This is a genomic window from Stenotrophomonas sp. 80084_Sma (assembly GCF_056481995.1).
In genome coordinates, this window is sequence record NZ_CM151177.1 from 335,001 (window position 1) to 1,239,553 (window position 904,553).

At 65.9% G+C, this 904,553-nt stretch carries 813 protein-coding genes, 19 tRNA genes, 4 rRNA genes, 2 other RNA genes, 10 pseudogenes and 3 riboswitches (2 of these 851 cut by a window edge); of the genes and pseudogenes, 477 read left to right on the forward strand and 371 right to left on the reverse strand.

Annotated features, from left to right (window positions below; all coding sequences use genetic code 11):
- The 4 genes from ACZK3W_RS01500 to rrf (ACZK3W_RS01515) all read left to right on the forward strand — a co-directional run.
- Positions 1–509 (forward strand): 23S ribosomal RNA (locus tag ACZK3W_RS01500); it begins 2,372 nt to the left of the window's first position.
- A 127-nt stretch (positions 510–636) separates the two neighbouring features.
- Positions 637–751 (forward strand): 5S ribosomal RNA (gene rrf, locus ACZK3W_RS01505).
- Positions 752–884: 133 nt separating this feature from the next.
- Positions 885–999 (forward strand): 5S ribosomal RNA (rrf, locus tag ACZK3W_RS01510).
- Positions 1,000–1,132: 133 nt separating this feature from the next.
- Positions 1,133–1,247, forward strand: a 5S ribosomal RNA gene (gene rrf, locus ACZK3W_RS01515).
- A 383-nt stretch (positions 1,248–1,630) separates the two neighbouring features.
- On the opposite strand, the gene ACZK3W_RS01520 is transcribed toward rrf (ACZK3W_RS01515), so the two are convergent.
- Positions 1,631–3,346 carry a M28 family metallopeptidase gene (locus ACZK3W_RS01520; RefSeq protein WP_049421206.1) on the reverse strand — a complete coding sequence of 572 codons (1,716 nt, stop codon included), beginning with the start codon at positions 3,344–3,346 and terminating at the stop codon, positions 1,631–1,633.
- Positions 3,347–3,432: 86 nt separating this feature from the next.
- Positions 3,433–4,095, reverse strand: a complete 663-nt coding sequence (locus ACZK3W_RS01525) for a DUF4097 family beta strand repeat-containing protein (RefSeq protein ID WP_032129713.1) — start codon at positions 4,093–4,095, stop codon at positions 3,433–3,435.
- 95 nt (positions 4,096–4,190) lie between these two features.
- Here ACZK3W_RS01525 and ACZK3W_RS01530 point away from each other — a divergent pair, with 95 nt between their 5' ends.
- Together ACZK3W_RS01530 and ACZK3W_RS01535 are read left to right on the forward strand one after the other, a co-directional pair.
- Positions 4,191–5,489: a murein hydrolase activator EnvC family protein gene (locus ACZK3W_RS01530; protein ID WP_478450330.1), complete on the forward strand. Its 1,299-nt coding sequence runs from the start codon at positions 4,191–4,193 to the stop codon at positions 5,487–5,489.
- Positions 5,490–5,597: 108 nt separating this feature from the next.
- Entirely contained in the window at positions 5,598–7,046 is a 1,449-nt protein-coding gene (locus ACZK3W_RS01535) for a S41 family peptidase (protein WP_478450331.1), read from the forward strand.
- Between the two features lie 83 nt (positions 7,047–7,129).
- Here the strand turns inward: ACZK3W_RS01535 and ACZK3W_RS01540 are convergent, their stop codons facing one another.
- The gene (locus ACZK3W_RS01540; RefSeq protein ID WP_134731213.1) at positions 7,130–7,822 is read right to left on the reverse strand and encodes a rhomboid family intramembrane serine protease; all 693 of its coding nucleotides are present in this window, start codon (positions 7,820–7,822) and stop codon (positions 7,130–7,132) included.
- 226 nt (positions 7,823–8,048) lie between these two features.
- Between ACZK3W_RS01540 and ACZK3W_RS01545 the strand changes: the two genes are divergently transcribed.
- Positions 8,049–9,398, forward strand: coding sequence for an outer membrane protein transport protein (locus ACZK3W_RS01545; RefSeq protein ID WP_336686076.1), 1,350 nt, complete (start codon positions 8,049–8,051; stop codon positions 9,396–9,398).
- 142 nt (positions 9,399–9,540) lie between these two features.
- Entirely contained in the window at positions 9,541–10,113 is a 573-nt protein-coding gene (pnuC, locus tag ACZK3W_RS01550) for a nicotinamide riboside transporter PnuC (RefSeq protein ID WP_049461913.1), read from the forward strand.
- Positions 10,114–10,230: 117 nt separating this feature from the next.
- Here pnuC and putA read toward each other — a convergent pair whose 3' ends face one another.
- The gene (putA, locus tag ACZK3W_RS01555) at positions 10,231–13,449 is read right to left on the reverse strand and encodes a bifunctional proline dehydrogenase/L-glutamate gamma-semialdehyde dehydrogenase PutA (protein WP_107432928.1); all 3,219 of its coding nucleotides are present in this window, start codon (positions 13,447–13,449) and stop codon (positions 10,231–10,233) included.
- A 274-nt stretch (positions 13,450–13,723) separates the two neighbouring features.
- On the opposite strand from putA, the gene ACZK3W_RS01560 reads away from it, so the two are divergent.
- Genes ACZK3W_RS01560 through ACZK3W_RS01585 form a run of 6 tightly spaced genes read left to right on the forward strand, consistent with a single transcriptional unit; the run spans position 13,724 to position 18,551 of the window.
- On the forward strand, positions 13,724–14,200 hold the full coding sequence (locus ACZK3W_RS01560) for a DUF2244 domain-containing protein (RefSeq protein WP_004153894.1): 477 nt from the start codon (positions 13,724–13,726) through the stop codon (positions 14,198–14,200).
- An 11-nt stretch (positions 14,201–14,211) separates the two neighbouring features.
- Positions 14,212–15,165 (forward strand): cytochrome c oxidase subunit II, encoded by a 954-nt coding sequence (gene coxB / locus ACZK3W_RS01565; RefSeq protein ID WP_478450332.1) that lies wholly within the window; start codon positions 14,212–14,214, stop codon positions 15,163–15,165.
- Between the two features lie 59 nt (positions 15,166–15,224).
- A complete protein-coding gene (gene ctaD / locus ACZK3W_RS01570) occupies positions 15,225–16,832 on the forward strand; it encodes a cytochrome c oxidase subunit I (RefSeq protein ID WP_100467696.1) in 1,608 nt (535 codons plus the stop codon).
- A gap of 8 nt (positions 16,833–16,840) precedes the next feature.
- Positions 16,841–17,074: a hypothetical protein gene (locus tag ACZK3W_RS01575; protein WP_478450333.1), complete on the forward strand. Its 234-nt coding sequence runs from the start codon at positions 16,841–16,843 to the stop codon at positions 17,072–17,074.
- Entirely contained in the window at positions 17,071–17,661 is a 591-nt protein-coding gene (locus ACZK3W_RS01580) for a cytochrome c oxidase assembly protein (protein WP_032129722.1), read from the forward strand. Before ACZK3W_RS01575 ends, ACZK3W_RS01580 begins: the two co-directional genes overlap by 4 nt.
- Positions 17,662–17,675: 14 nt before the next feature.
- Entirely contained in the window at positions 17,676–18,551 is an 876-nt protein-coding gene (locus ACZK3W_RS01585) for a cytochrome c oxidase subunit 3 (protein WP_005412024.1), read from the forward strand.
- Positions 18,552–18,571: 20 nt separating this feature from the next.
- Here ACZK3W_RS01585 and ACZK3W_RS01590 read toward each other — a convergent pair whose 3' ends face one another.
- Positions 18,572–18,790: a twin transmembrane helix small protein gene (locus tag ACZK3W_RS01590; RefSeq protein WP_010484233.1), complete on the reverse strand. Its 219-nt coding sequence runs from the start codon at positions 18,788–18,790 to the stop codon at positions 18,572–18,574.
- Positions 18,791–18,847: 57 nt separating this feature from the next.
- Between ACZK3W_RS01590 and ACZK3W_RS01595 the strand changes: the two genes are divergently transcribed.
- The 6 genes from ACZK3W_RS01595 to ACZK3W_RS01620 all read left to right on the forward strand — a co-directional run bounded on the left by ACZK3W_RS01595 (position 18,848) and on the right by ACZK3W_RS01620 (position 24,682).
- Positions 18,848–19,564, forward strand: a complete 717-nt coding sequence (locus tag ACZK3W_RS01595) for an SURF1 family protein (protein WP_478450334.1) — start codon at positions 18,848–18,850, stop codon at positions 19,562–19,564.
- A gap of 96 nt (positions 19,565–19,660) precedes the next feature.
- Complete coding sequence (locus ACZK3W_RS01600; RefSeq protein WP_180838558.1) at positions 19,661–20,230, forward strand: hypothetical protein; 570 nt, start codon at positions 19,661–19,663, stop codon at positions 20,228–20,230.
- A gap of 10 nt (positions 20,231–20,240) precedes the next feature.
- Positions 20,241–21,404 (forward strand): COX15/CtaA family protein, encoded by a 1,164-nt coding sequence (locus ACZK3W_RS01605; RefSeq protein WP_032129725.1) that lies wholly within the window; start codon positions 20,241–20,243, stop codon positions 21,402–21,404.
- 4 nt (positions 21,405–21,408) lie between these two features.
- Entirely contained in the window at positions 21,409–22,302 is an 894-nt protein-coding gene (cyoE, locus tag ACZK3W_RS01610; RefSeq protein WP_010484229.1) for a heme o synthase, read from the forward strand.
- Between the two features lie 152 nt (positions 22,303–22,454).
- On the forward strand, positions 22,455–23,261 hold the full coding sequence (locus ACZK3W_RS01615; protein WP_125895672.1) for a calcium-binding protein: 807 nt from the start codon (positions 22,455–22,457) through the stop codon (positions 23,259–23,261).
- 668 nt (positions 23,262–23,929) lie between these two features.
- Positions 23,930–24,682, forward strand: coding sequence for a hypothetical protein (locus ACZK3W_RS01620; RefSeq protein ID WP_478450335.1), 753 nt, complete (start codon positions 23,930–23,932; stop codon positions 24,680–24,682).
- Positions 24,683–24,799: 117 nt separating this feature from the next.
- Here the strand turns inward: ACZK3W_RS01620 and ACZK3W_RS01625 are convergent, their stop codons facing one another.
- From ACZK3W_RS01625 to rpsU, 6 genes are all read right to left on the reverse strand, one after another.
- The gene (locus ACZK3W_RS01625; protein WP_049421191.1) at positions 24,800–25,771 is read right to left on the reverse strand and encodes a bile acid:sodium symporter family protein; all 972 of its coding nucleotides are present in this window, start codon (positions 25,769–25,771) and stop codon (positions 24,800–24,802) included.
- A 31-nt stretch (positions 25,772–25,802) separates the two neighbouring features.
- Positions 25,803–26,303, reverse strand: a complete 501-nt coding sequence (locus tag ACZK3W_RS01630) for a protein tyrosine phosphatase family protein (protein WP_125895675.1) — start codon at positions 26,301–26,303, stop codon at positions 25,803–25,805.
- Between the two features lie 28 nt (positions 26,304–26,331).
- Positions 26,332–28,071, reverse strand: a complete 1,740-nt coding sequence (dnaG, locus tag ACZK3W_RS01635; RefSeq protein WP_478450336.1) for a DNA primase — start codon at positions 28,069–28,071, stop codon at positions 26,332–26,334.
- 59 nt (positions 28,072–28,130) lie between these two features.
- A complete protein-coding gene (locus ACZK3W_RS01640) occupies positions 28,131–29,075 on the reverse strand; it encodes a YihY/virulence factor BrkB family protein (protein WP_125895677.1) in 945 nt (314 codons plus the stop codon).
- A gap of 103 nt (positions 29,076–29,178) precedes the next feature.
- Positions 29,179–29,622, reverse strand: a complete 444-nt coding sequence (locus ACZK3W_RS01645; RefSeq protein WP_004153909.1) for a GatB/YqeY domain-containing protein — start codon at positions 29,620–29,622, stop codon at positions 29,179–29,181.
- 133 nt (positions 29,623–29,755) lie between these two features.
- Positions 29,756–29,971, reverse strand: coding sequence for a 30S ribosomal protein S21 (gene rpsU, locus ACZK3W_RS01650; protein ID WP_002808376.1), 216 nt, complete (start codon positions 29,969–29,971; stop codon positions 29,756–29,758).
- A 166-nt stretch (positions 29,972–30,137) separates the two neighbouring features.
- Between rpsU and tsaD the strand changes: the two genes are divergently transcribed.
- Complete coding sequence (gene tsaD / locus ACZK3W_RS01655; RefSeq protein ID WP_134968963.1) at positions 30,138–31,163, forward strand: tRNA (adenosine(37)-N6)-threonylcarbamoyltransferase complex transferase subunit TsaD; 1,026 nt, start codon at positions 30,138–30,140, stop codon at positions 31,161–31,163.
- A 41-nt stretch (positions 31,164–31,204) separates the two neighbouring features.
- Here tsaD and ACZK3W_RS01660 read toward each other — a convergent pair whose 3' ends face one another.
- The gene (locus ACZK3W_RS01660) at positions 31,205–31,858 is read right to left on the reverse strand and encodes a hypothetical protein (RefSeq protein WP_032130383.1); all 654 of its coding nucleotides are present in this window, start codon (positions 31,856–31,858) and stop codon (positions 31,205–31,207) included.
- A gap of 515 nt (positions 31,859–32,373) precedes the next feature.
- On the opposite strand from ACZK3W_RS01660, the gene folB reads away from it, so the two are divergent.
- The 4 genes from folB to ACZK3W_RS01680 all read left to right on the forward strand — a co-directional run bounded on the left by folB (position 32,374) and on the right by ACZK3W_RS01680 (position 37,039).
- Positions 32,374–32,727 carry a dihydroneopterin aldolase gene (gene folB / locus ACZK3W_RS01665; protein WP_025878255.1) on the forward strand — a complete coding sequence of 118 codons (354 nt, stop codon included), beginning with the start codon at positions 32,374–32,376 and terminating at the stop codon, positions 32,725–32,727.
- 62 nt (positions 32,728–32,789) lie between these two features.
- Entirely contained in the window at positions 32,790–34,061 is a 1,272-nt protein-coding gene (locus tag ACZK3W_RS01670) for a mechanosensitive ion channel family protein (protein WP_478450337.1), read from the forward strand.
- A gap of 128 nt (positions 34,062–34,189) precedes the next feature.
- Positions 34,190–36,364 (forward strand): glycoside hydrolase family 3 N-terminal domain-containing protein, encoded by a 2,175-nt coding sequence (locus tag ACZK3W_RS01675; protein ID WP_478450338.1) that lies wholly within the window; start codon positions 34,190–34,192, stop codon positions 36,362–36,364.
- Between the two features lie 132 nt (positions 36,365–36,496).
- Positions 36,497–37,039, forward strand: coding sequence for a hypothetical protein (locus ACZK3W_RS01680; protein WP_478450339.1), 543 nt, complete (start codon positions 36,497–36,499; stop codon positions 37,037–37,039).
- A gap of 70 nt (positions 37,040–37,109) precedes the next feature.
- On the opposite strand, the gene ACZK3W_RS01685 is transcribed toward ACZK3W_RS01680, so the two are convergent.
- Complete coding sequence (locus ACZK3W_RS01685; RefSeq protein ID WP_478450340.1) at positions 37,110–38,276, reverse strand: PQQ-dependent sugar dehydrogenase; 1,167 nt, start codon at positions 38,274–38,276, stop codon at positions 37,110–37,112.
- Between the two features lie 168 nt (positions 38,277–38,444).
- Between ACZK3W_RS01685 and yiaA the strand changes: the two genes are divergently transcribed.
- Complete coding sequence (yiaA, locus tag ACZK3W_RS01690) at positions 38,445–38,897, forward strand: inner membrane protein YiaA (protein WP_478450341.1); 453 nt, start codon at positions 38,445–38,447, stop codon at positions 38,895–38,897.
- Positions 38,898–38,949: 52 nt separating this feature from the next.
- On the opposite strand, the gene ACZK3W_RS01695 is transcribed toward yiaA, so the two are convergent.
- From ACZK3W_RS01695 to ACZK3W_RS01720, 6 genes are all read right to left on the reverse strand, one after another.
- The gene (locus tag ACZK3W_RS01695) at positions 38,950–39,279 is read right to left on the reverse strand and encodes a hypothetical protein (RefSeq protein WP_107432956.1); all 330 of its coding nucleotides are present in this window, start codon (positions 39,277–39,279) and stop codon (positions 38,950–38,952) included.
- Between the two features lie 141 nt (positions 39,280–39,420).
- Complete coding sequence (locus ACZK3W_RS01700) at positions 39,421–40,716, reverse strand: APC family permease (RefSeq protein ID WP_032130380.1); 1,296 nt, start codon at positions 40,714–40,716, stop codon at positions 39,421–39,423.
- Positions 40,713–41,474 carry a L,D-transpeptidase family protein gene (locus ACZK3W_RS01705; protein WP_478450342.1) on the reverse strand — a complete coding sequence of 254 codons (762 nt, stop codon included), beginning with the start codon at positions 41,472–41,474 and terminating at the stop codon, positions 40,713–40,715. The genes ACZK3W_RS01700 and ACZK3W_RS01705 overlap by 4 nt, the downstream gene beginning before the upstream one ends.
- A 15-nt stretch (positions 41,475–41,489) precedes the next feature.
- Positions 41,490–42,338: a MurR/RpiR family transcriptional regulator gene (locus ACZK3W_RS01710; RefSeq protein WP_180838749.1), complete on the reverse strand. Its 849-nt coding sequence runs from the start codon at positions 42,336–42,338 to the stop codon at positions 41,490–41,492.
- A gap of 394 nt (positions 42,339–42,732) precedes the next feature.
- Positions 42,733–43,827 (reverse strand): dipeptide epimerase, encoded by a 1,095-nt coding sequence (locus tag ACZK3W_RS01715; protein WP_201117957.1) that lies wholly within the window; start codon positions 43,825–43,827, stop codon positions 42,733–42,735.
- Positions 43,828–45,264 (reverse strand): C40 family peptidase, encoded by a 1,437-nt coding sequence (locus ACZK3W_RS01720; protein WP_478450343.1) that lies wholly within the window; start codon positions 45,262–45,264, stop codon positions 43,828–43,830. It lies immediately after the preceding gene.
- 132 nt (positions 45,265–45,396) lie between these two features.
- On the opposite strand from ACZK3W_RS01720, the gene ACZK3W_RS01725 reads away from it, so the two are divergent.
- The 9 genes and pseudogenes from ACZK3W_RS01725 (at position 45,397) to hglS (ending at position 56,331) form a co-directional block, all read left to right on the forward strand.
- Positions 45,397–46,887 (forward strand): transglutaminase-like domain-containing protein, encoded by a 1,491-nt coding sequence (locus ACZK3W_RS01725; RefSeq protein ID WP_478450344.1) that lies wholly within the window; start codon positions 45,397–45,399, stop codon positions 46,885–46,887.
- Between the two features lie 51 nt (positions 46,888–46,938).
- Positions 46,939–49,940 (forward strand): annotated as a pseudogene (locus ACZK3W_RS01730) (TonB-dependent receptor).
- Between the two features lie 65 nt (positions 49,941–50,005).
- The gene (locus ACZK3W_RS01735; protein WP_478450345.1) at positions 50,006–51,589 is read left to right on the forward strand and encodes a serine hydrolase domain-containing protein; all 1,584 of its coding nucleotides are present in this window, start codon (positions 50,006–50,008) and stop codon (positions 51,587–51,589) included.
- Positions 51,495–52,208, forward strand: a complete 714-nt coding sequence (locus tag ACZK3W_RS01740) for a M15 family metallopeptidase (RefSeq protein ID WP_125895881.1) — start codon at positions 51,495–51,497, stop codon at positions 52,206–52,208. The genes ACZK3W_RS01735 and ACZK3W_RS01740 overlap by 95 nt, the downstream gene beginning before the upstream one ends.
- Positions 52,209–52,418: 210 nt before the next feature.
- Complete coding sequence (locus ACZK3W_RS01745; RefSeq protein WP_368851534.1) at positions 52,419–52,790, forward strand: hypothetical protein; 372 nt, start codon at positions 52,419–52,421, stop codon at positions 52,788–52,790.
- A 232-nt stretch (positions 52,791–53,022) separates the two neighbouring features.
- Entirely contained in the window at positions 53,023–53,433 is a 411-nt protein-coding gene (locus ACZK3W_RS01750; protein ID WP_004139214.1) for an EF-hand domain-containing protein, read from the forward strand.
- Between the two features lie 95 nt (positions 53,434–53,528).
- Positions 53,529–54,281, forward strand: a complete 753-nt coding sequence (locus ACZK3W_RS01755) for an HAD family hydrolase (RefSeq protein WP_253144920.1) — start codon at positions 53,529–53,531, stop codon at positions 54,279–54,281.
- Between the two features lie 31 nt (positions 54,282–54,312).
- Positions 54,313–54,801, forward strand: coding sequence for a hypothetical protein (locus ACZK3W_RS01760; RefSeq protein WP_478058079.1), 489 nt, complete (start codon positions 54,313–54,315; stop codon positions 54,799–54,801).
- A 165-nt stretch (positions 54,802–54,966) separates the two neighbouring features.
- Positions 54,967–56,331: a 2-oxoadipate dioxygenase/decarboxylase HglS gene (gene hglS, locus ACZK3W_RS01765; protein WP_478450346.1), complete on the forward strand. Its 1,365-nt coding sequence runs from the start codon at positions 54,967–54,969 to the stop codon at positions 56,329–56,331.
- Positions 56,332–56,493: 162 nt separating this feature from the next.
- On the opposite strand, the gene ACZK3W_RS01770 is transcribed toward hglS, so the two are convergent.
- The gene (locus tag ACZK3W_RS01770; protein WP_012509864.1) at positions 56,494–58,008 is read right to left on the reverse strand and encodes an acetyl-CoA hydrolase/transferase family protein; all 1,515 of its coding nucleotides are present in this window, start codon (positions 58,006–58,008) and stop codon (positions 56,494–56,496) included.
- A 384-nt stretch (positions 58,009–58,392) separates the two neighbouring features.
- Between ACZK3W_RS01770 and glnE the strand changes: the two genes are divergently transcribed.
- Positions 58,393–61,188: a bifunctional [glutamate--ammonia ligase]-adenylyl-L-tyrosine phosphorylase/[glutamate--ammonia-ligase] adenylyltransferase gene (gene glnE / locus ACZK3W_RS01775; protein ID WP_478450347.1), complete on the forward strand. Its 2,796-nt coding sequence runs from the start codon at positions 58,393–58,395 to the stop codon at positions 61,186–61,188.
- A gap of 362 nt (positions 61,189–61,550) precedes the next feature.
- Here the strand turns inward: glnE and ACZK3W_RS01780 are convergent, their stop codons facing one another.
- The 6 genes and pseudogenes from ACZK3W_RS01780 to ACZK3W_RS01805 all read right to left on the reverse strand — a co-directional run bounded on the left by ACZK3W_RS01780 (position 61,551) and on the right by ACZK3W_RS01805 (position 65,506).
- A complete protein-coding gene (locus ACZK3W_RS01780; protein WP_087921316.1) occupies positions 61,551–62,111 on the reverse strand; it encodes a queuosine precursor transporter in 561 nt (186 codons plus the stop codon).
- 75 nt (positions 62,112–62,186) lie between these two features.
- Positions 62,187–62,702 (reverse strand): hypothetical protein, encoded by a 516-nt coding sequence (locus ACZK3W_RS01785; RefSeq protein ID WP_478450348.1) that lies wholly within the window; start codon positions 62,700–62,702, stop codon positions 62,187–62,189.
- Between the two features lie 32 nt (positions 62,703–62,734).
- Positions 62,735–63,238, reverse strand: a complete 504-nt coding sequence (locus ACZK3W_RS01790; RefSeq protein ID WP_478450349.1) for a hypothetical protein — start codon at positions 63,236–63,238, stop codon at positions 62,735–62,737.
- 19 nt (positions 63,239–63,257) lie between these two features.
- The gene (locus tag ACZK3W_RS01795; RefSeq protein ID WP_478450350.1) at positions 63,258–64,109 is read right to left on the reverse strand and encodes a DUF2145 domain-containing protein; all 852 of its coding nucleotides are present in this window, start codon (positions 64,107–64,109) and stop codon (positions 63,258–63,260) included.
- A gap of 48 nt (positions 64,110–64,157) precedes the next feature.
- A complete protein-coding gene (locus ACZK3W_RS01800) occupies positions 64,158–64,385 on the reverse strand; it encodes a hypothetical protein (RefSeq protein ID WP_125895960.1) in 228 nt (75 codons plus the stop codon).
- A gap of 154 nt (positions 64,386–64,539) precedes the next feature.
- A pseudogene (locus ACZK3W_RS01805) lies at positions 64,540–65,506 on the reverse strand (mitochondrial fission ELM1 family protein).
- Positions 65,507–65,626: 120 nt separating this feature from the next.
- Here ACZK3W_RS01805 and ACZK3W_RS01810 point away from each other — a divergent pair.
- Both ACZK3W_RS01810 and ACZK3W_RS01815 read left to right on the forward strand, forming a co-directional pair.
- Entirely contained in the window at positions 65,627–66,217 is a 591-nt protein-coding gene (locus ACZK3W_RS01810; RefSeq protein ID WP_049457907.1) for a malonic semialdehyde reductase, read from the forward strand.
- 86 nt (positions 66,218–66,303) lie between these two features.
- Positions 66,304–67,011 carry a YceI family protein gene (locus ACZK3W_RS01815; protein ID WP_012509871.1) on the forward strand — a complete coding sequence of 236 codons (708 nt, stop codon included), beginning with the start codon at positions 66,304–66,306 and terminating at the stop codon, positions 67,009–67,011.
- Between the two features lie 695 nt (positions 67,012–67,706).
- On the opposite strand, the gene ACZK3W_RS01820 is transcribed toward ACZK3W_RS01815, so the two are convergent.
- Positions 67,707–68,108 carry a hypothetical protein gene (locus tag ACZK3W_RS01820; RefSeq protein ID WP_049462943.1) on the reverse strand — a complete coding sequence of 134 codons (402 nt, stop codon included), beginning with the start codon at positions 68,106–68,108 and terminating at the stop codon, positions 67,707–67,709.
- 210 nt (positions 68,109–68,318) lie between these two features.
- On the opposite strand from ACZK3W_RS01820, the gene ACZK3W_RS01825 reads away from it, so the two are divergent.
- A complete protein-coding gene (locus tag ACZK3W_RS01825; protein WP_478450351.1) occupies positions 68,319–69,152 on the forward strand; it encodes a hypothetical protein in 834 nt (277 codons plus the stop codon).
- Positions 69,153–69,246: 94 nt separating this feature from the next.
- On the opposite strand, the gene ACZK3W_RS01830 is transcribed toward ACZK3W_RS01825, so the two are convergent.
- Both ACZK3W_RS01830 and ACZK3W_RS01835 read right to left on the reverse strand, forming a co-directional pair.
- Positions 69,247–70,044: a siderophore-interacting protein gene (locus ACZK3W_RS01830; protein WP_132808963.1), complete on the reverse strand. Its 798-nt coding sequence runs from the start codon at positions 70,042–70,044 to the stop codon at positions 69,247–69,249.
- 59 nt (positions 70,045–70,103) lie between these two features.
- The gene (locus tag ACZK3W_RS01835) at positions 70,104–70,664 is read right to left on the reverse strand and encodes a PadR family transcriptional regulator (protein ID WP_478450352.1); all 561 of its coding nucleotides are present in this window, start codon (positions 70,662–70,664) and stop codon (positions 70,104–70,106) included.
- 568 nt (positions 70,665–71,232) lie between these two features.
- On the opposite strand from ACZK3W_RS01835, the gene aceE reads away from it, so the two are divergent.
- The 5 genes from aceE (at position 71,233) to ACZK3W_RS01860 (ending at position 77,355) form a co-directional block, all read left to right on the forward strand.
- Positions 71,233–73,920 (forward strand): pyruvate dehydrogenase (acetyl-transferring), homodimeric type, encoded by a 2,688-nt coding sequence (aceE, locus tag ACZK3W_RS01840; protein ID WP_046984452.1) that lies wholly within the window; start codon positions 71,233–71,235, stop codon positions 73,918–73,920.
- Positions 73,921–74,016: 96 nt separating this feature from the next.
- Positions 74,017–74,214 carry a hypothetical protein gene (locus ACZK3W_RS01845; RefSeq protein WP_478450353.1) on the forward strand — a complete coding sequence of 66 codons (198 nt, stop codon included), beginning with the start codon at positions 74,017–74,019 and terminating at the stop codon, positions 74,212–74,214.
- Between the two features lie 12 nt (positions 74,215–74,226).
- A complete protein-coding gene (locus tag ACZK3W_RS01850) occupies positions 74,227–75,228 on the forward strand; it encodes a hypothetical protein (RefSeq protein ID WP_478450354.1) in 1,002 nt (333 codons plus the stop codon).
- 94 nt (positions 75,229–75,322) lie between these two features.
- On the forward strand, positions 75,323–76,639 hold the full coding sequence (locus ACZK3W_RS01855; protein ID WP_478450355.1) for an ATP-binding protein: 1,317 nt from the start codon (positions 75,323–75,325) through the stop codon (positions 76,637–76,639).
- A gap of 41 nt (positions 76,640–76,680) precedes the next feature.
- Positions 76,681–77,355 carry an HNH endonuclease gene (locus ACZK3W_RS01860; RefSeq protein WP_478450356.1) on the forward strand — a complete coding sequence of 225 codons (675 nt, stop codon included), beginning with the start codon at positions 76,681–76,683 and terminating at the stop codon, positions 77,353–77,355.
- Positions 77,356–77,551: 196 nt separating this feature from the next.
- Here the strand turns inward: ACZK3W_RS01860 and ACZK3W_RS01865 are convergent.
- From ACZK3W_RS01865 to ACZK3W_RS01885, 5 genes and pseudogenes are all read right to left on the reverse strand, one after another.
- Positions 77,552–77,629 (reverse strand): annotated as a pseudogene (locus tag ACZK3W_RS01865) (transposase); the annotation flags it as partial.
- A gap of 413 nt (positions 77,630–78,042) precedes the next feature.
- Complete coding sequence (locus ACZK3W_RS01870; RefSeq protein WP_478450357.1) at positions 78,043–78,948, reverse strand: HNH endonuclease; 906 nt, start codon at positions 78,946–78,948, stop codon at positions 78,043–78,045.
- Positions 78,949–79,571: 623 nt separating this feature from the next.
- Entirely contained in the window at positions 79,572–79,940 is a 369-nt protein-coding gene (locus ACZK3W_RS01875) for a hypothetical protein (protein ID WP_478450358.1), read from the reverse strand.
- Between the two features lie 451 nt (positions 79,941–80,391).
- Entirely contained in the window at positions 80,392–80,817 is a 426-nt protein-coding gene (locus tag ACZK3W_RS01880; protein ID WP_478450359.1) for an energy transducer TonB family protein, read from the reverse strand.
- A 91-nt stretch (positions 80,818–80,908) separates the two neighbouring features.
- Positions 80,909–81,118 (reverse strand): hypothetical protein, encoded by a 210-nt coding sequence (locus tag ACZK3W_RS01885; protein WP_478450360.1) that lies wholly within the window; start codon positions 81,116–81,118, stop codon positions 80,909–80,911.
- A gap of 247 nt (positions 81,119–81,365) precedes the next feature.
- Between ACZK3W_RS01885 and ACZK3W_RS01890 the strand changes: the two genes are divergently transcribed.
- The 8 genes from ACZK3W_RS01890 (at position 81,366) to ACZK3W_RS01925 (ending at position 90,943) form a co-directional block, all read left to right on the forward strand.
- Entirely contained in the window at positions 81,366–82,013 is a 648-nt protein-coding gene (locus tag ACZK3W_RS01890) for a DUF1629 domain-containing protein (protein ID WP_478450361.1), read from the forward strand.
- A gap of 28 nt (positions 82,014–82,041) precedes the next feature.
- Entirely contained in the window at positions 82,042–85,389 is a 3,348-nt protein-coding gene (locus ACZK3W_RS01895) for an XVIPCD domain-containing protein (RefSeq protein ID WP_478450362.1), read from the forward strand.
- A 217-nt stretch (positions 85,390–85,606) separates the two neighbouring features.
- Entirely contained in the window at positions 85,607–86,074 is a 468-nt protein-coding gene (locus ACZK3W_RS01900; protein ID WP_478450363.1) for a hypothetical protein, read from the forward strand.
- A 151-nt stretch (positions 86,075–86,225) separates the two neighbouring features.
- Positions 86,226–87,152 (forward strand): XVIPCD domain-containing protein, encoded by a 927-nt coding sequence (locus tag ACZK3W_RS01905; RefSeq protein WP_478450364.1) that lies wholly within the window; start codon positions 86,226–86,228, stop codon positions 87,150–87,152.
- Positions 87,153–87,317: 165 nt separating this feature from the next.
- Positions 87,318–88,463 carry a YncE family protein gene (locus tag ACZK3W_RS01910; RefSeq protein ID WP_478450365.1) on the forward strand — a complete coding sequence of 382 codons (1,146 nt, stop codon included), beginning with the start codon at positions 87,318–87,320 and terminating at the stop codon, positions 88,461–88,463.
- A 143-nt stretch (positions 88,464–88,606) separates the two neighbouring features.
- Positions 88,607–89,182 carry a hypothetical protein gene (locus tag ACZK3W_RS01915; protein ID WP_329893826.1) on the forward strand — a complete coding sequence of 192 codons (576 nt, stop codon included), beginning with the start codon at positions 88,607–88,609 and terminating at the stop codon, positions 89,180–89,182.
- Between the two features lie 77 nt (positions 89,183–89,259).
- Positions 89,260–89,835, forward strand: a complete 576-nt coding sequence (locus ACZK3W_RS01920) for a hypothetical protein (protein WP_329893825.1) — start codon at positions 89,260–89,262, stop codon at positions 89,833–89,835.
- Positions 89,836–89,875: 40 nt separating this feature from the next.
- Entirely contained in the window at positions 89,876–90,943 is a 1,068-nt protein-coding gene (locus ACZK3W_RS01925; RefSeq protein WP_329893824.1) for an XVIPCD domain-containing protein, read from the forward strand.
- A 63-nt stretch (positions 90,944–91,006) separates the two neighbouring features.
- Here the strand turns inward: ACZK3W_RS01925 and ACZK3W_RS01930 are convergent, their stop codons facing one another.
- Positions 91,007–91,423, reverse strand: a complete 417-nt coding sequence (locus ACZK3W_RS01930; RefSeq protein ID WP_478450366.1) for an XVIPCD domain-containing protein — start codon at positions 91,421–91,423, stop codon at positions 91,007–91,009.
- Positions 91,424–91,498: 75 nt separating this feature from the next.
- Positions 91,499–91,978 carry a nuclear transport factor 2 family protein gene (locus ACZK3W_RS01935; protein WP_478450367.1) on the reverse strand — a complete coding sequence of 160 codons (480 nt, stop codon included), beginning with the start codon at positions 91,976–91,978 and terminating at the stop codon, positions 91,499–91,501.
- Positions 91,979–92,199: 221 nt separating this feature from the next.
- Between ACZK3W_RS01935 and ACZK3W_RS01940 the strand changes: the two genes are divergently transcribed.
- Positions 92,200–93,012: an alpha/beta fold hydrolase gene (locus ACZK3W_RS01940; RefSeq protein WP_458074931.1), complete on the forward strand. Its 813-nt coding sequence runs from the start codon at positions 92,200–92,202 to the stop codon at positions 93,010–93,012.
- A 9-nt stretch (positions 93,013–93,021) separates the two neighbouring features.
- Positions 93,022–93,195 (forward strand): hypothetical protein, encoded by a 174-nt coding sequence (locus ACZK3W_RS01945; protein ID WP_097048477.1) that lies wholly within the window; start codon positions 93,022–93,024, stop codon positions 93,193–93,195.
- Between the two features lie 91 nt (positions 93,196–93,286).
- Here ACZK3W_RS01945 and ACZK3W_RS01950 read toward each other — a convergent pair whose 3' ends face one another.
- Positions 93,287–93,967 carry a hypothetical protein gene (locus tag ACZK3W_RS01950; protein ID WP_164079995.1) on the reverse strand — a complete coding sequence of 227 codons (681 nt, stop codon included), beginning with the start codon at positions 93,965–93,967 and terminating at the stop codon, positions 93,287–93,289.
- A 133-nt stretch (positions 93,968–94,100) separates the two neighbouring features.
- Between ACZK3W_RS01950 and ACZK3W_RS01955 the strand changes: the two genes are divergently transcribed.
- On the forward strand, positions 94,101–94,760 hold the full coding sequence (locus ACZK3W_RS01955) for a hypothetical protein (protein ID WP_478450368.1): 660 nt from the start codon (positions 94,101–94,103) through the stop codon (positions 94,758–94,760).
- A 70-nt stretch (positions 94,761–94,830) separates the two neighbouring features.
- Positions 94,831–95,799: a polysaccharide deacetylase family protein gene (locus ACZK3W_RS01960; protein ID WP_100437751.1), complete on the forward strand. Its 969-nt coding sequence runs from the start codon at positions 94,831–94,833 to the stop codon at positions 95,797–95,799.
- Positions 95,800–95,802: 3 nt separating this feature from the next.
- On the opposite strand, the gene ACZK3W_RS01965 is transcribed toward ACZK3W_RS01960, so the two are convergent.
- From ACZK3W_RS01965 to ACZK3W_RS01975, 3 genes are all read right to left on the reverse strand, one after another.
- Positions 95,803–96,645 carry a class I SAM-dependent methyltransferase gene (locus ACZK3W_RS01965; protein ID WP_478450369.1) on the reverse strand — a complete coding sequence of 281 codons (843 nt, stop codon included), beginning with the start codon at positions 96,643–96,645 and terminating at the stop codon, positions 95,803–95,805.
- A 127-nt stretch (positions 96,646–96,772) separates the two neighbouring features.
- Entirely contained in the window at positions 96,773–97,096 is a 324-nt protein-coding gene (locus tag ACZK3W_RS01970; RefSeq protein WP_032130414.1) for a hypothetical protein, read from the reverse strand.
- Positions 97,097–97,165: 69 nt separating this feature from the next.
- Positions 97,166–97,582: a hypothetical protein gene (locus ACZK3W_RS01975; RefSeq protein WP_478450370.1), complete on the reverse strand. Its 417-nt coding sequence runs from the start codon at positions 97,580–97,582 to the stop codon at positions 97,166–97,168.
- A 90-nt stretch (positions 97,583–97,672) separates the two neighbouring features.
- Between ACZK3W_RS01975 and ACZK3W_RS01980 the strand changes: the two genes are divergently transcribed.
- Positions 97,673–97,957, forward strand: a complete 285-nt coding sequence (locus tag ACZK3W_RS01980) for a hypothetical protein (RefSeq protein ID WP_132809020.1) — start codon at positions 97,673–97,675, stop codon at positions 97,955–97,957.
- Positions 97,958–98,076: 119 nt separating this feature from the next.
- Here ACZK3W_RS01980 and dmeF read toward each other — a convergent pair whose 3' ends face one another.
- Positions 98,077–99,048 carry a CDF family Co(II)/Ni(II) efflux transporter DmeF gene (gene dmeF, locus ACZK3W_RS01985; RefSeq protein ID WP_285302116.1) on the reverse strand — a complete coding sequence of 324 codons (972 nt, stop codon included), beginning with the start codon at positions 99,046–99,048 and terminating at the stop codon, positions 98,077–98,079.
- A 48-nt stretch (positions 99,049–99,096) separates the two neighbouring features.
- Here dmeF and ACZK3W_RS01990 point away from each other — a divergent pair, with 48 nt between their 5' ends.
- Positions 99,097–99,381, forward strand: a complete 285-nt coding sequence (locus tag ACZK3W_RS01990) for a metal-sensing transcriptional repressor (RefSeq protein ID WP_032130410.1) — start codon at positions 99,097–99,099, stop codon at positions 99,379–99,381.
- Positions 99,382–99,458: 77 nt separating this feature from the next.
- On the opposite strand, the gene ACZK3W_RS01995 is transcribed toward ACZK3W_RS01990, so the two are convergent.
- Entirely contained in the window at positions 99,459–99,833 is a 375-nt protein-coding gene (locus ACZK3W_RS01995) for a MerC domain-containing protein (RefSeq protein ID WP_010484159.1), read from the reverse strand.
- Positions 99,834–99,902: 69 nt separating this feature from the next.
- Between ACZK3W_RS01995 and ACZK3W_RS02000 the strand changes: the two genes are divergently transcribed.
- A complete protein-coding gene (locus ACZK3W_RS02000) occupies positions 99,903–101,228 on the forward strand; it encodes a GTP-binding protein (protein WP_478450371.1) in 1,326 nt (441 codons plus the stop codon).
- Positions 101,229–101,300: 72 nt separating this feature from the next.
- Here the strand turns inward: ACZK3W_RS02000 and ACZK3W_RS02005 are convergent, their stop codons facing one another.
- Both ACZK3W_RS02005 and ACZK3W_RS02010 read right to left on the reverse strand, forming a co-directional pair.
- Positions 101,301–102,908: an ABC-F family ATP-binding cassette domain-containing protein gene (locus tag ACZK3W_RS02005; protein ID WP_478450372.1), complete on the reverse strand. Its 1,608-nt coding sequence runs from the start codon at positions 102,906–102,908 to the stop codon at positions 101,301–101,303.
- 306 nt (positions 102,909–103,214) lie between these two features.
- Entirely contained in the window at positions 103,215–104,114 is a 900-nt protein-coding gene (locus ACZK3W_RS02010) for a LysR family transcriptional regulator (protein ID WP_285302111.1), read from the reverse strand.
- A 228-nt stretch (positions 104,115–104,342) separates the two neighbouring features.
- Between ACZK3W_RS02010 and ACZK3W_RS02015 the strand changes: the two genes are divergently transcribed.
- Together ACZK3W_RS02015 and ACZK3W_RS02020 are read left to right on the forward strand one after the other, a co-directional pair.
- Positions 104,343–105,521, forward strand: a complete 1,179-nt coding sequence (locus ACZK3W_RS02015; protein ID WP_478450373.1) for a serine hydrolase domain-containing protein — start codon at positions 104,343–104,345, stop codon at positions 105,519–105,521.
- Positions 105,518–106,693, forward strand: a pseudogene (locus tag ACZK3W_RS02020) (MFS transporter); the annotation flags it as partial. The gene ACZK3W_RS02015 and the pseudogene ACZK3W_RS02020, both read left to right, overlap by 4 nt.
- A gap of 394 nt (positions 106,694–107,087) precedes the next feature.
- Here ACZK3W_RS02020 and ACZK3W_RS02025 read toward each other — a convergent pair.
- On the reverse strand, positions 107,088–108,704 hold the full coding sequence (locus ACZK3W_RS02025; RefSeq protein WP_032130444.1) for an EAL domain-containing protein: 1,617 nt from the start codon (positions 108,702–108,704) through the stop codon (positions 107,088–107,090).
- 228 nt (positions 108,705–108,932) lie between these two features.
- Between ACZK3W_RS02025 and cycA the strand changes: the two genes are divergently transcribed.
- Positions 108,933–110,306, forward strand: coding sequence for a D-serine/D-alanine/glycine transporter (gene cycA / locus ACZK3W_RS02030; RefSeq protein WP_049399140.1), 1,374 nt, complete (start codon positions 108,933–108,935; stop codon positions 110,304–110,306).
- Positions 110,307–110,524: 218 nt separating this feature from the next.
- Positions 110,525–111,301: a lytic transglycosylase domain-containing protein gene (locus tag ACZK3W_RS02035; RefSeq protein WP_125892404.1), complete on the forward strand. Its 777-nt coding sequence runs from the start codon at positions 110,525–110,527 to the stop codon at positions 111,299–111,301.
- Positions 111,302–111,343: 42 nt separating this feature from the next.
- Here the strand turns inward: ACZK3W_RS02035 and ACZK3W_RS02040 are convergent, their stop codons facing one another.
- Complete coding sequence (locus ACZK3W_RS02040; protein ID WP_121504780.1) at positions 111,344–112,864, reverse strand: tetratricopeptide repeat protein; 1,521 nt, start codon at positions 112,862–112,864, stop codon at positions 111,344–111,346.
- 165 nt (positions 112,865–113,029) lie between these two features.
- Here ACZK3W_RS02040 and ACZK3W_RS02045 point away from each other — a divergent pair, with 165 nt between their 5' ends.
- Entirely contained in the window at positions 113,030–115,111 is a 2,082-nt protein-coding gene (locus ACZK3W_RS02045) for a gluconolaconase (protein ID WP_478450374.1), read from the forward strand.
- Here the strand turns inward: ACZK3W_RS02045 and ACZK3W_RS02050 are convergent.
- Complete coding sequence (locus tag ACZK3W_RS02050; RefSeq protein ID WP_049449291.1) at positions 115,089–115,496, reverse strand: YciI family protein; 408 nt, start codon at positions 115,494–115,496, stop codon at positions 115,089–115,091. The genes ACZK3W_RS02045 and ACZK3W_RS02050 overlap by 23 nt on opposite strands.
- Positions 115,497–116,219: 723 nt before the next feature.
- Between ACZK3W_RS02050 and ACZK3W_RS02055 the strand changes: the two genes are divergently transcribed.
- The 13 genes from ACZK3W_RS02055 (at position 116,220) to ACZK3W_RS02115 (ending at position 128,803) form a co-directional block, all read left to right on the forward strand.
- A complete protein-coding gene (locus tag ACZK3W_RS02055) occupies positions 116,220–116,633 on the forward strand; it encodes a YciI family protein (protein ID WP_125892410.1) in 414 nt (137 codons plus the stop codon).
- A 68-nt stretch (positions 116,634–116,701) separates the two neighbouring features.
- On the forward strand, positions 116,702–117,124 hold the full coding sequence (locus ACZK3W_RS02060) for a VOC family protein (RefSeq protein ID WP_012509913.1): 423 nt from the start codon (positions 116,702–116,704) through the stop codon (positions 117,122–117,124).
- 34 nt (positions 117,125–117,158) lie between these two features.
- The gene (locus ACZK3W_RS02065) at positions 117,159–117,569 is read left to right on the forward strand and encodes a VOC family protein (RefSeq protein WP_032128772.1); all 411 of its coding nucleotides are present in this window, start codon (positions 117,159–117,161) and stop codon (positions 117,567–117,569) included.
- 23 nt (positions 117,570–117,592) lie between these two features.
- Positions 117,593–117,949, forward strand: a complete 357-nt coding sequence (locus ACZK3W_RS02070; protein ID WP_293796168.1) for a DUF1428 domain-containing protein — start codon at positions 117,593–117,595, stop codon at positions 117,947–117,949.
- Between the two features lie 45 nt (positions 117,950–117,994).
- Positions 117,995–119,257: an RNA polymerase sigma factor gene (locus ACZK3W_RS02075; RefSeq protein ID WP_478450375.1), complete on the forward strand. Its 1,263-nt coding sequence runs from the start codon at positions 117,995–117,997 to the stop codon at positions 119,255–119,257.
- A gap of 107 nt (positions 119,258–119,364) precedes the next feature.
- Positions 119,365–120,561, forward strand: a complete 1,197-nt coding sequence (locus tag ACZK3W_RS02080; RefSeq protein WP_100437774.1) for a hypothetical protein — start codon at positions 119,365–119,367, stop codon at positions 120,559–120,561.
- The gene (locus tag ACZK3W_RS02085) at positions 120,552–121,652 is read left to right on the forward strand and encodes a hypothetical protein (protein WP_049398326.1); all 1,101 of its coding nucleotides are present in this window, start codon (positions 120,552–120,554) and stop codon (positions 121,650–121,652) included. Before ACZK3W_RS02080 ends, ACZK3W_RS02085 begins: the two co-directional genes overlap by 10 nt.
- A 99-nt stretch (positions 121,653–121,751) precedes the next feature.
- Positions 121,752–122,429: a hypothetical protein gene (locus ACZK3W_RS02090; protein WP_154262149.1), complete on the forward strand. Its 678-nt coding sequence runs from the start codon at positions 121,752–121,754 to the stop codon at positions 122,427–122,429.
- A gap of 16 nt (positions 122,430–122,445) precedes the next feature.
- Positions 122,446–124,098 carry a CsgG/HfaB family protein gene (locus ACZK3W_RS02095; RefSeq protein ID WP_478450376.1) on the forward strand — a complete coding sequence of 551 codons (1,653 nt, stop codon included), beginning with the start codon at positions 122,446–122,448 and terminating at the stop codon, positions 124,096–124,098.
- Positions 124,099–124,559: 461 nt separating this feature from the next.
- Positions 124,560–126,209, forward strand: coding sequence for a M28 family metallopeptidase (locus ACZK3W_RS02100; protein ID WP_346487126.1), 1,650 nt, complete (start codon positions 124,560–124,562; stop codon positions 126,207–126,209).
- Between the two features lie 211 nt (positions 126,210–126,420).
- Positions 126,421–127,680 (forward strand): sensor histidine kinase, encoded by a 1,260-nt coding sequence (locus tag ACZK3W_RS02105; RefSeq protein WP_049398329.1) that lies wholly within the window; start codon positions 126,421–126,423, stop codon positions 127,678–127,680.
- A complete protein-coding gene (locus tag ACZK3W_RS02110; protein WP_032128763.1) occupies positions 127,670–128,440 on the forward strand; it encodes a LytR/AlgR family response regulator transcription factor in 771 nt (256 codons plus the stop codon). The genes ACZK3W_RS02105 and ACZK3W_RS02110 overlap by 11 nt, the downstream gene beginning before the upstream one ends.
- 18 nt (positions 128,441–128,458) lie before the next feature.
- Entirely contained in the window at positions 128,459–128,803 is a 345-nt protein-coding gene (locus ACZK3W_RS02115; protein WP_253143378.1) for a hypothetical protein, read from the forward strand.
- A gap of 39 nt (positions 128,804–128,842) precedes the next feature.
- On the opposite strand, the gene ACZK3W_RS02120 is transcribed toward ACZK3W_RS02115, so the two are convergent.
- Complete coding sequence (locus tag ACZK3W_RS02120) at positions 128,843–129,457, reverse strand: hypothetical protein (protein ID WP_032128761.1); 615 nt, start codon at positions 129,455–129,457, stop codon at positions 128,843–128,845.
- 309 nt (positions 129,458–129,766) lie between these two features.
- Between ACZK3W_RS02120 and ACZK3W_RS02125 the strand changes: the two genes are divergently transcribed.
- Positions 129,767–130,696, forward strand: coding sequence for an oxygenase MpaB family protein (locus ACZK3W_RS02125; RefSeq protein WP_478450377.1), 930 nt, complete (start codon positions 129,767–129,769; stop codon positions 130,694–130,696).
- A 111-nt stretch (positions 130,697–130,807) separates the two neighbouring features.
- Here ACZK3W_RS02125 and ACZK3W_RS02130 read toward each other — a convergent pair whose 3' ends face one another.
- A complete protein-coding gene (locus ACZK3W_RS02130) occupies positions 130,808–131,395 on the reverse strand; it encodes a TetR/AcrR family transcriptional regulator (RefSeq protein ID WP_253143380.1) in 588 nt (195 codons plus the stop codon).
- Positions 131,396–131,528: 133 nt separating this feature from the next.
- On the opposite strand from ACZK3W_RS02130, the gene ACZK3W_RS02135 reads away from it, so the two are divergent.
- Together ACZK3W_RS02135 and ACZK3W_RS02140 are read left to right on the forward strand one after the other, a co-directional pair.
- Positions 131,529–132,743, forward strand: a complete 1,215-nt coding sequence (locus tag ACZK3W_RS02135) for an MFS transporter (RefSeq protein WP_180837551.1) — start codon at positions 131,529–131,531, stop codon at positions 132,741–132,743.
- Positions 132,740–133,912: an MFS transporter gene (locus ACZK3W_RS02140; protein WP_293796145.1), complete on the forward strand. Its 1,173-nt coding sequence runs from the start codon at positions 132,740–132,742 to the stop codon at positions 133,910–133,912. The genes ACZK3W_RS02135 and ACZK3W_RS02140 overlap by 4 nt, the downstream gene beginning before the upstream one ends.
- 169 nt (positions 133,913–134,081) lie before the next feature.
- On the opposite strand, the gene ACZK3W_RS02145 is transcribed toward ACZK3W_RS02140, so the two are convergent.
- Positions 134,082–136,193, reverse strand: coding sequence for a M13 family metallopeptidase (locus ACZK3W_RS02145; protein ID WP_478450378.1), 2,112 nt, complete (start codon positions 136,191–136,193; stop codon positions 134,082–134,084).
- A gap of 176 nt (positions 136,194–136,369) precedes the next feature.
- Here ACZK3W_RS02145 and ACZK3W_RS02150 point away from each other — a divergent pair, with 176 nt between their 5' ends.
- Entirely contained in the window at positions 136,370–139,432 is a 3,063-nt protein-coding gene (locus ACZK3W_RS02150) for a bifunctional diguanylate cyclase/phosphodiesterase (RefSeq protein WP_478450822.1), read from the forward strand.
- A 95-nt stretch (positions 139,433–139,527) separates the two neighbouring features.
- Here the strand turns inward: ACZK3W_RS02150 and ACZK3W_RS02155 are convergent, their stop codons facing one another.
- On the reverse strand, positions 139,528–140,409 hold the full coding sequence (locus ACZK3W_RS02155) for a LysR family transcriptional regulator (protein WP_478450379.1): 882 nt from the start codon (positions 140,407–140,409) through the stop codon (positions 139,528–139,530).
- 96 nt (positions 140,410–140,505) lie between these two features.
- Here ACZK3W_RS02155 and ACZK3W_RS02160 point away from each other — a divergent pair, with 96 nt between their 5' ends.
- From ACZK3W_RS02160 to ACZK3W_RS02170, 3 genes are all read left to right on the forward strand, one after another.
- Complete coding sequence (locus ACZK3W_RS02160) at positions 140,506–140,916, forward strand: DoxX family protein (protein WP_049424804.1); 411 nt, start codon at positions 140,506–140,508, stop codon at positions 140,914–140,916.
- 31 nt (positions 140,917–140,947) lie between these two features.
- The gene (locus ACZK3W_RS02165; RefSeq protein ID WP_478450380.1) at positions 140,948–141,736 is read left to right on the forward strand and encodes a dioxygenase family protein; all 789 of its coding nucleotides are present in this window, start codon (positions 140,948–140,950) and stop codon (positions 141,734–141,736) included.
- Between the two features lie 117 nt (positions 141,737–141,853).
- Entirely contained in the window at positions 141,854–143,503 is a 1,650-nt protein-coding gene (locus ACZK3W_RS02170) for a Na+/H+ antiporter (RefSeq protein WP_478450381.1), read from the forward strand.
- Between the two features lie 90 nt (positions 143,504–143,593).
- On the opposite strand, the gene ACZK3W_RS02175 is transcribed toward ACZK3W_RS02170, so the two are convergent.
- Positions 143,594–143,842, reverse strand: a complete 249-nt coding sequence (locus ACZK3W_RS02175; protein WP_032128750.1) for a DUF3297 family protein — start codon at positions 143,840–143,842, stop codon at positions 143,594–143,596.
- A 90-nt stretch (positions 143,843–143,932) separates the two neighbouring features.
- Here ACZK3W_RS02175 and ACZK3W_RS02180 point away from each other — a divergent pair, with 90 nt between their 5' ends.
- Positions 143,933–144,475, forward strand: coding sequence for a DUF6630 family protein (locus ACZK3W_RS02180; RefSeq protein WP_005407911.1), 543 nt, complete (start codon positions 143,933–143,935; stop codon positions 144,473–144,475).
- A gap of 39 nt (positions 144,476–144,514) precedes the next feature.
- Here ACZK3W_RS02180 and ACZK3W_RS02185 read toward each other — a convergent pair whose 3' ends face one another.
- From ACZK3W_RS02185 to msrB (ACZK3W_RS02205), 5 genes are all read right to left on the reverse strand, one after another.
- Positions 144,515–144,790: a DUF4031 domain-containing protein gene (locus ACZK3W_RS02185; RefSeq protein ID WP_032128749.1), complete on the reverse strand. Its 276-nt coding sequence runs from the start codon at positions 144,788–144,790 to the stop codon at positions 144,515–144,517.
- Positions 144,791–144,803: 13 nt separating this feature from the next.
- A complete protein-coding gene (locus tag ACZK3W_RS02190) occupies positions 144,804–145,301 on the reverse strand; it encodes a hypothetical protein (RefSeq protein ID WP_032128748.1) in 498 nt (165 codons plus the stop codon).
- Positions 145,302–145,429: 128 nt separating this feature from the next.
- Positions 145,430–146,368, reverse strand: a complete 939-nt coding sequence (gene motB, locus ACZK3W_RS02195) for a flagellar motor protein MotB (RefSeq protein WP_049398339.1) — start codon at positions 146,366–146,368, stop codon at positions 145,430–145,432.
- 3 nt (positions 146,369–146,371) lie between these two features.
- On the reverse strand, positions 146,372–147,226 hold the full coding sequence (gene motA / locus ACZK3W_RS02200) for a flagellar motor stator protein MotA (protein WP_032128746.1): 855 nt from the start codon (positions 147,224–147,226) through the stop codon (positions 146,372–146,374).
- Between the two features lie 91 nt (positions 147,227–147,317).
- Positions 147,318–147,785: a peptide-methionine (R)-S-oxide reductase MsrB gene (gene msrB, locus ACZK3W_RS02205; protein ID WP_005415117.1), complete on the reverse strand. Its 468-nt coding sequence runs from the start codon at positions 147,783–147,785 to the stop codon at positions 147,318–147,320.
- A gap of 140 nt (positions 147,786–147,925) precedes the next feature.
- On the opposite strand from msrB (ACZK3W_RS02205), the gene ACZK3W_RS02210 reads away from it, so the two are divergent.
- Positions 147,926–148,303, forward strand: a complete 378-nt coding sequence (locus tag ACZK3W_RS02210) for a hypothetical protein (protein WP_049398340.1) — start codon at positions 147,926–147,928, stop codon at positions 148,301–148,303.
- Between the two features lie 144 nt (positions 148,304–148,447).
- Positions 148,448–148,633, forward strand: a complete 186-nt coding sequence (locus ACZK3W_RS02215; RefSeq protein WP_049424811.1) for a hypothetical protein — start codon at positions 148,448–148,450, stop codon at positions 148,631–148,633.
- Between the two features lie 56 nt (positions 148,634–148,689).
- Here ACZK3W_RS02215 and ACZK3W_RS02220 read toward each other — a convergent pair whose 3' ends face one another.
- Positions 148,690–149,169, reverse strand: a complete 480-nt coding sequence (locus ACZK3W_RS02220) for a winged helix-turn-helix transcriptional regulator (RefSeq protein ID WP_005407919.1) — start codon at positions 149,167–149,169, stop codon at positions 148,690–148,692.
- A 149-nt stretch (positions 149,170–149,318) separates the two neighbouring features.
- Here ACZK3W_RS02220 and ACZK3W_RS02225 point away from each other — a divergent pair, with 149 nt between their 5' ends.
- Both ACZK3W_RS02225 and alr read left to right on the forward strand, forming a co-directional pair.
- Positions 149,319–150,623 carry a D-amino acid dehydrogenase gene (locus tag ACZK3W_RS02225; protein ID WP_032128742.1) on the forward strand — a complete coding sequence of 435 codons (1,305 nt, stop codon included), beginning with the start codon at positions 149,319–149,321 and terminating at the stop codon, positions 150,621–150,623.
- Complete coding sequence (gene alr, locus ACZK3W_RS02230) at positions 150,602–151,672, forward strand: alanine racemase (protein WP_478450382.1); 1,071 nt, start codon at positions 150,602–150,604, stop codon at positions 151,670–151,672. The genes ACZK3W_RS02225 and alr overlap by 22 nt, the downstream gene beginning before the upstream one ends.
- 299 nt (positions 151,673–151,971) lie before the next feature.
- Here the strand turns inward: alr and ACZK3W_RS02235 are convergent, their stop codons facing one another.
- Entirely contained in the window at positions 151,972–152,535 is a 564-nt protein-coding gene (locus tag ACZK3W_RS02235) for a DUF3016 domain-containing protein (protein WP_478450383.1), read from the reverse strand.
- Positions 152,536–152,779: 244 nt separating this feature from the next.
- On the opposite strand from ACZK3W_RS02235, the gene ACZK3W_RS02240 reads away from it, so the two are divergent.
- Together ACZK3W_RS02240 and ACZK3W_RS02245 are read left to right on the forward strand one after the other, a co-directional pair.
- Complete coding sequence (locus ACZK3W_RS02240) at positions 152,780–154,768, forward strand: hybrid sensor histidine kinase/response regulator (RefSeq protein WP_478450823.1); 1,989 nt, start codon at positions 152,780–152,782, stop codon at positions 154,766–154,768.
- Positions 154,769–154,811: 43 nt separating this feature from the next.
- Complete coding sequence (locus ACZK3W_RS02245) at positions 154,812–155,102, forward strand: DUF3247 family protein (protein WP_024957100.1); 291 nt, start codon at positions 154,812–154,814, stop codon at positions 155,100–155,102.
- Between the two features lie 160 nt (positions 155,103–155,262).
- On the opposite strand, the gene ACZK3W_RS02250 is transcribed toward ACZK3W_RS02245, so the two are convergent.
- Complete coding sequence (locus tag ACZK3W_RS02250; RefSeq protein ID WP_005407925.1) at positions 155,263–155,526, reverse strand: hypothetical protein; 264 nt, start codon at positions 155,524–155,526, stop codon at positions 155,263–155,265.
- A 158-nt stretch (positions 155,527–155,684) separates the two neighbouring features.
- On the opposite strand from ACZK3W_RS02250, the gene ACZK3W_RS02255 reads away from it, so the two are divergent.
- From ACZK3W_RS02255 to ACZK3W_RS02265, 3 genes are read left to right on the forward strand one after another with little or no spacing between them, the layout of a single operon-like run.
- Positions 155,685–156,749, forward strand: coding sequence for a class I SAM-dependent methyltransferase (locus ACZK3W_RS02255; RefSeq protein ID WP_478450384.1), 1,065 nt, complete (start codon positions 155,685–155,687; stop codon positions 156,747–156,749).
- A complete protein-coding gene (locus ACZK3W_RS02260; RefSeq protein ID WP_279913795.1) occupies positions 156,746–157,447 on the forward strand; it encodes a pseudouridine synthase in 702 nt (233 codons plus the stop codon). The genes ACZK3W_RS02255 and ACZK3W_RS02260 overlap by 4 nt, the downstream gene beginning before the upstream one ends.
- The gene (locus ACZK3W_RS02265) at positions 157,444–158,127 is read left to right on the forward strand and encodes an HAD family hydrolase (protein ID WP_125892451.1); all 684 of its coding nucleotides are present in this window, start codon (positions 157,444–157,446) and stop codon (positions 158,125–158,127) included. Before ACZK3W_RS02260 ends, ACZK3W_RS02265 begins: the two co-directional genes overlap by 4 nt.
- Before the next feature lie 112 nt (positions 158,128–158,239).
- Here the strand turns inward: ACZK3W_RS02265 and fabB are convergent, their stop codons facing one another.
- Both fabB and fabA read right to left on the reverse strand, forming a co-directional pair.
- Positions 158,240–159,448: a beta-ketoacyl-ACP synthase I gene (gene fabB / locus ACZK3W_RS02270; protein ID WP_014645811.1), complete on the reverse strand. Its 1,209-nt coding sequence runs from the start codon at positions 159,446–159,448 to the stop codon at positions 158,240–158,242.
- Positions 159,448–159,963: a 3-hydroxyacyl-[acyl-carrier-protein] dehydratase FabA gene (gene fabA / locus ACZK3W_RS02275; protein ID WP_005407930.1), complete on the reverse strand. Its 516-nt coding sequence runs from the start codon at positions 159,961–159,963 to the stop codon at positions 159,448–159,450. The genes fabB and fabA overlap by 1 nt, the downstream gene beginning before the upstream one ends.
- Before the next feature lie 191 nt (positions 159,964–160,154).
- Between fabA and dinB the strand changes: the two genes are divergently transcribed.
- Positions 160,155–161,225 carry a DNA polymerase IV gene (gene dinB, locus ACZK3W_RS02280; protein WP_149909003.1) on the forward strand — a complete coding sequence of 357 codons (1,071 nt, stop codon included), beginning with the start codon at positions 160,155–160,157 and terminating at the stop codon, positions 161,223–161,225.
- A gap of 286 nt (positions 161,226–161,511) precedes the next feature.
- On the opposite strand, the gene ACZK3W_RS02285 is transcribed toward dinB, so the two are convergent.
- Together ACZK3W_RS02285 and ACZK3W_RS02290 are read right to left on the reverse strand one after the other, a co-directional pair.
- A complete protein-coding gene (locus ACZK3W_RS02285; protein ID WP_125892454.1) occupies positions 161,512–162,423 on the reverse strand; it encodes an MBL fold metallo-hydrolase in 912 nt (303 codons plus the stop codon).
- An 85-nt stretch (positions 162,424–162,508) separates the two neighbouring features.
- Complete coding sequence (locus ACZK3W_RS02290) at positions 162,509–163,147, reverse strand: NAD(P)-dependent oxidoreductase (protein ID WP_478450385.1); 639 nt, start codon at positions 163,145–163,147, stop codon at positions 162,509–162,511.
- A gap of 108 nt (positions 163,148–163,255) precedes the next feature.
- Here ACZK3W_RS02290 and ACZK3W_RS02295 point away from each other — a divergent pair, with 108 nt between their 5' ends.
- From ACZK3W_RS02295 to gph, 3 genes are all read left to right on the forward strand, one after another.
- Positions 163,256–164,185 (forward strand): LysR family transcriptional regulator, encoded by a 930-nt coding sequence (locus tag ACZK3W_RS02295; RefSeq protein WP_049398348.1) that lies wholly within the window; start codon positions 163,256–163,258, stop codon positions 164,183–164,185.
- Entirely contained in the window at positions 164,182–164,973 is a 792-nt protein-coding gene (locus ACZK3W_RS02300) for a class I SAM-dependent methyltransferase (RefSeq protein WP_032128731.1), read from the forward strand. Before ACZK3W_RS02295 ends, ACZK3W_RS02300 begins: the two co-directional genes overlap by 4 nt.
- Positions 164,974–165,037: 64 nt before the next feature.
- Complete coding sequence (gene gph / locus ACZK3W_RS02305) at positions 165,038–165,694, forward strand: phosphoglycolate phosphatase (RefSeq protein ID WP_478450386.1); 657 nt, start codon at positions 165,038–165,040, stop codon at positions 165,692–165,694.
- Between the two features lie 184 nt (positions 165,695–165,878).
- Here gph and btuB read toward each other — a convergent pair whose 3' ends face one another.
- Entirely contained in the window at positions 165,879–167,723 is a 1,845-nt protein-coding gene (gene btuB / locus ACZK3W_RS02310) for a TonB-dependent vitamin B12 receptor (RefSeq protein ID WP_478450387.1), read from the reverse strand.
- A 115-nt stretch (positions 167,724–167,838) separates the two neighbouring features.
- A riboswitch (cobalamin riboswitch) is annotated at positions 167,839–168,061 on the reverse strand.
- A gap of 142 nt (positions 168,062–168,203) precedes the next feature.
- Between btuB and ACZK3W_RS02315 the strand changes: the two genes are divergently transcribed.
- Entirely contained in the window at positions 168,204–168,782 is a 579-nt protein-coding gene (locus ACZK3W_RS02315; protein WP_110710947.1) for a histidine phosphatase family protein, read from the forward strand.
- Positions 168,783–168,873: 91 nt separating this feature from the next.
- Here ACZK3W_RS02315 and ACZK3W_RS02320 read toward each other — a convergent pair whose 3' ends face one another.
- Together ACZK3W_RS02320 and ACZK3W_RS02325 are read right to left on the reverse strand one after the other, a co-directional pair.
- Positions 168,874–169,236: a TfoX/Sxy family protein gene (locus tag ACZK3W_RS02320; protein WP_189720528.1), complete on the reverse strand. Its 363-nt coding sequence runs from the start codon at positions 169,234–169,236 to the stop codon at positions 168,874–168,876.
- Positions 169,233–169,715 (reverse strand): GAF domain-containing protein, encoded by a 483-nt coding sequence (locus ACZK3W_RS02325; protein ID WP_005407940.1) that lies wholly within the window; start codon positions 169,713–169,715, stop codon positions 169,233–169,235. The genes ACZK3W_RS02320 and ACZK3W_RS02325 overlap by 4 nt, the downstream gene beginning before the upstream one ends.
- A 68-nt stretch (positions 169,716–169,783) precedes the next feature.
- Between ACZK3W_RS02325 and bioD the strand changes: the two genes are divergently transcribed.
- Positions 169,784–170,467, forward strand: coding sequence for a dethiobiotin synthase (bioD, locus tag ACZK3W_RS02330; protein ID WP_478450388.1), 684 nt, complete (start codon positions 169,784–169,786; stop codon positions 170,465–170,467).
- A gap of 527 nt (positions 170,468–170,994) precedes the next feature.
- Here the strand turns inward: bioD and ACZK3W_RS02335 are convergent.
- The 4 genes from ACZK3W_RS02335 to msrB (ACZK3W_RS02350) form a co-directional block, all read right to left on the reverse strand.
- A complete protein-coding gene (locus ACZK3W_RS02335) occupies positions 170,995–172,443 on the reverse strand; it encodes an aminotransferase-like domain-containing protein (RefSeq protein ID WP_478450389.1) in 1,449 nt (482 codons plus the stop codon).
- A 203-nt stretch (positions 172,444–172,646) separates the two neighbouring features.
- The gene (msrA, locus tag ACZK3W_RS02340) at positions 172,647–173,384 is read right to left on the reverse strand and encodes a peptide-methionine (S)-S-oxide reductase MsrA (RefSeq protein ID WP_197585374.1); all 738 of its coding nucleotides are present in this window, start codon (positions 173,382–173,384) and stop codon (positions 172,647–172,649) included.
- 14 nt (positions 173,385–173,398) lie between these two features.
- Positions 173,399–175,168 carry a cytochrome c biogenesis protein DipZ gene (locus tag ACZK3W_RS02345; protein WP_478450390.1) on the reverse strand — a complete coding sequence of 590 codons (1,770 nt, stop codon included), beginning with the start codon at positions 175,166–175,168 and terminating at the stop codon, positions 173,399–173,401.
- A gap of 2 nt (positions 175,169–175,170) precedes the next feature.
- Complete coding sequence (gene msrB, locus ACZK3W_RS02350; protein WP_049398356.1) at positions 175,171–175,743, reverse strand: peptide-methionine (R)-S-oxide reductase MsrB; 573 nt, start codon at positions 175,741–175,743, stop codon at positions 175,171–175,173.
- A 144-nt stretch (positions 175,744–175,887) separates the two neighbouring features.
- On the opposite strand from msrB (ACZK3W_RS02350), the gene ACZK3W_RS02355 reads away from it, so the two are divergent.
- A complete protein-coding gene (locus ACZK3W_RS02355; RefSeq protein WP_014645826.1) occupies positions 175,888–176,607 on the forward strand; it encodes a response regulator transcription factor in 720 nt (239 codons plus the stop codon).
- Positions 176,604–178,073, forward strand: coding sequence for a sensor histidine kinase (locus ACZK3W_RS02360; RefSeq protein ID WP_180837565.1), 1,470 nt, complete (start codon positions 176,604–176,606; stop codon positions 178,071–178,073). Before ACZK3W_RS02355 ends, ACZK3W_RS02360 begins: the two co-directional genes overlap by 4 nt.
- Here ACZK3W_RS02360 and ACZK3W_RS02365 read toward each other — a convergent pair.
- Both ACZK3W_RS02365 and ACZK3W_RS02370 read right to left on the reverse strand, forming a co-directional pair.
- A complete protein-coding gene (locus tag ACZK3W_RS02365) occupies positions 178,070–179,416 on the reverse strand; it encodes an ATP-binding protein (protein ID WP_125892479.1) in 1,347 nt (448 codons plus the stop codon). The two genes, ACZK3W_RS02360 and ACZK3W_RS02365, sit on opposite strands and share 4 nt — an antisense overlap.
- Positions 179,413–180,102, reverse strand: coding sequence for a winged helix-turn-helix domain-containing protein (locus ACZK3W_RS02370; RefSeq protein ID WP_010484092.1), 690 nt, complete (start codon positions 180,100–180,102; stop codon positions 179,413–179,415). Before ACZK3W_RS02370 ends, ACZK3W_RS02365 begins: the two co-directional genes overlap by 4 nt.
- A gap of 349 nt (positions 180,103–180,451) precedes the next feature.
- Between ACZK3W_RS02370 and asnB the strand changes: the two genes are divergently transcribed.
- Positions 180,452–182,353, forward strand: coding sequence for an asparagine synthase (glutamine-hydrolyzing) (gene asnB / locus ACZK3W_RS02375; RefSeq protein WP_180837566.1), 1,902 nt, complete (start codon positions 180,452–180,454; stop codon positions 182,351–182,353).
- Positions 182,354–182,800: 447 nt separating this feature from the next.
- Here asnB and ACZK3W_RS02380 read toward each other — a convergent pair whose 3' ends face one another.
- On the reverse strand, positions 182,801–183,148 hold the full coding sequence (locus tag ACZK3W_RS02380; protein WP_478450391.1) for a phasin family protein: 348 nt from the start codon (positions 183,146–183,148) through the stop codon (positions 182,801–182,803).
- A gap of 117 nt (positions 183,149–183,265) precedes the next feature.
- Positions 183,266–183,628, reverse strand: coding sequence for a 6-carboxytetrahydropterin synthase QueD (gene queD / locus ACZK3W_RS02385; RefSeq protein WP_005407953.1), 363 nt, complete (start codon positions 183,626–183,628; stop codon positions 183,266–183,268).
- A gap of 192 nt (positions 183,629–183,820) precedes the next feature.
- Here queD and ACZK3W_RS02390 point away from each other — a divergent pair, with 192 nt between their 5' ends.
- Both ACZK3W_RS02390 and ACZK3W_RS02395 read left to right on the forward strand, forming a co-directional pair.
- Entirely contained in the window at positions 183,821–186,460 is a 2,640-nt protein-coding gene (locus ACZK3W_RS02390) for a TonB-dependent receptor (protein WP_478450392.1), read from the forward strand.
- 71 nt (positions 186,461–186,531) lie between these two features.
- Positions 186,532–189,126 (forward strand): M14 metallopeptidase family protein, encoded by a 2,595-nt coding sequence (locus ACZK3W_RS02395; protein ID WP_478450393.1) that lies wholly within the window; start codon positions 186,532–186,534, stop codon positions 189,124–189,126.
- A gap of 560 nt (positions 189,127–189,686) precedes the next feature.
- On the opposite strand, the gene ACZK3W_RS02400 is transcribed toward ACZK3W_RS02395, so the two are convergent.
- Complete coding sequence (locus ACZK3W_RS02400) at positions 189,687–191,102, reverse strand: DEAD/DEAH box helicase (RefSeq protein WP_049461652.1); 1,416 nt, start codon at positions 191,100–191,102, stop codon at positions 189,687–189,689.
- An 871-nt stretch (positions 191,103–191,973) separates the two neighbouring features.
- Here ACZK3W_RS02400 and ACZK3W_RS02405 point away from each other — a divergent pair.
- Complete coding sequence (locus tag ACZK3W_RS02405; RefSeq protein ID WP_049458252.1) at positions 191,974–192,963, forward strand: fumarylacetoacetate hydrolase family protein; 990 nt, start codon at positions 191,974–191,976, stop codon at positions 192,961–192,963.
- Between the two features lie 14 nt (positions 192,964–192,977).
- Positions 192,978–193,646 carry a maleylacetoacetate isomerase gene (gene maiA / locus ACZK3W_RS02410; protein ID WP_478450394.1) on the forward strand — a complete coding sequence of 223 codons (669 nt, stop codon included), beginning with the start codon at positions 192,978–192,980 and terminating at the stop codon, positions 193,644–193,646.
- 44 nt (positions 193,647–193,690) lie between these two features.
- On the opposite strand, the gene ACZK3W_RS02415 is transcribed toward maiA, so the two are convergent.
- The 3 genes from ACZK3W_RS02415 to ACZK3W_RS02425 all read right to left on the reverse strand — a co-directional run bounded on the left by ACZK3W_RS02415 (position 193,691) and on the right by ACZK3W_RS02425 (position 197,667).
- Positions 193,691–195,151, reverse strand: a complete 1,461-nt coding sequence (locus ACZK3W_RS02415; protein ID WP_478450395.1) for a UdgX family uracil-DNA binding protein — start codon at positions 195,149–195,151, stop codon at positions 193,691–193,693.
- Complete coding sequence (locus ACZK3W_RS02420) at positions 195,132–196,415, reverse strand: putative DNA modification/repair radical SAM protein (RefSeq protein ID WP_478450396.1); 1,284 nt, start codon at positions 196,413–196,415, stop codon at positions 195,132–195,134. Before ACZK3W_RS02420 ends, ACZK3W_RS02415 begins: the two co-directional genes overlap by 20 nt.
- Before the next feature lie 124 nt (positions 196,416–196,539).
- Positions 196,540–197,667 (reverse strand): PilT/PilU family type 4a pilus ATPase, encoded by a 1,128-nt coding sequence (locus ACZK3W_RS02425; protein WP_014645840.1) that lies wholly within the window; start codon positions 197,665–197,667, stop codon positions 196,540–196,542.
- A gap of 121 nt (positions 197,668–197,788) precedes the next feature.
- On the opposite strand from ACZK3W_RS02425, the gene ACZK3W_RS02430 reads away from it, so the two are divergent.
- The 9 genes from ACZK3W_RS02430 to galE all read left to right on the forward strand — a co-directional run bounded on the left by ACZK3W_RS02430 (position 197,789) and on the right by galE (position 208,256).
- Entirely contained in the window at positions 197,789–198,154 is a 366-nt protein-coding gene (locus tag ACZK3W_RS02430) for a DUF4398 domain-containing protein (protein ID WP_049398394.1), read from the forward strand.
- On the forward strand, positions 198,151–199,035 hold the full coding sequence (locus ACZK3W_RS02435; RefSeq protein ID WP_253143397.1) for an OmpA family protein: 885 nt from the start codon (positions 198,151–198,153) through the stop codon (positions 199,033–199,035). The genes ACZK3W_RS02430 and ACZK3W_RS02435 overlap by 4 nt, the downstream gene beginning before the upstream one ends.
- A gap of 324 nt (positions 199,036–199,359) precedes the next feature.
- Complete coding sequence (locus ACZK3W_RS02440) at positions 199,360–199,596, forward strand: HP1242/YdcH family protein (RefSeq protein WP_004154075.1); 237 nt, start codon at positions 199,360–199,362, stop codon at positions 199,594–199,596.
- 298 nt (positions 199,597–199,894) lie between these two features.
- On the forward strand, positions 199,895–201,265 hold the full coding sequence (locus ACZK3W_RS02445; protein WP_032127973.1) for a pyridoxal-phosphate dependent enzyme: 1,371 nt from the start codon (positions 199,895–199,897) through the stop codon (positions 201,263–201,265).
- Positions 201,266–201,389: 124 nt separating this feature from the next.
- Positions 201,390–202,565 carry a cystathionine gamma-synthase gene (locus ACZK3W_RS02450; protein WP_478450397.1) on the forward strand — a complete coding sequence of 392 codons (1,176 nt, stop codon included), beginning with the start codon at positions 201,390–201,392 and terminating at the stop codon, positions 202,563–202,565.
- A gap of 31 nt (positions 202,566–202,596) precedes the next feature.
- A complete protein-coding gene (locus ACZK3W_RS02455; protein WP_065722706.1) occupies positions 202,597–203,460 on the forward strand; it encodes an ABC transporter permease in 864 nt (287 codons plus the stop codon).
- Positions 203,450–204,877 (forward strand): ABC transporter ATP-binding protein, encoded by a 1,428-nt coding sequence (locus tag ACZK3W_RS02460; protein ID WP_478445402.1) that lies wholly within the window; start codon positions 203,450–203,452, stop codon positions 204,875–204,877. Before ACZK3W_RS02455 ends, ACZK3W_RS02460 begins: the two co-directional genes overlap by 11 nt.
- A 148-nt stretch (positions 204,878–205,025) precedes the next feature.
- Positions 205,026–207,200: a class I SAM-dependent methyltransferase gene (locus ACZK3W_RS02465; protein ID WP_478450398.1), complete on the forward strand. Its 2,175-nt coding sequence runs from the start codon at positions 205,026–205,028 to the stop codon at positions 207,198–207,200.
- Positions 207,201–207,242: 42 nt separating this feature from the next.
- Positions 207,243–208,256, forward strand: a complete 1,014-nt coding sequence (gene galE / locus ACZK3W_RS02470; protein ID WP_478445404.1) for a UDP-glucose 4-epimerase GalE — start codon at positions 207,243–207,245, stop codon at positions 208,254–208,256.
- 25 nt (positions 208,257–208,281) lie between these two features.
- Here galE and ACZK3W_RS02475 read toward each other — a convergent pair whose 3' ends face one another.
- Together ACZK3W_RS02475 and ACZK3W_RS02480 are read right to left on the reverse strand one after the other, a co-directional pair.
- Positions 208,282–209,481: a glycosyltransferase gene (locus tag ACZK3W_RS02475; RefSeq protein ID WP_478450399.1), complete on the reverse strand. Its 1,200-nt coding sequence runs from the start codon at positions 209,479–209,481 to the stop codon at positions 208,282–208,284.
- A 16-nt stretch (positions 209,482–209,497) separates the two neighbouring features.
- Positions 209,498–211,483 (reverse strand): HAD family hydrolase, encoded by a 1,986-nt coding sequence (locus ACZK3W_RS02480; protein WP_478445406.1) that lies wholly within the window; start codon positions 211,481–211,483, stop codon positions 209,498–209,500.
- 232 nt (positions 211,484–211,715) lie between these two features.
- Between ACZK3W_RS02480 and ACZK3W_RS02485 the strand changes: the two genes are divergently transcribed.
- Genes ACZK3W_RS02485 through ACZK3W_RS02500 form a run of 4 tightly spaced genes read left to right on the forward strand, consistent with a single transcriptional unit; the run spans position 211,716 to position 216,642 of the window.
- On the forward strand, positions 211,716–212,705 hold the full coding sequence (locus tag ACZK3W_RS02485; protein ID WP_478445407.1) for a glycosyltransferase family 2 protein: 990 nt from the start codon (positions 211,716–211,718) through the stop codon (positions 212,703–212,705).
- The gene (locus ACZK3W_RS02490) at positions 212,702–213,694 is read left to right on the forward strand and encodes a lysylphosphatidylglycerol synthase transmembrane domain-containing protein (protein WP_478450400.1); all 993 of its coding nucleotides are present in this window, start codon (positions 212,702–212,704) and stop codon (positions 213,692–213,694) included. The genes ACZK3W_RS02485 and ACZK3W_RS02490 overlap by 4 nt, the downstream gene beginning before the upstream one ends.
- A complete protein-coding gene (locus tag ACZK3W_RS02495) occupies positions 213,691–214,995 on the forward strand; it encodes an NAD(P)/FAD-dependent oxidoreductase (protein ID WP_065722713.1) in 1,305 nt (434 codons plus the stop codon). Before ACZK3W_RS02490 ends, ACZK3W_RS02495 begins: the two co-directional genes overlap by 4 nt.
- 3 nt (positions 214,996–214,998) lie before the next feature.
- Entirely contained in the window at positions 214,999–216,642 is a 1,644-nt protein-coding gene (locus tag ACZK3W_RS02500; protein ID WP_478450401.1) for a hypothetical protein, read from the forward strand.
- 53 nt (positions 216,643–216,695) lie between these two features.
- Here the strand turns inward: ACZK3W_RS02500 and ACZK3W_RS02505 are convergent, their stop codons facing one another.
- Positions 216,696–217,634 carry an electron transfer flavoprotein subunit alpha/FixB family protein gene (locus ACZK3W_RS02505; protein WP_132809124.1) on the reverse strand — a complete coding sequence of 313 codons (939 nt, stop codon included), beginning with the start codon at positions 217,632–217,634 and terminating at the stop codon, positions 216,696–216,698.
- Positions 217,634–218,380: an electron transfer flavoprotein subunit beta/FixA family protein gene (locus ACZK3W_RS02510; protein ID WP_478445410.1), complete on the reverse strand. Its 747-nt coding sequence runs from the start codon at positions 218,378–218,380 to the stop codon at positions 217,634–217,636. The genes ACZK3W_RS02505 and ACZK3W_RS02510 overlap by 1 nt, the downstream gene beginning before the upstream one ends.
- Positions 218,381–218,665: 285 nt before the next feature.
- On the opposite strand from ACZK3W_RS02510, the gene rfbB reads away from it, so the two are divergent.
- The 4 genes from rfbB to rfbD are packed head-to-tail and all read left to right on the forward strand — an operon-like array spanning position 218,666 to position 222,079.
- Positions 218,666–219,721: a dTDP-glucose 4,6-dehydratase gene (gene rfbB / locus ACZK3W_RS02515; RefSeq protein WP_478450402.1), complete on the forward strand. Its 1,056-nt coding sequence runs from the start codon at positions 218,666–218,668 to the stop codon at positions 219,719–219,721.
- A gap of 14 nt (positions 219,722–219,735) precedes the next feature.
- Positions 219,736–220,623, forward strand: coding sequence for a glucose-1-phosphate thymidylyltransferase RfbA (rfbA, locus tag ACZK3W_RS02520; protein ID WP_478445412.1), 888 nt, complete (start codon positions 219,736–219,738; stop codon positions 220,621–220,623).
- Complete coding sequence (rfbC, locus tag ACZK3W_RS02525) at positions 220,620–221,177, forward strand: dTDP-4-dehydrorhamnose 3,5-epimerase (RefSeq protein WP_065722719.1); 558 nt, start codon at positions 220,620–220,622, stop codon at positions 221,175–221,177. The genes rfbA and rfbC overlap by 4 nt, the downstream gene beginning before the upstream one ends.
- The gene (gene rfbD / locus ACZK3W_RS02530; RefSeq protein ID WP_478450403.1) at positions 221,174–222,079 is read left to right on the forward strand and encodes a dTDP-4-dehydrorhamnose reductase; all 906 of its coding nucleotides are present in this window, start codon (positions 221,174–221,176) and stop codon (positions 222,077–222,079) included. Before rfbC ends, rfbD begins: the two co-directional genes overlap by 4 nt.
- Positions 222,080–222,082: 3 nt before the next feature.
- On the opposite strand, the gene ACZK3W_RS02535 is transcribed toward rfbD, so the two are convergent.
- The 11 genes from ACZK3W_RS02535 to ACZK3W_RS02585 form a co-directional block, all read right to left on the reverse strand.
- Positions 222,083–223,648 carry a hypothetical protein gene (locus ACZK3W_RS02535; RefSeq protein WP_478445413.1) on the reverse strand — a complete coding sequence of 522 codons (1,566 nt, stop codon included), beginning with the start codon at positions 223,646–223,648 and terminating at the stop codon, positions 222,083–222,085.
- Positions 223,648–223,986 (reverse strand): hypothetical protein, encoded by a 339-nt coding sequence (locus tag ACZK3W_RS02540; protein WP_153674979.1) that lies wholly within the window; start codon positions 223,984–223,986, stop codon positions 223,648–223,650. The genes ACZK3W_RS02535 and ACZK3W_RS02540 overlap by 1 nt, the downstream gene beginning before the upstream one ends.
- A complete protein-coding gene (locus tag ACZK3W_RS02545) occupies positions 223,964–224,290 on the reverse strand; it encodes an EamA family transporter (RefSeq protein WP_157804773.1) in 327 nt (108 codons plus the stop codon). The genes ACZK3W_RS02540 and ACZK3W_RS02545 overlap by 23 nt, the downstream gene beginning before the upstream one ends.
- A 47-nt stretch (positions 224,291–224,337) precedes the next feature.
- Positions 224,338–225,057 carry a class I SAM-dependent methyltransferase gene (locus ACZK3W_RS02550; protein WP_197737729.1) on the reverse strand — a complete coding sequence of 240 codons (720 nt, stop codon included), beginning with the start codon at positions 225,055–225,057 and terminating at the stop codon, positions 224,338–224,340.
- 17 nt (positions 225,058–225,074) lie between these two features.
- On the reverse strand, positions 225,075–226,010 hold the full coding sequence (locus ACZK3W_RS02555) for a class I SAM-dependent methyltransferase (protein WP_065722725.1): 936 nt from the start codon (positions 226,008–226,010) through the stop codon (positions 225,075–225,077).
- On the reverse strand, positions 226,007–227,971 hold the full coding sequence (locus tag ACZK3W_RS02560) for an NAD-dependent epimerase/dehydratase family protein (RefSeq protein ID WP_478445414.1): 1,965 nt from the start codon (positions 227,969–227,971) through the stop codon (positions 226,007–226,009). Before ACZK3W_RS02560 ends, ACZK3W_RS02555 begins: the two co-directional genes overlap by 4 nt.
- A complete protein-coding gene (locus ACZK3W_RS02565) occupies positions 227,968–228,861 on the reverse strand; it encodes a transketolase family protein (RefSeq protein WP_065722727.1) in 894 nt (297 codons plus the stop codon). The genes ACZK3W_RS02560 and ACZK3W_RS02565 overlap by 4 nt, the downstream gene beginning before the upstream one ends.
- On the reverse strand, positions 228,858–229,691 hold the full coding sequence (locus ACZK3W_RS02570) for a 1-deoxy-D-xylulose-5-phosphate synthase N-terminal domain-containing protein (protein ID WP_478445415.1): 834 nt from the start codon (positions 229,689–229,691) through the stop codon (positions 228,858–228,860). The genes ACZK3W_RS02565 and ACZK3W_RS02570 overlap by 4 nt, the downstream gene beginning before the upstream one ends.
- Before the next feature lie 56 nt (positions 229,692–229,747).
- Complete coding sequence (locus ACZK3W_RS02575; RefSeq protein WP_478450404.1) at positions 229,748–231,157, reverse strand: mannose-1-phosphate guanylyltransferase/mannose-6-phosphate isomerase; 1,410 nt, start codon at positions 231,155–231,157, stop codon at positions 229,748–229,750.
- 12 nt (positions 231,158–231,169) lie between these two features.
- Positions 231,170–232,516: a phosphohexomutase domain-containing protein gene (locus tag ACZK3W_RS02580; protein ID WP_049398412.1), complete on the reverse strand. Its 1,347-nt coding sequence runs from the start codon at positions 232,514–232,516 to the stop codon at positions 231,170–231,172.
- A 96-nt stretch (positions 232,517–232,612) separates the two neighbouring features.
- Positions 232,613–235,930: a DEAD/DEAH box helicase gene (locus ACZK3W_RS02585; RefSeq protein ID WP_478450405.1), complete on the reverse strand. Its 3,318-nt coding sequence runs from the start codon at positions 235,928–235,930 to the stop codon at positions 232,613–232,615.
- A gap of 160 nt (positions 235,931–236,090) precedes the next feature.
- Between ACZK3W_RS02585 and ACZK3W_RS02590 the strand changes: the two genes are divergently transcribed.
- Both ACZK3W_RS02590 and ACZK3W_RS02595 read left to right on the forward strand, forming a co-directional pair.
- Positions 236,091–236,822: a CoA transferase subunit A gene (locus ACZK3W_RS02590; protein ID WP_180837593.1), complete on the forward strand. Its 732-nt coding sequence runs from the start codon at positions 236,091–236,093 to the stop codon at positions 236,820–236,822.
- Position 236,823: 1 nt separating this feature from the next.
- Positions 236,824–237,453, forward strand: coding sequence for a CoA transferase subunit B (locus tag ACZK3W_RS02595; RefSeq protein ID WP_049424915.1), 630 nt, complete (start codon positions 236,824–236,826; stop codon positions 237,451–237,453).
- Here the strand turns inward: ACZK3W_RS02595 and ACZK3W_RS02600 are convergent.
- On the reverse strand, positions 237,447–240,269 hold the full coding sequence (locus ACZK3W_RS02600; protein ID WP_478450406.1) for a rhamnan synthesis F family protein: 2,823 nt from the start codon (positions 240,267–240,269) through the stop codon (positions 237,447–237,449). The genes ACZK3W_RS02595 and ACZK3W_RS02600 overlap by 7 nt on opposite strands.
- A 160-nt stretch (positions 240,270–240,429) precedes the next feature.
- Here ACZK3W_RS02600 and ACZK3W_RS02605 point away from each other — a divergent pair, with 160 nt between their 5' ends.
- Complete coding sequence (locus ACZK3W_RS02605) at positions 240,430–241,017, forward strand: alpha-ketoglutarate-dependent dioxygenase AlkB family protein (protein WP_032127995.1); 588 nt, start codon at positions 240,430–240,432, stop codon at positions 241,015–241,017.
- Between the two features lie 4 nt (positions 241,018–241,021).
- On the opposite strand, the gene ACZK3W_RS02610 is transcribed toward ACZK3W_RS02605, so the two are convergent.
- The 4 genes and pseudogenes from ACZK3W_RS02610 to ACZK3W_RS02625 form a co-directional block, all read right to left on the reverse strand.
- Positions 241,022–241,663, reverse strand: a complete 642-nt coding sequence (locus ACZK3W_RS02610; protein ID WP_125892546.1) for an ABC-type transport auxiliary lipoprotein family protein — start codon at positions 241,661–241,663, stop codon at positions 241,022–241,024.
- A complete protein-coding gene (locus tag ACZK3W_RS02615; RefSeq protein ID WP_014035909.1) occupies positions 241,660–242,586 on the reverse strand; it encodes an MlaD family protein in 927 nt (308 codons plus the stop codon). Before ACZK3W_RS02615 ends, ACZK3W_RS02610 begins: the two co-directional genes overlap by 4 nt.
- 16 nt (positions 242,587–242,602) lie before the next feature.
- Positions 242,603–243,415: pseudogene (locus ACZK3W_RS02620) on the reverse strand (ABC transporter ATP-binding protein); the annotation flags it as partial.
- Position 243,416: 1 nt separating this feature from the next.
- Positions 243,417–244,538, reverse strand: a complete 1,122-nt coding sequence (locus tag ACZK3W_RS02625) for an ABC transporter permease (protein WP_032127999.1) — start codon at positions 244,536–244,538, stop codon at positions 243,417–243,419.
- A gap of 92 nt (positions 244,539–244,630) precedes the next feature.
- On the opposite strand from ACZK3W_RS02625, the gene ACZK3W_RS02630 reads away from it, so the two are divergent.
- Positions 244,631–245,890 carry a threonine/serine exporter family protein gene (locus tag ACZK3W_RS02630; RefSeq protein WP_049398420.1) on the forward strand — a complete coding sequence of 420 codons (1,260 nt, stop codon included), beginning with the start codon at positions 244,631–244,633 and terminating at the stop codon, positions 245,888–245,890.
- A 115-nt stretch (positions 245,891–246,005) separates the two neighbouring features.
- Here ACZK3W_RS02630 and ACZK3W_RS02635 read toward each other — a convergent pair whose 3' ends face one another.
- The 3 genes from ACZK3W_RS02635 to ACZK3W_RS02645 all read right to left on the reverse strand — a co-directional run bounded on the left by ACZK3W_RS02635 (position 246,006) and on the right by ACZK3W_RS02645 (position 249,250).
- On the reverse strand, positions 246,006–246,389 hold the full coding sequence (locus ACZK3W_RS02635) for an H-NS histone family protein (RefSeq protein ID WP_005415203.1): 384 nt from the start codon (positions 246,387–246,389) through the stop codon (positions 246,006–246,008).
- A 222-nt stretch (positions 246,390–246,611) separates the two neighbouring features.
- On the reverse strand, positions 246,612–248,315 hold the full coding sequence (locus tag ACZK3W_RS02640; protein WP_478450407.1) for a proline--tRNA ligase: 1,704 nt from the start codon (positions 248,313–248,315) through the stop codon (positions 246,612–246,614).
- A 560-nt stretch (positions 248,316–248,875) separates the two neighbouring features.
- Complete coding sequence (locus ACZK3W_RS02645) at positions 248,876–249,250, reverse strand: DUF4124 domain-containing protein (protein WP_049400296.1); 375 nt, start codon at positions 249,248–249,250, stop codon at positions 248,876–248,878.
- Positions 249,251–249,330: 80 nt separating this feature from the next.
- Here ACZK3W_RS02645 and pssA point away from each other — a divergent pair, with 80 nt between their 5' ends.
- From pssA to rimI, 3 genes are read left to right on the forward strand one after another with little or no spacing between them, the layout of a single operon-like run.
- Entirely contained in the window at positions 249,331–250,107 is a 777-nt protein-coding gene (pssA, locus tag ACZK3W_RS02650) for a CDP-diacylglycerol--serine O-phosphatidyltransferase (RefSeq protein WP_019660986.1), read from the forward strand.
- Positions 250,104–250,613 carry a hypothetical protein gene (locus ACZK3W_RS02655; RefSeq protein WP_121504844.1) on the forward strand — a complete coding sequence of 170 codons (510 nt, stop codon included), beginning with the start codon at positions 250,104–250,106 and terminating at the stop codon, positions 250,611–250,613. Before pssA ends, ACZK3W_RS02655 begins: the two co-directional genes overlap by 4 nt.
- Entirely contained in the window at positions 250,610–251,107 is a 498-nt protein-coding gene (gene rimI, locus ACZK3W_RS02660; RefSeq protein ID WP_032128003.1) for a ribosomal protein S18-alanine N-acetyltransferase, read from the forward strand. Before ACZK3W_RS02655 ends, rimI begins: the two co-directional genes overlap by 4 nt.
- A gap of 104 nt (positions 251,108–251,211) precedes the next feature.
- On the opposite strand, the gene ACZK3W_RS02665 is transcribed toward rimI, so the two are convergent.
- From ACZK3W_RS02665 to ACZK3W_RS02685, 5 genes are all read right to left on the reverse strand, one after another.
- On the reverse strand, positions 251,212–252,033 hold the full coding sequence (locus ACZK3W_RS02665; RefSeq protein WP_197615413.1) for an EamA family transporter: 822 nt from the start codon (positions 252,031–252,033) through the stop codon (positions 251,212–251,214).
- Between the two features lie 122 nt (positions 252,034–252,155).
- Positions 252,156–254,984 carry a valine--tRNA ligase gene (locus tag ACZK3W_RS02670; protein ID WP_478450408.1) on the reverse strand — a complete coding sequence of 943 codons (2,829 nt, stop codon included), beginning with the start codon at positions 254,982–254,984 and terminating at the stop codon, positions 252,156–252,158.
- 33 nt (positions 254,985–255,017) lie between these two features.
- Positions 255,018–255,209 (reverse strand): YqaE/Pmp3 family membrane protein, encoded by a 192-nt coding sequence (locus ACZK3W_RS02675; protein WP_012510005.1) that lies wholly within the window; start codon positions 255,207–255,209, stop codon positions 255,018–255,020.
- Positions 255,210–255,228: 19 nt separating this feature from the next.
- Positions 255,229–255,654, reverse strand: coding sequence for a DNA polymerase III subunit chi (locus tag ACZK3W_RS02680; RefSeq protein ID WP_049400292.1), 426 nt, complete (start codon positions 255,652–255,654; stop codon positions 255,229–255,231).
- An 82-nt stretch (positions 255,655–255,736) separates the two neighbouring features.
- A complete protein-coding gene (locus ACZK3W_RS02685) occupies positions 255,737–257,215 on the reverse strand; it encodes a leucyl aminopeptidase (protein ID WP_478450409.1) in 1,479 nt (492 codons plus the stop codon).
- Positions 257,216–257,319: 104 nt separating this feature from the next.
- On the opposite strand from ACZK3W_RS02685, the gene lptF reads away from it, so the two are divergent.
- The 4 genes from lptF to ACZK3W_RS02705 all read left to right on the forward strand — a co-directional run bounded on the left by lptF (position 257,320) and on the right by ACZK3W_RS02705 (position 261,654).
- A complete protein-coding gene (gene lptF / locus ACZK3W_RS02690) occupies positions 257,320–258,402 on the forward strand; it encodes an LPS export ABC transporter permease LptF (RefSeq protein ID WP_032128008.1) in 1,083 nt (360 codons plus the stop codon).
- Positions 258,399–259,505: an LPS export ABC transporter permease LptG gene (lptG, locus tag ACZK3W_RS02695; RefSeq protein ID WP_049424937.1), complete on the forward strand. Its 1,107-nt coding sequence runs from the start codon at positions 258,399–258,401 to the stop codon at positions 259,503–259,505. The genes lptF and lptG overlap by 4 nt, the downstream gene beginning before the upstream one ends.
- Before the next feature lie 54 nt (positions 259,506–259,559).
- Positions 259,560–260,432, forward strand: a complete 873-nt coding sequence (locus ACZK3W_RS02700; protein ID WP_478450410.1) for a hypothetical protein — start codon at positions 259,560–259,562, stop codon at positions 260,430–260,432.
- 259 nt (positions 260,433–260,691) lie between these two features.
- Positions 260,692–261,654 (forward strand): IS110 family transposase, encoded by a 963-nt coding sequence (locus ACZK3W_RS02705; protein WP_478450411.1) that lies wholly within the window; start codon positions 260,692–260,694, stop codon positions 261,652–261,654.
- A gap of 36 nt (positions 261,655–261,690) precedes the next feature.
- Here the strand turns inward: ACZK3W_RS02705 and ACZK3W_RS02710 are convergent, their stop codons facing one another.
- The gene (locus ACZK3W_RS02710) at positions 261,691–262,182 is read right to left on the reverse strand and encodes an RDD family protein (protein WP_049461829.1); all 492 of its coding nucleotides are present in this window, start codon (positions 262,180–262,182) and stop codon (positions 261,691–261,693) included.
- Between the two features lie 56 nt (positions 262,183–262,238).
- On the opposite strand from ACZK3W_RS02710, the gene xerD reads away from it, so the two are divergent.
- Positions 262,239–263,216, forward strand: coding sequence for a site-specific tyrosine recombinase XerD (gene xerD, locus ACZK3W_RS02715; protein ID WP_478450412.1), 978 nt, complete (start codon positions 262,239–262,241; stop codon positions 263,214–263,216).
- A 100-nt stretch (positions 263,217–263,316) separates the two neighbouring features.
- Positions 263,317–264,099 (forward strand): thioredoxin fold domain-containing protein, encoded by a 783-nt coding sequence (locus ACZK3W_RS02720; protein WP_317218516.1) that lies wholly within the window; start codon positions 263,317–263,319, stop codon positions 264,097–264,099.
- A 115-nt stretch (positions 264,100–264,214) separates the two neighbouring features.
- Here the strand turns inward: ACZK3W_RS02720 and ACZK3W_RS02725 are convergent, their stop codons facing one another.
- Positions 264,215–266,314, reverse strand: coding sequence for a glycosyl hydrolase family 18 protein (locus ACZK3W_RS02725; protein WP_317218515.1), 2,100 nt, complete (start codon positions 266,312–266,314; stop codon positions 264,215–264,217).
- Positions 266,315–267,150: 836 nt separating this feature from the next.
- On the opposite strand from ACZK3W_RS02725, the gene purL reads away from it, so the two are divergent.
- From purL to pncB, 17 genes are all read left to right on the forward strand, one after another.
- The gene (purL, locus tag ACZK3W_RS02730; protein ID WP_478450413.1) at positions 267,151–271,035 is read left to right on the forward strand and encodes a phosphoribosylformylglycinamidine synthase; all 3,885 of its coding nucleotides are present in this window, start codon (positions 267,151–267,153) and stop codon (positions 271,033–271,035) included.
- Between the two features lie 438 nt (positions 271,036–271,473).
- Positions 271,474–278,652 carry an ESPR-type extended signal peptide-containing protein gene (locus ACZK3W_RS02735; RefSeq protein WP_478450414.1) on the forward strand — a complete coding sequence of 2,393 codons (7,179 nt, stop codon included), beginning with the start codon at positions 271,474–271,476 and terminating at the stop codon, positions 278,650–278,652.
- Positions 278,653–278,809: 157 nt separating this feature from the next.
- On the forward strand, positions 278,810–280,663 hold the full coding sequence (locus tag ACZK3W_RS02740; protein WP_121504852.1) for a S8 family peptidase: 1,854 nt from the start codon (positions 278,810–278,812) through the stop codon (positions 280,661–280,663).
- A 136-nt stretch (positions 280,664–280,799) separates the two neighbouring features.
- Complete coding sequence (gspE, locus tag ACZK3W_RS02745; RefSeq protein ID WP_049424954.1) at positions 280,800–282,524, forward strand: type II secretion system ATPase GspE; 1,725 nt, start codon at positions 280,800–280,802, stop codon at positions 282,522–282,524.
- 24 nt (positions 282,525–282,548) lie between these two features.
- Entirely contained in the window at positions 282,549–283,769 is a 1,221-nt protein-coding gene (gene xpsF / locus ACZK3W_RS02750; protein ID WP_478450415.1) for a type II secretion system protein XpsF, read from the forward strand.
- Between the two features lie 49 nt (positions 283,770–283,818).
- The gene (gspG, locus tag ACZK3W_RS02755; RefSeq protein WP_004142831.1) at positions 283,819–284,262 is read left to right on the forward strand and encodes a type II secretion system major pseudopilin GspG; all 444 of its coding nucleotides are present in this window, start codon (positions 283,819–283,821) and stop codon (positions 284,260–284,262) included.
- Positions 284,263–284,268: 6 nt separating this feature from the next.
- Positions 284,269–284,763, forward strand: a complete 495-nt coding sequence (gene xpsH / locus ACZK3W_RS02760) for a type II secretion system protein XpsH (RefSeq protein WP_032130132.1) — start codon at positions 284,269–284,271, stop codon at positions 284,761–284,763.
- On the forward strand, positions 284,760–285,179 hold the full coding sequence (gene xpsI, locus ACZK3W_RS02765) for a type II secretion system protein XpsI (RefSeq protein ID WP_032130131.1): 420 nt from the start codon (positions 284,760–284,762) through the stop codon (positions 285,177–285,179). Before xpsH ends, xpsI begins: the two co-directional genes overlap by 4 nt.
- Positions 285,176–285,808, forward strand: a complete 633-nt coding sequence (locus ACZK3W_RS02770; protein WP_478450416.1) for a type II secretion system protein J — start codon at positions 285,176–285,178, stop codon at positions 285,806–285,808. The genes xpsI and ACZK3W_RS02770 overlap by 4 nt, the downstream gene beginning before the upstream one ends.
- Positions 285,805–286,668, forward strand: a complete 864-nt coding sequence (locus ACZK3W_RS02775) for a type II secretion system minor pseudopilin (RefSeq protein ID WP_285303253.1) — start codon at positions 285,805–285,807, stop codon at positions 286,666–286,668. The genes ACZK3W_RS02770 and ACZK3W_RS02775 overlap by 4 nt, the downstream gene beginning before the upstream one ends.
- Positions 286,665–287,810 (forward strand): PilN domain-containing protein, encoded by a 1,146-nt coding sequence (locus ACZK3W_RS02780; RefSeq protein WP_478450417.1) that lies wholly within the window; start codon positions 286,665–286,667, stop codon positions 287,808–287,810. Before ACZK3W_RS02775 ends, ACZK3W_RS02780 begins: the two co-directional genes overlap by 4 nt.
- Positions 287,785–288,504 (forward strand): type II secretion system protein GspM, encoded by a 720-nt coding sequence (gene gspM / locus ACZK3W_RS02785; RefSeq protein ID WP_032130127.1) that lies wholly within the window; start codon positions 287,785–287,787, stop codon positions 288,502–288,504. The genes ACZK3W_RS02780 and gspM overlap by 26 nt, the downstream gene beginning before the upstream one ends.
- A complete protein-coding gene (locus ACZK3W_RS02790; RefSeq protein WP_032130126.1) occupies positions 288,494–289,288 on the forward strand; it encodes a hypothetical protein in 795 nt (264 codons plus the stop codon). The genes gspM and ACZK3W_RS02790 overlap by 11 nt, the downstream gene beginning before the upstream one ends.
- Before the next feature lie 9 nt (positions 289,289–289,297).
- A complete protein-coding gene (gene gspD / locus ACZK3W_RS02795; RefSeq protein WP_032130125.1) occupies positions 289,298–291,499 on the forward strand; it encodes a type II secretion system secretin GspD in 2,202 nt (733 codons plus the stop codon).
- Between the two features lie 577 nt (positions 291,500–292,076).
- Entirely contained in the window at positions 292,077–292,931 is an 855-nt protein-coding gene (locus tag ACZK3W_RS02800; protein WP_329810702.1) for a glycosyltransferase family 2 protein, read from the forward strand.
- Complete coding sequence (locus tag ACZK3W_RS02805; RefSeq protein WP_478450418.1) at positions 292,928–293,767, forward strand: glycosyltransferase family 2 protein; 840 nt, start codon at positions 292,928–292,930, stop codon at positions 293,765–293,767. Before ACZK3W_RS02800 ends, ACZK3W_RS02805 begins: the two co-directional genes overlap by 4 nt.
- Positions 293,768–293,875: 108 nt before the next feature.
- Complete coding sequence (gene pncB / locus ACZK3W_RS02810; RefSeq protein WP_010482009.1) at positions 293,876–295,054, forward strand: nicotinate phosphoribosyltransferase; 1,179 nt, start codon at positions 293,876–293,878, stop codon at positions 295,052–295,054.
- 10 nt (positions 295,055–295,064) lie between these two features.
- Here pncB and ACZK3W_RS02815 read toward each other — a convergent pair whose 3' ends face one another.
- On the reverse strand, positions 295,065–295,430 hold the full coding sequence (locus ACZK3W_RS02815) for a hypothetical protein (protein WP_478450419.1): 366 nt from the start codon (positions 295,428–295,430) through the stop codon (positions 295,065–295,067).
- Positions 295,431–295,889: 459 nt separating this feature from the next.
- Between ACZK3W_RS02815 and ACZK3W_RS02820 the strand changes: the two genes are divergently transcribed.
- The 8 genes from ACZK3W_RS02820 to ACZK3W_RS02855 all read left to right on the forward strand — a co-directional run bounded on the left by ACZK3W_RS02820 (position 295,890) and on the right by ACZK3W_RS02855 (position 309,559).
- The gene (locus ACZK3W_RS02820) at positions 295,890–296,429 is read left to right on the forward strand and encodes a fimbrial protein (RefSeq protein WP_032128057.1); all 540 of its coding nucleotides are present in this window, start codon (positions 295,890–295,892) and stop codon (positions 296,427–296,429) included.
- 85 nt (positions 296,430–296,514) lie between these two features.
- Entirely contained in the window at positions 296,515–297,243 is a 729-nt protein-coding gene (locus ACZK3W_RS02825) for a fimbrial biogenesis chaperone (RefSeq protein WP_032128056.1), read from the forward strand.
- A 92-nt stretch (positions 297,244–297,335) separates the two neighbouring features.
- Positions 297,336–299,900, forward strand: a complete 2,565-nt coding sequence (locus ACZK3W_RS02830; RefSeq protein WP_050509790.1) for a fimbria/pilus outer membrane usher protein — start codon at positions 297,336–297,338, stop codon at positions 299,898–299,900.
- Positions 299,891–300,925 (forward strand): fimbrial protein, encoded by a 1,035-nt coding sequence (locus ACZK3W_RS02835; protein ID WP_478057668.1) that lies wholly within the window; start codon positions 299,891–299,893, stop codon positions 300,923–300,925. The genes ACZK3W_RS02830 and ACZK3W_RS02835 overlap by 10 nt, the downstream gene beginning before the upstream one ends.
- Positions 300,926–301,191: 266 nt before the next feature.
- Positions 301,192–302,376 (forward strand): non-hydrolyzing UDP-N-acetylglucosamine 2-epimerase, encoded by a 1,185-nt coding sequence (wecB, locus tag ACZK3W_RS02840; RefSeq protein ID WP_478450420.1) that lies wholly within the window; start codon positions 301,192–301,194, stop codon positions 302,374–302,376.
- Positions 302,373–304,574, forward strand: coding sequence for a hypothetical protein (locus ACZK3W_RS02845; RefSeq protein WP_478450421.1), 2,202 nt, complete (start codon positions 302,373–302,375; stop codon positions 304,572–304,574). Before wecB ends, ACZK3W_RS02845 begins: the two co-directional genes overlap by 4 nt.
- Before the next feature lie 6 nt (positions 304,575–304,580).
- Positions 304,581–306,728 (forward strand): glycosyl transferase family protein, encoded by a 2,148-nt coding sequence (locus ACZK3W_RS02850; RefSeq protein ID WP_478450422.1) that lies wholly within the window; start codon positions 304,581–304,583, stop codon positions 306,726–306,728.
- A complete protein-coding gene (locus ACZK3W_RS02855; protein ID WP_478450423.1) occupies positions 306,725–309,559 on the forward strand; it encodes an NfrA family protein in 2,835 nt (944 codons plus the stop codon). Before ACZK3W_RS02850 ends, ACZK3W_RS02855 begins: the two co-directional genes overlap by 4 nt.
- On the opposite strand, the gene ACZK3W_RS02860 is transcribed toward ACZK3W_RS02855, so the two are convergent.
- The 3 genes from ACZK3W_RS02860 to ettA form a co-directional block, all read right to left on the reverse strand.
- Positions 309,553–310,557 carry a DUF4434 domain-containing protein gene (locus ACZK3W_RS02860; RefSeq protein WP_478450424.1) on the reverse strand — a complete coding sequence of 335 codons (1,005 nt, stop codon included), beginning with the start codon at positions 310,555–310,557 and terminating at the stop codon, positions 309,553–309,555. The two genes, ACZK3W_RS02855 and ACZK3W_RS02860, sit on opposite strands and share 7 nt — an antisense overlap.
- Before the next feature lie 82 nt (positions 310,558–310,639).
- Positions 310,640–311,956, reverse strand: coding sequence for an NCS2 family permease (locus tag ACZK3W_RS02865; protein ID WP_005408048.1), 1,317 nt, complete (start codon positions 311,954–311,956; stop codon positions 310,640–310,642).
- 164 nt (positions 311,957–312,120) lie between these two features.
- Positions 312,121–313,785, reverse strand: a complete 1,665-nt coding sequence (gene ettA, locus ACZK3W_RS02870; protein WP_005412220.1) for an energy-dependent translational throttle protein EttA — start codon at positions 313,783–313,785, stop codon at positions 312,121–312,123.
- 253 nt (positions 313,786–314,038) lie between these two features.
- On the opposite strand from ettA, the gene ACZK3W_RS02875 reads away from it, so the two are divergent.
- The 6 genes from ACZK3W_RS02875 (at position 314,039) to ribD (ending at position 318,748) form a co-directional block, all read left to right on the forward strand.
- Positions 314,039–314,512 (forward strand): RcnB family protein, encoded by a 474-nt coding sequence (locus ACZK3W_RS02875; protein ID WP_049424990.1) that lies wholly within the window; start codon positions 314,039–314,041, stop codon positions 314,510–314,512.
- 184 nt (positions 314,513–314,696) lie between these two features.
- Positions 314,697–315,950, forward strand: coding sequence for a serine hydroxymethyltransferase (gene glyA, locus ACZK3W_RS02880; protein WP_004143345.1), 1,254 nt, complete (start codon positions 314,697–314,699; stop codon positions 315,948–315,950).
- Between the two features lie 66 nt (positions 315,951–316,016).
- Entirely contained in the window at positions 316,017–316,436 is a 420-nt protein-coding gene (locus ACZK3W_RS02885) for a hypothetical protein (protein WP_478450425.1), read from the forward strand.
- 27 nt (positions 316,437–316,463) lie between these two features.
- Positions 316,464–316,913 (forward strand): hypothetical protein, encoded by a 450-nt coding sequence (locus tag ACZK3W_RS02890; protein WP_478450426.1) that lies wholly within the window; start codon positions 316,464–316,466, stop codon positions 316,911–316,913.
- A 148-nt stretch (positions 316,914–317,061) separates the two neighbouring features.
- Positions 317,062–317,583, forward strand: a complete 522-nt coding sequence (gene nrdR / locus ACZK3W_RS02895) for a transcriptional regulator NrdR (RefSeq protein WP_004143350.1) — start codon at positions 317,062–317,064, stop codon at positions 317,581–317,583.
- Positions 317,584–317,662: 79 nt separating this feature from the next.
- Entirely contained in the window at positions 317,663–318,748 is a 1,086-nt protein-coding gene (gene ribD, locus ACZK3W_RS02900) for a bifunctional diaminohydroxyphosphoribosylaminopyrimidine deaminase/5-amino-6-(5-phosphoribosylamino)uracil reductase RibD (RefSeq protein ID WP_478450427.1), read from the forward strand.
- Positions 318,749–318,783: 35 nt separating this feature from the next.
- Here ribD and ACZK3W_RS02905 read toward each other — a convergent pair whose 3' ends face one another.
- From ACZK3W_RS02905 to ACZK3W_RS02920, 4 genes are all read right to left on the reverse strand, one after another.
- Positions 318,784–319,179: a hypothetical protein gene (locus ACZK3W_RS02905; protein ID WP_012510035.1), complete on the reverse strand. Its 396-nt coding sequence runs from the start codon at positions 319,177–319,179 to the stop codon at positions 318,784–318,786.
- Positions 319,180–319,273: 94 nt separating this feature from the next.
- Positions 319,274–320,185 (reverse strand): hypothetical protein, encoded by a 912-nt coding sequence (locus ACZK3W_RS02910; RefSeq protein WP_478450428.1) that lies wholly within the window; start codon positions 320,183–320,185, stop codon positions 319,274–319,276.
- Between the two features lie 128 nt (positions 320,186–320,313).
- On the reverse strand, positions 320,314–321,198 hold the full coding sequence (locus ACZK3W_RS02915) for a hypothetical protein (RefSeq protein WP_478450429.1): 885 nt from the start codon (positions 321,196–321,198) through the stop codon (positions 320,314–320,316).
- A gap of 152 nt (positions 321,199–321,350) precedes the next feature.
- Positions 321,351–321,971 (reverse strand): hypothetical protein, encoded by a 621-nt coding sequence (locus tag ACZK3W_RS02920; RefSeq protein WP_478450430.1) that lies wholly within the window; start codon positions 321,969–321,971, stop codon positions 321,351–321,353.
- Positions 321,972–322,158: 187 nt separating this feature from the next.
- A riboswitch (FMN riboswitch) is annotated at positions 322,159–322,304 on the forward strand.
- Between the two features lie 77 nt (positions 322,305–322,381).
- Here ACZK3W_RS02920 and ACZK3W_RS02925 point away from each other — a divergent pair.
- The 5 genes from ACZK3W_RS02925 (at position 322,382) to thiL (ending at position 326,324) form a co-directional block, all read left to right on the forward strand.
- On the forward strand, positions 322,382–323,008 hold the full coding sequence (locus ACZK3W_RS02925; protein WP_478450431.1) for a riboflavin synthase: 627 nt from the start codon (positions 322,382–322,384) through the stop codon (positions 323,006–323,008).
- Positions 323,005–324,105, forward strand: coding sequence for a 3,4-dihydroxy-2-butanone-4-phosphate synthase (gene ribB, locus ACZK3W_RS02930; protein ID WP_478450432.1), 1,101 nt, complete (start codon positions 323,005–323,007; stop codon positions 324,103–324,105). The genes ACZK3W_RS02925 and ribB overlap by 4 nt, the downstream gene beginning before the upstream one ends.
- Before the next feature lie 192 nt (positions 324,106–324,297).
- Positions 324,298–324,765 (forward strand): 6,7-dimethyl-8-ribityllumazine synthase, encoded by a 468-nt coding sequence (gene ribH / locus ACZK3W_RS02935; protein ID WP_478450433.1) that lies wholly within the window; start codon positions 324,298–324,300, stop codon positions 324,763–324,765.
- Positions 324,762–325,241: a transcription antitermination factor NusB gene (gene nusB / locus ACZK3W_RS02940; protein WP_478450434.1), complete on the forward strand. Its 480-nt coding sequence runs from the start codon at positions 324,762–324,764 to the stop codon at positions 325,239–325,241. The genes ribH and nusB overlap by 4 nt, the downstream gene beginning before the upstream one ends.
- A gap of 120 nt (positions 325,242–325,361) precedes the next feature.
- Complete coding sequence (gene thiL, locus ACZK3W_RS02945) at positions 325,362–326,324, forward strand: thiamine-phosphate kinase (protein WP_478450435.1); 963 nt, start codon at positions 325,362–325,364, stop codon at positions 326,322–326,324.
- Positions 326,325–326,455: 131 nt separating this feature from the next.
- Here the strand turns inward: thiL and ACZK3W_RS02950 are convergent, their stop codons facing one another.
- From ACZK3W_RS02950 to ACZK3W_RS02960, 3 genes are read right to left on the reverse strand one after another with little or no spacing between them, the layout of a single operon-like run.
- Entirely contained in the window at positions 326,456–326,815 is a 360-nt protein-coding gene (locus ACZK3W_RS02950; protein WP_478450436.1) for a DUF805 domain-containing protein, read from the reverse strand.
- A gap of 57 nt (positions 326,816–326,872) precedes the next feature.
- On the reverse strand, positions 326,873–327,595 hold the full coding sequence (locus tag ACZK3W_RS02955; protein ID WP_478450437.1) for a fimbrial biogenesis chaperone: 723 nt from the start codon (positions 327,593–327,595) through the stop codon (positions 326,873–326,875).
- A gap of 56 nt (positions 327,596–327,651) precedes the next feature.
- Positions 327,652–328,164, reverse strand: a complete 513-nt coding sequence (locus ACZK3W_RS02960) for a fimbrial protein (RefSeq protein WP_478450438.1) — start codon at positions 328,162–328,164, stop codon at positions 327,652–327,654.
- A gap of 198 nt (positions 328,165–328,362) precedes the next feature.
- Here ACZK3W_RS02960 and ACZK3W_RS02965 point away from each other — a divergent pair, with 198 nt between their 5' ends.
- The 3 genes from ACZK3W_RS02965 to ACZK3W_RS02975 are packed head-to-tail and all read left to right on the forward strand — an operon-like array spanning position 328,363 to position 332,437.
- Positions 328,363–329,358 (forward strand): fimbrial protein, encoded by a 996-nt coding sequence (locus ACZK3W_RS02965; RefSeq protein ID WP_478450439.1) that lies wholly within the window; start codon positions 328,363–328,365, stop codon positions 329,356–329,358.
- Positions 329,355–331,889 (forward strand): fimbria/pilus outer membrane usher protein, encoded by a 2,535-nt coding sequence (locus tag ACZK3W_RS02970; protein ID WP_478450440.1) that lies wholly within the window; start codon positions 329,355–329,357, stop codon positions 331,887–331,889. The genes ACZK3W_RS02965 and ACZK3W_RS02970 overlap by 4 nt, the downstream gene beginning before the upstream one ends.
- A 38-nt stretch (positions 331,890–331,927) precedes the next feature.
- Entirely contained in the window at positions 331,928–332,437 is a 510-nt protein-coding gene (locus ACZK3W_RS02975) for a fimbrial protein (RefSeq protein WP_478450441.1), read from the forward strand.
- An 80-nt stretch (positions 332,438–332,517) separates the two neighbouring features.
- On the opposite strand, the gene ACZK3W_RS02980 is transcribed toward ACZK3W_RS02975, so the two are convergent.
- From ACZK3W_RS02980 to ACZK3W_RS02995, 4 genes are all read right to left on the reverse strand, one after another.
- Positions 332,518–333,903: an FAD-binding oxidoreductase gene (locus ACZK3W_RS02980; RefSeq protein ID WP_478450442.1), complete on the reverse strand. Its 1,386-nt coding sequence runs from the start codon at positions 333,901–333,903 to the stop codon at positions 332,518–332,520.
- Positions 333,900–334,544 carry a metal-dependent hydrolase gene (locus ACZK3W_RS02985; RefSeq protein WP_478450443.1) on the reverse strand — a complete coding sequence of 215 codons (645 nt, stop codon included), beginning with the start codon at positions 334,542–334,544 and terminating at the stop codon, positions 333,900–333,902. The genes ACZK3W_RS02980 and ACZK3W_RS02985 overlap by 4 nt, the downstream gene beginning before the upstream one ends.
- A gap of 110 nt (positions 334,545–334,654) precedes the next feature.
- Positions 334,655–335,023, reverse strand: a complete 369-nt coding sequence (locus ACZK3W_RS02990) for a YraN family protein (RefSeq protein WP_478450444.1) — start codon at positions 335,021–335,023, stop codon at positions 334,655–334,657.
- A complete protein-coding gene (locus ACZK3W_RS02995) occupies positions 335,013–336,734 on the reverse strand; it encodes a penicillin-binding protein activator (RefSeq protein WP_478450445.1) in 1,722 nt (573 codons plus the stop codon). Before ACZK3W_RS02995 ends, ACZK3W_RS02990 begins: the two co-directional genes overlap by 11 nt.
- Before the next feature lie 81 nt (positions 336,735–336,815).
- Between ACZK3W_RS02995 and rsmI the strand changes: the two genes are divergently transcribed.
- Entirely contained in the window at positions 336,816–337,634 is an 819-nt protein-coding gene (gene rsmI / locus ACZK3W_RS03000; RefSeq protein WP_100437876.1) for a 16S rRNA (cytidine(1402)-2'-O)-methyltransferase, read from the forward strand.
- 132 nt (positions 337,635–337,766) lie between these two features.
- Here the strand turns inward: rsmI and ACZK3W_RS03005 are convergent, their stop codons facing one another.
- Together ACZK3W_RS03005 and ACZK3W_RS03010 are read right to left on the reverse strand one after the other, a co-directional pair.
- Positions 337,767–338,636, reverse strand: coding sequence for a nucleotidyl transferase AbiEii/AbiGii toxin family protein (locus ACZK3W_RS03005; protein ID WP_478450446.1), 870 nt, complete (start codon positions 338,634–338,636; stop codon positions 337,767–337,769).
- Positions 338,633–339,292, reverse strand: coding sequence for a type IV toxin-antitoxin system AbiEi family antitoxin domain-containing protein (locus ACZK3W_RS03010; protein WP_478450447.1), 660 nt, complete (start codon positions 339,290–339,292; stop codon positions 338,633–338,635). Before ACZK3W_RS03010 ends, ACZK3W_RS03005 begins: the two co-directional genes overlap by 4 nt.
- Before the next feature lie 178 nt (positions 339,293–339,470).
- Between ACZK3W_RS03010 and rnpB the strand changes: the two genes are divergently transcribed.
- Positions 339,471–339,822, forward strand: an RNA gene (gene rnpB, locus ACZK3W_RS03015) — RNase P RNA component class A.
- A gap of 123 nt (positions 339,823–339,945) precedes the next feature.
- Here the strand turns inward: rnpB and ACZK3W_RS03020 are convergent.
- Entirely contained in the window at positions 339,946–340,425 is a 480-nt protein-coding gene (locus tag ACZK3W_RS03020) for a DM13 domain-containing protein (RefSeq protein ID WP_478450448.1), read from the reverse strand.
- A 361-nt stretch (positions 340,426–340,786) separates the two neighbouring features.
- A complete protein-coding gene (locus ACZK3W_RS03025) occupies positions 340,787–341,575 on the reverse strand; it encodes an NRDE family protein (RefSeq protein ID WP_478450449.1) in 789 nt (262 codons plus the stop codon).
- A gap of 368 nt (positions 341,576–341,943) precedes the next feature.
- On the opposite strand from ACZK3W_RS03025, the gene ACZK3W_RS03030 reads away from it, so the two are divergent.
- The 15 genes and pseudogenes from ACZK3W_RS03030 to lpxC all read left to right on the forward strand — a co-directional run bounded on the left by ACZK3W_RS03030 (position 341,944) and on the right by lpxC (position 358,746).
- The gene (locus ACZK3W_RS03030; protein WP_008266948.1) at positions 341,944–342,345 is read left to right on the forward strand and encodes a division/cell wall cluster transcriptional repressor MraZ; all 402 of its coding nucleotides are present in this window, start codon (positions 341,944–341,946) and stop codon (positions 342,343–342,345) included.
- Between the two features lie 14 nt (positions 342,346–342,359).
- Positions 342,360–343,328, forward strand: a complete 969-nt coding sequence (rsmH, locus tag ACZK3W_RS03035; protein ID WP_049425020.1) for a 16S rRNA (cytosine(1402)-N(4))-methyltransferase RsmH — start codon at positions 342,360–342,362, stop codon at positions 343,326–343,328.
- Positions 343,325–343,588, forward strand: a complete 264-nt coding sequence (gene ftsL / locus ACZK3W_RS03040) for a cell division protein FtsL (protein WP_005412242.1) — start codon at positions 343,325–343,327, stop codon at positions 343,586–343,588. The genes rsmH and ftsL overlap by 4 nt, the downstream gene beginning before the upstream one ends.
- On the forward strand, positions 343,585–345,429 hold the full coding sequence (locus ACZK3W_RS03045; protein WP_049425022.1) for a peptidoglycan D,D-transpeptidase FtsI family protein: 1,845 nt from the start codon (positions 343,585–343,587) through the stop codon (positions 345,427–345,429). The genes ftsL and ACZK3W_RS03045 overlap by 4 nt, the downstream gene beginning before the upstream one ends.
- Positions 345,426–346,934, forward strand: a complete 1,509-nt coding sequence (locus ACZK3W_RS03050) for a UDP-N-acetylmuramoyl-L-alanyl-D-glutamate--2,6-diaminopimelate ligase (RefSeq protein WP_049425024.1) — start codon at positions 345,426–345,428, stop codon at positions 346,932–346,934. Before ACZK3W_RS03045 ends, ACZK3W_RS03050 begins: the two co-directional genes overlap by 4 nt.
- On the forward strand, positions 346,931–348,325 hold the full coding sequence (locus tag ACZK3W_RS03055; protein ID WP_285301871.1) for a UDP-N-acetylmuramoyl-tripeptide--D-alanyl-D-alanine ligase: 1,395 nt from the start codon (positions 346,931–346,933) through the stop codon (positions 348,323–348,325). Before ACZK3W_RS03050 ends, ACZK3W_RS03055 begins: the two co-directional genes overlap by 4 nt.
- Entirely contained in the window at positions 348,315–349,400 is a 1,086-nt protein-coding gene (gene mraY / locus ACZK3W_RS03060; protein ID WP_010481929.1) for a phospho-N-acetylmuramoyl-pentapeptide-transferase, read from the forward strand. Before ACZK3W_RS03055 ends, mraY begins: the two co-directional genes overlap by 11 nt.
- 1 nt (position 349,401) lies before the next feature.
- On the forward strand, positions 349,402–350,724 hold the full coding sequence (gene ftsW, locus ACZK3W_RS03065; protein ID WP_049399807.1) for a putative lipid II flippase FtsW: 1,323 nt from the start codon (positions 349,402–349,404) through the stop codon (positions 350,722–350,724).
- The gene (gene murG, locus ACZK3W_RS03070; RefSeq protein ID WP_032128030.1) at positions 350,721–351,809 is read left to right on the forward strand and encodes an undecaprenyldiphospho-muramoylpentapeptide beta-N-acetylglucosaminyltransferase; all 1,089 of its coding nucleotides are present in this window, start codon (positions 350,721–350,723) and stop codon (positions 351,807–351,809) included. Before ftsW ends, murG begins: the two co-directional genes overlap by 4 nt.
- A 40-nt stretch (positions 351,810–351,849) precedes the next feature.
- Positions 351,850–353,286 carry a UDP-N-acetylmuramate--L-alanine ligase gene (murC, locus tag ACZK3W_RS03075; RefSeq protein WP_012510048.1) on the forward strand — a complete coding sequence of 479 codons (1,437 nt, stop codon included), beginning with the start codon at positions 351,850–351,852 and terminating at the stop codon, positions 353,284–353,286.
- Complete coding sequence (locus tag ACZK3W_RS03080) at positions 353,283–354,245, forward strand: D-alanine--D-alanine ligase (RefSeq protein ID WP_049399805.1); 963 nt, start codon at positions 353,283–353,285, stop codon at positions 354,243–354,245. Before murC ends, ACZK3W_RS03080 begins: the two co-directional genes overlap by 4 nt.
- Positions 354,242–354,919: pseudogene (locus ACZK3W_RS03085) on the forward strand (cell division protein FtsQ/DivIB); the annotation flags it as partial. The gene ACZK3W_RS03080 and the pseudogene ACZK3W_RS03085, both read left to right, overlap by 4 nt.
- A gap of 68 nt (positions 354,920–354,987) precedes the next feature.
- On the forward strand, positions 354,988–356,223 hold the full coding sequence (ftsA, locus tag ACZK3W_RS03090; protein ID WP_005408083.1) for a cell division protein FtsA: 1,236 nt from the start codon (positions 354,988–354,990) through the stop codon (positions 356,221–356,223).
- 170 nt (positions 356,224–356,393) lie between these two features.
- Positions 356,394–357,629: a cell division protein FtsZ gene (gene ftsZ / locus ACZK3W_RS03095; RefSeq protein WP_043397963.1), complete on the forward strand. Its 1,236-nt coding sequence runs from the start codon at positions 356,394–356,396 to the stop codon at positions 357,627–357,629.
- Between the two features lie 205 nt (positions 357,630–357,834).
- On the forward strand, positions 357,835–358,746 hold the full coding sequence (gene lpxC / locus ACZK3W_RS03100; RefSeq protein ID WP_005408085.1) for a UDP-3-O-acyl-N-acetylglucosamine deacetylase: 912 nt from the start codon (positions 357,835–357,837) through the stop codon (positions 358,744–358,746).
- Between the two features lie 282 nt (positions 358,747–359,028).
- On the opposite strand, the gene ACZK3W_RS03105 is transcribed toward lpxC, so the two are convergent.
- Positions 359,029–359,478, reverse strand: a complete 450-nt coding sequence (locus ACZK3W_RS03105) for a DciA family protein (RefSeq protein WP_005408086.1) — start codon at positions 359,476–359,478, stop codon at positions 359,029–359,031.
- A 12-nt stretch (positions 359,479–359,490) separates the two neighbouring features.
- On the opposite strand from ACZK3W_RS03105, the gene ACZK3W_RS03110 reads away from it, so the two are divergent.
- The 3 genes from ACZK3W_RS03110 (at position 359,491) to ACZK3W_RS03120 (ending at position 364,550) form a co-directional block, all read left to right on the forward strand.
- A complete protein-coding gene (locus ACZK3W_RS03110) occupies positions 359,491–360,447 on the forward strand; it encodes a M23 family metallopeptidase (RefSeq protein ID WP_107432410.1) in 957 nt (318 codons plus the stop codon).
- A gap of 300 nt (positions 360,448–360,747) precedes the next feature.
- On the forward strand, positions 360,748–363,480 hold the full coding sequence (secA, locus tag ACZK3W_RS03115) for a preprotein translocase subunit SecA (RefSeq protein WP_032129708.1): 2,733 nt from the start codon (positions 360,748–360,750) through the stop codon (positions 363,478–363,480).
- A gap of 113 nt (positions 363,481–363,593) precedes the next feature.
- Positions 363,594–364,550 (forward strand): Nudix family hydrolase, encoded by a 957-nt coding sequence (locus ACZK3W_RS03120; RefSeq protein ID WP_478450450.1) that lies wholly within the window; start codon positions 363,594–363,596, stop codon positions 364,548–364,550.
- A gap of 87 nt (positions 364,551–364,637) precedes the next feature.
- On the opposite strand, the gene ACZK3W_RS03125 is transcribed toward ACZK3W_RS03120, so the two are convergent.
- Positions 364,638–365,222, reverse strand: a complete 585-nt coding sequence (locus ACZK3W_RS03125) for a DUF4124 domain-containing protein (protein WP_125895347.1) — start codon at positions 365,220–365,222, stop codon at positions 364,638–364,640.
- 40 nt (positions 365,223–365,262) lie between these two features.
- Positions 365,263–366,090, reverse strand: a complete 828-nt coding sequence (gene metF, locus ACZK3W_RS03130) for a methylenetetrahydrofolate reductase [NAD(P)H] (protein WP_478450451.1) — start codon at positions 366,088–366,090, stop codon at positions 365,263–365,265.
- Positions 366,091–366,294: 204 nt separating this feature from the next.
- On the opposite strand from metF, the gene ACZK3W_RS03135 reads away from it, so the two are divergent.
- The 3 genes from ACZK3W_RS03135 to ACZK3W_RS03145 are packed head-to-tail and all read left to right on the forward strand — an operon-like array spanning position 366,295 to position 369,020.
- Entirely contained in the window at positions 366,295–367,221 is a 927-nt protein-coding gene (locus tag ACZK3W_RS03135) for an alpha/beta fold hydrolase (protein ID WP_478450452.1), read from the forward strand.
- A 24-nt stretch (positions 367,222–367,245) separates the two neighbouring features.
- Complete coding sequence (locus tag ACZK3W_RS03140) at positions 367,246–368,292, forward strand: sensor histidine kinase (protein WP_478450453.1); 1,047 nt, start codon at positions 367,246–367,248, stop codon at positions 368,290–368,292.
- Positions 368,289–369,020 carry a LytR/AlgR family response regulator transcription factor gene (locus tag ACZK3W_RS03145; RefSeq protein WP_478450454.1) on the forward strand — a complete coding sequence of 244 codons (732 nt, stop codon included), beginning with the start codon at positions 368,289–368,291 and terminating at the stop codon, positions 369,018–369,020. Before ACZK3W_RS03140 ends, ACZK3W_RS03145 begins: the two co-directional genes overlap by 4 nt.
- A 47-nt stretch (positions 369,021–369,067) precedes the next feature.
- Here ACZK3W_RS03145 and ACZK3W_RS03150 read toward each other — a convergent pair whose 3' ends face one another.
- Genes ACZK3W_RS03150 through ACZK3W_RS03160 form a run of 3 tightly spaced genes read right to left on the reverse strand, consistent with a single transcriptional unit; the run spans position 369,068 to position 372,398 of the window.
- Complete coding sequence (locus tag ACZK3W_RS03150; protein WP_478450455.1) at positions 369,068–370,360, reverse strand: sensor histidine kinase; 1,293 nt, start codon at positions 370,358–370,360, stop codon at positions 369,068–369,070.
- A complete protein-coding gene (locus tag ACZK3W_RS03155; RefSeq protein ID WP_032129701.1) occupies positions 370,357–371,046 on the reverse strand; it encodes a response regulator transcription factor in 690 nt (229 codons plus the stop codon). The genes ACZK3W_RS03150 and ACZK3W_RS03155 overlap by 4 nt, the downstream gene beginning before the upstream one ends.
- A gap of 2 nt (positions 371,047–371,048) precedes the next feature.
- Positions 371,049–372,398: a type 1 glutamine amidotransferase domain-containing protein gene (locus tag ACZK3W_RS03160; RefSeq protein WP_478450456.1), complete on the reverse strand. Its 1,350-nt coding sequence runs from the start codon at positions 372,396–372,398 to the stop codon at positions 371,049–371,051.
- Here ACZK3W_RS03160 and ACZK3W_RS03165 point away from each other — a divergent pair.
- Entirely contained in the window at positions 372,285–372,842 is a 558-nt protein-coding gene (locus tag ACZK3W_RS03165; protein WP_049461613.1) for a DUF3228 family protein, read from the forward strand. The genes ACZK3W_RS03160 and ACZK3W_RS03165 overlap by 114 nt on opposite strands.
- A 91-nt stretch (positions 372,843–372,933) precedes the next feature.
- Positions 372,934–373,566, forward strand: a complete 633-nt coding sequence (locus ACZK3W_RS03170) for an energy transducer TonB (RefSeq protein ID WP_478450457.1) — start codon at positions 372,934–372,936, stop codon at positions 373,564–373,566.
- Here ACZK3W_RS03170 and ACZK3W_RS03175 read toward each other — a convergent pair.
- From ACZK3W_RS03175 to ahcY, 3 genes are all read right to left on the reverse strand, one after another.
- Positions 373,563–374,066 (reverse strand): hypothetical protein, encoded by a 504-nt coding sequence (locus tag ACZK3W_RS03175; RefSeq protein ID WP_478450458.1) that lies wholly within the window; start codon positions 374,064–374,066, stop codon positions 373,563–373,565. The two genes, ACZK3W_RS03170 and ACZK3W_RS03175, sit on opposite strands and share 4 nt — an antisense overlap.
- On the reverse strand, positions 374,066–374,539 hold the full coding sequence (gene ybaK, locus ACZK3W_RS03180) for a Cys-tRNA(Pro) deacylase (RefSeq protein WP_049399794.1): 474 nt from the start codon (positions 374,537–374,539) through the stop codon (positions 374,066–374,068). Before ybaK ends, ACZK3W_RS03175 begins: the two co-directional genes overlap by 1 nt.
- Before the next feature lie 279 nt (positions 374,540–374,818).
- Positions 374,819–376,264 (reverse strand): adenosylhomocysteinase, encoded by a 1,446-nt coding sequence (gene ahcY / locus ACZK3W_RS03185; protein WP_014036003.1) that lies wholly within the window; start codon positions 376,262–376,264, stop codon positions 374,819–374,821.
- 36 nt (positions 376,265–376,300) lie between these two features.
- Positions 376,301–376,384: riboswitch (S-adenosyl-L-homocysteine riboswitch) on the reverse strand.
- A 120-nt stretch (positions 376,385–376,504) separates the two neighbouring features.
- Here ahcY and ACZK3W_RS03190 point away from each other — a divergent pair.
- The 3 genes from ACZK3W_RS03190 (at position 376,505) to ACZK3W_RS03200 (ending at position 382,535) form a co-directional block, all read left to right on the forward strand.
- Entirely contained in the window at positions 376,505–379,021 is a 2,517-nt protein-coding gene (locus tag ACZK3W_RS03190) for a S9 family peptidase (protein WP_478450459.1), read from the forward strand.
- A gap of 172 nt (positions 379,022–379,193) precedes the next feature.
- Positions 379,194–381,905, forward strand: coding sequence for a phosphoenolpyruvate carboxylase (gene ppc, locus ACZK3W_RS03195; protein WP_478450824.1), 2,712 nt, complete (start codon positions 379,194–379,196; stop codon positions 381,903–381,905).
- Positions 381,906–382,073: 168 nt separating this feature from the next.
- Complete coding sequence (locus ACZK3W_RS03200) at positions 382,074–382,535, forward strand: hypothetical protein (RefSeq protein WP_197611180.1); 462 nt, start codon at positions 382,074–382,076, stop codon at positions 382,533–382,535.
- Positions 382,536–382,560: 25 nt separating this feature from the next.
- Here the strand turns inward: ACZK3W_RS03200 and ACZK3W_RS03205 are convergent, their stop codons facing one another.
- Together ACZK3W_RS03205 and metK are read right to left on the reverse strand one after the other, a co-directional pair.
- Complete coding sequence (locus tag ACZK3W_RS03205) at positions 382,561–383,067, reverse strand: acyl-CoA thioesterase (RefSeq protein ID WP_049399791.1); 507 nt, start codon at positions 383,065–383,067, stop codon at positions 382,561–382,563.
- A 138-nt stretch (positions 383,068–383,205) separates the two neighbouring features.
- Positions 383,206–384,417, reverse strand: a complete 1,212-nt coding sequence (gene metK / locus ACZK3W_RS03210; protein ID WP_012510070.1) for a methionine adenosyltransferase — start codon at positions 384,415–384,417, stop codon at positions 383,206–383,208.
- Positions 384,418–384,752: 335 nt separating this feature from the next.
- Here metK and olsF point away from each other — a divergent pair, with 335 nt between their 5' ends.
- The 3 genes from olsF to ACZK3W_RS03225 all read left to right on the forward strand — a co-directional run bounded on the left by olsF (position 384,753) and on the right by ACZK3W_RS03225 (position 388,476).
- Positions 384,753–386,468 (forward strand): bifunctional ornithine lipid synthase OlsF, encoded by a 1,716-nt coding sequence (olsF, locus tag ACZK3W_RS03215; RefSeq protein WP_478450460.1) that lies wholly within the window; start codon positions 384,753–384,755, stop codon positions 386,466–386,468.
- Positions 386,465–387,265: a UDP-2,3-diacylglucosamine diphosphatase gene (locus ACZK3W_RS03220; protein ID WP_478450461.1), complete on the forward strand. Its 801-nt coding sequence runs from the start codon at positions 386,465–386,467 to the stop codon at positions 387,263–387,265. The genes olsF and ACZK3W_RS03220 overlap by 4 nt, the downstream gene beginning before the upstream one ends.
- Before the next feature lie 143 nt (positions 387,266–387,408).
- A complete protein-coding gene (locus tag ACZK3W_RS03225) occupies positions 387,409–388,476 on the forward strand; it encodes a metal-dependent hydrolase (RefSeq protein WP_478450462.1) in 1,068 nt (355 codons plus the stop codon).
- 461 nt (positions 388,477–388,937) lie between these two features.
- On the opposite strand, the gene ACZK3W_RS03230 is transcribed toward ACZK3W_RS03225, so the two are convergent.
- The 4 genes from ACZK3W_RS03230 to ACZK3W_RS03245 form a co-directional block, all read right to left on the reverse strand.
- The gene (locus ACZK3W_RS03230) at positions 388,938–389,765 is read right to left on the reverse strand and encodes a class I SAM-dependent methyltransferase (RefSeq protein ID WP_032129690.1); all 828 of its coding nucleotides are present in this window, start codon (positions 389,763–389,765) and stop codon (positions 388,938–388,940) included.
- A gap of 174 nt (positions 389,766–389,939) precedes the next feature.
- Positions 389,940–390,935: a tRNA dihydrouridine synthase DusB gene (gene dusB / locus ACZK3W_RS03235; protein WP_049425080.1), complete on the reverse strand. Its 996-nt coding sequence runs from the start codon at positions 390,933–390,935 to the stop codon at positions 389,940–389,942.
- A gap of 147 nt (positions 390,936–391,082) precedes the next feature.
- Positions 391,083–391,514: a hypothetical protein gene (locus tag ACZK3W_RS03240; RefSeq protein WP_478450463.1), complete on the reverse strand. Its 432-nt coding sequence runs from the start codon at positions 391,512–391,514 to the stop codon at positions 391,083–391,085.
- 109 nt (positions 391,515–391,623) lie between these two features.
- Entirely contained in the window at positions 391,624–392,541 is a 918-nt protein-coding gene (locus tag ACZK3W_RS03245; RefSeq protein WP_478450464.1) for a LysR family transcriptional regulator, read from the reverse strand.
- Positions 392,542–392,634: 93 nt separating this feature from the next.
- Here ACZK3W_RS03245 and ACZK3W_RS03250 point away from each other — a divergent pair, with 93 nt between their 5' ends.
- Entirely contained in the window at positions 392,635–393,816 is a 1,182-nt protein-coding gene (locus ACZK3W_RS03250; RefSeq protein ID WP_478450465.1) for an MFS transporter, read from the forward strand.
- An 81-nt stretch (positions 393,817–393,897) separates the two neighbouring features.
- Here the strand turns inward: ACZK3W_RS03250 and ACZK3W_RS03255 are convergent, their stop codons facing one another.
- Together ACZK3W_RS03255 and ACZK3W_RS03260 are read right to left on the reverse strand one after the other, a co-directional pair.
- Positions 393,898–394,863 (reverse strand): ribokinase, encoded by a 966-nt coding sequence (locus tag ACZK3W_RS03255; protein WP_132809230.1) that lies wholly within the window; start codon positions 394,861–394,863, stop codon positions 393,898–393,900.
- Between the two features lie 25 nt (positions 394,864–394,888).
- On the reverse strand, positions 394,889–396,187 hold the full coding sequence (locus ACZK3W_RS03260; protein WP_010481870.1) for a NupC/NupG family nucleoside CNT transporter: 1,299 nt from the start codon (positions 396,185–396,187) through the stop codon (positions 394,889–394,891).
- Positions 396,188–396,380: 193 nt separating this feature from the next.
- On the opposite strand from ACZK3W_RS03260, the gene ACZK3W_RS03265 reads away from it, so the two are divergent.
- The 7 genes from ACZK3W_RS03265 to ACZK3W_RS03295 all read left to right on the forward strand — a co-directional run bounded on the left by ACZK3W_RS03265 (position 396,381) and on the right by ACZK3W_RS03295 (position 403,013).
- Positions 396,381–397,352: an aldo/keto reductase gene (locus tag ACZK3W_RS03265; RefSeq protein WP_032129941.1), complete on the forward strand. Its 972-nt coding sequence runs from the start codon at positions 396,381–396,383 to the stop codon at positions 397,350–397,352.
- A 289-nt stretch (positions 397,353–397,641) separates the two neighbouring features.
- Positions 397,642–397,836 (forward strand): hemin uptake protein HemP, encoded by a 195-nt coding sequence (hemP, locus tag ACZK3W_RS03270; RefSeq protein ID WP_005412278.1) that lies wholly within the window; start codon positions 397,642–397,644, stop codon positions 397,834–397,836.
- A gap of 153 nt (positions 397,837–397,989) precedes the next feature.
- Positions 397,990–400,233 carry a TonB-dependent hemoglobin/transferrin/lactoferrin family receptor gene (locus tag ACZK3W_RS03275; protein WP_478450466.1) on the forward strand — a complete coding sequence of 748 codons (2,244 nt, stop codon included), beginning with the start codon at positions 397,990–397,992 and terminating at the stop codon, positions 400,231–400,233.
- A gap of 4 nt (positions 400,234–400,237) precedes the next feature.
- Entirely contained in the window at positions 400,238–400,837 is a 600-nt protein-coding gene (locus ACZK3W_RS03280; protein WP_478450467.1) for a Hemin transport protein, read from the forward strand.
- A 73-nt stretch (positions 400,838–400,910) separates the two neighbouring features.
- Positions 400,911–401,837 carry a DUF6607 family protein gene (locus ACZK3W_RS03285; RefSeq protein WP_478450468.1) on the forward strand — a complete coding sequence of 309 codons (927 nt, stop codon included), beginning with the start codon at positions 400,911–400,913 and terminating at the stop codon, positions 401,835–401,837.
- A 256-nt stretch (positions 401,838–402,093) separates the two neighbouring features.
- Positions 402,094–402,624, forward strand: a complete 531-nt coding sequence (locus ACZK3W_RS03290) for a hypothetical protein (protein WP_154352012.1) — start codon at positions 402,094–402,096, stop codon at positions 402,622–402,624.
- A complete protein-coding gene (locus ACZK3W_RS03295; RefSeq protein WP_478450469.1) occupies positions 402,624–403,013 on the forward strand; it encodes a hypothetical protein in 390 nt (129 codons plus the stop codon). The genes ACZK3W_RS03290 and ACZK3W_RS03295 overlap by 1 nt, the downstream gene beginning before the upstream one ends.
- 315 nt (positions 403,014–403,328) lie before the next feature.
- Here the strand turns inward: ACZK3W_RS03295 and ACZK3W_RS03300 are convergent, their stop codons facing one another.
- The 3 genes from ACZK3W_RS03300 to ACZK3W_RS03310 all read right to left on the reverse strand — a co-directional run bounded on the left by ACZK3W_RS03300 (position 403,329) and on the right by ACZK3W_RS03310 (position 407,083).
- The gene (locus tag ACZK3W_RS03300; RefSeq protein ID WP_478450470.1) at positions 403,329–403,814 is read right to left on the reverse strand and encodes a hypothetical protein; all 486 of its coding nucleotides are present in this window, start codon (positions 403,812–403,814) and stop codon (positions 403,329–403,331) included.
- A 108-nt stretch (positions 403,815–403,922) separates the two neighbouring features.
- Positions 403,923–406,439 carry an ABC transporter permease gene (locus ACZK3W_RS03305; RefSeq protein WP_478450471.1) on the reverse strand — a complete coding sequence of 839 codons (2,517 nt, stop codon included), beginning with the start codon at positions 406,437–406,439 and terminating at the stop codon, positions 403,923–403,925.
- Positions 406,436–407,083 (reverse strand): ABC transporter ATP-binding protein, encoded by a 648-nt coding sequence (locus ACZK3W_RS03310; RefSeq protein WP_478450472.1) that lies wholly within the window; start codon positions 407,081–407,083, stop codon positions 406,436–406,438. Before ACZK3W_RS03310 ends, ACZK3W_RS03305 begins: the two co-directional genes overlap by 4 nt.
- Positions 407,084–407,158: 75 nt before the next feature.
- Between ACZK3W_RS03310 and ACZK3W_RS03315 the strand changes: the two genes are divergently transcribed.
- The 3 genes from ACZK3W_RS03315 to ACZK3W_RS03325 all read left to right on the forward strand — a co-directional run bounded on the left by ACZK3W_RS03315 (position 407,159) and on the right by ACZK3W_RS03325 (position 410,031).
- Positions 407,159–407,803, forward strand: coding sequence for an arylesterase (locus ACZK3W_RS03315; RefSeq protein ID WP_478450473.1), 645 nt, complete (start codon positions 407,159–407,161; stop codon positions 407,801–407,803).
- 87 nt (positions 407,804–407,890) lie between these two features.
- Positions 407,891–408,604, forward strand: a complete 714-nt coding sequence (locus ACZK3W_RS03320) for a response regulator transcription factor (RefSeq protein ID WP_002811889.1) — start codon at positions 407,891–407,893, stop codon at positions 408,602–408,604.
- A gap of 155 nt (positions 408,605–408,759) precedes the next feature.
- Entirely contained in the window at positions 408,760–410,031 is a 1,272-nt protein-coding gene (locus tag ACZK3W_RS03325) for a sensor histidine kinase (protein ID WP_478450474.1), read from the forward strand.
- Positions 410,032–410,147: 116 nt separating this feature from the next.
- On the opposite strand, the gene ACZK3W_RS03330 is transcribed toward ACZK3W_RS03325, so the two are convergent.
- Entirely contained in the window at positions 410,148–410,849 is a 702-nt protein-coding gene (locus ACZK3W_RS03330; RefSeq protein ID WP_478450475.1) for an SGNH/GDSL hydrolase family protein, read from the reverse strand.
- A 213-nt stretch (positions 410,850–411,062) separates the two neighbouring features.
- On the opposite strand from ACZK3W_RS03330, the gene ACZK3W_RS03335 reads away from it, so the two are divergent.
- The 10 genes from ACZK3W_RS03335 (at position 411,063) to ACZK3W_RS03380 (ending at position 418,952) form a co-directional block, all read left to right on the forward strand.
- Positions 411,063–411,458 carry a diacylglycerol kinase gene (locus tag ACZK3W_RS03335; protein ID WP_032129924.1) on the forward strand — a complete coding sequence of 132 codons (396 nt, stop codon included), beginning with the start codon at positions 411,063–411,065 and terminating at the stop codon, positions 411,456–411,458.
- Between the two features lie 32 nt (positions 411,459–411,490).
- Positions 411,491–412,240, forward strand: coding sequence for a TerC family protein (locus ACZK3W_RS03340; RefSeq protein WP_004144462.1), 750 nt, complete (start codon positions 411,491–411,493; stop codon positions 412,238–412,240).
- Between the two features lie 220 nt (positions 412,241–412,460).
- Positions 412,461–413,621, forward strand: coding sequence for an MFS transporter (locus ACZK3W_RS03345; RefSeq protein WP_478450476.1), 1,161 nt, complete (start codon positions 412,461–412,463; stop codon positions 413,619–413,621).
- A 530-nt stretch (positions 413,622–414,151) separates the two neighbouring features.
- Complete coding sequence (locus tag ACZK3W_RS03350) at positions 414,152–414,772, forward strand: LemA family protein (protein WP_478450477.1); 621 nt, start codon at positions 414,152–414,154, stop codon at positions 414,770–414,772.
- A 3-nt stretch (positions 414,773–414,775) separates the two neighbouring features.
- Positions 414,776–415,663, forward strand: a complete 888-nt coding sequence (locus ACZK3W_RS03355; RefSeq protein WP_478450478.1) for a TPM domain-containing protein — start codon at positions 414,776–414,778, stop codon at positions 415,661–415,663.
- The gene (locus ACZK3W_RS03360) at positions 415,663–416,157 is read left to right on the forward strand and encodes a TPM domain-containing protein (protein WP_012479191.1); all 495 of its coding nucleotides are present in this window, start codon (positions 415,663–415,665) and stop codon (positions 416,155–416,157) included. Before ACZK3W_RS03355 ends, ACZK3W_RS03360 begins: the two co-directional genes overlap by 1 nt.
- 51 nt (positions 416,158–416,208) lie before the next feature.
- Entirely contained in the window at positions 416,209–417,096 is an 888-nt protein-coding gene (lgt, locus tag ACZK3W_RS03365; RefSeq protein WP_478450479.1) for a prolipoprotein diacylglyceryl transferase, read from the forward strand.
- Positions 417,093–417,887, forward strand: coding sequence for a thymidylate synthase (locus ACZK3W_RS03370; RefSeq protein ID WP_049398135.1), 795 nt, complete (start codon positions 417,093–417,095; stop codon positions 417,885–417,887). The genes lgt and ACZK3W_RS03370 overlap by 4 nt, the downstream gene beginning before the upstream one ends.
- On the forward strand, positions 417,884–418,447 hold the full coding sequence (locus ACZK3W_RS03375; RefSeq protein WP_329894088.1) for a hypothetical protein: 564 nt from the start codon (positions 417,884–417,886) through the stop codon (positions 418,445–418,447). The genes ACZK3W_RS03370 and ACZK3W_RS03375 overlap by 4 nt, the downstream gene beginning before the upstream one ends.
- A 13-nt stretch (positions 418,448–418,460) precedes the next feature.
- Positions 418,461–418,952 carry a dihydrofolate reductase gene (locus tag ACZK3W_RS03380; protein WP_478450480.1) on the forward strand — a complete coding sequence of 164 codons (492 nt, stop codon included), beginning with the start codon at positions 418,461–418,463 and terminating at the stop codon, positions 418,950–418,952.
- 89 nt (positions 418,953–419,041) lie between these two features.
- On the opposite strand, the gene ACZK3W_RS03385 is transcribed toward ACZK3W_RS03380, so the two are convergent.
- The 10 genes from ACZK3W_RS03385 to ACZK3W_RS03430 form a co-directional block, all read right to left on the reverse strand.
- Positions 419,042–419,689 carry a DUF1287 domain-containing protein gene (locus ACZK3W_RS03385; RefSeq protein ID WP_478450481.1) on the reverse strand — a complete coding sequence of 216 codons (648 nt, stop codon included), beginning with the start codon at positions 419,687–419,689 and terminating at the stop codon, positions 419,042–419,044.
- Positions 419,686–420,711, reverse strand: a complete 1,026-nt coding sequence (locus ACZK3W_RS03390) for a symmetrical bis(5'-nucleosyl)-tetraphosphatase (RefSeq protein ID WP_478450482.1) — start codon at positions 420,709–420,711, stop codon at positions 419,686–419,688. Before ACZK3W_RS03390 ends, ACZK3W_RS03385 begins: the two co-directional genes overlap by 4 nt.
- Before the next feature lie 15 nt (positions 420,712–420,726).
- Positions 420,727–421,110: a Co2+/Mg2+ efflux protein ApaG gene (gene apaG / locus ACZK3W_RS03395; protein ID WP_005412297.1), complete on the reverse strand. Its 384-nt coding sequence runs from the start codon at positions 421,108–421,110 to the stop codon at positions 420,727–420,729.
- Between the two features lie 13 nt (positions 421,111–421,123).
- On the reverse strand, positions 421,124–421,927 hold the full coding sequence (gene rsmA, locus ACZK3W_RS03400; RefSeq protein ID WP_049398140.1) for a 16S rRNA (adenine(1518)-N(6)/adenine(1519)-N(6))-dimethyltransferase RsmA: 804 nt from the start codon (positions 421,925–421,927) through the stop codon (positions 421,124–421,126).
- Positions 421,924–422,904: a 4-hydroxythreonine-4-phosphate dehydrogenase PdxA gene (gene pdxA / locus ACZK3W_RS03405; protein WP_478450483.1), complete on the reverse strand. Its 981-nt coding sequence runs from the start codon at positions 422,902–422,904 to the stop codon at positions 421,924–421,926. The genes rsmA and pdxA overlap by 4 nt, the downstream gene beginning before the upstream one ends.
- Positions 422,905–422,907: 3 nt before the next feature.
- The gene (locus ACZK3W_RS03410) at positions 422,908–424,254 is read right to left on the reverse strand and encodes a peptidylprolyl isomerase (RefSeq protein WP_032129906.1); all 1,347 of its coding nucleotides are present in this window, start codon (positions 424,252–424,254) and stop codon (positions 422,908–422,910) included.
- Entirely contained in the window at positions 424,251–426,731 is a 2,481-nt protein-coding gene (gene lptD, locus ACZK3W_RS03415; protein ID WP_423175598.1) for an LPS-assembly protein LptD, read from the reverse strand. Before lptD ends, ACZK3W_RS03410 begins: the two co-directional genes overlap by 4 nt.
- A gap of 89 nt (positions 426,732–426,820) precedes the next feature.
- Positions 426,821–427,759 (reverse strand): histone deacetylase family protein, encoded by a 939-nt coding sequence (locus tag ACZK3W_RS03420; RefSeq protein WP_032129908.1) that lies wholly within the window; start codon positions 427,757–427,759, stop codon positions 426,821–426,823.
- A 9-nt stretch (positions 427,760–427,768) separates the two neighbouring features.
- Positions 427,769–428,323 carry a cob(I)yrinic acid a,c-diamide adenosyltransferase gene (locus ACZK3W_RS03425; RefSeq protein WP_049398143.1) on the reverse strand — a complete coding sequence of 185 codons (555 nt, stop codon included), beginning with the start codon at positions 428,321–428,323 and terminating at the stop codon, positions 427,769–427,771.
- Between the two features lie 8 nt (positions 428,324–428,331).
- Positions 428,332–428,916: a hypothetical protein gene (locus ACZK3W_RS03430; protein ID WP_032129909.1), complete on the reverse strand. Its 585-nt coding sequence runs from the start codon at positions 428,914–428,916 to the stop codon at positions 428,332–428,334.
- A 106-nt stretch (positions 428,917–429,022) separates the two neighbouring features.
- Here ACZK3W_RS03430 and ubiH point away from each other — a divergent pair, with 106 nt between their 5' ends.
- Positions 429,023–430,231: a 2-octaprenyl-6-methoxyphenyl hydroxylase gene (gene ubiH / locus ACZK3W_RS03435; RefSeq protein ID WP_032129910.1), complete on the forward strand. Its 1,209-nt coding sequence runs from the start codon at positions 429,023–429,025 to the stop codon at positions 430,229–430,231.
- Complete coding sequence (locus tag ACZK3W_RS03440; RefSeq protein ID WP_049398145.1) at positions 430,228–431,409, forward strand: UbiH/UbiF family hydroxylase; 1,182 nt, start codon at positions 430,228–430,230, stop codon at positions 431,407–431,409. Before ubiH ends, ACZK3W_RS03440 begins: the two co-directional genes overlap by 4 nt.
- 211 nt (positions 431,410–431,620) lie before the next feature.
- On the opposite strand, the gene ACZK3W_RS03445 is transcribed toward ACZK3W_RS03440, so the two are convergent.
- The 6 genes from ACZK3W_RS03445 to ACZK3W_RS03470 form a co-directional block, all read right to left on the reverse strand.
- Entirely contained in the window at positions 431,621–432,016 is a 396-nt protein-coding gene (locus ACZK3W_RS03445; RefSeq protein ID WP_049398146.1) for an EF-hand domain-containing protein, read from the reverse strand.
- A gap of 47 nt (positions 432,017–432,063) precedes the next feature.
- A complete protein-coding gene (gene rlmM / locus ACZK3W_RS03450) occupies positions 432,064–433,131 on the reverse strand; it encodes a 23S rRNA (cytidine(2498)-2'-O)-methyltransferase RlmM (RefSeq protein WP_329894092.1) in 1,068 nt (355 codons plus the stop codon).
- Entirely contained in the window at positions 433,115–433,675 is a 561-nt protein-coding gene (locus tag ACZK3W_RS03455) for a nucleoside deaminase (protein WP_004154307.1), read from the reverse strand. The genes rlmM and ACZK3W_RS03455 overlap by 17 nt, the downstream gene beginning before the upstream one ends.
- Before the next feature lie 98 nt (positions 433,676–433,773).
- Complete coding sequence (locus ACZK3W_RS03460; protein ID WP_478450484.1) at positions 433,774–434,496, reverse strand: DUF6348 family protein; 723 nt, start codon at positions 434,494–434,496, stop codon at positions 433,774–433,776.
- Positions 434,497–434,546: 50 nt separating this feature from the next.
- Positions 434,547–435,200, reverse strand: a complete 654-nt coding sequence (locus ACZK3W_RS03465; protein WP_478450825.1) for a hypothetical protein — start codon at positions 435,198–435,200, stop codon at positions 434,547–434,549.
- A gap of 43 nt (positions 435,201–435,243) precedes the next feature.
- Positions 435,244–436,992, reverse strand: a complete 1,749-nt coding sequence (locus ACZK3W_RS03470) for a glutamine--tRNA ligase/YqeY domain fusion protein (RefSeq protein ID WP_049398150.1) — start codon at positions 436,990–436,992, stop codon at positions 435,244–435,246.
- Between the two features lie 259 nt (positions 436,993–437,251).
- Here ACZK3W_RS03470 and ACZK3W_RS03475 point away from each other — a divergent pair, with 259 nt between their 5' ends.
- Both ACZK3W_RS03475 and msrA (ACZK3W_RS03480) read left to right on the forward strand, forming a co-directional pair.
- On the forward strand, positions 437,252–437,515 hold the full coding sequence (locus ACZK3W_RS03475) for a putative signal transducing protein (protein ID WP_010481810.1): 264 nt from the start codon (positions 437,252–437,254) through the stop codon (positions 437,513–437,515).
- Between the two features lie 30 nt (positions 437,516–437,545).
- On the forward strand, positions 437,546–438,211 hold the full coding sequence (msrA, locus tag ACZK3W_RS03480) for a peptide-methionine (S)-S-oxide reductase MsrA (RefSeq protein ID WP_279943243.1): 666 nt from the start codon (positions 437,546–437,548) through the stop codon (positions 438,209–438,211).
- Positions 438,212–438,781: 570 nt separating this feature from the next.
- On the opposite strand, the gene ACZK3W_RS03485 is transcribed toward msrA (ACZK3W_RS03480), so the two are convergent.
- From ACZK3W_RS03485 to ahpC, 5 genes are all read right to left on the reverse strand, one after another.
- Positions 438,782–439,738 carry a transaldolase gene (locus ACZK3W_RS03485; RefSeq protein ID WP_478450485.1) on the reverse strand — a complete coding sequence of 319 codons (957 nt, stop codon included), beginning with the start codon at positions 439,736–439,738 and terminating at the stop codon, positions 438,782–438,784.
- Between the two features lie 50 nt (positions 439,739–439,788).
- On the reverse strand, positions 439,789–440,193 hold the full coding sequence (gene rnk, locus ACZK3W_RS03490; protein ID WP_005408156.1) for a nucleoside diphosphate kinase regulator: 405 nt from the start codon (positions 440,191–440,193) through the stop codon (positions 439,789–439,791).
- 123 nt (positions 440,194–440,316) lie between these two features.
- The gene (locus ACZK3W_RS03495) at positions 440,317–441,279 is read right to left on the reverse strand and encodes a LysR substrate-binding domain-containing protein (protein WP_049436468.1); all 963 of its coding nucleotides are present in this window, start codon (positions 441,277–441,279) and stop codon (positions 440,317–440,319) included.
- A gap of 85 nt (positions 441,280–441,364) precedes the next feature.
- On the reverse strand, positions 441,365–442,957 hold the full coding sequence (gene ahpF, locus ACZK3W_RS03500; RefSeq protein ID WP_478450486.1) for an alkyl hydroperoxide reductase subunit F: 1,593 nt from the start codon (positions 442,955–442,957) through the stop codon (positions 441,365–441,367).
- A 225-nt stretch (positions 442,958–443,182) separates the two neighbouring features.
- Positions 443,183–443,746 (reverse strand): alkyl hydroperoxide reductase subunit C, encoded by a 564-nt coding sequence (ahpC, locus tag ACZK3W_RS03505; RefSeq protein ID WP_004144811.1) that lies wholly within the window; start codon positions 443,744–443,746, stop codon positions 443,183–443,185.
- Between the two features lie 350 nt (positions 443,747–444,096).
- Here ahpC and prmC point away from each other — a divergent pair, with 350 nt between their 5' ends.
- Positions 444,097–444,954, forward strand: coding sequence for a peptide chain release factor N(5)-glutamine methyltransferase (gene prmC / locus ACZK3W_RS03510; protein WP_336686010.1), 858 nt, complete (start codon positions 444,097–444,099; stop codon positions 444,952–444,954).
- Between the two features lie 47 nt (positions 444,955–445,001).
- A complete protein-coding gene (pip, locus tag ACZK3W_RS03515; protein ID WP_180838380.1) occupies positions 445,002–445,943 on the forward strand; it encodes a prolyl aminopeptidase in 942 nt (313 codons plus the stop codon).
- A 197-nt stretch (positions 445,944–446,140) separates the two neighbouring features.
- Here pip and ACZK3W_RS03520 read toward each other — a convergent pair whose 3' ends face one another.
- Entirely contained in the window at positions 446,141–447,025 is an 885-nt protein-coding gene (locus ACZK3W_RS03520; RefSeq protein ID WP_478450826.1) for a LysR family transcriptional regulator, read from the reverse strand.
- A 105-nt stretch (positions 447,026–447,130) separates the two neighbouring features.
- Here ACZK3W_RS03520 and ACZK3W_RS03525 point away from each other — a divergent pair, with 105 nt between their 5' ends.
- Both ACZK3W_RS03525 and ACZK3W_RS03530 read left to right on the forward strand, forming a co-directional pair.
- Complete coding sequence (locus ACZK3W_RS03525; protein ID WP_478450487.1) at positions 447,131–448,549, forward strand: MFS transporter; 1,419 nt, start codon at positions 447,131–447,133, stop codon at positions 448,547–448,549.
- A complete protein-coding gene (locus tag ACZK3W_RS03530) occupies positions 448,546–449,217 on the forward strand; it encodes a DUF7716 domain-containing protein (RefSeq protein ID WP_478450488.1) in 672 nt (223 codons plus the stop codon). The genes ACZK3W_RS03525 and ACZK3W_RS03530 overlap by 4 nt, the downstream gene beginning before the upstream one ends.
- Positions 449,218–449,300: 83 nt before the next feature.
- On the opposite strand, the gene ACZK3W_RS03535 is transcribed toward ACZK3W_RS03530, so the two are convergent.
- Genes ACZK3W_RS03535 through ACZK3W_RS03550 form a run of 4 tightly spaced genes read right to left on the reverse strand, consistent with a single transcriptional unit; the run spans position 449,301 to position 452,170 of the window.
- Entirely contained in the window at positions 449,301–450,098 is a 798-nt protein-coding gene (locus ACZK3W_RS03535; RefSeq protein ID WP_478450489.1) for an N-formylglutamate amidohydrolase, read from the reverse strand.
- Entirely contained in the window at positions 450,091–450,645 is a 555-nt protein-coding gene (locus tag ACZK3W_RS03540; RefSeq protein ID WP_010481791.1) for an NUDIX hydrolase, read from the reverse strand. The genes ACZK3W_RS03535 and ACZK3W_RS03540 overlap by 8 nt, the downstream gene beginning before the upstream one ends.
- Complete coding sequence (locus ACZK3W_RS03545) at positions 450,642–451,592, reverse strand: 5'-3' exonuclease (protein WP_100437928.1); 951 nt, start codon at positions 451,590–451,592, stop codon at positions 450,642–450,644. The genes ACZK3W_RS03540 and ACZK3W_RS03545 overlap by 4 nt, the downstream gene beginning before the upstream one ends.
- On the reverse strand, positions 451,589–452,170 hold the full coding sequence (locus tag ACZK3W_RS03550) for a nitroreductase family protein (protein WP_478450490.1): 582 nt from the start codon (positions 452,168–452,170) through the stop codon (positions 451,589–451,591). Before ACZK3W_RS03550 ends, ACZK3W_RS03545 begins: the two co-directional genes overlap by 4 nt.
- A gap of 331 nt (positions 452,171–452,501) precedes the next feature.
- Here ACZK3W_RS03550 and ACZK3W_RS03555 point away from each other — a divergent pair, with 331 nt between their 5' ends.
- Together ACZK3W_RS03555 and ACZK3W_RS03560 are read left to right on the forward strand one after the other, a co-directional pair.
- Positions 452,502–454,823, forward strand: coding sequence for a DUF1631 domain-containing protein (locus ACZK3W_RS03555; protein WP_478450491.1), 2,322 nt, complete (start codon positions 452,502–452,504; stop codon positions 454,821–454,823).
- A gap of 52 nt (positions 454,824–454,875) precedes the next feature.
- Positions 454,876–455,955 carry an NAD(P) transhydrogenase subunit alpha gene (locus ACZK3W_RS03560; RefSeq protein WP_032130088.1) on the forward strand — a complete coding sequence of 360 codons (1,080 nt, stop codon included), beginning with the start codon at positions 454,876–454,878 and terminating at the stop codon, positions 455,953–455,955.
- 100 nt (positions 455,956–456,055) lie between these two features.
- Here the strand turns inward: ACZK3W_RS03560 and ACZK3W_RS03565 are convergent, their stop codons facing one another.
- From ACZK3W_RS03565 to ACZK3W_RS03575, 3 genes are read right to left on the reverse strand one after another with little or no spacing between them, the layout of a single operon-like run.
- Positions 456,056–456,517 carry a DUF3106 domain-containing protein gene (locus ACZK3W_RS03565; RefSeq protein ID WP_032130087.1) on the reverse strand — a complete coding sequence of 154 codons (462 nt, stop codon included), beginning with the start codon at positions 456,515–456,517 and terminating at the stop codon, positions 456,056–456,058.
- Positions 456,518–456,520: 3 nt separating this feature from the next.
- Positions 456,521–456,847 carry a hypothetical protein gene (locus ACZK3W_RS03570; protein ID WP_032130086.1) on the reverse strand — a complete coding sequence of 109 codons (327 nt, stop codon included), beginning with the start codon at positions 456,845–456,847 and terminating at the stop codon, positions 456,521–456,523.
- On the reverse strand, positions 456,844–457,428 hold the full coding sequence (locus ACZK3W_RS03575) for an RNA polymerase sigma factor (protein ID WP_080356593.1): 585 nt from the start codon (positions 457,426–457,428) through the stop codon (positions 456,844–456,846). Before ACZK3W_RS03575 ends, ACZK3W_RS03570 begins: the two co-directional genes overlap by 4 nt.
- Positions 457,429–457,526: 98 nt before the next feature.
- Between ACZK3W_RS03575 and ACZK3W_RS03580 the strand changes: the two genes are divergently transcribed.
- Together ACZK3W_RS03580 and ACZK3W_RS03585 are read left to right on the forward strand one after the other, a co-directional pair.
- Complete coding sequence (locus ACZK3W_RS03580; RefSeq protein ID WP_005408173.1) at positions 457,527–457,847, forward strand: NAD(P) transhydrogenase subunit alpha part 2; 321 nt, start codon at positions 457,527–457,529, stop codon at positions 457,845–457,847.
- A complete protein-coding gene (locus ACZK3W_RS03585) occupies positions 457,844–459,307 on the forward strand; it encodes an NAD(P)(+) transhydrogenase (Re/Si-specific) subunit beta (protein WP_293796206.1) in 1,464 nt (487 codons plus the stop codon). The genes ACZK3W_RS03580 and ACZK3W_RS03585 overlap by 4 nt, the downstream gene beginning before the upstream one ends.
- Before the next feature lie 317 nt (positions 459,308–459,624).
- On the opposite strand, the gene ACZK3W_RS03590 is transcribed toward ACZK3W_RS03585, so the two are convergent.
- Entirely contained in the window at positions 459,625–460,044 is a 420-nt protein-coding gene (locus ACZK3W_RS03590) for a hypothetical protein (protein WP_100437932.1), read from the reverse strand.
- Positions 460,045–460,166: 122 nt separating this feature from the next.
- On the opposite strand from ACZK3W_RS03590, the gene sufT reads away from it, so the two are divergent.
- The 6 genes from sufT to ACZK3W_RS03620 all read left to right on the forward strand — a co-directional run bounded on the left by sufT (position 460,167) and on the right by ACZK3W_RS03620 (position 466,177).
- Positions 460,167–460,718, forward strand: coding sequence for a putative Fe-S cluster assembly protein SufT (gene sufT / locus ACZK3W_RS03595; RefSeq protein ID WP_005415385.1), 552 nt, complete (start codon positions 460,167–460,169; stop codon positions 460,716–460,718).
- Between the two features lie 59 nt (positions 460,719–460,777).
- The gene (locus tag ACZK3W_RS03600; protein ID WP_004144913.1) at positions 460,778–461,872 is read left to right on the forward strand and encodes a branched-chain amino acid aminotransferase; all 1,095 of its coding nucleotides are present in this window, start codon (positions 460,778–460,780) and stop codon (positions 461,870–461,872) included.
- 174 nt (positions 461,873–462,046) lie between these two features.
- A complete protein-coding gene (locus ACZK3W_RS03605) occupies positions 462,047–462,703 on the forward strand; it encodes a hypothetical protein (protein WP_164080375.1) in 657 nt (218 codons plus the stop codon).
- On the forward strand, positions 462,700–463,035 hold the full coding sequence (locus tag ACZK3W_RS03610) for a transcriptional regulator (protein ID WP_164080374.1): 336 nt from the start codon (positions 462,700–462,702) through the stop codon (positions 463,033–463,035). The genes ACZK3W_RS03605 and ACZK3W_RS03610 overlap by 4 nt, the downstream gene beginning before the upstream one ends.
- A 1-nt stretch (position 463,036) precedes the next feature.
- Complete coding sequence (locus ACZK3W_RS03615) at positions 463,037–464,059, forward strand: M23 family metallopeptidase (protein ID WP_164080373.1); 1,023 nt, start codon at positions 463,037–463,039, stop codon at positions 464,057–464,059.
- A gap of 378 nt (positions 464,060–464,437) precedes the next feature.
- Positions 464,438–466,177, forward strand: coding sequence for a S8 family peptidase (locus tag ACZK3W_RS03620; protein WP_004144921.1), 1,740 nt, complete (start codon positions 464,438–464,440; stop codon positions 466,175–466,177).
- Between the two features lie 120 nt (positions 466,178–466,297).
- On the opposite strand, the gene ACZK3W_RS03625 is transcribed toward ACZK3W_RS03620, so the two are convergent.
- From ACZK3W_RS03625 to wrbA, 3 genes are all read right to left on the reverse strand, one after another.
- Positions 466,298–466,783, reverse strand: coding sequence for an asparaginase domain-containing protein (locus tag ACZK3W_RS03625; protein WP_032130424.1), 486 nt, complete (start codon positions 466,781–466,783; stop codon positions 466,298–466,300).
- Positions 466,784–466,862: 79 nt separating this feature from the next.
- Positions 466,863–467,198 (reverse strand): DUF2069 domain-containing protein, encoded by a 336-nt coding sequence (locus ACZK3W_RS03630; RefSeq protein ID WP_049422884.1) that lies wholly within the window; start codon positions 467,196–467,198, stop codon positions 466,863–466,865.
- Positions 467,195–467,788 carry an NAD(P)H:quinone oxidoreductase gene (gene wrbA / locus ACZK3W_RS03635; RefSeq protein ID WP_012510135.1) on the reverse strand — a complete coding sequence of 198 codons (594 nt, stop codon included), beginning with the start codon at positions 467,786–467,788 and terminating at the stop codon, positions 467,195–467,197. The genes ACZK3W_RS03630 and wrbA overlap by 4 nt, the downstream gene beginning before the upstream one ends.
- Before the next feature lie 77 nt (positions 467,789–467,865).
- Between wrbA and ACZK3W_RS03640 the strand changes: the two genes are divergently transcribed.
- A complete protein-coding gene (locus ACZK3W_RS03640; protein WP_478450492.1) occupies positions 467,866–469,140 on the forward strand; it encodes a YihY family inner membrane protein in 1,275 nt (424 codons plus the stop codon).
- Positions 469,137–469,706: a TlpA family protein disulfide reductase gene (locus ACZK3W_RS03645; protein ID WP_478450493.1), complete on the forward strand. Its 570-nt coding sequence runs from the start codon at positions 469,137–469,139 to the stop codon at positions 469,704–469,706. The genes ACZK3W_RS03640 and ACZK3W_RS03645 overlap by 4 nt, the downstream gene beginning before the upstream one ends.
- A gap of 616 nt (positions 469,707–470,322) precedes the next feature.
- Here the strand turns inward: ACZK3W_RS03645 and ppk2 are convergent.
- The 4 genes from ppk2 to hemA are packed head-to-tail and all read right to left on the reverse strand — an operon-like array spanning position 470,323 to position 475,207.
- Complete coding sequence (gene ppk2 / locus ACZK3W_RS03650; RefSeq protein WP_024957330.1) at positions 470,323–471,105, reverse strand: polyphosphate kinase 2; 783 nt, start codon at positions 471,103–471,105, stop codon at positions 470,323–470,325.
- 46 nt (positions 471,106–471,151) lie between these two features.
- Entirely contained in the window at positions 471,152–472,858 is a 1,707-nt protein-coding gene (locus ACZK3W_RS03655) for an O-linked N-acetylglucosamine transferase, SPINDLY family protein (RefSeq protein ID WP_253144830.1), read from the reverse strand.
- A gap of 5 nt (positions 472,859–472,863) precedes the next feature.
- Positions 472,864–473,946: a peptide chain release factor 1 gene (gene prfA / locus ACZK3W_RS03660; RefSeq protein WP_478450494.1), complete on the reverse strand. Its 1,083-nt coding sequence runs from the start codon at positions 473,944–473,946 to the stop codon at positions 472,864–472,866.
- Complete coding sequence (gene hemA / locus ACZK3W_RS03665) at positions 473,924–475,207, reverse strand: glutamyl-tRNA reductase (protein WP_253144836.1); 1,284 nt, start codon at positions 475,205–475,207, stop codon at positions 473,924–473,926. Before hemA ends, prfA begins: the two co-directional genes overlap by 23 nt.
- A gap of 63 nt (positions 475,208–475,270) precedes the next feature.
- On the opposite strand from hemA, the gene ACZK3W_RS03670 reads away from it, so the two are divergent.
- The 9 genes from ACZK3W_RS03670 to ychF all read left to right on the forward strand — a co-directional run bounded on the left by ACZK3W_RS03670 (position 475,271) and on the right by ychF (position 482,833).
- Positions 475,271–476,956 (forward strand): tetratricopeptide repeat protein, encoded by a 1,686-nt coding sequence (locus ACZK3W_RS03670; protein WP_182267307.1) that lies wholly within the window; start codon positions 475,271–475,273, stop codon positions 476,954–476,956.
- Positions 476,953–477,612: a lipoprotein insertase outer membrane protein LolB gene (lolB, locus tag ACZK3W_RS03675; protein WP_253144839.1), complete on the forward strand. Its 660-nt coding sequence runs from the start codon at positions 476,953–476,955 to the stop codon at positions 477,610–477,612. The genes ACZK3W_RS03670 and lolB overlap by 4 nt, the downstream gene beginning before the upstream one ends.
- Complete coding sequence (ispE, locus tag ACZK3W_RS03680) at positions 477,609–478,478, forward strand: 4-(cytidine 5'-diphospho)-2-C-methyl-D-erythritol kinase (protein ID WP_125895167.1); 870 nt, start codon at positions 477,609–477,611, stop codon at positions 478,476–478,478. Before lolB ends, ispE begins: the two co-directional genes overlap by 4 nt.
- A gap of 11 nt (positions 478,479–478,489) precedes the next feature.
- Positions 478,490–478,566, forward strand: a tRNA-Gln gene (locus ACZK3W_RS03685).
- Between the two features lie 139 nt (positions 478,567–478,705).
- Positions 478,706–479,665, forward strand: coding sequence for a ribose-phosphate diphosphokinase (locus ACZK3W_RS03690; protein ID WP_005415400.1), 960 nt, complete (start codon positions 478,706–478,708; stop codon positions 479,663–479,665).
- 110 nt (positions 479,666–479,775) lie between these two features.
- The gene (locus tag ACZK3W_RS03695) at positions 479,776–480,393 is read left to right on the forward strand and encodes a 50S ribosomal protein L25/general stress protein Ctc (RefSeq protein WP_014036085.1); all 618 of its coding nucleotides are present in this window, start codon (positions 479,776–479,778) and stop codon (positions 480,391–480,393) included.
- A 48-nt stretch (positions 480,394–480,441) separates the two neighbouring features.
- The gene (gene pth / locus ACZK3W_RS03700; protein ID WP_125895169.1) at positions 480,442–481,020 is read left to right on the forward strand and encodes an aminoacyl-tRNA hydrolase; all 579 of its coding nucleotides are present in this window, start codon (positions 480,442–480,444) and stop codon (positions 481,018–481,020) included.
- A 41-nt stretch (positions 481,021–481,061) separates the two neighbouring features.
- The gene (locus ACZK3W_RS03705) at positions 481,062–481,643 is read left to right on the forward strand and encodes a DMP19 family protein (protein WP_478450495.1); all 582 of its coding nucleotides are present in this window, start codon (positions 481,062–481,064) and stop codon (positions 481,641–481,643) included.
- A gap of 98 nt (positions 481,644–481,741) precedes the next feature.
- Positions 481,742–482,833 (forward strand): redox-regulated ATPase YchF, encoded by a 1,092-nt coding sequence (gene ychF, locus ACZK3W_RS03710; RefSeq protein WP_014036087.1) that lies wholly within the window; start codon positions 481,742–481,744, stop codon positions 482,831–482,833.
- Between the two features lie 603 nt (positions 482,834–483,436).
- On the opposite strand, the gene ACZK3W_RS03715 is transcribed toward ychF, so the two are convergent.
- Positions 483,437–486,193: a TonB-dependent receptor plug domain-containing protein gene (locus ACZK3W_RS03715; protein ID WP_478445465.1), complete on the reverse strand. Its 2,757-nt coding sequence runs from the start codon at positions 486,191–486,193 to the stop codon at positions 483,437–483,439.
- 170 nt (positions 486,194–486,363) lie between these two features.
- Here ACZK3W_RS03715 and ACZK3W_RS03720 point away from each other — a divergent pair, with 170 nt between their 5' ends.
- The 47 genes from ACZK3W_RS03720 to ACZK3W_RS03950 all read left to right on the forward strand — a co-directional run bounded on the left by ACZK3W_RS03720 (position 486,364) and on the right by ACZK3W_RS03950 (position 522,984).
- On the forward strand, positions 486,364–487,383 hold the full coding sequence (locus ACZK3W_RS03720) for a cyanophycinase (protein WP_478445466.1): 1,020 nt from the start codon (positions 486,364–486,366) through the stop codon (positions 487,381–487,383).
- Positions 487,384–487,488: 105 nt separating this feature from the next.
- Positions 487,489–488,505, forward strand: coding sequence for an isoaspartyl peptidase/L-asparaginase family protein (locus ACZK3W_RS03725; protein WP_253144850.1), 1,017 nt, complete (start codon positions 487,489–487,491; stop codon positions 488,503–488,505).
- Between the two features lie 137 nt (positions 488,506–488,642).
- Positions 488,643–488,728: transfer RNA gene (locus ACZK3W_RS03730), tRNA-Tyr, on the forward strand.
- A 24-nt stretch (positions 488,729–488,752) separates the two neighbouring features.
- Positions 488,753–488,826, forward strand: a tRNA-Gly gene (locus ACZK3W_RS03735).
- 49 nt (positions 488,827–488,875) lie between these two features.
- Positions 488,876–488,951 (forward strand) — tRNA-Thr (locus ACZK3W_RS03740).
- A 41-nt stretch (positions 488,952–488,992) separates the two neighbouring features.
- Entirely contained in the window at positions 488,993–490,183 is a 1,191-nt protein-coding gene (tuf, locus tag ACZK3W_RS03745; RefSeq protein WP_004154360.1) for an elongation factor Tu, read from the forward strand.
- Between the two features lie 103 nt (positions 490,184–490,286).
- Positions 490,287–490,362: transfer RNA gene (locus tag ACZK3W_RS03750), tRNA-Trp, on the forward strand.
- Between the two features lie 49 nt (positions 490,363–490,411).
- Positions 490,412–490,825, forward strand: a complete 414-nt coding sequence (secE, locus tag ACZK3W_RS03755) for a preprotein translocase subunit SecE (RefSeq protein ID WP_005408202.1) — start codon at positions 490,412–490,414, stop codon at positions 490,823–490,825.
- A gap of 10 nt (positions 490,826–490,835) precedes the next feature.
- Positions 490,836–491,396, forward strand: coding sequence for a transcription termination/antitermination protein NusG (nusG, locus tag ACZK3W_RS03760; RefSeq protein WP_004154362.1), 561 nt, complete (start codon positions 490,836–490,838; stop codon positions 491,394–491,396).
- Positions 491,397–491,694: 298 nt separating this feature from the next.
- A complete protein-coding gene (gene rplK / locus ACZK3W_RS03765) occupies positions 491,695–492,123 on the forward strand; it encodes a 50S ribosomal protein L11 (RefSeq protein WP_004145248.1) in 429 nt (142 codons plus the stop codon).
- A gap of 4 nt (positions 492,124–492,127) precedes the next feature.
- The gene (gene rplA, locus ACZK3W_RS03770) at positions 492,128–492,826 is read left to right on the forward strand and encodes a 50S ribosomal protein L1 (protein ID WP_004154350.1); all 699 of its coding nucleotides are present in this window, start codon (positions 492,128–492,130) and stop codon (positions 492,824–492,826) included.
- A gap of 386 nt (positions 492,827–493,212) precedes the next feature.
- A complete protein-coding gene (rplJ, locus tag ACZK3W_RS03775) occupies positions 493,213–493,749 on the forward strand; it encodes a 50S ribosomal protein L10 (protein WP_010480377.1) in 537 nt (178 codons plus the stop codon).
- A gap of 63 nt (positions 493,750–493,812) precedes the next feature.
- The gene (gene rplL / locus ACZK3W_RS03780) at positions 493,813–494,181 is read left to right on the forward strand and encodes a 50S ribosomal protein L7/L12 (protein ID WP_010480374.1); all 369 of its coding nucleotides are present in this window, start codon (positions 493,813–493,815) and stop codon (positions 494,179–494,181) included.
- A gap of 328 nt (positions 494,182–494,509) precedes the next feature.
- On the forward strand, positions 494,510–498,664 hold the full coding sequence (rpoB, locus tag ACZK3W_RS03785) for a DNA-directed RNA polymerase subunit beta (protein ID WP_049401089.1): 4,155 nt from the start codon (positions 494,510–494,512) through the stop codon (positions 498,662–498,664).
- Between the two features lie 89 nt (positions 498,665–498,753).
- A complete protein-coding gene (gene rpoC / locus ACZK3W_RS03790) occupies positions 498,754–502,977 on the forward strand; it encodes a DNA-directed RNA polymerase subunit beta' (RefSeq protein WP_125895178.1) in 4,224 nt (1,407 codons plus the stop codon).
- A 284-nt stretch (positions 502,978–503,261) separates the two neighbouring features.
- Entirely contained in the window at positions 503,262–503,636 is a 375-nt protein-coding gene (gene rpsL, locus ACZK3W_RS03795) for a 30S ribosomal protein S12 (RefSeq protein ID WP_004145320.1), read from the forward strand.
- 12 nt (positions 503,637–503,648) lie between these two features.
- Positions 503,649–504,122, forward strand: coding sequence for a 30S ribosomal protein S7 (rpsG, locus tag ACZK3W_RS03800; RefSeq protein ID WP_004145321.1), 474 nt, complete (start codon positions 503,649–503,651; stop codon positions 504,120–504,122).
- Positions 504,123–504,263: 141 nt separating this feature from the next.
- The gene (gene fusA, locus ACZK3W_RS03805) at positions 504,264–506,405 is read left to right on the forward strand and encodes an elongation factor G (protein ID WP_005408207.1); all 2,142 of its coding nucleotides are present in this window, start codon (positions 504,264–504,266) and stop codon (positions 506,403–506,405) included.
- A gap of 52 nt (positions 506,406–506,457) precedes the next feature.
- A complete protein-coding gene (tuf, locus tag ACZK3W_RS03810) occupies positions 506,458–507,648 on the forward strand; it encodes an elongation factor Tu (RefSeq protein ID WP_004154360.1) in 1,191 nt (396 codons plus the stop codon).
- Positions 507,649–507,980: 332 nt separating this feature from the next.
- A complete protein-coding gene (rpsJ, locus tag ACZK3W_RS03815) occupies positions 507,981–508,292 on the forward strand; it encodes a 30S ribosomal protein S10 (protein WP_005408208.1) in 312 nt (103 codons plus the stop codon).
- Between the two features lie 11 nt (positions 508,293–508,303).
- Positions 508,304–508,954 (forward strand): 50S ribosomal protein L3, encoded by a 651-nt coding sequence (gene rplC / locus ACZK3W_RS03820; protein ID WP_004145336.1) that lies wholly within the window; start codon positions 508,304–508,306, stop codon positions 508,952–508,954.
- 12 nt (positions 508,955–508,966) lie between these two features.
- Complete coding sequence (gene rplD, locus ACZK3W_RS03825) at positions 508,967–509,572, forward strand: 50S ribosomal protein L4 (protein WP_004145337.1); 606 nt, start codon at positions 508,967–508,969, stop codon at positions 509,570–509,572.
- The gene (gene rplW, locus ACZK3W_RS03830) at positions 509,569–509,868 is read left to right on the forward strand and encodes a 50S ribosomal protein L23 (RefSeq protein ID WP_004145338.1); all 300 of its coding nucleotides are present in this window, start codon (positions 509,569–509,571) and stop codon (positions 509,866–509,868) included. Before rplD ends, rplW begins: the two co-directional genes overlap by 4 nt.
- 10 nt (positions 509,869–509,878) lie before the next feature.
- Positions 509,879–510,706, forward strand: coding sequence for a 50S ribosomal protein L2 (gene rplB / locus ACZK3W_RS03835; protein ID WP_004145339.1), 828 nt, complete (start codon positions 509,879–509,881; stop codon positions 510,704–510,706).
- A 6-nt stretch (positions 510,707–510,712) separates the two neighbouring features.
- Positions 510,713–510,982 (forward strand): 30S ribosomal protein S19, encoded by a 270-nt coding sequence (rpsS, locus tag ACZK3W_RS03840; RefSeq protein ID WP_004154485.1) that lies wholly within the window; start codon positions 510,713–510,715, stop codon positions 510,980–510,982.
- Positions 510,983–510,994: 12 nt separating this feature from the next.
- Positions 510,995–511,330: a 50S ribosomal protein L22 gene (gene rplV, locus ACZK3W_RS03845; RefSeq protein WP_004145348.1), complete on the forward strand. Its 336-nt coding sequence runs from the start codon at positions 510,995–510,997 to the stop codon at positions 511,328–511,330.
- Between the two features lie 18 nt (positions 511,331–511,348).
- Positions 511,349–512,083: a 30S ribosomal protein S3 gene (gene rpsC, locus ACZK3W_RS03850; protein WP_004145350.1), complete on the forward strand. Its 735-nt coding sequence runs from the start codon at positions 511,349–511,351 to the stop codon at positions 512,081–512,083.
- A 5-nt stretch (positions 512,084–512,088) separates the two neighbouring features.
- A complete protein-coding gene (gene rplP, locus ACZK3W_RS03855; protein WP_004154486.1) occupies positions 512,089–512,502 on the forward strand; it encodes a 50S ribosomal protein L16 in 414 nt (137 codons plus the stop codon).
- Positions 512,502–512,687 (forward strand): 50S ribosomal protein L29, encoded by a 186-nt coding sequence (gene rpmC, locus ACZK3W_RS03860; RefSeq protein ID WP_004154487.1) that lies wholly within the window; start codon positions 512,502–512,504, stop codon positions 512,685–512,687. Before rplP ends, rpmC begins: the two co-directional genes overlap by 1 nt.
- A gap of 11 nt (positions 512,688–512,698) precedes the next feature.
- Entirely contained in the window at positions 512,699–512,968 is a 270-nt protein-coding gene (gene rpsQ / locus ACZK3W_RS03865) for a 30S ribosomal protein S17 (RefSeq protein ID WP_004154489.1), read from the forward strand.
- Between the two features lie 11 nt (positions 512,969–512,979).
- On the forward strand, positions 512,980–513,348 hold the full coding sequence (gene rplN, locus ACZK3W_RS03870) for a 50S ribosomal protein L14 (protein ID WP_010483978.1): 369 nt from the start codon (positions 512,980–512,982) through the stop codon (positions 513,346–513,348).
- Between the two features lie 16 nt (positions 513,349–513,364).
- A complete protein-coding gene (gene rplX / locus ACZK3W_RS03875; protein WP_004154490.1) occupies positions 513,365–513,682 on the forward strand; it encodes a 50S ribosomal protein L24 in 318 nt (105 codons plus the stop codon).
- A gap of 11 nt (positions 513,683–513,693) precedes the next feature.
- The gene (rplE, locus tag ACZK3W_RS03880; protein ID WP_004154491.1) at positions 513,694–514,236 is read left to right on the forward strand and encodes a 50S ribosomal protein L5; all 543 of its coding nucleotides are present in this window, start codon (positions 513,694–513,696) and stop codon (positions 514,234–514,236) included.
- 18 nt (positions 514,237–514,254) lie between these two features.
- Positions 514,255–514,560: a 30S ribosomal protein S14 gene (gene rpsN / locus ACZK3W_RS03885; protein ID WP_005408209.1), complete on the forward strand. Its 306-nt coding sequence runs from the start codon at positions 514,255–514,257 to the stop codon at positions 514,558–514,560.
- Between the two features lie 258 nt (positions 514,561–514,818).
- On the forward strand, positions 514,819–515,217 hold the full coding sequence (gene rpsH / locus ACZK3W_RS03890) for a 30S ribosomal protein S8 (RefSeq protein ID WP_005408210.1): 399 nt from the start codon (positions 514,819–514,821) through the stop codon (positions 515,215–515,217).
- Positions 515,218–515,235: 18 nt separating this feature from the next.
- A complete protein-coding gene (gene rplF / locus ACZK3W_RS03895) occupies positions 515,236–515,760 on the forward strand; it encodes a 50S ribosomal protein L6 (protein WP_010483977.1) in 525 nt (174 codons plus the stop codon).
- Between the two features lie 80 nt (positions 515,761–515,840).
- Positions 515,841–516,200 (forward strand): 50S ribosomal protein L18, encoded by a 360-nt coding sequence (rplR, locus tag ACZK3W_RS03900; RefSeq protein ID WP_024957318.1) that lies wholly within the window; start codon positions 515,841–515,843, stop codon positions 516,198–516,200.
- Between the two features lie 161 nt (positions 516,201–516,361).
- Positions 516,362–516,904, forward strand: a complete 543-nt coding sequence (gene rpsE / locus ACZK3W_RS03905) for a 30S ribosomal protein S5 (protein ID WP_004145411.1) — start codon at positions 516,362–516,364, stop codon at positions 516,902–516,904.
- Positions 516,897–517,088: a 50S ribosomal protein L30 gene (gene rpmD, locus ACZK3W_RS03910; RefSeq protein WP_004145412.1), complete on the forward strand. Its 192-nt coding sequence runs from the start codon at positions 516,897–516,899 to the stop codon at positions 517,086–517,088. Before rpsE ends, rpmD begins: the two co-directional genes overlap by 8 nt.
- Before the next feature lie 6 nt (positions 517,089–517,094).
- On the forward strand, positions 517,095–517,538 hold the full coding sequence (rplO, locus tag ACZK3W_RS03915; RefSeq protein WP_004154498.1) for a 50S ribosomal protein L15: 444 nt from the start codon (positions 517,095–517,097) through the stop codon (positions 517,536–517,538).
- A gap of 7 nt (positions 517,539–517,545) precedes the next feature.
- Entirely contained in the window at positions 517,546–518,913 is a 1,368-nt protein-coding gene (gene secY, locus ACZK3W_RS03920; protein WP_005408215.1) for a preprotein translocase subunit SecY, read from the forward strand.
- 347 nt (positions 518,914–519,260) lie between these two features.
- A complete protein-coding gene (gene rpsM / locus ACZK3W_RS03925; RefSeq protein ID WP_004154500.1) occupies positions 519,261–519,617 on the forward strand; it encodes a 30S ribosomal protein S13 in 357 nt (118 codons plus the stop codon).
- Between the two features lie 11 nt (positions 519,618–519,628).
- On the forward strand, positions 519,629–520,018 hold the full coding sequence (gene rpsK / locus ACZK3W_RS03930; RefSeq protein WP_004145443.1) for a 30S ribosomal protein S11: 390 nt from the start codon (positions 519,629–519,631) through the stop codon (positions 520,016–520,018).
- A 15-nt stretch (positions 520,019–520,033) separates the two neighbouring features.
- Positions 520,034–520,663: a 30S ribosomal protein S4 gene (gene rpsD, locus ACZK3W_RS03935; protein ID WP_004145446.1), complete on the forward strand. Its 630-nt coding sequence runs from the start codon at positions 520,034–520,036 to the stop codon at positions 520,661–520,663.
- A 55-nt stretch (positions 520,664–520,718) separates the two neighbouring features.
- Positions 520,719–521,717, forward strand: coding sequence for a DNA-directed RNA polymerase subunit alpha (locus ACZK3W_RS03940; protein ID WP_010483975.1), 999 nt, complete (start codon positions 520,719–520,721; stop codon positions 521,715–521,717).
- Between the two features lie 191 nt (positions 521,718–521,908).
- Positions 521,909–522,292, forward strand: coding sequence for a 50S ribosomal protein L17 (gene rplQ / locus ACZK3W_RS03945; protein WP_005408217.1), 384 nt, complete (start codon positions 521,909–521,911; stop codon positions 522,290–522,292).
- A 185-nt stretch (positions 522,293–522,477) separates the two neighbouring features.
- Positions 522,478–522,984, forward strand: coding sequence for a disulfide bond formation protein B (locus tag ACZK3W_RS03950; protein WP_010483974.1), 507 nt, complete (start codon positions 522,478–522,480; stop codon positions 522,982–522,984).
- 64 nt (positions 522,985–523,048) lie between these two features.
- Here the strand turns inward: ACZK3W_RS03950 and ACZK3W_RS03955 are convergent, their stop codons facing one another.
- Entirely contained in the window at positions 523,049–525,175 is a 2,127-nt protein-coding gene (locus ACZK3W_RS03955; RefSeq protein WP_125895985.1) for a TonB-dependent receptor, read from the reverse strand.
- Positions 525,176–525,396: 221 nt separating this feature from the next.
- Here ACZK3W_RS03955 and ACZK3W_RS03960 point away from each other — a divergent pair, with 221 nt between their 5' ends.
- Both ACZK3W_RS03960 and ACZK3W_RS03965 read left to right on the forward strand, forming a co-directional pair.
- Positions 525,397–526,788 (forward strand): class II 3-deoxy-7-phosphoheptulonate synthase, encoded by a 1,392-nt coding sequence (locus ACZK3W_RS03960; protein ID WP_125895984.1) that lies wholly within the window; start codon positions 525,397–525,399, stop codon positions 526,786–526,788.
- Between the two features lie 573 nt (positions 526,789–527,361).
- Entirely contained in the window at positions 527,362–528,549 is a 1,188-nt protein-coding gene (locus ACZK3W_RS03965; protein WP_478450496.1) for a mechanosensitive ion channel family protein, read from the forward strand.
- A 56-nt stretch (positions 528,550–528,605) separates the two neighbouring features.
- Here the strand turns inward: ACZK3W_RS03965 and ACZK3W_RS03970 are convergent, their stop codons facing one another.
- The 3 genes from ACZK3W_RS03970 to typA are packed head-to-tail and all read right to left on the reverse strand — an operon-like array spanning position 528,606 to position 532,596.
- Positions 528,606–530,228, reverse strand: coding sequence for an amidase (locus ACZK3W_RS03970; RefSeq protein ID WP_049401441.1), 1,623 nt, complete (start codon positions 530,226–530,228; stop codon positions 528,606–528,608).
- A 41-nt stretch (positions 530,229–530,269) separates the two neighbouring features.
- Positions 530,270–530,737, reverse strand: a complete 468-nt coding sequence (locus ACZK3W_RS03975; protein ID WP_049422416.1) for a DUF2127 domain-containing protein — start codon at positions 530,735–530,737, stop codon at positions 530,270–530,272.
- Positions 530,738–530,748: 11 nt separating this feature from the next.
- The gene (typA, locus tag ACZK3W_RS03980) at positions 530,749–532,596 is read right to left on the reverse strand and encodes a translational GTPase TypA (RefSeq protein WP_032129766.1); all 1,848 of its coding nucleotides are present in this window, start codon (positions 532,594–532,596) and stop codon (positions 530,749–530,751) included.
- Between the two features lie 273 nt (positions 532,597–532,869).
- Between typA and ACZK3W_RS03985 the strand changes: the two genes are divergently transcribed.
- The 6 genes from ACZK3W_RS03985 to ACZK3W_RS04010 all read left to right on the forward strand — a co-directional run bounded on the left by ACZK3W_RS03985 (position 532,870) and on the right by ACZK3W_RS04010 (position 539,572).
- Entirely contained in the window at positions 532,870–533,361 is a 492-nt protein-coding gene (locus tag ACZK3W_RS03985; RefSeq protein WP_004153629.1) for a peptidylprolyl isomerase, read from the forward strand.
- A gap of 118 nt (positions 533,362–533,479) precedes the next feature.
- Positions 533,480–534,466: a malate dehydrogenase gene (locus tag ACZK3W_RS03990; protein ID WP_004153634.1), complete on the forward strand. Its 987-nt coding sequence runs from the start codon at positions 533,480–533,482 to the stop codon at positions 534,464–534,466.
- Positions 534,467–534,587: 121 nt separating this feature from the next.
- Positions 534,588–535,202, forward strand: a complete 615-nt coding sequence (locus ACZK3W_RS03995) for an RluA family pseudouridine synthase (RefSeq protein WP_032129767.1) — start codon at positions 534,588–534,590, stop codon at positions 535,200–535,202.
- Between the two features lie 668 nt (positions 535,203–535,870).
- Positions 535,871–537,751: a propionate--CoA ligase gene (gene prpE, locus ACZK3W_RS04000; RefSeq protein WP_049400974.1), complete on the forward strand. Its 1,881-nt coding sequence runs from the start codon at positions 535,871–535,873 to the stop codon at positions 537,749–537,751.
- 215 nt (positions 537,752–537,966) lie between these two features.
- Positions 537,967–538,470 carry a hypothetical protein gene (locus ACZK3W_RS04005; RefSeq protein WP_125895961.1) on the forward strand — a complete coding sequence of 168 codons (504 nt, stop codon included), beginning with the start codon at positions 537,967–537,969 and terminating at the stop codon, positions 538,468–538,470.
- Positions 538,471–538,516: 46 nt separating this feature from the next.
- The gene (locus ACZK3W_RS04010) at positions 538,517–539,572 is read left to right on the forward strand and encodes a suppressor of fused domain protein (protein WP_125895962.1); all 1,056 of its coding nucleotides are present in this window, start codon (positions 538,517–538,519) and stop codon (positions 539,570–539,572) included.
- A 67-nt stretch (positions 539,573–539,639) separates the two neighbouring features.
- Here the strand turns inward: ACZK3W_RS04010 and ACZK3W_RS04015 are convergent, their stop codons facing one another.
- From ACZK3W_RS04015 to ACZK3W_RS04035, 5 genes are all read right to left on the reverse strand, one after another.
- A complete protein-coding gene (locus tag ACZK3W_RS04015; RefSeq protein ID WP_478450497.1) occupies positions 539,640–540,251 on the reverse strand; it encodes a glutathione S-transferase N-terminal domain-containing protein in 612 nt (203 codons plus the stop codon).
- 84 nt (positions 540,252–540,335) lie between these two features.
- The gene (locus ACZK3W_RS04020) at positions 540,336–540,794 is read right to left on the reverse strand and encodes a cell wall hydrolase (RefSeq protein WP_004154513.1); all 459 of its coding nucleotides are present in this window, start codon (positions 540,792–540,794) and stop codon (positions 540,336–540,338) included.
- Positions 540,795–541,090: 296 nt separating this feature from the next.
- Positions 541,091–543,121, reverse strand: coding sequence for an FAD-dependent oxidoreductase (locus ACZK3W_RS04025; protein ID WP_478450498.1), 2,031 nt, complete (start codon positions 543,119–543,121; stop codon positions 541,091–541,093).
- A gap of 106 nt (positions 543,122–543,227) precedes the next feature.
- Positions 543,228–543,857, reverse strand: coding sequence for a membrane protein YczE (yczE, locus tag ACZK3W_RS04030; protein ID WP_253146072.1), 630 nt, complete (start codon positions 543,855–543,857; stop codon positions 543,228–543,230).
- Positions 543,858–544,060: 203 nt separating this feature from the next.
- Positions 544,061–545,080 carry a zinc-binding alcohol dehydrogenase family protein gene (locus ACZK3W_RS04035; protein ID WP_293799233.1) on the reverse strand — a complete coding sequence of 340 codons (1,020 nt, stop codon included), beginning with the start codon at positions 545,078–545,080 and terminating at the stop codon, positions 544,061–544,063.
- Between the two features lie 357 nt (positions 545,081–545,437).
- On the opposite strand from ACZK3W_RS04035, the gene ACZK3W_RS04040 reads away from it, so the two are divergent.
- The 4 genes from ACZK3W_RS04040 (at position 545,438) to ACZK3W_RS04055 (ending at position 548,507) form a co-directional block, all read left to right on the forward strand.
- Positions 545,438–546,529: an OmpA family protein gene (locus ACZK3W_RS04040; protein ID WP_010483958.1), complete on the forward strand. Its 1,092-nt coding sequence runs from the start codon at positions 545,438–545,440 to the stop codon at positions 546,527–546,529.
- 220 nt (positions 546,530–546,749) lie between these two features.
- Complete coding sequence (locus ACZK3W_RS04045; RefSeq protein ID WP_010483956.1) at positions 546,750–547,256, forward strand: hypothetical protein; 507 nt, start codon at positions 546,750–546,752, stop codon at positions 547,254–547,256.
- Positions 547,257–547,276: 20 nt separating this feature from the next.
- Positions 547,277–548,086 (forward strand): pseudouridine synthase, encoded by an 810-nt coding sequence (locus tag ACZK3W_RS04050; protein WP_125895370.1) that lies wholly within the window; start codon positions 547,277–547,279, stop codon positions 548,084–548,086.
- An 85-nt stretch (positions 548,087–548,171) separates the two neighbouring features.
- A complete protein-coding gene (locus ACZK3W_RS04055; protein ID WP_049422606.1) occupies positions 548,172–548,507 on the forward strand; it encodes a hypothetical protein in 336 nt (111 codons plus the stop codon).
- 84 nt (positions 548,508–548,591) lie between these two features.
- Here the strand turns inward: ACZK3W_RS04055 and kbl are convergent, their stop codons facing one another.
- The gene (gene kbl / locus ACZK3W_RS04060; protein ID WP_005408238.1) at positions 548,592–549,800 is read right to left on the reverse strand and encodes a glycine C-acetyltransferase; all 1,209 of its coding nucleotides are present in this window, start codon (positions 549,798–549,800) and stop codon (positions 548,592–548,594) included.
- A gap of 206 nt (positions 549,801–550,006) precedes the next feature.
- Between kbl and ACZK3W_RS04065 the strand changes: the two genes are divergently transcribed.
- Positions 550,007–550,702, forward strand: a complete 696-nt coding sequence (locus tag ACZK3W_RS04065; RefSeq protein ID WP_317218588.1) for a TorF family putative porin — start codon at positions 550,007–550,009, stop codon at positions 550,700–550,702.
- Positions 550,703–550,862: 160 nt separating this feature from the next.
- Here ACZK3W_RS04065 and tdh read toward each other — a convergent pair whose 3' ends face one another.
- On the reverse strand, positions 550,863–551,885 hold the full coding sequence (gene tdh / locus ACZK3W_RS04070) for an L-threonine 3-dehydrogenase (RefSeq protein ID WP_010483949.1): 1,023 nt from the start codon (positions 551,883–551,885) through the stop codon (positions 550,863–550,865).
- Positions 551,886–552,284: 399 nt separating this feature from the next.
- On the opposite strand from tdh, the gene ACZK3W_RS04075 reads away from it, so the two are divergent.
- The 7 genes from ACZK3W_RS04075 (at position 552,285) to ACZK3W_RS04105 (ending at position 560,921) form a co-directional block, all read left to right on the forward strand.
- The gene (locus tag ACZK3W_RS04075) at positions 552,285–554,447 is read left to right on the forward strand and encodes a S46 family peptidase (protein ID WP_125895369.1); all 2,163 of its coding nucleotides are present in this window, start codon (positions 552,285–552,287) and stop codon (positions 554,445–554,447) included.
- Positions 554,448–554,696: 249 nt separating this feature from the next.
- Positions 554,697–555,341 carry a histidine phosphatase family protein gene (locus tag ACZK3W_RS04080; RefSeq protein WP_010483945.1) on the forward strand — a complete coding sequence of 215 codons (645 nt, stop codon included), beginning with the start codon at positions 554,697–554,699 and terminating at the stop codon, positions 555,339–555,341.
- Positions 555,342–555,382: 41 nt separating this feature from the next.
- Positions 555,383–556,654, forward strand: coding sequence for a bifunctional tetrahydrofolate synthase/dihydrofolate synthase (gene folC, locus ACZK3W_RS04085; RefSeq protein WP_180838309.1), 1,272 nt, complete (start codon positions 555,383–555,385; stop codon positions 556,652–556,654).
- Positions 556,655–556,735: 81 nt separating this feature from the next.
- Positions 556,736–557,764 carry an SPOR domain-containing protein gene (locus ACZK3W_RS04090; RefSeq protein ID WP_180838310.1) on the forward strand — a complete coding sequence of 343 codons (1,029 nt, stop codon included), beginning with the start codon at positions 556,736–556,738 and terminating at the stop codon, positions 557,762–557,764.
- A gap of 46 nt (positions 557,765–557,810) precedes the next feature.
- A complete protein-coding gene (locus tag ACZK3W_RS04095) occupies positions 557,811–558,590 on the forward strand; it encodes a CvpA family protein (protein WP_049400926.1) in 780 nt (259 codons plus the stop codon).
- Between the two features lie 30 nt (positions 558,591–558,620).
- Positions 558,621–560,087, forward strand: coding sequence for an amidophosphoribosyltransferase (gene purF / locus ACZK3W_RS04100; RefSeq protein ID WP_032129068.1), 1,467 nt, complete (start codon positions 558,621–558,623; stop codon positions 560,085–560,087).
- Positions 560,088–560,096: 9 nt separating this feature from the next.
- Positions 560,097–560,921, forward strand: coding sequence for a ferritin-like domain-containing protein (locus ACZK3W_RS04105; protein ID WP_478450499.1), 825 nt, complete (start codon positions 560,097–560,099; stop codon positions 560,919–560,921).
- Between the two features lie 68 nt (positions 560,922–560,989).
- Here ACZK3W_RS04105 and ACZK3W_RS04110 read toward each other — a convergent pair whose 3' ends face one another.
- Positions 560,990–562,447: a DUF2235 domain-containing protein gene (locus ACZK3W_RS04110; RefSeq protein WP_478450500.1), complete on the reverse strand. Its 1,458-nt coding sequence runs from the start codon at positions 562,445–562,447 to the stop codon at positions 560,990–560,992.
- A 225-nt stretch (positions 562,448–562,672) separates the two neighbouring features.
- Here ACZK3W_RS04110 and ACZK3W_RS04115 point away from each other — a divergent pair, with 225 nt between their 5' ends.
- Positions 562,673–563,926, forward strand: coding sequence for a zinc-dependent metalloprotease (locus tag ACZK3W_RS04115; RefSeq protein WP_032129071.1), 1,254 nt, complete (start codon positions 562,673–562,675; stop codon positions 563,924–563,926).
- A gap of 87 nt (positions 563,927–564,013) precedes the next feature.
- Here ACZK3W_RS04115 and lpxH read toward each other — a convergent pair whose 3' ends face one another.
- The 10 genes and pseudogenes from lpxH to ACZK3W_RS04165 form a co-directional block, all read right to left on the reverse strand.
- Positions 564,014–564,760 (reverse strand): UDP-2,3-diacylglucosamine diphosphatase, encoded by a 747-nt coding sequence (lpxH, locus tag ACZK3W_RS04120; RefSeq protein ID WP_253143531.1) that lies wholly within the window; start codon positions 564,758–564,760, stop codon positions 564,014–564,016.
- 67 nt (positions 564,761–564,827) lie between these two features.
- On the reverse strand, positions 564,828–565,367 hold the full coding sequence (locus ACZK3W_RS04125; RefSeq protein WP_180838314.1) for a phosphatase PAP2 family protein: 540 nt from the start codon (positions 565,365–565,367) through the stop codon (positions 564,828–564,830).
- Positions 565,348–566,493, reverse strand: coding sequence for a glycosyltransferase family 4 protein (locus ACZK3W_RS04130; RefSeq protein WP_032129074.1), 1,146 nt, complete (start codon positions 566,491–566,493; stop codon positions 565,348–565,350). The genes ACZK3W_RS04125 and ACZK3W_RS04130 overlap by 20 nt, the downstream gene beginning before the upstream one ends.
- A 145-nt stretch (positions 566,494–566,638) precedes the next feature.
- The gene (locus ACZK3W_RS04135; RefSeq protein WP_253143532.1) at positions 566,639–569,563 is read right to left on the reverse strand and encodes a TonB-dependent receptor domain-containing protein; all 2,925 of its coding nucleotides are present in this window, start codon (positions 569,561–569,563) and stop codon (positions 566,639–566,641) included.
- Between the two features lie 337 nt (positions 569,564–569,900).
- Entirely contained in the window at positions 569,901–572,870 is a 2,970-nt protein-coding gene (locus tag ACZK3W_RS04140) for a TonB-dependent receptor domain-containing protein (protein WP_032129076.1), read from the reverse strand.
- A gap of 306 nt (positions 572,871–573,176) precedes the next feature.
- A pseudogene (ppx, locus tag ACZK3W_RS04145) lies at positions 573,177–574,702 on the reverse strand (exopolyphosphatase).
- Positions 574,703–575,059: 357 nt separating this feature from the next.
- Positions 575,060–577,147 carry a polyphosphate kinase 1 gene (gene ppk1, locus ACZK3W_RS04150; protein ID WP_032129077.1) on the reverse strand — a complete coding sequence of 696 codons (2,088 nt, stop codon included), beginning with the start codon at positions 577,145–577,147 and terminating at the stop codon, positions 575,060–575,062.
- A gap of 4 nt (positions 577,148–577,151) precedes the next feature.
- Complete coding sequence (gene phoR, locus ACZK3W_RS04155; protein ID WP_032129078.1) at positions 577,152–578,483, reverse strand: phosphate regulon sensor histidine kinase PhoR; 1,332 nt, start codon at positions 578,481–578,483, stop codon at positions 577,152–577,154.
- A 106-nt stretch (positions 578,484–578,589) separates the two neighbouring features.
- On the reverse strand, positions 578,590–579,279 hold the full coding sequence (gene phoB, locus ACZK3W_RS04160) for a phosphate regulon transcriptional regulator PhoB (RefSeq protein ID WP_005408258.1): 690 nt from the start codon (positions 579,277–579,279) through the stop codon (positions 578,590–578,592).
- 116 nt (positions 579,280–579,395) lie between these two features.
- Positions 579,396–581,042 (reverse strand): M48 family metalloprotease, encoded by a 1,647-nt coding sequence (locus ACZK3W_RS04165; RefSeq protein WP_032129079.1) that lies wholly within the window; start codon positions 581,040–581,042, stop codon positions 579,396–579,398.
- Between the two features lie 142 nt (positions 581,043–581,184).
- On the opposite strand from ACZK3W_RS04165, the gene grxC reads away from it, so the two are divergent.
- The 8 genes from grxC to ACZK3W_RS04205 all read left to right on the forward strand — a co-directional run bounded on the left by grxC (position 581,185) and on the right by ACZK3W_RS04205 (position 587,608).
- Positions 581,185–581,475, forward strand: coding sequence for a glutaredoxin 3 (gene grxC, locus ACZK3W_RS04170; protein WP_049400919.1), 291 nt, complete (start codon positions 581,185–581,187; stop codon positions 581,473–581,475).
- Positions 581,472–581,864: a carboxymuconolactone decarboxylase family protein gene (locus ACZK3W_RS04175; RefSeq protein WP_004146041.1), complete on the forward strand. Its 393-nt coding sequence runs from the start codon at positions 581,472–581,474 to the stop codon at positions 581,862–581,864. The genes grxC and ACZK3W_RS04175 overlap by 4 nt, the downstream gene beginning before the upstream one ends.
- Positions 581,865–582,215: 351 nt before the next feature.
- Entirely contained in the window at positions 582,216–583,220 is a 1,005-nt protein-coding gene (locus tag ACZK3W_RS04180) for an isocitrate dehydrogenase (RefSeq protein WP_032129081.1), read from the forward strand.
- 131 nt (positions 583,221–583,351) lie between these two features.
- Entirely contained in the window at positions 583,352–583,762 is a 411-nt protein-coding gene (locus ACZK3W_RS04185) for a hypothetical protein (RefSeq protein ID WP_125895358.1), read from the forward strand.
- A 238-nt stretch (positions 583,763–584,000) separates the two neighbouring features.
- Entirely contained in the window at positions 584,001–584,963 is a 963-nt protein-coding gene (locus ACZK3W_RS04190) for an IS110 family transposase (RefSeq protein WP_132808894.1), read from the forward strand.
- A 164-nt stretch (positions 584,964–585,127) separates the two neighbouring features.
- Positions 585,128–585,871: a cysteine hydrolase family protein gene (locus tag ACZK3W_RS04195; protein ID WP_478445485.1), complete on the forward strand. Its 744-nt coding sequence runs from the start codon at positions 585,128–585,130 to the stop codon at positions 585,869–585,871.
- A gap of 53 nt (positions 585,872–585,924) precedes the next feature.
- A complete protein-coding gene (locus tag ACZK3W_RS04200; protein ID WP_132809327.1) occupies positions 585,925–586,833 on the forward strand; it encodes a LysR family transcriptional regulator in 909 nt (302 codons plus the stop codon).
- Between the two features lie 25 nt (positions 586,834–586,858).
- Entirely contained in the window at positions 586,859–587,608 is a 750-nt protein-coding gene (locus ACZK3W_RS04205; RefSeq protein ID WP_293796629.1) for a sulfite exporter TauE/SafE family protein, read from the forward strand.
- Positions 587,609–587,668: 60 nt separating this feature from the next.
- Here the strand turns inward: ACZK3W_RS04205 and ACZK3W_RS04210 are convergent, their stop codons facing one another.
- The gene (locus tag ACZK3W_RS04210; protein WP_032129086.1) at positions 587,669–588,427 is read right to left on the reverse strand and encodes a Bax inhibitor-1/YccA family protein; all 759 of its coding nucleotides are present in this window, start codon (positions 588,425–588,427) and stop codon (positions 587,669–587,671) included.
- A 180-nt stretch (positions 588,428–588,607) separates the two neighbouring features.
- Here ACZK3W_RS04210 and ACZK3W_RS04215 point away from each other — a divergent pair.
- Positions 588,608–588,684, forward strand: a tRNA-Pro gene (locus ACZK3W_RS04215).
- A gap of 39 nt (positions 588,685–588,723) precedes the next feature.
- A tRNA-Arg gene (locus ACZK3W_RS04220) sits at positions 588,724–588,800 on the forward strand.
- Between the two features lie 318 nt (positions 588,801–589,118).
- Here the strand turns inward: ACZK3W_RS04220 and ACZK3W_RS04225 are convergent.
- Positions 589,119–589,544 (reverse strand): hypothetical protein, encoded by a 426-nt coding sequence (locus ACZK3W_RS04225; protein ID WP_165929922.1) that lies wholly within the window; start codon positions 589,542–589,544, stop codon positions 589,119–589,121.
- 75 nt (positions 589,545–589,619) lie between these two features.
- Positions 589,620–590,540, reverse strand: coding sequence for a hypothetical protein (locus tag ACZK3W_RS04230; protein WP_071228867.1), 921 nt, complete (start codon positions 590,538–590,540; stop codon positions 589,620–589,622).
- Positions 590,541–590,975: 435 nt separating this feature from the next.
- Between ACZK3W_RS04230 and ACZK3W_RS04235 the strand changes: the two genes are divergently transcribed.
- From ACZK3W_RS04235 to ACZK3W_RS04260, 6 genes are all read left to right on the forward strand, one after another.
- A complete protein-coding gene (locus ACZK3W_RS04235) occupies positions 590,976–591,200 on the forward strand; it encodes a hypothetical protein (protein WP_478450501.1) in 225 nt (74 codons plus the stop codon).
- A 168-nt stretch (positions 591,201–591,368) separates the two neighbouring features.
- A tRNA-His gene (locus tag ACZK3W_RS04240) sits at positions 591,369–591,445 on the forward strand.
- A gap of 79 nt (positions 591,446–591,524) precedes the next feature.
- Positions 591,525–591,600 (forward strand) — tRNA-Lys (locus ACZK3W_RS04245).
- A gap of 198 nt (positions 591,601–591,798) precedes the next feature.
- Positions 591,799–591,874, forward strand: a tRNA-Lys gene (locus ACZK3W_RS04250).
- A 246-nt stretch (positions 591,875–592,120) separates the two neighbouring features.
- Complete coding sequence (locus tag ACZK3W_RS04255; protein WP_125894652.1) at positions 592,121–592,486, forward strand: hypothetical protein; 366 nt, start codon at positions 592,121–592,123, stop codon at positions 592,484–592,486.
- A gap of 139 nt (positions 592,487–592,625) precedes the next feature.
- Positions 592,626–592,712, forward strand: a tRNA-Leu gene (locus tag ACZK3W_RS04260).
- A gap of 59 nt (positions 592,713–592,771) precedes the next feature.
- Here ACZK3W_RS04260 and ACZK3W_RS04265 read toward each other — a convergent pair.
- The 3 genes from ACZK3W_RS04265 to ACZK3W_RS04275 form a co-directional block, all read right to left on the reverse strand.
- Positions 592,772–594,016 carry a tyrosine-type recombinase/integrase gene (locus tag ACZK3W_RS04265; protein WP_478450502.1) on the reverse strand — a complete coding sequence of 415 codons (1,245 nt, stop codon included), beginning with the start codon at positions 594,014–594,016 and terminating at the stop codon, positions 592,772–592,774.
- A gap of 66 nt (positions 594,017–594,082) precedes the next feature.
- A complete protein-coding gene (locus tag ACZK3W_RS04270; protein WP_109337022.1) occupies positions 594,083–594,454 on the reverse strand; it encodes a helix-turn-helix domain-containing protein in 372 nt (123 codons plus the stop codon).
- Positions 594,455–595,030: 576 nt separating this feature from the next.
- The gene (locus tag ACZK3W_RS04275) at positions 595,031–595,159 is read right to left on the reverse strand and encodes a hypothetical protein (RefSeq protein ID WP_414498413.1); all 129 of its coding nucleotides are present in this window, start codon (positions 595,157–595,159) and stop codon (positions 595,031–595,033) included.
- A gap of 69 nt (positions 595,160–595,228) precedes the next feature.
- On the opposite strand from ACZK3W_RS04275, the gene ACZK3W_RS04280 reads away from it, so the two are divergent.
- Both ACZK3W_RS04280 and ACZK3W_RS04285 read left to right on the forward strand, forming a co-directional pair.
- Positions 595,229–595,585 carry a hypothetical protein gene (locus ACZK3W_RS04280; protein WP_478450503.1) on the forward strand — a complete coding sequence of 119 codons (357 nt, stop codon included), beginning with the start codon at positions 595,229–595,231 and terminating at the stop codon, positions 595,583–595,585.
- A 164-nt stretch (positions 595,586–595,749) separates the two neighbouring features.
- A complete protein-coding gene (locus tag ACZK3W_RS04285) occupies positions 595,750–596,517 on the forward strand; it encodes a TIR domain-containing protein (protein WP_172872176.1) in 768 nt (255 codons plus the stop codon).
- On the opposite strand, the gene ACZK3W_RS04290 is transcribed toward ACZK3W_RS04285, so the two are convergent.
- Both ACZK3W_RS04290 and ACZK3W_RS04295 read right to left on the reverse strand, forming a co-directional pair.
- Positions 596,514–596,981, reverse strand: a complete 468-nt coding sequence (locus tag ACZK3W_RS04290; protein WP_414498415.1) for a hypothetical protein — start codon at positions 596,979–596,981, stop codon at positions 596,514–596,516. The genes ACZK3W_RS04285 and ACZK3W_RS04290 overlap by 4 nt on opposite strands.
- A 64-nt stretch (positions 596,982–597,045) precedes the next feature.
- Positions 597,046–597,306, reverse strand: a complete 261-nt coding sequence (locus ACZK3W_RS04295) for a hypothetical protein (protein ID WP_109337026.1) — start codon at positions 597,304–597,306, stop codon at positions 597,046–597,048.
- Positions 597,307–597,490: 184 nt separating this feature from the next.
- Between ACZK3W_RS04295 and ACZK3W_RS04300 the strand changes: the two genes are divergently transcribed.
- The gene (locus ACZK3W_RS04300; RefSeq protein WP_414498416.1) at positions 597,491–597,946 is read left to right on the forward strand and encodes a hypothetical protein; all 456 of its coding nucleotides are present in this window, start codon (positions 597,491–597,493) and stop codon (positions 597,944–597,946) included.
- A 200-nt stretch (positions 597,947–598,146) separates the two neighbouring features.
- On the opposite strand, the gene ACZK3W_RS04305 is transcribed toward ACZK3W_RS04300, so the two are convergent.
- Both ACZK3W_RS04305 and ACZK3W_RS04310 read right to left on the reverse strand, forming a co-directional pair.
- Positions 598,147–598,317, reverse strand: a complete 171-nt coding sequence (locus ACZK3W_RS04305) for a hypothetical protein (RefSeq protein WP_004154558.1) — start codon at positions 598,315–598,317, stop codon at positions 598,147–598,149.
- Positions 598,318–598,385: 68 nt separating this feature from the next.
- Positions 598,386–598,547: a hypothetical protein gene (locus ACZK3W_RS04310; RefSeq protein WP_155029018.1), complete on the reverse strand. Its 162-nt coding sequence runs from the start codon at positions 598,545–598,547 to the stop codon at positions 598,386–598,388.
- 1,955 nt (positions 598,548–600,502) lie between these two features.
- On the opposite strand from ACZK3W_RS04310, the gene ACZK3W_RS04315 reads away from it, so the two are divergent.
- Positions 600,503–600,889, forward strand: a complete 387-nt coding sequence (locus tag ACZK3W_RS04315; RefSeq protein ID WP_049397870.1) for a response regulator — start codon at positions 600,503–600,505, stop codon at positions 600,887–600,889.
- 21 nt (positions 600,890–600,910) lie between these two features.
- Here the strand turns inward: ACZK3W_RS04315 and ACZK3W_RS04320 are convergent, their stop codons facing one another.
- The 23 genes from ACZK3W_RS04320 to ACZK3W_RS04430 all read right to left on the reverse strand — a co-directional run bounded on the left by ACZK3W_RS04320 (position 600,911) and on the right by ACZK3W_RS04430 (position 623,898).
- A complete protein-coding gene (locus ACZK3W_RS04320) occupies positions 600,911–601,363 on the reverse strand; it encodes a hypothetical protein (RefSeq protein ID WP_134734693.1) in 453 nt (150 codons plus the stop codon).
- Positions 601,360–601,668 carry a hypothetical protein gene (locus ACZK3W_RS04325; RefSeq protein WP_197586332.1) on the reverse strand — a complete coding sequence of 103 codons (309 nt, stop codon included), beginning with the start codon at positions 601,666–601,668 and terminating at the stop codon, positions 601,360–601,362. The genes ACZK3W_RS04320 and ACZK3W_RS04325 overlap by 4 nt, the downstream gene beginning before the upstream one ends.
- Entirely contained in the window at positions 601,665–602,111 is a 447-nt protein-coding gene (locus ACZK3W_RS04330) for a lysozyme (RefSeq protein ID WP_134734695.1), read from the reverse strand. Before ACZK3W_RS04330 ends, ACZK3W_RS04325 begins: the two co-directional genes overlap by 4 nt.
- Entirely contained in the window at positions 602,108–602,299 is a 192-nt protein-coding gene (locus tag ACZK3W_RS04335; RefSeq protein ID WP_049434054.1) for an LPXTG cell wall anchor domain-containing protein, read from the reverse strand. The genes ACZK3W_RS04330 and ACZK3W_RS04335 overlap by 4 nt, the downstream gene beginning before the upstream one ends.
- Before the next feature lie 8 nt (positions 602,300–602,307).
- Complete coding sequence (terL, locus tag ACZK3W_RS04340; RefSeq protein WP_245152067.1) at positions 602,308–603,972, reverse strand: phage terminase large subunit; 1,665 nt, start codon at positions 603,970–603,972, stop codon at positions 602,308–602,310.
- Positions 603,973–603,980: 8 nt separating this feature from the next.
- A complete protein-coding gene (locus ACZK3W_RS04345; RefSeq protein WP_005412392.1) occupies positions 603,981–604,205 on the reverse strand; it encodes a hypothetical protein in 225 nt (74 codons plus the stop codon).
- Positions 604,206–604,222: 17 nt separating this feature from the next.
- Positions 604,223–604,492, reverse strand: coding sequence for a phage holin family protein (locus ACZK3W_RS04350; protein ID WP_005412393.1), 270 nt, complete (start codon positions 604,490–604,492; stop codon positions 604,223–604,225).
- 26 nt (positions 604,493–604,518) lie between these two features.
- Positions 604,519–605,004, reverse strand: coding sequence for a hypothetical protein (locus ACZK3W_RS04355; protein ID WP_134734697.1), 486 nt, complete (start codon positions 605,002–605,004; stop codon positions 604,519–604,521).
- The gene (locus tag ACZK3W_RS04360; RefSeq protein ID WP_197586328.1) at positions 605,004–607,796 is read right to left on the reverse strand and encodes a tail fiber domain-containing protein; all 2,793 of its coding nucleotides are present in this window, start codon (positions 607,794–607,796) and stop codon (positions 605,004–605,006) included. Before ACZK3W_RS04360 ends, ACZK3W_RS04355 begins: the two co-directional genes overlap by 1 nt.
- 25 nt (positions 607,797–607,821) lie before the next feature.
- Positions 607,822–610,359, reverse strand: a complete 2,538-nt coding sequence (locus ACZK3W_RS04365) for a phage tail fiber domain-containing protein (RefSeq protein WP_478450504.1) — start codon at positions 610,357–610,359, stop codon at positions 607,822–607,824.
- 39 nt (positions 610,360–610,398) lie between these two features.
- Entirely contained in the window at positions 610,399–613,563 is a 3,165-nt protein-coding gene (locus ACZK3W_RS04370) for a hypothetical protein (RefSeq protein WP_478450505.1), read from the reverse strand.
- A gap of 6 nt (positions 613,564–613,569) precedes the next feature.
- A complete protein-coding gene (locus ACZK3W_RS04375; protein ID WP_414498423.1) occupies positions 613,570–615,744 on the reverse strand; it encodes a hypothetical protein in 2,175 nt (724 codons plus the stop codon).
- A gap of 3 nt (positions 615,745–615,747) precedes the next feature.
- The gene (locus ACZK3W_RS04380) at positions 615,748–616,146 is read right to left on the reverse strand and encodes a virion core protein, T7 gp14 family (RefSeq protein ID WP_049397861.1); all 399 of its coding nucleotides are present in this window, start codon (positions 616,144–616,146) and stop codon (positions 615,748–615,750) included.
- A 32-nt stretch (positions 616,147–616,178) separates the two neighbouring features.
- On the reverse strand, positions 616,179–616,652 hold the full coding sequence (locus ACZK3W_RS04385) for a hypothetical protein (RefSeq protein WP_049434065.1): 474 nt from the start codon (positions 616,650–616,652) through the stop codon (positions 616,179–616,181).
- Positions 616,649–618,793, reverse strand: coding sequence for a phage nozzle protein (locus ACZK3W_RS04390; RefSeq protein ID WP_478450506.1), 2,145 nt, complete (start codon positions 618,791–618,793; stop codon positions 616,649–616,651). Before ACZK3W_RS04390 ends, ACZK3W_RS04385 begins: the two co-directional genes overlap by 4 nt.
- Positions 618,781–619,371, reverse strand: coding sequence for a hypothetical protein (locus tag ACZK3W_RS04395; protein ID WP_005412402.1), 591 nt, complete (start codon positions 619,369–619,371; stop codon positions 618,781–618,783). The genes ACZK3W_RS04390 and ACZK3W_RS04395 overlap by 13 nt, the downstream gene beginning before the upstream one ends.
- 99 nt (positions 619,372–619,470) lie before the next feature.
- A complete protein-coding gene (locus ACZK3W_RS04400; RefSeq protein WP_088476075.1) occupies positions 619,471–620,424 on the reverse strand; it encodes a major capsid protein in 954 nt (317 codons plus the stop codon).
- Positions 620,425–620,450: 26 nt separating this feature from the next.
- A complete protein-coding gene (locus tag ACZK3W_RS04405; RefSeq protein WP_004154576.1) occupies positions 620,451–621,236 on the reverse strand; it encodes a capsid assembly protein in 786 nt (261 codons plus the stop codon).
- Positions 621,236–621,379, reverse strand: a complete 144-nt coding sequence (locus tag ACZK3W_RS04410) for a hypothetical protein (RefSeq protein WP_004154577.1) — start codon at positions 621,377–621,379, stop codon at positions 621,236–621,238. The genes ACZK3W_RS04405 and ACZK3W_RS04410 overlap by 1 nt, the downstream gene beginning before the upstream one ends.
- Positions 621,380–621,395: 16 nt before the next feature.
- Positions 621,396–622,952 (reverse strand): portal protein, encoded by a 1,557-nt coding sequence (locus ACZK3W_RS04415; RefSeq protein WP_005412405.1) that lies wholly within the window; start codon positions 622,950–622,952, stop codon positions 621,396–621,398.
- Positions 622,945–623,097, reverse strand: coding sequence for a hypothetical protein (locus ACZK3W_RS04420; protein WP_005412406.1), 153 nt, complete (start codon positions 623,095–623,097; stop codon positions 622,945–622,947). The genes ACZK3W_RS04415 and ACZK3W_RS04420 overlap by 8 nt, the downstream gene beginning before the upstream one ends.
- Before the next feature lie 20 nt (positions 623,098–623,117).
- The gene (locus ACZK3W_RS04425) at positions 623,118–623,297 is read right to left on the reverse strand and encodes a hypothetical protein (protein WP_004154580.1); all 180 of its coding nucleotides are present in this window, start codon (positions 623,295–623,297) and stop codon (positions 623,118–623,120) included.
- A 64-nt stretch (positions 623,298–623,361) separates the two neighbouring features.
- On the reverse strand, positions 623,362–623,898 hold the full coding sequence (locus ACZK3W_RS04430) for a deoxynucleotide monophosphate kinase family protein (RefSeq protein WP_004154581.1): 537 nt from the start codon (positions 623,896–623,898) through the stop codon (positions 623,362–623,364).
- Between the two features lie 78 nt (positions 623,899–623,976).
- Here ACZK3W_RS04430 and ACZK3W_RS04435 point away from each other — a divergent pair, with 78 nt between their 5' ends.
- Positions 623,977–624,315, forward strand: coding sequence for a hypothetical protein (locus ACZK3W_RS04435; protein ID WP_414498425.1), 339 nt, complete (start codon positions 623,977–623,979; stop codon positions 624,313–624,315).
- A gap of 58 nt (positions 624,316–624,373) precedes the next feature.
- Here ACZK3W_RS04435 and ACZK3W_RS04440 read toward each other — a convergent pair whose 3' ends face one another.
- The 20 genes from ACZK3W_RS04440 to ACZK3W_RS04535 all read right to left on the reverse strand — a co-directional run bounded on the left by ACZK3W_RS04440 (position 624,374) and on the right by ACZK3W_RS04535 (position 636,403).
- Entirely contained in the window at positions 624,374–625,210 is an 837-nt protein-coding gene (locus tag ACZK3W_RS04440) for a phage exonuclease (protein ID WP_414498426.1), read from the reverse strand.
- Positions 625,207–625,356, reverse strand: coding sequence for a hypothetical protein (locus tag ACZK3W_RS04445; protein WP_445683837.1), 150 nt, complete (start codon positions 625,354–625,356; stop codon positions 625,207–625,209). The genes ACZK3W_RS04440 and ACZK3W_RS04445 overlap by 4 nt, the downstream gene beginning before the upstream one ends.
- On the reverse strand, positions 625,353–625,664 hold the full coding sequence (locus tag ACZK3W_RS04450; RefSeq protein ID WP_164170919.1) for a hypothetical protein: 312 nt from the start codon (positions 625,662–625,664) through the stop codon (positions 625,353–625,355). Before ACZK3W_RS04450 ends, ACZK3W_RS04445 begins: the two co-directional genes overlap by 4 nt.
- Positions 625,661–625,909 (reverse strand): hypothetical protein, encoded by a 249-nt coding sequence (locus ACZK3W_RS04455; protein WP_414498427.1) that lies wholly within the window; start codon positions 625,907–625,909, stop codon positions 625,661–625,663. The genes ACZK3W_RS04450 and ACZK3W_RS04455 overlap by 4 nt, the downstream gene beginning before the upstream one ends.
- Positions 625,906–626,031: a hypothetical protein gene (locus ACZK3W_RS04460; RefSeq protein ID WP_258013034.1), complete on the reverse strand. Its 126-nt coding sequence runs from the start codon at positions 626,029–626,031 to the stop codon at positions 625,906–625,908. Before ACZK3W_RS04460 ends, ACZK3W_RS04455 begins: the two co-directional genes overlap by 4 nt.
- A gap of 28 nt (positions 626,032–626,059) precedes the next feature.
- On the reverse strand, positions 626,060–626,425 hold the full coding sequence (locus tag ACZK3W_RS04465) for a hypothetical protein (protein ID WP_414498428.1): 366 nt from the start codon (positions 626,423–626,425) through the stop codon (positions 626,060–626,062).
- Positions 626,422–626,760 (reverse strand): hypothetical protein, encoded by a 339-nt coding sequence (locus tag ACZK3W_RS04470; protein ID WP_050483582.1) that lies wholly within the window; start codon positions 626,758–626,760, stop codon positions 626,422–626,424. Before ACZK3W_RS04470 ends, ACZK3W_RS04465 begins: the two co-directional genes overlap by 4 nt.
- Complete coding sequence (locus ACZK3W_RS04475; RefSeq protein WP_478450507.1) at positions 626,742–628,616, reverse strand: DNA polymerase; 1,875 nt, start codon at positions 628,614–628,616, stop codon at positions 626,742–626,744. Before ACZK3W_RS04475 ends, ACZK3W_RS04470 begins: the two co-directional genes overlap by 19 nt.
- 12 nt (positions 628,617–628,628) lie before the next feature.
- Positions 628,629–629,279, reverse strand: coding sequence for a Gabija anti-defense Gad2 family protein (locus ACZK3W_RS04480; protein ID WP_180886100.1), 651 nt, complete (start codon positions 629,277–629,279; stop codon positions 628,629–628,631).
- A gap of 10 nt (positions 629,280–629,289) precedes the next feature.
- A complete protein-coding gene (locus ACZK3W_RS04485; RefSeq protein WP_005412417.1) occupies positions 629,290–629,538 on the reverse strand; it encodes a hypothetical protein in 249 nt (82 codons plus the stop codon).
- A gap of 165 nt (positions 629,539–629,703) precedes the next feature.
- Positions 629,704–631,170: a toprim domain-containing protein gene (locus ACZK3W_RS04490; protein ID WP_445683835.1), complete on the reverse strand. Its 1,467-nt coding sequence runs from the start codon at positions 631,168–631,170 to the stop codon at positions 629,704–629,706.
- Positions 631,171–631,321: 151 nt separating this feature from the next.
- Entirely contained in the window at positions 631,322–631,501 is a 180-nt protein-coding gene (locus ACZK3W_RS04495) for a hypothetical protein (protein WP_004154591.1), read from the reverse strand.
- Positions 631,498–631,884, reverse strand: a complete 387-nt coding sequence (locus ACZK3W_RS04500; protein ID WP_004154592.1) for a helix-turn-helix domain-containing protein — start codon at positions 631,882–631,884, stop codon at positions 631,498–631,500. Before ACZK3W_RS04500 ends, ACZK3W_RS04495 begins: the two co-directional genes overlap by 4 nt.
- Positions 631,885–631,895: 11 nt before the next feature.
- A complete protein-coding gene (locus ACZK3W_RS04505; RefSeq protein ID WP_004154593.1) occupies positions 631,896–632,258 on the reverse strand; it encodes an N-acetylmuramoyl-L-alanine amidase in 363 nt (120 codons plus the stop codon).
- Positions 632,259–632,696, reverse strand: a complete 438-nt coding sequence (locus ACZK3W_RS04510) for a RusA family crossover junction endodeoxyribonuclease (RefSeq protein ID WP_414498432.1) — start codon at positions 632,694–632,696, stop codon at positions 632,259–632,261.
- Positions 632,680–633,345, reverse strand: coding sequence for a hypothetical protein (locus ACZK3W_RS04515; RefSeq protein ID WP_004154595.1), 666 nt, complete (start codon positions 633,343–633,345; stop codon positions 632,680–632,682). Before ACZK3W_RS04515 ends, ACZK3W_RS04510 begins: the two co-directional genes overlap by 17 nt.
- Entirely contained in the window at positions 633,345–633,503 is a 159-nt protein-coding gene (locus ACZK3W_RS04520) for a hypothetical protein (protein WP_154267700.1), read from the reverse strand. The genes ACZK3W_RS04515 and ACZK3W_RS04520 overlap by 1 nt, the downstream gene beginning before the upstream one ends.
- Positions 633,503–633,787, reverse strand: coding sequence for a hypothetical protein (locus ACZK3W_RS04525; protein ID WP_005412421.1), 285 nt, complete (start codon positions 633,785–633,787; stop codon positions 633,503–633,505). Before ACZK3W_RS04525 ends, ACZK3W_RS04520 begins: the two co-directional genes overlap by 1 nt.
- Positions 633,780–633,923 (reverse strand): hypothetical protein, encoded by a 144-nt coding sequence (locus tag ACZK3W_RS04530; RefSeq protein ID WP_005412422.1) that lies wholly within the window; start codon positions 633,921–633,923, stop codon positions 633,780–633,782. Before ACZK3W_RS04530 ends, ACZK3W_RS04525 begins: the two co-directional genes overlap by 8 nt.
- A 44-nt stretch (positions 633,924–633,967) precedes the next feature.
- Positions 633,968–636,403 (reverse strand): DNA-directed RNA polymerase, encoded by a 2,436-nt coding sequence (locus tag ACZK3W_RS04535; protein WP_445683833.1) that lies wholly within the window; start codon positions 636,401–636,403, stop codon positions 633,968–633,970.
- A 562-nt stretch (positions 636,404–636,965) separates the two neighbouring features.
- Between ACZK3W_RS04535 and tig the strand changes: the two genes are divergently transcribed.
- The 12 genes from tig to ACZK3W_RS04595 all read left to right on the forward strand — a co-directional run bounded on the left by tig (position 636,966) and on the right by ACZK3W_RS04595 (position 647,646).
- On the forward strand, positions 636,966–638,261 hold the full coding sequence (tig, locus tag ACZK3W_RS04540) for a trigger factor (RefSeq protein WP_049400909.1): 1,296 nt from the start codon (positions 636,966–636,968) through the stop codon (positions 638,259–638,261).
- 76 nt (positions 638,262–638,337) lie between these two features.
- The gene (gene clpP, locus ACZK3W_RS04545) at positions 638,338–638,964 is read left to right on the forward strand and encodes an ATP-dependent Clp endopeptidase proteolytic subunit ClpP (RefSeq protein ID WP_004146318.1); all 627 of its coding nucleotides are present in this window, start codon (positions 638,338–638,340) and stop codon (positions 638,962–638,964) included.
- Positions 638,965–639,090: 126 nt separating this feature from the next.
- Positions 639,091–640,380, forward strand: coding sequence for an ATP-dependent Clp protease ATP-binding subunit ClpX (gene clpX, locus ACZK3W_RS04550; RefSeq protein ID WP_032129320.1), 1,290 nt, complete (start codon positions 639,091–639,093; stop codon positions 640,378–640,380).
- 142 nt (positions 640,381–640,522) lie between these two features.
- Entirely contained in the window at positions 640,523–642,973 is a 2,451-nt protein-coding gene (gene lon / locus ACZK3W_RS04555) for an endopeptidase La (RefSeq protein ID WP_049422624.1), read from the forward strand.
- Positions 642,974–643,190: 217 nt separating this feature from the next.
- Positions 643,191–643,463: an HU family DNA-binding protein gene (locus tag ACZK3W_RS04560; protein WP_004146343.1), complete on the forward strand. Its 273-nt coding sequence runs from the start codon at positions 643,191–643,193 to the stop codon at positions 643,461–643,463.
- Positions 643,464–643,474: 11 nt separating this feature from the next.
- Positions 643,475–643,549: transfer RNA gene (locus tag ACZK3W_RS04565), tRNA-Val, on the forward strand.
- A 26-nt stretch (positions 643,550–643,575) separates the two neighbouring features.
- A tRNA-Asp gene (locus tag ACZK3W_RS04570) sits at positions 643,576–643,652 on the forward strand.
- Between the two features lie 85 nt (positions 643,653–643,737).
- Positions 643,738–643,814, forward strand: a tRNA-Asp gene (locus tag ACZK3W_RS04575).
- Between the two features lie 87 nt (positions 643,815–643,901).
- Positions 643,902–643,978: transfer RNA gene (locus ACZK3W_RS04580), tRNA-Asp, on the forward strand.
- A gap of 106 nt (positions 643,979–644,084) precedes the next feature.
- A tRNA-Asp gene (locus tag ACZK3W_RS04585) sits at positions 644,085–644,161 on the forward strand.
- Positions 644,162–644,343: 182 nt separating this feature from the next.
- Positions 644,344–646,299, forward strand: coding sequence for a peptidyl-prolyl cis-trans isomerase (locus ACZK3W_RS04590; protein ID WP_100437402.1), 1,956 nt, complete (start codon positions 644,344–644,346; stop codon positions 646,297–646,299).
- A gap of 112 nt (positions 646,300–646,411) precedes the next feature.
- Positions 646,412–647,646 (forward strand): IS3 family transposase gene (locus ACZK3W_RS04595; protein ID WP_478450508.1). Its coding sequence is split into 2 segments (ribosomal slippage): positions 646,412–646,763 and positions 646,763–647,646, totalling 1,236 coding nucleotides; the frame shifts between segments, so codons are not numbered across the junction.
- Between the two features lie 167 nt (positions 647,647–647,813).
- Here the strand turns inward: ACZK3W_RS04595 and ACZK3W_RS04600 are convergent.
- Entirely contained in the window at positions 647,814–649,013 is a 1,200-nt protein-coding gene (locus ACZK3W_RS04600; protein WP_032129323.1) for a lytic transglycosylase domain-containing protein, read from the reverse strand.
- Complete coding sequence (gene gloB, locus ACZK3W_RS04605) at positions 649,010–649,774, reverse strand: hydroxyacylglutathione hydrolase (RefSeq protein ID WP_032129324.1); 765 nt, start codon at positions 649,772–649,774, stop codon at positions 649,010–649,012. Before gloB ends, ACZK3W_RS04600 begins: the two co-directional genes overlap by 4 nt.
- Positions 649,775–649,785: 11 nt before the next feature.
- On the opposite strand from gloB, the gene ACZK3W_RS04610 reads away from it, so the two are divergent.
- Genes ACZK3W_RS04610 through dnaQ form a run of 3 tightly spaced genes read left to right on the forward strand, consistent with a single transcriptional unit; the run spans position 649,786 to position 651,632 of the window.
- A complete protein-coding gene (locus ACZK3W_RS04610; protein ID WP_049400387.1) occupies positions 649,786–650,430 on the forward strand; it encodes a methyltransferase domain-containing protein in 645 nt (214 codons plus the stop codon).
- Positions 650,431–650,443: 13 nt separating this feature from the next.
- On the forward strand, positions 650,444–650,896 hold the full coding sequence (gene rnhA / locus ACZK3W_RS04615; RefSeq protein ID WP_032129326.1) for a ribonuclease HI: 453 nt from the start codon (positions 650,444–650,446) through the stop codon (positions 650,894–650,896).
- Positions 650,897–650,900: 4 nt separating this feature from the next.
- Positions 650,901–651,632: a DNA polymerase III subunit epsilon gene (gene dnaQ / locus ACZK3W_RS04620; RefSeq protein WP_032129327.1), complete on the forward strand. Its 732-nt coding sequence runs from the start codon at positions 650,901–650,903 to the stop codon at positions 651,630–651,632.
- A 69-nt stretch (positions 651,633–651,701) separates the two neighbouring features.
- Here dnaQ and ACZK3W_RS04625 read toward each other — a convergent pair whose 3' ends face one another.
- Positions 651,702–652,406, reverse strand: coding sequence for a PP2C family protein-serine/threonine phosphatase (locus tag ACZK3W_RS04625; protein WP_032129328.1), 705 nt, complete (start codon positions 652,404–652,406; stop codon positions 651,702–651,704).
- A gap of 164 nt (positions 652,407–652,570) precedes the next feature.
- Between ACZK3W_RS04625 and ACZK3W_RS04630 the strand changes: the two genes are divergently transcribed.
- A tRNA-Ser gene (locus ACZK3W_RS04630) sits at positions 652,571–652,660 on the forward strand.
- 277 nt (positions 652,661–652,937) lie between these two features.
- Positions 652,938–653,342, forward strand: a complete 405-nt coding sequence (locus tag ACZK3W_RS04635; RefSeq protein WP_046982834.1) for a DUF6165 family protein — start codon at positions 652,938–652,940, stop codon at positions 653,340–653,342.
- An 18-nt stretch (positions 653,343–653,360) separates the two neighbouring features.
- Here ACZK3W_RS04635 and ACZK3W_RS04640 read toward each other — a convergent pair whose 3' ends face one another.
- A complete protein-coding gene (locus ACZK3W_RS04640) occupies positions 653,361–654,407 on the reverse strand; it encodes a glycosyltransferase family 9 protein (RefSeq protein ID WP_478450509.1) in 1,047 nt (348 codons plus the stop codon).
- Positions 654,408–654,427: 20 nt separating this feature from the next.
- Here ACZK3W_RS04640 and ACZK3W_RS04645 point away from each other — a divergent pair, with 20 nt between their 5' ends.
- Genes ACZK3W_RS04645 through ACZK3W_RS04655 form a run of 3 tightly spaced genes read left to right on the forward strand, consistent with a single transcriptional unit; the run spans position 654,428 to position 656,330 of the window.
- The gene (locus tag ACZK3W_RS04645; protein WP_049400634.1) at positions 654,428–655,177 is read left to right on the forward strand and encodes a 3-deoxy-D-manno-octulosonic acid kinase; all 750 of its coding nucleotides are present in this window, start codon (positions 654,428–654,430) and stop codon (positions 655,175–655,177) included.
- Complete coding sequence (locus ACZK3W_RS04650) at positions 655,177–655,944, forward strand: MBL fold metallo-hydrolase (protein WP_121504042.1); 768 nt, start codon at positions 655,177–655,179, stop codon at positions 655,942–655,944. The genes ACZK3W_RS04645 and ACZK3W_RS04650 overlap by 1 nt, the downstream gene beginning before the upstream one ends.
- Positions 655,941–656,330 (forward strand): nuclear transport factor 2 family protein, encoded by a 390-nt coding sequence (locus tag ACZK3W_RS04655; protein ID WP_134951058.1) that lies wholly within the window; start codon positions 655,941–655,943, stop codon positions 656,328–656,330. Before ACZK3W_RS04650 ends, ACZK3W_RS04655 begins: the two co-directional genes overlap by 4 nt.
- Before the next feature lie 78 nt (positions 656,331–656,408).
- Here ACZK3W_RS04655 and ffs read toward each other — a convergent pair.
- Positions 656,409–656,505: signal recognition particle sRNA small type (gene ffs / locus ACZK3W_RS04660), an RNA gene on the reverse strand.
- 300 nt (positions 656,506–656,805) lie between these two features.
- Here ffs and ACZK3W_RS04665 point away from each other — a divergent pair.
- Together ACZK3W_RS04665 and ACZK3W_RS04670 are read left to right on the forward strand one after the other, a co-directional pair.
- Entirely contained in the window at positions 656,806–657,123 is a 318-nt protein-coding gene (locus ACZK3W_RS04665) for a DMT family transporter (protein WP_010483859.1), read from the forward strand.
- Positions 657,124–657,481: 358 nt separating this feature from the next.
- Positions 657,482–668,368: an autotransporter-associated beta strand repeat-containing protein gene (locus ACZK3W_RS04670; RefSeq protein ID WP_478450510.1), complete on the forward strand. Its 10,887-nt coding sequence runs from the start codon at positions 657,482–657,484 to the stop codon at positions 668,366–668,368.
- Between the two features lie 56 nt (positions 668,369–668,424).
- Here ACZK3W_RS04670 and ACZK3W_RS04675 read toward each other — a convergent pair whose 3' ends face one another.
- The 3 genes from ACZK3W_RS04675 to ACZK3W_RS04685 form a co-directional block, all read right to left on the reverse strand.
- Positions 668,425–668,868, reverse strand: a complete 444-nt coding sequence (locus tag ACZK3W_RS04675; protein WP_478450511.1) for a GNAT family N-acetyltransferase — start codon at positions 668,866–668,868, stop codon at positions 668,425–668,427.
- 75 nt (positions 668,869–668,943) lie between these two features.
- Positions 668,944–670,131, reverse strand: a complete 1,188-nt coding sequence (locus tag ACZK3W_RS04680; RefSeq protein WP_478450512.1) for a DUF3667 domain-containing protein — start codon at positions 670,129–670,131, stop codon at positions 668,944–668,946.
- Between the two features lie 236 nt (positions 670,132–670,367).
- A tRNA-Ser gene (locus ACZK3W_RS04685) sits at positions 670,368–670,460 on the reverse strand.
- A gap of 144 nt (positions 670,461–670,604) precedes the next feature.
- Between ACZK3W_RS04685 and dnaX the strand changes: the two genes are divergently transcribed.
- From dnaX to ACZK3W_RS04705, 4 genes are all read left to right on the forward strand, one after another.
- The gene (gene dnaX / locus ACZK3W_RS04690; protein ID WP_125894625.1) at positions 670,605–672,659 is read left to right on the forward strand and encodes a DNA polymerase III subunit gamma/tau; all 2,055 of its coding nucleotides are present in this window, start codon (positions 670,605–670,607) and stop codon (positions 672,657–672,659) included.
- Between the two features lie 6 nt (positions 672,660–672,665).
- Complete coding sequence (locus ACZK3W_RS04695) at positions 672,666–672,986, forward strand: YbaB/EbfC family nucleoid-associated protein (RefSeq protein ID WP_004154630.1); 321 nt, start codon at positions 672,666–672,668, stop codon at positions 672,984–672,986.
- A 141-nt stretch (positions 672,987–673,127) separates the two neighbouring features.
- The gene (gene recR, locus ACZK3W_RS04700) at positions 673,128–673,727 is read left to right on the forward strand and encodes a recombination mediator RecR (RefSeq protein ID WP_032127775.1); all 600 of its coding nucleotides are present in this window, start codon (positions 673,128–673,130) and stop codon (positions 673,725–673,727) included.
- A gap of 66 nt (positions 673,728–673,793) precedes the next feature.
- Positions 673,794–674,153 (forward strand): histidine triad nucleotide-binding protein, encoded by a 360-nt coding sequence (locus ACZK3W_RS04705; protein ID WP_014646179.1) that lies wholly within the window; start codon positions 673,794–673,796, stop codon positions 674,151–674,153.
- A gap of 98 nt (positions 674,154–674,251) precedes the next feature.
- On the opposite strand, the gene ACZK3W_RS04710 is transcribed toward ACZK3W_RS04705, so the two are convergent.
- From ACZK3W_RS04710 to ACZK3W_RS04725, 4 genes are read right to left on the reverse strand one after another with little or no spacing between them, the layout of a single operon-like run.
- Complete coding sequence (locus ACZK3W_RS04710) at positions 674,252–674,779, reverse strand: Slp family lipoprotein (protein ID WP_032127773.1); 528 nt, start codon at positions 674,777–674,779, stop codon at positions 674,252–674,254.
- Entirely contained in the window at positions 674,776–676,725 is a 1,950-nt protein-coding gene (locus ACZK3W_RS04715) for a transglutaminase TgpA family protein (protein WP_071228018.1), read from the reverse strand. The genes ACZK3W_RS04710 and ACZK3W_RS04715 overlap by 4 nt, the downstream gene beginning before the upstream one ends.
- Positions 676,718–677,641, reverse strand: a complete 924-nt coding sequence (locus ACZK3W_RS04720) for a DUF58 domain-containing protein (RefSeq protein ID WP_164171388.1) — start codon at positions 677,639–677,641, stop codon at positions 676,718–676,720. The genes ACZK3W_RS04715 and ACZK3W_RS04720 overlap by 8 nt, the downstream gene beginning before the upstream one ends.
- Positions 677,642–677,664: 23 nt before the next feature.
- Positions 677,665–678,618 carry an AAA family ATPase gene (locus ACZK3W_RS04725; RefSeq protein WP_049400642.1) on the reverse strand — a complete coding sequence of 318 codons (954 nt, stop codon included), beginning with the start codon at positions 678,616–678,618 and terminating at the stop codon, positions 677,665–677,667.
- 42 nt (positions 678,619–678,660) lie between these two features.
- Between ACZK3W_RS04725 and ACZK3W_RS04730 the strand changes: the two genes are divergently transcribed.
- Complete coding sequence (locus ACZK3W_RS04730) at positions 678,661–680,496, forward strand: glycosyltransferase family 39 protein (RefSeq protein WP_125894615.1); 1,836 nt, start codon at positions 678,661–678,663, stop codon at positions 680,494–680,496.
- Between the two features lie 120 nt (positions 680,497–680,616).
- On the opposite strand, the gene ACZK3W_RS04735 is transcribed toward ACZK3W_RS04730, so the two are convergent.
- The gene (locus ACZK3W_RS04735; RefSeq protein WP_125895272.1) at positions 680,617–681,186 is read right to left on the reverse strand and encodes a Maf family protein; all 570 of its coding nucleotides are present in this window, start codon (positions 681,184–681,186) and stop codon (positions 680,617–680,619) included.
- A gap of 113 nt (positions 681,187–681,299) precedes the next feature.
- Between ACZK3W_RS04735 and ACZK3W_RS04740 the strand changes: the two genes are divergently transcribed.
- The 17 genes from ACZK3W_RS04740 to ACZK3W_RS04820 all read left to right on the forward strand — a co-directional run bounded on the left by ACZK3W_RS04740 (position 681,300) and on the right by ACZK3W_RS04820 (position 695,922).
- Positions 681,300–681,809: a YceD family protein gene (locus tag ACZK3W_RS04740; RefSeq protein ID WP_032127767.1), complete on the forward strand. Its 510-nt coding sequence runs from the start codon at positions 681,300–681,302 to the stop codon at positions 681,807–681,809.
- A gap of 107 nt (positions 681,810–681,916) precedes the next feature.
- Entirely contained in the window at positions 681,917–682,111 is a 195-nt protein-coding gene (gene rpmF, locus ACZK3W_RS04745; protein WP_004154640.1) for a 50S ribosomal protein L32, read from the forward strand.
- A 91-nt stretch (positions 682,112–682,202) separates the two neighbouring features.
- Positions 682,203–683,180: a beta-ketoacyl-ACP synthase III gene (locus ACZK3W_RS04750; RefSeq protein WP_032127766.1), complete on the forward strand. Its 978-nt coding sequence runs from the start codon at positions 682,203–682,205 to the stop codon at positions 683,178–683,180.
- 77 nt (positions 683,181–683,257) lie between these two features.
- Positions 683,258–684,040: a BUD32 family EKC/KEOPS complex subunit gene (locus ACZK3W_RS04755; RefSeq protein WP_125895270.1), complete on the forward strand. Its 783-nt coding sequence runs from the start codon at positions 683,258–683,260 to the stop codon at positions 684,038–684,040.
- 135 nt (positions 684,041–684,175) lie between these two features.
- Positions 684,176–685,120: an ACP S-malonyltransferase gene (gene fabD / locus ACZK3W_RS04760; RefSeq protein ID WP_125895268.1), complete on the forward strand. Its 945-nt coding sequence runs from the start codon at positions 684,176–684,178 to the stop codon at positions 685,118–685,120.
- Positions 685,121–685,202: 82 nt separating this feature from the next.
- Complete coding sequence (gene fabG / locus ACZK3W_RS04765; RefSeq protein WP_004146899.1) at positions 685,203–685,946, forward strand: 3-oxoacyl-ACP reductase FabG; 744 nt, start codon at positions 685,203–685,205, stop codon at positions 685,944–685,946.
- 152 nt (positions 685,947–686,098) lie between these two features.
- Positions 686,099–686,338 (forward strand): acyl carrier protein, encoded by a 240-nt coding sequence (gene acpP, locus ACZK3W_RS04770; RefSeq protein ID WP_005415509.1) that lies wholly within the window; start codon positions 686,099–686,101, stop codon positions 686,336–686,338.
- A 143-nt stretch (positions 686,339–686,481) separates the two neighbouring features.
- The gene (gene fabF / locus ACZK3W_RS04775; protein WP_049463472.1) at positions 686,482–687,744 is read left to right on the forward strand and encodes a beta-ketoacyl-ACP synthase II; all 1,263 of its coding nucleotides are present in this window, start codon (positions 686,482–686,484) and stop codon (positions 687,742–687,744) included.
- A gap of 156 nt (positions 687,745–687,900) precedes the next feature.
- A complete protein-coding gene (locus ACZK3W_RS04780) occupies positions 687,901–689,265 on the forward strand; it encodes an aminodeoxychorismate synthase component I (RefSeq protein WP_125895266.1) in 1,365 nt (454 codons plus the stop codon).
- A gap of 211 nt (positions 689,266–689,476) precedes the next feature.
- Positions 689,477–690,538, forward strand: coding sequence for an endolytic transglycosylase MltG (gene mltG, locus ACZK3W_RS04785; protein ID WP_317217318.1), 1,062 nt, complete (start codon positions 689,477–689,479; stop codon positions 690,536–690,538).
- Positions 690,535–691,200, forward strand: a complete 666-nt coding sequence (gene tmk / locus ACZK3W_RS04790; protein WP_478450513.1) for a dTMP kinase — start codon at positions 690,535–690,537, stop codon at positions 691,198–691,200. The genes mltG and tmk overlap by 4 nt, the downstream gene beginning before the upstream one ends.
- Positions 691,197–692,153, forward strand: coding sequence for a DNA polymerase III subunit delta' (locus ACZK3W_RS04795; RefSeq protein WP_164079917.1), 957 nt, complete (start codon positions 691,197–691,199; stop codon positions 692,151–692,153). Before tmk ends, ACZK3W_RS04795 begins: the two co-directional genes overlap by 4 nt.
- Positions 692,150–692,503, forward strand: coding sequence for a PilZ domain-containing protein (locus ACZK3W_RS04800; RefSeq protein ID WP_004146965.1), 354 nt, complete (start codon positions 692,150–692,152; stop codon positions 692,501–692,503). Before ACZK3W_RS04795 ends, ACZK3W_RS04800 begins: the two co-directional genes overlap by 4 nt.
- A 135-nt stretch (positions 692,504–692,638) precedes the next feature.
- A tRNA-Val gene (locus tag ACZK3W_RS04805) sits at positions 692,639–692,713 on the forward strand.
- Positions 692,714–692,848: 135 nt separating this feature from the next.
- Positions 692,849–694,258, forward strand: a complete 1,410-nt coding sequence (locus tag ACZK3W_RS04810; protein ID WP_478450514.1) for a hypothetical protein — start codon at positions 692,849–692,851, stop codon at positions 694,256–694,258.
- A 12-nt stretch (positions 694,259–694,270) separates the two neighbouring features.
- Positions 694,271–695,170, forward strand: a complete 900-nt coding sequence (locus ACZK3W_RS04815; protein WP_478450515.1) for a HipA domain-containing protein — start codon at positions 694,271–694,273, stop codon at positions 695,168–695,170.
- Positions 695,167–695,922: an HIRAN domain-containing protein gene (locus ACZK3W_RS04820; RefSeq protein ID WP_478450516.1), complete on the forward strand. Its 756-nt coding sequence runs from the start codon at positions 695,167–695,169 to the stop codon at positions 695,920–695,922. The genes ACZK3W_RS04815 and ACZK3W_RS04820 overlap by 4 nt, the downstream gene beginning before the upstream one ends.
- Before the next feature lie 233 nt (positions 695,923–696,155).
- Here the strand turns inward: ACZK3W_RS04820 and ACZK3W_RS04825 are convergent, their stop codons facing one another.
- The 3 genes from ACZK3W_RS04825 to ACZK3W_RS04835 all read right to left on the reverse strand — a co-directional run bounded on the left by ACZK3W_RS04825 (position 696,156) and on the right by ACZK3W_RS04835 (position 697,335).
- Positions 696,156–696,548: a phage major capsid protein gene (locus ACZK3W_RS04825; RefSeq protein ID WP_478450517.1), complete on the reverse strand. Its 393-nt coding sequence runs from the start codon at positions 696,546–696,548 to the stop codon at positions 696,156–696,158.
- Between the two features lie 126 nt (positions 696,549–696,674).
- Entirely contained in the window at positions 696,675–696,935 is a 261-nt protein-coding gene (locus ACZK3W_RS04830; protein ID WP_478450518.1) for a phage major capsid protein, read from the reverse strand.
- A complete protein-coding gene (locus tag ACZK3W_RS04835; RefSeq protein ID WP_478450519.1) occupies positions 696,919–697,335 on the reverse strand; it encodes a hypothetical protein in 417 nt (138 codons plus the stop codon). The genes ACZK3W_RS04830 and ACZK3W_RS04835 overlap by 17 nt, the downstream gene beginning before the upstream one ends.
- 562 nt (positions 697,336–697,897) lie before the next feature.
- Between ACZK3W_RS04835 and ACZK3W_RS04840 the strand changes: the two genes are divergently transcribed.
- From ACZK3W_RS04840 to ACZK3W_RS04855, 4 genes are all read left to right on the forward strand, one after another.
- Entirely contained in the window at positions 697,898–698,278 is a 381-nt protein-coding gene (locus ACZK3W_RS04840; protein WP_478450520.1) for a tautomerase family protein, read from the forward strand.
- Between the two features lie 191 nt (positions 698,279–698,469).
- The gene (locus ACZK3W_RS04845; protein WP_478450521.1) at positions 698,470–698,865 is read left to right on the forward strand and encodes a DUF2946 family protein; all 396 of its coding nucleotides are present in this window, start codon (positions 698,470–698,472) and stop codon (positions 698,863–698,865) included.
- Between the two features lie 130 nt (positions 698,866–698,995).
- Positions 698,996–701,134, forward strand: coding sequence for a TonB-dependent receptor (locus tag ACZK3W_RS04850; RefSeq protein WP_478450522.1), 2,139 nt, complete (start codon positions 698,996–698,998; stop codon positions 701,132–701,134).
- An 11-nt stretch (positions 701,135–701,145) separates the two neighbouring features.
- A complete protein-coding gene (locus ACZK3W_RS04855) occupies positions 701,146–702,651 on the forward strand; it encodes a PepSY domain-containing protein (protein WP_478450523.1) in 1,506 nt (501 codons plus the stop codon).
- Positions 702,652–702,660: 9 nt separating this feature from the next.
- Here the strand turns inward: ACZK3W_RS04855 and ACZK3W_RS04860 are convergent, their stop codons facing one another.
- The gene (locus tag ACZK3W_RS04860; RefSeq protein WP_125895247.1) at positions 702,661–703,794 is read right to left on the reverse strand and encodes an MFS transporter; all 1,134 of its coding nucleotides are present in this window, start codon (positions 703,792–703,794) and stop codon (positions 702,661–702,663) included.
- An 11-nt stretch (positions 703,795–703,805) separates the two neighbouring features.
- Positions 703,806–704,582 carry a DeoR/GlpR family DNA-binding transcription regulator gene (locus ACZK3W_RS04865; RefSeq protein ID WP_049400656.1) on the reverse strand — a complete coding sequence of 259 codons (777 nt, stop codon included), beginning with the start codon at positions 704,580–704,582 and terminating at the stop codon, positions 703,806–703,808.
- Between the two features lie 158 nt (positions 704,583–704,740).
- On the opposite strand from ACZK3W_RS04865, the gene smqnr reads away from it, so the two are divergent.
- Complete coding sequence (gene smqnr / locus ACZK3W_RS04870; RefSeq protein ID WP_478450524.1) at positions 704,741–705,388, forward strand: SmQnr family pentapeptide repeat protein; 648 nt, start codon at positions 704,741–704,743, stop codon at positions 705,386–705,388.
- A gap of 3 nt (positions 705,389–705,391) precedes the next feature.
- Here the strand turns inward: smqnr and ACZK3W_RS04875 are convergent, their stop codons facing one another.
- Together ACZK3W_RS04875 and ACZK3W_RS04880 are read right to left on the reverse strand one after the other, a co-directional pair.
- Positions 705,392–706,066, reverse strand: coding sequence for a class I SAM-dependent methyltransferase (locus tag ACZK3W_RS04875; protein WP_478450525.1), 675 nt, complete (start codon positions 706,064–706,066; stop codon positions 705,392–705,394).
- 87 nt (positions 706,067–706,153) lie between these two features.
- Positions 706,154–706,852 (reverse strand): glutathione S-transferase family protein, encoded by a 699-nt coding sequence (locus tag ACZK3W_RS04880; RefSeq protein WP_478450526.1) that lies wholly within the window; start codon positions 706,850–706,852, stop codon positions 706,154–706,156.
- Positions 706,853–706,952: 100 nt separating this feature from the next.
- On the opposite strand from ACZK3W_RS04880, the gene ACZK3W_RS04885 reads away from it, so the two are divergent.
- Positions 706,953–707,912 carry a LysR substrate-binding domain-containing protein gene (locus ACZK3W_RS04885; protein WP_478450527.1) on the forward strand — a complete coding sequence of 320 codons (960 nt, stop codon included), beginning with the start codon at positions 706,953–706,955 and terminating at the stop codon, positions 707,910–707,912.
- On the opposite strand, the gene ACZK3W_RS04890 is transcribed toward ACZK3W_RS04885, so the two are convergent.
- Positions 707,851–709,230, reverse strand: a complete 1,380-nt coding sequence (locus tag ACZK3W_RS04890) for an aminotransferase-like domain-containing protein (RefSeq protein ID WP_285302777.1) — start codon at positions 709,228–709,230, stop codon at positions 707,851–707,853. The genes ACZK3W_RS04885 and ACZK3W_RS04890 overlap by 62 nt on opposite strands.
- A 133-nt stretch (positions 709,231–709,363) precedes the next feature.
- Here ACZK3W_RS04890 and ACZK3W_RS04895 point away from each other — a divergent pair, with 133 nt between their 5' ends.
- The 3 genes from ACZK3W_RS04895 (at position 709,364) to ACZK3W_RS04905 (ending at position 712,185) form a co-directional block, all read left to right on the forward strand.
- On the forward strand, positions 709,364–710,227 hold the full coding sequence (locus ACZK3W_RS04895) for a DMT family transporter (RefSeq protein WP_478450528.1): 864 nt from the start codon (positions 709,364–709,366) through the stop codon (positions 710,225–710,227).
- A 159-nt stretch (positions 710,228–710,386) separates the two neighbouring features.
- The gene (locus ACZK3W_RS04900) at positions 710,387–711,268 is read left to right on the forward strand and encodes an SDR family NAD(P)-dependent oxidoreductase (protein WP_285302778.1); all 882 of its coding nucleotides are present in this window, start codon (positions 710,387–710,389) and stop codon (positions 711,266–711,268) included.
- Between the two features lie 38 nt (positions 711,269–711,306).
- Entirely contained in the window at positions 711,307–712,185 is an 879-nt protein-coding gene (locus ACZK3W_RS04905) for a LysR family transcriptional regulator (RefSeq protein WP_201118302.1), read from the forward strand.
- Positions 712,186–712,198: 13 nt separating this feature from the next.
- Here ACZK3W_RS04905 and ACZK3W_RS04910 read toward each other — a convergent pair whose 3' ends face one another.
- Entirely contained in the window at positions 712,199–713,098 is a 900-nt protein-coding gene (locus ACZK3W_RS04910; protein WP_423163222.1) for a LysR family transcriptional regulator, read from the reverse strand.
- 107 nt (positions 713,099–713,205) lie between these two features.
- Here ACZK3W_RS04910 and ACZK3W_RS04915 point away from each other — a divergent pair, with 107 nt between their 5' ends.
- Positions 713,206–714,723 carry an MFS transporter gene (locus ACZK3W_RS04915; RefSeq protein WP_336685081.1) on the forward strand — a complete coding sequence of 506 codons (1,518 nt, stop codon included), beginning with the start codon at positions 713,206–713,208 and terminating at the stop codon, positions 714,721–714,723.
- Here the strand turns inward: ACZK3W_RS04915 and ACZK3W_RS04920 are convergent.
- The 3 genes from ACZK3W_RS04920 to ACZK3W_RS04930 form a co-directional block, all read right to left on the reverse strand.
- A complete protein-coding gene (locus tag ACZK3W_RS04920) occupies positions 714,707–716,797 on the reverse strand; it encodes a TonB-dependent siderophore receptor (RefSeq protein ID WP_478450529.1) in 2,091 nt (696 codons plus the stop codon). The genes ACZK3W_RS04915 and ACZK3W_RS04920 overlap by 17 nt on opposite strands.
- 99 nt (positions 716,798–716,896) lie before the next feature.
- The gene (locus ACZK3W_RS04925; RefSeq protein ID WP_125895232.1) at positions 716,897–718,282 is read right to left on the reverse strand and encodes a sensor histidine kinase; all 1,386 of its coding nucleotides are present in this window, start codon (positions 718,280–718,282) and stop codon (positions 716,897–716,899) included.
- Positions 718,260–718,943, reverse strand: coding sequence for a response regulator transcription factor (locus ACZK3W_RS04930; RefSeq protein ID WP_032969121.1), 684 nt, complete (start codon positions 718,941–718,943; stop codon positions 718,260–718,262). The genes ACZK3W_RS04925 and ACZK3W_RS04930 overlap by 23 nt, the downstream gene beginning before the upstream one ends.
- 153 nt (positions 718,944–719,096) lie before the next feature.
- Between ACZK3W_RS04930 and ACZK3W_RS04935 the strand changes: the two genes are divergently transcribed.
- The 3 genes from ACZK3W_RS04935 (at position 719,097) to ACZK3W_RS04945 (ending at position 723,654) form a co-directional block, all read left to right on the forward strand.
- Positions 719,097–720,275: an efflux RND transporter periplasmic adaptor subunit gene (locus ACZK3W_RS04935; protein ID WP_125895230.1), complete on the forward strand. Its 1,179-nt coding sequence runs from the start codon at positions 719,097–719,099 to the stop codon at positions 720,273–720,275.
- Positions 720,276–720,279: 4 nt separating this feature from the next.
- A complete protein-coding gene (locus ACZK3W_RS04940; protein ID WP_180838204.1) occupies positions 720,280–723,381 on the forward strand; it encodes an efflux RND transporter permease subunit in 3,102 nt (1,033 codons plus the stop codon).
- 99 nt (positions 723,382–723,480) lie between these two features.
- A complete protein-coding gene (locus ACZK3W_RS04945) occupies positions 723,481–723,654 on the forward strand; it encodes a hypothetical protein (RefSeq protein WP_180838205.1) in 174 nt (57 codons plus the stop codon).
- On the opposite strand, the gene ACZK3W_RS04950 is transcribed toward ACZK3W_RS04945, so the two are convergent.
- Positions 723,651–724,055 carry a GFA family protein gene (locus ACZK3W_RS04950; protein WP_180838206.1) on the reverse strand — a complete coding sequence of 135 codons (405 nt, stop codon included), beginning with the start codon at positions 724,053–724,055 and terminating at the stop codon, positions 723,651–723,653. The genes ACZK3W_RS04945 and ACZK3W_RS04950 overlap by 4 nt on opposite strands.
- Before the next feature lie 171 nt (positions 724,056–724,226).
- Here ACZK3W_RS04950 and ACZK3W_RS04955 point away from each other — a divergent pair, with 171 nt between their 5' ends.
- Together ACZK3W_RS04955 and ACZK3W_RS04960 are read left to right on the forward strand one after the other, a co-directional pair.
- The gene (locus tag ACZK3W_RS04955) at positions 724,227–725,201 is read left to right on the forward strand and encodes an Lnb N-terminal periplasmic domain-containing protein (protein WP_180838216.1); all 975 of its coding nucleotides are present in this window, start codon (positions 724,227–724,229) and stop codon (positions 725,199–725,201) included.
- Positions 725,201–727,222, forward strand: a complete 2,022-nt coding sequence (locus ACZK3W_RS04960; protein WP_478450530.1) for an esterase/lipase family protein — start codon at positions 725,201–725,203, stop codon at positions 727,220–727,222. The genes ACZK3W_RS04955 and ACZK3W_RS04960 overlap by 1 nt, the downstream gene beginning before the upstream one ends.
- A 38-nt stretch (positions 727,223–727,260) precedes the next feature.
- Here ACZK3W_RS04960 and ACZK3W_RS04965 read toward each other — a convergent pair whose 3' ends face one another.
- Complete coding sequence (locus ACZK3W_RS04965) at positions 727,261–728,682, reverse strand: MFS transporter (protein WP_478450531.1); 1,422 nt, start codon at positions 728,680–728,682, stop codon at positions 727,261–727,263.
- Between the two features lie 29 nt (positions 728,683–728,711).
- On the opposite strand from ACZK3W_RS04965, the gene soxR reads away from it, so the two are divergent.
- Complete coding sequence (gene soxR / locus ACZK3W_RS04970) at positions 728,712–729,146, forward strand: redox-sensitive transcriptional activator SoxR (RefSeq protein WP_032127734.1); 435 nt, start codon at positions 728,712–728,714, stop codon at positions 729,144–729,146.
- An 84-nt stretch (positions 729,147–729,230) separates the two neighbouring features.
- Here soxR and ACZK3W_RS04975 read toward each other — a convergent pair whose 3' ends face one another.
- Positions 729,231–729,833 carry a short chain dehydrogenase gene (locus ACZK3W_RS04975; protein WP_100437442.1) on the reverse strand — a complete coding sequence of 201 codons (603 nt, stop codon included), beginning with the start codon at positions 729,831–729,833 and terminating at the stop codon, positions 729,231–729,233.
- Between the two features lie 100 nt (positions 729,834–729,933).
- Here ACZK3W_RS04975 and ACZK3W_RS04980 point away from each other — a divergent pair, with 100 nt between their 5' ends.
- On the forward strand, positions 729,934–730,809 hold the full coding sequence (locus tag ACZK3W_RS04980) for a LysR family transcriptional regulator (protein ID WP_132809399.1): 876 nt from the start codon (positions 729,934–729,936) through the stop codon (positions 730,807–730,809).
- Positions 730,810–730,868: 59 nt separating this feature from the next.
- Here the strand turns inward: ACZK3W_RS04980 and proC are convergent, their stop codons facing one another.
- Positions 730,869–731,690 (reverse strand): pyrroline-5-carboxylate reductase, encoded by an 822-nt coding sequence (gene proC, locus ACZK3W_RS04985; protein WP_478450532.1) that lies wholly within the window; start codon positions 731,688–731,690, stop codon positions 730,869–730,871.
- Between the two features lie 18 nt (positions 731,691–731,708).
- On the reverse strand, positions 731,709–732,386 hold the full coding sequence (locus tag ACZK3W_RS04990; RefSeq protein ID WP_125895217.1) for a YggS family pyridoxal phosphate-dependent enzyme: 678 nt from the start codon (positions 732,384–732,386) through the stop codon (positions 731,709–731,711).
- Between the two features lie 87 nt (positions 732,387–732,473).
- Between ACZK3W_RS04990 and ACZK3W_RS04995 the strand changes: the two genes are divergently transcribed.
- The 3 genes from ACZK3W_RS04995 to ACZK3W_RS05005 all read left to right on the forward strand — a co-directional run bounded on the left by ACZK3W_RS04995 (position 732,474) and on the right by ACZK3W_RS05005 (position 735,889).
- Positions 732,474–733,511, forward strand: coding sequence for a type IV pilus twitching motility protein PilT (locus ACZK3W_RS04995; protein WP_006422551.1), 1,038 nt, complete (start codon positions 732,474–732,476; stop codon positions 733,509–733,511).
- 78 nt (positions 733,512–733,589) lie between these two features.
- Positions 733,590–734,753 carry a PilT/PilU family type 4a pilus ATPase gene (locus ACZK3W_RS05000; protein WP_049400675.1) on the forward strand — a complete coding sequence of 388 codons (1,164 nt, stop codon included), beginning with the start codon at positions 733,590–733,592 and terminating at the stop codon, positions 734,751–734,753.
- 152 nt (positions 734,754–734,905) lie between these two features.
- Positions 734,906–735,889: an aldo/keto reductase gene (locus ACZK3W_RS05005; protein WP_478450533.1), complete on the forward strand. Its 984-nt coding sequence runs from the start codon at positions 734,906–734,908 to the stop codon at positions 735,887–735,889.
- An 82-nt stretch (positions 735,890–735,971) separates the two neighbouring features.
- On the opposite strand, the gene ACZK3W_RS05010 is transcribed toward ACZK3W_RS05005, so the two are convergent.
- On the reverse strand, positions 735,972–736,871 hold the full coding sequence (locus ACZK3W_RS05010) for a LysR family transcriptional regulator (RefSeq protein ID WP_478450534.1): 900 nt from the start codon (positions 736,869–736,871) through the stop codon (positions 735,972–735,974).
- A 93-nt stretch (positions 736,872–736,964) separates the two neighbouring features.
- Here ACZK3W_RS05010 and ACZK3W_RS05015 point away from each other — a divergent pair, with 93 nt between their 5' ends.
- The 3 genes from ACZK3W_RS05015 to ACZK3W_RS05025 all read left to right on the forward strand — a co-directional run bounded on the left by ACZK3W_RS05015 (position 736,965) and on the right by ACZK3W_RS05025 (position 738,524).
- A complete protein-coding gene (locus ACZK3W_RS05015) occupies positions 736,965–737,177 on the forward strand; it encodes a DUF4287 domain-containing protein (RefSeq protein WP_293799557.1) in 213 nt (70 codons plus the stop codon).
- Positions 737,178–737,273: 96 nt separating this feature from the next.
- A complete protein-coding gene (locus ACZK3W_RS05020) occupies positions 737,274–737,723 on the forward strand; it encodes a GNAT family N-acetyltransferase (protein ID WP_071228056.1) in 450 nt (149 codons plus the stop codon).
- Positions 737,724–737,816: 93 nt separating this feature from the next.
- On the forward strand, positions 737,817–738,524 hold the full coding sequence (locus ACZK3W_RS05025) for a YitT family protein (protein ID WP_032130182.1): 708 nt from the start codon (positions 737,817–737,819) through the stop codon (positions 738,522–738,524).
- Positions 738,525–738,597: 73 nt separating this feature from the next.
- Here the strand turns inward: ACZK3W_RS05025 and ACZK3W_RS05030 are convergent, their stop codons facing one another.
- Positions 738,598–739,140: a DNA-3-methyladenine glycosylase I gene (locus ACZK3W_RS05030; protein WP_049400680.1), complete on the reverse strand. Its 543-nt coding sequence runs from the start codon at positions 739,138–739,140 to the stop codon at positions 738,598–738,600.
- Entirely contained in the window at positions 739,137–740,924 is a 1,788-nt protein-coding gene (locus tag ACZK3W_RS05035) for a DUF4153 domain-containing protein (protein ID WP_478450535.1), read from the reverse strand. Before ACZK3W_RS05035 ends, ACZK3W_RS05030 begins: the two co-directional genes overlap by 4 nt.
- 91 nt (positions 740,925–741,015) lie before the next feature.
- Between ACZK3W_RS05035 and ACZK3W_RS05040 the strand changes: the two genes are divergently transcribed.
- From ACZK3W_RS05040 to ACZK3W_RS05055, 4 genes are all read left to right on the forward strand, one after another.
- Positions 741,016–741,582 carry a YqgE/AlgH family protein gene (locus ACZK3W_RS05040; RefSeq protein ID WP_004147177.1) on the forward strand — a complete coding sequence of 189 codons (567 nt, stop codon included), beginning with the start codon at positions 741,016–741,018 and terminating at the stop codon, positions 741,580–741,582.
- Positions 741,575–742,069: a Holliday junction resolvase RuvX gene (gene ruvX, locus ACZK3W_RS05045; protein WP_049400682.1), complete on the forward strand. Its 495-nt coding sequence runs from the start codon at positions 741,575–741,577 to the stop codon at positions 742,067–742,069. The genes ACZK3W_RS05040 and ruvX overlap by 8 nt, the downstream gene beginning before the upstream one ends.
- A 15-nt stretch (positions 742,070–742,084) precedes the next feature.
- Positions 742,085–743,035 carry an aspartate carbamoyltransferase catalytic subunit gene (locus ACZK3W_RS05050; protein WP_032130186.1) on the forward strand — a complete coding sequence of 317 codons (951 nt, stop codon included), beginning with the start codon at positions 742,085–742,087 and terminating at the stop codon, positions 743,033–743,035.
- Positions 743,036–743,339: 304 nt separating this feature from the next.
- Positions 743,340–743,831, forward strand: a complete 492-nt coding sequence (locus ACZK3W_RS05055; RefSeq protein ID WP_293798953.1) for an REP-associated tyrosine transposase — start codon at positions 743,340–743,342, stop codon at positions 743,829–743,831.
- Positions 743,832–743,985: 154 nt separating this feature from the next.
- Here the strand turns inward: ACZK3W_RS05055 and ACZK3W_RS05060 are convergent, their stop codons facing one another.
- The 16 genes from ACZK3W_RS05060 to ACZK3W_RS05135 all read right to left on the reverse strand — a co-directional run bounded on the left by ACZK3W_RS05060 (position 743,986) and on the right by ACZK3W_RS05135 (position 757,320).
- Entirely contained in the window at positions 743,986–744,804 is an 819-nt protein-coding gene (locus ACZK3W_RS05060; RefSeq protein ID WP_180838214.1) for a carboxylesterase family protein, read from the reverse strand.
- A 70-nt stretch (positions 744,805–744,874) separates the two neighbouring features.
- Positions 744,875–745,141 (reverse strand): hypothetical protein, encoded by a 267-nt coding sequence (locus ACZK3W_RS05065; RefSeq protein ID WP_010483664.1) that lies wholly within the window; start codon positions 745,139–745,141, stop codon positions 744,875–744,877.
- A 58-nt stretch (positions 745,142–745,199) separates the two neighbouring features.
- On the reverse strand, positions 745,200–746,561 hold the full coding sequence (gene mgtE, locus ACZK3W_RS05070) for a magnesium transporter (RefSeq protein WP_010483662.1): 1,362 nt from the start codon (positions 746,559–746,561) through the stop codon (positions 745,200–745,202).
- Positions 746,562–746,755: 194 nt separating this feature from the next.
- Positions 746,756–748,525 carry a phosphoenolpyruvate--protein phosphotransferase gene (ptsP, locus tag ACZK3W_RS05075; RefSeq protein ID WP_478450536.1) on the reverse strand — a complete coding sequence of 590 codons (1,770 nt, stop codon included), beginning with the start codon at positions 748,523–748,525 and terminating at the stop codon, positions 746,756–746,758.
- Between the two features lie 2 nt (positions 748,526–748,527).
- The gene (locus ACZK3W_RS05080) at positions 748,528–748,797 is read right to left on the reverse strand and encodes an HPr family phosphocarrier protein (RefSeq protein ID WP_005408385.1); all 270 of its coding nucleotides are present in this window, start codon (positions 748,795–748,797) and stop codon (positions 748,528–748,530) included.
- On the reverse strand, positions 748,790–749,182 hold the full coding sequence (locus ACZK3W_RS05085; protein WP_014036239.1) for a PTS sugar transporter subunit IIA: 393 nt from the start codon (positions 749,180–749,182) through the stop codon (positions 748,790–748,792). The genes ACZK3W_RS05080 and ACZK3W_RS05085 overlap by 8 nt, the downstream gene beginning before the upstream one ends.
- A gap of 392 nt (positions 749,183–749,574) precedes the next feature.
- The gene (gene rapZ, locus ACZK3W_RS05090) at positions 749,575–750,459 is read right to left on the reverse strand and encodes an RNase adapter RapZ (RefSeq protein ID WP_032130190.1); all 885 of its coding nucleotides are present in this window, start codon (positions 750,457–750,459) and stop codon (positions 749,575–749,577) included.
- 27 nt (positions 750,460–750,486) lie between these two features.
- Positions 750,487–751,437 (reverse strand): HPr(Ser) kinase/phosphatase, encoded by a 951-nt coding sequence (gene hprK, locus ACZK3W_RS05095; protein WP_005408388.1) that lies wholly within the window; start codon positions 751,435–751,437, stop codon positions 750,487–750,489.
- A complete protein-coding gene (locus tag ACZK3W_RS05100; protein WP_032130191.1) occupies positions 751,434–751,886 on the reverse strand; it encodes a PTS sugar transporter subunit IIA in 453 nt (150 codons plus the stop codon). The genes hprK and ACZK3W_RS05100 overlap by 4 nt, the downstream gene beginning before the upstream one ends.
- A 21-nt stretch (positions 751,887–751,907) precedes the next feature.
- Positions 751,908–752,225 (reverse strand): ribosome hibernation-promoting factor, HPF/YfiA family, encoded by a 318-nt coding sequence (gene hpf / locus ACZK3W_RS05105; protein ID WP_004147311.1) that lies wholly within the window; start codon positions 752,223–752,225, stop codon positions 751,908–751,910.
- 58 nt (positions 752,226–752,283) lie between these two features.
- Entirely contained in the window at positions 752,284–753,717 is a 1,434-nt protein-coding gene (locus ACZK3W_RS05110) for an RNA polymerase factor sigma-54 (RefSeq protein ID WP_478450537.1), read from the reverse strand.
- A gap of 39 nt (positions 753,718–753,756) precedes the next feature.
- The gene (gene lptB / locus ACZK3W_RS05115; RefSeq protein ID WP_032130193.1) at positions 753,757–754,476 is read right to left on the reverse strand and encodes an LPS export ABC transporter ATP-binding protein; all 720 of its coding nucleotides are present in this window, start codon (positions 754,474–754,476) and stop codon (positions 753,757–753,759) included.
- Positions 754,476–755,027 carry a lipopolysaccharide transport periplasmic protein LptA gene (lptA, locus tag ACZK3W_RS05120; protein ID WP_121504002.1) on the reverse strand — a complete coding sequence of 184 codons (552 nt, stop codon included), beginning with the start codon at positions 755,025–755,027 and terminating at the stop codon, positions 754,476–754,478. The genes lptB and lptA overlap by 1 nt, the downstream gene beginning before the upstream one ends.
- A 104-nt stretch (positions 755,028–755,131) precedes the next feature.
- The gene (lptC, locus tag ACZK3W_RS05125) at positions 755,132–755,707 is read right to left on the reverse strand and encodes an LPS export ABC transporter periplasmic protein LptC (protein ID WP_071228064.1); all 576 of its coding nucleotides are present in this window, start codon (positions 755,705–755,707) and stop codon (positions 755,132–755,134) included.
- Entirely contained in the window at positions 755,704–756,252 is a 549-nt protein-coding gene (locus ACZK3W_RS05130; RefSeq protein WP_049398160.1) for a KdsC family phosphatase, read from the reverse strand. The genes lptC and ACZK3W_RS05130 overlap by 4 nt, the downstream gene beginning before the upstream one ends.
- 66 nt (positions 756,253–756,318) lie before the next feature.
- A complete protein-coding gene (locus ACZK3W_RS05135) occupies positions 756,319–757,320 on the reverse strand; it encodes a KpsF/GutQ family sugar-phosphate isomerase (RefSeq protein ID WP_100437453.1) in 1,002 nt (333 codons plus the stop codon).
- 54 nt (positions 757,321–757,374) lie between these two features.
- Between ACZK3W_RS05135 and ACZK3W_RS05140 the strand changes: the two genes are divergently transcribed.
- The 3 genes from ACZK3W_RS05140 to ACZK3W_RS05150 are packed head-to-tail and all read left to right on the forward strand — an operon-like array spanning position 757,375 to position 759,224.
- Entirely contained in the window at positions 757,375–757,605 is a 231-nt protein-coding gene (locus ACZK3W_RS05140; protein WP_005408396.1) for a BolA family protein, read from the forward strand.
- Between the two features lie 21 nt (positions 757,606–757,626).
- Positions 757,627–758,898 carry a UDP-N-acetylglucosamine 1-carboxyvinyltransferase gene (gene murA, locus ACZK3W_RS05145; RefSeq protein ID WP_049462885.1) on the forward strand — a complete coding sequence of 424 codons (1,272 nt, stop codon included), beginning with the start codon at positions 757,627–757,629 and terminating at the stop codon, positions 758,896–758,898.
- A complete protein-coding gene (locus ACZK3W_RS05150) occupies positions 758,895–759,224 on the forward strand; it encodes a hypothetical protein (protein WP_032130368.1) in 330 nt (109 codons plus the stop codon). Before murA ends, ACZK3W_RS05150 begins: the two co-directional genes overlap by 4 nt.
- Positions 759,225–759,339: 115 nt before the next feature.
- Here ACZK3W_RS05150 and ACZK3W_RS05155 read toward each other — a convergent pair whose 3' ends face one another.
- The 7 genes from ACZK3W_RS05155 to purM form a co-directional block, all read right to left on the reverse strand.
- Entirely contained in the window at positions 759,340–760,023 is a 684-nt protein-coding gene (locus ACZK3W_RS05155) for a DUF3108 domain-containing protein (protein ID WP_010483632.1), read from the reverse strand.
- A 2-nt stretch (positions 760,024–760,025) separates the two neighbouring features.
- The gene (locus tag ACZK3W_RS05160; protein WP_180838128.1) at positions 760,026–760,850 is read right to left on the reverse strand and encodes a DUF3108 domain-containing protein; all 825 of its coding nucleotides are present in this window, start codon (positions 760,848–760,850) and stop codon (positions 760,026–760,028) included.
- A 67-nt stretch (positions 760,851–760,917) separates the two neighbouring features.
- Positions 760,918–761,577 (reverse strand): phosphoribosylglycinamide formyltransferase, encoded by a 660-nt coding sequence (gene purN / locus ACZK3W_RS05165; protein ID WP_180838129.1) that lies wholly within the window; start codon positions 761,575–761,577, stop codon positions 760,918–760,920.
- On the reverse strand, positions 761,574–762,236 hold the full coding sequence (locus ACZK3W_RS05170) for a DUF2238 domain-containing protein (RefSeq protein ID WP_258015800.1): 663 nt from the start codon (positions 762,234–762,236) through the stop codon (positions 761,574–761,576). The genes purN and ACZK3W_RS05170 overlap by 4 nt, the downstream gene beginning before the upstream one ends.
- A 41-nt stretch (positions 762,237–762,277) precedes the next feature.
- Positions 762,278–762,700 carry a hypothetical protein gene (locus tag ACZK3W_RS05175; RefSeq protein ID WP_032130364.1) on the reverse strand — a complete coding sequence of 141 codons (423 nt, stop codon included), beginning with the start codon at positions 762,698–762,700 and terminating at the stop codon, positions 762,278–762,280.
- Complete coding sequence (locus ACZK3W_RS05180) at positions 762,697–763,185, reverse strand: hypothetical protein (protein ID WP_180838130.1); 489 nt, start codon at positions 763,183–763,185, stop codon at positions 762,697–762,699. The genes ACZK3W_RS05175 and ACZK3W_RS05180 overlap by 4 nt, the downstream gene beginning before the upstream one ends.
- A 22-nt stretch (positions 763,186–763,207) precedes the next feature.
- Entirely contained in the window at positions 763,208–764,266 is a 1,059-nt protein-coding gene (gene purM, locus ACZK3W_RS05185; protein ID WP_180838131.1) for a phosphoribosylformylglycinamidine cyclo-ligase, read from the reverse strand.
- Positions 764,267–764,365: 99 nt separating this feature from the next.
- Here purM and ACZK3W_RS05190 point away from each other — a divergent pair, with 99 nt between their 5' ends.
- From ACZK3W_RS05190 to hda, 3 genes are read left to right on the forward strand one after another with little or no spacing between them, the layout of a single operon-like run.
- On the forward strand, positions 764,366–765,505 hold the full coding sequence (locus ACZK3W_RS05190) for a DUF2066 domain-containing protein (RefSeq protein WP_032130361.1): 1,140 nt from the start codon (positions 764,366–764,368) through the stop codon (positions 765,503–765,505).
- Complete coding sequence (locus ACZK3W_RS05195) at positions 765,502–766,671, forward strand: AI-2E family transporter (protein WP_032130360.1); 1,170 nt, start codon at positions 765,502–765,504, stop codon at positions 766,669–766,671. Before ACZK3W_RS05190 ends, ACZK3W_RS05195 begins: the two co-directional genes overlap by 4 nt.
- Positions 766,671–767,378, forward strand: a complete 708-nt coding sequence (hda, locus tag ACZK3W_RS05200; RefSeq protein ID WP_032130359.1) for a DnaA regulatory inactivator Hda — start codon at positions 766,671–766,673, stop codon at positions 767,376–767,378. The genes ACZK3W_RS05195 and hda overlap by 1 nt, the downstream gene beginning before the upstream one ends.
- 629 nt (positions 767,379–768,007) lie before the next feature.
- Here the strand turns inward: hda and murU are convergent.
- The 4 genes from murU to ACZK3W_RS05220 form a co-directional block, all read right to left on the reverse strand.
- Positions 768,008–768,718: an N-acetylmuramate alpha-1-phosphate uridylyltransferase MurU gene (gene murU / locus ACZK3W_RS05205; protein WP_180838133.1), complete on the reverse strand. Its 711-nt coding sequence runs from the start codon at positions 768,716–768,718 to the stop codon at positions 768,008–768,010.
- Positions 768,715–769,740 carry an aminoglycoside phosphotransferase family protein gene (locus tag ACZK3W_RS05210; RefSeq protein WP_180838134.1) on the reverse strand — a complete coding sequence of 342 codons (1,026 nt, stop codon included), beginning with the start codon at positions 769,738–769,740 and terminating at the stop codon, positions 768,715–768,717. Before ACZK3W_RS05210 ends, murU begins: the two co-directional genes overlap by 4 nt.
- Before the next feature lie 64 nt (positions 769,741–769,804).
- Positions 769,805–770,074 (reverse strand): GlsB/YeaQ/YmgE family stress response membrane protein, encoded by a 270-nt coding sequence (locus ACZK3W_RS05215; RefSeq protein ID WP_125894171.1) that lies wholly within the window; start codon positions 770,072–770,074, stop codon positions 769,805–769,807.
- Positions 770,075–770,144: 70 nt separating this feature from the next.
- A complete protein-coding gene (locus tag ACZK3W_RS05220; RefSeq protein ID WP_010483606.1) occupies positions 770,145–771,638 on the reverse strand; it encodes a M20 family metallopeptidase in 1,494 nt (497 codons plus the stop codon).
- 199 nt (positions 771,639–771,837) lie between these two features.
- On the opposite strand from ACZK3W_RS05220, the gene ACZK3W_RS05225 reads away from it, so the two are divergent.
- From ACZK3W_RS05225 to ACZK3W_RS05240, 4 genes are all read left to right on the forward strand, one after another.
- Positions 771,838–772,164: a ComEA family DNA-binding protein gene (locus ACZK3W_RS05225; protein ID WP_012510302.1), complete on the forward strand. Its 327-nt coding sequence runs from the start codon at positions 771,838–771,840 to the stop codon at positions 772,162–772,164.
- 352 nt (positions 772,165–772,516) lie between these two features.
- A complete protein-coding gene (locus ACZK3W_RS05230) occupies positions 772,517–773,608 on the forward strand; it encodes a L,D-transpeptidase (protein ID WP_180838135.1) in 1,092 nt (363 codons plus the stop codon).
- A 17-nt stretch (positions 773,609–773,625) separates the two neighbouring features.
- A complete protein-coding gene (locus ACZK3W_RS05235; protein WP_004147404.1) occupies positions 773,626–774,351 on the forward strand; it encodes a murein L,D-transpeptidase catalytic domain family protein in 726 nt (241 codons plus the stop codon).
- A gap of 34 nt (positions 774,352–774,385) precedes the next feature.
- Positions 774,386–774,994 (forward strand): HutD/Ves family protein, encoded by a 609-nt coding sequence (locus tag ACZK3W_RS05240; RefSeq protein WP_180838136.1) that lies wholly within the window; start codon positions 774,386–774,388, stop codon positions 774,992–774,994.
- 515 nt (positions 774,995–775,509) lie between these two features.
- On the opposite strand, the gene ACZK3W_RS05245 is transcribed toward ACZK3W_RS05240, so the two are convergent.
- The 11 genes from ACZK3W_RS05245 to ACZK3W_RS05295 form a co-directional block, all read right to left on the reverse strand.
- Positions 775,510–777,114 carry a sulfite reductase subunit alpha gene (locus ACZK3W_RS05245; RefSeq protein ID WP_125894177.1) on the reverse strand — a complete coding sequence of 535 codons (1,605 nt, stop codon included), beginning with the start codon at positions 777,112–777,114 and terminating at the stop codon, positions 775,510–775,512.
- A complete protein-coding gene (locus tag ACZK3W_RS05250) occupies positions 777,111–778,082 on the reverse strand; it encodes an FAD:protein FMN transferase (RefSeq protein WP_180838137.1) in 972 nt (323 codons plus the stop codon). Before ACZK3W_RS05250 ends, ACZK3W_RS05245 begins: the two co-directional genes overlap by 4 nt.
- A gap of 55 nt (positions 778,083–778,137) precedes the next feature.
- Entirely contained in the window at positions 778,138–778,941 is an 804-nt protein-coding gene (locus tag ACZK3W_RS05255) for a DUF4198 domain-containing protein (protein WP_071228078.1), read from the reverse strand.
- Between the two features lie 76 nt (positions 778,942–779,017).
- Positions 779,018–779,536, reverse strand: a complete 519-nt coding sequence (locus tag ACZK3W_RS05260; RefSeq protein ID WP_004147429.1) for a DUF2271 domain-containing protein — start codon at positions 779,534–779,536, stop codon at positions 779,018–779,020.
- A gap of 26 nt (positions 779,537–779,562) precedes the next feature.
- Positions 779,563–780,201: a PepSY-associated TM helix domain-containing protein gene (locus tag ACZK3W_RS05265; protein ID WP_180838138.1), complete on the reverse strand. Its 639-nt coding sequence runs from the start codon at positions 780,199–780,201 to the stop codon at positions 779,563–779,565.
- Positions 780,202–780,412: 211 nt separating this feature from the next.
- Positions 780,413–782,833 (reverse strand): TonB-dependent receptor domain-containing protein, encoded by a 2,421-nt coding sequence (locus ACZK3W_RS05270; RefSeq protein ID WP_253144189.1) that lies wholly within the window; start codon positions 782,831–782,833, stop codon positions 780,413–780,415.
- 146 nt (positions 782,834–782,979) lie between these two features.
- Complete coding sequence (locus ACZK3W_RS05275; RefSeq protein ID WP_125894185.1) at positions 782,980–783,381, reverse strand: hypothetical protein; 402 nt, start codon at positions 783,379–783,381, stop codon at positions 782,980–782,982.
- 164 nt (positions 783,382–783,545) lie between these two features.
- Entirely contained in the window at positions 783,546–784,223 is a 678-nt protein-coding gene (locus ACZK3W_RS05280) for a Fe2+-dependent dioxygenase (protein ID WP_049463140.1), read from the reverse strand.
- Between the two features lie 49 nt (positions 784,224–784,272).
- Entirely contained in the window at positions 784,273–786,597 is a 2,325-nt protein-coding gene (locus ACZK3W_RS05285) for a catecholate siderophore receptor Fiu (RefSeq protein ID WP_125894187.1), read from the reverse strand.
- Between the two features lie 714 nt (positions 786,598–787,311).
- Positions 787,312–787,644, reverse strand: a complete 333-nt coding sequence (locus tag ACZK3W_RS05290) for a non-heme iron oxygenase ferredoxin subunit (RefSeq protein WP_125894189.1) — start codon at positions 787,642–787,644, stop codon at positions 787,312–787,314.
- Positions 787,641–788,180, reverse strand: a complete 540-nt coding sequence (locus ACZK3W_RS05295; RefSeq protein WP_032129242.1) for a GNAT family N-acetyltransferase — start codon at positions 788,178–788,180, stop codon at positions 787,641–787,643. Before ACZK3W_RS05295 ends, ACZK3W_RS05290 begins: the two co-directional genes overlap by 4 nt.
- A gap of 241 nt (positions 788,181–788,421) precedes the next feature.
- Here ACZK3W_RS05295 and ACZK3W_RS05300 point away from each other — a divergent pair, with 241 nt between their 5' ends.
- Genes ACZK3W_RS05300 through ACZK3W_RS05310 form a run of 3 tightly spaced genes read left to right on the forward strand, consistent with a single transcriptional unit; the run spans position 788,422 to position 794,934 of the window.
- Positions 788,422–793,752, forward strand: a complete 5,331-nt coding sequence (locus tag ACZK3W_RS05300; protein ID WP_125894191.1) for a wall-associated protein — start codon at positions 788,422–788,424, stop codon at positions 793,750–793,752.
- A gap of 3 nt (positions 793,753–793,755) precedes the next feature.
- Entirely contained in the window at positions 793,756–794,610 is an 855-nt protein-coding gene (locus ACZK3W_RS05305; RefSeq protein ID WP_478450538.1) for an RHS repeat-associated core domain-containing protein, read from the forward strand.
- A gap of 3 nt (positions 794,611–794,613) precedes the next feature.
- Entirely contained in the window at positions 794,614–794,934 is a 321-nt protein-coding gene (locus tag ACZK3W_RS05310; protein ID WP_125894193.1) for an apurinic/apyrimidinic endonuclease family protein, read from the forward strand.
- A 642-nt stretch (positions 794,935–795,576) separates the two neighbouring features.
- On the opposite strand, the gene ACZK3W_RS05315 is transcribed toward ACZK3W_RS05310, so the two are convergent.
- From ACZK3W_RS05315 to ACZK3W_RS05335, 5 genes are all read right to left on the reverse strand, one after another.
- The gene (locus ACZK3W_RS05315) at positions 795,577–796,833 is read right to left on the reverse strand and encodes a cysteine desulfurase (RefSeq protein WP_005408431.1); all 1,257 of its coding nucleotides are present in this window, start codon (positions 796,831–796,833) and stop codon (positions 795,577–795,579) included.
- Positions 796,830–798,092: a Fe-S cluster assembly protein SufD gene (gene sufD / locus ACZK3W_RS05320; protein ID WP_478450539.1), complete on the reverse strand. Its 1,263-nt coding sequence runs from the start codon at positions 798,090–798,092 to the stop codon at positions 796,830–796,832. The genes ACZK3W_RS05315 and sufD overlap by 4 nt, the downstream gene beginning before the upstream one ends.
- Complete coding sequence (gene sufC, locus ACZK3W_RS05325) at positions 798,092–798,856, reverse strand: Fe-S cluster assembly ATPase SufC (protein ID WP_125894200.1); 765 nt, start codon at positions 798,854–798,856, stop codon at positions 798,092–798,094. The genes sufD and sufC overlap by 1 nt, the downstream gene beginning before the upstream one ends.
- Before the next feature lie 74 nt (positions 798,857–798,930).
- Positions 798,931–800,406, reverse strand: coding sequence for a Fe-S cluster assembly protein SufB (gene sufB / locus ACZK3W_RS05330; RefSeq protein WP_043396952.1), 1,476 nt, complete (start codon positions 800,404–800,406; stop codon positions 798,931–798,933).
- 16 nt (positions 800,407–800,422) lie between these two features.
- Positions 800,423–800,878 (reverse strand): SUF system Fe-S cluster assembly regulator, encoded by a 456-nt coding sequence (locus ACZK3W_RS05335; RefSeq protein ID WP_005408436.1) that lies wholly within the window; start codon positions 800,876–800,878, stop codon positions 800,423–800,425.
- 209 nt (positions 800,879–801,087) lie between these two features.
- Between ACZK3W_RS05335 and ACZK3W_RS05340 the strand changes: the two genes are divergently transcribed.
- Positions 801,088–801,555, forward strand: coding sequence for an SET domain-containing protein (locus ACZK3W_RS05340; protein ID WP_012479369.1), 468 nt, complete (start codon positions 801,088–801,090; stop codon positions 801,553–801,555).
- A 72-nt stretch (positions 801,556–801,627) separates the two neighbouring features.
- On the opposite strand, the gene ACZK3W_RS05345 is transcribed toward ACZK3W_RS05340, so the two are convergent.
- The 4 genes from ACZK3W_RS05345 to ACZK3W_RS05360 form a co-directional block, all read right to left on the reverse strand.
- Positions 801,628–802,224: a YceB family lipoprotein gene (locus ACZK3W_RS05345; protein ID WP_012510326.1), complete on the reverse strand. Its 597-nt coding sequence runs from the start codon at positions 802,222–802,224 to the stop codon at positions 801,628–801,630.
- 81 nt (positions 802,225–802,305) lie between these two features.
- Entirely contained in the window at positions 802,306–802,854 is a 549-nt protein-coding gene (locus ACZK3W_RS05350) for a hypothetical protein (protein ID WP_293794684.1), read from the reverse strand.
- A gap of 55 nt (positions 802,855–802,909) precedes the next feature.
- Positions 802,910–803,218: a DUF3861 family protein gene (locus ACZK3W_RS05355; protein ID WP_032129232.1), complete on the reverse strand. Its 309-nt coding sequence runs from the start codon at positions 803,216–803,218 to the stop codon at positions 802,910–802,912.
- A 254-nt stretch (positions 803,219–803,472) separates the two neighbouring features.
- On the reverse strand, positions 803,473–803,871 hold the full coding sequence (locus ACZK3W_RS05360) for an HU family DNA-binding protein (RefSeq protein WP_010483539.1): 399 nt from the start codon (positions 803,869–803,871) through the stop codon (positions 803,473–803,475).
- A 371-nt stretch (positions 803,872–804,242) separates the two neighbouring features.
- Between ACZK3W_RS05360 and ACZK3W_RS05365 the strand changes: the two genes are divergently transcribed.
- Positions 804,243–804,674, forward strand: a complete 432-nt coding sequence (locus ACZK3W_RS05365) for an OsmC family protein (protein WP_005408443.1) — start codon at positions 804,243–804,245, stop codon at positions 804,672–804,674.
- A gap of 162 nt (positions 804,675–804,836) precedes the next feature.
- Here ACZK3W_RS05365 and ACZK3W_RS05370 read toward each other — a convergent pair whose 3' ends face one another.
- A complete protein-coding gene (locus ACZK3W_RS05370) occupies positions 804,837–805,715 on the reverse strand; it encodes a PhzF family phenazine biosynthesis protein (RefSeq protein WP_125894204.1) in 879 nt (292 codons plus the stop codon).
- Positions 805,716–805,847: 132 nt separating this feature from the next.
- Positions 805,848–806,720: a PhzF family phenazine biosynthesis protein gene (locus ACZK3W_RS05375; protein WP_293794692.1), complete on the reverse strand. Its 873-nt coding sequence runs from the start codon at positions 806,718–806,720 to the stop codon at positions 805,848–805,850.
- A gap of 75 nt (positions 806,721–806,795) precedes the next feature.
- On the opposite strand from ACZK3W_RS05375, the gene ACZK3W_RS05380 reads away from it, so the two are divergent.
- The 3 genes from ACZK3W_RS05380 to murD all read left to right on the forward strand — a co-directional run bounded on the left by ACZK3W_RS05380 (position 806,796) and on the right by murD (position 812,209).
- Positions 806,796–809,390: a bifunctional aspartate kinase/diaminopimelate decarboxylase gene (locus tag ACZK3W_RS05380; protein WP_100437481.1), complete on the forward strand. Its 2,595-nt coding sequence runs from the start codon at positions 806,796–806,798 to the stop codon at positions 809,388–809,390.
- Between the two features lie 76 nt (positions 809,391–809,466).
- Positions 809,467–810,819: a UDP-N-acetyl-alpha-D-muramoyl-L-alanyl-L-glutamate epimerase gene (gene murL, locus ACZK3W_RS05385; protein WP_125894208.1), complete on the forward strand. Its 1,353-nt coding sequence runs from the start codon at positions 809,467–809,469 to the stop codon at positions 810,817–810,819.
- Positions 810,800–812,209 (forward strand): UDP-N-acetylmuramoyl-L-alanine--D-glutamate ligase, encoded by a 1,410-nt coding sequence (gene murD / locus ACZK3W_RS05390; protein ID WP_478450540.1) that lies wholly within the window; start codon positions 810,800–810,802, stop codon positions 812,207–812,209. Before murL ends, murD begins: the two co-directional genes overlap by 20 nt.
- A gap of 60 nt (positions 812,210–812,269) precedes the next feature.
- Here the strand turns inward: murD and ACZK3W_RS05395 are convergent, their stop codons facing one another.
- Complete coding sequence (locus ACZK3W_RS05395) at positions 812,270–812,857, reverse strand: SMI1/KNR4 family protein (RefSeq protein ID WP_180838145.1); 588 nt, start codon at positions 812,855–812,857, stop codon at positions 812,270–812,272.
- Positions 812,858–812,990: 133 nt separating this feature from the next.
- On the opposite strand from ACZK3W_RS05395, the gene ACZK3W_RS05400 reads away from it, so the two are divergent.
- The gene (locus ACZK3W_RS05400; RefSeq protein ID WP_478450541.1) at positions 812,991–813,776 is read left to right on the forward strand and encodes a dienelactone hydrolase family protein; all 786 of its coding nucleotides are present in this window, start codon (positions 812,991–812,993) and stop codon (positions 813,774–813,776) included.
- An 84-nt stretch (positions 813,777–813,860) separates the two neighbouring features.
- Here ACZK3W_RS05400 and ACZK3W_RS05405 read toward each other — a convergent pair whose 3' ends face one another.
- Entirely contained in the window at positions 813,861–814,859 is a 999-nt protein-coding gene (locus tag ACZK3W_RS05405; protein WP_100437486.1) for a polyprenyl synthetase family protein, read from the reverse strand.
- 214 nt (positions 814,860–815,073) lie between these two features.
- Here ACZK3W_RS05405 and ACZK3W_RS05410 point away from each other — a divergent pair, with 214 nt between their 5' ends.
- Positions 815,074–816,687: an alpha-glucosidase gene (locus tag ACZK3W_RS05410; RefSeq protein WP_293794701.1), complete on the forward strand. Its 1,614-nt coding sequence runs from the start codon at positions 815,074–815,076 to the stop codon at positions 816,685–816,687.
- Between the two features lie 265 nt (positions 816,688–816,952).
- On the opposite strand, the gene ACZK3W_RS05415 is transcribed toward ACZK3W_RS05410, so the two are convergent.
- Both ACZK3W_RS05415 and ACZK3W_RS05420 read right to left on the reverse strand, forming a co-directional pair.
- Entirely contained in the window at positions 816,953–819,721 is a 2,769-nt protein-coding gene (locus ACZK3W_RS05415; RefSeq protein ID WP_478450542.1) for a TonB-dependent receptor, read from the reverse strand.
- Between the two features lie 251 nt (positions 819,722–819,972).
- Positions 819,973–822,024: a glycoside hydrolase family 97 protein gene (locus ACZK3W_RS05420; protein WP_478450543.1), complete on the reverse strand. Its 2,052-nt coding sequence runs from the start codon at positions 822,022–822,024 to the stop codon at positions 819,973–819,975.
- A gap of 237 nt (positions 822,025–822,261) precedes the next feature.
- On the opposite strand from ACZK3W_RS05420, the gene ACZK3W_RS05425 reads away from it, so the two are divergent.
- The 6 genes from ACZK3W_RS05425 (at position 822,262) to ACZK3W_RS05450 (ending at position 829,032) form a co-directional block, all read left to right on the forward strand.
- Positions 822,262–824,454 carry a glucosidase family protein gene (locus ACZK3W_RS05425; protein ID WP_478450544.1) on the forward strand — a complete coding sequence of 731 codons (2,193 nt, stop codon included), beginning with the start codon at positions 822,262–822,264 and terminating at the stop codon, positions 824,452–824,454.
- The gene (locus ACZK3W_RS05430; RefSeq protein ID WP_478450545.1) at positions 824,451–825,938 is read left to right on the forward strand and encodes an MFS transporter; all 1,488 of its coding nucleotides are present in this window, start codon (positions 824,451–824,453) and stop codon (positions 825,936–825,938) included. The genes ACZK3W_RS05425 and ACZK3W_RS05430 overlap by 4 nt, the downstream gene beginning before the upstream one ends.
- Positions 825,938–827,653 carry an alpha-amylase family glycosyl hydrolase gene (locus tag ACZK3W_RS05435; protein WP_478450546.1) on the forward strand — a complete coding sequence of 572 codons (1,716 nt, stop codon included), beginning with the start codon at positions 825,938–825,940 and terminating at the stop codon, positions 827,651–827,653. The genes ACZK3W_RS05430 and ACZK3W_RS05435 overlap by 1 nt, the downstream gene beginning before the upstream one ends.
- Before the next feature lie 122 nt (positions 827,654–827,775).
- The gene (locus ACZK3W_RS05440; RefSeq protein WP_032129588.1) at positions 827,776–828,162 is read left to right on the forward strand and encodes an SseB family protein; all 387 of its coding nucleotides are present in this window, start codon (positions 827,776–827,778) and stop codon (positions 828,160–828,162) included.
- A gap of 115 nt (positions 828,163–828,277) precedes the next feature.
- Positions 828,278–828,742, forward strand: a complete 465-nt coding sequence (locus tag ACZK3W_RS05445) for a GNAT family N-acetyltransferase (RefSeq protein ID WP_317217222.1) — start codon at positions 828,278–828,280, stop codon at positions 828,740–828,742.
- On the forward strand, positions 828,739–829,032 hold the full coding sequence (locus ACZK3W_RS05450) for a hypothetical protein (protein ID WP_336685778.1): 294 nt from the start codon (positions 828,739–828,741) through the stop codon (positions 829,030–829,032). Before ACZK3W_RS05445 ends, ACZK3W_RS05450 begins: the two co-directional genes overlap by 4 nt.
- A 115-nt stretch (positions 829,033–829,147) precedes the next feature.
- Here the strand turns inward: ACZK3W_RS05450 and ACZK3W_RS05455 are convergent, their stop codons facing one another.
- The 3 genes from ACZK3W_RS05455 to ACZK3W_RS05465 form a co-directional block, all read right to left on the reverse strand.
- Positions 829,148–832,732: an ABC transporter permease/M1 family aminopeptidase gene (locus tag ACZK3W_RS05455; RefSeq protein ID WP_478450547.1), complete on the reverse strand. Its 3,585-nt coding sequence runs from the start codon at positions 832,730–832,732 to the stop codon at positions 829,148–829,150.
- Positions 832,733–832,744: 12 nt separating this feature from the next.
- Positions 832,745–833,647, reverse strand: coding sequence for an ABC transporter ATP-binding protein (locus ACZK3W_RS05460; RefSeq protein ID WP_478450548.1), 903 nt, complete (start codon positions 833,645–833,647; stop codon positions 832,745–832,747).
- 132 nt (positions 833,648–833,779) lie between these two features.
- The gene (locus tag ACZK3W_RS05465) at positions 833,780–834,811 is read right to left on the reverse strand and encodes a LacI family DNA-binding transcriptional regulator (RefSeq protein WP_032129583.1); all 1,032 of its coding nucleotides are present in this window, start codon (positions 834,809–834,811) and stop codon (positions 833,780–833,782) included.
- A 258-nt stretch (positions 834,812–835,069) separates the two neighbouring features.
- Between ACZK3W_RS05465 and ACZK3W_RS05470 the strand changes: the two genes are divergently transcribed.
- The 11 genes from ACZK3W_RS05470 to ACZK3W_RS05520 all read left to right on the forward strand — a co-directional run bounded on the left by ACZK3W_RS05470 (position 835,070) and on the right by ACZK3W_RS05520 (position 858,394).
- Positions 835,070–837,208 carry a type I secretion system permease/ATPase gene (locus tag ACZK3W_RS05470; RefSeq protein ID WP_235202901.1) on the forward strand — a complete coding sequence of 713 codons (2,139 nt, stop codon included), beginning with the start codon at positions 835,070–835,072 and terminating at the stop codon, positions 837,206–837,208.
- A gap of 30 nt (positions 837,209–837,238) precedes the next feature.
- A complete protein-coding gene (locus ACZK3W_RS05475; RefSeq protein WP_478450549.1) occupies positions 837,239–838,633 on the forward strand; it encodes an HlyD family type I secretion periplasmic adaptor subunit in 1,395 nt (464 codons plus the stop codon).
- A 5-nt stretch (positions 838,634–838,638) separates the two neighbouring features.
- Positions 838,639–839,205 carry a hypothetical protein gene (locus ACZK3W_RS05480; RefSeq protein ID WP_125893701.1) on the forward strand — a complete coding sequence of 189 codons (567 nt, stop codon included), beginning with the start codon at positions 838,639–838,641 and terminating at the stop codon, positions 839,203–839,205.
- Positions 839,198–851,722: a cadherin domain-containing protein gene (locus tag ACZK3W_RS05485; RefSeq protein ID WP_478450550.1), complete on the forward strand. Its 12,525-nt coding sequence runs from the start codon at positions 839,198–839,200 to the stop codon at positions 851,720–851,722. Before ACZK3W_RS05480 ends, ACZK3W_RS05485 begins: the two co-directional genes overlap by 8 nt.
- Positions 851,719–852,273 (forward strand): toxin-activating lysine-acyltransferase, encoded by a 555-nt coding sequence (locus tag ACZK3W_RS05490; protein ID WP_132809494.1) that lies wholly within the window; start codon positions 851,719–851,721, stop codon positions 852,271–852,273. The genes ACZK3W_RS05485 and ACZK3W_RS05490 overlap by 4 nt, the downstream gene beginning before the upstream one ends.
- Positions 852,274–852,465: 192 nt before the next feature.
- Complete coding sequence (locus tag ACZK3W_RS05495) at positions 852,466–853,053, forward strand: single-stranded DNA-binding protein (protein WP_478450551.1); 588 nt, start codon at positions 852,466–852,468, stop codon at positions 853,051–853,053.
- Between the two features lie 139 nt (positions 853,054–853,192).
- Positions 853,193–854,518, forward strand: a complete 1,326-nt coding sequence (locus ACZK3W_RS05500; RefSeq protein WP_223276829.1) for a site-specific integrase — start codon at positions 853,193–853,195, stop codon at positions 854,516–854,518.
- Entirely contained in the window at positions 854,505–854,969 is a 465-nt protein-coding gene (locus ACZK3W_RS05505) for a hypothetical protein (protein ID WP_478450552.1), read from the forward strand. The genes ACZK3W_RS05500 and ACZK3W_RS05505 overlap by 14 nt, the downstream gene beginning before the upstream one ends.
- Positions 854,944–856,086 (forward strand): site-specific integrase, encoded by a 1,143-nt coding sequence (locus ACZK3W_RS05510; protein ID WP_478450553.1) that lies wholly within the window; start codon positions 854,944–854,946, stop codon positions 856,084–856,086. The genes ACZK3W_RS05505 and ACZK3W_RS05510 overlap by 26 nt, the downstream gene beginning before the upstream one ends.
- Positions 856,079–857,935 (forward strand): hypothetical protein, encoded by a 1,857-nt coding sequence (locus ACZK3W_RS05515; protein WP_049397655.1) that lies wholly within the window; start codon positions 856,079–856,081, stop codon positions 857,933–857,935. Before ACZK3W_RS05510 ends, ACZK3W_RS05515 begins: the two co-directional genes overlap by 8 nt.
- A 6-nt stretch (positions 857,936–857,941) precedes the next feature.
- On the forward strand, positions 857,942–858,394 hold the full coding sequence (locus ACZK3W_RS05520) for a hypothetical protein (RefSeq protein ID WP_312368173.1): 453 nt from the start codon (positions 857,942–857,944) through the stop codon (positions 858,392–858,394).
- 680 nt (positions 858,395–859,074) lie between these two features.
- On the opposite strand, the gene ACZK3W_RS05525 is transcribed toward ACZK3W_RS05520, so the two are convergent.
- Positions 859,075–859,452, reverse strand: coding sequence for a DUF6602 domain-containing protein (locus tag ACZK3W_RS05525; protein WP_478450554.1), 378 nt, complete (start codon positions 859,450–859,452; stop codon positions 859,075–859,077).
- 362 nt (positions 859,453–859,814) lie between these two features.
- Between ACZK3W_RS05525 and ACZK3W_RS05530 the strand changes: the two genes are divergently transcribed.
- The 3 genes from ACZK3W_RS05530 to ACZK3W_RS05540 all read left to right on the forward strand — a co-directional run bounded on the left by ACZK3W_RS05530 (position 859,815) and on the right by ACZK3W_RS05540 (position 863,168).
- Positions 859,815–860,267 carry an antitoxin Xre/MbcA/ParS toxin-binding domain-containing protein gene (locus ACZK3W_RS05530; protein ID WP_065427963.1) on the forward strand — a complete coding sequence of 151 codons (453 nt, stop codon included), beginning with the start codon at positions 859,815–859,817 and terminating at the stop codon, positions 860,265–860,267.
- 245 nt (positions 860,268–860,512) lie between these two features.
- Complete coding sequence (locus ACZK3W_RS05535; RefSeq protein WP_111007899.1) at positions 860,513–862,093, forward strand: ATP-dependent nuclease; 1,581 nt, start codon at positions 860,513–860,515, stop codon at positions 862,091–862,093.
- Positions 862,071–863,168 carry a UvrD-helicase domain-containing protein gene (locus tag ACZK3W_RS05540; protein ID WP_312368174.1) on the forward strand — a complete coding sequence of 366 codons (1,098 nt, stop codon included), beginning with the start codon at positions 862,071–862,073 and terminating at the stop codon, positions 863,166–863,168. Before ACZK3W_RS05535 ends, ACZK3W_RS05540 begins: the two co-directional genes overlap by 23 nt.
- A gap of 135 nt (positions 863,169–863,303) precedes the next feature.
- Here ACZK3W_RS05540 and ACZK3W_RS05545 read toward each other — a convergent pair whose 3' ends face one another.
- The 5 genes and pseudogenes from ACZK3W_RS05545 to ACZK3W_RS05565 form a co-directional block, all read right to left on the reverse strand.
- Positions 863,304–863,582, reverse strand: a complete 279-nt coding sequence (locus ACZK3W_RS05545) for a hypothetical protein (protein ID WP_312368175.1) — start codon at positions 863,580–863,582, stop codon at positions 863,304–863,306.
- The gene (locus tag ACZK3W_RS05550) at positions 863,579–866,776 is read right to left on the reverse strand and encodes an efflux RND transporter permease subunit (protein WP_049443845.1); all 3,198 of its coding nucleotides are present in this window, start codon (positions 866,774–866,776) and stop codon (positions 863,579–863,581) included. The genes ACZK3W_RS05545 and ACZK3W_RS05550 overlap by 4 nt, the downstream gene beginning before the upstream one ends.
- Positions 866,777–866,784: 8 nt before the next feature.
- A pseudogene (locus ACZK3W_RS05555) lies at positions 866,785–867,591 on the reverse strand (efflux RND transporter periplasmic adaptor subunit); the annotation flags it as partial.
- Positions 867,592–867,728: 137 nt separating this feature from the next.
- Positions 867,729–869,006 carry a TolC family protein gene (locus tag ACZK3W_RS05560; protein WP_049443843.1) on the reverse strand — a complete coding sequence of 426 codons (1,278 nt, stop codon included), beginning with the start codon at positions 869,004–869,006 and terminating at the stop codon, positions 867,729–867,731.
- 203 nt (positions 869,007–869,209) lie between these two features.
- A complete protein-coding gene (locus ACZK3W_RS05565; RefSeq protein WP_005411456.1) occupies positions 869,210–869,827 on the reverse strand; it encodes a cation diffusion facilitator family transporter in 618 nt (205 codons plus the stop codon).
- A gap of 103 nt (positions 869,828–869,930) precedes the next feature.
- On the opposite strand from ACZK3W_RS05565, the gene ACZK3W_RS05570 reads away from it, so the two are divergent.
- The gene (locus tag ACZK3W_RS05570) at positions 869,931–870,365 is read left to right on the forward strand and encodes a MerR family transcriptional regulator (protein ID WP_005411457.1); all 435 of its coding nucleotides are present in this window, start codon (positions 869,931–869,933) and stop codon (positions 870,363–870,365) included.
- A gap of 51 nt (positions 870,366–870,416) precedes the next feature.
- Here ACZK3W_RS05570 and ACZK3W_RS05575 read toward each other — a convergent pair whose 3' ends face one another.
- Positions 870,417–870,992 carry a phosphatase domain-containing protein gene (locus ACZK3W_RS05575; protein WP_312368176.1) on the reverse strand — a complete coding sequence of 192 codons (576 nt, stop codon included), beginning with the start codon at positions 870,990–870,992 and terminating at the stop codon, positions 870,417–870,419.
- 288 nt (positions 870,993–871,280) lie between these two features.
- Between ACZK3W_RS05575 and ACZK3W_RS05580 the strand changes: the two genes are divergently transcribed.
- From ACZK3W_RS05580 to ACZK3W_RS05605, 6 genes and pseudogenes are all read left to right on the forward strand, one after another.
- Positions 871,281–872,240, forward strand: a complete 960-nt coding sequence (locus tag ACZK3W_RS05580) for an NIF family HAD-type phosphatase (RefSeq protein ID WP_235434868.1) — start codon at positions 871,281–871,283, stop codon at positions 872,238–872,240.
- 323 nt (positions 872,241–872,563) lie between these two features.
- Positions 872,564–873,889, forward strand: a complete 1,326-nt coding sequence (locus tag ACZK3W_RS05585; RefSeq protein ID WP_223276829.1) for a site-specific integrase — start codon at positions 872,564–872,566, stop codon at positions 873,887–873,889.
- Positions 873,876–874,319, forward strand: a complete 444-nt coding sequence (locus tag ACZK3W_RS05590; RefSeq protein ID WP_478450555.1) for a hypothetical protein — start codon at positions 873,876–873,878, stop codon at positions 874,317–874,319. The genes ACZK3W_RS05585 and ACZK3W_RS05590 overlap by 14 nt, the downstream gene beginning before the upstream one ends.
- 49 nt (positions 874,320–874,368) lie before the next feature.
- Positions 874,369–875,457 (forward strand): annotated as a pseudogene (locus tag ACZK3W_RS05595) (site-specific integrase); the annotation flags it as partial.
- Complete coding sequence (locus tag ACZK3W_RS05600) at positions 875,450–877,306, forward strand: hypothetical protein (protein WP_049397655.1); 1,857 nt, start codon at positions 875,450–875,452, stop codon at positions 877,304–877,306. The pseudogene ACZK3W_RS05595 and the gene ACZK3W_RS05600, both read left to right, overlap by 8 nt.
- Positions 877,307–877,312: 6 nt before the next feature.
- A complete protein-coding gene (locus tag ACZK3W_RS05605; RefSeq protein WP_312368173.1) occupies positions 877,313–877,765 on the forward strand; it encodes a hypothetical protein in 453 nt (150 codons plus the stop codon).
- Positions 877,766–877,820: 55 nt separating this feature from the next.
- On the opposite strand, the gene ACZK3W_RS05610 is transcribed toward ACZK3W_RS05605, so the two are convergent.
- On the reverse strand, positions 877,821–878,822 hold the full coding sequence (locus ACZK3W_RS05610) for a DUF6602 domain-containing protein (RefSeq protein ID WP_478450556.1): 1,002 nt from the start codon (positions 878,820–878,822) through the stop codon (positions 877,821–877,823).
- A gap of 362 nt (positions 878,823–879,184) precedes the next feature.
- Between ACZK3W_RS05610 and ACZK3W_RS05615 the strand changes: the two genes are divergently transcribed.
- From ACZK3W_RS05615 to ACZK3W_RS05630, 4 genes are all read left to right on the forward strand, one after another.
- Positions 879,185–879,637: an antitoxin Xre/MbcA/ParS toxin-binding domain-containing protein gene (locus tag ACZK3W_RS05615; protein WP_065427963.1), complete on the forward strand. Its 453-nt coding sequence runs from the start codon at positions 879,185–879,187 to the stop codon at positions 879,635–879,637.
- A 245-nt stretch (positions 879,638–879,882) separates the two neighbouring features.
- Positions 879,883–880,986, forward strand: coding sequence for an ATP-dependent nuclease (locus ACZK3W_RS05620; RefSeq protein ID WP_478450557.1), 1,104 nt, complete (start codon positions 879,883–879,885; stop codon positions 880,984–880,986).
- Positions 880,987–880,990: 4 nt separating this feature from the next.
- Positions 880,991–881,464 carry an ATP-dependent endonuclease gene (locus ACZK3W_RS05625; RefSeq protein ID WP_478450558.1) on the forward strand — a complete coding sequence of 158 codons (474 nt, stop codon included), beginning with the start codon at positions 880,991–880,993 and terminating at the stop codon, positions 881,462–881,464.
- Positions 881,442–882,539, forward strand: coding sequence for a UvrD-helicase domain-containing protein (locus tag ACZK3W_RS05630; RefSeq protein ID WP_312368174.1), 1,098 nt, complete (start codon positions 881,442–881,444; stop codon positions 882,537–882,539). Before ACZK3W_RS05625 ends, ACZK3W_RS05630 begins: the two co-directional genes overlap by 23 nt.
- A gap of 135 nt (positions 882,540–882,674) precedes the next feature.
- Here the strand turns inward: ACZK3W_RS05630 and ACZK3W_RS05635 are convergent, their stop codons facing one another.
- From ACZK3W_RS05635 to ACZK3W_RS05655, 5 genes and pseudogenes are all read right to left on the reverse strand, one after another.
- Positions 882,675–882,953 carry a hypothetical protein gene (locus ACZK3W_RS05635; RefSeq protein WP_312368175.1) on the reverse strand — a complete coding sequence of 93 codons (279 nt, stop codon included), beginning with the start codon at positions 882,951–882,953 and terminating at the stop codon, positions 882,675–882,677.
- Positions 882,950–886,147, reverse strand: a complete 3,198-nt coding sequence (locus ACZK3W_RS05640) for an efflux RND transporter permease subunit (protein WP_478450559.1) — start codon at positions 886,145–886,147, stop codon at positions 882,950–882,952. The genes ACZK3W_RS05635 and ACZK3W_RS05640 overlap by 4 nt, the downstream gene beginning before the upstream one ends.
- An 8-nt stretch (positions 886,148–886,155) precedes the next feature.
- Positions 886,156–886,962, reverse strand: a pseudogene (locus ACZK3W_RS05645) (efflux RND transporter periplasmic adaptor subunit); the annotation flags it as partial.
- 137 nt (positions 886,963–887,099) lie between these two features.
- Positions 887,100–888,377, reverse strand: coding sequence for a TolC family protein (locus tag ACZK3W_RS05650; RefSeq protein WP_049443843.1), 1,278 nt, complete (start codon positions 888,375–888,377; stop codon positions 887,100–887,102).
- A gap of 203 nt (positions 888,378–888,580) precedes the next feature.
- The gene (locus ACZK3W_RS05655; RefSeq protein ID WP_005411456.1) at positions 888,581–889,198 is read right to left on the reverse strand and encodes a cation diffusion facilitator family transporter; all 618 of its coding nucleotides are present in this window, start codon (positions 889,196–889,198) and stop codon (positions 888,581–888,583) included.
- A 103-nt stretch (positions 889,199–889,301) separates the two neighbouring features.
- On the opposite strand from ACZK3W_RS05655, the gene ACZK3W_RS05660 reads away from it, so the two are divergent.
- Entirely contained in the window at positions 889,302–889,736 is a 435-nt protein-coding gene (locus ACZK3W_RS05660) for a MerR family transcriptional regulator (protein WP_005411457.1), read from the forward strand.
- A 51-nt stretch (positions 889,737–889,787) separates the two neighbouring features.
- On the opposite strand, the gene ACZK3W_RS05665 is transcribed toward ACZK3W_RS05660, so the two are convergent.
- Complete coding sequence (locus ACZK3W_RS05665; RefSeq protein ID WP_312368176.1) at positions 889,788–890,363, reverse strand: phosphatase domain-containing protein; 576 nt, start codon at positions 890,361–890,363, stop codon at positions 889,788–889,790.
- A gap of 288 nt (positions 890,364–890,651) precedes the next feature.
- Between ACZK3W_RS05665 and ACZK3W_RS05670 the strand changes: the two genes are divergently transcribed.
- From ACZK3W_RS05670 to ACZK3W_RS05690, 5 genes are all read left to right on the forward strand, one after another.
- On the forward strand, positions 890,652–891,611 hold the full coding sequence (locus tag ACZK3W_RS05670; RefSeq protein WP_235434868.1) for an NIF family HAD-type phosphatase: 960 nt from the start codon (positions 890,652–890,654) through the stop codon (positions 891,609–891,611).
- 385 nt (positions 891,612–891,996) lie between these two features.
- The gene (locus ACZK3W_RS05675; protein WP_478450560.1) at positions 891,997–892,893 is read left to right on the forward strand and encodes a hydroxypyruvate isomerase family protein; all 897 of its coding nucleotides are present in this window, start codon (positions 891,997–891,999) and stop codon (positions 892,891–892,893) included.
- Positions 892,894–892,920: 27 nt separating this feature from the next.
- Positions 892,921–894,606, forward strand: a complete 1,686-nt coding sequence (locus ACZK3W_RS05680) for a GMC oxidoreductase (protein ID WP_125893709.1) — start codon at positions 892,921–892,923, stop codon at positions 894,604–894,606.
- Complete coding sequence (locus tag ACZK3W_RS05685) at positions 894,606–895,181, forward strand: gluconate 2-dehydrogenase subunit 3 family protein (RefSeq protein WP_478450561.1); 576 nt, start codon at positions 894,606–894,608, stop codon at positions 895,179–895,181. Before ACZK3W_RS05680 ends, ACZK3W_RS05685 begins: the two co-directional genes overlap by 1 nt.
- Before the next feature lie 14 nt (positions 895,182–895,195).
- A complete protein-coding gene (locus ACZK3W_RS05690; RefSeq protein ID WP_478450562.1) occupies positions 895,196–895,939 on the forward strand; it encodes a 3-keto-disaccharide hydrolase in 744 nt (247 codons plus the stop codon).
- Positions 895,940–895,969: 30 nt separating this feature from the next.
- Here the strand turns inward: ACZK3W_RS05690 and ACZK3W_RS05695 are convergent, their stop codons facing one another.
- Genes ACZK3W_RS05695 through ACZK3W_RS05715 form a run of 5 tightly spaced genes read right to left on the reverse strand, consistent with a single transcriptional unit; the run spans position 895,970 to position 900,602 of the window.
- The gene (locus tag ACZK3W_RS05695; protein ID WP_125893715.1) at positions 895,970–896,266 is read right to left on the reverse strand and encodes a c-type cytochrome; all 297 of its coding nucleotides are present in this window, start codon (positions 896,264–896,266) and stop codon (positions 895,970–895,972) included.
- A gap of 18 nt (positions 896,267–896,284) precedes the next feature.
- Complete coding sequence (locus ACZK3W_RS05700; protein WP_125893717.1) at positions 896,285–897,148, reverse strand: sugar phosphate isomerase/epimerase family protein; 864 nt, start codon at positions 897,146–897,148, stop codon at positions 896,285–896,287.
- A 19-nt stretch (positions 897,149–897,167) separates the two neighbouring features.
- Positions 897,168–898,292 carry a Gfo/Idh/MocA family protein gene (locus ACZK3W_RS05705; RefSeq protein WP_478450563.1) on the reverse strand — a complete coding sequence of 375 codons (1,125 nt, stop codon included), beginning with the start codon at positions 898,290–898,292 and terminating at the stop codon, positions 897,168–897,170.
- A 12-nt stretch (positions 898,293–898,304) separates the two neighbouring features.
- Positions 898,305–899,522, reverse strand: a complete 1,218-nt coding sequence (locus ACZK3W_RS05710) for a nucleoside permease (RefSeq protein ID WP_125893721.1) — start codon at positions 899,520–899,522, stop codon at positions 898,305–898,307.
- A 27-nt stretch (positions 899,523–899,549) separates the two neighbouring features.
- On the reverse strand, positions 899,550–900,602 hold the full coding sequence (locus ACZK3W_RS05715; RefSeq protein WP_049422750.1) for a sugar phosphate isomerase/epimerase family protein: 1,053 nt from the start codon (positions 900,600–900,602) through the stop codon (positions 899,550–899,552).
- A 95-nt stretch (positions 900,603–900,697) separates the two neighbouring features.
- Here ACZK3W_RS05715 and ACZK3W_RS05720 point away from each other — a divergent pair, with 95 nt between their 5' ends.
- Both ACZK3W_RS05720 and ACZK3W_RS05725 read left to right on the forward strand, forming a co-directional pair.
- The gene (locus tag ACZK3W_RS05720; protein WP_049398862.1) at positions 900,698–901,705 is read left to right on the forward strand and encodes a LacI family DNA-binding transcriptional regulator; all 1,008 of its coding nucleotides are present in this window, start codon (positions 900,698–900,700) and stop codon (positions 901,703–901,705) included.
- 104 nt (positions 901,706–901,809) lie between these two features.
- A complete protein-coding gene (locus ACZK3W_RS05725) occupies positions 901,810–902,862 on the forward strand; it encodes a sensor domain-containing diguanylate cyclase (protein ID WP_132809508.1) in 1,053 nt (350 codons plus the stop codon).
- Here ACZK3W_RS05725 and ACZK3W_RS05730 read toward each other — a convergent pair.
- Positions 902,850–903,746, reverse strand: a complete 897-nt coding sequence (locus tag ACZK3W_RS05730; RefSeq protein WP_107433637.1) for a LysR family transcriptional regulator — start codon at positions 903,744–903,746, stop codon at positions 902,850–902,852. The genes ACZK3W_RS05725 and ACZK3W_RS05730 overlap by 13 nt on opposite strands.
- 108 nt (positions 903,747–903,854) lie before the next feature.
- Here ACZK3W_RS05730 and ACZK3W_RS05735 point away from each other — a divergent pair, with 108 nt between their 5' ends.
- A protein-coding gene (locus ACZK3W_RS05735) for an isocitrate lyase/PEP mutase family protein (RefSeq protein ID WP_125893729.1) crosses the window boundary here: on the forward strand, positions 903,855–904,553 show its 5' portion. The gene runs 150 nt beyond the window's last position; 699 of the gene's 849 nt are visible here — the first part of the coding sequence; the start codon lies at positions 903,855–903,857; its stop codon lies off the right edge, out of view.

The following is a 904,553-nucleotide window of genomic DNA, read 5'->3' on the forward strand; positions in this document are numbered from 1 at the left end:
CCGGTGGTTCTGTATGGAAGGGCCATCGCTCAACGGATAAAAGGTACTCCGGGGATAACAGGCTGATACCGCCCAAGAGTTCATATCGACGGCGGTGTTTGGCACCTCGATGTCGGCTCATCACATCCTGGGGCTGTAGTCGGTCCCAAGGGTATGGCTGTTCGCCATTTAAAGTGGTACGCGAGCTGGGTTCAGAACGTCGTGAGACAGTTCGGTCCCTATCTGCCATGGGCGTTGGAGATTTGAGAGGGGCTGCTCCTAGTACGAGAGGACCGGAGTGGACGAACCTCTGGTGTTCCGGTTGTCACGCCAGTGGCATTGCCGGGTAGCTATGTTCGGAAGCGATAACCGCTGAAAGCATCTAAGCGGGAAGCGCGCCTCAAGATGAGATCTCCCGGGGCACAAGCCCCCTGAAGGAACCATGTAGACTACGTGGTTGATAGGTCAGGTGTGTAAGTACAGCAATGTATTGAGCTAACTGATACTAATGATCCGAGAGGCTTGACCATATAACCTCAAGTTGCCTTGGCTTTACGACAACGTCGTAAGAGCATCCAAGTGCACGCTACGTCACAAGAACTACGAGAGGCAGGCGCCTTATCCAGCTGTATCGGATGGCGACGCTCCAACCGCCTCCCTGGTGAAATTAGCGCTGTGGAACCACCCGATCCCATCCCGAACTCGGAAGTGAAACGCAGCTGCGCCGATGGTAGTGTGGCTCAAGCCATGCGAGAGTAGGTCATCGCCAGGGTTTACACCCAAAACCCCGCTGCTTACGCAGCGGGGTTTTTCTTATTAAGTGAAGGCACTGCATTTTCCGGGTACCTTCCGCCCCAAGGGCAAGATCGCGAAGCTGGCGCTGCAAGCGCTGCTGCAACCGTCTCCCTGGTGAAATTAGCGCTGTGGAACCACCCGATCCCATCCCGAACTCGGAAGTGAAACGCGGCTGCGCCGATGGTAGTGTGGCTCAAGCCATGCGAGAGTAGGTCATCGCCAGGGTTTATACCCAAAACCCCGCTGCTCACGCAGCGGGGTTTTTCTTATTAAGTGAAGGCACTGCATTTCCCGGGTGCCTTCCGCCCCAAGGGCAAGATCGCGAAGCTGGCGCTGCAAGCGCTGCTGCAACCGTCTCCCTGGTGAAATTAGCGCTGTGGAACCACCCGATCCCATCCCGAACTCGGAAGTGAAACGCAGCTGCGCCGATGGTAGTGTGGCTCAAGCCATGCGAGAGTAGGTCATCGCCAGGGTTTATACCCAAAAACCCCGCTGCTCACGCAGCGGGGTTTTTCTTTGTGCGCGCGAAATGCGGGTAGTGCCGGCCGCTGGCCGGCAGCCCGACGGCGTTACATCGCCCGGTAGATCCACGCCATGCGTGGATGCCCTCCGTGAGGAACCACGGCGCCAACCAAGGTTGGCAGCTACCAACAGCTGGCCCACACAGCGATCGTTTGCCGGCCAGCGGCAGGCACTACAAGTAGATCCACGCCATGCGTGGATGCTCTCTGCACGGAACCACGGCGCCAACCAAGGTTGGCATCTAAAACTGCAGGGCGCGATCACACACAAAAAAGCGGCGCCCTTGCGGGCGCCGCCTTGGCTTGCTTCAGTACTCAGTCGAGCAAGCTCGACGCTACTTCGCCGCAGCCGGGGCCTTGTCCTTCATCATCGCGTCGCGGGCTGCCTTGAACGGGTTGCCTTCGTACCAGTTCGGCCAACGATCGCCACCGGCCAGTTCCTTGCCGACGCCGTACATCAGCTGCAGGTCTTCGACGGTGCCGTCCAGCTTCCAGGTGGCCGCATCGAACTCGTCCTTCGGGCCGTGGTAGCGGTTGGCGCCGTAGTCGGCTGCAGCCTTGCGGCCCGCGTCCACGCCACCCTCGCGCAGGTCTTCGCCGCCATCGGCGTACAGGGCCGGCACACCGGCCTTGGCGAAGTTGAAGTGATCGGAACGGAAGTAGAAGCCACTCTGTACCGAGGTCTCGCCGTGCAGGGTACGGTCCTGGGCCGCGGCCAGCGGCTTGAGGATGTCTTCCAGCTCCGAGCTGCCGAAGCCGGTGACGGTAACGTCCTTGGCACGGCCGGCCACCGACATCGCGTCGATGTTGATCACGCCGGCGATCTTGTCCAGCGGGAAGGTCGGATGGGCAACGTAGTACTTCGAACCCAGCAGGCCGGATTCTTCCAGGGTCACCGCCAGGAACACCACCGAACGTTCCGGCTTCGGCTCCTGGTGGGCCATTGCTTCAGCCACCTCGAGAATGCCGGCCACGCCGGTCGCGTTGTCGACCGCGCCGTTGTAGATGTTGTCGCCGGTCTCGCCCTCGTGCTTGCCCAGGTGATCCCAGTGCGCCATGTACAGCACGGCCTCGTCGGCACGCTTGCTGCCCGGCAGTACGCCCACCACGTTGCGCGATTGCTTCTGCGCGATCTGGCTCTTCAGATCGACCGCAGCGGTGGCCTTCAGCGGCACCGGCTTGAAGCCGCGCTTGCTGGCGTCCTTGTAGGCCTGCGCCAGGTCCAGGCCGGCACCGGCGAACAGCGCCTTGGCAGCGTCGGCACTCAGCCAGCCCTGCACCGGAATGCGGGCTTCCGGGTCATCCTTGGCCGGCAGGTCGTACTGCGGGCCTGCCCAGGAGTTCTTCACCACATCCCAGCCGTAGGAAGCGCCGGCGGTGTCGTGCACGATCAGCGCGGCAGCGGCGCCCTTTCGCGCAGCCTCCTCGAACTTGTAGGTCCAGCGCCCGTAATAGGTCATGCGCTTGCCGTCGAACAGCTTCGCGTCATCGACATGGAAGCCCGGGTCGTTGACGAACATGACGACCGTTTTGCCCTTCCAGTCCTGGCCGGCGTAGTCGTTCCACTTCTGCTCCGGCGCGTCGACGCCGTAGCCGACGAACACCAGGTCGCTGGCATCGACCTTCACCTCGGCCTGGCCGGTACGGGTACCCACCACCATGTCGGTGCCGAACTTCAGCTCGGTGGTCTTGCCGCCCTGGGTGATCTTCAGCACGGTCGATTCGTCGGCCGTGGTCTCGGTCATCGGCACATCCTGGAACCAGCTGTCGCCGTTGCCGGGCTGCAGGCCGATGCGCTGCATCTGGTCGCGGATGTAGTTGACCGTCAGTTCCTCGCCCTTGCTGCCCGGGGCGCGGCCTTCGAATTCATCCGAAGCCAGCGTCTTGACCATCTCGGCGAAGTCGCCGGCGTTGATCTCCGGCGAGAACGCATGGGCCGCCGGCTTGGCAGCGGCGGTGTCGGTGGCCGGCGCGGGCGCCGGCGTGTCTTCGCCTTTGCAGGCACTGAGCGCGGCCGCAGCGGCCAGGCACAGGAGGAGTTTGCGGGGCATCGTCGATTCCTGGAAAACAAAGGGCGGCCGCACCACGTGTACGACCGGTAACAGCGAGTATCACCGAACCGATGGGCGCGGTGTGCTCAGTCCGCCGGAGCGGTTTCGGTGTCGAACGGGATCGGCTCGGCGCCGGTGACCGGGCCGATGCGGGCCGTGCGGTGCACGTACAGCACCACCTCGCGTTCGAACTGCAACGGGCCGTCCACCACGGCATTCGGACCGATGATCACGCGTGGCTTGCGGCTGGCGGTCAGCGAGACGCTGAAGTTTGGCTTGCGCACGTGCACACCGCCCTTGACCTGCGAACCGATGCCCACGGTGATGTCACCGTTGACGGTTTCCACGTCGTTGCCGACGCGGCTTTCGACCAGCCCGATGCCACCGTTCACGGTTTCAACGCCGCCTTCGATCTGGCTGCCGCGATCGCTGAAGATGCTGCCGTTGACGGTGCTGACGCTGCCGTGTGCGATCACTTCGCGGCCCAGGCGTACGCCGCCGTTGACCGTTTCGATCTTGCCGGTGCGCGCGCGATCGGCGACCTTGACCCCGCCGTTGACGGTGTCGATGCTGCCGGTCTCGACGCCTTCGCCGACGCGGATGCCGCCGTTGACGGTGTCCAGCTTGCCGTAGCGCTGGCCGGGTTCGGCGCTGATGCTGCCGTTGACCTTGCTGATGTTTTCCTGCGCTGCCACTGGCCCGGTGACCAGCAGTACGCCCAACAGCAGCGGAATGGAGAGAGCTTTCATGGGGACCTCGATGGATGTGCGGCTGGCAGGCCGCGTGCGGAGATGTCACCATTCCCCGGTACCCCCTGCAACTGCCTGAAGTCACTGGAAAGCCCTTGCGCAACAACGCCTTCCCATCACGCCGACATCACATCGCCGCTGCTCGCGGCGGGCGCTGCCTGCTGTTGGGGCTGGCCTTGGCACTGGCGTTGCCGCTGCCGGGTGCCGCGCAGACCACGCGCGAGACCGAGCGCAAGCTGCAGAAACTGCGCAGTGAACTGAAGGGCGTGGCGCAGGAGCGCCGGCAGATCGAGGGCCAGCGTGGCCAGGCCTCGCAGCAGCTGCGTGAGGCCGACGAGAAGGTGGCCCGCACCGGCCGCGCGCTTGCGCAGACGGAAACCGCGCTGCGCGAGCAGGGCCACGCCCTGGCCGAGGCCGAACAACGCCGCAGCACGCTGCAGGCCAACCTCGCCCAGCAGCATCGCGAGCTGGCCGGCCTGCTGCGTGCGGGCTACCAGCTGGGCAACCACGCACCATTGAAGCTGCTGCTGTCGCAGGACACGGTGGCCGATGCCAATCGCGCCCTGGCCTACCACCGCTACCTGCAGCGCGAGCGGGCCCAGCGCATCACCACGCTGACGGCCGACCTGAAGGAACTGGAAGCGCTGCAGGCACAGATTGCCGAGCGCAAGCAGAAGCTGCAGGGGGCGCAGCAGGACCAGAAGCAGCAGGCAGCGGCGCTGGAAGCCGACCGCCGCGATCGTGCAAAGACCGTGGCCTCGCTGGACGAGCGCTTCAAGGACCAGCGCGAGAAGGAACAGGCGCTGGGCCAGGACGCCAAGGCGCTGGAAACACTGCTGGCCAATCTGCGTGCGGCCGCCGCCCGTGCCGAGGCCGAGCGTCGCGCGGCTGCGCGCCGTGCGGCAGCGGAGAAGGCCGCTGCCGAACGTGCCGCACGCCAGGCCGCGGCACAGGGACGGCCGCCACCGCCCACCAAGGTTCCGCCGGCGGTGGCTTCCGCACCGGCGCCGAAGGTGGGGGGCCTGGGTTGGCCGTTGTCCGGCAACCTGCTGGCCCGCTACGGCGGCAAGCTGCCTGACGGGCGTACCAGCAGCGGCGTGCTGATCGGCGCACCGGCCGGCAGCACCGTCACCGCCGTGGCCGACGGTACCGTGGTGTTCTCCGACTGGATGACCGGCTACGGCATGATCCTGATCGTCGACCACGGCAATGGCTACATGAGCCTGTACGCCCACAACGACACCCTGCTCAAGGACGCCGGTGCACGGGTCAGCCGTGGTGATGCGGTGGCCAAGGTCGGCAACTCGGGGGGCCAAGGGGTCACCGCGCTGTACTTCGAGCTGCGTCGTGGCGGGCAACCGGTGAATCCGGACAGCTGGCTGCAGCGGCGCTGAATCCCCGCTCGCCACGTGCGGGCTGGATTCAACGGGAATTTAGCTGTGCTTCGCGCATAATCGGTGCATGTGCCTTGGGCACCATGCCACCGTCGACAGGAGTGATCCATGCGCGCAGCCCGTACCGCCACCCTCTTGCTGGCCCTGTTGCCAGCGCTGTCCTGGGCGCAGCAGACCGCGCCCGCCCCGAGCCAGGAAACCGGCGGGCAGGCAGCGAGCAGCGAGGAGGCGGTGACCTCGAAGGTGCCGCTGGAGGACATCCGCCGCTTCGTGGCTGTCTACAACGCAGTGCGGGCCGCCTACGTCGATCCGGTCGATGACAAGAAGCTGATGCAGGCAGCGGTGCGTGGCCTGCTGCTCGACCTCGACCCGCACAGCACCTACTTCAACAAGGAAGACGCGCAGGCCTTCGACGAACAGGCCAGCGGCGCCTACGAAGGCATCGGCGTTGAGCTGCAGCAGCAGCCGGACAACGCCAGCATGAAGGTGATCTCGCCGATCGACGACACGCCGGCGGCCAAGGCCGGCATCCTCGCCGGTGACCTGATCATCGCCATCGACGGCAAGCCGATCAGCGCGATCGATGCCAGCGAACCGCTGCGCGGCCCGGCCGGCAGCAAGGTGGTGCTGACCATCGTGCGCGAAGGCAAGCCCAAGCCGTTCGATGTCAGTCTCACCCGCCAGACCATCCGCGTGACCAGCGTGCGCAGCCGCCTGCTGGAACCGGGCTATGGCTACATTCGCCTGAGTACGTTCCAGGCCGACACCGGTTCGGACTTCCAGAAGCACGTGCAGCAGCTGCAGAAGCAGTCCGGTGGCCAGCTCAAGGGCCTGGTGCTGGATCTGCGCAGCAACCCGGGTGGCCTGCTGACCGCTGCCGTGCAGGTGGCCGACGACCTGCTCGACAAGGGCAACATCGTCAGTACCCGCGGCCGCATCAGCATCAGCGATGCACGTTTCGATGCAACGCCGGGCGACCTGCTGAAGGGCGCACCGGTGGTGGTGCTGGTCGACGCCGGTTCGGCCAGTGCCTCGGAAGTGCTGGCCGGCGCACTGCGCGACAACAAGCGCGCCCGCGTGGTTGGCAGCCGCACCTTCGGCAAGGGCTCGGTGCAGACCGTGCTGCCGCTGGACAACGGTGACTCGGTGAAGCTGACCACCGCGCGTTATTACACGCCCAGCGGCAAGTCGATCCAGGCCACGGGCATCGTGCCGGAGGTCGAACTGAAGCCGGCCGCTACGCCGGCCGAGGATGCACTGCCGGCCAGCCTGAGCGATTACAGCGAAGCGACCCTGCCGGGCCATCTGCGCGGTGACGACGAGGGCACCGAGGGCTATCACGCCGGTGCGGTACTGCCGGGCGATGGCCCGATCAACGACGCGCTGGCCGAGCTGAAGAACCCGGGTTCGGTGGCTGCACGCTTGAAGGCCGAAGCGGCGAAAGTGGATGCGGCCAAGGCTGCGAAGGCCGCTGCCGCGAAGCCGGAGGCGAAGGGAGAAGCGAAGCCGGAAGCGAAGCCGGAAGCGAAGCCCGCACCCGTCCCGGCCAAGCCCTGATTCTGTAGAGTCGAGCCGTGCTCGACTGATCCAAGAACGAGCGGGTGCGCGTGGAGCCGGCCAGCGGCCGGCACTACCAGGGGTCAGAAGCCGTGGCGCTTGCGCAGGCGGCGGGCGATGGCCGCCCGCACGTAGACCCCGTACACCACGCCGAACACGAAGCCGCCGATGTGCGCCCACCAGGCCACCATGCCGAAGCTTGGGCCGATATGGGCGAACACCACCTGCAGGGCGGCCCAGACGCCGATCAGCAGGTAGGCCGGGGCGCGCACGAACTCCAGGAACAGGCCGAGCGGAATGACCACGCCCAGCCGGGCGCTCGGGAACAGGGCCAGATAGGCGCCGATCAGTGCGGACACCGCGCCGCTGGCACCGATGATGATCTGGTCCGGGCTGCCCATGGTGTAGATCGCCACCAGGTTGGACACCGCGCCTCCGACCAGGAACAGCAGCAGCAGCCGCCACGGGCCCAGCACCCGCTCAGCAGGCAGGCCGAAGATCAGCAGGAATACCAGGTTGCCCAGCAGGTGTGACCAGTCCGCGTGCAGGAACAGGGCCGTGAACAGCCGCAGCACGCTGCCGTCCTGCAGGGTCGCCCACCAGTCCAGCGGGTGGGTCAGGCCGGTGGACAGGGCGCCCCAGTCCAGCCAGAGGCTGCCCCGGGCGTCGTCCGGACGCGAGATCGACCACAGGAACGCCAGCCACAGTGCCGCAAACAGCACGGGCGTGGCCCAGCGCAGGGCCGCCTTCTTGCGCGACGGGAGGGAGACGAACATGGGCAATAGCCTAGCGTGCGGGCGCTTACGGCGGGGATTGTCCTGTTCAGCTTCTGGGACGAAAAAAGCGCCTGCGCTGTTATTGTTTCATTAACAGCTCTGGGTAATACTCGCATACGGCGTCGTATGTCGGGAGGGGAATCCGGCGCGCTCCGAAGGGCCCCAAGGCCTGCCGGGCGCAGGCGCACTCAGAGCACCATCACCGCTTACCGGAGAGAGAACTACGATGCAAACCGCTTCCACCATTGCCCGTCTGACCCTGCTGGCCGTCGGCGTTGCCGGTGCGCTGGCCGCCGCCGACGCCAACGCTGCTGCCTTCCAGCTGAAGGAAAACAGCGCCAAGGGCCTCGGCCGCGCGTTCGCCGGTTCCGGCAGCGCCGAAGGCGACGCCTCCATCATCGCCGTCAACCCGGCCGGCATGCGCCAGCTGGAAGGCACGATGGTCCAGGGCGACCTGAGCGCCATCAGCTTCAAGGCCGAGTTCAAGGGCCAGGGCCGCAATGCGGCAGGCCGCCCGCAGACCGGTGGTGACGGCGGCGACGCCGGCATGATCGCTCCGGTCCCGGCTGCGTACTTCCACATGCCGATCGGCGAGAAGGCCCACTTCGGTGTGTCGCTGACCGCACCGTTCGGCTTCAAGACCGAATACGACAACGGTTGGGTCGGTCGTTACAGCGGCCTGAAGACCGATCTGAAGGCCATCGACCTCGGCTTCGCTGCGTCGTATGACGTCAACCCGTACGTGTCCTTCGGCGCGTCGGTGTTCGTCGAGCACCTGACCATCGAGCTGAGCAACGCCGTCGACTACGGCAGCATCCTGGCCGGCGCAGGCGTTCCGAACTTTGCCCCGGGTAGCGCGGATGGCACCCTGAAGATCGAGGGTGACAACAATGCCGTGGGCTGGACCGTCGGTGGCCTGTTCTCGATCGACGAGAACACCCACATCGGCCTGAGCTACCGTTCGAAGGTCGAGCACAAGATCACCGGTGGTGATGCGACCTTCCGCGACGCCGACCGCGCCCGTTCGCTGCTGACCAACTCGCCGCGTACCCGCGGCTGGTTCATGGACACCAGCGGCAAGGCCACGGTGACCATGCCGGCCTCGGCCACCCTGAGCGTGACCCACAAGGTCAACGACCGCTGGACCGTGATGGGCGACGTGACCCGTACCGCCTGGTCGACCGCCTTTGACAGCGTCACCGTCGACTACGCGTCGCCGCAGGCGGACTCGGTCCTGGAGTTCGGCTACCGTGACACCACCTTCGTGTCGCTGGGCGCCGACTACAAGCTGAGCGACACCGTCACCCTGCGCGGTGGTGTTGCACTGGACCAGACCCCGACCACCGACGCACACCGCGACGTGCGCGTGCCGGATACCAGCCGCAAGTGGCTGTCGCTGGGCGTGGGCTGGACCCCGTCGGCAAACACCGAGTACAACTTTGGCTACACCCACCTGTTCACCAGCGATCCGAACGTGAACGTGCGTGCCACCACTGCCAACCAGGGCAACTCGCTGTCGGGCAAGTACAAGGTCCGTGGCGACGTGCTGGCGGCTTCGTTCCAGTACAAGTTCTGATTCGGGCCTCGGCCTGACGCAGTACTCGGAAGGCCCCGCGCAAGCGGGGCTTTCTTTTTCTGTGGCCACGGGCCATCCACGCGTGGCGTGGATCTACTGAAGAGCGCAGCCATCCACGGCGTGGATCCACGACAATAGCGCCATGAACCTGTCCGATCCGAACTTCCAGCTGGAGCTGGCTGCCAACATTGCCGTCGCCGGCTCGATCCTGCTGGCCGGCCGCAACAACGTGCACACCTGGTGGCTGGGCATCGTCGGCTGCACATTGTTCGCCGCCGTGTTCGAGCGTTCGCACCTGTACGCAGACATGGTGCTGCAGTTCTTCTTCATCGCCATCAGCGTGCTGGGCTGGTGGCAGTGGCTGCGCGGCGACCATGGTGCGCCGCTGCCGATCACCTCGCTGCGACCGCGTGCATGGGCCTGGCTGGCGCCGCTGGCGGTGGTGGCCACGTTCGGCTACGGCTGGATGCTGACCCGCCTGACCAACGCCTACGCGCCCTACATCGATTCGGCGGTACTGGTGCTGAGCGTGATCGCGCAGATCCTGATGATGCGGCGCAAGCTGGAATCGTGGTGGGTGTGGCTGTTGGTGAACACCGTGGCAGTGCCGCTGTACTACAGCCGTGGCCTGCACCTGACCTCGATCCTGTACGTGGGCTTCTGGATCAACGCGCTGGTGGCGTTGCGTCATTGGCGCGGCCTGATGCGGGTGTAGCGCCGAGCCCACGCTCGGCTGCACCGTACAAGCCGAGCATGGGCTCGGCGCTACAGGAAAAAAGCACAAAAAACCCCGCTTTCGCGGGGTTTTTCGTTCACTGCAACTACCGGGCGATCAGTCGCCCAGGGTCAGCAGCGAGGCGTTGCCGCCGGCGGCGGTGGTGTTCACCGTCACCGTCTTTTCGGTGGCGAAGCGCAGCAGGTAGTGCGGGCCGCCGGCCTTCGGGCCGGTGCCGGACAGGCCCTGGCCGCCGAACGGCTGCACGCCGACCACCGCACCGATCTGGTTGCGGTTGACGTAGACGTTGCCGACGTGGACGCCGTTGCTGATACGGTCGACGGTCTCGTCAATGCGCGAATGCACGCCCAGGGTCAGGCCGTAGCCGGTGGCGTTGATCTGGTCGATCACCGCGTCGAGCTGGTCGCCCTTCCAGCGGATGACGTGCAGGACTGGACCGAACACTTCCTTCTGCAGTTGGCCCAGGTCCTTCAGTTCGTACGCACGTGGCGCGAAGAAGGTGCCATTGGCCGCTTCGGCAGACAGCTCGGCGGCAGCAATCAGGCGCGCTTCGCGGTCCATGCGTTCGGCGTGGTCCTGCAGGATCTTCAGCGCATCGGCGTCGATCACCGGGCCGACGTCGGTGGACAGCAGGCCGGGGTTGCCGACCTTCAGTTCCTTCATCGCACCGGCCAGCATGGTCATCACCTTGTCGGCGATGTCGTCCTGCACGAACAGCACGCGCGCGGCCGAGCAACGCTGGCCGGCAGAGGTGAAGGCCGAACCGATCGCGTCCTTGACCAGCTGTTCCGGCAGTGCCGAGGAGTCGGCAATGAAGGCATTCTGGCCACCGGTCTCGGCAATCAGCACACCGATGGCGGCGTCACGTGCGGCCATCGCGCGGTTGATCGCACGGGCGGTGTCGGTGGAGCCGGTGAAGGCCACGCCGGCCACGCGCGGGTCGGCGGTCAGCGCGGCACCGACGGTGGCACCGTCGCCCGGCAGGAACTGCACCACCTCGGCCGGCACGCCGGCGTCGTGCAGCAGCTTCACCGCGTAGTAGCCGATCAGGTTGGTCTGCTCGGCCGGCTTGGCGATGACGCTGTTGCCGGCGGCCAGGGCGGCAGCGACCTGGCCCAGGAAGATCGCCAGCGGGAAGTTCCACGGGCTGATGCAGACGAACACGCCACGGCCGTGCAGTTGCAGCTCGTTGGACTCACCGGTCGGGCTTGGCAGCTTCTCGGCGTGGCTGAACTGCTCGCGCGCCTGCTTGGCGTAGTAGCGCAGGAAGTCCACCGCTTCGCGCACTTCGGCGATGCTGTCGGGCAGGCTCTTGCCAGCTTCCTTCACGCACAGCGCCATGAACTCCGGCATGCGCGCTTCCAGCTGGTCGGCGGCGTGCTCGAGGATGGCGGCGCGGCTGGCGGCCGGGGTGCGGTTCCAGGCCGGCTGCGCGGCCACGGCGTTGGCCAGGGCCTTCTGCACGGTGGCGGCATCGGCGGCCAGCCACTGGCCGACCACTTCGCGGGTGTCGGCCGGATTGGTCACCGGCAGCGCGGCGCCGGCCGGGTTCGCACCCGGCACCAGCGGGGCGGCCTGCCACGGCTTCACTGCAGCGTTGATCTGCTCGGCGAGGGCGCGCAGTTCGTTGTCGTTGGCGAGGTTGGCGCCCATGGAGTTCTTCCTGTCGTGGTTCTGGCTGCGCAGCAGGTCAACCGGCAGCGGGATCTTGGGATGCGGAATCGATTCGAACGAAGCAACCATCTCGACCGGATCGCGGATCAGGTCGGCGATCGGCACGCGCTCGTCGGTGATGCGGTTGACGAAGCTGGAGTTGGCGCCGTTTTCCAGCAGGCGACGCACCAGGTACGGCAGCAGGTCTTCATGCGAACCGACCGGCGCATACACGCGGCAGGGCAGGTTCAAGCGATCGGCCGGCACTACTTCGGCGTACAGGTCGTCGCCCATGCCGTGCAGCTTCTGGTGCTCGTACACGCCGCCATTGGCGATGCTGCGCACGGCCGCGATGGTGTGCGCGTTGTGCGTGGCGAACATCGGGTAGATCGCGTCGGCATGCGTGAACAGGCGCTTGGCGCAGGCCAGGTAGGAGACATCGGTGTTCTGCTTGCGGGTGAACACCGGGTAGCCCGGGTAGCCTTCGATCTGCGCGCGCTTGATCTCGGCGTCCCAGTAGGCGCCCTTGACCAGGCGCACCTGCAGGCGGCGACCGGCGCGGCGCGCCATGTCGGCCAGGTGGTCGATCGTGTACGGCGTGCGCTTCTGGTAGGCCTGCACGACCACACCAAAGCCATCCCAGCCGGCCAGCGAGGCGTCGGAGAACACCTGCTCGATGATGTCCAGCGACAGTTCCAGGCGGTCGGACTCTTCGGCGTCGACGGTGCAGCCGATGCCGTAGCTCTTGGCCAGTTGTGCCAGTTCCAGCACGCCCGGCACCAGGTCCTTCAGCACGCGCTCGCGCTTGGCGTGCTCGTAGCGCGGGTACAGCGCCGACAGCTTGATCGAGATGCCCGGCGCGTTGTTGACGTCGCCGTCCGGACGGCCGCCGCGTGCCTTGTGGTCGCCGCCGATGGCGTGGATCGCACGACGGTAGTCTTCCAGGTAGCGCAGCGCGTCCTTCATGGTCAGCGCGCCTTCGCCCAGCATGTCGAAGGAGTAGCGGTAGTTCGCGTTGTCGCCCTTGTGCGAGCGCGACAGCGCTTCGCTGATGGTGCGGCCCATGACGAACTGGTGGCCCATGATCTTCATCGCCTGGCGCACGGCCAGGCGCACCACCGGCTCACCGACGCGGCCGACCAGGCGCTTGAACGCGCTGGGCGCATCGGCACGGGTGGCGTCGTTCATCTGCACCAGCTTGCCGGTCAGCATCAGGCCCCAGGTGGAGGCGTTGACCAGCACCGAGTCGCTGCCGCCCAGGTGCTTTTCCCAGTCGGCATCGGCCAGCTTGTCGCGGATCAGCTTGTCGGCGGTGTCCTGGTCCGGAATGCGCAGCAGCGCCTCGGCCACGCACATCAGCAGCACGCCTTCCTCGCTGCCCAGGTCGTACTGGCGCATGAAGGCTTCGATCGCACCCTGGTCCTTGGCACGCACGCGCACGCGGCCGACCAGGTCGGCGGCCAGCGCCTGCACCTTGGCCTGCTCTTCGGCGGGCAGGCGGGCCTGCGCCAGCAGCTCGCGCACGTGGCTGGCCTCGTCCTTCAACCAGCCATCGGTGATGGCCTGGCGGAACGGGTTGGGGGGCGCCGGCAGTTCCGGCGACAGCAGCGCGCCGGGACGCGGAGCGTCGTGGGCGGCAGGGGAGGAGGAAGGTGCGTTCATGCCGGTCCGGCCAGTGGAAAACTTGGCGATTTTAATCATTTTTCCGGGTTGCGGAAGTGCCCATCAGCCACCTTCGTGAAGCGCTGATAGCCCCTAGCTGCGGTGGATTCAGCGTGTTCAGCAAGCTCGGCAGAATTTGTGCTGAATTCGTCATTCGTACCGCCGACCTCATGCTGTGTTGCAGCATGGTAAAAAGTGTGAATGCACCCTTGCTACCGGCGAGAGGGCGGGGCTACCATCGAGACGTTTCCCGCGGCAGGAACGCGGTTGCGACATGATCGAGGTGCTTCCAGCTCCGGATGGGTCAGGTACGCAGCTGCGGCTGCGTCCCCCACGGGCGCTCGATGCCCGGCAGTTCGTCCTGTTGTTCACCGTGTTGTCGGGTGCGATGTGGCTGGTGTCCGCCCTCGGGTGGTTGGCCGGCAATGCATTCGCCCCCCTGTTCGCGCTGCTGTACAGCCTGGTGCTGGCGGCGGCACTGCGTGCCTTGTGGCGCAGTGGTGAACGGCAGGAGGAGATCCGGGTAGTGCCGGCGTACGTGGAGGTCATCCCCGTACCCGGTGGATCGCCGGTGTTCCGGGCCCACCCCCACTGGGTGCGCCTGCTCACCGACGACGAGAGGGTCCGGCTGGCATCCAGCGGCCGGCAGGTGGAGGTGGGGAGTTTCCTCGCGCCGGCCGAACGTCAGACGCTCGCAGAGACACTTGAAAGCTTGCTCGCCGCCAGCGATGGCGGCAACCGACGACGCTAAGGGTCTAGGCAATGAAGCAAAGCAGCAGGTGGGGCACGAAGTGCGTTGCAGCGGTCGCCGCCATGGTGGCCGGGGGACTGATGCCGGCGTTGGCCTGGGCCCAGGCGGCCGATCCCAAGCCGTGGCAGCTGAACATGGGCAAGGGGGTGACCCAGACCTCGCGCCTGGCCTGGGAATCGAACAATCTCTCGTTGATCATCTGCACGGTGATCGGCGTCATCGTGTTCGGGGCGATGGCCTACGCCATCTTCAAGTTCCGCAAATCCAAGGGCGCGGTCGCCGCCACCTTCAGCCACAACACCAAGGCCGAGATCATCTGGACGGTGATCCCGGTGATCATCCTGATCGTGATGGCATGGCCGGCCACGGCCAACCTGATCAAGATGTACGACACCCGCGATGCCGAGATGACGGTGAAGGTCACCGGCTACCAGTGGATGTGGAAGTACGAATATCTCGGCGAGAACGTCACCTTCACCAGCCGCCTGGACCGCGAGTCCGACCGCGTGCGGCAAAGTGGCATCGTGCCGACCCGCGAGACTCACCCGCATTACCTGCTGGATGTCGACAACCGCCTGGTGCTGCCGGTCGATACCAAGGTGCGCTTCGTCATCACCTCCGACGACGTGATCCACGCCTGGTGGGTGCCGGCGCTGGGCTGGAAGCAGGACGCCATCCCCGGTTTCATCAATGAGGCCTGGACCAGCATCGAGCAGCCCGGCGTCTACCGCGGCCAGTGCGCCGAGCTGTGCGGCAAGGACCATGGCTTCATGCCGATCGTGGTCGAGGCGGTGTCCAAGGAAGAGTTCAAGCAGTGGCTGGCGCAGCGCAAGCCGGCGCCGCCCGCCGAGCCGATAACGCCGGCGGCACCTGCCGAACCGACTGCACCGACGGGAGAGGCACCTGCAGCGCCTGCCGCTGCTGAAGCCGGCAGCGCGCCTGCCACCGCGGCCAGCGGCGCGTGATGTAAAGCCCGCGGCCGTTCGCGGCCGTGGTGACAACCGATTCTGAGAGGTGTTTTGCAATGGCGCACTCGGCAGTTGGGCACGACGATCACCATCACCAGCAGAGTTTCTTCGAGCGTTGGTTCTTCTCGACCAACCACAAGGACATCGGCACGCTGTACCTGGGTTTCAGCTTCATCATGTTCATCATCGGTGCGGCGATGAGCGTGGTGATCCGCGCCGAGCTGGCACAGCCGGGCCTGCAGTTCGTCAAGCCCGAGTTCTTCAACCAGATGACCACCGTGCATGCGCTGGTGATGATCTTCGGTGGCGTGATGCCGGCCTTCGTCGGACTGGCCAACTGGATGATTCCGCTGCAGATCGGCGCGCCGGACATGGCGCTGCCGCGCATGAACAACTGGTCGTTCTGGCTGTTGCCGGTGGCTTTCAGCCTGCTGCTGCTGACCCTGTTCCTCCCTGGCGGTGCACCGGCCGGCGGCTGGACGTTGTACCCGCCGCTGTCGCTGCAGGGCGGCTACAACGTCGCCTTCAGCGTGTTCGCGATCCACGTGGCCGGCATCAGTTCGATCATGGGCGCGATCAACATCATCGCCACCGTGCTCAACATGCGCGCGCCGGGTATCGACCTGCTGAAGATGCCGATCTTCTGCTGGGCCTGGCTCATCACTGCCTTCCTGCTGATCGCGGTGATGCCGGTGCTGGCCGGTGCGGTGACCATGCTGCTGACCGACAAGTTCTTCGGCACCAGCTTCTTCAACGCCGCCGGTGGCGGTGACCCGGTGATGTACCAGCACATCTTCTGGTTCTTCGGGCACCCCGAGGTCTACATCATGATCCTGCCCGCCTTCGGCGTGGTCAGCGAGATCATCCCGACCTTCAGTCGCAAGCCGCTGTTCGGCTACCAGGCGATGGTGTACGCCACCGCCGCGATCGCGTTCCTGTCGTTCATCGTCTGGGCCCACCACATGTTCACCGTGGGCATGCCGCTGGGCGGCGAGATCTACTTCATGTTCGCCACCATGCTGATCTCGATCCCGACCGGGGTGAAGGTGTTCAACTGGGTCAGCACCATGTGGCGTGGCTCGCTGACGTTCGAGGCACCGATGCTGTGGTCGGTGGCCTTCGTCATCCTGTTCACCATTGGTGGCTTCTCCGGCCTGATGCTGGCGATCGTCGCCGCCGACTTCCAGTACCACGATACCTACTTCGTGGTCGCGCACTTCCACTACGTGCTGGTGACCGGCGCGGTGTTCGCGCTGATCGCCGCGGTGTACTACTGGTGGCCGAAGTGGACCGGGCGGATGTATAGCGAGAAGTGGGCCAAGGTGCACTTCTGGTGGTCGATCGTGTTCGTCAACCTGTTGTTCTTCCCGCAGCACTTCCTCGGCCTGGCCGGCATGCCGCGGCGTATTCCCGACTACAGCGTGGCCTTCGCCGACTGGAACCTGATCAGCTCGATCGGTGCGTTCGGCATGTTCGCCACGCCGTTCATGATGGCCGCGATCCTGCTGTCCTCGCTGCGCAACGGCGAGAAGGCCGAGGCCCGATCGTGGGAAGGTGCGCGCGGCCTGGAATGGACGCTGCCGTCGCCGGCACCGGCGCATACGTTCACCACGCCGCCGACCATCCGCCCGGGGGATCTGGCGCATGACGACATCACGCATTGAGGTGGGGCATGCATAACGAAAGCCCGCTCCCGATCGGTAGAGTCGAGCCATGCTCGGCTGATGCCTTGGGTAGAGTCGAGCCATGCTCGACTGACGAAAAGCAGCCGACCAGCGGTCGGCTCTACCAGGGTGGAAGCATCGACCAGCAACGCCAGCGCGCCAGGCGCACGGCGATGTGGGTCGGCGCCATCGCCGTGCTGGTCTACGTCGGCTTCATCCTCAGCGGGGTGATCGGCCGATGAGCGAGGCGCCGGCCAGCACACCGTCACGCAGTGCGGGGCTGCCGCGCCTGATCGGCGTGGCGGTGGCGGTGTTCCTGCTCACGTTCTCGCTGGTGCCGCTGTACCGCATCGCCTGCGAAAAGGTATTCGGCGTGCGCCTGGAGCGCGGTCCCGGCAGCGAGGCCAGTACCGGCGCCGTGACCGGCAAGCGCACCGTGCGCGTGGAATTCGATGGCGGGGTCAACTCACGGCTGCCATGGTCGTTCCATCCCGAGCAGCTGACCATGGACGTGGTGCCCGGCGAACTCAACGAAGCGCTGTACTTCGCCCGCAATGACAGCCAGCAGGCAGTGGTCGGCAGCGCGGTGCCTTCGGTGGCGCCGGCGCGTGCGTCGGGCTTCTTCAGCAAGACCGAGTGCTTCTGTTTCACCGCGCAGACGCTGCAGGCCGGCGAGAAGCGCGACATGCCGGTGCGCTTCATCGTCGATCCGGACCTGCCACCGGAGATCAAGACGATCACGCTGTCCTACACCTTCTACCGCAACGACGCGCTGTCCGATCGGCTGGCTCCGGCCGCCACCTCGGAAGGCGCGCACGCCGCACCCTGACCCCGGATACCGACATGGCCCAGACACCGACCGACGCCAACGTGTACTTCGTCCCGGCCCAGAGCAAATGGCCGTTCGTGGGTTCCATCGCGATGATGGTGACCATGGTCGGTGTGGCCAGCTGGCTCAACGATGCCAGCTGGGGACGCTGGACGTTCTACATCGGCATCGCGATGCTGGTGCTGACCCTGTTCTGGTGGTTCAGCGACGTGGTGCGCGAATCGCAGGCCGGCAACTACAACCATCAGGTCGATGGCTCGTTCCGGATGGGGATGATCTGGTTCATCTTCTCCGAAGTGATGTTCTTCGGTGCGTTCTTCGGCGCGCTGTTCTACACCCGCAACCTGGGCCTGTCGTGGCTCAGCGGCGAAGGCCGCGGGGTGATGACCAACGAGCTGCTCTGGCAGGGCTATTCCGCCGGATGGCCGACCAATGGCCCGGCGGCGATCGGTGGCGCGTTCCAGACCATTCCGGCCTGGGGCCTGCCGCTGATCAACACGCTGATCCTGCTGACCTCCGGCGTGACCCTGACCATTGCCCATCACGCGCTGAAGGCGGGCAACCGTCGCCAGCTGCTGATCTGGCTGGGCCTGACCGTGGTGCTCGGCCTCGGCTTCCTGACCCTGCAGGCGGAGGAGTACATCCACGCATACAAGGAACTGAACCTGACGCTCGGTTCGGGCATCTACGGTTCAACGTTCTTCATGCTGACCGGCTTCCACGGCGCGCACGTGCTGCTGGGCACGATCATGCTGATCGTGATGTGGCTGCGTTCGGCCAAGGGGCACTTCACCCGCGACAACCATTTCGGTTTCGAAGCCGCCGCGTGGTACTGGCACTTCGTCGACGTGGTGTGGCTGATGCTCTTCATGTTCGTCTACGTGCTTTGACCGCGCACGTATCGGTGGCCTCAGCCGCCGATGCCGTGCGGTTTGATCCAGCCCATGTAGATGCTCACGATCACCAGTACGATCAAGGCCACCGACACCCCGATGCGGCGTGTCAGTGCGTTGACCGTGCGCTTGGTCTGGCCGCGGTCGACCAGCAGGTAATACAGGCCGGCGCCCAGATTCCAGACGATGACGATCAGAAACGCGATTACCAGCAGGGTCTTCAGCGAATCACTCATGCGCGGCTCGAGGGCAGGGTGGATGGGCCTATCTGACCGCGTTTGCGCGGACTTGTCATGATGCGCCAGCACACGCGCCTGATCGGCTGGCTGTTGGCGCTGCTGGCGATGGCTGCTTTCACCGCGTTGGGGCTGTGGCAGCTGCAGCGCATGCATGCCAAACAGGCAATGTTGGATGCACAAGGTCCAGCCGTGGCACAGGCGCTGCCACTGGCGCAGGCTCTGGCGGCGCCCGGCGCGTTGCACGGCGTGGCCGACCACGGCCGCTTCCTGCCCGGCCTGGTGCTGCTGGACAACCAGACCCGGCATGGTCGCGCCGGGGTGAAGATCTATCGTCCGTTCCGCAGTGACGGAGGCAGCGTGCTGCTGGTCGACCTCGGCTGGCGCGCGCTGCCGCCGGATCGCACGCTGCCGGATGTGCCGGCACCGCCTTCGCCGGTGGCGGTGCGTGGGTTATTGGCGCCGCCGCCGTCGGCGGGACTGGCACTGGGCCCGGCGTTCTCCGCTACCGATGAGGCCGGGCGTTGGCTGGCCAGCCGTTTGCCCGCCGAAGGCCTGGCGGCGGCGCTTGGCCTACCGGTATTGCCCGACCGCGTGCTGCGGCTGGATCCGGTGCTGCCATTCGGCGACGAACGCGATCTGGACCTGCTGCCGAACACGCTGCCGCCGCAGCGTCACCTGGGCTACGCCGTGCAGTGGTTCGGGCTGGCGCTGACCGTGCTGGTGGTGGCGCTGGTACTGGAATGGCGCAGGAGGCGCCCCATCGCCCGGTAGTGCCGGCCGCTGGCCGGCAATCCCTCGGTTTCCTGGGTGCCGGCCAGCGACCGGCACTACCGGCATCCCTTACCCAACCATGAGAAAATGCCCCGCATGAACACTGCTACGTCCCCGCAGGCGCGCGGCTCCGGCCGCCGGACCCTGGTGCTGCTGTTTGCCGTGTTCTTCGGGGCGATGGCACTGGCCGCCGTGCTGCGCTTCTCCGGCTGGCAACCGACCGGGCACCGCAATGCCGGCCAGCTGCTGAAGCCGCCGGTGGACCTGCGCCAGCAGGCGCCGACCCTGGCCAGCGGCCAGCCCTACGCCTGGAACCCCGAGGCCCGTACCTGGCGCCTGCTGGTGGCGCCGGCCGATGCCTGCGACGCGCAGTGCGTCACTTTGTCGCAGGGACTGGGCAAGGTGTGGCAGCTGTTCGGCCATAACGCCGATAATGTCGAAATCCTGTGGCTGGGAACGCCACCGGCGTCGATCGCCTCGCTGCCCGCGCTGCGGCCGCTGGCTCCGTCGCCAGCACTGCGCGCGGCCCTGCCCGGCGTCGACGATCCGGCTGGCCTGCCGGTCTACGTGATCGATCCGAACGGCTTCGTGATCATGCGTCATGCCCCGGGCACCGACCTGGGTGGCCTGCGCAAGGACATGGCCACGTTGCTGAAACTGAAGTGAGTCCCGTTTGATGAGCCTTTCCGCGCGTCCGGCGCTGCACCGCAATTTCCACCGCCTGGCGTGGTTCGCCATGATCATGACCGCGAGCACGATCATGTTCGGCGCGTTCGTGCGCCTGTCCGATGCCGGCCTGAGCTGCCCGGACTGGCCGACCTGCTATGGTCAGGCCACCTGGCCGCAGCACGTGGAAGAGACCATCGGCCACCCGGCGGCGGAGATCCGCCCGCTGGAGACCCACAAGGCCTGGCGTGAGCAGGTGCACCGCTTCCTGGCTGGCGCGCTGGGCATCGAGATCCTGACCCTGGCCCTGTTGGCCACGCGTAAGCGGCGATTCGGAAGCACGGCGGTGGTGACCGCCTGCGTGCTGGTGGCGGCCGGCATACCGCTGTACATGATGGGCTGGCATGGCACGGCCAGCGTGCTGGCGTTGATCGGTGAGGCGATCCTGCTGATCGCCGCGCTGCGCTGGAGCAACATCGACCTGGCGCGCGCTGCATTGCTGACCCTGGCGGTGGTGATCTTCCAGGCCTTGCTGGGCATGTGGACGGTGACCCTGCTGCTCAAACCCATCGTAGTGATGGGCCATCTGCTCGGTGGCATGCTGATGTTCGGCCTGCTGGTGTGGATGGCCTGGCGCGCGACGCACATGCCGATCACCCTGGCCGAGGCGCCGAAGCTGAAGTGGCTGCTGCGCATCGGCGTAGCGGTGCTGGTCACCCAGATCGCGCTGGGGGGCTGGGTCAGCGCCAATTACGCGGCGCTGGCCTGCGGCGGTGGCAGCGCCTCGTTGGACAACTTCCCGCGCTGCGCCAACCAGTGGTGGCCGCAGCACAACTTCGTCGAAGGCTTCACCCTGTGGCGCGGCATCGGCGTGGATTACGAAGGCGGCGTGCTGGATGGCGCTTCGCGTATCGCCATCCAGATGGCGCACCGCCTGTTCGCGGTGGTGGTGGCCGTCTACCTGCTGTGGCTGGGCGTGCGCCTGTTCCGGTTGCCGAGCATGCGTGGCTGGGCCAGCGCGTTGATCGCGCTGCTGGTGCTGCAGGTCACCCTCGGCATCCTCAATGTGAAGCTGGCGCTGCCGCTGGAAGTGGCGGTGGCCCACAACGGCGTGGCCGTTGCCCTGTTGTTCGTGCTGGTCAGCCTGCTGGCCCGCCTGCGTGCTCCGGACTGATTCCATGTTTTCCAATTACCGCCAGTACTGGGACCTGACCAAGCCCAAGGTCGTTGCCCTCATTGTCTTCACCGCCCTGGTCGGCATGGTCCTGGCCATCCCCGGCGTGCCCAGCTGGGAGCAGGTGCGCGCAGGCGTGCTCGGCTTCCTCGGTATCTGGCTGGCCGCTTCGGCCGCCGCGGCGATCAACCAGCTGCTGGATGCGCACATCGATGCGCAGATGGCGCGCACATCGTGGCGTCCGCTGGTGGTGGGCAAGGTCAAGCCGTGGCAGGTGCTGGTGTTCGCCGGCGTGCTGATCGTGTTGTCGATGGTCATCCTGGTGCTGTGGGTGAACCTGATCACCGCAGTGCTGACCTTCGCCTCGCTGATCGGTTACGCGGTCATCTACACCGTGTACCTGAAGCGTGCGACCTCGCAGAACATCGTCATCGGTGGCCTGGCCGGCGCGATGCCGCCGATGCTGGGCTGGGCTGCGGTGACCGGCATGCAGGGTTCGTCGGACTGGGCGTACTCGTCGCTGCTGGTGCTGATCATCTTCATCTGGACGCCGCCGCACTTCTGGGCGCTGGCGATCTTCCGCCGCGAGGACTACGCAAAGGCGGAGATCCCCATGCTGCCGGTGACCCACGGCGTGGTGCACACCCGCAAGCAGATCATGGTGTATTCGGTGGTGCTGGCGCTGGTCTGTCTGCTGCCGTACCTGGTGGGCATGAGCGGTGCGTTCTACCTGGGCGGCGCGATCGTGCTCAATGCGGTGTTCCTCTGGTACGCCTGGCGCATGCTCAATCCGCCGGACGAACTGTTCTCGATGAAGATGTTCTATTACTCCATCGTCTACCTGATGGCGCTGTTCGCCTTCCTGCTGGTGGACCACTGGATCCTGCCCTGGTTGTAGAGTCGAGCCATGCTCGACTCGGGGGCGGATCCCCGTCGGGGCTCTGACCCGGTCTGACGGTGGGCGCATCCACGCATGGCGTGGATCTACTTGAACCGCGGTTGCTGTGTCGCCATTGCTGTTCCTGACCTCAAGGAAAGGAAGGCGCAGGGATGCATTCGATCTTCCGCTGGACCAGCGCGCTGCTGCTGGCGCTCGGCATGGCCCTCAATGCGCATGCCGACGACACCGCCGTGCAGATCCGCCAGCACGCCGGTGAGCATCGCCTGCTGGTGCTGGGTGAATTTCACGGTACCCGCGAGACACCGCTGCTGGTACGCCAGCTGGTGGACGACTACAGCCGTAACGGCCCTGTCGTGCTGGCCCTGGAACTGCCGCGTGCAGAGAACCCTGCGCTGCACGACTATCTGGAATCCGATGGCGGGGCCGCGGCGCGCCAGCACCTGCATGGCCGCGCGTTCTGGACCGTGCGCGATGACCAGCATGACGGCCGCCGCAGCCGCGACATGCTGGCGATGATCGAAGACCTGCGTGCGCTGAAGGCACAGGGTCGTGCCATCGATGTGGTCGGCTATGACGTCGACAACAGCGATGGCGGCAACCAGGCACGCGATGACCGCATGGCGGCCGAGCTGCGGCGGCTGTACCGGCGACTGCCGGCTGGCGCACGCATGCTGATGCTGACCGGCAACGTGCACGCCATGCTGCAGCGCCCGCAAGGTATGCCGCCGGAAATGCAGATGCACCCGATGGCGTCGCAGCTGCGGGACCTGGATATCTACAGCGTACGGTTGGGCGCGCAGCGTGGTCAGGCGTGGAGATGCGCGGGCCGCTGCGTGGCGCGGTCACTTCCAGAGCAGGTGGCCACGGCGCCGCGGGTCGATGCCGATGCGAAACGGCCGTACGACCTGTGGGTGTGGATGCCGGAGTTGAGCGTCGGCACGCTGGTGGGCCCGTAACGGCAGGCAACCCATCCACGCATGGCGTGGATCTACTGGTGGTTCACGCCATCGGTGGGAGTAGAGCCACGCCATGCGTGGATGGGCTCTCACGGAACCCGGCGCAGCCAGTGTCGGGTTTCGCCCGGGATGGCTGCAACTGCGCCCATCGACCAAGCCGTCGCGCTGTAGGGTTTTGCCGCGCTGTCAGCTTCCTGCACGCAAGGCGTCACAGATACCGACTGTTCCACCAGACCGGATCATCAACAGTAGATACACAGGTATTGCGGGATGACTCGCAATTCTGTGGAGCAATCAATGAGATGTCATGTTTCTCTGCCCATCGTTCTGTGTGCCGCGCTTACCTGCCTGGCTGGCAATGCGGCAGCAGAAGTAAAAGCACTGAGTCGGGCCAACTGCATTGGATTCATCAACGAATCCGTGACCTATGAACGGCCCTAGTTTCGCAATTTTCAGGGGTCGGCCGTAACCAGGCACGTTCCCCTCGGGAACATTGAGCCGAAGCATGCTTTCGGTGCGCCTAACAATGGACTGTACTCCTGGCGATTTTACGCAGGCGATGGCAGTGATCCAGAACGAATGGTTGTTCACGGATATCACACATGGGTGCTGGGCGGACGCGTATTTACGCAATCCACGAGTGCGGTCGATTGCCAACTTTCGGAGTGGTGAGCATCATGAAGAGTCTTTGCTTTATCGCATTCTCGCTGGCCACGTCGATGTCAGCTCAAGCATCCCAGAATGAACCTGCTCCCGATGCGGTAGGGAGCTGGCTACACCAACGCGCCATGCAGGCTGCAATGCAGGAGGCCTCGGCAATGGGAAGATCGTCCGCCAGCGTGGGCAGCTACCAGATGGTGAAACTGGCAGACCTTGATGCCCCCCGAGAAGTGAAGCGGCAGCTTCGCGATGACATCGAACGATCCAACGGTGTCGTGCGGGTTGCAGCAGGGAGCATCCCAACGCAGGCCGAAATGCTGGCTGCCGTGCCGCGGACTCACCGCTCAACTCCAGAACTGCGCCAGCGCCTGCCGCAGCCACCCAGCAGGCTGGAAAGCAGCCTGCTGGGCGCAGCCGAGATGATTGGCATGGAGCCCAGTGGTGCGTTGGAGGGTGGAAAGTCCTCGGGCTTGAGCCGTTTCTACCGGCTGGAGGGTGTCGGCATCGTGGAGTTCAGCGAGAACAACTTCCTCGCTGCGGGCATGCAGATCGAGGTCATCGCGGAGGCGCAGAACACCGTGGTGGACGGCAAGCCCGCTCACCTCGGGAAGGTTGTGGATAGTGTCGGCCGTACTCGGGTTGAGCTTGCCTGGACGGGAGACAGCAAGACCTACAGTCTGACCGTCACGGGCGAGCCGGGCAGCGACGTGGAGCGCAACGCCCGAGTGCTGCACGACATCGCCGCGGCCATCGTGGATTAGCGGCGGCGTATGCGTCATCCACGCATGGCGTGGATCTACTGCGGGTTCACGCTATCCGCGGTTTGGTAGATCCACGCCGCGCGTGGATGGGCTCTCTACAAAAACCCGCGCGCCCAATCAGGGCGCGCGCTTCGCATACCGCTGCGCGATCACACCGCAGACGATCAGCTGGATCTGGTGGTAGATCATCACCGGCAGCACGATCGCGCCGAGGCTTCCACCGGCGAACAGCACCTTGGCGATCGGCACGCCGGTGGCCAGGCTCTTCTTCGAGCCGCAGAAGACGATGGCGATCTCGTCCTCGCGGTTGAAGCGCAGGCGACGCGCGATGAAGGTGATCAGCGGCATGGCGATGCCCAGCAGCACGGCGGCGACCACCGCCACGGCCAGCAGCGACAGCAGCGGTGTCTTGCTCCACAACCCTTCGGTTACCGCTTCGCCGAACGCCGAATACACCACCAGCAGGATCGTGCCCTGGTCGGTGTAGCGCAGCAGCGCGCGCTGCTTCTCCACCCAGCCGGCAATCCACGGCCGCAGCAGGTGGCCGGCCACGAACGGCACCAGCAGCTGCAGCATGATGCCGCCGATCGCGTGCAGTGGGTCATGCACGCCGCCGGAGGTGCCGGCCAGCGCGGTCAGCAGCAGTGGGGTCAGGAACACGCCGAGGATGCTCGACAGCGAGGCGCTGCACACCGCTGCCGGCACGTTGCCGCGGGCCATGGAGGTGAACGCGATGGACGACTGCACGGTGGACGGCAGGGTGCACAGGAACAGCACGCCCAGGTACAGCTCCGGAGTCAGCAGCCAACCCGACAGTGGCTTGAACATCAGCCCCAGCAGCGGGAACAGGATGAAGGTGCAGGCCAGGATGGTCAGGTGCAGCCGCCAGTGCAGCATGCCGCCGATGATCGACTCGCGCGGCAGGCGCGCGCCATGCAGGAAGAACAGCGCGGCGATGGCGACGGTGGTGACATCGTCGAGCACGATGGCGGCGGCGCCCTTCATCGGCAGCAGCGAGGCCAGGCCGACGGTGCACAGCAGGGCGAGGGTGAAGTTGTCCGGTCGCAGGCGCGACCACCAGCGGGTCATGGTGGGCAGAGTCCTTGGTGCGGAGGGTGGTTCAGGGCGAGGTGACCGGTGTGGCCAGGCGCTGACGGGTGGCGGCTTCCAGCGACTTCAGGCCGGCGCGCTGGCCGAGCTGAAGCGCCTGCTCCGGGCTGGCATGTTCATAGCGGGCATTGACCAGGCCGAGCACGGCACCGGCGCGGTTGCCGGAGGCGCAGTGCAGCAGCACCGGCCCCTGGCTCTGCTGCAGGGCCTGGTGCACGGCGCGCACATTGGCCGCATCCAGGCCCTCGGCGCCGGCCACCGGAATGCGCACATAGCGCAGGCCCAGCGATTCGGCCGCGTGGATTTCATCGAAGCCGCGGTCTTCGTCGGACTGGCGCAGGTCGATCACGGTGCGCACGCCCTGCGCGGCCAAGGCCTGCAGCTGCGCGGCACTGGGCTGGCCGCCGACATACAGGCCGGGGCGGACTTCGTTCAGGGGCGCGTCTTCGGCCAGGGCCGTCAGCGGCAGGCAGAGCGACAACAACAGCAGGCAGGTCAGGCGCAGCAGCATGGTCCTCTCCGTGAAAACGTTCTGCCCGCTACAGGCGCAGTCCGGCGCGCGCCTTCAGCAGCTCGCGCAGTTCGTATTTGTCAGTATCGTCCAGGCCCTGCTGGCGCTGCTTTGCCAACAACTCCTCCAGACGTTGCACCAGCAGCTGTTTCTCCAGCTGGGCCACTGCGTCGTGCAGTTCCTGGGTCCAGCTGGCTTCGGTGCCGGGCAGCGTCTGTGCGGCCAATGTATGCAGCGAGGCCTGTTCCTCGCGGCCGTCGAAGTGTTCCAGCAGGGCGCCGGTGCTGATGTCCGGGCGCTGTTCGACCAGCCCCAGCAGCTCCAGCAGCAGTTCCACACCAGGCAGGCGAAGGCCCTGGAAGTGATGCTTGCCGCCCAGGGTCAGCGCCAGCGACGGCTGCTGCAGCAGCACGGCGATCGCGCCGCGCACCAGGCTGCGCCTGGCCACTGGCTGGATCGTGCGCGAAGGCTGGCGTTGCGGCATCGACGTGCGTGCAGCCTGGGCGTTGCCGCCGAGCCCGGTCAGCTGCGCCAGCTGCTGCTTCATCAGGTCGCCGAAGGCACCGTCGGGAATCTGCGCCAGCATCGGCTTTGCGCGTTCGGCCAGGCGCGCCTTGCCGTCCAGCGTGCCCAGGTTGATCTCGCGGGTCAGTTCATCGAAGAAGAACTGCGACAGCGGCGTGGCCTGCTTCAGGCGCTCGTTGAAGGCCTCGGTGCCTTCCTTGCGCACGATGGTGTCCGGGTCTTCGCCATCGGGCAGGAACAGGAAGAAGGCCTGGCGGCCGTCCTTCATGCGCGGCAGCACCGACTCCAGCGCCTTCCAGCCGGCGCGGCGGCCGGCGGCGTCGCCGTCGAAGCAGAAGAACACGTCCGGCGCGTTGCGGAACAGCAGCTCGGCATGGTCCGGCGTGGTTGCGGTACCCAGTGTTGCCACCGCCTGGGTGACACCGAACTGGAACAGCGAGACCACGTCCATGTAGCCCTCGACCACGATCAGCCGCTCGATCTTCTGGTTGGCCTGACGCACCTGCCACAGGCCGTACAGTTCGCGGCCCTTGTGGAACAGCGCGGTTTCGGGCGAGTTGAGGTACTTGGGGCCGTCGTCCTTCTCGAACACGCGGCCACCGAAGGCGATCACCCGGCCACGGCGGTCGAAGATCGGGAACATCACCCGGTCGCGGAACTTGTCGTAGACGTGGCCGCGGTCATTCTTCGAGAACAGGCCGGCGCGGTCGAGCAGCTTCATGCGCCGCTCGTCCTTGCCCAGTGCATCGCGCAGCCCGCTGTACCCATCCGGGGCGTAGCCGATCTGGAAGCGCGCGCGGTTCTCTTCGTCCACGCCACGCCCATCAAGGTAACTGCGTGCCTTGTCGCTGCCTTCCAGGTTCTTCTGGAAGAACCGGGCAGCGGCATCCAGTGCCGAATACAGCTCGCGGCTGTCGTCCTGCTGCTGGGGGCTGCGCGGGTTCTCGTTGCGCGGTACTTCCATGCCCGCGCGCTTGGCCAGCTCATCCACCGCGTCGAGGAACTCGAGGCGGTCGTAGTTCATCAGGAAGCTGATCGCGGTGCCGTGCGCGCCGCAGCCGAAGCAGTGATAGAACTGCTTGGTGGGCGAGACCGTGAACGACGCCGAGCGCTCGTCATGGAACGGGCAGCGCGCGGCGTACTCCTTGCCCTGTCGCTTCAACGGCACGCGGCTGCCCACCACCTCGACGATGTCGGAGCGGGCGAGCAGATCGTCGATGAAAGCGTCGGGGATACGGGCCATGGGCAACAGAACGGGGCGCGGCCGCAGGGCGCGCAGCAGGGGCGGCAGGTTCCCCTAGTTTACTCGCTGGCGGTGCCGGGGCTGGCCTGTTCCGCATCGGCCCCGGCCCTGGCCAGTTGCGCCCGTGCATGCTGCCGTTCGTCGATCACCGCGGTCATCAACGCACCGACGAAGAACACGGCGGTGGCGTAGTAGATCCAGACCAGCGAGATCACCAGCGCGCCCATCGAACCGTAGGCGCTGCCCGGGGCCACCGTGGCGATGTAGACGCCGATGCCATAGCGGCCGAGGGTGAACAGCACCGAGGTGATGGCACCGCCGATGAAGGCCTGGCGCCAGGCCACGCGGCGGTCCGGCAGGTAGTGGTAGAGGAAGGCGAAGGCCAGCGTGTACAGCAGCAGCGAGGTCAGGTAGCCGATTGCCGGCAGTACCGAGGGCAGCTGCGCGAACACCACCTGCAGCGCAGTGGTGGCGGTCATCGACAGGATCAGCAGGAAGCCCAGTGCCAGCACCACGCCGAACGAGAACACGCGTTTGCGCAGCCAGGCCTTGATGCCTTCCAGACGCTGGCCGCTGGTGTGGAAGATCCGGTTCAGCGCGTTCTGCAGCTGGGCGAACACGGCGGTGGCGCCGATGAACAGCAGCAGCGTGCTCCACAGCCCGGCCAATGAACCGACGCTGGGCTGGCTGTTGGCGTTGTGCAGCACGGTGTCGGCGACGCTGGCCACGCTGCTGCCGGCCACCGAACCGATCTGGCTGATCAACGTCTGTTGTGCCGGTGGGTACAGCGAGGCGGTCAGCCACAGCAGCAGCACCAGCAGCGGTGCCATCGACAGCAGGGCGTAGAAGGAGACCGAGGCGGCCTGGGTCAGCACGTCGATTTCGACGAAGCGCTTGGTGACGGCCATCGGGAAGCTGTCCTGCAGGCGGTCAGCGTAGTGGCGAAGCCGTGCGGGAATGCCGTGGGGACGCGTGTCGGCGGGGGAGTGCGATTGCTCGACCATGGGGATGTTGTAGCAGCCGGGGGTCGAAGGTGCGGTGAAGCGGGTGCATCAATGGGGTCAGAGCCCTTCCGCGATGCGAAAGGGATCCGACCCCGGCAATGGCTTACGCCAGCTGCTGCTTGACCAGCTTGGAGACCAGACCCATGTCGGCCTGGCCAGCGAGCTTGGGCTTCAATGCGCCCATCAGCTTGCCCATGTCGGCCGGACCGGAAGCGCCGGTCTCGGCGATGGCGGCCTGGATCGCGGCGACGATCTCGGCTTCGCCCATCTTGGCCGGCAGGTAGGCTTCGATGACCACGATCTCGGCGCGCTCGATCTCGGCCAGGTCCTCGCGGTTGGCGGCTTCGAACTGGCTGACCGAGTCCTTGCGCTGCTTGACCATCTTGTCGAGCACGGCGATCACGGCGGTGTCATCCAGCTCGATGCGCTCGTCCACTTCGCGCTGCTTGATGGCGGCGTTGATCAGGCGGATCACGCCCAGCTTGTGCTTCTCGCCCGCCTTCATGGCGGCCTTCATGTCTTCGGTGAGCTGCTGCTTCATGCTCATGAGGAACCTCGTGGTGGTAGGTGGGGCAGGGCGGATGCCCGAACCCGGAAACGCAAAAAGCCGGCGACGCTCGCGCGTGCCGGCTTCGGCTCCATCGCGACAGGCAAGCCCATCGCAATGAAGATGCGTCCGATCAGTACAGGCGCTGACGCTTGGTAACGTCGCGCGACGAGCGGCGCAGCTGACGCTTCACAGCAGCGGCGGCCTTGCGCTTGCGCTCCTGGGTCGGCTTTTCGTAGAACTCGCGCTTGCGGGTTTCGGCCAGCACACCGGCCTTTTCGCAAGTGCGCTTGAAGCGGCGAAGAGCAAACTCGAAGGGCTCGTTCTCGCGGACTTTGACGCTGGGCATGGAATCTCCGGGACACAGTAGAACCGGGTCACGCCCGGCGAGCCGCACATTATAGCGGCGAATAGACAAACTGCAAGCGGCCAACCCTGAATACGGGCCAGAGGTTCGAAAGCAGTGAGACCTGCACGTCCCCCGAGGGGGCGGCAGGGGCGTCATAATAGCAGGCATGCGAGTCCTTGGCATCGAATCTTCCTGTGATGAGACCGGCGTGGCGGTGTATGACACCGACCTGGCCGGCAGCGCGGCCCTGCGCGCCCATGCGGTCTACAGCCAGATCGCCCTGCACGCCGAATACGGTGGTGTGGTGCCCGAACTGGCCAGCCGCGACCACGTCCGCAAGCTGCTGCCGCTGGTGCGACAGACCCTGGCCGAAGCCGGCCTTGGCGTGGACGACATCGACGGCGTGGCCTATACGGCCGGGCCCGGCCTGGTCGGGGCACTGCTGGTCGGCGCGGGCGTGGCGCGGTCGCTGGCCTGGGCGCTGGAGGTGCCGGCAGTGGGCGTACACCATATGGAAGGCCACCTGCTGGCGCCGTTGATGGAAGACGACCCACCGGAAGCGCCGTTCGTGGCGCTGCTGGTGTCCGGTGGGCATACCCAGCTGGTGGCGGTGGACGCGATTGGCCAGTACCGCCTGCTGGGCGAGACCCTGGACGATGCGGCCGGCGAGGCCTTCGACAAGACCGCCAAGCTGATGGGCCTGCCGTACCCGGGCGGCCCGCAGCTGGCCAGGCTGGCCGAGCAGGGCACGCCGGGGGCCTACCGCTTCGCGCGGCCGATGACCGACCGCCCGGGGCTGGATTTCAGCTTCTCCGGCCTGAAGACCCAGGTCCTGATGGCCTGGCGCGACAGTGACCAGAGCGAACAGACCCGCGCCGACATCGCTCGGGGCTTCGAAGACGCCGTGGTCGAGACTCTGTCGATCAAATGCGAGCGCGCGCTGGAAGCGGCCGGCACCAACGTGATCGTGGTGGCTGGCGGCGTCGGCGCCAACAAGCGCCTGCGCGCACGCCTGCAGCAGATGGCCGAGCGCCTCGGCGGACGGGCCTGTTTCCCGCGGCCGGCACTGTGCACCGACAACGGCGCGATGATCGCCTTCGCCGGCGCGCTGCGGCTGCAGGCCGGCCAGCACAGCCCGCCGAAGGTGGACGTCACCCCCCGCTGGGACATGGCGACCCTGCCTGCGGTGTAAGCCCCGGAACCGGTAGCGCCGGGCCATACCCGGCGGACGCATTACGGACGCCCTGCCAACGGCGACGCCGCTAATACCGTCGTTGCCCGCTCATGGCGTTGCAACCAGCCCAGCGTATGCGGGCAGCGCGCATGGATCAGCCGCCCGATCGCAGCCAGGTCGGCACCGATGTCGCGTTCCAGGATGGGTTCGTGGTGGGCGATCCGATTGCGCAGGAGGCGGATGCGTCCGATGTCTGCGTGGATGCTCGTGCGGACGACGCTGAGAGCATTCTGTGGCGCGTTCGGCAACGCAATCTTCAAGCCCCGCGTCCAGATGGCTCCCTCGAAGCGCCGCGTGAAAAGCTGCTGCCAGAACGCGAAGCGAAGGCTGGCGATGATCTCCTGAGTGTCCATCCGACGACCAGCCTGTCTATGGAGATCCTGCAAGGCCGACAACGCGCCATCTGCTGGCATCCGCTGCAGCAGTGCAGGATGCCAGGGCCAGCGCGGCCCAAAGGCATGCGCCAGCGCCGCGGCCACCGCGTTGCGGATTACGATTTCACAGACGTGCAGGGGGGATAGCAGCGCGCCGCACATCTGCATGTTCCATACGTAAAGCGAGGCGGCATCCAAAGAGTGCCGGTCCGCGATACGTTTGTACGTCGCCCACCGTGGGCGTGACAGCGCTGCCTGCAGGATTCGTTGCTCTCTCATCAAATGCGGGACCACATGGCGGATCATCAGCCTGCGCTGGTTGCCGCTGGCGTGATATCGGGCAATGCCGCCGCGTCAGGCAGCAGAATTCCTGTATTGCCCTTGGCTTCCTCCAGCATGTCGCGATTGACTCTGGACCGTCGAGGGAATGAACGTCATGATCTGCATCGTGTGCTTCGGGACTCGCGGCTGGATTCCAGCTCCCCCCGAGGACGTTGAGAGGTACCAAAGGGCCCCGCTAGCAGGGCCCTTTGTTTTTTGGAAATGCGGGTATAGTCGGAATCGCCTCTTGATCCGCAGACCTCACCCGCTTCAATTTCGACGCCTGCGCCACCGGGACTCGCGGCTGTTCAACAGCTCCCCCCGGGGACAAGCGGTAGTACCAGAGGGCCCTGCTAGCGGGGCTCTTTGTTTTTCCCAGTGCCGCATTCCTGCCGGCCACCCACCGCCCGTTCCGGGCAGGCTCACCGTCGTGCCGTTACCATGGCCCCCTGTATTCGGGCTGGTTAAGCGCAATGGACAAGGTTTTCATCGAGGGGCTGACGATCGACGCCCTGATCGGTATCTACGATTGGGAACGACGGATCCGCCAGGACCTGGTGTTCGACCTGGAAATGGGCTTTGACAACCGTCGTCCCGCGGCCTCCGACGACATCGCCCATACCCTGAACTACAAGGCGGTGAGCAAGCGCCTGGAGCAGTTCGTGCGCGAGTCGGAATTCGGCCTGGTCGAAACCCTGGCCGAGCGCTGCGCACAGATCGTGCTGGACGAATTCGACGTGAAGTGGCTGCGTCTGAAACTGAGCAAGCCGGGCGCGGTGCGTGGCGCGCGCGCGGTGGGCGTGATCATCGAGCGCTCGCGGGACTGATCCGGTAGTGCCGGCCGCTGGCCGGCACCCCCAACAACAACGACAACGCAAGGAGACAACTGATGGTGGACGCGGTGGTGGCGGTACAGTGGCTGGAAAAGCTGCAGAACACACTGGAACCCTATCCCGGCGCCTACCTGGCGTTGATGATCACGGCGCTGCTGGTCGCAGCGGGCCTGGCCAACTGGGTGACCAAGCGCATTCTCGTGCGCGGCCTGCGGCGCCTGCTGCAGCGCCTGCCCGGCGCCGAGTCCGGGCGCGGCAGCCACTTGATGCGGGTCATTTCGCGCCTGTCCAACGTGGTGCCCAGCCAGGTGATCGCCTCGGGCATCTCCCTCATTCCCGACCTGCCACCCGGCCTGGTCAACGTCATCATCAAGCTGTGCATCGTATGGGCCGTACTGACGGTGTCGATGGCGTTCTCACATGCGCTGGACGCGGCCAACAGCCTGTACGAGCGCAAGCCCGATGCGCGCAACAAGCCGATCAAGGGCTACCTGCAGGTGGTCAAGATCGTGGTGTTCGTGGCCGCCGGCTTGTCCATCATTGCGACCCTGCTGGGGGTGAAGCTGGGCCCGCTGGTGACCGGCCTGGGCGCGGCCACCGCAGTGCTGATGCTGATTTTCCAGGACACCATTCTGTCGCTGGTGGCCAGCGTGCAGATCAGTGGCGATGGCCGCGTGCGCATCGGCGACTGGATCGAGATGCCCAGCCAGAACGCCGATGGTGACGTCATCGATATCGCGCTGCACACCGTCACGGTGCAGAACTTCGACAAGACCATCACCACCATCCCGACCAAGAAGCTGGTGACCGAGTCGTTCAAGAACTGGCGCGGCATGCAGGAGGCCGGTGGCCGCCGGATCAAGCGCGCGCTGTACCTGGACCAGCACAGCGTCGGTTTCCTGGACGAGGGTGATCTGGCCTTCCTCGGCGAATTCGCGCTGCTGCGCGACTACCTGCAGGCCAAGGAGCAGGAGCTGGGCCAGTGGAACGGGCGCCTGCGCGAGCAGGGCGTGGCCGAGGTCAACAGCCGCCGGGTGACCAACCTGGGCACCTTCCGTGCGTACGTGGAGCGCTATCTGCGCAGTCACCCGGGCATCCATACCGACATGACCCTGCTGGTGCGGCAGCTGCAGCCGACCACCGAGGGCCTCCCGCTGGAGCTGTACTGCTTCACCCGCAGCACCGCCTGGGGCGAGTACGAGGCGGTGCAGTCGGACATCTTCGACCACCTGCTGGCGATCCTGCCGGCCTTCGGCCTGCGCGTGTTCCAGGCCTCCAGCGACGCCATGTTGATGGCCGGGCAGCGCCAGTTGGCCGGCTCGGAGTAAGCTGCGGTGCCCCCGGCGGGGCCATACGGACCCCGCTGATGGCTGAAACTGAATGAAGAAACCTCTCGCCAAATCGCCCGGGATCGCTAGAATGCCGGGCTTGTAAACGTTTTCATCAAGGACTGCCGGTGGCCTCCGATCGCATCGAATCCCTCATTGCCCAGATGACCGTCGAGGAAAAGGTCGGCCAGCTGGGTGTCTTCGCGGACATGGTCCGCCCGTTCGCCCCGGACGTGAACCCGGAAGCCAACGTGCGCAATGCCGACCAGGTGCTGCAGCAGGTGCGCGAGGGCAAGGTCGGCTCGCTGTTCAATGGTGTGGGCGCCGAGCTGGGCCGCCGCATCCAGCAGGTCGCCACCGAAGAGAGCCGCCTGGGCATTCCGGTGATCCTGGCCGCCGACGTCATCCACGGCATGCGTACCGTGTTCCCGATCCCGCTGGGCGAGGCCGCCAGCTTCGAACCGGAGCTGGCCGAGCGCACCGCCCGTGCCACCGCCGTCGAGGCCACCGCTGCCGGCCTGCACTGGACCTATGCGCCGGCGGTGGACATCGCCCGCGACCAGCGCTGGGGCCGTGGTGCCGAAGGTGCCGGTGAGGACGTGGTGCTGGGCTGTGCATTCGCCGCCGCCCGCGTGCGCGGCTTCCAGGGCAGCGACCTGCGCGCTGCCGATTCGCTGCTGGCCACGCCGAAGCACTTCGCCGCCTATGGCGCGGTGATGGCGGGCATGGAATACAACATGGTGGACATCTCGCCGCAGACCCTGCGCGACGTGCACCTGCCGCCGTTCAAGGCTGCGTTCGACGCCGGCGCGATCACAGTGATGTCCTCGTTCAACGACATCAACGGCGTGCCGGCCAGCGCCAACGCCGAACTGCTGACCGACATCCTGCGCGGTGAGTGGAAGTTCCCGGGCGTGGTGATCTCGGATTACACCGCCGACATGGAACTGGTCGCGCACGGTTATGCCGCCGACGACCGCGATGCCACCGCCAAGGCGTTCACCGCCGGCCTCGACCTGAGCATGCAGAGCGGCTTCTACGCCGAGCACCTGCCGGGCCTGGTCGAGAGCGGCGAGGTGCCGATGGCGGTGCTGGATGAAGGCGTGCGCCGCATCCTGTGGCTGAAGGAAACCATCGGCCTGTTCGACGACCCGTACCGTTCGCTGGATCCGGCGCGCGAAGCCGATACCTCGCACATTGCCGCACATGACGCGCTGTCGCGCGATGCCGCGCGCCGTTCGATCGTGCTGCTGAACAACCGTGACAACGTGCTGCCGCTGCAGAAGACCGGGCAGAAGATCGCGCTGATTGGCCCGTTCGTGCAGGACCGCGAGAACATTGAAGGCTGCTGGACGCTGTTCGGCGACAAGCAGCGCTACGTGGATCTGGAAACCGGCGTGCGCGCCGCCATCGGCGATGAAGCGCTGCTGGAAATCGTGCCGGGTTGCGATCTGGAAGCGGCGATTCCGGGCGGTACCGAAGCGGCCGTGGCCGCCGCGCTGCGCGCCGACGTGGTGGTGCTGGCGCTGGGCGAACCGCAGCGTTACAGCGGTGAAGCGCAGTCGCGCGTGGAGATCACCCTGCCGCCGGCACAGCAGGCGCTGGCCGAAGCGGTGGCGATGACCGGCAAGCCGCTGGTGGTGCTGCTGCGCAATGGTCGCGCGCTGGCCCTGCAGGGCGCCGTGCGTAATGCGCAGGCGGTGGCGGTGACCTGGTACCTGGGCACGCAGACCGGCCATGCGGTGGCTGATGTGCTGTTCGGTGACTACAGTCCGTCCGGCCGCCTGCCGGTCAGCTTCCCGCAGGTGTCTGGTCAGCAGCCGTACTTCTACAATCACCCGCGCACCGGCCGCCCGGAACTGCCGACGATGTCGGAGTTCAAGGCCCGCTGGCGCGAGATTCCGAATGAACCGCTGTACCCGTTCGGGCATGGCATCGGCTACACCACCTTCGCCTACGGTGCGCCGCAGCTGAGTGCGGCGCAGCTTGGCTGGGACGACAGCCTGATCATCACCACCACGCTGACCAACAGCGGCGACGTGGCCGGCGAGGAAGTGGTGCAGCTGTACATCCACGACCGCGTGGCCAGCCGCGTGCGTCCGGTGCGCGAACTGAAGGACTTCCGCAAGGTGGCGCTGCAGCCGGGCGAGTCGACCGAAGTGGCGTTCACCCTGACCCGCGAGCAGTTGGCGTTCACCGGCCGCGACGGCGTGCTGCGTGCTGAGCCGGGCCAGTTCGATGTGTGGGTGTGCGCGTCTTCGGCCGCCGGTGAGGCGGTGCAGTTCGAGCTGCTGAAGGCCTGATCGAGAAAAAGGGGACGGAGGGGATTAAGTCGTTTGTGCCATAAACGACTTAATCCCCTCCGTCCCCTTTTTTTGTTGTCCTCACTGGGGCGGCGCTACCATCGGTGTTCTTGAACCGATGGATGCCCGCGCATGCGCACGATCGCTGTGTTGATTCCCGCCCTGTTGCTGGCGGCCTGTTCGCAGCCGGCACCGCCGGCCGAGCCTGCGGTGGATGCACCGCCACCGATGGAGGCCAGTGCCGCGGCGACGCCTGCGGCTGAACCGGCGAAGGCTGCTGCCGAGCCGGCCGGCGCCGCACCGACGGATGCGCCCGCGGAAGACGCGCGTGCGCGCATTGAAAGCCTGCTCGGCGATGCCGCGCAGTACGAAAAGGTGTTCAACGCGTTCAAGACCGCGGTGGTCGGCGGTGATCGCGCTGCGGTGGTGGAGGAAGTGGGCTTCCCGCTGAATATCGCTAACGGAAGGAAGATCACCGGCCCCGGTGAGTTCCAGCGCAACTACGAGAAGATCATCACCCCGGCGGTGGTCAAGGCGGTGTCCGGGCAGGACTTCGGCAAGGTCTTCGTCAACCAACAGGGCGTGATGATCGGTGACGGGCAGGTGTGGTTGAACGGGCAGTGCCTGGACAAGGCCTGTGCGCAGACCGAAGTGAAGGTCATCACCATCCAGTGAACGCAGACGGCCCCGCGTGCGGGGCCGTTGCGGGCAAACATGCCGGCCAGCGGCCGGCACTACCATCCTGTCAGGTTTTCGGGGTGAGCTTCAGCAGGCGCGCCTTGTTGCCGTCTTCCAGCAGCCACAGTGCGCCATCCGGGCCCTGTTCCACTTCGCGGATGCGCTCGCCCATGTTGAAGCGTTCGGCTTCGCGCGCGCTGTCACCATCGAATGCCACGCGCACCAGCGAGGTGGAGGACAGGCCACCGATGAAGCCGCTGCCCTTCCACTGCGGGAACAGGTTCCCGCTGTAGATCACGAAGCCGGCCGGCGAGATGACTGGCGTCCAGGTCACCTTCGGGGCGGCGAACTCCGGGCGGGTATCGTGGTCGGGAATCGGGCGGCCGTCGTAGTGGTTGCCGTTGGAGACGATCGGGTAGCCGTAGTTGGCGCCGCGCACGATCAGGTTCAGCTCGTCGCCGCCGGCCGGGCCCATCTCGTGCGCCCACAGCTTGCCGTTGGCATCGAAGGCCATGCCGAGGATGTTGCGGTGGCCCAGCGACCACACCTGCGCGGCAACCCCGCCCTGCGAGGCGAACGGGTTGTCGGCCGGCAGGCTGCCATCGTCGTTGAGGCGGATGATCTTGCCGAGATTGCTGCCCATGTCCTGCGCCGGATCGAACTTCTGGCGCTCGCTGGAACTGATCCACAGCTTGCCGTCCGGGCCGAAGACGAGGCGGTGGCCGTAGTGGCCCTCACCACTGACCTTGGGGCTCTGCCGCCAGATCACCTTCAGGTCCTTGAGCTGGCCGGCACCGTTGGCGTCCAGCGCCAGCGTGGCACGGGCCACGGCGGCACCGCGGGTATCCAGCGTGCCTTCCTCGGCGTAGCTGAGGTAGATCACGTGGTTGCTTGCGAACTGCGGGTGCAGGATCACATCGCCGAAACCACCCTGGCCACCGTAGGCGACCTTCGGAACGCCGGTGATCTCGTGTTTTTGGCCGCTGGCCAGGTCCAGATGCTGCAGCTTGCCGCGCTTTTCGGTGACCAGCAGGCTGCCATCGGGCAGGAAGGTCATCGCCCAGGGCTGATCGAAGCGGCTGACTTCGGTGGCGGTGAACGGGCGTTGATCGGCGGCGGTGGATGCCGTGGCCGTGGCTTGGGTGCAGCTGGCGGCCGGGTCGGCGGCGTTGCAGGCGGAGGTGGCGAGGATCGGCACCAGGCCGAGGGTGAGCAGCAGGGGTATGCGGGTCATGGGTATCTCCAGGACGGGGATGCGGATGGCCGGGCTGTCCCTTGTATACCACTTGCACGATCATCGTCGTGGCCTGAAGGTCCCGCGCCCCCTGTGCGGCGGCAGCGGGATCGTCTAGGGTGGGCACGCCCGGGCAAAGCGTGCCCGCCTGCCTGCCAAGGATCTGCAATGAGCACAGCCATGCCCCACAAGCCGTCCACTGCCTTCATCGCCGCCTCCTGGGTGGCCCTGCTGCTGGGTGCGGCGGCCTACCTGATCGGCCTGTTCAACGCCACGATGGCGCTCAACGAGAAGGGCTACTACCTGACACTGCTGCTGTTCGGCCTGTTCGCGGCGGTGTCGCTGCAGAAGAGCGTGCGCGACCGCGTCGAGGGCATTCCGGTCAGTGGCCTGTACTACGCGCTGTGCTGGTTCGCGCTGCTGTCGGCGCTGATGCTGCTGCTGGTCGGCCTATGGAATGCCACCCTGGCGTCGAGCGAGAAGGGCTTCTACGGCATGGCGTACGCGCTGTCGCTGTTCGGTGCGGTGGCCGTGCAGAAGAACACCCGCGACCTGATCGCCGCCGGTGGCGGTGAAGGCAAGCGCAGCACGGCCGTGCCGCCGCTGCCGGAACAGGAATGATGCAGCAATGGTGGCGCCGGGCCATGCCCGGCGTTGCCGCATAACGGGTCCGTCAGGGGCCGCGTGCCAGGCGCGGTTCCACCTGCTGCGCTTCCTCCCAGCCACGGCGCACGGCACTGCGTGCCTGCGCCCAGTCCAGGCGGCTGCGGCCTCGTTCACTGGCCCAGCGTGATTCCAGCTCGCCTTCCACTTCCTCGTAGGCGCGGATCATGTCCTGCGCACGTGCGGCGTGGCCGATGCGGTAGGCCGGCTCGTAGTCCTCGAAGAACAGCTGGTCGTCGTAGTACGGCTCGGCCGTGTAGCGTTCGCGCCAGTAGTTACTGACCGCATCGCGCGGTGTGCTGTCGTCCGGTACGCGGCCGGGAATCTGGTACTCGGTCATGGAAGGGCTCCGTTGTGGACGAAACCTGATCGTGCCTGCGAGGCGGTTAACGGCCCGGTCCGGCAGCGTGAAGGGCGAGTCTGTAGAGTCGAGCCATGCTCGACTCATGCACCCCAAATCCCAGTCGAGCATGGCTCGACTCTACAGTTCGGGCTTTCGCGGCAGCTTGTAGATCACCGCGCCGATGGCGAACGCGACCAGTGCGGCGGCGATGTTCTGCCAGCTCGCACTGGCGAACAGCGCAACGCACAGCAGCAGCGCCAGCACCGGAATAAGCGGGCCGCCCGGCAGCTTCAACGCACCAGGGCGATCGGCATAGCGCTTGGCCAGCACCAGTACTGCAGCGGCAGTACCGATGTAGGCGAACAGGCGCGTGGTCATCGACAGCAGCGCCAGCTGCACGAACGAACCGGACAGCGCCAGGCCGAGTGCGATCAGGCCCTGGCACAGGATCGATGCGGCCGGGGTGTGGAAGCGTGGATGCACCTGGGCCAGGATCTTCGGGCCGTAGCCATCGCGGGCCAGCGCGAACAGGAAGCGCGGGCCCATCATCATCGTGTTGCTGTTGGTGCCGAGGATGGAGATGGTGGCGCCGACGGTCAGGATCAGCGCCAGTGCCTCGCCACCGAAGCCTGCGGCGGCGTCGGCCAGCGGCGTGGCCGAACTGGACAGCCCGGCCAGCGTGCCCTGCGCCACCACCTGCACCGCTCCATAGATGACGGTGACGGTGATGATCATGGTGATCAGGGCGAATGGAATATCGCGGCGCGGATTACGGTACTCGCCGGCGGCCGCCGGAATGTTCTCGAAGCCGGCGTAGGCGTACAGCAGCAGCAAGGCGGCTTCGCCCATGCGCTGCAGGTCATGCGGGTCCGGGCGCTGGCCGGAGAAGGCCAGCTGCGGATCGATGTAGAACGCACCGATGGCCACGAACAGCAGCAGCGGCAGCATCTTGCCGATCACCAGCACCACGCCGGTGCGCGCGGCCGAGCGCACGCCAATGATGTTGACGCCAGTGAGGAAGCCCAGCGACACCACGATCACCGCGATGCGGCCCATGCCGGCGCCGGCCCACGGCCAGAAGCGCGCGACCGCATCGGCCAGTGCATTGCTCAATGCGGCCGCCGAGCTGATGCGGGTCAACCAGATCATCCAGCCGATCTCGAACCCGGCAAATCGCCCGAACGCCTCACGGGCATACAGGTAGCTGCCACCGGGTTCATCGAAGTAGCTGGCGGCCTGCGCGTAGCACAGCACCAGCAGGGCAACGACGATGCCGGCGGCGACCACGCCCCACAGGCTGAAGGGGCCGAGCAGGGCGACGGTGGCGGCCGGCAGCAGGTAGATGCCGCTGCCGATCACATCGTTGATCGACAGGCCGACGATCTGCCAGCGGCTGACCGCGCGCTGCAGCTGCGGTTCGTCCTGCGCGCTCAACGGGCGTCTCCGCTCAGTGCGGGCAGCTGCCAATGGGCCTGCAGGCGCGTGTACTCGGCGCGCGGCAGCAGCACGAAGCGCGGCGTATCCTGCGGGCGCAACCAGTCCAGCAGGGCCTGCATGCGCGCCTGCGGCATGGCGGTGCAGCCGGCCGTGGCCTCGCCGGGCTGGCGCCACAGGTGGGCGAAGATGCAGCTGCCCTTGCCGGGCTGGTTGTCCGGGTTGTGGGCGATGACGAAGCCTTCCCGGTAGCGCACGTCGCCCTTGTTGTGCAGGTCCAGCCGCATCGGCTCGGTGGAGCCCTTGACCGCTGCACTGCCGACCTTCTTTTCATCCACGATGCGGTTGTAGAACGGAGAGCCGGGCACATCCATGCAGTAGCTGCTGTCCAGCATCGGCTGGTAGGGCATGGCGGTGCCGGGGCGTGTAACGGCATAGCCGAACGCGCTGCCCAGCGCGAACACGCCGGCCGGGCTGCGGCCATCGCCTTCCTGTTTCTGCGGGCCGTCGGCCTGCGCCGGATGCAGGCCCAGCCCCCAGGCGCTGCCGGTACGGCCGAGCGCCACCGGGAACGCCTGCCCATGCGCATGCCAGCCGTTGCCATCGCGCACATAGGCCTGCAGTTGCCCCTCGGTGCTGTCCCAGCTTTCGCTGGTGACCACGATCAGCTGGCGCGCGCCATCCAGCGGCGCGGCGTGGGTGGACATCGCTGCAGCAAGCAGCACGGCAGTGGTGGCAAGGCGGACCAGCGATTTCATCAACGTGCGCTCCGGTCAGGAATCCAGCAGGTGGTCGATCCGCTCCAGGTTCACCGCCAGTTGCTGCTTGCGGTCCGGATTGGCGTGGCAGAGCAGCACGAACAGGAAATCGAGCAGCGCGTGCATGGCGCTACGGTACAGCAGCTGCGCGACCTGCGGCGTGCGGTCGTGCGCACACACCACCAGCGTTGCATCGGCATGCGCGCGCAGCGGGTTGGCGGTGTGGCGGGTGATGGAAATCACCTTGCCACCCATGTCCTGGAACTGCCGCGACAGCTGCGAGAGCTGGGGCAGGTTGCCGAACTCGGAGAACATCAACAGCGCGTCACCGGGGCGCGCGGCCGACAGGTTGGCCAGCATCAGGATCGGGTCGGTATGCGGCACCACCAGCAGGCCGAGCAGCGACAATCGCATGGCGAACTCACGCGCGTACAGGCCGTCGTCACCCAGGCCGTACACGAACAGCTTCGGCGCGCCGTCGAGCAGCTGCACGATGCGCTCGATTTCCCCGCGCGGGTTGGCCTGGCGGGTTTCCTCTTCGGCTTGTGCCTTGCTGCGGCGCAGGGCCTCGCCCAGGCGCAGGTAGTCATCGCCGCTGTCGGGTTCGCTGGGCGCCTGCTGCGGGTCGGCACCGGCGCGAGCCACATCCTGGCCGATCGAGTACTTCAGGTCCGGGTAGCCCTTGAAGCCGAGCTTCTGGCTGAACTTCACCACGCTGGACTGGCTGATGCCCAGAGCGCTGGCCAGCTGCTGGGACGAGTAGTCGCGCAGCAGGTGGGCGTTGTCGAGAATGAAGTCGGCGATGCGACGCTCGATGGCCGACATCTGCCCGCGCTCGGAGCGGATCTTCAGCAGGGGCGGCATGCGGGGAGTCCGGGCAAGGATAGGCGCGTTGCGGTTGGCAGCGTAGAGAGTGTCATGGAATGGGCCGGGCGGGTGCCAGACGCGAGGGGGGTACGGGGTAGAGCAGAAGCAGGAGCATCCACGCATGGCGTGGATCTACCCGGAGCTGCTGTTGAGTCCGCCTTCAAGTGAGCCGAGCACCGCAGGTCCGGCGAGGGCGAAGAGGCGCGGGTGTCTGAGCGCAGCGAGTTCCGCGCCGTCCCTTGACGGACCGAGGAGCGCAGGGCACCGACGTGCGCAGCACGTCGGCTCGCGGCTGGCGGAGCGTTTCTTTTGGTTACTTTTCTTTCCGCAGAAAGAAAAGTAACGCGCGACCCAACGTCAGTGGCACGCAGCGTCAGCCGAAAGGCCGAAATCAATCCAGCATCTCCAGCCCACGCACTTCGGTGATGCCCAGCCCCGGTACGTCGCTGATGCTGATCTCCGATTCGTTGAAATGCACGCCGCCGCTGACCGGGTCGAACTGGCCCAGCGAGGGGCCGTCGAGGTCGACCTTGGTGATCACATCGCTCTTGGCCACCGCCAGGTGCACGGCCGCGGCCACGCTGATGCTGGATTCGATCATGCAGCCGATCATGCAGGGCACACCGTAGATACCGGCGATGTCGGCGATGCGGATCGCGTTGGACAGGCCGCCGGTCTTCATCAGCTTGATGTTGATGATGTCGGCCGCGCGCTGCTGGATCAGGTCCATCACCTGGCTTGGGCTGAACACGCTTTCGTCGGCCATCACCGGCGTGTTGACGCGGTCGGTCACGTACTTCAGGCCACTGATGTCGGCGGCCTTCACCGGCTGCTCCAGCAGCTCGAGCACCACGCCCGCTTCCTCCAGCGTGCGCATGGCATGCACCGCCTGCTTGGCGGTCCAGCCCTGGTTGGCATCCAGCCGCAGCAGGGCGCGGCCTTCCACAGCAGCGTGGATCGCCTTGACCCGTTCGATGTCCAGGCCGATGTCCTTGCCGACCTTGATCTTCAGCGACTCGAAGCCGCGTTCGATCGCCGACAGCGAATCGGCCACCATCTTGTCGATGTAGTCCACGCTGATGGTGATGTCAGTGGTGATCACCGGGTCGCCGCCGCCCAGCATCTGGTACAGCGGCGCGCCATGCAGCTGTGCCCACAGGTCGTACAGCGCGATCTCCACCGCCGCCTTGGCGCTGGTGTTGCGCTCCATCGCGGTCTGCACCAGACCGCACAGGCGATTGAGGTTGGCCACGTCCTGGCCGATCAGGCGCGGCGCGATGAAGTGACGGATCGCCTCAATGATCGAGCCGTGGGTATCACCGGTGATCACCGCGGTGGCCGGCGCTTCGCCGTAGCCGGTGTGGCCGGTGTCGGTGCGGATCAGCACCACTACGTCTTCCACGGTTTCCACCGTGCGCAGGGCGGTCTTGAACGGTGTTTTCAGCGGCACGCGCAGCATGCCCAGTTCGATGGCAGTGATCTTCATTCAGGGGGTCTTGGCACGCAGGCGTTGGATGTTGGTGATGCGGTCGATGTAGCGGACGCTGTCGCTGGCCATCATCGGCTCCAGCGGGGTGACCGAAACACCATTGAGATGGGCCTGCACACGCTTGCCGTCAGCACCGAACCAGCTGCCGCCCGCCGTATCGTGGATCACCCAGGTGCGGCCGTCGACGTGGCCGATGGCCATCATCACGTGGCCGGGGATGTAGACCAGATCGCCCACCTGCAGATCGGTGACGGCGCGGTCGCGCACGGCCTTGCCGTCCTTGCCGGTGAATGGCACGCGGTCCAGCGCCGGGCTGACCGCCTGCGCGCTGGTATTGCGCGGTAGGAGCACGCCGAAGCTGCGGTAGATCTCGGAAACGAAACCGCTGCAGTCGCGGGTGTCGTAGTCGTGGCCCCAACCGTAGCGCTCGCCGAGGAACTTGAAGGCCTGCTGCAGCAGCAGGCGTGGGGTCAGCGGCAGGTAGTCGGCGGCGGTGTCCTGCGAGCGCGGCAGCAGCGCCGGTACCAGTTTCAACCGGCCATCGGCTTCGCGGACCGGCAGCTGAACCACCCACGCGGCGTGCGCCTGCTGGCCGTTCACCGGCTCTGACGCCGGCCAGTCGGCCAGCACCGGCAGCCGCACGCCCATGTCCAGCTGCAGGCGCGAGACGCGTGGTTCTTCCGGGGTGTAGGCAGTCTGCGCGGTGGCGCCGGTGACGATCCGGTACGGCCCCTTCGCGCCGTAGCCGAGCACGGTGGCTTTGTCGCCGCTGGCGATGGCATCGGTCTCGATCCACGCGCTGTAGCGTTCGCTGTGCACGAACAGCCAGCGGCCATCGGCACTGCGGTGGACCACCGCGACCTTGTCGCCGGGGAACAGCGCCGACTCCTGGAAGCGATCGATGTCGGTGTCACCGACGCTGCTGAAGACGCGCTCGCGGGTGGGGAAGGTGCGCAGTGCAGCGCGCTTCACCACCAGCCCGTATTGCGGTGTCGTCTGCGCGGGAATGGACTGCAGGCCCAGATTGGCTTCGGTCGCGCTGCGCAGTGCCGTCGCAATGGCCTGGCCCTTGTCGTTGTACAGAGTGCGGGTGGGCCAGCTCGACAGCGCGGTGATGCTGGCACGCACCGCCGCCGCATCAAGCTGCTCGGGCAGTGCGGCGATGTCCTGGATGTGGCTGTCCTGTGAGCGCATCCGTGCGTTCTGTGCCTCGATCTGGCTGCGGTCCAGGATCGGCACATCGGCGTTGTCCAGGCGCGCGGCCCAGTACTGGGGGGTGAGGTAGGCCTCGTGCAGGCCGATCACATAGGGCAGCGGCGCGCCCGGGTCGGGCGGCGGGGCCGCCTGTGCAAAGGCCGGTGCGGCCAGCAGGCACAGGGCCAGGGTCAAGCGGCGTGGCCAATGCCGATGCCGTTCGCGGGAAGCCAGGATCATGCGCTGCAAACCCTCCTCGAATGCCTGTTGGAATATTTATTCCTTTTGGCATCGAAAGCAAGAATAAATTATTGACCGGCATCCCGGCCCGTGTTACACAGCCGTTACCACCCGCGCTGGGGAAGTGTCGCTGTGGATCCTGCCGTTCGCAAACCACGTCTGCCTGCCACTGCCGGCCTGTGTGCCGCGCTGCTGCTGTGGGCGTGGTCGGCGGGAGCGGAGCCGCCCCCCTCGGCCATCCAGTTTGCGCGGGTCGTGCAGATGATCGACGCGGGACGGTTCTCCGAAGCCGGCAGCGAACTGAACACCTGGTCGGCCGCCGACGCGGCGGAGCCTGGCGTCAGTTTCGACGACATCGCGTTCCAGGAAGAGCGCATGCGCCGCATCCGCCTGGATTTTTCCCTCGACGAAGCCGCCACCAAGTCTGCCGTGCGCCGCTGGATTCCCGACCTGACCGACGAGGAATTCGCGCGGTGGGATCAGCTCGGCCTGATTGAGCATCTCGACATCGATGGCACGCGCTGGTACTTCAAGCGCGCACCGTCGAACCTGTTCCTGCTCAGCGACGAGGCACGTGCGCGCCGCCGCGCGGATGCACCGATGCCGGCGCCGGGCCCAAACGAGGTGCTCAACGCGCACCACGCACGCGTGCTTGCCGCAGCGAAACAAAGTGGCCAGGCGTCGGTACTGCCGCAGCGCATTGAATTCACCCAGTCGCTCACGGTGAAAGCCGATGCGGTGCCGGCCGGCGAGACCGTACGCGCCTGGATTCCCTACCCGCGCGAGATGCCCGGCCAGCAGGAGCAGGTGCAGTGGCTGGGCAGCACCCCGGGCAAGGCGCGCGTGGCGCCAGCCAGCACCCTGCAGCGCACGGCCTATCTGGAAGCCAAAGCGGTGGCTGGGCAGGCGACCCGCTTCGAGGTCCGCTATGCGGTCACGATCCTGGCCCGGCATACCGCGATCGATCCGGCCAAGGTGCAGCCGACACCGGCCGATCCGGCGCTGAAACCCTACCTGGCCGAGCAGCTGCCGCATGTGCGCTTCACGCCAGCGCTGAAGCTGTTCTCCGACCAGGTGCTGCAGGGGGAAACCCACCCGTATGAAGTGGTGCGCAAGCTGTTTGCTGCCGTGGATCGCATTCCATGGGCTGGTGCGCGCGAGTACTCCACGATCAGCAACATCAGCGATTACGCGCTGCATGCCGGGCATGCCGACTGCGGCCAGCAGACCCTGTTGCTGATCGCGCTGCTGCGCCTGAACGGTATTCCCGCACGCTGGCAGTCGGGCATGGTGTTCTCCGGCGATGGCAGTGGTTACAACAACCTGCATGACTGGGGGCAGGTCTACCTGGCGCCGTATGGATGGCTGCCGATGGACGTGGCCACCGGCGCACTGGCCAGCGACGTGCCGGCCCTGCGCGATTTCTACCTGGGTGGCCTCGACGGCTACCGCATCGCCTTCAACGACGATTTCGGCCAGGCCCTGGTGCCGGCCAAGCAGCACTTCCGCTCGGAAACGGTCGACTCGCAGCGCGGCGAGGCCGAGTGGGCAGGCGGCAACCTGTACTTCGACCAATGGAGCTACGACTTCCAGTGGCGGGTACTGCCAGCCGGGCAACGCTAGCGCGACACATCGCATTCCACACCATTCAATTCTTGCAGGAGAGAGCAGGGGATGAAGGCTTACAGCATCAAGCGGGCGGCGTTGTGCGTCGCCCTCGGGGCGTGTCTGGGCATGATCGCGCCCAGCGCATTCGCACAGGATGGTTCGGTGGTTGGCCGGCTGGTCACCGATTCGGGCCAGCGCCTGGACGCCGCCACGGTAACCGTGCGCAATCCGGCTACCGGTTTCTCGCGTTCGGTGAAGGCCGACGCCAACGGCAGCTACCGCATTCCACAGTTGCCGGTAGGCACCTATACGCTGGAGGTCGCGGTGGCTGGCGGTACGCCGGCGCAGGTGGGTGAAGTGACGGTGTCGCTTGGCAACGCCACCACGGTCAATGTGCCCGTCTCTGGCATCAGCACGCTGGGTGCCGTGCAGGTGCGCGCGCCACAGGTCATCTCGATGGTCGACGTGACCTCCACCGATTCGTCCATGAACCTCAGCCGCCAGGACATCGAGCGGCTGCCGGTCGACCAGGACCTGAAATCAGTGGCGATGCTGGCCCCGGGCGTGGTCTCGGGCAAAGGCTCGCTGGGTGCGCAGGGCATCTCCTTCGGTGGTTCGTCGGTGGCCGAGAACGCGGTCTACATCGATGGCCTGAACGTGACCGATTTCTACAACCGCGTCGGCTTCTCATCGGCACCGTTCGCGTTCTTCCAGGAATTCCAGGTGAAGACCGGTGGCTACTCGGTGGAGTTCGGCCGTACCACCGGCGGCGTGATCAACGCTGCGACGCGCTCGGGCAGCAACGATTTCCACGCAGGCGTCGAGTACACCTTCGAGCCGCGTGCCTGGCAGTCCAGCAAGAACGATCACTACACCGCTGACGGCACGCCGTACATCATCGGCAGCCAGGACAAGCACACCACCAACCGGCTCAACGTGTGGGGTTCGGGTGCACTGGTACAGGACCGCCTGTTCTTCTTCGGCATGTACGAGATCCGCGACAACCGCGCCCAGTACACCAACAACGATGGCAACGTCTTCAACCAGGGCAGCACCAACGACCCGTTCTGGGGCGGCAAGCTGGACTGGCAGATCAACGACAACCACCGCCTGTCGCTGATGGGATTCTCGGACAAGGACAACTGGGCCTACGACGTCTACGGCTTCGACCTGGCCAAGGGCGAGCCCACTGCCAAGACCAACGAGATCTACACCACCAACGGCGGCAAGAACTGGGCCGCCTCCTACAACGGCCAGCTCACCGAAGGCCTGTCGGTGCGTGCGATGTACGGCAAGAACCAGCGCTATGCGTCGCAGCGCAGCATGACCGACCTGGAATGCAACCGTGTGGTGGCAGAGAGCGGACTGGCTCCGGCAGGCGTACCGCTGGGCTGCACCACCAACTCCACCGTGCAGTCGCGCGTGGATGACCGCGAGCAGGCGCGCCTGGATTTCGAGTGGCAGCTGGGCGCCCATCTGCTGCGCTTCGGTGTGGATCACGAGAAGAACGTGTCCACCTATGACCGCTACTATCCGGGCCCCGGTGCGTTCTACTACAACGTCTACAAGACCACTCCGGGTTCGATCCTGGAGAACGGCGGCGTGGTACCAGCGGGCACTACCGCCTACGTGCGCGCGCGGCGCAATGAAGTAGGGGGGAGTTCGAGAGCACCAATTCGGCGTACTACCTGGAAGACAACTGGTCGGTCACCGACAACCTGCTGCTGAACCTCGGCATCCGCATGGAGACCTTCGACAACAAGGATGCCGAAGGTCGCAGCTACATCAAGATGGACAACATGTGGGCGCCGCGTGCCGGCTTCGCCTGGGACATCAAGGGCGATGGCGCGATGAAGCTGTTCGGCAACATCGGCCGCTACTACCTGCCGGTGGCCAACGTGATCAACATCAAACAGGCCGGTGGGCTGCTTGATGAGCGCACCTATTACGCTTTCAACGGCTGGGACATCCGTGAGATCAATGGCAGCCGCTATGCCGTGCCGCGCACCGGTGCGCAGATCGGGCCGGTGGACAACTCGCAGGGGGATGGCACCGTGGGTGACCTGCGCTCGGAAGTGGACCGTGACATGGATCCGGTCTACCAGGATGAACTGATCCTGGGCTTCCAGCAGATGCTCAACGAGCGTTGGTCCTATGGGGTGCGTGGCATCTACCGCAAGCTGCACAACGCCATCGATGACATGCACATCACGGCCAGCGCGCAGTGCGGCAATGCCGAAGTGGGCTGGGTGATGGCCAATCCGGGCAGGAAGGTCACCGTGTGGGGGGATACCAACTGCGACGGGACCTCCGATGGCTGGCTGACCGTGGACACCAGCAAGGAAGGTTTTGCCCAGTACGATGACCAGGGCAACTACATCGGCCAGATCGGCTGGGACAAGCCGCGTCGCGACTACAAGGCACTGGAACTGCAGCTGGACCGTGGCTGGGACGGCACGTGGGCGATGAATGCCTCGTACACGCTGGCCTACGGGCGCGGCAACGCCGAAGGCCCGGTCAACTCTGATACCGACTTCGCCGATACCGGCCGCACCGAGAACTTCGATGATCCGTGGGTCAACCGCAGGGGCTACGGCTACCTGGCCAATGATCGTCGCCATCAGTTGAAGCTGCGCGGCAGCTATGCGATCACCGAGAACCTGCTGGTCGGCGCCACGCTTGATGCCCGTTCCGGCGGTCCGATCACGGGGTTTGGCGTGGGTAACCCCAGCGGCAACACCAAGCCCTTCCACAGCTACTACATCTGCGTGCAGAACTGCACCTCCAGTGTTCCTTCCGAGCGCGTCTACGAGCATTCCCCGCGCGGAGGCTACGGGCGCATGCCGTGGACCTACGAACTGGGTGCGAACATCACCTGGAACAAGCAGTTCGGCGAGGCCGACCTGAAGGTCAAGCTGTCCATCTACAACCTGACCAACCAGCAGAAGAAGATGTCGGTGGACCAGGAGAAGGAGAACGCCATTGGGCACATCAGCGACACCTTCCTGTGGCCGACCGGCTTCCAGTCGCCGCGCTATGCACAGCTGACCGTAAGCCTGAGCTACTGAGGCACCCTCCCGCGCCATCCCGATGGGTGGCGCGGGGGCTGGGTCACACCCCGTGAGGAACGCCCATGCACCCCCTGCTGATCCTCGCAGCGGCACTGGCCGCACCCTCCGCTTCGGCGGTCGATACCGCATCCATCGATGCCGATGTCGCCGCCGTGGTCCGGCACGAGCACCTGCCCGGGCTGGCCATCGCGGTGGTCGAGAATGGGCGCGTGGTCTATCGCCATGCCGAGGGCGCGCGCGGTGATGGCGGCCGCATTGACGAGGACACGCTGTTCAAGATCGCCTCCAACAGCAAGGCGATGACCGCCGCGCTGTTGGCGCGGCTGGTGCAGCAGCGCAGGCTGCGCTGGGATGATCCGGTGCAGCGCTATCTGCCTGAGTTCCGCATGCACGACGCATGGGTGGGCCAGCAGATGCAGGTGCGCGACCTGCTGATCCACAACAGCGGTCTCGGCCTGGGTGCCGGCGACCTGATGCTGTGGCCGGAACCGAACTCGTTCACCCGCGCCGACATCATTGCCGGACTGGCGCACTTGAAGCCGGTCAGCAGCTTCCGCAGCCACTATGCCTACGACAACCTGATGTACGTGGTGGCCGGCGAAGTAGCCGCTGCGGCCGGTGGCAAACCGTACGACCAGTTGATGCGCGAGCAGGTGTTTGAACCACTCGGCATGACGCGCTGCCAGGTGGGGGCCTGGTCGCTGAAGCGCGTAGGCAACGTCGCGCAGCCACATGCCTGGCGTCGTGATCGCAATGAGGTGGTGAACGCTGACGGTGCCATCAGCCCGGACCTGCCGTCCATGGCTGCCGGAGGCATCCGCTGTTCGCTGCGCGACATGACGCGCTGGATGCAGGTACTGCTTGATCCTGCCGTGGTGCCGGACTGGTTGGACAGTGAACAGCGCCGCACGTTGTGGACATTGCACATGCCGATGCCGCTGGCTGAGCGCCAGCGGCGCTGGGACAACGCGCATTTTTACGGCTACGGCTATGGCTGGCGCGTTTCTGACATGGATGGGCAGTGGAAGGTGGCACACACCGGCACGCTGTCAGGGATGTACTCGTCGCTGGCGCTGCTGCCCGACCGCAAGGTGGGTGTGGTGATGCTGATCAATGGCGAAGGCGAGGATGCGCGTACCGCGTTGATGCAGGCCGCGCTGAAGCGTTTCACCGCAGCGGACGGTGCGCGGCCTGCGATGGAGTACCTGGCCGAATTGAAGGCAGACCAGGCAACGCGGGCGGCGACCGGCCATTCGCGGCCGTCCACTGTTGCGGCGCAGGAGACGAGCCGCACGGATCTGCCGCACTGGCAGGGCCGTTACCGCGATCCGTGGCTGGGCCCGGCCTCACTGTGCCCGGGCGCGGACGGCGGCCTGCACTTCAGCGTGGACAAGTCGCCCCGACTGCAGGCCACGGTGCTGCAGTTGCAGGGGCGTTGGCTGCTGCGCTGGGATACGCTGGGCGAAGACGCACAGGCCTGGCTGCAGCCCGGTGACGGTGCACCGCCCACACTGGACCTGCGTGCCATCGATCCGGACATCGACTTCAGCTATGACTTCCAGGACCTGCATTTCACTCGTACTGGCGACTGCCCTGGCAGCGAGCGCCAGCGCCGCGGAGCCGCCGCGTGTTTCGCCGGCCACTGATGCCGCCAGCGCCGGATTCGTGGAGATCCGCACGTTATCGCCAGGCATCGAGATGGACATCCGCTACGCCGGCGCCAACAACTTCACCGGTGCGCGCGTTCCCGGTTACGAAGCGCCGTCCTGTTACCTGCTGGCGCCGGTGGCGAAGGCATTGGCACAGGTGGAACAGGACCTGCGCGCGGATGGCTTTGGCCTGCGCCTCTACGACTGCTACCGGCCGGTGCGTTCGGTGCAGGCCTTCATGGCCTGGGTGAACGATCCGCGCGAGCGCTCGCGCAAGGCTTTGCAGTACCCGGATCTGGACAAGCCACGGCTGCTGACCGACGGCTACATCGCCGAGCGCTCCGGCCATAGCCGCGGTGCCACGGTGGATCTGGGGCTGCTGGATTGCGGCAGTGGTGCATGTACGCCGTTGGACATGGGCACCGACTTCGATTTCTTTGGGCCACGCGCGCATACGCAGACGAGCGGGCTGAGTGCTGCGCAGCAGGCGAATCGCAAGCAGCTGGTGCAGGCGATGGCACGCCGTGGTTTCGTCAACTATCCGCAGGAGTGGTGGCACTACACCCTGCAGCCCGAACCGGACCCGGGCACCGCATACGACGTCCCCGTGCGGTAGGGACATCGGCAGAGGGGCGCTGCTGTTGGTAGGTGTCGACCTTGGTCGACACGGTAGATCCACACCATGCGTGGATGCTCTTCGTTCAATCATCGGAGTATTCGATTTCGATGGGGATTCATCCACGCATGGCGTGGATCTACCGGGGCTACCGGATTGGGTCCGAGGCAGATCCCTTACACTGGCCGCCATCCCACCGTTGCCCACCCGATGAACCTTCCCCTGCACTTCGGCCTGCTCGGTACCCTCGAAGCGGGCGCCATCGCCCTGCTGGTCGGGCTGCTGGTGTACTTCCTGTGGTCGCAGCTGTGCCGGCTCCTGCACTGGACGGTCGGCCACGCGATCGGCTGGTCGTGCGTGATCTCGGTAGTGATCTCCGCCGGCATCGATGCCTGGAAGCTGTTCTACATGGGCATCGTGCGTCTGGAGTCGCCCCTGTATGCGCGCCTTTTCCTCGCCACCATCCACGATCCGAACGAACTCGGCAGCCGCGTGGTGCTGGAAATCGCCGGTGCGCTCGCCGGTGTTGCCCTCGGCTGGGTGGTGTTCAGTTCGCGGTCATCGGCGCAGAACGTCGACTGACGCAGGTTTTTCGTTCGCTGCCGGTTAAATCAGGCAGCGCTGAATGCGCAGCTTATGAGCCACTCACTTCGTGCTAACCACCGCGCTAAAGCATGCGCGTAGGCGAGTGGTTAATCGTGCGTGTTGACGCCGGTCGCGAGGCAAAATCGATTCAGAAACGCGGTGGCAGGGTAGGTGTCGTGCGGAGACAACACGCCGCGCAACACCACCCAATTGGTAGGAGACACCCCTGATGACTATTCGCAACCGCAAGCCCCTGATCGCCCTGATCGTCGCCGCCGGCAGCGTGCTGGCCATTCCGGCGATGGCCCAGTCGGCCAAGCAGCAGGCCGCGCAGGCACAGAACGAGGCCGCGCAGGCGCAGCAGTCGGCGGCACAGGCAGGGCAGGCGGCTGACCAGGCGACCAACGCGGCCGCAGCGGCTTCGGCACAGGCCAATGGCGGTGGCCAGACCTGGGCCAGCATCGATACCGATGGCAACGGCACCATCAGCAAGACCGAGGCGCAGGTGAACGCAGGCCTGGCCCAGGTGTTCGACCAGGCCGATACCAACAAGGACGGCGAACTGAGCGCCGACGAGTACAAGGCCTACGTGGCCGCGCAGCAGGCCGGTGCGGGTGCCGGCGCGGCACAGGGCCGCTGATCCACGTCTGACTCGGGAAGACCGGTGCATGGGGACCCGGGCGGCTGCGGCCGCCCGGGTTTTTATCGTCACCAGCACCCCTGTATCCTTGTGCGATGAACACCCCCACGCCTGCGCCGTCGCGCGCCATCGGCCTGGTCGGTTTTGACGGTGACGATACGCTGTGGAAGAGCGAGGACTACTACCGCAAGGCCGAGCAGGATTATCTTGACCTGCTGTCGCGCTATGTCGACGTGCATGACACGCAGACCGCGCGCCATCTGCTGGAAGTGCAGCAGCGCCATCTGGGTACCTTCGGTTACGGCGTGAAGAGCATGACGCTGTCGATGATCGAAGCGGCCATCGACATCACCGGCCAGCGCATCGAGGCCAAGGACATCCAGCGCATCCTGGACATCGGCCACGACACCCTGCGCCACCCGGTCGAACTGATCGACGGTGTGCGCGAAGCGGTGGCGGCCATCGCCGAGCACTACCCGGTGGTGCTGATCACCAAGGGCGACCTGTTCCACCAGGAAGCGAAGATCAAGGTCGCCAACCTGGCCGAGCTGTTCCCGCGCATCGAGATCGTCTCCGAGAAGGACCCGGAAACCTACGCCCGCGTGCTGGCCGAATTCGACCTGCCGATGCAGCAGTTCGTGATGGTCGGCAACTCGCTGCGCTCGGACATCGAGCCGGTGGTGACCCTGGGCGGCTGGGGCGTGCATACCCCGTATGCAGTGACCTGGGCACACGAGACCCAGCACGGCGTGGCCGACGACGAACCGCGCATGGTCACCGCCGACACCGCCCACGATTGGCCGGCCGCACTGGCGGCGATCGAGGCCAAGGCCTCGGCGGCGGCCTGACAGGACCCGGCGGCTGCGGCAGAATCGTGGCATGAACGTCCGACTGCGCGCGCTGTTGTTGTCCCTGCTGCTGGTGCCGGCCACCGTGCTGGCCCAGCAGACCGCCGAGCGTTCGGCGGCCTACACGGTGGAAACCGGTGACCGCTGGGTCGATGCCCAGCTGCAGGACATCAACCACTACGCCGAACGCTACCCCGACGCCTTCCTCGACGAAGTGTCGCGCTATGCCGGCGTACCGCGCGGCTACATCAGCGCGCTGTTCACCACCCATGGCTGGCAGGCCGGGGATATCTACTTCGCCTGCTTCTGGGCCAAGGCCAGCGGCCAGACCTGCCGCGACAGCGTGCGCGCCTTCAGCCAGGACCCGGAGGGCGGCTGGGAGGCGGTGGTGAAGCGCATGCCGGCCAAGCCGGACAACCTGCACTACCGCGCGCTGCGCCACGCCATCGTGGCCAGCTACCAGCACTGGGACCGGCCGATCACCCTGGATGCCACCCTGAGGCGCCAGCTCAAGCGGTAGTGCCGGCCGCTGGCCGGCAACTGCACCCTCCCAGGCATCCCGAGGTTGCCGGCCAGCGGCCGGCACTACCGATTTCCTTCATGTTGCTCTGCATATCGCCGCGGCCCCGCGCTCCGGCGACAATACGGGTTCGAGCTGTTCCCCGTTCCCGTAATCGAGTGACTGATGAGCGCCTCTTTCGTTTCGCCTGATGTGATCCGCCGCCTGTTCGCGCAGGCCATGTCCCGCATGTACCGCACCGAAGTGCCGCTGTACGGCACGCTGGTGGAACTGGTGGAGCGGATCAACGCGCAGGTGCTTGACCAGGACCCTGCGCTGGCCGCACAGCTGCAGCGCAACGACGAGCGTGCGCGCCTGGATGAAGAGCGCCACGGCGCGATCCGCGTTGGTACCGTGCAGGAACTGGCCACGCTGCGCCGCCTGTTCGCGGTGATGGGCATGTACCCGGTGGGCTACTACGACCTGTCGGTGGCTGGCGTGCCGGTGCACTCAACCGCGTTCCGCCCGCTCACCGGCGCCGCGCTGGCGCAGAACCCGTTCCGCGTGTTCACCTCGCTGCTGCGCCTGGAGCTGATCGAAGACGAAGCGCTGCGTGCCGAATCGGCAAAGATCCTTGCACGTCGCCGCATCTTCACCGAGGGCGCGCTGGCGCTGATCGAGCAGGCCGAGCGTGACGGCGGGCTGTCGCAGGCCGATGCCGAGCGCTTCGTCGATGAAGCACTGGAAACCTTCCGCTGGCACGGCGATGCCACCGTCGATCTGCCGACCTACCACGCGCTGCACAACGCGCATCGGCTGGTGGCCGACGTGGTCAGTTTCCGTGGCCCGCACATCAACCACCTGACCCCGCGCACGCTGGATATCGACGCGGCGCAGGCGGCGATGATCGAGCATGGCATGGCCGCCAAGGCGGTGATCGAAGGCCCGCCGCGCCGTGCCTGCCCGATCCTGCTGCGGCAGACCAGCTTCAAGGCACTGGAAGAAGCCGTGCAGTTCCCGGACAGTGAGGGTGGTGATGCCGGCACCCACACCGCGCGCTTCGGCGAGATCGAACAGCGTGGCCTTGCGCTGACCCCGAAGGGCCGCGCGCTCTACGACCAGCTGCTGTCGCAGGCACGCGATGCCGGTGGCGAAGGCAGCACCGGCGGCGACTACGGCCAGCGCCTGCAGGCGGTGTTCGCCAGCTTCCCGGATGACCATGACACGCTGCGCCAGGAAGGCCTGGGCTATTACCGCTACCAGCTGACCGATGCCGGCCGCGCCGCGCCGGAGCGCGTGGCCGATCTGCCGGCTGAAGTACTGGTGGCCGCGGGCCTGGCCACGGCCGACCCGATCGTCTACGAGGATTTCCTGCCGGTCAGCGCCGCAGGCATCTTCCAGTCGAACCTGGGCGGTGAAGAACAGCGCGCCTATGCCGCACACGCTAACCGCGAGGCCTTCGAGCAGGCGCTGGGCGTGGCAGTGAATGACGAGTTCGAGATCTACGAGCGGCTGCAGGCCGAATCGCTGGCGAGCCTGCGCACCGCGTGAAGGTAGAGCCGGCCGCTGGCCGGCTGTTCTGGGGAGCCGGCCAGCGGCCGGCTCTACCCGATGTCCGTGCCTGGGGTCATGGCGCTGCCCTCTGTAGAGCCGAGCCATGCTCGGCTGCCCAGGAAAGCAGTCGAGCATGGCTCGACTCTACAAAAGCGGGTTTCAGCCCTTCATCGTGCCGGTATCCAGCCAGCGCTGGTGCCACGACAACGCTTCCGGCAGCAGGTGCGGGGTGTGCTTGCCGTAGCTCTCGCGGCTGGCGCGGTCGAAGTAATCCTGCAGCTGCGGGCGGAAATCCGGGTGCGCGCAGTTGTCGATCAGCACCTGAGCGCGCTTGCGCGGGGTCAGGCCACGCAGGTCGGCCAAGCCCTGTTCGGTGACGATCACCGACACGTCGTGTTCGGTGTGGTCCACGTGGCTGGCCATCGGCACGATCGCCGAGATGGTGCCGTTCTTCGCGGTGGACGGGCTCAGGAACGCCGACAGGAAACCGTTGCGGGCAAAGTCACCGGAACCGCCGATGCCGTTCATGATCCGCGTGCCCATCACGTGCGTCGAATTGACGTTGCCGTAGATGTCCACCTCGATCATGCCGTTCATGCCGATGCAGCCGAGGCGGCGCACCAGTTCCGGATGGTTGGAGATCTCCTGCGTGCGCATGATGATGCGCTCGCGGTAGAAATCGATGTTCTCCTTGAACGTCTCGTTGGCCTGCGGGCTCAGCGCGAAGCCGGTGCACGAGGCATAGCTCAGCACGCCGTCGCGCAGCAGGTCGAGCATGCCGTCCTGGATCACTTCGGTGAACGCGGCCAGGTCGCGGAAGCCGCTCTTGGCCAGGCCGGCCAGCACCGCGTTCGGAATATTGCCCACGCCCGACTGCAGCGGCAGCAGGTTCGGCGGCAGACGGCCCTTCTTCACTTCATGCTTGAGGAACTCGATCAGGTGCGAAGCGATCTGCTCGCTGGTCGCATCGATCGGGCTGAACGGGCTGTTGCGGTCCGGGCCGTTGGTGCGCACCACGGCCACGATCTTGTCCGGGTCGCAGCGCAGCGCGGTGTCGCCGATGCGGTCGTTGGCGTTCACCAGCGGAATCGGCTTGCGGTGCGGCGGCAGCGCGGTGCCGTAGTAGATGTCATGCATGCCGTCGACGCCGGCCGGCTGCCATTCGTTGACCTCGACGATCACCTTCTTGGCCAGGTCCAGCCAGGTCTTGTTGTTGCCGACCGAGGTGGAGGGCACCAGCGAACCGTCTTCGCGGATGGCCGAGACTTCGATCACGGCGGTATCGATCTCGCCATAGAAACCGAACCACACGTGCTGGGCCACGTGGCTGAGGTGGATGTCGATGTAATCCAGCTTGCCCTCGTTGATGCGGTTGCGCGCATCCGGGTCGCTCTGGAACGGCATGCGCATGGCGATGCCATCGGCCTTGGCCAGCGCGCCATCGAGTTCCGGCGCGGTGGAGGCGCCAGTCATCAGGCTGATCTGGAAGGGCTGGCCCTGGGCATGCACCGCCTCGATGCGGCGGGCCAGTTCGACGGGAACAGCCTTGGGATACCCGGAGCCGGTAAAGCCGCTCATGGCCACGGTTTCACCGGGCTGGATCAGCGCGGCTGCGGCCTCTGCGGAGACCACGCGGTCACGAAGACGCGCGTTGGCGATGCGATCAACAGACATGACGACACGTGTTGCTGGGGGGAATTCCGATTATCGGCCATCCTCATCCGTACGGGGGGTTCTACCTTCGTGGAATGGCTTTTCCCGCAGGGGTCACCCAAACCCGCCGGTTTTGTTTTGCAGTGCAGCGTGCAAAGTGCTTTCGCAGCCCGCACGATGGACCTGCATCCCGACGTGGGGGAGGGAGCAGAGCCCGCTGGCAGTTCGCTGCAAGCGGGCTTTTTTATTGCCTGTCGTCCAGTATGAATACGCGGTCTCCATTATCGGTAGTGCCGGCCGCTGGCCGGCAACCCCAGTAACCTTCGGCAGGATCATCGGATCTGCCGGCCAGCGGCCGGCACTACCGGGTCCGTTGCGTCCCGGCCGGGTCGATACAATCAGCCCATGAGCCTCGCCACCGCTGACCTGCCCGCCACCCTGCAGCCTCTTGTCGACCGCGCCTTGGCGCGCCTGGCCCAGGTCCTGCCCGAGCCCATCCCGGCCAACCTGCTGCCGTTGCTGACCCGGCTGGCGGTGAGCAGCGACTTCGCGCTGGACACCCTGGTGCGGCAACCGGCCTTGCTGGCACAGCTGGACGCGCCCGGCTGCCCGCCGATCCCGGCGCCGGTGCTCGATCCGCTGCAGCCCAGCGACTGGCCGGCGCAGATCCGGCGCTGGCGCACGGCAATGTCCACACGGCTGATCTGGCGTGACCTGACCGGTCTGGACGACGTGGCGCAGACTCTGGCCGGTGCCACCGCTTTGGCCGAAGACTGCCTGCGGCTGGCGCTGGACGCCCTGCAGCAGGAATTCGCCCAGCGTCACGGCGTCATCGCCGATGAACACGGCATCCCGCAGCAGCTGGTGGTGTTCGGCCTTGGCAAGCTGGGCGGTGGCGAGCTCAACTTCAGTTCCGATGTGGACCTGGTCTACGCCTATCCGCAGGGCGGTGAATCCGATGGACCGCGTCCGTTGGCGGCGGAAGAATATTTCGCCCGTCTCGGCCAGCGCCTGGCCAAGCTGCTGGATGAAACCACCGTCGATGGCTTCAGCCACCGCGTCGACCTGCGCCTGCGTCCGTTCGGCAGCGCCGGCCGCGTTGCACTCTCGTTCGCGGCGATGGATCAGTATTTCCAGCGCGAGGGCCGTGATTGGGAGCGCTATGCCTGGCTGAAGGCGCGCGCGGTGGCCGGCGATATCGAGGCCGGTGAGGCGTGGCTGCAGACCCTGCGCCCGTTCGTGTACCGCCGCTACCTGGATTTCACCGCGCTAGACGGCCTGCGCGAAATGAAGGCGGCCATCACCGCTGAAGTCGCACGCCGCGAACTGCACGACGACATCAAGCGCGGTGCCGGTGGCATCCGCGAGATCGAATTCCTGTGCCAGGCGCTGCAGCTGATCCGCGGTGGTCGCGAACCGGCATTGCGCGAGCGTCGGCTGCTGGTGGCGCTGGACGCACTGGTGGCCGCCGGGCAGATCGCGCCCGAGGATGGCAGCGCGCTGCGCGAGGCCTACCTGTTCCTGCGGCGCCTGGAAAACCGCCTGCAGATGCTGCGTGACGCGCAGACTCACGTGCTGCCCAGCGAAGCACTTGACCGCGAACGCATCGCTGTTGGGCTCGGCTACCCGGACTGGGAGGTGCTGCGCGCGGCACTGGCCGTGCAGCAGCAGCGGGTCAGTACCGAATTCGCCGCGTTGCTGGCACCGCGCAAGGGCCAGGCCGCGCCCGATGCGCTGGCCAACTACTGGCGCAGCCTGCCCGAAGGCAGCAACGCACCGCTGCTGGCCGAAGCCGGTTTCCTCGATGCCAACGGCGCTGACCAGTCGCTGCGCGACTTCGCCCAGGGCACCGGCGTGAAGTCGTTGTCCGATGCCGCGCGTGCGCGGCTGGATCGCGTACTGCCCGCGCTGCTGCATGCGGCCACGCGTTCGCCGCAGCCGGATGCAGCGCTCAAGCGCGTGCTCGGCCTGCTGCAGGCGGTGCTGCGCCGGACGAGCTATCTCGCCTTGCTGGACGAACAGCCCAGCGCACTGGCGCGGTTGGTGGACGTGCTGGCGCGCAGCGCGCTGCTGGCCGAACGGTTGGCGGCGTATCCGCTGCTGCTGGACGAACTGCTGGACGTGCGCGTGTCCGGGCCGATGCCCGATGCCGCCGGCATGCTGGCGGAGTGCCAACAGGTACTGGCGGTGGAAGATCCGGAATCCGCACTGCGCTGGCTCAATGAAACGCGGCTGGCACTCAGCTTCCGCATGGCGATGGCCACGCTGGATGGCCGCCAGGGTGCGGTGGACAGCACGCGGCAACTGGCCGAGCTGGCGCAGGCCGTGGTGGTCACCGTGTTGGCGATGGCCGAAGCGGACATGCATGCCGCACACGGCGAGATTCCCGGCGGGCGCTTCGCGATCATCGGCTACGGCAGCCTTGGTGGGCTTGAGCTGGGCTTCGGTTCCGACCTGGACCTGGTGTTCCTGCACGACAACCCGGCCGGCGTAGATGCCAGCGATGGTGCACGGCCGCTGGAGCCGGGGCGCTGGTACGCACGCCTTGCGCAGAAGGTGATGGCGCTGCTCGGTGCGGTCACCGCCGCCGGGCGCCTGTACGACATCGACGTGCGCCTGCGCCCGGATGGCGGCAAGGGTTCGCTGGTGTCTTCGTTGGCCAGTTACACCGAATACCAGCGCGAACGCGCGTGGACCTGGGAACACCAGGCGCTGGTGCGCGCGCGTGGCGTGGCCGGCGATGCCAGCCTGCTGGCCGACTTCGAGCAGGTGCGTGCGCAGACGCTTGGGCGTGAGCGCGACACGGGTGTGCTGTACGCGGACGTGCTGAAGATGCGCGGCCGCATGCGCACCGAACTGGATCGCAGCGATGCCGCGCGACTGGACCTGAAGCAGGGCGCGGGCGGCGTGGTGGACCTGGAGTTCCTGCTGCAGACCGGCGTGTTGGCGCACAGTGCGCAGCATGCGGCGCTGCTGCAGCCTCGCGATACGCCGTCGTTGATCGATGCGCTGGCCGTTGCCGGTTTCCTGCCGGAAGGCACGGCGCAGGCATTGCATGGAGCACATGCCACGTTGCTGGATGTTGGCCTCGCCTGCACGCTGGATCGACGTCCGCGACTGGCACCGACCACGCCCGCGATTGAGGAGGCATGTGCAGCGATTACGGCAGCGTGCATCGCCGCGGAGCTGCCATTCGCCTGAGTGGGTGCAAATGCTGCAACAACTTTGGGTGGGTACCGACCGTTGGTCGGCACAATCTGTCGGCAGCGATGAGTTCTGCTGGGCGTGCCGACCAACGGTCGGCACCCACCGGATCATTGGCCGGCGATGGCCTGCTGTTGGTAGATGCCAACCTTGGTTGGCATGAATGCAAAGCGCCAACCAAGGTTGGCAGCTACCAGATCAATGGCTCGGCGATGGTCGCCGTTGGTAGGTGCCGACCGTTGGTCGGCACAATCTGTCGGCAGCGATGAACGCTGAAGGAGCGTGCCGACCAACGGTCGGCACCCACCGGGTTCAAGGTGTGTGCCAACCAAGGTTGGCACCTACCAGAGCAATGGCGGTCAGCTGGTGGCGCGCAGCGGCGCCATCTTCCACAACAGTGCGCGGAACGGGGCCAGCAGGCAGACGCCGATCGCCAGCTTCACCGCCAGGTCGCCGGCAGCCCAGCTCACCCACGGCAGGGTCGAACCGGCAAACGCGATCGACCAGAAAATGGTGGTATCCACCGTGGCGCTGCAGGTGGTGGCCACCATCGGTGCGCGCCACCAGCTGCCACGGCGCAGGCGGTCGAACACGGTGATGTCCAGCAGCTGGGCCACGATGAAGGCCGAGCACGAGGCAATGGCGATGCGCGGGGTGGCCACCCAGATCGACAGCAGCACCGCCACCGCGAAACCGATCCACGCCACGCGGCGGGCGGGGCCCGGGCCGAAGCGGCGGTTGATCAGGTTGCTGACCAGGAACGCGACCGGATAGCTGAAGGCACCCCAGGTCAGCCAATCGTTGATCGGGTACTGCACCAGTACGTTGGACAGCAGCACCACCGCGCCCATGGCCAGTACCGCCAGCACCAGGGCGCGGGCGGTCAACGGGGCAAACACAGGGGCAGGACGCACGGACATGGCGAGCCAGGAGGACAAAGGGGATCGCCCATTATCCGCCCGGCCCGCGGCAATGCCAAAACCGGCCGTTCAGCTTTACAGCGTTTCGCTCATCACATCGCCGGCGGCATAGGCGGTCGGCACATAGGCCAGCGCCTGGCCCTGCGCGCTCTTCACGGTCCAGCCAGCACCCGCGTCGGTCGGGTCGAAGCGCACCTGCTGGCCGACGACGAAGCCGGCAATCGGGTCATCGCCTGCAGCCGCCGGCCATTGCAGCGTTGCGGTCTGGTCGGCCTTGCCGGGCACCTGCAGGTGCACCTGGCGATCACCGGCTGGCGTGGTGGCGACCTGCTTCACTTCCATCGGTGGCAGCGGCACCGCCGGCGTGCGTGCGGCGACCTTGTCGTTGCGCTCGCTGGCCTTGAACGGGGCCTTGGACAGTTCGGCCAGTCCCATCGACGTGGCCAACGGAATCGACAGCACGATCAGCGACGTGACCAGCACGCTGGTCTGGCCGCTGTTCAACTGCGGCGCGGCGCCGGCATGGACGGTGGGCACCGCCAGCGCCGAAAGCAGCAGGGCAGTGGCGGGAACGCGCAGGCAACGGAACATGGAGACCTCCTGGTCAGGCTGGGAACGGCGGCTCAGCGCCGGGTATCGAAGATGTCGCGCGGGCCGGTGGCCTCGGGCAGGTATTCCAGCGGGCGGCCCTGGTTGTCCTTCAGCTGCCAGCCCTGGTCGGCGCCGGTCGGTTCGAAGTTCACGGTCTGGCCCACGGTGAACTGCACGGCGGGATCGCCGATGCCGCGCGGGTACTGCATCGATGCGGTGTTCTGCGGGTCGTTGGCATCGCGCAGCAGCACTTCGCGGCGGCCATCCACGGTGGTGGCGATCGCACTCACCTGCATCTGCGGCAGCTTGAGCTGCTGCGAGCGGGCCAGCGGCTGGCCAGCGTCGGCGGCATCCTGGGCTTCCTTCGCCGCCGCCGCGCGGGCCGACGTCACCATCTGTGTGGACATCTCCAGGCTCGGTCCCTGCGGGCCCGGGTCGTGGATGATCACGATGCGGCGCTCTGCATGAGCGGCCGTGGACCAGGCCAGGCTTGCGACGATCAGCATCGGCATCAGGACGGCGGGCAGGGTACGCATGTCGTTCTCCTTGCTGGATTCAGGGCGTGGCGGCGGCAGCACCAGCTACCGGCACGTGAGGGATCACCAGTTCCTGCTGCAGCTGGCTGCGCTGGTGCAGGAAATCGAACACCGATTCCACCGTCACCACCGAATAGTTGCCGGAGATGCGCTCGCCGGCCGGATGGTCGGTGGTGGTGGCGTTGGCCACGAACAGGCGCGCTCCCACGCGCTTGCCGAGGCCGATATGCAGCACGCTGGGCTGGTACTTCTGCTGGCGCAGCCACTGCTGCGCCTGTTCGCGCTTGACGATGGCCGGCGCGCCTTCGGCCTGTGCCATCGCCGCGGCCAGCACTTCCAGCACCCACTGGTTGGAGTTCTGGTAGTCGGTGGCAAACGGGTGGGCAACCACGTTGTATTTGGTTTCGTGCAGCGCCTTCGGCTGGATCGACGGCGACACCAGCATCGCCTTCAATGCAGCACGCAGCGGCGCCGACGGCACGCCGATGCGCAGGTCGGTATGGCCGCCGCTCTCGCCGACGAAGTTGCCGAGGCCTTCGTGGTACAGCTGCGAGCTGTCGGTCTTGCAGCGGTTGAGCAGGTGCATCGCGCGCCAGCGGCCGTCGTCCTCGCGCAGCAGGAAGGCCAGGTGGCTGTGGCGCAGGCCGTATCGGCTCAGGTCCTGGCCACCGCGCGCGGCGATCACCACGTCCACATCGGGCAGCGCATCGAGACGCTCGGCGGTGGTCCAGGCCACGTCCAGCATCGCCGCCTGCGCGGCCACGCTCGGGTAGCGCTCGCGGCATTCGGTGCTGTTGGCCCAGGCCGGTGCAGTCGCCAGCAGGCTGGCGATCAGCAGCGCGGCGCGGGGCAGGCGGGAAAAACGATCCATGTCGATACCTTCAACGGCGGGCAGGCCCGCGCGCCGATCATACGCCGGTCAGCGCAGCGGGCGGTCCAGGCCCTTGCGCTGGAGTTCCTTGTCGCAGGCGTCGCTGATCGGGGCCACCGGCAGCGGCGGGCGCTGGCCCTTCGGATCGCGCAGCGCCGGTTGTTCGCGGTACGCGTCCAACTGCTGCTGGCATTGATACGAAATCGGATCCAGCTCGGTGGGCGTGGTGGAGCAGGCCGCGAGCAGGGCCAGGGGCAGCAGGAGCAGGGTGCGCATGAAGACGTTCAGAGTGATGGGGGACGCTGGACTCTAACCGCGTAGCCGGATCGAAATGTTCAGAAATCGCTGCGCGGTCGGGTAGTGCCGGCCGCTGGCCGGCAACGATAGGGTGTTCGGTAATGGGTACAGCGTTGCCGGCCAGCGGCCGGCACTACCCCAATGCCAGGCGCTGCTTCACCTCTGCCGCCACCCGCGCGGTCTCGCGCAGTGGCTCGATGCGGTCGTACTGCCAGTCCAGCCAGTGCGCCTGCAGCCGGCCGCGCTCGCGCAGCTGCTGCTGGAAGCGCGCCAGCCGCCCCTGCACGGTATCGGCCAGCGCCACCATCACCGGCATGCGCGTGGCGCAGGCTTCAGAACAGCAGGTTCACCGAATCGGGCGAGACCACCACGCGGTTGGCCCAGCCGAGCAGGCCGCCATAAGGATTCGTACCGTCGCCGCCGTCGCCCCAGATCACGTGCGGCAGGTCGGCGAACGTCGCGCGCAGGATCTCGGCCAAGGCCGGTGGCGTGCGCCGCGAAGTCGTGGCCAGCAGGCTGCCGCCCTCGCTGCGGATCTGCTCGGCCAGCGCCTGGAACACGCCCACCATCGCGGTCTCGTCCCAGGGCGCCAGCGGCGTCGGACCGCCCACCAGCAGCGCGGTGCGCGGGCCGGGCAGGGTACTGAAGCCAGCGAACGCGGCGCGGCCCCAGGCCAGCCAGTCATCGTCCACCGGGTTGAGGCTGCCGAGCAGGGTCAGCACGTTGCTGCCACGCAGGGCATCGTGTTCGGGCACCACCACCATGTCCCAGTGGCGGGCATTGATGCGCGGGTCGAGGATCTGCACCACCTGGCTGCCACGTGCGCGCAGCACGCGCAGTGCGCCGGCGGCCTGGCGGCCACAGCCGATCGCCAGCGGCGGTGCGTCTGCGGCCAGCGTCGCGAATGCCTCGCCGTAGCCGTTCACATCACCGGGCAGCCTCCGCGGCGACAGCCAGCGCCAGGGTGCGCGGGGCTGCAGGACCAGCGGGCGATGGGTGCCCTGGCGCAGCGCAGAGGCCAGCGCGACCGCCTGGCGGACATTGCCGGCACGGCCGTCCGTGACCGTCCAGGGCGCACTCGATCGTTTCACCTGTGGCATTAATTCGTTTCAGCCCTGCTGGGTGTTGCAACAGTCGCGACACTCTACACTGCGGCTCGTCGTTTCGCCCCGCGCCGCCCGCGGGCACTGACTTCCCTTAGCCGCCCTGGAGATCCACCGATGTCCCACGCGCTCGACGCTGCTGCCCTCGACCAGCTGTTCCGTACTGCCCGCACCCAGAACGCTTTCCTCGACAAGCCGGTCCCGGCCAGCCTGCTGCAGGAACTGTATGACCTGGTGAAGTGGGGCCCGACCGCCGCCAACACCACGCCGGCCCGCTTCGTCTTCGTCACCTCGAAGGAAGCCAAGGCCAAGCTGGCCCCGGCCCTGTCCGAAGGCAACCACGACAAGACCATGGCCGCCCCGGTCACCGTCATCATCGGCTTCGACCTGGACTTCCACGAGAAGCTGCCGTACCTGTTCCCGCACACCGATGCCAAGGCCTGGTTCGACGGCCCGCAGGAAGGCCGCCACGAAGCCGCCATCCGCAACGGCAGCCTGCAGGGCGCCTACCTGATCCTGGCCGCACGCGCGCTGGGCCTGGATGCCGGCCCGATGTCGGGCTTCGATGCGGCCAAGGTGGATGAAGCCTTCTTCGCCGGCACTTCCATCAAGTCGAATTTCCTGGTCAACCTGGGTTACGGTGACCCGGCGGGCCTGTTCCCGCGTCTGCCGCGCCTGTCGTTCGACGAAGCGGCGCGCATCGCGTAAGTCGCTGTATCGGTTTCGGGCCTGCCGTCCCGTGGCAGGCTCTTGCTGCACCGTGTACCCACCCTACGATCCGGAGAGTTCCTCAGATGAGCGCCACCCGTAAACTGCTGCTGCCGCTGGCCCTGACCCTGGCCATCGCCGCCTGCTCCAAGCCGGCCGATACCGCTGCCCCGGCTGCTGACGCCGCCGCCCCGGCCACCACCGAACAGGCCGCCACCCCGGCTGCCGATGCCGCTGCCGCCGCGCCGGCCGCCGAAGCGATCCAGATCGCCTCGGGCACCTACAAGCTGGACCCGACCCACACCGACGTGCTGGCCCAGTGGAGCCACTTCGGCTTCTCCAACCCCAGCGCGCACTTCGGCAACGTCGAAGGCACCCTGGTGTACAACGCCGAAGACGTGACCAAGTCCACCGTGGAAGTGAAGCTGCCGCTGAGCGGCCTGAACAGCTTCACCGCCAAGTTCGACGAGCACCTGAAGAGCGCCGACTTCTTCGACGCCGCCAAGTTCGCCGATGCCACCTTCAAGAGCACCAAGGTGGAAGCGGCCGGCACCAACAAGCTGACCGTCACCGGTGACCTGACCATCAAGGGCATCACCAAGCCGGTCACCTTGGACGTGACCGTCAACGGCGGTGGCGAGCACCCGATGGCCAAGGTTCCGGCGGCTGGCTTCGATGCCACCACCACCCTGAAGCGCAGCGATTTCGGCGTCGGCGCCTATGCCCCGAACGTCAGCGATGAAGTGAAGATCCGCATCACCACCGAAGCCACCGGCGAAAAGCCGGCTGCTTGATGCACCCCACTCACTCGTCGTGAGAAGGCAGAAGGCCCGCTGAAAAGCGGGCCTTCTTTTTGGGGCGTGGGGGATGCCTTGGTAGATGCCAACCTTGGTTGGCACACGAGCACTCCGCAGGCCAACCGAGGTTGGCCACTACCGGTTCATGCAGGGCGGGAGAGTGCTTTGGTAGATGCCAACCTTGGTTGGCACACGAGCATTTCGCGGGCCAACCAAGGTTGGCCACTACCGGTTCATGCAGGGCCGGAGAGTGCTTTGGTAGGTGCCAACCTTGGTTGGCGCACGAGCACTTCGCGGGCCAACCAAGGTTGGCCACTACCGGTTCATGCAGGGCCGGAGAGTGCTTTGGTAGATGCCAACCTTGGTTGGCACACGAGCATTTCGCAGGCCAACCGAGGTTGGCCACTACCGGTTCATGCAGGGCGGAAGAGTGCTTTGGTAGATGCCAACCTTGGTTGGCGCACGAGCACTTCGCGGGCCAACCAAGGTTGGCCACTACCGGTTCATGCAGGGCCGGAGAGTGCTTTGGTAGATGCCAACCTTGGTTGGCGCACGAGCACTTCGCGGGCCAACCAAGGTTGGCCACTACCGGTTCATGCAGGGCCGGAGAGTGCTTTGGTAGATGCCAACCTTGGTTGGCACACGAGCATTTCGCAGGCCAACCAAGGTTGGCCACTACCGGGTACGCGTGTTCAGCGCAGCGCGCCCAACCATGCCACGCACGCCTCGCTCGGGCTCTGCTTGGCCTTCACCGCCAGCCCGCTCACGCGCACGAAGGTCTGCGCGGCCTGCGCCACGACCTGGCGTGCGATCAGCGCGGCCTGCTTGGTCGCGGCCTGCTGCTTGCGCAGCTGCACGATGTTGATCGAAGGCCGACCGACCGGCGCATATTTCTGGTCGCGGCGCAGCACATCGGCCACCTGCGCAACTTCGAATTCGGCCTGCAGGTAGCGGTGTTGTGCTTCCACCAGCTCACGCAGCGGTACGCGCAGGGCAGCGGTGTCGGCGAAGGCGGCCAGTGCCGCGTCGCAGGCGGCGTCATCGGCAAAGCGGGTACGCAGCGCATCCACGCTGGCCAGGGTCAGTTTGGCCATGTGGCCCTCGTTGCTGCAGGAAAGGAGCGCGATTGTCGCATTGCTTGGCGTGCTCCGGGCCGGGAGGCCTCCGCTTTGGTAGAGTCGACTGTTAGTCGACTGCTCTTGGCGCAATGCTGGAAACCCCCGCGCTGCGCGCGATAGTCGACTGACAGTCGACTCTACCTGGCTGGCATTTCAGGCGCAGCCGCATCCACGGAAGGAAGACCCATGCAGGACACGCAGTACTGGTTGAACGAATTCTGGACGGGCCTGAGTGTGCTCGACCTGCTGGGCGGCAGCGTGCTCGGTACGCTGCTTGGCTTGGTGCTGGGCATCTTTGCCTGGCGCTGGCTGCACCGCCGGGGTTGGTTGCAGCGGCGCAAGCGCTGGCATCACTGGCTGCTGGCCAGCTACGTGGTGCTGCTGCCGCTGGCCACCGCCTTCTTCGGCCTGCAGCTGGGCTTTACTGCTGGCGCGCACCGCGCGCTGTTCAAGCAGCTCGATCATTTCCAGCCGCACCTGCAGACGCTGGTGGAAGGCTGGAGCGAAGGCTTCACCGATTCGCTGGACGACCCGCGCATGCGCGAGGCATTGCGCAGCCAGGGCACGGTGGGCGATGTGGCAGACACCATCGCCTCGGCCTACCTCAGCGAACATCCGTTGCCTGGCCTTGATCGTCTTGGCAACGGCCCGTTGGCGCGCGGCACCGGTTGGGTGATCGGCAAAGTGCGCGAAGGCCTGCTGCGCGGCATGGTGGAAGACACGCTGGTGGACAAGGCCGGCACGCTCGGCCTGGAGCCCAAGGTGGTGCGCGAGGCGCTGACCATGCACGTCGATGAGCTGCTGCACACCCGTGGCGTGCTGCGGCTGGTGAAAGCGCAGATCAACGGCATGATGCCCGGCGTGTACTTCGGGCTGCTGTTGCCGTTGCTGATCATCGCGCTGCTGGTGGCGCTGGAGATCTGGGCCGCGCAGCGGTTCGGGTGGACGCGGCAGGTGGCGGCCAACGCGGTAGTGCCGGCCGCTGGCCGGCAACTGCAGGTTCCTGCCGAAGGTTCATGAGGTTGCCGGCCAGCGGCCGGCACTACCCATCGGAGGGCGTGCGGACCAACGGTCCGCACCTACCAAGCAGGGTCCGCACCCACCGGCTGCCCGATCAATCGCCGTCGGTTTCGTCCGGGTGCGCCTTCCAGTAGCCGGTCGAGCGGATCCAGTCGCGCGGCACGCCCAGGTGGCCTTCGATGAACTTGCGCATCATCCGGGCGCGGCGCGATTCGGTGGCGATCCAGTAGAAGACATCGCCTTCCGGCGCTTCGAAGTCGGTCAGCATGTCTTCCAGCAGCGTGCTGCTCGCTGCCGGGAAGCCATTGCGCTCCAGCCAGTGGATACGCACGTTCTCGTACTGCGGCAGGTCCTGGCGTTCGGCTTCATCGCTCACTTCGATGAAGGCCTGCACCTCGGCATCCTCCGGCAGCACGTCCAGCCAGCGGGCGATGGCCGGCAGTGCGGTTTCATCGCCAATCAGCACATAGGCGTCGTAGCTGTCGGCCACCACGAACGAGCCGCGCGGGCCGCCGATCACCAGCGTGTCGCCAGCCTTGGCCTGCTCGGCCCACGGCCCGGCAATGCCCTGGTCGTGCAGCACGAAGTCGATGGCCAGCTCGCCGGTTTCGTGGTCCCACCAGCGCGGCGTGTAGTCGCGGGCCGGGGAAGGCTCCTTGCCGGCCGGATAGCTGCGGCCTTCGGCAGTGACCACTGGCAGCACCATCTCGCCGCTGGCATTGGGGAAGAACAGCTTGATGTGGTCGTCAGCGCCGGGCGAATCGAAACCGGCCAGCTCGGCGCCGCCCAGCACGATGCGGCGCATGTGCGGGGTGACTTCTTCGGTGCGCAGCACGGTCAGTTCACGGAAGCGCACATCCAGGCGCAGGCGCGTGTTGTTGTGTTCGGTCATGGGGTTACCTGTAAAGGTGTCGCGCGGGGGCGCGCGGCGTAGGGGAGACCTGGCTGGATTCAGTCTGGCTGGGTCGTTGAAATGGGTGGGCTCTCGCTACCGGCCGTACCGTTGAGCAGGGCAGACGCCCGCGTCAGCAGCGCCGCTACTTCTTCCGCTTCGCCCTCGGCCCAGCGGCCGTGGTGGTGCACCAGCGCCCGCTTGAACTCGCGCAGGGCACTGGCCAGCGGCGGCGGCAGCGAGGCCTTGGTGATCTCGCGGGCACGGTCGAAGGCACGCCGCTGCGCCAGGCGCACCTGGGTGCGCTGCACCTTCAGCTCGAACTCGCCGGTGGCGGTGATGCGGAAGATCCGCTTGCCGTCCACTTCCTCGGCCTCGATCCAGCCGGCCTGCTCGAAGCTGGCCAGCAGCGGGTACATGGTGCCGGCGCTGGGCGTGTAGGCCTGCATGAACTGGTTGCTGATCAGCTGCATCAGCTCGTAGCCATGGCGGGGTTGCTCGCCGATCAGGGCCAGCACCAGCAGGCGCAGGTCGCCGCGGCTGAGCACCCGCGGCTGGCCGTTGCGGCGCGGCACTTCCGGATGGGTGGAACGGGCTCTGGGAGAAGCGGTGCGGCTCATTTCGATATATCGGTAAACGAGTGTGCAAACGATATATCGATATATCGAAGCCGACAATCATCGATCCGGCCACAAGCAAGTCAGTTTTGGGCCACGGCCAGCCCCGCGCACAGCAAAAGGGGCGCCCCTTGCGAGGCGCCCCGGGCAACACTGTGGAAGGGAGCGAGGCAGGGCCAGACGGCGGACCGAAGCGGGCGAGGCCAACACTCGAGGCCTACCCTGAGGGCAGGGTGGGGGCCAATCCAGAGGCAGGTGCGACACGTTGTCGCCGGTTCAGCGCCGGCACGCGCAGCCGATACAGGTGGGCATGGCGCTGCCCTACAACCGTCATCGGCAGCGGTAACACTGCGTCCTGCACATGGGCGCAGCGGCCCGCAAGCGACAGCCCGCGCAGCCAACAAGGCCCGCCGCAGGGCCTTCAGCGGGCCCGGCAAGCCCCTTGCGGACACTGGCCGGTTGCATCCATACGCCTGCGTAGCCAAGTGACGAAAGCCCTTGGTGCGCTACACTTTGCGGTCTAGAAATCTATACAACAGTCGCGCGCGTGCGTGCGGTTATGGGAGCGCTAATGAACTGGTTGAACGAGGTGCTGAACAACGACCCGAATCCTGTGGAAACCCAGGAGTGGATCGAGTCGTTGAAGGCCGTTATTGATGTCGAGGGCTCCGAGCGCGCGCATCAGCTGCTGGAAGGCATGGTGGAACTGACCCGTCGTTCGGGCGCCTACCTGCCGTTCTCTCCCACCACCGAGTACGTCAACACCATCGAGCCGCAGCTCGAGGCCAAGAGCCCGGGCAATGCCGAGCTGGAATGGCGCATCCGTTCGATCATCCGCTGGAACGCGATGGCCACCGTGGTCCGCGCCAACCGCAAGCCGGGTGACCTGGGCGGCCACATCGCCTCGTTCGCCTCCGGCGCCACCCTGTACGACGTGGGCTTCAACCACTTCTGGCGCGCCCCGAGCGAAAACCACCCGGGCGACCTGCTGTTCATCCAGGGCCACAGCGCCCCGGGCATCTACGCGCGTTCCTTCCTGGAAGGCCGCATCAGCGAAGAGCAGCTGGACAAGTTCCGCATGGAAGTGGACGGCGGTGGCCTGTCCTCGTACCCGCACCCGTGGCTGATGCCGGAATACTGGCAGACCCCGACCGTGTCGATGGGCCTGGGCCCGCTGGCCGCCATCTACCAGGCGCAGTTCATGCGCTACCTGGAAAACCGTGGCCTGATCGAGAAGTCCGACCGCAAGGTGTGGTGCTTCATCGGCGACGGCGAGAGCGACGAACCGGAAACCCTGGGTGCCATCGCCCTGGCCGGCCGTGAAGGCCTGGACAACCTGATCTTCGTGGTGAACTGCAACCTGCAGCGCCTGGACGGCCCGGTGCGCGGCAACGGCAAGATCATCCAGGAACTGGAAGGCGTGTTCCGTGGCGGCGGCTGGAACGTGATCAAGCTGCTGTGGGGCGGTTACTGGGATGCCCTGCTGGCCAAGGACAGCGACGGCGTCCTGAAGAAGCTGATGATGGAAACCGTCGACGGCGAATACCAGAACTGCAAGGCCTTCGGCGGCGCGTATACCCGCGAGCATTTCTTCGGCAAGTACCCGGAAACCGCTGCGATGGTCGCCGGCCTGAGCGACGACGACATCTGGCGCCTGAACCGTGGCGGCCACGACCCGCACAAGGTGTACGCCGCCTACCACCAGGCCGTGAACACCAAGGGCATGCCGACCGTCATCCTGGCCAAGACCGTGAAGGGTTACGGCATGGGCAGCGCCGGTGAGGCACTGAACCCGACCCACCAGACCAAGAAGCTGGACGACGAAGCGGTGCGCCACTTCCGCGACCGCTTCAACATTCCGGTGACCGACGCGCAGCTGGCCGACGGCCAGGTGCCGTTCTACCACCCGGGCCCGGATTCGCCGGAAGTGCAGTACCTGCAGGAACGCCGTGCCGCGCTGGGCGGTTACCTGCCGCAGCGCCGCCGCAAGGCCGACAAGACCTTCGTGGCGCCGAAGCTGGAAGCCTACGACCGCCTGCTGAAGAGCAGTGGCGAGCGCAGCTACTCCACCACCATGGCCTTCGTGCAGAGCCTGAACATCACCCTGCGTGACAAGGAACTGGGCCCGCACATCGTGCCGATCGTGGCCGACGAAGCGCGTACCTTCGGCATGGAAGGCCTGTTCCGCCAGATCGGCATCTACGCGCCGTTCGGCCAGAAGTACAAGCCGGTCGACGCTGACCAGCTGATGTTCTACCGCGAAGACCAGAGCGGCCAGGTGCTGCAGCAGGGCATCAGCGAGCCGGGTGCGATCAGCTCGTGGATGGCCGCCGGTACCAGCTACTCGGTCAGCAACGTGCCGATGCTGCCGTTCTACATCTACTACTCGATGTTCGGCTTCCAGCGCGTGGGCGACATCGCCTGGCAGGCCGCCGACATGCGTACCCGCGGCTTCCTGCTGGGTGGCACCGCCGGCCGCACCACGCTGAACGGTGAAGGCCTGCAGCACGAAGATGGCTTCAGCCATCTGGTGGCCGGTGGCATCCCGAACGTGCGCAGCTACGACCCGACCTTCGGCTTCGAAGTGACCGTGGTACTGCAGCACGGCACCAAGCGCATGATGGAAGACCAGGTGGACGAGTATTACTACGTCACCCTGATGAACGAGAACTACACCCACCCGGAAATGCCGGAAGGCGCGGCCGAAGGCATCGTCAAGGGCATGTACCTGCTGACCGACGCCGGCAAGCCGAAGAAGGGTGAGCTGCGCGTGCAGCTGCTGGGCTCGGGCACCATCCTGCGCGAAGCCATTGCCGCCGCCGAGCTGCTGGACAAGGACTTCGGCGTGACCGCCGACATCTGGAGCTGCCCGAGCTTCAACGAACTGCGTCGCGATGGTTTCGACGTGGAACGTGCCAACCGCCTGCATCCGGAAGGTGAGCAGCGCAAGGCCTACGTGACTGAGCTGCTGGAAGGCCGCCAGGGCCCGGCGATTGCCGCCACCGACTATGTGCGTGCGTATGCGGACCAGATCCGCGCGTTCGTGCCGATGTCGTACACCGTGCTGGGTACCGATGGGTTCGGCCGTTCGGATACGCGTGCGAACCTGCGCCGGTTCTTCGAGGTTGACCGGTACTACATCGCGCATGCCGCGATTGCGGCGCTGGCGAAGGAAGGGAAGATGACCGCGAAGGATGTGGCCCGGGCGATCAAGCAGTACAAGATTGATCCGGAGAAGGCTAATCCTGTTGGGGTTTGATAGTTACGCCTAGGCGGCAGTAGGCGTCTCAGGTGGCGAGAACGCGGGGGTATACAATGCCCCCGCGTTGTAGCATCACCCACTGAAGGAGAGCGTATGTCCACTAGTACCCGAAAGATCAAACTTCACCTGCGAGACTTCGCGGGCGATGTGATGCGGGAATTGCAGTCGCGGCAGACCGTTCAGAGCTTTAATGGTGCACTCAAAGTTAATCCCGACCGAGTTGTTATTAGTGAGCTGGAAGGGAGAAAGGCAATTGAGAAGCTAAAGCGGCGGATGGAATTAATTAAATAAAAGGAAGCGTCCATGGGGGCAGGAAGCTCGGCCATTGCAGTGCTGGTTCTCGTAATCAGTGACTATGTTTTTAATTTGGTTTTCCATCCGGTCAGGTACTTCTCAAGTCGGGCGGAGGGTCAAAAGCTATTTTTCATGTCGGCGGGTTCGGGTATTCTTTTGGGGGCGCTGGTCTTTGTTGTCATCTCGGGAGTGAAGCCTTGCTTCTCCGGAGATTCATGGCCGCTTCGATTTGCTCAATTCTTAAATCAGTCAATCCCAGTTCCATTTGCATTTAGGCTGATTGTTACTCTGATTGCTTCGATAGTGCTGTCCTCATTTCTTAATCTTTTCTCCGTCAAGATCGTTCGCGGAGCAAAGAAAAGACAGCAATTGCTGAAAGGGACGTCTAGAACTCGGGCGCAGCGCGTATACGATCGCCTGACCGCGACCAACGGTAGTTCGATGGCGCAGCTGTTTCGACGTGCTGCGGACAAGCAGAGCTTGGTCATGCTCACTCTTAAGTCAAGAAAGATATACTGCGGCCGGATTTTTGAAGTTCCGCCCAACATTGATGCGCCAGATGCGTGTATCGAAATTCTTCCTTCATTCTCGGCATACCGGGACAAAGATAGCTTGCGGATGGGGGATGTCCGCACGGATTACCCCGTGATCGAGCTGTGGATCGCAAGGCAGAGGTTGCACACTCTTGAGGAGAATATTCAAGTTTTCGATCAGGGTGAGAGTAATCTCTATAAGCAATTGATTGCGCTGCAGCCCAATACAGAGCTGGTAAAGAAGTTCCTGCGACGTACACGACGTATGCTCGACTCGCAGCGAAAAGAGGCTCAGGATGTTGTCGAGGGCTTTCACGGCAAGAAGGATTTTGATGTCGAAGACTGGATTAAGGTAATCAGCATTAAGGAGATTGAATCCGCGTCTTTCTATGATCCAGATGCTTATACGAAATGGTTCTCCAGGGCGCCTAGTGATCCTAGTGAAAGCGATTGGCAGATGGCAAAACCTACCCATTGACGTGATGATCGCTTCCGTTCCCAGCAGCCTTTTGTCAATAGAATGTCTGCACAGGAATATTCCGGCCGATGATGAGAAACAGTAGGAGGTTAGGGTGGTTTCCATTAGAACGGCGGAGGTGCGGGGCTATCAGGTGCGTCTCTACGGCGACCATATCGGTAACAATAGAGTTACTGTTGTTACGGGGCCCAATGGTGCAGGTAAGACCCAGCTTCTCACGTCCATCGCAGCCCGCGTGAGGAGTGAGGACATTTTTTCAGGTCACATCGATGGAACGATTGCTAGGCTGATCTGTCAGACCTATAGCCCCTTTTCTCGATTTTCTAGCAGGGGTCAAAATGAAGCAGGGGTTGTTAGCTCTTTCAGAGATGGGGCTGACGATCTTTCGTTTTACATTCCTCTTGGTGTAACTTCGGATAAAGCTTTTCGATCAAGTCGAGTTACAATCGATGTGCTTGAGCGCGCAATCCTTGGGGTGAGCCAAAGTGACGAGCGCGCTAAACATTTTTTTTCGTTTCTCCAGGCTGCAGGTTTTCTGGAGAAATGCGAGCTTGATTTCTCGTTTGTTCCGCGAGCGCTTCATTTTCTGAAGGCCATGAGAGTGGATTCTCAGAAGGCCATGTGGATGCTGCAATCTACTGATTCATTTGATCAGCTTCGCGAGCTGAAAAAGCAGTGCCAGGATGAGGGGGGGGAGGAGCTCAGCTCTGTGATTGAGACATCAATGGAAACCCTGGGTGAATCACTTCGAAGGGGGAATTATGTCATTGAGTTTGGCAAGGACGCAGCAAGTTCTTCCATGACATATGCCCGGCTGCAATCTTTTGCTGTACTCCGCCGTTTGAAGTTGGTTAAAGTATCGAACGCAAAGGTATTTAGGAGGAATGGGGAGCGATTGAATATCGCGTCCACGAGCTCTGGTGAGCAGCAGATTCTATGTTCGCTACTTGGGCTTGCCGGTACGCTGCGCAACGGTTCTGTTGTTTTGATCGATGAGCCAGAGCTTAGCCTTCATCCTAAATGGCAGATTGATTATTCAGGCCATCTTGTTGGTCTTCTAAGAATAGTTAAGGATTGTCACGTTGTTATCGCGACGCACTCGCCGTTGATTGCACAAGGATTCTCTAATTACGGGTGCAGGGTGACCAAGATCGGTAGTGAGCGGCCAGGCGAGTCGGCTGATAATCAGTATGGATCTGTCGAAAAGATACTCGTTGACGTGTTTGAATCGCCAGTTCCATCTAGCCTGTTCTTGGCTGATGAAATAATGCGATCGATGCTCCAGGCTGATGAGTTCCCAGCTGCCAAGGATGCAGTAATCGCTCGCCTTTACGAGCTGTCAAGAACTTTCTCTGGAAGTAGTCAGGATCAGGAGCTCATTAGTGAGGCGATCCGGTTGGTGAAAGAGTGAAGAGGGGGCGAGTTAATCCGCCCAGTGGTATGAGCCTCGGAGTGAGCGTTGCCAAGTATTCGGCACTTGTAAAAGGTCTCACTGATCGTGGCCATTGGGAGGCCCCGCCGGCACACTTGGCTGAAGATCTAAAGATCTTGAAGTCAAATCTTAAGGATCATTTCTACTACGGGCAAATGCGCCGATGCTGCTACTGTGGGATAGAACTAGCAAAACATAAGTCGGCGTACCAACTGGATCACATCATCTCCAGATATGATCGAGCCGATTTCATGGTGTCTCTACTAAACCTTGCCGTTGCTTGTGGCCCTTGCAACGGAGCAAAATCGAAGAGGGCTTCGTTAGAATCTTGCGTGATTGTTAGTGATCTTGACGTTGTTCCAATGACTCCACAGTCATATGCGATTGTGCATCCCCAATTTGACGATTGGAGTTTGCATCTTGAATTCGATGATCTGAATCGTGTGGTGCATAAAACAAGGAAGGGGCAATATACGATTAGCGTATGCAGGATTGATAGGTTGAATGCAGCTAGACTTTCGGATCATTTTGCAGCGGTCGATCGGCCTAAAGTGGTTGATCTGGTGGTTAAGGTTGGTTCGTACAAACAGAAGGCGAGAAAGATTGCTGCCATTGAGCTGTTGGGGAAACTTGCAGCTCGTGGGTCACACCGGGCATCTTTGGCTGTGGGTCGAATTGAGCTTGAGATTATGTGATGCATTGTCGCTTAGTAGTGGGCTGAACGCGGAGATCTAATTTCGTGGTGATTCTTCCGGGAACTAGCGACTTGAGTGGGGGCGGAAGTGAGTTCTCCGGTTATGACTGAATAAAACGCGAAGGAAGATAGTTTCGGAAGTATGGGTCTAGGCATGCCCTGGACAGTTGCCGCCGAGTACTGGATTACCGGCACCTGTTGATGCTTTCGATGGCATCGGTGGAATAGATCACCCGTCTGATATCCGATGGGAACGCAAAGAACGGCACTACGCGGCTACTGCATCCTTCCTGCCGCGCCGGACACCAGCCTGGTGTTTAACAGCCGCGAATACACATGCTCGGTTCGAAGCTACGGTCCGCTATAGCAGTTCATCACGCCACACTGCCTGCAGCAGGACTGGATGATGGGACGAGTCATTTGAACACGGAAGGAGCAATGTGTGCGCCGGCATTGCTTCGAGAGCCTGATCCACTCCGCACGGGTGATTGCCGACTGAATCGCCTCTTATTACATGCTTTAAACGCCCTCGTCAGACACTGAAGTGATGACCCCACACGCGGCCTATGCCGCTACACTAGTCGCATGACCTGATCATGGGAACGACGGGTTATTGCATCTCTTACATAAGTTTGCTCACCGGCATTTTCGTCGTGGAAAGAAATCCTGAGCGAATGCTTGTGGGAAACTAGGTTAGAGGATTGGACGGTTCATGCGTTCCACTAAATACCACGTCCCGGTGAAATTCCAAGAAATTGAGCTGCTTGTGGGAAAAAGCGCCGGGCTCAAAAGAGTCATCCAAGCTCAGGCCAAGCCGAACTTGCACGTCAGAGGGCAGGCTTCTCGAAATCAGTAGGCGACCGCTCGACGAGAAGCTAATCCATCCCCGATCAAACAGCAAGTCCGCATGCGGAGCCAGCAGAAGACCGTTCTCGCCATCAACGCGCTCGCTATCAGTGCTATCTGCCCAAGGCTTGATATGGCTCGCGCGGAGGAATCTTAGGTCCTCAATGCCGGTCAACCGGCAACCCTTCTCAACGCCAATCAGACGCTCGCGGAACAGGCGTTGCTTCGTCCGCACTTCGGTTTCGCGTCTTGCGCTAGTTGCGCCGACATAATCGATAGCAGCATCGATCTCAGCTTGGTCCGTATCGCTCGCCGCGAGGCCCAGTGAAGCTTCCAGTGATCTCAAGCGGAAGACTATGGCAGATCTTGACTGCCCTTCTCGGTCTAGCATGCCAGGTTGAACGTAGGAGGACTGGCACACGAACCTACCAAGGTACCGGTAGGGCCGCCCCTTGCCCATCATCTGAAACACTACGAGCGTCTTGCCATCTTTGACGTGCTCGCCGATCGCTCGGTTGCCCGCCACGTACTTCATGTCTCCGACTTGACCCTCGCCGAAGTAATGAAAGACCTCGTCGTCGTCCCAAAAGTCATGGTATCCGTGAGACACGCCGGCCTCGCCAGTGAACGCGATGACTAGCGGATGCTCCTTGGGTGTCGAAATGCCGCCTTGCTGTTGCCCGCCAAATACACCGTGGATCTGCTTTTGACGGTTGTAGAGCGCGCCCACCTCGAATGGGAGTTCCATCCTAGATCCCTGTCCCAGAAGCTAAGTGCCCAGGATTCTAGCCAGAACCAGGTTCCTTGCGCCATTGATTGACGCGTTTGGCTGCCGGGGCAGGGTGCAGATGGGGGCTATTGGGACGCAGATCTAGGGCAGCTGTTCTCAGGTGCGCTCAAGTTCCTCCTGCGTCTCTCTGATGAGCCCCATCCATTTTTCCAACGCTGTAGCTCCACTGCATCGCTTGCGACCTTAGACATGGTGACTATCAGAAGACTCGGCCCAGAGTTGTCCACGAACAGAACGGCATCGCCGCGTACGCTCATATCAAAGAAGCGTCTACTGGAATCATGCTTTCCGATGATGACGCCTTGGCAAGCCAATGCTTCGGCGTAGTTCTCGGCATCGGCCCGAAACAGGGCAAACTCCGAGTCGGTGAGTCTTGGGTAGTTCTCAAGACTCATTGTGGTGGCTGGCGCGTACGCCCCACCAATGATCAACCCCAATAGGGTTGCCGCCGTCAGGGCAAGTAGAGTCCGGCTCGGCATAGTGAGGCCAATGTTGGAGGCTAAAGGCTCAGACAGTGGCGAATGCTTGGGACCGTGCGTACGATCCACGCATTGCACTCGATGTACGTAGCGAAGCGCGCTCTACTCCCGCACCCGCAGCCGCTCAGCCACCTGCGCAGTCAACGCCACACAAGCCATCTTCAACCCTTCCATAACGCGATCTCCCAGGTATTCCTCGGGCGCGCCGTTCTGCCGAGTCCGTTCCGCAGCCAGCATCAGCTCTGCCACCACACGCAGCCCCGCCAGCGCGCAATCCGCATCCGCCAGCTGAAGACAGCGCCCAGGCAGTTGATGCCGCTCCGGCCAAGGCTGGCCATCCGCAGCCACACCGGTTCCGATGCAGTGCAGCGTGGCGACGAAGGCATTGGGATCGACGGACGGTTCGCGCTCGGGTTCGGCGTTGTCCGGATCGTACTGCGCGTGCAGGGAACGGAAGTCCGATGTGTTCATGGCAATGCTCCGTACAGGACAGACAGCAGCGCCACCAATAAAGGTGGCGGACGGTGCGGGCTCGAAAACCGGTATGTACCAGACCGGCGGATCCGAAGATCCCCACGCACCGTCCGCCATAGAACGCGAACGGATTGCCAGCCGGCGCCACAGAGAAGTGACGCCGGCCGGCAAGCGCATACATCTGGTACATAGACGGGTTTTCGAGTCCCGCGCCACCCTTTTCCGGTGGCACGCCAAGAGATACCCGTGCAGCAACCAAATGCCAAGAAACCACAGGACTGATGATTGCCAGTCCTGACGCTTTCGGCATTGTCGCACACGGTGTTAAGCCAGCAAGCGATTGCGCCGCAACGCTCTTGAAGGGCTTGGCGCTATTGACCCCAAGCGTAGGAATATCTGCAGCCATGCCAATGGCCTAGGGCCAATCGCGACAGATTGGAGCAGCGGTTCAGCCGGGTGGCGCCTCGGCAGTGGGTACGAAGGTCAGACGGACCCGCACCCGCGCATGCAGCGCGACGCCCTCAACCACGACCGGATCAAAGCGCCACTTGCGCACTGCGGTAAGGGCCGCACGATCCATCTCCCGCAGTCCGCTGGACCGCGCCACCATCACGTTGGAAACGTGGCCTAGCTCGTCCAGCTGAGCAACCAGCAGCACCTGCATGGGAGCCTGCAGGAAGGTATCGGGCGGCGTGACGAGGGCCGTTGAATACTCAATGGCAGGCGCCTGCTGCAGCTCGAAGGCGGGGTTGTCACCGCGCTCCACGAACACTTCAGTGGAAACCTGCGGGTCTGCCGCCATGGCCACGGTAGGTGTAGCGCCCAGCAGCATCAGAACCAGGTTCAGTGCCAGGGCAGTGTTCAAACGGGGCATACGTGGTTTCCATTCCGGTGAGCTGCCAGCGTAGCGGCCATCTCCTGGCATCGCTTGCCTTGAATGCCGGCGTGCGGGTCTGTTGCGCGGATTACATAGGCACGCCTGGCCGTGGCCACAGCGCATCGTCGCGCTCCAGGTCGTAGTCGCTGCCGAACGCCAGAGCCGCCTCGCGCGGTGGGAGGTCCGCATAGCAGCCCAGCAGGTACTCATCCATGCCGGCATCGCGATGGTCGATGGCGAACAGGTGGAGCAGCTCCTTGTCGAAGGCTTCCAGCCATGTGGGGTCGATCTTGGTCATGGTCATCCTCCAGAGGGGGAGGGGAGGATGGCTGGAGTGCGTCTCAAAGACTGCGAGGTGAGTCCGACGTGGTTCCGAATCTCATAGTGATCTGATTGCCCAGCGAAGCGGCCGGAGTAGAACCAATTCCTGAACAAGCCCTGCCTCAGTGCTGAGGAGGCAGCCGGGTTGTCCAGAGCTCTTCACTTCCGATCGCATGCGTGTGCCTCTAATCTACGCTCAGCCACAAACGGAAAAGACGCCACTCATGGATTTGTCCAAATTGCCTGCCAATCAGCCCACGGCTGGAGAGTTCTTCAAGCTTCGCCCCGACGCTACCCGTGGAGGAATGGGGCATGGTGTCGTCTTCGAGAACGAACAGTCTTTGCTTACTCCGCCCCGGCTGATTCTCCGCCCCGAAGCGGGGGGCTTTCCGCCGCTTGTCGAAATGCCTCGTCTGGTTCTACATCCGGAGCTTGGGGATCCGCCGCAGGATCTGGAAGGTGGAATGAGCGGCTACTGGCTTGTGTCAGAGCGCCTTTTCCAAGTGATGGAACAGATTGATCCTGACGCATTCCAGTTCCATGCGGTGGACTATCGACTGGCCGATGGCTCTGAGGGGCCCGCGTATCGCCTCTGCGATGTGGTGCGCACCCTTGATGCATTGGATGAACAGTCATCCAAGTTGAAGATCATAGTGAGCGACGAGTACGTGAACGGGAAGTACTACCGGCTAACTGGCGATGTGAAGCTGGCCTTCAATCGCCAAGCACTGGGAACTGCGCATGTTTTCAGGCTTCCATTCCATGTAGGCGTATTCTGCGACCGTATCTTTAAGGACGCTGTTGAAGCGGCAGGCATCACTTCGCCTCAGCATTCGAATGGCCTGTGGTTTGAGGATGTCGTGAACTGCTGAGCCCCGAATCAAGGACGGAGTGACACGTATGGCGCACCGGACGCACTTCCAAGATCATCATGCAATAGAGCAGCAGACGCTGAAGAACAGCGAACTGCTCGCCACGCTGCAGCAGTCCGGAAGGTTCAACATCCACGCGGTGGAGAACAGAATCTTCCTGCCGGCGAGTCCTCAGCTGGCAGACGCGCTTGGAATCACTCCGCATAGCGGTGGTCCACTCCGGGCATATCAGGACGGAATGCTGGGATGGCTGGATGAAATCCAGGGAACGCGTGACGGCGAAGCAGCCATAGCTGGTGATCCCGCCGCCTTGGATAGGGTGGCCAAGCGGGTTGAGCAGCTGCGAGATACCGTAAGGGCTGGTTTGATCAATGGTGACCTGTACACCAATACGCCGCTTGGCCAGACTCCCGCCTCCACTTCGCAAAGCATCCGCAAGTTCTTTGATGAGGTCCCCGACTATCACAGACTGAATATCCGACAGGTTCAGTTGCTACCGACGCTGTCCAGCGTCGACCAGGGTTGGGGGGCGGTTGCAGGTTCGGAAATGCGCGTCGTGCGCACACTCGACCAGATCGATTCCGAGCAAAAGGCCATCACGCGTGGTGGCAACGTTGAGCTCCAGCGCCACGGCTTGTCCGTCGCCATATCGAACTCGCATCATGTTGGGCGTATCTCACTCTCCGAACCCAGCATTCAAACTGTCGAGCGCGTTCTGGGCGAAGAGGCGGCGCATCGCATTCGGTCTCCCATTGCTCAGAGTGGCAGCGCTTCTCTCACTCTCCTCCTCGGCGAAGCCTCCACCAGCCAACTGATCCGCTCCGGCGGCCTGCTCGCCTCCGGTGCCGACGCCGTCATCACCGCCCGCCGCACTTCGCAGTTGCTGGAAGAAGGCAACGGCACCGCCGCTCAGTCCGAGCTCACCCACGCCCTGGCGCGCAACGGCGGTGGCTGGATCGGTGGCATGGCCACTGCGTCGGTGATCGGCACCTCCAGCTTCGTCCCTGCGGCCATCGTCGCGGGCGATGCGCTGCTGATGAGCAAGGCGTTCGACAAGGGCGCCGATCTGCTCGACAACCGCGCCGTCTACCGGCAGACCGACAAGGACGATGTCACGTGGCAGTTCAATGGCCTGAACTGGCAGCGCCAGGCGGTCATGGACAGCGCGGGCGACGGCCTGGGCAATCCGGCTGAGCGCAGTGTGGGCGCCAGTTACGAGAAGGCCCGCGAGCTGGGCGCATATGCCCATGGAAAAGCGGTAGAGCTGGCGCTGGGCAAGACGCCGCCGCCGCAGGACCCTTTCAGCATCCCGGCGCGGGACGGCGAGGGCCGTCTGGACAATCCCAACTGGCACCGCGATGCGCAGACCGAACAGTGGACGCGGCAGGTCAAGATTGGCGTGTCCGGCGCCAACGACCGGGGTGTGTATGAGACGCAGACCGCCAGCCCCGAACGCGCCAACGAGTTGAATCGTGAGGCGGTGCAGCGCATCGAGAGCAACATCGCCAACGGCAAGGCCGCGATTGCCGCCAGCTACCTGGAGACTTACGCCGCTACCCGCGCCAGCGACTTCGTGCCGCTGGTGCCGGAAGCGGTAGAGCAGGCCCGCGCAAGGCCTGACGCTGTCCAAGGCTCGGACAACCAGCTCTACCAACGCGACGAACAAGGGCAATGGCACCACACTGGCCATATCGCGCAGGGGAACATGGCGCTGGAGTTGGAGCTGACCCGCACCATCCAGCAGCCGTCGCTCGATCAGTTCAACCAGACGATTGCCGCATTGGACGCGCGACCGCTGCCGTCTGCGGCGGAAGTGAACCAGAACGAGCTGCGCCACAGCTACTACGCTGCGGGCGTCGCGCTGTCACCGGCGTGGGAGCAGGCCATTGCCCTGGCCACGGCGCGCACGCGCGAGCAGCACGGCATTACGGGTCCCACGCTGCAGGAACTGGGGCCTGTAGCCGAGGGCAACGCGGGCGCCTCCAGGCCCATCAACCATTACCAGGTAGGCCAGGATGGCGTGGCACGCGCCGTCGCGACCACCAGCACGCAGGAGCTGCAGGCCGCTTGGAATGAGGTGCGCGCGCGTGCCAATGAGCAGGCGCCGTTGCCCGACTCGCCCGAGCTACGCATTGCCGCGCTGTCGGCGGGTGAGCAGGAGGCGTATCGGCAGGCACTGCAGGAGGCAAATCGGCTGGGTGCAGCGCAGGTGGATGCAGGACAGGCTGCACGAGCGGCCGCGCAGGTTGCACATGGCGATAAGTCATCTGAGCAGGATGGGAGCGTGGAAGTGCGGCCGGAAGAGCCGGCCACTGCGCAGCCCATCGCGCCTGCGGCGGTTGTGGCGGCGCCGCCAGCGGTAACGGTCACGTCACCGCCTACGCCCGCCCCACAGGACAAGCCCGAGTCTCAGCGGCACGCCGAGCAGCGCGATCCGCCGCGGCGTGAGGCGGAGCCCGAACCTCAGCCCTATCCAAACAGCGAGGCGCCCACCGAAAACCGTACCGCCTCACAGACGCCGGAGCCCACCGGGCCTATGCAGGCGCACTCAGCCGCACCTGAACGCGCGACGCCACACGCTGCCGCGTCTCTGGCAGCGGCAGGGCAGACTGTGCCCACGCAGCGCACGGAGCAGGCATCGGAGCAGGAGCGGATGGCCCCGGTGCCTGCGGTTGCTCCCACTCCAAAGCAGGACATGGCAGTTCAAGATGTGGAACCGGTGCCCTTCAAGGAGCCGCTGCCTGCTGAGCCTGCGCGCGATCCATGGCCTTTGGAGCAGGAAGCGGCACAACACGTGCCAGAGCCCGAACCGGCTCCGTTGGGTGACCACGAGCCAGTCACTGCGGCTGTCACTGTTCCTGCCGAGCCTACGACGGCGCCAAGCCATGAACCGGCCGCGTTCGCACCGGAACCGGATGAGGCTTCGGGCCCGAACCGGGCGCCGCAGGACCCCACGCAGCCCGGTCATCCCGATCATGCGCTGTATCAGCAGATCCGCGAGGGCGTGGAAGCGCTGGACGCCAAGCACGGCCGCAGCTTCGATGAAGTCAGCGAACGCATGACCGCCAGCCTTCTGGTACTGGCCAAGGACAACGACCTGGAGCGGGTGGACCATGTGCTGGTGAGCAACGCTACGCGCGAACACCCAGCTGGGCACACGCTGTTCGTGGTGCAGGGTGAGCCAAGCAATCCGGCCCATCAGCGCGCTGCGATGCCGACCGAGATGGCGGCGCAGACATCAGTGGAAGAGTCGCTGCAGCAGTTCGACTCTGTCAGCCGTGAAGCGCATCAGCGTGCGCTTGCCAATCAGATGGACCAGCAGCTGGAAGATCAGCGGGTGCAGCACGACATCCAGATTCGTGCGGCGAGCATGTGATGAGCAAGGCACGCGCTGCACTGGCGACCTGCACGGAGGACTGAAGATGACGCCACATGGAAAGCGCCGGATATGCATGCTCGCGGGACTACTCGTTCTTCTGGCTACCGCGTGCCGGCCCGATGCGGCTCGCGACGCAGGCTCGATAGCAGAGGCCCATCGTCCGGATCTGGTGCCGCTTGTGCGGGCCATGCCGACTACCTCAATGGATGCACCATTGACGGTCGAGTTCGATGTGGCTGCTCCCAGAAAAAATTCCTCTCCAACGCTCATGATCGGCATTCGCGTTGACCGCACGGATAACACCACGGCGTTTGGGGCACTGGCCGATGTTCGGGCGTCCGGGCTCCAGGCGAAGGTTTCCATGCAGCGCCTGGAATCGAGTGGATGGAAGGACGTGCCGTTGCTCCGGCTGGAATCGATCATTGGGGAACCTGCCAGGACGATTCCCATCCCCGCCGATGGTCGAGTAACAAGCGCGTGGCTGGACGATGCTGACGTACTGGCGCTGCAGAATGCTGGGCTGGAACGACCCGGCGACACCTATGCACAGCTGGCCTTCGCATGGGCGCGCAATCCGTCGCCGGGCCGTTACCGGGTTGAAGTGCAACTGCATTCGCCTCTGACGCAGCTTGATCCGTATCACCCCGAACTGCTGATTGCCTACCTGCGCAGGCCCAAGTAGCGAAGGAGTCAGCTTCTTCCCCTTGGGATTGCTGGCTGGTTCACACATTCAGCAAGCCAGCCGTGGCCTTAGCTTTGTCCTCCACCTGCCCCCCATCCCACCTATGCCATCATCCAGCCAGGACCGCAGCACCCATCAAGGCTGAACAGGCATGGAGCAGGCAACACGCTACACGGCTACTCTTTATCTGGCCGCGCCCGGCACCCCATTGAAAAGTGGGGGAATCTCGCCGCGCGGCCACATGTACCTGCAGGTGGCGGCAGGCGACGAGGCCCACAGCTACGGCTTCGCACCGCCGCGCCTAGCGCCGGGCGATACCCACACCGGCGTGCAGTACGCGCAGGTGCGCCACGACGATGCCGATGAGCATCTGGACCCGTACTACAGCCGCACCCTGGAAATCACCGAGGGGCATTACGGCTGCCTGCGTGATTTCGCCGAGGAGCCGGCCGAGTTCGAATTCGATGTGGATCGCCCGGCCACCATCAACCGCTGCAGCGATTTCGTCTGGGCGGCGCTGCACTACGCCGGCCTGCATCCGCTGCCGGCGCCGCTGGACGGCGGCAGCAACCTGGGCGAGTTCGCGGTGCTGTTCAACCTGCCGGAAATCCAGTGCATCGCCGCGCCGTTCCCGGGTAGCGATCTGAATGCCGAAACCCACCATGCGATGCCCGAGCGCGAGGCCGAACACCATCGCCAGGGCGACCGCGCCAGCGATGAGCCGCCGCCGACGCCGATTGAAGTGGCCGGCACGCTGCTGGACCCCTCGCATCCGGACCATCGCCTGTTCGCGCAGCTGATCCAGAAAGTGGCCGAGCTGGACGCCGCGCATGGCCGCCCGTTCGATGCCGCCAGCCAGCGCATCAGCGCCAGCCTGCTGGTGCTGGCCAAGCAGAACAATCTCTCGCGCGTGGACCACGTGCTGCTCAGCCAGCCGACCCAAAGCAGCCATGCCGCCGAAAGCATCTTCATCGTGCAGGGCGATCGCAACGACCCGGGGCACCGCCGCGCCAGCATCGCCACCGAGGTGGCGGCCAAGACCGATGTGGCCGATTCGCTGCGCTTGAAGGAACAGTAATCCGCGCGACTGCCATACGCGCGCCGGCGCACGCCACGCCCCCCACCTGCTACCATTCCCCCGCTACCCAGCCAGCCCACCCCGCGCAGACAGATGCAGGTCGGGCCGTCGTAGAACGGCCCAGCGAGCCAGGACACCCTCCCGTGCCCATTCAAGGACGCTCGCATGTTCCGTAATCCTCTCTTCCGCTCGGCCGCCCTGGCCGTTGCCGTTTCGCTCAGCCTCGGCGTGCCCTCCGCGTTCGCCGACAACGCACCCGCCGCCAGTGCCACCGCCGCCGTGCAGCGCCAGGCTTTGGCAAAGGGCCTGTACGAGCTGGCCTACAGCCCGAAGCAGAATGCCGTGTTCGTGGCCTCGTCCGGCGGCTTCGGCGATGACGCCGGCCCGGCACAGGTGCTGCGCCTGAACCCGGCCACGCTGGCCGTGGAAACCCGCATCCCGCTGGAGCGCAAGGCGTTCGGCGTGGTGCTGGATGACGCCCACAACCGCCTGTACGTGGGCAACACCGTGGACCTGTCGGTGACCGTGGTCGACACCGCGCAGAACAAGGCCGTCGGCACCATCCAGTTGATGGAGAAGAAGACCGGCAAGGACGGCAAGGCTGCTTACACCCACGACCTGCGCGAACTGGTGGTCGACAGCGCGGCCAACCGCCTGTACGTGACCGGCCACAGCAGCCAGCCGGACGTGAGCAGCGTGCTGTTCGTGATCGATACCACCACGCTGAAGGTGATCAACACGATCGACGGCCTGGGCAATGCCAAGGCACCGGGCCTGGCGCTGGATGCGGCCAACAAGCGCGTCTACACCAGCAACCTGCTGGCCGATCTGGTGGTGGTGGGCACCGATTCGAACAAGGTGGTGGCACAGCACAAGATCGCCGCCGAGCAGCCGATGAACATCGCGCTGGACCCGGCCGGCAAGCGCCTGTTCGTGACCGACCAGGGCTCGGAATTCCTGCGTGGCTACCAGGCCAAGAGCAGTGGCCTGGTCAGCAAGCATCCGGGCCAGCGCGTGCTGGTGCTCGACCGCAGCACTGGCAAGGAACTGGCCAGCATCCCGACCGACGCCGGCCCGCTGGGCATCCTGCTGGATGCGCCGCGCAAGCGCCTGTACGTGACCAACCGCGAGGCCGGCACGGTGACCGCCTACAACAGTGACAGCTACCAGAAGGTGGCGACCTACACGGTGCCGACCCACCCGAACAGCCTGGCGCTGGATGCGAAGAACAACGTGTTGTTCGTGAGCATCAAGAACGGCGAGAAGGATGACAAGGGCGCCGACGAGAGCGTGGCGCGGATTCAGCTGTAATGCGATGACGCCGGGCCACGCCCGCCGACGTGCCGCGTGAAGAAGGCAGGGTGCAGACCCTGCCTTTTTCTTTGCCCGGTTGCAGTGCCGGAGGCCGCCCGCTAGGGTTGAAGCCCATGGCAGGGAGCCAAAGGGTCTGAATCATGCTGGGTACCCATCGCTGGCTGCGTGCCGGCCTGTTCTTCATGCTGGCGGGCGCACTCGGCGGCTGCAGCAGCCGCGTACCGGACGCGCCGGAGCCGCTGGATCTGGTCAAATCGATCGACGTTGCCGAACCCGGCCAGGAGGTGCGGTTCGAATTCGAGACGAATGCCCGCAACTTCTATCCGGGTCGCACGTATGCGCTGGAGCTGGAAGTTGAGCATCAGGGGCCGGAGGACACCCGCGAGCCGAGTATCGCCACGATGCAGATCCCCTTTGAGGTGTCCCTGCAGCGCTTGACCGCAGGTGCTTGGCAGGACGTTGCGACCTACGACAGCTACCAGGCAATGGCTCGCAACGCGGGGGCAGCACTTCCAGAATGGCATGCATCCAGCGAATGGCGGTATACGTCGCCGCACATGGGCAGTGACGGCCAGTACACGCTGAGCCTGGTTGCTCTGCCACTGGAAATTGACTCCCGCTACCGCGTGGACGTGCGTACGGTGCAGAGGACAGAGGCACTGCAGGATTACTCGGCCCGTTTGCGGGTCCATGCCGCCCGTCCCGCTGGAAAGTAATCAATCGCTTGGTTGTGGCGCCTTTGTTCGCTCGCCAGGGTAGAAACTTCATGGCAGGGAGCCAAAGGGTCTGAATCATGTTGGGTATCCATCGCTGGTGGCTTGCCGGCCTGATCTTCACGCTGGCGGGCGCACTCGGCGCCTGCAGCAGCCGCATACCGGATGCGCCGGAGCCGCTGGATCTGGTCAAGCCGATCGACGTTGCCGAGTCCGGCAAGGCGGTGCGCTTCGAGTTCGAAACGAATGCCCGCAACTTCTATCCGGGTCGACCCTATGTGCTGGATCTTGAGGTGCAGCGACACGGACCCGCGCCTGACAGTGAGCCTGACATGGACAGTGTTCATGTTCCCTTCCAGTTGTCCCTGCAGCGCTGGGTCGCAGGTGCCTGGCAGGACGTTGCTACCTCTGATGTCTATCAGGTAAGGGCGCGCAATCTGGGTGAGCCGCTCCCCGAATGGCATGCATCGGCAGACTGGCGCTACGCGCAGCAGGTATCGATGGACGCCAGCCGGTACAGGTTGAGCATCGTTACGCTGCCGATGGAAACGGGTGCCCGCTACCGCCTGGATGTACGCACGGTGCAGCCCACCGCCGTGCTCCAGCATTACCCGGCACAGCTGCGGGTTCATGCTGGCCCTCTCTCTGGAAAATAGTTACCGACCTACTGCTGAAGGGAACTGAAGGATTCTTCCTATGGACAAGCCACGTTACGTCGTCGAGATCATCATCGCCGCCCCCGGCACGCCGCTGATAGACAAGAAAACCGGTAGCCAGGAAGTTATTGATGGGGTGCCGCAGACTTCCGGGCCAGGCCACATGTTCTACGTGCTTCGTGCGCCCGGTCAGCAGCCTCAGAGCTATGGGTTTGCACCCATAGAACACGGAAGCGTGAACGGCCAAGGCAAGGTCATGAATGATGATGCGACGATCTACAAGGACCCCCATTACAGCCGCACTCTCGAAATCAGCGAGGAGCAGTACAAGAAGCTTGAAGCGTTCGGCACGTACCCAAGTAAGTACGGCTTCGATCTGCAATACAAGGACGTGCGCCACAACTGCGTTGACTTCACCTGGGAAGCGTTGAACCACGCGGGCATCGAGCGGAAAAAGAGCATCGACGTGAACGCGCTGGGAGGTGGCATTGGCCAATTGCTTCCCGATGTCCGCATTCCCTTGGAGAGCAAGGGCGCAGGCAAGGATGGATTCCGACCGCTGCGCAACATCCATGGCGTGGACAGCATTGACCCGCCGTTTCCGGACAGCGAGCTCAATCAGAAGAAAACCAATCCCTTGCCCGCGCGCAGCTTCCAGCAACGCATCCTGAGCGACGCTGAGGGCATGGGCGAACAAAGCGGTGATCATCTCGCCAGGCACGGCAACGATTTGCTGCTCTCGCAGATCCACCAGGGCGTGGCCCTGCTCGACGCAGAGCGGGGCCGAGCCTTCGATGCCACCAGCGAGAACATCAGCGCCAGCCTGTACGCCCTGGCCAAGGCAAACGGCCTGACTCAGGTCGACCACGTGCTGTTGAGCGATCGCACGGCACAGGCCGATGTGGCGCAGAACATCTTCATCGTGCAGGGCGAGCGCGACGACCCGGCACAGCTGCGCGCCAGCATGCCAACTGCGGTGGCCGCGCAGACACGGGCAGAAACCTCGTTCGAGCGTGCCGAGCAGCTGTCGCAGTCTGCGCAGTCGCGCACGCAGGATGAGCTGCAGCAGCGCCAAGTGCAGGAGCAGTCCGGGCCGCGCATGGCCTAGGGCGGCAAGCGCCACGGCGAGCCGGCATTCTCGCGCGGGGCCGCCAGAAACGCTGGAGCCGGTTCAGCCCAGGCGGTGTGCCGGGTTCTGCTGCTGTTCCTGCTCTCGGGCCTGCTGTTCGGGCAGCTGCCCCATGGCGGGCTGCTGCGGGGCAATGCCCAGCTTCTGCATCGACTGCTCCACCGGCGTCTGCGCCGCCAAAGCCGTCGGCATCATCGCGCGCAGGTGCGCGGGGTTGGCCGGGTCGCCCTGCACCACGAAGATGTTGTGCCCAGCCGGATGATTGCCCGTGGCATTGCTGACCACCACATGGTCGACCTGTTGCAGCCCTTGCTCGCGGGCCAATACGGTCAGGCTGGCGGTTAGGCGCTCGCTGGTCTGGTCGAACGGGCGACCATGCTGGGCGTCCAGTGTGGCCACGCCCTGGCGGATCTGCTGGTTGAGGCCGTAGTCGGGGTGGTCGGGGGTGATCTCTGCCATGGCGATCGAACGGTAGCGGTGAGTCGTGGTGGGCCCGGTCAGTATAGATCCGGCCCGTGAAGCGCGCCCGAGGGGTCAGTCCGCCGGCCGATGGTCGTAGCTGATCACCCGCTCGGCCAACCAGCGCCCGTCCACGCGGCGCCAGACCTGGATGAAGCGGGCCTGGCCCACCCAGCGCTCCACGCCGTCCTTGCCGCGTTCATGGAAGCGGTGGTCGCCGATCTCCAGCGCCCGCTCGTCGTGCAAGGGGAACACCTGCAGCGAAGGTTCCACCAGCTCACGGCGCAGGCTCCAGCCGCCCTTGCGCGCATTGCTGCACATGTTGGCCACGCTGCGGCGGAAGTCCTCGCGGTTGCTGGCTGACTTGCCATCCTTGTCATGGAAGAACTCCATGTCTTCGGTGGTCATCGCGGCGGCCTTGTCGGCGTCGCAGGCCTCGAAGGCGACGGCGAACAGCTGGGTGTCGGCCTGGCGGATCTGTTGGCGCAGGTCGTCGGTGGACGGCGCTGTGGCGACGAGGCTGGCAGCCAGCAGGGGCAAGGTAGGCAGCAACATGGCGAGGCTCCAAGGGTGGTTCACGCAGGCTCGCATGGCGTATGGGCCGCTGCAGCCGGCTTCCGATGAAACGGCCCTTCTTCGGAGTGAATGCCCGCATTCGCGGCCCGGCTCCGGCGTCGTCGTCTGTGCAGGCGATGTCATGGCGACCGGCGATTCCATCACGGTCGCGATAGGCGGCGGTCAATAGCCTGAAAGCCTCCCCTTCCACAGGAGCTCCCATGCCTGCTTCCCGCATCCGCCTGCACGTTGAAGACACCGGTGGTGACGGCCGCCCGGTCATTCTGATCCACGGCTGGCCGCTGTCTGCCGATGCCTGGAAACAACAGGTGTCGATCCTGCGCGATGCGCAGCATCGGGTGATCAGTTACGACCGGCGCGGCTTCGGCCGTTCCGATAAGCCAGCCGAGGGCTATGACTACGACACGCTGGCAGCGGACCTGGCCGGGGTGATCGAGGAGCGTGACCTGCACGACGTCACCCTGGTCGGCTTCTCGATGGGCGGCGGTGAGGTGGCGCGCTATGTGAGCAATCATGGGCAGGACCGTCTGCACAGCGTGGTGTTTGCAGCGGCGGTGCCGCCGTTCCTGCTGCGCAGTGATGACAACCCGGAAGGCCCGCTCACCCAGGAAAAGGCCGATGAGATGCGCAGCGGTCTTGAGAAGGATCGTGAGGCGTTCTTCGATGGCTTCACCCGCGATTTCTTCAGCGCCCATGGCCAGTTGATGGTGACCGAAGAGACGCGTCAGGCGGCGATCGCGCTGTGCCATCAATCCGACCAGACGGCGGCGCTGGGGTGCATGAAGGCGTTTGCTACAACCGACTTCCGCGAAGACCTGAAGAAGATCACGGTGCCGACCTTGATCCTGCACGGTGACAGCGATGCCATCGTGCCGTTTGAAGGTTCTGGCCAGCGCACGCACCGAGCCATTCCGGGCAGCGAAGTGGTGATCCTTGAAGGCGCGCCGCATGGCTGCAACACCAGTCATGCGGATCACTTCAATCTGGCGCTGTTGAACTTTCTGAAGCAGTAAGCTGCGGCCATGCGTGAACCGAAGACGCCCCCGTGGAAGAAGCCCAATCCCAAGGGCCAGACGTCGCAGCCGTTGTCGCCTGCGCAGAAGGAGGCAGCCCGGCAGCGTGCGGAAGAGAACGGGCGGCGTTATCCCAATCTGGTGGACAACATGTGGGCCGCGAAGCTGCCGCGCGGATCGTGATCTGTAGAATCGAGCCATGCTCGACTCCGCTCTGCATCCATCCATGCATGGCGTGGATCTACTGCAACAGCAGCCGAGCATGGGCTCGGCTCTACAGGTCGGCCAGCGGCTTCCAGCCGGGTTCCAGCCAGGGTGAGATCTCGCGCTGGCGGACGGGGATTGCCTCCGTCGGCAGCCCCGCCAGGCGCGCAAGCTCTGCACGCAGCAGCTCGGCATCCACCGGCACGGCCGTAGCCACCTGCAGGCGATCCCCCTGATGCCTCACCTGTACCGGTAGCATGGCGTGCGCATCATGCTCGCCGCCGGTGCGTCCGATCGGGTAGCGCATCGTTACCGGCCGCGACAGTTGCGCCAGTGCTGGCTGCCACGCCTGCAGTACGAGGGGCTGCCCGGCAGCGGGAACATGTACTTCAGCAATCGTAGCCGGGTAGCCGGTGATGCTCTCGACCATGACCTGGAAGCGCGCGCCATCCGGCATGACCAGCACGGCGGCAATCAACGCAGAGAACGAAACGAACACCGCCGCGAGATTCCAGCTGCGCGGCGCGGTGGCCGGGCGCGTTGCGGTGCGTAGGCCCGGTTTGCGCCGCAGCTTGCGCGCGTAGATGCGCCGGTCCTTCCTGCGCGGGCTGCTGCTGTGCTCGGGCAGGTTCAAGGGAACCCGTGGAAGGCGCGCCACGCGGGCCTTGATCAGGCGCGACAGCAGCATCCAGGCGATCACGAACGCCAGCAGCGGAAGCAGCGTTCGCACCCACAGATACAGCGTGACCATCCACAACACCTCTACATACGACCATCCATGCTCATCCACATCCTACCGGGACCGCGCGCCGGTTGTCGTATCCGCCAGCCGACAAGCACAGGGCGCTTGGTTAGGATGGTCCTTTGTTGTCATGGATGAACCGATGGTCTCTGCTGCTACCCGCTTCTGTCGTATCTGTGGTCCTGGCCCGATCCTGCTGGCACTGCAGGTGGTGGCGCTGCTGGCGGTAGCCCTTGCAGTCGGCTTCTTCCACTACCGTGTGGGACTGCTGCTGGAGCCGGTGGATGACGCATGCGGTGGGCCCGACCCTGTCGCGCGCATGCAGGTGGCCGAACAACTGCTGGCGCGGTCCACTGCGCTTGCACCGTGGCAACCCTTGCAGTGGATTCCGATGGCGGGCGTGGTACTGGCGCTGCTGGGCGCGATGTCGATCAGCGTCTACCGGCTGGGCCGCCTGTCGGAACGCCTGCGACGTGCCAACTGGGGGCTGATGGCGCTGCACGCCGCGATCCTGGCGCTGGCCCTCAGGGCATTGCACCTGTACGACCTGGCATGGACTGGCGTGGCCAAGCTGTCCCCAGCGGCGTGCCTGGTGGAGCTGGGCGAGCAGGGCCGGTTGCCGCTGGCACAGGCGCAGCAGGTGGTGTTCGAGATTCTCACCCATGAGCATGCACCGCTGCTGCGCAATCCCGATGATCTTGCCCTGGTGCTGGTCGCGTTGATGCTGATGGCGATGGCTGCAGGATTCGTGCTGTGGCGGGCGATCGTGCGCGAACGTCAGGAGCAGTCGCCCGGCCCATAGCGGGTGTGGGGCCGGCCGCGCGCCCGCAATCGCGCTAGAGTCAGCACTTCGCCCCTGCAAGGATGTGCTGATGCGTTGGTTGCTGCGTGCGGTGCCATTGCTGCTGTGTTCGTTGGCGGTACACGCCGCCGAGGTGGATCGCCGGATCGCGATGACCATCGACGACCTGCCGTGGGCGCGGGTGGACGAGATCGTTCCGCCGGACCTGCAGTCGCGGCACGAAGCGCTGATGGCCCAGCTTCGCCAGGCGGGTGTGCCGGTGGTCGGCTTCGTCAACGAGAACAAGCTTGAGATCAACGGACACGTGCAGCCCGCGCGGGTGCAGATGCTGCGCGACTGGCTGGACGCCGGGTATGTGCTGGGCAACCACACCTATTCGCACATGGATCTGAACGCCAGGGGGGTGCCTGCGTTCCAGCAGGATTTTCTGCGTGGTGAAACGGTGCTGCGGCCGCTGCTGGCCGAGCGCGGACTGAAACCGCAGTGGATGCGCCATCCCTATCTGCGTGCCGGACGCACACCGGAAGAACGCGCGGAGATGGACGTGTTCTTCAAGCAGCATGGCTACCGCGTGGCGCCGGTGACGGTCGACAACGGGGAGTGGGTGTGGGCCTTCGCCTATGCCAACGTGATGAACGAGCAGCCTGATTCCCCGGCGCGCGAGGCGATGCTGGCGCAGCTGCGCAAGGGCTATGTGCCCTACATGCTGAACAAGCTGGACTACTACGAGAAGCAGTCGCAGGCGCTGCTGGGCTACGCGCTGCCGCAGGTGTGGCTGATGCATGCCAACGAACTCAATGCAGCCACCTTCGCCGAACTGGTGGCGGCGACCAAGCGGCGCGGCTATCGCTTCATTTCACTGGATGAGGCGATGCGCGATCCCGCTTACGCGCGTGGCGCCGAGGGCTACAGCGGTCGCTATGGCCCGAGCTGGCTGCACCGCTGGGCGATGGCCGAGAAGAAGCCGAAAGACTTCTACGCCGGTGAACCGGAAGTGCCGAAGTGGGTGATGAAGCTGGCGAAGGTTGACTCGGAATGAAGCTCAGCGCTTGACGGCCAGCACACCGTCCAGCGCCAGTTCGGCCTTGAAGCCGGCTTTTTCCAGGCGCTTGGCCACTTCGCGCGGCACGTCGCGTCCGCTGGTCAGCTTGTTCGGCGCGCCGGTGTAGTGGAACAGGCGCCCGCCCTTCCGGATGACGCGGGCGAGGTGGTCGTAGAACACCTGCGAGTACAGTTCGCCGGCGATGCCGAAGCGCGGCGGGTCGTGCAGGATCGCGTCGACACTGTTACTGGCCACCTGTTCGATCTGCTGCGAGACGTCGCCCTGGCTGAACTGCAGGCGCCCACCGGCGGCGGCCGAGTCCGGATCGGGCGACCACGGGTTGAGTGTGCGCAGCCACATCACGTCGGCGTTCTTTTCGAACGAGCGGATCTGGCCGACACCGGCTTCCAGCGCGCAGGCGGCGAAGTAGCCCAGGCCGCCGCAGGTATCGAGGATGACCTTGCCGGCCGGGGCGACCAGCTCGACCTTGCGGCGCGCATCCTCGAACGGTGACAGCTTGGAGGTCGGCAGCATCTTGATGCCGTCGATCTCGAAGGTCGGTGCGCCCCATCCGGTCGGCACCAGCTTGATCAGCGAGCCGCTGTAGCGCGAGATCGGTGCGAAGTCCTCGCCGTCCCAGTAGTACAGCGTGCGGTCCTTCAACTTGCCCGGCCACGGGTAGCGCTGGCCACGGAAGTGGAAGCCGTCGGCATCCAGCACCACGCTGTCCTGGCCGCGGCCAAGGTCGAGCGAGCCCTGCCATTCAGCAGCGCCCTTGTCATGGGCACGGCGCAGGGTGTCAGCGCTGTCGCGGGTCAGCAGGGGGCCGGTGTAATGGGGCACGGCGGGTACCGGGGCGGTTCGGGGGAGGGCATGGTACCGCAGCTGTTGCCGGGGTCACGCGTGGCTGCTGCAGTAGATCCACGCCATGCGTGGATGTAGACGGGAGGAGCCGAGCGTGGGCTCGGCGCTACCGCTGGCTGGTGCAGCTGAAGCCGTGCGTGGCTCCTTCTCCTGAGATCATGTTGACGCCACGCGATGGCCGCATGCCCTGCAGCGCGCACGACTGACGGTGGACCTCCTGGGTTTCCGGTGGCTGCCGATCAAAGTCGTAGCGCAGGCTGCCGTCTTCCTGCAGCAGCCAATGCACGGTAACGCGCTCGTGGCGGCCATCACCGAGATCCCAGTCCAGGGTGCGCATGATCAGGGTCTGGCCATCGGGCAGCTGCCGGACTTCGTCATAGGCACCCTGGGTCTTCGGCGCGCTTACCGCAAGCAGCAGGAACAGCAGCATTGGCATCGCTCCTCAAAGAAGACAGGATGTGCCCATATTGCCCTGACCCGCCATCAGAATCATTGCGTCTTACGGGCACTTGACCGCGTACACGGGCCCAGCCCCGATCAGCATCAGCGCCATGTAGTCACTATCACTGGCCTTTCCCTTCAGCGTCGCGCCCTTGTTGAAGTGGAAGATGCCGAAGCCACCGGCCATGCGGATCAACGCGCTGTCGATCTGCTCGGCGTCATCGCGGAAGTAGCGGCTGATCTCGCTGCGGGTGGCCTTGTGCAGGGCGTTGGGTTCGCGCTGCCACTGGTCACCGCGGCTGAAGGAGACGAAGTACTGGCCGCCTTCCTTGTTGATGCGGAAGTCGGCCGGTTTGCGCGCGCCGGTGGCGAAGCAGCCCTGCAACGGGTCGGCGCTGAAAGGAAGCCCGGCATCACCACTGCAGGCGGTGAGCAGCAGGAGGGCACCGGGCAGCAGCAGGCGGAGCGTGCGCATGGGATGTCCCGACGGGGCAGGTGCGGCTAGTGTAGGCAGCACACGGGCGTGGTCCGTACAGAAATTCGGCAAGGACACAGGGGTTTTCGGATGGCGAAGGGCAAGGCACCGTGGTGCGGCGTGGCCAGTTGGCTGGGGATCGCTGTGGGTTGGGGCGCGGGCACGTTGGCTGCGCAGGCGGCGGTGGCCGCAGGCGGCAATGGCATGGCTGCGGGATTGGGCGTGGGGGTGCTGGGCGCGGCGCTGGTGGGCTGCGGTCTGGCGGTGGCTTCGCGCGTGCGCGGCGAGCGCTGGCCGTGGATCGGCATCGGTGGTGCGGTGCTGAGTGCGCTGCCGCTGCTGATGTACCTGCTGCGGATGATGTTGAAGCTGTAGTTGTAGAGTCGAGCCATGCTCGACTTGTGGGCAACGCAGCCAGGCATGGCCTGGCTCTACTGGTCAGCGGCGGCCGGAGCATGCCATGCCGGCCAGCGGCCGGCACTACCCGGCGTGGATCATGCGCTGCGGTGAATCTCCACCGTCACGTGCACCAGTTCCTCATGAATCGCCAGCGCGTTGCGCACGGTATCGGCATCCAGACTGACGTCGCTGGTGACCACGCTGGCGCTGACCGCGTACTTGCCGCGACCCACCTGCCAGACGTGCAGGTCGGCCAGGCGTGCCGGCCACGGGCCCTGTTCGATTACCTCGCGCACTTCGGCCACCACCGGCGCATCCATCTGCGCGTCGAGCAGGATGCGGCCACTGTCGCGCAGCAGGCCGATCGCCCAGACCGTCACCAGCACGGCGCCGACCAGGCCCATCACCGGGTCCAGCCAGGTCAGGCCCAGCAGCTTGCCGCCAAGCAGGGCGACGATGGCCAGCACCGAGGTGGCGGCGTCGGCCAGCACGTGCACGTAGGCCGAGCGCAGGTTGAGGTCGTGACCGTGCGCATGGCCGTGATCGTGGTCGTGCCCGTGATGATGGTCATGCCCATGCCCATGCCCATGATGGTGATGCGCGTGGCCCGGGCTGTCGTGCAGCCACCAGGCGCAGAGCAGATTCACGCCCAGGCCCACCGCTGCAATGGCGATGGCTTCGTCGTAATGGATCGGTGCCGGCACCCACAGCCGTTCCAGCGATTGCACGGCCATCAGCGCGGCGACGCCGAGCAGGGCGATGGCGCTGGTATAGCCGGCCAGGATCTCGATCTTCCAGGTGCCGAAGGCGAAGCGCGGATCGTGCGCGTAGCGCCGCGCGCAGCGGTAGGCGAACACCGAGAGGCCCAGCGCCAGCGCGTGCGAACTCATGTGCCAGCCGTCGGCGAGCACGGCCATGGAGTTGAACCACCAGCCGCCGACGATCTCCACCAGCATCATGGCGACGGTGAGCCACAGGGCGCGGCGGGTATTGCGTTCGGCCAGCGGGTTGCCGTCGTCGAAGCGGTGTTCGTGGCGACGGGCGGCGGCGAGGGCGTCCAAGTGCATGGCGGCGGGAGCTGGAGTTGATACCCCTATAGGGTATATGATCCCGCCATGGCCCATGTACACAAGAATCGAAAGCAGCTGCTGACCCGGGTGCGCCGCATCGCGGGTCAGGTGGCGGCGTTGGAGCAGGCGCTGGACAAGCCCGAGGGGGAAGCGGGGGACTGCGCGGGCGTGCTGGTGCAGGTCGCCGCGGTGCGCGGTGCCGCCCACAGCCTGCTGATGGAGCTGCTGCACGAGCACCTGCAGGAACATGTGGTGGGTGCCGATGACCCGCAGCAGCGGGCGGACGAGGCTGCGGTGCTGGTGGAGCTTCTTCGCCGCTACGGCAAATAGCAGGGGTAGTGCCGGCCGTTGGCCGGCAACTGCAGGTTGCGTCCGAAGCTCATGTGGTTGCCGGCCAGCGGCCGGCACTACCCCGCGTGCCGGTGCCGCGCGTTCCAGATATGCGTGGCGGCCAGCAGCAGGCTGCCGGTGACCGTCATCGGCGTTTCCCAGTCATGTGAGGGCAAGGCCAGCGCTCCGGCCAGCAGCAGGCCGAGCCCGGCGCCGGCGGTGGCCCAGGCCAGCACGGGCAGTGGGTGACGGCGCTCGGCCCGCCACAGCGCGTAGCCGGTCAGTGGCAGGGCGATGGCCACGAACAGCAGGTGGACCCATTCCGCTTCGGCCCAGGTGCCGAACAGCGGCAGCGCGGCGGCAAGCAGGGGCAACGCCAAGCAGTGCAGCAGGCACAGGCTGGACAGGGCGACCGCGCCGGCATCGAGCAGGGCGGCAGAAGGCGACTTCATCGGGGGAGGTTCCTTGCGCTGCAATTGTTATACAGTAACATTTCCGTTCCGCAGCCAACCCGCTCCGACATGAACACTGTTTCCCGCGCCGACCGTCGCCTTCCGGTCACCGTGCTGTCCGGCTTCCTTGGGGCCGGCAAGACCACCCTGCTCAACCAGATCCTGCGCAACCGCGAGGGCTTGCGCGTGGCAGTCATCGTCAACGACATGAGTGAGGTCAACATCGATGCGCAGCTGGTGCGCGAAGGTGGTGCCGAGCTGCGCCGCACCGAAGAGACGCTGGTGGAGTTCAGCAACGGCTGCATCTGCTGCACGCTGCGCGATGACCTGCTGCAGGAAGTGCGGCGCCTGGCTGATGCGGGTCGCTACGACTACCTGCTGATCGAATCGACGGGCATCGGTGAACCGATGCCGGTGGCGGCCACGTTCGCGGTGCGCGACGAGCACGGCTTCAGCCTGAGTGATATCGCGCGGCTGGACACGATGGTGACGGTGGTCGACGGCAGCGCGTTCCTTGCCGACTTCGGCTCGACCCTGCGCCTGGCTGAACGCGGCCAGCAGGCCGGGCCGGACGATGATCGCGGTGTGGTCGACCTGCTGTGCGAGCAGGTGGAGTTCGCCGACGTGATCGTGGTCAGCAAGGTCGACCAGGTGGATGACGAGGTGCTGCAGGACACGCTGGCGGTACTGCGTGGCTTGAACCGGGATGCGAAGCTGCTGCTGTCCAGCTTCGGTGATGTGCCGTTGGCCGAGCTGCTGGATACCGGCCGCTTCGACATGGAGCGTGCGCAACGTGCGCCTGGCTGGGTGAAGGAACTGCGGGGCGAGCACACACCGGAAACCGAAGAGTACGGCATCGGCAGCTTCGTCTACCGTTCGCGGCGTCCGTTCCACCCCGCGCGATTCGCCCGCGCGCTGCAGTCCGGCATGCCCGGCGTGATCCGCAGCAAGGGCTGGTTCTGGCTGGCCAACCGCATGGATTGGGTCGGCGAGTTGAACACGGTGGGCGCCGCGACGCGGACGCAGGCGGCGGGTTTCTGGTATGCCGCGCGCGACCGCGTGCGTGCCGGCCTGGAAGACACTGCGCCGTTGTTGCCGCCGACACCGCTGCCCTACAGCGACCTCGGTTGGGCACGGCAGCAGGCCGACTGCTGGAGTGCGCCGCTGCCGGGGCTGGAGGAATTCCCGGACAGGGCCGCGCATTCGGCGATGCAGCGGCTGTGGCACCCGCTGTGGGGGGATCGGCGCCAGGAGCTGGTGGTGATCGGCGTGCACATGGACGAGCGCGCGGTGCGCGCGGAACTGGATGCGTGCCTGCTCAACGACCAGGAGCTGCGGGCGGGGCCACTGCTGTGGCAGCAGATGCCACAGGCGTTCCCGGTGTGGAAGCGCTGATGGTGCATTGAGGTTTCCTGGGCTGCCGGCCAGCGGCCGGCACTACCCCGGGTCGATACGCCATGCGTGGATCTACAAGGCGTCATGCCACTGCCAGCCCTCGGTGCTCACGTGCAGCACCTGGGTCGGCCGCAACGCCTGCAGCAGGTGCCGGTCGTGGCTGACCATCACCAGTGCGCCCGGCCATGCCGCAAGCAGTTCTTCCAGCGCCTGTAATGCACTGAGGTCCAGTGCATTGCCGGGCTCGTCCAGCAGCAACAGTTGGGGCGCGGGATCGGCATACAGCACGCTGGCCAGCGCACCCTTCACCCGCTCGCCATCGCTGATGCTGCTGGCGGCGCGCTGGATGCGCTGTGCGTCCAGACCCAACAGGGCCAGGCGCGTGCGCAGCTCCCCGGGGTCGGCACTCGGGTTGGCGGCCTGCACGCTGTCGAGGATGCTGCATTCGCCGGACAGCCCCAGCAGCTGCTGATCGAGCAGCGCCAGCGGTGTGTGACGTTGCACGGTCCCATCGCGCGCGGGCAGCTGACCCGCCAGCACCCGCAGCAGTGTCGACTTGCCGCTGCCGTTGTCACCGACCACGGCAATGCGCTGGCCGCGGCGGATCTCCAGCTGCAACGGGGCGCTGCAGCCATGTGGGAGGACCAGATCCTGCGCCTGCAGCAGGCGCGTGCTGCCACGTTCCCCCGCACCGGCAAACAGCGCCAGTTCCGGCGCGGTGTGAACCGCCGAGGCCGCTGCGCGCAGTTGCTCTGCGCTGGCCTGCAGGCGTTCGGACTGCACCTGCTGCGCGCGCCCATGACTGGCTTCGGCGCGCTGCTTCTGCCGGCCAAGCAGGATCGGTGCCTGGTTGGCCTGCTTCGCATCGCGATTGCCGCGTGCCTGGCGTTGCTGCTGACGTTCGTGTTGTTCGCGAGCGCTGCGTTGCTGTTGCCGATGCTGCGCACGTGCATGGTCAAGCTGGGCGGTGGCGGCTTCACGTTCGGCGGCGCGTGTGTCGGCGTAGTGCTGCCATGCGCCGCCATAGCGATGCAGGCCACGCCCATCGAGTTCGACAATCTGCTGCATTCGGCCCAGCAACTCGCGATCATGACTGATCACCAGCAGGCCACCGCGCCACTGCTGCAACTGTTCGTACAGCTGTTGGCGATGGCGTGCGTCGAGGTGGTTACTGGGTTCGTCCAGGATCAGCCAGCCGGCACTGCTGGCCCAGGCGCCGGACAGCGCCACCTGCATGGCCTTGCCGCCACTGAGGCGCGCAGCAGGCTGGGCGTGATCGAGATCATCGGGCAAGCCCAGCGCCTGCCACTGCTGCTGCAGGCGTTCACGCAGATCCCAGCGGTCGCCTATGCAGGTGAAGTCGGCCTCATCGACGCTGCCGGCTTCGATGCGTGCGAGCGCGGACAGGGCTTCACCCACACCGGCCAACTCACCGACGGTACCGGTAGGTGGATAGCCCGGTGTGGGCAACAGGAACACGCGGCCACTGCCACGCACCTGGCCACTGTCGGGCGACAGCCGCCCGGCCAGCAGGCGTGCGAGCACGCTTTTGCCGGTGCCATTGGCACCGACAAGGCCGGTGGCGACCGGTTCGAAGGAAAACGACAGATCGGAAAACAGCACACGGCCGTCGGCCAATCGATACGAAACGCGATCGAGCGTGAGGGGATACGGGGTCATGCGACCTCCATGGATGCCGGGTTCTCCCCTGCGCGCAGGGGCGGGAAGAGTCAGGCCGTCTAGTGGGAAGACGGCGGCATCAATGGCGCATTGGTCGCGAGCCTCTGGGAGGAATGAGCGGCCAGTATAGCGGGGTTGGCTGAATGGTCGGGTGCGGCGGCCGCTGGCATGGCCCGGCGCTACCAGTGTTCGAGTGGTTCCGTTGTAGAGCCGAGCCCATGCTCGGCTGCGCTTCGCCTGGCAGACGCTGAGTCGAGCATGGCTCGACTCTACAAGGGCATCCACGCATGGCGCGGATCTACCGGCCTACGGCACGGTTTCCAGGCGCGCGCTGACGAAGTCGATGAATACCCGCAGCTTCGGAAGCACGTGGCGGCCCGACGGCCACAGCAGGTGGAAAATGCCGCAGGAGTGCACATGCTCGTCGAGCACGGTCAGCAGGCGTCCATCGGCCAGTGCATCGCGCACCGAGTGCACCGGCACGAAGGCCAGTCCGATATCGCGCAGTGCCAGCGCCACGCGCGCTTCGATGGTGTTGGCCACCATGTGCACGGGTAGTTCCTGCGGTGCTTCCTTGCCGGGCCACTGGATCGGCCACAGCTCCAGCTTGCCGGTGCTGGGGAAGCGGTAGTGCAGCAGGGTGTGTTGGAGCAGGTCGGCCGGCGCACGCGGAACGCCGCGGCGCTGCAGGTACGCCGGCGAGGCAACGATGCGGCGCGGGAACACGCCCAGGCGTCGGGCGTTCATGCGTGAGTCGCTGGGTTCGCCGACGCGTAGCACAGCGTCGAAGCCTTCCTCGATGACATCGACCAGCCGGTCGCTGAAATCCAGGTCCAGACGGATGTCCGGATACGCGGCCATGAACTCGGCCATCAGCGGCAGGGTCAGGTCACCCACCAGCGGCAGGCCGATGCGCAGTGTGCCGCGTGGCGTGGCGTGTGGTTGTGCCAGCTCGGTGCGCGCGGCATCGCGCTCGTCGAGGATGCGCCGGCAGCGTGCCAGGAACAGCTGACCCTCGGCGGTGAGGGTGATGCTGCGCGTGCTGCGGTGGAACAGGCGCACGCCCAGTGCCTGTTCCAGCCGGGCAACGCATTTGCCGGCGGCCGAGGCCGAGATGCCCTGCAGGCGCCCGGTCTCGACGAAGCTGCGGGTGTCGGCCGCGTGCACGAAGGTCTGCAGGTTGGCGAGGTTGTCGAGGACTGACATGGGCGTGCGGGCAATGAAAGCGGCAGGGTAGGTCGGCGCGGCTGTAGCGGACGGCTCCGCCATCGCAACACTGTGGTGCGAAGTGGTGTGGAGCCCGTTGCGGCCTTGCAGTTCCGGCCATCATGCCGATTGCGGACTGCACGGTCCATGATGCCCGGAGCGGCAACCGGCTTTTTGCACGAGGGCGTGGTGCCTAACGTGGCGGGCCTCTCCCCACGGATCACCGCGATGAACGCTGTTCCTTCCCTTGCACCTGCGCCGACGCTGCCGTCGGTGCAGCGGCTGCTGCAGCAGGTCCACCCACAGCGCCTGGTCGGTACGGTGGTGCTGGTGCGCGAGCACGGTGTGCTGCGCCACGCCAGCGCGACCGGGCTGGCCGATCGCGAGTCGGCCACGCCGATGCAGCGCGATCAGTTGTTCCGGCTGGCATCGGTCAGCAAGCCGCTGTTGACCACGGTGATCCTGCGCCTGGTAGCCGAAGGCGTGCTGGACCTGGATGCGCCGGTACAGCGCTGGCTGCCGGACTTCCGCCCGGCGCTGGCCGATGGCAGCACGCCGCCGATCAGCCTGCGCCAACTGCTCAGCCATAGCAGCGGGCTGGGTTACCGCTTCCTCGAAGCCAATGCGGATGGCCCGTACGCACAGGCCGGCGTCAGCGATGGCATGGATGCGAATCCGCTGACGCTGACCGACAACGTGCATCGCATCGCGCAGGCGCCGCTGTTGTTCGCGCCGGGCAGCCAATGGTTGTACTCGTTGGGCGTGGACGTCGCGGGCGCCGTGGCTGAAGCCGCGACCGGTGAAACGCTGCAGGCACTGTTCGAGCACTTGTTGGCCGCGCCACTGGGGCTGGCCGACACCGCATTCGCGACCACCGATGCCGCACGGCTGGCCACGCCGTATGTGAGTGACACGCCGCAGCCGCATCGCCTGCAGGAAGGCGAAGTGGTCGCACCGTTCGAGGGTACGGTCGGCATCGAGTACAGCCTCGCCCGTGCTACCGATGCCAGCCGTTTCCCTTCGGCCGGTGCTGGACTGATTGGCAGCGCCGACGAGGTGATGGCGGTGTTGGAGGCCTTGCGCGATGTGCAAGCTTCGAATCTGTTGCCGCCCGCGCTGGTGGCGGAGATGGCCAGCCCGCAGGTGGGCGAGCAGGGGCCGCCGGAACCGGCCGGCTGGGGCTTCGGGTTGGGCTTTGCGGTGCTGCGCGATGCCGCCGCCAGTGGCACACCGCAGAGCGAAGGCACCTGGCGCTGGGGCGGTGCCTACGGCCATAGCTGGTTTGTCGATCCTGCGCGTGGGCTGAGCGTGGTGGCGCTGACCAACACCCTGTACGAAGGCATGGACGGTGCCTTCGTTGATGAGCTGCGTGACGCGGTCTACGCCGATCTGGAGGCTGCGCGATGAGCGGCCATGCCATTGATGCGGCCAGCCCGGCCGGTGAAGCCACGCGCCTGCCGTGGGCGGGGCTGCTGGCGCTGGCCGGCGGCGGCTTCATCACCCTGCTGACCGAAACCCTGCCGGCCGGTGTACTGCGGCCGATGGGCGAGAGCCTGGGCGTGAGTGATGCGGCGGTGGGCCAGCTGGTCAGCGTGTACGCGCTGGGATCGGTGATGGCCGCACTGCCGATGACCGCGTTGACCCAGCGCCTGCCGCGACGCCCCTTGTTGCTGGCCGCCATTGCCGGCTTCGTGGTGGTCAACACGCTGACCGCCGTGAGCAGCAGCTATCCGCTGATCCTTGCCGCGCGTTTCCTGGCCGGTGTGAGTGGTGGCCTGCTGTGGTCGCTGGTGGCCGGCTATGCGGCGCGCATGGTGGTGCCGTCGCTGCAGGGCCGGGCAATCGCGGTGGCGATGGTTGGATCGCCGTTGGCGCTGTCGCTGGGTGTACCGGCGGGCACGTTGCTGGGCCAGCAGATCGGCTGGCGCTGGGCGTTCGCGTTGATGAGCGTGCTGGGGGTCGGCCTGCTGGCGTACGCGCGCTGGGCACTGCCGGCGCTACCGGCGGCCGCGGCCGGTCAGCGCACGTCGTTGGGTACGGTGTGGCGCATGCCCGGCGTGCGCAGCGCGCTGGCGGTGATGGTGCTGTACGTGCTGGCGCACAACGTGCTGTACACCTACATCGAACCGCTGGCGGTGGAGGCCGGCGCCGGCCGGTGGCTGGACCGCCTGCTGCTGGCCTTCGGCGTGGCTGCCATCGTTGGTATCGGCATTGCCGGTTGGGGCGTGGACCGTCATCTGCGCACGCTGGTGTGGGCGGCCGTGATCGGTTTCATTCTTCCGGTGTTGGCCCTGCTGTTGTGGCCAGGACAGGCCACACCGCTGCTGCTGGCAACGATCCTGTGGGGTGTGGCGTTCGGGTCGGTTGCGACCCTGTTCCAGACCGCGCTCGCACGCCGTGCCGGTGCTGCCGCCGACCTGGCGCAGTCGATGCTGGTGACCGGTTGGAACCTGGCGATTGCCGCCGGTGGCGTAGCAGGCGGTGTGCTGCTGCAGGCCAGTGGCCCGAGCCAGCTGGGATGGTTGCCGTTGCTGCTGGTGGCGGGGACCGTGGTGGGGCTGCTGGCACGGCCGAAGGCCGGGGGGGAGGCGCAAACCAAACGCCCCCGGGGGGCCGGCCGGCGGCCGCCCCCCCCCCCCCCCCCCCCCCCCCCCGCGGGGGGGGGCCCCCCGCGCCGCGGCGCCGGGGGTGTTTTTTTTTTTGTGTGGGGTGTGGGGGGGGGGGGGGCCGGGAAAGGGGGGAGGGGGGGGGGGGGGGGGGGGGGGGGGGGGGGGGGGGGGGGGGCATGCCTCGGGCGGGTTGGGCAGGACGCCCAACCCCGGTCTTGCCGTGTGCGCAGGACAGCGCACACGAGCAAGCCGCGGCCAAGCCCCCATGGACGGGTCTACGGCGTCCCCCGCGAACCCGACCGTCCCGGCCAACCCTGGGATAGCAGTACGCGACCCACCACGAGGGGCTCCGCCGTTGGCCGTCCTACTCGATCCCCTCACGCTCGATTGGCACGCTGCGCGGATTCTGCATGTGCTCCCGCGCCGCGCCATAGCGCTGCTGCCGCTTGTGATGGAACACCACGAACTCATCCCGCGGCAGCGGCCGCGAGAACAGCCAACCCTGCGCGAACTCGACCTTCCGGGTATGCAGATACGCCAGCTGTGCCTCGGTCTCCACGCCCTCGGCCACCACCCACAGGCCCAGCTCCTTGGCCATGTCGATGATGTGCGGGGTTACCGGGCTGGTGGCGCTCTCGGTGTCGATCGCATCGATGAATGATTTGTCGATCTTCAACGCGTCCAGCGGCAGCTGTTCCAGGTACTGCAGGCTGGAGAAGCCGACGCCGAAATCGTCAATGGCCACGCTGTGCCCGGCCCGACGCGCCTGCGCCAGCATCGTGCGGGCGCGGTCCAGATCCAGGAAGCCGCGCTCGGTGGCCTCCATCCAGATCTGCTGCGGCAGGATGCCGCTGCCGGCCATGTGCTTGGAGATCATCTTCAGCGCACGGCCGCTGCTGATATCTTCGGCGGCCAGGTTGATCGCGATGTGCGCGCTGCGGTCGGCCACCAGCAGTTCACGCATGTCGCGCACCACGTTCTCGATCACCAGATCGGTGACCGCGCCGATCATGCCGGCCTCTTCGGCCAGCGGAATGAACAGGTCCGGCCGCACCTGGGTGCCATCCGGGCGCTGCCAGCGCACCAGCGCTTCGGCGCCGACGCAGATGCCGGTATCCAGCTCGATGATCGGCTGGTAGTGCAGGTACAGCTCGCGGCGGCGGATCGCTGTGGCCAGCTCGCCGCGCAGGGACAGGCGGCGGCGCGACAGCCAGATCACCAGGCCGGCACCGGCAGCGGCCAGCAGAACGCCGATCGGCACGAACAGCCACGCCTGCTGGCGGAAGGTCGCGGCAAGCGCGGTACGCGGCATGGTCGCGATCGCCAACCACTCTTCGTTGCGGGCGGTGGCATACAGGGTGTGGTGGTCCAGGCCTTCATCGGGGGCGCGCAGCAGGGTCTCCAGCAATGCCGGATCCATGCCGTCCTGCCTGGCCAGGAGACGCCCATCGGGGCTGGCCAGGGCAAGGCGCACGTTCGGGTCGGCGATGACATCGACGAAGCGGCGCGGATCGACCAGCACGTCGTAGTTGCCGTACAGGATCGACAGGACCTGGCGCCGTCCGCTGGCCTCGGGGCGCACATCCACGGCGATGCCGGCGCCATCACTGGTGACGTGGTCGGCCTTGGGCTGGTTGACGTCGGACAGGAACGGCCCCCACGACGTACAGCGCAGCTTGCCACCCTCGAAGTAGCCCATCTGGTCGACCGACGGCGAGGTCATCACCAGCGTCTGCATGCGCCGGATATGGTCGGGCCCGCAGGCGTCGTGGGCGCCGACCTCGGCCGACTGCAGTGCCGCCAGCGCTTCCTGGTAGGACTGGTCGGCGCGGCGCAGGGCGCGACCGGCGATGTCGCGCAGCCGCTGCTGCTCGACGCTGACTGCACGGTCCCAGGTGGCATAGGCCATCACCGCGATCGGCACGGCCGCGGCCAGCAGCGCCAGCGCGGTGCCACCAATGATCACGCGTAGCCGACTCAAGGCCGGAGCTCCAGCGGGGCGGGCAGGGCAGGGCACATGGTCAGGCCGATCCTTGGGCAGGTGCGGCTATCTGAGCATGACGCCGGGCCGGGCGGAATGGGACGAATCCGGTATTCGGTCACAATGTGATGAAAGCGACCATGATTGACGCAATCGGGCCGTCCAGCGCTGGCGCTCCGGGCCGGGGAGGACTAACGTCGAACGCTTCGCCCGCCCCAGTGCACGCCCATGACCGAGCCCGCAACGCCCCCCGAGCACCTGCGCCGCAGCCTGTCCAACCGCCACCTGCAGTTGATCGCCATCGGTGGTGCCATCGGCACCGGCCTGTTCATGGGCTCGGGCAAGACCATCAGCCTGGCCGGCCCGTCCATCGTCTTCGTCTACCTGATCATCGGCGCGATGCTGTTCTTCGTGATGCGCGCGATGGGCGAGCTGCTGCTGTCCAACCTGCAGTACAAATCCTTCATCGATTTCTCCACCGATCTGCTCGGTCCCTGGGCCGGCTTCTTCTGTGGATGGACGTACTGGTTCTGCTGGATCGTCACCGCCATCGCTGACGTGATCGCGATTGCCGCCTACGCGCAGTTCTGGTTCCCTGGGCTGGATGCGTGGATACCGGCACTGGCCTGCGTGCTGCTGTTGCTGGCACTGAACCTGGTGACGGTAAAGCTGTTCGGCGAGATGGAATTCTGGTTCGCGCTGATCAAGATCGTGGCGATCTGTGCGCTGATCATCACCGGCGCCGGGCTGGTGGCGTGGGGCTTCACCTCGCCCAGTGGCCACACCGCGTCGTTGTCGAACCTGTGGAATGACGGCGGCATGTTCCCGATGGGCCTTGTCGGCTTCTTCGCCGGTTTCCAGATCGCGGTGTTCGCTTTCGTCGGCATCGAGCTGGTGGGTACAACTGCCGCTGAAACCGCAGACCCCGAACGCAACCTGCCGAAGGCGATCAACTCGATCCCGGTGCGCATCATCATCTTCTACGTGCTGGCGCTGATCGCGATCATGGCGGTCACCCCGTGGCGCCAGGTGGTGCCGGACAAGAGCCCGTTCGTGCAGCTGTTCGTGCTGGCCGGCATTCCCGCCGCGGCAAGCCTGATCAACTTCGTGGTGCTGACCTCGGCCACGTCCTCGGCCAACAGCGGCATCTTCTCTACCAGCCGCATGCTGTACGGTCTGGCCGAAGAGGGCCACGCACCGCGCGGGTTGTCGAAGTTGTCACGCGCCGCAGTGCCCGCCCGTGGCCTGCTGTTCTCGTGCCTGTGCCTGCTGGGCGGCACGCTGCTGATCTACCTGATCCCCAACCTGGTGACCGCCTTCACCCTGGTGACGACGCTGGCCACCGTGCTCTTCATCTTCGTCTGGTCGCTGATCCTGGTGGCCTACATGGCCTACCGCCGCCGCTACCCGGAACGCCACGCCGCCTCGATCTTCAAGATGCCCGGCGGCGTCGCCATGTGCTGGGCCTGCCTGGTGTTCTTCGCCGCCGTGCTGGTGCTGCTGAGCCTGCAGGCCGACACCCGCCAGGCGCTGGTCGCCAGCCCGGTGTGGTTCGTGCTGTTGGGCGTGGGGTATTGGGTGCGGCGGAGGACCGCGAAGTAACCCAGCGTTTGCGTTCCATCGATTGATCCAGAGATCTCTCTGGAGTGGGGTCAGAGACCGTTGCGCAGCAACGGGATCCGACCCCCGCAGGAAATCGGCCGTTGCCGTTGCTGTTGAGGTTGCCGGCCAGCGGCCGGCACTACCACGGGTGCAGGGCGCAGCCCTGCCGACCCCCATTCACCCAGCATTAGCGGGCGCGGCCGGATGATCCGGCCGCCATGTTCCGTCGCCCTCTCCTGCTTGCGCTGTTGCTGCTGCCCAGCCTGTGGCCCGGGCTGGCCGCCGCGCGCACCGTCTACCGCTGCGTGCAGGGCAACACCGTCAGCCTGGCCACCGCGCCGGAACCCGGTTCACGCTGCACCCCGAAGGAAATCGACGACAACGCCATCCAGACCCCGAATCTGTGGGGCAACATGGGCGTGTTCAGTGGCGTGCTGTACGAGCGCGAGCAGGATGGCGCGCTGGTCTACTCCACCCGCAACCTGCCCGGCTCGCGGGTGTTCCTGAAGTTCACCATGGCCACGCCGCCGGGTGAACCTGCCCACGAAGGCCTGGGCAAGGTGGGCAAGCCGCAGCTGGCGCAGCATGCCAAACAGTTCAAGGCCGCCGCCAAGGCCACCGGCGTGGATGACGCGTGGCTGCGCGCGATCGCCCATGCCGAAAGCAACTTCGATGCACTGGCGGTGTCCAGCAAGGGCGCACAGGGCGTGATGCAGTTGATGCCGGACACCGCGCAGGAGTACGGGGTGAATGATCCGTTCTCGCCGCAGCAGTCGATCGATGGCGGCGCCCGCTACATGCGCGCGTTGCTGCGTCGCTACAACGGTGATCGGCCGCTGGCAGCGGCCGCTTACAACGCCGGCATCGGCGCGGTCACCCGCTACAAGGGCGTGCCGCCCTATGCCGAAACCCTGGCCTACGTGGACAAGGTGATGGCCCTGTACGCACGCTACCGCGAGGCGATGGGCATCCGTACCGAGGTGCCGGCGCGCTAGGCGGGTGGTGCTGCACGCACGTGGTTCTACATGGGAGCTTGCTCAGCGCGAGGTGGAGGTGCTGACCAGTTCGTAGCGTTCGATGCGGCCCAGGCGGGCAACCTCGGCCTGCACGTCGGCGCGCTGCTTCAGCGCACGCCAGGCCGCATCGATCTTCACGTCGCCGGGCAGCGACGGATAGGTGCGCATGTCCTGCAGGCTGGCCAGCGTTTCACCGCGTTCAACGGGTGAGCGCAACTGTTCGATCAGCACGGCAGCTGCGCCGTCGAGATTGCCCTCGTCCAGCAGCATTTCGCGCTGGAACAGGCGCGCATCATCGCCCTGGGCCAGGATCGCTGCACGCGCGGCCTGTTCGGCTTTGGCATCGCCACGTTCACGGGCGGCAACGAACTGCAGCAGTGCCTGGGCTGCCTTGCCGTAACCGGCCAGGCCCGGCATGTCATTCACTGCCGTGGCGGCATCCTGCATGCGGCCCAGCGAACTGAACACGAAGCCGACGTTGAACTGGTGCTCGGCACCATCGGGGCCCAGTGCGCCGATGCGTGCGGCCAGCTTGGCTGCCGCCAGCGCATCCTCGTTGCGACCCAGCCGGCGCAGCGCCGTAAGCCGGCTGTTGAGTAGCCATGCCACCCATTCGGCTTCCGCCGCCGAAGGCGCCTCGCCTTCGGCGGCCGCAGCGGCCATGCCATCGGTCAGCGCCAGCACTTCCTCGTTGCGGTCCAGCATCAGCAGCGTGCTGCTGAACTCGGCCATGCGCGCGTCCAGCGCCCGGTCGAGCAGGCCGGAAACCCGCAGTTCGTCGAGGTGCTTCTGTGCAGCCTGCACGGGATCAAAGCGCGGGTTGGCGCGGTCGACATAGGGATCGAAGCGCTTGTCACTGCGCAGCCGGATGATTTCGGCGGGCGCGGAGATGCGGGCCAGGGTCGCGGGGATGGCCTCGCCACGGCCGTTGTCGGCCTGCAGCGTGGCCAGTGCCAGCCACAGTCCGGTGGGTTCCAGGCCGCCGCTCTTCCAGCCGTTGTCGAACAGTGCCTGCAGCAGTTCCATGCGCTGCTGCGGCTGGTCCCGCAGGCGGAACTGCAGGTAGTTGATCGCGTGGTGGTCCACCGGCAACGGCGCATCGGCATGCTTCAGCGCCTGCACCAGGTGCTTGGTGGCAGGCGCCGGTTGGTTCTCGGACAGTTCCACCGAGACCAGGGTCAGCAGGATCTGCGCATCGTCCGGCAGTGCCTCCTGCGCGCGCTGCAGATAGCGGCGAGCCTGGTCCGGCTTCTTCTGCACCATCGCGGTCCAGCCGGCCACCTGCGCGGCGCGGCCGCGATGTTCAGCATCGAAGTCATCCAGCATCGGATCTTCCATCAGCCGTTCCATCGCGATGAGTGCGCCCAGCGTGTTGCCACTGCGTGACTGCTGGATCGCCTCATCCCATCGCGTGGCATAGGCCTGGTGCATCGCATCGGCGGTGACTGACGGCTTCTGTGGTGCCACCGAGATCGAGGCGGAGGCCGGCGTGCTGGCCAGTGCGGCCACCAGCAGGGCGGCGAGGGGGAAGATGCGGGGCATGGAGGATCTCCATCCGTGGGAAGAGCATTGAACCCGCTGTAGCCAGGGAGAACAAGCGCGACGCATGGAACTCTGGTATCCGGCAGTACGTTTGGCCTTGGCGGATCCTGCGTTCAGCGTCTATTGTCGGTGCCTCTTCAGACAGCAGGCAGGCAGCGCAGCACGATGGCACGGTGGCAATGGATGGCGGCAGGCGTAGCGTTGGCGACCGTAGTGGCACTGGCCGCGACCTGGTGGGAGACGCCGCTGCATACGCCGGCTGAACCGGCAGGTCCGGTTCCAACGCCGCTGGCGTGGACCGCGCAGATCGAGCCGCTGGCCGGCGATGGCCACCCGGGTGACCGCGATGGCGCGTCCGCGCAGGCGCGTTTCGCCGATCCGTACGCGTTGCTGCGCAGTGCCGATGGCAGCGTCTATTTCACCGATGCCGGTGACAACAACCGGATCCGTCGTCGACTTCCCGATGGCCGCGTTGAAACGGTGGCCGGGCAGGGCGAGGGGCGTATCGATGGCCCGGCACTGCAGGCCAGTTTCAATACGCCCTCGGGCATCGCCGCCGACGCGCAGGGCAACCTGTATGTGGCCGACACCGGCAACCACGCGATCCGCCGTATCGGCACCGATGGCCAGGTGAACACGCTGGCCGGTGGCGAACAGGGCTACGCCGATGGCCCTGCCGCGCAGGCGCGCTTCGATGCACCGATGGGCATCGCGGTGGACGCGCAGGGCCAGGTCTATGTGGCCGATACCTTCAACGACCGCATCCGGGTGATCGGTACCGACGGCAACGTGCGTACCCTGGCCGGCGGCGAGCGCCCGGGGCTGGCCGATGGCCTGGCGGGCGATGCACGCTTCGATACACCAGTGGCGCTGGCCTTCGATGCGCACGGCGCGCTGCTGGTGGCCGACCTGTTCAACAACGCGGTGCGTCGGGTCGGTGCCGACGGCATGGTCAGCACGCTGCTGGGCGATGGCGGCGTGATCAATGGGCCGCTGTCGCTGGCCACCACGCACGACGGCGTGCTGTACGTGGGTGACCTTGATGGCCGCATCGTGCAGGTAACACCGCAGGGCCACCAGATCGCGCTGGTGGGCAACGGCCGCCTGCCACGCCTGGCCCGCCCCAGTGGGTTGGCGATGGATGCCGATGGCAGCGTGCTGGTCGCCGATTCCGCCAGCTATCGCCTGCACCGCCTGCGCCCGCTGCCGGTGGGTGACCTGCCGGCACCGGCGCTGGTCGGGCCCGCTGCCGATGCAGCATTGCCGGACACCGGTGGGCGCTGGCCATTGGCACCGCAGGACGGCTGGCATGAAGTGGTCGGCACGCTGGGCGAGGTGCGCGGCAACTTCAAGGGCGAGAGCCGCCACCACCTGCACGGCGGTTTCGATGTGCGCGGCGATGTCGGCCAGACCGTGTTGGCGATCGCCGATGGCAAGATCAGCAGCCCGGTAGCGGCGTGGAGCCTGGGGGGGCAGGCCGAGGGCCTGGCAGTGGACCGCCTCAAGTACATCCACATGCGGGTCGGCCGCACCCCGCGCGACCAGCCGTTCGATGCGCGCTGGCAGGCGCTGTACGACGAACAGGGCAAGCTGGAGCGCATGCGGGTGCGTCGCGGCACGCGCATCCACGTCGGCGATCGCCTGGGCAGCATCAACAACCAGGCGCACGTGCACCTGGCGGTGGGCACCGGCGGCTTCGAAACCAACGCCGTGGCGCTGGGCTTCCATAACTACGCCGACCACTTCGCACCGCGCATCACCGATGTCGCGCTGCTGGACGACAACGACCAGCCGCTGGCGGCTGGCAGCGACGGCGTGGTGATGCTGGCGCGGCAGGGACGTGGCGTGCAGATCGTGGTCGAGGCGTGGGACCAGGTTGACAACAACCTGCCGCGGCGCCGGCTGGGCATGTACCAGGTGGGCTACCAGATCCTCGATGCCGGCGGACAGCCGCTGCAGGGCTATGAGCAGCCGCGCTGGAACATCGTGTTCAACCGCATGCCGCCGCAGAACGAAGCGGTGCGCGTGGCCTATGCGCCGGACAGCGGCATCACCGTGCATGGCAGTGCGGTAACCCGCTTCCGCTACCTGGCCACCAACACCGTGCGTGATGGCCTGATGGAAACCGGGCGCTGGCAGCCGGCGGCATTGCCACCGGGCGAGTACACCGTGCGCGCCAGCGTGCGCGACTACAGCGGCAACGAAGGCGTGGGTCCGCGCGAGATCAGAGTACGGCTGCTGCCATAGCCGCAGCCGGGGCGCCGCAGCGTTCGCGCTCGGCGTCCATGTCTTCCAGCGGCCGCACTTCGATGCTGCCGAAGCGCGCCCACGGGAAGTCGCGGGCGACGCGCATGGCTTCGTCGCGGTCGCGGGCGACGATCAGGTTGAAACCGGCCAGCAGTTCGCGGGTCTCGGCGAACGGGCCATCCAATACACGGCTGTGGCCATCGCGCACGCGCAGGGTCTGCGCGGTGTCGACCGGCTGCAGCTTCTGCGCGGCCAGCAGCGTGCCTTCCGCCTGCAGTTTGTCGGCGTGGGCGAGGCAGTCGCGCATCAGCGCGTTGAATTCTTCGGTGGGCAGGGCCTGCAGCAGGGCAGGCTCGATGTAGATCAGAAGCAGGTACTGCTGCATGGCACGATCCTGGCGGGGGGGCGGGGTGTCCATGATGGCGCAGGTTTGCCTGCCGGCATGCTGCAGCGCGAAAGGCCGCCTGCGGCGGGCGATCGGCGAACGGCGGAGCCCCTCCGTGGTGGGGTGGGTTGGTCGCTGAAAGCTCGGGTTCTTGGATTTGGCCGGGTGGGGAGGCAGGGCAGGGGGCGCTGCAAGTACGTCCATGTAAGCTCGGTCGCCGCATTCATGCGGCTCACGCCCCTGCCCTGCCTCCCCACCCGGCCTTGGACAGATCTCTGCGGCTGACCCACCACGGGAGATCAACAACAAGAGCAAAAGCGGGTCGCTCCGCTCGCAAAGCCGAGGTCGCCAGCCACCCGCTGTTGCTGTTGCTGTTGCTTCTGCCTTTTTTCTTGATCTTCCCGTGGTGGTTCGGCCACCGGAATCTGTCTGGGGCCGGGCGGGTGGGGTTGGCGGGGTATCCGCGGCATGGATGCCGCGGCTAAGCCCCCATGGACGGGTTTACGGCGTCCCCGCCAATCCCACCCGCCCGGCCCACCCACAGGAAACCAGCTTTCAGCGACCAACCCACCCACCACGGAGGGGCTCCGCCGTTCGCCGACTCCCGCCGAAGGCGCGCTTTCCACGGAAGAAATAATTTTCAAAAGACGTGTCGATTCCCAGCCCCCTGGTTCGTTGTACCCAGTGAAGGGCACGCACCACGCGTCCCCACGGGAGACCGCAATGAAAGTGATGGTGATCGTGAAGGCCAACGCCGACTCCGAAGCCGGCCGCATGCCCAGCGAACAGGAACTGTCCGAAATGGGCGCCTTCAACGAACAGCTCGTGGCCGCCGGCATCATGCTGGCCGGTGAAGGCCTGCACGCCACCCAGCGCGGCCGACGCATTCACTTCGGCGGCGCGGCACCCAAGGTCGAGGCCGGTCCGTTCGGTCCTGCCAGCGAACAGATCGCCGGCTTCTGGCTGTGGGACGTGCGTTCGCTGGACGAGGCCGTTGAATGGGCCAGCCGCGCGCCGTTCAACACAGGCGGCACGCTGGAGCTGCGCCCGCTGATCTCCGCCGAAGACTTCGGTGAAGCCTTCACCCCGGAATTACAGCAGCAGGAACAGCGTCTGCGTGCACAGTTGGAAGGTTGACCCGATTCATTTCCCCCGCCGGGCATGGCCCGGCGCTACCACCCTGAAATCCACGACGGAGCATTGCCATGAAATTGATTCCCTTCCTCGGCTTCAGCGGCCAGGCCCATGAGGCGATGGCGTTCTATGCCAAGGCACTCGGTGGTCAGGTCACTTCGGAAATGAAATACCGCGACATGCCGCCCTCCGATGGTTCGCCAGGCTGCAACGAGATGCCGCCGGAAACCCTGGACCACGTCGCGCACAGCCAGCTGGAAATCGGTAGCGCCATCGTGATGGCGGCCGACGGTCCCGGCGGTGGCGAGGGTGGCTCGACCACCATCAATGTCGACGTCGACAGCATCGAAGAAGCCGAACGCGTGTTCGCCGCGCTGGCCGACGGTGGCCAGGTGCAGATGCCGATCGCCGAAACGTTCTGGGCGCACCGCTGGGGCATGTTGATCGACCGCTACGGCAAGCCGTGGATGGTCAACTGCATGAAGCAGCCCTGATCCCTCTTCTTTTCATCCACAAGGAGCTTCACCGATGAATGCACCGCAACCGCAGATGATCTTCGTCAATCTTCCGGTGAAGGACCTGGAGAAATCCAAGGCCTTCTTCACCGCGCTGGGCTACAGCTTCAATCCAACTTACACCAACGATGACGCGGCAGGCATGGTCATCAGCGAGAGCATCTACGTGATGCTGCTGACCCAGCCTTTTTTCCAGCAGTTCACCAACAAGCCGATTGCCGATGCGCACACCCACACGGAAGTGATCAACGCACTCTCGGCACCCAGTCGCAAGGCAGTTGACGAGTTGGTGGACAAGGCACTGGCCGCCGGCGGCAGCGAACCGCAGCCGGCGCGCGACCTGGGCTTCATGTACCAGCGCGGCTTCCAGGATCTGGATGGCCATCTCTGGGAAATCGCACACATGGACGGCGAGCCGGGCTGACGGCCGCCGCAGGGAGAATCCTCATGGCTTACGTGGATGCTTACGTGCTGCCGTGCCCCCAGGACAAGGTGGCGGCCTACCGCGGCCTTGCCCGCAAGGCCGGTGCGGTGTGGAAGGACCAGGGCGCGCTGCAGTACATGGAATGCGTGGCTGACGATGTGGAACCGGGAAAGAGCACGTCGTTTCCGCGTGCGGTCAAGGCAAAACCGGGCGAAACGGTGATCGTCGCCTTCGTGGTGTTCCGTTCGCGCGCGGCGCGCGACCGTATCAACGCGAAAGTAATGGCGGACCCGCGGCTGGCGTCACTGGGCCCGAAGGACATGCCGTTCGATACCAAGCGCATGTTCTGGGGTGGCTTCAAGCCGATAGTTGAAGCGTGAGCTGCGGCGCTTGTGCGGGCCGGGCGTGCGTGCTGTGATCGGCGCATGCTCGAGCCCGCACTGACGCAGCGTCTGGAAACCCTCTGGCGGATGGAGTCGCCGGTGTTGATCGCGCGCCTGGCGCGGCTGCTCGGGGGCGATGTCGGCCGCGCCGAGGAGCTGGCCCAGGACACCTGGCTGGCCGCGCTGGAGCGCTGGCCGGAGCAGGGCATCCCGGACAACCCCGGAGCTTGGCTGATGACCACTGCGCGCAACCGTGCCATTGATGTGCTGCGCCAGCACCAGCGGGTGGCGCAGCAGCATGCGCAGTGGGGCGAGGAGCTGCATCCGGCGCCGCTGCCGGCGCCCGATGACAGTCAAGCGCTGGAAGATGATCTGGGTGACGACCTGCTGCGGCTGATGTTCGTGGCCTGCCATCCGATGCTGCCGGCCGATGCACGGGTGGCATTGACCCTGCGCCTGCTGGGTGGCCTGACCACTGTCGAGATCGCGCGCGCGTTCCTGCAGCCCGAGCCGACCATCGCCCAGCGCATCGTGCGCGCCAAGCGCACCTTGGCGCAGAAGCAGGTGCCCTACGAGGTCCCGCGTGCTGACGCGATGCCCGAGCGGCTCACTTCGGTGCTGGAAGCGATCTACCTAGTGTTCAACGAAGGCTATGCGGCCAGTGCCGGTGATGACTGGATGCGTCCGGCGCTGTGCGAGGAGGCATTGCGGCTCGCGCGCATCCTGGCGCACCGGCTGCCGGTGCCGCCGGTGCTGGGCCTGCTGGCGCTGATGGAGCTGCAGGCCTCGCGTGCCGCGGCACGGACCGATGCGCAGGGCGTGCCGGTACTGCTGGACCAGCAGAACCGCGCGCGCTGGGACTGGCTGCAGATTGAACGCGGGCAGCAGGTGCTGGCGCGCGCGCTGGCCGCCGGTGGCGCTGATGATCCCTATGTACTGCAGGCGCGTATCGCAGCGTGCCATGCAGCGGCGCGCCGCCCCGAGGATACCGACTGGCCGCGCATCGCAGCGCTCTATACGCAGCTGCTGCAGGTGCAGCCCTCGCCGGTTGTTGCATTGAACCGGGTCGTGGCGGTGCTGCGCAGTGACGGTGCCTTCGCGGCGTGGGCGCAGCTGCAGCCGTTGCTGGTGGACGCGCGACTGCGTGAGTACGCGCCGCTGCAGGTGGTGCGCGGGGAGTTACTACAGGCGCTGGGGCGCGACCTGGACGCACGTCACGCTTTTGCGGAAGCCGCCAGACTCAGCCAGAACCAGGCAGAGCGGGGCCTGCTGCGGCAACGGGCCGGCCTGCCTCCCACGGAGTGACCTCGACGAAGGCAGCACTTGTCGGCGGGCCCGCGAGCCGTTATGTTTCGCGCCCAGCGGACGCGTCAGCGTCCACTTTCCATGCGTATTGACCGAGGAGCGGTTGGATGTATTCAAGGACGAAGAGCGCATCGCGCGCTTTTGCGCGCCTGCTTGCCTGTGCCCTGTGCCTGGCCGTATGGCCGATGGCCGTACAGGCGGCAGACAAATCACAGCAGGCCTATTGGGCCGGTTTTGCCTATACCGCTGATGCCGCTGCCGTGCAGGCGACCACACCGCATGCGCATGCGGTGCTGGAACAGCGCGGCCTGATCCCGTTGAACCAGGCCCTGGCACAGTCGCTCAAGCGCCGCGCCCCGGCCCACCTGCAGCTGATCGACCAGCCGGTGGCGATGCTCGACGGCACCACCAGTGCGACAGTGCTGGCCGCGGCACTGGACCGCGAACTGGTCTCGGTCGAGCCGATCGGTGACCAGTACAAGGTGCTGGTGGAAGTGGCGCTGCAGGCGCTGTTCTTCGATTTCCGCGAGCGCCAGGTGATCGCGTCCTATCCGCTTACCCTGCAGCGCATCGACGTGCAGGATTACCGGCCGGACAACGACGATATCGACGCGATCGTCGCCGATCTCCTGTATGGCAGCGCCGATACCAGCCTGTCGCAGGTGCTGGCTGCCAGCCTCGCCCAGGCCAGGCTGCCCGATGCCGCCGTGCGTCGCCTGCAGGTCGGTGGCGTAACCCTGTCCGACGTGGTCCGCGCCAAGCTGCCCGACCCGAAGTGGGAAGCCCCGCTGCGCGCCACGCTGGCCCATGAGCTGTCCAAGACGCTGTCGTCCAATACCGGCGTCGGCCTGCTGCCGCCGGCCTCGGGCCAGGCGATCGGTGGTGCGATGGCGGCGCGCTTTGCCGACGGCAAGGTCTACCAGCTGAAGATTCCCGAGCCGGACTACGTCATCAACCTGCAGGTGGATGCGCTGAAGAACGGCGTGATCGAAGAAACGCCGGCGATGAAGACGATGCTGTTCGGCGCGTTCTTCACCGCCAAGGTGACCGAGCCGTTCTCCGGCAAGGTCTATTTCGAACAGCCGCTGCGCAAGGGTGCCACCAAGGTGGTGCCGGTCACGCAGTGGCAGGTCGACCAGTGGTCGGCCAGCTACGAAACCCTGCTGGCCGGCTTCGACGCCTTCGCCGGCGCCGCCGCCAAGCGCGCCGATTCGCGCGGCTGGCTGGACGAACAGAAGCCGGGCGGCCGCCCGTTGCAGCAGCAGACCCAAGCCCTCCAGGAGTTGATCAAGTCATGTCGTTGATGCGTACCATCCTGCTCATCCTCATCGCCCTGGTGGTGGCCTCCCCGGTCGCTGCACAGACCGCCAGTTCACGCGGTACCGGTTCGGCCAGCTACGGCCTGCGCCTGAGTGCCGACACCCGCGCCCAGGCCCTGAACAAGGCCAAGGTCAATGCACTGGAGGCGTACATCGCCGAAACCGGTGCGGCCAAGCTGCGCCTGTTCGAAGCACGTCGCTCCGAGTTCATCGGCGAGATCGACCGCTACGTGCTCAGCGCCGTGCAGCTGTCGGACACCGAAGACAAGAAGGCCAAGACCTACACCGTCACCGTCCGCGCCGAGATCAACACCACACTGCTGCAGACCAAGCTGGATGCCGGCTCGGCCGTGGCCGGTGCCACCGCCGCGCAGCGCTCGCTGCTGACCTTCCTGTTCATGGCGCGCTCGCAGGACACCGTGCAGTCGTTCCAGGACAAGGAATACCGCCGCGTCGACGCCAGCAGCAGCTACAGCGAGAACACCCGTGAAGGCGACAGCTTCCGCGGCAACTCGGTCAGCACCAACGGCAGCATCAACCAGAACGGTTCGATGTCGGTCACCAGCGGCGGCAGCACCACCCAGCGCAGCGACAACATCAGCTGGAAGGTGGCCAACGCCGCCGAAGTGAACACCGCGATGACCGGCGCCTTCAGCGCCGCCGGCTACGAAGTGGTTGAAGCCGAATACGTGGAAGGCGAATCGCGCGGCCTGCTCAGCATCGAGCGTATCCGCAAGGACTTCAGCACCGGCAACGACCTGGCCCCGGCCACCCTGCGTGATACCGCCAACGGCATCCGTGCGGCCAACATCCCGTACATCGCCGTCGGCACCCTCGACGTCGGCATGCGCGACCGTGACCCGGCCAGCGGCAACACCCGCGTGTTCGTCACCGTCACCGGCAAGGTGCTGGATGTGACCGGTCGCTTCCCGCGCACCGTGTCGTCGGTGGGCCCGGTGCAGTTCTCCGGTACCGGCCCGAACGAAACCGTCGCCCGTACCAACGCGCTGCAGCTGGCGGCTGAAAAGGCTGCCCAGCAGATGATCAACGAACTGAACGTCAAGGCGGTTCGTTGATCCGCCACCCCGGTGGGTGCCGAGCTCGCTCGGCATCGCCCTGGGGTTACCGATTTCCCACGTGCCGCTTCGCGGCCGTCTCTCCCAAAGGACACTCATATGATCCGCAATACCGCTCTTGTCGTGGCCATCGCTGCCGCCACCCTGTCGATGCCGGCCCACGCGGGCCTGGGCAAGCTGAAGGACCTGGCCGGTGCCGCTACCGGCACCTCCAGCAGCAGCGCCTCCAGCGCCGCCGCTCCGGATGAAGCCGCGCAGGAAGCGCTGGTGCGTCGTTTCGTCAGCTCGCAGTCGCACTCGCTGCAGGCCCAGACCTCGTTTGCCCGCGCCTTCGGCCTGGCCGAGCAGGTGCAGCTGCTGGAAGCCGAGCGCCAGGCGCTGTCGTCGGGTTCGGTCAGCGTCGATGCGATGAAGAAGTCGGTGTCGGTCAGTGAAGCTGCGCAGGCGGCGATCAACGAGCGCCAGGCCGCACAGCCGGAACTGAACGCTGAATCCAAGCAGCACTACGCCGAAGGCCTGGTCTCGCTGCTGTCCTCGGCGGCCGAAGCACAGAAGCTGGGCGGCGAAGCCAGCAACTTCACCGCCGGCATGAAGAACCTGGGCGCGACCCAGCTGGCCACCGTCGGCCGCAAGCTGGCAGCAGGTGCATGGGTGGCCAAGGAATCGCCGGGCTTCATCCAGGGCCTGTACGGTTCGACCAAGTCGGCCGTGACCTTCGCCAGGAAGAGCAAGGTGAAGGTGCCGTCCAACGCCGATTCGATGCTCGACACGCTCTGATCCGAGGCGAATCTCCATGCGTATGACCTACCGTTTGATCGGCCTGGGCCTGGCTGCCACGCTGCTTGCAGCCTGTGGCAAGCAGGACACCCCGGCCGCCGCGCCCGCCAAGGACAAGGCAACCAGTGCACTGGCCAGCAATGCGCCAGTGGAAGCAGCGCCCCTGCGTGGCACGCCGGATTTCGGCGGCACCACCCAGGTCGCGCGCGAAGCCGACGGCATCGGCAGCACCCCGGAACTGGCGGTGCTGGCGGCATTGCAGTCGGCGGTGGCGCAGGTCAACGGCGTACGCGTGGCCAGCCAGATGCAGAGCCTGCGTGCAGGCCTGCATGTGGATGTGGATGACGAACACGTCGGCGATATCCGCGCCGACGCGTTCACCCAGCAGATGATCGCCGGCTCGCAGGGCGCGGTGCTGGGCTATGAAATCCTGTCGCAGGATGAAGTGCGGCAGCTGGACGAGGAAACCATCGCCCGCGTGCGCGCCAGCGACGAAGGCTGGAGCTTCAAGGGCTCGGCGTCGGCCAGTGCCTCCGGCGAAGCCTCGGCCAAGAGCGGTTCGGCCTCGGCCAGCGTCAGGGAAAGCTACGACGAGAAGGTCAACGTCGATGCCAAGCGTGGCGCCAGTTCGTTCGATTCCGACGTGACCCATCGCCGCATGCGCAGCTACTGGAAGGTGCGCGTGCGCGCACAGATTGCCCAGTACCGCGCGCCGGACGAGCAGGGCAAGCCGAAGATCGTGGTTGCACTGCCGCGCACCAAGGCCGGAAGCTATGCCGTGGGCGACGGCCGCGTGGACGCGGACGAAGTGGCCGACGCGATCCGCGCGCGCCTGTCCGACACGCTGACCCAGACCCAGCGCTTCATCGTGCTGGACCGCGAGTTCGGCGACGAACTGCAGGCCGAGATCGACCACATCAACAGTGGCAACGTGCGCCTGCAGGACACCGCACGCGTGGGCCAGCAGCTGGCTACCGACCTGATCCTGATCCCGACCATCGAACGCTTCGAGTACCCGCGCAGCGTGCGCAACCTGCGCATGTCCGACCGCCAGGTGACCTCGTACTCCGGTGGCGGCCGCATCACCCTGCGCCTGATCAACGCCACCACCGGCCAGGTGGTGATGTCCGACAGCTTCGACCACCAGCTGGCCTCGACTGGCCCGAGCACCCTGCCGCGCGTGGTCAATGGCCGCAACATGGCCGCGGCGATGATGGAATCGCTGTCCGGCCAGATCGGCACCACCATCGTCACCACGCTGTTCCCGGTGTCGGTGGTTTCGGTGGACGGAGACCAGGTGGTGCTGAGCCAGGGCGGTGACACCGTGCAGGCCGGCCAGCGCTGGCAGGCCGTGCGCCTGGGCGAAGAACTGAAGGACCCGCAGACCGGTCGCTCGCTGGGCCGCAGCGAACACCCGTGCTGCACCATCCGCATCGACCGCGTGGCCGCACAGACCTCGTACGGCACCATCGAAGACGGTGTCGACGCCATGCGCGGCGGCTTCCGTCCGGGCCAGATTGAGTTGCGCCAGAAGCTGGGAAGCAAGCCGGCTGCTGCCGCTGCCGCTGCCGGCGCAACGGCCTCGGCTGCACCGGCTGCCGCCGCGCGCCCGGCGGCCAAGCCGAAGCCCAAGCCCGCTGCCGCCCCGGCCGAAGACCCGAACTGGTAACACGCCAAGGCAGCACACAGAAGGGGTCAGAGCCCTTTCCCACCGGGAAAGGGAACTGACCCCTTCTTGTTTCCGTCCGTGTCGACCAAGGTCGACACCTACCAACAGCGGTGTGTCGACCAAGGTCGGCACTCACCAACAGCGGTGTGTCGACCAAGGTCGACACCTACCAACAGCGGCGTGTCGACCAAGGTCGACACCCACCAACAGCAGCGGGAACCTGTCGAAGGCGGGGTGGGTCCGGTTGCGGGGGCGTGAGCCGCATGGATGCGGCGACCGAGCTTACATGGACGTACTTGCAGCGTCCCCCGCAACCGGACCTACCCCGCCTACCCTGAGGAAGCCAGCTCCCGCTGTTGCTTCGGCTGTTGCTGTTGCTGTTGCCCTGGCTTCGGCAGGTGCAGGGCGCAGCCCTGCCGAACCCCTTACACTCCAGAAGGATTTCCCTGCTGGAGAGAGCAATGAAACGAGTAGTACTGGGCGTGCTGGCCCTGTCGGTGTCGAGCGCACTGATGGCGGCCACCCCGAAATTCGATGGCGCGCGGATCTCCGCCGACGTCAAGGAACTGGCCTCCGACGCCTACGAAGGCCGCTCCCCGGCCACCGCCGGCGAAGAGAAGACCATCGCCTTCCTCAGCAAGCAGTTCGCCGACGCCGGCCTGCAGCCGGGCGGTGACCTCAAGGACGGCAAGCGCCTGTGGACCCAGGCGGTGCCGCTGCGCAAGGGCGACATCGTCGGCGCACCGCAGCTGGCGCTGCACCAGGGCGGCAAGACCGTTGCGCTGGAACAGGGCAAGCAGATCGCCGTGCGCGCTGCCATGAACGGCGCCAGCAACGTCGACATCAGCAAGGCCCCGCTGGTGTTCCTCGGCTACGGCGTGAAGGCCCCGGAGCGCAACTGGGATGACTTCAAGGGCGTGGACCTGAAGGGCAAGATCGCCGTCGTGCTGATCAATGACCCGGACTTCGAGACCGGCCAGGGTGATTTCGACGGCAAGGGCATGACCTACTACGGCCGTTGGACCTACAAGTACGAAGAAGGCGCCCGCCAGGGCGCGCTGGGCGTGCTGATCGTGCACGAGACCGCACCGGCGTCGTACGGCTGGGCCACCGTGGCCGGTTCCAACACCAACACCATGTTCGATGTGGTGCGCGACAACCCGGCCGACAGCCACCCGCTGCTGGAAGGCTGGATCCAGCGCGACCTGGCCGTGGAGCTGTTCCGCTCGGCCGGGCAGGACTTCGAGGCGCTGAAGAAGAAGGCGCAGCAGCGCGACTTCACCCCGGTGCCGCTGACCGGCGCCAGCCTGGACGCGAAGTACGCGGTGAAGACCGAAGTGATCACCTCGCACAACGTGGCCGCACGCCTGGAAGGCAGCAGCCACCCGGACGAGACCCTCGTCTACAGCGCGCACTGGGATCACATCGGCGTGGGCGAGCCCGACGCACGTGGCGACCGGATCTTCAATGGCGCTCTGGACAACGCCAGTGGCACCGCATCGCTGATCGAACTGGCCCGTGGCTTCGCCAAGGCCAAGCGCCCGCAGCGTTCGCTGCTGTTCCTGGCGGTCACCGCCGAGGAAAAGGGCCTGCTGGGTTCGGAGTACTACGCCACCCATCCGCTGTATCCACTGGAAAAGACCGTGGCGGTGATCAACATGGATGGCATGGCGCCGTTCGGGCCGTCGCGTGATTTCGGCATCTACGGTGCCGCGCGCTTCGAGCTGCTGGACCAGCTGAAGGACGTGGCCAAGGGCTGGGATATCCGCTACACGCCGGACCCGAAGCCGGAAGCGGGCCTGTTCTTCCGCTCCGATCACTTCCCGTTCGCCAAGCGTGGCGTGCCGGCGCTGTCCTGGTCGGCCGGCCAGGACTGGGTGGACGGTGGCGTGGCCGCAGGCAAGAAGGCCTCTGAGGACTACACCGCCAAGCGCTACCACCAGCAGGGCGACGAGTGGCAGCCGGACTGGGTGTTCGCCGGTGCCGCCCGCGACCTGGAAGTGCTGTACACGCTGGGCAACCAGCTGGCCAACTCGCGCAGCTGGCCGAACTGGAGCAAGGACGAATCGTTCCGCGCCGTGCGTGACGCCAGCGCCGACCAGCGCAAATAAGGCAACGCGCCGGGCTTGCCCGGCGCCTCCGCGTAGTGCCGGCCGCTGGCCGGCAACCCTGTGATGCATGCGGAGATAATGGTGGGCCGGCCAGCGGCCGGCTCTACCAGAATGGCTTCCATCCCCGCTTTCCGGCCCTTCGTCGCAACCCGCTTGTTTGCCCGGCGGGCCGCCCTATGCTCGGCTCACCCCCTTCCTCCAAGGCGCCGCCGTGTTCGCCAGCCTCTCTCTCCTGCTTCGTCACCTGCTGGCCTGGGCTGCGGCGCTGTTCGTCGCCGGCATGGTCTGGAGCGGCATTTTCAGCGGCATGAATGACGGCCCTGGCTGGGTGTTCGGGCTGCTGGTGATGTTCCTGATGATTTCCGCGCTGGGCAGCGCGATTACCCATGTACGCCGCGTCTGGCTGGTCGCCGGCCGGCTGGATTCGACCACGCTCTCCGGCCGCCAGCGCCGCCAGGTGGAACTGCCGATGGATGCCGGCCAGGCATTCTCGGTGGTGGAAGCGGCCATCGCTGAACTGCCGCGCGTTGAAGACGTGGAAAGTTCGGCCGGCAGCCTGCAGGTGCGGGCCTACGTGCGCCGCGTGGATGCCTGGAACGGCCGCCAGCCATCGCGCTGGAACCTGCCGGCACGGCTGGCGATCAAGCGCAACAGCGTGCTGGCGACGGTCACGCCGGGGCAGGGCACCAGTACCGTCACCCTGTTGTTTGAGCCGGATGCCGGCTGGTGGGCCGACCTGCTGGCACTGGATGAGGGCAGCAACTTCGAGAACGCCGAAGCGGTCACCCGCGCGATCAGCCGCCGTGTTGCCGACCAGCGTCGCGACGAGCAGGCCGCGGCCGAGCAGACCCAGGTGGAAAAGGAGCTGTCGGTGGCCCGGTTGAACCTGCTGCACGCGCAGGTGGAACCGCACTTCCTCTACAACACGCTGGCCAACGCGCAGGTGCTGACCCGCACCGACCCGGCACGTGCTGACCAGATGCTGGGCCACCTGATCCAGTACCTGCGCAGCTCGTTGCCACAGGTGGACGAATCGCTGTCCACGCTGGGCGTGGAGCTGGAGCGTACCCGTGCCTACCTGGAGATCCTGCGTATCCGCATGGGCGCACGGCTGGGGGTGGAGGTGCAGGTACCGAACGAACTGCACGGCGTGCAGCTGCCGGCGATGGCGCTGCAGACGCTGGTGGAGAACGCGATCAAGCATGGCCTGGAACCGAAGCCCGGCGGTGGCACGATCTGGATCCTGGCGCGTGGCTTCGATGACCATGTAACGGTGACGGTGGCCGACGATGGCCTCGGCTTCGGCCAGGGCACCAGCGGTACCGGCATCGGCCTGAAGAACCTGCGCGAGCGCCTGCGCCTGACCTGCGGCGAACAGGCCGGCGTGGCGATCGTCGCCAACTTCCCCAGCGGCGTGGCCGCGACCATGACCCTGCCGCAGTCGAGCAAGGAGCGCAGCCATGCCGCTTGAGGCGCTCATTGCCGAAGACGAGGAACTGCTGCGGCAGTCGCTGGTCGAGCAGCTGGGCCGGTTGTGGCCGGACCTGAAGCTGGTGGCCGAGTGCGAGGATGGCGCCAGTGCGCTGGAACAGCTGGCCGAGAAACAGCCGGACATCGCCTTCCTCGATATCCGCATGCCCGGCATCAGTGGCATTGAAGTGGCCCGTTCGCTGTCCGAACTGAGCCCGCGCACCCAGGTGGTGTTCGTTACCGCCTACGACCAGTACGCCATCGACGCGTTCGAGCAGGGTGCGATGGACTACCTGCTGAAGCCGGTCAGCGATGAGCGCCTGCTGGCCACGCGCGAACGCATCCTGTCGCGGCTGCCATCAACGCGCCAGGACGATGCCGTACTCGAACGCCTGCTTCAGCGCCTGGGGCCGTCGCAGAGGGCGGCAGAGCGCCCGCCCTTGGCCTGGATCACCGCCAGCAACGGCCGCGAGACGCAGCTGATCATGCTGGAAGACGTGGCCTATTTCCGTGCTGACAACAAGTACACCACCGTGATGACCGCGGCCGGTGAGAGCCTGCTGCGCACACCGTTGCGCGAGCTGCTGGAAGTGCTCGATCCGCAGCACTTCCGCCAGATCCATCGCTCGACCATCGTCAACATGAAGGCGGTGGCAGCGGTCAGCCGCGACGATACCGGGCGCGGGGTGCTGCGCCTGCGTGGGCGTACGGAGACGCTGGTGGTCAGCCAACCGTTCATGAGCCTGTTCCGCGGCATGTAGCCGCACCCTGGAGGCACCATGCGCCTGTTCCTGTTTGCCTGCGTTGCTGCGCTGTCGTTGGCCGGCTGCGAGAAGTCCAGCGAAACCTCGATCACCCGTACCAATGCCAACGGCGTGGACACGCTGTACAGCAAACGCACCGTGGTCGATGGCGAGGCGCGGTTCCAGTGCATCGCCAGCAGCAGTGGCCACTGCCACTACGTGGTGCTGGACCCTGCATGCAGCAGCGGGGCCGCGTGTGCCACGCCGCCGTTGCGTCGGTTCGCGGTGGCGGTGGGAAAGACCGAGGCGATGCGTCACCTGCCCAGGGGCTTCCACCAATGCGTCAGCCAGGACCCGATAGAACAATGCCACCGTGAGTGATCACGGTGGCATTGTGGGCCCCCCCGCTTCCCTGAAGGATCAGTAGGCAGGTTGCAGTGTCAGGTCGTGGTGGTGCTCGTTCTCACCCACATGGTTCAGGCGGCCGACCAGTTCTGAGTGCTGCTTCATGCGCCCGATCTCGGTCATGATGCGGATGTCCTCATGGCGCAGCTCGCGCTTGGCAGTGACGGCCTGCTTGTAGTCCAGCACTTCCGGGTAGTGCTCGGCCAGGTCCAGTGCCTCGGCCACGTTCTCGACGCTGTCGGCCTTGGAGCTGATGCGGGCGCGGCTGTTGAAGGCCTTCATCCAACGCTCGAAACCGGCGGTGCGGTCGAACATGTTGGCCATGAACCAGATCACGAACAGGATCGAGATCCATGAGCCGAACACCACGACCACGCGGGTGAAGGTGATGTGGTAATCGTCGCGCCACAGGTAGTTGGTGATCAGCCCGAGGATCAGCAGCGAGGCCGCCTGCCAGCCGACGATCGAGGCGATCAGCCATTGGCACTTGGCCTGGGCCAGCACAGCCACTTCATCGCGGATCTGCTGCTCGCTGAGGCTGCGCCAGTGCGCGACCTGTTTTTCGAACGGGCTGCTGTAGAGCTCGTTGTCGCGAAGCAGTAGTCCCAAACCCTTGAACAAAGCAATCATGGCTGGCTCCTTGTGGAACGTGCGTCGATCAGCGTTGGACGGTGTGGCGGGTTCAGTTCTAGCACTTCCAGCGAGCCGTGCAATGGGCGCAATGCCTAGCGGCGTAAGGGTTTTGTCTGAATGGGTGAATGTTGCTGCATCGCAACATCATGGTCGCAGCCTGCGACAGGATGTCGCAGGGTGAAACGTGCTGCGGCTGCACATGAAACCGTGGCTGAGCGCGGAGGCTCGCCGTCGGCGTCGTGATCGCCCAGAATCGGGGCCGACCGCGCAACCTGCGGCCGCTCTTCCGCCTTTCCTGGACCTGTGATGCCGGCTCTGCTGCAGCGACTTTCCCGCCCCGTGACCGCGCCTATCCGGCGCTGGGTACTGGAGGCCTTCCCGCGTGGCCAGAGCGGCATCGATTACGACCACCCGCTGGGAGACCCGGGCTGGTTCGGCCCCGACAGCGTCACCTGGCGCCTGCATGCGGAATTCCCCTCGATGCTGGCCGGTGGCCTGTGTGCGCTGATGCTGCAGACCCTGCACCCGCGCGCGCTGGCCGGCGTCTACGACCACTCCAATTTCCGCCAGGACCTGGTGGGACGCCTGCGCCGCACCACCGCCTTCGTTGCCGGCACCAGCTATGCGCCCCGCGGCGAGGTGGAGGCGCTTGTGGCCAAGGTACGCCGCATCCATGCGCAGATCCGCGGCCAGACCGCGCAGGGGGAGCCCTATGCGGCGGACGATCCGCAGCTGCTGACCTGGGTGCACGTGACCGAAGCCTTCGGTTTCCTGCAGGGCTTCCGTCGTTACGGGCGCGAGGTGCCGGCGCACATCGCCGATCGCTATTACGACGAGTACCGCCGCGTGGCCGAAGCGCTGGGTGCGGTGGATGTGCCGCGCAGCGAAGCGGAAGTGGCGGCGTACTTCTGTGCGCGGCAGCCGGAGCTGCGCGTCGACGAACGCTCGCGCGAAGTGCTGGAGGTGTTGTCCGGCGTGCGCCTGCCGGTACCGGTGCCGGGTCTGTCGCGCGAAGTGTTCCTCGGCGCCGGTGCGGCGCTGCTGCCGGATTGGGCCGAGGGCATGCTGGAACGCAATGCGCGCCAGCGCGCACAAGCTGCAGCGTCGGCGAAGCTGATGCAGGGCATGGCGCCGCTGTTCCGCCGCGCGCTGCCCGATGGCCTCGCCAGCCGCGCCTGCACGCGCGTGGGCGTGCCGGTGGATGTACTGCGCGAGTGGCCCGCGGTTGCCTGGTAGGTGCCAACCTTGGTTGGCACGCATTTCGCGCGGTGCCGCAGAAGCGCCAACCAAGGTTGGCCTCTACCAGAGCGGATTCCGCAGTAAGTCCACGCCATGCGTGGATGGGAGTTACCCGGTCGACTTCAACCCACGCAACAGCATCTCCAGCGCCGCCGTCGCCTGCTGCAGGCGCGCGTCGCCATCCTCGCCCTCGGCGATCCAGAACGCGGCCTCGGCCAGGCTGCCGTAGATCAGCGACGCCATCGCCTGCGCATCCACCGGCGCCACCGCACCCTCGGCAATCAGCTGCTCGATCAGGCGCTGCATCGAGTTCACGCAGTGCCGCTGCGATTCCGGTGAGGCGCCACCGAGTACCGCGCGCGCATCGCGCAGCACGATGCGCTGGATCTCCGGCTCCAGTGCCATCTCCAGATAGGCGCGGCAACGCTGCACGAAGCCGTCCCAGGCATCATCCGCGCCATCGCTGATCGCCTGCAGGCGCAGGTCGGTCTCGGCATCGAGCTGGGCGACGACAGCCGCCAGCAGACCCTTCTTGTCGCCGAAGTGGTGGTACAGCGCGCCGCGGGTCAGCCCGGCCTGGGCGGTCAGGTCGTCCATCGAGGTGGCGGCATAGCCATGCGCGCTGAACACCCGGCGGGCGGTGGTCAGCAGGGTGGCGCGGGTTTCTTCCATCTCGGCGCGGGTGCGACGAACCATCCGGAGCTCCTTACATACACAGTGCATGATTATTTACATACGGCACGTATGAATGTAGCCTCTTATTCATACGCTCTGTATGTATTGTCGTGGCGCTCGGTGCGCCAGGCAAGTCGCTGCCCTGGAGATCCTGATGGCCACCCCCTATCGCGACCTGTTCGCTGCCCCCGGCACCGCCGGCCTCGCCCTGGCCGGGCTGCTGGCACGCCTTCCTCTACCGATGACCGGTATCGGCATCATCACCCTGCTGTCCCAGCTGCGCGGCAGCTATGCACTGGCCGGTGCGGTGTCGGCCACCTTCGTGCTGACCTACGCGTTGCTGTCGCCGCAGGTATCGCGCTGGGTCGACCGGCGCGGGCAGGGCAGGGTGCTGCCGTGGGCCACCGCGGCCAGTGCGGCGGGGTTGCTGTTGCTGCTTGCGTGCACGCTGCTGGCCGCGCCGGACTGGACGCTGTTCATTGCGGCGATGCTGGCCGGTTGCATGCCCAGCGTGTCGGCGATGGTGCGCGCGCGCTGGACCGCGATCCATCACGGGCGCCCGCAGCTGCAGACCGCGTATTCGCTGGAGACCGTGTTCGACGAGGTGACCTTCATCGCCGGGCCACCGTTGTCCGTCGGGTTGTCGGTGGCGGTATGGCCGCAGGCCGGCGTGCTGGCCGCCGCCCTGCTGCTGGTGCTCGGGGTGACCGCACTGGTTCTGCAACGCGGTACCGAACCACCGCTGCAGCGCTGCGAAGGCGCAACACCCTCGCGCTCGCTGCTGCGGCAAGCGGAGATCCGCCTGCTGGCGTTGCTGATGCTGGCGATGGGTGTGATTGTCGGTACCGTCGACATCACCAGCGTGGCCTTCGCCGAACAGCGCGGGCAGCCACTGGCTGCCAGTTGGGTGCTGTCGGCCTATGCGCTGGGCAGCTGCGCGGCGGGCCTGCTGTTTGGTGCGCAGAAGCTGCAGATCCCGTTGCCGCGCCTGTTGCTGACCGGAGCAGCGGCCACTGCATTGGCCACGCTACCGCTGCTGTGGGTCGGCAGCCTGCCTGCCCTGGCCGTTGCCGTGCTGCTGGCCGGGGTGTTCTTCGCGCCGACGATGATCGTTGCGATGTCGCTGGTCGAACAGTACGTGCCCGAATCGCGCCTGACCGAAGGCATGACCTGGTTGCTGGCCGGATTGAACATCGGCGTGGCGCTGGGCGCGGCACTGTCCGGGCAGGGTGTCGATGCGGGGGGCGTGCGCAGCGGTTTTGCTGTTGCGCTGGTGGCAGGCGGTGGTGTGCTGCTGTTCGCCGTGCTCGCGCAACGTGCACTGCGCCCGTCTGCCTCGACCACATCCCCTGAAGGAATCGTCCCGTGAGCGCTTCATCGCCTGCGCACGCCGCGACTGTGCCTCGTCATCCGTGGTGGTCGGTTTCCGCCGTCGGCCTCGCCACGTTCTCGGTGGTCACCACCGAAATGCTGCCGGTCGGCCTGCTGACCCCGATCGCCGAAGATCTCGGCGCGTCCACCGGCACCGCCGGCCTGATGATCTCGCTGCCGGCCCTGCTGGCGGCAGTGTTCGCACCGCTGGTGGTGATCGCAGCCGGTGGCATTGATCGCCGTCGCATCCTGTGCGCGCTGCTTGCGCTCCTGCTGGTCGCCAACCTCGCGTCGGCGCTGGCACCGGGCATCGGCTGGCTGTTGGCCGCACGGGTGCTGGTGGGGTTCTGCATGGGCGGCATCTGGGCCATCGCCGGCGGTCTGGCTGCGCGCCTGGTGCCGGCTGACCGCATCGGCCTGGCTACCTCGATCATCTTCGGCGGCGTGGCCGCAGCGTCGGTGCTGGGCGTTCCGTTGGGCGCGCTGATCGGGGATGCATTGGGTTGGCGCAGCGCCTTTGCAGCGATGGCGTTGTTCAGTGCGGCGGTGATGCTGCTGCATCTGCGGGTGGTTCCTGCGTTACCTGTAAGTACATCGGTGCGGCTGCGGCAGTTCGTGCAGCAGCTTGGCCAGCGCGACCTGCGGCGTGGCCTGTGGCTGACCGTGCTGCTGGTGTCCGGGCACTTCATCGCCTTCACCTACGTGCGGCCGCTGCTGACGTCCGTCTCGGGCGTGGAGGCGTCGTGGATCGGTGCACTGTTGTTTGCCTACGGCCTGGCCGGCATCGCCGGCAACTTCATTGCCGGGCCGCTGGCAGCGCGCCATCCGCGCGGTACGTTGCTGGCGATCGCATCGGGCCTGCTGCTGACGCCGCTGCTGTTGCTGTGGCTGGGGGGCACGCCGAGCGGTGGCATTGCGGTGCTGCTGCTATGGGGCCTGGCCTATGGCGGCGTATCGGTGGGCCTGATGAGCTGGATGATGAAAGCGGTGCCGCAGGCCGTGGAGATCGCCACCGCCCTGTATGTAGGCGTGTTCAATATCGGCATCGCGCTTGGCGCGTGGGGCGGTGGACGGCTGCTGGATGGTGTCGGGCCATACGCCACGCTTTGGGCTGCTGCGGTGTTGGCTGCGAGCGCTCTCCTGATGGTTGCCACCACCCGCCGGTAGATCCACTCCATGCGTGGATTCCTACCCCGTGCCGACCAAGGTCGGCACCCATCAGAGCGGGGTATTTGCCAACCAAGGTTGGCAGCTACCAGGGCGGGGCATGTGCCAACCAAGGTTGGCAGCTACCGGGAAATGAAACGGGCGCCTTTCGGCGCCCGTTCCGGTTACATCACCACACCTTGACCCGCTTGTCCGGGGCCAGGTACAGCTTCTGGCCTTCCTTCACTTCGAACGCCGGGTACCAGGCGTCGATGTTGCGCACGGTGAGTGCGCGGAACTGGCCCGGTGCATGCACATCGGTCAGCAGCGAGTTGCGCAGCGCCTGCTCGCGGCTCTTGCTGCGCCACGCCTGGGCGAAGCCGAGGAAGAAGCGCTGGTCGGGGGTGAAGCCTTCCAGGGTCTGGCCCGGCTTGCCCTGCAGCGACAGCTGGTAGGCATCGTAGGCGGTACCCAGGCCAGCCACGTCGGCGATGTTCTCGCCCAGGGTCAGCTTGCCGTTCACATGCACGCCCGGGAACGGCTCGTAGCTGCTGAACTGTGCGGCCAGCGCATCACCAGCGGCGTTGAACTGCTTCAGGTCTTCAGCGGTCCACCAGTTGTGCAGCTTGCCGGTCTCGTCGAACAGCGCACCGGCGTTGTCGAAGCCGTGGCTGATCTCGTGGCCGATCACTGCGCCGATGGCGCCGTAGTTCACCGCGTCGTCGGCAGCACCGTCGAAGAACGGCGGCTGCAGGATCGCGGCCGGGAACACCAGGCGGTTCTCCAGCGGCACGTTCATCGCGTTGATGGTCTGCGGCAGCATCGCCCACTCGCTGTGGTCGACCGCCTTGCCCAGCTTGGCGATGTTGCGCTGGTACTCGAACAGTTCGGCGCGCTGCGCATTGCCCAGCGCGTCATCACGGCGGATCTCCAGGCCGGTGTAATCACGCCACTTTTCCGGGTAACCCATGCCCACGGTCAGGCCGGCCACCTTGGCCTTGGCGCTGGCCTTGGTCTGCGGCGACATCCACGCGAGCGCGTCGATGCGCTTGGCGAAGGCGGCGATGATGTTCTTCGCCATCTCGTCCGCGCGTTCCTTGGTCTTGGCGTCGAAGTGCTTCTCGACGTAACGCTTGCCGATCGCTTCGCCGATGGCATGGTTGGCGTCGTCCACTGCACGCTTCCAGCGGTCGCTCTGCTGCGGCGTGCCGCTCAGCGTGGTGCCGTGGAAGGCGAAGCGGGCATCGGCGAATTTCTTCGGCAGGTAGGCAGCGGCGCGGTCCAGCGCGTGGAAGGCCAGGTAATCCTTCCAGGCGTCCAGCGGCTCGGTGGCGACCAGCTTGGACAGGCCGGCCACGGCCTTGGGTTGCCAGACGATGAAGTCCTGCTGCTTGCCCAGCGCAGCCGCGTCGAGGAAGGCGTTCCAGTCCATGCCCGGCGCCTTGGCATTGAAGTCGGCCTGGGTCCAGGGATTGGCACCCTTGGTCACATCATTGGTTTCTTCCTGGGTGGCGTGCGCCTGCGCGATCTTCGTCTCCAGCGCGAGGATGCGCTGCGCCTTGCCCGCCGGATCGGCGACACCGGCCAGCTGCAGCATCTGTGCGATGTAGGCCTGGTACTGCTTGCGCAGCTCGGCCATGCGGCCGGCGCCGAGGTAGAAGTCACGGTCGGGCATGCCCAGGCCGCCCTGCACCAGGTAGGGCGCGTTGCGGTCCGGCTGCAGCAGGTCCACCGACACCCACAGGCCGAACAGGCGGTCGGTGTAGAAGTTGGTCGCATTGAGCAGGTCGACGTCGGCGCGCATCTCGCCGCCCAGGGCTCGGGCCAACCCGGCCTTGTCGGCGATGGTCTCGATCGCCTTCAGCTGCGGCTGCACCGGCGCGATGCCGTGCTGCTCGATGCCGGCTTCGTCCATGTAGGCGGCGTAGTAGTCGCCGATCAGCTTGTCGTCACCGCTGGCCTGGGTGTTGCCGGCGGCGCCTTCGAGGATCGCGCGGGTGTCGGCCAGGGTCTTCTCGGCGATGACGTTGAAGCTGCCGAAACGCGAACGATCGGCCGGGATCTCGGTGTTCTTGACCCAGGTGCCGTTGGCGAAACCAAAGAAATCATCGCCGGCGGCAATGCTGCGGTCCATGCCGCTGGCATCGAAGCCGAAGCTGCCCAGCATCGGCTTGGCCGCAGCGGGCGCGGCGTCGGCCGGCGTGGCGGTGCCGGCCGACGGTTCGGCCGGACGGTCGCAGGCGGCCAGGGACAGGCTGGCAACGATGGCCAGTGCCAGGGTGGGACGGCGCAGCTTGGACATGGACTTCTCTTGCAGCGGAAAACACCAAGTCTAATCCGCCCCGGCCCGTCTGGCGGCCCCGCGGCGTGGCCTGCCCTGTGCAGGATCTGGCTGAACGCGCGGAACCGATCTTCACGCCGTCTCCGGTGTGGTGCATGCTGGTCCCGGGAGCCCTGCGCGGACACGGGGAGGTGGCCATGCGGGGGCGGGTCAGGCGTCAAGAATGGCGTCCGCCGGCCGTTGAGGTCGGGGATGTGGAGGATTCGTTCGCGCATGAAGCCAGCCGACTGCACAAGGAAGACCAACCGATGCCCGCGCTGAAACGGGCGTTGGCCCGGCCGCTGCGCGCCATTACCTGGGGCGGGGTGCTGCTGGGCGTGTTGCTGGTGGCCGGCCTGACCACCATGCTGATCAACGACCACCAGCGCCGGCTGGAGGCCGCGCAGCGGCAGAGCCGCGCGCTGGCGGTGGGCAGCGAGCGCCTGCTGGCACTGGAACTGCGCAACCTGGAGCGGGCGATGTCCGGCATCGCCGCCGACGCCGCAGAACTGTTCCGCAGCGTGCCCGCACAGGCCCCGGCGCTGCTGGATGCTTCGATCGATGGCGTGCTGCGCCGCCATGCCGAGCTGCACAGCATCGTCGTGCTCGATCGCCATGGTCGCTCGATCACCGCCGGCAGGGGCGATCTGAACCTGCCGCTGTGGACCGATCCGCAACGCCGTGGCCAGGGCAGCGCGCTGTACATCGGCCCGCCGCAGCGTGCCAGCGACGACGGCTGGGTGGTGCCGCTGGCGCTGCCGATGGCCGGCGACCGCTGGCTGCTGGCACGGCTGCGCTGCGGTGAGCTGCAGCGCATCATCGGTGGCCTCGATGTCGGTCCGAACGGACTGGTCTCGATCAGCGATGCCGAAGGTTACATGCTGGCCCGCGTGCCGGACCCGCATGGTACGGTCGGCCGTCGCTACGACCTGCCGCGCCGCGATCTGCTCGGCAAGCAGGCGGTGGTCGAGCTGGGCAGCCTGCCGGGCGCGGTGGATGGCGTGCCCCGCATCATCACCATCAGCACGCTGGAGCGCAGCCCGCTGGCGGTGCAGGTCGGGTTGGCCGATGAGGACGTGCTGGCACCCTGGTGGCCCTACCTGCAGGCGTCAGTAGCGATCGTGCTGGCCTACGTCGGGGTGCTGCTGGTCCTGCTGTACGCGGTGCGCCGCAGCACCCGCCGCCAGCAGTCGATGGCGGAGGAACTGAAGACCGGGCATGCCGAACTGCGCCTGGCCCACCAGGTCGGGCGCGTCTGCACCTGGTACGTGGACGAGGATGCCGCACTGTTGCGCTGGTCACCGCTGGCGCGTGAAATCTTCGGCGTGCAGACCGATGCGCTGCCGGTGGCCGATTTCTTCGCGCGCGTGCATCGTGATGATGCGGCGCGCCTGCAGCAGGCCTTCGACCAGGCCTTCGCCGGTGGCGCGGTGCTCGACCAGGTGTTCCGCCTGGTACTGCCCGGAGGCGCAGTGCGCTGGGTGGGTGCACGCGGGCAGCGGGTGGAGGTGGCCGACAGCGAGCGCCGCATGATCGGTGCGCTGACCGACCTGAGCGAACGCTACCAGGCCCGCGAGCAGATGAGCGAAGTGGAACGCCGCTTCCGCCTGTTGTTCGACCGCAATCCAGCACCGTTCTGGGTGTTCGATCCGGATACGCTGCGCTTCATCGAGGTCAACGATGCCGCCGTGCGCCAGTACGGCTACAGCCGCGAGGAATTCCTGGAGATGAGCATCCTCGACATCCGCCCGCGCGAAGGCTGGGACGAGGTGAAGGGTGCGATTGCCAAGGCCCGTGTCGGCGAGCTGCAGGATGCCACCGTGCGCCTGCACCGGCGCAAGGACGGCAGTGTGTTCGAAGTGCGCGCACACCTGTCCAAGCTCGATTTCGATGGCCAGCCCGCCTGCCTGGTGCTGGCCGAGGATGTGAGCGAGCGGCTGGCCTACGAGCGCGACCTGGCCTACCAGGCGCGGCACAACCCGGCCACCGGCCTGCTCAACGTGCGTGCGTTGACCGAACAGCTGGACGAGCAGCAGGAGGGCTACACCATCGCCTTCGTGCAGTTGCGAGGACTGCAGCTGGTGGCCGACACGCTGGGCCGCGAGATCGGCGATGCGGTGCTGCAGTCGATGGCGACCCGGCTCGGTGGCCTGGGCGCGCGCTGCGGCACGCTGGCATTCCAGCCGGCGGAGGACTTCGTGTTCGCCATCGGTGCCGAGCACGATACCCAGCGCGTGCTGGACGACCTGCTGCAGATCGTGTCGGCGCCGATGCGCGGCAAGGATTCGCTGCACCAGTTCGAGCCGCGCATCGGCGTGGCCGTGCACATTGCCGGCGACGGCCACAGCGCCGAGCAGGTGATCGGCATGGCCGCACAGGCCGCGCATGCCGCGCGCGCCGAGGGCAACGTGGTGGTCTGGTTCGACGCGGCGGTGACCACGCGGTTGGCCGACCGCCTGCGCCTGGCCGGACGCATCCACGCCGCCATCGACAACGAGTTCCAGCTGTATTTCCAGCCGATCCGGCACGCCAGCGATGGCAGTCCGGCCGCGCTGGAGGCCCTGCTGCGCTGGCCGCAGGCCGATGGCAGCTTCATCCCGCCCAACGAGTTCATCCAGCTGTGTGAGGACACCGGGCTGATCCTGGCGCTGGGCCGCTGGGTGATCCGTGCGGCGGCGAAGGCGCAGCGCCGGCTGGTCGAGGCCGGTTGGGGCGAGCTGCCGATCGCGGTCAATGTATCGGCGGTGCAGTTCTTCAACAGCGATCTGGTGGCCGAGTTCACCCGCGCGCAGCAGGAGTTCGGCCTGGCCCGCGGCGCGCTGCACGTGGAGCTGACCGAGAGCAGCCTGATGCGCAAGCCGGCGCAGGCGATGCAGACCATGCAACGCCTGCACGAGCAGGGCATCAGCGTGTCGCTGGATGATTTCGGTACCGGCTATTCCAGCATGTCCTACCTGCAGCACCTGCCACTGGACATCCTGAAGATCGACCGCAGCTTCGTCGCCGACGTGGAAACCAATCCGCGCAATGCCTCGATCTGCCGCGCGCTGCTGTCGCTGGGCCATAGCATGGGCCTGACCATCATCGCCGAGGGCGTGGAAACGCCGGGGCAGCTGGACTGGCTGGCTGCGCACGGCTGCGACCAGGTGCAGGGTTACCTGCTTGGGCGGCCGGCGCCGCTGGAACGGATCATCGAGGCGCTGGATGAGGTTGCCGCCTAAGTGGTAGTGCCGGCCGCTGGCCGGCATTCGCCCAGGACCGGGATGTGTCTGATTGCCGGCCAGCGGCCGGCACTACCGGCAAGCGCCAGACTCGGCTACACCCCGGCCTCCACCAGGTGGTCGATGAAACTGCGCACCTTCGGTGCCAGATGGCTGCGGCTGGTATAGACCGCGAAGATGCCGATCGGCGAGGCCTCCCACTCGGGCAGGATGCGCACCAGGCGGCCATCGGCCAGCCCGTCTTCCAGCAGGAAATCGGGCTGCAGGATCACGCCCATGCCGGCGATTGCTGCTTCGCGCAGCACGTCGCCGTTGTTGGCGTGCAGCAGGCTGCTCACCGCCACCTTCACTTCGCCGCCGGGCCCCTGCAGCGGCCAATGGTCGCCGGCGGCCCAGTAGCTGTAGCTCAGGCAGGCGTGTGCCTGCAGCTCCTGCGGCGTCTGTGGCGTACCGCGTGCGGCCAAGTAGGCCGGCGCGGCGCACAGGCTCACCCGTGATTCGCCCAGACGGCGCGCGATCAACGTCGGTCCCGGCTCGCGGGTGATGCGGATGGCCACGTCGTAGCCTTCCTCGACCATGTCCACCAGGCGGTCGGACAGGGCCAGGTCCAGTTCCACCTGCGGGTAGCGTTCGCGGTAGCTGGCCAGCAGCGGGCCGAGGCGGGCGATGCCCCAGCTGACCGGTGCGTTGATGCGCAGCGTGCCGGAGGGCTCCAGCGCCTGCGCGCCGATGCTGGCCTCCAGTGCATCGAACTCGGCCAGCAGGCGCACGCACTGGGCGTAGTAGGCGGCACCGGCACTGGTCGGGCTGACCCGGCGCGTGGTGCGGTGGAGCAGGCGCGTGGACAGGCGCTTTTCCAGCGCGGCGACCTGGCGGGTGACGCCGGCAGTGGACATATCCAGGGCCTGGGCGGCGGCACTGAAGCCGTTGCGCTCGACCACCGCCACGAACACGCGCATCGCCTCGAGGGTGTCCATTGTTGCGCCTTTTGAAATAAATACGGTCAATTCATCGTATTTATTGGTCCACGAAGGCGCAATAACCTGTGCCCACTCCCTTCAAGGTGTTTCCCCATGCACACCACGACCGCTCCTGTTTCGCCGCTGGCCCCGTACGGCGCCACCCTGCTGCGCCTGGCCCTGGGCGTGCTGTTCCTGGTCCATGCGCTGATCAAGCTGCTGGTATTCACCCCGGCCGGCACGGCGGCGTTCTTCGAGTCGCTGGGCCTGCCCGGCGTGCTCGGCTACCTCACCATCGGCGTCGAGCTGGTGATCACCGTCGCGCTCCTGCTGGGCATCTACGCACGCTGGGTGGGCCTTGTCGGTGTGCCGCTGCTGCTGGGCACCATCGTCACCGTGCACGGCGCCAACGGCTTCGGTTTCGCCAATGCCGGCGGCGGCTGGGAATACCCGGCGTTCTGGGCACTGGCGCTGGTAGTGCTGTTCCTGGTCGGCGATGGCAAGTGGACCCTGCGTTCGCGCTGATCGCCGCCTGACCCTGCAACTGGAGAATTCCATGTCCCGCCTGCCTTCGCTGTACATCTCGCATGGTTCGCCGATGACCGCCCTGCATCCGGGCCAGGTTGGCGTGCGCCTGGCCGAGCTGGCGCGCGACCTGCCGACGCCGCGCGCCATCGTGATGGCCTCGGCGCACTGGCTGGGCCGGCAGCCGCGGGTCGGCGCGCATCCGCAGCCACCGACCATCCATGACTTCGGCGGCTTCCCGCGCGCGCTGTTTGAACTGCAGTACCCGGCGCCGGGCGATCCGGCGCTGGCCGAAGAGGTGGCCGGCCGCATCGCCGCCGCTGGCCTGCCGGTGGCACTCGACCCGCAGCGTGGCCTCGACCACGGTGCCTGGGTGCCGCTGCGGCTGCTGCGCCCGCAGGCCGACATCCCGGTGGTGCCGGTGTCGATCCAGCCGATGCTCGGCCCCGAGCACCAGTTCGCGCTCGGCCATGCGCTGGCGCCGCTGCGCGAGCAGGGCGTGCTGCTGGTCGGCTCGGGCAGCATCACCCACAACCTGCACGACTGGGGCGACTACCAGGACGGCAAGGAAGCGCCGTACGTGCGGCCCTTCATCGAGTGGGTGGAGCAGCGCCTGGCCGCCGACGACCGCCAGGCCCTGCTCGATTACCGCCGGCAGGCGCCGTTCGCCGAACGTGCGCACCCGACCGACGAGCACCTGCTGCCGCTGTTCTTCGCGATGGGCGCGGCCGGCGAGGGCGGCTTCGGTGCACGCCGCATCGACGCCGGTATCGATGCCGGCTTCCTCGCCATGGATCTGTACCGCTTCGACGGGGCATGAGCCGGGGCTGACGCGCGGCGGCCCCGGCCGTCGCGGTCATGGCCGCATGTGGTAGTTTTTTCCGGGTTTCCGGCGCTGGCTTGCGAGCCTCCCCGCGCGCCGCTTCCTGGAAGAAGCATGCATACCATTGAAGTCGTCCTGGCGATGCTGGTGGCCGTTGTCGCCAGCGGCTACCTGGTTCGTGTCCTGCCGTTCTCGTTGCCGCTGCCGCTGGTGCAGATCGGCCTGGGTGCGGTCATCGCCGGCGTGTTCAACCGCGGCCACGCGCTGGAGCCGGAGGTGTTCTTCCTGCTGTTCCTGCCGCCGCTGCTGTTCCTGGATGGCTGGCGTATTCCCAAACAGGGCCTGTTCCGCGACAAGGGCGCGATCCTCGAGCTGGCGTTCGGCCTGGTGGTGTTCACCGTCATCGGCGCCGGCTTCCTCATCCACTGGCTGATTCCGGTGATGCCGCTGGCGGTGTGCTTCGCGCTGGCGGCCATCGTGTCGCCGACCGACCCGGTGGCGGTCGGGGCCATCGCTTCCAAGGCGCCGATTCCCAAGCGCCTGATGCACATCCTTGAGGGCGAGTCGCTGCTGAACGATGCCTCGGGCCTGGTCTGCTTCCGCTTCGCGGTGGCGGCAGTGATGACCGGCACCTTCTCGCTGGCCACCGCCTCGCTGACCTTCGTGTGGGTGGCGGTGGCCGGCCTCGCCGTGGGCGTGGCGGTGACGCTGGGCGTGTCGACCTTCCAGCGCTGGCTGTGGCGCCGCTTCGGCGAAGAGCCGGGCGCGGCGATGCTGGTCAACCTGCTGATTCCGTTCGCAGCCTATCTGCTGGCCGAAGAGATCCATGCCTCGGGCATCCTCGCCGCGGTCGCCGCCGGTATCGCGATGAGCTATGTCGAGCTGACCGGACGCGTCTCCGGCAGCATGCGCGTGCAGCGCGCCGGGGTCTGGAACATGCTGCAGTTCAGCTTCAACGGCATCATGTTCGTGCTGCTGGGCGAGCAGCTGCCGGGCATCGTCGAACGCGCCACCACCACCATGAACGAGACCGGCCACCAGAGTGCGTGGTGGCTGCTGGTGTATGTGGTGGTGATCAATCTGGCACTGGTCGTGCTGCGCCTGTTGTGGGTGTGGTTGTCGCTGCGCTGGAACCTGCTGCGCGCGCGCCGTCGCGGCCTGGAGCGGGGCGAGGCACCGAACTGGCGCATCGTGGTGGCGACCTCGGTGGCCGGCGTGCGCGGTGCGATCACCCTGGCCGGTGTGTTGACCCTGCCGCTGTTCCTGCCCGACGGCAGTGCGTTCCCGGCGCGTGACCTGGTGATCTTCCTGGCCGCATCGGTGATCCTGTTCTCGCTGCTGGGCGCCAGCATCGCGCTGCCACAGCTGCTGAAGGGCCTGCAGCTGCCGGCTGACTCGGGCGAGCGCAAGGAAGAGGACCTGGCACGCCGGCTGTCGTCGAAGGCCGCGCTGGCCGGGGTCGAGCGCATGCGCCAGCAGCTGGTGATGAACCAGAACACCGAGAACGTGCAGCTGTACAACGACGCCGCCTCGCGGGTGAGCCTGCTCTACCAGCGCCACCTGGAGCGCGACAGTGATGGGCCCGACGTGGACCCGGAGAAGGTGCGGCGCATGGAACTGGGTTACCGCCAGCTGCGCAGCGCCGGCCTGAATGCCGAGCGCGAGGAACTGTTCCGGCTGACCCGGCGTGGGGTGATCTCCGATGAGATCTCGCGGCGCCTGATCCGCAACCTGGACCTGCTGGAATCGCGCAAGCGCGAGTGACCCTGCCCCGAAACGTAGAGTCGAGCTTGCTCGACTGCTCTTTCGCAAAGCAGGCGAGCAAGCTCGACTCTACCGATCCCACGGCGCGGGTTATTCCGGCTTCTGGTCCAGGAAATACGCCTCGACCTTGCCCTTGACCTTGATGGTCATCGGGTTGCCGCGGCGGTCGCGGGCCTTGCCGGCCTGCACGCGGATCCAGCCTTCGCTGACCGAGTATTCCTCGACGTTGTCGCGCTCGACGTCGTTGAAACGCACGCCAACGCCGCGCTCCAGCGCCTGCGCATCATGGAAGGGGCTGGCCGGGTTGATCGCCAGGTGGTCGGGAGGGGTATCGCTCATCGCTTCATTCACAGTGACGGCCACCAAGGCCGGCTTCAGCGGCACAGGATAAACCGTAGAATGCCGGCCTGCCCCAGAGGAAGTTCCGCCATGCCCGACAACAGCGACTATTTCGACTTCGAGGAAGACATCCACGACTTCGACGAAGACGGCTTCGAGGCGCGGGTCTGGAACCTGCTGGTGCTGATCAACCCGGGTGACGAGGAACTGGCCCTGCAGCAGTTCAACCGCTGGCGCGAGCACCTGGCCGAGGACGGGCAGCCGCTGGAAGCGGACAGCGACTGGCTGCCGGCGCTGTTCACGGCCATTGCCTGGCAGTCCGGTTTCGAGGTGGAACGAGATGACCTGGAATCGCTGCAGTCGGCGGTGAACGAGCTGTCGGCGCGCTTCAACCTGCAGCTGGACTGGGGCGGCGACCTGGACGACGAGGACTTCGCCGAAGACCTGGACGGCGTGCAGCTGATGTCCACCGCCTTCGACCGCCTGCGCGAGCACAACTACACGCTGTGGAGCGTCGATGCCGGCAGCGACGGCTTCACCGGCGTGATGGCGCTGACCCGCGACGACGACGCGATGCTGGCGCTGTGCTCGCTGCTGAACGTGGAAATCCGGCTGGGCAGCGACCCGTTCTGAGATTGATTGGTAGCGCCGGGCCATGCCCGGCGCTACCATCTACGGCCGGTACTGCGCCCTGGCGTTGGCGATCACCGCTTTGACCTGCTCGCGGTCGGTGTGCCTTGAGATCGCCTGCGCGCCGAGCGCGATCGCCTGCGTACGCAGCTCGGCGGTGACGTCGTAGTGGGCGCCGCTGGCCTTGTTCTGGAAGGCCCGCGGGGGAATGCCGAGCTGCGCCGCCATCGCGTGCAGCTCGGCCAGGGTGTCGGCCATCAGGTGCGCCCAGCGCTGTCCGCGCCAGGGATGCACCGCGTCATCGACGTAGACCGTCACCGCCGCGGCCGGTTCAGGCCTGCGGCTTGCTGTCGCTGTCAGCGGCCGGAGCGGCCGGAGCGGCCTCGGCAGCGGCTTCTTCGGCCACGTCGCCCTCGGCGGCTTCGCCTTCCTCGCCCTCAGCAGCGTCGACGCCTTCGAACTCGGCGACCAGCTTGTCCAGGTACTCGTCGGCGGTCTGCTCGGATTCGGCGGCCAGGGTGTCCAGCAGCTTCTGCAGCAGTTCGGAGTACTCCAGGTTGACCTTGCGGCCTTCCTTCTCCTGCACGTTGGCCAGGTGCTTGAGCATGGCCAGCATCGGTACCGGGTTCTCGGCATTGCCCATGGTCTGGCCGCCGATGGCCAGCAGCCACTCACGGCCCTGCAGGCCGATGGCCGCGACCACCTGGCCGTCTTCGTTGGTCAGCACGGCATGGTTCTGCACCTGCTGCTGCGCGTTCAGGCGGAGGAACGGGCGCTTGGCCTGCTGCTTCTTGCGCTTGTCGCGCTTGGCCTTGGAGTTCTGGGACATGGGGTGGAGTCACCTGGAAACGGAAAGACCGCCATTGTAGCGGGTGCGCCGGGTCATGCCCCTGGTAGGTGCGGACCTTGGTCCGAACGCTTTTCCCGGATGTGCGGACCAAGGTCCGCACCTACCATTTACTTTGCCGGCCCCTGCGCGGCCTGCACGTCCGGGTCGGCGGCGGGGGCCGACAGCCCCACCTGCGGGCCGGCACCGGCCAGGGCGGCCGCTTCGGCGGCCTGGGTCATCACCACGATGCTGATGCGGCGGTTGATCGGATTCTGCGGGTCGGCCTTGTCGAACAGCACCGACGAAGACAGGCCGACCACGCGGGTGATCTTGCTGTCCTCCAGGCCGCCGTCCACCAGTGCGCGCCGTGCGGCGTTGGCACGATCGGCGCTTAGTTCCCAGTTGCCGTAGCCGCGCGCGGCCGAATAGGCGGTGATGTCGGTGTGGCCGGTCAGGCTGATCCGGTTCGGCACGTGGTTCAGGTAATTGGCCAGCTCGTGCAGGATCTGCTGCGTGTACGGCTTCAGCGTGGCGCTGCCGAGGTCGAACATCGGCCGGTTCTGCTTGTCCACGATCTGGATGCGCAGGCCTTCCGGGGTCAGATCCAGCAGCAGCTGGTCCTTGAACGGCTCCAGTGCCTGGCTCTTGCTGATCGCTTCCTGCAGTTCCTTCATCAGCGCTTCCAGCTGCTGCTTGTCGCGCTGCTGCTGGTCCACCGGCTGCGGCACGGCTTCCTTCTGGTTCTGGAAGGGATCGTTGCTGCTGCCCCGCGAGATGTCGGTGGCACCACCGAGCTTGATCATCGAGGTGCTGGCGCCACCCGGGCCGGCCATGCCGGGCGCCGGCGTGGCGTTCTGCCCGCTCAGCGGGCTGGGGTTGCGGAAGTACTCGGAAATGGCCGCACGGTCGTTCTTGTTGGTGGTGGCCATCAGCCACAGCACCAGGAAGAAGGCCATCATCGCGGTCACGAAGTCGGCATAGGCCACCTTCCACGAACCGCCATGATGGGCGGCGTGGCCGGCCTTCTTGACCCGGCGGACGATGACGGTGGGCTTGGTCTCGGCCATGGCTTACTTGACCGTCTTCAGGTGCTGCTCGAAATCGGAGAAGGCCGGGCGCACGTTCGACGGCAGCGTCTTGCGGGCGAATTCCAGCGCGATCTTCGGGTTGTAGCCACGCAGGCAGGCCAGCAGCGCGGTCTTCACCGATTCGTAGATGCGGCTGTCCTGCTCGGCGCGCGCTTCCATGGCGGCTGCCATCGGGCCGACGAAGCCATAGCCCAGCAGGATGCCCAGGAAGGTGCCGACCAGCGCGCCGGCCACATGGCCGCCGACCTCGACGATATCCCCGCCGATCGAACCCATGGTGATGACGATGCCGAGCACCGCCGCAACGATGCCGAAACCGGGCAGTCCGTCGGCGACCTTGGTCAGCACCTGCGACGGCGCCATGGCCTCGGCGTGGTGCTTTTCCAGCTCCAGTTCCAGCAGCGGCTCCAGCTCGTGTGGCTCGATGTTGCTGCCGATCATCAGGCGCAGGCAGTCGGTGATGAAGTCGATCAGGTGGTGGTCGGCCTGCACCTTGGGGTAGTTGCCGAACAGCGCGCTTTCGGCCGGGCGCTCGACGTGGTCTTCCAGCGCCATGAAGCCTTCGCGGCGGGCCTTGTTGAGCAGTTCGTAGAGCAGGCTGAGCACATCGATGTAGTCCTGCTGCTTGTAGCGCGGGCCCTTGAACACGCCGACCATGGCCTGCAGGGTCTGCTTGACCGTCTTGGCCGGGGTGCCGACCAGGAAGGCGCCGAGCGCGGCGCCGCCGATGATGACCAGCTCGTAGGGCTGCCAGAGGGCACCCAGGCGGCCGTGGGCGCCGAGATAGCCCCCGATCACGCTGACGATGACGACCAGGAATCCAACGATGATGAGCATGGGGCGACGCAAGGAGAGGGGATATCTCCTTGTCGGCCCGTCGCCCGGATTTCTGAAGAGGGAATTCTGTGAAATCGGTCAGCGGGGTGTTTCAGCCCGCCACGCCGCTTTCGGCGCCGCCACGCTGCAACGGGTCGGGCCAGGGCTCGCCATTGCCGGTGAACGAAAGTGAGACGGAGTTCAGGCAGTGGCGCTCGTAGGTGGGCGGCGGGCCGTCCGGGAATACGTGGCCCAGATGGCTGCCACAGCGCGCACAGGTGATCTCGGTGCGGACCATGCCGTGGCTGGTATCGCGGATTTCGCGCACGTGTGCCGGGTCGAACGGGGCGAAGAAGCTCGGCCAACCGGTGCCGGAATCGAACTTGGTGCTGGAGCGGAACAGCGGCAGCGCGCACAGCCGGCAGCAGTAAACGCCCTCGCGCTTGTTGTCGAGGAACACGCCGCAGAACGGCGCCTCGGTACCGTGCTGCAGCAGCACGCGGCGCTCTTCACTGCTGAGGCCAGCGATCAGCGCCTCGGTCTGGGTGGCGGTGGGGGGCGTCAGGTCGAAGGCAGTCATGGCGGCGCTCCGTGGGGTTGATGGCCTGGGGATGGCGGAAAACGTGGGGGTGCCGGCGCGCGCTTGCAAGTGTGATGGCCGTTCATGGCCGGCACACAGGTGCAGGCGCAAGGTAAATGTGATCCACGCCGGAGCGTGACATGAAACCGACCCTTTCCCTGCTGTTGATGGCCCTGTTGCCCCTGGTCGCGCAGGCCCAGGTACCGACGTCGTCGAGCCCGACCGCCACCCGCAGTGCCACCACCGTGGCACCGCAGCCGGTGATGCCGCCGCCGCAGGCCGCTCGCCCGCAGCCGCAGGTCCTGCCGTCGCCGCAGCCGGCGCAGCCGATCAGGTCCACCGGCCCCGCCCAGATCGCGCCCACCCCGGCGCCGAAGCCGGCCGACAAGGTGTACGACCGCAATGGCCGCATCGTCCCCGGGGTGCGGCCGGCCGGTCCGAACCGCGTATTCGATTCGCGCACCGGCCGCTATTACGACAGCGTGCCGGCCGGTGACGGCCAGCAGATCAAGCGCTGATCTCGGGTGCCAGCCAAGGTTGGCAGCTACCGCACGCTGTCCGGCCTGAACGCACGAAAACAACCTGCTGCAGATCACTGCTTTTTCGCCTGCGATTAACCGTTCCGGGACCAACGTGACCGTGCGCCGGCATTCCGCCGCCGCATGTCCTTCGTCCACTGGATCGCGATCATGAAAAACCAGCAGAACCGTCATCCCGGCAAGGAACCGCAGGGCCGCAACCCGCAGCAACAGCAACAGCAGCAACAGCAACAGATGGACCCGCAGCAGCCGCACAAGGGCGGCAAACAGCAGGAACAGCGCTCGCAGAAGCATCCGCAGCAGCGCTGACGGACCCGGGGGTCAGAGCCCGCTGCACGGGATCTGGCCCCACTACCGTTCCGGACTCAATCCGGAATTGGCAGGCTCAGCGTTTCCTTCACTTCTTCCATCACGATGTAGCTCTTCGACTCTCGTACATGCGGCAGTGTCAGCAAGGTGCTGCCGAGCAGCTTGCGGTAGGAGGCCATTTCGCTGATCCGCGCCTTCAGCAGGTAATCGAAGTCGCCCGAGACCAGATGGCACTCCAGCACGTTGGGCAGCTTCAGGGCCGCGCGCCGGAACTCCTCGAAGATGTCGCCAGACTTGTAGGCCAGGCTGATCTCCACGAACACCAGCAGGCTGGCTTTCACCGCCGCCGGATCGAGGTGGGCGTGGTAGCCGGTGATCACCCCTTCGCGCTCGAGGCGGCGCACGCGCTCGGTGCACGGGGTGGTGGACAGGCCGACCCGCTCGCCCAGTTCGGTGAAGGAGATACGGCCCTCGGCCTGCAGGATGCGCAGGATCTTGCGATCGATCTTGTCCAGTTCGCGGGTACGGGTGGCCATGGCCGTCAACCTTGGGGAATGAATTGCAGGGGAACATCCTGCCGGTTGATTGCAAATCAGGCAAATCAACTGGGAATGGCTGTCTATACTTCCCCAATTATGGTCCCGGCACGCTCCAGTGCAGGGAATGATCGGGTTGGAGAAGTCCCATGCGAGTCCTAGTTCTCGGCAGCGGCGTGATCGGCACCACCAGTGCCTGGTACCTGCGACAGGCCGGGTTTGAAGTCACGGTCATCGACCGTCAGCCCGGCCCGGCGCTGGAAACCAGCTTCGCCAATGCCGGCCAGCTGTCGTTCGGCTACACCTCGCCGTGGGCCGCCCCGGGCGTGCCGAAGAAGGCGATCGGCTGGCTGTTCGAAAAGCACGCGCCGCTGGCGATCAAGCCGGGCATGGACCTGGCCCAGTACCGCTGGCTGTGGCAGATGCTGCGCAACTGCACCCACGAGCGCTACGCGATCAACAAGGCGCGCATGGTGCGCATGTCCGAGTACAGCCGCGACTGCCTGAACGAGCTGCGCGCGCAGATCGGCATCGAGTTCGAAGGCCGCGACCTAGGCACCACCCAGCTGTTCCGCACCCAGCAGCAGCTGGATGCCTCGGCGCAGGACATCGAGATCCTGGCCCAGTACGGCGTGCCGTACGAGGTACTGGACCGCGCCGGCATCATCCAGGCCGAACCGGCCCTGGCCCATGTCGATGGCCTGGTCGGCGCGCTGCGCCTGCCGCGTGACCAGACCGGCGACTGCCAGCTGTTCACCCGCCGCTTGGCGCAGATGTGCGTGGATGCCGGTGTCGAGTTCCGTTTCGACCAGGACATCACCGGCCTGGAGTTCGATGGCGATCGCATCACCGGCGTACGCATCGATGGCAAGCTGGAAACCGCCGACCGCTTCGTGGTCGCACTCGGCAGCTATTCGCCGGCGCTGGTCGCATCGCTGGGCATGCGCCTGCCGGTGTATCCGCTGAAGGGCTACTCGCTGACCCTGCCGATCACCGACCCGGCGATGGCGCCGACCTCGACCATCCTCGATGAGAGCTACAAGGTGGCGGTCACCCGTTTCGACGACCGCATCCGCGTCGGTGGCATGGCCGAAGTGGCCGGCTTCGACCTGTCGCTGTCACAGCGCCGTCGCGAGACCCTGGAGCTGGTGGTCAGCGATCTCTACCCGAAGGGCGGCGACCTGTCGCGCGCGCAGTTCTGGACCGGCCTGCGCCCGGCCACGCCGGACGGTACGCCGGTGATCGGCGCCACGCCATTCCGCAACCTGTACCTCAACACCGGCCACGGCACGCTGGGCTGGACCATGGCCTGCGGCTCGGGCCGCTACCTGGCCGACCTGATGAGCGCGCGCCAGCCGCAGATCAGCACCGAAGGCCTGGATATTTTCCGCTACGGCCAGTACGGTCACGCGCCGCAACAAGAGAACCGCACATGCGTCCTGCCCGCGCGCTGATCGATCTGGGCGCCCTGCGCAGCAACTACCGGCTCGCCCGTGAACTGGGCGGTGGCAAGGCCCTGGCGATCATCAAGGCCGATGCCTATGGCCACGGCGCAGTGCGCTGTGCGCAGGCACTGGAAGGCGAGGCCGATGGTTTCGGCGTGGCCACCATCGAAGAGGCGCTGGAACTGCGCCAGGCCGGCATCCGTGCGCCGATCCTGCTGCTGGAAGGCATCTTCGAGCCCAGCGACATGGCGCTGGTGGCCGAACACGATTTCTGGTTCGCGGTGGGCTCGCCGTGGCAGCTGGAAGCCCTGGTCGCGTTCGACAGCCCGCGCCCGCTGACGGTGTGGCTGAAGCTGGACAGCGGCATGCATCGCCTCGGCCTGGACGTGGACAGCTTCCGCGCCGCGCATGCACGCCTGTCGGCGCTGCCGCAGGTCGAACGCATCGTGCTGATGACCCACCTGGCGCGTGCCGACGAGCTGGATAGCGAACGCACCCACGAGCAGGCGGCGACGTTCGCGCGGGCCATCGACGGCCTCGATGGCGAGACCAGTGTGTGCAACTCGCCGGCGCTGCTGGGCTGGCCGGATGTACGCAGCGACTGGGTGCGCCCGGGCCTGATGCTGTACGGCGCCAATCCGCTGCCTGACAACACCGTACTGACCGAGCGCCTGCGCCCGGTGATGACGATGCAGTCGAAGGTGATCGCCGAACGCTGGATCGAGGCCGGTGAGCCGGTGGGCTATGGCGCGCGCTTCGTGGCCAAGGCACGCACCCGCGTGGGCGTGGTCGCGCTCGGCTATGCCGACGGTTATCCGCAGTTCGCCCCGAATGGCACCCCGGTGCTGATCGATGGTCAGCCCGGTGCCCTGATCGGGCGCGTGTCGATGGACATGCTGACCGTGGACCTGACCGCGCACGCGCAGGCCGGCATCGGCAGCGTGGTGGAACTGTGGGGCAGTGCACCGACGCTGTCCGAACTGGCGCCGCGCTGCGGCGTGAGTGCGTACCAGCTGCCCTGCGCGGTCAAGCGCGTGGCGAAGGTCTATCAGGACTGACCGAACGCTGGCCGTGCACGGCTCTGGTAGCGGCCGACCTTGGTCGGCGCTTTGAATGCGTGTCGACCAAGGTCGACACCTACCGACGGGCTTTACGCGCAGTGGTCGCCGGGCGCGGCTCTGGTAGCGGCCGACCTTGGTCGGCGCCGTGATTGCGTGTCGACCAAGGTCGACACCTACCGATGGGTCTAACGCGCAGTGGCCGCCGGGCGCGGTTCTGGTAGCGGCCGACCTTGGTCGGTGCCTTGAATGCGTGTCGACCAAGGTCGACACCTACCGGTGAGTCGCGTCGCCCGGGATCATCGCGCCGCGGTGGCCTGGCTGGCCAGCTGCCGCTTCACCCAGTCATCGATCAGGCGCTTCTCGTAGCGCAGCGGATCACTGTCGCTCTTCAGCCCCAGGTTGTGCAGGTAGCCGGTATCGCTGAGGCGCGCATCGCCCTCGCTGACGATACGGCCGCTGGCGCCCTTCAACGTGTACTGCAGGCTGATCCGCGGCGGGTAGATGTCACGCATGATCCGGATGTCGCGGCCACGCGGGCCATGCCACGGCTCGTAGTCACCGGCGCGCTTGATGTCGACCAGGGTCACATCGAGGGTCTGCCCAGGCTGCAGCGGCTTGGCGGCGGTGGTCTGCAGGTAGCGTGCCAGCTGCTGTACCCAGTCGCCACGCTCGGCCTCGAAGCGGTTGGTGCTCTGGCGGATCTCGGTGAATTTGGCCGGGTCCTCCCATTTCACGCTGACCGGGCCATCGGCCTGCAACGCACGTGGCGCGTCCGCATCGGTCACGGTGCGCGGTGCAGCGTTGGCGCCGCCCGCCACCAGGGCGCCTGCCAGCAGGGCAATCGCGAGTGAGCGTTTCATGACGGTCTCCTGCGTCCCCGCTATGGGGACGATGTTGATCACGGATCGAGTGTGATCCTGCGGCCGGGCCGCCGCAATGGCAGATTGCGTCATGCACAAGAGTGGTTGCCGCCAATTCATCGTCGTCAACCATGACTGACGGCGCTTGACGCTGTGAATACGCCCTTTGGAAGATGCTGTGCCTCCAACCCGGCCTGCACTGACGCCCTTGTCCACACTGCCGCCCCTTGTGGAGCGCCCACCGATGATGGTGCCGGCGCCCGAACCCGACCTGCATCATGGCGTGCTTGAGCGCATCAACGCCGGTTTCTGCGTGATCCAGGTGCTGTTCGAGGGCGATCGTGCGGTCGACTATCGTTTCATCGAGGTCAACGACGCCTTCGAGCGCCACACCGGCCTGAAGGATGCGCGTGGCCAGCGCATGACGGCGCTGGAACCGGGCCACGAGGAAGACTGGTTCCGTATCTACGGCGAAGTTGCCCGCAGTGGCCGGCCGGCACAGTTCGAGATGGAAGCGCGTGCGCTGGGCCGCTCGTTCGCGGTGGATGCGGTGCGCGTGGGCCGCCCGGGTGAGGACAAGGTCGGCATCCTGTTCTTCGACATCACCGCGCGCAAGCAGATGGAAGTGGAGCTGGGCGAAAGCGAAGCCCGCTTCAGTGCGCTGGCCGACGGTCTGCCGATGCCGGTGTGGGTGCTCGACGAGCGCGGCCATGCCCGTTTCGTCAACAGCGCTTTCAGTGAGTTCTTCGGCGGCGACGAGACGCGCGTGCCGGAAGACGTCTGGCGTGGCCTGGTGCACCCGGACGATGCGTCGGTGTTCGAGTACGAACTGCAGGAAGCGCTGAAGGCACAGCGGTCGATGCATGCGCTGGTGCGGGCCCGACGCGCCGATGGCGACTGGCGTTGGTTGGAGATGAACGCGCGCCCGCGCTTCTCGCGCATGGGCCGCTTCATCGGCCTGGCTGGCAGCAGCCCGGACGTGACCGAGCGCCGCGAGATCGAACTGGCACGCGAGGAACTGCTGCAGTCCGAACGCGCCGCGCGCAGCGCCGCCGAGAACATGGCGCGGCTGAAGGACGAGTTCCTGGCCACGCTGTCGCACGAGCTGCGCACGCCGCTGACCACCATCCTCGGTTGGAGCGAGCTGCTGCTGCAGCGCGTGGACAACACCAGCCCGCTGTACAAGGGCCTGAACGTGATCGCCAACAGCGCCGGTGCGCAGAAGCGGCTGATCTCGGACATGCTCGACCTCAGCAGCATGCTGCTGGGCAAGGTACAGCTGGAGGTGGAAGTGCTGGACCTGCGCACGCTGCTTGGCGAAGCCATCGGCGCGCAGGAACTGGTGGCCGAAGGCAAGGCGCTGGACGTGAACCTGCAGCTGCCCGAGCAGCCCAGCCTGGTATTGGGCGATGCCACGCGCCTGCAGCAGGTGTTCTGGAACCTGCTCTCGAATGCGATCAAGTTCACCCCGGCCGAGGGCCGCATCGACGTTCAGCTGCAGGCCGACGGCACCCACTGGGTGATTACGGTGCGCGATACCGGCGATGGCATCGCACCGGAGTTCCTCAACCACCTGTTCAGCCGCTTCCGCCAGGCCGATGGCACCACCACGCGCCGCCATGGCGGCCTCGGCCTGGGCCTGGCGATCGTGCAGCAGCTGGTCGAACTGCACGGCGGCACCGTCGCCGCCGCCAGCGAAGGCCATGGCCACGGCGCCACGTTCACCGTGCGCCTGCCCCAGCACCTGCCGGATGCCGAGCGCCGGCCGCTGCGCGAAGTCATCAGCGGGCCGATCCTGGAGCCGGTGATCGTCGAACCGTATCCGCTGCGGGGCATGCATGTGCTGGCGGTGGAAGACCAGCCGGAGGTGCTGGAGTACCTGCGGCGCATGCTGGAAGAGCAGGGCGCCAGCGTGTCGGCGGCCAGCTCGGCCGGCGAGGCACTGGCACTGCTGGCCGACACCGGCCATCTGCAGTACCACGTGATGCTGACCGACATCGGCATGCCGGGCATGGATGGCTATGGGCTGGTGCGCACCTTGCGCGAGGACATGGGCGTGGACGCGGCAACCTTGCCTGCGGTGGCGGTGACTGCACTGGCGCGTGCCGATGACCGCCGCCGCGCGCTGGCGTCGGGCTTCCAGGAGCATGTCGCCAAGCCGTACTCGGTGGCGCAGCTGGTGGCTGCCGTACGCAAGGTGCAGGTGCCGCGCGCGGACAGCGCGCTGCACTGAACATTCACGGCCGATCGGCGACCCTGCAATCAGGAGGTCGCCGATGTCCCGTATAGCTCCACGTATCCACACCGATCCGGCGCAGATCGCGCGCCTGGAAGCCCTGCTGCCGCAGCTGGATGGCGAAACGCAGGTGGAACTGATTCTGCACGATGGCCGCCGTCTGCTCGGCACGGTGGCCGTGAGGCCAACCGTGCAGCAATACCGCAACGTCGCTGGCGATGAAGGCAGCAACGGCCAGCTGCGCCTGGATGACTACGATACGCCGGTGCAGCAGCACCACGTGTGGCTGGACGAGATCGCCAGCATCCGCAGGTTGCCGCCCAGGGTCTGACGGCAACCTGCCAACCCCATCCACGCATGGCGTGGATCTACTGGAAAGGGCCACGCATGGATGTGCGTGACCTCGTCATCGGCCAGGCCTCATGCCGTCCACGCACAGCGTGGATTTTCCAGAGGTTGCAGTAGAGCCACGCCATGCGTGGCTGTTGGGATCAATGCTCGAACAACGTAGGCGTCGCCTCGAACCGGCGCGCGTAGGCGCGTTCTTCCGCCACCCTCGCCACCTCGTCGTCGGCCAGGTCCGGTGCGCCGTACACCGCATAGGCCACGCTTCCGTCGGCACCATGGCCGACCTGGTGCAGCCGGTAGCGCGAGTGGCCACCGCCGGTGTCCTCGGGGTAATGCACGGGCGGATGGCTGCCTTCCAGGTCCATTTCACTGTTGTCGACCACGCCACCGACGAACAAGGCTCGCATGCAGGTTCTCCTGGGTTTCCGGGGGGGAGCCTCTACCCTGAACGTTTCAATGTTGCTGGCAGATCAAGGCCCCGTTCGGGTTTCGCAAAGCGGCCGCCGGGGCCGGCCCGGCCAAGCCGGTACAATGGACGGCCCTCACGCTTGAAGTACCCGCGCCGATGGCCTCCAGCGACGACGCCCCCCTGCAGACCCTGTTCCTGCCGTTCTCCCAAGGCGCCCTGCGCTGGCCGGAGGGCCCGGTGGCCTTCCTGCGTGCCCGCGACGGCTGGCCGCTGCGCGAAGTGGCCGGCAACCGCGAAGTGCATTGCGAGCAGAGCTTTGCCCCGTTCGCGCAGCCGCTGCAGCAGGCCGCCGGCTGGACCGTCAGCGGCCAGCTGGATGACGTGGCCGGCAAGGGCCGCTACCCGCTGGTGCTGGTGCTGCCGCCGCGCCAGCGCGAGGAGGCCCGTGCCCTGTTCGCGCGCGCGCTGGCGCTGGTCGCCGACGGCGGCCGCATCGTCGCCTGCCAGTCCAACAACGAAGGCGCACGTTCGGGCGAGGGCGACCTCAAGCAACTGACCGGCCTCGGCGGCAGCCTGACCAAGAACCACTGTCGCGTGTACTGGACCGCCCCGATGCAGGGCCAGCACGACGCAGACCTGGCCAAGCGCTGGTCGGCACTGGATGCGGTGCGGCCGATCGTCGGCGGCCGTTTCCTCAGCCGCCCGGGCGTGTTCGCCTGGGATCGCATCGACCCGGCGTCGGCGCTGTTGGCCGAGCACCTGCCGGCCGACCTGGCCGGGCGTGCCGCCGACCTCGGCGCGGGCTATGGCTATCTGTCGCGCGAGCTGCTGGAGCGCTGCCCGAAGATCACCGCGCTGGATCTGTACGAAGCCGAGCAGCGTGCGCTGGCCCTTGCCGAACTGAACCTGGCGCCGCCGCCGCGCGCGCTGCCGCTGCGCTTCCTGTGGCAGGACGTCACCGGCGGCATCGAGTCGGGCTACGACGTCATCATCAGCAACCCGCCGTTCCACACGCCCTCGCGCGCCGATCGCCCGGATATCGGCCAGCGCTTCATCGCCGTGGCCGCGCAGGCGCTGCGCCCGGGCGGACGCCTGTACGTGGTGGCCAACCGCCACCTGCCGTACGAGTACACGCTCAACGAGAGCTTTGGCGCGGTGCGCGTGATCGCCGAGCGTGATGGCTTCAAGCTGGTGGAAGCGGTGAAGGGGAAGGGCAAGTGAAGCTGGTCAAGCTCATCGCCAACCTGGGCTATGGCAGCCGCAAGCAGGTGCAGTGGATGTTCCGCGAAGGCCGCGTCACCGACGCCGACGGCGAGGTGCTGTATGCCGACGACCAGGTGCCGCACGAGGCGATCCGGGTCGATGGCGAGCCGCTGGACCCGCCGGTGGGGCTGTCGATCGCGCTGCACAAGCCGGCCGGCTACACCTGTTCGACCAAGGACACCGGCCGCCTGATCTACGACCTGCTGCCGCCGCGCTTCCGCGACCGCGATCCGGTGCTGTCCACCGTGGGCCGCCTCGACCGCGAGACCAGCGGCCTGCTGCTGCTGACCGACGATGGCGGCCTGCTGCACCGGATCATCTCGCCGAAGTCGAAGCTGCCCAAGGTCTACGAAGTGGAACTGAGCGACGACCTGCGCGGCGACGAAGTGGCGTTGTTCGCCAGCGGTACGCTGATGCTGGAGTCCGAGAAGACCCCCCTGCTGCCGGCTGAACTGGAAGTGCTGGATGCGCGTCGCGCACGCCTGGTGCTGCATGAAGGCCGCTACCATCAGGTACGCCGCATGTTCGCCGCCACCGGCAACCACGTGCAGGCCCTGCACCGCAGCCGTGTCGGCGGGCTGGACCTGCGGGGACTGGACGAGGGGCAATGGCGGCAGCTCACCTCCACCGATCTGGATACGCTGTTCGCTCCATGACCACCATCGCTGCGCTGCCGTTCCTCCCCGACGCCGTCATCTTTGACATGGACGGCCTGATGATCGACAGCGAGCGGGTCTCGCTGGCCTGCTGGAGCGAGGCGGCCGACGAATTCGGGCTGGGTCTGGACGAGACGGTGTTCCTGCGCATGGTCGGCCTCGGCGACCGCGATACGCACGCCCTGTTGCGCGCGCAGGGCATCGAGGACAGCGTGATCGACGCGGTGGCTGCACGTTGCCATGAGCTGTACGAAGCACGCACACAGACCGGCCTGCCGCTGCGTCCGGGCATTCTGGAGCTGCTGGAGCTGCTGAAAGCGCACGCGGTACCGCGCGCGGTGGCAACCACCACGCGGCAGCCGCGGGCCAACCGCAAGCTGGCCGCGGCCGGCCTGCTGCCGTATTTCGATGCCGTGATCACCAGTGGTGATGTGGCGCGGCCGAAGCCGGCGCCGGATATCTACCTGCTGGCCGCGCAGCGGCTGGGCCAGGTGCCCGAGCGCTGCCTGGCGCTGGAAGATTCACCGGCCGGCACGCGTGCAGCGCTGGCTGCCGGCATGACCGTGATCCAGGTGCCGGACCTGGTGCATCCGGATGAAGAGCTGCGCGCACTGGGCCACCGCATCGTCGGCTCGCTGGTGGACGCGCACGCGCTGCTGCTGCCGCTGCTGCCGAGGTAACGGTGGGCGCCGACCGTGGGTCGGCACACCCAATGCCCCGGTAGGTGCCAACCTTGGTTGGCACGCCCAAACGCCCCGGTAGGTGCCGACCGTTGGTCGGCACGCCTTCCCATCACACCCGCCCGAACACCAGCGCAGCGTTGGTGCCACCGAAGCCAAAGCTGTTGGACATCACGGTATCCAGCTTCTGCTCGCGGCTCTCGCGCAGGATCGGGAAGCTTTCCACCTTCGGGTCCAGTTCGCCGATGTTGGCCGAACCGGCAACGAAGCCATCGCGCATCATCAGCAGGCAGTAGATCGCCTCATGCACGCTGGCCGCACCCAGCGAATGGCCGGACAGCGCCTTGGTCGAGGACAGCGGCGGCACCGCGTCGCCGAACACTTCGCGGATCGCGTTGAGCTCGGTGACGTCGCCCAGCGGGGTCGAGGTGCCGTGGGTGTTGAGATAGTCCAGCGGGCGGTCGACGCCCTGCAGCGCCATCTTCATGCAGCGCACCGCGCCTTCACCGGACGGCGCGACCATGTCGGCGCCATCGGACGTCACGCCATAGCCGATCAGCTCGGCATGGATGTGCGCACCGCGCGCAACCGCGTGGTCGTAGTCCTCCAGCACCAGCATGCCGCCGCCACCGGCGATGACGAAGCCGTCGCGGTCCTTGTCGTACGGACGCGAGGCGCTGGCCGGGGTCTCGTTGAAGCTGGTCGACAGCGCACCCATCGCATCGAACATCACGCTCATCGACCAGTGCAGGTCTTCACCGCCACCGGCGAACATGATGTCCTGCGCGCCATGGCGGATCATGTCCGCGGCGGCGCCGATGCAGTGCGCCGAGGTCGCGCAGGCGGCCGACAGCGAGTAGCTGACACCCTTGATCTGGTAGGCGGTGGCCAGGCAGGCCGAGACCGTCGAGCACATCGTGCGCGGCACCATGTACGGGCCGACCTTGCGCACACCACGTTCGCGCAGCAGGTCGACTGCGCCGATCTGCCATTCGCTGGAGCCGCCGCCGGAACCGGCGATCAGGCCCGTGCGCAGGTTGCTGACCTGCTCGGGGCTGAGCCCGGCATCGGCGATCGCATCGCGCATGGACAGGTAGGCGAAGGCTGCCGCATCGCTCATGAAGCGCTTCTGCTTGCGGTCGATCAGCGCCTCCAGGTCGAGGTCGACGCGACCGCCGACCTGGCTGCGCAGGCCCGCTTCGGCGTGGTCGGCCAGGGCGGTGATGCCCGAGCGCCCTTCGCGCAGCGCAGCCGAAACGGTATCCAGATCATTGCCGAGGCAGGACGTGATGCCCATGCCGGTGATGACGACGCGACGCATCAGAAGCTCCCGGTTTCAGTGAACAGGCCGACGCGCAGGTCGCGCGCGCTGTAGATTTCGCGGTCATCCACGTACATGCGGGCGTCCGACTGGGCCATCACCAGCTTGCGGTTGATGACACGGCTGATGTCGATCTCGTAGCGCACCAGCTTGGCCTCCGGCAGTACCTGGCCGGTGAACTTCACCTCGCCGCAGCCCAGTGCGCGGCCCTTGCCGGGGGCGCCCAGCCAGGTCAGGAAGAAGCCGGTCAGCTGCCACATGGCGTCCAGGCCGAGGCAGCCGGGCATCACCGGGTCGCCGATGAAGTGGCAGCCGAAGAACCACAGGTCCGGGCGGATATCCAGTTCGGCGCGTACCATGCCCTTGCCATGCGGTCCGCCGTCCTCGCGGATGTCGGTGATGCGGTCGAACATCAGCATCGGATCGTTGGGCAAACGGCCGGCGGCGGTGCCGAACAGTTCACCGCGTGCGCTGGCCAGCAGCTGTTCGCGGTTGAACGCGTGGAGACGGGTCATGAAGCACAATCCTGGAAGCGGGGAAACAGGGAAACAAGCGCTCGAGGATGCCCGTGGAAACTGCGCCGATCAAACATTTCAACCGTACGCAACCGTAGTGTTTTCAATGGAATACGCGCATCCTGTTGATGTGCAACGACCATACTTCGGCGTGTGGCCCGTTCGGCACGCCCCCGCCCTTTCCGCCTGACATGACCCGACTGCGCAAGATCATCCACGTCGACATGGACGCGTTCTACGCGTCGGTGGAGCAGCGCGACGATCCGTCACTGCGCGGCAAGCCGGTGGTTGTGGCATGGCGCGGCGCGCGCTCGGTGGTGTGCGCGGCCTCGTACGAGGCGCGCGTGTTCGGCGTGCGTTCGGCGATGCCTGCCGTGCGTGCCGAGCGCCTATGCCCGGACGCGATCTTCGTGCCGCCGGACTTCGCACGTTACAAGGCGGTGTCACAGCAGGTACGCGCGATCTTCCTGCGCCATACCGACCTGGTCGAGCCGCTGTCGCTGGACGAGGCCTACCTGGACGTGACCGAGCCGAAGAGTGGCATCGAACTGGCCACCGACATCGCGCGCACCATCCGTGCGCAGATCCGCGAGGAGACGAACCTGACCGCTTCAGCCGGGATCGCGCCGAACAAGTTCCTGGCCAAGATCGCTTCGGACTGGCGCAAGCCCGATGGCCAGTTCGTGATTCCGCCGCAGCGGGTGGACGCGTTCCTGCTGCCGCTGCCGGTGAACCGCGTGCCCGGCGTCGGCAAGGTGATGGAAGGCAAGCTGGCCGCGCGCGGCATCGTCACCTGCGGCGACCTGCGGCAGTGGGCACTGATCGACCTGGAAGAGGCGTTCGGCAGTTTCGGCCGCAGCCTGTACAACCGCGCACGCGGCATCGACGAGCGGCCGGTGGAGCCGGACCAGCAGGTGCAGTCGATTTCCTCCGAAGACACCTTCGCCGAGGATCTGCCGCTGGAAGACCTGGGGGAGGCAATCGTGCAGTTGGCAGAGAAGACCTGGAATGCCACGCGCAAGACCGAACGCGTCGGCCACACCGTGGTGCTGAAACTGAAGACCGCGCAGTTCCGCATCCTCACCCGCAGCTTCACCCCGGAGCGCCCGCCGGAATCGATGGAAGAACTGCGCGACATCGCCCTGGCCCTGCGCGCCCGCGTCGACCTGCCGGCGGAGACCCGCTACCGGCTGGTGGGTGTCGGACTCGGTGGCTTCCGCGAAAAGGAGCCGGTGGTGCAGGGCGAATTGTTCGAGCACTGATCATTGTCGTGCCGACCAACGGTCGGCACCCACCAACAGCAGCAGGTTCCATCAGCAGCAGGTTCCGACAGATGGCGGGAAACTGTCGAAGGCGGGGTGGGTCCGGTTGCGGGGGCGTGAGCCGCATGGATGCGGCGACCGAGCTTACATGGACGTACTTGCAGCGCCCCCCGCAACCGGACCCACCCCGCCATCCCACGGATAGCCAACTGTTGCTGTTGCTTCGGCTGTTGCCGTTGCATTGAGCAGGTGCAGGGCGCAGCCCTGCAAAAGAAAACTCCCTACCTCATGGCCACTGCATCTCGCCCTTGGCCACCTTCGCACTCAACTCCAGCGACGCCACGCCCGCCAGCTTCGGGTAGCGCGCCTGCATCGCCTTCACCAGTGCCGCACTGTCCTTCGCCTTTGCCGCCTCAACATCGAACGCACGGATGTAGTCCGCGGTGAAGCGCAGCGCACTGGCATCCAGCGCCGCGCCCGGCGCGTAGTGCCCCGGCACCACCACCTTCGGCTTCAGTGCCTGCAGCCGCTGCAGGGTCTGCAGCCAGTCGGCATGTGACTTCGGCGTCTGCGTATCGGCCATCCACACGTGTTCACCGGCCACCACTGGAATGCCACCGACGATCGCGCGCAGCGACGGCACCCACAGCACCGTGCGGTCCGGCGTGGGTCCATCCAGGCCGATCAGCGGCAGGCGCTGGCCTTCCAGTTGCAGGGCATCGCCGTCCAGCACCTGCGGCACCACGATGCGCGCCGGCACGTCGGCGCCCATCTTCGGTCCCCAGTAGGCCAGCTTGCCGGCCTGGGTTTGCTGGATGTGGGCGACGGTCTGCGCAGTGGCGACGATGCGCGCCTGCGGGAACGCGTCCTGCAGCGTGGCCAGGCCGAAGTAGTAGTCCGGATCGCCGTGGCTGATGTAGATGGTGGTCAGCTGCTTGCCGCTGGCGCGGATCAGCTCGACCAGCTTGCGCGCGTCGCTGGCAGCAAACTGCGCATTGACCAGGATCGCGTCGTGGCGGCCTTCGATCAGGACCGAGGACACCGAGAACATCGCCTGCGGGCCGGGATGGAAGGTCTGCAGGTGCAGCTGGGATTTCGTGGCCGTGGCCGGCGCTGCGGCGGCCGGCGCGGCGAGCAGTGGCGCACTGGTGAAGCTGGCGGCCAGGGCGAGGGGAAGCAGCAGGGCAGCGGTACGCATGGGGCATTCCTTGTGGCGGACGGCGAGCCGAGCGTGGGCCTGGCTCACAGGTGGGTAGCGCCGGGCCATGCCCGGCGGTCTGGCATCAGTACGCCGCAGTGATGATCTGATTCGGGTACTGGTGCGCTTCCAGCTCGGCGACGAACGCCGCGCCGTAGTCGGCGTAGCTGATGCGGCTGTGGCCGCTGGCGTCGGCCAGGAACGCCTTGGGCTGTACGCGGTACTGGCCGCGCTCTTCACCCGGGCCGATTTCGGCGGCCGGCGAGAAGAAGGTCCAGTCCAGGTCATCCACTGCCTGCAGGCGGTTGAACGCCTCACGGTGGGCCAGTGCGTACGGCTTGTAGGCCTCCGGGAAGGTGGGGGTATCGACCAGCTGCACGCCGGGTGCGACTTCGAGGCTGCCGGCGCCACCGACCACCACCAGGCGGGGCACGCCGGCCTTGCTTGCGGCGGCGGCCAGCTGCGCGGCGATCTCGCCGACGCGGCCGATGTCATCGCCCGGGCGCGGGCCGTAGGCACTGGCCAGCACGTCGTGGCCGGTGATGGCGGCAACCAGCGCGTCCTGGTCATCCAGCGAGGCGATCACCGGATGGGCACCGGCCAGCTCGGCCGGGAGGTCCTGCGCGCTGCGCACGATGACAGTGAGTTCGTGGCCGCGGGCCAGCGCGTGGCGGGCGATCTGGCGGCCGATGTTGCCGGTGGAACCAACGAGGGCGATTTTCATGGCATGACTCCGTGGGGCGGTGTGGGGTGGGAATGGGGCCACTCTAGGCTGCTGCAGTTGCTCGAAAAACAGCGTATAACGCGCTTGTTTGTTGCATGGATCGAGCATATGGACCGATTGACCGCCATGACCGTGTTCGTCGAGGTGGCCGAGCGCGGCAGCCTCACCGCCGCCGCCGAGGTGCTGGACATGTCGCGGGCAATGGTCAGCCGCTACCTGGCCGAGGTCGAGAGCTGGCTGGGCGCTCGCCTGCTGCACCGGACCACGCGCCGGGTCAGCCTGACCGGCCCCGGTGAGGCGGCGCTGGCGCGCTTCCGACAGATGCTGGCGATCGGCGAAGAACTGCAGGGCGAGCTGGCCAGTGATGATCCCGAGCCGCACGGGACGCTGCGGGTGACCGCCAGCGTCTCATTCGGGCAGAGCCACCTGGCGCGGGCGGTGGCCGGCTTCGTCGCGCGCCATCCGGCGGCGCGCATCGAGCTGCTGCTGGTCGACCGCACCGTGAACCTGGTGGAGGAGCGGGTGGACCTGGCCGTGCGCATCGCGCGCCAGATCGATCCCAGCCTGATCGCACGGCGGCTGGCCACCTGCCGCTCGGTGCTGTGCGCGACGCCATCCTACCTGCAGGCGCGTGGCACACCGACCGCCCCCGAGCACCTGGCCGCGCACAACTGCCTGACCCACCACTACGTCGGCAAGAGCCTGTGGCAGCTGCACCGCGATGGGCGTTCGCTGTCGGTGGCGGTGGGTGGCAACATCAGTGCCAACGAGGCCTCGCTGCTGCTGGAGGCGGTGCGCGCCGGTGCCGGCATCGCCATGCTGCCGACCTACCAGGTGGCGCCGCTGCTGCGCAGCGGTGAGCTGATCGAACTGCTGCCCGAATTCAGCCTGGACGAACTCGGCATTCATGCCGTGTACGCGTCACGGCGCCAGCAGCCCGCTATCATGCGGCGATTCCTGGATTTCCTGGGCGAGTGTTTCGCCAGCCCGGCCTTCCAGGATCTGGATTGGCGCCCACCGGGCAAGGAGAACACATGAACCATGGACAGGCCTTGATCGACCACAACCGTGCTGCCTGGGACCGCCAGGCCAGCGAAGTGCGCGAATGGTCGCGCCCGGTGGAAAGCTCAACGATTGCCGCCGCGCGCGAAGGCCGCTGGCAGGTGCACCTGACGCCCCGCGCGTTGCCACTGGACTGGATGGGTGATGTGCGCGGCCGTCGCATCCTGTGCCTGGCGTCGGGCGGTGGACAGCAGGCACCGGTGCTGGCCGCTGCGGGCGCTGACGTCACCGTGTTCGATCTCTCCGACGGGCAGCTGGAACAGGACCGCAGGGTCGCCGCGCGCGATGGCCTGCAGCTGCGCACCGTGCAGGGCGACATGCGCGATCTGCACGTGTTTGCCAACGACAGTTTCGATGTGGTGTTCCACCCGATCTCGAACCTGTACGTGCCTGATGTGCGCCCGGTGTGGACCGAGTGCCGCCGCGTGCTGGCACGCGATGGCATGCTGATGGCCAGCTTCTACAACCCGGTGCTGTTCGTTGGCGCGCGCGATCCGCAGCTGGATGCACAAGGCCTGATCCGGCCACAGTACGCCATTCCCTATTCGGACCTGGAAGACCTGGCGCCGGCCGAGCGCGAGGCGAAGCTGGCACGGGGTGACGCGCTGACCTTCGGCCACAGCCTGACCGAACTGATCGGTGGTCAGCTCGATGCCGGCTTCATCATCGATCGCTTCATGGAAGACTGGCAGCCGCAGCCGCGCTTCCTGATCGATCGCTATCTGCCCACCTTCCTGGCGACCCGCGCGCGCCGGATCGGCTGAGGCGGATCGGCGCAAAAACCAGCGGCGTACAATGGACGGCCCCACGTCATGCAGGTGCCGTCCCTTGTCGTATCCCTATCCGCTGGTCGTGTTCGACCTTGATGGCACGCTGGTCGACAGCGCAGCTGATATCGCCGAAGCACTGAACCGCACGCTGGAGGACATCGGTGTGGCACGCGTGCCGGAAACCACGGTGCTCGGTTGGATCGGCGACGGTGTGCGCCGCCTGGTCGAACAGGCCGTGCATGCGGCCGGCCGCGAGGTGGACCTGGCCGAAGTGATGCCGGTGTTCATGGTGCACTACCGTGAGTGCCTGCTGCGCAGCCCGCGTCTGTTCGATGGCGTGGCTGAAGCACTGGCGCAACTGCGTGCGCGCAACGTGCCGCTGGCGATCTGCACCAACAAGCCCGAAGCGCTGGTGCCACCGCTGCTGCAGCACCTGGGCATCGGTGATGCGTTCGCGCTGGTGTTGGGCGGCGACTCCATGCCGCAGCGCAAGCCCAGTGGTGAACCGCTGCGGCATATCGCTGCGCACTTCGGGCTGCCTGTAGAGGCGTGCCTGATGGTCGGTGATTCGTTGACCGACTGCCGCGCCGCCGAAGATGCGGGCATGCCGATCGCACTGGTGCGTTACGGCTATCCGCGTGGCCTGGACCTGGCCACCGCGCATGCGGTGGCGGTGATCGACGACCTGCGTGAGTTGCCGGGGTTGCAGGGCTGATGCAACGGACATCCCTGGTCGCCGGCCGGTAACCCGGGCTGACGAAATGGGTAGTGCCGGCCGCTGGCCGGCAATCCCGGATCGGCGCATTGGGTAGTGCCGGCCGCTGGCCGGCAACCCGGGATGCGTTGCCGAAGGTCATGGTAGTGCCGGCCAGCGGCCGGCACTGCCATGACCGTCGCGGTCACTTCGGCTGGTAACGCACGCTCAGCTGGTACTCGCGGCCCGGCTGGTTGAACCACGCCACGGTTTCATACGTGCGGTCGAATACGTTGGCGGCGCGCGCCAGCAGCGACCACGACGGCGTCAGCGCGTACTCGGCGCGCAGGTCCAGCGTGCCGTAGCCGCCAACCTTCACCGAGTTGCTGGCGTTGTCATAGCGCTTGCCCGCACCCTGCACGGTCAGGCCGGCGCGGACGTCACCGAAGCGGCGGTCGACGTCCAGGCGCGCGGTCTGCTGCGCACGGCGCGGCAGCCAGTTGTCGAACTGGGGGCTGCCATGGGTGCGGTTGCGCGGGTCGGTGTAGCTCAGCTGCGCGTTGATGTCGAAACCGGCCAACAGCACGCCACCGGTCAGCTCGGCACCGCGGATGCGCGCCTTCTCCACCTGCTGCATCTTCATCGTGGACGCATCGTAGGTGATCAGGTCATCGATGCGGGTCTCGTACACATCCAGGCCCCAATGCCAGCCCTGGCCCTGCTGCGAAACACCGAGATTGGCGCTCTTGGACTTCTCCGGGTTCAACGTCGGCACCCCGCTCCACGGGTCGTACAGGTCGCTGAAGGTCGGCGCCTTGAACGCCGTGCCGTAGCTGGCATTGACGCGCAGGCCGTGCTCCAGTTCCATCGCCCAGCCCACGCTGCCGGTGGCATGGTTGCCGAACTGCTGGTTGTCGTCATTGCGCGCGCTGACCTGCAGCTGGTGGCGGCCGAAGCGGCCCTGGTACTGCACGAACACACCGGTGTTGCGGCGGCTGTCGACGAGATATCCGGCGCTGCTGCCGTCCAGGTTGTCTTCGCTCCAATCCACGCCTGCACTCAGCAGCTGGCCCTCGGCCACGCCGAAGTCGCCCTGCAGCGAGGCGCTGTCACGATGGGTCTGGGCGCTGCCGAACACCCCCGGTGCGCCGAAGTTGTCCGACTCGTTGTCACTGCGGCCGACGTTGGCTGTGAAAGCCAGGCGTTCAGACGGGGTGTAGCGCACTTTGCCAGCGAGCACCTGCTGGCGGGTTTCCGAATAGTTGTAGTAACCGTCGTAGTGGTTCTTGCCGTCGGCGCGCAGTGCGCTGCCTTCCACGGTCCACTGGTCGTTGAAGCTGTAGCCGCCGCGCAGGCTCTTGGACAGGTTGCGGTAGCCGTCGCGGTCGTGCTCGTCGGCAAAGCAGCCTGCGGTGAACACCGAGGCGGAGCCGCGGCAGGCATCGATGCCGTCGGAATGCTGGTAGGCGATGTCGGCGCCGAACCAGCCGCGTTCGGTGCCACCGCCGATGCCGCCGCTGGCTTCGCGCAGGCCGTTGCTGCCACCGCCGAGCTGGAAGTGCGGAGCGAAATCGCCCTGGTTGCGGCGGGTGAAGATCTGGATCACGCCACCAATGGCGTCGGCACCGTACAGGCTGGACTGCGGGCCGCGCACGATTTCCACGCGTTCGATCTGCGCCAGTGGCAGGTCCTGGTACATGGCCAGGCCGAGGTCGGCACTGTTGATGCGCACGCCATCCACCAGCACCACGGTGTGGCCCGAGTTGGTGCCGCGCAGGAACAGCGAGCTCTGCTTGCCGAGGCCGCCGGAGTTGGTCAGGTTGATGCCGGCGCGGCCGCGCAGCAGTTCCTGCAGCGAGGTGGCCTGGCTGGATTCGATCTGCGCGCGGTCGATCACCTGGGCCGGCGCGATGCTGTCCTGCAGGGCGATCGGGGTGCGGGTGGCGGTAACCAGGATCTGGTCGAGCGCGGTGGTGTCATCGGCCGCCTGGGCCAGCGCGGGCAGGGCGGCCAGCACGGCCAGGGACAGCATTCGGGACTGCAGCTTCATGGGGGACTCCAGGTGCCACGCACGCCCGCGTGGCGAAGGGGAGGAGCCGCGAAGGCAGGCATGCGCCGACGCCGCAGCGCAGGCTGCGGTCATCCAGCGCCATGCCCACCGCATCGCGACCTGAGGCTTCCTGGCCGGTCTCCGGGCTTGCCGCCGGGTGGCGCGAGGCCACCGTCCAGGCGCCTTCCCATGCCTGCGGCACAGTGGCGTTGTTGCCTGGAACTGACGTGCTTACCGTTGCGGGGGCAGCGCCGGCATGGCGTGGAAACACGCGTCACCGGCTTCCCGTTTCAACCTGCCGGCCGTGGCCGCAGGTCACCTGGAAGTGCGCGCAGTCTACGGCATCGCAGGCGGCCCGTAGCGTCGAGCCTGCTCGACTGCCTTTGCTGTGCCCTTAGAATGGTCCCTCGATCCCGTGGTGCCGTTGCCGATGTCCGCCCGTTTTCCGCTTTTCCCGCGTTGCCTGTACAGGACGCACGCATGATCCTCGACCTGGTCCGCCATGCCGGCAACGGTCGCGATGAGTTCCTCGATGGCCGCAGCGATCCACCGCAGCTGGCCCGCCTGCCGCAGGAACTGGTCGACGCCTACGCTGCGCAGCCCTGGGAGCGGGTGATCAGTTCGCCGCGGCTGCGCTCGCTGCACACGGCGATGGCCCTGGCCACCCCGCGCGGGCTGGACGTGGAAGCGGACGAGGAATGGGAAGAGCTGGATTTCGGCGAGTGGGACGGACAGTCGCTGTTCGACCTGCCGGAGGATGCATTGGCGGCCTTCCATGCCGACCCGCATGCATTCCCGCCGCCGAACGGCGAAAGCTGGGGCCACTTCGAGCGGCGCATCGCGCGCGCGCTGGATCGCCTGCTTGATGATGACGATCCGGTGCCGACGCTGGTGGTCAGCCACGGCGGCCCGCTGCGCATGGTGCTGTCGCAGGTCTGCGGCCTGCCGATGTCGCTGTGCTGGGCCCTGCGTATTGACCACGGCACACGCCTGCGGGTGTGGCTGGAGCGCGGCGAGGTCGGGCTGGTGGGCGAACTGCTGGAGCTGCAGCAGCCCTGACCGCACTCGCCGGGCATGACCCGGCGCTACCGATCCCGCATCACAGTGGTAGTGCCGGCCGCTGGCCGGCATCCCCAGGAACGCGGAGGCCTCAATCCTCGTCCGCGCGCTCGGCCACGCTGTCCTCAGCGTCGTCGTCAGCATCGAAGCGCTGCTCATGCACCGGGCCCGAAGCGGGGCCGGCCGCCTTCAGCGGATGCGCAGTGATGCGCGCTTCGTAATCCTGCACCAGCGCCTCACGCTGCGGCTCGCTCAGTTCCTGCCAATGGCAGTCCAGCAGCGCGCCTTCCAGTGAATAGAGCAGGTTCAGGCTGGGCTTGAAGCCGGCGCGCTTGACCTTGACGAAGGCACCGACCGCGCCGATCGCAACCAGATCCTCGCGGCTGCGCAGGCCGACCTGACGCAGCCACGCCGCACTCTTCGGGCCGATGTTGCGCAGCTTCGGTGCGCTCATCCCAGCGCCTCGACGAACACGCGGGCGATCGCTTCCAGGCCGGCTTGGTCGTCGGCATCGAAGCGGCCGACTTTCGGGCTGTCGATGTCGAACACGCCGATCAGTTCATCGCCGCGCAGCAGTGGCACCACCAGTTCCGAACGCGAGGCCGAATCGCAGGCGATGTGGCCGGGAAAGGCATCGACGTCCTCCACGCGCTGGGTCACGCGCTGGCTGGCGGCGGCACCGCACACGCCCTTGTCCAGCGGGATGCGCACGCAGGCCGGCAGGCCCTGGAATGGCCCGACCACCAGTTCCTTGCCGTCGTACAGGTAGAAGCCCACCCAGTTCAGGTCGGGCAGAGCGTGATAGACCAGTGCGGAGAGGTTGGCCGCGTTGGCGATGCGGTCGGACTCGGCGTAGACCAGGCCGCGGGCCTGTTCCAGCAGCTGGGCGTATTGTTCCGGCTTGCTGCCGGTAAGCGAGGCATTGGCGAACATGCCCGCAGTCTAGCAAGCGCGCCGGGCCGGCGATAATGCAGGCTCTGTTGCCCCGCTGGAGCTTATCGATGCCGTTGCCCGCCACGCTGCCGCCTGCCCTGTTCGTCACCGGCACCGATACCGAGATCGGCAAGACTGCGGCCAGCACCGCGCTGCTGCATGCACTGCGCCGGCGCGGCCTGCGCGCGGTCGGAATGAAGCCGGTGGCCAGTGGCAGTGAGGATCTGGGGCAGGGCCTGCGCAACGAGGACGCGCTGGCATTGCAGGCGGCCAGCTGGCCGGTGCCGGACTATGCCGACCTGAACCCGTATGCGCTGCGGCAGCCGCTGGCGCCGGAGCTGGCTGCTGCCGAGGACGGCGTGCAGGTGGAGCTGGCGCCGATCGTGGCTGCATTCGAGCGCCTGCGCGCGCAGGCAGACATCGTGGTGGTGGAGGGCGTTGGCGGTTGGCTGGCGCCGGTCTCGGCCACGCTGGACCAGCTTGACCTGGTGTGTGCATTGCATCTGCCGGTAGTACTTGTGGTCGGCATGCGGCTGGGCTGCGTCAACCATGCGCGGCTGACCGCGCAGTCGCTGCAGGCCAGCGGCGTGGAGTGCCTGGGCTGGATCGGCAACCACATCGACCCGGTGATGCAGCGCCAGGATGAGAACATCGCGACGTTGCAGCAGCGCCTGCCGATGCCGTGCTGGGGGCGGCTGCCGTATCTGCCGGGAGCGGATGGCGAAGCACTGAGCGCGCACCTGCTCGAATGATCCTGGGTAGTGCCGGCCGCTGGCCGGCAACTGTATCCACCCGGCGATCCCGAGGTTGCCGGCCAGCGGCCGGCACTACCGTGCTGCAGCCGCCAGCTCCCGCGCGATCGCACCCAGTCGTTCCATTGCGAGGTTGCAGCAGCGCCTGCCGATGCCGTGCTGGGGGCGGCTGCCGCATCTGCCGGGAGTGGATGGCGAAGCGCTGTCGGCGTACCTGCTCGAGTGATCCTGGGTAGTGCCGGCCGCTGGCCGGCAACTGCATCCACCCGGCGATCCCGAGGTTGCCGGCCAGCGGCCGGCACTACCGTGTTGCAGCTGTCAGCTCCCGCGCAATCGCACCCAGTCGTTCCATCGCGACGTTGCAGCAGCGCCTGCCGATGCCGTGCTGGGGGCGGCTGCCGTATCTGCCGGGAGCGGATGGCGAAGCGCTGAGCGTGCACCTGCTCGAATGATCCTGGGTAGTGCCGGCCGCTGGCCGGCAACTGCATCCACTCGGCGATCCCGAGGTTGCCGGCCAGCGGCCCGCGTTACCGTGCTGCAGCCGCCAGCTCCCGCGCGATCGCACCCAGCCGCTCCACCGCACCGATGAAGCGCGCATCCAAGGTCTGGCAGCACGACAGACGCAGGCAGTGGCGATAACGCGCACCACGCGAATACACCTGGCCGGGCATGAACACGATGTCCTCTACCAGCGCACGTTCGAACAGCTCGCGCGTGTCCACGCCCGGCAGTTCCAGCCACAGCAGGAAGCCACCCTGCGGTTCGGTGGCGCGGGTGCCGGCCGGGAAGTGTTCGGCCACCAGCTGGCGCAGCCGTCCGACCTGCTCGCGGTACAGCCGGCGCATGCGATGCAGGTGGTGCTCGTAGCTGCCCGCTTCCAGATAGGCCGCCACCGCGTCGCCCAGCAGCTGCGGCTCGCCGCCGGTGGACTGGAATTTCAGCAGCGCGATGCGCTCGGCGAAGCGGCCGCCATCGAGCCAGCCGATGCGGTAATCCGGCGCCAGCGTCTTGGAAAAGCCGCCGACCACCATCACCCAGCCATCGCGATCAAAGGCTTTCAGCAACGGCGCCGGCGGTTCGCAGAACTGCAGCTCGGCATACACCGCATCTTCGATCAGCGGCAGCTGGCGTGCGTTGACCAGTTCGGCCAGGCGTTGCTTGGCGGCGGTCGGCATGGTGCAGCCGAGCGGGTTATGCACGGTTGGCATTACCACCAGTGCGGCCAGCGGCGTGTGCTCCAGCAGCGCGTCCAGCGCATCCACATCCAGGCCGAGCTGCGGATGGGTGGGCAGTTCGATGGCCTGCAGGCCGAGGTTGGCCAGCAACGGGTAGAGGTTGAAGTAGGACGGCGCCTCGATGCCGACCGCATCACCGGGCTGGGTGACCGCGCGTAGCGCCAGCTGCAGCCCTTCCATCGCACCGTGGGTCAGCAGCAGCCGCTCGCTGTGGGTGTGCAGGCCCATGCGTGGACCGCGACGCACGATCTGCGCCAGCAGCCTGGGGGAGCCGTTCGGGCGCGCGTAGGTTTCCACTGTCTGCTGGCCGTGGCGCAGCACCTGCGCGGTATGCCGGGCCAGCTGCGCGCCAGGATAGAACTGGCGACCGCGCGGACCGGCGAACGCCAGGTCGATCACTCCGGAGCGACGTTGTGCCTCCAGCACGCGAGCCATCAACACCTGCTGCAGCGGCGCGGTGGGCGCAGACGGCGTGTCGCGCAGCGAACGTTCCGGCACCGACAATCGCGGCGCGACCTCGAAGCCGGCTTTGGGCCGCGGAATCACCAGGCCGGCATCTTCCAGCTGGCGATAGGCGGCGATCACCGTGTTCAGGCTGAGCCTTCGCTGCAGGGCCATCTGCCGCAGTGAAGGCAGGCGGCTGCCGACCGGGAGACGTCCGCCGTGGATGGCTTCGGCCAGTTCATCGGACAGCCGTTGGTAGCGGGGTGGGATCATCGCGCTCTGGTTATCTGTATCCATCGAACTTCCCGCCATCTGGTTCTGTACCCATGATGATGGCGAGCCTAGCATGTCGTTGTCGGACGGGCCTGATCGGGGCACGGCCGATACTTCCCAAGCGCACGGCTGGATGGCCGTGCGTCTTTTTGGGAGGTGGTACCGGCCGCTGGCCGGCGATCCCCAGATCCGCAGGAGCCGGCCAGCGGCCGGCACTACCCGGGTCGTTACCGCATCGGCACCAGTGCCGCGTCGCGCCGGTACAGCGCCGGGAACTGCTTGCCCAGTGCCGCCAGCTTCGGTGCGTCGTAGTAGCGGATGTAGGCCGCCTGCGGGTAGTTGGTCATGTAGTTCTGGTGGTAGCTCTCGGCCGGGTAGAAGTGCTGGCCGCTGACCAGCTGGGTGACGATCGGTGCGCGGTAGCTGCCGGCCTGGCCGAGCTGGGCGATGTAGGCGCGGCTGGCCGCCTGCTGGCGTGCGTCATCACTGAAGATCGCCGAGCGGTACTGGCTGCCGTGGTCCGGCCCCTGTCGATTGAGCTGGGTCGGATCGTGCACCACCGAGAAGAACACCTGCATCAGCTGGCCATAGCTGACCTGGCGCGGGTCGTAGTCGATCTTCACCGCCTCGGCATGACCGGTCTGGCCACCGCTGACGCGCTCATAGCGCGCATTGGCCGCGCTGCCACCGATGTAGCCGGACACCGCATTGCTCACGCCTTTGACGTGCTGGAACACGCCCTGCACGCCCCAGAAGCAACCGCCGGCGAACACCACGCTGGCATGGGTGGCGTCATCGCGGAACGCGGCGTCGCCGCTGGGCGCCGGTAGTGCCTTGGCCTGCGCGCTGGCTTCCAGCGGTGCCGCGACTGCGCCGTGGTCGACCAGCAGCACGCCAGCGATCAATGCAGCAGCTACCAAGCCGGCGACACCGGCGGCGATACCTTGTTCAAAAGAGAGTTTCATCGTGTGCTCCCGTTTCAACCGAAGGTGAAGGCATAGGCCTGCACGCCCGCATCGAGGAATTCGATCTCGAAGCGATGCGGGCCGACCGCGCCGTGCTGGCGCACCAGCTGGTACAGGCGGTGTTCGTTGACCACGCCGCTGCCATCGGCGTCGACATCGCTGCCGGCATCGGCGGCGGGCAGCGGCTTGCCATCCAGCCAGACGCGGAAGCGCACTGGCTTGCCGTCCTCGTTCGGTGCCAGCACCAGGTGCAGGTCACGTGCGTGGAACTGGAAGGCGATGCGGCCACCGGCCTGCTGCAGCTGTGCGGCCTCGTCGGTGACGGTCCAGCGTCCGGACAGGCCCCACTGGTTCAGTGCCAGGGTGGTTGGCAGCGTGTAGTCGAACGGGCTATCGCTGCGTTGGCCGCCGGGCGAGGCGAACTGCTCGGCGCGGGCGTGGCCCAGGTAGGTTTCCGGCGAACGCAGGTTGCCCATGTCGGCCTGCACGGCCACGCCCTTCAGGTCGGCGGCAGCGGGATCGGCCGGTGGTGGCAGGTTGGTCTGCCCGGCTTCGGTCAGCAGGCGACGGATCATCTGTTCCGAGCGCGCATAGTTGCCCTCGCCGAACTGATGGCCGCGGATGTTGCCCTGCGCGTCGACGAAGTACTGTGCCGGCCAGTAGCGGTTGTTGAAGGCGCGCCAGATCGTGTACTGGTTGTCGAGCACCACCGGGTACTCGACCTTCAGCTGCTGCACCGCCTTCATCACATTGCTCGGGTTGCGTTCGAAGGCGAACTCCGGCGTGTGCACGCCGAGCACCACCAGCCCATGGTCACGGTAGCGACGTTCCCATTCGTGCACGAACGGCATCGCGCGCAGGCAGTTGATGCAGGAGTACGTCCAGAAATCGACCAGCACCACCTTGCCGCGCAGCTGCTGTGCACTCAGCGGCGGGCTGTTGAGCCAGCCGGTGGCGCCATCCAGCGCGGGCAGGGTGCCTTCCACCGGCAGCGGTGCATCGGCACCTGCATTGGCGCCGGCCATCATCATCATCGGTGGTGCCGCCGGCTGCGCGCCGGGCACTGCGTCCAGCAGGCTTTGCTCGATACGCGCGGTGCTGACCGTTGAAAGACGGGTCAGCAGGCCGGTATCCCAGCCGAGGCCGATCGCCACGACGGCCAGCAGCGCGGCTACACCCAGCACCTTGCGCAGGACATCGCCGAGGCCGAGCTGCGCCTGCAGCGCACGGAACACCCGGCCGCCGACCCACACCGCCAGCGCCAGCGCGGTGATCGCACCCGATGCATAGGCAAGCAGCAGGGTGCTGGTACCGACGCTGGCGCCATGCAGGGCAGCACCGGTCAGCACCAGGCCGAGGATCGGCCCGGCGCACGGCGCCCACAGCAGGCCAGTGGCGATGCCGATCAGCAGCGAGGTCCACGCGCCGCCGTGCCCCGCGGCATCCGCCGCATCGGCGCGTGCGCTCAGGCGGGCACCCACGCGCTGGAACGGTGCCAGCAGGTGGTCGGCCAGCCGCGGCCAGAGCAGCGCGATCGCGAACAGCGCCATCAGCAGCAGGGCGATCCAGCGTCCAACCTGGTTGGCCTGCGCCACCCATTGGCTGCCCACCGCGGCCAGGCTGGCGACCACGGTGAAGGTGAGCGCCATGCCCAGCAGCAACGGCAGCGTGCTGCGCAGGAACGGGCGATCGGCACGCGCGAACACGAACGGCAGCACCGGCAGGATGCAGGGGCTGAGCAGGGTCAGCGCGCCCCCCAGATAGGCAAGCAGCAACAGCAGCATCGTCAGGCTCCGGAAGCAGGGGAAGAGCCGACCGGCACCCGCCAGCCGTCGGCAGTGCCATCAGTGGCACCGGGAACGAACACCATCGCCGCACCGTTCATGCAGTAGCGCAGCCCGGTCGGGCGTGGCCCATCGTTGAACACATGGCCGAGATGGCCGCCGCAGCGGCGGCAATGCACCTCCACCCGCAGCATCCCGAAGGTGACGTCGCGGTCTTCGCCGATGGCGTTGTGCAGCGGTGCCCAGAAGCTGGGCCAGCCGGTGCCGCTCTCGAACTTGGTGGACGAGGAGAACAGCGGCAGTGCACAGCCGGCGCAGGCGAAAGTGCCCTGCCGATGTTCCTTGTTGAGCGGGCTGCTGTACGGGCGCTCGGTGGCCTGCTGGCGCAGCACCGCGTACTGCGCCGGGGTCAGCTGCTGGCGCCACTGCGCATCGCTGTGCATGACCTCGAACTGTCGCGGCGGGCGTGCTTCAGCGGCCGCCGGGGCGGCGCGGCTGCAGGCCCCCAGGCCGAGCAGGCCGGCGGCGGTGGCAACACCGCCCAGGCCCAACAGATGGCGGCGGGAGAGGGACATGGCGGACTCCGGGAAGGGGCGACGGGGCCATGCTGCGCCCGCCCGGGTCAACGAATCCTCACGCAGAATTCAATTTTTCGTGAGGTATCGGCGGCCGTCCCGCGCCACAATGCAGCCAGCCTCCCCACTGGCCCCGAGCTGCCGATGTCCACCAAACGCGTGCTGATCGTTGAAGACGATGCCCACATCGCCGACCTGCTGCGCATGCATCTGGGCGATGAGGGTTACGACGTCGCCCATGCCGCCAGCGGCGATGCCGGCCTGCGCCTGCTCGAGCAGGACGGCCCGTGGGATGCACTGGTGCTGGACGTGATGCTGCCCGGCGTGGATGGGCTGCAGGTGTGCCAGCGTGCACGCGCGATGGCGCGCTATGTACCGATCATCATCATCAGCGCGCGCGGCAGCGAAACGCAGCGGATCGTCGGCCTGGAACTCGGCGCGGACGATTACCTGGCAAAACCTTTTTCGATGCCGGAACTGGTGGCACGGGTGCGCGCGCTGCTGCGCCGCGCCGAGGCGATGGCGCAGAGCGCGCGCATCGATGCCGGCGCGATCGAGCTGGGCGGGCTGCAGCTGGATCCGGTCGCGCGCACCGCGTCGGTGGATGGCAATACGTTGGAGCTGACGCCGCGCGAATTTGATCTGCTGCTGTTCTTCGCCCGTCATCCGGACCAGGTGTTCGCGCGCATGGAGCTGCTCAACCAGGTCTGGGGCTATCAGCACGATGGTTACGAGCATACGGTCAATACCCATATCAACCGCCTGCGCAGCAAGATCGAGCCGGACCCGGCCAACCCGCGGCGGCTGCTGACGGTGTGGGGCCGCGGCTACAAGCTGGTCGACCCGGCCGGGGCGGCGGCATGATCAAGCCCAATCTATGGCAGAAGCTGGCGGCGGTGATCGCCGCGCTGATGCTGATGTGCTGCATGGCGTTGCTGGCACTGCAGATGCGCGCCAACACCCGCCATGAGCAGGAAGTGGTGCAGCGGCTGTCGCTGGGCCTGGCCGAACACATCGCCCAGCGCAGCGAACTGATGGACACCAGCGGCATGCGCGATGCGGCGGTGCGTGCGCTGTTCGGCCAGCTGATGGCGGTCAATCCCAGCGTCGAGGTCTACCTGCTGGACGACCAGGGTCGCATCCTCGGCCACGATGCACCCAGTGGGCATCTGGTGCGCAACAAGGTGGACGTGGCACCGTTGCGTCGCCTGCTGGCCGGTGCGCCGCTGCCGATCCTCGGTGATGACCCGCGCAGCGCCGATGGCCGCAAGGTGTTCAGCGCCGCACCATTGATCGTGCAGGGCCGGCCGGCCGGCTATGTATACGTGGTGCTGGTCGGCGAGCACCGGCAGATGCTCGCCGACGATCTTGCCGCGGGCAGCCAATGGAACACCACGCTGTGGTCAGTCGTGCTGGTGGGGGGCCTCGGCCTGTTTGCCGGGCTGGTGGCGTTCTACTGGGTGACGCGTCCGCTGCGGCGCCTGACCCGACGCATCCAGGCGTTCGACATCGACGCGCCGACCCCACTGCCGCCGCCGGAGCCACTGCGGCCCGGTGAGCGCGATGAACTGGTGATCCTGGAACACGCACATGCGCAGATGGCGCAGCGCCTGGGGGAGCAATGGCAGCAGCTGCGCCAGCAGGACCTGCAGCGGCGCGAACTGGTGGCCAACATCTCGCATGACCTGCGCACGCCGTTGTCGTCGCTGCACGGCTACCTGGAAACGCTGGCGCTGAAGGACGCCACGCTGTCCCCGGACGAGCGCCGCCGTTACCTCGGTATCGCGCTGGCGCAGAGCGCCAAGGTTGGTCGGCTGGCGCGCGCGCTGTTCGAGCTGGCGCGGCTGGAGCATGGCGAAGTGCGCCTGGAGTGGGAAGTGTTCGCGCTGCCGGAACTGCTGCAGGACGTACTGCAGAAATTCGAGCTGGCGGCGCAGGCACGCAACCAGCGCCTGCACGCCGCGTTCCCGCCCGGCCTGCCGCTGGTGCGTGCCGACCTGGGCCTGGTCGAGCGCGTGCTGACCAACCTGCTCGACAATGCATTGCGGCACGCACCGGAAGGTGGCCGGATCGAAGTGTGCCTGCGTGCGACCGCGGACAGCATCGAGGTGAGCGTGGCCGATGATGGTCCCGGCGTGGCAGCGGCGCTGCGTGCGCAGTTGTTCCAGGCGCCGGCCGCGCTGGGCGCACGGCGTGGCGAGAACGGTGGGCTTGGCCTGCTGATCGTGCAGCGGATCGTGCAGCTGCATGGCCGCCGCATCGAACTGCGTGACAGTGAGCGTGGCGCGCTGTTCGTGTTCGCGTTGCCGCGCGCGGAGCCGGCGGCCTAGCAGGCCGCCTCGCTCTCCACGGCACCGCCGCTTTCCAGCGGCAGGTGCAGGCGGATGCAGGCACCGCCCAGCTCCGAATCGGTCACTTCAACGTGGCCGCCATGCTTGTCGGCCACCACCTGCACCAGCGCCAGGCCGAGGCCGAAACCGGGGCTGCCCGGATCCAGCCGCACATAGGGTTGCAGTACCTGGCCGCGCAGTTCGGGCGCGATACCGGGGCCGTCGTCCTCCACCTGCAGGCACAGCCAGCCGTCGTTGACCGTGCTGGCGATACGGATCTGCCGCCGTGCGTAACGCAGGGCATTGCCGAGCAGGTTGCGCAGCGCCAGTTCCAGCATATGCCGGTTGACGTTGACCAGGCCTGCCGGCGACAGCACCTGCTGTACCGGCAGCGGCAGCGGTGCGAACTGGGCCACCACGCCACGGACCAGTGCCGCCAGCTGCAGGCGCTGGCGGGTCAGCTGATGGCAGCGGCCCAGCGCGGCGTACTCGACGCCGGCATCGGTGAGGTGCTGCAGCCGATCGACATCGGTGCGCAGCCCGCCCAGCGCATCGCGCTGTATCTCGTCCAGCGCGGTGTCCTCCAGGTCGGCCAGGCCGAAACGCATCCGCGCCAACGGCGTGCGCACTTCATGCGCGACCGCCTGCGCCAGCACGCGCTGGCTCTCCAGCAGCTGCTGCAGCTGCTCGGCCATGTGGTTGAAGGCATTGGCCAGCGGCCGCACCAGCGCGGTGCCGGCACGCGGCGCACGCGTATCCAGCTGGCCGTCGCGCATCTGCCGCGCCGCCTGTGCCAGCTGCGACACATCGCGCCACAGGCGGTAGACCATTACATACATCGGCAGCGCCACGGCCACCATCAGGATCAGCAGCAGGATCGCCACGCCGGACACTTCGCTGTCCTGCCAGCCTTCCTCAGGCAACGCTTCATCCAGTGGCCCCAGCATCACGGCATAGTCGCTGTCGCCGATCCGCTGCAGGCTGCGCATGTGTTCCAGGTCGATCTGCACACGGCCGTTGTTGAACGGCGGTCGCTGGCTGGTCGACAGCGCCTTCTCCGCCTCGGCCAGCGGCACCATCCGCAGGGCATAGGCGAAGTCGGCGTCGAGCCCTCGTGCCAGCGCCGGCCACTGGTCACGTGGTGTTTCCGCGAAGCGTTGCTGCAGCAGCGCATGGGTGCCACGCATCTCGGCCAGCAGGCTGGCTTCGGTGCGGTCTTCCAGCAGCGCATCCCAGGCCCACAGGCCCAGCACGATCAGCAGCAGGTGGGCGACCAGGAAGCCGATGCCGTAGCGCAGGAAGTGGAAGGCGTGGCCGCGCATCGCCGAGTGCGTGCGCTTCATCCCCATGCCGAGCGGCTGAACAGGTAGCCGCGTCCACGGACGGTCTTGATCCGCTCCGGTTGTTCAGGGTTGTCGCCCAGCTTGCGGCGCAGGCGCGAGATGCGCGCATCGATCGAACGGTCCAGGCCGTCAAAGGCGATGCCACGCAGGCCGCGCAGCAGCGCATCGCGGTCCAGGATCTGGCCGGCGTTGCTGGCCAGCAGGAACAGCAGGTCGAACTCGGCCGTGGTCAGCTCCAGCAGGCCGCCCTGCAGGTGCACGTTGCGGGTGGACGGGTCGATGTTCAGCTCGCCGAAGCGCAGGCTGCCGTCGCGCGGTTCGACCCGGCGATGGCGGCGCAGGTGGGCACGCAGGCGGGCGAGCAGCACCCGCGGTTCGATGGGTTTACCGATGTAATCGTCGGCCCCCAGCTCCAGTCCCAGCACCTGGTCGATGTTGTCGGTGCGGGCGGTCAGCACACAGATGATGCCGTCATAGTGGGGCCGGATCTGCCGACACACTTCGAAACCATCCTGGTCGGGCAGGCCGACATCGAGCAGGACCAGGGCCGGCTTCTCGGCCAGGATCCGGGCCACCGCGCGCTCGCCACTGCGCTCATGGGCCACCTGATAGCCATGCCGCTGCAGATAGTCGCTGACCATCGTACCCAGGCGGGCATCGTCTTCAACCAGTACGATATCCAGCATTTTCAAGGCCTCCGTGGGGCGTACGTACCGCCACGGCACGAGCGCGGCGATGCTATCCCAGCCTGCGGGCCGCCCGGGTCCCGGGGGCGGGCGCCATTCAGCCGGGGTTGCTGGCGCTCGGGCCGGGCCTCAGGCCTGGCAACAACTTGGCGTCCAGCATAGCTTGTTGCCGTTACAAAACGTTACCTTCGTGATACGTCTGGTGACCATCGCTGACAGCAAAGCGACTGACGCGGGGCAGGTGGGGCGCCGAGCATGGAGTCTCCTCCGCTCCGCGTGCCGTTCCCATGTCGCTCGCCGCCCCCTGCCTGCTGAACCCGTCCCGCCGCTGCCGCTGCGGAGGTGCCCGATGAGCGGCGTGGTCGGGGCCTGGTTGCCGCCCGCCGAGGACGAACATCTGCTGCAGCAGCTGGCGCCGATGCTGCGCGCCCTGCAGCAGCGTGGCCGTGGCCGCATCGGTTACTGGACCGACGCCGAGGCCGGCCTGGCGCTGGGTCACTGCCGGGCGCCGACCGACACCCCGCTGCAGCCACTGAGCTCGGACTGTGGCCGTTACGTGCTGTGCCTGGACGGTCGCCTGTACAACCGGGCTGACCTGCAGTCGCAGCTGCGCGATCTGCCACGCAGCTGCAGTGACGCCCGGCTGCTGCTGCAGGCGATCGTTGAATGGGGCGTAGAGCGGGCGCTGTCGCGTATCGAAGGCGCGTTCGGTTTCAGCGTCTGGGACCGTGAGTCGCGAGCGTTGTGGCTGGCGCGTGATCCGGTGGGCGAGCGGCCGCTGTATTACGGCTGGTTCCAGGGCCAGTTCCTGTTCGCCTCGGAAATGAAGGCGCTGCAGGCCTTCGCCGGTTTCGCCCCGAGCATCGACCAGGATGCGCTGAGCCTGCTGCTGCGCCACGACTATGTGCCGGCGCCGCACACCATCTACCGCGGCATCCACAAGCTGGTGGCCGGCGCGGTGCTGCGCGTCGATCTGGATGACCACGCCGCCGGCGGTTCCAGCCAGGCGGCGGAAGGGGGCGCGCGCTACTGGTGCGCACGCGATGCGATGCAGAGTGCGCTGCAGGAACCCCTGCAGCCGGCGCCGAGCCTGGAACAGGCCACCGACCAGCTGGAAGTGGTGTTGCAGAAGGCGATCGCGGCACGCATGCATTCGCCGCTGGCCTGCGGTGCGTTCCTGTCTGGCGGCACCGACTCGTCGCTGGTGACCGCGATGATGCAGGCGCAGTCGACGCTGCCGATCGAGGCCTGGACGGTCGGCTTCGACGATCCCGGCCACGACGAAAGCGATTGGGCCTCGCAGGTCGCGCGGCATCTGGGCGTGCAGCATCATCTGCACCGGATGGACGCGCGACAAGGCCTGGATCTGCTGCAGCGGCTGCCACAGGTCTGGTGCGAACCGTTCGCCGATGCCTCGCAGCTGCCGACCCTGCTGGCCAGTGAACTGCTGGGCGCGCGCAAGCCGGTGGCCCTCACCGGCGACGGTGGCGATGAACTGTTCTTCGGCCACCCCAGCTATGGCCGCGCGCTGCGCAATGCGCGCCTGTGCGGTGGCCTGCCGGACTGGGTGCGTGATCTGGCGCGGCGCAGCGGCAACCGCATGAATGTCGAGCGCGGCCGCCTGGGCGGCTGGCGCGCACTGGTGGCGGAAGTCGCCGCCAACGATGTGGAAGGGCATTACCTGCAACGTGTCACCCGCTGGCGGCAGCCGGCGCAGGTGGTGCTGGGCGCACGTGAGCCGATGACGATCTTCCAGCAGCAGGACACTGCGCTGCCGGCCGAGGCGCGCATCCAGCTGTTGGATTTCCGCATGGATCTGGCCGAGGGCATCCTCGCCAAGGTCGACCGTGCCGGCATGGCGGCCGGCGTGGAAACCCGCGCGCCGCTGCTGGACATGGAGGTGGTGCGCCTGGCCTGGCGCCTGCCGCAGCACCTGAAGTACCACGATGGTGAGCACAAGCGGATCCTCAAGCACCTGCTGGCGCGCTACCTGCCGGAACCGCTGGTGTACCGTCCCAAGCGCGGCTTCGGCCCGCCGATGGCGCGTTGGCTGGCGGGCCCGCTGCGCGATTGGGCGGAGGCGCTGCTGGACCCGCAGCTGTTGCGCAACCAGGGGTGTTTCGATGTTGCGCGCGTGCGCGGTATCTGGGAGGCGTTCCTGCGTGGCGAGCGCAAGTGGCACACGCATCTGTGGAACGTGCTGATGTTCCAGGCGTGGCACCAGCATTGGCACGGTGGTCGCGGGCGCTGAGCCGTTTCTGCATCGCGTGCGGCGGATTGAATCATCGTGGCGCGGGGCGGATGCCCTTGCGTACGAATGTCCTCCGGCGCCGGCCGTTGGCCGTCACCTCCCCCTTTACTTCGTACGCAAGGGCATCCGCCCCGCGTTCGGAGTTCATCGGCGCCTAGTTGAAAGGCGCCACGAGCGCTGCGCTTTACCTGCCGTAAGCCGAGCCTCGTCGGGGTGGGCAGGGGTCTGGGCAAAGTAAAGGAGGAGGTGACGGCCAACGGCCGGCGCCGGGGGACATTTGCCCAGGCCCCTGCCCGCCCCGGCGGGGCCCCTCAGCTCGCAGAGAGTCCAGACGAGGAAGCGCTTTGGAATCCGAACGCCAGGCAAAAAAAGACCCGGCAGAGGGAGGGATCTGCCGGGTCCGGATTGCGTGGGGGGAGGGACCCACGCAATGAGCGTTGCGTCGCGTCAGTGGTTGTTCGCGTCCGCCGTTGATTCGTTGTAGCCCTGCACCAGTTCGGACCAGGCCTTGCCGGCCTGCAGGCCGAGCCCGACCACGTCCTGCTGGGCCTGGCCGAGCCGCTGCAGGTTGTCCTGCCACAGCTGCGCACCCTTGGAGAGCGTCCCGGCCGCATCCTCGCCGCGGGCCAGTTCACCCAGCCAGCCGCCGGTCGCGGTCAGGTTGCGCTCTATCGCCTTCAGCTGCACCCCGAACATGCTTTCCGCGTTCTCCAACGCCAACCGGTTCGCGCGCGTTGCCGCGGCGGCGAGCTGGCGGGTGGCATCACTGAAGCGATCGCTGAAGGCGGTGGCCATGGGGGCATCAGGGAGTGGCTTGATGCAGTGCAGCATACGCCGTTGATGCGGCAATGCAACAAAAATAACAAAGGCGCCCAGGGCGCCTTTGAAGGACCTTTCAGATCAATGGGTTGATCAGGCTGTTGGGCCGCGGTAACGGCAACCCGAGGTGCAGGTTTCGTGCACGGTGATCTCGCTCAGCGCCGGCAGGCTCGGCTTCAGCTCGTTCCAGATCCACACCGCCAGGTTCTCGCTGGTCGGGTTCTCCAGGCCGGGGATGTCATTGAGGTAGTGATGGTCCAGGCGGTCGTAGATCGGCTGGAAGGCCGCCTTCACGTCGCCGAAATCCATGATCCAGCCGGTCTGCGCACCCGGCTCGCCCTCGACCTTCAGTTCCACCCGGAACGAGTGGCCGTGCAGGCGCGCGCACTTGTGCCCCGGCGGCACGTTGGGGAGGCGGTGCGCCGCCTCGAGCATGAAGACTTTGAAGATTTCCATGACGCGATTGTACGCCGCAGGTGGCCGGCCAGCCTGAGCGGATGTTGGACTTTCGTGAAGCCAGTCTTTTCATCCGGATGAAGAGATGATAGTTTCACTTATATCCGTATGAAGAGATGTTATTGGCCGGACCTCGGCCAGGCATGGACTACTGCGGAACTACGTCGCCCTTTCCACCTCCCCCACATCGTCATGCCCAAGCACACCCTGCTCGTGGCGGCCCTGGCCGTCGCTCTGGCCGCGCCTTTGTCCGCCGCCGCCGAAACCTTCGCCGACGCCAGTGGCGAAGCCAGCACCCTGGCTGCCGTGCGCGTCACCGGTTCCAACATCAAGCGCACCGATACCGAGGCCTCCAACCCGGTGCAGGTGATCGGCCGCCAGCAGCTGGAACAGACCGGCAAGGCCACCGTGGCCGATGTGCTGCGTTCGATCTCGGCCAACACCGGCAACGCCAGCAACGAAACCACCAACAACGGCTGGGCCTCCGGCTCGGCCGGCATCGGCCTGCGTGGCCTGTCGCAGAAGAACACGCTGGTGCTGCTCAACGGCCGTCGCCTGGCCAACTACGGCTTCCCGGCCGGTGGCCTGTCCGACACCTTTGTCGATCTCAACGCGTTGCCGCTGGTCGCGGTCGAACGCATCGAAGTGCTCAAGGATGGCGCCTCGGCGGTCTACGGCTCCGACGCCGTGGCCGGTGTGGTCAACATCATCACCCGGCAGAACTTCGAAGGCGCCGAGATCGGCGGCAGCTTCGGCGGCGCCGACCAGGGCGGCCTGCACGAGCAGAACCTGAAGTTCGTCGGCGGCCTCGGTGATCTCGATACCGACGGCTACAACATCCTCTTCAGCCTGCAGGGCTACAACCGCGAACGCCTGGATCAGGACGAACGCAACCTGACAAAGAGCGGCATCTACACCGACAAGCCCGGCGGCCGCTGGAACGGCTGGTCGGCCAAGGGTGCGCGCTATCTGGTCAACGGCGTGTCGGTGCCGATGCTCGATGCCAACGGTAACTGCCCGACCGGTACCACCCGCGTTGCCAGCGCGCCGATCGACGGCCTGGCCGGTGATACCTGCGGCTTCAACCAGGCGCCGTTCACCACGCTGATTCCCTCGACCAAGCGCTACCAGGCCTATGCCAACGGTACCTTCCGCCTGAACGACAACGTCGAAGCCTTCGGCGAAGTGCTGTACAGCCAGATCAAGAGCACCGCGTGGTTTGGCAGCAGCCCGTTCTTCACCCTGGAGAGCGGCCGCTTCGCACTGAACGCGGACAGTGGCCTGGCCGAGCCGGTGTCGTCGCTGCTGCCGGCCAACAATCCGTACAACCCGTACGGCCGTGCGATCCCGATCGAGTACACCTTCTTCGACCTGGGCGGCACCCTCAAGACCAACCGCTCCACCGCTTACCGCGGCGTGTTCGGCCTGCGTGGCACCACCGCGAAGTGGGACTGGGAAGTCGCAGCGTTCGGCGCGCGCAGCAGCGAGCGCGAGAGCGTCTCCGGTGGCTTCGCCAACCGCTGGGCGCTGGCCGATGCGCTGGCCACCGGCAGCTACAACCTGCTGAACCCGGCCGCCACGCCGCAGTCGGTGCGCGACTCGATCAACATCGCCACGCTGCGTCCGGCCGAGTCCAAGCTGCAGGGCATCGATGCGAAGATTTCCGGCAGCCTCGGCCATACCTGGGCCGGCGAGATCGGATTCGCCGCCGGTGCCGAGTGGCGCCGCGAGAAGCTCGATTCCAACAACCCGTGGCAGATCGACGCCGGCCTGCAGGTGCGCCCGGCCATCGCCGAAGTGCACGGCAAGCGCCAGGTCAGTGCGGCCTACGCCGAAGTGAACGTGCCGCTGGCATCGACGCTGGAGCTGTCCGCTGCCGCGCGCGCCGATCACTACGATGATTTCGGCGATGCGTTCTCGCCGAAGATCGGCCTGCGCTGGCAGCCGCTCGACTTCCTGCTGGTGCGTGCCTCCGCCTCGAAGGGCTTCCGTGCGCCGTCGCTGTCGGAGAACTCCAACAGCACCAGCATCGCCTACGGCAGCGTGGTCGATCCGCGTGACCCGGACGTGCCGGGCTCGCGTCAGAACCCCACCTTCTTCACCGTCGGCAACAACGAACTGAAGCCCGAGCGCACCAAAAGCGTGAACTTCGGCGTGGTGCTGTCGCCGTGGGCCAACACCAACCTGAGCGTGGACTACTACCGCATCCAGCTGGACAACCTGGTCGGCACCAACAACACCCAGACCCTGGTCAACGACAACGTGGCCGGCGCCGTGCAGCGCGATGAGCGCGGCAAGCTGCAGGCGGTCTACAACCGCTACCAGAACCTGAGCGAGTTGAAGACCTCGGGCATCGACGTCGAACTGCGCCAGCGCATCCCGACCGCCGCGCTGGGCGATTTCACCCTGTCCTCGGCCTACACCCACGTGCGTGACTACCGTCGCCCGACCGTGGTTGGTGGTCCGCTGGTGGACTACGCCGGCAGCAACCTCGGCGCCACGCTGCCGAAGAACAAGGCGACCACCACGCTGGACTGGACCTTCCGCGACTTCACCGCAGCCGTTACCTGGTACTACACCAGCGGTTACGACCAGAAGGCCAGCACCGCCGCCGCTGCCGTGCAGGACCGCATCGATGCGTACAACCAGTTTGATCTGTACCTGGCCTATGCCGGCATCGACAAGCTGACCGTGTACGCCAAGGTGCAGAACCTGGCTGACAGGACGCCGCCGTACGACGCCTCGTTCCCGGGCATCCGCGCGCCGTACGACTTCAGCCAGTACGACCTGCGTGGCCGCTACTTCACCCTCGGCTTCGATTACCGCTTCTGATGCCATCGCCACGGCCGGCCACAACCCGTGGCCGGCCGCGTTGCCGCTGTCCTGTTTCCTGGGGAGTCACCGTGTCCTTCCACCGCCGTGCCGTTCTTCGGCTGCTGCTTGCCGCCGCCACCGTCCTGTCCTCGCCACTGCCGGCGCAGGCCCAGAGTGCGTACTTCTTCCCGCAGGCCACCGACGCTGCCGCGTTCGATGCCGCCATTCCCAGCCCCGAGCAGTTCCTTGGCTACCCGATCGGCAGCCGCTACACCCGCCATGACCAGCTGGTGGCCTATTTCCAGGAACTGGCGAAGCACTCGGACAAGATCCGCGTGCAGGAGATCGGCCGCAGCTACGAAGGCCGGCCGCTGCTGATCGCCACCATCACCGCCGCCGACAACCAGGCGCGCATCGAACAGATCCGCCAGCAGCACGCCACCCTGGTCGACCCGGCGCAGCCGCGCAGCGCGGCCGGTGACAGCCCGGTGGTGGTGTGGCTGGGCTACAGCGTGCATGGCAACGAGACCTCCAGTGCCGAAGCGGCGATGCTGACGGCGTACTACCTGGTGGCCAACCGCAGTGCCGAAACCCAGCAGTGGCTGCAGCAGGCGGTGGTGCTGTTCGACCCGGCACAGAATCCGGATGGCCGTGATCGTGCCGCCAACTGGCACAACGCCTGGGCCTCCGATCCGGCTTCGGCCGACCCGGCCGACAAGGAACACGTCGAGCCGTTCCCGCAGGGCCGCACCAACCACTACTTCACCGATCTCAACCGCGACTGGCTGGCCCTGACCCAGCAGGACTCGCGGCCGAAGGTGGAGGTGTTCCACCAGTGGTACCCGAACGTGCAGATCGATTTCCACGAGATGGGCAAGGACAGCACCTACTACTTCGAACCGTCGCCGAAGAGCATGCACAGCCCGCTGATTCCGCCGGCGTCGTACGAGTTCAACAAGACCCTGGCCAAGTACCACGCGCAAGCCTTGGATGCATTGGGGTCGCTGTACTACACCGGCGAGAATTTCGACAACTTCTCGCCGGTCTACGGCTCCACCTATCCGGACTTCCATGGTGCAGTGGGCGTCACCGTTGAACAGGCCAGTTCGCGCGGCCGCGTGCAGGAATCAGTGAACGGCCTGCTGACCTTCCCGTTCACCATCCGCAACCAGGTGGCTACCGGGCTGGGCACGGTGCGGGGTGCAGTGACCGAGCGCAGCGGCCTGTTCGACCTGCAGAAGCAGTTCTTCCAGAGCGCGCTGAAGCAGGCCGCACAGCAGCCGGTGAAGAGCTTTGTGTTCGGCGATGCGCATGATCCGGCACTGACCCGGCGCCTGCTGGAACTGTTGCTGCTGCATCGCATCGAGGTGCGCGCGCTGGATCGTGACGTCAGTGTCGATGGCCAGCGCTTCGATGCCGGCAGCGCCTACGTGGTGCCGGTGCAGCAGGCGCAGTTCCGCCTGGTGCATTCGATCTTTGCCGAGACGCCGCCGATCAAGGGCGATGTGTTCTACGGCAGCACCAGCTACGCGATCGCACCGGCCTACGGCGTGGCCTTCGCCGGTAGCCGCAGCTGCATCGACGGCGGCGCACGCGTGGCGGCGCTGCCCGCGGAGCAGGGCACCCTGCTGGGCGGCCAGGCAGGATTCGCCTACGCGATCGACTGGCGCGACTACAATGCCGGGCGCGCGCTGGCCGCGCTGCAGGGCAAGGGCGTGAATGCACGCGCGGCATTCCAGCCGTTCACCACCGCGACGGCGCAGGGCGAGGTCAGCTTCGCCGCCGGCAGCCTGGTGATTCCGGTGGCCGGGCAACCACTGCAGGGCACGGCGTTGCTTGAGGCAGTGACGTCCGCCGCACGCGAGGCAGGTGTGCAGGTGCACGCGCTGTCCAGTGGCCGCAGCCGCGAAGGCATCGACCTCGGCAGTGACGGCGTCAAAGCGCTGCGCAAGCCCTCGGTGGCACTGGTGATGGGCGAGGGCGTGGCCGCCACCGAAATCGGATCGGCGTGGTTCCTGTTGGACCAGCAGCTGCGGTTGCCGGCCAGCAAGCTGGATCCGCAGCAGCTGGGCAAAGTACCGCTGGACCGTTACACCACCATCGTGTTGTCCGGCGGAACCTATGCCGGCGTCGATGCCACGGCGGTGGCTGCACTGAAGCGCTGGGTGCAGGCCGGTGGTTCGTTGGTGACCTACGGCAGTGCCTCGAAATGGGCGATCGAACAGAAGCTGGCCGACGGCGAGAAGCTCGGCAAGGAAGAAGACGCAGCTGACGAAAGCCGCCGCGCGTTCGGCGATCAGCGCGACATCGCAGCGATCGAGCGGGTCAGCGGCAACATCCTCAGTGCCGATGTTGATACCAGTCATCCGCTGGCGTTCGGTGTGCCGCGCCGGCAGCTGGCGATCAACAAGGAGAACACGGTAACGCTGCAGCCGAGCACGAACCCGTTCTCGACGGTGGTGCGCATCGACACGCCGCCGCGGGTGAATGGATATCTGTCCGAGCGCAACCGCGCGCGGGTGGCAGGCAGCGCGTGGCTGCTGGTGTCGGCGCAAGGGCAGGGCAACGTGGTGCTGTTCGCCGATGATCCGGCGCATCGCAAGTACTGGCACGGGACGGATCGACTGCTGATCAACGCGGTCTTCTTCGGGAATCTGGTGAATCCGAGTAAAGCGCGGGGTTGAGGCTTTGCGCGCCTTGATTGATGCGTGTGGGGGAGGCCGGGCGGGCCGCGCAGGACACGCCGTAAACCCGTCCTTGGGGGCTCGATGGCGCCATCCATGGCGCCAACGGTCCTGCGCAGCCCACCCGGCCTCCCCTCGACGGTTTCCTGCGGGCGCGGATGCATCGAACCCCAAGGCAGGAGCAAGGGCAAAAGCAAAAGCAAAAGCAAAGCCAGGAATTGCGACTTCGGCTTTTGCCTTTGAATTTGAATTTGAATTTGAATTTGAATTTGAATTTGATCTTTCTTCTCCCGGCTACCCGGCGGGAGAAGAAGGCGCAGGCAATGCTTGAAGCGGATGGGCATGGGGGCAGCGCAGAACCGTTGGCGCCATGGATGGCGCCATCGAGCTTACATGGACGTATTTACAGCGTGTTCTGCGCTGCCCCCATGCCCATTCGCCCTCGGTACTGCCACCGCGTGCTTTATCACCCGGTAGCCCGCAACAAAAAAGGACGGCGCGTCAGCGCCGTCCCTCGATAGCCCCCGCGCAGCGGGAAGCACCCTCCATGTCAGCTGGAATCAGCCGGCGCGACCGCCGCCGTTGCCACCCTGGCCGCGGCCACGGCCGCCACCATTGCCGCCACCGCCACGACGCTGGCCCTGACCGGCACCTGCACGCTGCTGGCCATTGCCACCGCCCTCGCGACGGCCACCACCGGCCTTCTTCGGGCCCGCATGCGCATGGCGCGGCGCATCGCCGTGCGGACGGCGCGCGTGGCTCTTGCGCGGTGCGCGCTCGCCGGTATCGTGCTCGGCTTTGCCCGGCGCACTGTTGCCCCAGCGGATCGGCGTCTGCAGCTCGAAGCCCGGCACATCGCGGATGTCCATGTCGCGGCCCAGCAGGCGCACGATCGCGCGCAGCAGCTTCACTTCATCCTGCGCCACCAGCGAGATCGCCTGGCCGGTCGCGCCGTTGCGGCCGGTGCGGCCGATGCGGTGCACGTAATCTTCGGCCACCATCGGCAGGTCGAAGTTGATCACCTTCGGCAGCTCGTTGATGTCGATGCCGCGCGCGGCGATGTCGGTGGCCACCAGCACGGTCACGCGGCCGGCCTTGAAGTCGCCCAGCGCACGCAGGCGCTGGCCCTGGCTCTTGTTGCCATGGATCGCCGCGGTCTTGATGCCCGACTTTTCCAGGAACGTGGCCAGCTTGTCGCTGCCGTGCTTGGTGCGGGCGAACACCAGGGTCTGCTCGCGGCTGTCCTGCGCCAGCAGGTGCAGCAGCAGGTCACGCTTGCGACCGGCATCGACCGGGTGCACGCGGTGGGTGATGGTTTCGGCCACGGTGTTCTTCGGCGTCACCTGGATCTGTTCCGGGTTGCGCATGAACTCCAGCGCCAGCTGGCGGATGTTGTCCTCGAAAGTGGCCGAGAACAGCAGGGTCTGGCGGTTCTGCTTCGGCAGCTTGGCCAGGATGCGCTTGATCGACGGCAGGAAGCCCATGTCGAGCATGCGGTCGGCTTCGTCCAGCACCAGCAGTTCAATGCCGGACAGGTCGATGCTGCGACGCTCCAGGTGGTCGATCAGGCGGCCCGGGCAGGCCACCAGCAGGTCCACGCCACGGCGCAGGATGTCCAGCTGGTTGCCCATGCCGACGCCACCGTAGATGCAGGCGCTGGGAATGCGCAGGTACTTGCTGTAGCCGCGCAGGCTGTCATGCACCTGGGTGGCCAGCTCGCGGGTCGGGGCCAGGATCAGCGCGCGCGGCTTGCGCGGGCCACTGCGGACTTCCTGCGAGGCGGTGCCCAGGTGCTGCAGCAGCGGCAGGCCAAAGGCAGCGGTCTTGCCGGTACCGGTCTGTGCACCGGCCAGCAGGTCGCGGCCGGCCAGCGCCAGCGGGATCGCCTGCTGCTGGATCGGGGTCGGGTTTTCGTAGCCCTGCTCGGCAAGCGCACGCAGCAGGAAGGGCGCCAGGCCCAGCGATTCAAAAGACATTGAGATTGCTCCAAGTACAAGAAACGCCTGTCCGACTGGACAGACGGGGGCAGATCAAACTGATCGGCTGACTCGGAGCGTTCCCGTGAACCGCGCTGCGAGAATTGGGTGCAGCCGGCACGAAGCGCAGGCTGGAATGCGTGACGAACGGCGTCGGAGTGGGGGCGGGCGAAGAGGGCGGACCCTGGTCGCCGGCGGTCCCGGAGGGAAACGGACGGCCGCTGCAGACCCTGCAAGTCTAAACGATGTTTGAGACTTCACGCAAAAAGGCCTGTTCAGGTAGGGGGCTCTCTGCAGGGCTGCGCCCTGCACCCGCAGAGGCCGAAGCAACGTCAACGTCAACGTCAAAAGCCGGTTTCCTGAGGGATGCGGGGTGGGTCCGGTTGCGGGGGGCGCTGCAAGTACGTCCATGTAAGCTCGGTCGCCGCATCCATGCGGCTCACGCCCCCGCAACCGGACCCACCCCGCCTTCGAGAGTCTTCCGCGATCTGTCGAATCTCATTCGATCAATTTCGATATCTGACGGATTTCGACGACGAACGATGTGGATGTTCGATCCGTCATCGGGAAATTGGCGGGGGCGGGGCGGTGTGGGTGGGCAGGACCGTTGGCGCCATGGATGGCGCCATCGAGCCCCCAGGGATGGGTTTACGGCGTGTCCTGCCCACCCACACCGTCCCGCCCAGCTCACAGACAACCCAGAGCCGGCTGTTGCTGTTGACGTTGCCCTGGCTTGAAGCAGGTGCAGGGCTGCAAGCCCTGCCGAACCCCCCACTGCGGTAGGGTGGGCCGATGCGGCGCTGCAGCTTGGCGCCGCCGCAGATTTGATTACACTTGAAACTTGTTTGCCCACGACTCCGGACACCCACCCATGAAGCTTGGTTCTTTGAAGGAAGGCGGCCGCGACGGCACCCTGATCGTCGTCTCGCGTGACCTGCGCCACGGCGTGCGCGCCACCGGCATTGCCGCCACCCTGCAGCAGGCCCTGGAGGACTGGAGCCACATCGCGCCGCGCCTGAACGCCCTGTACGAATCGCTCAACGCCGGCGACGCCGATGGCGTGTTCGACCTCGATCCGCAGGCGCTGGCCGCGCCGATGCCGCGCGCCTATGAATTCGTCGACGGCAGCGCCTACCTGCCGCATGTCGAGCGCGTGCGCCGTGCCCGTGGCGCCGAGGTGCCGGAGAGCTTCTACACCGATCCGCTGATGTACCAGGCCACCAGCGCAGGCTTCTACGGCCCGCGTGATGCGGTCAAGGTGGTCAGCGAGGACTACGGCATCGACCTGGAAGCGGAGATCGTGGTCATCACCGACGACGTGCCGATGGCTGCAACGCCGGAACAGGCGGCGGGCCACATCCAGCTGGTCGGACTGGTCAACGACGTCTCGCTGCGCAACCTGATTCCGGGCGAACTGGCCAAGGGCTTCGGCTTCCTGCAATCCAAGCCGCGCTCGGCGCTGTCGCCGGTGTTCGTCACCCCCGACGAGCTGGGCGCCGCCTGGCAGGACAGCAAGGTGCACCTGCCGCTGCTGACCCATATCAACGGGACGTGGTTCGGCGCGCCGGAAGCGGGCGTGGACATGCAGTTCAACTTCGCCCAGCTGGTCGCGCATGCGGCCAAGACCCGTCCGCTCGGCGCCGGCACCATCGTCGGCTCCGGCACCATCGCCAACGAGGACACCAGCAAGGGCGCCTCGTGCTTTGCCGAGCAGCGCGTGGTCGAGACCCTGCGCGATGGCAAGCCGAGCACGCCGTTCATGTCCTTCGGTGACGTGGTCCGTATCGAGATGCTCGATGCCGCTGGCAACAGCATCTTCGGTGCGATCGAGCAGCGCATCGAGCAGGCGGCCAAGCCCTGAGCATGGAGGCGGCAATGGAGATCCTGGTCGACGACGGCATCGCGCTGTACACCTACTGGCGATCCAGCGCCGCCTACCGCGTGCGCATCGCGCTCGAGCTGAAGGGCCTGGCCTGGGACGCACGGCCGGTGCACCTGGTGCGCGAGGGCGGCGAGCAGCACCTCGACGCCTATCGCGCGCTGAATCCGCAGCAGCTGGTGCCCACCCTGCTGCATGACGGGCACACGCTGACCCAGTCGTTGGCGATCGTCGAGTATCTGGACGAGCACTTCCCGCAGGTGCCGCTGCTGCCGGCCGACGCCGCCGGCCGCGCGCGGGTGCGTGCGCTGGCCCAGCTGGTGGCCTGCGATATCCATCCGATCAACAACCTGCGGGTGATGCAGTACCTGGAGCGCAGCCTGCAGCTGCCAGCCGATGCCCGCACGCAGTGGACCCTGCACTGGATCGCCGAAGGCTTCGATGCCATGGAAGCGATGCTGGCCAGCAGTCGCGACACCGGCACCTTCTGCCACGGCGACCGCCCCGGCCTGGCCGACCTCTGCCTGCTGCCGCAGCTGTACAACGCCCACCGCTTCGGCCTGGACCTGACGCCGTACCCGACCCTGCGCCGCATCGAAGCCGCCTGCCAGGCGCTGGACGCCTTCGACCGCGCCCGCCCGGAAAACCAGCCCGACGCCGCCTGAAAGTAGAGGGGACGAGGGACTAAGTCGTCTGTGGCACAAACGACTTAATCCCCTCCGTCCCCTTTCTGCAGCAGCCGGGCCAGGTCATCGCGGAACAGGCGATAGGCCTTCTCGCGGCGTACGTCATCGCCTTGCCGCAGCACCCACGCCGGGTGCACGGTGGCGTAGCCGCGGGTGCCATCCTCCAGTGTGTGCCAGCGTCCACGGTCGCGCGACAGATTGAAGTCACGGCCAAGTACCGAGGCTGCCGCGGTTGCGCCCAGGCAGACGATGACCCGTGGCCGCACCCGCGCGATCTCGCCCATCAGCCACGGCCGGCAGGCCTGGATGTGGCGGCTTTCCGGACGCTTGTGCAGCCGGATCTTGCCGCGGCGCTCATGGTGGAAGTGCTTCACCGCGTTGGTCAGGTACAGCGTGGCGCGATCGATGCCCAGCTCGGCCAGTGCGCGGTCCAGCAGTTGCCCGGCCGGGCCGGCGAAGGGCTGGCCACGCAGATCCTCGGTATCGCCAGGCTGTTCCCCCACCAGCATCACGCCGGCATTGGCCGGCCCCTGGCCGAACACGGTCTGCGTGGTGTTCTCCCACAGTGGGCACTGGCGGCAGGCGCTGGCCTGTTGCCGCAGATTCTGCAGGCTGCGGGTATCGGTGGCCGATATCGCCGCGTCTTCACGCAGGGGAATCCTGCGCTGCGGAGGCTGCGCGGGGCGATCATGCATTTCCTGCACGCGATCGCCTGCATCGCGCACCAGGCGCGGCAGCAACTGCGCCTCCGGCAGGTGCCGCCAGTACTTGGCCGGCATCTCCTGCATCATCATCCGCGTATTGAGCCGGGCCGGATTGAAGATGTTGGCGTAGTAGGTCTGCCACAGGGCCTCGCGGGCGTCCTCGGCCGGGGCGTCCTCACGCCGTGCCCCTCGGCCAAAGGCAAGCGCCTGCCCATCCCACGCGACGCTGCGCGAGGGCGTCAGGATGGCCCAGCGCATGCCGGTGAAACGGCGCGCGAAGAACGGTGCCACCCGATCGACAATGTGGTGCTGGGGTTCGAACCACGCGATGAACGCCTCGGGCTGGCCGGGTACCTCGCGGAAACGGACGAACGCCTTCATCTTGTGCGTGTCGCGGCGGACGGCCTGGGCCAGTGCCATCGCACGCAGCACATCGGCATCGGCGGGGTTGGTCAGTACCGCACGTTCGCCATGGGTGATCCGCCACAGCAGCCGATACAGCAGTGACAGGCGCTGCGGCTCGCTATGGCACAGGCAGGTGGCGGCCAGGTCGAGGAATTCGCGCGGGACGTTGGGAGCAGTTGCACCTGCCGGCACCACTGCCTGCTGCACCGGCGGCGCATCCAGCAGCGACGCTTCGCTGCCTTCGAGCCAGTCCAGCTGCTCGGGTGGCACGCCGCGCAGCAACGCATCACGCGCGCCGTCGCGCCAGGCCTGCAGTGACCAGGCCGGGTCCACCCGCTGCGACCAGCGCTGCGCGTCAGGCTGCCGGCGGTGCATCGAACAGCGATCCCTGGCGCGGAGGCGGGGCCAGCTGCGCGCGCAGCGCGGCCGGATCATACAGCGCCTTGCGCGGATGATGGTCGGCCAGCAGCACGAACGGCAGCAGCTTGCTCATCGGCGCCTTCAGGCGGGCGATGTCGGCTACGCGCAGGCGCCCATGACGGCGCGCCATCAGCACGCGCTTTGCATTGCGCACGCCCAGGCCGGGCACCCGCAGCAGCATTTCCTTCGGCGCGCGGTTCAGATCGACCGGAAAGCGTTCGGGATGGCGGATCGCCCAGGCCATCTTCGGATCGATATCCAGATCGAGCATTCCGCCCTGCGTGGTGTCGGTGATCTCGTTCACGCCGTAGCCATAGAAGCGCAACAGCCAGTCGGCCTGGTACAGCCGGTGCTCGCGCTGCAGCGGCGGAGGCTGCAATGGCAGCTGGCGGCTGGCATCGGGAATCGGGCTGAACGCGGAGTAGTAGACCCGGCGCATGCGGTAGTTGCCGTACAGGCTGTCGGCGCTGGTCAGGATCTGCTGGTCACTGGCGCCATCGGCACCCACGATCATCTGCGTGCTCTGGCCTGCCGGCGCGAAACGGGGCGGCTTCGGCCGCGCGCTGCGGGTGACGGCCGGCGCCAGCGCGGGCGCGGCCTTGCGTGCCTCCTGCGCTTCCTCGATGCGCCAGCGCAGTTCGCCCATCGCGCCGCGGATCGAATGAACGGTCTTTTCCGGCGCCAGTGTGGTCAGGCCGGCCTCGGTGGGCAGCTCCACGTTGATCGACAGGCGGTCGGCGTGGCGCCCGGCACTGGCCTGCAGCTCGGGCGAGGCTTCGGGAATCGTCTTGAGGTGGATGTAGCCGGCAAAGCGGTGCTCCTCGCGCAGCCGCCGGGCGACCTCCACCATCTGCTCCATCGTGTAGTCCGCATTGCGGATGATGCCGCTGGAGAGGAACAGCCCTTCGATGTAGTTGCGCTTGTAGAAATCCAGGGTGAGCGTGACTACCTCGTCCACGCTGAAACGCGCGCGGGCCACGTTGCTGGAAACGCGGTTCACGCAATAGGCGCAGTCGTAGACGCAGAAGTTGGTCAGCAGGATCTTCAGCAGCGATACGCAGCGGCCATCCGGCGTATAGCTGTGGCAGATGCCCATGCCCTCGGTGCTTCCGATGCCGCCGCTGGCACGCGAGTCGCGCTTCCCCGAGCCGCTGGAGGCGCAGGACGCATCGTACTTGGCGGCATCGGCCAGGATGGCCAGCTTGCGGATGGTTTCCATTGAGGAAACCTACGGACAGGAGGTCTCATCGGATGAGACACCTCCTGAACTCTTCAGAAAAAGGGGACGGAGGGAATCAAGTCGTAAGTGCATTTACGACTTAATTCCCTCCGTCCCCTTTTTTCTAGAAGCCGTGGGTGATGCTGGGTGCGCCGGCCGAGAAATCCGCGTACGGGTCGTGCTCGCCGCTGCTGCCCTCGGACAGGCGGAACTTCAGGGCCAGGCCATCGCGCGAGTCGGCCGCGCGCAGCGCTTCCTCCTGCTCGATGATGCCGGCCTTGGCCAGACGGAACAGGCACTGGTCGAAACTCTCCATGCCTTCCTCCAGCGAGCCTTCCATCGCCGCCTTGATCTCGTGCACCTGGCCGCGACGCAGCAGGTCACGGATCATCGGCGTGTTGATCAGCACCTCGGTGGCCGGCAGGCGACGGCCCTCCTTGTTCTTCACCAGGCGCTGGCTGATCACCGCACGCAGGTTCAGCGCCAGGTTCATCAGCACGTTCTTGTGCGCGCTTTCCGGGAAGAAGTTGAGGATGCGCTCGATGGTCTGGTCGGCGTTGTTGGAGTGCAGGGTGGCCAGGCACAGGTGGCCGGTTTCGGCGAAGGCGATCGCCGCCTCCATCGTTTCCGCATCCAGGATCTCGCCGATCAAGATCACGTCCGGCGCTTCACGCATCGCGTTCTTCAGCGCGTTGTGGAAGGCATGGGTGTCCAGCCCGACCTCGCGCTGGTTGACGATCGACATCTTGTGCTTGTGCAGGTACTCGATCGGGTCCTCGATGGTGAGGATGTGACCGGTGGTGGTGCTGTTGCGGTGGTCGATCATCGACGCCAGCGAGGTGGACTTGCCGGAACCGGTGGACCCCACCACCAGCACCAGCCCGCGCGGGGTCATGATGACGTCCTTCAGCACCTGCGGCAGGTTCAGCTCCTCGATGCTCGGGATGCGGCTGCGGATGGCGCGGATGACCATGCCCACTTCGCCGCGCTGCTTGAACACGTTGACGCGGAAGCGCCCGGCATCGGGCAGGGCGATGGCCATGTTGAGCTCCAGCTCGCGCTCGAACTGCGGCACCTGGCCTTCGTCCATCAGCGAGTAGGCGATCTTCTTGACCATGCCCGGCGGCAGGCCGGTGTTGCCCAGCGGATAAAGCTTCCCCTCGATCTTGATGTAGACCGGTGCTCCGGTGGTCAGGAACATGTCCGAAGCGTTCTTTTCGGTCATCAGCTTCAGGAAGTAGCCGATATCCATTGCGAATTTTCCCCAACGAAACGGCCGACGCCCGTTGCCAGCACGGTGTCGGCTTGACGACAATGGCCGTGAACCGACAACCGGTACGGCCTCCCCAATGAAACGACTTAGCTTCGCACGAATGCGCCATGGCCTGTATGTGATGGCGTTTGCATTCGCACTGTCTGCCCCCGCCTGGGCGCAGGACGGCGCACTGGAACTGGCCCAGGCCCGGCAGGCGGTCGACAAGGCCACCCAGGCCGACGCCGACCAGTACGCCCCGGACCTGATCGGGCTGGCCCGGCAGGGGCTGGAACAGGCCCAGCGTGCTGCCGGCGACCGCCGCGAGCGCAAGAACGCCCCGGCGATCGCCCTGCGCGCCGCTGCCGATGCCGACCTGGCCCGCGCCCGCAGCGAGGAAGCCACCGTCACCGCGCAGCTGCAACTGCGCCGCAACGAGGTCAACCAGCTGCAACGCCAGCTGTCGACCGGGGAGGACCGCCGGTGAAGCCGATGACTGCCGCAACCCTGGCTGCGCTGCTGGCGCTGCCGACCCTGGCCTTGGCCGCCGACAACCCGATGGTGGCGCAGCTGAGCCAGCGTCTGATGGCCATCCAGGCCAATCCCGACACGGCTGAGCTGGGCGCCTTCGAGCGCATGCAGGCCCAGCAGGCCATCGCCACCCTGGACAAGGCCAAGCGCCGCGACCAGGAGCTGGCCACCTACCTGGCCGAGCGCCGGGTGGAGATCGCCGAGACTGCCGTGCGTGCCGCACTGGCCGCGCGCGAGGTCGACCGCCTGGAGCGCACCCGCAGCGACCTGCTGATCGAGGCCAGCCGCCGCGATGCCGCCCGCGCCCGCCAGGAAGCCGAGCAGCTGAGAATGCAGGCGCAGATGCAGGCCGAGGAGGCGGAGCGCCTGCGCCAGGCCGCCGAGGCCGAAACCCTGGCCCGCCAGGACGCCGAGAACGCCCTGACCAGCGTCGCCGGCAAGCAGCAGCAGCGCCTCAGCGCCGCCCAGCAGAACGCCGCCAAGCTGGCCCGCGAGGAAGCCGAGCTGGTATCCGGGCAGAAGTTGCCGGGCTCGAAGTTCGATGGCCGTGGCGAAGTCTTCACCTTCAATGGTGACGCATTTGCCGCTGGCGCCTCCAGCCTGTCCGGTGGGGCCCGCAACCAGGCCAAGGCGCTGGCCGAGTACCTGAACATCGGCAAGAAGGGCCGCCTGCGCATCGAGGCCTATGACAGCGCCAACGGGGTCGGTCAGAAGCGCGCCGAAGCGCTGCGCGACGCCCTGGTCGCGGGCGGTGTCGCCAGCAACCGGATCCAGCTCAGTGGCAAGAAGGCCGCGTCCACCCGGGCACGCTCGGCCGAGGTCATCATCGCCCCGTAATTGCTTGATATTGTTTGTTTTTCGTTGCGATGAGCATTCAGCCTGAACCCCGCCCCCGCGGGGTTCGGTCTTTTTGCCGCAGGGGTCTTGTACCCCGCCTTGAGCAGGCGTAGGGTCAATCGTCCGGGACGCAATGCCGCGGACCGGACGATGGGAGGGCCGGGCCGATGCAAACAGGGCGCGAACCGCAGCAGATCGACGTGCGCAGGCCAGTGCCGCAGGTCGTTGCAGGCGTCCAGGTGGCCATCGACCGGCGCTCCTCCATGAACAACGCCCCGTGCCTTGCGGCCGGGGCGTTCGTGTATCTGTCGAAGGAGGTCCATCATGTTTGAAGATCAGCCCCAGAGCGAGATCGACGCCCGTCGCGCGCGTGATCCGGAGTTCAGGGCACTCCATGACCAGCACCGCAAGTTGAACAAGAAGTGCATGGACGCGGAGTTGGGTGTACTCCCGATCGATGATGTCACCCTGGGTCGCATGAAGCGCGAGAAGCTGCTGGCCAAGCAACGACTTCTGCGAATGTACGAAACACCGCTCCCAATGACGTCCCCCACGCTTTGACGCACCCCGTCACGCCCGGAACGGCGTGACCCGGCCATCGATGGCCCCGCCGGGCGCTCCTGCCCCGGCATCGCGGCACCGCCGATGAGGCGGCCGCGCCAAGGCACCACAGGCCGTGGTGCCTTGGCCTGCAGGCACAACTCACCGATGCGGGCGGTACCGGTCTCCTCGTCGATCCGGGGCCGTCCGCATCTCTTTTACGGTGGACAGGCTGCGGCCCTGCCGACCTGACTTTCATCGCCATCCGTCGGATAATCATCGGTCCGGCCCTGTGCGGCGCGAACCGAAAGTCCTCCGAATGCCCATCCATTCTTCCGTCCTCGAACTCATCGGCCAGACCCCGATCGTCAAGGCCCAGCGCCTGGACACCGGCGTCTGCGAGCTCTACCTGAAGCTGGAGAGCGCCAACCCGGGCGGATCGATCAAGGATCGCATCGGCCTGTCGATGATCGAGGCGGCGGAAAAGCGCGGCGACCTGAAGCCCGGTGCCACCCTGGTTGAGGGCACGGCTGGCAACACCGGCCTGGGCCTGGCGCTGGTGGCCCAGCAGAAGGGCTATAAGCTCATTCTGGTCGTTCCCGACAAGATGAGCCGGGAAAAGATCTTCAATCTGAAGGCGATGGGCGCCGAAGTGCGCCTGACGCGCTCGGACGTGGCCAAGGGCCATCCGGAGTACTACCAGGACCTGGCCAAGACCATCGCCGAGCAGACCCCGGGCGCCTACTTCATCAACCAGTTCGGCAACCCGGACAACCCCGCCGCGCATGAATTCGGTACCGGCCCGGAAATCCTCGAACAGATGGGCGGCGACCTCGATGCCATCGTGTTCGGCTGCGGCAGCTCCGGCACCATGACCGGCCTGTCGCGTGCCTTCGCCAAGCTGTCGCCGAAGACCGAGCTGGTGCTGGCCGATCCGGTCGGTTCGATCCTGGCCGAGTACATCAACGACGGCAATCTGAACGACAAGTCGGGCAGCTGGCTGGTGGAAGGCATCGGCGAGGACTTCCTGCCGTCGATCTCCGATTTCAGCCGCGTCAAGAAGGCTTATGCCATCAGCGACGCCGAGAGCTTCCACACCGCACGCGAACTGCTGGGCAAGGAAGGCATCCTGGGTGGCTCGTCCACCGGCACCCTGCTGGCCGCCGGCCTGAAGTACTGCAAGGAGCAGACCACGCCGAAGAAGGTGCTGGTGCTGGTGCCGGATACCGGCAACAAGTACCTGTCGAAGATGTACAACGACTACTGGATGCTGGACAACGGTTTCCTGCAGCGCCCGCAGCACGGTGACCTGCGCGACCTGATCCTGCGCCCGTACGGCCAGCGCGACACCGTGGTGATCGGTCCGAACGACCTGCTGACCACCGCCTACCAGCGCATGAAGCTGTACGACGTATCGCAGCTGCCGGTGATGGACGGCGAGCAGCTGGTCGGCATCGTCGACGAAAGCGACGTGTTGCTGCACGTGTATGGCGATGAGGCACGCTTCCGCGACACCGTCGCCACCGCGATGGTCAGCAAGCTGGACCGGCTGGACGTGAAGTCCCCGATCGAGGCGCTGCTGCCGGTGTTCGACCGCGGCCAGGTGGCGATCGTGATGGACGGCGACACTTTCCTGGGCCTGATCACCCGTATCGATCTGCTGAACTATCTGCGCCGTCGCGTGCAGTAAGCCGCTGATCGCCGACGTTCACTGCTGAATCCTGGTTTATCCGCGTCAAAGGTCGTTAAGGCCGCGCTGGTAGACTTCCGCACCTTCGATGGCGCCGTGCGTCGGCGCCCCCTCAGGAAAGAACATGTCCAACGCAACTTCCCAGGATCGCGCCCTGGCCCTGGCTACCCTGGCCATCCACGGTGGCCAGTCGCCCGACCCCAGCACCGGCGCGGTGATGCCGCCGATCTACGCCACCTCGACCTACGCCCAGTCCAGCCCGGGCGAGCATCAGGGCTTCGAGTACTCGCGTACCCACAACCCGACCCGCTTCGCCTATGAGCGTTGCGTGGCGTCGCTGGAAGGCGGCACCCGCGGCTTTGCCTTCGCTTCGGGCATGGCGGCCAGCTCGACCGTGATCGAGCTGCTGGACGCCGGCAGCCATGTGGTGGCAATGGACGATATCTACGGCGGCAGCTTCCGTCTGTTCGAGCGCGTGCGTCGCCGCACCGCCGGGCTGGATTTCAGCTTCGTCGACCTGACCGATCTGGCCGCGTTCGAGGCCTCCATCACGCCGAAGACGAAGATGGTGTGGATCGAGACCCCGACCAACCCGATGCTGAAGATCGTCGACATCGCTGCGGTCGCTGCCATCGCCAAGCGCCATGGCCTGATCGTCGTCGTCGACAACACCTTCGCCTCGCCGATGCTGCAGCGCCCGCTGGAGCTGGGCGCTGACCTGGTCCTGCACTCGGCCACCAAGTATCTCAATGGCCACTCGGACATGGTCGGCGGCATGGTCGTGGTCGGCGACAACGCCGAACTGGCCGAGCAGATGGCCTTCCTGCAGAACTCGGTGGGTGGCGTGCAGGGCCCGTTCGACAGCTTCCTGGCCCTGCGTGGCCTGAAGACCCTGCCGCTGCGCATGAAGGCACACTGCGCCAATGCGCTGGCCCTGGCACAGTGGCTGGAGAAGCACCCGGCCGTGGAAAAAGTGATCTACCCGGGCCTGGCCTCGCACCCGCAGCACGAGCTGGCCGGCAAGCAGATGGCCGGTTACGGCGGCATCGTTTCGATCGTGCTCAAGGGCGGTTTCGAGGCGGCCAAGCGCTTCTGCGAGAAGACCGAGCTGTTCACCCTGGCCGAGTCGCTGGGCGGCGTGGAAAGCCTGGTCAACCACCCGGCGGTGATGACGCATGCCTCGATCCCGGTCGCGCGGCGGGAGCAGCTGGGCATCAGTGATGCGCTGGTAAGGCTGAGCGTGGGTGTGGAAGATCTGGGGGATCTGCAGGTGGATCTGGAAAGGGCGTTGGGCTCGTGAGACAGCGGCTAGCCCGGGAGTACTTACATCCATGAATGACGTTGTCGTCCATACGCCGAACTCGATTTCAGAGCGTACCAATCTGTTCAATGCGCCCAGGAAGCTGGCGCGGAGCATCTGGATCCATCGCAGCCTGATCGTGCAGATGACCCGGCGTGAAGTGACCGGGCGCTACAAGGGGTCGTTGCTCGGCCTGGCGTGGTCGTTCTTCAATCCACTGCTGATGTTGGTCATCTATACGTTCTTCTTCTCGGTGATCTTCAACGCGCGCTGGGGCACTGATGCCCCAGGTGGCAAGGCTGCATTCGCGATCATCCTGTTCTCCGGCCTGATCATGCATACCTTCCTGGCCGAATGCATCAACCGTGCCCCCGGTCTGATCGTGGGCAATGTGAACTACGTCAAGCGTGTCGTGTTTCCATTGGAGATTCTTACGCTGATCTCGCTGGGCTCGGCGCTGTTCCATGCGGCAATCAGTCTCCTGGCGTTGTTTGCCGCGCAGCTGGCCTTCATGCAGGAGATGCACTGGACCGTCGTGTTCCTGCCGTTGGTAATGTTGCCCCTGATCCTTGCGGCCATGGGCCTGTCGTGGATCCTTGCATCGCTGGGCGTATTCGTCCGCGATGTGGGGCAGATGACTGGTACGGTGATGACGATCCTGCTGTTCCTGTCGCCGGTGTTCTATCCCATCACCGCGCTTCCTGAGAAGTACCGCGGCTGGCTGATGCTCAATCCACTGACCTTCATCATCGAGAATGCGCGCAAGGTGATCGTGTTCGGAACCTATCCTGACTTCCGCCAGCTGCTGGTGGGTACGGTAATCGCCGGTGTTGTTGCCATATTCGGCTTCTGGTGGTTCCAGAAGACCAGGAAGGGGTTTGCCGATGTCCTCTGATGAAATAGCAATCAGTGTACGTGGCGTCAGCAAGCGCTATGAGATGTATGACACCCCGCGGCAGCGCCTGAAACAGTTCTTCGTGCCGGCGCTGAACCGTGTTTCGCCGGGCCTTTGCCACGATCAGTTCCGTGAGTTCTGGGCACTCCGCGACATCGATTTCGAGGTCAAGCGCGGTGAGGCGGTCGGTATTGTCGGGCGCAACGGCAGCGGCAAGAGCACGCTGTTGCAGATCATCACGGGCACCTTGTCGCCTACCGCCGGCGAGGTCCGTACCAGCGGGCGCATTGCTGCGCTGCTGGAGCTCGGATCGGGTTTCAATCATGAGTACTCAGGGCGCGAGAACGTTTATCTCAACGGCGCGCTGCTGGGCCTGACGCCGGCCGAGATCGACGAAAAGTTTGACGCTATTGCTGGGTTCGCCGATATCGGCGACCACTTGGAACAACCCGTCAAGACCTATTCCAGCGGCATGCTCGTACGCCTGGCGTTCGCCGTGCAGGTGCAGTTGAGGCCCGACATCCTGATCGTTGACGAGGCCTTGGCCGTGGGTGACGCGCTGTTCCAGAAGCGCTGCTTCCAGCAGATCGAGCGCCTCGTCAGTGACGGCGTATCGTTGCTGTTCGTTTCCCACGACCAGGAATCGGTGCGCACCTTGACCAATCGGGCGCTGCTGCTGCGCGATGGCCGGCAGATCGGCTGGGGAACGTCTTCGGAAGTGATCGTGAGCTATCGGCGACTGCTGCATGAGGAGGAGTCGCGCTACTTCTCCTCATTGACTGAGAAGATCGCGGCGTCGGCAGCCCTCCACAAGCAGGAATCGGAGCCTTCGCTTCCCGTGCTGCCCCTCGACACGCGGGCCGATGCTGCTTCGTCGCCGCCGGCCGGAGAGGTAGAAGTGGCCCAGGGCGCACGCTCGGGCAACATGTCATTCGGCGACCAGCAGGCCTTTGTTGTGAAGGTGGAGACGCTGGACGAGGCGGGTGACAACGTATCCGTGTACTACCCCTCGCAGCGGATCACCATTCGCGTCGAATGCGAGAGTCGTGTCGCAATCAGCAATTTGAATGTCGGAGTTCGCATTCGAAACAAGGAAGGTTTCAAGATTTATTCATGGGGCACCCTGAATCAGGACATGAAGCGCCTGGCAGGCCTGGCAGAAGGCGAGGTCTTCTGGAATCGCCAGTTTGCCCCGGGTGAGCGCTTCAGTGTCACGTTCACCTGCGATTGTGATCTCGGTGTCAATCTGTACGAAATTCAGGCCGCAGTGTCCTTTGAAGAGCGGCCGGACTACACCAGCCAGCGCATACTGCACTGGATGGATGAAGCCGCGTTCTTCCAGGTGCTGATGCGCAGGGATGAGCATTTCTTTGGCGGTGTCATCGACCTGAGGATGCAGGCCGATTGGGACCGTTAGCGATGGGTGTGTGGATATGGGTGAGAACGAGAGCGTAGCGGTCTACCAGCTGCGTTGGGACCGGTGTTGGAGTGCCGGTGCAGAGGACGACACTCCGGCGATTGCTGCGTTCGCGCAGACAATCTTGGCTACTGCCGGTGCTGGCAAGGTGCTGGACGTCGGCTGTGGCCGTGGCGGGCTGGTCGCAGAGCTGCTCAAGCAAGGCGTGGACGCCCGTGGTGTCGATATATCGCAGGTCGCGATCAGCGCGGCGCAGCAGCGTGCGCCGGGTCGTTTCGCCTGCGCTGCTGCGACGGCCCTGCCTTACCCCGATGGCCATTTCGATTGTGTCGTGGCCAACGGCCTCTTCGAGTACCTGGATGAAGTGGATGTGCCGCCCGTGCTCGCCGAGCTGCGACGGATCTGCCAGGGGCAGTTACTGGTACGCGTGCAGGTGTCGGCGGTCGTGGAGGAGGGGGATGGCAGGCAGGTCATCGAGGGCCGCAGCTGGTGGGAGCAGAAGTGCTTCGACGCGGGCTTCCGCAAGCACCCCGGCTACTTCGACCTGATCAACTTCGAGTCGTTGAACTTCGACGACGGTGTGATTTTGCTGGCACTGGAGGCGAAGCCCGTGGTGGCGGGCGATGCAGTGTGCGACTCCTGCTGCAGCACGGGTATCGTGGCCGACGCCGAACTCTACAAGTACCACTGGGCGGCGGGTTATGTACGCCCGGGTGACCGGGTGCTGGATCTGGAGGCGGCGGCCGGTGCAGGCAGCTATCTGCTGTCGCGCCGCTCCGAAGCGGACACGCTCTACTGCGTGATCGATCCCGCGGCACGTTTGGCCTTTGAGGCGGCCTATGTCGCAATGGATCCCCGCCTTCGCCCGACGCTGTCCGGCGCAGCACCTGAAGTCGATTTCGTCGTCGCGGTCGGTGACCCGAAGTCGCGCGGGACGCTGGTGGATGTGCTGGATTCGCTGCAGGGCGGGGTTTCGCCTGGAGGTCGCGTGCTGCTGTCACTGGTGGCAGACGGTGGCGACGCCTCGGAATCATGGCCCAAACTGCAGGATGTACTCCCGTCCGGTTGGTACCTCGAACAGGCCTTCAGCCTGCTCGGTGGCATTCCCCGGGGCAGGGGCGGTGCGGTGCGTGCATTTGCCCCCTGCGGGCTGGAGTGCACGGACACGGTGCCGAAGGGCGCCGAGTTGCTACTGGTCGTGATGCGGGATCCGCTGGCTTCGGGATTCGTCTACCGTGAATCCGTCTACGGAGCCAGTGATAGACCGGCCGAAGTTCTGGAGTTCGCCCGCGACTACCGTAATCCCTGGCTGCTTCGTGCGCTGGTGGAGTTCCCGTTCCGCGCACGCAATCCGCAGGTACTCGCCGACATCGCCCGGCGCGTGCTGGCGCAACCTGCGAACGAGGGTGCTCCGGACGCGGCGGCTGCGTTGGCCGTACTCGGCTACCAGATGCTCGAACGTGAGGAGCTTGTGGCCGAGGAGGTCACTGTCGTGGTCAGGCGGATGGTGGAGCACTTGGACCGCGCCATCCCGTCTCCACACGCGTTGCGCTGGTCGATCTCGCTGCGCTATCTGTGCGCATCCCTGTTGCGTCGTATCGGTGATCTGGATGGAGCGCTGGAAGCGCTTGATGCGGTTGTTGCCGTTGACTGGCGCTCGTTCAGCCCGACCATCGGTACCAAGATCGTCGATGCCGCCTACGAGGCCGGGCAGCTGCTGGCCGCTGGCGGTCAGCCGGAACAGGCCCGTGCGCGTTGGCGCATGGCCAGCACGGTTGCCTTCGAGATGCTTGCGTGCGGGCATGAGGCTTACCTGGGGGATCCGGAGCAGCCGCAGCAGTTCGCATCGATCGTGGGGGTTGAGCTTCTGGACTCGGCGACGCGCAGCATCAAGGCGCTGCGCTGGTCGGCTCCCGCGCGACAGCTGCCCCAGGAGCGCCTGCTTGAGCAGAGCCGGCAATGCTGGAAGTGGATGATCCGCGAGCGTACCGACTCGATTGCATCCCAGGCGCGCCTGCTGGACGAGCGTTGGCAGGTTCTGCAGTCGCTGGACCAGATGGTGTCCGAACGGGATGAGATCATCACGTCGCTCGAACGGATGGTGTCCGAACGCGACGAGGTGATTCAATCCCAGGGGCACCTGATCGATGGCCGCGATGAATCGATCCGTTCGATGACTGCCTTGATCGATGCGCGTGATGAGGCTCTGCAGGGGCAGGCCGACCTCCTTGAAGCGCGCTGGAAGGTGATGACCCATATGGATGCTGAAATCGCGGCGCGTGACCAGATCATTGCGAGCCTCAACCAGAAGCTCGGCAAGTAGTCCATCCCAGCGGCATGTACGAAGAAATAAGGAAGAACAAGGATGAAGATCCTGGTAACTGGCGGCACCGGCTACATCGGCTCGCACACGTGCGTGAAGCTTGTCGAGCAGGGTTACGATGTCTGCCTGGTGGACAATCTCTGCAACTCCTCGGCACGTGTGGTAGACCAGCTGGCCAAGATCATCGGCTTCACTCCCGAGTTCCATCAGATGGACATCCGCGAGCCGGCATTCGCCGAGCTGCTGCGCAGCAGCGGTGCGGAGGCGGTGATCCATTTCGCCGCGCTCAAGTCGGTGGCCCAGTCGGTCGCCGATCCGCTTTCCTACTTCGACAACAACATCACCGGCACCCTGTGCCTGCTGCGGGCCATGAAGGACGCAGGTGTCGGCAAACTCGTGTTCAGTTCATCGGCCACGGTCTATGGCGATGGCAACACCTCGCCGATCACAGAGTCGGCCGGCCTTGGTGCGGTCAATCCCTATGGCCGTACCAAGCTGGTGATGGAACAGATGATCGGCGATCTGACCGCCTCCATGCCGGAGTTCGGGGCAGCGCTGCTGCGCTACTTCAACCCTGTCGGTGCCCACGAGAGCGGATTGATCGGCGAGGATCCCAACGGCCCGCCGAACAATCTGATGCCCTACATCTCGCAGGTTGCAATTGGCCGTCGTACCGCATTGAACGTGTTCGGCAATGACTATCCCACCAGTGACGGCACGGGAGTGCGCGACTACGTGCACGTGGTCGACCTGGCCGAGGCCCATGTGCGTGCCATCGATGCCCTGCAGAAGCACCCGCGGGGCTTCACCGTGAACCTGGGAACGGGGCGCGGCTATAGCGTGCTTGAGGTGGTGCATGCATTCGAGCGGGCGTCGGGCCAGAGCATCGCGGTGGACTTCGCGCCACGTCGGGAAGGTGACGTGGCGGAGTGCTTTGCTGATACGGGCCTGGCCGAGCAGTTGCTGGGCTGGAAGGCGCAGTTCGACCTGCAGCGTATGTGTGAAGACAGCTGGCGCTGGCAGACGCAGTATCCGAGAGGCTACCAGGACGTTTGAGTAGCGTCCCGACTTACGGGCTGGTTCAGAACCAGCCCTCGCCGATGTAGCGGCACCATTGACGGAAGTCGTGGATGGCGCGGATGCGGTACAGGCGCGCGCCGACGCGCTTGCGCAGGCTGACGTGCTGCGGGATGTGCTTAAGACGTTCGTTCTCATCGGCAACATATCGCGCCCAGAAATGCTCGTTGCGTTCGCGCAGTTCGGTGCGGTCGACTGCCGGCAACGACTGCATCTGACGAAGCACTGACTCGAACTGGGTCGACGAGGTATTCCAGTCGGGCCAGGCCTCGGCCGTCGCGATTGCATTGTGCTTCAGCCGCTGCAGTTCATCCGGCGAGTCCTTCAGCAGATTCAGGGCATTGACTACACCACTCTCGTCGTCACGCTGCAGGACCAAGGCGTTCTCGCCATTGCGGATGTACTCGTCATGGCCGGTGACGTTATAGACGATCGCGGTGCCGCCACAGTGGAACATCTCCAGCGGCGGCCCGAACATGCCTTCGACATAGCTGAGCTTGACGATCACATCGCATGAGCGATAGATCGCGGGAACCTGGTCGATCGGAACCCTCGAGAACAGACGGTCGATGCCTGGATACCAGCGCAGCTGACTGGAGGTCAGCAGCCAGGTCTGGTCGGCGCGGCTGTTGCGGGTAAGTTTTAGGCTGCGGCCGACGTTCTTGAAGAACACACCGAAGGGACCTTCGACCAACACGCGCAGATCGCGGCCCCGCGGCGCGTGGACCGGGCCGTCCAGGCGGTACAGATCCTTGCGGATGCCATTACGCACCAATCGGGCATCGTTTCCATGGTGTTCCCGCAGGTGTTCCTGGATCCAGGTTGCCTCGGTGACGGCCGGGAGCCCCAGATCGTAGGTGCTGTCGACCAGCGCCTGTAGTGGTCGCTCCGCGTCGGGGTAAAAACGCGATTCGATGGACTGCACAAAGTAGGCGTACTGGTCGGCATTGATCTTGTGCAGCTCGGTGGCGGTACGCCACCAGGTGGCGACCGCCAGATCGAAGTGCTCCTCGCCGAGGTCCCAGATCTGCACGATCCGCAGGACATCAAGTGCGGGGTGCCATTTGCGTTGGCTCGCGACATAGGGGTACTGCAGTACCAGGGTGACGTCATGCCCTTCCTGGATCGCATGCAGTGCATGCTGGAACACCACGTAGGTACCACCGCTGATGTCGGCAGAGCCGACAAAGAACGCAATTTTCATTCAGGCTTCCCGGTGATCAATCTTCAATGCCGCGCAGTCGACCTGAGGCGTAGCGCGAGGCAACCCAGCGGCCACCGCGCTGCAGGCAGGTCAACAGGGGCCAGAAGCCGAGGTTGTCCACGCCATTGCGGCGCAATGACAGGTAGAAACGAAGCTTGTCGATGAACGATGGCTGATGTGCGCCGACATCGAAGGTGGAATGGTTGAACACGCCGAAGTTCTCGACGTGGTAAACGTTCTCGAACCACTCGATTGCGGCCTGGTCCGGCTGCAGCAGCATGCGTGCATGCGCGCGCGTGGCCAGGCGTTCCAGCTCACGGGCAGGGATGTTGTGGTGGCGGAAGACGCGATCCAGTTCAACGAACAGGTCCCACAACTGGGCTTGCAGCGGTGCGACCTTGCTGCGGAACAGCGACTCCTCGCTGAACTCCTGGTGGCTCACCACGGGCAGGCCGTTGGCATCGAAGCTGTAGCGCAATGCCGAGCCATGGTCGGCCGCGAGCACGACTTCGAACAGTGCACGGTTTTCGTTGAAAACTGCGAAGTTGCGGCTGGTGTTGCCAACGCAGGAGAACAGCAGGCCATCCTTCCGGTTCCGGGCCGAAGCCGAACCGCTGGCCACCAGGCCGATGTAATGGCCTTGTACGGCTGTCAGGCCGTTGTCCGCACCGATGACGATGGCCGAAATGTTGTCCTGGATGGTGCCCTTCCAGCCCACATCGACCAGATGCAGGGTCTGGGCTGTGGGGTCGGCCCCGAAGGCGTTCAGGTAGGCGAGGAACGCCGAGCGGCGTGCCAGGCGTTCCTGTTCATAGGTCTGCTGGAACAGCGCATCGGCACGCAGGCGGGCGAAGACTTCGCTGGACGGGAGGTCATCCTGGATGGCGTCGGCCCCAACGCCAAGGCGCTCGGCCAGTTCAGCAGACATCGACTGCAGGCCAAGGCTGGACAGGAAGTCGTTGAGCGAGATGCGCCGATACTGGCGGAACAGCGTCTCGAAGGTTTCCTGGGCCAGTGGCTGCAGTGACGGCAGCAGGGTGGCGCGGCGCGAGACCTCGAGATAATGGCTGCGAATGCGGACTGCGCCCTGGAGCTGCCGCGTGCTCTGGTAGTGGTCGAACAGGCGCTTCAGGAACTGGCCCTCACGGGCCAGGAAAAACACATCGCGGGCACCCTCGCGGACCAGGCGCGCATGTAGACGGTCGATGAAAAGATGGAGCGTGAGCGCAAGCTCGCGGAACACGCCGGGTCCTGCACTGAGCAGGCGATTGACGTCGGCACGGGTACGGGCAAGGTCGGCGGCACGTTCAGCCAGCACCTGGTAATGGGCGTGACGTCGACTGCGATCCAGGTGGATGGCGTGGAGTCCAGCGGCCCTGGCGTTGTTGAAATCAGCGTGCTCGTTGTCGCCGATCATCAGCACCCGGCCTGGCGCGATGCCCGTTTCCGCAAGCAGGCGGGCATACATTCCATTGCCGCGCTTGGTCGTGAACGAATCGCATGATACGAACATGCGTTTGAAGGCCGTATCCAGCCCATGATGGGCAAGGAACCGCTGGAAAACATCGGTTTCAAGATAGAAATCGCTGACCAGCCAGCATTCAATGCCCTTTGCCGCTAGCTCCCGGACCAGGCCAACCACCTGTTCGTCCAGCTGCTGAGTAGACAATTCCAGCGAGACTTCCAGGTCCAGCGCGAGTGTGGTGAATGCGGTGCGAGGCATCGACTGCAGCCCCGGGTTGGCGTCCCAGAGTTCGATATAGACCTCGCTGGCGCGGAATTCGCTGTCCAGGCCGGGACCACGGTCGATGGCGCAATGAGCGGCCTCGCGCGCGTTGCGCTGGCGATACAGCTCGGGGCCGTCAGGACCCTCTGGGAAGGTGCGGGCAATCCCCTCGGCCCACAGCCGCTTTACGTCCTCCGGATGGACGCCCCGCGATACCAGGGTATCGAAGTAGTCGAAGCAGACCACCGAAGGCTGAATGCGTTCAATTTCACTCATGACCCCCTTCGGGTCGATATCGGTGCAATGCTCTTGGGTCATGGACTGTCGTGAATGGCCTGTAGCGAAAGGGTGCGGGTTACGCAAGAGGGGATAGAGATGGTATCAGCGTCGCCTGGGACCGCGGTAGCGCAAAGGTGGCGAGGCTCGGATATCATGTCCGGCTGAAAATGACGCGGCCTGAATGGGCTGTGCGCCGTTCATCCGAAGGATGTGGACCCAGGACCCTGCAATGAGCATTGACAATCCGGACGGCAGATTGTTGTCTATCGTCGTACCTTGCTACAACGAGGAAGAGGTGCTGGCCGAGACACTGCGCCGCCTCTCCGAGACCGCGGAAACCCTTGAGGCCCGTGGACTGAAGGTTGAATTGGTATTCGTTGACGATGGCAGCCGGGATCGTACCCGTCAACTGCTGAGGTACTATGCCGCCAGTGATCGTCGTGTCCGAATGCTGGGCTTCGCACGCAATTTTGGCCATCAGCTGGCGGTAACCGCCGGCATTGACGCAGCGCGCGGCGATGCCGTGGTCCTGATCGACGCCGACCTGCAGGATCCGCCGGAAGTGATCGCGGAAATGGTCGATCGCTGGGAAGAGGGGTTCGACGTGGTCTATGGAACCCGCACGGACCGTCCAGGTGAATCGCGGTTCAAGCTGGCCACTGCTCGCGCCTTCTACCGCGTGCTCAACCACCTGTCCGATGTGCCGATCCCGTTGGATACAGGGGACTTCCGCCTGATGAGCCGCAATGTTGTCGAGGTGCTGAAGTCGATGCCGGAGCAGGATCGCTTCGTTCGCGGCATGGTCAGCTGGGTGGGTTTCAACCAGATTGCCTTGCCCTATCGCCGTGACAAGCGTTTTGCGGGCGAAAGCAAGTATCCGTTGCGGAAGATGGTGCGCTTCGCGACCGACGGAATCCTGTCTTTTTCGGCCAAGCCACTGCAGATTTCGGTGACGCTGGGTGTGCTGAGTTCGTTGCTCGCGATGTTCGTCATTGTCTATTCGCTGGCCATGCGCCTGTTCACCCAGGTATGGGTGCCGGGCTGGACCGCACTGATGATCGCGGTGCTGTTCCTGGGGGGCGTGCAGCTGATCTGCGTCGGCATCCTGGGCGAGTACATCGGCCGCATCTACCGTGAGGTCAAGCGTCGCCCATTGTACATCGTGCAGGAAACGAGGGATGGCACCGCTGCCGTCAGTCGGACGGAGTCTGGTGAATGAGGGGGGCCCGAAAGGTCCTGCGACTGCTGGTCGGGGTGGGGGTGGCGGGCTTGTTCGGCTGGCTGGTGCTGCGCCAGGTCAGCGTCGAGCAGATGAAGAATGCCTTTGCCAACGTCGGCTGGGGCTGGCTGGGTCTGGCCCTGTTTTGCTTCCTGCTGGGCTACTCTGCACGCATCGAACGCTGGCGCCGGATGTTGGCGCGCGACAACGCCGACCTGCGTTGGCGCGACTGCGCGGGACCGTTCATGGGCAGTTTCGCCATGAACAATGTACTGCCGATGCGCGCTGGCGACATCCTCCGTGCCTTTGCATTCAATGACCGTCTGGGCGTTACCTCCGGCGTGGTGGTGGCGACCCTGTTCGTCGAGCGCCTGCTGGACCTGCTGATGGTCGTGCTGCTGCTCGGCATTGCCTTGTGGGTCAGTGGCGCCAGTGATTCGCTGGCCGGCGGCGTCGGGATCTGGACGCTGGCGGCGGCAGGGCTGGTAATTGCCCTGGTGCTGTTGTTCCCGGGCGCGTTCTCGCCGTTGCTGGCCTGGGGCGGTCGCCTGCTCTCGCGCATTTCGCCCCGCATCGGAGCCCGCGTGCAGGGTGAACTGTTGAAGGGGGTCGATACCCTTGGCCATCTTTCCGGCAAGGGCACCATGGCCGGCCTGATGCTGTGGTCGGTGTTGGCATGGACCGGCGAGGGGCTGGTGTTCTACCTGTGCGCCAAGGCGCTGGCCAGCCTCGCTGCTGCCGCGGCAGCCTGGCTGGCTTTGCCGCTGGGAACGCTGGCCACGCTGCTCCCCGGCACGCCAGGTTATGTGGGGACTTTCGATTACTTCGTGGTCAGGGCGATGAAGACGATGGGCAATGGTGTTGCCGAATCGACGGTCTATGCGCTGCTGGTCCATTTCATGTTGTGGCTGCCGCCGACAGTGATTGGCGGTCTGTTCCTGATGACCCGTTCGATGCGGGGCAAGCCGTCTTCCGAGGATAGGAAATGAAGAACAAGAGCGTTGCCATCATCGGTGGCGGATTCACCGGTCTTACCGCTGCTTATGAACTGGCACGCAATGGCGTGCAGGTGACGGTGCTGGAGGCCGAAGCCGATGTTGCCGGCCTGGCAGCAGCATTCGACGTTGGTGGGGAGAAGCTGGATTGCTTCTATCACCACTGGTTCACCAACGACCTGGAGGTCATGCAGCTCATCGACGAGCTGGGTCTCAATGACCGGGTTGAAGTGAATCCGACGAACACTGGCATGTACTACGCCAACAACTTCTTCCGCCTGTCCACTCCATGGGACCTGCTCAACTTCACACCGCTTTCGTTCGTCGATCGCATCCGCCTGGGCCTGCTCGCCCTGCGCGCGCGCAGGGTCAAGCACTGGATGGAGCTGGAAGGCCTGACTGCGGCCCAATGGTTGAAGAGCCTGGGCGGTGAGAAGGTCTATGAGGTGGTGTGGGAGCCGCTGCTGAAGGGCAAGTTCGGCCCTTACGCCGAGACGATTTCCGCCGTGTGGTTCTGGAACAAGCTGAAGTTGCGTGGCGGCAGCCGTGGCAAGGGCGGTGAAGAGCGTCTTGCCTATTTCCGCGGTGGCTTTGCCAGCCTGGCCGAGGCGTTGGCGGCCCGCATCGTGGCGCTGGGGGGCAAGGTGATCACCGGTACCCGGGTCGACAGCTTCGCCCCCAATGGCGACGGCTGGCAGTTGCAGACGAGTGCCGGCCCGATCGATGCCGACAAGGTGCTGGCCACCACCGCGCTGCCGCTGGTGGCCGACATGGTCTCCGGCTGGGCGTCGCCGGAGTATGTGCAGTCGTTGCAGCGCATCCAGTACATCGGCAATGTCTGCCTGGTGCTGGAGATGGACCGCAAGCTGTCTGATACCTATTGGTTGAACGTCAACGATCCCAGCTTCCCGTTCGTCGGCGTCATCGAGCACACCAACTTCGAGCGTGCCGAAACCTACGGCGGCAGCCATATCGTGTATCTGTCCAAGTATCTGCCGCATACGGATGCGCTCTATTCGATGGACCGCGATCAGTTCCTCGACTTCGCGTTGCCTTATCTGCAGAAGATGTTCCCGGCACTACGCCGCGAATGGATCACCAAGCACCACCTGTGGCGTGCACGCTGGTCGCAACCGGTTGTCGAGAAGTTCTACAGCCGCCTGATTCCCGAAGTGCGTGGGCCGGAACAGGGCTTCTACCTGTGCTCGATGGCGCAGATCTATCCGGAAGACCGTGGTACCAACTATGCGATCCGCGAAGGTCGCAAGGTGGCGCACGAAATCCTTGGGAGCTGAACCATGCCGGTTGTCGCCCGGATACTGCTGACCCTGTTGCTGGGGTACCTGTGCCTGGTGGCCGGCCGTGCCGTGCTGGCCTTCCAGTACAACACCTGGGGGGAGAGCTACTACGTCCTGGTGGACGACGCTGAAAAAAAGGTGTTCGATCAGCGTGCACGGCACATCCCGGTAGAAGCATTGGAGGGGCGTGGTCTGCGCTGGGAAGGCGACGTCCTGACCCGGGACGGACAGCCTCTGTCCAGTCATGCCGACAAGCAGGTGAAAGTATTTCATGCCGGTGGCGGTCCGCTGCACTCGGCGGCGGTTCGCTGGCTGGGCCTTGGGGTTGTCCTTGTCTTGACGATCCTGATGTGGCGCCGCCAGGTTGCAGGGCGCTGGCTGGGTCGGCTGCGCACCGCCTGTCCATGGTTGCGGCCGGTGGATCTGCTGGTTGCGGCAGGCCTGTTGCTGTTCTCCCTGCTCAAGGTAGGCATCATCGACATGGGCCCCTTCGGGCAGGTCGTCACCGGGCTGCAGTTCGGACTGAACTTCTACGTCCATGACGTGCTGGTCGGTACCAGTGGGGCGCTGACGATCTACCCGTACAACCCGGTGAGCCTGATCTGGATGCAGGCCCTCGCTGGCATTCAGGGCGACCTGCAGTCGATCGGGATGAATCTGCGTCCCTATGCACTGGTCAGCCTGTCGATCGTGGCTGCCTATATCTGGCTGTGCCTGGAATTGCAGTTGCTGTTCAAGGAGCGCTGGCGCGGCAATCCGCGCCTGCTGTTCTTCGTACTGCTGTTCAATCCCTTCGGCCTCTACTATTCGCTGGTCCTGGGCCAGGTCGATGTGATTGCGGTGGCCCTGCTGGTGGCGGGCGCGCGCCGGGTTCTCGCTCCGGGAACACTGGCCGCCGGACTGGGACTGGTGGTGCTGGGCCTGGTGTTCGCCAAGCCTCAGCACATGCTGGTCCTCCCTGCATTCGCCATCGCCCTGTTCGCTGCCCGTAGGCAGGCACTCAAGGGGCGCATCCTGCTGATCGCGGCCGCGGTGACAGTGGCCAGCCTGGCCATCTACTGGAGCTACGGTCGGGTGCCGGCCTATGCCCTGTCACTGGGGGTGAACCCGCAGTCGCAGCGGATCGGCTGGGCCACCTGGTTCCCGTTGTTTGGCGATGCAGTGGTGATCAACCGACCGTTGGCCTTCCTGACCATTGCGTTCCTGGTCCTGGCTTACCGGGTGAAGCACGTTGCCGATGGCATGGGGGCCTGGCAGGTTGTCGCGCTGGTGACCGCAGCATTAACTGCCTGGTTCCAGGCGGCCTATGCGCACACCTTCGGCATGGCCATGCTGATGTTCCCGGCTCTGATGCTGCTGGTGGCCGAAGCTGAGGACCGTTGGCGTGCCGCGGGTGTCTGGCTGGCGTCGATCCTCCTGTTGGTGGGTTGGGGAACCGGCGAAGTCGGGGACATGGCGGGCATCTTCGGCAAAGTGCTTTTCAGCCCGGAAAGGGTCCATCACATCGTGGCATTGGGTGTGAACTATCCGTCTCTGCTGGCGACGTTGGAGGCGGCAGCCTACATCGCATTTGGCGTGATGTTGATGCTGCGCCTGCTGGGTGGTGCGGAAACGGCAGACGCCGGTCGCTACATCGATCGTTGAGCACTGCATGAAAGAGGCCGGCCCTGTCGGGGCCGGCCTTCACTTTCAGCAGATCAGAGCGCTTTTTCCAGCTCTGGCAGGATCGCAAACAGATCCCCCACCAGGCCGATATCGGCAATCTCGAAGATCGGCGCGTCGCCGTCCTTGTTGATCGCCACGATCGTGCCGGCATCCTTGATGCCGGTCAGGTGCTGGATCGCACCACTGATGCCAACGGCCACGTACAGTTCCGGCGCGATGATCTTGCCGGTCTGGCCGACCTGCAGGTCGCTGGGCACGTAGCCGGCATCGACCGCCGCACGCGAGGCACCGACGGCAGCACCGAGCTTGTCGGCCAGCTGGAAGATGACCTTGAAGTTCTCTTCCGAACCGACGCCACGGCCTCCCGAAACCACGCGCTTGGCGCTCTGCAGGTCCGGACGGTCGCTGGCACCGGCGGCCAGGCCGACGAAGCGGGTATGGGTCGGCAGGGCAGCGTCGACGCTTGCTGCTTCAACGGCGGCATTGCCACCCTGGGCCGCTTCCGGCCACGACGCGGCACGCACGGTGGCGACCACGATCTGGTCGGCCGGGGCTTCCACGGTGATGATCGCGTTGCCAGCGTAGATCGGGCGCTTGAAGGTGTGGCTGCCTTCAACGCTCATCAGGTCGGAGACCTGGTTGACGCCGAGCAGGGCGGCCACGCACGGCATCAGGTCCTTGCCGAAGGTGGTCGACGGGCCGAATACGTGGGTGTAGCCCTTGGCCAGCTGTGCGATCTGCGGCGCCAGCACCTGGGCGATGGCCTGCGCGTTGGCCGCGTTGGCGACGGTCAGGACCTTGGCGACCCCAGCGATCTTCGCGGCTTCAGCGGCGACAGCGGCCGGATCGGCGGCCAGCACCAGCACGTCGATGCTGGCACCGCTGATGGCGGCGGCGGCACTGACGGTCTTAGCGGTGGCGGCGTTGAGCTTGCCGTCGTGGTGCTCGGCGATGACGAGAATCCTGCTCATTACAGCAACCCCTTCTGCTTGAGTGCGGCAACCAGTTCGGCCGCGTCCTTGACCATCACACCCCTGCTGCGCTTGGACGGCGCGGCGTACTGGGTGGTCTTGAAGGTGTCGGCGGCTTCAACGCCGAGGTCGGCCAGCTGCAGGGTCTCCAGCGGCTTGGCCTTGGCCTTCATGATGTCCGGCAGCTTGATGAAGCGCGGTTCGTTCAGGCGCAGATCGGTGGTGACCACGGCCGGCAGGTCCACTTCCAGCGTTTCCAGGCCGGCGTCGACTTCACGGGTCACCGTGGCCTTGCCGTCGGCAATGTCGAGCTTGCTGGCGAAGGTCGCCTGCGGGCGGCCCCAGAGCGTGGCCAGCATCTGGCCGGTCTGGTTGGCGTCGTCGTCGATGGCCTGCTTGCCGAGGATCACCAGGTCCGGCTGTTCCTTCTCGATCAGCTTGAGCAGGGTGCGCGAGGCGGTCAGCGGCTGGATGGCCTGGTCGGTGACGACGTGGATGGCACGGTTGGCGCCCATGGCCAGGCCGTTGCGCAGGTGCGCCTGGGCGTCGGCCGGGGCGATGGTGGCAACCACGACTTCGCTGGCGATGCCCTTGTCGCGCAGGCGCAGGGCTTCTTCCAAGGCGATTTCATCGAAGGGGTTGGGGGACAGCTTGACGCCGTCGGTGACCACGCCGGAACCGTCCGGCTTGACCTGAATGCGGACGTTGTAGTCCACCACGCGCTTGTACGCGACGAGGATTTTCATCTGCTGCTCGATCCTTGTAGTGCCGGCCGCTGGCCGGCTCACAGTTGCGGAGAACGCCCGGTCCTGCAACAGCAACCGGTTCGGGGGTGGGACCCCGATTCTAGCTGGCTTGGGGTGACCATGCGAATGCGTATGGTTTTGCTGCGGCGCGGCAAAATCCATCGCGCCGGGTCCTTTGTTCATGCTCGGCAGACAGTTGGCGGGGGCCCTCCATGTATTCTGTATGGCTGAATCGGACGGTTCTCATATCGCCGGACTTCGATAGATCGATCAGGAGAACAGGTAGTGCCCACATGGCTTGTCACCGGCGGCGCCGGATTCATTGGCGGTAACTTCGTTCTCGAGGCCGTCGCGCGCGGCGTCAAGGTCATCAACCTCGATGTGCTGACCTACGCCGGCAACCTGAAGACCCTGTCCAGCCTTGATGGCAACCCGAACCACCTGTTTGTCCAAGGCGACATCGGCGACCGCGAACTGGTCGCCCGACTGCTGGCCGAGCATCAGCCGGATGCCGTGGTGAACTTCGCCGCCGAAAGCCACGTTGACCGCTCCATCGATGGCCCCGGCGCCTTCATCCAGACCAATGTTGTGGGCACCCTGGGCCTGCTGGAAGCGGTCCGTGACTACTGGAAGGCGCTGCCGGCCGAACAGGGCGCGGCGTTCCGTTTCCTGCACGTGTCCACCGACGAGGTGTACGGCACGCTGGGTGAGACCGGCAAATTCAGTGAAACGACCCAGTACGCGCCCAATTCGCCGTACTCGGCGTCCAAGGCTGCGTCGGATCACCTGGTACGTGCGTTCCACCACACCTATGGGCTGCCGGTGCTGACCACCAACTGTTCGAACAATTACGGCCCCTACCACTTCCCCGAGAAGCTGATCCCGCTGGTGATCGCCAAGGCGCTGGCCGGCGAGCCGCTGCCGGTGTACGGCGACGGCAAGCAGGTGCGCGACTGGCTGTTCGTGTCCGATCACTGCGAAGCGATCCGTACCGTGCTGGCCAAGGGCCAGGTCGGCGAGACCTACAACGTCGGCGGCAACTCGGAAAAGCAGAACATCGAAGTGGTGCAGGCCATCTGCGCGCTGCTCGATGCGCGCCGCCCGCGTGAGGATGGCCAGCCGCGCAGCAGCCAGATCACCTACGTCACCGACCGCCCCGGCCATGACCGCCGTTACGCGATCGATGCGTCGAAGCTGAAGAACGACCTGGGCTGGGGACCGGCCTACACCTTCGAGCAGGGCATCGCCTTCACCGTCGACTGGTACCTGGACAACCAGGACTGGGTCAACGGCGTGCTCGACGGCAGCTACCGCCTGCAGCGCATCGGCACTGCGGCCTGAACCCAGGAGACACCATGACCCAGCGCAAGGGCATCATCCTCGCCGGTGGTTCCGGCACCCGCCTTTATCCGATCACCAAGGGCGTCAGCAAGCAGCTGTTGCCGGTGTACGACAAGCCGATGATCTATTACCCGCTCAGCGTGTTGATGCTGGCGGGCATCCGCGAAGTGTTGATCATCAATACCCCGCACGAACAGGCGCTGTTCCAGCAGTTGCTGGGCGACGGCTCGCAGTGGGGCATGGACATCCAGTACGCGGTGCAGCCCAGCCCCGATGGCCTGGCCCAGGCCTACCTGATCGGCCGCGACTTCGTGGCCGGCAAGCCGAGCTGCCTGGTGCTGGGCGACAACATCTTCCACGGCCACGGCCTGCGCGAAGTGCTCAAGCGCGCCGACGAGCGCGTGGATGGCTCGACCGTGTTCGGCTACTGGGTCAATGATCCAGAACGTTACGGCGTGGCCGAGTTCGACACCAGCGGCAAGATCATCGACCTGGTGGAGAAGCCGGAGAACCCGCGCTCGAACTATGCGGTGACCGGCCTGTATTTCTACGACGGCAACGCCAGCGATTACGCGGCGGAACTGAAGCCGTCGCCGCGCGGCGAGCTGGAGATCACGGATCTCAACAAGCGCTACCTGGAGGAAGGCAATCTTCACCTGGAAGCGCTGGGCCGTGGCTATGCCTGGCTCGACACCGGCACCCACCAGTCGCTGCTGGAAGCATCCAACTTCATTGAGACCATCCAGACCCGCCAGGGCCTGCAGGTCTGTTGCCCGGAAGAAATCGCGTTCGGAAAGGGCTGGATCAGCGCCGAGCAGCTGGAAGCACTGGCTGCACCGCTGATCAAGAATGGCTACGGCCAGTACCTGCATAAACTCGCGCTGCGTGGAGTCGTTCCGTGAAAGTGATTGAAACCAGGTTGCCCGGCTGCGTAGTGATCGAGCCGGCCGTGTTTGGTGATGCCCGTGGTTACTTCTTCGAAACCTGGAATGCCGAGCGCTTCGCCGCGCTGGGCCTGCCGCATCGCTTCGTACAGAGCAATGTTTCCACCTCGGCGCAGGGAGTGCTGCGCGGCCTGCATTATCAGTGGCCGCGCCCGCAGGGCAAGTTGGTGAGCGTGCTGGAAGGGGAGGTCTATGATGTCGCCGTAGATATCCGCCGTGGCTCGCCGACCTTCGGCCAGTGGGAAGCGGTAGTGCTGAGCGCCGAGAACAAGAAGCAGTTCTGGATTCCGGATGGCTTCGCGCACGGCTTTGCGGTGCTGTCCGAACGCGCGGTGTTCAGTTACCTGTGCACCGAGGTGTACCTCAAGGACTTCGATGCCGGCGTGCGCTGGAACGATGCGGACATCGCCGTGGACTGGCCGATCAGTGCACCGACGCTGTCGGCCAAGGATGAGAGTGCTCCCTTCCTGAAGGACATCGCTGAAGACCGCCTGCCGGTCTACGTGCCATGACCGTTCTGGTATTCGGCGGCAACGGCCAGGTCGGCCAGGAACTGCTGCGCGCGCTGGTGCCGCTGGGCAAGGTGGTCACGACCACCCGCAGCGGCATCCTGCCCGATGGCAGTGTCTGCCAAACCGCCGATTTCGACCAGCCGGACAGCCTGCCGGCCTTGCTCGACCGGCTTCAGCCATCGGTCGTCGTCAATGCGGCGGCTTACACCGCCGTCGACCGTGCCGAACGGGAAGTCGACGCGGCCTTTGCGGTCAACGCACAGGCACCGGGCGTGATCGCGCGTTGGTGTGCGGCGCATGATGTGCCGTTCGTGCATTACTCCACCGACTATGTGTTCGATGGCCAGGGCACGGCACCGTACCGTGAGGACGAGCCGACCGCACCGCTGGGTGTCTATGGCATCAGCAAGCGTGATGGCGAGGACGCCGTACGGGCTGCGGGAGGACGCCATCTGATCTTCCGCACGGCATGGGTGTATGCCTCGCATGGCGCGAACTTCCTGCGCACCATGCTGCGTGTGGGCGCCGAGCGCGATCGGCTGCGCGTGGTGGCTGATCAGATCGGTACACCGACCTCTGCAGCGCTGATCGCCGATGTTACGGTGTTGGCACTGCAACGATCACCATCATTGTCGGGCACCTGGCACCTGACGGCGAACGGCCAGACCAGCTGGCATGGATTCGCCGAAGCGATCTTTGCCGAAGCACTCGCGCTGGGCCTGCTGGAGCGGGTGCCGGACGTCGAGGCGATCCCCGCTGCTGATTACCCCACGCCTGCGCAACGCCCGTCATGGTCGGTGCTGGACAACCGTGGCCTGCAGCAGGCGCTGGAGATCCAGTTGCCCGACTGGCGTCATGGCTTGCACGCGGTGATGCGGCAACTATTGCGGCAGCAGCACTGACTCTCACTGCGCGCAGTGATGACCACCGGGTTTGATCCGCCGGTACAACGTGCCGCCAAAGATGCCGTAGTGCTTGGCCGGGTCGGCTGGAAGGACGCCGATCTGCTCGTACAGCGAAGACATTGCGATCGCCTGCTCCAGCTCGTGCGCGCCTGGCCAGTCGGTGCGCGTGGTGGTCAACACCAGGTCGGGAGAGCAGGTCGCAAGCTCTTTCGCGAGCCGTGCTGGATCAAGGTCGAGCTGGATGATACGCGCACTGAGGTTGTTCAGTTCACCGGAGGGTGGCAGGCGCCCGGACAGCGGATACACGCTGAACATGAAGCCGCTGATGCTGGCGGACGCACCGGGCGGTGCGGCATCACGCAGCATGCGTGCAGCCAGTAGATAGTTGGATCGCTCGATCTGGTCGGCAGGCCAACCGTGCTGGACCAACTGTTGGACTTCGGCCAATGCCTGGGGGCTTTCCTTCGCCTGCGTGAGCACGGGAGGCACCAATAGCAGTGCTTCGCCAATGGCGAGCACGCCGATGGCAAGGCTGGTGCGCTTCGCACCGGCCGGGAGCAAGGTGCGCCAGGCTAGCGCGCAGAGCATGGCCATGGCCGGCAGCATCACGGCGAAGTGATAGGGGAAGCCGGCCTTGGTGGCAGGTTCCACCAGCGGCAGCAGGGCGCATGCGAACCAGAACAATGAACGTCGCAGCAGCCAGTGATCCCGACGGGCGACCATCATGGCCAGCAGTACGACCGTGGCCACGATCGAAAGCGCGCACGCGATCGGCGCAGCAGCTACACTGCGGCGGGCCGCCAGCAGGAACAGTTCCATCGTTTGTGGTTGGGCCGAGTAGACTGCGCCGGAGCCCCGATAAGCGTCCAGCAGGCTCGTCAGATCTCCACGCAGTGCGATATCAAGCGCCAGCAAGGGGAGCGCCAATGCTGCGCCGCCGGCACACATGGCCAATGCCTGGCGGCGGCCGTGACTGATCCAGGCTGCAGCGACTGCGAGCACGGCGAACGGCGCCAGTGTCTCGCGCAGCAGTACGCCGAACGCGATCAGTACTCCCATCAGGAGCCATCGATGGAAGGATGCGGAGTCCGCGCGCTGCCACAGCAGTACGGCTGCGAACAGAGGTATGAAGGCCGCCTGATAGCTGTTCTTGAATCCATACTGGATGAACTCGGTATGGTTCATGCCAAGAAGGAACGGCGCGCCCAGCAGCAATGGCCCCCACCACCGGCTTCCGGACTCGCGGGCGATCATGGCCAGTAGCAACAGGCCAGCCACGCTGGCGACGATCAGGTCGGCCAAGCGGAGCATGGGCAGTGATTCTGCCTGTAGCCCGTTGATCCACGACAGCAGGATGGGATAGAGCATCAGTGGCCCATCCCCGGGTAGTTGCCCTGAGCCCTCCAGCAACAGGTACGCCTTCATCGCGAAATAGGCCATGTAGCCTTCGTCGGTGGCAGGCGGCGAACGCAATAGCAGCAGGCGCGGCAGGGCAATGGTCAGAACCACGATGACCAGCCAGGGCAGCCAGGCGTGGACGCGTGAGGAGGGGCGCACATGTGCCATCAGTGGAGGCTCGCGAGAACTACACCAGCGCAGACCAGGCCCGCGCCCAACCAGAAGCGCAGGGTCAAACGTTCCTTGAAGAGGGCGGCACACAGTACGGGAACCGTGAGGTAGGCCAGTGCGGCGAACACCACCAGCATCGATAGCGGCAGCGTGCGCAGCAGCACGATCACCAGTAGGACCGAAATCAACTGCAATCCGATCGCAAGCATCAGAAGCAGCCACTTGCCTGCCTGCTTGTGGGTGCGTGCAGCGGCCTTCATCGCCAGCTGTGACAGAGTGCTGGCACATACCGAGGCAAGTCCGAGGGAAAGCTCAGCGGGCGTCATGTTGGCCATTGGCCCCGTTGATGATGAACAGGCCGATCACGATCAGTGCGACGCCGACCATGAAGCCTGGCGGCAGAATCTCACCAAACAGACCCGCGGCGGCGAGGGGCGTGAGCAGGTAGATCAATGCCGTCCATGGATAGGCGGCGGAGAGAGGCATCGCCCGAAGCGTGATGAACCAGCAGACAAACCCCAACGCAGAAGCAGCCAGTCCAGCATGCAACCAGGGATTGAGCAGCGTCTGCGGGCCGATTCCGCTTTCGCCGGAGGAGCGCAGGCCTGCGTACTTGAATGCGACCTGGGCGGCAGTCATGAACAGGATCATGGCCGCGAGGGCGGAATGATTTCGTGCCACATGGCTCATCGCTGCGCCAGCATGACGTTCTGGCCACAGGCGATGTCACGGGCGAGAGGCAGCTGCTCGACCAATGGCTCCAGTAACCGCAGGCCACGCGCGGCTGCGTCGGGGCAGAAGAAGGGCACGAGATTGATGGTGGAGGTGCTGATCTTGCTGAAGCCGGCGGCGCGCAGCCAGTTGCGGATTGCCCAGGGCGTGAACGAGCGCTCTTCGTGTTCGATGTGATAGCGGGAAAAGCGCTCCAGTAGTTTCAGCACCGGATTGAGGCCATTCGGCTCCACCACCACGATGCTACCCTTGAAGCCAGCCAAGCCGGCGATGGCACCGGCTGGGTCCGGCAGGTGGTGCAGGACGCCCCGTAGCACGATGCAGTCGAAGCTTCCTTCTTCCAGGACGGCGCTGATGTCATAGATGTTGCCGACGGCAAATTCCACCTGGGAGGCAAGGCCATGCGCGGCTGCGCGCGCCTGCGCGGCCTCGATCGCAACGGCGGCAGGATCGACCCCTAGTGCGTGGGCTGCTCCCATGCCCGGAAACTCGAGCGTATAGGAACCATCGCCGCACCCCAGATCCAGTACGCGCTTGCCCTGGAACGGGAAGGCGGCAGCAACCGCGTTGCTGATGCGTGCATTGGCCAGATTGGAGGACAGACGATCGGTGGTATAGCGATAGGAACCGGTCGCGCGGACGTCGTCATCGAACTGTGCGACGTTCTTCTTCACCAGCGGGCGTTGGGATTTCATGCAGGGGTACTCACAGGTTTGGTGCCAACAGCCATGATGTTGCCGACTCTGAGCGGGATCATCATCCCGGCCAGGCCGACGCGTTCAAGGCCCGTGAGCAGCAGTGACTTCAAGACGCTGGGCAGTGGCGTCAGGCGGACCCAATAGCGCAGCGGATAGGCGTTGCGGATCGAATCAACGCGCACGTGCTGGAATCCGTTGGATTCAAGCAGCGCAGCAACGGCGCGATCGCTGAACAACTGCAGGTGCTCGACATCGATGATGGGCGAGCGAAGCCCCAATAGACGGTTCAGCGGGGCCCGCCAATTGTGCACGACCACCGCCAGCTTACCGCCAGGTTGCAGCAGGGTATGTGCCGAACGGACCAGGTCACCAGGCTCTGCGACATGCTCGAGGGTCATGAACGAGCACACCAGCGAGATAGACTGATCGGCAAGAAGATCGGGGTCGAACATGGCTTCGACCAGCATGGGCCTGACATCCGCCGGTGCGGCGTCGATCGCCGCACGCGACGGCTCGACGCCGATGACGGGAGCGAAGCCGGATTGCCGGAGGTAGGGCAGTAGTGGTCCGCTGCCGGCACCCACGTCAACTGCGCCGCGCCGGTGCGCAAGCTGTTGCAGATGCGGCGCCAGGGCATGCGCGTAACTGGCGGCTGCAGCCGCAGCTTCCGGAGTGGAATCGTAGGCGGCATCCGCATAGGCCTGCGACAGAAAGTCATGGCTGGGCGGGCGCGGAGCGAACACTAGGTCGCAGCCCAGGCAGCGCACCAGCCACAGACACATGAACTCCGGATCCTTGCGCGATGCGTAGGTGAAGTCGTTGACCCGTGATGGATCGAGCTTCTCGTCGGCGAATGCAACTGCGTCGCGGGCGCCACAGCCGGGGCACGGACGGTCCCGCGCCTGATCGAATTCAATAGGTGTGCTCATGATTCATTTCCGGGGGCAAGCACTCTGATTTCGCCATGGATGATCAGGTTACGGCGGATGAAGGCAGGGCGCGCCTTGGTTTCCTCGAAGATCTTGCCGATGTACTCGCCGAGCAAACCGATGCCGAGGATGCTGGCCGAGCCGAAGAACATCACCAGCAATGCGACGAATGTAACGCCGCGTGGTGCCAGTTCCGGGTGTAGCACGCGCACGGCAACACTGAACGCGGCAAGCAGCACCGTAAGGGCACAGGCGATGCCGCCGAACGCAGTCAGGAGGTGCAGCGGAATGCGCGAGAACGAGAATATGCCCTTCTTGGCCCAGCCGATGTTGCGGATCCAGTTGTTGGTGCTGGTGCCGAACATCCGGTCGGGGCGTACGTAGTCCACGCCGACCTGGCGGAATCCGACGAAGGCGCGCAGGCCACGCAGGAACGCGTCGCGTTCTTTGCACTGCAGCATCCAATACACCACAGAGCGGTCCAGTAGCGAGAAATCGCCGGCATCCTTCGGAATGGGGACCTCGCTCATCGCCGCGAACAGGCGGTAGAAAGCGCGGTAACAGGCCTCGAGCATCACCGGCATGTCGCGCTTCACGCGCCTGCCATAGACCACTTCAGCGCCCGCACGCCATTCACGGACAAAGTCCTCGATCAGCTCGGGCGGGTCCTGCAGGTCGCCATCCAGCAGTACACACGACGCCTTGCTGGCGTACTCCATGCCGCTGCGGAATGCCGCCTGCGAACCGAAGTTGCGCGAATGGGTGATGCCGATGACATGAGGGTCTTCGGCACTGATGCGCCGGATGACGTCGGCCGAGTCGTCCGGCGAGCAGTCATTGACGAAGATGATCTCGTAGTCGACGCCCAGGCGCTGGAATACGTCGGTCAGTCGCTGGTGCATCACTGGAATGGCCTGGGCATCCCGGTAGCACGCGATCACCGCCGATACGGAATTGCGTTCGGCCTGGCGCGGGGCTTTCTTGGTCAATTCGCCAAAGGTGCTGTGGCCCAGTTGCTCACGCCACCAGTCGACGCTGCGGCGCAGCCCATTCTCGAGGGTGATCCGAGCCTGCCAGCCGAGTAGGCGGGCTGCTTTTGCCGGGTTGGCGTACCAGTCGCTGAGGTCCCAGGCGCGTCCGGCCGAGGTGCTGAACTCTGGTGTGGCGGCCAGATCGAACTGGGAGACTGCCTGGGCTGCCAACGCGTCCAGCCGGGTCGAGTGCCCTGTGCCGATGTTGAAGGACTCGCCGGCGATCGCCGGTGACATCCGGGCGGCTGCCATCACGAAGGCGGCGACAACGTCGTCGACATGGATGAAGTCGCGCGATACGTCGGGGCGTGCAAACATCGGTAGCTCGCCGCGTGCGATGTGTGCGCAGAGATTGGGAATCAGGCGTGAGCTGTCCTCGTATGGGCCATAGACCGAGTACAGGCGCAGGTTGACGATTGGCTGATGCAGGACCTTGCCGTAGTAGCTGACGGCCTGGCTGCAGGCCGCCTTGCTCACCGCATAGTGGCTGTTGGGCAGCAGGGGCGCATCCTCGGCCGGGCCAGATGCATTGAGCCCATACTCCGAGGATGAGCCGGCTCGGATATAGGCCACCAGCGGTAGTAACTTGGCTTGTTCCAGCAGATTGATGAAACTGCTGTAGTTGGTGGCGTGGATGCGCTGCGCGTCATCTTCGAAGGCGTAGGCGCCGAACGAGGAGCAGTCGAATATGGTTCGTGGTGCGACCTTGCGAAGCAACGTCGCGACCGATGCGGGATCGTTGAGGTTGAGGTATGCCAGGTTGGCGGCATGTATGCCCTGCAGGCGCCATGAGTCTCCGGAGAACACAGTGCCCACCACATCGCTGCGCTGTGCGAGGCAGTTGCGCAGCAGGTTGGCACCGATGAATCCACTGGCTCCGATCACCAGGATCGGCCCCTCCAGGGCGGCGATCATCCGCTCCAGGCTCATGCGGTCTGCTCCTTCACCATCGCATGCAGCGATTCGGCATCAAGGCCGCACTCGCGGCGATGGAACTGCTGCGAGCCGAAACGGCCTGACGGATAGCGCAGGGCGTGGCGGTGGATGAACGGGCCGACAGCATGGCCGGCAGTCAGCACGGCAGCGGCCAGCGACATGCCGAGACCTCCTTCGCGCACATGCTCTTCGACCACGTACAGTGGGCCGCCACGCAGCTGGTCGACCACGGTCTTCGGCAGCTGCCGTACATCCGGTTCAGTCACTGCCCACACCGCGGGCCGGTCAGCCACCGACAACTCTGCCAGCGCCGACCAGGCAACCCCCGCCATCGGCCCGAGCGCAGCCAGCACCCCGCGTTCTCCATGCAACAGCTGGCGCCATGCAGCATAGGGCGGTGCCTGGTGCCCCGCAGGGCGGGCATCATAGCCCAGCCGCAAATAGGTGGGGCGGCGCAGGTCCTGCAGCAGTGCGGGCAGATCCTCGTCGAACGCAGGAACTTTGACGTCCATGCCCAGCGCCATCATTGCTGCGCAGTCCTCCAGGGCATGATGGGTCGGACCCATGTGGCCGTAGGCGAACCCACCGCCATTGCCTACGAGGCAGACGGGCAGGCCAGGCAGGCAGACATCATTGCGGATCTGCTCGAACGGCCGTGCGTAGCAGAAGGGGGCGATGCTGTAGGCGAAAACGATGTTGCCTTCGCGGGCAAGGCCGGCTGCAACCCCGATCATGTTCTGCTCGGCGACGCCGGCATTGATGAAACGGCTGCCGAACACGTCCTTGACTTCTTCCAATGCCATGAATCCAAGATCACCGGTGAGGAAGAAATGCTGTGGGGTTGCGCAGTGGGCAATGACTGCGGTGGCGAAGGCCTTTCTCATCGTACTGCGTCGCTCCCGAACGTAATCGCCTGCTCATACTCGGCTTCCGCCAATGGCAGGTAGTGGGATTCCAGCAGGCCTGCATAGTGGGTGCCAAGGCCCTTCACTGTATCCAGCACCAGTACTGTGGGCGCACCGGTGGCCGGTTGGTGGAGGATCTGCGCCAGGGTGTCGGGATCATGGCCGTTCGCGCGCTGCACCTGGGCACCGAAAGCCTGCAGGCGGGGACCCAGATCTGGGCAGGAAACGACATCCTGGGTACTGCCGAACCCTTGCAGACCGTTCTGGTCGATCAGCAGGGTCAGGTTGTCCAGGCGATGGTGAACGGCGAACGACAGTGCCTCCCAGCAGCTGCCTTCCTGCCATTCTCCGTCCGAGCATAGGCAGTACACCCGCCGATTCGAGCCCTGGTGACGTGCAGCCAGGGCCAGGCCGGCCGCCAGCGAGGGGCCGTGGCCAAGCGATCCTGTGGAGAACATCAGGCCGGGAATGCCACTGCCGCTGGGGTGGCCGGGCAATAGGCTGTCGTCCTGGCTGAAGGTTTCCAGATCCGCGTCGCTCAGGCGCCCCAAGCTCCAGAGTGTGACGTACAGCGCGCCTGCGGAATGGCCTTTGGAAAGAACGAAGCGGTCATCCTCCTGCATCACGTCGTGATGCAGGGCGATCAGTGCATCCAGGCAGGAAAGGTTGCCACCCACATGGCCAGACCGGGTCTGGAAGTGCATCTTCAGCAGGCGCGCGCGGGCCTGGGCTGCTAGAGCGGGTAGCCTGTTCACTGTAGTCCCACATTGCTTCAGTCGGGCAAGTATAGGCGCGAGCAGGCGTGACATGACTCAGCTGCCCGTTCGTCGGACCGGACCAGGCAGACTGCCAGTCGGCCCCCAACTCAGCTCTCGGTCCGCCCGTAGGTATCCTCGAAGCGCACGATGTCATCTTCGCCAAGGTAACTGCCGGACTGCACCTCGATCAGCTCCAGCGGCAGCTTGCCCGGGTTGCGCAGGCGATGGGTCACGCCCAGCGGGATGTAAGTGCTCTGGTTCTCGCTGAGCAGGATCACCTCGTCGCCGCGGGTCACCTCGGCGGTGCCGCTGACCACGATCCAGTGCTCGGCGCGATGGTGATGCATCTGCAGGCTGAGCGTACCGCCGGGCTTGACGGTGATGCGCTTGACCTGGAAACGCTCGCCGTTGTCGATCGAATCGTAGGCGCCCCACGGGCGGTAGACCTTGCGATGCCAGGTGGCCTCGCTGCGACCGTCGGCCTTCAGCTGCGCCACCACGGTCTTGACCTCCTGCATGCGGTCGGCCTTGCCGACCAGCACCGCGTCGTCGGTCTCGACCACGATCACGTCATCCAGGCCGACCAGTGCCACCAAGCGCTGTGCATAGGCATAGGTGTTGCGGCAGTCGATCGCGATCACGTCGCCCTGGTGCGCATTGCCATCGCCATCCTGATGCGAGACATCGCGCAGTGCGGTCCACGAACCGACGTCGTTCCAGCCGGCGTCCAACGGAATCACCACGGCGTCTTCGGTTTTTTCCATCACGGCATAGTCGATGGAATCGGAGGGAACGGTGGCGAACGCCTCCTTGTCGAGGCGGGTGAAATCCGAATCGCGACGGGCCTGCTGCCAGGCCTGGCGGCTGCTGGCCAGCATGTCGGGCTGGAAGCGCTCCAGTTCCTGCAGGTAGCGCGAGGCCTTGAACAGGAACATGCCGCTGTTCCAGTAGTACTGGCCGCTGGCCACATAGCCGGTGGCGGTGTCCAGGTCGGGCTTTTCGACGAAACGCTCGACGGCACGCAGGCCCTGCCCATTGGCGGCCTTGATATAGCCGTAGCCGGTTTCCGGACCGGTCGGCACGATGCCGAAGGTCACCAGCTTGCCGGCCTCGGCAGCGCTGGCTGCAGCCTGCACGACTGCACGGAACGCAGCCTCATCGGTGATTACATGGTCCGAGGGCAGCACCAGCAGCAGTGCATCGGCGCCGTCGCGGGTGGCCTCCAGGGCTGCGACCGCGATCGCCGGCGCCGTATTGCGGCCAACCGGTTCCAGGATGATGGCAGCCGGCTCGGCGCCGACCTGCTGCAGTTGCTCGGCAGCGACGAAGCGGTGCTCTTCGTTGGCGATCACCAACGGGCCGTGGGTGGCGATGGGCGCGACGCGCTGCCAGGTGGCCTGCAGCATCGTCAGTTCGCCTGCCAGCGGCAGGAACTGCTTCGGATACGCCTCGCGCGACAGTGGCCACAGGCGGGTGCCGGAACCACCGGACAGGATGACGGGCTGGATGTTGCTCATGATCTTCCTTGATTACTGCTGGATAAGGCGGGAGATTTCGTCGGTGCGCGCCTGCATCAGCGCTGCGTCGCCGCGGGCTTCAACGTTCAGGCGCAGCAGCGGCTCGGTGTTGGAACTGCGCAGGTTGAAGCGCCAGTCGCCGAAATCGGCGCTGATGCCATCGGTGTGGTCCAGCGCGGGCGACCGCGCGGCGAAGTGCTCCATCACGCGGGCCACGGCGGCCTTGGCATCGGCCACCTTGAAGTTGATCTCGCCGCTGCAGGGATAGGCCGCCATGCGGTCTTCGACCCAGTCGGCCAGCGAGCGGCCGCTCTCGGAGATCAGCTGCGCGATCAGCAGCCACGGGATCATGCCGGAGTCGGCATAGGCGAATTCGCGGAAGTAGTGGTGGGCGCTCATCTCGCCGCCGTACACCGCATCTTCGGCGCGCATCTTTTCCTTGATGAAAGCGTGACCGCTCTTGCACAGCACCGGCACGCCGCCTGCCTGTTCAACCATTTCCACGGTGTTCCAGACCAGCCGCGGGTCGTGCACGATCTTGCCACCGGGATTGCGTGCCAGGATGGCCTTGGCCAGCAGGCCGACCAGATAGTAGCCCTCGATGAAGCGGCCGGTATGGTCGAAGAAGAAGCAGCGGTCGAAGTCACCGTCCCAGGCAATGCCGAAGTCGGCGCCGTGTTCGCGCACCGCATTGGCGGTGGCGGCGCGGTTTTCCGGCAGCAGCGGGTTGGGAATGCCGTTGGGGAAGCTGCCATCAGGTTCGTGGCAGATGCGGATGAACTCGAACGGCAGGTGCGGTGCCAGCAGGTCGACGATGGCGCCCGCACCACCGTTGCCGGCATTGACCACCAGCTTCAGCGGCTTGAGCTTGGCGGCGTCGACGTAGCTCAGCAGATGCTGGATATAGGCGCTCTTGTCATGCTGGGCGGTCTGCCCGGCGCGTGGCGGCTGGGCCTCGGACGTATCGACGGCGACCGCATCGGAGATCGCGAACAGGCCGGTATCGGAGCTGATCGGGCGGGCGTTCTCCTTGACCAGCTTCATCCCGTTGTAGTCCATCGGGTTGTGGCTGGCGGTCACCATCACACCGCCGGCTGCGCCGAGGTGATCGGTCTGGAAGTAGACCTCTTCGGTACCGCACAGACCGATGTCGATCACCTCACGACCGGTACCACGCAGGCCTGCGGCCAGTGCATCCTGCAGCGCCGGGCTGGTCAGGCGCACATCGTGGCCGAGGACCACCGGGCCGGGAGCGAGCTGCGCAGCCAGGGCGACGCCGATGCGGCGCGCCAGGTCTTCGTTCAGTTCTTCCGGCACGCGGCCGCGGATATCGTAGGCCTTGAAGGCGGGCAGGGGCATCGATCAGATCCTTTGTGAGCTCAGCCCTCAATTGTAGTCCCAGTCCCGTTTGGGAATCGTTTCCATCGGAGAACGCCACCTGACTGGCGCCACGGATCAGGCCTGCGGCGATCGTCGGCCTGGCCGGCGGGTGCGCTTGGCCGGCAGGCCCGGCAACGGCGCCAGCAGCGCCTGGACGTCTTCCTCACTGAAGCGTGGACCCGTGCTGCCGCCACCTTCCAGAATCGATTCCGCCAGCAGGGCCTTGCGTTCCTGCAGCTCGGCAATCCGTTCTTCGATGCTGCCTGCGGCGATCAGCCGGTAGACGAACACCGGCTGCTGCTGGCCGATGCGGTGGGCGCGGTCACTGGCCTGGTTTTCGGCCGCCGGGTTCCACCAGGGATCGAAGTGGATGACGGTGTCTGCAGCAGTCAGGTTCAACCCGACGCCACCGGCCTTCAGGCTGATCAGGAACACGGGTACCTCGCCCTGCATGAAGCGCTGCACCGGTGTGGCCCGGTCCTGGGTATCGCCGGTCAGCGTCACATAGGCCAGCCCGAGTTCCTCCAGCGCCTGCGCGATCAGCGCCAGCATGCCGGTGAACTGCGAGAACACCAGGATCCGCCGGCCTTCCTCGACCATCGACGGCAGCATGTCGCGCAGCAGCTCCAGCTTGGCCGAGCCGGCATTGCGTGCAGGAGCATCGCCCGGCAGCAGGCGCGGATCGCAGCAGACCTGGCGCAGCTTCAGCAAGGCATCCAGCACCACGATATGGCTGCGCGCCAGCCCGCTGCCGCTGATGGCTTCGCGCACCTGCTTTTCCATCGCGGCACGCACGGTTTCATAGAGATCACGCTGGCCACCCTCCATCTCCACCGCGCGGGTAATGAGGGTCTTGGGCGGAAGCTCTGACGCGACCTGATCCTTGCGCCGGCGCAGGATGAAGGGGCGCAGCCGCTGCGCCAGCAGCTGGGCTCGGCGGTGATCGCTGCCGCGCTCGATCGGGTGGCGCCAATGCTGGTTGAACTGTTTTTCGCTGCCGAGCAGGCCGGGCAGCAGGAAGTCGAACTGCGTCCACAGTTCGCCCAGATGGTTTTCCAGCGGCGTACCGGTCAGGCACAGGCGATGGCGGGCCTGCAGCGTGCGCAGGGTGACGGCCGCACGCGATTTCGGATTCTTCACCTGCTGGGCCTCGTCCAGGATCAGCAGATGGTAGGCATGTGCCTGCAGCGCCTGCTCGTCGCGCCAAAGCAGGGGATACGTGGTCAGTACAAGATCGTGCTCGGGGATCGCCTCGAACAGCACCTCACGTGCCGGTCCGTGCAGGGTCAGTACGCGCAGGCCCGGGGTGAAGCGTGCCGCTTCGCTCTGCCAGTTGTGCAGCAGCGAGGTCGGCACCACCAGCAGCGCCGGCCGGTCCAGGCGGCCACTTTCCTTTTCGACCAGCAGATGCGCCAGTGTCTGCAGGGTCTTGCCCAGCCCCATGTCATCGGCCAGCACCCCGCCCAGCCCCTGCTGGCGCAGGTACTGCAGCCACGACAGGCCCTCCAGCTGGTAGGGACGCAGCGTTGCCACCAGCCCCGCTGGTGGCGGCACTTCGCCAAGTGCGGGTGCCTGCATCAGCCGCTGCACCAGCGCCTGGGTATCCTTGCGGCCCCGGAACTGCAGGCGCGCCGTGTCCTGCAGTGCCTGCAGGCGGCCACGGTCAAGCGCTGACAAGCGCAGCGGCGCGCCACGCTGGGCGAACAGGTCCGCCAACAGGGCCATGATCGGCTTCAGTCGCGCGGCCCGCAGTGCCAGGCGGGTGTTGTCGCCTGCCATCAACAGGACGTTCTCGTCGTCGCCGATGGCGTCCAGCTGGCCACGCATCCAGCGGGGATCGGACTGCAGCACCTGCTGCAGCAGCGGAACCATCGATACGTTGCGGCCTTCCACCTGGATGTCCAGACCCAGGTTGAACCAGCCCGCATCCGCCGGGTCCGCCTGGATGTCCAGGTCGATCTCATCCACCCGGGTGATGCGATGGCGGAAGTCGTCGTCCGTCTCCACCTTCCAGCCCAAGGCTTCCAGGCGCGGCACGTCATCCAGCAGGAACCGTGTCCAGTCATGGGTGCGCAGCTGGAACTGCGGGCCAGCGCCGTCCAATGGCGCCCGCGGGTCCGTGTCGCGATACAGTCCCACCGTGCGCAGCTGGGCCTCGCGCCGTGATTCCTCAGCCAGGTCACGGGGCAGCAGGGCGAGCTGGCCCTCCGGATCGAGTGCGAACAGGCTCGGATCATCCAGGAACCGCACGTGCTCGTCGTACTCGAAGGCCACGGTCGCGATATCGGCCCATTGCGACGGGTCGCGGCGGCCGAGCCACGCCGGCCGGAACTCAATCGTATGCAGGCGCAGCACGGGGATCATCGCGCTGATCTGCAGGGTGGGCAGTGTGTCGCTTGCACCGGGGCGCGGCAGGGCAGGGTCGATCTGTTGCAGCATCTGTGCGACCACCGCTTCTTCGTTGGGTAACAGATTGGGCAGGCTCAGGAAGGCGTCGGCGTCCTCGGCCCTGACATCCAGCAGCAGCGGACCGACCTCGCCGGTGACCGGGTCCAGATAGCACGCACTCCGGCCCAGGACCACGCCTCTGGCGCCGCCCTCCACGCTCAACGTGGGTTCCAGCAGCGTCGCGCCCTGCGTCATGCCAACGGTCCAGCCCAGTTCGCCGCGGCGTGGAGCTCCTGACCGGGCCGGCACGTCGCCGTGCGTACCGCAGGAGACCCAGCCATGGCCGCTGGAGACGATCAACTGCAGGGTGGCCGCGAAGTCGATCCATTCGTCCTTCGTCGCGGGCTGCCGCTGGGTGCGTAGCTGGATCATCACCGCCAGATCAGTCGGCGTGAGATAGGCCGGAGGATCCAGCAGCAGGTCCGCGGTGATATCCATCCACTTGCCCGTGCTGATCGCACCATCGGCCCCGTACTTGACGCGCCGGACCAGCACGGCGGGGTGGTGGTTGTAGGTGGACAGTTCGAAGATGACACCGTTCCGGCGTGGCTGGGCCGGCCGGATCCGCGCGCTCTGCCAACGCGAAAGCTCTGCCAGCAGTTCAGGACGCGGCGGTTGCGTCAGGTCCTGTTCGGTCAGGGGGCTCTCGTCGTCCATGGCAAGCGAATCCAGCATGTACGAGACCAGCACCGCCGCCACATGCTTGCAGGTGCGGCCGACGGGGCAGGAACAGGCACTCTGCAGGCGGCTGCGCGCGGTGCGCGTACTGGCCGTCAGATCGATCTCCACGTAGTAGGGATGCCTGGCCGAACCCTGTACCTCGGCCGTCAGCAGGCCATCGCGAAGTTGCCGGTTGCGCACGCCACCCAGGCACTGCTCGCTCTTCTGCAGTGTCCATTCGTCGATCCAGCGGAACAGGTCTTCGTCTGTGAAGGTCGGCGTCATCGTAGATTGAGGGGCGTAGGCGCTGAAGCACCCTTCTGCGTGGAATCGCCCATTCTACCCAATGCCCGCCTGGTGCTCCGTCAATGCTGCGGCGCATCCAGGCCCTTCGCCGCCCTCCAGCTAGAATGCGGTCATCCTCAACGTGCAGGGTAGTACAGCAATGCAGCAATCGACTTCCACCGGCAAGCGCGGCAAGCGCTTCGCCAGTGCGGCGGAGGCCCTGCAAGGGGTGGTCGCCGATGGCCAGACGCTGGCCGTGGGCGGCTTCGGCCTGTGTGGCATTCCCGAGGCCCTGATCGCCGCGCTGCGTGACAGTGGCGCCAAGGGCCTGACCGTGATCTCCAACAATGCCGGCGTCGATGGTTTCGGCCTGGGCCAGCTGCTGGAAACCCGGCAGATCAAGAAGATGATTTCGTCCTACGTGGGCGAGAACAAGGAATTCGAGCGCCAGTTTCTGGCCGGCGAGCTGGAGCTGGAATTCAACCCGCAGGGCACCCTGGCCGAGCGCCTGCGTGCCGGCGGCGCGGGCATCCCGGCGTTCTTCACTGCCACCGGCTACGGCACCGTGGTGGCCGAGGGCAAGGAAACCCGCGAGTTCGACGGCAAGCACTACGTGATGGAGACCGCGCTGCGTGCCGATGTCGCGCTGGTCAAGGCGTGGAAGGCCGACGAAGCAGGCAACCTGGTGTTCCGCAAGACCGCGCGCAACTTCAACCCGGCCTGCGCGATGGCCGGCAAGGTTTGCATCGTGGAAGTGGAAGAGGTGGTGCCGGTCGGCGCCATCGATCCGGACCTGGTGCACCTGCCGGGCATCTACGTGCACCGCATCGTGCACAACCCGCATCCAGAAAAGCGTATCGAACAGCGCACCATCCGCGCGGAGGGCAACTGACATGGCGTGGACCCGCGATGAGATGGCGGCACGCGCCGCCCGCGAACTGACTGATGGCGCCTACGTGAACCTGGGCATCGGCCTGCCGACCCTGGTCGCCAACCATATTCCCGAAGGCGTGGATGTGTGGCTGCAGTCGGAGAACGGCCTGCTCGGTATCGGCCCGTTCCCGACCGATGCCGAAGTGGACGCCGACCTGATCAACGCCGGCAAGCAGACCGTCACCGCACGTGCCGGTGCCAGCTACTTCGGCAGCCACGACAGCTTCGCGATGATCCGCGGCGGCCACGTCAACCTGGCCATCCTCGGCGCCATGCAGGTCACCCATAAGGGCGACCTGGCCAACTGGATGGTGCCCGGCAAGATGGTCAAGGGCATGGGCGGCGCGATGGATCTGGTGGCCGGCGTGCAGCGCGTGGTGGTGCTGATGGAGCACACCGCCAAGAACGGCGAGCACAAGATCCTGACCGAATGCACGCTGCCGCTGACCGGTGTGGGCGTGGTCGACCGCATCATCACCGATCTGGCCGTGTTCGACGTGACTGACAAGGGCCTGCTGCTGGTGGAAGCCGCGCCGGGTGTCAGCGATGAAGAACTGAAGGAAAAGACCGGCGTCGCGTTCCGTCAGTAAGGCCTGCTCACGGCTACATTGCCACGGCCACTGAAGTCGTCTTCGGTGGCCAAATCCTGCAGCCAGGTGCCTGCCTGCCAGCTTCCCTCGGCAAGCAGGCGCAGTGGTTCCAGCACACTCCGTTCATCGAGCGTGATGCTGACAACGTCCGTGCCGACCGCCGAGCAGACATCACTGATGAATGCGAGCGCGCCAGTCTGCACTGCGGCGAGAGCTTCCAGTCCACGCTCCCCCAAGGTCTGTTCGCCGAACTCGCCGTGCACCACTCCACTCATGTCGCGGAAGTAGCCGTTGAACTGACCGTGCGGGGCACTTAGCAGTGCTTCCAGCAAGAGGTCGTGCTGAAGGATCAAGGATGAGCCTGAGGGATCCTGGCGGCCGTCGAAGTAGCGCGCTTCAGCCCAGCCCAATCCGTCCAGCTGCTTGGCCGTTTCCCGCAAGGCGAAGTACTGGCCGCCAATCGGTTCGCCGCTAAGGCGGATCAGATTGCGCTGGATGGTTCCTGCATAACCCAGATCGACGACCATGGCTGGTTCGCCGCCAGTGGCCTCTGACAGGCGCGCTTGCCAGATCTGTCGGCTCTGCTCGGCCAGCTCAAGGAGGGAGGGAAGTGCAGGTTGCAGCCACAGCGAGACCGTGTCTGCCATTTCAGGCAAAAAGACGTCGCGCTCCAGCAGCGTAGAGTCAACTTGGGCAATCACGTCCATGGCCTGCGTGCCAAGGCGTGCCACAAGAAGTTGCCGCATGTTGCCGTTGAAGCTACCGGCCAGTACGGCAGATAGATCTGCATCCGCTGCCAGTGCCGGCAAGGCCGTGGAGCGCCGCGATGCAAGAAAATACTCTGTGCGCAGTGCTCGCATTCCGGAATGGACCTTGGCCAACAGCGTCCAAGCCTGCTCCAGCAGATGGCCTTCTCGAGCGAGCAGCAGGATTGAACCGATACCCCGCCGTTGGGCGGCAGTGGCGGTTGTCAACAGGAAATCAAGCAGGATGGGACCCAACACGCAGTAGCCCGTGTCTTCCGCTGCAAGTTGTGGCGTCGGGTACACGCGATGTGGGGCGGTGTCGGCTATGTACGTCAAACGATTGGCCAGCAACCCACGCCATAGCTGCTCAGGCCAAGGTGCCTGCGCTGCTGAACGATGGCGCAAGGTGCGCAGAGCGGGGACCATGTCGAACAGTGCGCCGGGACGTAGCACGTGGACCGGATTGATCAGGCCGGCACGTTGCGGCAGCTGGACATCAGAATGTTCATTGTCGCCCACATGCAGCCAATGATCCGGAGATATTGCCAACTGCTCCGCCCATCGCGCCCAGCTGTCGTCGGCATCCTTACGGTGCCCGGTTTCGCAGGAGATCCACCAGGTGTCGGTAACGGCTTCCACTGGTGGTGGCAGTATGCTGCGCAGTACAGCTGCGGGCAGGTACATGTCCGACAGAGCGATCAGCCGTTTTCCGGCCAACGTCGGTAGTGCTTCCAGAAGCCCCTGGCGCGGGCGCAACAGCTCCTGCTCTGTCTGCACTTCCAGTGCCAGCAGACGCTGGGCCATGGCGCCGTCAAGGTGCCCGATGCGTCCCACCTGCTGGTAGATTTCGGCCAGTTCCGGATCGCGGCCCAGACGTTGCCGTTCTGCGATTTCCGCGTCCTCCCGAATCTCGGCGAACGCAGTCAATCCCGATATGCGTTCAGCACGAAGTGCCAGCAGTTGGCGCGCGCCATTTGGCGTCGTGAAGGGGCGCAGAACCATGGTGTCGAATACATCCAGCGTCACCACCCTGGCTTCGATGCCCGCCATCCGTAGTTGCTCTGCCAGCGGATACCTGAAGGCAGCACCGGCATTTCGCTCACCTTCGGTGGCCATGTGGCGACTGCCATCGGCCGGCAGTACGCCGATTCGATAGCCACGATCGCGAGCGATCAATGCGAAAAGACGTTCGATCGCATGCTGCAGAGTGCCATCGATCTGGCCCTGCTCTGCGGGAAACTCATCCAACGAAAGTCTCAGCTCGAACAGTGGCCGCAGGGCATCCACTCGCGCCCAGAACATCGAGCCGGCGGGGTAATCGAAGTAGCCGGTGCCGTCCCACCCCAGACCCAGGCGGGCGCACAAAGCGTGACCTATTGAAGCGTTGGAAAGCCAAGTATGTGCCCATGGCGGTAGTGACGCATGGGTTTCCGGATAGACCAGCCCCAAATCCGGGGCCGCCTGCAGCACGCCAAGCAACCAAGCCAGGCGATCGTGGTCACCAAACAGCGATGCCAGTAGATAGCGTCGCCACTGTTCCTGGGTGCTACCGGTGTAAAGCGATTTCTTGGTGTGTACGTGGCCCACCACGTCCAGCTCACGGATGCTGGTTTCAAATGCGAGCATCAGTGGCGCGATGTCGCGGCCACGGTTGGCTACCTTCGCTACCTGCAGGTCGATCAGCTTGGGAAGCTGCCCAAACCGTGCACGAACCTGCTCTGCAGCGACGTCATCCACCACCGAGACCATAAGCCGATAGGGAACTGGCATCTGTTCCAGCGACGAGGCCAGCTCTTCAATCAGGTCCGGATAGAAGACATGCGCCATCACTCCGACCTTCAATGAAATCAGCTCCAGTGGGACTGGTGCTGGCAATGGTGTGTCGCATACTGGTGGAGTACTCGGGTGATGAGTTGCGCCGGAAGTGCGCACGCGGCGCAGCAGTCCACCGATACCCATGACACGTGCAATCTTCAGTGCGCGACGGACCACCGACCAGAGCCCCGGCAATCCGCCTCCGTGGCGCTGAACCGAGCGTTGGATTGCATCAAGGTAACGACGGAGCTTCACCGTTCACTCCGTTGGTCAGATGCAGAGCTGGACTGGCTGGGTTTAAGGCGCGGCATCAGTTGAATTGGAAGGATAGGTCGAGATGGAGCATTGTCCCGTCTGTGACTGAACCGGGCAAATCGGGCAAGCTGGAGCTGATTTCATCTGAAGACATGGCGCCATGCTGTTCCCTCACGACCTGCCCGATGCCGATGTCCAGCACCTGCCGGGCTGGCTGGCCGCGACCGATGCCGACCGGCTCCTGTCCGTGCTGCAGGCCGAAGTCCCCTGGGAAGTCCACCGCATCCGCATGTTCGGCAACTGGGTGGATTCGCCGCGGCTGAGCTGCTGGATCGGCGATCCGCAGGCGCGCTACCGCTATTCGGGGGCTGAATTCGTGCCGCACTTCTGGCCACCCGCGTTGCAGGCCATGCGTGATCGCCTGCAGGTGGAGGGCCTCGGCCGCTTCAACAGCGTGCTGCTGAACCGCTATCGCGGCGGCGGTGATTACATGGGCTGGCACAGCGATGACGAGCCGGAGCTGGGGCCGGCCCCGGTGATTGCTTCGCTGAGCCTGGGCGCGGCGCGGCGCTTCCTGCTGCGCCGGCGCGATGACCCGGCGCGGAAGGCCGAGTATCTGCTCGGCCATGGCGATCTGCTGGTGATGGCCGGTCAGACCCAACAGTTCTATCAGCACGCGCTGCCGAAGATGGCACGCGTGCAGGGGGAGCGGATCAACCTGACGTTCCGCTGGATCACGCCGCGCTGATCGATCAGCGCGCGACGGTCGGCTGGTCGGCCTGCCCGCTCACCAGCGTCCAGCCCACCACGTCCTGCGCCAGCTGCTGCAGCCCACGCTCGAACGCGGCGGTCACCGCCGGTACGTCGGTGCTGCCGACCGGCTGCGCCTGGCGGAAGGTGCGGTCGGCGACCACGCGCTGGTCGGCCACGTGGATCAGCTTGGCGTTGACCTCGATCACCACTGTCGGCGTGGCCTGTCCCTGGTAATCCGATTCGAAGCGGCGCACGTCGGTGGACAGCTTGTAGTCGGCGCGGATGCCGGCGGTGCTGCGGGCCACGCCGCGGATGCGGCCGGAATCCTCGAAGCCGCGCAGCAGGGTGTCCTCGATCATGTCGGTGGCCGGCTGCGCCCAGCTGGCGCCCTTGTAGATCTCCAGCTGCGATGGCGTCGGCCGCACGTTGATGCGCGGGCTGTCGACCATGCGCGCGGCGCTGGGTTTGGCCAGTACCAGCTGCCAGCTGGCCTGTGGCCACGCCGGGTCCGCCTTGACCTGCACGGACGGCGAGTACAGCGTCACTGCGGTTTTCTCGCTGCTGCCAAGGATGGAGCAGCCGCCCAGCAGGGTGACCATCGAAGCGGCCAGCAGCAGGCGCGGAAGGGTGGTCGGGCTCATTTGGGTTCGAACTCCTTCGGTGCGTCGCGGCCCAGCAGGTAGCGCGCGGGGTTGTTCTCGAGGCGGTCGCTGACCCGGCGCAGGTCGCGGATCAGGCCGCGCAGTTCGGTCAGCGTCGGGCCGAGCTGGCCGAGGCCATCGTTGGCGAAGCTGTTGATGGCAGCGCGGTTCTCGCCAAGGATCGAATCGGCGTTGCCTGCGGCCGAATCAAGCTTGGCCAGAGTGCCGTCGAGCTTGTCGATGATGCCCGGCAGCTGCTGCACCAGGTTCTTGTCCAGGCGCTCGATGGTGCCGTTGGTGGTCTTCAGCGTGGTGTCCAGGCTGCGCGCGGCGTCGCGCGCGCTGAGCAGCAGCGCCTGCGTGCCCTGGTCACGGTCGGCCAGACCACCGCTGATGGTTTCCAGGTTGGCCAGTGTCGCGTTGATCGAAGCCACGTTGCGGTCGCTGAGAATCTGGTCCATGCGCTCGACGATGCGGTTGGCGACGTCGGTGATGTTCTGCAACGCCGACGGCGTGGTCGGGATGATCGGCGCCGGGTCCTTGTTGACCGTGGTCAGCGCCGGCGACTGCGGCGTGCCACCGCTGAGCTGGATGATCGACGGGCCGGTCAGGCTGGTGATCGCCAGCTTGGCGCGGGTATCGGTCTTGACCGGCGTGTTGGAGTTCAGGCGGATGCGCGCGACCACCTGGCGCGGGTCGTCCGGTACCAGGTTCAGTTCGGTGATCGAGCCCACCGCGATGCCGTTGTACTGCACCGGGCTGCCCACCGACAGGCCGGTCACCGCTTCGCGGAACACCACGCGGTATTCCTGCCAGGTGCGGTCGGAAGAGTACTTGGCGGCCCACAGGCCGAAGGCCAGCAGGGCCAGGCCGGTGATCAGGGTGAACGCGCCGATCAGCACGTAGTTGGCTTTGGTTTCCATGGCTCAGGCACTCTCGATCTGTTCGCCACGCGCGGCGCGCGCGGGGTCCGTGGAAGTATTCCTGGATCCACGGATGATCCAGTTTCTCGATGTCAGGCAGGGGCGCATTGGCCACGACCTTGCGGTCGGCGATCACCGCTACCCGGTCGCAGATCGCGTACAGCGTGTCCAGGTCGTGGGTGATCAGGAACACGGTCAGCCCCAGCGCTTCCTGCAGGGTCTTGATCAGGCGGTCGAACGCCGCCGCGCCGATCGGGTCGAGGCCGGCAGTGGGTTCATCCAGGAACAGCAGCGGTGGGTCCAGCGCCAATGCGCGGGCCAGGCCGGCGCGCTTGCGCATGCCACCGGACAGCTGCGAGGGCAGCTTGTTGATCGCATCGGCGGGCAGGCCGGCCAGCTTCACCTTCAGCAGCGCCAGTTCGTAGTGCCAGCGCTCGGGCAGTTCGCGATGGTGCTCCTTCAGCGGTACCTGCACGTTCTCACCCACGGTCAGCGACGAAAACAGCGCGCCGTCCTGGAACAGCACGCCGGTGTTGCGTTCGATGTGCAGGCGGCTCTCGGCATCGTCGGCACGCGCGTCGCGGCCGAGCACTTCGATCTGCCCGGCATCGGGCACGCGCAGGCCGAGGATCGAACGCATCAGCACCGATTTGCCGGTACCGGAGCCACCGACCACGCCCAGGATCTCGCCGCGGCGCACGTCCAGGTCCAGGTCCTCATGCACAGTCTGGCTGCCGAAACGGTTGACCAGACCACGCACGCGGATGGCCAGCTCGTGGCCGTCGTCGTCCTGCATGGGAATTTCTTCGGGCGTCGGATGTGTGCTCATGTCACCAGTCCATGTGCATGAACCACAACGCCGCGAAGGCGTCGATGATGATCACCAGCGAGATGGTCTGCACCACGCTGGAGGTGGTGCGTTCGCCGACCGACTGCGCCGTGCCTTCGACCTTCAGTCCTTCCAGGCAGCCGATCAGGCCGATCACCAGCGCGAACACCGGCGCCTTCGACAGGCCGACCAGCATGTGCCGCACTTCCATCGTCTCGTGCATGCGCGCGATGTACATCTGCGGCGGAATATCCAGATCGAACGCACCCACCGTGATGCCGCCGGCCAGGCCGGCGACCATCGCGATGAAGGTCAGCAGGGGCAGGGTGACCAGCAGCGCCAGCAGTCGTGGCAGCACCAGCAGGTCGATCGGGTCCAGGCCCAGGGTGCGCATCGCATCGATTTCCTCGCGCGCCTTCATCGCACCGATCTGCGCGGTGAAGGCGCTGGCGGTGCGGCCGGCCAGCACGATCGCGGTCAGCAGTACCGCAAATTCGCGCAGGAAGGCGATGTTGACCAGTTCGACCACATAGATCTCGGCGCCGAAGTCGCGCAGGATGGTCGAGCCGAGGAAGGCGATCACCGCGCCGACCAGGTAGGACAGCAGTGCCACCAGCGGTACCGCATCCAGCCCGACCTGCTCCATCTGGTGCACGGTGGCGGTCAGGCGGAAACGGCGGGGTTCCTTGACCAGGCGCGCGGCCTTGACCAGGTTCTCGCCGAGGAAACTGCACAGCGCCTTGATGTTGTGGCCGGTGGCATGGACGCTGACACCCAGCCGTTCCAGTGCAGCCAGCACGCCGAAGTCGCGCTTGGGCTTGGGCCGGTCGTCGGCCACTTCCTCGATGGTGCACACCAGCGCCTGGTGGTCCGGGCGGAACTTCAGTGCGTCCTCACCGAGGTCGGCGCGATGGGCCACGCGCAGCACCTGCAGCACGCCGGCCGAATCCATCTTCTCGATGGCGGTGGCATCGATGCCGGTCAGCGTGTCGGGAACGCCGCGCAGGACTTCGGCCGCGGCCAGCGCGGTCTTCAAGGTCCAGGTGCCGGACAGGCGGATCACGCCCGGGTCATGGGCATCCTGTTCGAGCTGGGGGGCGTGGTTCGGGGTCACTTGGGCCATTCGGGTCGCAGCATAACCGTTCTGTATTGGGCATCGCGTCGAACTCGGATGAATTTCTCCGGTAAGGCCCAGCCTAGGTAATACTACGGCGCATGTCCGCAGACGCTCACACGATCCCCACGCCCCAGGCCACCTACGCGCAGCGCGTGGCCTTCGTTTCCGAGATCGCCGGACGCCTGCACAGCTACGGCACAACGGCCCAGCGCCTGGAAACGGCAGTGGTGGCACTGGCCCGCCAGCTCGATCTGGATTGTGAACCGTGGTCGAATCCCACCGGTATCATCCTCAGCTTCAGCGACCCTGCGCAGGCGATCGGCTCCAGTGACATCACCCGCGTGATCCGCCTGGCCCCCGGCGAGAACGACCTGCACAAGCTCAGCGTGGCCGATCATATCGCCGAGGAAGTGGCCAACGGGCGGATGAGCATCGCCCAGGGCCACACCGCGCTGCGCCAGCTGGACAAGGATCCGGGCCGGCGCGGCAAGCTGCGCACCATCCTTTCGTTCACCCTCGGCGCGGCCGGTGTGGCCGGCATGTGGAAGCTGCCGTGGCTGGACATTGCCACCGCCGGTGTCATCGGCCTGATGATCGGCCTGCTCGGCATGGTCACCGACCGTCGCCCGGCCACCCGCGAAGCCGCCGAGGCACTGGCCGCGCTGCTGGCCGGCCTGGTCGCCACCCTGGTCGCGTCCTTCATCGGCGCGCTCAACCTCAACACGGTGATCATCGCCTCGCTGGTGGTGCTGCTGCCCGGCATGTCGCTGACCAATGCGGTCAATGAGCTGGCCAGCCAGCACTGGGTGTCGGGTACCGCGCGCTTTGCCGGCGCGCTGACCACCATCATGAAGCTCAGCGTCGGCGCGATGATCGCGGTGACCCTGGCCGACGTGCTCGGGCTCGATCCGGTGATCCGCGCCACGCGGCCGCAGGGGCCGTGGGTGGAGTGGGGCTCACTGCTGACCGCAGCGTTTGCCTTCGCGATGCTGTTCAAGGCCAACCGCCGCGATTATCCGTGGGTGATCGCGGCCTCGGTCGCTGGTTATGCGATCTCCAAGTTCGGTGGCCACGCCTGGGGGGCGCCGGCTGGCATCTTCCTGTCGGCGATGCTGCTGACCGCCGGTGGCAATCTGTTCGGCCGCCTCGTCGGCCGCCCGGGCGCAATCATCCGCCTGCCCGGCATCATCATGATGGTGCCCGGCAGCACCAGCCTGCGCGGCGTGCTGACCCTGGTCCAACAGCAGGACGTGGGCGCCGGCCAGAGCGTGTTCCTCACCGTGCTCAACGTGGTGATGGCGCTGGTCGCTGGCCTGCTGTTCGGCAACCTGCTGATGCCGGCCCGCAAAACCCTGTAATCGCCCTCTGGGCTGCTTCCTGTGGGTGTGGACCGTTGGTCCACACATCTTTCCTTTCCGAAGAATGAAAAACGCCGGCTTTCGCCGGCGTTTTTCATTGCATCCCGATCCGGCCTCAGGCCTTCTTGATCAGGAAATCTTCCGGCTTCTTGTTGCCCTTGGCGGTCAGCTCGGCCATCCAGCGCGGCTGCTTGCCACGACCGGTCCAGGTTTCCTTCGGATTGGCCGGGTTGCGGTACTTCGGCGCAACCTTGCCCAGCTTGCGGCCAGCGGTCTTCGACGGTGCCTTGGCGACCTTGGCCACCTTGCGCGCGCGCGGGGCCGGGGCGTCGCCGAACAGTTCCTCGATGGTGTAACCCTCGGTCTTGGCCAGCTTGGTCAGCTGTGCCCGGACCTTGGTGATCGGCCGGCGCTTGGCGACGATGGTCTGCTGTTTCTTGGCGGTGCGGATCAGGGCGCCCAGCTCGCGTGCCGACAGGCCGGTCAGGTCAATGCTCATTTACGGTTACTCCGGAAACTAATAAGTGGACGGGACGAGCCAGTCCCTGGCGTCGCGGGACAGAATAAAGATGAATTAATCCCAGCACAAATGCAGACCGGTCATGGCCTGGCAGCATCCCGGCTGCATTGCGTCGATTTTGACCGGATTATGTCCGCTGCAATATTGCTCAAATGGGCGTCAGGCAAAAAAAGACCGGGGCATGCCCCGGTCTTTTCCTGATCAACCCTGCAGGCGCTGCAGCAGGGTGGCCTTGTCCAGGCTTTCCGCTTCGCTGGCGCGGCGCGAACGGTACTCGTAGGTGCCGGCGGCCAGGCCACGTTCGCTGACCACCACGCGGTGCGGGATGCCGATCAGTTCCATGTCGGCGAACATCGCGCCCGGGCGCAGGCCACGGTCGTCGAGTGCCGCGTCCAGGCCCGCATCGCGCAGCTCCTGCAGCAGGTTGGCCGCGGCCTCGGCCACGGCGGCGTCGCCCTTCGGATTGATCACGCATACCACCACCTGCCACGGCGCCATCGCGTCCGGCCAGATGATGCCGGCATCGTCATGGTTCTGTTCGATCGCGGCAGCCACCACGCGCGAGATACCGATGCCATAGCAGCCCATCGCCATCACCGCGGCCTTGCCGTTCTCGTCCAGAACGGTGGCATCCAGCGCTTCGGCATACTTGCGGCCGAGCTGGAACACGTGGCCGACTTCGATGCCACGGGCGATCTTCAGTTCACCACCGTCCAGCGCACGGTCACCGGCACGCACGTTGCGGATGTCGGCCACTTCCGGTTCCGGCAGGTCGCGGCCCCAGTTGACGCCAGCCAGGTGGAAACCGGCTTCGTTGGCGCCGACGACGAAGTCGGACATCGCCGCCACTTCGCGATCGGCCACCACGCGGATGGCCTTGGCCGGGGCGACCGGGCCGAGGAAGCCCGGCACGCTGCCCAGGTGCTCGGCGATTTCCGCCTCACTGGCGAAGCGCTGTTCGTCCAGGCCGGCAACCTTGGCCAGCTTGATCTCGTTGACCTCATGGTCGCCGCGTACCAGCAGCAGCACGAACTGCTGTGCCTTGCCTTCGCCGGCGATCAGCGCCACCGATTTCACCGTGCGCTGCAGGTCGATGCCGAGCAGCGCCGCGACATCCTCGCAGGTTTTCTGGGTGGGGGTATCGACCTTGCGCATGGCTTCGCTGGCGGCCGCACGCGGTGCCGGATCGGCAGCGATCGCCGCTTCCATGTTGGCCGCGTAGTCCGAACCGGTGGAGAACACCAGCGCGTCTTCGCCGGAATCGGCGATGACGTGGAATTCCTGCGAGGCATCGCCACCGATCGCGCCGGAGTCGGCCTGCACCATGCGGAAATCCAGGCCGAGGCGGGTGAAGATACGGCTGTAGGCCGACTTCATGTTCTCGTACTCGCGCACCAGGCACTCATCGTGCAGGTGGAACGAATAGGCGTCCTTCATCAGGAACTCGCGCGAACGCATCACGCCGAAGCGCGGACGGATCTCGTCGCGGAACTTGGTCTGCACCTGGTAGAAGTTCACCGGCAGCTGCTTGTAGCTGGACAGCTCGCTGCGCGCGAAGTCGCAGGCGGCTTCTTCGGCGGTCGGGCTGTAGCAGAACACCTGGTCCTTGCGGTCCTTGATCTTCAGCAGCTGCGGGCCGAACTTCTGCCAGCGCCCGGTCTGCTCCCACAGTTCCTTCGGCTGGATGGTCGGGATCTGGAATTCCACGGCACCGGCGCGGTCCATTTCCTCGCGCACGATGCGTTCAACCTTGCGCAGCACGCGCAGGCCCAGCGGCGACCAGGTGTATAGGCCCGATGCCAGCTTGCGGATCATGCCCGCGCGCAGCATCAGCCGGTGGCTGGTGAGCTCGGCGTCGCTGGGGGTTTCCTTGGTGGTGTGCAGGTGGAACTGGGAGAGGCGCATCGTCGGCTTCGGATAACGGCAGAGACGCCTATTCTGCCAGCCCGGCCGGGGGGAGGGGTATCGGCAGGGCTGCGCCCTGCACCCGCCTCAAGCAACGTCAACTGCAACTGCAACAGCGGGCTTCCCGTGGGATGGCGGGGTGGGTCCGGTTGCGGGGGACGCCGTAAATACGTCCCTGTGGCTCGGTCGCGCCATCCATGGCGCTCACGCCCCCGCAACCGGACCCACCCCGCCTTCGACAGTTTTCTGCGATCTGTCGCCCTTTTGTAGGGCCGAGCCATGCTCGGCTGCTGTTCGATCAATTCTCGAACTATTCGATTTCCATGGAGATTCATCCACGCATGGCGTGGATCTACTGACCACCGGGAATCTGTCGGGGGTGGGGCGGTGTCGGATTGCGGGGTGTCAGCCGCATGGATGCGGCTGCCAAGCCTACAGGGACGTACTTGCGGCGTCCCCGCACTCCGACACCGCCCCGCCATTCCACGGAATGCCCGCTCTTGACGTTGCCCTTGCTACCGCCTCTGCGGGTGCAGGGCTGCAAGCCCTGCCGATAACCCTCACTCCGCCGGGCAGTAGGCCTTGATGGCGGCTTCAGCCAATCCCTTCTGCGCGCTGCGCTGCTCCGGAGCCAACGCGGTATCGGCCTTGCCATCACCATCGGTGTCCTGCATAACCTGGCCGCCGCCGTCCAGCAGGGCCAGGTTGGCGCGGGCGGTGCTGCACTGCTCGGGCACCGGCGCGGCCGGGGTCTCGGCGCTGGCCGCCGCCTGGGGACTGCGCGCCTGCGCCCGGGTCTCGAACTTCCTGCCCGCCGGCGGGGTCTCCGAATACTGGGTCACGCCATTGGCGTCCTTCCATTTATAGACCGGGCCGGCCACGGCGTTGGCACTGGCCAACAGCAGCAGGCATCCAAGGCAGGACAGGGCACGCATGGCAAACTCCACGGAATGGGCGTAGAACGCCGATTGCAGCATTGGCGCCGAGCACTGGCAAGTCGATTAAACTGGATTCCATGGACCCGATCACACCGCCGCCGCGTTCGCGCACGATTTACCTGCTGCCCAACCTGTTCACCACCGCCGGCCTGTTTGCTGGCTTCTACGCGATCATCGCCGCGGCCAACGGGGACTTCGTCAACGCCAGCATCGCCGTGTTCGTGGCGGCGGTGATGGATGGCCTGGATGGGCGCGTGGCGCGCCTGACCGGCACCAGCAGCGAATTCGGCGTGCAGTACGACTCGCTGGCCGACCTGGTCAGCTTCGGCATGGCCCCGGCGCTGGTGATGTACCACTGGTCGCTGTCGTGGCTGAAGTTCGACGACCCGCTGCTGGGTCGCGTCGGCTGGGCCGTGGCCTTCCTGTATGCCGCCTGCGCGGCGCTGCGCCTGGCCCGCTTCAATACCCAGGTAGCGGTGGTCGACAAGCGCTGGTTCGTCGGCCTTGCCAGCCCGGCCGCGGCCGGCCTGATGATGTCCTTCGTCTGGGCGTTCGCCGATGGCAACCTGGGCTGGGACGGCAACCAGCTGCGCTACGTGGCGCTGGCGGTGACGATCATCGCGGCGCTGCTGATGGTCAGCCGCATCCGCTTCTGGAGCTTCAAGGGCGGCGGCGCCAAGGGCACCCGCTCCGACCGCGTGCCGTTCCTGGTACTGGCCCTGGTGCCAGTGGCGATCGCCATTGCGGTCATCGATCTGCCGCGCGTGCTGTTCGCGGTGGGCATCCTGTACGCCTTGTCGGGCCCGGTGATGTGGGCCGTGCAGCGCCTGCGCAAGAAGCCCGAGGCCGCGTGAGCGGGGACCTGCCCGTGCTGTGGTCACCGGCCCAGCAGGCCTGGCTGCAGGCCATGGGCTACACCGTCTATCACGACGGCCAGCTGGCCGCCGAGCTGGATGCCGCGCTGCAGCTGAGCGTGGCCGAAGCCGAGGCGGCTGCCACACCAGCGGCGGAGCAGGCGCGGGCGCCAACCGCACCCGCGCGCGAACCTCTGGCTGCGGCCGCACCGGTTTCCCGCCAGGAACGCCCGGCGCCAGCGCGTCGCGAGACCCCGGTCAGCGCACCGGACACCGCGCCCGCGGCTGCCCGGCCGCTGCCTGGCGGCAATGCCCGGCAGCCGGTGGTGCGCCTGCCGGATCGCCTGCAGATCGCCTTGCTGCGCGCGTCCGGCTGCAATCCCAATGATCCGGCCACGCAGGCGCTGATGGACAGCTGGCCGCTGGACCAGCTGCGTCAGGACCCGGCCGCCAAGCGCGCGCTGTGGCCGCAGCTGCGCGCCCTGCGCAAGCGGGGCGCGCCATGAGTGCGGTCAGCCAGCCCGGTCCGGTCAGCCTGCGCGCGCTGCGCGAGAGCGACCTCAACGCGGTGATGGCGATTGAAGTACGCGGCTATCCGTTTCCCTGGACCCGCGGCATCTTCGTCGACTGCCTGCGTGCGGGCTATCCGGGCCTGGCCATGGAGCGCGATGGCCAGTTGATCGGCTATGGCGTACTCAGCATCGCGGCCGACGAGGCCCATGTGCTGAACGTCTGCATCGATCCACTGACGCAGTCGCGTGGGCTCGGACGTCAGTTGCTGCGCGCGCTGGTACAGCTGGCCGGCGACCGGGGTGCGCAGCGTGTGTTCCTGGAAGTGCGTCCGTCCAACACACCCGCGCTGGCCTTGTACCACAGCGAAGGCTTCAACGAGATCGGTCGCCGCCCGCGTTACTACCCGGCCGCACAGGGCCGCGAAGACGCGGTGGTGATGGCGATCGAACTGGTCGACGGCGACCTGCAGGCGATGCCGCCGCTGTAGCGGAGCAGGTTTGCCGGCCAGCGGCCGGCACTACCGATGGATCTCCGCTGTCATCGACACGTCACCTACCGTGGTAGGTGCCAACCTTGGTTGGCACGCTTTCCTCACGCCAGCCGCAGTGCCAACACACCCCCGACGATCAACGCCGCCGCCAGCCAGCGCGCGCGCGGAATCCGTTCGCGCAGCAGGAACACCGAGATCAGCAACGCGAACAGGATCGACGATTCGCGCAACGCCGAGACCATCGCCACCGGCGCCTGGGTCATTGCCCACAACGCCATCGCATACGAGGTGGTGGTGCCGACGCCACCGGCCAGCCCCAGCGGCCAGTGCTGCCGCGCATAGTCCAGCACCGCGCCGCGGCGCGTGTACAGCGCCCACAGTGGCAGTGGAATGCCCGACAGCAGGAACAGCCACAACGTATAGCTGAGTGCGCTGCCGGACTGACGCGCGCCCTGCGCATCGACCAGGGTGTAGGTGGCGATCATCGCCGCGGTCAGCAGCGGCAGGCGCAGCTGGCCGCCACGCGCCCCCAGCGCCATGCACAGGATGCCGGTGCTGACCAGCACCACGCCCAGCCACGCTGCCGGTGGCAGCTGCTCGCCCAGCAGGGTGCCCGCCAACGCGACCAGGATCGGCGCGCTGCCACGCATCAGCGGGTAGGCCAGGCTCATGTCGACCTGCTGGTAACAGCGTGCGACCAGGCCGTAGTAGGTCACCTGCAGCAGCACCGACGCGCTCAGCCACGGCCAGCTGTGCGCGGCGGGAAATGGCAGGAAGGGCAGGGCGGCAGCCGACAGCAGCGCGGCACTGCCGGTCACCAGTACGGTGCCGAGGAACTTGTCCGGCCCGCGCTTGACGATCGCGTTCCAGCTGGCGTGCAGGGCTGCAGCGGCGAGAACCAGCAGGAAGATGGAAAGCGGCATCCGCCGATGATGCCATGCGCGGGAAATGTAGAGTCGAGCCATGCTCGACTGCTGTCATGAGTCGAGCACGGCTCGACTCTACAAAAGGAAACGCCGGGCAGTACCCGGCGTTTCCCCTGCACTCACAGCTTCGCGCGCTGCTCGCGCAGGCCGGCCAGCTGGGTGTTCCAGTCGACCAGGCGCACGCGCTCCTGCTCGACCACCGCCGGCGGCACCTTGTCGGTGAACTTGGCCAGCTTGGTCTCGCTCTTCTCCTGCTCGCCTTCCACGCGCTTGATCTCCTTGTCCAGGCGCGCGCGCTCGGCATCGAGATCGACCAGGCCTTCCAGCGGCACCAGCAGCTTCAGCTCACCGACAATCGCGGCGGCAGCCGGCGGTGCACTTTCGCCTTCAGCCAGCCACTGGATGCTGTCCAGCTTGAGCAGGAACGACAGCGAGGCGCTGAAACGTTCGATGCGCACGCGGTCCTGCTCCAGACCGGCCTGCAGGCGCAGCGGCACCAGCTTGGACGGCGCGACGTTCAGCTCACTGCGCACGCGGCGCACGGCACTGATCACGGCCTTCAGCCATTCCACGTCGGCCTCGGCCTGGGCGAAATCGCCTTCGAACTCGGCGGCGGTGGGGTACGGACGCAGCGACAGCGTGGTTTCGGCCAGGCCCAGGCGCGGGGCCAGCTGCTGCCACAGCTGTTCGGTGATGAACGGCGTGAGCGGGTGCAGCAGGCGCAGCAGCGCTTCCAGCACGTACAGCAGAGTGTGGCGGGTGCTTTCGGCGTCGGCGGCATCGGCACCATTCAGTGCCGGCTTGCTCAGCTCCAGGAACCAGTCGCAGAACTCGTTCCAGGCGAACTCGTACAGGCACTGCGCCAGCAGGTCGAAGCGGTAGTTGGCGTAGTGGCCCTGCGCCTCGCTGGACACCGCCGCCAGGCGCGCAAGGATCCAGCGCTCGGCATCGGTGCGCGGCGTCGGCACGCCGGTGAACGTTGCACCCTCGGTGTTCATCAGGGTGAAGCGGCTGGCGTTCCACAGCTTGTTGCAGAAGTTCTTGTAGCCCTCGGCGCGGTTCATGTCGAACTTGATGTCGCGGCCGTGGGTGGCCAGCGCGGCGATGGTGAAGCGCAGCGCATCGGCACCGTGGGCAGCAATGCCGTCCGGGAATTCCTTGCGGGTGGCCTTCTCGATCTTCTCCACCATCTTCGGCTGCATCAGGCCGCCGGTGCGCTTGGCGACCAGATCGTCGATGGTGATGCCGTCGATGATGTCCAGCGGATCGAGCACGTTGCCCTTGCTCTTGGACATCTTCTGGCCCTGGCCGTCGCGGATCAGGCCGGTGAAGTAGACGTCCTTGAACGGGATCTTCCCGACCAGGTTGTCGGTGGCCATGATCATGCGCGCCACCCAGAAGAAGATGATGTCGAAGCCAGTGATCAGCACCGACGACGGCAGGTAGCGGTCGAAGCCGCGCTCGGCCATGGCCTGTTCGTTCGGCCAGCCCAGGGTGGAGAACGGCCACAGCTGCGAGGAGAACCAGGTCTCCAGCACGTCGCTTTCCTGGTTCAGCACCACGTCGCTGCCCAGGTTGTGCTTCGCCCGCACTTCCTCTTCGCTGCGACCGACGTAGCAGCTGCCGGTGGCTTCGTCGAACCACGCCGGAATGCGGTGGCCCCACCACAGCTGGCGGCTGATGCACCAGTCCTGGATGTTGTTCATCCAGTGGCGGTAGGTGTTGATCCAGTTCGGCGGCACGAAGGAAATGCTGCCGTCTTCGACCAGCTCCAGGCCACGCTTGGCCAGGTCGTCCATCTTCACGAACCACTGGTCGGTCAGGTACGGCTCGATCACCTGGCCGGTACGGTCGCCGCGCGGCACCTGCAGCTTGTGCGCCTTGGTCTCGACCAGGATGCCCAGGTCTTCCAGCTCGGCCAGCACGGCCTTGCGCGCGGCGTAGCGGTCCAGGCCCTGGAAACGCTCCGGCGCGTTTTCGTTCAGCGCCGCCACCGGGGTGAACAGGTTGATCATCGGCAGGCTGTGGCGCACGCCCACTTCATAGTCGTTGAAATCGTGCGCCGGGGTGACCTTGACCACGCCGGTGCCGAAGGCACGGTCCACGTAGTCGTCGGCGATCACCGGGACGCGGCGGCCGGTCAGCGGCAGCACCACGCTCTTGCCGATCAGGTGCGCATAGCGCTCGTCTTCCGGGTGCACCATCACCGCGGTATCGCCCAGCAGGGTTTCCGGGCGGGTGGTGGCGACGACCAGGTAGTCGCGGGTTTCGCGCAGGGTTTCCACGCCGTCGGCATCGCGCTCGACGTGTTCGTAGCTCAGGCCCTCATCCAGCGTGTAGGCGATCGACCACAGGAAGCCGTCTTCCTCGGCGCTTTCCACTTCCAGGTCGGAAATGGCGGTCTTCAGCACCGGGTCCCAGTTGACCAGGCGCTGGCCGCGGTAGATCAGGCCCTGCTCGTACCAGCGCACGAAGGCCTCGTTGACCGCCGCCGACGGCTGCGGGTCCATGGTGAAGGTGCTGCGCGACCAGTCGGCGGAGGTGCCGAGGCGGCGCATCTGGCGTTCGATGGTGTCGCCGGACTGCTGCTTCCACTCCCAGACCTTGCCGATGAAACCTTCGCGGCCCAGCGAATCGCGGGTCTCGCCCTTGCCTTCCAGCGCCAGGTTGCGGCTGACCACCATTTCGGTGGCGATGCCGGCGTGGTCGGTGCCGACCTGCCACAGCGTGTCGTAGCCGCGCATGCGGTGGTGGCGCACCAGCGCGTCCATCAGGGTCTGCTGGAAGGCGTGGCCCATGTGCAGGGTGCCGGTCACGTTCGGCGGCGGCAGCAGGATGGTGTACGGCTCGCCCGTGCCGGACGGCTTGAAGTGGCCGGCCTTCTCCCAGGCCTCGTAGAGGTCGGTCTCGAAGGACTTCGGGTCGTAACTGGAGGCGAGTTGGGTCATGCGGGGGAACCGGTAATCAAGGCGGAAGGGAGATCAGCGCGGCCCGAGGGCGCGCCGGATCTTCTGGTCGGTGTGGTACTGGCTGACCGCGTAGGCGGCCCAGATGGCGGCGGGCAGCCAGCCGATCAGGGTGATCTGCAGGATCAGGCAGACAATGCCGGCAAACGGCCGGCCGATGGTGAAGAAGGACAGCCAGGGAAGAATCAGGGCGATCAACAGGCGCATCAAGGGGTCCTCGCTGGACTTACATGTCGTGCTTGTTCAGGTCGTAACCGGCGGCCTTGTACTGGCGCCAGCGTTCGCGCAGCGGTTCGCGCGCTTCCGGGTCGGCCGGAACCACTTCCAGCACGCGCTCGCACTCGCCCAGCCAGGGTTCATCACGCAGGTTGATCACCAGCGGGCGCGCCGGTGCCTCGGTGCCCGGCACGGCGATCAGCACCAGGGCTTCTTCCTCGTCCATGTCCTCGCCGGCGATCTGGTGCGGGATGTAGGCATCGTTGTCGAACGCCCACAGCAGTTCGTCCAGCTCCTCGGCCTGGGCCTGGTCGCGGGCCAGCACCAGGGTGAACAACCCGGCGTCGTTGGCCTTGCGCGCCAGCTCGCAGACCAGGCGCAACGGCTCGGTCAGGAAGCGGGGCTTGGCGATCAGGTAGAAGTCGGCGCGGGGCATGGCAGGGTCCGGGTCAGGCAGGGGCCCGGCAGTGCCGGGCGAGGCCCTGGCCGGCGGAGGCCGGCCAGGGTCGGGTACGGCATCAGGCGCGGGCGGCCTGGTCCAGCAGCCACTGGCTCAGCAGGCCGACCGGGCGGCCGGTGGCCATGCCACGTTTGCCTTCATCGCTGGCCACGCCGGCGATGTCCAGGTGGGCCCAGCGCTGGCCTTCGGCGAAGCGCGACAGGAAACAGCCGGCGGTGATCGCACCGGCCCAGCGGCCGCCGATGTTGTAGACGTCGGCGAAGGTCGAATCCAGCATCGGCTGGTACTCGTCCCACAGCGGCAGGCGCCAGGCGCGGTCGAACACCTGCTCGCCGGCGGCCAGCAGCTCGTTGGCCAGGTCGTCGTGCTTGCTCATCAGGCCGGCGGTCTGGTGGCCGAGGGCGACCATGCAGGCGCCGGTCAGGGTGGCGACGTCGACCAGCGCGGCCGGCTCGAAGCGCTGCGCGTAGGTCAGCGCGTCGCACAGGATCAGGCGGCCTTCGGCGTCGGTGTTGCCCACTTCGATGGTCTTGCCCGACATCGAGGTGATCACGTCGGACGGACGGTAGGCGTTGCCGTCGATGGCGTTTTCCACCGCCGGCACCACCACCACCAGGTTCAGCGGCAGCTTGGCCTTGACCGCAGCGACGAAGGTGCCGATGACGTTGGCGCCACCGCACATGTCGTACTTCATCTCTTCGATGCCGCCCTGGGTCTTCAGGTTGACGCCACCGGTATCGAAGGTGATGCCCTTGCCGACCAGCACGTACGGCTTGGCGTCGCCGCCATTGTTCCACTTCAGCACGACCAGGCGCGGGCGGTTGGCCGAACCACGGGCCACGGCCAGCAGCGAGCCCATGCCCAGCGCTTCCATCTGGGTCTCGTCGAGGATCTCGGCTTCGGCACCATCGTGCTCGCCGGCGAACTTCACGCCGACCTCGGCCAGATGGGCCGGGGTGCAGTAGTTCGGCGGCAGGTTGCCCAGTTCGCGGGCGAACTCGACACCGGCGGCGATGGCCTGGCCCTGGGCCAGGGCCTGCGCGTCGTCACCGGCGATGGCCAGCTGGGCCAGGCCGGCGTCGTCGGCCTTCTTCTTGCCCAGGGTGGCGGTGTAGCGGTACGCGGCATGATCGGCGGCGATCACCGCCTGGCGGATCGCCCAGGCCGCGTCGCGGTCCTTCACCGCCACTTCGGACAGGGTGAACAGTGCGCTGCGGGCAGCACCGGCCTTCAGCGCGCGCACGGCGTCGCCGACGGCCTTCAGGTACTGCGGCACGCCGAAGCGGGCGGCTTCGCCCAGGCCGACCACCAGCACGCGCGGGGCGGTCACGCCCGGCAGGTCATGCAGCAGGGTGGTGGCGCCGGTCTTGCCGGACAGGTCGCCGCGCTGGGCCAGGGCGGTCAGGCGGCCACCGCTGGCGGCGTCCAGGGCCTGTGCGGCCGGGGTCAGGGTATGGTCGGCATACGCGCCAACCACCAGGCAATCGACGGTGGCGGCGGCCGGAGCAACGTGGTTCAGGGTGAATTCGAGGGCCATTGAGCAGATTCCATTGGCGAGTCCGTACAATCGCAGGCCGTTTACGCCCAGACAGTAGACTGGGCGGCACCGCGAACGAACCCCAGAGTTTAAACCACCGCCCCATGCTGAAGCTCGACCGATACCTGCTGGGCGATTTCGTCCAGAGTTTCCTGGCTACCCTGATCGTCCTGCTGGTGGTCAGCGTGGGCGGCGTGCTGGTGGACATCCTCGGCAACATCGCCGACGGGCGCCTGCCGGCCAAGCTGCTGTTCTCGCAGCTGGGCCTGCAGTTCATCGCCTACCTGCCGCTGATCCTGCCGCTGGCGCTGATGCTGGGCCTGCTGCTGGCCATCGCCCGCCTGTACCGTGACTCGGAAATGGCGGTGATCACCGCCATTGGTGTCGGCCCCAAACGCCTGCTGCGGCCACTGCTGATGCTGGTGGTGCCGGTGGTGGCCCTGGTGGGTGCCTGCTCGCTGTGGCTGGGCCCGTGGGCCGGCCGGGTGGCTGAGCAGATGATCATCGAGGCCAACCGCAGCGTGCTGATGGCCGGTCTGGAGCCGGGCCGCTTCACCCCGCTGCCCAATGGCGGCGTGGTCTACCTGTCCTCGATCTCGCCCGATGGCACCCAGCTGGGCAAGGTGTTCCTGCAGCGCCAGAAGGATGACCGCCTGGAAGTGGTGTCGGCCAATGGCGGCCGCATGTTCTTCGAAGGTACCCGCCAGCGCTTCCTGGAGCTGGATGACGGCCACCAGGTGGAAGGGCCGGTGGCCGGTGGCCTGGACTACCGCCTGGCGACCTTCGCCCGCAATGACGTGGCCTTGCCCGATGGCGCGCAGACCCGCACCGAGGATGACCCGGAACTGATGCCGACCCTGCAGCTGATCGGCGATGAGCGTCCGCAGGCGCAGGCGCAGCTGCACCGCCGCCTGGCGCCGCCGCTGATCGCGCTGGCGTTCGCCCTGCTGACCGTGCCGCTGGGCCGCAGCTCGCCGCGCCAGCAGCGCTACGGCCGCATGATGCTGGCGCTGATGGCCTACATGGTCGGTACCAATCTGATGTTCATCGGCAGCGGCTGGATCGCCAACGGCAAGATCCCCCCAGCGCTCGGCCTGTGGTGGTTGACCCTGCCGTTGCTGGCGCTGGCAATCTGGATGTATGCACGTGATGGCCGCCTGGGCCGCCCGAAGGGAGCCCGCGCATGAGGCTGCGCCCGATGCGTTTCGACCTGTACCTGGGCCGGTCGGTGTTCACCACGGTGCTGCTGACCTGGGCCGTGCTGGTTGGCCTGGACGTGGTGATGGCGTTCTCCGGCGAGTTCAAGGACATCGGCAAGAACGGCTACACGCTGGGCCATGCCGCCGCATGGGTGCTGTACACGGTGCCACGCCGCGCCTACACCATGTTCCCCACCGCCGCGGTGATCGGTGCACTGATGGGCCTGGGCCAGCTGGCGGCGACCTCGGAGCTGACCGCGCTGCGTGCGCTGGGCCTGTCGCGCAAGCGCCTGAGCGTTTCGGTGGCGATCGCGCTGTCGCTGCTGACCGCGGTGATGGTGTTCAGCGCCGAGACCCTGGGCCCCTGGGGCCAGGACCGCGCCGATGCGTTGAAGTCCAGCGCCAAGTGGGGGCGGGATATCGCCACCAGCCGCTACTCGGGCCTGTGGGCACGCGAGGGCGATACCTTCCTCAACGCGCAGAGCGGCGAGGAGCAGCTGGTCGGCGACAAAGGCACGCGCCTGATCCTGCGCGACGTGCGCCTGTACCGCATCGCCGAGAACGGGGGCATCGCCTCATTGACCCATGCCGACACCGCCGAGCATGACAGGGATGGCTGGGTGCTGACCGGGGTACGTCGCGATACCTTCGGCGAGCGCTCGGCGACCCGCCAGGAAATCGCGCGCGAACCGTGGAATTCGAAGCTGGATGCGGCCGCATTGGCCACCGGCATCGCCAAGCCGCGCAACCTCAGCCTGGCCGAACTGAGCACCAGCATCACCTACCGGCAGCGCAACGGGCTGGACGCGCGTGACTTCGAGGACGTGTACTGGAGCCGCTGGTTCTACCCGTTGAACGTGCTGGCGCTGTGCCTGGCGGCGGTGCCGTTCGCGTTCGGCTCGCTGCGCAGCGGCGGCATGGGCAAGCGCCTGTTCCTGGGCATCCTGTTCGCGCTGGGCTTCTGGCTGCTGCAGCTGTTCTTCGGGCGCATGGCCGGCGCGCTGAAGTTCGATTACCGCATTGCCTATGCGCTGCCACCGATCGTGATGCTGGCGGTGTCCGGACTGCTGTTCCGGCGCAAATCAGGTTGATTCCCAGGGAGCCGGGCAAGGCCCGGCTGTTTCCGTTTCACTTCAAGGACGAACATGAGCTTCCAACGCTTTCTGCCGTACATCGCGGCCGTGCTGCTTTCTGCCGGCTGCAGCCGGTCCACCGTCGACTTCGAGATCGACAACCCGACCGATGCGCCGCTGACCCTGTCGATCGATCAGCAGGTGCACACCCTGCCGCCGCACACCTCCATGCCCCTGGCCCTGGAGCCGGGCCAGTACCGGCTGCAGAGCGAGAAGATCGGCAGCGTGCGCATGGTCGTCTACGCCGACGGAATCGGTGGCCTGATCAACCCGGCCATGGCCGAGTACGTGATCGTCACCGAGCAGTACGTCACCAGCAAGACCAACTCCGGTGGCCTGGCGTCGAAGGTCGAACTGAACGACGTGGAGATCGAGGGTCCCTACGTGAAGGCGACCGGCTTCTTCATTCCGCGCCGTTGGGACGCAGGACTGAAGGGCGAGCTGCCTGACACGGTGGTCTCCAGCAGCCCGGATACCTCGTCCGACTACCGGACCAAGCTCTACAACGTGCCTGGCTTCTTCGAATACCTGGATGCCGGGGACGAGCTGAAGGAGGCTTTCGGGCCGGATGGCTACCGGCCGCCGGCAGCATCGGTGGCTTTCACTGCCGCCCAGCTGCCGCCGCTTCCGGCGGCCTATGAGGCCCAGGGCAAACCGATGCGCGACCTCTACGCGCACTATCTGGCGGCCACCGACGCGGGGGAGCAGAGGCGCCTGAAGAAGGCCAGCCTGAAGCTGTGGCAGGACTTCGTGAAGACCCGTGCGCAATTGAGCGGACAGTCGCCGGTGGCCGATGATGTGCAGGCCAATGCGTTTGCGTCCGCCTTCTTCGACCTCTGGACGCAGCCGGCGGTGATCCTGCCGGACCCGGCGCCAGCCGGCTGATCGCTGCGTTGATCGTGTAGAGCCGAGTCCATGCTTGTATGTTCCTCCCGGCTCCTACGCGGTATGTAGGAGCCAGGGTGGAGGGACCGTCAAGCATGCATCTGCGGATACTAGCCGACAGACGAGTCGAGCGATCCCCATCCCGCACACGAACGTCGATAAAGGATCGTACGGCCCCCAAAGGGGATCGTCGATGTAGGCAAGCTAACGTCGGTGCGGTACCACCCCAGCCCCTTAAAGATAGCTGGGAGCCGTACAAATGTCTGATTCTCTCGATATTGGCGTGGACGTGGACTCCAAGGAGTTCGTACCGGCAGTGGCCGACCGCAAGGCCGGCGACAGGATCGCCAACACCCGGGCCGGCATAGCCCAGTGGCTCAACACCTTGCCCCAGCGATGCCGGATTGGCATGGAGGCGACGGGGCGGTACTACGAGTTGTTGGCTCGGATGGCTGGCCAGGCAGGCCACGTTGTCTATGTGATCAATCCACGTCTGATCAAGCACTACGGCCGGGCGACGGGCTCGCGTGGCAAGACGGACGCCATGGACGCCGAAGCGATCGCCCGGTACGTGAAGAAGGAGAACGATCGCCTGCGTGAATACGTACCGCGTACCGATGAGCAGCAGCAGATGCACGATTTGCTGCGCAAGCGGCAGACGCTGGTAAAGACACGCGCGCGCCTGGAGCAATCCTTCGGGGTAAGCAAAAGTGCCCCCGGGGAGCTGTCAGATCTGTTCTGCGCTCTGGCTGGGACGCTGTCCGAGCTGGAAAGCGAACTGCAGCGCTTGGGTCGCGATGGAGAGCATGGCACGCTCTACAAGCGCCTGTTGACCATCCCTGGTATCGGCCCCGCCGTCGCCGCTCACCTGATTTACTACATGACGCGCTGGCCGTTGGCCAACGCCAACGCGTGGATCGCCTGCACGGGCCTGGATCCCCGGCCCAACGAGTCTGGCGGCAGAACGGGACGGCGTCGGCTGTCCAAACAGGGCGCGCCAGTGCTGCGCCAGATGCTCTACATGGCCGCAATGGGGCTCAAGCGGTGTCGCCGGGGGCAACCGCTCTACGACGAGCTGTCAAAACGCGGTCACCCCAGCACCGCCGTCTTCAACATTCTGGCAAGGAAACTAGCCAAGATCGCCTGGGGCGTGTTCAAGAGCGGCCGGGACTTCGATCCGGCCATGCTGAAGGTGGGTCAAGCCTGCTTCCAGCAGGCTTGACCGCGAACATAGGATCTCGGCTCTACACGTGGTGCATCACCGCTTCGGCATGCGCATCAGGCGGGTGCCGCTGGCGCGGTCGTGCCAGGTCAGGCGGTCGCGGTCGACCCATGCCCACCAGAACCCCAGTCCACCCAGCAGCAGCGACAGTGAGCCCACCGCGAAGCGCAGCCACAGTTGGCCGCGCCGCAGCGGCGTGCCATCGCTCGATTGCAGTTTCAGCCGCCACGGTCGCATGCCCAGCGTCTGTCCGCCACGGCGCCAGCTGGCCGTGGCGTACCACCCCGTGATTCCCCAGCACACCGCCCACAGCAACCACTGCCAGGCACTGAACGGTGCGATGTTCTCGCGCTGCGCGTGGCCGCTGAAGGTGTAGGCGAGGGTGAACAGCGTGCCGGCCAGCATCCACAGCGCCAGCACCGGCAGTGCGTCGTAGACCATCGCCAGCACGCGCCAGGCCAACAAGGCACGTGGGCGGGGCATTTCGGTAGCGGCCGCAGGGGCCGTGTCGGTGGCAGGGCGGGACATGCGCCGAGCATACGCAAAGCTGGCCGTGCCCGCAGTGGCCCTCGTATCCTGCACGCATGGCCCTTGTTTCCACCCCCGCCGAACGCCGCCAGCTGGTCCAGCAACTGCCCGAGCTGCGCGCCGACGACAGCATGCGCATCCAGCGCTTCCTCGATGCGATCTGGGCCGAGAACGGCCTGGCCCGCGCCACCCTCGACAGCTACCGGCGCGACCTGGAAGGGCTGGCGCGCTGGATGGATGGACGCGACGGTGGCCTGGCCGGCATCGAACGTCCCGGGCTGTTCGACTACCTGGCCTGGCGCACCCGGCATGGCTGGTCGCCGCGCAGCAATGCGCGCCTGCTGTCGGCGCTGCGGGCGTTCTTCGCCGATGGCGTGCGCCGTGGCGAGCGTAGCGAAGACCCGAGTGCGCTGCTGGACCCGCCGAAGCTGCCGCGCCTGTTGCCCAAGGCGCTGGCCGAAAGCAAGATCGACGCGCTGCTGGCGGCCCCGGACATCGACAGCCCGCTGGGCCTGCGCGATCGCGCCATGCTGGAACTGATGTATGCCGCCGGCCTGCGCGTGAGCGAGCTGGTGCTGCTGCCGGCCACGGCGGTCAACCTGCGCCAGGGCGTGCTGCGGGTTACCGGCAAGGGCAGCAAGGAACGGCTGGTGCCGCTGGGCGAGGAATCGCAGCATTGGCTGGAGCGTTACCTGCAGCAGTCGCGCCCGCAGCTGGTCGGCAAGGGCAAGGTGCATGCCCTGGCGGATGGGCAGACCCCGTTGTTCATCGAGCCGACGTTGCATGCACTGACCCGGCAGGCGTTCTGGCACCTGGTCAAGCGCCACGCGCAGGTGGCCGGCATCGACCCGGCGCGGATCAGCCCGCATGGCCTGCGCCACAGTTTCGCCACCCATCTGCTCAACCGCGGTGCCGACCTGCGCGCGCTGCAGATGCTGCTCGGGCACAGTTCGTTGTCGACCACCCAGATCTACACCCTGGTGGCGCGCGAGCATCTGCAGAAGCTGCACGCCCGCCACCATCCGCGCGGCTGAGCGCCGGGCTGAATCGCTGCCCGGGGCCGTGCCGGGCGTCGCGGCCCGGTTCTGGTGGCTGTGTCAGAATCCGGGATCTTCTTCTGTTGCGGATCGCTCCATGCTCCGATTTGCCATCGCCGCCGTGTTCGGTGCACTCAGCCTGACCGCCTGCGCCCAGCCGGCCCCGCCGGCCGCCAAGGCGCCTGCCGCTGCGGCCAAGGCCGGCCCGGCTGCCAACGCGTCGGCCGACCAGGCGGTACGTGCCGCTCTGACCGCGCTGAATCCCGGCTTCCAGGTGGACTACATCGGTGCCGCGCCGTTCCCCGGCTTCCGCGAAGTGGTGGTCTCCGGCCAGCTGCTGTACGTGTCCGATGACGGTCGCTACCTGTTCCAGTCGCAGCCCTACGACACCCGCGCCAAGGGCCCGGCCAACAGTGAAGGCCTGCTCGGCTACCGTCGCGGCCTGCTGGCCAAGGCCAACCACGGCGATCGCATCGTGTTCGCCGCGCCGAACGCCAAGTACACCATCAGCGTGTTCACCGACATCGAGTGCGGTTACTGCCGCAAGCTGCACCAGGACATCGCCGAGCTCAACCGCAACGGCATCACCGTCGAGTACCTGGCGTTCCCGCGCATGGGCCTGGGCAGCAAGGATTACACCGACATGATCTCGGTCTGGTGTGCAGCGGATCGTCGCCAGGCCCTGACCAACGCCAAGCGTGGCGGCAGCGTGCCGGCCAAGAACTGCACCAACCCGGTGGCGATGCAGTACGCGCTGGGCCAGCAGCTGGGCGTGAATGGCACGCCGGCGATCTTCGCGCCGGATGGAACCCAGCTGGGCGGTTACCTGCCGCCGGCGCAGCTGCGTGCGGCGCTGGACAAGTTGTCCGAGAAGCGCTGACGCGAAATCGTAGCGTCGAGCCATGCTCGACTGCGGTTCCGCATGAGGCAGCCGAGCATGGCTCGGCTCTACAGATTCGAGGCCGGGGATGCGTATCGCATCCCCGGCTTTTTGCTTATTTCAGGCCATCACTGACCGCCTTGGTCAGCGTGCCCTGCGCATCGTCACCGCTGAACTCCCAGACGAACGCGCCGCCCAGGCCCTGGGTCTTCACGTAACCCATCTTGCGGGTGATGTTGGCCGGGGTATCGAAGCTCCACAGCGTGCTGCCGTTGTAGATCCAGGTGGCACCGGCCGTGTTGTCGGTGTAGCCCGGCCACGCCAGGTTCTTCAGTACCTTCCAGTCTTCGATGCCGGCTTCATACGTGCCCGGGGCGGCGCCGGTCGCGGTCTGGTACAGGCCGTTGTTGGCGTTGGCCACGCCGGTCCAGCCACGCCCGTAGTAGCCGATGCCCAGGTTGAGCTTGGCGGCGGGCACGCCACGGCTGATGAAGGCCTCGATGGCGTCGTTGCTGTTGTACAGCTTCTGGTCGCCGGTGGACGGGTCATTCGGCGAATCGAACAGCGCCGACTGGTGATTGGTCTTCGCATCCCACGCGCCGTGGAAGTCGTAGGTCATCACGTTGATGTAGTCCAGGTACGGGTGGTACGCGGCAGGATCGGTGACGCGGATCTTGTCGATGCCGGCACCCACCGCCACCGTCAGCAACAGGCCCGGACGCACCGCATCGAGCTGGCGGCGGAACTCGGCCATCAGCGCGGTGAAGTTGGCGTTGTCTTCCGGCTTGCCGCATTCGATGCCGCAGGCCACCGGGTATTCCCAGTCGATGTCGATGCCGTCGAACACGCCCAGCGCGGCACCGGCGCCACCGGCACCGTCGGTCACCGGCAGGTTGCCCTTGATGTAGGCGTCGATGCACGAGGCGACGAAGGCCTGGCGGTTTTCCGGGCGCGCCGCGCTGGAGAAACCACGCGACCAGGTCCAGCCACCCAGCGAGATCAGCACCTTCATGCCCGGGTACTTGGCCTTGAGCTGCTTGAGCTGGTTCCAGTTGCCACGCAGCGGCTGGTCCCAGGTATCGGCGCTGCCACTGACACTCTCGGCGGCGCTGAAGGCCTTGGTGTAGTCGGCGAAAGCATCGCCACCGGCACCGCTGTTCGGATCCGACGGCTGGGTGATGCCCACTTCGCAGCGGTTGTTGCGCACGTTGCCGAACGCGTAGTTGATGTGGGTCAGGCGTGCGGCCGAGCCGCTGCTGTCGATGTTCTTGACCCGGTAGTTGCGGCCGTAGATGCCCCACTGGGTGAAGTAGCCGATGACCCGCTTGCCGGTGGTGCCGCCGTCACCGGCCAGCGTGGTGGCGCTGATCTCGGTGCCCTGTGCCGACGCATTGCCGGCGTTGTCGCGGGCACGTACGCGGTAGCGGTAGGTGGTCGACGCGGTCAGGCCGCCATCGACGTAGCTGGCACTGGACGGCGAACCGACCAGGCTGCCGTTGCGGTACACGTCGTAGCCAGCCATGCCGCTGCCACCGGTGTTGTCGGTGGAGGGGCTCCAGCTGAGCGCGATGCTGTTGGCGGTGCGCGTACCGGCCGCCAGCCCACCGGGTACGCTCGGTGCGGTGGTATCGCCACCGGCGGCGTTGACGGTGATGGTGATGGTCGGGGTGCTGCTGGTGGCGTTGTTGTTGTCGGTGGCCACCGCGCGCAGAGTGTGGCTGCCGGCGCTGGCATTGGCCCAGCTGGCCGCATACGGCGCACTGGTGGCCACGCCGAGCGTGCTGCCGTCGCGGAAGAATTCGACCTTGGCGACGCTGCCGTCCGGATCACTGGCGGTGGCGGTCACGTTGACCGTGCTGCCGGCACTGAAGGTTGCGCCGTTGGCCGGCGAGGTCAGGCTGACCACCGGCGGCTGGTTGCTGCCGCTGCCATCACAGGCGCCGAGGTTGGTGTAGTAGGGCGCACCGGCCGGATGGTCCGGCGGCGCGTTCCAGATGTCCTGGTTCGCCCGATAGAGGACGCCTCCTTTCTGCAGGGTATCGCCGGCCCGGTAGATCTTGGCCTGGTCCCACTGGGCCACGCCGGCACAGCTGGCGGCCTGCGCCAGGCCGGGCAGGGCGGCGGTACCGGCGGCCAGGGCAAGCAGCCAGGCCAGGCGGCGGGGACGACAGCTTCGGGTCGAACGTTCGGCACTGCGCACAATCGGGTCGTACATGGGTAAGTCTCCGATCAAAGGGCGCGCGGGCCCCGATGGCGCCGCGCGTGACGCAGGTCCGGGCGTCGCCCGGGAAGGCGACGGAGGGGGCGGACGGAGGTACCTGGGAGGCCGGGGAGAGAGTCCGGCACCAGGTAGGGACAACGTTGTCATCAATCGTGTGGTCAATCCGTGAGCGAGTGCATGGTTCGGGGATTTGGCGGAGAGCGGCGCTGGCGCGCGGTCGGTGGCCATCGGCGGAGCCCCCTCGTGGCTGGGGCTTTCCGCGAAAAGCAGATTTCTGGGGGTTGGCCGGGCGGGTGGGCTGCGCAGGGGACGCTGCAAGTACGTCCCTGTAAGCTCGGTCGCCGCATCCATGCGGCTCACGCCCCTGCGCAGCCCACCCGCCCGGCCACGGACAGGTTCCTGCGCGGCCAGCCACGGAAGACAGAACAGAAAATCAAAAGCAAAAGCGGGTCGCTTCGCTCTTCAGTGCCTGACTTCTGAGATTTCCCTGGTTGCCGGCCAGCGGCCGGCACTACCGGGGAGCATCCACGCATGGCGTGGATCTACTGCAGATCGCGGAAATCTGTCGAAGGCGGGGTGGGTCCGGTTGCGGGGGCGTGAGCCGCATGGATGCGGCGACCGAGCCTCCATGGACGGATTCACGGCGTCCCCCGCAACCGGACCCACCCCGCCATCTCCCAGGAAACCCGCTGTTGCTGTGGCTTTTGCCTTTGCTCTGGCTGTGGCCTTGGCTTGAGCGCCTCGGCGGGTGCCGGGCGCCGCCCGGCCAAAGCCCACCCCCCGCTTCCGGTACAATGTCGGGCCCGTTTCCCAACTACGGTTCCCCGGACATGATGGTCCTTGAGGGCGCGCCCGCCCTGTCGCCGTTCCGCCGCGAACGTCTTGAATCCCGCCTGCAGTCCATCGCTCCCTCCCTGCGCATCAGCGGTGCCTGGCACGTCTACTTCGTGCAGCCCGAAGGCAGCGCCGCCCCCGACCTGACCACGCTGTGCCGCATCCTCGAAGCTGCGCCGCAGGCCGAGGCCGTGGCCGACGGCGCGGTCAGCCGCATCGTGGTGCCGCGCCTGGGCACGCTGTCGCCGTGGTCGAGCAAGGCCACCGAACTGGTCCGTGGTGCCGGGCAGCCGGTCAGCCGGGTCGAGCGTGGCCTGCGCATCGACGTGCAGGGGTGGCCGGCCGATGCCGCCGCCCAGCAGGCGCTGGTCAAGGCGCTGCACGACCCGATGACGCAGTCGGTGCTGGAGACCGTGGAACAGGGCCTGGCGCTGTTCTCGGCGCCGGCCCGCGGTGAACTGGAACGCGTGCCGGTGGACCAGCTGGAGGCCGCCAACCAGCGCCTCGGCCTGGCCATGGCCCAGGACGAGATCGACTACCTGCGCGAACGCTTCACCGCGCTCGGCCGCGCGCCGTCCGACGTCGAGCTGATGATGTTCGCGCAGGCCAATTCCGAGCACTGCCGGCACAAGATCTTCAACGCCAGCTGGACCATCGACGGCCAGGAGCAGGACCGCTCGCTGTTCCGGATGATCAAGAACACCCACCAGCAGACCCCGCAGCACACGCTCAGCGCGTACAGCGACAATGCCGCAGTGATCGAAGGCCATCCGGCGTCGCGTTACCGCCCGGATCCGGCCAGCGGCGAATACCGCCGCGAGCCGCAGGTGCCCAGCGCGTTCCAGATCAAGGTGGAAACGCATAACCATCCGACCGCGATCGCGCCGTTCCCGGGTGCATCGACCGGCAACGGTGGCGAGATCCGCGACGAAGGCGCGACCGGCCGCGGCGGCAAGCCGAAGGCGGGCCTGTCCGGGTTCTCGGTCTCGCACCTTCGTATTCCCGAGCTGCCGCAGCCGTGGGAAGCGCCGCGCGCGCTGAACCCGCGCATGGCACCGGCGCTGGAAATCATGACCGACGGCCCGCTTGGCGGCGCTGCGTTCAACAACGAGTTCGGCCGCCCGAACCTGCTCGGCTACTTCCGCAGCTTCGAGCTGCCGGAAGGCGCCGATCTGGTGCGTGCCTACGACAAGCCGATCATGCTGGCCGGTGGCCTCGGCGCGATCGATCGCGTGCAGGTCGACAAGATCCAGCTGCAGGCCGGTGATGCGGTGATCGTGCTGGGTGGTCCGGCAATGCTGATCGGCCTGGGCGGCGGTGCCGCCAGTTCGGTGGCCTCCGGCGAAAGCGCCGAGGACCTGGACTTCGCCAGTGTGCAGCGCGACAACCCGGAAATGGAACGCCGCTGCCAGGAGGTCATCGACCGCTGCGTGGCGATGGGCGCCAACAACCCGATCAAGTTCTTCCACGACGTCGGTGCCGGTGGCCTGTCCAATGCCATCCCGGAACTGCTGCACGACTCCAAGGTCGGCGGCGTCATCGATCTGGGCAAGGTGCCCACCGACGATCCGTCGCTGTCGCCGATGCAGCTGTGGTGCAACGAGTCGCAGGAGCGCTACGTGCTGGGCGTGGCCCAGGAGCGCCTGGCCGAGTTCGCTGCGCTGTGTGCCCGCGAGCGCTGCCCGTTCGCTGCGGTTGGCGTGGCCACCGCCGAGGAACACCTGGTGGTGGCCTACGGTGCCGTGCCGGGCCACACCCCGGCCGATGCACCGATCGACCTGCCGATGGACGTGCTGTTCGGCAAGCCGCCGAAGATGCACCGTGACACCGCGCACCCGCCGGCCCCGCGCTGGCCGGCGCTGAAAACCGGTGGCCTGGACCTGCAGGAAGCGGGCTTGCGCGTGCTCGCGCACCCGACCGTCGCCTCGAAGAACTTCCTGGTCACCATCGGTGACCGCAGCGTCGGCGGCCTGACCGCGCGCGAACAGATGGTCGGCCCGTGGCAGCTGCCGGTGGCCGACGTGGCGATCACCCTGGCCGATTTCGATGGCGTGGCCGGCGAAGCGATGTCGATCGGCGAGCGCACCCCGCTGGCCCTGCTCGACGCTGCTGCGTCGGCACGCATGGCGGTGGGCGAAGCGCTGACCAACCTGTGCGCGGCCCCGGTCGATGCGCTGGACGAGATCAAGCTGTCGGCGAACTGGATGGCCGCGGCCGGCCACCCGGGCGAAGACGCGCTGCTGTACGACGCAGTGAAGGCGGTGGGCATGGAACTGTGCCCGCAGCTGGACATCAGCATCCCGGTGGGCAAGGACTCGCTGTCGATGCAGGCGCAGTGGCACGACCAGGGCGAAGCGCACAAGAGCGTGTCGCCGGTGTCACTGGTGATCTCGGCGTTTGCGCCGGTGGCTGACGTGCGCCAGCAGCTGACGCCGCTGCTCGACCGCGACGTGGAAAGCGAGCTGTGGCTGATCGGCCTCGGTGCCGGCAAGCAGCGCCTGGGCGGTTCGATCCTGGCCCAGGTGCATGCCGACCACGGCGATCTGCCGGCCTTCGCCGGTGCCGCGCCGGACCTGGACGACCCGCAGCGCCTGCGTGGCTTCTTTGAACTGATCCGCGATGCGCGCCAGTCCGGCCTGCTGCTGGCCTATCACGACCGCAGCGACGGCGGCGCCTTCGCTGCGCTGTGCGAAATGGCCTTCACCTCGCGCCTGGGCCTGGATATCACCCTCGATGCCTGGGGCGATGATCCGTTCCGCAGCCTGTTCAATGAAGAACTGGGTGCGGTGGTGCAGATCGCGCGCGAAGACCGTGCTGCGTTCGCCGATCTGGTCGAACGCCACGCACTGACCGAATGCGCACAGCGCATCGCCAAGCCGACCACCGCACCGGTGGTGCGCGTGTCGCTGGGTGGCGAGAACCTGGCCGAGTGGCGCTGGGACGCGCTGTTCGACGCCTGGTGGTCGGTCACCCACGCGATGCAGAAGCGCCGCGACAACCCGGCCAACGCGGATGCCGAGCGCGAGGTCGCCCGTGCCTTCAATGCGCCGGGCCTGAAGCCGAAGCTCAGCTTCGACCTCAACGAAGACGTGGCGGCGCCGTTCATCAGCACCGGTGCGCGCCCGCGCGTGGCCGTGCTGCGCGAGCAGGGCGTGAACGGCCAGATTGAAATGGCCAACGCCTTCGAACGTGCCGGCTTCCGCGCGTTCGACGTGCACATGAGCGACCTGATCGAAGGCCGCGTGGCCCTGCAGGACTTCACCGGCCTGGTCGCCTGCGGCGGCTTCAGCTACGGCGACGTGCTCGGTGCCGGCCGTGGCTGGGCCACCTCGATCCTGGAGCGCAGCGCACTGCGTGATGCCTTCGCCGCGTTCTTCGCGCGCGAGGACAGCTTCGCGCTGGGCGTGTGCAACGGCTGCCAGATGATGAGCCAGCTGAAGGGCATCATCCCCGGTGCCGAGCACTGGCCGCAGTTCCGCCGCAACGCCAGCGAGCAGTTCGAAGCCCGCACTGCGTTGCTGGAAGTGGTGGAATCGCCGTCGATCCTGCTGCGTGGCATGGCCGGATCACGCCTGCAGGTGGCGGTGGCGCATGGTGAAGGCCAGGCGGTGTTCGACAACGCCGTTGACCAGGCCGCCGCACGCGTCTCGCTGCGCTACATCGACGGCAATGGCAACGTCGCCAGCCAGTACCCGCTGAACCCGAACGGTTCGCCGGACGGCATCACCGGCCTGACCAGCAGTGACGGCCGCGTCACCATCATGATGCCGCACCCGGAACGCACCCCGCGCGCGCTCAACCTGAGCTGGGCTCCGGCCGAGTGGCAGGGTGACTCGCCGTGGATGCGCATGTTCCGCAACGCGCGGGTGTGGTGCGGCTGATCGCACTGCATCGCGCAGGCCTCAATGCCATCGCGTATGGAAAAACCCGCCGTTGATCGGCGGGTTTTTCTTTGCGAGCTTGAAACTCCAGTCGCGACCGCTAGTTACATGCATTTTCATGCGTCGAGGAATCGTCACGCATGCATAACAAAATCCTTTCATAAACACGTGAAATAGTGATGTGCTTCACGGCAATAGGATTTGCTGTGTCAAAGTCTTGACGATCTGCAAAGTTGCCGTTAACACTTGAACCCCGTTTCAGAATCATTCATTTCGCAGTAACCGCTTGGCGCACGCGCTCGGTTTTCTGTCGCTGCGCGCCGTTCGGCAATACCCCGCAGTAAATCACGCGAATAAACGCCCCCAGGGGACGTTGGGCCGGAAAGCCCAGCGGTGGCGTTGCTTTGCCCAAAACCAGTCCAATCAGGAGCCGTACCGATGAATCGGATTTATCGCAAGGTCTGGAACAAAGCATTGGGTCAGTTGGTGGTGGCCTCGGAACTGGCCTCCTCCGACAGCGGCGGCGGGGTCGTCGACCAGCGCCGCGATGCAACGCAGGCTGCGCCCGCAAGGTTGGCGATGGCACTGGGCCTGGTATTGGGATTGGGCATGAGCGGTATCGCCGCAGCACAGTCGGTGCAGATCGGCGGCAGCGCCACCTGCGTGGCATTCAGCGGCAAGCTGCTCGAAAAGTGCCTGATCGAAGGCTCGGCCACGGCCAAGGGCAGCAACGCGGTGGCGATCGGCAGCAACAGCAGCGCCAGTGCGGCCAACAGCGTAGCGCTGGGCGCCGGCTCCAAGGCCACGCGTGCCAACACGGTGTCCGTGGGTGATACCGGCAAGGAACGGCAGATCACCAATGTTGCCGCAGGCAGCCAGGCCACCGATGCGGTGAACAAGGCGCAGCTGGACGCGCAGGCGCGCGCCACGCAGGCCGCGCTGGCCGATGTCGCCGCAGACGGCAATCGTTATTTCAAGGCCGATGGCGCAGGCGATGACAGCGACGCGGCGAAGATCGACGGGCAGGGCGCAGTCGCGGCCGGTGCCGGCGCACAGTCGCTGGCCAATGCCACCACTGCCATCGGTACCCAGGCCATTGCCGCGGGCCTGGGCGCAAGCGCGTTCGGCCAGGGCGCCTTGGCAATCGGCGATGCCAGCGTGGTGGTCGGGCAGAGCGCTGCGGCCTTCGGTCTCGGCGACACCGCGGTTGGCGCAAGCGCGACCGCCGCCAGCGAGAACGGCGCGGCCACCGCGCTGGGTGCGCTGTCCGAAGCGACTGCCGATGGCGCCACCGCTGTTGGCGGCGGTGCCGTGGCGATGGGCCCGGGCAGCACCGCGCTGGGCCGCGGCGCTACCGCAGCCAACGAAGCATCGATCGCGGTGGGTGCGTTCAGCACCGCCGTCGGTGAATACAGCACCGCGCTGGGTTCGAATTCCGCGGCGGTGGCCACCGGCAGCGTGGCGCTCGGCGCGGGCTCGCTGGCCGACCGCGTCGATACCGTGTCCGTTGGTGCCGCCGAATACGGCCTGACCCGGCAGATCACCAGCGTGGCCGCAGGCACCGAAGACAACGATGCAGTCAATGTCGGTCAGCTGAAGGACGTTGCCGCCGTGGCCGATGCCACCGCCAAGCGCTTCCAGGCTAACGGCAGCAGCAACAGCGATGCCGGTGCACTGGCCGAGGGCGACGAGGCGCTGGCGGCCGGCGAGGCCGCCAATGCCATCGGCAACGGCACCACTGCAGTCGGTGCCGGCGCCACCGCCATCGCGCAGAACGCCACTGCCGTTGGCAACAACGCGCTGGCCTCGGGCCAGAACAGTGCCGCGTTCGGCAACAACGCGCAGGCCAATGGTCCAGGCAGCGTTGCCGTGGGTGGCGCTGCGGTGGATGCCGATGGCAACCCGCTGATCACCAGCGGCGGCGTGCCGGTGGAAACCGGTGCAACCAGCGCAGGCGTCGGCGGCACTGCGGTCGGCGCCAGTGCCGAAGCCAGTGGTTTTGCGGCGTCGTCCTACGGCGTCGGCGCCTATGCCGCCGGCGCACAGGCGTCCGCGTTCGGTGCGGTGGCCAATGCCATCGGTGACTACTCCACCGCGCTGGGTACGCAGAGCAACGCGACGGGCACCAGCAGCGTCGCCATCGGTGGTCCGGCTGACCTGATCCCCGGCCTGGGCTTCTTCGTGCAGACCCAGGCCAGTGGCGAAGCCGCCACCGCCGTCGGTGCCGGTGCCATCGCCAGTGGCGACCGTGCCGTGGCCAACGGCAGCCTCAGCGAAGCCTCCGGCGCCGAAGCGACCGCGGTCGGCTACTTCGCCTATGCGCCGGGCGAGAACGCCAGTGCCCTCGGCGCGCAGACCTGGGCGAGCGGTGCGCAGAGCACGGCCGTGGGCTACTACGCCACTGCGCGCGGCGCCAACAGTGTCGCGCTCGGGGCCAACTCCGAAGCGGTGCGCGCCAACAGCGTGGCCGTCGGCAGCGCCGGTAACGAGCGGCAGATCACCAGCGTCGCTGCGGGCAGCGAAGCCACCGATGCGGTGAACAAAGCCCAGCTCGACGCCGTGGCCGGCACTGCCGACACCACCGCGCGTTTCTTCCAGGCACAGCCGGAGGCGGGCAGTGATGCTGGCGCACTGGCTGATGGCGAAGGCTCCATCGCTGTGGGTTCGTCGAGCAATGCGATCGGCGCAGGTGCCATCGCGCAGGGTGCTGCCGCGTCGGCCATCGGCGATGACAGCGTGGCCGTGGGCCGTAACAGTGCGGCCACCGGTAATGGCGGTGTCGCCATCGGTGGCCTCGGCCAGGCCTACGACGAGTTCAACCAGCCGATCATCGGTGCCGATGGCACGGCGCAGCAGGTGGGCACCACCGCTGTTGCCGATGCCACCGCAGTCGGTAGCGGCGCGCAGGCCACCGGGGCTGCCAGCAGCGCTTTCGGCAACGCGGCCAAGGCCAGTGGTGACAACAGCTTCGCCGCAGGCGGCAAGTCGCGCGCCACCGGCAGCTATGCGGTTGCGGTCGGCGACAGCGCATTCGCCAGCAGCGATGACAGCACCGCCGTCGGTGGTTACAGCTGGGCGACCGCCAGCGGCGCTGCGGCATTCGGTTCGGGTGCATGGGCCACCGCCACCAACGCGTCAGCTTTCGGCAACGCGGCCTGGGCCAGCGGCAGCGGCGCGACCTCCATCGGTTACAACAGCTGGGCCAACGGCGCCAGTTCCACCGCCGTTGGCCGCGGTGCCTTCGGCTATGGCGACAACAGCGTGGCGCTGGGCTTCCAGGCGCTGGGCAACAGCATCAACAGCATCGCCATCGGCACCAACACGGTAGCCGGTGGTGAAAGCGCGATCGCGCTGGGTGCGGGCAGCAATGCCAGCGCCAGCAATACGGTCGCGCTGGGTGCCGGTTCGGTCGCCAACCGAGCGCGCACGGTGTCGGTGGGCAGCGCCGGCAACGAACGCCAGGTCACCAACGTCGCCGCCGGCACCCAGGCCACCGATGCGGTGAACAAGGCGCAGCTGGATGCGGTGGCGACCACGGCCACCACCACCAGCCGCTTCTTCCAGGCCAGCGGCAACGGCGACGACGTAGCCGGTGCATTGGTGGAAGGTGACAACGCACTGGCGGCCGGTGATGCCGCCAACGCCATCGGCAATGGCGCCACCGCACTGGGTAGCGGCGCCAACGCGCTGGCCAGCAACGCACAGGCGCTGGGCTTCAATGCGTTGGCGACCGCAGCCAACGCCAGCGCTGTTGGTGCCAACGCACAGGCCACGGGCGAGTACGCCACCGCGCATGGCGCGGAAAGCGAAGCCAGCGGCGAGCAGAGCGCGGCGTTCGGTGCGGCCAGCATCGCCAGTGGCGCCGGTAGCACTGCCAATGGCGTGCTGTCCGAAGCGTCCGGCGAAGAGGCCGTGGCCGTGGGCTACTTCAGCAATGCCAGCGGCGACGCGGCCACCGCTGTCGGCAGCGAGAGCGTAGCCAGCGGCACGGCGTCAGCGGCCTTCGGTATCGGTGCCGAAGCCACTGGCGGTTACAGCACCGCCATCGGTGGCTACGCACAGGCCTCGGCGTTCAACGCCACCGCGTTCGGCAACTTCGCCAACGCCTCCGGCTCCAACAGCGTGGCAGTGGGTGGCGACTCGGAAGCGTCCGGCGCCTACAGCACCGCCACCGGCCAGGGCAGCCTGGCCACCGGCACCAACAGTGTCGCCGTCGGCGGCTCGCTGTTTGGCGTGCTGGCCACCGAAGCGTCGGGTAACTATTCCACTGCGGTGGGTGGTGGCGCCTGGTCGGGGGGCATCAACAGCACGGCACTGGGCAACGCCGCCGAATCGCGCGGCGCCAACAGCGTGGCGCTGGGTGCCGATTCGATCGCGGATCGCGACAACACCGTGTCGGTGGGCGGCGGTGGCAACACCCGCCAGATCACCAACGTGGCCGATGGCACGCAGGGCAATGATGCGGTCAACAGGAATCAGCTCGATGCCGTAGCCGCGGCAGCGGAAAAGACCAGCCGGCAGTTCCAGGCCAGCGGCAATGCCGATGGTGAAACCGGGGCGCTGGTGGAGGGCGATAACGCGCTGGCCGCAGGTGACGCCGCCAATGCCATCGGCAACGGCGCCACCGCGCTGGGTAGTGGTGCCAATGCGCTCGCGGCCAACGCCACGGCGGTAGGCATCGATGCGCTGGCCACCGGCAGCAACGCGGCGGCCCTGGGCAGCACGGCACAGGCCACCGGCGAAGACAGCCTGGCGCTCGGTACCGGCGCCAGCGCCAGTGAACTGGGCGCCACAGCCACCGGTGCGCGTGCGCAGGCCAGTGGTGCGTACAGCACCGCCAGCGGCGCCGAAGCCAATGCCAGCGGCACCCAGGCATTGGCCAGCGGCTTCCGCAGCGCCGCGTCCGCCGATGGCACTACCGCTGTCGGCGGTTATGCCGAAGCCAGCGGTCGGCTCGGCACGGCACTGGGCTACGGTTCGGCGGCCAGTGGCGCCAACACCACGGCGGTCGGCTTCGGTGCCGCCGCCGCCGGTAGCGGTGCAGTAGCGGTCGGTCAGTCCAGCGAAGCCAGTGGCGAAGAAAGCGTGGCGATCGGTGGCAGCACCTTCTTCGGCCTGATCCCGTCGCGTGCCAGTGGGACCGGTGCGGCGGCGTTCGGCGCCGGTGCATGGGCCACCGAAGACTACGCCACGGCGATCGGCTGGAATTCGTGGGCGGCGGGCAGCAGCGCCACCGCGCTGGGTGCCAATGCCACCGTCAACGGCAGCAACAGCGTCGCGCTCGGCGCCGGGTCCAAGGCCGACCGTGACAACACGGTGGCCGTCGGCAAGGGGGGCGGTGAGCGCCAGGTCACCCATGTCGCAGCCGGTACCGAAGCCACCGATGCGGTGAACAAGGGCCAGTTGGATGCAGTCGCCAGCGTCGCCGACAAGACCAGCCGGCAGTTCCAGGCCAGCGGCAATGCCGATGGCGAGGCCGGTGCCCTGGTGGACGGTGACAACGCACTGGCCGCCGGCAACGCGGCCAACGCCATCGGCAACGGCGCCACCGCGCTGGGCAGTGGTGCCAATGCCATGGCCGGCAATGCCACCGCCGTAGGCTTCGATGCACTGGCCACCGGCAACAATGCGGCGGCGCTCGGCAACGCGGCGCAGGCCGGGGGTGTCGACAGTGTGGCCGTGGGCAGTGGCGCCAGCGCCAGCGAACTCGGCGCCAGTGCTACCGGCGCCGGCGCCCAGGCCAAGGGCGCCTACAGCACTGCCAGCGGCGCGCAGGCCACGGCCAGCGGCACCCAGTCGCAGGCCAGTGGTTTCCGCGCCAATGCTTCGGCCGACGGCGCTTCGGCGCTGGGCAGCTATGCCGAAGCCAGTGGTCGCCTTGGCACTGCAGTGGGTTACGGCAGCAAGGCCACCGGCGCCAATGCCACCGCGGTGGGTGTCAGTGCCAACGCTTCGGCGGCCGGCAGCATCGCACTGGGCGCAGGCTCGGTGGCCGACCGTGCCAACACCGTGTCGGTGGGCAGCAGTACCAGTGATCGTCAGATCACTCGCGTCGCTGCCGGTACCGAGCGCACCGATGCGGTCAATCGTGGCCAGCTTGATGCGGTCGCAGCGACTGCCGATGGCACGGCACGTTACGTCAAGGCCACCGGCGCAGGTATTGCCAGCGCCAGCGGCAGTGATGCCGCCGCGATCGGTTCGGCGGCCAGTGCCAGCGGCGCGCGCAGCAATGCGCTGGGCGCCAACGCGATGGCGATCGGCAACGGTGCACTTGCACTGGGCAGCAGTGCCGGCGCGTCCGGTGCCAACTCGGTGGCGCTGGGTGCGGGCTCGCGTGCGCTCGATGCCAACGTGGTGTCGGTCGGCGGTGGCAATGGCACCGATGGTCCAGCCACGCGCCGCATCGTCAATGTGGCCGATGGCCGCATCGCCGCCGGCAGCAGCGATGCCATCACCGGCTCCCAGCTCAACGTCACCAACCAGCGGGTGGGCGCGGTGGAAACGCGCGTGGGCGATTTCGATTCGCGCATCGCCACCGTGGAAACCACCGCGGCCAGCGCGGTCAGCTACGACGACGCCAGCCGTGACCGCCTGACCCTGTCTGGTTTCCAGGGCACCACCATCGACAACGTCGGTGCCGGCAGCATTGCCGCGGGCAGTCGCCAGGCGATCAACGGCGGCCAGCTGTTCCAGTCGCTCAGCGATGCCGCCAGCTTCCTCGGCGGTGGTGCCAGCGTCGGCATGCAGGGTGTGTTCGTGGCCCCGAACTACGTGATCCAGGGCGCCACCTACAGCAACGTCGGCGATGCGCTCGGCGCGCTGGACCGCAAGGTCAGCGAGATCGACCGCAGAACCGCCGGTGGCTCGCGTGCCGGGACTGCCAACCTGCGCGCGATGAGTGCCGCGCTGGATGAAAGCCCGCTGGCCAGCGTGGCCGATGCTCCGGCAACGGCCGACGCGGCACCGGCCAGCACCGCGCGCGTGCAGGGCACGCCGACCGCCGCCGCAGCGGGTGCCGGCATTCCGGTGGGCACGCCGGCAAACGGCTTCAATGCCGTCGCCATGGGCGAGGGCGCCGTCGCCAGTGGCGCTTCGTCCACGGCCATCGGCCAGGGCGCCAATGCCACTGCGGCAAATGCCGTGGCGCTGGGCCAGGGCTCGGTTGCCGATCGTGCCAACACGGTCTCGGTGGGCAGTGAAGGCAACGAGCGCCAGGTCACCAATGTGGCGGCGGGTACCACGGCCACCGATGCGGTCAACAAGGGCCAGCTCGACCGTGGCATGGCCACGGCCAACAGCTACACCGACAGCCGCGTCCAGGCCGTCGCCGACAGCTTCGATGTGTTCAAGGGCGAGATCGACGGACGCCTGCGCCACATGGATCGCCGCATCGACCGCCAGGGTGCGATGAGCGCGGCGATGCTCAACATGGCCACCAGTGCCGCCGGTATCCGCACCCAGAACCGGGTCGGCGTCGGCATTGGTTTCCAGGGCGGCGAGTCGGCGTTGTCGCTGGGCTACCAGCGTGCGATCAGCGATCGCGCCACGGTGACCTTCGGCGGTGCTTTCAGCAGCGACGACAGCTCGGTTGGCGTCGGTGCCGGCTTCGGCTGGTAAGCCACTCCATCGCGCCGGCGGCCACCCACGCCGGCGCAGCACCTGCAGTGAGGGCCTGGGGGGAGGTCACGGCAATCCCGGCTGGGCCGGCCGGGAGTCGTCAAGGAATGATGGCCGCAGTGTTGGTTCGATCCATGACCCAGAAGAGGAATTCGACGTGATCAAGAAGCAGAACCTTCGCATCAATGTGCTTGCCGCCGCCGTGCTGTCGATGACGGCCGTCGGTGCCGTCCACGCCGCCGGCCTGCCGACCCGCGAACCGGTGCGCCAGGCCAGCACCGCCCAGCCGGGCGCCGAGCGCATCATCGTCAAGTACCGGGCCGGCGCTGCCGCCGCCACCGACCGCTCGGCGAAGCTGTCCACCGTGCAGTCGGCGCTGACCCGGGCCAGCCTCTCCGGCGGTACCTCACGTGCCAGTACCCTCGGCCCGCAGGTGGTACGCAAGCTCGCTACCGGTGCGGACCTGATCCGTGTGCAGGGCCGCCTGGCCCCGGCCGAACTGCAGCGTGTGCTGAAGGAACTGAAGGCTGACCCGTCGGTGCAGTACGCCGAAGCCGACGTGAAGCTGCGCCGCACCGAACTGCGTGCCGGCAACGTACAGCCGGCGCTGGTGCCGAACGATCCCTTCTACCAGCAGAACCAGTGGCACCTGCACAACGCCGTCGGCGGCATCAACGCACCGGCGGCATGGGATGTCTCGCAGGGTGAGGGCATCGTGGTGGCGGTGATCGATACCGGCATCCTGCCGCAGCATCCGGACCTGGTCGGCAACCTGCTGGAGGGTTACGACTTCATCAGCGATGCGGAGACCTCGCGGCGCCCGACCAACGATCGTGTGCCGGGTGCGCAGGACTACGGTGACTGGGTCGAGAACGACAACGAGTGCTATGACGGCTCGCTGGCCGAGGACAGTTCCTGGCACGGCACCCACGTCGCCGGCACCGTCGCCGAGCAGACCAACAACGGCGTCGGCATGGCCGGTGTCGCCTACAAGGCCAAGGTGCTGCCGGTGCGCGTGCTGGGCAAGTGCGGCGGCTACCTGTCCGACATCGCCGACGCGGTGGTCTGGGCATCGGGTGGCACGGTGACCGGCATCCCGGCCAACACCAACCCGGCCGAGATCATCAACATGAGCCTGGGCGGCAGCGGCGCCTGCGGCAGCACCTACCAGGACGCCATCAACGGCGCCATCTCGCGCGGTACCACGGTGGTGGTGGCGGCCGGCAATGAGACCGACAACGCGTCCAAGTACCGTCCGGCCAGCTGCGAAGGCGTGGTGACCGTGGGTGCCACGCGCATCACCGGTGGCATCACCTACTACTCCAACTATGGCACCCGCGTGGACCTGTCCGGTCCGGGTGGCGGCGGCAGTGTCGACGGCAACCCGGGTGGCTACATCTGGCAGACCGGCTCCAATGCGGCGACCACGCCGGAATCGGGCACGCCGGGCTACATGGGCATGGGCGGTACCTCGATGGCCTCGCCGCATGTGGCCGCCGTTGCTGCACTGGTGCAGAGCGCACTGATCGCCAAGGGCAAGGATCCGCTGACCCCGGCCGCGATGCGTACCCTGCTGAAGGAAACCGCACGTCCGTTCCCGGTCGCCATCCCGGCAGCCACGCCGATCGGTACCGGCATCCTCGATGCCAAGGCCGCGCTGGCCAAGGCACTGGAAGAACCGTGCACCGAGAACTGCGGGCCGGTGGCCACGCCGCTGACCAACAAGGCTGCCGTCGGTGGCCTGTCCGGTGCGGCCGGCAGCAGCAAGCTCTACAGCTTCGAAGCGGCTGCCGGCAAGCAGTTCAGCGTGATCACCTACGGTGGCACCGGCAACGTTTCGGTCTACGTGGCTGAAGGCCGTGAGCCCAGTGCCAGCGACAACGACGCCAAGTCGACCCGTCCGGGCACCTCCGAGACGGTGCGGGTGACCAAGCCGGTGGCGGCCACCTACTACATCAAGGTGGTGGGTGAAGCGGCCTACAACGGGGTGAGCATTCTCGCCACGCAGTAAGCTTGAACTGTCGTAGTTGAATGGCCGAAGCCCGTCATCCCATGTGACGGGCTTCGTCTTTTTACGAAAGGTGGCGCAGGGGCGGCGGAAATCATGGCTTAACTGTTAAAGTCGAGCCGATTGACAGGAGAGTCATGTGAACGCGCTTGCTGCTACCGCCGCTGCCGACGACGCTGAAGGCCGCATCCTGGATGCGCTGCTGGCGCGCGGCCGGCTGAAGGAAGGCGATCTGGCACGTGCGCGGCCGCTGCACGCAGAGGCCGGCGGCAGCCTGCTGGGCCTGCTGGTGCGGCTGGGGCTGGTCTCCGAGCGTGACCAGGCCCAGGCCAGCGCCGAAGTGCTGGGGCTGCCGCTGCTGGAAGGCAAACAGCTGCCGGAAGCACCGCCACAAGGGCTGGCGGAAGGCTTGCCGTTGTCGCTGCGCTTCCTCAAGCAGTTCCATGTCTGCCCGCTCGCGCTGGATGAACAGGGGGTCCGGCTGTGGCTGGCCGATGCCCATGATCCTTATCCGCAGCAGGCCGTGCAGCTGGCACTGGGTGTACCGGTGACACCGGTGCTGGGCATGCGCGCAGAAATTGATGACCTGGTCGAACGCTGGTTCGGCCAGGGCCGCAGCGCGATGGGCGCGATCGTCGAAACCGCCGATGGCGAGGGCGGTGCGGTCGATGATATCGAGCATCTGCGTGACCTCGCCTCGGAAGCGCCGGTGATCCGCCTGGTCAACCTGGTGATCCAGCGCGCGGTGGAACTGCGCGCTTCGGACATCCATGTCGAACCGTTCGAAAGCCGGTTGAAGGTGCGTTACCGCGTCGATGGCGTGCTGGTGGAAGGCGAAAGCCCGCCGGCCAACCTCACTGCTGCGGTGATCAGCCGCATCAAGATCATGGCCCGGCTCAACATCGCCGAGCGCCGCCTGCCGCAGGACGGCCGCATCATGCTGCGCGTGCAGGGCAAGGAGCTGGACCTGCGCGTGAGCACGGTGCCGACCGCGCACGGCGAAAGCGTGGTGATGCGATTGCTGGACCGCGAAACGGTGGTGTTCGATTTCCATCGTCTCGGTTTCACTGACGCCTTCCTGCCGCAGTTCCGCAAGGTGCTGGAACAGCCGCACGGCATCCTGCTGGTGACCGGCCCGACCGGTTCAGGCAAGACCACCACGCTGTACACCGCGCTGAGCCAGCTGAACACTGCCGACGTCAAGATCATCACGGTCGAAGACCCGGTGGAATACCAGATCGAAGGCATCAACCAGATCCAGGCCAAGCCGCAGATCGGCCTGGACTTTGCCAACGCCCTGCGCAGCATCGTGCGCCAGGACCCGGACATCATCATGATCGGCGAAATGCGCGACCTGGAAACCGCGCGCATCGCGATCCAGTCGGCGCTGACCGGCCACCTGGTGCTGTCCACCCTGCATACCAACAACGCAGCCGGCGGCATCACCCGCCTGCTCGACATGGGCGTGGAAGACTACCTGCTTACCTCCACCATCAACGGCATCCTGGCCCAGCGCCTGGTGCGTCGGCTGGAGCCGACCCATGCCGAGCGCTATGAAGCCTCGCCGGAGGAGATCGAACGCTTCGAGCTGCGCCGCCTGCAGCCGGAAGGACCGATCCACCTGTATCGCCCGAAGCCTTCCGCGCTGGCGCCGACCGGTTACCTCGGCCGGACCACCATCATGGAATTCCTGGTGATGAACGACGCGCTGCGGCGCGCGGTGATGCGCCGCGACGGCATGGGCGAGATCGAACGCATTGCCCGCGAAGCCGGCATGCGCACGATGTACGAAGATGGCCTGTCCAAGGCCCTCAGTGGTCAGACGACCATCGAGGAAGTCCTGCGTGTCACCGAGGAAAGCTGATGCGCGCAGGACGCCGGGGCTGACATGCCGACCTACCGTTACAAGGCACTGAATCCGCACGGCGAGATCTTCGACGGGCAGATGGAAGCGGCAAGCGAGGCCGAGCTGGTCGCGCGCCTGCAGGACCAGGGCCATCTGCCGATGGAGACCCAGCTGGCCGATGGCGGTGCGATCGGTGGCAGTACCTGGCGCAACCTGTTCCGCCAACGGCCGCTGCAGGGCGCTGCATTGCTGCAGTTCACCCAGCAGCTGGCGACACTGCTCGGTGCAGGCCAGCCGCTGGATCGCGCGCTGTCGATCCTGCTCGGGTTGCCCGAAGACGAACGCTCGCGCCGCGCGATCACCGACATCCGCGATGTGGTGCGCGGTGGCGCGCCGCTGTCGACCGCACTGGAGCGCCAGCATGGGTTGTTCTCGCGCCTGTACGTGAACATGGTGCGGGCCGGTGAAGCCGGCGGCAGCCTGCACGAAACCCTGCAGCGCCTGGCCGACTACCTCGAACGCAGCCGCGCGCTGCAGGACAAGGTGATCAACGCGCTGGTGTACCCGGCCATCCTGCTGGTGGTGGTGGGCGGCGCGCTGCTGTTCCTGCTCGGCTACGTGGTGCCGCAGTTCGCGCAGATGTACGAAAGCCTGGATGTGGCGCTGCCGTGGTTCACCAACGCGGTGCTGCAGCTGGGCCTGTTCGTGCGCGACTGGTGGGTGTTGCTGCTGGTGGTGCCAGGGATACTTGCGCTGTTCTTCGAACGCAAGGCGCGGCAACCAGCCTTCCGGCTGGCGCTGGATGGCTGGCTGCTGCAGCGTCGCGGCATTGGCCGCCTGCTCGGTGAACTGGAAACCGCGCGGCTGGCCCGCACGCTGGGCACGCTGCTGCGCAATGGCGTGCCGCTGCTGGGTGCCTTGGGCATCGCCCGCAACGTGCTGGGCAACCGCGCGCTGGCCGCCGATGTGGAAGCCGCCGCGGATGAAGTGAAGAACGGTACCGGCCTGTCGCTGGCGCTGTCGCGCGGCAAGCGTTTCCCGCGCCTGGCACTGCAGATGATCCAGGTCGGCGAGGAATCCGGTGCACTCGATACCATGCTGCTGAAAGCCGCCGATACCTTCGAACAGGACAGCGCCCGGCGCATCGACCGCCTGCTGGCGGCGATGGTGCCGGCGATCACCCTGGTGCTGGCCTCGGTGGTCGGTGCGGTGATCGTTGCCGTGCTGGTACCGCTGTACGACCTGACCAATGCCATCGGTTGACGATGGATCCCTACGCAACCCCGACACTCCGCAACTGAAAGGACCGACCATGATTGCTTCCCGTCGACCGATCCGCCTTTCCTTCACCGCCGCGCGCAACCAGTCGGGCATGAGCCTGCTGGAAATCATCATCGTCATCGTGCTGATCGGTGCGGTGCTGACCCTGGTCGCCAGCCGCGTGCTGGGCGGCGCCGATCGCGGCAAGGCCAACATCGCCAAGGCGCAGGTGCAGACCGTTGCGTCCAAGGTCGACAACTACCAGATCGATACCGGCAAGCTGCCCGGCTCGCTCAACGATCTGGTGACCGCACCGGCGGGTGTCGGTGGCTGGCTGGGGCCGTATGCCAAGCCGGCTGACCTGAACGACCCGTGGGGCCACGCGCTGGAGTACCGTGCGCCGGGCGAAGGCCAGCCGTACGAGCTGATCAGCCTCGGCAAGGATGGCAAGGCCGGCGGCAGCAGCGTCGATGCCGACATCCGCTACCAGCCGTAATCCTGCATGACGTATTTCCTGCCGCGCCGGCTGCCTCGCCCGCGCCTGCACGGCAGGCGCGCAGCGGGCCTGTCGCTGCTGGAAATGCTGCTGGTGATCGCGCTGATCGCAGCGATCGGCCTGATTACCGCCGCCGGCCTGTCGCGCGGCTTCGCCGGCATGCAGCTGCGCAGCGCCGGCAAGGACATCGCCAACCAGCTGCGGGTGGTACGCGCGCAGGCGATCGCCCGCGGCGAGCCGCAGCGCTTTGTCATCGAACCGGCAAAGCGGCGCTGGGAAGGCGCCAACCAGCGCCATGGTGACGTGCCGGCACAGCTGCAGGTGCAGTTCGAAGGCGCCGCGCAGCTGGCCACCGCGCCAGGGCAGGGCGTGATCGAGTTCCATCCCGATGGTGGCTCCAGCGGTGGCCGCATCCGGCTGCAGCGTGACGATGCCGAATGGCGCATCGACGTGGGCTGGCTGACCGGTGAGGTCCGCTCCGGCCCCTGGCGGGCACAATGAAGCGGCACGTTCGCGGCTTCACCCTGCTGGAAGTGATCATCGCCTTTGCCCTGCTCGGGCTGGCGCTGACCCTGCTGCTGGGCAGTCTGTCCGGTGGTGCCAGGCAGGTGCGCGAGGCCGAGCTGCGCACGCGCGCGATACTGCATGCGCAGTCGCTGCTGGCCGAAACCGGTGTCGCCACGCCACTGCAGGTGGGTAGCCAGCAGGGCGACTGGGAACAGGGACGCTACCACTGGGAGCTGCAGGTGCAGCCGTGGGTGGAGCCACGTGCCGGCAACGCCGTGCAGTCACAGTCGGCCGGTGCCCCCTGGCTGGCCGAACTGCAGCTGCAGGTGCGTTGGGGCGACAGCGAACGCGAGCAGCTGCGCTGGCGCAGCCTGCGCCTGCTGCCGCCGGACCTGGAGAGCGCGCGATGAAGCGCCGCGCCGCGGGTTTCACGCTGGTTGAAGTGATGCTGGCCACGGTGCTGCTGGCCGGTGGCCTGGCGCTGGCGTTCGCCAGCGTCCGCTCGGCAATGGCGGTCAGTCAGCGTGGCGAGCAGATCGCGGCCGAGAGTGAGCGCATGCGCGCGGTGCAGTCGCTGTTGCGGCGGCAGCTGGCCGGTGCGCTGCGCACGCCGCTGGAAGTACCCGATCCCACCCGCGAACCGATCTTCTTCCAGGGCGAAGAGCAGCGCATATTGTTCGCCGCCGATCTGCCGGGCTACCTCGGCCGCGGCGGACCCTACCTGCACGCGCTGCAGGTGGACGGCCGCGATGACCAGCAGCGCCTGCTGCTGGACCTGGTGCTGCTGCAGGAAGGCGAGCGCATCGCCGAGAACCCGCCGCGCCCGCCGGAAGTGCTGGTGGAACACCTGAAGTCGGTACAACTGCGCTATCGCGGCATCGATGCCAGTACCGGCCAGGTGAGCGACTGGATGCCGCGCTGGGACGATACCCGCCGCCTGCCGATGCTGGTGGAGATCAAGATCGTCCCGGCCAAGGGCGCGCCCTGGCCGACGCTGGTGGTGGCGCCGCGTAACGGTGGCAGCGGAGGCGCGCGATGAACCGGCAACACGGTGCGGCACTGGTACTGGTGCTGTGGTTGATCGCATTGATGACCGCGCTGGTCGGTGCGTTCGCGCTGAGCGCACGGGTCGAGCATCTGCAGCAGCGGGTGCTGGATGACGATGCACGCGGCCAGGAACGGGCGCGCGCCGGCCTGGAGTACGCGCTGCTGCGCCTGTCCGCCGATCCGCTGCGGGCGCCCTGGCGCGCTGATGGCCGAACCTACCGCTGGCAGTTCGATGACGCCAGCATCGAGATCAAGGTGCTGGACGAGAACGGCAAGATCAACCTGAACCTGGCCGACGTGACCTTGCTGACCGCGTTCCTCAAGGCGCTCGGCGAAGACGAAGGGGCAGCCCGGCAGCTGGCCGGTGCCATTGTCGACTGGCGTGATGAAGACAGCCTGCTGCAGCCGGGCGGCGGTGCCGAAGCCCAGGACTATGCGGCGGCGGGGTTGCCGTATGGCCCACGCAACAAGCGTTTCGAGACGCTCGGAGAACTGCAGCGGGTACTGGGCATGCGCGGCCCGCTGTACAAGGCCATGCTGCCGCACCTGACCCTGTACAGCCGCCAGGCACGCCCGGATCCCCAGTTCGCCAGCGCGCCGGTGCTGACCGCACTGGGCCTGGATGCGGATACCGTGCTGGCGCAGCGCGCACAGCAGGAGCGTGACGCAGATACCGCTGGCGGTGCGACAACGCTTGCCAGCAGCAGCGGCACCTATAGTATCGAGTCTCGTGCAACCGACGGCAGTGGACGCCGGTCGGTGTTGCAGGCAGTGGTACGCAATGGCTCGGGCGGGGTTCCCGGGCGGTCCTACACAGTGCTTCGCTGGGAGCAGGGAATGACAGCAAGATGACGGCATGGCAGGACAGTGTGCGGCAGGTGCAGGGCCGGATCGGCCCTGGCGCCGGCCGTTTCCTGCGCTGGTGGCGGCAATCGCTGCTGGCCTGGGTGCCGGCACGTTGGCAGTGGGCACTGGGCTGGGCACAGGCGCGCCTGCTGCTGCAGCGCCAGGGTGAGCAGCTGCAGGTCTGGCGAGAGGCCGGAGAACGCCGGGAAGCAGTTGCCAGCGTGCCATGGCCGCTGTCGCCGGCCGAACTGGACCGCGTGCTGGAACCGCGACTGCGCAGCCTGCCGCGGGTGTGGCTGCTGCCGGCCAGCGAGGTACTGCGTCGTCATCTGCGCCTGCCTGCGGCTGCGGCCGACCGGCTGCGCGCCGTGGTCGGTTTCGAGATCGACCGCCAGACGCCGTTCGAATCCAGCCAGGTCAGCTATGACGTGCGTGAACTCGGGGGCGCCGCCGAGGGCCAGCTGCAGGTCGAACTGATCGCCTGGCCACTGCGCCAGCTTGAGGCGTGGCGGGCCAGCGTGGGCGAATGGGCCGATGCACTGGCCGGTGTCGATGCCATCGACACCGAGGGTGAACCCCTGCAGGTGAATCTGCTGCCACCGGGGCAGCGCCAGCTGCGGGCAGACCCGACGCGGCGCTGGAATGTGCTGCTGGCTGTGGCCGCACTGGTGATGCTGGTGCTGGCGGCCCTGCAGCTGCTCGACAACCGCCGCGCCGCCGCCGACGAACTGCGTGTGCAGGTCGAGCGCAGTGCACGCAGTGCGCGTGGTGTCGCCAGCGAACGCGCGCAGCTGCAGGCGCTGATCGATGGTGCCGCATTCCTGGAAAAGCAGCGCAGCCAGCGCGCCGGAACGGTGGAAATCTGGAATGAACTGACCCGGCGCCTGCCGGAGGGCACCTACCTGGAAAAGCTGGCCATCGAGAACAACAACCTGCAGCTGATCGGCCTGAGTCGCGAGGCCTCGCAGCTGGTGCAGCTGCTGCAGGACGCACCGCAGTGGCGCAAGGTCAATCTGACCGGCGTACTGCAGGCCGATGGCGCCGCCAGTGGCCGTGACCGCTTCACCATGACCGCCGAACTGCAGCCGTTGCCGGCTGCGGCCCCGACCCGGGAGGCGGCCGATGCCGATGCCAAGCGCACGCCGTGACCGCTGGCTGGCACTGGCGCTGCTGCTGGCAGTGCTGGGCCTGGCGTACCTGCTGCTGGTGCACCCCTGGTTCACCCAGCCACTGCGCGAAATCGACGCCGACGTGGCTGCCCTGCGCGAGCGCGAGCAGCGCGTGCAGGCGCAGCTGCAGCAGCAGCCGCAGATCGAACAGCGCCTGCGCGCCACCCGCGAGGCACTGCAGCAGCGGCCGGGCTTCCTGCGCGAAGCCACCGCCGAAGCTGCGGCCGCTGCGCTGGGCGCGAAGCTGCAGGATGCGGTGGCGATGGCCAGCCCGGGCAACCGCAGCTGCACCATCAGCAACCGCACGCCACTGACCGACAACCGCCGTGACGCCGAATTCGTGCGCGTGGCCATGCAGGTGCGCCTGCGTTGCGGTGTGGCCGAACTGGCCACGGTGCTGCACAGCCTGGAAACCGGCAGCCCGCGCCTGTTCGTCGACAACCTCAACCTGATCGCGCAGCGCTTCCAGCAGTCGCCCAACGAGTCCGGGCTCGGCCTGGACGTGTCGTTCGAACTGGCAGGTTACCTGCTGCCCGGTGCTGCGGCCGATGGCGCTGCGCCGGCACCTGCAGCCGAACCGGGCGCGGCGCCGCAACCGCCTTCGGCCACACCTGCACCGGCCGCCGCACCGGCTGCGCCGGAAGAAGGGCAGGAGGTGGCCGATGAAGCTTGAGCAGATCAGCCTGCGCACCGGCTTCCTGCTGGCACTGGCCGGCTGGGCGGCAGCGGTCTGGCTGGCCACCGGCTTCGGTCTGGGCAGCCAGCTGCCAGGTGCGGACGGTGATGCCGATGCGGTGCCTTCGTTGCCGGTGCTGCCGCCGTTGGCCGCAGAACGCATGGCCAGCGCCGACAGCTACAGCGCGATCGGCGAGCGACCGCTGTTCGCCGAGGACCGCAGGCCGAAGCCCTACCTGCTCGGCGGCAGCGAGCCCGCCGCCAGCGCCGCGCTGCGCCTGACCGGCGTGCTGCTGACCGGCGACTTCGGCATGGCCACCTTCACCACCGAACAGAACCGCTCGCTGCGCCTGCGCCTCAACGGTGAAGCCGTCGACGGCTGGCAGCTGGTCGCACTGCAGCCGCGCCAGGCCACCGTGATCGGCCCCGGTGGCAACCAGGTGCTGGAACTGGCGGTATTCAACGGGCAGGGGGGTGAACCGCCGACCGTGCTGCGCGGCGCCAACGGTGCGCCACCGGCCGGTGCGATCGTTGTGCCGCCCCCGGCAGGCGCTCCGCCGGCACCGCCGCCGGCTGCGGCAACCGCATCGCCGTCGCCTGCTGGCAGTGCGCCAGCATCCTCGGCTGCGGCGGCCGCCACACCGCCTGCCAACAACAACGGCCCCAGCGAAGCGCAGATGCAGGCCATCCGCGAACGCATCCAGGCCCGTCGCCGCCAGCTGCAGCAACAACAACAGCAGCAACAACCGTCGCCGCCCCCGGGCGATGGCACCAACCGATAGAGTGAATGCATGAGCCTGCGTTTCCTTCCCTGGTCCTTTGCCCTCGCGCTGCTGGTCGGCTGCAGCACCGTGTCCGCACCGCATGTGCAGCGCAAGGGCAATCTGTCGCCCACTGCCGAGGCCGGTCAGGCGGCCGAAGTCGCCGCTGATGCTGCCCGTGACGCCCAGGGCGCTCCGCAGGCGGTGATCCGCCGTGGCACCGGCACCATGATCAACCGCGAAGCAGCACGCGCACCGGCTCCGGCACTGCATGGCGCCAGCACCGGTGAAGCAACCTTCAATTTCGAAGGCGAATCGGTGCATGCGGTGGTCAAGGCCATCCTCGGTGACATGCTGGGCCAGAACTACGTGATCGCACCGGGGGTGCAGGGCACAGTCACCCTGGCCACGCCCAAGCCGGTGTCGCCGGCGCAGGCGTTGAACCTGCTGGAGATGGTGCTGGGCTGGAACAATGCCCGCATGGTCTACAGCGGCGGCCGCTACAACATCGTCGCCGCCGATCAGGCATTGGCCGGCACTGTCGCGCCGAGCACGGCGCCGGCAGCCAGTGCGCGTGGCTTCGAGGTACGGGTGATCCCGCTGCAGTTCATCTCCGCAACTGAAATGAAGAAGGTGCTGGAGCCGTACGCGCGCCCCAACGCCATCGTCAACGTCGACAGCGGCCGCAACGTGATCACCCTGGGCGGTACCCGCGCCGAGCTGGAAAACTACATGCGCACCGTCGAGATCTTCGATGTCGACTGGCTGTCGGGCATGTCGGTGGGCGTGTTCCCGATCCAGTCCGGCAAGGCCGAGCAGGTGGCCGCCGACCTGGAGAAGGTGTTCGGCGAGGAGAGCAAGACGCCCAGCGCCGGCATGTTCCGCTTCCTGCCGCTGGAAAACGCCAACGCGGTGCTGGTGATCACCCCGCAGGTGCGTTACCTGGACCAGATCCAGCAGTGGCTGGACCGCATCGACACCGCCGGTGGCAGCGCCCGCCTGTTCTCCTATGAGCTGCGCTACATCAAGGCGCGCGATCTGGCCGAACGCCTCAGTGAAGCCTTCGCCAGCAGCGGCAACCGCGGCGGTTCCAGCCCGGCCTCGCTGGCGCCGGGTGCAATGCCGTCGCAGCTGGGCAGCGACGGTGACCGTGGCATGGACAGCAACAACAGCAGCAATTTCGGTTCGACGCCGGGCAGTGGCTCCAGTGGCACCGGCAACGGCAGCATGAACCTGCCGCAGCGCCAGTCCGGCAATGTCAGCGTCAGCCTGGAAGTGGAAGGCGATCGCGTGGGCGTGTCGGCGGTGGAGGAAACCAACACCCTGCTGGTGCGCTCGACCCCGCAGGCCTGGCGTTCGATCCGCGAAGTGATCGAGAAGCTGGACGTGATGCCGCTGCAGGTGCATATCGAAGCGCAGGTGGCCGAGGTCGCACTGGAGGGGGACCTGAAGTACGGCGTGAACTGGTTCTTCGACAACGCGGTGGCCGGGCGCGCGCTGACCGGCGCATTGGCCGGCGTGACCCTGCCGGCCGCCGCCGGCGGTTCCTGGAGCAGCTTCGCCGGTGCCGCGACCGGTGGCGAAGGCCTGGGCTGGGCGTTCACCGGCCACAATGGCGCGGCGGTGGTGAGCGCGCTGGACAAGGTCACCGATGTGCGCCTGCTGCAGACCCCCTCGGTGTTCGTGCGCAACAACGCCGAGGCCACGCTCAACGTGGGTGACAAGGTGCCGATCAATACCACCACGGTGAACACCGGTATCGGCACCAGCAGCTACAGCTCGGTGCAGTACATCGACACCGGCGTGATCCTGAAGGTGCGCCCGCGCGTCACCCGCGACGGCACGGTGTTCCTCGACATCGTGCAGGAAGTGAGCAGCGCCTCGAACGTGCCGGAGAACTGCAACCCGCAGGAGCGCAACTGCAACCCGCGGATTTCCACCAAGAAGCTGTCGACCGAAGCGGCGGTGCAGAGCGGCGACACCATCATGCTGGCCGGCCTGATCACCGACACGGGCACCGATGGCAGCAGCGGCATCCCCGGCCTGAGCCGGATTCCGGTGGTGGGCGCACTGTTCGGGCAGAAGAGCCGCACCAGCCGTCGTTCGGAGGTGATCGTGCTGCTGACGCCGAGCATCGTGCGCAACGGGCAGGAGGCACGCACCCTGACCGACGAGTACAGCCAGCGCTTCCGCGCGATGGAACCGCTGAACCAGCCGCGCGCAAAGAAGTAAGGGGTTACGGCCGGGCTGCGCCCGGCACCCCGCAGAGGCCAGAGCTGGAGCAACGGCAACAGCGGGTTTACTGAGGGGGGGCGGGGCACTGTGGGTTTGCGGGGACGCCGTAAATCCGTCCATGGAGGCTTGGTCGCCGCATCCATGCGGCTCACACCCCGCAAACCCACAGTGCCCCGCCTTCGACAGTTTCCTGCTGCTGTTGGTAGGTGTCGACCTTGGTCGACACGGTAGATCCACGCCATGCGTGGATGCTTTTCGATTCCAATTCGAAATATTCGATTCCGATGGAGATTCATCCACGCATGGCGTGGATCTACTGCAGATCGCAGAGATCTGTCGAAGGCGGGGTGGGTCCGGTTGTGGGGGCGTGAGCCGCATGGATGCGGCGACCGAGCTTACATGGACGTACTTGCAGCGTCCCCCGCAACCGGACCCACCCCGGCATCCCCCAGGAACCCGGCTTTTGCTCCGGCTGTTGCTTCGGCTCTGGCTCTGGCCTCTGCAGGTGCCGGGTGCAACCCGGCCGATACCCTCCCAGTGCTAGGCTGTGGCTACCGACAACCACGGAGGCGGGATGGGGGCGATCGTGTTGTTGCCGCTGTGCGTGGACGATGCCGCGCTCGACCGCTGCCTGGCCGCGCTGGATGCCGGCACCGCGCCGGGAACCGCGGTCTGGCTGGCCGATGACGCGCAGACCGGCCCGCGTGCGCAGGCGGTGGTGGAGCATTGGTTGGCGCATACGCCACTGCAGGCCGAATACACCCGCCGCGCGCGGCCGTTGGGCGAGGTCGCCCATCTGGATGAGATGCTGCGCGCCTGCGAGGGCATGGACGTGGCGGTGCTGGCGCCGGACAGCGTGCCCGCGCCGGGCTGGCTGCAGCAGCTGCAGGATGCCTTCGCCCGCGACGCCGCCATCGCCACCGCAACCCCGTGGTGCAATGCCGGCGAAACAGCCGCATGGCCGCGGCTGGGCGAAATCAATCCCGAACCAGAGGACCCGGCGCTGCTGGCACACACCTGTGCCACGCTGCCGGTGCTGCATCCGGAGCTGCCCTCGGCGGTCACCCACGCGGTACTGGTGCGCGGCAACGCGCGTCGCCGCGCCGGCGGCCTGGACGTGGACAGCTACGCCGGCTGGAACGCGGCACTGGTGGACCTGAGCCTGCGCATGGCTGGCCTGGGATGGCGCAACGTGCTGTGCGAGACCGCCTTCGTCAGCCGGGCAGGGGAGGCGGTCAGCCGTGATGGCGATCTCGAGGCCCTGGCCGCGCGCTGGCCGGGGTGGGTGCCACGGTTGGCTGACTTCCTCATGCACGATCCGCTGCATGGCCTGCGTGTCGATCTGCAGCAGCGCATGCGGCAGGCGATAATGCCGAAGGAACAGGGTGACCTGTTCGTCTCGTCTTCCGCGCCGGAGCCTCCTGCTTGAATGTTGCCATTGCCGCCATCGTCGTCGCCTACCAGAGCGGCAGCACCATCGACGCCTGCCTCTCGCGTCTGCGCCAGGCGCAGGACGTGGCCGAGATCCGGGTGATCGACAATGGCTCGATGGATGGCACGCTGGATATCGTGCAGCGCCATGCCAGCCACGACCCGCGCGTGCGTTTCGTCGGCAATCCGGACAATCCCGGCTTTGCCGCCGCCAACAACCAGGGCGTGGCCGATTCGCACAGCCCATGGCTGGCCTTCATCAACCCGGACCTGATGGTCGAACCGGAGACGTTGGCCGCACTGCGCAGCCGCGCGGAAGGACTGGGCGACTGCCTGCTCGGTGTCGAGCAGGTGGACGAGCAGGGCCATGCCGACGAAGCCGTGCGCCGCCGCGACCCGGATTTCCTGATGATGCTGCGCTCGCCGGGCAAGGGCTCGAAGCTGGCGGTGCCGCGTGACCCGCAGCAGGCGCTGCAGCGGGTGCCGGCGCTGTCCGGTGCGCTGCTGATGATGCCGCGTGCATTGTTCGACTGCATCGGAGGTTGGGACGCCGGCTATCGTCTGCATGCCGAAGACCTGGACCTGTGCCGGCGTGCACGCGAAGCCGGAGCAGTGGTGGCGATCGCCAATGACCTGCAGGTCACCCACGTTCGTGGCGTCTCCAGCCGCTCGCGGCCGTTCTTCGTTGAATGGCACAAGCACAAGGGCCTGTGGCGCTATTTCCAGAAGTTCGAGGCCAGGCAGCGTTCGCTGCCGGTGCGGGTAGCGGTGTGGGGCGCGATCTGGGCGCACGCGCTGATGCTGGTGCCGAAGCTGCTGCGCAAGGCGCTGTAGCGCCGCAAGAGCATCCACGCATGGCGTGGATCTACCAATGTTGTTTCCCGTGAGCTGAGTGTGGCCGCAGGCACCCCGGTTCACCCTGCCGGGCGCATAATCCGCCCCATGCCTATCATCCAGTCCCTGCTCGACACCGACCTGTACAAGTTCACCATGATGCAGGCGGTGCTCCACCAGCACCCCGGCGCCCAGGTGCAGTACCGGTTCAAGTGCCGCACGCCCGGCATCGACCTGGCCCATTACATCGACCAGATCGACGAAGAGATCGACCACCTGTGCAGCCTGCGTTTCAGCGACGCGGAGCTGGACTACATGCGTGGCCTGCGCTTCGTGAAGCCGGACTTCGCCGATTTCCTCGGCCTGTTCCACCTCGACCGCAAGTACATCCAGCTGCGCGCGTCGAAGACCGTGCCCGGCGAGATCGAACTGGACATCACCGGGCCCTGGCTGCACACCATTCTGTTCGAAGTGCCGCTGCTGGCGATCATCAACGAAGTCTGGTTCCGCAACACCACCACCGCCGACTTCGCCGAGGGCGAGCGCCGCCTGCAGGCCAAGGCCGCGCTGCTGCGTGATACCCCGGGGTTCGAGCAGTGCCGCATCGCCGACTACGGCAGCCGCCGCCGCTACTCGCGTGACTGGCATGCCCGTCTGCTGCCGCTGCTGCGCGATGCGCTCGGCCCGCAGCTGGTCGGCACCAGCAACGTGCACTTCGCCCGCCTGTACGGCATGACCCCGCACGGCACCATGGCCCATGAGTACCTGCAGGCATTCCAGGCGCTGGGCCCACGCCTGCGCGATTCGCAGGTGGCGGCACTGGAATCGTGGGCACGCGAGTATCGCGGCGACCTCGGCATCGCGCTGTCCGACGTGGTCGGCCTGGATGCGTTCCTGCGCGACTTCGACATGTACTTCTGCAAGCTGTTCGACGGCGTCCGCCATGACTCCGGCGATCCGTTCGACTGGGGCGACCGCATGCTGGCGCATTTCCAGCAGCGCCGGGTGGATGCACGCAGCAAGGTGCTGGTGTTCAGCGATGGGCTCGACATCGCCAAGGTGATGCGCCTGTACGACTACTTCCGTGGTCGCTGCCAGGTCGCCTTCGGCGTCGGCACCCACCTGACCAATGATCTGGGGCCAACGCCGCTCAACATCGTCATCAAGATGGTCCGCTGCAACGGCCAGCCGGTGGCCAAGCTCAGCGATTCGCCGGGCAAGAGCATGTGCGACGACCCGGGCTACCTGGCCTATCTGCGCCAGGTCTTCGAGCTGCCGCCGGCGTAAACACGCCGGCTTACAGGTAGTCGACCACCACCAGGTAGGCGCCCTGCAGCGGCTGCTGCTTCGAAGCCTGCACGCTGTAACGCTCGGAGAAGGCGATATCGCCGGCGCGCATCGCGCTGGCCGACACCGACAGCTTCTGGCCCTGGCGCTTGCCGTCGCGCAGCGTCGCGGCCTGGCCATCGGCCAGCGCCTTCACGGCCACCGTCGAGCCCTTGGCCGAGGGCGGGCAGGCGGCCAGGCTCAGCTCACCCTGGGACAGGTTCGTCGTGCAGCCCGGCTCGGCGATACGGCCGCTGAAACGGATGCTGCCGCTGCTGGCCTGGGCCAGCGCACTGACGGACATCAGGGCCACACACAGCAGAATGGAGTTCCTCATGACACGTTCTCTGGTTCGGTGTGTCCTAGTTAGCGACAGGTTCGATCCGTCTTTAATAGGACAAATCCGAATCTGCTAGGGCCATCACCAAGAAAGAGTGATGCGCATCAAATAAGGCGATTTCCACCTGAAAAAAGCCTGTTTTCGCGCATGCCGAACGCGCCACGGGAAGCGTCATGCAGGGTCGTTTGTGACCTGATCGCCTTGCCGTCAAATCCTCCACGCCCGCCGGGCTCTCATTCCGCCTACCACGTCACATTTGAGGCGTCAATGAATTGGCGTTCAGAAAAATAATGAGACTTTCATCACAGTTGTGCCTATACTTGCGTCACGGATTCAGGGGAAGGTATGTCCGAGTCCGGCCACAGGTGAGACGCAAGGATGGGTCTTGATAGCCCGGCAGTGCTCCTTGCTTCCTCCTCTACTTCTCATCTCTTCAGTAGGGTTAGGTAAAAGCGAATGCACAAGATCAATATCATCGCCGCTCTGATGCTGGCCGCCGCTCCGCTGGCCGCCAACGCCGCCGACGGCACCATCACCTTCAACGGCAAGGTGACCGACAAGACCTGCACCATCTCGACCCCGGGCGGCAAGGACTTCTCCGTCAACCTGCCGACCGTGTCCAAGAACACCCTGGCCGCCGCCGGTAACGTTGCCGGTCGCACCCCGTTCGCCATCAACCTGACCAAGTGCAGCGCCGGCAACGTCGCGACCTACTTCGAGCCGGGTTCGACCGTTGACTTCAACACCGGCCGCCTGCTGAACCAGGCTTCGGCCAACGCTGCCACCAACGTGCAGCTGCAGCTGCTGGGCTCGAACAACCAGGTCCTGCCGATCAAGGCTGCAGGCGCTGGCCAGGCCCAGACCAACTCGCAGTGGGTCACCGTCGGCACCGACGGCTCGGCCGATCTGAACTACTACGCTGAGTACTACGCCACTGCCGCCGCCACCCCGGGCGACGTCACCAGCAGCGTCAAGTACACGATCATCTACAACTGATCGTAGTCGTACCCGCACTGGCCGGCGTACGCGCCGGCCAGTGCATCGCGGCCCCTGGCCACATACCTCGAGCGTAGTACTTCCGATGAAAGCATTCTTTCCCCGGGCGCTGCTGCTGGCAGCGTTCACGCTGCCCTTCTGCCAGAACGCTCTGGCCGGCGTGGTGGTCAATGGCACGCGAGTGATCTATCCGGCGCAGGCGCGCGAAGTCACCGTGCAGGTCGACAACGTGGGCGATTCGCCGGCGCTGGTGCAGGCCTGGATCGACAGCGGCGACGCCAACCAGACTGCCGATACCAGCGATGCCCCGTTCGTGCTGACGCCGCCGATCGCGCGCGTCGAACCGGGCCGCAGCCAGGCGCTGCGACTGATCTTCTCCGGCGCGCAGCTGCCGACCGACCGCGAGTCGGTGTTCTGGCTCAACGTGCTGGATGTTCCGCCGTCCCCGGACAACGCCGACAGCGGCGAACAGAATTACCTGCAGGTCGCGTTCCGTTCGCGCCTGAAGCTTTTCTACCGGCCGCAGGGCCTGAAGGGCGTCGCCAACGACGCGCCCGCAGCGCTGCGCTGGACCCGCACGGGCGACCGTCTGCGGGTGGAAAACCCGAGCCCCTTCCACGTCACTCTGGCCGAAGTACATGCCGTGACCGGCAGCAGTGAAAAGGCCGTCGAGGACAAGGGCGCGATGGTCGCGCCGAAGCAGAGCCTGGAGTTCGCCGCACCGGCGGGCACCGACCAGGTCCGCTTCATCACCATCAACGACTACGGCGGCCGGGTGGAACACACCATCCGCCTCGGCAGCACCGGGGGCTGAACGCGCCGCGCCGGCCTTGGGCCTGCGCATCCCGCCACCGCCGCTGTGCGGCGAATTGAAGGAATGTCAGTGTGATCGGAAACAGATTGACATTGTCGATCCATCAGGCGCTTTGCCTGTTGGTTGCTGGCGTGGCCTGCCCAGGATGGGCGCTGGCTGCCCCGGCCAATCTCGGCGAACAGGCGCTGATGGCGCAGAGTGGTGCGGCCAATGCGCGTGCACCGGAATCGGCCCAGTTCAACTCCAGCTTCCTGTCTGGCCAGGCCAAGCAGGTCGATCTGGCGGCCTTCAGCAACGGCAACCCGATGGTGGCCGGCAACTACCGTGTCGACGTCTACGTCAACGGTGCCTGGCAGGGCCGTCGCGATCTGCAGTTCAAGGCCGATGCGCAGGGCCGTGTCGACGCCTGCCTGCCGCTGCCGATGCTGGAAGAAATGGGCGTGGACAGCGAAGCCGTGCTGCTGCAGCAGGATCCGTCCGTGCCGACCGACAAGACCAGCTGCGTGCCGGTCCAGCAGCGCATGGCCAATGCCTATGGTGTCTATGACAGCGGCAACCTGCGCTACGACCTGAGCATCCCGCAGGTGTTCCTGCGTCGTGAGGCACGCGGCTACGTCAACCCGGCGCTGTGGGACCGCGGCATCAATGCCGGCTTCGTCGGCTACAGCTTCAATGCCATCGACAGCGACAGCCGTGTCGAAGGTGGCCAGCGCAACCGCAGTGCCTACCTCGGCCTCAACGCCGGCATGAACCTGGGTGGCTGGCAGTTCCGCCACGATTCGAACCTGACCTGGTCCGAGGGCGATGGCCGCCATTGGCAGAGCATCGCCACCTATGCGCAGCGCGGCATCCCGCAGGTGCGCGGCATGCTCACCATCGGTGAGGCCTACACCACCGGTGAACTGTTCGACTCGATCGGTTACCGCGGTGCCAGCCTGGCCAGCGACGACCGCATGCTGCCCGATTCGCTGCGCGGTTACGCGCCGGTCGTGCGCGGCATCGCCGAGACCAACGCACGCATCGAAGTGCGCCAGAACGAGCAGCTGATCTACTCCTCCACCGTGTCGCCGGGCAGCTTCGTCATCGACGACCTGTACCCGACCGGCTACGGCGGCGACCTGGAAGTGAGTGTGATCGAGGCCGATGGCCGCCGCCGCGAATTCAAGGTTCCGTTCGGTTCGGTGCCGCAGATGCTGCGCGAAGGCGTGTCGCGTTACTCGCTGACCGCCGGCCAGGTGCGCAACAAGCTGCTGGCCGATGAGCCGTGGCTGGTGCAGGGCACCTACCAGCGCGGTATCGGCAACCAGCTGACGCTGTACGGCGGCAGTGCACTGAGCGACGGCTACCTGTCGCTGCTGTACGGCGTCGGCCTGTCCACGCCGGTTGGCGCGTTCGCCGCCGACGTCACCCACGCACGTACGACGTTCGACCACTACGGCAACCACACCGGTGCCAGCGTGCGCTTGAGCTACAGCAACATGATCGGCGAGACCGGGACCAACCTGACCCTGGCCGCCTACCGCTATTCGACCGAAGGCTTCTACAGCCTGCAGGATGCGCTGTACGGCCGTGATTCGGACAAGCGCGGCATCGATCCGACCACCCGTGGCCGTCAGCGCAGCCAGTTCCAGGTAACGCTGAACCAGCCGCTGGGCCGTCGCGGCGGCGCGCTGTACGTGACCGGCTCGGTGCGTGACTTCTACGACCGCCCCGGCACCTCCAAGCAGTATCAGGTGGGCTACAACAACGCCTGGCGTTCGGTGAACTACGGCTTCTCGGCGCTGCGCACCGAAGAGGGCGTGCTCGGCCGTTCCGATACCCAGTACCTGCTGTCGATGAGCGTGCCGCTGGGTCGTGGTTCGCACCCGGTGTCGTTCAGCGCCGACCTCGGCGTGCGCGAGCGCGGTGGCTACGACAACAGCCGCGTTGGCATCACCGGTTCGACCGGCATCGACAACAACTTCAGCTACGGTGTGGCGCTGTCCGACTCCCGCGAAGGTGGCACCACCGCGGTGGGCAGTGCGGAATACCGCAGCCGCTACAGCGCGTTGAACGCGACCTACAGCCACTCGCGCGATTTCCGCCAGGCGTCGGTCGGTGCCAACGGCAGCGTGGTCGTGCATCCGGGCGGCTTCACCTTCACCCCGCAGCGTGGCGACACCATGGTGCTGGTGGAAGCGCCGGGCGCGCGCGATGCGATCGTCAGCAACGCCCCGGGCCTGCGCGTCGACGGCCGTGGCTATGCGGTGGTCCCGTACGTGTCGCCGTACCGCCTCAATACCGTCACCCTCGATCCGCAGGGCATGGCCCACGACGTCGAGCTGGAAAGCACCAGCCAGTCGATCGCGCCGTTCGCCGGTGCCATCAGCTACCTGCGCTTCGATACCCGCAAGGGCAACGCGCTGCTGATCCAGGTGCGCAACCCCGATGGCCGCACCATGCCGTTCGGTGCGCAGGTCAAGGACGAGCAGGGCCAGCCGGTGGGCATGGTCAGCCAGGGCGGCCGCCTGTACGTGCGCAGTGACAGGAACCAGGGCAGCCTGCTGGTGGAGTGGGGCGCCGGCGCCGACCAGCGCTGCACCGTCGATTACCAGGTTCCGGCAGGCGCCGATGCGTCCAAGACCGGCTTCATCCCGCTGGAGGCAGCATGCCGATGATTTCTTCCCGTGGCCGCAAGGCGCTGGCCGCGATGGCCATGCTCGGTGGCGTGTTGCTTGCGCAGCAGGCCAGCGCCGCGTGCCGTATCAGCTCAAGCTGGTTCACCGCACAGGACGTCACCATGGACATGGGCCAGATCGTGATTCTGCCCAGCACGCCGGTCGGCGGCGTGATCAAGGAGATTAGTGAGTCGATCACTCAGCGAGATCGGGTTGCCAGCTGTGACTGGAGCGGTGGTCGTTCGATCGGTGAATACGTCAACGCGGCGCAGAAGCGCCCGGTGCCCGGTTTTGCGAATACCTATGAAACCGATGTCCCCGGTGTCGGCATCAAACTGTTCCGTGATTCGGGATCGATCCAGGTCTACTACCCCCATCAGCTGAGCTTCGGCGGTGGTAGCAGTGTTACGTTGATCGGGGGTCGCTTCCGCATCCAGTTGATCAAGACTGCCGCACAGACCGGCTCGGGCGTGATCGCACCGAATGGTCGCTTCACCACGTATTACTTTGATGGTGACGGTGCCAGCAAGCCAGTGCTGACCTCGACCTTCAGGGGCTCGGGCACCACCGTGGTCAGCCCGACCTGTGAAGTGCAGGCCGGCAGCCGCAACATTGCTGTCGATTTCGGCAGCGTGCCCAACACCACGTTCACCGGTGTCGGTTCCAAGGCTGTCGATCGCGATTTCGAGATCCGCCTGAACTGCCAGGGCAGCAACGTTGCTGCCTACCAGAGCAAGATCGGTATCCGCCTGGATGCCGACCAGGACAGCTCGAACATGCCGGGCGTGCTGAAGCTCAGCGCGGCCACCAACAGTGCCACCCGCATCGGCATCCAGATGGTCCAGCGTGATGGCAGCACCGAGCGCGAAGTGCGTTTCGGCCAGACCGTCAACGTCGGTACCACCACGCCCGGCACCAGCACGATGACCTTGCCGCTGCGTGCGCGTTACGTGCAGACCCAGGCCGGCACGGTGGGTGCAGGTGTCGCAAACGGCCAGGCCACCTTCACCATCCAGTACGAGTAAGGCGGCCGCAGGCCGCGCCACTGCTGCGTTCCACCGCAACGTCGCCCGTTCCACGGGCGGCGTTGACTGCGTCTTGATCTTCCAACGATGAAGATCAATGCCACGACGCGCGTACCATCATTCGAATGTGATGTACGTCGCGATTTTGGAGTCTCCTCATGAGGTGACCGTCTCCTGCCTGCGGGTATTGGACGGGAACGCCGAAAGGATCCAGACGTGGCTACAGCTCCTGGCATTTCCCCGCACCGGCTGTACGGAGCGCTGCGGTGAAGGTCCTGTCGGTGTTCGGCACGCGACCGGAAGCGATCAAGATGGGGCCGCTGGTAAGGGCCTTGGCGGAGGCTGCGGACATCGAATCGGTGGTCTGCATCACCGGCCAGCACCGGGCGATGCTTGACCAGGTGATGTCGCTGTTCGCGATCACCGCCGACCATGACCTCGATGTCATGGTGCCCAACCAGACGCTCAATGGCCTGTGTTCCAAGCTGTTCGAACGGCTTGACGCGCTCTACACGCAGGTTCGCCCGGACCGGGTACTGGTGCACGGCGATACCACCACGGCGATGACCGCCGCACTGGCCGCGTTCCACCACCGCATTCCGATCGGTCACGTCGAGGCCGGCCTGCGCACCGGCGACATCAACCGGCCGTGGCCGGAGGAAATGAACCGGCGGGTGATCGATGTGGTCGGCCACCAGCTGTACGCGCCCACGCCCAGCTCGCGCGCCAACCTGGCCGGTGAACACCTGGGCGGGCAGATCCTGGTCACCGGCAATACCGTCATCGATGCCCTGCAGCAGACCGTAGAGCGGCTGGATGCCGACCCGGCGCTGCGTGCGCGGGCTGACGAACCCTTCCACATGCTTGACCCCGATCGTCGCCTGCTGCTGGTCACCGGCCATCGCCGCGAGAGTTTCGGCCAGGGCTTCGAGGACATCTGCCGTGCGCTGGCCGAGCTGGCGCGGCGGCCGGACCTGCAGGTGCTGTACCCGGTGCACCTCAACCCGAACGTGCAGGGCCCGGTCAACGCCCACCTCGGCCATCTCGACAACGTGCACCTGGTGCCGCCGCAGGACTACCTGCGCTTCGTGCGCCTGATGCAACGCGCCGACGTCATCCTCACCGACTCCGGTGGCGTGCAGGAAGAGGCGCCGGCGCTGGCCAAGCCCGTGCTGGTCATGCGCGACGTCACCGAACGCCCTGAGGCGGTCGAGGCCGGTGTGGTGACGCTGGTCGGCACCACGCCCTCGCGCATTGTCGAAGCGGTCAATGCGGCACTGGCACAACCACCGCACCGGACCCACTTCGATCCCGATGCCAGCCCCTACGGCGATGGCCGTGCCAACGCGCGCATCGTCGCCGCCCTGCGTGGCACGCCCCTTCCCGAATTCTCGCCTGGCCTCCGCAGCGGCGGTGCCGCCCACTCCCATCCACGCGAAGTGATGCCATGACCCAGACCGGCCGCTCTCCCCTGTTTGCATCCGTCGCCGCGTTCGTCCTGTCGGGCGTGGTTGCCAGTGCCCATGCCGCCGACAGCGTCGCCGGCCAGTTCGCCGAATGGAGCGGCGACAGCACGGTCAGCCGGCAGATGACCCTGCGCGAACTCGGTTTCCGTCAACCGCTGGTGCTCAGCGGGCAGGAGAGCCAGCGCGAGGTCTACCTGCCGGTGCCGGCCGGCGTCGCTACCCGCGATGCACAGCTGCAGCTGGACGGGCACTACGTGCGCGGCCACGCCGGGCGCACTTCCGGCCTGTGGTCGGTCGATGGCGATCCGATCGCCGCGCGCTCGATCACCGACGCGCAGGGCGACGCCAGCCAGCTGCTGGCCATTGATGGCGAACCTCGCCAGAACGGCTTCGTGCGGGTCGGCGTCGGCTGGTGGTCGATCGTCTCCGACTACCAATGTGCCGACCAGAGCGCGCCGGCCAACGTGTTGCGGCTGTCGCCGGACTCGCGTTTCAGCTACCGCTTCGATGGCCGGGCCGTGGACACCGTGGCCAAGGCCTGGGGCGCGCTGCCACCGCAGGTGCGCCTGCTGGTGGACGGCAAGGCGCTGCAGGCGCCGGCCTACGATGCCGCCTGGCGCGTCGGTACCGCGTTGCAGGGCGGTGGCAAGCAGGTGCAGGTGGTGGCGCTACCCAAGGTCGGTGACAGTGTCGACCTGACCGGCATCAGCATCCCGGCCAGCCTGCAGGGCGTGCCGGCCTACGCTGCGCTGGCGACGGGCGAGCGTGCGCATGTGATCAAGGATCTGGCTGAAGTTGGCGCGCTGCTGTCGCTGCGTGACAGCGGGCCCTTGGCCGCTGACGTGATGATCGGCAGTGATGCGCTGCGGGCCGGCGTACGCGCGGCACTGGACGCGCTGGCCGTACAGGTTGCGGCTACGGGTGCCGATGCGGGCGCTGCCTTCGCCGCGTGGCGCGGTACCGATATGGGCGGCCTGGAAAAGCCCACGGCCAACGCATCGGTCAGCGTGGTCGCCGTTGCTGGCCGTCCGACGCTGGTGGTCGGCCCGGCGGCGGCGGGCAAGGTCGCCGGGTTGTTCGCCGAACAGTGGCGCAGCTATGCGCTGGGCCGCAGCCTACAGGTCAGCGCGGCGGGAACACCGAAGCTGGACGGAGACCAGGTGCTGCTGAGCCGGCTCGGCAACATCGCCGGTACGATGGATGTGGTCACCCGCGCGGACCGCAGTGCCACCTTCGACCTCGGCGTGCTGTCGACCGATGGGCGCCTGCCCGAGGAAGTGGTGATCGATGTCTCGGCGGCGCCCAACGCCGCCGGGCAGGGCGCGGTGGCCACGATCCATTTCAACGATTACCTGCTGGGCGGCAAGGTGCTGTCGGCCAATGGCCAGCCGCAACGGCTGGTGGCCAAGGTGCCGGCCTACGCGCTGTCGGCGCGCAACGAGATCCGCGTCAGCTTCCTGCGCCAGCCGGCACGACCTTATTGCCACGATCCCGCCACCGCCTATCCGGTCTCGATCCTGCCCAGCAGCCACCTGACCCTGGCCAAGCGGTCGCTGGGCAGTGATTTCGTCGGCGCCAGCAGTCAGCTGTCGCGCGGCAACCAGGTGTTCGTGCCGGCCACGTGGCTGCAGGATGCACCGGCATCGCTGCGCAAGGTGATTGCGGTGGCCAGTGCAGTGGGTGCCTCGCCGGAGGCGTCGGAACTGAAGGTGGTCGATGCCGGTGCGGCGGTCAGCCCGGGCGCACCGTGGCTGGCGTTCGGTGTGGCGCCATCGGGTGTCGATGTGGCCGGCCTGAAGGACGGTCATCTGCTGATCGGCGGGAAGCCGCAGCCGCTGCTGGATGTCAGCGGGTTGGATCGTGCCGCGGTGGTGCAGGTCGGCACCTCCGGCGGCCAGCTCGGCGTGCTGTACAGCGACCTGGGCGCACAGGCACCGTCATTCGGCGCACCGTTCCGGCTGCTGCGCGGTGATCTCGCCGTGCTCGACGGCAGTGATGCCGTGCGCGAATTCGACCGCCAGGATCCCTATGGCACGCGTATCGCGCAGGACGGCAATCCGCAATCGAAGTGGGAACAGCACATGGTCTGGCTGCTGCTGCTGGTCGGCGTGATCGTGTTCGCGCTGCTGGCCGCCCGCGTTACCCAGGTGCGTCGCCGCAAGTCCGCCAACACAGGGCACTGATCCACCGTGGACGGTCTGTTCTGGAACATCCAGCTGGCCAACTACTACGCTGCCCTGGAAACCACGGCGGCGGCGGTGGCCGTGCTGATCCTGATCTCCAGCCTCGATGACCTGTTCATCGATGTCTGGTACTGGGTGCGCGAGAGCTGGCGGGCGCTCACCATCAAGCGTCGCGAGGCGTACCGGCCACTGAGCCAGGAAGACCTGCTGCAGCGGCCGCAACAGCCGCTGGCAATCATGGTGCCGGCGTGGATGGAGTACGACGTCATCGCGCAGATGGTGGAGAACATGATCAACGTGCTCGACTACCGCGAGTACGTCGTGTTCGTGGGCACCTATCCCAATGATCAGCAGACCATCGACGAAGTCGAGCGCATGCGCCGCCGCTACAAGCGCCTGCGCCGCGTGGAAGTGCCGCATGACGGGCCGACCAGCAAGGCCGACTGCCTGAACTGGCTGATCCTGGCCATCTTCGATTACGAGAAACGCCACGACATCGAGTTCGCCGGGGTGATCCTGCACGACAGCGAGGACGTGCTGCACCCGATGGAACTGCGCTTCTACAACTACCTGCTGCCGCGCAAGGACATGATCCAGTTGCCGGTCACCTCGCTGGACCGCGAGTGGTACGAACTGGTGGCCGGCGTCTACATGGACGAGTTCGCCGAATGGCATGCCAAGGATCTGGTGGTGCGTGAAAGTGTTTCCGGCATGGTGCCGTCGGCGGGCGTCGGCACCTGCTTCTCGCGGCGCGCGCTGCTGGCACTGAGCGCGCAGACCGACAACCAGCCCTTCAACACCGACAGCCTCACCGAGGACTACGACGTCGGTGCGCGGCTGGCGGCGATGGGGATGCAGTCGATCTTCGCGCGCTTCCCGGTGCAGTTCCGCGTGCGTCGCCCGTCCTGGTTCGGCTGGGGCCCTGTACGCGAGCGCACCCAGCAGATGGCGCTGTGCGTGCGCGAGTACTTCCCCGACAACTTCCGCGCATCGTACCGGCAGAAGGCACGCTGGGTGCTGGGCATCGGGCTGCAGAGCTGGGAGTCGCTGGGCTGGCGCGGCTCGCTGGCCACCAAGTACCTGCTGGCGCGCGACCGCAAGGGCATCATCACCTCGTTCGTCAGCATCATCGCCTACGTCATCTTCCTGCAGCTGCTGCTGTTCTGGCTGTTGAAGATGACCGGGCTGTGGACGATGCAGTTTCCCAGCGTGTTCCAGGCCGGTACCTGGCAGATGAACGTGGCGCTGCTGACCACGGCGGCGCTGGCCACCCGCGTCGTGCAGCGCTTCTACTTCGTCAACCGGCTGTATGGCTGGGAGCATGCGCTGATGTCGATCCCGCGCATGGTGGTCGGAAACATGATCAATTTCATGGCCACCGCACGCGCGTGGAAGGTGTTCCTGGCCTACCTGCTGTTCGGCAAGCGCATGGTCTGGGACAAGACCATGCACGACTTCCCGGATGCGGCGCAGCTGGTGCAGACCCGCAAGCAGCTCGGTGAGCTGTTGAGCACCTGGCAGGCGGTGGAACCCGAACGCCTGCAGCAGGCGCTGGATCAGCAGCAGGCAGGCCGCCAGCAGCCGTTGGGCCGCATCCTGCTCACCCAGGGCTGGCTGGATGATGAAACGCTGGCTGAGGCGATCGCCTTCCAGGGCGACCTGCCACGCGCGGTCATCGACGTGGACTACCTGCGCGCCTGCCAGTTCCCGGTCAGTGCCGATGCCTGCGTGCAATGGCGGATGCTGCCGCTGCCGCCGCGTCAGGAAGGTACCCTGCGGCTGGCCGTGGCCAGCCCATTGCCCGAAGAGGCGTTGGCACTGCTGAAGCAGGAAACCCGCAGCGAGCACATTGAACAGAGCATTGCCCGTGAAAGCGAGATCAACGCGGGCCTGCGCCTGATCGGTGGCGACCGGCAGTGGCACCTGGACAACGTGCCATTGCTGGGCGACCTGCTGGTGGAGATGCGCCTGATCGACCACGCGCGCTTCGAGATCGCACTGGACGACTACATGCCGCAGCGCGACGGCCGTATCGGCGATTACCTGGTGAAGCAGGGCATCACCACCGAGGAGGCCGTGGCCCAGGCCATGCAGGAACAGCGCCGGCGTGCGGCCACGCTGCAGTCGCCGCCTCCAGGAGCCTTGCCGGCATGAAGACCACGCTGCTGTCCACCGTCATTGCTGTCGCGCTGGCTACAGCCACCGCACCGGTACTGGCACAGGCCGATGCGCCGCTGCCATTGTCCGGTGCGGCCTACCGCATCGCCGAGCAGGCGTTTGCCGCCTATGAACGTGGCGATTACCCCGCGGCCTACCAGCAGTCCAGTGAAGCGATCCGGCTGCGCCCGGATGTGGTGCGGCTGCGCCTGCTGCAGATCTATGCGCTGCAGAAGCTCGGTCGTGGCGCAGAAGCGCAGCAGCAGGCGCGCCGTGCGCTGGACGCGGGGATGAAGGATCCGGCCTTGCCGGCGCTGGCGGCTGCCACCGCTGCACGTAGCGCGGCAACCGGAGGCGAAGGTGCGCGCACGACATCCCCATCGCGTCCGGTCGGCAGCGCCGCAGACCGCAGCAGGCAGCAGGCCTACGCGCTGGCCACCGAGGCGTACGCGGCCTATGACGCCGGGCGGATGGGAGAGGCGGCCAGCAAGGCCGAGCAGGCGTTCCGGAAGCAGCCGAAACAGGGCGCATGGGCCCTGCTATGGGTGGCAGCACTGGAGGCACAGCAACAGCCCGAACAGGCCGACGCCGCCATCGGCACCGCGCTGCAGCTGGGTGCACCGAATGCCGAGGCGCTGCGCACGCGGCGCGTGGCACTGGGTCGCCAACGCGCCCTGCTGCAGGCCCAGCAGGCCTATCAATCGCTGTCCGCAGGCGAGGATGCCGCCGCCATTGAGCAGGCACACGCTGCCGTGGAACTGGCCCCCGACGTGGCTTCATACCGGCTGCTGCTGATCACCGCGCAGCTGCAGGGCGATCAGCTGGCCGACGCTGAGCACAGTGCTGATCAGGCATTGCAGGTAGATGCCAACGACCTCAATGCACGGGTCATGCGCGGTTACCTGCGCCAGCGCCAGGGCAGCACGTTACGGGCCAATGAAGATTTCGACGCCGCGCTTGCCACGCCGGGATCAACCGCGCAGCAGCGCAACGTGCGACTGCTGGCGGTAGATGCGGCACTGGCCGCAGGTGATCGGGTACGTGCTGCTGCACTGCTGGCACCGTTGCAGGCGGCGGTACCGCCAGCTGAAGGCGATGCACGGACACGGCAGCTTCTGCAGCAGGGCATCGAGCAACGCAGCCGGGCGATCCGCTCCAGTCGCGAGCTTCCGCGTATGAGCGCGCAGACCTACCCGGCACCGTTCCAGCACTGCCAGTCGGGCGACACAGGCAATGTCTGCGAGTTGATGCCGGCCGACCTGCAGGGCGACGGCGGTGCCGCACAGCGTGCCTATGCTGCCTACGCGCGCCAGGATTACACCGATGCCATCGGTGAGGCACGGCAGGCCGTGCAACTCGCACCGGACGACGCGAACCTGCAAGCCCTGCTGACCACCACGCTGGCAGCGGGCAACCGCGCACAGCAGGACGAAGCACGGCAGCGCCTGGATGCGGCACTGGCACAGCGTCCTGACGATGCGGAGGCGCTGATGCAGCGCGGCTACCTCAACCAGAAGGCGCACGAACCTGCGCAGGCACTGGCCGACTTCCGTGCCGCCGAGGCCACCGGCAAGGCACCGAAAAGCGTGGTGCTCGACCAGGCCTACGCCAGCGCAGCCAACGGCGATCATCCGCAGGCGGTGTCACTGCTGCGTAGCGCCATCGACCGCGCCGACGTCGGTGAGCTGCCGCTGGATGAGCATCAGCGCTACAACGTGCGCAATGCCATCGCCAACTATTCACGCGAGTGGGGCGTGGTCGCCTCGGCGGGTTTCCGGGGTGCGCGCCAGGCCGCGACCAATGTCGGCGGCGCAGCGATCAGCACGCCGGGTGATTCGGTGTTCAGTACGCTGGAGGCGTTCTGGCGGCCACCAGCGTTCAATGACCAGCATGGCACGCTGGAGCTCTACGCACGCCTGCTCAACACGCTGTACGACGAGGGTGGCACCTACGAGTCGATCCGTGCGGTGGATCCGTGCACCGGCGAATCAACGCCGGATGCGCGTGCACGCGCCGAGCGCCTCAGTCATTCGCGCTCGACCACCGGCTGGCCGTCCACCATCGCCTCGTTCGGCCTGCGCTACGCCTTTGGCCAGACCGGTTTGAGCGCCGGCATCGAGCGCCGCCAGTTCCTCGGCAGTGCCACCCGCCAGGGCGAGGTCTACCCCGCATCGGCAGTGGTGCAGTGCCGCCTGCAGCTGGCCCTGAACCGGCCACTGGAAGCCAGCACGCTGGCCCGCTACCGCTTGGCCAGCGGTTCGGGTGGATGGATGTCCTACCTGACCTACGGCTATTACCACGGCACCGATCTGCGCACCGATGTGAACCAGTGGTGGATGGTCAGTGGCTATGCGCAGGGGGGATATACCTGGGACGACAACGGTGCCACCTTCACCCTCGACGCGCTCGACGCCAACGGCACGCCGGTGCGGCGGATCGGCGACGCCAACGGGCGCCTGCATCGCGAACAGTGGTTCGCTGCCGGTGAACTGCGCGCCGGGCGCAGCTTCCGTTTCGGTGCCGGGCAGACGCACTGGGTGGTCACACCCTATGTCGTGGTTGGCGCCGATTGGCTGGACCAGCGCTCGCGCGTGCGCGACATCCGTTATCCGCCGTTCCCGGCGCAGTCGTTCGCGCTCAACGATACGCAGCGCAGCTGGTCACTTGGTGCAGGGCCAGGCGTGGGCGTGCGCTACTGGTTCCGCGAGGACCACTACAACACGCCGCGTTCCTACCTGGACCTGACCGTGCAGTACCGCATCGCCATCGGCGGTGGTGATACGCAGCGTGCCAAGGGCCTGTTCGCCACCGCCATCCTCTACTACTGAGGCAGGCCCCAGCGTCGCCGCAGCGCTGCGGCCTGCGGTGTGTCCTGGGTCAGCCATGGCTCCAATGCATAGACCAGCACGTGCTGTGCGCCGCTGTCGCGTGCCCATGCCAACTGCCGCTGGATGCGTGCGGCATCGGCCGTTTCGCCCTTGAATCCGCTGCCGTCGGCGGGGCCGCCGGGCAGTTCGCGGAACAGTTCAACGATCGCATCGAAACCGATGCCGTTGGCATGGAGATGATCGAGCAGCGGTTGCAGCTGCTGCACGTTGCCGGCGCCGGCCACCCCCACGCCGTCCTGCACCATGGGCCGCACGGCCGCGTGCGCGAGTACCGCCTGCCACAGCGTGACCAGGTTGCCATTGGTCTGCAGGCGGCTGAAGTAACAGGAGATCGCACAGTCACCGCCGCGTGCGCCGGCGGCCTGCACCAGGCCGTGCAACCACTGCGCCAGCCACAGCTGGCGGGCCGGATCGGCCCAGTGATACTGCTCCAGCTCGTAGGGCAGGTACCAGCCCCCGAAGGCCGGCTGCTGCGCCCAGGGCGCCTGTGCCAACCAGCGGCGTGCCTGCACCAGGCTGTCGGCCAGGAAGGCCTGCAGCGTGGCATCGTCGGCGCCGATGGCCTGCCACCAGCGCTGCTGGAAGGGCAGGCCGACGCGGATGTGGATGTCGTTCCCGCTGGCGGCGGTGAACAGCTGCTGCAGGCTGCTGTCCGGCAGCGACCAGTCGCCGTCGCTGCCACCGACGATGCCGGTCCACTGCAGCACCAGCTGCCGGCAGCCCAGCGTACGTGCAAGCTTCAAGGATCGTTGCCAGTCGGCCAGGTCCCACTGCAGGTGGCTGCGCCACGGCTGCAGGAAGGTGCCATCGACCTGCACCGGCGGCGAGCAGCCGGGCAGGGTAGCGAGCGTACCGGCGAGCGGTGCCAGCACTGCCGCGCGCAGCAACCGGCGGCGCAACGGCGAAGACGGATCAGCGGGAAGGACAGGCGGAACCATGCCTGCATCATCCCAGAGCACCGTGCGCGGCAGGTGAACCACCACCCGGTAGTGCCGGCCGCTGGCCGGCATCGCCTACCGCTTATTCCAACGCGTAGCGCAGGGTGAACAGCACCGCCACCAGCCACACCGCCGGATGCACTTCGCGCCAGCGGCCGGTGCCGGCCTTCAGCGCGGCGTAGGCGATGAAGCCGAACGCCAGGCCATTGGCGATGGAGTAGGTGAACGGCATCGCCAGCGCGCACAGTGCCGCCGGCACCGATTCGGTCAGGTCGCTCCAGTCCACTTCCACCAGTTCGCGCAGCATCAGGCCAGCCACGAACAGCAACGCCGGTGCGGTGGCATAGCTGGGCACCATCGCCGCCAGCGGCGAGAACAGCAGCGCGGCCAGGAACAGTGCCGATACCACCAGTGCGGTCAGGCCGGTACGGCCACCTACCTGCACGCCCGAGGCGCTTTCGGCAAACGCGGTGGTACTGCTGGTACCGAGCATCGAGCCGGCCACGATCGCCGTGCTGTCGGCCAGCAGCGCACGGCCGAAGCGCTTCTGCGCGCCCGGAAGTTTCAGCAGGCCGGCGCGACCGACCACGCCGTACAGGGTGCCGGTGGCATCGAACACTTCCACCAGCACGAATACCAGCACCACCTGCAGCAGCACCGCGATCGGCGCGCCGCCGTCATGGTGCAGCAGGCCCGGCAGGTCCAGCTGCAGGAAGGTCGGCGCCAGGCTCGGCGGCAGCGAGACCAGGCCCTGGTACTGCACGTCGCCCAATGCCCAACCAGCGCCGGTCACGGCCAGGATGCCGATCAGGATCGCGCCACGGATGCGGCGCGCTTCCAGTACCGCGATCAGCAGAAAGCCGGCCAGCGCCAGCAGCGGCGGCGCCGTGTTCAACGGGCCCAGCGCCACCAGCGTGTCTTCATTGCCGACGATCACGCCGGACTTCTGCAGCGCGATGATCGCCAGGAACAGGCCGATGCCGGCCACGATGGCCGAGCGCAGCGATGATGGAATACCCGATACCAGCCATGCGCGTACACCGGTCAGCGACAGCACCAGGAACACCAGGCCGGAGATGAACACCGCTCCCAGTGCCTGCTGCCACGGCAGGCCGGCAGCGCCGACCACAGTGAAGGCGAAGAACGCGTTCAGGCCCATGCCGGGCGCCATGCCGACCGGGAAGTTGGCGGCCAGCGCCATCACCGCCGAACCCAGTGCAGCCGCCAGGCAGGTGGCCACGAACACCGCGCCCGCATCCATGCCGGTGGTGCCGAGGATCTCGGGATTGACGAAGACGATGTAGGACATCGTCAGGAAGGTGGTGACACCGGCCAGCAGCTCGGTGCGCACGGTGGTGCCGTGCTGTTGCAGCTGGAACAGGCGCTCGAACAGGGACATGGGGAAATCTCGCGACAATAATGCGTCACGACCAACGGTCGTGACCTACCCGAATGCAGAACGTGGGTACCGACCGTTGGTCGGTACGCTTCACAGCGTCACCACCAACGGCGGTGACCTACCAAAAGGAGAAAGGCCGCGCGAGCGCGGCCTTTCCTGATGCCTTACTTCAGCGCCTTGAAGCGCAGGCGCTTCGGCGCAGCGTCGTCGCCCATGCGGCGGCGCTTGTCTTCTTCGTACTCGCGGTAGTTGCCCTGGAAGAACTCCACGTGCGAGTCGCCTTCGAACGCCAGGATGTGGGTCGCGATGCGATCCAGGAACCAGCGATCATGCGAGATGACGAAGGTATTGCCCGGGAACTCCAGCAGCGCATCTTCCAGCGCACGCAGGGTTTCGATGTCCAGGTCGTTGGACGGTTCGTCGAGCAGCAGCACGTTGCCACCCTGCAGCAGGGTCTTGGCCATGTGCAGGCGGCCACGCTCACCACCGGACAGCGAACCGACCATCTTCTGCTGGTCCTGGCCCTTGAAGTTGAAGCGGCCGATGTAGGCGCGCGACTGGATCTCGATGCCGTTGATGTTGAGGATGTCCAGGCCGCCAGCGATTTCCTGGAAGACGTTGTGGTTGCCTTCCAGCGCGTCGCGGCTCTGGTCCACGTAGGACAGCTTCACGGTCGGGCCGACCACGATCTCGCCGGTATCCGGCTTTTCCTGGCCGGTGATCATCTTGAACAGGGTCGACTTACCGGCACCGTTCGGGCCGATGATGCCGACGATGGCGCCGGCCGGCACCAGGAAGCTCAGGTTGTCGAACAGCAGGCGGTCGCCGAACTTCTTGGAGACGTTCTTGAACTCCATCACCGCATTGCCCAGGCGCTCGCCCGGCGGGATGAAGATTTCATTGGTCTCGTTGCGCTTCTGGTAATCGACCGACTGCAGCTCTTCCAGGCGGGCCAGACGGGCCTTGCCCTTGGTGCGGCCGCCCTTGGCATTCTGGCGCGACCACTCCAGTTCCTTCTGGATCGCCTTCTGGCGAGCCTTTTCCTGGTTGTCTTCCTGCTTCAGGCGTTCATCCTTCTGGGTCAGCCAGTCGGTGTAGTTGCCCTTCCACGGAATGCCGCGGCCGCGGTCCAGTTCCAGGATCCACTCGGCGGCGTTATCCAGGAAGTAGCGATCGTGGGTGACCGCCACCACGGTGCCGGTGTAGCGCGCCAGGAACTGTTCCAGCCATTCCACCGACTCGGCGTCGAGGTGGTTGGTCGGTTCGTCGAGCAGCAGCATGTCCGGCTTCTGCAGCAGCAGGCGGCACAGTGCTACGCGGCGCTTTTCACCACCGGACAGCTTGCCGACCACGGCATCCCACGGCGGCAGGCGCAGCGCATCGGCGGCCACGTCCAGCTGGTTCTCCAGGGTGTGCGCGTCGCCAGCGGCCAGGATCGCCTCCAGGCGCTCCTGTTCCTTGGCCAGCGCGTCGAAGTCGGCGCCTTCCTCGGCGTAGGCCAGGTACACCGCGTCCAGCGCGGCCTGGGCCTGCAGCACTTCGCCCACGCCTTCCTCGACCGCTTCACGCACGGTCTTGGTCGGGTCCAGTTCCGGTTCCTGCGCCAGGTAGCCGACCTTGATGCCCGGCTGCGGGCGGGCTTCGCCCTCGAAATCGGTGTCCACGCCGGCCATGATCTTCAGCACGGTGGACTTGCCGGCGCCGTTCAGGCCCAGCAGGCCGATCTTCGCGCCCGGGAAGAAGGACAGCGAGATGTCCTTGATGATCTGCCGCTTGGGCGGGACCACCTTGGACACGCGGTTCATGGTGTAGATGTATTGCGAGGACATGCGGTCTCCGTAGGCGCGGCCCTGCGCCCGACCCGTCACGGGAACATCCCGTTGCGGCAGCGGGCACAGACTGAAATGGAATACCGCCAATTATAGCCGGAACCGGTTCCGGGCCGCGCCCGGGCAGGGGCGCCGGGCTGGCCGCGGCCTGAATACCCGGTCACAGTCCTGTAGCGGGAAGCGTTTCCAGCCGGAAACGGTTCAGATCGGGTGCGCAATATGGGCTCACCACCCACCCGAGCAGAGGTCTGACATGCGCATCAATCGAGTAATGGCCGGCGCCGTGGCCTCTGTGCTGGCGCTCGGCGCCGTGGCCCCGGCCTTCGCCGACAACGACCACCGCCGCGACCATGATCGCCGCGAGTGGCGCGAGGACCGCCGCGAGTGGCGCCAGGATCGCCGTGACTGGGAGCGCGACCGCCGCGAGGCCCGGCGCGACTACCGCCAGGATCGCCGCGAGTGGCACCGCGACCATGACCGCTACTACCGCCCGGCACCGCCGCGTGTGGTGTACCGCCCGGCCTATGGCCCGGGCTACGGCTGGAAGGTCGGCCATCGCTACCGCGACTACTACCGTGGCCCGGTCTATGTGGTGAACGACTACCCGCGCTATCACCTGCGTCGCCCGCCGTATGGCCACCACTGGATCCGCGATGACCGCGGCAACATGCTGCTGGTGGCCATCGCCACCGGTGTGATCGCCCAGTACGTGCTCAGCAGCCGCTGAGTCCGCAGCCACCTCCACGCATGGCGTGGATCTACCGGTACGCCGGTACAGCGCACTCGAAACCATACGGGGCCGGATTCCTTCGGGGATGCCGGCCTCGTCCGTTTCGGCCCCGGCAGGCCCGGTGCAGGGCTACAATCGGGGGCTGAGTCGTACCCCTTTTCCCTGCCTGCTGGAGTACCCGATGTTCCCGCGTGACGTCCGCATCGAATCCTACGATCCCGAACTGGCCAAGGCCATCGCCGCTGAAACCCAGCGCCAGGAAGACCACGTCGAGCTGATCGCCAGCGAGAACTACACCAGCCCGGCGGTGATGGAAGCCCAGGGCAGCCAGCTGACCAACAAGTACGCCGAAGGCTACCCGGGCAAGCGCTACTACGGTGGTTGCGAATACGTGGACATCGCCGAGCAGCTGGCGATCGACCGCCTGAAGCAGCTGTTCGGCGCCGACTACGCCAACGTGCAGCCGCACAGTGGTTCGCAGGCCAACCAGGCCGTGTACTTCGCCCTGCTGCAGCCGGGTGACACCATCCTCGGCATGAGCCTGGCCCACGGCGGCCACCTCACCCACGGTGCCAAGGTGAACGCCTCGGGCAAGCTGTTCAACGCCGTGCAGTACGGCGTGAACGATCAGGGCCTGATCGACTACGACGAAGTCGAGCGCCTGGCCCTGGAGCACAAGCCGAAGATGGTCGTGGCTGGCTTCTCGGCCTACTCGCAGGTGATCGACTGGGCGCGCTTCCGCGCCATCGCCGACAAGGTCGGTGCCTACCTGTTCGTGGACATGGCCCACGTCGCCGGCCTGGTCGCCGCTGGCGTCTACCCGAGCCCGCTGGAACACGCGCACGTGGTCACCTCCACCACCCACAAGACCCTGCGCGGCCCGCGCGGCGGCATCATCGTCGCCAAGGGCGCCGGCGAAGACCTGGTCAAGAAGCTGCAGTCGATCGTATTCCCGGGCATCCAGGGTGGTCCGCTGATGCACGTCATCGCCGGCAAGGCCGTGGCCTTCAAGGAAGCGCTGGAACCGGGCTTCAAGGCCTACCAGCAGCAGGTGGTGAAGAACGCCCAGGCGATGGCCAACACGCTGATCGCGCGCGGCTACAAGATCGTCTCCGGCGGCACCCAGAACCACCTGATGCTGGTCGACATGATCGGCAAGGACGTGTCCGGCAAGGACGCGGAAGCCGCGCTGGGCAAGGCCCACATCACCGTCAACAAGAACTCGGTGCCGAACGACCCGCGTTCGCCGTTCGTCACTTCGGGCCTGCGCCTGGGCACCCCGGCGGTGACCACCCGTGGCTACGTCGAACAGGACTGCGTGGACCTGGCCAACTGGATCGCCGACGTGCTCGACGCGCCGAGCGATGACGCCGTCATCGCCCGCGTGCGCGACGCCGTCAGCGCGCAGTGCCGCAAGTACCCGGTCTACGGCTGATCGCAGCAGGGGTCGGATCCCTTCCCGCCGGGAAGGGCTCCGACACCGGTATGGGAGTAACCGCGCATGGATGAGCGCCACCTCAAGTACCTCTACGCCGCGCTGGCGGTGCTGTTCGGCCTGCCCAGCCTGGCGATGGGCGGCGCGGCGGCGACGATGCTGCTGCTGATGGGGCTGGGCCAGTTTGGTCATGGCACGCTGGCCTCGGTAACGGTGATGCCGCTGTGGGGCCTGGCCGGCATTGCCGGCTGCCTGGCCTGGTTGTGGCTCAGCGCGGGTTTTCTGTTGCAGGGGCGTGCCGGGCTGCACGTCCACCGCCTCTGGTGGTTGATGCTGCTGGCGGGCGGTCTCGCCGCCTTGCCCCCGCTGGGGCTGGCGCTGTGGTGGGGCATCGCCGTGCACGGCGAAGGCCTCGGCTTGTTGCTGCTGGGCCCGTCGATGCTGGTGCCGGCTGCGATGCTGGTGTGGATCAAACGCCGCGCATGATGCGGCCCAGGGAAGGAAACCGAACGCATGGATGAGCGTCTGCACAAACGCTGGATGGCGATCGCCGGCCTGCTGGTGGGCCTGCCCACCGTAGCCGCCGGAGGCACGGGTGCCGTGCTGGGGCTGATGGTCGTATGGGATGGCAAGTACCTGACCGGCGACGAGCACAGGATACTGCTGCTGTGGTCGTCGGCCGGAATTCTTGGCCTGCTGTCCTGGCTGTGGCTGAGCGGACTCTTCCTGTGGCGTGGTCTTGCCGGCCTGCGCCAATCGCCGGTTGTCGCCTGGGTGGGTCTGGCGCTTGGGGCCCTGGCTGCGCTGGGCGTGGTTGGCGCCACGCTGTACTTCACCTTCAAGCGCGGGGAGATCTCGACCCTGGCCTTCCTTGGGTTCGGCCCGCCGCTGCTGGTGATGGCGGGGCATCTGGCGCGGTTGCGTTGGGCTCGCGCGGCCTCGGTGCCGCCCGCACCCGGTTGAGCGGGTAGTCCAGACCTCGTTGGACGCTCTGATTGGCTGAAACGCAGGCGCTTCCGCGCAGACAGCATTTGCTGCTACGCCCTTTCTCAGGTACCTTTGCGACGCTGCCATGACCGTGGCAATAGGTACTCCCTGAGCCAGGCGTCCCATGCATTGCCCCTTCTGCCAACATGCCGATACCCGGGTCATCGACTCGCGCGTCTCCGAAGACGGCGCGACGATCCGTCGTCGGCGTGAATGCGAAGCCTGCGGCGAGCGCTTCAGCACCATGGAAACGGTGGAGCTGAAGCTGCCCGCCATCGTCAAGAGCGATGGCACCCGCGAGGCGTTCGACCAGCGCAAGGTCCGCGCTGGCTTCGACCGCGCGCTGCAGAAGCGTGCCGTGGCCGAAGACAAGATCGAAGCGGCGGTGCGTGCGGTGGTCCACCAGCTGCGCATCAGCGGCGAGCGCGAAGTACCCTCGATCAAGGTCGGCGAGTTCGTCATGAACGAACTGCGCAAGCTGGATCATGTCGGCTATGTGCGCTTTGCCTCGGTGTACCGCAGCTTCGAGGACGTGGCCGATTTCCGCGAGGAGATCGAGAAGCTGGAGCGCGATCTGCCCTCCAGTACCGAACAGCTGCAGCTGCTGGGCGATGTGATTGCCCTGACCAAGAAGAAGAAGGGCTGACCGCCTCTGCCTTGGTGGGTGCCAACCGTTGGTTGGCACTGATGGCGTGCATCCACACCGGCGGCGTTACCATGGCCGCATGACCAACCCGTTCTCCGTCCTTGACCACCTGCACATGGCCAACGCACTGCGTCTGGCCGAGCGTGCCGCCTACACCACCCGCCCCAACCCGATGGTCGGCTGCGTGATCGCCCACGGCGAACGTGTGGTCGGGCAGGGCTGGCACCAGCGCGCCGGTGGACCGCACGCCGAAGTGTTCGCGCTGCGCGAGGCCGGCAGCGAGGCACGTGGTGCCACCGCCTACGTCACGCTGGAACCCTGCGCACATTACGGTCGTACGCCGCCGTGTGCGCTGGCCCTGATCGAAGCGGGCGTGTCGCGCGTCGTTGCCGCGATGCGCGATCCGTTCCCGAAGGTCGATGGTGGTGGCTTCGATCTGCTGCGCAATGCCGGCATCGAGGTCGCCGAAGGGCTGATGGCGGCGCAGGCGCGTGAGCTCAACAAGGGCTTCCTGTCGCGCGTGGAGCGCAACCGACCGTGGTTGCGGGTGAAGCTGGCCGCCAGCCTCGATGGCCGTACCGCGATGGCTGATGGCAGCTCCAAGTGGATCACCGGGCCGACCGCGCGCGAAGACGTGCAGCACTGGCGCGCGCGTGCGGGTGCGATCCTCACCGGCGCCGACACGGTGCTGGCTGATGATCCGATGCTGACCGTGCGCCTGGCCGATACCGAGGTGATGCCACCACTGCGCGTGGTGCTGGATTCGCGCCTGCGTTCGCTCGAATGCAGCCGTGTGCGCGAGGGCGGGGCACCGACGCTGTATCTGCACGCTGCTGCAGTGAGTGCACCGGATGCGGCCGATGCAGAGTTTGCCAGCGTACCCTGCGTTGATGGGCGGTTGGATCTGGGCGCGGTGCTGGCACTGCTGGCCGAACGCGGCATCAACGAGGTGCATACCGAAGCCGGTGCGACGCTGGCCGGTGCCTTGCTGCGCGGCGGCTGGGTGGACGAACTGCTGCTGTATCAGGCGCCCACGCTGCTGGGCGATAACGGTCGTCCGCTGCTGGCCGGTCTCGGTATCGATGCCATGGACCAGCAGCGTCGCCTGCGTGTGGTTGACCAGCGTCAGGTCGGTGAGGACATCAGGCTGCTGCTGCGCCCGTAAGGGAATGACGCGAAGCAGGGGCGACGCCCTTGTCGTCAGGCATCCTCGTCGTCTTCTTCGCCGATGGGGCACTGGCCCTTCCACTGCTGCTTCCACAGCGCATGCAGGTTGCGGCAGTACGCGCCCAGTACCTCGCCCGGCAGGTTCTTCGCCTTCAATCGCAGCTGGTGACGGGTAAAACCGTCGTCGTACTCATGCGGCAATACCAGCACTGCGCACTGATCGTGATACATCAGGAACGCGTGGCAGTCGTCGTCTTCGCTCATCCACGCATCCAGCTGCCTGTCGCTCAGTAGGGTTGACTCGAAGGCAACCGCTGGGATGACCGAGAAGGTCGTAATCCTGGACTTGGGTACTTTGGCTTGCCCGCACGCCGTCAACGCCAGCAGCGCCATCAGCATGACCATGGTCGACGTCGTGCGGTGTTTCATGCGGTTGCCCCGATGGAAGAGGGCAACAGCATTGACTGTGCAGGCCGCATAGGGTCATGCAACGGTTCTGAATGAGCGTGCAGGTGGCCACAGCCTACCGGCACTCAGGGGTCCAAAGCGCCTGCATTCTTGGGCGGAAGGCCATGCATTGCTGCAGCAGCTCCGCCTCGGGAATCTGCTGTCGTTGCTTGCTCAGGGTGCTGGCCAGTTCACTCACCCCCTTGAGTTCCTGCGGCGCAATGCGCGCCATGCAGCGACGATGCTGGTGCAGCAGGTCGTCACACGCCACGATGCCTGTCATCTGTGTGACGGCGTCATGTGTGCCCGCGCGGTACAGGTGCCGCGGCTGTGTGATCAGTGCTTCGATCAGAATTTCATATATGTCACTTTCGACGCGACCGGAGGGGAAGTCTTCATTCGGATGCCTCGACTTCTCGCTGTGCCAGGCGGGCTCCTGAGTGGTTGATACCACGCGCGTGGTGCCACCGATCTCGTGGAAGGGACCGTCGCGCAACGTCGCGATGTAGGCTGTCCAGAAGCGCTGCTCGCTTTGCTCCCCGCCATCGAAGACCGTGGCCTCGGACAGGTATCGAAGACGCTCGACATCGCCCACGCGACAGGTGAAGTGCACGTCGGCAACCTGCATGCCTTCGGTCAGGCTGTGCCATGCCTCGCTTCGGTGAGGCTGGCACTGGGTGCTCGCCAGAACCTGCAGCGCCCAGGCAAGATGCGGCGAATCCACGCCATCGAAGGGATCGACATGACGTTCGATGTTCCTCGTCCACGTCGCCAGCAAAACCGCCATGGGCGGTGCATCGACGGGAACATCGGTTGTACCCGTTTGGCCGGCCTTGCGCTGCTGGACAAGCATCTGCAGTGCGAGGTCGTTGCGTTCCTGCATTGCCCGAAGATGCTGGGAAACGACGTCTTCCGGTGTCCTGTCGCGGGCAGTTGCCGAAGGCAGGTGCATACCCAAGGCCAGCAGGCAGAGAAGAAGACGGCGCATGGTGATTCCATCGAGACGGGGCGGAGAGAATGCTCCCCACCCCGTGGTCTGTCCATGCAACTAATCCGAACGTGCGGTCTAGGTTCCGCAGGACATCGCTGATGCCGTGGCGTTCAGTTCTTACGTGCTCACGCGCACTCGTCGGTCCACATCATCTCGGCGATCGGGCGCAGTGCCTTGCACTCCTGCGTCATCTCATCGGCCGACTGTACCTGTGCCTTCGCCTTCAGCTCCTCGGCCATGGCGTCCACGCCGCTGATCTGGTCCGGTGCGATCTTCGCCACGCAGGCACGATGCTGCTGCAGCAGCAGGTCGCAGCCCGGTACGCCGGTCACCTTCGGTGCGGTGGCGGCCTGCACGTCCTGAATCCAGTCCTCGAACGGTGCAAGTGCACCGGCCACGGTGCCCACCAGATCATCGAAGTTGCCGCTGTACCAATAGCCGTTGTCCTTGGCCGGGTACAGGGTGAAGGTGGCGCTGACCGGCACGCGCGCGCCACTCTGCAGTGCCTGGGTATAGGCATCGGTGAACTGCTTGCGCGAGGCCGGGCTGGCATCGGCGGCCAGGCTGGCGGCGAACAACGGGCGCACCTTGCCCAGGTCGGGCACCTGGCAGCTGAAACTGATGCGCGCCAGCTTCTGGTCTTCAACGTATTCGTTGTCTTCGATCACGCTCTTGGTCGCGCGGCACTTCGAATCACGCAGCGCCTTGGCATACAGCGCTTCGGTGGCTGCAGCGTCGACCTTGGCGCCGGTGCTGGCCAGTATGGTCTGCCAGGGTTCGGCCAATGCCTTGGCCAGCGCACCCGGGTTCGGGGTCACAGCGTCCTGGCCTTCGAATGCCGGTTTCAGTGCGTCGTTGAGCGCGCGCGTGGCGGTCGCGTCGTCTTCCAGCAGGGTGCGTGCATACAGGTCGAACGCCTGTTCGGGCGACAGCGTGGCCGGGGCGGCCGTGGCGATCAGCGGGGCGCACAGCAGCATGCTGGCCAGCAGGGTACGGGTGGGGGTCTTCATGACGGTGTTTTCCTGTTCCAGAGGTGCGCAAGCCTAGCGCATCTGCGTGGACTTTCGATGGCGCAAGGGGGTCACGAGGTCGTGTATGTCGGACAAAAAAACGGGCCCCTTGCGGGGCCCGTTCGATCGCACGACGAGGAGCGATCGTTGGATCAGAAGCTGGCGCGGATGCCGGCCGAGTACTGGGTGGCGTCGCGGTAGCCGGAGATCTCGCCCACCAGACCCCAGGTCTTGGTGAAGTTGATCTGGCCACCGAGAGTGCCGACCCAGGTGCCCTTGTAGTTGTTGCCGCCGTCCATGTAGCCGGCCTTGGCCCAGGCTTCGGTCATGCGCGACGGCTTGCCGCGGATGCCCATGGTGGCGCGGGCCAGGTTGGTGTGGTCCTTGTAGCGGTCGCTGTAGCCGTCGTAACGATCGGTCAGTTCAGCGTTCTGGCGCACCCAGGCGATGTCGGCGGTGAAGTCGACGCGGTCGGTCCACGGCATGTGGTAGCCGATGCCCAGCTCCGGCTGATTCAGTTCAACCTTCAGCGAGCCATCGCTGTAGTGGTAGGTCTTGCTGGTGCGCGACCAGCCACCGAACACGTAGACCTGCTCGGCCACGGCGACCGAGCCACGCAGGTAGCCACCGTCGACCTTCGGGTCGTCCAGTGCGTTGTCGTCAACCTTGACCTGCGTCCAGCCGCCTTCGACGTAGGTGTAGCTCAGGGCGTCAGCTGACGCCGTGAACGGAGCGGCGGCCAGCAGAGCGGCCACGATCAGGATCTTGCGCATGGGAATTCCTGTGAATTTCAGTCCTTTGGCGGGCATGCCCAGCGGGCTGCCCGTGGCGACCTCATGTCGTCCGGGGCAGAATTTTAATGAAAGTTTTACAAATTGCGAGCGACGGCCGTCACAGCTGTGGCATCCGACCCCGTTCAGCACGGGCTGGTACACTAGCCACGCCGGTTCGCCGGTACACAAACGTCTTCAGGGCGGGGTGCGATTCCCCACCGGCGGTAGGTGCGCAAGCACGAGCCCGCGAGCGCTCCGGCCTTACCGCCGGGGGTCAGCAGATCCGGTCCAATGCCGGAGCCGACGGTATAGTCCGGATGAAAGAAGACGGTGCTACAGGGCCTTTGTGGCCCTGCGCCCGCCTGTTTGCCTTGCGGCGTTTTTCGCTCACTTTTCGCGGAGAACGTTACTTGTTTACTGGAATCATCGAAGGCGTCGGCCGTCTGGCCGCACGCGAATCCATCGGCGGCGATGTCCGCTTCACCTTCAACGTCGGGAATCTGCCGTTCGACAACGTGCAGATGGGCGAGAGCATTGCCATCAACGGTGTCTGCCTCACCGTCATCGCATTCGACGCCAGCAGTTTCCAGGCCGATGCGTCCACCGAGACCCTGGGCCTGACCACGCTGGGCCAGCTGGGCGAAGGGGCAGTCATCAACCTGGAGCGCGCCATGCGCCCGACCGACCGCCTTGGCGGCCATCTGGTCAGCGGCCACGTCGACGGCCTCGGCCAGGTCCTGTCCATCCATGAAGATGCGCGTGCCCAGCGCTGGCGTTTCGCCGCGCCGGCCGCCCTGCGCCGCTACATCGCCAAGAAGGGCTCGATCTGCGTGGACGGCGTCAGCCTCACCGTCAACGAAGTGGACGACGAGGGCTTTGAAGTGGCGCTGATCCCGCACACCGTGGCCAATACTGCGTTCTCCGCCACCGGCGTGGGCAGCGCGATCAACCTGGAAATCGATCTGGTCGCTCGTTATGTCGAGCGGTTGATCGGAGTGCCGACCAACGGTCAGCACCCACAGGGAGATACCCCATGAACTTCGCCCCCATTCCCGACATCCTGGAAGACATCCGCCTCGGCCGCATGGTCGTCATCGTCGATGACGAAGACCGCGAGAACGAAGGCGACCTGATCATGGCCGCCGAGCTGGTCAAGGCCAGCGACATCAACTTCATGGTTACCCACGGCCGCGGCCTGGTGTGCCTGCCGCTCACCCGCACCCGCGCTGCCGATCTCGGCCTGGCGCCGATGGTGCAGGCCAATACCGCGCAGTTCCAGACCAACTTCACCGTCAGCATCGAAGCGGCCGAAGGCGTGACCACTGGCATCTCGGCGCACGACCGCGCGCACACCATCCGCACCGCTGTGAAGCCCAATGCCAAGCCGTCGGACCTTCACCAGCCGGGCCACATCTTCCCGCTGATCGCCCAGCCCGGTGGCGTGCTGACCCGCGCCGGCCACACCGAAGCCGGCGTCGACCTGGCCATGCTGGCCGGACTGGAACCGGCCGGCGTGCTGGTGGAGATCCTCAACCCGGACGGCAGCATGGCGCGCCGCCCGGAGCTGGAAGTGTTCGCCCGCGAGCACGGCCTGAAGATGGGCTCCATCGCCGACCTGATCGCCTACCGCTTGGCCACCGAAAAAACCGTCGAGCGCGTGGACGAGCGCGACATCGACACCGAGTTCGGTCCGTTCAAGCTGGTCACCTACCGCGACCGCATCGCCCACGACCTGCATTTCGCCCTGGTCCGTGGCACCCCGGATGCGGACACGCCCACCCTGGTGCGCGTGCAGGTGGAAAACCCGCTGGCCGACCTGCTGCACTGGCGCCGTGATGACTTCGGCGTGGCTGCCACCGATGCCCTGCGCGCGATCGCCGCGGAAGGCAGCGGCGTGATGGTGGTGCTGTCGGCCCCGCGCGACGGCGAAGCGCTGTTGGCTCGCCTGCGCCAGCAGCCGGCGCCGGTGGTGCCGGGCAAGGATAAGGACGTGAGCCAGTGGCGCCGCAATGGTGCTGGCGCGCAGATCCTGTCCGACCTGGGCCTGGGCAAGCTGCGCGTACTGGGCACCCCGCGCCGCCAGATCGGCCTGGCCGGGTACGGCCTGGAAGTGGTGGAGACGGTGACCCTGTAATGGGTAGTGCCGGCCGCTGGCCGGCAACCGCAGTCCCCGTGATTGCCGGCCAGCGGCCGGCACTACCGGTGGGTGGCGACCCCGTGCCACCGGTGGGTGCCGACCGTTGGTCGGCACGCCCCGGGCCACCATCGGCCACGGCCGGGGCCCATCCACGGTAGAATTACCCCTTAATCGAATCCCAAGCCGCATATGAGCCACTTCGAAGGCGATCTTCGCACTCCCGAATCGGCGCGCTTCGCCATCCTGGCCAGCCGCTGGAATGCCCGCATCACCGACACGCTGGTCGCTGGCGCCCGCCAGAGCCTGGCCGGCAACGGCATCACCGAAGCCAACATCGACGTGATCCGCGTGCCGGGTGCCTGGGAACTGCCGCTGGTGGCCGCGCGCCTGGCCGCCGCCCACGAACACGCCGCCATCCTTATCCTGGGCTGCGTGATCCGTGGCGATACCCGTCACTACGAGCACGTGGCCGATCGCTGCGCCGAGGGTCTGATGCGCGTGCAGCTGGACTTCGGCGTGCCGGTGCTGAACGGCGTGCTGGCGGTGGAACGCGTTGAAGACGCCGAGGCCCGCGCAGGCGGCAGCCACGGCAACAAGGGCGAAGAAGTCGCAATCGCTGCATTGGAAATGGTCAACCTGCTGGAGCAACTGCCATGAACAAGAACACCCAGGGCAAGCCCTCCGGTAAACCCGTCCGCCGTGATGGCGTCGATCCGGTGCTGCGCTCGCGCGCCCGCCGTCGTGCCGTGCAGGCCATCTACGCCTGGCAGATCTCTGGCGGCAACGCACAGTCGCTGATCGCCCAGTTCGCCCACGAGCAGGCCCGTGAAATCGCCGATCTGGCGTATTTCGAAGCGCTGGTGCATGGCGTGCTGGACAATCGCAAGGACATCGACGAAGCCCTCGGCCCGTACCTGGACCGTGGCATCGAAGAAGTGGATGCCATCGAGCGCGCGGTGCTGCGCCTGGCCGGTTACGAACTGCGTTACCGCCTGGACGTGCCGTACCGCGTGGTGATCAACGAAGCCATCGAATCGGCCAAGCGCTTTGGTTCCGAACATGGCCACACCTACGTCAACGGCGTGCTGGATCGTGCCGCCGTGGAATGGCGCAAGGTCGAATCGGGTCACTGACCCACCTGTGGTAATGCCGGCCGCTGGCCGGCAACTGCAGGGATCCTGAGGTTGCCGGCCAGCGGCCGGCACTACCGCCCACCGCGCACGGCGCGGCACGTACAAACGCGGGAGCGCCCCATGTCCCTGGCCGAATTCGCCCTCATCGACCGCATCCGCGCCCGCACCGTTGAGCGCGACGACATCGTGCTCGGCATCGGCGACGACGCTGCGCTGCTGCAGCCGCGCCCGAACGAGCAACTGGTGGTCACCGCCGACACGCTCAACAGCGGCGTGCATTTCCCGGCCGAGACCCCGGCGTTCGACATCGGCTGGAAGACGCTGGCCGTCAACCTGTCCGACCTAGCGGCGATGGGCGCGCGCCCGGCCTGGTGCACGCTGGCACTGTCGCTGCCCGAGGCCAGCGACGACTGGATCGATGCCTTCGCCGATGGCTTTTTCGCCCTGGCCGACCAGCATGACATCGCCCTGATTGGCGGTGACACCACGCGTGGCCCCCTGTCGCTGTCGGTCACCGCGATGGGCCAGGTATCCCGCGGCCAGGCCCTGCGTCGTGATCGCGCACAGATTGGCGATGACATCTGGGTCAGCGGCACTCTCGGCGATGCTGCCGGTGCACTGCGCCTGTGGCAGCAGGGCGCATTGAACGTCACTGCCGCCACCTTGCTGGCCGACTACGAAACCCTGCGCCTGCGCCTGCTGCGTCCCGCCCCGCGCGTCACTCTGGGCCTGCGCCTGCGTGCATTCGCGCATGCGGCGGTGGATGTTTCCGATGGCCTGCTGGCCGATCTGGGCCACATCACCACGCGCAGCAACGTGGCCGCGCATGTGGATGCCGATTCGTTGCCGATCTCGCACGCGCTGCGTGAGCTGCTCGGTCGCGATGGTGCGCGCGACTGCGCACTGCGCGGTGGTGACGACTACGAGCTGTGCTTCACCGCCGCCGCCGACCAGCGCGACGCGCTGCACTACCTGGCCGAATCGCTGGACGTGCCGCTTACCCGCATCGGCCGTATTGCCGAAGGGCAGGGCGTGCATGTGGATGACGAAGCTGCCGACGGCGGTTACCAGCACTTCGCGTGATGAAGAACGCCGGGCATGGCCCGGCGCTACCGCATTGCTCTGGTAGGTGCCAACCTTGGTTGGCACGAATGTGTCAGTCGCCCATAGCAGAACCGTGTCGACCAAGGTCGGCACCTACCAACGCGGGCTGGTTACACATGTGGAACCGGTGCACCGAAGCGGTTGTCGCCCGGAGTGCTGGGCAGCACCAGAAACGCCAGCAGCACCAGGCTGACGAACGGTACGAACGCCAGCAGCATCCACCAGCCCGAACGGTCGGTATCGTGCAGGCGGCGGACGGTTGCTGCAATGCACGGCAAGGCGAACACCAGCCACATCACCACGCTCAGGCCGGTCGATACCAGGGCCAGGCCCTGCGAGCCGCTGTAACCGGCATAGAAGCTCAGCATGTACAGCGGGATCGAAACGATCACGATGAACAACTGGAACCACCAATACTCGCTGCGGCTGGCGCGCCCACTGAACTGGGCGTAGCGAGTGAGCGGCGTCATCATCTTCTTCATGTTGGGTATTTGTCTCTGTAGGAACGAGTGGGGTCGCGGCTGGAATCAGCGAACGACGGCCGCTTCGGCATCGCGCGGCGTGCCGTAGTCATCCAGCCACTGGAATTTCAGCGTCGTCGGCATCGCTGCACCGGCAGGCAGCGGCAGGTTCACCTGCGCACCGGGGGCGATCATGTCCACGTCCACCTTGCTGCCATCGGGCAGGGACAGCGTGCTCAGCGTCACGTGATAGGCGCTGGGGTTGCTCACCTGCAAGCCGCCCGCCTGCGCGTGCCACTGCAGTTGGCCGGCTGCATCGCGGGCATTGCCTGGCAGGCCAGCAGGACGATGGAACAGCTTCACCCGGGTACGTACCGCAAACTGCAGCAGATTCCTGCCGGCGGCATCTTCGGGCTTGGGCGGAATGTCCAGCAGGTTGAAGTAGAACACCGATTCGCGATCCGTCGGCAGTGGTTCGTCGGATGGGCGTGGCGCATAGGTGATCCGATACGCCTGGCCCTGTTTCGGCTGCAGCAGGCGCGGCTCCGCGGGCGTCAGCCGGAAGGGCGTACGCACGTTCTCAGGGCGCGACTGGCTGTCGCCATCATCGATCCACACCTGGGTCAGCGCCGGCAGCTCGCCGACGTTGCTGGCCTTTACCGTTACATCGCGGCCAGTGTTCAGGTCATGAATCACGCGGGTACCCTGCAGCGTCACTGCAGCCGACACCGGCAATGCGGCAAGGCTGGCCAACAGGGTGACCAGCCGGAAACCATGGCGGAGTTTCATAGGGCGTCTCGTTGAGGCCGCCGGCCGGCGCCGTGCGGCGCCAACCGGCCGCGGGATTATCGGTACAGCACCACGAAGTCACCCGAAGCATCAGCTCTGCCCATGGTGGCGTTCTGGCCCGGCGAGGCATACCAGGCGCTGTAGGCCAGCTGGCCGCTGGCACCGGCGGGAATGGTGACCCAGACGGTGGGGTCCTCACCGATCTTCTGCTGGTTGCCAGCCGCGTCGTATAGCGCCACGCCCACGTTGGTGGCGGTCGATAGCCCAGTCAATGCCAGGTTGCCGGTGCTGCCATCGGGGGTGCCGCCGAAGCGCACGCCGACGTCCTGCGATGTACCCGAGCCGGAGCAATCCAGGGCGATGGTGAAGTTCTTCTGGCCCGCGCGGGTGTTGGCGTTCACCGAGGCCAGGTCGACCTTGCCCATCGGCACGCTGATAGTGCCGCCGGTGGAGCCGACCGAGCAGGTGGAGGTCATCAGTTCGCCGGTGATTTCCAGCGTTTCGGCGGACACCGAAGGCGACACAACGGCAATGACGGAAAGAGACAGCAGACGGATCGTCAGTGACATGGCAGTTCTCTGTAGAGGAATGAAGACACGCAATGGCCGCCCATGGCAGCCGGTGGGCAGTTTCGATGCGGACGCGCTTCTGCGGAATGCAACTAGTTGCAAAAACGGCTTGATCTCTGCCAATTGCAATTAATCCGATGGGAAGCGCGTTGCGTGGCTTCTAGACTTCCTGCTTTTCAAGTATCGGCATCCCTGTCAATGAACCGTCCTTCCACCGCGCTGCGTCTGTGCTTTGCGTCGGCATTGGCCATCTGCGTACTGGCACTTCCGGGTGGCGCCGAGGCAGCCTGTACCCGGCTGGCGCCGGGTGACCAGAACATCGTGCTTCCACCGTTCCCAATGCCGAACGTGGATCGGCCCGACGCCGCGTTTGGGCCGTATTCCAACGGCTATGTCGAACAAGGCTTTGAGTGCACCGCAGGGCAGACCGCATTTGTCGTTGACCTGACCGTCCTTGGCCTGACATACGAGCGTGATATCAACTATCGCGGCCATATCTACCGGGCCTACAGTGTCGGCCCACGCTCGCCGTTGATCGGGTTTCGTCATTCGCTGAGCACTCAGGGCAGCACCCTGCAGAACGAGATGCCTCTCGCTTCTGGTCGGAATCGCAACCCGGGCCTCGTGCTGGCGACTACCTCGCCAGTCATGTCCAGCCTGTCCATCTTGCTGTTCGCTCGCGGCGGTGCCATGGAAGGCTTCCCCGCCACCGACCTGGGCTTCGCCACCTCATCGGTAGATACCGACCCTGGCCAAACGATGCAGCACTCCATGCGGCTGGAAGTCAGCATCCGCCCCGCCACCTGCAGCATCACCAGCACCTCGCACGCGCTCGACAATGTGGTGGCCAATGACCTTGCCGCCAGCGGCAGCAGTGCCAAGGAGTCCAGCTTCGACGTGATGATGGATTGCCCGATGGGCAACATCGATGTTCATCTGTCGCTGACCGACGCCAACAATCCTGGCAGCAGCAATGGTCAACTCGCCCCCGCCCCAGGCGCTACTGCTGGCGGCGTGCAGGTGCAGCTGCTGCGCGGCGGCCTTCCGGTGCAGTTTGGCCACGTCTGGTCCCACGGCTGGTCCAGCAAGGGCTCGCAGGCCATTCCATTGAGTGCCCGCTATCTGCGTACCGCCGATCCGCTGGTTCCCGGTGAGGTGAAAGGGGAGGCGGTGCTTACCGCCGATTACCGATGAGAACACCTCGCACCTTCCATCTGCGGCGCGCACGGGCGTTGCGCGCGGTGCGGTCGCTCCCGACGGCCGTCAGCGCAGTACTTTCGGCTGGCGTGGCGGTGGACGCCGTCGCTGCACCGGTCGAGTTCAGTGAAGGCTTCCTGATCGGCGGCGAGGCCATCGACATGACCCGTTACGCCAACGGCAATCCCCTGCCGGCCGGCGACTACGCTGTGGATGTGCATGTCAACGGCCAGTTCATGCGCAGCCAGGACATCCGTTTCGTCATCGACGACGACCCGCACCTCGCCGTGCCCTGCCTGTCCCCGACGCTGGTACGCACGCTGCCATTGAAGCCGGCATTCCTGGAAACGCTGCCGGCTGATGAAGGCGCGTGCGTGCAGTTGCCAACGCTGGTGGAGGGGGCAAGCACCACCTTCGACAGCGGCGAGCTGCAGTTTTCCATCAGCATTCCACAGGCCGCCCAGGCCATCGCTGCGCGCGGCTTCGTGGCGCCGGAACTGCGCGATGACGGCATCACGGCCGCATTCATCGATTACAGCGCCAGCCACTACCGCAGCCAGGGCAACGGCAGCAGCTACCTGGGTCTGCGGGCAGGCGTGAATCTGGGTGCTTGGCGCCTGCGCCACCGTGCGTCGTTCACCCATGGCGACCAGGGCAGCGGCCATCAGGTCATCAGCAGCCACCTGCAGCGCGACCTTCCCCGCTGGAACAGCCAGCTGCTGCTGGGCCAGGGCAATACCGGCGGCGAACTGTTTGAAAGTTTGCCATTCAACGGCGTGCGCGTGGCCAGCGACGAACGCATGCTGCCCGATTCGCTGCGCGGCTACGCGCCGGTGGTGCGCGGTATTGCGGAAGGCAATGCGGTGGTCACCATCCGCCAGAACGGCAGCATCATCCACGAAAGCAACGTGGCCCCCGGCCCGTTCGCCATCGAGGATCTGTATCCCACCAACTTCGGCGGCGATCTGGAGGTCAGCATCACCGAAGCCGATGGGCGCGTGCAGCGCTTCACCATCAATTTCTCCGCCGTACCGCAGGCGCTGCGTGCGGGGACGTCGCGCTTCGCGTTCACCGTTGGTGAACTGCGCGATACAGGCACGACGCTGCAGACGTTGCGCTTCACCGAGGGAACCTATGCGCGTGGCCTGAACAACCGGCTTACCGTGTTGGGGGGCGCGCAGCTGGGCGAGGGCTATCACGCGCTGCTGGCCGGTGCCGCGGTCAACACCGCCATCGGCGCATTCGGTGCCGATGTCACCCGCTCACGCGCCCGCCTGCGCGGCAGCGAGACAGCGACCGGCAACAGCTTCCGCTTGAATTATCAACGTTATGTGGCCAGTACCGGCACCAACGTCGGCCTGGCCGCGTACCGCTACAGTACCCGTGGCTTCCTCAGCCTCAACGACGCAGCACGCGTGCGCGACGACGACTGGGGCTACGGCCAGCGCGCACGGCAGCGCTACCAGGTGAATTTCTCGCAGAAAGTGGGCAAGCGCAGCAACCTGTATCTCAGTGGCGGCCACGTGTCCTACTGGGACAGCGCGCGACGCCGCAACGACTTCCAGTTGGGTTTCCAGAGCACGCTGGGACGGGTCAACTACAGTGTGTCAGCGCTGCGCTACCGCTTGGGCGATGGTCGCCAGGATACGCGCTATGCGTTCACCCTCAGTGTGCCGCTGGGCCGCAGTGCCAACGCACCGCGTGCCAGCACCCAGCTGAGCCAGGCCGACAGCGGGCGGCAATCACAGCTGGGCATCAGTGGCAGCCTGGGCCAGTCGCGTGCGCTGAGTTACAGCCTGTCCAGCGCGCAGGACAAGGGCCAGAACAGCCATAGTGCCTATGCCGCGTGGCAGGGCAGCCACGGCAACCTCAACGCGGGCTACAGCCGCAGCGGGGGCTACCGCAGCCTGTCACTGGGAGCGTCCGGCAGCGTGGCAGTGCATGGCGGCGGTCTCAATCTGGGCGCGCCGGTGGGCGAGGGCTTTGCGCTGGTGCAGGCACCGGGCGCTCAGGGCGCACGCATCGGCGGCGGCAGCCTGCGCGTGGCCCGCAACGGCTATGCGCTGTTGCCGCACATCAGTCCCTATCGCTGGAACACCATCGACCTGGATCCCTCCGGCCTGCCGATCGAGGTGGAGCTGCTGCAGACCTCGCACCGCGTCGCGCCTACCGCCGGGGGCATCGTGCGCGTGCCGTTCCAGGTACGTCGCGAACGCACGCTGTTCATCGACGCTACCGATGCGTTGGGCCAGCCGTTGCCCTTCGCTGCCGCAGTGCAGACCGAGGATGGTACGCCGGCGGGCGCGGTCGGGCAGGGCGGTGTCATACAGCTGCGCGGCGCGCAGGACCGTGGTGTGCTGATCGTTGACCCCGAAGGCAAGCGACGTTGCCGTATCGACTACCGCATGCCTGACGCGCCTGATGCCTACGGGTTGTCGTGGAGCCAAACCGTGTGCATGCCGCAACCGTTGCCACCGGAAGGACTGCAGGTGAGCACGCCGGAGCCGGAAGCGAGCATTGCCCCGTGAGTTTCGTATTTCCTTTCATCGTACACAGGAGTTCAACCATGTCCCGTTCCCCTCTGCAGTTGGTTGCGGTATCGCTGCTCTGCCTTCTTGCGCCGGCTGCCCATGCGCAAGCCACCCTCACCATCAGCGGCCGTGTCCTGCCCGGTACCTGCACGCTGGCAGCGCCCGTGATCACGTTGGATCCGGTGAAGGCTGACGAGATGACACCGGGTACGGCGAATGCCGTGAAAGCCGGCACGCTCGACTTCACCACCTGCGTAGGCGTAAATCGCGCGCGCTTGTCATTCACTGGCACGGCCGCCGATGGCGACCCGGAGCGCTGGAAGAATACGGCCACGAGCGCGCCCGCCACAGGCGTGACGGTCGCGTTGCTGGCGGGTACGACCGGCACTACCTATCTGAAGAATGGCGATGTTGATATTCCGGTCACTGTCTCCGGGGCCACCGCGTCCTATCCACTGCGTGCGGGCTATTACATCGCCAACACCAGCGGCATCAATGCCGGCAACATCTCGACCCAGATCGTGGTGACCGCTGCCTACGACTGAATACGATGGCCGAGGTACGGCGCGGCGGGATCCGATGCCGCCTGGGCGCGCCCCGTTGTAGAAGTGCTGACCGCATCGCGTTACAGCGGCGGCAGCACCTTGCCCGGGTTGAGGATGCCATCCGGGTCCAGCGCGGCCTTGATCGCGCGCATCGCCGCCAGCGTTTCCGCGCTGAACGCCTTTGCCATGAAATCACGCTTGGCCAGGCCGATGCCGTGTTCGCCCGACAGCGTGCCACCCAGCGCCAGCGTCAGCTCGAAGATCTTCGGCAGCGCGGCATGCGCGCGTGCGTTTTCGTCGGCATCGTCCGGGTGGTAGAGGATGTTGACGTGCAGGTTGCCGTTTCCTGCATGACCGAAGGTGACGATGGTCAGCGTGTACTCGTGCGCTAGTGCCTGCACGCCGGCCACCAGCTCCGGAATGCGCGACACCGGCACCACCACATCCTCATTGATCTTGCCCGGCGCGACGCTGCGCAGGGCGGGTGAAAGCGCTTTGCGCGCCGCCCACAGCTGGTCGCGCGCGCGGCCTTCCATTGCCACGTCCAGTGCGATCATGCCGTCACCTTCGGCGGCGGTCGCCAATGCCTGCAGCAGGTAGGGCAGGGTGTCGTGGTCGCCATCGGCCTCGACCAGCAGCATCGCGCCAGCGTCGGGTACGTCGGCACCGTTGAGGCGCAGCAGCTCCAGGCTGCGTGCGTCCATGAATTCCAAGCGCGTGGGAACGACCGGCTGCGACATCAGCCGCGACACGGCAGCGGCGGCCGCGTCGGCATTGCGGTACAGCACGCGCAGGCCAGCCTGGCTGACCGGCAGCGGGGTCAGCTTCAACGTGGCTTCCACGATCAGTGCCAGCGTGCCTTCGCTGCCCACCAGCAGATGGGTGAGGTCGTAGCCGGTGGCATCCTTGGTGTAGGCACCGCCACAGCGGATCACCTCGCCGGTACCGGTCACCGCCACCAGGCCCAGCACGTTGTCGCGGCTGGTGCCGTACTTCACCGCGCGCGGGCCGCCGGCATTGCAGGCGAGGTTGCCGCCGATGCTGCAGATCTCGGCGCTGGAAGGATCCGGTGCCCAGAACAGCCCATGCGGTGCCAGTGCCTGCTGCAGCGTTCCGTTGAGCACGCCCGGCTGCACCACGGCGCAGCGGTCACCGGCGCGGATCTCGAGGATGCGGTCCATGCGGGTGAACGACAGCACGATGCTGCCGGGCACTGGCACGGCGGCGCCGGTGGTGCCGGTGCCCGCACCGCGCGCGACCAGGGCCACGCCATGCGCGCGGCAGGCACGCACCAGCGCCTGCACCTGTTCGATGTCGGCCGGCAGTGCCACCGCAGCCGGGCGCTGGTGGCGCCACGAGTTGTCCTGCGCATTCGCCTCCAGTGCGCCATCATCCATGCGCCAGCCGTCGCTGCCCAGCAGGGCGGACAGTTCGGCAACCAATGCGGAGGGCAGGGCAGTACTCATGACAGATCTCGTGGGGCAGCGGGGGCGGGGTGAATCAGTTTCCAGGCGATGACAGCGCCGGCCAGCGGCAGCCACACCCAGCGCAGTTCCGACAGCAGGGTGGCCAGGCCGCGCGCGCTGAAGAACTGCGGGGCAAACGGTGAAACGCGGATCGGCCGCCACGGTGCGAAGAAGCGGTGTTCGCTCCACGGCCAGGCCAGGGCAACGCCAAGGCCGCCCGAGGTCATGGCGTCGAGCAGCGGATGGCTGGCGGCGCAGACGAACACGAACATCGCGGCTTGTACGGTCGATGCCACCGTTGGTCGCGCTTTGGTAGGTGCCAGCCTTGGTTGGCACGAAACCGCCGACCAAGGTCGGCGACTACCGGAGCTGCGGGGTGCCGACCACGGTCGGCCGCTACCAAAGAACGCCAACACCGCGGCCACCGCCGCCAGCACGAACGCAAACAGCAACGAATGGCTGGCACCGCGATGTCCGAACGCATCGGCATAGGGAATGTGCAGTGCAAAGGCCAGTACATCGGCATCGGGCAGCATTGCCGCGACCACACCGGCCGCCAGCAGTCGCGGCGGGATGCGGCCACGATCAGCGGCGCACCACAGCGCCAGCGGCACGGCTGCGTGGGTGATGATCGAAGGCATCAGTCACGCACCGTGGTAGTGCCGGCCAGGCTGCGCTCTGGTAGGTGCCAACCTTGGTTGGCACAGAAGCGCCGACCAAGGTCGGCCTCTACAAGAGCGGACGGTACCCATCAGCAGTCATCCAGCCGGAACGCATCACGCAGCCACCGCAGCTGCGGTGGCTCGCCCGTGGCTTCAACCACATCGAAACGGCAGGGCGCATTGGCCAGTGCCGGGTTGTCCTGCAAGTACAGCTGCGCGGCATGCGCCAGGCGCCGGCATTTGCGCGCATCCACCGAGGCGGCGCCGCCACCGAAATGGGAGCGTGCGCGGTAGCGCACTTCCACGAACACCACGGTGCCGGCATCGTCCATCACCAGGTCCAGTTCACCGCCGCGATAACGCACGTTGCGCGCACGCGGCTGCAGCCCGGCCTGTTGCAGATGCTGCTCGGCGGCGGCTTCCACCGCCGAGCCACGTTGGCTGCGCTCAGCGACCACCGACGATCGGCATCGGCCGGCCGCCATTGAAGGTCGACCATGCCGGCTGGCGCAGGATGTTGCCGTTGCTGTCCAGGAACAGGGTGCCGGTGGCACCGTCCAGGCCGCCTTCGTTGGACAGCTTGTCCAGGTAGGCGGTGATCTTCCAGGCATCGGCACCGAAGGCGAACAGGCGGCCAGCCGCACCGCGCGCGCTCGGCAGGGTGCTGGCCACCTGGCTGGCCGAAGGCAGGCCGGACACGCTGCGTACGTTCCAGGCTTCGTTCGGGTAGACGATGCCGTCCAGCGCCACGTCTTCTTCCACCTTGCCGCTGCCGACCGTCAACTGCGAGGTGCCGACGCGGGTGGCGCCACCGGCACCGGCCAGCGCCAGCTGCGGCGCCAGCAGGCGGGCCTGCGGCGCGCGCACGGCAAGGAACACGGCGTCGACCTGGCCGGCATTGCGCACCTGCGCGCCGACATCACCGACGGCATCGCTGACGTTGAAGGTCGCCACGACCTGGCCGCCGCGCTGGGCAAAACGCTGTGCGAAGGCAGCGGCGGAACGGCGGCCGGTATCGTCATTGCTGCTGATCACCAGCGCGCGGTTGCGTTCGCGGCCACGCAGGTACTCGGCGGCGACGATGCCGTCGTCTTCCGGTGCCAGCGAGAAACCAGCGCTGCCGGCCGGCGGTGCATCCTTGCCGCGGTTCAGCGCCAGCACCGGTACCTGCAACTGCTGGCGGCCATACACCGCGTCCACCTCGTCGCGGCCCAGCGGGCCGACCACGAAGTCGGCACCGGAGGCGACGGCCTTGTCGTAGGCGGCGAGGGCACCAGCCGGGGTGCCAGCGGTGTCGAAGAAATTGATGTCCGGGCGGCGACGGCTTTCACCGTAGTAGGCGCTCAGCAGGCCATCGCGCACCGGCTGTGCGGCGGTGGCCAGGCGGCCGCTGAGCGGCAGCAGCACCGCCAGCTTGGCCGGCGGGCGGTAGCCGTCGCTCATCGCCGGCGGGCGCTTGCTGGTATCGAACTGGGCTGCGCCGTCGCGGTCGAACGGGCGCGGCAGCGGCAGGCCACGTGCGATCAGCGCACGGCCGGCGAAGTTGTACAGCGGATCGTTGGCCGGCAATGCGGCGGCACGGCTGCGCAGGGTGGCATCGTCGAGGGTGCCGAGCAGGCCGGAGATTGCAGCCTGGTTCTCGCTGCGCGCGCTGCCGGTCAGGCTGGCATGGGCGCGTGCACGTTCGGTGGCGGCGCCGAAGGCATCGCCGGTGCCCTGCAGCGCGTTGGCGCGGGCCAGATACCAGCGCGTACGCAGCGCCGGCAGCACATTGTCGCCGTGGTCCTTCAGCAGGGCCAGGGCCTGCGCCGGCTGCTTGTCGGCCAGTGCCAGCTCGGCGCCGGTCAGCTGGTAGCGCTGCAGGCTGGCGCCGGACAGCTGGCGGGCGGTGAGCTGGCCCAGCAGGCTGCGCGCGCGCGCACTGTCACCGGCCAGGTGCCAGGCCCAGGCCGCGTCGGCCAGCGCATTGCTGCGAGCGCCGCCGCGCAGGGTGGCGGCCAGGGCTTCCAGCTGCAGCGCGGCGTCGCGCGGCTTGCCCTGTTCGATCAGCGCCAGCGCCTGGCTCTGGGCCGGCGAATCGGGCGTGCTGGTCAGGCTGGTGGTGGCACAACCGGCCAGCAGCATCAGCGACAACGACAGGGCGGAGATCCGTGCGGCGGGCTTGTTCATGATCGGGTCCATGCGATGAGGGCAGCGGCCTTGGCCGGGTACACGCTACGATTCTACCCTTGCCCCGTGAGTACCGCTGAAATGAGTGTCCCAACCCTGTACGTCGTCGCCACCCCGATCGGCAACCTGGCCGATCTGAGCCCGCGCGCGCAGGAGGTGCTGCGGTCGGTGGCGGCCATCTGTGCCGAAGACACCCGCCGCAGTGGCCAGCTGCTGTCCCATTTCGGCATCCAGCAGCCGTTGGTGGCCCTGCACGAACACAATGAAGAGGCCCTGGCCCAGCGCCTGGTCTCGCGCCTGCAGGCCGGTGAATCGCTGGCGCTGGTCAGTGATGCCGGCACCCCGCTGGTCAGTGACCCCGGTTTCCGCCTGGTGCGTGCTGCGCGCGCGGCGGGCATCAAGGTCAGCCCGATTCCCGGCGCCTGTGCCGCCATCGCTGCGCTGAGCGTGGCCGGCCTGCCCAGCGACCGTTTCAGTTTCGAGGGTTTCCTGCCGGCCAAGGCCAGCGGCCGCCGCGACCGCCTGCAGGCGCTGGCCGGTGAAGTACGCACCATGGTGTTCTACGAATCCTCGCACCGCATCGCCGAATCGCTGGCCGACATGGCGGCGATCTTCGGCGGTGAGCGCCCGGCGGTGTTGGCCCGCGAGCTGACCAAGCTGTTCGAGACCGTGCTCGATGGTGACCTGGCCGGCCTGCTGGCGAAGGTGGAAGCCGACGAGAACCAGCGCAAGGGCGAGTTCGTGGTGATGGTGCAGGGCGCGGGTGATGACGAAGAAGCGCAGCTGGCGCATGGCCGTCGCGTCTACGCCACGCTGAGCGAGCATCTGCCGCCGTCGACTGCCGCCAAACTGGCTGCCGAGCTGACCGGCGCACCGCGCAAGGCGTTGTACGGCAGTTGATGGATCGTGCGGGTCAAGGTCCGCACCCACCAGAGCAGCGGAGTCGGTAGATCCGCGCCATGCGTGGATGAACGGGCTGCGCCAAGGTCCGCGTCCACCCGGGCGGACGCGGTAGCGCCAGGCCTTGCCGCGTCAGGACTGTACGGGTGTGTCGAGGGTGTCCAGATAGTCGGCAATCTCGGCAATCACCGAAGAGAGGTCCGGCGCGATCAGGCGATTCCTGCGCAGGAAGGCGCGCCACTGGGTCTGCTTCTGGGTATCTGCGGCGAATGACTGAGTCAGTCCGTAGGGCAGGGGCGTTGGCGCCGGGGTCCTTCGTCGATCAAACGTCGCGCCAATGGCCGCAACAAGGTGCGGGCGATCCATGGCGTCTTCGCGGATCAGTGCCAGCAAGTCGAAGAAGTCCTTCATCCTGCTGTTAGCGATGCCCAGTGCCGCTATAGCCTCGAGCTTTTCGGCAAACACGGTTTCGCGTGGATAGACGCGCAGGCAGGCTGGAGGGAATCCCTCCAGAATCACCGGATAGGTGATTTCCGGCGGCGGGGTGATCACCGCGTCGCCAAACCCGACGTCCCACTGCACATGGCAGCGTGCGCGGCCCAGATGTGCGATCAGGCGCATGCGCAGCCCCTCGTACGTGGCTTCTTCACGTATGGCCTCGATGACGATGCTGCCTGGATCGAAGCGCAGGCCGTCGTCCCCGGGCATTCCACAGAGCGAAAGTGCGATATGTAGCAGGCGATCGGGCTCAGCGCTGCCGGATCCCAGGAAATCGGCATCCCGTGTAGGGCGGTGCGGCGCGTCGAACCACACTGCGAACAGCATGGCACCCTTCAGCAGGAACTGGTTGCGGTATCGAGAAGCGGAGAGCCGGTAGAGCAGGCGCTCAACGGCGAACCTGTCCAGCACGAACTGAAAGTCCTCACCCCGCTTGCGTGCGAGATCGAGCAGCCGTTGCCGGATGGAAGCAACGCGGTGGGGAGGTGTTGGAGAGGGGATCAAGCCAGGGCATCGAGGTACGGTCTCATCAGTCTGGCAACGCGGCAGATCCGCGCATACTCCATCAACGCATCCGGCGTGGTTGCACGGCTGTGAAGCGCGTCACGCAGGGCTTCAAGTGCGACATCAAGCCCTACGAGATTGCGGAACTTGAAGCAATCGACGACGGTTTTGGCAGCGTTGCTGACGTATATGAGACGTCCGCCTACGCGACGTTCTTCCAGCCCCGCATTGAGGGTCTTTGCCGACATGCGGACCACACGGAGGGGCGGCCAGTCGATCCGCGGAACGCGGTCGCTGTTGCCGATGGAGACCCAGCGTTCGAATGGTGCCTGGGTGGTCAGGCCATGCAGGCGCAGGGCACTCAGCAGGCATAGACGGGGGTGTGGCAGGCGTTCTGCAATGATCCGCAGTCCATCATCGGTGTCGTCGCTCTTTCTTTCCGCCAACGCGTAGACGCCACGGGACAGCCGGATCAGTGCGCCTGCCTCGACCAGGCGGGTCAGTTGGGCGCGGGCGATCCCGGCAGTCACCAGTTCGCGGGCGCGCAGGGTGCCTGCGCGTCGCAATAGCTTTCGTGCCTTGGCCTCAGCGTTTCCCATGACGGCATTGTTCCATAATGTCGGGTGTTTTGAATATCGACCGACAAAAAGGAACATCGTTGGCTGCGGCGAGTGACGAGTGAATGGTGCGGACCAAGGTCCGCACCCACCAGAGCGGAATCCGCACCCTCCAGAGCAGCGGAGTCGGTAGATCCACGCCATGCGTGGATGGATGAACCGGACGCCGCGATCAGCACGGCAGGAAGGGCGTGCGTAGGCTAGAATGTGCACTGGCGGAGCCGGCCAGACAGTCGCGTCATCCCTTCGGGGGTGCCGAGGAAAGTCCGGGCTCCATAGGGCAAGGTGCCAGGTAACGCCTGGGCGGCGCAAGCCGACGGAAAGTGCAACAGAAAGATACCGCCTACGTCTTCTTCGGAAGGCCGGTAAGGGTGAAATGGTGCGGTAAGAGCGCACCGCGAGTCTGGCAACAGACCGGCACGGCAAACCCCACCTGGAGCAAGACCAAATAGGGATCCTTTGGCGCGGCCCGCGTTGGATCCGGGTAGGTTGCTTGAGCGTTGCGGTGACGTAACGCCTAGAGGAATGACTGTCCACGACAGAACCCGGCTTATCGGCCGGCTCCGCCTCCTTCTTCCATATGCGTGAACCGCGCATCGGTAGTGCCGGCCGCTGGCCGGCAGCTTCACGTTGCCTGCAGGGCGGACAGAATGCCGGCCAGCGGCCGGCACTACCTCGACGTCGCGCGTTCGTCAGCCCGGCGTGCGGTACTGCCCTGCGGAAATGAACTGCGAGAAGCGCTCGCACCACACCACCACCGTGGTGTAGTCGTCCACGTTGACGTCATCGGGTACATCGACCAGGAAACGGTTGAAGGTCTTCACCTCGCCGATGCGCCGGGCCTGCGCCTTGATCTTCAGGAAGTCCGCCTTGTTGTCGACGAAATCGCGGACCAGGTAGACCTTGTAGTCCGGTCCCGGTCCCATCTTCCCGTCGAAGGCCACCTGGCGTGCGCTGACGCTGACCTTGCCTTCCGCCCAGTGCACCGCGTCGCTGCCCTTGAGGTCGCGGCGGAACGTGGTGTGATGGGTGGCGTCGTTCATGGCGGCCTGCACCTGTGCCGCGGGCGGATCATCAGGAGCGATCAGGATCGGCAGGAAGTAGACGCCCAGGCCGAAGCCGAGGCTGAGAGTGAGCAGATGGGTGGCGAGCAGGATGAGGGTGCGGCGCATGGGGCCTCCATGTGGATGTGGATCGCGCGGCATGGTGCCGGGCATGACCACCTTGGGAGGTTGCGGGCGGCATTTATAGACACAGTGCCAAGTGCAAAAAGGGCACAGTGGGGTGGCTGCGGCAACGCAGGCCCTGTGGCGCGGGCGGAAAGGCGCTGCGTCGGGAAGCTGAATGACGTTGGCAGCCTTGGATCGCAGTGACGGGTCGTGCCGGCCGCTGGCCGGCAGCGGCGTGGCCTGTCCGAAGATCCGGAGGTTGCCGGCCAGCGGCCGGCACTACCCTGCTGGAAAGAGATTCCGGCCAACGGTAGGCAATACCCCTGCTGGAGAGAGATTCCGGCCAGCGGCCGGCACGACCCGGTCAGAAAATGACGTGACTCTGTCCGTTGGCTGCGCCCTGTGGGCCAAAGCGGCGCTCGTGGATCTGGCCGTGGCCGTCGGCGTCGATCAGCAGCACGGTGCTGGCGCGGGTGCCGTAGTCGTCGCCGCGGATGAAGGCGGGGCTCAGCCAGCGCTCGCGTTCCAGGCCGATGCCGGTGTCGGGCAGGTCGCTGTCGGCGGGGCGATGTTCGTCGGCCAGGGCGGCCCAGAGCGGGGTCAGGTCCGGGGTCAGATCCTTTTCGCTTTGCGAAAGGGATCTGACCCGGTCTTCCTGCAGCCAGGCTTCAAGGGCCGCCATCAGCCGCCGGGTCTTCGGCCAGGGCGCGTCCAGCGCACCGTTGGACATGCCATGCACGCCCGGGCCCAGGCGCTGCCGCTCGGCGGGGTGGTTGCCCAGGAACTCCAGGCTGTGGCCGTCGGCCAGCAACAGGTTGAACGGCGCATAGGCGCCGGCCACGGTTGCCAGTCGGTCGATATGCACGGCGGCCGGGTCGCGGCCGCGCAGGAAGTCAGCCACCAGCGCGCCCCGTGAAGGGCCGGTCTGCGCGGCCAGCGGATCACGCACATTGGTGACCACCGCCATCCGGCCCGTGGCACCGACGCCGGCCCAGCCACCGCCGGAGCGCAGGTCGCGCCCCCCGATGACGGAGGTCTCATCTTGCCAGGGGGCCAGCGCCGCCGTCGGGCGGGCGTGGAACTCATCACGGTTGCCGGTCATCACCAGCCGCCAGCGCGGGTGGTGCATCCAGCCAAGAGCGAGCAGGCACATGGCCTCATTGTGCACGGTTTGCGCAGTCCGGCGCCGTTTCCGGCGCGTTCTGGATGAATGCGCGGCGGATGTTTCACGCGCTGTCCACAGCCCTGAACTTCCGTTCAATCTCAAAAATTGAGACGGATCAGCAACTTGTGGATAAGCCTTGAACAATTCTCTAAAGGTTGTTGCAAGCCATTGATGTGGCTGGCGATTTCCCCGCTGAAAAGTTGTTGACAACCCTTCGGCCGCTGCTAAGGTGGGCATCAGAGGGAAATCCGGGTGTTTTGTGGGTTTTCGTGGTTCAATGTTTCACCGGGCGAAGGATAGGTGCACGCGTCGTGTTCCAGGGCGAGACGGCCATCACAGTTGACGATAAAGGGCGCATGGCGGTTCCCACCGCTTACCGCGACCTCGTCGCGCGCGCCAGCAACAACCGTCTCGTGCTGACCTACAACCCGTTCGAAGCCGGCTGCCTGTGGCTGTATGCAGAGTCGGAATGGGAGCGGGTCCGCGACGACGTGATGTCCAAGCCCAACACCCAGCGCGTCGTGCGCCTGTTGCAGCAGAAGCTGGTCGGCTCGGCCGCCCATCTCGAGCTGGACGGCAACGGTCGCATCAGCATCCCCGCCAGCCACCGCGGTGCGGTGGGCATTGAGAAGAAGGCGGTATTGCTCGGTATGGGCGACAAGTTCGAATTGTGGAGCGAGCAGGCGCATCGGGCCCTGATCCAGCAGACGTTGTCTGACGAGGATCTGGGTGATGGGTTGCTCGACCTGAAGTTGTGAGCCGGGGTGCCCGGATGCGCCCAGAAGCGCAGGCCGGTCACCTTCCGGTGTCGCAGTCGCCGGCGGTGCACCTGCCGGTCCTGTACACCCAGGTCCTTGAAGGCCTGAGGGTGATCGAAAACGGACGTTATCTGGATGGCACGTTCGGTCGTGGCGGTCATGCACGTGGCGTGCTCACCCAGCTCGGTCCCGAGGGGCGCCTGCTGGTCATGGACAAGGATCCGGAAGCCATCGCCGTAGCCGAGCGCGATTTCGCGCCGGACCCGCGCGTGTCCATCTTCCGTGGCAGCTTCGCCCAGCTGCTGCAGTGGGATGCGACGGCTGAAGGCCTGGACGGCGTCCTGTTCGACCTGGGCGTGTCGTCGCCGCAGCTGGACGTGGCCGAACGTGGCTTCAGCTTCGGCAAGGACGGCCCGCTGGACATGCGCATGGATCCGGACAACGGTGAAAGCGCCGCACAATGGATCAACCGCGTTGAAGAGCGCGAGATTGCCGATGTGCTGTGGACCTACGGCGAAGAGCGCCAGAGCCGCCGTATCGCGCGCGCCATCGTGGCCCGCCGCGAGAAGCAGCCGTTCTCCCGTACAGCCGAACTGGCCGAGTTGATCGCCTCGGTGATGCCGCGCGGAAAAGACAAGATCCACCCGGCCACGCGCAGCTTCCAGGCCATCCGCATCCACATCAACCGCGAGCTGGCCGACCTGGAAGCCGGGCTTGATGCGGCCGTGGAACGGCTGAAGCCCGGCGGCCGCCTGGCGATCATCAGCTTCCACTCGCTGGAAGACCGCATCGTCAAGCAGTACATGAACCGCCTGGCCAAGGCGCCGCCGGCCAACCGCCGCCTGCCCGAGGCGGAGGTGTTCGTACCGACGCTGGATCTGATCGGCGGTGCCATCAAGGCCACCGACGAAGAACTGGCGGCCAACCCGCGTGCCCGCAGCGCCGTGCTGCGCGTGGCCCAGAAGCGGGAGGCTGATGCATGAGCCGGCTGCTGCTGATCATCCTGTTGGCCTCGACCGTGGCCTCGGCGATCGGCGTCGTGTTCGTGCGTCACCGTCACCGGCAGACGTTCATCGAGCTGTCGCGCGCTGAGCGCAAGCGCGATGACATCAATCTGGAATTCGGCCGCCTGCAGCTGGAACAGGCCACCCTGGCCGAAGCCAACCGTGTGGATCGCATCGCCCGCGAGAAGCTCGGCATGAAGTTCCCCGAGGCCGCCGACATCGTGGTGGTGCGCCCATGAGCAAGACCGGCCGCAACCGCCCCCGCAACGCCTTCAACCTGCGCCAGCGCCTGCGTTGGGTTGCCCTGGCGCTCGGCCTGTGCTCGGTGTCGCTGGTCGGCCGCGCGGCCTACGTGCAGATCATCAACAGCGACTTCTACCAGCGCCAGGGTGAGGCCCGCTACCTGCGTGAGCTGCCGATCAAGACCTCGCGCGGCATGATCACCGACCGCAACGGCGAGCCGCTGGCGGTGTCGACCCCGGTCGCTTCGATCTGGGTCAACCCGCAGGACCTGCTGCGTTCGCCTGAGCGCATCCCTGAGCTGGCCCAGGCGGTCGGCATGTCGGTGGATGAACTGAGCAGCCGCCTGTCGCAGAAGTCGGACAAGGAATTCATGTACTTGCGCCGCCGGATCAATCCGGACGAGGCAGAGAAGGTGGTCGCGCTGAAGATTCCGGGCGTGGCCGCGCAGCGCGAGTTCCGCCGCTTCTACCCGCAGGGTGAGGCGATGGCGCACGTGCTGGGCTTCACCAACATCGACGACCGCGGCCAGGAAGGCCTGGAGCTGGCGTTCGACGAATGGCTGCGCGGCAAGGCCGGTGCCAAGCGGGTGATCCGCAACCGCAAGGGCGAGACCGTCGAAAGCGATCTGCTGCGCGCCGCCGAACCGGGCAAGGACCTGACCCTCAGCATCGACCGCCGCATCCAGTACCTGGCGTTCAAGGAACTGCGCAACGCGCTGGTGGCCAACAAGGCGGCCGGCGGTTCGATGGTGATCATGGACGTGACCACCGGCGAGATCCTGGCCATGGTCAACCTGCCGACCTACAACCCGAATTCGCTGACCGGCGCGCTGCCCGATGCGCGCCGTAACCGTGCAGTGACCGACCTGGTCGAGCCGGGTTCGACGATGAAGCCGCTGACCATCGCCACCGCATTGCAGGCCGGTGCGGTGACCAAGGACACCGTCATCGACACCAATCCGGGCTACATGCAGGTGGCGCGCTTCACCATCCGCGACGTGCCGCGCAACAACGGCGTGCTGAACGTGACCGGCGTGATCACCCGCAGTTCCAACATCGGCGCGGCCAAGGTCGCGGCGAAGATGCCGGACCAGGTGTTCTATGACGGCGTGCGCCGCTTCGGCTATGGCTCGGTGCCGCACAGCGGCTTCCCGGGTGAATCCGGCGGCGTCGTGCGGCGCCCGGCCAACTGGGACGGTGCCACCAAAACCACCATGTCCTACGGCTACGGCCTGAATGTGACCCCGCTGCAGATCGCCACCGCCTATTCGGCGCTGGCCAATGGCGGCAAATTGATCGCGCCGACCTTTGTCAAAGGCCAGCGCAACGAAGCGCATCAGATCATCGATGAGAGCGTCGCCAGGCAGGTGGTGGCGATGATGGAAACGGTTGTTACCCAAGGCGGCGCCAAGCAGGCGGCGGTGCTGGGTTACCGCGTGGCCGGCAAGACCGGTACCGCGCGCAAGACCGGCCCGGGTGGTTACGAGCGTGGCCATTACAACGCGCTGTTCGCCGGCGTGGTGCCGGCCACCAATCCGCGCTTCGCGACCGTCATCGTCATCAACGACCCGCAGGCCGGCAAGTTCTACGGCGGCCTGGTGTCGGCGCCGGTCTACCACAACGTGATGGAAGGCACCCTGCGCCTGATGGACGTGCCGCTGGACGACCTGCAGTCGTGGCTGGCCGCACAGCAGTCCGGCAAGGTCGGTCACTCGGCCTCGATCCTGCCCGCGCCGCCGGCCGAGGCCGCGCTGCCGGTGGATGCCGCCGCTGAATTCGACGCTGCGCTGCCCAGCGCGCAAGCCCAGACGCCGCCCGCTACGGGAGGCACGCAATGAGTCCTTCGATGTTGCTTTCGCAGTTGCTTCCGGATGTGGCCCTGGCGGGCCACGATCCCGTTCTGACCGGCCTGGTGCTGGACAGCCGCGCCGTGCGCCCCGGCAATGCCTTCGTCGCCATCGCCGGTTTCGGCGCGCATGGCCTGGGCTTTGTCGAGCAGGCCCGTGCGGCCGGCGCTGGCGCCATCCTGTTCGAACCGCCGGCACCGGTCGAACTGCCGGCACCGGACGATGCGATCGCTGTGCCGGGCCTGCGCGCGCGCATGGGTGCGATGGCCGACCAGTTCCATGGCGCGCCGTCGCGGGCGATGGCGATGGTGGGCGTGACCGGCACCAACGGCAAGACCTCCACCGTGCAGCTGCTGGCCCAGGCCTGGCACCTGCTCGGAACGCCCAGTGGCAGTATCGGCACGTTGGGCGCCGGACTTTATGGTTCGGTTGAGCCGACCGGTTTCACTACGCCGCTGGTGCTGCAGATGCATGCGCTGCTGGCGCAGCTGCGTGATGCCGGTGCGCGCGCGGTGGCGATGGAAGTCAGCTCGCACGCGCTGGACCAGGGCCGCGTGGATGCGGTGCACTACGACGTGGCGGTGTTTACCAATCTCACCCGCGACCATCTGGACTACCACGGCGACATGGCCAGCTACGGCGCGGCCAAGGCACGGCTGTTCCATCGCCCGGGACTGAAGGCCGCGGTGATCAATCTTGACGACGCGTTCGGTCGCCAGCTGTTCGCCGGCCTCCCGGCGGGCGTGCAACCGATCGGCCTGAGCTCGCGCGGTGCCACCGATGCCAGCGTGCGCGCCGAGGCGCTGCAGCTGGACGGCCGTGGCATTGCCTTCGAACTGGTCATCGACGGCCAGCGCGCGGCGGTGCAGTCGCCGCTGCTGGGCCGCTTCAACGTGGACAACCTGCTGGCCGTGGCCGGCACCCTGCACGCGCAGGGTCAGCCGCTGCCGCGCATTGCCGAGGTGTTGTCGGCGCTGCAGCCGATCCGTGGCCGCATGAACCGCCTGGGCGGCGAAGACGGCCTGCCGACCGTGGTGGTCGATTACGCGCATACCCCGGACGCACTGGAACAGGCGCTGGACAGCCTGCACGGCCACCTGCAGGGCACGCTGTTCTGCGTGTTCGGCTGCGGTGGCGAGCGTGATACCGGCAAGCGCCCGCAGATGGCCGCGATCGCCGAGCGCTTGGCCAACCAGGTCATCGTCACCGACGACAATCCGCGTGGCGAAGATGGCGACGTGATCGTAGCCGACATCCTGGCCGGCTTCACCGATGCCTCCGCCGTGACCGTGCAGCGCAGCCGCGCGCGTGCGATCGGCCTGGCGGTGAAGCGTGCCGGTGCCGGCGACATCATCCTGATCGCTGGCAAGGGCCACGAGCCGTACCAGGAAGTGAATGGCGTGCGCCATGACTTCGACGACACCGAAGTGGCCGCCGCTGCGTTGGCCGCCAAGGCCGGTGTGCTCAGCGCGCAGGCCGGGGAGGGCATCGCATGAAGCGCACTCTGCTTTCGCTGATCGCACACTGGGCCGGCGGCGAGATCCACGGCGACGACGTGGCCATCGATGCGGTCAGCAATGACACCCGCAGCCTCGGCCCGGGCAGCCTGTATGTGGCGCTGCGCGGTGAGCGTTTCGATGGCCATGACTTTGCCGCCGACGCGCAGGCGCGCGGTGCCAGCGCGCTGCTGGTCGAGCGCCTGCTGCCGATCGAACTGCCGCAGGTGCTGGTGGCCGACAGCGAACTGGCGCTGGCGAAGATCGCCACCGGCATGCAGCGTGACCGTGATACCGAGGTGTTCGCGATCACCGGCAGCAACGGCAAGACCAGCGTGAAGAGCCTGCTGCTGTCGATCCTGCAGCAGGTGGCCCGTCATGCGCACAAGGTGGTCTACGCCAACCCGGGCAACCGCAACAACGAGATCGGCCTGCCGCTGGCAGTGATCGATGCCCCGGAAGATGCCGACTACGCTGTCTACGAGATGGGCGCGGGCAAGCCGGGTGACATCGCCTACCTGACCGATATCGCCCGCCCGCGCTATGCGCTGGTCAACAACATCGCCCCGGCGCACCTGGAACGAATGGGCAGCCTGCTCGGCGTGGCAGTGACCAAGGGCGCGATCTATGCCGCGCTGCCGGCCGATGGCGTGGCCGTGATCAACGTCGACGATGCCTACGGCCGCTGGTTCGAACAGCACTTCGTCGGCACCCCGCCGCGCTGCCGCGTACTGCGCTATGGCTTGGAGCACACCGCGGACATCACCGCGCGCGACATCCGCGCCGGCGCGCAGGGCAGCCAGTTCACCCTGGTCGCACCGGGCGGCGAAGCCCGCGTGGTGCTGGGCCTGCCGGGTCGCCACAACGTCAGCAATGCGCTGGCCGCTGCCAGCCTGGCGCTGGCCGCCGGTGTCGATCTGGCGCTGATCGCGGCCGGCCTGGCCGAAGCACAGCCGGTACCGGGCCGCCAGATCGCCCATCAGCTGCGCAACGGCGCGGTGCTGGTGGACGACAGCTACAACGCCAACCCCGGTTCGCTGGCCGCGGCCATCGACGCCCTTGCCGCCGCACCGGAAGATGGTTGGCTGGTGCTGGGCGACATGCGCGAGCTGGGTCCGGACGCCGAAGCGCTGCACGCGCAGGCAGGGCTCCGCGCGCGCGCTGCTGGCCTGAAGCGCCTGTATGCGCTGGGCCCGCTCAGCGCCGCTGCCGCCACCGCCTTCGGTGAAGGCGGCCGTCATTTCGCCACCCATGACGCGCTGTCGCAGGCGCTGAAGGACGAGCTGCACGCCGGCGTGCGCTGCCTGGTCAAGGGTTCCCGTGGCAGCGCCATGGACACGATTGTCAAAGCGCTGCTGGCGCAAGGAGAGGAATCCCCGCATGTTGTATGAACTGGCTCGATGGTTGCAGCAGTTGGAGAGCCTGTTCGGGCTGTTCAACTACCAGACGTTCCGCGCCATCCTTGCCGCGTTGACGGCCCTGTTCCTGTCGCTGTGGCTCGGCCCGGCGATGATCCGCAAGCTTGCCCAGTTCAAGGGCGGCCAGCCGATCCGCAAGGACGGTCCGCAGACCCATTTCTCCAAGGCCGGTACGCCGACCATGGGCGGTTCGCTGATCCTGCTCACCATCACCCTGTCGGTGCTGATGTGGGCCGACCTGCGCAACCGCTACGTGTGGCTGGTGCTGGCGGTGATGCTGTGCTTCGGCGCCATCGGCTGGTATGACGACTGGATCAAGATCGTCCGCCGCGACCCGAACGGCCTGAAGTCGCGCTGGAAGTACCTGCTGCAGTCGATCTTCGGCCTGGCCGCGGGCCTGTTCCTGTTCTACACGGCCGACGTGCCGGCAGCACTGACCTTCTACATCCCGATGTTCAAGTCGATCGCGCTGCCGCTGGCCGGCATCGGATTCGTGGCCATCGCCTACTTCTGGATCGTCGGCTTCTCCAACGCGGTGAACCTGACCGACGGCCTGGACGGCCTGGCGATCATGCCGACCGTGCTGGTGGCCTGCGCACTGGGCGTGTTCGCCTACGCCTCGGGCAACGTGGTGTTCGCCAACTACCTGCAGATCCCGCAGATCCCGGGCGCCGGCGAGCTGGTCATCATCTGCGCGGCCATCGCCGGTGCGGGCCTGGGGTTCCTGTGGTTCAACACCTATCCGGCCATGGTGTTCATGGGCGACATCGGCGCGCTGGCGCTGGGTGCGGTGCTGGGTACGATCGCAGTGATCACCCGCCAGGAGCTGGTGCTGGTGATCATGGGCGGCGTGTTCGTCATCGAAACGCTGTCGGTGATGATCCAGGTCGCCTCGTTCAAGCTGACCGGCAAGCGCGTGTTCCGCATGGCGCCGATCCACCACCACTTCGAACTGAAGGGCTGGCCGGAGCCGCGCGTGATCGTGCGCTTCTGGATCATCTCGGTCGTGCTCGTGCTGATCGGCCTGGCCACGTTGAAGGTGCGCTGAGATGAACGACCTGTCCCGCCAGGCAACACGCCTTGAGGCCATCGAAGGCAGCTACGACAAGTGGCTGCTGGGCGCGATCATCGCGCTCACGGGCATCGGCGTGGTGATGGTGGCGTCCAGCTCGATCGCTCTGATGAGCAGCCCGTTCTACTACCTCAACCGCCACCTGATCTTCCTGGCGGTGGGTATCGTGCTGGCGGTCGTTGCCGCCCGCACTGAACTGAAGTCCATCGAGCAGTACAACCAGATGCTGCTGCTGGGCTGCTTCGTGCTGCTGTTGGCGGTGTTCGCACCGGGCCTGGGCAGCACGGTCAACGGCGCACGCCGCTGGATCAATCTGGGCATCTCCAAGTTCCAGACGGTGGAAGCGGTGAAGGTGCTCTATATCGTCTGGCTGTCCAGCTACCTGGTGCGCTTCCGCGACGAGGTCAACGCGACCTGGCCGGCGATGCTCAAGCCACTGGGCGTGGCCGGTGCGCTGGTGCTGTTGCTGCTGCTGCAGCCGGACTTCGGTTCCTCGACCCTGCTGCTGGCGATCACCGCCGGCATGCTGGTGCTGGGCGGTGTGAACATGCCGCGCATGTCGATGCCGGTGATCATCGGCCTGGTCGGCATGAGCGCGCTGGCGATCATCGAACCGTACCGCATGCGCCGCATCACCTCCTTCCTCGACCCGTGGGCCGACCAGCAGGGCGACGGCTACCAGCTGTCCAACGCGCTGATGGCCGTGGGCCGCGGCGAGTGGACCGGCGTTGGCCTGGGCAACTCGGTGCAGAAGCTGTACTACCTGCCGGAAGCACATACCGACTTCATCTTCTCGGTTACTGCCGAGGAATTCGGTTTCCTCGGCACCTGCGTGATCGTGGCCCTGTACGCGCTGCTGGTCGGCCGCACGTTCTGGCTGGGCATGCGCTGCGTGGAAATGAAGCGCCACTTCTCCGGTTACATCGCCTTCGGCATCGGCCTGTGGATCAGCATGCAGACCTTCGTCTCGATCGGCGTGAACCTGGGCATCCTGCCGACCAAGGGCCTGACCCTGCCGCTGATCTCCTCCGGCGGTTCGTCGGTGCTGATGACCTGTGTGGCGATGGGCCTGCTGCTGCGCGTCTCCTATGAACTCAAGCGCGCCGAGCGTCGCCAGGCCGTGCGCATCGGTGGTGGCGACGAGGCCGTGGCCGATGCACCCGTGGACGCGCCGGCCGCACCGGCTGCGGCCAGCGTGCCGATGAGCGCCGAGCCGACGGCTGCCGCTGCAGCGAACGCCGCACGCGGTACCAGCCGCCTGCAGTCGCGCATCGAACCGACCTTCGGGAGGCTGTCATGAGCGCAGCCACCGATAACGTGCGCCCGGTGATGATCCTGGCCGGTGGCACCGGCGGTCACATCTTCCCCGGCCTGGCCGTGGCCCGCGTGCTGCGCGCCCGCGGCGTACCGGTCACCTGGATGGGCGCCGATGGTGCGATGGAAACCCGCCTGGTGCCGCAGCACGACATTCCGATCGACACGCTGGCCATCACCGGCCTGCGCGGCAAAGGCAAGCTGGCCCTGCTGGGCGCGCCGTGGCGGCTGATGCGCGCGCTGCGTGCCGCCGGCATGATCATCCGCAAGCGCCAGCCGCGTGCGGTGGTCGCCTTCGGTGGTTTCGCGTCCGGCCCGGGGGGCATGGCCACACGCCTGCACGGCCTGCCGCTGCTGGTGCACGAACAGAATCGCGCTCCCGGCATGACCAACCGTATCCTGTCGCGCTATGCGCGCCGGCTGCTGACCGGTTTCCCGGGCACCTTCGCCAAGGGCGAGGAGTTCGTCGGTAACCCGGTGCGCGCCGAAATCGCCGCCATCGCACCACCGGAACAACGCTTCGCCGACCGTCATGGCCCGCTGCGCGTGCTGGTGGTGGGCGGCAGCCAGGGCGCGCGCGCACTCAACACCGGCGTGCCGCAGGCGATCGCCGCACTGGGTACCGGGGTTCCGGTGCAGGTGCGCCACCAGAGCGGCGAGAAGATGCATGCCGAAGCGGTCGAGGCGTATGCCAAGGCCGGCGTGCAGGCAGAAATCACGCCGTTCATCGCCGACATGGCCGAGGCCTTTGCCTGGGCCGATCTGGTGGTGTGCCGTGCGGGCGCTTCGACGCTGGCCGAGCTGTGTGCGGTGGGTGTCGGCAGCGTGCTGGTGCCTTTCCCCGCTGCCGTCGACGATCACCAGACCCGCAATGCAGAGTACCTGGTCGAGCGCGGCGCGGCGGTTTTGCTGAAGCAGGACGGAACGCTGGCCGACGGCATTGCCGCACTGCTGCGCGATCTGTCCGAAAATCCCGCCCGCCGCATGCAGATGGCGCAAGCCGCGCGTGCCCTGGCCAAGGTCGATGCCGCCGAGCGCATCGCCGATATCATTCTTGAGGAAGCTGTATGAAGAAGGCATGCCACCGCGCCTGCCCTGCGCGAGGCCGCGCATGATCCGTCGCCTGCACGACACCAACGACCTGGTGCGCGCGTTCCCGCGCGTGCATTTCGTCGGCATCGGCGGCACCGGCATGAGCGGTATCGCCGAAGTGATGCTGACGCTGGGCTATGAGGTGTCCGGCTCGGACAACGCCGACAACGTGGCGACCCGTCGCCTGGCCAGCCTGGGTGCGCGCATCATGCGCGGCCACTCCGCAGCCAACGTGCTGGGCACCGACTGCGTGGTGGTCTCCAGTGCCATCCGCGAAGACAACCCGGAACTGATGGAAGCGCGCAGCCAGCGCATTCCGATCATGCCGCGTGCGGCGATGCTGGCCGAGCTGATGCGCTTCCGTCGCGGCATCGCCGTGGCCGGTACCCATGGCAAGACCACCACCACCAGTCTCACCGCGGCGGTGCTGAGCGAAGGCGGCCTGGACCCGACGTTCGTGATCGGTGGCCAGCTGCTGGCTGCCGGCGCCAACGCCAAGCTGGGCGGTGGACAGTGGCTGGTGGCCGAGGCCGACGAAAGTGATGGCAGCTTCCTGCGCCTGAACCCGCTGATGTCGATCATCACCAACATTGACGCCGATCACCTGGAGAACTACGGCAACGACTTTGCCCGCGTGCAGGCGGCGTTCGCCGAGTTCCTGCAGCGCCTGCCGTTCTACGGCCTGGCGGTGCTGTGCATCGACGATCCAGAAGTCGCGGCTCTGGCTGCCAAGACCCCGCGCCACGTGATGAGCTACGGCATGAGCCCGCAGGCCGACGTGCGCGCCGAGAACGTGGTGCAGGAAGGCTCGCGCATGCGCTTCACCCTGCGCCTGCCGCAGGGCACCAGCCAGGAAGTGGTGCTGGCGCTGCCGGGCAAGCACAACGTACTCAACGCGCTGGCCGCCGCTGCGGTGGGCTGGCAGCTGGGCGTGGCACCGGACGCGATCGCGCGTGCACTGGAAGGCTTCGCCGGTGTCGGCCGTCGCTTCAACGATCTGGGCGAAGTGACCACCGCCAGCGGCGCCAAGGTCCGCATCATCGACGACTACGGTCATCACCCGAGCGAGCTGGAAGCGGTGTTCGCCGCGGCCCGTGGTGGCTGGGCCGACAAGCGCCTGGTGGTGGCCTTCCAGCCGCACCGCTACAGCCGTACCCGCGACCAGTTCGACAAGTTCGCCGCGGTGCTGTCCAGCGTCGATGCACTGGTGCTGAGCGAGGTCTACCCGGCCGGCGAGGAACCGATTGCCGGTGCCGATTCGCATGCGCTGGCCCGCGCCATCCGCGCGCGCGGCCGCAGCGAACCAGTGGTGGTGGGCAAGGCCGCCGAGCTGGCCAGCGTGCTGCCGGACGTGCTGCAGGACGGTGACCTGCTGCTGATGATGGGCGCCGGCGACATCGGTGCCGTAGCCACCCATATCGCGGTGGAAGGCTTCAAGGGGGAGGGCGAGGCGTGAGCGCGCTGACCTTCCCGCCGCTGCGCGTGACCGACCCGGCCGTGTTCGGCCGCGTCGCCGTGCTGCTCGGCGGCAGCTCCAGCGAACGCGAGGTGTCGCTGGACTCCGGCCGCAACGTACTGGAAGCGCTGCAGTCGCGCGGCGTCGATGCGTTCGCGGTGGATGGCATTCCGGCGCTGGCCAAGGCGCTCGCCGCCGGTGGCATCGATCGCGTGTTCAACATCCTGCATGGCCACAACGGTGGCGGTGAGGACGGCATCGTGCAGGGCCTGATGGACGCCTTCGGCGTGCCGTACACCGGCTCGAACGTGCTGGGCTCGGCGCTGAGCATGGACAAGATCCGCACCAAGCAGGTGTGGCTGTCGCTGGGCCTGCCCACCCCGCAGTACCGGAAGGTGGACGCGACCACGGTGCATGCACTGGCAGCCGAACTGGGCCTGCCGGTAGTGGTGAAGCCGGCCAATGAAGGCTCCAGCGTGGGTATCAGCCGGGTCACCGACGACGCCGGCCTCGATGAAGCCGTGGCGCTGGCCGCGCGCTACGACGGCCAGCTGCTGATGGAACAGATGGTGGTGGGCGACGAACTGACCGTGGCCATCCTCGGCGATGTCGCGCTGCCGTCGATCCGCATCGTGCCCAAGGGCCAGTGGTACGACTACAACGCCAAGTACATCGCCGAGGACACCCAGTACCTGTGCCCAGGACTGGACGGTGACGACGAAGAGGAAATCCGCCGCATCGCGCTGGCCGCGTTCCGTGCCGCCGGCTGCCGTGGCTGGGGCCGCGTGGACGTGATGCGCGATCGCAGCAGCGGCCGCTTCTTCCTGCTGGAAGTGAATACCGCGCCGGGCATGACCAGCCATTCGCTGGTGCCCAAGGCCGCGGGCCAGGCCGGCATCAGCTTCGAAGAGCTGGTGTGGCGCGTGCTGGAACAGACCCTGGAGGCCTCGCACGCATGAACGCGGTGCTGCGCATCTTCGTCTGGCTGTTGGCGCTGTCGGTGGTTGCACTGCCGGTGGTGGCCGTGGTCAATGGCTGGGTCGGCGCCGAGCGCTGGCCGCTGGCGAAGCTGCGCGTGCATGGTGAGTTCAAGCGGGTGCCGGCCGAGCAGTTGCAGCAGGTGCTGCTGCCGTACGCGCATGCGGGCTTCTTCGCGGTCAAGCTGCAGGACGCGCAGGACGCCCTGGAGCAGCTGCCGTGGGTGGAAAGCGCGCAGGTGCGCAAGCAGTGGCCGGACGTGCTGGAAGTGACCCTGGTCGAGCACAAGCCGTTCGCGCGCTGGGGCAACGACCGCCTGGTTTCCGAGCAGGGCAAGCTGTTCCCCACGCCGAAGAAGCTGGCCGATCTGGCGCTGCCCGAACTGGACGGCCCCGACAGCCAGACCGAAGAAGTGATGAAGCTGTACAGCGACTCGCGTGCATTGTTCGCACCGGCCGGCGTCGACGTGCGCCGGGTGACGATGGATGCGCGCGGCAGCTGGTCGCTGGTGCTGAGCAACGGTACCGAAGTGGTGGTCGGCCGCGACGACGCGCGCTCGCGCATGCAGCGCTTCGTCAAGGTGCTGCCGCAGCTCAACCGTCAGGACGCGCCGATCGAGCGCGCCGATCTCCGTTACACCAATGGTTTCACGCTGAGCTGGGGTACCCCGGCCACGCCGGCGAAAACGCCGGCGACCCCAGCCAGCAGGACGCAGGAAAGGACATGAATCGCAAGGGTGACAAATCGCTGATCGTTGGCCTGGACATCGGCACCTCCAAGGTGGTGGCGCTGGTGGGCGAGTACTCGCCGGGCAACCCGATCGAAGTGATCGGCATCGGCTCGCACGAGTCGCGCGGGCTCAAGCGTGGCGTGGTGGTGGACATCGAATCGACCGTGCAGTCGATCCAGCGCGCGGTGGAAGAAGCCGAGCTGATGGCCGGCTGCGAGATCCGCTCGGTGTATGCCTCGATCTCCGGCAACCACGTGCAGTGCAAGAATTCGCCCGGCATCGTGCCGATCCGCGACGGCGAAGTGACCTGGGGCGACCTGGATCGCGTGCTCGATGCGGCCAAGGCCGTGGCGATTCCGGCCGACCAGAAGATCCTGCACGCGATCCCGCGCGAGTACGTGCTGGACGATTCGCAGGAAGGCATCCGCAACCCGGTCGGCATGACCGGCGTGCGCCTGGAAGTGCATGCCCACCTGGTGGTGTGCGCGCAGTCGGCTGCGGCCAACATCAGCAAATGCGTCCAGCGCTGCGGCCTGCAGGTGGACGACCTGGTGCTGTCCTCGCTGGCCTCCAGCGTGGCGGTGCTGACCGCTGACGAGCGCGAGCTGGGCGTGGTGCTGGTCGACATGGGCGCCGGCACCACCGATATCGCGGTGTTCGTGCAGGGCGCGATCTGCCACACGGCTTCGCTGCCGATCGCCGGCGACCACGTCACCAATGACATCGCGCACATGCTGCGCACGCCGACCCCGGAAGCCGAGCAGATCAAGGTGCGCTATGCCTGCGCCCTGGCCCAGCTGGCCACCGCCGAGGAAAGCATCCAGGTGCCGTCGGTGGGCGACCGCCCGCCGCGCCGCATGCCGCGCCATTCGCTGGCGCAGGCCGTGCAGGGCCGCTACGAGGAAATCTTCGAGATGGTGCAGGCCGAACTGCGCCGCTCCGGCTTCGAGGAACTGGTACGCGCCGGCATGGTGCTGACCGGTGGCGCTTCGAAGATGGAAGGCGTGGTCGAACTGGCCGAGGAAATGCTGCAGATGCCGGTTCGCGTGGGCATCCCGCAGCACGTCACCGGCCTGGGCGAAGTGGTGGGCAACCCGGTGCATGCCACCGGCGTGGGCCTGCTGCTGATGGGCAGCCAGATCGAGCACCCGCGGCGGCCGTCGCTGCCGACCGGGCGCGCTGGAAGCATGTTCAAGAAACTCAAGACCTGGTTCCGCGGCGAGTTCTGACGCGGAACCCGTAACACCGGGCATCGCCCGGGCGCAGCACCCGCAGTACCCGTAGCACAACGCAACACCGGCAACACACAACCCACACAGCCGCAACGTCGGCATGCAGCAGGACGGCAGGACGCCCGAATGCCCATGCCAGCCAAAGCGGATACAACGAGGACACGGACATGGCGCATTTTGAACTGATCGAAAAGATGGCACCCAATGCGGTGATCAAGGTGGTTGGCGTGGGCGGCGGCGGCGGCAATGCCGTGGCGCACATGGTCAACTCGGCGGTGGACGGCGTGGAATTCATCACCGCCAACACTGACTCGCAGGCCATCAAGAATTGCGGTGCCAAGCTGCAGCTGCAGCTGGGTACCAACGTGACCAAGGGCCTGGGCGCAGGCGCGAACCCGGAAGTCGGCCGCCAGGCCGCGCTGGAAGACCGTGAGCGCATCATGGACGCCCTGCAGGGTGCGGACATGGTGTTCATCACTGCTGGCATGGGCGGTGGCACCGGCACCGGCGCTGCGCCGGTGGTGGCACAGCTGGCCAAGGAAATGGGCATCCTGACCGTGGCCGTGGTCACCAAACCGTTCCCGTTCGAAGGCCGTCGCCGCATGCAGGTGGCGCTGAAGGGCATCGAGGAACTGAGCCAGCACTGCGACTCGCTGATCACCATCCCGAACGAGAAGCTGATCACCGTGCTGGGTCGCAACGCGACCATGATCCAGGCCTTCCGTGCCGCCAACGACGTGCTGCAGGGCGCCGTGCAGGGCATCGCCGACCTGATCGTGCGTCCGGGCCTGATCAACGTCGACTTCGCCGACGTGCGCACCGTCATGTCCGAAATGGGCCTGGCGATGATGGGTACCGGCACCGCCCGTGGCGATGACCGCGCCCAGGCCGCCGCCGAAGCCGCAATCCAGAACCCGCTGCTGGACGATGTGAACCTGGCCGGTGCCAACGGCATCCTGGTCAACATCACCGCCGGCGCCGACTTCACCATGGCCGAGTTCGACGAAATCGGCCGCACCATCGATGGCTTCGCTTCCGAGGACGCCACCGTGGTGGTCGGTACCGTGCTGGATCCGGACATGCAGGACGAAGTGCGCGTGACCGTGGTCGCTACCGGCCTGAACCGCGTGTCGGCCAGCAAGACCCAGCGTCCGGGCGAGCGTGCGCCGATCAAGCTGGTCCGCAATGCCACCACCGGCCAGCCGGAATTCGGTGACTTCGACAACGGCGGCGACGCCGTGTCCAAGGCCGTGGGCGGCATGGGTCTGGGCCTGCGTCGCGCCAGCAGCGATACCGCGGCAGCCTCCGCTCCCTCGGCCCCGGCCGCTTCGGCCCCGGCGGCGGCGGAACTGCCGAACGATTACCTGGACATCCCGGCGTTCCTGCGCCGCCAGGCGGACTAAGCGGGGCGCCCGGGGCTTGTCCTCCCCGGGTTGCGCCACCATGTCCTGAAAACGCGGGCGCCGGGCCAGGATGGGTCCGGCTGCCCTGCTTCACGCGCGTCCCCGCGGCGTGCCGGTGCGTCCTGCCGGCAGCCTTCACTGGCGTTTCAGCCAGGGTAGGGGAGGGCGCGTGTTAATCTAATGTGTCACTTCCGGCCCATCCCCCATGATCCAGCAACGCACCCTCAAGAACACGATCCGCGCCACCGGCGTTGGCCTGCACAGCGGTGACAAGGTCTACATGACCCTGCGCCCGGCACCGGTCAACCATGGGATCGTGTTCCGTCGCGTGGACCTGGACCCGGTGGTGGAAGTGCCGGCCAAGGCCGAACTGGTCACCGAAGTGACCCTGTGCACCGGCCTGACCTGCAACGACGCCAAGATCCAGACCGTCGAACACCTGATGTCGGCGCTGGCCGGCCTGGGTGTGGACAACATCATCGTCGAACTGTCCTCGGCCGAGCTGCCGATCATGGACGGTTCGGCCGGCCCGTTCGTGTTCCTGCTGCAGTCGGCCGGCATCGTGGAACAGGACGCGCCCAAGCGCTTCATCCGCGTGCTGAAGACCGTGGAAGTGACCGAGGGCGACAAGGTGGCCCGCTTCAGCCCGTACGAGGGCTACAAGCTGGGCTTCACCATCCAGTTCGATCACCCGATGATCCCGGCCAAGCAGTCGCGCCAGGAAATCGAGTTCTCGACGCTGGCCTACACCAAGGAAATCTCCCGCGCGCGCACCTTCGGTTTCATGCGCGACCTGGAATACATGCGCGAGCGCAACCTGGGCCTGGGCGGTTCGATGGACAACGCCATCGTGCTGGACGAGTTCCGCGTGCTCAACGAAGACGGCCTGCGCTACGCCGACGAGTTCGTGCGCCACAAGATCCTCGACGCGATCGGCGACCTCTATCTGGCCGGTGGCCAGGTGCTGGGTGCCTACGAAGGCTTCAAGTCCGGTCACGCCCTCAACAACAAGCTGGTGCGGGCGCTGATGGCCGATGCCACCGCCTGGGAATGGGTCAGCTTCGACTCGCCGGCCACCCCGGACCCGGTGGAATATGCCACTCCGGCCTACGCCTGATTCCTGTAGATCGTTGAATTGAAAGACAAAAGCGCCGCCTCCCAGGGCGGCGTTGTCGTTTCAGGCGTGTCCGGCGCATTCAGCATGCTTGACGCGCGTCAAGGCCGGTTCGAGGTCACGGTTTTGTGAACCTGTTGGATCGGAAGCCTGAATTTAACGTAGTTTTAACAACAATCTAACGACAGGCCCCCGGATGGCAGCTAGGATGCGACCCGGCTCCCGAAATGTTTCACGCCGTGGTGACACGCGCGACGGGGAGCGGAGCCGGATGCTCCGTTGTCGTCAGGACCGCTTCTTCGGCTTCGAAGGAACGTCCTGCAGGCAAGCCAAGGCGTCGCGTAGCCCTTTGTGCGTGGCGGCTGAAACTGCGTGGGGTCCATTCCGGTTGTCGAGCGCTGGGGAGCGCGTGGGAGTGGGAGACGCAGTCTTGATGGTCACCCTGGTGGCCTTCAGCCCGATGGAACGGGCCGCGTCGAGCAACTGGGCTTCGGCAAGCCGCAACTTGGCATGCCAGACCGGGGACTCGACGAGAAAAACGAGGTGTTCCCCGTCCACATTGGCCAGCCGGCAACGGCTGCGCAGAGGTGGCGGCAACTGGGGGCGCAACTGACGGTCCAGCGCGTCGAGCCACAAGGCACGCCGCAGCGGGTTCCCGCTTTTGTCCGCCATCACCGCATCCAGCGCCGGCTTCGGCACTGACGCGGGGCGAACGCTGGATTTCGGCTCAGACATGAAAACTCACTGATGGCATTCAAAAAGATCGTAATCAAAACGCGTGAAGGACAGGCCAAAGCGTCGCCCATCGCGCGTTTGCGGTTCTATTTCGAGGACCGCCCCCGCGCCCTGCTGGGCAGCGTGCTCGGGGTAGGCTGCATTATCGGCCTTGCCGGCGGCATTGGCGCCAGCGCGCTGAATGATTCCCGCCTGCAGGCCAAGGTCGAGCGCCAGGATGCAGAGCTGGCCAAGGTCAAGCGCGATGCGCAGACCCAGGTCAACGCGCTGGCGGCCCGCCTCGGCGAGCTGCAGGCCCAGGCCACCCGCCTCAACGCCCTCGGCGAACGGCTGACCCAGATGGGCAAGCTGGAAGACGGCGAGTTCGACTTCAACGAGACCCCCGGTCTCGGTGACGGCGACGCCGGCGGCCCGACCAGCGACATCCCGGTCAAGGACGTCAACGCCGACTTACAGGTGCTGGAGCAGCGCTTCGCTGCTTCAGGCCGCCAGTTGTCGGTGATGGAATCGCTGATGTTCGACCACCAGCTGCAGCAGAACGCCGTGCCCTCGCGCATGCCGATCCGCAACAGCTACGTGACCTCCGGTTTCGGCACCCGTGCCGACCCGTTCGGCCGCGGTGCCGCCACCCACAAGGGCATGGACTTCCACGCCAGGGTCGGTGACCCGGTGATGGCCGTGGCCGAAGGCGTGGTCAGCTTCTCCGGCGTGAAGGGCGGCTACGGCAACGTGGTCGACGTCGACCACGGTAACGGCTACGTCACCCGCTACGCGCACAATTCGCGCCTGGTGGTGAAGGTCGGCGACCTGGTCCGTGCCGGGCAGGAAGTGGCCAAGGCCGGTTCCACCGGTCGTTCGACCGGCGCCCACGTGCACTTCGAGGTGTGGGAGAACGGCAACGTGGTCAACCCGCGCAAGTTCCTCGGCGACGGCGGCAACACGCCGGTCGGCCGCGTCAGCCGCGGCTGATGCCCGGGTCGGATCCCTTCCGCGCCGCGGAAGGGCCCTGGCCCGATTCCGTTGATCTGGTAGTGCCGGCCGCTGGCCGGCAACCTCATGATCTTCGGCAGCATCGCGTACCCGGCCAGCGGCCGGCACTACCGGGAACGTTCGGATGCCATTGCCGCCAAAGGGTTGAAACCCCTTGCGGCCGTCCCAAGCTACAATGGGTGTTGCCATCGACAGGGCGCCAGGCGCCCTGTTTCGTTTGCGGCGGACGGATCCCAAGGGGGAGGCCGGGCGTCGTGTCCATCCAACCCGGTTCCTTCAATGATCAACAGCCTGCTTACCCGCGTATTTGGCAGTCGTAACGAACGACAGCTGCGCCAGCTCAACCGCATCGTCGCCAAGATCAATGCGCTGGAGCCGGAGATCGAGAAGCTTTCCGACGAGCAGCTTCAGGCCAAGACGCCGGAGTTCAAGCAGCGCATCGCCGACGGTGAAGCCCTGGACAAGGTGCTGCCGGAAGCGTTCGCGGTCTGCCGCGAAGCCGGTCGCCGCGTGCTGGGCATGCGCCACTACGACGTGCAGCTGATCGGCGGCATGGTGCTTCACCTGGGCAAGATCGCAGAAATGCGCACCGGTGAAGGCAAGACCCTGGTGGCGACCCTGCCGGTGTACCTCAACGCGCTGGAAGGCAAGGGCGTGCACGTGGTCACCGTGAACGACTACCTGGCCCGCCGCGACGCCGCGCAGATGGGCAAGCTGTACAACTGGCTGGGCCTGAGCGTGGGCGTGGTGTACCCGGGCATGCCGCACAGCGACAAGCGCGAAGCCTATGCCTCGGACATCACCTACGGCACCAACAACGAATTCGGCTTCGACTACCTGCGCGACAACATGGCGCTGTCCAAGGCCGACCGCTACCAGCGCGGCCTGCACTACGCCATCGTCGACGAAGTCGACTCCATCCTGATCGACGAAGCGCGTACCCCGCTGATCATCTCCGGACCGGCCGACGATTCCCCGGAGCTGTACATCCGCGTCAACCGCGTCGTACCGAACCTGGTCAAGCAGGAAGCGGAAGACGGCGAAGGCGACTTCTGGGTCGATGAGAAGGGCAAGCAGGTGCACCTGTCCGAAGCGGGCATGGAGCACGCCGAGCAGCTGCTGGTCGAGGCCGGCATCCTCGACGGCGAGACCGAAGGCCTGTACGCGCCGCAGAACCTGACCGTGGTCCACCACCTGAACGCCGCGCTGCGCGCGCACGCGATCTACCAGCGTGACGTGGACTACATCGTGCGCGATGGCGAAGTGGTCATCGTCGATGAGTTCACTGGCCGCACCCTGTCCGGCCGCCGCTGGTCCGATGGCCTGCACCAGGCGGTGGAAGCGAAGGAAGGCGTGCCGGTCCAGCGCGAGAACCAGACGCTGGCGAGCATCACCTTCCAGAACCTGTTCCGCATGTACAAGAAGCTGTCCGGCATGACCGGTACGGCCGATACCGAAGCCTTCGAGTTCCAGAGCATCTACGGCCTGGAAGTGGTGGTGATCCCGACCAACCGCCCGACCATCCGCAAGGACAGCCCGGACCAGGTGTTCCTGAACCGCAAGGGCAAGTTCAATGCGGTGCTGGCCGACATCGAAGAGTGCGCCAAGCGTGGCCAGCCGGTGCTGGTGGGTACCACCTCGATCGAAACCTCGGAAATGCTGTCCGAGCACCTGCGCAAGGCCGGCGTGAAGCACGAAGTGCTCAACGCCAAGCAGCATGACCGCGAAGCGACCATCGTCGCCAATGCCGGTCGTCCGGCCGCGGTCACCATCGCCACCAACATGGCCGGTCGTGGTACCGACATCGTGCTGGGCGGTTCGCTGGAAGCGGAAATCCACGAGCTGGGCGAAGGCGCGACCGACGAACAGAAGGCCGCGGTCAAGGCCGATTGGCAGAAGCGCCACGAGGCCGTCAAGGCTGCCGGCGGCCTGCACATCGTCGGTACCGAGCGCCATGAATCGCGCCGTATCGACAACCAGCTGCGCGGCCGTTCGGGCCGCCAGGGTGACCCGGGTTCGTCCCGCTTCTACCTGTCGCTGGAAGACAACCTGATGCGCATCTTCGCCTCCGACTGGGTGCAGAAGGCCATGCGCATGATGGGCATGAAGGAAGACGACGTCATCGAAGACCGCCTGGTCAGCCGCCAGATCGAGAAGGCGCAGCGCAAGGTCGAGGCCCACAACTTCGACATCCGCAAGAACCTGCTGGACTTCGACGACGTCAACAACGACCAGCGCAAGGTGATCTACGCACAGCGCGATGAACTGCTGGACGCCGAGTCGGTGAAGGACAACGTCGACGGCATCCGCGACGACGTGATCTTCGACGTGGTGGCCCGCTTCGTGCCGCCGAACTCGATCGACGAGCAGTGGGACCTGCGTGGCCTGGAAGCGACCCTGGAGTCGGACTTCGGCCTGCAGATGTCGCTGACCGACCTGGTCAAGTCGCACGAAGAGCTGGACGCCGAAGCCATCGCTGCCAAGGTGCAGGAGCGCGTCAATCAGCACTTTGCCGAGAAGGAAGCCGGTGTCGGTGAGGAAACCATGCGCGCGCTGGAGAAGCACGTGATGCTGACCGTGCTGGACCAGAGCTGGAAGGAGCACCTGGCGCGCATGGACTACCTGCGCCAGGGCATCTACCTGCGTGGTTACGCGCAGAAGCAGCCGAAGCAGGAGTACAAGAAGGAAGCCTTCGAGCTGTTCTCGGACATGCTGGAGAACGTCAAGCGCGAAGTGGTGACCCTGCTGTCGCGCGTGCGCATCCGCAGCGACGAGGAAGTGCAGGCGCTGGAAGCAGCCGAACGCCAGCAGGCCGAAGCGCGCCTGAGCCAGTCGCAGTTCCAGCACCAGGACGTGGGCGGCTACAGCGCCGACGAGGAAGCCGCGCAGGTGCAGGCTGCCCAGCAGGGCATTGCACAGGCGCAGCGCGATGAGCCGAAGATCGGCCGCAACGATCCATGCCCGTGCGGCAGTGGCAAGAAGTACAAGCACTGCCACGGCCAGCTGAGCTGACCCCGAAGAGCCCCGCGAAAGCGGGGCTCTTTTTTCATGGCGGCTGTTTCGCGGGGCTGATCCGGCCCGATCCGAGATTGCGCGGGCCGCCCTGTTCTGGGCATGCTTCCCCCATGGCTCCCCCCACCCGATCGATCCACGTCGTGGCCGCCGTCATCACCGACGCCCGTGGCCGCGTGCTGCTCAACCGTCGTACCGAGAACCGCGACATGGCCGGCCTGTGGGAGTTCCCCGGCGGCAAGCGCGAATCCGGCGAGACCTCCGAGCAGGCGTTGGTTCGCGAGCTGCGCGAGGAACTGGGCATCGAAGCCGATGTCGGCGAATGGCTGATGGATGTGCCGCAGCGCTACCCGGACAAGTACCTGACCCTGGAAGTGCGCCACGTGCGCAGCTGGAAGGGGACGCCACGTGGCCGCGAGGGCCAGGCCATTACCTGGGTGGCGCCGGACAAACTGGGTCGCTATTCGATGCCACCGGCCGATCTGCCGGTGGTGGCCGCGCTGCGCCAACCCGACAGCTACCTGATCACCCCGGCGCCGGCCGATGACGCCGACGGCGTGCAGCACTGGCATGAGCAGCTGCAGCGTGTGGTGGCGGCGGGCCAGCAGCGCATCCAGCTGCGGTTGCCGACGGCACATCCGCAGCGCCAGGCGATGGTCGAACAGGCCGTGCGCACGCATCGTCGCAGCGGGGTGCAGTGGCTGCTCAACCGCGATATCGAGCTGGCACGCGCATTGGGCGTGGGGGTGCACCTGGGCAGCGAGCAGCTGCTTGAGCTGTTGCAGCGTCCACTGCCCGAAGGCCAGCTGGTGGCCGCGTCCTGCCATGACCTGCAGCAGCTGCAGGCCGCACAGCGGTTGGGCTGCGACTTCGCCGTGCTGGGCCCGGTGCAGGCCACGGCCAGCCATCCCGATGCCGTGCCGCTGGGCTGGAACGCGTTCGCCGAGCTGCGCGCGCAGGTGTCACTGCCAATCTACGCCCTGGGCGGCATGGGCCGCGGTCACATCGCCGAAGCGCGTCGCCATGGTGGGCAGGGCATCGCCGCCATCCGCACGCTGTGGCCGGAGTAAAGCTGCTTCGCTCGCCAGGCATGGCCCGGCGCTACCGTGTGGGATGGAGGCAGTAGATCCACGCCATGCGTGGATGGATGCTCGCGATCACAGCGTGATCCAGAAACACCCGTATTGCCGTCGCAACCCCAGCACCGTCGAAGCGCGCGACGCGCTGCCGGGCAGGGTCTGCTCCAGGCGCAGGCCGATGGGATGCCGCGCCACAGAGGCCACAGGGTCGGATCCCAACGCGGCAGGGCTCTGATCCTCATCCTGCGATTGCGGCAGCGCCTGTGACGGATACACCGGCACCACGTCCACCAGGGGCCGCCGCGCCAACGATTCCAGCTGGCCGAGGATGCGCTGCGCGCCCGCATCGGAAACCGCGCCCCACAGATACAGTGAGGACAGCCGATTCACATCGTTGCTGACGATGCCGACGCGCAGCGCGTCCACCAGTTCACTCAGCCGCCGCGGGCAGCGTGCCCCCAGGGTGTCGCGCTGCAGGGTATTGCCGGCGGGCGCAGGCGGTGGCAACCGCGACCGCGCGCCCAGGCTGTCGCAGGGCCGGTCGGTGTAGACGCTTTGGCCCTGGGCATCGGTGCAGCGGTTCAGGCGTGTGGACTGTGCGTGGGCGACGCTCGACAGCACGCACAGCGGCAGCAGCAACAGCAGGAAGGAAAGCCGGATCATCCTCGCAGGGTAGCGCCGATCACGCTTGCGCGCCGTGCTTTCAGCCCTGCAGCAGCTTCAGCACCGAAGTGGTCGGCTTGGCCAGGTTCAAGGTGTAGAAGTGCAGGCCGGGTGCGCCGCCTTCGATCAGGCGCTGGCACAGCTTGGCCACCACTTCAGTGCCGAATGCACGCACCGACTCCGCATCATCGCCATAGGCCTGCATCTTGCGGCTGATCCAGCGCGGGATCTCCGCACCGCACTGTTCGGAGAAGCGGCGCAGCTGGCCGAAGTTGGCGATCGGCATGATGCCGGGCGTGATCGGTACCTGCACGCCCAGCCGCCGCACTTCGTCGACGAAATGGAAGTAGGCATCGGGGTTGAAGAAGTACTGGGTGATCGCCGCATCGGCACCGGCGTCGATCTTGGCCTTGAAATGCTTCAGGTCGGCCAGTGCGTCGGAAGCCTGCGGGTGCGTTTCGGGGTACGCGCCCACTTCGATATGGAACGCATCACCGTGCTCGGCGCGGATGAAGTCGATCAGTTCGGCGGCATAGCGCATGTCACCGGGGAAACCCATGCCCGACGGCAGATCGCCGCGCAGCGCGACCAGGCGGCGGCAGCCGATGGCGCGGTACAGCTTGAGCAACTCGCGGATTTCCTGACGGGTGCCGCCGACGCAGGACAGATGCGGTGCGGCATCGAAGCCATGGTGCTGGTTGAGGTGGCGCACGGTCTCGGAGGTATAGCTCAGGGTCGAGCCACCGGCGCCGAAGGTACACGACACGTACTCGGGACCGTAGTCCTTCAGCCTGGCCGCGGCGCGGTCCAGCTGGCTGCGCTGTTCGTCGGTCTTGGGCGGATAGAACTCGAAGCTGATGGCGGTCATGGCACGGGCGGCAGCGGCGGGTGCGGATCAGTATATCGCTTCATCAAGATGGATGTTGTCAATTTCTGCGGGCGAACATCGTCAGCCGCCTGCGACCGTTCGCCCCGGCGATCGGCCGCTGCTCCGAAATCGCCCCCCCGGGTGCCGTGGCCGGCGGCACGCTGAGCCCATTCCGGCACCACCCACCTGACGAAGGAGCAGACGATGAAGATCTTCCTGGCACTCTGGTATGCAATGAAGGCCCTGGCCCGGCTGGCGATGATCGGTATGGCGATGGCCGTGCTCGGCTCCGGCTCGGCGCACGCCGCCAGCGCCCCGGCGGCGGGCAGGGTGCAGGTCGAGGTGGTCGGCAAGGGCCGCCCGCTGCTGATGATTCCCGGCCTCAACAGCAGCGCCGAGGTGTGGCGCGAGACCTGCCTGGCCCTGAAGGATGTGCAGTGCCATCTGGTGCAGCTGCCCGGCTTTGCCGGTGCGCTCGCGGCCGATCCGCGCCCGGTCGAGTTCCTGCCGGCGATGCGCGGGCAGCTGCTGGCCTACCTGCATGACCAGCATCTGGGGCCGGTGGTGGTGGTTGGCCACAGCCTCGGTGGCCTGCTGGGCCTGCAGATGGCGCAGGCCGAGCCGAAGGCGGTCAGCGCGCTGGTGGTGGTTGACGCCCTGCCATTCCTGCCGGCCGCGCGTGACCCGAAGGCCACCGCTGACAGCGTGCGGCCGGTGGCCGACCAGCTGCGCAAGGGCATGCTGGCCGCCGACGCCGCGCAATGGCAGGCGCAGTTGAAGGCGGGCCTGCCGGGGATGACCCGCGATACTCAGCGCCAGGCCGAACTGGGCCGCTGGGGCGAAGACAGCGATCGCCAGACCACGGCCGATGCCATGCATGCGGTGATGACCACTGACCTGCGTGACAGCATTGCCTCGATCACCGCACCGACGCTGGTGCTGGGCAGCTGGGCCGGCTATCAGCCGATGGGTGGCACCGAGGACGGCACCCGGGCGGTGTTCCAGGCCCAGTACGCGAAACTGCAGGGCGTACAGATCGCGATGAGCGCGCAGGGTTTCCACTTCCTGATGTGGGATGATCCGCGCTGGTTGCAGGAACAGGTGCAGGCCTTCCTCGACCGCCACCACTGAGTTTCAACACGCCTCGGAATGGACATGCCGGATTCCTCCTCGACGGTACGCTTCTGGCTGCTCAATGCGCTGGTATGGGCGCTCTATGGCGTTGCCGGAATCGGCCTGCGCCAAGCCTATTTCAGCGATGCCGGAAGCGCAGGCGTGTTGATCACGCTGGGCCTGGCGTTGGCCCTGTTTGGATGCAGCGGTGCCATCCGTGCGCTGGCGCTGCGTGCAGACTGGTGGGCGCGCGGAACGGCCGGGCTGTTGCTGCGGCTGGCGCTGTCGGTGGCATTGGGCGCGGCAGTGGCGCAGCTGCTGGTGAACATCGCGCTGCACTCGGCGCTGGCCTGGAACTGGGTGAACCTGGGGCGGCAGACGGCCGACTTCAGCCCCAAGGCGCTGCTGCTCTACTGGTACACCACTGCGGTGATGCTGGCCCTGTGGGCAGCGCTTTGGGCAAGCCTGCACAGCCTGCGCCGGATACGCGGGGCGGAACTGGCCCGCCTGCGCGCCGAAGCCGAGCGCAGTGCGCTGGAACGCGATGCGCTGCGTGCACGGCTCAACCCGCACTTCATGTTCAATGCGCTGAACAACCTGCGCGCGCTGATCCTGGAAGATCCTGAGCGTGCGCGCGACATGGTCACCCGCCTGTCGCGCACGCTGCGCCAGGCGCTGGCGCACAACCGCAGCGAGCAGGTCACGCTGGCCGAGGAACTGGCGGTGGTCGACGACTATCTGGCAATCGAGGCGATCCACTTCGAGCAGCGCCTGCAGGTGCGGCAGCAGATCGATGCCGATGCCATGCAGGCGCAATTGCCGGCGATGGCACTACAGCTGCTGGTGGAGAACGCGATCAAGCACGGCATCGCCAGCCGCCCCGGCGGCGGCGAGGTGCAGATCCGTGCCACGCTGGACAATGACGTGCTGCGCCTGCAGGTGGATAATCCGCTGGGCAGCGCCAACGAGCCCACCGCTGGGCATGGCGTCGGCCTGGCCTACCTGCGTGCGCAGCTCGGTACGCAAGGTCGTTTCACCCTGCAGCCGGTCGGCGACCGCATGCAGGCCCTGCTGGAGATTCCGCAATGAGTGGCGTGCTGCGCGTATTGATCGTTGATGATGCGCGGCTGGCGCGGCAGGAGCTGCGCACGCTGTTGTCGGCGCTGCCGTGGGTGCAGTGCGTGGGCGAAGCCGACGATGTGCCTGCCGCACGCGAGGCGATCGCCACACTGGCGCCGGACCTGGTTCTGCTGGATGTGCAGATGCCGTCCGGCAGTGGCTTCGATGTGCTGGACGGGCTGGAGGCGGTGCCGGCGGTGGTGTTCGTTACCGCCTATGACACCTACGCGGTGCGCGCGTTCCAGGCCAACGCGCTGGACTATCTGGTGAAGCCGGTCGAGGCACCGCGCTTGCTGGAAGCGTTGCAGCGGGCGCGCCAGCGCGAGGTGGCGGCGGGCGAAACGCCGGAGCCGCGCAGCACGCTGGGCGCGCAGGACCAGGTGTTCGTGCGCGAGGGCGAACGCTGCTGGTTCGTCGCGGTCTCGGAGATCCGCCGGCTGGTAGTGGATGGCAACTACACGCGGCTGTGGTTCCGCGACCAGAACGCGTTGCTGACCCGCAGCCTGAGTGCGCTGGAGGCACGCCTGCCGCCGGATCTGTTCTTCCGTGCCAACCGCAACACGCTGGTCAACCTGCGCCGTATCCGAGGCGTGACGCCCAGCATCGCTGATGGTTATGACCTGGCGCTGGACGACGGCAGCAAGGTGGAGGTGTCGCGCCGGCAGGCGCGTGAACTGCGTGAACGGATGGCGTTGTAGCTGCCGCTACAGCTCGGCACTGACCGGGCTGGACCGCCGGAGGCGCTTCATGCCTCGGCTGGCTGCCCCCTCAAGCGGGCCATCACCCCGCCACCGCCGTGCTGGATGACCAGTTCGAGCCCGTAGTGGCTGCACAGTCGCCGCATGATATCCAGGCCCAGGCCGTTGCCCTCGCTGCCATCACGCTTGTCGAATGGCCGCGGCTCGGGCCAGTTGCCAAGGAAGGGTGAAGCACCTGCCGTGTTGTGCACCAGCAGCTGAGCGTCCTGCCATGCAATCAGGACCTGGCCCTGCGCGGTATGCGCGAACGCATTGCCGACCAGATTGGCCAGGACTACGCGCAGGGCCGCCTCGGGCGCGCGCAGCGTGGCCCCGTCGGGCACGGTCAGCTGTACCTCGACCGGCCGTGCAGCCAGCAACGGAGACTGCTCGATGATCACCCGTTCCAGCAGCGGCACAAGTTTGACCGGCGGAGCGCCGTGGCTGGCGGTTTCCTCGCGAGCCAGCGCCAGCAGCGCCGCAATGGCCTGCTGCAGCTGCAGTGCCGAAAGACGGATATGCTGCACATGCTGGCGGCCACGCTCGGACAGGCCCGACTCGCTGGCCAACTGGCCTGCCGCACTGGAGATGACGCTCAAGGGTGTGCGCAGTTCGTGGCTGGCATCGCGCGTGAACGCGTGTTCGCGGGCAACGAAGGCAGCGACGCGTGCGGACAATCCATCCAGGGCGCGCGCGAGCACGCCAATCTCGTCATCGTCGAAACGTGCTGCCAGGCGCACGCCGGGGCCTGGTTCCGGCTGCAGCGCTTCAACCTCCTCGACCAGCGCATAGAGCGAGCGTGTGCTGCGATGGGCGAGCCAGATGCCGAGGAAGATCGCCGCGATCAGGACCAGCAGTGCTGTGCCGGCAAGCAGCATTACGACCCGATCGCGGATCGGCCGGACCACCAGTTGCGCACTGACCTCCGACACAAGCCAAGCAGGGCGGGCGCCGGCCGGGGGATCGATCCGCTTGAGATGGTAGTGCCGACCATCGACACCCGCGAACTCCGAGCGCCACGGTTCCTTTGCGAACTCGCTGCGCAGATCGTCGGGGAAGGTAGAGGGTGAACGATGCAGCTGGATTGCGGCATCGGCAGGTGTACGCCAGTCCCCTTCGAGCGCGTGCTGGGCGAGCTGAGCCCGTGCTTCACGGTCCAGTTGGGCGTTGAAGATGCTGTCTTCCACCACATACATGAACACCAGCGAGTAGGTGCCGAACACCGTGGCGGTGAACAGCGCGAAGGCTGTGAATGTGATCAGCAGTCGACGGCGCAGGTGCTGGGTGGGCCGCGGTTTCATGGCGAAGCTTCCAGACGGAAGCCGACACCGTGGACGGTGCGCAGCATCTCGCCTTCGAACGGCCTGTCCAGTACCTGCCGCAACAGGTACAGATGCGAGCGCAGCGGATCGGAAGGAGGTGCTTCATCCCCCCACAGGCGTTGAACGAGCTCGCTGCGGGTGACGGTTCGCGGCCAGGCCTCGGCCAGTACGAGCAGGATGCGCTGCGGAACCTGTGCCAGCTCCAGCAGCAATCCCGCGCGCCAGGCCTGGCCGCTGCGGCGGTCGATGCTCAGCGGCCCAATCTGCAGGAGGTTCGGTTGACCCACGCGATGGCGGCGGGCGAGGGCGAGACAGCGGGCGAGCAGCTCGGCATCGTCGAAGGGCTTGACCAGATAGTCATCCGCGCCCGCAGCGAAGCCCTGCAGCTTGTCGTCGATCGCATCGCGTGCGGTCAGCATCAGGATGGGGACGTGCCGATCACTGCACTCGCGCAACCGACGGCAGACCGTCGTACCATCGGTGCCCGGCAACCCGATATCGAGCAGCAGCACATCCGGCGGTGACGCCAGCGCCAACTGCAGCCCGACGTGTCCGCCAGCGGCGAAATCGACCAGATGGCCATGCGCCTGCAGCATGTCGATGATGGCCGAGGCCAGCGGCAGGTTGTCTTCAATCAACAGCAGGCGCAGGCGCTCGGCGTCCATGGTCAGGGCTGCATGCGGGCCAGGAGAGCGTTAGCTTCGTCCAGACCGGGCTGCTTTTCCAGCACAGCCAGTACCTGCGAACGGGCCAGATCGGTCCGGCCCAGGCGCCAGTGCGCTTCTGCCATCGCGACCTGCAGCCTCGGCTCGTCCATATGCGGGCTGGCCAGCTGCATGATGGACAGCGCGTCGGCGGTTGCAGTGGCGTCCTTTGCTGCTTTCAGCTGGTAGAAACCCAGCATGCCGATCAGCTCGACGTGATGGTCGGACGGGCGCTGCGCCAGTATCTGCGCCGCCTGACCATCACGCTGCTGCAGGTGCTGCTCCACCAGCGCCATGCTGCGCTCATCGCGCCATGCCTGGCGTGCCAGTGGCACACGCCCGCTGGCGCGCACGAAGGCGTCAGCCAGTGCGGCGGTCGAGAACGGGTTCTGACCGGTCAGCAGGCGTCCATCGACTACGACCTTGGGCATCATCAGCGGTGCCTCCTGCCAGCGTGCGCCCAGCTCGCGCATGCGCGGTTCAAGCTGGAACGCGAATTCCTTCGCCCAACGTTTGCCGAACAGTGCTTCTTCCTCTTCCGTGAATCCGGTCATGGCGCGGCCTTCCACCATGGCCCGGCCATCGGGAAGGCGAACACCCGCAAGTGCGGCCGGACCATGGCATACCGCCGCGACCAGTCCTCCCTGCTGCCAGATTCCGGCAATCGTGGCATGCAGGGCCTTGTCGGCCGGAAGGTCGAACATGGCACCCTTGCCGCCGATCACCAGGACGCCCTGGTAGTCGCTGGCACGCAGTTGTGCAGTGGGCACGGTCGCGGCAAGCTTGCCCATGGCCTGGGAATCGGCAAGGACGGCTGCGTTGAAGGCCTCGGAGGGGTTGTACTTGTCAGCCTCGACGGCGCCGCCACGCGGACTTGCCACGTCGATGTCGAAGCCGTTCTGCTTGAGGATGAGCCAGGCCTGGGCGAATTCGTCCATCTCGAAGCCCGGACGGGTCTTCCCTTGGTCCCGGCCTTCGCTGCTGACGACGAGCAGCACGCGCGATGGTGCGGCAGACGCGGAAGATGGGGCCATGGCAGGGAGGAGAAGGACGGCCAGCAGGCCGGACAGCAGGGGGGAGCGGAAGCGGTTCATGCAGGACTCTCCGGGAGATGTGCGCGCACTGTGGCCGGCAAATGTGAAGCAGACTTCAAGCGCATCGACGGTTACCCTGAGGGCCAGTTCCCGTTCGTGCATGCCATGTCCATCGTCCTCACCGACTTCGCCCGTCCCCGCCTGTTCCCGCGCGTGCCGCGCGGCAACACCATCCAGGATTGCACTGCCGAGCAGTTCGAGGCACACCTCAATGCGCACGCGCCGCTGAAGGTGCTCGATGGCTACGCCCCGTTCTGCAAGCTGTTCGTCTACGAGAACTGGACCAGCACGCGTTGCCTGACGGTGCCGGTCACCGACGCCAACCGCCACCAGCTGCGCAGCGGCTATGAGGCGCGCAACCGCGAGGAACTGCCGGTGCTGGTGCGCTGGTTCGAGGGCGTGGAATCACCGCGCGCGAACTACCTGGTGGTGATCCTGTACAGCGCCGGGCAGCTGGCGAAGGAGGGTTCACCGATCGAAGCCGACTGGGGCATCGTCGGTTGCATCTATACCTCCGAGCCCGAGGAAGTGCCGATGGCACCGATCACCATGATGCGCAATGCACTGGGCGTGGAGGAGGGCGGTTCCGGTGTGCCGCTGGATCGCGAGGCTTACCAGCGCTCCGTCGCGTTCTGGGAGAACAACGCCAACTGGCGGCCGTGAGCCCACGCTGCGGCCGGACAGTCGGCATGTGAACAGGGAAGATTGCAGCGGGGCGCTACCATGGCGGTGGATCAACGCAGGGAGCACAGGGATGGATGTTCGCAGTTGGATGCCGTTCGCATGGGTCGCCGCAGGCCTGCTGGCCGCGTGTGAGGGCTCTGCAGCAAAATACGATGCAGGCGCTGCCTGTGGTGCTTTGTCCGACGTGACGCCGATCCGCGATGCCGGCGTGGGTTCACTGCAGGCGCAGGCAACGTCGGGGCGCTGCACGTTCCATGTGGAAGCGGATGACGCTGCAGCGCTTTCGCGTCAGCAGTCGTTGCTGCAGAGCGTGTCGGCGATCGCCTGTAGTGCGCCAGCCACCACCCGGCCTTCGCAAGGGGCTGCAGGCTTCGACCTGCAGATGCCTGCGCGTTGCCCACTCTCTTCCAGCACGCCGTTGATTGCCCGGGAAGGAGGCTGGCACCAGCGGCGACTTTCGTCGGTCCCGACGTATCCTGCGGCCGCCATGCGCGAGGCCCAGCAGGGAGGTGTCGAGCTGATGCTGCTGCTGGATGCGCAGGGCAAGACCCAGGCGACCATCCTGTCCCGATCCAGCGGCTACCCGCTGCTCGATGCGGCGGCGCTCAAGCACGCGCGTGACTGGCGCTACGAGCGTGAAGCGGCAGGCAAGGCACCAACCATGAGCCTGATACGCGGCACGGTCACGTTCAAGCTCAACTAAGGCGTCTGCAGGGCGGGCTCGGGCTTCCACTCCCACCAGGTGTAGTGGTATTCGCGCTCGTTCGCGCTCCATTGCTGCGCGCAGCAGGTGCACGTCAGCCGGTAGCATTCGCCCCAGCCGTCCTCCGCTTCGCCCCGTGCACGCAGCTGCACGTGACCTTGTTCCAGCAGCGGCTCGGGGCTGAAGAACACATAGGATGGGTAGAGCGCGCACAGGCAGCCTTCGCGTGCCTGCCAGTAGCGCAGCCGTTGCAGGGCCGCCTTCAGGTGCACCTGGTTGCTGATCAGCATGCCGCCAAGGGCGATGCCTTGGCAGCTGCGTTCGATCGTATCCACATGCGCGACCAGCGCGTTCAACGATGAGGCGCTGAACAGCCGAGCGACCGTACGCGTGGCATCGTTGATGCGCGTTGCATCGCGCGACAACAGGTCCTGCAGCAGCACATCGGCCTGTGCATCGTCGAGCCGGGGTATCGGTGCTGCAGACCACGGCCAGCGCATCAGCGTGACTTGCCGATGGCAGCGTAGTGGCCGGCAGTCAGCCGCAGCAGGTCGGCTGGTGCCAGTTCCACTTCCAGGCCGCGGCGACCGGCGCTGACATGCAGCGCGGGCAATGCCTGCGCGCTGGCGTCCAGGAAGGTGCGCAGGCGCTTCTTCTGCCCGAGTGGGCTGATGCCACCGACCAGGTAACCGGTCGCGCGCTGTGCGGCATCGGCCGCGGCCATTTCGCACTTCTTGCAGCCGGCCGCTTCGGCCAGCGCCTTCAGGTCCAGCTGGCCGGCCACCGGCACGATCGCCACCAGCAGCTCGTGGGTTTCGGTGCTGGCCAGCAGGGTCTTGAACACCTGGGCCGGGTCGAGGCCGAGCTTGTCGACGGCTTCGCCGCCATAGGATTCGGCGTGGGCATCGTGCACGTAGCTGCGCACGGTGTGGGCGATCTTCTCGCGCTTGAGCAGGTTGATGGCCGGAGTCATGTAGGCATCGTAGCGCGGGGCAGGGGTGTTGCCTTGACCGAGGCTATTGTTCCCGCTCCGGTGGGGAACATCCACGCATGGCGTGGATCTACTGTGGGTTGGCTGGGGGATATCCACGCATGGCGCGGATCTACTGGGGCCGGACGATCAGTAGTTCCACGCCATGCGTGGATACGTGGTGTACGGCCACACGCGAATGCAGAACGGGCGCCCGAAGGCGCCCGTTCCGTGTGTTGCATGCACCGGTAGTGCCGGCCGCTGGCCGGCACCGCGCAGGCATCAGTAGCGGTAGTGGTCCGGCTTGAACGGGCCTTCCACCGGCACGCCGATGTAGTCGGCCTGTTCCTGGCTCAGGGTGGTCAGCTTCACGCCGATCTTTTCCAGGTGCAGGCGGGCCACTTCTTCGTCCAGCTTCTTCGGCAGCAGGTAGACCTTCTTCTCGTAACTGTCCTTGTTCGCCCACAGGTCGATCTGTGCCAGGGTCTGGTTGGCGAAGCTGTTGGACATCACGAAGCTCGGGTGGCCGGTGGCGCAGCCCAGGTTCACCAGGCGGCCTTCGGCCAGCAGGAAGATCGCGTTGCCGTTCGGGAAGATGTACTTGTCCACCTGCGGCTTGATGTTGACGTGCTTGATGCCGGCGAACGACACCAGCGCGTCGACCTGGATCTCGTTGTCGAAGTGGCCGATGTTGCAGACGATGGCCTGGTCCTTCATCGCGCTCAGGTGCTCGATGCGGATGATGTCCTTGTTGCCGGTGGTGGTGACGTACAGGTCGGCACGGCCCAGGGTCGATTCGATGGTGTTGACTTCATAGCCTTCCATCGCCGCCTGCAGGGCGCAGATCGGGTCGATCTCGGTGACGATGACGCGCGCGCCGTAGGCACGCAGCGAGGCCGCACAGCCCTTGCCGACGTCGCCGTAGCCGCAGACCACTGCCACCTTGCCGGCCAGCATCACGTCCATCGCGCGCTTCAGGCCATCGGCCAGCGACTCGCGGCAGCCGTACAGGTTGTCGAACTTGCTCTTGGTGACCGAGTCGTTGACGTTGATCGCCGGGATCAGCAGGGTGCCGGCCTGGGCGAGCTGGTACAGGCGGTGCACGCCGGTGGTGGTCTCTTCGGAGACGCCCTTCCAGTCCTTGACCACGCGGCCCCAGTAACCAGGGCGCTCCTTGGCGACGCGCTTGAGCAGGTTCTTGATGACCTGTTCTTCGTGCGAGGCAGAGGCGGTGTTGACCCAGTCGCTGCCGTTTTCCAGCTCGTAGCCCTTGTGGATCAGCAGGGTCACGTCACCGCCGTCGTCGACCACCAGCTCCGGGCCGGTCAGCGTGCCGTCGGCCAGGGTGAAGGTCAGCGCGTCCAGGGTGCAGTCCCAGTACTCTTCCAGGGTTTCGCCCTTCCAGGCGAACACCGGGGTGCCGGTGGCGGCAATGGCGGCAGCGGCGTGGTCCTGGGTCGAGAAGATGTTGCACGAGGCCCAGCGCACGTCGGCGCCGATGTCCTTCAGGGTCTCGATCAGCACGGCGGTCTGGATGGTCATGTGCAGCGAGCCGGTCACGCGCACGCCCTTCAGCGGCAGCTCGGCCTGGTACTTGCGGCGGATCGACATTAGGCCCGGCATTTCGTGCTCGGCGATGTCCAGTTCCTTGCGGCCCCAGTCGGCCAGCGTGATGTCGCGGATCTTGTAATCACCTTCGGTGGAGAAGGTCTTGGCAACAGCGTTCATTCGTGTGCTCCGGTTGTGGGCGAGCGGGTGCTCGCATCTAGCCGGGCGCCGTTGTTACAAAGCCACCTTACCGAGCCTGGCCGGGCCTCATGGGATCCGGTCGCAGCGCCCCTCGGCAGGGGAGAACCCCCATTATATCGCGGCCCCGGCGTGACATCCGGATGACCCAACCATCGGCAGGTGGGATCACGTGCACGGCCTGTTAAGGTCGGTGTTTTCACGCATCACACAGGTGGAACGATGAGCATGCACGCGCGCCGCACACGGCGCTGGACCGGCCTGGTCCTGTCGATGGGATTGCTGGCGGTGGCCCCGCTGGCCTGGGCCGCGTCCCCGCAGCCCGCCCAGGTACAGGCCCAGGGCGCCACCGGCTACGAACTGCCGTCGGCGGCGCTGCAGGCGGTGGTGGACGCGCCGCGCGCGCCCTCGCTGTACCTGTCGCCGCGCCGCGACGTGGCCGCGATGATGCAGATGCCGTCGCTGCCGTCGATCCAGGTGGTGGCGCAGCCGGAGCTGAAGCTGGCCGGCCTTCGCATCAACCCGCGCACGTTCTCCGACAGCCGCTTCAGCTTCGGCGAGAAGTTGTGGCTGATGAACGTGGCCGACGGCAAGGAACGGCAGATCAGCGGCCTGCCGGCCACGCTGTCGATCGCCAGTGTGATGTGGTCGCCGGACCAGAAGTGGCTGGCCTTCAACCAGGTCGATGCTGCCAGTGGCGCCAACGAACTGTGGCTGGTGGACGTGGCCGGCGGCAGCGCCCGCCGCCTCGTTGCTGGCCTGAACACGGTGATCGGCAGTGGCTACCAGTGGCTGCCGGACAGCCGCGGTCTGGTGGTGTTCACCCGCCCGGCCAACCTCGGTGCGGCTCCGGCCGCCGATGGCATCCCGACCGGTCCGGCCGTGCAGCAGACCAGCCAGGGTGGCGGCGTGGTGTCGATCCGTACCTACCAGGATCTGCTGAAGAACGAGGCCGACGCGCGCCAGTTCGATTACTACGCCACCACCCAGCCGATGGAAGTCAGCCTGGATGGCAACACCCGCGCGATCGGCGCGGCCGGCATCTTCATGGGCTTCTCGGTGTCGCCGGATGGCCGCTTCGTGCTGCGCCAGCCGGTGCAGCGGCCGTATTCCTACGTGGTGCCGGTGAGCAGTTTCCCGCGCCGCATTGAAGTGATCGACCGTGCCAGCGGCAAGCTGGTGCACACCGTGGCCGTGCGTCCGCTGGTGGAAGGTCTGCCGACCGGCAACGACGCTGAAGTGACCGGCGTGCGCGATATCAGCTGGCGTGGTGATGCCGATGCCACGCTGGTCTGGGCCGAAGCCCAGGACGGCGGCGACCCGAACAGGGAGGCCAAGGTGCGCGATGCGGTGCTGATGCAGGCAGCACCGTTCGACACGCCGCCGGTGACCCTGGCCCAGCTCGGCAGCCGCTATGCCGGCATCAGCTGGGGCCGCGGCGACCTGGCCCTGCTCAACGAATCGTGGTGGAAGACCCGCCGCAGCAAGACCTGGCTGATCGCACCGGACAACGCCAGCGCCGATGCCAGGCTGCTGTGGGATCGCGACGGGCAGGACCGCTATTCCGATCCGGGCCGGCCGCTGTTGTCCAGCGACGACCGCGGCCGCTCGCTGCTGCAGACCAGCGCCGATGGCAGCAGCCTGTATCTGGCCGGTGCCGGTGCATCGCCGGAAGGCGATCGTCCGTTCGTGGACCGCTTCGATGTGGCCAGCGGCAAGGCAACCCGCCTGTTCCATTCGCAGGCACCGACCTACGCCGCGCCGGTAACGCTGCTGGATGCGCAGGCCAGCTCGCTGCTGATCAGCCGCGAGAGCCCGGATGAACCGACCAACTTCTACGTGCAGTCGCTGACCGACACCAACGCCGCACCGCGTGCGCTGACCCATTTCGCCCATCCGCTGCCGCAGCTGAAGGGCGTGCAGAAGGAGCAGATCCGCTACAAGCGCAAGGACGGCGTCGACCTGACCGCGACCCTGCTGCTGCCGCCGGGCTACGACCCCAAGCGCGATGGCCCGCGGCCGCTGCTGATGTGGGCCTACCCGGGCGAGTTCAAGAGTGCGGCTGCGGCCAGCCAGGTGACCGATTCGCCGTACCGCTTCAATGCGGTCAGCTACTGGGGCCCGCAGGCGTTCCTGGCCAAGGGTTATGTGGTGTTGGCCAGCCCGTCGATGCCGATCATCGGCGAGGGCGACAAGGAGCCGAACGACACCTACATCGAACAGTTGGTGGCCAACGCGCAGGCAGCCGTGGATGAAGTGGTGCGCCGTGGCGTGACCGACCGCGAGCACATCGCCATTGGTGGCCACTCCTACGGTGCGTTCATGACCGCCAACCTGCTCGCGCACACCCGCCTGTTCAAGGCGGGCATCGCGCGCAGCGGCGCCTACAACCGCACGCTTACGCCGTTCGGCTTCCAGGCCGAGGAGCGCAACTACTGGCAGGCGCAGGACGTCTACCAGAAGATGGCGCCGTTCAACTACGCCGACAGGATCAAGGATCCGATCCTCTTCATCCACGGTGTGGACGACAACAACTCCGGCACGTTCCCGATGCAGAGCGAGCGCATGTTCGCCGCGGTGAAGGGCCTGGGTGGCACCGCGCGTCTGGTGATGCTGCCGAACGAATCGCATGCCTACCGCGCACGCGAATCGATCATGACCATGCTGGCCGAAAGCGAGCGCTGGCTGGAACAGACCATCGGCCCGGCCGAGCAGGGCAAGGCGAAGAAGAAGCGCTGACGTGACCCGGTAGTGCCGGCCGCTGGCCGGCAACCTCATGGACCCACGCGACCTGAGGTTGCCGGCCAGCGGCCGGCACTACCAGATGAAACCATTTTTGCATCGCAGCACGATGCCCGTTCTGGTTTAGGCTTGGGGTCTGGATCCGTTGACCGAGGCCTGTGCGTCGCCGATGAACGAGTACCGCAGCAGCATCGAGTTTGCTTCCCCCGATCTTCCGCTTCGCGATGACGTGCGCCGGCTCGGCGCGCTGGTTGGCGACCTGCTGGTTGAACAGGTCTCCGCCGCCTTCCTCGACGATGTGGAAGACGTGCGCACCCGCGCCATCGCCCGCCGCGAGAACCAGGCGCCGTTGTCGGAGCTGGCCGATGGCCTGGCCGGGCGCACGCCGCAGCAGGCCGAAACCATGGTGCGGGCCTTCAGCACCTACTTCCAGGTGGTCAACATCGCCGAGCGCGTGCATCGCATCCGCCGTCGCCGTGACTACCAGCGCGCCGGTACCGCAGGGGCGCAGCCCGATGGCCTGCAGGATGCACTGCAGCACCTGAAGGCGCAGGGTGTGGGCCTGGACGAGCTGGCGCAGTGGCTGCCACGCATCGACATTGAACCGGTGTTCACCGCACACCCGACCGAAGCAGTGCGCCGCGCGCTGCTGGAGAAGGAGCAGCTGATGGTGGCCAGCCTGGTCGACAATCTCGACGGCCAGCGCACACCGGGTGAAGCCGCCGCCGATGCCGCGCGCTTCCGCATGGCATTGACCGCTTCGTGGCAGACCACCGATTCCTCGCCGGTGCGGCCCACCGTCGATGACGAACGCGAGCACGTCGGCTTCTATCTGGTGCAGGTGCTGTACCGGGTGATTCCGGTGCTGTACGAATCGCTGCAGCAGGCGCTGCGCGATAGCTACGGCGAAGAACTGCCGCTGCCACGCCTGCTGCGATTCGGCACCTGGGTGGGCGGCGACATGGACGGCAATCCGAACGTGGATGCCCATACCATCCGCAATACGCTGGATGCGCAGCGGCAGGCGGTGCTCGCGCGCTACCAGAAGGAACTGCTGCAGCTGGCCAGCCTGCTCAGCCAGTCCACCGAGCGGGTGGGCGTAAGCGATGCACTGCAGGCGCGCGTGGCGCAGTACCAGCAGCTGCTGCCGCAGGTGCAGTCGCGCCCGCGCCATGCCGACATGCCCTACCGCCTGCTCAATGACCGCATGCGTGCACGCCTGCAGGCCACGCTGGATGACGGCGAAGGCGCCTACGCCGGCCCCGATGAACTGATCGACGACCTGCAGTTGATCCTCGACAGCCTGCGCGCCAACCGCGGTGAGCATGCCGGTGGCTTCGCCGTGCAGCGCCTGCTGTGGCGGGTGAAGACGTTCGGTTTCCATCTGGCGCGGTTGGACGTGCGCCAGGAATCGAGCGTGCACGCGCGCGCGCTGGCCACCGTGCTGGGCGGCGACGCGGCGTGGGACGGTCTGGACGCATTGGGCCGCGCGCGTGTGCTGGCGCCGCATGCCAGTGGTGACGCGCCGTTGCCGAAGGGCGACGACGAAGGCAACCAGCGTCTGGATGCGGTATTTGCGGCGTTGGCCGATGCGCGTGCGCGCCATGGCGGCGATGCGCTGGGCAGCTACATCATCTCGATGGCACACGACCGCAGTGACGTGCTGGCCGTGCTTGCGCTGGCACGCCGTGGCGGCCTGGTGGAAGAGGGCGGTTCGGTGCCGCTGGATATTGCGCCACTGTTCGAAACCGTGGATGACCTCAAGCGCGGCACCGCGACCATGCGTGACCTGCTGGCCGACCCGGTGTACCGCGCGCACCTGCGTGCACGCGATGACGTGCAGATGGTGATGCTGGGCTATTCGGACAGCAGCAAGGACGGTGGCATCGCTGCTTCGCGCTGGGGCCTGCAGCGTGCGCAGGTGGAACTGCTGGAGGTGGCGGCCGAGGCCGGCATCCGCCTGACCTTCTTCCATGGCCGTGGCGGTTCGATCAGCCGCGGTGGCGGCAAGACCACGCACGCGGTGGATGCTTCGCCGCGCGGCAGCATCGATGGCCGACTGCGGGTGACCGAGCAGGGCGAGGTGATCCATCGCAAATACGGCATCCGTGCGCTGGCGCTGCGCTCGCTGGAACAGGCTACGGGTGCGGTGTTGCGCGCCAGCCTCCGCCCGCGGGCTGCCGAACCCCGCGAGGATGAGTGGCGACCGGTGATGGATGTGGTCGCTGGCTCCAGCAGCGAGGTGTACCGCGCCTTCGTCGGCCAGTCTGGCTTCATGGACTACTTCCGCACGGCCACGCCGATCGACGTGATCGAGCGGATGACGCTGGGTTCGCGTCCGTCGCGCCGGCTCGGCCAGGACGCGGCGTTGGGCAACCTGCGCGCGATTCCGTGGGTATTCGCCTGGAGCCAGGCGCGTGCAGTCATTCCCGGCTGGTACGGCGTGGGCAGTGGCCTGCAGGCGGCGATTGATGCCGGCCACGAACAGACCCTGCGCGACATGGCGCGAGACTGGCCGTTTTTCCGTACGTTCCTGGACGACATCGCCATGGTGCTGTCCAAGGGCGATATCACCATTGCCGAGCAGTTCTCGAAGCTGTCCGGCGAGTTGCACGGGCGCTTCTTCCCGCAGGTGCAGCGCGAACTGGAACTCACCCGGCACTGGCTGCTGGCGCTGATGGACCAGCGGACGCTGCTGGACCACGATGCGCGGCTTGCGCTGTCGATCCGCCTGCGCAATCCGTACGTCGATCCGATCAGCGTGCTGCAGGTGGATCTGCTGCAGCGCTGGCGGACCAGCGGGCGCGAGGATGAGGACCTGCTGCGCGCGCTGGTGGCCTGCGTGAACGGTGTTTCGCAGGGCGTGCAGAACACCGGGTGAAATGCATCCGCCGGGCGTTGCCCGGCGAATTCGAAATGGTAGTGCCGGCCGCTGGCCGGCAACCTCATGGTGTCTGGCAACACGCACGAGGTTGCCGGCCAGCGGCCGGCACTACCACGATGTCGGATGCACGGCTGCCTCCGGCACCTTCCGGTATCCTCCCGCCCCATGAAGCATTCCTGGCGTATCAGCAAATACTGGCAGCGGACGCCTGAGGGGTACCTATGGTCACCGCCTGAGGAGTGGACTGACTTCAGCGATGTCGGCAAGCGCGTGAGCATCGAGGATTACCTCGTTGTCGAGGATGCCTATCTGGACGTGATAAGGCGTTTCTGCGTCGGCATCGGTGTCGAGTTCCTTCGCATCCAGTCGCTTTCTTCGCACGGCCCGTGTCAGTACCACGAGGGCCAGCAACTCGGCCTGCACGAGATTGAGCGGGTGGCGCGCGGCGTGCTGCGCAACGCCTTCTGGTGCAAGCTGGTCTGTCAGAACGCCGAAGTGCACTTCGGCTACGACTACTACATGTATGCGGTGTCGTCGGTGGACGCCTCGGCCGCATTGGCAGACGCCAACCCGTTATTGAACATCGAGCGGTTCCGCTCTCCCTATCTGCCCGAACGGGAAGGGTAGTGCCGGCCGCTGGCCGGCAAAGCCCTCATTCTTCCGGCGACGGCGGGTTCGACGCCAGCAGTTCCAGATGGCGCTGCTCCATTTCCTGGCGCAGCTGGCGGCGGATCAATGCGGCCGCCTGGCGGCGCTTCTCGTCCGACGTGACCGGCTGCAATGACGGCACCGGCGTTGGCCGGCCTTCCTCATCCACGGCCACCATGGTGAAGAAGCAGCTGTTGGCATGGCGCACGCTGCGCTTGAGGATGTCCTCGGCCACCACCTTGATGCCGATCTCCATCGACGAGGTGCCGGTGTAATTCACCGAGGCCAGGAAGGTGACCAGCTCGCCCACCGCGATGGGCTGGCGGAACATCACCTGGTCCACCGACAGGGTGACCACGTAGCTGCCGGCGTAACGGCTGGCGCAGGCGTAGGCGACCTGGTCGAGCAGGCGCAGGATGGCGCCACCGTGGACCTTGCCGGAGAAATTGGCCATCTCCGGCGACATCAGCACGGTCATGGACAGCTGGTGGGTTTTCAGTTCGGTCGACATGGGGCGATTGTATCGGCAACCGGTAGTGCCGGCCGCTGGCCGGCAACCACGCGATTGTTTCCGGAGGCCATGAAAAAGCCGGCCAGCGGCCGGCTCTACCAGAAGCAGAAGGGCCGCTTGCGCGGCCCTTCGTGTTTCTTACTTCAGCTTCGCATCGGCGCGCAGGGCGGCGGCGCGGTCGGTCTTCTCCCAGGAGAAGGCCGTGGCGTTGACGGTCTCGCCTTCGCCGTTGAGGTAGCTGAACTCCTTCGGCTTGCGGCCGAAGTGGCCGTAGGCCGCGGTCTGCTGGTACATCGGGTGCACCAGGTCCAGCATCTTGATGATGCCGTACGGGCGCAGGTCGAAGTGCTTGCGGATCAGCTTCTCGATCTTGTCGTCGCTGATCTTGCCGGTGCCGAAGGTGGTGACCGAGATCGAGGTCGGCTCAGCCACGCCGATGGCGTAGGAAACCTGCACTTCGCAGCGGTCGGCCAGGCCGGCGGCAACCACGTTCTTGGCGACGTAGCGGGCCGCGTAGGCCGCCGAACGGTCGACCTTGGACGGGTCCTTGCCGGAGAAGGCGCCACCACCGTGACGGGCCCAGCCGCCGTAGGTGTCGACGATGATCTTGCGGCCGGTCAGGCCGCAGTCGCCCACCGGGCCGCCTATCTCGAACTTGCCGGTCGGGTTGATGTGGAACTTGGTGCCCTTGTGCAGCCACTTGGCCGGCAGCACCGGCTTGATGATCTCTTCGCGGACGGCCTCGATGAGGTCCTTCTGCTTGATGCCCGGGGCATGCTGGGTCGACAGGACCACCGCGTCGATGGCCGAGACCACGCCGTTTTCATAGCGCAGGGTGACCTGGCTCTTGGCGTCCGGGCGCAGCCACGACAGTGGCGAGTTCTTCTTCTTGCGGATCTTGGCCTGCTGCTCGACCAGGCGGTGCGACAGGTGGATCGCGGCCGGCATGTAGCTGTCGGTCTCGTTGGTGGCGTAGCCGAACATCAGGCCCTGGTCGCCAGCGCCCATTTCTTCGGGCTTCTTGCGGTCCACGCCCTGGGCGATGTGCGGCGACTGCTTGCCGATCAGGTTCAGCACGCCACAGGTGGCGCCGTCGAAGCCGACGTCGGAGCTGTCATAGCCGATATCCACGATGACCTTGCGGGTCAGCGCTTCCAGGTCGATCCAGGCGCTGGTGGTGATTTCACCGGCCACAATGGCAACACCGGTCTTGACCATGGTCTCGCAGGCCACGCGGGCGCGCTGGTCCTGGGTCAGGATCGCGTCCAGCACCGCATCGGAGATCTGGTCGGCAACCTTGTCCGGATGGCCTTCGGAGACCGACTCGGAGGTGAAGAGATAGCTGGACATCAGGCGTAATATCCCTTGATTCGGATGGAAAGATGGGCGCGAATGATACACGGGGTGCGCCGCCTGTGCATTGTGAACCTGTACCGGTTGCCGGTGGTTAAGCCCGCGTAGGCCCGGCAGGGGCCGTCCGGCCGGGATTGAGGCTCAGCCTCGAGGCCCAGTGTTCCACCAGCGTGACAACGCACCGGGCGGCTACCGGCCCCGACTGCGCGGGCCACAACGCCCGGCAGCGGCTGTGCGGCCGTCATCGTTCTGCCCAAAAACCGCCATCTGGCTGCCGCCTGCCGGGCGCAGGCTGTCGGCCAATCCGGCCGCCGGGCATGAGTGGATCTGCCATGCAGGAACTTGAACAGCGTCTCCAGCAACGCTTCCCCGATTGGTTCCTCGGCCGCCGGGGCCAACTGGCGCGGCCGTTGCTGCGCAGCGTCGGTCGCTGGTCGCGGTTGGACCAGATCGAAGCCTTCCTGCAGCGCAGCTCAGGCCTGCGTGGCTTCGGCTTCGTCGCCGCCGGCCTGGAGTTCATCGACGGCCAGTACCAGGTGGACCCGGCCGCGCTGGCCAGGATCCCGGCCACCGGCCGCCTGCTGATCGTCGCCAACCATCCCTCCGGGGCACTGGACGCCCTCGCCCTGCTGGACGCGGTCGGCCGCATCCGCCGTGACGTGCGGATCGTGGCCAACGACCTGCTGGGGGCGATCGCGCCACTGCAGGACCTGCTGCTGCCGGTACGCATCCTCGGTGGCAAGGCCCAGCGTGGCAGCCTGCATGCCGTCGAAGAGGCGCTGGCCGCCGAGCAGTGCGTGATCGTGTTCCCGGCCGGCGAGGTCTCGCGGCTGTCGCTGCGCGGCATCCGTGATGGTCGCTGGCAGCGCGGTTTCGTCCGCTTTGCCCGTGCCGCTGGCGCGCCGGTGCTGCCGGTGCGTGTGGAGGCGCGCAACTCGGCGCTGTTCTACGGCGCCTCGACCCTGTTCAAGCCGGCGGGCACCGCGCTGCTGGCGCGCGAGATGTTCACCCGTCGTGGCCGTCCGCTGCGGCTGAGCATCGGTGAGCCGATGCAGCTGGGCAAGGGCGGCGACCCGGGCGCACAGCTGCTGGCGGTGCGCCGCGCGCTGTATGCGCTGGGCCGTAATGGGGCGGCGGGCGATGCAGCTGCTGTAGCAGGCCCCGAGCCGCTGGCGTCCCCGGTGCCGCCTTCACAGGTGGCCGCAGGCATCGCCGCGGCGACCCAGCTGGGCCAGACCGCCGACGGCAAGCAGATCCTGCTGGCGACCTGTACCGCCGATTCGCAGCTGCTGCTGGAGCTGGGGCGCCTGCGCGAGCTGACCTTCCGCCAGGTAGGCGAGGGCACCGGGCGCAGCCGCGATCTGGACGATTACGATCCGCGGTACGAACACATCGTGATCTGGGACGCGGCCGCGCAGCGCATCGCCGGCGCCTACCGGATCATGCGTGGTGCCCACGCGCTGGCCCGGCACGGCCTGTCCGGGCTCTACAGCGCGTCGCTGTTCCGCTATTCCGACGACGCCATCACCCACATCGCCGAAGGCCTGGAACTGGGCCGCAGCTTCGTGGTGCCTGATTACTGGGGCAGCCGCAGCCTGGACTACCTGTGGCAGGGCATCGGCGCCTACCTGCAGTGCCGGCCCGGCATCCGCTACCTGTTCGGCGCCGTGTCGATCAGCGCAGCGCTGCCACGCGATGCACGCGAGCAGCTGGTGGCGTACTACCAGCGCTACTACAGCGGTACCGCCGGCCTGGCCGAATCGAACCGCCCGTTCCAGTACTTCGCCGCGCCGCCAAGTTTCGGCGAGCTGGATGCAGGTGCCGCGTTCGATGTGCTCAAGGCCAACCTGGCCGCACTCGGCACCGGCGTGCCGACGCTGTATCGCCAGTACACCGATCTGTGCGAACCCGGTGGCGCCCGTTTCCTTGCCTTCGGTGTCGACCCGGACTTCAGTGATTCGATCGACGGCCTGATTGAAGTGGACCTGTGTGCGATCAGGCCGAACAAGCGAAAACGCTACCTGCGCGACGCGGGGACGCCGGCATGAGCGCGCTGGCGAACCTGTCGCCGCACCGGCGCGCAGTGTTCGTCTCCGACGTGCACCTGGGGTCACGTCATTGCCATGCCACCGAGCTGGCGCGGTTCCTCTCGCAGCTGCGCTGCGAACGGTTGTACCTGGTGGGCGACATCATCGACCTGTGGTGGATGGCGCATCGCCGCGCCAACTGGCGCCAGTCGCACAGCGAAGTCATCCAGGCCCTGCACGCGCTGCGCCGTGCCGGGACCGAGATCGTCTACATCCCCGGCAACCATGACGCCTCACTGCGCCACGTGTGCGGGCTGATGCTGCCAGCGATGCAGGTGCGCCGTCGCGCCATCCATGTGACCGCCGATGGCCGTCGCCTGCTGGTCGCGCATGGGGACGAGTACGACGGCGTGACCCACTTCGGTGGCCTGCAGGAAAAGTTCGGTGACTGGCTGTACTACCGCATCCTGACCGGCAACCAGGCGTTGAACGCGGTGCGGCGGCTGCTGGGGATGCGCTACTGGTCGCTGTCGGAGTTCCTGAAGAAGCGCAGCGGTGCGGCCGAACGCTACATCGAACGCTTCGTGCAGGCCGGGCTGGACGACGTGCGGCGGCGCGGACTGGATGGCATCGTCTGTGGCCACATCCACCGCGCGGCGCTGATCGAGCGCGATGGCCTGGTCTATGCCAACGACGGCGACTGGGTGGAGAGCCTGACCGCGCTGGCCGAAGACCATGATGGCGCGCTGCGCCTGCTAAACCACAATGGCCAGACCCTGGTGGAACTGCCGGGCGCGCGCATCAAGCAAGCGGCTTGACCCACTCTTGTAGAGTCGAGCCATGCTCGACTGCTCTTCTCAGACCGCCCCGCGTACAGCAGTCGAGCATGGCTCGACTCTACAAAGAGCGCGAGCGGCTGTGCCATCAAGACGGCACGCCCGCAAGCCGCTAGCATCGGCCCATGGATTCCCTGACCCAGATCGTGCTCGGCGGCGCCGTCGCTGCTGCCATCGCCCCGCACGGACATCGCCGTGCGGCCCTGCTGGCCGGTGCCGCGCTCGGCACCCTGCCGGACCTCGACGCCCTGTGGCTCGGCTTCACTGCCGCCGACCCGGTGGCGAACATGATCGAACACCGCAGCTTCAGCCACTCGCTGCTGGTGCTGCCTTGGGTGGCGGCACTGATCTGGTGGTTGTTCAAGCGCTTCGGCAATGGCCGCGTCGCCCAGTCACCTGTGCGCTGGTTCTGGGCGATCCAGCTGGCGCTGGTCACCCATCCCATGCTGGATGCGTTCACCGTCTACGGCACCCAGCTGTGGTGGCCGCTGCGCCCACACCCGACCATGGGTTCAAGTGTCTTCATCATCGATCTCGGCTACACGGTATGGCTGCTGCTGGGCTGCGTGCTGGCCTGGTTTGGTCGCGCCCACCCCTGGGCTGGCAAGGTGCTGAGTGTGGCGTTGCTGGTCAGCAGTGCCTACCTGGGTTGGGGCCTGATCGCCAAGGCGCAGGTCGACCGTGCTGCCCAGCAGAGCCTGGCGGCGATGGGCCTGGGCGATGCGCCGCGCTTCTCGGTGCCGATGCCGTTCAACACCCTGCTGTGGCGCGTGGTGGCAATGACGCCGAACGGCTACGTGGTGGGCGACCGCTCGCTGGTGGCCGACCACGGGCCGATGCGGTTCGAAGGCCACGCATCCAACGTGCAGGCCTTGCGCGAAGCGCAGGCCATTCCGGCGGTGCAGCAGCTGACGTGGTTCAACCGTGGCTTCATGCGTGCGCAGGTGGTGGACGGCCGGTTGGTACTGAGCGACCTGCGTATGGGGCTGGAACCGGACTACACCTTCAACTTCGCGGTGGCCGAGCAGGCTGATGGGCAGTGGCGGGCGATCACGCCCGAGCAGGTGCGGGTGGATTACAGCAGCCCGGCTGCACGCGCCGACGTCGGACGCCGGTTGGCCGCGATGTGGCAGCGGATCTGGCAGGAGCCGGCAGCACAGCCGGGTGCGGTCGACCACAGCGCCGTGCATTGATCAGTAGATCCACGCCATGCGTGGATGGCGCGGACATTGGCGAAGACAGCCACGCATGGCGTGGCTCTACTGCCTCAATCGGCAGTGCAGTGTCGCATCCGCAGATCCACGCCATGCGTGGATGGTGCGGGCATCGGAAGGCAGCCACGCATGGCGTGGCTCTACTGTCTCCATCGGCGGTGCAGTGTCGCATCCGTAGATCCACGCCATGCATGGATGGCGCGGGCATCGGCCAAGGCAGCCACGCATGACGTGGCTCTACTGCCTCCATCGGCAGTGCAGTGTCGCATCCGTAGATACACGCCATGCGTGGATGGCGCAGGCATCGGCGAAGGCAGCCACGCATGGCGTGGCTCTACTGCCTCCATCGGCGGTGCAGTGTCGCATCCGTAGATCCACGCCATGCGTGGATGGCGGGGGGCATCGGCGAAGGCAGCCACGCATGACGTGGCTCCACCGAATCAATACACCGTGGCGCGGCCCTGCACGAACGAATAGAAGAACACCGCGTTCGGATCGTTCTGCACCAGGCGGAACTCGCGACGCATGCCTTCCACGGTTTCCTCGTCCACCGATCCGGCCTGCAACAGCTGGTCGGCAGCCGACAGCAGCAGTTGTTCCCAGAACGCGATCATCGTCTTGCGACGGGCCGGTTCGCGGTTGTCCAGGTGGATGGTCTTGATCTCGGTGTGCACGTCGCGGAAGCCGCCGGCCAGCAGCAGGTTGCCCAGCTTGGCGCCGACGAACGGATCTCCCCCGTGGTCGTACTGGAAATCGTTGAAGGCCATCCAGTAGCGCCAGATATGCGGCGAATACGGGTCGAGCAGGAACGAGGCATTCATCACCTCGGTGATGTAGACCGGCGAACCCGGGGCCAGCACGCGGCGCACTTCGCTCAATACGCGTGCTGGTGACGGCACGTGCTCCAGCACCCAGCACAGGAACGCCGCGTCGAAGCTGCGTGCTTCGAACGGCAGCTCGCCGGCGTCGGCCTGCTGCAGGGTGTAGCGGTCGCTGCACCACGGTGTGCGCGCCAGGTTCTCGCGCGCGGTGGCCAGCTGTGTTTCGCTCAGGTCCACGCCGGTCACGTGCAGATCGGGGAAGCGGCGCAGCAGGATTTCGGTCTGCGCGCCGACGCCGCTGCCGACTTCCAGCAGGCGACGCGCGCCGCTGTAGTCGATCTGGCCGAAGATGCTCGATTCCAGCAGCCGGGCCTGGGTCATCAGGCGCTGCTGCTCGGTGCCGGAGAATCCGTGCAGGTAGGTCGGGGAGGAAATCGGCGGGGTCATGGGGGCGGGCTCTTGTAGCGTCGAGCGTGATCAATGGAAGGGGCGCGTAGAGTCGAGCGTGCTCGACTGTTCAGAAAGCCAGTCGAGCACGCTCGACTCTACGGTGTGGAGCAGTCGAGCAAGCTCGACTCTACGGATCAAGGCAGTCGGGCGGGTTACGAGGGGCTGGCGCGCTCAGGCTGCCGAAGACAACGCCGGTTCCCCGGCAATCAGGCGGTCGAAGTACTCGGTCGTCAATGCGATCTGGCTGGCCGGATCTTCGGCACGGTTGACCACCGCGCGGAAGGCGGCATTCTCCGGTCGATCCTTGGCGTACCAGCCCAGGTGCTTGCGCGCGATGCGCACGCCCTGCGGCTCGCCATAAAACGCATGCAGTGCATGCAGGTGGCCGAGCAGGATGTCGCGCACTTCCGCCAGTGACGGCGGCGGCAGTTCCTCGCCGGTGGCCAGGTAATGCGCCACCTCGCGGAAGATCCATGGCCGGCCCTGTGCCGAGCGGCCGATCATCACTGCATCCACGCCGGTTTCCTTCAGGACGTAGGCGGCCTTCTGCGGCGAATCGATATCGCCGTTGGCGATCACCGGAATGCGGAGTGCGGCCTTGATCTCGCCGATCGTGGCGTACTCGGCCTGGCCGGTGTAGTGCTGGTCGCGGGTGCGGCCGTGCACCGCCAGTGCGGCGATACCGCTGTTTTCTGCGATGCGCGCGATCACCGGACCATTGCGATGGTCGCAGTCCCAACCGGTACGGATCTTCAGCGTGACCGGCACGTCCACCGCGTTGACCACGGCTTCGAGGATGCGCGCCACCAGCTGCTCGTCGCGCATCAGTGCCGAACCGGCCCAGGCGTTGCACACCTTCTTGGCCGGGCAGCCCATGTTGATGTCGATGATCTGCGCGCCGTGGTCCACGTTGTAGCGGGCGGCTTCGGCCAACTGCTGCGGCTCGGTGCCGGCGATCTGCACGCTGATCGGTGCCGGCTCGCCGTCATGGTCCATGCGATGGATCGACTTGCGCGTGGTCCAGAAGCGCGGGTCGCTGATGGTCATTTCCGAGGCGGCCAGTCCCGCGCCCAGCCGTTTGCACAGCAGGCGGAAAGGCTTGTCGGTGACGCCGGCCATGGGCGCCAGCACGACGTTGGGGGCAATGGTGTACGGGCCGATCTGCATGCGCCCATTGTAGGGCGCGGGCGGCGGTACGGCCGTGTCGGGCGCGGTCCGGTTCAGGCCGATCCGCACCCAGCTCATGCCGTACCGGCATCAACAGATGCTTGACGGTTGCTTCCGCCGCCCCCAAGGGCGGGCGATGGTGGGGGGCTAGCCCAGGCTCTGCCAGGCCTGGCGGGTCCCCAGCGCGAAGGCCAGCCCCAAGCTGAGGCAGACCAGTGAGCTGAGTACCCAGAAGTGCCGGCCGTTGTAGCCGGGCCGGAGCAGCGCCAGACCGAAGCCCATCGCCGCGCGCAGCAGCAACAGCAGGGCGATGCCCGACAGCACCGGACGGCTGGCCGGCAGCGGCGAATGCCAGCCTGCGGCTGCCAGCGCGTACAGCGTCCAGGCCGCCAGCACGGCAGTAATGCCGGCGGTCATCAGTGGTGGCCACCAATGCCCCGCCTTTGCCAGCCGGACCATGCGCGGGCCAGCGCCGAACCACCGGTACCAGGGGGCCCCAAAGGCAATGCAGCCGATATGCAGCAAGGCTGCGATGGCACTGCCGGCGGCGGCAACCAGCAACCAGGGGAATCCGTCCATGTCCTGCCCACGCTGAAATGCTGCGCGGATGGTGGGTGAGGGGCGGGATGCGGGCAATGCGACCGGCAGTCGCAGCCGCTCGATGCGACCGTCGGTGATGGCGCTGCGCTCAGCGCGGTGGATCGATCTGCAACCCGGTGCCGAGACGGTCCAACGCCACGTCCACGCGTGGCAACCGCTGCCGGCCCTGCGGCCACAACAGGCGCAACGGCAGGCCGCGGCAGTCCAGCGACGGCAGGATCGACACAAGGCTGCCGCGCGCCAGCGCATCATCGACCAGCCAGGTGGCCAACTGCGCGATGCCGAAGCCGGCCTCGACCGCCGCCACCTGGGCTTCGGCGCTGCCAACCACCAGGCGCGCGCGGGCCTGCAGCGGTGTACTGCGCTGCCCGCCATCGGCCACCTGCCACGGCCCGACGCTGCCGTCGGCGCGTCCGAACAGCACGCCGTCATGCCCGGCCAGCTCGGCCGCGGATGTCGGCATGCCATGTCGCTCCAGATAGGCCGGGGACGCGCAGAAGCGCAGGCATTCGTAGCCGAGCAGGCGGCTGCCCAGGGTGGCCGGCAGCGGCTCCTGTCCACCGATGCGCACGGCCAGGTCGATGCCGTCCTCGGTCAGGTCGACGAAGCGGTCGCTGAAGGTCACCTGTGGCCGCAGCTGCGGAAACGTGTCGGCCAGCTGCAGCAGCAGCGGCCAGACTTTCAGGCGCCCGAAGGTGGCCGGGGCATCCACGCGCAGCCGGCCCACGGGCGCGTCTGCGTGCGACACCAGCACCGACTCGGCATCGGCCAGCTCACCCAGCACCCGCACGCAGGTGCGGTAGAAGCCCTCACCGGCCTCGGTCAGGCGAAGGCGGCGCGTGCTGCGTTCGAACAGCCGCGCCCCCAGACGCGCCTCCAGCCGCGCGATGGTCTTGCCCACCGCAGAACTGGTCAGGTGCAGGCGTTCGGCGGCGGCAGTGAAGCTGCCAGCATCGGCGGTGGCGACGAAGGCCTCGATGCCGCGCAGGCGCTCGGTGGGAAGCATGGGGGAAATTCAGTCAGGAATCGATGGAAAACATAGCAGTAATCGGAACTCAGGGAGGAAATAGGCTGGCGGCCCCTGTCCTGATGCCCGCTCATGTCCACCCTCGATTCCACCGTGGCCGCTGTCCACGCAAACGCTCGCGCACGTCTTTCGGTCGTCCTGCTGGCGGTGTCCGCCTTCGTCATCGTCACCACCGAATTCCTGATCGTCGGCCTGTTGCCCGCGCTGGCGCGCGACCTTGGCCTGGGCATCGCCCGTGCCGGGCAGCTGGTCACCCTGTTCGCGTTCACCGTGATGCTGGCGGGGCCACCATTGACCGCGCTGCTGTCACACGTCGGCCGGCGCCGCCTGTTCGTGACCATCCTGCTGTTGTTCGCGGCTTCCAACGCGCTGGCTGCGATGGCCACGCAGCCGTGGCTGCTGGCGCTGGCGCGGGTGCTGCCGGCACTGGCCCTGCCGGTGTTCTGGGGCACCGCCAGTGAGACTGCTGCGCAGCTGGCCCCTGCAGGGCAGGGCGGTCGTGCGGTCGCGCGCGTCTACCTGGGTATTACCGCCGCAATGCTGTTCGGTATCCCGCTGGGTACGTTGGCCGCCGACGCCCTCGGTTGGCGCGGCAGCTTCTGGCTGTTGGCGGCCCTGTCGCTGTTGATGGCGGGCGCGCTGGCGTTGTGGATGCCGGACACCGTGGCCCGACCGCGGCGCGCGCTGGGCGAACAGGCACGAGTGCTGCGCCAGCCGCCGTTGCTGGGCCATGTGCTGCTGTCGGTGCTGGTGTTCACCGCGATGTTTGCGGCCTACACCTATCTGGCCGATGTACTGGAGCGGCTGATGCAGGTACCGGCGGCACAGGTGGGCTGGTGGCTGATGGGCTTCGGGGCCGTCGGGCTGATCGGCAATGCACTGGGCGGGCGCTGGGTCGATCGTGCGCCGCTGGGCGCGACCCTGGTGTTCTGCGCGGTGCTGGCGCTGGGCATGCTGGCCAGTGTCGGCCTGGCCGGCCACGGCACGTTCGTGCTGATCGCACTGGCCCTGTGGGGCGTGGCGCACACCGCGCTGTTCCCGCTGTGCCAGGTGCGGGTGATGCGTGCGGCGCCCCAGGCGCAGGCGCTGGCGGGAACCTTGAATGTGTCCGCGGCCAACGCCGGAATCGGCTTGGGCGCGCTGCTCGGCGGCGGTGCGATCGAACGCTGGGGCCTGGACACGCTGGGCGTGGTGGCTGCTGCCGTGGCGTTGCTGGCGATTGCAGCGGGGCTGCTGTTGCGGCGCTGGCAGTAGATCCGCGCCGCGCGCGGACCGCCCATGAAAAAGCCCGGGCATCTGCATGCCCGGGCTCGTTCATCCACGCATGGCGTGGATCTACTTCACTTCCACGTCGGCCGGAGTGAAGCGCGGCATCGCCGCCGCAGCGCCTTCCTTCTCGGTCGAACGACCGGCGAACTGGTTGGCGAAGCGCACGTGGCGGGCGAACGGGGCGTCGGCCACCTGCGCCAGCGACGCTGCCAGCGCACCGTTGAAGGCGTCACCGGCACCGGTGGTGTCGATCGCCTGCACCTGTTCGGCACCCACGCGGTAGTACGGCTGGGTATCGCCGCGCAGGTTCTCATCGGCATGCGACACGAACACACCCACCGAACCCAGGGTCACCACCACGGTGCCGTTGCCGACCAGCTTGCGGCACAGCGCATGCAGGCTGGCACCGTCCAGCGCGGCGACGTCATTGGCATCCACGCGCTCACCGACATGGCGGCCGAGCAGGGCGGCGAACTCGGTTTCGTTCGGGGTGATCACATCGGCCAGCTTGAGCAGGCCGATGGTCGAGGGGGCGTCGGCCGGTGCGGTGTTGAGCACGGTGGTGACGCCGGCCTCGCGGGCCGTGGCCAGTGCCGCTTCGATGGTCTGCACCGGCGATTCCAGCTGCACCAGCACCACCTTGGCGCCGGTCAGCAGGGCCTGCTGCTGTTGCAGGAAGTCGGTGCTCAGCGCGGCGTTGGCACCCGGTCCGATCACGATGGTGTTGCGGCCACGGGCATCGACGTAGATGCCGGCGGTGCCGGTCGGTTCGCTGCTGGCTTCGGCGATCAGACCGAAGCCGTCCTGCGCGGCCAGCTCACGGGCGGTGGCGCCACCAGCGTCGTCGCCCAGCGCGCACACGAAGTGCGTGTCGGCACCGGCGCGGCAGGCCGCCACGGCCTGGTTGAAGCCCTTGCCACCGGGGCCGGTGCTGTAACGGCCGGCAATGGTCGCACCCGGTGCCGGCAGCGACTCGCACCGCCACACGTGATCGACATTGAAGGAACCGACGACAACGACACTGCTGCTCATAGGGAATCTTTTCTCAACCAAGGGTTCAACTGAAGTGCGTCAGCACGCCGGCGATGGTCGCCGTCATGAAGGTGGCAATGGTACCGCCCAACACCGCGCGCAGGCCGAACTTGGCCAGGTCGTGGCGACGTTCCGGGGCCAGGCCGCCAATGCCGCCGATCTGGATCGCGATCGAGCTGAAGTTGGCGAAGCCGCACAGCGCGTAGGTGGCGATCAGGCGACCTTCCTCGGACAGGCTCACGCCGGCGATCTGGCCGTTCACGATCTGCGACAGCTCGGTGTAGGCCACGAACTCGTTGATCACGACCTTCTGGCCGATCAGCGAACCGACGGTGGTGGCATCGGCCCACGGGGTGCCGATCACCCAGGCGATCGGGGCCAGCACGTAACCGAAGATGGTCGACAGGTTGGTCGGCTTGCCGATGGCAGCGGCCAGGCCGGTCACATCGCCGATCCAGGTCAGCGGGGCATTCAGCAGCGCGATCAGGGCGATGAAGGCCAGCAGCATCGCACCGATGTTCAGCGCCAGCTTCAGGCCGTCACCGGCGCCGGCGGCGGCCGCGTCGATGATGTTGCTGGAGGTCTTCTCGACTTCCATCTTCACCGTGCCGCGGGTCAGCGGGGTGCCGGTTTCCGGAATCAGCAGCTTGGCCACGACCAGCGTGGCCGGCGCGGCCATGATGCTGGCCGCCAGCAAGTGCTTGGCGTAGAAGGCCTGCTGCGCCGGATCGCCACCGCCGAGCATGCCCACGTAGGCCGCCAGCACGCCGCCGGCGATGTGCGCCATGCCGCCGATCATCATGGTCAGCAGCTCGGACTGGGTCATCCTGGCGATGTACGGGCGCACGGTCAGCGGCGCCTCGGTCTGGCCGATGAAGACGCTGGCGCAGACGCTGGTGGTTTCCGCACCCGACACGCGCATCACCTTGGTGATCGACCAGGCCATCACGCGCACGATGCCCTGCATGATGTTGAGGTGGTACATCACCCCCATCAGCGCAGAGAAGAAGATGATGGTCGGCAACACCTGGAAGGCGAAGATGAAGCCGTAGTTCTTGGTGTCCATCAACGAGCCGAAGATGAAGCCTGAGCCCTCGTTGACGTAGCTGAGGATCTTGACGAAGCCCTTGCCCAGCGCGTCGAACACGTCGCGCCCGCCCGGCACCAGGATCACCAGCGCCGCAAAGGCGATCTGCAGGGTGATACCGGTGGCAACCAGCTTCCAGTCAACCGCGCGCTTGTTATTGGAAAACAACCAGGTGATGCCGATCAGCACCGCCAACCCGAACAGGCCGAAGCCGATCCTGCCCAAACCTTCGACCATGTGAGTGACTCCCCTGGGGCGTCGCGAAAAACGGGAAGCCTAGTGCAGGGCAGGGGCCGGGGCAAGAAAAAGCAGCGTGTGCGCGGCCAACGGTACCGATCAGGCCAGCAACGGCAAGGGCTTGCGGCTGGCGGCGGCGGGTAGAATGGGGTTCGATCCCGGCCCGGATGCGGGCCCGCAGCAGGAGATTCGCATGCAATACCGTCGCCTGGGCTCCACCGGCCTGCCGATTTCCGCCTTGTCCTTCGGCGCCTGGGTGACCTTCGGCGACCAGGTCCCGCGCGATGAGGCCCGCAACCTGGTGGCCGCCGCCTGGGATCATGGCGTCAACTTCTTCGACAACGCCGAGGGTTATGCCAACGGTCGTGCCGAACAGGTCATGGGCGACGTGATCACCGACCTGCGACTGCCGCGCGACGGTTTCTGCGTGTCCAGCAAGGTGTTCTTCGGCAGTGCCAAGGACCCGCGGCCGACCCAGCGCGGCTTGTCGCGCAAGCACGTGACCGACGCCTGCCATGCCGCGCTCAAGCGCCTGCGGGTGGACTACCTGGACCTTTATTACTGCCACCGCCCGGATCCGGACGCGCCGATCGCCGAGACTGTGCACGCCATGGATACCCTGGTACGGCAGGGCAAGATCCTCTACTGGGGCACTTCGGAGTGGTCGGCGGCGCAGATCCAGCAGGCGCTGGACATCGCCGAGGCGCGCAACCTGCAGGGCCCGTCGATGGAGCAGCCGCAGTACAACCTGTTGCATCGCGAGCGGGTCGAGGTCGAGTACGCGCCGCTGTATGCGGGTGCCGGCCTGGGCACCACCATCTTCTCGCCGCTCGCCTCGGGCCTGCTCACTGGCAAGTACGACCAGGGCATCCCGGCCGATGCGCGGCTGGGGCGGGAAGGCATGGAGTGGTTGCAGGACCTGGTGCTGGGGGCCGATGCCGGGGCCCGCCTGGGCCAGGTGCGGCGCTTCAGCGAGGTGGCACGCGCGCTCGGCCATGCCCCGGCCACGCTGGCCATCGCCTGGTGCCTGCGCAACCCGAACGTTTCCAGCGTGATCCTCGGCGCCAGCCGGGTCAGCCAGCTGCTGCAGAACCTGCAGGCACTGGACGTGCTGGAGCAGGTCGACGCGGCCGGCTGGGCCCAGGTCGAAGCCGTCTTCGCCTGACAGCCCTTTGGAGAGTCGAGCCACGCTCGACTCCAGGTTGGTCGGGCCTTTGTAGAGTCGAGCCATGCTCGACTCCGCACGTAGCGCGGGCATTTCCAGGCGACGGCGCGAGAGCAGTCGAGCGTGGCTCGACTCTACAAAAGCCGTGTGCCCCCATCTTTCAATAGATGAAATCTATCGAATTTCAGAATTCGATCATTAATCTCATCAATGAAATTGAGAATGGTTGTTGATTGTCAACTGAGAATCATTATCATTTAACTCGTCCCTCGCACGAGTCCAGATGCTCATGAATGCTCAACCTGTACTGCTGCGCCCCGAAACGCTGACCCTCCGCGATCGACCGGTCCGCGTCGTTCCGCCGGAAGAGGTCATCGACAGTGAAGCCCTGCTCAAGGGCCGTCGTGAAATCCTGATCCAGCACGGCGACCGCTTCTATCGCCTGCGGCACACCAGCAACGACAAGCTGATCCTGACCAAGTAATCGCGGCCTGGTCGCCCGCCTCCCTCCCTCCTGCCGGCAGCGCCGACAGGGTGGGCGGCCCGTCCGCTCCCGCTCTCTCCCCCTCGGTCTACCGCGTGCACCTTCCGGGTGTGCCGGTAACCGGGGGTTCCCCTGCCTGACCGAATGAACCTGATGACCCGCCATACCGCCCTGTGTCTTGCTGTCTGGATGGCGTTGCCGCTGTCCGCCCACGCTGCTGCCGCCGCTGCGCCTGATGCGCGCGAATTCGATCGGGTGCAGGTCACCGCCACCCGCACCGAGCGGGCCGTGAGTGACGTGGCGGCCACCGTGGACGTCATCGACCGTGAGCAGATGGACCGGCACCTGGTGCAGGACATCAAGGATCTGGTGCGCTACGAGCCGGGCCTGTCGGTCACCCGCAGCGCGACCCGCTTCGGCCTGGATGGTTTCCGCATCCGTGGCCTGGACGGCAACCGCGTGCGCATCCAGACCGACGGCATCGTCATGCCGACCCGGTTCGATATCGGTTCGTTCGCCAGTTCCAACCGCAACTTCACCGACCTCGATACGCTCAAGCGCGTGGAGATCGTGCGCGGCCCGGCCAGCTCGCTGTACGGCTCCGATGCACTGGGCGGCGTGGTGGCGTTCGTCACCAAGGACCCGGCCGACTACCTCAAGGACGGCAAGAACAGCTACTTCGGACTGAAGTTCGGCTACGACGGCGAGTGGAAGGGCCTGCTTGGCGGTGCCACCGCTGCTTTCGGTGGCGAGCACTGGAGCGGTCTGGTCAACGTCAACCACCACCAGGGCCAGGAAACGGACAACAAGGGCACGGTACGCAGCGACAACGACACCCGTACGGCGTCCAATCCGCAGGACCGCGACGGCCGCAGCCTGCTCAGCAAGCTGGTTTATGCGCCGAGCGAGGACCAGCGCTTCCGCCTGACCGTGGAAGGCAACGAAGACACCACCGATACCAATGTGCTGTCGGCGATCGCCAGCGTCGCGCCGCGTCCGGGCGCACTTGCTGCCGCCACTGGCATGAAGTCCCACGACACGCAGAAGCGTACCCGCGTGTCCTTTGCCCACGAAATGGATGCGCTGGACCAGCCGTTCGCCGACAGCCTGCATTGGCAGGTGTATGCGCAGAACAGCGAAACCCGGCAGCAGACCGACGAGACGCGCACCGACGGCAGCCGCCGCCACCGCGTGTTTTCCTTCGACCAGCATGCTTACGGCCTGCAGGCGCAGTTCAACAAGGCGTTCAGCACCGGTGCGGTCGAACACGCGTTGACCTACGGCTTCGAGGGCACGCGCACCGAGATCCGCCAGAAGCGCGACGGCTATCAGGTCAACCGTGCCGGTGTGGTCAGCAACACCGTTACCCCCGACACCTTCCCGGTGCGTGACTTCCCGATCAGCAAGACCACCGAGCTGGGCCTGTACGCGCAGGATGAAATGCGCCTGGCCGACGGCAAGCTGTCGCTGGTGCCGGGCGTGCGCGTCGACCGTTACGAGCTGAAGCCGGAAGTGGACAGCATCTTCGCCGAAGACAACCCGACCACGGCCGTGGCCCAGCTGAAGAAGACCAGCGTGTCGCCGAAGCTGGGCATGGTCTGGCGCTTCACCGACCAGTGGTCGCTGTTCGCCGGCTATGCGCGTGGCTTCCGTTCGCCGCCGTACAACGACGTCAACATCGGCCTGACCAACGTGGCCTTCGGCTACACCGCCATCGCCAACCCGGACCTGAAGCCGGAAACCAGCGACGGCTACGAACTGGGCCTGCGCTTCATCGCGCCGGCTGCGTACGTCAGCGTCAGCGGCTACTACAACGACTACAAGGATTTCATCCAGTCCAACGTCGATACCGGCCGCAACGCACAGGGTTTGACCGTGTTCCAGTCGCAGAACATCGCCGACGCGCGCATCTATGGCGCGGAAATGAAGGCCGGCATCGAGTTCGGTGAACTCAGCCCGGCGCTGAAGGGCTGGGCGCTGCGCAGTGCGTTGGCCTGGTCGCGTGGTGACAACCGGACCGATGACGAACCGCTGGCCTCGGTCGATCCGCTGCGTGGCACGCTGGGCCTGATGTACGACACCGATACCTGGGGCGTCGAACTGGCCGGCACCTTCGTGCAGCGCAAGAAGCGCCTGCCGCCGCCTGCTGCGCAGACCAATCCGAACGCACCGGCGCCGTTCGTCTACCAGCCGGCCGGCTACGGCGTGCTGGACCTGATAGCGCACTGGAACTTCGCACCGGGTGCGACCTTCAATGTCGGCGTGTTCAACCTGGCCGACAAGCGCTACATCGAATGGTCGTCCATCACTCCGAGCCTGATCACCAATCGCGCACTGAGCGATCGTTTCAGCAGCCCGGGCCGCACCTTCTCCGCCAGCCTTGCCGTTTCCTGGTGACCTCATGAGCCGAGCACTGTCCGCACGCAGGAATGACTCCATCGCCGCGCCGTACAGCGCGGCCTGGCCGACCCCGGCACAGCTGGCCACGCTCGGCACCGTGCTGTGCCTGTACCACGCCGACGGCAACGAGCTGGGCGGCTGGCGCCAGGCCGTACGCGTGCATGCCTGCCAGGGCGTGGACAGCGAAGGCCTGCGCGAAAGCCTGTGCTTCCTCGATGGCCGCGGCCGCTGCGTGTGGCGCCTGTACCTGCTGCCGGACAGCGACTTCCTGGCCTGGGACCGGCTGGTGGCTGCGCTGCCGCCGGGGCCCGAGCACGACAGCGACGGCAGTGTCGGCGAACGCCTGTGGCGGCGCCTGGCCGGTCATCTGGGTGGCCAGCGCTGGCGCCTGTGCGCGCTGCGCCTGCATGCCGCCGACGATGGCCGCACGCTGGCCGCCAGTCTGTCGACCCTGTCCTCGCTGGGCGCAGCCACCGCGCGCCGCATTGCACGGCTGGAAGGTGCTGAAGGCGAGCTGGCAATCGACGATTGCTGCTGTGCCGATGCCGCGCGGCGTCCGGCGCCGCGGATTCCCGGCGACCTGCCGCCGATCCGCCTGTGACCCACTCCTGATGGAACGCCTGTCGGCCACGGACGGCCTCTCAACGCATCTGCAACCCCGAAGGAAGACCCCGATGAAGTTCCAGACAGCCAGCGCCCTGCTTGTGCTCGCCGCCAGCGGCGTGGCCAGCGCGCAGCCCTCCGATATCGCCCGTGACCACGACAGCATCCTTGCCATGCAGGGTGAGTACACCGTGGACTTCGCCTTCGACGAGACCGTGCTGCTGAAGCCGGGCTACGAGCGCGCGCCGGCGATGCGCAGCGGCGGCAGCGAAGTGGTCATCGTGGTCGAAGACACGCCGAAGCGCATCGTGCTGCAGCACCTGCTGCTGGACGAGAAGAGCGGCCACATCACCAAGCACTGGCGTCAGGACTGGGTGTACGAAGCACCGAACCGTTTCGAGTTCAGTGACGACCAGACCTGGAAGGTGCGCAGCATTCCGGCGGCGGTGAACCAGGGCGCCTGGACCCAGTGCGTATACGAAGTGAGCGACGCACCGCGCTATTGCGGCACCGGCACGTGGACCTACACCAACAACGTGCCGAGCTGGACCAGCGACCTGAGCTGGCGTCCGCTGCCGCGCCGTGAGTACACCAAGCGCAGTGACTACAACGCGCTGGCCGTGATCAACCGCCACACGCTGACCCCGAACGGCTGGACCCACGAGCAGTTCAACACCAAGGTGCAGCGCAACGCCGATGGCAGCCAGGTGGAGATCGCCCGCGAGTTCGGCTTCAACGACTACGTGAAGACCACCGAGGTCGACTTCACCCCGGCGCGAAACTACTGGAAGGCCACTGCCGGTTACTGGGCCAAGGTGCGCCAGCGCTGGGACGGCTTCCTCGGCCAGGCCCCGGGCGTGCACCTGAAGACCAAGATCGACGGCATGGCGATGATCATCCCGATGTTCACCCAGGCCGAAGAGATCCAGGCCGGCAAGAAGGTGAAGGACAAGCAGATCGACGACGTGTTCGCCAAGTACGTGGAAAAGGCCCAGTAAGTCGAGCCCTGCTCGACTCATGGCGCGGATCCTCTGGTCAGGTGCCGCGCCGCATATTCGCTTCTGGTAGGTGCCGAGCTTGCTCGGCACGCTCTTCGCCGGCGATTGCACGTGGCATCCATGCTCGGGGTCGCGTTACATGGCGCCTGATGCGTATCGCTTTGACGTAATTCGCCACATTCTCTCGAAACCTCCGCTCGGAGGTTGGGGGTGCGATAGGGTGGGTGGTTCATTCCGCCCATGATCATGCCGGTCGATGAAACTCTCCGAAATCTGCAGCCAACTGCTGTCCGGCGAAGCCTGTGACGACATCGACAGTTTCCATCTCGAAATCGACGACTTCGAGGAGGTGGAACTTGTCTCGCGCTTGAGTCGGATTGATGGAGTGCTGGAGCGCCTTGGGCCTCGATGGACCTCGGCCTATCTGCTCAGTCTCTGCAGTCACGTGCTTTCAACAGTCCGCATTTCCGGTCGTGCACGTGATTCAGCCGATGCGAAGATGTTCCTCGCATTGAGCTTCACCGACTTCGAGCTGCACGCGCAAGAGGGCATCCTGCTTCCAAGCGTCTTCTATTATCCAGGCCCCGAAGGGGTTGCGTTCGGGAGCCACCGTCGGCACGAATCCGACAGGGCGGCTTCGGCTGAAATCGACATCGTGCGCTCCGTGTTCGAAGATGCTGGCATGCTCGCCGGCTTTCGCTTCTGCGAGAGCCGCACTGATGGTCCCCCAGGTCACGACGTGGTTCGTGTCTTTGCGATTCCATTGGTCGAAAATGAGGTTCGCTGATGCTCGTGGAAGAGCGCCAGGTGTTCGAAACCTACCTGTCCGATCCGCAAGTCCATGATCGTCTCGAACAGCATTTCCTCGACGCGTTCACGGCCGGCATCCAGGCGGCCAATCTGCGTGCTGAAGACTTCCGCAGCCCGCATTACAACGTGTTCTTCGTCGATGGTACGAAAGACCGCGAAGCCAACCCCATTTTCTCCGCCAAGCATCTGATCAGCGGCAACATCGTCCGTATCGTCATTTTCGAAAGCCCTCCGGACTACACCGAAGTCCACAACCGGGTAGGGGATGACAATGCCAAGGACGAGCTCGGCGTGTTCACAACGCTTTCGGGAATGCAGCGTGCGATGGATACGACCGTGGCTTGGTCAAAGCAGCAGGCGTTGTGAGCCGCATCCACGCATGGCGTGGATGTGCCGTGCCGGATATCCGCTCCTGGTAGGTGCCGAGCTTGCTCGGCACGCTCTTCGCCGGCGATTGCACACCGTATCCACGCGTGATGTGGATGTGCCGTGCCGGATATCCGCGCCTGGTAGGTGCCGAGCTTGCTCGGCACGCTCTTCGCCGGCGATTGCACACCGCATCCACGCGTGGTGTGGATGTGCCGTGCCGGATATCCGCTCCTGGTAGGTGCCGAGCTTGCTCGGCACGCTCTCCATCGGTGATCGCACGCTGCATCCATGCCATGCGTGGATGCGATGCACTCAGGACGCCGGCCCACTCAAGGTGGTCAGGTCCAGCCCGGCGTCCTGGAAGGCACGCAGGGTGGCCTGCAGGCTGGCCTCGTCCTCGCGGGTGCGGACGCCCATGACAGCTTGGTGGCAACGCACTCGATCCGTGCTGCAGGCGCTACGGTCCGGCAGCAGCAGCGCGGTCTGTGCGACGAGGATCGCCATGTGCGCCACTTCCTTTCTCGGCTTCGGTTGGCCCCGGTAGAACCGGTCGAACTCAGCACGCAGGTCGGCCACCACGTCGGCATCGCTGCGCTTGCGTGACATGCTGACCGGAACCAGATAGGTCGGGTGGCCCTCGTGGAAGGCTTGCGCTTCATCAGCCAGCACCGTTTCCAGCACGAAGGCCTGCACCGCGTCAGGAACATAGCCCTCCGCCGCGCGGGCGCCTGCGGGTAGCACCGCGGTGAGCAGCGGGGAACTGGCCAGAAGGATGCGCAGACAGAGGCTGTATTTCATCTTCATTCCTTGAACCTCGGGAGCGCGGGAGCAACCTTCCGCGCTTCCGGACGATCTGATCGGGTGGGGCGCGCAGCATAGCCCCCACCCGAGCGTGTCACGATCGCGTCAGGCTTCGCGCAGGGCCAGTGCCGGTGGCGTATGCAGGATCGCCCGCGTACCCCACCAGCCTGCCAGCAGGCTCAAGCCGATGCCGACCACGCCGCCGATCAGCAGGCCCGGCCACGGCGGCAGCAACGGCAGCTCGAACACCCTCTGCGAAACCACCACGCCGATCGCAGCGGCCGCGCCCACCGCCAGCAACGCCGCCAGCGTGCCCAGCGCACCGAATTCCACCAGTACCGCGCCACGCAGCTGGCGCCGGGTCGCGCCCAGCGTGCGCAGCACCGCGCTGTCGTAGCGCCGTTCGCCCGCCGTGGCCTGCAGCGCGGCCAGCAGCACCAGCACGCCGGCCAGCAGACTGAACACCATCACCAGCTGCACCGCCTGTGCCACCCGTTCCATCACATCGCGCACCTGCGAGATCACCGCGTCCACGTCCAGCAGCGACAGGTTCGGCTGCGCGCGTACCAGCTCGCCCAGTCCGGCGGCCTTGCCGGCCGGTAGATGGAATGCGGACAGCAGGTTGTGTGGCGTATCGCCCACCGCATTCGGGTTCAGCAGCACGAAGAAGTTCGGACGGAAAGTGTTCCAGTCGGCCTTGCGCACGCTGGTGACAGTGAACTCGCGTTCCTGCTCGCCCACCGCAATGGTGATGCGGTCGCCGGGATGCACGCCGTAGCGCTTGGCCCAGCCGATTTCCACCGAGGCTTCGGCGGCGGTGCTGTCTGCCTTCCAGAAGGTGCCGTTGACCAGTGTGTTGGCCGGCGGGAAGCTGCTGCGCCAGCTGAAGTTCAACGGCCGGTTCTCGTCGTCGTCATCGCGCTGGCCTTCGCCCTGTGCCGGCTGCCCGTTCTGTTCAGGCGAGCGGTCCACGCGCAGCGGCGGCTTGCCGTTGATCGCGATCAGGCGGCCAGTGGCCATCGGTTCGATGCTGGCGTCGTTGGCGCCCAGTCCACGCAGTGCGGCCAGCACGCTGTCGCGCTGTTCGGGCTGGATGTTGATCAGGAAGTAGTTCGGCGTATCCGCGGGCAGTCGCTCGCGCCACTGCTGCAGCAGGCCGGGGCCGGTCACCGCCAGCAGCAACAGCGCGCACAGCGACAGCGACAGCCCCACCAGCTGCATCACCGCCAGCATCCGGCGCCGGGTCAGCGCGGCCAGACCCAGCCGCCAGTGGCCATGCAGGCGGTGCTGCAGGCCGCGCAGCAGCTGCAGCAGCACGAAGCCGACCACGCCGGCCGCCACCGCCAGCGCGGCCAACCCGCCCAGCACCCACAGCGCCAGCTTGAGATCACCGGTGACCTGCACCGCCAGCAGCAGGCTGGCCGCCAACGCCGCCACATAGGCCAGCAGCGAGGCAGGCGGCAGGGCGGCGAAGGAGCGGTTGAGCACCCGCATCGGCGGCACCCCGCGCAGGCGCAGCAGCGGTGGCAGGCCGAAGCCGAACAGCAGCAACAGCCCGATGCCGGCACCGGTCAGCGCAGGCATTGCCTCGGGCAGCGGCAGGCGCTGCGGCACCAGGCTGCCCAGCACCTGCACCAGGCCCTCCTGCGCCGCCATGCCCAGGCCGATGCCGAGTGCGCAAGCCGGCACCGCCAGCATCAGCAGCTGCAGTGCCAGACCGGACAGGATGTCGCGCTGGCGCGCGCCCAGGCAGCGCAGGATCGCCACCTGGTCGATGCGGCGCAGGGCGAAGCGGTTCGCCGCCAGCGCCGTGGCAACACCGGCCAGCAATACCGCCAGCAGCGCGCTGAGGCCGAGGAAGCGCCCGGCCAGGTCGAAGGCCTGGCGCACGCCGCGCTGGGTGTCGTCCACACTCAGCAGGCGCAGGCCCTTCACCTGCGGCAGCAGCCATTGCCGAAGTGCCGCGATCGGTTCTGCTGCTCCGGCGAACATCAGCCGGTAGTTGATGCGGCTGCCCGGACCGAGCAGGCCGGTGCCTTCCACATCGGCGCGGTTGACCAGCAGGGTGGGGGAAAGCGTAAGCAGATCGCCGCCGGTATCCGGCTCGGCCTCGATGATGCCGGCGATGCGCAGCGTGCCAGCGCCGAATTCAAGGTCGTCACCGGCTTTCAGTCCCAGCCCCTGGAGAAGGCGTGGGTCGGCATAGGCCTGGCCCTTGGCCGGCATGCCGGCCTTGTCGATCAGGGCGCCCCCGGGCGTGGCCCGCACCCGCAGCGTGCCACGCAGCGGATAGCCCGCCTGCACCGCCTTGATGCTGGCCATCTGGCTGGCATCGGCGTTGAACAGCACGCTGCCGAAGCTGGCGATACGGGTGTAGGAAAGTCCGCGCCGCTGCGCCTCGTCGGCGAACGCCTGCGGCGGGTCATCGCGCCCGGCGATGCCGAGGTCGCCGCCTAGCATTTCCGCTGCGCTGCCGGTCAGTGCCAGGTTGACCCGGTTCACCAGCGTGCCGACCGCGGTCATCACCGCCACGCCCAGCACCAGCGCGGCGAACACGGTCAGCAGGTCGCCGGCCAGCGCCTCGCGGCGCAGCGCGCGCCACGCGTGCCGCAGCAGGTTCATGCCTGCGTCCCACGCTCGACCGGCAGCAGGCGGCCGTCGTCGATGCGGTGGATGTACTGGCAACGCTGGGCCAGGCGCAGGTCGTGAGTGACCAGCACCAGGGTGGTGCCGCTGCCGGCGTTGAGTTCGAACAGCAGGTCGCTGATGTGCTGGCCGGTGGCGTGGTCCAGCGAGCCGGTCGGTTCGTCGGCGAACAGAATGCGCGGGCGGGTGACGAAGGCACGTGCCAGTGCCACGCGCTGCTGCTCGCCGCCCGACAACTGGCGCGGATAGTGGCGGGCGCGATGGGCCAGGCCGACCTGGGCCAGCACTTCTTCGACCCGCGCCCGGTCTTCGCGCCCAGCCAGTTCCAGCGGCAGCGCGACATTCTCGGCGGCGGTCAGTGCCGGCAGCAGATGGAAGCTCTGGAACACGAAGCCGACCTCACGCGCGCGCAGCTGGGCGCGGGTCTCCTCGTCCAGCGCCGCCAGGTCCTGGCCGGCCAGCGCGATGCGGCCGCGGCTGGGCAGGTCCAGCCCGGCCAGCAGGCCGAGCAGGGTGGTCTTGCCGGAACCGGAGGCGCCGACGATGGCCGCGCTGGTCCCTTCATGGACGGTCAGGGTGATGTTGTCCAGTATGTGGACTTCACCCTCCGGGCCCTGCACGGATTTGCCGACCTGGTCGACGGCGATGGCAACGGACGCGCTGCGGGGGGACAGGCTGTCGATGAGGAGACTCCAATGCGCAAGACGGGATGGAGCCGGCGAGCCGGCGCGATGATGGTGCTGCTGCTAGGGTTCCTGCTGCTGCCCGGGCTGGCCTGTGCCAAAGGTCCGGCCGGCACCGTGCTGGTGCTCGGCGACAGCCTCAGTGCTGCCCACAATATCCCTGCCGACGCCGGGTGGGTGAGCCTGCTGCAGCAGCGGGTCAGGCAGCAGTCGAAAACACCGGCGCGCATCGTCAATGCCAGCATGAGCGGTGAGACCACCGCCGGCGCGCTGACCCGCCTGCCAAGTCTGCTGGCCAAGGAAAAACCCACCGTAGTGGTGATTGCCCTAGGCGGCAATGACGCACTGCGCGGGCTGACCCCGGCGCAGGTGCAGGGCAACCTGGAAAAGATGGTGCAGGCCAGCCAGAAGGCCGGTGCCAAGGTGTTGCTGCTCGGCATCGATGTGCCGCCCAACTATGGGCCGGGTTATCGCCAGCGGCTGGCGGCGGCCTACAAGGCACTGGCCACGCAGTACAAGGTGCCGCTGCTGCCGTTCCTGCTGGAGGGCGTGGCACTGCAGCCGGGGCTGATGCAGTCTGATGGCCTGCACCCGACCGCGCAGGCGCAGCCGAAGGTGCTGGACAACGTCTGGCCATTGCTGCGGCCTCTGCTCTGAACGATTTACATCCCTCTTGACGGAACTTCACATCGCGTCCACCGTCGATCCGGCATGTTTCACAAAGCTGAAGTTAGAGGGAATCACATGCGTCAGACGAAGGAGACCTCCGGCTTGGTGCTGGTGGTCGAAGACAACCGCAACATCTCCGAGATGATCGGGGAATACCTGGAAGGTCGCGGCTTCGAAGTCGACTATGCACAGGACGGCCTGGATGGCTACCGCCTTGCGGCGGAGAACAGCTATGACGTCGTGGTGCTCGACTTGATGTTGCCGCGCCTGGATGGCATCGAAGTGTGCCGTCGCCTGCGCAACGATGCGCGCAAGTCCACCCCGGTGCTGATGCTCACGGCACGCGACACGCTGGATGACAAGCTCACCGGCCTCGGTTTCGGCGCCGATGACTACCTGACCAAGCCGTTCGCGATCCAGGAGCTGGAAGCCCGCCTGCGCGCGCTGATCCGCCGCGAGCGTCGCCAGGTGGGTTCGGAAGTGCTGAAGGTCGCCGACCTGGTGCTCGATCCGGTCAGCATGCGTGCCACCCGTGCCGGTACCGAGCTGCAGCTGTCGCCGATCGGCCTGCGCCTGCTGACCATCCTGATGCGCGAATCGCCGCGCGTGGTCACCCGCCAGGAGATCGAACGCGAGATCTGGGGCAACGGCCTGCCGGATTCGGACACCCTGCGCAGCCACCTGTACAACCTGCGCAAGATCATCGACAAGCCGTTCGACCGTCCGCTGCTGCATACCGTGCAGAGTGCCGGCTACCGCATTGCCGACATCGCCCAGCCGATGGCCTGAGCAGGCCCGCGCCGGTGCAGCCGCAGGCCGGGCCGGGCTGCGGCCAGGCACCAGGGCAGGGGATGACCGTCCGGCAGTGCCGCCGGTCATCGCCCGTGCATCCCAACGGCGCGGTGCGCTGCCTATAATCGCAGCGCTCTGACCGGGACCCCGCAATGCCGCACGGCCTGCCGCGCAAGATCCGTATCGCTTTCATCCTGCAGGCAGTGCTGGCCAGCCTGGGCATCCTGCTCGGTGCGTGGCTGGTTTCGCTGGTGATCAAGCACAGCCTGGTCGGCGCCGCCCTGCGCGAGGAGGCGGCGTACTTCTGGACGCTGCACGAGGCCTCGCCGGTGCAGCCGCCACCCAACACCCAGAACATCCGTGGCTACCTGCTGGAAAGCGGGCAGTCGGCCCTGTCGTTGCCGGCCAATCTGCGCAACCTGGAGCCCGGCTTCCACGAACTGCCCAAGGACGACCAGCTGGTGCTGGTCGATGTGCGCCCGGCCGGCCGCCTCTACCTGGTATTCCTGCGTTCGCGTGCGGAGATGCTGGCGTTCTGGTTCGGCATCGTGCCGGTGCTGCTGACCCTGCTGGCGGTGTATGGCGCCAGTTGGGTCACCTATCGTGCTTCCAAGCGCCTGGTATCGCCGGTGAACTGGCTGGCGCGACGCGTCTCGCGCTGGGACCCGGGCCATCCCGAGGCGGCCGACCTGGAGCCGAACAAGCTGCCGGCGGACATGCAGGGCGAGACCCGGCAGCTGGCTGCCGCACTGCATTCACTGGCCAACCGGGTCAGCGCGCACGTGGCCCGTGAGCGCAACTTCACCCGCGATGCCAGCCATGAGCTGCGCACACCGCTGACCGTGATCCGCGTGGCCAGCGACATGGCGCTGGGCGATGACAGCCTGGAGCCGCGCCTGCGCCGCAGCCTGCAGCGTATCCAGCGCGCCGGGCGCGACATGGAGGCGGTGATCGATGCGTTCCTGATCCTGGCCCGCGAGGCCGATGTCGAGCCGCAGATCGAGCTGTTCGACGTCAACGACATCGTCCGCTACGAGGTGGACAACGCCAACGAGCTGCTGGGTACGCGCTCGGTATCGGTGCACCTGCACAGCGATGGCCCGGTGCAGCTGCATGCGCCGCCGCGGGTGCTGCAGGTGGTGGTCAGCAACCTGGTGCGCAACGCGTGCAGTTACACCGATGAGGGGCGCATCGACGTGCATGTGCACAACGATCGGGTGGTGGTGCGCGATACCGGTATCGGCATGTCGGCCGACGCACTGTCGCGGGCCTTCGAGCCGTTCTACCGCGCCGAGCCGAGCCGCCCGCAGGGCACCGGCCTGGGCCTGTCGATCGTGCGCCGGCTGTGCGACCGCTTCGGCTGGAAGGTCAGCCTGGCCAGCGAGCCGGGTCAGGGCACCGAGGCCACGGTGGTGTTCCGCTGACGCGGCACCTGCTGCCTCGGTAGATGCCGACCTTGGTCGGCGCTTTCAACAGGATTCACGCCGGTGCCCCATGCCAACCAAGGTTGGCATCTACCGGAGCGAGGCCGCAGCCTTCTTCAATCGCACTTCACCTTCGGCGCCAGCGCCTTGGTCCAGATCGCATAGCCGGCCGGGGTCATGTGCAGCATGTCCTCGCGGAACAGCGACGCATCCGGCTGGCCGTCGGTGCCGAGCATCGGCGTGTAGACGTCGGTGAAACCGGTGTTGGGCAGCTTGGCCAGGGCTGCCTTGATCAGCGTGTTGGCCTCGTTGATCGCCGGCAGCAGGTGCACGCGCGACGGGCTTGGCTTGATCGACAGGTACTCCACCTTCGTCTTCGGCAGGTCGCGATGCACGCGCTGCACGAAGGCAACCACATCGTCGCGCACCTGCACGGCGCTGCGGCCGCTGTTGAGGTCGTTGTCACCGGCGTAGAAGAACACCTTGCACGGTGCATACGGCACCACGATGCGGTCGGCATACCAGGTGCTGTCGCGCACTTCCGAACCGCCGAAACCACGGTTGAACACCGGCTCGCCGGGGAAGTCGGTGGCCAGGCTCTCCCAGAAGCGGATCGAGGAGCTGCCGATGAACTCGATGCCGCCCCGTGGCGGCGGGCTGGCCTGGTCGGCGCTGGCAAAGTGGGCCATGTCGCCGGCCCAGGCCACGTTGGAGACCTGCTCGGGCACGCGCGGCGGCTTGGCCGGGCTCAGCGCCTGGGCCAGGGGGGCGGCGGTCAGCAGGCCCAGCATCAGCAGGCAGGTACGGCGACGGGACATCAGGCGCTCCAGCAGGGAAGGGGAAAGCCATCATAGAAGCTGGGGCGGGCCGGGGCTTGCCCCTGGCAGTCCATTCACCGGGCCGGTGCCGGGATGCGGCTGGCGGCCTTGTGGCAAAATGGCGGCCATCTGCCTATCCCTGTGCACCCATGATTCCCTGCCGTGCGTCTGAGCGGTCGCTGCGCCGCGCCCCTGTTGCTGGATGTTCCACCCGTGGCTGATCAGTTCGGCCATCTGCCCCGCGGCCCGCGCCGCATCTTCCAGGCCGCCCGCTGGTCCTGGCAGGGCCTGCGCGCCGCCTGGCTGCATGAGTCCTCGTTCCGGCTGGAGGTCTACCTGCTGATCCTGCTGACCCCGGTCGCGGTCTGGCTGGGCCAGACCCCGGTCGAGCGCGCGCTGCTGATCGGCTCGATGCTGCTGGTGCTGGCGATGGAACTGGCCAACTCGGCCATCGAGGCGGTGATCGAACGTTACGGCAGCGAGATCCACGAGCTGGCCGGCCGCGCCAAGGACATGGGTTCGGCGGCGGTCTTCGTGCTGATGATGAACGTGCTTCTGTGCTGGGCGCTGGTTGTGGTCCCGCATGCAATGGCCGGCAATTACGGCTGATCCCCATTCCCCCACTGCCCTGAAGAGTTTCCATGTCCTTTGAGTTCCTCGCCGACCCCAATGCCTGGGTGACCCTGTTCACCCTGAGCGCACTGGAAATCGTGCTCGGCATCGACAACCTGGTGTTCATTTCCATCGCGGTCAGCAAGCTGCCGGAAGAGCGTCGCCCGTTCGCGCGCAAGCTCGGCATCGCCGTGGCCTGCATTACCCGCATCGCCCTGCTGGTGTCGCTGGCCTATCTGGCGCACATGTCCGCCAACCTTTTCACCGTGGCTGGTATGGGCATCTCCATCCGCGACCTGGTGCTGATCGTCGGTGGCCTGTTCCTGATCATCAAGGGCTACATGGAGATCAAGGAACTGATCACCGGTGGCGAAGACGAGAACCCGGCCACCAGCAAGGCCTCGGGTGTATTCGGCATGGTCATCCTGCAGATCGCCATCATCGACATCGTGTTCTCGCTGGACTCGGTGATCACCGCCGTCGGCATCGCCGATCACATCCCGGTGATGGTCGCCGCCATCCTGCTGTCGGTGCTGGTGATGCTGCTGGCCGCCAACCCGCTGGGCCGCTTCATCGACGCAAACCCGACCGTGAAGATGCTGGCACTGGCCTTCATCCTGCTGATCGGTGCGGTGCTGATCCTGGATGGCCTGGACGTGCACGTGCCCAAGCCCTACATCTATGCCGCCATGGGCTTCTCGGTGCTGGTGGAATGGCTGAACCTGCTGATGCGCCGCCGCGCACGCGATCACCACGTGCCGGGTGCTGGCGACTGGTAAGCAGATCACAGGCAAATGTGTGTCCCAGAACCCCCGGCCAGCGCCGGGGGTTCTGCGTTATGGGACCCATTGGGCTCGCCGGGCCATGCCCGGCGGGGAGGTTCCCGCCAGCTGTGAATTGAGGTCAACAGTGTTTTCCCGGGGCGAGGCTTAATCCGCGGCAGCAAAGCGCGCAGGCTACGCGCTCTTTTCCAGGACCTGCCCCACGCAGGATGACCCCATGAACTCCAGAGCCGCCTTGTTGGCCCTTGCCGTCGGCGCCTTCGCCATCGGCACCACTGAATTCGCGCCGATGGGCCTGCTGCCCGTCATTGCCGACGGCGTCGGCGTGAACATTCCCACCGCCGGCATGCTGATCACCGCCTATGCCGTGGGCGTGATGCTGGGTGCGCCGGTGATGACCCTGCTGATGGGACGGTTTGGCAAGCGCACCGCGCTGATGCTGCTGATGTCGATCTTCGTGGTCGGCAACCTGCTCTCGGCACTGGCCCCGAACTACGGCCTGCTGTTGCTGTCGCGTCTGGTCACCAGCCTCAATCACGGTGCCTTCTTCGGCATCGGTGCGGTGGTTGCCGCCAGCCTGGTGCCGAAGGACAAGCAGGCTGCCGCCGTGGCCACCATGTTCATGGGCCTGACCATCGCCAACATCGGCGGTGTGCCGCTGGCCACCTGGGTGGGCCAGCAGCTGGGCTGGCGTCTGTCCTTCGCCGGTACTGCGGTGCTGGGCCTGGTCGCGATCACCGCGCTCGGCCTCGCGCTGCCGGCATCCGCGCCGGGGCCGCGCCCGGACGTGCGCCGCGAACTGAGAGCGATCCTGCAGCCGCAGGTGCTGCTGGCGATGGCTACCACCGTGTTTGGCGCCGGCGCGATGTTCACCCTCTATACCTACGTGGCACCGGTGCTGACCGAACTGACCGGTGCCTCCAACGCCTTCATCGCGATGTCGCTGGCGCTGATCGGTATCGGCTTCACCTTCGGCAACGGCATCGGTGGGCGCATGGCCGACTGGTCGCTGGATGGTGCCACCCGCATCCTGCTGGCGGTCCTGGCCGTGTTGATGTTCGTGCTGCCGCTGGCCTTCATGAATCACGCCACGGCGGCGCTGGGTGTGCTGCTGTTCGGCGCGGCGACTTTCGCCATCGTGCCGCCGTTGCAGATCCGGGTGATGCAGGCGGCCAGCGAGGCGCCGGGACTGGCGTCGTCGATCAACGTCGGTGCGTTCAACCTGGGCAATGCCGTGGGTGCGGCGCTGGGCGGTGCGGTGATCAGTTCGGGCCTGGGCTACGCCGCGATTCCGGTGGCCGGTGGCCTGCTGGCGGCCTCGGGGTTGCTGCTGGCATGGCTGGGGCGTCCGCGCACTGCGGTGGCTGAGGCTTGCTGAGTGATGTGGGGTTCCGGCAGGGCTGCGCCCTGCACCCGCCGAAGCAACAGCAACAGCCTGCATTCCGTGGGTTGGCGGGGTGGGGCCGGTTGCGGGGGACGCCGTGAATCCGTCCATGGAGGCTTGGCCGCGGCATCCATGCCGCGGACACCCCCGCAACCGGACCCACCCCGCCTTCGACAGATTCCCGCGGTCTGTCGGAACGTCGTTCTGCTTTGGTAGGTGTCGACCTTGGTCGACACGAATGCCCGAAGAACCGGCTTTTGCTTTTGTTTTTTTCTTTGTGATCTTCCCGCGGTGCGCAGGAAATTGTCCGTGGCCGGGAGGGTGGGTTGGCTGGGGGCGTGAGCCGCATGGATGCGGCGATCGAGCTTACATGGACGTACTTGCAGCGCCCCCCAGCCAACCCACCCTCCCGGCCACCCCCAGAGAACCAGCAAACAACCACCGCGGAGGGGGCGGCGCCCGATGGCCGGTCTTTCACCCGAACCATGGCATGCTCGGCGCCAAGCCCACCCGGAACCTCCGCCATGCGCCTGTTCACCCGTGTCCTGCCCCTGATGCTGTTGGCCTCCCTGCTCTCCGGCTGCGGCTACAACGCCATCCAGCAGAAGGATGAAGCGGTCAAGGCCAGCTGGTCGGAGGTCATCAACCAGTACAAGCGCCGCGCCGACCTGGTGCCCAACCTGGTGCAGACCGTGAAGGGCTTCGCCAGCCGGGAAGAGCGTGTGCTGACTGAAGTGACCAACGCCCGTTCGCGTGTCGGCCAGATCAACGTCAATGCCGACGACGAAGCCTCGCTCAAGCAGTTCCAGCAGGCCCAGGGCGAACTTGGCAGCGCGCTGTCGCGGCTGCTGGTGGTCACCGAGAACTACCCGGAGCTGAAGTCGAACCAGAACTTCCGCGACCTGCAGGCGCAGCTGGAAGGTACCGAGAACCGGGTCACCGTCGCCCGCGGCCGTTACATCCAGCAGGTGCAGGACTACAACACCTACATCCGCTCGTTCCCGCAGGTGATCACCGCCAAGATCTTCGGCTACAAGACCAAGCCGAACTTCACCGTGGACAACGAAGCGCAGATCTCCAACGCGCCGGCGGTCGATTTCGGCAACGCGCCGCAGCAGCAGCCGGCACCGCAGCCGGGGACCTGATCGATGCGCCTGGCCTCTGCGCTGCTGGCCCTGCTGCTGTGGCTGCCGCTGGCCTCGCATGCGCAGCAGCTGGCGCCGGTTCCTGCGCTGGATTCGCCGGTGGTCGATACCACCGGCACGCTGGACGCCACGCAGAAGCAGGCGCTGGTGCAGCAGGCGATCGAACTGCAGCAGCGCAAGGGCAGCCAGCTGCAGGTGCTGGTGGTGCCGACCACCCAGCCGGAGGACATCGCGCAGTACACCACGCGGGTCTTCGACCAGTGGCAGATCGGCCGCAAGGGCGTGGATGACGGGGTGCTGCTGGTGGTGGCCAAGGACGACCGGCGCGTGCGCATCGAGCCGGGCTACGGTCTGGAAGGCGCCATTCCCGATGCCATCGCCAACCGGGTCATCCAGGAATACCTGGTGCCGCGCTTCCGCAGCGGCGACTACGCCGGTGGTATCACCGACGCCACGGCGGTGCTGGTCAAGCTGATCGACGGCGAAACGCTGCCTGCACCGGTCAGTGGCCATCGCGGGCGGGAGCCTGGCGGTGGCGGCGATACCTGGTTCCTGGCGTTGTTCATCGGTGTGTTCGCCGGCAGCATCCTGCGCGGCGTGTTCTCGCGCGTGCCGCGACCGCTGCGAGGCCTGCTCGGTGGTGCCGGTGCGGCGCTGGCGGCGTTCCTGTTCACGTCCACGCTGCTGGCCAGTGGCCTGGCCGGCATCGTAGGGCTGATCGTGGCCATGCTCTCCGGCCATCCGGGCCGCTTTGCCGGTGGCGGCGGCTGGGGCGGTGGCAGCTGGGGCGGCGGAGGCGGCTTCGGTGGGGGCGGTGGATTTGGTGGTGGTGGCGGCTGGGGTGGCGGTGGTGGCCGCTCCGGTGGTGGCGGTGCTTCGGGGGGCTGGTGATGATCCAACGTCTATGTCGGCACGTGTTTTCGCCGTCGGTACGGCGCGCGTTCCCGCCCGCCACATTGCAGGCGATCACCGAGGCCATTGCGGCCGGTGAGCAGCGCCACGGCGGGCAGGTGATGTTCGCGGTGGAAGCGGACCTGCCGCTGGCCGCGCTGTGGCACAGGGTGACCCCGCGCCAGGCCGCCGAGCATGCCTTTGCCCGCCTGCGCACCTGGGATACCACCCACAACAACGGTGTACTGATCTACCTGCTGCTGGCCGATCACGCCATCGAGATCGTTGCCGACCGGGGCCTGCACGGCCGGGTCAGCCCGGCACAGTGGCAGCGGGTCTGCACCCACCTGCGCGAGGGCCTGCGTGGTTCCCATCCGGTGGAAGCGCTGCAGGATGCCATCGACGAGGTCTCCAGCCTGATCGAAGGGCACTTTCCGGCCTCGACGCGGTCGAACGATGACGCGTTGCCGAACTCGCCCCAGCTCCTTGGTTGAGCCGGGGCGGCACTGGCCCGAGAATAGGCGTTCAACCGCAAGGCACCTTCCATGATCTATTTCCACGACATCGACCCCATCGCCCTCTCGCTGGGGCCGATCAAGGTGCACTGGTACGGCATCATGTACCTGCTCGGCTTCACCGCAGCCTGGCTGCTGGGCCGCAAGCGCATCGCCGATGGGCGCCTGCCGGGAGTCGATGCCAATGGTTTCTCCGACCTGCTGTTCTACGCCATGCTGGGCGTGGTGCTGGGCGGACGCATCGGCTACATGCTGTTCTACGCGCTGGGTGATTTCCTGCACAACCCGTTGCTGCTGTTCAAGGTGTGGGACGGCGGCATGAGCTTCCACGGTGGCCTGCTGGGCGTGATCGCCGCCTGCTGGTGGTGGTCGCGCAAGCACCGCCTGCATTTCTTCGACACCATGGACTTCATGGCGCCGCTGGTGCCGCTGGGCCTGGGCTTCGGCCGCATCGGCAACTTCATTGGTGCCGAGCTGTGGGGCAAGTACACCGACGGCAGCTGGGGCGTGGTGTTCCCGTCCGGCCTGCCGGCACCGCTGAACCAGCTCGACCACGCCACCCTGCAGGCGCAGTTCGCCACCGGCGCGCTGAACCAGTTCGCCCGCCATCCCTCGCAGCTGTATGAAGCGTTGCTGGAAGGCCTGGTGATGTTCGTGGTGCTGTGGACGGTGTCGGCCAAGCCGCGCCACCGCTACCTGGTGGGCGGCCTGTTCGCGCTGCTGTACGGTGTCTTCCGCTTCGCGGTGGAATTCGTGCGCATGCCGGACAACGGCGTCTACGTTGCCTTCGGCTGGCTGACCAAGGGCCAGATCCTGTGCGTGCCGCTGATCGTCTTCGGCCTGGTGCTGCTGGCGATGTCGCGCCGCGCGCCGGTGCTGCAGCCGCAGCTGCCAGTGGCTGTCGAGGGCAAGGCATGAAGGCTTACCTGGACCTGCTCTCGCACGTGCTGGAACACGGCGCCGAGAAGAGCGACCGTACCGGTACCGGCACCCGCAGCGTGTTCGGCTGGCAGATGCGCTTCAACCTGGCAGACGGTTTCCCGCTGGTCACCACCAAGAAGCTGCACCTGCGCTCGATCATCCACGAGCTGCTGTGGTTCCTGAAGGGCGACACCAACATCGGCTACCTGAAGGACAACCAGGTGCGGATCTGGGACGAGTGGGCCGACGAGAACGGCGACCTCGGCCCGGTCTACGGCAAGCAGTGGCGTAGCTGGGCTACCGCCGATGGCGGTGAGATCGACCAGATGCAATGGCTGGTGGACGAGATCAAGCGCAACCCCGACTCGCGCCGGCTGGTGGTCAGCGCCTGGAACGTGGGCGAGCTCTCGCAGATGGCGCTGATGCCGTGCCACAACCTGTTCCAGTTCTACGTGGTGGACGGCAAGCTCAGCTGCCAGCTGTACCAGCGCAGCGGCGACATCTTCCTCGGCGTGCCGTTCAACATTGCCAGCTACGCGCTGCTGACTCACATGGTGGCGCAGGCCACCGGCCTGGGCGTGGGTGACTTCGTGCACACGCTAGGCGATGCGCACCTGTATTCGAACCACTTCGAGCAAGCGCGCGAGCAGCTGTCGCGTGAACCGCGCGCACTGCCGACGCTGTGGTTGAACCCGGAGGTGACCGACCTGTTCGGCTTCCAGTTCGACGACATCCGCATCGACGGCTACGATCCGCATCCGGCCATCAAGGCGCCGGTGGCGGTATGAGTACCCGCCTGATCTCCAGGGGTCTGCTGGCGCTGTGCGGCCTGCTGCCGCTGGCCATGGTGCAGGCCGGACCGGCCGATGCGCTGTCGTTGGCCAGGCAGGTCAATGAGCAGATCGTGCACAAGCACATGCGCGAGGAAGTGCAGGCGTTCGCCGGAGCATTCAACGGCAGCACGATGCTGCCCCAGGATGTTCCGGAAGGCTGCCGGGCGCAGATGCGTGAGGCGGTAACCGGCATGTACACGGCGATGACCGAGCACCTGAAGGCGGGCGTCGAGAACCCGGCGTATCAGCGTGAGCTTGAACAGGGTCTGGCCACCGTCTATTCCAACGACCAGCTGAAAGCGTTCCTGGCGCGCGGCGCCAGCGACGATATCGCTGCGCTGTCGGCAGAGATCCTGTCGGGACCGGGCCTGAAGGAGATCGAAGAGGCGCAGAAGCAGAAGATCCTCGCTGGCCTGGATGAGCAGACCACGTCCAGCCCTGCGCTGGCTGCGGCGTTGCAGGCCGCCAGTGCCGCAAACGCTGCCTGCGAACGCCTGCAGATCGACGCCAGCTGAGGAGGTGGTAGCAATGAAGCTGTCGATGATCGTGGCGCTGGACCGCAACCGTGGCATCGGCCAGGGCAATGCCATGCCCTGGCACCTGCCGGATGATTTCAAGCATTTCAAGGCGCTCACCCTGGGCAAGCCGATCCTGATGGGGCGCAAGACCGCCGAGTCGATCGGCCGCGTGCTGCCGGGGCGGACCAACCTGGTGCTGACCCGCAGCGGCCAGGTGCCATTCGATGGCATGCGCGCGGTGGCGTCACTGGACGAGGCGAAGGCGATTGCCGAAGGCGAGGCCGCCAGCGAACTGTGCATCATCGGCGGCGGCGAGATCTTCCACCAGCTGCTGGACCAGGCCAGTGACCTGTACCTGACCTGGGTGGATGCCGAAGTCCCCGCCGATACCCATTTCCCCGAAGTGGACGTGCAGGACTGGCGGGAAGTGAGCAGCGAGCCGCACCCGGCCGACGAACGCCACGCCTACGCGTTCCGCTTTGTGCACTACGTGCGCCGCTGATCGCTGCGCATTTGTAGAGCCGAGCCATGCTCGGCTGCTGTTGCCGGACACATCCCGTAGCCGAGCATGGCTCGGCTCTACAGGATTGCCTACGGCATCCGGTAATGCCCGATGATCGTGTGCTGGAACAGCAGGTTCTCTTCCCGCGTGCCGCGCGCGATGTTGTGCAGCACCAGCGGCGTGCCATTGGCCAAGCGTCGGTCGGAGACGATACCCACATGCAGCAGGCCGTTGCCGTTGAGCTTCCAGGCAACGATGTCACCGGCCGCATAGTCGGTGGCGAGGGCGGTGATCGGTTGCTGCCAGCGCTGCCGTTCGAACCAGCGCATCAGGTTCGGTACACGCCGATGATCGATGTTGCGGTCCGGCCGTGACAGGCCCCAGATCGCCGGATAGGCACTGAAGTTGCCGCGCATGTCTTCATGCACGCGTGCCTGCAGGTCCAGGCCCTGGCTGCGCAGGGCGCGCACCACCACATCGGTGCACACGCCGCGATCCAGTGGCACGTCACCGCCGGGATAGGCCAGCACTTGATAGGCAGGGTCGTAGCGGGTGGTGACGCCGATCTGCGCGCGCGCCGCAGCCACCAGTGGCGGCGAAGGCGCCTGTGGTGGCGTCGGTGTGCGTTCAGCGCTGTCCGCAGCCGTGGGAGCAGTCGGCGAGCCGGGCTGGCAGCCGCTGGCCAGGGCCAGCGTCAGCAGCAGCACCGTCCATGGTGCCCAGCCGTGCCGCGTCATGCCTGCGGCGGGGTGCTGTTGTTGTTGGGACCGCCGGAGCCACCACCACCACCGCCACCACGGCGACGACGACGGCGCGGGCCGCGGTTGCCCGGGTTGGCGGCCGGAGCATTGCCGCTGTCCTGTTCCTTGCCCTGCGCCGGTGCAGCCGGGCGCTCGTGCGCCGGGCGCGCTGGCGGGCGGGCGTTGGGCACGGGTGCCGGTACATCGCGGCCTGGCACCTGCACCACGCGCAGTTCATCGGTATCGAGCTGGATCGCGGTCAGCTTGCCGCCCCAGACCGCGCCGGTGTCGATGGCGTGCACGCCCTGGGTGATGGTCAGGCCCAGCGCCGACCAGTGGCCGCAGACGACCTTGAGGTCACGCTCGACCCGGCCCGGCACTTCGAACCAGGGATACAGCCCCTGTTCCTGGGTGCCCGGCGTGCCCTTGTCCTCGATGCCGATACGCCCGCGCGGGGTGCAGTAGCGCATGCGGGTGAGCACGTTGATGATCGCGCGCGAGCGGTCGTAGCCGGACAGGTTCGGTGCCCAGCTCGGCTTGTCGCCGTACATGTTGCGGAACAGCTTGCGGTAGCCGGCGCCGTGCAGCTGCACCTCGACTTCGGCCGCATGCTTCTCGGCCATCTGCGTGGTCCACTTCGGCGCCAGGCCGGCGTGCACCATCATCCAGCCCAGCTCGCGGTCCACGTGCACCAGCTTCTGCAGGCGCAGCCAGTCGAGCAGTTCGTCGCGGTCCTCGGCCTGCACGATGCGCAGCAGGTCCGGGTTGACCTTGCGCTGTTCCTCTTCGGTGCGCGCACCGACGGCCAGCAGCGAAAGGTCATGGTTGCCCAGCACCACCACGCTGTGCTCGCGCAGCGAATGCACCAGCCGCAGCGTTTCCAGTGACTGGCCACCGCGGTTGACCAGGTCGCCGCAGAACCACAGGGTGTCCTGCGCCGGGTCGAAACGGATCTTCTCCAGCAGTCGCTGGGTGACGTCATAGCAGCCCTGCAGGTCGCCGATCGCCCACACACTCATCGTTCGGCCTCCGTGTCAGTGCAGGGTACGCGGGATGGCCAGCACGAAAGGTGCGACCGGCGCGGCAAATTCGGTGCCGTCGTCGGCGACCATGTCGTAGTGGCCCTGCATGGTCCCGTGATCGGTCCCCAGCATGACACCGGACGTGTAATGGAAGTCTTCACCGGGACGCAGGCGCGGCTGCTCGCCGATCACCCCGTCACCATCGACATGCTCGACGCGGCCGTTGGCATCGGTGATGCGCCAGTGGCGTGCGACCAGGCGCGCGGCAACACGCCCCTGGTTGTGGATGCGGATCGTGTAGGCGAACGCATAGCGCCCGTCTTCCGGCGCGGATTGATCGTCGAGGAAGCGCGGTGCGACTTCGACGGAGATGGCATAAACGTCAGCGTCTTCCATACCGGCAGTGTAATCAGGAGGCATTGGCCAAAGCGATGAATTCGGCCACGTCCAGCTGTTCGGCGCGGGCATCGGGACGCACGCCGGCGGCAACGAACTGTTCGGCGGACACCACGTTGTTCAGGGCGTTGCGCAGGGTCTTGCGGCGCTGCCCGAAGGCGGCCTTGACCACCTCGGCGAAACGCTTGTGGTCGTGGATGTTGATCGTGGCCGGGTCACGCGGCACCAGCCGCACCACGGCCGAATCGACCTTCGGCGGCGGCCGGAACGCGCCCGGCGGCACCACGAACAGCGAGGTCACCTGGCAGTAGGCCTGCAGCATCACGCTGAGCCGGCCGTACACCTTGCTGCCGGGGCCGGCGGCCATGCGGTCGACCACTTCCTTCTGCAGCATGAAGTGCATGTCGCGGATCACCGCCGCATGTTCCAGTGCATGGAACAGGATCGGCGAGGAGATGTTGTAGGGCAGGTTGCCGACCAGGCGGATCGGCTGGCCGGCAGCCAGCTCGGTGAAGTCCACGCGCAGCACGTCGCGGTGGACGATGGTCAGCTCGCCCAGCGGCTCGGCGGCGGCGGTCAGCGGCGCGATCAGGTCGCGGTCGAACTCGATCACCGTCAGTTTCGGATGCACGCGCAGCAGCGGCAGGGTGATCGCGCCCTGGCCGGGGCCGATCTCGACCAGGCGGTCACCGTCTTTCGGGTTGACCGCCATCACGATCTTGTCGATGTAGTGGCGGTCGGCCAGGAAATGCTGGCCAAGCTGCTTCTTGGCCGGGGCGGTGAACACCGGGCCGGAGGGGGAATGCGGGGAATTCATGCGCTCAGTGTACGTTGCCGCGCAAGCTGCGCACACAACGTCGTTGCCGCCTGCAGGCTGGAAGGATCGGCAATGCCGCGGCCGGCAAGGTCCAGCGCGGTGCCATGGTCCACCGCCACGCGCGGGTAGGGCAGGCCCAGGGTCAGGTTCACCGCCTGCTCGAAGCCCGAATACTTCAGCACCGGCAGGCCCTGGTCGTGGTACATCGCCAGCACGGTGTCGAAGCCTGCCAGCTTGGCCGGCAGGAAGGCGGTATCGGCCGGCAGCGGCCCGATCAGGTCCATGCCCTCCGCGCGCAGGCGCTGCAGCAGCGGGATGACCAGGTCCAGTTCCTCGCGGCCCAGATGACCGTCTTCACCGGCATGCGGGTTCAGGCCGAGCATGGCGATGCGTGGCGCGGGCAGGCCGAATTCGCGGCGCAGCGCGGCGTGCACGGTGCGCAGGGTGTGTTCCAGGCCGGGCGCGGTGATCGCATCGGCCACCTCGCGCAGTGGCAGGTGGGTGGTGGCCAGGGCCACGCGCACGATGTGGTTGGCCAGCATCATCACCACCTTCACCCCGGCCTGGTCGGCCAGCAGTTCGGTGGTGCCGCTGTAGGCGATGCCGCCTTCGTTGATGACCGCCTTGTGCACCGGGCCGGTGACTACGCCGTGCAGTTCGCCGGACAGGCAGGCCTGGCCGGCACCGAGCAGGGCGCCGATGACGGCGCCGGCATTGGCCGGATTGGCCTGGCCGAAGTGGCTGGGCACGGTATTGGCCACCACGCGCACACGCAGATCGCCGGGGACGCGTGCTTCGGCGTCCTCGGGCAACAGCTGCAGGGGCAGGTTCAGCGCGGCCGCGGCCGCGCGCAGGGTATCCGGGTCGGCGAAGGCCAGCAGCCGGCAATCTTCACGCGGCTGCTGGACGAGGCGGACACACAGCTCCGGGCCGATCCCGGCGGGCTCGCCCGGTACCAGAGCGAGCTCGGGGCGCATCGGTCAGGACTGCGGCGGCGTGGCGGTGTTTTCCGCGCGGTCGCCGCTGCGGAAGCTGACGTAGGCTTCGCCACGCAGTTCCTGCAGGAAGCGGTTGTACTCGTCTTCCAGCTTGCGGCGGCCGATGGTCTCGCGGACCTGGGCACGCTGGTTGTCAGTGGTCACGTCGGTCTGGCGGGTGCCCACGCGCTGCACGATGTGCCAGCCGGCATCGGTGCGGAACGGCTGGCTGACGCCACCGTCCTGGATGCCGGACACCTGCTGGCCGAACGCCGGACCGAACGCGTCGGCCGGGAACCAGCCCAGATCGCCGCCCTGGCCCTTGCTGTTGTTGTCCTCGGAGGACTCCTTGGCCACGGTCTCGAAGTCCGCGCCACCGGCGATGCGGGCACGCAGGGTATCGATCTTGGCCTTGGCGGCAGCGTCGGTCTGGTGATCGTCCACGCGCACCAGGATGTGGCGGCCGTGGTACTCGGTGACCGTGTGCTCGCCACCGCTGGCGGCGCTGGCATCACGCACTTCCACCAGCTTCAGCAGCTGGAAGCCGCTGGGGCCGCGGATCGGGCCGACCACTTCGCCGGGCTTCATCTTTTCCATCATCTGCGCGAAGGCCTGCGGGATTTCGTCCAGGCTGCGCCAGCCCAGGTCGCCGCCTTCCAGCGCGTTGGGGCTGTCCGAATAACGCACGGCGGCGGCGTTGAAGTCCAGCTCACCCTTGTCCAGCAGGGCCTTCACGCCTTCGGCCTTCTTCTGGCCGGTGGCGATCTGGTCGGCGTTGGAGCCGTCGGGCAGGGCGATCAGGATGTGCGCCAGGTGGTACTGATTGCCAACCGTGGCCTGCTGCTTCAGGGCGGCGTCGACTTCGCCCTCGCTGACGCTGATGCGGCTCTGCGCGAAGCTCTGGCGCAGGCGCTGCACGGTGATTTCATCGCGCACCGAAGCGCGGAAATCGTTGAAGTCGATGCCGTCGTGGGCCAGGCGCTGGCGCAGTGCATCCAGGTTCGAGCCGTTCTGCTGGGCGATGGCATTCATCGCCTGGTTCAGCTCCTGGTCGCTGACGCGGATGCCGCTGCCTTGGGCGCGGGCCACCTGCAGCTTGACCAGCACCAAGCGCTCGAGCACCTGGCGGCTGAGTACGTCTTCCGGCGGCAGCTGGTTTTCACGGCCGGCGTACTGCGCCTTGATGTTGGCGATCGCACGCTGGAGCTCGCTCTGCAGGATCACGTCCTCGTCGACGACGGCGGCGATGCGGTCCAACGGCTGCGCCTCCTGCGCGAGCACCTGCAGGGGGGCGGACACGCTGGACACCGCCAGCAGGGAGGCGAGAAGAACGGGGAAGCGCTTGGTCATGGGATCTGATTCGGATCGTAGTCATCCCGGGTCGCCCCGGTGTTGCTGGGCGGCACGAGATAGAGGTCGTCGCGGTTGTAGCCGAGGATAGCACGGCGCAGCGTACGGTCCGTGTCCTGGCCGATGGAGCTGAGGCCCTTGAGGACGAACTCCAGCTGGATGGAATTGTTCATGTCGCCTTCGCGGTTGCGCACGTAGCGGCGGGCCACTGCACGCACGGCCAGGCAGCAGCTGTCCCACTGCACGCCGGCGATGATCTCCAGCGGTTCCTTGTCCTGCAGCGAGTAGTAATACCGGCCCACCAGGCTCCAGCGCGCATTCAGCGGGTACAGGAACGACAGGTCGGCCTGCTCCAGCAGGGTCCGGTCATGCTTGTTGGCGGTTGCCGGGGCGCCGGCATTGATGCGGTAGCGGTAGCTGAGGTTGATCACGCCATCGTTGGGCATCAGATAACGGGCGCGGACGCTGGCCAGATCCTCGCGCTTGTACTTCGGGTCCCACTGGTAGGTGGCGCCCAGGGTCCAGCGGTCGTTGATCATGTAGTTGCCGTCGGCGATCCATGCCGACTTGCCCTTCTCCACCGGCGCGCCGCCCGGCGAGGTGCTCACCCGCGATTCGTCGAAGTACTGGATCTGGCCGATCGCGGCCGAGAAGCGTTCCTTGCCGGTGGTCTGGTCGATGAAGCGGGTGCCCAGTGCCAGGGTCAGCTGGTTGGCATCGTTCTGGCGGTCGGCGCCGGTATAGCGCGAGTCGCGGAACAGCTGGCCCCAGCTGAAGGTGAAGTCACGGGTGTCGAAGATCGGCAGCTCGTCCTGGTTGCGGTAGGGCGTGCGCAGGTAGAACAGGCGCGGCTCCAGGGTGTGCAGGAACGACTTGCCGCGGATGGTGGTCTCGCGGTCGAAGAACAGGCCGGCATCGAGGCTGCCGATCGGCAGGCTGCGGCTGGGCGAGGTATTGCCGCGCAGCTGCTCGGGCGTGGCGGTGTTCGGATCGATGCCCTGGGAGGTGAGCACGGTACGGCGGACACTGTCGGCCAGGCCGCGATCCAGGTCATAGGCGGTGTAGCGGTAGGCCAGGGTCGGGGTTACGTACCAGGCTGCGCCACTGATCGGGAACGACACGTAGGGCTTCACGTCCAGGCGCGAACCACCGAACATGCGCTGCACCTGCCCGTTGCGGGTGTACTGCAGGTCGGTGCCGGCACTGGCGTCGTACTTGAAGTTGACGTCGTCGTGGGTGAAGCGCACCGCTTCGGTGTAGATGCCGGTTTCCAGCCACGGCAGCACCGGCTTGTTCCAGTTGAAGAACAGGCGTGGCTCGCGGTTGTAGGGCAGGGCGCGCTCGTCGAGGGTGTAGTCGGTCAGCTGCCAGCGGTCGGCCATGATGCCGGCCGTCCAGTTCTGGCCGGTGCCGTACAGGCCGATGGTGCTCTGCAGGTTGGAGGCGGTCACCCCCACCAGGCGGTTGGCGAAGTCCTCGACATAGCGTTCGTCGCTCACCCAGGCCAGGTTGGCGCGGGCCTGCCAGTGGCTGTTCACGTTGTGGTAGCCGTCGAACATCACCCGGCCGCGGTCGCGGTCGCGCAGCTTGTCGTTGGGCATGTAGCTGGTCAGCACCTCGCCACGGCCGCCGTTGTAGAGGTAGCGGAACTCGTTGTCGAGCAGCAGGCCGCGCCGGCTCATGTAGCGCGGGGTCAGGGTATCGTCGTAGTTCGGCGCCAGGTTGAAATAGATCGGCTGCGCATAATCGAAGCCATTGCGCCCGGACATGCCCAGCTGCGGGAACAGCAGGCCGGTCTTGCGGCGGTCATCGATCGGGAACTTGAAGTATGGCGCCCACAGCACCGGCACCTTGCCGATCCGCAGCACGGCGTTGCGGGCCGTGCCGAAGCCTTCGTCGTTGTCCACTTCGATCTGCGGCGCCGACAGCTTCCACACCGGCTGCGACGGGTCGCAGGTGGTGTAGGTGGAGCGGTGCATCTGGCCGACCGCGCCCTGCAGGTCGACCGACTCGGCATCACCGTTGCCCCGGCGCGACACCAGCTGGTACTTGATGTCGGAGATCTTGTGGGTGTCGCTTTCCTGGTTGCCTTCGGCGCGCTTGGCGACCATCCGGATCGACCCGTCCTGGTAGCGGACATTGCCGTCGGCGATGTAGTTGCCGGTCTCGGTGTCGAAGCTGAGCTTGTCGGTACCGACGAACTGGTCACCCCGGCGCAGCGCCACGTTGCCCTCGTACTGCGGCACCGTGGTGGTGCCCAGCAGCTGGTCGCCTTCGATGTCGGTCGGCTGGTTCTCGCGGGCGGCTGCGGCAGCAGCCTTGTCCTGGGCCGGGACCGGGGTGGGGGCGTCGGTGAACGCGGGAATGACGTCGGTGGCCGGGCACAGGCCCCAGTTGAGCGGCTTATCATCGGCCATCGCCGGCAGGCTGATGGCGATGCTCAGAGGCAGGGGAAGCAGGCGGAGGGCTCGGCGCACGCGGTTCGGATTCGGGCGAAAACGGACGGTAGCTTGCCCCATCCCTTGCATAGGGGCAATGAAGGGCGCCGGAGCCTGCCGGTTCGGGTTCATCCGGCGGAGGCACCCGCAGAGGGGGTGATCAGGGCCTGGACATGGGCCACGCTGCACTCGGCCAGGGCCTGCAGGTCGTAGCCGCCCTCCAGCATCGAGACCACCCGGCCGGCGGCGTGACGGCGTGCCAGCGCATGCAGTTCACGGGTGATCCAGGCGAAATCGTCGGTCTCCAGCATCAGATCGGCCTGCGGGTCGCGCAGGTGGGCGTCGAAGCCGGCGGAGATCAGCAGCAGCTGCGGACGGAAGTCGTCGATGGCTGGCAGCATCTCGTCGGCCCAGACGTTGCGGAAGCGGAAGCCGCCGCTGCCCGGTGGCAACAGGATGTTCATCAGGTTGCCGGCACCGCGGTCGCGGCGCAGGCCGGAATTGGGGAACAGCCCGGCCTGGTGGGTGCTGTAGTAGGAGACCCGGGCATCGTGCTGGAAGATGTCCTGGGTGCCATTGCCGTGGTGGACGTCGAAATCGACCACCGCGATCCGCTCCAGGCCATGGCGGTCGCGGGCATAGGCGGCAGCGATGGCGATGTTGTTCAACAGGCAGAAGCCCATCGCCGTGCTGCTGGTGGCGTGGTGGCCCGGCGGGCGTACCGCGCAGAAGGCCAGCGGGTCCTCGCCCAGCATCACCGCGTCGACCGCGGCCACGCCGGCACCGGCGGCGTGCACGGCGGCGCTGGCCGAACCTGGCGAGGTCCAGGTGTCCATGTCCAGCTGGCGCAGCGGCGCGGTCTGCGGCTGCAGCACGAAGTCGAGCAGGGCGCTGTCGTGGACCCGGGTCAGTTCGCCGAACTTGGCCGGCGGCGCCTCGCGCCAGTCCAGCTGATCAGGGAAGGCGGCGTGCAGTGCGTCGAGTACGTACTGCAGGCGCTGCGGGCACTCGGGATGGCCGGGGCCGGGGTCATGCAGCAGGCAGGACGGGTGGGTATAGACCAGCATCGTGCCGACTCAGCGCTGGCGCTGCTGTGGCTGCCACAGCGCTTCGCCGTGGCCATCGGCACGGGCCAGCACCCGGGCCAGCACGAACAGCAGGTCCGACAGCCGGTTGAGGTACTGCAGCGCCTCGCTGCGCACGGCCTCGTGGCGGGCCAGGGTGACCGTTTCGCGCTCGGCGCGGCGGACGATGGTGCGCGCCAGATGGCAGCGCGCGGCGGCTTCGCCGCCGGCCGGCAGGATGAATTCCTTCAGCATCGGCAGGTCGGCGTTGTAATGGTCCAGCTGCTGTTCCAGCGCCGAGACGTCGGCGGCGTGGATCGCGGCATGGCCGGGAATGCACAGCTCGGCGCCCAGATCGAACAACTGGTGCTGCAGATGCACCACCAGCGCGCGCACATCCTCGGGCAGTGGCGCGGCCAGCAGCAGGCCGAGCGCGGCATTGGCCTCGTCGACGGTGCCGAAGGACGCCACGCGGGCGTCATCCTTGGCTACGCGCTGGCCGTCGCCAAGGCCGGTACTGCCGTCGTCGCCGGTGCGGGTGTAGATGCGCGAGAGGCGATGACCCATGGCGCGGCTCAGTGGCGGATGTCGCGGCGGGCCTGCTGGAGCTTCAGCACCTGCTCCACGGCCAGCTGCAGGGCGGCGGCCAGCGCCACATAGATCGCCGTGGTGCGCAGGTAGGGCCCGAACCACTGCGCGTAGTTCTGTGCCCAGCCGGCCAGGGTCGGCTCGCCCACGTTGCGGCTGCTCCAGTAGAAACCGCCCTGTGCCAGCAGGTGGCAGACCGCCACCGAAGCGACCAGCAGCAGTGCGCCCTTGGCCAGTACCGGCCAGCGCGCGCTCTGGTAGTTGCGGCCCAGCAGCATGCCGCCGGCCCACAAAGAGAAGTAGGCAGGCAGCAGCAGCCAGTAGCCCGGCGACACGCAGTAGTGCTGCCAGAAATCCAGACCGCTGCTGCGGATCACGATCCAGTCCACCAGCACCGCGAACACCATCAGCAGCGGGAACGCCCAGCGCGTCCAGCGGGCCAGGTAGAAGCCACCGATGAAGAACACGGCCCAGGAGGCATCCGGAATGGCCGCGAAGTGATTGACCCGGGTCGCCGCCAGCAGCAGTACGAGTACGGACAGGACGAAGGCGCGGTTGGCGGTATCGGACATGGTGGGGGCCCGGAGCGGATTCAGGTTTCATTCTAGCCCGCCGCGCAGGTTGGCGCAGGTGCCGCCCGTTCGGCGTACAGTCGGGGCGAGCGCGTATCATGAACACATGAGTGAACGACATGACGTGCTGATTGTCGGTGGTGGCCTGGTCGGTGCCAGCCTGGCCATCGCCCTGGACCGCCTGGGCCGCGACGTGGGCCTGCTTGAGGCCAGCCCGGCCGGCGAGCTGCCTGCGGTGTTCGACCAGCGCAATCTCAGTTTCGCCGCTGCCACCGTCAATGCGCTGACCGCGCTGGGGGTGATGCAGAAGCTGGCGATGGCACCGGGCCCGATCCGGCGCATCCATGTCAGTCGTGCCGGTGATTTCGGCCGTGTGCAGCTCGAAGCGGCCGATTACGACCGGCCGTGGTTCGGCCAGGTGGTGGTCGCGCGCGATTTCGGCCAGGCGCTGGAAGCGCGCCTGCAGGAACTGCCGCGCCTGCGCCGCTACCGGCCGATGCGGTTCCTGGGGCTGGGTGAGGTGGTCGATGGTTACCGCCAGGTACGGGTGGCTGACGAGGCTGGCGAACGCGTGCTGCTGGCACGGTTGGTGGTGGGGGCCGATGGCACCACCAGCGGCGTGCGTGGCGCGCTGGGCATCGAGGTCGACCGCCATGATTTCCAGCAGACCCTGTTCGTGGCCCGCGTGCGCAGCCAGCGCGCGCCGGATGGCACCGCCTGGGAACGCTTCACCGATACCGGCCCAACCGCCCTGCTGCCGCGTGGCGATCGTCACTTCGGCACCGTGCACGGCGTAGCGCGCGACCAGGCCGATGCGGTGATGGCGTTGGACGATGCGGCCTGGCTGCAACGCCTGCAGAGCGCGATCGGCTGGCGTGCCGGCCGCCTGCTTGAATCCGGCCCGCGCAGTGCCTACCCGCTCATCCAGGTGCTGGCGCGCGCGCTGGCCGGTGAGCGCACGGTGCTGCTCGGCAATGCCGCGCAGACCATCCACCCGCTGGGCGCACAGGGCTTCAACCTGGGCCTTCGCGATGCGCTGACCCTGGCCGAACTGCTGGAGGATGCGCATGAGGATGCCGGCAGCGATGCGCTGCTGAAGGCCTACGTCGCGCGGCGCGAGGAAGATCGCCGGCAGACGGTGGCGTTCTCCGGTGGGCTGGCACGATTGACCAGCAACCCGGCACCGCTGATGCGGCCGCTGCGCAGCCTCGGCCTGGTGGCCGCGCAGCGCGCGTCGGTGCAGTCGATGCTGGTCGGTGGTGCGATGGGCTTCCGTGGTGACGTGCCGCGCCTGTGCCGCGGAGAAGCCGCATGAGCCGGCGCACGCGTCTTGATGTGGCCATCGTTGGTGGTGGCGTGGTCGGTGCCGCGTGTGCGCTGGCGCTGGCCGATGCCGGCCTGTCGGTTGCGCTGGTGGAAGGCCGCGAACCGGCACCGTGGCAGGCCGCACAGCCGGACCTGCGGGTGTTCGCCTTCGCCGCCGACAACGTGCAGCTGTTGAACCGCTTGGGTGTGTGGCCAGCCATCGCGCAGGCCCGCGCCTGGCCTTACCGGCGCATGCAGGTGTGGGATGCCGCGGGTGGCGAGGATCTGTTGTTCGACGCCGATCGCTTCGGCCGTCGTGAGCTGGGCTACATCGTCGAGAACGGCCTGCTGCAGGATCGCCTGTGGGCGGCGCTGCCGGCGGCGGGCGTGCAGCTGCACTGCCCGGCACGGGTGGAAGCGCTGGAACAGGATGAAGACGGCGTGCGCCTGCGGCTGGATGACGGGCGCCGCCTGGAAGCGGCACTGGCGGTGGCCGCCGACGGTGCCGAGTCAACCCTGCGCCAGCTGGCCGGGATCGAGGTTGAAAAGCATGATTACCACCAGCGTGGCGTGGTGGCCTATGTGGACAGCGATCTTCCCAACCAGGCCACGGCCTGGCAGCGCTTCCTGCCGACCGGGCCGCTGGCGCTGCTGCCGGTGGCCGAGCGCCGCAGTTCGATCGTCTGGACCCTGCCCGAGGATGAAGCGGCTCGCGTGCTGGCCCTGGACGAGGACGCCTTCAACCGCGAACTGACCCGTGCCTTCGCTGCGCGCCTGGGCGAACTGCGATTGGCGTCACCGCGTGCGGCCTTCCCGCTGCGTCGCCAGCTGGCCCGTCACTACGTGGCTGGCCGCGTGCTGGCGCTGGGTGATGCTGCGCATGTGGTGCATCCGCTGGCCGGGCAAGGCGTGAACCTGGGCCTGCGCGATGTCGCCGCCCTGCAGCAGTGGCTGGCGCCGTCGGCCGAACGCCGCGGCCAGCCGCGGCTGTCGCCGCAGCGCCTGCAGCGCTGGGCACGCGAACGGCGCAGCGACAACCACATCGCCGCCTACAGTTTCGATGCGATCAACCGCCTGTTCTCCAACGACGAAATGCACCTGACCCTGGCCCGTGGACGCGCACTGGGCTGTGTCGGCAAATGGCCGCCGCTGGTGCAGGCGTTCTGGAAGCGCGCCGCCGGGGTCTGACCGGAATACAGGTCGCTCTGGCAGGTGCCAACGCCGCTCTGGTAGGTGCCAACCTTGGTTGGCACAAGGCTGGAAATACCCTCGCCTCATCTGGGCCCAGGATGCCTGATGGATGTGCCAACCAAGGTTGGCACCTACCAGAAGCGGGCTCCGCTACCGCCGTTGATCCAGTAGATCCACGCCATGCGTGGATGAAGATCGCGCCGGTGGATCAATCAACCAGCCAACCAGCCAGGTCGGCACGATCCAGCTTGCCGCGACGCTTCACGTCCAACGCATTGAACTCATCGGCCAGCGCCGGATTGGCCTGCGCTTCCTCGCGGCTGATGAAGCCATCACCGTTCACATCCAGCGCGGCGAAGTGGATGCGGTACTGGCCGACCACGCTGCTCGGTTCCAGCGAACGCACGGTCACCTGTGCCTCGCCGGCCGGCCGTGCAATCTCGACGCTGCCGCTGACCCGGCCGGCATCCAGCGGTTGCTGGCGGATCGCGCCGCCGGTCGGGCCCAGTGGCTGGCTCTGTGCAGGGGTGTGCGGCAGCTGCTGGGCAATGGCCGGTGCGGCTGCCAGCACGGTGATCAGCATGGCGAGCGGGTGGTATCGCATGGTTCCCTTCCTCGGTAGCGCCGGGCCATGCCCGGCGGGCATGTTCCTCAGCGCAGCGGCGAGGCCAGTACCGTGATCTCCTCACGGTCGTGATAGAGCTGCTTGGCACGTACCACCAGCGGCTTGCCGGCCTGCTCCTGGAACAGGTCCAGGCACAAGCGGGTTTCGTCCCAGCGCTTCTTCATCGGCAGTTTCAGGTTGAAGATCGCGTGCCTGCACCAGCCTTCGCGGAACCAGGTTGCCATGCGTTCGGCCACGCGCCGCGGCTGCTCGACCATGTCGCAGACCATCCAGTCCAGCGGCTGTTCCGGGTGCCAGTGGAAGCCATCGGCGCGCAGGTGCTCGACTAGGCCGGTGTCCAGCACGTGCTGGCGCAGCGGCCCGTTGTCGATGCTCAGCACGTGCATGTGCTGGCGGGTCAGGACCCAGGTCCAGCCACCCGGTGCAGCGCCGAGGTCGGCCGCGCGCATGCCGGGCTTGGCCAGCGCTTCGCGTTCTTCCGGCGTCAGCAAGGTCAGCAGGGCTTCGTCCAGCTTCAGCGCCGAACGCGACGGCGCTTCGGGCAGCAGCTTCAATCGCGGGATGCCCAATGCCCACGGTGCGCTGTCGGCCGGGTCGGCCACGCAGACGAAGGCGTGGGTGCCGTCGACGAACACCACGTGCAGGCGCGGCAGGCGGTCGTTCGGCTTGTCGGTGAGCTTGCCGGCCTTGCGCAGCGCCGGGCGCAGCGCATTGCCGAAGGCACGGGCCAGCCCGGACAGCGGCTTGCCGGCGTCCGAATCGGGATGTTCCACCCACAGGTCGCCGAAGCGCGGCGCATCGGCCAGCACCTCCAGCATCGGGGTGATGCGGTCGGCTGGGTCCAGCTGCGGCAGCTCGGCCAGCACCACCAGCTTCTGCCGCGCGAAGATCAGTTCGCGCCAGCGCAGGCGCGGCGCCAGTGCCGCAGCTTCGTCGCACATGAAAAGCACATAGCCATCATTGCGCTGGGTGCGCGCATAACCGGCGAAACCGGCTTCACCGGCGCGGAACTGCAGTTCGCCGGCCAGCTCGGGCTCGAAGCCCTGCCGGCACAGGCACAGCAGGCCGATGCCGGCCTCAGTAACGGGCGCCATCGCTTTCCCCATAGGCACGCAGCACGCTGCGCGCGGCGTCGCGGTTCAGGCCCTGCACCACTTCGATGCCGCGCTTGTTGAGTTCACCCACCCAGTCGGCCGGCAGCGGGCCTTCATCGAACGGGGTCAGCTCTTCGACGTCGGCCGAGTTGGCACCGATCAGCAGGCGGTCGATGCCGGCCCACACGGTGGCGCCGTAGCACTGGCAGCACGGCTGCGAACTGGTAGCCAGGGTGACCGGCGACAGCACTGCGTTCAGGCGCGGGGTCTGCAGGCGCTGCTGGGCCAGCATGTAGGCCATGTTCTCGGCGTGCGCCAGCGAGGTCGCGTGCGGCATCACCCGGTTCACGCCGGCGGCGATGACCTTGTCATCCGGGCCGAACACCACCGCGCCGAACGGGCCGCCACTGGCGTGCTCGACGTTCAGCCGCGACAGCTCGATCGCCAGCGCGACCTTGGCCTCATCGCCCGGATATCGACGATCCAGGTCGATCTGGTCGTGGATCCAGGCGGGAAGGGTCAGGTGGACTTGCGCGTACAGCATCGCGGGGGTGCCTCGTAATGGGATGGAAGAAGGTGCGGTTGCTTGGGAAACCGGCGCGCAGTGTAGCCGCACCGGCCTGTATCGGGTGTGGCGGTGGGTCAGCCCGGCGAGCCGGTGCGGATCACCACGTACTGCTTGCGGAACTCCAGCCCGGCCTGCGGCCAGCTGGCGGCATAGGCGCGCAGCAGGGGCAGGGCGGCGGCGAAGTCGTGGCCGTTGACCCGGCAGTCGGCTTCGCACAGGCCGTCGGCATCGCGCGAGGCGAACAGGCGGATGGCGAGGAACTGGCGGGCTTTCAGCAGCTCATCGAAGGCCTCCATGCTGCGGGTGAACAGGCAGCAGGGGCAGGAACCGTGGTCGTCCTCGCTGCAGGTGGAGGCATCCACCTCCTGTGCGCGGTAGTGCGCCAGCGGCCCCAGTACCACGGTGCGCTCGTGTTCCTCGCCATCGTCACCGGCCGGATAGGTCAGGCCCATCATCGGCAGGCCCTGCGCGTCTTCGGCGCCGATCGCGGTCTGCAGCGTCGCCAGGTCCACCCGCACCCAGGTCTGGAAGCCGGACAGCAGCGATGCCTGCTCATCGGCACCGTTGGCGTGCTGGTACTCGAACAGGCCATCGGCGAACAGCTGCGGATGCTGGCTTTCGATGACGGTGGAGGTCTGCCAGCCGCCGTTGTCGCGCGCGTGCGCGGCCATCGCATGCGGGGTCAGGCGCAGGCCGCTGTCCAGCAGCAGCGCGTCGCCGTCGACGTGGCTGGCGATGCCGGCCTCCTGCAGGACCTGCTGCAGCAGCGGGAGGAGGGCGGTGGAGGTCGTGGTCATGTCAGGCCTGTGGATGGATGGGGTGGAACATCCAGGCAAGGCCTGGGGATCTAGCGGTCGAGCGCGTCAAGTTCGGCGCGATATCGCTGCGCGTCGGACTGCTGCTGCGGATCGTTGCCGTGGTCGCGCAGCCAGGTTTCCAGCTCGCGGCGATAGTCCGCGCGGAAATCGGCATTGCCCGGGCTGAAGTGCAGCTTGCGCGCCGCCACTTCCACCCGCTCGCGCGCGCTGGCCCGGGCCTGGGCGATGCCGTGCGGCGATTCATTGGTGAGGATGACGAAGTTGCGCGGGAAACCCGGCGTGTACTTGACCACGAACGGCTGGTCGCGCGCCGGGATGCGGATCGCGTTCTCCAGCGGCCACAGCGAGGCGGTGTTGGTGTGGAACACCACCTCCACGTCGCGGCCCTCGGCGGTGCGCAGCACCCCTTCGTAGCGCCAGATGTACTGCTCGTTCATCGTCGAACTGGTGCGCTCGGACTTCACGATCACCGCTTCACCAGGCTCGCCCACCACGTTGAGGAAGGCGGCGTTGAGGAAGTGGCCGAGGAAGATGTTGAGCATCGCCAGCGGGAACACCACGATGGCGTAGCCCGGAAAACGCCGCCACCACGAGAACAGCCCGGCCAGCACCATCGCCGAAAAGAACGTCAGCAGCGGATGCTGCGAGATGAACCAGAACAGGACGGAGAGGGCGGTGATCATCGTCGGGGTCATGCGGGCGCCGTGCTGGCGCCCGCGCAGGTCCTCAGGCCGACCAGGTGTCGCGCAGGGTCACGCTGCGGTTGAACACCGGCTTGGCTTCGGTGTGGTCGCGGCGGTCGGCCACGAAGTAGCCGGTGCGTTCGAACTGGAACGACTGCTCCGGGGCAGCGCTGGCCGCGGCCGGCTCGACATAGCCGGTGACAGTGCGGCGCGATTCCGGATTGAGGTAATCACGATAGGTCTTGCCTTCCGATTCGTCGTCGGGGTTCGGCACCGAGAACAGGCGGTCGTACAGGCGGATCTCGGCCGGCACGCCATGTACGGCGCTGACCCAGTGGATGGTGCCCTTGACCTTGCGGTTGGCGCCTTCCATGCCCGGACGCGATTCCGGATCCAGCCAGCCACGCAGCTCGGTGATGGTGCCGTCGGCATCCTTGATCACTTCATCGCAGCGGATGATGCCGGCGCCCCGCAGGCGCACTTCGCCGCCGGGGACCAGGCGCTTCCAGCCCTTCGGCGGCACTTCGGCGAAGTCCTCGCGGTCGATCCACACTTCACGTGCGAACGGCACTTCGCGGCTGCCGAAGCTCTCGTCCTTCGGGTGGTTGCTGAAGGTCAGCTGTTCTTCGTGGCCTTCCGGGAGGTTGGTCAGCACCAGCTTGACCGGGTCGACCACGGCCATGCGGCGCGGCGCGGCGCTGTCCAGGTCTTCGCGCAGCGCGCCTTCCAGCACGCTGAAATCGATCAGCGAATTCTGCTTGCTGATGCCCACGCGCTCGGCGAACAGGCGCATCGCGGCCGGGGTGTAGCCACGGCGACGCAGGCCCTGCAGGGTCGGCATGCGCGGGTCTTCCCAGCCGTCCACCAGCTGCTCGGTAACCAGCGCCATCAGCTTGCGCTTGCTCATCACCGTGTAATTGATGTTCAGGCGCGAGAACTCGATCTGGCGCGGCTTGGCGGCTTCGCGCGGCAGGCCGGCGTCGACCAGCGGCTGGGTCAGCGTGTCGTCATGGGCGAAATCGACGTTGTCCACGCACCAGTCGTACAGCGGGCGGTGGTCTTCGAATTCCAGCGTGCACAGCGAGTGGGTGATGCCCTCGATCGAGTCGCCCAGCGCGTGCGCGAAGTCGTACATCGGATAGATCGGCCACGCGTTGCCGGTGTTCTGGTGCTCGACGTGCTTGATGCGGTACAGCGCGGGATCGCGCAGGTTGATGTTGCCGCTGGCCATGTCGATCTTCGCGCGCAGGGTGCGCGCGCCATCCGGGAATTCACCGGCGCGCATGCGGCGGAACAGGTCGAGGTTTTCCTCGACGCTGCGGTCGCGCCACGGCGACGGGCGGCCCGGCTCGGTCAGGGTGCCGCGGTAGGCGCGCACTTCCTCGGCCGACAGGTCGCAGACATAGGCCTTGCCCTGTTCGATCAGCTTTTCGGCGGCCAGGTAATAGGTCTGGAAGTAGTCAGAAGCATGGCGCAGTTCGTTCCAGCTGAAGCCCAGCCAGCGCACGTCGTCCTGGATCGCGGCCACGTATTCCGGGTCTTCCTTGGCCGGGTTGGTGTCATCGAAGCGCAGGTTGCAGACGCCGCTGAACTCGCCGGCGATGCCGAAGTTCAGGCAGATCGACTTGGCATGGCCGATGTGCAGGTAGCCGTTCGGTTCCGGCGGGAAACGGGTCTTGATCGCCTGGTGCTTTCCGCTGGCCAGGTCCTCGCGCACGATCTGGCGGATGAAATCGCGCTTTTCGTGGCTGTCGGCGGGGGTCTCGGGGCTGGCGGGGGTGTGCTCGGACATGAGTCGGCGAAAAGAAAGGCAGAAAGACCAACAGTCTAGCGCGTACCGGGCAGGGCTGCCCGGTGGGGCGTGGGGATGCCGGCCAGCTGCCGGCACTGCCAGGCCCTCTTCCCGGAAGCGCCGGCCGCTGGCCGGCGGAATGTGGATCGCCGTGCAATTGGGTAGTGCCGGCCGCTGGCCGGCAGAACGGTCATGCGCCGTCACCACCACCATTCAGCCCCCGGGCGTATGCTGGAACCCTGTCCCACGGAGCTGCCGCATGCACATCGTGTACAAGGCCGACAACCTGTTCGACGCCCACCTGGTCAAGCACGCGCTGGAGGATGCCGGCATCCCGGCCTTCGTGTTCGGCGAGTCGTTGCTGGGTGGCATGGGCGAGCTGCCGCTGTTCGGCGTGCTGCGGGTGGGCATCCCTGATGCGGCACGGCCGCAGGCCGAGGACATCGTGGCGGCGCTGGACTTGGGCCACGCGCCGGACGCCCCCATTTCAGATGCAGACGACATAGCCGGCCTTCCGGCCTAGGAGCGCATCATGTTGGGAATTGGCCAGGGCATCCTCGGCATCGGCGCCTTCAAGCAGCGCCTGCCGCGCCCGGAAGAAGCACTGCCGGGGCGTGACCAACCGCTGCCGCTGCACAGCAACCAGCACTTCGTGAACAGCCATCCGCTGAAGGACCGTTTTGCCGGCCTGCAGCAGATCCGCTTCGCGCTGGGCTGCTTCTGGGGCGCCGAGCGCAAGTTCTGGACCGAACCGGGCGTGTACAGCACATCGGTGGGCTATGCCGGCGGCATCACCCCGAACCCGACCTATGAAGAGGTGTGCTCGGGCCTGACCGGCCACACCGAAGTGGTGCAGGTGGTGTTCGACCCGGCGGTGGTGAGCCTGGAGCGGCTTCTGCAGCTGTTCTGGGAAAGCCACGACCCGACCCAGGGCATGCGCCAGGGTAACGACACCGGCACCCAGTACCGTTCGGCGATCCACGCCACCGACGAGGCGCAGTACGCCGCCGCGCTGGCCAGCCGCGAGGCCTACCAGGCGCAGTTGGCCGCAGCCGGCTACGGGGTGATCACCACCGAGATCGAGTACCCGGCACCGGCGTACTACTACGCCGAGGACTATCACCAGCAGTACCTGGCGAAGAACCCGAACGGTTACTGCGGCATCGGCGGCACCGGGGTGAGCTGCCCGATCGGGTTGGATGTGGAGGCGCCGCGCTGACGCGCGGTGGTCCGCCTGCGGCGGGCAACGTCAAAATCAACGTCAACAGCCAAAGCGGCTCTGGGTTGTTGTGAGTTTGGCGGGACGGGTACAGATGGCGGGACACGCCGTAAACCCGTCCATGGGGGCTCGGCCACGGCATCCATGCCGTGGACGGTCCCGCCATCTGCACCCGTCCCGCCTTCGACAGTTTCCCGGTGACGGTGGGCAAGAGCATTGGGTTACTGACGAACTGAAAGAAAACAAAAAGGACGCGGCCTTCGCCGCGTCCTTTTTGTTTGGTCCTGCAGTGCTCCGTAGAGTCGAGCTTGCTCGACTGCGAGCAAGCGAAGCGCGCGACCCGCTTTTGCTCTTCTTTCTTTCATCCGTGGCGGGCGGCCACCGGAAACTGTCAGAGGGCGGGCGGGTTGGGTTCGCGGGAGTGTCCGCCGCATGGATGCGGCGGCCAAGCCTCCAGGGACGGATTCACGGCGTCTCCCGCGAACCCAACCCGCCCGACCCAGCGCGGCTTTCGCTCTTGCTTCAACGCGACCAAGCCCCCGCCACGAGGGGCTCAGCCGTTCGCCGGAATCACAGTTCCGAACGAATGCGCTCGCGCAGCGCTTCCAGATCCTTGGCAAACGCATCGATGCCGGTCGCCAGCTTCTCGGTCGCCATCGGATCGGCCGCCAGATCCGCTGCGAACTTCGCCGCATCGATCGGGGTCACCGCCACGCCGTCGGCCGCACCGGCCACCAGCTTGCGCGGCAGCTCGCCGTGGTCGGCGTCCAGCTTCTCCAGCAGGTCCGGCGAAATCGTCAGGCGGTCGCAGCCGGCCAGCGCTTCGATCTGCGCGGTCGAACGGAACGAGGCGCCCATCACCACGGTCGGCGAACCGCGGCGCTTGAATTCGGCATACACGCCGCGCACGAACTTCACGCCCGGGTCTTCATCGATGTTGGCCGGGGTCTGGCCGTTGGCCACGTACCAGTCCAAGATGCGGCCGACGAACGGCGAGATCAGGAACGCGCCGGCTTCGCTGCAGGCCAGCGCCTGGGTCGGGTTGAAGATCAGGGTCAGGTTGCAGTCGATGCCCTCGGCCTGCAGGATGCGCGCGGCTTCCACGCCTTCCCAGGTCGCGGCGATCTTGATCAGGATCTTCTCGCGCGGCACGCCGGCATCGGCGTACATCTGGATGAACTGGCGGGCCTTGGCTACGGTGGCAGCGGTGTCGTGGGCCTGGTCGGCATCCACTTCGGTGGACACGCGGCCCGGCACCAGCGTGCTCAGCAGCGCGCCGACGCCGATGGTCAGGCGGTCGGCCACGGCGTGCACCACGGCTTCGCGCTCGCCACTCTGCTGGCGGCCCCAGGCCAGTTCGCGTTCGATCAGCTCGGCGTAGACCGGCAGGTCCAGCGCCTTCTTCACCAGGGTCGGGTTGGTGGTGCAGTCCACCGGCTGCAGGCGCTTGATCGCCTCGTAGTCACCGGTATCGGCAACGACCACGGACAGTTCGCGCAGCTGGGACAGTTTGGACGGGGTACTCATTACGGCTCCTGGTGCAGGGGGATCGAATCGCGCGCGGTGCGCAGCGGTAATCAGGGGCGGTCGTTGTGGACCGCGGTCACGCGCAGGCGCAGCTTGCGGCCGCCGGGCGCGTTCCAGTCGATGCTCTGGCCGATCGAAAGGCCGAGCAGGGCACTGCCGACCGGGGCCAGCACGGAAACCTTGCCTTCATCGACGTTGGCTTCGCGGGGGAAGACCAGGGTCAGGACGTGCTTCTCGCCCGACACTTCATCTTCGCACTCCACGCGCGAATGCATCATGACGATGCCTTCGGGAATCTGGTCCGGTGCCAGTACGGTGGCACGGTTGAGTTCTTCAGCAAGCGCGAGCGCGGCAGGCGTCTGGCTCAGCGCAGGGGATTCGAGCATGGCGTCCAGGCGGTCCATGTCGAAGGTGGAAACGGTGATCGACGGCGGCAGGCCGCTGGCGGTACTCATGGTGAAGCTCCTTGGTTGAAAGCCATGCAAAAGGCGGCACCTGCTGGCGCCGCCTGTCTGTATTGTGGGGACAAATGCGGCCGGAATCGACTCCTGCCGATTCCAGGCCGGTGCTGCGGGGGTTCAGCCGTTCAGCGCGGGGCCGGGCAGGGCGGCCGTGTCGCCGGCGGCGTTGACCGCTTCCAGGGTGAACAGCGCCTGCGGCAGGCGCTTGAACTGATCGGCCAGCTCCATCAGGAAGTCGTTCATGGCCGAGCTGCGGCGCCAGATCATCGCGATGCGGCGGCTGGGGCGTCCTTCGCCGGTGAAGTCGAGCAGGCGGATGTTGTTCGAGCGCGGCACCGGCGGCTGCACCGACAGGCTTGGCAGCAGGGTGATGCCGACGTCGGCGGCGACCATCTGCCGCAGCGTTTCCAGGCTGGTGGCGCGGAACTCGGACTTCTCGTTGGCACCGAACAGGCGGCAGACTTCAAGCGCCTGGTCGCGCAGGCAATGGCCATCTTCCAGCAGCAGCAGCTTCTGCGTGGCCAGTTCCTGCACGTCCAGGTGTTCGCGACGGGCCAGCGGGTGGCGCCCGGATACGGCCAGCAGGAAGGGTTCCTCAAACAGAAACTCGGCATGCAGCTGGTCGTCGATCACCGGCAGGGCCAGCAGTGCAGCGTCGAGCTTGCCTTCGCGCAGGCGGTCCAGCAGCACATCGCTCTTTTCCTCGACCAGCAGCAGTTCCAGCTCCGGGAAGCGATCGCGGATGCGCGGAATCACATGCGGCAGCAGGTACGGGCCCAGGGTCGGGAAGATCCCCAGGCGCACCGTACCGGCTTCCGGATCGCGACTGCGACGTGCCGCTTCCTTCAGCTGTTCCACTTCGGACACGATCACCCGTGCCCGTGCTGCTGCTTCCTGGCCGGCCGGGGTCAGCATCACCTTGCGCGGTGCACGTTCCACCAGCGGCAGGCCCAGCTCTTCTTCCAGCTTGCGGATCTGCGTGGACAGCGTCGGCTGGCTGACGAAGCAGGAGGCGGCAGCCCGGCCGAAATGCTTGTGGTCGGCCAGGGCTACCAGGTACTTCAGATCACGTAGGTTCATCCTTACACCCCAGGGGTAACGGACCGGCTGACGGCATGGTTACCCGACAGGCAGACAATGTTCCCGGTGATCTGGGAACGATGGATCAGGCAGCTTCAGCAACGGCACCGCTGCTGCTGCTCACCGACGAGCGGATCAGGTGGTCGAACGCGCTCAGTGCGGCGGTCGAACCGGCGCCCATGGCAATGATGATCTGCTTGTAGGGTACCGTCGTGCAATCGCCAGCAGCGAACACGCCCGGCAGGTTGGTCTGGCCGCGGTCATCGATGACGACCTCGCCACGCGGCGACAGCGCCACGGTGTCCTTCAGCCACTCGGTGTTGGGCAGCAGGCCGATCTGCACGAAGATGCCTTCCAGCTCGACGCGGTGGGCGTCGCCGCCGACACGGTCCTTGTAGACCAGGCCGGTGACACGGCTGCCGTCGCCCAGCACTTCGGTGGTCTGTGCGCTGGTCAGCACGGTGACGTTGGCCAGGCTGCGCAGTTTCTTCTGCAGCACTTCGTCGGCGCGCAGGCTGGAATCGAACTCCAGCAGGGTTACATGCGACACGATGCCGGCCAGATCGATGGCCGCTTCCACGCCGGAGTTGCCGCCGCCGATCACCGCCACGCGCTTGCCCTTGAACAGCGGACCATCGCAGTGCGGGCAGTAGGCCACGCCCTTGTTGCGGTACTGGTCTTCGCCCGGCACGTTCATCTGGCGCCAGCGTGCGCCGGTGGACAGGATCACCGAACGCGACTTCAGCACCGCGCCGTTCTCCAGCTGCACCTGCACCAGGCCGTCTTCACCGGCCGGCACCAGCGCACTGGCGCGCTGCAGGTTCATGATGTCCACCTCGTACTCGCGCACGTGCTGTTCCAGTGCGGTGGCCAGCTTCGGGCCCTCGGTCTCCTTCACCGAGATGAAGTTCTCGATCGCCATGGTGTCCAGCACCTGGCCACCGAAACGTTCGGCGGCGATGCCAGTGCGGATGCCCTTGCGTGCAGCATAGATCGCTGCTGCCGCACCGGCCGGGCCACCGCCCACCACCAGCACGTCGAAGGCATCCTTGGCGGCGATCTTCTCGGCATCGCGCTTGCTGGCGTTGGTGTCCAGCTTGGCGACGATCTGCTCGAGGGTCATGCGACCCTGGTCGAAGACTTCACCGTTGAGGTACACGGTCGGCACCGACATGATCTCGCGCTTCTCGACTTCGTCCTGGAACAGGGCACCGTCGATGGCCACGTGCTGGATGCGTGGGTTGAGTACCGCGGCCAGGTTCAGCGCCTGCACCACGTCCGGGCAGTTCTGGCAGGACAGCGAGAAGTAGGTTTCGAACTTGTACTCACCTTCCAGGTTCTGCACCTGCTCGATCAGCTCGGCGGTGGCCTTGGACGGATGACCACCCACCTGCAGCAGCGCCAGCACCAGCGAGGTGAACTCGTGGCCCATCGGCAGGCCGGCGAAGGTCAGGTGGATATCCTGGCCCGGGGCGCCCAGGTCGAAGGACGGCACGCGGCCCTGGCCATCGCGCAGCACCTGCAGCGAGATCTTGTCCGACAGGCTGTCCAGGGTCTGCAGCAGTTCCAGCATTTCCTGCGACTTGGCGCCGTCGTCGGCGTGCGCGGTGATCTGGATCGGGCGGGTCACGCGCTCCAGATAGGTCTTCAGCTGCGACTGCAGGTTGGCGTCCAACATCGGGTCATCTCCTGGCTTCAGGCAAACAGGGGGCGTGGCACCGCTGTAGAAGGTAGCGGACCAGCAGGGGGTAGGGGTGAACCCAAGACAGCGACCGTGGAAGGGGCTGGCTGGCCAAGGCGGGCGGGCGTTGGCTGTCTTGGGTTCACCCCCACGCCGGCGGGGGGACCGGCACGGGGATGAAAGGCGCGCCGTGGCGTGGGGCCACGGCAGGCCGGTACTGCCTTAGATCTTGCCGACCAGGTCCAGCGACGGGGTCAGGGTCTTCTCGCCTTCCTTCCACTTGGCCGGGCAGACCTGGTTCGGGTTGGCGGCGGTGAACTGGGCAGCCTTCAGCTTGCGCAGGGTTTCGGAGACGTCACGGGCGATCTCGTTGGAGTGGATCTCCAGGGTCTTGATCACGCCTTCCGGGTTGATGATGAAGGTGCCGCGCAGGGCCAGGCCTTCTTCCGGAATGTGCACGCCGAAGGCGTTGGTCAGCTGGTGGGTCGGGTCGCCGACCAGCGGGAACTGGGCCTTGCCGACGGCCGGCGAGGTTTCGTGCCACACCTTGTGCGAGAAGTGGGTGTCGGTGGTGACGATGTAGACCTCGGCGCCGGCCTTCTTGAACTCGGCGTAATGGTCAGCGGCGTCTTCGATCTCGGTCGGGCAGTTGAAGGTGAAGGCGGCCGGCATGAAGATCAGGACCGACCACTGGCCCTTCAGGGTGCTGTCGGAAACCTTGATGAACTCGCCATTCAGGTAAGCATTGGCTTCGAACGGCTGGATCTGGGTGTTGATCAGGGACATCGTTTTTCCTCTGGGTGAAGGGGAGTGGGTGAATCGACAGGACCTAGAGTACCGACTCGCTATCGATAAGAACAATCCATTGATTGCATCTATTTGATAGATGCAGTCTATCGGAATGCACTGAGCAGGCACTGAACCCGGACGCTTTCATCCTGCAACTGCCTGTGTGACAAGGAAAATCTTCCGGAACGGCTGAATAGGGCCAATAGTCCCTCCTTATCCCCTCGGGCAGAACCTGAACGGATTGCAGCCTTTTGTAGAGTCGAGCCATGCTCGACTGCGGACCTGTGGATGTGTAGCTCGACTGCGCCAGAAGCAGCCGAGCATGGGCTCCGCTCTACAATTGCGGCATGTTTTCCCAAACCGAACCCTCCCTGCGCCAGATCGTGGCCGAGGCCAGTGCCCGCCTCGGCGGCGTCGAGGCCCGCCACGAGGCCGAACTGCTGCTGCTGCATGTGCTGGAGCGCCCGCGCAGCTGGCTGTTCGCGCATGCTACCGATCCGCTGGCCGCCGCCGACCTGGCCGCCTTCGAAGCGTTGCTGGCCCGCCGCGTGGCCGGTGAGCCGGTGGCCTACCTGACCGGCCGCCGCGGTTTCTGGACGCTGGACCTGGAGGTCGACCCGGCCACGCTGATCCCGCGTCCGGAAACCGAGCTGCTGGTCGAGCTGGCGCTGGAGCGGCTGCCGCCAGACCAATCGCTGCAGCTGGCTGACCTGGGCACCGGCAGCGGTGCGATTGCACTTGCACTGGCCAGCGAACGGCCCCAAGCGCAGGTGCTGGCTACCGATGCCAGCCCGGGCGCGCTGGCCGTGGCCGCGCGCAATGCTGCGCGCCATGAACTGCGCAACGTCTGCTTCGCCGAGGGCGGGCACGACTGGTATGCGCCACTGCAGGGTGCACGCTTCGACCTGATTGCCAGCAACCCGCCATACATCGCCAGCGATGATCCGCACCTGACACAGGGCGACCTGCGTTTTGAACCGGCCACCGCGCTGGCCTCCGGCGTGGACGGGCTGGATGACATCCGCCGCATCGTCGACGGTGGCCAGGCCCATCTGCTGCCCGGCGGTTGGCTGCTGATCGAGCACGGTTGGGATCAGGGCGCGGCGATCCGCGCGCTGTTCGACGCCGCGGGTTTTGCAGAGGTGCAGACCGTGCAGGACCTGGAACAGCGCGACCGCATCACCCTGGGCCGGTGTCCGGCCTAGAATGGGGTTCTCCTGCCCCGGCAGGGCATCACCCTGGAGCTGCAAGCATGCGTACGCTGTACCCCGCCATCACCCCCTACGACGTCGGCACCCTGAAGGTCGACGACCGCCACACGCTGTACTTCGAACAGTGCGGCAACCCGGATGGCAAGCCGGTGGTGATGCTGCACGGTGGCCCGGGCGGTGGTTGCAGCGACAAGATGCGCCAGTTCCACGACCCGTCCAAGTACCGCATCATCCTGTTCGACCAGCGCGGTGCCGGCCGTTCCACCCCGCACGCGGACCTGGTGGACAACACCACCTGGGATCTCGTCGCCGATATCGAGAAGCTGCGCGAGCACCTGAAGGTGGATCGCTGGCAGGTGTTCGGCGGCAGCTGGGGTTCGACCCTGGCACTGGCCTATGCCGAAACCCACCCGCAGCGCGTGACCGAACTGGTCCTGCGCGGCATCTTCATGCTGCGTCGCTGGGAACTGGAATGGTTCTACCAGGAAGGCGCCAACCGCTTGTTCCCGGATGCGTGGGAGCACTACCTCAAGCCGATTCCGTCGGTGGAGCGTCATGACCTGATCTCGGCCTTCCACCGCCGCCTGACCAGCCAAGACGAAACCACCCGCCTGGAAGCGGCCAAAGCCTGGGCAGTGTGGGAAGGCGCGACCAGCTTCCTGCACGTCGACGACGACTTCATCAACAGCCACGAAGACCCGCACTTCGCGCTGGCCTTTGCCCGCATCGAGAACCATTACTTCGTCAACGGCGGCTTCTTCGAGGTGGAAGACCAGCTGCTGCGCGACGCGCACCGCATCGCTGACATTCCTGGCGTGATCGTGCACGGCCGCTACGACGTGGTCTGCCCGCTGGCCAACGCCTGGGACCTGACCAAGGTGTGGCCGAAGGCGAAGCTGGAAATCACGCCGGCCTCGGGCCACTCGGCGTTCGAAGCCGAGAACGTGGACGCACTGGTGCGCGCCACCGACAGTTTTGCTTGAGGCAAAACTATCCACGCATTCCACCTTATCCCCGCGCCTGTCGGCGCGCCCCCTTGAACAACAAGGGGGCTCTGCTCCAGACCGGGTTCGGTGCACTGATCAGTAGAGCCAGGCCACGCCTGGCTGCGGTAGTGCCGGCCGCTGGCCGGCAAACCTGAAACGGTTGGATTCCTGGAGGCGCCGGCCAGCGGCGGGCGCTACCACTGCCCGGCCAGCAGCGCGTCGGCCAGCACCTGCAGCTTCGGCGAGTGCTGGCGCGACGGCGGGTAGATCAACGACAGCGCGCGGCTGCGGCCTTCAAACGGCTGCAGCACGCGCTGCAGGCGGCCATCGGCCAACGCATCGGCCACGGCGAAATCCATCACCTGCACGATGCCGATACCGGCGATGGCCGCTTCCACCAGCGGATCGCCGCTGTCGAACACCATCCGCGTTGGCGGCGTGAACTCGCGCAGTTGCCCGTCCTGCAGGAACTGCCAGTCCACCAGCCGGCCACTGCGCAGGTTGCGCACCGCCAGGCAGGCATGGTCCTGCAGCGCGGCCACATCGTCCGGTGCGCCACAGCGGGCCAGATAGGCGGGGCTGGCCACCGTCACCCAGCGCAGCGGCGGCAAGGGCCGCGCGACGATGCGCTGGTCGGCGATGACGCCGGTGCGCAGCGCGGCATCGAAGCCTTCCTCGACCAGATCGACCAGGCGGTCGCTGAGCACCGCTTCCACCTGCAGCTGCGGATGCTGCTGCAGCAACGGCGCCAGCATCGGCACCAGCACCTTGCGCCCGAACATCGACGGTGCACTGATCTTCAATGTGCCCGAGGGCGTGCACGGGCGGTCGGCCAGTTGCCGTTCGGCATCGTCCAGGCCGGTCAGCAGTGGTGCCACCTGTTCCACGAACTGGCGGCCATCCGGGGTCAGCGCCACGTTGCGGGTGTTCCGCTGCAGCAGCTTCACCCCCAGCGTGGCTTCCAGCCGCCCGATCGCGCGCGACAGGCCGGACTGGCTCAGGCCCAGCTGGCCGGCGGCCACGGTGAAACTGCGCGCTTCGGCCACCTGCACCAGCATGCGAACCGCATTGAGGTCCATCGAGGCTCCATTCATGCCGAAAATCATGACAGATATGGTCGGGGAGGGGTTTATTGATTGGCTCGCATCAATGAGACTGCGCTCCCCCACCGCGCCAGACCGCCGATGCCTCCCCTCAAATACCCGCGCTGGGCGCTGACCCTGCTGGCCACCGCCCAGCTGATCATCGCCCTGGATGCCACCATCATCTTCGTTGCCCTGCATGACATGGGCCGCGCGCTGCAGATCAACGCGCAGCAGTTGCAATGGGTGGTCAGTGCCTACACCGTGGCCTTCGGCGGCAGCCTGCTGCTCGGCGGGCGCGCCGCCGACCTGATCGGCCGCCGCCGCTTCTACCGGCTGGGCATGCTGCTGTTCGCGCTGGCCTCGCTGCTCGGTGCGCTGGCGCCGAACGCCACGCTGTTGATCATCGCGCGCGCCGCACAAGGCGTCGGGGCGGCGCTGCTGTTCCCGGCCACGCTGGCGCTGATCAACACGCTGTACGCCGAAGGCCCGGTACGCAATCGTGCGCTGGCGATCTGGAGCATGGCCAGCGCGGTGGGCCTGGCGCTGGGCACGCTGCTCGGTGGCGTGCTGACCCAGGCGTTCGGCTGGCCGGCGGTGCTGGCGGTGATCGTGCCGCTGGCCACGGCGTGCGCGGTCGCGGCCGGTACATGGCTGCCGGCCGATGGTCCACGCGTGCAGGGCCGTTCCTTCGATCTGGCCGGTTGTCTCACTGTCACCGCTGGCGGCAGCCTGCTGGTCACCACCCTGGTGCAAGGGCCGGAGTGGGGCTGGACGGCGCCGGCTACGCTCATCTGCCTGCTGCTTTCAGCCGTACTGTTGACGGTGTTCGTACAGATCGAAAAGCGCAGCCGTGACCCGCTGATGCAGTTTTCGCTGTTGCGCCTGCCCGGCCTCCGCGCCGCGCTGGGTCTGACCTTCGCTTTCATGAGCAGCTATGGCGTGCAGTACTACTTCCTGGCGCTCTACTTCCAGGATGGCTATGGCTGGAGCCCGCTGCAGGCCGGTATGGCCTTCCTGCTGCCGACATTGGTGTGCACCTTCGGCATCCGGATTGCCGAACGCATGCTGCGGCGCCGTTCGCCACGGCAGGTGCTGGCCTGGGGCTTCGCCGCAGGTGCCGTCGGCATCGCCGCGGTGGCGCTGGCGATGCCGCATGGCGGCAGCTACTGGCCGCTGTTGCCGGGCATCGTGGTGCTCAGCGTTGGCCAGGGCATGAGCTGGACGGCGATGTGGATCGTGGCCGGGCAGGGCGTGCCGGGTCCGCAGCAAGGCGTCGCGTCCGGCATGGCTGCCACCGCCCAGCAGATCGGCGGCGCCTTGGGATTGGCGGTACTGGTGATGGTCGCCAACGCCGCGCGCGGCACGCAGGCGGCAACCAGCCCTGATGCGTTGCAGGGCATGGTCAATGCACAGTACGGCGCCGCGCTGTTCGCCGCGCTCGGCGTGGTGATCGCGTTGGGCCTGCGCCCGGCGCCGGTAGACTCGGCAGCGACTGCCTGCCTGAGCACCGACGCATGATCGAACTGTTGGACCTGCAACAGACCCTGCATGCCTTCGCTGCCTGCAACGATGACGATGAGGTGTGGAACGCCTTCGGCTGGGTGATGGCCAGCAGCGAGGACCTGCTGGCTGCGCGGTTGTGGTTGCCGTCATCCAGTGATGAAGCGCTGGATGACGACGGCGAGCGATCGGCCGCTTCGGCAGCGATGGGGCTGTTCCCGTATCTGGAGCCGGCCACGTTTGCCGACGTGCTGGATGTGCAGAAGCGGCAACGCCCGCTGTCGTCGCTGCAGGACTACGCGCAGGCACTGGCGTACTACGCCGAGTACGACGCGTTCCAGCAGGTCGAGGGTATCGACGAGGCTCTGGGCGAAGCGGGTGCTGAGGAACAAGTGGAGGCGCGCGAGGCAGGGGTGGGCGCAGGCATCTTCGCTTCCTTCGATCTGACGCTGAAGGCGTGCTCGGAGGGGCAGATCAAAGCCGCAGCGCAGCGCGTGGCGCGCCTGCTGGAGATTCCGGTGGGCGAGGCGTTGGCGCGCTGCCGTGCGTTGCCGCTGGTGCTGGGTGAGGCGCTGGATCGTCGCCGCGCGCAGGCGATCAAGGATGATCTCGAAGCGATCGGTGCGACCGTGCAGGTGCACGGGTTCAAGCCGTTCCCGTGGATGGACGCGCCCGTATTGCGGTAGTGTCGGCCGCTGGCCGGCAACCTCAGGTTCGTTGGATCATTGCAGTTGCCGGCCAGCGGCCGGCACTACCAAGCCTGGGTAAATCACCCGGCGGCCAGCAACTGCGGTTGCAGCGCGCTGAAGATCCGCGCCAGCCGCTGCGCCCACGCCAGCTGCCCGGCGGCATCGGCGATCAGATCCTGGCGGATTTCCAGTTCCACATGCACCAGACCGCGGCCCTCGCCATGCACCGGCACCGCGTAGTCGCTGGTGCTGCTGACCGAATACGGTTCGTTGTCACCCACCACCAGGTCGCCTTCGTCGCGCAGTGCCTGCAGCAGTGCATGCGCAAAGCGCGTGTCCTGGTGGTACAGCACGCCGGCATGCCACGGCCGCTGCATGCCGTTCATCGCTGGCGTGAAGCTGTGCATCATCACCAGCAGGGTGGGGCGACCGGCATCGCGGCGTGCGTCCAGTTCGGCGTCGATGCGTGCGTGGTACGGCGCGTGGATCGCATCAATGCGCTGTTGCCGCTGCGCCGCCGACAGCCCGGCATTGCCCGGGACCACGGTGTGGTCGCTTACTTCCGGAATCAGCGTCGGCGAGGCCAGTGGGCGGTTGCAGTCGATCAGCAGCCGCGAATAGGTCTGTTCGATCGCCCAAGCATCCAGCCGTTCGGCCAGCGCGCGGGTGGTGCCGGCAATGCCGATGTCCCAGCCGATGTGGCGGTCCAGTTCGACCTGTGGCAAGCCCAGGCCGGCGAGGGCGTGCGGCACCTGCTGGCCGGCGTGGTCGGCCAGCAGCAGGTACGGCGAAGCGCCCTGCGGCCGGTGAATCGCGTAGATTGCCGGGTCGTCGGCGCCGAGCAGCGCCGGCAGCGCATGCAGGTCGGCGTCAGCCACGCGGGCGCCCGTCCAGGTGGTGCTCGATCATCCACAGGCCAGCCCAGAGCTTGGCGTCCAGCTCGTAGCCTTCGCCCATCTTCTGCACCAGCCAGGCCGCGGCCTCACTGCGTGGAATCTCGTGCACGGTGATGTCCTCGCTGTCATCGCCGCCACCTTCGCCGATCCGGCGCAGGCCGGTGGCACGGACGAAGGCGATCTTCTCGCTGCTGGCGCCGGAGGACGTCGGGCCGATCATCAGCACTTCGGCGTGATCGGCGGTCCAGCCGGTTTCTTCTTCCAGTTCGCGCACGGCCGAGACTTCAATCGATTCGCCGGCGTGGATGTCGCCGACCAGGCCGGCCGGCATCTCGATGGTGGGTGCCTGCAGCGGCACGCGGAACTGCTCGACGAACAGCACCTTGTCCTCCGGGGTGACGGCAATGATGATCGCGGCCAGGCCACCGGCGTGGGTACGTTCGCTGTATTCCCAGGTGCCGCGCACCAGCATGCGCTGGTACTTGCCTTCATAGACGACACGCGGGGCTTCGGTGTTGCGCTGGCTCATGCGGGCTCGCCGGAATTGGAAAAGGATGGAGTGGGAACGGGGTCGGCCACGCCGGCGGCATCGAACAGCCGGCGGCGGGTCATCGGGCCGAAGCGCAGGGTCTGGCACAGGCCACCAAGCAGCTCCGGATCGGCTGCCTGGCGCAGCAGCCCGGGCTGGCTGCCGTCCAGCGGCGCGTCCAGCGCGATGGTGGTCAGCTGGCGCCAGAGCTGGGCGTGCTCGCGCTGCTCACGCAGGCGCACCGCCATCTGTGCCGCGCCGCGCAAACGCAGGAACGGCACTTCGTCCAGGCGTTCGTACAGCGCATCCATGCTGCCGAAGTGGGCCAGCAGCACGGCGGCGGACTTGCTGCCGACACCACTGACACCGGGAATGTTGTCCACCGCATCGCCGCACAGTGCCAGGTAATCGGCGATCTGGTGCGCGTGCACGCCGTGCCGCGCCTTCACTCCGGCTACGTCCCAACGCTGGTTGCGTGCGTAGTCCCACTGCTCGTCGTGATCCAGCAGCAGCTGCGACAGGTCCTTGTCGGCGGAGATGATCACCCCGCGGTGGCTGCCACGGTGCACGTGCAGGGCGCTGCCGATCAGGTCATCGGCTTCGTATTCGTGGTGGGCAAGCACCGCAAGGCCCAACGCCGCGCACAGCGCCTTGCAGTGTACGAACTGGCGCTTGAGCGCTTCCGGCGCCGGGTCCCGATTGGCCTTGTAGGCCGGATACAGCCGGTGGCGGAAGCCGCTGTCGAGTGCTTCGTCGAAGGCGATGGCGATGTGCCGCGGGCGCTCGCGTTCGAGCAGATCGAGCAGGAAGCGGGCGAAGCCGTGCACGGCGTTGGTCGGCCAGCCCTGCGCGTCCTGGAACTGGTCCGGCAGCGAGTGCCAGGCGCGGAACACGTAGATGCTGGCGTCGACCAGATACAGCGATGGCGGTGGTGCCGGCAGGCTCATGCCGGTGGCGTCCAGTCGCGCAGCAGGGCCGCCGGATCGGGGCGCTCGCGTTCGGGTACATCGGCCTTGGGCGTGCCAATGTGGATGAAGCCGGCGATGCGTTCGCCTTCGGCCAGGCCCAGATGTGCCTGCACGACCGGGTCGAAGGCCATCCATGCAGTCAGCCACTGCGCACCGAAGCCCAGCGCCTGTGCGGCCTGCAGCAGGGCGAAGCAGACGCAGCCGGCGGTCATCAGCTGTTCCTGCTCGGGCACCTTCGGGTCTGGCCGCGGGCTGGCCACCACCACGATCACCAGCGGCGCATGGCTGAAACGCTGGCGGTCCTTCTCGAATACTGCCTCGCCCGCATGCGGGTCGCGCTGGCGGCTGCGCTCGGCCAGGAAGTCGCCCAGAGTGTGACGTGCATCGCCGGCGATCTTCAGGAAGCGGAACGGTACGCGCTTGCCGTGGTCGGGCACGCGCACGGCCGAGGCCAGCATGCGCTGCAGGGTGGCTGGATCCGGTCCGGGCTCGCCCAGTTGCCGCGAGGGCACCGAGCGGCGGGCATCCAGGGCAAGCAGGGCAGCGGGGTCGGGCATGGAGTCTGAACCGGTCATCACGGGTGTTTGATTATAGTCGGGGTGGTCAATGACGCCGTCTGTGTCGCGTCCCGCCCCTGAATATCAAACTGTGATGAACATCATGCCACTGGCGGGAAAGGGACGACCGCTTCCTCTCGCCTCGTGGGCCTCGCACGGCTTACGATATCTATCTTGCCGGGCCGCCGGTCATGAGGTTTGAAGTGAGGACTGTTTCACTGTCCGTGACGGGCTGGCCGGCCTACCATCGACGTACCGGCACATGGGGTGTGCCGGCCGTCGCGATGTCCATGCTGTCTGTCGTACCAGAGAAGGTGGGGAGCCTTCCCGAATGATGAGCGCGCCCACACCGATGGGATCGCCGGGCCGTGACCCGGTCCAGCTTCAGCGTGCCCGGGACATGGTCCTGCCGGCGCTGTGCCAGGCGTTCGGGGCCGCACTGGCGCGTTTCGACGATGCACTGTTCGACCGCGCCGGCAATGCTGGCTCGTCGCAGCTGCTGTTCCTGGATGCGATGCGCGAGCTGCGCCGTCGCCGTGAGGACATCGCCGCCGCCTTCGCCGGCCACCTGCAGCGGGCCTGGGATGCACTGGCCAGTGGCGAGCCGTTGTCGGCCGAAGCCACCCTGTCCGGGCCGGCCGAGGATGGCCTGAGCCTGCTGGCTGAACATGTACTGGAATCGCGGCTGGCGGTGCGCAATTTCGCCACCGTGCTGCTGCGTGACTTCAAGCCGGTGCTGGCGCGGCTGGACCGCCGCCTCGGCCGCCTGATCGGCGGCGCCGAGCTGGATGCCGATCACAACCCGGTCAGCCCCGAACATCTGGGCGTGGCCATCCATGAGGCCTTTGCCGGCTGCGAACTGGCGCCGGAAGTGCACCTGGTGCTGATAAAGCTGTGCGAGCGCGACCTGCGCGCGCCGGTGGGCCGCATCTACGAGAAGCTGGACGAGCAGCTGGCCGCCGCTGGCGTGATGTCGCAGATGGGGGCGCCGCGGCGTCCATTGTCGGCCGCGCCCGACCCGCGCATGGCGCCCGGGTCGGACGATCTGGTCGAGCCGCGCCACGCGGCGGGCTTCGAATCCGAATTCAGCGATGATGAACAGGCCGCGCCGGCCTGGGCACAGCGCTTCGCTGCGCGCTGGTCCGAGCGCCGTGGCCACATGCAGCAGCACCTCGGGAGCGAGGATGCCGGCAACGGCGAGGCGTATGCCGGCCAGCAGGGAATGCTGCTGGAGGCCCTGCATGAGCTGCTGCAGCAGACCCGTCATGTCCGCGAAGACGCCACCTCGGCAGCGCAGGTCGCGGTTGGCCAGCACCGCCCGTTGAGCCAGCGCGAGATGATGTCGGTGCTGTCGCTGCTGCAGGCCACGCCCAGCGCCACCCTGCGTGCGGCCATCGGCGAGGACGGCGAATCACTGGCGCAGCGGCTGAAGAGTGAAGTGCTGTCCAGCGCCACCCGTCTCGGCGTCGATCCTGGCCAGACCCGGCTGGACCCGCAGGACGAAGATGCGATCGATCTGGTTGGCATGCTGTTCGACGTGATGCTGGACGAACGCGAGCTGGAGGGCCGTTCGCGCGAGTTGATCGGCCGCCTGGTGGTGCCCTTCGTCAAGGTGGCGATGCTCGACCGCCGCATGTTCGTGCAGAAGACCCACCCGGCCCGCAAGCTGCTCAACTCGCTGGCCGAAGCCTGCGAGGGCAATACCGGCGAAAGCCAGGCCGAGCGCATGCTGATGGCCAAGGTCGAGGAAATCATCGAGCGCCTGGTGGCTGAGTTCAACGAGAACCTGGCGATCTTCCTGACCCTGGAAGAAGAATTCCGCGAGTTCCTCGTGCAGCACCGCCGCCGTGTGGAAATCGCCGAGCGCCGCGCCGCCGAAACGCAGCGCGGCCAGGAGAAGCTGGAAATGGCCCGCAGCCGGGCGGGTGCCGAACTGGATCGCCGCATCGGCGATGCCACCCTGCCGCCGGCCATCGCTGAGTTCCTGCGCCAGCCATGGCAGCACCACCTGACCCTGGCGCTGCTGCGCGAGGGCGAGGAGGGCGCGTCGGTGGCCGAGGCACTGAGCCTGGCTGACGGCCTGCTGGAGGAAGTGGCCGAGGCCCGCCGCCAGATCGTCGGCAAGCCGTGGCTGCAGGCCTGGCAGCCGGTGCTGGCCAAGGTATTTGCCAGTGTCGGCGTGCACGGCGATGCCGCCACCGGTGCCATCGACGCCCTGCACGACACCCTGCAGGGCATTGCGGAATCGCGACCGGAACTGCAGCGCGCGCTGCCGGAGCTGCCGCAGGTTGCCTTGCCGGCGCCGCCGGTGGCTGAGTCGCCAGCGGTGGAGCTCGGCGGGCAGATCGACGCCGACGATTTCGACAACGCCGACGCCGACCGCTTCCGACGCATGGAAATCGGCAACTGGCTGGACTTCGTCGACAAGGACGGCAAGGTGCAGGCCGGCAAGCTGTCCTGGGTCAGCCCGATTTCCTCGCGCCTGCTGTTCGTCAACCGCCGCGGCGTGCGCTTCTGCGTGGCCTCGCCGGAAGAACTGGCGGTGATGGTGCGGCTGGGCCGCCTGCGCGCCCACGTCGACGATGGCGCCTTCGACAGCGCGATGCAGGGTGTGATCGATCGGCTGGACTCGGGTAGCGCAACACTGCACTGAGCCGTGGCCGCCTGCTAGGATCGGGAAAACTCACCGATCAGCGGGGACCTGCATGGCCGTGGCGTTGCTGGGGATCAAGGAGACCGCGCCGGGCGAACGGCGCGTGGCGTTGACGCCGGAAACCGCGCGCAAGCTCGGTGCCTTGGGCATCACTGTCTGGTATGAGGCCGGCGCCGGTCTGGCGGCGGGATTTACCGATGCTGCCTATGACGACGCCGGTGCACGTGTGTTCGATGTAGGTCGCTGGGCCGAGATCGATATCCTGCTGTGCGTGCAGGCACCGCCGGTGGCGGTGCTGGAGCAGCTCAAGCCCACTGCCAGCGTGGTCGGCCTGCTGACCCCGGCCAGCGATCCGGCGCTTGCGGCATTGGCCGCTGGCGACCGCCTGCACCTGTTCCCACTGCAGCAGCTGCCGCGCACCACCCGCGCGCAGGCGATGGATGTACTCAGCTCGCAGGCCGGCATGGCCGGTTACAAGGCGGCACTGATCGCGGCCGAGCGTGCGCCGCGTTTCTTCCCGATGCTGACCACCGCCGCCGGTACCGTGCGCCCGGCCAAGGTGCTGGTGATCGGTGCCGGTGTGGCCGGTCTGCAGGCCATCGCCACCGCACGTCGTCTCGGTGCACAGGTGGAAGGTTTCGACGTGCGCCCGGAAACCCGCGAGCAGATCCAGTCGCTGGGCGCGCGCTTTCTCGATCTTGGCGTGAGCGCAGCCGGTGAAGGTGGCTATGCGCGTGCGTTGACCGATGAGGAACGCGCCGAGCAGCAGCGCCGGCTGGCCGACCACCTGCGCAGCGTGGATGTGGTGATCTGCACGGCAGCGGTACCGGGGCGACCGGCGCCGACGATCGTGACTGCCGCGATGGTGGAAGGCATGGCCACCGGCAGCGTCATTGTCGATCTGGCGGCAGAGAGCGGCGGCAACTGCGCACTGACCCAGCCGGGGCAGTGCATCGAACATCAGGGCGTGACCATCGATGGCCCGCTTGGCCTGGCCAGCCGCGGCGCGACCCAGGCCAGCGAGATGTACGCGCGCAACCTGCTCAACTTCGTCGCCTTGTTCGTGCGCGAAGGGGAGCTCAGTTTCGACTGGGACGACGAATTGCTGGCGAAGACACGCTGGCAGGCGTGAGCCGGTAGCGCCGGTTGCCTTCCCGGTAGATCCACGCCATGCGTGGAGGAACGGCCCAGCGTGCGGACCAGGGTCCGCACCCACCCTGCGGATGCCGGCGTTACCGCGGCTTCGCCGGCGGCGGGTTGTCGCGCACCCAGTCCTTGCGTTGTTCCGGCGTCATCTGCGACCAGCGCTCGCGCAGGGCGTCGCGCTGTTCCGCCGGCATGTTCCGCATCTGACCGAACAGGGCCCGGGCCTGCTCACGCTGTTCCGGGTTCATGTGCTCGAAGCGGCGCAGGCCACGGCGGGCCTTGTCGCGCTCCTCCGGGCTCATCGATTGCCAGCGCTGGCCATGCGAAAGCATGCGCTGGCGCTGGCCGGCATCGGCGCTGTTCCAGCGGTCGCGCAGCGGCGCCAGCAGGGATTCGCGCTGCGCTTCGCTCAGGTGTTCCCACGCCGGCAGCGGTGCGGCCGGCGCAGGGCGTGCGGCAGGGGCGGGCGCGGCGCTCTGCGCCAGTGCCGGGAAGGCCGGCAGCAGCAACAGGGTCATCAGCAGGGGCAGGGTGTGCAGTCGGGACATGATTCACTCCATCGCCAGGTCGGTATCGCCCAGCCACAGGTACAGATCGGGATTTTCGTCGTAGAGCGCGCTGTTGTCTTCCGCCGAGGCAAGCACAGGTGCCGGCGCAGGGCCCGTCAGGGTGCCGTGGCCGGTGAACTGCAGGCCGATACCCAGTGCTACCACCAGTGAACAGGCACTGGCCAGCCACCAGCGCCAGCGCCCGCGATGGGCGGCCGTGGCGCCGTGGCGAGCCTGGCGCAGCCGGGCCAGCGTTGCCGGCGACAGCGCGTGCAGCGACTGCGCGTGCAGGCTGCGCAGGGTGTCATCGGAAGGCAGGGAGCGGTTCACGGGTGGGTCTCCAGATAATCCTGCAGCGCCTGGCGGGCGCGTGCCAGATGGGTTTTTACCGCGCCTTCGCTGCAGCCCATGGCGCGGGCGGTGGTGGCCCCGTCCAGGTCCTGCAGCACGCGCAGGGTGAAGGCCTCGCGCTGGCGGGCGGGCAGGCGGCGCAACGCGTCCACCAGCTGTTGGTACTGCTGGCGCTGTTCGTGCGCCTGTGCCGGGTCCGGGCCGGGGTCAGCCCAGTCGATCTCGCCGCCGTCGGCGTCCTGGTTGTCGCGCCAGAACGGCAGTCGGAAGCGGCGCCGGCGCTGCACGTCGATCACGCGCCGGCGCAGGATGCTCCAGAACAGCGGGGCCCATTCGGCAGCCGGCTTGTCGGCGTAGTCCAGCATGCGCAGCAGCGCGTCCTGCACCGCGTCCATGGCGTCTTCGCGCTGGCGCAGGCCGGCCTCGGCGAAGCGGAACGCGCGCGGGCCAACACTGGCCAGGAACGCCTCCAGCGACGCCGGCAGGGCATCGGTCTCGGCGCTCGGGGGGACGGGGCTGCTCACCAGCACAGGGTACGGTTCCTCGCTCGGGGTCACCATCGACAACGCGTGAGCGCGGCTTCGGTTGACGCCGGGCGCGCACCGGGTTCAGCCCATGGTTATGATGGGACGACGAAGACAGAGCAGGAGCGTTGCCGGTGAGTGACGGGTTCGTAGCGCTGTACATCTTCATGCTGGCAGCCATCGCCGGCCACGTGATCATTTCGCGGGTGCCGGTGATCCTGCATACCCCGCTGATGTCGGGCTCCAACTTCATCCACGGCATCGTGCTGATCGGTGCAATGGTGGTGCTGGGGCACGCGCAGACACCGCTGGAGAAAGCCCTGGGCTTCCTCGCCGTGGTGCTTGGTGCTGGCAACGCCGCCGGTGGCTACGTGGTCACCGCGCGCATGCTGGAAATGTTCAAGCCGAGCGCGCCCAAGGGCGGCAAGGACGAGCCGAAGGAGCCGCAGGCTTGAACATCAGCACCGTCGAACTGCTCGATTGGCTGGTCAAGGCCAGCTACCTCGTCGCCGCCACGCTGTTCCTGCTGGGCCTGCAGCGCATGGCCTCGCCGCTGACCGCGCGCAGCGGCATCCGCTGGGCCGGGCTGGGCATGCTGCTGGCCACGGTGGCGACTTTCTTCCTGCCCGAACTGCATAACGTGCCGCTGATCCTGGTGGCGCTGCTGCTTGGCGCGGGCCTGGCCTGGTGGTCGGCCGGCAAGGTTGCCATCACCGACATGCCGCAGATGGTGGCGCTGTACAACGGCATGGGCGGCGGCTCGGCCGCGGCCATCGGTGCAGTGGAACTGCTGCGCTACGCCTTCCTCGCCAACCGTGATACCAGCCACTGGAGCGCACAGGCGCTGGCCGACCTCGCTGCCCGCCAACCCTCGGGCATGGTGTTGCTGCTGGCGGTGGTCGGCGCGGCCATCGGTGCGGTGTCGCTGTCCGGCTCGGTGATTGCCTGGGCCAAGCTCGATGGCCGCCTGGACAAGCGGGTGACCTGGCCGGGCCAGCAGGTGATGAACCTGCTGGTGGCACTGGCGGTGGTGGTGCTGGCGATCATCGCGGCCAGCACGCTCAACACCTGGGCGATCGTCGCGTTCTTCGTGCTGGCACTGGCACTGGGCGTGCTGATGACGCTGCCGATCGGTGGCGCCGACATGCCGGTGGTGATCTCGCTGTACAACGCGTTCACCGGCCTGGCGGTGTCGTTCGAAGGCTATGTGCTGGGCAACGAGGCGCTGATCATCGCCGGCATGATGGTCGGCGCGGCGGGCATCCTGCTGACCCGGCTGATGGCCAAGGCGATGAACCGGCCGATCCGCAACGTGTTGTTCTCCAACTTCGGCGGCGGCGGCGTCGGCGGCGAAGCGCAGGCGATCACTGGCGCGCAGAAGCCGATTGAAGCGTCGGACGTCGCGGCGATGATGGCCTACGCCGAACGCGTGGTGATCGTGCCCGGTTATGGCATGGCGGTGGCGCAGGCCCAGCACAAGATCTGGGAGCTGGCGCAGCGGTTGGGCCAGCGCGGGGTGAAGGTGAAGTTCGCGATCCACCCGGTGGCTGGGCGCATGCCTGGGCACATGAACGTGCTGCTGGCCGAAGCGGGTGTGCCCTACGACCTGATCGCCGACATGGACGACATCAACCCGGAATTTGCCAACACCGATGTGGTGCTGGTGATCGGTGCCAACGACGTGGTCAATCCGGTGGCACGTACCGACCCGGCCAGCCCGATCTACGGCATGCCGGTGCTGGATGTGGTCAACGCGCGCAACGTGGTGGTGATCAAGCGCGGCAAGGGCACCGGTTTTGCCGGCATCGAGAATGCGCTGTTCTACGCCGACAACACCCGCATGCTGTACGGCGATGGTGCGGAAGCGGCGGCCTCGCTGGTGAGCGAACTGAAGGCGCTCGACGGCGGGCATTGAGCGGCGGCTGCATCGGGTAGGTGCGGACCTTGGTCCGCACGCATTTGCCGGCCAGCGGCCGGCACTACCCCCATCCACGCATGGCGGCTGCGCCTGGTAGGTGCGGACCCTGGTCCGCACGCTTCTGCCGGCCAGCGGCCGGCACTACCGAATCCACGCGTGGTGGTTGCATCGGGTAGGTGCGGACCTTGGTCCGCATGCTTCTGCCGGCCAGCGGCCGGCACTACCGAATCCACGCGTGGTGGTTGCATCGGGTAGGTGCGGACCTTGGTCCGCACGCTTCTGCCGGCCAACGGCCGGCACTACCTGCCGGTGGGTCAGCGCGCCAGCCAGGCGCCCACGGCCACGCCCAGGGCCAGCCAAAGCCATTCCATCGCGCCATTGGCGAGGGTGATCAGGGTCCAGGCCAGGTGCGGGCCCATCCGCAGGGTGGCGTCCCACAGGTCCAGCCCGATCGAGCCGCCCATCCACGCGCTGGCGATGGCCCAGTTGGCCACGGCCGCCACCAGCACGGTGCCCAGCACGACCAGGGCGATGCGCAGCCGGCCCGGGCCCAGCGTGCCCATGCGCAGCATGAACACCAGTTCCAGGGCGGTCAGTACCGCCATCCAGCCGACCTGCCGGCCGGTCATCAGCGCCAGCATCATCCAGGCGAGGGGAGCAACAAGCAGACCCAGCAACAGCATGATGGGCCAGAGCCAGGTCACGGTCCTGGCACGCGCGGCATTGGAGGACATCGAAGCTCCCTGAAGATCACCCACAGGATACTGTGGTTTGCCGCAGTGCACCGGCGGCGGCAGGGCGGCTGGGCTAGAATGCCGTCTTGCGTGGCCTTGGCCACGGCCCCATATCGGTCCCCATGTATTCCCGTAGCAGCGAACCTGTCCACTTCGAACGCGATTGCGAGGCCGTGATGGTCCCGCAGGGCGACACCGTGACCCTGCCCGCCGGCAGCTATGGGTACATCACCCAGGCGCTGGGCGGCAGTTATTCGGTGTTCGTCGAGGGCAACCTGTTCCGCATCGCCGGCAAGGACGGCGACGCCATCGGCAAGGAGGCACCGGCACCGCTCGAGCTGCCGGCTGACGCCACCGATGAACAGGTGGAACAGCTGGTGTGGCAGCAGCTGCGCACCTGCTTTGATCCGGAAATTCCGGTGAACATCGTCGAACTGGGCCTGGTCTACGAGGTCGAGATCAAGCACCTGGACGAAGGCAAGCGCGAGATCGACGTGAAGATGACCCTGACCGCACCGGGCTGCGGCATGGGCGAGATCCTGGTCGACGACGTGCGCAGCAAGCTCGAAATGATCCCGACGGTGGCCGAGGCCGACGTCGACCTGGTGTTCGACCCGCCGTGGAACCAGCACATGATGTCCGAGGCGGCCCGGCTCGAGACCGGCATGCTTTGACCCACGGCCCGCAGTGACGCGGGCCGGGCATTACCCGCAACCAGAACAGGAAATCTCCGGTGTCCCAGTCCATTCCCAGCTTCGCCGTCACCCGTTCGGACCACCCGCGCAGCGCTGAAGAGCGCGCCCAGATCCTGGAGAAGCCGGGTTTCGGCCTGCACTTCACCGACCACATGGTGGAAGTGCGCTGGGACAAGGACACCGGCTGGCACAACGCCAACGTGCGCGCCTATGGCCCGCTGCAGCTGGACCCGGCCGCGGCCGTGCTGCACTACGGCCAGGAAATCTTCGAGGGCATCAAGGCCTACCGCCATGCCGACGGTTCGATCTGGACCTTCCGCCCGGATGCCAACGGCCGTCGCCTGCAGCGTTCGGCGCAGCGCCTGGCGCTGCCGGAACTGCCGGTGGAGATCTTCGTCGAATCGCTGAAGCAGCTGATCGCCGTCGACAGCGCCTGGGTGCCGTCGGCCGATGAGTCGAGCCTGTACTTCCGTCCGTTCATGATCGGCGACGAAGCCTTCCTCGGCGTGCGCGGCGCGCACAAGGCCGGCTACTACGTGATCGCCAGCCCGGCCGGCCCGTACTTCGCCAAGGGCGTCGCCCCGGTGTCGATCTGGCTGTCGACCGAGTACGCACGTGCGGCCAAGGGTGGCACCGGTGCCGCAAAGTGCGGTGGCAACTACGCCGCCTCGCTGCTGCCGCAGCAGAAGGCACAGGCACAGGGCTGCTCGCAGGTGCTGTTCCTCGACCCGGTCGAAGGCAAGTACCTGGAAGAACTGGGTGGCATGAACGTGTTCCTGGTCTACAAGGACGGCACGCTGGTTACCCCGCAGCTGTCCGGCAGCATCCTCGAAGGCATCACCCGCGAGAGCATCCTGCAGCTGGCCCGCGACCGCGGCATGAAGGTCGAAGAGCGCAAGGTCACCATCGATGAGTGGAAGCAGGGTGTGACCTCCGGCGAGATCGCCGAAGTGTTCGCCTGCGGCACCGCGGCGGTGGTCACCCCGATAGGCCAGCTGAAGGGCGAAGGCTTCTCGGTGGGCGACATCAACGCACCGGCCGGCGAAGTGACCATGTCGCTGCGCAAGGAACTGACCGACATCCAGTACGGCCGCCTGCCGGACCGCCACAACTGGCTGGTCAAGCTGGGCTGATCGCCCGCGTTGAACCGGTAGCGCCGGGCCATGCCCGGCGGCGCTTCTTGAAAGCCCGTCCCAGTGACGGGCTTTCTGCGTTGTGGGCCCGCCCGTCGACCGCAGCAGGCGGGCGCTTGACGCAAATAGGTTTGCACTGCAAACTGAATTCAAGCGACCCCGATGGAGCGTGTCATGCAGCAGCCGTCCGTCATTGATCCTTCCTCGCGCCTGCAGGCGCTGACCCGTGAATATTCGCGGTACTCGCGAAGTGCCGGGGGCCTGTCGGCGATGGCAGGCGGCATTGCCTGCCTGGCCTCGTTCCTTGCCGGCGCGCTGCTGCCGACCACCCTGGCGCTGCGCATCGTGCTGATTGCCGTGCCGGTGCTGTGGATCGTCGGCAAGCAATGGCTGGCACGCCGTTACTACCAGCGGCTGGGCCAGGTCGAGGAGCAGGTCACGCCGGTCGAGCGCAATTTCCAGCGCTTCTTCATTGCCTTCACCGCGCTGGTAAGCGTGCTGGTGATCGGCAGCGTGCTGACCCGGCTGGCGCCGATGGGCGAGCTGCCCTGGGACCTGCGCGCCATCGGTTACCTGGCCGTGGTGGCGCTGCTGCCCTGGGTGGTGTGGCGCTGGCTGCGTACACCGCTGGAGTTCATCGTGGGCGTGTTCCTGTTGTGCCAGGCCGCGCTGGCCTTCACCGGGCAGACGTATGGCTTCGGCCCGAGCACGGCGGTGTTCCCGCTGGCATCCGTCGCACTGATCGTGGTCGGCTGGCGTGACCACCAGCGCTTCCACCGGCTGCAGGTAGAGATGCGCGCGTTCATGGCGGTGCGGACGAACGCCGAATGACCCAGCTGCCTGACTCCAGAGCGCTGCTCCAGCTCGACCGCTTGATCCACGAGCCGGCACGCCTGCTGATCCTGTCGATCCTGGCAGGTGCCGAATCCGCCGAGTTCGGTTTTGTCGAACATCTCAGCGGGTTGAGCAAGGGCAACCTGTCCAGCCATCTGAGCAAGCTGGAGGCTGCTGGACTGGTCGCCATCGACAAGTCGTTCCGCGGCAAGCGCCCGCTGACCACCCTGCAGTTGACGCCGACGGGCCGCACTGCCCTGGCCGAGTACCGAACACAGCTGGCGGCGATCGTTGCCGGCATTCCCGATCCGGATCGAAAGGACGCCTGACATGACATTGCTCCCGCGCCTGTTTGCAGTTCTGGTTGTTTCCTTCTCTGCCCTCATCGGCGCGGCTGCGGCTGCAGATCCGCGCCAACAGGGAGCTGCGCTGACCACGCAGTTCTACGAAGGGCACATCGACGCACTGTGGGAACGGATGACGCCGCAGATGCAGGCGGGGCTGCAGTCCCCGCAGAACCTGGTGGCGCTGCGCGAGCAGGTGCTGGCGGGCTGGGGCGCAGAAACCGAGCTGGTCAGTGAGAAGGTCGAGAAGGTTGATGGATTCGACACCTATCTGCGGCAGGCGCGCTTCGCCAGGAGCCCGGACCTGATCCAGGTGCTGTGGGCCATCGATGCCGACGGGCGGATTGGCGGCTTCTACATCCGCCCGCTACAGACCACGCCGCCGCAGGCCGCAGCGAGCGGGTTCCTCGACTACCAGACCCGCACACGGCTGCAACTGCCGTTCGACGATGAGTACTTCGTGTTCTGGGGCGGGCGCAGTGTCGAACAGAACTACCATGCGGCCCATGCCGGCCAGCGCTTCGCGCTGGATCTGCTGGTGGTCCGCGATGGCCGGTCGCACCGTGGCGATGGCCTGCGCAACGATGATTACTACTGCTTCGGTCGCCCGATCCTCGCGCCCGCCGACGGCACGGTGGTGGAGGTGATCGAGGGTGTCGCCGACAACGTGCCGGGCCAGATGAATGCCGCCCAGCTCACCGGCAACCGCGTCATCCTCGACCACGGCAACGAGGAATACTCGGTGCTGGCGCACCTGCGCCAGGGCAGTGTGCGTGTGGCGCAGGGACAGGCTGTCCGCAGCGGCGCGCACCTCGGTGACTGTGGCAACAGCGGCAACTCCTCCGAGCCGCACCTGCACTACCAGCTGCAGGCCGGGCCCGTGTTCGGTGTCGGCGAAGCGCTGCCAGCACAGTTCTCCGGTTATGTGGCCGATGGCCAGCCGGTTGCACGCGGCGAGCCGGTCAAAGGTCAGCGGATCCGGCCGGCGCGCCTCCCGCAGGCAAAGTAGTCAGCGCGTCCGACGCGATGGGCAGGCACGCCGCGGGCACGCTGCGCCGTCGTTGGTGTCAGCAGTGGACGCCGATGTCGGCAAAGTCATCGCAGGACACGTGATGACCCAGTCAGGTGCGTGCAGGGCAGGAGAAAGTTCCTTCACCTTCACAAACCCTCGACCCGAAAAGTCTCAGAACGAACATTTCATCTTGCTGAAAAGACGCTGAAAATCTTGTGGTGTCCGGTTTTGGTCATTAGCGTCATCTGCACGGCGGATCGTTAGGGGGATCCGCTGGCTCGCCGGACTTCGAACCTCGCCAACGCAAGCCAGCCCAGGGTTCGGGCCGGTGCTTCTGCCGATTCCGGCATTCACACCACAAGAAAGGGAAATACGATGTCCCAGGTAACGCAACCGCGTGTGCGTCGAGTGTGGGTGGTCCTTGGTGCGTCCGTTCTGTCATCGCTGCTGCTGGCCACGCCTGCGCTGGCCGGTGATGTCCAGCTCAGCGGCCTGCAGTCCGCACAGACCCACCAGCGTTTCATCGTGAAGTACCGCGACGGCAGCGCGCCGGTGGCCAACACCACCGCACTGGCCTCTTCGCTGAAGAGTGCCGCCGCCGGCCTGGCCAGCAGCCAGGGCCGCGCGCTGGGCCTGCAGCAGGTCCGCAAGCTGGCCGTCGGCCCGACCCTGGTCAAGACCGATCGTCCGCTCGACCAGGCCGAATCCGAGCAGCTGATGCGCAAGCTGGCCGCCGACCCGAACGTGGAATACGTTGAAGTCGACCAGATCATGCGTGCCACCCTGACCCCGAACGACACCCGCTTCAGCGAGCAATGGGGCTTCGGCACCTCCAATGCCGGCATCAACATCCGGCCGGCCTGGGACAAGGCCACCGGCACCGGCGTGGTCGTGGCGGTGATCGACACCGGCATCACCAACCACGCCGACCTCAATGCCAACATCCTGCCCGGCTACGACTTCATCAGTGATGCGGCGATGGCGCGCGACGGCAACGGCCGCGACAACAACCCGAACGATGAGGGCGACTGGTACGGCGACAACGAGTGCCAGGCGGGCTACCCGGGTTCGAACTCCAGCTGGCACGGTACCCACGTGGCCGGCACGGTAGCGGCGGTGACCAACAACAGCACCGGCGTGGCAGGTACTGCGTTCAACGCCAAGGTCGTGCCGGTGCGCGTGCTCGGCAAGTGCGGCGGTTACACCTCCGACATTGCCGACGCGATCGTGTGGGCGTCCGGCGGCAGCGTCAGCGGCGTGCCGGCCAATGCCAATCCGGCCGAGGTCATCAACCTCTCGCTGGGCGGCGGCGGCAGCTGCTCGACCACCTACCAGAACGCGATCAATGGCGCTGTCGGGCGTGGCACCACCGTGGTGGTCGCTGCCGGCAACAGCAACACCAACGTGTCCTCGTCGGTGCCGGCCAACTGCCCGAACGTGATCGCAGTGGCGGCCACCACCTCGGCCGGTGCGCGTGCCAGCTTCTCCAACTATGGCAACGGCATCGATATCTCGGCACCGGGCCAGGGCATCCTGTCCACCCTCAACAGCGGCACCACCACCCCGGGCAGTGCCAGCTACGCTTCGTACAACGGCACCTCGATGGCGGCACCGCACGTGGCCGGCGTGGTCGCGCTGATGCAGTCCGTAGCCCCGAGCCCGCTGAGCCCGGCGCAGGTGGAGAGCATCATCAAGAGCACTGCACGTCCGCTGCCGGGCGCCTGCTCGGGCGGCTGCGGCGCCGGCATCATCGACGCCGACGCGGCCGTGGCTGCGGCGATCAACGGTGGCGGCCCGAACCCGGGTGGCAACGTCCTGCAGAACAACGTTCCGGTCACCGGCCTCGGCGCTGCCAGTGGCGCTTCGCTGAGTTACACCGTGAACGTTCCGGCCGGCAGCACCCAGCTGCGCGTGGCGATCAGTGGCGGCAGCGGTGATGCCGACCTGTACGTGCGCCAGGGCAGTGCCCCGACCGATACCGCCTACACCTGCCGCCCGTACCTGAGCGGCAACAGCGAGACCTGCACCATCAACAGTCCGGCTGCCGGCACGTGGTATGTGCGGGTGAAGGCCTACAGCACCTTCTCGGGCCTGACTCTCAACGCCCAGTACTGAGCCCAAGCCCCTCTCCATGGGCACGCCCCGGCTCCGGCCGGGGCGTTTTTGCATGGGGACGCGCGGTGATGCGAGCCGCCGCGTCGTGGTGGGTGCCGACCTTGGTCGGCACGCTGTTCCTCACACCGATTCGAAGCGGTTCGCGGCCACGTTCTTGCGCACGTGCTGCGGGTCGAAAATCCGCCCGTTCATCGCGATGTACACGCCGCTCGGCAGCGACTGCACCGCACCGATCGCGCAGCCGATGTTGAACTCCGCATCCGAGCCGCGGAAACGCGCCGGGCTCAGCGCGCCGGTCATCACGATGGTCTTGTCCGGGATCGTCGCCAGCACCTGGCCGGTCTGCACCATCGAATCGGTGCCGTGGGTCACCAGCACGTGGCGGGTCGGCTGCGCGGCGATGGTGGCGCGGATCAGTTCGCGGTCCTCATCGTTGATGTGCAGCGAATCCTTGCGCAGGATCGGAATCACGTTGAAGCGGAACGTCACGCCCAGCTCGCGCAGGATCATGCCGATCTGGGGGTCGCCGATCTGGTAGTCCGACTTGTCGTCGAAGTAGATCTTGTCGATCGTGCCACCGGTGGTGACGACCAGGAGCTCTTCCATCATGTGCATGCGCGAAACCAGGACAGGTACAGCGGCGCGGGGCCAGGAACACAGATGATACGGCCCGGCGGGCGCAGCGTCAGCGTCGCTTGCCGAAGCGGGCGCGCAGCCCGGGGAGGCTGGCGCTGAAGATCACCAGCAGGGCCAGCGCGATCTCGATCAGCGCCAGCCAGCGTGTTTCCGGGTGGCTCCAGGCACTCATCACCCCGTGGCTGAACCAGCCCAGGGCCAGCACCGAGGCCCAGAAACCGGCCTTGCGCCAGCCCAGTCGCAGGGCAACGGCCAACGCCAGCGGCGGCGCGGTGAACACCAGCTGGGTGGCCAGCCAGTGCTTGTCATTGATGAACCAGCCGGCGAACAGCGCGGCCAGCCCCATCAGGGCCAGCAGCAGGGCCGTGCGCGGCGCGGCGCTCATCGGGCCAACCGCTGCGCGATGTCGGCCACCCGGCGGCCCAGCGCGCGCGCCAGCACGGCTTCATCGTCGGTCGGCTGCGGGTCGTCGGCCGCACCGGCCACATGGCTGGCGCCATACGGCGTGCCGCCACTGGTGGTGTGGCTCAGCGCCGGCTCGGTGAACGGGATGCCGACGATCACACAGCCATGGTGCAGCAGTGGCACCTGCATCGACAGCAGGGTCGATTCCTGCCCGCCATGCATCGAGGCGGTGGAGGTGAACACGCCGGCCGGCTTGCCGGAGAGGGTGCCGTTGACCCATTCGGCGCCCAGTCCGTCGAGGAAGTGCTTCACCGGCGCGGCCATGTTGCCGAAGCGGGTGGGGCTGCCGAGCAGCAGGCCCTGGCATTCGACCAGGTCCTGCACGCTCACGTAGGGGGCACCATCGTCGGGTACCGGCGGCTGTGCGGTCTGGGTCACGGCGGCCACCGGCGGCACCGTGCGCAGGCGCGCGGTCATGCCCGGCACTTCGCCGATACCCCGCGCGATCTGGCGCGCCAGCCGTGCCACTGAACCGCCCCGGCTGTAGTACAGCACCAGAATCTCGCCCATCGTGCCCGCTTCTCCTCGTCGTGTGGCCACCAGTATGGCTATCCTGCGAGCATTCCGCATCGGGTACCCTTTCGCCGATGGAACCTTTGGATACGCTCAACCTGTGGATGGAGCGCGCGCGGGATCGCGCACGGGCCATCAGTTTCGGCCGCTTCCTGTGGCATCGCTTCCTCGACGACCGCCTGTTCCAGGCAGCGGCGGCACTGGCGTACACCACGGTGTTCGCGCTGGTGCCGCTGGCCATCGTGGTGTTCGGCGTGCTCTCGGCCTTCCCTGTCTTCGACCGCTGGAGCGACCAGCTCAGCGATTACGTCTTCTCCAACTTCGTGCCCAATGCCGCGCGCGCGGCGGAGGGCTACCTGCGGCAGTTCTCGGCCAGTGCCGGCCAGCTCACCGCCGCCGGCTTCATCGCGCTGGTGGTATCGCTGCTGATCACCCTCAACAGCGTTGAAGAGACCTTCAACCAGATCTGGCGGGTCGGCTCGACCCGGCCCAAGCTGACCCGCTTCCTGGTCTACTGGACCGTGCTGACCCTGGGCGCGATGCTCGCTGCCGCTTCGCTGGCGGTGTCGGCGCGGGTGTTCGCGATGCCGCTGTTCGGCACCCAGGAGGGCCGCTGGCTGGCCGAACTGGCACTGCGGCTGGCGCCGATCCTGATCGAGTTCGTCTGCATCACGCTGATGTTCCGGGTGGTGCCGCACCACACGGTGAAGTGGCGGCATGCAGTGCCTGGCGCCATTCTGGCCGCGGTGATCCTGGAGCTGGTGAAGTGGGGCATCGGCGCCTACCTGGGCAGCTTCCAGTCCTACCAGAAGCTGTATGGCACGGTCGCCTTCGTGCCGATCCTGCTGCTGTGGATCTACCTGTGCTGGGTGGCGGTGCTGCTGGGCGCGTCGTTGTCCTCGTCGATGGCGGCCTTCCGCTACCAGCCGGTGGAACTGCGCCTGCCGCAGGGCTACGAGTTCTATGGCCTGCTGCGCCTGCTCGGCCGCTTCCACCATGCCCGAGCCAAGGGCAAGGGCCTGGCCGATGATGAAATCCTGCGGCTGGAGCCGATGCTGACCGATTCGCTGCTGCAGGACCTGGCCTGCAACCTGCAGGAGATCGGCCTGGTGCGCCGCGATGAACGCGGCGAATGGCTGCTCTCGCGCGACCTGGACCAGGTGAGCCTGGCCGATCTTTACGAATGTACCCAGTTGCGCATTCCGGTAGCCGAGCAGCATCTGCCGTATCGCGACGACAGCCTGGGCCGTGCCGCATTGGCGGCGCTGGATGATCTGCGACTGCCCCTGCGTGAACGCCTGAAGCGCAAGGTCAGCGATATCTATACCGACTCTGGAGACATGCCATGACCCGCAAGACCCCGTTGCTGCTCCCGCTGGCCCTGCTGCTGGCACTGTCGGCCTGCAAGCCGGCCCAGGAGCCGACGCCGGCCAGCAGCCAACCGCCGGCGCAGGCACCGACGCCGACCGCACCGGCGCCGGTCGAGGAAACCCCGGCCGAGCGCACCACCGCCGAGTTCCCGACGCTGAAGATGAAGGCGGTGGATGGCAGCGACTACGACCTGGCCGCGCACCGCGGCAAGTGGGTGGTGGTGAACTTCTGGGCGACCTGGTGTGCGCCCTGCCGCAAGGAGATGCCGGAGTTGTCGGCGCTGCATGCGATGCGCAGCAACATCGAAGTGGTCGGCCTGGCCTACGAGGACATCGAAGTGCCGGAAATGCAGTCGTTCCTGACCAAGCATCCGGTGACCTATCCGATCGTGATCGTGGACCCGTTCGATCCGCCGGCAGACTTCGCCACTCCGCGCGGCTTGCCGCTGACGCACCTGCTGGATCCACAGGGCAAGCTGGCGCACACCTTCCTCGGCCCGGTGACGGCCGCCGACATCGAAAAGCAGATCGCCAGCGCAAAGTAGTGGGTTGGTCGGCAGGGCCTGCGGCCCTGCACCCGTGGAGGCCAGAGCAACAGCAACGGCAACAGCCGAAGCAAAGGCGGGTCTCCTGAGGGATGGCGGGGTGGGGCCGGTTGCGGGGGCCGCTGCAAGTACGTCCATGTAGGCTTGGCAGCCGCTTGCTCGTGTGCGCTGTCCTGCGCACACGGCAAGACCGGGGTTGGGCCTCCTGCCCAACCCGCCCGAGGCATGCCTCGGGCCCATGCGGCTCACGCCCCCGCAACCGGACCCACCCCGCCTTCGACAGATCTCCGCGATCTGCAGTAGATCCACGCCATGCGTGGATGAATCTCCATCGGAATCGAATATTTCGAATGGGAATCGAAAAGCATCCACGCATGGCGTGGATCTACTGTGTCGACCAAGGTCGACACCTACCAACAGCCGCAGGGATCTGTCAGAGGTGGGGCGGTGTGGGTGGGCAGGACCGTTGGCGCCATGGATGGCGCCATCGAGCCCCCATGGACGGGTCTACGGCGTGTCCTGCCCACCCACACCGCCCCGCCATCCCGCGGATAGCCGCTGTTGCTGTTGCCGTTGCGTTGAGCAGGTGCAGGGCCGCAGGCCCTGCCGACCCACCCTAATCTTCGACCGGGAAGTCCTCGATCGGCTTCAGTACATCGTAGTGCTCGCGATGCAGCTTGCCCTTCAGCTTCGGCAGCTCCGGCAACGGTGCATCCACCCGCGTGTCCGGCAACCGGTCCAGCAGGTTGCGCACCAGCGTCAGCCGGCCCAACCGCTGGTCGTTGAAATCCACCAGCGTCCACGGTGCTGCCTCGCGATGCGTCGCGCGCAGCATCGCCTCGCGGGCCTCGGTGTAGGCGCTGTACTTGCTGCGGGATTTCAGGTCCACCGGGGAGAGCTTCCAGCCCTTCAGCGGATCGAGGTGGCGCTCGGCGAAGCGTTTTTCCTGCTGTTCCTGATCCACGCACAGCCAGTACTTGAACAGCAGGATGCCGTCGTCCACCAGCAGTTGCTCGAATACCGGCGCCTGATGCAGGAACTGCTGGTACTCGGTTTCGCTGCAGTAGCCCATCACCCGCTCCACGCCGGCACGGTTGTACCAGCTGCGGTCCATCAGCACGATCTCGCCGGCGGCAGGAAGGTGCGAGGCGTAGCGCTGGAAATACCACTGCGTGGCTTCGCGGTCGGTGGGCTTGGGCAGTGCCACCACCCGGCACTGGCGTGGGTTGAGGTGCTGGCTGATGGCCTGGATCGCGCCGCCTTTGCCTGCGGTATCACGGCCTTCGAACAGCACCAGCAGGCGTTGCCCGCTGTGCTGCACCCAGCGCGCCATCGCGGTCAGTTCCAGCTGCAGCGGCAGCAGCAGTTCGTCGTAGTCCTTGCGCTTGAGCTTGGCCATCATCACACCACGCGGGGAGGGAGCCCGAGCGTAGCGCAGGGATCGCTCAGGCGATGTCGAGGCCCTGCCAGCCATGCTCGCCGGCCAGTCGCTGCAGCAGCGCCGACAGGTCGCGGGCGAAGCTGGCCATGTCGAACAATCCACTGCGCTCGCGTGCCTGCGCCAGCTCGGCGTGCAACGCTGCCAGTGCTGCCGGGTCGTTGCCCAGCACGCTGGCGGTGGCGATGAATGCCGCATCGTCGGCGACATTCATCCGTGCCAGCCCCAGATGGTGATTGAGGCTGCCGGCCACGCGCGCGGCGAAGGTGTCGCCGGGGCAGGTCAGCACCGGGCAGCCAGCCCATAGTGCGTCGGACGCGGTGGTGTGCGCGTTGTACGGATGCGTGTCGAGGAACAGGTCGGCCAGCGGATAGCGAGCCAGGTACTGCGGATGTGGCAGCTTGGCCATGAACACCAGGCGTGCCGGATCCAGGCCAGCGGCCTGTGCGGCGCTGCGCAGGCGCGCGTCGGCCTGGCCGGGACCGGACAGCAGCCACAGTACGCTGCCGGGTACCGCCTGCAGCACCGCGAAGGCGCGGCCCATGCTGCATGGATTGAGCTTGTAGCTGTTGTTGAAGCAGCAGAACACCACGCCCTGTTCGGGCAGGCCGCACTCGGCCCGGGACGGTGCCGGTTCGAGCAAGCGGGTGTTGTCCGAGGGCTGGAACGCACGCGGCAGGCGCAGTACGCACTCGCTGTAGTGGGGTTCCAGTGACGGCGGCAGAACGAAGCTGTCGCCGATCACCGCATCCATCCACGGCGCACCGGACGTGCCGGGATAGGCCAGCCAGTTCAACTGCAGCGGGGCAGGGCGCATCGCCAGCACTTCCGGCGTACCGCCGCCGCCCCAGCCGCGCAGGTCGAACAGCAGGTCGATGCCCTGTGCGCGGATGCGTGCAGCAGTGTCTGCATGGCGCAGCGCGGCCACATCATGCAGCTGCGTGGCCACCTGCAGGCGCTGGCGGATGCGGCTGCCGTCATCGTGGTTCAACGCGAACAGGTGCAGCTGCAACGCCGGGTCACGACGCAACTGCTCGAACAGGGCCACGGTCAACAATCCGGTGGGATGGGCGCCGAAACCATTGGAAAGGAAGCCGACCCGCAGCGGGCCCTGGGAACGCACCTTCACTGGCGGCAACGGCCGCACTGAAGTGGCAACGGCGGATGCACGGGCACGCGCGCAGGCCAACTGCTCGGCTGCGCTGGCATCTTCGCTGAGGAACGCGAACGGTTCGACCACGCCCTGCCCAGAGGCAAGTGCACCACGTACCTGTGCCGCCAGCGCGTCCACGTCCTGCCAGTCGCACAGGCGACGCTGCCAGGCCAGGCGCTGGGCGGCGATATAGGGTTCGCCCGGCATCAGTGCATGCGCACGGCGATAGGCTGCCGCCGCGCCTTCGGCATCATCGGCATCTTCCAGCGCATGGCCCAGCCACAGGGCAATGCCCGGGTGCTGCGGGGCCAACGCCGAGGCCTGGCCGAGCAGTTTCGCCGCATCGGCATGCGCGCCGGCCATCCAGGCCACGCGGCCCAGCCGCGCCAGCGCTTCAGGGTGGTTCGGGCGCAGCTGCAGTGCACGGCGCGCGGCCTGCTCGCCGGCGGCGATGTCGCCGGCTTCCAGTTCCAGGTCCGCCAGCATCACCCAGGCGACGAAGTCGCCCGGCTGGCGTGCAATCGCCTGTTGCAGGTGCTGCCGCTGCTGCCAGGCCGACATGCGACTCAGCCCGCCGACAACTGGGCCAGGGCGTCGACCTGGTGCTCGTGGCTGAGCCGCTGCAGCAGCGGGTCGAGGTCGCCGGCCAGCACGTTGGGCAGGTCGTACATCGTCAGGCCTTCCACGCGATGGTCGGTGATCCGGCCCTGCGGGAAGTTGTAGGTGCGGATGCGCTGGCTGCGGTCACCGCTGCCCACCTGCAGGCGCCGCGACTCGGCCTGCGCCGCGTCCTGGCGCTGGCGCTCGGCATCGAGCAGCTGTGCCTTCAGGCGCTTCATCGCCTTGTCGCGGTTGGCGTGCTGGCTGCGCTCGGTCTGGCATTCCACCACCACGCCGGTCGGCACGTGGGTGATGCGGATGGCCGATTCGGTCTTGTTGACGTGCTGGCCGCCGGCACCGGACGAACGGAACGTATCCACCTTCAGGTCGGCCGGGTTGATGACGATGTCATCGACCTCATCGGCCTCGGGAATGATCGCCACGGTGGCTGCCGAGGTATGGATGCGGCCCTGCGATTCGGTGGCCGGCACGCGCTGCACGCGGTGCGTGCCCGATTCGAACTTCAGGCGCGAGAACGCGCCACGCCCGACCACGCGCGCCACCACTTCCTTGTAGCCGCCATGCTCGCCCGGGCTGTCCGATTCGATCTCGACCTTCCAGCCCTGGCGCTCGGCGTAGCGGGCGTACATGCGGAACAGGTCGCCGGCAAAGATCGCGGCCTCGTCGCCGCCGGTACCGGCGCGCACTTCCAGGAACAGGTTGCCTTCGTCACGCGGGTCGGGCGGCACCAGCAGCAGCGCCAGCTCCTGCTCCAGTTCCTGCAGGCGCGCCTGTGCAGCAGCGATTTCCTCATCGGCCAGCTCGCGCAGGTCCGGGTCGGCGCGCATGCCTTCGGCGGCGGCCAGATCGGCCTTGGCACGGGCTTCATCGGCCAGGGCGATGGCGATCGGTTCAAGTTGGGCGAATTCGCGCGAAAGGTCGCGGAAACGAGTGTTGTCGGCGACCACATCGGGTTCGGCGAGCAGGCGTTCCAGTTCTTCGCGGCGCTCGGCCAGCGCTTCCAGCTTACGGCGCAGGGTCGGCGTCATCGGGTCTCACGGGTGGGTGGCGGTAACCCGGCGTGGCCGGGAACAGGCGCTCGGCGGCGCGGGTCAGGTCGGCATCGCCACTCAGCGCGGCCGCACGCAGGGCGGCGGTCGGCGGATGCAGCAGGCGGTTGGTCAGGCCGTGGGCAAGCAGCTCCAGCACTTCGTCGGCCGGCTTGCCGTTGGCCAGTTGCTGGCGTGCGCGCTCCAGCAGCTCGGCACGGGTGGCTTCGCCGAACGCGCGCAGCTGCCGCAGCGGCGCCTGGTGGGCGCTGGCCTGCTGGGTCTCGACGAAGCGCGACACCTGCAGGTCGATGATCGCCTCGGCTTCGGCGGCGGCCTCGCGGCGGCCACGGCGGTTGTCTTCCACCGCGCGTTCGAGATCGTCCACGGTGTAGAGGAAGGCGTCGTTGAGCGTGCCGACCTCGGCCTCGATGTCGCGCGGTACGGCCAGGTCGAACAGCAGCATCGGCTTGTGCCGGCGCGCGCGCAGGGCCTTGGCCACCATTTCGCGATGGATCACCGGTTCGCGCGCAGCGGTGGCCGAGAACACCACGTCGGCCTCACCCAGGTGGCGGTCCAGTTCGGTCAGCGGCAGCGCCACGCCACCATGTCGGCTGGCCAGTTCCTGCGCGTGGGCGAGGGTGCGGTTGGCGATCAGCAGCCGGCGTACCTTGCCTTCGCTCAGGTGCCGTGCAGCCAGTTCGATGGTCTCGCCGGCACCGACCAGCAGTACGGTGGAATCGTCCAGCCGCGCGAACGCGTTCTGCGCCAGGCGCACCGCAGCCGACGCCACCGATACCGGGTTGGCGCCGACCTGGGTATCGGTGCGCGCACGCTTGGCCACCGAGAAGGTCTGCTGGAACAGGCGGTCCAGGCGTTGGCCGAGCAGGCCATGGTCGCGCGCGGTCGACCAGGCATCCTTCACCTGGCCGAGGATCTGCGGTTCACCCAGCACCATCGAGTCCAGCCCGGTGGCGACCCGGAACAGGTGGCGCACGGCCGCGGCGTCGGCGTGCTGGTACAGGTAGCCCTGCAGGTCGCCGGCCTGGGTGTGCAGCCACTGGTCCAGCACCTGTGCCGAATCGGCCACGGCGTACAGCTCGGTGCGGTTGCAGGTGGACAGCAGCACCGCCTCGGCGATCTGCGGGGTATCGCGCAGCGAACCGAGCGCGCGCGGCAATGCCTCACCGGCGAAGGCCGCGCGTTCGCGCAGCTCCACCGGTGCGGTCTGGTGATTCAGTCCGAGCACCCACAGGGTCATTGTTCAGTTGCTTGCGATAAGCTGCTGGCCATTGGACGACATTTTAAGGCCCCGATGCCGACGATGCCCGCATTGATTCGCATCCCCAGTGTTCTGCTGCTGTCCCTGGCCTGCAGCCAGGCCCTGGCGGCGGTGCCGGCCAAGGCCCCCGTGCGGGCCGCGGCCACTGAGGAACTGGCGCTGGAACCGGTGATGGCCGGTGAGTTCGCCCTGCAGGCCGGCAAGCTGGCCGAGGCCGCGCGCTGGTACCTGCAGGCGGCCCAGCAGACCGACGGCGACGCCGGCCTGGCCGAGCGCGCGACCCGCATTTCCATGCTCGCCAACGATGATGCCAGCGCCGCCAAGGGCCTGGCCCTGTGGCAGCAGCGCGCCCCGCGTTCGTTGACCATGCGCAGTGCGGCCGGTGCGCTGGCCATGCGCCAGGGCGATGTGAAGGCGGCCCGCACCGAACTGCAGGGCCTGCTGGCCGACCCCGACGAGCGCGGCTGGAAGTTCGCCCTGGCCGCACTGATCGGTGGCGGCCGTGATCCAGCGGTGCCCGCGCAGGTGCTGGGTGAGCTGGTCGACGCCAATGCCATTCCGCCGAAGATCGAAGCCTGGCAGGAGTTTGGCCGCCTGGCCCTGCGCATGGAAAAGCCCGAGCTGGCCCGGCGCATGATCGATGAAGTGGTCAAGCGCTTCCCGGAAGAGCCACGTGTGGCGCTGCTGCGTGCCAGCCAGCTGCAACAGGCGGGAGAGACCGGCAAGGCGTTGTCGCTGCTGCACGATGTGGAGCCGAAGACCCGCCAGGACCCGGAACTGCGCAATGCGGTGGCCATTGCCTATGACAGTCTCGGCCAGCCGTCCGCCGCCGAGCGCGTGCTGGCGTTCGGCCCGCAGGACGTGCAGACCTGGGGCATGCGCGCCTCGCTGCTGGCCAAGCAGGGCGACAAGGCCGCGCTGTCCAATCTCTATAACGAACTGTCGCGGCAGGCGGCCAAGCCGGACCCGGCGCAGCGCCTGCTGCTGGGCAAGATCGCCGAGTACCTGAAGCGTTATCCCGAGGCGGTGCAGTGGTACCACAGCGTGCCTGGTGGCGATGAGCTGAGCGAAGCGCGCCTGCGCGCAGCCAATGCCCAGGCCCTGGCCGGGCGCCTGCCGCTGGCGCTGGACGAAGTGCATGCGATCCAGTCCGATGCGGTGGTCGACGACGATGTGCGCCGCGACGCCTACCTGCTGGAAGCCGAGCTGCGCCAGCGCGCCGACGACAGTGCCGGTGAACTGGATGCGCTGGCCCGCGGCCTGGCCGCATACCCGGATGACAACGGCCTGCTGTACGCCCGTGCGCTCACCTGGGAACGCCGCGACGATATCCCGCGCGCCGAGGCGGATCTGCGCAAGATCCTGGTGACCGAGCCGGAGAACGTGCCGGCTTTGAACGCGCTGGGTTACACCCTGGCCGATCGCACCGGCCGCCTGCAGGAAGCACTGGAGCTGATCGACCGCGCCCGCGTGGCCGAACCGGACAACGCCGCCATCGTCGACAGCTACGGCTGGGTGCTGTATCGCCTGGGCCGCAAGGAAGAGGCACTGGTGCAGCTGCGCCGGGCCTGGACCCTGGCCAAGGACCCGGAGATCGCTTCGCACGTTGGCGAAGTGCTGTGGGTGCTGGGCAAGCACGATGAGGCCCGTCATTTCTTCGAGGAAGCGGCCAAGCTCGACCCTGAAAACCGCGCGCTGCTGCGCGCCCGCGAGAAATTCAATCCATGAGTGTTTCCCTGATCCGGCCGCTGCTGTTGGCGGCCGCGACCCTGGCGGTCAGCGCCTGCACCAGCGTGGGCACGCAGAAGACCCCGGCGCCGGCGGTGGTCGAGATCGTTTCGGCCGAAGCGGCGCAGGCCGAGGCCGCACGCGTGGCCGCGCTGCAGGCACGGCCGGACTGGGCCTTCCAGGGTCGGGTCGCGGTCAGCAAGGGCAAGGACGGCGGCAGCGGTCGCATCGACTGGAAGCAGGAAGGGCGCCGTTATGTGGTCGAATTGAGCGCGCCGGTGACCCGGCAGAGCTGGAAGCTGACCGGCGATACCCATTCCGAAGCTGGCCGCCTGGAAGGGCTGGCCGGCGGTCCGCGCGATGGCGAGGACGCCCAGCAGCTGCTGCTGGAGGCGACCGGCTGGGACATTCCGGTCAACCAGCTGCCGGAGTGGATCCGTGGCCTGGTGGCCGGCGACGCCGCTGGCCCGGAGAAGGTCGAGCGCGATGGTGAAGGCCGGCCGCGTCGCATGCAGCAGATGGGCTGGCAGGTGCAGTACCTGGACTGGTACCCGGCCGAGGCCGGGCGCCCGGCGTTGCCGCGCCGGATCGAAGCCAGCAATGGCGACGCCAAGGTACGCCTGCTGGTGGACCAGTGGGGGCAGGGCGCGCCATGAGCGGGGCAGTCGACGACGCGGGCTGGTCCTGGTGGCCGGCCCCGGCCAAGCTGAACCTGTTCCTGCATATCACCGGCCGCCGCGCCGACGGTTACCACGAGCTGCAGACCGTGTTCCGGCTGCTGGACTGGGGCGACCGCATCGGCCTGCGCCTGCGTGAAGACGGCCAGGTGCGCCGGCAGGGCGAGGGGCTGGCTGGCGTGGCCGAGGCCGATGATCTGGCGGTGCGTGCCGCGCGATTGCTCAAAGAAGTGGCAAATGTCGCGCAAGGTGCGGACATCGTCGTTGAAAAGCATGTATCTGCCGGTGGCGGCTTCGGCGGCGGTTCGTCCGATGCCGCCACCGTGCTGGTGGTGCTGAACCGCCTGTGGCGGGCCGGTCTGGACGAGGACGCGCTTGCCGCGCTGGGCCTGCGCCTGGGTGCGGACGTGCCGGTGTTCGTGCGCGGGCGCAATGCCTGGGCCGAAGGGGTGGGCGAGCGCCTGCAGCCGATCGTGCTGGAACCGGCCTGGTATGTGGTGGTTGAACCGGGCGTTCATGTTCCCACCCCGGCCCTGTTCGCAGACCCGGATTTGACGCGCGACAGCCCAGTGGCGAAAATAGAGGACTTCGCTTCCGGAACCCTGGTCGGGAACGCGTTCGAACCGGTGCTGCGCCGCCGTGAGCCTGCCGTCGAGGCAGCGTTCGCAGCGTTGAGCGACATCGGCACGGCGCGGCTGACCGGTTCGGGAAGTGGTTGTTTCGTCGAGTTCGCATCGCAGTCTGCCGCAGAGCAGGGACGGTCGAAGTTGCCGAAGGAGTTGCGGGCAAGGGTGGCAGCGGGCGTTGCGCGTTCGCCACTGCTGGATGCACTCGAGCAACACTGATTTATCAATGCAGGGGCGTCGCCAAGAGGCCCAAGGCACCAGGTTTTGATCCTGGCATTCGTAGGTTCGAATCCTACCGCCCCTGCCAATAGCGGCTGTGTCCGCGCCTTCCAGCGCATCGCCTGCGCGGGACGTGGAAACAACCGCGGTGTTGTCAGCAGCAAGGGTCCATCGGGTCCTTGCCGACTCCGGATCCCCGCCACTCGTCCCCGCCCGAGACAATCATGATGCAAGAGTCCCCGAACCTGCTGGTCTTTTCCGGCAACGCCAACAAACGTCTGGCGCAGAACATCTGCAAGGAACTGGGGGTTCGCCCGGGCAAGGCGCTGGTCTCGCATTTCTCCGATGGTGAAGTGCAGGTGGAAATCGAAGAGAACGTCCGCAAGCAGGACGTGTTCGTGATCCAGCCGACCTGCGCGCCGAGCGCGGAAAACCTGATGGAACTGCTGGTGCTGATCGACGCGCTCAAGCGCGCATCGGTGGCCAGCGTGACCGCCGTGGTGCCGTACTTCGGCTACTCGCGCCAGGATCGCCGCATGCGTTCCTCGCGCGTGCCGATCACCGCCAAGCTGGCGGCGAAGATGTTCAGCACCGCTGGCGCTGATCGCGTGCTGACCGTCGACCTGCACGCCGACCAGATCCAGGGCTTCTTCGATATTCCGGTGGACAACGTGTATGCGTCCCCGCTGCTGCTGGCCGACATCTGGCGCGCCTACGGCACCGAGAACCTGATCGTTGTGTCGCCGGACGTGGGCGGCGTGGTCCGCGCCCGTGCGGTCGCCAAGCGCCTGGATGACGCCGATCTGGCGATCATCGACAAGCGCCGCCCGCGCGCCAACGTCTCCACCGTGATGAACATCATCGGTGACGTCGAAGGCAAGACCTGCGTGATGGTCGATGACATCGTCGATACCGCCGGCACCCTGTGCGCCGCTGCCGCTGCCCTGAAGGCGCGCGGTGCGCTCAAGGTCGCCGCCTACTGCACCCACGCGGTGCTGTCGGGCCCGGCGGTGGACAACATCACCAATTCCCAGCTCGACGAGCTGGTGGTGACCGACACCATCCCGCTGAAAGACGCAGCGCGGGTGTGCAGCAAGATCCGCCAGCTGAGCGTGGCGGAAATGCTGGCCGAAACGATGCGCCGCATCGCCTTCGGCGAGTCGGTCAGCTCGCTGTACGTCGACTGAGTTTTTCGTCCCTGCCGGCAACGGCGGGGACATACCCCGGGTGCTTCTGGTCGCGGAAGCATCTTCAACCGCCACGCCGCAAGGCGCGGCAACAACCTGAGTAGTCGAAAATGTCGAAGACCCATGAAATCAAGGTCACCAAGCGTGAACTGCAGCGTAAGGGTGCGAGCCGCCGCCTGCGTCACGCTGGTGTGATCCCGGCCATCGTGTACGGCGGCAACGCCGAGCCGGTCGCCATCAGCCTGGACCACAACGAAATCTGGCTGGCCCAGCAGAACGAGTGGTTCTATGCCTCGATCCTGGACCTGAACCTGGACGGCCAGGTGCAGAAGGTCCTGCTGCGTGACATGCAGCGCCACCCGTACAAGCAGCTGATCATGCACCTGGACTTCCAGCGCGTGAACGAGAACGAAGCCCTGACCGCTTCGGTCCCGCTGCACTTCATCAACGAAGACACCTCGCCGGCTGGCAAGGCTGCCGACGTCGTGGTCACCCACGAACTGAAGGAAGTGACCATCACCTGCCTGCCGAAGGACCTGCCGGAGTCGATCGAAGTCGACCTGGGCGAGCTGAAGGCCGGTGACGTGGTGTACCTGTCCAACATCAAGCTGCCGAAGGGCGTGGAAATCCCGGCCCTGGCGCTGGGCAAGGACCACGACGACGCCATCGTCACCGCCAAGGCCGGCAAGGCCGACGCGGCTGACGAAGAAGCGGCTGCCGCCGAGTAATACCGCTACGGTGCCTGCCTCCGGGCAGGCACCGTATTGGAAGGAACCATGGCAGGACTGCGACTGATCGTCGGTCTGGGCAACCCCGGATCGGAACACGCCCGGACCCGGCACAATGCCGGGTTTCATTTCGTTGAGGCCCTGGCGGAAAAAGCCGGTGCGCGATGGAATGTGGACAGCAAGCTGTTCGGTGAGACCGCCAAGGTCGAGATCGCCGGGCAGACGGTGTGGCTGCTCAAGCCCGCCACCTTCATGAACCTCAGCGGCAAGTCGGTCACCGCCGCACAGCGGTTCTGGAAGATCGAGCCGGAAGAAACCCTGCTGGCCCACGACGAACTGGACCTGGCGCCCGGCGTGGCGCGGCTGAAGTTCGACGGTGGCCACGGTGGCCAGAACGGCCTGCGCGACACCATCCGCCTGCTCGGCCACGGCAAGTTCCATCGCCTGCGCGTGGGTATCGGCCATCCTGGCCACAAGGACCGCGTGGTGGGTTGGGTGCTGGGGCGCCCGTCCAAGGACGACGACGTGCTGATCGCGCGCGCCATCGATGATGCGATCGACGTGCTGCCGCTGGCGGTGCAGGGCGATTTCAGCGAAGCGATGAAGCGGCTTCATACCCCGCGCTGACCATGACCGACCCGCGTACTCCCTGCACCGTGTGTGGCGCCATGATCCTGCTGGCGACGGCGGCCCGGAACGATGGGCTCTGCATGCCTTGCCGGAATGGCACGCGGCAAAGCATGGAAGAGGCGAGGGTGCGAAATCGGGAGATACGCGAAGCGCAGGGGCGTTTTGATGATTCCCCGGAAGGACGCTATTGGCGCTGGCTTGTGGATCAGGTTCACAGGACAGAGAGTGGATTGGAAGGGCTCTCGATAGCCGATCAGCGGTACTACATGGTTTCGGTGGTTAGCGGCGAAGTGTGGCGCGGTGGGATCGGGACATACTTTGATAGCTCCTCAGGCGCCTACTACGATGGGACGCTTGCTGGTCTTGAAGAATTGGGGCTGGTCGAACTGCGCGACGTGCTGAAAGAAGCCAAGATGGCCCTGTTCGGTGATGAAGCAGTACCGATGGATGAAGGTGTTCGCTGGCAAAGGATGTACGGTCAGCATGATCAATTGCCGGATGGTGTCGAGGTTCTGCTGGACCGCTTGAGCCAGAGATTCTGCGATGCTGAGAAGTCGCTCGGGCTTTCGGCTGTGTTGCAGGCCTACGCTGAGAAGCACAAGCTTTACGCCGCGTTCTAGCGCGGGCCACTGGAAGGACGATTGGGGATTGAGGGCATGCCCGCGGGTGAGCCTTGAATCCCGAATCATCCACTTACACTCAAACCCGGATTCAACCCATGGGTATCAAATGCGGCATCGTCGGCCTGCCCAACGTCGGCAAGTCGACCCTGTTCAATGCGCTGACCAAGGCGGGTATCGCCGCGGCGAACTTCCCGTTCTGCACCATCGAACCGAACGTCGGCATCGTGCCGGTGCCGGATCCGCGCCTGAACGAGCTGGCAGCGATCATCAACCCGCAGAAGGTCATCCCGACCGCGGTCGAATTCGTCGACATTGCCGGCCTGGTGGCCGGTGCCGCCAGCGGTGAAGGCCTGGGCAACAAGTTCCTGGCGCACATCCGTGAAGTCGATGCGATCACCCACGTGGTGCGCTGCTTCGAGAACGCCGACGTCATCCACGTCAACAACAAGGTCGACCCGATCTCGGACATCGAAACCATCGATACCGAGCTGGCGCTGGCCGACCTGGACAGCGTCGAGAAGGCGCTGAACCGCGCCGAGCGTGCGGCCAAGGGTGGTGACAAGGACGCCGCGGCGCGCAAGCCGGTGCTGGCCAAGCTGCAGGCGGCGCTGTCCGACGGCAAGTCCGGCCGTTCGGTGGGCCTGGACGAGGAAGAGAAGGCGCTGGTGCGCGATCTGTTCCTGCTGACCCTGAAGCCGGTGATGTACATCGCCAACGTGCTGGAAGACGGTTTCGAGAACAACCCGCACCTGGAAGCCGTGCGCGCGCATGCTGCCGCCGAAGGCGCGCAAGTGGTGCCGGTGTCGGCCGCGATCGAAGAGGAGCTGTCCCAGCTCGATGACGAAGACCGCGATACCTTCCTGGCCGATCTGGGCCTGAGCGAGCCGGGCCTGAACCGCGTGATCAACGCGGCCTACAGCCTGCTCGGCCTGCAGACCTACTTCACCGCTGGCGTGAAGGAAGTCCGCGCGTGGACCGTGCGCAAGGGCGCCACCGCCCCGCAGGCCGCCGCGGTCATCCACACCGACTTCGAGAAGGGCTTCATCCGCGCCGAAACCATCGCGTATGACGACTTCATCAAGTACAAGGGCGAAGCCGGCGCCAAGGAAGCCGGTCGCCTTCGCCTGGAAGGCAAGGAATACCGAGTGCAGGAAGGCGACATCCTGCACTTCCGCTTCAACGTCTGATCCAGCGGCATCGGATCGACCCAAGACGCCCCGCCTTGTGCGGGGCGTTCGCGTTTCCGGCGTCGGTTGCATGCGTGGACAAAAATTGATCATGCTCTGAAGCGCCTGCGGCACAGGGCTCGCAAGTACTTGTCCACACCAAACCCCCACCGCTTTCCACGCACGGTGTGGAAAACCCTGCGTATCGCTGCAGGGCCGAGCCCATGCTCGGCTGATGCCAGCCGGAGCCGAGCATGGGGTCGGCTCTGCAGGGATTGCCCGGGCAGTGTGGATAAATTTTCGCCATGCTTCGAAACGCTTGCGTGGCAACACTCCCACTTACTTGTCCACACGTAGTTCCCATCGCTTTCCACGGCGCATGTGGAGAACCCGGATTCTGTCTGGACAAAAAATTGCCACCCTTCGAAACCATTGCAATGCGTGGCTCGCAGGGACTTGTCCACACCAAACCCCCATCGCTTTCCACGTGCGGTGTGGAAAACCCAGGGCGGGTGCGCGGCAACGAATGCCTACCAAGATGGGCATCTACCAGAGCCAGGTTCCCAAACAACAAGGCCCGCCAATGGCGGGCCCTGTCGTCCACGTTCTGCAATGCGGCGTGCCTTACAGCGCGCTGCCACCGAACTTGTGGGTGTACTGCAGGTTGATGGTGCGGCCGACGCTGTCGAACCAGGACACGTCGTAGTACGGATACGCGGTGTACGTGGCGTCCTTCGGCGGCATCTTGTTGAACACGTTGACCACCGACAGCGACAGGCGCGAGTGGTCGTCGAAGCGGTACTGCAGCGACGCGTTGTAGCGGTAGGTTGCCTTGATGTACGGGCTGTCACCGCTGTCCCAGTCGAAGGTCTGGCCGTAGCTGTCATAGGTTGGCAGCTTGCCAAGTCGTGAACCGTAGACTGTCGCCGACCACGCAGCCTTCTCCCAGGTCACGCTCAGGCTGGTTTTGGTGCGTGGAATATCGAAACCGCTGTTGACCGCGAACTGATCTTCGACGGGGTCGCCGGGGTAGCGCTGGAAGTCGTGCTTCTTCACCCAGGTGTGGGTGCCGTTGAGGATGAAGTCGCCGATACCGGTCTGCAGGCGGTAACGCAAGCCGATGTCGATGCCGGAGGTGGATTCGCGGGCGACGTTGATCGGGGCGACACGCACGCCGTACAGGCGGCCATCACTGGTGCGGGTAACGCGGTCGAGCGCGTCCACGCAGGTCGGTGAATTGATGTCGGCACTGCCGAGGCGGCAGTTCGCTTCGCTGGCCAGAATCGTGCGCACTTCCATGTCCTGCACCTGCTTGCGCATGTCGATGTCGAACCAGTCCACCGACAGATCCAGGCCGATTGCCGGCGACCAGACGAAGCCGGCACTCCACGAGGTGCTGGTTTCCGGGTCGAGCTGGCGATTGCCGGTGCGGCTGCGGATGATGCTGACGTCTTCGTCGCATTCGGTGCCATTGGCGCGACAGTCGTACAGATCCACTACGTCAGTCTCGTCGTTGCCCGGGCCGGCGAACACGTAGTGCAGGTCCGGTGCGCGGAACGCGGTGCCATACGAACCGCGTACCAGAAGCGTGTCGATCGGGCGCCATTCCAGGCCGCCGCTCCAAGTTGCCTTGCCGATGGTGTGGCCGGAATAGCGGTACTGGTCGTAGCGGCCTGCCACGCTCAGGTTGACCGTCTCGTGCAGGGGCATGCGCAGTTCGGCCGCTGTGGCCCAGCGGTTGCGCGAACCGTTGCCGTCCGAATCCTTCCAGCTGTAGTAGTAGTACTGGGTCGCCAGCGGATCGGGATTGAGCGAGTACGCCTGCTGGCCCACTTCCACGGTCGCGGCAAAGCCGGCATCCCCCCCCGGCAGGCCGAACAGCGCGGAATTGGTCAGCGTTAACGCAGCCGTTTCGGTGCGCGACTTCGGGGTGTAGGTGGTGCGCGCTGCGATCGAATCGTACTCGGCGCGGGTCAGCGGCCGGTACAGGCGTGACGGGTCGGCATTGAAAATCGGGAATACGTTGCCTTCGTCATCGGTGTAATCGCCCAACTGCGGGCCCAGGAGCAGGTCATTGGCCTTAGCGGCGATGATCTTCGCCCAGCTGATCCGCGACTGGTACTGCGAATGGCTCAGCGCGGCCTCGTAGTCCCAGTTGCCGGTCAGATTGCCCTTGAAGCCAGTGGTCACGCTGAAGGTCTTCTGCGTGCTGCGCACCATGCCGTTGCGCAGGCCGCCCATTTCCTCCGGCGAAAACTGGCGGTTCCAGGATTCGATCTGTTGATCGGCCTCCGTGCTGGCAATGTTTCTGAAATAGCCCGCTTCATTGCCGTCTGAGCTCATGTAGCCCCAGGACGTCACATCGCGCATCAGCGACATCGTGTGATAACCCAGCTGCACGTCGGCGAACCACTGCTGACCGTTGTCGAAGTCGTAGCTCAGCGAGGCGTAGCCATTGGCGCCGCGGCGCTTGCTGAGGATGGTGCCGTAGCCGATTGACGTATCGCTGCCACAATACCAGCCGGAGCGCGGCCGGTAGGCATGGTAAGTACTGCCCTGGTTCTGCCCGGCCAGCGCTTCGCAGGTGGTCGCGCCCGGATCCAGATAGTCGTCGTTGTAGTCCGTGCGCAGATAGGCGCGACGAGCGGCACGCGTACGTTCAGTCGGTGCGTCCTGGGTCGAATCCTGGATATCGCGCTCGTACGCCCACAGCGGGGTCTGCGACTGCAGTTCAACGCTGTACACGGCGTTGAAGTTGCCACGGCTGAAGCCACTGGCCAGGCTCATGTCGAACGACTCGCCACCGCCTTCGCTGGTGGTGCCCATGCGCATGTCGACGGTGGTGCCGTCGGCCTTCTTCTTCAGGATGAAGTTGACCACGCCGGCGATCGCGTCCGAACCGTAGATGGCCGAGGCACTGCCGGTCAGCACTTCGATGCGCTCGATCATGCCCAGCGGAATGTTGGAGACATCGGTGAAGTTGCTGCGGCCCTTGAACGGCATCGGGAAGTCGGCGATGCGGCGGCCATTGACCAGCACCAGCGTGTGGTTCGGGCCCAGCCCGCGCAGGTCCACCTGCTGGGCGCCCGGCGAGAAGTCGGCGCCGCTGGACGACTGCTGGCTCTGCGTCTCACCGCCGTTCTGGGTCATCGAGCGCAGCACGTCGGGCACGCTGGTGAAGCCGCTGGAGCGGATCTGCTCGGCGCTGATCACCGTGATCGGGGCGGGGCCTTCCACCTGGGCGCGCGGAATGCGCGAACCGGTGACCTGCACCGCATCCAGTTGTTGAACCGAAGAGGAGGCCGGTGCCTGGGCCGCCGCGGAAGCAGCCACGCCCATCAACGCCAGCTGGATCGACCACGCCATCGCCTTTCTACGCATGAGGAATTCTCGGAAATGAAGCCGGCCCGCAGAGGAGGGGCCCTGTCCCCCATTCAGATTTCCGGAATGGGCGCGCGCATTTAACGCCTTTTTTATGCCCTTGACTACTGGGTCCCTATCTGGCAAAGAGTGAAAACGCTTGCAAGTCGATTTTGTTCAGGGAGATCAAGATGCGACGCCTCCATTGCACCCTGCGTGCCCCCTTCGCCTGGCTGGCGCTGCTGGTGTTGGCCGTGCCGTTGGCCGCCCTTGCGCAGGACCTGCAGGGCCCGGGCTTCGCCTACTACGAAGCCGGGGATCTTGACGCACCCCGGCCCGGCCCGCGCGCGCCGGCCATGATGCTGATGGGCGGTGGCGAATGGGTGCCGGAGGCCTTTCACTGGTGGCTGAAGCAGGCCGGTAACGGCCGCGTGCTGATCCTGCGCGCTTCTGGCAGTGATGAGCTGCAGGACCGCCTGTATCGCGAGATTGGCGGGACCACCGCAGTGCAGACGCTGGTCTTCGACAGCCGCCGCGGCGCCGACGATCCGGCCGTGCTGCGCGTGGTGGCTGCGGCCGATGCCATCTTCATTGCCGGTGGTGACCAGTCGCGCTACATCCGCTTCTGGAAGGGCACCGCGCTCAACCGCGCGCTCAATGCCCATGTGCGCGCCGGCAAGCCGATTGCCGGTACCAGCGCCGGGCTGGCCATCCTCGGTGGCTATGCCTACGGCGCGATGGACGGCGGCAGCATCACCTCCGCCGGTGCGCTGGCCGACCCGATGGGCAGTGCGGTGACCATGGACAGTGGCTTCCTGCAGATGCCCTACCTGCAGCGCGTGGTCACCGACACCCACTTCGACAAGCGCGATCGGCTCGGCCGCCTGATCGTGTTCGTGGCGCGCGCCGCGCAGGACAGTGGCGACCCCGACATCGTCGGCATCGGCGTCGACGAGGACACCGCCCTGTGCGTGGAGCCCGATGGCCAGGCACAGGTCTACAGCGCCGACGGCGAAGGCAAGGTCTGGGTGGTCAGCCCCGGGCGTGATGCGGACCGCATGGTCGAAGGTGAGCCGTTGCGCTTCCATGCAGTGCCGGTGACGGTGGTCGCCAGCGGCAGCCGCATGCGCCTGGACGATTTCCAGGCCGACGCCGATTACCAGGCGATGGCCGACGTCAGCGACGGCGAGATTGAGTTCACGCTTCGGTAGTGCCGGCCGCTGGCCGGCAACTCATCTTCCCTGATGCGCCCCTTGCCGGCCAGCGGCCGGCACTACCCCGCAATCCATTCACTCGTTCTGCTGGAGACGTACCCGATGAAACTGCGCCTGGCGCTGTCCGCACTGTTGTCCCTGCCCATGCTTGCCCAGGCCGCACCGGCGGCTTCACCGCTGCTGGTCATCCACGGCGGCGCCGGCGTCGAGCGCAAGGACCTGTCGCCGGCCGAGGAAAAGGCCGCACGTGACGCGCTGCGGGCGGCCCTGTTGAAGGGGCATGCGGAGCTGGCGGCGGGTCGCCCCGCGTTGGCTGCAGTCACCGCTGCGATCACCGTCCTGGAGGACGATCCCACCTTCAACGCCGGCAAGGGTGCGGTGTTCACCCACGACGGCCATAACGAGCTGGATGCGGCTGTCATGGATGGCGCGAGCCAGGCGGCGGGCGCGGTGGCCGGCGTGCAGCGGGTGCGCAACCCGATCCTGCTGGCGCAGACCGTGATGCAGCAATCCAGGCACGTGATGATGGTGGGGCAGGGCGCCGAAGCCTTCGCGGTCGAGCAGGGGATGTCTCTGGTCGATCCCTCCTACTTCCGTACGGAGAAGCGTTGGCAGCAGCTGCAGCGTGCACTGAAAGAAGAGGCCAGTGGCCAGGCGCATGCCGACCTGGAGACTGCAAAGCACTTCGGGACCGTCGGTGCAGTCGCATTGGATGTGCAGGGGCACCTGGCCGCCGGTACCTCCACTGGCGGCATGACCAACAAGCGCTATGGCCGGGTGGGTGACTCGCCGATCATCGGTGCAGGCACCTGGGCCGATGCGCGCTGTGCGGTGTCCGGCACCGGCTGGGGCGAGTACTACATCCGCACCGCGGCCGCGCACGAGATCTGCGCACGCATGCGCTACCAGGGGCAGACGCCGGAACAGGCCGGCAAGGGCGTGATCAACGAGACGATTCCGCAGATGGGGGGTGACGGCGGTGCGATCGTGCTCGCTGCAGACGGAAAAATGGCCACGCCATTCAACACCCAGGGCATGTATCGGGGCTGGATCGGCGGCGACGGCGTCCCTCATGTCGCAATTTTCGCCAACGAGACCCTTGCGGTCCCGGGGCAATAACCTTGCGTATCAATGGGTTTGCGACAGCGTGTGAAAAAAGTGGAAAAAAGCGTTGACAGCCCCCCGTCCCATCAGCAGAATAAGCGGCTCACCACCACACACCGCAACGCTTCGGCGGCAACGGAATGGGGTGGTAAGGAGGGATACCCAAGCGGCCAACGGGGGCAGACTGTAAATCTGCTGGCTTACGCCTTCGGTGGTTCGAATCCACCTCCCTCCACCAGTTTCACGTTGTGACATTCCCGGCGCGGGAGTAGTTCAATGGTAGAACCTCAGCCTTCCAAGCTGATGGTGCGGGTTCGATTCCCGTCTCCCGCTCCATTGAATGAACTTTGAATATTATCGAGTTCATGTCATAATGCAAAACTCGGCTCACGTAGCTCAGTCGGTAGAGCACTTCCTTGGTAAGGAAGAGGTCGAAGGTTCGATTCCTTTCGTGAGCACCATCTTAAGCATCACCTCTCAGACGAATTCGAGATAAGCAGCCATGGCCAAGGGTAAGTTCGAGCGCACCAAGCCGCACGTCAATGTCGGCACCATCGGTCACGTCGACCACGGCAAGACCACGCTGACCGCCGCACTGACCAAGATCGGTGCCGAGCGCTTCGGTGGCGAGTTCAAGGACTACTCCTCGATCGACGCCGCGCCGGAAGAAAAGGCTCGTGGTATCACGATCTCGACCGCGCACGTCGAATACGAATCCCCGGTCCGTCACTACGCCCACGTCGATTGCCCGGGCCACGCTGACTACGTCAAGAACATGATCACCGGTGCCGCCCAGATGGACGGCGCGATCCTGGTGTGCTCGGCCGCTGACGGCCCGATGCCGCAGACCCGCGAGCACATCCTGCTGTCGCGTCAGGTCGGCGTGCCGTACATCGTCGTGTTCCTGAACAAGGCCGACATGGTTGACGACGCCGAGCTGCTCGAGCTGGTCGAGATGGAAGTGCGCGAGCTGCTGAGCAAGTACGACTTCCCGGGCGACGACACCCCGATCATCGCCGGTTCGGCCCGTCTGGCGCTGGAAGGCGACCAGAGCGACATCGGCGTGCCGGCCATCCTGAAGCTGGTCGATGCCCTGGACAGCTGGATTCCGGAGCCGGAGCGCGCGATCGACAAGCCGTTCCTGATGCCGGTGGAAGACGTGTTCTCGATCTCGGGCCGCGGCACCGTGGTGACCGGTCGTATCGAGCGCGGCGTGATCAAGGTTGGCGACGAAATCGAAATCGTCGGCATCCGTCCGGTGCAGAAGACCACCGTGACCGGCGTTGAAATGTTCCGCAAGCTGCTGGACCAGGGTCAGGCAGGCGACAACGCTGGCCTGCTGCTGCGCGGCACCAAGCGTGACGACGTCGAGCGTGGCCAGGTTCTGGCCAAGCCGGGTTCGATCAAGCCGCACACCAAGTTCGAAGGCGAAGTCTACGTCCTGTCGAAGGACGAGGGCGGCCGTCACACCCCGTTCTTCAACGGCTACCGTCCGCAGTTCTACTTCCGCACCACCGACATCACCGGCGCAGCTGCTCTGCCGGAAGGCGTCGAAATGGTGATGCCGGGTGACAACGTCAAGATGGTCGTCACCCTGATCAACCCGGTGGCAATGGACGAAGGCCTGCGCTTCGCCATCCGCGAAGGCGGCCGTACCGTCGGCGCCGGCGTGGTCTCGAAGATCATCGAGTAAGCCTGCAGTACCGGTGGTTGCATAGCGCCGCCGGTTACGCGAATGGCGGGCCGGGAACCTCGGTCCGCCTTCGCCGTCTAAGGGAAGGCAAGTTTCAACACGTACGCCAGTAGCTCAATTGGCAGAGCAGCGGTCTCCAAAACCGCAGGTTGGGGGTTCGAGTCCCTCCTGGCGTGCCATCTGCCCACCTTATCCAGCGGCCTGGGCCGCTAAAGCAGACACAGCCGGATGAATAGCAAGATCGAACACTCCAAGGACAACTCCGCCAACGGCGGGGATATCGTCAAGTACGTCGCCGCATCGCTGCTGGTGCTGGCCGGTCTGTTCGTCTGGTTCTGGTTCTCCGCCGACTCCGGTCGCGCCACCCAGCTGGGTGCGTGGGCGGGTCAGCTGCGTGCGTTGGCGGTTGTGGTCGGTCTGGTTGGCGGTATCGGCGTGTTCATGCTGACCGGCAAGGGGCGCGACACCCGCGAATTCCTCTCCGAGTCGCGCTTCGAACTGCGCAAGGTGGTCTGGCCGACGCGCCAGGAAGCCATCCGCATGACCTGGGTCGTGATGGTGGTGGTGACCATTCTCAGTCTGTTGCTGGGTGGGTTCGATTACGTCATTCAGTGGCTGGTTCAGTTGTTCCTGAGCCGCTAAGGAGAATTGCATGAAGCGTTGGTACGTCGTTCACGCCTATTCGGGCTTCGAGAAGTCGGTGGCGCAGGCTCTGCGCGATCGCATCGTCCGTGACGGCATGGAAGAGCGCTTCGGCGATGTCCTGGTCCCGACCGAAGAAGTGGTCGAGATGCGCGCTGGCCAGAAGCGCCGCTCCGAGCGCAAGTTCTTCCCGGGTTACGTGCTGGTCCAGATCGAGACCCACGAAGAAGCCGGTATTCCGCGCATCGACAACGAAAGCTGGCACCTGGTCAAGGAAACCCCGCGCGTGATGGGCTTCATCGGCGGCACCGCCGACCGTCCGCTGCCGATCGCCGATTCCGAGGCCGAAGCCATCCTGAATCGCGTTCAGGAAGGTGTCGAGAAGCCGCGTCCGAAGGTGCTGTTCGAGCCGGGCCAGATGGTCCGCGTTACCGACGGCCCGTTCAACGATTTCAATGGCGTCGTCGAAGAAGTCAACTACGAGAAGAGCCGTCTGCGCGTCTCGGTGCTGATCTTCGGTCGTGCCACTCCGGTCGAACTCGAGTTCGGCCAGGTCGAAAAGGCCGTCTGACCGGTCCTGTAGGGTCGAGCCATGCTCGACTCCAGGCTCCGGATGGCGGTGCAGTCGAGCATGGCTCGACTCTACAAGGGGAACCGGGCCTTGCCCGGTTTCGTTCGTTTACGTGCCGCTTCAGGCATGTGAAGAAAAAACCTGATATAGTGCGCGGCTCCCCGCTGGGAAGCCAGCAGGACGAGGCCGCCGCAAGGTGGCCTTCAGCATGATTTCAAAACGCGATGCCGGGACGCGTGATTCCCGGTCCGATGGGGAGCCTGTTGTCGAAAGGCGCTAGCACCCGGAGAGTACTCACATGGCAAAGAAAGTTGTCGGTTACATCAAGCTGCAGGTGAAGGCCGGTCAGGCCAACCCCTCGCCGCCGGTCGGTCCTGCGCTGGGTCAGCGCGGTCTGAACATCATGGAATTCTGCAAGGCGTTCAACGCTGCCACGCAGAAGCTCGAGCCGGGTCTGCCGGTTCCGGTGATCATCACGGCCTACTCGGACCGTACGTTCACCTTCATCACCAAGAGCACCCCGGCCACCACCCTGCTGAAGAAGGCCGCTGGCATCTCGTCGGGCTCCAAGCGCCCGAACACCGAGAAGGTCGGCAAGGTCACCCGTAAGCAGCTGGAAGAGATCGCCAAGGCGAAGGAACCGGATCTGACTGCCGCCGATCTGGACGCCGCCGTGCGTACCATCGCTGGCTCTGCCCGTTCCATGGGCCTCGTGGTGGAGGGTTAATAAGATGGCACAGACCAAGCGTGAGAAGGCCATCAAGGCCGCCGTCGTTCCGGGCAAGGCATACGCCTTCGAGGACGCGATCAACATCCTGAAGAGCGCCACCAAGGCCAAGTTCGTCGAGTCGATCGACGTCGCTGTGCGCCTGGGCGTCGATGCGAAGAAGTCCGACCAGCAGGTCCGTGGCTCCACCGTGCTGCCGGCCGGTACCGGCAAGTCGGTCCGCGTCGCCGTGTTCGCTCCGGCCGGTGCCAAGGCTGACGAAGCCCTGGCCGCTGGCGCCGAAGCCGTCGGTATGGATGATCTGGCCGAGAAGATGCAGGCCGGCGATCTGAACTACGACGTCGTCATCGCGACCCCGGACGCCATGCGCGTCGTCGGTAAGCTGGGCACCGTGCTGGGCCCGCGCGGCCTGATGCCGAACCCGAAGGTCGGCACCGTTTCCCCGAACCCGGGTGAAGCCGTGAAGAACGCCAAGTCGGGTCAGGTCCGTTACCGCACCGACAAGGCCGGCATCATTCACTGCACCATCGGCAAGGCCGACTTCGCCGAAGACGCGCTGAAGTCGAACCTGACCGCGCTGCTGCTGGACCTGATCAAGGCCAAGCCGGCCACCTCGAAGGGCACCTACCTGCAGAAGGTTTCGGTCAGCTCGACGATGGGCCCGGGCGTCACCGTCGACCAGTCGTCGCTGACCCTGAAGTAATTGTTTCAAGCGGTCACGGTACCTTCGGTGCCGTGACCGTGACATTTGAAGGCATCGCTGGCCGTACATCGCCCGCGGTAGCCGTCAAAGACCGCAGGCGCGGTCGTGGCAATACCGGCGACGGGCACGGAAGCTCGATCTGGCAAGGAGTCGCCGCCGGAGCAGTCATGAGCGCTTAATCGATTCCCCGGAATCACCCTGCGTAGATGGTGCCCTTCTGGAGTTTTTCTGGTTCACGCACGTCTGGGTTTCCCAGGTTGGCCCACTCCAGGTCTAGAACGGCCCACCCCCGGAACATCATCCCGATGTTCCCGGCGTCCAGGACGGATGCCGCACAGGACCGCACACGGCAGGAGCCGTAAGCGGAGTTCAATAGGAGGAGTGCAATGGCTCTCAATCTGTCCCAGAAGCAAGAAGTAGTCGCCGAGCTGGCAGACGTCGCCGCCAAGGCCCACTCCTTGATCGCAGCCGAATACGCTGGCACCACGGTCGCCCAGATGACCGCGATGCGCAAGCAGGCTCGTGAAACCGGTGTTTTCTTGAAGGTTGTCAAGAACACCCTGGCTTCGCGCGCCGTTGAAGGCACCGAGTTCGCAGTCGCCCAGGACCAGATGGTTGGTCCGCTGCTGTACGCGTTCTCGCTCGAGGAGCCCGGCGCTGCCGGTCGCCTGATCAAGGAAGCCGCCAAGGGCAACGACAAGCTGAAGGCTAAGGTCGTCGCCATCGGTGGCGAAGTGTTCCCGGCAAGCCACGTCGAAGTGCTGGCCTCGCTGCCGACCCGCGACCAGGCCCTGGCCATGCTGGCCCGCGTCCTGACCGAGCCGGTCACGATGTTTGCCCGCGCCATCAAGGCCGTTGGCGAGAAGCAGGGTGGTGGCGACGTCGCCGCCGACGCTGCCGAGCCGGCCGCCGAGACCGCCTGAGTTTCGACTTACCGTGGTTCCTGACGGAACCTCAACCCAGAAAATCATCCAAAGGTATTAATCATGTCCCTTACCAACGAACAGATCGTCGACGCCATCGCCGAGAAGTCCCTGATGGAAGTGATGGAGCTGGTCAAGGCCATCGAAGAGAAGTTCGGCGTCTCCGCCGCTGCTCCGGTTGCCGTGGCTGCTGCCGCTGGCCCGGCCGCTGCTGTTGAAGAGCAGACCGAGTTCACCGTCACCCTGAAGTCGGCCGGCGACAAGAAGGTCGAAGTCATCAAGGCCGTCCGCGCCATCACCGGCCTGGGCCTGAAGGAAGCGAAGGACCTGGCCGAAGCCGGTGGCGTCCTGAAGGAAGGCGCTTCGAAGGACGACGCCGAGAAGATGAAGAAGGACCTGGAAGCTGCTGGCGCGACTGTCGAAGTCAAGTAAGCAGTTACCTTGCATCGTCACCGATTCACGGCGATGCAGCCAAGGCTGGGGGCGTAAGCCCCCGGCCTTTGGTCGTTGTTGCAGTACCGGTAGGGTCGACTGTTAGTCGACTGTTTCAAAAGCAGAAAAAGCCCAACACGGGCTGCGGTCAGACCCCGGCAGGCCAGCGCAGAGCGCGGCAGCGGGGGAGTGGATGCAGACGAGTTGGCAGTTGGAAGTAGCGGGAGAAGGCGTGCTGGTGCCGGCAATACCAGCGACTTCCAACTGACAATTTCAAGTTCCCTTCGGATCGTGGGCGCACGATCCGCACAACAAGGTGGAAGACCTCATGACGTCCTATTCGTTCACCGAAAAAAAGCGTATCCGCAAGGATTTCGGCAAGCAGCGCTCGATTCTCGAAGTGCCGTTCCTGCTCGCCATCCAGGTGGATTCCTATCGTGAATTCCTGCAGGAAAACGTCGATCCGGCCAAGCGCACGGACCACGGCCTGCACGCTGCGCTGAAGTCGGTCTTCCCGATCGCCAGCTACAGCGGCAATGCTGCCCTGGAATACGTCGGCTACAAGCTGGGCGAACCGGTCTTCGACGAGCGTGAGTGCCGCCAGCGTGGCATGAGCTACGGCGCCCCGCTGCGCGTGACCGTGCGCCTGGTGATCTACGACCGTGAGTCGTCGACCAAGGCCATCAAGTACGTGAAGGAGCAGGAGGTCTATCTGGGCGAAATCCCGCTGATGACCGAGAACGGCACCTTCATCGTCAACGGCACCGAGCGCGTCATCGTCTCGCAGCTGCACCGTTCGCCGGGCGTGTTCTTCGACCACGACCGTGGCAAGACCCACAGCTCGGGCAAGCTGCTGTACAGCGCCCGCATCATTCCTTACCGCGGCTCCTGGCTGGACTTCGAGTTCGACCCGAAGGATGCGCTGTTCACCCGTATCGACCGTCGCCGCAAGCTGCCGGTGTCGATCCTGCTGCGCGCGCTCGGCTACAGCAACGAAGAGATGCTGGCCGAGTTCTTCGAGATCAACACCTTCCACATCAACCCGGATGAAGGCGTCCAGCTGGAGCTGGTGCCGGAGCGCCTGCGTGGCGAAACCCTGGGCTTCGACCTCGCCGACGGCGACAAGGTCATCGTGGAAGCCGGCAAGCGCATCACCGCGCGTCACATCAAGCAGCTGGAAGCCTCGGGCATCGCCGCCCTGGCCGTGCCGGACGACTACATCGTCGGCCGCATCCTGTCGCACGACGTGGTCGATGCTTCGACCGGCGAACTGCTGGCCCAGGCCAATGACGAGATCACCGACGAGCAGCTGCAGGCCTTCCGCAAGGCCGGTGTGGATGCCGTGGGCACCCTGTGGGTGAACGATCTGGATCGTGGCCCGTACCTGTCCAACACCCTGCGCATCGACCCGACCAAGACCCAGCTGGAAGCCCTGGTCGAGATCTACCGCATGATGCGTCCGGGCGAGCCGCCGACCAAGGACGCCGCGCAGAACCTGTTCCACAACCTGTTCTTCACCTTCGAGCGCTACGACCTGTCCGCGGTCGGCCGCATGAAGTTCAACCGTCGCGTGGGCCGCAAGGAAACCACCGGCGAAGCCGTGCTGTACGACCGCAAGTACTACGGTGAGCGCAACGACGAAGAGTCCAAGCGCCTGGTTGCCGCCCATGGCGACAGCTCCGACATCCTGGACGTGATCAAGGTTCTGACCGAGATCCGCAACGGTCGCGGCGTGGTCGATGACATCGATCACCTGGGCAACCGTCGCGTGCGTTCGGTCGGTGAAATGGCCGAGAACGTGTTCCGCGTGGGCCTGGTCCGCGTCGAGCGCGCGGTCAAGGAGCGCCTGTCGATGGCCGAGTCGGAAGGCCTGACCCCGCAGGAGCTGATCAACGCCAAGCCGGTCGCCGCTGCCATCAAGGAGTTCTTCGGCTCCTCGCAGCTGTCGCAGTTCATGGACCAGAACAACCCGCTGTCGGAAGTGACCCACAAGCGTCGCGTCTCGGCCCTGGGCCCGGGCGGCCTGACCCGTGAGCGCGCCGGCTTCGAAGTGCGCGACGTGCACCCGACCCATTACGGCCGCGTCTGCACCATCGAAACCCCGGAAGGCCCGAACATCGGCCTGATCAACTCGCTGGCCGTGTACGCCCGCACCAACCAGTACGGTTTCCTCGAGACCCCGTACCGCAAGGTCGTGGACGGCAAGGTCTATGACGAAGTCGAGTTCCTGTCGGCCATCGAAGAAAACGAGTACGTCATTGCGCAGGCCAACGCCCTGACCAATGCCGACAGCGTGCTGACCGAGCAGTTCGTTCCGTGCCGCTTCCAGGGCGAGTCGCTGCTGAAGCCGCCGGCGGAAGTCCACTTCATGGACGTCTCGCCGATGCAGACCGTGTCGATCGCGGCCGCGCTGGTTCCGTTCCTGGAGCACGATGACGCCAACCGTGCACTGATGGGCGCCAACATGCAGCGTCAGGCCGTGCCGACCCTGCGTGCGCAGAAGCCGCTGGTCGGTACCGGCATCGAGCGCGCCGTGGCGCGTGACTCCGGTGTGACCGTGAATGCCCGTCGTGGTGGCGAGATCGTGCAGATCGATGCCGCCCGTATCGTGGTCAAGGTCAACGAGGAAGAGATCGTTGGCGCCACCGACGCAGGCGTGGACATCTACAACCTGGTCAAGTACACCCGTTCGAACCAGAACACCTGCATCAACCAGCGTCCGCTGGTGCAGGTGGGTGACGTCATCGCCCGCGGCGACGTGCTGGCCGACGGTCCGTCCACCGACATCGGCGAACTGGCCCTGGGCCAGAACATGCTGATCGCGTTCATGCCGTGGAACGGCTACAACTTCGAAGACTCCATCCTGCTCTCCGAGCGCGTGGTGGAAGAGGATCGTTACACCACGATCCACATCGAAGAGCTGACCTGCGTCGCGCGTGACACCAAGCTGGGGCCGGAGGAAATCTCGGCCGACATCCCGAACGTCTCCGAGCAGGCGCTGAACCGCCTGGACGAGAGCGGCGTGGTGTACATCGGTGCGGAAGTCCGCGCCGGCGACATCATGGTCGGCAAGGTCACCCCGAAGGGCGAAAGCCAGCTGACCCCGGAAGAGAAGCTGCTGCGCGCGATCTTCGGCGAGAAGGCTTCGGACGTGAAGGACAGCTCGCTGCGCGTTCCGCCGGGCATGGACGGCACCGTCATCGACGTGCAGGTCTTCACCCGCGACGGCATCGAGAAGGACAAGCGCGCCCGCCAGATCGAAGAGTCTGAAATCAAGCGCGTCAAGAAGGACTTCGACGACCAGTTCCGCATCCTGGAAGCCGCCATCTACATGCGTCTGCGTTCGCAGATCGTGGGCAAGGTGGTCAACGGTGGCGCTGGCCTGAAGAAGGGCGACGTCATCAGCGACGCGTTCCTGGACGGCCTGAAGAAGGCTGACTGGTTCGCCCTGCGCATGAAGGACGAGGACGCCTCGGAAGCCATCGAGCGCGCGCAGAAGCAGATCCAGGCGCACGAGAAGGAATTCGAGCGTCGCTTCGCCGACAAGCGCGGCAAGATCACCGCCGGTGACGACCTCGCCCCGGGCGTGCTGAAGATGGTCAAGGTGTTCCTGGCCGTGAAGCGCCGCATCCAGCCGGGCGACAAGATGGCAGGCCGCCACGGCAACAAGGGTGTGGTCTCCAACGTGGTGCCGGTCGAGGACATGCCGTACATGGCCTCGGGCGAAACCGTGGACATCGTGCTGAACCCGCTGGGCGTGCCGTCGCGTATGAACATCGGCCAGATCCTGGAAGTGCATCTGGGCTGGGCTGCCAAGGGCCTGGGCCGCAAGATCCAGGCGATGATGGAAGCCCAGGCGGCGGTTGCCGACCTGCGCAAGTTCCTGGACGACATCTACAACCACGACGACACCAACGTGGCCAACCGTGTCGACCTGTCGCAGTTCAGCGACGAGGAACTGCTGCGTCTGGCCCGTAACCTGACCGACGGCGTGCCGATGGCCACCCCGGTGTTCGACGGCGCCACCGAAGCGGAAATCAAGCGCATGCTGGAACTGGCCGACCTGCCGAGCAGTGGCCAGACCCAGCTGTACGACGGCCGCACCGGTGAAGCGTTCGATCGCCACACCACCGTGGGTTACATGCACTACCTGAAGCTGAACCACCTGGTCGACGACAAGATGCACGCCCGTTCGACCGGCCCGTACTCGCTCGTCACCCAGCAGCCGCTGGGCGGCAAGGCGCAGTTCGGCGGCCAGCGCTTCGGTGAAATGGAAGTCTGGGCGCTGGAAGCCTACGGCGCGGCCTACACCCTGCAGGAAATGCTGACGGTGAAGTCCGATGACGTGCAGGGCCGCAACCAGATGTACAAGAACATCGTCGACGGTGAGCACGAGATGGTCGCGGGCATGCCGGAATCCTTCAACGTGCTCGTGAAGGAAATCCGCTCGCTGGCCATCAACATGGAACTGGAAGACAACTGATCCATGCCGGCGCGGCGGCCTCCGCCGCCGCGCCGCTGGCAGTCAACTGAAAGCCCATCGACACAGCATTCCTCCTTCTGGAGAACACCATGAAAGACCTGCTCAACCTCTTCAACCAGCAGCGCCAGACGCTGGACTTCGACGCGATCAAGATCGCGCTGGCCTCGCCGGACCTGATCCGTTCGTGGTCCTTCGGCGAAGTGAAGAAGCCGGAAACCATCAACTACCGTACCTTCAAGCCGGAACGCGACGGCCTGTTCTGCGCCGCCATCTTCGGCCCGGTGAAGGACTACGAGTGCCTGTGCGGCAAGTACAAGCGCATGAAGCACCGCGGCGTGGTCTGCGAAAAGTGCGGCACCGAAGTGACCCTGGCCAAGGTGCGTCGCGAGCGCATGGGCCACATCGACCTGGCTTCGCCGGTCGCGCACATCTGGTTCCTGAAGTCGCTGCCGTCGCGCATCGGCCTGATGCTGGACATGACCCTGCGCGACATCGAGCGCGTGCTGTACTTCGAAGCCTACGTGGTGACCGAGCCGGGCCTGACCGCCCTGGAGCGCCGCCAGCTGCTGACCGAAGAACAGTACCTGCAGGCCCGCCAGGAGCACGGTGACGACTTCGACGCCGCGATGGGCGCCGAGGCCGTGTACGAACTGCTGCGCACCATCGACCTGCAGTCGGAAATGACCCGCCTGCGCGAGGAAATCGCCGCTACCGGTTCGGAAACCAAGCTCAAGCGCCTCACCAAGCGCATCAAGCTGATCGAAGCCTTCCTGGAATCGGGCAACCGTCCGGAGTGGATGGTCATGACCGTGCTGCCGGTGCTGCCGCCGGACCTGCGTCCGCTGGTTCCGCTGGATGGCGGCCGCTTCGCGACCTCCGACCTGAACGACCTGTACCGCCGCGTCATCAACCGTAACAACCGCCTGCGCCGCCTGCTCGAACTGAGCGCGCCGGACATCATCGTGCGCAATGAAAAGCGCATGCTGCAGGAATCGGTCGATGCGCTGCTGGACAACGGCCGTCGTGGCCGTGCCATCACCGGCACCAACAAGCGCCCGCTGAAGTCGCTGGCCGACATGATCAAGGGCAAGCAGGGTCGCTTCCGCCAGAACCTGCTGGGCAAGCGCGTCGACTACTCGGGCCGTTCGGTCATCGTGGTCGGTCCGTACCTGCGCCTGCACCAGTGCGGCCTGCCGAAGAAGATGGCGCTTGAGCTGTTCAAGCCGTTCGTCTTCGCCAAGCTGCAGCGTCGTGGCCTGGCCACCACCATCAAGGCCGCCAAGAAGCTGGTCGAGCGCGAAGAAGCCGAAGTCTGGGACATCCTGGAAGAGGTCATCCGCGAGCATCCGGTGATGCTGAACCGTGCGCCGACCCTGCACCGTCTGGGCATCCAGGCGTTCGAGCCGGTGCTGATCGAAGGTAAGGCCATCCAGCTGCACCCGCTGGTCTGCACCGCGTTCAACGCCGACTTCGACGGTGACCAGATGGCCGTCCACGTGCCACTCTCGCTGGAAGCCCAGCTGGAAGCGCGTGCGCTGATGATGTCGACCAACAACATCCTGTCGCCGGCCAACGGCGAGCCGATCATCGTGCCGTCGCAGGACGTCGTGCTGGGTCTGTACTACATGACCCGCTCGCTGGAAAACAAGAAGGGCGAGGGCATGGCCTTCGCCAACATCGCCGAAGTGAAGCGTGCCTACGACAACCGCGTGGTGGAACTGCACGCGCGCGTCAAGGTCCGCATCACCGAGGTGGTGACCGACGAAGACGGCGTCAAGCAGAACAAGACCTCGATCGTGGACACCACGATCGGTCGCGCCCTGCTGGCTGAAATCCTGCCGGAAGGCCTGCCTTTCGCGCTGGCCAACACCGAGCTGACCAAGAAGAACATCAGCCGCCTGATCAACTCCAGCTACCGCCAGCTGGGTCTGAAGGACACGGTCGTGTTCGCCGACAAGCTGATGTACACCGGCTTCGCCTACGCGACCCGCGCCGGCGTCTCGATCGGCATCGATGACATGCTGATCCCGGACGAGAAGAAGGGCATCCTCACCGAGGCCGAAGCCGAAGTGCTGGAAATCCAGGAGCAGTACCAGTCGGGTCTGGTCACCGCCGGTGAGCGCTACAACAAGGTGGTCGACATCTGGTCGCGCACCAACGAGCGCATCGCCAAGGCGATGATGGACACCATCGGTACCGAGAAGGTCGTCAATGCCAAGGGTGAGACCATCGACCAGAAGTCGATGAACTCGCTGTACATCATGGCCGACTCCGGTGCGCGTGGTTCGCAGGCGCAGATCCGTCAGCTGGCCGGTATGCGTGGCCTGATGGCGCGTCCGGACGGCTCGATCATCGAGACGCCCATCAAGGCGAACTTCCGTGAAGGCCTGAACGTGCAGGAGTACTTCAACTCCACCCACGGTGCCCGTAAGGGTCTGGCCGATACCGCGCTGAAGACCGCGAACTCGGGTTACCTGACCCGTCGTCTGGTCGACGTCGCGCAGGACGTGGTGATCACCGAGGTGGATTGCGGTACCACCGAAGGCCTGATCATGACCCCGATCGTGGAAGGCGGCGACGTGGTCGAGCCGCTGAAGGATCGCGTGCTGGGTCGCGTGGTTGCCGAGGACGTGTTCCTGCCGGGCAACGACGAAGATCCGATCGTCACCCGCAACACCCTGCTGGACGAAGCCTGGGTCGCCAAGCTGGAAGACGCCGGCGTGCAGAGCATCAAGGTGCGTTCGACGATCTCGTGCGAATCGGCCTTCGGTGTCTGCGGTCGCTGCTACGGCCGCGATCTGGCCCGTGGCCACCTGGTCAACATCGGTGAAGCGGTCGGCGTCATCGCCGCCCAGTCCATCGGTGAGCCGGGTACCCAGCTGACCATGCGTACGTTCCACATCGGTGGTGCGGCGTCGCGAGCTGCTGCGGTCGACAACATCACCGTCAAGACCACCGGCTCGGTCAAGTTCAGCAACCTCAAGTCCGTCGAGCATGCCAATGGCTCGCTGGTGGCAGTGTCGCGCTCGGGCGAAATCTCGGTGCTCGATGCCCACGGCCGTGAGCGTGAGCGCTACAAGCTGCCGTACGGTGCGACCATCACGTCCAAGGACGGTGATGCGATCAAGGCTGGCCAGACCGTGGCCAACTGGGATCCGCATAACCACCCGATCGTGTCGGAAGTGGCCGGCTTCATCCGCTTCATCGACTTCGTCGACGGCATCACCGTCATCGAGAAGACCGACGAGCTGACCGGCCTGGCGTCGCGCGAAATCACCGATCCGAAGCGTCGTGGTACCCAGGCCAAGGACCTGCGCCCGATCGTGCGCATCGTCGACGCCAAGGGCAACGACCTGTCGATCCCGGGCACCGATCTGCCGGCGCAGTACCTGCTGCCGCCGCGCTCGATCGTCAACCTGCAGGACGGCGCTGCCGTCGGCGTGGGTGACGTGGTCGCCAAGATCCCGCAGGAAGCGTCGAAGACCCGCGACATCACCGGTGGTCTGCCGCGCGTGGCCGATCTGTTCGAAGCGCGCAAGCCGAAGGATCCGGCGGTGCTGGCCGAGCGTTCGGGCATCATCAGCTTCGGCAAGGACACCAAGGGCAAGCAGCGCCTGATCATCAAGGACACCGATGGTTCGGAGCACGAAGAGCTGATCCCGAAGTACCGCCAGGTCATCGTGTTCGAAGGCGAGCATGTCACCAAGGGTGAAACCATCGTGGACGGCGAGCCGAGCCCGCAGGACATCCTGCGTCTGCTGGGTGTCGAACCGCTGGCCGCCTACCTGGTGAAGGAAATCCAGGACGTGTACCGCCTGCAGGGCGTGAAGATCAACGACAAGCACATCGAGGTGATCACCCGCCAGATGCTGCGCAAGGTCGAGATCACCGACCAGGGCAGCAGCAAGTTCCTGAACGGTGAACAGGTGGAGCGCCAGCGCGTTATCGAGGAGAATGCGCGCCTGTCGACCCGCAACGAGCTGCCGGCGCACTTCGATCCGGTCCTGCTGGGTATCACCAAGGCCTCGCTGGCGACCGAATCGTTCATCTCGGCCGCGTCGTTCCAGGAAACCACCCGCGTGCTGACCGAAGCGGCCGTCCGCGGCACCTCGGACAACCTGCGTGGCCTGAAGGAAAACGTCATCGTGGGCCGCCTGATTCCGGCCGGTACCGGCCTGGCGTACCACAGCAACCGCCGTCGCGGTGCTTCCGGTCTCACCGAGTCGGAAATGCAGACCCTGGCCGGCACCCCGGCTGCGGTCGAGGCACCGGTGGTTGAAGCCGAAGCTGAACAGGCCTCGGGCGAAGAATGAGGTATCCGGTCCGGCCGCAGGGCCGGACCACCCCATCGGTCCATCGATGGGATAGGGAAAGGGCAGGGGAGATCGTCCGCGATCGACCCGGCCAACCTGAACGGGGTACATGGAGGCCCCCCAGTAACGTTCCGGGATCAGGAACGGGCTTGACAGGAGGCGTTTGACTGCTTTCCTGGCAGGTTGCTACAATCGTCTGTCTCAGCAGGCCAGAATTTTGGCCTGCTTTAACATTTCCGCATCTCTGGTCGGATTTTCCGGCCACCAATCAGAAGAACCTACTGATGGCGACGATCAACCAGCTGGTCCGCAAGCCGCGGCAAGCGACCACCTACAAGAGTGCCTCGCCGGCGCTCGACAAGTGCCCGCAGCGCCGTGGCGTCTGCACCCGTGTCTACACCACCACTCCGAAGAAGCCGAACTCGGCTCTGCGCAAGGTTGCCAAGGTCCGCCTGACCAACCAGGAAGAAGTGATTTCCTACATCGGTGGTGAAGGCCACAACCTGCAGGAGCACTCCGTGGTCCTGATCCGCGGCGGTCGCGTCAAGGACCTGCCGGGTGTGCGTTACCACACCGTTCGTGGCTCGCTCGACGCCGCCGGCGTTGCCAAGCGTCGCCAGGCCCGTTCCAAGTACGGCGCCAAGCGTCCGAAGGCATAAGGAGAGAGCACTATGTCGCGTAAGGGTAATACTCCGCAGCGTTCCGTCCTGCCCGATCCGAAGCACGGAAGCGAAACCATCGCCCGCTTCATCAACATGGTCATGCAGAGCGGCAAGAAGTCCGTCGCCGAAAAGATCGTGTACGGCGCCATGGACGTGATCACCGAGAAGAACAGCAGCGCCAACGCCATTGAACTGGTGCAGAAGGCTCTGGACAACGTCGCTCCGGCGGTCGAAGTCAAGTCGCGTCGCGTCGGTGGTGCCACCTACCAGGTGCCGGTCGAAGTGCGTTCGTCGCGCAAGATGGCCCTGGCCATGCGCTGGCTGATCGACTCCGCGCGCAAGCGTGGTGAGAACACCATGCCGAAGAAGCTGGCTGCTGAACTGATCGACGCCTCGGAAAACCGTGGCGGCGCCATCAAGAAGCGCGAAGAAACCCACCGCATGGCCGAAGCCAACAAGGCATTCGCCCACTACCGCTGGTGAGTTTGACGGCCTTGTAAAACAGGCAGGGCAGCACCACTTCGGTGCGTGCTGCCTCGCGGTCCCAGAAGGACTGCGCCAATCCGAAGGCCGCCGAAAGGCGGCGTTCGGCCATCCGAAATCCAAGAAATCTGAGAGGCTCCCGTGGCCCGTTCCACTCCCATCGAGCGTTACCGTAACTTCGGCATCATGGCTCACATCGATGCCGGCAAGACCACCACGTCCGAGCGCATCCTGTTCTACACCGGCAAGAGCCACAAGATCGGTGAAGTGCACGACGGCGCCGCCACCATGGACTGGATGGAGCAGGAGCAGGAGCGTGGCATCACGATCCAGTCCGCTGCCACCACCGCGTTCTGGAAGGGCATGGACAAGTCCCTGCCGGAGCACCGCTTCAACATCATCGACACCCCCGGGCACGTCGACTTCACCATCGAAGTGGAGCGCTCGCTGCGCGTGCTCGACGGTGCCGTCTTCGTCCTGTGCGCCGTCGGTGGCGTGCAGCCGCAGTCGGAAACCGTGTGGCGCCAGGCCAACAAGTACCACGTGCCGCGCATCGCGTTCGTCAACAAGATGGACCGCACCGGTGCCAACTTCCAGAAGGTCGTCGGCCAGCTGAAGGCCAAGCTGGGCGCGGTTGCCGTGCCGATGCAGCTGCCGATCGGCGCTGAAGACAACTTCAAGGGCGTCGTCGACCTGCTGAAGATGAAGGCCATCCATTGGGATGAGGCTTCGCAGGGCATGAAGTTCGAATACGGTGAAATCCCGGCCGAGCTGCAGGGCCCGGCTGAAGAGGCTCGCCAGTTCATGGTCGAGACCGCTGCCGAAGCCAGCGAAGAGCTGATGGAAAAGTACCTGGGCGGCGAAGAGCTGGCCGAGGCTGAAATCATCAACGCGCTGCGTACCCGCACCCTGGCCACCGAGATCGTGCCGATGTACTGCGGCTCGGCCTTCAAGAACAAGGGCGTGCAGGCCATGCTGGACGGCGTGATCCAGCTGCTGCCGTCGCCGGTCGACGTGCCGGACGTGAAGGGCGTGGACGTTGACGACGACACCGTCGAAATGACCCGCAAGTCGGACGACAAGGCTCCGTTCTCGTCGCTCGCCTTCAAGATCATCACCGACCCGTTCGTCGGCGCGCTGACCTTCTTCCGTGTCTACTCGGGCACCCTGAACGGTGGCGACACCGTGCTGAACTCGGTGAAGGGCAAGAAGGAGCGCATCGGCCGCATCCTGCAGATGCACTCGAACAACCGCGAGGAAATCAAGGAAGTTCTGGCCGGTGACATCGCCGCTGCCGTGGGCCTGAAGGACACCACCACCGGTGACACCCTGTGCGCCGTGGACGCCCCGATCATCCTGGAGCGCATGACGTTCCCGGAGCCGGTGATCTCGATGGCCGTCGAGCCGAAGACCAAGTCGGACCAGGAAAAGATGGGTCTGGCCCTGGGCCGTCTGGCGCAGGAAGATCCGTCGTTCCGCGTCAAGACCGACGAAGAATCCGGCCAGACCATCATCTCGGGCATGGGCGAGCTGCACCTGGACATCATCGTCGACCGCCTGAAGCGCGAGTTCAACGTTGAAGCCAACGTCGGCGCGCCGCAGGTGGCCTACCGCGAAACCATCACCCTGGCCGACGTCAAGTCGGACTACAAGCACGCCAAGCAGTCCGGTGGTAAGGGTCAGTACGGTCACGTCGTGATCGAACTGTCGCCGATCACCGCTGCCGACCGTGCCGATCCGAAGCTGGCTCCGGCCATCAAGGACGACTTCCTGTTCATCAACGACATCACCGGCGGCGTGATCCCGAAGGAATTCATTCCGTCGGTTGAAAAGGGCCTGCGCGAAACCATCACCAGCGGTCCGCTGGCTGGCTTCCCGGTCGTGGACGTCAAGGTGAAGCTGGTGTTCGGTTCGTACCACGACGTCGACTCCTCGGAAATGGCGTTCAAGCTGGCTTCGTCGATGGCCTTCAAGCAGGGCTTCGCCAAGGCCAAGCCGGTGCTGCTGGAGCCGATCATGAAGGTCGAGATCGTGACCCCGGAGGATTACCAGGGTGACGTGATGGGCGACGTCAGCCGTCGTCGCGGCGTGCTGCAGGGTTCCGACACCACCGGTGACGGCTCCGCTTCGATCATCAACGCGATGATCCCGCTGGGTGAAATGTTCGGCTACGCCACTGCGCTGCGTTCGCAGACCCAGGGCCGCGCCACCTTCACCATGGAATTCGATCACTACGAGCCGGCTCCGACCAACATCGCCGAAGCCGTCATGAAGAAGGGCTGAGCCTCGCTCAGCCTCTCTTGAAACCACTTACGAACAATCAAGGTATAGAACAATGGCAAAGGGTAAGTTCGAGCGCACCAAGCCGCACGTCAACGTCGGCACCATCGGTCACGTCGATCACGGCAAGACCACGCTGACCGCTGCACTGACCAAGATCGGTGCCGAGCGCTTCGGTGGCGAGTTCAAGGACTACTCCTCGATCGACGCCGCGCCGGAAGAAAAGGCTCGTGGTATCACGATCTCGACCGCGCACGTCGAATACGAATCCCCGGTCCGTCACTACGCCCACGTCGATTGCCCGGGCCACGCTGACTACGTCAAGAACATGATCACCGGTGCCGCCCAGATGGACGGCGCGATCCTGGTGTGCTCGGCCGCTGACGGCCCGATGCCGCAGACCCGCGAGCACATCCTGCTGTCGCGTCAGGTCGGCGTGCCGTACATCGTCGTGTTCCTGAACAAGGCCGACATGGTTGACGACGCCGAGCTGCTCGAGCTGGTCGAGATGGAAGTGCGCGAGCTGCTGAGCAAGTACGACTTCCCGGGCGACGACACCCCGATCATCGCCGGTTCGGCCCGTCTGGCGCTGGAAGGCGACCAGAGCGACATCGGCGTGCCGGCCATCCTGAAGCTGGTCGATGCCCTGGACAGCTGGATTCCGGAGCCGGAGCGTGCGATCGACAAGCCGTTCCTGATGCCGGTGGAAGACGTGTTCTCGATCTCGGGCCGCGGCACCGTGGTGACCGGTCGTATCGAGCGCGGCGTGATCAAGGTTGGCGACGAAATCGAAATCGTCGGCATCCGTCCGGTGCAGAAGACCACCGTGACCGGCGTTGAAATGTTCCGCAAGCTGCTGGACCAGGGTCAGGCAGGCGACAACGCTGGCCTGCTGCTGCGCGGCACCAAGCGTGACGACGTCGAGCGTGGCCAGGTTCTGGCCAAGCCGGGTTCGATCAAGCCGCACACCAAGTTCGAAGGCGAAGTCTACGTCCTGTCGAAGGACGAGGGCGGCCGTCACACCCCGTTCTTCAACGGCTACCGTCCGCAGTTCTACTTCCGCACCACCGACATCACCGGCGCAGCTGCTCTGCCGGAAGGCGTCGAAATGGTGATGCCGGGTGACAACGTCAAGATGGTCGTCACCCTGATCAACCCGGTGGCAATGGACGAAGGCCTGCGCTTCGCCATCCGCGAAGGCGGCCGTACCGTCGGCGCCGGCGTGGTCTCGAAGATCATCGAGTAATCTGGTAGTATCTGCGCCCCGATGTTGCCTGGGTAGGGCATCGGGGCGTATCAAATGGGAAAGCAGGCACAGGATGTGCCTTGTGTTCCCCGGACCAGGAAGGGTCAATGCCATTCAGGCGGCGTCAACAGGCGACTGTTGACAGCTGCCTTGCGTGCCATTATGCTTCTACGTCTGGGCAGGCCGGGTAACTGGTCTGCCTACGTTTTTGAGGTCTATGGAGTGACCTTGGCGGCCTGCAGGACTGTGGGTCGTCCGTATTCAGGAATTTCATGGGACAAAGCAACCCAGAGGCTTTGTCTGTCGCTCTTTTAACGAAGGAACCTACCGCCATGGCGGACCAAAAGATCCGGATCCGGCTGAAAGCGTTCGATCATCGTCTGATCGACCGTTCGGCCAGCGAGATCGTTGAAACGGCAAAGCGGACCGGCGCGCAAGTGCGTGGCCCGATCCCGCTGCCGACCAAGATCGAGCGTTACACCGTTCTCGTTTCCCCGCACGTCGACAAGGACGCGCGTGACCAGTACGAGACCCGCACGCACAAGCGCGTGCTCGATATCGTTGACCCGAATGACAAGACCGTGGACGCGCTGATGAAGCTCGAACTGGCTGCCGGCGTCGACGTTCAGATCAAGCTGACCTGAGGACTACGACCATGACGAAGAAGTATTCGTTGGGCTTCGTGGGCCGCAAGGCTGGCATGAGCCGCGTGTTCACTGAAGATGGCCGCTCCATCCCGGTGACCCTGATCGAAGCAACCCCGAACCGCATCGCGCAGATCAAGACCGTCGAAACCGACGGCTACAGCGCCGTGCAGGTGACCGTCGGCGCGCGTCGCGCTGCCCTGGTCAACAAGCCGGAAGCCGGCCACTTCGCCAAGGCGAAGGTGGAAGCGGGTCGTGGCCTGTGGGAATTCCGCGTTGAAGACGCGCAGCTCGGCGATTTCGCCGTTGGCGGCGAAGTCAAGGCGGACATCTTCGAAGTCGGCCAGATCGTCGACGTCCAGGGTGTCACCAAGGGTAAGGGCTTCCAGGGCACCATCAAGCGCCACAACTTCCGTATGGGCGATGCAACCCACGGTAACTCGCTGTCGCATCGCGCGCCGGGTTCGCTGGGTCAGCGCCAGACCCCGGGTCGCGTTTTCCCGGGCAAGAAGATGTCGGGCCACATGGGCGCGGTGCAGCAGAGCACCCAGAACCTGGAAGTGGTCAAGGTCGACGTCGAGCGCGGTCTGATCGCCGTTCGCGGCGCCGTTCCGGGCGCGGCGGGTGGCGACGTGATCGTCCGTCCGGCGAGCAAGGCATAAGGAGAGATGACGATGGAACTCGTTATCACGGGTAGCAACAACAAGGTCTCGGTCTCCGACGCCGTGTTCGGTCGCGATTTCAGCGAAGATCTGGTCCACCAGGTCGTCGTTGCCTACCGCAACGCCGGTCGCGCCGGCACCAAGGCACAGAAGACTCGCTCCGAAGTGGCTGGTACCACCAAGAAGTCGAAGAAGCAGAAGGGCGGCGGCGCGCGTCATGGCGCACTGACGGCTCCGATCTTCGTCGGCGGCGGTGTCACCTTCGCGGCCAAGCCGCGCAGCTTCGAGCAGAAGGTCAATCGTAAGCAGTACCGTGCCGCCATGTGCGCGATCCTGTCCGAGCTGAACCGTCAGGGCCGTCTGACCATCGTGGAGTCCTTCGACGTCGAAGTGACCAACACGAAGGGTCTGATCGCCAAGCTGGCCGGCCTGGAAGTGGGCAAGCGCCCGCTGATCGTCACCGAAGAAGCGTCCGAGCACCTGTACCTGTCCGCCCGCAATCTGCCGTACGTGCAGGTGCGTGACGTCCAGGGTCTGGATCCGGTCTCGCTGGTGGGTGCCGACACGGTCGTCATCACCGCTGACGCGGTCAAGAAGGTCGAGGAGTGGCTGGCATGAACAGCAACGAAAAAATCTTCAGCGTGCTGCGTGCCCCGCGTGTCTCCGAAAAGACCGCGCGCCTGCAGGAACTCTCCAACCAGTATGTCTTCGAAGTTTCGAACGAAGCCACCAAGGCCGATGTAAAGGCCGCGGTTGAGCAGCTGTTCGACGTCAAGGTCGAAGCCGTCAACGTGGTCAACGTCAAGGGCAAGAACAAGTCCTTCCGTAACCGTGCTGGCCGCCGCGGCGATTGGCGCAAGGCGTACGTTCGCCTGGCCGATGGCCAGTCGATCGATGTAACGGCCAAGGCCTGAGGTACATCCCATGCCATTGATGAAATTCAAGCCCACTTCCCCCGGCCGCCGTTCGGCCGTGCGCGTGGTCACTCCCGACCTGCACAAGGGTGCTCCGCACGCTGCGCTGGTCGAGTCGCAGAGCCGCTCGGGTGGTCGTAACCACCATGGCCGCATCACCGTGCGTCACGTCGGTGGTGGTGCCAAGCAGCACTACCGCATCATCGACTTCAAGCGCAACAAGCTGGGCATCCCGGCGCGCGTGGAACGCATCGAATACGATCCGAACCGCACCGCGCACATCGCTCTGCTGTGCTACGTCGACGGTGAGCGTCGCTACATCATCGCCCCGAAGGGCCTGAAGGCTGGTGATCAGGTGATCGCTGGTTCGGATGCCCCGATCAAGGCTGGCAACACCCTGCCGCTGCGCAACATCCCGGTCGGCACCACCATCCACTGCATCGAACTGAAGCCGGGCAAGGGCGCTCAGATCGCTCGCGCCGCTGGTGCGGCCGTGCAGCTGGTGGCTCGCGAAGGCATCTACGCCACCCTGCGCCTGCGCTCGGGTGAAATGCGTAAGGTTCCGGTCGAGTGCTGCGCCACCATCGGCGAAGTCGGCAACGACGAGCACAGCCTGGAAAAGCTGGGCAAGGCCGGTGCCAAGCGTTGGCGCGGCGTCCGCCCGACCGTTCGTGGTGCTGCCATGAACCCGGTTGACCACCCGCACGGTGGTGGTGAGGCGAAGGCCGGCCAGGGTAATCCGCATCCGGTCACCCCGTGGGGTGTCCCGACCAAGGGTTACAAGACGCGCCATAACAAGCGCACTCAGCAGTTCATCGTCCGCGATCGTAGGGGCTAATCGACCATGGCACGTTCACTCAAGAAGGGCCCGTTCGTCGATCACCACCTCGTCAAGAAGGTGGAGGCCGCTGCGGGCAGCAAGAAGCCGATCAAGACCTGGTCGCGCCGTTCGATGATCCTGCCTGACATGGTAGGCGTCACCATTGCCGTGCATAACGGCAAGAACCACATCCCGGTTCTCGTCAACGAGAACATGGTCGGCCACAAGCTCGGCGAATTTGCCATCACCCGGACCTTCAAGGGTCACGGTGGTGACAAGAAGTCGGGCAAGTAAGGAGAGATGACAATGGAAGCGAAAGCCATCCTGCGCACTGCGCGCATCTCCCCGCAGAAGGCTCGTCTGGTCGCTGACCAGGTGCGCGGTCTGCCGGCCGAGCGTGCGGTCAACCTGCTGAAGTTCTCGGACAAGAAGGCTGCCCACCTGATCAAGAAGGTGGTGGAGTCGGCAATTGCCAACGCCGAGAACAACCAGGGCGCCGACGTCGACGAGCTGAAGGTTCAGACCATCATGGTTGATGAAGGTCCGACCCTGAAGCGTTTCATGGCGCGGGCGAAAGGCCGCGGTACCCGCATCCTCAAGCGCACCAGCCACATCACTGTGGTTGTGGGCGCCGCCAAGTAAGCGGATAAGGAAAAGACCATGGGTCATAAAGTTCATCCGATTGGTATCCGCCTCGGCATTTCCAAGGACTGGAACTCCAAGTGGTACGCCAACAAGGCCGAGTTCGCTGGTTACCTGGCAGCCGACCTGAAAGTGCGCGAAATGCTGCGCAAGAAGCTGGCTCAGGCTGGCATCAGCAAGATCCTGATCGAGCGTCCGGCCAAGACCGCTCGCGTGACGATCCACACCGCCCGTCCGGGCGTGGTGATCGGCAAGCGCGGTGAGGACATCGAGAAGCTGCGCAAGGAAGTGAGCGAGATGATGGGCGTCCCGGCGCACATCAACGTCACCGAAGTGCGCAAGCCGGAACTGGACGCGCAGCTCGTTGCCGAGTCGATCGCCCAGCAGCTGGAGCGTCGCATCATGTTCCGCCGTGCAATGAAGCGCTCGGTCGGCAACGCGATGCGTCTGGGTGCCCTGGGCATCAAGGTCAACGTCGGTGGCCGCCTCAACGGTGCAGAAATCGCCCGTTCGGAGTGGTACCGCGAAGGCCGCGTGCCGCTGCACACCCTGCGTGCCGACATCGACTATGGCTTCGCTGAAGCCAAGACGACCTACGGCATCATCGGCATCAAGGTCTGGATCTACAAGGGCGAGGTCTTCGATTTCTCCCAGGTTGGCCAGGAAAAGCAGGACGACACCCCGTCGCGCAACGATCGTCACGATCGCGGCGACCGTGGTGACCGTCAGCGCCCGGCCCGTGAAGCGAGGTAACGACAATGTTGCAACCCAAGCGAACCAAGTACCGCAAGGTACACAAGGGCCGTAACGATGGCCTGAGCTGGAGCGCCAACGCTGTCAGCTTCGGCGAATACGGCCTGAAGGCAACCGCACACGGTCAGCTGACCGCGCGTCAGATCGAAGCGGCCCGCCGCTCGATCAGCCGCTACGTCAAGCGCGGCGGCAAGATGTGGATCCGCGTGTTCCCCGACAAGCCCATCACCAAGAAGCCCATCGAAGTCCGAATGGGTTCTGGTAAGGGCAACGTGGAATACTGGGTGGCCCAGATCCAGCCCGGCCGCATGATCTATGAAATCGAGGGTGTTTCCGAGGAAGTGGCTCGCGAGGCGTTCCGCCTGGCCGCCGCCAAGCTCTCGGTCACCACCACTTTCGTGACCCGTACGGTGCGCTGATGGATATCAAAACTCTCCGTGAAAAGTCGGCTGACGAACTCAAGGCCCACCTGATCGACCTGCGTAAGGAACAGTTCTCTGTCCGTATGCAGCAGGTCACCGGCCAGCTGCCGAAGACCCACGACATTCGCCGGGTCCGTCGCGAGATTGCTCGCGTCAAGACCCTGCTCGGCAGCACGAAGTAAGGATGGCCGCTATGAGCGACAATACTGAAAAGAAGACGCTGCGCACGGTCGAAGGCCGTGTCGTCAGCAACAAGATGGACAAGACGGTTACCGTCCTGGTTGAGCGTCAGGTCAAGCACGCGCTGTACGGCAAGTACATCAAGCGCTCGACGAAGCTGCACGCCCACGATGCCGACAACGCCTGCAAGGAAGGCGATGTCGTCCGCGTGACCGAGATTGCTCCGATGTCCAAGACCAAGAACTGGCGCGTGGTGGAAGTCATCACGCGCGCGGCTGAATAAGGAGCTGAATCATGATCCAGATGCAGAGCTACCTTGACGTCGCGGACAATTCGGGTGCCAAGCAGGTGATGTGCTTCAAGGTGCTGGGTGGTTCCAAGCGCCGTTACGCCGGCATCGGCGACATCATCAAGGTCACCGTGAAGGATGCGATTCCGCGCGGCAAGGTCAAGAAGGGTGAAGTGTATGACGCCGTCGTGGTGCGTACCCGCAAGGGTGTGCGTCGCGCCGACGGCTCGCTGATCCGCTTCGACGGCAACGCTGCCGTCCTGCTGAACAACAAGCAGGAGCCGATCGGTACCCGTATCTTCGGGCCGGTGACCCGTGAACTTCGTTCGGAGAAGTTCATGAAGATCGTCTCGCTCGCTCCCGAAGTGCTGTGAGCGACAGGAGATAATCATGGCTAACCGTATCAAGAAGGGCGACCAGGTTGTCGTCAACGCTGGCAAGGACAAGGGCAAGCAGGGCGAAGTCGTCCGCGTCGACGGCGACCGTGTGGTCGTCGCCAACGTGAACATCGTCAAGCGCCACACCAAGCCGAACCCGCAGGCAGGTGTTGCCGGCGGCGTGGTCGAGCGCGAAGCTTCGATCCATATCTCCAACGTGAATGTTCTGAACCCGGCTTCGGGCAAGGGCGAACGCGTTGGCTTCAAGGTGCTGGAGGATGGACGCAAACTGCGTGTGTTCCGCTCCAGCGGTGAGGCGCTCGACGCCTGAGGAATGAGAAGATGAGTTCCCGTCTCGAAAAGTTCTACAAGGACGAAGTGGTGCCGGCGCTGATGAAGCAGTTCGGCTACACCAATCCGATGGAAGTGCCGAAGCTGGTCAAGGTCACCCTGAACATGGGTGTCGGCGAAGCGGCCACCAACAAGAAGATCCTGGAAAACGCCGTCGGCGACATGACCAAGATTTCCGGCCAGAAGCCGGTTGTCACCAAGTCGCGTGTGTCGGTTGCGTCGTTCAAGATCCGCGATGGTTGGCCGATCGGCTGCAAGACCACGCTGCGTCGCCACAAGATGTACGAGTTCCTGGATCGCCTGATCAACATCTCGCTGCCGCGCGTGCGCGACTTCCGTGGTGTTTCCGGTCGTTCCTTCGACGGCCGCGGCAACTTCAACATGGGTGTGAAGGAGCAGATCATCTTCCCGGAAATCGACTTCGACGCCGTCGACGCGATCCGCGGTATGGATATCGCCATCACCACCACTGCGAAGACCGACGCGGAAGCGAAGGCGCTGCTGGCAGCGTTCAAGTTCCCGTTCCGTAACTGATCTGTCGAGGAAACCGAAATGGCAAAGACCTCCATGGTCAACCGCGACATCAAGCGGGAAAAGCTGGCAAAGAAGTACGCTGAAAAGCGTGCAGCTCTGAAGAAGATCGTGTCCTCCGTGGACGCGACCTACGAAGAGAAGATCGACGCCGCAACCAAGCTGGCCAAGCTGCCGCGCGATTCGTCGCCGAGCCGCCAGCGCAACCGTTGCGAGCTGTCGGGTCGTCCGCGTGGCGTCTACAGCAAGTTCGGCCTGGGCCGTAACAAGCTGCGTGAAGCCACCATGCGTGGCGACGTCCCGGGTCTGCGCAAGGCCAGCTGGTAATCCCAGCCGGCCCTGCGATCAGGCGCCCCTTCGGGGGTGCCTGAACCGGGCAGGGGAGGCATTCAGCTTTCCCGACGCAAAAAAACCGAAGAGCCCGGCGCAAGCCGGGCTCTTTTGGCGTATACTCCCGCGTCTTGCCCTGTGCAAACGGGGTTGTAGGAGTGGGCCCTTGGCCCGCTGCATCAAGGGACCTGGCCCGTTTCCAGGAGACAACAGATTTTCGCGAAAGCGGATATCGGTGCACTCAAAGGTACTCATATGAGCATGACTGATCCCATCGCCGACCTGCTGGTCCGCATCAAGAATGCGGCCGCGGTTGGCAAGCAGACGGTGAAAGCCCCGTCGTCCAAGATCAAGGTTGCGATCGCCCAGGTCCTGAAGGACGAGGGTTACATCACCGACCTGCGCGTGACCCAGCTGGAAAACAACAAGTCCGAGCTGGAAATCGTGCTGAAGTATTTCGAAGGCAAGCCGGTCATCGCGACCCTGAAGCGCTTCTCGCGTTCGGGCCTGCGCCAGTACCGCGGCAAGAGCGAGCTGCCGAAGGTCATGAACGGCCTGGGTATCTCCATCATTTCCACCTCCAAGGGCATCATGACTGATGCGCAGGCGCGCCAGCTGGGCGTCGGCGGCGAAGTCCTGTGCTTCGTGGCCTAAGGCGAAAGGAGTAGAACTATGTCCCGCGTAGCCAAGAAGCCGATCGACCTGGGTAAGGTTGAACTGAACGTCCAGTCGGACAGCGTCACCGCCAAGGGCCCGAAGGGTTCCCTGTCGCTGGCCAAGCCGGCCGGTATTGCCATCAACGTCGACAACGGCGTTGCCACCCTGAGCACCGAGAACGCCGAGCTGGTCGCACTGACCGGTACCGTGCGTGCGATCCTGGCCAACATGGTCAAGGGCGTGTCCGAAGGCTTCGAGCGCAAGCTGGAGCTGGTCGGCGTGGGTTACCGCGCTGCCATGCAGGGCAAGGACCTGAGCCTGTCGCTGGGCTTCTCGCACCCGGTCGTGTTCGTGGCGCCGGAAGGCATCACCATCACCACCCCGACCCAGACCGAGATCCTGGTCCAGGGCGCTGACAAGCAGGTCGTCGGTGAAGTTGCCGCCAAGATCCGTGCGTTCCGCAAGCCGGAGCCGTACAAGGGCAAGGGCGTGAAGTACTCCGACGAAGTCATCATCCGTAAGGAAGCCAAGAAGGCGTAAGTGCGAGTCCCTCGCAAGAGCCCGCACATCCTTGTGCGGACTCCTCAGGGAAAAGCCCAACCTTCAGCTTTCAAGGAATAATCAAAATGAACAAGAACATCGCCCGCCTGCGTCGCGCCAAGTCGACCCGCGCCCACATCCGTGAGCTCGGCGTCGCCCGCCTGTCGGTGCTGCGCACCGGCCAGCACCTGTACGCCCAGGTCTTCACCGCCGACGGTTCCAAGGTGCTGGCTGCTGCCAACACCACCCAGACCGACGTCATGGAAGGCCTGAAGAACGGCAAGAACGCCGACGCCGCCGCCAAGGTCGGCCGTATCGTCGCTGAGCGCGCCAAGGCCGCCGGCGTCGAGAAGGTTGCCTTCGATCGTTCGGGCTACCGCTACCACGGCCGCATCAAGGCCCTGGCAGAAGCCGCCCGCGAAGCCGGCCTGCAGTTCTAAGGGATAAGGGCAGGGGACCTGTGGTCTCCTGCCCGCCTGCTCGCCCGCCTGAGTGAGGCTGGACGGCGCCACTCTTCTGCAGTGGCCCACCGGAACAACGCGACATTCCACAACCATAAGCGGCCCCGAGCCGTACATACCCAAACTACCAAGGAATCAAAATGGCAGAAGAGCGTCAGCAGCGGGGTCGCGATCGCGACCGTAACCGCGAAGAGAAAGTCGATGACGGCATGATCGAAAAGCTGGTCGCGGTCAACCGCGTCAGCAAGACCGTCAAGGGTGGCCGCCAGTTCACCTTCACCGCCCTGACCGTGGTCGGCGACGGCGAAGGCAAGGTCGGTTTCGGCTATGGCAAGGCCCGCGAAGTGCCGGTCGCCATCCAGAAGTCGATGGAACAGGCCCGCAAGAACCTGGTCAGCGTTGACCTGAACAACGGCACCCTGTGGCACACCATCAAGGATGGTCACGGCGCAGCCCGCGTGTTCATGCAGCCGGCTTCGGAAGGTACCGGCGTCATCGCCGGCGGTGCCATGCGCGCCGTGCTGGAAGCCGTTGGCGTGAAGAACGTGCTGGCCAAGGCCACCGGTTCGCGCAACCCGATCAACCTGGTGCGTGCCACCGTGAAGGGCCTGTCTGCTGCGCAGTCGCCGGCTCGCATCGCGGCCAAGCGCGGCAAGAAGGTGGAGGAACTCAACCATGGCTAATGAGTCCAACAAGACTGTGAAGGTGCGCCTGGTGCGCGGCCTGCGTGGTGCTCAGTCGCGTCACCGCCTGTCGGTGCGTGCTCTGGGTCTGAACAAGCTCAACGATGTGCGTGAACTGAAGGACAGCCCGCAGGTTCGCGGTCTGATCAACACCGTTCACTACCTCGTCAAGGTTGAGGAGTAATCGATCATGACTCTGCGTCTCAATGAACTGAGCCCGGCACCGGGCGCCCGCACCGAGCGCACCCGCGTCGGTCGCGGTATCGGCTCGGGCCTGGGCAAGACTGCCGGCCGCGGCCACAAGGGTTCGTTCGCCCGTAAGGGTGGCGGCAAGATCAAGGCTGGCTTCGAAGGCGGCCAGACCCCCATGCAGCGTCGTCTGCCGAAGATCGGCTTCCGTTCGCCGATCGCCAAGGACACCGCTGAAGTGCTGCTGTACGCGCTGGACAAGCTGCCGGCCGGTGAGATCGACTTCGCCGCCCTGCGTGCTGCCAAGCTGGTCCCGAGCACTGCAAAGAAGGCCAAGGTCGTCGTCAAGGGCGAAGTGACCAAGGCGTTCACCCTGAAGGGTATCGCTGCCACGGCTGGTGCCAAGGCTGCGATCGAAGCTGCCGGCGGCAGCGTAACGGAGTAAGAAAATCATGGCGCAAGCTGGCATCGGTAACCTCGCGGGCGGAATGGGCAAGTTCACTGAACTTCGCCAACGTTTGCTGTTCGTCGTCGGGGCTTTGATCGTCTATCGCATCGGCTGCTACGTGCCGGTGCCGGGCGTCAATCCCGATGCCATGCTTGCCATGATGCAACAGCAGGGCGGCGGCATCGTGGACATGTTCAACATGTTCTCGGGCGGCGCCCTGCACCGTTTCAGCATCTTCGCGCTGAACGTGATGCCGTACATTTCGGCATCGATCGTGATGCAGCTGGCCGTGCACATCTTCCCCGCCCTGAAGGCGATGCAGAAGGAAGGTGAGTCCGGCCGCCGCAAGATCACCCAGTATTCGCGCATCGGCGCCGTGCTGCTGGCAGTGGTGCAGGGCGGCTCGATCGCACTGGCCCTGCAGGGCCAGGTCTCGCCGTCGGGCGCTCCGGTCGTGTACGCGCCGGGCATGGGCTTCGTGCTCACCGCCGTGGTCGCGCTGACCGCCGGCACCATGTTCCTGATGTGGGTCGGTGAGCAGGTCACCGAGCGCGGCATCGGCAATGGCGTGTCGCTGATCATCTTCGCCGGTATCGTCGCTGGCCTGCCGGGTGCGATCATCCACACCTTCGACGCCTACCGCGACGGCAACATCCAGTTCATCCAGCTGCTGCTGATCGCCATCGTCGTGCTCGCCTTCACCTTCTTCGTGGTGTTCGTCGAGCGTGGCCAGCGCCGGATCACGGTCAACTACGCGCGCCGCCAGGGCGGTCGCAACGCGTACATGAACCAGACCTCGTTCCTCCCGCTGAAGCTCAACATGGCCGGCGTCATCCCGGCGATCTTCGCCTCGAGCCTGCTGGCCTTCCCGGCCACCCTGGCCATGTGGTCCGGCCAGGCTGCCAACCAGAGCAGCTTCGGCCAGGTCCTGCAGAAGGTCGCCAACGCGCTCGGCCCGGGCGAGCCGCTGCACATGATCGTGTTCGCTGCGCTGATCACCGGTTTCGCGTTCTTCTATACCGCGCTGGTGTTCAACTCGCAGGAAACCGCCGACAACCTGAAGAAGTCGGGCGCGCTGATTCCGGGCATCCGTCCGGGCAAGGCCACTGCCGATTACATCGACGGCGTGCTGACCCGCCTGACCGCGGCCGGCTCGGCCTACCTGGTGATCGTCTGCCTGCTGCCGGAGCTGATGCGCACGCAGCTGAACGCCTCGTTCTACTTCGGCGGTACTTCGCTGCTGATCGTGGTGGTGGTGGTGATGGACTTCATCGCCCAGGTGCAGGCGCACCTGATGTCCCACCAGTACGAGAGCCTGCTGAAGAAGGCCAACCTGAAGGGTGGCAACCGCGGCGGTTTTGCCCGCGGCTGATTGGCCTGTTATACTTTCGTCTTCCTGACGTGATGGTCCCTCCGCTTCGCGGACTCCGGCCACACAAACGAAGGGCGGCCCCCGCAGCGGTTCCGGGTGGGGGTGTGATGAGGTGGTCCCGCGCTGGAGTAGCGCGGGCGGCTCCGGGGGAAACCCCAGGTCCAACCCCATCCGGCGCCGGAGCCTGGGCACACTCCCCAGGCCGGGTTCATGAAACCAATGGTTTCACGGGCTTCCATGTAAACCGGAACCTTGTTAGTATCGCTAGTTCACTTTTTTGATCCATCCTGCCGGATTGGCGTGCCCGAGGCGCGCTGTCGGCCATCACTCAGCTGGAGAACCGCGTCATGGCGCGTATTGCAGGCGTCAACCTGCCAGCCCAGAAGCACGTCTGGGTCGGGTTGCAAAGCATTTACGGCATCGGCCGTACCCGTTCGAAGAAGGTCTGCGAAGTCGCAGGCGTTGCTTCGACCACCAAGATCCGCGATCTGTCGGAGCCGGAAATCGAGCGCCTGCGCGCCGAAGTCGGCAAGTACATCGTGGAAGGCGATCTGCGCCGTGAGATCGGCATCGCGATCAAGCGCCTGATGGACCTGGGCTGCTACCGCGGCCTGCGTCACCGTCGTGGCCTCCCGCTGCGTGGCCAGCGCACCCGTACCAACGCCCGCACCCGCAAGGGTCCGCGCAAGGCGATCAAGAAGTAAGGGACTGAGAAATGGCTAAGCCCGCTGCTAAGACCAAGAAGAAGATCAAGCGCGTCGTCACCGACGGCGTTGCCCACGTCCACGCTTCGTTCAACAACACCATCGTCACCATCACCGACCGCCAGGGCAACGCTCTGTCGTGGGCGACCTCCGGTGGCGCTGGCTTCCGCGGTTCGCGCAAGTCGACCCCGTTCGCTGCCCAGGTGGCTGCTGAAAAGGCCGGTCGTGCTGCGCTGGACTACGGCGTGAAGTCGCTGGAAGTCCGCATCAAGGGCCCGGGTCCGGGCCGTGAGTCGGCCGTGCGTTCGTTGAACAACGTCGGCTACAAGATCACCAACATCATCGACGTGACGCCTATCCCGCACAACGGGTGCCGTCCGCCGAAGAAGCGTCGCGTCTAAAGGGAGCGATAAGAAATGGCTCGTTATATCGGTCCTACCTGTAAGCTCGCCCGTCGCGAAGGCGCCGACCTGTCCCTGAAGAGCCCGGCGCGTGCGCTGGACTCGAAGTGCAAGCTGGAGCAGAAGCCCGGCCAGCACGGCGCCACTGCCCGCAAGGGCAAGCTGTCCGACTACGCCACCCAGCTGCGTGAAAAGCAGAAGGTCAAGCGTATCTACGGCCTGCTGGAGCGTCAGTTCCGCAACTACTACAAGAAGGCCTCGACCAAGAAGGGCAACACCGGCGAGAACCTGCTGCAGCTGCTGGAAACCCGCCTGGACAACGTCGTCTACCGCATGGGCTTCGCCGTGACCCGTCCGGCTGCCCGTCAGCTGGTGTCGCACCGCGGCGTCACCGTGAATGGCAAGTCGGTCAACCTGGCTTCGTACCAGGTCAAGGCTGGCGACGCCATCGCTCTGTCTGAAAAGGCTGCCAAGCAGCTGCGCGTCCAGGAAGCCCTGACCGTCGCCGCCCAGCATGACCTGAGCCCGTCGTGGGTTGAAGTGGATTCCGGCAAGTTCACCGGCATCTTCAAGGCTGTTCCGGATCGTTCGGATCTGCCTGCGGACATCAACGAAGCGCTGATCGTCGAGCTGTATTCGAAGTAATTCACATTGGAGAGCCCCCGGCGACGGCCGGGGGTTCACTAGGAGAACCCGCAACATGACGGTTACCGCCAACCAGGTTCTGCGTCCTCGCGGTCCGCAGATCGAACGCCTTACCGACACCCGTGCAAAGGTCGTTATCGAACCTTTGGAGCGGGGTTACGGGCATACGCTGGGTAATGCCCTGCGTCGCGTGCTGCTGTCGTCCATCCCGGGCTTCGCCATCACGGAAGTCGAAATCGACGGCGTGTTGCATGAGTACACCACGGTCGAAGGTCTGCAGGAGGACGTGCTCGAAGTCCTGCTGAACCTCAAGGACGTGGCCATCCGTATGCACTCCGGCGACAGCGCCACACTGTCCCTGTCCAAGCAGGGCCCGGGCGTTGTCACCGCTGCCGACATCAAGGTCGACCACAATGTGGAGATCCTGAACGGCGAACACGTGATCTGCCACCTGACCAAGGATACGGCGATCAACATGCGTCTGAAGATCGAACGTGGTTTCGGCTACCAGCCGGCTGCCGCGCGTCGTCGTCCGGACGAAGAAACCCGTGCCATCGGCCGTCTGGTCCTGGATGCCTCGTTCTCGCCGGTCCGCCGCGTCGCCTATGCCGTGGAAGCGGCCCGCGTCGAACAGCGTACCGACCTGGACAAGCTGGTCATCGATATCGAGACCAACGGCACCATCGACGCCGAGGAAGCCGTGCGCACCGCCGCCGACATCCTCAGCGACCAGCTGTCGGTGTTCGGTGACTTCACCCACCGCGACCGCGGTGCAGCCAAGCCGGCCAACAACGGCGTGGATCCGGTGCTGCTGCGCCCGATCGACGATCTGGAGCTGACCGTGCGTTCGGCCAACTGCCTGAAGGCTGAAAGCATCTACTACATCGGCGATCTGATCCAGAAGACCGAAGTGGAGCTGCTGAAGACCCCGAACCTGGGCAAGAAGTCGCTCACCGAGATCAAGGAAGTGCTGGCTCAGCGCGGCCTGTCGCTCGGCATGAAGCTGGAGAACTGGCCGCCGGCCGGTGTCGCCAGCCACGGCATGCTGGGCTGATATCGGTAATGTCTGAAGGCTCCACCGTTCGCGGTGGGGCCTTCAACGCAACACAACATGCCATGACGAACCCCAGGTTCGCGTGGCAGGTCGTCCAGGACGGGCGGCCAGGACCAACCGCAGTCCGCGCAGCAACGCCAGGATGGCGACAACGATCCGCACAGTCTCATCATTAACCAAGGAATATCACCATGCGTCACCAGAAGTCTGGCCGTAAGTTCAGCCGTACCAGCGCCCACCGCGAAGCGATGTTCAAGAACATGGCTGCCTCGCTGTTCAAGCACGAGCTGATCAAGACCACCCTGCCGAAGGCCAAGGAACTGCGCCGCGTTGCCGAGCCGCTGATCACCCTGGCCAAGGTCGATTCCGTCGCCAACCGCCGTCTGGCCTTCGCCCGCCTGCGCGACAACGAAGCCGTGGGCAACCTGTTCACCATCCTGGGCCCGCGCTACGCGAACCGTCCGGGCGGCTACCTGCGTCTGCTGAAGTGCGGCTTCCGCGCTGGCGACAACGCGCCGATGGCCTACGTCGAGCTGGTTGACCGTCCGGTCGTGGCCGAGGAAGTGGCCGAGTAATCGGACCGCTCCAATGCGACACAGCGAAAGCCCGGCCTCTGCCGGGCTTTTGCGTTTCCGGGGGCGGATCCCTTTCTGCAGGAAAGGGCTCTGACCCACACCGTTCCGACAGGCGTCACCTGTGGCGGTTCGAATGGCGCGCACTCTCGGTTACGCTTGGCGCCTGATCCATTCGAGCGTTGACGATGAATCCACTGCGCTGGCCCTTCCGCGCCCAGTTCTTCCTGGGCTTCCTGATCTGCGCGGGCCTGCTTGGCTACGCGATCTTCCTGCAGCTGAAGATGGGCCTGGAGCCGTGTCCGCTGTGCATCTTCCAGCGCCTGGCCTTCGCTGCGCTTGGCCTGCTGTTCCTGATCGGTGCACTGCATGGTCCGTCCAACCGCCCCGGACGCGCGACCTATGGCGTGCTGGCGTTCATTGCCGCCGCAGTGGGTGTCGGCATCGCCGCGCGCCACGTCTACGTGCAGATGCTGCCGCCGGAAATGGGGTCCACCTGTGGCCCGCCGCTGGCCTTCCTGAGCGAGACCATGGGGCCGCTGGAAGTGTTCCGCACGGTGCTGACCGGCACTGGCAACTGCGGCAACATCGACTGGACCTTCCTCGGCCTGACCATGCCGATGTGGTCGGGCGTGTGGTTCGTGCTGCTGGCGCTGTGGGCGCTGGTGGTGTCGCTGCGCAAGGTCAAGCGCTGAAGCAGGGTAGTGCCGGCCGCTGGCCGGCACACCGCGGGAATGCCGGCCAGCGGCCGGCACTATCTCAGAAATCCTGCTGCAGGCTCAGGTAGGCGCCGCGGCGCGGTCCCCATTGCGGGGCGAACACGCCGACGCCACCGCCATCGCGCAGCTGGTAGCTGCGGTCCAACGCGTTGATCACCGCCAGCTGCACATGCAGTGGATGGCCGCTGTCGACGTTGAAGTCGTGCCCGGCGCTGAGGTTCACCTGCAGGTAGGACGGCAGCTCGCCACCGTTGGGTACGCCCTCGATGTCCGAACGCAGGCCACTGCCGAACACGTAGTTGGCCCCGATCCGGTTGTGCCCGGTGAAGGCGTAGCTGAGCCCCCCCGACGACGTCAGCTTCTGGTCGTGGTCGAGGTGGATCCAGTGGTCGGCCACATAGGCCAGCGCATCTGGATCGAGGTTGTACTCGCTGGTGATGACCTGGGTGCCGATCGCCTTGTTGTAGGCCGCGTTGAAGTAGGCACTGAACGGGCCGTTGCTGTAGTCGGCACTGAACTCCAGGCCACGGATGTGTCCGCGGCGGTAGTTGAAGGTCGAGTAGATGTAGGCGGCGCCGAACTGGCCTTCGTCCTGCAGGCGCGCGACGCGGCGGTCGTAAGCGTCCAGGCCCAGGGTCAGGTGTTCACCCAGCTGCTGCGAGACGCCGATGTTGTAGTAGTCGCTGCGCTCGGCCAGCGGCGTGTTGTTGCCGCCGCTGGGCTGCTGGTTGGTGGTGCCGTCGTACAGGGCGATGTCGCTGCTGGCGATCAGTTCACTGGCCGGTGGCGTGAAATAGCGCGAATAGCCGGCATGCACGGTGGTGCTGTCGCTGGCATTCCAGACCACGCCCACGCGCGGGCTGAGCTGGCCCTCGGTGCGGCCGAAGGCCTTGTAGCGGTCACCGCGCAGACCGTAGTTGACGGTCCAGTCGTCGCCGATTTTCCACTCATCCTGTACGTACAACGCCAGCGTGCTGGCATGGAAGGCGCTGTGGTCAGGAATCAGCAGCGGCGTGGTGCTGGACTGCTGGCCGCCGTCATCAACCGGGAACACCCAGCTGTTGCTGCTGGCCCGTGCGTTCTCGTAGTTGCCGTACAAGCCGTAGCGCAGCGTGTGGTCGTTGCCCAGTGGTGTGGAGAAGTCGGCCTGCAGGGTGTTGGCACGGTTGCTGCGCTGCACCTGCGAGGCGACGCCACTGAACACCAGATCGCCGATGACGTCCGGGTTGAACGCTGCATCGCTGTAGCGCTGCCCGGCGGACAGCTGGTAGGCGGTGTTGCCCAGCGTGCCCTGCAGTACCAGCATGCCGAAGCGGGTGGTCTCGCGTTGGGTCTCATCCAGCTGGCTGGAATCGAAGGTGGTGGTGTCCAGGTAACCGAACTGCGGCGTCTGCCCCGGATTGACCGGAATCTGGAAACGGTTGTTGGCGAAACCGGCGAACACACTCAGGCGGGTGTTCTCGTTGACCAGGTAGGTCAGGTCGGCGAAGGCCTTGCCCTGGTGGGTATCGTCGTGCAACGGCTTGCGCGAGTTGGTCGGATTCTCCAGGCCGACTTCGTTCTGGTCGTAGTTGCCGGTCAGGAACCAGCTCCAGCGTCCCTGGTTGCCCCACCAGGAGGCATTCGGGTTCACCTTGCCGAACGAGCCGGTGGTCAGTCCGGCGCTGCCACCGTTGCCCAGCTCGGCGCCATTGCGGGTGGTGATGTCGACCACCGCCGCGGTGCGCTCGCCGAACTGCGCCGGCAACGCGCCGTCCATCAGGCGGATGCTCTTGATGGTGCGCGCATCCAGGGTCTGGCCGAAGCCGGAAATCGACTCGGGCAGCAGTACGCCGTTGATCCGGTACTGCAGGTTGGCGTGGTCGCCGCGCACGTGCACGCCGCCATAGGAATCCTGGACCACGCCGGGTGCCTGCAGCAGCACCTGGCTGAGCGGCGCGGAGGCGCCCAGCGGCTGCTTCTGGATGTCCTCGGCGGTGATCTGGTACTGGCTGCTGCCGATGTCCGGCGACAACGCGTTGCGGGCCTGGTCGAGCTGGGCGCTGACGGTGACCGTGTCCAGGTCCTTGACCGCAGGCCCGGCGCCATCGGCGGCGGCCGCGAAGGCGGGCAGGGTGGCCAGGGCCAGGGCGAAGGTGATGCCGGTAGCGAGGGGCGAGGGCTTCATGATGGGAAGAGTGATGGCAGGGCGTGGAAGGGGCCGGTCCATGACGTGGAAGTGTTACTCCGTAACAGATCATGCGCCTGCCTTGAGCGGCTGACCATGCTGGATCTGGCTGCTCGCATCGGCCTTTCCCTGCCGTTCAGGCGGCCTGGCCGAGCAGGTCGGCCCTTTGCGCCAGCGGCTGGCTCTGCGACCATGACCGCCCCCCATCCCGGAAGTCTGCAATGAGCCTGTCCGCCGTTCCGCCCGTGCCCGATCCCGCCGCAGCCGCCACTGGCGCCGCCTGGTCGCCGGAGAGCTGGCGTGGCAAGACCGCGCTGCAGATGCCGATCTACCCGGACCCGGTGGCGCTGGACGCCGCCCTGCACGAGCTGAAGCGGCTGCCGCCGCTGGTGACTTCCTGGGAGATCCTGGCGCTGAAGCAGCAGCTGGCCGAGGCGCAGGAAGGCAAGCGCTTCCTGCTGCAGGGCGGCGACTGCGCGGAGAACTTCAGCGACTGCGAATCGGGCACCATTTCCAACCGGCTGAAGGTGCTGCTGCAGATGAGCCTGGTGCTGGTGCATGGCCTGCGCCAGCCGGTGATCCGCGTCGGCCGTTTCGCCGGCCAGTACGCCAAGCCGCGTTCGGCCGATACCGAGACCCGCGACGGCGTGACCCTGCCCAGCTACCGCGGTGATGTCATCAACGCGCCGGCCTTCACCGAAGCGGCGCGGCTGCCGGATCCGAAGCGGATGCTGCAGGCCCACGCGCACTCGGCAATGACCATGAACTTCGTGCGTGCGCTGATCGACGGCGGTTTCGCTGACCTGCACCACCCCGAGTACTGGAACCTGGAATGGGTGAGCCATTCGCCGTTGGCCGCCGACTACCAGAAGATGGTGGCCTCGATCGGCGATGCAGTGCATTTCATGGAGACCCTGGCCGGGGCCCGCGTGCACAACCTCAACCGCATCGATTTCTACACCTCGCATGAAGCGCTGCTGTTGCCCTACGAGCAGGCGTTGACCCGGCAGGTGCCGCGCCAGCAGGGCTGGTTGAACCTGAGCACGCACTACCCGTGGATCGGCATGCGCACGGCCGCGCTCGATGGCGCGCACGTGGAATACCTGCGTGGCGTGCGCAACCCTATCGCGATCAAGGTCGGCCCATCGGTGACGCCGGACCAGCTACTGCGCCTGATTGATGTGCTCAACCCGCATGACGAGCCGGGTCGACTGAGCTTCATTCACCGCATGGGTGCAGCGCAGATCGCCGAGAAGCTGCCGCCGCTGCTGGATGCGGTCAAGCGCGATGGCCGCCGCGTGCTGTGGGTCTGCGACGCGATGCATGGCAATACCGAGAGCACCGCCAATGGCTTCAAGACGCGCCGCTTCGACAACGTGCGTGGCGAAGTGGAGATGTCGTTTGATCTGCACGCGGCCGCAGGAACGCGACTGGGCGGTGTGCACCTGGAGCTGACCGGCGAAGACGTGACCGAGTGCACCGGTGGCGCGCGCGAACTGACCGAACGTGACCTGGAGCGCGCCTACCGTTCGACGGTGGACCCGCGGTTGAACTACGAGCAGTCGCTGGAGATCGCGATGGCGATCGTGCGCAAGCAGGAGCAAGTGCGGTAAGGGTTTTTCGGCAGGGCTTGCAGCCCTGCACCTGCGGACGCAACGGCAACGGCCGAAGCAACGGCAACAGCATGCATTTCGTGGGATGGCGGGGTGGTGTCGGAGTGCGGGGACGCCGCAAGTACGTCCCTGTAGGCTTGGCAGCCGCATCCATGCGGCTGACACCCCGCACTCCGACACCACCCCACCTCTGACAGATCTCCGCGGCTGTTGGATCCACGTCATGCGTGGATGAATTCCCATCGGAATCGAATATTTCGATATCGGAATGATTTGAGCCGAGCATGGCTCGGCTCTACAGAACGCAGTACCCGACAGGTCGCAGGAATCTGTCGAAGGCGGGGTGGGTCCGGTTGCGGGGGCGTGAGCGCCATGGATGGCGCGACCGAGCCTCCATGGACGGATTTACGGCGTCCCCCGCAACCGGCCCCACCCCGCCATCCCACGGAATGCCAGCTTCTGCTGTTGCTGTTTAGATTGCCGGCCAGCGGCCGGCACTACAGCAGGTGCAGGGCTGCAAGCCCTGCCGACCAACACCCTTCTTACGAACGACTGACGTGACACTCATGCGTCATGCGCGAGGCTGTCCGCTTGGCTGTTCGAGTGGAGGTGGCAACGGTGCACTGGCAAAGCGCACAGGCCTACGCATGGCCGTTGGGATTGGCAGCAGTAGCGGGTGGCATCGGCGCGTGGCTGATCCTCTGGATCTACCATCGATTGAAAGGGCGTGATCGCCGGCGTGCACGCATCGGTCGCGTGCTCGGGTTGCCACTGGCCACCGCATGGCCGCTGCTGTTGTTGATTCCCGCATTGCAGGCCACGCCACTGCAGGATCCGGTGCTGGGCAACCTGCAGCATGTGCTGCACATCGCGCTGACCGCGTGCTTCATCTGGTTGCTGGTACGCGCGGTGGCGGCGGGCGAGCGCGCGATCCTGCGCAGTCATCCCATCGATGTCTCCGACAATCTGGAAGCGCGCCGCATCCAGACCCAGACGCGGGTGCTCAGCCGCGTGCTGATGGGCGGCATCATCGTGCTGGGCGCATCGCTGGTGCTGTTGACCTTCCCGATGGTGCAGAAGATCGGCACCGCGCTGCTGGCATCGGCAGGCCTGATCGGCCTGGTGGCGGGTATCGCGGCCAAGCCGGTGTTCGGCAACCTGATCGCTGGCCTGCAGATTGCGGTGACGCAGCCGATCCGGCTGGATGACGTGGTGATCGTCGAGGGCGAGTGGGGCCGCATCGAGGAGATCGGCAGCAGCTATGTGGTGGTGCGCATCTGGGATGAGCGACGGATGGTGGTGCCGCTGACCTGGTTCATCGAGAACCCGTTCCAGAACTGGACGCGGCGCAGCGCCGACCTGCTCGGCACCGCGTTCCTGTGGTTGGACTACCGTGCGCCGATTGCCGCGATCCGCGCTGAGCTGGAACGCATCTGCCGTGGCGAAGCGCTGTGGGATGGCCGGGTCTGCGTGACCCAGGTGACCGAGACCAGCGAGCGTGCGATCCAGGTGCGCCTGCTGGTCAGCGCGCGCAGCTCGGGCGATGCCTTCGATCTGCGTTGCCTGGTGCGCGAGCGCATGCTCGATTTCCTGGCGCGCGAGCATCCGCAGTCGCTGCCGCAGGTGCGTGCGCGGCTGCAACACGAAGATGAGCTGGATATGCCGCGTGGTCCACGTGCACGCACCGCGGATGTGCGTTCGCCGGGTGCTGAAGATGGTGAGGCGGCGATCGTGCCGGTGGAGCCGGAACCCGGACGGTAGCGCCGGCCGCTGGCCGGCAACTCCGGATCTGCCGGCCAGCGGCCGGCACTACCGGATCACGGCTCGCCAGCGTCGATCAGTGCGTCGGTATCGAAGTGCGGTGGTCGCCGCGCGCGCGTGCGCTGCTCATAGGCATAGGCCATCTCGATCAGCTTCGGCTCGCTCCAGGCGGTGCCCATGAACAGCAGACCGACCGGCAGACCATCGATCTGCCCCATCGGCACGGTGAGGCTAGGATAGCCGGCCACGGCGGCGGCGCTGTAGCTTTCACCGGGGAAGTCGTCGCCTTCGCTGCGGATCGGCCATGCCACGCCGGTGGTCGGCGCCACCAGCGCATCGAGCTGGTGGGCGGCGAGGGCAGCATCGATGCCTTCCGGGCCGGCCAGCCGGCGCGCATCGCTGCGGGCGCGGATATAGGCGGGGTCGGCCAGGCCGGCGGTGGCATCGGCCTCCACCAGCAGCTCCTGGCCGAACAGGCCCAGTTCCTGCTTGCTGTGCGCCTGGTTGAAGGCGATCAGTTCGGCCAGGCTGCGCAATGGTGCGCGGTGGGTGCTGAAATAGCGCTCCAGCCCGGCCTTGAATTCGTACAGCAGCAGTGTGCGCTCGGCCTCGGCCCAAGCGCCCTGGTTGGGCAGCTCCACCGGCACCACCACGGCGCCGGCGCGGCGCAGCTCGGTTGCCGCCTGTTCGATCAGTGGCGGCATGCCACGGTACTTCAGCAGGGGCGTCTGCAGCAGGCCGATGCGCTTGCCGCGCAGGCCCTGCGGGTCCAGTCGCGCGGTGTAGTCGTAGACCGCGCGGCCGGGCATGGTCGCGGTGGCCGGATCGGCATCGTCGCGGCCGGCGATCGCGGTCAGCACGGCGGCAGCGTCGGCGACGCTGCGTGCCATCGGCCCGGCAGTGTCCTGGCTGAAGGAAATCGGGATGATGCCCTCGCGGCTGACCAGGCCGACCGTCGGCTTCAGGCCGACCACGCCGTTGATCGCCGCCGGGCAGACGATGCTGCCGTCGGTTTCGGTGCCGATCGCCACGCTGGCCAGGTTGGCGGCCACGGCCACCGCGCTGCCGCTGCTGGAACCACACGGCGAATGGCTGATGCGATAGGGGTTGCGGGTCTGGCCGCCACGCGCGCTCCAGCCGGAGATCGAATCATTGCCGCGGAAGTTGGCCCATTCGCTGAGGTTGGTCTTGCCCAGCACCACCGCACCGGCGTCGCGCAGCCGGCGCACCAGGTAGGCATCGTCCGGACGGAAGCCCTGCAGGGCCAGCGAACCCGCACTGGTGGCCATCGGCGCGGCGTTGATGTTGTCCTTCAACAGCAGGGGAATGCCATGCAGCGGGCCGCGCAGGCGGCCGTCACGGCGTTCGCGGTCGCGCGCGGCGGCTTCCTTCAGGGCATCGGGGTTGAGCTCGATCACCGCGCGCAGGCGCGGCCCGGTGCGGTCCAGCGCGGCGATGCGCTGCAGGTAGGCCTGGGTCAGGGTGGTGCTGTCCAGTTCCCCGGCGGTCATCCGCGCCTGCAGGTCGGCGACATCGGTTTCGGCGTACGGGAACGGCACGTTGCGGCTCGCAGGTTCGGCCGCATGCGCGCTGGGCGTGGCCGGGCTGCAGCCAGCCGAAAGCAGCGCCGGCAGCGCGGCGAGCAGGCAGGTCAGCAGAGGCGGCAAGGACGGGCGCATGGGGCGGCTTGGTCGGCTCCAATCCCCAGTGTAGCCGGTGCTCAGCGGTGGCGCTTGCGCAGGTCGCGGGCGAGCACGTAGACCACGATCAGGTTGATCGCCAGGATCGTCCACGACGGCCAGCCGGGGTGGCGGATGATCGCGAAGATGTCGAAAGGCAGGTACAGGGCGGCGGTCAGGCAGCCCAGCCAGGAGGCCCAGGCCTTGGCCCGCCACAGGCCCCAGGCTTCGACCAGGTGCAGCAGGCCGTAGCCGATCATCCCCGCCGCGGCCAGGTGGACCGCGTCGGGGCTGATCATGTGCAGCAGCGAGGGCAGGGTGCCATGGTCCGGATCCAGGCTGAAACGCCGGATCAGGGCCATGATGCCGTGCCGTAGCGGCTGCGGTCCGAGCACTTCCAGCCCGGTGGCGGCCAACAGCGCCAGCATCGCCTTGCTCGCTTCGAGCAGGGCGATGACATGGAGACCCGGATGCCGGTGTGGATCCGGGTTGTAGCCGCTCAGGTTCACGGGGTGCTGGCTCAGCCGCCGCGCGAAGCCTTCTTGCGGTCGCTTTCGGTCAGGAACTTCTTGCGCAGACGGATCTCCTTCGGGGTGATCTCGACCAGCTCGTCGTCTTCGATGAAGTCCAGGGCCTGTTCCAGCGAGTACTTGATCGCCGGGGTCAGCTGGATCGCATCGTCCTTGCCCGAAGCGCGCATGTTGGTCAGCGGCTTGGTCTTGATCGCGTTGACGGTCAGGTCGTTGTCCTTGGAGTGGATGCCGACCAGCTGACCTTCATACACGTTGTCGCCTTCAGCAGCGAACAGCTTGCCGCGCTCCTGCAGCGGGCCCAGCGAGTAGGCCGGCGTGGTGCCCGGCGCATTGGCGATCATCACGCCGTTGATGCGCTTGGCGATCGCACCCTGTTCCTTCGGACCGTAGTGGTCGAACACGTGGAACAGCAGGCCCGAACCCTGGGTCAGGGTCTTGAACTCGTTCTGGAAACCGATCAGGCCACGGGCCGGGATCGAGTACTCCAGACGCACACGGCCCTTGCCGTCCGATTCCATGTTCTTCAGCTGGCCCTTGCGGGTGCCCAGCTTTTCCATCACGCCGCCCTGGTGGATTTCTTCGATGTCCACCACCAGCTGCTCGATCGGCTCCATCATCTGGCCGTCGATTTCCTTGATGATCACTTCCGGGCGCGACACGGCCAGCTCGTAGCCTTCGCGACGCATGTTCTCGATCAGCACCGACAGGTGCAGTTCGCCACGGCCGGAAACCAGGAACTTGTCGGCGTCTTCCAGCTGCTCGACCTTCAGGGCCACGTTGTGGACCTTTTCACGGTCCAGGCGGTCCTTGATCTGGCGGCTGGTCAGGAACTTGCCACCGGACAGGTCCTTGTTGCCGGCGAACGGCGAGTTGTTGACCTGGAAGGTCATCGAGATGGTCGGCTCGTCGACGGTCAGCGCCGGCAGCGCTTCCGGGGTATCCGGGGCGCAGATGGTGTCGGAGATGGTCAGCTCCTGGATGCCGGAGATGGCCACGATGTCGCCGGCCTCGGCGGTGTCCTGCTCGATGCGCTCCAGGCCCATGAAGCCCAGCACCTGCAGCACCTTGCCGTTGCGCTTCTTGCCTTCACGGTCGATGACCGCGACCTGCATGTTCTTCTTCAGGGTGCCGCGCTGGATGCGGCCGATGCCGATCACGCCCACGAAGTTGTTGTAGTCCAGCTGGCTGATGCGCATCTGGAACGGGCCTTCCGGGTCCACTTCCGGACGCGGCGCGTGCTGCATGATCGCTTCGTACAGCGGGGTCATGTCGCCGTCGCGCACGGTGTCTTCCAGGCCGGCATAGCCGTTCAGGCCCGAGGCGTAGACGATCGGGAAGTCCAGCTGCTCGTTGGTGGCGCCGAGCTTGTCGAACAGGTCGAAGACCTGGTCGATCACCCATTCCGGACGGGCGCCCGGACGGTCGACCTTGTTGACCACGACGATCGGCTTGAAGCCCATCGCGAAGGCCTTCTGGGTCACGAAGCGGGTCTGCGGCATCGGGCCGTCCATCGCATCGACCAGGATCAGCACGGTGTCGACCATCGACAGCACGCGCTCGACCTCACCACCGAAGTCGGCGTGGCCGGGGGTGTCGACGATGTTGATCCGGTTCTTGATGCCGGTCTTCTTGTCTTCCCAGGTGATGGCGGTGTTCTTGGCCAGGATGGTGATGCCGCGTTCCTTTTCCTGGTCGTTGCTGTCCATCACGCGCTCGGCGAGGACGGTGCGCTCGGACAGGGTACCGGACTGCTTCAGCAGCTGGTCGACCAGGGTGGTCTTGCCATGGTCGACGTGGGCGACGATGGCGATGTTGCGAAGATTTTCGATGGACATACGAAAGGGGGCCAGTCGGCGCCGGATTTGGAAAAAGAAGTCCAACATTATACGTCGAACTTGACGATTCGCGAAAAGGTGGATTTCACGCCCGTCACGGGGCCCATTCAGCTGGCGGTCCGCGGCGCCGGTCGAGGCCGCCTGGCCTGCACCACGGGGCACCCCGTCCCGTGGCTGAAGCCCGGATCTGCGCCCATGGTCGAAGCCGCCGCCGCCACGAGGCAGGTGTAAACTAGGTGGCTAGACGCGTTCCCCTCTGCATCAAGGATCTTCATGTCCCTCATCGCCACTTTCGACACCACCCAGGGCCCGATCAAGGTCGAGCTGTTCGCCGACAAGGCGCCGCTGACCGTGGCCAACTTCGTGAACCTGGTCAAGCACGGTTTCTATGACGGCCTGATCTTCCACCGCGTGATCGCCGACTTCATGATCCAGGGCGGCTGCCCGCAGGGTCGTGGCACCGGCGGCCCGGGCTACAAGTTCGAAGACGAGAAGAATGGCGTGAAGCACGAGGTCGGCTCGCTGTCGATGGCCAACGCCGGCCCGAACACCAACGGCAGCCAGTTCTTCATCACCCACATCAAGACCGACTGGCTGGACGGCCGCCACACCGTCTTCGGCAAGGTCCTGGAAGGCCAGGCCATCGTCGATTCGGTCAAGCAGGGCGACGTGATCCATTCGATCACCCTGGAAGGCGACGTCGACGCCGTGCTGGCCGCCCAGGCCGAGCGCGTCGCGGAGTGGAACAAGCACCTCGCCGCCTGATCCCCCTTCGAAACGGCCACCCTCGGGTGGCCGTTTCCCTGTTCCCCGCCGCCCGCCAGGCCTGCGTGGCCACGCCCGCGGCGTCCCATCAAACGCTTGCAAGCAAGAGGAAACCCCCATGAAAGCACCCGTTCGTGTTGCCGTGACCGGCGCCGCCGGCCAGATCGGTTATGCCCTGCTGTTCCGCATCGCCTCCGGCGAAATGCTGGGCAAGGACCAGCCGGTCATCCTGCAGCTGCTGGAACTGCCGGTCGACAAGGCCCAGGCCGCCCTGAAGGGCGTGATGATGGAGCTGGAAGACTGCGCCTTCCCGCTGCTGGCCGGCATGGTCGGCACCGATGATGCCGAAGTCGCGTTCAAGGACGCCGACATCGCCCTGCTGGTCGGCGCGCGTCCGCGTGGCCCGGGCATGGAGCGCAAGGACCTGTTGCTGGAAAACGCCAAGATCTTCACCGCCCAGGGCGCGGCGCTGAACAAGGTCGCCAGCCGTGACGTGAAGGTGCTGGTGGTCGGTAACCCGGCCAACACCAACGCCTACATCGCGATGAAGTCGGCCCCGGACCTGAAGCCGGAGAACTTCACCGCCATGCTGCGCCTGGACCACAACCGCGCGCTGAGCCAGCTGTCGACCAAGCTCGGCAAGCCGGTCGGCGGCATGGAGAAGCTGGTCGTGTGGGGCAACCACAGCCCGACCATGTACCCGGACTACCGTTTCGCCACCGCCGATGGTGCGTCGATCGCCGATGCGATCAACGACCAGGAGTGGAACGCCAACACCTTCATCCCGACCGTCGGCAAGCGCGGCGCGGCGATCATCGAAGCCCGTGGCTCGTCCTCGGCTGCTTCGGCCGCCAACGCAGCCATCGACCACGTGCGTGACTGGGTGCTGGGCAGCAACGGCAAGTGGGTCACCATGGGCGTGCCGTCCGACGGTTCCTACGGCATTCCGGAAGGCGTGATCTTCGGCTTCGCGGTGACCACCGAGAACGGCAAGTACACCCTGGTCAAGGATCTGCCGATCGACGACTTCAGCCAGAAGTACATCGACAAGACCCTGGCCGAGCTGGAAGAAGAGCGCGCCGGCGTCGCCCACCTGCTGGGCTGATGCAGGCGGTACCGGCGCGAGCCGGTACGTCTTCCATCGAGGTAGGTACCGGCCGTTGGCCGGTACGCAGCAACGGGGAAGCTCAGGCTTCCCCGTTTCTGTTTGAGGAATACAGGAACTGATGATCCACCTGCATTACATCGACGACGCGCTGCTGGTGGCCGAGAAGCCGGCCGGCCTGCTGTCCGTGCCTGGCCGCAGCGCCGAGAACCAGGACTGCGTGGTCGCGCGCCTGCAGGCGCTGTACCCGGATGCATTGACCGTGCATCGCCTGGACCAGGTGACCTCCGGCCTGCTGCTGCATGCGCGCGGCAAGGACATGCAGGTGGCGTTGTCGATGCAGTTCGAGCAGCGCCAGGTTGGCAAGCGTTACGAAGCGATCGTGGAGGGGCTGCTTGAAGGCGATGCCGGCGAAGTGGACCTGCCGTTGATCGTGGACTGGCCGAACCGGCCGAAGCAGATGGTCGATCACGAACGCGGCAAACCGGCGCTGACACGTTGGCACGTAATGGCACGTGATGTTGAAGCGCAGCGCACCCGCGTGGCGTTGGAACCGATCACTGGCCGCAGCCATCAGCTGCGCCTGCACATGGCTAGTCTCGGCCATCCCATCGTTGGCGATGTGCTGTATGACGCCGCGCCGGCGCAGCGTGTGCATCTGCATGCGCGCAGCCTGCGGTTCACCCATCCGGTGACGGGCGAGGCGCTCGCGTTCGAGTCCGCGACTCCGTTCTAGGGGTTCGGCAGGGCTTGCAGCCCTGCACCTGCAGAATCAACGTCAACGTCAGAAGCGGGCTATCCGTGGGTTGGCGGGACGGTGTCGGAGTGCGGGGACGCCGCAAGTACGTCCCTGTAGGCTTGGCAGCCGCATCCATGCGGCTGACACCCCGCACTCCGACACCGTCCCACCTTCGACAGGTTCCCGCGGCTGTTGGTAACTGCGGCTTTGTTCCGCGCGGCTGTTGGTAGGTGTCGACCTTGGTCGACACGATTCTTCTGTCAGATATCGAATGAATCATCCACGCATGGCGTGGATCTACCGTGTCGACCAAGGTCGACACCCACCAGAGCAGTCGACCAAGGTCGACATCTACCAGAGCAATACGCCTTTCCGACAGATCGCAGGAAACTGTCGAAGGCGGGGTGGGTCCGGTTGCGGGGGCGTGAGCCGCATGGACGCGGCGACCGAGCCTCCATGGACGGATTTACGGCGCCCCCCGCAACCGGACCCACCCCGCCATCCCTCAATGGCCCCGCTTTTGACGTTGACGTTGACGTTGATTCTGCAGGTGCAGGGCTGCAAGCCCTGCAGAACAAAACCCCACCCCCTACCAAGGTAGGGCGGCCCGCGCGCCAGCGCCGGACTATCCTCGAACCCATGACTTTGTCTGGGAGGGCTGCGTCATGAACTACGAGGAAACCTACCGTCGCTCGATCGACGAGCCGGAGGCCTTCTGGGGCGAGGAAGCCAAGCGCATCCATTGGCACAAACCGCCGCAGCAGGTGCTCGACTACAGCAACCCGCCGTTCCGGCGCTGGTTCGTCGGTGGTGAAACCAATCTCTGCTACAACGCCGTCGACCGCCACCTGGCCGAGCGCGCCGACCAGCTCGCGCTGGTCGCCATCTCCACCGAAACCAACAGCACCCGCGAAATCACCTATCGCCAGCTGTATCGCGAAGTGAACGACTTCGCCGCCGTGCTCAAGCACCTCGGCGTCGGCCACGGTGACCGCGTGGTGATCTACATGCCGAACATGGCCGAAGCCGTGTTCGCGATGCTGGCCTGCGCGCGCATCGGTGCGGTGCACTCGGTGGTGTTCGGTGGCTTCGCCGCGCACAACCTGGCGCTGCGCATCGACGATGCCAAGCCCAAGCTGCTGATCGCCGCTGATGCCGGCATGCGCGGTGGCAAGCTGATTCCGTACAAGCCGATGGTCGATGCAGCCTGCGCCGAAGCCACGTCGCCACCGCCGCACGTGCTGATCGTGTCGCGTGGGCTGGATGCCGCCGAACCACGCGTGCCGGGCCGCGATGTGGACTACGCCGAGCTGCGTGCGCAGATCGGTGAAGTCGACGTGCCGGTGCAGTGGCTGGAAGCGAGCGAGCCGAGCTATCTGCTGTATACCTCCGGCACCACCGGCAAGCCGAAGGGCGTGCAGCGCGATGTGGGGGGCTATGCGGTGGCGATGGCACAGTCGATGGAAACGGTGTTCGACTGCAGGCCGGGCCAGGTGATGTTCTCCACCTCCGACGTCGGCTGGGCGGTCGGCCATTCCTACAACGTGTACGGCCCGCTGATCGGCGGCTGTACCTCGCTGCTCTACGAAGGGCTGCCGACGAATCCGGACCCGGGCATCTGGTGGGCGCTGTGCGAGCAGTACAACGTGCGCACGATGTTCTCGTCGCCCACCGCCATCCGCGTGCTGAAGAAGCACGACGCGGACTTCATCCATCGCCACGACCTGGGCGCGCTGAAGTACCTGTTCCTGGCCGGCGAGCCGCTGGACGAACCGACCGCGCACTGGATCAGCGAAGCGCTCGGCAAGCCGATCATCGACAATTACTGGCAGACCGAAACCGGCTGGCCGGCACTGACCCTGCTGCCGGGCCTGGAGATGAAGCCGGTGCGTTTCGGCTCGCCCGGGTTCCCCAATCTCGGCTACCGGATGAAGGTGATCGACGAGAACACCGGCGAGGAAGTGGCACCGGGGCAGAAGGGCGTGCTGGTGGTGTCGCCGCCGCTGCCGCCGGGCTGCATGAGCACGGTGTGGAACGACGACAGCCGTTTCCTGCAGAGCTACTTCAGCCACTTCAAGGAGCTGCTGTACAGCTCGCTGGACTGGGCGATCCGTGACGACGATGGTTATACCTTCATCCTCGGCCGTACCGACGATGTGATCAACGTGGCCGGGCACCGCCTGGGCACGCGCGAGATCGAGGAGGCCATCTCCAGCCATCCGCGCGTGGCCGAGGCGGCGGTGATCGGGGTCAAGGATGAACTGAAGGGGCAGGTGCCGCTGGTGTTCGTCACCCTCAAGCAGGGGCTGGATGGCGAGGATCCGGCGCCGGTGGTGGCCGAGATGATGGCCACGGTGACCACCTCGCTCGGCGCGGTCGCACGCCCTGCGCATGTGCACGTGGTCAATGCCTTGCCCAAGACCCGCTCTGGCAAGCTGCTGCGGCGCTCGCTGCAGGCGTTGGCCGAGCAGCGCGACCCGGGTGACCTGTCGACGCTGGACGACCCCAGCGCGCTGGAGGAGATCCGCCGCGCGCTGGGACGCTGACCCGGTAGTGCCGGCCGCTGTCCGGCACCCCCATCAATCCTGAGGTTGCCGGCCAGCGGCCGGCACTACCCGCAGCACTTGCGCTAAGCTCGGCCTGTCATCGACCTGCAACACGCGGTGCGCGCCGGGGAAGGCGCGTGCCGTCCGGGGATGGCACACAGGGGAGCGTGCCCTCAAGGGCGCGCAGGCATTGCGCATCGAGGGAGGGGGAAGCAATGGCATTGCTGCACGCCAAGACGGCTGCTGGCCGTCAGGAAATCGAAGACCGTGGTCGGCGTCTGCCGGCGGCACTGCGTTCGATCCTGCTGATGGTCGACGGCCATCGCGATGACACTGAACTGCGCGGCCTGTTCGAAGGCCTGCGGGCACCGCCGGATGCACTGGAGCAGTTGGCCGCGCAGGGCCTGATTGAAGTGATCGGCGGAAGTGTCGAAACCGCACCGACGCGCAGCATCAGCACCGGCCGTGAACAGGACCCGGCGCTGTACCAGCAGCTGTACGACGCGATGAGTGAGGCCGTGCGTCGGCATCTGGGCCTGAAGGGCTATTTCATGCAGTTGAAGATCGAACGCTGCACCGATGCGCTGGCACTGGAACGCCTGTGCCCGGAACTGCTGGCGGCGGTGGGCAAGGCGCGCAGCCCGGCATTGGCGCAGCGCTGGTGGCAGGAGACCCAGGCGGCCGTGGTCAATGGTGGCGGCGAGGTCGTGCAGGCCTGAGCCACCGCGTAAAGTGATCGGTTCACTTCCCCACAAGGAGTCCCGCGTGCAGGACGACCACGACGACACCGATACCCCCGGCTGGGACGCGATCAATGCGGCGCTGACGCCGCTGTATGCCGGGCAGGAGCCGCGTCACTACGGCACCGCGCTTCCGTACACGCTCGGTGGCCAGGATCCGCTGGATGGCATCAGCGTGTACTGGGCGGATGCGCCGGTACCGCATTGGCATTACATCACCTACGGCTTCTCCGAGCTGTACGCCAAGGAGAGCAGTGATGCCACCGCCAGCGGCTATGGTTTCGAGCTGACCTTCCGCCTCGCTGCCGACGTCGGTGAGAACGCCGGCAGCACGCCGCCGGTGTGGCCGATGAACCTGCTGCAGAACCTGGCGCGCTATGTGTTCGGCAGTGGCAACGTGTTCGAGGATGGCCACCACCTCAATGCCAACGGCCCGATCGCGTTGGAGACCAACACGCGCTTGTGCCATCTGGCCTTCGTCGCAGATCCGCAGTTACCCGCACGCGACACTGCCAATGGCCACCTGCAGTTCCTGCAGCTGGTCGGGCTGACCGATGAGGAGATGGAAGCGGTCAAGCGCTGGTCGACGCGCGGCGTGCTGCAGGCGCTGCAACCGGCGATGCCGCTGTGGATCAGCGATCTGCATCGCGGCAACCTGCTGGAGGATCCGGCATTGGCCGCACAGGTGCAGGCCGGCAGCGAGCGCGAGGGCTCCAGCACCGGCATGTTGTTCATCGAGACGCTGGACTGGCGCCAGGAGGCGGGCGTCACCACCCTGGTGCTCGGTGCGGGCCAGGTGGCCAGCGTGTGCGAGCTGCTGCCATTGCGCCTGCGCCACGGCAAATCGCTGGAACTGGTCAGCCGCGAGCGGCAGTGGGAATTCATTCCGGCCGCGCGCGGTGAAACCGGCGAGGTATCGGCCGACAGCGCGCGTTGGGCACTGGACGAGACGGGTCTGGAAGCCTTGGCGGGCGTGCGTGCCGAGCGCGGCATCTACCCGGTGGCGGCGGCGCTGCGCATCGAAGTGGTGCCGACCTACCTGCGCGATGCCAAGGGCGAAGTGATCCGCCAGATCGGCTGAGTGTGGCGATTGCACCGATGGGGGCAGAGCCGTCTGCTGTGCAGACGGCTCCGACCCATGGTCTGGCTCAGGCCAGGCCTTCGGCCTTCAGCGCGGCCTGCACGCCGGCATCGGCATCCATGCGCGCCTTGTAGGCGGCCAGGTTGTCCAGGCCGGACAGGTCGACCTTGGTGCCAGCAGCCCAGCGCAGCGTGATGTAGAAGTACGGGTCGGCGAAGCTGCGGAAGCCGGCCAGCCACGGCTTGTCGGCCAGCTGCTTGTCGGCGGTCTCGAACAGGGCGCGCAGGCGCTTGTGCACGGCGGCGCGGATCGCATCGAACTGGCTCTCGTCGGCGATGAACTTGCCCGGCGCGAACAGCGGCGAGAAGGCCGGATGCACATCGGAATTGACGAAGGCCAGCCAGCGGGTGGCTTCGGCGCGCTGGCGCGGGCTGCCGTCGCCGCCGAGGCCGGCCTGCGGGAAGCTGTCGGCGATATAGCCCATGATCGCGGCGTTCTGCAGCAGCACGAAGTCGCCGTCGACCAGTGCGGGGACGGCACCGGCCGGATTGATCTTGAGGAATTCCGGGCCCTTCAGGGTGTCCTTGTTCAGCAGTTCAACCTCGAACTGCTGGCCGGTCCACTGCAGGGCGATGTGGTCGGCGGTGGAACAGGCACCGGGCTTGCTGTACAGCTTCATGGGAACTCCAGGTGATGCGGGCGGGAAGCGCCCACTATCCCAGAGCCTGGCGGCGGGCGGCAACGCTGCCGCCAGCACGGATCGTTACGACTGCCGTGGCTTGAGGTTCTGCACCTTATAGAAGGTGTGATCGCCGATGGTGGCCACCTGGTAGGCATTGCGCCAGTTCGGGCTGGCAATGGACAGCGCGGCGAAGTGGCTGGCACCGGGCACGATCTCGCGGCGCTCGCCGGCCGGCAGCGCCCAGTTGCGCTCGGCGTCGAAGGCCACGTTCATCGCCTCGCTCCAGGCCGCATCATTGCCCAGCTGGGTGCCGGGCGAGACGATGGTCGGTGCGAACTGCTTGCGCGCGGTGACCACCTGGCACATGGAGTCGCCCCACAGGCCACTGTCGAGGCGGCGCAGGGCGACCTCGGCGACGGCCTGCTGGCCACGCAGGGTCTGGTCGCGGGCTTCCAGGTAAACGGTGGTGCTCAAACACAATGAATCAGCGGCCGGCTGAGGCAACAACTGCGACAGCCAGAGAATCCAGGCCAGTTTCATATAACTCCTTGCTCCGTATGGGCCGCACGCTCCGGTTCCGGCCGCGGGGGCGACAGGAGGCGGGGTACGACTTGGCGTCATGGGGAGGCGGCCATCGGGGCCGCCCCGTGGGCAGCCCCAAAAGAAACGATCAGTACCGATCGAGGGGCTGCGCCGGCTCACCGGAAACTGGCTGGTGAGCGGAAAGATGGCGCAAGGTAGGGGGGATAGCCGAACGCATCGTGAACCGCTCGGCTTGACATTCAGGTTCGGCAGGGGTGACGGAAATCACATTCCGCCCCCCATTCAGGCGCTCATCAGAGCGCGGCGGCGACCCGGCTGCCCTGGTCGATGGCCCGCTTGGCGTCCAGTTCGGCCGCTACATCGGCACCCCCGATCAGCTGCGCGTTGATGCCGGCGGCCTGCAGTTCGGCCTGCAATGCACGATTCGGTACCTGCCCGGCGCAGATCACCACATGGTCGACCGGCAGCAGCTGTTCGCTGCCTTCCACGCGGATGCGCAGGCCTTCGTCATCGACGCCCAGGTACTCGACGCCACCGAGCATGCGCACGCCCTTGGCCTTCAGCGTGGCGCGGTGGATCCAGCCGGTGGTCTTGCCCAGTCGCGCGCCGGGCTTGCCCGGGCTGCGCTGCAGCAGCCACAGCCGACGCGGTGATGCCTCGACCTCGGGCCGGCCCAGCGAGCCGCGGGCCTCGAACGCGCTGTCCACGCCCCATTCGGCCATCCAGCGTTCCGGATCGAGGGAGGGGGACTCACCGGCGTGGCTGAGGTACTCGCCGACATCGAAGCCGATGCCGCCGGCGCCGATGATCGCCGCACTGGTGCCCACTTCAACCCGGCCCAGCAGCACGTCCAGGTAGCTGACCACCTTGGCGTGGTCGGCGCCGGGGAAGTCGACCTTGCGCGGGGTGATGCCGGTGGCCAGCACCACCTCGTCGAAGCCGGCCAGGGTGGCGGCATCGGCGCGGGTGCCGAGGCGCAGCTGCACGCCGGTTTCGGCCAGCGTGTGGCGGAAGTAGCGCAGGGTCTCGTGGAACTCTTCCTTCCCGGGGATGCGCTTGGCCACGTTGAACTGGCCGCCGATCTCCTCGTTGGCATCGAACAGGGTGACCTGGTGGCCGCGCTGGGCAGCGACGGTGGCACACGCCAGGCCTGCCGGGCCAGCACCGACCACGGCAACTTTCTTCGGCGTGGCGGTGGGGCGATAGACCAGCTCGGTCTCGTGGGCGGCGCGCGGATTGACCAGGCAGCTGGCCAGCTTGTTCTCGAACACGTGGTCCAGGCAGGCCTGGTTGCAGGCGATGCAGGTGTTGATTGCCTCGGCGCGGCCGGCACGGGCCTTGTTCGGCCATTGCGGGTCGGCCAGCAGCGGACGCGCCAGCGACACCATGTCGGCACCGCCGCTGGCGAGGATGCGCTCGGCGACGTCGGGCATGTTGATGCGGTTGGTCGCCACCAGCGGCACCTTCACATGCGGCTTGAGCTTGGCGGTGACCCCGGCGAAGGCGGCGCGCGGCACCGAGGTGGCAATGGTCGGAATACGGGCTTCGTGCCAGCCGATGCCGGAATTGATGATCGTCGCGCCGGCGGCCTCGATGGCCTGCGCCTGCTGCACGATCTCCTCCCAGTTGCTGCCGTCCTCCACCAGGTCCACCAGCGACAGGCGGTAGATGATGATGAAGTCCGGGCCACAGGCCTCGCGGATGCGGCGCACGATCTCGACCGCGAAGCGCATGCGCTGGTTCGCATCGCCGCCCCAGCGGTCGGTGCGCTTGTTGGTGCGCGGGGCGATGAACTCGTTGATGAGGTAGCCCTCCGAGCCCATCACTTCCACACCGTCGTAGCCAGCCTCGCGGGCCAGCTTCGCGCTGCGTGCGTAGTCGGCGATATGGCGCTCGACGCCACTGGCCGACAACGCACGCGGGGTGAACGGGTTGATCGGTGCCTTCAGCTTCGACGGCGCCACCGACAGCGGGTGGTAGGCATAGCGGCCGGCATGCAGCAGCTGCAGGCAGATCTTCGCGCCGTGCTGGTGCGCGGCGGCGGTGAGCTGCCGATGCGGGCGTACTTCCCAGGGCCAGGACAGCTTGCCGCCGAACGGCTTCAGCCAGCCGACCACGTTCGGCGCGAAGCCGCCGGTGACGATCAGGCCGACACCGCCCTCGGCGCGTTCGGCGAAGTAGGCCGCCAGCCGCGGGAAGTCGCGGGCGCGATCCTCCAGGCCGGTGTGCATCGAGCCCATCAATACGCGGTTGCGCAGCTGGGTGAAGCCCAGGTCCAGCGGGGCGAACAGATGGGGGTAGGCGCTTTCGTTGGCTGGCGACATTGTCGATACGCTTGCGTACGGAAGCGCGAAGCGTGCCGCGAAACGGCGGCCGGGGCAAGGGCCGGCCTTTGGGTAGTGCCGGCCGCTGGCCGGCATCCTGGGCAGATCAGGGTGCTTGCGGTTGCCGGCCAGCGGCCGGCACTACCGGGGTGCGACCGATCCCGAACCAGCCCAGCGTGACACCACACAGCGGACCGATCAGCAGGGCGAAGGCGAGGGTGCCGAGCCCAACATTGCCGCCCAGCCACCAGCCCAGCAGCAGCACGCTGCCCTCGATCAGGCTGCGCACCTTCCAGATCGGCCAGCCGGTGTGGGCATGCAGGCCGGTCATCAGGCCGTCGCGCGGGCCAGGGCCAAGCCTGGCGCCGATGTACAGGCCGGTGGCCAGCGCGACCAGCAGCATGCCCGCGCAGAACATCGCCAGCTGCCAGCCAAGGCCGACGGCCGGCGGCAGCAGCCATAGTCCGAACTGCGCGGAGGGGCCGATCAGCATCACGTTGAGAACGGTGCCGACACCCGGTTTCTGCCGCAGCGGCCACCACAGCAGCAACACCAGTGCGCCGATGACATTGGTCGCCAGGCCGAACGACAGCGGCGTCTGCGCGGCGATGCCCTGTGACAGGACATCCCAGGGCGCCACGCCGATGGCCGCACGGATCATCAGCGAGGCGCCGAAGCCGTATAGGAACAGGCCCGTGATCAGTTGCAGCAGGCGCAAGGGCAGGGCGGTGGGCATGGCGGTCTCGGGGGAGAGGAATCTGTTTCCACCGTAATCCCGATTCAGTCACTTCCATAGATACAGATGCCGACCAATCCGCCGCTACAGTGTCGTCGAGCGTGCTCGACTGCTCCTGATGAATCAGTCGAGCACGCTCGACGCTACGATCAGACCGCACGGCCGGGCATGGGCTCGGCTTTACAGCGGCGTTCCAGCTTGGCTCAGTCGCCCCAGCCTGCCAGCGCCAGCTTGCCCACCGTGCGTCCGCTGGCCAGGCGCTGATGCGCGATGTCCAGATTTGCCGCATTGATCGGGCCCAGGCTTTCACTGAGGGTGCCGCGCAGCTGGCCGGCATCGATCATGCTGGCCGTGCGGCTGAGGATGCGGTGCTGCTCGATGCAGTCGGCAGTGGCAAAGCGCGAGCGCGCGAACATGAACTCCCAGTGGATGCCGATGCACTTGGCTTTGTAGGGATCGCCGATGCGCAGCGGCCCACGCGGCTCGACGATCAGGCCCACATGTCCCTGCGGCGCCAGCAGCAGGCCCAGCTCGTCCCAGTAGTGATCGGTGTCGGCCAGGTTGAGTGCGACCTGCACCGTGTCGATGCCCAGCGCCTGCAGCTGGGCCTGAAGTGGTTGCCGGTGGTCGATCACGTGCCGGGCACCCATCTGCCGGCACCAGTCGGCCGAGGCCTCGCGCGACGCCGTGGCGATCACCTCGAAACCCGCATGGCGGGCCAGCTGGATTGCCATCGAGCCGACCCCACCCGCACCGCCGATCACCAGCAGGTGCTGGCCGGCGTGGCGGCGATCGTCCAGCCGCAGCGGCATGCGCTCGAACAGCAGCTCCCAGGCGGTGAGCGTGGTCAGCGGCAGCGCTGCGGCTTCAGCGAAATCCAGCGTGGTTGGCTTGCGCGCGACCAGGCGTTCATCCACCCAGTGGTACTGCGCATTGCAGCCGGGGCGGGTGACATCGCCTGCGTAATAAACCTCGTCACCGGAGGCAAACAGGCTCGCCTCGTCGCCGATCGCCTCGACCACGCCGGCAGCGTCCCAACCCAGCACGCGGGGTGCCTGGAGCGTGGCCGGATCCGTGCTGGCACGCTGCTTGCCATCGACGGGGTTGACTGAAACCGCCTCGACCCGGATCAGCAGGTCACGGCCCCGGGGAGGCAGCGGCGGAGGCAGGTGCATATCGCACAGGGCAGGGGCGGATTCACGACTCAGGGCGACGGCTTTCATCACGGCTCCGGCTGGGTTCGTGGCTCCATCATAAGGTTCCTCACGTTTCCGCAGACGCGCTGAACCGTTTGATGCAGCGCGCCGCGCAATATGTCGTTTTCCCCGCCTAAACCCCGTCAAACCCTTGCAGCGTGAGGGTCTTGCGGATTTTCATCATCCTGTATAGGGTTTCAACGTCGGACCGGCGGACGGTCGGGCGCAACACTTCACATGTTACGGGACTGTTAACATGGCCTTCACCCGCCTGAGCATAATGTTCGCGGCGGTGGCGTGCTGAATCGGCTGTCGTACATCGACGCACTTGTGCTGGCCCATGCCTCTACCGGTTTCATACCCCCGAAATAGGAGCTGTACTCAATGAACAAGAAGATCCTTACTGCCGCGCTGCTGGGCGGCCTGGCTTTTGCCCAGGCAGCTTCGGCGCAGGAGTTCGATGACCGCTGGTACCTGACCGGTTCGGCCGGCTTCAACTTCCAGGACAGCGACCGTCTGACCAATGACGCTCCGTTCGTGACCCTGGGCCTGGGCAAGTTCATCAGCCCGAACTGGTCGCTGGACGGTGAGCTGAACTATCAGAACCCGAACTTCGATTCGAACAAGGACCTGAACTGGTCGCAGTACGGCGTCTCGCTGGACCTGCGTCGCCACTTCATCAAGGAAGGCCGCGGCTGGAACCCGTACATCGTCGGTGGCCTGGGCTACCAGAAGTCGGAAGAAGAGTACCCGGCGCTGAATGCCAATGGTCCGCGCCAGCGTAAGGACGGCAACGTTGCCGCCAAGCTGGGCGTCGGCCTGCAGACCACCTTCGAAAAGCGCGTTGCTGTCCGCGCCGAAGTGGCCTACCGCGCTGACTTCGACGACCAGAGCGTTGCCGCTCCGAAGGAAGACTGGTTCGGTGACGTGCTGGCTTCGGTCGGCGTCGTGATCCCGCTGGGCCCGGCTCCGGTCGCGGCTGCTCCGGCTCCGGCTCCGGTTGCCCCGAGCTGCGCCGACCTGGATGACGACGGTGACGGCGTCAACAACTGCGACGACAAGTGCCCGAACTCGCAGCCGGGTCAGACCATCGGTCCGGACGGTTGCCCGGTGCCGGTCTCCATCGACCTGAAGGGCGTCAACTTCGACTTCGACAAGTCGAACCTGCGTCCGGACGCCGTGGCGATCCTGAGCGAAGCCACCGAGATCCTGAAGCGTTACCCGGATCTGCGCGTTGAAGTTGCCGGTCACACCGACTCGAAGGGTACCGACGCTTACAACCAGAAGCTGTCGGAGCGTCGTGCTACCGCCGTGTACAACTACCTGACCAAGAACGGCGTTGACGCCGGTCGCCTGGTCGGCCCGATCGGCTACGGCGAGAGCCGTCCGATTGCTCCGAACACCAACCCGGATGGTTCGGACAACCCGGAAGGTCGCGCCAAGAACCGTCGTACCGAGCTGAACGTCCAGAACTAAGTTCTGACGATCTGCCAGTAGGACACAGCAGGACCCGGCTTCGGCCGGGTCTTGTTGTTTCCGTAGCCCGGAATCCGCGTGTCCGTCGGTCCGGGAACAACCGTTCGTCGGGTTTTTATCCGTAAAACCAATGAGTTGCCGTATTCATTGAAAGTGGCGCTTGAAAGCTGTCGCGGCATTGCTAAACTCGCCGCGTCACTTCCTTTCCTGGATGCCCTTCATGCTGCGCTCTGCATCGGCCGCCTTCCTGGCGCTGGCCCTGGTTCCCGCCGCCCACGCTGCGGTCGATTGCTCGGTCAACACCAGCGCCTCGCCGCTGCCGTTGCCGGCCACGACCATCGCGCCGGTGGCCGACGAGCTCTACATCCGTGGCAACCAGCTGGGCATGCCGGCCGGCGTGCTGAGCAGCAACTACGATCCGTCGCAGTCGCTGGACCAGGTGCTGCAGCGCCTGCGCATCGATGGTTGCCAGAACATCGCCAAGGCCATTCCGAGCGCCCCGGCAGTGAAGCCGAACGATCCGGCGGCCTACAAGCCGCAGACCGAATTCGACAACACGCCCTGGCGCTTCGACATGAGCCAGAACGGCAAGCGCATGACCGCCGAAGAGTTCGACGCCTGGATGAAGGCGCGTGGCGTGCGTGTGGTCAAGGCGCGTCCGGCTCCGGCCGCCACTCCGGCCCCGGCCGAAGCACCGGCTGAGACCAAGCCGGTCGACAAGAAGTAAGCACCGCGGGGAGCAGAGGCTTGCGCACGCGCCGCCCACCTGCCGCCCCCGCCGCCCGCTCCCACGCACCGCGTGGGCGTGCGACTCCCGCTGCCACAGCCGCCGGTGTCCGTCATGGCCTGGCGCGCGTGCTGTCCAAGGCCGGCGTGTGTTCGCGCAGCGAGGCCGCGCGCTGGATCGCCGATGGCCGCGTGCGCGTCTCCGGCCGCATCGTGCGGGATCCCGAATTCCCGATTGGGCAGCCGGCGCCGCCGATCGAGGTCGATGGCCAGCCGATGGGCGCGCCGCAGCGCCTGTACCTGATGCTCAACAAACCGCGTGGGGTGGTGACCACCGCGCAGGACGAACGTGGCCGCGACACCGTGTACCGCTGCTTCGATGGTGCCGGCCTGCCGTGGATCGCGCCGGTCGGGCGCCTGGACAAGGCCAGTGAAGGGTTGTTGCTGTTCAGCAACGATCCGCAGTGGGCCGCGCGCCTGACCGATCCAGAGACCGGCCCGCAGAAGACCTACCACGTGCAGGTCGACCGCCTGCCCGATGACGCCACGCTGGCGGCCCTGCAGGCCGGCGTGGACGACGAGGGCGAGTTCCTCGTCGCCCAGGCTGTGCGCGTGCTGCGCAGCGGCGATAAGACCGCGTGGCTGGAGGTGGTCCTCGACGAGGGCCGCAACCGCCACATCCGCCGCCTGTTGGCGGCCTTCGACCTGCAGGTGCTGCGCCTGGTCCGGGTCGCGATCGGTGGGCTGCAGCTCGGCGATCTCGGCAAGGGCCAGTGGCGGGTGCTGGAGGTCAGTGACCAGCAGCGGCTGGGGGCCGCTGCACCGGGCTGATCATCGCCCGCGGCCGGCGGTTGCCGGCCACCGTTCCAGGCGTAGGGGGCGTCTGGCTGCTGAATTTCCCGAACGGAGCCTGCCCATGTACCACCCGACCCTCAACCAAACCCTGCGCTGCGCAGGCCTGCTGCTGCCGATGGTGGTGCTGACCGCCTGTGGTGGCCACAAGAAGGTGGCCAAGGCGGAAACGCCGGCCGAGACCCCGGTGGTGGAAGTGAAGACCCCGGAGCTGGATGGTCGCGGCAGCTACCGCTTCCTGATGAGCAACGGCGACAAGAAGATGACCGCCGATGAGTTCGACGCCTGGATGAAGGCCAATGGCATCCGCGTTGCCAAGGGCAACGGCCAGGATGCTGCCGCCAAGCCGGTGGTGGTGGCCAGCAAGGACGAGCCGAAGGGCAAGAAGAAAAAGAAGTGATGCCGGGAAGGTGCCGACCTCGGTCGGCACGCCCTCACGCCCGGTAGGTGCCGACCTTGGTCGGCACGCTTTGGCCGGTGGGGATCAACCCTTGATCACGCCCAGCTCGACACCGATGCGGGTGAACGCATCGATCGCGCGGTCCAGATGCTCGCGACTGTGCGCGGCGCTGATCTGGGTGCGGATGCGCGCCTGGCCCTTGGGCACCACCGGGAAGAAGAAGCCGATCGCGTAGATGCCTTCTTCCAGCAGGCGCTCGGCGAACTTCTGCGCCAGCGGTGCGTCGTACAGCATCACCGGGCTGATCGGGTGTACGCCCGGCTTCACGTCGAAACCGGCGGCGACCATCTTTTCGCGGAAGTAGCGGGTGTTTTCCACCAGGGTGTCGCGCAGATCGTCAGCGGCGGCCAGCATCTCGAACGCTTTGATGCCGGCGGCCACCACATGCGGCGGCAGCGAGTTGGAGAACAGGTACGGGCGCGAACGCTGGCGCAGCAGCTCGATCACCTCGGCGCTGGCGCAGGTGAAGCCGCCCAGTGCACCGCCCATGGCCTTGCCCAGGGTGCCGGTGATGATGTCGATCTTTTCCAGCACGCCCTTCACTTCGGCCGAGCCGCGGCCGGTGGCACCGAGGAAGCCGGTAGCGTGGCATTCGTCGATGTGCACCAGCGCGTTGTACTTCTTCGCCAGCGCGGTGATCTCGTCCAGCGGCGCAATGAAGCCGTCCATCGAGAACACGCCGTCGGTGGTGATCAGCTTGGTCTTGCAGCCGGCGGCGTCGGCGGCCTGCAGCTGGGCTTCCAGGTCGGCCATGTCGCAGTTGGCATAGCGGAAGCGCTTGGCTTTGCACAGGCGCACGCCGTCAATGATCGAGGCGTGGTTCAGCGCATCGGAAATGATCGCGTCGTTCTCGCCGAGCAGCGGCTCGAACAGGCCGCCGTTGGCATCGAAGCAGGCCGCGTACAGGATGGTGTCCTGCTTGCCGAAGAAGTCGGCGATCTGCTTCTCCAGCTGCTTGTGCAGGTCCTGGGTGCCGCAGATGAAGCGCACCGAGGCCATGCCGAAGCCGTGGGTATCCAGCGCATCCTTGGCGGCCTGGATCAGGTCCGGATGGTCGGCCAGGCCCAGGTAGTTGTTGGCACAGAAGTTCAGCACCTTGCGGCCGTCCTCGAGGGTGATCTCGGCCGACTGCGGGCTGGTGATGATCCGCTCGGACTTGAACAGGCCCTGGGCGCGGATGGCGTCCAGTTCCTCGGCGTAGTGGCGGGTCAGGGCGGAGGAGGCGTCGGTCATGGCGTGGGCACGGCTCTGAACGGGGAAACCGCTGATTCTACCGGGCATCGCCGCTTGCCGACCGGCCCGGATGGGGCATCGCCACGGCCGGCACATGTTGCATCGCAATAGCAAACTGGTTAAAAATTCGTGAACCGGAGCTGTCCCGCTCCGGCCGCTACGCCCGCTCCCCGCCTTCCACGCCACCGCCCCCACCGGAGACGCTCATGAAGCACGCCCGTGCCTGCCTCGCCATTGCCGCTGCCCTGACCCTGGCCGCCCCGTTCGCCGCCAGCGCCCAGGAAAACGAATCGCCGTACAGCTGGAACGTCACCGCTGTTTCCGATTACCTGTTCCGTGGTGTGTCGCAGACCGACGAGGATCCGACCCTGCAGGCCGGTTTCACCTACACCAGCCCGGTTGGCCTGTATGCCGGCGTTTGGGGTTCGGGCGTGGACTTCGGTGCAGGTGATCCGAAGACCGAGGTCGACTACCTGATCGGCTACGGCGTGGACGTCACCGAGCGCGTCAACGTCGACGTGCTGCTGAACCGCTACACCTACCTGAAGTCCAGCCACCAGAACTACAACGAGCTGATCACCACCACCACGCTGGATGACACCTACAAGCTGACGGTGGCCTACACCAACGATGTATGGAACAGCAGCACCGATGGCTGGTACTTCGGCCTGGGCGGCAGCTGGGGCCTGCCGAAGGATTTCACCCTGAATGCCAATGTCGGCCGCAGCACGTTTGAAGACGGCATCGCCAAGGATTACACCGACTGGAATGTCGGCGTTGAGCGCCAGTTCGGGATGGCCAAGGTCGGCCTGGGCTACTACGGTACCGACGGCAACGGCCGCGACAACTCCGGCAAGCTGGCCCACAGCCGCGTGATGCTGACCGTCGCGATCGGTAACTGATGCGCCTTCGCTGATGTCCACGAAAAAGGCGCCCAATGGGCGCCTTTTTCAATTTCAGCCGCATGCCTTACCCCGGCTGGGGGAGAGCCTCCTTGTTGTTCAAGGGGGCGCGCCGACGGCGCGGGGATAAGGAAACCTGCGGGGGAATTGACCCGAAGGGTCAATTCCAGCTCAACACCACCTTGCCGGCCTTGCCTTCTTCCATCAGGTCGAAGCCCTTCTGGAAGTCGTCGATCGGCAGCTGGTGGGTCATCACCTTGCCGAGCGGGAAGCCGGACAGCACCAGCTGGGTCATCTTGTACCAGGTCTCGTACATCTTGCGGCCGTAGATGCCCTGCACGGTCAGGCCCTTGAAGATGATCTTGTCCCAGTCGCAGCCGGCGCCCTTGGGCATGATGCCGAGCATGGCGATCTTGCCGCCGTGGTACATGCAGTCGAGCATGTCGTTGAACGCACGCGGGTTGCCGCTCATTTCCAGGCCCACGTCGAAGCCCTCCATGTGCAGTTCCTTCATCACGTCCTTCAGCGACTGGTTGGCCACGTTGACCACGCGGGTGGCACCCATGTCGGCGGCCAGCTTCAGACGGAAGTCGTTGACGTCGGTCACCACCACGTTGCGTGCACCGATGTGCTTGCAGATGCCGGCGGCGATGATGCCGATCGGGCCGGCACCGGTGATCAGCACGTCTTCACCGATCACGTTGAACTCCAGCGCGCAATGCGCGGCGTTGCCGTACGGATCGAAGAACGCGGCCAGCTCGGACGGAATCTGGTCCGGGATCGGCCACAGGTTGCTGGCCGGCATCACCATGTACTCGGCGAAGGCGCCGTTGACGTTGACGCCGATGCCGACGGTGTTCGGGCACAGGTGCGGGCGGCCGCCACGGCAGTTGCGGCAGTGGCCGCAGACGATGTGGCCTTCGGCCGAGACGCGCTGGCCGATTTCATAGCCGGTCACGGCCGAGCCGAGTGCGGCGACGCGACCCACGAATTCGTGGCCGATGGTCAGGCCCGGCTTGATGGTGCGCTGGCTCCACTCGTCCCACAGGTAGATGTGCAGGTCGGTACCGCAGATCGCGGTCTTCTCGAGCTTGATCAGGACCTCGTTCGGGCCCGGGGTCGGAACCGGAACTTCTTCCAGCCAGATGCCCTTGGCCGCTTCGCGCTTGACCAGGGCCTTCATCGTTTGCTGCGCCATCGGGGTGGAACTCATCAGGGGGAAAGCGCGGATTATAGGGTGCCGCGCGGATTTCCCATGTTGCGCTGCGGGTGCAGTGGCGGAACGAAAGGCGTGTGTTGGCGGGCGTTTCGAACGTGCTGCGAACAGCGGCGCCTCCCTGATCCGGGAAAGGGGGCGTGGTCACCCTGGCCAGGACACGCAAAAGCCCCTCCATGGTGCTCGATGGCGCCATCCATGGCGCCAACGGTCCCGTCCAGGGTGACCACGCCCCCTCTGGACGATTTCCGTGTGCGCGGCCGACGTGCGCGTGGCAGAGCAAGAAGCAGGCCCATGACTTCCGGGGTTCGGGGCGGGGCAGGGCGGCGGGCTACAATCGAAGGTTCCACTACCAGGGGCCGCTCCATGCGCTCGAACCTGCTTGCATTCTCCATCGTCGCCAGCCTCGGGCTGGCCCAGGTCGCCCATGCCGCTGAAGGCATGTGGGTGCCGCAGCAGCTGCCGGAAATCGCCGGTCCGCTGCAGAAGGCCGGCCTGAAGCTGTCCCCGGAACAACTGTCCAACCTGACCGGCGACCCGATGGGCGCGGTCGTCGCCCTCGGCGGCTGCACCGCCAGCTTCGTCTCGCCGCAGGGCCTGGTGGTCACCAACCACCACTGCGCGTATGGCGCCATCCAGCTGAATTCGACCGCGCAGAAGAACCTGATCAAGGACGGCTTCAACGCGCCGACCCTGAAGGACGAACTGAGCGCCGGCCCGAACGCCCGCGTGTTCGTGCTCGACCAGATCACCGACGTCACCGCCCAGGCCAAGGCCGCCATTGCTGGCGCCGGCAACGATCCGCTGGCCCGCAGCCGCGCGCTGGACGCCTTCGACAAGGCCCAGGTCGCCGCCTGTGAAGCCGATGCCGGCTTCCGCTGCCGCCTGTACAGCTTCTCCGGCGGCAACACCTACCGCCTGTTCCGCAACATGGAAATCAAGGACGTGCGCCTGGTCTACGCGCCCCCGGGCAGCGTCGGCAAGTTCGGCGGCGACGTCGACAACTGGATGTGGCCGCGCCACACCGGCGACTTCTCGTTCTACCGGGCCTATGTGGGCAAGGACGGCAAGCCGGCCGCCTTCGCCGCCGACAACGTGCCGTACCAGCCCAAGCACTTCCTGAAGTTCGCCGACCAGCCGCTGGGCGCAGACGACTTCGTGATGGTGGCCGGCTACCCGGGCCGCACCAACCGCTATGCACTGGCCGGTGAGTTCAACGAAACCGCCAGCTTCACCTACCCGACCATCGCCAAGCACTACAACGCAGTGCTGAAAATGATCGCCGACGCCGGCAAGGCCGACGCCGACGTCAAGGTGAAGTACGCAGCGACCGCCGCCAGCATGAACAACGTGGCCAAGAACTACCTGGGCCAGCTGGAAGGCTTCAAGCGCATCGACGCCGCCGGCCAGAAGCAGGCTGAAGAAGCCGCCGTGCTGGCCTGGCTGAAGAAGCAGGGTGCTGCCGGCAAGCCGGCCCTGGCCGCCCACGCGCAGCTGCTCAAGCATCTGGATACCAGCAAGTCGACCCGCGAACGCGACCTGTTCGTCGGCCAGTTCAACAACACCTCGGCCGTTGGCGCAGCGATCACCCTGTACCGCCTGTCGATCGAACGCAGCAAGCCGGATGCCGAGCGCGAAGCCGGTTACCAGGAACGCGACCTGACCACCATCGAAGGTGGCCTGAAGCAGATGGACCGTCGCTACGTGGCGAAGATGGACCAGCAGCTGCAGACCTACTGGCTGGACCAGTACGTGGCCCTGCCGGCCGCGCAGCGCGACAACGAAGTGCTGAACAAGTGGCTGGCCGGCAGCGATGCCGCTGCGGTCAAGTCGCTGGTGAACAAGCTGGGCGGCACCGAGCTGGGCAGCCTGGACAATCGCCTGAAGTGGTTCAAGGCCGACCGTGCCGCGTTTGAAGCCAGCAGCGATCCGGCCATCCAGTACGCCGTGGCCGTCATGCCGGCACTGCTGAAGCAGGAAGAGCAGAAGAAGATCCGCGAAGGCGAATCACTGACCGCCCGCCCGCTGTACCTGCAGGCCGTGGCCGACTACAAGAAGAGCCAGGGCGAGTTCGTCTATCCGGATGCCAACCTGTCGCTGCGCATCACCTTCGGCAACGTCATGGGCTATGGCAAGGACGGCGTGAAGTACACCCCGTTCACCACCCTGGAAGGCGTGGCGGCGAAGGAAACCGGTGAAGATCCGTTCGATTCGCCGAAGGCGCTGCTCGATGCGGTCAAGGCCAAGCGTTACGGCGGCCTGGAAGACAAGCGCATTGGTTCGGTGCCGGTGAACTTCCTGTCCAACCTGGACATCACCGGCGGCAACTCCGGTTCGCCGGTGCTGGATGCCAACGGCAAGCTGGTCGGCCTGGCCTTCGATGGCAACTGGGAATCGGTCAGCTCCAACTGGGTGTTCGACCCGGTGATGACCCGCATGATCGCCGTCGACAGCCGCTACATGCAGTGGATCATGCAGGAAGTGGCGCCGGCGCCGCAGCTGCTGAAGGAACTGAACCTGGTCAAGTAAGGTTCGCGGTTCGGGGCGGTCCATCCACGCATGGCGTGGATCTACTGCCTGTACCGAGGGTAGTGCCGGCCGCTGGCCGGCAACCTCGACCAGATAGCCGGAGTTTCCGAAACCCCGCGACCCACGTCGCGGGGTTTTTTCATGCCCGGCCCGGCCCGGTGCGCCGAACAGGTATCATCCCTGTTCCGCGTACTTCACAGGATGTGAACGAAACGCGGAAACCTCCTCCCCCCAGGACCCCTTGCACGCATGCGCATCCTGCTTGCCCGCCACGGCGAAACGCCGTGGAACGCCGAAGGCCGCTACCAGGGCCAGATCGATATTCCGCTTTCGCCGATCGGTGAAGCCCAGGCCCAGGCACTGGGTGCCCGCCTGGCCTCGGTGGACATCACCCGTGCCGTCGCCTCGCCGCTGTCGCGCGCCCAGCGCACCGCGCAGCTGGCGCTTGGCGCCGCGCGTGCCGACATGCTGCTGACCGAGCCGGAGCTGCAGGAAATCGCCCACGGTGAGTGGGAAGGCCTGCTCGCCAGCGAGATCAACGAAAAGGATCCGTCGCGCCTGCAGGCCTGGCGCGAGGAGCCCGATACCGTGCTGATGCCCGGTGGCGAATCGCTGCGCCTGGTGCTGGAACGCAGCTGGCGTGGCCTGGCCCGTGCCACCGAAGGCCTCGGCGAGCACGACACCCTGCTGGTGGTTGCCCATGACGCGGTCAACCGCGTGATCCTGTGCAAGGTGCTGGGCCTGCCGATTTCCCGCCTGTGGACCTTCCGCCAGGCACCGACCACGCTCAACCTGCTCGAAGGCGCCGACCTGGACAGCCTGGAAGTGGTGCGCCTGAACGACTGCGCCCACCACACGCCGTTCTTCGGCGAAGCCAAGCACCGCGCACTCTGACCCGCCACACCGAACCACCTGTACCTGCTGGAAGCACTGCCGTGACGAACACCCCGACCACCCTGGCCGATTGGCTGGATTACATTGAACGCCAGCACCCGGCGACCATCGACATGGGCCTGGAACGCGTGCGCGCCGTGGCCACGGCGATGGGTCTTGGCGCGCCGGCCGGGCGCACCATCGTGGTCGGTGGCACCAACGGCAAAGGCTCCACCGTGGCCTTCATCGAGGCCATCGGCCGTGCTGCCGGTTGGAAGGTGGGTGCCTACACCTCGCCGCACCTGCTGCGCTACAACGAGCGCGTGCGCATCGACGGGCAGGACGTGGACGATGCGGCGCTGGTTGCTGCGTTCAATGCCGTCGAAGCGGCACGCGGCGACACCACGCTGACCTATTTCGAGTACGGCACGCTCGCTGCTTTGCAGCTGTTCGCCGACGCCGGGCTGGACCTGGCGGTGCTGGAAGTGGGCCTGGGCGGCCGCCTGGATGCGGTCAACATCGTCGACGCCGATGTATCGGTGATCACCACCGTGGACATCGACCATGCCGAGTGGCTGGGCGAGGACCGCGAAGCGATCGGCGCCGAGAAGGCCGGCATCATCCGTGGCTGGAAGCCGGTGATCCTGGGCGAGACCGATCCGCCGTCCAGCGTGCTGGCGCGTGCCTATCTGGTCGGTGCCAACGCGATCCGCGGCGGCAGCGATTACTTCTACGAGCCGATCGACGCCCAGCGCTGGCGCTGGCGCGACGTCGGCCTGCGCATGGAGCTGCCGACCCCGGCGCTGGCCGGCCCGATCCAGCTGGCCAATGCCGGTGCTGCCATCGCCGCCCTGCGCGCGCTGGACAAGCCGGTGCCGCGTGCGGCGTGGGCCGCGGGCATCGCAGCAGCGCGTATCTCCGGCCGCATGCAGGCATTCGAGCGCGACGGCGTGCAGATCCGCGTGGACGTGGGCCACAACCCACAGGCGGCGGGCCAGCTGGCGCGTGCGCTGAAGGCCGAAGTGTCAGCCGGCCGCACCCTGGCGGTGTACGCCTCGTTGCAGGACAAGGACGCGGCGGGTGTGGTGCAGGCCCTGCAGGACGTGGTGGGCGAGTGGACCCTGGCCGGGCTGGACGGTCCGCGTGGGCAGAGCGCCGCTCAGCTGCAGGCACGCCTGAGCGGTACGGTGGCGGCCAAGGCACCGCTGGCCGATAGCGTCGAACAGGCCCTGGCGCAGGTGCTGGCCCAGGCTGAGCGGGGTGACCGGGTGTTGGTGTTCGGCTCCTTCCATACCGCCGCTGCGGCCCTGCAGTGGCTGCAGGGCGACGCCTGATCCGCGTTCAGCCAACGCCGACGCCGGCCGGTCCGGCACCCGTATAATCGACGGCAATCTCCGGACAGTTGCCTGCCTCACGTGGATACGCCTCTGAAACAGCGTCTGATTGGTGCCATCGTGCTGGTGGCACTGGCCGTGATTTTCCTGCCGATGCTGGTCAAGGGACCCGCACCCGACAGCGGTGTCGCCAATGTGCCGATCGCCGCGCCGGATGCGCCGGCCGATGGCCAGTTCGAAACCCGTGAGCTGCCGCTGGTCGCCCCGGCCGGTGGTGCCACCGGCCTGCAGACCGGGCAGGCCAAGCCGCTGCAGGAGGCTGCCACGCCGGCTACGCCGCCGACCGTGGACACCTCGCCGGCAGTCGCCGCCGGCAACTATGCGGTCACCTTCGGTGCCTACGGCAGCAAGGCCGACGCCGATGCGGTGATCGCCTACCTGAAGCGCTCGCAGCTGCCGGGCTTCGCTGAAACGGCCACCATCAACGGCCGCCAGGCATGGCGCGTGCGCGTTGGACCTTACGCCGACCGTGCCCAGGCCGAAGCGGCCCGCCTGCAGGCGGTGAAGATCCGTGCGGATGTGAAGGCCGAAGTGATCACCCTGGACGCGGCGGCCGGCAGCAGTACTCCGGTTGCGGCCGCCCCGGCACCGGCTGCGCCGAGCGCCAGCACCCCGTCCGCAGCTGTTGCGCCCTCGGCCAGCGGCAACCCGGTCCGCAGCGAAAGCCTGCCGCCGAGCACGCCAACGGCGACCGCGCCGCCGGCCGCCAAGCCGGAACCGCCGAAGCCGGCGCCGAAGCCCGAACCGAAGCCGGAGGCCACCGCCAGCAAGCCGGCGACGGTGCCGACCACACCGGCAGCACCGGCTGCCAGCGGCGTCGGCTTTGCCGTGCAGCTGGGCGCGTTCGGTCAGGCCAACGATGCCAATGCCCTGCGCGACAAGGTTCGTGCCGCTGGTTTCAGCGCTTTCGTCGAGCAGGTGCGCACGGACAAGGGAACCCTGCATCGCGTCCGCGTCGGGCCGGTGGCCAACCGCGCTGACGCCGAGCAGCTGAAGGCGCAGGTCGCCGCCAAGGTCGGCGTGGCCGGCATGGTCCGACCGCACCCATGACCCACGCGCAGCCCCGTTGCCAGCGCCGCCGAAGGAGCGGGGCGCCATGATCGACGTGGTGCTGCTGATCGTGATCGCCGCCTCGACCCTGCTGGGGATGCTGCGCGGCTTCGTCGGAATCGTCATCGGCACCCTGTCGTGGCTGCTGGCCGCGTGGGCGGCCTTCGCCTTCGGTAATGACGCGGCCCACTGGTGGGCCGCGCCGGCGGCCCCCGGAGGCGAGCACTTCGTCGGTGGCTACCTGGGGGTCGGCATCGGCGTGATGATCGTGGTCGCGGTGATCGGCATGGTCATCAAGGCCCTGGTCCACCGCAGCATGCTGACCAGCCTGGACCGCCTGCTGGGCGGGGTGCTGGGCGCGGTGCGAGGCGGCCTGATCGCCGCGGTCCTGCTGCTGCTGGGCAGCTTCACCCCGCTGACCGCCGAACCCTCCTGGCAGCGCTCGGCGGTGCGTCCGTTGCTGAACCCGACCGTGGCCTGGATGAACAGCAAACTGCCGCACTGGGAGGTTCCCGGGGCCGATCTGCTGCCCAAGGCCTTGCCGACCGACGCGCTGTCCCCATCTGCATTGATGGAGTTGGGCAAGAACGCAGGCGCCGGGTTGGGAAAGCCGGGCGCGGCAGGCGATAATGGCATCCTCAACCAGGTAGTGGCAGGCAGCGGATGGCTGCGGCCTGCGAAAGCGGAACAGGGCGATTCCTACGATCCGGCCGAAGTGCGCCCGGACGCTCCTGCACTGCCGGACAGTATCGAGCCGGGCGATCCGGCCAACGTCGACCGCGCGCGCGGCGACCACCGCGGCCAGGTACGGCCACCTTCCTTGTAACTGGGCACAGCCCAGCGGAGACCTCGCACCATGTGTGGCATCGTCGGAATCGTCGGCAACCAGAACGTCGCCGGGCAGTTGTATGACGGCTTGACCGTTCTCCAGCACCGTGGCCAGGATGCGGCGGGCATCGCCACCGCCAGCGGCAGCCGCCTGCGCGTGCAGAAGGCCACCGGCCTGGTCCGCGATGTGTTCGATGCCCGCACCATGTCCACCCTGGAAGGCAGCGTCGGCATCGCCCATGTGCGCTACCCGACCGCCGGTTCGGAAGGCATGGACGAGGCACAGCCGTTCTACGTCAATTCGCCGTACGGCATCGCGCTGGCCCACAACGGCAACCTGATCAACACCGAAGCGCTGCGCCAGCAGGTGTTCGAACAGGACCGCCGCAACGTCAACACCGATTCGGACAGCGAAGTGCTGCTGAACGTGTTCGCCTATGAACTGGAGCAGCAGCGCCAGCTCAGCCCGGAAGCCGCGATCCGCGCGGTGGCCGGCGTGCACCGCCGCTGCAAGGGTGGCTATGCGGTGGTCAGCGTGGTGCTGGGCCTGGGCCTGGTCGCCTTCCGCGATCCGCATGGCATCCGGCCGCTGGTACTGGGCAAGCGCAGCCACGCCGAAGGTGACGAGTACATCGTCGCCTCCGAGTCGGCCGCGCTGGACGTGCTGGGCTTCCAGCGCGTGCGCGACGTGCAGCCGGGCGAAGCGCTGGTGATCACCGCGCGTGGCGAGCTGTTCTCGGAAATCTGCGCCGAGCCGGCCGAGCACACCCCGTGCATCTTCGAATACGTGTACTTCGCGCGCCCGGATTCGATGATCGACAACGTCTCGGTGCACAAGGCGCGCATGCGCATGGGCATCAAGCTGGGCGAGAAGATCCTGCGCCTGCGCCCGGACCACGACATCGACACCATCATCCCGATCCCGGATACCTCGCGCGATGCCGCGCTGGAGATCTCCAACGTGCTCGGGGTGAAGTACCGCGAAGGCTTCATCAAGAACCGCTACATCGGCCGCACCTTCATCATGCCGGGCCAGGGCGAACGCGTGAAGTCGGTGCGCCGCAAGCTCAACCCGATCCACCTGGAGTTCCGCAACCGCGTGGTGCTGCTGGTGGACGACTCGATCGTGCGCGGCACCACCAGCCAGCAGATCGTGCAGATGGCCCGTGATGCGGGCGCGCGCAAGGTGTACCTGGCCAGCGCGGCACCGCCGGTGCGCTACCCGAACATCTACGGCATCGACATGCCGGCGGCCGAAGAGCTGGTCGCGCACAACCGCACCGTGGAAGAGATCGAGGCCCACCTGGGCTGCGACTGGCTGATCTACCAGGACCTGGAAGACATGGAAGCGGCGGTGAGCGAGGGCAACCCGGCGCTGCGCAACTTCGATTCGTCCTGCTTCAACGGCCACTACCCGACGGGTATCGAGCCGGGCTACTTCGAGCGCATCCAGCAGCTGCGTTCGGACGACGCCAAGCACAAGCGCCGCGCCTGAGGTCCAGGCGTGGTCGATGTACCCGACGTTGGTGGCGACCTGCTGCGCGCCGCGCAGCAGTGCCTGGCCGAAGCCGACCCGCTGCGCAAGGTGGCGCTGACCCAGGCCTATGCCGCCGCGTTCCGTGCTGGCCGCCTGAAGGTGGCGGCCGATGCACCGCCGCCGGAGCCGATCCGCATGCCCGGCCGGCCGCCGCAGCTGGTGCTGGTGCATCCGCGTGAAGTGCCGCGGCGTGGACTGGGCGGTGTGGAAGGGCGTGCCGCCTTCATCCACGCCATCGCCCATATCGAACTCAACGCGATCGACCTGGCCTGGGATGCGGTATACCGCTTCCGTGGCCTGCCGTCGGCGTTCCATGCCGACTGGGTCAGCTGTGCCGACGACGAATCGCGGCACTTCATGCTGCTGCGCGAACGCCTGCAGGTGCATGGCCACGACTATGCCGATTTCCCAGCGCACAACGGCCTGTGGGAAATGTGCGAAAAGACCGCCCATGACGGCCTGGCACGCATGGCACTGGTGCCACGCGTGCTGGAGGCGCGCGGCCTGGACGTAACGCCCGGCATGATCGGGAAGCTGCGCAATGTCGGCGATGGCGAAACCGCCGATGTGCTGGAAGTGATCCTGCGCGAGGAAGTGGCGCACGTCGCTGCCGGTTCGCGCTGGTACCGCTGGTACTGCGACCGCGCCGCTGTCGAGCCGCGTGCGCGCTTCAAGGAACTGCTGGTGGAGTACGCCGGCGGCTACCTGCATGGGCCATTCAACATCGAAGCGCGCCTGCTGGCCGGGTTCGATGCGGATGAGCTGGCCAACCTGGTTGAACAGGCCGGCTGAAGAAAAGGGGACGGAGGGGATTAAGTCGTTTGTGGCACAAACGACTTAATCCCCTCCGTCCCCTTTTTTCATGCGTTCGGCAACACCACGCGCTTGCCATCCACCGTTGGCCGGTTGATGTAGAACAGGCCGGGACCCGGCCGGTACGGCAGTTCGCTGACGCCGGCATCGGCGGCGTAGGTCAGTGCGGTGTCGCCCAGTGCATCGAAGTTCCAGTGCGCCGACTGCATCAGGTAACGCCGTCGCAGCAGCGCCTCCTGTGTCTGCGTCAGCGGCTGTCCGGCCACCAGTCGGCGTGCGATTGGCTGCAGGGCGGACGGCAGCTCCCAGCCGGGAACTCCAGCGGCATTGGCGGTCCATTGCACGCCAGCATCGATGGCCTGCTGCTGCATCACCTGCAGTGCGATCAGCTGGTAACGCCAGTCGATGCGCCGACGCAGCACCACCGCGGCGGTCACATACAGCACCGGCGACAACAGCACGCTGCGGCTGCCGGCGCGACGCTGCTGCTGCCACTGGTGCCAGACATCCACCCAGATCTCCTTTTCACCCACGCCCAGCTGCTGCCGCCAGCGTTCGGCGTCGGCCTGCGTTTCGGCGTAGGCCGTGGTGGCCTGCAGCAACGCCAGTGGAGGGACCTGGTAGTCGGAAACCGCTGGGCGGCGCAGCTGCTGCCGGCGCGGACGGCTGAGCAGCTTGGGCCCTTCTTCCAGCTGGTTGTAGCCACCGCCGATGTTGGCGTGCACGCCGGGCAGGGCGACCTCGGTGAACGTTGGCGCGACGCTGGTCAATGGATAGTGTTGGCGATGCTCGTCACGCGCGGCCAGTTGCACGACGTGTGCCGCGATGCCACTGCGCAGGGCGAGCTGCGGGTGTTCATCGGCGCGGCCACCATTGACTGCAACCACGGTGTCGAACAGTCCGATGAAGCGCAGCACCGGCGTGACGGCGGCGAAGTCCGCAGTGCAGGGCAGGCCGGCGCCCTGCAGCAGCTGGCGCCAGCGCGCGCTGTCCCAGGCCTGCAGCTGGTTTGCGATGTCACGTGCCGCGGCAGCACCGCGCGAATAGCCGAACAGATCCAGCTGCACGCCACGCAGCGGTCGCTGCCAGCGCGCGGACAGCTCGGCCAGTGCCGCCGGCAGCAGCACCTGCAGCGCGCGCTGCACTTTCGCGCGAACGCCACTGGCACCGATGCCGAAGGCCAGTCCGATCAGATCGTCATCGGCATCATCGCGGGTCCCCACGCCCTCGACATAGATCGACAGCGAAGGCGCGGCCATCGCATCGCGGCGGCTGTCCGGATACAGCTGCTGCAGGCGCGCGATGTTGGTCAGGCCGTTGTCGTAGCTGCTGGTCAGCCGGCTCTGGTAGGTCGAATCATCATCCGCGCGCAGCTGCGCCGGGCGTGGCTGCGGAACCTGTGGGCGACCGCGTGCCAGGTTGTGTGCGTTGTTGCGGGTGCCATCGAAGAACAGGCCGATCCGCAGCAAGCCCACATCTTCGTCCGTGTCCTGCGATGGTGCCATGTGCATTCCCCGTCGTGGCTGCGTCACGGTAGCGCGAAAGCGGTGTATTGGCGAAGTGTAGTGACGCTTTTGACCTTACTTAACGCAGATGCGGTCGATCACAGTTCCTGATTTTCATTCCCATCTTCTATTGAATTCACACGACCCGCGCAGGCCAGATGGCCAGACCCGGTAGACCCGGGCGTGCTGCATCAACGCTGTTCACATCATTCAAGGAGCGACGCAATGTTGTCCAGATCGATTGGCAAAGCGGCAGGTGGCCTGGTGTTGGGTTTGTCGGTGGCAGCGGCCGCGCATGCGGCACCGTTGTTCGAGCCGGTGACGGTCATCAGCCGCGCATCGGCAAACAGTGAGCCCGCGCTGGGCAAGCTGCTGGCCACCCCGTCCACCGCGACGGTACAGGAAGTGCGTGTCGACGCTGCTGCCACTGCGCAGCCGCAGCTGGAGTTCGAACTGCTTGGCCAGCGCGTGCAGGCGGTGCGCAGCAAGGTGGAAGCCCTGCCCGATGGCGGCAGCATCTGGTACGGCCAGTTGCGCTCGCCGTCCGATCGGCTGACTGCCGCCACTTCGAATGGCCAGGATGATCCTGGTAATTCAGTGATCCTGGTGCGTTCGGGCAACACCCTCACCGGTTCGATCCGCAAGGACGGCAAGTTGTATCGCCTGCGCCCACTGGGCAACCGCCATGTACTGGTGGAAGTGGATGAATCGCGGATGCCGGCCGACCATCCGGCCGACTACAACCAGCTGCCGAAAATCCCGATGGGCAACAATGACCGCATCGGCATCGCGCAGGCCTCGTCCGGTACCCCGGCCACCATCCGCGTGCTGGTGGTGGCAACCAATGCAGCGGTAACGGCCTATGGCGGCAACATGCAGTCGCTGGTGCAGCTGGCGGTGGCCGAATCCAACCAGGGCTACGTCAACAGCAACGTGGGCATCACCCTGCAGCTGGCCGGCTATGAAACCACCAGCTACACCGAATCCGGCAACTTCACCACCGACCTGACCCGCTTCCGCAACACCAGCGACGGCTACATGGACAGCATCCACACCAGCCGCAACAACACTGCGGCCGATGTCGGCGTGCTGCTGATCAACAACACGAGCTACTGCGGGTTGGCCTCGGGCATCGGTTCGACGGCATCGACGGCGTTCGCGGCGGTGTACTGGGACTGCGCGACCGGCTACTACTCCTTCGCGCATGAGATCGGCCACCTGCAGAGTGCGCGGCATGATATCGCCAGTGATCCCAGCACGTCGCCCTACGCCTATGGGCACGGTTATCGCTACGAGCCGTCCTCCGGTTCGCGCTGGCGCACGATCATGGCTTATGACTGCTCGGCCGGCTGCCCGCGCCTGAACTACTGGTCCAACCCGAACATCAACTACAACGGCATCCCGATGGGCAATGCCAGCACCGCCGACAACCAGCGCGTGCTGGTCAATACCAAGGCCACCATCGCGGCCTTCCGCTGAGGCCAACCGCCGACCGAGGTCGGCGTCTACCCGGGTGCGTTCACCTGCCCTGGTAGATGCCAACCTTGGTTGGCACCCCGCGATCCATCATTCGCGCGCCAGCGTATCCAGCGACCAGCCGCCGGCATCCACGCGCAGCACCGATCCCTGTTCGTACCAGTCACCCAGCACGATGCGGTTGCAGGCGCGGCCACCGGCCTGCAGCGTGTGCACCGCCGGGCGATGGGTGTGGCCGTGGATCATGGTGTCCACGCCATGGCGCACGAAGGTGGCATCGACTTCGGCGGGTGACACGTCGGTTACCGACTCGAACTGCGCACGATCATCCTGCTTCATTTCCGACTGGCGGGCCTGGCTGGTTTCCCGGGCCTTCTGCGCGAAGGCGATGCGTGCGGCCAGCGGCTGCGACAGGAACTGCGCTTGGAACACCGGGTCGCGCGTCTGTGCACGGAACTGCTGGTAGGGGATGTCGTCCGTGCACAGCAGGTCGCCGTGCTGCAGCAGCACCGGGCGGCCGTACAGCTCGATCACGCACGGGTCGGGCAGGATGCGCAGGCCGGCACGGCGCGCATAGTCTTCGCCGAGCAGGAAGTCGCGGTTGCCGCGGATGAAGTACACCGGTACGCCGCTGTCGGAAAGTACCTTCAGCGCGTCGGCCACCGCATCGGCAGCAGGCGAGGGCGTGTCGTCGCCGATCCAGGCTTCGAACAGGTCGCCGAGGATGTACAGCGCATCGGCGCCGGGCGCCTGCTCGCGCAGGAAGCGCAGGAACAGGTCGGTGATCTCCGGACGGCTGGGGTCCAGGTGCAGGTCGGAAATGAACAACGTGGTCATGCAGGCATTCTAGGGCATCCACCGCCGGGCATGGCCCGGCGCTACCGAAGGGATCTGACCCCGGGGGCTACACCGGCAGCGGCAACCAAGCCAGGCTGGCCGATGCCAGCAGGATGGCAATGCCGGTGGCGGCCAGTACATCGGACGGGTAGTGCAGGCCCAGCACCACCCGCGACAGCGCGACGCCGAAGGTGAACGGCACCAGCAGCGGCGCCAGCCACGGGTAGTAGGCCAGCGCGACGATGGTGAACGACACTGCGTGCAGGGTGTGCCCGGAGGGGAAGCTGAACTCGTCCAGCGGCGCCACCCAGGCACGGATGCGCAGATCGGCCGCATACGGGCGGGGGCGCCGTGTCCAGCGCTTGAGGCCCTTGTAGAGCAGCAGGGCGGCCAGGCCGGTGGCGGCCATGTGCACCGATGCACGCAGTCCGTCGAAGCCGTCCACCGCCACCAGCGCGCCCATCAGCACGTACCAGAACACGCCATCGCCGAGCCGGCTGATGACCGAGAACAGGCGACGCACGCGGCGACGCCGGCAGTAGTGGTTGGCCCGGCGGCAGAGCCGCGCCTCGCGGCCGGCCAGCAGCTCAAGCGGCGTGGTGCGCATGGCCGCTCCTCCGCGACTGGGCCAGCTCGGCCAGCAGGGCATCGAATTCGGCAACCACCTGCTGTGGATGCAGGCGCTTCATCGCACGCGCGGCGCTGCTGCCGAATTCGCGGCGTCGTGCATCATCGGCGGCCAGCTGCACCGCTGCCTCGATGAACTGCTCATCGTTTTCCACGGCCGCACCGTTCTCGCCATCACGCAGGTATTCGCGGGCCGCACCGTAGTCGAAAGCGACGGTGGCCAGGCCGCTGGCCATGCTTTCCAGGGTCACGTTGCCAAAGGTCTCGCTGCGGCTGGGGAACAGGAACAGGTCACCGCTGGCGAAATGCCGTGCCAGGGCTTCGCCGCGCTGGATGCCGCAGAAAATGAAATCGGGGTTTTCATGTGCCAGTTTTTCGCGGGCCGGACCATCACCCACCCAGACGAAGCGGGCTTTGGGCCGGATCTGCTGCAGGCGGCGGAAGGCTTTCACCGCCAGGCCAAGGTTTTTTTCCGCAGCGATGCGGCCGACATGGATCGCGACCAGGCCGTTGCCGTCCACGCCCCATTCCTCGCGCAGCGCCGGGTCGCGCCGGCCCGGATCGAACTGCTGGCTGTCGACCGCGCGTGCCAGCAGGCGCACGCGTTCGAAGCCCTGTTCACCGAGGAACTGCTGCAGCTCGCGGGTGGGCACCAGGGTTGCATCGGCCTGGTTGTGGAACCGGCGCATCCAGCGCATCGCGGCAGCCTGCAGCCAGGCCACGCCGTAGTCGGGCAGGTACTCGTCGAAGCGGGTATGGAAACCACTGGCGACCGGAATGCCAAGGCGGCGCGCGGTGCGCAGCGCCGACCAGCCCAGCGGGCCTTCGGTGGCGATGTAGACCGCATCGGGACGCTGCTGCTGCCAGTGACGGTTGAGCCGGATCGGTGCAGGCAGGCCGAAGCGCAGGCCGGGGTAGCGCGGCAGTGCGGCGCCCGGCACCAGCAGCGTGCCCGGTGCCGAGTCCAGTGCTTCGCTGGTCTGGCGTGGCCGGATCAGGTCGATGTCATGGCCGGAATTGCGCAGTCCCTGCTCCAGGCCCTGCACGGTGAGGGCAACGCCGTTCACTTCCGGCGGGTAGGTCTCGGTGACGATGGCATAGCGCATGGCGGGCCTCCGGGTTTCCGGCATGCTCGGGCCTGGCGATGTAGCCGATATGACCGCTTTGCGACCACGGGATGACGGTGGTCAGGTCCCTGTACGAAGCCACGGCCCCGAAGGGCCGTGGCGGTCGTGCAGGTGGCGCGGTGGATCAGAAGCGCTGCTGGTATTTCATGTAGATGAAACGACCGATGTCGAAGCCACCGTAGTAGGAGAAGTTGGCGCTCGGCTGGCTGTACATGGCCGGTCCCTGGCGGCCGAACACATTGTTGGCACCGATCGAAACTGTCGCATCCCATGGCAGGTTGTAGCGCGCCTGCACGTCGTGGAAGGTGACCGATCCGCGACGGTTGTAGTCACGGCTGCCACTGAACCACGGCGCGCGCTGGCCCGGGTGCGAGCACTCACCCGGATACGTGGCTGCATCCAGGCAACGCTCCTTGACCGCCGAGAAATAGCGCAGGCCCCAGCTTAGGCCGAGGTTGCCGCGCTCCCAGCCCAACGATGCGTTGGAGCGCACACGGAAGCCGATGCCGCCGTTGCTGGCGATGCCATTGCTGGGAATGGGCGGGGCATCCGCCTCGTTGGTGGTCCGTTCTTCCGCGGCGACCACATAGGTGGTCTTCCAGTCGGCGCTCAGCGTGCCCCAGGACGTTTCGATCTTGTGGCCGATCTCCAGGTCATAGCCTTCGGCCTGGCGGAACCCGCTGTTGCGGCTGCCATAGTTGAGCGTGTTGACGATGCCCAGTTCCGGGTCGCGGGTGAAACTGCCGCAGCGCTCGGCGATGCCCAGTTCGTAGCAGTCGCGGAGGATGTCGTTGGGATGGTCGGCGACGATGGTGTTGTCGATACGGATCTTCCACCAGTCCAACGCAATGTTCAGTCCTTCGGCAAACGTCGGGCTCCAGACCAGCCCCAGCGTGCGGCTGGTCGAGGTTTCCGGCTTCAGGTCGGGATTGGAGCCGTTGGTGAAGGGCAGGGGCGTCTGCCCACTGCTGCCGGTGATCGGCTCGTTGCCCTGGCCGAGCTGGCGGTAGCTGTCCGCGTTGGCGATGTCGGCGGCGCAACGTGCACGTACCTCCGGGCTGCTGGCGGCGGCGCCATAGACCGTATCGCAGGGGTCACGGAAGCCGGTGGTGAAGGTCTGCGAGCCGCCGCCGTACAGATTCGAGATGGTCGGCGCACGGAAACCCTGGGCCCAGGTGCCACGGACCAGCAGCTGGTCGATCGGCTTCCACGAGATGCCGAACTTGCTGTTGAGGGTTCCGCCGAAGGTGGTGTAGTCCGAGTAGCGCGTTGCCATGTCCAGGGTCAGCTGGCGTGCACCGGGGAGGTCGCTCAGCACCGGCACGCTCAGCTCCAGATAGGCCTCGTCGACACGGTAGCCACCGCCGGTGGGGCCCGCCGCCAGGTTGGTGGTGGCGCCGGTCTGGGCCAGCGCGTCGGGAATGAAGCGACCCTCCTCGCGGCGGCTCTCCACACCCAGGGCGAAGCCCAGTTCCCCGGCGGGCAGCGTGGCAAGGCCGCCACTGAGGCTGGCGAACAGGTTGCGGGTGGTGTTGCGGCCACGGGTGAGTTCCTCGGGGAACAGCCAGTCCTGCAGTTCGCCATTGCCGGTCAGGCCGTACGGGTCCTCCTGGCCATACGGCACCAGTGGATTCCAGGGCTTGCAGCCGGCAATCGGTGCATCCGGTGTACCGCATTCCACCTTGCCGGTGGCCGGGTTGTAGAACGAAGGACCGGTGGAATCGGCAACGCGCTGCTTGTGCAGGTCGCCGGTGGCACGCTGCTCCAGCTCGCTGCGGTTGTACTGGTAGCCGGCTTCCCAATCGAAGTCGCGACCGGCGAACTGGAAGCTGCCTTCAAACGCTGCAATACCCTGCCAGGTGGTCAGTTCGCTGGTGCTGATGCGTGGAATCTCCCAGGTGCGGCGGTTCCAGTGCACGTCGCTTGGGCGTTCATAGCCGTGGTGGCGGCCGAACGGATTGAACCAGCTGTCGGCGGACATCGGCGTGATGCCGGCCGCACCGGACTGGAACGGATAGCCGGCAATCTGGCGCGTGGTGGTGCGTCGGTTGTAGGCCAGCTGGGTGTTGAAGCGGATCTGGTCGTTCAGATCCATGCGTGCATCGACGAAGAGCGAATCGCGCTTGATCGGCGTCTGCACGTGCATCTGTTCATTGCTGTTGCTGACATCACCGGTGAACGGTGTGTTGTCACTGAGGTGGAAGCTGTCCGGCCCGCCCGGCTGGCTGCCGCGATCGAGCGAATAGCTGCAGCCACGGGCGCTGCTGCAGCCCGGGCCCTTGAAGCCGACGATGCGCCCCCACTGCCCGACCGTGGTCCAGCCATCGTCCGGATGACGATCGGTATAGGTGTAGGCGCTGAAGCCGCGGTCCTTCGCCCAAACGCCCTTTTCTTCGACATGCTCGGCGGCGACACTGATCGAAGCGCGGTCATTCGACCAGCCGGCAACCACGTCGTACTGGGTGCGGGCACCATCGCCTTCGCTGAACTGCCCGTGGTAGACGTTGGCGGTCACGCCCTGGACGTTGCGCCGGGTGATGATGTTGACCACGCCGGCCATCGCGTCGGAACCGTAGATGGCCGAGGCGCCGTCCTTCAGCACTTCCATGCGTTCCACGGCAGCGGCGGGAATACTGGATATATCCTGGTAACCCGAAGTGGTCATGCCCAGGCGCTTGCCGTTGACCAGCACCAGGGTGCGCTGTGCACCGAGGCCGCGCATGTCCACGTAGCTGCCGCCTGCGGCCTCGCCCGCACTGAGCGGGCTGGCACGGCTCAAGGCCGGGCTGCCGGTTGCGGTCAGGTTCTGCAGGATGTCGGCAACGGAATTGAAGCCCTGCCGCTCGATGTCGGCGCGGCTGATGGTCAGCACCGGCTGCGCGGTTTCCAGGTCGACCTGGCGGATGCGCGAACCGGTGATCTCGATACGGTCCAGCGTGGTGGCTTCCGGTGCGTGCTGGGCGAATGCGGGGGCGGCCAGTGCGGTGGTGGCCGTCATCGCCAGTGCACGACGGATCGCCAACCCGAGCTCGGGAATACGGATGGTCATGGGTCTCTCTCTCAGTCTTCGAAGTCTTCGGAACACAGCCAAGCGGGGCTGCGTCAACTCCACCGCGGCGGTGGATGTTCGAACCTAGTGAAGATGGATGGGGAGACGTATGGGCAAGCGACGAAAGCGCTGCAGACGGCCGTGACGCTTCTGCACAAAGCGGAAGCAAATCAATCGATTGCTCCAACCTGTGGCATCGCGGCGGACGCAGCGTAGAGGACCGTGTCCCTGATTGAACGCATCACGGTCAATGTGGAAAGCGACAGTCTGCGCGGAGGCAGAAAAAAACCACGGCCCCGAAGGGCCGTGGTCGTCGAGCTTCAACAGCGCGGATGGATCAGAAGCGCTGCTGGTACTTCATGTACATGAAACGACCGATGTCGTAGCCACCGTAGTAGGAGAACGACGAGTTCGGCTTGCTGTACATCACCGGCGCTTCCTTGCCGAACACATTGTTCGCGCCCACCGAAACGGTGGCATCCCACGGCAGGTTGTAGCGGAACTGCACGTCGTGGAAGGTCACGGCACCGCGCTCGTTGTACGCGGTCGGCGACTTCAGCCACGGAGCCAGGAAGGTCGGATCGGAGCATTCGTCCGCATAACGCGAGGCGTTGAGGCAGCGCTCCTTCACACCGGAGTAGTAGCGTGCCGTCCAGCTGACGCCGAAGTCACCCACATCCCAGCCCAGCACCAGGTTCGAGCGCACGCGGAACGCAAGGCTGGTGGCGGTGCCGATGGTGTTGGCAACGCCGTTGATCGGCGTGATCGCTTCGCGGACATCGTTGGTGGAGCGGTAGACGTTCTTGCTCACATAGGTGCTGGTCCAGCCTGCGCTCAGCTTGCCGTAGCTGGTGTCGACGCGGTAGCTGACATCCAGGTCGTAACCTTCGGTCTCGGCAAAGCCGGCATTGCGGTTGCCGAACTTCAGGCCGGTGACGATGCCGTTGGACGGGTCACGGCTGAAGCGGCTGCAGCGCGATTCGATGCCCTGCTCGTAGCAGTCCCTCAGGATCTGGTTCGGGCTGTCACCGACGATGGTGTTGTCGATGCGGATCTTCCACCAGTCCAGTGCCACGTTGAGGTTGCTGAGGAAGGTCGGGCTCCACACCAGGCCCAGCGTCTTGCTGGTCGAGGTTTCCGGAACCAGCAGCGGGTTCGAACCGGACACGAACGGCGTCGGGGTCGCATCCTGCGCCGTGGTCACCGGGGTGTTGCCCTGCTTCAGCTGGCGGAAGTTGCCGGCATCGGCGATGTCACGTGCGCATCGCGCGCGGACTTCAGCACTGCCCTTGGCCGAGCCGAACACGGTGTCGCACGGATCGCTGAACTGCGCGAAGGTCTCCGAACCACCACCGTACAGGTCGTTGATGGTCGGGGCGCGGAAGCCTTCTGCCCAGGTACCACGGACCAGCAGCTGGTCGATCGGCTTCCACTTGAAGCCGAACTTGCTGTTGAGCGTGTTGCCGAAGGTGTTGTACTTGGAGTAACGGGTGGCGGCACTGAAGCTCAGCTCACGCGCACCGGGCAGGTCGGCCAGCACCGGCACGCTGAGCTCCAGGTAGGCTTCCTTCACGTTGTAGCTGCCACCGGTCGGGCCTGCGGCCAGGTTGGTGGTGGCGCCGGTCTGGGCCAGGGCATCGGGGGTGTAGCGGCCATCTTCCTTGCGGCTTTCCACGCCGAAAGCGAAGCCCAGGTCGCCGGCCGGCAGGGTCATGATGCTGCCGGACAGGTTGGCGAACGCGTTCTTGGTGGTGGTGCGGCCGGTGGTGCGTTCCGCAGGGAACAGCCAGGCCATCAGTTCTTCATTGCCGGTCAGCCCGTTCGGATCGTTCTTGCCGTAGGGCACCAGCGGGTTCCACGGCGTGCAGCCGCTGATCACCGCGCCCGGACGGCCACACATCACCTTGCCGGTGGCCGGATCCAGGAACGACGGACCCACAGCATCGCGCACGCGCTTCTTGTGCAGGTTGCCGGTGGCGGTAGCGGTCAGCTCGTTGCGGTTGTACTGGTAGCCCACGTCCCAGTCGAAGTAGCGCTGGCCGATCTCGAAGCTGCCATCCAGCGACACTACCGCACGGTAGGTCTTCAGTTCGCTGGTGCTCACACGCGGGATTTCCCAGGTGCGGCGGTTCCAGGCCACGTCGGTAGGCTTGGCATAGCCGTGCTGGTTGCCGAACGGATTGAAGTAGCTGTCCTTGGACATCAGGCCGGTGGCGGTCGGGTCGCCCGAGATGGACACCGAGCTGGACTGCAGGGGGTAGCCTGCAATCTGGCGCTCGGCCGAACGCTTGTTGTAGCCGAATTCGGTGCGCAGGTTGACCTGGTCGGTGATCTTGAAGCGACCGTCGAAGTACACCGAATCACGCTTGAGCGGATACATGACGTGCATCTGTTCGTTGGCGTTGCTGACGTCGCCGGTGAACGGGGTCGCATCGGTCAGGTGGTAGTTGGCCGGGTTGGTCGGGTCAGCACCACGGTTGAGCGAGTAGCCGCAGCCGTCCTTGGTGTTGGTGCAGCCCGGGCCGCCCTTCAGGCCGGTGACCTGGCCCCACTGGCTCAGCGTGGTCCAGTTGGAGGCATCGTTCGGGTGGCGGTCGCTCACGCCGTACTTGCTGAACCAGCGGTCCTTGGCCCAGACGCTCTTTTCTTCGGAGTGCTCCAGTGCCAAGGTCAGCGACACGCGGTCATTGCTCCAGCCACCCACCACGTCGAAGCGGTCGCGCGCGCCGTCACCTTCGCTGTACTGGCCGTGGTAGACGTTGGCGGTCACACCGTTGACGTTGGAACGGGTGATGATGTTGACCACGCCGGCCATCGCATCGGAACCGTAGATGGCCGACGCGCCATCCTTCAGCACTTCGATGCGCTCCACCGCCGACACCGGCAGCGAGGACACGTCCTGCAGGCCCGAGGTGCTGATGCCCAGGCGCTTGCCGTTGACCAGCACCAGGGTGCGCTGCGCGCCCAGGTTGCGCATGTCGATGTAGGTGCCGCCGGTGTTTTCGCCCGAGCTCAGTGCGTTTGCACGGCTGATCGCCGGGCTGCCCATGGCGGTCACGTTCTGCAGGATGTCGGCCACCGAGCTGAAGCCCTGGCGCTCGATGTCCAACCGGCTCAGTGCCAGGACCGGCTGAGCGGTCTCCACGTCCACCTGGCGGATGCGCGAGCCAGTGATCTCGATGCGATCCAGGGTGGTCGGCGCGGCGGTGCTGCCACTCTGGGCGAACGCAGGCAGGGCGGCCAGCGTCGCAGTGGTTGCCAGGGCGTAGCGGATGGCCTGCCCCAGGGGGGTGGTACGTGAAGTCATGACGAGCTCTCTCTCTCTCAGGTCGTGCAGGGACGCCAAAAGGGGCGTCGAAGAAATCGGCCGCCCACAAGCGGACCGATGACCCGATAGTAGTCTCGTTGGTTAATGCTCTGTAAAGAGGTCGTGTCGATTTGTACCAGGCTTCATCGTCAGATTTCACGAAAGCTCAACAAAAGCAGTCGCTTAGCTGTAACGCTGAATGCGCTCCCCCGACTTGATCTGCTGCGTCGCAGCAGGTCAACCGGGGGCGCATGCGCGAACCGTAACGGTGTGTGACCTTCTTTCCCTCGCGGGAAAGTGTGAGCCTCAGGCTACGAAGGGCCGGAACTGGATGCCCAGCCCGGCGATGCCGTCGGTCTCGCCGATCAGATCGGCGCGCAGCAGTGGCCGGGCATCAATGAAGGCCTGCGGCACGATCAACGACAGGCGGTTGTCGTCGGCGGTCAGTTCCAACGCCGGCAGTGGATCGTCCTCATGGGCACGATTGAGCAGCACCGCCAGGCGCAGCAGGGCGGCCAGCCGGCGAGCGGTCAGCAGCAGGCGCTCGGGCAGGGCGTCGAAGGCGGTCTTGGTCACGCTGCGGCGATGGCTGCGCACCAGCGCGGCCAGCATCTGCTGTTCCTGCCGCGAGAAGCCGGCGATATCCGAGTGTTCCAGCACGTAGCTGCCATGCACGTGGTAGCCGCTGTGCGCGATCATCAGGCCCAGCTCGTGCAGGCGCGCGGCCCAGCCGAGCATGCGCGCGTCGTCGGCATCGAGCCGCCAGCGTTCCTGCACCTGTTCCAGCAGTGACAGCGCGGTGTCCTGCACACGGTCGGCCTGCACGGTATCGATGCCGTAGCGCTGGCTGAGCGCGGACACCGATTCATCGCGCAGATCGTTCTCGCCAGCGCGGCCGACGATGTCGTAGAGGATGCCTTCGCGCATCGCGGCCTTGCTGACCAGCAGCTTCTGCAGGCCCAGTGCCTGGAAGGCGGCCTCCAGCACCAGGATGCCGCCGGCAATGATCGGGCGGCGGTCGCTGGACAGTCCCGGCAACTGGATGTCGTCGATCTTCTTGGCCTTCAGCAGTTCGTCGCGCAGTTGCGGCAGGGCCTCGGCGGTAATCGCGCCCTTGCTCAGCTTCATCGTCGCGCAGATCTCGCTGATCGCCTTGTGCGTGCCCGAAGAACCCAGCGCTTCCTGCCAGCCCAGCGCGCGGTACTTGCTGGCGAAGGGCTGGAACTCGCGACCGATCTCGGCCAGCGCGTCCTTCCAGCGCTTCTTGCTCAGCTTGCCGCCGGGGAAGAAACGCCGGGTGCTGGCAATGCAGCCGGCCTGCAGGCTTTCGCGCTCCAGGGTCTGCATGCCCATGCCGATGATGAATTCGGTGGAGCCGCCGCCGATGTCGATGACCAGCCGGCGCTGGCCGGGCTTGGGCGGTTGTGCATGGGCCACGCCCAGGTAGATCAGGCGCGCTTCTTCGCGGCCGCTGACCACTTCGATGGCGTGCCCGAGCGCGGTTTCGGCGGGAACCAGGAACGACTGCGGTGAACGCAGCTGGCGCACGGTGTTGGTGGCCAGTGCGCGCACCCGGTGCGGCGGTACATTGCGGATGCGCTGGCCGAAGCGGGCCAGGCATTCCAGCGCGCGCTGCCGGGCAGCGGAGGAGAGTCCCCCTTGCCATCCAGGCCGTCGGCCATGCGCACCGTCTCGCGCAGGCGGTCGATTACCCGCAGCTGGCCGAGCGTGTAGCGCGCGATGACCATGTGGAAACTATTGGAGCCAAGGTCGATGGCGGCCAGCAGGTCGCCATCCTGCAATGCGGGCGGAGTCGTGGTGGTGTGCGGCATGGACGAATGTTAGCCGAAGGGGCGGTGTGCTCGTCACCGCGCGACCTTCACATTTTGGAAGAGGGGGAGTGCGGCTGGGCTGCGCCCTGCACCTGCAGAGGCAACGTCAACGTCAAGAGCTGGCTATCCGTGGGATGGCGGGGCAGGTCCGGTCGAGGGGGACGCTGCAAGTACGTCCATGTAAGCTCGGTCGCCGCATCCATGCGGCTCACGCCCCCTCAACCGGACCCACCCCGCCTTCGACAGATTTCTGCGATCTGATGGTGGGTGCCGACCGTTGGTCGGCACTGATCCTATCCAGCCCCAAATCGGTGCCTACCGCTCCTGGTAGGTGTCGACCTTGGTCGACACACCGGGTTACAGACCCTGCATCAGTGCCATCTGTGCAGAATGCGGTGCCTCGTCGTGGGCGGGCGCACGCTTGTGGTAGATGCCGTCGGCATCCAGTTCCCAGGCGTTGAGGTTGTCGTCCAGGTAGTTCTGCAGGACCTCGCGGTAGACCCGCTTGGCCAGCTCCGGGTCGAGGATCGGAAAGCAGGTCTCGACCCGGCGCAGCAGGTTGCGTTCCAGCCAGTCGGCGCTGGCGCAGTACATCTCCGGTGCGCCGTCGTTGCCGAACCAGTAGACGCGGCTGTGCTCCAGGAAGCGGCCGACGATCGAGCGCACGCGGATGTTGTCCGAGATGCCCGGCACACCCGGGCGCAGGGTGCAGGCGCCGCGGATGATCAGGTCGATCTGCACGCCGGCCTGCGAGGCGGCGTACAGCGCGCGCACCACCTGCGGTTCGTTCAGGGCGTTCATCTTGGCGATGATCCGCGCCGGGCGGCCGGCGGCGGCGATGCGCGTCTCGCGCTCGATGCGGCCGAGGATGCCGGTGTGCAGGGTGAAGGGCGACTGCAGCAGGCGCTTGAGCTTCATCTTCGAGGCCAGCCCGGACAGCTGCTGGAACAGCAGGTGCACATCGTTGCCGATGTCCGCATCGGCGGTGATCAGGCTGATGTCGGTGTACGCACGGGCGGTACCGCTGTGGTAGTTGCCGGTACCAAGGTGCACATAGCGGCGCAGCTTGCGGCCCTCGCGGCGCACGATCAGCAGCATCTTGGCGTGGGTCTTGTAGCCGACCACGCCATACACCACCTGCACGCCGGCCTCCTGCAGGCGATCAGCCAGGCCGAGGTTGGCTTCCTCGTCGAAGCGGGCGCGCAGTTCGACCACCACGGTCACGTCCTTGCCGTTGCGTGCGGCCTGGATCAGTGCATCGACAATCAGCGAATCCTTGCCGGTGCGGTACAGGGTCTGCTTGATCGCCAGCACGTTGGGATCGACCGCCGCCTGCCGGATCAGGTCCAGCACGGCGGTGAAGGCATCGAACGGGTGATGCAGCAGCAGGTCGTGGCGCGCCACTGTCTCGAAGATGCCGTCGCTGTCGCGCAGCGTGCGCGGGGTCATCGGCGGGTACTTCAGGTCCGGCTGCGCGATCAGGTCGTACAGCTGGATGATGCGGTTGAGGTTGACCGGGCCGTCGATGCGGTACACCGCGTTCTCGGTCAGGCCGAAGTTCTGCAGCAGGGTCCGCACGATGTCGCGCGGCATGTCCTGCGCGATTTCCAGGCGCACTGCCGGCCGGTAGCCGCGGTCGACCAGTTCGTCGCGCAGTGCCAGCGCCAGGTTCTCCACTTCCTCCTCGTCCACCACCAGCTCGGAGTTGCGGGTAACGCGGAACTGGTAGGCACCCTGGACTTCCATGCCGGGGAACAGTTCATCGACGAACGTGGACAGCACCGAGGACAGGAACACGAAGTTCTGCGGACCGCCGAGTTTCTCCGGCAGCTGGATGATGCGCGGCAGCGAGCGCGGCGCACGCACGATGGCCAGGTGGCCGGCGCGGCCGAACGCGTCGGTGCCCTTCAGCACCACCACGATGTTCAGCGACTTGTTGAGGATCTTCGGGAACGGGTGCACCGGGTCCAGGCCCAGCGGCGACAGCACCGGCATGATCTCGTTGCGGAAGTACGCACGCAGCCAGCGCTTCTGGCGATCGGTCCAGGAATGGCGGCCGAGCACGCCGATGCCGGCGTCCATCAGCGCCGGGCGCAGCGTCTCGTTCCAGCAGCGGTACTGCTGGTCCACCAGTTCCGCGGCGCGGTCATGGATGGCGTTGAGGATGGCCTGCGGGCTCATCCCGTCCGGCGCCGGCGGCAGGCCGAATTCCTGCGCGTGGCGTACGGCAGCGGCGCGGATCTCAAAGAACTCGTCGAGGTTGGTGCAGGAGATGCACATGAAGCGCAGGCGCTCCAGCAGCGGCACCTGCGGGTCCATCGCCTGCGCCAGCACGCGGAAGTTGAAATCCAGCTGCGACAGCTCGCGGTTGATGTACAGCGCCGGGTCGCGCAACGGATCGTTGTCCGGGCTCACGGGGAGGGGGAGGGATCCGAGGCTGCTCATGGCGTCATTCTTCGATGGAGGTCAGGGGGGCGGACTCGCGCGGGCGCACGTGGTCGGCATCGAAATGGCAGGAGAACACCGAGCCCTTGCCGACTTCGCTTTCAATCTCCAGCCGTGCGTGGTGCAGGCCGAGGATGTGCTTGACGATGGACAGGCCCAGGCCGGTACCGCCGCTTTCGCGGGAGCGGCTGCTGGAGACACGGTAGAAACGTTCGGTCAGGCGCGGCAGGTGGGAGGCCGGGATGCCATAGCCGGAATCGCGCACCGCCAGCACGGCACCGTCGCCTTCGCGGCGGAACTCCACGGCGATGCGGCCACCGGCCGGCGTATAGCGCACCGCATTGGTGACCAGGTTGGAGAAGGCGCTGTGCAGTTCCTTGGTCGAGCCCTGCAGGTCAACGCCGGCCAGGTCGTCGATGCTGATCTGGTGGCGGCCCTGGCTGTGCGCTTCGGCTTCGCGGCGCAGCGTCGCCAGCATCGGCTGCATGGCCACGGTCTCTTCCTCGCTGTGTTCCTGCGATTCGAGGCGCGACAGGGTCAGCAGGTCTTCCACCAGCTGGGCCATGCGCTGGCTCTGCTTGCGCATTTCTTCCAGCATCGGTCCGGTTCCCGGGAAGTCCTCCGGGTCCATCATGTCCAGGTAGCCGTGCACCACGGTGAGCGGCGTGCGCAGTTCGTGTGAAACGTTGGCCACGAAATCGCGGCGCACCTGTTCCAGGCGCAGCAGCTTGCTGACGTCGCGGGCGATCAGCAGCCAGTAATCCGACGAATAGGGAATCAGGCGCAGGTTCAGGCGGATCGCCGGATCGACCGGCGAAGGCACGTCGAGGATCGGTTCGGCGTTGCGGCCGCCGGCCAGCCAGTGCGCCAGCGGCATCGGCTGCAGGCGTTCAACCAGGGCTTCGCCGAGGTCGCCGGGGTGATGCAGGCCGAGCAGGGCGGTGGCCGCTTCGTTGAACCACTGCACGCGCTGGCTGTTGCGGTCCAGCACCACCACCGCATCGGGAAGTGCGGCGGCCGCAGCGCGATAGCTGCGCAGCATGTCCAGCAGGCGGCGCTTGCGCACGCGCATTTCCACCTGGTTGCGGTACAGCAGGCGGTCCAGCTCGTTCCAGACGCCGGTGCCTTCTTCGGCGGTATCCCATCGCTGGCGCGCGGTCAGCCGCCGCAGCACGCTGCGCAGGCGCCAGTAATGCCATGCCAGCGTGGCCAGCGCGCCCAACGCGATGCACAACCACAGATGGCCCGTGAACCACCCCACCAGTCCGGCGAACAGCAGTACCGCGGCAACGGTGGCCAGGGTCTTCAACCAGGCAGAGCGGATGTGGCGGGGCATTGCGATCTCGTCGTTGAGGTGCGGCGGTTCACTGGGGTGAACCGAGGGTTATAGCAGAGTTGCCGGCGCCGGCACCCGCAGGTGCGCGGTGCCGGCACGACGAGGCTCAGGTAGCAGTGGAGAAGCGGTAGCCGGCGCCGCGCACGGTCTGCACCATGTTTTCGGCGTTGAACGGTTCCAGCGTCTTGCGCAGGCGGCGGATGTGCACGTCGATGGTGCGCTCCTCCACGTACACGCTGCCGCCCCACACATGGTCCAGCAGCTGGGCGCGGGTATAGACGCGCTCCGGGTGGGTCATGAAGAAGTGCAGCAGGCGGTATTCGGTCGGGCCGATCGGCACCGGCTGGTCGTTGGCGAACACGCGATGGGCGGCACCGTCGATGCGGATCGGGCCGACCGCCACGCTGCCGTCCTCGTCGTCCTCGCGGGCGCGGCGCATCACCGCACGGATGCGGGCCAGCAGTTCGCGCGCCGAGAACGGCTTGACCACATAGTCGTCGACGCCGGCTTCAAGGCCACCCACGCGGTCGTTCTCTTCGCCGCGGGCGGTCAGCATGATGATCGGCACTTCGCGGGTCAGGGTTTCCTTGCGCCAGCGCCGGGCCAGGTCCAGGCCGCTGGTGCCGGGCAGCATCCAGTCCAGCAGGATCAGGTCGGGGACGCGGTCGGCGATGGCGGTCTGGGCCTCACGGGCGTCGCCGGCGTGGACCGGTTCGTAATCGCCCTTGCGCAGGGCGAAGGCGACCATTTCACGGATCGCGGGCTCGTCATCGACGATCAGGATGCGTTTCTGCACGAGGACACCGTAGGGCTCGGTTACTGGAGTGGTGCCAGTAGACTACGGTTTGATGACATGTTTGTGACTACCTGGCCGGAACCGGTCGGGATTGCCATCGGCCGGTCATGCAGCGCTCAGCGGCGGTCCAGGTCCGGGTCCTGCACGCCCTGCCGGCGCAGCTCCAGCACGGTGGGGGTGATCGCCTCGATGCGCGCATCCACCCGCGCCCGGCCTACGTAGTCCAGCGCCGGGTTGCGCTTGAGCGCCTGCAGCTGCATCAGCGACTGTTCCGGCCGGCCGCTGAGGAAGGCCGCCTCGGCGTAGGCCTCGCTGGCACGCACGCTGTCGCCGGCCAACTCGCTGGCGCGGGCGTACCGCTGCTGGAAGACCGGATCGTTACCGCTTTGCGACAGCAGGGGCCGCAGCATGGCCTGCGCGCGCTGGCCCGCCTCGCGGCTGCCCTGTTCGTTCAGGATCTCGGCATAGGTCAGCGCCACCGGACGGCTGTTGGGGTGCTGACGCAGCAACTGCTCGAAGCGGCTGTTGGCCTGGGCGGTCTGGCCTGCACGCGATTCGGCCTCGCCCAGCCCCAGAGCCAGCCACAGGTTGTCCGGGCGGGTCTGCAGCAGGCCTGCCAGGGTCTGCCGGGCCTGGGTGGCGCCGGCGCGACCGCTGCGCATCACCGCCAGCGCCTGGCCATAGCGCTGGGCATCGTTGAGGCCGTCCTTCTGACGCTTGGCCAGATCGGCATACTCGCGTTCCAGCTCGGGGGTGGAATCCGCGCTGAGCACGCGCAGGCGCTCGCGGGCCCAGTCGAAGTCGCCACTGGCGCCGCGGCTGAGCTGGCCCATCGGGATGCGCAGCACGCTGCTGGGCAGCAGCGGGTTGGTTCCGCGCAACAGAGGTTCGGCCAGGCTGGGATCGGCCGGGTCCACGCGCTCCCTGCGCTCGCCGCTGGGGGTGCTGGTGGTCAGCAGCACCGTGTCCTTCTTCATCTGGTCGGCGCGGGCCTTCGCCTCGCTGATGCGGGTGATGTTGACCGGATGGGTGCGCAGGAACTCGGGCACGCTGTAGCCACCCTCGTTGCCGCGCATCGCCGATGCCATCCGCTCGAAGAAGCCGGCCATGGCGTCCACGTCGTAACCGCTGCGCGACAGCGTGCGGATGCCGAGGCGATCGGCCTCGGATTCGTTGGAGCGGGTGTAGTTGATCTGGCGCTGCTGCATCAGGCCCATGCCCGAGCTGATCGCGGCCATGGTCGCGTTGCCGGACGACGTGCTGTTGCTGGCCTGTGCGGCCACCACCGCCGCCAGCATGCCGAGCAGGATCGGGATCTGGTCGCGCTGGGCACGCTCGACCCCGCGCAGCACGTGCTGCTGGGTGACGTGCGCGATTTCGTGCGACAGCACCGCCGCGACCTCGTCCTCGCGCTCGGCGGTCAGCACCAGGCCGGCATTGACCCCGATGTAGCCGCCCAGCGTGGCGAAGGCGTTGATCTGGCGGTCCTTCATCACGAAGAACGTGTAGGGCTGGCGAGGCTGGTCGCTGTTGGAGCCGAGCCGGGTACCCATGGTCTGCAGCCAGTCGTTGACCAGCGGGTCATCCAGCAGGTAGCCGTAGTTGCGCAGCTCGCGCAGCATCATCGCGCCGTACTCGGCCTGGCGGGCCGGGGTCAGCAGCTCGCCGGCCGAGGAGCCGATGTCGGGCAGCTTCTCCTGGGCCTGGGCGAGCGGCATGGCCAGGGCCAGGGTGACGGCGGTAGTCAGCAGCAGGGCTCGCAAGCAGTGGGTCCTCGGGCAGGGCGCGCCAAGCGTGGCAGGGTGGGGGGCAACCATTCGTTAATCCACAGTGTTGCGGCCGTGGCGTGGAAATTCCAGCGCACCGGTACCATATGTAGACCGTCGATCCATCGTGGAGTTTCCCGTGACAGCCCAGACCGCCGGCGGTGCCCCCGCCATCACCATCTATTCCACCGCCGTCTGCCCGTACTGCGTGGCCGCCAAGAACTTCCTGAAGAGCAAGGGCCAGCAGTGGACCGAGGTCCGCATCGACCTGGACCCGGTCGAGCGCGAGAAGATGATGGCACTGACCCGCCGTACCAGCGTGCCGCAGATCTTCGTCGGCGACGTCCACGTGGGCGGCTACGACGACATGATGGCCCTGCACCGTGAAGGCAAGCTCGAGCCGCTGCTGGCCGGGCAGGGCCAGGCATGAGCGCGGCCGACGACGGCAGCAAGGACCGCATCGCCGAGTTCACCGACTTCCGCAAGCGCATGAACGAGCGGATCCTGGGCGAGCCGAACCAGGTGGTGCGCCGCTTCTTCGCGCTGGACACGCAGACCTACCAGGCCGGCGCGCTGGATGTGAAGACCAAGGAACTGCTGGGCCTGGTGGCCTCGATGGTGCTGCGCTGCGACGACTGCATCAGCTACCACGTGGCCCAGTGCAAGGACGCCGGGGTGACCCGAGAAGAGTTCTTCGAGACCTTCTCGGTCGGCCTGGTGGTCGGCGGCTCGATCGTGATCCCGCACCTGCGCCGCGCGGTCGACTTCCTCGACCAGCTCGAAGGCGGCGCCGCCGCCCCGGAAGCGCACGCGCACTGAACCTGACGGGCGCCGGGAACCGGGTCCTGTGGCCCTCCCGGTAGTGCCGGCCGCTGGCCGGCATCCCGTGAACCCCACATGGCCGAGGTTGCCGGCCAGCGGCCGGCCCTACCGAGCGCTTCCCCGCGATCCATCAGCCCAGGAGCCCCCTTGTTGTTCAAGGGGGCGCGCCGACAGGTGCGGGGATAAGGTGGGATGCGCGGGCAATTCTGCCTGAGCCGGGCACTGGGACCATGGTCTATTTGGGACCTCGGCCCCGGCTCAGGCATAATTGCCGGTGAAACTTCCTTTGCGCCGGCGTTTCCGGGCACGTCCGGACGGCGTTTTTCCCCCTGTTCGGAACATCGATCAATGACGCAGAAAATTACGGTCATCCGCGGCGACGGCATTGGCCCGGAAATCATGGACGCCACCCTGTTCGTGCTCGACCAGCTCAAGACTGGCCTGGAGTACGAAGACGCCGACGCCGGCCTGGTGGCCCTGGAAAAGCACGGCGACCTGATGCCGGCGGTGACCCTGGAATCGATCGCGCGCAACAAGGTCGCGCTGAAGAGCCCGCTGACCACCCCGGTCGGTGGTGGCTTCACCTCGATCAACGTCAGCCTGCGCCGTCACTTCGACCTGTACGCCAATGTGCGTCCGGCCCACACCTTCCCGAACACCAAGTCGCGTTTCGACAACGTCGACCTGATCACCGTGCGTGAGAATACCGAAGGTGCCTACCTGGCCGAAGGCCAGGAAGTGTCGGCCGACGGCGAGACCGCCTTCTCCGGCACCCGCATCACCCGCAAGGGCTCCGAGCGCATCGTGCGCTACGCCTTCGAGCTGGCCAAGAGCACCGGCCGCAAGAAGGTCACCGCCGTACACAAGGCCAACATCATCAAGTCGACCTCGGGCCTGTTCCTGAATGTCGCCCGTGAAGTGGCTGCGCAGTACCCGGACATCGAATTCCAGGAAATGATCGTCGACAACTGCTGCATGCAGCTGGTGATGCGTCCGGAACAGTTCGACGTGATCGTCACCACCAACCTGTTCGGCGACATCATCTCCGACCTGTGCGCCGGCCTCGTCGGCGGCCTGGGCCTGGCCCCGGGTGCCAACATCGGCAAGGACGCGGCGATCTTCGAAGCCGTGCACGGCACCGCGCCGGACATCGCTGGCCAGGGCAAGGCCAATCCGTGCGCGCTGCTGCTGGCAGCCGCGCAGATGCTGGACCATGTCGGCCAGCCGGAAAATGCCGAGCGCCTGCGCAAGGCCATCGTGGCGACCATGGAAGCCAAGGATTCGCTGACCGGCGACCTGGGCGGCACCGGCACCACCATGAGCTTCGCCCAGGCCATCGCCAGCCGCCTGTAAGCGGCCGGCGATCCGGCTGGAGATCGTCTCGGCGATGTCCAGGCCGGGCCTGCATGCGTTGAAGACGGGCCGTCCTTGTACGGCCCGTCTGCGTTTTCAACTGCGGTTTTTCACCGACAGGATTTTTTCAGATGCCTGAGGCGGCCGTGTGGGTCGTGGCGGCCGTTGCCGTCTATGCTGTCGGCGTGGCGATCTACGCCATCTTCTACTGGCCGTGGTCCCGCGCCCAGCGCGCGCTGCGCCGCCTGCGGACGCAGGGGGCGCCCCTCCGCAGCATGCAGGAGGGCGAGGCGCGCATCCTGCGGTTGATCGAATTTCCGGCAGGATCGCCTGTGTATCTGCTCGAAGGCAGCTGTGCCGAGTTCGTGATCAGGAGCAGGATCTCTCCGGCCCAGCATGTGCAGACCCTGGCCGGCGTCCCAGTGAAGTATCCGGCGGGCCTTGCACGTGCCGTGCGCGCGGGCAGCAATACCGCCGAAGTGGTGCTGGGTCGTGACCACGCGATGATCGTGCGACTCAATGGGGTCAAGCTGGCCCAGTAGAGTCGAGCCATGCTTGTATGTTCCTCCCGGCTCCTACGAGGTATGTAGGAGCCAGGGTGGAGGGACCGTCAAGCATGCATCTGCGGATACTAGCCGACAGACGAGTCGAGCGATCCCCATCCCGCACACGAACGTCGATAAAGGATCGTACGGCCCCCAAAGGGAATCGTCGATGTAGGCAAGCTAACGTCGGTGCGGTACCACCCCAGCCCCTTAAAGATAGCTGGGAGCCGTACAAATGTCTGATTCTCTCGATATTGGCGTGGACGTGGACTCCAAGGAGTTCGTACCGGCAGTGGCCGACCGCAAGGCCGGCGACAGGATCGCCAACACCCGGGCCGGCATAGCCCAGTGGCTCAACACCTTGCCCCAGCGATGCCGGATTGGCATGGAGGCGACGGGGCGGTACTACGAGTTGTTGGCTCGGATGGCTGGCCAGGCAGGCCACGTTGTCTATGTGATCAATCCACGTCTGATCAAGCACTACGGCCGGGCGACGGGCTCGCGTGGCAAGACGGACGCCATGGACGCCGAAGCGATCGCCCGGTACGTGAAGAAGGAGAACGATCGCCTGCGTGAATACGTACCGCGTACCGATGAGCAGCAGCAGATGCACGATTTGCTGCGCAAGCGGCAGACGCTGGTAAAGACACGCGCGCGCCTGGAGCAATCCTTCGGGGTAAGCAAAAGTGCCCCCGGGGAGCTGTCAGATCTGTTCTGCGCTCTGGCTGGGACGCTGTCCGAGCTGGAAAGCGAACTGCAGCGCTTGGGTCGCGATGGAGAGCATGGCACGCTCTACAAGCGCCTGTTGACCATCCCTGGTATCGGCCCCGCCGTCGCCGCTCACCTGATTTACTACATGACGCGCTGGCCGTTGGCCAACGCCAACGCGTGGATCGCCTGCACCGGCCTGGATCCCCGGCCTAACGAGTCTGGCGGCAGAACGGGACGGCGTCGGCTGTCCAAACAGGGCGCGCCAGTGCTGCGCCAGATGCTCTACATGGCCGCCATGGGGCTCAAGCGGTGTCGTCGGGGGCAACCGCTCTACGACGAGCTGTCAAAACGCGGTCACCCCAGCACCGCCGTCTTCAACATCCTGGCCAGAAAGCTGGCCAGGATCGCCTGGGGTGTCTTCAAAAGCGGCCGGGACTTCGATCCGGCCATGCTGAAGGTGGGTCAAGCCTGCTTCCAGCAGGCTTGACCACGAACATAGGATCTCGACTGCTCCTGCGTAGTCGAGCATGGCTCGACGCTACAAGGACATTCTGTGCGAAATTTGCACAGATCATGTGCTTTTGCATGGCTGGTTCGTGCGCCGTCCGCTCCGCATCATGTGTCCACTTTCCACCGCACAGGAGCTTGAACATGAACCTCACCGCCTTTGGTCTGGCCAGCCTGATCGGCATGGCCGCCGTTACCCCCGTCACCGCTGCCGAACCGGCCCATCCCACCATTCGCCACATGGCTGGCGCACCCGTTGTGGCTTCGCTGGATGCGGCGAAGACCGCCGTGCTGGTGATCGACTTCCAGAACGAATACTTCGACGGCAGCGCTGCGCCGGGCTTCGCCGGTGGCCGCATGGTCATCCCCGATGGCGTGGCCGCACTGCGGCAGGCGAAGCGGGTGGTCGAGTTCGCCGATGCCCACGGCATCCGCGTGATCCATGTGCAGCACGTGTTGCCGGCTGGTGCGCCGCTGTTCGCGCAGGGCAGCGTCAATGCCGCCTTCCATCGCGACCTGCAGCCGCGCAAAGGTGAGACCGTGGTGCAGAAGGACAACGTCAGCGTGTTCGCCGGTGACTCGGCCGCAGTGCTCGACCAGGTGCTGAAGGATGCCGGCATCGACACCCTGATCGTCACCGGCCTGCAGACCCATGCCTGCGTGGCCGGTGCCGCCCGCGATGCCGCAGCGGCACCGCGTGGCTACCGCGTCATCGTGTCGTCCGATGCAACTGCCAGCCGTGATCTGGATCTTGCCGGAGGCCAGCGCATCGGTCATCGCGCGCTGCATGACGCCTCGCTGGCGCAGATTGAGGACACCTTCGGCGATGTCATGGCGACTGACGCGATCCTGGCACTGCCGGTGCGCAAGGCCGGCGACGGCGCTTGATAAGCTGACGGGGCCCGCACGCCGCGGGCCCCGCCACCTGGAGCTGCCCGCCGATGGACCATTTCGCCGCCCTGCGTGCGCTGCGCGCCATCGTCGATGCAGGCAGTTTCACCGCCGCCGCCGAACGACTGGGTACCACCCATTCGGCGATGTCACGGCAACTGCGGCAGCTGGAAGAACATCTAGAGGTTCGACTGCTCGATCGCAACAGCCGCCGGCTGTCACTGACGGAAGCCGGTCGCGACTACTACCGCGAGGCGGCAGCGCTGCTGGATCGCCTGCAGGAGGCGGATGACCGCGCACGCGCAGGGCAGGCACAGCCCAGCGGCACCGTGCGGATCAGCGTGCCGCAGGTGGTCGCCAGCCAGGAGCTGCCGCATTGGTTGCCGTCGTTCCTGCAGCGCTACCCACAGGTCACGCTGGATCTTTCCGCCGACGACCAGCTGGTTGATGTGGTCGGGGGCGGCTTCGACCTGGCGCTGCGCATCGCGCCTTCCTTGCCGGACAGCCAGCTGGTCGCGCGCGAGCTGGCCAGCTGCCCACGCATCCTGGTCGCCGCACCGGCCTATCTGGCGCGGCACGGTCTGCCCCGGCAGGCTTCGGACCTCGCACAGCACACGCTGCTGGGTTTCAGTCCCACAGCGGCGATGTCGCCCTGGCAGCTGCAGGGGCCACGCGGTGCCGCCGCGAGCATCGAGGCGGGGCAGCGCCTGCGGGTGGATGCGACGCCAGCGTTGTATGCCGCTGCGTTGGCTGGCATGGGCATCAGCCTGTTCACTGCGCTGACCGTGCAGGAGGACCTGCGTGCCGGCCGCCTGATCCGCGTGCTGCCCGCCTGGCACGCCGGACAGCGGCGCTACTTCGCGCTGTATCCGCACGCGCGGGCGCTGGCGCCGAAGGTGCGTGCGCTGGTCGAGCACCTTGCGGCGCACTACGCTGCACAGGTGGGCGCGGCGGGGTAGTCGCGCGGCAGCAACCGAGGTGGTGATGGAGTCGGTGTATCTGCTGGTCGCGCTGGGCGCGATCGTCGCCGGATTCGTGCAGGGCCTGTCCGGCTTCGCCTTTGGCATGGTGGCGATGTCGTTCTGGGCGTGGGGACTGGAGCCGCGGCTGGCGGCGACGCTTTCGGTGTTTGGTGCGCTGGTCGGGCAGCTGGTCGCAGTGTTCACCGTGCGCCGCGGTTTCAACCTGCGCCTGCTGCTGCCGTTCGTGCTGGGTGGGCTGGCCGGCATTCCGCTGGGCGTGACGGTGCTGCCACAGCTGGACATGGACTGGTTCAAGGCGCTGCTGGGTGGCTTCCTGGCGCTGTGGTGCCCGGTGATGCTGATGGCGCGCTCGTTGCCTCCGGTCCGCGTCGGCGGCCGTATCGGTGATGCGATTGCTGGCATGGCCGGTGGCGTGCTCAGTGGCATCGGCGGCTTTGCCGGGCCGGTGCCGACGTTGTGGAGCACCCTGCGAGGCTTCGGCAAGGACGAACAGCGCGCGGTCATCCAGAACTTCAACTTGGCGATGCTGGCGGTGACCATGGCCACCTATGTCGGCAGCGGCCTGGTGAGCCGGCAGATGTTGCCGTACTTCGCCATCGTGGCACCGGCCATGCTGGTGCCGACCCTGCTGGGCGCGCGGGTCTACATCGGCATCAGCGAGGCACGCTTCCGGCAGGTCGTGCTGGGCCTGCTGACCGCGTCAGGCATCGCGTTGCTGGCGTCGTCGCTGCCGGTACTGCTGGCGCACTGAGGGAAGAACAAAAAAGGGCGCCACGAAGGGCGCCCTTTGTCGTCTACGGCATGTTTCGGCTCAGCGCTGCTGGATCTTCGACAGCAGGCGCAGGAATTCAACATACAGCCAGACCAGGGTCACCATCAGGCCGAATGCGCCATACCACTCCATGTACTTCGGTGCACGCTGGGCGACACCGGTTTCGATGAAGTCGAAATCCAGCACCAGATTCAGCGCGGCCACGACCACCACGAACAGGCTGAAAGCAATGCCCAGCCAGCCGGAGTCGTGGATCACCGGCACGTCGATGTTGAAGAAGCCCAGCACGAACGAGGCGAGGTAGAGCAGGGCGATGCCGCCAGTGGCGGCGACCACGCCCATCTTGAAGTTCTCGGTGGCCTTGATCAGGCCGCTGCGGTACGCGAACAGCAGCGCGAACAGGGTGCCAAAGGTCAGCAGCACCGCCTGGAACACGATGCCCGGGAACTTGGCGTTGAACACGGCCGAGATGGCGCCCAGGAACAGGCCTTCCACCAGCGCGTACATCGGTGCGGTGACCGGCGACCACTCCTTCTTGAACACGGTGATCAGCGCCAGCACCAGGCCGCCGATGGCGCCGCCCATGGCATACAGCCTGGCACCGGGCAAGACCTGGCCGTAGTCGCCGATGGTCTGGTTCCAGGCGAAAGCGGCCGTTAATACGGTCAACAGCAGCAGGAAACCGGTCTTGTTGACGGTGCCGTTGAGGGTCATGGCCTGGTCGGGGCTGGTCACCACCGAGCCACTGGCGAGGTCGAGGAAGGTGGACTCGGAAAGAGCCGGGTTGCCGCTGCGCATACGCGTTCTCCGTGCGAATGAGGGTCAGGACGGCCATCCGGCCGATGGGCGTGAGCATAGCCGATGACTGCTTTCGGCGTTGTGGCAGGCGCCGGATCTACGCATCCTGCGTTGACAGTTCCCAATGCGCTTGGCGACAATGACCAGCTCCCCGGGCATGGCCCGAGGGGATTGCAAGACCGGGGTATAGCGCAGTCTGGTAGCGCGCCTGCTTTGGGAGCAGGATGTCGGGGGTTCGAATCCCTCTACCCCGACCAATCCCACATCACGTCGGATTGGACACCGTTCCGGTTCGGGCGCCCGTAGCTCAACTGGATAGAGCACCGGCCTTCTAAGCCGGCGGTTACAGGTTCGATTCCTGTCGGGCGCGCCATTGGAATCAATGGTTTAAGTGCTCACATCCGTGAACATTGGTTCCCATTCGATGGCTGCACGACCCTGGGTGGCGAGCATTCCACCTTCCTCTTTTCCGATGAAAGATGCCCTTTGTATGGGGTGCAGTCGCACGACGTGATGTCATTCCGGTTGCGGTTGACCGGCGTCTGACGTCGATCGGCTCACTCCGCAGGTGCTTGAGCAGCGCCGCCTGGGATGGGGCAATGCACCCGGCAAAGAAAAAAGGCCAGCGCTATGCGCTGGCCTTTTTCAATGTCGCGATGGATGCACTCTGGTCGAGTGCACCCCGGATGGATCACATCTGTTCCAGTTCGCCCACCCGCACCTTGCCGCCACCGCCGCAGTTGCCGTGGCAGCCGCCGCTGATCGGGCCGCTGCCGCCGCCACCACCGCCGCCACCGCCGCCGCCACCACCACCGCCGCGGGAGTTGGGCGGGAGGACGGTCGAAATCACTTCGCCGGAGTCGAAACCTGCACCTCGCCACGTGTAGTTGACGCAGGAAATACCGTTGCAGACGGTCAGGACATCGCCGGTCTGGACGCGCGTCTGGGCAGTCCAGACCGTGGTCCGGCCGTCATTGAGCTTCTGGACCTCTTGGGAAAGCTGCTGGTTGGTCACCGGATCGGGATACGGGGTTGTCAGCGTGCATCCGGCGGTGCAGTTGATGACGCCAGGAAGCTTTTTCGCTTGAAGGCTCCCGGCCGCCATGAACAGCAGCACGCCTGCAATGGCGGGAATGGAGTTTCTACCAAGCGAAGGGATAATCCCAATCAGTCTAGCTTTCACAATAGGTCCTTATCGTGGGATGCAACAGTTCTTGAAGATTTCGTTCGATGAAATGCGGGCTTTCTCTTTCTCTTGGCTGCTCAGGTTTTTCTCATGGTTGGCAATGTCATCGGTGGTGGCAAAACGTGGGTCCAGCCGGTTGAGGACGCGGGTGTACGCCAGGGCCGCAACGGGATCCGCAGGAACGATGCCGCCATAGGTGTAGGCCATCGCCATGTCGCTGATGACATTGACGTTCCCTTGTGATTCCAGTTCGCGCAGATATCCGGTGGCGGTGTCCTTCCACGCCTCGAGCGCCGCGGGATCACGGATTGCGTCATCAAGCGAACCGATGACTTTCTCCGGCGATCGCGAGTAGGCGCGCATCGCTTCCTGCGAGCCCATGGCGGCGGCCTTCGAAAGCCAATCGGCGTGATAGATGTCCTGATCCAGAGCCAGCGACTCACACTCTTTGAGGATTCGTTCCGACCGCTCCAGGAACCAGTTGCCGGCCCCGACCGTGGTGGCCGAATCCGCCAGCTTGTCAGCGCGATCCGAGATGAAGGTCTGGCATTGCTCGATGGTTCGATAGATTTCGTAGGTTGCCGTGGCATCTCCGGATTCGGAGCGCAGCATCAGTTGCTTGACGTGGGCAAGCGCGTCACCGGGAGGCCGGAACTCATTGCCTCTTACGATTTCGTAGGCCTTGGGGCCCACGGCCTTGTACGAGCCCGGCGGGATCTTGTTGTCCCGCTCAAGCCTTTGCGCGGCCGCCGCACCTGACGCCGGAAGCTGCCTTCCCTGGTCAGGCCGTTCATCGAGGCTGCCACTCTTCCCGGATTCCTCTGCCGTGGCATCCGCAGTTGCCTGCTGCCGGTAGCCGGACATTGCAACGGCTGCCACTGCCAGCACGGCTGCCAGCGCGACGAATCCGATTAGCCGCTTGCTCATCTATTGATCTCACCTTCATTGCAGGAACCGGCATGGTTGCAAACGCGCGCCCCGCGTTCCATGTCCTGCAGCTAACGTTGTATGAATGGATCTCCCCCATGCTTGTTTGAGATTCATTCACGATTCGTTCACTAAGTGTTCATGCTCTCGGGGCGTGCCCGACGACGGACGGGCTGTTCGCCAGCGCCTGACATCCGGTGCGTGCGGCACGCGCCTTCTCTAGCTCGGGATGGATGCAGATTCGAACGGCGTGGGTGAGGTGAAGCAGGTGCTGATCGAAGTACATCGGCGGCGCAGGCGCCAACGGCGGCTTACCTTCTGCCGCGGCGGTGTCGCCTTGCGGGCGTTTGCTGGCCTGCTGATGGGGGTGACGGCCGAACGCAACACGTCGTTCGACTTGATCGAAACGATTTCGCCGATGGACAGTTGCGACCGATGTTCTGGGCCGACGATGAGCGCTTGCACGCGCAGGGTCTGCAAGCGATTACCCGTCGAGTGCTTCTTGGCAGGACGCAGTCGCGCAACGTGATGCTTCAGTTGCTCGACGGAGCGGGCCAGCCACGCCTGCAGCTGCAGGTCACGCCGAAAGGGGAGGCCACGCTGTCATTCCTGGATGGGCATGCGGACATCGCGCGCGTGACCTCGGCGGAGCAGCATTGATCTCCTGTTCCGGCCCCTGCACATCAATGTGAAGAAGTGCTTGCAATTCCTTCGCGACTCCCGGAAAATGCCGGACTCGCTTCGGGGGACGGACTTCTGGTTCCACCCGCTAGCAAAGCATCAAGGTCCAGCGTCAGCCTCATCGGCGGTGGAGCGAAAGTTTCAGTGGTGGCTGTAGCTCAGTTGGTTAGAGTACCGGATTGTGATTCCGGTGGTCGGGGGTTCGAATCCCCTCAGCCACCCCACTGATTCAACCGCATCGGCGCAGCCGAAACGGTATTGCAATAAACAGAAAGCAGGCTACAATGTGCGTCTGAGTTTCACGGGCCGTTAGCTCAGTTGGTAGAGCAGTTGACTCTTAATCAATAGGTCCAAGGTTCGAATCCTTGACGGCCCACCAAGACAGAAGCCACCTGGTATCCCAGGTGGCTTTTTTCTTATAAGTGTGACTCCCATCGTTCCGATGGATCACAGGTTGCAGAGCCTCGCCTGATCGTGGATCTGCAACGCAGCGGGACCGCAGTGCTGGTTTCAACGATGTTGAAAAAAGTGCTTGCACCCACCGAGCGGATTGGGTCATAATTCGCGCCCCGATTTCGGGCTGTTAGCTCAGTTGGTAGAGCAGTTGACTCTTAATCAATAGGTCCAAGGTTCGAATCCTTGACAGCCCACCAGACGAAAGCCACTTGGTCATCCAAGTGGCTTTTTTCTTGCCTGCACGCCGGGTTGCGCTTCATCCACGCATGGCGTGGATCTGCTGAAACGGCGCATGGCGTGAATCTACTGAAGCGATGCTGAAATCAGGGACATACGCGTCATCAGTGTTTTCAATGCTGTGCGCTGCTTCTCACCGCATCGCGTCCTGTATCGCACCCAATGGATCTTCCGCGCCGATGGCGCATGCACGAAGGAAGATGTTGATGGCTGATATCAATCGATTGCACCGCACGCTGTGGGTTCCCTTCGCGTTGATGGCGCTGGCGGCCTGCGCGCCAGCCAATGATCCCGCGAAGACCGTTGAACGCGATGCGGGCACGGAGAGCACTCCGGCGCGCCCGGTGGGTGACGCCATGCAGATGCGGCCGGCTCAGCCTGCGGAAGCGGAGGTCCTGCCTGACGCGGTGGATGTGCAGCGCAATGCGGACGGTTCGGTGGATGTGCGCAAGGCCATGCCGGAGTCGGTGGCTCTGCGGCGCACCGATGACGGGGGCGTGGAGATCCGCAAGGGGGAGGCGCCCGCCGAACATGCCGGCATGGCGCCGGCCCGCGCTGTACCGCAGCAGTAAGCCGCAGTCGTCCTGGCGGGTGGTGCGCCCGCCGGGGCGGCAGCGATGCAGGGGCCGCGCGCATCGCGGCAGATTCAGTTTTGTGCAGGCCTTCCGCTTCCAGCCCCCGCCTGCGACAATGAACGCCTGAGCCGGCCACGCGAAAGTGGCGGAATTGGTAGACGCCCTGGATTTAGGTTCCAGTGAGGGTGACCTCGTGCGGGTTCGAGTCCCGCCTTTCGCACCATCCGGCCGCGCACAGATTGCCTAAGTGATTGAAAAATAAGCTGGCGACGGTCAGTTGTGCTATTGGATTCCCGCTTTGGCAATTGATCCCTGTCTCGGAACGTCACCTGTTCCGTTCGAGGCGGCGGGGAGGCGGAACTGCTCCAGCGCAGACATGCCCTGGAGCGATTGCTCGGCCAGTACCTTCGCGTAGACCGCTGAGGTGGTCTGGATGTCGCGGTGGCCGAGCCACTCCTGCACGAGCTTGATGTTGCCGGTCGCCAGCAGCAGCCTGGTGGCGCAGGTATGGCGGAGCGCATGCGGCACGCACTCCCTCTCGGAAGCGAGATGTGTCCCCTTGATGGCCCATTGCCACAGTCGGTCGGCGCGCGTGCGATTGAGCATGGTGAAGGGGCCGTCCGAGGTGGCCGCCAGGGCGTCCTTGCGCCGCTGTAGAACCTCGGCGACGCGGGCGGTGCAGGGTAGGGTGCGGGGACGCCCCTTCTTGAGCGTAGCGTGCCGCCAGAAGCGGACGTGGAGCCTTCGGCCCTGCTCGACTACTTCGGACCACCGGATGCCGATGGCCTGACTCATGCGGCAGCCCAGGTCAGCGAGGCACACGAACAGGTCGCGGTAGTCCGCCCCGTCGCGCACCCGTGGGTGCCCTCCGGCAGGGCCGTTCGGCAGCGTGTCCCACTCCAGCAGCCGCGCCAGGATCATTTCCTCGTCCTCGACGTTCAGGACGAACGTGCGTGCGTTGTCCCGCTCGTCTGCCAAGCTGTACTCGGGCAGCTCTCCCAAGAATCGGCCGGCCTTCCTCTCGCGTTTCAACAGGGCGAGGAGGCACTGCATCTTGCGGTTCACCGTGGCGGGAGCCGCCTTGTCGGCGAGCATGCGCTGGGCCATGTCGTTGACCGCGGCCTGCGTGATGTCGTTGATGGGCGTTTCCTCGCCCAGGTAGCTCTGGACCACCTTGCAGTTGGTACGCACGGTGTCGATGGATCGGAGCTTGCCCCAAAAGTTGCGGTCGTCCAGCGCTTCGTCCATCGCGTCCTTGAGGGTGCGCTGGCGGACCTTGGCCTTTGCCACGGCCATCTGCACCGACCGGGACTTGCCCCTAATCAGCTCCCGCAGCGCGTCCTCTGCAATCTCGGGGTCGTCGCGCAGGGCGTCGAGGACTGCCTGCTCCTTGCGCTCGGCTGCCACGCGGTCGCGGGTGCCGGTGGACAAGCGCACGCGCCGGTATCCCTCCTGCACGTCGAGCATGTAGTAGCGCTTATCGGGCGCACCCGGCTTGGGCGCGGTCCCTTTGAGGCGAAGGGCCATGTGTATCTCCAGAAAAAGAAAAGGCCCGCACTAGGCGGGCCTCGGGCAATACTGCTGCTGTTGGTCTTACGCGGCGAACTTGGCCGCCATCTTCCTGCTTACCCTCTCCGCGAGAGTGGTCAGCCAATGAAGTGCCTTGGTCGTTGGGAAGATGAGGTTGCGCTTGCGATAAGCGGGATCAGGACGCTGCTCCAAGAAGTCAGGGCCAGGCTCACGGTTCCGCTTGATCTGCGACAGGTCGAGCACGTTCCGGCTCACAGCCGATGGAGAGAGTCCGCCGAGCACTCGCTCCAGGTCCACCTGTTGAATCCCTGGCTCATCCACGACGGCGAGCAGGGTCAGGATACGGGTGGCCGTAATGTCCTCGTCGATCTCCTCTCGAAATGCTGACAATGCGGTGGTCAGGATGACCGTCAGTTCTTTCTGCGAGAGATTCATGGCTTCTCAATTTCCAAAGGGGGATGGTTCCCACTAGGGAGCCATCAAGTTCTATCTTGACAACGCAGCGTAAGGATTACAACCCCGAGGCCGATGTTGATGGCGTTTTTGCCGATTTTGTCGATCCAGAAACCCCTCTGCCAAGGGGCGGGGCACAGGTCGAGGTCGATTTCATATCCGAATGCGTTCACGTACAGGTCCAGGCACTTCTTCCGCCCACGAGGGCTGTCCTGTCCCCCGGCAACGGCTCCGCTATGACGCCGCCAAGTCCCCGGCTGCGCTCCACAAAATATTTCATTAATCAACTACTTAACGCGGGCAGGACAAGCATTACCCCAATCGTCACGAGTGCCCCAATCACCGCGACATAGAACATCGCTTGCCCGGCTCGCACCGCGGCGGATGTCATTCTCTTTCTCCAGTCTCTCATGGGCTGAGACTGCTCCTGCCGTTAGGCGGCGGGGGTGGCGGACAGCGACCACCCACCGTCTATGGTGCTGCGGCCGAGGACCAGCGGTCGACCGTAGAAATCACGTACCAGCAATGAGATTGATCCCACATCCGACAGTGAATTGTTCATGATTCCGCGCTCTCGTCGGGCTGCTCGCGGGCGCGCGCGGTCAGGACTTCGACCTCCTCACGGATGACGAGGAACGGGCCGATCTGGTGTGCGCGGAAGGCCAGGTTGACGATGATGATTTTCATGATGGATTCCTTGTGGGTTGAAGGCACCCCGGACAGCTAAGATCAGGTGACCTCATCCGGAGCGAGAAGATGGAACTGAAGGACTTCATTGCGGGGACGCTGGTACAGATCGTGGAGGGCGTGCACGCTGCGCAGAAGCAGGTCGTGGGGCTTGGGGGCAACGTGAACCCCTACTACCGAAAAGAAACTCCAGGCTTTGGAACCAACTACAAACCTTCTGAGGTCCAGGATGTCTCGTTCGACGTGGCGATCACGGCACAGGAAAACAGCGCGAGTAAGGAAGGGGTGGGGGTGGTTGTCGTGGGTATTGCGCTGGGCAAACGGAACGAGTCATCCGACAGCTCGACGAGCGTAAGTCGGGTTGCCTTTACTGTTCCGCTGGGACTACCGACAGGTCTGAACTCAGCGGATGCGGAACAGCGATAGTTTTGGGCGCTTCTTCACCTAATGCGGACGCCGTATGGTCGTAGCCGAAGGCTTCTGTCTTCTCATCTATCGGCGTAGCCCCTCGGCTGATCTCTCGCTTCTGCGGCCGCACTGCGCGACAATCGGGGGCTGCCACAGTCATTAGATAAACACAGGGGACACCGATGCAAACTGATGCGCGGATACAAGAACTAGACGAGTTCAAGGGCATCCTTAAGTCCTATTTGCAGAGCGGTGAGGAAACGCATCGGTCATCGCTCAATCGCAAAATTCCACGCATTAAGAAACTGCTTGCGGAGGCGAATTGCTATTTCTCCATGACAATCACTCCACCCCCCGCAGTCGGAGGGCTGATCGCAAGGAACCAAGATCCCTTCGATCTGCTCTTCAATCCGCCCTATGGCCGTTCGCCAGCCCCGCTCATCGTCGATGCACTCGATAAGGCAATTGGCGTGTTTGAAGCGGAGCCTGATACGACCGCTGCGACCGCATCCGCAGACAAAGCGGCTGCGGCCTCGAGTTCCGCAGAAGCTGTGAAACAGGGTCAGCTCTTTATCGCCATGCCGATTAATCCGAGCGACCACGCCCTAGTCGACGTATTGGAGAGTATTCAGCAAGCTGCCAGCGCATGCGGGCTGACTGCCTATAGGATCGACGAACAGCAATCCAATGAGCGCATCACTGACAGAATCTTAGAGGGGATTCGAGAATCAGAATACATAGTGGCCGATCTGACCAACGCACGGCCAAACGTGTTCTACGAGGCTGGATACGCTCTTGGAAAAGGAAAGCTGCCTATCTACATTGCGCGCGACGGTACTCATCTTGAGTTTGATTTGAAGGACTACCCCGTGATCTTCTTCAAGAACCAGCGTGAATTGCGGGAAGGCTTGATTGCCAGGCTCACTGGGCTCATGCAACGAAAGAACTAGCGGAACCAGCGCTGCGCCACACCGCGGCCCAGCTCGCGGCGCGCGGTTGCGCGGATGTGATTGCCCCAGATCCGGTCCTGCCGCTCGCGCAGCTCGGTCGGTGCGTTCTCGCGCCAGTAATCCCAGAGCAGTTGCGAGAGCACGCGGCAGACGCCAGCGCGGAACTCGGTCGGCCAATACTGGCCGGTGCAGTAGTCCAAGCGGCCGTCGTCGCGGAGTTGCAGCCGCCCGGAACCTTGCAGCGCCTTGCGGATGTCGTGCGCGGTGATCGACTCGCGCCAGCCAATCGCGGCCAGCATTTCCAGTGCGTCGCTGCGCTGCCTCTGGGCGGTGCGCTGGTCGCTGCGGTAGCTCGATGCGTCGCCGTAGTTGCACGGGTCGAAGCCGGGTCGCTGATTGACGAACGCGGTCAGCATCGCCATCAGTTCTTCGCGGGTCAGCAGTGCGGCAGGTTTGCGTGCCATGTGAGTCCTCCAGAAATGCGAAGGCCCGCACTAGGCGGGCCTCGGGATCAGCGGTGGTTGTCGGTCAGTGCGCCCAATCGGGCTTGACGTTCAGTAGGTAGGCGGCGGCCACTGCGCGGGCGGTAGCCTCGTCGGCCACGTCGGCAATCCACCACCAGCGGTCCTTACCGGCCCAGCGGTAGACGCCCCAAAACTGCGCGGCCATCGGTGCGCAAGGCTCGACGCTTCCATTGAAGTCTTGACGGGGACCATAGGAGACCGATCGGTCGCCCAAGTTGACCACCTTGTCGCCGGGCGGAACAGCCAGTTCGTCATCGTTGCTCATAGCGCGGTCCTTTCTTCAGTCGGCGATCCGTGCGTCTGCCCCTTCCCATATGTAGCGAGAGCTAGGGGGATGTGTAGCGAGACCTAAGCAATAGCCTAATGTTCTATCTAGCCTATATGAATGATAGATAAATAGCGGTTCTGAGCGCCTATGAAATCGCGCGCTGCCGTGTATGATTTGCTCCATGAACGATCTCGTGACCAAAGCCCAGCAGGAACTTGCAAGCATTCGCAAGCAACTGACGGATATGGACTTCCGCCGTAGGGAACTGGAGAGCAGAGCTAACAAGCTCCACATGCTCTTGAAGGTGACGGAGGATCTGGGCTATCTCCAAGCCCCCAACCCGTCTAAGGCTCCCGAGGCCGGCCCCCTCCCGCTTCCGCCACTTCCGCCACTGCCAAAACTATCCGCGTCCCTAATTGTTACGGAAGGTAAGACGCAAAAGGAGAAGATCACTGACTTCTGTGCCGAGCTTCTGGCAGTCGGCTTCCCTATGAAAACATCCGAGCTCTTGCAGGAGTTGCAGCAAGCCGGCATTGAGGTTGGCGGGGCCAACAAGTTGCTTACAGTCTCGGCGCTTCTGTCAAAGGATGCCCGCTTCGTCCCGAGCCGGAAGGAAGGATGGAGTCTTAAGAGGTAAAAGCGGCGGCCCGAGCCATGTGGAGTGACCCGGACCGCCATTCACTCAGGTGCGGAGCCTGACCCAGGCAGCAGGGATTGAGCTGCAAGGAGGATGCAGATATGGCACATAACCCCCATATCCGGTTGTTAGAGTATCACCTCAAAGCCCTGGCATTAAAGTGCCGGGGCTTTGACTTTTAGCGCACTCGCCTAATCGGCTTATAGAAACAGCTTAGTCAGCGTCACGATGCCAGCCACAAAGGCCGTGGCGACCACCAGTGGATACCACCGGGTCTCCATCATCAGCTTGTCGCTCTCGCGGTTGATCTTGCGAATCTCAGCGGTGAGCTTGCGCACTTGCAAGTCCTCCAGTGGTCCATTGGTGCTCATGGTAGCTCCAAAAAAGACCCGCCGTCACACGTCGGCGGGGTGTGGAAAACCGGGTTGACGAAAGGGGATCAGATGACAACGGGGGATGGACAAGGCGCAACTTGGGTGCGGTTCTTGTTCGCCTGGCGCTCCCGCTCGTTGAGTCGGGCGCGGTGCTCGCGGATGCCGCGGCGGATGCAACCGGCCACGTAGTAGTCGCGGGCGGTCATATCAAACGGGATCATCGTCATGGGTTGCTCTCCAGTGAATCGGACCACCAAAACGCCCCATCACAACGGTAGGGACGCTTTGGCGGTCAGACTCATGCTTGTAAGGCATGGAATCTGACCGTCGCCAGCTTCCGGGAGCGCCTCCAGCACGCCTAGGAATCCCGTACATATGGCCCCGCTCTTTCTGGCGGTGACCCGGTATCCGTGGCGGCCTTCATCGGCCCTTACACTTCCCGGCGCGGCTAGTGTTCCCAGCTCCCCGCGTTCTGCCGTGGGCGGCGCTCCTGCCTGCCCCTTTCCTACTGTCCCGACCGCACCCTGCGGCCGTTGTTCGATGGTGGGCATTATGCCCGTTTGCTCCCGGTTTGTCAATCAATCCCGGTAGTGGGATGGTTGAGCCGGACGTTACCTGCGGTGCGCTCAGGGGCCTTTGGGGCTAGTCCTCAGTGCTGGCGGGATAAGCTCTAGGTGCTGTCGATCCATCGGTCGCACGTCTGTCGCCGCCTTTTCCGCTGCCGCCGTGTTGCTGGCGACGGGTATAGATTAGATCAATCCCCGCATGGCTGTCAATACCCCGATGGCAACGATTTTTGGATGGTCGCAGGGAGCGCCTAGCGCGCGCGTGGGGGGCTTCTATAGGCGGGGCGGTAGGGATGCCCGTGGCGGGCCTTGCGTGGGCCGTGGCGGCGCATTGGCTGGCCGTGGTGGGCGGCAGGTGGGCATAGGCTGGGGTAGGGTGCGCCGAGGTGGTCGGCAGGTGTGCCGAGGTGGTCGGCAGGTGTGCCGAGGTGGTGCCGAGGTGGTGCCGAGGTGGTGCCGAGGTGGGCGCGTGGCGGTCGGGGCAAAAAGACAGATAGGGACAGACAGAGGCGCGAACGTTTGAGCGCGGATGTCCGCAGGTTGCCCAGGTATCGCATGGGATTGCCTAGGCACTGGATACCTAATCCGGTGGTTCACCTTTGGAATCAGCAGGTTAGCCGAGGTGGTGACGCCGCAGGTGACGCGAAGGGGGCGCATCGTGCCTTTGCGCTACAGGGGGCGACCCCCTACGGGGGGTGATCGCGCGGTTCCAAGTAGTTGGATACCCCTTCGGAAATTTGCCGCAAACCTTTCGACCCCCTCAGTCGCGCGAGGATGGAGCCTCAGTCACACCGGAGCGTTTCCGCGTCGCCACGACAGCGAACCAGGCGAGCGACCCAAGTCCCCATAGGGCGCACACAGGTACGGCCCAGGTCATCCCTCGGTTGTACGCGAGGATCGCCAGGAGCGGGTTGATGGGCGTGACGCCCGCGATGAGCAGGATCAGGAGAAGTCGGTGCATGGGAGTTCCGCCGCAGTGGCACCCAAGGCGGACAGAGGAACACCCCAGGAGTGCATAGGAGGACTGTAGTTCTACTTGGTGGTGAATACCAATGAATAGAACTCTACAGTCCCACTATAGTAATACTTAGGTCTATCTAATGATAACAGCTCTGTCAAGCCCCCTAGGAGATGACGGTCTGTGTGGTCCGGTAGACTTGGCGTTTGCCCTAGACAGCTCATCAAGACCACATGGCATCGCTCAATAGCATCCTCACCCGGTTCGCGGCTTCGATCACGCTGGCTTGTGTAATCCTTGTGGGAGTACCGGCTCTGTATCAACATGTAAAGATGCGAGATGCGGACGCCGTGGCGGAAAGAAGCCGCGGACTTATTAACGACGATAACACCGCCCCAAGCGTTGTGGAGCAGCAGGTGCGTATCCTTGATTCCGCGCTTACTGAGTCGGCGGGATGCGAGTACATGAGAGACCTGTTACTCCAGTTCCTTGTCGGAATACCCTTGATCGTATGGTTCGTCGCCTTGGCTGTAATGTGGTGGTTCAAGGAAGACGACTTGACTCTCTAGCTGAACAGTTCAGGACGCTGCAAATCATCAGCGCGATATTCCCCTTCAATAGTTATAGGGTACGGGCCGCTACGCATGGGAGGTGTCAGATGGCTTCGCGGGTAAACGGTAAGGGTTGCTTGGGGTCGCTACTGGTCTTAGAAGATGACCCCGACCTGTCAGAGATGTTGCAGGAAATCCTGGTGAATTTCGGCTATGAGGTCGAGGTTGTTGCTTCCTCCGCGCAAGCTTTAGACCAACTGGCGGCAAAAGTGTTCCACGCGGCAATCTTAGATATTCATATCGAGGATGGTGGCTCCATGTCGGTCGCTGACTGTCTCTTGTCGAATCGAATACCCTACATGTTTGCCACGGGGCTTCCCAATCCTCAACTGCCCACCATTCACCAATGGGCTACCTTTCTTCAAAAGCCGTATCGCATAAACGATCTCATGGGGGCCTTGGAACGGACGCGTCAGATGGGGATTCCAGTTTAGGCGCATCCTTGCGCCGTTAAGTCATGTCCGTTTTCTAAGGAAGCGCTTGTTGAAAGTGTCGTAGGTCTGCACCGGTGGACCGCTGTAGAGGTCCGTCGAGCAGGCCATGAGGACTGCTTCGGTCGCGTTGTAGCCTGCCTTCATGGCGGCCAGGGCAATCGCACCACCACTACCGGCGACGAGGAAGTCGCTCCGGAGGTCGAGAGGGAGACCGTCGTGGTAGAAGGCCACCGGGTTGTCCCGCAGGCCGACCACGAGGATCGTGTACTCGCCCTTGGTCAGTTCGTCGAATCCCTCCGACAGCGCGCGCACGGCTCGCTGGATGTGGGAAGTGGTGCCCGCGCCGAACACCACCAGGTCGCGCCCGGTGGTGTCGGTGGTGCGGTAGAACTTCTCCTCCTCGTACCGCAGATCACCAGCGGTGACCTGCGAGTCGATAGCAACGAGCCGGCCGTCAAAGGCCAGAGTGGTCACTGCTTGATGTGCTCCCGCCAGTAGCTCGGGGTGAACGCGGCCCACTCGATGTCGTTCACGTCATCCCACAGGCGTTCCGCGGCATTCCGCAAGTGCTCCCACAGGCCGCCGAGGACGACGTAGGGCAGCGCCAGGAACACGGCGACGAACAGCCAGCCGGTGTAGGTGCGACGGGAGGTCTCGCGCAGGCGCTCCAGGAGCCACTGCGAGGCGAGGGCAATGCGCAGCGCTGCGTACCCCTTAGCGCGCTCGTAGGCGCGCACCAGGCGCTCGCTGGCGCGGTTGTAGATGGTCTTGATGGTCACTTGGAGTTCCAGAGTTTGACTTCCGCCTCGCGGCGGTCGATGAGGCCGGGCAGGTCCGTCAGCACGCCCCTGACGCGACCCTTGGTCCATCGGCGGAGCTGTGCGGGCACCGCCGCGTAGTCGCCCGCGTTGAGCACGCGGAGCAGAGTGGAGCTGGCGAAGTTGCCCTCGCCAAGGTTGAACACGAAGTCGATCAGAGCGGCTTCCTGCGGCGCGCTGAGGGGCACGCGAACGTATCGACGGACGACCGTAGCGGCCTTGGAGAGGTCAGCATCCAGCAGATCCACGGCGCGTTCCTCGGTGATGCGGAGGCCGGGCTTCACATCACTGCCGGTGTGGCCGTAGCCGATGGTCCACTTGTCTGCGGGGCACAGGTAGGCCACCAGGCGCAGACCCTCCGACTTCATCGTCAGAGGGCGCGCGAGCTGGACAGCCTGGCTCACACCGGGGCGTAGGGGTTCGACTGGCCGCCCTGGGTGTGGCAGCAGGGAGCGTGGTTGCAGTCGCACGGCGTTACCGGCGCGGGTGCGCTCGGGCCGTCGTTGTCGTCGTCGTTCTTGCGGCGCAGGAACAGGTACAGCAGGGCAGCGGCGGCGAGCGCCATCAGCCACGCAGCGAGCGTGTTGGACATTGGGTCTCCTACAGGATGTCGAGGTAGTTGTCGGGTGACGGCGTGCGGCCGGTCACGGACTGGATGAAGGAGGCGTACTCGCGGTCGAGCAGCTCCTCCAGGTAGCGCTGCTCCTCCTTGGACACGTCTCGGGAGAGCTGGTCGGCCCAATACTTCACGGCCATCGCCAGCGCTTCGAGGCGGTCGTCGTGGCGCAGTGCGCCGCGGTCGCGCGTGATGCGCGTCAGCTGGTAGAACAGCTGGTACTTCTGTTCGGACTTCTGATCGGCGCGGATGATCGAGGCATCAACCACCAGGCGATGCTGGTTCAGCACCGGCTCCAGTACGTCGATGATTCGATTCTCCTTCGAGGTGCCATAGTGCTTCACCTCCTCGATGGAGCACGGGTACACGCGCGCCAGGACGCCGGAGAGCATCTTGGCGAACATGCCGTCGCCGAAGTTGGCCTCGATGAGGACTGCGGAGACCTTCTCGGCGCGCGCGATGTGCGCCAGGGTCTCCAGCGTGTCGTCGTCGTAGCCACCCTTGGTCGCACCAGCACGACGCGCGTAGAGCATGCCGCGAAGCATGCCGACGACCGCGTAGCCGGTTTCGTCGCCGCCTCGGCCCGAGGGGTCGATGGCGAGCACCTTGCCGGTGAACTCCTCCATTCCCGAGGCGAGGTACATGGGCCGGTACAGGCGGTCGCCAGTGAAGCCCACGGACGGGATGTCGCTGACGATGTACTCCGGGCCGCTGCTGTAGACCACGCGAATCGGAGCGACCTCGCGGTCCACGTCCATCACGATCAGGTCGGACAGCTTGAGCGGGTACTTCTCGGCGTCGGACAGCGACGCATCGAGCATGAACTGGAGCATGAAGCCGGAGCGTCCGTAGGACGCCTCGCGCTCCATCAAGTCCTCATCGGAGAAGCGGACGCTCTCGCAGTTCTTCCAGGCGAGCTTGGGGTTCGCGTCGAACGCATCGGCGATCATCGGCGCGAGCCGGTCGCCGTACACCTGGCGGTGCTTGGTGTCCTTCGGATAGCGCGCAGGCCAAATGCGGATGACGTAGCCGCGCTCGGGCAGCTTGTTGTAGAGCGACTCCTCGGTCTGCGGAGTGCCGAGGTAGATGATCTCGCCGCCCGGCTTGAGCACCGCATCGAACTCCTTGACCAGCTCGGCGAGCTTCTCGCGCTGCACGACGGTCATGGAGTTCTTCGGGACTTCGATGTCGTCCGCGATGATGGTGTCGGCGCGGGAGCCGGTGAGCTGGCCGTTGATACCGACCGACTTCACCGAGGGCGACTGGTCGGGCTGCGCGGGGCCGACATCGAACGCCAGGTTCGAGTTGCGCTGGTCGGGACGCGGGCGCAGGTGTTGCAGCTCAGGCAGGGTTTCGATCAGGCGCTTGACGAACACCGAGAACGCATCGGCGCGTTCCTTCGATGCCGAGACCACCATGATCTTGTGCTGGGGGTCTTTCCAGAGGAGCCAGCAGACGTAGGCGGCCGTCACCCAGGACTTGCCGACGCCGCGGTACGCCATGATGACGCGACGGCGCGGGCCAGTTTTCAGGAACTCGCAGATGTCGTACTGGATCGGAGTGGGGCTTGGTAGCCCCAGCTCCTTCCAGACGTACCAGGCGAAGTTGCGGAAGTCCTCGAAAGGGTGACGAACGTGGAGGCTCGTCATGCCCTCCATCAGTTCAGCCGCCCATCCTCAGCGGGATCGAACGGGAACTCGGACACCTTGTCGGCCAGCTTGCCCAGCGGTGAGCCGGGCGGCGTGGCCGCAACGTCGATGCCGTTGTCCTTGAGAAACTGCCGGGCCACGTTGAGGATCGAGGCCAGGCCCTTCGCGTCCGACTCCATCGAGTCGATGGTGTCGGCGAGCTTGTCCGCGACTGCGGCGTGCAGTCGCTCCAAGGCATCCTTGGGGGCAGTCACTTGTTGACGACGCGGTTCAGTACGGTCTCCAGCGCGGACGTGCCGAGCGACGCCAGGATGCACGCGAGGGCGACCTGGGCGACGAAGGAGACGCCGGGGATGAAAATGACGATGGCACCAGCGGCCAGGCCGGTAGCGCCGGAGAGGATTGCGCGGCCGAGCGCCTGCTTCCAGGTGATCGGGTCGTTCGACGTGAGCATCTTTGCGATGCCCACGATGAGGCCGACGCCCGCGAGAGCGCCGACCAGCTTCACTTCATCGTGCATTAGGTCTCTTGTAGGTGGTGAGGGCGTTAGATCGGAACGCCGAAGCTGTACTCGTAGTTGCCGGTCAGAGTGATCTGCGTGACGCCATCGGTGACGACGACAGTGAACTGACCCATGCGGGTGGTGTTTCGTCCCGAGGCACTCACAGTGCCACCGAGGCCGCTGCCGGAGATCGTTGCGCCGCCAGTGACGGAGCGGGAGACAACGGAGTAGTTCCCGGTGCCGCCCGAGCAGCTGACGGTGAAAGACTTGCTGATCGAGCCGCTGGTGTTCTGCGGCCAGCTACCCATCAGCCAGCTCGGCGACAGGGACGCTTGGAACGGTGTCGCCTTGACCGCGTTGTAGAACTGCGAGGCATAGATCGGCCCGCTCGTGGGTACGCCGTAATTGGCCGGAACGTCGGGCACCAATCCAGCGCCTCGGTAATACTGGTTCGCGTAGATCGGATACCCGCCGCCAAACTCGGCGCGGATCATTTCCCAAGAGATCGGGCCGGAGCCGGGGAGGGCCATTAGGCACCTCCCCGCAGCTCGGCGACTTCCTTGCGGAGCGCCTGCACCTCGGCGATAAGGAACGGCACGGCCTTGTCCCACAGGATCGTCTTGATCCCGTTGTGCTCGGACTCGTAGACCATGTATGGCAAAACCTCCTCGACCTCCTGCGCGATTGCGCCGTACTCGTGCTTTGCCGAGTAGGTGAAGCCAGGGTTCAGCTCCTTGATCTGCTCATCGTTCCAATCGAACTCCCGCACACGGAACTTCGAGAAGAAGGCGTCCACCGCGGAGCGAGGGATTGGCGCGATGTTCTGCTTGAGGCGCGCGTCGGATGCGTAGGAAATGCTGTTGCTCTGGCACTGCCAGTCGTTGTTGGCGTTGCGGAAGCAGGCCCACGCGAAGTTGTTGTTCGCGAGGAATCCGAGGTTGTTCTCGTTGCAGTGAATCCAATGGGTCGAGCCGTGGTCCGTGTCGTAGAACTCGATGGTCGGCGAGGTGGACTCGATGCGCATGTTCGCGCCGTTGACCAGGAATCCCTTGCCGCCGTAGGTGCGCACCCAGCTGTTGTCCTGCATGAAGATGCCGCCGCCATGCGGCTCCGAGTACCAGCCGGTGCCGGATTGCTGGGAGCGGAACCAGCCCGCGTTGAGGTAAATCTGATCGCCAGCCGTCAGGCGGCCCGCGATATTCGCAGCGCCGTTCCAGTACAGGTTGTACCAGCTGTTCGTGTTCACGCGGGTGATCGAGCACACGTCATCGCCAGCGCCGTTCGTTCCGTGGATGTACGCGGTTCCCGCTGCACCCATGCCGGTCAACCGCAGAGGAGCGGCGTAGGCCAGAGTGACCTGTCCGGTGAAGGTTGCACCGCCCAGGCTCGCCTTGCCGTCCAGTGCGGACTGTAGGCCGCTGACGTTGGCGATGGTGTGCGTGTGACCGGAATCAGCCTTCCCTGCCGGGTTGAAGTTCGCCGAGGTCCAGACGGTGCCGCCAGCGTTGAGGGATGCGACGCCGCCCGTGCCATCGCCGAATCGGAACTCCAGCGAGTTCGCAGCTGGCGGCACGTAGACGTAGCGATCCAGCGACCCCAGGTACATGACGCCGGACGCGGCCTCGCCGCCAAATCCCTGCGCGCGAATCTGCCCGGAGGTGAACGTCTTGACGCCACCGATGGACTGATCGTCGGACACGTTGACGACGTTGGCGATCTCAGCGGCGGTATGCGTGTGGCCGATTGCCGACTTCCCGTCGAGCGCCGCTTGCAGCCCGGTTACGTTTGCGATGGTGTGCGAGTGGGATGACGCCGCTTTACCGTCGAGCGCGGACTGGAGGCCGGTCACGTTGGCGATGGTGTGCGCGTGCGCCGCCGCCGCCTTGCCGTCGAGCGCCGCCTGCGTCGCGGTGCTGATCGGCTTGTCGAGGTCGGCGGTGTTGTCCACCTTGTCGAGGCCGACCTGCGCCTTGGTGTGCGTGTGGGTGCTCGGCGGGTAGGTCGTCGGCTTGCCGGTGACGTGCGTGTTGAAGTCCACGTCGTTGCGGGTCGCCAGCGCGCCCAGGCCGCCGATGTCGCCAGCCACAAGGGCCACGTCGCCCTGCTTTCCGGCGACGCTGGTGACCTGATCGGTGTTGTCGATCTTCTCCCAGGTGGCCCCGTAGAGCGCCTGGTCACCGACGCGCCAGTGGATCTCGCCCACGGTGCCTTCGCCGACCACCTTGTAGAAGTGACCCTTCACCGGATTGGCCGGGAATGCGCCCGTGCTGGCATCCCACGATCCCATGTAGACCAGCGAGCCGGTGACGGCAGCCTGCGCCTGGGCGGCCCAATGCTTCGCCGAGAACTCGCCCGGCGAGACCTCGGTGCCCTGGGGAGCGTTCGCGTACAGGTTCGCCTTGTCGCGGGCAGCCTCAGCAGCGGCCTTGGCCGACGATGCGGTCTGCGCCGAGGTCGAGGCGGCCGACGCCGAGCCGGACGCAGCGGAGGCATGACTGGCTGCGGTGGTCGCCGAGCCAGCAGCCTCGCCAGCCTTGGTCGCCGCGGCGGACGCCTGGGCTTCTGCCCGGTTGGCCTGGGTGGTCGCCTGGGTGACCGAGGTCGCTGCGGCGGTCGCGCTGTCGGCGGCCGCGGCAGCCGATGCTGCGGCAGCGGTGGCGTCAGCTTCCGCGCGGTCGGCCGCGTCGGTCGCATAGCCCAGGATGGTCTGCGCCTGATCCCGTGACGTTGCGGCAGCAGTCGCCGCTGCCTGCGCGTCGGAACGCGCCTGACCCGCTGCGGTGGCCGACGTGCCCGCCTGGCTTGCGGAGCCAGCCGAAGCCAGCGCCGAGGTGGCCGAGGCCGTTGCCGAAGCAGCGGCGTCCAGCGCGGAGCTTGCCGCCTCGGCGGCGCTGTCGGCAGCCTCGGCCGCCTTGGCAGCAGCGAAGGTTGCCGCGTCGGCGGTGGCCTGCACGTCGTCGTCGATGCTCGCGGCGGATTCCGCAGCGCGCACGGCGGATGCTTCGGCAGCGTCGGCGAAGCCGGAGGCGTCATCTGCGGATGCCTGCGCGGCGTTCGCCATGCCGGTTGCCACGGACACCAGGTCGCGCACCTGCACGACCGAGCCGGTCAGCTCGTCGGTCAGCCCGGCCACGTCCTTCTGGAGCTGCGGGAACGAGGGGAGGGTGTGGTTGTTGCCCAGGCCGTCCGTCACGACGACGGTGCCTTCCTCCTGAGTCAGCAGCGCGATCATCTGATTCTCGCGCCGGTTCCAGCGGTCTACCAACGTTGAGAGGCGCGAGGCCAGCTCGGCGTTGGAGACGTAGCCGGGGGTAGTGCTCATGCGGTGCTTTGGTTCTCTCTGAGGGTTATCGGATGCCGAAGGCGAAGCCGCCAATCGACGTGATGAGGTAGTTCGGGTAGGCCGGGGCGTCGTAGCCGTGGACCTGCGGAGGCGGGCTGGATGCGCGACACCGCACGCGGAATGCGCGGGCACCGCCTGTCCATGCACCGGACGCCGAAAGCGTCACTGACTGCTCGTAGGTGTAGAAGTTGGACGCGGTGAAGGTGTTGCCGTCGCCGCCCATCTGCTGAATCAACGCGCGGTACATCGGCGGCTCGTGCGAGGCGATGACGACCCACACGGAGTCGCGCAGCTCCTCCAAGATGACGTGCAGCCCGTAGACGCGCGTGTTCGCGGTCACGGTCACCGACACGGAGGGCGTATGACCCTCGCCAGCCAGCACCGGAGCGCCAAGCCAGAACTCGTGGATCGCCACCCAATCGCCGAGCGGGATGAAGTTGTTGCCCGCCTGGTAGCAGAGGCTCGTTGCCCCGGTCCACCACACGCCGGTCGCCGACTGGAACTGCCCCACGATGTTGGGAGCATTGACGCGTCCTCGGAAGAACGCGCCGCCGTTGCGGTCCACGTAGAACACCGCGTTGTTGGCGTTCTTCGCGCCGGAGCCGACCCACAGGGGCCAGTCGCCGAGGTTGGAGATTTCCACACGGAACTCGGCAGCGTTGACGATGTTGCCGTTGCCGTCGAGAGTGTGGGTCTTGAACGTGCCGCCGTTGATCGTGCCTGCGTTCGCCGTGAGCGCGGCCAGGGAGTTCACCCTGATCTTGTCCGCAGTGATCGTCCCGTCCACCACCAGCGCACCCTGGATACCCACGGTGGACTGGCCGCCGACCGTACCGATCACGAACGGATACTTGATGCTCGCCAGGGTGCCGCCCGAGGTGTACTGCGGGTGGACGAAGGCAAAGCGATCTGCGGTCACGATGAAGTCGCTGCCGGTCTGCGGGTTCGCGGAGAGGGCGATACCGGCGACCACGGGGACGCCGTTGATGGTGCCCGCGTTGATCTTGACCGAGTAGTTGGCCTGCCACTGACCGTACATGCCGGAGTGCTGCCCGGCGACCACATTGAACTCCTGCCGGATGGTGGCGAAGTCGCCGTCCTTGAACGCCTGGACCTGCGTGGCCGCGATGGCCTGTGCCTGCTCGGCGGTGATCTTGGTGGTGTTGAGCTGCCGCACCAGCGCGCCGGTCGGAGAGGTGACATCCAGGTCGGCCTTGCGCCAGCCGGTGCCATCCCAAATCTGCGTCAGGTACGCGCCGGTCTGCCCGGTCTTGACCCAAAAGGTCGGAACCTTGAAGCCGCCAGCGGGCGGGGAGGGCTGTGCGCCCGAGAAGATCGTCGGCGCGGTGCTGGTCTCCAGCGTGGACACCTGGGACGCCAGGGCTTCGCGTGCGGACGCTTCGGTGTCGATGCGCTGCTCGAAGGCAGCCGAAACAGCCGACACCTGGCCGTCGATCTCGTTGGCGATCCCCTGCGGCACGTTCGCGCCGTAGCTCGCCGCCATCTGCTGCCGGAATGCCGTGTTGGCACCCTCGGCGTCCGTCAGGGCTTCCGTGGTCTCGGCCAGGCCCGCGATGTTCTCGCCGTGGCGAACCACAGCCGTCTCAACGTCAGACACGCGGGCCTTGGTTGCGTCAACCTCGGCCATGACTGCGGTGCGGACCTGCGCCGCGCTGTCCTCGATCTCTGCGCCGAGGCGCTGCTCGGTGGCCGCACGCGCCGCTTCGGTGGTGCTCTCCACCTCGTCAATGCGCTGGTTGAGTGCAGCGGAGATCGTCTTGCCGTTCTCGACCACCTGGCCTTGCAGCTCGGTGATCGCCTCGACGCGCGCAGAGTGCTCGTCGGCGATTGCGCGATTGACCTCCAGGAACCGTGCCTGGTTACTCTGCTCGCCGTAGTCCACCCGGGCGAACAGGTCGATGATCTGCTGCGCGATGACCTTGTTGCCTTCGGTCAGCAGCCCGATCTCATGGGTGGCCGTGCTGATCTTGTCGCCGTAGTCGCGCTGCACGTCGAAGAACTCGTGCGAGCGCATGATCTCCTCCAGGATCGCCTCGGCGTTTACGTCGATGAGGTCGATGCGGGTCAGCAGGTCTTGCAGTGCTGGCGAGCGGAGGAGCTGCTCGATAATTGCGTTGAGGTCCGGGTTGCCACCGGGGTTGCCGGGGCCGCCTCCGGGGAGGCCGCTACCGCCACCGAACTCGGCGAGTTCTTGGTGTGCGTACAGCAGTTGGCGGAACGACTTGGACAAGTCGCGCGCCGGGAGGTTTGCGCCTTCCTTGTAGTTGACCAGGAGGGCGTCAATCGGCGTGAATCGCCGGATGGTCACAGTGTAGGGTGCGTCGAGCACGCCATCCTGCGACGGAATCTCGATGGTGCTGGCGTCCACCCACGACACGGAGACAGCGCGGGCCGCGTCCGGTTCACCGACGAACGCCCGGATGTGCTCGCGGGCGATGTACGGGAACGGCACGGTGAACCGCGTAGGGCCTCCCTCGTAGGTGTAGAGCACGAAGGAAAGGCCGCGCGATAGTTCGATCATGCGTCCTCAAAAAGGTGGAGGCCCCGAAGGGCCTCCTGGTTACGGTCGATCAGTCCCGTCCTTGCGGTCGGGGAACTGCTGTAGGGCTTGATCCGCGATGTTGCGGACGCCCGTCATGTTGTTGAACCACCAAATCTTCCAGAAGTCGCGCATCTGCTTCTCGGTGATCTCCTCATCGTCGCGGATGGCCGAACCGATCATCCGCGTGCTGCCGTAGACCTTGTTGAACAGGTCGATGGACGGGATGCCCATCACGCCGTTCTCCAGGCCGGTCGAGCGGTTGTTGGCGAACACCGGGTCGTTGCCCAGGGCGTCCGCCCATACTGCGTCGGTGACGGCGGGAATGACGTTCGACCAGCTCGATTGCGCGACAGCGTTCTTGTAGAAGTTCGCCTGCGTCAGCTGCTTCTTCCGCTGCTCGGGGTTGCCCGCAGTGTTGATGTACGTGCGAGCCGCCCAGCCCATCCCTGCTGCCGAGGTGGACAGCACGACCATCGCGTAGGTGCGCCAGTCGTCGTAGTGGTGGACCGAGTTGAGGAAGTGGCGGGTGTAGCTGTTGACCATGAAGCTGCGGAACTGCGTGACGATGCGGCCGGTGGTGGAGTGCATAAGCTCGATGCTGTCCGAGGCGTCGCCTTCGAGAACCTGGTGTCGCGTCACGCGGAACAGGAATGCCGCCATGCGCTCGCGCGTCTGGAACGGCAGCTTGTCCGGGTCGATCTGCTCGATCTGCCGCTTGCCTTTGAGGTAGCCGAACACGTCGGCCTGGGCCTTCTCGTCGAGGCCCCAGGTGCGCAGGCGGGCCACTTCGGCGTCCGACAGATTCTTGGCGTTCGCCATGTCCAGCAGACGCAGCAGCGTGGCGCGACCGGCGATGCGTTGGAGCATCGTGTTGATCGGGGCCATGCCGGATGCGACCGAGGTGACGTGCGTCGCCATGTTCATCGCGTTGTCGATCTTCTCGCCGTGCTTGACGTTGAACGTCTGCGGCACGAGCGCGTCCTCGTCCAGGCGCAGGAACGGCGGGTTGCGCAGCCAGTCGGTGCCGGGTGCGAACAGCCGCTCCATCACGCGCGCCTCCTGCGAGGACAGCTTGCCGTCAGCGCCGCGCACCAGGAAGTCGCGGGCGGCACCCACGGAGTTCCAGAAGTTGCGGAGACCGGCATGCGCGATGGTCGGGCCAAGCTCGGCGAACAGCGAGAAGCCGACCTGGTTCATCACGCGGGCGAAGTTCCAGTTGCGCAGGAACCGCGTGTAGCGTGCGCCACGGCTGGCGGGATCAAGTTCGGTACTGCGGCCGAAGGTGGACTTGAGGCCGATGTCGATCAGGCGCTCGATGTCCTTCACGTCGTCGCCGGACTTGCGGGCGTCGCTCTTGAGCTTCGACACGAAGCGGTCCAGCTGTGCTCGGTTCTTGATGCCAGCCTTCGACGACAGCGCCGACCAGCCGGTGATCTCGCGCATGTAGCGGGTCATCACCGAGTCCACGTCGTTGTCGAACAGGTCGGCCATCGAGACCTGCACGTCCTCGCCTGCCTCGTTGCGGATGGTGGTGGAGTAGGTCTCGTCGAGGTCGATGCGCTTCTTCGCGCGGTCGAGCTTGCCCGACTCGTAGGTCTTGCGCTCCAGCTTGGACAGCAGCTCTTGCGACCGCACGGGCGAGACGCCCGCCTCGGTCAGCATGTTGCCGATCTCCTCGACCGAATCGCTGTCCAGCGGGCGGACCAGCACGTCCATCCCGTCGCCCTCGAAGTTCGCCTGAGCGCGCTTGAGGTAGGAGCGTGCAACCGCACCGAGCAGCTCGTCGTCGATCTCGTCGCCTTCGTCGGCGGCGGCCTCCCATGCGCGACGCATGGCGGGCTTGATGAGCTGGTCGATCACGTCGTCCTGGTGGAGCTGCATCTCGCCGAACAGGCGCTTGAAGCCCTTGCCGCTCCAGTAGCGCGGCAGGTAGTTGCCGTTCTGCGCCACGTTGGCGAAGCCGTCGAGGTTGCTGTCCTGCGCCAGCTTGAGCGCATCCCGCATCGCCTTGGCGACGCTTCCGGCAGCCTTGGCGGCTTCCGGTGACACGTCCGGCGCGCCGCGCACGGCACGGCCGACCTCCTCGTTGAACTTGGCGCGCTCGGAGAAGTTCCACCAATGCGTGCCCGTCCGCTGCTTGTAGGCGTCCCACGCGGCGTTCACTCCGCTCCGCCATTCCGTCTCCATGACGGCCAGGTGGCGCTTGGCGAACTCGCTGGTGGACTCCTGGACCGCGACGGAGCGATCGGTGTACCCGACGCCATCGCGGAACAGCAGACGGCCCGCCTCACGCACCAGCGGCGACTTGGCGCTACCCATGCGGGCAGCAAGATCGCGGCGGACGGTGGCGAAGTGGGGCGTGATGTGCGCGTTGACCAGCGCCTTGTCGGTGAACTCCTGCTCGAATGCGGTCTCGTTGCGCAGCGGGAAGACGCCGGGCGTCGGGTCGGTGGTGGCGGTGCCAGCAACGCGGGCGGCCGACAGCGAGTCGTCACCAGCCAGCCGCTTCGCCACGTCAGGCTTGACCTCGCCATCGAACAGGGCACCCCGGCGAGCGCCGAGGGCACCACCGAACGCGAACGACAGGGCGGCGCTCTGCACGCCATCCGCGAGCGTCTGCTCGGGGTCGTAGGTGGAGGTTGCGGCCGACATCAGCGCGGAGGTGCCCGCGGCCTGTAGACCGGAGCGCACCGCGTTGGCGAGGCGTCCGGCCTTGGCTGCGTACCCCAGGCCGCCCGTGGCGAGATCGAGGCCGGTTGCCACCGGGTCGGTGAAGCGGAGGGCGATCTGTCCGCCCAGGCCAAACTGCGCCAGGTCGTCGTCCGCCATCTGATTCATGAAGGCCACGGATTCCAGATAGGAGAGGTGCTCGTCGGACGTGGCCCGGCCGAACAGCTCCCACTGCTCCGGGCGCAGGCCCATCGACTCCCAACGCTTGCGCGCGTCTGCGGGAATGCGATAGCCCTGCTGCGGCTCGTAGCCCAGCTCGGTGATGAAGCGGTCGATGAAGCCGATGCCGCCCTTTGCCTGGGCAGCGCCCCATCCGTCCCATACGGTCGTCTGATCCTTCCGGCGCTGCGCGGCCTCTCGCTGCTCCTTGCGCTCGCGCACGGCTTGCACGATGGGCTGCTGGGTTGCCGGCTTGACGATGTTCTCGTCTGCGCCGGGTAGGGATTCAAACATGCGGTCTTACTTCCTCGTCAGGTACTCCAGGAAGTCCTCGGGGACTGCCGGGGTGGTGGTGGTTTGCTTGGTGCCCGCGTTGGGGACCAGCGGCTTGGTGAGGTCGAACTTGGGCAGCTCGAAAGCGGCGGCCTCGGCGGCGCTGGCGTCGCGCTTGGCGATGGTCGCGGGGACTTCCGTTGTCGCCGACTGCGAGCGCAGGTCGCGGATGTTCCGGGACTGATCCGCCCAGGTGGTGCGCTGCTCGACCCGACGACGCGCCTGGGATTCCGCAAGGTCTCCCTTCCAGCGCTGGTGCTGTGCCGCGATGGCACGCGGGTCGAAACCGATGGCGCGGCCGGTGTCAGGGTCAGGGATCAGCCAGTTGTCGGGGCCGACGATCTGCCACTGCCCAGGATTGCGGGGATTGGGCAGGGCCGACAGCTCATCCGGGTCGCGGCCGAGCTTGCGCGCGACCGTCTGGATCAGCTCGTCTACCGCTGGCTCGGCACCCTGCGGCATGCCGATGTTCGGCACGCGGCGGCCGTTGACGGTCGTGCGCTGGGCGTCGATCTGACCGACCGCTGCACGGATGGCGGCTTCGCCGGACACGCCGCCACGAGAGGCTATGCGCTCGGCTTCCTGGCGGATGCGGTGCAGCTCACGCGGGTCGCGCGGCTTGCCGTCGATCTCCAGGTAGTCCTTGATGCCGGACTTCCAGGTGTCGTTGATGACCGAGCGGGCCTCCTCGACTTCGCGCTTCGGTTGCGTCAGGACGCGAGCGGCCTCCTGGTGCGACTGACCGCTGCGCCGGGTGTCGTAGAGATACTGGTCCAGCATTGCGGCAGCCTCGCCGCCAGCGACCGTATCGGCGTACTTGGGCGAGACCTTGCGCAGCTGTTCGTACAGCGTCGCGGCGTTCTGGAAGTTCTCCTGGAACGCCGGGTCGGCGCGCTTGAGGATGCGTTCGAGCTGAGGGATGACGATACCCTGCCGTGCCCACTTCTGGAGCACCTGGCCGCGTGCGGCCTGCGGGGTTTCCTCCCACTCCTTACCGGCCTGCTTCTTGAGGTCGGCGTCGCTGATCTCGTAGGGATTGCCCCCGGCTACCAGCTTGCGGATGCGCTCCTCTCGGGCGCGCTCCTTCGCTTCCTGCTCCCAGCGGCGAAGCGTCTGCTCCTGCTGGTTGTTCCAGTAGCGCTTGAAGGACTGGAGGTCGCCGCCGCTCAGGCCGAACTTGCTGGCCCAGGTGTCGATGGTCTTGTGCGTGAGCTGGCCGCGATCCGCGAGGCCCTGGAGCGTCCACTCGGCCTCGGCCATCGCCTGCTTGCGTGCCTCGTCCTCGCGGTGCGCGATTACGCGGGCACCAGCGGCAGCCGCCGCGCGCAGCTCGTCGCCGTGCTCGGTGTTCATCAAGCCGGGCTGGCCGTCGCCGCGGTCCTGCTCCAGGAACGCCAGGATCGACTGAGGATCGCGGTTGCCCGCAGCCAGCTCCTCCTTGGCGGCCTCGACGTAGAGTTCGTCCACGTCGCGCTTGTTGAGGTAGGCGTACTCCTCCTGATCCAGCATCGCGTACAGGCCGTTCATGCCCTCGGAGGTGAGGAACGTGCCGCCCTTGATGCCGTCGCGGATGATCGCGGTCAGCGACTCCTTCTGCCGGACCAGCATTTCCCGCATCGAGTCGGCCTGCCACTGCTGGCGGACCTGCTGCGCGGCGCGCATGGCGACCGGCATCAGGGCCTTGCGGACCTGCGGGTCTTGGAACTCGGGGTTCTGCGTCAGCGCCGCCATCCGCTCCTTGATGAGCGGCTCGATGTCGGTGCCGGGTTCGGCCTTGGCGATCTCCTTGGCCGCTTCGATCTGCCAGTCGCGGACGCGGATGATGCCGTCAGCCTTGAGGTAGCCGCGACGCCATGACTCCGACTGCTGGGCAACGAAGTCCTCGGCCTGCCGGGGCGTACCCTCGGCGTCCTCCTGCATACGTTGGGTCGCCGCGGCGCTGTACTCCTCGCGGCTGTTGGAGATCATCTGCGAGTTGACGGAATCCGAGACGCGCGTCAGCACCGCAGCGGCGGTGCGAGAGAGGGCACCGGCACCAGCGGAGGACGCCTGGTCAGCCTGCACCGCCAGAACGGGGCGCTCGGCGAGACGCTGCGGCACCTGCGCGCGGCGGATGATCTCTTGGGGTTTCGTGCGAGCCACGGGTTACTCGTCTCCGGGAATGGAATAGCGCTTGTAGGTTTGGATGTTGCTGTAGGCGTTCGCACCTGACTGCATCACGCCGCCCAGCGCCTCGGCATTGCCGGTGCGGATACGTGCGCGTGCTTCGGAGCCGCTTTCGACGACTCCGTTCCTGCGGTTCTTCTCGATGAGGGCCACGTCACGGCCAGCCTGGGCCATGATGTCGTTCGCCAGCAGCTCGACCGAGTTGCCGGACACTGCCGCTTCTGCTGCGGAGGCGCGCATCGCGGATCGCAGTGCGCGGGCCTCCTCCATGCGCTGTTGGGTGCGCTCGGCGGCCTGGTCGTTGATCTGCTCCTGCTGACGCTCCGCGGCTTCCTCGATGGCCTTGTTGTTCTGATTCTGGCCGTACATGGTCGCCATCGCGCTGACTGCGGCGATACCGACCTGGACTGCTACGGGGTTGCACATGGGGTCTTGGTTACTCGGACGAAGGGTGTCTTGGCGAAGCCGTAGGCGGACTCGACGCCGCTCTCGCGGAAGCCAAGCCAGCCGAGCCATCGCCGCGTGGTGACGGCGTGGACATCGACGAAGTTGAAGATGGTGCCGAAGGTGGCCGCCCACTCGTCGCTGATCCGCCGAGCTTCTCGGAGGAACGTGCGGCGGAACGAGGGAGCCACCAGGGCGTCGGTGCCCAGCAGCCAAACCGAGGCGATACCCTCGGCGTGCTGTGTGAAGCCGAAGATGCACACGGGAGAACCGTCGTGCATCGCGGCGAAACTGCGGTCGCTCGCGGTAACTGCGTATGCGAGCGCCTGGAGCGGGGTGTGACCATGCGAAGCCGCCACCTCCAGGATGTCCTCCTGCCGCATGTTCTCGGCGACGTGGAGGATGTCGCTGGCGGTGGGGCTTCGATAGGTCAGGGTCATACTCGGCTGCGGGAGACGAACATGCCGCGCCACTGTGCTGACTGGAACCAGCACTGGAACGGCAGGCGGTTGACGAGGTGCATGCGGACGCTGTTGGCGTCGCCCAGCACGGGGAACCGGCGAGAGCCGGAGTGGAACGTCGGGGCGCTGGTGCGGAACATCGAGTCGTTGAGGACGCGCGCGGTGTATGCACCGGAATGCGACGCCACGTAGGTCTCGACTCGGCCATTGCCGTGCTGCTCGACCTCCAGCTCGAAGTACGCACCGTCCTTGTAGGCGACCTCGATGTCACGCACCTGCGTGCGGCCCACCAGCACGGCCTGGTTCTGCCCACCGCGAACGATGGGCTTGGTCAGGGTGAGTCGGTGCTCGTAGTCCATGCCGACGACCACGCGGCCCTCGGTGTGGTTACCGGGGAGCGCGAGGCGGGTGCGGGCGTTGTCCCAGCGCGCATTGGTGATGTCCAGGTACGCGCCGGGGTCTTGCCAATCGTCCGTCTTGAGGACGGTGACCGTCATGCCATCGGGCACGATGTAGGGCAGGTCGATCCAGGTCTCGTTGCCGAACTGCTGATAGGTGGGCTGCACCACCAGCATGCGGTCGAGCAGGAAGTTGTAGTCGCCCGTGGCATCCGCGTCGTGCTGGTTGAGCACCATACGGAACTTGAGCAGCTCGCAGCCGCCTCCTGGCGCTTCCGCGACGGCGTACAGCACGTCGTTGATGGCGTGCATGTGAACGATGCGGCCGACGCCGGAGATTGACCAGCGCGTCCATGCGGACTGCTGCTTCTCGTCGCCGATCCAGCGGACGAAGTAGACATAGAGCTGCGCGTCGGTCGGCTCGTCAGGAGCGAAGAACACGCAATCAGCACCACTTGCGCTCGCCATCGCTCGCATGCGGCCCGGCATCAGCTTGGGCACATGCGCGGTCACGTCGGCGGCGTCGCCGGTCACCGACAGGTCGTCGATGAAGTATTCGCGCACGCTTGCGTATGCGCCGCTGTCCTCGGTGAAGTACAGCGACTCGCCCATCAGCTTCGGCCGGATGTACGGCGAGCTGCTGTAGCTGTTGACCGGATCGCTCTTGACGTTCTTGGCGGCCAGGTACGGCTCGGCGGTCAGGAGGAACTGGCCGCCCGCAGCGGCAAGGAACAGGGCCGACTGGAACGGGACTGCGTGATAGAGCGTGGTGACGCCGTTCGACCCGCTGACGCTCACGTCGATGGGGTCGGCGTCGAGCACCTGGGTCACCGAAGTGCGCCAGAGGTTGAACGGATCGGAGACCTCGGACATCAGCACGTTCTCCCCGGCCAGGAAGCCCAGGCGGTCCCGGTGCTTGAACACCTCGCGGATGCGCTGGCCGTCGATGGACGGGAACGGGTTGCTTTGCTCGTCACCCGCGAGGCGCGCGGTCCACTCCGGTCCACCGAAGGAGAACCAAAAGCCGTCCGCATGCACCGGATCGGGGATGCGCTTGAGGATGTGCGGCATCGTCTTGGCATCGAAGCGGTGCTTGATGCCCGGCCGGGCGACCTCCAGGTAGACCGAGGAGGACTGCTTCTGGACGTAGTAGTCGTCGAACTGCGACTCGGACGAGCCGATGATGTTGTAGATCGCGCCGGTCGGCACAACGGCCGAGCCTTTGTCACCGGGCTTCGGCAGGTCGGACATCGTTTGCGCCGATCCGTACAGCGAACCGGGCGACAGCTCATCGCTCTGCTTCACGTCTACCAGCCGGTTGACGATGAAGGTGGTATCGGAGAACGTCGCCAGCGCGAAGCACGACCACGCACGCTGTCCCTGGGTGTCCAGGTAGTTGAGCGCGTCGCCCGTGGCGTTGACGGTGTATTCCTTGCCGGTCTCGTGGTCGAACACGCGGATGCTGCGGTGGCCCACGGCGACGATGTAGCGCTCGTTCTCATCGCGGACGATGGAGTGGAAGGCACAGTCGTGATCGAGGGTGACGCCAAGGCCAGCAACGAACTCGGCGGGCGGGCGCTTGCCAGCGCCCATTGCGGCATGCAGCCAGGCGTTGATCGCCTTGGTGAGCTGGTTCGGCGAGCGGACGGTATCGTCCTGCTGCGACTCGCCTCCCAGGAACGAGGGATAGTCCCCCGTGATTAGCGGCATCAGCGGTCCCAAATATCAGACACGTCCGTCGAGCCACTGAGGAAGTTGTGGCCGCGGGCGTAGGTGAAGTCGGCGTGCTCCTGCGCGAAGATGAGGTATGCCTCCTCCTCGTGCTTCTCGGTGAACACGTAGAGCTGGTCGCTACCTAGCACGCTCGTCTGGAACAGACGCGCAGCGCGCACGGCGATGTAGCGGCGGGCCGACTCGGGCAGCTCCTCGTAGGCGAGGAACCAGGTCACGAAATCGGCGGTGGGTGCCGACGAGAACGTGTCGGCGAGGGTGAGCGGGTTGATGAGGCGCGTGCCTCGGATCACCAGCGGCTCGCTTCCGCGTGCGGGGACGAGCTTGAGGATCGACTGCGGCGGCAGCACCTTGCCTTCCGCGTTGAGCGTGAAGGTGAACGACTCGCTGGTGTTGAACCACCAGCCAGCGGTTTGGACCTCGCGGCTCACCGCGCGGAGGGTGTCGCGCGCCTGCGAGGCGTACAGGTTGCCGAGCGCTTCGAGGTCGCTGATCGGCGCTTCGCCGATAGCACCGAGCAGCACATTGACGGCTTCGAGTTCCGTGGTCGGAGTGAGTTCGAGGTTCATGGATTCGGGGCAAAAAAACGGGGGACACCCATGTGGATGTCCCCCGTAGATGGAGAGAGATTGAAGCGCCGCGGGATTTGCCCAACGGCGCTGTATTGCTTACGGGGCCTTCGACAGCTCGATGGCACCGCGCGGAGCCAGGATGCCGTGACCCAGCGCGTACTTCGCCAGCATCAGGGTGCCCTGCTTCTCGCCCTGGTACACGTCCTCCAGGGACAGGTCCAGCAGCTTGAGGGTGCCGACCGCCGAGCGGTGGAAGATCACGCCCACGGTGTCCGCGAAGTTGCCGCGGTACTTGGCCGGGATCGAGGCCAAGGACGACTCATCGACACGCGGCATCGCGTTGATCTTCACCAGCGGGATGCGGGCAACCGAGGAAATGATCGCCTGGCCGTAGGAGCCGTTCGATTCCGCGTTGATGTCGCGGTCGATCAAGTCCTTGTTCTCGGTCAGCAGATACCACTGAGCCGGGGCCAGTGCGCCAGTGAACTCCTGCGGGTTGTCCGGCAGCAGCTTCTCGTCGAACAGCATGCGGGCGTTGCGGAACGCATCGGCCAGCACGGTCGGATCGGAGGCCATCGTGGCGGCCTTGATGATGGCACCACCCGGCTGGCCTTCGACCTTGCCTTCGGTGGTACGAGCGGCCAGGATCGCGCAGCGCAGCTCGTTCTGCATGCGCTTGAGCGCCAGCTCCGCACCCTGCTGACGGGTGTACTCGGAACGCACGTCGTAGTGGTTCATCGCCTCGTCGATGTTGGCGATGAAGGCGTGCGAGATCAGCATCGGATCGAGGGTGATGATGGTCTCGTTGTGCTCGACCACCAGGCCCTTGATCTCGGTGCCCGGCACATGGTACTCGGAGCCGATGGTGCCGACGTTCGGGAACGAGGCGGACTTGCCGCTCTCGATGTTGCGCACCGACACGCGGCCGTCCAGCTTGTAGTTCTCGACGAAGCTGGTGATGGTTTCAGCAGTGTAGTTCTGCTTGAACAGCGCCCAGGCGTCGCCGTTGGCCTGTGCTTGACCCAGGCGGGAGGGGATTGCGTCCGACATTTAGTCCTTGCTTGAGGTTGAGTGGATTACTTGAACAGCGGCGACACGGCCAGGCGGGCGGAGACTTCCGCGCGGTAGGCCGGATCACGGTGGTAGCGCACATCGCGCATCGCTTCGACGACCTGCGCCTGCGACTGGAACGGCTTGGGGCCAGCATCGGCGTTCGATGCGGTCTTGCCATTCAGAAGGCGGCCGTTGCCGCCACGGAGGGCGACGAGGCCCTGGACTGCCAGCGCTGCGCGGCCGGCGTCGCCGGACTGCACCGCTTCGTTGAACGCCCGCTTCTGCTCGGCGCTCAGGTTGGTCTTGGCCCACTGGACCAGGCCGTCGTAACCGGCCTTGCCACCTGCGGGCGAGTAGACGGCGTTCTCGTAGGTCTGCACGCGAGCGCGCAGGCCATCGACGTACACGTCCACCAGCTCCTTCGGATAGCCCGCGTCCTGGAGCTTCTTGTAGCTCTCCTCGGACAGCGAGCCGTTCGAGTTGAACTCGGTGGCGAAGTCGTCCAGGTTCAGGCCAGCCCGCGCCAAGGCGTCACGCGCGTCATCCGCGGTGGCGTCGTCGATGGTCGCGGGGCCGCCCTTGCCACCCTTGTCGTCGGCTGGCGTGCTCAGTTGTGCGTAGGCGGCTTCCAGCTCCTCCACGGTCTTGTACTTGCCGCCGAACAGGCGCTCGCCATCGGTGCCACCCTGCGCGCCCTGTGCGGGCTGCTGGGTGTCCTGGGAGTTCTGCGGCGGCTGCTGACCTGGGGTCGGCTGGCCGTTGATGCCGTCAAGGCTGACGGTCACTTCGGACTTGCCCGGCTGCGACATTACTTGTCCTCGGGCTTGTAGTTGACGATGACCAGGCCGTTCGTCTTGCGGGTGATCTCGGCCTTGCCCTTACGCTCGACGCTCGGAGCCTTCGGGGCTTCCTTGGTCGGCTTGGCGGGCTTCTCGGTGGTTTCGTTCGACATTGCGTCCTTCTCGGGGTTACGGGGTTTGGGTCATCGCTGAGGCGATATTCGGAGCGGCACGGACCATCGCCTCCTGCGCCGAGGCGTCCTGCTGCTCGGCAGCAAGCTCGTCGTCGGAGCGGATCAGGCCCTTGGTGGAAATGTCGGAAGCGGCGGCAAGTCGGGAGATCGCCTCGCCACTGTTGAGGCGGCGTGCCTTCTCCTCTGCGCCGACAAGCGCATCCACTGCCTGACCGAACTCGATCAGCTTGTTCAGGTCGTGGCCGCGGCCGAGGGCGGCGATGCCAACGGTGATGCGCGGCTTGATGAGTTCCTGCGGCAGCTCGGGCAGGCGACCCTGCTTCTGGAGCTTGTGAAGGCGGCGGCGGATCAGCGGCAGCAAGAGCTGCTCGCCCGACATCGCCATGAAGCCGCTGAGGGCGTCGTCGAGTTCCTGGGTGAGCACCCGGATTTCGTAGGCGGTCACACGCTCGCCGGGGCGCTGCACGGCGGACTTCACGCCGAAGATCAGCTCCAGCGAGTTCGCCAGCCCTTCGGCCTCCTGACGCACGAAGTTCAGGTCGTAGGCTTTCTGGAGCTGGAGCGTGGTCACGTCACTGGCCTCGCCACGCAGCACCGCGCCGGATTCGGCCTCGGTGAGCTGGCGCTCGCGGATCGTCGAGGTCGGCTTGAGGAACATGATGATCTTCGCCAGCGCGGCGGCACCCTTGCGGATCGCCTTGCGCAGCGCCTCCAGCGACTCGAACGCGCCCACGTAGTCGTAGACCAGGCCCTCGCCGTAGTCGTCCACGAGGGACGGCGGGGCGCACAGGGGAATCCACGGGCAGGCGTCGATGGGGTAGGTGCCCACGGTCTCGGGGACTTCGACGCCCTCGACCTCCTGGACCACTTCCCACTCCTTGCCATCTTCCGAGCGACGTACCCAGGTGTAGAGGTTCACGTCGTCGTTCTTGGTCTTTTCGTCGCGTTCTTGGGCGAGCTTCTGCATCACCGCCGCGCGGATCGAATCCGGCAGCATCGCCGGGGCGATCTTGTCGAGCGTGATGATCTCCAGCACGTTGCCCAGGCCATCGCGGTCGGTCACGTAGGAGGTCAGCGGGTACAGCTTGGGCTTGCCCTCGTCGGGGTCGTAGAGCAGGAAGTTGCCGAGGACGATGGCGTGCTTGGCCGCCTCGCTGAGGACCGGGCGGACGCCGCTGGTCTCCAGGTCGTTGACGATGACCCGCTCCACGTCCACCAGCGCGGCCTCCAGTTCGGAGGTCTCCACGCCAGCCTGCTCGGCGATGTTCTCGGCGACGGCCTGGTCAGGCGCGAGCTTGAACACAGAGGCGTTCGGCGGGAGCCAGGCCAGCACGATCTTCGAGGCTAGGGCGTTGACGCACTTCGGGCCGGTGTCGATGTAGGCGGAACCGGGGGTACGCGACTTCGCGCCCTCGTCCACCCACAGGCGGGGCAGGGTGACCTTGGCGCAGCGCTTGGCGCGCGTCTCGGCTTCTTTGCGGTTGGACTTGAGATCGCCGTAGCGCTTCGCGGCCGTCTGCTTCTCGGCCGAGGTCTGCTTGGCGTCAGCCATTCGGAATGGTCAGTCCTTGGTACTGCGTTGCGTTGTTCAGGTCCAGTCGGACCTTGGACTTACGCCGCTGATCGGCCGCGTGGCCGGTCGGCTGGGTGTCCTGGCGGGTCAGCAGGATCGGGTCTTTCTCTTGCTGGTCCGGCATGTTGGGCTTGCTGCACATGATTAGCGGGCGCGGTGCTCCATCTGCTCGACCTTCCGCAGCGCCTTGAGCCGGAGGATCAGGCGGCGCTCGCCCTGCCGGAGCAGGAACTCCTCCTTCGGCTGGGCGGGGTCGTAGATCACTTCGGGGTGCAGTTCGTCCAGGAGGTCGATCAGGTCGTAGGAGTGCAGAGGGATTTGCATAGAACTCCTGGGTTATGAATAGGTGGGGAAACTGTCGTTTCCCCCGATGATGACCACTAAACCCTTAGAGTCGGGCCAGCGATTCCGCGACCATCCGCAGGCGGTGGATCGGGCCGTTGTTGTCGATCACGGTGTCGATCAGGTCGCCGTGGACGCCTGCCTCGGAGGCATGCGCCGAGACCGGGGCCGCGCTGTCGCGGAGCACCTGGACCACCTGGCCGCCCCACTCGCGGATGAACTGCGCCTCGTTGTCGAAGCGAACGTCCGACACCACGACGCCCGCAGCGCCGTCGCGGCGGGCCTGACGGATCTTCTGCGCGACCACCTTGACCCACAGGTCGCGGTCGATCATTTCGCGGCCCCACTCGGTGCCCACGGTCTGCATCAGGCGGCGCGGGGTCTGCCCGTTGAGCCAGTCGAGCGGCTCCTCCTTGAGCGGGCCGTCCTCCATCGCGGACACCGGCAGGCCGGTGATGTCCGCCACGAAGGCGCGGATCGGGGCCGCGAAGGACAGCTTCACGAAGCCGTGGTCGCTGACCAGGAACTCGGCCAGGGTGTCTTTGCCGCTACGGGCGCGGCCGGTGATTCCGATGATCTTCATGGGGACTCCAGAAAAGGAAAGGCCCGCACGAGGCGGGCCTGGTGGTAAAGTGAACGGACCTGTAAGGAGACCGTTAAAATGGACGAAGTTGGCGACCAAGAACAGAAGCGCCTGGAGCAGGTCCAAGAATTCGCAGTGCGTCTTTACGGCCTGCACGCGGCAGCTAACCTACTCGACATAAGCAACGTACTGACTGAGCAAGCGGTGGAGCGGGCGGAGTTCGTTGATACGGAGTTGCGGAAGGTATTGGCTAATCTTGGGGCAGCGGTGACAGAGATGCCTGGCACCATGGGGGAACCAGTGGTTTGGGTGGTTTACCGTGGCAAGCTGGTGCCGCGCACTGGGGAACTCGTCTATCGGGATCGTTGGCACAATCACCTGATGAATCCTCACCAGCCAATGTTTCCCGATGGCTGAGGTTTGGTTGATCTAGCGGGCCAGTGGTAGCCCTGGCCCGCGAATCCCTACAGAGTCGTCAGACAGGTTTCCACAGCTTCACTTCCTTGGTCTTGGGGCTGTAGTCGCCGTAGCGCAGGATTCGCGCGAGGCGTGCTTGGCGGATCGCATCGTGCTTCGACAGCGGCTCGGTGCCGCCGCGGGGGATGCGAGTGGTGTAGGTGGTGACGACGGTGTTCCACAGCGCGCCGAGGTGCTCCTCGACGGGCGCATCGCGGTACGCCTCGTGGATTGGCATGAGCAGCTCGTCCGCGCCCTTGTGGCCGATGCCGGGGAAGCCGGGGTAGTTGTCCACCTGGTCACCCGTGAGCACCTGCTTCATCCAGAACAGGTCAGCGTCGTGAGCCGAGATCGGCCGGACGCCCACGTCGGGACGGTTGGGGTTGTAGAGACGGATGCCGGGGATCGTCTGCATGTCCTTGTCGATGGACACGACGATGCGGCTGCCTGGCGCGCGCTTCGGATTCGGGTGCGAGGCCAGTAGGCCCAGCACGTCGTCACCTTCCAGGTTCTCGATCTCCACGATTTTGTCGCCGAACTCGTCGTAGACGAACTCGTCGAGCACGTACCACAGGGCAGGCTTGTCCTTGCTGGCACGGTTGAGCTTGTAGGTGGGGTCGATTTCCTTGCGGAAGTTGTGCTTCTTGCAGGACAGGGCCAGCAGGTAATCACGCGCGCCGAACTTCTCGACGATCTCGTCGATGTAGTCCTCCAGCTTCGCCTTCGCGCGCTCGGGCTGGATCGCTTCGACCTTGTTGCCGTCGCCGTTCCAGTCGATGTTCGCGGTGTTCGAGAACGCGAGCTGGTAGCGCAGCACGTCGGCGTCGATCAGCAGCAGGGGGCCGCGCTTGTTCATGCGTCCACCCACTGCCATCCCACGAGCGCCAGCGCGAACCAGCGGTGCAGCCAGTTCGGACGCTCCCGGACCTGCACGAAGAAGTTGCCGCCGATGACCCAGGAGCCGGCCGCCTGCGGCGGCCGATAGGTGACGTAGGAAGTCATGGCCGCTTCTCCGGGTGGCGCTCATACCACGCCTGTAGCTCGGCGGCGTAGCGCTTCATTCCGGCCTGGTACTCCGGGCCGTCGCCGAGCGGGTACTCGTGCTCGTCGCACACGAAGTCGGTGGTCGGGATGGTGTACGGAATCTGCGTGCAGGAGTTCCCCGTACACATCGACTGCCACATGATGATGTAGGAGTCCTCGCTGTGCCCTTTCAGGCACGAGCCATAGTCCGCACTCGGCGGCCAGGGCTTCATATCGCACGCAGCGAGGCCAGCACACAGCGCCAGGATCAGGAGAGCGCGCTTCATACCATGCTCTCGTGTACGGCGACCCAGCACTTCTCGCTAACGCGGCGGATGAAGTAGATCGCGGTGTTCCACTCCATGGGGCGCAGCATGCGCTCCGTGCAGCACGGGCACTTGGCGTTGTAGGCGTGAACCTCGGGCTGGTGTTCGAGCACAGCCACGCGGTAGGTAGTACACGGAGCGATCAAGCGGACATCGCCGTCAGCGGGGCCGCCAATGAAATGCACGCGAAGCTGATTCTCGTTCATCGGTTCGATTCCTTGAGGACTTCCAGGGCGCTCGCCTTGTCGGCGTTGCAGCGCAGGAGGCCGTCCTCGGCGTTGCCGCCGAAGCGGTAGAGGTCGTAGGTGGTGGTGGTCGGGTCAGCCATCACGGCGTCGAGTGAGGAGTGCGTGCCCTCAATGACGGTCGGCTGGAGGAACTGCTCCGGCACGACTTTCGAGGTGTGCGCGGCGCAGCTCGTCAGGAATGCGGCGAGACAGGTAATCGCCAGTTTCCGGGTCAGCATTTGCTGCAATCTCCACAGAGCGGTTGGTGGTGGCGCGGGCGTTCCGCAGCGCTGCATCGAAGGCAGAGCGGCGCACGGCTTCGCGGTTGAGGGTCTCGACGGTCTGCTTGAGGTCGGCCAGTTCCTTTGCCGACTCCTCCAGCTCCGCCACGCGCTGGGCCATTGCGGTGTACTTCCAGGCTGCGAAGCCGCCAGCCGCGAGCGCGGCAACGACCAGCAGCGCCGCGAGGGCGCGCAGGATGTTGGTTGGGTTCATCGGTTCTCTTGGACGTAACAGGCGACTCGCAGAAGCTCCGAGGGAGTCGCGTCGGACTTGATCTGATTCGCGCGTGCGGAGATCACGCGCACGTTGCCCCGGACGTAGCCGAGGTCAGGTTCGATGCGGTCGAGCGTGGGTGAGTTGGGGCCTTGGGCCTTGCGCCCGACAGCGCGGTACAGCGGGATGCCCAGCGCCGGGCAGAAGTCGGGGACCACGATGTCGTCCGACGTGAGGTCGAACGGCAGTCCCTTCCTTGCTGCCCGGCGTTTCGCTTGGCGCACCAGGGCGAGTGCAATGTCCCGCTTGCCGCGGGTCAGTGCGTCTCGGCCCAATTCCTTCCGATCTTGAACTCGCCATCGAGCGGACAGCGGAAGCCGAAGTTATCGCCAGCCTTGCGGATGGCGGCCTGGGCGGTCTTGCCCACGAACTCGGCCTTGTCCTCGTCCACTTCGATCTGCCACTCGTCATGGACGTTGGCGAGGAACTCGTAGTGGACGCCCGGCACCAACCCTGCGGCTTGCAGGTCGGCGTCGAGGATCACCAGGGCTTTCTTCATCACCAGCGCACCGGCCGACTGGAGCAGGGTATTGAGCGCGGCGTGGTCGCTGCGGATGTGCAGCTTCCGGCCGTCGAGACCGATCAGGTATCCCTTCTCGGCCGCGCGCTTCTTGACCCCGCGTACCAGCTTCTCCAGCGCAGGCAGCCCGGCCAGGAATTTCGAGCGGAGCTTCGCCCCGGCTTGGCGACCCTTACCCACGATGGAGCCGAGCTTCGCGTCGCCTGCCCCGTAGAGGAAGGCGTAGATGAAGGTCTTGGCGTTGTCGCGGGTGGGCAGTCCTGCGGCCGATTGGTTGACGGAGTGGATGTCGCCTTCGAGGATGACCTTGGCGTATTCGCCGCCGTCGTGCTTTGCCATGAAGTGCGCCAAGCAGCGCAGCTCCAATCCCGAGGCGTCCGCGCCGACCTGGAGCTTCCCTGTTGGGACGCAGAACAACGAGCGGCACTCGAATCCGTAGCCGCCTTCCTGGCCCTTGAGGATTCCCTTCTCCTTCGAGTGCTGGACCTTCGGCACCTGAGCGATGTTCGGCTTCGAGTGCGTCATGCGGCCGGTCACCGCTGCGTTCTGATTCACGCTGCCGTGGATGCGGCCGTCCTTCTTGATGGCCTTGAGCCACGCCTCGTCGCCTTCGGCGAGCTGGCCGAGGCGCTTGTTGACGATGAAGTGCTCCAGCAGGAGCGGGATGATCGGGAACTTGAGCGCGCCCAGGACTTCTTCGTCGATCTTCGGCTGGCCCTTCTCGGTGAACTCCTGGGGCCGCCAGCCGTGAATTGCAGTCAAGCGGTCAGCAATGTGCTGGCGGCTTGCCGGGTTGAACACCACGTCCTTGTAGGTCGTGACCTCCACGCCCTTGACGTAACCGCGGCGCTTGTCGTCGCGCTTCGGTACGAACTTGCGCTTCACCACCTTCCACGGCGGAATGACCTTGCGCAGCTCGGCCTCCAGCGCAGTGCGCCGGGACACGAGGATGCACTCCAGCTCACGCGCCTTCTCCTGATCGAACAGGTAGCCGTAGCGCTGCTGACGCGAGAGGATTGGCGCGACGGCCTGCTCCAGCTCGATGGCCTCGGTAGGGAGGCCCTTGCTCATCAGCAACGCGAACAGTGCTTGCGTGACCGCAACGTCCTGGTCGCAGTAATCGTCCATTTCCTGAGACCACTGTGCCCAGGGATCGAGGCCGCGTGCGGCCATCTGCGCCGCGTAGTCGCCTTTCCAGCGACCGAGGCGGTAGCCCCACGCTTCGAGGGCGTGGCGGCCGATCAGCTTGCCCGGCAACACCGGGTTCGCTCCCTGCTTCTTGCGGGCCTTGAAGTCGCGGTCCTTGAGGTCCGGGTAGACCAGCGTGGACATCAGCAGCGTGTCGAAGTACGCCTGGACCTTGAAGTCCGGGAACACCTTGGCGATAGCCGGAATGTCGAATCCGGCGATGTTGTGGCCGACAACGCGCTTGGCCTTCTTGAGCCTCTCGACGGCCTGACGGACTGTCATTTCGCCCGTGCCGTGATCGTTGGCGGACAGGATGGGACCGCGCGGTGCGCCGGTCTCATCTACCTCTTGGAGGGAAATGCAGTGGATCGTGTCAAGTTCGTCGAGGAGGCCATTGGTCTCGCAGTCGAATACGAGGATCAACGGCGGTCCTCCTTACGGGTAGCCGTGGTTGGTTACGGGGATTGCGCGGACACGGCGGCGGGCGCGGAGGATGTACTCCGGCTCGGGAGCCTTCGGCGGCGTATGGACGCCCTGCGGCGCGTGGCCGGGGAAGTCGTCGTCCTCGAACAGTTCCTCCTGCTCGGGCTGGTCGGGGTGCAGCGTGTAGCCGTAGTCCTCGACGTAGTGCGTGATGCGGCGGATGGTGCGCTCGGTGCCGTTGTTGTTCAGCACGAACAGCAGCTTCTCCGATGCGTCGGCAACCGCGCCTTCGAGGGATACGACCACCACCTCGTCGGTGCTGGGTTCGTAGATGGCGACATGGGCGCAGCACCGCAGATCGAAGCGGGCGCAGTGCTCGTGCGGCGTACCGAACTCGAAGCCGATCAGGCTCACGAGGTGACCCTCGGGCGAGCGGAAGTTGCGGATACCGTTCGGAGCGGCTTCGCTGGTCCAGTCGCTACGGCCGCTCAGGTACGCGGCCACGTAGGTGTAGCTCGCAAGTGACACGAAGAAGCAGTCGATGTCCTTGATTTCGGTCCCGTCGTAGAACGCGCGCAGGCTTCCGCCACCCAGGATGACCAGGTGGCGGACTTCGGCCGGCAACACGTCGAACAGGGACCGAGCGTGTTGCTCGGCAGTCATGGTTGGTCCCTTAGCGGATCAGGTTGGTGAAGCGCTCGGCGACACGCAGTGCGCGCTCGGCTTCTTCCTCGTGCTCGTCGGCCTGCGAGTGCAGGACATCGGCCTTGTCGCGCAGCGTCGAGGCGGTGGCGATGCGGTCGGCGCTGATCTTGAACAGCTTGTCCACCTGGCCCTCCAGCACCTTCACCACGTCGGTCACGGTGTCCTTGCGGAACGGAGCGGTCAGCAGGTCGATTGCGATGGCGACGATCTCTTTCATTGGGGTAGTTCCTCGGCTTTGATGTGGATGACCACGCGCCGCCCTGGCTTGCCGTACATGACACGGCAGGCTTGGTCGGAGCGCGGGAGTTGGTAGGGGAGAACGAGGCTCTCAGCGAAGGAGAGCGGCGCATCAGCTGGAATGAAGCCTACGACCGAGCGGCCGTCAGTAGTCGGAGGTGGATACATCGGATGACTCGTCGGCGAAGTCGCCGTATTCGCCCGGAGCATCTGCATTGAGCAGACGGCCGGATGCGTGGTCGTAGCTGTAGTAGAGAACCTGGCCGTTCGACTGGCCGGTGAAGCGATCCTTGAGGACGCGGAAGGTCGTGCAGTTGCGCTCGGCCTCGTTCTCGGCCTGGGTGTTGCGCTCCAGGCCGAACGCGAAGTGCGTCCAGAAGCCAATCGCGCGGCTGCCCTTGAAGTGACGGAGCATCACGCGCCCGCCTTCCTCGTGGGGCTTGCCTTCCGGCGTGGCGAGGTGCGAGACCAGGTAGATGCAGATGAGGTGGCGCTGCGCGAACTGCGCGATCTTCGCCATCGTGTCCTCCAGCATCTTCCGCTCGTCCTCGGCACCGGCCGCGAACGACGTGAGGTTGTCGAGGACGATGTGCTTGACGCCCTCGGCGACGACCATGTGGGCCATCTTGGCTTCGATCACGTCCCACTCGGACGAGCCGAAGTGGTCGTAGATGAACACCTGGCCCTTGTCGAGAATCTCGAACGCGGCTTCCAGCTCCTCCTGCGTCCAGCTCCCATCGGGGACGTGGAAGCGGCGGCCAGCAACCTTGCCTGCCATGCGCTTCGCCGTCTCGACCGGCTGCTGCTCCAGGAAGAACAGGCCAACGCGGTCGCCGGTTTCCTGCGCGATGAAGGCTGCTTCCTCCATCAGCCAGTCGGTCTTGCCGATGCCGGTGCCCGCGCCGAAGGTGTAGACCTCGCCGTACCGCTTGCCGTAGGTCAGCGCGGTGAGGCGCGGGTCGTGCCAAGGCATGCCCATCGAGACCGGCTTGAGTGCCTTCTCCTTGAGGGAGCCGAACGTCACCACGCCATCGGGGCGCTTGGTCTGCGCTTCGTAGATGGCGCGAGTGATCGCCTCGGCATCGCCACGCTGGAGCAGCTCGTTCGGGTCTTTCGCCGGGAGCTGTGCGATCTTGGCCTTGCCGGGAGTCAGCAGCAGCGCCACTTCCTGCGCGGCGGCCTGGCCCGGTTCGTCCATATCGAACATGAGCACAACCTCGTTGAAGCCGTTGACCCACTCCAGCTCGCGCTTGATGGACTTGGCTGCGCCTTGCGCCCCGTTCGGGACGGACACCACCGGCCAGCGGAGGCCAAGTGCCTGCGCCACGGAGAGCGCGTCGATCTCGCCTTCGGTGATGACGAGGCGTCGCCCCGGTTCGTAGAGGTGCTGGCCGAACAGCCCGCACGCCTTCGAGTCGCCGATGAACGAGAACTTCTTGTCGGGGTAGCGGAGCTTCTGCGCGACGATGCCGCCATCGCGCTTGTAGTTGGCGATCTGCACGGTCTTGCCGTGCTTGTCCTTGCCGATCCAGTAGCCGTACTTACGGCATGCTTCCTCAGTGATACCGCGCTTCGCCAGGGCTTGCGGTTCACCCTTCGCAAAGTCGCTCATGGTTTTCCTGCTGGTGGGTTGAGAGACCTCCTCGCCTTCGGCTGGCTCGTAGTGACCGCAGCCGAAGCAGTAGCCGTGCCCGTCGCTGTAGCGCGCAAGGTTGTCCTTGCTGCCGCAGTTCGGGCACGGCTCTTTGTGGAGGTATTCGGAGTCAGCGCTTTGCACGCTCCACGGACCACATGCGCTTGCGGTAGGAAATGCCGAGGCGACGATTCAGCGCACCCTTGACGGTGCGGCCCAGGCCGCGGAAGGGCTTGTCGGCGCGCGCCCATGCGCGCTCGAAAGCCAGGCGCATCGCGGACGGAATGACGGTGGTGGCGGTGTTGGTCATGCGTTCTTCTCCAGCAGGAACTTGGTGAATGCGGCGACTTCTTCGGTCGCATCGTTGGCGTCGAGGCCCAGCTCGTCGGTGCAGTAGTTGCGATACAGCTGGAGCAGCGCATCGACGCGGTACTGCTTCGGAGCGCGGCGCGCTTCCAGGAGCGGAGCCTTGCTGCGGCGCTGACGGCGCGACAGGCGATAGCGCGTGTACCGCTGCCCCGAGGCGTCCTCGCAGGTCTGCGTTTCGATCTCGAAGCCAGCAGCGCGCAGCTCATCGACGCGCGAGGCGAGGCGGCGGATGCGGTAGACGCCTTCGGCCTGCCACGAGGTCAGGTGCGAGTGGCGACGCAGGTGATCCAGGACGACCTGGGTTTGCGGGGGCAGCGGTTTCACGTTTGGTTCTCCTATCGAGGGAAGTCAGGTGCCCACACGACGGGCTTGCCGTAGGCGGCGAGCAGGCGTCGCAGTGCGGCGTGTTGGGCTTCGGTGAAGTTGTCCTCGGGCTGCATGGCGTCGTTGACGCCGCCCAGGAGGCAGACTTGGTATGCGGATTGGTTGTGCTTACCGGCGAGAGCGCCGGGCTGATTCAGCGGGCGACCGTCGTAGATCGAGCCGTCGCGTTCGATGACGAAGTGGACGGCGATCTTCGAGTAGCCCTGCGAGCGGTGCAGGCGTGCGAGTTCTTCGCCGGTCGTGACCTGCTCGGGGCGGGTCATGCTGGCGAGGACGAACAGCGCCTCTACCGATTCCAGAGGTTTGAGGCGCACTTAGAGTTTGTAGAGGTGGACTTCGGTGCGTGGTTCTTCGTCCGGCTGCGCCCAGCGCTTACCGGAGAGCAGCCACATGACTTGCTTGTCGTCGGCCCAATAGCCGGTGGCTTTGGTCACAACGTCCATCGGCCCCTTGGCGAGGTTGTCCACGTCGCCCTTGGGAAACGCGGCCTTCGAGGTCTTGGCGCGTTTGCATACCGCGATGATGACCACTAAAACCGGATCGGTCGGCGACAGGTCCAGGTCACCGGCTGGCAGGTGCTTCTCTGCGGCTTCCTTCCAGGTCTTGTATGTCTTGCCGTAGTAGACGCCCCAGCGCGAAACCTTCGGGCGCGAGGCGGGCACCGGGTCAAACGGGAACATGAGGGAGGCCAAATGCTTGGCCCCCCTCGCGGTGTCCACGATGACCGACAGCGGATCAGTAGTCGCCGTCATCGCCCTCGTCGTCGGAGTCGCTGTCGTCGTCCGAGTCGTCATCGCTGTCGCTGAATGGCGCGCTGTCGGCGGCCTCGTAGCCGTCCTCCTCGCCGAAGCCGTAGTCCTTGGCGTTGCGCTGGCCGAACTCGACCAGCTCGATCACCTGGACGGCGACCATGTAGCAGGTCAAGTAGAACTTCTTGGCCGATTCGACGAACGAACCGCCGATCTCGTAGGAGACCTTGAGTTCGCTGCCGCCGCCGATCTGCGGCGGGTTGTCGATCTTCTTGCCGCGGGCGTCGAAGATGTCCGGGCGCATGGTGAACTTCTTGCCGGTGCGCTTGCTGACGCCGCTGGCCTTCATCTTGAACTTCACCAGCACGCGGCCGGTGTCATCGCCGTTCTCGTCGGTTTCTTCGGTGAACACCGGGGCCACTTCGGCACCCTTCTTCTTCTTCGGGTTCTCGCTCAGGAACTCCTGGAACAGCTCGTCGCGCCGGGTTTCCAGCTTCTTCGCCAGCGCCTTGAAGTCCTTGTCGTTCGGGTCGAACGCCAGGCTCACGGTGTATTCGCCTTCCGGCTTGAACTTGGTGTCCGGTTCGTTCAGGCGCGGCCACACGGCGGTGCCCTTGGGGGAGACGAATCGTTCGCGCTTCTTGGTTGCCATCAGTTGTCGGTCTCGTAGTTGGTCGGGAGATAGATGCCCGCGCGCCACAGGTCAGCGGCGGCGGTCAGCGGGGTGTCGGCGGAAATGCCGAAGGCTTCGTCGATGTCGAAGCCGATTAGCGCCTCGTCGATGAAGGCGTCGGTGATCGGGTCACGCATCACGGGTAGTGCGGTTTCAGCTCGCGCTCCGCGTAGCGGCGCACGGCGTTGAGGGTGTTGACCTGCCGGTAGCGGCAGTCCTGCTCCATGCGCGAGACGACCCGCAGCACTTCCATCGGATCGAGGCCGAGCACTTCGCAGAAGTTCTTGAAGGCGCACGCCAAGCCGATCACCTGATCGGCCGGGTGACCGAGGGACTGCACGCTGTCGATCACGACGAAAGCGCCGCGTGCGGCGCTTTCGGCAGAACGTGAGTGCAGTCCGTCGATGACGCGATCACGCACCTGCGTGCAGCTCCGTCATGCGGTGCTTGAACTCCTCGACCGTGCCGTGTTCGGCCGGGTTGTAGATGCCGAGGACCACACCGAAGTGGTCCTGGGCAACGTAGGTGTTCAGTGCGTGCTGGTAGTTGATGCTCATGTTGATGTTCTCGCTTAGGGTATCAATTGCCAAAGGGGGATGGACTAGGCAAAGAAATAGCGCGACTCCAGCACCAGGCTGAGGTCCAGGTCGCCATGCGGCGGGAGGGGGGGGAGTTTCTCTGCCGCTTCTGGCGGGAGCTGCTCGACGAGTTGCTGTCGGAAGTCGGCCAGTACGTCGCCGCTGTATTGATCGACGAACGCCTGCCGGAGTGCGGCGGCGAGGATTGCTGCCTGGCCCGCGTGCGTACCGTAGGAGTCGTGGATCATGGCGAACGACTCGATGCCGTTCTCTGCCGCGAGGCAGGTGGTCAGCATCATGTGGCTGGCGTCGCAGGAGTGGACGAAGTTCGGGCTGATCCCGAGGGTCTGCCTGCGACGGTCGAGCTTAGTACCGCCGATGTTGACCACTAAATTCACCTCGCGGCCTCCGACGTGCGGCCGGATGCGGACGCCTTCCTCCTCGCGGTACTCTTGGAGGACCGGGAAGCCAGCGGGCGTCGTCCAGCTCACCGGCAGGTCGGCCGACGAGGCGACCTTGGAGGCATCACGCAGCCAGTCCATCGCCGCGCGGGCTGCGATCACGACCTCGCCGATGCACTCCCACAGCAGGGTCGCCAGGTACTCGGCGGTCTCCCAATCGTCCTCCATGCCCAGCTTCTTGAACTTGGAGAGCACCTGGGCGCGCATGCCCGACTTCGTGACGCCGTAGGGCAGCGTCATCACCGGCTGCTTCACGATGTCGCGGGTGAGCTGGCCGTCCAGCTTGATCGCCAGCGGGTCGCCGCTCTCGGCACGGGCGCGCAGCTTCTCCTGGGCCACGTCCTTCACGCGCGAATAAATGTCGGCGGGCTTCGGCTGCGGGATCAGGTTGGTGGCTGCGCCGCCCACGGAGTCGCGGAGCATGGCCGAGAAGTTCTGGAGGCCGTTGCAGGAGCCGTCGAGCGCGATGGGCAGATGGGAGACGTGATCGCGGCCGTTGAGGCTGTAGCCGAGCCACTCGAAGCACGCGGCCAGCGCGCAGAACGGGCTGTCGGCGTCCATCCAGAAGCGTTGGCCGTCCAACGGATCGAGGGCGCTGTCGAGAATCTGCTCCTCGTGCTCGCGCACCCAGGCCACGCGCTCCTTGAACGACACCTTGTCCACGCCGAAGCAGTTGGCGACGTGGATGGCGAGCCAGTAGGCACCGTCCTCGCCGAGCGGCACGCCCTGGGCGAACGTCAGCAGGCCCTTGGCCGCATCATCACCCTGCGGGGTCAGCGTCGGGGGCAGGGGGTAGCACCGGCCGCGGAAGTCGAGGTTGTGCGGGAAGTAGATCGCGGGGTACTCGGCGAACTTCTCCGCCAAGGCGATCTTCTGCGCGGCGGCGAGGCGGGTGGACACGCTGCGCGCGTTGGCCTCGTAGACCTTGGCGCGGTCGCGCTTCCATTCCTTGAACTCGTCGGCGTGGTGCTCCTTGAAGTAGTCCGGGTCGGTCTCCAGCAGGGCAGGGCGGCTCGGCAGGTCCATCAGCTCGCGCTCCGGCAGCCCGGCGACACCGCCGCCTGCGTTCCACAGCTCGCGCATGACCTCCAGGACGGGCACGTTCACCTTCCAGGCGGTTGCCTGGATGGCGTTGAGGGCCTGGTAGACGTTGGGCATATCGACCAGCGCCAGCTCGCGCTTGTAGGCGCGGTTGCGGGTACGCACGAGGTCAGCCCGGCCGCCGATGTCGGTCAGGTAGCCGCCGTCACGGGGCGTGGTCCACGGACGCGGCGGGACGACCATCGGCATCAGCACCGGCTGGTACAGGGCGGCGCTGTCGTGGGCCTTGGTCAGCCAGTCGAGCACCTTCTGATTCCCGGCGATCAGCAGGTGGCGCTTGCCGCGCTCGGCCACGGTGACCAGCTCGACCAGCCCGGTCGCCTCGACGAACAGCTCGATGAGCTTCATGCCCACCAGCAGCGCGTCCTTGTCGGACAGGTAGAGGCGCTTGTCGTCCTCGGGGGCGAACTCGGCGTCGGCGATGACGTGCCGCATGACGGCGGTGGAGTGCCGGGCCGAGGTGGACTTCTTGAGCTGCTCCTGGACCACCCGGTACAGGCCGGGGTGCTTCTCGCGGAGCAGGGAGAAGTTGATCTCGTTGGCTACCTCGTGGCCCAGGGTGATCGCCACGGACACCGCCTTGCGGTGATCGGCGACCAGCGCGTTGACGCAGGTGAAGCTGGTCAGATAGGCGAGGGCGTGGGGGTTCAGGTGGCGGATGAACTTGAGGGCGGCGTGGCGCTTGCCCGGCTTGCCGGTGTCGGCTTCGGCCACGAACGCCATGATCGCGGCGGCGGTGGCGTCGATGCTCTCCATGACCAGCTTGCGGCCGGGGCCGGTCTCGGCCTCCTGGCGCTGCTCCCTGATCTTCTCGTAGCGGGCAATGCCCAGGCTGGTGCTTTCCTTCTCCAGTTCGAGCTGGGCGGCGTGCAGGTCGTTCTCTTGCCAAGTCGTCATCGTTTGCCCTCGGGGGATGCAAAAGTCAAAACGGGAGGACCGCACCGGGGGCTGCCCGGTACGGTCCTGAGTGGTTCGGTTGTTGGTCCTGGGTGGACCTATGTGGAACTGTAGTAGTCCTCGGTGGTGAACAGCAATGAGTAGTTCTGAATGGTTGTCCTAGGAGGAGGTCCGCCGAAGATGACCACTTTATTCGGCGTCACCTGGTGTCACCTGTCGTGGCACCCGGCGTCACCTATATGTCACCCGAAGCGTCACCTGATAGACTGGAAAGCTGTAAGTAGTTGAGTGGTCAGGACTAATCGGCAGGGGCTTCGGGATTTAGGTTCCAGTGCCGCAAGGCGTGGGGGTTCGAGTCCCCCCTTTCGCACCAGTGCCGGCCTGTCCCCGCCCTGATCGGGCCATCTGCGCCCCCTTGACCGGCACGCGCTGGCAGTGCAGGCCGAATTGGGCGAAACTAAAGGGCTGCGGCAAGCAGGCGCGTCCCAGACGTCGTGTCCTTACAACCGTTTCATCCCAATCATCGAGCCGGGGGCGTGGGCCACCGGTGGCAGGAGTCAACATGCAAGCTTCGATCGAATCCACCGGCAACCTGGAACGCCGCCTGAGCTTCTCGCTGCCGGAAGAGCGTCTGCAGAGCCACATCGTCGGCCGCCTGGGCGAAATCGCCCGTACCACCCGCATCAAGGGTTTCCGTCCGGGCAAGGTGCCGGCCAAGGTGATCGAGCAGCGCTTCGGCGCGCAGGTCCGTGGCGAGGCGCTGGACGGCCTGCTGCGCGAAACCTTCGATGCCGCCGTGCGTGAGCACGACCTGCGCATCGTCGGCAGCCCGCGCATCGACAAGGGCGACGAGGGTGAATTCTCCTTCGTGGCCACCGTGGAAGTGGTGCCGGACTTCGGCGACATCGACGTCAGCAAGCTGACCGTCGTGCGCCACAGCGCCGAGATCACCGACGCCGACATCGACCAGATGATCGAGAACCTGCAGAACCAGCGTCGTACTTGGGCCCCGGTCAGCCGTGGCGCGCAGGACGGTGACCTGGTCGCGGTGGAAACCTGGTCGCAGGCCGGCGAAGAGCGCCTGCCGGCCGAGGGCACCGAGAAGGGTTCGATCGTGCTCGGCCAGGGCATGATGTTCGACACCATCGAAAAGGGCCTGGTCGGCCTGGCCAAGGGCGAAGAAAAGACCCTGGACGTCGAGTTCCCGGCTGACTGGCGCGTGCCGGTGCTGGCCGGCAAGACCGTGCAGGTGACCGTCAAGGTTGCCGAAGTGTCCGAGCCGGTCGTGCCGGCGGTCGACGAAGCCTTCATCAAGAGCTTCGGCGTGAAGGGCGGCGACGTCGAGCAGTTCCGCAGCGACATCCGCGCCAACCTGGAGCGCGAGCTGAAGGGCGCTCTGATGAACCGCCTGCGCCGCGAAGTGGGCGAGCAGCTGATCGCCGCCTACTCGTCGGTGGAAATGCCGCCGCGCCTGGTCGAGAACGAAGCCCGCGCCATGCTGGCCCAGCAGGTCGAGCAGATCCGCCGCAACGGCCAGAACGTCGGCGAGATCCCGGCCGATGCCCACGAAGGCTTCAAGGAAGCGGCCGCCAAGCGCGTGCTGGTCGGCCTGCTGGTCGGTGAAGTGGCCCGCATCAACGACCTGCGCCTGGAAGCCAAGCGCCTGAACGAAACGATGCGCCTGATCGCTTCGACCTACGAAGAGCCGGAACAGGTCATTGAGATGTACCGCAACGACCCCCAGCTGATGTCTGGCCTGCAGAACCGTGTGATGGAAGAGCAGGTGATCGACTGGATCGCCGAGCGTGCCCAGCACACCGAAGAGAAGCTGTCGTTCCAGGACGCGATCCGCCAGTAAGCCCGGGCGGATCACCGGATGCCCCGCGCCTTTGCCGGCGCGGGGTTGTTGCCCCCCAAGATAGGTACCTCACGTAATGGACAACCGAACCAAAGCCCTGAACCTGGTTCCGATGGTGGTCGAGCAGACCAGCCGCGGCGAGCGTGCCTACGACATCTATTCGCGCCTGTTGAAAGAGCGCCTGATCTTCCTCGTGGGCCCGATCGACGATCACATGGCCAACGTGGTGGTGGCGCAGTTGCTGTTCCTGGAGTCGGAGAACCCGGAAAAGGACATCAACATCTACATCAACTCGCCGGGTGGCGTGGTCACCGCCGGCATGGCGATCTACGACACCATGCAGTACATCAAGCCGAATGTGAGCACCACCTGCATCGGCCAGGCCGCCTCGATGGGCGCCCTGCTGCTGGCCGCGGGCGAAGCTGGCAAGCGCTATGCGCTGCCGAACTCGCGCGTGATGATCCACCAGCCGCTGGGTGGCTACCAGGGCCAGGCCACCGACATCGACATCCACGCGCGTGAGATCCTGACCCTGCGTTCGCGCCTGAACGAGGTGCTGGCCAAGCACACCGGCCAGTCGCTGGAGACGATCGCCCGCGACACCGAGCGCGACAACTTCAAGAGCGCCTTCGAGGCGCAGGCCTATGGTCTGGTCGACCAGGTCCTGGAGCGTCGTCCGGACGAGTCGATCCAGGCCGGCTGACCGGCCATCACGGGGCCATGGAGGCCCCGTTCCTGCAGGGTCGGGCGGGACTGGTGTCCCCTCGGCCCTGTGCTATTCTCGAATCGAACCCCCGTTCAGCGGGTGGGGTAACTGGGTAAGCGAAGCATGAGCGAAGACCGCCAAGGTCGTTCCACGGACACCGGCAAGATCCTCTACTGCTCTTTCTGCGGCAAGAGCCAGCATGAAGTGCGCAAGCTGATTGCGGGTCCGAGCGTATTCATCTGCGATGAGTGCGTGGAGCTGTGCAACGACATCATCCGTGAGGAACTTGAGGAAAAGGCGCAGTCGGCGCGCAGTTCGCTGCCCAAGCCGCGCGAGATCCTCGAGGTCCTCGACCAGTACGTGATCGGCCAGAACCGCGCCAAGCGCACGCTGGCCGTGGCCGTGTACAACCACTACAAGCGCATCGAGAGCCGGCAGAAGAACGACGACGTCGAACTGGCGAAGTCGAACATCCTGCTGGTCGGCCCGACCGGTTCGGGCAAGACGCTGCTGGCCGAGACCCTGGCCCGCCTGCTCAACGTGCCGTTCACCATGGCCGACGCCACCACGCTGACCGAAGCCGGTTACGTGGGCGAGGACGTGGAGAACATCATCCAGAAGCTGCTGCAGAAGTGCGACTACGACGTCGAGAAGGCGCAGCAGGGCATCGTCTACATCGATGAAATCGACAAGATCTCGCGCAAGAGCGAGAACCCGTCGATCACCCGCGATGTGTCCGGCGAAGGCGTGCAGCAAGCCCTGCTGAAGCTGATCGAAGGCACCGTGGCCAGCGTTCCGCCGCAGGGCGGCCGCAAGCACCCGCAGCAGGAATTCCTGCAGGTGGACACCAAGAACATCCTGTTCATCTGCGGCGGCGCGTTCGCCGGGCTGGACAAGGTGATCCAGGCCCGTTCCACCGACGTCGGCAGCATCGGCTTCGGCGCCAAGGTGAAGAGCAGCGAGCGCAAGCAGGAAGTGGGCAAGGTGCTGGCCGAAGTCGAGCCGGAAGACCTGATCAAGTTCGGCCTGATCCCCGAGTTCGTCGGCCGCCTGCCGGTGGTGGCGACCCTGGAGGAGCTGGACGAGCCGGCCCTGATCAGGATCCTGACCGAGCCGAAGAACGCCATCACCAAGCAGTTCAAGAAGCTGTTCGAGATGGAGAACGTCGAGCTGGAGTTCCGTCCGGACGCGTTGTCGGCCATCGCCAGGAAGGCGCTCAAGCGCAAGACCGGTGCACGCGGCCTGCGCACCATCGTCGAATCGGTCCTGCTGGACACCATGTACGACCTGCCGTCGCAGGAAAACGTCAGCAAGGTGGTGGTGGACGAGTCGGTGATCGAGCACAAGTCCGAGCCGTACCTGATCTACCAGACCCCGGCGGCCCCTGAACAGAAGGCCGCAGGCGCCGAGTGATCCTTCCAGGTTGTTGATTGGAAAGGATTTTCAAGGAATGCCTTGCATCTGAAAGCCGATGGCCCCATAACGGGGCCATCGGCTTTTTTTGTCTCCGGAAGATGCCCTCCCGGAGGCGGTTTTCCCCTTCCCTGGAGCCCCCATGGCCCGTTCCCCAAGTGAAACCCTCGACCTGCCGGTCCTGCCGCTGCGCGACGTAGTGGTGTTCCCGCACATGGTCATCCCGCTGTTCGTCGGCCGTGACAAGTCCATGCACGCGCTCGAACAGGCAATGGAAGCGGACAAGCGCATCCTGCTGCTGGCGCAGAAGTCGGCCGAGACCGACGACCCGCATGCGGCCGACCTCTACCAGGTCGGTACGCTGGCGCAGGTGCTGCAGCTGCTGAAGCTGCCCGACGGCACCATCAAGGTGCTGGTCGAAGGCCTGTCGCGCGTGCAGGTCACCCACGTCGACGAGCGTAACGGCTCGCTGCACGGCCAGGCCGTGGAGATCGACGCCACCGACGAGCGCGAAGCACGCGAGGTGGAGGCGATCGCCCGCTCGCTGATGTCGCTGTTCGAGCAGTACGTGAAGACCAATCGCAAGCTGCCGCCGGAGCTGCTGCAGACGTTGTCGGGCATCGATGAGCCGGCCCGCCTGGCCGACACCATCGCTGCGCACATCAGCGTGCGCCTGGCCGACAAGCAGCGCCTGCTGGAAACGCTGGCCGTCGGTGACCGCCTGGAGATGCTGGTCGGCCTGGTCGATGGCGAGATCGACGTGCAGCAGATGGAAAAGCGCATCCGCGGCCGCGTGAAGTCGCAGATGGAGAAGAGCCAGCGCGAGTACTACCTCAATGAACAGATGAAGGCCATCCAGAAGGAACTGGGTGACCTGGACGACGCACCAGGCGAGCTGGAAGAGCTGGCCCGCAAGATCGCCGAAGCCGGCATGCCGAAGGCGGTTGAAGCCAAGGCACGCAATGAACTGAACAAGCTCAAGCAGATGTCGCCGATGTCGGCCGAAGCGGCGGTCGTGCGCAACTACCTGGAGTGGCTGCTGGGCGTGCCGTGGAAGAAGCGCAGCAAGGTGCGCAAGGACCTGAAGGCCGCGCAGGACACCCTCGACGCCGACCACTACGGCCTGGAGAAGGTCAAGGAGCGCATCCTTGAATACCTGGCGGTGCAGTCGCGCGTGAAGCAGATGAAGGGCCCGATCCTGTGCCTGGTCGGGCCGCCGGGCGTGGGCAAGACCTCGCTCGGCCAGTCCATCGCCAAGGCTACCAACCGCAAGTTCGTGCGCATGTCGCTGGGCGGCGTTCGCGATGAAGCCGAGATCCGTGGCCACCGTCGTACCTACGTCGGTTCGATGCCGGGTCGCATCGTGCAGAACCTCAACAAGGTCGGCAGCAAGAACCCGCTGTTCGTGCTGGATGAGATCGACAAGATGTCGATGGACTTCCGTGGCGATCCGTCGTCGGCGCTGCTGGAAGTGCTCGACCCGGAGCAGAACAACGCGTTCAACGACCACTACCTGGAAGTGGACCTGGACCTGTCCGAAGTGATGTTCGTGGCCACCTCGAACTCGCTCAATATTCCCGGCCCGCTGCTGGACCGCATGGAAGTGATCCGCATCCCCGGCTACACCGAGGACGAGAAGCTCAACATCGCCACCCGCTACCTGGTGCCGAAGCAGATCAAGGCCAACGGCCTGCAGCCGGAAGAACTGGAGATCGGCAGCGATGCGATCCAGGACATCGTGCGCTACTACACGCGCGAATCGGGCGTGCGCAACCTGGAACGCGAGATCGCCAAGATCTGCCGCAAGGTGGTGAAGGAGATCGCGCTGGCCGGTCCGCAGCCGGTGAAGGCGAAGAAGGGCGCGAAGAAGTCCAAGGCGCTGGTGAGCGTGTCCAGCAAGAACCTGGACAAGTACCTGGGTGTGCGTCGCTTCGATTTCGGCCGCGCCGAGGAAGAGAACGAGATCGGCCTGGTCACCGGCCTGGCGTGGACCGAAGTCGGTGGCGATCTGCTGCAGATCGAATCGACGCTGGTGCCGGGCAAGGGCCAGCTGATCCTGACCGGCCAGCTCGGCAACGTGATGAAGGAATCGGCGTCGGCGGCGTTGTCGGTGGTGCGTTCGCGCGCCGTGGGCTTTGGCATCGACAGCGACTTCCTGCAGAAGCACGACGTGCACCTGCACGTGCCCGATGGCGCCACGCCGAAGGACGGACCGAGTGCCGGTGCGGCAATGGTCACCTCGCTGGTGTCGATGCTGACCAAGGTGCCGGTGCGTGCCGACGTGGCGATGACCGGTGAGATCACCCTGCGTGGTCGTGTCACCGCCATCGGTGGCTTGAAGGAGAAACTGCTGGCCGCACTGCGCGGTGGTATCCGCACGGTCATCATTCCGGAAGAGAACCGCAAGGACCTTGCAGACATTCCGGCCAACGTCACCCGCGATCTGGAGATCGTGCCGGTGAAGTACATCGAAGAAGTCCTGGACCTGGCGCTGGAGCGCCCGCTGGCACCGAAGAAGGCGCGCAAGAGTGCGCAGCGTGTCACGGTGCGCAGCAAGGCCAAACCGAGTGGAAGCGCGCGCGTCAAGCATTGACGCGCGCTGTCCGATGGCCCGAAACCCGCGTCGTTGCTGGCTTTCCAGCTTGCGTGGGGGTAGGGCCACTGGTATAAAAGCAGCACTCGCGAATGAGTGATCGCTGTCAGCGATGACTGAATCGGCGAACCGTTTCCACATGGCGGCCGCATGCAGAAGGCGTGCGGTTGCTTCCCTGTCGAATAAGCGGAACCCACCGCCAAAGGAGTTGTAGAGAATGAACAAGACCGAATTGATCGATGCCGTTGCTGAAGCTGCCGACCTGACCAAGGCCGAGTCCAGCCGCGCTGTCGATGCCGTCGTTGCTGCCGTCACCAAGGCGCTGAAGGACGGCGATGCGGTCACCCTGGTTGGCTTCGGTACCTTCCAGGTCCGCGACCGTGCTGCCCGCACCGGCCGCAACCCGAAGACCGGCGACACCATCAAGATCGCTGCTTCGAAGAATCCGTCGTTCAAGGCTGGTAAGGCCCTGAAGGATGCTGTAAACTAAGCGGCTCGCTGGGGTGCTTAGCTCAGCGGTAGAGCGTCTCCTTTACACGGAGAGGGTCGGGGGTTCGAAACCCTCAGCACCCACCACAGCACCGCGGTAAAAGTTTGAGTGTGGAGCGGTAGTTCAGCTGGTTAGAATGCTGGCCTGTCACGCCGGAGGTCGCGGGTTCGAGTCCCGTCCGCTCCGCCATTCAACGAGGCCTCCGGCCAAAAGCTGGAGGCTTTGTTTTCTCCCTGGTCCAGGCCGGTGGGAAAACAGGAAATAGCAACAATGCGGAGCGGTAGTTCAGCTGGTTAGAATGCTGGCCTGTCACGCCGGAGGTCGCGGGTTCGAGTCCCGTCCGCTCCGCCACTACATCGAGGCCCCCGGCCTAAAGCTGGGGGCCTTGTCTTCTCACCGACAGGTTCGGAAGGAAGGCGAAAAGGTTTTTGCAAGAACGGAGCGGTAGTTCAGCTGGTTAGAATGCTGGCCTGTCACGCCGGAGGTCGCGGGTTCGAGTCCCGTCCGCTCCGCCATTGCAGAATTCTTAAGTCCCTGTGAAAAAACTTTGAAAAAAGTGTTCATCGGGCTGGGTTTCCAGGGAGTCTTCGGATATACTGGGCGCCTGCAAAGTTTCAGCGCGGAGCGGTAGTTCAGCTGGTTAGAATGCTGGCCTGTCACGCCGGAGGTCGCGGGTTCGAGTCCCGTCCGCTCCGCCAACTTTAAAAGCCCTCGGCGCAAGCCGGGGGCTTTTTCTTTGTGCCCTGCGGCAGGCCTGCCGAGGTGCTGACGGCACAGGTCCGCGGAGATCGGCGCAGGCCGCGCCGGCGCTGCTTTTGGTCCCTGCGACGAAGCGGGTTACACTGCCGGGCTCGCCAATCAGGCCTTGTGATTCCTCACCATGCTGCAGAAACTCCGCGACAAGACCTCAGGCTGGATCGTCACCGTGATCCTGGGGCTGCTGATGATTCCGTTCCTGTTCGTGATCGACAACAGCTACCTGGGTGGCGTTGGCGCACAGAACGTGGCCAAGGTTTCCGCGCCTCCGACCTGGTGGCGTTCGGCACCGTCGTGGTGGCCGGTGCGCATGCTGTGGCAGCACCACGAGATCAGCGCGCAGGATTTCCGCACCCGCTTCGAGCAGGAGCGCATGCGTGAGCGCCAGCAGCAGGGCGAGAACTTCGACCCGCGCGCGTTCGAAAGCACTGAAAACAAGATGGCCGTGCTCGATCAGCTGATCGACGAGCAGGTCGTGCGCCTGGTGGGCGAGCAGGCCGGTGTTGTGATCGGCGATGGCGCGGTGCGCGAGTACATCGCCACCATCCCGGCCTTCCTCGATTCGAACGGCAAGTTCAACGAGAACAACTACCGCCTGGCCTTGGCCGGTGGCAATCCGCCGCGTACCCCCACGCAGTTCCAGGAGCTGGTGCGCGAGAGCCTGCAGCAGTCGGTGATCCCGTCGGGCCTGCAGAATTCGGGCTTCGTCACCCAGGCCGAGACCGAGCGCCTGCTGAAGCTGCTGGGTGAGACCCGCGACGTCGAACTGGCCGCGCTGCCGGAGGTTCCGGCCGATACCGCGCCGGTCACCGATGAGCAGATCAAGCAGTGGTACGACAGCCACGGCAAGGATTTCCGCCAGGCCGAAAGCGTGTCGCTGGAATACGTCGAGATCAATGGCGCCAACCTGCCGGCACCGACCGCGGCCGACGAAGCGACCCTGCGCAAGCGCTATGAGGACGAGAAGGCGAAGTTCACTTCGCCGGAACAGCGCCAGGCCGCGCACATCCTGATCACCGGTGACGGTGCCGAAGCCAAGGCGAACAAGATCGCCACCGAAGCCAAGGCGGCGGGTGCCGACTTCGCTGCACTGGCCAAGGCCAATTCGGAAGACCCGGGTTCGAAGGACCAGGGCGGTGATCTGGGCTGGGTCGAGCGTGGCGCGATGGTCAAGCCGTTCGAAGACGCCCTGTTCGCCGCCAAGGCGGGTGACGTGATCGGCCCGGTCAAGACCGACTTCGGCTACCACGTCATCAAGGTCGCCGCGGTGCGTGGCGGCGAAGGCAAGTCGTTCGAGGAAGTGCGTGACACGCTGGCCGCCGAGCAGCTGAAGGCCGACGGCGAGCGCGGCTTCAACGAGCTGGCCGGCCACCTGGTCGATGCCATCAACAAGAGCCCGAGTGATCTTGCTGCTGCGGCCAAGGAAGTAAACCTGCCGCTGCAGACCCTGGGCCCGATCACCCGCGCAACCGCCAGTGGCATCGCCACCGATCCGGCTGTGCTGCGTGCGGCCTTCTCCGAAGTGCTGGTGCAGGATGGTACTGCCAGCGACCCGATCGCCCTGGGCGGTGCCACCAACCACAGCGTGGTCATCCGCGTTGCCGCGCATACCCCGGAACAGGCAACGCCGCTGGACAAGGCGCGTGAACAGGTGATCGCCGCGATCCGCGCCGACCGCCAGCGCCAGGCCAGCGACAAGGCCGCCGACGCCGTGCTGGCCAAGCTGAAGGCTGGTGCCACCCTGCAGTCGCTGGCCGCCAGCGAGAAGCTGCAGCTGAGCCCGATGCCGGGCCTGCCGCGCAGCCAGCCGGTGCCGACCCCGGAAATCAACCGCGCGATCTTCAGTGCGCCGGTGCCGGCGGAAGGCAAGCCGAGCTACGGCAAGGTCGACGTCAACGGCCACGCGCTGCTGTTCGCAGTGAACAAGGTCAACCCGGGCGACATCAAGGAAGTGACCGCCGAGCAGCAGAAGCAGCTCAAGGATCAGCTGAGCCAGATCGACGGCATGGCCGCAGCCAAGGCCTACGTCGAGGCGATGCGCAGGAAGTTCGTGATCCAGACCACCGAAGAGAACCTGTAAGCCTCGCGGCGGGGCAGGATCGAAGAAGGCCCGGCAATGCCGGGCCTTTTTTTGTGCTTTGACCCGTCCTGAATTGGGTTGACACCTTTTCCCTCTGGAAAAGGAATGTTCAATGAAATCAACAATCAGGCGCAGTCAGCGGGATTACTCGCTGGCCTTCAAGTTGTCCGTGGTCGATCAGGTCGAGCGTGGAGAACTGACCTATAAGAAGGCTCAGGAGCGATACGGTATCCAAGGCAGCAGCACGGTTCTGAAGTGGCTTCGCCGCCATGGTCGGCAGGATTGGTCAGGTGGTGCATCATCTGCCCCCATGACGACTTCTCCCAAAAGTGGACCGGCCACGCCGCTGACGCCGGAACAACAGATCAAGGCCCTGCAGGTCCAGTTACGGGAGGCCAACGAGAAAGCACAGCTTTTCGAAGCCATCGTGGATGTCCTCAAAGAGGATTACGGGGTGCGCATCGTAAAAAAGCCTTCAGGCAAGTCCTCACGCAAGGGCGCCTCAAAGGCGTAAGCGTGGCAAGGGCTTGCCGCCATTTCGGCATCAGTCGACAGGCGTTCTATCAAGCGGGGTGCCGGCATCAACGACGACGCGCCAGCGAGACCAAAGCACTGGCGCTGGTGAGCGATTGCCGCGTGCGGCAGCCACGGATCGGGACGCGCAAGTTGCACTATTTGATCGAACCGAAGCTGCAGGCGGCGGGAATCACCATGGGACGTGACCGGTTGTTTGACGTACTTCGGGAAGCGCGCCTGCTGGTACCGAAACGTCGGGCTTATCACAAGACTACCGACAGCCATCATCGCTTTCGCAGGCATCCGAATCTGCTCAAACCTGGCCAAGGATGCGTAATACCAACCGGTAGCGAGCAGGTGTGGGTGGCGGACATCACCTATCTGCCGACGCAGGGGAAGTTCGTATATCTGAGCCTGGTCACCGATGCCTGGTCGCGCAAGATCGTGGGCTGGAGCGTGCATGAAACGCTACAGACAGAGCAGGTAGCTCAGGCGCTGGAGATGGCGCTGAAAGGGAGAAAGACACCGCAGAAGCTGATCCATCACTCTGATCGTGGAATCCAGTACTGCTCGGATTACTACCAGAAGATCCATGCGCGGCACGGCCTGACCTGCTCGATGACCGACGGCTACGACTGCTATCAGAACGCTCTGGCAGAGCGAGTCAACGGGATCCTCAAGTGCGAGTTCCTGCTTCATCGCCCACGGGACTTGGGGCAAGCCCGCCAGATGGTGGCTGAGGCCGTAGACATCTACAACGCTGAGCGCCCCCACCTGTCCCTTAAAATGCAGACGCCCGATGCGATGCATCGGGCGTCTTTGGCCGCCTGACGGCGGTCGGACCATCCACCCATCGGTGTCAACCTATGGCAGGACGAGTCACTTGCGGCTATGTAGAGTCGAGCCATGCTCGACTGCTTTTTGCGCCGACCATCCCGCGAGCGGAAGTCGAGCATGGCTCGACTCTACAGAGAGCAGATACCGCGGTGTTGGGGCCGTCAGTCTTCCACGCGCAGCACTGCGCCAGGCTTCAGCACGCTGCTGCCACTCAGGCCGTTCAGCGACAGCAGGGCCTTTACCGGCATACCGTAGCGGCGGGCGATGGTCCAGGCCGACTCGCCATCACGCACGGTGTGGCGGCGGCTGCGCGGGCGGTCGGCGATCGCGGCCACGGTCTTGGCCACTTGCGGCGTCGGCGTGGTCGTGGCAACCGGTGCAGTGCTGGCCACCAGCGTGGTCGCGGCTTCCGTCACCGTCGCATTAGCGGCCGAGACCGGGGCCAGGACCCGGGTGGTTCCGGAGGCGCGGTTGCCGGCGGCCAGGGCCGGGTTGAGGCGGGCGATCCTGGCGGGGTCCAGGGCGCGCTGTGCGGCCCACTGCTGGACGCTGGTGCCAGCCGGCAGGGTGTGGTCCTTCAACACCGGCACGGTGCGGTCCAGCGAGGCCATCACGCGAGGCTGGTCCTCCACGTCTTCCAGCACGCAGGCCAGGGCATGCAGCTTCTCGACATAGGCATGGGTAACCGGCGACAGCCCCGGCAGGGCTGCCGGCTTGGCATTCTGCGCGTTCATGCCGGCCTTGCGCATGGACTGCAGTACCCGGTACTCGCCGGCGTTGTAGGCCATGGTGGCCAGGCGCCAGTCGCCGCCGAACATGCCGTGCAGGGTTTTCAGGTAGCGCACCGCGGCCTGGGTGGAATCAACCGCCGACAGGCGGCCGTCGTAGCCGTTGGCCATGGGCACGCGGTGGTTGCGCGCCGTGGTGGCGATGAACTGCCACAGCCCGGTCGGGCCGCTGCCGTTGCGGGCATTGGGCCGATAGCCGCTTTCCACGAATGGGATCAGCGCGAATTCGGTGGGCAGGTTCGCCTTGCGCAGCTCTTCGACCACATAGCCGAACAGCACCAGCGCATCGTCATCCTGGTTGGCCAGGCGCGAGGGGGCGTGGGCGAACTGCTTCTGCCAGCGCGGGCTGGTAGCCTCGGCATCGCAGCTGGGCTCGGCCAGGCCGTCGCGGAAGCTGGTGAAGATCTCCTGACCATTGCGCACCGAGGGCGCAGGCAGCGCGGACGGATCCAGCGGCAGCGCCGCAGCGGCGGTCAGGTTCTGGCTGATGCCGGCGCCCAGCGACTGTGCGCCCGCGGTTCCGGCCAGCCCCAGGGCAAGGCCCAGGGCCAGCGGCAGACTTCGGCGCATCATGCGCGGAAGCCGTCTTTCCAGTGCCGGAGACCGGCCATCACGTCGACGTCGTCCACGACGTCACGGCCCAGGTGTGCCGACACCGACGCACGGATCGGTGCAGCGTGCACACGCAGGAAGGGATTGCAGTCGAATTCGTTGGCCAGGGTTACCGGCAGGGTGGAACGGTCATCGCGGCGCATGGCCAAAGCCTCCTCTTGGCGCTGCCACAAGGCAGCGTTGGCGGGGTCGACATGCCGCGCGAAGACGGCATTTGACACGGTGTACTCATGAGCGCAACAAAGCAGCAGTTGCGCGGGCAGGGCACCCAGCTTGCGCATCGACGCCAGCAGCTGGGACGGCGTACCTTCGAACAGGCGTCCACAGCCCAGGCTGAACAACGAATCTCCGCTGAAAAGATGTTCAGCAGTGTGAAACGCGATGTGGCTGCGGGTATGCCCGGGCACGGATAGTACGTGGAACGTCCGGCCCAGTGCCTGAACGCGTTCACCTTCGCCGACCCGCTCGGTGGCCGTGGGAATGCGTTCCTCGACCGGCGCGATGACCCGTACGCCGGGGAAACGCGCCTGCAATGCCGGCACGCCACCGATGTGGTCGTCGTGGTGATGGGTGAGCAGGATCGTGTCCACGCGCAGGCCCTGATCGGCCAGCGCGAGCACTGGCGCGGCATCGCCGGGGTCGACGACCACGGCAGCGCCCTCGTTGTCGATCAGCGTCCAGATGTAGTTATCCGCAAATGCGGGCAGGGCAGTCAGTCGCATAGAATTGGACCATGCCCGCGCTGCAGAGCACCCGTCAAGCGAGCCAGACCCCGTGGTTCGACAGTGAACCGGCGGAGGCCTTGCGCGTGCTGGAGCGGCAATTGCTGCTGCCGCAGCTGTCGGTGCTGCCGGCGCAGCCCTGGCTGTGGATCGCACCAAGTGCGGCCTGGCTGGACGATGCACAGCTGGGCGGACGCGGTCTGCGCCTGTTCCGGCAGGGGCAGGGCTATGCCGGCGACACCCGTTGTGCGCTGCCGCTGCCGCTGGCCAATGAAAGCGTAAATGCGATCGTGCTGCAGCATGTCACCGCGGCCGATGCCGACCGGCTGCTCGACGAGTGCGAGCGCGTACTGATGCCGGGCGGCCATCTGTGGCTGAGCAGCCTCAATCCGTTCAGTCCGTATCGCACGCGATGGCGCCAGCATGGACTGGTGGTGCGCACGCCACAGCGGATCCGCCTGCTGCTCGGCCGTCATGGGCTGGAATGCGACGATATGCGTTACCTGGGCCCGCTCTGGCGCGGTGCGGGCAGCCGTCGTCCCGGAGGTTGGGCGCCGCTGCGCGCGGCCTGCCTGTTCCATGCGGAAAAACGTACGCTGGCCCTGCCTGGGCCGAAACCGCTGCCGGTGCGCTGGCACGGCACCGTAGCTACCTGATTCTGGAGTTGTATTGAAAACCATCGAAATCCACACCGACGGTTCCTGCCTTGGCAATCCCGGCCCCGGCGGCTGGGCTGCGCTGCTGCGCTACAAGGGCCACGAGCGCGAACTGAGCGGTGGCGAGGCGCACACCACCAACAACCGGATGGAGCTGATGGCGGCCATTTCCGGGCTGGAGTCGCTGACCGAGCCGTGCAACATCGTGCTCTATACCGATTCGCAGTATGTGCGGCAGGGTCTGACCCAGTGGATGCCGGGCTGGATCCGCAAGAACTGGAAGACGGCTGGCGGCGATCCGGTAAAGAACCGCGAGCTGTGGGAGCGCCTGCAGGCGGCCACGCTGCGGCATCAGATCGACTGGCGCTGGGTGAAGGGTCACTCCGGCGACCCGGACAATGAGCGGGTGGATACGCTGGCCCGCAACGCGGCGATCCAGATCCGCGACGCCAGCCCGGTAAACTGAGCCCATGCGTCAGATCATCCTCGATACCGAAACCACGGGCCTGGAGTGGAAGAAGGGCAACCGCATCGTCGAAATCGGCTGCGTGGAGCTGTTCAAGCGCCGCCCGACCGGCAACAACTATCACCAGTACATCAAGCCGGACTGCGAGTTCGAACAGGGCGCGCAGGAAGTCACCGGCCTGACCCTGGAGTTCCTCGATGACAAGCCGGACTTCGCGCAGATCGCCGACGAGTTCCTGGCCTTCATCGATGGCGCCGAGCTGATCATCCACAACGCGGCGTTCGACCTCGGCTTCCTCGACAACGAGTTGTCGCTGCTGGGGCCGCAGTACGGGAAGATCACCGACCGCTGCACCGTGATCGATACCCTGGTGATGGCGCGCGAGCGCTTCCCGGGCCAGCGCAATTCGCTGGATGCGCTGTGCAAGCGGCTGGGCGTGGACAACTCGCACCGTGCGCTGCACGGCGGCCTGCTCGATGCGCAGATCCTGGGCGACGTCTATATCGCGCTGACCTCGGGCCAGGAAGAAATCGGCTTCGGTCTGGGCGATGACGATGGCGGTGCTGCCGGTGCGGCGCTGCAGGCCTTCGACACCAGCAAGCTGCTGCCGCGCCCGCGCGTGGTGGCCACGCCGTCGGAGCTGGAAGCGCATGCGGCGCGACTGGAGCGGCTGCGCAAGAAGGCTGGCCACGCGCTGTGGGATGGCCCGAAGGTGGAAGAGCCCGCCAGCGCGTAATGCCTGGGATGGGGTAGTGCCGGCCGCTGGCCGGCAGCGCCGCATCCACGCATGGCATGGATCTACCGGTTAGTGGCAGCGCACCAGGATCACGCTGATGTTGTCGCGGCCGCCGCCGTCGAGCGCGGCGGCGACCAGCGTGTCCACGCATTCCTGTGCGCTGGCATCCTCGAAGGCGAGGGTGCGGGCAATGCTGCGGTCGTCCACTTCCTCGGTCAGGCCGTCACTGCACAGCAGCAGCTGCATGCCCGGGCGCAGTTCGCCGCTGGTGGTGGCCACGTTCAGATGCGCCGGATCGGTCACGCCCAGCGCCTGGGTGACCACGTTGCGGTGCGGATGCGCACGCGCCTGTTCGGCGGTCAGGTTGCCCTGCGCGACCAGCTCCTGCACCACGCTGTGGTCCTGGCTGAGCTGGGCCAGCTGTCCGTCGCGCCACAGGTAGGCACGGCTGTCGCCAACCCACGCCACTTCATAGCGGTTGCCCTGTACCCGTGCGGCGACCACGGTAGTGCCCATCGGCAACGTGTCGTTGCGCCGGCGCGAGGCGCGGATGATCTCTTCGTCGGCGGTGCGGATGGCCTGCGCCAGCGGTGCGCCGCGGCGGATCTCGCGCACGATGGTCTCGCGCGCCAGCGCGCTGGCCACTTCACCGCAGGCGTGCCCGCCCATGCCGTCGGCCACCAGCCACAGGGCCAGCTCACTGTCACCGTAGTAGGTGTCCTCGTTGAGCTCGCGGCGCATGCCGGGGTGGGTGAGGTGTCCGAATTCGATCATGGGCGCTGGGGCGGGGTGTTGCTGGGGAGACAGGCATCATCGGGTGGCTGCGCGCATCCGGCAAGGCATGCGCTCAGGAAATTTTCACTTCGTTGGCCGGAATGACTTGTCGTCGGCCTCACTTCCTCGTATGATGCGCGTCCCCGGTCCGCCGGGGACCACCCGGAGAGGTGGCAGAGTGGTTGAATGTACCTGACTCGAAATCAGGCAGGCGTTTATAGCGCCTCGGGGGTTCGAATCCCCCCTCTCCGCCAGATTAAAGAAAAAGGGCTGCCGAAAGGCAGCCCTTTTTTTTAATCTGGCGCGGGACGCGCCGCGCTCTGCGCGTCGCCCCACACGTTGCTGCGCAACCTGTGGGCCCCTCCCTTTGCCGGCCTCTCCCCGCCCCTGTCGGGGCAGGTGCATCAGTAGATCCACGCCATGCGTGGATGCTGTTCCTGCTGGCAGGCTCATCCACGCATGCCGTGGATCTACCCATTCCATCGCGAGCTGCGGGTTAAACTGCCTGCATCACCTGCTGGAGCTTTCCCCATGACTGCTGAAATCCTCGTCCCCGTTTCTTTCGGCGAGCTGCTGGACAAGATCTCGATCCTGCAGATCAAGTCCGAGCGCATCAGTGACGAGGGCAAGCTGGCCAATGTGCGCAAAGAACTGTCGGCGCTGGAGCAGACCTGGATGGCACACCCGGCGGCGGTGAAGGACATCGCCAAGCTGCGTGCCGAGCTGAAGGCGGTCAACGAGCAGCTGTGGGACATCGAGGACGACATCCGCCTGAAAGAGAAGGCGCAGGCGTTCGACCAGGGTTTCATCGACCTGGCGCGCAGCGTCTACCTGCGCAATGACGAACGCGCGCGCATCAAGAAGGCGATCAACCTGGCGCTGGGTTCGGCGTACGTGGAAGAGAAGTCCTACCAGGATTACGCGCAGCGCGCGTAATCCGGGGCAGCCTGCTGCTCACCCCAGGTGGTCGGCGACGTAGCGTTCGAACGCAGCGATACCGTCTTCCACGTTGATCAGTTCCATCACATCGTCGAACTCGATCTTGGTGCCCCACTTCAGATCCGAGGCCTGCTTGGCCAGGTACTTGCGCGCGGCATCGTCGTAGCGGTCCACGCAGTAGCGGCGGTCGGAATAGGGACCGCTGCGGTTCGGGTTGCTGGCCGCGTGCAGGCCCAGTACCTTGGCGCCCATCGCGTTGGCGATGTGCATCGGGCCCGAGTCCGGGGTCATCACCAGATTGGCGCGGGCCAGCAGCGCCGGCAGCTGCTTCAAGGTGTCCTTGCCGACCAGGTCAAGCGCCGGTGTGTGCAGCTGCGCCTGGATGGCATCGGCCATGCTGCGCTCCAGTTCGCTGCGGCCTCCGCACAGCACCACCTGCCAACCGCGCTGTGCGGCGTGGTTGGCCACGGCGGCGTAGCGGTCTGCATACCAGTTGCGGCGCACGTGGCTGGAACAGGGCGAGATCATCAACACCGGGCGGCCATCGTCCTGCCATTGCGCGGCAGCCCACTCATACGCGGACTGTGGCACCGCCAGGTCCCAGCTGACCTCGGTCTGGCGCAGGCCAAGGGGTTCACAGAAACTGCCGATGGCATCCAGCACATGGATGCCGGGGCGGTCGGGGATGCGTTCGTTGATGAAGAGACCATGCAGGTCCTTCGAGCGGCTGCGGTCATAGCCGATGCGACGCTCTGCGGGAATGAAGGCCGACAGCAGGTTGGCGCGGAACGCCACCTGCATCTGCAACAGCGCTTCGAAGCGCCCCGGCGGCAGCTGCCTGCGCAGTTCCTTGACCCCGGCCATGCCGCTCTTCTTGTCGTAGGCATGGAAGGTGACACCGGGCAGGCCGTCGAGCAGCTTGTGGCCGGCCTTGTCGATGATCCAGTGGATCGGCGTATCCGGGCGCGCAGCCTGCAGGGTGCGCACCAGGGGCACCACGTGGGTGACATCGCCAAGTGCGGACAGGCGCAGGAGGCACAAGGAGGAGGACGCTGATGCCATGTGTTGTTAGACTCAATGAAATGGTCGCATTCGACGCCAATGAAGCGCTGACGCCATGCCGCGAGGGTCGCGGCATCGGGGCCATTCTGTTCGACCGCGAGCGGCTGCGGCAAGCCGAGATCGGCCTGTTCTCGCCCCAGCACTGGGGCAGCAGGGCTCGGCCGGTGGGCGAGGGCGGTCGTGGCAGCGCCTGGTTCGTCGATGCGCCGTTCGGCGCCAGCGTGCTGCGCCACTACCTGCGCGGTGGCCTGGCGGCGAAGATCAGCCATGACCAGTACCTCTGGCGCGGCGCGGACCGGACGCGCAGCTTCGCCGAATTCCGGCTGATGCGCGCGCTGCGCGAGAAAAAGCTGCCGGTGCCCCGGCCACTGGCGGCGTTCTACATGCGCGAGGGCCTGCGCTACCGGGCTGCGATCCTGATGGAGCGGATCGAGGGTGTCCGTTCGCTGGCCGACCGCGCGCTGGTCGCGGGCCGGGGCGCACCGTGGGAGGAGACCGGGCGGCTGATCGCCCGCTTCCATCGTGCCGGCCTGGACCATGCCGACCTCAATGCGCACAACATCCTGTTCGACGGCAACGGCCACGGCTGGTTGATCGACTTCGACCGCGGGGTGATCCGCATCCCGGCGACCGCCTGGCGCGAACGCAATCTCAAGCGCCTGCTGCGCTCGCTGATCAAGCTGCGCGGCGAGCGCAGCATGGAAGACGTGCAGAAGGATTACGCGCGGCTGCGCCGCGCCTATGACATGGCCTGGAACCGGGGCACCTGATGGACTGGTCGTTGCGTTTCCTCGGCGTCGGCAATGCGTCGGCGGTCGAGCTGGGGTCGCCGATGTCGGTGATCGAACGGGACGGTCGGCCGTGGTTGACCATCGACTGTGGCGGCGAAGGCCTGACCGCGTTCAAGGCGCACTACGGGCACATGCCGCAGGCGCTGTTCGTCACCCATGTGCACCTGGACCACGTAGCGGGCTTCGAGCGCCTGTTCGTCGATACCTTCTTCAACGCGCACCGGCGCGGCAAGGTGCGCCTGTACGTGCCCGCCACGGTGGTGCCGCTGCTGCACAAGCGCATCGGTGATTATCCGAATGTGCTGGCCGAGGGCGGTGCCAACTTCTGGGATGCGTTCCAGCTGGTCGTGGTGGGCGAGGCGTTCTGGCACGAGGGCGTGCGCCTGGAAGTTTTCCCGGTGCGCCACCACTGGCCGGAGACGGCCTATGGCCTGCGCCTGCAGGGTGCGCTGACCTGGAGCGGCGATACCCGGCCGATTCCGGAGATGCTGGCCCGCTTCGCCAACGACAATGAACTGATCGCGCACGACTGCGGCCTGCACGGCAACCCGTCGCATACTGGCGTGGACGACCTGGAGCGCGAGTACAGCGCCGAACTGCAGGCGCGGATGATGCTCTACCACTATGCGAGCGCGGCCGACGGCCAGGCGCTGGCCGCGCGGGGGCACCGTGTGGCGCAGCCGGGGCAGTGCGTGCCGCTGGCCAACCCCACGGCAGCGCACGTGCTGGTGCAGGATCCGCCGTGAGCGGTGCTGGCCAGCCCGCCGACGCGGCGCTGGCTGCCGAGCTGGAGGCGCTGGAACGCGCGCTGCATGCGCCGCAGGTGCGGGCCGATCGCGAGCAACTGGCGGCACTTCTGGACGAGGATTTCAGCGAGATCGGCAGTTCCGGGCAATGCTACGGCCGTGATGCGGCGTTGCAGGAGATCCCGCTGGAGCGCGCGCAGGTGCTGATCGAATCGGAACAGTACGCGGTGTGGCTGTTGGCCGAGGATCTGGCCCAGGTGCGCTACCGCAGCCGCTATCACGTTGATGGCCAGGCCCAGGGCTGGGTGTTGCGCAGTTCGCTGTGGCGACGGCATGCGCAGGAATGGAGGGTGGTGTTTCACCAGGGCACGCCTGAGGCGCGGTAGCGCCGGGCCATGCCCGGCGAAAAGCGCCAACCAAGATTGGCAGCTACCAGAAGTGGGGCCACGCCCGAAAAGGCGGTGGCCCCGCCGGCTGACCTCGGCGCCCGCGTCGATCGATACCGTTGCTGCCTTCCGGCCCTGGCGGGATTTTCGACCTAGCGTCGCGAGGGGCCGACGGGGCCACCATAGAGACGTTGGCCGCCCAGTGGGCGGCCGGTTCACGGATCAGGGGAAGCAGCGCGCGATGCGCCGGAGACCACAGCCGGACTGCACATCGGCTGGCCGATGGCAGACGGCAACTATAGCGCAGGCAGGTACATCGACGCCAGCTTCGTGCACTGAATCGGCTGTAACCCGCGTCTGCCGGCAACGCCCCGCGCCGACCGGCGTTGCTAGAATGCCGGCCAGGAGGAACGACCTCCCCCGCATCGGGAATCAATGACCAGGACGGCCTGGCCCTACCAAGAGGAGGGCTGTCATGGCCTGGATCTATCTGTTGTTCGCCGGCCTGCTGGAAATCGTCTGGGCCGTGTCCATGAAGCAGTCCGAAGGCTTCACCAAGCTCACCCCTACCGTGGTCACCATCATCGGCATGATCGCCAGCTTCTGGCTGCTGGCGGTGGCCATGCGCAGCCTGCCGCTGGGCACCGCCTACACGATCTGGACCGGCATCGGCGCGGTCGGTGCGTTCGTGGTCGGCATCGTCTTCCTCGGTGAGCAGGTCAGCCCGATGCGGATCGGTGCGGCGGTGCTGATCGTTTCCGGCCTGGTGCTGATGAAACTCTCGAGTAGCTGAATGCATTTAGTTGGGCGGAGAAAGGAATCTCCGCCTGCTGCAGGTATATGCATTTTCGGCAAAACCATTTTGTCCGCCCGTTTTATTTGACGTGCGTCATGAAAATAACGAGCGTGATTCACATGCCGCTGGCGCCATCGGCCGCACAGTGCCGCCATTCGTCATGCGAAATCGGGGAGTTTTCGCCTTGACGGACACGTTGACCTGCCTTTTCCAGGTGCGGTCGCGTGAAGATGTGAAGATTTTCAGAAGTTAATGAAGCCAGGCCTTGTTCCCGTGTCGGGAGCCGGGGTGGGCCGCATTGTCTTCAAAAAAGCCTGCCTGCAGTGCCATCCGGTCTTTTCATGGAGATTTACCGATGAACCGCATTTACCGTCTGGTTTTCAATCGCGCCCTCGGCGTAATGCAGGTTGCTTCGGAGGTCACCCAGAATCCCGGCGGAAGCGCGGTCTGCGCAGGGCGGGTGCCGCGATTGCGGGCGCACCAGTTGGCGGTGGCATTGGCTGCCACGCTGGCCAGTGGTTCGGCCTTCGCGGCGTGCAATACGGTGGGCTCAACGGTCACCTGCGACCCTGGCTCGGTCAGCAACTACATCAACGCTAATTCCGGCATCACGGTGAACGTGCTGGCAGGGGCCACGCTGCGCACGCCTCCGGTTATCGGTGGTGGCAATGCGGCGACGTTGAGCGGCGACAACGTGACGGTCAACAACAGTGGCACGATCGATCCGAGCTCGCTCATCCTTGCGTCGCCCGGACTGGTCATCGGCAACGGTTCTGCCAACAACAGCGCGATCGTCGTCAACAACAATTCCGGCGGACAGATCAAGGGTGTCGTCAACATCGCAACGCTGCTGGGTTTCGGGGGGCAGGCGCTGGTGGCACAGAATGTCAACGGCACTACCACAATCAACAATGCCGGCCTGATCAGTACGTCGTTGATCGGCGCAGGCAGCGTTTCCGACGCAACCACGGTGGTGACCTATGGTGGCGCAGCAGCCAATGTGACCAACACGGGCACCATCGACGGACGCACCGGCCTGGGTGCTTCTGGCGGTAATACGTTCCTCAATGCGGGGGCGGTCAGTGGCAGCGTTCACTTGGGTGATTCAACTGGCGGCAATACCTTTACCGCAGTGTCGGGTTCCAGCGTTGTGGCCGGTGGCGGCAGCGCCCTTGCCGGCGTGATTACCGGTGTTACCGGGGTGAAGGTTGCGGCTGCGGGAACGGTCGACGCCGGTACCGGCAGCGGCGCCGCCAACAACACGCTGGTGCTGCAGAACAGCGCAGCCGGCCCAGGCGCGGGCACTGGCGGTGCAGTGACCTCGCTGGGCTGGAACCGGTACCTCAACTTCCAGAAGCTCACCGTCAACAGCGGCACCTGGAACCTGCAGGGCGCATGGGGCGGAACCGGGCAGACGACGCTCAATGATGGCCTGGTCAATTTCAACGACACCGACTCCTTTGGCACAGGGTTGTTCACGGCCAACGGCGGTGCCATTGCGTCCTCCACAGCGGGCCTGAATCTGGCCAACGCTTTCAGCCTCGGTGGCAATCTGTCCCTGGCCGGGACCAATGCGTTTGGTATGGGTGGCGTGCTATCCGGTACCGGTGGGCTGACGGTCAACAACACCGGCATCGTCACCCTGGGCGGTGCGAACCTGTTCAGCGGTGGCGTCAACCTCAATGCTGGCGGCCTGGTGCTCGGCAATGCCGGTGCGCTCGGCAGCGGCAGTCTGACCGTCGGTGGCAACGCTTCGCTGGATACCTCGGCCAACTTCAATCTGGGCAACAACCTCGTCATCAACGGTGGCGGCACGCTCAACCTGCTGGGCAGCAACGCGCTGGGCCTGAATGGTTCGATCTCCGGCGCTGGCGACCTGGTCAAGGCGGGTCCGGGTACCCTCACCTTGAATGGTGCGAACCTGCTTACGGGCTCCTTCGCGGTCACCGGTGGTGCGCTGGCATTGGGCGCCGGTGGCAGCCTGTCGCCGACAAGTGCGATCTCGCTGAGCGCAGGTACCAACCTCGATCTCTCGGTTGCGGCCAGCCAGACCATCGGCTCACTCGCCGGATCCGGTGCGCTCAACCTTGGCGCGCGCAGCCTCACGTTGGGTGGCCTGAACACCAGTACCAGCTTCTCCGGCGTCATCGGCGGTGTCGGCGGCGCGCTGGTCAAGGTCGGTACGGGTACCCAGACCCTGTCGGGCGCCAATACCTTCACAGGTGGCGTCACGCTCAACGGCGGTGGCCTGCTGCTGGGCAATGCAGGCGCGCTGGGTACTGGAACACTTAGTGTTGGCGGCAACGTGTCTCTCGATGGCACCGGGGCGCTCGCTCTCACCAACGCGGTCAATCTGGGCGCGGGCAGCATCCTCAATCTGTCCGGGAACCAGGCATTGACCTTCAACGGCGTGATCGGTGGCTCCGGCAGCCTGGTCAAGAACGGCGCGGCCACCCTGACCCTCAACAACGCCAACACGTTTGGTGGAGGGCTGTCGCTCACGGCTGGAGGACTGGTGCTCGGCAACGGCGGTGCGCTGGGAACCGGCGCATTGAATGTCGGTGGCGCGGTGACGCTTGATGCCAGCTCGGCACTGACCGTGGGCAACGGCATCAACCTGGGGGTGGGTGGTTCGCTCAACGTGCTGGGCTCCAACGCGCTGACGCTGGGCGGCGTGATCGGTGGTACCGGCAGCCTGGTCAAGAACGGCGCCTCCACGCTCACGCTGGGTGGGGCCAACGCATTCACCGGCGGTCTGAACGTAAACGCAGGAAAGGTGGCACTGGCCAGTGGCGGCAGTCTGGCGGCCACCGGGGCGGTGAGCCTGGCGGGGGCCGGCGCCGAACTGGACATCTCGCTCGGCGGCAACCAGACCATCGGTGCGCTGTCCGGTGCGGCAGGCAGCATCCTCTCGCTGGGCGGCAGCACGCTCACCTTCGGTGATGCCACCAACCAGACATTCGGCGGCGTGATCGGCGGTACCGGTGGCCTGGTCAAGCAGGGAACGGGCACGCAGACGCTCAGCGGCGCCAATACCTTCAGTGGTGGCCTGAACCTGGCGGCCGGTGGCCTGTTGCTGGGCAACGGCAGTGCACTCGGTACCGGCGCGTTGACGGTCAGCGGCAATGGCTCGCTCGACGCAACCGCAGCACTGAATCTGGGCAATGCCATCAACCTTGGCGCGGTGCTGACCCTGCCGGGCAGCCAGAACCTCACCCTGGGCGGCAACATCACCGGCACCGGCAGCCTGATCAAGAACGGTGCCTCGCTGCTGACCTTGAACGGCACCAATGCATTCAGCGGCGGCCTGAACCTCAATGCCGGCAGCCTGCTGCTGGGCAACAGCGGTGCACTCGGGACGGGCGCATTGAGCGTGGGTGGCAATGCATCGCTCGATGGCAGCACGGCGTTGAACCTGGTCAACAATGTCACTCTGGGTAGTGGGGCTGCGCTGTCGCTGCCGGGTTCGCAGGCGATCACGCTTGGCGGGGTGGTTTCCGGAGCCGGTGGCCTGGTCAAGAACGGCGCCAGCACGCTCACGCTCAACGGCGCCAACAACTTCGCCGGTGGGCTGACGCTCAACGGCGGTGGCCTGATGCTGGGCAACGCTGGCGCACTGGGAACCGGGCTGCTTGCCGTGGGCGCGAACGCGACCCTGGGCAGTACGGTGGCATTGAACCTGGGCAATGCCATCGATCTCGATGCCGGTGCGCAGCTGAGCCTGACCAGCAATGAGAATGTTGCTCTGGGCGGACTGATCACCGGCACCGGTGGCCTGATCAAGACCGGCACTGGCGTGCTGTCGTTGAACAACAGCAACACCTTCAGTGGTGGTCTGGCGCTGAACGCGGGCGGTCTGTCGGTCGGCGCCAACGGTGCGTTGGGTACCGGTGCACTGAACATCGGCGGCAATGTTTCTCTGGATGCGAGCGCCCCGGTTTCGCTGGTCAATGCAGTGAACCTGGGCGCCAATACGCTGACCCTGCCGGGCAGCAGCAATCTCACTCTGAGCGGTGTGGTGAGTGGTGCCGGTGGCCTGATCAAGGACGGCGCCTCGACGCTGACCTTGTCCGGTGCCAATACCTTCCTCGGTGGCGCTACGGTCAACGCAGGTACGCTGGCACTCGGCGCAGGTGGCAGTCTTGCCGCCATCGGTGCGGTGGACCTCGCCGGTGCCGGCGCGACGCTGGACATCTCCGCAGCGGGTGCCGGGCAGACCATTGGCGCGTTGAACGGCGCGGCAGGCAGCCATGTGGCATTGGGCACGCAGACCCTTACTTTCGGTGGCGCCAGCAATGGCAGCTTTGCCGGTGCCATCGATGGCAGCGGTGGGCTGATCAAGGTCGGTGCTGGCGTGCAGACGCTGTCCGGTGCCAATACCTTCAGTGGCGGTGTCGCGCTTGATGCCGGTGGCCTGATCCTCGGGAATTCGGGGGCGCTGGGCACGGGCACACTGGGCATCGGCGGCAACGTCAGCCTGGACGGAACGACGGCACTGAACCTGGCCAACGCCGTGAACTTCGGTGGGGGTACGCAGCTGACGCTGGGCGGCAGCAGCGATCTCACCCTTGCAGGCGTGGTGGCCGGCAGCGGCAGCCTGATCAAGAACGGTGCAGGCCTGCTGACGCTCAACAACACCAATACCTTCGGTGGCGGCCTGACCTTGAACGGTGGTGGCCTGGTGGTCGGCGCGAACGGCGCACTCGGTTCCGGTACGCTGGCGGTGAATGCCAGCACCACGCTGGATGCGGGTGCTGCAGCGACGCTCGGCAATGCGGTCACGCTGGGCTCGGGTGTCGCACTGACATTGCCGGGCAGCAATGCGCTGACGCTGTCGGGTGTGATCGATGGCAACGGCAGCCTGATCAAGAACGGTGCCACCACGCTGACGCTGTCCGGTGCCAACACCTATACCGGCGGTACCACCATCAACGCCGGTACGCTGGCACTGGGAACAGGTGGCAGCCTTGCCGCGGCGGGTGATGTCACGCTGGGCGCAGGCGCTGGCTTCGATATCTCCGGTGCCGGCAGCAGCCAGACCATCGGCGCGCTCAACGGTGCGGGCGGAAGCACGCTGGCGCTGGGCGGTAATTCGTTGACCTTCGGCACGGCCGGCAATGCCGCCTTCGACGGCGTGATCAGTGGTGGTGGCGGTCTGGTCAAGGTGGGCGCGGGCGTGCAGACGCTGTCCGGCGCCAACACGTTTGGCGGCGGCGTGACGCTCAACGCTGGCGGGCTGGTGCTCGGCAATGACGCGGCGCTGGGCACGGGTGCATTGACCGTCGGCGGTGCCGCCACGCTGGACACCACCGGCCTGGCAGCACTGACCAACAACATCGCGCTCAACGCAGGCCTGACCGTACTGGGCACCAATGCGCTGACGCTCAACGGGGTGATTTCCGGTACCGGCAGCCTGACCAAGGATGGTGGCGCAACGCTGACCTTGAACGGTATCAACTCCTATACCGGTGGTACCAACATCAACGCCGGCACACTGGCGCTGGGTGCCGGTGCAAGCCTGGCGGCGAGCGGTACCGTGAACCTCGCCACCGGCGCTACGCTGGATCTGTCGGCCGGCAGTGGCACGCAGGTGTTCGGCACCCTGGTCGGCAACGGTACGGTCAACCTGGGCGCCAATTCGATCGAAGTCGGCGGGGCGACCAATGGCACCTTCAGTGGCTCTATCGCAGGTACGGGTGGCCTGACCAAGGTCGGTGCGGGCATCGAGACGCTGACCGGTGCCAACACCTACACCGGCGGCACCTTCATCAATGCCGGCACACTGGCGATCGGTCCGGGCGGCAGCCTGGCGGCCACCGGTGCAGTGACACTCACCGCAGCGGGAACCGGCTTCGACATCTCGACGTCCGGTGCCAGCCAGACCATTGGTTCGTTGGCCGGCGTGACCGGCTCCACGGTCACTCTGGGCGCGCAGTCGCTGATCCTCGGCGGCAACGGCAACAGCGTGTTCGACGGCGCGATTTCCGGCACCGGTGGCCTGGTCAAGAACGGCACCGGCATCCTCACGCTGGGCGGCGCCAACCTGTTCAGCGGCGGCCTGGCGCTCAACGGCGGTGGCCTGGTGGTCGGCAACAACGCTGCGCTCGGCACCGGTGCGCTGACGGTGGGGGCCAGCGCTATGCTGGATGCTTCGACCGCGGCCAACCTGGCCAACAACATCACGCTGGCATCAGGTGCCAACCTCAACCTGCTGGGCAGCAATGCACTGACCTTGGGCGGCATCGTTTCCGGTACCGGTGGGCTGATCAAGAACGGTGCGGCCACCGTGACCCTGACCGGTGCGAATACCTACACCGGAGGCACCACCATCAACAGCGGCACGCTGGCGATCGGCGCCGGCGGCAGCCTGGCGTCGACCGGCGCGGTGAACCTGGCCGGTACCGGTACCCTCGATATCTCTGCGGGCAACCAGAGCATCGGTTCGCTTGCCGGTGTGGCCGGCAGCACCGTGGCGCTGGGGGGCAGTGCGCTGACCCTGGGCGGCACGGTAGACAGCACGTTCAACGGTGCGATCACCGGCAATGGTGGCCTCGTCAAGAACGGCGCAGGCGTGCAGACCCTCAACGGCGCCAGCACCTTCAGTGGCGGTGTAACGCTCAATGCAGGCGGCCTGGTGGTCGGCAACGATGCCGCTCTCGGCACCGGGGCGGTAACGGTGGGTGGCAACGGTACGCTCGATTCGAACACTGCGGTGACGTTGGCCAACAACTTCGTCCTCAATGCCGGGCTGACCGTGCTCGGCAGCAACAACCTCACCCTCAACGGCAGCCTGAGTGGCACCGGCTCGCTGACCAAGGAGGGCGCGGCAACGCTGACCTTGAACGGTGCCAATACCTATACCGGTGGCACCTTCATCAATGCCGGTACGCTGGCATTGGGCGCCGGCGCGAGCCTGCATGCCAGTGGCATCGTCAATCTGGCTTCGGGCGCGACCTTCGATCTGTCGGCGGGCAGCGGCACGCAGCAGTTCGGTACCCTGATCGGCAACGGCACGGTGAACCTGGGCGGCAACACCTTGACCATTGGTGGTCCCGTCAATGGCACGTTCAGTGGTTCGGTGGGGGGCACCGGTGGGCTGATCAAGGAAGGCACCGGCACCCAGACCCTGACCGGTGCCAATACCTTCACTGGTGGCACCACCATCAATGCGGGCACGCTGGCGATTGGCGCCGGAGGAAGCCTGGCAGCGAGTGGCGCGGTGACACTGGCCAACGCCGGAACAGCGTTCGATATTTCTGCCGGTGGTGCGCAGAGCATCGGATCACTGGCCGGTGTTACCGGCAGTACGGTCGCGCTCGGCGGCAGCACGCTGACCCTCAATGGCGTAGGAAACACGACCTTCGCTGGTGACATTACCGGTACCGGTGGCCTGGTGAAGAATGGTGCTGGCATCCAGGGCCTGACCGGCAGCAATACCTTCAGCGGTGGCGTGGCACTCAACGCCGGTGGCCTTGCCTTGGGTAACAACAATGCACTGGGAACCGGCACGCTGACCGTGGGCGGCAATGCCAGCCTGGACGGCACCAGCGCGCTGACCCTGGCCAATACCGTGCAGCTGGCCAGCGGCACGCTGACCCTTGCCGGCAGCCACGCGCTGACCTTGAACGGCCCTATCAGCGGCGCTGGCGGCCTGCTCAAGGATGGCGCAGCAACGGTCACCCTGGGCGGTGCCAGCACCTACACCGGTAACACCACCATCAACAGCGGCACGCTGGCGGTGGGGGCCGGTGGCACCCTGTCGGGTGCGAGCACGGTCAATCTGACCGGTGCCGGTACGCTGGACATCAGTGCCGGTGGCAACCAGAGCATTGGTGGCCTGGCCGGTGTAGCTGGATCCAGCGTGGTGCTGGGTGGTGCGACCCTGACCACCGGCGGCAACAACGGCAGCACCACCTTCGGCGGTGTGCTCAGTGGCACCGGTGGCCTGGTGCAGAGCGGCACCGGCACGCTGACCCTGAGCGGTGACAATGTCTATACCGGCGGCACCACCATCAATGGTGGCAGCACGCTGCAGGTCGGCAACGGCGGCAGCTCCGGTTCGGTGCTGGGCGACATCACCAACAACGGCAGCCTGGTCTACAACCTGGGCACCACGGCAACCGTAGGCGGTGTGGTCAGCGGTGGCGGTGGCCTGACCCAGGCTGGCAGCGGAACGCTGGTGCTGACCGGCAACAACACCTACACCGGCGGTACCACCATCAATGCAGGCGGCACGCTGCAGGTCGGCAATGGCGGTGCGACCGGGGCGATCGTCGGCGACATCACCAACAACGGTGCGCTGGTCTCCAACGTGGCGGGCAACACCACGCTGGGCGGCACCATCAGCGGCAGCGGTGGCCTGACCCAGGCCGGCGCTGGCACGCTGACTCTGACCGGCAACAACACCTATACCGGCGGCACCACCATCAATGCCGGTGGCACGCTGCAGGTCGGCAATGGCGGTGCGACCGGTGCGATCACCGGTAATGTCGCCAACAACGGCAGCCTGGTGTTCGACGTGGCGGGCAACACCACGGTCGGCGGCGCGATCAGTGGCAGTGGTGGCCTGACCCAGGCCGGTGCCGGCGTGCTGACGCTGGTCGGCAACAACACCTACACCGGCGGCACCATCATCACTGCCGGTGGCACGCTGCAGGTGGGCAATGGTGGAGCGACCGGTTCGATCGCTGGCGACATCACCAACAATGGTTCGCTGATCTCCCACGTCGCGGGCAACACCCTGCTGGGCGGCACCATCAGTGGTACGGGTGGCCTGACCCAGGCGGGCAGTGGCTCGCTGGTGCTGACCGGCACCAACACCTACACCGGCGGTACCACCATCAATGCCGGCGGCACGCTGCAGCTGGGCAATGGTGGTGCGACCGGCTCGATCGTCGGCGACATCACCAACAACGGCACGCTTGTGTCCAACGTCGCGGGCAACACCACGCTGGGCGGCACCATCAGCGGCAGCGGTGGCCTGACCCAGGCCGGCAGCGGCACACTGACCGTGACCGGCAACAACACCTACACCGGCCCGACCACCATCACTGCCGGTGGCACCCTGCAGGTGGGCAATGGCGGCGCGACCGGTGCGATTGGCGGCAGCGTCACCAACAACGGCAGCCTGATCTTCAACGTGGGTGGCAACACCACCGTCGGCGGCGCCATCAGCGGCAGCGGTGGCCTGACCCAGGCCGGCAGCGGCACGCTGATCCTGGGCGGCAACAACACCTATACCGGCGGCACCACCATCAACACCGGCGGCACGCTGCAGGTCGGCAACGGCGGCGCGAGCGGATCGATTGCCGGCAACGTCAGCAACAACGGCAGCCTGGTGTTCAACGTCGGTGGCAACACCACCGTCGGTGGCACCATCAGCGGCAGCGGTGGCCTGACCCAGGCTGGCAACGGCACCATTACGCTTATCGGAAACAACACCTATACCGGTGGCACGACCATCAATGCGGGCGGCACCGTGCAGGTTGGCAATGGCGGCGCCAGTGGCTCGATCACCGGCAACATCACCAACAACGGTGGGCTGATCATCAACACCGGTGGCAGCACCACGCTGGGCGGCAGCATCAGCGGTGGCGGCAGCATCGTGCAGGCCGGTCCGGGGGGCCTGAACCTTGGCGGCAACAGCGGTGGTTTCAGCGGTACCGGCCAGGTCACCGGCGGTGGCCTGAATGTCACCGGCAACATCGGCGGCCAGTGGACCATCGGCAGCGGTACCACGCTGTCCGGCACCGGCACCATCGGGGGTACCGGTGGTGGCGTGACGGTATCCAGTGGCGGCGTGCTGTCGCCGGGTAATGGCCCAGGCAATGGCAGCGGTGCGGGCAATGGCACCGGCACGATCACGGTGGGTGGCAACCTGACCTTGTCGCCGGGCAGCACGCTGGGCATCGATCTGGGTGCCACCGGCAGCGACACGGTGCAGGTGGGTGGCAGTGCCAACGTGGGTGGCAGCAGCGTGCAGGTGAATACCATCTCGCCGAGCACCAGCTACCAGCAGGGCCAGCAGTACACCGTGGTCAATGCGGGCGGTGGCGTGAGCGGGCAGTTCGCTTCGGCGAAGACGCCGTCGGCCTTCCTGACCATCACCCCGGTCTACACGGCGAACACGGCCAATCTGCAGATCGATGTGGCGCAGACCGCAGCCTTCACCACGGCGGCGAAGACGCGCAACCAGTACAACACCGCCGCAGCGCTGGACAGCCTGCCGCAGAGTGGTCCGGCGCTGGGCCTGTACAACACGCTGCTGATGTATGACGCGGGTACCGCGCGCGCGGCCTTCGACCAGCTGTCCGGTGAAGTGCATGCGGCCAGCCGTGCGGTGCTGTTGTACGACAATTACCTGGAAGAGGGTATCCGCCAGCGTCTGGGCAGTGAGCTGCCGACCGTGCGCGGTGAGCGTGCCTCGGCCTGGCTGGCCGGCAGCGGCAAGGTGTTCAGGCAGGATGGTGATGGCAACGGCGACGACATCCGCTCCAATCGCAATGCGCTGATGGCCGGCGTGGACTGGCAGCTGGGCGAGCACGTGGTGCTGGGTGCAGCGGCCGGCAACGAACGGCTGGATACGCGCCTGTACGATCGCAGCTCGCGCGCCCGCCTGCGTGGCAACACCTTCGGCCTGTATGCGCAGGGCCAGTGGAACAACGGCTTTGCGGTCGGTGGCAGCGTGTCGCGCGGCGACTACCGCACGCGCACCACACGTGAGGTGCCGCTGCTGGGCCAGACCCTGTACAGCCGCCAGGACTCGGATGTGACCATCGCCCAGGTGGAAGGCAGCTGGACCTGGACCCACGGCAGGACCCAGCTGCAGCCGTATGTGCAGTTCACCAAGCACTGGGTCGACAGTGATCGCGCGGTGGAGCAGGGCGGCACTGCTGCGCTGGAGCTGGAAGGCGGCAAGGACACGCTCAATGTCAGCACCGTGGGCGTGCGGGGCCGCTGGGACGTGGGCAGCGGCGAGCGCTTCCCTGCACAGCTGACGGTCGGCCTCGGCTGGCAGCATGCTTCGGGTGACACCGACGTGGCCAGCCGCAACCGCTTCGCGGTCGGCGGCAATGCGTTCGATGTGTACAGCGCGGTGATGGCACGCAACGCGCTGGTCAGCCAGCTGGGGGTGGCGGTCGGCCTGGGCCGCAACAGCCAGCTGTCGATGTTCGTGCAGGGCCAGCACGGCGACGGTCGCCGCGACGTCGGCGGGCAGATCAACCTGCGCGTGGGTTTCTGAGGGGAGCGGGCCAGCGGTAGATCCACGCTCCGCGTGGATGGCACCGGGCGGGAGCGCTAGAGCTCCCGCTCCATTTCCACGGCGTCGATCCCGGCGCCGTGGCCATCGGGCACCACACGTGTCACCTGGAAGCCGAGACCGGAATAGAAGCCCTGGGTGTGCTGGCTGGTGCTGAGCGCGATGCGCTTGATCGAGGGATCCGCTTCGGCCTGGCGCAGGCGCGCCAGCGCCAGTTCGCGTCCCAGTCCATGCCGGTGCAGCGCGCGCTGCACCATGCCCCAACAGAAGCCGGCACTACCATCGCTGCGTCGCGACAGGCCGCCACAGGCCACGACACGGTGGTCGTGCTCGATCACCTGGAAGGCGCAGTCCATGGCCTGCTCACGCAGGAAGCGTTCAAAGTCGCTGCGCTCTTCGGGCGCGAAGTAGGTGGGCACGTTGCTGTCGAAAATCGACAGGCAGGCGCTGGCATCTGCGGGGCGGTAGAGGCGGAGGTTCATGGGCCCACGATAGACGATCGTCAGTAGATCCACGCTACACGTGGATTCATGGGCCGGATGCCGTGTGTGTATCCCTCAGGCCGAGATTCCCGCCAGCACCGCATACATCACCACGAAGCTCACCAGGAACAGGTAGACGCCGCCGATGGCAAGGTAGCGCAACACGGTCAGCGCCTTGTTGCCGCCATACACGCGTTGCTGCATCCACAGCAGATAGACCGGGACCGCCAGCCACAGCAGGGCATACAGCCATTGGCTGGCGGCGGCGAAGGCGGGGGATGCGAGCGCGCTGCTGATGCCGGCGATGAGGAAGGTTGCCAGCAGCACCATCATCAGCCAGCAGTGGCTGTACAGCGCCACCACCAGGTGTTCCAGATAGCCCATCGACCGCGGGATGTAGGCGATGCGCAGCACCAGCGCGAACACTGGCATCAGGAAGAACAGGGCACCGGGCAATGCGGTCAGGATCGCCTGCATGTACAGATCGGTCTTGCCCCCCATGCGCTGGATGTTGGCGTTGCCGTTGTGCAGGCGCTTGTTGAGCCAGTTGTTGGCGAACCGGGGCCAGCCGGCCACCACGATGGGGTTGGTGTCAGCGTCCCACGGTTTGCCGTTGACGGTGTGGTTGAAGAAGGTGCCGGGCTCGGTCGTGGCGACCTCCTTGCTGGTGCCGGTGAGCTCGGCTTTGCGCTGTGCGGCTGCCGCATTCACCGCCGCTCTGGCCATGGCGAAGCCGGCGTTGTCGGTAGCGGGTGAGTTGGCCTGCTGTTGATCGATCATCGTCAGCTGTTTCGCGCGTGCGGCCTCGACCTGTTCAACGGTGATGGACTTGGCATACAGCGAATTGCCTCCGCCCATGCGGATGTCGTCGACGTGCACGAACAGTTTGCCGATGAAGAACGTAAACAGGGTGAGGATGACGAACAGCCGCAAAGGCTGCACGTATCCGACCCGGCGGCCCTTGAGGTAGTTCTGCGTGATGCGGCCGGGAACCCAGAGATCGCGCAGCGTGCGGAAGATGCGCCCGTCCAGGTGCCAGAAGGATTCGAACACTTCTTCGATGGCATGGCCCACGTGCTTGAGCGGGTTGTGCGCCGATTGCCCGCAGCGATGGCAGTAGTGGCCCTGCAGGGCGGTGTTGCAGTTCTCGCAGTCGGCGTGAGCGCTGTCGGTCGAACTCATGGGCAATGGGCCAGGCGTCGGATGAAGGCGTCTACGATAGCGAATTTTCAGGTTTCGTTCAGCTTTGTTTTGGAGTGCCAACGAGCGTGCGTAAGGCGATCAAAAGCATCCACGCGTGGCGTGGATCTACTGATGGATCTGGAGGAACAAGTCCCTCTGTTGAGGGGCTGCCCCGACAGGGGCGGGGAGAGGCCGGCAAAGGGAGGGGCCCAAAGGTTGCGCAGCAACGTTTGGGGCGAAGCGCGCGCAGCGCACTTCGCGTCCCGCGCCAGATAACTGAAAAAGGCCGCCCCTGGGGGCAGCCTTTTTCAGTTATCTGGCGGAGAGAGGGGGATTCGAACCCCCGAAGCGCGGTTTAGACGCTTACACACTTTCCAGGCGTGCTCCTTCAACCACTCGGACACCTCTCCGGATCCCTGCCATCGGCAAACGCCTCAGCAGGGGCGCAGATTCTAGCGGGCCGCGCGGCACTTCACAAGCACCCCGGTCAGGAACCTGCGAAGGACGTGCCGGAGGCGAGGGGGCTGGACAGGCATGGCACAATGGAACATCCGATGGAAAACGGTGGCCTGATGTCCTATCTCGTCCTTGCCCGCAAGTGGCGTCCGAAGCGTTTTGCCGAGCTGGTGGGCCAGGAACACGTGGTCCGTGCGCTCAGCAACGCGCTGGACAGCGGCCGGGTCCACCATGCGTTCCTGTTCACCGGTACCCGCGGCGTGGGCAAGACCACCATCGCGCGCATCTTCGCCAAGTCGCTGAACTGCGAGCAGGGCACCAGCGCAGACCCATGCGGCCAGTGCGCGGCCTGCCTGGACATCGACGCTGGCCGCTACATCGACCTGCTGGAAATCGACGCCGCGTCCAACACCGGTGTGGATGACGTGCGCGAGGTGATCGAGAACGCGCAGTACATGCCCTCGCGTGGCAAGTACAAGGTCTACCTGATCGACGAAGTGCACATGCTGTCCAAGGCGGCGTTCAACGCGCTGCTGAAGACGCTGGAAGAACCGCCGGAACATGTGAAGTTCCTGCTGGCCACCACCGACCCGCAGAAGCTGCCGGTCACCGTGCTCAGCCGCTGCCTGCAGTTCAACCTCAAGCGCCTGGACGAGGACCAGATCCAGGGCCAGATGACCCGCATCCTGGCGGCTGAGGAAATCGAGGCCGACGGCAGCGCCATCGTGCAGCTGGCCAAGGCCGCCGACGGCAGCCTGCGTGACGGCCTGTCGCTGCTGGACCAGGCGATCGCCTACGCCGGCGGCGCGCTGCGCGAGGACGTAGTGCGCACCATGCTGGGCACGGTCGACCGCACCCAGGTGGCAGCGATGCTCGATGCGCTGGCCGAAGGCGATGGTCCGCGCCTGTTGCAGGTAGTGGCTGCGCTGGCGGAGTTCTCGCCGGACTGGAGCGGCGTGCTGGAAGCGCTGGCCGAAGGCCTGCATCGCATCCAGGTGCAGCAGCTGGTACCGGGTGCCGCAGCGGCTGCCGAAGGCCTGGACGCGACGGTGTTCGCCGAACGCCTGCGTCCGGAAGTGGTGCAGCTCTGGTATCAGATGGCCTTGAACGGCCGTCGTGACCTGCCGCTGGCGCCTAGCCCGCGCGCGGGCTTTGAAATGGCTGTGCTGCGCATGCTGGCGTTCCGCCCGGCCGCGGCGGTCCCGCCGGTGCCGAAGTCGGTGGACGGTGCAGGCAATGCGCCGGGTGGCAATGCTGCCGGTGGTGGCAGCGGTACGGGTACCCACGAAGCGACACCGGTTGCTGCCGCCACTTCGGCAAGCCCGGCCGTAGTAGCGCAGGTGGCCGCTCCGGCGCAGGCCGCGCCGCGCGAACCTGAACCCGAACCTGAGCCGGCCCCACGACCCGAACCGGACCCGACCCCGGAGCCCGAGCCGGTTCCGGTGGAAGAGCCCGTGTCACCGCCGCCGGTGAAGGCCGAAGCAGCGGCACCGGCATCCGTTGAAGCCGAAGCGGGCGACGACCTGCCCCCGTGGGCCACCGACGAAGCCGAGGCGCGTGACGAGGCGCTGGCGGCCGAGATGGCTGGGCCGGACGCTGCCATGGTGGCGCCCTGGCATGAACCGCCAGCTCCCGTCGCGGCTCCCAGCGAGCCTGCGCCGCTCGAGCGCCCGTTCCGCACTGAAGGCATTGCCATCGCGCCGGCCGAGCCGGCCCCGGCACGTGATGCCGTGCCGCAGGAAGGTGTCAGCGATCTGGCCAGCGCCGAGGATTGGCTGGATCTGGTCGCCAACAGTGGCCTGAGCGGCCCGTCGCGGCAGTTGGCCGCCAACGCCGCCTTCATCAGTTGCCAGCACGGGACCTTGAAACTGGGTCTTTCGCCCGGATTTGAATATCTGCGCTCGGAGCGCGCGCTGGCCGCCCTGGGCGAGATGCTGGAGAAGGCCCTCGGCCAGGCGCCGAAGATCGTGGTCGAGACCGTGGAAACCGAACACGTTCCGGCCGAGACCCTGCACCAGCGTGCCGATCGCCAGCGTGGCGAGCGGCAGCAGGTGGCAGAGGCTGTTTTCATGGACGATCCGGAAGTGCAGGTGCTGATCCAACAGCACGGCGCCCGGGTTGTTTCCGATTCCATCCGTTCTTTTGACGAGTAGGACACTATGCGCGGCAACATCGCCCAACTGATGCAGCAGGCCCAGAAGATGCAGGAAAACCTGCAGAAGGCCCAGGAAGAAATCGCCAAGATCGAAGTGACCGGCAGCGCCGGTGGCGGCATGGTCAGCGTGACCCTGACCGGCGCCAAGGAATGCCGCAAGGTGCGCATCGACCCGTCGCTGGCCAGCGACCCGGAGATGCTGGAAGACCTGATCGCCGCCGCCTTCAACGATGCCTCGAACAAGATCGATGCCGAGTCGAAGTCGAAGATGGGTTCGGCCACCGCCGGCATGCAGCTGCCGCCGGGCATGAAGCTGCCGTTCTGATTTTCAGCGTGGCACCCGTGTAACCGGGTGCCACGGATCCCGTAGAGTCGAACTTGCTCGACTGCTCCAACCTTCAGTCGAGCATGGCTCGACTCTACAAACAGCCGTCGAGCCTGCTCGACGCAATGAAAGCCTGCCGCCGTGTCCGCACCCCTGCTTGAACAATTGATCGACGCACTGCGGGTGCTGCCTGGCGTGGGCCAGAAGACGGCGCAGCGCATGGCCTACCACCTGCTCGAGCGCGAGCGCGAAGGTGGCCAGCGCCTGGCCGAAACCCTGGCGCTGGCGGTGGAGCGCATTGGCCACTGCGCGCAATGCCGCGATTTCAGCGAAACCGAGTTGTGCCCGACCTGTGCCAACAGCAGCCGCGAGCGCAGCCAGCTGTGCGTGGTCGAATCACCGGCCGACCGCTTGGCCATCGAGAACGCCACCGGCTTCCGCGGTGTCTACTTCGTGCTGCAGGGACGGCTGTCGCCGCTCGATGGCATCGGCCCGCGCGAGCTGGGCCTGGAGCAGCTGGAGCGGCGGCTGGCCGAAGGCGAGGTGCAGGAGCTGATCATCGCCACCAGCGCCACTGTGGAGGGGGAGGCCACCGCGCATTACCTGGCGCAGCTGGCGCGCGCGCGCAAGGTGCAGCCCAGCCGCCTGGCGCAGGGCCTGCCGCTGGGCGGCGAACTGGAATACGTTGATCGTGGCACGCTGTCGCACGCGTTCGGGACGCGCAGCGAATTCCGCGATTGAGCAACGGCCGGCATGGCCGGGCGCGGGCGGCCTACAATGCGGGAGACATCCCCGCCGAGGCCGACCATGAGCAACGAAACCCTCTTCAGCAAGATCATCCGTCGCGAGATCCCGGCCACCATCGTCTACGAGGATGACGAGGTGCTGGGCTTCAAGGACATCGCACCGCAGGCGCCGGTGCACGTGCTGTTCATTCCGAAGAACGAGATCATTCCGACCCTGGATGACCTGCAGCCGTCGCAGGCGCACCTGATCGGCAAGCTGGCGCTGGCTGCCGCCGAGTATGCGCGCCGCGAGGGCTTTGCTCAGGACGGCTACCGCATCGTGATGAACTGCCGCGAGGATGCCGGGCAGACCGTGTTCCATATCCACATGCACCTGCTGGCCGGTGCGCCGCTGGGGCACTTCGGTACCCCAGGGCGTTGAAGCCCCTATCCACGCATGGCGTGGATCTACCGTATCCCGGCGTGGATGGAAAAGGCCGCCCGAGGGCGGCCTTTTCCGTCATGCCTGTGCGGTGATGATCACCACCAGCCCCAGCGACCATAGCCGCCCCAGTACGGGCCATACGGGCTCGGGCCCCACGGGCCATAGGGATAGGGCACCACGTCGACCTGACGCTGTTCCGGCCACAGGTAGATCACATCGGCCGACAGCTTCGGCAGGCGGTAGTCGTATTCGCCGATGCGGGTGTTCTGGTAGCCGTCGATCTTGCCGATGAAGGTCACGTCACGACCGGCTTCGAACACCGCCGGGTCGTAGAAGCCGGCACGGCAGGCGATGAAACGACCGTCGCTGGCATCGGACGAAGTGGTGTTCGGGCGGCCACTGCCATTGAGCGGGCGCGAGATGATCTGGAAGCAGGTCTCGCCCTGGCCGGGCTTGGTTTCGATGATGCGACCGCCCCAACGGACCGGCGTGCCGACCTGCTGGGTAGCGACCGAATCGCGAGGGGAGACCAGGCTGAACTGTCCCTGCAGCGGCTTGGGGGCCGTGGCGCAGGCCGACAGGGCCAGCGTGGCCACAGCGGTGAGAAGGAACTTGGTGTTCATGGGGAGGCTCCGGAAGTCGGGCGATGCCTGCGCAGGTCCCGCAATAATGAAGCGAGGTCGGTGCAAGTTCCAGCGTAACGCGCATCAGCGAAACGCTGGCTGAGCGCGAGCAGGGCCGGGTCAGGACGCTGCCGGTGTACGCGCTGTGCCCAGTCCTGGGCGGTTTCGTGCGGTTCACGGGCCAGGCCGAGGCGGGCGTAGCGCCGTCCGAGCCGGTGCCAGGCGCGCAGCAGCGGGTCGCGTTCGCGCTCGCCACGGGCCAGCAGCCAGGCCATCCACGCCAGCGCCAGCAGTGCGGCCACCACGAAGCCAGCGACCAGCTGCCCAGGGCCCAGATCGTCCAGCCCGAACGGCTTGAGCAGCTGTTGCTGGCGGCGCGCATCGAACGACAGCACCAGGTCGTTCCAGCCGCGGCGCAGCCAGTCGCCCATCTGGCCCAGCTGCAGCCAACGCTGCTGCAGTGGCGTGTCCGTGCCGGCCTGCAGGCGGTCATCCAGTGTGTCCAGGATGCGTTCCGGTGCCACGGCTGCGGTCGGGTCGACCCGGACCCAGCCGCGCTGCGGCAGCCACACCTCGGCCCAGGCGTGGGCATCCATTCGCCGCACTACCCAGTAGTCGCCGATGCGGTTGCGGGTGCCGCCGGCGAAACCGGTCACCACCCGCGCCGGGACGCCGGCGTTGCGCATCAGCACCACGAAGGCCGAGCTGAAGTGTTCACAGAAGCCGGCCTTGTAGCCGAACAGGAACTCGTCGATCGGGTCGCGTCCCGCCGCAGGGGTGTCCAGCGTGTACGAGAAGTCGGTGGTGATCCACTGCAGCGCGCGGCGCACGATGGCCTCGTCATCGCTGCCAGCCTCCTGTCGCCATTGCTGCGCCAACGTGGCGGTGCGCGGGTTGAAGCCGGTCGGCAGCTGCAGCGTCGCGCGGCGCAGATAGGGCGACAGCGTGCTGTCGAAACGCAGTGGAGGGGCTGAATGCAACCGCCAGCGGCTGAGCGAGGCCAGCGGGCGTTCGCTGCTCAGGCTCATGTCCGCATCCAGCATGCTGCCTGCAGGCGCGCGGCTGGGCAGGTCCAGCGCCACCAGCTGGCGGCGGTCGGTCGGCTCGTAGTCGATCTGGTAATCCCAGCCCTGTGTACTTGCTTCAACCACCGCAGCAGGCCGCCGCGCGCTGGCGCGGTCGCGTGTCCAGCGCCGTCCATCGAAGGCGGTCAGTACAGGGCCGCGCCAGTAACGCTGCGCCGGCTCGGGTGGAGTGCCGAAGAACTGCACGCGCAGCGCCGGGCTGTCGTCGGCCATCAGGTCCAACCACTGGCCGGGCTCCATGCTGTCGGACAACCCCGGCGTACCCACGGCGCGCTCGGGAACACCCCACAGTGGCGTGGCCAGGCGCGGGAACAGCCAGAAACAGGCCAATGCCAGCGGCAGGCCGATCGCCAACAGGCGGCCGACACCATGCAGCTGCCCGCGCAGTGGCAGGCGGCCGGCATGACCTTCATCCTGGGCCAGGCGTTGCAGCGCGATCAGTGCGCTGCCCCCGGCCAGCGCGGCCAGCGCGGTTGTCAGCGGCCCCTGGTCGAGCAGGAATGCTGCAAAGGGCGAGAACAGCGCGAAGCCGAGCAGGCTGCGGGCATCACGCAGGCTGCGCAGCTCGCTGGACTTGATCGCCAGCATCGCGGCCAGCAGTGCGCAACCGGTATCGCGCCCGGGGCGCACCATGCCCATCTGCCAGACGATGGCGCCGAGCATGCCCAGCACCAGCAGCAGGCGTACCGGCATCGGCAACACTGTCCGCCACGACAGGGCGGCGGTGATGATCGCCGCCAGCGCGATCACACCAGCCAGCAGTGGCGGCAGCTGCAGCAGCAACGGCAACAAGGCCAGCGCCGCGCTGGCCAGGGTCCAGTTGCGGGCATTGCGATCGAGCAGGGCGGGGGTCTCAGTCATGCGGCATCAGCGCCAGCGCGCGCAGGCACAGGTGATGGTGGCTGGCGCCCTGACCGGGCCCGAACGGCGGGTGTGCAGGCAGCAGCAGGGTGTAGCGGCGGCCCTCGCGCTCGGCCACATCCACCCAGCGCGCCAATCGAGCGATGCGTGCTTCATGGCCCAACGGCGCCAATGCGCGCCAGTCGAGGATCACTTCGATGCCGACCGGCTTTTCGTACTCGCGCACCAGCAGGCTGTCGCGGCGAGCCGAGTGCTTCCAGGAAATGCTGCGCGGCGCATCGCCCGCCCGGTAGGGGCGCAGCTGATGCAGTTCCTCGCCGCTGGCATGGGCGCGGGTGTGCAGCGGATCGCTGCCGCTCTCCGGCAGTGCAGGCGCCACGGCTTCGGCCAGCGGGTAGACCAGCAGCGGCTGTTCCGGCCACACCCACGACCACGCCCGCACCAGGCCCAACGGCTGGGTGGTGGACAGTCGGATGCGCGGCAGTTCCAGCCAGCCACGGCGTTCGCTGGGAACGTCCAGTTCCACTTCGCCACGGCCGTGCGCAGGCAGCGAGGTCCAGGCGTTGCTGTCACCCAGCTGCAGATGAAGGCCGTGCCGCGCACGCGGGTCACGCAGTGAGAGGTCCACGCGCAGACGCAATGGTTGCCCGGCCGCTACCGGCTCGGCGGAGATCGCATCGATCTGCACGCCGGACAACTGGAGATGCGCGGCAATGGCACTGGCGATTGCTGCTGCCGCGAGCAGCAGGGCCAGCAGCAGCGCCGGGTTGTTGTTGTAGTTCAGTGCGCCCAGCAGCATGGCCGCCAGCAGGGTGGCAACGAACAGGCCGAAGCGGGTGGGCAGCACATAGATGCGATGGCGGTCCAGCCGCCTCGGCAAGGCTTCGGGCCTGCGTGGCCGAGCCAGCAGCTGCATGCGTGCCCAGCGTGTGGCCACGCTCAGTCCACCGCGACGGTCTGCAGGATCGCGCGCGCCAGTGCCGGACCCGAACTGGATTCGGCTTCCGCCACCAGTCGGTGACCGGCCACCGCCACGAACAGGGTCTGCACGTCTTCGGGCACCACATGGCCGCGCCCCAGCAGCAGTGCATGTGCCTTGGCCGCGCGCAGCAGCGCCAGGCCCGCACGTGGCGACAGGCCCACGCGCACACCGGCATGCTGGCGGCTGCGGGTCAGCAGCGCCTGCACATAGTCGATCAGCGCGTCGCTGGCATGCACCTGGTTCACTGCGTCGCGCAGCGCGCGCACCTGGGTGTCATCCAGTTTCGGTACGGCACGCGCGATCAGGTCGCGACGGTCGCTGCCACGCAGCAGCTCGCGCTCGGCCTGCGCGCTCGGGTAGCCCATCGCCAGCCGCAGCAGGAAACGATCCAGCTGCGAATCCGGCAACGGGAAGGTGCCGGACAGGTCGACCGGGTTCTGCGTGGCGATCACGAAGAACGGGTCGGGCAGCGGATGCGTCTGTCCATCCAGGGTGACCTGCTGCTCGGCCATCGCTTCCAGCAACGCGCTCTGCGTGCGCGGTGGTGCGCGGTTGATCTCGTCGGCCAGCAGTACGTGGGTGAACACCGGGCCGGGGTGGAACTGGAACTGACGGCTGCCGGCTTCATACACCGACACGCCCAGCACATCGGCGGGCAACAGATCGGAGGTGAACTGCACGCGCTGGAAGCTGAGGCCGAGGCTGCTGGCCAGCGCATGCGCCAGCGTGGTCTTGCCCAGGCCGGGCAGATCTTCGATCAGCAGGTGACCGCCGGACAGCAATGCGACGAACGCCAGCCTGACTTCCGGCACCTTGCCCAATACCAGTGCGTTCACCTGATCCTGTGCCTCCCGCAGGGCCTGACGCAATTGATCGGTTAGCATGCTGGGGTTTGGGGACGAAGCTGGCATGATCGTCTCAGATCTGGAATCCACTCGATTATCCATAGAGCAATGCAAGGCGAACAGCGCGCACGGACGATATTTCTCTGGTTATGGACGCTGGTCACAGCGGCCAAGCTGATCGTTGCCGCGCGCTTGCCGCTGTTCGTCGACGAAGCGTTCTATTGGCAGGAAGGCCAGCATCTGGCCGCGGCCTATTCGGATCTGCCCGGGTTGACCGCCTGGCTGGCCCGCCTGGGCGTGGAGCTCGGCGGTCATCACGTGCTTGCGCTGCGCCTGCCGTTCCTGGCCATCGGTGCGCTGTTGCCGCTGCTGGTGGTGCGCACGGCCACGCGCTGGTTCGGCAATGTGGCGGGTTGGCAGGCGGGCAGCCTCACGCTGTTGATGCCGTTGTCGGCGACGCTGGGCCTGCTGGCGGTACCCGACGTGCCGATGGCGCTGGCGGCGGTGATCTGCCTGCACGCCGGTGCGCGCCTGCTGCACAACGTGGATGCCTCTTCGGCGATGAAGCTGGCGCTGGGCCTGCTGATCGGTGCACTCAGCCACTACCGTTTCATCGGTGTCATCGGCGTCGGTTTCATCGCGCTGCTGGCATTGCCGCAGGGGCGGCGCATGCTGGCCGATCCGCGCGTGTGGGTCGCACTGGCGGTGGGCGTGCTGGCATGGCTGCCACTGCTGGCGTGGAATGCGGACAACCACGATGCCGGTCTGAAATTCCAGGTGGTCGAGCGTCATCCCTGGGCCTTTGAATGGGGCGGGCTGTGGTTCCTGGTGATCCAGCCGATGCTGGTGACGCCGATCCTGTGCATGGCGATGTGGAAGGTGGCGCTGGCAGGAACCCGGAGCGGTGGCGGTGCGCGCGTGCAGTGGCGCTATTTCGGCCTGGTGGGCGGCGTATCCACGCTGGGCATTTTCGTGCTTGGCTTCTTCACTGACGTCGAGCGGATCAGTTTCCATTGGCCGCTGCCGGGCTACCTCGCACTGCTGGTGGCGGTGCCGGTAGTGCTCAACGGCTGGCCGCGCTGGCTGCGCCGCACCGGCTGGTGGCTGGCAGGCGCGGGCATGGTGCTGGCGTTCGGCTACTACCTGATGGCATCCACGCCGGCACTGCGCGAGCAGATGGCCGGCAGCAAGTACTACCCGCGCAATTTCGCTGGCTGGCAACCACTGGCCGTAGCGGTCCATGAAGAGCTGCGGCAGATGCCGGAAGGGACGCGCGTGCTGGCCGGCAACTTCAAGGTTGGCGCCGAGCTGGGCTTCCAGCTGGGCAATGGCAACATCGAGGTGCTGCCGCATCCGCTCAATGACAAGCATGGCCGCACCGCGCAGCTGGCACAGTGGGGCCTGCTGCATGAGGGCGAGCGCACGGCGCCGATGCTGCTGGTGCTGTCACCCAGTGACCAGCGCTATCGCGAACTGCTGGAGCGCTATCACGCCATCTGCGATCAGGTGGGGCCGATGCCGGCGCCGCGCGTGGTCAGCAGTGATCACGGGTTCCAGCGCTTCCTGTTGTTCCGCCTGCCGGTGCAGCGCGCGGAAGGGCCGTGCGTGACGCCGGCGATGGCGTGGCTGGATGCACCGTCCAATGGCGAGAAGGTGTCCGGCACGTTCGCGATCAAGGGCTGGGCGTTCAAGGATGGCGTCGGCCTGGCACGTGTCGAAGTGCTGGTCGATGGCCGTTCCATCGGTGACGCCCGCTATGGGCGTGTGTTCGACGTGCGCCCCGTGTGGCCGGACAGCACCGATCCGCAGCACCCGGCGGTGGGCTTCGACGCATCGCTGGATACCACCACGCTGGCGCCGGGCAGGCATTGGCTGGGCCTGCGCCTGCATGGCAACGATGGCAGCGTGGAAGAGTGGCAGGAGCAGCCGTTCGAAGTTCGTTGAGTCCTGCTTTTGTAGAGTCGAGCCATGCTCGACTGCTTCTCCAAAGACAGTCGAGCATGGCTCGACTCTACAAAAAGGGCAGCCGAGCATGGGCTCGGCTCTACAGGTTGGCGGAAGCCCTCAGGGCACCGCGTATCCCGCCCTGCGCAGCAATCCGCATACCGCAATCAGCGGCAGGCCGACCAGCGCGGTCGGGTCGCGGTTGTCGATGGCGTCGAACAGGCTGATGCCCAAGCCCTCGCATTTGAAGCTGCCGGCGCAGTCCAGTGGCTGCTCGGTGGTCACGTAGCGGGCGATCTCGTCCGGTTCCAGTGCGCGGAAGCAGACTTCGGTCAGATCGACGGCCGTGAATGATTCTCCATCACGGCTGAGACAGACGGCGGTGTGGAAGCGCACGGTCTGCCCGGACATCGCTGCCAGCTGCGCACAGGCGGCCTCGACCGTACCGGGCTTGCCCAGCGGCTGGCTGTTCAGGTCCGCGACCTGGTCCGAGCCGATTACCCAGGCGCCCGGATGGCGGGCAGCCACCTCGGCGGCCTTGGCCGCAGCCAGGCGCGTGGCCAGAGCCCGCGGCGCTTCGCCATTCAACGGGGTTTCATCCACCTCCGGGCGCGCGCAGTCGAAGGCAAGGCCCAATCGCTGCAGCAGCTCGCGGCGGTAGCGGGAGGTGGAGGCCAGGACCAGTGACATGCGAGAATACCGGGGCAGGGCGCGGCAGTCTGGCGTGTCCGCAGCGCCAGCGGCAAGTCCTGTATGGCGGGCATTTGACAGCCGCCGCCCCGATCCTTAGTATTCAGCGGCTTATGTCCGCGAACGTGCCCGAAACGCTGGATGCCTGGCGGATGGTTGTAGCGCGAAGGCGCTTCGACGGTCAGGTGTCCCTGGCTGAATTGACCCGCCTGCAGGGGTTGGTCGCAGATACCGACGGTGAGTGCAATTACTCGCTTGAATTCGGTCGCGACGACGTCTTGCGGGTATCCTATGTGGAATTGACCATCGACACCGCGTTGCCGCTGACCTGTCAGCGCAGCATGCAGCGATTCCTGTTGCCGGTGAAGATGACCCAGAGGCTTGGCCTGATCCGCGACGAGGACGAGGAATCGTCCCTGCCGGAGGAGTACGAGGCGTTGCTGGTGCCGGAAGACGGCCAGCTGCGTCCGCTGGACCTGGTCGAGGACGAGCTGGTGCTGGCGGTGCCTGTGGTGCCGCTGTCGCCCGACGGTGAAGCAGTCGACAAGGACTGGGCGCCGAGCGAAGAAGAAACAAAGCAGGCCAACCCGTTCGCGGCGTTGGCGGCACTGAAGAAACAATAGCAGCCGGATTGTCGTCGGCGGCTGCGGCGAAAGCGAAAGTGTGCTGGGCGCTGGCGTCCTGCGCGACGATACGACGAAGCAAAACGAACCGAGTTTGGAGCAATCCCATGGCTGTGCAGAAATCCCGTGTCACCCCGTCCCGCCGCGGCATGCGTCGTGCGCATGACGCCCTGAGCGCCAAGCAGCTGTCGACCGACCCGACCACCGGCGAAGTGCACCTGCGTCACCACATCACTGCCGATGGTTTCTACCGCGGCAAGAAGGTCATCCAGACCAAGACCTCGGCCGTCGAAGAAGATTGATGTGCCGGGAAGGCCGCTGCCCCCGGGCAGCGGCCTTTGCCTTCTTTCCCGGGTGTGCCGGTGATCGGCGGCCCGCGCAACAGGAAACATGATGAGCAAGCGGATCTACTCGAGGATCGCGGGCACCGGTAGCTATTTGCCGGAAAAAGTCCTGACCAACGCCGACCTGGAAAAAATGGTCGAAACCTCGGATGAGTGGATCCAGTCGCGCACCGGCATTCGTGAGCGGCACATCGCGGCCGAAGGCGAAACCACCAGCGACCTTGGCTACAACGCCGCCCTGCGCGCGCTTGAAGCCGCAGGCATCGACGCCTCGCAGCTCGACATGATCGTGGTCGGCACGACCACCCCTGATCTCATTTTCCCGTCCACCGCGTGCCTGATCCAGGCAAAGCTCGGTGTGGCCGGGTGCCCCGCCTTCGACGTCAACGCCGCCTGCTCGGGCTTCGTGTTCGCGTTGGGCGTGGCCGACAAGTTCATCCGCTCCGGCGACTGCAGGCACGTGCTGGTGATCGGCACCGAAACGCTGACCCGCATGGTCGACTGGAACGATCGCACCACCTGCGTGCTGTTCGGCGATGGCGCCGGTGCTGTCGTGCTCAAGGCGGACGAAGACACCGGCATCCTCAGCACCCACCTGCATGCCGATGGCAGCAAGAAGGAGCTGCTGTGGAACCCGGTTGGCGTTTCGACCGGCTTCAAGGACGGCGCCAATGGCGGCGGCACCATCAACATGAAGGGCAACGACGTGTTCAAGTACGCCGTCAAGGCGCTGGACTCGGTCGTGGACGAGACTCTGGCTGCCAACGGCCTGGACAAGTCCGACCTGGATTGGCTGATTCCGCACCAGGCCAACCTGCGCATCATCGAAGCCACCGCCAAGCGCCTGGACATGTCGATGGACCAGGTCGTGGTCACCGTCGACAAGCACGGCAATACCTCGTCCGGCTCGGTGCCGCTGGCGCTGGACGCCGCCGTGCGCTCGGGCAAGGTCGAACGTGGCCAGCTGCTGCTGCTGGAAGCCTTCGGCGGCGGCTTCACGTGGGGTTCGGCTCTGCTGCGCTATTGATAGTGCAAGTTACGACAACGTGAAGCTTTGTCGTTGCGGCCCCTCTGGGGCCGTAACGCGTTTAAGGAGGACCTGTCATGGTTGAGCCCATCGTCATCGAAGGGCAACGTGCCTGGCTGAAGCAGTACGGCAAGGGAAGCCGCGCGCTGGCCCTTGGCCTGCTCAATTTTGTTGCCCGTCGTTTTCATCTGGATGCCCTGCGCCCGCCGCCGCACCGTGGTGGTGACGCCGCGCGCGAAACCGAAGCCCGTCGCCTTGCAGAACTGCAGGCGCAGGGCGTGAACGTGCCCGATGTGCTGGGCACCGGCCATGCTGCGCTGGTGATCGGCGACAACGGCAGTTCGTTCAATACCTGCCTGCGCGAAGCCGACGAGGCCGGTCGCGACCGCCTGGTGATGGCGGCCATGCTGGCCATTGCCGCAGCGCATGCGCGCGGCGCCTATTTCGGCCAGCCGTTGCCGCGCAATCTCACCTGGGATGGCGAGAGGGTCGGTTTCATCGACTTCGAGGAAGATCCGCTGGAAGTGATGGATCTGTCCGAAGCGCAGGCCCGCGACTGGCTGATGTTCGGCTATGGCGTGGCCAAGTACTACGCCGACCGCCCCGAGCACCTGCAGGCGATGATGGCCGAGGCGATGGGCGATGCGCAGGCGCCGGTGCGCGAGCACGTGCACGCGGTCACTGGCCGCCTGCGCAGCCTGGCCCGGGTCTGCATGAAGCTGGGCCGCTCGGCGCGCGCGCTGGCCCACTCCATCTTCATCGCCCATGGCGCCAGCACCGCTGGCGTGCTGATGCTGGTGGGCCTGTGCGTGGATTTCCTCGCCGACGGCGATCTGGACGTCCTGCAGCTGTTCTGCTGACTGTGCGTCCGTCGGGCCATGCCCGGCGGCGTTCCGCGGCTGGCCCACCATACGCGTGCATACGCGCACGTACAGACGACACGGCATGTTCCCCCTTATCATGGCCCGCTTCGATTGCAACAAGCGGATGACCGCGTGACCGTATCCACCCTCGCTTTTGTCTTCCCCGGCCAGGGCTCGCAGTCTGTGGGCATGGTGGCCGAGCTGGCTGAACTGCACCCGCAGGTGCGTGAAGCCTTCACCGAGGCATCCGATGGTGCCGGCGTGGACCTGTGGGCGCTGTCCCAGGGTGGCCCGGAGGAAATGCTCAACCGCACCGAATACACCCAGCCGGCCCTGCTGGCCGGAAGCATCGGCGTGTGGCGCGCCTGGAACGCCGTGGGCGGTCCGCGCCCGTCGGTGCTGGCCGGTCACAGCCTGGGCGAGTACACCGCCCTGGTTGCCGCTGGCGCGCTGAGCCTGCATGACGGTGCGCACCTGGTGCGCCTGCGCGGCCAGCTGATGCAGGAAGCCGCACCGGCCGGCGTCGGTGCCATGGCCGCCGTGCTCGGCGCCGAAGACCAGCTGGTGCTGGACGTCTGCGCCGAAGCCGCAGGCAGCCAGGTGGTGGTGCCGGCCAACTTCAATTCGCCGGGCCAGATCGTGATCGGTGGCGACGCCGACGCGGTCGACCGTGCGCTGGCGCTGCTGGCCGAGAAGGGCGTGCGCAAGGCGGTCAAGCTGGCCGTGAGCGTGCCCTCGCACACCCCGTTGATGCGCGAAGCCGCCAACCGCCTGGCCGAAGTGATGGCCGGCCTGGCCTGGCAGGCGCCGCAGCTGCCGGTGGTGCAGAACGTCGACGCCAAGGTGCATGACGGCATTGACGCGATCCGTACCGCGCTGGTCCAGCAGCTGTACCAGCCGGTGCAGTGGACCGGGTGCGTGCAGGCGCTGGCTGGCCGTGGCGTCACCCGGATCGCCGAGTGCGGCCCGGGCAAGGTGCTGACCGGTCTGGTCAAGCGTATCGACAAGGCCATCGACGGCCGTTCGCTGGCCACGCCAGGCGACTTCGAAGCCGCCCGCGAGGCATGGTCGGCCTGATCCCCCTTGTTCCTGCCGACCGTACCGGTGGCCGCTGCAAGCGGTACGGGAACGGCGGCCGTCCCAGCCTGAGGAAAACATCATGAGCAAGCCCCTGCAGGGTGAAATCGCACTGGTCACCGGCGCCAGCCGTGGCATTGGTGCCGCCATCGCCGATCTGCTGGCCGCCCAGGGCGCCACCGTCATCGGCACCGCCACCACCGAATCCGGCGCCGCCGCGATCGGTGAGCGCCTGGCCGCCCACGGTGGCCACGGCCGCGCGCTGAACGTCACCGACGCAGCTGCGCTGGACAGTGTGCTCGATGGCATCGCCAAGGAATTCGGCCCGATCTCGATCCTGGTGAACAATGCCGGCATCACCCGCGACAACCTGCTGATGCGCATGAAGGACGAGGACTGGGCGTCGATCATCGACACCAACCTGACCAGCGTGTTCCGCACCAGCAAGGCGGTGATGCGCGGCATGATGAAGGCGCGCAAGGGCCGCATCATCAACATCGCATCGGTGGTGGGCGTGACCGGCAATGCCGGCCAGGCCAACTACGCTGCCGCCAAGGCCGGCATCATCGGCTTCAGCAAGTCGCTGGCCAAGGAAATCGGTTCGCGCGGTGTCACCGTCAATGTTGTCGCACCCGGCTTCATCGACACCGACATGACCAAGGCGTTGCCGGAAGAAGCGCGTACCGCGCTGATCAACGACATCGCCCTCGAACGCCTGGGTTCGCCGGAAGACATCGCCCATGCGGTGGCCTTCCTGGCCGGCCCGGCTGCCGGTTACATCACCGGCGAAACCCTCCATGTGAACGGTGGCATGTACATGCCGTAAGCAAGGGGCGCAGGGATTGCGCCGCAAGTGGTTGATCTGCGGAGGTTTTTGCTGCGATGCAAGGCCGCGCCGGTTTCCACTACACTATCCCACGGCCATCGCCTTTGATGGCGACCACTTTTGAACCACAACTCCATCTGGAGCGAGATCCCATGAGCACCATCGAAGAACGCGTCAAGAAAATCGTCGTCGAACAGCTTGGCGTCAAGGAAGAAGAAGTCACCAACAGCGCATCGTTCGTCGATGACCTGGGCGCTGACTCGCTGGACACCGTCGAGCTGGTGATGGCCCTGGAAGAAGAATTCGAGTGCGAGATCCCGGACGAAGAAGCCGAGAAGATCAGCACCGTGCAGGCCGCCATCGACTACATCAAGGCCCACGTCAAGGCCTGATGTCAGACGGCAGTGCGCGCGCGGGCTCACGCTCGCCGCGCACCGCACCCCATGGGGCCGCTGTTGCGGCCCCGTGTGTTTGAGCATCACACCGAAGCAAACCGAGTTGCCCGTTGAAATCATCCGGGCCAGGAGAATCAGCAATGAAGCGTCGCGTCGTCGTAACCGGCCTGGGTATCGTCTCGCCGTTGGGCAATGATCTGGCCAGCAGCTGGGAAGGCATCACCCAGGGTCGTTCGGGCATCGGTCCGCTGACCAACGTTTCTGATGCCTATCTGGATCGGTTCACCACCAAGATTGCAGGTGAGGTCAAGGGATTCGACATCACCGCCGACAATGAACTGTTCGGCAAGTTCCGGGTCAGCGGCAAGGATGCCAAGAAGATGGACCCGTTCATCCATTACGGCCTCGGTGCCTCGTTCATGGCCCTGCACGACTCGGGCCTGGAAATCACCGACGCCAATGCCGAGCGCATCGGCGCCATCGTCGGTGCCGGCATCGGCGGCCTGCTCGGCATCGAAGAGCAGACCATCGAGTTCCACGAGGGCAAGAAGATCTCGCCCTTCTACGTGCCCAAGACCATCATCAACATGCTGCCGGGCCAGCTGAGCATCATCACCGGCCTGAAGGGCCCGTCGTTCTCGGCGGTGTCTGCGTGCGCGACCTCGAACCATTCGATCGGCACCGCCATGCGCATGATCCAGTACGGCGATGCCGACGTGATGGTGGTCGGTGGTGCCGAGCGTGGCTCGTCGCCGACCGCACTGGGCGGCTTCTGCGCGATGAAGGCCATGAGCACCCGCAACGACGCCCCGGAACAGGCCTCGCGCCCGTGGGACAAGGACCGTGACGGCTTCGTGCTGGGCGACGGCGCCGGCATCCTGATCCTGGAAGAGTATGAGCACGCCAAGGCACGTGGCGCGAAGATCTACTGCGAACTGGCCGGCTTCGGTGCCAGCTCCGACGCGTACCACATGACCGCACCGAGCGAGAACGGCGAAGGCGCCGCGCGCTGCATGGTCATGGCCATGAAGGACGCCGGCGTGACCCCGGAACAGGTGGGCTACCTCAACGCGCACGGCACCTCCACGCCGCTGGGCGACCTGGGCGAGACCATGGCGATGAAGACCGCCTTCGGCGACCACGCCTACAAGATGATGGTCAGCTCCACCAAGTCGATGACCGGCCACCTGCTGGGTGCCGCCGGCGGCGTGGAAGCGATCTTCTCGGTGATGGCGCTGCAGGACAACGTCATCCCGCCGACCATCAACCTGCAGCAGCCGGGCGAAGGCTGCGACCTGGACTACGTGCCCAATGAAGCACGCCAGGCCAAGGTCGACGTGGTGATGTCCAATGGCTTTGGCTTCGGCGGCACCAACGGCACGCTGATCTTCAAGCGCGTCTGACCGACGTTGTAGAGTCGAGCTTGCTCGACTCCGCCCTTGTGTAGAGTCGAGCCATGCTCGACTGAACGTGCAACACAGTCGAGCAAGCTCGACTCTACGCACGAGGAGGCCGCCGCAAGGCGGCTTCCGTGCATCTGAATCCCCGAACTGGCCGCCATGACCCACGCACCGCTGATCCACCCGCTGCCGCACCCGATCGATCTGCTGGCCCTGCAGCAGCACGACCCGGCACGCTTCCCGCTGCTGATGGAATCCACCGCCTCGGGCACCGCCCAGGGCCGCTGGAGCCTGCTGCTGGCGGCGCAGGGCGATAGCCTGCGGCTGGATGCCGATGGCCAGGTGCGCGACCAGCACGACGCGGTGCAGGCCGGCAGCTTCCTGCAGGTGCTCGACCGCGCCTGGCAGCAGGAACGCCTGCCGCATGACGGCAGCCACAGCCTGCCGTTCCGCGGCGGTTGGGCGTTGATGCTGGACTACGAAGTGGCCAGCCAGATAGAACCGGTGCTGCCGGCGCGCGCACGCGAGGACGGCCGCCCGACCGCGCTGGCGCTGCGCTGCCCGGCCGCGGTGCTGCACGACCACCACAACGAGGCCAGCTTCGTCATCGCCGAAGCCGGTGAGCAGGCGTTGCTGGATGCGCTGGTGGCACTGGCCTCGGCCGTGCTGCCCGAAGCCGGGCAGGGCTGGCAGCCGCCGCAGTCGGTGGGCGAGGATGCGCCGCAGCGCTTCACCGACGGTGTGCGCCGGGTGATCGAGTACCTGCGTGCCGGCGATGTGTTCCAGGTGAACCTGTCGCGGCGCTGGAGCGCGCAGTTCGCCGCGCCGGTCAGTCCGCAGGCGCTGTACGCGCAGCTGCGCCGTGCCAACCCGGCACCGTTCGCCGGCCTGTTCAGCGCGCACGGCCGCCATGTGGTCAGTTCCTCGCCGGAACGGCTGGTGTCGGTGCATGCCGGCCACGCGCAGACCCGCCCGATTGCCGGCACGCGTCCGCGCTTCGAGGGGGATGATGATGCCGCGCGCATCCAGGAGCTGGTCGGTCACCCCAAGGAGCGTGCCGAGCACGTGATGCTGATCGACCTGGAACGCAACGACCTGGGCCGCATCTGCCTGCCCGGCACCGTGGTGGTCGATGAGCTGATGACCGTGGAGAGCTACGCGCACGTGCATCACATCGTCAGCAACGTCAGCGGCCATCTGCGCCCGGAGGTCACCCCCGGCGAGGTGATCGCCGCCACCTTCCCCGGCGGCACCATCACCGGCTGCCCGAAGGTGCGCTGCATGCAGATCATCAGCGAGCTGGAGCAGGTGCCGCGTGGTGCCTACACCGGCGCGTTCGGCTGGCTGAACCGCGATGGCGACCTGGACCTGAACATCCTGATCCGCACCGCCGAAGTGGATGGCCACGAGGTGAGCTTCCGCACCGGCGCCGGCATCGTGGTCGACTCGGACCCGGACAAGGAACTGGACGAGACCTGCGCCAAGGCCCGCGGCCTGCTACGCGCGCTGGGCCAGCAGGGGTAGGCGTATTCCGGTAGTGCCGGCCGCTGGCCGGCAACCTCATGCACCCATGATCCGCGCGATTGCCGGCCAGCGGCCGGCACTACCGGTACCGGTGGGTGCCATTGTTCGGGTGGGTGCCGACCGTCGGTCGGCACAGGCGCATGCCCCCGGTCATGACCCCAATCCACCGGCACGGTATCCTGCACGACGGAATCGAGTTCAGAGGTAGTCCATGGCGGGAGCCAAGCGCGGGTGTCTGTTCGTGGTAACGCTGGTGGTGGTGCTGGCCGCCGTCGTGGCCGGCGCGGGCGCGTGGTTCTTCTACCAGCAGACCCGGTTCGCCGACGCTCCGATTACCCCGTCCGCCGAAAGCGTGGTCATCGCCAGTGGCGACGGCATGAACACGGTGCTGCGCAAGCTGCGCGACGCCGGCGTGGACGAGGGCCAGGACGCGCAGTGGCAGCTGCTGGCGCGCCAGCTCGATGCGGCCGGCAAACTGAAGGTGGGTGAGTACGCGCTCAGCAACGACCTGACCCCGCGTGATCTGCTGCTGCGCATGCGCGCCGGCAAGGTGCTGCAGCACCGCGTCACGATCATTGAAGGCTGGAACATCCGCCAGTTGCGTGCCGCGCTCAAGCGCGCCGAGCCGCTGCTGCACACCACCGACAACCTCGATGACGCCGCGTTGATGCAGCGCCTCGGCTTCGGTGGCCAGCATCCGGAAGGCCGCTTCCTGCCGGAGACCTACGTCTACCAGCGTGGCGACAGCGATCTGGATGTGCTCAAGCGTGCTCACGCCGCAATGCAGGACGCACTGGATGAAGCCTGGGAAAGCCGTGCGCCGGACCTGCCGATCAACACGCCCTACGAACTGCTGACGATGGCCTCGATCATCGAGAAGGAAACCGCGCTGGCCAGCGAGCGCCCGCAGATCGCCGGCGTGTTCATGCGCCGCCTGAAGATCGGCATGCGCCTGCAGACCGACCCGACCGTGATCTACGGCATCGGTGCTGCGTATGACGGCAACATCCGCCGCCGCGACCTGACCACCGATACGCCCTACAACACCTATACCCGCGCCGGCCTGACCCCGACCCCGATCGCCATGCCCAGCCGCGATGCGCTGATGGCGGCCGCGCAACCCGCAGCGGGCGACGCGCTGTACTTCGTCGCCGTGGGCGATGGCAGTGGCGCGCACGTGTTCTCGCCCAGCCTGGACCAGCACAATGCCGCAGTGGCCCGCTACCTGCAGCAGCTGCGCCAGCAACGTACCAAGGAGACCCCGGCGCAATGAGTCCCGCGCTGCTTCGCCACCCGCGTTTCGTCAGCCTGGAAGGCGGCGAGGGCGCAGGCAAAACCACCGCCATCAATGCCATCCGTGACTGCCTGCGCAGCCACGGTCATGAGGTGGTGCTGAGCCGCGAGCCGGGCGGTACGCCGCTGGCCGAGCGCATCCGTGGCCTGGTGCTGAAACCCGATGCCGAGATCGCCGCCGAGCCGCTCAGCGCCGAAGCCGAGCTGCTGCTGGTGTTCGCTGCACGTGCGCAGCATGTGCGCCAGGTGATCCAGCCGGCACTGCAGCGCGGCGCCTATGTGCTGAGCGATCGCTTCACCGATTCCAGCTATGCCTACCAGGGCGGTGGCCGCGGCCTCGATCCGCAGTGGATTGCCGATCTGGAACGACGCGCGGTGGGCCTGCTGCCGGGCCTGACCCTGCTGCTGGACGTGGACGTGGCAGTGGGCCGCGCGCGCGCCAATGGCCGCGACCTGTGGCCAGACCGCATCGAGAGCGAACAGGATGATTTCTTCCAGCGCGTGCGCGAAGTGTTCCGCAGCCGCGCGCAGCAGGACCCGCAGCGCTTCGCGCTGATCGACGCCGGCCAGGTGCAGGCGCGTGTAGCGGCCGATGTGGTCGCGCAGGTCGAGCGCTGGCTGCAGAGCGGGGAGGGCGCATGAGTACGTTCTCACCCTGGCAGCAGCGCGCCTTCGATCAGACCGTGGCCGCACTCGATGCTGATCGACTCGGCCATGGCCTGCTGATCTGCGGCCCGGCCGGGCTGGGCAAGCGCGAGGTGGCGTTGGCCCTGGCCGACCACGTGCTGGCGCGCGGCGATGCCGCGCATGCCATGCGCACGCGCCAGCTGATCGCCGCCGGCACCCATCCTGACCTGCAGCTGGTCAGCTTCATTCCGAACAAGAGCGGCGACAAGCTGCGCACCGAGATCGTCATCGAGCAGGTGCGCGAGATCACCGACAAGCTGGCGCTGACCCCGCAGTACGGCGTGGCGCAGGTGGTGATCGTCGACCCGGCCGATGCGATCAACCGCTCGGCGGCCAACGCGCTGCTGAAGACGCTGGAAGAGCCGCAGCCCGGCCGCTATCTGTGGTTGATCAGCAGCGACCCGGCACGCCTGCCGCAGACCATCCGCAGCCGCTGCCAGCGCCTGGAATTCAAGTTGCCGCCGCAGCACGAAGCGCTGGCCTGGCTGCAGCAGCAGGGCCACAGCGAAGCATCGGCACGCGAAGCGCTGGACGCGGCGCGCGGCCACCCCGGCCAGGCCGACAACTGGCTGCGCGAAGATGGCCTGAGCCTGCGCCGCGAAGTGGGCCGCGAGCTGGAACAGCTGGCCGCCGGCAAGACCGGCGCGGTGGAGCTGGCGCAGAAGTGGTGCGGTGATGACAACGCGGCGCTGCGCCTGCGCTTCGCCGCCGACCTGGCGCTGGCCCAGGCCAGCACCGATGCCTTGACCACGCCGGAGCGATTGCACAAGCTTGCAGCCTGGTTCGACGCTGCCAACCGCACCCGCGACCTGCTGCGCACCACGGTGCGTGCAGACCTTGCCGTGGTCGAGTTGCTACTGGCCTGGAACAAGGTGAACGAGCGGCCTGCCGCAAGGGGAAATCGATGAGTGCCAGCAACGCCCGCCAGGGCATCCTGTCCCTGGCCGTGAAGGACAAAGCCGCGCTGTACAGCGCGTACATGCCGTTCGTGAAGAACGGTGGCATCTTCGTGCCCACGCCCAAGCGCTACTTCCTGGGCGACGAGGTGTTCCTGCTGCTGACCCTGCCCGATTCCAGCGAACGCCTGCCGGTGGCCGGCAAGGTGATCTGGGTGACCCCGGCCGGTGCGCAGGGCAACCGTACCGCCGGCATCGGCGTGCAGCTGGCCGATGGCGCCGAAGGCGAGGGCGTGCGCCACAAGATCGAGACCCTGCTGGCCGGCCTGACCAGTTCGGACAAGCCGACGCATACGATGTAACGGCGCGCGGATTGCCGCCCTCGGTAGCGCCGGGCCATGCCCGGCTGCGTCCCTCGAAATGCCTGTGAACACGAATGTGAAAAACGGTTGACGGCCTCTGAAAAGCCCCTATAATGAGCGGCTCAGCAACACACCGGGCGGTTAGCTCAGCGGTAGAGCATTGCCTTCACACGGCAAGGGTCACAGGTTCGATCCCTGTACCGCCCACCAATATAACCTTGATTCTTCAAGGTTTTGCGAAAGCCGGCCTTGAGCCGGCTTTTTCGTAAGTGCGTGATAAGTGCAACGTGGCGGCCTGTGCCGGCGTGGCTCCGCACGGTCGTCACCCTAAGCGAGGGTGTGCGTATGCTTTCTTTTGCGACTGACTTTCCCGTGCGGGCCGGCACCACCGCAGCCTGCTTCCTAGCAGTGGTGCAGGAATGGATTTCCGGTTCTCCTCACACGGAGTTTAGTTCACAGGCGCTTGAAGCAATCAAGGGCTCTGGCCGTGTCAGTCTAGATGCTGGCACCGAAAGCGTGCTCAGTTTGCGCGTTGAACAGTCGGGAGGCTCGGCTTCAAGTGTCAGATATCACAGAGAGGATGGTCAGCTTCATTGGACTAGTTTGGTAACCTTCTCTGAAGGTCCCGAGCTGACACCTGTCGTTGCCATCCGAGTCTTCTGCGAAGCGGCTAATCCCTCTGTCGTGGTGCCGTCTGCAAAGAAGCCAGTGTTCGTACGTCTCATCCTTGACCGACTTGGTGGCGGATGGGACGACCGACTCGAAGTGGGCGAAGTCCCGCTGACCGTTAGCGCTCAGGATCTGCCCGCGGTGATTGCCTTCATCACCGGGAAGGGGCACAACCGGCTGCCGGTTGTCTATGTAAGCAGTGGATTCAATGGGCAACCGAAGGTTGATAGTGCGAATCTGGCACGCAAGCTGGCGGGCATGGCTCATGTTTTGGTCGAGCCAGACCGCCACTACTCGGTCGCACTGCGAGATAAGGTCGGGGGTCAGAACGCGTTTGGGGGCACGGTTGGAATTTACTGGCCTGGCGGAGATGGTCGTCGCACTCAAATCAGGCACGCCGACTACGCCAGTAGATCTGCCCTATTAGACGCAGTTGTTGACGAGGTCCGTATGGCTCTGGTCAATCGCCGTCCGCTTGATCGCTGCACTTTTGCGGCGGTTCAGGAGACGCTTGCTAAGCAAGAGATCGAAGTGCTCAAAGGTCGAGAAAGCCTGGCAATCGACGAGTACGCCAAAGTGTTCGACGGAGAACTGGAAGCCCAGGCTTTGAAGCTGGCAGACGCCGAACGAGAGATCGCGCGCCTCGCTGCTGAAGTGCGAATGTATGAGGCGCGTCATCCCCTAGAGGATGGGCTGGCGCTGAGTGTTGGCCAAGAGCGAGATCTCTATCCAAACGAAATCTCCGCGATGGTCCTTAGAGTGTTTGCGGAGTACTACGAGTCGACAAGTGGAGATACCAGACGGAGGGATCTGATCAAGGCGATTCTCGATAATAACGTTGAAGATGAATTCGCTTCCCAAGCTAAGGCCCGAATCAAGGAGGCGTTGCGTGGATACGTCAGGATGGAGTCTAAGGTGAAAAAGGAGTTCGAAGACTTGGGATTCGAGATCACCAACCAAGGCAAGCATCCCAAGCTTGTTTTCCGATCTGACGATAGGTACACCTTCACCCTTGCTAGTAGTGGCGGGGACAGCCAGCATGGCGGGCTAAACGCCGCCTCGGCTCTCTCCCGGCTTCTCTTCTGACGCAGGTCTGTCGTGGTCAAATTTTCCGTTGTGTCGGTTGACGAGGGGAGCGCAGGACTCTATGAGGCGCTAGGAACCAAGGCAAAATTTTGGTACGACGATGACGCATCTCTCTTCAAGCAAGGTCGGCCTGGAACAGGAGAAAACTGGGCAGAGGTGGTCGCGGCCGAAGTTGCGAGCGCATTGGGGATGCCCCACGCTGCCTACGACTTGGCAATTTGCGGACAGGCCCAAGGCGTAAGGACCTCAAACTTTGTCCCTAACGGAGCCCGCCTCATCCATGGCAACGAGATCATCACGGGTGTCTCAACTGGCGAGCGAATGGCGGCTCAAGAGCGTCGGCAATACCACACGATTCGTCGCATAGTCGCCGTTTTTCACAAAGTTCAACTCGGACTCCCAATAGGATGGGTTCCGCCGTCTCAGTCTATGACACCGTTGGGTGTTATGTGTGGCTATCTGATGTTAGATGCGTTGATTGGGAACCAAGACCGTCATGAAGAAAACTGGGCCATGATTGCGCTGCCAGGAACTCCGCCTGAGCTGCGCCTTGCCCGTACGTTCGACCACGCGTCAAGCTTGGGTCGCAACGAGACGGAGAAGACCTGTAACGCGCGCCTGTCGTCTACTAATCCCAATGGCGACATGTTGGCTTATTGTCTGAGAGCCAAGAGTCAGATCTACGGGAATGCGGGGGACAGGCTGACAACGCTGGAAGCTTTCCAAGAGATGGCGAAACGGTGTGAGCCCGATGCTAGGTTGTGGGTCGAAAGGTTGAAGCGACTCGAGGATTCTTTCTTTACAGAGTTGCTCGAGCGTGTTCCGGATGAGTGGATATCAGCGGTCTCTCGTAGGTTTGCTGTGGAGATGATGCTGATTAACAAGAGCCGGATTGTAGGCGGCATGACATGAAAACGATTTTTGTAGCAGGTAAAGACCCTCAAGCTAGTCGCTGGTATCCAGTCGCTCGTGTGCAGTACGACGGGCTAACTTTTAGACTGCGATATACCAAGGGCGCGCAGTGCATTGCGGGATTTTCCGGATTCGGGCTTATGAAGGAGCTGGAGGCGGAATACCAATCAAGTACTCTTTTCCCTTTACTTAGGAACAGGGTATTGCCTCGCAGCCGGCCGGAGTCGAAGGACTATCTTCACTGGATGGGTCTTCACTCGGACGCCGACGCGTTCGACGAGCTCTTTCGTTCGGGCGGACTGCGTGCAACCGACTCCATTGAGCTGGTGCCGTTGCCGATCCCCACGGCCGACGGCGATTACGAGGCCTACTTCTTTCTTCGAGGAATCGGGCACCTGCCCGGCGTCACTTCTGAGCTGACCTCCTCCCTTAGCGAGGGATCGCGCCTGTTTGTTTTGAGGGATGTGCAGAACGAGTATGATTCGACCGCTCTTCTGCTCCGAACCGGGCAGCCGGTCTCACTGGTAGGCTACGCGCCGCGCTACTACTCCTCTGACTTCTCTCGGTTGATCGAAGGTGCTGGGGCCACACAGGCCGTGGTCGAGGTGGTTCGAGTCAATCCAGGAGCACCTTCTAGCTACCGCGTGCTCTGTCGCATGAGAGCTCCTTGGCCGTCAGATTTCCTACCTTGTCAGGGGGAGGAATACGAACCGCTTGGCGACTTTCGTTTTTCCGGTTCGGCTTGGGACTGATGGCGGCGTCGCAGCGCGCTCACATTGGCTTCGCTTGGGCGGGAGGTCGCCGGAGAAATGGTTTTCTCAACTGACGGCGTAAGTAGAAAGGTAGGCTGAAGTATCCGCGGGGGAGGTCGCTCAACTTCCGACATCCCCCGGCCCCTGTGCGGTCACGGCGGTAAGGAATGACTCGCGTCTACGCCGCCCGCGCTGCCGGCGTTGTTAGGGGCACCGCCGGCTGGCCCCGCACTTCATTCGGAATCGGTCACGCCGTCAATGACGGTGAATACCTTAGGGTAGGCGGATACCACATCGAGGCGGGTGTGGCAGATGAAGCCAACTTCGCCCGTCTCGGCATACAGTTCCTTCAACAGCTGAATCGATACCGATTCGCGCATGTAGATGGTGAACATGTGGAAGCCACCCACGTAGATGGCCGCCGCGTTCTGGGCAGTTCCCGCTTCCTCGTTGGTCGGGATCTGGCTGGTGGTGAGGAACTTCCAGTCGCTCAGGGCTTCGGGGCGGCGCAGCGGCTGGCCGGTGGTGTCCACCAGCAGGCTCATGGTCTCGTCTTCGCGCGGCGAGAGGATGGCGACGCTCGGCGCCGGGGCGTTGGCCTCGGTAATCAGGCGGCGGGCACGCACGAAGGGCCGCTATTCGGTGATGGGCCCGCCGTTTGCGCCCATCGACAACTTGTTGATGCCAGGAATGTTCCGCAGCCCGAGGATCTCCGGCTCGGCGCCGCTGCCCATCAGGGAAGCGCGGTCGATCTACTTGGCGAACGCCTGAGCGATTGCGGTGTTCAGCGCGGTATCCAGACCACCAAGCGAGTCGGCCAGCAGCTCGCGGGAGATCTTGAAGCGGAACGCCAAGCTACGCGGGGTGACCTTGACCGAGCGGAATACCGGCTCGCTTTCAGCCACCTGGCCGGGCTCCTGGCGCCTGGCCGGCGTCGGGATGGTGTCCACGGCGGCGATGCTGAAAGAGCTGGCCGAGGTATCCAGCACAGCGACGTTAGCGCCCGCAGGCATCGCCGCCGGTGAGACAGTGATGCGCCTCGCGCACCAGTTGTCGCGCGGCCACGATCAGTCCATCAGTGTGGAAGGCACCCAACTGCTGGTCCGGTCCACCCTCGGCGCGCGCTCGATCGCCCGCCTGCAGCAGATCGAGCAATGCACTGAGCCCGGACAGCGAGCGGCGGAGCGAGGCGTGATTGCTGGCGCAAAGCGTGAGGCTGCTACACGGTTGTCCGTCATCGCCGTCGGCATGGTTGATGGCATTGAGGCAAGTAAAGAAGGCAGGCGACTGCACGGGCAGACTCTGTTCGTGCAGGGCGCATTCGATCTCGCGTGCGAGGTCCCCGGGCACGTGAGCGGCGATGTCGCCGATCAGGGCGAATAGGCGGGGATGGACGGCGGTGCGGTTGGTCATGGCGAAACCCTCACTGGCGTGGAGCCACCTTCCAGAGTGAAGGTGGCGGACGGTGCGGGTTGGCGTGCCGGGGCAAACACAACGGAGTGAGAAATCACCCGGCGGATCGAGTGATCCCCACGCACCGCCCGCCATTGAGGGCAGTTGGTGCATTTTTGCGGCTACGCACTGCTGCGCAACCTATCCGTTCGGTTTGCTTTTTCGAGACGCCAATCCCGGCCTAGGCATCTGCCTCGGCCCGGAGATCATCGGATCGCACAATCACAGTGGTCTGTAAGGAAAGTTCTCAACTGAGTGCAGGCGCACCAAGCGTTCACCGTTCTGTGCCCTGCAGCACCCGCCCGCTGTGAAGCCTGTCACTGATGGCGCATATCGCCGCCCATGCCGACCCTGCATATGACGACTCCTGTGCGGCGCCGCCACGTCAATCACGTCACCCAGCGCGCGCGGGCGGGAATGTGCCACGGGTGAAGGCAGAGGATTCCATCCCTGTGCTGTCCCACCGCCCCGGGCAGGCGTAGTCTCAGCCCATTGCCGTGCCCATCCACTCTGGAGTGCCACCATGCCGCTCGCCCGCATCGATCTTCGCAAAGGTAAATCCGCCGACTACCTGCAACGCGTCGGCGAAACCATCTACCAGGCCATGCGCGCGGTGGGCGTGCCGGAGAACGATCGCTTCCAGATCTTCCAGCAACACGAGCCGGGCACGTTGATCTATGACCCCGGCTACCTGGGGGTGGACCGCACCGACGATTTCATCTGCATCCAGATCACCTGGAACGAAGGGCGCACGTTGGAGCAGAAGAAGGCGCTGTACGCCGGCATCGCCGAGGGCCTGCACGCGGCGGTGGGTATCCGCCGAGAGGATGTGTTCATCAACCTGGTGGAAGTGAAGCGGGAAAACTGGTCGTTCGGGAATGGTGCGGCCCAGTACGTGAGTTGATGCGCGAAAAGCATCCACGCATGGCGTGGATCTACTGAATGAAGGGCGTGCGCGGGGGAGGGCAGCCCTGCGTCACCGTGTCGCAGGGGGTAAACCCTGAACGGGGTCCAAGGTTGGCTGCGGGTCCGTAGAATGGCCGGGTGCGTCAATCTGTCCTCCACCGCCGGTTCCAGGCCCTGGCATGGCTTGCCATGCTGCTGGTGCTGCTCGCCCCGCTGGTGAGCCGCTGGCTGGCGCACGGTCACGTGGCTGCTGCAGTGCCGGCGGCGGCGATGGATCACGCAATGCACGCAGAGCATGCGCAGCACGCGATGGACGGGCACCACGACCATCACGCGATGGCGATGCCGCACGGCGAGGCCGCAAAGAAGCCACCTGCCGATCCACACGCCGATCATGAGATGGGTGTGGACTGCGATTACTGCCTGATCGCTGCACGGCTGATCAACCTGCTGGTGGCGGCAGTGCTGCTGTTGGCGCCGATGGCACCGGTGTGCCGCGCACTGCGCGGTGCGGTGCAGACGTTGCCGCAACGGATCAGCGGCACATTGGGAGCGCGTGGGCCGCCAGCCTTCATGGCCGCCTGAGCCGCACGCGTGTTGCATTGAACATTTTTCCATGAGGTTGCCGGCCACGGCCGGTGCCCGCACGCGCGTGTTTGTCCCTTTCTGATTGCTGCCCTGCCATTGCGGGGTGGCCTTGCATGCCGTGAAAAAAATGAAAACGAACCCCAACTCCGCGCACCTGCGCCGGGCGACGCTGCCTGTCCTGTGCGCGTTGCTCCTGCACACCGCCCCCGTACTTGCCGCCGATGCGGCACCACCGACCACGCTGGACACCGTGCGGGTGGTCGATACCCGCAGCGGTGAGCTCTCGTCCACCGCCAACGCCGGTTCCGCGCTGGGCCTGAGCGTGCTGCAGACACCGGCCAGCCTGACGGTGATTTCGCGCGAACAACTGGAGCAGCGTGGCGACAGCAACCTCAACGATGCGATCAGCCGGGCGGGTGCGATCAGTGCGATGCCGCACCCGGGCAACGGCCTGAGTGCGCTGTCCAGCCGCGGCTTCACCGATGGCGCTTCGGTGATGCGCCTGTACGACGGGCTGCGCCAGTACGGTGGCGTGGGTATCACCTTCCCGTTCGATACCTGGTCGATCGAGCGCATCGAAGTGCTGCGCGGCCCGGCCTCGGTCATCCATGGCGACGGTGCGATCGGCGGCGTGATCAACATCGTGCCGAAGAAGCCCACGCGTGGTGCGATCGAGAGCGAGATCAGCGTAACCGTGGGCAGCGAGGACACCGCGCGCCTGGGCTTCGGCAGCGGTGGCGCGCTGACACCCGAGCTGGCCTACCGGCTGGACGTGAGTGGCAACTACAGCGGTGGCTGGGTCGATCGTGGGCGCAACAGTGACGCGACATTCTCCGGTGCGTTGCTGTGGCAGCCGCGCGCGGACCTGCAGCTGACCCTCACCCATGCGCAGGGCTACCAGCAACCGATGCGCTACTTCGGCACGCCGCTGGTCGAGGGCCGCCAGCTGGAGGCGCTGCGCCACCGCAACTACAACGTGGATGACAGCGAGATCCGCTACCGCGACCGCTGGACCCAGCTCGATGCGCTATGGACGCCGAACGCAAGCGTCGAATGGCGCACGCGCCTCTACCAGATCGACAGCCAGCGCGATTGGCGCAATGCCGAAGCCTATGTCTACAACCGCCCTACCGGCTTGATCGATCGCTCGGGAAACACCGAGATCACTCACAACCAGGACCAGACCGGGCTGACCTCGACGCTGCGTGTGCAGGGAACCGCGGGTGGCCTGCAGAACAGCTTCGCGGTGGGCCTGGATGCCAACCGTGCGCACTTCAAGCACACCAACAACACCTATGCTGGCAGTTCGGGCCCGGTCGATCCGTTCGAACCGGTGCCGGGCCAGTTCGTCAGCGACGCGCCGAACCTGCCGCGCTACCGCAATCGTGCCGAGCAGTACGCGCTGTTCGTGGAGGACCGGTTGGCGCTGAGCGAGCGCTGGTCGGTGCTGGGGGGGCTGCGCCACGACCGCGCGCGCATCGACCGTACCGATCTGATCAGCGGCCAGAACGCGTTCTCGAAGACCTACAGCAGCACCGGCTGGCGCGCAGGTACGGTGTTCGCGCTGCGGCCGACGCTGAGCCTGTATGCGCAGTACTCGCAGGCAGCAGACCCGGTCAGTGGGCTGCTGATGATCAGCCCGGCCAACGGCGCCTTCGACCTGGCCAAGGGCCGGCAGATCGAAGTGGGCCTGAAGCAGGCCTTCAATGGCGGCGAGTGGACGCTGGCAGCGTATCGCATCCGCAAGACCGGGCTGCTCAGCCGCGATCCGCTGGTGCCGGACCGCCGCGTGCAGGTGGGCGCGCAGACCTCGCGCGGTATCGAGGCATCGCTGAGTTGGAACGTCGCGCCGCACTGGACGCTGGATGCCAACGCCACGGTGCTGAAGGCCGAGTTCGAGGACTTCCTGGAAACCACGGGTTCGCCGGCGATGCTGGTGTCGCGTGATGGCAACGTGCCGCCGAACGTGGCCGAGCGCCTGGCCAGTGTGTGGTTGAGCTGGCAGTTCGCACCGGACTGGAGTGCGGCGGGTGGCGTTCGCTACGTCGGCAAGCGCTATGCCGACAACGCCAACACATTGGAGCTGCCCGGCTACAGCACCACCGATCTGGCACTGACCTGGCAGGCGGCACCGCGCACGCGATTGTCAGCGCGCCTGTTCAACGTATTCGACAAGGCGTACTACGCCACCGCGTACTACACCAGCACGCAGTGGCTGCTGGGCGCGGATCGTCGCGTCGAGTTCACCGTCGACCATCGCTTCTGAGGACGCGCACCATGTCGCTGCGATCCACTGCCAAGCACTGGACCTACCTGGTGCACCGTTGGCTCGGCATCGGCGGATGCCTGCTGATGCTGTTGTGGTTCGTCAGCGGCATGGTGATGTTGTTCATTGGCTACCCGAAGCTGACACCCGGTGAGCGGCTGGCGGCGTTGCCGGTGCTGGGGGATGCTCGCGATCTGCGCGGGCTGTCGGTACTGCCTGCAGCCGTGCAGACCGAGCCGGAGGCCGTGGCGCTGACCACGCTGCGTGGCGAGCCTGTGTATGTGGTGCGCACGGGAAGCAACGTGGGGGCGTGGTCAGCCGTCACCGGCCAGGCCCTGCTGCCGGTGTCGGCACAGCGCGCCGAAGCGTCAGCGGCACAGTTTGCTGGCGGCCCGGCCTTTGTCGGTGCAATGCGCGTGGAAGAGGACCGTTGGACGCATTCGCGCGCGCTGGACGCGCACCGGCCGCTGTACCGGGTGGAGGTGGGGGGCGCACAGCCCGGTGATCTGTATGTGTCCTCGCGCACCGGTGAAGTGGTGCTGGACGCACCGCATGTGCAGCAGCGCTGGAACTATGTGGGGGCCTGGCTGCACTGGCTGTATTTCCTGCGCATGCAGTCGGTGGATCCGGTCTGGACGTGGGTGGTGATCGTGCTGTCCGCGCTGTGCACGGTGGCGGCGGTCAGCGGCATCGTGGTGGGTGTGTGGCGCTGGCGTTTTCGCGGGCGCTACCGCTCCGGTGCGAAGACGCCGTACGTCGAACCGTGGATGCGCTGGCACCATCTGATCGGACTGATGGCTGCGGCCTTCGTGTTCACCTGGATCTTCAGCGGGCTGATGTCGATGAATCCATTGGGGGTCTTCAGCAGCACGCCCGAGGCGATCGATGTTGAACGCTATCGTGGCAGCGCGGTAACGGTGGATGGCGCGTTGGGTGAGCCGGTGAAGCTTCTGGCGGTGGCCGATGCTGAGCGCTTCCAACTGGTCGAGATCCAGTGGCGCCGCATCGGAGGCGAGCTGTTCGCAGTGCTGCTGGACGGGCGGGGCGAGACCCGCATCGTGTCCAGCGGCAATGGGCATTTGCAGGTGGCGCGGTTGCTGCCGGCCCCGTGGCTGCAGCAGAAGGTGCGTGCGCTGTCCGATGCGCCGATGCAGGAGTTCGTGGTGCAGCAGGCAGCGGATGCCTACTTCTATCCGCGTGCACCGGAAGCCATGAACGGCGCGGCGGTGCGGCGCTTCCCGGTTGCGGTGGCGGATTTCGGTGATGCCGAGGCGACGCGCGTCTATCTCGATCTGGCTACCGGCGATCCGTTGCTGACGATGGGGCATCGGGAACGAGTGGGACGCTGGCTGTTCTACTTCCTGCACAGCTGGGATCTGCCCGCGATGCTGCGCCAAGAGGGTGCCCGGCTGGCGGTGGTGCTGCTGCTGAGCGCTGCTGGCACCGCGTTGTGTGCCACGGCGACGGTGATCGGCTATCGGCGATTGCGGATGAAGCTGCGGCACAGGCGGCGCTGATGCCTTGGGTTACACCCGCAGCCAGCGCGTGGACATCGCCACCAGCAACAAGGCCATGGCCACGCCGATGAAGGCGGCGATCAGGCCGAAGTGATTGGCAGCGAAACCGATCAGCGCCGGTCCGGCAAGGATGCCGGCGAAGCCCAGCGTGGAAACGGCGGTGATTGCCAGTGCGCCGGGCATGCGGGTCTGGTGGCCGGCCAGCGAGAACAGCGCCGGTGCGATGTTGGCGCAGCCAAGGCCGACCAGCACATAGCCGAGCAGTGACGCCTGCCACGGCGTGACCAGGGTCAGCACGAGCACGCCCGCGGCGGCCAGCAGCGCGCCGAACACGATCGCGCGCTCACGGCCAACGCGCTCCACCAGTGCGTCGCCGAACAGGCGCGCGACGGTCATGGTCAGGGTGAAGGTCACATAGCCGATACCGGCGAGGCTGGCATCGACGCGACGCACATCGCTGAGGAAGACCGCGCTCCAGTCCAGCATCGCGCCTTCACCGAGGAAGGCAACGAAGGCCAGCACGCCGATGAACAGCACGATGCCGTGCGGCAGGGCCAGCATTGGTGTGTCGTGTGGCATGCGTTCGCTGTGCCAGTGCGCTGCCGACAACAGCATCACCAGCAGCATGGCGCCAACGCCGATCAGCACCGATGCCAGTGGCGGCAGCTGTGCGGACAACAGCACGGTCATGGTGGCCGCGCCGAGGAAGCCGCCGATGCTGAAGAAGGCATGGAAGCCGGACATCATCACGCGCCGTGCTTCGCGCTCGACGATGACGGCCTGCACGTTCATCGTGCAGTCCATCGCGCCCACGGCGGCGCCGAACACGAACAGCACCAGCCCCAGCGTCCAGGCCGAACCGGCCAGCGCCAGGCCGGGCACGGTCAGGCAGATCAGCAGGCTGCTGGCCACCATCACCCGGCGGCAACCGAGGCGCGCGGCCAGCACGCCGGACAACGGCATCGCCAGCAGCGAACCGGCACCGAGGCAGAGCAGCACCAGCCCCAGCGTGGCGTCATTGATCTCGGTGCGTGCTTTGGCGAATGGCACCAGGGTGGCCCACAACGCAGTGGCGAAGCCGGGAATGAAGAACGCAGCGCGGGTCGCGTGCTGTTCGGCACGCGCGCGGTTGGCAAGGGACATGGGCGGTACGGTCAGGGCGGAGTGGGGTGTACCGCGATGCCGGCGGCGCGGAAGCGCGCGGCCAGCGCCGGCGGAGCCGAGGTGGTCAGCACCAGATCGTCGATTTCATCGAGGCTGGCGATCTGCCAGTTGCCGCGGGCACCGAGCTTTTCAGTGGTGGCGGCGACGATGACGCGGCTGCTGCAGGCCACCATCGCGCGTTTCAGCGTGGCTTCTTCCGAATCCATTGCCCAGACGCCGGTGTCGCCGTCCACCGCGCAGGGGCCGGGCAGGTATACGTCGGCGCGCAGGCGCTGCACCTGCGCCAACGCTTCAGCGCCGACCGCGCCGCCACCGCTGGCCAGGCGGCCGCCGATCAGCTGCACCGAGGTGCCTTCAAGCATGCTGGCGGCGGTGGCGATCTGCGGAGCATTGGTGATCACCGTCAGGCCGAGAGCGGTCGGCAGCTGCTGGGCGATCGCCAGGTTGGTCGACCCGGCGTCGAGCAGTACGACCTGGCCGGGCTGCAGCAGCGCGCAGACGCGGGCGGCCAGCTCGGCCTTGTCGCCGCGGTCGCGGGTCAGTCGCTCGCGTAGCGGGCGTTCCTTGGGGGGCGGCAGCACGGCGCCGCCGTAGACACGCTGGCACAGGCCTTGGGCGGCCAGCTCGCGCAGATCACGGCGGATCGAGTCTTCGGAGACGGCATAGCGGCGCGCCAGTTCGGCGGCGACCACGCGGCCCTGCTGGCGTAGTTCCTCGAGGATCTGCAGGGTGCGCTGGGCGGGGAGGGGGCTGGGATCGGAGCTCATGCCGCAAGTCTGCATGTTCGTGCATTAACGTGCAACAACGTGCATTCAGCCGGGTGGACACAGAACGGCTGGACTGCCGGTGAACCTGCCCGCGTCCGGGTCTATGGATCACCTTCGTGCCCCGGCATCATGGCGGGGCACCTGGCATGGAATCCACGATGTCCCCCACCGTTCACCGCAAGCTGCGCATCGGCGCGGACCAGTACACCGGCCAGAAAGTGGTCGACCAGCAGTTCTACGAATGCGATTTCTCCGGCGCGGACCTGACCGCCACCGAGTTCATCAACTGCAGCTTCTACGACGCTGAAAACCGCGCCGGTTGCCGCTTCAACGGCGCCACATTGAAGGAAGCCAGCTTCCGTAGTTGCGACATCAGCATGTGCCACTTCAGTTTCATCAAGGCGCTGGGCCTGGAGATCAGCGAGTGCCGTGCGCAGGGCGCGGATTTCAGCAACGCCAGCTTCATGAACCAGATCACCACGCGCAGCTGGTTCTGCAGCGCGTTCATCAAGAAGTCGAACCTGCGCTATGCCAATTTCTCGCGAGTGACGCTGGAAAAGTGCGAACTGTGGGAGAACCGCTGGGATGGCGCGAACGTGAGCGGTGCCAGTTTCGCCGGTTCGGATCTGTCCGGTGGCCAGTTCGAGGAGATCGACTGGAACAGTGCCAACTTCACAGACTGCAACCTGACCAACTCCGAGCTGGGCGAGCTGGACCTGCGCAGCACCAACCTGCGTGGCGCCACGCTGGATGTGCAGCAGGTGGCGCTGTTGATGCAGCGTATCGGCATCACGGTGGTGCCGTAGGCATCACCCGGTGTACGCCACCCAGCCCTTGAAGCTGAAGCCGGCGTAGAACAGCTCCACACCGTCGAAGCCGGCCTCCTGCAGCAGTGCGACCTCCTGCTCGGGTGCCAGCAGCGGCAACCGTTCGGCAATGGCGTCGATCGCGCGCTGCGCATCGGCATGGGCAACCCCCGAGGCTTCGGCGAACGCTGCGTAGCGCTGTAACCAGCGCAGCTTGCCGGCCGGGTCCTGCGGCACGCTGTGGTGCGCCACCACCAGTGGCGCGCCGGGTTGCAGGCGCCGGTGCAGTTCGCGCAGCGTGTGCAGGCGCTGCGCGGCATCGAGGAAGTGCAGGGTCAGCAGGCAGCTGGCGCCGTCGAAGCGCGCATCCGGTGCATCGTCGATATAGCCTTCCAGCAGCTGCACGCGCGACATCAGCGGACCCAGTGTCTGCTCGGCCAGGGCCAGCATCGGCGCGGCCGGGTCGACCCCCAGCAGCTGCCAGCCCGGCTGCGCCTCGGCGAAGGCCTTCAGTTCCAACCCGCCACCGGCACCCAGCACCAGTACGCGGCCCTGCGCAGGGACACGTTCGGCCAGCAGCAGGCGGCTCATCTGCTGCAACGCGAGGAAGCCGGGCACCTGGCGCAGCGGCGCGTCAGCATAGCGGGCCACCGCCTGCGGGTCGGAGAACGTGGACATGCGCGGATTCCTGCAGCGGGGGACATACCACTGTAGCGCGGCGCGCAAGAGGCATTGCGCGCCGCTGCCGCACGGGCAGGACAGGGCTCAGGCCGCTGCGGCCTCAAGCACGTCTTCCATCCGCACCTCGCCGAGGAATCCACCGCCGCTGCTTGCCGGCTGCTGCGCTTCGATGGCGTGGGCGAACTGCACGCCGGCGTCGTCCTGCAGGCGCTCGAACAGCTGCTGCACCCTTGGGAACTCGCGTCGATCGACCACCTGGTGATAGTCGTTCCAGCGCGCGATGCCTGCGAAGTAGGCGTCGGCAAAGCTGCGCTGTTCGCCCAGCAGCCACGGGCCGGCGCCGATCATCTGCTCCAGCGCCTGGTGGGCGTGGCGTACCTTGGTCGTGCCATAGGCACGCAGCGCCTCGCCTTCATCGCCTTCCGCATGCTCCAGTGCGTGCCAGAGCGGCGCGTAGGCACCGAAGAAACTGGTGTTGAGATAGGCCAGCCGATGGTTGAGGCGATCGAAGCCGGAGGTGCCCTGTGCGAAGCCCAGGCCCTGTGCGATGCCCTTCGCGGCCAGGTGGTTGAGGATGGCCAGGCTCTCGCTGAGCAGTTCGCCCTGTGTGGTTCGCAGGGTCGGGGTTTCGCCCAGTGGATTGAGGCGGCGGTAGTCTTCGCCCTGCACCTGGCCGGGCATCTCGATGCGGCACAGGTGATACGGCTGGCTCAGCCACTCCAGCGCGATGATGGAGCCGAACGAGCAGCCCGAGGGCACGCCGTAGAAGAGGATCGGGGTCATGGCAGGTTTCCGGTTCGAGCCGCGATGCGGCGGGTGAGGAAAGCGTGCCCGCGTGGACATTGCTCCGGAAGCCGTCCGAATGGCATCCTGAAGTCTACATATGTGGACGTTGCGCATGCTCAACCTCAACGATCTGGCCCTGTTCGTGACTGCGGTGGAGCAGGGCGGTTTCGCCGCAGGCGGGCGCCATCTGGGCCTGCCGCGCTCGACGTTGAGCAAGCGCGTGGCGCTGCTGGAAGAACAGCTCCAGGTGCGGCTGCTGCAACGCAGTTCGCGCCGCTTTGCATTGACCGAGGTCGGCCAGGAGTTCTTCGAGCGCGCACGCGCAGCGTTGTCTGAGGTCGAGGCCGCCGAGGCCATCGTCCGCGACCGCCAGGCCGAACCCAGCGGCACCGTACGCATCAGCGCTTCGATTCCGGTGGTGCAGGGCGAGCTCGCCGCGTGCCTGCCTGCACTGGCCCGCCGCTATCCACGGCTGCGCATCGAAGTTGAGGTGAGTGATCGTTTCATCGATCTGGCTCAGGAGGGCATCGACATCGCTCTGCGCAGTCACTTCGGTCCGCTGCCGGATTCCGGGTTGGTGCAGCGCTCGCTGGGTAGCGAGCGCATCGTGCTGGTGGCGTCCCCTGGCTATCTGGCAGCCGCGCCGGCAGTGGATACGCCCGAGCAGCTGCGTGCGCATGCCGGCCTGCTGACCGCGCGTCATGCAACGCGCTGGACGCTGCACGGCCCCGACGCCCGCACTGTGCAGGTGGAGCCGCAGGTGGCGCTGGTCGGCAATGAATCGCAGCTGCTGATCGCGGCGGCCGAAGCGGGTCTTGGCATCACCGTGTTGCCACACAGCCTGTGTGCCGCAGCCCTTGCCGCCGGCCGCCTGCAGCAGGTGCTGCCGGCGTGGCATGCCGGCGAAGTGACCACCAGTGTGCTGCTGCCGCATCGTCGCGGCCAGTTGCCGGGCGTGCGTGTGGTGGTGGATGCGCTGGCCGCGCATTACCAGCTCAACGCAGCGCGCGCGCCAGTACCTGCCAGATCCTCGGGTCCTGGCACTGCGAAACGTTGAAACGTACATAGTCAGCCGCGCGCTGCGACTGGCTGAACGCGTTGCCCGGTGCCAGCACGATGCCCTCGCGCAGGCATTGCCGGGCCAGTGCGGCGGCATCGCGGCCATCGGGCAGCTGGCACCACAGGAACAGCCCGGCTTCCGGCTGCAGCCACGGCGTGATGCCCAGCGCCTGCAGCTTCCGCAGCGTGTGCCGGCGCGCATCGGCCAGGCGCGAACGTACCGACTGCATGTGGCGGCGGTAGCCGCTGTCGGTCAGCGCGATGTGCATCAACTGCATCGCCAGGTGACCGCCGCCGAAGCTGGTGGCCAGCTTCAGGTCGGTCAGCGCCTCGATCCAGTCATGGCGCGCAGCGATGTAGCCACAGCGCGAAGCCGCCGACAGCGTCTTGGAGAAGCTGCCGACGTGGATCACCCGCGACAGTCCATCGAGCGCGGCCAGCCGCGGCGCAGGCTGCAGTTCGAAGTCGGCGAAGATGTCGTCCTCGACGATGATCAGTTCATTGCGTTCGGCCAGGCCCAGCAGGCGGTGCGCGGTGCTGGCGGAAAGCACCGCGCCGGTCGGGTTGTGCAGGCCTGAGTTGGTGATGTACAGCCGCGGCGTATGCGCCTGAACTGCCTGCGCGAACGCCTCCAGGTCCGGGCCGCTGTGCGTGTACGGCACGCCGATGGCCTGCACCTGGTGCGCCTTCAGCAACGCGTGGTAGTTGAAGTAACTGGGGTCATCCACCAGCACGCAGTCGCCGGGCTTGAGCAGGAAACGGCAGAGCAGATCGACCGCGTGCGTACCGGATTCGGTCAGCAGGATCTGCTCCATCGGCGCATCGATGCCCAGCGCCGCGCTGCGTCGTTGCAGCAGCTGGCGCAATGCGGGCAGCCCGAGCGGGCCGGCGTAGTCGACCAGCTGTAGGGCATCGGCACGTGCGAGCCGACGCAGGCCGCGGCGCACGCCATCGTGATATAGCCAATCACTGGGCATCCAGCCGCAGCCAGGCTTGAGGTGGCCCGCCGGCGTTTCCAGCGATTGCCGCGACACCCACAGTGGATCCACCGCGCGGTCCAGCCGCGGCTCCATTTCAGCCAGCGCCAGCGGTGCGGCCGGCCCACTGACGTAGAAGCCGGATCCTGCGCGCGCACTGATCAGGCCTTCGGCGGCCAGGCGCTCGTAGGCCTCGACCACGGTCGAGACCGACACCCCCATCGCCGCCGCCTGCGCACGTACCGAAGGCAGGCGCGAGCCGGGGCCATCCACCCGCGCACCGATGCGGGCGCGGACGGTCTGGATGACCGATTCAATGCGGGTGAGCGAACGTGGCATGGCGGAACCGTAGTGGAAGTGTGGGCAGTACAGTTACTTGCGACTGTACTGGATTGTAGCTGGGGTCGTTCCGCGCTGGATGCTTCCATACAGGTCCAGCCGGGCATCGTCCGGCATCTTCAGGAGTACAGGCGTGGAACGGTCGGCGAGTGGTTGGATCAATGGCTTCATCGGTGTAGTGATCTTCGCGGGCTCCCTGCCGGCCACCCGCTTGGCGGTACTGCAGCTGGACGCCGGATTCGTCACTGCTGCACGCGCGACCATTGCCGCCGTGCTCGGCCTTGGCCTGCTCCTTCTGCTGCGCCAGCCGTGGCCGCGGCGCAATGACCTGCCAGGCCTGGTGGTGGTCAGTCTGGGGGGGGGGGTCGGCTTTCCGCTGTTGACCGCGCTCGCGCTGCGGCATGCGTCATCGGCACACACCATCGTGTTCCTCGGCCTGCTGCCACTGAGCACTGCGGTGTTCGGCGTGCTGCGCGGCGGCGATCGACCGCGCCCGGCATTCTGGTTGTTCTCGCTGCTGGGCAGTGCCTGCGTAGTCGGCTATGCGGTGCGCAACGGCATCGAGGCCTCGCTGCAGGCTGACCTGCTGATGCTGGCGGCGATCGTGGTGTGTGGGCTCGGCTATGCCGAAGGCGGTCGGCTCGCCCGCCATCTGGGTGGCTGGCAGGTGATCAGCTGGGCGCTGCTGCTGGCGTTGCCGGTGATGCTGCCGCTGACAGTGCTGATGCGCCCGGCCTCGTTCACCGCAGTCGGTGCTTCGGCGTGGTGGGCACTGGGCTACGTGGCGGTGTTCAGCATGCTGATTGGCTTCCTGTTCTGGTACCGCGGGCTGGCCCAGGGCGGCATCGCCGCTGTTGGCCAGCTGCAGTTGCTGCAGCCGTTCTTCGGCTTGGCCCTGGCCGCGCTGCTGCTGCACGAATCGGTCAGCCTCAGCATGGTGCTGGTGACCGTGGTCGCGGTGATCTGCGTGGCAGGCGCGCGCCGCTTCAGCCGCTGAGCGAAAAAAGGGGACGGAGGGGATTAAGTCGTAATCGGCCCTACTGTGCCTGAAACGACTTAATCCCCTCCGTCCCCTTTCCGACGATAGCGTGCGCGTATCGTGGAGGGCGGTGAACAGTATTGGCTGCGGCCTGCGTGCTTGGTTGAAGCTGGGCGCATGAAGCCGATCTCGCGTATTTCCTTCGAAGGCCAGGTGGGTCTGGTGACCGGCGCCGCCGGTGGACTGGGCCTGGCCTACAGCCGCCTGCTGGCCGAGCGTGGCGCGCATGTGGTGATGCATGACGTCGGTGCCGGCACCGATGGCCGTGGTACCGATCCGCTTCGCATCCAGCACAGTGCCGAAGCGTTGCAGGCGCGGGGGCTATCGGTGCAGGCCGTCAGTGATCCCATCGACCATCGCACGGGCTGCCACGGGCTGGTGCAGGATCTGCTGCAGCAGCACGGCCGCATCGATTTCCTGATCCACAACGCCGGCTGGGTCGAGTACCAGACGCTGGAAGCGATCGAGGACGAAGCGCTGGAGCAGATGCTGTGCCTGGCCGCGAAGACGCCGTTGTGGCTGGCGCAGGCGGCGTGGCCGGCAATGCGCGCGGCGGGCGGTGGGCGCATCGTCATCACCACGTCCGATCGCGCGCTGTATCCGCAGTACGCACAGCGCGGGCTGTCTGCGTACGCGATGGCCAAACTGGCCGCGCTCGGTCTGGTCAATGTGCTGGCACTGGAAGGTGCCGAGCATGGCATCGTGGTCAATGGGGTTTCGCCGGTGGCAAAGACGCGCATGTGGGGCATCGAGGGTGAGCCCGATGAGCTGCATCCGGAAGCTGTTGCGCAAGGTGTGGCCTATCTGGCATCCACGCGCTGCCAGGACGGCGGCTGGGTGCTGCGCGCAAGCAATGGCCAGTTCCACGCACTGCGCCTGCAGGAGGCCGAGCATGTGGCGTACCCAAGGGATCTGCGCGCGGTCAGTGCCGACAGCATCGAGTCGGTGGCGCTGCAGTGGCCGGCCATCGCTCGCGCCAGCGTCGACGTGCGCGGCTGAGGGCGTACCCTAGGCGGGTTCCCACTGCCTGCTTCGAGATGATCGACCTGCGCCTGCTTCGCCAGTATGTGGCCGTGGCCGAAGAACTGCATTTCCACCGCGCCGCCGCCCGCCTGCACATGTCGCAGCCGCCGCTGACCGCGGCGATACGACGGCTGGAAGACGAGCTCGGAAGTGAACTGATCGTGCGCGGCAACCGCACGCTGGGCCTGACCGTGGCCGGGCAGACCTTGCTGGTGGAGGCGCGGGCAACGCTGCAGCAGGCCGAGCAGGGGTTGCAGCGCACGCGCGAAGCTGCAGCGGGGCAGTCCGGCAGCCTGCGTGTAGGCTATGTCGGCAGTGCGCTGTATGGCCGCCTGCCAGGTTTGATCCGCCGCTTCCGCCAGCAGTACCCGCAGGTGCAGTTGCACCTGCAGGAAGCCACGTCGCGCCAGCAGCAGTTGTGGCTGCGTGAGCAGCGCATCGACGTTGGCGTGTTGATTCCACCGATTCCCGCCGCCGAGCTGGTACTGCACGACTTCGACCATGACCGCCTGGCGATTGCGCTGCCGCGCGCTCATGCGCTGGCCGACGCGCCGGAGGTCAGTGTGGCGATGCTGGCTGAAGAACCGTTCGTTTCATGGCCTGCAGCCGAGGGCATCGGCTTCCACGCGCAGGTGCTGGGCCTGTGTACCGCTGCGGGCTTCACCCCGCGCGTGGTGCAGGAAGCGCAGGGCATGCACGCGGTGCTGTCGCTGGTGGCGGTGGAGGCGGGCGTGGCGATCGTTCCGGCCAGCATGGCCAGCTTCCGTTCGCAGGAGATCGTCTATCGCGTGCTGGAGGACGAAGCAGCGCGTTTCGACCTGCCGTTCTGCAAGCGGCCGGAACAGCCATCGCCGGTGCTGCGCAATTTCCTGCAGACGGCGGGCACCAACTGATTCTGTGGACCTGCTACGCCTTGTCGCCCTGGAACAGATGCGCAACGGCATAGTCGATGAACACCCGCAGGCGTGCGCTGGGATGGCGCCCACCGGGCCATAGCAATGAGAACTGCCCCTGGTGCGTGGGCCGTGCAGGCAGTACCCGTTGCAGGCGGCCATCGGCCAGCGCGTCGGCTGCGAGGAAGTCAGGCATCCAGGCCAGGCCCATGCAACCGATCGCAGCGGCCAGCACGGCCTCCATGTTGTTGCAGGTCATCGCCGTGGGAAGGCGCGCTCCAGCATCGCCTTCGATGCCCGGCAGCTGCCACGGGTGCAGCTTTCCGGTGGTGGGGTAACGGAAGCGCAGCGCGCTATGCAGGCGCAGCTCGCTCACATCACCGGGCGTGCCATGCGCCTGCAGATAGCCCGGCGCCGCACAGAGAATGAAACGGAAGCCGCCCAGCCGCCGTGCGGTCAGGCTGGAATCGGCCAGTTCACCGCTGCGTATCACCGCGTCGAGGCCTTCGCTGACCACGTCGACGATGCGATCGTTGAAGTCCAGTTCCAGCTGCACCTGCGGGTAGCGTTGCTGGAAGCCAGGCAGCACCGGCAGCAGGAAGCGGTAGCCGATGGTGGGCAGGCCGATGCGCAGCAGTCCACTGGGCGCGTGCTGTCGCTGCGCCAGATCCGCCCGCGCTTCGGAAAGTTCATCCAGTGCCCGCCGGCAGCGCTGCAGCAGCAGTTCGCCTTCGTCGGTGAGGTGCACGCGGCGGGTGGTGCGCTGGAACAGGCGGGTGCCGAGTTCCTGTTCAAGGCGGGCGATGCGCTTGCCCACGGCCGACGCGGACAGGCCGAGGACGCGAGCGGCGCCGACGATGCTGCCTGCTTCGGCGGTACGGACGAAGGCCAGCAGGGCAGAGATGGAATCCATGCGGGGCATGATTACGGAACAGTGGGCCGTAATCAACGTCCATCGAGCCTGTTTTTCAGGAATAGCGGCCTGTCCATCATCAATGCCCCTGATGGATGGAGGCCCGCATGGCCCCGGTTTCGATGCTTCCCGTACCTTCCCACACGCAGCAGCGCTGGGCGCTGCTTGCCGTCTGCCTGGCTGCACTGGCGCTGCCGTTGTCCTTCTCGGCCGGTGCCGTCGCGGTGCCGGCGCTGGCCCGTTCCGCGGCGTCGTCGCCCACCGCGCTGGCCTGGGTGACCAATGCGTTCATGCTCACCTTCGGCAGCCTGTTGCTCGCTGCCGGTGGCCTGGCGGACCGCTATGGCCGACGGCGGTTGTTCCTGCTGGGTACGGCGGGCTTCAGCATCGCCACGGCCGTCGTTTGCCTGGCCCCTACGCTGCTGTGGCTGGATCTGGCGCGCGGGCTGCAGGGCGTTGCCGCTGCAGCGGCGCTGGCGTCCGGCACCGCTGCGCTGGCGCATGCCTGGCAGGGCCCGGTGCGTGCCCGTGTGTTCGCGCTGCTGGGCACCACATTCGGTGCGGGGCTGGCGCTGGGGCCGCTGCTCGCGGGTCTGCTGCTGCAGGCGTTGGGATGGCGCAGTGTGTTCGCCGCGGGCGGTGTACTGACGCTGGCGGCGTTCGCCGTGGGTGCGCGCGCGTTGTCCGAAAGCCATGGCGAACGCGGGCGGCTGGATGTCGGCGGCATGCTGGGCTTCAGCCTGATGCTGGCGGCGTTGACCCTGGCCCTGCTGTGGCTGGGTGAATTCGGCCTGCATGCCATGCGCGTGCAGCTGGCGCTATTGGCGACGCTGCTGCTGGGTGGAGTGTTCGTCTACATCGAACGACTGCACCGCTCACCGTTGCTGGACCTCTCGCTGTTCTCGCAACCGGCGTTCCTGGGTGTCCAGCTGCTGCCGGTCGCAACCTGCTTCGGCTACGTGGTGCTGCTGGTGGTACTGCCGCTGCAGTTGCTGGGCGTGCATGGACAGAGCACGACATTGGTCGGGCTGCAGATGCTGGCCTTGTCTGCGCCGATGCTGGTGCTGCCGATGCTGGCCGCGCGCTGGGCGGAGCGCGTTGGAAGTGCGCGGCTGTGCACGCTGGGCCTGCTGGTCTGTGCCTCTGGCCTGTACCTGTTGTCGCGCCATGCATCGCATCCGTCGCCCTCGCAGTGGGCGCCGTTGCTGATGCTGGTTGGTGCAGGAACGGCCTTGCCGTGGGGCCTGATGGATGGGCTGTCGGTCAGCGTGGTGCCGGTGCAGCGTGCGGGCATGGCCGCCGGCATCTTCGGAACCGTGCGGGTGGCCGGTGAAGGCATCGCATTGGCCGCAGTCACGGCCTTGCTTGCGCTGCTGATCGGCCACCAGCTGCAGGGAGCATCGCCGGCATCGTTGGCGCGCGCCGGTGCCTATCTGGCCACGGGGGCGCAGGCACAGGCGCAGGCACTGCTTCCGGCGATGAGCGGCGCACAGCTGCAGCAGGCCAGTGCCGAGGCGCTGGCGATACTGCTGCGTGTCCTGGCGCTGCTGACTGCCGCATGCGCTGTGCTGTTGCACCTGCTGCTGCGGCGGCCAGCGTTGGCCGTGATCAGAACCGATAGCTGATGGTGCCGGTCACCACGCGCGGGTAGCCGGCGAAGCAGTCGCCAAAGGTGCGGCACGGCGCGTAGTGGCGCTTGCCGGTGAGGTTGGTGATGTTCAATGCCATCGTCCAGTCGGTCACCTGCACTTCCAGCAATGCATCGGCCAGCGTGTAGCTGGGCGTGATGATGCGCCCGCCATTGCCCAGCGACACCGTATTGCCGACATGGCGCACGCCGAGGCCCAGGCGCAGGCGTGCGGCATCATCCAGCTGGAAGCCCTTCGAAACCCAGGCCGAGGCCAGGTCCTGCGGGGTGTCGTTGAGGCGCTGGCCTACTTCCAATGCGAAGTTGCTGCGGCTGACCTCGGCCTCGTTGCGCGCAACGGCAGCGGTGACCGTCAGGTCGTTGGCGAACTGGAACTGCCCTTCCAGCTCCACGCCCTTGGAGCGGATCTGCCCCGTCTGCACCACGTTCAGCACATTGTCCGGATCGTTGGTCTGCCGGTTGGTTTCGGTGATGCGGTACGCCGCCAGCGTCAGCAGCAGGTTGCGCGCCGGTTGCCACTTGATGCCGGCCTCGGATTGGCGGCCGCGCATCGGCTTGAAGGCGCTGCCGAACAGGTCCTGGCCGGATACCGGCAGGAACGATTCGCTGTAGCTCAGGTAGGGCGAAACGCCCGCACCCAGTTCGCCGATCAGCCCGGCGCGGTAGGTGGTGGCATTGTCGGTCTGGCTGGGCTGGCCTTCGGTCTTCGAGCGTGCATGGTCGCGGCGCGCGCCCAGCACCAGCGAGATGCGGTCGGCCCAGCGGATCTGGTCCTGCACATAGACACCCAGCTGGGTGGAGGTCTGGTCCGGCTGACGATCCCAGCCACGCACGATCGGTGCGACCGATACCGGGGTGTAGATGTCGATCGGCGTGCCGGTGGCGTCCAGCCGCTGCAGCTGCTCCTTGTATTGACTGTAGTCCACGCCGGCCAGCAGCAGATGCTGGAAGGCACCGGTGGCGAAGTCGAACTGCAGCGCATTGTCGGCGCTGAAAATCTGCACGTCGGGGCGGGTGCCATAGGCCGTGCGGTTGACCACGCGCCGCTCGGCGTCGATGAAGGGATCTTCCGGATTGCTGTAGCTGTCCACGTACATCTGCTGCAGAGTGGTCCTGCCATCGATGTAACGCACTGCCGAGCGCAGGCTGAGCGTGTCGTTGAAGCTGTGGTCGAACAGCGCGGTCAGGCTGTAGACGCGCGAGTCGATGCGGTCGAAACCGGGATCGCCGATGAAGGTGGACGGGGCGAGGCGGCGTCCGGGCGGGGCAAGCAGGGTCGCGGCCAGCGGCAGGAACTGCTGGCTGGAGCCGGTCTTGTCATGCTGATAGCTGGCCAGCAGGGTCAAGGTGCTGCGTTCACCGCGCCAGCTGATCGACGGTGCCAGATAGACGCGGTCATCCTTCAATACATCGGTCTGCATGTTCGATTCACGCACCAGCCCGACGAAGCGGCCGGCAAGCGTACCGGCATCGTTCAATGCGCCGCCGATGTCACCCTGCAGCTGCCTGCGGTCGAAACTGCCGAGCTGCACGCCGACCTCGCCGTTGAGGGCGCCGAAGGTCGGGCGCTTGCTCATTGCATTGATGATGCCGCCGGTGGCGCCGGCACCATACAGCACCGAGGACGGGCCGCGCAGCACTTCCACCCGCTCCAGGCCATAGATTTCCGGGCGGGCGAGGGGGCTGAAACCGTAGCTGCGGCGCAGGCCATCCTGGTACTGCACCGGGTCCAGCCCGCGCACCGAGGTCGCATCGTTGCGGGTATCCAGCCCCCATGCATCGGCGGTGACGCCGGCGCTGTAGCGCAGCACTTCCTGCAGGTTGTGCGCGCCGCGATCGGTGAACAGCTGCTGGGTGACCACGCTGATCGCCTGCGGCGTCTCGGTCAGGGCGGTGTCGGTCTTGGTCGCGGTGCTGGCCCGCTCGGCCACCACCGTTACCTTGTCCAGGGTGCGCGCCGCCGGGGTGTCCTGGGCCTGGGCGATGGCCGAGGCCAGCAGGGTGGGCAGGGCGAGCGTGTACAGCAGCGGACGCGACGGCAGAGCGGGCATCGGGAGTGATCCGGGAAGGGCGGTGACGGCGGATTATCCGGATGCCCGCCCTCAAATACAAATGATTCCCAAGTGCGATTGGGGCGCCCTGGCCCGGCGTCAGGGCAGGCCGTCCGTCGCGCCGCGGATGCTCATCCAGGCGCCACCACCGGGGGCGCTGCCGGCGCGGACACGGAAGCCGTGCAGGCCGGCAATGGCGGCCACGATCGACAGGCCCAGGCCGAATCCCGGTCCTTGGCCGGCACTGCTGCTGCCGCGGAAAAAGCGCTGGTAGATCAGCGTGCGGTCCTGTGGCGGAATGCCCGGCCCGTTGTCGATCACATCGATCCTGGGGACGCCCTGGTCATCGACCGCACGCAGCAGGATGCGGCCCTGCGCCGGCGTGAACTGCAGGGCGTTGGACAGCAGGTTGGCCAGCGCTTCGAACAGCAGTTCGCGGTCGCCACGAAGTTGCCCGAGCTTCGGGTCCACCTGCAGTTCCAGCAGCTGTTGCTTCTCTTCGGCCAGCGGCAGGTAGAACTGGTGAAGTTCCTGCAGCAGATCGGCGATGTCCACCGCGTCGAAGGCCGAACGCCGCTGGTGGCTCTCCAGCTCGGATACCCGCAGCAGCGCGGCGAAGCGCGCCATCAGCATGTCGGTCTCGGCCAGCGCCTTGTCCAGTGGATCGGCATGCGGGTTCTGTTCGTCCAGGCCCACGCGCATGCGGTACAGATGCGCGCGCAGGCGGGTCAGCGGGGTGCGCAGATCGTGGGCGATGCTGTCGCAGACTCCTTTGACTTCGGTCATCAGCTGTTCGATGCGTTCCAGCATGGCATTGACGATGCTCGACAGCCGATCGATCTCGTCGCGACGGCTGGAGACCGGCAGGCGCTGGCCGAGGTCGCCGGCAACAATGCGGTTGGTGGCCGCTTCGATCTGCTGGATCCGTTTCAACGGGCGCCGGCGCAGCAGATGCCAGCCCACCAGGCCGGGAATGACGGTCAGCGACACGCCCCACAGCAGTGCATCAAGGATGATGCTGTTGACCGCCATGAGCTTGCCGTTCTGGCGCACAAATACCAGCGTGCGGCCATCGCGGGTCACCACGCCGAGCGCACTGCCGCCGTTGTCGTGGCGGCCATCAGCCAGCGTCCAACCGTCCACCGCATGCGAGTTGCCATCCAGCGGCAGTCCCGCGGGGATCGCTGTCAGCGGGCCTGCCATCGGCATGCCGGCCTTGTCGAACAACCCATAGGTATAGACCTGGTGCAGATCGAAGCGCTGGCTGTCGCGCAATGCTTCATCCAGTGCCGGCCCGTCGAAGCTCATGAACAGGTGGGCGCGCTGCTGCAGGCCCGATTCGGTCAGGTCACTGAGGTAGTCCGAGATGCGCCAGTACATCACGCCCAGCAGCAGGCTCGACCACGCTACGAACAGGATGCAGTACAGGCCCAGCAGCCTGCTGCTGGAGGAACGCCAGTGGTCAGGATTGCGCGTCGAAGACATAGCCGGTTCCACGGACGGTCATGATCGGCTGCGGCCGGCCGGGTTGTTCGATGCGTTTGCGCACGCGACCGATATGCACGTCGATCAGGTTGGTACCCGGATCGAAGTGGTAGCCCCAGACTTCCTGGAACAGCATGCTGCGGGTGACTACCTGGCCGGCGTTGCGCACCAGGAATTCGAGCAGCTTGAACTCGGTCGGCAACAGCGCGATTTCATGCCCGCCGCGTCGCGCCGAACGGGTCATCAGGTCCAGTTCCAGGTCACCGGCGCGCAGCACGTTATCGATGGCGCCAGTCGGGCCCTGGCGCCGGATCAGCACTTCCACGCGTGCAGCCATCTCATCGGAGGCGAAGGGCTTGGTCAGGTAGTCGTCGCCACCGGCGCGCAGGCCACGCACGCGTTCATCCACGTCCGACAGCGCACTGATCATCAGTACCGGCGTGGTGATGCCTTCACGGCGCAGCGTGGTGACCAAGGCCAGCCCGTCGATGCCGGGCAGCATGCGGTCCAGGGTGATCACCGCGTAGTCGCCTGCACGTGCCAGCGCCAGGCCGTTGCTGCCGTCGCTGGCCAGGTCCACGTCGAAGCCGTGGCTGCGCAGTTCGGTGGCGATCTCCTCGGCGGTGACAAGATCGTCCTCGATGGTGAGTACGCGCGGCATGGGCCAGTGTGCAGAGTGGGACAGGGGCATCCTCGCAATCGTGGGCAGCGACTGCAAATGAAAAATGTTTCATGCGCGATTTAGCAGGATCGTGCCGCCACGTCTTCTATATTCGGCGCCGAACGCTCCCCCACGCGTGGAACCCTGCAGCCGATGATCCTTCCGAACCCCTCCCGTCCGTACCGTGCCTGGCGGCTGCCGCGAACCGCGGGCCTGCCGCTGCTGGCGCTTGCCCTGGCGGGCCTGCTCAGCGCCTGCGGCAAGGACGCGCCCAAGCCCGGCGCCGCGGCACCGGAGGTGACCGTGCTGACCCTGCGCAGCCAGCCGCTGGCACTGCAGCAGGAACTACCCGGGCGCAGCGTCGCCTCGCAGGAATCGGACGTGCGCCCGCAGGTCGATGGCGTGCTGGTGAAGCGGTTGTTCGAGCAGGGCCAGTGGGTGAAGGCCGGGCAGCCACTGTTCCAGATCGAGCCCGCGCTGTACCAGGCGGCGCTGAACGAGGCGCAGGCCAACCTGAAGACCGCCGAGGCCGCTGCGGTGACCGCGCGCCTGCGGGCGCAGCGCATGCAGGCGTTGGGCAAGGACCAGCTGGCCGCGCGCCAGGACGTGGACGATGCGATCGCCAGCGACCAGCAGGCTGCCGCCGCGGCGCAGGCCGCACAGGCCGCGCGTGACACGGCCAGCACACGGCTGGGGTTCGCCACGGTGACCTCGCCGATTGCCGGGCGCATCGGCCGCGCGCTGTTCACGCCGGGGGCGCTGGTCACCTCGGGCCAGGCCGATCCACTGGCACGGGTGCAGCAGATGGACCCGATGAACGTGGACATCACCCAGTCCAGCAATGAGTACCTGGCACTGCGCCGCGCCATCGCCGACGGTGGCGTGCAGGCCGACACAGCACCGGTGCGGCTGCGCTTGTCCGATGGCACCGACTACCCGCTGCCCGGCACGCTGGAATTCGCCGACGTGGACGTGCAGCAGGAGACCGGCAGCATCACCCTGCGGGCGCGTTTCCCCAACCCGGATGGGCAGCTGCTGCCAGGCATGTACGTGCGCGCGCTGGTGGGACAGGGAATCCGCCAGCAGGCGCTGCTGGTGCCACAGGCTGCGGTCGACCGCAGCCCCAAGGGCGAGGCACAGGCGTGGCTGGTGGACAAGGACGGCAAGGCGCGGCTGCGGCTGTTCCGCACCGCGCGTGCGATCGGCGACCAGTGGCTGGTCCTTGATGGCCTGGCCGCCGGCGAGCAGGTGGTGGTGGCCGGCGCGCAGGGCCTGGCCGATGGCATGACGGTGCGGGTGAAGCCTGCACCGGCACCGGTCGGGAAGGACTGAGCAGATGCTGCCGCGCTTCTTCATCCATCGCCCGGTATTCGCCTGGGTCCTGGCGATCTGCATCATGGCCTTCGGCACCATCGCGGTGACCCAGCTGCCGGTGGAGCAGTACCCGGACATCGCGCCGCCGCAGGTCAACATCACCGCCAACTACACCGGTGCCTCGGCGCAGACGGTGGAAGACAGCGTCACCCAGGTGATCGAGCAGCAGATCAAGGGCATCGACCACCTGCTGTATTTCTCGTCCACCAGTTCCTCGTCCGGGCAGGCGCGCATCACGGTCACCTTCGACCAGAGCGCCAACCCGGATATCGCCCAGGTGCAGGTGCAGAACAGCGTCAATCAGGCGATCAACCGGCTGCCGCAGGAAGTGCAGCAGCAGGGCGTGACGGTCGCCAAGTCGCAGGGCGATTCGCTGATGGTGGTCTCGCTGTACGACACCAGCCGGCGCATGGAGCGCGTGGACGTCTCCGATTTCCTTGTCAGCAATGTGCAGGATCCGATCAGCCGCATTCCCGGTGTCGGCGAGATCAACGTGTTCGGCTCGGCCTATGCGATGCGGGTGTGGTTGGACCCGCACAAGCTGCGCGCCTACGACCTGATGCCGTCGGACGTTCGCGCTGCGATCCAGGCGCAGAACACCCAGGTGACGGCGGGTGAGCTGGGCGCGATGCCGTCCAGCCCGACGCAGAGCCTCAACGCCACGGTCACCGCGCAGTCGCGCCTGCAGACGCCCGAACAGTTCCGCGCGATCATCCTGCGCACGCTGCCCAATGGCGCGGCGGTGTTGCTGGGCGACGTCGCACGGGTCGAGATCGGCGCGGAGAACTACCAGACCAGCAGCTATCTCAATGGCTATCCGGCGGCTGGCTTCTCGGTCACTCTGGCCTCCGGCGCCAATGCGTTGGCCACGGCCGATGCGGTGCGCGCGGAGATCGAGCGGCTGCGGCCGACTTTCCCGCCCGGCCTGCAGGTGGCCTACCCGCGTGACAGCACACCGTTCGTGCGGGTCTCGATCGAGGGGGTCATCCATACCCTCATCGAAGCCATCGTTCTGGTGGTGGTGGTGATGTTCCTGTTCCTGCAGAACCTGCGCGCCACGCTGATTCCGGCGATCACGGTGCCTGTGGTGCTGCTGGGCACGTTCGGCGTGCTGGCCGTTGCCGGATTCACCATCAACACACTGACCCTGTTCGCGATGGTGCTGGCGATCGGGCTGCTGGTCGACGATGCGATCGTGGTGGTGGAGAACGTGGAGCGCATCATCCACGACGAGCATCTGCCGCCGCGCGAAGCGACCGAAAAATCGATGGGCGAGATCACCGGCGCGTTGATCGGCATCACCGTGGTGCTGGGCGCGGTGTTCCTGCCGATGGCGCTGTTCGGTGGTTCCACCGGCATCATCTACCGGCAGTTCTCGATCACGATTGCATCTGCCATGGCATTGTCGGCGCTGGTGGCGCTGACGCTGACCCCGGCGCTGTGCGCGTCCCTGCTCAAGCCGTCTTCGGCGCAGAAGCCACAGGGTCGTTTCTTCCGGGCGTTCAACCGGGGCGTCGAGCGCAGCCAGTTGGCCTACCAGGGAAAGCTCGGTGGCGTCGTTACCCGGCCGCGGCGCTGGATGGCGTTCTACCTGCTGCTGGTGGTCGCCATGGTCGCGCTGTACGCGCGCATGCCCACCGGCTTCCTGCCGGTGGAAGACCAGGGCCAGGTAACCTTCCAGTTCTCCACGCCGGAAGGCACGCCGATGGCGCGTACCGAAGCATTGGGCGAGCAGATCAGCCGCTACTTCATGGAGCACGAAAAGCAGAACCTGGATGTGGTGTTCGTGGTGGTCGGCCGCAACAATGCCGGCACCGGCCAGAACGCGGGGCAGGGCTTTCTCGCACTGAAACCCTGGGATGAGCGCACGGGCGACAACACCGCTGCAGCGATCATCACACGCGCCAATGCCTACTTCCGCAGCTTGCCGGATGCCAAGGTCAATGTACTGGCACCGCCGGCGGTGCGTGGACTGGGCCAGTCCAGCGGCTTCGAACTGTGGCTGCAGGACACCAGCGCGGCCGGGCGCGTGGCCCTGCAGTCAGCGCAGGAACAGGTGGTGCGTGCGGCCGGCGAAGACGACGGGCTCACCTCGGTGCGCCTGAACGGTCTGGGCGACAAGGCCGAGCTGCGGCTGGACATCGACCATGCCCAGGCCAGCGCGCTCGGCCTGGCCCAGGCCGACATCAATTCAACGTTGTCCGCGGCCTGGGGCGGCAGTTACATCAACGATTTCCTCGACCGTGGCCGGGTCAAGCGGGTCTACATGCAGGGCGACCAGCCCTACCGCAGCGTGCCCGACGACATCGGCCAGTGGTATGTGCGCGGTGGCAACGGCCAGATGGCGTCGTTTGCCAGTTTCGCCAGCAGCCACTGGGCGCGTGGGCCGCAACTGCAGCAGCGCTTCAACGGCCTGCCGGCGATGCAGATCCAGGGCAGCGCTGCCGAAGGCCGCAGCTCGGGCGAGGCGATGCAGCGCATGCAGGCGCTGGTTGCCGATCAACCCGGGTTCGACCTGCAGTGGAGTGGCCTGTCCTACCAGGAACAATTGGCCAGCAACCAGACGTTGTGGCTGTACATCGCCTCCATTGCCTTCATCTTCCTGTGCCTGGCGGCGCTCTATGAGAGCTGGACGGTGCCGGTGGCGGTGGTGCTGGTGATTCCCCTGGGCGTGATCGGCACCGTGCTGGCGACCACCGCGGCCGGGTTCGTCAACGACATCTACTTCCAGGTGGGGCTGCTGACCACCATCGGCCTGTCGGCCAAGAACGCGATCCTGATCGTGGAGTTTGCCGAGGCTCGCTATCGTGCCGGCAGTTCAGCGGTGGAAGCGGCCCTGCAGGGCGCACGCCTGCGCCTGCGCCCGATCGTGATGACGTCGTTGGCCTTCGTGGCTGGTGTGATTCCGTTGGCGTTGGCCACCGGTGCAGGCGCGGTCAGCCGCCGTGAAATCGGCATGAGCGTGATCGGCGGCATGGTCTCCGGCACGGTGCTGGCAGTGGTGCTGGTGCCGTTGTTCTTCGTGCTGGTGCGCCGCCTGGGCCGGTCACGGCCGCAGGACTGAGGGGGGCGCGGCTGTCATCTGGCTGCCGCAGCACCCTCACCCGTTCTTTGCCCAGGTGCCGCTAGCGTAGGTCGTCCCCGTCCCCCACGGAGACCTGCCATGTGGCTGCTCGACCATCTCTGGCCTGGCCGCAGGCCGTTACCTGCCCCGGTCGAAGCGCAGCCGCAGGCCGCGCCGCGACGGCCCTGGCTGAAGCGCCCGGCGCGCGCCGGGCGCAGTGGCATGGCACCGTGGCAGAAGGTCGCCGCACCGCCACGGCGCACCCGCCACTAGGTGCGGCGGTCGGCCGGGTGGTTGACCCCGTCGTTGACCGGTATCACGCCCAGCGCGAACGGGTCGATGCCTTCCAGGCAGGCCACGTTGTAGCCGTACTGTTCCGGGTTGGAGCGGCGCCGGTGATGGGTGTAGATGCCGCACACGCCACAGAAATAGTGCTCGGCCACATGGGTGTTGAACTGGTACAGCTGCAGGTGGTTCTGCCCGCGCACCACCTGCAGGCCCGCGCGGCTGACGCTGGCGGCAATGGCCCCCCGGCGCCGGCACATCGAGCAGTCGCAGCGGCGGGGTTCGACAATACCGTCCGGCAGGTCCAGCAGCAGTTCGACCGTGCCGCAGTGGCAGGTGGCTCGGTGCCGGGGTTGGACCGGAACGCCGGCCACGGAAGTGATGCCCATCGTTGCTCCTGTGAAGTAAACCTGGCCGCAGAGGCCGCCGCCGACGGTGCGCCGCCCAGCCTGAACGGTCCGTAGATGCCACGGTGAACCCGCTTGTGGCTAACTATGCGGCTTGAAGACCTCGACAGGATGCCAGTGAACGCCGCAGGACGTTGGATGACAGGGAGTGCCATGGCGCTGGCGGCGCTGTGGGTGAGCGGGCTGCTGGCCTACCAGCTGCCGGGGCCGGGTTGGCTGGCCACCGGCGTGGCCGTGCTGTGGTTGCTGGTGGCGCTGTGGGCGTCGTGGCGGGTCGCGCGCGGGGGTGCCTCGCGCCGCCTGGGGACGGCCTTCGGTGCGGCGCTGGCGTTGGCCGGCCTGTGGTGGCTGCTGCTGACCCCGCGCCAGGACCGCGTATGGGCCGACGACGTGGCCCAGCGCCTGCACGTGGTGTCCTTCGACGGGCGCCACGTGGTGCTGGACAACGTGCGCGACTTCAGCTGGCGCAGCGAAACCGACTACGACGCGCACTGGGTGCGCCGCGAATACGACCTGGACCAGCTGCGCTCGGCCGACCTGGTGCTGTCGTACTGGATGGGCCCGGCGATCGCCCACACGCTGATCTCGTTCGGTTTCGAGGATGGTCGCCACGTGGTGTTCTCGCTGGAGATCCGCAAGGAGCGCGGTGAGTCGTTCTCCGCGCTGGGCGGCTTCTTCCGCAAGTTCGAGATGACCCTGGTGGCTTCGGAGGAGACCGACATCATCCGCACCCGCACCAACGCACGTGGCGAAGATGTCTACCTGTACCGCCTGCATGGCATGGACCGCGCGCAGCTGAAGGAACTGTTCGCCGCGTACATCGAACAGGCGCGTGACCTGGATGCCAAGCCGGGCTTCTACAACACGCTGACCAGCAACTGCACGACCATCGTCTTCGACCTGGCCCGCCACATCGCACCGCGCCTGCCGTTGGACTATCGGCTGCTGCTGTCCGGCTATCTGGCCGAGTACGCGCAGGAGGTCGGTGCACTCACGCCGGGCGTGCCGTACGCCGAGCTGCACGACAAGGGCCGCATCACCCAGCGCGCATTGGACCTGGGTGATGGCGAGCATTTCTCCACCGTGATCCGCCAGGGCGTGCCCGGCACCGAGCAGGACCCGCAGTAATGACCCAACTCTTTCTGACCCGCTGGCAGCGCCTGCTGCCGGTGTTGTTCGCCGCCTTCCTGCTGCTGGGCAGCAGCGGCTGCGCGATGGTCACCGTCAAGCAGGTCAAGTCCAGCGATTCGCTGGTCAACAAGCGCGCGGATGTGCTCAACACCGGCAAGCTCAGCCCGGCCGCGCGTGAAACGCTCAGCGCAGCGGGCCTGGACGAATCGCAGTGCGAGAAGGACTTCCTGGTCTGCCGCAGCACGCTGCTGATGACCGACGACCTCAATGTCGAGCAGCGGCTGTCGGCGCTGTCCGAGCTGTGGGTGAAGGCTGCATTGGCGATGACGCCAAAGAAGACCGCCGCAGGCGACTCGCCGATGAGCGATGCGGCATTGGATGCCTGGCTGGAAGCCGCGCGCTATGCCTATGCCTACCTGTTCTACAGTGGCCGCTCACCGTCCGACCGGGCCTTCGAGGACCGGCAGACGCAGGTGCGCGACTACTACAACTACGCGGCCGAGAAGGCGGCAGTGGTGCTGTTCGTGCGCGCACGCGCCGCTGCGCTGGCCGGCGAGGACTATACGAAGCCGCTCACGGTCGGTAGCTGGTCGCTGGCCTCCAACTACCAGCAGCTGGGCCTGAAGAGCATTCCGGCGCAGCTGGTGCCGGCGGGAACGGTCAGCTTCGTTGGCCTTCGCAGCACCTATCGCCGCGATGGCTTCGGTGCCGAACTGGTGATGGTGATGGACCCGCCGAAACTGGTCGCGCCAGTGATCGCGCCCGACGGCCCGAAGGCTGAAACCGCGCAGGACGACGAGGACGACGAGCGTCGTGGCCGCCGCCACCGCCATGACGATTCGGTGCCCGAGTTCAGTGAGATGTCCTCGATCAACGTCACCGCACTGCTGCGGTTCGAGGGCAGCAGCCTGGAAGACGTGATGCGCACGCGCCGGGTCGAGCTGGATGCCTATTCGCCGGAAGCGACCGAGCGCATCACTCTGCACGGTGAGCAGGTACCGCTGGCCGGCAACTTCACTGCCGCCTACGGCCTGTGGCTGGCGCAGAGTGGCTTCGCCCGGCAGTCGCTGCGTACCCTGTTCGGCATGAGCGAGGGCATCGGCGAGCCGCACATCTACCTGATGCAGCCGTGGGACCCGAACCGCCGCATCATCTTCATGCTGCACGGCCTGGCCAGCAGCCCGGAAGCGTGGGTGAACCTGGCCAACGAGATCATGGGTGACCCCGAGCTGCGCCAGCAGTTCCAGGTGTGGCAGGTCTATTACCCGACCAATGCGCCGATCGCGCTGAACCGCTACGAGATCGCCAATGCATTCAACGACACGCTGAAGCATTTCGATCCCAACGGCAGCACGCGTGCGTCGAAGGACATGGTCTACATCGGTCACAGCATGGGCGGCGTGCTGGCGCGCCTGCTGGTGAGCGATTCCGGCGATGTACTGTGGAACGACCTGCTGGCCAACTACGACCTGAAGGGGGAACGGCTGAAGCGGGTGCAGAACAAGCTGGGTCCGCTGCTGCATTTCAAGGCACAGCCGAACGTGGAGCGTGCGATCTTCATCGCCGCGCCGCACCAGGGCACCGACATTGCCGGCAACAAGGTCGGTCGCCTGATTGGTCGCCTGGTACGCCTGCCGCTGACAATCCTCGGCAAGTTCGAGGACGTGTTCATGGCGCTGGCGCAGGCCGAGCAGCAGGTCGATGGCACCGCCAAGCCGAAGATCCCGAACAGCATCGACAACCTCAAGGCCAGCGATCCGTTCGTGAAGGCCGCCGCACAGCTGCCGATTGAGGCGGGCCTGAAGTACCACTCGATCATCGCCCAGCGCAAGCCGGAGCTGCCGGTGGAAAAATCCGATGATGGGCTGGTGCCGTACTGGAGCGCACATCTGCCGGGCGCGCTGTCGGAGAAGGTGATCATCTCCGGCCACAGCGTGCAGGAAACCCCGCAGGCGGTGCTGGAGGTGAGGCGCATCCTGCACCGGGATATCGATGACATGGGGACCGGCAGCCGGTAGTGCCGGCCGCTGGCCGGCAATCCCGCAATGCGGCGGTGCTACACCCGTCGTGCGATCACCGTGGCCAGCAGCGCCAGGCCGAAGGTGATCGCCAGGCACAACAGGTAGCCGGTGTGTGGCGCGGCTTCCACGAACAGCGCGAACAGCGCACCGGAAACCGCCAGCGCGGTGGTTACCGACAGCGCCTCGCTCAGCTGCAGTGCCGAGGTGTTGGCACCCTGCTCGTGCGGTGCGGACAACGACAGCGTCAGCACCGACAGGCTGGCGTAGATCATGCCCATGCCGAAGCCGGTCATGGCCCAGCCGACCAGGGCCACCGGCAGCGGCACTGCGTTGAACAGCACGGCCAGTGTGGCGGCGATACCGATCGTCATCAGCGGTGTGCCAACGCGCAGCAGCTGCTGGCGTGACCAGCCGCGCTGCTGGTGGCCCTGCAGCCATGAACCGGCGAACCAGCCCAATGCGCCGAGGCTGAGCACCGCGCCGGCCCAGCTGGGCGAGAGCCCGCGTTCGCGCTGCAGCAGCAGCGGCAGATAGGCTTCGCAGGCGAAGAAGGCCGCAGCGGCGATGCCGCGCAGCGCGATCACGCTGGGCAACCCGCGGCGCAGCAGCAGCGTGCCGGCCGGCAGCAGGCGGTGCACGCAGAACAGCAGCGCCAGCAGCGCTGCGCCAATGCAGAGCAGGGCGGGCAGGCCGCGCTGCTGGCCACCGAAGTACAGCAGCAGCGCCGCCAGCGAGGCGCCGCTGGCCCAACGCACCACGTTGCCGCGACCATCGTCGCTGTTTCCTGCATCGGTCGGTTGCATGCGCGCCAGCGCCGGGCGCAGCAGCAGCGCGGCCGGGACCGCCAGCAGGGGTACCGCCAGGAACACCCAGCGCCAGCCGAGATGCTGCACGATCAACCCGCTCAGCGCGGGGCCGATCATCGACGGCACCACCCAGCCGGCCGAGAACGCGGCGAATACCTTCGGGCGCAGGTGCTCGGGATAGCTGCGCCCGACCATAACGTACAGTGAAACCGAGATCGCGCCCGCACCCAGGCCCTGTAGCAGGCGCCCGGCCACCAGCATGCCCATGCGCATGGCGAAGCCGGCCAGCAGCAGGCCCAGCACGAAGCAGCCCAGGCCATACCACAGCGGCCGAGCTGGTCCCTGGCGGTCGGCCCAGCGTCCGGCCAGGGTCATGCCGATGACACTGGTGGCCAGGGTGCCGCCAAAGGCCAGCGCATACAGGCGCAGGCCATCCAGCGCCTCGGCCACGGTCGGCATGGCGGCCGCCACCGCCAGGGCCTCGAAGGCATGCAGCGCCACCAGTGCCACCATGCCGATGGTGGTGGCGCGATAGCGGGGAGACAGGATCGACGTATCAGCCGGCGCACGGGCGTCGGCGGGCGAAAGAGTGGGGGACATACGAGTCAGATGCGGGCCGCGCTTGTCAACTGGCGGCGAAGATAGCAGCATGCCACCTCAACTGCAGTTTAGGTCAAGCAATGGTTTCCCAGGAACTCAGCGTTGGCGAAGTCTCCCAGCGCAGTGGCGTGGCGGTTTCCGCGCTGCATTTCTACGAGCGCAAGGGGCTGATCAGCAGCCTGCGCACCTCGGGCAACCAGCGGCGCTACAGCCGTGATGTGCTGCGACGGTTGGCCGTGATCCGCGTCGCGCAACGGGTGGGCATGCCACTGGAAGCTGTCGGCCGTGCCTTCGAAAGCCTGCCCGAGGGCCGCGCGCCGACCAAGGCCGACTGGGCCAAGCTGTCCGCGCGCTGGCGCACCGAGCTGGAGGAGCGCATCCACATGCTGGAACTGCTGCGCGATGAACTGACCGGCTGCATCGGCTGCGGCTGCCTGTCGCTGCAGCGCTGCCGCCTGGCCAACCCCGAAGACGTCCTCGGCGAACGCGGTGACGGCCCGATGCGCTGGGAGTGATCCGCGAAAAGGGGACGGAGGGGATTATGTCGTTTGTGCATTAACGACTTAATCCCCTCCGTCCCCTTTTCGTTCCCTTTTTTCTTACCAGACCGTGATCGTCTCGCCGCTCTGGATGCCTTCCACCGCGCGCTGGAAGGCCAGTGCCGCGCGCTGTGCGCTCACCGCTTCAAAGCCGGGGAAGTAGGGCCCGTAGGCGGCCATCGATTCGATCAGCACGTTGGGGCTGACCACGTTGATGCGCAGGCCACGCGGCAGCAGTTCCAGCGCAGCGGCACGCACGAAGCCTTCCAGCGCGGCATTCACCGAGGTGGCGTTGACGCCATCGCGGATCGGCTGCGCGCTGACGATGCCGCTGGTCAGGGTGATCGAGCCGCCGGCGTTGAGGTGGTGCTGGGCGACCAGTGCCAGCCGCACCTGGCCCAGCAGTTTGTCCTGCAGGCCGAGGTTGAACTGCTCGGGTGTCATGTCCTTCAGCGGACCGAAGTGCAGCTTGCCAGCGGTGGAGATCACTGCATCGACCGGACCGGTGCGCGCGAAAAGTTCGGCGACGCTGGCGTCGTCTGTCAGGTCGACGCGCAGCTCACCGCTGTTGCGGCCGGCGGCGAGGATCTGATGCTGCTGGCCGAGCTGGTGGGCGACTGCCTGGCCGAGGGTGCCGCTGGCACCGACGAGGAGGATCTTCATGGCCGTTCCTTGCGAGAGGGGGAATGGGCGCAGTCTGCGCCCTCACAGAGGGGTTAGGTAAGCGGCGTATGCTTCGCAGATTCCTAACTCTGGATTAGCAATGGACACCCTTCGCTGCATGCAGGCCTTCGTCGCCGTGGCCGAGTGCGGAAGCTTTGCAGGAGCCGCTGAACAGCTGCAGGTGTCGGCGGTGATGGTCGGCAAGTACATCCAGCAGCTGGAGGCGCACCTGGGTACCGCGCTGCTGCAACGGAACACCCGCCGCCAGCGCCTGACCGAAGCCGGCAGCGCCTACCTGGCCGGGTGCCGGCAGGTGCTGGAGCAGGTGCAGCAGGCGGAGGCGGACGTGGCCGGACTGCAGGTACAACCCCGCGGGCTGCTGCGGGTCAGCGCGCCAACCACCTGGGGCAGCTGCGTGCTGGCGCCACAACTGGCCGGCCTGCTGCGCGCGCAGCCGCAGTTGAACATCGAGCTGGACCTGAGCAACCGCCGCGTAGACCTGATCGAGGATGGCTTCGACGTGGCGATCCGGGTCGGGCCGCTGCCATCGCAGGAGGTGGTGGCGCGGCCGCTGCCGCCGTATGCAATGAGCCTGTGTGCGGCACCGTCCTACCTGCGCCGGCGCGGCACGCCGCGCACGCCCGCGGATCTGCAGGGGCATGATTGCCTCAGCCACCTGGCCTGGCGCGGCGGCCATGGCTGGCAGCTGGCCAACGGTGAACAGGTGGATTGGGAGGCGCGCCTGACCTGCAATGATGGTGTTGCACTGCGCGAGGCCGCCGTCGCCGGGGCAGGGCTGGTGCTGCAACCGACCGCACTGCTGGCCGGCGAGATCGCGGCAGGGCGGTTGAAGCCCCTGCTGCGCGACTACCTGCCGGAACCGCGACCGATGCACCTGATCTACCTGCCGGATCGACGGCCGCGTCCGCGCCTGCAGTGCTTCGTCGATTTCGTCATGGCCACATTGGGGCAGTGAGCATCCACGCTATGCGTGGATGCTGGTAGGTGCCGACCGTTGGTCGGCACACATCGGGATCAATCATTCGCCGCCGACAATTCCTGCCCACGCACCTGCGCGGCGCGCAGCGCCTTATCCACCAGCGCCTCGAAACCACCGGCCTGGAAGCTCTCGATCGCGGCCTGGGTGGTGCCGTTGGGCGAGGTCACGCGGCGACGCAGTTCGGCCGGGCTTTCGCCGGCTTCATCGAGCATGCGCGAGGCACCCAGCAGGGTCTGCACCACCAGCGTGCGCGCCGCTTCTGCAGGCAGGCCCTGTGCGATACCCGCCGCTTCCATCGCTTCGGCCAGCAGGAAGACATAGGCTGGGCCACTGCCGGATACGGCGGTGACCGAATCCATCAGCGACTCGCTGTCGATCCACACCGTGCGCCCGGCGCTGGCCAGCACCTGTTCGGCGCGTGCGTGCTGCTGCGCATCCACCGACGCGGTGGCGTACAGGCCGGTCACGCCGGCGCCGAGCAGGGCCGGTGTGTTCGGCATCGCGCGCACCACCGGCAGGTTCCCGCCCAGCCAGCGTTCCAGCTGCGCGCTGGTGATGCCGGCGGCAATCGACACCACCAGCGGCCGGTTCGCCTGTGCCAGCGCCTGCAGCGACTGGCATACATCGCGCAGTACCTGCGGCTTCACCGCCAGCAGCCAGGTATTGCCCTGTGCGGCGGCATCAGCGGCGTTGTCGTGCACCTGCACGTCGAAGTCGGCAGCCAGTGACTCGCGCAATGCGGCCACCGGTTCGGCCACGTGGATGTGCGTGGCAGGCACGCCCTGGCGGATCAAGCCGGCGATCAGGCTGCGGGCCATGTTGCCGCCGCCGATGAAGGTGATGGAATCAACTGCCATGGAAGTCTCCTTGGAATATCAGGCCGGGCGCGGGCGCGCGCCGAACAGAGCGGTGCCGATACGCACCAGGGTGGCGCCCTCGGCGATGGCCTCGGCGTAGTCGCTGCTCATGCCCATCGACAGCGTGTCGATCTGCGCGTGCTGGGCAGCCAGCGACTGGAAAAGTGTGCGCATGCGCACGAATGCATCCCGACGGCGCTCCGCTTCCGGCCACGGTGCGGGAATCGCCATCAGGCCACGCAGGCGCAGGCTGGGTTCGGCGGCAATCGCGGCGGCCAGTGCATCCACTTCTTCCGGTGCACAGCCATGCTTGCTGGATTCATCGTCGATGTTGACCTGGATCAGTACGTTCAGCGGGCCACGCGCGGCCGGGCGATGGCGTGCCAGCGCGGTCACCAGCTTGGAACGGTCCACGCTCTGCACCCAGTCGAAATGGCTGGCCACGGCATCGGCCTTGTTCGACTGCAGGTGGCCGATCAGGTGCCATTCCAGCGCCAGGTGCTGCAGCGCCTGCATCTTGGCCAGTGCTTCCTGCACGTAGTTCTCGCCGAAGGCGTGCTGGCCCTGTGCGGCCAGCGCGGCCACGGCCTCGGCCGGCTGGGTCTTGGACACCGCCAGCAGGCGTGGGTCGGGCCTGCCAGCGGCCTCGGCGGCGGCGTGCAGGTTGCTCAGGATCTGGGGCAGGGGAGTGGCCACGTAACGCGTTCCGTTGAATCAGGAGGCTATACTGCCGCCCGGGGAAAGATCCTTCCAGTCGAAGCCGTTATTGGGGAGTAGCCGCTCATGGATATCGCCGAGCTGTTGGCGTTTTCCGTAAAGAACAAAGCGTCCGACCTGCACCTGTCCGCAGGCCTGCCGCCGATGATCCGCGTGGACGGCGACGTGCGCCGGATCAACATCCCAGCCCTGGACCACAAGCAGGTCCACGCGCTGGTGTACGACATCATGTCCGACAAGCAGCGCCGCGATTACGAGGAATTCCTCGAAGTGGACTTCTCCTTCGAGATCCCGTCGCTGGCGCGCTTCCGTGTCAACGCGTTCAACCAGAACCGCGGCGCCGGTGCGGTGTTCCGTACCATTCCGTCCGAGGTGCTCACCCTCGAGGACCTGGCCTGCCCGCCGTTGTTCCGCGAAGTGATCCAGCAGCCGCAGGGCCTGATCCTGGTGACCGGTCCGACCGGCTCGGGCAAGTCGACCACGCTGGCGGCGATGATCGACTACATCAACAAAAACGAATACGGCCACATCCTCACCGTCGAGGATCCGATCGAATTCGTGCACACCTCGCAGAAGTGCCTGATCAACCAGCGCGAAGTGCACCGCGATACGCATGGCTTCAACGAAGCGCTGCGCTCGGCACTGCGTGAAGACCCGGACATCATCCTGGTCGGCGAACTTCGTGACCTGGAAACCATCCGCCTGGCACTGACCGCCGCGGAAACCGGCCACCTGGTGTTCGGCACTCTGCACACCAGCTCGGCGGCCAAGACCATCGACCGTATCATCGACGTGTTCCCGGCCGGCGAAAAGCCGATGGTGCGTTCGATGCTGTCCGAATCGCTGCGTGCGGTGATCTCGCAGGCGCTGCTGAAGAAGGTCGGTGGCGGGCGTACCGCTGCGTGGGAAATCATGGTCGGCACCCCGGCCATCCGCAACCTGATCCGCGAGGACAAGGTGGCGCAGATGTACTCGGCGATCCAGACCGGCCAGCAGTACGGCATGATGACCCTGGACCAGCACCTGCAGGACCTGGTCAAGCGCAGCCTGATCACCCGCAACCAGGCCCGCGACTACGCCAAGGACAAGCGCCTGTTCGAGTAAGGCGGGCAGCAACGGGACGGCGTGCGCCAGTGCGCCGCCGTTTCCGCGCCGTTTCCGCCTCCGACCGTTTCCTGGTACATGCCCCATTGGGAGCCCGCCGTGAACACCACCGCGACCACCATCGATTTCACTTCGTTCCTCAAGCTGATGGCGCACCAGCGCGCCTCGGACCTGTTCATCACCGCGGGCATGCCGCCGGCGATGAAGGTCAACGGCAAGATCTCGCCGATCACGCAGACCCCGCTCACGCCGCAGCAGAGCCGCGACCTGGTCCTCAACGTGATGACCCCGGCGCAGCGCGAGGAATTCGAGAAGACCCACGAGTGCAACTTCGCCATCGGCCTGTCCGGTGTCGGCCGCTTCCGCGTCAGCTGCTTCTACCAGCGCAACCAGGTCGGCATGGTGCTGCGTCGCATCGAGACGCGCATTCCGACCGTGGAAGAGCTGAGCCTGCCGCCGATCATCAAGACGCTGGCAATGACCAAGCGCGGCATCATCCTGTTCGTCGGTGCCACCGGCACCGGTAAATCGACGTCGCTGGCGGCGATGATCGGTTATCGCAACCAGAATTCGACCGGCCACATCATCACCATCGAAGACCCGATCGAATTCGTGCACAAGCACGAGGGCTGCATCATCACCCAGCGCGAAGTCGGCATCGATACCGACAGCTGGGAAGCCGCGTTGAAGAACACCCTGCGCCAGGCGCCGGACGTGATCATGATCGGCGAGGTGCGTACCCGCGAAGGCATGGACCACGCCATCGCGTTTGCCGAAACCGGCCACCTGGTGCTGTGCACCCTGCATGCCAACAACGCCAACCAGGCGATGGACCGCATCGTCAACTTCTTCCCGGAAGACCGCCGCAACCAGCTGCTGATGGACCTGTCGCTGAACCTGAAGGGCGTGGTTGCGCAGCAGCTGGTGCCGTCGCCCGATGGCCGCTCGCGCAAGGTGGCGATGGAGATCCTGCTGGGCACGCCGCTGGTGCAGGACTACATCCGCGACGGCGAGATCCACAAGCTGAAGGAAGTGATGAAGGATTCGGTCCAGCTGGGCATGAAGACCTTCGACCAGAGCCTGTTCGAGCTGTACCAGGCGGGCGAGATCAGCTACGAGGACGCACTGCGCTACGCCGATTCGCAGAACGAAGTGCGCCTGCGCATCAAGCTCAGCCAGGGCGGCGACGCCCGCACCCTGTCGCAGGGCCTGGATGGCGTGGAGATTTCCGAGATCCGGTGATCTGCGTGTTTTGTAGAGTCGAGCAAGCTCGACTCTACGAGCGAGCGGCCCCGCGTATTGATGAATTCCAGTCATGACCAACTGCAACGCTGCCCATTCAATCGGTTGCCCTTGCAGGCGTATCGTCAGCGCTCCCCCTCTGGAGCACGACGATGCAGACACGTGAACTCGGCCGCAGTGGCCTGAAGGTCTCCGCCCTGGGCCTGGGCTGCATGGGCCTGAGCCATGGCTACGGCCAACCGGTGGAGCGCAGCCAGGGCATCGCCCTGCTGCAGGCCGCCGTCGAGCGTGGCGTGACCTTCTTCGACACCGCCGAAGTGTATGGCCCCTACACCAACGAAGACCTGCTCGGCGAGGCGCTGGCGCTGTACCGCGACAGGCTGGTGATCGCCACCAAGTTCGGCTTCAAGGATGCGCGCGTCGATACCGGGCTGGACAGCCGTCCCGAGAACATCCGCGCGGTGGCGGAGGCCAGCCTCAAGCGCCTGCGCACCGACCATATCGACCTGTTCTACCAGCACCGCGTCGACCCCAACGTGCCGATCGAGGATGTGGCCGGTACCGTGCGCGACCTGATCGCCGAAGGCAAGGTCGGCCACTTCGGCCTGTCCGAGGCCAGTGCCGCCACCGTGCGTCGCGCCCATGCAGTGCAGCCGGTGGCCGCCGTGCAGAGCGAGTACTCGCTGTGGTGGCGTGAGCCGGAGCGCGAACTGTTGCCGACGTTGCAGGAACTGGGCATTGGTTTCGTGCCGTTCAGCCCGCTCGGCCGTGGCTTCCTGACCGGCGCGATCAACGCCGATACCACCTTCGACGCCAACGACTTCCGCAACACCGTACCGCGTTTTGAAGTGGAGGCGCGTCGTGCCAACCAGGCGCTGGTTGACCGCATCAGCACGATCGCTGCCGCACGTGGCGCGACGCCGGCGCAGGTAGCGCTGGCCTGGCTGCTGGCGCAGGCACCGTGGATCGTGCCGATTCCGGGCACCACCAAGATCCATCGCCTGGAAGAAAACCTGGGCGCGGCCGACCTGCAGTTGGCGCCGGAGGAACTGCAACGCATCGCGCAGGCGCTGGATGAAGTGTCGATTGTCGGTGAGCGCTACAACGCGCAGCGCGCCGCGCAGGCCAAGGGCTGACCGCCGGGCCACCCTGACTCTGGCGGGTGCGGACCGGGGTGGGTGCAAACTGAGGTGGGTGCGGACCGTTGGTCCGCACACCTCATCCAGCCATCGGCCCGCGCAACGCATCAAGCACCGTCCGCATCGCCACGGTGACGTGGCGGCGTGACGGGTAATACGCGTAGTAGCCATCGAAGTGCGGGCACCAATCGTCCAGCACGGATTGCAGGCGGCCATCGTCCAGCATCGGCTGCACCTGGTCTTCCGGCAGCCAGGCCAGCCCGCTGCCGGCCAGTGCAGCCGCGCGGGTCATGCCCATGGTGTTGAAGGTCCACTGACCGGTCACGCGCACGCTCAGTTCGTTGCCGTCCCGGCCGAAATCCCACGGCATCAGTCCGCCATGCGTAGGCAGGCGCAGGGTGATGCAGTTGTGGTTGGCCAGGTCGTGCGGATGCCGTGGCACCACATGCTGGCGGAAGTAGCTGGGCGCACCGACCACGCGCATGCGCAGCGGTGGGCTGACCGGTACCGCGATCATGTCGCGCGCCAGCCGTTCGCCGAGGCGGATACCGATGTCGTAGCGCTCGGCGACGATGTCGGCCAGGCCGTAGTCTGCAGCCAGTTCCACCTTCAGGTCCGGATACTGCTGCAGCAATGGCGCCAGCCGCGGCCAGGCGATGTATTCGGCGGCATGGCCGGTGGCATTGATGCGGATGGTGCCGGCCGGGCGTTCGCGGTACTCGGCCAGTGCGGCCAGTTCGTCCTCGATCTCGGCCAGGCGCGGGGCGAGGGTCTCGAGCAGGCGCGCACCGGCTTCGGTGGTGGACACGCTGCGGGTGGTGCGGGTCAGCAGGCGCACGCCGAGGCGCTCTTCCAGGCCGCGCATGCCATGGCTGAGCGCGGACTGGGAGACACCCAGCTGGGCGGCGGCCCTGGTGAAGCTGCCTTCGCGGGCAACGTGGACGAAGGCCTGCAGGTCGTTGAGGTTTTCACGGGGCATGAAGGGATGATACGGCTCCCGGATTGAACGGATCTGTCGATTTCCGGCTCCCCGGTTCGTCGTACCCGTACATCCAATGCTAGGAGCTTCCACATGAGCGCTGACACCAAGCCGAAAGGCCCGGCCTCGTACTTCCCCTCCATCGAGAAGACCTACGGTCAGCCGGTGGCGCACTGGTTCGGGCTGCTGGCGGGCAAGAAGGGCCTGAAACACATGGAACTGGTCAGCTTCCTGAAAAGCGAGCATGGGGTGGGCCACGGCCATGCCAATGCGTTGGTGGCGCACCATCTGGCCGGAAAGGGCTGAGCAGGCAACCCGGCGCTGAACGGTCGTGTGGGGGTCAGGCTACACGGCCTCCGGGGTCAGGCAGACTGGGCGTTCATCCCGAGGCAGGACGCCCTCATGCAGGTCACGCTGGACGCGATCACCGTCGACAACTACGAAGCCGTGTGCGATCTCGACGTCAGTGAGGCGCAGCAGGACTTCGTTGCCGGCAACACCTGGTCGCTGGTGCAGGCCGCATTCCATCCCGGCTACCAGACCCGTGCCATCCAGGCCGATGGCGAGCTGGTTGGATTCTTCATGTGGGTGCCGGAGACGCCGCAGCGCATCTCGATCTGGCGCTTCATGGTCGATCAGCGCTGGCAGGGGCGTGGCATCGGGCGGCGCGCGCTGGAAGTGGCGCTGGCGCAGATCCGGGACACGCCCGGCCTGGCCGAGATCGAGATCTGCTACAACCCGCGCAATCCGGTGGCGGGCGCCTTCTATGGCAGCTTCGGTTTCGTCGAGACAGGCATGGACGATGATGGCGAGGACATGCTGGCCGTGCTGCCGGTGACGCCTCCGGAATAACCTGAATGGGCGAGCGCAGCTGAACGATTTCATCTGCAACTGTCATGCAGATCGTGTCTAATATCGCTCCCCACCTGCTGTTCCCCCACCCGTATGTCCCTTCCCGCCCATGGCCCCGCGCCGTGCGACGACGCTGACGGCCACCTGGTCACCGCCGGTCCGCTGACCCCGCCGCCCGACAGTGCCGGCACCACCGCCGACGAAAAAGCGCTGCGCCACTCGATCGCCGAGGACGTGCAGGGCATGGTGCTGGCCACGATGGTGGCCTCGCTGGGCCTGGCCATCTTCGCCAAGGGTGGGCTGATGATCGGCGGCATGGCCGGCATGGCCTTCCTGCTGCACTACTCAATGGGTTGGAACTTCGGCCTGGTGTTCGTGCTGGTCAATCTGCCGTTCTACTGGGTGGCGCTGCGGCGCATGGGCTGGGAATTCACCCTGAAGACCTTTGCTGCGGTCACCGCCTGTGGCGTCCTGACCGACCTGCTGCCGCGCTGGATCGATTTCTCGCACATCAACCCGCTGTATTCGGCGATCGTGGGCGGTGCGTTGTCCGGCCTGGGCATCCTGTTCTTCATCCGGCACCGTGCCAGCCTCGGTGGTATCGGCATCCTGGCGGTGTACCTGCAGCGCACCCGCGGCTGGAGCGCGGGCAAGGTGCAGATGTCCTACGACGCCTGCCTGATGGTGGCCGCGTTCTTCGTGTTGTCGCCGTCGAAGGTGCTGTACTCGGCGATCGGCGCGGTGGTGCTCAGCCTGGTGCTGATGTTCAATCACCGCCCGGGCCGTTACATGGGCGTGTGACGATTCGACGGTAGTGCCGGCCGCTGGCCGGCAACACCTGCAGCATTCCGAGGCTGCCGGCCAGCGGCCGGCACTACCGGGAGGCCTGCAACCACGGCGGCGACAGCGTCAGCAGCCGCGCATGCACCGGGCAGTCCTCGGCGTGCGCACCGGGCAGGTAGCCCAGGCTCATCAGGAATTCGCCGGTGATCTCGCCGCCGGTGAAGCGGAACGTCTTCTTGAACAGCTTCACCCAGTCGGCCTTGCTGCGCGGATGGTGCGCGTCCAGCCACGCCGCGAAGCTGCCGTGGCTGGCCCGCAGCTGCTGGATCACCTGTGCGTTGTGGATCGCCGCCAGCACCTTCAGCCGGTTGCGGATGATGCCCGCGTCCGACAGCAGGCGTTCGATGTCCTGCTCGGCATACGCCGCCACGCGGTCCACATCGAAGCCGTCATAGGCCGCGCGGAAGCCCTCGCGCTTCTTCAGGATGGTCTCCCAGCTCAGCCCGGCCTGGTTGATCTCCAGCACCAGCCGCTCGAACAGCTCGCGCTCGTCACGCTGCGGGAAGCCGTATTCGTTGGCGTGGTAGTAGTCGTGCACCGGATGGCCCGGGGCGATGAGGCAGTAACCGCTCATGGAGAAGACTCGTTGGATTCGGGTTCGGGATCGATGGCCACCGCGGGGCGCCCGCCGATGGACAGCATCGGCCAGCGCGGTGGCACAAGCATGAGTTCGCCGTCACGCAGGGCCTGGTTGATCGCCTCGGCCTGGCCGCTGACGGTGCCGAACAGCGAACCGGCGCGGCGCCACTGGGCATCCCTGCCACGTGCGTACAGCACGCAGTCCGGCCCGCGGTGGGTGTACAGCTCGCACAGCAGTACCTCGGCGTTGCCGTCGCCATCCAGGTCGCGATGCACGATCAGGCAGTCGCGCTCGCTCTGGGCGCACGATTCGCCATTGATCGCGCGGGTGGCCAGTGCCTGCCACCAATCGTCCGGTGGCGAGCTGGATCCCTTGGCCAGCTTCAGCGCGCGCTGCAGGGCGGCGACGTCCTGCAGACCCTTGTCGAGGCGCTGTCCATCGTCCCAGCGCGAGGTACGTGCCAGCGCGGCAGCGATCACCTGTGGCGCGTTGGCATCGGCGGTGATGGCCGGATCACGCTGCAGCTCGCGCAGCGCCTGCACGCCACGGCGCCCAAGATCGAAGCGCAGCACGTTGACGTCACTGCTGGTGATCGCTGGCGGGTCCGCACGCAGGCGCGCCAACTGGCTGGACAGGGTCAGCCGCACCGGGTCCAGCAGCGGCGAGTTGCCCAGCAATGCCAGTGCCAGCACCGCCCAACACATCCAGCGGTTGACCGGCTCCAGCGTCTGCAGCCAGCGGCCCTGCCGGCGCACTACCGCCTGCGCGTAGCCCAGTGCATAGCCGGCCACGGCCAACGCGATCAGCACCGCCCAGAAGCGGTCCAGGGTCCAGCCGTACTGCACCACGCGCAGGCCCAGTGCATACAGCGCCAGCACCGCATAGACCGGCAGCGCCAGCAGGCTGGCCTCGACCAGCCGGCGCAGCACGACGGGGTAGGGCGCGGTGTCGTCGCCCTGCTGGTAGACCGCATTGGTGAACGACACCAGCAGCAGCGACAGCACCAGCAGCAGGCTGGCGGCCGAGCGGGTCTTCCACAGCGGCTCCAGCCCGGTCAGCGGCAGGCTCAGCACGAACAGCACGGCGATGAACGAGAGCAGCGGCAGCAGCCCGCGGCAGATCGCGAACAGCACCTGGCGGGTGATCTGGATCGCGCGGTGCTGGGTGCGCCCGATCAGCACGCCGAACCCGGCCAGGCTGCCGGTGGCCAGCGCGATGAACGCGTCCTGCCGGAACAGGTCGCGGAAGACGGTCACGTCGAGCAGCTGGAACAGCGCCGCCCACAGCCACAACAGCAGCCAGGTCAGCCCGGTGAACAGCGCGGCGAGGGCCAGGGTCAAACCATTCTGCCAGGCGCGCTCGAACAGCTCCGGGTAGCTGGCACGCCAATGCCCGTGCTGCAGCTGGAACTGCCACCAGGGCAGGGCCACGAACACCGCCACGGCCATGCCCAGGGTCAGCGGGAACTGCAGCGCGCCCGATTCCAGTGCGGTCTCGCCGTTGAGGTTCCAGCCGGTCCAGGCGGCCAGCGCCAGCACCACCGCCGAGCCGAGCGCGGCCTGCAGCCACAGGCGGCGCTGGCCCAGCTCGACCAGGCTCAGCGCCACCGCGCTGGGAATGGCCAGCACCCAGGCGTACCAGCAGTAGCGCCAGCCGATATCGCGGAACGGCCACGCATCGGACAGCTCCTGCGCGGCATACAGCATCAGGCCCTGCAGCAGCGCGATCAGGACGATGGCGCTGCGTGCCGGCAGGGTCAGGGGCGATGAAGACTGCATCGATGACCTTCCATGGCAAAGCACCATCCTAGCCCATCGCGGTTCGGCGCCATCGCGCGACCATCCCGCCCCCAGCAGGTAGAATGGGCCCATGCCTGTTACGCCGACTTCCCTTGCCGATCACCTGCTCGTCGCGCTGCCGTCGCTGCTCGACGCGACATTCGCCCGCAGCGTCGCGCTGATCTGCCAGCACGACGAGAACGGGGCGATGGGCGTGCTGGTCAACCAGCCTTCCGAGTACACGCTGGGGGAAGTGCTTGCACAGATGGACATCACCACCGGTGATGGCGACCTGCAGGCGCGCATGGTGCTCAACGGCGGCCCGGTGCATCCCGAGCGCGGCTTCGTCATCCATGACGACGCACGCGCATGGGATTCCAGCCTGATCGTGGGTGAAGGCCTGTACCTGACCACCTCGCGCGACATCCTCGAAGCGATGGCACGTGGCGAAGGCCCGGCCAATGCCGTGGTCACGCTGGGCTGTGCGGGTTGGGGCGCAGGGCAGCTGGAAAGCGAGCTGTCCGAGAACAGCTGGCTGACCGTGCCGGCCGATGCCGAGCTGGTGTTCCAGCTGCCGCTGGAGCAGCGCTGGCAGGGTGCAGCCTCGCGTATCGGTGTGGACCTGTTCCGGCTGACCGACTACAGCGGCCATGTCTGAGCCCATCGCGCCCGCGCCGGATTCTGCTGCCCCGGCCATCCGCCGTGATGGCACCGTTCTGGGTTTCGATGTTGGCTCGCGGCGTATCGGCGTGGCCATCGGCAGTGCCTTCGCTGCGCATGCGCGCGCGGTGGCCGTGGTCGATGTGCACGGCAACGGCCCGGACTGGACCGCGATCGAACGCCTGCTCAAGGAATGGAAGCCCGACGGCCTGGTGGTCGGCGACCCGCTGACCCTGGACGGCCAGGACCAGCCCAACCGCAAGCGCGCGCAGGGCTTTGCCCGCCAGCTGCGGGAACGTTTCAAGCTGCCGGTGGTGATGATCGACGAGCGTTCCAGCTCGGTCGAGGCCGCCCGCCGCTTCGCTGTCGAGCGCGCCGAAGGGCGCAAGCGCCGCCGTGATGCGGCCGCCCTCGATGCCGTTGCCGCGGCGGTGATCATCGACCGTTGGCTGTCGTCGCCGGACGACGCCACCCCCATTCCCTGACTGCCCGACACCGCCATGACCGCCCAGCAACTCGATGCCTCCGGCCGCCTGCGCCACCTGCTGACCCTCGAAGGCCTTCCGCGCGACACCCTGCTGCAGCTGCTTGACCGGGCAGGGCAGATCCGCGACGCCGCGGTCGGTCGTGTCGGCAACAAGCGCCACGTGCTGGCCGGTTCGGCGGTGTGCACGCTGTTCTTCGAACCGTCCACGCGCACCCGCAGCTCGTTCCAGCTGGCCGCGCAGCGCCTGGGCGCCGACGTACTGAACTTCGATGCCTCGACTTCGTCCACGCGCAAGGGCGAAACCGCCTGCGACACGCTGCGCAACCTGGAGGCGATGGGCGTGCGCGGCTTCGTGGTGCGCCACCCCGATGATGGCGCCGTGGCCGCACTGGCCGAGGCAGCGGGTGAGGGCACTGCACTGATCAACGCCGGTGACGGGCGCAGCGCGCACCCGACCCAGGGCCTGCTGGACATGCTGACCCTGCGCCAGGCCAAGGGCCCGGATTTCTCGAAGATGAAGGTGGTGATCGTCGGCGACGTGAAGCACTCGCGCGTGGCCCGCACCGACCTGCATGCGCTGCGTACGCTCGGCGTGGGCGAGATCCGCGTGTGCGGCCCGCAGTCGCTGCTGCCGGACGACGAGACCCTGAAAGGCTGCGTGGTCGGTGATGATTTCGACGCGATGCTGGAAGGCGTCGACGCGCTGATGATGCTGCGCCTGCAGCGCGAGCGCATGGAAGAAGGCCTGGTGCCGTCGCTGGAGCAGTACCACGCGCAGTACGGCCTGACCAACGAACGCCTGGCCCGCGCCGGCAAGGATGCCGCGGTGCTGCATCCAGGCCCGATCAACCGCGGCGTGGAAGTGACCGATGAGGTGGCCGACGGCCCGCAGTCGTGGGTGCTGCGCCAGGTCGCCAACGGCGTCGCCGTGCGCATGGCCGTGCTGGAAACGCTGCTGGGCTGACCTGCCCTGGTGGGTGCCGACCGTTGGTCGGCACAAAAGGGATTCACCCTGAACTGTCTGGGTGGGTGCCGACCGTTGGTCGGCACAAATAGGATTCACCTTGAACTGTCTGGGTGGGTGCCGACCGTTGGTCGGCACAAATAGGATTCACCTTGAACTGTCTGGGTGGGTGCCGACCGTTGGTCGGCACAGAACCATCAGTCCCGTGAAGTGCCGGGCTCAGACATTGAATAGCTACGGGCCTACCTGGACTGATGGGGTTGCCCGATAGAAGAAGGCGGTCGGGAGGCACACGCTTGTACCCATGAACCGCGCACGCCTGAGGCTTGGCCGCCATTCCCGGATCGGGCAATCCTACATCCTGACGACCGTCACCCAGGGGCGTCGACGCTACTTCGACGATGCCACAGCGGCGCAGTTGGTGATGGACGTGGTCCGTCGCCTTGATACTGAAGGCCTGACGTACTCACTTGCCTATGTAGTCATGCCGGACCACATCCATTGGCTTGTGGAGCTCCGTGCGTTCTCGCTGGACTACATCATGCAACGATTCAAATCGAGCAGTGCATTGCGGATCAACCGCATGCTGGGCAGGACAGGACCATTCTGGCAATCGAGCTATCACGATCATGCCATTCGTTCTGAAGAATCACTGTTTCGCCATGCGATGTACATCGTCGCCAACCCGGTCAGGGCGAACTTGGTGAGCTGCGTGGGAGAGTATCCGTATGCCTGGTGCCGATGGGAGATCGATGGGAGGTACCAAGCAATGGATTACCCCGAGGCGGAGAGATAGTGCCGACCAACGGTCGGCACCCACCAATACCCAAGCCGACCAACGGTCGGCACCCACCAATACCCAAGCCGAGCAACGGTAGGCATCCACCAATACCCAAGCCGAGCAACGGGTAGGCATCCACCAACAGTTGTTTCCCAGCAGAAACTGCGGTTCAGCGCTTCTGCGCGAACAGCCACGCCCACATGGCCGGGTCGGCGTAGGTAGCGTCCCAGGCATTGTGATTGCCTTCCGGGTACTCGGTGTAGCGCACATCGCGTGCGTTGGCGCTCTGGAATGCGGCATGCAGCCTGCGGTCGTCATCCGGAGGCACCACGTCGTCCAGCGCGCCGTGGAAGATCCAGACCGGCGTGTGCTGCAGGCGCTGCGCGATCACGGCATACGGATCGGTTTCCTGGGCGACCTGCTCGACGAACAGGGTCGGGCGCTTTGCGCGTGGTGCCAGCACGGCACCGCACACGGGGACGATCGCGGCAAAGCGGCGCGGGTCATCCAGGGCGATGTTCCAGCTGCCGTAGCCGCCCATCGACATGCCGGTCAGGTACTGCCGTGCCGGGTCGGCGCCGAACTCGGTGATCGTCGCGTCCAGCGCGGCAACGGCCGCACGGTTGTTGCGGCCGCTCCATTCCTCATGGCCCGGTACCTGTGGAAACACCACCAGGGCAGGGAAGTCGGGATGCTCGCGCAGATAAGGCCCCAGCCCGGCGTGGGTCTGCTTGATGCCATCGGCGCCGCGCTCGCCCGAACCGTGCAGGAACAGGATGACCGGGACGTTGGAGGTTGCGGGCGTCTGCCCACCAGGGCTGCGGGCCTGCAGGCCCGCGGGAATGAACACCTGGTAGTAAGCCGTGTGCCCGTCCACCTTCACCGCACGTGCTTCGAAGCGGCCACGCGCGCTGTCCGGCAGCGAAGTGCAACCGCTCATCATCAGAAGGGCCAGCAATGGCAGCCAGCGCGACAGCAAACGGACCATGGGGTTTTCCGAAGCGGCGAGAACGCCTGCATCGTAGTCCGCCAACGTCGGCCCGGCATCATGCGCCGCGTCACTGCGGGCGCGGGAAGCTGGCGATGATGTCCAGCTGCTCCTGTGCCTCGGCATTGCCTTCGGCGGCCGCAGCCTGCACCTGCGCCATATCCGGGTGCAGCACCACCAGCAGCGGGTTCTCGCAGACCGGGCAGTCGTACTCGGTGGCGTCCTCGTCCAGCTCCATCTCCATGGCACGCGAGCTGCCCTTCCATTCGCAGGCCGGGCAGGTGTGCTGCTGGTCGCGCCAGCCGGGCTGGAAGTAGTTTTCTATCGTTGTTGCCATGGGTGTTCCCGTTGAGTGGGGTCCGAGCCCGCTTGGCGGGGCCCGATCCTTGATGCGGTCAGTGCAGCAGCACCAGGGTGGCCAGGCCGAGGAAGGTGAAGAAGCCCATCGAATCGGTCACGGCGGTCAGGAAGATGCCGCTGGCCAGCGCCGGGTCGAAGCCGAAGCGTTTCAGGGTCAGTGGCACCAGCACGCCGGCCAACGCGGCGAACAGCAGGTTGCAGGTCAGCGCGATGGCGATCACCGCCGACAACCCGGGCGAGTGGAACCAAGCGAGTACGATCAGGCCCAGCACCGAACCCAGCATCACGCCGTTCAACAAGGCGACCCGCACTTCCTTCCACAGCAGCGTGCGCGCGTTGGAGGCGCCCACCTGGCCCAACGCCAGGCCACGCACCATCAGCGCCAGCACCTGGGTGCCGGCGTTGCCTCCGAGGCCCGCAACGATCGGCATCAGCACCGCCAGCGCCACCAGCTTGTCGATGGTGCCCTCGAAGTGGCCGACCACGCTGGACGCCAGGAATGCCGTGCACAGATTGACCGACAGCCACATCAGGCGGCGGCGCATGGCGCGCCAGACCGGGCTGAACAGATCCTCGTCCTCGTCCAGGCCGGCGGCGCCAAGCGCCTGGTGCTCGGCCTGTCCACGGATGATGTCGACCACGTCATCGATGGTGATGCGGCCGACCAGGATGTTGTTGTCGTCCACCACCGGCGCGGAGATCCAGTCATGGTCGGAGAACTGGCGGGCGACCTCCTGGTCGCTTTCGCCGACATCGATCGCCGGTTGCTCGTCGTCGATCAGGCGGTTGATCGGGGTGGTGTCCTCGTGGGTCACCAGTGCCGCCAGCGACACCCGGCCGAGGTATTGATGGCGACGGCTGACCACGAACAGATGATCGGTGTGGTCGGGCAGTTCGCCACGCAGGCGCAGGTAGCGCAGCACCACGTCAACGTTGACGTCGGCGCGCACGGTCACCACGTCCGGGTTCATCAGGCGGCCGGCGCTGTCCTCGGGGTAGGACAGCACCTGCTCCAAGCGCTCGCGGTTCTCGCGGTCCATCGACTTGAGGACTTCGTCGATGACCGTGTCCGGCAGATCTTCGACCAGGTCGGCCAGATCGTCGATGTCCAGGTCTTCGACCGCGGCGATGATCTCGTCCGGGTCCATGTCGGCGAGCAGGCTCTCGCGCACGTCGTCGCCGACGTGGACCAGCACCTCACCGTCATCTTCCGGATCGACCAGGCCCCAGACCACCTCGCGCTTGCCCGGCGGCAGCGATTCGAGCAGGTTGCCGATCTCGGCCGGGGCCAGGGTGTTGACCAGGCGGCGCACCGGGCCCAGCCGACCGCTGTCCAGTGCGTCGGACAGCATCCGCAGTTGGCGCGCAGTCTTGTCGTGGCGTACAGCTTCAGCCATCGCAGCTCCCGCGGGATAAGAAAAGCCGCGATCCCGGCAAGGATGCGGCAACAGGGGTGTTCAGCGCGTCATTATCGCAAGGGGATGTTTCAACGCATAGCCGCCGGGCGGTGGTAGTGCCGGCCGCTGGCCGGCAAGCGGCCCCATCGAAGGCCATGAGGTTGCCGGCCAGCGGCCGGCACTACCCTTGGCGCTCAGGGCGTATCCGCCACCAGCGCCAGCCAGCGCTCGATCGCGCGGCGGTCGCGTGCGGCCAGCAGCTTCGGTGCGCGCGCGCGCAGCGCGGCCAGGTCGGCCTCGCGGATCGCGCGGCGCACCTCCAGCAGTGTGCCGGGGTGCAGGCTGAATTCGCTCAGGCCCAGCGCCAGCAGCAGCGGAGTCATCCGTGCATCACCGGCCATCTCACCGCAGACCGCCACCGGAATGCGATGCCGCGCGCCGGTCTCGATCACCATCTGCAGCAACCGCAGCACGGCCGGATGCAGCGGCGAATACAGCTCGCCCAGTGCCTCGTTGTTGCGGTCAGCGGCCAGCAGGTACTGCACCAGGTCGTTGGTGCCGATCGACAGGAAGTCGACCAGGTCGATGAAGCTCTCCAGCGCCAACGCCGCAGCGGGCACCTCGATCATCGCGCCCAGCGGCACATGGTCGGACACCATGTGGCCTTCGCTGCGCAGCTGTTCGGTCAGCTTGAGCATGCGCCGGCGCACCGCCAGCAGTTCCTCGCGGGTGCTGACCATCGGCACCAGCACGCGCAGCTTGCCGTAGGCCGAGGCGCGCAGGATCGCGCGCAGCTGGGTGTCGGCCACCTTGGGCCGTGCCAGCGACAGGCGTACGCCGCGCAGTCCCAGGGCCGGGTTTTCTTCGTTGCTCAGGGTCAGGCCGGTGCGGTCGGCCTTGTCCGCGCCCAGATCGAGCGTGCGGATGGTGACCGGTCGCCCGCTCATGCCCAACGCGGCATCGCGGTAGGTCTGGAACTGTTCTTCTTCGTCCGGCAGCTCGTTGCGCTGCAGGAACAGGAATTCGGTGCGGTACAGGCCCAGCCCCTGCGCGCCCAGCGCATGCGCCTGGGTGACGTCCTCCAGCGATTCGGCATTGGCCAGCAGGGCGATGTCGACCTGGTCGCGGGTACGGCTGGGTTTGCTGCGCAGGCGGCCGAGCTCGCGCTGCTCGCGCGCATGTTCTTTCAGGCGCGCGCGGTAGTCGCGCAGGTTGTCGGCCTGCGGGTTGGCGGTGATGCTGCCGTCGGCGCCATCGATGATCAGCACGTCGCCATCGGCGATGCGGCTGAGCAGCTGCGGCACGTTGACGATCAAGGGCAGGTGCAGGCTGCGCGCCAGGATCGCACTGTGCGACAGCGCGCTGCCGGCGGCGGTGACGATGCCGACCACGCCCTGCGCCTGCAACTGGGCAAGCTCGGAGGGCGCGATGTTATCGCAGACCAGGATTTCACCGGCCAGGCCTTTCATCACCGGCGGGCGTTCGGGCTGCAGGAAGGCGTGGATGCGGCCGATTACATGGTCGAGGTCGTCCATGCGGCTCTTCAGATAGGCATCGTCCATGCCATCGAAGACCTTGGCCAGGCGGTCACGCTGCAGGCGCAACGCATAGCCGGCGCTGTAGGGGCCGCTGCGGATCAGTTCGTCCAGCCCGAACAACAGCTCGGGGTCGTCCAGCAGCAGGGCATGCAGGTCGAGGAACTCGCCCGCTTCCTGGTTCAGGGCGCCATGCAGGCGCTGCCGCAGTTCGTGCATTTCCGTGCGCGCGGCATCCACCGCGCGGTGCAGGCGGGCCAGCTCAGCCTCGACCTGATGGGCGGCGACGCGCTGCTCGGCCACTTCCAGCGCATGTGGCAGGCGCACCCGCGCCCGGCCCATCGCTGCGCCACGGGCAGCACCGTGCCCGGCCAGCAGCTGTACCGGCCGCTGGCCGGAGGGGATCTGGCCGGCGCGCGCGCGTGGCACGCTCAGCTGTCCTCGTCGAAGCGGCGTTCGAACAGGCCGACCACCGCTTCCATCGCGGCGGCTTCGTCCTCGCCGTTGATGCGCACCGTGACCGGGGTGCCCTGGCCGGCGGCCAGCAGCATCACGCCCATGATGCTCTTGGCGTTGATCTCACGGCCCTTGGCGGCCATGGTCACGTTGCAGCGGAACGGCGCCAGGGTCTGCACCAGCTTGGCGGTGGCCCGGGCGTGCAGGCCCAGGCGGTTGCTCACGGTGAGTTCTCGTTCAAGCATCGTCGACTATCGCTCCATTACGGGTACCCGCCGCGGCTGTGGCGGGCAGTTGATCCAGTCCCTGTTCCGGATAATTCATCACCCGCAGCAACATCGGCAGGCTCAGCGCCGACACCCGGCGAACCGGGGTCCCCAGCCGGGCCAGCTGCCCGGCAAGGTTGGCGGGGCTGGCGCCGTACAGGTCGGTCAGGATCAGCACGCCTTCACCACTGTCGACCCGCCGCAGAGCGGCCGAGGCGAGCGGGAGCAGGGCGTCCAGGTCTGCGTCGAACGGTACTTCGAAAGCTTCGGTTTTCAGCGGCAATTGCCGCAGGAGCCGGGTCGCCACGTCAAGCAGGGCGGTCCCGACCCCGGGATGTGTTACGAGGAGAATGCCACAGGTCATTACTGCACGTTAACAGGTCAAGGTGAATTGGCGATAGCAGCAGATGAGGGGCACTGTGTCCCGTATTCAGCGTTGCTCGGGTCGGAGCCCATTTCCGTTGGAAAAGGATCCGACCCCATCCGTTTTTCGGTACCTGACCGGGATTCATCCACGCATGGCGTGGATCTACCGTGTCGACGAAGGTCGACACCTACCAACAGCACACGGAATCTGTCAGAGGTGGGGCGGTGTGGGTCTGCAGGACCGTTGGCGCCATGGATGGCGCCATCGAGCCCCCATGGACGGGTTTACGGCGTGTCCTGCAGACCCACACCGCCCCGCCATCCCACGTAATCCCGCTCTTGCCGTTGACGTGGCCTCTGCGGGTGCCGGGCGCAGCCCGGCCGCACCCCTCAATCCTGTTCGCGGTGGTAGGTCGCCACGTCTTCCCAGCCCATCTCGCGGGCATGCCGGGCCAAGCGCTCGGCCAGGAACACCGAACGGTGCTTGCCGCCGGTGCAGCCGAAGGCCACGGTCACATAGCTGCGGGTGCCATCCCCCAGCTTCGGCAGCCAGGTATCGAGGAAATCCATCAGCTGGGTCAGGTAGCGCTGCACGTCCGGCTGCGCTTCCAGGTAGTCGCGCACGCCCGGTTCGCGGCCACTCAGCGCACGCAGATCCGGGTCCCAGTGTGGATTGGGCAGCACCCGCGCATCGAACACGAAGTCAGCCTCGGCCGGCACGCCGCGCTTGTAGGCGAACGATTCGAACAGCAGCGACAGGCCGGTGGCATGGTCCATCGTGAACTCGGTGATGATCCGCCGCCGCAGCTGATGCACGTTGAGATTGCTGGTATCGATCACCGCATCGGCCTCGCGGCGCAGCGGTGCGGTCAATTCACGCTCACGCGCGATCGCTTCTGGCAGCGACAGGCCCAGCTGGCTCAGTGGATGGCGGCGGCGGGTGTCGGCGTAGCGTTTGAGCACAGCCTCGTCGCTGGCCTCGAAGAACAGCACCTTCACTTCCACGCCGGCATCGGTGGCCAGCTGCCGCCAGTCGCCCAGCTGGCTCAGGTCGGCCTGGCCGCGCACGTCGATGCCTACGGCCAGGCGGCGTGGTGCGCTGCCGTCGTGGTTGGCCAGCAGGCTGCGCACGAAGTCGGGCAGCAGATTGATCGGCAGGTTGTCCGAGCAGTAGTAGTCCTGGTCCTCGAAGGTCTTCAGGGCGACGGATTTACCCGAGCCGGACAGGCCGCTGACGATGATCAGGGTCGGGGCGGAGGGGGTGACGGTGCTCATGGACAGGCTCTTCGAAGGACAGGGGAATCAGGGTGTTCGCCGTTCCAGCAGGTTGCTGTGGCGGGCGATGAACATGGCCGCCGGGTCGATGCCCTTGGTGCGCAGGATGTGCAGGCGGGTCGCGGCCTCGGTCAGCACGGCCAGGTTGCGGCCGGGCATCACCGGCAGGGTGATCAGCGGTACATCCAGGTCCAGCACATGGCGGGTGCCCGAGTCGCCGGTCAGGCGCTCGTAGCCATGCGGGGTGGGTTCGGTCATCGGCTTGGTCAGGTGGACGATCAGCCGAAGGTACTTGTTCTTCTTTACAGCCGTGTCGCCGAACATCTCGCGCACGTTCAGCACGCCCAGGCCGCGCACTTCCAGCAGGTCCTGCAGCAGTTCGGGGCAGGTGCCATCGAGCACGTCGGGCGCGATCTGGGTGAATTCGGGCGCATCATCGGCGACCAGGCGGTGGCCGCGGCTGAGCAGTTCCAGCGCCAGCTCGCTCTTGCCCGATCCGGCCTCACCGGTGATCAGCACGCCGATGGAGTAGATCTCCATGAACACGCCATGCAGGATCACCCGCGGCGCCAGCGTACGCGCCAGGTGGTAGGACAGATGGTTGAGCAGTTCGTGGCCGCGCTTGGGCGACAGCCACAGCGGCGTGCCGGATTCGTCAGCAGCGGCGCGCAGGTCTTCCGGGCAGGCCTGGTTGCGGGTCAGCACCAGCGCCAGCGGGTGCGACTGCATGATCTTTTCGATGGTCTCCCAGCGCTGGCGCGGTTCCAGCGCATCCAGCCAGGACAGTTCCTCGGTACCCAGGATCTGCACCTTGTTGGGGTAGATCGCATTGAGGTAGCCGGCCAGCGACGGACGCCGCGAGACCGTGTTGCCGGCCTCCAGCTCGCGCTTCTCGCCGGACTTGCCGGCAGCCCAGCGCAGCCCCAGCCGCTCGCGCTGCTGTTCGAACAGTTCACGGGCGGTGATGCTGGTATTCATGCGGCACTCGCAGGTGGGGTCATGTCCAGCGCCTCGCGCAGCGCCCGGGCATCGCCCGCTTCGCGCAGGGCCTGGCGGATGTCGGGCGCCGAAAACAGCTCGGCCAGCTCGGACAGCAGCATCAGGTGCTGGTGGGTGTAGTGGGCGGGGACGGCCATGGCGAACACCAGGTCCACCGGCTCGTCGCCACCGAAGTCGACCGGGGTGGCCAACCGCAGCAGGGCGCCGCGGGGGCGGTCCAGGGTTGGCGCGCGGCCGTGGGGAATGGCGATGCCGTGACCGATCGCGGTGCTGCCCAGCGCTTCGCGCTGGCACAGGTTCAGATAGATCTGTTCGGCGTTGGCCTGGCGGCAGGCCAGCAACCCGGCGGCGGCCTGCAGGACGCTGTCGCGGTCGGTGGCCGTGCAGAGCTGGGTCTGCACGGCCGCCAGGAGGTCAGTCAGGGGCATGTCTGCGGGGAACGGTGGCGATCAGCCACCATTGTCGCCCACCGGCAGCGGTGCGTGCTGCTGTTTTTTCTCCTTGTGCTTGATCACCAGACGGTCAAGCTTGTCCGCAAGCAGGTCGATCGCGGCATACATGGTCTGGGCATTGGCCTCGGCGTGCAGGGTCTGGCCGGGAATGTTGAGGCTGGCGTCGACGTGGTGTTCGGTCTTCTGCAGCTTGAGGGTCACCCGCGCTTCGCAGTGCTGGTCGAAGTGTTTGCCGATCCGGGCCAGCTTCTCCTCTACATAGGACTGCAGGGCCGGGGTGACTTCGACATCTTTGCCAAACGTTTCGATGCGCATCGGGTTTCTCCTGTGTTCGGATGTGCCAATGAACCTCTCCGCCGGGCGCGGCGGCGCGTCAAGCGATTCTGACCCTTTCGTGCGAGGCGGAAATGTTCATGGCTTCACGATACTTCGCCACGGTGCGTCGCGCTACTGGAATTCCCGACGATTTGAGCAGGTCAGCCAGCTTGGCGTCAGAAAGCGGCTTGCGCGGGTTCTCGTCGTCGATCAGGCGCCGGATCATCGCCTGGATGGCCGTGCTGGACGCCTCGCCACCGCCCTCGGTATCGATGCCCGAGGCGAAGAAGGCGCGCAGCGGCAGGGTGCCGCGCGGGGTACGCACGTGCTTGCGGGCGATCGCGCGCGAGACCGTGGATTCGTGCAGGCCGAGCTCGGTGGCGATCTCGCGCAGGGTCAGTGGACGCAGCGCCTGCTCGCCGAATTCGAGGAAGCCGGCCTGCTGCAGGATCAGGCTGCGTACCACCCGCAGCAGGGTTTCGCCACGCTGCTGCAGCCCTTTCAGCAGCCAGCGCGCTTCCTGCAGCTGGGCACGCAGGTAGCCGGCATCGGCGTCGCCACAACGTCGGATCAGCTGTTCGTAGCCGCGGTGGATCACCACCTTCGGCCCGGCATGCGCGGCCAGCGCTGCGCGCCATACGCCGTTCTGCCGCCACACCACCACATCCGGCACCACGTAGGTGTCCTGCGCCAGCGGTGCGATCTGCGTGCCCGGGCGCGGGTCCAGCGAGCGCAGCAGGGTGACTGCCGTCTCGACCTCGTCCAGGGGCTGTTTCAGTTCATGGGCCAGCCCGGCGACGCCGCTGCGCGGCAGCCGTTCCAGCGGGCCTGCGGCAATCTGTCGCGCCAGCACCAGGCCGGGCGTGTCACCGGCCAGCACATCCAGCTGCAGCAGCAGGCATTCGCCCAGCGTGCGTGCAGCCACACCGACCGGATCGAAACGCTGGATGCGATGCAGCACGGCGAGGATCTCGTCCTCGTCGGCGTGGATCGCCGGCAACAGGGTTTCGGCGATGGTGGCCAGCGGCTCGCGCAGGTAACCGTCGTCGTCCAGTGCATCGATCAGTGCGGCACCGATACTGCGATCACGCGAGGACAGATGCGACAGATGCAGCTGCCACAGCAGATGGTCGGCCAGTGTTTCGGTTTCGGCTACGCGCTCGGCGGCGCTGCCGGTATCGTCGTCATCGTCGAAGCTGCCGCCGTTGCCGGCCGCGCTCCAGTCCAGTTCGGCCGGTGCCCAGTCGTCACCGGCATCGGTACGTTCTGCGGGCGCATCACCGTCGTTGCCATCGTTGCCATCGCTGCCTTCGTTGCTGGCGCTGCTGCTGTCACTGCTGTCGGCCCAGTCCAGCAGCGGATTGCTTTCCACCGCCTGGGCGATCTCCAGCTCCAGCTCGGTGGTGGACATCTGCAGCAGCTTGATCGCCTGCTGCAACTGGGGCGTGAGCACCAGTTGCTGTCCCAACGATGTCTGCAGCCGAGTCTTCATGCCTGTGCCGAAAGGAAGGAGAGGAACCCGGCGACTGCTTCACAGCTTGAAGGAATCCCCGAGGTAGACGCGACGTACATCGGCGTTGTCCAGGATCGCTTCCGGCGAGCCCTGGGCCAGCACGCTGCCCTCAGCGAGAATATACGCGCGGTCGCAGATACCCAAGGTCTCGCGCACGTTGTGGTCGGTGATCAGCACGCCGATGCCACGCTGCTTGAGATGGGTGACGATGCGCTGGATCTCGCCGACGGAAATCGGGTCGACGCCGGCGAACGGTTCGTCGAGCAGGATCAGGCGCGGCTGCGCGGCCAAGGCACGGGCGATCTCGCAGCGGCGACGTTCGCCACCGGACAGGCTGGCGCCGAGCTGGTCGGCGACGTGGCCCAGCTGCAGTTCGTCGAGCAGGCTGTTCAATTCACGCTCGCGGCCAGCCGAATCCAGGTCTTCGCGCAGCTCCAGTACCAGGCGGAGGTTGTCGGCCACGGTCAGCTTGCGGAACACCGACGGCTCCTGCGGCAGGTAACCCACGCCCTGCTTGGCCCGGGTATACATCGGGTCGCCGGTGATGTCCTTGCCGTCGAGCACGATGCTGCCAGCATCGGCGGCAACCAGGCCGACGATCATGTAGAAGCAGGTGGTCTTGCCGGCGCCGTTGGGGCCGAGCAGGCCGACCACTTCACCGGCGTCGAGGGTCAGCCCGAAGTCCTTGACGACTTCGCGTTGCTTGTACTTCTTGCGCAGGCCCTTGGCGACGAGCATTACTTCCTGCTCCCGGCCGGCTGTGCCGGCGTGGTGGCCTTGGGCTGTGCCGCAGGTGCGGCCGGGGTCTTGTTCTTCGGCGGGATGACGGTGCGCACGCGGCTGCCGTCACCACCGGAGTTCATTTCGCCGGTGCGGGTGTTGTAGACCATGCGCTGGCCGGCATTGGTGCCGCGCGCGCTGGTGACCTTGTAGTTGCCGGTCAGGGTGATGATCTCGGTCTTGATGTCGTAGTCGATGCGATCGGCCAGCGCGTCCATCCAGGTGCCATCATCAAGCTGCTGCTTCATCTTGGCCTGCTTGCCGGTGAACACCACACGCACCGCTTCGCCGTCCTTGAGGTAGATCTCGGCCTCGGACGAGCGCAGGTCCAGCGTGCCCTGGGTGATGATCACGCCCTGCGACAGCACGGTCTTGCCGTCGCCGGTGAGCGTGCCCGACTGGGCGCCGGAATCGATGTGCATGTCTTCGTTGCGGTCGGTGGACTTGGCGAAGGCGGCGCTGGGGACAAGAAGACCAAGCGCGAGTACGGCGGCAAAGGGAATCTTCATCGGGGTCCGTTCTACCGGTGGGGGCCTCCCGGGTGGACCGGGGGCGGGCGGGTGGGGCTGCCGGCCTTGCGCCTGTCCGGAGACGTCGCAGGCTGGCGGCGGAATCAGCGTTTGGGCGTGTAGCGGCCCTTGGACTGGCTGAGGAAATGATACGTGTTGTTCTTCGAATCCACTTCGAAGCCGACGCCGGACTGTTCCATGCCCGGGCGGGTCATGGTCACCAGGGCGTCGGTGCGGGCGCGGTTTTCCTTCGGGAACACGTCCAGATGGTCGGTGCGGAAGGTGGTCGGCACCGTGCCCGGGCCGACCGGGCTGTCGCCGGCGACGTTGCCGCGCAGCTTCATCTCGTCGCCCTTGGCGCTGAGCCAGCCGGTTTCGGCACGCAGGGTCCAGTGCCTGCCATCCTTGTCCGGCATCTCGAACAACGGCGTGGCGATGTTGATGGTCTGGTCACCGCGCTGGCGTTCCAGCAACGGTGCGCGGAGAGTGGTCGATTCCTTGCCTTGCTCATCCAGGGCGACGATCTGGAAGTCGTGCAGGATGTAGTCCACGCCCACTTCCTGGCCGCCACTGGCTGGCCCCTTGTCGCGGTTGCGCAGCGCCGCCCAGCTGCTCAGCAGGGCGGCCAGCAGCAGGCCGATGCCGAGCAGGGTGCGCCAGTTCACGGTCGGCAGGTTCATGCGCCGAACCTCGCCAGCACCGCATCCACATGCCCCTGCGCGGCCAGCAGGATGTCGCACAGCTCGCGCGCGGCGCCACGCCCGCCATCGGCACGGGTCTGCCAGTGCACGCGCTCGGCGATCCACGGATGGGCGTTGGCCGGCGCCACCGCCAGGCCGACCGCGCCCAGCGGCGCCAGGTCCGGCAGGTCATCGCCCATGAAGGCCACCTGTTCCAGGCCGATGCCATGCTGCGCGCACAGCGCCTGCACGCTGGCCAGCTTGTCGCCCACGGCGATCTGGGTGTCGATGCCGAGGTCGGCGCCGCGCTTGAGCGCGGACTGGCTGTTGCGCGCGGTGATCAGCACGGGGTGGATGCCGTGCTGCTGCAGCAGTTTCAGGCCCAGGCCATCCTGCACGAAGTACGCCTTGCTCTCGTTGCCGTCCTTGTCGTAGTACAGCCGACCGTCGGTGAGGGTGCCGTCCACGTCGAAGCAGGCCAGGCGGATACGGGCCGCGGCGGCATGCAGGTGGGCAGGGAAGGCGGGCAAGGGGGACCAGGGCATCAGGGCGGCAGGCTCGGTGGGTTCGGGTGGGGCAGTACAGACTGAATGGGGTCTACGGACTGTCGGTTAAACCACCCGGGCCCGCAACAGGTCATGAATGTTCAGGGCGCCGACCGCACGCCCCTGGCCATCGACCACGATCAGGCCGGTGATCTTGTGGGTCTCCATCAGCCGGGCCGCCTCCACCGCCAGCTGGTCGGCGCCGATGGTGCGTGGGTTGCGCGTCATCACATCGGCGATCTTGGCGGTGCGCACGTCCAGCGCGCTGTCCAGCGCGCGGCGCAGGTCGCCGTCGGTGAACAGGCCGATCAGCACGCCGCCGGCATCGACCACGGCGGTCATGCCCAGCCGTTTGCGGCTCATCTCCATCAGCGCTTCACTGAGACTGGCGTCGGCGCCCACGCTGGGCAGGTCGTCGCCGGTGTGCATCACGTCGGTGATGTGCAGCAGCAGCCGGCGGCCGAGGCTGCCGGCCGGGTGTGAACGGGCGAAATCGTCGGCGGTGAAGCCGCGTGCGTCGAGCAGGGCCACGGCCAGCGCGTCGCCCATCGCCAGCGAGGCGGTGGTGCTGGAGGTCGGCGCCAGCGCCAGCGGGCAGGCCTCGGCCGGTACGCTCACGTCCAGGTGGATGTCGGCGGCGGTGGCCAGGCTGGACTGTGGGCGCCCGGTCATGGAAATCAGCACGTTGCCCTGGCGCTTGAGCACCGGCAGCAGCATCAGCACCTCGTCTGACTCGCCCGAATAGGACAGGGCCAGCACCACGTCGTCCTCGGTGATCATGCCCAGATCGCCGTGGCCGGCTTCACCCGGGTGCACGTAGAACGCCGGCGTACCGGTGGACGCCAGGGTGGCGGCGATCTTGCGGGCGATGTGCCCGGACTTGCCCATGCCGGTGGCGACCACCCGGCCGCGGCTGCCCAGGATCGCCTGGCAGGCCTGCTGGAACGCCTCGCCAAGGCGGTCGGCCACGGCGTCCAGCGCCTGCCGCTCGATCTCGAACACGCGGCGGCCGCTGGCGACCAGGCCGGCAGGGTCGACGGAACGGGGGGGCAACAGGGATTCGGCCATGCGGACGCCACGCAGCGGAAGTAGAATGGAGGCACATTTTATTAGGAAAGCCCGTTGGACGCCGACACCATCCGCAATCTGATCGAAACCGGCCTGCCCGGCGCCCGCGCCGACGTGCAGGGCGACGATGGCGTGCATTTCGAAGCGACCGTGGTCTGCGAGGCCTTCGCCGGCAAGATGCCGCTGGCCCGCCACCGCATGGTGTATGCCACGCTGGGCGACCTGATGGGCGGCGCGATCCACGCGCTGGCGCTGAAAACCGTGACCCCGGCCGAAGCCGGCTGAACCGCAGAAGATCCCGAATACATGGCCAAGATCGTTGTGACCGGCGGCGCTGCGCTGCACGGTGAAGTGAGCATCTCCGGCGCCAAGAACGCCGTCCTCCCCATTCTCTGCGCGACCCTGCTGGCCGATGCGCCGGTGGAGATCACCAACGTGCCGCACCTGCACGACGTGGTCACCACGGTGAAGCTGCTGGGCGAACTGGGCGCCAAGGTCACCATCGACCAGGGCACGCTGTCGCGCGGCAGTGCGATCGTGGTCGACCCGCGTTCGGTCAACCAGCACGTGGCACCGTACGAGCTGGTCAAGACCATGCGCGCCTCGATCCTGGTGCTGGGCCCGCTGCTGGCCCGCTTCGGCGCGGCCGAAGTATCGCTGCCGGGCGGCTGCGCGATCGGTTCGCGTCCGGTCGACCAGCACATCAAGGGCCTGCAGGCGCTGGGTGCCGAGATCGTGGTCGAGAACGGCTTCATCAAGGCCACCGCCAAGCGGCTGAAGGGGGGGCACTTCACCTTCGACATGGTCAGCGTCACCGGCACCGAGAACGTGCTGATGGGCGCGGTGCTGGCCGAAGGCACCACCATCCTCGACAACTGCGCGATGGAACCGGAAGTGACCGATCTGGCGCACTGCCTGATCGCGCTGGGCGCGAAAATCGAAGGCCTGGGCACTGCCCGCCTGGTGATCGAAGGCGTCGAGCGCCTGTCCGGTGGCCGCCACGAAGTGCTGCCCGACCGTATCGAGACCGGCACCTTCCTGGTGGCCGCAGCGATGACCGGTGGCAAGGTCACGGTCAACCGTGCGCGCCCGAACACCATGGACGCGGTGCTGTCCAAGCTGGTCGAAGCCGGTGCGAAGATCGAGACCACCGACGACAGCATCACCCTGGACATGCAGGGCAAGCGGCCGAAGGCGGTCAACCTGACCACCGCGCCGTACCCGGCATTCCCGACCGACATGCAGGCGCAGTTCATGGCGCTCAACTGCGTGGCCGACGGCGTGGGCGTGATCAACGAAACGATCTTCGAGAACCGTTTCATGCACGTCAACGAACTGCTGCGCCTGGGCGCGGACATCCAGGTCGAAGGGCATACCGCCATCGTGCGTGGCAACGAGCACCTGAGCGGCGCGCCGGTGATGGCCACCGACCTGCGCGCCTCGGCCTCGCTGATCCTGGCCGGCCTGATGGCCAGCGGCGATACCACCATCGACCGCATCTACCACCTTGATCGTGGCTACGAGAACATCGAAGAGAAGCTGTCTTCGCTCGGCGCCACCATCCGGCGCGTGCCATGATCCTGCGCGGCAAGTTCAGCCCGCGTCGCAAGGCGCTGCTGGCCCTGGTGCTGATCGTGCTGGCGTGGCTGGGCTATGCCTGGTACGCCAACATCGCCATCACCCAGGGCATCGAGCAGAAGGACATGGACTGGAACGGCGATGGCACGGTCTCGCGTGATGAAATCATCGAGTCGTTCTATGCGGTCGCAGTGAACGACAGCCAGGACGGCAACCGTCATTGCCGCACCTTCGTCTGGCGCAGCACCGGTGAGCAGATCCGCGTGGACTGCCGGACCGAGTTCAAGCCGGCCGAGGAACAGAAACCGGCTGAAGCGAAGAAATAAGAAAACGCCCGCGAAAGCGGGCGTTTTCTTTGGGGTACACCCATCCACGCATGGCGTCGATCTACTTCAGGTTTCCAGTAGATCCACGCCATGCGTGGATGATGTGGATCTCCCGTCAGTTCATCGCCTTGATGGTCAGGTCCAGCGCATCGCGGCCGCTCTCACGCTGCAGCATGCGCGCCGGCACCGGGAATTCCGGCACGATCCAGGCGATCAGCTCCTTGTTGCCGTCGGCGCGCGAGACCTTGGTGGCCTCGTAGCTCTTGCCGCCCACGGTGATCGATTCCTTGCCGATCACACGGTACGTCATGTTCTTGATGCGGCCTTCGTCGACCATGCGATAGGTCAGCGGCTTGCCCGCCGCCAGGTCACGGGCGATCGCCAGGTTGATCAGCAGCGCGTCCATGTCACCGGCTTTCAGCGCAATCGGGCCAGCGCGATCCGGCTTGATGTCACCGGTCCAGGTGGCCTGGTTGCTGGTCCAGTTGTAGTTGGCCTGCACGTTGCGCTTCTTCACCAGCAGCGCCGAACGGTCCTGGCTGCTGAGCGGGCGCAGCTGGCCACGCACTTCCTCGAACACCGTGCTCTGGCTGAGGTCGGCCAGCTGGTTCTTCACCTGCAGGCTGTAGCGCCACTTGTTGCTGCCTTCGCTGGCCAGGGTCATGGTGCCGTTGGCCTGCATGCCCATGTAGCTGGCCAGGTAATCGGCCTTGAACGGTTCCAGCGCCATGGCCGGCAGGCTGGCCACGGTCAGGGCAGCGGCTGCGATCCAGGTGAGGGGGCGGGTCAGGGTATTCATGCTCAGACTCCTTGGTATTCGATCAGGCGCAGATCGACGCGGTCTTCGCCGTCTTCGCGTTGCAGGATGCGCACCGGGGTGGGGACACCGTTGGCGATCCAGAGAATGGTTTCGTTTCTGCCACCGTTGGTCCGGTAGACCCGCAGTGCGTTGTAGGACAGGTCGCCGACCTCGACGTTCTCGGTCTGCGGCGCGGCCTGGTAGTCGTGTTCGCGGACCTTGCCCATGTCCACGTAGCGGTAATGCATGGAGGCGCCTGGACGCGCATCGCGCATGATCGCCAGGTTGATCAGCAGCGCGCTCTGGTCGCCTGCCTGCAGCGGGATCGGCTGCGCGCGTTCCTTCTTGACGTCACCGGTCCATTGCGCGGTGCCGGCCTGCCAGTTGTAGGTGCCGACCGCCTTCTTGCCCAGGAACAGGCCCTTGCGCACCGTGCTCTGGCTGAGCGGCGCATACACGCCGCTGCGCTCCTCGAACACCGTGCTCTGTTCGATGTTCAGGCCCAGCACGCTGGCAAAGCCGCGGCGGCCGACCACCTGCATGTCCACCCGCCACTGGCTGCCGCCGGTGTGGGTGACCTGCATGCTGGCATCGCCCGCTTCCTTGCCCTTGTAGAAGGCCTGGTAGGTGGCGCTGAACGGTTGCAGCGGCGGTGGCTCCCAGGCCAGTGCCGGTGGCATCGGTACGGCCGGCGCATCGGCTGGCGGCTGCGCTGCGGGCACCGGTGCCGGCGGGGGGGCGGGCCCCTGTGCCTGGCCCCAGCCCACGCCGGGGAACACGGCAAGCGACAACAGCAATGGAGTGGACAGCAGGGTCGTGGTCTTCATGGAGGACAGGGACCGCAGGAGGGGGCAGGATGCCAGCCCCGCAGTCAGCGGGGCGTGTGCATGGGGACTACCGGTTCAGGTTCCCGGCGGAATCTAGGGCCAACGGGCTAAACAGGGGGTGACCGTCCAGTTGCGGCTGGCCCTCCCGTTCAGCCAGGCGGCCGGCGCACAACAGCTGCAGGGTGGCGATCAGCAGCGGATGCTCCACCGCCAGCACGCGCGCGGCCAGGCTGTCGGCGTCATCGCCGGGCAGCACCGGCACCCGCACCTGCGCCAGCACGGCGCCCGCATCCAGCTCGGGCACGACCAGATGCACGCTGGCACCGTGCTCGGCGTCGCCCGCCTGCAGCGCCCGTGCGTGGGTGTCCAGGCCCTTGTGCAGCGGCAGCAGCGATGGATGGATGTTGACCAGCCGGCCATTGAAGCGCTGTACGAAGGCCGCGCCGAGGATGCGCATGTAGCCGGCGCAGACGATCCAGTCCGGTTGTACTGCGGCCAGCGCATCGCCGAGCGCCTGCTCGTAGCTGGCGCGGTCGCTGAAGGACTTTGGTGCATGCGCCCAGCGCAGGTTCGGTGCGACGCGCTGCAGGGCCTCTGCGGCGGGGCGGTCGGAAAACACGCCGACCACCTCGGCGGGCAGTCGGCCGTCGGTAATGGCATCGAGGATGGCCTGCAGGTTGCTGCCCCGGCCGGAGGCGAGCACGGCAATGCGGGTGGTCGCGGTCACTGCTGGGCGCTCCGGCGGATCAGCGGCCAGATCAGCAGGCTGCCGAGGGTGGCCATCAGCATGTCGGCGTGCGCGTCCCACATGTCGCCCTGCTGCCCGTTGTAGGCCTCGGCAGCATCCGGTGACAGCGCCAGCGCGATGGCCCACTCGAACCATTCGTAGACCAGGCTGGCACACATCACCGTCATCACCGCCAGGGTGAAGGCCTGGCCCAGGCGCAGCGCCGGCCACGCATGACGGGCAAGCTGCAGCAGCGCAGGAGTGAAGCAGACGCCGAACAGGAAGTGGATGAGGCGATCGAAATGGTTGCGCTGCCAGCCGAAGGCCGCATTCGGCGACCAGCCGCTCAGCGTCTGCGCCCAGGCGTCGTAGGGCACGTTGGAATACAACCAGCGCGCGGCCACGCAGTGCAGGGCGATGAAGCCGCAGATCGCGATGAAGGCACCGTTGCCCAGCCAGCCGCCGCGACGGTCGACCCACAGCAGCGCGGCCAGCCCGATCACGGTCAGGGTGCTGTGCAGGGCCTGTTCGGTAGGCCACAGCGGGTGGACCCAGCTGACTGCGAACACCGCCAGCACGGCGGCAAAGGCCAGCTTCTTGGGGCCCGAGAAACGGTGGGTGGTGGGCGAAGCGGACGTGGGGAGGGCAGGCGCGGACATGGGAAATCGATCAGGAAAGGACGGGGCGTCTGCCGGCAGGTTCAGACACTGAGGTGGTCGCCGCGGTCGAACAGCGCGGCCATGTCAGGTTTGGACAGGAACACCCAGGCATAGGCGGCCAAGGCCATGCCCAGCGGGCCGGCCAGTACGCCCAGCCACGCCGCGCGCCGGCACCAGGCCAGCCCGGTGCGATGTGACAGCTGGCGCGCGGTATACAACTGCACGAACCCCAGCACGGCCGCCAGCACGGCGATGGACGCATATACCGTGGTCAGCATCCAGGCATCGTCCAGCCCGCGCGAGTGGGCCACCCATCCGCTGAGGCCAAGAAACGCCACTGTGGCGAACCAATGGAAGCCGGCCAACGCGTAGAACAGCACTTTCAGCGTCTGCAGATGGCTGGTCAGCTGCAGCTGCGCCAGGGTCTGATGCGGCAGCGGCGGCGGATTGCCGGAGGCGGTCATGCGGGCGTGGCGGGAAGGTCGAAGGCGGCCTTCACCTGCGGGCGCAGCAGGGTGATCAGGCTGAACACCCCCAGCACCGTGCCGACGGGGGTGAACAGGCAGGCCAGGCCGGCCGCGATCAGGCACAGCAGGTAGCGGCGTCTCTGGGCCAGGCAGCGGCCGGCATAGGCGACGAACGCGCCCAGGGTGACGCCACCGAATACGGCGACGCAACCGATGAGGGTGAACATCCAGCCGAACAGGCGCTGTTCGGCCGGCGACGACGGCTGGCCGCCGGAATTCATCGGCAGGTTGCCGGTGAGCGCGGTGATGCCCAGCACGATGTGGATGATGAAGATCAGCGAGAACAGCACGATCAGGCCGCCGACCACGTAGTGCGCGATGGCCAGCATGCGCAGGTGGTCGGCATCCTGCGCGTTGAACACCGGTACCGTCGCCAGCGGCGGCGGCACGGGGGCGGGCGACAAGGGGGGCGTTGCGTCCATGCGGGCTCCTGGGTTGTCGGGATCAGGCGATGTGGACGCGCTCGGCGCCTTCGGCGGTGACCACCTGGCCGATGGTCCAGTGCTCCAGGCCCTGCGCCTTGACCGCATCGGATACCGCGGCCACCTGGTCCGGCGCCACGATCAGCACGAAGCCGATACCGCAGTTGAAGGTGCGCCACATCTCGCTGTCGGCGACCGCGCCTTCCTTCTGCAGCCACTGGAACACCGGCGGCAGGGTCCAGGACGAGGCCTGGATGTCCAGGCCGAGGCCGTCGGGCACCACGCGGATGATGTTCTCGGTCAGGCCGCCACCGGTGATGTGGGCCATGCCGTGGATGGCCGCGCCGTGCGACTTCAGCAGCGACAGGATCGGCTTCACGTACAGGCGGGTCGGCGCCATCAGCGCATCGACCAGCTTCACGCCGCCTTCCAGCTCCAGCTCGGCCGGGCGGCCGGCGCGGTCGTAGATGCGGCGCACCAGCGAGTAGCCGTTGGAATGCGGGCCGGACGAAGCGATGCCGATCAGCACGTCGCCGACAGCCACGCTGGCGCCATCCTTCAGCTCGCTCTTCTCGACCGCGGCGACGGTGAAGCCGGCCAGGTCGTACTCGCCCGGGGCATACATGTCGGGCATTTCAGCGGTTTCGCCGCCGATCAGCGCGCAGCCGGCCTCGGTGCAACCGTTGGCGATGCCGCCCACGACCGCTGCGGCGGTGTCGATGTCCAGCTTGCCGGTGGCGAAGTAGTCCAGGAAGAACAGCGGCTCGGCACCCTGCACCAGCACGTCGTTCACGCACATGGCGACCAGGTCGATGCCGATCGTATCGTGGCGGTTCAGCTGGTGGGCCAGCTTCAGCTTGGTGCCCACGCCGTCGGTACCCGACACCAGCACCGGCTCGCGGTACTTGTTGGACAGGTCGAACAGGGCGCCGAAGCCGCCCAGGCCGCCCATCACTTCCGGGCGGAAGCTGCGCTTGACCAGGGGCTTGATCCGCTCGACCAGTTCGTTGCCGGCGTCGATGTCGACACCCGCGTCACGGTAGGTGAGGGGGGAGGGGGCGGAAGACGGGGTGTTGGTCACGGGCGTCGGCGCTGGCAGGGGTTGAACGGGCGATTTTAACAGGCCGCATTGGCGCAAAGGCCGTATTCGGGCAACAATTCCCCCGGATACGTCGAGCCAATGGATGTCCTGATGCGCCGCAGCCTGATTCTGACCCTGCTCCTTGCGCTGAGCCTGCCGGTGGCCACGATGGCCCAGAGCGGCCTGCGCACCGAGGGTGATGTTGCCACCGCCACTGGCGCGTACGAGGCCGAAGTGCCCGTCAACAGCCAGGCCGAAGCCGACCGCAACGGCGCCCTGGCCCGCGCCTTGAGCGTTGTACTGGGCAAGTTGTCCGGCGATCGCAGCGTGATGTCGCGCCCTGGCGTGGCGCAGGCGCTGCGCAATGCCAAGGATTACGTGGCCAGCTACGACTACAAGCAGGACCAGAGCGTGAGCGCCAGTGGCGCCCCCAGCTTCCGTACCCTGCTGGTGGCCCGCTTCCGCGAGGACGATGTCGATTCGCTGGTGTCGGCGCTGGGCCTGCCGCTGTGGCCGCAGCCGCGGCCGAAGCCGGTGCTGTGGCTGGCCGTCGATGACGGCAGCGGTCCGCGCCTGGTCAGCGTGCAGCAGGCCAACGCCGCCCGCCCGTTGCTGAACCGCGCCATTGAACGCGGCTACAAGCTGGGCCTGCCCAGCGGTGGTGCCGCCGAACAGGCGCTGGCCGGTGCCATCTGGCGCCAGGACAGTGCCGCCGTGGCCCGTGCCTCTTCGCGCTACTCGCCGCCGATGCAGCTGATCGGCAAGCTGTACCGCGCCAATGGCGGCTGGCAGGCGGACTGGGTGTTCGTCGACAACGGCCGTGAGCTGAACAAGTGGACCAGCAAGGACGCCAACGCCATGCGCGCGATGGCCGCCGGTGCCGACGGCGCCGCCGATGCGCTGGTCAAGCGCTATGCCAAGGCCGGCGCGGCCGTCGGCCAGGCCGGCACCTATCGGGTGGTGGTCACCGGCATCAACAGTGCCGACGACTACCTGCGCCTGGCTGCCGGCCTGCGTGAGGTGCCGGTGGTGCGCAACGTCACCCCGCTGCACGCTTCGGCTGGCCAGCTGGAGCTGAGCCTGGAGATGACCACCGGCCTGGCCGGCTTCAACCGCATGCTGGGCGACAACGGCGTGCTGGTGCCGAGCGCACCGCTGCCGGCCCTGCCGACGCCGATCGACGACACCACCGGTGCCCCGGTCGCTGCGCCGGTCAGCAACGAGTACCGCCTGCGATGAACCTGACCCCGGAAGCGGAAATCGCGCAGTTCCTGCGCCGCCTGAAGTACATCCTGTTCGCCGGCCTGATCGGCTGGGTGGTGTGGTTGCTGGCGCCGATCCTGACCCCGTTCGTGCTGGCGCTGGCGCTGGCCTGGCTGGGCGATCCGCTGGTGGACCGCATCGAGGCCACCGGCCGTTCGCGCATGACCGGCGTGGTGCTGGTGTTCGCGGCGATGGTGCTGGTGATCGTGGCGCTGCTGCTGGTGCTGGTGCCGATGATCGAGCGCCAGATCACCACCCTGATTGCGGTCGCGCCGCAGGCACAGGCGTGGCTGATGGAAAAGGGCATTCCCTGGTTCGAGCAGAAGACCGGCCTGGAAGTGATGCAGTGGCTGGACCCGGACCGCCTGATCGAATGGGTGCGCAGCCACTGGCAGCAGGCCGGCGGCTTCGCCACCACGTTCATGGGCTACGTCTCGCGTTCGGGCTTTGCGATGGTGACCTGGGTGGTCAACATCCTGCTGCTGCCGATCCTGGCGTTCTACTTCCTGCGTGACTGGGACAAGCTGGTCGAGCGCGTGGCGTCGGTGATTCCGCGCAACCAGATCGGCACCATCAGCGCATTGGCGCGTGAGTCCAACGAGGTGCTGGGCGCCTTCATCCGCGGTCAGTTCCTGGTGATGCTGGCGCTGGGCGTGATCTATGCCGGCGGCCTGTCGCTGGTCGGCCTCAAGCTGGGTCTGCTGATCGGCCTGATTGCCGGCCTGATCAGCTTCATTCCCTACCTGGGCGCGACCACCGGCATCCTGATGGCGGTGGTCGCCGCACTGGTGCAGGCACAGGGCTTCGACCTGAAGCTGCTGATCCTGGTCGGCGTGGTGTTCACCGTGGGCCAGCTGCTGGAAAGCTACGTACTGACCCCGCGCATCGTCGGCGACAAGATCGGCCTGCACCCGGTGGCAGTGATCTTCGCGGTGATGGCCGGCGGCCAGCTGTTCGGCTTCCTCGGCATGCTGCTGGCGCTGCCGGTGGCAGCGGTGACCAACGTGCTGCTGCGCTACGCGCACCAGCGTTATCGCCAGAGCGAGCTGTACGTGGGTGAGAAGCCGGCGATCGTGCTTGATGGCGTGGTCGATGCCCCCCATATCATCATTCCGAACGACAAGGGCCCCGACCTGAAGTGATGGGTGTGCCGCAACTGCCGCTGGCCCTGCATTACCCGCGGGACCAGCGCCTGGAGACCTTCATCGGCGCGCCGGACGGCGCGCTGGCGCAGCTGCGCGCGATCGCGGTGGGTGCCAGCCACGATTGGGTCTATCTGGAAGGTGCGGCGGGCACGGGCAAGACCCACCAGGCACTGGCGATGTGCTCCAGCGCCGAGCAGGCCGGGCGACTGCCGACCTACGTACCGCTGGCCAGCGCCGCCGGCCGCGTACGCGCGGCGTTGGATGGGCTGGAGGCGCGCGAGCTGGTGGCGCTGGACGGCCTGGACGAGGTGGCCGGCAACCGCGAGGACGAGATCGCGCTGTTCGATTTCCACAACCGCGCGCGCGCTGCGGGCGTGACCGTGCTGTACACGGCGCAGAAGGCGCCGGAAGAACTGGGCCTGGTACTGCCCGATCTGCGTTCGCGGCTGGGCCAGTGCGTGCGTGTGCTGCTGCAGCCGCTGGATGAGGAAGGACGGGCAGCGGTGCTGCGTGAGCGCGCGCTGCGGCGTGGGCTGGCGATCGACGAGGCCTCGATCGAGTGGCTGCTGTCGCACACCGGTCGCGAGCTGGGTGGATTGATCACGCTGCTGGACTGGCTGGACCGGGAGTCGCTGGCGGCGAAGCGGCGGATCACCGTGCCGTTCCTGCGCCAGGTGCTGGAAGAAGGCCGGCCGCGTTACTGAGGGTGGGGTTTGCTTTGCAGGGCTGCGCCCTGCACCCGCCGTAGTGCCGGCCGCTGGCCGGCAACAGCAAGAGCTGAAGCAACAGCAGAAGCTGGCTTCCTGAGGGGAGGCGGGGTGGCTCAGGTTGCGGGGGACGGCGCAAGTACGTCCATGTAGCCTCGGTCGCGCCATCCATGGCGCTCACGCCCCCGCAACCTGAGCCACCCCGCCTTCGACAGGTTCCCGCGATCTGCCGGGACTGCATACTGCACTGCTGTTGGTGGGTGTCGACCTTGGTCGACACGTGTCTTGCTTGTGGTGGGTGACGACCGTTGGTCGTCACCAGAGCAAGCGCAGCGACGCGACCCGCTTTTGCTTTTCTTTTTTCTTTTCCGTGGCTGGTCGCCCACGGAAACTGTCAGAGGCCGGGCGGGGTGGGCTGCGCAGGGGCGTGAGCCGCATGGATGCGGCGACCGAGCTTACAGGGGTGAAGGCGCTTTGCTTGCGAAGCACTGCTTCGCAAGCGCCTGAACGCACAGCCGCCAGCGGCTGGGCCGGGCCCCGGAGGGGGACTTGCAGCGTCCCCTGCGCAGCCCACCCCGCCCGGCCAAGCAAGGCTTCTGCTTTCAATAAGCCCAGCCACGAGGGGCTCAGCCGTTCGCTGCCAACTCCGCATCCAGCGCACGCAGGCGATCCACGGTGCCGACATCGGTCCAGCGCCCGCGATGGTGCTGCCCCGTCATCAACCCCTGTGCCATGAAGTGCTTCTGCAGCGGCACCACCGAGAACTTCGGCGGCAGCCGCTCGCTGCCCGGTGCATCACCGATCACCGTGCGCCAGTCGGCCACGATGGAAGGGCGATACACGCCGATACCGGCATAGGTCAGGCACGGGCCTTCGCGGTCGTGATGCAACACGCCCTGCGCGTCGAGCCGGTAGTCACCGTTCGGGTGCTGAACCGGATTGTCGACCAGCACCAGATGCGCCTGGCCCTGCGGCTCGCGCGGCAGCGTGGCGAAATCGAAATCGGTCCAGATGTCGCCGTTCACGACCAGAAACGGGGCGTCGCCCAGCACCGGCAACGCGTTGAGGATGCCGCCGCCGGTTTCCAGCGGGGTCTGCCCTTCGTACATGAAATGCAGGCGCAAGCCCCATTGGCTGCCATCGCCCAGCGTCGCTGGAAACTGTTCGGCCAGCCATGCGGTGTTGACCACTACCTCGCGCACGCCGAGTGCGGCCAGGCGTTCCAGGTGCCAGACGATCAGCGGTTTGCCGGCCACGTCCAGCAGCGGCTTGGGCGTGTGCAGGGTCAGCGGGCGCATGCGCTCGCCGAGGCCGGCAGCAAAGACCAGTGCCTTCATCGGGCCACGCGCATCGGTGCGGTCAGGTCGGCCAGCGCTGGCTTGATGCGGTCTTCCAGCAGCTGCTGCAGCGGTGCCAGCTCGCGGTAGCGCGGCAGCACTTCATCCAGATAGGTGATGAAGCGCGGCGCGTCGTCGAGGTAATGGCCCTTGTTGTCGCGATAGCGCAGGCGGCAGAACAGGCCGAGGATCTTCACGTGGCGCTGGATGCCCATCCAGTCGGCATCGCGCAGGAAGGTGGCACGGTCGGGCACCGGCAGGCCGGCGTTGCGGGCGCGCTCGTGATACTGCGCCAGCCACTCGTCCACACGCTGCAGCGGCCAGCTCAGGAACGCGTCCTTGAACAAGCTCATCGCATCGTAGGCGATCGGGCCGCGCACCAGGTCCTGGAAATCCAGCACTGCCGGACCATTCTCGACCGGCATCAGATTGCGCGGCATGTAGTCGCGATGGCTCATCAGCTGGGCCTGGCCCAGCGCGTTGTCCATCAAACGGCGGTGTACCAGCTGCAGCCCTTCAATCTCACCGCAGTCCAGTTCCAGGTTCAGGTGGCGCTGCAGGAACCATTCGTCGAACAGGCCGGCATCGCGCTGCAGCAGCGCTTCGCCGAACTGGCCGAAGTCGGCCGGCACCGGGATCGCCTGCAGGCGCAGCAGCTGTTCGATCGAACGGCCGAACCATTCATCGGCGTTGCGCTCGTCGAGGATCTTCGCCAGGGTCGGGCCGCCGAGATCTTCCAGCAGCAGGAAGCCGGCATCCAGATCCTGTGCCAGCAGCGCGGGCACACGCAGGCCGTTGTCATCCAGCAGGCCGCGCATGCGCAGCCACGGGCGCGGATCTTCCAGCCCCGGCGGGGCATCCATCACGATGTGGCTGCCGCGCGTGCTGGTGGTGCGCCAGTAGCTGCGCATGCCGGCATCGACCGAGGCGCGTTCGACCACCGCACTGGAGTCATCGAGCTGGGTACGGGCCCACTGCAGGCGCTGCGCGCTGCGCTGGGGATCGGAGGCGGGTTCGGTCATGCAGGCATATCCGGGCGCGCCGGGCGCGCCTACGTCGGGAACAGGAAGGGAAGAGGGTGCGGGATCAGCGGCGACCGCTGAACAGACGCAGGACGGCCAGCACGGCCACCGCGCCCAGCACCGCACCGAGGAAGCCGGCCGGCTCACCGGGGGCGTACCAGCCCATGTACTGGCCGAACCACCCGGCCAGCAGCGCGCCGACGATGCCCAGCACGATGGTCAGCAGGCAGCCCATGCGGTTGTTGCCGGGCATGAAGAATCGCCCGAGCAGGCCGACGAAGAAGCCGACCAGGATGATGTAGAGCCAGCTGCTGCTGCCGAACAGACCATTCATGCGCGCGATTTCCACCAAGGGTGGACGCAGCCTAGCAAGGCCAGGCTGCGTCCGTCACGGTGTGCCGGATTCAGCAGCAGCCGTGGTCGCCGTGGCGGGTGCCACTGTCGGCAGCCACCGGCGAACCGCTGGTCTCGCCGCGCAGGCTGGCGGCGTAGTGCTCGCTGATCACCTTGGACACGCAGGCGGTGACCTTCTTGCCCATCGGAATGTGCAGGAACTCGTTCGGGCCGTGTGCATTGGAGTGCGGACCGAGCACGCCGGTGATCATGAACTGGGCGCCCGGGAACTTCTCACCCAGCATGCCCATGAACGGGATCGAGCCACCTTCGCCCATGTACATCGCCGGCTTGCCGAAGAAGGCCTGGCTGGCGTCGTCGATGGCCTGGGTCAGCCACGGCGCCATGGCCGGGGCGTTCCAGCCGGTGGAGGCCTTTTCCAGATCCAGAGTGACCTGCGCGCCGTTCGGCGGATCGCGCAGCAGCGCTTCCTTCAGCAGCTCGCCGCAGGTTTTGCCATCGGCGGTCGGCGGCAGGCGCAGCGACAGCTTCACCGAGGTCTGCGGGCGCAGCACGTTGCCGGCCGATTCCAGCGCCGGCATGCCACCGACGCCGGTGACCGACAGTGCCGGGCGCCAGGTGCGGTTGAGCACCAGCTCGGTCAGGTCCTCGTTCATCGGACGCAGACCGTCGACCATCGGGAACTTCTCGAAGATCTCGGTATCGACCACTTCGGCGGCGCGCTTGGCCTGTTCCTGGCGCTCGGCCGGGATCTCAACGTTCATGCCGTCGATCAGGATGCGGCCGGTGTCCTGGTCCTCGATGCGCGACAGCAGCTGGCGGAGCAGGCGGAAGCTGGACGGCACCACGCCGGAGGCATCGCCGGAGTGCACGCCTTCGTTGAGGACCTTCACGGTGAAGTTGCCGCCGGTCAGGCCGCGCAGCGAGGTGGTGCACCACAGCTGGTCGTAGTTGGCGCAGCCCGAATCCAGGCAGACCACCAGCGACGGCTTGCCGATGCGGTCGGCGAGGTGGTCGACGTAGGCCGGCAGGTCATAGCTGCCCGACTCTTCACAGGCTTCGATCAGCACCACGCAGCGGGCGTGCGGCAGGCCCTGGGCCTGCAGCGCCAGCACCGCGGCCAGCGAGCCGAAGATGGCGTAGCCGTCGTCCGCACCGCCGCGGCCATACAGCTTGTCGCCGCGCAGGACCGGGGTCCACGGGCCGAGGTCGTCGTCCCAGCCGGTCATTTCCGGCTGTTTGTCGAGGTGGCCGTAGAGCAGGATGGTGTCGTCGCCGGTTTCGGCGCCGGTAGCCGGAATTTCCAGGAAGATCAGCGGGGTACGGCCTTCCAGACGCACCACTTCAACCTTCAGGCCGGGCAGCTGCTGGGCCTTGGCCCAGTTCTCCATCAGGGTGACCGCCTGTTCCATGTAGCCGTTCTGCACCCAATTGGCGTCGAACATCGGCGACTTGTTGGGAATGCGGATGTAGTCGACCAACTGCGGGACGATTTCGCTGTCCCACTTGTCATTGACGAATTGGCCGAGCTTGGCGCTGTCCATCTGAAACTCCGGTTGCATGGGCTGATCCAGCCATTCTACGCCTGTGCCGTGGGTAGGGTTTTTCCTACATCACGTCGGGTATTTGGCTGGCTTTTAGAAATCCAGGAAACCGATAGGCTGTGTGCATGTGGTGACGGACACTGTTCCTACCGACGGGATTGCCGGTCGGGACGGCCAGAATCACAAGGAGATACACGTCGTGCCTTGGAGTGTCGTGTTGAGGGCACTGGTGCTGGTCGTGTGGATCGCTGGGGCGCATGCCGCCGAACCGATCGACATCAACCGCGCCGATGCCCAGGCGCTGCAGCAGGGATTGACGATGGTCGGAGCCGCCAAGGCCGAGGCGATCGTCGAGCACCGGCGCAGACACGGCCCGTTTCATCGCGTCGAGGACCTGACGCAGGTGAAGGGGATAGGGAAAGCAATCGTCGAACGGAATCGACAGCGGATCACCGTAGGCAACAGGTTGTTGCCGGCGGATCCGGTACCCGGATCGGTACCGGTGCGAACCGTACCGAGGCGCTGACAGCAGGAATCGTCGGAACCGGCAGGAGGCTGGTTCACCGGACACGGACAGGAAGGCCGTGACCACCGACCGCCGCAGGACGCGGCACCAATCACCAGGATGGTGGCATCACAGACCTGTGGAAGGGGCTGAGATACAAACAGGACAGACGCGGCCGCGTGCAGGATGCAACGCTACCCCCACAGCGCAGGATGCGAGGGGGCGGCAGCAGGCCGACAAGGACGTAACGATTGCCCGGTACGACACATGGCTGTGTCGCCGGGCAGTTTCATTTCCGGCGCCTGGTTTTGCCGCGGCCACCACGGGTCGATGGTGTACGGTGGCCGCACCGCATGGAAAGGACCCCCGCTGGATGCTTCTGCACCGCCCCACCACCCTGATGCTCGCCCTTGCACTGGCCCTGCCGCTGCTGGGCCATGCCGCTGCGCCGACGCCGACGCCGGCTGCCAAGCCTGCCGCTGCCGCAGCCAGCAGCGCCGAAGTGCGCGGACCGACCGACCTCAAGCCGGGCGAATACCTGTGGCATCCGGAAATTTCGCCGACCGGCCCGATCGTGCTGGTGGTCAGCCTCGATGAGCAGCGCGCGTACGTGTACCGCAACGGCATTGCCATCGGCCTGACCACGATCAGCTCGGGCAAGGCTGGGCATGAGACGCCGACCGGCGTGTTCACCATCCTGCAGAAGGACAAGGACCACAAGTCCAACCTCTACAACAGCGCGCCGATGCCCTACATGCAGCGGCTGACCTGGGACGGCATCGCCCTGCATGGCGGCAGCCTGCCCGGTCATCCGGCCTCGCATGGCTGCGTGCGGCTGCCGCAGGCCTTCGCGCAGAAGCTGTTCAGTGAAACCCAGCGTGGCGACACCGTGGTCGTGGCCGATGCCAAGAGCTCGCCGATGACGCTGGCCTATCCGTCGGTGTTGGCGCCGGTCAACGCGCGCGGCCAGGCCCTTCCGGAAACCGAGGGTGGGGCCCCGGCGCAGGCCCGGTGGGATGACGCCGCGGCGCCGGCCGGGCAGGTCGGCATCCTGGTCAGTCTGCACGACCAGCGCCTGTACGTGCTGCGCGATGGCGTGATGATCGGCGAGTCGCCGCTGAAGGCCGACGCCCTGCCGGCGTTCCAGGGCACCACCCTGTTCGTGATGGGGCAGGGCTACAGCGATACGCCCAGCCCGCTGGACGCGAACAAGCGCCTGCACCAGTGGACGGCCTATCCGCTGCTGGGCCAGGACCGTGCCCAGGCCACGCCGGACCTGCTGGCCACGCCCTCGCTGCCGATGGCGTTGCCGGCCGATTTCGCCCGCCAGCTGTACCAGGTGCTGGTACCGGGCACGACCCTGCTGGTGACCTCGCTGCCGGCGGTCCGCCCAAGCCCGGCTGAATCCGGAATGCAGCCGGTCTTGGAATCCGAGCCGCCAGGGTCCACCCTCAAGGGCAACTGAGTCCCTTCGTTGTGCCCATGACTGCATCCCGCCTGTGCCGGCTGGCCGCGTTCGGCCTGCTGGCGACCTCGGCCAGTGCTCCGGCGCTGGCACAGACGCCCGCCCTTGCCACCAGTGCCGATGATCTGGCCGCCTTGCTGTCGCGCAGTGCGCCCAAGGCCGACCGCCACGTATTGCAGCTGGCGGCGCACGCCATGCGCTGCGCGCTGCAGCGGCCGGAGCTGGGCATCAATGGTGATCGCCTCAGCGTGATCGATTATTCGCGGCCGTCCACCGAGCCGCGCCTGTGGGTGTTCGACCTGGCCCACCAGCGCCTGCTGTTCGAGGAATGGGTGGCGCATGGCCGCAACAGCGGTGAGAACCGTACCGAACACTTCTCCAATCGCGATGGCAGCTTCATGTCCAGCCTCGGCGCGTTCACCGCGCAGGAGACCTACATGGGCGGCAACGGCTATTCGCTGCGCCTGGCCGGGCTGGAACCGGGCTTCAACGACCGCGCGCGCGAACGCGCCATCGTCATCCACGGCGCGCCGTACGTGAACCCGGCGACTGCGCAGCTGCAGGGGCGGCTCGGCCGCAGCCTGGGCTGTCCGGCAGTGCGCCTGTCGGTGGCCAAGCCACTGATCGACGCATTGCGTGGCGGCACGATGGTGTTCGCCTACTACCCCGACCAGGATTGGCTGAAGCACTCGCAGCTGCTGGGCGGTGAGTGCGGTGGCCAGGGCACGCTCGCCACGCGGTGATGCATGACGGCGCGCGGCATGATGCAATGCGCCGATGAACATCGACTCCCTGCTGCACACTCCGAGCCAGGTGATCTCCCGCCTGGACTATCGCCGCGAACGCTGGCGCAACGGCCTGGGCTGGACCCGCGAGATCCTGCGACTGCCGGCGCAGGGTGATGACTGGGCGCTACGCCTGTCGGTGGCCGAGATCGAACAGGACGCCGCGTTCTCTGCTTTCCCCGGCGTGGAGCGCGAACTGGTGCTGCTGCAGGGCAATGGCGTGCGCCTGCGTTTCGAGGATGGCCGGGTGGCCGAGGTGCTGCCACCGCACGGGCGTGTGCGTTTTGCCGGTGAGGAAGCGCTGCACGGCGAACTGGTCGATGGCACCACCCACGACTTCAACCTGATGTGGAAGCGCGAGCTGCTGCAGGCCGAACTGCTGCACCGGCCGCTGGTGGGCACGATGTTCTTCTTCTGCGAACCGGGCGTTGCCTGGGCGCTGCATCTGCTGGCTGGTCAGGCGGAGTTCGGTGCAGATAGCGGCTTGCCGGCGCTGCAGGCGGGAGACACTGCGTGGTTGGCGGCCGGTGAACGGCAGCGGCACGCGTTGCAGGGCGGTGGCGAGTTGCTGGCGATACGGGTCAGTGCAGCGGCGGGATGATTCCTGGGCGCCGGTGGCTCGATTCACGCATGGCGTGGATCTACTGGGTGTGGTTGCCACCACGCCTGGACACGCCGTTGTAGATCCACGCCATGCGTGGATGGGGCCACCGACACCGCGTCACGGTGCGAACCAAGGTTCGCACCCACCAGAATGCGGTTCGCGCCAGCCGAATCTGTTCAGTAGATCCACGCCATGCGTGGATGCGGCCACCGACACCGCGTCATGGTGCGAACCAAGGTTCGCACCCACCAGAAAGCGGTTCGCGCCAGCCGAATCTGTTCAGTAGATCCACGCCATGCGTGGATGCGGCCACCGACACCGCGTCATGGTGCGAACCGAGGTTCGCACCCACCAGAATGCGGTTCGCGCCAGCCGAATCTGTTCAGTAGATCCACGCCATGCGTGGATGCGGCCACCGACACCGCGTCATGGTGCGAACCAAGGTTCGCACCCACCAGAAAGCGGTTCGCACCCACCAAGAATCGGTTCGCACCCACCAGGATGCGGTGGCCTCAATACACATCGCGCCGGTAACGACCGGCCAGCAACAGCGCTTCCTTGCCCGCGGTACCCAGCACCTGCTCGATCACTGCATCCACCGCCGGGGCCATGCCCTGCAGGCTGCCGCAGACCAGGATCGTGGCGCCTTCATCCACCCACTGGCGCAGCGTTGCCGCTTCGGCCAGCAGCCGGTCCTGCACATAGCGGTGCGCACCGCCATCGCGGCTGAACACTGCATCCAACCGCACCAGCGTGCCGTCGGCCAGCATCGCCTGCAGTTCTTCACCGAAGTGGAAGTCATGCGCGGCGGTGCGCTCACCGAACAGCAGCCAGGTGCGGCGTGCGCCACTGCGTACGCGTTCGTGCAGATGCGCGCGCAGGCCGGCGATGCCGGTGCCGTTGCCGATCAGCAGCAGCGGCACGTCGGCGGGCGCGCCATGGAAATTGTCGTTGCGGCGCAGACGCAGCTGTACCGGTTCGCCGATGGCAGCGTGGTCGCACAGCCAGCCGCTGCCGATGCCGGGTGTACCGTCAGCGCGCAGCTGGCGGCGCAGCAGCAGCTCAACCGCACCGTCGGCCATGACCGAGGCGATGGAATACTCGCGATGCGGCAGCGGTTGCAGGGTCGCCAGCAAGGCAGGCAGATCACCCGGGGGAACCAATGAGGGCAGGTGCGAGCGCGCGACGCGTGCCAGCAACGTCTGCCCGTCATCCAGCACGGTGTCCGCGTCGAAGCGTTGTGCATCCAGCCATGCACGCACGGTGTGCGATGCGTGCTGCGGGCCGATCTCGGCGATGTCACCGGCCTGCCACTGCGCATTTGCATCGGCCGGTGGCTGCAGGCGCAACCAGTACACCGGACCACCGGGGCTGCCCGGGTTCAGATGCTCGCGTTGCAGCAGCGTCCACGGCTGGTACTCGGCCGGACTCCAGTCGGGCAGTTCGCTGGCGTTACCGCCGAGTTGTCCCAGCAACTGTTGCCAATGACGCAGCGCTGCCGGATCGGCGTTGTCGACCTCGATGGCGTCGAACAGCGGATGCGCGCCGTGTTGGCGCAGCCAAGTGTCCAGCTGGTGGCCGAATCCGCAGAAGTGGCCATAGCTGCGGTCGCCCAGCGCGAGCACCCCGTAGTGCAGGTGCTGCAGCGGGGGCGGGGTGGCCATCACCCCGCGCAGGAACGGCAGGGCGTGGTCGGGTGGATCGCCTTCGCCGGTGGTGCTGGCAATAAACAGCGCGCGCTGGCTGGAAGCCAGCAGTGCTGCATCCACCTCATGCAGTCCGCGCACGCGCACTGGCGCGCCGGCACCGCGCAGGGCCTCGGCGCTGCGTTCGGCCAGTTCGCGGGCGAAGCCGGTCTGGCTGGACCAGACCAGCAGGATGGGCGCGGTGTCTCCGGTTGCGGCGTCGTCGCGCGGGCGCCCACGCCACCACAGGGCCGCGCAGGCCAGCGCATACAGCACCGTGGCGAGCACCGCGATCTGCGACTGCCGCGCCGGTGGTGCGCCCCGCCACCACGCTTCGCCGAGATGCAGGCGAAGCAGTGCCCAGCCGATCGCTGCCAGCAGGAGCAGAACCAGTGCGTTGCCGAGCCAGGCGCGCGATGGACGTGCGCTCATGCGTCCTGCTCGTCGAGCAGGCGCTGGAAGGCGCTGCTGAGAAATTCCTGCGGGCCGTCTGCCGCACGCTGCAGGTAGCGCGCAGCCAGTCCTTCGCGCTCGGCCAGTGCCATGCCCTGTTCGCGACCGAGTACGGTCAGTGCGGTGGCCCAGGCATCGGCGTGCATGGCGTCGTCGGCCACCACGGTTACTGCCGCGGCAACCTGCCGCACCGGTCTGCCGGAGCGCGGGTCCAGGCTGTGACTGTAGGCCTCGCCATCGGCCTGATACTGGTGCCAGCGATCGCCGGAGGTGGCCACCGCCTTGCCGTCCAGCGCCAGCACCCGTGGCGGGGTATCGGTGTGCACGTCTTCTTCGGGTGCGGATTCCACCAGTACGCGCCACGGCTGGCCGTCCGGTTTGCGGCCGTAGCCGGCCAGTTCGCCGCCGACTTCGATCAGCGCGGCAGTGATGCCTTGTCCAGGCAACCAGGCGGCCACGTGATCGACGCCGAAGCCCTTGGCGATCGCAGAGAGATCCAGTGCCAGTCCACCCGGCTGCAGCAGCGCATCGTCCTGCCACTGCAGGCGCTGCCAACCGCAGCGATCACGCGTGGCCTGCAGGGTAGCGTCGTCGGGCTGGCGGCGTTCACCGGCATGTGCCCCGAAGCCCCACAGTGCAACCAGCGGACCGATGGTGGGATCGAAGGCGCCGCCACTGGCGGAAGCGATGGCCTGTGCGCAGACCAGAACGTGACGGGTTTCGGCCGGCAGCACGCACCATTGGCCGGCGTCGGCGCGGTTGTAGCGACTCAGATCCGAACCACGCTCCCAGGTGCTCATCTGCGCGACCACCTCGTCCAGCCGCGCCTGGATGCCAGCATGCAGCGGGTGCAGGTCGCGCTGGCGCGACGCGACCAGCGACACGCTCCAGATGGTGCCCATGGTGGTGCCACCGAGGCGGGCGATGTCGAGCAGGGGATCGGTCATGGTGGTGTGCTGCAGGCGCGATGCCGGGGCGTGCCCGGCATCGCGGTCCACGTCATTACTGCGGCAGCACTTCCAGCGTGGCGACGTAGCTCAGGCGGCGCTTGGCGGCCTGCTTCACCGAGGTCTTGTTGTCTTCGGTGCCGGTCTCCAGCCAGTACATGCCGGCTTCCGGCCAGGTCACCTTGATCTCACCCTTGGCATCGCTGGTGACCTTCAGCTCGTCCTGCGCGTTGCGGTAGCGGGTGGCGCCACGCACGATCTCGAACTCCAGGCCGGCGGTCGGCTTGCCGTCGACCAGCACGCGGAAGGTGGCTTCCTCGCCGGCGAACAGATCGTTCGGGTGGCCGACGGCGACCAGCTCGATGCCACGGTTGGTCGGCTTCAGCGCGGTGTCGTTCGGGGCGCCGTTGGTGACGAAGGTCTCCACGCGGCCGACCGACTGGCTCACTTCCAGCTTCTTCGCATCCTTGGGCAGTTCGCCGAAGGTGGCGACGCTGCCGCGCCAGCGCTTGCGCTCGCCGTTCTGCTCGTAGGTGGCGAACAGGCCGTCATTGACCGACGCGATGCGGTAGGTGCCCGGCTGCTTCAGCTCGACATCGAACACGCTGCGGTACTTGCCGGTGGACGCGTTCTGCGGTTGCACGGTGCTGCCGTCCGGCGCGGTGATCACCAGCGACTCCAGGCGCAGCGGCACGTGGTTGAAATAGAACAGGTCGTTGGAGACCGCACCGTCGACGGTGATCCACGGCGCATTGCCGGCGATCACGGTCTGCGAGGGCAGCAGCCAGGCCTTGTGGGCCAGGGCGGAGAAGGGAAGGGCAGCGGCCAGAGCGGCGGCGAGGACGAGCGTGCGCTTCATGCGGAAGACTCCAGGTGGATGCAGGGTGGTGCGGCGAGAGGAGGGGAATTACGACTTAATCCCCTCCGTCCCCTTTTCAGGGTTTGACGGCGAGGGTGACCTGGCCCAGTTCGGTGGCGCCCTGCGCCTTGCCGTTCTGCGCGGCGGTGGCCGGCCAGGTGAAGGGGATCTTCAGCAGTTCACGGCCGCCGACTTCGCGCACCGCTTCCACCACCAGGGTGTAGTTGCCCGGAGCCAGCTGCTTCAGCGCCGGCTGCTTGTCGTTGAACGACAGCGCGTGCTTGCCGGCCGGGCGGGTCGGGCCGGTCACGCCGTCCACCGGCACCTGCAGGGTGCGGCCGCTCTTGCGCCACCACTGGCGCAGGTCCGGCAGCCACTTGGTGCCGTGGCCTTCGCTGTTGCTGGTCTGCTGGTACCAGACCGACAGGTTGGCCGCGACCTTCTGGTCGGCGCCTTCCAGCCACACCGCCACGTACGGGCGGTGGTACTCGGCCACGTTGAGCTTGGGCACTTCGACGTTGATGTCGAGGGTGGTGGCATAGGCCGGCGAGGTGGCCAGCAGGCCGCTGAGGGCGATGGTCAGGGTGACGCGCATGGGGCGGCTCCGGAAACGAAGGAAAGTCAGTGAATCAGCAGCAGGGCGATCAGCAGCGGGATCATCAGGCCGAGGCCGACCAGCGGCCAGGTCATGCGCCGCTGCCGTGCATGCAGGTGAAGCAGGAACAGGCCGGTGATGCAGAACACCAGGCAGGCCACGGCGAACAGGTCCAGGAACCAGCCCCACGCTGGGCCCGCGTTGCGGCCCTTGTGCAGGTCGTTGAGGTAGGACACCGCGCCGCGCGAGGTTGATTCGTACTCCACCGCGCCGGTCGCGCGATCGATGCTCAGCCAGGCGTCGCCACCCGGGCGTGGCAGTGACAGGTAGATCTCTTCAGCCGACCACTCGGCCGGGCGCCCGCCGATGGCGATGCCCAGCTGCGTGTCCAGCCATTGCCGGGCCGGGCGCGGGATCGGCGCGTTGCCGTCCTCGCGCGTGCCCAGCTGGCCCAGCAGCGCGGCCGGCAGTTCCAGATGCTGGTTCTGCACCTCGGGCTTGGCCTCGATCTTCGCGGCATGGTTGAGGGTCAGGCCGGTCACCGCAAACAGCAGCATGCCGATCAGGCAGACCGCCGAGCTGATCCAGTGCCACTGGTGCAGCGTCCGCAGCCAGAAGCCACGGCTCTGTTGCTGCTGCACGGTGGAAGGGGCAGGACGGCTCACGGCACGGTTCGAGGCGGACGGGGACTGCCCATTACATCATTGATGAGAATAGCTCGCAATTGCGTATCGTTCTGTATCCCTGGAGGGGAATTGCCGGCCAGCGGCCGGCACTACCGACTGGCCGGCAATCCCGCGGATCAGTAGATCCACGCCATGCGTGGATGGAGCGGTGCCGACCAAAGTCGGCACCCACCAGGGCAGGGCGCAGAGATCAGAACTTCGCGTTCAGCGAAATCCAGTAGCTGCGGCGCTGGTCCTTGGTCGCGTAGTCGTCCACGCAGCTGAACTCGCTGGGATTGAGCAGCAGGCACGACTGCGAAACGAAGTCCTTGTCGAACAGGTTGTTGACCCGCGCGTTGACCGTCAGCCACGGCGTGGCCTTCCAGCTGCCACCGAGATGGAAGATCGTGTAGTCCTCGTAATAGCGCACGTGGCGGGTGCCGGCACTGTCGATGAGGGTGTCGCGATAGCGGTCGTAGCGGCCTTCGCCGATCAGCGACAGGCTGATCGCTTCGTTGATCTGCCAGTTGAGGCTGGCGTTGGCCATGTGCTTTGCCGGCGTGGTGCCAGAGATCGGGCGTCCCTTGTCGGGGCCGCTGGTCTGCTCGCTCTTGGTCCACGTGTAGTTGCCGCGCAGCTGCAGGTTGTCGAGCAGGTCGACGTGGCCGGCCAGTTCCGCACCGCGGGTCTCGGCCTTGTCGATGTTCACGCTCTGGGTGAAGGTGCTGTAGCCCAGTGCTGCCCAGCCCGGGCCGATGTCCACGCAGTAACCGCTGCCGGCGCGGGCCACTTCGCAGTTCGGGAACGTGCCGCCGCTGGCGATCTTGTCTTCGAACTTGTTGAAGAAGCCGGTGACATTGAAGCCCCAGCGCTGGCCTTCGTAGTACGCGGCCAGCTCGTAGTTGGTGCTGGTTTCAGGCTTCAGGTTAGGCGAGCCCACCAGCGGCAGCACGCCCTGGCCACCGAAGCCGGTGATGCCCGGGAACAACTGGTCCGGACGCGGGGTCTTGTAGCCGGTGCTGACGCCACCCTTGAAGGTCCAGGCGTCAGTGGCGTTCCACACCAGGTAGCCGCGCGGGCTGACATGGCTGCCGAACACGTTGTGGTCGTCGTAGCGCAGGCCGAAGGTGGCGGTGAGGGTGTCGGTCAGCGACCAGTTGTCCTCGGCGAAAAGCGCCCACATGCGGTGCTTCTGCTTGGTGTTGCTGCGGTAGCCGGCGCCATCCATGCCGAACACGCCGTCGATCATGTCGGTGTCGTTGTACTGGCCGCCGACGGTCAGCTTGTGCGCGCCGAAGTCGAGGTCGAGCATGGTGTCGAGCACGTAGCCTTCCAGCTCCATGGTGCGCAGCGGACGCGGCAGGAATGCCTGCAGGCGTGCCATTTCACTTGGGTTGAGGGCGGCCAGTGCATTGCCGCGGCCGGCCGCGCAGTTGTTGGCGCCGCCGGTGCGGCGGCAGACGTCGTTCCACAGGGTCTGCAGGTTGGCGCGTTCGTCCAGGGTCAGCGGCAGCGAGCGGCCCAGGTTGCTGCTCTTGCTGTGGGTCAGCGAGGTCTGCCAGGTACCGAAGCTGTAACGGCCCTGGTGGGTCAGCGACAACTGGTCGCGCTCGTATCGCTGGTAGGCGGTGTAGCCCACGCGCGGCTGCACCACGCGGCGGGTGACGGTGCCGCTGCCGTTCGGGTTGGGGATGACGGCATTGCCGACGCGCCACAGGCTGGCCAGGCTGTCGAGGGTGCCGGTCTGGCCCTCGCTGTTGTCGTACTTCTGCCGCGACACGTCGTAGTCCAGCCACAGTTCGTGGTCATCGTTGACGTGGAAGTTCAGCCGCACACCGGTGTTCCAGTTGGTGTTGGCCACCGACTTGCCGCCGCCACCGAAGCCGATGCTGCGCTCCCACAGGCTGCCGTCGGGCAGGGTCAGCGCATCCCACTCCGGATTGGAGGCCTTGGCATCGTAGTAGCTGCCGCGCACCGCCAGGCTGAGGCGGTCCTTGACCAGCGGGCCGCTGAGGTACAGGTCGGTGGTGCGTGCATCACCGAACTGGTCATCCTGCTGCACGGTGAAGCCCTGGGTCACAGCGCCGTGCCAGCTGTCCTGGTTGCGACGGGTGATGATGTTGATCACGCCGCCCATTGCATCCGAGCCGTACAACGTGGACATCGGGCCGCGCACCACTTCAATGCGCTCGATGGCATCCAGCGGCGGCAGGTAGGCGAACTGGCCACCGCCGAAGTTGTTCGGATACAGCTGGCCGACATTGCTCTGGCGGCGGCCGTCGATCAGCACCAGGGTGTACTCGGAGGGCAGGCCGCGCATCGAGATGGTGGCACGGCCGTTCTTGTCGCTGGCTTCCAGACCGACGTCGATGCCTTCAACGTCGCGCAGCGCGTCGACCAGATTGGTGTACGGGCGCTTGCTGAGTTCTTCGCGGCTGACCACGCTGATGCTGGCGGGTGCATCGACCACCTTCTGCTCAAAGCCGGAGGCGGTGACCACCACCTTGTCCAGCGTCTGTGGCGCGCCGGAAGCGTCACCGTGGGCGAAGGCTGGGGCGGTCATGGCTGCCAGCACGGCGCTGGTCAGCAGGGTACGGGACAGGGACGAACGGACACGATGGCGCTGGGCCATGGCAGTAACCTCGAAGGATGCAGGGTGGTGCAATGCCAAGCGCGAACGGCGCGGCATGCACGGGGAGGCCCGGTCAGGGGCGGCAGGGATGAAGCAGGCAGCGGCGTGCGGGCACGACCGCGCAGGCGGTCACGCGGGGCCGTGATTCAGGCGAGCGGCGGCGCCTGGCCGCGTTGCTGGCGGCGCCCGGGCGCGTCGGCCCAGGGCGTGTCCGGAGCGGCCAGCGGCCAGTCCGGGCGCACGCCGGGCATGGCCGGCGTGGCGGGTACGAGTTCAAGCTCGGTGCGCAGCCATTGGCTGGCCAGCAGCAACGGCGGGCGCGCCTTCTCGGCCGATTTCACCGGGGCGGCAGCACAGCGGCGCAGTTTGGCCGGTGCTTCTTCCTGCGGGGACGCTTCGCCACCGCGCTCTTCCAGCGGCATCTGCACGGCCATTCCGGCCCGGCCGTGTGGCAGCAGCGGCAGGGTGCCCAGCAGCAAAGCCAGCATCGCCACCCACGCCAGCAGACTGGCCAGCGCAGGACGCTGGCCGCGCATGGCGGTGCCCATCTTGCGATGGATGAGTGGGCGAGGGCGAAGCGGGCGCAGCAAGCAGGGGTCCCCAAGGGTCTGCCGGCAGCGGCCGGCATCAACGGGGCGTGATTGTAATGAGAGCTGTTAGCTGTTGCAAATGAGAATGATTGCTAAATTGTCGCGGATCGGCCGGATGGGGCTCAGACTTCGCTCCAGCGTCGCAGCAGGTTGTGGTACACGCCGGTCAGCTGCAGCACCGCCTCGGCGTCACCGCCGGTCTGCCGCAGGCGCTCGATCGAGCCATCCATTTCCCACAGCAGGCGGCGCTGCACATCGTCGCGGATCATGCTCTGTACCCAGAAGAACGAGGCCACGCGCGCACCGCGGGTGACCGGCCGCACCTGGTGCAGGCTGCTGGACGGATACACGATCAGGTCGCCGGCCGGCAGCTTTACCTCGTGCTCGCCGTAGGTATCGCTGATGATCAGCTCGCCGCCTTCGTATTCGTCCGGATCGGACAGGAACAGGGTGCAGGAGATGTCCGAGCGCAGCTGTTCGCCGTTGGCCAGGTTCATCACCGCGCCATCGACATGGAAGCCATAGGTGCCGCCACCGCTGTAGCGGTTGAAGCGCGGCGGCAGGATCTTCAGGGGCAGCGCGGCAGCAAAGAACAAGGGGCTGCGGCTCAGCGCGGCCAGTAGGTCCCTGCCCAGCTCCGCTTTCAGGGGAGATGCATCGGGTAGCTGCAGATTGTGCTTGACCATCGCGCCCTGTGCACCGACGGTCTCGCGACCGTCGGTCCAGTCTGCAGCGTCGAGTCGCCTGCGTGCCTGCGCCACGTCCTGGGGTGAAAGCACGTCGGGAATGTGCAGCAGCATGGCGGTTCCTTTGGGGGGCGCGGGGGAGTGGGCTCCCCCGCGTGCTGCATCAGAAGCGGATGTCCGCGCTGAGCAGGAAGGTGCGCGGGGCACCCGGGGTGTAACGGTAGCCGCTCTTGTTGATGCTGGCCACGTACTGCTTGTCGAACAGGTTGTAGCCGTTCAAGCGCAGCGAGATCGTCTCATTGATTGCCCAGGACACGACCGCGTCATACACCACGTAGGACTTGGTGAACGACGGGGTGCCCACCGCGCCGTCGGTGCCGCGGTGCATGCCGGCGGCATAGCGTACGCCGCCGCCCACGGTGATGCCGTAGGGCAGGGTGTAGCTGGTCCAGCCGGTGAATGTGTCGTCCGGGGTATAGGTCAGGTTGGTGGTGCCATCGGCGGCCACCTTCGCGCCTTCCCTTACGTCGGTGTCCAGGTGGCTGTATCCGGCGCTGACCGACCAGTTGTCGGTCAGGCGGCCGACTGCGGAGAGCTCCACGCCCTTGACCCGCTTGCTGCCGGTCTGGGTCGGGTTGCCGGCATCGTCGAGCACGGTGGTGTTGATCTCGTTGTCCACGTCCGTCTGGAACAATGCAAGGTTCACTGCCAGAGCGTCATCCAGGAAGGCCCACTTGCTGCCCACTTCGAAGGTCTTGGCCTTCTGCGGATCCAGCTTGGGATTGTCGGCACTGCTGGCCGAGCTGCTCAGCTGGAAGTTGGCGCCACCCGGGGGTTGCTGCGAGATAGCATAGTTGGCGTAGACGCTGACGGTATCGCCGACCTTGTAGAGGGCGCCCAGCTTCCAGTTCAGCAGCGTATCGGACGCGTCCAGCGTCGGGTTGCGCAGCACCGTGCCGGTAGGATTGCCGCCGCACGCCGGGCCGCCGCGGCCACCACACACCGACGCGCTGGCGTACTCGGTCTTGTAGTGGTCCGCACGCACGCCAGCGGTCAACAGGAAGCTTTCGCCGAAGGACAGGGTATCGAACAGGTACACCGAGGAGGTGGTGGTCTTACCATGTGCATCGGCGCCGTTGTGCGCCCAGTTCAGGCCGCTGACGTTCCAGTCCGGGTTGTACAGGTTCGCAGCGGGCCAGCTGGTGCCGGCAGCGGCGGCCTGGCCGTAGCTGTCCAGTTCTTCACGGGTGAATTCCAGGCCAGCGCTCAATGCGTGCCCGACCGCGCCGGTGGCGAAGTCGGCGCGCAGGTTCAGCTGATCGGTGAGGATCGTGTTGCGCTGGTCCTTGAAGGTCGGCAGGCTGCGCGCGATGGCGTAGCTGGAAAGGTCGGCCGGGTTAGCATAGGTGATGTTGCCGGTCGGGCGGCCGCCTGCGCCGCGCACGCCGGTGCCCATGAAGGCGGTGAGCAGGTAATCCTGTTCGGTGCGACCCCAGCGGGCGGTGTTGGTCAGGCGCACGCTGTCGTTGAAGTCGTGCTCGAAACGGAACGTGGCCATCTTCGCGGTCACGTCATCGTGGTCGGCGCGGGTGCCGTAGAAGTTCTCCGGATCGACCGGGTGCCCGGCCAGCGCTTCCAGCGTCGGCTGCGGCGTCCAGCCCGGCAGGCCCAGGGTGGGCACGCCACCATCTGGCACGTTGTCCTGCTTCACATACAGCAGGTTGAGGTAGTAGCGGGTGGCGGTACCCAGACCGAAGGCCAGCGACGGTGCGATGCCCCAGCGCTTGTTCTGCACGTGGTCGCGGCCGGGCTGGTCGCTGTCCTGCCACATGCCGTTGATGCGCAGCGCGCTGGTGGTGCCCAGCGACTGGTTCCAGTCGGTGGTGGCGCGGCGCTGCTGGTCGCTGCCCAGCGAAATGCTGGCCGACGTCGCGTCCTGCAGGTTGGCCTGCTTGCTGACAAGGTTGATCGCGCCGGTCGGCGCCGAACGGCCATTGTCGGTGCCGGCCGGCCCCTTGGTCACTTCCACCTGTTCGATGTTGAACACATCGCGCGAGATCGAGCCCAGGTCGCGCACACCGTCCACATACAAGCTGTTGGAGGTGTCGAAGCCGCGCATGAACAGCGCATCGCCGGTGGTCGTGTTGCCGTTCTCGCCGGCATAGAAGGTGCCCACGCCCGGGCTGTTGCGCAGCGCCTCGGTCAGCGTGGTGGCACCCTGCTGGTTGAACAGGTCGCTGGTAATCACTTGGATGGTTTGCGGCGTGTCCTGCAGGCGCTGGGTGAACTTCGGCGAGGCCACCTTGTCGGCTTTGTAGCCCCGGGTGGCGTGCACGTCGATCTTGTCCAGCGTGCGGGCGTTGTCGGTGGCTTCAGCGTGGGCCAGCGTGGGCAGGGTGGCCAGGCCGAGGCCGGCGGCAAGACTGGCGGTGGCCAGCGGCAGGGTACGAAGCGGCGAAGCGTGCTTGCGGCTCTTGATCGGGTTCATGGGCGTCTGCAGAAGGGGAACAGGGAGAGGCGGCCGGCGCGGGCCGCGCGGCAGCAGTACGTAGAACGAGGGGGGGGGCGTGCGGATGCGGCTGCGCATGGCGCAGCAGAGCGTCAGGCCAGCAGCGCGGGCGGTGCGTGGGATGGGGGCTGGCGCCGGCCCGGTGCGAGCACCGGAGGGGTCGGTGTCACCGGCGCCGGAGCGTCTGCAGGTGCATTGTCAGGGTGCTGCAGGCAGAGTCGCCGCAGGGCACGAGGTTTGTCACCGCGACTGCCATCGGGTTCGGATTCAGCGGGGTGCATCGCCTGTTCGTGCGGCAGCACGTGTGGTGGGGACGCGGGCGACACATCATGAGCATACAGAGTCGGCGCATCGGCGGTCGCCGTGTGCCTGCCTTCATGCAACGCAGACCAGCCCAACACCAGCGTCAGCAGCACGGCTACGAGCAGCGGCCACCCTTGACGGGCAAGCTGGCACAGCGTGGCGGTGGGCGCGGGCGAAGCCATGGCGCGGGGGCGGAGTCGTTACGAAGATGTTACGTAGAATAACATCAACGATAATGATTCGCATCTGCGGGGCGTGACGGGCCGCTGGGGCCGCCCCGGAGCGGCCTGGGGGCGCCCTCATGGCCTTCCGGTAGATCCACCTCATGGGTGGATGCTCTCCCGCGGGGCGCCCTCTGGGGGGGGGGGGCTCTCTGGGCTGAGCGCCGCCTCAATCCCGGTCGTCGCGGGTCCAGACAGCGTCGTGCTCGCGCTTCACCGGAAACTTGGGCACAGGGCTGTAGGCCGGGGCACACAGGGCGCGGCCGTCACGCACGTCGAAGCGCGCGCCGTGCAGCACGCACTCCACGCTGCCCTCGGTGGTGTTGAACTCGCCCGAGGACAGCTCGAACTCTTCATGTGTGCACTGGTCTTCCAGCGCGTACAACTCACCGTCGAGGTTGAACACCACGATCGGCGTGCCGGTCACTTCGTCGAACACGCTCTTCATTTCACCCGGCAGCAGCTCGGTGCCGGCACAGACGAAGGTCCAGGTATTGCTCACGCGGCGGCTCCGGCCAGCGGCTTTTCCAGGATTTCGAAGCGCAGGTCGTCGCGCTTGGGAATGCCGAAACGCTCGTCGCCGTACGGGAACGGCTTCTTGATGCCGGTGCGCAGATAGCCGCGGCGCTCGTAGAAGGCGATCAGCTCGTCGCGCACGTCGATCACCGTCATCTGCATCACCGGCACCTTCCATTCGCGTGCGGCGTGCGCTTCGGCGGCGTCCATCAGCTGCTTGCCGACGCCGCCACCCTGCTGGGCCGGGTCGACCGAGAACATGCCGAAGTAGCCCTTGCCGTCGACATCGGCGACGTGGGCGCAGGCTACCAGTTGGCCGTCGCGTTCGGCCAGCAGGATGGTGGAGCGCGGGCGGTCCAGGTCGGCCTGGATGCCTTCGGCATCGATGCGGGCGCCGTCCAGCAGGTCGGCTTCGGTGGTCCAGCCGACGCGGCTGGCATCACCCCGGTAGGCCGAGGTGACGAGGGCAATGAGGGCGGGGATGTCGGCCGGCGTGGCGGCGCGGAAGGTCAGGGTGCTCATGGGGACATTCTAGGTGGAGCGGGGAAGGGCGCGGGAGGCTGCCGCTTGGGTAGACTTTGCCGAGTGTGGCCAATACGCAGGGTTGACGTCGTCTTCATTATTCGTTCATATCCATGGTCAGCACCCGCCCACCGTGAAGCAACGCGTGGCTGTCTGCCGGAGTGGGTGCCGCCTGGTCGAAGGCCAACTGCCGTTCGGCGCAGGTGGGGCACACAGGGACGTCGATCCAGGGAGGATCTTCATGCAGTCTGGCCTCATTTCTCATCCGCGCGCCGCAACGGCTGCCAAGGGTCTGTTTCTCGGTGTCATTGCCCTGTGTGTGCTGGCACCGGTCGGCGTTTCAGCCCAGATCGTTCCCACCTGGCGCCAGGAGTACGACAAGCGGCTGAAGTACGGGGACCTTGTCGAACCGCTGAAGGGCGAGATCTTCGGCGAGCAGGTCAACCTCTATGACGGCTCGATCAGCTTCAAGGCCACGGATATTTCGATTCCAGGCAATGGCGGGCTCGCGGTTTCACTCAGCCGCAGCTACGGGGATGTCAGCGGCGGTGCAAATGACAAGGAATATGGAAACTGGGATCTCGACATTCCGTCGCTTTCAGGCACATACGGAGACCAGCCCGAAACCGCGATCGGCGGGCATTGGATGCCAAGCGCCCGTTGCTCGACAGTTACCGCACCCCCGTCGCTGGATGTCTGGAATTACAAGCATACCCAGACCATCAATTTTTCTCCCCACACCTATTGGGATGGGGTGAGGCTTTCATTGCCGGGCGGAGGCGGTGAAACCGTCCTGGCGGGCAGCGGGGACGCACGCCAGCCAACGCCCCAGATTGGCACGCCAACGCCTTGGAACACAAAAGGGGGATGGTTCTTCTCATGCCTCAGTGCGCTCAAGAGCGGCCAGCCGGGCGAAGGTTTCCTGGGCCACGCGCCAGACGGAACCAAGTACTACTTCGACTGGATGGTGGCGCGCGAGAACGAGTCTGCCGTTCTCCAGCCCTACGACACCATCACCCATGCCACGCTGAAACGGAAAAAGGTCTTCCTCTATCCATCCCAGGTTGTCGATCGTTTCGGCAACTGGGTCCGCTACGAATGGAGTGGCGGGCGGCTGGATCGAATCGTTGCCAACGATGGGCGCAGCATCAGCCTTGCCTATGACTCCCTGGGCCGCATCGCAACCGCAACAGCAGCGGGCCGCACCTGGACCTATGGCTACACTCCGGCCGGTGTGTTGCAGTCGGTGACGCTGCCGGATGGCTCCGCCTGGCGTTACGACCTGCCTCCGGTCCACGTGACGAAGAAGTACCCCGAATACACCGGGCAGGACCCTTCAGCCTACATGGACTTCGCTGGGCTGTGCGCGAAGACGAACAAGATTGTGCAGACCGAGGTCACGGCTACTGTCACACATCCCTCTGGCGCACTCGGTACTTTTGTGTTTCGACCGTTCCGACACGGGCGCAAGAATGTTCCGTTCAACTGCCAGACCTCCGGCGACGATCAGTTGCTGGCCGACGGATGGAATCTCACGCCCCTCTATCGGGACGCGATGTCTTTGGTGGCAAAGCGGATAAGCGGCCCGGGGATGCCCACCGCGCAGTGGAGCTATCAGTACACCAATCTGGGGTGGCAGTACGACAGGAGAGTCGACCAGGCCGGGTGGCCGATGATTCCGGTGGGGCAGGCAGAGCCCAAGATAACGATTGAAACCCTACCCGATGGGGTTATTCGGACCTACGAATTCGGTAAGGAAGTCGGCTACAACGACGGTCTATTGCTGTCCACGACTACCAGCTCTGGTGGCGCGGTGGTTCGCATCGAGCGCAGCAACTACTACCCGGACGCGCAGCTTGCCAGCGCGCCGTTCCCGCGCGAGGCGGGCCGGAATCTCAAGTACGGGGCCAGGGAACTGGGAGAGCATCTGAATCGCCCAGTGCAGAGCACGGTTGTGAATCAGGATGGCGTGCAGTTCACGCGTACTGTGCAGGCCTTTGATGCCTTCGTCCGCGAAGTCACCGTCGCAGAAGCCAATTCCGCAGGCCAGAGTCGCACCACCAGCACCAGCTACTACGACAATCCCGCGCTATGGGTGAACGGCCAGACGGCGCGCAGTGTGCTCAATGGCATCGAACAGTCCCGCACCGAATTCGATACGGCCAAAGCACTGCCGCTGCGAGCCTACGCATTTGGCCGCCTGGCGCAGCAGGTGACCTACGCAGCCGACGGCACGGTTGCCTCGGTGGCCGATGGCCGTGGAAATACCAGCCATCTGTCGGGATGGAAGCGTGGTGTTCCGCAGCAGCTCCGCATGCCGGCCACGCCCGAAGCGCCCAATGGTGCAGTGCGCACGGTTGCCGTGGACGACAACGGTTGGATCACCTCGCTGACCGACGAAACCGGCGCAACCACCAGCTTCAGCTACGACAGCATGGGCAGGCTGCGCAGCCAGCAGTTCCCTGGCGGCGACAGCGTGAACTGGAATGGCGTAACCATGGACCTGCAGCGACTGGGTGGCGCGCAGCTGGGGGTGCCCGCCGGCGCATGGAAGCACTCGCGCACGCAGGGCGGGCGGCGCACGGATACCTACCTGGATGCGATGTTCCGCCCGGTGCTGGTGACCGAGAACGCCAACAACGTGCTGGACAGCGCCGTGGTGACCCGCTACGACACCAGCGGCAAGACCGTGTTTGCCTCGTATCCCACGCGGCAGCTCTCCGATATCAATGCCGCCCTGACCGGCACCACGACGCAGTACGACGCGTTGGGCCGCCCCACCGTGGTCAGTCAATCGTCCGAGCTTGGGGCACTGGTTACCCGCACCGAGTACGTGGGCAACCTGTCGGTGAAGGTGACCAACCCCCGCGGCCAGGCCACGACGACCCGTCATCTTGCCTACGACCAGCCCAGCTACGAGATGCCGCTGACGCTGCAGCACCCGGAAGGCGTGGTGACCGAGATCCAGCGCGACACGCTGGGCAAGCCGCTGGCGATCACCCGCCGCAATGCAGACGGCAGCCAGTCGCTCACCCGCCGCTACGTCTATGACGGCTACCAGCAGCTGTGCAAGACCATCGAGCCGGAAACCGGTGCGACCGTGCAGGACTACGACGCGGCAGGCAACGTGCTGTGGTCGGCGGCCGGCACGGGTTTGACCAGCACCACCGACTGCAACCGAAGTGAAGCCCTGGCCAGCGGACGTGCGGTGAAGCGTAGTTACGACGCCGCCAACCGCTTGTCGTCCCTGATCTTCCCGGATGGGCGCGGAAATCAGAACTGGTCCTACGCGCCTGATGGTCTGCCGGCCGAGATCAGCACGCAGAACGATCCGGCCCGGCCGATGGTCGTCAACCGCTACCAGTACAACCGCCGCCGCCTGCTCAGCGGCGAAACCCTGCAGCATCCGGATCTGGGAAGCCTGAGCCTGGCCTATGGCTACGATGCCAACGGCACACTGGCCAGCAATACCTATCCGGGTGGGCGTGTCGTCAGCTATACGCCGGACGCACTGGGTCGGGCGACGACGGTCGGCGGCTATGCGAAGGAGGCCAGTTACTTTGCCAACGGCGCGTTGGCCCGCTTCGTATATGGCAATGGGATCGTGCACACGTTGACCCAGAATGCCCGCGGGCTGCCCGACCGCAGCCGCGATGCCACCGCAGCGGCCGCAGTGCTGGATGACAGCTATGACTACGATGCTGGCGGCAACGTGATGGCCATTTCCGATGGCCTGCCCGGGGCGCCCGGTAACCGGGATATGACCTATGACGGCCTGGACCGGTTGCGGACGGTCACTGCACCGGGCTTCGGCAACGCATTGTATGAGTATGACGCGCTGGACAACCTGCGCCGTGCCAAGGTTGGCAGCCGCGATCGTACGCACTATTTCGATCCGACCAATCGGCTGGTCAACGTGATCGAAACCGGAACCGGGGCGACCGTGACCGGTCTTGGCTATGACGTGCAGGGCAATCTTTCGGTGCGCAATGGTCAAGCTTTCACGTTTGACTACGGCAACCGGCTGCGCGCGGCGGGGACGGCAGAGAGCTACGAGTACGACGCCCACGGTCGCCGGGTGAAGGGCGGGGCCAGTGGCAAGGGGGCAATCTACTCGTTCTACGACAACGGCGGCGTGCTGCGATTCCAGCGTAACGAACGCACCGGCAAGCAGACCGACTATCTCTATCTGTCAGGCAGCCTGGTCTCCCAGGTGCATGGTGAAGCCGCACCCAGCGTTCCCGCGCTGAGTGCGCCGGGCTACATCACCCAGGGCAGCGTGAACCTGACCTGGAGCCCTGCCGGTGGTGCCAACCGCTATGAGTTGCAGCGTGCCCTTGCAGGCACCTGGAGTACGGTCTTCGATGGCGCGGCGCAATCGTTCACCAGCACCGGTCTGGTCACGGGAACCTATCAGTTCCGCGTGCGCGGTTGCAGGACGGTGTGCGGCGGATGGAGCAATGTCGCATCAGTGGCCGTGGCATTGGCGCCATCCACCGTACCGACCTTGAACCTGCCTGCCACGGCCTTCAATGGCAGTTACAGCGTGGCATGGTCTGCGGCCTCCGGTGCCGAGCGCTATGAGCTGGAGGAAAGCGCCAATGGCGGCGCTTGGGTCCAGGTGCACAACGCCATCGGTCAGTCCAAGGCCTTCAGTGGCAAGGCAGCGGGAAGCTACAACTACCGGGTTCGCGCATGTAACCCGGTGGGGTGCACGGGATACAGCGCCACGGCTGCGGTGACGGTGGTGTATCCGCCTGCCACTGCGCCAGGTCTCTCTGCGCCGGCACGCGCTGCGCCGGGTAGTATCGGCATTGGCTGGAACGGGGTGGCTGGTGCCACGCGTTACACCTTGCAGGAGAGCAGTAATGGTGGCGGATGGGTCACGCTGTTCGACGGCAACGCGGGTTCCTATGCCACCGCTGTGCGTGGTGTGGGCAGCTATGGTTATCGGGTTGCCGCCTGCAATGGCGCAGGCTGCGGGCCGTGGTCGGCCACGTCGACGGTAGCGGTGATCGGGCCGCCGACGATCGAGCCGGTGATCAGCGCGCCGGGCCTGGTGAACGTGCCGCAGTACAGCCTGAGCTGGTCGGTGCCGGCCAACAGCGAGAGCTTCGTGCTGGAGGAGAGTGCCAATGGTGGTGGCTGGACGGTGGTGCATAACGGCGGCGGGAACAGCTTTGGTGCCAGCCGTGGCAAAGGCAGCTACGCCTATCGTGTGAGGGCGTGCAACTTCGCTGGGTGCAGTCCGTACTCCGGAGTCGTGACTGTTGCGGTGGTGTTGCCGCCGGGGGCGACGAGCCTTTATCTGGCAGAGTGGCTGACCACACGCAGGCCGCCTTATCAGGTCCAGTGTTCTGCCGGGTGGAGCCCGGTGGCAGATGCAACGGAGTATCAGCTCGAAAGCGGTGGCGGTGGCCAGCGTTTGTACACGGGCCCCCAGACCTACGTGAACGACAGTGGCGGGGCATACTGCGCGCATGAGTATCGCGTGCGTGCCTGCAACGCAGGTGGTTGCTCACCGTGGTCGGCCGAACGGCCGGTCACCCGCGGCGTACTGAGTTGGGACTAAGCCATGAACGGACTCTCTTCGCTGTTGATTCGGGCGGTACTCGCGGTGGTGGTGCTGGTGGCCTGCGTGGCTCCGGCAGTTGCACAGGAAGTCGTCGAGTACATCCACACTGATGCACTGGGTTCACCGGTGGCGATCACCGATGCTGGTGGAAATGTCATCGAGCGTACGGTGTATGAGCCGTATGGGGCGGTGGTCAACCGGCCGTTGAAGGATGGGCCGGGATATACGGGGCATGTGACGGACTCGGGGACCGGGTTGATCTACATGCAGCAGAGGTATTTCGACCCAAGTACTGGCGTATTCCTTTCAGTTGATCCCGTCGCGGCGGATACGGTGACGGGAGGAAATTTTGCGAGATATCTCTATGCGAATGGGAATCCTTACAAGTATGCCGATCCAGATGGGCGGATCGGTAAGCTAATCGCGGAATTGATAAAGAAAATTCTTCCTAAGATTTTGCCAAAGGCATCGCCAAAGCCCGCTCCCAAGGCTGCTCCCAAAGGTTCTCCTCGCACGGAGAAAAAGCCTGATAGTTCTAAGCCGGAATCAGCAGGTGGCGAAGGTTCTGGAAATCGATTTCCTGATCGAGATCTACCGCGAGATCAACACGGAAATCCCACCCCGGATCCTGGTGCAAAAGGACCACATACTCAGCTTGGTCAGAAGGACGGAAGGAAGTCACGATATGATCAGGCTCGAGAGTTCGATGGGGATGGAAAGCCGGTGAAAGACATTGATTTCACTGACCACGGTCGCCCAAGTCAGCATGTGAATCCACATGAACACCCGTATGTTCCGAATAAGACGGGCGGAACACCAGTGCGTGGCGATGAAAGACCATTGAATGGAGGGTAGGTCATGAGTGAAGGGTTTGCCCAATTTCCTATTACAGGGAGAGCAGTTGCTGATGCACTCGAGTCGCTCGCGGGACCTGGAGATATCTGGGAGGTTTCAGCCATTGAAACATTAACTTCAGCGGATGACGTGCTGCTGGGTGACCTGTGGCGACGCGTGGTCGCGGGGGACAGGGTCTTCGCTACTCGAGAGATTTGCTCCGCACTGGTAAGAGCAGATCAGGTGGTTACCCTGTATGCGCGTCTGATTGGCAAAGACAATGTTCACCTCTACATTGATGATGGCATTGCTGCCTCTGATGACGGAATTAAGGAAGGCCGCTAGATGAGGAGGGTTTGCTGGCGCAGCTGAGGACGTTGATGGCCCCGCGGAATACATCAGAGGTCATATTGCGCCCTTGAACGCATCGGTTCCATAGCTGTTTGCTGCGTAGAAGATTGGGTGTGCAGGTGCTATTTGATGGAGTAGCCTCAAAAGGAGGAGCTGAGTGCCAGGGTTTGTTGAAAGCTTCCCCATTTTGGCTTCCATTATTCTAGGCGCCATGTGGATAAACGCATCTGCGGCTCACAGGATACTGCTTAAAATCGAGCGTGAACGGCCGGAAGTACTCGCTGCAGTCGGAATCATCAAGGTTGATTGGTGGCTTAGGTGCTTGCGCGGTATTGCAGTGCTTGCCCTTACTTCCAAAGGGCAGACGCTCCATCAGGGGGAACGGTGGGTGTTGAGGGGCGTCGTGATGATGTACGTCTTCTTGATTGCCTCCGGGGTATCCATGCTTGTTGGCATGTAAAAGACGGCGCCTCAAGGCCGTTGATGGTGGATGGATCGGCATTACGGTGAGATTGCCCGTTCCTGGCATCACTCGGTGTTTCCCGGTCACGCCTCTGCTTGCTTTCGTCCAGCGCGCATAAAAAAACGCCGCAGTTTCCTGCGGCGCTCTCATACTTCCCCGATTCTGGCGAATCCTCAGCCCAGCAGCTTTCGCACCTTCGTCAATGCCGTCATGAACCGCTCGATCTCGGCATGCGTGTTGTAGAACGCCAGCGAAGCTCGGCAGGTAGCCGCGACGCCGAAGTACTGCAGCAGCGGGTGTGCGCAGTGCTGGCCCGAGCGCACGGCCACGCCTTCCAGGTCGAGCAGGGTCGCCAGGTCGTGCGCATGCGCGCCATCGATCAGGAAAGAGACCACCGCAGCCTTCTCCGGCGCTTCGCCGATGATGCGCAGGCCGTCGACGCGGCGCAGCTCTTCGGTGAAGTGCGCCAGCAGTTCGGCTTCGCGGGCTTCCACGTTCTCCTGGCCAAGCTGCTGCAGGTAGTCGGCAGCCACACCCAGGCCGATGAAACCGGCGATGTTCGGGGTGCCGGCTTCGAACTTGTGCGGGGCATCGTTGAACACGGTGCCGTCGAAGCTGACTTCCTTGATCATCTCGCCGCCGCCGAGGAACGGCGGCATCGCGTCCAGGTGCTCGCGACGGGCCCACAGCGCACCGGTGCCGGTCGGGCCGCACATCTTGTGGCCGGTAATGGCGTAGAAATCGCAGCCGATCGCGGCGACATCGACCTTGCGGTGCGGTACCGCCTGCGAGCCATCGACCACGGTGATGATGCCGCGCTTGCGCGCTTCGCGGCAGATCTCGCGCACCGGGTTGACCGTGCCCAGCACGTTCGAGACATGGGTGACCGCCAGCAGCTTGACCTCCGGGGTCATTGCCGCGCGCAGCGCATCCAGATCGAGTGCGCCGTCAGGCGTGATCTCGGCCACGCGGATGGTGGCGCCGGTACGCTGCGCGACCAGCTGCCACGGCACGATGTTGGCGTGGTGCTCCATGCGCGTGATCAGGATCACGTCACCGGCCTTCAATCGCGGCAGCGCCCACGAGTAGGCCACCAGGTTGATGGCGAAGGTGGTGCCACTGCACAGCACCAGGTCGCTGGGGCGCACGTTGAGGAAGCGCGCCAGCTTGTTGCGTGCGCCTTCGTAGGCATCGGTGGCTTCGCTGCCCAGTGCATGCACCGCGCGGCTGACGTTGGCGTTGTAGCGACGGTAGAACTCATCCACCGCGCCGATCACCTGCACCGGCTTCTGGCCGGTGTTGGCGTTGTCGAAATAGACCAGCGGCTTGCCGTGCACTTCACGCATCAACAACGGGAAGTCGAGGCGGACGCGGTCCCAGTCGGGGGCGCCGGTGCGTTCTTCGATCGGTCGCGGCGTGGACAGGTTCATGCCACACCCGCCTCGGCGAGGGCCTTGTCCAGGCGACGTGCCAGCTGCGCACGCAGTGCGTCGGGCAGGATCTTCAGCGGCTCGTGGCAGAACGCGGCGCTCAGCAGTGCCTGCGCCTGTGCCTGCGGCAGGCCGCGCGAGCGCAGGTAGAACAGCGCATTGGCATCGAGCTGGCCGACGGTCGCGCCGTGCGCGGCCTTCACTTCATCGGCGTCGATCACCAGCGTCGGCTGGGTGTCGATCTCGGCATCGGCCGACAGCAGCAGGTTCTTGTTGGACAGGTTCGCGGCGGTGCCATCGGCGCCTTCGCGGATCTGGATGCCACCATGGAACACCACGCGGCTGCGGTTGGCGGCGACGCCGCGCCACAGTAGCTCGCAGGCGGTATCGCGTGCGATGTGGTCGATGCCCAGGCGGGTTTCGACGTGGCGGCGGCCATTGCCAAGCAGCACGCCGTTGGCGGTCAGCTGGGCATTGTCGCCTTCCAGGCGCACGTTCAGTTCATGGCGGCTGAGCGCGGCGCCCAGTTCCAGGTCGACGCGGTGGTACTGCGCGTCGCGGGCCAGCACCGCGTCGGTGCGCAGGAAGCTGGTCTGGCGCGCGCTGCCGGCCTGCACGCGGGCGTGCTTGAGCACGGCATCACGGGCGACGTGGGCATGCAGCACGGTGTTGTCCAGGTGGGCGGAGTCACCCACGCTGAAGCGGTGCTCGACCACGCCCAGGCTGGCGCCGGCACGCAGTTCGATCAGGTGACGGTGGTGCCAGGCCAGATCGGTGTCGCCGGCGACGCTGGCGAATACCAGCTGCAGCGGCGTTTCGACCTGCACGCCTTCGTCCACGCGCAGCACCACGCCTTCATCGGCCAGCGCGGCATTCAGGCGGGCGAAGATCTCCTCGCTGCGCTCGTAGCGGCGGCCGAGGAAACGCGCGGCGTCTTCGCCGGCGGCCAGTGCGGCCGACAGCGGCTGCAGCTGCACGCCGGCCGGCAGGGCCTGCACGTCGCTCAGCGCGGCATCCAGGCGGCCGTTGACGAACACCAGGCGCGGCGCCGGGATGTCGTCCAGCAGCGTGGCGTCCAGCGCCGGGCCCTGCAGCGGTGCCGCAGCGAACGCACGGCGTTCAAGCTGGCGCAGCGAGGTGTACTTCCAGGCTTCGTTGCGGGCGGCCGGCAGGCCGTCGCGCAGGGCCGCATCCAGCACTTCGCGGCGCGCATCGCTGCCGCAGAAGGCCTGGGCCATCGAATCAAGCAGGGCGCTCATCAGACCGCCGCCTCGGGCACGACCCGGTCCTTCAGGAAGTCATAGCCGTGCGCTTCCAGTTCCAGTGCCAGCTCCGGGCCGCCACTCTTGACGATGCGGCCATCGGCCAGCACGTGCACCACGTCCGGCTTGATGTAGTCCAGCAGGCGCTGGTAGTGGGTGATGACCAGGAACGAGCGGTCGGCGGCGCGCAGTGCGTTGACACCATCGGCCACGCTCTTCAGCGCGTCGATGTCCAGGCCCGAGTCGGTCTCGTCCAGGATCGCCAGCTTCGGTTCCAGCACGGCCAGCTGGAAGATCTCGTTGCGCTTCTTCTCGCCGCCGGAGAAGCCTTCGTTGACGCCACGGTGCAGCAGTTCGTCCTTCAGGTGCAGCACGGCCAGCTTCTGGCGCACCAGCTTGAGGAACTGCATGGAATCGAGTTCTTCCTCACCGCGCGCCTTGCGCTGGGCGTTCAGTGCCGCGCGCAGGAAGTAGGTGTTGTTCACGCCCGGGATTTCCACCGGGTACTGGAACGCCAGGAACAGGCCGGCGGCGGCGCGCGCTTCCGGGTCCTGCCCCAGCAGGTCGACGCCGTCGAACTGCACGCTGCCTTCGGTCACTTCGTAGCCGTCGCGGCCGGCCAGGACATTGCCCAGGGTGGACTTGCCGGCGCCGTTCGGGCCCATGATGGCGTGCACCTGGCCCGGCTGGACGTCCAGCGACAGGCCCTTGAGGATTTCCTTGTCGCCGATGCGGGCGTGGAGGTTTTCGATCTTCAGCATGGTGGGGGTTTCCGTGGGGCGGGCCGCGGCCCGCCGGTAAAGAGAATGCGTTTGCGAGGGGCAGGGGCGGGCGGTCAGCCCACCGAACCTTCCAGCGAGACTTCCAGCAGCTTCTTGGCTTCCACCGCGAACTCCATCGGCAGTTCGCGGAACACCTGCTTGCAGAAGCCGTCGACGATCATCGACACCGCGTCTTCCTGGCTGATGCCACGGGCGCGGCAGTAGAACAGCTGGTCGTCGGAAATCTTGGAGGTGGTGGCCTCGTGCTCGACGGTGGCGCCCGGGTTCTTCACCTCGATGTAGGGGAAGGTGTGTGCGCCGCACTGCTTGCCGATCAGCAGGGAATCACACTGGGTGTAGTTGCGCGCGCCATCGGCATTGCGGTCCACACGCACCAGGCCGCGGTAGGTGTTCTGGCCGCGGCCGGCGCTGATGCCTTTGCTGACGATCTTGCTCTTGGTGCGCTTGCCGACGTGGATCATCTTGGTGCCGGTGTCGGCCTGCTGGCGGTGATGGGTCAGCGCCACGGAGTGGAACTCACCGACCGAGTCGTCGCCCAGCAGCACGCAGGACGGGTACTTCCAGGTGATCGCCGAGCCGGTCTCGACCTGGGTCCAGGTGACCTTGCTGCGCGCACCACGGCATTCGGCACGCTTGGTGACGAAGTTGTAGATGCCGCCGACGCCGTTCTCGTCGCCCGGGTACCAGTTCTGCACGGTGGAGTACTTGATCTCCGCGTCTTCCAGCGCGACCAGCTCGACCACCGCAGCGTGCAGCTGGTTCTCGTCGCGCATCGGCGCGGTGCAGCCTTCCAGGTAGGACACGTAGGCCTTGTCCTCGCACACGATCAGGGTGCGCTCGAACTGGCCGGTGTGGCCGGCATTGATGCGGAAGTAGGTGCTCAGTTCCATCGGGCAGCGAACGCCTTTGGGAATGAACACGAAGCTGCCATCGGAGAACACCGCCGAGTTGAGCGCGGCGAAGTAGTTGTCGCCCACCGGCACCACGGTGCCCAGGTACTGGCGCACCAGTTCCGGGTGTTCCTTGATGGCCTCGGACATCGAGCAGAAGATGATGCCCTTCTCGGCCAGTTCCTTGCGGAACGTGGTGCCGACGGACACCGAGTCGAACACCGCGTCCACCGCCACGCCGGCCAGCTTGGCACGCTCGTGCAGCGGCACGCCCAGCTTGTCGTAGGTGTCGAGCAGTTCCTTCGGCACGTCATCCAGCGAGGCGTACTTCGGGCCCTTCGGCGCGGAGTAGTAGCTGAGCGCCTGCAGATCGATCGGCGCGATCTCCAGCTTGGCCCAGTCCGGCATCGGCATGGTCAGGAAGTGGCGGTAGGCGTCCAGGCGCCACTGCGTCATCCACTCCGGCTCTTCCTTCTTGGCCGACAGGGCACGGATGGTGTCCTCGTCCAGGCCCGGCGGCAGGGAGTCTGATTCGATCTCGGTGATGAAGCCGGCCGAATACTTGCGGCCGAGCTGTTCGTGGATCTCGCGGTTGGGGGTGTCGTCGTGGGCGACGTTTTCGATGGTTTCGGTGGCCATGGGGGCTGCCTACGGATCAGGAGACGACGTCGACAGCGATGGTGCGGCGCTGTTCGTCATCGGCAAGGGGGAGAGGGGGCAGGATCTGCGCAAGGGTGACATCGCGCAGGGCCTCGGAGACCACGTCGTTGATCAACCGCCAGCTGCTGCGCGCGCCGCACTTGGGCGCCATGCCGCACTGGTGGTGGTCGTGGCTGCATTCGGTCAGGGCCAGTGGCCCTTCCATCGCTTCGACCACTTCGAACAGCGAGATCTCGATGGCCGGGCGGGTCAGGCGGTAGCCGCCACGCACGCCGCGCAGGCCTTCAACCAGGCCGGCCTGGGCCAGCGGCTTGAGCACCTTGCTGACGGTGGGCGGCTCCAGACCGGTGAATTCGGCCAGCTCGGTGGCACTGAGCACCTCGCCCGGACGGGCGGCGAGCACGGTCAGCACGACGGTGGCGTAATCGGTGAGTTTGGTGACGCGCAACATGGGGATGCGAGTGGTTCTTAAAGCGGACTGAAATTGTACGCTTTTATTCGCCGCCATCCAACCCGGGCATTCAGCCGGCGCTGGGGCCGGGCCGGGAGGACACACCGGGGCCGTTGCCAGGGCGCAATGCTGCGCCAACGGGGTGATTTTCGCAATCACCCGGAATGGGCGAGAATCCCTGTTCCATTCGCTGCAAACAGCCCGTGCCGATGCCGAAGAAGATCCAAGCCCGCAAGTCCGCTATCCATGGCAACGGCGTGTTCGCCGTGGCCCCGATCAAGCAGGGCGAGCGCGTGATCCAGTACAAGGGCCTGCTGCGCAGCCACGGCGACGTTGATGCCGATGACAGCGGCGACGTCGAAAGTGGCCATACCTTCCTGTTCACCCTCAACGACGACTGGGTGATCGATGCCAACTACAAGGGCAATGACGCGCGCTGGATCAACCACAGCTGCGACCCGAACTGCGAGGCGGTGATCGAGGAAGACGAGGACGGCGACAGCCGCGGCGACAAGGTGTTCATCGAGGCGCTGCGTGACATCAAGGCCGGCGAAGAGTTGACCTACAACTACGGCATCACCCTGGCCGAGCGTCACACCGCCAAGCTGAAGAAGATCTGGGAGTGCCGCTGCGGCTCGCCCAAGTGCACCGGCACCATGCTGCAGCCCAAGCGCTGACCCGCAGCGGGTAGTGCCGGCCGCTGGCCGGCACACATGTGAAAAGCGTGCCGGCCAGCGGCCGGCACTACCTTACTTACCCAGCACGCCTGCCGGCACCAGGTTGCCCAGGTTCTGGTTGAAGGTGACCACCAGCTTGCCGTTCTTCACCTGCGCCGACTGCACCTGCAGCGCGCCGAGCAGGCCGGCCACGGCCGGGTCCAGCTTGTAGATCGGTTCGCGCTGGGCGTAGTCGCTCAGCCAGGCATTGAGCAGGCCGCGGGTGCGCGAATCGAGGCGACCGCCCTGGTTGGCCGGGGTGAAGTCATCCACGCTCGGCTGCTGCAGGTGGAAGCCCTGGGTCTGCGCGTCATAGCGCAGGCCGCTGCTGAGCTTCACCGTGCCCAGCTTGGCCGGGTTGCCACCGGCGGTGGCCAGTGCCACATCCATGCCCAGGTTCAGCCGCTCGCCGGCCGGAAGGCTCAGCTGTGGATGGCTCATGGTCAGCGCGATCAGGCCGCCGAGGGCGTCCTGGGTGCGTGGGAAGCTGCCATCGAGGTACTGCTGCACGTCACTGGCGCCGACCGACAGTTCGCGGCCGGAAATGGAAGGGGCGGCCTGGGCGCCGATCGCAGCGGCGATCAGTACGGTGGAGGCCGCGAGGCGGGTCATCAGGGAACGCAGGCGCATGGCGGTGACCGGTGGATATGAATGGACGAATCAAAGAGTAGCCGTGCCGGCTGAATCGCGCGTGCATGCCGCTGCAACGGTTCAGTCCAGCGATGGGCGCAGTTGCGCCGACTGGATCTGCCAGGCGCGGCCATCGGCACGGGGTTGCACCCGGTACCAGCCACCGAAGCGGAAGGTGCCCTCAGGGGTCACTGCGCGGATCTGCACCGGAACCTCCAGCAGCTGCGGCGGCTGGTGACCGTCGCGCGCGATCGGTAGTTCGCTGGTCAGGCGCAGGCTGCGCACGTCCGTGAGCTGGCGCAATGCGGCATCGTCGGCGCGTCGTGCATCGCTGGGCGGGAAGGTCCACGCGGCGTCGACGGCCTTGCGATCGCGATTGAGCAGGGCCATGACATAGGCATTGAGCATTCCCGCCGGCAGCTCGGCCTCGGCCGCGACGGCGGCAAACAGGGGATCGACATCGATGGCCTGCACGGCCGTTGCATCGCCTTCTGCGGCGGCCTGTGACTTCGTGCGGGCAGCTGCCTCGGCCGTGACCGACGGTGTGGCATCCGCTGGATCGGATTGCGATGTCGGCCGGGAACAGGCCAGCAGCACCAGCGGTGCGAGCAGTATCAGGAACCTGCGCATGTCTGCCTCCTCCCCGAGGCGAACGGAAGGAGGCAGTGTATCGGCTGTTCCGCGATCAGCGGGAGGAGGGCAGCTGTTCCAGTGCATCCAGCGCCGGCAGCACCTGCGTGGCGATGGCGGCCAGGGCATGCCCTTCGGTGTCGGCGTGGCGCTGCACGATGTCGCGCAGCAGCTGGGTGGCGATCACCAGCGTCGCGCGCTCGTCGCCGCTGATACCAGCGGTACGCGGTGCTGCTTCCAGCAGGCGCATCAGGTCGCGGCTTGCGCGATGTTCCAGTTCGATGGTGCAGCGCCCGGTGCACTGCAACCCGTCCTTTTCGATGGGGGTCACCGAGATCCGGTAGCGGGTGGAGGGGCTGGCCATGAGGGTGTGCTCGCCGTAGCTGTGGAGGATGTGCCCACCTTAGGCAAGGCCGTGCTCGGCGGCGATGGCCGGGGCTGCACGCAGTGTTCCACCCGGTACGTTCCGGGGCCGCAACGGACCACGTCCAGCCAATGGCGACGGGCCTGTACGCGCATTCCCGGGGATGCGGCAACGCTGTGTTGCGGGCTGTGGTTGGGACAAAAAAAACGGGACGGCCAGAGCCGTCCCGTCGGAATCCGCGTTGGGGCGCGCGCTTACAGCGCGGCGTCCTTCAGCTTCTTCAGCGGACGCACCTTCAGCTTGGTGGTGGCCGGCTTGGCAGCGAACCACTGCTCTTCCTTGGTGAACGGGTTGATGCCCTTGCGCTTCGGCTTGGCCGGCACATTGACGGTGGTGATCTTCAGCAGGCCCGGCAGGGTGAAGGAGCCAGCGCCCTTCTTGTGCACCGAGGAGGCGACGGCGCTTTCAAGCGAGGCCAGCACAGCGCGGACGTCCTTGGCGATGACGCCGGAGGCTTCAGCGATGTGTGCAACCAGGCCGGACTTGGTCAGCACTTCCTTGATCGGCTTCGGAGCGGCCGGCTTGGCGGCTGCCTTCGTCGCGACTTTCTTCACTGCCTTCTTCGGGGCAGCCTTCTTAGCGGTCTTTGCCATGGTTTCCTGTTCCGTGAACGGTTGGTTGTTTGGTCGGCGCCGAACCCCGTCGGCAAGCGCAATGTAGGGCAACTCTCGGGCGCCGCCAATAGCCCGAAGCGTGGAAAGTGCATGTTTTTTCATATCCAGGCCGATTCAGTACATGGCTGGCAGTGGGGGAAGGGGGTGTGGCAGCGCGCGCGATGGTCCGCGCCCGCCCATCGGAGGAATGCGCGAAACCACTGAAAACAAGGGAAAAATGCGCGCCGGCCTGGCGAAGAAGTGACCAGTTGTCCGGTTTCCGGTGGACCTGTGGCGTGTGGCGGAGCGACGCAGGGCTAACGCCTCCCGTGCGAGGGTGACCGTTCATCACCGTCACGCAGGAGCAGCACATGGGAATCTCGCGACACGCCACCGCGCACTGGGAAGGCGATCTGAAGTCGGGCAAGGGGCAGTTGAGCACGCCGCAGAGTGGGCTGCTGGACAAGACCCGCTACGGCTTCAACAGCCGCTTCGGCGACGAAAAGGGCACCAATCCGGAAGAGCTGATCGCTGCCGCGCACGCCGGCTGTTTCACCATGGCGCTGTCGGCCAAGCTCGGCGAAGCCGGCTTCACCCCGACTTCGCTGGATACCGAAGCCAAGGTCGATCTGTCGCTGGAAGGCGGCCCGCAGCTGTCGCAGATCCGGCTGAAGGTGAAGGCGGTGGTGCCGGGCATCGACGCGACGCAGTTCCGTGCGATTGCCGATGACGCCAAGCAGAACTGTCCGGTGTCCAAGGCGCTGAGCGCGGTGCCGATCAGCCTGGAAGCCGAGCTGGGCTGAGGGTAGTGCCGGCCGCTGGCCGGCAACCGCATGATGTCGAGGTCCAGGTAACAGCCGGCCAGCGTTATGGCGGCCTTCCTGGCCGCCACCCTCCGAGCCGTCGCATCCGACGTTGGCAGCGGCTCCTGCCGCTGCCTTCGGCTCTACCACCCCCCATCACAATCACCAATCAAGGGTGCCGGTAATCACCGTCTGCACCTGGCCACCGGACCAGACTTCCCCGTCTTCATCGACGAAAAGGGTCAGGCGCGCGTCGTGGCCGACTTCGCGGCCCTGGCTGACTTCGAACGGTGCGCGACCACGGGGCAGCGCATCGCGCAGGTCCAGCCATGCGGCCAGCACCGCATTGGCGGCACCGGAGGCGGCGTCCTCGAAGCGGCGTCCATTGCCGACGAAGGCACGTACGGCCAGATCGAAGCCCTCGCTGCCATCGCTGAAGGCATAGGCAAACACGCCCATGCTGTCGGTGGACTCGGCCAGTGCGGCCACCGCATCCCAGTCCGGCTGCAATGCGCGCAATGCGGCCTCATCGGCCACCTGCACCACCCACCAGCTGCGTCCGCCCTGCATCCGCGCCGGCGGCAGCGTGCCCAGCGGCCAGTCCTTCAGTGCGGCCTGCAGGCGTGGATCGGTCGCCTCGGCAGTCTCGGCCAGCTGCGCGCGCGGCGTGCGGATGGCGATGCGCTGCTGCGCACCTTCACCGCTGACGCGCAGCGGCAGGGCACCGGCAATGCCGTCCTGCACCAGCACACCATCGACCGCTGCGGCCAGGCCGGCCTGCAGCACCGCATGCGCGGTGCCGACGCTGGGGTGGCCGGCAAACGGAACTTCCTTCTGCGGGCTGAACATGCGCAGCCGGTAACTGGCACCGGCGACCTGCGGCGGGAACACGAAGGTGGTTTCGGGCAGGCGCGTCCAGCGCGCGATGGCCTGCATGCTGGCGTCGTCCAGGCCCTCGGCATCGAGCACCACGGCCAGCGGATTGCCGGCGCCGGCGCGCGGGGAAAACACATCCAGCTGCAGGAAACGGCGGGTGGACATCAGGCGGCACTCCAGTAAACAGGCCGCATAGCGTAGCGCGGGGCACCAAAAAAGGGGACGGAGGGAATTAAGTCGCTTATGGCACATGGGGCAAAAGCGACTTAATTCCCTCCGTCCCCTTTTTTCCGTGCGCTACCAGTGGATGTGGCCGTCGATGACCGGCTGCACCTGGCCGCCGATCCAGACCGTGCCCTGCGCATCGACCTGCACCTGCACGCGGCCATCGCGGCCGACTTCGCGGCCTTGGCTCGCCACGTAGTGGCCCTCGCGGCCCGGCAGGGCATCGCGCTGCCGCAGCCAGGCACCGATCAGGGCATTGGCGCTGCCGGTCACCGGGTCCTCGGGTACGGCGGCCGCATCAGCGGGGCAGAAAGCGCGCACCACCCGGGTGTGGTCGGTGCCAGCTTCGTCGGCGAACACGGCCAGGCCGGTGGCATCAGTGGCGAGGCTCCAGTCGGCCAGTGCGGCCATGTCCGGCACCAGGTTGCGTACGGCGGAGGCGTCGCGCAGCGGCAGCAGCCACCAGCGAGCGCCGTTGTCCCATAGTTCGGGTACGTGCCCGCTGGCAGCCAGCGCCAGCAGCGTTTCCGGCGCTCCGTCCGCCGCTGTGTCCAGTTGCTGCGCCGGTGGGCTGGCCAGTTGGATCTGCAGTGCCTCGGCCGGGCCGCTCACCCGTACCGGCAGCAACCCCGCCGCGCATTGCTGCAGCAGGGCACCGTCGCGTGGTTGCGCCAGGCCGCAGATCACCGCCGCCCAGGCGGCGCCGACGCTGGGGTGGCCGGCAAATGCCAGCTCGCGGGTCGGGGTGAAGATGCGGATGTGGTAATCGGCGCCGGGCGCGCTGGGGCGCAGGAAGAACACCGTCTCGGACAGGTTCAGCCAGGCGGCCAGGGCCTGCATCTGGCTGCTGGAGAGCTCGTCGGCGTCCAGGATGGCGCCCAGTGGGTTGCCGGTGCCGGGGCGGGGGGCGAAGACATCGAGCTGCAGGTAACGGAGGACGGCCATCTACGAGGATATTGCGCTTAGAATCAAAGGTTCCGCCCCCGAGGGCGGCTTCCCCACATTCTACATAGCCAATCCATGTCAGCTTCCCCCCTTGTCGATCGTTGGATCGTACTGAAGTTCGGCGGCACCTCGGTGTCGCGTCGTCATCGCTGGGACACGATCGGGAAGCTGGCGAAAAAACGTGCGGAAGAGACCGGCTCGCGCGTGCTGGTGGTGGTTTCGGCGCTGTCCGGGGTCACCAACGAACTGACCGCGATCGCCGATGGCGCGCCGGACAGCCGTGATCGCGTGGCGGCGCTGGTCGAACGCCACGAGGCCTTCCTGGTTGAACTCGGCCTGGGCCGCGAGGTGCTGGCCGAGCGCCTGGCGGCGCTGCAGGGGCTGCTCGACGACGCGCGCGCGGCCACCCGGCCGCTGCAGTGGCAGGCCGAAGTGCTGGGCCAGGGCGAACTGCTGTCCTCCACCCTGGGCGCGGCTTATCTGCACGCTTCGGGCCTGGACATGGGCTGGATGGATGCCCGCCAGTGGCTGGACGCGATGCCGCCGCAGCCGAACCAGAGCGACTGGTCGCAGCGGCTGTCGGTGAACTGCCAGTGGCGTGCCGATGCGGAGTGGATGCAGCGCTTCCGCGCGCAGCCGACCCGCCTGCTGATCACTCAGGGCTTCATTTCGCGGCATGCCGATGGTGGTACCGCCATCCTCGGCCGTGGTGGCTCGGATACCTCGGCGGCGTACTTCGGTGCGCTGCTCGGTGCCAGCCGCGTGGAGATCTGGACCGATGTGCCGGGCATGTTCAGTGCCAACCCGAAGGACGTGCCGGACGCGCGCCTGCTGACCCGCCTGGACTATTACGAGGCGCAGGAAATCGCCACCACTGGCGCCAAGGTGTTGCACCCGCGCTCGATCAAGCCGTGCCGCGATGCCGGCGTGCCGATGGCCATCCTCGATACCGAGCGCCCGGAACTGCCGGGCACCAGCATCGATGGCAGCGCTGCACCGGTCCCGGGCGTGAAGGCGATCAGCCGCCGCAACGGCATCGTGCTGGTGTCGATGGAAGGCATCGGCATGTGGCAGCAGGTCGGCTTCCTGGCCGATGTGTTCAACCTGTTCAAGAAGCATGGCCTGTCGGTGGACCTGATCGGTTCGGCCGAAACCAACGTCACCGTATCGCTGGATCCGTCCGAGAACCTGGTCAACACCGATGTGCTGGCCGCGCTGTCGGCCGACCTGTCGCAGATCTGCAAGGTGAAGGTGATCGTGCCGTGCGCGGCGATCACCCTGGTTGGTCGCGGCATGCGCTCGCTGCTGCACAAGCTGTCGGACGTGTGGGCCACCTTCGGCCGCGAGCGCGTGCACATGATCTCGCAGTCGTCCAACGACCTGAACCTGACCTTCGTCATCGACGAAGCCGATGCCGATGGCCTGCTGCCGATCCTGCACGCCGAGCTGATCGACAGCGGTGCGATGCCGGTGGAAGAGACCGAAGTGTTCGGCCCACGCTGGCGCGAGATCGCCGGCACCGTGCGCCCGCGTGGCACGCCGTGGTGGCGGGGCCAGCGGGCGCACCTGCTGCAGCTGGCCGACGCCGGTACGCCGCGCTATGTCTACCACCTGCCGACCGTGCGCGCCCGTGCCCGCGCGCTGGCCGCGATCAAGCCGATCGACCAGCGCTACTACGCGATCAAGGCCAACAGCCACCCGGCCATCCTGCAGCTGCTGGAAGCCGAGGGCTTCGGCCTGGAGTGCGTCTCGCACGGCGAACTGAAGCACGTGTTCCAGCACCTGCCGGAACTGTCGCCCAAGCGTGTGCTGTTCACCCCCAGCTTCTGCCCGCGCAGCGAGTACGAAGCCGCGTTCGCGCTGGGCGTGACCGTCACCGTCGACAACGTCGAAGCGCTGCAGCGCTGGCCGGACCTGTTCCGCAACCGCGAGCTGTGGCTGCGCGTGGATCTGGGCCGTGGCGAAGGCCACCATGCCAAGGTCCGCACCGGCGGCAAGGACTCCAAGTTCGGCCTGCCGATCGCCCGCGTCGATGAGTTCGTGCGCGCGGCCACCGATCTGGGCAGCCGCGTGGTCGGCCTGCATGCGCACCTGGGCAGCGGCGTGGAAACCGCGCAGCACTGGCGCCTGATGTGCGATGAGCTGGCCGGCTTCGCCCGCCGCATCGGCAGCGTGCACACCATCGATATCGGCGGTGGCCTGCCGATTCCGTACAGCGACGAAGACGAGCCGTTCGATCTGGATGCCTGGGCCGAGGGCCTGGCCGAGGTCAAGGCGCTGCACCCGGCGTTCCGGCTGGCGATCGAGCCGGGCCGCTACCTGGTGGCCGAGTCCGGCGTGCTGCTGACCCATGTCACCCAGGTGGTGGAGAAGGACGGCGTGCGCCGTGTTGGCCTGGATGCCGGCATGAACGCACTGATGCGCCCGGCCCTGTACGACGCCTGGCACGACATCGAGAACCTCAGCCGCCAGGGCGGTTATGCCGAAGCGGCATTCGACGTGGTCGGCCCGATCTGCGAATCCAGCGATGTGTTCGGCAAGCGCCGCAAGCTGCCGGTGTCGACCGCACCGGACGACGTGATGCTGATCGCCGATGCCGGCGCCTACGGCTATTCGATGGCCAACACCTACAACCAGCGGATGCTGCCGCGCGAAGACGTGATCGAATGATCGCCGCGCGCGCCCTGCACCCGCCCACCGACACGCCCCGCGCCATCGCGCGGGCCCGTGCCTGACCGGATACACCATGACTGCTTTCGACAAACACCAGGTTTCCCGCTTCCGCTTCGTCCGCTGCGAATTCGCCGCGGACACCGGCGTGGCCAAGCTGGTCTACGCCTTTGATGACGGCCCGGAGATGGTGGAAACCATCACCGTGCCGGGCGCCCCGTTCATGCTGGACGAAGCGCGTACCGCCGCTGTGCAGCGCGCGCTGCAGCTGCTGCACCTGATCGCCGGTGTCAGCTACTACAAGGCGGGCGTGCCGGAGACGGTCAGCATCGACAGCTACGCCATCGATGCCGATACCGCTGCGCTGGTGGAGACGGTCTACCTCAATGGCCTGGGTGAATTTGCCTACCGCAACGGCCTGAACCTGCGCGGGCGCTTCCGCCTGCCGGTGCAAGGCGAGGCAGTGCAGGCGCCGGTGCTGGGCCTGCAGCCGCACGCGCTGGTGGCGATCGGTGGCGGCAAGGATTCGCTGGTCAGCATCGAAGCGCTGCGCCGTGCCGGCGTGGACGAGACGGTGACCTGGATCGGTGGCTCGCAGCTGATCCGTGCCTGCGCTGAACGCACCGGCCTGCCGACGCTGAACCTGGGCCGCGCGCTGGCGCCGGAACTGTTCGAGCTGAACCGCCAGGGTGCGTGGAACGGGCATATCCCGGTCACTGCGGTGAACTCGGCGATCATGGTGCTGGCCGCGCTGCTGCAGGGCGTGGACCAGGTGGTGTTCTCCAACGAACGTTCGGCCAGCTACGGCAGCCAGATTCCGGGCACCGGCGAAGTGAACCACCAGTGGTCCAAGGGCTGGGCATTCGAGCAGGCGTTCGGCAGCCATGTGCAGACGCACGTAGCGGCGGACCTGCAGTACTACTCGCTGCTGCGCCCGATGTCGGAGCTGGCAGTGGCCCGCCAGTTCGCCAAGACCGATTTCTACGACGCGCATTTCTCCAGCTGCAACCGTAACTTCCATATCCTCGGCGAGCGCCCGGTGAACCGCTGGTGCGGTGTCTGCCCGAAGTGCCATTTCGTGTTCCTGGCGCTGGCCCCGTTCATGCCCAAGACGCGCCTGGTGCGCATCTTTGGCCGCAACCTGCTGGACGATGCCGAGCAGGCCGGTGGCTTCGATGCACTGCTGGAATTCCAGGACCACAAGCCGTTCGAGTGCGTGGGCGAAGGCCGCGAATCGCGTGCGGCGATGGCGACCCTGGCGCAGCGCCCGGAGTGGAAGGAAGACGTGCTGGTGAAGCGCTTCTGCAATGAGATCCAGCCGCAGCTGGATGCCGCCGAACTGGAACTGGCACCGCTGCTGCAGCTGCAGGGCGAGCACCGCGTTCCGGCTGCGCTGTGGGAACGGGTGCGTGAAGATTTCGAAGCTTGAAGGAAAGCGCGTTGCGCTGTGGGGCTGGGGCCGTGAGGGCCGCGCCGCGTTTGCGGTGCTGCGCGAGCGCCTGCCCACGCTGCCGCTGAGCCTGTTCTGCCCGGCGGCAGAAGTCGAGGCCGCACGCGCAGAAACGCGGGGCGCGCTGGATGTGCGTGGCGAGCCTTCTGCTGAAGCGCTGGCCGCGTTCGACGTGGTGATCAAGTCGCCCGGGATCAGCCCCTACCAGCCGGTCGCGCTGGCGGCGGCGGGGCAGGGCACCACCTTCATCGGTGGCACCGCGCTGTGGTTTGCCGAGCATGCGGGTGCCGATGGCATCGTGCACGACACCGTGTGCGTGACCGGCACCAAGGGCAAGAGCACCACCACCGCGCTGGTCGCGCACCTGCTGCGTGCCGCCGGCCACCGCACCGGCCTGGTCGGCAACATCGGCCTGCCGCTACTGGAAGTGCTGGATCCGCAGCCCGCGCCCGAGTACTGGGCGGTGGAACTGTCCAGCTACCAGACCGGCGAAGTGGTGCGCAGTGGCGCCCATCCGCAGGTAGCGGTGGTGCTGAACCTGTTCCCGGAGCACCTGGATTGGCACGGCAGCGAGCAGCGTTACATCGAGGACAAGCTGCGGCTGGTGACTGAAGCCGCACCGCGCATCGCCGTGCTCAATGCCGCCGATCCGCATCTGGCTGCGCTGTCGCTGCCCGATAGCGAAGTGGTCTGGTTCAACCAGCCGCAGGGCTGGCATATGCGCGGTGACATCGTGCATCGCGGCGAGCAGGCCGTGTTCGATACCCGCAACACGCCGCTGCCGGGTCGCCACAACCGCGGCAACCTGTGTGCGGTACTGGCGGCGCTGGAAGCGCTGGGGCTGGACGCCGTGGCGCTGGCACCGGCGGTGCAGGATTTCCGTCCGCTGCCGAATCGCCTGCAGCGCATCGGCGCGGCCGATGGCCTGACCTACGTCAACGATTCGATCAGCACCACGCCGCATGCCAGCCTGGCCGCGCTGGAGTGCTTCGCCGGGCAGCGCATCGCGTTGCTGGTGGGCGGGCATGACCGTGGCCTGGACTGGACCGATTTCATGCAGCACATGGCGCACGACGTGCCGCCAGTGGAGATCGTGACCATGGGCAGCAACGGCCCGCGCATCCACGCGATGCTGCAGCCATTGGCCGACGCCGGTCGTTTCGGTCTGCACGCGGCGGCGGATCTGCCCGAGGCAATGGCGCTGGCACGTGCCGCGTTGGGTTCTGAAGGCGGGGTGGTATTGCTGTCGCCGGGCGCGCCGAGCTTTGGTGCCTACCGGGATTACGTGGCGCGTGGCCGTCATTTCGCTGAGCTGGCTGGGTTTGACCCGGAGAGCATCAGCGCGATTCCCGGGCTGGGTATCGCTTGAAGGTAGTGCCGGCCGCTGGCCGGCAACCTCCGGAGAAATTCATCCACGCATGGCGTGGATCTACTGCTCCTGATCGATGAACGCGTAGCCGCCGTCGATCAACTGCTGCAGGTACGCATCGAAGCTGGGCGCGATCACCGCATAGCTGTCCGGATCGTGCAGGTAGCGCACCACCTGGCCGACCGTACCGCCCGGCGCGGGATCAAAATCCAGGTACAGCATCGAGGTGCCGCCGTTGTTCATGCAGTGCGAGAAGCACAGGCGGCGGTTCATCGGCAGATCGGCGTCGATGCCCTCACCCAGGATCTCCGGCTCGTCATCCAGCCACTCTTCGTAGATGGAACGGATGCTGTCGTCCCACTGCTGCTGGTCCTCGAAGATCTGCGCGACCGAGCGCAGGTAGTAGGGGTAATCGCCCACATCTGAACCCAGCATCAGCACGCAGACCTCACCGCCGGGATATTCGCGGAAATGGGTGCCATCCACGCGGGACAACAGTTCCACCAGGCTGTCCGGCACCTGCGGCCACTGCGCACGCAGGCGCTGCAGGTCTTCGGCGCTGGCGCCCTGGACCCAAGCCCACTGCGGGGCATCCTCGGCAGGCAGACGCGGAACAAGGCCAGACAGGAAGCGATCAACAAGATTCATGCGAAAAAAGGGGACGGAGGGGATTAAGTCGTATCCAACCACACCTGCGTCACGTCGCCAATGCAGAATGCGACGCGGGAGGGGCGAATACGGCTTAATCCCCTCCGTCCCCTTTTTCTTGCGGAGCAGGCGCATGAATCGTTGGCGATGCGGTGTGGCGGTGATGCTGGGGCTGGCGGCGATGCCGGCATGGGCGGCGATGAAGACCCAGCCGGTGGAGTGGAAGCATCAGGGCACGACCTTCAGTGGTGTGCTGGTCTACGACGATGGCGGGCATGACAAACGCCCCGGGCTGGTGATGGTGCCGAACTGGAAAGGCGTGAACGAATCGGCGGTCGAGAAGGCCAAGCAGCTGGCTGGCGATGACTATGTGGTGCTGGTGGCCGATGTCTACGGCAAGAGCGTGCGGCCGAAGACCGATGCCGAGGCCGGGCCGGTGGCGACCAAGCTCCGCAACGACCGGCCGCTGCTGCGTGCGCGTGCGCTGGAGGCGGTGAACGTGCTCAAGGCCCAGGCCGGCAAGGCGCCGCTCGATGCCAGCCGGATCGGTGCGGTGGGCTTCTGTTTCGGTGGCACCACGGTGCTGGAGCTGGCCCGTGCCGGTGCGCCGCTGGCAGGGGTGGTCAGCCTGCACGGCGGGCTGGGTTCGCCGCTGCCGGCACAGGCTGGTGGCAGCCACCCGTCGGTGCTGGTGCTCAATGGCGCCGACGACACCAGCGTGACCGCCGAGGACATCGGCAGCTTCCAGAAAGAAATGGACGCGGCCAAGGTCGATTGGGAGTTCACCAACTACAGCGGCGCGGTGCACTGCTTTGCCGAGCGCGATGCCAACAGCCCGCCGGGCTGCCAGTACAACGAGCGCGCGGCGAAGCGCGCGTGGAAGGCGCTGGATGAGTTCTTCGAGGAACGCTTCCGGTAATAAACGGCGTGCCGACCAACGGTCGGCAGCCACCGGAATGCCGGTTTGGTGGGTGCCGACCGTTGGTCGGCACACCTCAACCCATCAATGCGAGCGCTGCACCGCGTAGCGGGCCAGGCCGCGCAGGGCAGCCACGGCATCATTGTCGGCCAGGCCATCGAGCGCGCGCTCGGCGGCCTCGGCATATTCCTCGGCACGCGCGCGGCTGTACTCCAGGCCGCCGGTAGCGCGGATCGCGGCCAGCACTTCCGGCATCGCCGAGGCGTCGCCGTCCTGCACGATGGTGCGCAGGCGTTCGCGGGTGGCGGCGTCCGAATGGGCCATGGCATGGATCAGCGGCAGCGTGGCCTTGCCCTCGGCGAGGTCGTCACCCAGGTTCTTGCCCAGCTCCTCGGCATTGGCCGAGTAGTCCAGCACGTCGTCGGCGATCTGGAACGCGTAGCCCAGGTGCATGCCGTAGTCGAACAGGGCCTGCTGGGTGGCTTCGTCCACGCCGCTGGCCAGCGCGCCCAGGCGGGTGCCGGCGGCGAACAGCACCGCGGTCTTGCGCTCGATCACGCGCAGGTAGGCGGCTTCGTCGGTATCCGGGTTGTGCACGTGCAGCAGCTGCAGCACTTCACCCTCGGCGATGCGGTTGGTGGCATCGGCCAGGATCTGCATCACCGACATGCGCTCCAGCTCGACCATCAGCTGGAAGCTGCGCGAGTACAGGAAGTCGCCGACCAGCACGCTGGGCGCGTTGCCCCACAGGGCGTTGGCGGTGCTGCGGCCACGGCGCAGGCTGGATTCGTCCACCACGTCGTCGTGCAGCAGGGTGGAGGTGTGGATGAACTCGATGATCGCCGCCAGCTGGTGGTGGTCCGGGCCGGCCTGGCCAACCGCATGGCCGGCCAGCATCACCAGCATCGGGCGCAGGCGCTTGCCGCCGGCGGAAATGATGTGGTCGGCGATCTGGTTGATCAGCACGACGTCCGAGGACAGGCGGCGCCGGATCAGGGCGTCGACGGCGGCCATGTCGGCCGCGGCAAGCGACTGGATCTGGGGCAGGCCCAGGGCGGGACGGGTGTCTTCGGTGATGGTCATGCGATCAGGCTTTCAGGCTCATCGCTGATTATAGGCGTTGCCTGTGAATTCGGGCGCAAACCGGGCAGACCGGCGTCCGCGGCCCGGCCACGGATGCCGCCTGCGTGAATACGTATGCAGGTTGCGCCATGCCCGTGAGGCCACCGCTAAGCTTGCGGCATCAGGATTTCGGCCCGCTCCCGGCGGGTCCCGCACGCCCGGAGGGGGGCTGTCGATGTCGCACTATCCATGGTGGCGCGGAGCCGTCATCTACCAGATCTACCCGCGCAGTTTCCTTGACGCCAACGGCGACGGGGTAGGCGACCTGCCGGGCATCATCCAGCGCCTGGACCACATCGCAACGCTGGGCGTGGACGCGATCTGGATCTCGCCGTTCTTCAAATCGCCGATGGCCGACTTCGGCTACGACATCGCCGACTACCGCGACGTCGACCCGCTGTTCGGCAGCCTGGACGACTTCGACCGCCTGCTGGCCAAGGCGCACGGTCTGGGCCTGAAGGTGATGATCGACCAGGTGCTGAGCCATACCTCGATCGAGCACGCCTGGTTCCGCGAGAGCCGCCAGGACCGGACCAACCCCAAGGCCGACTGGTACGTATGGGCGGACCCGCGCGAGGACGGCACGCCGCCCAATAACTGGCTGTCGCTGTTCGGCGGCGGCGCCTGGCAGTGGGAGCCGCGCCGAGAGCAGTACTACCTGCACAACTTCCTGGTCGACCAGCCAGACCTGAACTTCCATCACCCGGACGTGCAGCAGGCGACCCTGGACAACGTGCGCTTCTGGCTGGACCGCGGCGTGGATGGCTTCCGCCTGGATGCGATCAACTTCTGCTTCCATGACGCGCAGCTGCGCGACAACCCGGCCAAGCCGGCGGAGAAGCGCTTCGGTCGCGGCTTCAGCCCGGACAACCCGTACGCCTACCAGTACCACTATTACAACAACACCCAGCCGGAGAACCTGCCGTTCCTGGAGAGGCTGCGCGCGCTGCTGGACGAGTATCCGGGGGCGGTCAGCCTGGGTGAGATCTCCTCGGAGGACTCGCTGGCCACCACCGCCGAGTACACCCGCGATGGTCGCCTGCACATGGGCTACAGCTTCGAGCTGCTGGTGGACGACTACAGCGCGGCCTACATCCGCGATACGGTCTCGCGCCTGGAAGCCGTGATGACCGAAGGCTGGCCGTGCTGGGCGGTTTCGAATCACGACGTGGAGCGGGCGGTCAGCCGCTGGGGCGGCCACCCGGCTGACCCGCGCCTGGCGAGGATGCTGGTGGCGATGCTGTGCTCGCTGCGCGGCTCGGTCTGCCTGTACCAGGGCGAGGAACTGGGCCTGGCCGAGGCCGAGGTGCCGTTCGAGGCCCTGCAGGACCCCTATGGCATCACCTTCTGGCCCAACTTCAAGGGCCGCGATGGCTGCCGGACCCCGCTGCCGTGGACCGACGCGCCGCTGGCCGGTTTCACCACGGGCCAGCCGTGGCTGCCGATCCCGCCCGAGCACCGTGCCGCGGCCGTGGCGGTGCAGGAGCGCGACCCGGACTCGGTCCTGGCTGCGTTCCGCGGGTTCCTGGCCTGGCGGCATAGCCAGCCGGCACTCCTGCATGGCAGCATCCGATTCATCGAAAGCGCCGAGCCAGTGCTGCTGTTCGAGCGTATGCTTGCAGATGAAACCCTCCTGCTGGCCTTCAACCTGTCGGCCGAGGCGGTGAGCCATCCGCTGCCGCCGGGCAACTGGCAGCAGGTGGCGGTGCCGGGCCCGGATGCGGGTACGGTGCAGGGCAATGAACTCCAGCTGCCGCCGCGCGCGGTGTATTGCGCCCGACGCAGCTGACCGTTTTCTCCGGTGGCGGTACTTGCGGGGACGGGGCCGAAGCGCCCCGTCCCTTTTTTGTGGGTGGGCTTCCGGCGAAAGGCATCCACGCATGGCGTGGATCTACCCAGAGACACCCCAACCAGTAGATCCACGCCATGCGTGGATGGGCCTTGCCGACCAACGGCCGGCATCCGCGCAAAAGAAAACCCGCTGCCTGCGCAGCGGGTTTCCGGTCCTGCTCCCCTTGTGCTGCCGGCCAGCGGCCGGCACTACCCGGTCGTGGTCAGAACTTGTAGTTCACGCCCAGCATGTAGGTGCGGCCCCACTCGATGTATTCCAGCGGGCGGTCCTTGCTGCCGGCGTAGGTGCGGTACGGCTCGTTGGTCAGGTTGCTGCCCTGCAGCAGCAGGGTCAGCCCGCGCAGGCTGCTGCTGTCGCTGAAGGTGTAGCTGACCTGTGCATCGGTCACGTTCTCGCCGACCACGTAACGCAGCGTGCGATTGCCGTTGAAGTTGCCGATCTCACCGATGAAGTCCGAACGGCGGCGCTGGCTCACACGTGCTTCAAAGCCGCTGCGTTCGTAGTAGGCGGTGAAGTTGTACACGCGCTTGGACAGTCCCGGCAGGCTGATCGGGTCGGTGCCCACACTGGAGGCGCTCTCCGGATCCAGGATGGTGATGTCGCTCTTGTTGAAGGTCGCGCTGGCCTGCACGCCGAAGCCGCGCAGGCTGTCGGTCAGCATCTCCAGCGGGAACGACCCGGTCAGCTCCAGCCCCTTCAACGTGCCGCCCTTGCCGTTCTGCGGCGTGGAGAAGGTGCCGGTGGTCAGCACCGGTGCGGTCATGCCCGGCGGTGGCACGTAGTTGCCGAGCAGGCCGCTGAAGTCGTAGTTGTCCACCGATTGCGTGTAGACGTAGCTCTTCAGGTCCTTGTAGAAGATCGCCGCAGCCACGTAGGCCTTCGCGCCGAAGTACTTCTCATAGGACAGATCCAGCGCGGTGGCGCGCCACGGATCCAGCAGCGGATTGCCACCGCTGCCACCGGGGCGGCCGTTGTTGGTATCCACGCCGAATTCCAGGCCGGCACGCATCTGGTCCACGCGCGGGCGCGCGACCTGCTTGGCGGCGGCGAAGCGCAGCGTCTGCTGGTGCGGGAACATGAACACCAGGTTCAAGCTTGGCAGCCAGTCCTTGTAGGTCCTGCCGGCAGAGAAGGGCTGGATGTTGCTGCCCGCCGGCTGCGAGCTGTCCCAGTAGCGCGAATCCGAGCTCTGGTCGGTGTGCTGCATCTGCACGCCGATGTTGCCGCGCACGCCGACCACGCCGATGTCGGTGTTGATGTTCAGGCGTGCCCACGCCGTGGTGATCTTCTCCTCGACCGTCCAGGATTTCGGAATCAGGTAGTCCAGGTTGTCGACCGGGTTGAAGGTCATGTAACGACCGACGGCTGCCGGCACATTCCACGACGGGATGTAGCCGATGCCGGCGAAACCGAGGTTGACCGGGCGGTACTGCAGGTCCGGTGCGATGGTGGATTCGCCTTGGGCGCCGAGCAGGATGTTGCCTTCGGCCTGAGCCTTCTGCTTGCGACGGTCGGCATAGTTCACGCCCACGTCCACATCCGAGAACCAGCTGGACATTGCCTCGGGAACCGGCAGCGTGGCCGCCAGCTTGGCGCCCTTCAAGCGGTCTTCGACCTCTGGCACCTTGCCGTAGCCGGAACCATAGATCGTGTTGGTCAGGAACAGGCTGTCCGGATTGGAATAGTCGCGCCCCGGCGTGATCTGCGAGAAGCTGTTGTTGTTCACCACCAGCCCGATCGTGTCGAACTGCGGGCGCGGCACCAGCTGCAGGTTGTTTTCCAGGTTGATCTCGCGGCGGGTCGCCTTGGAGTAGTTCAGGTCGGCGACCAGCTTCACGCCACCGACGTTGAACTCGTTGTTCCAGCCGAACGCATCGATCTTGTCCTTGCGCTTGTTGTACATGCCGCGCACCAGCGGGTATGCATTGTTGATCGTGCCGCCGGTGAAGCTGCCATCGGCATTGCGGCCGACATTGCTGAACACCGGCAGGATCGCGTTGGGGTTGTTGCTGTCCTCGCCGTTGCCGCTGAGGCTCAGCTCGAACTGGTTGGCGGTGTCGATCTGCTCGGCTTCGGTGTGGAACGCATCGAAGGTGCTGGTCCAGCTGTTGCTGGGGCGGAACTGGATCGTTGCCATCACGCCGTCGCGCTTGTTGTTGCCGGTGCGGCGCAGGGCCTTGATGCCATCGGTGAAGTAGGTGCCAGGTGCGATTCCGCGACGCTCGCCCTTGTCGGTGTGTTCGGTGGTCCAGGGCTCGTACAGGCCGACCTGGTTCTCCTGGATCGGCATGTCGCTGTGCGCATAACCAATGGCGATGCCCAGGGTGTTGTCGAAGAACTGGTCGATGTAGCTGGCGCTGAAACGGTTGCCATACGGGTCGATATTGGCGGCGCGGCCCAGGGAGCTCTTCTGGTAGCGGCCGCTGACCGCGATCACCCGCTCGCCGAAGCTGAGCGGGCGTGCGGTCTGCATGTCGATGGTGCCCGACAGGCCTTGGCCGACCAGCGCCGCGTCCGGGGTCTTGTACACGGTCACGCCGTTGACCAGCTCGGACGGGTACTGGTCGAATTCGACGCCGCGGTTGTCGCCGGTGCTGACCACTTCACGGCCATTGAGCAGGGTGGTGGCGAAGTCGGGCGACAGGCCACGCACACTGATCACCTGCGCACGGCCGGCCACACGCTGCGCGGCCAGGCCGGGCAGGCGCGAGATGGATTCGGCGATGCTGACGTCGGGCAGTTTGCCGATGTCTTCGGCGGAGATCGCTTCGACCACCGAGGTGGCGTCCTGCTTGATCGCGATTGCGTTCTCGATGCCGCGGCGGATGCCGGTGACCTGCACCGTATCCAGGTTGGTGGCGGCGGTGGCGGCCGGCGTGGTGGTGCTCTGCGTGGACTGTGCCGACGCCAGCGTCGGCGCCAGGACAACGGCCAGCGCGATGCTCAGCGCGCTGCGCTTGTGGTTCAACATTTTCCCCTCCCAGGCAATGTTGCAGATCGATTTGTGAACGTCCCGGAGTGACCGTGGACGTGCGACGCGGTGGCCGCTGTCGTCGCCGCTATGGTAGGCAGCGCGTTCTTCGCGGGAATCACCCTGCATACGTATTCAATGGCGTTTGCAGGGATGTAATCGCTTTCAGGTTCTGTTTGCGGTAGTGCCGGCCGCTGGCCGGCAATCGCGTTCACCGGGTTGCCGGCCAGCAGCCGGCACTACCGCGGCATTCAAAGCGGCGTGAAACGAATGGCCTGCCCACCCCCCGGTGCCAGCACCAGCGTCAGCACGTCGGCGCTGGTCACCTCTCGGGTTTCGCGCGCGAATGCGAAGGGATTGCTGCGGAAATCCGCGCCCTCGCCATCGCGGTAGATCTCGGCGCGATAGCGCACGCCCGGTTCCAGAAAGCCCAGCGACACCGGCAGCACGCGGCCGTGCTCGTCGGTGATGCTGCCGAGGAACCAGTCGCGGCTGTTGCGGTCGCGGCGCACGATCGTCACGTAGTCGCCCACTTCGCCATCGAGCACGCGGCTCTGCTCCCAGTCCACCGCGACGTCTTCGATGAAACGGAATGCCTCGCGATGCTGCAGGTAGTGCTCGGGCAGGTCGGCGGCCATCTGGATCGGGCTGTACAGCACCACGTACAGCGCCAGCTGGCGTGCCAGCGTGCTGGGAATGGCCTGGCCGTGGCGGCCCTTCAAGCTGAGGATGCCGGGGGTGTAATCCATCGGCCCGGCCAGCATGCGGGTGAACACCAGGTTGACCTCATGTTCCGGCGGGTTCGGCGGCTGGCCCCAGGCGTTGTACTCCATGCCGCGTGCGCCTTCGCGCGAGATCCAGTTGGGATAGGTGCGGCGCAGGCCGGTGTCCTTGATCGGCTCATGCGGGTTCACCGACAGATGGCGGCGCGCTGCTTCATGCACCACCTTCAGATGGTGGCGCGCCATGAACTGCCCGTCATGCCACTCACGCCACAGCGGGCCGCCCGAGGGATTGCGGCGGTCGACCTGGCCGTCGTCACAGACGTAGCCGGTCTTGAACTGGTCCACGCCCAGCCGCGCATACAGGTCCAGCGCGGCGCCCAGCTGGTCCTCGTAGTGCTCGATGGCGCAGCCGGTTTCATGGTGGCCGATCAGGTGCACGCCCTTGTTCAGGCCATACGCCGAGAGCGCTTCAATGTCGAAATCGGGCGTGGCACGGGTGAAATCGAAGTCGTAGCCATTGCCCACCCACATGCCGTCCCAGCCCGGATTCCAGCCTTCCACCAGCACGCCACGGAAGCCGTGTGCGGCGGCGAAGTCGATCACCTTCTTCGTCTTCGCGGTGGTGGCCGCATGCTTCGGCCCGGTCGCCCAGCTCTCGTTGTCCAGGTGCATCGACCACCACACCCCCAGGTACTTGGCCGGCTTCACCCAGCTCACATCACCCAGCGCATTGGGTTCGTTGAGGTTGAGGATCAGGTCCGATTCGACCAGGCCGCCGGCACGGTCGGCAATCTGCAGCGTGCGCCACGGCGTGGCGAAGGGCAGGCCGCGGCGCACCTTCCAGCCTTCGGCCGAGGGCGAGAGCTGCGCGCGCAGGCGCTGGCCCTCGGTGCGGCGCAGCCACATGCCGGCGTAGTCGACCAGCGCAGCCTCGTGAATCGCCACGTGCAGGCCATCGCGGCTGCGCAGGGTCATCGGCGTATGCACCAGCGGAACCTCGCGCAGCGGCGTGCGCTGGTACAGGTACTCGTAGTGGATCGGTTCGCCGGCAGGGATCCACCACGCGGTGGAATCCTGCGCGATGGCGAACTCGGTCAGCTCGTCATCGATGATCGCTTCGTGCAGGTTCGGCTGCTCGGGGAACACATAGCGGAAGCCGAGGCCATCGTCGTAGATGCGGAACACCACATCGAGCCGGCGCTTGCTGCCGGTGGTCTCGGCCAGATGCACGGTCAGCTCATTGAAACGGTTGCGGGTAATCCGGCGCTCGCCCCAGGGCTGTTCCCAGCGGTCATCGACGCTGCGTTGCTGTTGGCCGAGCAGGGCGAAATCCCGGTCCAGGTGCCCATCGCGCAAGGCAAAGCCCAGCTTCGAATCTTCCACCACGGTCTCGCCGAAACGCTCGACGCGATAGCGCGCGGTGCCACCGTCCAGCACCAGGCTGACCTTGAGCACCTTTCCCGGTGATTCGACGCTGGCCACCTGCGGCGCTGCCTGCGCCAGCGTGGCCAGGCCCAGCAGAGCCAGACCGAGCAGGTGCGCGAACACGGCGCGTACAGCAGTGGGTGACATCGGCATTTCCCCTCCCAAGGCGCCGTTGGCAGACCCGGACCATAAGCCAGCGCGGCAGGCCCGCTACCGCGCAACGCCATGAATACGTATGCAGCTGGACGCAGCCGACAGCCCCGCGTCTACCATGGGGCCAAGGCACCTTGAGGGAGGGGCCGCGCCCGCCCGCCGACAACGACGGTGCGGACCTACAACGCGTGCAGAGAGGGAGGGAGGCCGACGGGCGAAAGCCGGTCCGCCGCTTCGATGCTGAAGATCATTTGCCTGACCGCTGCCCTGGGGGCAGCGCTGGGATCGACCGCGCAGGCGGCCGACCTGCAATTCGACGGCCGCCATGCGCGCGCCGAAGCCGCTGCCAACGGCAGCTACGTGCTGCATGCGCCGAAGGCTGAGGTGCGTATCGCGCCCATGCCGATGCGCAGCCAGACCGGCAGCGTGATGTTCGATGCACTGTTCGCGCTGGCCCAGCAGGAGATGGACCAGGACCGCGTGGATGCGATCCGCGATCCCGCGTTCGATGAAGGCCGGCCGGTGCCATGCGAGTGCTTCCAGACCGGCGCGCGCTGGCCCTACGTGTGGACCCGCGATGTCAGCTTCGCCGCCGACCTGGCGCTGGCGCGGCTGGACCCGCAGCGCACCCGGCAGTCGCTTCAGTTCAAGCTCTCGGCAGCGCGCGATGGCCATACGCCCGGCCTGTTCGTGGCGCAGGACACCGGTTCCGGCGGCAGCTGGCCGATCAGCAGCGACCGGGTGGTGTGGTTCCTGGCGGCACGCCACCTGCTGGACGATCGCGCGTTTGCCGACCAGGTCTGGCAGGCGCTGCAGGGCACGCTGGCGCAGGACCGCGCGATGGTGTTCGACGCGCAGGTGGGCCTGTACCGTGGTGAGACCTCGTTCCTGGACTGGCGCGAGCAGACCTATCCGGACTGGACCCGCGAGGACGTGCGCTTCATCGGCGATTCCTATGCGCTGTCCACCAACGTGCTGCACTACCAGGCGCTGCGCCTGGCCGAACGCCTGGCTGGCCAACATGGTGATGCCCGCGCGGCTGACTACAAGGCGTGGGCCGATGCGTTGGCGCAGCAGATCGATGCGCGCTTCTGGCGCGAGGACATGGGCCAGTACATGAGCTACATCGGCGAAGCCGCGCACCCGGTGCCCTACGCCAAGGTCGATCTGCTCGGCCTGTCGCTGGGCATCCTCGCCGAGGTGTTGCCGGCCGAGCGTGCGCGCCGTGCGCTGGCCGCTTACCCGATGGGGCCGGCCGGAAGCCCGGTGGTCTGGCCGCAGGAGTCGCAGCAGCCGATCTACCACAACCGCGCGATCTGGCCGTTCGTCAGCGCCTATTCGCTGCGTGCGGCGCGGCAGCTGGACGATGCGCCGCGCATCGCCGCCGAGATCCGTTCGCTGATGCAGGGCGCTGCGCTGGCCGGTTCCAACATGGAAAACTACGAACTGGTCAGCCAGGCCGTGCATGTCGAGGAAGGAGCGCTGAGCGGCCCGGTGGTCAACTCCGAACGCCAGCTGTGGTCGGTGGCCGGCTATCTGTCGATGGTGGTCGAGGGCGTGTTCGGCGTGCAGGACGATGGCCGCATGCAGCCCAAGCTGCCGGCCGTGCTGGTGCCGGAGCTGTTCGGCACGCATCCCCGCATCACGCTGGAAGCCAACGGCAGGCGCTATGTGCTGGAGCGCCCGCAGAACGTGGGCGATGGCCTGCTGGTGGCCGGCAGCACCATCACACGTGGCACGACTACCACGGTGCAGCTGGTCGCTGCCCCGGCAGCAACCGGTTTCGCTGCCACGACTGCGGATGCCAACGCGCGTGCGCCCGCAACACCGGCGGCACCGCAGGCCCTGCGCATGGGCACGGGCTGGAACGTTCCGGTGCAAGCCGAGCAGGTTCTGTGGAAGGACGGCAGGGCCCTCGTCGCCAGCAATGGCCCGGTGCACATCAGCGACGATGGCCTGCAGCACTGCCTCAGCCTGACCCTGCGCGAGGGTGCGCTGGAGTCGCTGCACAGCCCGACGCTCTGCGTCGGTCCGCAGCAGGTGCTGAAGGGCGAGGAACGCTGGCAGTTCACCGCGGCCCAGGCCGGGCAGGTGCGCCTGCGCCTGCAGTACCGCAACGCGAACGGGCCGATCAACACCGGCGTCACGGCTGCGGTCAAGCAGCTGGTGCTGCAGTGCCCGGGCCAGCCGTTGCAGCGGCATACGGTCACCCTGCCGCACAGCCTGGCGGTGCAGGATTCGACCTCGGCAACGTTCGCAGTGCCCAAGGGGCGGTGCACGGTCACGCTTGAAGATGGCTTCAACATGAGCGCGCTGCAGCACTTCGCGCACTACACCGGCGGCAAGGGCGGGCGTGATGGTGTGCTCAACCAGGCCCAGGTGCAGGCACTGACGGTGGCGCCGGTGGCGATGGAAGAGGGCGCACGATGAGTCGTCCCGCCAAACCGCAGCTGTCGTTCTGGCAGATCTGGAACATGTGTTTCGGCTTCCTCGGCATCCAGTTCGGCTTCGCCCTGCAGAACGCCAACGCCAGCCGCATCTTCGAGACACTGGGCGCGGACATGGACGCGGTGCCCGGGCTGTGGATCGCGGCGCCACTGACTGGCCTGCTGGTGCAGCCGGTGATCGGTTACCTGTCCGATCGCACCTGGACGCGCTGGGGCCGTCGCCGCCCGTTCTTCATGATCGGTGCGGTACTGACTACGCTGGCGCTGCTGGTGATGCCGAATTCGCCGACGCTGTGGATCGCCGCCGGTACCTTGTGGGTGCTGGACGCCTCGATCAACGTGTCGATGGAACCGTTCCGCGCCTTCGTCGGCGATCAGCTGGCGCCGCGCCAGCGTCCGGCCGGCTATGCCATGCAGAGCTTCTTCATCGGCGTGGGCGCCATCGTCGCCAGCTTCCTTCCGTTCATCCTGGCCCACTTCGGTGTTGCCAATACCGCAGCTGCCGGCGAAGTGCCCGATACCGTGCGCTATGCGTTCTACTTCGGCGCGGTGGTGCTGCTGGCGGCGATCACCTGGACGGTGGTCAGCACCCGCGAGTACTCGCCGGCAGAGCTGGCCGGGTTTGACGATGCCGAGCCGCCGGCGCACCACGCAGGGGCTGCGATCAGTGGCCCCGCGCCGTGGGCACAGGTGGCGCTGTGGCTGGGGCTCGGCGTGGTGCTGGCGCTGCTGATCGCCTGGCGACAGGGCGACAGGATGCTGTATGTGCTGGCAGGACTGTGCGCCGGCTACGGCCTGCTGCTGGCGGCCGCGCGTGCCTTGCCGGCCACGCATATGCTGGCCGCCATCGTCGGCGACCTGCGCGCGATGCCGGTGACCATGCGTCGTTTGGCGTGGGTGCAGTTCTTCTCGTGGTTCGCGCTGTTTGCGATGTGGATCTACACCACCGCCGCGGTGGCCGGTATCCACTTCGGCTCGACCGATCCGCAGTCGGCGGCCTACAACGAGGGCGCCAACTGGGTGGGCGTGCTGTTTGGTGCCTACAACGGCTTCGCCGCGCTGGCCGCAGTACTGATCCCGCCGATGGTGCGTGCGATCGGCCTGCGCTGGAGCCACCTGGTCAACCTGTGGCTGGGCGGCGCCGGCCTGGTCTCGCTGATGTTCATCCGCGACCCACACTGGCTGCTGCTGTCGATGGTCGGCGTCGGCTTCGCCTGGGCGTCCATCCTTTCGCTGCCCTATGCGCTGCTGTCCGACAGCGTGCCGGCATCGAAGATGGGCGTGTACATGGGCATCTTCAATTTCTTCATCGTGATCCCGCAGCTGGTCGCGGCCAGTGCGCTCGGCTTTGCCCTGCGCGCTTGGCTGGGCGGTCAGCCGATGCATGTGCTGGTGCTGGGCGGCTGCAGCCTGTTCGTCGCCGGCCTGTGCGTGCTGCGGGTTCCATCCCGTCCGGAGGTGGTGTGATGCGTGGTGCGCTGTCTGTTGCTGTTTCCCTGGTACTGCTGGCCGGCCATGCGACGGCCGCGCCACGCCCGGACTATGTGGGCACCACCGAGCCGTTCGCCAGCGATGCGGTGTACTTCGTGGTCACCGACCGCTTCGTCAACGGCGACCCGTCCAACGACCATCGCGACCAGGGCGGCGCGCATCGCACCTTCGATATCCCGGTGCCGTGCCCGGACAAGGTGGACGGCAATATCGGCTATCTCGGCGGTGACTTCCGCGGCGTGCTCGACAATGCGCAGTACATCCGCAACCTCGGCTTCGGCGCGGTATGGATCACGCCGATCGTTGACAACCCGGACGAGGCGTTCACCGGCAGCAAGCCGATCAGCTGCACCAGTACGCTGACCGATCGAGGCAAAACCGGCTACCACGGCTACTGGGGCATCAACTTCTACAAGCTCGATGAGCACCTGCCCAGCAAGGACCTGGACTTCGCGGGGTTGACCAAGGGCCTGCATGGCGCAGGCCTGAAGGTGGTGCTGGACATCGTCGGCAACCACGGCTCGCCGGCCTGGACCATGCCGACGCGGCAGCCGCAGTTCGGCCAGATCTTCGACAAGGACGGAACGCTGATCGCCGACCACCAGAACCTGCCACCGCGGAAGCTGGATCCGAAGCACAACCCGCTGCACGCGTTCTACAACAATATCGGTCCGGTCGACGGCAAGAACGGATCGATCTTCGACGGCAACCTTGCCGAGCTGTCCGACTTCAACCAGGACAATCCGGCGGTGATGGATTATCTGGTGGGTGCTTACCTGCAGTGGACCGCGCAGGGCGTGGATGCCTTGCGCATCGACACCATCGGCTGGCTGCCGCACCCGTGGTGGCATGCCTTCGTGAAGCGCATCCGCGCCGAGCATCCGGGCATGTTCATGTTCGGCGAAGCGTTCGACTACAACGCCGCGAGCATCGCCGAACACACCTGGCCGGCCAACGCCAATGTCAGCGTGCTCGACTTCCCGCTGCGCGGCGCACTAGAGCAGACCTTCGGCACCGCCGGAAAGGGCTTCGAGACCCTGGCCGAGCCGCTGCACCTGAGCGGTGGCCCGTACGCCAACCCGTATGAGCTGATGAGCTTCTACGACAACCACGACATGCCGCGCCTGCAGGCCAGCGACAGCGGCTTCATCGATGCGCACAACTGGTTGTTCACCGCACGCGGCATTCCGGTGGTCTATTACGGCTCGGAAACCGGCTTCATGCGTGGTCGTGCCGAGCATGCCGGCAACCGTGCCTACTTCGGCCAGCCGCGTGTGGATGCCGCACCGGAGAGTCCGATCTTCGCGCCGCTGCAGCGTATCGCGCGATTGCGCGAAGCCACGCCGGCGCTGCAGCGTGGCCTGCAGGTGAACGAGCGCCTGCAGGGTGATGAAGCGGTGTTCTTCCGCGTGCTGCAGTATGGCGACGTGGCGCAGACCGCGCTGGTGCTGCTGAACAAGGGCGACCGGACCAGGACCCTCACCGTGTCGCGTTACGTGCAGGCGGGCCGCTGGCGCGATGCACTGGACGGCGGTTCGTTGCAGGTGGATGCCTCCCTGAAGGCCGACGTACCCGCGCACGGCGTGAAGGTCTACGTGCTGGACGCCGCCGTGCAGCAGCCGGCATTGCAGGCCGAGCTGGACAAGGCGATGGCCGACCAGAAGGCGCGGGATCAGCGGCTGGGGCGGTAGTGCCGGCCGCTGGCCGGCAACCCATGAATCCATGGCACCTTCAGGTGCCGGCCAGCGGCCGGCACTACCTGGTTTGCCTGCATCCGGCACAATAGGCGCCCCTCACGCCCCGCCGTACCGCCATGACCGACCTCGCCCCGCAGACCCCGATCGAAACCCTGCTGAAGGCGGCGATGGACGGGGCGGTGCCGATCCGCGCCTTCATGGAGGCCTTCGTCGCCTCCGAAGTGGTGCTGCTGACCGGCAGCCTGGTCACCCCCGACGGCAGCGGCTTCGACCCGCTGCTGTTCGACAAGCAGGGCACCCTGCACGTGGCCGTGTTCACCGACCCGTCGCGGGTGGGCATCTACAGCCAGCAGGCCGAACACCAGATCCGCTGGCTGATGCTGGACGTGCTGCGCCGCGTGCCGGGTGGCTATGGCGTGGTGATCAATCCGGGCACTTCGCTGGGCTTTGAGATTTCGCCGAGCGGCGTCGGCGAGATCCTGAAGGACTTCGCCCAGAGCTGAACCGCCACCGCGCTATATTTGTAAAGTCCAGCCATGCTCGACTGCCTTTCGCACAGTGCCAGATCAGTCGAGCATGGCTCGACTCTACAGAACGCTTCCCCATCGAGGCATTGCCATGGAATTCAGGGTATTACCCGCCGGCGCACCGGGACGGCAGCAGTTGGCCCGGTGGTACCACGCCGAATGGGGCCGCGACGCCGGCCTGTCGCTGGAACAGGAACTGCAGCGGCTGAACACACCTCAGGACGCCGAGGGTTTCCCGCACCTGATCGCCGCCTTCGATGGCGACCAGGTGGTCGGTGCCGTGCAGCTCAAGCGCCGGGAAATGCAGGCCTTCCCGCAGTACGAGCATTGGCTGGGCAGCGTGTTCGTGGCCGATAGTCATCGCGGGCGTGGGCTGGCTGGCGCGCTGGTCGAGCAGGCCGCGGCGCAGGCGGTGCGGATGGGGGTTTCCGAACTGTACCTGCAGACCGAATCGTTGGATGGCGGCCTGTATGCGCGGTTGGGCTGGAAGCCGCTGCAGGAAGCCGACAACCGCAGCCACCGCGTGCTGGTGATGGTGCGCAGGTTGGCCGCATGAGCGCCGCAACGGCCCGGCACTCCCGCTCAGCACTGATCTTCCTGATCGCAGCCATCGTTGCCGCACTGGTCTCCATGCCCCTGCTGCGCGCGGTGGGCATGGTGCTGTGGCCGGTCTTCGTCATTGCCTGGCTGATCAACCTGGGCGCGGCCTGGCATCTGGCCCAGTGGGCGCGCCAGCAGGGCCGTTCGGCGTGGGCATTCGGGTTGCCGGCGGCGCTCGGTACCGTCGCCTCGATCGTGGTCTATGTGCTGCTGGCGTTGCTGGGGCCGAAGGCGACGGTGCGCTGAAGCTTCGCGGTCACCGTGGGCAGTATGCCGAGCATGGCTCGGCACTACAGTAAGGCCGAGCCAAGCCCGCAGGTGTTGCGTGGAGCGCCGGCGGACAGGCCGGCGCCCCGTTGCCTCACATCGTCACCTTGCGCCGGTTGTCATCGCTCACGCGGTCGATCAGCTTGTTGTACGGGTCGAAGCCTGCTTCATCCGGCTTTTCATCCACCGTCACCGTGATCTTCGGCGCGGCACTGGTGATGTGGTGGCGCTGCAGATACAGCACCTTCTGGTCGCGTTCCTTGCCGGAGGGCCCGTTGGCGAACACGCCGATCTCGACCCAGTCATCCATCGTGCCGTCGCTCTCCTTGCCCTTGCCGTCGGCGTACTGCTTGGCGGCGTGCAGGTCCAGGGTCACGTCGTAGCGGCCGTCATCGCGCTTGCGGGCGCTGGCGGCCATCACCCGGTTGTCGTAGAAACTGATCTTCTCGAACAGGTCGGTGACCAGCTGCTGGCGGTCAGCCGGGGTCTCGGCACGGATGTAGCCCAGCAGCTCGCGTGAGGTGGTGTACGGCGGCTGCTGGTAACCCTTGTCCTGCAGGAAGCGCTTCAGAGCACGGTTCAGCGCCTGCTCGCCGATTTCCTCGCGCAGCCGGTAGAACACCAGCGAACCCTTCTGGTAGTGGATGTACTGCTGGTTCTCCACGCGCTCCAGCGGCTGTTCCTCGATGGCCTCGCCGCCGCGGCCGGACAGGTAGCCGTCCAGTTCGCGCTTGAGGAACTGACGCATGTGCTGGCGGCCGTACTCCTGCTCCATCACCATCAGTGCCGAATACTGCGACAACGATTCGGACAGCACCGTGGCGCCCTGCACGTTGGCACCGATCACCTGGTGCGCCCACCACTGGTGCGCGATCTCGTGCGCGGTCACGTAGAACACGTAGTCCACCTTGTCCGGATCGCGCAGGTCGGCGATGAAGCCGATGGCCTCGGAGTAGGGGATGGTGTTGGCGAACGACTGCGCGAAACGCGCATAGCCCGGGAACTCGATGATGCGTACCTGGCGGTGCTGGTAGGGCGTGAAGTTCGCTTCGTAGTAGGTCAGCGACTTCTGCACCGCTTCGATCATCCGGTCCACGTTGTAGCCGTGCGCCGGGTCGAAGTAGACCTCGATCGGGATGTCCCTGTACTTCGCCTTGCGCACCTCCCAGCGTGCCGACAGATAGGCGTAGAAGTTCAGCATCGGCCGATCCATGGCGTAGCTGAAGCAGCGGCGGCCATTCACCGTGGTCTCCTTCTGCAGGTAGCCCGGCGCCAGCGCCACTTGGTCCGGCGCGGTGCAGACCGTGGTGCGGAAATCGAGCCAGTCGGCATCGTTGGAAATGTAGGTGTTGGCGCGCGCGGCTTCGTCTTCCAGCTTGGGCATGCGCCGCGGCTCACCCAGGCCGCGCTTGCGCCGCTCGTTGCGGTCGCTGATCTCGGCGCCTTCGTTGTAGCCGAACGACGGCAGTACGCGGCTGTTGAAGAACGTGCCGTTGTCCACGATGTTGCTCGGCGCCTGGCCGGCGGTGATGCCGTTGGGTTTCTGCACCACCCGGAAGTGGACGTTGCGGCTTTCACCCGGTTGCAGTGGCGCGGCCAGGCGGTAGATGCGGTAGCCAAGGTCGGCGTCGTGCATCGACAAGGTCTGCCCACCCAGGTCAGCCGCGACCAGCTGCTTGTCGTCGCCCATCGAGACATGCACGTCCTGGATCGGCACGGCATGCGTGTTGCGCACCGTCCAGTTCGCATCGATCACCATCGACTGCGATTCGGGGAACAGGTCCACGCGGTTGTCCACCGCCACGATGCGAGGCTGCGGCAAAGTGCGGTACTTCGACAGCTCGCGCTCGTAGCGGGCCTGCAGATCCAGCTGCTGGTCGGGCGAGATGAACTCGTTGCGGATGTTGGTGCTCCAGTAGAGCCAGCCGCCCACGCCGATGAAGGACAAGGCCGCTACTCCGGCGAAGACGCCGGTCGGACCGCGCAGGCGGCGGCCGGCCAGGGCCAGTCGCTGGCGCAGGCCCTGGCTGACACCTCGTACCCAGAAGGCTGACGCCAGGCACATCAACGTCAGCAGGAACAGGGCCCAGTAGCCCTGGAATGCCAGCTGCCCGGTCAGGAAGTGGCCGTAGCCGTTCATGTCCGAATAGGGCGCGTTGGGCCAGCTGCCGAAGTTGTACAGGTTCTGCGTGTAGTCGAGCAGGCCGAGCACACCCTGGCCGATCATCACCACGATCAGCAGTGCGTAGCCGACGAACTTGTTGTTGGTGAGCACCTGCAGCACCAGCGCCAGGCCCCCCATCAGGATGTAGACCACCGAATCCAGCGCCAGGCTGCGCAGGTACAGCATCGGCTCCAGATGCGTGTATCCCTTGGCCAGCTGCACGCCCATCGCCGCCATCGCACCGGCGGTCTGGAAGCAGACGATCACCGCCAGCAGCGCGGTGAACTTGGCCAGCAGCGGTACCCAGTTCGGCACCGGCATGGCGTCCGTAACTTCGTTGATGCGCGCGCTGCGTTCCTTCCAGACCAGCTCGCCGGCGAAGAACAGCACGATGATCACCAGCAGCCAGCTGAAGGCGCCCTGCAGGCCCATGATCATCTGCGAGGTGACCGGCCAGATCGAGGTGCCGTACAGCGTCTGCCGGAACAGCGCGCTGGGCAGGAAGTTGGCCAGGCCCAGTACCAGCAGCACGATGAACGGCACGCTGCGCAGGACGCCACGTGTATCGAAGCGGACCTGGCGCAGGAACTGCTGCCACGCCGTGGTGGTAGTGAACGCCGGTACCACGCGCGGCAGCGTTGCGCGGGTGGGGCGGACGGCGCCGGCATCGGCAACCGGTTGCGCCTGCCTGCGGCCCCAGCGCCGACGGCCACTGCCGCTGCGTTCGGTGCGGAACAGCGCGAAGGTGGCGGCGAACAGCGCGGCAGCCACGCCCAACCACAGGGCGCGGTTGGCCAGCAGGTAACCGGCCAGCTCGGGAATCCCGTTGTTGCGTTCGGCGGTGGACCAGTAGCGGATCGTGCGGCCCAGTGCGCGCATGCCCAACGGTTCGCTCAGCACCGCGATCCAGGTGTTGTCGATGTCGCGCAGCAGGGCCGCGCTGGCGCCGTACAGCACGAGGTAGGCCACCAGGCCGATGTAGACCCACAGGATCGAGCGGGTCAGCGCCGCCAGCAGCGACAGCAGCGCGGTGGTGAACAGCAGGTTCGGAATGACGATGACCGCGAACGTCCACGCATAGCCCTGCCAGCTGATCGGGCCCATGCGCTCGGGATCGACCCACGGCATGAACGGCGCCAGCCACAGGCCGAACGCGATCAGGACGTAGACCAGCAGCCCGGCCGCCAGGGCGGCAGCGATGCGCCCGGCCAGGTAATCGCGGCGCTTCACCGGACTGGCGAAGATCAGTTCGGCGGTGCCGAGTTCGAAGTCACGCAACAGCGCGTTGCTGACGAACAATGCGGTGACCAGCATGCCAAGCAGGGTGAAGATGCCCAGCATCTGCGCGATCACGGTGGGCGCGTTGCTGTGCACGTTGCCGCTGCCGCCACCGATCTGCACGGCGTCGCTGGAGGCGGCGGCGAAGGCGAGCAGGGCGAACAGGCCGGCCAGCAGCCACAGCAGCGGGGAACGCAGCTGCTCGCGCAGCTCGAAGCGGAAAAAGTTGAGGATCATGGCGTGCTCCGCTCAGGCTGCCGCGCGGGCACGGGCCTGCAGGCGCAGGCGCTGGAAGTACACGTCCTCGAGGTCGGGTGCGACGGCCACGAAGCCGTCGCCGGGATCATTGGCGCTGTGCACGTGGATCACCGGGCGGCCACCGACCAGGCGGGTGGACAGCACTACGTAGCGCGCTTCGTGGTCGGCCAGTTCCGAAGGATCGACCTGCTTGCGCCAGACCTGGTGCTGCAGGGCGTCGATGGCCTCGGCAGGGCGGCCGGTCAGCAGTACCTGGCCCTTGTTCATGATCGCCATCGTCGGGCACAGGTCGGTCACGTCCTCGACGATGTGGGTGGACAGGATCACCGCCACGTTTTCGCCGATCGCCGCCAGCAGGTTGAGGAAACGGTTGCGCTCTTCCGGGTCGAGGCCGGCGGTGGGTTCATCGACGATCACCAGCCGCGGGTCTCCCAGCAGCGCCTGGGCGATGCCGAAGCGCTGGCGCATGCCGCCGGAGTACGTGCCCAGCTTGCGCTTGCGTGCGTCCCACAGGTTCACCTGCTGCAGCAGGCCATCGACCACCTCGCGGCGCTGCGCGCGCTGGGTCAGGCCCTTGAGCACTGCGAAATGTTCCAGCAGGTCCAGCGCGCTGACTTTCGGGTACACGCCGAAATCCTGCGGCAGGTAGCCCAGCCGGCGGCGCACCGCGTCCTTGTCGCGCAGTACGTCGATCGGCGCCTCGCCTGGAATGGTGAGGGTAGCCGTGCCGCTGTCGGCCTCCTGCAGGGTGGACAGCGTGCGCATCAGCGACGACTTGCCGGCGCCGTTGGGGCCGAGCAGGCCGAACATGCCGCGCGGGATGTCCAGGTTGACGTTGTTGAGGGCATGCACGCCGTTGGCGTACGTCTTGGACAGCGAATCGATCTTCAGCATGCGACGTACACCTTTCAATGGGCGATGTCTGCGCGTTATCCGCGCATCAGCCTCCGTGCGCATCCGCCGTTGGTCATGGGGGGAGAATTCCGCCGTCGCACGTTGGGGCGTGGGGCGGTGGCCTGGCAGCGCTTACCCGCGCAGCGAAGATTCCCGCACCACCAGCTTCACCGGGATGCTCTGGCTCTCCACCGGTTGCCGGCCGATCAGTGCCAGCAGGCGCTCCACCAGCAGCTGTCCGGCCTGCTTGGTGTCCTGCTGCACGGTGGTCAGCGCCGGGGATACCGAGGCCGCCAGTGGGATGTCGTCGAAGCCGGTCACCGCCACGTCCTGTGGCACCCGCAGGCCAGCCTCGCGGAGCGCGCGCATCGCACCGATGGCGATCAGGTCGCTGGCGGCGCAGATCGCATCGATCGGTTCACCGCGCGCCAGCAGCACCTGGCAGGCCTCCTGGCCGGAAGCCTCGGTGGTGATCGCATCGTGCTGCAGCGCCGGTTCGGCGGCCAGGCCGTGGTCCTGCAGGGCCGCGACATGGCCGCGGTAGCGTTCCTGGAATTCGGGGTAATGGCTGGAGGCATGGCCGAGGAAGGCGATGCGGCGGCAGCCCTGCTGCAACAGGTGGGTGGTGATGTCATGCCCGCCCTGGAAGTTGTCGCTGCCGATCGACACGCCGGGCTGGCCGGGCAGGGCGGCGCCCCAGCGCACGAAGTGCGTGCCCTGTTCAACCAGCCGCTGCAGGCGGTCGCGCGATTCGTGGTAGTCGCCGTAGCCGAGCAGGATGATGCCGTCGGCCTTGTTGCTGTCCTCGTAATCGGCCTGCCAGTCGGTGGACAACTGCTGGAACGATACCAGCAGGTCCTGCCCGTGCAGGGCGCAGGCGCGGGTGATCGAGCCCAGCATCGAGTGGAAGAACGGGTTGATCAGCGAGTCGTCGTTGGTCGGGTCTTCGAAGAACAGCAGGGCCAGGGTGCCGGCGTTGCGCAGGCGCAGGCTGGAGGCGTTCTTGTCGACCTTGTAGTTCAGTTCGCGGGCGATGCGCAGGATGCGCTCGCGGGTCTCGGCATTGACCATCGGGCTGCCACGGAGCGCCCGCGACACGGTCGGCTGGGAGACCCCGGCCAGGTGGGCGATGTCCAGGGAGGTGGCTTTGCCTTTGATCGTCATGGGAACGGATAGGGAACGTGCAGCGATCATGATGCCATGAGGCTGGCCCTCCGCTCGCAGGTGCGCTCCTGTCTGGATGAACGGGATTGATGTTGAAAAATGTGACCAATTTGTCACTTTGACCTGATTTGCACAAAAGCGCATTCAGCAGATGGACAGCTGCCATGGCATGGCCCTAGAGTCCGCGCACCAGGGGACAACAAGGCAGTTGACGTGGGCAGTAACGGATCAGGGATCGATCTGCAGGAGTCACTGTGCGTGGACGATGGAGGCGCGCTGGCGTGCTTCGTCGCCCTGTTGGGGTTTCTGGATCGGCCTGCCGACCCCGACCAGCTCCGGCACCAGCTGGGCCACCCCGAAGGCCGTATCGATACACAGGATCTGTTGCGCCTGGCCAAGCGGATGGACGTCAAAGCACGCGTGGTACAGGCGCGGGTAACCGCGCTGCGCGACCATCCGCTGCCCGCCATCGCCTGCCTGGCCGACGGGCGCTATACGCTCGTGCTCAAGGCTGACGCCGAGAACGTGTTGTGCTTCGACGCGGCGGCCGACGGACGCCCGGTCACGCTGTCCCTTGGCGAGTTCTCGCAGGAGTTCGATGGCCGCCTGTTGCTGATGACCACGCGTGAAAGCGTGGCCGGCGCCGTGAGGCGCTTCGATGTCGGTTGGTTCATTCCTGCCCTGGTGAAGTATCGCCGCCTGCTGCGTGACGTGTTGGTAGCCTCGTTCTTCCTGCAGTTGATGGCACTGATCACGCCGCTGTTCTTCCAGGTGGTGATCGACAAGGTACTGGTGCACAAAGGCATCACCACGCTGGAAGTGCTTGCCCTCGGCCTGCTGGTGGTTTCGGTGTTCGAAGTGCTGATGGGCGGACTGCGCACCTACCTGTTTTCGCACACCACCAGCCGCGTTGATGCCGAACTTGGCTCGAAGCTCTTCTCCCACCTCACGCATCTGCCATTGGCCTATTTCCAGGCGCGTCGGGTGGGCGATTCGGTGGCGCGCGTGCGCGAACTGGAAACCATCCGCGAGTTCCTCACCTCTTCGGCGCAGACGGTCGTGCTGGACCTGTTCTTCGCCATCGTGTTCCTGGCCGTGATGTGGCTGTACAGCCCTGCATTGCTGCTGATCGTACTGATCACGCTGCCTCTGTACGCGGTGGTGGTCATGGTGGTCGGGCCGATGCTGCGGCGCCGCCTGGATGAAAAGTTCGTGCGCGGTGCCGAAAACCAGTCGTTCCTGGTCGAAGCAGTGACCGGTGTGGAGACCATCAAGGCGCTGGCGGTCGAGCCGCAGGCGCAGAACCGCTGGGACAAGCAGCTGGCGGGTTACATCCAGGCCAGCTTCCGCGCCAGCATGCTGGCCAACTGGGGCTCGCAGGCGGTGCAGCTGATCCACAAGCTGGCCACCGTGGCACTCCTGTTCTTCGGCGCGCGGCTGGTGATTGACGGCAAGCTGACCGTGGGCGAACTGGTGGCGTTCAACATGCTTGCCGGGCAGGTTGCCGGGCCGGTGCTGCGCCTGGCGCAGTTGGCGCAGGACTTCCAGCAGGCGCGCATTGCCGTGGAGCGGCTGGGCGACATCCTCAACTCCCCTACCGAACCGGCCAGCTCACCCTCGCGTGCCAGCCTGCCGGCAGTGGATGGCCGCATCGCGCTGGAGCACGTGTCGTTCCGCTATCGGCCTGAGGGGCAGGAAGTGTTGTCGTCGGTCAGTCTGGAGATTGCTCCGGGTGAGATCCTCGGCGTGGTCGGGCCCTCGGGATCCGGCAAGTCGACCCTGACCAAGCTGATCCAGCGCCTGCACACCCCGGAGCGCGGCCGTGTGCTGGTGGATGGTGTCGATCTGTCCATGGTGGATCCGGCGTGGCTGCGGCGACAGGTGGGTGTGGTGCTGCAGGAAAACCTGCTGTTCAACCGCAGCGTGCGCGAGAACATCGCCATGGCCGACCCGGCGATGCCGATGAGCCGGGTGGTGGAGGTGGCCAAGCTGGCGGGGGCGCACGACTTCATCCTGGAGTTGCCCGAGGCCTACGACACGCGCATCGACGAGCGCGGCGGCAACCTCTCCGGCGGGCAGCGTCAGCGCCTGGCGATCGCTCGCGCGCTGGCCATCGACCCGAAGATCCTCATCTTCGACGAAGCGACCTCGGCGCTGGATGCGGAGAGCGAGGAAGTCATCCAGGACAACCTCAAGCGGATGTCCGCTGGCCGCACCGTGATCATCATCGCGCATCGTCTTTCGGCGGTACGCCAGGCCAACCGCATCGTGACCCTCGAACGTGGCCGCATCACCGAGACCGGCACGCACGAGGATCTGCTCCGCGCGGGAGGCCGTTACTCACTGCTCTACACCAAACAGATGGGCCTGCCCGCCGTGGCGGCCCCGCTGAACTGACCACCGCGGGCCCAGCCAAGGACAGCACGCATGTTGAAGGGACTGAGGCATCACCTGGGCATCCTGCGCGAGAGCCTGCGCGCGGAGCGTGCGCAGCCGGACCAACGCGACTCGGCGGCGCCGGACTTCCTGCCGGCGGCGCTGGAGATCCTGGAAAAGCCCCCGAACCCGATCGGCCGCACCGTTCTCTGGCTGCTGATCGCCTTTCTCGCCATCGCATTGGCCTGGTCGTGCCTTGGCCGCCTGGACATGGTCGCGGTGGCCGAAGGCAAGGTGATTCCGCGCGGCAACGTGAAGGTGATCCAGGCTGCGGACCAGGGTGTGGTCGGTGCGATCCACGTGGTTGAAGGGCAGTCGGTGAAGGCCGGCACGCCGCTGCTCGAACTGGACCCGACGGTCAGCCATGCCGAAGTCGAGCAGGCGCGCCAGGCGTTGCTGACCGCGCAGATCGATGTGGCACGGGCGCAGGCCGTGGTTGACCACGTTGCCGGTCGGGCCGGTCGCTTCATCGCACCGGAGGGAGCACCTGACAGCATCATTGCCATCCAGCAGGCACTGGTGGCCGCCAAGCAGCGCGAGTTCGATTCCACTGTGGGTGGCTTGCAGCAGGAGCGCAGCCAGCGCGATGGCGAGCACGGCATGATCCTGGCCGAGATCGCCAAGCTGGAAGAGCAGCTGCCGCTGGCTACCGACCAGTTGAACAAGCTGGAGGAGCTGAGCCGCGACAACTATGTGCCGCGACTGCAGGTGGCCGAAGTAAAGGAGCGTGTTGTCGGCATGCGCCAGGACCTGGCGATCCGTCGCGAAGAGCAGCGTAAAGCGACCGCTGCGCAGCTGGCGGCCAGCCAGCAGATGAGCAAGAGCCGCAGCGAGTTCGCACGTGAAGCACTGGACGCCCTGACTGAGGCGGAAGCGGCACGCGCGTTGCGAGGCGAAGAATTGAAGAAGGCCCATGACAAGGCTGGGCACACGGTATTGCGCGCACCCGTGAATGGCGTCGTGCAGCAACTACAGGTGCACACCATCGGCGGCGTGGTGAAGCCGGCTGACGCGCTCATGGTGCTGGTGCCGCATGACGGCGAGCTGGTGGTCGATGCGATGCTGCCCAATCGCGATGCCGGCTTCGTCCGCGACGGGCAGCCGGTGGAGGTGAAGCTGGAGGCCTATCCGTTCACCCGCTACGGTGTGGTGGATGGCGTGGTCGAGACTGTGGGCCGTGATGCGGTGCAGACCGAGAAGGAAGGGTTGCGCTATCCGGCGCGCGTGCGCCTGCTGCGGCCCTGGATCGAAGTGGATGGCCGGCGCCGCGCGCTGGCGCCGGGCCTGGCCGCAACGGCGGAAATCAAGACCGGTGATCGCCGCATCATTGAATACCTGTTGTCGCCGCTGTCCAGGCGCGTGCAGGAAGCGGGGAGGGAGCGATGAGGAGAATGCCGTTCTGGCAAATCCTGGGCGCTTCAGTCCTTTGCCTCACTGCGGCATCCCCGGCAAACGCGCGGGAGCGTCACGTCTGGGCAGCATCCGAGCTGGAGAAGATGCTTATCGCATTGGTCCTGGAGCAACCGCGCCACGGTAGTTGGCGTGGCGTCGAACGCTCGGATGTCGAGCGAAGATTCGGTGTACATCTGTCATCTCTGGATGTCAACTCGAGAACGATTCAGTCGAGGCTGCTGACACGTGAAGGGTGGTCCGCCGCAATCAAGGTGGAGTACAGGCGGGAAGGTCGCGCGGTGAAATTCGACGCATTGGCGTCCCGCCGATTCAACGATCTTGAACGGCCATGCACGTTCAAGGCTGACGCAATGACGTCTTCAATGCTGGCTGCGGGATTCCATGGAGGAAGGAACGCCGCGCCGCTCAGCCCGGATACCCGAACCTACTCTCGGGGTTCCGTCTCTGTCCATATCACGACGTTCGACGCGGCCATCAATGCCGCGCTGCCTGAACAGTGTGTAGATACCCTGACCATAGCCCCGCCGGAGCATGACAATGTCTGAACTTAGCATCAGGTTGAACACCTTGCTGGACCAGTTCGCATCGCGAAATGCGGATACGCGTACCGCAGCGCAGAGGCTACGTCAGGCAATTTCCTCGTCACCAAGCTTGGTCAAGCGCTTCGAATCGGCTATTGCCGAGGGCAAGTTGAAAACGATTGAGTTGCTGCCTAGATCGGCGACCGAAAGAGCTCATATGTCGGACGAGGGAGTGCTCGCGATAGGCCGGGATGCCGTCGTGGGCAACGCGACCACGGAGTTCATGGACCAGCTCCGCGATACCTTGGGGCACGAGATCGCGCATGCGCACTATAAAGGCTACGACTTTGCCTTGAATGTGCTGAGTGAAGAAGTAGAGAAGCTGGCGTTTGAGAGAACAGAGACTCGCAATTACACCGCGGTCCTCCAGAATTTCCTTGCTGCCGCACGAAGGAATGAGGCTGTCGCAGCTATCGGAGGCTGGAACGCCAACATTTCCAAGATGATCGCAGACAGTGGAGGCCGTCCTCTAGACCGAGCCGCAGTTCTGGAGAGGATGGCCCAAGTTAATCCGCGATGCGTCATCGAGGTCAATGGCGTCTATCAGATGGCTGCCGGAATCGTGCTGAATGCCGATCTCACTGCAAATGTTTCAGATCAATCCGTTGAAGCATTCGCAAAGTGCTACTTTGATGGCAGCAAGGGAAGCCTGGGGCCTCAAGGAAAGTCTTCCTACACCGATTACTACTTGTCCTACGGCGTCAGCCTGATTGTGCGCATGGAGCGCTACAACAACCAGTACGGGGATCCCGACAGGGCACTGGTACAGATCAATCTTGCCGCTCTGGGAACGACAGAGGCAGCGCTGGAGGTCGCGGGTCTGACATTCCAAGGCAAAGGAGATATCTTCTTCTATACCGACCTTGGTGGTGGCCCGAACAACGGCTTCCAGCGCAGCGGAACCACGACGGGGCCGCGATTTGATCCGGACCAATGGAATGCCTTCTTCGATCGTACGCGCCTGCAGCAGATTGCCCAGGCGGGTGCGCTTGGTGGGGTGATTGGTGGCGCAATCTCTTCTGCCCTGAAGTTGAATGACCCGGCATGGCAGGTCATTTCCTCGGCAACGCTGTCGACCATCGGAGAGAACTTCGCCGAGGCGATCTCGGCCAGGGGCCTCGGGGTTCGGCTGTCCAGTGGGGACTTCAGCAGCATTCTTGCCGATCTTCCTGAGGAGTTTCAGGCCAATCTCAGGAGCGCAGGGGCTGGAGCTGTCTCTTCCTACCTGACCGCAGAGCTGTTCAGGACACTGGGTATCGAAGGGACGCTCGGTGAAATTGCACAGACCGCTGCTGGTGCAGCACTGAGTCAAGTTATCCAGAATGCGAACCTGATCGCCGATGGTGCCAAGATCAGCGTGTTCGAAGGTCTGGGTGCAACGCAGATATTCAACGCAGTCGGTGGCTACGTTGGCGCACGGCTGGGCGCTAGTTTGGTCAAGTTCGATACGGTCGGAGGGCAAATCGGTGCACAGGTTGGTTCGGCGATCGGCGCCTATGTCGGTGCGTCCGTTGCGACCACCTGGGCTGCAGCAGGTAGCAAGGTCGGAGGTGCCGCGTATGGCGCAATCGGAGCGGCAATCGGTGCGCTGGTGGGCTACATCCTGGGCGGGCTCGTTGGCTCGTTCTTCTCAAGTGGCAAGCCGCGTTCGTGGGCGTCGGTCAGCTGGGAAGAGGCATCGGACGGCTTCGTGGTCACCGGCATTCGTTCCCGATCGGGTGGCTCCAAGGCTGGGGCGAGGGTTCTTGCCAATGCCGTAGCGGACAACCTCAACGCGGTGCTGAAGATGTCGGGAAGCCGTGTGGCTTCGGGGGCCAGCATCGATGGCGGTACCTACGGTACCTACGGAAAGGACTATCGATACTGGTCTGCAACGCCCGTCGGGTTTGCGACGGCTGAGGAGCTTATCGGTCACGGCTCTGCGCTGGCTCTGGCGGGGATGGCGGACAAGATGGTTGGCGGAAACATCTATATCAAGCGGGCCATCGTCCAACATCTGGGCATGTTGCCTTCGCCTCGCGGTTTCAATGTGACGTCAATGATTGGCGACTTGGCCATGGCTGCTGATTATGGTCAGTATGTAATGGATCCTTTCCAGGTCAATTCGCTCATCGCCGGTGCGCCAGACAGCGGGTTGGCAGCTCAATGGGCGATCACGCTTGCGCGTGCGATCGAATTGGGCCTCAACAAGCGCGCATCGACCGATTGGACAGGGGGATTTGCAGCGTGGATGGACCAGCTTCCTGACGGTGAGCTGGACGGGCGTGGCTTGAACGCCGCGAACGTCAGTGCGCGATACAATGCCATTGATGGCAGAAAGTTCGTCCTGACTGGCGGCAGCGACGAAGAGCTCTTCTCGATCAGCGACACCATCGTCACCGCGGATAAGGATCGCATTCTCGGTGGCATCGGCAACGACAGCATCATCGTCAATGGTGCCACGCTGTCCAGCACCACCGGCCTGCTGATCAATGGCAAGGCCGCCCCGGCCACCCATCGCATTGGCATCGCTGCGGTCATTGATGCCGGTGCTGGCGACGATCTGGTCCGCGGCGGAGACCTCGGCAACGATCTGCTCGGCGGCAGCGGCAACGACACCCTGGTGGGGGGCCTGCTCGATGACTGGCTGCTTGGCGGTGACGGCAACGACGTGCTGTTCGCCGGCAATGTCACCAATGTGAACTTCGCCATCGGTGATGCCAGCGCACAGGCGCTGGCGATCGCCGCGCGTGGTGGCAACGGCAACTACCTCGACGGCGGTGCCGGCGACGATCGCCTGTATGGCGGCACCGGTTCGGACTGGCTGGAAGGCGGCGCCGGCAACGATCTGCTGGTGGGTGGCGAGGGCGGCGACATCATCGCCGGTGGCGCCGGCGATGATCGGGGTGCCAATGGCGAAGCGCGCCTGTTCGGTGGGGGCGGCGCGGACCAGTACCTGTTCCGGCTCGGTGACGGCCGCGATGTGGTCTACGACGAAGAGGGGGCGGGGGCCATCCGCGGCAGTGGCGACAGCTTGAATGACCGCCTCGCCAAGATCGCCAATGGACAGCTGGCGCGCAACTGGGCCGGTGGTGGCGAGTACGAGGTCAACGGTTCGGTGAAGGGCGGTGAGGATGCGATCGTGTTCGGCACCGGCCTGTCGCTGCAGAACATCCAGATGCGTCGCTCCTCGGCCAGCGGTGCCGGCAACGACCTGATCATTGCCCTGGTCAGCTATGACGCCGCCGGCAACGCGACCCTGACCGGCGATGAGCTGACCATCAAGGATTGGTTCGAATCCTCGCATCGCGTGGAGTGGCTGCGTTTTGCCGATGGCGAGGACATCCGTATCGGCGACATGACCTCGTACATCATCGGCACGGGTGGCTCGGATGTGATCCTGGGCACCTACGGCGCGGACTTCCTGTATGGCGGCGCCGGCAATGACGAGATCCGCGGCCTGGCCGGCAATGACTTCGGCAATGGTGGCTCGGGTGACGACTTCGTTGCCGGCGATGGCGACCAGGACTGGGTGATGGGCGGCTCCGGCAATGACCAGGTGCTGGGCGGAGCGGGCAATGACACAGTGTTTGGCGATGATGGCAATGACCGGGTGTATGGCGGTACGGGTTCGGACCTGGTGGTCGGCGGCCGTGGCAACGACGAAGTGGTGGGCGGCGAAGGCGATGATGTCTTCCGCTACCAGCGTGGCGATGGCGATGACATCGTCATGGACGACTATGTCGACAACTGGGATCTGGTCTGGAAAAAGGGCGCCTACGTCAACGGCTATGTGCGCAATGCCGATGGCACCGTCAGCAAGGACGGCGTGGTCTACTTCGATGGTTCCACCTGGATCAGCCACAACGACTGGAATGATGAGGCGCAGGTGCTGCGCCGGCACAAGGGCGCGCTCAATGGCCTGATTGCGCGCAACGCGGGTGTTGATTCGCTGGAATTTGGCGTTGGCATCGATATCCAGGATGTTATGTTGCAGCGCGATGGCAATGACCTGCGCCTGGTGATCGGCCGCGATGGCGAGAAGGAGCGCCTCTCGGCGTCCAGTGACCGGATCACGATCAAGGACTGGTACGCGCTGGGTGGATCGATCGAGAACATGGTGTTTGCCGCGACTGGCCGCCATGCGCTCACCGACATGACCCTGCTGGGGGGCGGCGATGGCAATGACACGATTACCGGAACGGCTGGCAAGGACTGGTTGACCGGCAACGGTGGCGATGACGTCATCGACGGCGGCGCGGGCAATGACCTGCTGATGGGCAACGAAGGCGACGATACGCTGCGTGGCGGTGCGGGTGACGACATCCTGTACGGTGGCCAGGGCGATGATCTGCTGCATGGCGGTGCCGGCGCGGACACCTTGTTCGGCGGCGGTGGCGTGGACATCGCGTCCTACGCGGGCAGTGCGGCGGTGCGCGTCTACCTGGAAGGCACGTTCGCCAATACCGGCGACGCCAAGGGAGATGTCTACAGCAGCATCGAGGGTATTGAAGGCAGTGCCGGTGCCGATCGCCTCGGCGGCAGCATCGGCGCGGACGTGCTGCGCGGTGGTGGTGGCGCGGATGCGCTGTACGGCGGTGAGGGCGACGATGCCTATGAGTACAACGTCGGCGATGGTAGTGATGTCATCTATGAAGGCGCCTTCTATCTGGATGAGGTGATGTCCAGCTCAGGGACGTTTGGATCAGCCTACACGGCGTCCTGGGAGTATCTGGGCCTTGGCGAGACAACGGCGGGCAACAAGCATCAGTATCGGTTGACGGTCAAGGAGATCGCATCCGGCACCGTTGTCTACCAGAGCGTGGACAAGGTGGACTTCCTGTTTGACGCCCCAGTGGCGAACGCGCCAGCCTCCACCACGTGGCCATCGGCGCAGGGGCAGTTCCGTTCGTCGACCTGGCGAAACGGGCCAAATGGGCAACAGATCGTGCGCGAAGTGTTCCAGGCCACCGACGGGGGCCAGGATACGCTGGTACTGGGAGCAGGGCTCAGCCTCTCAAATCTTCGGTTGGCGCTGAGCGGGACGACGCTCCAGGTGGATGTCTTCGCCGCACAGAACGGTACGATCAAGCTCGCCAATCATACGAATGCCCAGCGTCGCGTCGAGTTCATGCAGTTGAAGGACGGACTGGTGCTGGATCTGCGCCAGTTCCGCCAGCTTTCCCAAGGCGGTAGCGCGAGTGACGATGTATTGTTCGGGTCCGATGGCGCGGACACGCTTACGGGTCTTGCAGGTCACGACGTGCTGGCGGGTGGAGATGGCAATGACACGCTGCGGGGCGGCGACGGCGACGACACGCTGGAGGGCGGCGCCGGTGCCGACATCCTCGACGGCGGCAGCGATCGCATCAGCCTCGGCCAGGCCGCGGTGGCGGGTGAAGCCTATGGCGATACCGTCCGATACGTGACCTCCACTGCGTCGCTGGTGCTGGACCTGGCTGCGGGTACTCTGTCGGGCGGGCACGCCGATGGCGATACTCTGGTTGCAGTCAACGGCGTCAGCACGCTGGAGAACGTAGTTGGCAGCGACGGCTTCGCCGATACGATCAGTGGTGATTCACGCGCGAATCGCTTGATCGGGCTGGGTGGCAACGACTGGCTGGATGGGCGGGGGGGCGACGACGTGCTCATCGGTGGTGATGGCAATGACACCCTGATGGGCGGCGACGGCAACGACGCGTTGTCCGGTGATGCCGGCGATGACCGGCTTGAAGGTGGCGGGGGCAACGATGTGCTGGCCGGCGGCGCCGGTGCCGACGAGCTTTACGGCGGGCTGGGCGACGACCAGATCAGCGGCGATGTGGGCAACGACAAGGCTTGGGGCGGCGAAGGCAATGACACCCTGGGGGGCCAGGACGGAGACGATCAGCTCTATGGCGAGGCCGGCAACGATACCCTGGTGGGCGGCGCAGGCGACGACCTGCTGGATGGCGGCACCGGCAACGACACCCTGGCCGGTGAGGCCGGCAACGACCTGCTGCGGGGCGGGGATGGCAATGACACCTACCTGTTCGATCGGGAGGGTGGCAACGACCGCATCGAAGACGCACTGGGCGTCAATCGCATCGTGCTGCAGAACGTGGCCAACCACGAGGTCTGGCTGCAGAAGGTGGGCAACGATCTGCTGGTCAGCGTGATTGGAGGCAGCACTCGGATCACCATCGCGGGCTACTACACCGGCGCCAGCCGGATCACCGAGATCGCGACCGGTGCAGGCTCGCTGTTCCTCGCCCACGCCGAGCCGCTGCTTGCGGCAATGGCGGCAGAGTCGGCGTCCGTGCCGGCTGGGATGTCCTCCAGCTTGCAGGGCATGCTCGGCAGCTACTGGCAGAACTCGAGCAAGCCGGCACCGCTGGTCGAAACGCAGTACCTGGCCACCGACGAGGACGTGCCGCTCAGTGGCAGCGTCAATGCCGTCGACCATGACGGGAACATCACCGGGTACACGGTGATCACCGCCCCCGGCATGGGGACCGTCACGCTTAATGCGGCCACCGGCGCCTGGGTCTACACGCCGGCGGCGGACCGCCACGGCAATGACCATTTCGTGGTCCGGGTCACCGATGCCGACGGCAATACCGCCGACCAGATCGTCGATCTGGAGGTGCGCTCGGTCAACGACGCGCCCAGCGACATCCTCGCACCCGGTCCGCTGGCCGTGGACGAGAACGCCGCCAACAACCTGTCGCTGGGCCGCTTCGGCCATGTCGATCGCGACGGCGCGGAAGATACGGCCAGCTTCACCCTGATCAATGATGGCGGCGGCCGCTTCAAGCTCACCGCCGATGGCACGCTCAGCGTTCGTGATGGCACCAAGCTGGACTATGAGACCGCCACCGCGCACACCATCCGGGTGCGCGTGACCGACGGCGCCGGCGCGTGGTTCGAGAAGGACTTCAAGATCGACGTCCGCAACGTCAACGAGGCGCCGTTCACGCCGACCCGGCCACCGAACACTGCGGCCGTACTGGCCGGCGAGAAGACCGGGGCCGGTACGGTGGTGGGCACCTTCGTGATCGGGGACCCCGACAAGACCACGCCGACCCTGCAGCTGGTGACCAACCCGGGTGGCCTGCTGGAAGTGGTGGGCAACCAGGTGCGTGTGCGTGCGGGCGTTGCGATCGACTTCGAGACGCTGGCCGCCGCGCAGGGCGCGACCCTGGTCGATCTGGATGGCGATGGCATCAAGGAGGTGCTGCTGACCGCCAGCGTGAGGGCGTACGACGGCAGCCTGGCATCGGCCTCGACGCTCAGCTTCACCTATGCCATTGAAGATGAGAACGAAGCGCCGACGGCGGTGCTGTTCGCGGCCACCACCACCAGCTTCAGCGAAACCGATCGCGTTCCCACCGGAACCGCGCTGCCGGCGATCCTGCTCGGCACGCTGTCGGCCACCGATCCAGACACCACCGCCGGCAGTGATTTCGCCACGATGGTGTTCAGCGTGTCCGACAGCCGCTTCGAGATCATCAACGGCAACCAGCTGCGCCTTAAGGCCGGTGCGATCGTTGACTATGAAGCGGGAGGCAACGTCACCGTGACGGTCACCGCGACCGATCGCGGCGGCGCCGGATTGAGCGTCAGCAAGCAGTTGGTCTTCACCGTGGTCAACCGGGATGACTACCTGTACGGCACTGCCGCTGGCGAAACGCTGGTCGGCCAGGCCAACCGGGACGTGATCCAGGGGCTCGGCGGCAACGACATCATCAACGGCGGCGGTGGCAACGACGACCTGTACGGCGGCGATGGCGATGACAATCTGCGCGGTGAGGCTGGCGACGACAAACTGTGGGGCGAGCTGGGTCGCGACACGCTGTACGGTGGCGCAGGCGTCGACGAACTGCGTGGTGGTGATGGCGATGACAACCTGTATGGCGAAGACGGTGATGACCGCCTGTACGGCGACGCCGGCAATGACATCCTCGATGGCGGTGCCGGCAATGACCTGCTGGAAGGGGGCATCGGAAATGACACGCTGCGCGGCGGCGTCGGCAACGACATCCTGCGCGGTGGCGATGGCGACGATATCCTCGATGGCGGCGTCGGTGCCGACACCCTGTCCGGAGGCGCCGGTGTCGATACGCTGACCTACGCCTCGGCGACTGCGGGCATCGTGCTGAACCTGGCTACCGGAACACATGGCGGGGCGGCCGCCGGCGATGTGCTGGAAGATGCGTTCGAGCGCCTGATCGGCAGTGGGTTCGACGACGTCATCACTGGTGGCGCGGGGGATGATTACATCGAGGGTGGCGCGGGCAACGACAAGCTCTACGGCGGCGCTGGCAATGACACGCTGTATGGCGGTGATGGTGACGACCTGCTCGATGCGCAGGCAGGCAATGACACCCTGTATGGCGGCGCCGGTAACGACATCCTGATTGGTGGCGATGATAGCGACGTCTACTTGATCGACCGCAACTCCGGTGCCGACGAAATCCGCAACTACGACTCCAGTGGCGACGATATCGACGTCATCGGCTATCGCGACATCAGTCGCAATGATCTGTGGTTCAGTCGAACCGGCGATGACCTGGTGATCTCGGTGATCGGCACCAGCGTGGTGACCACGATCAAGGGCTGGTACACGACCACCAATGCCAATGATCGCGCCAACTACAAGATTGATTTCTTCCTGGCCGGCGAGCACGCCAGCAGCACGATCAATGCGGAGGCACTGGTCGCGCTGATGGCCGGTCGCACCAGGCCGGCCACGGTCGCGGCCTATCAGGCACTGCATGCCGACGGCACGTTCGAGAACCAGTGGCGGCACTACTGGGATGGCAACGGCTTGCCGTCGATCAGCATCGTGCCGGATCAGTCGATCAACGAGGATGGCCAGGTCGCCCTGCAGTTCACCGTCGGTGATGACCTGACCCCGGCATCCGGGGTCACCGTACGTGCCGTGGCGGTGGATGCCACTGACCTCACGACGGTGGTGGCCTGGATGAATACTCCGACGATCACTGCGGGGGCCAACGGCGAGCGTACGGTGACGCTGGTGCCGAAGGGCAACGCCAGCGGACGCGTTGCGATCAAGCTGATCGCAACCGATGCCGGTGGGCTGGTGACCGAGCGCGTGTTCTTCATGAATGTGGCGCCGGTAGTGGACGCGCCGGTGATTACCCGTGCCGTGCAGGTCGGCAAGACACTTGATAGTGGCACGCTGACGCTGGATGTGCAGGCGGCGCTGTCCGATGCCGATGGTTCGGAGACCCTGGAGATCCGCATCTCGAACCTGCCGACCGGGCTGACCCTGAACAAGGGCACGAACCTGGGCAACGGCGTGTGGTCGCTGACGCCGGCGCAGCTGGCCGGTCTGGCGCTGGTCGGTCCGGCCACGTGGTCGGCCGACCTGACCGGCACTGCGGCGCTGACGGTGACTGCCATCGCCAAGGAGACCGCGACGGGCAAGACCAGCGGCAAGACGCAGACGCTGTCGGTCACCATCAATGCGCGTCCGACCGACATCACTGTCGACCGCGCGTTGAGTACGGTCGAGTCAACCGCGGATGCACCGGTGGCCAATGGCACGGTGCTCGGCAATTTCGCCCGCGTCGATGCGGACAACGATGGCTTCACCTTCAGCCTGACCAACAACGCGGGCGGCCGCTTTGCGATTTCCGCAGCCGGTGTGCTGACCGTGGCCAATGCCAGCCTGCTCGACTACGAGGCCAACACCTCGCACCAGATCGTGGTGCGGGTGACCGATTCGGGCGGGTTGACCCGCGACAAGACCTTCACCGTCGCGGTGACCAACGTCGATGAAGCCCCGGCCACGCCGACCGTCTCCAGCCAGCCGGTGGCGATTGCTGCGGAGAATGCAGCATTGGGTGGTGTGGTGATTGCCAACTTGGCTTCCAGCGGTGGCAATGGCACCTACAGCTATGTGCTGGAGGGCGACGCGCGCGGCTGGTTCACCCTGGTCGGCAACCAGCTGAAGTTCCGTGATGGCCTGGTACTGGATTTCGAGGCGCTGAAGGCCGCCGGCATGACCCTGAGCGATGCTGACAGCGATGGCCGCCAGGAAGTGGTGTACTCGGTGTCGGTGAAGGCGGTATCCGGTGGATTGACCTCGGCAGGTGCGCGCACCATTACCGTACGCCTGGAGGACGTCAATGACGCGCCTCATGGCATCACTGCCGACCGCTCGCTCAGCATTGCCGAGAACTCGGGCAACGGCACCGAGGTCGGCAGGTTCAGCGGCCAGGACCAGGACGTTACCGACGGTCTGACCTTCACCCTGGTCAACAACGCTGGCGGCCGCTTTGCCATCACCGCGGCTGGTGTACTGAGCGTTGCCAATGGCGGGCTGCTGGACTACGAGGCCGCCACTTCGCATGCAATCACGGTGAGGGTGACCGACACCCACGGCGCGACCCGCGACCAGGTGTTCCAAGTGGGCGTGTCCAACGTCAACGAAGCACCACGAACGCCGGACGTCGTACAGCACGTGGCGCTCACCTCCGAGAACACCGGCGTGTCCGGGCAGGTGGTAGCCACGCTGTCCTCGTCTGATCCGGACGGGACCGTACCCTCGTATCAGATCATCAACGACCCCTTTGCCTGGTTCGTCATTTCCGGAAACCAGCTCAAGTACAACGTCAGCAGTTTCGATTTCGAAGCGGTTGCACCGTACCTGCAGCTGATCGACGGCGACGGCGACGGCCAGCTGGAGGCTTACTACAACGTCACGGTCCGTGCCACGGATGGTGCGCTGGTGTCGGGCAATCGCGAGATCACGGTACGCATCGAAGACGTCAACGAGGCACCGACGACCTGGGGCCAGAGTCTGACGCTGGCCGAATCGGCGCCGGGCGCGGGCCAGACCGTGTTCCAGTTCACCAACTGGTCCGACCCCGACAGCCAGTGGTACAACCGCGACCACCGGTTTGCCATCACAGGTGGTGCCAGCAACCTGTTCGGCATCAACGCCACCACGGGTCAGATCGCGCTGCACGGGCAGCTGGACTATGAAACCGCGCAGAGCCACCAGATACAGGTGACGGTCACCGATCGTGGTGGCTTGTCCAGCAGCACCTGGGTGACGATCAATGTGCAGAACGTCAATGAGCGGCCGACGGTCGTGACTTGGCAGGATGGGAATTTCTATCAGGTGCTCTCAGCGAGTGACCAGGAGGACTTCTACGCCATCATGCATGTCACCAGTGCAGTGGAGTTCACTGGCATCTCCAGCCAGTATTGGGATACCTACTCGGGTGAAACCGAAATGCTCGATGGAGGTATTACAACGCGCGGTATCTCGGGCGATGGTTTCCTTACTTCTTACGGAAGCAACATCTTCGATTCGCGCATCGTGGGCCGTGGCGGCCGTCGAACGGAGATATCTGGAAACTGGGGCGATCCGCGAGGCAGCGGCGCGGGCTACTACCAGGAAACCTACTACGACACCTGGTATGAAATCGTCGTTCAGGCGGTGGATTCTGCAGGGCAGTGGAGTGATCCTTTGAAGTTTGTCGTCAACCAATGGGGCGGGCGCCTCGGTCCGGTCGTACTTGACTTGGATGGCGACGGCGTGGAGACCGTGGGCTGGGCGCAGAGCGCCACGCGCTTTGACATGGACGGTAATGGCGTGCGTGATCTGACCGGTTGGGTCGGGCCGCACGACGGTCTACTGGTGCTCGACCGCAACCGCAACGGCACGATTGATTCCGGCGCCGAAATCTCGTTCACGATGGATCTGGAGGGGGCCCATTCCGACCTCGAAGGTCTGGCTGCCTATGACAGCAATGGTGATCGGCGTCTGGATGCCAATGACGCCCGCTTCGGAGAGTTCCAGGTCTGGCGTGACGCCAACCGCGATGGCATCAGCCAGGCGGGTGAGCTGTTGACGTTGCAGCAGGCCGGCGTGGCGTCGATCAACCTCGATGCGCGCCGTACCGGGCAGATGCCGGGTACATCGGTGGACAACACCACCTATGCCAACGGTCAGTACACCCGTATCGATGGCACCCAGGCGGCCCTGTCGGACATGTTCTTCGCTTTCGGCCAGCGCGATGAGGAGGGCAACGGTGACGGCCTGAATCTGAATGCTGGCGCCGGCAAGGGCGGACGCGACCTGGGCAGCGGTGATGCCGCCTCCGGCCGGGTCAACCGTCGAGGCGGCGATCCACGCTTCGCGCCTGCAGCTGACCTGCCGCAGGCCCCGGTGGCGCAAGCAGTGACGGAACCGGGGGATCGTTTCGGTGGCGTTGAGCCCACAGCCGTCGAGCGGATGCAGCAATCGACTCGTTCGGAACATCGTGCTCCCATCGACGAAAGCATTCCCTCCGGCCAGGCATCACAGCGCTCAGCCTTGCATGACAATCTGGCGCTGGCACAGAAGAAGCGGTTCCAGATGATCGAAGCGATGTCCACGTTCGACGCCCAGCCCTATGCCCAGGGCATCAGCACAGCGGCGCGCGATCCGGCCACCATGGAACTGTTGACCGCCATTCCCGACTACAGGATTTCCCGTTCATGATCACGTCCACGACCGCCACCGCCACCACCACCACCGACGGGGCGCCGCGTACCGTTGCCGAGGCCCTCGGCCAGATCGTCTGGCTGCTTTCACAGTCGCCGCTGCACCGTGAGATGCAGTTGAAGGACCTCGAATGGTCATTCATGCCGCCGCTGCTGAAGGAGCAGTTCCGGGTGTTCCGTTTCGGCACCCTGCCGCCGTTGCCGGGCATGCAGGAGGCCGGTGCGGCCTTCGCCGGGGTGACCCAGCAGGCGCTGGAACAGTTGCCGCTTGGAGTTGCAATCTGGGCCAATTTGTCAGAGGAGGCCGAGCGCAAGCTGGAAGCCGGCGAGCGGCTGGAACTGGACGACTGGAACAGCGGCGATCGCCTGTGGCTGATCGAGTTCATCACCCCCTTCGCCCAGCCCGGCAACGGCCTGGCCGAGGCCATGCTGGGCGATCTGCTGACCGGGCCGTTCGCGGGGCGCAGTCTGTCCATGCACCGGACCGATCCGGCCACCGGCCGGCGTGACAAGGTGACCCTGGGCGGCGTGCCGTCGCAGGCGGCCTGATCCGGGAGAGGTGAACGTCCGCCCCGGTCGCCACGCTGGCGGTCGGGGGAGTAGAGGCAAGCCCGGTGGGCCGGGGCTCGATGATAGAATGCCGGGTTTCTGGCAGTGCCCACCCATGGGCGGCCGGGTATCGGCAACTCCGGCTGTGTGCTATGACAGGCACCAGCCCCCGGACAATGGAATCACTTACCTATGGCGCGCGGCATCAACAAAGTCATCCTGGTCGGCAACCTCGGCAACGACCCGGACGTGAAGTACACCCAGAGCGGCATGGCGATCACCCGCATCAGCCTGGCCACCACCAGCGTCCGCAAGGACAAGGATGGCAACCAGCAGGAACGTACCGAATGGCACCGCGTGGTGTTCTTCGGCAAGCTCGGCGAGATCGCCGGCGAGTACCTGCGCAAGGGCAGCTCGGTCTACGTCGAAGGCAGCCTGCGCTACGACAAGTACACCGGCCAGGACGGCGTGGAGAAGTACTCCACCGACATCGTTGCCGATGAAATGCAGATGCTGGGCGGCCGTGGTGAAGGCGGCGGTGGCGGCGGTGGCGGCAACTACGGCGGCGATCGCCCGCAGCGCCAGCAGGCGCCGCGCCAGGAGTACGGCGGCGGTGGCGGTGGCCAGCGCGGCGGCCAGGGCGGTGGCTATGGCAACCAGGGCGGCAATCAGGGCGGCGGTTACGGCAACCAGGGTGGCAACCAGGGTGGCAACCAGCGCCCGCAGCCGCAGCAGGCGCCGCCGATGGACGACTTCGCTGACGACGATATTCCGTTCTAGCGAATACTAGATCAATAGTGGTGATATAGCTTCGAGGAAGGCCCTGTTTTTACAGGGCTTTTCTTTTTTCTACGCTGACTTGCGTAGTCGAAAATTTCATATACAGTTGTACATATGCAAAAACAGTAGAAGAAGAGTGATGGCCATGCTGTCAGTTCATGTGCTTGGCGAAGGAGAACGAGTTCCAATGCTCCACGACGAGCAGGGCGTGCCTTTGTTCTACCCGACCCTGTTCGCTACTTCCCAGCTTCGGAATGCCGGGGCAGCCGTCAACACGATCCGAAACAAGCTTGCCGACATCGTTGTACTTCTGCGCTGGGAGCAGGCCAATGGCCGAGACCTGATCACCGAGTTCCGCAGCGGGCGCCTTCTCACAGTTTCAGACATAGTGTCGCTTCGAGATTTCGCCAAGCTCGACATGCGGGAGTTGAGTTCAGTTGGAGAAGGTGACAAGAAACGAAGCGTCGTCATCGATTTTCTCGAGGCGCGAGTTGCCTCAAATCAGGTGCTGGCCACCATTGGTGGGCAACAGCATTTCAACCGTATCAGCACGTTTGCCGACTATCTGGAATTTACGGCTTCGGTCGTTACACAGCACCAGAACTCGTCTCGAACCGCTCAAGAAATTGCGCGGATGGCCAGAACCATTCGCAAGCACCGACCGCGCGGGTTGGCAAAACAGAGGGATGACGATTTGGATCTGCGCTCGCCACCCTCCGAGTTGGTCGAGCGATTCATGGCGATAGGCACTGAGGGTGATCCGCGCAATCCGTTCCGGCATCCGGAAGTCCAGCTCCGCAATGCCATCATCTTCGGGCTGCTAAGACACACCGGAATGCGACGAGGAGAGCTATTGAGCTTGCGACTCGACCAGTTCGACTTGGGCCATGAGCCGCACGTCTGGGTTCGGCGCAATCAGGATGATAAGCATGACCCGCGACCCTATCAGCCGGTAACGAAGACCAAGGAGCGGCCATTACCGATACCTGAGGCGCTCGCCAATCAGATCGACCGTTACATGCTGAATGTCCGTTCCAGGATCGGCCCCGCCAGAAGGCATCCGTATCTACTTGTCTCGCACAGGAAGGGCGATACATGGGGCAAGCCACTCTCCACCTCAGCTCTGAGTAGCCAGATCTTTTCGCGGATGCGCGCGGTGGACCCCGCCTTTGAGGCGATCCATCCCCACGCCTTTCGACACCATTTCAATTACGAGCTTTCCGTCAGCATTGACAAGCACAACGCCAAGATCCGGTCGGGTGAAGATGCTGAGGCATTGCCGTTCAGCGAGGCTAGGGAGCTGGATGTTCGTGCTTTCCTGAACGGTCATCGCAGCAAGGCATCGGGAGCGACGTACAACCGGCGTCACATTCGTGAAGCCAGCGACAAGGCTGCTCGTCAGGTGCAGGCCGCTCATCCCAAGCGTAGCGATAACTCCAAGGGGGGCGGTGGTGATTCGCGCTAATCCAAAGCAGGTCGATGTCGAGGGAAAGTCGACCGCTCAGACAGTGTCTAAGGATGGTTATCCCTTCAAGCCTTCGGATAAACATTGGCAATTAAACAAGGACGTGCAGATTTCACTAGCGCTGCCGGGGGTGGTTGAAGCTAGAACCGAGGCTGGCTTTCGCGCCACGCTGTTGCGCTATGCGGAAGAGGCATCCGCTCGTCATGCGCGAAATATGGAGACGCGTTTCAAGCGATACCTGCGGGATACAGGAGCGTCGCGGGTGACCGTGGTTGACCTCATCAACTGGCGCGCCAGCCTTGCGGCAGACGAGCAATATCAGTTAGGCGGCCTGAAGGGCTTTCTGCTTGCCTGGCATGACTACGGATTTGACGGCGTCACTAGCGAAGTCGTTGATCTCCTCCAAAGCTGGCGAATAAAGGGGAATGAAAAGGGGGGCGGCCGTTGCTAGTGGTTGCCCCGAGAATGGGCCCTACACCGACCTCGAGATGGCTGCGCTCCTGGATTGGGCGAACCTCGCGGTAGCACGAAAGGACATTGCATTCGAGGACTACGCATATCTGCTCACCTTGGCGATGACCGCGCGCCGTCCCGTCCAGATCGCTGCTCTCAGGGGGCGGGATCTCGTTCGTGAAACAGGTGAAGGCGCGCCCATGTTTAGGCTCAACATTCCGCGAGCCAAGCAACGTGGCATCGCTTTTCGAGGTGCCTACCGGTCTCTTGCCATCCTTGAAGACCTATATCTGGTGCTTCGGCAGCAGCATCGACAGTCCGTCGCCGCAGTTCTCGAGGCGATTGGGGGGGCGGTTGATCCTGCCTTGGTAGGTGAGGTGCCGATCTTTCTCAATCGCAAGAAGCTTGAGGATGTTGGAAATTTAGACGAGCTCACCGACTATCTGATGGGTGGCGCGCCAGATCAACTGCATTCAAAAATTGACTCGCTCGATTCCGCTCTACAGCGTTGCGCGAAGGCGTCGACTGCGCACTCGGAGCGTACTGGTGAGTTTATTCGTTTTTCCGCACTGCGATTCCGACACACGCGAGGCACGAAGCTTCGCCGAGAGGGATTCGGTGCAGTCATCATCGCCGAGTTGCTGGATCATTCCGACACCCAGAACGTCCATGTGTACACGGAGAACACCGCTCAAGAGGCGGTAGTCATCAATGAGCTAGTGGGTGCTCGACTCGCTCCCTTCGCGCAAGCCTGCCTCGGCAAGCTTGTCCACTCTGAACGTAAGGCAGTTCGCGGTGACGATCCGCGGAGCCGTGTGCCGAATGATCGTCAACACGCGGTGGGGACCTGCGGTAACTATGGATTCTGCGCTAGCGGCTACCGAGCCTGCTACACATGCTTTCACTTCCAGCCGTGGGTCGACGGGCCGCATGAAGAGGTGCTGGTGGACCTATATGCCGAGAAGGAGCGCACCCGGGAGGCAGGCTGTTCCAACGTCATTGTTAATGCTAATGACCAACTGATCCTTGCTGTCGAGCACTGTGTTTCGATGTGCAAGGATGCGAGGGCTCAGATGCTCGACGCGAATCTGTTGGAGGCGGGCACCCATGGGTGATGTCGTCCAGTTCGTTCCCCGCGCTGAGCGCGAAGCCAGCGGAAACCTTGCCGACTTCATACGCTTGGCAAAAGAGGGTCTGACTGCCTTCGCGAATGGTGGCGCTTGGGATCGCGACAAGTGGCAGCAAAACGAGACCATAGTCGTCTTCGCAACGAAAACAGCACCTCTGAACTCATACTCTTTCACGCCCTTCGTCGAACCATTCATGCAGTTCGCAAAGGCATACATTCGATACAGATATAGCCACAGGCCAGTCAAGAGCTTGGCAATGATGCTCCAAGCACTTCGCTGCGTGGAGGCAGGATTGCTGGCGGCTTGCGGCCGAGGAGATGTCGGACTCCTGAGTGGTGCGGTAATGGACGTTTGCGCCAACAAGTGCAAGGAGTTCTACTCCAGCGAGGACGTGCACCACAAGACCGGGCTCCAACTTCAAGCTGTATTCGACTTCTTACGTGAGAACAGCCTTGTCCCGTCGTTGCCGGCTTGGAAGTCTCCTTTCAAGAAGCCGGTGATCCTGACCGAGGATCTCGGCGAAGCGGGACAGGCCCATCGCATGAAAAAGCTTCCCACCAATGAGGCAATGCTCGCAGTTGCTGACGTGTTTGCCCAGGCCGACGATCGGGAGAGTCAGTTTTACTCATCAATCTTCATCCTGCTTATGGCCGCGCCAGGCCGCGTCTCCGAAGTGCTGAAGCTTCCTATTGACTGCATCCAGTGGGAGGAAGATGACGACGGTAATCTTCAGATGTTCCTGCGTTGGAATGCGGCCAAGGGCAAAGGAGCGACGAAGAAGTGGGTCGTGCCTGTCATGCATGACGTCGTGAAAGAGGCCGTCCGGCGCCTGATCGAAATCGGTGCTCCTGCACGTGAGTTAGTCAGGGCGGCGTTCGAAGGCTCCACGTCTTCGTCTGAAGATGTCGGCACGTCCAATCTCATCAAAGAATTTGGCGGCTTCTACTGGCCCTTCCTTGATGAGAAGAGGGTGCTGACGACCTGGAGTGCTCTGTGCCTGCATCGAGAGAATGAATTCAGTCGCGAGAAGGAAATTAGGCCAGACTCATGGCGGATTCCAAGCGCTAACGAGGTGAATAAGCGCTTGGGCGCTGGCAGCGGCCACGGCGAATCTCTTTTTGACCGTATGGGCCTGCGGAATTTGGATGGCACGCGCATCACGTTGACATCGCACCAGCTCCGTCATTGGCTCAGCACGATGTCAGAACGGGCGGGCATGGACGATTACAGCCTGGCGCGCTGGGCCGGTCGCGCAAAGGTTTCCGACAACCGTCATTACGACCATCGCTCGCCGGAGGAACGCCTAGAGGCTGCCCGTGGGCTGCTTCCGATGCAGCCTGCCCCATTGCTCGAACGCATCAAGCAGCGTCAACCGGTGACGTATCAGGAACTTGGGACTGATCGGCTGGGAACGGCCAAAGCCACGCTCTATGGCATGTGCGTGCACGACTACGCCATGGCACCGTGCCAGAAACAGCGCGAATGCATGACCTGCAAGGAGCATGCTTGCATCAAGGGTGATCACGTTGCGCTAGACCGGATTCGCCTCTTGGAGGCGCAGACGGAAAAACTGCTCCAGCAGGCCATGAAAGCTCATGAGGATGGCGACTTTGGTGCCGACCGCTGGGTGGACAATCACAAGTGGAAGCTCGCGCACGTCAAGGCAATGAGGATGGCATTGGAGCATCCCAATGTTCTGGAGGGAGCGGTCCTCAGGATTCCGGATGGGCACGATCCTTCTCCGGTTCGCCGTGCTCTCATGGATCTTGGCGTTGTCGAAGTGCCCTCCATGGATGCGCTTGGTCCGAAAATGATTGCCTTGGCTCTTACCTGACCCGCCATGCCAAAGAAGATCATCACCAAGGCAACGCTGCCAAAGATAATGCGTGAGCTGGATCGCTGGGACGGCAAGCTCACTTGGCCTCTATTCTGCGAGCGCGCCGCAAAGGTGCTGGACGTGCCTTCGATCTCGAAGCACACGATGTACCTTTATCCTGCCGTCAAGGAGCGGTTTCAGCAGCGTCAAAAGGATTTGCGTGAGGCGAGAGATGCGCTTCCGAGAGATTTCACGTTGGACGCCGCTATCCGCCGCATCACTGACTTGGAAGCGCAGGTTGAACGGTTAGAGGACACCAACAATCTGCTTCTTGATCAGTTTCGTCGATGGCAATACAACGCCTACGCGAACAACGTTCGTATGGACTTGCTTGCATTGGACAAGCCGTTGCCTGAGGTGAACCGTTCTGGTCGCCGGAAAGCTGAAAAGAAGAAGAGAGAGAATAGCGAGCAGTGACCTGGAAGTGGTTTCTTTTGAGAGGTCACGGCAGCTCCGCCGGTCGCAATGCACGCTACTGAGTAGTAGAGCCTCGGTTCGGACCGATCAGAATCCGCTGCCGGCTCTTATCGGCGTCTTGCTGGAAGGGATCCGGACACTGAAAGAGCGGCGCGCGCAAGAAGACCAAGCTAAGCATGGTCGATCTGTTCGAGGTGTGGTGCGCATTGCTGTACGTAGAACCTAACATTCGCTTGGATGAGACGGGGATCCTGTAGTGCTGTTCCTGCGCGCTATAGCCTGCAGCGGAGTGCGGCCCTCCGACCATGTGCGGCTGCTGTAGCCGATTCACCGCAACCGCGTGATGCAGATGGGCGCTAAAGATCTGAAGTGCGCTTCCCTCGCCGTCCCGTGGAGATCCAATGGCGTAGGAAGAGTTAGGGTCGGTGGTCACATCGCCGTGGACGTTCGGATCCGTTCCGGCAACGCATGAGAAGGACCAGGCGGGGCCGTCTAGAACACAGATGCAGTCGGGCAAATGTTCAATTTCCTCAATCCCAAGCTGCTTGAACAGTTCGCCGGAGTTCATCGCTTCAGGCAGCTTTCGGAGGGGGCGCGCAGAATAGGCGATTACTCCCGCAAAGTACGTATTGCGGCGGATGGATGCAGCTTCCATCACGTCGACCGCAGATTTGATGTTCTCAAGGGCCTCGACCAGGCTGCCCGCCCAGCGGTAGTGTCGCCCCCTTGGGGGTGAGAAACGATGGGCTGGTACTCATCCGGACGGTTTCCCTCACTATTTCTAGAGAGCTCTTGACCTCAATGATCGCAGCAACGGATTCAGGCCTAACGATCGAAAATTCATCGGCGCGTAACAGCGGGGTAAAGTCCTGCTTGTCATGCGCGAGGCAGTCGATCTGGCGCCAGGATCGATCAACCTGATTGTCTTGCTCTCGATCATGATCGGTCACGAATCCGCTGGTAACCAGGAAGCGTGATGGGAGATGCTGCTTGAGGAACTCTCGCAGACTCGCTTCCCGATAATGCCCATCGTCGCGGTGCGGAGCTGCTCGGATCATTTGTGATGGATTTCCTCTTCCAAGCCCAATGATGCCGTGAAATCCATCGCCGGCGCCTTCCCTATAAGGCCTATTGCGGCAGGGCATAGAGGCCCAGTAGTCACTGTTGTCCCCTTCAGTGTTTATAGGTCCTGAAGGGGTCACACCACGTTGTTCACTACCAGCCACCACGTGTCGTTGAAATAGAATGCAGACGTGCGGCCGGCAGGCAGTCGGCTGCCAGACCGTCGGCCGAGGCGGGGCTGTTGGGCCTCCCTCGCACCGAACGGTCGAGATGACATGAGCATCGCCCGCCTATGTAGGCCAACCATTTAGTCAATCGGCGCATCGCGGAAGGGTGCGATGAGTGAAACGGGAGTAGCATGACTCATCTGCTCCCCCAGGCCAGAGGGATGATCTACCCAATCGCCAGTGACGCCACCAGCCTGGAAGGACCTGCTCTGCGCGCGTTTACCAAGATGGCAGAAGTTTGGAAACTAAGCGCTCATGAGCAGTCGGCAATCCTGGGTAGGCCCATCGACGTTGCTTGTGCACAGCTAGAGGCGGGAGTGACTGACGGCCTTTGGCCAGAAACACTCGAGCGAATCAGCTATGCGCTCGGCATATACCGGGCACTGCACATCCTCTTCCCTGATCAGCAGCAAGCTGACAGCTGGCTACGACGCCCCAACAGCGCAGCACCGTTCAAGGGGACCCCGGCCTTGGCCTTCATGTGCTCTGGTCAACTCAACGACCTTGCCACTGTTCGTGACTATCTAGAGGCCCAGGGAATCGCCGCCTCCCTGACAGCTCCGACGACGTCCAGCAGTCTGTGACCGAGCACCACTAAGAAAGTCGGGACTATAACCACCACCTCGTCACAACCACCAAACCGCATAGCCGATACGTGAGACGAGCGAAGACGATGGATCCTGTTCATTTAGCAGTCTTTGATGGCTTACCTTCTGTGCCCGCCAGGCCTGTCCAGAACAAATTCTTTCCAAATCCAGTCCAGTTGGCATCGTTCTTACGAGCCGCGTAAAGTTCTGTAGAGACAGGATAGTCCACCGGGGGATGGAGCATGCCGATCGAACGTATTGTTATCGAGAACTTCAAGTCTTTTCGCCACCTCAATCTGCAGCTCAATGCGCACATGAACCTTGTGGTTGGTGACAACGAGGTGGGAAAGTCCACCTTGCTGGAAGCGATCCACGCAGTGATAACTGGGCAGCTGTATGGTCGCAACCTCACCTACGAGCTCACACCCTATCTTTTCCACCAGCCAACGGTGAGGGAGTACTTAGCGGCTCTGCGCGCGGGAACGCCTGCGTCACCGCCCAGGATCTCCATTGAAGCCTATTTGGGGAACGATCCCGCGCTGGCGTCTTTGCGCGGCACCAACAACTCATTAGGTCTAGACGGTGCAGGCGTCCGATTGCTGGTCGAGCTCAGCGATGACTATCGCGAGGAATTCAACGCCTACCTGCAGCAACACCAGGGCGCGACCAGCCTCCCAGTGGAATACTACACGGTGCGCTGGTACTCCTTTGCCAACAACGGTGTCACCGCTCGTACCATCCCGTTCGATTCAACTATCATCGACACCCACGGTATCAAGACACTGTCCGGAGCCGATCGCTATATCGCCAGCATCATCGAACAGGCGCTTACCCCAGCGCAGCGCGTGTCGCTATCTCTGAGTTTTCGCCGCATGCGGCAAAGCTTCGCGGAAGAGGGCGACGTTGCCGCCATTAATGCTTATCTCACTGAGCACACGGGGGACATCAGTCACAAAGCATTGACGGTGGGCGTGGACTCTTCACCGCGCTCAACGTGGGAAACCAGCTTGTCACCGTACCTGGATGAGCTTCCTTTCACCCAAGCTGGCAAGGGTGAGCAAAGCGCAGTAAAGATGAAGCTGGCTATGCATGCTGCAGGCTCGGCGCATGTACTGCTGATCGAAGAGCCGGAGAACCACCTCTCCTTCTCTGGCATGAGCCAGCTGATTGACAAGATTTCAGCGCTCTCTACAGCGCAGCAAGTGGTCATCGCAACCCACAGCAGCTTCGTTCTGAACAAGTTGGGCGTGGACAATGTGATCCTGTTCAGCGCCCAAGGCCAGATGAAACTGGATCAGTTGCCGCATGATACGCACGATTACTTCATGAAGCTTCCTGGCCATGACACGTTGCGACTGATTCTGGCCAAGCGGGTAATTCTGGTGGAGGGCCCGTCCGACGAGCTGATCGTGCAACGTGCCTACCTGGATCACCACGGTGTAGCACCATTGGCCCGTGGCGTGGACATCATCTCGGTCAAATCACTGGCGTTTAAGCGCTTCTTGCAGATTGCGGAGCGCCTGCGTATTCAGGCCAAAGTCGTCACCGACAACGATGGTGATATCGCGCTAGTGCAAGAGCGATATGCCGACTTCCCCAATGCCATCTACTACGATTCTGACGAGACCGCCCCATCGTTGGAAGAACAACTTATTAAAGCCAACTCACTGGACGAGCTGAACACCGTGCTGGCCCAGTCATTCGCCGACGAGGTGGCTTTGCTCAAGTACATGAAAGGTCACAAGACCGATACGGCTCTAGCCATTTTCAACAGCCCTCATTCAATCAGGTTCCCGGACTATGTCCAGCGTGCTATCGCCTAACCGGGTACTGCTATCGGCAGCCGGCTCTGGCAAGACCACCTTGCTGGTCCGCCAGGCCTTGGAGCGACCACAGCGCCGCATCGCTATGCTCACCTATACCTTGGAGAATCTCGAAGAAATTCGACGCTCATTCGAGGCCCATGCCGGCGCGGTGCCCGCGAATGTTACCTTGTATAGCTGGTACGGATTTCTGCTACGCGAGTGTATTCGACCTTATCAGGCGGCACTGTGTCGCGAGCCACGGGTTGAATCGATTCAGTTCGTTGAAGGACGGACTAACAACCGGGCACCCCGCTCGCAGATTTCCCGCCACTATCTGGCAGGCGACAGGATGTACTCGGATCGGGCCTCGGATTTCGCCGTTCGTTGCGATGAGCTAACTCATGGTCAGGTCATCTCGCGCTTGGCGGACATGTACGACGAAGTGTACGTCGATGAAGTGCAGGACTTGGCTGGCTACGACCTAGATCTGATTGAGCGCCTGTTGAAGAGCCCCATCGGCGTTACGCTAGTGGGCGACACGCGCCAAGCGACCTACGCCACCAACTACGCGCCTCGGTACAGCCAGTTCCGCGGACCGAACTTGGCGACGTTATTCCAGCTTTGGGAGTCGCACGGCCTGTGCCAGATCGATCACCGCCTCACGAGTTTACGATGCGTGCAGGCCTTGTGTGATCTGGCCGACGCGCTCTATCCACAGATGCCCCGGACCCAATCAGGCAATGATCAGTTGACCGGTCACGATGGCATATACCTGGTCGCGCCCGAGCATGTCACTGCGTACATGCAGGAGTTTGCCCCAGCCGTGCTGCGGCATGACCGACGGCAGGCTTGCGATGACCTACCAGCAATGAACTTCGGTCAGTCCAAGGGACGCACCTATAGCCGTGTGCTCATCTTCCCTAATGGGCCTTTGACGCAGTACCTGCGCACTGCCGACGCGTCCCGCATAACGGCGCCACCCAAGTATTACGTCGCCTTCACCCGGGCGAGGCAGAGTGTGGCGTTTGTGTATAACGGCACGTGCGCGCTTTTGGGCCACCAAGTCTATACCCCTCAAGCTCAAACGACTTAGCGCCGCAACAGTTTGCACGGACACGCAGTAGGCCCACGGACTGGGCATGGCTGACCGACGTGACGAGTACAGTGCTGGAGCGGCTGGCAACGTAGGGTAGCTTCGTGGCAACGATCTGTACGGGCTTTGCAGCGGTCACAATTTCTTCAAGGGCGCCGCCGTGGGTGGCGGCGGCACTGGCCCAGGGTCGTTGAAGGAAAGCACTGCCCGCTCGATGCCGAATTGATCGAAAAGTACCCGGGCGATCACAGCGTGGACCACGTCAAGGTCCACCGAGGGGGCAGCGACAGTGATGGTGGCCGCAATCGCGCGTCCAGGTGCCAGGCCTGGGACGAGCCGCAGGCCGTCTACCGCTTTCACGTCCGGGTCCGTGAACATCGCTGCCCGGACCTCTTCCAAATTGATCTCGTTCATGAGGTTGAGGGATCTTGGATAGCGCCATCGCCACGACTGCCGCGGTCGCGATGTAGCCAGCGGTACAGCACCGGCAGGACCAACAGCGTCAGCGCGGTCGAGGACACGATACCGCCGATTACGACCGTGGCCAGCGGCCGCTGTACTTCAGAACCAGCGCCTACGTTCAAAGCCATCGGCAGGAAACCAAGGGAAGCCACCAGGGCAGTCATCAAGACCGGTCGTAGTCGCCCCAGGGCGCCATCCCGGACAGCATCTTCGAGGGCGTCGCCTTGCTCACGCAGTCGGCGGATGAAGGCAATCATGACCAAGCCATTGAGTACTGCCACGCCCGAAAGCGCAATGAAGCCTACGCCCGCAGAGATTGACAGCGGAATTCCGCGTAGAGCCAAGGCGATTACGCCACCAGTCAATGCCAAGGGAACGCCACTGAACACGATGGCGGCATCCTTGGCCGAGCCGAAGGCCATGAACAGCAGGGCGAAGATCAGCGCCAATGTGACCGGGACAACTACCGCCAAGCGCTGGCTGGCCGAGATCAGCTGCTCGAACGTGCCGCCATAATCGATCCAGTACCCCTCTGGAAGAGGTACATCCTGGCCGATGCGGGTACGCAGATCACCAACGAATCCGCCAAGATCACGCTCACGCACGTTGGCGGTGATCACCACTCGACGCTTGCCGTTCTCACGATTGATCTGGTTGGGCCCGCGCTCTACCTGTATCTTCGCCACTTCTCGTAGTGGAACAGTGCGAGGCCCACCGTTGGCACCAGCGGCTACACGGCTGGACTCATCGATACTGGTGCTCTCCGGCAGTGGAATGGGCAGGTCCGCAAGCACAGCCGGGTCTTGCCGCAGCGATTCGGGCAAACGCACCACCAGGTCGAATCGGCGGTCGCCCTCGATCAGCTGGCCAGCGACGCTACCGCCGATGGCGGTTGCCACCGTGTCCTGCACGTCACCCGGATTCAATCCATACCGCGCCAATGCCGCTGGATCTGGCGTGATGGTGAGCAGTGGTAGGCCAGTAACCTGCTCGGCCTTGACGTCTTCGGCGCCGGGGACCCCGCGCAGGACGCGCTCGACCCGGCTGGCCAGGCGGGTCAGCTGGTCAAGATTGTCGCCGTAGACCTTGACCGCAACGTCCGAGCGAACGCCGGAGATCAATTCGTTGGTGCGCATCTGGATGGGCTGAGTGAACTCGTAGTTGCTACCCGGGATCTCCTTGGCCGCCGCCTCCAGCTCTTCCACCAGCTCGGCCTTGGGTTTGCGCGGGTCGGGCCATTGGTCGCGGGGCTTGAGCATCAGAAAGGTATCGGCCATGGAGGGGGGCATCGGGTCGGTGGCCACTTCGGCGGTGCCGATCTTGGAGAAGATGTTGGCCACCTCCGGGAACTGGGCCAAGCGCTTCTCCAGCGTTTCCTGCATGGCCACCGACTGCTCCAGACTGGTGCCGGGGATACGCATGGGCTGCAAGGTGATGTCGCCTTCATCCAAGCTCGGCACGAACTCCGAGCCCAAGCGGGTGGCCAGCACGCCACACCCCACCACCAGCACGGCCGCGCCTGTCAGCACTACGACACGCCGCCGCAGCGCCCACTCCAGCAGCGGCGTGTAGCGGGCACGTGACCAGCGCATCAAGCGGTTGTCGTGCTCGGCCACACGGCCGCGCAGGAAGGTGGCAATTGCCGCCGGTACGAAGGTCAGCGACAGCACCATCGCACCGGTCAGGGCCAAGACCACCGTGATCGCCATCGGGTGGAACATTTTTCCTTCCACCCCGGACAGCGCGAAGATCGGCAGGTAGACCGCCGCGATGATGCCTAGACCAAACAGACTGGGGCGAATCACCTCAGCCGTGGCCGAGGCGGTCAGATCAAAGCGCTCTTCGTCGTTGAGCTGGCGGTCCAGTGCGTGTTGCGCCTCCCCAAACCGGCGCAGACAGTTCTCGATGATGATCACCGCCCCATCCACGATCAGGCCAAAGTCCAGGGCGCCCAAGCTCATCAGGTTACCCGACACGCCGCCACGCACCATGCCGATAATGGTGAACAGCATTGCCAACGGGATCACTGCCGCGGTGATCAACGAAGCGCGCACATTGCCCAGCAGCAGGAACAGCACCACCACCACCAGCAGCGCGCCTTCGATCAGGTTCTTGGACACCGTGCCAATGGTGCGATCCACCAGCGCGGTGCGGTCATAGACGGCCTTTGCATGCACGCCAGCGGGCAAGCTGGCGTTGGCGGCGTCCAGCTTGGCCGAGGCTGCCTGGGAGACTTCCCGGCTGTTTGCGCCGAACAGCATGAAGGCGGTACCGACCACGACCTCATGGCCATTCTGGGTCGCCGCACCCGTGCGCAGTTCCTTGCCTTCGCCTACGCTAGCGACGTCGCGGACGCGAATGGGCACGCCATCGCGCCGGTCCAGCACGATGTTCCCAATCGCGTCCAGATTGGCCAGCTGGCCGGGCACGCGCACCAGAAATTGCTGGCCGTTGCGCTCGATGTAGCCGGCACCGATGTTCTGGTTGTTGCGCACTACCGCTGCGACCACGTCGTTCAACGTAAAGCCGAGTGCTACCAACTGAGCTGGATCCGGAGTGATGTGGATCTGCCGCTCAAAGCCGCCGATAGTGTTGACCTCGGTGACGCCAGGCGTGGTACGCAGCTGCGGCCGGATCACCCAGTCCTGCAGGGTGCGCAGATCCGTGGCGGTATACGGGGTGCCGTCGGGCTTGCGGGCGTTGGGCTCAGCCTCCACGGTGTACATGAAGATCTCGCCCAGGCCGGTAGAGATGGGACCCATCTCTGGGTCCAACCCTTCGGGCAGCTGAGATGCGATCTGCTGTAGCCTTTCGGCGACCTGCTGGCGGGCAAAGTACAGGTCGGTGCCGTCTTTGAAGACGACAGTGACCTGGGAGAGTCCGTAGCGCGACAGCGAGCGGCTGTAGTCCAGCTTTGGTAGCCCGGCCATGGCCGTTTCAATGGCGAAGGTCACTCGCTGCTCGGCCTCCAGCGGCGAGTAACCCGGGGCCTGGGTGTTGATCTGGACCTGGACGTTGGTGATGTCGGGCGTGGCGTCAATGGACAGGTGACGGTAGCTCCACACGCCCAGCGCGACTAGCGCAGCGGTGAGCACCAGCGTCAGCCAGCGGTGGCGGATGGACAGACCAATGAGGCGTTCGAGCATGGCGGGCCTCATTCCTCTTCCACAGTGGATTTTTCGATGTCGGCCTTGATCAGAAAGCTTTGGGCCACCACCACTCGTTCACCCGCCTTGAGCCCTTCCAGCACTTCGGCGCGTTCGGCGTCACGGCGCCCCAGCTTGATCGGCCGGGTGTGGTACGTCTCGCCCTGCTGCACGTAGACAACGTCCTGGTCCTGTGCGGTCTGCAGGGCGGTGATCGGAACCACCAGCGACGCCGATTGGCGATCCACGGTGACCCGCGCCTTGACCGCTGAACCCGGCCGCCACAGCCCATCGGTGTTAGCCACGGTGGCGCGGGCAATAGTGCTTTGGCTGGCAGTAGCGGTGCCGGGCAGGACGCGCTCCAATGTGGTCTGCGCCGTGACGCCATCGCTCAAGCGGGTGACCGTCACTGGCACGCCGGCACCGATGTGCTGGGCGTCGGCGCCGAAGATGTGCAGGTCCACCCACAGCGTGGACAGGTCGGCTACCTCGAACAGCGGGGCGCCCTCAGGCGCCGACATGCCCACGGCGGCCGTACGCGCCATGACCACGCCATTGATCGGCGCGGTAACGGTGTAGGTGGTCAGGCTGAGGTTGCTCTCCACTGTCGCGAGCACCTGGCCGGTGCGTACCTGGTCACCCACGCCCACTCGCACGGAACGGACCGGTCCGGGGAAGCGTGCAGTGACCTGCGCGATGCGCCCATCGATTGGGGTCAACAGCCCTTGCACCTCATGCTCATCGGCAATCTCACCGGGTCCAGCCGGCGCGACTTGGATTCCCGCCGCCTGCGCAGCTTTGGCCGCGATCTCGGTTTCCAGCGGCGCTTCCTCGTGCTCGCCGTGCTCTTCGCCCTCAGCGGCTTGGCCTCCTTCGGATGCTTCGTTGGGGGTCGACGCGTTGCAGGCCGCCAGCATCAGGGCCATGCCCAGTGCAGTCCAGGAAAAGCGGTTCATGGGGTCTCTCCAGTGGAAGCGGCAGCCGGCGGCGCGACAAGCGCCTGGCCGGTCAGTCGTTGAATTTCGATCAGGGCGCGCTGCGCATCCAAGGCGACGTCCAGCTGTTGCTGGGCCATGGCGGTGCGTTCGGACTGCAACTGTGCCCATTCCAGGTAACTGATCGCCCCAGCACGATAGGCACGCTCAGCGGCCTGCTCGGCTCGAGCCAGCTTCGGCAACACGTCGTCGTGCAGGCGCGCCACCTCGGCCTGTGCCACGGTGTAGCGGCCATGGGCTTCGACCAGCGTGGAGTACAGCGACAGGCCCTTGGCCTCGCGCTCGATCGTCAGGACCTGCAGCTCGGCTTCGCCGGCTCGAATCTCTGGCTGTGCGCGGCTGCGGCTGCCCAGCGGCATGGATAAGCTGGCGACCAGCGCGGTGTCATCGGTCTCCTGTAGTCGGCGCACTCCGAGCTGCCAGGACAGGTCCGGTGAGACCGCTGAACGCGCCAGCTGCAGTCGTGCCTGCGCGATCCGGCGGGCGTCGGCAAACTGCGCCAATTCCGGAGTCCGTTCCAACTCATCGGCCAGCGTCTGCATGGAGGCGATCGCCGGCAGGGCCATCGGATCGGCCGGGACCACTTCGAAGGTGGGAGTACGTTCGCCCCACAAAGCAGCCAGATGCTGACGAGCAGCGAGTCGCTGTTGCTCGGCCCGATCACGCGTCAGCTCGGCCCGCGCAAGCGCTGCCTCCGCGGTGAGCAGCACCGACTCGGGTGAAGCGCCGGCCTGCAGGCGCTGCCTGGCGACGGCCACAGTTCGCTGGCGCTGGCTAACATCGATGTCCGCTAGGTTGCGTTGCCGGTCGGCACCAACGACAGCCAAGTAGCGCTGCGCCGTCTCGGCTAGCAAGTCCAGGCGCCCGGTCTCGCGCTGCACGGCCAACGCATCAATCCGGCTTTGTGCCAAGGTACGGCGGGCGTCGAGCTTGCCGCCGCGCTCCAGCACCGAACTCAGGCTCAAGGTCAACTCGGCGCTGTCCAAGCCACCGGCCGCGCCGGTGCCCAGCGCGTTTTCGACCTCGGCACCGAGCGTCCACGGTGGGCGCTGTACCGCCTTATCTCGCTCGGCAGCGAGGACAGTGGCTCGCGCATCGACCAGACGCAGTTCGGGGTGGGTTTGGGCTACGCGTGCGAAGGCATCGTCCAAGGTCATCAATTCGGCCGCCGCAGCAGGCATCGCTGCTGTACCCGTTAACAGCAACGCGGCCAAGGCCGCCCATCGCATAGACATGGAAGTACTCCGAGGGTTCTTGAGATCACACGGATCGGCCTGCGCCTACATGCGTCATCCGGCAATTGCCGGTCGAAAGGGCGCGACCTGATGCTCATACGAATCCGCACGCGTTTCGGTCTCGATTGGAGGCAAAGACCGGCCGACAGCCAATTGCGCCAGCGGCAACCAGCGCAGGGAAAATCCCAGCTGTCCGCCCGCGGTCATGCAGGGGTCTTGCGCGCGTCTGCGCGTGCCCGCCGCGCGTCGCCCAATATTTCAAAGGCTTCCTTCATCACGTAGAGGCCGATAAGGGCACCGATTACGAAATCCGGATATGGACTGGCCAGCCACCACACCAGTAGGCCCGCCAGGATCACGCCCACGTTGGCTACCACATCGGCTCGGGTGAAAAGCCACGTTGCCCGCAGATGTACTTCGCCAGCCTTCAGTGGCGCCAACATGCGTAGGACCGCCAGATTGACCACTAGCGACAATAGGGCCGTACCGATCATCCACCCGCTTACCGGTTCAGCCCCGTGGAGTACGCGGCGGCCGACCTCGACCAGCACTCCAACGCCCAGAATCAGCAGCACGCTACCGCTGACCCAAGCAGCGTTGGCCTTGAAGCGCGCCGTCCGACCGATAGCGACCAACCCAATGGCGTAGGCCGTGGCGTCGGAGAGCATGTCCAGTGCGTCGGCAAGCAAGCCCGTGGAATGGGCGATCCAGCCGGCGATGCCGCCAATCACAGCCATTGCAGCGTTCAGGGCCAGAGCGATCCACAGCACGCGCCGTTCCTGCGCGTTCTTTGCCTCGTGGTGGCAGCCACAATCACTCATCGGATCTTCTCCATCGCAGGGAGCCGTGCCGGCGCGGTCCGCTGGCATGGCAGGGTCCATGAGGGTAAAGTCCGTAGCAACTACGGAGTCAAGCCTACTACTAATGAAAATCAGTGACGCTGCCGCCGCCAGCGGGTGCCATCTGGAGACGATCCGCTATTACGAGCGTATCGGCTTGCTCCCGAGGCCGGCACGATCAGGCAATGGTTACCGGGTCTACGGAGTGCCGGACATTGAGCGCCTGCGCTTCATTGCCCGCGGTCGGGACTTGGGTTTCAGCCTGGAAGAGGTTCGTAGCCTGCTGCAGCTGGCCGGCGACGAGGGCCTGTCGTGCGTGGATGTGGATCGTCTGGCCCGCAGCCACTTGTCCGACATTCGCGCCCGGATGGCAGACTTGCAACGTATGGCCAACGAGCTGGAGCGGGTAATCGCCAGTTGTCACGGCGGACAGCGAGCTGAGTGCACCATCCTATCGACGCTGCGCCGGCCGGCTTCCGAGGACTCCTTACGCGAGGGATCGAGCAAGAGCGCTTCCTAGGCGCCCACGGTCCAAAACCTATGCCTTCCTCAGTCCGACCGGTCGACGGTGTCAGTTGCCTGCAGTCTGGCTGCCCGGACCTGGACTCCAGGCGCGTATGAAGTCCTCCTGCTCACGCGTCTCGATCGCACCCGTCCTGACCTGACGAACCATGCTCATGGCCTGCTCACCAGTGGCAGCCGTGCCTGTTTCTAACAGCAACAAGCACGCTACGGTGCCAGCTCGTCCTAGCCCCCCCTTACAATGCACAACTGCGCGGCTTCCGAGCAACAATTCATGACTGAGCGCTGGGCCCAGCTCGCTCCATGCCTTCAAGAATGAACTGTTCGGCGCTGCGCCGTCTACGATTGGAAGTCCGTACCACTTGATTCCCTGCGCCATCGCCCGCTCTGGCAGCGCGGCAATCCTAAGCTCATCGAATTCCCATGGCTCAATCAGGGAGATCAGGTACCCAGCGCCCCACTGGCGAATCGCGCAAAGGTCCACGTCAATGTCACGGCTCCATGGCCCCGTCATCGCGGCCTTCTGAAACTTCCCTGGCGCGAAAGTTACACCTACTGCGCCGCCACTGACTCCGACAGCGATCGTGGCGATATGCAGAGGATGTGTGTGACTAGTTCTGAACATTGTCGATCCCTCATCGCGGCAACAAAGAGAGCCGCAGCGCAGCGGCGATCACCCATGGCTCCTATGCCGATCCTTGAGCTAAACATTCCAGCCGACCAAGTGGTGCCGCCCTGCCGAGCAGCACAGCAAAGGTGATCCTTTTGTCAGTTGCAGGCAACAAGTACCAGTAGGCTCACGCTGCATGCGTACCAGTAGGCTCACGCTGCATGTGCACCAGTAGGCTCACGTGTTGGACAGCGAGAGTGTCCAGGAGCAAGGTGTACACACGCTCCTCGCTAGAGACAACACATGAAGCCGAGCATTCTGGCATTGGACCTCGAAGGGACACTCATTTCCAATGCGATAAGCCAGATTCCAAGACCCGGCCTCTGTCGGTTCTTGGAGGACGTCCGATCGCACTTCAGTCAGCTCATGATGTTTACGACTGTGCCGGAAGAGCGCTTTCGCAGCATTGCCGATCTGTTGGTTCGTGAAGGAAGCGCGCCTCCGTGGTTCGCGAGCATTGAATACATCCATTGGACGGGCAGCACGAAGGATCTACGGCTAGCCACACCAAAATTAGGCGCGGCCTTGCTGCTTGATGATCATCGCCCCTATGTACACCCAGGACAGGAGCATCTGTGGGTTCAGATACCTCTGTTTGCGTCTCCCTACCCGTCAGAGGACGAGGGATTAGCGATCGCGCTTCGACTCCTGCTTGATCGCATCCACGCAACGGGCAATTTCACTGAAGCATCTCTCCAAGAACAGCTAAAACCACAGGCAGAAGCAACGGGCGCACCACGGCGTTCCGACGCCTGCTCATCGGCCCAGAAGATCCTGTCCGACGCCGCCGTCAGGAGAGATGAACTTGCCGCACAGTGGCATAGCGCCGCCGAAGTCAGTTCACAGCTCGGTCCGTCGTTGACCAATGGTAGCGGCCTAGCAGGTCAGCTGCGAAGAGCCGGCCAGCTACTTGGGGTCTATGTAACGAAGCCTGTGCCCTGCTATCGCTACCCAGACTGGCAGTTTGGTGAAAACGGCGAGCCCGTTGAATATTTGGCAGAAATCCTGTCAGCACTGCGTGCAATCGGTCATTTCGAGATCGAGCCGTACGGGCAACTTCACAGCACCGGATGGCGTGAGGCAGAGTGGTTTCTCTCACCGCACGCTCTGCTCAACGGCATGCCACCTGCCGAAGCCCTCAGCTCTGAACCGGCTCGCGTGCTGCGGGCGGCCCGTACCGAGTTCGGGCAAGGAGAGTCATAGCGTCCCCCTCTGAAGTGTTGAGAAAAATATAGGATTGAGGTCAGTGGGCACTCTTTCTCACCCAAATTTTCCATTTGGTAGAATAAATGGTGCTATCCATGGTGAATGAGTTCCTAGAAAGGCAGTGTTTTAGAGAGATGCCTAGTAATGAGGTATGCACAACATGTGTGCACAACCGTTCTAGCGAATACTAGATCAATAGTGGTGATATAGCTTCGAGGAAGGCCCTGTTTTTACAGGGCTTTTCTTTTTTCTACGCTGACTTGCGTAGTCGAAAATTTCATATACAGTTGTACATATGCAAAAACAGTAGAAGAAGAGTGATGGCCATGCTGTCAGTTCATGTGCTTGGCGAAGGAGAACGAGTTCCAATGCTCCACGACGAGCAGGGCGTGCCTTTGTTCTACCCGACCCTGTTCGCTACTTCCCAGCTTCGGAATGCCGGGGCAGCCGTCAACACGATCCGAAACAAGCTTGCCGACATCGTTGTACTTCTGCGCTGGGAGCAGGCCAATGGCCGAGACCTGATCACCGAGTTCCGCAGCGGGCGCCTTCTCACAGTTTCAGACATAGTGTCGCTTCGAGATTTCGCCAAGCTCGACATGCGGGAGTTGAGTTCAGTTGGAGAAGGTGACAAGAAACGAAGCGTCGTCATCGATTTTCTCGAGGCGCGAGTTGCCTCAAATCAGGTGCTGGCCACCATTGGTGGGCAACAGCATTTCAACCGTATCAGCACGTTTGCCGACTATCTGGAATTTACGGCTTCGGTCGTTACACAGCACCAGAACTCGTCTCGAACCGCTCAAGAAATTGCGCGGATGGCCAGAACCATTCGCAAGCACCGACCGCGCGGGTTGGCAAAACAGAGGGATGACGATTTGGATCTGCGCTCGCCACCCTCCGAGTTGGTCGAGCGATTCATGGCGATAGGCACTGAGGGTGATCCGCGCAATCCGTTCCGGCATCCGGAAGTCCAGCTCCGCAATGCCATCATCTTCGGGCTGCTAAGACACACCGGAATGCGACGAGGAGAGCTATTGAGCTTGCGACTCGACCAGTTCGACTTGGGCCATGAGCCGCACGTCTGGGTTCGGCGCAATCAGGATGATAAGCATGACCCGCGACCCTATCAGCCGGTAACGAAGACCAAGGAGCGGCCATTACCGATACCTGAGGCGCTCGCCAATCAGATCGACCGTTACATGCTGAATGTCCGTTCCAGGATCGGCCCCGCCAGAAGGCATCCGTATCTACTTGTCTCGCACAGGAAGGGCGATACATGGGGCAAGCCACTCTCCACCTCAGCTCTGAGTAGCCAGATCTTTTCGCGGATGCGCGCGGTGGACCCCGCCTTTGAGGCGATCCATCCCCACGCCTTTCGACACCATTTCAATTACGAGCTTTCCGTCAGCATTGACAAGCACAACGCCAAGATCCGGTCGGGTGAAGATGCTGAGGCATTGCCGTTCAGCGAGGCTAGGGAGCTGGATGTTCGTGCTTTCCTGAACGGTCATCGCAGCAAGGCATCGGGAGCGACGTACAACCGGCGTCACATTCGTGAAGCCAGCGACAAGGCTGCTCGTCAGGTGCAGGCCGCTCATCCCAAGCGTAGCGATAACTCCAAGGGGGGCGGTGGTGATTCGCGCTAATCCAAAGCAGGTCGATGTCGAGGGAAAGTCGACCGCTCAGACAGTGTCTAAGGATGGTTATCCCTTCAAGCCTTCGGATAAACATTGGCAATTAAACAAGGACGTGCAGATTTCACTAGCGCTGCCGGGGGTGGTTGAAGCTAGAACCGAGGCTGGCTTTCGCGCCACGCTGTTGCGCTATGCGGAAGAGGCATCCGCTCGTCATGCGCGAAATATGGAGACGCGTTTCAAGCGATACCTGCGGGATACAGGAGCGTCGCGGGTGACCGTGGTTGACCTCATCAACTGGCGCGCCAGCCTTGCGGCAGACGAGCAATATCAGTTAGGCGGCCTGAAGGGCTTTCTGCTTGCCTGGCATGACTACGGATTTGACGGCGTCACTAGCGAAGTCGTTGATCTCCTCCAAAGCTGGCGAATAAAAGGGGAATGAAAAGGGGGCGGCCGTTGCTAGTGGTTGCCCCGAGAATGGGCCCTACACCGACCTCGAGATGGCTGCGCTCCTGGATTGGGCGAACCTCGCGGTAGCACGAAAGGACATTGCATTCGAGGACTACGCATATCTGCTCACCTTGGCGATGACCGCGCGCCGTCCCGTCCAGATCGCTGCTCTCAGGGGGCGGGATCTCGTTCGTGAAACAGGTGAAGGCGCGCCCATGTTTAGGCTCAACATTCCGCGAGCCAAGCAACGTGGCATCGCTTTTCGAGGTGCCTACCGGTCTCTTGCCATCCTTGAAGACCTATATCTGGTGCTTCGGCAGCAGCATCGACAGTCCGTCGCCGCAGTTCTCGAGGCGATTGGGGGGGCGGTTGATCCTGCCTTGGTAGGTGAGGTGCCGATCTTTCTCAATCGCAAGAAGCTTGAGGATGTTGGAAATTTAGACGAGCTCACCGACTATCTGATGGGTGGCGCGCCAGATCAACTGCATTCAAAAATTGACTCGCTCGATTCCGCTCTACAGCGTTGCGCGAAGGCGTCGACTGCGCACTCGGAGCGTACTGGTGAGTTTATTCGTTTTTCCGCACTGCGATTCCGACACACGCGAGGCACGAAGCTTCGCCGAGAGGGATTCGGTGCAGTCATCATCGCCGAGTTGCTGGATCATTCCGACACCCAGAACGTCCATGTGTACACGGAGAACACCGCTCAAGAGGCGGTAGTCATCAATGAGCTAGTGGGTGCTCGACTCGCTCCCTTCGCGCAAGCCTGCCTCGGCAAGCTTGTCCACTCTGAACGTAAGGCAGTTCGCGGTGACGATCCGCGGAGCCGTGTGCCGAATGATCGTCAACACGCGGTGGGGACCTGCGGTAACTATGGATTCTGCGCTAGCGGCTACCGAGCCTGCTACACATGCTTTCACTTCCAGCCGTGGGTCGACGGGCCGCATGAAGAGGTGCTGGTGGACCTATATGCCGAGAAGGAGCGCACCCGGGAGGCAGGCTGTTCCAACGTCATTGTTAATGCTAATGACCAACTGATCCTTGCTGTCGAGCACTGTGTTTCGATGTGCAAGGATGCGAGGGCTCAGATGCTCGACGCGAATCTGTTGGAGGCGGGCACCCATGGGTGATGTCGTCCAGTTCGTTCCCCGCGCTGAGCGCGAAGCCAGCGGAAACCTTGCCGACTTCATACGCTTGGCAAAAGAGGGTCTGACTGCCTTCGCGAATGGTGGCGCTTGGGATCGCGACAAGTGGCAGCAAAACGAGACCATAGTCGTCTTCGCAACGAAAACAGCACCTCTGAACTCATACTCTTTCACGCCCTTCGTCGAACCATTCATGCAGTTCGCAAAGGCATACATTCGATACAGATATAGCCACAGGCCAGTCAAGAGCTTGGCAATGATGCTCCAAGCACTTCGCTGCGTGGAGGCAGGATTGCTGGCGGCTTGCGGCCGAGGAGATGTCGGACTCCTGAGTGGTGCGGTAATGGACGTTTGCGCCAACAAGTGCAAGGAGTTCTACTCCAGCGAGGACGTGCACCACAAGACCGGGCTCCAACTTCAAGCTGTATTCGACTTCTTACGTGAGAACAGCCTTGTCCCGTCGTTGCCGGCTTGGAAGTCTCCTTTCAAGAAGCCGGTGATCCTGACCGAGGATCTCGGCGAAGCGGGACAGGCCCATCGCATGAAAAAGCTTCCCACCAATGAGGCAATGCTCGCAGTTGCTGACGTGTTTGCCCAGGCCGACGATCGGGAGAGTCAGTTTTACTCATCAATCTTCATCCTGCTTATGGCCGCGCCAGGCCGCGTCTCCGAAGTGCTGAAGCTTCCTATTGACTGCATCCAGTGGGAGGAAGATGACGACGGTAATCTTCAGATGTTCCTGCGTTGGAATGCGGCCAAGGGCAAAGGAGCGACGAAGAAGTGGGTCGTGCCTGTCATGCATGACGTCGTGAAAGAGGCCGTCCGGCGCCTGATCGAAATCGGTGCTCCTGCACGTGAGTTAGTCAGGGCGGCGTTCGAAGGCTCCACGTCTTCGTCTGAAGATGTCGGCACGTCCAATCTCATCAAAGAATTTGGCGGCTTCTACTGGCCCTTCCTTGATGAGAAGAGGGTGCTGACGACCTGGAGTGCTCTGTGCCTGCATCGAGAGAATGAATTCAGTCGCGAGAAGGAAATTAGGCCAGACTCATGGCGGATTCCAAGCGCTAACGAGGTGAATAAGCGCTTGGGCGCTGGCAGCGGCCACGGCGAATCTCTTTTTGACCGTATGGGCCTGCGGAATTTGGATGGCACGCGCATCACGTTGACATCGCACCAGCTCCGTCATTGGCTCAGCACGATGTCAGAACGGGCGGGCATGGACGATTACAGCCTGGCGCGCTGGGCCGGTCGCGCAAAGGTTTCCGACAACCGTCATTACGACCATCGCTCGCCGGAGGAACGCCTAGAGGCTGCCCGTGGGCTGCTTCCGATGCAGCCTGCCCCATTGCTCGAACGCATCAAGCAGCGTCAACCGGTGACGTATCAGGAACTTGGGACTGATCGGCTGGGAACGGCCAAAGCCACGCTCTATGGCATGTGCGTGCACGACTACGCCATGGCACCGTGCCAGAAACAGCGCGAATGCATGACCTGCAAGGAGCATGCTTGCATCAAGGGTGATCACGTTGCGCTAGACCGGATTCGCCTCTTGGAGGCGCAGACGGAAAAACTGCTCCAGCAGGCCATGAAAGCTCATGAGGATGGCGACTTTGGTGCCGACCGCTGGGTGGACAATCACAAGTGGAAGCTCGCGCACGTCAAGGCAATGAGGATGGCATTGGAGCATCCCAATGTTCTGGAGGGAGCGGTCCTCAGGATTCCGGATGGGCACGATCCTTCTCCGGTTCGCCGTGCTCTCATGGATCTTGGCGTTGTCGAAGTGCCCTCCATGGATGCGCTTGGTCCGAAAATGATTGCCTTGGCTCTTACCTGACCCGCCATGCCAAAGAAGATCATCACCAAGGCAACGCTGCCAAAGATAATGCGTGAGCTGGATCGCTGGGACGGCAAGCTCACTTGGCCTCTATTCTGCGAGCGCGCCGCAAAGGTGCTGGACGTGCCTTCGATCTCGAAGCACACGATGTACCTTTATCCTGCCGTCAAGGAGCGGTTTCAGCAGCGTCAAAAGGATTTGCGTGAGGCGAGAGATGCGCTTCCGAGAGATTTCACGTTGGACGCCGCTATCCGCCGCATCACTGACTTGGAAGCGCAGGTTGAACGGTTAGAGGACACCAACAATCTGCTTCTTGATCAGTTTCGTCGATGGCAATACAACGCCTACGCGAACAACGTTCGTATGGACTTGCTTGCATTGGACAAGCCGTTGCCTGAGGTGAACCGTTCTGGTCGCCGGAAAGCTGAAAAGAAGAAGAGAGAGAATAGCGAGCAGTGACCTGGAAGTGGTTTCTTTTGAGAGGTCACGGCAGCTCCGCCGGTCGCAATGCACGCTACTGAGTAGTAGAGCCTCGGTTCGGACCGATCAGAATCCGCTGCCGGCTCTTATCGGCGTCTTGCTGGAAGGGATCCGGACACTGAAAGAGCGGCGCGCGCAAGAAGACCAAGCTAAGCATGGTCGATCTGTTCGAGGTGTGGTGCGCATTGCTGTACGTAGAACCTAACATTCGCTTGGATGAGACGGGGATCCTGTAGTGCTGTTCCTGCGCGCTATAGCCTGCAGCGGAGTGCGGCCCTCCGACCATGTGCGGCTGCTGTAGCCGATTCACCGCAACCGCGTGATGCAGATGGGCGCTAAAGATCTGAAGTGCGCTTCCCTCGCCGTCCCGTGGAGATCCAATGGCGTAGGAAGAGTTAGGGTCGGTGGTCACATCGCCGTGGACGTTCGGATCCGTTCCGGCAACGCATGAGAAGGACCAGGCGGGGCCGTCTAGAACACAGATGCAGTCGGGCAAATGTTCAATTTCCTCAATCCCAAGCTGCTTGAACAGTTCGCCGGAGTTCATCGCTTCAGGCAGCTTTCGGAGGGGGCGCGCAGAATAGGCGATTACTCCCGCAAAGTACGTATTGCGGCGGATGGATGCAGCTTCCATCACGTCGACCGCAGATTTGATGTTCTCAAGGGCCTCGACCAGGCTGCCCGCCCAGCGGTAGTGTCGCCCCTTGGGGGTGAGAAACGATGGGCTGGTACTCATCCGGACGGTTTCCCTCACTATTTCTAGAGAGCTCTTGACCTCAATGATCGCAGCAACGGATTCAGGCCTAACGATCGAAAATTCATCGGCGCGTAACAGCGGGGTAAAGTCCTGCTTGTCATGCGCGAGGCAGTCGATCTGGCGCCAGGATCGATCAACCTGATTGTCTTGCTCTCGATCATGATCGGTCACGAATCCGCTGGTAACCAGGAAGCGTGATGGGAGATGCTGCTTGAGGAACTCTCGCAGACTCGCTTCCCGATAATGCCCATCGTCGCGGTGCGGAGCTGCTCGGATCATTTGTGATGGATTTCCTCTTCCAAGCCCAATGATGCCGTGAAATCCATCGCCGGCGCCTTCCCTATAAGGCCTATTGCGGCAGGGCATAGAGGCCCAGTAGTCACTGTTGTCCCCTTCAGTGTTTATAGGTCCTGAAGGGGTCACACCACGTTGTTCACTACCAGCCACCACGTGTCGTTGAAATAGAATGCAGACGTGCGGCCGGCAGGCAGTCGGCTGCCAGACCGTCGGCCGAGGCGGGGCTGTTGGGCCTCCCTCGCACCGAACGGTCGAGATGACATGAGCATCGCCCGCCTATGTAGGCCAACCATTTAGTCAATCGGCGCATCGCGGAAGGGTGCGATGAGTGAAACGGGAGTAGCATGACTCATCTGCTCCCCCAGGCCAGAGGGATGATCTACCCAATCGCCAGTGACGCCACCAGCCTGGAAGGACCTGCTCTGCGCGCGTTTACCAAGATGGCAGAAGTTTGGAAACTAAGCGCTCATGAGCAGTCGGCAATCCTGGGTAGGCCCATCGACGTTGCTTGTGCACAGCTAGAGGCGGGAGTGACTGACGGCCTTTGGCCAGAAACACTCGAGCGAATCAGCTATGCGCTCGGCATATACCGGGCACTGCACATCCTCTTCCCTGATCAGCAGCAAGCTGACAGCTGGCTACGACGCCCCAACAGCGCAGCACCGTTCAAGGGGACCCCGGCCTTGGCCTTCATGTGCTCTGGTCAACTCAACGACCTTGCCACTGTTCGTGACTATCTAGAGGCCCAGGGAATCGCCGCCTCCCTGACAGCTCCGACGACGTCCAGCAGTCTGTGACCGAGCACCACTAAGAAAGTCGGGACTATAACCACCACCTCGTCACAACCACCAAACCGCATAGCCGATACGTGAGACGAGCGAAGACGATGGATCCTGTTCATTTAGCAGTCTTTGATGGCTTACCTTCTGTGCCCGCCAGGCCTGTCCAGAACAAATTCTTTCCAAATCCAGTCCAGTTGGCATCGTTCTTACGAGCCGCGTAAAGTTCTGTAGAGACAGGATAGTCCACCGGGGGATGGAGCATGCCGATCGAACGTATTGTTATCGAGAACTTCAAGTCTTTTCGCCACCTCAATCTGCAGCTCAATGCGCACATGAACCTTGTGGTTGGTGACAACGAGGTGGGAAAGTCCACCTTGCTGGAAGCGATCCACGCAGTGATAACTGGGCAGCTGTATGGTCGCAACCTCACCTACGAGCTCACACCCTATCTTTTCCACCAGCCAACGGTGAGGGAGTACTTAGCGGCTCTGCGCGCGGGAACGCCTGCGTCACCGCCCAGGATCTCCATTGAAGCCTATTTGGGGAACGATCCCGCGCTGGCGTCTTTGCGCGGCACCAACAACTCATTAGGTCTAGACGGTGCAGGCGTCCGATTGCTGGTCGAGCTCAGCGATGACTATCGCGAGGAATTCAACGCCTACCTGCAGCAACACCAGGGCGCGACCAGCCTCCCAGTGGAATACTACACGGTGCGCTGGTACTCCTTTGCCAACAACGGTGTCACCGCTCGTACCATCCCGTTCGATTCAACTATCATCGACACCCACGGTATCAAGACACTGTCCGGAGCCGATCGCTATATCGCCAGCATCATCGAACAGGCGCTTACCCCAGCGCAGCGCGTGTCGCTATCTCTGAGTTTTCGCCGCATGCGGCAAAGCTTCGCGGAAGAGGGCGACGTTGCCGCCATTAATGCTTATCTCACTGAGCACACGGGGGACATCAGTCACAAAGCATTGACGGTGGGCGTGGACTCTTCACCGCGCTCAACGTGGGAAACCAGCTTGTCACCGTACCTGGATGAGCTTCCTTTCACCCAAGCTGGCAAGGGTGAGCAAAGCGCAGTAAAGATGAAGCTGGCTATGCATGCTGCAGGCTCGGCGCATGTACTGCTGATCGAAGAGCCGGAGAACCACCTCTCCTTCTCTGGCATGAGCCAGCTGATTGACAAGATTTCAGCGCTCTCTACAGCGCAGCAAGTGGTCATCGCAACCCACAGCAGCTTCGTTCTGAACAAGTTGGGCGTGGACAATGTGATCCTGTTCAGCGCCCAAGGCCAGATGAAACTGGATCAGTTGCCGCATGATACGCACGATTACTTCATGAAGCTTCCTGGCACATGACAGGTTGCGACTGATTCTGGCCAAGCGGGTAATTCTGGTGGAGGGCCCGTCCGACGAGCTGATCGTGCAACGTGCCTACCTGGATCACCACGGTGTAGCACCATTGGCCCGTGGCGTGGACATCATCTCGGTCAAATCACTGGCGTTTAAGCGCTTCTTGCAGATTGCGGAGCGCCTGCGTATTCAGGCCAAAGTCGTCACCGACAACGATGGTGATATCGCGCTAGTGCAAGAGCGATATGCCGACTTCCCCAATGCCATCTACTACGATTCTGACGAGACCGCCCCATCGTTGGAAGAACAACTTATTAAAGCCAACTCACTGGACGAGCTGAACACCGTGCTGGCCCAGTCATTCGCCGACGAGGTGGCTTTGCTCAAGTACATGAAAGGTCACAAGACCGATACGGCTCTAGCCATTTTCAACAGCCCTCATTCAATCAGGTTCCCGGACTATGTCCAGCGTGCTATCGCCTAACCGGGTACTGCTATCGGCAGCCGGCTCTGGCAAGACCACCTTGCTGGTCCGCCAGGCCTTGGAGCGACCACAGCGCCGCATCGCTATGCTCACCTATACCTTGGAGAATCTCGAAGAAATTCGACGCTCATTCGAGGCCCATGCCGGCGCGGTGCCCGCGAATGTTACCTTGTATAGCTGGTACGGATTTCTGCTACGCGAGTGTATTCGACCTTATCAGGCGGCACTGTGTCGCGAGCCACGGGTTGAATCGATTCAGTTCGTTGAAGGACGGACTAACAACCGGGCACCCCGCTCGCAGATTTCCCGCCACTATCTGGCAGGCGACAGGATGTACTCGGATCGGGCCTCGGATTTCGCCGTTCGTTGCGATGAGCTAACTCATGGTCAGGTCATCTCGCGCTTGGCGGACATGTACGACGAAGTGTACGTCGATGAAGTGCAGGACTTGGCTGGCTACGACCTAGATCTGATTGAGCGCCTGTTGAAGAGCCCCATCGGCGTTACGCTAGTGGGCGACACGCGCCAAGCGACCTACGCCACCAACTACGCGCCTCGGTACAGCCAGTTCCGCGGACCGAACTTGGCGACGTTATTCCAGCTTTGGGAGTCGCACGGCCTGTGCCAGATCGATCACCGCCTCACGAGTTTACGATGCGTGCAGGCCTTGTGTGATCTGGCCGACGCGCTCTATCCACAGATGCCCCGGACCCAATCAGGCAATGATCAGTTGACCGGTCACGATGGCATATACCTGGTCGCGCCCGAGCATGTCACTGCGTACATGCAGGAGTTTGCCCCAGCCGTGCTGCGGCATGACCGACGGCAGGCTTGCGATGACCTACCAGCAATGAACTTCGGTCAGTCCAAGGGACGCACCTATAGCCGTGTGCTCATCTTCCCTAATGGGCCTTTGACGCAGTACCTGCGCACTGCCGACGCGTCCCGCATAACGGCGCCACCCAAGTATTACGTCGCCTTCACCCGGGCGAGGCAGAGTGTGGCGTTTGTGTATAACGGCACGTGCGCGCTTTTGGGCCACCAAGTCTATACCCCTCAAGCTCAAACGACTTAGCGCCGCAACAGTTTGCACGGACACGCAGTAGGCCCACGGACTGGGCATGGCTGACCGACGTGACGAGTACAGTGCTGGAGCGGCTGGCAACGTAGGGTAGCTTCGTGGCAACGATCTGTACGGGCTTTGCAGCGGTCACAATTTCTTCAAGGGCGCCGCCGTGGGTGGCGGCGGCACTGGCCCAGGGTCGTTGAAGGAAAGCACTGCCCGCTCGATGCCGAATTGATCGAAAAGTACCCGGGCGATCACAGCGTGGACCACGTCAAGGTCCACCGAGGGGGCAGCGACAGTGATGGTGGCCGCAATCGCGCGTCCAGGTGCCAGGCCTGGGACGAGCCGCAGGCCGTCTACCGCTTTCACGTCCGGGTCCGTGAACATCGCTGCCCGGACCTCTTCCAAATTGATCTCGTTCATGAGGTTGAGGGATCTTGGATAGCGCCATCGCCACGACTGCCGCGGTCGCGATGTAGCCAGCGGTACAGCACCGGCAGGACCAACAGCGTCAGCGCGGTCGAGGACACGATACCGCCGATTACGACCGTGGCCAGCGGCCGCTGTACTTCAGAACCAGCGCCTACGTTCAAAGCCATCGGCAGGAAACCAAGGGAAGCCACCAGGGCAGTCATCAAGACCGGTCGTAGTCGCCCCAGGGCGCCATCCCGGACAGCATCTTCGAGGGCGTCGCCTTGCTCACGCAGTCGGCGGATGAAGGCAATCATGACCAAGCCATTGAGTACTGCCACGCCCGAAAGCGCAATGAAGCCTACGCCCGCAGAGATTGACAGCGGAATTCCGCGTAGAGCCAAGGCGATTACGCCACCAGTCAATGCCAAGGGAACGCCACTGAACACGATGGCGGCATCCTTGGCCGAGCCGAAGGCCATGAACAGCAGGGCGAAGATCAGCGCCAATGTGACCGGGACAACTACCGCCAAGCGCTGGCTGGCCGAGATCAGCTGCTCGAACGTGCCGCCATAATCGATCCAGTACCCCTCTGGAAGAGGTACATCCTGGCCGATGCGGGTACGCAGATCACCAACGAATCCGCCAAGATCACGCTCACGCACGTTGGCGGTGATCACCACTCGACGCTTGCCGTTCTCACGATTGATCTGGTTGGGCCCGCGCTCTACCTGTATCTTCGCCACTTCTCGTAGTGGAACAGTGCGAGGCCCACCGTTGGCACCAGCGGCTACACGGCTGGACTCATCGATACTGGTGCTCTCCGGCAGTGGAATGGGCAGGTCCGCAAGCACAGCCGGGTCTTGCCGCAGCGATTCGGGCAAACGCACCACCAGGTCGAATCGGCGGTCGCCCTCGATCAGCTGGCCAGCGACGCTACCGCCGATGGCGGTTGCCACCGTGTCCTGCACGTCACCCGGATTCAATCCATACCGCGCCAATGCCGCTGGATCTGGCGTGATGGTGAGCAGTGGTAGGCCAGTAACCTGCTCGGCCTTGACGTCTTCGGCGCCGGGGACCCCGCGCAGGACGCGCTCGACCCGGCTGGCCAGGCGGGTCAGCTGGTCAAGATTGTCGCCGTAGACCTTGACCGCAACGTCCGAGCGAACGCCGGAGATCAATTCGTTGGTGCGCATCTGGATGGGCTGAGTGAACTCGTAGTTGCTACCCGGGATCTCCTTGGCCGCCGCCTCCAGCTCTTCCACCAGCTCGGCCTTGGGTTTGCGCGGGTCGGGCCATTGGTCGCGGGGCTTGAGCATCAGAAAGGTATCGGCCATGGAGGGGGGCATCGGGTCGGTGGCCACTTCGGCGGTGCCGATCTTGGAGAAGATGTTGGCCACCTCCGGGAACTGGGCCAAGCGCTTCTCCAGCGTTTCCTGCATGGCCACCGACTGCTCCAGACTGGTGCCGGGGATACGCATGGGCTGCAAGGTGATGTCGCCTTCATCCAAGCTCGGCACGAACTCCGAGCCCAAGCGGGTGGCCAGCACGCCACACCCCACCACCAGCACGGCCGCGCCTGTCAGCACTACGCCACGCCGCCGCAGCGCCCACTCCAGCAGCGGCGTGTAGCGGGCACGTGACCAGCGCATCAAGCGGTTGTCGTGCTCGGCCACACGGCCGCGCAGGAAGGTGGCAATTGCCGCCGGTACGAAGGTCAGCGACAGCACCATCGCACCGGTCAGGGCCAAGACCACCGTGATCGCCATCGGGTGGAACATTTTTCCTTCCACCCCGGACAGCGCGAAGATCGGCAGGTAGACCGCCGCGATGATGCCTAGACCAAACAGACTGGGGCGAATCACCTCAGCCGTGGCCGAGGCGGTCAGATCAAAGCGCTCTTCGTCGTTGAGCTGGCGGTCCAGTGCGTGTTGCGCCTCCCCAAACCGGCGCAGACAGTTCTCGATGATGATCACCGCCCCATCCACGATCAGGCCAAAGTCCAGGGCGCCCAAGCTCATCAGGTTACCCGACACGCCGCCACGCACCATGCCGATAATGGTGAACAGCATTGCCAACGGGATCACTGCCGCGGTGATCAACGAAGCGCGCACATTGCCCAGCAGCAGGAACAGCACCACCACCACCAGCAGCGCGCCTTCGATCAGGTTCTTGGACACCGTGCCAATGGTGCGATCCACCAGCGCGGTGCGGTCATAGACGGCCTTTGCATGCACGCCAGCGGGCAAGCTGGCGTTGGCGGCGTCCAGCTTGGCCGAGGCTGCCTGGGAGACTTCCCGGCTGTTTGCGCCGAACAGCATGAAGGCGGTACCGACCACGACCTCATGGCCATTCTGGGTCGCCGCACCCGTGCGCAGTTCCTTGCCTTCGCCTACGCTAGCGACGTCGCGGACGCGAATGGGCACGCCATCGCGCCGGTCCAGCACGATGTTCCCAATCGCGTCCAGATTGGCCAGCTGGCCGGGCACGCGCACCAGAAATTGCTGGCCGTTGCGCTCGATGTAGCCGGCACCGATGTTCTGGTTGTTGCGCACTACCGCTGCGACCACGTCGTTCAACGTAAAGCCGAGTGCTACCAACTGAGCTGGATCCGGAGTGATGTGGATCTGCCGCTCAAAGCCGCCGATAGTGTTGACCTCGGTGACGCCAGGCGTGGTACGCAGCTGCGGCCGGATCACCCAGTCCTGCAGGGTGCGCAGATCCGTGGCGGTATACGGGGTGCCGTCGGGCTTGCGGGCGTTGGGCTCAGCCTCCACGGTGTACATGAAGATCTCGCCCAGGCCGGTAGAGATGGGACCCATCTCTGGGTCCAACCCTTCGGGCAGCTGAGATGCGATCTGCTGTAGCCTTTCGGCGACCTGCTGGCGGGCAAAGTACAGGTCGGTGCCGTCTTTGAAGACGACAGTGACCTGGGAGAGTCCGTAGCGCGACAGCGAGCGGCTGTAGTCCAGCTTTGGTAGCCCGGCCATGGCCGTTTCAATGGCGAAGGTCACTCGCTGCTCGGCCTCCAGCGGCGAGTAACCCGGGGCCTGGGTGTTGATCTGGACCTGGACGTTGGTGATGTCGGGCGTGGCGTCAATGGACAGGTGACGGTAGCTCCACACGCCCAGCGCGACTAGCGCAGCGGTGAGCACCAGCGTCAGCCAGCGGTGGCGGATGGACAGACCAATGAGGCGTTCGAGCATGGCGGGCCTCATTCCTCTTCCACAGTGGATTTTTCGATGTCGGCCTTGATCAGAAAGCTTTGGGCCACCACCACTCGTTCACCCGCCTTGAGCCCTTCCAGCACTTCGGCGCGTTCGGCGTCACGGCGCCCCAGCTTGATCGGCCGGGTGTGGTACGTCTCGCCCTGCTGCACGTAGACAACGTCCTGGTCCTGTGCGGTCTGCAGGGCGGTGATCGGAACCACCAGCGACGCCGATTGGCGATCCACGGTGACCCGCGCCTTGACCGCTGAACCCGGCCGCCACAGCCCATCGGTGTTAGCCACGGTGGCGCGGGCAATAGTGCTTTGGCTGGCAGTAGCGGTGCCGGGCAGGACGCGCTCCAATGTGGTCTGCGCCGTGACGCCATCGCTCAAGCGGGTGACCGTCACTGGCACGCCGGCACCGATGTGCTGGGCGTCGGCGCCGAAGATGTGCAGGTCCACCCACAGCGTGGACAGGTCGGCTACCTCGAACAGCGGGGCGCCCTCAGGCGCCGACATGCCCACGGCGGCCGTACGCGCCATGACCACGCCATTGATCGGCGCGGTAACGGTGTAGGTGGTCAGGCTGAGGTTGCTCTCCACTGTCGCGAGCACCTGGCCGGTGCGTACCTGGTCACCCACGCCCACTCGCACGGAACGGACCGGTCCGGGGAAGCGTGCAGTGACCTGCGCGATGCGCCCATCGATTGGGGTCAACAGCCCTTGCACCTCATGCTCATCGGCAATCTCACCGGGTCCAGCCGGCGCGACTTGGATTCCCGCCGCCTGCGCAGCTTTGGCCGCGATCTCGGTTTCCAGCGGCGCTTCCTCGTGCTCGCCGTGCTCTTCGCCCTCAGCGGCTTGGCCTCCTTCGGATGCTTCGTTGGGGGTCGACGCGTTGCAGGCCGCCAGCATCAGGGCCATGCCCAGTGCAGTCCAGGAAAAGCGGTTCATGGGGTCTCTCCAGTGGAAGCGGCAGCCGGCGGCGCGACAAGCGCCTGGCCGGTCAGTCGTTGAATTTCGATCAGGGCGCGCTGCGCATCCAAGGCGACGTCCAGCTGTTGCTGGGCCATGGCGGTGCGTTCGGACTGCAACTGTGCCCATTCCAGGTAACTGATCGCCCCAGCACGATAGGCACGCTCAGCGGCCTGCTCGGCTCGAGCCAGCTTCGGCAACACGTCGTCGTGCAGGCGCGCCACCTCGGCCTGTGCCACGGTGTAGCGGCCATGGGCTTCGACCAGCGTGGAGTACAGCGACAGGCCCTTGGCCTCGCGCTCGATCGTCAGGACCTGCAGCTCGGCTTCGCCGGCTCGAATCTCTGGCTGTGCGCGGCTGCGGCTGCCCAGCGGCATGGATAAGCTGGCGACCAGCGCGGTGTCATCGGTCTCCTGTAGTCGGCGCACTCCGAGCTGCCAGGACAGGTCCGGTGAGACCGCTGAACGCGCCAGCTGCAGTCGTGCCTGCGCGATCCGGCGGGCGTCGGCAAACTGCGCCAATTCCGGAGTCCGTTCCAACTCATCGGCCAGCGTCTGCATGGAGGCGATCGCCGGCAGGGCCATCGGATCGGCCGGGACCACTTCGAAGGTGGGAGTACGTTCGCCCCACAAAGCAGCCAGATGCTGACGAGCAGCGAGTCGCTGTTGCTCGGCCCGATCACGCGTCAGCTCGGCCCGCGCAAGCGCTGCCTCCGCGGTGAGCAGCACCGACTCGGGTGAAGCGCCGGCCTGCAGGCGCTGCCTGGCGACGGCCACAGTTCGCTGGCGCTGGCTAACATCGATGTCCGCTAGGTTGCGTTGCCGGTCGGCACCAACGACAGCCAAGTAGCGCTGCGCCGTCTCGGCTAGCAAGTCCAGGCGCCCGGTCTCGCGCTGCACGGCCAACGCATCAATCCGGCTTTGTGCCAAGGTACGGCGGGCGTCGAGCTTGCCGCCGCGCTCCAGCACCGAACTCAGGCTCAAGGTCAACTCGGCGCTGTCCAAGCCACCGGCCGCGCCGGTGCCCAGCGCGTTTTCGACCTCGGCACCGAGCGTCCACGGTGGGCGCTGTACCGCCTTATCTCGCTCGGCAGCGAGGACAGTGGCTCGCGCATCGACCAGACGCAGTTCGGGGTGGGTTTGGGCTACGCGTGCGAAGGCATCGTCCAAGGTCATCAATTCGGCCGCCGCAGCAGGCATCGCTGCTGTACCCGTTAACAGCAACGCGGCCAAGGCCGCCCATCGCATAGACATGGAAGTACTCCGAGGGTTCTTGAGATCACACGGATCGGCCTGCGCCTACATGCGTCATCCGGCAATTGCCGGTCGAAAGGGCGCGACCTGATGCTCATACGAATCCGCACGCGTTTCGGTCTCGATTGGAGGCAAAGACCGGCCGACAGCCAATTGCGCCAGCGGCAACCAGCGCAGGGAAAATCCCAGCTGTCCGCCCGCGGTCATGCAGGGGTCTTGCGCGCGTCTGCGCGTGCCCGCCGCGCGTCGCCCAATATTTCAAAGGCTTCCTTCATCACGTAGAGGCCGATAAGGGCACCGATTACGAAATCCGGATATGGACTGGCCAGCCACCACACCAGTAGGCCCGCCAGGATCACGCCCACGTTGGCTACCACATCGGCTCGGGTGAAAAGCCACGTTGCCCGCAGATGTACTTCGCCAGCCTTCAGTGGCGCCAACATGCGTAGGACCGCCAGATTGACCACTAGCGACAATAGGGCCGTACCGATCATCCACCCGCTTACCGGTTCAGCCCCGTGGAGTACGCGGCGGCCGACCTCGACCAGCACTCCAACGCCCAGAATCAGCAGCACGCTACCGCTGACCCAAGCAGCGTTGGCCTTGAAGCGCGCCGTCCGACCGATAGCGACCAACCCAATGGCGTAGGCCGTGGCGTCGGAGAGCATGTCCAGTGCGTCGGCAAGCAAGCCCGTGGAATGGGCGATCCAGCCGGCGATGCCGCCAATCACAGCCATTGCAGCGTTCAGGGCCAGAGCGATCCACAGCACGCGCCGTTCCTGCGCGTTCTTTGCCTCGTGGTGGCAGCCACAATCACTCATCGGATCTTCTCCATCGCAGGGAGCCGTGCCGGCGCGGTCCGCTGGCATGGCAGGGTCCATGAGGGTAAAGTCCGTAGCAACTACGGAGTCAAGCCTACTACTAATGAAAATCAGTGACGCTGCCGCCGCCAGCGGGTGCCATCTGGAGACGATCCGCTATTACGAGCGTATCGGCTTGCTCCCGAGGCCGGCACGATCAGGCAATGGTTACCGGGTCTACGGAGTGCCGGACATTGAGCGCCTGCGCTTCATTGCCCGCGGTCGGGACTTGGGTTTCAGCCTGGAAGAGGTTCGTAGCCTGCTGCAGCTGGCCGGCGACGAGGGCCTGTCGTGCGTGGATGTGGATCGTCTGGCCCGCAGCCACTTGTCCGACATTCGCGCCCGGATGGCAGACTTGCAACGTATGGCCAACGAGCTGGAGCGGGTAATCGCCAGTTGTCACGGCGGACAGCGAGCTGAGTGCACCATCCTATCGACGCTGCGCCGGCCGGCTTCCGAGGACTCCTTACGCGAGGGATCGAGCAAGAGCGCTTCCTAGGCGCCCACGGTCCAAAACCTATGCCTTCCTCAGTCCGACCGGTCGACGGTGTCAGTTGCCTGCAGTCTGGCTGCCCGGACCTGGACTCCAGGCGCGTATGAAGTCCTCCTGCTCACGCGTCTCGATCGCACCCGTCCTGACCTGACGAACCATGCTCATGGCCTGCTCACCAGTGGCAGCCGTGCCTGTTTCTAACAGCAACAAGCACGCTACGGTGCCAGCTCGTCCTAGCCCCCCCTTACAATGCACAACTGCGCGGCTTCCGAGCAACAATTCATGACTGAGCGCTGGGCCCAGCTCGCTCCATGCCTTCAAGAATGAACTGTTCGGCGCTGCGCCGTCTACGATTGGAAGTCCGTACCACTTGATTCCCTGCGCCATCGCCCGCTCTGGCAGCGCGGCAATCCTAAGCTCATCGAATTCCCATGGCTCAATCAGGGAGATCAGGTACCCAGCGCCCCACTGGCGAATCGCGCAAAGGTCCACGTCAATGTCACGGCTCCATGGCCCCGTCATCGCGGCCTTCTGAAACTTCCCTGGCGCGAAAGTTACACCTACTGCGCCGCCACTGACTCCGACAGCGATCGTGGCGATATGCAGAGGATGTGTGTGACTAGTTCTGAACATTGTCGATCCCTCATCGCGGCAACAAAGAGAGCCGCAGCGCAGCGGCGATCACCCATGGCTCCTATGCCGATCCTTGAGCTAAACATTCCAGCCGACCAAGTGGTGCCGCCCTGCCGAGCAGCACAGCAAAGGTGATCCTTTTGTCAGTTGCAGGCAACAAGTACCAGTAGGCTCACGCTGCATGCGTACCAGTAGGCTCACGCTGCATGTGCACCAGTAGGCTCACGTGTTGGACAGCGAGAGTGTCCAGGAGCAAGGTGTACACACGCTCCTCGCTAGAGACAACACATGAAGCCGAGCATTCTGGCATTGGACCTCGAAGGGACACTCATTTCCAATGCGATAAGCCAGATTCCAAGACCCGGCCTCTGTCGGTTCTTGGAGGACGTCCGATCGCACTTCAGTCAGCTCATGATGTTTACGACTGTGCCGGAAGAGCGCTTTCGCAGCATTGCCGATCTGTTGGTTCGTGAAGGAAGCGCGCCTCCGTGGTTCGCGAGCATTGAATACATCCATTGGACGGGCAGCACGAAGGATCTACGGCTAGCCACACCAAAATTAGGCGCGGCCTTGCTGCTTGATGATCATCGCCCCTATGTACACCCAGGACAGGAGCATCTGTGGGTTCAGATACCTCTGTTTGCGTCTCCCTACCCGTCAGAGGACGAGGGATTAGCGATCGCGCTTCGACTCCTGCTTGATCGCATCCACGCAACGGGCAATTTCACTGAAGCATCTCTCCAAGAACAGCTAAAACCACAGGCAGAAGCAACGGGCGCACCACGGCGTTCCGACGCCTGCTCATCGGCCCAGAAGATCCTGTCCGACGCCGCCGTCAGGAGAGATGAACTTGCCGCACAGTGGCATAGCGCCGCCGAAGTCAGTTCACAGCTCGGTCCGTCGTTGACCAATGGTAGCGGCCTAGCAGGTCAGCTGCGAAGAGCCGGCCAGCTACTTGGGGTCTATGTAACGAAGCCTGTGCCCTGCTATCGCTACCCAGACTGGCAGTTTGGTGAAAACGGCGAGCCCGTTGAATATTTGGCAGAAATCCTGTCAGCACTGCGTGCAATCGGTCATTTCGAGATCGAGCCGTACGGGCAACTTCACAGCACCGGATGGCGTGAGGCAGAGTGGTTTCTCTCACCGCACGCTCTGCTCAACGGCATGCCACCTGCCGAAGCCCTCAGCTCTGAACCGGCTCGCGTGCTGCGGGCGGCCCGTACCGAGTTCGGGCAAGGAGAGTCATAGCGTCCCCCTCTGAAGTGTTGAGAAAAATATAGGATTGAGGTCAGTGGGCACTCTTTCTCACCCAAATTTTCCATTTGGTAGAATAAATGGTGCTATCCATGGTGAATGAGTTCCTAGAAAGGCAGTGTTTTAGAGAGATGCCTAGTAATGAGGTATGCACAACATGTGTGCACAACCCTTCTGATCGAACGCTCGTTCGCAGCAGAAAAGAAAGCCCCGCTCATGCGGGGCTTTTCTTTATCCGGAATCCCTTCGGAGTTGTGCCCCGCAGCATCGGTTTTCGTGCACCGCGACTTGCAAACAGACAATTTCCTCCCCTATGGTGCAATCGATTGCATTGCTGTGAATCGTTGCGTTTGATACCGGTTGGGAGGCCGGCAGGTGGATGTCCATCCATTCGATCAGACCGGCCCCGGCGACGGGCCTCACGCGGCGCGATGCGTTGCGCATGGCGGTTGCTGGAGGCGTAGCTCTGGGTACTGCGGGAGCGTTGCCTGCATTCGCCGCCACCGCAGCGCTCAAGGGCAACCTGAAGCACTCCGTGGCCCGCTGGACGTTCCCGCAGCTGTCCGTCGCCCAGCTTTGCGCGACGGTGAAGGACATCGGCTTTGCCGCGATCGACCTGGTCGGCCCGGAAGACTGGTCCACGCTGAAGGCGAATGGCGTGTACAGCTCGATGTGCAACGGCGCGGAGCTGGGCCTGACCAAGGGCTTTGCCGGCCGCCAGTTCCATGACCAGCTGGTGGAGCGCTACACGCGGCACATTGATCTGGTGGCCGATGCCGGCTATCGCAACCTGATCTGCTTCTCCGGCAACCGCAACGGCATGGACCCCGCCGAAGGCATGGCCAATGCCGAGGCCGGCCTCAAGCGCATCCTCGGGCACGCCGAGAGGCGCGGGGTGGTGCTGGTGATGGAACTGCTGAATTCCAGGGTCGATCATCGCGACTACCTGTGCGACCACTCGGCATGGGGCGTGGAGCTTTGCCAGCGACTCGGCTCGGACAACTTCGGCCTGCTCTACGATATCTACCACATGCAGATCATGGAGGGCGACATCATCGCCACCATCGGCAAGCATCACGCCTGCTTCAAGCATTACCACACCGCAGGCGTGCCCGGCCGGAACGAGATCGGAGACCAGCAGGAGCTCCACTATCCGGCCATCTGCCGCGCGATCCGCGACACCGGTTTCAAGGGGTATCTGGCGCAGGAGTTCACGCCTGCAGCGCCCGATCCCGTTGGCTCATTGCGCGAGGCGATCCGCCTCTGCGACGTCTGAAACGATATCCACCCAGGTGAGAAACCCATGGCAGATAATCATTACGACGCCATTGTTGTTGGCTCGGGAATCAGTGGCGGTTGGGCGGCGAAGGAGCTGACCGAAAAGGGCCTGAAGGTCCTGATGCTGGAACGCGGACGCAACATCGAGCACGTCAAGGACTACGTCAATGCGATGAAGGAAGCGTGGGACTTCCCGCATCGCAACCGGCCAACGCAGGCGATGAAGGCCGACTTCCCGGTGCTGATGCGCGACTACGGCCTGGCTGAGAATCTGGAAGGGATGTGGGCCAACGAACAGGACTCGCCCTACATCGAGACCAAACGTTTCGACTGGTTCCGTGGCTACCACGTCGGCGGCCGCTCATTGCTATGGGGCCGGCAGAGCTATCGCTTCTCCGACCTGGATTTCGAGGCGAACCTCAAGGACGGCATCGCGGCCGATTGGCCCATCCGCTACGCCGATATCGCGCCGTGGTACGACCATGTGGAAAAGTTCGCCGGCATCGCCGGCACGCGCGAAGGACTGGACGTGTTGCCGGACGGCGAGTTCCTGCCGCCGATTCCCTTGAATATCGTCGAGAAGGATGTGGCCGCGCGTATCAAGAAGGCCTTCGGCGGAACGCGCCATATGATCCACTCGCGCACTGCCAACATCACAAAGCCCATGCCGGAACAGGGCCGCGTCAACTGCCAGTACCGCAACAAGTGCATCCTGGGTTGCCCTTTCGGCGCTTATTTTTCCACCCAGGCAGCGACACTGCCGGCGGCGATGAAGACCGGCAACCTGACCTTGCGGCCGTTCTCGATCGTCAAGGAAGTGCTCTACGACAAGGACCGCAAGCGTGCCCGCGGTGTGGAGGTCATCGATGCCGAAACCGGCCAGACCTACCAGTACACGGCCAAGGTCATCTTCCTCAACGCGTCGTCGTTCAACTCGACGTGGCTGTTGATGAACTCGGCCACTGATGTGTGGGAGGGCGGGCTGGGCTCATCGTCGGGCGAGCTCGGGCACAACGTGATGGACCATCACTTCGGTGCGGGCGCCTCCGGCCGGGTCGAGGGTTACGAAGACAAGTACTACTTCGGGCGTCGCCCCTGCGGCTTCTACATTCCGCGTTTCCGCAACGTTGCGGCCGACAAGCGCGGCTATCTGCGCGGGTTCGGCTACCAGGGCGGTGCCAGCCGCACCGGCTGGTCGCGCGAGATCGCCGAGCTGAACATCGGTGCCGATCTGAAGGAGGCGCTGACCGTGCCCGGTGACTGGCGCATCGGCATGACCGGGTTCGGTGAAATGCTGCCGCACCACGACAACACGATCCGCCTGGACCGCGACCGCAAGGACAAGTGGGGTCTGCCGGTGCTGGCGATGGACGTTGCCATGCGCGCCAACGAACTGGCGATGCGCAAGGACATGGCCGCCGATGCCGCCGAGATGCTGGAGGCGGCCGGCGTCAAGGACGTGAAGATGCACGACAACGATTACGCCCCGGGCAAGGGCATCCACGAAATGGGGACCGCGCGCATGGGACGTGATCGGAAGAGCTCGGTGCTGAACCAGCACAACCAGGTCTGGGATGCACCCAATGTCTATGTGACCGACGGGGCCTGCATGACCTCCAGCGCCTGCGTGAATCCTTCGCTGACCTACATGGCGCTGACGGCTCGGGCCGCAGATCATGCGGTGCGCGAACTGAAAGCGGGGAATCTCTGATGGATCGCCGCGAGCTGTTGAAGATGATCGTCGCCGCCACCGGTGCGGCCATGGTTGGGTTGCCTGCCCTTGTGCAGGGTCAGGCACCGGCGGGCGCCACCAAGATTCATTTCTCCGATACCGACGTCGCTACGCTGGACGAGATCGCCGAGACCATCCTGCCGCGGACCCGGACACCAGGGGCGAAGGATGCCGGCGCCGGCCTGTTCATGGCGACGTTCGTCACTGACTGCTACACCGCCCGGCAGCAGGCGGCGTTCCGCGCAGGGCTGACCGATATCGACAAACGGGCCGGTGGCCGCTTCGTGTCGCTCACGCCGCACGCCCGCTCCGAATTGCTGGGCACGCTCGATGCAGAAGCCAAGGCACGTCATGCCGATGTGACCGAAACCGGTACGCCTGAAGAAGGCGAGGCGATGCCGCACTACTTCACGATGCTCAAGCAGCTGGCCATCTTCGGCTTCTTCACCTCCAAGGTCGGTGCCACCGGGGTGCTGCAGTACGTTGCCGTGCCGGGGCGCTACGACGGCGATCTTGCTTATGTTCCCGGCACGCCCGCCTGGGGGACCAGCTGATGGAGTGCAACAGGATGATCAAGCCGCTGCTGATCGCGGCCACCGTGCTGGCCGCCGCACCCCTGTTCGCGCAGAACGGTGCCGACGCCGCGCGCGATCCGAAGAAGACCGAGGTGTGGACGCCGGTGCCTGCGACCGTTGCCACGCCGCCAGGCAAGGCACCGTCCGACGCAATCGTGCTGTTCGATGGCAAGGATGTCTCCGCGTGGGAGTCGGAGCAGGGCGGGCGCGTGCCCTGGAAGATTGCCGATGGCGCCTTGACCGTCGTGCCCGGCAGCAAGGGCATTCGCACCAGGCAACGCTTCTGCGACGTCCAGCTGCATGTCGAGTGGCGTACGCCCACCGACACGAAGGGCTTCGACGGACAGAACCGCGGCAACAGCGGCATCTTCCTGCAGGAGCTGTATGAACTGCAGGTGCTCGACAGCTACAACAACCCGACCTATGCCAATGGCCAGGCGGGTTCGATCTACAAGCAGGCCATGCCGTTGGTGAACGCCTCGCGCGCACCGGGACAGTGGCAGGCCTACGACATCCTCTGGAAAGCACCGCGCTTCTCGGCGGGCGGTGGGCTTGTCTCGCCCGCGCGCATCACGGTACTGCACAACGGCGTGCTGGTGCAGGACGACACTGTGCTGGCCGGCAAGACCGAATACATCGGTGCGCCTTCCTACGCGCCGCATGGGTGTGCGCCGCTCTATCTGCAGGAACATGACTCCAGGGTCAGCTACCGCAACATCTGGGCGCGCGAGCTGTAGGGGCACGCGGCCGGCGTGGTCGCCGGCCGCTTACTTCGCCAGGTAGCTGGCGATGTCATTGATCTCCTGCTGTGACAGCTGGGAGAAGGGCGGCATCAGCCCGCCGCCCTTGCTGATCTTTTCCTTGATCTGTGCGGGTGCCATGCGCTTGCCGATATCGGTGAGCGCCGGGAACGCGCCCGGCATGCCCGCACGATCGGCGCCGTGGCAGGCCACGCAGTTCGCGGTGTAGAGCTTTGCACCCGCAGCCGGGTCGTCCTTGCACCAGGCGGTTGTCGCAACGCTCATGCCGCCCAGGGCCACCGCCATTGCCAGGATCATTTTCATGTGGGGCTCCTTGATGCGTCAGCGCCGCGCACGGGCGGGCACGCGGGTGGTCAGGTGTTCACGCAGATAGTCCGCACCGGTCTGGATGATCCTGGCCGGATCGCGTGGCTGGTCGTGCTCGATGATGTACCAATGCACGCCGGCGGCTGCCGCAGCAGGCAGGATCGCGTTCCAGTCCAGCACGCCCTGGCCCACCGCGGCGAATCCGCCTTCGTCCTGGGCCTGGCCCTTCGGTGCATTGTCCTTGGCGTGTACCGCGAACACGTGGCCGCGGAACTTTGCCAGCATCACGGCCGGGTCCAGGCCTGCACGCGCGACCCAGGCCAGGTCCAGCTCGGTCTGCAGGTCTGGACCGGCGGCGGCGAACAGCAGCTCCAGTCCGGTCCTGCCGTCGAAGTCGGCCAGTTCGAAGTCGTGGTTGTGGTAGGCCAGGCGCATGCCCTTGCCGCGCACCTGCTTTGCGATGCGGCCCAGTTCCTGGCCCAGGGCGGTCCAGCCGGCGGCATCGCCCGGGCGATCCTTCTTGTCCAGGTACGGCACCACCAGCGTCGTGTTGCCGATCGACCGGTTGAAGGTCACCACCCCATCCAGGTTGCTGCGCAGCTCGGCCAGCGGCACATGCGATGAAATTGCCTTGATCGAATACCGGTCCAGCAGCTGCTTGAGCTCGGCGGCGCTGGTGTTCTGCGTGCCGACCGTTTCCACCGCATGGACGCCAGCGTCGTGGACGATCTTCAGCTGCTGCTCGAGCGAGCCGGCATCGCGCAGGGTGTACATCTGTACCGCGATCGGCTTCTGCGTGCTGACAGCTTCGACTGCAAAAGCGGGCAGGGCAGCGAGCAGCAGAATGAGGCTTGCAGTTCCATGGACAAGGGCTTTCATCAACAGATCCTCCCGGGTTTCAACCGATGGTGGTCCAGGTACGCGACCTGGCCGATGCAATGACACGATCGACGATCTGCGCCGAGCGCAGGCCGTCCTCGAAGGTGGGCAGGCCCTGCGGCCGCTCGTCGTCGATGGCGCGATAGCTGTCGGCGACGAATGCTTCGAAGCACTGGGCGTAGCCCTGCGCGTGGCCGGCCGGCAGCACGGAAAGGCGGCGTTGATCGGCACTGCCGGCGCCTGGTCCGCGCACGAAGACCTCCTCGCGCTGGTCGGGCAGGCCGATCCACAGGCGCTCGGCGTCCTCCTGGTTGAAGGCCACACTGGCGTTGGCACCGTCGATCTCGAACCAGAGGCGGTTGTGGCGTCCGGCCGAGACCTGGCTGACCGTCAGAGATGCCAGCGTACCGGCGCCGGTCCTGAACATCGCCGCCGCTACGTCCTCGCTCGTTACCGCCTGCATTGCGCTGGCCGCGGTTGGCGTGCTGAAGCTCTGCCCGCTGACGGCGCCGCGCTCGGCGATGACCGTAGAGAACGCGGCGCTGACCTCGGCGAAGCGCTCGCCGCTGATCCATTCCACCAGGTCGCACCAGTGCGAGCCGATGTCGGCGAATACGCGCGATGCGCCACCCAACGCCGGGTCCACGCGCCAGTTGTTGCTGGCAGGGTCTAGCAGCCAGTCCTGCAGGTAGCTGCCGTGGATCAGGTGCAGCGGCCCCAGATCGCCTTCGGCGATGCGTGCGCGTGCCTCGCGCACCACCGGGTGGTAGCGGTAGACGAAGGGGACCGTGGCAACCAAGCCGGTCGAGGCGGCCAACGCCGCCAGCGCCTGCGCATCGTCCAGTGTGGTCGCCAGCGGTTTCTCGCAGATCACGTGCTTGCCGGCTTCCAGTGCGGCCTGCGCCATCGCGCGGTGCAGATGGTTGGGCGTGCAGACATGCACGACCTGCACCTGCGGATCGGCGATCACCTCTTCGATATCCCGATAGGCGCGCGGGACATTCCACAGCTGCGCCATCTCACGCGCGCGCTGCGCTGACGAAGCGGCAACGCCGCGTACCTCGGCACCGGCGAGCAAGGCCGCGCGGCGGTGCACGGCGCCGATCATGCCGGCGCCGACGATGGCGATTCCAAGCGTTGGCATCGGCTCGAATCCTCAGCGTGTGGAAGATGCGGCGGCCACGGCGGGCCGGTCGCGGAACAGCAGCAGGAAGGCGATCAGAACCACCAGCGCGACGCCAGCCGGGAACAGCCATATCTGCTGCCAGTCGGGGCCGGCCTCGGTGGTGAAGTGCTCCACCACCGCGCCGGACAGGAAGGTGCCGATCAGCATGCCCACGCCGTACGTGGCCAGGGTGATGAAGCCTTGCGCGCTGCTGCGCGCGGCGGGGCCGGCGTGGGCATCGGTGTAGATCTGGCCGGTGACGAAGAAGAAGTCGTAGCAGATGCCGTGCAGCACGATGCCGATCACCAGTAGCGGGAAGCCGCTGCCTGCATCGCCGAAGGCGAACAGGACGTAGCGCACCACCCACGCCGCCATGCCGACCGCCAGCATGGTCTTCACCCCCAGCCGCACGAACAGGAACGGCATGGCCAGCATCAGCAGTACCTCGGAAACCTGGCCCAGCGACTGCAGGCCCGCTGCGCCGCGCACGCCCAGGTCGTTGAGATACGGATTGGTGAAGTTGTAGTAGAACGACAGCGGGATGCAGATGGCGATGGAGGCCAGGAAGAACACCAGGTAGGCGCGCGACTTCAGCAGCCGCAGCGAGTCGAGACCCAGGATCTGCCCCAGCCCGGCATCGCGCTGCTGTGCCAGTGGCGGCGTGTGCGGCAGAGTGAACGCATACAGGCCCAGCACCAGCGATGCCAGCGCGGCCATGCGGAAGGTCAGTTCAAGCCGATGGGCCTGCTCCCAGCCCAGCCAGCCGATCAGCACGCCTGCCACGATCCAGCCGATGCTGCCCGCCACCCGCACCAGCGGGAACTGTTTCTCCGGTGACTGCATGTGCCGCATCGCCACGCTGTTGGCCAGTGCCAGCGTGGGCATGAACAGCAGCATGTAACCCATCACGTAGGCCGAGAACATGCTGAAGCTGGAAGCAGTGGACGCCAGCCACATCAGCACCGCGCCGGCCAGGTGCAGCACCGCTAGGATGCGCTGCGCGGCGAAGTAGCGATCGGCGATCAGGCCGACCAGGAACGGCGCCACGATCGCGCCGATCGACTGGCTGAGGAAGGCGGTGGCCACCTGGCTGGCGCTGGCCTGCAGCGGGCCCTGTACCAGGTACGTCCCGAGGGTCACGAACCACGCTCCCCAGATGAAGAACTGCAGAAACATCATCGCGCCCAAGCGCGACATGGCGTGCGACATGGCTTGCCCTCCCGGGGCGGTAATGGCTCAGATTCCCAGCATGTGGTGCAGTGATGCGGCGTCCGTGCCACTGTCGGCAAAGTCATCGAAGGCGCGCTCGGTCACCCGGATGATGTGGTCGCGGATGAAGGCGGCACCTTCGCGTGCGCCGTCCTCCGGGTGCTTCAGGCAGCACTCCCATTCCAGTACCGCCCATCCGGGGAAGTCGTACTGGGCGAACTTGGAGAAGATCGCCTTGAAGTCGATCTGGCCATCACCGGGCGAACGGAACCGGCCCGGACGATCGATCCAGTCCTGGTAGCCGCCATACACGCCGCTGCTCGCGCTGGCGCGATACTCCGCGTCCTTGACGTGGAAGATGCCGATGCGCGCGTGGTAGCGGTCAATGAAGCCCAGGTAGTCCATCTGCTGCAGCAGCAGGTGGCTGGGGTCGTACAGGATCTTGGCGCGGGGGTGATGATCCACCACGTCGAGGAAGCGTTCGAAGGTCGCGCCATCGTGCAGGTCCTCACCTGGGTGGATCTCGAAGCAGAGATCCACGCCGCAGGCATCGAAGGCATCGAGGATCGGGCGCCAGCGGCGGCCGAGTTCGGCGAAGGCTTCTTCCACCAGTCCCGGTGGACGCTGCGGCCAGGGATAGAAATAGGGCCAGGCCAATGCGCCGGAGAACGTGGCATGCGCGGTCAGCCCCAGGCGCTGGCTGGCTTTGGCGGCCAGCAGAAGCTGCTCGACTGCCCAAGCCTGGCGGGCAGCCGGATCGCCGCGCTTGTCCGCCGGCGCGAATCCGTCGAACAGACTGTCGTAGGCCGGATGCACCGCGACCAGCTGCCCCTGCAGATGGGTGGACAGCTCGGTGATCTGCACGCCATGACCGGCCAGCATGCCGGCGACGTCGTCGCAGTACGCCTGGCTGCGCGCGGCCTCGGCCAGATCGAACAGGTGGGGCGCGCCGGTGGGGACTTGTACGCCAGAATAGCCCAGACCCGCGGCCCATCCGGCCAGCGTGTCCAGCCGATCAAAAGGAGCTGTGTCGCCGATGAACTGCGCCAGGAACAGCGCTGGACCCTTGAGCGTCTTCAACGTGATTCGCCCTCGATGCAATCGATTGCATTATCCTAGCAGGGGCTCACGCAGGACCTGTTGTGCACTGCACAGCAGACAGGAGAACTAACGCCATGGCCACCATCTACGACATCGCGAAGCACGTCGGCGTCTCCGCAGGCACGGTGTCGCGGGCGCTTTCCCGGCCGGACAAAGTGCTGCCGGCTACCCGCGCGCGCATCGAGCAGGCCGCCGCCGCACTGGGCTATGTGCCCAACACAGTGGCCCGCACGCTCAAGACCCAGCGCAGCGGCAAGATCCTGGTCACCGTCCCGGACATCGCAAATCCGTTCTTCGCGCAGATCCTGCAGGGGGCGGAGGACGCCGCACAGGCGGTCGGCTATGCGGTTCTGCTCGGCGATACCCAGCATCAACCCGACCGCGAGGAGCGCTATGCGCAGATGCTCCGGCGCAACGAGGCTGATGGCATGATCGTGCTGGGGCACCGCCTGCCGCCCACGGCGCGCGAGATCGTCCAGCAGCGCGGTGCCGCCGCGCCGGTGATCAACGGCTGCGAGTTCGACCCCGCACTGGGCATTCCCAGCGTCCATATCGATAACGCCGCGGCCGCGCGCGTGGTGATGGAGCATCTGTATGGGCTGGGACACGAGCGGATCGCCGTGGTCGGCGGACCGCCGGACAATCCGCTGCACCAGCAACGGCTGGAAGGGGTGCGGGCGGCCAGCAAGGCGCGTGGACGCCTGCGCCAGCTGAACATCGTGCCGGGTGACTTTTCGGTGGAATCCGGCCATGCGGCTGCCATGGCGCTGCTGGACGGCATGTCTGCGCCAACGGCGATCTTCTGTTTCAGCGATCAGATGGCGCTGGGCACCCTGGCGGCCTGCCGCGATCTGGGCATCCGCGTGCCGGAGGACCTGTCCATCGTCGGCTTCGATGATCTGGCATCTTCCCGCTACCTCACGCCGCCGTTGACCACCATCCGGCAACCGATGCGGGAGATCGGTGAGCGCGCGGTCAACCTGCTGCTTGCCATCATCGAGCACATGGATGTGCCGCTGCAGCAGACGCTGGATTTCAGCCTGATGCTGCGGGGTTCAACGGCGCCACCCAGGCGTGGGTGAGGCAGGGTAACCGCCGTGAATCCTTGATCCCGAATTGACGCAGAGCTGTCAGACTCACCAGAGGCCGCCCGGCAAGGGCGTGCGATCGCGCAAGGGGGTCGGCAATGCCGTTCTTGACGGACTCGACGGAAGTCGCGGTCGAAGGCATCGGCGCGGCACGTCGCATCGGCTGGATGCGCTTCGTGGGCAATGGGCTGGGCGCGATTCCCATCGCCTCGATCATTCTTGAACGTCAGGACGGTGTGTTGGCCTGGGCGTTGCTGCTGCTCAATGCGTTGGCATGGCCGGCGCTCGCGCTGGTGCTGACCCAGCGCTCACGGCAGCCTGCGGTGGTCCAGTTCCGTTGCATGGTGGTTGATTCCTTCTTTGGCGGTGGCTGGATCGCCTTCATGGGGCTCAGCGTGGTACCCAGTGCGTTGTTCGCCGCGCTGCTGGTCGCCGACAAGATCGCCGCCGGTGGGGTGAAGCTGGCGGTACGGGCCACACTGGCACTGGTGGTGGGGTTCGCGCTCACCTGGTGGGGGCTCGGGTTTCCTTACCAGCCGGTGTCATCGCAGCGCACGATCGTGCTCAGCGTGCCGTTCCTGTTCGTCTACGGCATCGGCCTCAGCATCCTCAGCTGGCAGCTGGCGCGGCGGGTGAAATCGCAGAACCGCCAGTTGAAGCGGCTGAGCCGCATGGACCCGCTGGTGGAGCTGGCCAACCGCGGCTTCCTGATCGTCCGTGCGCAGCAGGCACTGGACAAGGCGCAGGGGCAGGGTGGTTTTGCCTGCCTGCTGATGCTTGATGTGGATGACTTCAAGCGCATCAATGACTCGCACGGTCATCGCGCCGGGGACGAAGTGCTGCGCCATATCGCCTCCACCTTGCGCGCCTTCGCCCGGCCTGGCGATACCCCTGCGCGGCTGGGAGGCGACGAGTTCGTCGTGCTGCTGCAGGACTGTGCGCCCGTCGATGCGATGCATGTGGCAGAGCGGGTTCGGCTGCAACTTCTGGAGGCAGCACGGCAGGCAACCCCGGGCATCGAGTTCAGCGTCAGCATCGGAATCGCGGCGACGCCGCGCGGTGGCAGCGTCGAGGACTGGCTGGCACTGGCCGACCGCGCGCTGTACCACGCCAAGCGCCAGGGCAAGAACAACGCCAGCTATGGCGAATGAGGTGTTGACACGTCTCTGGCGCAGGCCAGCAGCTGGGCGGCCGTTGCCGGAGGCTTGCAGCGCACCGCCAACTGCAGCGTAGTGGTCGGCATGCCCAGTTCCAGCGCAACAAAAGCCAGGCCGCTGCGGTGCATGCTCTGCATCGAGGCCGGCACGATGGCGATGCCCAGGCCGGCAGCGGCAAGGTTGATCGCCGAAGCCACCTGCGGCGCTTCCTGCTGGATGGTAGGCGCAAAGCCCTGGCTGCGGCAGGCAGCGACGACGTCTGCACTCAGGCCCTGGCCCGATTTCCGCGAGAACAGGATGAAGCGCTCGTCGCGCAGCTCGATCAGCGCGATGCTCGTCCGGCACGCCAACGGGTGATCGGCCGGCAGTACTGCCACCAGGGGTTCGGCACTGAGTTGCTGTGTCATCCGTTCACCGGTATTGGAAAACGGCGGGCGCACGATTACTGCATCGAGCTCGCCATCATCGAGGCGCCGGACCAGCGATTCACTGCCATCTTCTACCAGCCGCACCTGCACTGCCGGATGCGCCCGCTGGAAGCTGCGCATCAGCGCGGTGACCGCCTCGTTGTAGGTCGCCGATTCGGTCAGCCCCAATGTCAACGTGCCGACCTCGCCGCGTGCGGCGCGCAGCGCCTCCTCCTTGGCCTGGTCGACGCGCGCGAGGATGTCCTCCGCGGCTTTCCAGAATACCTGGCCAGCATCGCTGAGCACGATGCCGCGTCCCTGCCGGTGGAACAGCGGTGTGCCGATCTCTTCCTCCAGGGCGCGGATCTGCTGCCCGAGCGGCGGCTGGGCGATATGCAGGGCCTCGGCGGCCTTGGTGAAGCTCTGCAGCTGGGCAGTCATGACGAAGTAGCGCAGGTGCCGCAGTTCCATTGGAACCTCAAACGTTCTGGTGCTGTACGAACACGGTATTGGACGGTCGCCGCTGGCGGCAACATCATCGGTATCCCACGGCAGATGTCCAACGACAAGGGAGACCCCATGAAAAAGACACGTCGGCTGCGCGATCTGCTCCGCCAGGGCAGCGTGATTGCGCCAGGTGCATTCGATGGATTGTCGGCACGCCTGGTGGAGCTGGCCGGCTTCGATGCGGTCTATGCCAGCGGCGGCGCCATTGCACGTTCGGCCGGCGTGCCGGACATCGGCCTGCTCGGCCTCAGCGAAGTGCTTGCGCAGGTTGAACGGATCGTCGATGCCTGCGATCTGCCGGTGATCGCCGACGCTGACACCGGCTTCGGCGGCACCGCGAATGTTGAACGCACGGTGCGCGCGTTCGAAAGGGCGGGCGTTGCCGCCCTGCATATCGAGGACCAGGCCTTCCCCAAGCGCTGCGGACACCTGGATGACAAGACGCTGGTCGACGCGGGCGAGATGTGCACGAAGATCCGTGTCGCCTGCCAGTCGCGGATCGACCCGGAGCTGATGATCATCGCGCGTACCGATGCCATCGCCTGCGAAGGCCTGGATGCGGCGATCGAACGGGCGCAGGCCTATGTGGACGCGGGCGCGGACATGATCTTCGTCGAGGCACCGGAAACGCTGGAGCAGATCGAGGTGATTTCGCAGCAGGTTCCCGGGCCGAAGCTGATCAACATGTTCCACAGCGGCAAGACGCCGCTGGTGCCCGTGGCGCGGCTGGCCGAACTCGATTACCGGCTGGTGATCATTCCCTCGGACCTG

Excerpts from the sequence above, each read along its gene's own strand:
- ACZK3W_RS01520 (WP_049421206.1), bottom strand. The coding sequence starts at position 3,346 with ATGCCCCGCAAACTCCTCCTGTGCCTGGCCGCTGCGGCCGCGCTCAGT.
- ACZK3W_RS01525 (WP_032129713.1), bottom strand. The coding sequence starts at position 4,095 with ATGAAAGCTCTCTCCATTCCGCTGCTGTTGGGCGTACTGCTGGTCACC.
- ACZK3W_RS01535 (WP_478450331.1), top strand. The coding sequence starts at position 5,598 with ATGCGCGCAGCCCGTACCGCCACCCTCTTGCTGGCCCTGTTGCCAGCG.
- ACZK3W_RS01540 (WP_134731213.1), bottom strand. The coding sequence starts at position 7,822 with ATGTTCGTCTCCCTCCCGTCGCGCAAGAAGGCGGCCCTGCGCTGGGCC.
- ACZK3W_RS01545 (WP_336686076.1), top strand. The coding sequence starts at position 8,049 with ATGCAAACCGCTTCCACCATTGCCCGTCTGACCCTGCTGGCCGTCGGC.
- pnuC (WP_049461913.1), top strand. The coding sequence starts at position 9,541 with ATGAACCTGTCCGATCCGAACTTCCAGCTGGAGCTGGCTGCCAACATT.
- putA (WP_107432928.1), bottom strand. The coding sequence starts at position 13,449 with ATGAACGCACCTTCCTCCTCCCCTGCCGCCCACGACGCTCCGCGTCCC.
- ACZK3W_RS01560 (WP_004153894.1), top strand. The coding sequence starts at position 13,724 with ATGATCGAGGTGCTTCCAGCTCCGGATGGGTCAGGTACGCAGCTGCGG.
- coxB (WP_478450332.1), top strand. The coding sequence starts at position 14,212 with ATGAAGCAAAGCAGCAGGTGGGGCACGAAGTGCGTTGCAGCGGTCGCC.
- ctaD (WP_100467696.1), top strand. The coding sequence starts at position 15,225 with ATGGCGCACTCGGCAGTTGGGCACGACGATCACCATCACCAGCAGAGT.
- ACZK3W_RS01575 (WP_478450333.1), top strand. The coding sequence starts at position 16,841 with ATGCATAACGAAAGCCCGCTCCCGATCGGTAGAGTCGAGCCATGCTCG.
- ACZK3W_RS01580 (WP_032129722.1), top strand. The coding sequence starts at position 17,071 with ATGAGCGAGGCGCCGGCCAGCACACCGTCACGCAGTGCGGGGCTGCCG.
- ACZK3W_RS01585 (WP_005412024.1), top strand. The coding sequence starts at position 17,676 with ATGGCCCAGACACCGACCGACGCCAACGTGTACTTCGTCCCGGCCCAG.
- ACZK3W_RS01590 (WP_010484233.1), bottom strand. The coding sequence starts at position 18,790 with ATGAGTGATTCGCTGAAGACCCTGCTGGTAATCGCGTTTCTGATCGTC.
- ACZK3W_RS01595 (WP_478450334.1), top strand. The coding sequence starts at position 18,848 with ATGATGCGCCAGCACACGCGCCTGATCGGCTGGCTGTTGGCGCTGCTG.
- ACZK3W_RS01600 (WP_180838558.1), top strand. The coding sequence starts at position 19,661 with ATGAACACTGCTACGTCCCCGCAGGCGCGCGGCTCCGGCCGCCGGACC.
- ACZK3W_RS01605 (WP_032129725.1), top strand. The coding sequence starts at position 20,241 with ATGAGCCTTTCCGCGCGTCCGGCGCTGCACCGCAATTTCCACCGCCTG.
- cyoE (WP_010484229.1), top strand. The coding sequence starts at position 21,409 with ATGTTTTCCAATTACCGCCAGTACTGGGACCTGACCAAGCCCAAGGTC.
- ACZK3W_RS01615 (WP_125895672.1), top strand. The coding sequence starts at position 22,455 with ATGCATTCGATCTTCCGCTGGACCAGCGCGCTGCTGCTGGCGCTCGGC.
- ACZK3W_RS01625 (WP_049421191.1), bottom strand. The coding sequence starts at position 25,771 with ATGACCCGCTGGTGGTCGCGCCTGCGACCGGACAACTTCACCCTCGCC.
- ACZK3W_RS01630 (WP_125895675.1), bottom strand. The coding sequence starts at position 26,303 with ATGCTGCTGCGCCTGACCTGCCTGCTGTTGTTGTCGCTCTGCCTGCCG.
- dnaG (WP_478450336.1), bottom strand. The coding sequence starts at position 28,071 with ATGGCCCGTATCCCCGACGCTTTCATCGACGATCTGCTCGCCCGCTCC.
- ACZK3W_RS01640 (WP_125895677.1), bottom strand. The coding sequence starts at position 29,075 with ATGGTCGAGCAATCGCACTCCCCCGCCGACACGCGTCCCCACGGCATT.
- ACZK3W_RS01645 (WP_004153909.1), bottom strand. The coding sequence starts at position 29,622 with ATGAGCATGAAGCAGCAGCTCACCGAAGACATGAAGGCCGCCATGAAG.
- rpsU (WP_002808376.1), bottom strand. The coding sequence starts at position 29,971 with ATGCCCAGCGTCAAAGTCCGCGAGAACGAGCCCTTCGAGTTTGCTCTT.
- tsaD (WP_134968963.1), top strand. The coding sequence starts at position 30,138 with ATGCGAGTCCTTGGCATCGAATCTTCCTGTGATGAGACCGGCGTGGCG.
- ACZK3W_RS01660 (WP_032130383.1), bottom strand. The coding sequence starts at position 31,858 with ATGAGAGAGCAACGAATCCTGCAGGCAGCGCTGTCACGCCCACGGTGG.
- folB (WP_025878255.1), top strand. The coding sequence starts at position 32,374 with ATGGACAAGGTTTTCATCGAGGGGCTGACGATCGACGCCCTGATCGGT.
- ACZK3W_RS01670 (WP_478450337.1), top strand. The coding sequence starts at position 32,790 with ATGGTGGACGCGGTGGTGGCGGTACAGTGGCTGGAAAAGCTGCAGAAC.
- ACZK3W_RS01680 (WP_478450339.1), top strand. The coding sequence starts at position 36,497 with ATGCGCACGATCGCTGTGTTGATTCCCGCCCTGTTGCTGGCGGCCTGT.
- ACZK3W_RS01685 (WP_478450340.1), bottom strand. The coding sequence starts at position 38,276 with ATGACCCGCATACCCCTGCTGCTCACCCTCGGCCTGGTGCCGATCCTC.
- yiaA (WP_478450341.1), top strand. The coding sequence starts at position 38,445 with ATGAGCACAGCCATGCCCCACAAGCCGTCCACTGCCTTCATCGCCGCC.
- ACZK3W_RS01695 (WP_107432956.1), bottom strand. The coding sequence starts at position 39,279 with ATGACCGAGTACCAGATTCCCGGCCGCGTACCGGACGACAGCACACCG.
- ACZK3W_RS01705 (WP_478450342.1), bottom strand. The coding sequence starts at position 41,474 with ATGAAATCGCTGGTCCGCCTTGCCACCACTGCCGTGCTGCTTGCTGCA.
- ACZK3W_RS01710 (WP_180838749.1), bottom strand. The coding sequence starts at position 42,338 with ATGCCGCCCCTGCTGAAGATCCGCTCCGAGCGCGGGCAGATGTCGGCC.
- ACZK3W_RS01715 (WP_201117957.1), bottom strand. The coding sequence starts at position 43,827 with ATGAAGATCACTGCCATCGAACTGGGCATGCTGCGCGTGCCGCTGAAA.
- ACZK3W_RS01720 (WP_478450343.1), bottom strand. The coding sequence starts at position 45,264 with ATGATCCTGGCTTCCCGCGAACGGCATCGGCATTGGCCACGCCGCTTG.
- ACZK3W_RS01735 (WP_478450345.1), top strand. The coding sequence starts at position 50,006 with ATGCACCCCCTGCTGATCCTCGCAGCGGCACTGGCCGCACCCTCCGCT.
- ACZK3W_RS01740 (WP_125895881.1), top strand. The coding sequence starts at position 51,495 with ATGACTTCCAGGACCTGCATTTCACTCGTACTGGCGACTGCCCTGGCA.
- ACZK3W_RS01745 (WP_368851534.1), top strand. The coding sequence starts at position 52,419 with ATGAACCTTCCCCTGCACTTCGGCCTGCTCGGTACCCTCGAAGCGGGC.
- ACZK3W_RS01750 (WP_004139214.1), top strand. The coding sequence starts at position 53,023 with ATGACTATTCGCAACCGCAAGCCCCTGATCGCCCTGATCGTCGCCGCC.
- ACZK3W_RS01755 (WP_253144920.1), top strand. The coding sequence starts at position 53,529 with ATGAACACCCCCACGCCTGCGCCGTCGCGCGCCATCGGCCTGGTCGGT.
- ACZK3W_RS01760 (WP_478058079.1), top strand. The coding sequence starts at position 54,313 with ATGAACGTCCGACTGCGCGCGCTGTTGTTGTCCCTGCTGCTGGTGCCG.
- hglS (WP_478450346.1), top strand. The coding sequence starts at position 54,967 with ATGAGCGCCTCTTTCGTTTCGCCTGATGTGATCCGCCGCCTGTTCGCG.
- ACZK3W_RS01770 (WP_012509864.1), bottom strand. The coding sequence starts at position 58,008 with ATGTCTGTTGATCGCATCGCCAACGCGCGTCTTCGTGACCGCGTGGTC.
- glnE (WP_478450347.1), top strand. The coding sequence starts at position 58,393 with ATGAGCCTCGCCACCGCTGACCTGCCCGCCACCCTGCAGCCTCTTGTC.
- ACZK3W_RS01780 (WP_087921316.1), bottom strand. The coding sequence starts at position 62,111 with ATGTCCGTGCGTCCTGCCCCTGTGTTTGCCCCGTTGACCGCCCGCGCC.
- ACZK3W_RS01785 (WP_478450348.1), bottom strand. The coding sequence starts at position 62,702 with ATGTTCCGTTGCCTGCGCGTTCCCGCCACTGCCCTGCTGCTTTCGGCG.
- ACZK3W_RS01790 (WP_478450349.1), bottom strand. The coding sequence starts at position 63,238 with ATGCGTACCCTGCCCGCCGTCCTGATGCCGATGCTGATCGTCGCAAGC.
- ACZK3W_RS01795 (WP_478450350.1), bottom strand. The coding sequence starts at position 64,109 with ATGGATCGTTTTTCCCGCCTGCCCCGCGCCGCGCTGCTGATCGCCAGC.
- ACZK3W_RS01800 (WP_125895960.1), bottom strand. The coding sequence starts at position 64,385 with ATGCGCACCCTGCTCCTGCTGCCCCTGGCCCTGCTCGCGGCCTGCTCC.
- ACZK3W_RS01810 (WP_049457907.1), top strand. The coding sequence starts at position 65,627 with ATGTCCCACGCGCTCGACGCTGCTGCCCTCGACCAGCTGTTCCGTACT.
- ACZK3W_RS01815 (WP_012509871.1), top strand. The coding sequence starts at position 66,304 with ATGAGCGCCACCCGTAAACTGCTGCTGCCGCTGGCCCTGACCCTGGCC.
- ACZK3W_RS01820 (WP_049462943.1), bottom strand. The coding sequence starts at position 68,108 with ATGGCCAAACTGACCCTGGCCAGCGTGGATGCGCTGCGTACCCGCTTT.
- ACZK3W_RS01825 (WP_478450351.1), top strand. The coding sequence starts at position 68,319 with ATGCAGGACACGCAGTACTGGTTGAACGAATTCTGGACGGGCCTGAGT.
- ACZK3W_RS01830 (WP_132808963.1), bottom strand. The coding sequence starts at position 70,044 with ATGACCGAACACAACAACACGCGCCTGCGCCTGGATGTGCGCTTCCGT.
- ACZK3W_RS01835 (WP_478450352.1), bottom strand. The coding sequence starts at position 70,664 with ATGAGCCGCACCGCTTCTCCCAGAGCCCGTTCCACCCATCCGGAAGTG.
- aceE (WP_046984452.1), top strand. The coding sequence starts at position 71,233 with ATGAACTGGTTGAACGAGGTGCTGAACAACGACCCGAATCCTGTGGAA.
- ACZK3W_RS01845 (WP_478450353.1), top strand. The coding sequence starts at position 74,017 with ATGTCCACTAGTACCCGAAAGATCAAACTTCACCTGCGAGACTTCGCG.
- ACZK3W_RS01850 (WP_478450354.1), top strand. The coding sequence starts at position 74,227 with ATGGGGGCAGGAAGCTCGGCCATTGCAGTGCTGGTTCTCGTAATCAGT.
- ACZK3W_RS01870 (WP_478450357.1), bottom strand. The coding sequence starts at position 78,948 with ATGGAACTCCCATTCGAGGTGGGCGCGCTCTACAACCGTCAAAAGCAG.
- ACZK3W_RS01875 (WP_478450358.1), bottom strand. The coding sequence starts at position 79,940 with ATGAACACATCGGACTTCCGTTCCCTGCACGCGCAGTACGATCCGGAC.
- ACZK3W_RS01880 (WP_478450359.1), bottom strand. The coding sequence starts at position 80,817 with ATGCCCCGTTTGAACACTGCCCTGGCACTGAACCTGGTTCTGATGCTG.
- ACZK3W_RS01885 (WP_478450360.1), bottom strand. The coding sequence starts at position 81,118 with ATGACCAAGATCGACCCCACATGGCTGGAAGCCTTCGACAAGGAGCTG.
- ACZK3W_RS01890 (WP_478450361.1), top strand. The coding sequence starts at position 81,366 with ATGGATTTGTCCAAATTGCCTGCCAATCAGCCCACGGCTGGAGAGTTC.
- ACZK3W_RS01895 (WP_478450362.1), top strand. The coding sequence starts at position 82,042 with ATGGCGCACCGGACGCACTTCCAAGATCATCATGCAATAGAGCAGCAG.
- ACZK3W_RS01905 (WP_478450364.1), top strand. The coding sequence starts at position 86,226 with ATGGAGCAGGCAACACGCTACACGGCTACTCTTTATCTGGCCGCGCCC.
- ACZK3W_RS01910 (WP_478450365.1), top strand. The coding sequence starts at position 87,318 with ATGTTCCGTAATCCTCTCTTCCGCTCGGCCGCCCTGGCCGTTGCCGTT.
- ACZK3W_RS01915 (WP_329893826.1), top strand. The coding sequence starts at position 88,607 with ATGCTGGGTACCCATCGCTGGCTGCGTGCCGGCCTGTTCTTCATGCTG.
- ACZK3W_RS01920 (WP_329893825.1), top strand. The coding sequence starts at position 89,260 with ATGTTGGGTATCCATCGCTGGTGGCTTGCCGGCCTGATCTTCACGCTG.
- ACZK3W_RS01925 (WP_329893824.1), top strand. The coding sequence starts at position 89,876 with ATGGACAAGCCACGTTACGTCGTCGAGATCATCATCGCCGCCCCCGGC.
- ACZK3W_RS01930 (WP_478450366.1), bottom strand. The coding sequence starts at position 91,423 with ATGGCAGAGATCACCCCCGACCACCCCGACTACGGCCTCAACCAGCAG.
- ACZK3W_RS01935 (WP_478450367.1), bottom strand. The coding sequence starts at position 91,978 with ATGTTGCTGCCTACCTTGCCCCTGCTGGCTGCCAGCCTCGTCGCCACA.
- ACZK3W_RS01940 (WP_458074931.1), top strand. The coding sequence starts at position 92,200 with ATGCCTGCTTCCCGCATCCGCCTGCACGTTGAAGACACCGGTGGTGAC.
- ACZK3W_RS01945 (WP_097048477.1), top strand. The coding sequence starts at position 93,022 with ATGCGTGAACCGAAGACGCCCCCGTGGAAGAAGCCCAATCCCAAGGGC.
- ACZK3W_RS01950 (WP_164079995.1), bottom strand. The coding sequence starts at position 93,967 with ATGGTCACGCTGTATCTGTGGGTGCGAACGCTGCTTCCGCTGCTGGCG.
- ACZK3W_RS01955 (WP_478450368.1), top strand. The coding sequence starts at position 94,101 with ATGGTCTCTGCTGCTACCCGCTTCTGTCGTATCTGTGGTCCTGGCCCG.
- ACZK3W_RS01960 (WP_100437751.1), top strand. The coding sequence starts at position 94,831 with ATGCGTTGGTTGCTGCGTGCGGTGCCATTGCTGCTGTGTTCGTTGGCG.
- ACZK3W_RS01970 (WP_032130414.1), bottom strand. The coding sequence starts at position 97,096 with ATGCTGCTGTTCCTGCTGCTTGCGGTAAGCGCGCCGAAGACCCAGGGT.
- ACZK3W_RS01975 (WP_478450370.1), bottom strand. The coding sequence starts at position 97,582 with ATGCGCACGCTCCGCCTGCTGCTGCCCGGTGCCCTCCTGCTGCTCACC.
- ACZK3W_RS01980 (WP_132809020.1), top strand. The coding sequence starts at position 97,673 with ATGGCGAAGGGCAAGGCACCGTGGTGCGGCGTGGCCAGTTGGCTGGGG.
- dmeF (WP_285302116.1), bottom strand. The coding sequence starts at position 99,048 with ATGCACTTGGACGCCCTCGCCGCCGCCCGTCGCCACGAACACCGCTTC.
- ACZK3W_RS01990 (WP_032130410.1), top strand. The coding sequence starts at position 99,097 with ATGGCCCATGTACACAAGAATCGAAAGCAGCTGCTGACCCGGGTGCGC.
- ACZK3W_RS01995 (WP_010484159.1), bottom strand. The coding sequence starts at position 99,833 with ATGAAGTCGCCTTCTGCCGCCCTGCTCGATGCCGGCGCGGTCGCCCTG.
- ACZK3W_RS02000 (WP_478450371.1), top strand. The coding sequence starts at position 99,903 with ATGAACACTGTTTCCCGCGCCGACCGTCGCCTTCCGGTCACCGTGCTG.
- ACZK3W_RS02005 (WP_478450372.1), bottom strand. The coding sequence starts at position 102,908 with ATGACCCCGTATCCCCTCACGCTCGATCGCGTTTCGTATCGATTGGCC.
- ACZK3W_RS02010 (WP_285302111.1), bottom strand. The coding sequence starts at position 104,114 with ATGTCAGTCCTCGACAACCTCGCCAACCTGCAGACCTTCGTGCACGCG.
- ACZK3W_RS02015 (WP_478450373.1), top strand. The coding sequence starts at position 104,343 with ATGAACGCTGTTCCTTCCCTTGCACCTGCGCCGACGCTGCCGTCGGTG.
- cycA (WP_049399140.1), top strand. The coding sequence starts at position 108,933 with ATGACCGAGCCCGCAACGCCCCCCGAGCACCTGCGCCGCAGCCTGTCC.
- ACZK3W_RS02035 (WP_125892404.1), top strand. The coding sequence starts at position 110,525 with ATGTTCCGTCGCCCTCTCCTGCTTGCGCTGTTGCTGCTGCCCAGCCTG.
- ACZK3W_RS02040 (WP_121504780.1), bottom strand. The coding sequence starts at position 112,864 with ATGCCCCGCATCTTCCCCCTCGCCGCCCTGCTGGTGGCCGCACTGGCC.
- ACZK3W_RS02045 (WP_478450374.1), top strand. The coding sequence starts at position 113,030 with ATGGCACGGTGGCAATGGATGGCGGCAGGCGTAGCGTTGGCGACCGTA.
- ACZK3W_RS02050 (WP_049449291.1), bottom strand. The coding sequence starts at position 115,496 with ATGCAGCAGTACCTGCTTCTGATCTACATCGAGCCTGCCCTGCTGCAG.
- ACZK3W_RS02055 (WP_125892410.1), top strand. The coding sequence starts at position 116,220 with ATGAAAGTGATGGTGATCGTGAAGGCCAACGCCGACTCCGAAGCCGGC.
- ACZK3W_RS02060 (WP_012509913.1), top strand. The coding sequence starts at position 116,702 with ATGAAATTGATTCCCTTCCTCGGCTTCAGCGGCCAGGCCCATGAGGCG.
- ACZK3W_RS02065 (WP_032128772.1), top strand. The coding sequence starts at position 117,159 with ATGAATGCACCGCAACCGCAGATGATCTTCGTCAATCTTCCGGTGAAG.
- ACZK3W_RS02070 (WP_293796168.1), top strand. The coding sequence starts at position 117,593 with ATGGCTTACGTGGATGCTTACGTGCTGCCGTGCCCCCAGGACAAGGTG.
- ACZK3W_RS02075 (WP_478450375.1), top strand. The coding sequence starts at position 117,995 with ATGCTCGAGCCCGCACTGACGCAGCGTCTGGAAACCCTCTGGCGGATG.
- ACZK3W_RS02080 (WP_100437774.1), top strand. The coding sequence starts at position 119,365 with ATGTATTCAAGGACGAAGAGCGCATCGCGCGCTTTTGCGCGCCTGCTT.
- ACZK3W_RS02085 (WP_049398326.1), top strand. The coding sequence starts at position 120,552 with ATGTCGTTGATGCGTACCATCCTGCTCATCCTCATCGCCCTGGTGGTG.
- ACZK3W_RS02090 (WP_154262149.1), top strand. The coding sequence starts at position 121,752 with ATGATCCGCAATACCGCTCTTGTCGTGGCCATCGCTGCCGCCACCCTG.
- ACZK3W_RS02095 (WP_478450376.1), top strand. The coding sequence starts at position 122,446 with ATGCGTATGACCTACCGTTTGATCGGCCTGGGCCTGGCTGCCACGCTG.
- ACZK3W_RS02100 (WP_346487126.1), top strand. The coding sequence starts at position 124,560 with ATGAAACGAGTAGTACTGGGCGTGCTGGCCCTGTCGGTGTCGAGCGCA.
- ACZK3W_RS02110 (WP_032128763.1), top strand. The coding sequence starts at position 127,670 with ATGCCGCTTGAGGCGCTCATTGCCGAAGACGAGGAACTGCTGCGGCAG.
- ACZK3W_RS02115 (WP_253143378.1), top strand. The coding sequence starts at position 128,459 with ATGCGCCTGTTCCTGTTTGCCTGCGTTGCTGCGCTGTCGTTGGCCGGC.
- ACZK3W_RS02120 (WP_032128761.1), bottom strand. The coding sequence starts at position 129,457 with ATGATTGCTTTGTTCAAGGGTTTGGGACTACTGCTTCGCGACAACGAG.
- ACZK3W_RS02125 (WP_478450377.1), top strand. The coding sequence starts at position 129,767 with ATGCCGGCTCTGCTGCAGCGACTTTCCCGCCCCGTGACCGCGCCTATC.
- ACZK3W_RS02130 (WP_253143380.1), bottom strand. The coding sequence starts at position 131,395 with ATGGTTCGTCGCACCCGCGCCGAGATGGAAGAAACCCGCGCCACCCTG.
- ACZK3W_RS02135 (WP_180837551.1), top strand. The coding sequence starts at position 131,529 with ATGGCCACCCCCTATCGCGACCTGTTCGCTGCCCCCGGCACCGCCGGC.
- ACZK3W_RS02145 (WP_478450378.1), bottom strand. The coding sequence starts at position 136,193 with ATGTCCAAGCTGCGCCGTCCCACCCTGGCACTGGCCATCGTTGCCAGC.
- ACZK3W_RS02150 (WP_478450822.1), top strand. The coding sequence starts at position 136,370 with ATGCGGGGGCGGGTCAGGCGTCAAGAATGGCGTCCGCCGGCCGTTGAG.
- ACZK3W_RS02155 (WP_478450379.1), bottom strand. The coding sequence starts at position 140,409 with ATGGACACCCTCGAGGCGATGCGCGTGTTCGTGGCGGTGGTCGAGCGC.
- ACZK3W_RS02160 (WP_049424804.1), top strand. The coding sequence starts at position 140,506 with ATGCACACCACGACCGCTCCTGTTTCGCCGCTGGCCCCGTACGGCGCC.
- ACZK3W_RS02165 (WP_478450380.1), top strand. The coding sequence starts at position 140,948 with ATGTCCCGCCTGCCTTCGCTGTACATCTCGCATGGTTCGCCGATGACC.
- ACZK3W_RS02170 (WP_478450381.1), top strand. The coding sequence starts at position 141,854 with ATGCATACCATTGAAGTCGTCCTGGCGATGCTGGTGGCCGTTGTCGCC.
- ACZK3W_RS02175 (WP_032128750.1), bottom strand. The coding sequence starts at position 143,842 with ATGAGCGATACCCCTCCCGACCACCTGGCGATCAACCCGGCCAGCCCC.
- ACZK3W_RS02180 (WP_005407911.1), top strand. The coding sequence starts at position 143,933 with ATGCCCGACAACAGCGACTATTTCGACTTCGAGGAAGACATCCACGAC.
- ACZK3W_RS02190 (WP_032128748.1), bottom strand. The coding sequence starts at position 145,301 with ATGTCCCAGAACTCCAAGGCCAAGCGCGACAAGCGCAAGAAGCAGCAG.
- motB (WP_049398339.1), bottom strand. The coding sequence starts at position 146,368 with ATGGCCGAGACCAAGCCCACCGTCATCGTCCGCCGGGTCAAGAAGGCC.
- motA (WP_032128746.1), bottom strand. The coding sequence starts at position 147,226 with ATGCTCATCATCGTTGGATTCCTGGTCGTCATCGTCAGCGTGATCGGG.
- msrB (WP_005415117.1), bottom strand. The coding sequence starts at position 147,785 with ATGACTGCCTTCGACCTGACGCCCCCCACCGCCACCCAGACCGAGGCG.
- ACZK3W_RS02210 (WP_049398340.1), top strand. The coding sequence starts at position 147,926 with ATGAAACCGACCCTTTCCCTGCTGTTGATGGCCCTGTTGCCCCTGGTC.
- ACZK3W_RS02215 (WP_049424811.1), top strand. The coding sequence starts at position 148,448 with ATGTCCTTCGTCCACTGGATCGCGATCATGAAAAACCAGCAGAACCGT.
- ACZK3W_RS02220 (WP_005407919.1), bottom strand. The coding sequence starts at position 149,169 with ATGGCCACCCGTACCCGCGAACTGGACAAGATCGATCGCAAGATCCTG.
- ACZK3W_RS02225 (WP_032128742.1), top strand. The coding sequence starts at position 149,319 with ATGCGAGTCCTAGTTCTCGGCAGCGGCGTGATCGGCACCACCAGTGCC.
- alr (WP_478450382.1), top strand. The coding sequence starts at position 150,602 with ATGCGTCCTGCCCGCGCGCTGATCGATCTGGGCGCCCTGCGCAGCAAC.
- ACZK3W_RS02235 (WP_478450383.1), bottom strand. The coding sequence starts at position 152,535 with ATGAAACGCTCACTCGCGATTGCCCTGCTGGCAGGCGCCCTGGTGGCG.
- ACZK3W_RS02240 (WP_478450823.1), top strand. The coding sequence starts at position 152,780 with ATGATGGTGCCGGCGCCCGAACCCGACCTGCATCATGGCGTGCTTGAG.
- ACZK3W_RS02245 (WP_024957100.1), top strand. The coding sequence starts at position 154,812 with ATGTCCCGTATAGCTCCACGTATCCACACCGATCCGGCGCAGATCGCG.
- ACZK3W_RS02250 (WP_005407925.1), bottom strand. The coding sequence starts at position 155,526 with ATGCGAGCCTTGTTCGTCGGTGGCGTGGTCGACAACAGTGAAATGGAC.
- ACZK3W_RS02255 (WP_478450384.1), top strand. The coding sequence starts at position 155,685 with ATGGCCTCCAGCGACGACGCCCCCCTGCAGACCCTGTTCCTGCCGTTC.
- ACZK3W_RS02265 (WP_125892451.1), top strand. The coding sequence starts at position 157,444 with ATGACCACCATCGCTGCGCTGCCGTTCCTCCCCGACGCCGTCATCTTT.
- fabB (WP_014645811.1), bottom strand. The coding sequence starts at position 159,448 with ATGCGTCGCGTCGTCATCACCGGCATGGGCATCACGTCCTGCCTCGGC.
- fabA (WP_005407930.1), bottom strand. The coding sequence starts at position 159,963 with ATGACCCGTCTCCACGCGTTCAACCGCGAACAGCTGCTGGCCAGCGCA.
- dinB (WP_149909003.1), top strand. The coding sequence starts at position 160,155 with ATGACCCGACTGCGCAAGATCATCCACGTCGACATGGACGCGTTCTAC.
- ACZK3W_RS02285 (WP_125892454.1), bottom strand. The coding sequence starts at position 162,423 with ATGCGTACCGCTGCCCTGCTGCTTCCCCTCGCCCTGGCCGCCAGCTTC.
- ACZK3W_RS02290 (WP_478450385.1), bottom strand. The coding sequence starts at position 163,147 with ATGAAAATCGCCCTCGTTGGTTCCACCGGCAACATCGGCCGCCAGATC.
- ACZK3W_RS02295 (WP_049398348.1), top strand. The coding sequence starts at position 163,256 with ATGGACCGATTGACCGCCATGACCGTGTTCGTCGAGGTGGCCGAGCGC.
- ACZK3W_RS02300 (WP_032128731.1), top strand. The coding sequence starts at position 164,182 with ATGAACCATGGACAGGCCTTGATCGACCACAACCGTGCTGCCTGGGAC.
- btuB (WP_478450387.1), bottom strand. The coding sequence starts at position 167,723 with ATGAAGCTGCAGTCCCGAATGCTGTCCCTGGCCGTGCTGGCCGCCCTG.
- ACZK3W_RS02315 (WP_110710947.1), top strand. The coding sequence starts at position 168,204 with ATGATCCTCGACCTGGTCCGCCATGCCGGCAACGGTCGCGATGAGTTC.
- ACZK3W_RS02320 (WP_189720528.1), bottom strand. The coding sequence starts at position 169,236 with ATGAGCGCACCGAAGCTGCGCAACATCGGCCCGAAGAGTGCGGCGTGG.
- ACZK3W_RS02325 (WP_005407940.1), bottom strand. The coding sequence starts at position 169,715 with ATGTTCGCCAATGCCTCGCTTACCGGCAGCAAGCCGGAACAATACGCC.
- bioD (WP_478450388.1), top strand. The coding sequence starts at position 169,784 with ATGCCGTTGCCCGCCACGCTGCCGCCTGCCCTGTTCGTCACCGGCACC.
- ACZK3W_RS02335 (WP_478450389.1), bottom strand. The coding sequence starts at position 172,443 with ATGGATACAGATAACCAGAGCGCGATGATCCCACCCCGCTACCAACGG.
- msrA (WP_197585374.1), bottom strand. The coding sequence starts at position 173,384 with ATGAAACTCTCTTTTGAACAAGGTATCGCCGCCGGTGTCGCCGGCTTG.
- ACZK3W_RS02345 (WP_478450390.1), bottom strand. The coding sequence starts at position 175,168 with ATGCTGCTGTTGCTGCTTGCCTATCTGGGGGGCGCGCTGACCCTGCTC.
- msrB (WP_049398356.1), bottom strand. The coding sequence starts at position 175,743 with ATGTCCCTCTCCCGCCGCCATCTGTTGGGCCTGGGCGGTGTTGCCACC.
- ACZK3W_RS02355 (WP_014645826.1), top strand. The coding sequence starts at position 175,888 with ATGTCCACCAAACGCGTGCTGATCGTTGAAGACGATGCCCACATCGCC.
- ACZK3W_RS02360 (WP_180837565.1), top strand. The coding sequence starts at position 176,604 with ATGATCAAGCCCAATCTATGGCAGAAGCTGGCGGCGGTGATCGCCGCG.
- ACZK3W_RS02365 (WP_125892479.1), bottom strand. The coding sequence starts at position 179,416 with ATGAAGCGCACGCACTCGGCGATGCGCGGCCACGCCTTCCACTTCCTG.
- ACZK3W_RS02370 (WP_010484092.1), bottom strand. The coding sequence starts at position 180,102 with ATGCTGGATATCGTACTGGTTGAAGACGATGCCCGCCTGGGTACGATG.
- asnB (WP_180837566.1), top strand. The coding sequence starts at position 180,452 with ATGAGCGGCGTGGTCGGGGCCTGGTTGCCGCCCGCCGAGGACGAACAT.
- ACZK3W_RS02380 (WP_478450391.1), bottom strand. The coding sequence starts at position 183,148 with ATGGCCACCGCCTTCAGCGATCGCTTCAGTGATGCCACCCGCCAGCTC.
- queD (WP_005407953.1), bottom strand. The coding sequence starts at position 183,628 with ATGGAAATCTTCAAAGTCTTCATGCTCGAGGCGGCGCACCGCCTCCCC.
- ACZK3W_RS02390 (WP_478450392.1), top strand. The coding sequence starts at position 183,821 with ATGCCCAAGCACACCCTGCTCGTGGCGGCCCTGGCCGTCGCTCTGGCC.
- ACZK3W_RS02400 (WP_049461652.1), bottom strand. The coding sequence starts at position 191,102 with ATGTCTTTTGAATCGCTGGGCCTGGCGCCCTTCCTGCTGCGTGCGCTT.
- ACZK3W_RS02405 (WP_049458252.1), top strand. The coding sequence starts at position 191,974 with ATGAAGCTTGGTTCTTTGAAGGAAGGCGGCCGCGACGGCACCCTGATC.
- maiA (WP_478450394.1), top strand. The coding sequence starts at position 192,978 with ATGGAGATCCTGGTCGACGACGGCATCGCGCTGTACACCTACTGGCGA.
- ACZK3W_RS02415 (WP_478450395.1), bottom strand. The coding sequence starts at position 195,151 with ATGCACCGCCGGCAGCCTGACGCGCAGCGCTGGTCGCAGCGGGTGGAC.
- ACZK3W_RS02420 (WP_478450396.1), bottom strand. The coding sequence starts at position 196,415 with ATGGAAACCATCCGCAAGCTGGCCATCCTGGCCGATGCCGCCAAGTAC.
- ACZK3W_RS02425 (WP_014645840.1), bottom strand. The coding sequence starts at position 197,667 with ATGGATATCGGCTACTTCCTGAAGCTGATGACCGAAAAGAACGCTTCG.
- ACZK3W_RS02430 (WP_049398394.1), top strand. The coding sequence starts at position 197,789 with ATGCGCCATGGCCTGTATGTGATGGCGTTTGCATTCGCACTGTCTGCC.
- ACZK3W_RS02440 (WP_004154075.1), top strand. The coding sequence starts at position 199,360 with ATGTTTGAAGATCAGCCCCAGAGCGAGATCGACGCCCGTCGCGCGCGT.
- ACZK3W_RS02445 (WP_032127973.1), top strand. The coding sequence starts at position 199,895 with ATGCCCATCCATTCTTCCGTCCTCGAACTCATCGGCCAGACCCCGATC.
- ACZK3W_RS02450 (WP_478450397.1), top strand. The coding sequence starts at position 201,390 with ATGTCCAACGCAACTTCCCAGGATCGCGCCCTGGCCCTGGCTACCCTG.
- ACZK3W_RS02455 (WP_065722706.1), top strand. The coding sequence starts at position 202,597 with ATGAATGACGTTGTCGTCCATACGCCGAACTCGATTTCAGAGCGTACC.
- ACZK3W_RS02460 (WP_478445402.1), top strand. The coding sequence starts at position 203,450 with ATGTCCTCTGATGAAATAGCAATCAGTGTACGTGGCGTCAGCAAGCGC.
- galE (WP_478445404.1), top strand. The coding sequence starts at position 207,243 with ATGAAGATCCTGGTAACTGGCGGCACCGGCTACATCGGCTCGCACACG.
- ACZK3W_RS02475 (WP_478450399.1), bottom strand. The coding sequence starts at position 209,481 with ATGAAAATTGCGTTCTTTGTCGGCTCTGCCGACATCAGCGGTGGTACC.
- ACZK3W_RS02480 (WP_478445406.1), bottom strand. The coding sequence starts at position 211,483 with ATGAGTGAAATTGAACGCATTCAGCCTTCGGTGGTCTGCTTCGACTAC.
- ACZK3W_RS02485 (WP_478445407.1), top strand. The coding sequence starts at position 211,716 with ATGAGCATTGACAATCCGGACGGCAGATTGTTGTCTATCGTCGTACCT.
- ACZK3W_RS02490 (WP_478450400.1), top strand. The coding sequence starts at position 212,702 with ATGAGGGGGGCCCGAAAGGTCCTGCGACTGCTGGTCGGGGTGGGGGTG.
- ACZK3W_RS02495 (WP_065722713.1), top strand. The coding sequence starts at position 213,691 with ATGAAGAACAAGAGCGTTGCCATCATCGGTGGCGGATTCACCGGTCTT.
- ACZK3W_RS02500 (WP_478450401.1), top strand. The coding sequence starts at position 214,999 with ATGCCGGTTGTCGCCCGGATACTGCTGACCCTGTTGCTGGGGTACCTG.
- ACZK3W_RS02505 (WP_132809124.1), bottom strand. The coding sequence starts at position 217,634 with ATGAGCAGGATTCTCGTCATCGCCGAGCACCACGACGGCAAGCTCAAC.
- ACZK3W_RS02510 (WP_478445410.1), bottom strand. The coding sequence starts at position 218,380 with ATGAAAATCCTCGTCGCGTACAAGCGCGTGGTGGACTACAACGTCCGC.
- rfbA (WP_478445412.1), top strand. The coding sequence starts at position 219,736 with ATGACCCAGCGCAAGGGCATCATCCTCGCCGGTGGTTCCGGCACCCGC.
- rfbD (WP_478450403.1), top strand. The coding sequence starts at position 221,174 with ATGACCGTTCTGGTATTCGGCGGCAACGGCCAGGTCGGCCAGGAACTG.
- ACZK3W_RS02535 (WP_478445413.1), bottom strand. The coding sequence starts at position 223,648 with ATGGCACATGTGCGCCCCTCCTCACGCGTCCACGCCTGGCTGCCCTGG.
- ACZK3W_RS02540 (WP_153674979.1), bottom strand. The coding sequence starts at position 223,986 with ATGGCCAACATGACGCCCGCTGAGCTTTCCCTCGGACTTGCCTCGGTA.
- ACZK3W_RS02545 (WP_157804773.1), bottom strand. The coding sequence starts at position 224,290 with ATGACTGCCGCCCAGGTCGCATTCAAGTACGCAGGCCTGCGCTCCTCC.
- ACZK3W_RS02555 (WP_065722725.1), bottom strand. The coding sequence starts at position 226,010 with ATGAGCACACCTATTGAATTCGATCAGGCGCGGGACCGTCCGTGCCCC.
- ACZK3W_RS02560 (WP_478445414.1), bottom strand. The coding sequence starts at position 227,971 with ATGAGCCTGGAGCGGATGATCGCCGCCCTGGAGGGGCCGATCCTGGTG.
- ACZK3W_RS02565 (WP_065722727.1), bottom strand. The coding sequence starts at position 228,861 with ATGAGAAAGGCCTTCGCCACCGCAGTCATTGCCCACTGCGCAACCCCA.
- ACZK3W_RS02570 (WP_478445415.1), bottom strand. The coding sequence starts at position 229,691 with ATGTCACGCCTGCTCGCGCCTATACTTGCCCGACTGAAGCAATGTGGG.
- ACZK3W_RS02575 (WP_478450404.1), bottom strand. The coding sequence starts at position 231,157 with ATGAGCAACATCCAGCCCGTCATCCTGTCCGGTGGTTCCGGCACCCGC.
- ACZK3W_RS02580 (WP_049398412.1), bottom strand. The coding sequence starts at position 232,516 with ATGCCCCTGCCCGCCTTCAAGGCCTACGATATCCGCGGCCGCGTGCCG.
- ACZK3W_RS02585 (WP_478450405.1), bottom strand. The coding sequence starts at position 235,930 with ATGACGCCGACCTTCACAGACGAAGACCTGTTCCGCTGGATCGACGAA.
- ACZK3W_RS02590 (WP_180837593.1), top strand. The coding sequence starts at position 236,091 with ATGCAGCAATCGACTTCCACCGGCAAGCGCGGCAAGCGCTTCGCCAGT.
- ACZK3W_RS02595 (WP_049424915.1), top strand. The coding sequence starts at position 236,824 with ATGGCGTGGACCCGCGATGAGATGGCGGCACGCGCCGCCCGCGAACTG.
- ACZK3W_RS02605 (WP_032127995.1), top strand. The coding sequence starts at position 240,430 with ATGCTGTTCCCTCACGACCTGCCCGATGCCGATGTCCAGCACCTGCCG.
- ACZK3W_RS02610 (WP_125892546.1), bottom strand. The coding sequence starts at position 241,663 with ATGAGCCCGACCACCCTTCCGCGCCTGCTGCTGGCCGCTTCGATGGTC.
- ACZK3W_RS02615 (WP_014035909.1), bottom strand. The coding sequence starts at position 242,586 with ATGGAAACCAAAGCCAACTACGTGCTGATCGGCGCGTTCACCCTGATC.
- ACZK3W_RS02625 (WP_032127999.1), bottom strand. The coding sequence starts at position 244,538 with ATGGCCCAAGTGACCCCGAACCACGCCCCCCAGCTCGAACAGGATGCC.
- ACZK3W_RS02630 (WP_049398420.1), top strand. The coding sequence starts at position 244,631 with ATGTCCGCAGACGCTCACACGATCCCCACGCCCCAGGCCACCTACGCG.
- ACZK3W_RS02635 (WP_005415203.1), bottom strand. The coding sequence starts at position 246,389 with ATGAGCATTGACCTGACCGGCCTGTCGGCACGCGAGCTGGGCGCCCTG.
- ACZK3W_RS02640 (WP_478450407.1), bottom strand. The coding sequence starts at position 248,315 with ATGCGCCTCTCCCAGTTCCACCTGCACACCACCAAGGAAACCCCCAGC.
- ACZK3W_RS02645 (WP_049400296.1), bottom strand. The coding sequence starts at position 249,250 with ATGCGTGCCCTGTCCTGCCTTGGATGCCTGCTGCTGTTGGCCAGTGCC.
- pssA (WP_019660986.1), top strand. The coding sequence starts at position 249,331 with ATGGACCCGATCACACCGCCGCCGCGTTCGCGCACGATTTACCTGCTG.
- rimI (WP_032128003.1), top strand. The coding sequence starts at position 250,610 with ATGAGTGCGGTCAGCCAGCCCGGTCCGGTCAGCCTGCGCGCGCTGCGC.
- ACZK3W_RS02665 (WP_197615413.1), bottom strand. The coding sequence starts at position 252,033 with ATGCCGCTTTCCATCTTCCTGCTGGTTCTCGCCGCTGCAGCCCTGCAC.
- ACZK3W_RS02670 (WP_478450408.1), bottom strand. The coding sequence starts at position 254,984 with ATGACCCAACTCGCCTCCAGTTACGACCCGAAGTCCTTCGAGACCGAC.
- ACZK3W_RS02675 (WP_012510005.1), bottom strand. The coding sequence starts at position 255,209 with ATGCGCCTGTTGATCGCCCTGATTCTTCCCTGGCTGTCCTTCTTCACC.
- ACZK3W_RS02680 (WP_049400292.1), bottom strand. The coding sequence starts at position 255,654 with ATGCCCCGCGCCGACTTCTACCTGATCGCCAAGCCCCGCTTCCTGACC.
- ACZK3W_RS02685 (WP_478450409.1), bottom strand. The coding sequence starts at position 257,215 with ATGGCCCTCGAATTCACCCTGAACCACGTTGCTCCGGCCGCCGCCACC.
- lptF (WP_032128008.1), top strand. The coding sequence starts at position 257,320 with ATGCTGAAGCTCGACCGATACCTGCTGGGCGATTTCGTCCAGAGTTTC.
- lptG (WP_049424937.1), top strand. The coding sequence starts at position 258,399 with ATGAGGCTGCGCCCGATGCGTTTCGACCTGTACCTGGGCCGGTCGGTG.
- ACZK3W_RS02700 (WP_478450410.1), top strand. The coding sequence starts at position 259,560 with ATGAGCTTCCAACGCTTTCTGCCGTACATCGCGGCCGTGCTGCTTTCT.
- ACZK3W_RS02705 (WP_478450411.1), top strand. The coding sequence starts at position 260,692 with ATGTCTGATTCTCTCGATATTGGCGTGGACGTGGACTCCAAGGAGTTC.
- ACZK3W_RS02710 (WP_049461829.1), bottom strand. The coding sequence starts at position 262,182 with ATGTCCCGCCCTGCCACCGACACGGCCCCTGCGGCCGCTACCGAAATG.
- xerD (WP_478450412.1), top strand. The coding sequence starts at position 262,239 with ATGGCCCTTGTTTCCACCCCCGCCGAACGCCGCCAGCTGGTCCAGCAA.
- ACZK3W_RS02720 (WP_317218516.1), top strand. The coding sequence starts at position 263,317 with ATGCTCCGATTTGCCATCGCCGCCGTGTTCGGTGCACTCAGCCTGACC.
- ACZK3W_RS02725 (WP_317218515.1), bottom strand. The coding sequence starts at position 266,314 with ATGTACGACCCGATTGTGCGCAGTGCCGAACGTTCGACCCGAAGCTGT.
- purL (WP_478450413.1), top strand. The coding sequence starts at position 267,151 with ATGATGGTCCTTGAGGGCGCGCCCGCCCTGTCGCCGTTCCGCCGCGAA.
- ACZK3W_RS02735 (WP_478450414.1), top strand. The coding sequence starts at position 271,474 with ATGAATCGGATTTATCGCAAGGTCTGGAACAAAGCATTGGGTCAGTTG.
- xpsF (WP_478450415.1), top strand. The coding sequence starts at position 282,549 with ATGCCGACCTACCGTTACAAGGCACTGAATCCGCACGGCGAGATCTTC.
- gspG (WP_004142831.1), top strand. The coding sequence starts at position 283,819 with ATGATTGCTTCCCGTCGACCGATCCGCCTTTCCTTCACCGCCGCGCGC.
- xpsH (WP_032130132.1), top strand. The coding sequence starts at position 284,269 with ATGACGTATTTCCTGCCGCGCCGGCTGCCTCGCCCGCGCCTGCACGGC.
- xpsI (WP_032130131.1), top strand. The coding sequence starts at position 284,760 with ATGAAGCGGCACGTTCGCGGCTTCACCCTGCTGGAAGTGATCATCGCC.
- ACZK3W_RS02770 (WP_478450416.1), top strand. The coding sequence starts at position 285,176 with ATGAAGCGCCGCGCCGCGGGTTTCACGCTGGTTGAAGTGATGCTGGCC.
- ACZK3W_RS02775 (WP_285303253.1), top strand. The coding sequence starts at position 285,805 with ATGAACCGGCAACACGGTGCGGCACTGGTACTGGTGCTGTGGTTGATC.
- ACZK3W_RS02780 (WP_478450417.1), top strand. The coding sequence starts at position 286,665 with ATGACGGCATGGCAGGACAGTGTGCGGCAGGTGCAGGGCCGGATCGGC.
- gspM (WP_032130127.1), top strand. The coding sequence starts at position 287,785 with ATGCCGATGCCAAGCGCACGCCGTGACCGCTGGCTGGCACTGGCGCTG.
- ACZK3W_RS02790 (WP_032130126.1), top strand. The coding sequence starts at position 288,494 with ATGAAGCTTGAGCAGATCAGCCTGCGCACCGGCTTCCTGCTGGCACTG.
- gspD (WP_032130125.1), top strand. The coding sequence starts at position 289,298 with ATGAGCCTGCGTTTCCTTCCCTGGTCCTTTGCCCTCGCGCTGCTGGTC.
- ACZK3W_RS02800 (WP_329810702.1), top strand. The coding sequence starts at position 292,077 with ATGGGGGCGATCGTGTTGTTGCCGCTGTGCGTGGACGATGCCGCGCTC.
- pncB (WP_010482009.1), top strand. The coding sequence starts at position 293,876 with ATGCCTATCATCCAGTCCCTGCTCGACACCGACCTGTACAAGTTCACC.
- ACZK3W_RS02815 (WP_478450419.1), bottom strand. The coding sequence starts at position 295,430 with ATGAGGAACTCCATTCTGCTGTGTGTGGCCCTGATGTCCGTCAGTGCG.
- ACZK3W_RS02820 (WP_032128057.1), top strand. The coding sequence starts at position 295,890 with ATGCACAAGATCAATATCATCGCCGCTCTGATGCTGGCCGCCGCTCCG.
- ACZK3W_RS02825 (WP_032128056.1), top strand. The coding sequence starts at position 296,515 with ATGAAAGCATTCTTTCCCCGGGCGCTGCTGCTGGCAGCGTTCACGCTG.
- ACZK3W_RS02835 (WP_478057668.1), top strand. The coding sequence starts at position 299,891 with ATGCCGATGATTTCTTCCCGTGGCCGCAAGGCGCTGGCCGCGATGGCC.
- ACZK3W_RS02845 (WP_478450421.1), top strand. The coding sequence starts at position 302,373 with ATGACCCAGACCGGCCGCTCTCCCCTGTTTGCATCCGTCGCCGCGTTC.
- ACZK3W_RS02855 (WP_478450423.1), top strand. The coding sequence starts at position 306,725 with ATGAAGACCACGCTGCTGTCCACCGTCATTGCTGTCGCGCTGGCTACA.
- ACZK3W_RS02860 (WP_478450424.1), bottom strand. The coding sequence starts at position 310,557 with ATGGTTCCGCCTGTCCTTCCCGCTGATCCGTCTTCGCCGTTGCGCCGC.
- ACZK3W_RS02865 (WP_005408048.1), bottom strand. The coding sequence starts at position 311,956 with ATGTCCCTGTTCGAGCGCCTGTTCCAGCTGCAACAGCACGGCACCACC.
- ettA (WP_005412220.1), bottom strand. The coding sequence starts at position 313,785 with ATGTCCTCGCAATACATCTACACCATGAACCGCGTGTCCAAGGTGGTC.
- ACZK3W_RS02875 (WP_049424990.1), top strand. The coding sequence starts at position 314,039 with ATGCGCATCAATCGAGTAATGGCCGGCGCCGTGGCCTCTGTGCTGGCG.
- glyA (WP_004143345.1), top strand. The coding sequence starts at position 314,697 with ATGTTCCCGCGTGACGTCCGCATCGAATCCTACGATCCCGAACTGGCC.
- ACZK3W_RS02885 (WP_478450425.1), top strand. The coding sequence starts at position 316,017 with ATGGATGAGCGCCACCTCAAGTACCTCTACGCCGCGCTGGCGGTGCTG.
- ACZK3W_RS02890 (WP_478450426.1), top strand. The coding sequence starts at position 316,464 with ATGGATGAGCGTCTGCACAAACGCTGGATGGCGATCGCCGGCCTGCTG.
- nrdR (WP_004143350.1), top strand. The coding sequence starts at position 317,062 with ATGCATTGCCCCTTCTGCCAACATGCCGATACCCGGGTCATCGACTCG.
- ribD (WP_478450427.1), top strand. The coding sequence starts at position 317,663 with ATGACCAACCCGTTCTCCGTCCTTGACCACCTGCACATGGCCAACGCA.
- ACZK3W_RS02905 (WP_012510035.1), bottom strand. The coding sequence starts at position 319,179 with ATGAAACACCGCACGACGTCGACCATGGTCATGCTGATGGCGCTGCTG.
- ACZK3W_RS02910 (WP_478450428.1), bottom strand. The coding sequence starts at position 320,185 with ATGCGCCGTCTTCTTCTCTGCCTGCTGGCCTTGGGTATGCACCTGCCT.
- ACZK3W_RS02915 (WP_478450429.1), bottom strand. The coding sequence starts at position 321,198 with ATGAAGACCCCCACCCGTACCCTGCTGGCCAGCATGCTGCTGTGCGCC.
- ACZK3W_RS02920 (WP_478450430.1), bottom strand. The coding sequence starts at position 321,971 with ATGCGCAAGATCCTGATCGTGGCCGCTCTGCTGGCCGCCGCTCCGTTC.
- ribB (WP_478450432.1), top strand. The coding sequence starts at position 323,005 with ATGAACTTCGCCCCCATTCCCGACATCCTGGAAGACATCCGCCTCGGC.
- ribH (WP_478450433.1), top strand. The coding sequence starts at position 324,298 with ATGAGCCACTTCGAAGGCGATCTTCGCACTCCCGAATCGGCGCGCTTC.
- nusB (WP_478450434.1), top strand. The coding sequence starts at position 324,762 with ATGAACAAGAACACCCAGGGCAAGCCCTCCGGTAAACCCGTCCGCCGT.
- thiL (WP_478450435.1), top strand. The coding sequence starts at position 325,362 with ATGTCCCTGGCCGAATTCGCCCTCATCGACCGCATCCGCGCCCGCACC.
- ACZK3W_RS02950 (WP_478450436.1), bottom strand. The coding sequence starts at position 326,815 with ATGACGCCGCTCACTCGCTACGCCCAGTTCAGTGGGCGCGCCAGCCGC.
- ACZK3W_RS02955 (WP_478450437.1), bottom strand. The coding sequence starts at position 327,595 with ATGAAACTCCGCCATGGTTTCCGGCTGGTCACCCTGTTGGCCAGCCTT.
- ACZK3W_RS02960 (WP_478450438.1), bottom strand. The coding sequence starts at position 328,164 with ATGTCACTGACGATCCGTCTGCTGTCTCTTTCCGTCATTGCCGTTGTG.
- ACZK3W_RS02965 (WP_478450439.1), top strand. The coding sequence starts at position 328,363 with ATGAACCGTCCTTCCACCGCGCTGCGTCTGTGCTTTGCGTCGGCATTG.
- ACZK3W_RS02970 (WP_478450440.1), top strand. The coding sequence starts at position 329,355 with ATGAGAACACCTCGCACCTTCCATCTGCGGCGCGCACGGGCGTTGCGC.
- ACZK3W_RS02975 (WP_478450441.1), top strand. The coding sequence starts at position 331,928 with ATGTCCCGTTCCCCTCTGCAGTTGGTTGCGGTATCGCTGCTCTGCCTT.
- ACZK3W_RS02980 (WP_478450442.1), bottom strand. The coding sequence starts at position 333,903 with ATGAGTACTGCCCTGCCCTCCGCATTGGTTGCCGAACTGTCCGCCCTG.
- ACZK3W_RS02985 (WP_478450443.1), bottom strand. The coding sequence starts at position 334,544 with ATGCCTTCGATCATCACCCACGCAGCCGTGCCGCTGGCGCTGTGGTGC.
- ACZK3W_RS02995 (WP_478450445.1), bottom strand. The coding sequence starts at position 336,734 with ATGAACAAGCCCGCCGCACGGATCTCCGCCCTGTCGTTGTCGCTGATG.
- rsmI (WP_100437876.1), top strand. The coding sequence starts at position 336,816 with ATGAGTGTCCCAACCCTGTACGTCGTCGCCACCCCGATCGGCAACCTG.
- ACZK3W_RS03010 (WP_478450447.1), bottom strand. The coding sequence starts at position 339,292 with ATGTTCCTTTTTGTCGGTCGATATTCAAAACACCCGACATTATGGAAC.
- ACZK3W_RS03020 (WP_478450448.1), bottom strand. The coding sequence starts at position 340,425 with ATGCGCCGCACCCTCATCCTGCTCGCCACCCATCTGCTCACTCTCAGC.
- ACZK3W_RS03025 (WP_478450449.1), bottom strand. The coding sequence starts at position 341,575 with ATGTGCCTGCTCGCTCTTGGCTGGATGCACCACCCGCGCTGGCGGCTG.
- ACZK3W_RS03030 (WP_008266948.1), top strand. The coding sequence starts at position 341,944 with ATGGCGGTTCCCACCGCTTACCGCGACCTCGTCGCGCGCGCCAGCAAC.
- rsmH (WP_049425020.1), top strand. The coding sequence starts at position 342,360 with ATGCGCCCAGAAGCGCAGGCCGGTCACCTTCCGGTGTCGCAGTCGCCG.
- ftsL (WP_005412242.1), top strand. The coding sequence starts at position 343,325 with ATGAGCCGGCTGCTGCTGATCATCCTGTTGGCCTCGACCGTGGCCTCG.
- ACZK3W_RS03045 (WP_049425022.1), top strand. The coding sequence starts at position 343,585 with ATGAGCAAGACCGGCCGCAACCGCCCCCGCAACGCCTTCAACCTGCGC.
- ACZK3W_RS03050 (WP_049425024.1), top strand. The coding sequence starts at position 345,426 with ATGAGTCCTTCGATGTTGCTTTCGCAGTTGCTTCCGGATGTGGCCCTG.
- ACZK3W_RS03055 (WP_285301871.1), top strand. The coding sequence starts at position 346,931 with ATGAAGCGCACTCTGCTTTCGCTGATCGCACACTGGGCCGGCGGCGAG.
- mraY (WP_010481929.1), top strand. The coding sequence starts at position 348,315 with ATGTTGTATGAACTGGCTCGATGGTTGCAGCAGTTGGAGAGCCTGTTC.
- ftsW (WP_049399807.1), top strand. The coding sequence starts at position 349,402 with ATGAACGACCTGTCCCGCCAGGCAACACGCCTTGAGGCCATCGAAGGC.
- murG (WP_032128030.1), top strand. The coding sequence starts at position 350,721 with ATGAGCGCAGCCACCGATAACGTGCGCCCGGTGATGATCCTGGCCGGT.
- murC (WP_012510048.1), top strand. The coding sequence starts at position 351,850 with ATGATCCGTCGCCTGCACGACACCAACGACCTGGTGCGCGCGTTCCCG.
- ftsA (WP_005408083.1), top strand. The coding sequence starts at position 354,988 with ATGAATCGCAAGGGTGACAAATCGCTGATCGTTGGCCTGGACATCGGC.
- ftsZ (WP_043397963.1), top strand. The coding sequence starts at position 356,394 with ATGGCGCATTTTGAACTGATCGAAAAGATGGCACCCAATGCGGTGATC.
- lpxC (WP_005408085.1), top strand. The coding sequence starts at position 357,835 with ATGATCCAGCAACGCACCCTCAAGAACACGATCCGCGCCACCGGCGTT.
- ACZK3W_RS03105 (WP_005408086.1), bottom strand. The coding sequence starts at position 359,478 with ATGTCTGAGCCGAAATCCAGCGTTCGCCCCGCGTCAGTGCCGAAGCCG.
- ACZK3W_RS03110 (WP_107432410.1), top strand. The coding sequence starts at position 359,491 with ATGGCATTCAAAAAGATCGTAATCAAAACGCGTGAAGGACAGGCCAAA.
- secA (WP_032129708.1), top strand. The coding sequence starts at position 360,748 with ATGATCAACAGCCTGCTTACCCGCGTATTTGGCAGTCGTAACGAACGA.
- ACZK3W_RS03120 (WP_478450450.1), top strand. The coding sequence starts at position 363,594 with ATGGCTCCCCCCACCCGATCGATCCACGTCGTGGCCGCCGTCATCACC.
- ACZK3W_RS03125 (WP_125895347.1), bottom strand. The coding sequence starts at position 365,222 with ATGATCCGGCTTTCCTTCCTGCTGTTGCTGCTGCCGCTGTGCGTGCTG.
- metF (WP_478450451.1), bottom strand. The coding sequence starts at position 366,090 with ATGACCGCCATCAGCTTCGAGTTCTATCCGCCCAAGACCGACGAACAG.
- ACZK3W_RS03135 (WP_478450452.1), top strand. The coding sequence starts at position 366,295 with ATGAAGATCTTCCTGGCACTCTGGTATGCAATGAAGGCCCTGGCCCGG.
- ACZK3W_RS03140 (WP_478450453.1), top strand. The coding sequence starts at position 367,246 with ATGCCGGATTCCTCCTCGACGGTACGCTTCTGGCTGCTCAATGCGCTG.
- ACZK3W_RS03145 (WP_478450454.1), top strand. The coding sequence starts at position 368,289 with ATGAGTGGCGTGCTGCGCGTATTGATCGTTGATGATGCGCGGCTGGCG.
- ACZK3W_RS03150 (WP_478450455.1), bottom strand. The coding sequence starts at position 370,360 with ATGAAACCGCGGCCCACCCAGCACCTGCGCCGTCGACTGCTGATCACA.
- ACZK3W_RS03155 (WP_032129701.1), bottom strand. The coding sequence starts at position 371,046 with ATGGACGCCGAGCGCCTGCGCCTGCTGTTGATTGAAGACAACCTGCCG.
- ACZK3W_RS03165 (WP_049461613.1), top strand. The coding sequence starts at position 372,285 with ATGTCCATCGTCCTCACCGACTTCGCCCGTCCCCGCCTGTTCCCGCGC.
- ACZK3W_RS03170 (WP_478450457.1), top strand. The coding sequence starts at position 372,934 with ATGGATGTTCGCAGTTGGATGCCGTTCGCATGGGTCGCCGCAGGCCTG.
- ACZK3W_RS03175 (WP_478450458.1), bottom strand. The coding sequence starts at position 374,066 with ATGCGCTGGCCGTGGTCTGCAGCACCGATACCCCGGCTCGACGATGCA.
- ybaK (WP_049399794.1), bottom strand. The coding sequence starts at position 374,539 with ATGACTCCGGCCATCAACCTGCTCAAGCGCGAGAAGATCGCCCACACC.
- ahcY (WP_014036003.1), bottom strand. The coding sequence starts at position 376,264 with ATGAACGCTGTTGCCAAGACCTTCTCCACCGAAGGTGATTACAAGATC.
- ACZK3W_RS03190 (WP_478450459.1), top strand. The coding sequence starts at position 376,505 with ATGAGCATGCACGCGCGCCGCACACGGCGCTGGACCGGCCTGGTCCTG.
- ppc (WP_478450824.1), top strand. The coding sequence starts at position 379,194 with ATGAACGAGTACCGCAGCAGCATCGAGTTTGCTTCCCCCGATCTTCCG.
- ACZK3W_RS03200 (WP_197611180.1), top strand. The coding sequence starts at position 382,074 with ATGAAGCATTCCTGGCGTATCAGCAAATACTGGCAGCGGACGCCTGAG.
- ACZK3W_RS03205 (WP_049399791.1), bottom strand. The coding sequence starts at position 383,067 with ATGTCGACCGAACTGAAAACCCACCAGCTGTCCATGACCGTGCTGATG.
- metK (WP_012510070.1), bottom strand. The coding sequence starts at position 384,417 with ATGTCCAGCTATCTCTTCACCTCCGAGTCGGTCTCCGAAGGCCATCCG.
- olsF (WP_478450460.1), top strand. The coding sequence starts at position 384,753 with ATGCAGGAACTTGAACAGCGTCTCCAGCAACGCTTCCCCGATTGGTTC.
- ACZK3W_RS03220 (WP_478450461.1), top strand. The coding sequence starts at position 386,465 with ATGAGCGCGCTGGCGAACCTGTCGCCGCACCGGCGCGCAGTGTTCGTC.
- ACZK3W_RS03225 (WP_478450462.1), top strand. The coding sequence starts at position 387,409 with ATGGATTCCCTGACCCAGATCGTGCTCGGCGGCGCCGTCGCTGCTGCC.
- ACZK3W_RS03230 (WP_032129690.1), bottom strand. The coding sequence starts at position 389,765 with ATGACCCCGCCGATTTCCTCCCCGACCTACCTGCACGGATTCTCCGGC.
- dusB (WP_049425080.1), bottom strand. The coding sequence starts at position 390,935 with ATGCAGATCGGCCCGTACACCATTGCCCCCAACGTCGTGCTGGCGCCC.
- ACZK3W_RS03240 (WP_478450463.1), bottom strand. The coding sequence starts at position 391,514 with ATGGACGGATTCCCCTGGTTGCTGGTTGCCGCCGCCGGCAGTGCCATC.
- ACZK3W_RS03245 (WP_478450464.1), bottom strand. The coding sequence starts at position 392,541 with ATGCTTCCCACCGAGCGCCTGCGCGGCATCGAGGCCTTCGTCGCCACC.
- ACZK3W_RS03250 (WP_478450465.1), top strand. The coding sequence starts at position 392,635 with ATGTCCACCCTCGATTCCACCGTGGCCGCTGTCCACGCAAACGCTCGC.
- ACZK3W_RS03255 (WP_132809230.1), bottom strand. The coding sequence starts at position 394,863 with ATGAGCAGCAGTGTCGTTGTCGTCGGTTCCTTCAATGTCGATCACGTG.
- ACZK3W_RS03260 (WP_010481870.1), bottom strand. The coding sequence starts at position 396,187 with ATGGTCGAAGGTTTGGGCAGGATCGGCTTCGGCCTGTTCGGGTTGGCG.
- ACZK3W_RS03265 (WP_032129941.1), top strand. The coding sequence starts at position 396,381 with ATGCAATACCGTCGCCTGGGCTCCACCGGCCTGCCGATTTCCGCCTTG.
- hemP (WP_005412278.1), top strand. The coding sequence starts at position 397,642 with ATGAATGCTCAACCTGTACTGCTGCGCCCCGAAACGCTGACCCTCCGC.
- ACZK3W_RS03275 (WP_478450466.1), top strand. The coding sequence starts at position 397,990 with ATGACCCGCCATACCGCCCTGTGTCTTGCTGTCTGGATGGCGTTGCCG.
- ACZK3W_RS03280 (WP_478450467.1), top strand. The coding sequence starts at position 400,238 with ATGAGCCGAGCACTGTCCGCACGCAGGAATGACTCCATCGCCGCGCCG.
- ACZK3W_RS03285 (WP_478450468.1), top strand. The coding sequence starts at position 400,911 with ATGAAGTTCCAGACAGCCAGCGCCCTGCTTGTGCTCGCCGCCAGCGGC.
- ACZK3W_RS03290 (WP_154352012.1), top strand. The coding sequence starts at position 402,094 with ATGAAACTCTCCGAAATCTGCAGCCAACTGCTGTCCGGCGAAGCCTGT.
- ACZK3W_RS03295 (WP_478450469.1), top strand. The coding sequence starts at position 402,624 with ATGCTCGTGGAAGAGCGCCAGGTGTTCGAAACCTACCTGTCCGATCCG.
- ACZK3W_RS03300 (WP_478450470.1), bottom strand. The coding sequence starts at position 403,814 with ATGAAATACAGCCTCTGTCTGCGCATCCTTCTGGCCAGTTCCCCGCTG.
- ACZK3W_RS03305 (WP_478450471.1), bottom strand. The coding sequence starts at position 406,439 with ATGAACCTGCTGCGGCACGCGTGGCGCGCGCTGCGCCGCGAGGCGCTG.
- ACZK3W_RS03315 (WP_478450473.1), top strand. The coding sequence starts at position 407,159 with ATGCGCAAGACGGGATGGAGCCGGCGAGCCGGCGCGATGATGGTGCTG.
- ACZK3W_RS03320 (WP_002811889.1), top strand. The coding sequence starts at position 407,891 with ATGCGTCAGACGAAGGAGACCTCCGGCTTGGTGCTGGTGGTCGAAGAC.
- ACZK3W_RS03325 (WP_478450474.1), top strand. The coding sequence starts at position 408,760 with ATGCCGCACGGCCTGCCGCGCAAGATCCGTATCGCTTTCATCCTGCAG.
- ACZK3W_RS03330 (WP_478450475.1), bottom strand. The coding sequence starts at position 410,849 with ATGTCCCGTCGCCGTACCTGCCTGCTGATGCTGGGCCTGCTGACCGCC.
- ACZK3W_RS03340 (WP_004144462.1), top strand. The coding sequence starts at position 411,491 with ATGTCCTTTGAGTTCCTCGCCGACCCCAATGCCTGGGTGACCCTGTTC.
- ACZK3W_RS03345 (WP_478450476.1), top strand. The coding sequence starts at position 412,461 with ATGAACTCCAGAGCCGCCTTGTTGGCCCTTGCCGTCGGCGCCTTCGCC.
- ACZK3W_RS03350 (WP_478450477.1), top strand. The coding sequence starts at position 414,152 with ATGCGCCTGTTCACCCGTGTCCTGCCCCTGATGCTGTTGGCCTCCCTG.
- ACZK3W_RS03355 (WP_478450478.1), top strand. The coding sequence starts at position 414,776 with ATGCGCCTGGCCTCTGCGCTGCTGGCCCTGCTGCTGTGGCTGCCGCTG.
- ACZK3W_RS03360 (WP_012479191.1), top strand. The coding sequence starts at position 415,663 with ATGATCCAACGTCTATGTCGGCACGTGTTTTCGCCGTCGGTACGGCGC.
- lgt (WP_478450479.1), top strand. The coding sequence starts at position 416,209 with ATGATCTATTTCCACGACATCGACCCCATCGCCCTCTCGCTGGGGCCG.
- ACZK3W_RS03370 (WP_049398135.1), top strand. The coding sequence starts at position 417,093 with ATGAAGGCTTACCTGGACCTGCTCTCGCACGTGCTGGAACACGGCGCC.
- ACZK3W_RS03375 (WP_329894088.1), top strand. The coding sequence starts at position 417,884 with ATGAGTACCCGCCTGATCTCCAGGGGTCTGCTGGCGCTGTGCGGCCTG.
- ACZK3W_RS03380 (WP_478450480.1), top strand. The coding sequence starts at position 418,461 with ATGAAGCTGTCGATGATCGTGGCGCTGGACCGCAACCGTGGCATCGGC.
- ACZK3W_RS03385 (WP_478450481.1), bottom strand. The coding sequence starts at position 419,689 with ATGACGCGGCACGGCTGGGCACCATGGACGGTGCTGCTGCTGACGCTG.
- ACZK3W_RS03390 (WP_478450482.1), bottom strand. The coding sequence starts at position 420,711 with ATGAGTGTGTGGGCGATCGGCGACCTGCAGGGCTGCTATGACGTCACC.
- apaG (WP_005412297.1), bottom strand. The coding sequence starts at position 421,110 with ATGGAAGACGCTGACGTTTATGCCATCTCCGTCGAAGTCGCACCGCGC.
- rsmA (WP_049398140.1), bottom strand. The coding sequence starts at position 421,927 with ATGAATTCCCCGCATTCCCCCTCCGGCCCGGTGTTCACCGCCCCGGCC.
- pdxA (WP_478450483.1), bottom strand. The coding sequence starts at position 422,904 with ATGCGCCCCGAGCTCGCTCTGGTACCGGGCGAGCCCGCCGGGATCGGC.
- ACZK3W_RS03410 (WP_032129906.1), bottom strand. The coding sequence starts at position 424,254 with ATGACCAAGCGCTTCCCCGTTCTTCTCGCCTCCCTGCTGGCGGTGTCC.
- ACZK3W_RS03420 (WP_032129908.1), bottom strand. The coding sequence starts at position 427,759 with ATGCTGGTCTATACCCACCCGTCCTGCCTGCTGCATGACCCCGGCCCC.
- ACZK3W_RS03425 (WP_049398143.1), bottom strand. The coding sequence starts at position 428,323 with ATGGGTCATCGCCTCTCGCGCATCTACACCCGCACCGGCGACGACGGC.
- ACZK3W_RS03430 (WP_032129909.1), bottom strand. The coding sequence starts at position 428,916 with ATGTCCGATACCGCCAACCGCGCCTTCGTCCTGTCCGTACTCGTACTG.
- ubiH (WP_032129910.1), top strand. The coding sequence starts at position 429,023 with ATGAGTGAACGACATGACGTGCTGATTGTCGGTGGTGGCCTGGTCGGT.
- ACZK3W_RS03440 (WP_049398145.1), top strand. The coding sequence starts at position 430,228 with ATGAGCCGGCGCACGCGTCTTGATGTGGCCATCGTTGGTGGTGGCGTG.
- ACZK3W_RS03445 (WP_049398146.1), bottom strand. The coding sequence starts at position 432,016 with ATGCGATACCACCCGCTCGCCATGCTGATCACCGTGCTGGCAGCCGCA.
- rlmM (WP_329894092.1), bottom strand. The coding sequence starts at position 433,131 with ATGGCGCCCGTTACTGAGGCCGGCATCGGCCTGCTGTGCCTGTGCCGG.
- ACZK3W_RS03455 (WP_004154307.1), bottom strand. The coding sequence starts at position 433,675 with ATGCTGTACGCGCAAGTCCACCTGACCCTTCCCGCCTGGATCCACGAC.
- ACZK3W_RS03460 (WP_478450484.1), bottom strand. The coding sequence starts at position 434,496 with ATGACCACGACCTCCACCGCCCTCCTCCCGCTGCTGCAGCAGGTCCTG.
- ACZK3W_RS03465 (WP_478450825.1), bottom strand. The coding sequence starts at position 435,200 with ATGATCACCGCCCTCTCCGTCCTGTTCTGGTTCATCTCGCAGCATCCG.
- ACZK3W_RS03470 (WP_049398150.1), bottom strand. The coding sequence starts at position 436,992 with ATGTCCGAGCACACCCCCGCCAGCCCCGAGACCCCCGCCGACAGCCAC.
- ACZK3W_RS03475 (WP_010481810.1), top strand. The coding sequence starts at position 437,252 with ATGCACATCGTGTACAAGGCCGACAACCTGTTCGACGCCCACCTGGTC.
- ACZK3W_RS03485 (WP_478450485.1), bottom strand. The coding sequence starts at position 439,738 with ATGAGTACCCCGTCCAAACTGTCCCAGCTGCGCGAACTGTCCGTGGTC.
- rnk (WP_005408156.1), bottom strand. The coding sequence starts at position 440,193 with ATGAGTACCGCCAGCGGCCTGCCGCCGTCGATCACCGTTTCCACCTTC.
- ACZK3W_RS03495 (WP_049436468.1), bottom strand. The coding sequence starts at position 441,279 with ATGAACCTACGTGATCTGAAGTACCTGGTAGCCCTGGCCGACCACAAG.
- ahpF (WP_478450486.1), bottom strand. The coding sequence starts at position 442,957 with ATGTTGGACGCCAACCTGCAGTCGCAGCTGAAGACCTATCTGGAGCGC.
- ahpC (WP_004144811.1), bottom strand. The coding sequence starts at position 443,746 with ATGTCCCTGATCAACACCCAGATCCAGCCGTTCGAAGCCAATGCTTAC.
- prmC (WP_336686010.1), top strand. The coding sequence starts at position 444,097 with ATGTTTTCCCAAACCGAACCCTCCCTGCGCCAGATCGTGGCCGAGGCC.
- pip (WP_180838380.1), top strand. The coding sequence starts at position 445,002 with ATGCGTACGCTGTACCCCGCCATCACCCCCTACGACGTCGGCACCCTG.
- ACZK3W_RS03520 (WP_478450826.1), bottom strand. The coding sequence starts at position 447,025 with ATGGACCTCAATGCGGTTCGCATGCTGGTGCAGGTGGCCGAAGCGCGC.
- ACZK3W_RS03525 (WP_478450487.1), top strand. The coding sequence starts at position 447,131 with ATGCCTCCCCTCAAATACCCGCGCTGGGCGCTGACCCTGCTGGCCACC.
- ACZK3W_RS03530 (WP_478450488.1), top strand. The coding sequence starts at position 448,546 with ATGATCGAACTGTTGGACCTGCAACAGACCCTGCATGCCTTCGCTGCC.
- ACZK3W_RS03540 (WP_010481791.1), bottom strand. The coding sequence starts at position 450,645 with ATGAGCCAGCGCAACACCGAAGCCCCGCGTGTCGTCTATGAAGGCAAG.
- ACZK3W_RS03545 (WP_100437928.1), bottom strand. The coding sequence starts at position 451,592 with ATGAGCCTGCCGGCACCACCGCCATCGCTGTATCTGGTCGACGCCAGC.
- ACZK3W_RS03550 (WP_478450490.1), bottom strand. The coding sequence starts at position 452,170 with ATGCCCGACCCCGCTGCCCTGCTTGCCCTGGATGCCCGCCGCTCGGTG.
- ACZK3W_RS03555 (WP_478450491.1), top strand. The coding sequence starts at position 452,502 with ATGATGAGCGCGCCCACACCGATGGGATCGCCGGGCCGTGACCCGGTC.
- ACZK3W_RS03560 (WP_032130088.1), top strand. The coding sequence starts at position 454,876 with ATGGCCGTGGCGTTGCTGGGGATCAAGGAGACCGCGCCGGGCGAACGG.
- ACZK3W_RS03565 (WP_032130087.1), bottom strand. The coding sequence starts at position 456,517 with ATGTCCCGACTGCACACCCTGCCCCTGCTGATGACCCTGTTGCTGCTG.
- ACZK3W_RS03575 (WP_080356593.1), bottom strand. The coding sequence starts at position 457,428 with ATGGTGACCCCGAGCGAGGAACCGTACCCTGTGCTGGTGAGCAGCCCC.
- ACZK3W_RS03590 (WP_100437932.1), bottom strand. The coding sequence starts at position 460,044 with ATGTCCTCCAATGCCGCGCGTGCCAGGACCGTGACCTGGCTCTGGCCC.
- sufT (WP_005415385.1), top strand. The coding sequence starts at position 460,167 with ATGTATTCCCGTAGCAGCGAACCTGTCCACTTCGAACGCGATTGCGAG.
- ACZK3W_RS03605 (WP_164080375.1), top strand. The coding sequence starts at position 462,047 with ATGCAGCAGCCGTCCGTCATTGATCCTTCCTCGCGCCTGCAGGCGCTG.
- ACZK3W_RS03610 (WP_164080374.1), top strand. The coding sequence starts at position 462,700 with ATGACCCAGCTGCCTGACTCCAGAGCGCTGCTCCAGCTCGACCGCTTG.
- ACZK3W_RS03615 (WP_164080373.1), top strand. The coding sequence starts at position 463,037 with ATGACATTGCTCCCGCGCCTGTTTGCAGTTCTGGTTGTTTCCTTCTCT.
- ACZK3W_RS03620 (WP_004144921.1), top strand. The coding sequence starts at position 464,438 with ATGTCCCAGGTAACGCAACCGCGTGTGCGTCGAGTGTGGGTGGTCCTT.
- ACZK3W_RS03625 (WP_032130424.1), bottom strand. The coding sequence starts at position 466,783 with ATGGAAGAGCTCCTGGTCGTCACCACCGGTGGCACGATCGACAAGATC.
- ACZK3W_RS03630 (WP_049422884.1), bottom strand. The coding sequence starts at position 467,198 with ATGAGCGCCGCGCCGCGCACGGCCCTGCTGCTGGCCCTGATGGGGCTG.
- wrbA (WP_012510135.1), bottom strand. The coding sequence starts at position 467,788 with ATGGGCGAGATTCTGGTGCTGTACTACAGCCGGGGCGGTTCAGTGGCA.
- ACZK3W_RS03640 (WP_478450492.1), top strand. The coding sequence starts at position 467,866 with ATGGAACCTTTGGATACGCTCAACCTGTGGATGGAGCGCGCGCGGGAT.
- ACZK3W_RS03645 (WP_478450493.1), top strand. The coding sequence starts at position 469,137 with ATGACCCGCAAGACCCCGTTGCTGCTCCCGCTGGCCCTGCTGCTGGCA.
- ppk2 (WP_024957330.1), bottom strand. The coding sequence starts at position 471,105 with ATGGCCAAGCTCAAGCGCAAGGACTACGACGAACTGCTGCTGCCGCTG.
- ACZK3W_RS03655 (WP_253144830.1), bottom strand. The coding sequence starts at position 472,858 with ATGTCGGCCTGGCAGCAGCGGCAGCACCTGCAACAGGCGATTGCACGC.
- prfA (WP_478450494.1), bottom strand. The coding sequence starts at position 473,946 with ATGACGCCGACCCTGCGCCGTAAGCTGGAAGCGCTGGCCGAGCGCCGC.
- hemA (WP_253144836.1), bottom strand. The coding sequence starts at position 475,207 with ATGACCCTGTGGGTGCTCGGACTGAATCACCAGACCGCACCGGTGGAG.
- ACZK3W_RS03670 (WP_182267307.1), top strand. The coding sequence starts at position 475,271 with ATGCCCGCATTGATTCGCATCCCCAGTGTTCTGCTGCTGTCCCTGGCC.
- lolB (WP_253144839.1), top strand. The coding sequence starts at position 476,953 with ATGAGTGTTTCCCTGATCCGGCCGCTGCTGTTGGCGGCCGCGACCCTG.
- ispE (WP_125895167.1), top strand. The coding sequence starts at position 477,609 with ATGAGCGGGGCAGTCGACGACGCGGGCTGGTCCTGGTGGCCGGCCCCG.
- ACZK3W_RS03690 (WP_005415400.1), top strand. The coding sequence starts at position 478,706 with ATGCAAGAGTCCCCGAACCTGCTGGTCTTTTCCGGCAACGCCAACAAA.
- ACZK3W_RS03695 (WP_014036085.1), top strand. The coding sequence starts at position 479,776 with ATGTCGAAGACCCATGAAATCAAGGTCACCAAGCGTGAACTGCAGCGT.
- pth (WP_125895169.1), top strand. The coding sequence starts at position 480,442 with ATGGCAGGACTGCGACTGATCGTCGGTCTGGGCAACCCCGGATCGGAA.
- ACZK3W_RS03705 (WP_478450495.1), top strand. The coding sequence starts at position 481,062 with ATGATCCTGCTGGCGACGGCGGCCCGGAACGATGGGCTCTGCATGCCT.
- ychF (WP_014036087.1), top strand. The coding sequence starts at position 481,742 with ATGGGTATCAAATGCGGCATCGTCGGCCTGCCCAACGTCGGCAAGTCG.
- ACZK3W_RS03715 (WP_478445465.1), bottom strand. The coding sequence starts at position 486,193 with ATGCGTAGAAAGGCGATGGCGTGGTCGATCCAGCTGGCGTTGATGGGC.
- ACZK3W_RS03720 (WP_478445466.1), top strand. The coding sequence starts at position 486,364 with ATGCGACGCCTCCATTGCACCCTGCGTGCCCCCTTCGCCTGGCTGGCG.
- ACZK3W_RS03725 (WP_253144850.1), top strand. The coding sequence starts at position 487,489 with ATGAAACTGCGCCTGGCGCTGTCCGCACTGTTGTCCCTGCCCATGCTT.
- tuf (WP_004154360.1), top strand. The coding sequence starts at position 488,993 with ATGGCCAAGGGTAAGTTCGAGCGCACCAAGCCGCACGTCAATGTCGGC.
- secE (WP_005408202.1), top strand. The coding sequence starts at position 490,412 with ATGAATAGCAAGATCGAACACTCCAAGGACAACTCCGCCAACGGCGGG.
- nusG (WP_004154362.1), top strand. The coding sequence starts at position 490,836 with ATGAAGCGTTGGTACGTCGTTCACGCCTATTCGGGCTTCGAGAAGTCG.
- rplK (WP_004145248.1), top strand. The coding sequence starts at position 491,695 with ATGGCAAAGAAAGTTGTCGGTTACATCAAGCTGCAGGTGAAGGCCGGT.
- rplA (WP_004154350.1), top strand. The coding sequence starts at position 492,128 with ATGGCACAGACCAAGCGTGAGAAGGCCATCAAGGCCGCCGTCGTTCCG.
- rplJ (WP_010480377.1), top strand. The coding sequence starts at position 493,213 with ATGGCTCTCAATCTGTCCCAGAAGCAAGAAGTAGTCGCCGAGCTGGCA.
- rplL (WP_010480374.1), top strand. The coding sequence starts at position 493,813 with ATGTCCCTTACCAACGAACAGATCGTCGACGCCATCGCCGAGAAGTCC.
- rpoB (WP_049401089.1), top strand. The coding sequence starts at position 494,510 with ATGACGTCCTATTCGTTCACCGAAAAAAAGCGTATCCGCAAGGATTTC.
- rpoC (WP_125895178.1), top strand. The coding sequence starts at position 498,754 with ATGAAAGACCTGCTCAACCTCTTCAACCAGCAGCGCCAGACGCTGGAC.
- rpsL (WP_004145320.1), top strand. The coding sequence starts at position 503,262 with ATGGCGACGATCAACCAGCTGGTCCGCAAGCCGCGGCAAGCGACCACC.
- rpsG (WP_004145321.1), top strand. The coding sequence starts at position 503,649 with ATGTCGCGTAAGGGTAATACTCCGCAGCGTTCCGTCCTGCCCGATCCG.
- tuf (WP_004154360.1), top strand. The coding sequence starts at position 506,458 with ATGGCAAAGGGTAAGTTCGAGCGCACCAAGCCGCACGTCAACGTCGGC.
- rpsJ (WP_005408208.1), top strand. The coding sequence starts at position 507,981 with ATGGCGGACCAAAAGATCCGGATCCGGCTGAAAGCGTTCGATCATCGT.
- rplC (WP_004145336.1), top strand. The coding sequence starts at position 508,304 with ATGACGAAGAAGTATTCGTTGGGCTTCGTGGGCCGCAAGGCTGGCATG.
- rplD (WP_004145337.1), top strand. The coding sequence starts at position 508,967 with ATGGAACTCGTTATCACGGGTAGCAACAACAAGGTCTCGGTCTCCGAC.
- rplW (WP_004145338.1), top strand. The coding sequence starts at position 509,569 with ATGAACAGCAACGAAAAAATCTTCAGCGTGCTGCGTGCCCCGCGTGTC.
- rplB (WP_004145339.1), top strand. The coding sequence starts at position 509,879 with ATGCCATTGATGAAATTCAAGCCCACTTCCCCCGGCCGCCGTTCGGCC.
- rpsS (WP_004154485.1), top strand. The coding sequence starts at position 510,713 with ATGGCACGTTCACTCAAGAAGGGCCCGTTCGTCGATCACCACCTCGTC.
- rplV (WP_004145348.1), top strand. The coding sequence starts at position 510,995 with ATGGAAGCGAAAGCCATCCTGCGCACTGCGCGCATCTCCCCGCAGAAG.
- rpsC (WP_004145350.1), top strand. The coding sequence starts at position 511,349 with ATGGGTCATAAAGTTCATCCGATTGGTATCCGCCTCGGCATTTCCAAG.
- rplP (WP_004154486.1), top strand. The coding sequence starts at position 512,089 with ATGTTGCAACCCAAGCGAACCAAGTACCGCAAGGTACACAAGGGCCGT.
- rpmC (WP_004154487.1), top strand. The coding sequence starts at position 512,502 with ATGGATATCAAAACTCTCCGTGAAAAGTCGGCTGACGAACTCAAGGCC.
- rpsQ (WP_004154489.1), top strand. The coding sequence starts at position 512,699 with ATGAGCGACAATACTGAAAAGAAGACGCTGCGCACGGTCGAAGGCCGT.
- rplN (WP_010483978.1), top strand. The coding sequence starts at position 512,980 with ATGATCCAGATGCAGAGCTACCTTGACGTCGCGGACAATTCGGGTGCC.
- rplX (WP_004154490.1), top strand. The coding sequence starts at position 513,365 with ATGGCTAACCGTATCAAGAAGGGCGACCAGGTTGTCGTCAACGCTGGC.
- rplE (WP_004154491.1), top strand. The coding sequence starts at position 513,694 with ATGAGTTCCCGTCTCGAAAAGTTCTACAAGGACGAAGTGGTGCCGGCG.
- rpsN (WP_005408209.1), top strand. The coding sequence starts at position 514,255 with ATGGCAAAGACCTCCATGGTCAACCGCGACATCAAGCGGGAAAAGCTG.
- rpsH (WP_005408210.1), top strand. The coding sequence starts at position 514,819 with ATGAGCATGACTGATCCCATCGCCGACCTGCTGGTCCGCATCAAGAAT.
- rplF (WP_010483977.1), top strand. The coding sequence starts at position 515,236 with ATGTCCCGCGTAGCCAAGAAGCCGATCGACCTGGGTAAGGTTGAACTG.
- rpsE (WP_004145411.1), top strand. The coding sequence starts at position 516,362 with ATGGCAGAAGAGCGTCAGCAGCGGGGTCGCGATCGCGACCGTAACCGC.
- rpmD (WP_004145412.1), top strand. The coding sequence starts at position 516,897 with ATGGCTAATGAGTCCAACAAGACTGTGAAGGTGCGCCTGGTGCGCGGC.
- rplO (WP_004154498.1), top strand. The coding sequence starts at position 517,095 with ATGACTCTGCGTCTCAATGAACTGAGCCCGGCACCGGGCGCCCGCACC.
- secY (WP_005408215.1), top strand. The coding sequence starts at position 517,546 with ATGGCGCAAGCTGGCATCGGTAACCTCGCGGGCGGAATGGGCAAGTTC.
- rpsM (WP_004154500.1), top strand. The coding sequence starts at position 519,261 with ATGGCGCGTATTGCAGGCGTCAACCTGCCAGCCCAGAAGCACGTCTGG.
- rpsK (WP_004145443.1), top strand. The coding sequence starts at position 519,629 with ATGGCTAAGCCCGCTGCTAAGACCAAGAAGAAGATCAAGCGCGTCGTC.
- rpsD (WP_004145446.1), top strand. The coding sequence starts at position 520,034 with ATGGCTCGTTATATCGGTCCTACCTGTAAGCTCGCCCGTCGCGAAGGC.
- ACZK3W_RS03940 (WP_010483975.1), top strand. The coding sequence starts at position 520,719 with ATGACGGTTACCGCCAACCAGGTTCTGCGTCCTCGCGGTCCGCAGATC.
- rplQ (WP_005408217.1), top strand. The coding sequence starts at position 521,909 with ATGCGTCACCAGAAGTCTGGCCGTAAGTTCAGCCGTACCAGCGCCCAC.
- ACZK3W_RS03950 (WP_010483974.1), top strand. The coding sequence starts at position 522,478 with ATGAATCCACTGCGCTGGCCCTTCCGCGCCCAGTTCTTCCTGGGCTTC.
- ACZK3W_RS03955 (WP_125895985.1), bottom strand. The coding sequence starts at position 525,175 with ATGAAGCCCTCGCCCCTCGCTACCGGCATCACCTTCGCCCTGGCCCTG.
- ACZK3W_RS03960 (WP_125895984.1), top strand. The coding sequence starts at position 525,397 with ATGAGCCTGTCCGCCGTTCCGCCCGTGCCCGATCCCGCCGCAGCCGCC.
- ACZK3W_RS03965 (WP_478450496.1), top strand. The coding sequence starts at position 527,362 with ATGCGCGAGGCTGTCCGCTTGGCTGTTCGAGTGGAGGTGGCAACGGTG.
- ACZK3W_RS03970 (WP_049401441.1), bottom strand. The coding sequence starts at position 530,228 with ATGCGCCCGTCCTTGCCGCCTCTGCTGACCTGCCTGCTCGCCGCGCTG.
- typA (WP_032129766.1), bottom strand. The coding sequence starts at position 532,596 with ATGTCCATCGAAAATCTTCGCAACATCGCCATCGTCGCCCACGTCGAC.
- ACZK3W_RS03985 (WP_004153629.1), top strand. The coding sequence starts at position 532,870 with ATGTCCCTCATCGCCACTTTCGACACCACCCAGGGCCCGATCAAGGTC.
- ACZK3W_RS03990 (WP_004153634.1), top strand. The coding sequence starts at position 533,480 with ATGAAAGCACCCGTTCGTGTTGCCGTGACCGGCGCCGCCGGCCAGATC.
- ACZK3W_RS03995 (WP_032129767.1), top strand. The coding sequence starts at position 534,588 with ATGATCCACCTGCATTACATCGACGACGCGCTGCTGGTGGCCGAGAAG.
- prpE (WP_049400974.1), top strand. The coding sequence starts at position 535,871 with ATGAACTACGAGGAAACCTACCGTCGCTCGATCGACGAGCCGGAGGCC.
- ACZK3W_RS04005 (WP_125895961.1), top strand. The coding sequence starts at position 537,967 with ATGGCATTGCTGCACGCCAAGACGGCTGCTGGCCGTCAGGAAATCGAA.
- ACZK3W_RS04015 (WP_478450497.1), bottom strand. The coding sequence starts at position 540,251 with ATGAAGCTGTACAGCAAGCCCGGTGCCTGTTCCACCGCCGACCACATC.
- ACZK3W_RS04020 (WP_004154513.1), bottom strand. The coding sequence starts at position 540,794 with ATGAAACTGGCCTGGATTCTCTGGCTGTCGCAGTTGTTGCCTCAGCCG.
- ACZK3W_RS04025 (WP_478450498.1), bottom strand. The coding sequence starts at position 543,121 with ATGTCGCCAGCCAACGAAAGCGCCTACCCCCATCTGTTCGCCCCGCTG.
- yczE (WP_253146072.1), bottom strand. The coding sequence starts at position 543,857 with ATGCCCACCGCCCTGCCCTTGCGCCTGCTGCAACTGATCACGGGCCTG.
- ACZK3W_RS04035 (WP_293799233.1), bottom strand. The coding sequence starts at position 545,080 with ATGAAAGCCGTCGCCCTGAGTCGTGAATCCGCCCCTGCCCTGTGCGAT.
- ACZK3W_RS04040 (WP_010483958.1), top strand. The coding sequence starts at position 545,438 with ATGAACAAGAAGATCCTTACTGCCGCGCTGCTGGGCGGCCTGGCTTTT.
- ACZK3W_RS04045 (WP_010483956.1), top strand. The coding sequence starts at position 546,750 with ATGCTGCGCTCTGCATCGGCCGCCTTCCTGGCGCTGGCCCTGGTTCCC.
- ACZK3W_RS04055 (WP_049422606.1), top strand. The coding sequence starts at position 548,172 with ATGTACCACCCGACCCTCAACCAAACCCTGCGCTGCGCAGGCCTGCTG.
- kbl (WP_005408238.1), bottom strand. The coding sequence starts at position 549,800 with ATGACCGACGCCTCCTCCGCCCTGACCCGCCACTACGCCGAGGAACTG.
- ACZK3W_RS04065 (WP_317218588.1), top strand. The coding sequence starts at position 550,007 with ATGAAGCACGCCCGTGCCTGCCTCGCCATTGCCGCTGCCCTGACCCTG.
- tdh (WP_010483949.1), bottom strand. The coding sequence starts at position 551,885 with ATGAAGGCCCTGGTCAAGCGCGAAGCGGCCAAGGGCATCTGGCTGGAA.
- ACZK3W_RS04075 (WP_125895369.1), top strand. The coding sequence starts at position 552,285 with ATGCGCTCGAACCTGCTTGCATTCTCCATCGTCGCCAGCCTCGGGCTG.
- ACZK3W_RS04080 (WP_010483945.1), top strand. The coding sequence starts at position 554,697 with ATGCGCATCCTGCTTGCCCGCCACGGCGAAACGCCGTGGAACGCCGAA.
- ACZK3W_RS04095 (WP_049400926.1), top strand. The coding sequence starts at position 557,811 with ATGATCGACGTGGTGCTGCTGATCGTGATCGCCGCCTCGACCCTGCTG.
- purF (WP_032129068.1), top strand. The coding sequence starts at position 558,621 with ATGTGTGGCATCGTCGGAATCGTCGGCAACCAGAACGTCGCCGGGCAG.
- ACZK3W_RS04110 (WP_478450500.1), bottom strand. The coding sequence starts at position 562,447 with ATGGCACCATCGCAGGACACGGACGAAGATGTGGGCTTGCTGCGGATC.
- ACZK3W_RS04115 (WP_032129071.1), top strand. The coding sequence starts at position 562,673 with ATGTTGTCCAGATCGATTGGCAAAGCGGCAGGTGGCCTGGTGTTGGGT.
- lpxH (WP_253143531.1), bottom strand. The coding sequence starts at position 564,760 with ATGACCACGTTGTTCATTTCCGACCTGCACCTGGACCCCAGCCGTCCG.
- ACZK3W_RS04125 (WP_180838314.1), bottom strand. The coding sequence starts at position 565,367 with ATGCGCACCACGCCGCTTGAGCTGCTGGCCGGCCGCGAGGCGCGGCTC.
- ACZK3W_RS04130 (WP_032129074.1), bottom strand. The coding sequence starts at position 566,493 with ATGCGCTATGCCATCGTCACCGAGACCTACCCGCCGGAAGTGAACGGC.
- ACZK3W_RS04135 (WP_253143532.1), bottom strand. The coding sequence starts at position 569,563 with ATGACCATCCGTATTCCCGAGCTCGGGTTGGCGATCCGTCGTGCACTG.
- ACZK3W_RS04140 (WP_032129076.1), bottom strand. The coding sequence starts at position 572,870 with ATGACTTCACGTACCACCCCCCTGGGGCAGGCCATCCGCTACGCCCTG.
- ppk1 (WP_032129077.1), bottom strand. The coding sequence starts at position 577,147 with ATGAGCAGCCTCGGATCCCTCCCCCTCCCCGTGAGCCCGGACAACGAT.
- phoR (WP_032129078.1), bottom strand. The coding sequence starts at position 578,483 with ATGCCCCGCCACATCCGCTCTGCCTGGTTGAAGACCCTGGCCACCGTT.
- ACZK3W_RS04175 (WP_004146041.1), top strand. The coding sequence starts at position 581,472 with ATGAGCGCGGCCGACGACGGCAGCAAGGACCGCATCGCCGAGTTCACC.
- ACZK3W_RS04180 (WP_032129081.1), top strand. The coding sequence starts at position 582,216 with ATGACGCAGAAAATTACGGTCATCCGCGGCGACGGCATTGGCCCGGAA.
- ACZK3W_RS04185 (WP_125895358.1), top strand. The coding sequence starts at position 583,352 with ATGCCTGAGGCGGCCGTGTGGGTCGTGGCGGCCGTTGCCGTCTATGCT.
- ACZK3W_RS04190 (WP_132808894.1), top strand. The coding sequence starts at position 584,001 with ATGTCTGATTCTCTCGATATTGGCGTGGACGTGGACTCCAAGGAGTTC.
- ACZK3W_RS04195 (WP_478445485.1), top strand. The coding sequence starts at position 585,128 with ATGAACCTCACCGCCTTTGGTCTGGCCAGCCTGATCGGCATGGCCGCC.
- ACZK3W_RS04200 (WP_132809327.1), top strand. The coding sequence starts at position 585,925 with ATGGACCATTTCGCCGCCCTGCGTGCGCTGCGCGCCATCGTCGATGCA.
- ACZK3W_RS04205 (WP_293796629.1), top strand. The coding sequence starts at position 586,859 with ATGGAGTCGGTGTATCTGCTGGTCGCGCTGGGCGCGATCGTCGCCGGA.
- ACZK3W_RS04210 (WP_032129086.1), bottom strand. The coding sequence starts at position 588,427 with ATGCGCAGCGGCAACCCGGCTCTTTCCGAGTCCACCTTCCTCGACCTC.
- ACZK3W_RS04230 (WP_071228867.1), bottom strand. The coding sequence starts at position 590,540 with ATGAGCAAGCGGCTAATCGGATTCGTCGCGCTGGCAGCCGTGCTGGCA.
- ACZK3W_RS04235 (WP_478450501.1), top strand. The coding sequence starts at position 590,976 with ATGTTCTGGGCCGACGATGAGCGCTTGCACGCGCAGGGTCTGCAAGCG.
- ACZK3W_RS04255 (WP_125894652.1), top strand. The coding sequence starts at position 592,121 with ATGGCTGATATCAATCGATTGCACCGCACGCTGTGGGTTCCCTTCGCG.
- ACZK3W_RS04265 (WP_478450502.1), bottom strand. The coding sequence starts at position 594,016 with ATGGCCCTTCGCCTCAAAGGGACCGCGCCCAAGCCGGGTGCGCCCGAT.
- ACZK3W_RS04270 (WP_109337022.1), bottom strand. The coding sequence starts at position 594,454 with ATGAATCTCTCGCAGAAAGAACTGACGGTCATCCTGACCACCGCATTG.
- ACZK3W_RS04275 (WP_414498413.1), bottom strand. The coding sequence starts at position 595,159 with ATGAAAATCATCATCGTCAACCTGGCCTTCCGCGCACACCAGATCGGC.
- ACZK3W_RS04280 (WP_478450503.1), top strand. The coding sequence starts at position 595,229 with ATGGAACTGAAGGACTTCATTGCGGGGACGCTGGTACAGATCGTGGAG.
- ACZK3W_RS04285 (WP_172872176.1), top strand. The coding sequence starts at position 595,750 with ATGCAAACTGATGCGCGGATACAAGAACTAGACGAGTTCAAGGGCATC.
- ACZK3W_RS04290 (WP_414498415.1), bottom strand. The coding sequence starts at position 596,981 with ATGGCACGCAAACCTGCCGCACTGCTGACCCGCGAAGAACTGATGGCG.
- ACZK3W_RS04295 (WP_109337026.1), bottom strand. The coding sequence starts at position 597,306 with ATGAGCAACGATGACGAACTGGCTGTTCCGCCCGGCGACAAGGTGGTC.
- ACZK3W_RS04300 (WP_414498416.1), top strand. The coding sequence starts at position 597,491 with ATGAACGATCTCGTGACCAAAGCCCAGCAGGAACTTGCAAGCATTCGC.
- ACZK3W_RS04305 (WP_004154558.1), bottom strand. The coding sequence starts at position 598,317 with ATGAGCACCAATGGACCACTGGAGGACTTGCAAGTGCGCAAGCTCACC.
- ACZK3W_RS04310 (WP_155029018.1), bottom strand. The coding sequence starts at position 598,547 with ATGACGATGATCCCGTTTGATATGACCGCCCGCGACTACTACGTGGCC.
- ACZK3W_RS04315 (WP_049397870.1), top strand. The coding sequence starts at position 600,503 with ATGGCTTCGCGGGTAAACGGTAAGGGTTGCTTGGGGTCGCTACTGGTC.
- ACZK3W_RS04335 (WP_049434054.1), bottom strand. The coding sequence starts at position 602,299 with ATGTCCAACACGCTCGCTGCGTGGCTGATGGCGCTCGCCGCCGCTGCC.
- terL (WP_245152067.1), bottom strand. The coding sequence starts at position 603,972 with ATGACGAGCCTCCACGTTCGTCACCCTTTCGAGGACTTCCGCAACTTC.
- ACZK3W_RS04350 (WP_005412393.1), bottom strand. The coding sequence starts at position 604,492 with ATGCACGATGAAGTGAAGCTGGTCGGCGCTCTCGCGGGCGTCGGCCTC.
- ACZK3W_RS04355 (WP_134734697.1), bottom strand. The coding sequence starts at position 605,004 with ATGGCCCTCCCCGGCTCCGGCCCGATCTCTTGGGAAATGATCCGCGCC.
- ACZK3W_RS04360 (WP_197586328.1), bottom strand. The coding sequence starts at position 607,796 with ATGAGCACTACCCCCGGCTACGTCTCCAACGCCGAGCTGGCCTCGCGC.
- ACZK3W_RS04365 (WP_478450504.1), bottom strand. The coding sequence starts at position 610,359 with ATGATCGAACTATCGCGCGGCCTTTCCTTCGTGCTCTACACCTACGAG.
- ACZK3W_RS04370 (WP_478450505.1), bottom strand. The coding sequence starts at position 613,563 with ATGTTTGAATCCCTACCCGGCGCAGACGAGAACATCGTCAAGCCGGCA.
- ACZK3W_RS04380 (WP_049397861.1), bottom strand. The coding sequence starts at position 616,146 with ATGGCGACCATGTACGGCCAGAATCAGAACAACAAGGCCATCGAGGAA.
- ACZK3W_RS04385 (WP_049434065.1), bottom strand. The coding sequence starts at position 616,652 with ATGACCCTGACCTATCGAAGCCCCACCGCCAGCGACATCCTCCACGTC.
- ACZK3W_RS04395 (WP_005412402.1), bottom strand. The coding sequence starts at position 619,371 with ATGAACCTCGAACTCACTCCGACCACGGAACTCGAAGCCGTCAATGTG.
- ACZK3W_RS04400 (WP_088476075.1), bottom strand. The coding sequence starts at position 620,424 with ATGTCGGACGCAATCCCCTCCCGCCTGGGTCAAGCACAGGCCAACGGC.
- ACZK3W_RS04405 (WP_004154576.1), bottom strand. The coding sequence starts at position 621,236 with ATGTCGCAGCCGGGCAAGTCCGAAGTGACCGTCAGCCTTGACGGCATC.
- ACZK3W_RS04410 (WP_004154577.1), bottom strand. The coding sequence starts at position 621,379 with ATGTCGAACGAAACCACCGAGAAGCCCGCCAAGCCGACCAAGGAAGCC.
- ACZK3W_RS04415 (WP_005412405.1), bottom strand. The coding sequence starts at position 622,952 with ATGGCTGACGCCAAGCAGACCTCGGCCGAGAAGCAGACGGCCGCGAAG.
- ACZK3W_RS04420 (WP_005412406.1), bottom strand. The coding sequence starts at position 623,097 with ATGCCGGACCAGCAAGAGAAAGACCCGATCCTGCTGACCCGCCAGGAC.
- ACZK3W_RS04425 (WP_004154580.1), bottom strand. The coding sequence starts at position 623,297 with ATGCAAATCCCTCTGCACTCCTACGACCTGATCGACCTCCTGGACGAA.
- ACZK3W_RS04430 (WP_004154581.1), bottom strand. The coding sequence starts at position 623,898 with ATGAAGATCATCGGAATCACCGGCCGCGCCCGTAGCGGCAAAGACACC.
- ACZK3W_RS04435 (WP_414498425.1), top strand. The coding sequence starts at position 623,977 with ATGGACGAAGTTGGCGACCAAGAACAGAAGCGCCTGGAGCAGGTCCAA.
- ACZK3W_RS04440 (WP_414498426.1), bottom strand. The coding sequence starts at position 625,210 with ATGAACAAGCGCGGCCCCCTGCTGCTGATCGACGCCGACGTGCTGCGC.
- ACZK3W_RS04445 (WP_445683837.1), bottom strand. The coding sequence starts at position 625,356 with ATGACTTCCTACGTCACCTATCGGCCGCCGCAGGCGGCCGGCTCCTGG.
- ACZK3W_RS04450 (WP_164170919.1), bottom strand. The coding sequence starts at position 625,664 with ATGAAGCGCGCTCTCCTGATCCTGGCGCTGTGTGCTGGCCTCGCTGCG.
- ACZK3W_RS04455 (WP_414498427.1), bottom strand. The coding sequence starts at position 625,909 with ATGAACGAGAATCAGCTTCGCGTGCATTTCATTGGCGGCCCCGCTGAC.
- ACZK3W_RS04460 (WP_258013034.1), bottom strand. The coding sequence starts at position 626,031 with ATGGCTGACCCGACCACCACCACCTACGACCTCTACCGCTTCGGCGGC.
- ACZK3W_RS04465 (WP_414498428.1), bottom strand. The coding sequence starts at position 626,425 with ATGAACCCAACCAACATCCTGCGCGCCCTCGCGGCGCTGCTGGTCGTT.
- ACZK3W_RS04480 (WP_180886100.1), bottom strand. The coding sequence starts at position 629,279 with ATGACTGCCGAGCAACACGCTCGGTCCCTGTTCGACGTGTTGCCGGCC.
- ACZK3W_RS04485 (WP_005412417.1), bottom strand. The coding sequence starts at position 629,538 with ATGAAAGAGATCGTCGCCATCGCAATCGACCTGCTGACCGCTCCGTTC.
- ACZK3W_RS04490 (WP_445683835.1), bottom strand. The coding sequence starts at position 631,170 with ATGAGCGACTTTGCGAAGGGTGAACCGCAAGCCCTGGCGAAGCGCGGT.
- ACZK3W_RS04495 (WP_004154591.1), bottom strand. The coding sequence starts at position 631,501 with ATGACCAACACCGCCACCACCGTCATTCCGTCCGCGATGCGCCTGGCT.
- ACZK3W_RS04510 (WP_414498432.1), bottom strand. The coding sequence starts at position 632,696 with ATGACGGCGACTACTGATCCGCTGTCGGTCATCGTGGACACCGCGAGG.
- ACZK3W_RS04515 (WP_004154595.1), bottom strand. The coding sequence starts at position 633,345 with ATGGCAACCAAGAAGCGCGAACGATTCGTCTCCCCCAAGGGCACCGCC.
- ACZK3W_RS04520 (WP_154267700.1), bottom strand. The coding sequence starts at position 633,503 with ATGCGTGACCCGATCACCGACGCCTTCATCGACGAGGCGCTAATCGGC.
- ACZK3W_RS04530 (WP_005412422.1), bottom strand. The coding sequence starts at position 633,923 with ATGAGCATCAACTACCAGCACGCACTGAACACCTACGTTGCCCAGGAC.
- ACZK3W_RS04535 (WP_445683833.1), bottom strand. The coding sequence starts at position 636,403 with ATGACGACTTGGCAAGAGAACGACCTGCACGCCGCCCAGCTCGAACTG.
- tig (WP_049400909.1), top strand. The coding sequence starts at position 636,966 with ATGCAAGCTTCGATCGAATCCACCGGCAACCTGGAACGCCGCCTGAGC.
- clpP (WP_004146318.1), top strand. The coding sequence starts at position 638,338 with ATGGACAACCGAACCAAAGCCCTGAACCTGGTTCCGATGGTGGTCGAG.
- clpX (WP_032129320.1), top strand. The coding sequence starts at position 639,091 with ATGAGCGAAGACCGCCAAGGTCGTTCCACGGACACCGGCAAGATCCTC.
- lon (WP_049422624.1), top strand. The coding sequence starts at position 640,523 with ATGGCCCGTTCCCCAAGTGAAACCCTCGACCTGCCGGTCCTGCCGCTG.
- ACZK3W_RS04560 (WP_004146343.1), top strand. The coding sequence starts at position 643,191 with ATGAACAAGACCGAATTGATCGATGCCGTTGCTGAAGCTGCCGACCTG.
- ACZK3W_RS04590 (WP_100437402.1), top strand. The coding sequence starts at position 644,344 with ATGCTGCAGAAACTCCGCGACAAGACCTCAGGCTGGATCGTCACCGTG.
- ACZK3W_RS04600 (WP_032129323.1), bottom strand. The coding sequence starts at position 649,013 with ATGATGCGCCGAAGTCTGCCGCTGGCCCTGGGCCTTGCCCTGGGGCTG.
- gloB (WP_032129324.1), bottom strand. The coding sequence starts at position 649,774 with ATGCGACTGACTGCCCTGCCCGCATTTGCGGATAACTACATCTGGACG.
- ACZK3W_RS04610 (WP_049400387.1), top strand. The coding sequence starts at position 649,786 with ATGCCCGCGCTGCAGAGCACCCGTCAAGCGAGCCAGACCCCGTGGTTC.
- dnaQ (WP_032129327.1), top strand. The coding sequence starts at position 650,901 with ATGCGTCAGATCATCCTCGATACCGAAACCACGGGCCTGGAGTGGAAG.
- ACZK3W_RS04625 (WP_032129328.1), bottom strand. The coding sequence starts at position 652,406 with ATGATCGAATTCGGACACCTCACCCACCCCGGCATGCGCCGCGAGCTC.
- ACZK3W_RS04635 (WP_046982834.1), top strand. The coding sequence starts at position 652,938 with ATGACTGCTGAAATCCTCGTCCCCGTTTCTTTCGGCGAGCTGCTGGAC.
- ACZK3W_RS04640 (WP_478450509.1), bottom strand. The coding sequence starts at position 654,407 with ATGGCATCAGCGTCCTCCTCCTTGTGCCTCCTGCGCCTGTCCGCACTT.
- ACZK3W_RS04645 (WP_049400634.1), top strand. The coding sequence starts at position 654,428 with ATGGTCGCATTCGACGCCAATGAAGCGCTGACGCCATGCCGCGAGGGT.
- ACZK3W_RS04650 (WP_121504042.1), top strand. The coding sequence starts at position 655,177 with ATGGACTGGTCGTTGCGTTTCCTCGGCGTCGGCAATGCGTCGGCGGTC.
- ACZK3W_RS04665 (WP_010483859.1), top strand. The coding sequence starts at position 656,806 with ATGGCCTGGATCTATCTGTTGTTCGCCGGCCTGCTGGAAATCGTCTGG.
- ACZK3W_RS04670 (WP_478450510.1), top strand. The coding sequence starts at position 657,482 with ATGAACCGCATTTACCGTCTGGTTTTCAATCGCGCCCTCGGCGTAATG.
- ACZK3W_RS04675 (WP_478450511.1), bottom strand. The coding sequence starts at position 668,868 with ATGAACCTCCGCCTCTACCGCCCCGCAGATGCCAGCGCCTGCCTGTCG.
- dnaX (WP_125894625.1), top strand. The coding sequence starts at position 670,605 with ATGGAAAACGGTGGCCTGATGTCCTATCTCGTCCTTGCCCGCAAGTGG.
- ACZK3W_RS04695 (WP_004154630.1), top strand. The coding sequence starts at position 672,666 with ATGCGCGGCAACATCGCCCAACTGATGCAGCAGGCCCAGAAGATGCAG.
- ACZK3W_RS04705 (WP_014646179.1), top strand. The coding sequence starts at position 673,794 with ATGAGCAACGAAACCCTCTTCAGCAAGATCATCCGTCGCGAGATCCCG.
- ACZK3W_RS04710 (WP_032127773.1), bottom strand. The coding sequence starts at position 674,779 with ATGAACACCAAGTTCCTTCTCACCGCTGTGGCCACGCTGGCCCTGTCG.
- ACZK3W_RS04715 (WP_071228018.1), bottom strand. The coding sequence starts at position 676,725 with ATGACTGAGACCCCCGCCCTGCTCGATCGCAATGCCCGCAACTGGACC.
- ACZK3W_RS04720 (WP_164171388.1), bottom strand. The coding sequence starts at position 677,641 with ATGCAGCTGCTGGCTCGGCCACGCAGGCCCGAAGCCTTGCCGAGGCGG.
- ACZK3W_RS04725 (WP_049400642.1), bottom strand. The coding sequence starts at position 678,618 with ATGCCAGCTTCGTCCCCAAACCCCAGCATGCTAACCGATCAATTGCGT.
- ACZK3W_RS04730 (WP_125894615.1), top strand. The coding sequence starts at position 678,661 with ATGCAAGGCGAACAGCGCGCACGGACGATATTTCTCTGGTTATGGACG.
- ACZK3W_RS04735 (WP_125895272.1), bottom strand. The coding sequence starts at position 681,186 with ATGTCACTGGTCCTGGCCTCCACCTCCCGCTACCGCCGCGAGCTGCTG.
- ACZK3W_RS04740 (WP_032127767.1), top strand. The coding sequence starts at position 681,300 with ATGTCCGCGAACGTGCCCGAAACGCTGGATGCCTGGCGGATGGTTGTA.
- rpmF (WP_004154640.1), top strand. The coding sequence starts at position 681,917 with ATGGCTGTGCAGAAATCCCGTGTCACCCCGTCCCGCCGCGGCATGCGT.
- ACZK3W_RS04750 (WP_032127766.1), top strand. The coding sequence starts at position 682,203 with ATGAGCAAGCGGATCTACTCGAGGATCGCGGGCACCGGTAGCTATTTG.
- ACZK3W_RS04755 (WP_125895270.1), top strand. The coding sequence starts at position 683,258 with ATGGTTGAGCCCATCGTCATCGAAGGGCAACGTGCCTGGCTGAAGCAG.
- fabG (WP_004146899.1), top strand. The coding sequence starts at position 685,203 with ATGAGCAAGCCCCTGCAGGGTGAAATCGCACTGGTCACCGGCGCCAGC.
- acpP (WP_005415509.1), top strand. The coding sequence starts at position 686,099 with ATGAGCACCATCGAAGAACGCGTCAAGAAAATCGTCGTCGAACAGCTT.
- fabF (WP_049463472.1), top strand. The coding sequence starts at position 686,482 with ATGAAGCGTCGCGTCGTCGTAACCGGCCTGGGTATCGTCTCGCCGTTG.
- ACZK3W_RS04780 (WP_125895266.1), top strand. The coding sequence starts at position 687,901 with ATGACCCACGCACCGCTGATCCACCCGCTGCCGCACCCGATCGATCTG.
- mltG (WP_317217318.1), top strand. The coding sequence starts at position 689,477 with ATGGCGGGAGCCAAGCGCGGGTGTCTGTTCGTGGTAACGCTGGTGGTG.
- tmk (WP_478450513.1), top strand. The coding sequence starts at position 690,535 with ATGAGTCCCGCGCTGCTTCGCCACCCGCGTTTCGTCAGCCTGGAAGGC.
- ACZK3W_RS04795 (WP_164079917.1), top strand. The coding sequence starts at position 691,197 with ATGAGTACGTTCTCACCCTGGCAGCAGCGCGCCTTCGATCAGACCGTG.
- ACZK3W_RS04800 (WP_004146965.1), top strand. The coding sequence starts at position 692,150 with ATGAGTGCCAGCAACGCCCGCCAGGGCATCCTGTCCCTGGCCGTGAAG.
- ACZK3W_RS04810 (WP_478450514.1), top strand. The coding sequence starts at position 692,849 with ATGCTTTCTTTTGCGACTGACTTTCCCGTGCGGGCCGGCACCACCGCA.
- ACZK3W_RS04820 (WP_478450516.1), top strand. The coding sequence starts at position 695,167 with ATGAAAACGATTTTTGTAGCAGGTAAAGACCCTCAAGCTAGTCGCTGG.
- ACZK3W_RS04830 (WP_478450518.1), bottom strand. The coding sequence starts at position 696,935 with ATGCCTGCGGGCGCTAACGTCGCTGTGCTGGATACCTCGGCCAGCTCT.
- ACZK3W_RS04835 (WP_478450519.1), bottom strand. The coding sequence starts at position 697,335 with ATGACCAACCGCACCGCCGTCCATCCCCGCCTATTCGCCCTGATCGGC.
- ACZK3W_RS04840 (WP_478450520.1), top strand. The coding sequence starts at position 697,898 with ATGCCGCTCGCCCGCATCGATCTTCGCAAAGGTAAATCCGCCGACTAC.
- ACZK3W_RS04845 (WP_478450521.1), top strand. The coding sequence starts at position 698,470 with ATGCTGCTGGTGCTGCTCGCCCCGCTGGTGAGCCGCTGGCTGGCGCAC.
- ACZK3W_RS04850 (WP_478450522.1), top strand. The coding sequence starts at position 698,996 with ATGAAAACGAACCCCAACTCCGCGCACCTGCGCCGGGCGACGCTGCCT.
- ACZK3W_RS04855 (WP_478450523.1), top strand. The coding sequence starts at position 701,146 with ATGTCGCTGCGATCCACTGCCAAGCACTGGACCTACCTGGTGCACCGT.
- ACZK3W_RS04860 (WP_125895247.1), bottom strand. The coding sequence starts at position 703,794 with ATGTCCCTTGCCAACCGCGCGCGTGCCGAACAGCACGCGACCCGCGCT.
- ACZK3W_RS04865 (WP_049400656.1), bottom strand. The coding sequence starts at position 704,582 with ATGAGCTCCGATCCCAGCCCCCTCCCCGCCCAGCGCACCCTGCAGATC.
- smqnr (WP_478450524.1), top strand. The coding sequence starts at position 704,741 with ATGTCCCCCACCGTTCACCGCAAGCTGCGCATCGGCGCGGACCAGTAC.
- ACZK3W_RS04875 (WP_478450525.1), bottom strand. The coding sequence starts at position 706,066 with ATGTCCACGTTCTCCGACCCGCAGGCGGTGGCCCGCTATGCTGACGCG.
- ACZK3W_RS04880 (WP_478450526.1), bottom strand. The coding sequence starts at position 706,852 with ATGACCCCGATCCTCTTCTACGGCGTGCCCTCGGGCTGCTCGTTCGGC.
- ACZK3W_RS04885 (WP_478450527.1), top strand. The coding sequence starts at position 706,953 with ATGTGGACGTTGCGCATGCTCAACCTCAACGATCTGGCCCTGTTCGTG.
- ACZK3W_RS04890 (WP_285302777.1), bottom strand. The coding sequence starts at position 709,230 with ATGCCACGTTCGCTCACCCGCATTGAATCGGTCATCCAGACCGTCCGC.
- ACZK3W_RS04900 (WP_285302778.1), top strand. The coding sequence starts at position 710,387 with ATGAAGCCGATCTCGCGTATTTCCTTCGAAGGCCAGGTGGGTCTGGTG.
- ACZK3W_RS04905 (WP_201118302.1), top strand. The coding sequence starts at position 711,307 with ATGATCGACCTGCGCCTGCTTCGCCAGTATGTGGCCGTGGCCGAAGAA.
- ACZK3W_RS04910 (WP_423163222.1), bottom strand. The coding sequence starts at position 713,098 with ATGGATTCCATCTCTGCCCTGCTGGCCTTCGTCCGTACCGCCGAAGCA.
- ACZK3W_RS04915 (WP_336685081.1), top strand. The coding sequence starts at position 713,206 with ATGGCCCCGGTTTCGATGCTTCCCGTACCTTCCCACACGCAGCAGCGC.
- ACZK3W_RS04920 (WP_478450529.1), bottom strand. The coding sequence starts at position 716,797 with ATGCCCGCTCTGCCGTCGCGTCCGCTGCTGTACACGCTCGCCCTGCCC.
- ACZK3W_RS04925 (WP_125895232.1), bottom strand. The coding sequence starts at position 718,282 with ATGTCTTCGACGCGCAATCCTGACCACTGGCGTTCCTCCAGCAGCAGG.
- ACZK3W_RS04930 (WP_032969121.1), bottom strand. The coding sequence starts at position 718,943 with ATGCCGCGCGTACTCACCATCGAGGACGATCTTGTCACCGCCGAGGAG.
- ACZK3W_RS04935 (WP_125895230.1), top strand. The coding sequence starts at position 719,097 with ATGATCCTTCCGAACCCCTCCCGTCCGTACCGTGCCTGGCGGCTGCCG.
- ACZK3W_RS04940 (WP_180838204.1), top strand. The coding sequence starts at position 720,280 with ATGCTGCCGCGCTTCTTCATCCATCGCCCGGTATTCGCCTGGGTCCTG.
- ACZK3W_RS04945 (WP_180838205.1), top strand. The coding sequence starts at position 723,481 with ATGTGGCTGCTCGACCATCTCTGGCCTGGCCGCAGGCCGTTACCTGCC.
- ACZK3W_RS04950 (WP_180838206.1), bottom strand. The coding sequence starts at position 724,055 with ATGGGCATCACTTCCGTGGCCGGCGTTCCGGTCCAACCCCGGCACCGA.
- ACZK3W_RS04955 (WP_180838216.1), top strand. The coding sequence starts at position 724,227 with ATGGCGCTGGCGGCGCTGTGGGTGAGCGGGCTGCTGGCCTACCAGCTG.
- ACZK3W_RS04960 (WP_478450530.1), top strand. The coding sequence starts at position 725,201 with ATGACCCAACTCTTTCTGACCCGCTGGCAGCGCCTGCTGCCGGTGTTG.
- ACZK3W_RS04965 (WP_478450531.1), bottom strand. The coding sequence starts at position 728,682 with ATGCTGCTATCTTCGCCGCCAGTTGACAAGCGCGGCCCGCATCTGACT.
- soxR (WP_032127734.1), top strand. The coding sequence starts at position 728,712 with ATGGTTTCCCAGGAACTCAGCGTTGGCGAAGTCTCCCAGCGCAGTGGC.
- ACZK3W_RS04975 (WP_100437442.1), bottom strand. The coding sequence starts at position 729,833 with ATGAAGATCCTCCTCGTCGGTGCCAGCGGCACCCTCGGCCAGGCAGTC.
- ACZK3W_RS04980 (WP_132809399.1), top strand. The coding sequence starts at position 729,934 with ATGGACACCCTTCGCTGCATGCAGGCCTTCGTCGCCGTGGCCGAGTGC.
- proC (WP_478450532.1), bottom strand. The coding sequence starts at position 731,690 with ATGGCAGTTGATTCCATCACCTTCATCGGCGGCGGCAACATGGCCCGC.
- ACZK3W_RS04995 (WP_006422551.1), top strand. The coding sequence starts at position 732,474 with ATGGATATCGCCGAGCTGTTGGCGTTTTCCGTAAAGAACAAAGCGTCC.
- ACZK3W_RS05000 (WP_049400675.1), top strand. The coding sequence starts at position 733,590 with ATGCCCCATTGGGAGCCCGCCGTGAACACCACCGCGACCACCATCGAT.
- ACZK3W_RS05005 (WP_478450533.1), top strand. The coding sequence starts at position 734,906 with ATGCAGACACGTGAACTCGGCCGCAGTGGCCTGAAGGTCTCCGCCCTG.
- ACZK3W_RS05010 (WP_478450534.1), bottom strand. The coding sequence starts at position 736,871 with ATGCCCCGTGAAAACCTCAACGACCTGCAGGCCTTCGTCCACGTTGCC.
- ACZK3W_RS05015 (WP_293799557.1), top strand. The coding sequence starts at position 736,965 with ATGAGCGCTGACACCAAGCCGAAAGGCCCGGCCTCGTACTTCCCCTCC.
- ACZK3W_RS05020 (WP_071228056.1), top strand. The coding sequence starts at position 737,274 with ATGCAGGTCACGCTGGACGCGATCACCGTCGACAACTACGAAGCCGTG.
- ACZK3W_RS05025 (WP_032130182.1), top strand. The coding sequence starts at position 737,817 with ATGTCCCTTCCCGCCCATGGCCCCGCGCCGTGCGACGACGCTGACGGC.
- ACZK3W_RS05030 (WP_049400680.1), bottom strand. The coding sequence starts at position 739,140 with ATGAGCGGTTACTGCCTCATCGCCCCGGGCCATCCGGTGCACGACTAC.
- ACZK3W_RS05035 (WP_478450535.1), bottom strand. The coding sequence starts at position 740,924 with ATGCAGTCTTCATCGCCCCTGACCCTGCCGGCACGCAGCGCCATCGTC.
- ACZK3W_RS05040 (WP_004147177.1), top strand. The coding sequence starts at position 741,016 with ATGCCTGTTACGCCGACTTCCCTTGCCGATCACCTGCTCGTCGCGCTG.
- ruvX (WP_049400682.1), top strand. The coding sequence starts at position 741,575 with ATGTCTGAGCCCATCGCGCCCGCGCCGGATTCTGCTGCCCCGGCCATC.
- ACZK3W_RS05050 (WP_032130186.1), top strand. The coding sequence starts at position 742,085 with ATGACCGCCCAGCAACTCGATGCCTCCGGCCGCCTGCGCCACCTGCTG.
- ACZK3W_RS05055 (WP_293798953.1), top strand. The coding sequence starts at position 743,340 with ATGAACCGCGCACGCCTGAGGCTTGGCCGCCATTCCCGGATCGGGCAA.
- ACZK3W_RS05060 (WP_180838214.1), bottom strand. The coding sequence starts at position 744,804 with ATGGTCCGTTTGCTGTCGCGCTGGCTGCCATTGCTGGCCCTTCTGATG.
- ACZK3W_RS05065 (WP_010483664.1), bottom strand. The coding sequence starts at position 745,141 with ATGGCAACAACGATAGAAAACTACTTCCAGCCCGGCTGGCGCGACCAG.
- mgtE (WP_010483662.1), bottom strand. The coding sequence starts at position 746,561 with ATGGCTGAAGCTGTACGCCACGACAAGACTGCGCGCCAACTGCGGATG.
- ACZK3W_RS05080 (WP_005408385.1), bottom strand. The coding sequence starts at position 748,797 with ATGCTTGAACGAGAACTCACCGTGAGCAACCGCCTGGGCCTGCACGCC.
- ACZK3W_RS05085 (WP_014036239.1), bottom strand. The coding sequence starts at position 749,182 with ATGACCTGTGGCATTCTCCTCGTAACACATCCCGGGGTCGGGACCGCC.
- rapZ (WP_032130190.1), bottom strand. The coding sequence starts at position 750,459 with ATGAGCACCGTCACCCCCTCCGCCCCGACCCTGATCATCGTCAGCGGC.
- hprK (WP_005408388.1), bottom strand. The coding sequence starts at position 751,437 with ATGAATACCAGCATCACCGCCCGTGAACTGTTCGAACAGCAGCGCGAG.
- ACZK3W_RS05100 (WP_032130191.1), bottom strand. The coding sequence starts at position 751,886 with ATGCCCCTGACTGACCTCCTGGCGGCCGTGCAGACCCAGCTCTGCACG.
- hpf (WP_004147311.1), bottom strand. The coding sequence starts at position 752,225 with ATGCGCATCGAAACGTTTGGCAAAGATGTCGAAGTCACCCCGGCCCTG.
- ACZK3W_RS05110 (WP_478450537.1), bottom strand. The coding sequence starts at position 753,717 with ATGAAGACTCGGCTGCAGACATCGTTGGGACAGCAACTGGTGCTCACG.
- lptB (WP_032130193.1), bottom strand. The coding sequence starts at position 754,476 with ATGCTCGTCGCCAAGGGCCTGCGCAAGAAGTACAAGCAACGCGAAGTC.
- lptA (WP_121504002.1), bottom strand. The coding sequence starts at position 755,027 with ATGAAGATTCCCTTTGCCGCCGTACTCGCGCTTGGTCTTCTTGTCCCC.
- lptC (WP_071228064.1), bottom strand. The coding sequence starts at position 755,707 with ATGAACCTGCCGACCGTGAACTGGCGCACCCTGCTCGGCATCGGCCTG.
- ACZK3W_RS05130 (WP_049398160.1), bottom strand. The coding sequence starts at position 756,252 with ATGCCCTGGTCCCCCTTGCCCGCCTTCCCTGCCCACCTGCATGCCGCC.
- ACZK3W_RS05135 (WP_100437453.1), bottom strand. The coding sequence starts at position 757,320 with ATGGCCGAATCCCTGTTGCCCCCCCGTTCCGTCGACCCTGCCGGCCTG.
- murA (WP_049462885.1), top strand. The coding sequence starts at position 757,627 with ATGGCCAAGATCGTTGTGACCGGCGGCGCTGCGCTGCACGGTGAAGTG.
- ACZK3W_RS05150 (WP_032130368.1), top strand. The coding sequence starts at position 758,895 with ATGATCCTGCGCGGCAAGTTCAGCCCGCGTCGCAAGGCGCTGCTGGCC.
- ACZK3W_RS05155 (WP_010483632.1), bottom strand. The coding sequence starts at position 760,023 with ATGAATACCCTGACCCGCCCCCTCACCTGGATCGCAGCCGCTGCCCTG.
- ACZK3W_RS05160 (WP_180838128.1), bottom strand. The coding sequence starts at position 760,850 with ATGAAGACCACGACCCTGCTGTCCACTCCATTGCTGTTGTCGCTTGCC.
- ACZK3W_RS05170 (WP_258015800.1), bottom strand. The coding sequence starts at position 762,236 with ATGTCCGCGCCTGCCCTCCCCACGTCCGCTTCGCCCACCACCCACCGT.
- ACZK3W_RS05175 (WP_032130364.1), bottom strand. The coding sequence starts at position 762,700 with ATGACCGCCTCCGGCAATCCGCCGCCGCTGCCGCATCAGACCCTGGCG.
- ACZK3W_RS05180 (WP_180838130.1), bottom strand. The coding sequence starts at position 763,185 with ATGGACGCAACGCCCCCCTTGTCGCCCGCCCCCGTGCCGCCGCCGCTG.
- ACZK3W_RS05190 (WP_032130361.1), top strand. The coding sequence starts at position 764,366 with ATGGATGTCCTGATGCGCCGCAGCCTGATTCTGACCCTGCTCCTTGCG.
- ACZK3W_RS05195 (WP_032130360.1), top strand. The coding sequence starts at position 765,502 with ATGAACCTGACCCCGGAAGCGGAAATCGCGCAGTTCCTGCGCCGCCTG.
- hda (WP_032130359.1), top strand. The coding sequence starts at position 766,671 with ATGGGTGTGCCGCAACTGCCGCTGGCCCTGCATTACCCGCGGGACCAG.
- murU (WP_180838133.1), bottom strand. The coding sequence starts at position 768,718 with ATGAAGGCACTGGTCTTTGCTGCCGGCCTCGGCGAGCGCATGCGCCCG.
- ACZK3W_RS05210 (WP_180838134.1), bottom strand. The coding sequence starts at position 769,740 with ATGACCGAACCCGCCTCCGATCCCCAGCGCAGCGCGCAGCGCCTGCAG.
- ACZK3W_RS05215 (WP_125894171.1), bottom strand. The coding sequence starts at position 770,074 with ATGAATGGTCTGTTCGGCAGCAGCAGCTGGCTCTACATCATCCTGGTC.
- ACZK3W_RS05220 (WP_010483606.1), bottom strand. The coding sequence starts at position 771,638 with ATGGACAGCGCCAAGCTCGGCCAATTCGTCAATGACAAGTGGGACAGC.
- ACZK3W_RS05230 (WP_180838135.1), top strand. The coding sequence starts at position 772,517 with ATGCTTCTGCACCGCCCCACCACCCTGATGCTCGCCCTTGCACTGGCC.
- ACZK3W_RS05235 (WP_004147404.1), top strand. The coding sequence starts at position 773,626 with ATGACTGCATCCCGCCTGTGCCGGCTGGCCGCGTTCGGCCTGCTGGCG.
- ACZK3W_RS05240 (WP_180838136.1), top strand. The coding sequence starts at position 774,386 with ATGAACATCGACTCCCTGCTGCACACTCCGAGCCAGGTGATCTCCCGC.
- ACZK3W_RS05245 (WP_125894177.1), bottom strand. The coding sequence starts at position 777,114 with ATGAGCGCACGTCCATCGCGCGCCTGGCTCGGCAACGCACTGGTTCTG.
- ACZK3W_RS05250 (WP_180838137.1), bottom strand. The coding sequence starts at position 778,082 with ATGACCGATCCCCTGCTCGACATCGCCCGCCTCGGTGGCACCACCATG.
- ACZK3W_RS05255 (WP_071228078.1), bottom strand. The coding sequence starts at position 778,941 with ATGAAGCGCACGCTCGTCCTCGCCGCCGCTCTGGCCGCTGCCCTTCCC.
- ACZK3W_RS05260 (WP_004147429.1), bottom strand. The coding sequence starts at position 779,536 with ATGCGCGTCACCCTGACCATCGCCCTCAGCGGCCTGCTGGCCACCTCG.
- ACZK3W_RS05270 (WP_253144189.1), bottom strand. The coding sequence starts at position 782,833 with ATGGCCCAGCGCCATCGTGTCCGTTCGTCCCTGTCCCGTACCCTGCTG.
- ACZK3W_RS05275 (WP_125894185.1), bottom strand. The coding sequence starts at position 783,381 with ATGGGCACCGCCATGCGCGGCCAGCGTCCTGCGCTGGCCAGTCTGCTG.
- ACZK3W_RS05280 (WP_049463140.1), bottom strand. The coding sequence starts at position 784,223 with ATGCTGCTGCACATTCCCGACGTGCTTTCACCCCAGGACGTGGCGCAG.
- ACZK3W_RS05285 (WP_125894187.1), bottom strand. The coding sequence starts at position 786,597 with ATGAACCCGATCAAGAGCCGCAAGCACGCTTCGCCGCTTCGTACCCTG.
- ACZK3W_RS05295 (WP_032129242.1), bottom strand. The coding sequence starts at position 788,180 with ATGAGCACCCTGACCTTCCGCGCCGCCACGCCGGCCGACATCCCCGCC.
- ACZK3W_RS05300 (WP_125894191.1), top strand. The coding sequence starts at position 788,422 with ATGCAGTCTGGCCTCATTTCTCATCCGCGCGCCGCAACGGCTGCCAAG.
- ACZK3W_RS05305 (WP_478450538.1), top strand. The coding sequence starts at position 793,756 with ATGAACGGACTCTCTTCGCTGTTGATTCGGGCGGTACTCGCGGTGGTG.
- ACZK3W_RS05310 (WP_125894193.1), top strand. The coding sequence starts at position 794,614 with ATGAGTGAAGGGTTTGCCCAATTTCCTATTACAGGGAGAGCAGTTGCT.
- ACZK3W_RS05315 (WP_005408431.1), bottom strand. The coding sequence starts at position 796,833 with ATGAACCTGTCCACGCCGCGACCGATCGAAGAACGCACCGGCGCCCCC.
- sufD (WP_478450539.1), bottom strand. The coding sequence starts at position 798,092 with ATGAGCGCCCTGCTTGATTCGATGGCCCAGGCCTTCTGCGGCAGCGAT.
- sufC (WP_125894200.1), bottom strand. The coding sequence starts at position 798,856 with ATGCTGAAGATCGAAAACCTCCACGCCCGCATCGGCGACAAGGAAATC.
- sufB (WP_043396952.1), bottom strand. The coding sequence starts at position 800,406 with ATGGCCACCGAAACCATCGAAAACGTCGCCCACGACGACACCCCCAAC.
- ACZK3W_RS05335 (WP_005408436.1), bottom strand. The coding sequence starts at position 800,878 with ATGTTGCGCGTCACCAAACTCACCGATTACGCCACCGTCGTGCTGACC.
- ACZK3W_RS05340 (WP_012479369.1), top strand. The coding sequence starts at position 801,088 with ATGCCGAAGAAGATCCAAGCCCGCAAGTCCGCTATCCATGGCAACGGC.
- ACZK3W_RS05345 (WP_012510326.1), bottom strand. The coding sequence starts at position 802,224 with ATGCGCCTGCGTTCCCTGATGACCCGCCTCGCGGCCTCCACCGTACTG.
- ACZK3W_RS05350 (WP_293794684.1), bottom strand. The coding sequence starts at position 802,854 with ATGCGCAGGTTCCTGATACTGCTCGCACCGCTGGTGCTGCTGGCCTGT.
- ACZK3W_RS05355 (WP_032129232.1), bottom strand. The coding sequence starts at position 803,218 with ATGGCCAGCCCCTCCACCCGCTACCGGATCTCGGTGACCCCCATCGAA.
- ACZK3W_RS05360 (WP_010483539.1), bottom strand. The coding sequence starts at position 803,871 with ATGGCAAAGACCGCTAAGAAGGCTGCCCCGAAGAAGGCAGTGAAGAAA.
- ACZK3W_RS05365 (WP_005408443.1), top strand. The coding sequence starts at position 804,243 with ATGGGAATCTCGCGACACGCCACCGCGCACTGGGAAGGCGATCTGAAG.
- ACZK3W_RS05370 (WP_125894204.1), bottom strand. The coding sequence starts at position 805,715 with ATGTCCACCCGCCGTTTCCTGCAGCTGGATGTGTTTTCCCCGCGCGCC.
- ACZK3W_RS05375 (WP_293794692.1), bottom strand. The coding sequence starts at position 806,720 with ATGGCCGTCCTCCGTTACCTGCAGCTCGATGTCTTCGCCCCCCGCCCC.
- ACZK3W_RS05380 (WP_100437481.1), top strand. The coding sequence starts at position 806,796 with ATGTCAGCTTCCCCCCTTGTCGATCGTTGGATCGTACTGAAGTTCGGC.
- murL (WP_125894208.1), top strand. The coding sequence starts at position 809,467 with ATGACTGCTTTCGACAAACACCAGGTTTCCCGCTTCCGCTTCGTCCGC.
- ACZK3W_RS05395 (WP_180838145.1), bottom strand. The coding sequence starts at position 812,857 with ATGAATCTTGTTGATCGCTTCCTGTCTGGCCTTGTTCCGCGTCTGCCT.
- ACZK3W_RS05400 (WP_478450541.1), top strand. The coding sequence starts at position 812,991 with ATGAATCGTTGGCGATGCGGTGTGGCGGTGATGCTGGGGCTGGCGGCG.
- ACZK3W_RS05405 (WP_100437486.1), bottom strand. The coding sequence starts at position 814,859 with ATGACCATCACCGAAGACACCCGTCCCGCCCTGGGCCTGCCCCAGATC.
- ACZK3W_RS05410 (WP_293794701.1), top strand. The coding sequence starts at position 815,074 with ATGTCGCACTATCCATGGTGGCGCGGAGCCGTCATCTACCAGATCTAC.
- ACZK3W_RS05415 (WP_478450542.1), bottom strand. The coding sequence starts at position 819,721 with ATGTTGAACCACAAGCGCAGCGCGCTGAGCATCGCGCTGGCCGTTGTC.
- ACZK3W_RS05420 (WP_478450543.1), bottom strand. The coding sequence starts at position 822,024 with ATGCCGATGTCACCCACTGCTGTACGCGCCGTGTTCGCGCACCTGCTC.
- ACZK3W_RS05425 (WP_478450544.1), top strand. The coding sequence starts at position 822,262 with ATGCTGAAGATCATTTGCCTGACCGCTGCCCTGGGGGCAGCGCTGGGA.
- ACZK3W_RS05430 (WP_478450545.1), top strand. The coding sequence starts at position 824,451 with ATGAGTCGTCCCGCCAAACCGCAGCTGTCGTTCTGGCAGATCTGGAAC.
- ACZK3W_RS05435 (WP_478450546.1), top strand. The coding sequence starts at position 825,938 with ATGCGTGGTGCGCTGTCTGTTGCTGTTTCCCTGGTACTGCTGGCCGGC.
- ACZK3W_RS05440 (WP_032129588.1), top strand. The coding sequence starts at position 827,776 with ATGACCGACCTCGCCCCGCAGACCCCGATCGAAACCCTGCTGAAGGCG.
- ACZK3W_RS05445 (WP_317217222.1), top strand. The coding sequence starts at position 828,278 with ATGGAATTCAGGGTATTACCCGCCGGCGCACCGGGACGGCAGCAGTTG.
- ACZK3W_RS05450 (WP_336685778.1), top strand. The coding sequence starts at position 828,739 with ATGAGCGCCGCAACGGCCCGGCACTCCCGCTCAGCACTGATCTTCCTG.
- ACZK3W_RS05455 (WP_478450547.1), bottom strand. The coding sequence starts at position 832,732 with ATGATCCTCAACTTTTTCCGCTTCGAGCTGCGCGAGCAGCTGCGTTCC.
- ACZK3W_RS05460 (WP_478450548.1), bottom strand. The coding sequence starts at position 833,647 with ATGCTGAAGATCGATTCGCTGTCCAAGACGTACGCCAACGGCGTGCAT.
- ACZK3W_RS05465 (WP_032129583.1), bottom strand. The coding sequence starts at position 834,811 with ATGACGATCAAAGGCAAAGCCACCTCCCTGGACATCGCCCACCTGGCC.
- ACZK3W_RS05475 (WP_478450549.1), top strand. The coding sequence starts at position 837,239 with ATGTTGAAGGGACTGAGGCATCACCTGGGCATCCTGCGCGAGAGCCTG.
- ACZK3W_RS05480 (WP_125893701.1), top strand. The coding sequence starts at position 838,639 with ATGCCGTTCTGGCAAATCCTGGGCGCTTCAGTCCTTTGCCTCACTGCG.
- ACZK3W_RS05485 (WP_478450550.1), top strand. The coding sequence starts at position 839,198 with ATGTCTGAACTTAGCATCAGGTTGAACACCTTGCTGGACCAGTTCGCA.
- ACZK3W_RS05490 (WP_132809494.1), top strand. The coding sequence starts at position 851,719 with ATGATCACGTCCACGACCGCCACCGCCACCACCACCACCGACGGGGCG.
- ACZK3W_RS05495 (WP_478450551.1), top strand. The coding sequence starts at position 852,466 with ATGGCGCGCGGCATCAACAAAGTCATCCTGGTCGGCAACCTCGGCAAC.
- ACZK3W_RS05500 (WP_223276829.1), top strand. The coding sequence starts at position 853,193 with ATGGCCATGCTGTCAGTTCATGTGCTTGGCGAAGGAGAACGAGTTCCA.
- ACZK3W_RS05510 (WP_478450553.1), top strand. The coding sequence starts at position 854,944 with ATGAAAAGGGGGGCGGCCGTTGCTAGTGGTTGCCCCGAGAATGGGCCC.
- ACZK3W_RS05515 (WP_049397655.1), top strand. The coding sequence starts at position 856,079 with ATGGGTGATGTCGTCCAGTTCGTTCCCCGCGCTGAGCGCGAAGCCAGC.
- ACZK3W_RS05520 (WP_312368173.1), top strand. The coding sequence starts at position 857,942 with ATGCCAAAGAAGATCATCACCAAGGCAACGCTGCCAAAGATAATGCGT.
- ACZK3W_RS05525 (WP_478450554.1), bottom strand. The coding sequence starts at position 859,452 with ATGATCCGAGCAGCTCCGCACCGCGACGATGGGCATTATCGGGAAGCG.
- ACZK3W_RS05530 (WP_065427963.1), top strand. The coding sequence starts at position 859,815 with ATGACTCATCTGCTCCCCCAGGCCAGAGGGATGATCTACCCAATCGCC.
- ACZK3W_RS05535 (WP_111007899.1), top strand. The coding sequence starts at position 860,513 with ATGCCGATCGAACGTATTGTTATCGAGAACTTCAAGTCTTTTCGCCAC.
- ACZK3W_RS05540 (WP_312368174.1), top strand. The coding sequence starts at position 862,071 with ATGTCCAGCGTGCTATCGCCTAACCGGGTACTGCTATCGGCAGCCGGC.
- ACZK3W_RS05545 (WP_312368175.1), bottom strand. The coding sequence starts at position 863,582 with ATGAACGAGATCAATTTGGAAGAGGTCCGGGCAGCGATGTTCACGGAC.
- ACZK3W_RS05550 (WP_049443845.1), bottom strand. The coding sequence starts at position 866,776 with ATGCTCGAACGCCTCATTGGTCTGTCCATCCGCCACCGCTGGCTGACG.
- ACZK3W_RS05560 (WP_049443843.1), bottom strand. The coding sequence starts at position 869,006 with ATGTCTATGCGATGGGCGGCCTTGGCCGCGTTGCTGTTAACGGGTACA.
- ACZK3W_RS05565 (WP_005411456.1), bottom strand. The coding sequence starts at position 869,827 with ATGAGTGATTGTGGCTGCCACCACGAGGCAAAGAACGCGCAGGAACGG.
- ACZK3W_RS05570 (WP_005411457.1), top strand. The coding sequence starts at position 869,931 with ATGAAAATCAGTGACGCTGCCGCCGCCAGCGGGTGCCATCTGGAGACG.
- ACZK3W_RS05575 (WP_312368176.1), bottom strand. The coding sequence starts at position 870,992 with ATGTTCAGAACTAGTCACACACATCCTCTGCATATCGCCACGATCGCT.
- ACZK3W_RS05580 (WP_235434868.1), top strand. The coding sequence starts at position 871,281 with ATGAAGCCGAGCATTCTGGCATTGGACCTCGAAGGGACACTCATTTCC.
- ACZK3W_RS05585 (WP_223276829.1), top strand. The coding sequence starts at position 872,564 with ATGGCCATGCTGTCAGTTCATGTGCTTGGCGAAGGAGAACGAGTTCCA.
- ACZK3W_RS05600 (WP_049397655.1), top strand. The coding sequence starts at position 875,450 with ATGGGTGATGTCGTCCAGTTCGTTCCCCGCGCTGAGCGCGAAGCCAGC.
- ACZK3W_RS05605 (WP_312368173.1), top strand. The coding sequence starts at position 877,313 with ATGCCAAAGAAGATCATCACCAAGGCAACGCTGCCAAAGATAATGCGT.
- ACZK3W_RS05610 (WP_478450556.1), bottom strand. The coding sequence starts at position 878,822 with ATGATCCGAGCAGCTCCGCACCGCGACGATGGGCATTATCGGGAAGCG.
- ACZK3W_RS05615 (WP_065427963.1), top strand. The coding sequence starts at position 879,185 with ATGACTCATCTGCTCCCCCAGGCCAGAGGGATGATCTACCCAATCGCC.
- ACZK3W_RS05620 (WP_478450557.1), top strand. The coding sequence starts at position 879,883 with ATGCCGATCGAACGTATTGTTATCGAGAACTTCAAGTCTTTTCGCCAC.
- ACZK3W_RS05630 (WP_312368174.1), top strand. The coding sequence starts at position 881,442 with ATGTCCAGCGTGCTATCGCCTAACCGGGTACTGCTATCGGCAGCCGGC.
- ACZK3W_RS05635 (WP_312368175.1), bottom strand. The coding sequence starts at position 882,953 with ATGAACGAGATCAATTTGGAAGAGGTCCGGGCAGCGATGTTCACGGAC.
- ACZK3W_RS05640 (WP_478450559.1), bottom strand. The coding sequence starts at position 886,147 with ATGCTCGAACGCCTCATTGGTCTGTCCATCCGCCACCGCTGGCTGACG.
- ACZK3W_RS05650 (WP_049443843.1), bottom strand. The coding sequence starts at position 888,377 with ATGTCTATGCGATGGGCGGCCTTGGCCGCGTTGCTGTTAACGGGTACA.
- ACZK3W_RS05655 (WP_005411456.1), bottom strand. The coding sequence starts at position 889,198 with ATGAGTGATTGTGGCTGCCACCACGAGGCAAAGAACGCGCAGGAACGG.
- ACZK3W_RS05660 (WP_005411457.1), top strand. The coding sequence starts at position 889,302 with ATGAAAATCAGTGACGCTGCCGCCGCCAGCGGGTGCCATCTGGAGACG.
- ACZK3W_RS05665 (WP_312368176.1), bottom strand. The coding sequence starts at position 890,363 with ATGTTCAGAACTAGTCACACACATCCTCTGCATATCGCCACGATCGCT.
- ACZK3W_RS05670 (WP_235434868.1), top strand. The coding sequence starts at position 890,652 with ATGAAGCCGAGCATTCTGGCATTGGACCTCGAAGGGACACTCATTTCC.
- ACZK3W_RS05675 (WP_478450560.1), top strand. The coding sequence starts at position 891,997 with ATGTCCATCCATTCGATCAGACCGGCCCCGGCGACGGGCCTCACGCGG.
- ACZK3W_RS05680 (WP_125893709.1), top strand. The coding sequence starts at position 892,921 with ATGGCAGATAATCATTACGACGCCATTGTTGTTGGCTCGGGAATCAGT.
- ACZK3W_RS05685 (WP_478450561.1), top strand. The coding sequence starts at position 894,606 with ATGGATCGCCGCGAGCTGTTGAAGATGATCGTCGCCGCCACCGGTGCG.
- ACZK3W_RS05690 (WP_478450562.1), top strand. The coding sequence starts at position 895,196 with ATGATCAAGCCGCTGCTGATCGCGGCCACCGTGCTGGCCGCCGCACCC.
- ACZK3W_RS05695 (WP_125893715.1), bottom strand. The coding sequence starts at position 896,266 with ATGAAAATGATCCTGGCAATGGCGGTGGCCCTGGGCGGCATGAGCGTT.
- ACZK3W_RS05700 (WP_125893717.1), bottom strand. The coding sequence starts at position 897,148 with ATGAAAGCCCTTGTCCATGGAACTGCAAGCCTCATTCTGCTGCTCGCT.
- ACZK3W_RS05705 (WP_478450563.1), bottom strand. The coding sequence starts at position 898,292 with ATGCCAACGCTTGGAATCGCCATCGTCGGCGCCGGCATGATCGGCGCC.
- ACZK3W_RS05710 (WP_125893721.1), bottom strand. The coding sequence starts at position 899,522 with ATGTCGCACGCCATGTCGCGCTTGGGCGCGATGATGTTTCTGCAGTTC.
- ACZK3W_RS05720 (WP_049398862.1), top strand. The coding sequence starts at position 900,698 with ATGGCCACCATCTACGACATCGCGAAGCACGTCGGCGTCTCCGCAGGC.
- ACZK3W_RS05725 (WP_132809508.1), top strand. The coding sequence starts at position 901,810 with ATGCCGTTCTTGACGGACTCGACGGAAGTCGCGGTCGAAGGCATCGGC.
- ACZK3W_RS05730 (WP_107433637.1), bottom strand. The coding sequence starts at position 903,746 with ATGGAACTGCGGCACCTGCGCTACTTCGTCATGACTGCCCAGCTGCAG.